The organism is Natranaerofaba carboxydovora, from assembly GCF_022539405.1.
Taxonomy (GTDB): domain Bacteria; phylum Bacillota; class Natranaerobiia; order Natranaerobiales; family Natranaerofabaceae; genus Natranaerofaba; species Natranaerofaba carboxydovora.
Genome location: NZ_CP054394.1, coordinates 406,201 through 1,328,946 on the forward strand (window position 1 = coordinate 406,201; position 922,746 = coordinate 1,328,946).

Genomic DNA, 922,746 nt, shown 5'->3' on the forward strand with positions numbered 1-922,746 from the left:
AGAGCCAGAGCAGATAAGGACTGTTTTAGAGGCTCAAGGTCAACTAGATATGCTAAAGAAAGAGAAGGCCCTTAGAAAAGCAATTGAATTTTTAGTCGAGAAGGCTGAAGTAAAAGAAGTAGACCCTGAAGAGAAGAAAAAGGAAGCTGAAGAAGCTGAAGCTAATGAAGAGTCAGAGGCTGCTGATAAGAAAACTGAATCTGCTGAAAATGTTGACTCCAAAGATTCTTAAATTTAAAGGTAAGAAGTTTAAAAGGAGAAAGAATATTAGCAAAGAAGAATATTAAAGATTAAATATGAAAAAGGATATAATATAAAGGAGGGGTTTTTAATGAATCTTGTACCTATGGTTGTTGAACAGACTAGTAGGGGAGAAAGAGCTTATGATATATATTCAAGGCTCTTAAAAGATAGAATAATTTTTGTAGGAACTAGCATAAATGATCAGATTGCAAATTCAGTGATTGCACAGTTATTATTTTTAGAATCAGACAATCCAGATAAGGACATACATCTTTATATAAACTCTCCTGGAGGACACGTACACGCAGGGCTTGCTATATACGATACGATGCAGTATATTAAACCTAACATCTCAACAATTTGTGTTGGTCTTGCTGCAAGTATGGGGGCAGTTCTTCTTACAGCAGGCACTCCAGAAAAAAGATTTTGCCTGCCTAATTCAAGGATTATGATTCATCAGCCTATGGGTGGTGCCCAGGGTCAAGCTACAGACGTGGAAATCCATGCAAAAGAAATTGTAAAAACTAAAGAAAGACTGAACAATATACTATCTCATCATACAGGGCAAAATCTAGAAAAGATACAGCAGGATACAGATAGAGACTTTTTCATGTCCGGGGAGGAAGCCAAGGACTATGGCATTATTGACAAGATTTTGGATCGTCCTCCCAAATAAGTAGTATTTTTAGAGAGGTGAATTGAATGTTTAAACTTAATGATGAAAAGGGTAGGTTGAAATGCTCTTTTTGTGGAAAGACACAAGAGCAGGTTAAAAAGTTGGTGGCAGGACCAGGAGTATATATCTGTGATGAATGTATTGAACTTTGCAATGAGATAATCGAAGAAGAGTTGAGCGAAGATGCAGAGCTTGAAACTTCTACAATTCCAAAACCGAAAGAGATATATGACATATTAGAACAGTATGTTATCGGTCAAGAAAGGGCTAAAAAAGCTCTTTCAGTAGCAGTTTACAATCACTACAAAAGAGTAGGTGCGGATAAAAAGGAAGAGAATGATGAAGTTGAAGTTCAAAAGAGTAATATACTGCTTTTAGGTCCAACTGGTGTTGGTAAAACTCTATTAGCTCAGACACTTGCAAAAATATTGAATGTTCCTTTTGCAATAGCTGATGCTACTTCACTAACTGAAGCAGGGTATGTCGGAGAAGACGTTGAAAATATACTATTAAAACTAATTCAAGCTTCTGACTACGATGTCGAGAAGGCCGAAAAAGGTATAGTATACATTGATGAAATTGATAAAGTAGCCAGAAAAACCGATAATCCTTCTATTACAAGGGATGTATCTGGAGAGGGTGTTCAGCAGGCACTTCTAAAGATACTTGAAGGGACTTCAGCAAGTGTACCTCCACAGGGAGGCAGAAAACATCCTCATCAAGAGTTTATCCAGATAGATACAACAAATATATTGTTTATCTGTGGTGGAGCTTTTGATGGAATAGAAAAAGTAATTCAAAACCGTATTGGTCAAAAAGGCATAGGTTTTGGTGCAGAGATAAAAACTGCTGAAGAAGAGAACAATGATAAGATTCTTGCCAAAGCGATGCCGCAGGATTTGATGAAATATGGTTTGATACCAGAGTTTATTGGTAGGATACCGGTTATATCTTCGCTACATTCTCTAGACGAAGAGGCACTTGTTAGAATTCTTACTGAGCCTAAGAATGCTCTGGTTAAGCAGTACCAAAAACTATTTGAGGTTGACGGGGTAAACCTGGAAATAAATGAAGAAGCTCTGAGAGCTATAGCAAGAGAGGCTATTAGTAGAAGAACTGGTGCTAGAGGGCTTAGAGCTATAATTGAAGAGATATTAAATGACATTATGTATGAGACTCCATCTGATGAAAACATTGAGAAATGCATTATAACAAAAGAAGTTGTTGAAAATGGAGATGAACCAGTGGTTGTAAAAAAGCAGGATAGAACAGATGAATCTGCATAGAGAAAATAGATTCTACTGCAAAAAGTCTATTCACAAATTATACTAAGAAAAAAATAACAAAAAAGAGGCTGTGAGGCCTCTTTTTTGTTATTTTTAATTTCCCCCTGTTATAAATTTAAAAAAATAAAGCCATAATAAATATCAAATTAAATTTTAGTACAATAAGAAGGGGGATTAATATTGACAGGGTTATGGACTGTACTTGGCCTAGTACAATTCTTTTTCGCAGTTGTAATAGGCCTTTATTTTTGGAATCAACTAAAAAGCCAGAAGAACAATAAAACTACAATAGAAAAAGAGTCAAAAAAACAAATGGATAAATTAAGGAAGTTGAAGCAAATCTCACTCACAAAACCCCTATCAGAAAAAACAAGGCCTACAGAATTTAGTGAGATAGTAGGTCAAGAAGAAGGCCTGAAAAGTTTGAGGGCAGCCCTTTGTGGTAGCAACCCACAGCATGTTTTGGTATATGGCCCACCTGGAACAGGTAAGACAGCCGCAGCAAGGCTTATCCTTGAAGAAGCTAAGAAAAATCTCGAGTCTCCATTTAAAGAAAATGCAAAATTTATAGAGCTAGATGCAACTACAGCCAGGTTTGATGAGCGAGGTATAGCCGATCCACTTCTTGGATCGGTACACGATCCTATTTACCAGGGTGCCGGGGCAATGGGCGTTGCAGGTATTCCTCAGCCAAAACCAGGAGCAGTAACCAAAGCTCATGGAGGTATATTGTTTTTGGATGAGATCGGTGAACTCCATCCCCTTCAGATGAACAGGCTGTTAAAAGTGCTTGAAGATAGAAAAGTTTTCTTGGAAAGTGCATATTATAGCTCTGAAGACCCAAAATGTCCCTCACATATACATGAAATTTTCCAGCAGGGATATCCGGCTGATTTTAGATTGATCGGTGCAACTACTAAAAGTCCCTCAGAAATACCTTCTGCAATAAGGAGTCGTTGTATAGAGATTTTCTTTAAGGATTTATCACCCGATAATATAAAAACAATATGTGAGAACACTTGTCAAAAAGTTGGCTATAATATTGAAAAAGAGGCATTAAATTATGTTGCCCTGTATGCTGGTAACGGTAGAGAAGCTGTGAATATAATCCAGATTGCGGCAGGACTAACAAGGGAAGAAGGTAGAAATAAGATCTTGGTAAAAGATGTGGAATGGGTAATTAATACAAGCCAAATTGTTGCTAAAAGAAGTGAGTACTTAGAGGAATCTTATAAAATTGGTGTAGCAAATGCCCTAGCAGTTTATGGATCAAATAGTGGTAAATTATTAGAGATAGAATCATTATCATTTAAATCAGAATCTAAGGAAGGTAAAATAAATATTATGGGTGCTGTGGAAGAAGAGGAGATGGGTGATAGCAGAAGGGTGATAAAACGAAAAAGTATGGCTAAAAGTTCTGTTGAAAATGTGCTTAGTTTTTTAAGAAGGCATTTGGATATAGTTCCTTCAGACTACGATATTTATCTGAATTTTCCCGGTGGAATTCCAGTAGATGGACCATCTGCGGGGGTAGCGATTGCTGTATCGGTTTATTCGGCAGTTACAAATAAGCCGGTGGATAATAAAACAGCAATGACAGGTGAGGTTTCTTTAAGAGGAGCTATAAAACCAGTTGGTGGCGTCAAGGCCAAAATAGAGGCAGCAGCCTCTGGAGGTGCCAGGAGGATACTTATTCCTGAACAGAATTTTCAAAGGATTTTTGAAGAATATGATCAGATTGAAATTGTTCCTGTTTCAAGAGTTGAAGAGGTGTTTGATATAATATTTGAACCACAAAATGAAAGTGAAATTACGCCTGCTATGGGTTAGATTTTTTCATATAATCAAAAAAGGTTTTTTTGTTAGAAACATTGAATAAAACATTGGGAGTTGTACTTAAAGTAGTTGGGGAGGGAGCCTTTTGAAAGACAGTCAAACATCGTCAGGGTATCCGTTGATGCCTTTAAGAGGAATACTGGTTTTTCCTAATACAGTATTACACCTGGATGTAGGAAGAGAGTGTTCTATTACCGCTTTAGAAAAAGCGATGGTTGAAGGTGATAAAATATTTTTAACTACCCAAAAGAATCCGGAAATAGATGAGCCAAGACCAGAGGACTTGAATACTTTTGGTACAGTTGCAAAAATTAAGCAGATGACAAGACTGTCAGGTAAAAATATAAGGGTATTAGTAGAAGGTGTTAGAAGGGGAAGAATAGTTAAATATACTTGTGAAGATCCTTTTTATAGAGCGCTAATCGAAGAGTACTCGGAAGAAGATGAGAAAGAGATAGAGCCAAACTCCAAATCTAAGGCTCTATATAGGAGTGTAAGAAAACATTTTGATAAATATGTTAAACTAGATAAAAGTGTGCCTAAAGAAGTAGTTGAAAGTGTAGATTCTATCAACGACCCCGGTAAGATATCAGATATAATTGCAGGCAACTTAAACCTAAATATTTCAAAAAAGCAGGAGATATTGGAAACACTATCAATAGGTGAGCGTTTGGAGAAGGTTAACGAAATTCTTGTAAAAGAGATTGAAGTATATCAGATTGAACAGGAAATTAATAAAAAAATTAAAGAACAGCTAGAAAAAAGCCAGCGGGAGCATTATTTGAGGGAACAACTCAAAGCGATAAAAAAAGAGCTAGGAGAAGCTGAAGATGGTACAAGTGAAATTGATGATTATAAAAAGAAAATAAATGAGGCAAATATGCCTGAAGTGGTGAAGGATAAGCTCGCAAAAGAAGTAGGTAGATTAGAAAAAATGCCACCTTCAGCTGCAGAAGGTATGGTGATAAGAAACTACCTTGATTGGGTTTTATCTTTACCATGGGAAGTCAAATCAAAAGAAAAAATAGATTTAAATGAAACTGAAAGGATACTTGAAGAAGACCATTATGGTTTAAAGAAAGTAAAAGAAAGGATAATAGAATACTTAGCTGTCAAAGAGCTATCTAAAGACCTTAAGGGGCCTATTATTTGTTTTGTTGGCCCTCCGGGTGTAGGTAAAACATCCCTGGCTAAATCCATAGCTAGATCTCTTGACCGGGAATATATAAGAGTTTCTCTCGGAGGGGTTAGAGATGAAGCCGAAATAAAAGGCCATAGGAAAACTTATGTTGGTGCCATGCCAGGAAGAATAATACAGGGGATAAGACAGGCGGGAACCAAAAATCCAGTATTTCTATTAGATGAGATTGATAAAATGACCAGAGATTTTCGAGGAGATCCCTCTGCAGCATTACTTGAGATACTTGACCCACAACAAAATAAATCTTACAGTGACCATTTTATTGAGATCCCCTTTGATCTTTCAGAAGTTATGTTCATTACAACTGCTAATGCATTATATAATATACCCGCACCTCTGGTGGACAGAATGGAAGTAATTGATATTCAAAGTTATACAGAAGAAGAAAAATTAGAAATAGCTAAAAAATATTTATTGCCCAGGCAGATAAAAGAACATGGTCTGAAAGAAAATCAAATAATTCTATCGGAAAGTGCTCTTAAAAAAATAATAAGAGAATACACAAGAGAAGCAGGAGTTAGAAATTTGGAGCGAGAGCTAGCTGCTTTGTGCAGAAAAATTGCTAAAATAACTGCAAAGGATTCTAAATCAGAAGTTAGTAAGAGAATTACTCTTCAAAATCTAGAAAAATATTTGGGTGTGCCTAGATATAGATATGGAGCCATAATAAGGGAAAATGAAGTCGGAGTTTGTACAGGTGTATCCTGGACTGAAACAGGGGGAGATATATTAGAAGTAGAAGTTAACCTGGTTAAAGGGAAAGGAAACTTAACACTTACAGGACAGCTTGGAGATGTAATGCAGGAATCAGCTCAAGCAGCCCTTAGTTACGTTCGCTCCCTTGCTGGCAAATTGAATATTGATGAAAATATATTTGAAAGTAAGGATATTCATATTCATGTGCCAAGAGGTGCTATTCCAAAAGATGGCCCCTCTGCTGGAGTTACAATGGCCCTTGCCCTGACGTCTGCTCTTGTAGATATACCCGTGAAAAAAGATGTAGTTATGACAGGGGAAGTTACCCTTAGAGGGCGTGTACTTCCTGTTGGAGGTATCAAAGAAAAGGTGCTTGCAGCACATCGGTCCGGGATTAAAAATATTGTACTGCCGAAGGAAAATGAAATAGATTTAAAAGAACTTCCTAAAAATATAATCAGAGCGATGGATTTTATTTTTGTAGAAACCATGGAAGAGATTTATGATTTCGTTTTCCCTGTTGATATAAGGGAGGGAACAAAATAATGAAAATAAAAACTGCAGAATTTGTTAAACGAGTGTTTAATGTTAATGAACTCTTTGAACACGGCCTGCCTGAGATTTGTATAATGGGCAGGTCAAATGTAGGGAAATCTTCGCTGCTTAACACCCTTGCAAATATCAAAAAGCTTTCTTATACCAGTAAAAAGCCAGGCAAAACCAGGGCTTTGAATTTTTTTTTGATAAACAATAAATTTTACTTTGTTGATCTACCCGGGTATGGTTTTGCAAAGGTCTCTAAAAAGATGCAAAAAGACTGGAAAAAACTTATTGAGAGTTACTTAATTAATAGAACTAATTTGGAACTTTGTATATTATTGATTGATGCCAAAGTTGGTCCTACTGATAAAGATATACAGATGCTTGATTTTTTACTTTATCATGAACGACCTGTAATGGTTATAGCAACAAAATATGATAAAGTAAAAAGAAAGGACAGGCATAAGAAAATGAAAGAAATAAAAAATACTTTGGGTTTTGATGAAGATCAATTGATCCTTCCATTTTCAAGTGAAACGAAAGAAGGAAAAGAAGAGCTTCTTGAGATACTAGAAGAGGTAGTTGAAGGAGAGGATGATATTGGCGGAGGAGAAATTGAATGAAATAGATGGCGATTCTTTTCAAAATACAATAAAAAATGTCCTTGAAGATTTCGAGTTTAGGGATGCTCAAAAAGAAATGATGGAATATGTAAAAGAAGCAATTGATAATAGCAATTATCTTATGGTAGAGGCGGGTACTGGTACAGGGAAGTCACTTGCCTATCTTTTTCCTGCAAGCTGGTATGTTTTAAACTCTAATAGTCCTGTGGTTATATCAACTGCCACAATTGCCCTTCAAGAACAGCTTATAAATAAAGAAATACCTTTAATAAATGAGTTATGGGAAGAAGAGATAAAAGCAGTACTGATAAAAGGTCGAAGTAATTATGTATGCCTTGATAAATACTATGACAAATATAATGAACATACCCTGGTGGATACAAAAGAAGCTAGACTACTAAAAGAGTGGTTTTCTAAAACAAATACCGGCGATTGGCAGGAGATTGAAGGGAAAATATCAACTGAAATTTGGCAGGAGATATCATCTAATAGTGAAAGCTGTTTAGGATATAAGTGCCTTAATTTTAAAGACTGTTTTGTTAATAAACAAAAAAGAAGAGGGGCAAATGCACACATATTAATAACCAATCACCATCTTTTCTTTAGTGATCTAAAATTAAAGGTTGAAGTAGGTGAATCCTTTGGGATTTTGCCTGAATATGAGTGTATTATATTTGATGAAGCTCATCATCTTGAAGAGAGGGCTCTTTATGCTTTTGGAGCCAAGGTGCAAAGAAAAGAGATTTTGTACTGGAATTATGAAATGAAAAGGCTGTTAGGTGGTGAACCTGACTTCGAATCTGAACGGTCTTTAAAGTTAGAAAGACAGGTTCATAAGCTTTTTAATGACCTTGGAAAAGACCATTTTAAAAGCTATTTGTTTAAGGAGTATCCTCCATCAGGATTTTCTGAACTGTCAAGGAGTTTACAAAAAATAGCTTATTATGTAGAAGGATTTATAAATAGGGAGGCTCAAAACCCGGATAAAATAGAAAATTTGGCGAATGCATTTAGAAGAATCCAAAACAACCTGGACTTTATTTTGGATACCACCAAAGAAGATTATGTTTCCTGGGTGGAGGTGAATAATAAGAGAAATCAATATACTCTACATTCAAATCCTATTAATGCTTCATGGCATCTGAATGAATACCTCTATAAGAATGTGGATATATGTATATTAACTTCAGCTACCCTTACAGTGGATGATAGATTTGATTACATAAAAGGCAAGTTAGGCCTAGAAGATTGTAAGAGCGTTATTATACCTTCTCCTTTTGATTATAAAAAACAAAGTGCAGTGTTTGTTCCCAAAAACTTTCCCAAACCAAATGAGAATAACTATGAGGATGCTTTGATTGAGGGAATGTTAAATTTAATTGAATTTAATCAAGGAAAAGCTTTGATTCTTTTTACAAGTTATAGGATGCTAGATTATGTTTATAATGAGCTAAAAGAAAGAGTGAATTACAAAGTGCTTCGCCAGGGCCAGGCAAGTAAAAATGAAATTTTAAAAGAATTTAGAGAAGATACCTATTCAATCTTACTAGCAACAGATAGTTTTAGGGAAGGGATAGATGTTAGAGGAGAAGCTTTGAGTCTTTTGATGATGGACAAACTACCATTTGCCGTGCCTGATGAGCCCCTTATAAAGGCTAGAATAGAATATTTAGAAAAACAGGGGAAAAACAGTTTTTTTTCATATAGTTTACCGGAAGCAGTACTAAAATTAAAACAGGGATTTGGCCGGTTGATAAGACATAGAAATGATAGTGGAATTTTTGCAGTATTTGATTGCAGAATCCATAAAATGCCTTATGGCAAAGTGTTTCTAAACTCTCTTCCTAAGTGCAAAATACATGATAACTTTGAACAGTTAAAAGTGGATTAAAACACCTACCTGCTACAGGCGTGTCGCAAGAATATTAGTGGTTATTGTACTAAGGCGTTTTAGATATTTTTATGTGCCTTAAAGCGGTAGCTTTGTGTATTGCTTTAATTAAAGTCAAGACAACCGTCCCTAAGTGTTTAATAGCAATTTGTTTACACTTTTTTCCCTATAAGATAACAGTCGTAGAGGGTTTGCCTTTTTGTTGTGTTATGTTAAAATGATGGCATAATAACATTTGTGTTATAAAAACTCTGGAGGAAAAACAAAATATGGGGTATGAGATTATATATTATAAGGATAATAAACTGGAAAGTCCTGTTGGAGAATTTATTGAAGAATTGATAAGCCAGGCAGAAACCAACAAAGAATCAAAACAGTTGCTGAGGAAAATACGTCATTCTTACAAATTGTTGGAAAGATTCGGTACTAGAATTGGATTACCTCATGTGAGACACATAGAAGACGAAATATGGGAACTTAGACCAAAAGGTCAGCGAATACTGTTTTTCACCTGGAAAGACAATAAAATAGTATTATTAAGTCACTTTAAAAAAAAGAAGGATAAAATTTCCAGGAGAGAAATCGATAAAGCTAAAAGACGAATGAATGATTGGGTTAAATATGGTGAGAAAAGGCAGAGGAATTTTGAATAGGGGGTTTAAAGTATGGATTGGAAAGATCATAAAGAGAAAATAGATGCTATTATACCGGAAGAAGCAAAAGTGTCTGATCTCATTCTTGACCTTATTGAGCGAAGATTGGAGCTGGGCTTAACTCAAAAGGACTTAGAAAAAAGGACAGGTATAAAACAACCAGCTATAACTAGAATAGAAACCGAAGGTGTTGTGCCTAATGTAGAAACAATCATTAAACTTGCGAGTGCTATGGGACTTAAATTAAGTTTAGAGAAAATGAAAAGCGAAAACAAAGAAAGATGCAAAAGAAAATTAGCAGAAAGTGGAATGATTAATGCCAAACGAGGGAAATATACAATTAAGCATAAGATAGATAATTATAAGATAAAAGAATCTTTTAAATTTAAAAATGCAAAAAAGAAAGAGAGGGAAAAAAGATAATATTATCTTCCCCTCCTTATTAACTAAAACCCTTCTTTGATGATATTGCCAGATACTGTATAATCAATTCAAGGGTTAAAATTAATGAACTTAAGGATATTTATGTTCATCAATTATCATTTTCAACAGAAGCAAATAACAACGGGTGGAATACACATACCGCCAACAGAAGAAGAATTTAGAGTAGTAACATATCAAATTGTTCCATTTAATTTTATCTTAGATTGGATTTATGCGTATAATCGCAGTGGATATGATTGGTTTTTCTGGAACTCAATCAGATTATCTTTATATAATCTTATAATGTTACTACCATTAGGAGTTTACTTGCCAGTACTATTGAATGTTAAAAGTATTAAGAAAATTTCTCTGTATATAGCTTTAACTTCTTTAACCATAGAGATTTATCAAATAATTCTGTCCTACTTTGGGGTTGTATTAGCAAGGACTGCTAATGTTGATGATATAATTCTAAATACTATTGGTGGCATTATTGGATATTGTATTTATAGAATTGCGTTAAGTCAGTGGATCCATAAGTTTGTTATTGACTAGATTCACATTATATAGGTACGTAGTTTCCGATAAGTGATTACTTTTGATATTTACTATGTCTCTTTTTAAGTTCTATAATAAAACAGGAGAAGATAAAGAAGCTTAGATATATGGAAGTCTCTAAAATTGATAGAGCGGTTTCAATTCAATAAAGGGGTTGATAAAATGGATCCATTGTTTGTTCTTATTGTAATTCTTGCTATTTTAGCAGCTCAAATGATAATAGGTACAAAAAAGCATGTAAATAATCAGATGGAAATTGCAAAACAAGCTAATGAATTAAGAAAAGAACAAGTTGACTTATTAAAAGAGATACTAAATGAACTAAAAAATAATGACAATAAATAAAAGCTGATGGATAAAGTAACAAAATCAGATGTTTTAATAATTGGTCATTATCAGAACAAAAAAGATACTAAAAGAGGTCATAATTAATTTTATGTAACATCATCCGATTTATATGCCTTAAATAATAATTGTAGTTCTCTCATTTTTGATAGGGAGAACTGCAATTTTTTTATTTTTAATGTGAAAAATTTGTTACTAAATTTTTTGCTAATCCCCTTGACACGATATATTTTTCTATAGTACAGCATTAAATAAATAACTATAATGATAATTAATATTAATAATAAGCAAAAAGGGGAGAAAGAAAAATGTTAGAGGATGTAAATTTTGTAAAAATATATAAGTGCTGTAAGTTTAGTTGGATTTTCATTGAATGCTCTTAGAGGTGCTTTAGAAAGAGATGAATTTTATATTGATGGAGGGCTTGATAAACTACCTCTTTTTGATACTAAGGTTTTTGAAGAGGATAATGTTGTAGAGGCTCTAGGAACAATCTTAAAAGAATGCAAAAACTGCAAAATGTATCACGATGAAGATTGTGTGATTAATTTAATGAGATCTTCTTTGGAATTTGTGCTGTTAGGGGAGGTATTAGATTACGAAGGATCAACTTTTGTCTACTTAAATGAATTTAAGAATAATAATGAGGAATTAGGGGAAGAGTTATTTTTAGCATATAATTCTTTGATCTATAAGTAAAACCTATGAGCAGGTGAAAACCTATAAGCAGGTGTGAAAAATTTAATTTTAAACAAGGGAGGGTTAAATAATGACTACCAAAAATGAATTGACAATGGCAAATACTCTTGGTGAGGCTAAAGGAACAGGAGCTGAAATGGCTGTTAAGCAAAATTTTAGTGGTGAAACTCAGGAAACAGGCCTATATCTTGCAATGGCAAGGCAGGCCCAAAGGGAAGGTTATCCAGAAGTTGCTGAAAGTTTAAAGAGGATTGCTTTTGAGGAAGCGGAGCACGCTGCAAGATTTGCTGAATTGAATGGGATGATAAACGAAAGTACTTTGGAAAACCTTAAGGAAATGTTAGAAGGAGAGACTTTTGCCAATAAAGGCAAGAAAGAAGCAGCCGATAAAGCTATGGAAGAGAAGCTTTATGAAACAAGCAGCTACTTCCTTGAGTCATCTAATGATGAGGCAAGGCATGCAAGAATGTTAGAAGGGTTAATAGAGAGATATTTCTAAACTTGACACAGGTATATTTAGGTAGTATATTTTAAATGAACAGCGTGAACCAAAACTTAAACTATGTTGCGATTAATTAAATATATTAAAATCTAAGATCGGGAGGAGTAGGCAGGGGATGTTTACAGAGAGGGGTATAATTTGGCTGAGACTACCCTAAGCAAAACCTGCTGAACGTCGCCCGGGAGATGGCTTTCTGAAGTGTCTTTTTATGATTAGTAAGAAAGCCCGGTGCTAACTAACAGCATCGTTAAAACAGAGAGCCCCACACATGGGGAAAAAAGGTGGTACCGCGAAAGCATGCCTCTTTCGTCCTTTTTGGATGAAGGGGGCTTTTTTGATGCAAAATACATAGGATAAAAGGAGTGAATCAATATGGCTTTGGACTTACCTAAAGTGTATGATCCACACAAAGTAGAATCAAAATGGTATGAGAACTGGTTAGAAGGTGGTTATTTTGAAGCGAAAGGTGATGATAGGAAGAAGTTTTCTATAGTAATCCCACCGCCTAATGTAACAGGCTCCTTACATATGGGCCATGCTTTAGATAATACCCTGCAGGATATTTTGATAAGATACAAGAGAATGAACAATTATGACACTTTGTGGATGCCAGGGACAGATCATGCCGGTATTGCTACTCAAACTGTAGTAGAAGCCCACTTAGCCGAAGAAGGACAGAACAAGTACGATCTTGGTAGAGAAAAGTTTTTAGATAAAGTTTGGGACTGGAAAGAAGAATATCATGATAGAATTAGAGGTCAACTGCAAAAATTAGGTGTCTCCTGTGATTGGTCAAGAGAAAGATTTACCATGGATGAAGGTTGTAACAAAGCTGTGAAAGAAGTTTTTGTTTCTTTGTATGAAAAAGGGCTGATCTATCAAGGTAGTTATATCATTAACTGGTGTCCTAACTGTAACACAGCGCTTTCGGATATAGAAGTTGAGCATTCTGATGAAGAAGGAGATTTGACCCATATCAAGTATCCTTTAACTGATGGAAGCGGCGAAATTATAGTAGCAACGACCCGTGTAGAAACAATGCTAGGTGATACAGGTGTAGCTGTTAACCCAACGGATGAAAGGTATAAACATTTAGAAGGTAAAAAAGTAAAACTGCCAATTGTAGAAAAAGAGATTCCGATAATTTTTGACGAATATGTGGATCCTGAATTTGGCTCTGGTGCTGTTAAGGTGACACCTGCCCATGACCCTAATGATTTTGACATGGGGGAACGCCATAATTTGGAAAAAGTAGATGTTATAGCGAAGGATGGAAAGATGACGCAAGAAGCCGGGAAATTTGCCGGTATGGATAGATTTGAGTGCAGAAAAGCCCTTAAAGAGGAACTAAAGAAAGAAGGTTATATAGCTGATATAGAAGATTATAGTCATGCAGTAGGACACTGCCAAAGGTGTGATACAGTTGTTGAGCCTCTTCATAGTACTCAGTGGTTTGTCAAAATGAAACCTCTTGCAGAACCAGCCATAAATGTTGTGGAAGAGGGAAAAACTGAGTTTGTACCCGATAGATTTAAAAAGATTTACTTGAACTGGATGGAAAATATCAGAGACTGGTGTATTTCGCGTCAGCTTTGGTGGGGGCACAGAATTCCTGCCTGGTACTGCGAATGCGGTAAAACTATTGTGTCAAGAGAAGAACCTGGTGAGTGCCCTGATTGTGGTGGTAACAATTTGGAGCAGGACCCCGATGTTTTGGATACGTGGTTTAGCTCAGCTCTTTGGCCCTTCTCAACAATGGGCTGGCCAGAGGATACTGATGACCTTAGAAAGTTTTATCCTACTGATGTGCTTGTTACTGGTTATGATATAATATTCTTTTGGGTGGCCAGGATGATATTTTCCGGATTAGAATTTATGGGGGAAACTCCTTTTAGAAAAGTATTAATCCATGGTCTTGTTAGAGATGCTCATGGAAGAAAAATGAGTAAATCCCTTGGTAATGGTATAGATCCCTTAGATGTTATAGACGAATACGGTGCAGATACACTTAGGTTTACCCTGGTTACTGGTAATACCCCGGGTAATGATATGAGATTTTCTTATGATAGAGTAGAAGCTAGCAGGAACTTTGCCAATAAAATATGGAATGCCTCCAGGTTTGCTTTGATGAATTTGGAGGATTTTGAAAAAAGAGAACTCACCCCGGATAATGAAAACTTAACCCTGGCTGACAGGTGGATTTTAAGCCAATTAGGGGAAGTCATTGACAAAGTAACCACTTTAATTGATAAGTTTGAGTTGGGAGAAGCTGCCCAGGAACTATATGAGTTTATCTGGACTCAGTTCTGTGACTGGTATATTGAGATGGCCAAGATCAAACTTTATAACGGTACTTCTGAAGAAAAAGCTATAACACAGAATGTACTGGTGAAAGTTTTAGATGAACTACTGCGACTGCTTCATCCTTTTATGCCATTTATTTCCGAGGAAATATGGAACAAACTGCCCGTTGAAGGCGAAAGTATAATGATTAGTTCCTGGCCTACAAAACCATCAGAGTTTGAAGATAAAACATCAAAGGTAAAAATGGAACAATTAATGGAAGCTATTAGAGCAGTAAGAAATCTTAGAAGAGAGATAAATCTGCCTCCTGCTAAAGAATCACCTATTATAGTACATGTTTCGGGTGAAGAAGATCATAACAACTTCGAAGATGGAAGAGTTTACCTAGAGAACCTAGCAGGGGCAAAACCTGTTGATCTTGTAAAAGACCTACAGGACAAACCTCAAAAAGCACTTACAGCGGTAGTTAGAGGAGCAGAAATTTATATGCCTCTTGAAGGCTTAATTAACCTTGATGAAGAAATAGAGAGATTAGAAAAGCAATATAATGAATTATCAGATGAAGTATCAAGGGTTGAAAATAAACTATCCAATGAAAACTTCATAAATAAGGCGCCAAAAGATGTAGTCGATAAGGAAAGAGAGAAAGGTAAAGATTATAAGGAGCGTCTAGAAAAGGTAAAAGACCGGCTTGAATCGCTAAAAGCAATGAAGTAAAAGAGTGAATAACTTGTTTGGCACATACCCATAGCTCATATAATTTGTTACAAATTTCTGAATTGACTCTGGTGTAAAAAGTATATTCACAAAAGTAAAGTGTTTTTAATTGATACATCTAAGATTTGTCAGCAGTCGAAATAAGGCTTCCTCATCAAGATGTATTGCCAATTAAAAACAAAACTTTGTTCATATGACTTTTTGCATCAGAATCAATATTCGCTAAAGGTATATACCAAAACAAGCAAATGATTATAGTCCTAAAAAATGCTGTTGTAGTCAGGATGAAGGAGGAAAATAAAATGGGAGATGAAATATATAAAAGCAGTAATACCGGCGTTGAATGGATTTTGAGCCTTGGTAAGTTTGGCCAAAAACCGGGTTTATCTAGGGTTGACTATATAATGGATAAGCTTGGTAACCCACAAGATGAAGTGAAATATATTCATATCGGTGGGACAAATGGTAAAGGTTCTACCTCATCGTATATAGCCAGTATTTTGAAAGAAACGGGTTATAAAGTAGGGCTTTTTACTTCTCCTTTTATGGAGCGTTTTAATGAAAGGTTTAGGATTAATGATAAAGACATACCAGATGAAGTGTTAGAAAGATTAATTGAGGAAGTAAAACCTATTGCAATGGATAAAAACTTACACGAAAAACATGGTCATCCAACTCAATTTGAAATAGTAACGGCTATAGCTTTTTTATACTTTGCAAGAGAAAAAGTGGACTTTGTTGTATTAGAGGTTGGCCTCGGTGGGAGGCTCGATTCAACAAATATAATAACTCCTACATTATCTGTGATAACCAATATAGGTCTTGAACACACAGATGTTTTAGGAGACAGTGTTGAAGAGATTGCAGCAGAAAAAGCGGGCATTATAAAAGAAAACGTTCCAGTTGTTACAGCTATTGAAGATGAAAATGCACTAAAAGTAATCGAAGATAAGGCAATGGAAGAAAACTCAAAAGTATACAAAATTAGAGAGGACTTTTCTTATGAATATATTGAATCTAATTTGGAAGGGCAGTTATTTGATTATAAAGGTATAAATGGCCGTGAGATGGATTCTTTGAAAATTAATCTACTTGGGTCACATCAAATGAAAAACGCTTCATTAGCTGTTGCGACAGTAGAAGCTCTTAAAGTTTTGGGTTTTGACATTCCTTTAATATATATTAGAGAGGGGCTAAAAAAAGCTAAATGTCCTGGAAGAATGGAAATATTGAATGATGAGCCTTTTATATTATTAGATGCATCACACAACTTGGAAGGAATTAGATGTTTAGGAAATGAGATACGAAAGAATTTGTCCCCTTATAAAGATATAATATTGTTGATAGGAGTACTAGCTGATAAAGAAGTTGAAAAAATGCTAGCTGAAATTTTACCCGTAGCTACTTATGTGATTTTTACCACACCTGATAACCCTAGAGCTAAAACTCCTGGAGACTTAGTTGAGTATGCTTTAGAATATGTTTCAGAGGAAAACATTATTGTAGAAGAAAATATAGATAAGGCAGTTGATATGGCCATGGGATTTATTGAGGGTAAAAATAGTGAATTGGCCTTAGTTTGCTGTGGTTCTTTCTTTGTGGTGTCTCCTGTTAGGAACTGTTTGAAAAATAATCATTAATTAAAAATAGAATTAAAATAAAATTTATAAAAAGGAAGGATTTACTGACTTATTATCGAAGTAAAAAAACTGTCATGTAAATCGATATTTTTTTGTCTAATTGTTTTTATTTTTACTTGTTTTTATCGTAACAAATACGTATAATTTCTAAGGCAGGTGATTTTTTTAAAATTTTAACTTTTTAGACTAAACTATATTATAGAAAAGGGGTGAAAAGCAATATGGTTATCGAACCAAGTAGTTTTAAGGGTGGGATCAACCCGGGGCATTATAAAATATCGGCACAGAAACCAATAACCAAAGCAAGTGCTCCAGAAAAAGTTTATATTCCACTTCAACAGCATATTGGTGCCCCATGTACCCCCCTAGTGGAAAAAGGTGAAGAAGTAAAGCTAGGGCAAAAGATTGGGGAAGGGCAAGGTTTTGTTTCGGCTCCTGTACACGCAACTGTGTCAGGCAAAGTTATTGATATCACAGACTATACTCATCCGTTAGGAACAGAAGTGCCAACTATCATTATTGAAAATGATGGTCAAGACGAGTTACATCCAGACATTAAAGGCAATGGTGAACTAGAAGACCTTTCTGTAGATGATCTAAAGAATATCATTAAAGAAGCAGGGATAGTTGGAATGGGTGGAGCTACTTTCCCGACGCATGTTAAGCTATCTCCGCCCGATGACAAGCCAATAGATACTATAATAATTAATGGAGCAGAATGTGAGCCTTTCTTGACATCAGATCACAGGACTATGGTGGAGCATGCTGAAGAGCTTGTCTATGGGACAAAAGCTATCATGAAAACAGTAAACTGTCACAATGCTTATATTGGGATTGAAGCAAACAAACCAGATGCAATAGAAAAAATCAATGAATTAGTAAAAGATGATAAAAACATCGAAGTTGCTAAACTAGAAGTAAAATACCCACAAGGTGCAGAGAAACAGCTTATAGAAACTGTGACAGATAGACAGGTGCCTTCTGGTGGCCTCCCAATGGATGTAGGATGTATTGTTAGTAACACAGGAACTTGTGTTGCTATCGCGAAAGCAATTAGAGAAGGAGTTCCCCTTTACGAGAGGGTAGTTACAATCACAGGAAGTGGTGTTGAGGAACCTCAGAACTTGCTAGTGAGAATTGGCACACTAGCATCTGAAGTAATCAAGGAATGTGGAGGTATGACTGATAACACCAAAAAAGTTATCATGGGTGGTCCAATGATGGGTATGAGTCAGCCAACTACGCATTTTCCTGTGATCAAAGGAACTTCAGGTATTCTTCTTTTAACAGATAAAGAGGTAGAGCTTCCTGAAGAAGGTCCTTGTATTAGCTGTGGTAGGTGTATTGATGGTTGTCCGATATCATTATTACCAAATAGAATAGCTGAGTACAGTGATCATGAAAGATATGAAGATGCAGAAGAGTATAATGCTCTTGATTGTATTGAATGTGGCTGCTGTACTTTTATATGCCCAGCTAAAAGATTTTTGCTCCATCACATTCGTCTGGCAAAAAATCAGATAATGGCTAGGCGTAGGGAGGAACAAAAATAAGTAATTTATTTTGTATAGAAAAGGAGGGAGCACAATGGAAGACAAGTTTGTAGTATCCCCATCACCTCACTTGCGTACACAGGAAAGCGTAAATACGATTATGCGAGATGTAGTGATTGCTTTGGTTCCTCCAACTATTGCAGGTGTGATATTTTTTGGATGGTGGGGCTTAGCCTTAGTGATTATTGGCATGATATCAGCAATGGTCACCGAATCTATAATCCTAAGAAAATCTCTTGCACCTAAAGCAATTGTGGGGGACTGGAGTGCTGCTGTTACAGGAATGCTAGTTGCACTCATATTTCCTCCGATTTCACCCTGGTGGGTGGTAGCGATTGGCTCGTTTGTTGCTATTACTATCGGAAAGCTTTTCTTTGGTGGAATTGGGTACAATATTTTTAACCCTGCATTAGTAGGAAGAATGATATTATTTGTTTCATGGCCTGTATTTTTAACAACCTGGTCAGAGCCAGTAGGAACTCATGATGCTATAACTGGAGCAACTCCATTAGATGGTGCAGAGGCAACTTATACTGAATTATTTATAGGTAATGTTAGTGGTTCTCTTGGAGAGACTTCAGTATTAGCGATTCTAATAGGTGGTATTTATCTCCTCGCAAAAGGTCATATTGATTGGCGCGTTCCGGTTGGATATTTAGGTGCAATGGCGCTTTATACTCTTATAGCTGGTGAAGACCCTATCTTTCACTTACTAAGTGGAGGAGCAGTTTTTGCAGCATTTTTCATGGCTACCTGCATGGTAACTTCTCCATTTACAAGGTCAGGTAAGCTTATATTTGGTATTGGATGTGGAGTTTTAACGGCTTTATTTAGAGTTAATGGAGCTGCACCCGAAGGTGTGACTTATGCAATTTTAATCATGAACGCTGTGGTGCCGTTTATAAATAATTACACCAGGCCCAAAATTTATGGGGAGGTGTCTAAATAATGAGCTTCGGTGAGATTTTAAAACTAGGTATAACTTTGATGGTTGTTGCTATAGTTTCAGCGGGAGTATTGACTTTTGCTCATGGAGTAACGGCTCCTGTGATTGAAGAACAGCAGCTAGCTGAGATTGAAGATGCAATGTTTGAATTTTTCCCTGATGCTGATGAAGTAAAAATAGAAGAAATTGACGGGGAAGAGTATTATATTGCTTTAGCTGACGGAGAAGAAGTTGGTGTTGCCACTAGATCAGTAGGTGGTGGTTATGGTGGCGATATCAAAATGATGGTTGCGGTTGATATGGATGGAACAATTAAAGGTGTACAGATACTAGCACATGAAGAAACAGCAGGTCTTGGAGATGTGATTGAAAAAGAAGACTTTAGAGAAGAATTTGTGGGAATTGACAAAGAAACTGCTGTGTCTGCTGAAGTTGATAATATCTCAGGTGCAACAGCAAGTGTTGGTGGAGCCACGACAGGTGCAGAAAGAGGCAGAGATCAGCTAGCATTTGAATATCTAGGTTTTGAAGCACCAGAGACGGATGTAGATGTAACACAAGTGCCTGATGGAACCTATGAAGGTACAGGGGATGGCTTTGGTGGAGACACTGTGGTTGAAGTTACAGTAGAAGGCGGAGAAATTGTTGAGATAGAAGAAATATCAAACGAAGACACACCAGAATATTGGGATGATGCATGGCCAGAAATAGCTGACAGAATAATTGAAGCACAGTCAATGGAAGTTGATGCTGTATCTGGAGCTACTGCTTCAAGTGAAGGTGTAATGGAAGCCGTGGTAAATGCTCTTATTGATGAGACTGAATAATAAAGAAAAGTTTATCAGGAATAAGTTAATTAAAACCTTGAAAATGCTGGAGGTGAAAAAATGAGTGAAGGAGTTTTTTCTAGAGGGATTCTTAAAGATAACCCTATCTTCCGCCAGGGACTTGGGCTCTGTCCTGTTCTTGCGGTGACAGTAGCGGCTGAATATGCTCTGGGTATGGGGCTTGCCACAACAGTAGTATTGTTAGGCGCAAATATTGTTGTTTCCCTTATAAAGGATTTTATTCCAGCTAAAGTTAGAATCCCATGTTATATTGTAGTAATAGCGACCTTTGTGACCCTTGTAGATATGTTTTTAGCGGCTTATCTACCTGATATGCATGATGCGCTAGGTATATTTATTCCACTGATTGTTGTTAACTGTTTGATTCTTGGAAGGGCAGAGTCCTTTGCTTCAAAGAACAGTACGCCAAAAGCCATTATAGATGCGTTTGGTATGGGACTTGGTTTTACTTTAGGCCTTGTGATGTTAGGTCTATTTAGAGAGATTTTAGGCGCGGGTGAAGTTTTTGGTTATCCAATAATGCATGAGATATTTGGTGCTTTTGGTGCACAGTATCAATCAATGCAGGTTTTTGTATCCCCAGCTGGAGCATTCTTTGGCTTAGGGATTTTGATTGCTGCAATGAATATTATTTACAAAAGGCTTGAAGTATAAAAAAATAATGGACTGAAAGGAGGCAGGAATAAATGGGAGACTTGCTACCTATCTTTTTTGGTGTTATATTTGTGAATAACCTGGTATTAATCCAGTTTTTAGGTATATGTCCATTTATGGGTGTGTCGAAGAAAGTAGATACTTCAATTGGTATGGGTATGGCAGTTACCTTTGTTATGACTCTCGCTGCAGTTATAACATGGATGATTCACAATTGGATTTTAGTTCCTTTTGGGATAGAATATCTTCAGACCGTTTCTTTTATATTGGTGATAGCTTCACTGGTGCAGTTTGTTGAAATGGCCGTTGAAAAAATTAGTCCTTCTCTTTATCAATCACTCGGGGTGTTTTTGCCTCTGATAACAACCAACTGTGCAATTATGGGCCTTGCTCTACTAAACATTACTAATGAGTATTCCCTTCTAGAATCTGCTGTACACGGAGTTGGTGGAGCTATTGGTTTTACAATTGCACTTCTATTAATTGCTGGCATAAGAGAACAGCTTGAGCTTGCGAAGATGAATGACCTTGTAAAAGGTATATCTGTAGCTTTTATAGTAGCCGGAGTAATATCTGTAGCATTTTTAGGATTTGAAGGCGTGGTTTAAAGAAATAGGAGGTGAAACCTAATGTTTGTATATGCAATTGTTAGCTTAGGGGCTATAGGTCTGTTTTTTGGGCTGGTTTTAGCATTTGCTTCACAGGTATTCTATGTTGAGAAAGACCCAAAAATAGAAGCCATCTCAGAATTTTTGCCTGCAGCTAACTGTGGTGCTTGTGGGTATCCAGGTTGTGGTGCATTTGCTGAAGCAGTTGTCAAAGGAGAAGCGGGAATTAGTGATTGTGCTCCTGGTGGCAACGATGTAGCTTCTAAGATAGCTGATGTTTTAGGAGTTTCGGCAGCTGAATCAACTGAAGAATATGTTGCTGAAGTAGCCTGCATGGGTGGTAGAGAATATTGCGATGAACAATTTGTTTATCATGGTATAAATGATTGTCGTGCTGCTATGATGTATGCGAATGGCTTTAAAGCATGTGACCATGGCTGCCTAGGCCTTGGAACTTGCGTAGAAGTCTGTAATTTTGGTGCAATAACTATGGGTGATAATGGAATTCCTATTATGGACCCTGATAAGTGTACCGGCTGTAATAGATGCAAAAATATATGTCCAAAGAATGTAATAAGGATGATCAATAAAAAGACTAAACATCATGTTCGTTGTAATTCAAAAGACAAAGGTAAAGTAGTTAAGAGAGCATGTAAGATAGGTTGTATCGGTTGTGGAGTATGTGCCAAAAATTGCCCAGAAGAAGCGATAACTGTTGAAGAGAATCTAGCATATATTGATAGCCACACATGCACAAATTGTGGCAAATGTATTGAAAAATGTCCACGTGACTGTATAACTGACACCTTGGACTTCAAAACAAAAGCTCTAAGTTAAGTCAAGAGAAAAAAAGAGTGCGAAAGAGGGTACTATACCCGACTTTCGCACTCAATTTTTGATGGAGGGAATAGAATGAACCAGGAAAACAGCTTTACTCATATGAATGAATCTGGTAGACCAAGAATGGTTGATGTAGGAACTAAAGAGGATACTAAAAGAAAAGCCACTGCATGTGGATATATATATATGGCTGAACACACCTTAAAGAAAATTATTGAAGGCCAAATAAAAAAAGGTGATGTGCTAAATGTAGCTCAGACAGCAGGGATTATGGGAGCGAAAAAAACTTCAGAAATTATCCCAATGTGCCATCTATTGATGCTAACTGGTGTAGATATTGATTTTGAAATTGACGAAAAAAATAATAGGATCTGTATAGAAGCTGCTGTAACTACTACTGGTAAAACAGGGGTAGAGATGGAAGCATTAACGGCTGTTAGCACTTGTGCCCTTACAGTTTATGATATGTGTAAGAGCATAGATAAAGAGATGGAGATTTCAGACATTAAATTAATAAAGAAAACCGGGGGAAAAAGCGGGACTTTTATCAAAGAAAAATAAAATTTATCATTGTCAAATAAGCTAATTAGGATTAGACTATACTTTAGATAATAAAATGTAGGCGATTAAAAGGAGTTTTTTAATATGTCAAAAGTAGTAGATAATTCTATAATCGGGATGATATTTCTTTTGATTGTCTTTTGGTTACTGATATTAGAAGAATTTGCACTGTGGAAGGTGCTTATTGGGATTGCTTGTAGTGTGCTGATTGTACTCTTTATGAAGGATTTTGTGTTAAATAGGAATTTGAGGTTTGTACTGAATATTAAGAATATTATTAGTGTTTTCAGATATATCCTGGCGCTTATAAAAGAAATAGTTATTGCAAATATTCAGGTGGCGCAAATTGTGCTTGCTCCAAAAATGAAAATAGAGCCAGCGCTTGTTAAATTTAAGGGTAAGGTAAGTAAAGAAACAAGCAAAGCGGTATTAGGGAACTCTATAACCTTGACTCCCGGAACATTAACAGTCGATATCGATGGTGATAATTATGCTATTCATGGCCTTACCAGAGAATATGCAGAAAACCCTATGGATTGGTACTTGGTTGACTGGCTTTTAGAGATGGAAGAGGAGGATGAAGTGGAATGATAAGTATAATAGACGCATTTGCCATAGCCCTTGTAATACTGACTATATTAGGATTTGTATGCTTATACAGGGCTTATAAAGGGCCCTCTTCTGCTGATAGAGTTGTAGCTATCACCGTTATTGCTACTAAGACCTGTACTATTATTGCTTCGGTTTCTTTTATTTATCAAAAGGAATTCTTTTTAGATGTGGCTTTGGTTTATTCTCTTATTAGCTTTATAGCAATGATAGGAGTTGCCAAATATCTAGAACGAGGGTCTTGCTAGGAGGGAACTGATTTGGAACTTATTATGGATATTTTGATAGTTTTTTTCCTTATTTCTGGTGTTTTCTTTTACTTTGTTGGTGTTGTTGGGTTAATTCGAATGCCTGATGTTTATAGTCGAATGCATGCTACGACTAAGTGTGACACCCTTGGAGCAGGTTTGATTCTTTTAGCTTTGATGCTTGCTCAACCTATATCTACTGCTACTGCAAAAATATTTTTTGTAATAGTTTTTATTTGGCTAACTAATCCAACTGCAGCACATATAATTGCTAGAGCCTCATACAAAACTAATATTCCTTTTGCATCTGATACTGAATTTGTAGATCATACTTCAGATGGCGCCAAGGAGGAAAGACAATGATTCTTGAAATACTGAATATATTATTACTTCTTTTTTTGGTGGTATGTGCTATTGCTGTGGAAAGAACTAAAGATTTACTTAGTGCTGTTATTATTTTTGGTGCATACAGTTTAGTAATGGCTATAACATGGGAGCAGCTTCAGGCACCGGATGTTGCTATAACTGAAGCAGCCATTGGAGCAGGGATGACTACTTTACTATTTGTAGTTACAATAAGCAAAACAAGGAGGTATGAAGATTAATGCTAAAAAACCTTATAGCACTGATAGCAATATTTCTAATTGGCTATAGCATGTTATTGGCTGTAGCAGAAATGCCTACCTTTGGAGATCCTGACAACCCAACTCAGAATGAAGTCGCCCAGAGATATTTGGAAGAAGGACCCGAGGAAACTCAGCATCCAAACCTTGTTTCCGCTGTATTAGTGGCATATAGGTCTTTTGATACATTTGGTGAGATTACAGTTCTTTTTACTTCAGTGACAGGGGTTTTGGCCGTCATTCATGGTAAACGGGGGGACGAATAATGTTTGATTCCATCCTCAGAATAATAGGACGAGCTATTATTCCATTTATAATGATGTATGGTCTTTATGTTATAATATTTGGCCATGAATCACCCGGGGGAGGATTTTCGGGTGGAGCGACTTTTGCAACTGGTTTTATACTTTATAGGCTAACTTTTATGGGAGTTGAGGATACACCTGAACTTAAAAAAGGCTTTGGGATAACTAGACTTGGGTATCTTATTGAAGAGAGAGGAATGCTCATGCAGGCTGTTACTGGTTTGTATACATTTTTTATCGGAATTATATTTTTGTTAATAATTTTTCCAAATCCACTATTTGTTGTACACGGAAACTGGTTTAATGCAGCTAATGGCTTTAAAGTTGCACTTAGTCTTGTGAAATTGTTTTATCTATTAAACGAAGAGGAGGATGAAAGTGGAGCTATCAGCCATAGTAAATAATTATCATTACTTGTTTGCCCTAACATTGTTTTTAATAGGGTCGTATACAATGTTAACTCATCCGAACTTAATCAAAAAAATTATAGGGCTTAATATTATGGAAACGTCAGTTTTTTTGTTATTTGTTTCTACGGGTTATGTAGAAGGGGGAGGAGCTCCTATAATACACGGGGAGGCCGCTGTGGGTGCTTATGTTAACCCTGTGCCCCACGCATTGATTCTTACTGGCATTGTTATAGCAATTAGTATTACGGCTTTAGCATTGAGTTTGATTATCAAAATTTATGAATATTACGGAACTTTGGATACGGATGAAATTTCAAGGCTGAGGAGATGATTTGGTTGGACATTACTGTTCATTTTCCTATAATAATTGTATTGATAGGTATATTTGCTTCCTTTATAATACCGGCAGCGAATCTATATAAAATTAAGATTGGTGAAATTATCTCCCTTGCATCGATTGCATTGATGTTTGTATTGGGAATATATTTAAGAATACAGCTAGCTATAGATGGTCCTTTTACATACCACATTGGAGGATGGCCGGCTCCATGGGGTATAGAATTTAAAGTGGACTATCTTGGTGCTTATATGGTGCTAATTATAACGGGGATTGGTTTTTTAACTTTATTTTATGCTACAAAAGACCTTGCCCATGATCTAACTGAAAATGCCCAAGGTATTTATTATCCTTTGTATATTTTGCTTATTGCCGCTATGGCAGGTATGGCAATTACAAATGATATTTTTAACTTGTTTGTATTATTAGAGGTATCATTATTATCTTCTGTAGCAATAATCTGTATCAAAGAAAATGAAGCAACGATTGAAGCCAGTTTAAAGTATTTAATTTTAAATGCTTTGGGCTCGGCTGCTGTACTACTAGGTATTGCCTTGTTATATATGATTACAGGTCATCTGAATATGACTTTTATCGCAGTTGAACTGCAAGAGGTTTACCCTCAGTATATGAATGTTATTATAGCGGCAATGGCTCTTTTTTTAGTTGGTTTTGGAGTGAAAGCTGCATTATTTCCTATGCACGTATGGCTGCCTGACGCTCACGGTTCAGCACCATCACCGTCAAGTGCAGTTTTAAGTGGACTTGTAATAAAAATTTATACGGTTTCTTTAATTAGAATATATTTTCAAGTTATTCCGAGGGCGGTAATAACTGCCATTCCAATAATGGAGATAGTCTTATGGCTCGCTGCGATAGGTATTATTTTAGGTTCTATGTTTGCTATAGTACAAGATGATATAAAGAAGTTATTAGCATACTCCTCTGTTGCGCAGATAGGGTATGTATTTTTGGGTATTTCATTGATGAGTTTCACAGGGTTTCAAGGTGGATTAATTCATATTTTAAATCACGCATTTATAAAAGCAATGCTATTTTTGTCTGCAGGTGTTATAATTTACTCAACGGGTTTAAGGAAAATAAATGATTTAAAAGGGATCGGTTTTAAATTACCCTTTACTATGACATGTTTTACACTAGGCGGGATAGCAATGATTGGGATACCCGGAACGAATGGTTTTATAAGTAAATGGTACTTGGCCCTTGGAGCATTAGAAGCTGGAAGGCCAATCTTTGTTCTTGTGCTTTTGGTTAGTAGTATGTTAAATGGAGTTTATTACCTGCCTATAATTGTAAATTCCTTTTTCGGGGAAACTCCTGAGGGTTTTGATAAATTAAAGATTGATCCGGTTCCATGGCAGATGAAATTCACACTTTTAGTTTTGGCATTTGGTGTTGTTTTCTTTGGAATATTCCCATCGCTGCCACTGGGGATTCTTGAAAGTGCTACAGAATATATATACGGCAGTTAGTGGTTTAGTTTTAAAGGAGGATAAATTATGGAGCTTTTTCAAGTTGTAGAGGGCAAAGTAATTGAATCAATGCTTCCTATTTGGATAGTATTGGTTCCAATTATTGCTTCCTTTGCATTAATTTATATAGGAGGAAAAAGTGAAAAGATAAGAGATATATTTAGCAGCATTGTTTCTGGTGTGACCTTTTTAATGGTGCTTGGTTTATATCCTATGGTTAGTACAGGAACAGTTGAATTTTCCTTGGGCTGGTTTTTGGGAGAAGGCTTATTATTCAGAGTTGATCAGTTTAGCTTTGTCCTTGCTGTTTTGGTTTCTTTGATTTGGTTCTTGGCTACTCTATATGCTACAGATTATATTAGTCACGAAGAAAATAGAAATAGATTCTATTTTTTCTGGATGATGTCATTAGGTACTACTTTAGGCGTATTTTTGACGGGTGACTTCTTTAGCTTGTTTTTATTCTTTGAACTAATGACATTTGCAAGTTATGTTTTAGTTATTCATGAAGAAGATGATGAGGCCTTAAGGGCAGGTAATTTATATATTTTCCTTGGAGTTTTAGGTGGTCTTGCAATATTAATGGGAGTATTCTTAATGTACTCATATACTGGATCCTACGAAATGGCTCCAATGCTTGAAGATGTTGCGGATTCCGGGATAAATATTATTTTACTAGTTCTAATTTTCATATTTGGTTTTGGAATTAAAGCTGGACTTGTACCCCTTCATATTTGGCTGCCAAAAGCACACCCGGTAGCCCCTACCCCTGCAAGTGCACTACTTTCTGGTTTAATGATTAAGACAGGGGTGTATGGAATCTGGAGAGTACTAATGACAGTTTTGGCTCCATCAGATGTTAGTGCAGTACCAGAAGCGGCATTTAATACTTTGACTAGTTTTGGTGGGGTAGTTATTTGGATGGGCATTATAACTATGTTTCTTGGAGCTTTTATGGCATTCTTGCAAACAAGTGGCAAGAAAATACTGGCTTACAGTAGTGTGAGCCAAATTGGATATATTTTCATGGGTGTTGGTGCAGCAGTTTATTTAGGATTTGACGGTCCAGTTGGCTTTGCTGGAGCTATGATGCATGTGATTAATCATGCACTTTTTAAGGCAGGGCTCTTTTTGGTTGTAGGTGCAATTTATATTAAAACACACTTATTAGATATTGATCGGGTTAGAGGTATGTTTAAGCCGATGCCATTTTTGGGTGTAGCATTTTTGGTGTTTGCATTTGGTATAGCGGGAATTCCTTTATTTAATGGTTACGCAAGTAAAGTGGTGCTTCATCATGCTATAGTAGATGCATATAGCTTAGAAGGTAGCACTGCCCTTCAAATAGCAGAAACAATTTTCACAATAACAAGTGCTTTTACAGTGGCATACTTTATAAAGTTGTTTAGAGGACTATTTTTGGGCCGACTACCAGAAGAATATAAGAAGAAGGACTTATCCGTTGCTCCGATAGTGAAGGTGGTCTTAGCGGTATTTATTGTATTGGTTATAGGTATAGGAAGCTTCCCAAACTTTTTCTTAGAGCAGATTGTAGTACCCGGGATGAGTACCTTCCCTCAATTCCAAGCAGACGTGATATCTGAACAGCTTATAGGGCTTAACTTCTGGGACTCATACGATTTGCAAAAAGTAGTGCTTGTGCTTGCTATTGCGTCATGTATTTATATTCTAGGAACTGCTACTGAATTTGTTAGGTGGCGTGCGCCTTACTGGCTAAGTATAGAAAATGTCCTATATAGACCTATCGTTACTGGATTTCTTAATGCTTCTACAACCCTTGGGGCAACTTTTGATGTTACTATTAATGACTTTTTTGAGCAGACTAGTAGACAATCAATGGAGATTGCAAAAAAAGTAAGTAAATTAGATCAGGGTATAGATGAAACTTACAGCAAGAGTGGAGAAAGAGCAAAGGATGCCATGGAAAAAGCAGGTGTGCTAGATGGAAAAATTGATGATTTTTATGAGGAAAGTGGCAAAAGAGCAAAAGGTATTGCCAGGACTACAAATCAGATCGATGGTAAAATCGATGATTTTTATGAAGAAGGTGGTAAGAGAGCAAAAGGATGGGCAAGAGCTACCCAGGAACTTGATGAGAGTTTAGACAGTGCATATGCTAGAACCGCTGCTGGGTTAACTTCAGCTGCAGGAGTTGCAAAAGGGGAAAATATAGAAGAATTCCAAGAGGGCTCTTTGATCTATGATGAGGAAGAACTAGAAAAAGCATACTCACAAGTTGGTCGTGTAAGCCATCACGTGACATCGCGCAAAAAGCTAAGAAAACGTCCAAAGAGTATATGGGAGATGTTTGGTTTAGATGCAAGTGTATTAAATATTAAAAATCTAAACTTTGACTCCTTTATTATAGCGCTAATGCTAGGGTTATCACTTTTCTTCTTACTGTTTTATCATCAATTTTTAAGATAACACTCAAAATTAATTCTTTTAGAAAAGGAGACAGTAATAATGAATTTGAAAATACCAGTTTTTCTATTATTAATAGTATTTTTAACAATTGTTTTTGTGGGGTGTGGTGATGAAAGTGGTGGTTATGAAGAAGTAACAAGGTCTAGCTTTAGCTATCTAGATACTGAAATACAAATTATGGTACACGCTAGAGATACTGAAAAAGGGGAAAACGCCATCGACAATGCATTTGAAGAGATTGAAAGACTTGAAAGTATTCTAGCAAGACATCAAGCAGATAGTGATGTTAATAGAATTAACGAAAATGCTGGTGTGGAAGAAGTAGAGGTAAATCCAGAAACAATGGAACTCATCGAAAAAGCTGTTGACTGGGGAGAACTTACTGACGGCCATTTTGATGTTACAGTAGCTCCTTTATTGAATCGTTGGGGTTTTGGGGAAGATAGGTTGTACGAATTGATTGGCAGAGAAGATGAGGAAGGTGAACCTGAAGTTGACTTTGAAATCCCAGCTGAGGAAGAAATAGAGGAACTTCTAGAGTATGTGGACTATCAGCAAATTGAAATTAATGAAGATGAAAATACAGTGTTTCTTCCTGAAGAAAATATGCAAATAGAAATGGCAGGTATTGCCAAAGGATATATTTTAGAAGGGGCTTTAGAAGTCTTAATTGAAGAAGGGATAGAATATGGTTTTGTAAGAGCTGGTGGGGATATAACGACAATTGGTGGAAAACCTGATAACGAACCTTGGGTAATAGGAATTAGAAACCCTAGAGAACAGGGGCATTATGCAAGCTATTATTTGGAAGATAACTCAATTGGTACTGCAGGTGATTATGTTAGGTATTACGAATTAGACGGCGAAAGATATTCTCATATTGTTGATCCTATTGAAGGTCGTCCGGCTAGAGGAGTAGTAAGCGCTACTGTGGATGCACCTACTGCAATGGAAATAGACGTAATATCAACAACATCGTTTGTGATGGGGGTAGAAAAAGGACTGGAGTTCATAGAAAGTCTTGATGATGTTGAGGGCGCTCTTGTTGACGAGGAAGGAACAGTACACTTTTCTTCAGGATTTGAAGAAAACATGGGAGATGGTCCAGAGCAAGGAGCTAAAATATTTTAAAGCTTGGAAAGGGTGTAACTATTTAATATGGGACAGCAAGGAAATATGGCAAGCAAAGGACCTTATAAAACGGTTTATATTGCTTTACTTGTAACATTTGCATTAGTATTACACTTAATAGAGCAGGCTCTTCCATCACCTTTTGTATTACCTGGAGCCAAATTAGGGTTAGCCAACATTATAACCCTGTTGGCTCTAATTATTTTTGGTTTCAAAGATGGCTTAATGGTGGCAATACTGAGGACATTTTTGGGTTCGTTGCTAGCAGGTACTATTTTTGGTTTTCCTTTTTATTTGAGTTTTACCGGAGCCGTTGTAAGTACATTAGTGATGCAATTTGGTATTTTTCTTAAAAATAAAGGCTTAATTAGCTTAATTGGTGTGAGTTTACTTGGGGCTTCAAGTCATAATATAGCTCAGTTAGTAGTAGCAAGTATTATCATGAATCAGTTTGGAATATTTTTTGTATATTTACCTTACTTATTAGCTGTTGCAATACCAACCGGGTTTTTTACAGGTCTTGCAACAATATTTTTAGAAAGGATTGTTAGAAATAATCTTAGCAAAGTAGTAGGTTCTAGTTAGGAGTGTCAGCATTGAAAGGTAAATATAATCTTTTATTTTTAATAGTTGTTTTAGCAGTTGGAGCATTGCTTGGGAATTTGCTTGGAACACTATTAAGTGACCAAATTCCAATTATGTCTATATCACAATCATTAGGCATTGATCCTCCAATGCACTTAGATTTAAGCTTTTTCGAACTAAAGCTAGGATTTATGTTTAATATTAACCTGGCCGGTTTATTGGGGTTAATAATATCACTCTGGATATTTAGTAGATTTTAAATACTTGGAGGTAATAATGTGGGGAAAAATATAGTTCTAGCTTCTGCTTCTCCAAGAAGATACGAACTTCTTAAACAGTTAAAATTGGATTTTGAAGTAATCCCTAGCAGTTTTGTTGAAGAATTTGATGAAAATTTTACACCTAGCGAACTAGCTATAGAATTTGCTAAGAACAAAGCGTTAGAAGTATCTAACAGACTAGACAAAAAAAATAAAATTAAAGACGGTATTGTTATTGGGGCAGATACAGTTGTTGTTCTAGACGAAGAAATTTTAGGAAAGCCGGACAACAAAAAAGAAGCAAAACAAATGCTGCAAAATTTAAATGGGAATAAACATGAAGTTATAACAGGGCTGAGCTTAGTTAGTGTGTACAATGATGAAGTTATTACAGACTATTGTGAAACAACGGTATGGTTTAGAGATTTGACAGAAAACGAAATTGAGAGGTACTTATCAAGAGAGGAATGGTCAGATAAGGCAGGAGCATATGGTATTCAAGGTTTTGGAGCTTTATTGGTTAAAAAAATACATGGTTGTTATTTCAATGTAGTTGGTCTTCCTTTGTCCAAATTAGCTAAAAGTCTTGAACACTTTGATATTAAAATTAAGGGGTTCGATTTTAAAGTTGAAATTTGAAAATCACAAGCTAAATCACAAAAAATTCACATGGTGAATAACAAATTTTTCACATTAAAAAAATTGCAGTTCTCTCTAGTAAAAATGAGAGAACTGCAATTATCTTTAAGGCACATAAATCGGATAATGTGTATCAACCTTGTTTAAAACTCCATTTACTTAATAGCTTTTGGGGATATCATTAGTCCCTCTTTTTTCTATTACAAAATCAGAAATTACTGGGTATTCTTCTGCTAAACTATTCTTTTTATCTTCTGCTTTTTCTTTACTATTGAAATAATCTACTTCTATTAAAAATTCTTCATCTTCATCTTTTAACATCCTTCTAGTATCGAGTGAAAATAGCTGTTCTTCTAATATTCCAATTTTTTCACCATAAGGATGTGATTTACTTCTAATCGAGTATATAGTTTCTTCTTTACTTTCTGGTTTTTCTTCTAAAGTAACAACTAACTGTCCTGGCTCTTTATATTCTGTCACTTGATATGAGAAAGGCTTATCCATAGTAATTGAAAATCTTACCATAGAATCGTCTAGTGTCATTAATCTATATATATCCTGTATCATATTTCCGTCCTTCATCTTTTCAAATTCATCTTCAGCAGAAAATTCTCTAACACCTGAAATTTTGAAATTTAAAGTGTATGGGTACTCATTGTAATCAATTTCATAGTGACTTGCAAACTCCTCTTCTTTAATGTCCTGAGAAAAGTTTATTACTATGTGCTCTTTGTTGTCCTTTTCGACCAATGAAATAAACTCTACGTCACTTCCATCAGTAATTTTGCCACCTTCCTGGGGTGCTTCACTAAAATCTAGTACCCTCACTAACTGTCCTGCTATTGGGATATCGTGCATAGCATTTGCAAAAGCAGGCATTGTATTAACACTAACTGTAAAAAGTAACAAAATTGAAGCGGCAACACCTAGACTGATCTTTTTAACCTTATTTTTGAAATTTTTTCTAGCTCTTTCTTGCATTCCTTTTTCAACTCCTTTCATTATACAGTCATCAATCTCTTCAGGGATGTCAATACTTTTGTAATAATCTTCTTTAAAATTCTGAAGCTTATGCTTAACCTTCACAATTATAGCCTCCTTCCAGATTATCTTTAATTTTCTTTAAGCCTCTATAAAATTTTGTTTTAACAGTATTTAATGGATAACCTAGAATTTCTGATATTTCCTTTAACTTGAAACCTTCAAAACTCTTTAATATTATAATTTCTTTGTCTTTTTGCTCTAAATCATCTAAAGCATTATTTAAGTCTATCATCTCAACTATCTCATCTTTGTTATGCCGACTATCTCTAACTTCTTTGTTCTCCATAAAAACGTACTTCTTATTTGATTTAATATAATTCACTGCAGTATTGATAGTAATTTTTACAAGCCAAGTATCGAAGTACTCTGGCTGCTTTAGTTTATCTAGTGAAATGTACGCCTTGTATGTTGCTTCTTGGACTACATCTAGAGCATCTTCTTTATTTTTTACATATGAAAATGCTATGCGATAAATTTTTTCCTTTCTCGATTGTATTAGGTTTACAAAACTATCTTCATCTCCTTTAACTGCTTTTTGAACTTGTATTTCAGTTGTCAATTTTATTTTAGCCTCCTTTGCTACCAATTTACTTCACTAATTAGACAAGATAAGTACAACAAAAAGTTTCACTAAAAAGAAATATTTTATAACTTCCTTCTCAAAAAGTACCCCAAGTTTTCTGATTAACACAAAAGTGGACAATTTTGGTGTTGATGGTAGATGTCAGATAAGTCTTATATTACTTTGTTGAAACTTCTTCAATACCATGTTAAATTTTTAACGAAATTTTCACACTAAAAATCACAAACGATTCACGTCACAAATATTTATTTCTATTGTGAATCATCTTGTGAAAAATTTGTGATTTTTAAGTTATTATTTTAATAAATTCCTGTCATAACAGTAAAAAGTAGCAGTTAAAATTATGCGAATTTAACTACTACTTTTTTGTGATCCACTCTGTGATTTTAGATTTTCAACTTCAAAACCGAACCCCTTAATATTAAAATATAATGCATTTTAATTTGATTTTTGGAAGGGGATAAAAATGGGTGAAAAAAGTAAATGACAAACAGGTTTTATTACCCCAAGATGAACTGCCCCGGGAGAAATTACTAACCTATGGGGCTGAATTTTTGACAACTTCTGAGTTAATAGCAATATTGCTTGGAACTGGAAATAAAAACCATTCTGTTTTAGAAGTAGCTGATTTGCTTTTGAACAAGTATAGCGACTTATCAACATTAGCCAAAACCTCTCCGTTAGAATTATCTCAAATTGAAGGGATAGGTACAGCAAAAAGTGTAAGAATTACTGCTGCTTTTGAACTAGCTTCTAGAATAAAAGCACATGAAGTTTTAAAAAAGAAAAGTATTTCTTCTCCGCAAGATGTATATGACCTGGTTATATCTAAAGTCCAAAAAGAAAATAGAGAGCTATTTATTTTAGTTCTTTTAGATACAAAAAATAAGATTATAGCCTTAGAAACTATTTCTATGGGTAGCTTGAATAGCTCTATAGTCCATCCCAGAGAAGTTTTTAGAAAAGCAATAAGCTGGTCAAGTGCTGCTATCATTCTAGTGCACAATCATCCTAGCGGTGACCCTGGTCCTAGTAAAGAAGATAAAAGACTTACAAAAAGACTTTTTGAGAGCGGTGAAATTTTGGGTATAGAAATACTTGATCATGTTATAATCGGTAGCAATGAATATTTTAGTTTTAAAGAAAATAACTATATTTGACATAAACTTTAATGTTGCGCCTCAGTAAAATAGGTTGTTATAATATTATAGTAAACTGTAAAGAAAATACACTCCTGAAAGGAGTCTCAGATATGAGTCTAATCACAAAATACTTTGCTAAATCAATAGGAATAGATCTAGGAACAGCTAATACTTTGGTTTATGTTAAAGGCAGAGGAATAGTATTAAGGGAACCTTCTGTGGTTGCAATTAAAAGTGACACCAGAGAGGTTTTGGCAGTAGGAGATGATGCCAAACGAATGATTGGTAGAACACCAGGGAATATAATTGCAATTAGGCCGATGAAAGATGGCGTAATTGCAGATTTTGATATTACCCAAATTATGCTAAGAAGCTTTATTCAAAAAGCATATAAAAAGAATTCAATAATAAAACCCAGGGTTATGGTTTGTGTGCCGTCAGGGGTCACAGAAGTTGAAAAGCGTGCTGTACTTGATGCGACAAATCAAGCAGGTGCTAAGCAAGCTTATATAATTGAAGAACCAATGGCAGCAGCAATAGGAGCCGGGCTTCAGGTTGATGAACCTTCAGGTAACATGGTAGTAGATATTGGCGGTGGAACCACCGAAGTTGCTACTATTTCTTTGGGTGGTGTTGTTACTAGCAATTCTATTAGGACTGGTGGAGATGAAATGGACGATGCTATTGTCCAGTATATTAAGAAAAAATATAATTTGTTAATAGGGGATAGAAGTGCCGAAGAAATAAAAATATCTATTGGTAGTGCTTATTCTTCTGACAAAGATAATATATTAGAGATAAGAGGTCGTGATCTTGTTAAAGGTCTACCAAAATCACAAGAAGTTAATTCGGAAGAAATATATCATGCTTTAAGGCCGCCTGTGAGTGATATAATTGATGTAATAAAATTAACCCTTGAAAATACTCCGCCAGAACTTTCATCTGATATTATGGATAAAGGGATTGTTCTAACAGGCGGAGGTAGCTTGTTAGATGGCTTAGACAGACTTGTGGCAGATGAAACTGGGATGCCTGTAATTATAGCGGAAGATCCTCTAGATTGTGTTGTAGAGGGGACGGGGAAAGCATTGAATGAAATTGAGCTTTTACGTAAGGTAGCAATTTCTTCTAAAAAAATAAGTTAGGGAGTGTTTGCTGTTGTTTTCCCCGTTAATAAAATATAAAAAAGGTATAATTGTCAGCATTATAGCGATACTGCTAATCGCTCTAATGGGTTTTACTTATCAGGGGCAGCTAGAGCTAGATTATTTAGATAATATTTTTTCTGTTGTGACAGTGCCTGTGCAGGATTTCATAAGTAGTATCAACAATAACTTAAATAGCTTTGTTATGTTTTTGGTCAATATCAGAGATTTAAGTCAGGAAAATCAAGTATTGAGCGAAAAACTAACAGAATATGAAAATCTAGAACTAGAAAATAAAGAATTAAAAGAGGAAAACGAAAGGCTTAGAGAGCTCTTAGACTTTCAAGAAAGAGAAGAACACGATTTGATTCCTGCTAAAGTAGTTGGTCGTGATCCTAATACATGGAATCAATTAATTGTAATAAATAAAGGAGAAGCCCACGGTATAAGGGAAGAAATGCCGGTAGTTACAGATGATGGACTTGTTGGGCGGACCACATCGGTTAGTAGAAATAGAAGCCAGGTTTTACTCCTTTTAGACCCGGGTAGTGCATTAAGTAGTATAGTACAAAGAAGTAGAGTTAGCGGCATAACAGAAGGGATTGGGGATAATTCAGGAGTACTTCAGCTTATTAACCTTCCAAAAGATGAAGACGTAGAGATAGACGATGTTATTATTACCTCTGGTCAAGGACCTATATTCCCCAAGGGACTAAAAATAGGTGAAATTAAAGAAATAGAAGAAGAAGCGTTGGGCTTTACTAAACGCGCAATAATACAACCAGCAGTAAATTTTAACAAACTTGAAGAAGTTTTCATAATTGAGGAATAGTGATTTAAAATAAGATTGATTATACTGCAAAAGTCTATTCACATAAGTATAGTGTTTTTAATTATTACGAGTATAAGGGTTTGAATTAGATGAAAAAGTTTTGGTTTATCCTTTTGATATTTATAAGTGTGATATTGCAGGTAAGTTTTTATATTGCTGATGTTTCCCAAATTGTACCTGATATATCTTTGCTTTTGCTTGTACTTTACTCAATGAATGGGCGCAACAAAGACGAAGCCTCTGCTGTAGCTATAGGTGTAGGGCTGTTCCAAGACCTTATGATTGGCAGGGCACTTGGAGTTTATGCTTTGGGTAAGTTATTGGTTGTATATGTGGCAGGTTGGTTAGGTGAAAAAGACTTTATGGAAGACAACACCATTGGGGTCTTTTTTCTTTTAATATTATCAAACGTCTTTTATTGGGTTTTGATATGGACAGTATTCACATTAGGCTTTAGAGTGGAGATAATGTTCTTTAATTATTTGCAAGATTATCTATTCTTACAAAGTCTTATTTTTGGAATCCTGGGTATTTTCTTATATCCCAAAGTCAAAAAGTTAGTAAAAAGGCGTGGACATTTATTTCCTTACGTTTAAAAGGAGAGGAAAAATATGACTGAAGACAAAGTTTTTAAGAAGAGGCTGATTGGTTTTTTTGTTATTTCCTTTTTAATATTACTTGCTTTGATGTCCAGGCTTTTTTATTTTCAAATAGTACATGGTGAGCATTATCAAGCAGTTTCTGAAGAAAATAGGATGAGAAGAGTTAATATACCTCCACCAAGAGGTGAAATTTTTGATAGACAAGGTACTGTTCTAGCAAGAAATTCACCAGGCTATACAGTATCGTTGATGGATGTTCCAGAACAAGATGAAGATGATTTTATCGATGAATTAAGTGAAATCCTTGATATAGATAGAGAAACAATTGAAGCAAGAATGACATCTCAAAGATACAGGAGATTTGAACCTGTACCTTTAAAATCTGATGTTGATTACGAAACGGTGAGTTATTTAGAGGAGAAGAGAACAGAGTTTCCGGGGGTTGTTATAGAGGTTGCGCCTACAAGGAATTATCCTGATGGAAAATATGCTTCTCATCTGTTGGGGTGGATGGGTGAGATCTCTAGAGAAGAGCTAGAAAATGGTATGAGAGAAGTAGGTTATAGACCGGGTGACTATATTGGAAAAAGTGGAATAGAAAGTGTCTTTGAAAAATATTTACGTGGTGAAGAAGGGGTTCGTCAGATTGAAGTTAATAGGTTTGGAAGTATTGTTACAGAGATGGGGCAAGAAGAGCCAGAACCAGGAAATGATTTGCAACTAACACTGGACTTCGAGCTTCAAAAGGATTTGACCAAGTCGTTAGATGAAGCTAGATTTGAAGCAAAAGAAGATAAAAAAGAAGATGCAAGACAAGATGGCTTGGATCCTGACTCTATCGAAGCTAAAGGTGCTGCCGGGATGGTCTTAGATCCAGACTCTGGTGGAATTTTGTCAATGGTAAGTACTCCTCAATTTAACCCAGAGACTTTTGGCAAAGATTACAATGAGCTTCAAAGCGATCCGCTAAATCCTGTTAGAAATAGAGTTCTTAGAGAAAAATATCCTCCTGGTTCAACTTTTAAGATGGTGACAGCCGTTGCAGCACTAGAAGAAAACGAAATTACTGGAGGAGAAACAATTCATGACCAGGGAAGGTACTGGGAACCACCTTACCCTAGGAACTATGGAGGTATAGCTCACGGTAGAATATCGATGGTTGAAGCAATGGCCAAATCTTCTAATGTGTATTTTGCAGAACTTGGAAATAGATTAGGGATAGATAAACTTAGCAGCTGGTCAAGAGAATTTGGATTTGGAAATTATGTAGGCCTAGAGGATATAAGCGGTGAGTTAAGTGGGGATCTTGCTGGCCGTGAGATAAAACAGCAGATTTATAGTGAACCTCAACACAGTATTTGGTTTCCCGGGGATACTTTGAACGCAGCTTTGGGGCAGGGGTATCATTCATATACTCCACTGCAGATGGGCAATTATGCTGCAATGGTTGCTAATAAAGGTATTCATTACAGACCGTATTTGGTGGACAAAATTTATGACGATGATGAAGTGATTGAAAAAAGCTCACCTGAGACATTAAGAGAGATTGAAGTAAATGAGAGAACATGGGAGCTTGTTAGAGAAGGTATGAGAGATGCCTCGCTTCCTGGAGGAACAGCAGGTCAGTTGTCTGAAGATCTCCCTTTTGATGTAGCTGTCAAAACGGGTACAGCAGAAACTGGTTCTGGAAGAGAACCTCACAGTTGGATGGTCGGTTTTGCACCGTATGACGATCCAGAGATAGCCTTTGCTTTAATTGTTGAAAACGGTGGTGTTGCTGGGGCAAGGCTAACCCCTGTAGCAAGAGATTTGATAGATTCGTATTTTGACTTAGGTATTGATGAAGTTGAGATAGAAGAAGATGCTACTGGAGAGATAACCTATTAAAAGAGCTTATTTATATTATAAGTTCTTTTTTTGTCATATCTTGAAGGAATTTTCCTAATAAAGGCGAATAGGAGAAGAAAAGACAGGTTATAAGCATTAATTGATTACAATAGAGGTGTAGGATATGATAGAGAGAAATTTTAATGAGACTGTTGAGTTTAAAGGTACTAAGAGAGGCATGTTAATTGTAATTGACGGATCTGAAGACTTTAATACAGCCTTAGAAGAGATGAAATTCAAATTAAAAAGATCTGGATCTTTTTTTAGCAAGGCACCCGTGAGGGTACAGGTGAAAAATAAAGAACTAACATCTGAGGAGATGGATTTGATACAAAATTTTTTTAAACAGGAGACAGAGTTAGAGTTAACAGAAATAATATCCGGGTCAGGGGAGGTACTTATTAGCTTACCTTCATCTTATACTAAGGAACTTGGTAAAAATGAATACGATTATAGAATAGATAAAAGTATTGTTATCCGAAAAACTTTAAGATCTGGTCAAAAGATTAGTTTTCCTGGGACTATTATAGTAGTAGGGAATGTAAATCCCGGTAGTGAGTTAGTTGCTGAAGGTGATATAATAGTTTATGGAGCTTTGAAAGGTGTATGTCATGCAGGTTCAAACGGCGACAAAGAAGCTATGATTATGTCATTATGTTTGATGGCAAGTCAGCTTAGAATCGCGGATGTAATAACTAAAGCTCCAGAAGAAGACATAAAAGAACCTGAATTTCCAGAAAAAGCGTTTATAAGTGGTGATAAGATAGTTGTAGAAGCTATTGATTACAAAAACATGCAAAGAAAATAGGCAAATTATTAAGGAGGCTATTATCATGGGTGATGTCATTGTGGTGACAAGTGGAAAAGGAGGAGTAGGTAAGACAACTACTGTTGCAAATATAGGAGTTGGACTAGCCCTCCAGGGCAAAACTGTCGCACTTGTTGATGCTGACATAGGCCTTAGAAACTTAGATGTGGTTTTAGGGCTTGAAAATAGAATTGTATATGACTTAGTAAATGTAGTTGAGGGTGAAGCAAGACTAAAACAGGCTTTGATAAAGGATAAAAGATACAGTGGGTTGTTTTTACTGCCAGCGGCACAGACAAGAAGCAAAACAGATGTTAATATAGAGCAAATGAGAGCATTGTTTGGTGAATTAAAATCAAAATTCGATTATGTGATAATTGATTGTCCGGCCGGTATTGAACAAGGATTTCAGAACGCTATAGCAGGTGCTAATAAAGCTGTAGTAGTAACAACTCCCGAAGTTACTGCAGCCAGGGATGCTGACAGGATTATCGGACTTCTTGAAGCAGAAGAAATAACAGACTATAGTCTTGTAATAAACAGGATTAGACCAGATATGGTTGAACGCCAGGACATGCTAGATATTGATGACTTGATAGAGTTACTCTCAATAGAACTTTTAGGTGTTGTACCAGATGATGAGCAGGTGATTGTTTCCACCAATAAGGGAGAAATTCTGGTAGCAAATAATAATTCTAGAGCCTCTCAAGCATACAAAAATATTGTAAACCGTATGCTTGGAGAAAAGGTGCCGCTCATGACTTTCGAAAATGATAATGGATTCTTTAAAAAATTAAAGAAATTTATAGGTATTGCTAATTACTAAGGGGGACGTCGAATTGTTTAATTTCAGAAAGAAGAAAGATAGTAAATCAAAAGCAAAGGATAGACTGAAGCTTTTGTTGGTGCATGATAGGGCAAATGTATCATCAGACTTAATAGAGGAGATGAGAGAAGAAATCTTGCAAGTTATTAGCAAATATATGGAAATAGACGAGGATAACACAGAAATTAATTTAACTAAAGAAAAAAATACAGCAAGGTTAGAAGCTAACATGTCAGTTAAGTCAATAAAGCGAAATGCCGCACGGTAAAATTTTGATAACTTGCCTGTTATTGAGATAGGCAAGTTTCTTGTTGTTTTATACTATTTAATTAAATATAATTAAAGTAACCATAATTATAGGGAGAGGTAGCTAGCTAAATGATTGACAAAAAGCTATTAAGAAATTTTGATTATATATTACTGATAAATGTATTAATTTTATCAGTATTAAGTGTGTTTGTGGTAAACAGTGCTACTCAAACTATTGGAGATCCATATTATTACATGATAAGACAGTTGATTTTTATTGGTATGGGGCTTTTCATTTTACTAATGGTAATAACTATTGATTACAATAACATCCTGCATTTTTCTAAATTTATTTATTACGGCAATATATTAATTCTGTCTTTAGTATTTGTTCCTTTTTTGGGTAGAACAGGTGGAGGAGCACAAAGATGGATTGCCATGGGTTTTTTTGATTTTCAACCATCGGAATTTGCTAAGGTTGCAGTTATATTAACTCTGGCAAAATATCTTGCAGCAAGAGGCAATGAAATAGAAGACTTCTTTGATATGATTCCTTATTTTATTCATGTAATTATTCCTATGGGTTTGGTTTTTATGCAGCCTGACCTTGGTACTTCTATGGTTTTTATTGCGATATATTTTGGTATGCTGTACTTTAATAAAGTTAAAATAAAACTCCTCGCCTATCTTGCCGGCATTCTTGCGGCTGGTGCAATTCCCGCATACTTATTTGTTTTAAGTGATTATCAAAAAGCTAGATTAACTGTTTTTTTGAGTCCCGAAAGCGTAGATCCCCTTGGTGCTGGTTTTCAAATATTACAATCAATTGTTGCTGTAGGTTCGGGTGGTTTGACTGGCAAAGGCCTGTTTCAAGGTACTCAAAATCAACTGCATTTTATAATTGAAGCTCATACTGATTTTATTTTTTCGGTAATAGCTGAAGAACTTGGTTTTATTGGGGCGACTATAACCATATTGTTATTTATCAATCTAGTTTATAGAATTTTAAAGATTGCATTTACTGCAAAGGACTTACATGGCCGTTTGATTTGTGGTGGAGTTTGCACAATGATTTTATTTCAGGCATTTGTAAATATGGGTATGGTGCTTAGTTTAATGCCGTTGACTGGTATACCACTTCCTTTTATCAGTTATGGAGGTAGTTCTTATTTAGCCAATATGTTGGCTATTGGACTGGTGTTAAATGTTGGGATGAGACGTGATAAAATAATGTTTTAGAACAAATCCTGGTGCAAAAGCTAGGTCGCAAATACAATAGTTTTTTGATACACCTAAGACTCGTCATTAGTCAAAATAAGGCTACCTAACCAAGAACTCGTCCTAACTTCGATTAGCTGATGACGTCGTGTCATCAGGCCTTATTTTGAATAATTCCTCGTCAAGATGTATTGATAAAAAACTAATATTCGCTCTTACATTTTGCACCAGGTTTTTCGGTATGGATACAACTTAGTAAAGGCTAAGTGGAAAATAACCTGTACACTAATCCTAGCGCAAGTTAGCGTACAGGTTATTTTTTTATGTATAAATGCCGCCCGCAGAAATATATATATTATTAGCTAGGACATACTCTATAATGTGGGTGGTGAAATTGGATGAGGCATAGTAACAGAAAAAAACTTAAAAGACGGAAAAAAAAGAAAGTTACCCGGAGAAGTACTAGGAGAAGGTTAAATAACAAAAAAGATCAAAAGATAACTCATAGAATGTGGATGGCAGCTAAAACAAAGTTTGTAAATTATATTAGCTCATTTCATAAAGTTTTTATTAAAAATGCTATAATTGCTGGTTTGATTTTTTTAGTTTTGCTGCTATTCAGTCAATTTAATTTTTCCTGGAATCAGAATTTACTTGACTATGTACACACAGTTTCAAAAGAAGGTATTGATTTTTCGAACTTAAATCAATACTTAGATCAAGTTTATGGCCTTTTTAAAGACATATCTTAATTGATTTGACAAAGGTAGGTATCCTATGAAAATAAGAATTCATTGGTCTTTAGTTGCTTTCTTATTGTTTTACGGGTTAATGGGTATGCTGTTTGAGATGCTAGTTATATTTTTTATTGTTGTTTTACATGAAGCGGCTCATTTAATAATTGCAAAAGGGTATAATTTTACAATTGATGAGATTGTTCTTTACCCTTTTGGGGGGAAAGCAGTAATAGAAGAATTGATAGAATCTGATCCTGGACCAGAGGAAAAAATTGCACTGGCAGGGCCTTTTTTTAATATATTATTAGCCCTTTTAGGTCTCATTGCTTATCAAAATCAATTAATAGATTATTCTCATGCTGAGTTCTTTGTTAGAGCTAATTTTATCCTGGCATTTTTCAACTTGTTACCTGCTCTACCATTAGACGGGGGAAGAATTTTGCGAGCACGTCTTGCAAATAAAATTGGTTTTAGAGAGGCAACACATAAGGCGTGTTTAATGGGCAAAATATTGTCTATTAAAATGTGTGTCTTTGGTTTACTGGCTTTGTATTGGCAATTTTTAAATTTAACTATATTTTTTGTAGCAATATTTTTATTTTTTGCGGCGCTTAATGAAGAAAAACGTTCTTTATACGTTTATTATAATTATTTGACTAAAAAGAAAAGAAAGTTGCAGAACTTTGGAGCGGTTAACTGTCAGGAATTATTGGCTTTTGAAGATGTTGAGATCAAACACATAACTAAACTATTTAGACCAAACAAATATCATCTGGTCACTGTAATGGATAGAAATTGGTACGTCAGGGGAAGAGTAGGAGAAAAGGAGATTTTGGATATACTACTTAGCAGAGGAGCTAATACAAAAATATCTAAACTTTTATAATTAATTATGTTATATTGGATTCACAGTTTCTTTTTTGTAATGTACAATGTTACTAATGTATAATAATCAAATATAGTAGGGGGAACTCGCAGTAATGTCCCATGTAAAACGAAAAGATATCCAACAAAAACTTGATAAGATATTGCCATGTGTTGAAAAGCCAGGAAGGTATATAGGGAAAGAATGGAATAGTATAGAAAAAGAATGGAGCAACGATAAGCTTTTAATAGCATTATCTTTTCCTGAGACTTATGAGATAGGCATGAGTCATTTGGGACTTAATCTCCTATATAATATATTAAATAAAAGATCCTGGATTGTGGCAGAGAGAGTCTATGCCCCCTGGGTAGATATGGAAAAAATGTTAAAGGAATATGAAATACCTTTATTTACTTTAGAAAGCAAAACTTCCTTAAAAGAATTTGACATAGTAGCTTTCACACTACAATATGAGCTTACGTATACAAATGTCCTAAATACTCTGCATTTAAGCGGTATTCCTGTTAAGAAAAAAGAAAGAACAGATCATGACCCCCTAATAATTGCTGGTGGTCCTAATGCATTTATGCCAGAGCCTTTGGCCGATTTCATCGATGTTTTTGTTATAGGAGAAGGCGAAGAAGTAATAATAGAGTTAATGGAAAGAATCTATAATATATATAAAAACATGGATAGCAAATCAATACAAAAAAACCTTGATAAACAGGAAATTCTTGAAGAATTGAAAGATTTAAAAGGTGTTTACATACCGGAATTTTATAGGTCTTTATACGATGAAAATGGTTGTTATCAAGGATTAGAGCCGCTTCATTCTAATGTTCCTTCTAGAATAATAAAGAATGTAATTAAAGATTTGGACAAAACCCAGATACCAGAAAAACCCCTCGTTCCTAATATTGAGATAGTTCATGATAGAGCTGCAGTAGAGCTTTTTAGAGGCTGTGGTAAAGGGTGTCGATTTTGTCAAGCAGGTATGGTATACAGGCCTGTTAGAGAACGTTCTATGTCCAAGATTAAAGAAATTGCAGATAAATTTTTGAAAGAAACAGGTTATGAAGAAATATCGCTAACGTCTTTATCGACAGCCGACTACAGCGAAATAGAATCTTTAGTTAACGAACTGAATGATTGCTATAGTGATGAGAGTGTATCAATTTCACTGCCTTCATTAAGAATAGATTCATTTTCCATTGACCTATTAAAGAAGGTGCAGAAAGTAAAAAAGACAGGCCTTACCTTTGCCCCTGAAGCAGGCTCAGAAAGACTTAGAAATGTGATTAATAAGAAAGTGACAGAAAAAAATCTTTTAGATGCTTCAAGGGCAGCTTTTGAATCTGGGTGGCATACTTTGAAGTTATATTTTATGCTTGGGCTTCCCACAGAAACCTACGATGATCTGGATGCAATGGTTAACTTGGTTCAAAAAGTACAAGAATTATATAAACAAATAAACAAAAATACCAAACGGCTAAAGCTTAATGTTAGTACTTCTATTTATGTGCCAAAACCTCATACCCCTTTTCAGTGGAAAGGCCAAATTACAATGGATGAAATGAATAACCGTCAAAATTACCTAAGGGAAAAGCTAAAAAGTAAATCTATTAATTTTAGCTGGAGCGATCCGGAGACCAGTTATATTGAAGCATTTCTTGCTAAAGGAGATAGAAAATGCGGGGAGACAATCTACAGAGCTTTTATGAATGGTGCTAAATTTGATGGCTGGGGGGAAATGTTTGATTTTAAAATATGGGAAAAAGCATTTGAAGAAAGTGAAGTAGACCCTTACTATTATGTAAATCGCGATATAAACCTTGAGGAAAAACTACCATGGGATCATATAAATAGTGGTGTTTCCAAAGATTACTTAAAAAAAGAGTATCAAAAAGCATTAAATGAGAAAACAACAATCGACTGTCCTGATAATGAAAAATGCGATATTTGCGGTGTTTGTTCTGAATTAATTTGAATAGCTAGAGCTAGAGAGAGGGAGGCAGTACACTTTGTTATTTTGGTTTATGTTTCACAAAAAGAAACCTATGTCTTTGGTTTCACACCATGATATTGTAAGGCTTTTTGAAAGATCTTTTAGAAGAGCTGGTTTAAGTTTAGAATTTAGCAAGGGGTTTAATCCTCAACCAAAAATTTCTTTTGCTCAACCCCTTCCGCTGGGAGTTGAGGGAGAAAGAGAATATGGGGAATTTTTGCTTGCTGATGGGGCCAAAAATAATGAAATTGATTTAGACAACGAAAATGATTTAGATAGCATGGTAAAAATGATTAATAAAAACCTTACAGACGGTCTTAAGATACTTGATTTAAAAAAAGTAGAAGCTAGCTCTGTGCCAAAACTAATGTCTATCATTGATGCTTCTTTATATGAGATGGACTTTGGTGAGGTATTGCCTCTGGAGAACTTAGAAAAAACTATAAAGGAGATTCTTGATAGCGATGAATTGAAAATAATAACCCAAAAAAAAGATAAAAAGGGTAAAAAAACAAAACAAAAAGAAAAAGATATTAAACCTTTAATATTTAAACTGCAAATTCAAAACCATTCATTAGAAGCATTAATCAAATCTGGCAGCAGGGGAAATCTACGCCCTGATGAATTGGCAAGGGCAATCTTAGAGAAAAGCAGTGAATATAATAGTAATAACTTAGAAGAAATAATACATAGTATAAAGTTTGTTCGAAAGGAACTATATTATGATCAGAACTTGAAAGAAAAAGAAATAGACGAAGTGTCTTTAAAACCTATTTGGGAATATAACATGGGAATATAGCATTACTTGACATTAGAATTTTAACGTGCTAAAATACTAATGTTCTGTAAACCGCTTGCATAAAGGTCTTAAACCCTGATTTAGGTACCTTTGGCAGCGAGTCTTTGGGCAGGAGGTGGAAGAAAGTGTACGCAATAATTGAAAGTGGTGGCAAGCAGTATAAGGTTAAAGAAGGTGACGTAATAAACGTTGAGAAGTTACCGGAACAAGAAGAAGGTAGTGAGGTTTTGTTTGATAAGGTTTTGATGGTAAGAGGCGAAGATGAAGAAGACGTTAAAATAGGTGCTCCTTTTGTTGATGGAGTAAAAGTAAAAGGGAAAATCGAAGAGCACGGCAAAGGAGATAAGGTTGTAATATTTAAGTACAAGCCGAAGAAAGATTATCGCAGAAAAAAAGGTCACCGCCAGCCTTATACTCAAGTCAAAATTGACAAAATTGAAGCCTAGATAAAAGGGTAGTATTCATGATAGAAATTAACGTCTTACGTAAAAAAGAGGGCGAGCTTACTGGATATGAAGTTAAAGGTCACGCAGAATATGCTGATGAAGGGGAAGATATAGTTTGTGCAGCTATTTCTGTGTTGGCCCAGACAGGAATATTTTCTTTGAATAGCTTAGTTTCTATAGAAGGCAGTGAAAAGATTGAAAAAGGCTTTCTAAGATGTAGTATACCTGAGGACATAACTGATGAGAAGAAAAATGAAGCTCAGTTAATTATGAATACAGTTTTGGTAGGGATGTACCAAACTGCTAGATCTTATCCAGACAGGATAAAAATATTAGATGAAGGGGGGATTTATCAATGCTAATGAATCTTCAGCTTTTTGCAACTAAGAAAGGTGTAGGAAGCACCAAAAACGGTAGAGATAGTATTAGCAAACGTCTTGGTGTGAAGCGTCAGAGCGGTCAGGAAGTAAAGGCTGGCAATATTATTGTACGCCAGAGAGGCACTAAGGTATATCCAGGACACAATGTTGGAATAGGAAAAGACGATACAATCTTTGCTAAAATAGATGGATTTGTTGCTTTTGAAAGAGTAGGAAAGAAAAAGAAAAAAGTAAGTGTATATCCATCAATGGATGAAGAAAAGGTTGTTGCTAACTAATTATCGGTAATCAATTAAGTTGTAATAAGATCAAAGCTATCGGTCATTGTTAAAATATAATGATCGATAGCTTTTTTTATAAGCTTGAACTTACCTTATTATGGAAAAGGATGGCTGAGACTAACTCTGGAAGACTAACTTTGAAGATATTGTTAAATTTGTGAGAGGAGAGTAATAAATGAAGTTATTGATAGGACTATTAATTGGTATAATAATAACTTTTGCAACTCCTTTTTTATACTATATTTATTTTTACTGGTTTTTAGCAGTTATGTTTTTTGTTATCATATACTGGATAGGTTTTACATTAAGCTTTAAGAATTTTTTTGAATTTTACCTAAAAGAAAGAGAGAAGGAGACTTATAATAACATGGTAGAATTGTTAAGAGCTATGCGCCATGAGTTTATAAACTACTTTCAAGTAATACAAAGCCTTACTGAATTAGAACAAACTGAAAAATTAAAAGATTATTTAAACACAGTAAATTTAGAAGTGGATGAGACAGGAAATATTTTAAAAATATATCACCCTGAAATCACACTTTATCTGTTAAATCAACTAGTTGAGTATAATAATAAAGATATAGGATTTCAACTTAATGTTAACACTAATATGGAAAAAATAAATGAAAGCCCTAATAACATCACAAGTTTTTTAGATAAAATATTTAATAAGATTAATATAGAAGAATCAAATGATATAACATCCTGCAGCATTGAGTGTGAAATAACAGAAGAAGCTGGTTATTATCCAATTATTATCACTGTCTATGATCCATCAGAACCATGGAAAAAAGAAATAGACAAACTTAAGGATTTTAAAGAGGTAGAATTGTATAACTGGGAAGAGCATCTAGCAATACATATGTACATAAAAAAAGTAAAAATTGAAGAAGGTGATTAAATATGTTTGTAGATCAGGCCAAAATACATGTTAAGGCTGGTGATGGAGGAAACGGCGTAGTTGCCTTTAGAAGAGAAAAATATGTACCCCATGGCGGTCCTAGCGGTGGGGACGGTGGCAAAGGTGGCGATGTTATATTTGAAGTAGACAAAGGGCTTAACACATTACTTGACCTTAAATCAAAAAATCTACTTAAAGCAAAAAGTGGAGAGCACGGAGGGGGAAGTCAAAAGCACGGCAGAGGAGGCAAAGATCTTATTGTAAAAGTTCCACCAGGAACTATTGTCAAAGATGCAGAACAGGATGAAATATTATGCGATCTGGTAGACGGGGAGGAAGAATTTGTTGTGGCTGCTGGTGGACGGGGAGGAAGAGGAAATGCAAAGTTTGCTACACCAAAAAATAGAGCGCCAAAAATGGCAGAAAAAGGAGAACCAGGAGAAGAAAAGAAACTAATTCTCGAGCTTAAAGTAATTGCAGACGTTGGCTTAATAGGATTTCCTAATGTAGGCAAATCTACCCTGTTAAGTGTAGTTTCAAAAGCAAAGCCCAAAATTGCAGACTATCCATTTACTACTCTTACGCCAAACTTAGGGGTTTGTGAATCTTCTTATGGAGATAGGTTTGTCATGGCAGATATACCAGGCTTAATAGAAGGTGCTAATATAGGAAAAGGGCTCGGGCACGAATTTTTAAGACATATTGAACGCACAAAGATGTTAGTACATATTTTGGATATGTCAGGTCTTGAAGGAAGAGATCCTGTTGAAGATTACGAAAGACTAAATGAAGAACTAAAAAATTATAGTGAAATACTAGCTGCTAAACCACAGCTAGTTGTAGCTAATAAAATGGATGTAGGTGAGACAGCCAGCAAAAACCTGGAAAGAATGCGAGCAAAATTTAATTTTCCAGTATATAATATATCGTGTGTTACAAAAGAAGGTATTCAAGAATTAATGGACGCTATTGGGATCGAAGTGAGGAAACTGCCACAAGATAGTGAAGCTTATAGATTAGCCCAAAAGACTGAAAAACCTGAAAAAGAAGATAAATTGATAACCACAAATGAAGAGGATTTTATTGAAATTGAAAGACAAGAAGGCTCTGTTTTCCTTGTTAAAAATAAAAAGCTAGAGAGAATAGCTTCTATGACGGACTTTGATAATGAAGAAGCATTTGATAAATTTCAAAGGATTATAGAGAAAGTTGGTTTAGAAGATCTCCTAAAAGAAAAAGGTATTAGAGACGGAGACGTTGTAAAAATAGGTAAAATTGAGTTTGAATATTACGAGTAAATATTTTTTATTTTTATCTGGTGTGTTATACTTGTTTTGTGGTAATAATAGGACAAGTATGCTTAAATCAAAAAACGAGGTGTTATTATAATGGAGGCTTTTATTGAAGATAAGCCGATAACCCTGGGAATCATGGGCGGGACCTTTGATCCAATTCATAACGGACATCTTATTTTGGCCCAGGAGGCGCTAAACAATTTTGGGCTAGACCATGTTGTGTTCATGCCATCGGGGATTCCTCCGCATAAGGATGCCAAAAAAGTGACAGCGGCTGAGGAAAGATACATGCTTACAGTACTTGCGACAATAGAAAATCCTAACTTTTCTGTCAATAGGTATGAATTAGAGCGTGAGGGCAGATCATATTCTATACATACTTTGGAGTATTTTCAGAATATTTTACCTAAAGGAAGCGAATTATATTTTATTACAGGTTTAGATATACTTCTTGACATTACAACCTGGAAGGATTACGAGAGAGTTTTAGACTTATGCACATTTATCTGTGCTAGAAGACCGGACTTTTCTTTTGAAGAACTTGACAAAAATATTATTAGCAAATGTCCCAAAATAAAATGGCGGGTTAAGTACATGGATATTCCCTTGATGCAAATATCTTCAACAGATATAAGAGATAGATGCAAGAAAAAAAAGTCTATTAAATACTTAGTTCCTTCAAATGTTGAAGAGTATATTAAGAAAAATGGTTTGTATAAGTAAGAAATAGGGGGATGCCCTTTGAAAGTTAATATTGAGTTTTACGAATACAAATTAAAAGATCTGATTACTAAAAAGCGTTACGAACACTCTCTCAGGGTAGTAGATACAGCCCTTAGATTAGCAAAAGGTCTTGATATAGATGAAGAGAGATTAACCTTGGCTGCTTTAATTCATGATAGAGGAAAAGAATTGGCTGATGATGAACTTGTAAAAATATCTATAAATAATAATAGAAAACTTGAAATAGCTGAGAAAATAAATCCTGTCTTACTTCATGGTCCAGTTGGAGCAATACTCATAAAAAGTGAATGGGGGATAAGTGACAATGAAATTTTGAGGGCAGTAGAATATCATACTACAGCCTGTCCAAATATGAGTATGTTAGAGAAAGTAGTGTTTCTAGCAGATTGTCTTGAACCTGAACGAGATTATAATGAGGTTAGGGAGTTAAGAGATGTAGCCCAAAAAGACATAGAAAGAGCATTCAAGCTGACTCTTGACTATACAATTTGGTATGTAATAAGAAAGGGTCTGGCACTTCATCCTGTTACTGTTGAAGCTAGAAATTATGTTATGTATTATAATAGCGCTGGGGGGACATAAGATGCAAAATAAAAAAAAGTATAAATACCCCCGTTCAAAAAAGTATAAAGGGAAAAAGCGAGTTAAAATTAAGAAAAAGAAACTGTTAAAAGCTTTATTACTTCCCGTGGTAATATTTAGTATAATTTTTATGGGACTATCCTTGAGGGCAGCATTACACGTAAATGATTTAGAAACAAATTCAAACTGGACCAAAGAGCTAGCTTCATTAGATGAAGAAGAAAATGATGAAATGACAACGGGAATTAATACCGTAATAGCTAATATTGATCTAGATGGAAAATTGGATTATCTCCTACTTATTAATTCTGAAAAGAAAGAAGATAATAAATCTGAATTAACAGATATAGACTGTATATTGATTCCAGGGAAAACTTATTTAGAAGTACCAGGGCAGGGGAGAGCAACCTTGAAAGAAGCTTATGAATGGGGTAAAGAACCACTATTACTAGATACCCTGGAAGAAAAATTAAACTTACCTTTACATAATTTTATTAAAATCAACCCTTTGCTGGTTGAAAAACTAAATGAAAAACTTGCCCTTGAAATAGAGACTTCAGCTTTTGAGCCTGAAACAGGTGAAGATGACAAAATCCTTGAAAGGGTATACAATAAAGAAGATATTATAGTAAGTATAAGAGAAAAATATTTAGAGAAAAGTAGTTTTTGGAATAGGTCTGGTTATTTGAACGAGATTGCTGATTACATAGAGACTAATATGACCTGGGAACAGGCCGGCTTATATCTTGAAGCTATAGATGAAATTTTATCAGGTGATGACAAAATTTCATTAATACCTGGCCAGGCTAAGAGTATGGAAGGAAGTTCATATTGGATGTTAGATCATGAGAATATTGATGAATTCATAGGAAGTACAATATTAGACAATTACATAGGAAGAGACTTAGAACCAGAGGAGATAACCGTTGAAGTTATAGGCTTAAATCAAGAATATGCAGAAAATATCAAGGATCATTTGAGTGAGAAAGGGTTTATGGTGAAAAATGTCGAAGTCGATAATAACAATAACCAAAATATAAATACTACTATAGATACTGAAGATACTGATTCTAACCTTGTGATATCAAGAAAAAAGCCCAAATGTGCAGCAAAGGCAGTAGCTTTGGAAGTAGAAGGAGCAAACTTATTAAACGAACCTGATCCCGAGTCATCTGTAATGGTGACTGTAATTATTGGGGAAAATTAACATATAGCGGGGGGTATTTAGTTGGCGAAAGACGATTTCATGTTAGTTAAAAAAATGGTAAACTATTTAGAAGATAAAAAAGGTGAAGACATATTAGTATTAGAGGTTAAGGATATAACTTTAATATGTAATTATTTTATATTGGTAACTGGTACTAATCCAACCCACATACAAGCTCTAGCAGAAAGCTTAGTTGAAAATTTGAAGGAAAATGAAGACCTTAAACCAATGAATTATGAAGGAGTTAAAAAAGGTGAGTGGGTACTGCTTGATTATGGTTCGGTAGTAGTTCATATCTTCGACGGTGAAGCGAGAAAGTTTTATAACCTAGAAAGATTATGGGGAGAAGCAAAAGAAGTTGAAGTTGAAAAAGGTTAAGGAGGATGGAAAATGGAAAATTATAATCCTGGAAAAGTAGAATCAAAATGGCAAAATATATGGGAAGAAAAAAATAATTATCAAGCAGATATAGACGATAAGAAAAAGAAGTATTATGTATTAGAGATGTTTCCATATCCTTCTGGGAAATTACATATGGGTCATATGAGAGTTTATTCAATAGGGGATGTGTTGGCCAGGTTTTTGAGAATGAATGGTTATAATGTACTTCATCCCATGGGATGGGATGCTTTTGGACTGCCTGCTGAAAATGCCGCTATTGAAAATAAAACTCATCCATCAAAGTGGACATATGAAAATATAAAACACATGCGAGAACAGCTTAAATCTCTTGGAACAAGTTACGATTGGAGAAGAGAAGTGACTACATGTTCGCCTGAGTATTACAAATGGACTCAGTGGATGTTTTTAAAGCTTTATCAAAATGGACTTGCTTACAAGAAGAAAGCACCTGTGAACTGGTGCCCAGAATGTGTTACAGTTCTTGCAAATGAACAGGTGGAAAATGGAATATGCTGGAGATGTGGGAGCAATGTTGAAAATAAAGAACTATCACAGTGGTTTTTTCAAATTACTGACTATGCCGATAGACTACTAGACGACCTTGAAAAACTAGAAGGATGGCCTGAACGTGTCAAAACAATGCAGGAGAACTGGATCGGTAGAAGCGAAGGTGCCGAGATATATTTTGATGTTGAAGGCTTTGATGATACGAAAATATCTACTTTTACAACCAGGCCTGATACGTTATATGGAGTTACATATATGGTATTAGCCCCGGAGCACCCTTTGGTAAAATCTCTTGTAGAAGGTACTGATAAAGATAAAGAGGTTAGAGAGTTTGTTGATAGGATAACAAGCCTAGAGGAAGATGAAAGAACATCCGAGAAAGCTGAGAAAGAAGGTATTTTCACTGGAAAATATGCTATTAACCCGGTGAATAATAAAAAGGTGCCGATACTTGTAGGTAATTATGTACTAATGGAATATGGTACAGGTGCAGTTATGGGTGTGCCGGCTCATGACCAAAGAGACTTTGAGTTTGCTAAAAAATATGATCTACCTATAATACAAGTAATATCCTCTACAGGAGAGATAGAAGAGCTAGAAGAAGCATATACTGAAGAGGGAGTACTAGTTAACTCCGATGAATTTGATGGTATGAATTCTAATAAAGCAATTAAAGAAATAACTAATTACTTAGAAAAAAATAATTGGGGTAAAGGAACTAAAACGTATAGGCTTAGAGACTGGCTTGTTTCTAGGCAGAGATACTGGGGTGCACCTATTCCCGTGGTTTATTGTGATAGCTGTGGGACAATTCCAGTACCCGAAGAAGATTTGCCAGTTGAGCTGCCAGATGATGTTCAGTTTCATGAAGAAAGTAAAGGGATTTTGGAAAATCATGAAGGTTTTTATAAAACTACTTGCCCGGGATGTGGCAAAGAGGCCACAAGAGAAACTGATACGATGGATACATTTGTATGCTCATCCTGGTACTTTATGAAATATTGCAGTCCAAATACAGAAACAGAACCATTTGAAAAGGAAGATTTGGATTACTGGATGCCTGTTGATCAATATATTGGTGGTATAGAGCATGCTGTGCTGCATCTATTATATGCTAGGTTTTTTACAAAAGTAATGTATGATCTTGGGTATACAAAAGCTGAGGAACCTTTCTCTAGACTTTTGGCCCAGGGTATGGTAAATAAAGATGGGGCAAAGATGAGTAAATCAAAAGGCAATGTAGTATCACCTGATGAAATAATTGAGAAGTACGGGGCAGACACTGGGAGGCTTTTCATATTATTTGCATCTCCACCAGAAAAAGACCTAGACTGGACAGATGAAGGTGTGGAAGGTGCACATCGCTTTCTTCATAGGGTATACAGGCTGATCTTTAACAATAAAGATGCAAAGAAAGAAACTATTCCTGAAGAACTAGATAAAGAAGACAAAGAATATTATAGAATGATACATCATACTATCAAAAAAGTAACAGAAGACATTTCAGAAAGGTTTAATTTTAATACTGCGATTAGTGCAATTATGGAATTAGTAAATGCAACAGGTCAGTACCTTGGTTCTAAAAAGCCCCTAGAACCTTTAGTAAGGGAAGGATTAGAGACAATAGTTATCTTGCTTTCGCCATTTACACCTCATATTGGAGAAGAGCTATGGGAACAGCTTGGATATGAAAGTAGTGTGCATGAACTTAGCTGGCCAGAGTATAATCCGTCTGCTTTGGTTGTGGATGAGGTTGAGTTAGCTGTCCAAATTAATGGTAAGGTGCGTGATCATCTGGTTGTATCTTCAGACTTAGAAGAAGATAAGATAAAAGAGGTTTGTCTTGAGCAAGATAAGGTGAAAAGACACATAGAAGGAAAAGAATTGAAGAAAGTCATCGTTATTCCAAACAAGATAGTAAACATAGTTTGTAAATAAAGTAGGGAGCGACTTTCTAATACAACTAAATATTGTGAGAGGATGAAAGTATGTTTGAAAAATTTGGAGAAAAAACATTTGGTTTTATTGGGGGTTTGTGTATTGTCTATGATGTTTTTACTTATACCGTTTTTTATTGAGGGTGATGATGATATAAAGTATGGTGAGATAACACTTGATTCTGAACAGACTTTAATGGGTGAAAACTCCCAGTCTGAAATTGAAGAGGATGAAGTAACAAGTGAATTTGAGATTGAATTAGATAATTTTGAAAATGAACCTGAATATGCGGTATATGTAAGTGGGAAAGTAAAAGTTCCTGGTGTATATTACCTTGAACCTGGAAGTAGAGTGTATGAAGCGCTTAGAGAAGCAGGCGGTGCATTAGAGAATGCTAGGTTAGACCATATAAACCTGGCTGCTGAGATTAATGATGGAGATCATATTCATATTCCAAGTAAAGATGACGAAATACAAGAAGCTGAAATGTCTTCAAATACTGTTAGTAAGAGTTCAGAAAATAGTCTGATAGATATTAACCAGGCTGACTACCTAACTTTAAAAGACTTACCTGGGATAGGACCAGCGAGGGCGGAAACTATAATCGATTACAGGGAAAGAAATGGTCATTTTTCAAAAACCGAAGATGTAATGAAAGTTCCGGGTATAGGGCAGGGAATATTTGAACAGATAAGAGATAGGATTACCACATAGACTTTTTGTACTAGAGTCACATTTGATATTTCTAATGAATATAATTTAAGCTAGATAGTACAAGAACAATAATGGAGGTAGATCTTATGGGTTATAAATATGAGTGTAAAGAATGTTCCAAAGAATTTTATCCTCGCTGGTATGTTAAAGAGGGCAAAAGTTTATTTAAAGAGAAATGTCCAGAATGCAGCAGCACAGAACTAAAAAAGATCGAACTAGATCAAGAAACCCTTTTGAAAGAATTAAATGAATCTTTGAAAAAACATGAATGTGGTGGATGAGGCTAACCTATGAAGTCAGTTAGACTTCAGGTTTTTAAGGTTTAAGGGATGAAGATTATTAGAGCACCTACACTTAATGGTGCTTTTTTTCTTAATTGAGACAGCGGTTATATGGGGGTAATATTATGAATTACATAATTGGTACTGCAGGCCATATTGATCACGGGAAAACTAACTTAATCTATGGACTTACTGGTGAAAACACCGACAGGCTAGAAGAAGAAAAAAATCGAGGTATCTCTGTTGATCTTGGTTTTGCTCCCCTGCAGCTTTCTGGTGGAGGGATTGCCGGGATAGTTGACGTTCCTGGACATGAAAAATTTGTACATAATATGCTTGCAGGAGCTGCAGGTGTTGATATGGTTTTGTTAGTTATAGATGTAACTGAAGGTATTATGCCTCAAACAAAGGAACACCTTGCTATAATGGAGTTATTAGAAGTTAACTCTGGAATAATTGTCTTAACCAAAATTGATCTGGAAGATAAAGAATGGGTAGATATGATGGAAATGGAAGTCAGAGAGGAATTAGAAAACACTTTTTTGGCTGACAAACCCCTAGCAAAAGTTTCTAATCAAACTGGAGAAGGTTTAGAAGAGTTAAAAAATTTAATTGAAATTGAATTAGAAAATGCTACTTCAAAAAATGTAGACGGGCCTTTAAGGATTCCTATTGATAGGGTCTTTAAGATACAGGGTTTTGGTACTGTAATAACAGGAACAATGGCTTCTGGGACTTTAGAAGAAAATGAAGAGGTTGAATTGGTTCCTGGAAATATTAAAACAAGAATAAGAAAAATACAAGTTTACAAGAATGAAGTAAAAAAAGCCGAAGCTGGTCAAAGGGTAGCGTTAAATTTATCAGGAGTTGATAGAGAAGACATATTTAGAGGAACAGTAGTAGGCAGACCTGGTTTTTATGAAGCCGTAAGCCATATGGATGTTAGGTTAAAGCTTCTTGATAATATAGATTGGACTCTAAAAAACGGCTCACCCCTACATCTTCACCTTGGAACAGGGGAAACAGTAGCGAGAACATATTTTTATGAAAACAAAAAATTAGCACCAGGTGAGTCTGCCTTATGTCAGCTAAGGCTTGAGAAACCTCTTGTTGCCTATAGAAAAGATAAATTTATAATACGTTCATATTCTCCTGTTACTACAATAGGGGGAGGATATATTATCGAGCACAAAACTAAAAAACACAAACTAAAGGATAAAAAGGTAATAGAAAGACTAAAAAGCCTTGAAAAAGGCAACCCGAAGGATATTATAATGGAAATTGTCCTGGCAAGGGCCCCTATAACTGATAATGATCTTTATAAACAAAGTGGACTTGGGGAAAATGATTTTGAAAAAACTTTTAATGAGTTAATTGATAATAAATCAATGATTAAGTTAAATGATTACTTGATAGATAAAGGCCTGTATGAAAAGCTAAAAGAGTTAGTAAAAGAAAAATTAAAAGAATATCATGACAAATATCCCTTAAGAAAAGGTAGAGCTAAAGCTGAGCTTATGGGAGTGGTTTCAAAGCTGCCTCAAAGAGCTTATCAGGCTTTTCTTGAGACTTTACAAAAAGAAGAAAATATAATTGAAATCGAAGAGGATTATGTGAGGTTAAAAGATTTTAAACCAGCTATATCAGAAGAAGACGAAAACAAAATGAAACAAATAGAAGAGCTATTAGAAAAAGAGCTGTTTAAACCGCCAAATAAAAAACAGTTGTTAGAAGAATTAAGCGATCTGGGCATAGATATTGAACAAAAAAAGCTTGATGAATATCTTGAATTCTTAAAGAAGAATGATCGTGTGGTTAAAACATCGGAAGACTTATTTTATTCAAAGAAAGCTTTTGATGAGGCGAAAAATATTTTAAAAAAATATTTTGAAGCAAATGATACTTTATCTATCGGAACCTGGCGAGACCTTTTAGGGACAACAAGACGTTATGCAATACCTATTTTAGAAAAATTCGACCAGGAAAAACTCGTAAAAAGAGACGGGGATGTTAGACTTCCCTGGATGATAAAAAAAGTTAAATAAAGTTGATTCAGGCTACAAAAAGTCTTTTCACATAAGTATAGAGTTTTTAATTGATACATCTAAGATTCATCAGCACTCAAAATAAGGTTTTCAAATCTAAGAACTCATCATCCTGGGTTCAATTAGCTAATGACATCCTGTCATTAGGCCTTATTTCTTCTGCTATCTCATCAAGATGTATTACAATTAAAAACAAAACTATGTTCATATGACTGTTTTGACAGCCTGATCAAAGCTATACTCAAAATTTTGAGATAGATAGGTGGTGGGAATATGACGAAGGAAGAAAAGTGTAGGCTTACATCATACAGCACAAAAGCTGGATGAGCTGCTAAAGTAAGTCCGGAGGACTTACAGGAAGCTTTGCAAGATTTCACTTCAGATGCCAAAGAAAATTTGGATTCCAATTTATTGGTGGGCTTAGATGCTTCGGATGATTGTGGAGTTTACAAACTAAACTCTGAGATTGCCCTTATCCAAACAGTAGATTTTTTCACACCTGTTGTTGATGATCCATATATTTTTGGGCAGATAGCAGCGGCAAACGCATTAAGTGATGTATACGCCATGGGGGCAAAACCTGTTACCTGCTTAAATCTATTAGCCTTTCCTATTGATAAACTTGGGACTAAAATTTTAAAAGATATTTTAAAAGGTGGAAGTGACAAAATCAAAGAAGCAGGTGCCCACCTAGTAGGGGGTCACTCCATAACCGATAGTGAACCTAAATATGGCCTATCAGTTACAGGAGTACAGCATCCTGATAAAGTAATTACCAACTCAGATGCTAAACCTGGTGATTACTTAATACTTACTAAGCCCTTAGGTGTAGGAATTATTACAACGGCAATCAAAAAAGGATTAGCCAAAGAAGAAGACCTAGATGCTGTAATAAAAACCATGACAAGACTAAATAAAGATGCAGGTGAGGTGCTAGAAGAATTCTCTGTTTCTGCCTGTACTGATATAACTGGTTTTGGTCTTTTGGGGCATACTTATGAGATGGCCAAAGGAAGTGAGGTCACTATTGAGCTTGATGTTTCAAAAGTGCCGGTCCTAGCAGGTACAAAAAAATATGTTGAAAACAAGGCAGTTGCCGGAGGGACCAAAAAGAACTTAAGCTATTTCAGTAGTTATATTGAAGGGTTAGATAAGATTTCAGAAGGGGAGCAGTATATAATTGCCGATGCTATAACTTCCGGTGGGCTTTTGATTGCCATCAATGAAGACGAATGTGACCAATTAATAAACAAACTAAAAGAACAAGGGTGCTTATCTACAGAGGTTGTTGGAAAAGTTTTGGAAAAAGATAAATGTGAGATAAAAATAAAATAATGAGATAGAGAATCAATTAAAAATCCTGGCAGGAAGCTTTATATCCTCCCCGCCAGGATTTTTCTTGATCATTTACTTAATCATTTTTTCAATGTCTTCTTCAACAGTTGAGACACCGCCGATACCAAAGTTCTCTACCAGCACATTAGCTACATTTGGTGATAAGAATGCTGGAAGGGTTGGGCCTAGATGGATATTCTTTACACCAAGGTGCAGTAGGGCTAGAAGTACTAGACAGGCTTTTTGCTCATACCATGCGATATTATATACTATTGGAAGTTGATTGATATCTTCAAGATCAAATACTTCTTTTAACTTTAATGCAATTACTGCTAGTGAGTATGAATCATTACACTGTCCTGCATCTAATACTCTTGGAATTCCCCCGATGTCACCTAGGTCTAGCTTGTTGTATCTGTACTTGGCACACCCTGCGGTTAATATTACAGTATCTTCAGGTAGTGACTTTGCAAAATCAGTATAATAATCCCTTGAGTTATGTCTTCCATCACAGCCGGCCATAACAACAAACTTCTTGATATGCCCTTGTTTAACAGCATCTACAACTTTGTCAGCGAGGGATAGCACAGCATTATGGGCAAATCCACCTACTATCTCACCATTTTCAAGTTCTTTTGGAGCACTGCATTTTTTAGCATGCTCAATAATTTGGCTGTAATCTTTTTGCTTGCCATCAGAAGATTCTGGTATATGAGTTAGCCCTTCAAACCCAGTCACTCCTGTGGTATATACTCTATCTTTGTAAGAATCTTTTGGTGGTATTAGACAGTTAGTTGTCATTAATATAGGTCCGCCAAAAGCTTCAAATTCTTTGTCCTGATTTGGCCAGGCGCTTCCATAGTTTCCTACAAAGTGATCATATTTTTTGAATGCAGGGTAGTAGTGAGCTGGCAGCATTTCGCCGTGAGTGTATACATCTACCCCTTGACCTTTTGTTTGTTCAAGTAGTTCCTCTAAGTCTTTAAGGTCGTGACCACTTACCAAAATACCAGGTTTGTCCCCTACACCAGTTTTAACTTTGCTAATCTCTGGATTTCCGTAAGTTTCTGTATTGGCTTTGTCAAGTAGTGACATTACGTCTACTCCATATTTTCCGCACTCAAGGACAAGATTTGTTAAATCATCACCACTTAGACTATCATCAAGAGTTTTGGCAAGAGCCTCTTGCATGAATTTATGGATATTATCATCACTGTAGCCTAAATTTTCTGCATGATAACCATATGCTGCTATTCCTTTAAGGCCATAAGTTAATAACTCTCTTAAAGAACGAACATCTTCATTTTCTGTAGCCAAAACACCTACTTCTTTACCTTTTTCATCAAACTCAGCTTCAGAGCCAGGGGACCAGTTAACTGCATCTTTAAGATCGCCGTCTAGACTGTTAATTGCATCGCTGTCTAGTTTACCTTTAAGTTTATCTCTTAGTTTGATGGCTTCATTGATTTTATTAATAAAACTTTCTCTATCGAAATTTGTGTTGGTTAGAGTGGCAAATAGCCCTTCCATAATAAAGTTGTCTACTTCTTTGTCAGATTCGCCTTTTTCTCTAAGGTTTGTGGTTACATAGGATAACCCCTTTAAAGTGTGTAGAAGTAAATCCTGTAGGTTAGCTACATCACTTGTTTTTCCACAGACTCCCTTTTTACTGCACCCTTCATTTTTGGCTGCTTCCTGACATTGATAACAAAACATTTCACTCATGATTATTTTCCTCCCTTTTCGTCTGAAATTATATTTCCTTCAATCCCTATCGTAACTTGACGATAAGGAATCTGAAGCCCTGATTCTTCATAAGCTCTGCTAGTCATATTGACTATACCTGCACAACATGGAACTTCCATTCTAAGAACGGTGATGCTTTGGATCTCATTTTCCTTGAAAATTTCTGTTACTTTTTCTAGATATTCATTTATATCATCTAGCTTTGGACACCCTATTAGAGTAATATGGTCTTTGATAAAGTCCTGGTGCATTGCTGCGTAAGCATAAGCCACACAGTCTGCAGCTATTAGTACATTAGCTCCTGCAAAGTAATCTGCATAAGGGTTAACTAACTTTAGCTGGATTGGCCACTGGTTAAGTTCGGATTCAAGTTCTATATTTGCACTAGATTCTTTTTTCTTTTCTTCTAAATTTTTCTTGTCGTTTTTTGCTTTATTAATTTGCGCTGCTCCTGGACAGCCAAAGCTTTCTGGTGGGGTTTTTCCTAAGTCGGCCATTCTTTCTTTTACAGCTTCCTCATCAAAAGGTTTTGCTTCGCGCTCGATAATTTCTATTGCGTCCTGTGGACATGCCGGAAGACAATCTCCTAGCCCGTCACAGTATTCGTCTTTTACAAGTTTTGCTTTGCCGTTTATAATCTCAATTGCCCCTTCATGACAAGCTTCTACACATAGTCCGCAGCCGTCACAGCGTTTTTCGTTTATTTCTACAATTTTTCTTTTCATTTTGAAAACCCTTTCTTTAAGTTTTTTGTTGATTTCTTGATTAAAGTATATTAGATTGAAGATAAGTTTTCTGTAACAAATGTTACAAAAGCCAAAAAAATTAAATTTTAGATTATTAATTTTTTTGTAAGGGCTTAGCCTATCATACCAACCCTCATAGAATTTGTAAGCAGTACAAATCAAAAGTTCGCTTATGGTATGTAGGCAAACAATAGCACAATCTAATTTTTTAATTACGAACAGACAGGGGGAGAGAAGATGCTTTCGACTAATGATATGAGGGCTTTGCAAAAGTGTAGGCTTTTTAAGAAAAAATGCCAGGAAGGACTAGAAGGCCTGCTAAATAGAATAAATGTAAAAATTAACTGGTATGATAAGAATGAATTGATAGTTACTGAAGGGGACAGGGCAGATTATTTAGGGATAGTACTCGAAGGTAGCGTAGAAGTAAAAAAGATATTTCCAAGCGGGAAAAGTATTTCAATGGCAAGGCTAAGTGTGGGTGAAACATTTGGAGAAGCTGTGCTTTTTTCTGCTGAGAATGTTTATCCTGCTACTATTATTTCGCCTATCAAAACAAAAGTAATGTTAATAAAAAAAGATCAATTAGAAAAGCTGATAACCTTAGACAGACATATTTCTATTACTTTTCTTGAAACTCTTTCTGATAGATTATTGCTGTTAAACAAAAAAATTCAAATATTATCATTAGATACATTAAGAAAAAAGATTGCAATGTATTTACTAGGTGAAAGTACTAGACAAGAATCAGAGTCTATAAAACTTCCATTTAGCAGAGAAATTTGGGCAGAGCACCTAGGGGTAGCAAGACCTTCTTTGTCCAGGGAGCTTACCCAGATGCAGGATGAAGGGTTGATAAATCTAGATAATAAGAAATGTATAGTAATAAGTGATATGGATGCGTTAGAAGAGGAAATACTAAAATGATTCAGGCTATATACCCAATGCTAGCTACTAACTAGGATTTGTAAAACCGTACAAATCAAAAGTTAGCTTATGGTATGTAGCCTGAATTGACAAGACACCCCTAATTGTATGGTAACGAACACTTTTAGTTCAACCTGCTTTGTGGTGAGTTATGTTAATAGTGTTACAAGGTTTCTTCATCTATCCAACCAAGAAACTCAGGATCCCCTTTGTCGATTTCCCATGTGACAACGCAAGGTACTGTATAAGAGTGTAGTTCATTTACCCTTTCAATTAGTTTTTCGACCAGAGCTGTTCTGGTTTTTCCTATCATTAAAACTTCATCTTCGCTTTTGGCCTTGTCTTCCCAGTAGAAAAATGATCTGATTCGTGGAAAGACGTTAACGCAGGCTACGAGCCTATCTTCAACTAATTGTTTTGAAATAGCTTCTGCTTCTTTCATTGTTTCTGCCGTTATGTAAAACATTGAGTGTTCCACCGCTATCCTCTCCTTTTACTTTTTTATTATTATACTATTAAATTAAGTGATCTTACAACTTTTGTATATCATTAGTATACCCTAATGTCAAGAAAGATAATTTTTTGTTGCTTAGTTAATTGTTTTGTTTGTAATTATATTATAGTATGTCGTATAATAGAAAATGTAGGTAATAATGTTTAGAGTTACCTTAGATGAAGGAGGCTTTTTTTATGGCTAAAAATCTGCGTTTAAATAAATGGATTACCTTATTTTTGACTGGTTTGTTTTTATTTTTGGCAATTAGTTCTGGGATGTTAGAGTCAAATAATCAAGCAAAAGGATCGGTGTCTGCTGCAGAAAGTGATAAAGAAGTGTATGTTGTACCTGTACATGGTACCATTGAACGTGGTCTTTATGCTTTTATGAGAAGGGCTTTTGAAGATGCTAACGAAGAAGGGGCAGATATGATACTACTTGATATTGATACTCCGGGTGGAACTTTAGATGCCGCTTTTGAAATAAAAGATTTAATTACCCAGGAAGAGCTTCGTGTGGTTGCCTATGTTAGTGGTAGAGCTATGTCAGCCGGAGCCTTTTTGGCACTTGCTTCAGATGAACTCTATATGCGGCGTGGGAGCAATATGGGAGCTGCTGAAGCAAGGGCAGGCGAGGAGATAGCAGATGAAAAAATTATGAGCGCCTGGGAAAGTGAAATGCGTAGCGTGGCAGAGATGAGGGGTAGAGATCCTGAAATAGCTGCAGCTATGGTACGTCAGGAAATGGAGATAGAAGGCCTAGTGGAAAGTGGAAGGCTGCTGACATTATCATCAGCCCAAGCTTTAGAACACGAAATGGCTGATGGTGAAGTAGCTAACCAGGAAGAGTTATTTGAAATGCTTGGTTTTGAAGGTGCTGAAGTTACAGAGTATCCTATGGAATGGGCTGAGAGGCTTGCTCGTTTTCTTACTTCGCCGGTTGTAGCTTCAATTTTAATGAGTATTGGCATGGCAGGTATTATTATAGAGCTGACTAGCTCTGGGTTTGGGATAGCTGGTGCTGTTGGTCTTTTGTCTTTTGCACTTTTTTTTGGTGGGCATATTTTTGCCGGTCTTGCTGGTTATGAGGTATTATTGTTTTTCGCTTTAGGAATAATACTTTTATTGATAGAAGCTTTGGCTGCAGGTTTTGGTGTATTTGGTTTACTTGGCTTAGTGTCAAGTGGTTTTGCTATAGTATTATCTGCTGAAAGCACTGAGCAGGGGCTTATGATTTTATTATATAGTATACTTGGAACGATTGTGGTTCTTGTAGTGGCATTTAGATTTATTGTAAGAAGTAAATTTTTGGATAGAATAATACTGAAGCATACTGAAGATAAAGATCAAGGTTATGTAGGTACAAATGTAACCTATAAAGACTTTCTAAATAAAGAGGGTGTTACTGAAACTCCTCTTAGACCAGCAGGTACTGCAATTATTGAAGGCGATAGGGTAGATGTGGTTAGTGAAGGGGGGTATATTCCGGGGCAAAGTAAAATCAAAGTGGTTAAGGTTGAAGGTTCGCGAATTGTGGTCAGGAAGATAGATGATCCTGGCGAATAAATAAAGAATAATAAAAAAAATTAATTTTACGAGGAGGTTGATTATTAATGCTAGAAGGTGGTTTTATAACTCTTTTGATTTTGGTAATACTTGCTGTATTAGCCCTTGCGATTGTTTTTAGTTTTATACCCCTTGGTTTGTGGATTTCGGCACTTGCTGCCGGGGTCAAAATTGGGATATTTACCCTTGTAGGGATGCGGCTTAGAAGGGTAGTTCCTGCTCAGGTAGTAAAGCCTTTGATTAAGGCTACTAAAGCAGGGATTGATTTGAATGTAAATAAGTTAGAGGGACATAACCTTGCCGGAGGTAATGTTGATAGGGTAGTAAATGCTTTGATTGCTGCTCAAAGGGCTGAGATACCTCTAAGTTTCGAGAGAGCGTCAGCTATTGACTTAGCCGGTAGGGACGTTCTTCAGGCTGTGCAGATGAGTGTTAACCCAAAAGTTATTGAAACTCCTATAGTTGCTGCCGTTGCAAAGGATGGTATCGAGGTTAAAGCAAAGGCAAGAGTCACAGTTAGGGCAAATATAGACAGACTTGTTGGTGGTGCTGGTGAAGATACCATTATAGCCAGGGTAGGAGAAGGTATTGTTACAACAATTGGTTCGGCCAAAAATCATAAGGAAGTCTTAGAAAATCCAGATAACATGTCTCATACGGTTTTGAATAAAGGTTTAGATGCAGGAACTGCTTTTGAGATTTTGAGTATTGATATTGCTGACGTGGATGTTGGTAAAAACATTGGAGCAGCGCTTCAAACAGACCAGGCTGATGCAGATAAGAGAATTGCCCAGGCTAAAGCTGAGGAACGCCGTGCAATGGCTATAGCACATGAGCAGGAGATGCGAGCTTCTGTTCAGGAGAAGCGGGCTAAAGTTGTTGAAGCAGAAGCTGAAGTGCCCCTTGCCATGGCAGAAGCACTTAAATCTGGTAATCTAGGGGTGATGGACTATCACAGCCTAAAGAATATCCAGGCTGATACCGAGATGAGAAACTATATCTCTGGAACTAAAGATGAAGATAGTGGAAGTGGAGATACGCCGCATTATCGACCCAAAATAGATAAAGATAAGGATGAAGACGAATAAGAAACAAACAAGTTACAAAGCAAGAAATGATTAAGGTTAGAAGGGGTTGATTTTAATGGAAATACTTCCGCTTATAATTATAATAATGGTCGTTTCCGCTATAAGAAATGCCATAGAGCAGGCAAAAAAAAGACAGCAGCAGCAATCATCAGGACAACAAAGAGAACAAAAAAAAGGAAGAAGATTTCCTGACTTTCCGGAGTTTCCTGACGTGAATGAACTACCTGGTTTTCCCGGTAAGGAGTCTACTAGACAGCGGGAAGCAAAAAACAGTGAAACAAAAGAGCAAGCAAAAGATGTAATAAAAGATGTAGCCCAAGAGGTGGATAAAGGAAAAGCTTTTGTAGATGACAAAATCGAAAAATTTCGCCAGAGAAAACCTTTAAGAGACACAGATAAATCCGTTGGAGGAATTAAAGATGTGGCGACAGGGCATCAACGGTATTCAACTTATGATGATATAGAAAAAAGCGAAATAGGAAGTATAACCAAGGAAATGACTTCATCAAGAAAAGAACTCAAAAAAGGTATCATATGGAAGGAAATTCTGGACGGTCCTAAGTTTAAGAAAATATAAAAAGATTACGGGCATTAAATCAAATGCCCGTTTTTTTATTTCTTTTTATAAAACTATTAAATTTTTAATAAAAATTTAATCAAAAAGAAGGAGTTTGTCGAAGTTTGTCGAAATAAACACTTAAGATAGTCCATAGATTTTATTTATGGACATAAAGAAAAGTTTGCAGTTGGGCATAGCTTTTAGCAAAAAAAAGTGAAAAAAATAACTATTGCTTTTTTGCGTAAGGAGGTGTATTTTGTACCTAATAATTGAATGGTAGTTGATTATTATTATTTCAAAGAGGAGGGTGAATTAGAATGGAATTTTTGACTAAAGTATTGGATAGGAGAAAATTTTTAAAAACCAGTGGAGCAGGTATAGCGTTAACTGCTGTTGGAATGAGTTTAAGTGGCTGTGGAAGTGAAGAAGCAGCAATGGCTGAAGGAGAATTAGGTACTCCGAAAAAAGTTTTAACCGTTGACAACACTCGCTGTGTTGGATGTAGAAGGTGTGAGTTTACTTGTTCTGTAAGAAATACTGGAAACTCAGGCAGTGTTGTATCAGGAATTAAAGTTGATAGAAATTACAATTTTGGACCCGAACAAAATAATTTAGGAATTGCTAAAACTGAAGGTAAGTATGGAAATGGTAGAGTAATGCCGGAAAACTGTAATCAATGTAAGGATCCTGTGCCTTGTGCAGAAGTATGTCCACAGGATGCAATTGTTAATGAAGAGAATACTGGAGCTAGGATGGTAAGTGAAGATGATTGTATTGGTTGTGGGGAATGTGTAAAAGCTTGTCCATGGGAAATGATAACCATCGATCCAGATAATGGAGTGGCCGCAAAATGTTTCCTTTGCTATGGATCACCTCAGTGTGCAACTGAGTGTCCGGTAGGAGCTATAGAGTTAATGACCTGGAGAGATTTATCTGACAGATTTCCAGTAAGAAATTATAGTTCTATTTTTAAGTAAAAAAAGTTTTTTAATGCAACTATCTGTGAAAGTGATAACAATAACGAAAGTCGAATTGATGAGTTACCATGGATAAGATAATATGATTTTAAGGAGGGGTAATAATGGCTAACGGAGGTTGGACTGGAAAGATATTAAGAGTTAACCTTACAGATCGTACAGTTACAGAAGAAAGTACAGAAAAATATAAAGATTACCTTGGTGGAATGGGTATAGGATATAAAGTTTTATGGGACGAAGTTCCTGCTGATGTAGAGGCTTTTGATGAAGAAAATAAATTAGTATTTGGTGTAGGTCCTTTAACTGGCAGCGGAACGATCTGTAGCGGAAGAACTACCATTGTTTCCTTGTATCCAGGAACACCTAATCATCTGCCTACAGACAGTCATATGGGAGGTCACTGGGGACCTGAGCTAAAATTTGCAGGCTGGGATTCAATTATTATAGAAGGAAAAGCTGATTCTCTGGTTTGGTTAAGAATAGAGGATGATAAGGTTACTATTGAAGATGCAAGTAGACTTGAGCAGCAAGGAATTTATCGTACAACCACTGAAATATGTGAGATCATGGGGCCAGAAGCTCAAGTAGCTGCTATCGGTCAGGCTGGAGAGAACATGGTTAACATGTCAGTAATAATGAACAGTTGGTGCCATTCTGCAGGCGGTCATGGCGGTGTTATGGGTTCAAAGAACCTAAAAGCTGTTGGTGTAAGAGGAACTGGAACAGTAAAAGTAGCAGATCCTGCAAAGTGGAGAGAATGTGATGACGATACGTTTTATATAATCGGGTCGAACAACCAGGGCGTTGTACCGACACAGCCTCAGTACTGGTCAGAATGGTACGGTAACGGCAGTCGTTGGTATGCTACTCCTGGAATGACATGGGGAGCAGCTAACCCTCCAGTTGTATTACCAGATACTAATCCTAATTTAGATAATTGGAAAAATACTGTAGGTTATAGGTGTCAAAAAGCTCAGCAGGATTTAACTAGTGAAGCTGAAAAGTATACAGTGAAGATGGACGGATGCTATTCTTGTCCGATTAGATGTATGGGTGTTGTTGAAGTGCCGCAGATGGAAGAATATGGGCTGCCCAGATGGGCTGCTAACACATGTCTTGGATGGTCTGGAAGGCTTTCTGCTGGTGGGCCAAGATATATTTCAAGACTTATAGGAAAACATTTGGCTGATGACTATGGCACTTGGTGTAACTACGGACAGATATTCAGAGATGTTGTTTGGGCATATGAAAATGGTCACTGGAAAGAGCACCTTCCAGAAGATGAGTACAATGAAATTCCTTGGGACATGCTAGAAGACGAGAATCCAGAGTTTATGTTTGAGCATTTCAGGAGAGTTGCCTTTAAGGAAGGTGAGTATGGCAGAATTATGGGTCTAGGCTCGTACTGGATTGCAAAGGAACTAGGTTTTAGTGATGAGTATTATCATGGTGACGAAGATGGTGAAGGTACGAATATTTGGAATCCTGCGCTAGGTTTTCCAAGGCATCACTCTAGTGAGTCTTATGCACAAGTAGGAGCATTAATAAACATGGTACAGGCAAACTTCCATGCCCAAAACCATACACATCAAAACCTAAAGAACTCTGGACTACCAAATGAATATGAGAACAAAGCAGTAAAGAATATTCCAATGGTAGGCTTGGATGGAGCAATAGACCCTGATGGACATTATAGCCCGATGAATGAAGCAAAAGCCAAATATGCTAAATTTAGTATAATAAGGAATGTACTGCATGATGCACTAACTCTATGTAACTGGATGTGGCCATGGCAGGTATCTCCAAGGGAAGATTTAGATTTCATGGGAGACACAGCTATGGAAGCTAAGTATATGACTGCTGTAACTGGTGAAGAGTATACAGAGGATGAACTAGATGAAATTGCAGAGAGATTATGGACACTACACAGGTTATATACTCTTAAGAGAGCAGGATATACAAATATGAGAAAAGAACATGACGAAAAAGTAGCAGACTGGGTTTTCGACAGAGACCCTGACATGGAACCATTTGAAGAAGGTACCCTTAAAATGGATAGGGATGATTTACTTGGAACAGGTCTAGACATGTTCTACGAAGAGATGGGTTGGGATAAAGAGACTGGAATCCCAACTAGACAAACTCTTGAGAGATTAGGACTTAGCTATGCTGCAGATGAGCTAGGAATTTAAGAAAATCCAAATTTTGATATTTGGAGATATCGGGTCCTTTTTAAAGGGCCCGATATAAATAAAGATAAAAATTTTAATTAGAAGGGGGGAGTGCAACTTGACAGAAGAGAAAAAAAATAATCAACAACAACCAGAGAAAGCATCGGAAGTAAACAAGGAAGTAGATGAAAGGTCTAAGTTAGTTGCCCATATTAGAGAAAAATCTAACAAAGGTGAGATAGTAAAATATAAAGAACTATATGAAGAACCTTTTTCATATCAAGAAGAGAGTTTGAAAGAAATCCTTGGAGAAATTAAAAATAATGAAGAGTATGATGATATTCATATTTTAAAAGGCACTAAAGGATATTATTTATACAGTGATCAGGTTATGAAAGGTCATTATGCTTTGATACTTGCTAAAATGGAAGATAAGGATAACCCCGGACTAATTGCTGAAATGGTAAGAAAGGATTCTAGAACTTACCCTAGACCTACTGATGCTAAAACTTTTTATGGCTTTCCGTTTTTTATGAGTGAAGAAGACTTAGAGGATGTCTTAGAAGATATGAAAAAACATCCTGATTACCAGGATATTAATGAAGTATTTGCTTCCGATGGCAGCAGATTTTTGTTTTCAAGTGAACACATGAAAGAAAGGCGAGCTAAATTATTAGCTGAGCAAGAAGCAGTGGACAGGGTTAATTTTCCTTAGAAAATTAATTAATTTCAATATAGTATGTACCAGCTTAATTTAGTATAAAATTGAAATTATAGATATTTAATAAATTAATAAGTAAAGCTAGAAATGGGGTGGGTGCACTGAGTACAAAAGAAACGATACGAAGAGAAGATTATATCAATATTGAAGTTGAATTAAAAACAAGTGAATTTGAAACAGATGATTCCAAAAATGAAGCTATTTATGAGAAACTAATGGAAAAGCTTTTTCAAGAGTATTGGTGGGATGTTCCAGATGATATAGTTTGGGGAGAAGTGGATGGAAGATTGAAAGATTTTGAAAAAGAGATTCGTAGAGATGGGATAAGTTTGATGGATTATGCCAAGAATAAAGGTTTGACTTTAGAGGAATTCACTGAGGAGATGTATGATGAAACAAAGAAAAGGTTAAATCGTGAAATAATTTTAGAAACTATAGCAAATAACGAAAATATTTCACCGTCGGAAAGCGAGATTGATAAGGAAATAGAAAAAGTGGGTAGAAGGTATGGGTACACTAAAGAGGCAGCTAAAGCCCTAATTAAAAGAAATAATGATTTAGATAAATTAAAGAAAAAAGCACTGTTGATTAAAACAAAGCAATTTTTGATAGATAATGCGAAAGTTAGTATAAAATAAAAATAAAAATTAAAAATACAAGCTAAAAAGGGACTGGCCGCTTATGGTACAGTCCTTTTTAATGTTTATAATAGAAACTATCAAATGAAATTTTTAACAAAAAATTTCATAAATTCGGAAGGATTTATTTTAACTTAAGGTGAATATATAGTTTAAAAGATGAGTAAACATTTTGTAAACCAACATAGTTAGATATTTCACGAACATGTGACTGGAATAAAAAATATTTTAAATAAAAATTATATTAAAATATTTTTTTAATTTTGTAATTTTATGAATTATCAAAGATTATAATTGATAAGGGGGGATGTATTTTATCTATCTTAACTAATTTAAGTAGGGGTTTTATTATCAAAATTAAAAGAGGAGGGAAAACAATGAAATTATTTGCAAAATGCCTTAATAGGAGGAGCTTTTTAAAAACTAGTGGGGCTGGTATTGCGTTGACTGCTTTGGGTTTAAGCCTGTCTAGCAGTGAAGTTCATGCTGCAAATGACTTTGATGTGCCTGAAAAAATATTGTCAGTAGATACTACACGCTGTACCGGTTGTAGGAAATGCGAGATCGTTTGTTCAGTATTAAATAGAGGCAACTCAAACCCAAAAACGTCAGGTATAAAAGTTGGTAGAAACTATGGTTTTGGACAAGGTTCTTCAAATATGGGGATGTGGAACGGTGAAGGTCAATATGGTAACTTCCGTATAGTACCAGAAACTTGTAATCAGTGTAAAGAGCCTGTTGTTTGTGCTGATGTATGCCCTCAAGATGCTATAGTTGAGGACGAAAATACGGGGGCAAGAATTGTAAATGAAGATGAATGCATTGGCTGTGAGCAGTGCGTTAAAGCTTGCCCGTGGGAAATGATAAAAGTAGATCCTGTGGATGGTATAGCTGCGAAATGTAACTTGTGTTTTGGCTCACCTCAATGTGCAGCTAACTGTCCTACAGAAGCTATTAAACTTATCTCATGGAGAGATCTTTCAGGTAGAACGCCAATTAGAAATTACAGCTCTATACTATAAGGTATAGTGTTCTTTAAATGCGAAAAGTGTGAACGTGATATCAAGAACTTACAATGAGGAGGGTTAGTTATGGCGATAAATGGAGGCTGGACCGGTAAGGTATTAAGGGTTAACTTATCAGATGGTTCAATAACTGAGGAAAGTACAGAGAAATATAAAGACTATCTAGGTGGAATGGGACTTGGCTATAAAGTGATTTGGGATGAAGTTCCCGAGGGTATTAGCGCATTTGATGAAGAAAACAAAATAGTGTTTGGGGTTGGACCTTTAACTGGCAGTGGTGTAGGTTGTAGTGGAAGGACAAATATTACTTCGTTAATGCCAACTGTTCCTGGCCATCTTGTAGCTGACAGTCATATGGGAGGTCATTGGGGGCCAGAGCTAAAGTTTGCAGGATGGGATTCAATTATTATTGAAGGAAAGGCAGATAAGCCTGTATGGTTAAAAATAGAAAATGAAAATGTATCAATAGAAGATGCAAGTTCAATTTGGGGCAATGGTATATTTAGAGCCACTACCGAAATAACTCAGATTATGGGACCTGAAGCTCGTGTAGCAGCAATCGGTCAAGCGGGGGAAAATGAAGTTCCTATGGCTACAATTTTGAATGATGGTAGTCATTCTGCTGGTGGACATGGTGGAGTAATGGGGTCCAAAAAACTCAAAGCTATTGGCGTTAAAGGTAATAACCCTGTTAGAGTAGCAGACCCTGAAAAGTGGAGAGAGCTTGATGAAGAACTTATGGAAGTTATTGGTTCTAACAACCAGCACGTAGTTCCTACTACTCCTCAGGCATGGGCAGAATATCATGATTCAGGTACCAGGTGGTGGGCATATGACGGCAACTACTGGCAGCAGGCAGATCCGCCGATAAATACTGGAGACTGCGATATTTATGCTGATAACTGGAAAAACACAATAGGGTATAGATGCCACAAAGCTAGCGATATAGGAGCGGCAGATGGGCAATATACGGTAAGGCAGGGTGGATGCCATGCATGTCCTGTTCGTTGTCATACTCATGCTAAGGCTACTGAGCTAGAGAAGTATGGATACTCAAGTTATAAATCAAATACTTGTGTAGGTTGGTTTGCTCATACAGCAGGTTGGTGGCAGGGAGATTCTGCTGATCCGACTATTGCTAGAATGCTTGGATCACAGCTTGCAGATGATTATGGTATATGGGATAACTACATGTTGACTGGTAATACTTTTGGATATATGTATAGAGAAGGTTTATTTGAAGAGATTCTACCGGAAGATGAGTATGAAGATATCCCATGGGACAAGATGGAAGCCGGGGATCCAGAATTTTTAATTGATATTTATAAAAGAATTGCTTTTAAAGAAGGAGAAATTTCAAAACTAGGCTGGGGTACAGGAGCAGTAGCAAAAGAATGGGGCATTGCAGATAATCCAAAATTCTGGGAAGAAGCTGCAGTATATAATCCAAAGTTATTCTATAGACAGCATCACGCTCATGAAACATACAATCAGGTTGGTGCACTATTGAACGTAATGTTTAATAGAGATGCGCAGCTTCATACTCATGTAAACTTATTTGGCTGTGGGCTACCCCATGAATACCATGAGAAGGCTATGGAGCAAATTCACATGGTAGGGTCTGGAGATGCAGTTGACGAACCAGGAGATTATACCCCTGTTAACGAATACAAAGCTAAGTACGCTGTATGGAGCATTGTTAGAAACCTTCTACACGACTCCCTTACTCTTTGTAACTGGATGTGGCCTATGCAGGTATCACCAAGAAAAGAAAGAGACTATATGGGTAATACAGCCTTAGAAGCTGATTTTATGACTGCAGTAACGGGCGAGGAGTATACAGAAGAAGAACTAGATGATATTGGCATGAAGCTATTTACCTTACATCGTGCATTAACAGTTAAGCAGATGGGAACAGTTGATATGAGAAATGAACACGATGTTTTCAGCGACTGGATCTTTGAAGAAACTGATATGGAAGAAGATGACCTACAAGAAGGTTTGACACTTATTTATAGAGTAATGGGTTGGTGCGAAGAGACAGGAGCACCAACGAGAGAGTCTCTAGAAAATTATGGTTTAGGATATGTAGCTGATGAATTAGCAGACAAAAATCTGCTTCCCTAATTAATAGATGTGGGGCTCTTGCTTCTCTTTGCTTGAGTCCCCTTTTAATTAAAATAATGCTTGATTTAACTGCAAAAAATTATATAAATAAAGTTTGTTTTTAATTGCAATACACCTTGGTGAAGATACAGGAGAAATAAAGCCTAATGACATGATGTTATTAGCTAATTGAACATAGGAGGATATATATAAGCTGTAAAAGGAGGGCTTAAAGTGAATAACGAAGATAAAGATGATAAAAAAACAAATTTAATTATAGATAAAATTAGGGAGAATACTAGAAATAATAGATTAACTTATGTCAAAAACTTTCTTGAAGAACCCTTTAATTTAAATGAAAATGAAATTCTAGAAAAAATAGATAAAGCAAGGGAAAAGGAAGAAAATCAGGACATAAAAGTACTAAAGGGGAAAAAAGGCTATTATTTTTACAGCAATAAAAGAATGACTAAAGAATATGCTTTAATTCTTGCTGGTTTAGAAGATAATGATAACCCAGGATTGATTGCACATCATGTTAGGAATGATTGTAAAACTTATCCAAGACCTACAGATAATAGAGTTTTTATGAATTTTCCTTTCTTTTTGAGTGAAGAAGAGCTAACTGAGACTCTTGAGGAAATGACAAAACATCCCGATTATGAAGATATAAAAAAGTTATATACATCTAATGGAGTTATGTTTTTATATTCTGACAAACACCTTTCGGAAAAGCGTGCAAAGAGAATAGCCGAGCATAGGGAAGTAATCAGTAAGCAATCTATCTAAATGTTTGATGTTTAATCTAGGGGGCGGATATCTTGAACAATAAAATTATAGAAGAAAAAATTTTGTTGGCCGATTACAAAAATTTATTTATAAAGTTTGATTCAGAATTATCTAATGAGGAAAAATACAAATTGATTATAGATGAAATAATATCACAATCTAAGGTGGAAATACCTGAATCAAAGGTTGTTAAGGAAATGGAAAATACCCAAAAAGACATAGGAGATGTAATAAAATATCACGGAACAAATATTGTGGACTATCTCTCAGACCAAGGGGTATCTCTTACAGAGTATAAAGATTTTTTGCGTGAGAAAACAACAAGGAAATTAAGTGAAGAACTGATCCTTGAAAAAATAGCAAAACAAGAGAATTTATTAGCAAATGATAGTGAAGTCGATAAAGCAGTACAAGAGCTAGCCCAGAAAGAGAAAATTGATAAAGAGAGTTCTTATGAAATATTGAAAATAAGTAACCAATTGGAAGTTATAAAAAGGGCCATTACAATAAATAAAGTAAAAACTTATCTAATAGATCTTTATGTTTAAATAATTTTTAGCTTTAGCAACAGGTTTTAATAGTATATAATATAATTGGAAGAAAAGATATAGAAATTTTGATATTAACTAAGTAGAATTTGGTGTAGAAATTGGAGGGATAGACAATGGAGCTACCTATCTGCAATGAAGCGCCTGTAGATTTGATTGTAAATGACAATAAAATAGTAACATTTATGTGTACTCCGCAGAATTTAAAAGAACTTACCGTAGGTTATCTCTATAGCAGAGGGATAATAAAAAGTATAGCTGATATTTTGGTACTTGGAGCTTGTGATGATATGAGAGAAGTACATGTAAAAATATCAGGCCAGCTTAAAAAAGAACAGATTGGACTAGGAGTAGTACTAAGCGGCTGTGGGAGTGGTGGAGGCAATTTTTTTGATAAAGAAAAATTGCAAAGTTGGACTGTTGATTCAAATTTTAGTATTTCGACTGTTAACTTAAGAGAATTCTTTAAAGAAATGAATGATAGAGCAGAGCTGTATAATCAAACCGGGGGAATGCACAGCGCAGGTGTTATTAGTGAAAATGAATTAGTACTGGTCCAAGAAGATGTGGGTCGTCATAATTCAGTGGATAAAGCGATAGGAAAAGGGTTATTTTTAGGGCTAGATCCTTCTAAACATGGGATAATTACCACTGGCAGATTATCTTCAGACCTTGTGCTAAAATCGATTGGTGCTGGATATTCTTTAGTGGCAACAAGGAGTATACCTACTACGATGGCTTATGATATGGCCAAAGAAACAGGAATTATTCTAATTGGCCGTGGGGCAAGGAAATCTCCTTATGTATATACACAGTCTCAAAAAATATCCCTAGATGATGAAAATATTGAAAAAGGCGAGGCAAAGTAGTTATGACTGGCATAATTTTGGCAGGTGGAGATAGTAAAAGGATGGGGAAAAATAAGGCTTTATTAGATTTATGTGGGAAGCCTTTGATTGAGTGGGTTTTTGAAAATATCAAACAGGTTACAGATGAAGTTATAATTGTTACAGACAAACCACATTTGTATGAAAATATTCCAGCCAAAAAAATATCTGATAAAATATCATGTGAAGGAAAAAATCCTCTGGTAGGAATATATTCCGGGCTTTGTGTTTCTAACAGTAGATATAATATTGCTGTTGCATGTGATATGCCTTTTATTAGTATTAGCCTGGCCAGGGCTATGTTTGAAGAAGCAAATAAAGGACAGCACGAAGTTGTTGTTCCTCATATTGATGGACATCTTGAACCACTTTGTGCTGTATATCATAGAGAAACAAGGTTTTTGATTGAAGATTGGTTGAAGAGAGGAAAATTTAAAATTCCCGATATATATGAACACTTTAAGACAAAATTTTTGTCTGAAAAATTTTGTCTTAATTATGATCCCGAACTATATAGTTTTTTGAATTTAAACTACCCCTCTGATTTTGACAAGGCTAAAGAAATTTGCAAAGAAAGAGCAAAAAAATTGTAATAATATTTTAAATTATAATTAGACACCCGGTAGCCCCGGGTGTTTTTTGCAGGTTTTTATTAATATAATATAGAAGGGGAAAATAATATAAAATAAATAGTAATTTTATGTAATATTAATTTTAGGTAATATTATTATTAAAAGGAGGATGATAATTTGGATGCGCGGATTAGGTCATACACAAATATTACTGCACTGGTGGTTATGCTTATAGTTAATTTTGTAGCTTCAAATTTTTCAATAAACAACTTATCAACAGAAGAAGTATCAGAAATTTATCCGGTACTTTTTACGCCTGCGGGGTATGTGTTTGCTATCTGGGGTTTGATATATCTATTATTAATTGGATTTGTAATCTACCAGGCATTGCCAGAACAGGCAAATAACTCAATGATTAATTCTATTGGTTTTTTGTTTGCTGTAAGTAGTCTATTAAATGTTATTTGGATCTTTTTATGGCATTATCTTATAATACCTTTATCATTGCTTGTTATGCTGCTCTTATTAGCAACACTTATAGTAATTTATTTTAAAATTAATGATGAAAAGCTTCATGTAAGTAAATTAGATCGCATATTAGTTAAATTACCATTTAATATATACTTAGGATGGATTGGTGTGGCAACTATTGCTAACTTTAATATATTATTAAATGACCTAGGCATACTTGGGATAGGAACAGTAGGGTCTATGATATGGACCATGCTTATGATTGCTATAGGTGCTTTTATAGCTTTGGCAATAACTCAAAAACGTGGGGATTATATAATAGCACTTGTATTTGCATGGGCTTTTATCGGTATAGGAGTAAGAAATGGTAGTGAGTATATTTTGGTAACAATAACTGCCTGGGCAGCAGCTATAGCAATAATCTTCTTTTTGGGTTGGATAACTGCTACAGGTCAGGCCCAAAAGAATTTGTAACAAATTTTAAAGCATATAACTAAAATTATGTTATAAGTATTTTGTAAGAGGTGTTTTTACTATAACAGGTTCACCTGTTTGTAAAAAACTCATATACTATTTTAAGAAGAGATGTTTGGTATTTCTAGCTAACTCTTGGACTAATTGGGGGAGGTGATTACCCGTGGCTCTTCCATTAGAAAGAGGTAAGAGGTTATTGGGGGAAAAAATTTTTCAACAAGTGATAAATTATTTGGAGAAAGATCCTTATAATAATTTAAATACAGTTCTAGATCTTGTGCAGAAAGCTCCTGTGGCTTCGCATCATAAAGAAATCTTTATGAGCATGAAAGAACAGATAGAAAATAGTCACGTAAAGCAGGAATATGTCAGAAGAATCTTTGATAATATTAGTTCTAGGGCTTTAAGAGGGACAGTACTTAATTTTTTCCTAAATTCTATGCTTCTTGGAGTACCAAAACAATATAGATGGGCAGAAGAGTTAGGAGTAGATGTACCTTATGCAATCTTAATTGACCCCACAAGTCGTTGTAACCTAAATTGTATTGGTTGTTGGGCAGGGGCTTACGATAATTATGATGCCTTAACTTTTGAAGAAGTTGATCGTATAATAACTGAGGCTAAAGAACTTGGGATATACCTTATTGCTATGTCGGGTGGAGAGCCTTATTTATGGCCTGATATTTTTAAATTGTTTGAAAAACATGATGATGTTGTATTTATGACTTATACTAATGGTACTCTGTTTAACAAGAAAAGAGCTAAAAAACTAGGTGAGCTTGGTAATGTTAGTCCGGCAATTAGTATAGAAGGATGGCGTGAAGTTACAGATTATAGAAGAGGAGAAGGCACTTTTGACAAGATAATGCAAGCAATGGATAACTTAAGAGAAGAAGGAGTGCCCTTTGGCTTTAGTGTTACTCTTACAAGCAAGAACTGCGAAGAAGTTATGACTAGTGATTTTATTGATCTGATGGTAGAAAAAGGAGCATTGTATGGCTGGTCATTTCACTATATTCCAATAGGCAAAGATCCTGATTTTTCATTAATGTTAAGTGCAGAGCAAAGACGTTGGCTGGTAGATCAGGTGCGCCGTCTGCGCGAGGAAAAGCCCATACAGTTTGCTGACTTTTGGAATGATGGTGTGGCAATGCAGGGATGTATCGCAGGGGGGAGGAGGTACTTTCATATAACTTCTAAAGGAGATGTAGAACCTTGTGCATTTATCCATTTCTCTACAGATAATATCAAAGGAAAATCTTTAAAAGAGGTATTACAAACACCGCTATTTAAGTCCTATCAGAAAAGACAGCCCTTTAGTGATAATATGTTAAGGCCATGTCCTTTAATTGATGTGCCTCATCAACTTAGAGAAATTATTAAAGAATCAGGAGCAGAGCCAACTCATCCAGGGGCGGATGATGTTCTCAAAGGTATGGAAGCAGAGAAAATGGAAAAGGTTGCGGCTTCATGGGAAGAAGTTGCAGAGAAAGAATCATTAAAAGAAAGTGTAGAAAATTGTAGACGGGTTGATCCTGATGAATGTAAGCGTATAGGAGATAATTTGTAAAGATAATAATATGAATTGGTTGATTGATGACATAGAGGAGATATACGATTGATAAAAGTGCCCGAGGTCAGTTAATTAAATAAAAACCTCGGGCTTTATTTGTAACTATAAAAAATTAACATAAAATAGTTTTTAAAATAAGCTGTTAGTATAGAATTAATAAATTTTGGTGAGGTGGTTTCTTTGGCAAAAGCTACTATCTATACAAAAACAGGTTGCCCCTACAGTAGGATTGCTTTGAAATATTATAATAAAAAAGGATTTGAAATTGAAGAAATAAATACCTCCTATGATGAAATTGCGAGGCAAAAAGTGATTAAAGAATACAAAGCAGATAAAGTGCCTGTGATTTTTGAAAATGATAAACTGGTATCAATAGGATTTAGGGGAGGAGGATGAAAATTATAACGTTCGGCCGTATGCCGAACTGAATCTTTTTTTATTTTTTTTTATTGACCTTCCACCAGCTAGAAGGTTTATAATTAAAGTGGGGTGAAGTAAAGTGAGTATTAATAACACAACTAATAAAGAAGGATATTTAATTAGCGAAGCCTCTGAGATTTCAAAACTTCCATCTAAGACAATCCGGTATTACGAAGATATAGGACTTATCCCGTCTCCACAGCGAAGTAAAAGCGGTTATAGGGTATTTACTAAAGAGGATATTAGACGTTTAAAGCTTATAAAAAAAGCAAAATACCTGGGCATTTCTTTAGAAGAAATAAAAGAGATTGTGGATTTAGCCTTTGAAGAAAGTTGTAGAGATTTTGAAGAGAGGTTTGTAACGCTTTTGAGCGAGAAAATAAGTGAAGTAAATGAAACTATTAATGAGCTTTATGATCTTAGAAGGGAATTAGTTAATACCAAAAATCAAATAACTAAGAATCAAGAGCTTTTTAGGAAAGATTGCCGTGCAGGGGAATGTGAAGAGTGTAGTTTTATTGATGAGTAGTGTTGCAAATAAAATAATTAAAAAAGGGTGTTGTTATTTATGGAAAATGAAAGGACATATTTTAACCAAATTGAAAAAGAATACCTGGCTATCGGAGCAAGTATTGGTTCAGGTTGTTTGCACTGTTTGGATTATCATTTGAAAAAAGCAAGAAGTGCCCGGATTACAGATTCTGAAATAGATACTGCCCTAGCGATAGCAGAGGACATAAAGCAAAAAACCCTCGATGACCTACGAAATCGTGCAAGGAACATGAATGCAGAAGATGGACAAAAAGATCAAGAGGACGAGGAAATATTACCTACAAATAAAAATAAAATTCTCGCTGCCTTTGGGGCCGCACTTGGAACAAATAATTCTAGTGAATTGAAGAAAGTTTTGAATATGGCAACTAATGTAGGTCTAACCAAAGCTCACATAGCTGTAGCTTCTCAAATTGTAAGAAAGATAAAAAAGAATGCAGAAGATATATGTGGAAAAACAGTGCTTGATCACTTTAGTTATCTGGATAATATGAGCGAAGAAGTTGAAGCAGGTGCAATGTGCGGATTTATGAATGGACAAAGCAAGGATGAAGAATCTCCATGCTGCGGAGATGTAGATGATGAAGGTGACGAAAATAAAAACCAAAGTGGATGTTGTTAAAGGAGGTAGGGATATATGGATGGTAATAAGTCGAATGATACTAGTAGAGACATAAAAAAAACAGTTAGTGAAGCATACGGCAAGATTGCCAAGGAAAGTGAAATCTGCTGTGGTCCATCATGCTGTGATACTAATGAGGCGGATGGCAAAAATTATTTGCAAAAGATTGGTTATACAGAAGCAGAGATAAAATCAATACCAGAAGAAGCTAATCTTTCCCTTGGCTGTGGGAATCCAACTGGGATCGCCGAATTAAATGAAGGAGAAGTTGTACTTGATCTTGGCTCTGGTGCAGGAGTCGATTGTTTGCTGGCTGCAGCAAAAGTAGGCGAAAAAGGAAGAGTAATAGGTGTTGATATGACTCCTGAGATGATAGCAAAGGCTAGAAAAAATGCCGAGAAACATAACTATTCAAATGTTGAATTTAGACTTGGTGAAATAGAGAATCTGCCTCTAGCTGATAATTCTGTAGATGTTGTTATAAGTAATTGTGTTATTAATCTTTCAGCTGACAAATCCCGGGTTTTTGAGGAAATTTATCGAGTGTTAAAGCCAGGTGGAAGAATCTCTATCTCAGATATTGCTCTAAGCGAAGAACTTCCTAAAGAGATAAAAAATCTTGATAAAGCTTATGTGAGCTGTATTGCAGGTGCAATATTGATTGAAGAATATGACCGAATTGTCACAGATAGAGGTTTTAAAGAAGTCATGATTATTGACAAAGAAAATTCAGCCTGTGTAGATTCTTTCACTAATGATCCAGTTGCAAAAGAAGTTATTGAAAACTTAAATAATCTGGATGAGTCTTTGGTAGAAAAATTAAAAGATCAGGTTGTAAGCATAGATGTCAAAGGAAAAAAATAAGAAGCGCCTTTTAAATCCCTCTTTAAAATCCCCTGTTGGGGATTTTTTACTGTTGTATAACCTATTAGAAAAAACAAAAAATAATTTTAAGAAGTTATCATATTATATATTATATATAATCTTTATGACGAAATACGATATAAAGGGGGATAGATATGGAGAATATTATTCGAGTTAGAGTTTGGGATAAAGAAAAGGAATTAATGTATTATGATATGCCGCTTCATTTAATGATTAGACATTATGCAAGATTAAATCATATAAACGACATATTTAAGCTAAAAGACTATGTTTTTATGAGGTTTACCGGATTTTTGGATCAAAATAATAGAAAAATCTTTGAATATGACATTATTGAACAAATTGGTATCCCATACCTTGTTAAATGGAATAAAGAGCAAGGATATTTTGAAACAGATGAGATAACAGGTCTTGATACAATTACGTTAAATGAATTTTTAAAAAGGAATCCCTCTGAAGTTGTTGGTAATAGCTACCAACCGCCTCGATGGTTGAAGATTAAGGCAAATTAATACGTCCATGATAAATAGAGGTTACAATTAAAATGCTACTTACCAACTTTTTGGTAGGTAGCATTTTTTGTTAAATTCTTTTTGACTTTTTCTTTTTTCACTAAAATAAATGGTGTTTGCTCATTATGTTGGCCTGCAGGATTATCTTCTATTATTTGTTTTAAGAACGAGTCAGAGTACTTTGAATCAGTAGGTTTACCCAAAATTTCCACATTTAAATCGTTAGCATCAGCAATTACCGCATTAATATTTAGTTTATTTTTAATTTCATTGCATACTTGTTCAGGATTTTTGGGGGAGAGAATTCCTTTGTCTTTGTAATAGTCAAAGGCATTATCATTAAACCCATCTATTTCTTGACTTTCGCTTTTTACAATTTTATAGAAGAGTCCTTTTATACCAAACGGTCTTGTTAAAGCAGCTGCAAGCGCTCCAATAAGTACTCTGATTATGCCTGCCTTTTGTAATACAACTTCCATTTTTTCAGGGTTACCAATCCCTTTCCCTGCTGGTGTTACATTAACAAACCGGGAAAGAAATTTAGCAAGTTTACTGACTTTTAGTTCATCACTATAGACTACTCTTTTTTGGCAAAGAGCAATTATTTTTTCGCATATGATTAAAATATCACCTTTATTGTACTGAGGTTTTACATAATTTGATATCAAATCTAAGTAATTATCTTTTTCGGTAACAAAATGGGTTTTAATTGCATGACGTGTAAAATAATCTTTATTTACTTTTTTTAAAATGGGCTTACCTGAGGTTAATTTTTCATTTATTTCATACATAGTTTCTAACCTCTTTTTTATACTATTTTATATGTATATCCTTAACCAAGTATTTAAACAATATACATCTAAGTTAATAAATTTAGGTTATACAGGTGACAATATTAGTTAGGGTGGCCAAAAAAATACCTAAAAATATAGAAGGAGGAGTTTACATTATGTACAAGAAGTTAACTTTTATGATACTGATTGGTATTCTAGTTGTAACTTTGACAATATTCACTGGTTGTGAAGAGGAAGATATGCCAGATGCAGTTCCAGAGGAGGAAGAAGAAAATGGTGAAGGGGAAGAAGTAACACCCATAGAAAAGCAAGGTGACTTTCCAGATGGAAGATATCGCGGGGCATTTGTAGATAGAGGACAGCGAATAGGTGAAGATATGGGCATAGTTCAAGTGGTTGTTGATTTTTACCTAGAAGACAATGAAGTATACGATATTGGTTATAGAACTCTTGCATGGAGCCATGATAATTATTTGCACCCTGACGATCCTGAAAATGAATGGCCAAAGGAGGATTTAGAAGCTTTAGCAGAACAACATGAAGAGCTACTAGAATATCTTGATGGTGAAGACATATCAGTTTTAGAAGATCTTCACAATCCAGGAGATATCGCTGAGGACAAAGAGGGAACAGGGGAAGTTTTAGATACTTGGACCGCTGCAACACTAAGGTCTAATAAAGTGCTCCATGCAGTAAGAGATGCTTTAAACAATGGGGTTTATGTTCCTGATGAGTAAAAAGAGCAATGAATTTTTTCTCTTCTCTTAAAAAGTAAAGCTGTCGATTTTGCATCGACAGCTTTACTTTTTAATTTTAGCGAAGAGTCATACTTCTTAAATACTCTAGCATTTGTTCACCATCAGCGATATGTTGTCTTAGTTGGTCTGCCCTTGAATAGTCTCCTCTTTGCTCAAGCTCTTGTAGCTCTAGCCTATGAGCATCTAAAGAACCAATTAGGTCACTATAGAGGTTATTTGCTTCTAAAAAATTTACTCCGCCCTGATTATTTATTAACATGTCAAAGCGCTGCTTAATACTAGAACAACTCATATTTCTAAATCCTCCCTAATGCATATTTTTTTTAGTTTGTAAAAATAAGATTGACTTTATACTTATCACAAAAAGTTTAGCAATATGTTTTTTGCAGGTGAATTTAGGAAAAATATAGAATGAATATAGTATACAAGGGAGGGTTTAAAATGCATTTTGCACAAATCTATACTCCGGAATTAGCTCACTGTTCTTATGTTATTGGAAAGAATCAAAAGTGTGTGGTAGTTGACCCTTCAAGAGATGTAGAGAAATATTTTAAACAAGCTGATGCTTTTGGAATGGAGATAGTTGGGGTACTAATAACACATCTACATGCTGACTTTGTATCTGGACATTTAGAGTTAGCTAATAAAGCCAATGCCACAATTTATGCTCCTGCTGCAGCTAACTGTGAATTTTCTTATCATCCTTTAAAGGACAGTGAGGAGTTTACAGTAGAGAACTTGTGTTTTAAATTAACAGAAACACCTGGACATACTCCAGATTCATCTTTTGTTACTGTTTTTGATTTAGAAAGAGGAAAAGATCCAATTTTAGCGTTTACAGGTGATACATTACTAGTTGGAGATGTTGGAAGGCCTGATCTTTTTCCAGACAAAGAAGAAGAGTTGGCCGAAGAATTATTTGAAAGTCTTAAAAAATTTGATGAACTACCCGATAGTTGTGAAATATATCCAGCCCATGGTATGGGTTCTCTATGCGGAAGATCACTCTCTGCAAAGCTATCAAGCACAATGGGAACAGAGAGAAAATATAATTATGCTTTACAGTATGATGAATTAGAAAACTTTAAAGAAGACTTACTTGCAGAAATGCCTCCTGCACCTGATCACTTCAGTCGATGCTCCGAGATTAATCGAAAAGGTCCAGTTTTGATGGATGATTTAGACCAACCAAAACCTATGGATCCAAATGAAGTAAATAATGCTATACAAGAGGGTAAGATTGTATTAGATACACGTTCTTTTGTGTCATTTGCTGCTGCTCACATCCCAAAATCATATAGCATAACTAAATCGGGTAATCTATCTAAATTTGCCGGCTGGATAATACCTCCTGATGACGAAATAATCTTAGTTATGGATCATGAAAAAGATTTAGAAGACGTTAAAAATAGCTTATATCATGTTGGTCTTGATAATATTGTGGGTTATTTGAAAGGTGGAATAGAAGGTTGGATAAATTCCGGGTTTTTGATAGATTATATTGAGTCCATGTCTGTAAAACGTTTGTATGAGTGGCTTGAAGAAGACCATCCACTTGTAATAGATAATAGGTCAAGTGACGAGTGGGAGACAGGGTATGTTCCAGGCAGCAAACTTGCACCTGCACCTGATGTTAGATTTCTTTATGAGGAGTGGTCTTCAGAAAAACCAGTAGTTACAATTTGTAATACAAGTAAACGCTCAATGTTAGCTGCAAGTATTTTGAAACAAAAAGGATTTAAAAGAGTCATCAATGTGATGGGTGGCATGACAGCGTGGAAAAATGCAGGTTATCCACTGCAGTTTAGAGCAGAAGAATAACTCTCGGATATAATAAAGATAATTAATACAACTAAACCTTAACCATGATTTAACATTTTAGTTATACTGTTAAAAATAGATAACAAACTATTATCATTTTTTTCTTTTTGATATTTTTCATCAGCTTTAAATTTGTGCACAGATTTATCTTCTTCCTGGGTTTTAACAGCGTCATAAGTTGTATCAATTATAACCCATCTATCTTTTTCTTTGATATATACTTCATTCCAGGAGTGATAGTCATCGAGTCCTTCTCTATACCCTTTGATTAATTTTGTTGGAATTCCAACACTTCTAAGCATACCAGCAAATAAAACTGAATAATCGTAGCAAATACCTCTACCATCTTTTAATATTTGATCCATGTTAGGGGTATAAAGGCCATTTATGTTTTCTTTGATATAGTGAAGCTTTTCACGATCATAACTAATATTTTTTACTATATAATTGTAAACTTCATATAACTTCTCATTATGACTATCAGCATCTTCAGTGAGCTTCTTTGCCAATTCTTTTGTACTTTCATTTTCTTTCCAATTAATTAAATTAGTAGATTGTAGATAAGCATATTTTTCACTATGATCAGAATCATTTTTGCTATGGGAGTCCTTTGCTGTAGTTTGAATATTTGTAGTAAATCCTACTAGTAAAAAACTTAAAATAGTGATAACTAATAATTTCTTCATATGTCCTCACCCCTAATAACAAAATATTATACCCATAAAATTTATTAATGACTCTAAACATATTATAACAAGATATTATTAAAAAATAAATTTGAATGATAAGTTTGAGGCTAGCAAAATAATTAGCAAATGTATAACAAAAATATATATTCTAAATATTTAAAAAGTAAATTTAATATTAGCGTCTGCCTTATATCTCTTGTTAGAGCGGCAGATTATTGTTTATAAACAATTTAGTTAAAATTTAGTGTTGATATATTTGATTTATGAAGTATTGCTACGATTTACTCAAATGTTCACGATTTATACTTTTTTGTACAGTGATTTTGAGTTAGAATATAAGTTAAATACTTCACTAAATATAATTATTTTTTTAAGTATAATCAAACAAAGGAGACTTGATTGATATGACAAAGAGAGTTTATAACTTTAGCGCAGGGCCCGCTACATTGCCCGAAGAAGTACTTAATAAGGTGCAGGGTGAGCTTTTGGATTACAAAGGTCATGGCATGTCCGTAATGGAGATGAGTCACAGATCAGAACCAATTAAATCAATTGTAGATGAGACAGAAAGCTTAGTTAAAGAATTACTTAATATATCTGATAAATATAAAGTGTTGTTTATGCAGGGTGGGGCAAGTTCTCAGTTTTATATGATCCCACAAAATATTTTGAAGCCTGATCAGACTGCTAGTTATATACTTACTGGTAGTTTTGCAAAAAAAGCTTATGAGGAAGCTGTGAAGATTGGAAATATAAAAGTTGCTGCTGATATGAAAGCTGAAAAGTATACTAGGTTGCCTAATGAAAATGAGTTAGACTTTGACTCAAATAATGCCTACATTCATTTGACAACTAATAATACCATCTATGGAACCCAGTGGGGGAGCATGCCTGAGACTTCAGGAATTCCAATAGCTGCTGATATGTCAAGTGATATAATGTCGCGTCCAATAGATATGACGAATATTGGGATTATTTATGCAGGAGCACAAAAGAATCTGGGACCTGCAGGAGTGACTCTTGTGGTTATAAGAAAAGATTTGATGGAGAATGTTCCAGAATCTCTCCCAAATATGAACAGATATGATGTTATTGCAGAGGCAGATTCATTATTTAACACCCCTCCTGTCTTTGCCATTTATGTTATGAAATTGGTTTTAGAATGGATAAAAAATATGGGTGGACTTAATAAGATCCACGAAATTAATAAAGAAAAAGCAAATTATATCTATGAAGTTATTGATGAATCTGATGGATTTTATAAAGGACATGCCAAAAAAGAGGACCGTTCTCTTATGAATGTACCTTTTAGATTGAAAGACGAAGATCTAGAGAAAAGGTTTTTACAAGAAGCAGAAAAGAACGAGCTTGTAGGTCTAAAAGGGCATAGGTCAGTCGGAGGCATTAGGGCATCTATATATAATGCAATGCCAGTTGAAGGGTGTAAAGCTCTTGCAGAATTTATGAAGGACTTTTGTCAGAAAAATAAATAGGCAAAATAGCATTGTTAATGTAACATTGTTAATAAGCGTGTAAAGCGTATAATAATCTTGGTTAAGTCGATAAGGTGCCTATAATTTAATTTAGGCACCTTATTTTAGATTCTTGACAAATGCCACTTGAAAGATTGTTAAGCTTGGATAATAATTGATTAAACTCATTTATGGTTAATGACTGTTTGCCATCACTAAGAGCTCTCTCGGGATGTGGGTGGACTTCAAGCATGAGGCCATCTGCACCTGCAGCAAGGGAAGCACTGCTCATACTAGGAATCAGATTTTTGTTGCCAGTGCCATGACTTGGATCTACTATAATTGGCAGATGACTCTCAAGTTTAATAATAGGGACGGCAGATAAGTCTAAAGTATTTCTAGTGTATGTCTCAAAAGTCCTGATTCCACGTTCGCAAAAGACAATATTAAAATTTCCTTCAGCCAAAATATATTCGGCTGCCATTAGCCACTCTTCAATTGTAGCACTAATCCCTCTTTTCAAAAGTACAGGTTTGTTAGACCTGCCTATTTCTTTTAACAGGCTGAAATTTTGCATGTTTCTTGAGCCGACCTGCAGCATGTCTGCGTATTTTGCAACTGTTTCTACGTTTTCTGGTTCCATTACTTCAGTAATTGTTTTAAGTCCCGTGGCACTGCCAGCTTTTTGCAGAATTTTTAACCCTTCTACGCCAAGGCCTTGAAAACTGTATGGTGAACTACGGGGCTTAAAAGCTCCTCCTCTTAAAAAATCACAACCTGTTTTTTTGATTTCAAATGCTGTATCTAGTAAAGTCTTTTCATCTTCAATAGCGCATGGACCTGCCATAACTGTAAAGTTATCACCACCAATTATAGTTTCGTTACCTGGAGGGCCAATTTTTATTTGACTGTCCTCTGACTGGAAATCCCGGCTAACATATAACATGTGTTAATACCTCCTTACAAAGTTTTAAATTACAATTGATTTTGGTGCAAAAAATAGCTTTTTGCACCAGAATCAAAATTAAATTAAAAGAGTCCTTGCCTGAGAAATATTCAGACAAGGACGATGATTACCGCGGTGCCACCTTGTTTGTTCATACAATTATATGAACCACTTAATAAAAAGGTAAGGTTCTAAAGTTTTGGATTAAAATAAAAAATCTCCCCCTCATTAGGGCGAGAATTAGCTCGCTATACCACCTAAACTATTAGAACTATTACCTACTCCCGGTAACGGCGGGAACTACCGACTCTACATACTACCTTAAGGATTTAGTAGAGTAGCTCAGAAAGGCCAACTTCACCTAGATCTATCTTCGGCAGCTTCCAGTCGATGACTGCCTTCCCTGGAGAAGAATCAATCAGGCTACTTTCCTTTATCATTGCATTATCTTTTGAAATTTTTATTTTATCTGTTTTAAATAGGTTACTATAGCACGAGTTAGTTGTCAAGGGGATCGCAGATATTTGATAGGAGTAGACATTTGCAAATTATTAGTGTATATTTTCAAGAAGGATTAATTAAGAAAGGATGATTCTTTGAAACAAGAGAGATGTAAAATATGTGATAATTATACAGATGCTTGGATAGATGAACAGTTTGGCATAGATTATTATTATTGCAATTATTGTAAAATTATTTTTATGGATGAAAATAGTGTAGTTTCTTCTGACAAGGAAATAGAAGTTTATAATCAACACGATAACAACTTGGAAAATAAAGGTTATGTAAAAATGTTTGAAAATTTTATTGATAAAGCAATCCTTCCTTACTACCAGAAAAAAAATAAAAAAGCTGAAAATATAAAAAAAGCACTAGATTTTGGCTGTGGCCCGGGTCCAGTGTTGGCTGTTTTGCTAAGACAGCAAGGGTTTGAAGTAGATATTTATGATATTTACTTTGCCCCCGAAAAAGTTTATGAAAACAAAACTTATGATCTTATAACATCTACTGAAGTCTTTGAACACTTGATGGATCCACTTGAAACCTGTAAATTACTAACGAAGCATTTAAAAGAAGATGGTATCCTGGCTATAATGACCCTTTTTCACCCGGAGAGTATAAAAAAGTTTAATAACTGGTGGTATAGAAGAGACCCAACCCATATTTCCTTTTATCGGCCTGAAACTTTTGAAGTTATGGCAGATAAGTTGGGCCTTGAAGTTTTGGATTATGATGATAAAAATACTTTGGTTATGAAAAAAAGATAAAATCTTTAAGATGAAAGGATGAGTTAAGTGATAATATTAGACAAACCATATGTTTCAAATTTCCTGCAGAATACAATTATAAAATTGGACTTACCAGTTTTACATAGTGAAAATATAGAAGAACTTAATTTGGATAATAAGATTAATTTGATAAAAGGCGAAGATTTTATTAATAAAGTTAATGAAAAGGGTGCTTTAGTTTATAGTAACTCAGAAAATTCAATTGATTGGATAACAAAGAATTTATCATTTACTGATTTGCCTGAAAAGATCGATGTTTTCAAGGATAAATTAAAGTTTAGAGAATTGTTAAAAGATATATACCCTGACTTTTTTTATAAAGAAGTTAATGTTGATGGATTAAAAGATTTTGATATAAATGAGATAGAAATGCCTTTTGTTATAAAACCGTCTATAGGATTTTTTAGCATTGGTGTTTATAAAGTCAGTAGTATTTCTGAATGGAAAAATGTAACAACTGAATTGAAAACAGAAGTTAATAAGATGGCAAAAAATTATCCTGTTGAAGTAATAGATACAACTAAATTTATTGTTGAGGAGAATATTGAAGGGGAGGAATTTGCTGTTGATCTTTATTATGATAAGGACGGTAGACCAGTAATATTAAATATTCTAAAACATATTTTTTCTTCAGAAGAAGATGTAAGTGACCGGGTTTATATAACTTCTAAAGAAATAATAGAAGAAAACCATGATCAGTTTGTAGAGTTTTTAGATGATATAGGTGAAATGGTTGAATTAAAAAATTTCCCGATGCATATTGAATTTAGATTCAATAACTATGGGGCTTTGATCCCTATTGAGGTAAATCCACTTAGATTTGCAGGTTGGTGTACGACGGATGTGGCTTATTATGCTTATGGTATAAATGTATATGAATATTATTTTAAGCAGATAAAACCTGATTGGAAAGAAATTTTGAAAAATAAAGAGGATAAAATATATAGTATTGTTATTGCTGATTTGCCCGAAGATATAGATGTTAATGAAATAGTTGAAGTAGACTACGATAAATTTAGGTCACATTTTGAAAAACCTTTAGAGATGAGGAAAATAGATTATGTAAAGCATGGCGTTTTTGCTTTTTTATTTGCAGAAACAGATTATAATAATTGGCAAGAGCTGGAAGAGATTTTGAAATCAAGCTTAGAGGAGTACTTAAAATTTAAAAATTAAATCGAATAAAAAGAGGCTTGTTACAAGAGACAGCATACGGATTAACTTCAAAATGATGGGGTGAAGTAGATTTTTCCTCTTTTTTTTATTTTGTTATCTGTATAGACGAGAATGGTATAATAAAGTTACTATGATATACGATTTTAAGCTTTTTGCAAAGTCATTGCTGTTTAAAGGTATTATTCTAATATAAGAAAATCGCTGTAAGGAGGGCTTAATGTGAATATTGAAGTATCCAATGACGCTCTGGATTACATTAAAGAAAAAGGTGGTACTGTTACCATTGGTGTGAGAAGTAGGAAAGGATGAGTAGGTGGATCAGTACCTCTGGATGAGGTAGAGCCAATGGTTCCTGAAGATATAAATAACTATACTCATATAGAGCAGAATGATATTTATATATATGTTGATAAGAAAATGAATACTGACAATAAAGTAATTAAAATAACATTATCTAAATTGCTATGGCTTAAAAAGTTAAGCTTAGAAATTGATGATTGAGGTGCATGATTTGCTAAGGGGAAAGTTATTTTGCTATTTAACCTTTATTGATAAGCATCAGTTTTTCCTGACGGCTCATTTTTTTTATAGTAATTTCTCTTTTTATTGCATCTGATTTAGAGGTAAATTTTTCTTGGTATTTTAATTTGACAGGGGTTCTAAATTTGGTGTATTTAGCCGCTTTGCCTTCATTATGTTTTTTGATTCGATTATCTAAATCGGTGGTATAGCCTGTGTATAGTGTGCCATCTGAGCATTCTAACATATAGACAAAGTGCATTTGTTTCACCTCTTATTTTTAATTGCTGTATAACATTTTATCGTTAAGCTATATGGTGATTTAAAAGAAAATAGGCAGTATTAGCAATATGGATTGTATAAAATTTTAGGATATACTTAGTTAATATTCTAAAATAGTTTTAGAAGGAAGTAAAATAATTAAAAATAAGGAGATTGAGATGACCAGAATTACTCGCGAAGATATAAAACCAGGCTTACGTGTCCAAGTAGTTAAAAAACAAGATCAACATAGTGGCAAACTGACCGAAGGAGTGGTTGAGTCTATTCTTACTAAATCTTCCACACATCCCCATGGAATTAAAGTAAAACTTACTTCGGGTGTTGTTGGTAGGGTTAAAAACATAGTTGAATAAAAGATTATAATAGAGGTAGGCAAAGTTATAGCCTACCTCTAAAAATCGGTGTAACCCGCATGGCGATTAGCCAAAAGAAGTCACGAACTTAAACAACAGAATCCATGCCCATACCTTGGCCAGGAACTTGGCCCTGAGTAATGTCCGCTTGATGATAGCCACCAGTATTTTGCATCATTGGTTGTTGAGGAGCAGCAGCCATTTGAGGACTACCCATTTGTGGGGCAGCCATTTGAGGGGCAGCCATTTGAGGGGTAGCAGGTTGTTGTAATTGCATGTTTTCTTCTAGAGCTTTTTCAAAATCTGATAGCTGATTATTTTCCTGGGATTCTATAGGTTTTTGTTGATTTTGCACGGGGTTGTCTGATTTTTGCTCTGATTCTTGAATTTTTTGATTAATTTTATCCTCGAAGTTTTCCTGGTTTTCTACTGCCTTGTCGTTTGATTGTTCTTTTTTTTGTGCGGGTATGTTTTGATGTGCCATCTGGTTTGTAACTCCTCCAATATCCACTATTAACCCTCCCTTCGCCAAAATTGATATTGGCATTTGTGGGCATGTTATCAGTTAAGTTGGTTAACTCCAAGTCTTATGAATAAAAATTTACATAATTTTTGCAGCAAACAAATCAGCCCTTACTTCAATTTTCAAGTAAGGGCTGACCTAACAAAACTAATTAAACATTAAACCTAAAGTGAGTGACATCTCCATCTTTCATAGTATATTCTTTTCCTTCTATTCTAAGTACGCCATTTTCTCTAGCTTTAGCATAACTTTCGTATTTTAGGATGTCATCATAAGCTATAACTTCAGCCCTGATGAATCCTCTTTCAAAATCGCTGTGGATTTTACCGGCAGCTTGTGGTGCAGTGGAGCCTTCTTTGGCTGTCCATGCTCGTACCTCTTTTTCGCCGGCAGTAAAGAATGTAATTAAATCTAACAGTTTATAACCTGTTTTTATAACCCTGTTAAGTCCTGGTTCTTCTAATCCCATATCCCTCAAAAACTCATCTTTTTCTTCATCGTCTAACTCAACTATCTCCGATTCTATGCTAGCGCTAACTTTGATGACTTCTGAACCCTCTTTAGAAGCATAGTCTTCTACCTGCTTTAATAGATCGTTCGAATCATTTTGCAGCTCATTTTCATCAACGTTAGCCACGTATAGAACTTTTTTTGCTGATAGTAAAGGTACGGATTTCAAAATTTCTCTTTCATCACTGGTAAAATTTAAGCTTCTTGCAGAATTGCCATCACTTAAAGTTTCTTTTAGGCGTTTAAGTAGCTCATATTCTTTTTTGTATTCCTTTTCTCCAGATTTCATTAGTTTTTCTGTTTTTTCAATTCTTCTCTCAACCAGCTCAAGATCTGAAAAAATTAATTCTAAATTTATAGTTTCAATATCCCGGATGGGATCTATTGAGCCATCAACATGTGTTATGTCTTGTGATTTGAAACACCTTACTACGTGGGCAATAGCATCTACTTCTCTGATATTTGATAAAAATTGATTTCCTAGACCTTCTCCTTTACTGGCCCCTTTTACTAACCCTGCTATATCAACAAACTCTATAGCTGTTGGTGTTGTCTTTTTGGGTTTAACTAGGTCTGTTAATTTGTCTAGTCTTTCATCAGGAACATCTACAACTCCCACATTAGGATCAATTGTACAGAATGGGTAATTAGCCGCATCAGCACCCGCTTCTGTAATTGCATTAAACAATGTTGACTTTCCCACATTGGGAAGACCTACAATACCTATTTTCATATTAACCCTCCTTGCAAATATACACACATCTACATATTATACCTGAGCTCTGCTTTCTTGACAATTAGTTCTACGAAATTTTACATTTTTATTTACAAAATAACGGAAAGGTTATTGAGTAAATGATATAATAGAAGGGGAAAAATAGGGGTTGGAGGTAATTACTTATGGTTATAAAATTGAAAAATGTTAGCAAGATATATAAAATGGGAGAAGTTGATGTAAAAGCTTTAAAAAATGTCAATTTGACTATTGAAGAAAGTGAATTTGTATCTATAATTGGCCCATCGGGTTCTGGGAAATCAACTTTGATGAATATTATGGGTTGTTTGGATGTTCCCACTTTTGGTGAGTACTGGCTTAATGGATATGAAGTAAGCAAACTGTCGGACAATCAGCTAGCTGGGATAAGGAATCTAGAAATAGGTTTTGTGTTTCAAAGTTTCAATCTTTTTCCAAAGCTAACTGCATTAGATAATGTAATGAGACCTCTTATCTATAGAAAAATAACCAAAAAAGAGCAACTGGAGCGGAGTATAGAGGCACTAAAGAAGGTTGGCTTAGAAGACCGGACAAACCACCGGCCAAATCAGTTATCAGGCGGACAGCAGCAAAGAGTAGCTATTGCCAGGGCTCTTGTAGGAGATCCATCTATAATCTTGGCTGATGAACCTACCGGCAATTTGGATACCAAATCAGGAGAAGAAGTATTAAAGTATTTGACTGAATTAAATAATCGTGGTAAAACATTAGTGCTTATATCCCATGACCCAAAAGCGGCATCTCATGCTAAGCGACATTTAAAGATTATAGATGGTGAAATAACTCCTACAAAAATAGAAAAGGAGATGACATATTAATATGTTAAGTCAAGCTTCACGTCTGTCCCTTGAAGCTATCCGGTCACATAAATTAAGGTCGTTTTTGTCTATGCTTGGAGTAACAATTGGTGTTTTTGCGGTCGTTGCACTTGTATCTCTTGGACAAAGTGTTAATAACACTATAACTGGGCAGTTTCAAGAGGCAGGTTCTAATTTTATTACGATAACAATAGTAGGGACCGGCGAAAAAGTGCTTACATACGAAAATGCTATGGATTTACATGAAACTTTAGGCGTTAAATTTGTCGCACCTGCAATTAATTTTCCTGTTGAAATTGAACATAATGGTAGAAGGGAATTTGCAATGCTTAAAGCTACAACTCCGGAATATATCGAAAGACAAAACAAGGATATAAAAACGGGGAGTTTTTTCGAACAATCTAACTTAGATGAAAAAAAGCAAATTGCAGTTTTAGATGAAAAAACTATAGAAAATTTGATTTCTGATCCAGGTAAAGTTGGAGAAGAATCTATTGGTGAAAACATAGCAATACAAGGTATAATGTTTAATATTGCAGGGGTATTAAGAGATGACGATGCTGACTTTGATGGTCCACCTGGTATAGAGGATGAAGGGGAACAAGATAATAACGCTGATAGCTCAGAAGTTGGTCCACATAGAGGCCCACCTAGAGAGTTAACAGGCGGGACAGATAATGTTTTAGAAAATAGAGTGTTAATCCCCTTAACTACTGCCACAGAAATATTTGGGATAAACGAAATTTCTGTAATTTATGCAGAAGCAGAGGATATTGAAGGTGTTGAAGAGGCGGCCAATAACCTAGAGACTAAATTACATGATTATTTTGGTGATGAAGATGCGTTTAATGTGTTTTCTCAAAATCAAATTTTGGATCTGATAGACAATGTTACCGGAACTTTGACCAGTATGCTTGCTGGATTAGCAGGGATATCACTACTTGTAGGTGGGATTGGCATAATGAATATTATGCTTGTGTCTGTTACTGAGCGTACTAGGGAAATTGGAATCAGCAAAGCTCTTGGAGCAAAAAGAAGAGATATCTTAATGCAGTTTATGATAGAATCTGTAGTTATAAGCGGTATTGGTGGAGTAGTTGGTATAATACTTGGTTATGTGGTAGTTAGTGTTATTAGTAATCTTGCAGATCTATCAATGGTATTTTCTTTAGAGGTTATTGCAGGAGCTATATTATTTTCAATGCTGGTGGGAGTGTTTTTTGGTATATATCCTGCTAATAAAGCTGCTAAGCTTAATCCTATTGATGCTCTTAGATCAGAATAGAAAAGATAAGATGATGCTTATATATATTGTATAATGCAAAATTAACTCTGTTACCGAACTAAAAAGGATTAGAAAAATATTTGTCAACGTCAAAGCTATTCATTTTCCCGATTTTATCATAATTTTCATTAATCCATTTATCTGCTTCTTCTCTTCCTTTTTCTTTTAGATGGTGAACGAATTTCCAGGTAGGGTTAGCTTTGCTAGATACGTTAAATCTTTTTAAAACTTCACCTGAATCAATTAGGTGAAGGTGGATTTTTCTTAATACATTGGTATCACATAGATTTTTTTCAACTAATTTATTTATAAAATTAACAAAATGAAGTTCTCTCATTAAGCTTGAATTAAAACTAATAGATGTAACTCTATCTTCTATCTCTAATGGTGTGGTGGGAATTTTTTCGTAATTTGTGTATTGAACTTGTACTATCATGAGATCATTGCAATCAGTTTTTTCTAAAACAGGAAAAATAGCTGGATTACCAACAAATCCTCCATCCCAATAATGTTCATTTCCTATTTTTACTGTATGGAAAAACTGAGGAAGAGCACAAGAAGCTATTACAGCTTCTGGGGTGATTTCTTTATTGTCGAAAACTTTTAGTTGGGCATTTCGTATGTTAGTCGCAGATAAGAAAAGTTTTATGCTGTCATCAGCTTGGATGGTATCAAAGTCCACAAGTTCTTTGATGAAGTATTCTATCGGGTTTAAATTAAAGGGATTGTAATGATAAGGAGATAAAAAACTTAAAATATGATAAAAAGGATTAAATTCGATACTACCGGGGTTTAAAGCTTTGTCTAAAGGAGTTGGTTGAAACAAAGAGAAAGACCCTATAACAGCATTTTTCTTCCAAAATTTATTTAATAATTCTTTTGCTTTATCCCTGCCTCCGGTGAGTAATCCATAAACAGCCAAAGTAGCATTTACTGCTCCTGCACTAGTCCCTGACACTCCTTTTATCTCTAGCTCATCTATCTCTAAAATCCTGTCCAAAACTCCCCAAGTAAAAGCCCCGTGTGAGCCTCCGCCTTGTAGAGCCAAATTTATTTTTTTCTTAGAAGTCATTTTATTGTTTGCCACCTCCATGTAAATTTCAATGTTTCCTTGATAACTACTTCCACAATATTAGACAATTACCTCCTAATAAAAGTTATCTTCGTAAAAATTTTAGTAAATTAAAGAACTCCCCTTGATTATGGGAGTTCTTTAATAGAGCTTTCTTTTTAGAGCTATTGTATTAGATGTTTAAATTAGACTCTATGTTTTTTTAGTTCGGACCTAAATTCTTCGGCTAGAGCTTTGAGCTGTTCGGTGTATTTTGTCATTTCTTTAATTCTCTCTGAATACTCGGATACATTAGAACTCATTTCTTCGGAGGCTGCACTATTTTCCTCGGCAATTGCTGCTAAGGAATTAATGCTTTCAAATACCTGATTAATATTTTCAGTTTCCTCGGATAGCTTGTCTGCCATTTCAGCAATTTTGTCAGCGACATCATTTATTTGGTCCGTAGCTTTTCCGGTTTCACTGGCAGTATTTTGAAGGGTGTTGGTGCTTTCTTCTAAACGTGAAAATTGATCTGTAATGTTTTTGACTAGCCCTTCTACTTCTTTGACAAAGCTTTTTAGGTTATCGCTTATAGTCGCTACTGCTTTGCCTGAGTTTTCTGCTAAATTACGGACTTCATCTGCAACTACTGCAAATCCCTGACCATGCTCTCCGGCCCTTGCAGCTTCTATTGAAGCGTTAAGAGCTAACAAATTAGTTTGCTCTGATATTTCTTCAACAGTTGTAACAATTTCAAGCATGCTTTCAACGTTTTTGGATAGTTCTTTACCCTGAGAGTCCACCCCGGCGAACTGCTGTTTGACGTCATCTAAATTTTCAGCGACATTTGTTATTTGTTGATAAGAGTCTTGTATATTCTGGACCGCTTCTTTTAAATATTCTTTATCTTTTAGTTCTTCATTTGCTATTTTCTTTATATTTTCTACATTGGTGTTTAATCTGTCTGCAGATCCTTCTGTTTCGTAAGCTTGCTGCATAGCTCCTTCGGATACTTCTTCTACCATTTTGGATATATCATCGGAAAGGTTTTTCATATTTTCTGAGACACCGCCAAAACGCTCAACAAACTTATACATGTCATCAGTACCGCCTTTTAAGAATAACAGGTCTTTTTTGATATTATTTTTGGCATCAAAAATTTCATTCATCAAAGCTTCAATATTATCTCCTGTTTTTACCTGAGTGCTTTGGGAATAATCTAGCTTCTCTAACTTATTAACTTCTTTTTTTAAAATACTCAAAGGTGATAAAGAAACTTTGGCAGCACCGAAAATAACTATAAAGCTAATTATGAAAACGCCGATATGGGATAGATCCATTTGAAAACCACTTAGGACTGCAGATGCTAAAGTTATTATGATACTGCTTAAAAAAGCTATTTTCGCGGGTATGTTTTTAATAAAGCCAAGGGATAAAAATTGACTGAAAGGATAACTTATTAGGCCGCCAGTGCTCTTCTCAGTAGTTACATTTACTTCTATGTACTTTGTCCCATTAGAAGCTTCTCCTCTTGACAGTTCTTCTAGCTCTACTTCTTCCTCGAAATAATCCCCTACACCTTCTATGAGTCCTAATAGATAATCAAAAAGGCCTCTATTAGATTCATAGCGTAGTTTTATTCTATTAGGTGATAATTCTTCTGCGATTAAACGAGGGGGGTTAGCGCCTTCTATCATTTTGGTCAATTGTCTATGTACTTCATCCATCATGCACAAAAATTCCTTGGCCGAATTTTGGTCAAAATAAGAGGGGAAGAATTCTTTGAAAGACCAGATGTTATTACGACCCATTTGCCTGAAGATTTCGGCGCTATTTTTGCCTACTTTCTTGGCGACTTTTTCCACTAACTGTACTGCATTTTCTTCACTTACATCCATAGTAGGAGTTATCATTTGATCTCCTTCTAAGTCCATTTCCTGTAATACTTCTGTAATGGTAGCATCACCAAAGAGACCTTTTAAACTTTCTATCCAAACGAGTACAACAGTACCTTTCAAGGCAATAACCTCCAATTCATATAAAAGATAAGTAAAATAAATGGCAAATAATCAAAAATAAAAAAGAATACAAAAATATTTTATTATTATCCAATATTAGACAGAATAATTATTATTTTTAGTTTATCACCATTTGATACGGATAGTCAAATCGAACTTTTCTAGTTGTTGTCTAAATATGGATACATTTTTTTATTTTTTATAAGCAGTAATAGTTGGGCAATAACAAATAATAATGGAAGTTCAATTAAAGATTCAACTGCAAGAACTAAAGGGACGAGAGGTCTTTCGGGAAAGGCGGCTATGGCAATAGTCATTGCAAGAGGAGCATTACGGGCAAGTGTGGTAATTATTAGGCTTACTGCATCCTGATAAGGTAATTTTAGATAACGGCTAATAGTAAGTCCCAACACAAAATTGATGGCAAAAAATAATATAACAGGTATTAACAGTGCTAATAAAACAGCCGGGTTATCTATTAATATTTGCCCTTGAGAGGAAAAAATAGCTATGACTGCAAGGATTAGAAAAAAAGCCTGAAAAGCATCTATATTATTAAGTAATTTTGTTTCAAACCAGTCTTTACTTTTAAAACGTAAAATAAAATACCTTGCTATAAATGCTGTTATAAAAGGAATCAGTAAAACTCGAAAAAAACTTTCAAAAAATATATAAGGTTCAATTTCTACCACAGCTCCTGCTAATAAAAATAAATAAAGGGGTAGAAGCACAAGCTGAAAGAGTAAATTCCAAGGTAAAAGGGTAGTAGAGAAGGCTACATTTCCTGCTGCAAGACCTGTAAAGACCAAGTACCAATCTGTACAGGGTGTTACCAAATCCATTATCATGGCCATATAAACATCTGGAGTATCCCTCAAAAAGATATAAGCAAGACCAAAAGCCAAAAGCGGTGTCCACAAAAAATTTATTACAAGACTAAGGCCTGCAAGCCTAAAATTTTTGAACCCTTTTTTTAGGCTTGCAGGCTGTATTTGAATAAAAGTCCCAAATAACATTGTCATTAGAAAAGGCATTATAAAAAGTGAAGAGATATTTGAAAGCGTATTAACTTGACCAATAATTAAACCTACGATTATAGCTATTATCAAGAGAAGCCACTGATAATCTTCTAGTATTCGTTTCATTTAAAAGATTAGCCCTCCAACTCTTGCAAGAATTCCACCTATCAAAAAAGCTGTAGTTGTAGTTAATATAAGTACGAAGACTGCAGTTTTGAGATTAAATTCCTTAGCCAAAGTAGCGACTATAGCTATACAGGGTACATAAAACAGGCCAACTATGGCTCCTGTAAATAACTGAACCGTTGTTAACTGCATTTCAAGTAAGGGAAGAACTGTTAGCTCTCTACGCATTACCCCAAGGACTAGGGGAACTGCTGCTTCCTCTGGTAAAAGAAGCCAAGTTTCTATTAATGGTTCTAGCAGCCTTCCGACTATTGCCATTATACCTGTTTCATATAAAAATGCTGCAAGGCCTACTGCACCTACCATTGGAAGAGCCCCATCTGTTACGTAATTTTTTATCCTAAGCCAGATTTTTTTAAAAAGTACTTCTCCACGAGGCAGTAAAAATTCAGGTATTTCCATCAGAGTATAAGGTTTTTCACCTTTTAAAATACGGTCCATTGCAAGACCTGTAAAAGCAATGACAGTGAAAGAGACGAAAAATACGGCTATAACTAAACCAACTGAATTTTCGGCTGCAGCTAATAATGCTATTAGAGCGCCTGACTGAGCAACACAGGGAATGCTAAGACTAACAAGTGTTGATATTGTTATTCTTTCTTTGTAAGAAGTAATTGATCTAGTAGCCATAATGGCAGGGATTCCACAGCCATAACCGAGTAGTAGAGGGATTACACTAGAACCCTGTAGACCGATTTTATTTAACAAACCATCTAAAAGACTACCTAGCCTTGGAAGATAGCCGCTGTCTTCTAGAAGGCTAAGTGCAGCGTAAAACGAAATTACATAAGGTAGAACTAGAGTAAAAGGCCACTCAAGTCCTTTCACCAAAAAACCATACTCGCCTATGAAAATCCTTTGGACTACACCCGGAGGAATAATATTTTCTACTACCATAACTACAGCAGGTATTATTAATTCTCTAAAAAGAGGCAGAAGCAAGAACTGTCTTAGCCCCATTCCGACCCCGACTACTAGACCAAATACCAGTAATAATATAACAAAAGCAAGGGGTAGCCCGGGCCAGGGCTGTATCAGTAGTTCTCCCCATTTTTGGCGTAGGGATACTTCTTTTGTTGCCACTTGTGTTTTTGATGAACCAGAGATTTCTTCTGCCAATTTCCACAAATCTAAACTTTCATTAGATTTATTGACAGAAGACCCTTTATTATCTTTTATATCTTTGCCAGTTTTTTGACTGGCATAAAACTTATCTTTGTCATTCAGAATTTTTGCCAGCGTATTTTCAATATTATTAATCCCTTCGCCTTTTACTGCGATAGTAGGGATTATAGGTATGTTTAGTTTGCCTTCTAAATATTTGTAATTGATAGCTGTACCTTGTTCTTGTATCAAGTCTATGCGGTTAATTACTGCCATAACTGGTATACCAAAATTTAAAACCTGCAACAGAAGATGCAGGCTGCTTTCTAAATTTAAAGCGTCTAAGACACAGATTACAGCGGCCGGTTTTTTAGATGTTAGGTTAACTCCTTCTTCCGAGTGACAATGTTTATTGTTTTTATCTGATATTTCTCCTTTTAGCATATCAACAGCAACTTTTTCTGCTTCATTGGAGGCATTAAGGGAGTAAGTTCCTGGCACGTCGATTAAGTTAATTAGGTATTTATCAATTTCCACTCGTCCTGCGGTATATTCTATAGTAGTTCCTGCATAATTAGCTACACCTATATCCATTCCTGTGATCCGATTGAAAATAACACTTTTTCCGATGTTTGGAGGGCCAATTAGAAGCACATTGACCGGATTTGAATTGTCTTTTGAATCTTGGTGTGAAGGCATTTTACTTGTCCTCCTTGTACAATTGTCTATTTCATCTAAGATATAATTGTTTAATAACTTTTGGTATTAGAATTACTTTTTAATGTAGAATAATTTCTTTGGCAATGTCTCTACTAATAGCTACATTTCTTCCCTCCACAGAGCAAACCATAGGTCCCTTAAAACATTCTCTAGCTTTTAAAGTGACTTTCTTGCCGGGCCTAAATCCCAATGATTCTAACAGAGGGTTCTCTGGTACTTTATAGATAGTATATTCTTGACCTTTCGTAAGATCCTCAAGGGTGATTTTGGCGTTATCTAAAATATTTTTCCCGTTATCTTTACTATCGCTGTCTTTTTTAATTTTAAAAGGGTTGACTTTGGCTAAGCAAAATTCCATTTACAACTCACCTCTTTTTTTATTTTTTTAAAATTTATAATTATGTGTCTTCATATGTCTTCATTTTGTTTCTTGCTGGCTTTTAATTAAACTAGCTTTTCTATTATAAACAAGGAGTACAGCGACTCCTGCTGATAAAACAAGGGGAAACCAAAAAGTAATAAACCTTGTTACAAGTGCAATAGACAGCCCTTCTGCTGAAGTAAGACCAGCGTAAGTAAATACAAGTGCCATACTTCCTTCAAAAGAACCCAGCCCACCAGGTAATAAAGGGAGCATATTAACAAGATAAGCTGTGAATGTAGCTATAACTAATAGTGTGAAGCTAATTTCAAAACCAAGAGTATTAGAAACCAGGTATACTTTTACTGGATACAATATCCAGACCAAAAAAGCTATTAACATAAGCTGCCATTTGTCAGTAAGCTTGGTGAGCTTTCTTGAGATACCTGAAGCTTCCTTAATGAAATTTGTGACTTTCTCTAACTTATCAAGGATTTTTTTATTTTGAAAAATCCTGCCTAGACTTTTTCCCATTAAGTCTAATCTAAAAAACAAAAAAAATAATATTAATAAAAAGATCAGACTTAAAAAAGATAGGTAAACAACAACAGGTAAATCCCAGGTGAAAAGTGTATATATAACAACAAAAAAACTAATTATTACGAATGGAATTAGAGAAAAATATTTGCTTACTAGGGTTATAGCAGTTAATTCCTGATATGATATAGAAGTTCGCTGTCTCATTAAATATACTTTTGCTGTTTCTCCTCCAAGTTTTACTGATGGAGTAACACTTTCTACAAAAGTGCCTGCTAGATGAATTCCTAGTACAGTAGTTAGTGATACTTCTTGGTTAAATTTTCTGATTAAAAAGAACCAGATATAACCTGTCATTAAGATGGTCAAAATTTGTAGTATTGCAAGGTATAAAAGGTTTAGGGGGTGTACTCTGCTAATGATTTGTTTTACTTCGTCAAATCCAACTAAAAAAACTAAAAAAGTTAAAACTAAAATACCAGCTATATAAAGTAAGTATAAATTATTTTTTTTAAAAGACAATTTTGATTTCACCCGCTCGCCAAATTATTTTTTAATGTACAATATTGATTTGTCTATTGTTTTCATTGATTGTGATACAACGGCATCAGGGGGATAGGCTTTACTAATATAATCATACTGAGTTTTAAAAACATCTCTTGGCTGTCTAAAAATTATCCGTGCTCCATTTTCTCCATGAGACAAAAGATTATCTAGGATTTTTTCTTTAGGTTCTACTTGAAGAGCTACTATTGAAGCGGTAAAGGATACAGGTGCAAATTCAGAAGCATCGGCCTTAACAAACTCTATATTATCTGCTAGGTTATGTTTTTCTAGAGTGTAACTTGCTTTTTCAATGGCTTCTTCATCTTTATCAACCGCAATGACTTTGGCTCCGATAATCGATGATAAGTGGACTGCGGTAAAAGGTATCGCCCCGCACCCTATATTTAAGATAACATCATTTTTTGATAAACTGCCTAAGAAAATTTCTTTTTTTACTACTTTTGAATAAAGCATATTGTATAATTTAAACAATGGGGTTATATTACAGCACATTTTTTCCCACGATTGAAAGGTGTTTGTCATGAAGGACAAAACTAACTCCCCCTAAATAATACTTTTCTTGTTAGAAAAATAATTTTTGCTAGTTGAGAATGATTGAGAATGATTTTCAGCCTCATTTAAATTTTATAGCTTCATTTAATACCTGTCAATAGAAAATAAACTGCATTTTTAAAATTGGACGTTTGACAAAATAAGAAAATTAAATTAAAATGAAGTCGTGTCACTAATTATGCGTATCGTGTTACTATAAAGGGGCCGGGGGTGTTACTTATTAATCAGGAAAGAATAACTAATTACTGGGAGAAAAGAGCAGGAAATTATAGTGAAAAAATTATGACTGATATGAACTCTTTCAAAAAAGAAGCATGGAAAGAAATTATTACAGAATACAAAGGAAATGATTGTAGCGATGCTTTGGACATAGGTACCGGACCTGGGTTTTTCCCGATTATAATGTCAGAGTTGGGTTTTAGTGTTACAGGTGTAGATTGTTCTAAAGAGATGATAAATGAAGCAGAGAGTAACATTAATATTGCTGGATATAATGCTACTTTTTCGCAAACAGATTGTCATGAACTGCCTTTTGAAGATGAATCCTTTGATTTTATAATATGCAGGAACCTGGTTTGGACACTTGTTTCTCCAGACAAAGCATATAAGGAATGGTATCGTGTACTTAGAAAAGGTGGCAGGCTTGTCGTTATTGATGCTAATTGGTTTTTGCGCTTATCTGATGACTTGTCCCAAAAGAAATACGAACAATCTCAAGAACGGGCAAGAGAAATGGGATACTTAGACAAGGAGATTACTAAGAACCAACAAGAGGAATGTAATAACATAGCCAAGAAACTTCCTTTAACATACGAAAAAAGACCTGAATGGGATAAAAAATCACTTTTAGATGTTGGCTTTAAAAATCTAAATATTAATGAAGATATAACAGATAAAGTTTATGATAATAGGCAAAAAGTTTTGTATAGTTATGCGCCGCTTTTTTTGATTAGTGCTGAAAAATAATTGAATTGATTCTGGTGCGAAAAGTAATATTATAAAAGTTGTACAAGGGAGTGTTAAAATGCAGATACTAAATCAATTGTCTAGATCTAATATATTAATAATACTATTATCAATGCTTGTTATAATCACTACGGCATTAGTAGGTTGTGGTAGTGGTGAAGGAGAAGACTCACAACAAACATCAGAAGATGGTGAGGCAGATAATCATCTGACTATTGGTGGACCATGGTTTCCTGAAAGACTAGATCCTGTACGTGATGCTACTATGAGTCAAAGACTTGGTATATTAGACACTCTTGTGAGTGTTAATTATGAGAATGAGTTAGTTCCTGGACTTGCTGATGAATGGGACGTTTCTGAAAACGGTCTTACCTGGACATTTACGTTGAGAGAAGATGTAGAGTTTCACGATGGGACAGAGCTTAATGCCAAAGCAGTAGAAAAATCTATACAAAGATTAAAAGAAGAAGGTACTTTGTTTGCAGATGTTCCGATTGAAGATATTAATGCAGTGGATGATTATATTATAGAGATTACTACCTCGGAGTATTTTGCACCGCTACCTTCTTATATGACCAAAGGTGAGACGGCGCCTATATCCAAGAAATCGATCGATGAAAACGGTGATTTTAAAGATTTGATTGCTACAGGTCCTTACGAATTCAAAGAGTGGGAACAGGATCAGCAAATTACTATTGTAAAAAATGAAAACTACTGGGGTGAAGTCGCAGAAGTAGAAGAGATTACTTATAAGGGCATATCAGAAGCATCAACCCGTAATATGATGCTTAGAAATAATGAACTTGACATCGCTCAAATTTTACCAGCAGACATGGCAGAAGAATTAGAGAATTATGATGATATAGAGAAATATACAGAGCCGATAATGAGGGCTAGAACATTAACTTTTAATAAAAATAAGGAGCTATTTCAAGATTTAGAAATAAGACGTGCAATTAGCCATGCAATAGACAAAGAGGCTATAGTCGAGCATATCATGGCAGGTATAGACAAACCTGCAAATGGTCCTTTCCCTGAAGTTTCAGAATGGGCAAGTGAAGATATGGAAGATTATTCTTATGATGTAGATAAAGCAGAAGAACTTCTAGAAAGTGCTGGTTTTGAAAAAAATGACGAAGGTGAATTGATAAGAGACGGCGAAAAGCTATCCATTGAAATTGTAACTTATCCTGAGAGAGCTGAACTGCCAGATATTGCTGAGGTTTTATACTCTGATCTTAGTCAGATTGGTATAGATGTTAATCTTAATATTGTTGAATACGGGCAGGCGGAGGAATTGAGGAACCAGGGAGAATTTGACTTGTATCTTATGAGTAGAAATCTTGGTTTTATCCCTGATCCAGGATTATATTTCATGGATGATTATCATTCTAAAAACACTGAAGGTAGTGGTTATGGTGCTTACGGTTACAAAAATGAAGATTTAGATGAGCTTTTAGAAAAAGCTAATTCTAGCCAGGATATGGAAGAGAGAAGAGAAATATATAAACAGGCACAAGAGGTAATTGTTGATGATGTTCCGGTAATATTCTTGAATCATTACGTAAATGTTGATGCTGTTAGCTCTAACATACAGGGTTACAAGATGCATCCTTTAGAGAATACTTTTGGCCTAAACTACCTTAGCATCGAATAGGAGAATAATGAATGTTAAGCTATATCATAAAAAGACTTTTTGTTTTAATCCCTATACTACTTGGGGTTTCTATAATTACATTTTCTCTTGTTTACTTTACCCCTGGGGATCCCGCGAGGCAGGCTTTAAGGCAGCAAATGGGGGGAGAGGATCCTCCTCCTGCTGCAGTAGAGCAAGTTAGAGATGAGATGGGCTTAAATCAGCCTCTTCATATTCAATATTATAATTGGTTAAAGGGAGCGGTCAGGGGAGACTTAGGTGAGTCAATGGTTACAGGTAATCCTGTGACTCAAGAAATTATACGGGTGTTTCCCTATACTTTAAAACTTAGTCTTTTTAGTATGCTTGTTGCAATAGTAATAGCCGTACCTATTGGTATTATATCAGCACTTAAGCATAACAGTATCATTGATTACCTTAGTATGATAGGTGCACTAATAGGTGTGAGTATGCCAAATTTTTGGCTTGCACTCTTGTTAATGCTAGTTTTTTCTATTCATCTTGGTATTTTTCCTGTCTATGGCAGTGGAGGAGGGATAGAAACTCTCATACTTCCGGGGATAACTCTTGGAACAGGGATGGCTGCTATGACTACACGTTTGATTCGTTCAAGTATGCTTGATGTGTTAATGCAGGAGTATACAGAATTTGCAAAGGCAAAAGGGCTTTCAAACTGGGAAGTTGTTAATAGACATGCACTTAAAAATGCAATGATTCCAGTTATAACATATTTGGGACTTCAAATTGGATGGGCTTTTGAAGGAGCGGTTATAGTAGAAAATATTTTTGCTAGGCCTGGAATTGGACGATTGTTATATGATGCTGTATCGGCAAGGGATTTTCCGGTGATTCAGGGTGTTGTTTTGTATATTACAGTCGTTTTTGTGATGGTGAACTTATTAATCGATATTCTTTATGTTTTAATTGATCCTAGAATAAAGTACAATAAGAGGGAAACATGATGAAAAAAAATAAATTATTTATTATTGGTCTTATCTTAACATTGGTATTTAGTTTTTTGGCATTATTTGGCCCTTATATTGCACCTTATGAGTATGACTCGCAGGAACTAGAATCAAGACTTCAGGGGCCTAGTAGGGATTATCCTTTAGGGACGGATGAATTTGGTAGGTGTCTATTAAGTAGACTTCTTTATGGTACAAGGATAACTCTTGGGGCTTCTTTTTTTGCGGCATTATTTACCGCTATTATCGGAATATTACTTGGATTAATAGCTGGCTATTATTCTGGCTTTATCGATGAGATTATAATGAGACTTACTGATATTGTTTTGTCTTTTCCTGCAATAATTCTTACCCTTGTATTGGTTGGAATTATGGGGCCAAGTCTTACTAATATTGTAATAGCAATGACCCTTGTAGGATGGACCCACTATGCTAGAGTAGTTAGGGGTTTAGTGTTATCTATTAAAGAAGAACCTTATGTTAAATCTGCTAAAGCTATGGGAGCTTCAAATACTTATCTTATGTTTAAGCATATTTTGCCAAACACGTTAAGTCCCATTATTGTAATGTTTACCCTTGGCATGGGGACAAGGATAATCACTATCTCAGGTCTTAGCTTTTTGGGGTTAGGGGCAGGTCCTCCTTTGCCTGAATGGGGGAGAATACTTGATCAGGGGGTATCTTATATGGGTAGAGCTCCTTACCTATCCATATTTCCTGGACTTAGTATCATGCTTGCAGTTTTAACTTTTAATATATTGGGTGATGGATTAAGGGATTACTTGAGTCCTTATAATAACTATCAATTTAGTCAGTATACTGGTGAAGGATTATCCCAGGATGAAGTTAGTAGAAGTTAACTATATTATAATTTTTAATATATTTTTTAAGTGAGGGTTAAGAATGAGAGTTAATAATAAGTTTGAAACTGCAGATCCTCTAATCAAAATAAAAGGTTTAAATGTCAAATTTCATACAAAGGACCAAATCGTCAATGCAGTACAGGGCGTAGACTTACAAATTAAAAATAATACTACCACTGCGCTTATTGGTGAAACTGGCTGTGGCAAATCAGTGATTGGCAAGTCAATAATGAGGATTTTGCCACCTAATGCGCATATTGATGGCAAAATTTATTTTAAAGGTGAGAACCTCTTGGATTTAAATAGTAAAAAAATGCAGCGGTTAAGAGGAAAAGAACTTGCTGTAATCCCCCAAAATCCATCAAAATCTTTAAATCCTGTTCTAAAGATCAAGACTCAGGTTGTTGAAACTTTAAAAAAACACTCTAGTATTTCTCATAAAGAAGCAGAAAAGAAAACTTTAAATATTTTTGAAAGATTAAACTTACCATCCCCAAAAGACCAAATGGAAAAATATCCTCATCAGCTTAGTGGAGGGATGAATCAAAGGGTGCTTGCGGCAATCAGTATGTCTTCGGATCCTTCACTGCTGGTAGCAGATGAACCAACAAAAGGACTTGATGCGATAGTTCGTAGAAAAGTGGTCGAGCTAATTAAAGAGCTGAAAGAGCTAACGGGCTCGTCTATATTGTTAATTACTCATGATTTAAAAGTTGCTTCTTATCTGTGTGATGAAGTTGGGATTATGTATCGTGGAGAAATAGTTGAATATACAGGTATAGATTCTTTTCTTAATAATCCAGCTCATCCATATTCCAAAGCACTTTTGAATTCTTTGCCCGAAAACGGATTAAATCCAATTAAGAGGCTTACACCGCAAATTACAACTACAAAAACTCAAGATGAATTTGAATTTAATGGCTGTAAGTTTTTTGATTATTGTCCTAATTCTATTTCTAAATGCAAAAACAATCATCCCCCTCTCTTTAATTTGGAAGGAGATAGAATGGTGAGGTGCTTTCTTGGTGATAAAAGTAGAGAACTTGACAAAAAAGTTTCCTGTCTCGGCTAATATATTTAAGAAATCCTATTTTGCTGCTGTAGATGATGTATCTTTTGAGATAAAAAAAGGTGAAACTTTTGGCCTGGTGGGAGAGAGTGGTTGTGGAAAATCTACACTTGCCCATTTGTTGTTGAAACTTTTAGAACCTAGCGAAGGTAATATTATTATAGATGGGTTGGATATAACTAAACTAAAGCCAAAACAATTATTTGAACTTCGATCAAAGATACAAATTGTCTTTCAACATCCCGAGTCCTCTTTTAACCCAATGTTTAAAATTTATAAAAGTATGGTAGAACCTTTAAGGCTTCACAGGTTAGTTAAAGATAAAACCGAAGAAAAGCATTTGATTCACCGCTCTCTTGATATGGTAGGGCTTAAAGAAGGGCATTTGAAGCGTTATCCTCATGAACTAAGTGGAGGGCAGATACAAAGGCTTGTACTGGCAAGAATTTTGTTATTAAAACCTCAAATTATAGTTGCAGATGAGCCAACTTCAATGTTAGATGTTTCAGTTCAAGCCCAGGTTTTAAGCTTACTAAAAGAGCTCCAACTAAACTTGGATATAACTCTTGTTTTAATATCTCATGACCTAGAAGTGATACGCTTTACTAGTGATAGGCTTGGGGTTATGCATGAGGGCAAACTTGTTGAACAAGGACAATCTGACGAAATACTAAATAACCCAAGTCATCCGTATTCAAAAGAATTAATCAGTGCTTTTGATAATTTTAGGATGAAAAATTTTGGTTAATTACTGCTTTTATTTCAAATATGTGGTAGAATAAAATTACCACTTTTTTGTTTGGGGGTGGAAAAATGAGTTTAGATACTAGGCATCCCCGTTATTATCTAGAAACGATTAAAAGAATTTCTCCGTTCTCATTACTAGACGAACAGACTATTGAATCTGTAATTGACGACTTGACTATAAAACACTATCCTCCAGGTAAGTATGTTTTTAAAGATCAGGAAAAGAGTACAGGATACTTATATATGGTTTTGTCTGGGAAAGCTGAAGTGATGGTTAAAAAAGGGGCTGAAGAGGTAAAAGGTGGTGAAAAAAAGCCTTATAACTTTTTTGGTGAAGCAGGTTTTTTTGCTGGCGAACAATACTTAAGTGCGGTTAAAGCTGCTGATGATAATGATCTGATATGCCTGGCTATTGAAGAAGAGACTTTCGAGTTTTTATCTAACAAAAATCCAGAATTTTCTCAATATTTTTTGAAAGCACTTGGGGAAAAGGTGAAAAGACTTGATAAGAAAAATGTACAAAAAGAAGAAGGCGCAGAAGTCACAGGTTCATTCAGTATTGAAAGTTCATACTTAAATACCAGTATAAAAGAGGTCATGAATTATCCAGTCATAAAATGTAATTATAATGATTCTGTGCAAAAAGCAGCGAAAGTAATGAAAGAAAAGGATGTAAGCTCTGTCGTTGTAGTAGATGACAACGAGACACCGCTAGGAATTATAACTGAAAAAGACTTGGTAAATGAAATAGTTGCTAAGAACTCGTCAAGTGTAAATAAAAAGGCTAAAGATGTCTACAACAATATGTTTACTTTATCCCCTGGTATGGAGATCTATCATGCACTTATATTAATGATTAGAAAGAGAATCAAACATTTAGTTATTACGAAAAATCAAGCTCTTAAAGGAATAATAACCATTAGAGACTTAATTGGCCCTAAAAGAGCAGGATTGTTAAGTATTATAGATAGTATTGAAAAAGCTGTTACTATAGAGGAACTAAAAAAAGTTAGAAAAGAAATAGATATTTTAATGGAAGAACTAGTAGAAGATAAAGCAAGTTCGAGAATGATTTGTACCTTTGTTACAGAATTTTTTGATCGATTAACATACAAGGTGATTGAAATATGCGAAACCGAAATGGCGGATGAGGGTTATGGTTTGCCTCCAGTGAAATATAGTTTTATCAATATGGGCAGCAGCGGCAGAAGAGAGCAGTTTATAACTACTGATCAAGATAATGGGATTATATACCAGGATAGCGAAATATTGTCCAAAGAGTTAGATGAAAATGCTGTTCAAAATTACTTTTTAGCCTTAGGGGATAAAATAATAGAAGGTCTATATGAAATAGGTTTCGAAAAATGCCCTGGAAAGGTTATGGCAAATAACCCTAAATGGTGCCGATCTTTTAGCAACTGGAAAAGTGAAATAGAAAACTGGATGAGAAGACCTAAAGAAAACAATATTAGGCGAATTACTATTTTCCTAGACTTTCGACATATTTATGGTGAGAAAAAATACAGCGAGGAACTTAAAAAGTTTACAGTTAATACTTTTAAAAAGAACAGTATTATTCAGGAATTTTTGGCCAAAGATGATCTTAAGAGTAGTCCTCCGATTGGATTTTTTAATCAAATTAAGCCCCAAAAAGATAAGGAGTCTAATTATACGTTGGATTTAAAAAAGTCAGCCTGCGTCCACATTGTTGACTGTGTCAGGATTTTTTCTTTAAGAGAAGGAGTCTTACAAACAAATACTCACGATAGAATAAATTTGCTGCGAATGAAGAATGTATTTTCTCTAAAAGATGCAGAATCCATCAAATCAGCTTATGAAGTACTAATGATGTTAAGGATAAAAAACAGTATAAACAAAATTAAAAAAGGGAAACAGCCAGACAATAAGATTATTTTAAAGAAACTTACCAAAAAAGAAAGAGAATCATTAAAGGAAGCTTTAACGGCTGCTAAAATGGCTCAGAACTTAATAAGCTATGCTTTTTTGAATAAGTAATGATGAATTAAAAACAAAACTTTGTTCATATGACTTTTTGCAGTAGAGTCAATAATAGGTAATCAATGGTTATTAAGTTTCGATTTTTTTAAATACAGACCTTCCTATAACAAGCAAAATTGTTATTAAGGCCAGCAAAATAAAAAGGTCAAATAGATTCAAAAATCCAGCTTCAACATTCATAGTAGCCCGAAGAAGATTAACCCCATAAGTCATTGGGTTGAAACTAGTTAAAGTTGCTACGAATGGTGGAAGGTTTTCGATAGGAAATATAGCTCCCGACAAAAAGAACATTGGCAAGATTAGAAAATTCATTACTGTAGGAAAAGCTTCCATGTCATCGACTTTTGCAGCGATAACAGTGCCAAGTAAAGAGAAAAGCATAGCAATAACTAGCATTACAGCAATAAATAAAGGTACAACGCCTATGTGCCCTAATCTATACCCCATTACTATACTGCTTAAAGCGAAAACGATTAATCCTTGAAGCATGGCGGTGATAGCTCCTCCAAGACAGCGTCCTATTAATAGACCTACCCTTGAAGCTGGAGCTACCAGAGTTTCTTTCAAAAAGCCGAATTTCTTATCCCAAATAATAGACATACCGTTCATCATTGAGCCGAAAAGAAGAGACATACCTATAATACCTGGGGTTAGGTACTGAATATAATCGATGTCACCGGCCTGCTCAAAAACCGGTCCAAAGCCAAGGCCTAATGCAAGTAAAAATAAAGTTGGTTGTGCTATTGAACCCAAAACTCTTGGTCTGGAGCGGTAAAATAATTTCATCTGTCTAAGTGCCATCATATATATGACTTCCACAGATTAATCCCCCTCTAAACTAAGTGTGATTTTCCTAAAATTGGTATCTTAATATCTTAACTCATAACCTGTGATTTCAAGAAAAGCTCTTTCAAGTGAACCTGTATTAGTTTTTTGCTTTATTTCATCTGTAGTACCTTCTGCAAAAATTTTACCGTTATCTATTATAGCAATGTTACGAGCTACCTTTTCTGCTTCTTCAAGGTTATGGCTGGTCAGAAAAATCGTAATTTTGTAATCTTTGTTAACTTCTTCTATGTGGTTCCAGAGAAAAAAGCGAGTTTGGGCGTCTAAACCTGTAGTAGGTTCATCTAAAATCAGGATTTTTGGGAAATGTAAAAGCCCTCGTATAATTTCAATTCTTCTTTTCATACCACCGGAAAAAGTTTTTATCTGACTATCTTTTCGGTCCCATAAACCTACGTTATTTAACATATTTTCTATTCTGTCTTTTCTTTCGTTTTTTGGTACACCATAAAGTACACAGTGATAATAAAGATTTTCGTAAGCCGTTAGTTCACTGTCTAGAGTATGTTCTTGAAAAACCACTCCGATGGCTTCCCTGATTTTGTGTTCGTCCTTTTCTATATCATAACCATTAACTTTTACTTCCCCGGAAGTAGGGCGAAGTACTGTAGTCAAAATTTTTATCGCTGTGCTTTTTCCTGCACCGTTTGGACCTAGAAAAGCAAATATATCTCCTTCTGGAACATTAAAAGAGATATCATTAACTGCTGTTAAACCATTAAATTTTTTCGTTAAATTATTAACTTCAATTACCTGATTTTGATTTTCCAATTTGTTTCCTCCTATAGTTTTTGAGAACCTAATTGATTACTTATCTTGTTTAAAAGTATCGTAATTTTTTCATTTTCTTTGTTTGAAAGTCCTGTCTTCATTAGATACTTCTTTAATAATGTATCCTTTTTCTTCTAATTTTAGTGCCTCCCTGTTTGATGCCGCTTTGACCTGTCTGATAATTTTAAATTGAATTAGTTGACGTGTCAACTAATTCTAAAACTGCATTTACTTGAGTCAAATATATAATATTTATCTCAATTATGTGTTAGAGTATTCACAAATAAAATGAGGTTGTGTTATAATTACTTTGTGCTTTTTGCGGTGTTCTGATAGCTTTTGTAGACTAAAACATAAGGAGGTGAAACAGTATTCATGGAAACTGAAAAAGAGGTAGAAATGAGAACAGAAAAAGATGCATTTGGTGAAAAGAAAATTACGTCAGAAGCATATTATGGGATCCAAACAGTGCGTGCTAAAGAAAACTTTCCTATTACTGGTCACAAAATAAATCCTGAACTAATCAAATCTTTAGGTATGGTCAAATGGGCCTCCGCCAAAGCAAATATGGAAAGAGGTAAATTATCCAAAAAGCTAGGTCAGGCTATTAAGCAAGCAAGTAAAGAGATGATGTCTGGAAAATTTGATGACCAATTCATTATTGATGTAATCCATGGTGGAGCTGGCACCCCTGTTAATATGAATGCTAATGAAATAATTGCAAACAGGGCTTTAGAATTAATTGGAGAAAAGAAAGGCTCTTATAATATTATTTCTCCAAATACTCACGTTAATATGTCCCAATCTACTAATGATGTAATACCAACTGCATTTAATATTGCATTAGTTAATTTAGGTAAAAAATTAATAGCAAATCTTGATGATCTTCATGAAGCTTTATTTGATAAAGAAAAGGAATTTGATGATGTTCTAAAGACTGGTCGAACTCATCTACAAGATGCTGTGCCGATTAGATTAGGACAAGAGTTCGGAGCTTATACAAGGTTTGTATCTAGAGATATCAGAAGAATAGACAAGGCGCTAAAAGAGCTAAAATATATTAACCTTGGTGCTACTGCAGTTGGGACAGGCCTTAATGCAGATCTTATGTATATTGAAGAGGCTAGAGACCAGCTAAACTATATCAGTGGGTGGGAGCTTGAGATCAGTGAGCATTTAGTAGATGCTACCCAAAACATGGATGATTACGTTAACTTGTCAGGTGCACTAAAAACCTGTGCTGTTAATCTATCCAAAATGTGTAATGATATTAGATTAATGGCTTCTGGGCCAAAATGTGGATTGATGGAAATTAAGCTTCCCGCAGTTCAAGCAGGATCTTCAATTATGCCTGGAAAGGTGAATCCTGTCATACCGGAAGTAATAAACCAAATTTCTTTTCAGGTTATTGGCAATGATCAGTCAATCTCAATGGCAGCTGAAGCTGGTCAGCTTGAATTAAATGTAATGACTTCAGTATTATTTCACAATTTATTTGAGTCTTTAGAAAGCTTGACTAATGGTGTAGAAGTTTTAACTGAAAAATGCATTACCAAGATTAAAGCTAACAAAGAACGCTGTTATGAGCTTGTAGAAAGAAGTATTGGTATAATTACTGCACTTAATCCTCATATAGGTTATGAAAACGCTTCAGAAGTAGCTTTTGAATCTTTAGAAACTGGTAAGGGTGTAAGAGAAATAGTTTTAGAAAAGGGTTTACTTCCAGAGGAGAAGATAAATAAAATACTTCATCCTCAGGAAATGACTGAACCCGGGATAGCTGGTGATATAGATGATGATGGAACGTCTAACCTTTATTTTGGGAAGAAATAATATATTTACTAAACGTGAGAGGAGGAGATCAAGCGATGTTATGGGCACAGTTAGTTATGGCACTTACATTGATTCTAATGATTAGCGGAAAGACCCCTTTATACATCACTGCGATTGTAGGTGCAACTGTATCAGGGATAGTAGCGGGTTTTCCTATTACAGGTGACGAAGGCACAACGATAGTTTCAATGGTTAATGATGGACTAAACCCTGTAATAGCTGATATGGCCGGGGTGTTATTATTTATAGGAATTATGGAGAAAGCTGGATTTTTGGATGCTATAATCAAAAAGATCATCTATGTAGGTCGGAAATTAGGTGGAGGGCCTGGTGTATGTACTGCAGGAGGTATTGCAGCAGGAGTGATCGGAGCACTAACTGGATTTACTCAGCCTGCAATAACAGCGTCAGTAACTGGACCTGCAGCCACAAAACTAGGTGTAGATGCTAATAAAGTTGCTGGTGTTCAAGCACATGCAGGACATTTGGGTAACTTTGGAGGCTTTACCCATCCAACCCAGGTCGCTGTTATAGCTACTGCAGGTATCGGTTTTGGTATGATAAATTTAATTGGAACGCTAACAGCTCTTTCGGTATTTGCAATTAGTTACTTGAGACTAAAAAGAGAAGAAGTAAGCAAAAGAATTGAACTATCTAAAGAAAAAATTGATGAAATTGCTGCTTCTTTAGAAGATAGTGAAGTGGACTCTTTCGGTAAGGCCATTTTCCCCTTTATAGTTCTAGTTGTTGGATTTGCCATGGGGTATCCTGTCTTTATAGTAGGTATCCTATGTTCACTGTTAGTTGCATTTCTTGGAGGAATATCTCTATTTGATGGTGAAAAAGCAATGTTAGAGGGTGCTAAAAGAGTAGCTACCCCTCTTGTTGCAACAATTGGTTTCTTGTTTATGTCATCTGTTATCGAGAATATTGGACTGCCAGATTTATTATCAGTTTGGTTTGATCCTGTCTTAAGTGTGGCTCCAATTCAAACAATGTTTATTGTGTCTGCTCTAGCAGGATTTGTAACCCAGTCGAAGGGAGCTTCTGCTGCAATAGTAGTTCCATTTTTGGGAATAGTATTAAATACAGGTGTTGATCCGCTAACTGCAGCAGCTGCTGCAGCAGGCCCTGCCGCGTTAATGCAGTACTTTTTAACTGGTGGGCCGGTAGCTGCACTAGCAACGGCGATTCCTGTAGTTCCAGGCTCAGAACTAAAGCCTGCAAACAAGTTCCAGAGACCATCAATATTAGGAGGTCTTGCAGTATTGTTTGTAATTACTCTTTTGATGGGAATAATATTATAATGTAACTAAACAAGTCAGCCCCATACTTTGATGATTTTGGGGCTGACTTTATTTAACAGTAGTAACAGGAGGAATTGTGGATGAAAGTAGGATTTAGTGATGCTAGTAAAGGTAAAATAGGTTTATTGGGTCATGCTGGAGTTGGTCATAGTCATAGCCATAAGGGCTTAGTACAGGATGACTCAGGCGGGCTTGCTGTACTGCTTAAATTATTCAAACTGGCTTCAGATATTTCTTTGAATATAAAAAAAATTGAAGTAAAAACAGGGATAAATGCCATGATAAAAGTCGCTACTGAATCCGGAGGTATAGGAGTATCATCTCCTAGAAGAGGAATAACCCCTCAGGAAGCAAATCTTATGAAAAAATTAGAAGGCAGGGAGGCAATTAGAACGCAAGCTTTAGTGATGGATGTTTTTGGACGTTGTTATGGCCAGGGAGGTATGGAGGTGCCTGTGTCATTACAAGCTGCTCTTTGCAACGCTGCTCTTGATAGCTTTGTTAAAAACTGTCCAAATAAATTTTATGTTGAGACTGAAAACTTAGAAGGAAACGAAGGCCTTATCTTGGGGACAGTTCTCGATATAAACAAAGTACCGGTTTCTTGTCTTGCCACTGTGAACGCAACAGCTGGTGGTATTGGTCCAAATGAAGATATGGAAGGAAATTCTCCGGTAGGAAACAAAGGAAAGTTAATGGAAAAATTAGGTCTAGGAATGCTCCCAAGTATAGTAGTAGAAGGCAAAACCTACACCCCGACTATCTCAAAAGAATTAGAAGAGTCTACCTTTTTGATCAGAGCTGATGATAGGGATGATAACCCAGTTGTAGGCGAAAGTATTAAAAAAGCTTGTCAGGAACTTGAATATCCTTGCATATATGACAAAAACTCAATGAAAAGAGTAGATGGTCAAATGAAAGAAAATAAGAAAAACTTAGCCAAAAGAATTATTGAATTAGGTGAAAAAATGAAAGAAGATGTGTACTCACAGGATAAAATAGAAACTATTTCAAAGATTATAGAAATATCAACTCAGGATGTGGGTGCTATTACTTTTATGTCTGACAAATTAAACGATGTAGTAGGAGGGATTGGTTTACTGCCTGGCACAAGCGCAGTTTATAGTTTAGTAGTATCAGAAGAATATTATAATGAGAATATAATTCCTTCTTTGACTGATCAGGATGTTGATATATTTACCGACTTGGCTACAAATTCAGTTAAAAAACTATATAATGATTTAGAAAAAGCCAAATTACACTTATCAGACAATATTATAAATGATATATCCAAGCTTAACGAATACATAAAACTAAATTGATTCTAGTAGTAAAAAAGCTTAAATAGAGGTGATTAAAATGAAAAAAACAAGGGTTGCAGTAGTTTTCACTGGCGGGACAATTGCCATGAAATATGACTCTAAAACAGACGGTTTGGTTCCTGCGGTTTCGGGGGGAGAACTGTGTGAAGCTATACCCTCTCTTGAAGAGGTCGCAGATATTGAAACTGTTGAATTTTCTAATATTCCAAGCCCTCATATGACCCCGCAAATTATGCTTGACCTGTCAAAAAGAGTTAAGGAATTATTAGATAGAGAAGATATCTCTGGTGTTGTAATAACCCATGGTACTGATACCTTAGAAGAAACAGCTTACTTTTTAGATCTTCTATTAGAAACTAACAAGCCTGTCATTGTTACAGGCGCTATGAAAAGTGCAGGTGATTTGTCCCCCGACGGGCCGGTAAATCTACTATCTAGTGTCAGGGTATCTTCTTCAGATAACGCTCGAGATAAAGGTGTTATGGTAGTAATGAATGAAGAGGTTCACTCGGCATCAGAGGTTACAAAAACTCATACTGCAAGCATAGATACCTTTAAATCCCCCGTGTGGGGTCCGTTAGGTAGAGTCCAAGAAGATAAGGTTTATTTTAAAAGGAAACCACTTAAAGAAGAGAATACTACAAATAAGAAGATTATAAATGATGATATTAAAGTCGATTTTGATGATATTAAATTGAAAGAAGTGGAACTTCTTAAAATGTATGCAGGATGTAATGGAAAAATAATTGATTATATTTTGGAGGATAACAATATAAAAGGTTTAGTTATTGAGGCTCTTGGTAAAGGAAATATTCCTCCTGATGCATCTTCTAAAATTGGTAAAGTTATCGAAAAGGGTGTACCTGTTGTTCTTACAAGTAGAGTTGAAGGTGGTAATGTTTCTCCTGAATACAGCTATGAAGGAGGAGGTAAATGCTTAAAAGATATGGGTGTTATTTTTTCTAAAGAAACCTCTGGTCAAAAAGCTAAGTTGAAGCTAATGTTACTACTGGGCACGAAAAAGAGTAATGCTGAAATAAAAGAGGCTTATGAAATATAAACATGAATCTGGTGCAAAAAGTCTATCACATATGTATAGTGTTTTTATTTGACGTTCTTGCACCAGATTAATATTTTTGATTTTATTAAAACACTTAACTTTATTTGCCTTTAAATTCTGGTTTGCGTTTTTCTAAAAATGCACTTACTCCTTCTTTGAAATCTTCTGTCTTAGCACAGTTGATTTGGTATTCAAGCTCATTATCAAGTATGCTTTCAAGTCCACTGAAAGCGCTTCTGTTTACTAAGGCTTTCATATTTCCAAAAGCTTTGGTAGGTCCCTGGGCCAGTTTGTTTGCAAACTCCTTTGTAGCTTTTTCCAGGTCTTCTCCTGGAACCACCTTGTTAACTAACCCTAACTCTAGAGCTTCTTTGGCTTCGACAGTTCTTCCTGTCATAATAAGCTCTGTTGCCTTAGCTGCTCCTATCATTTGAGTAAGTAAATAAGTTCCTCCCATATCAGGGACTAGACCTATATTGACAAAAGACTGAATGAACTTAGCATCTTCTGTACATATGCGAAAATCACAGGCAAGTGCAAAATTAAACCCAGCGCCAGCTGCCGCTCCTTTTATTGAAGCGATCACAGGCTTTCTTGCATTTCTTATTCTTAATGCTGCAAGTCCAACTTTACGAACTACTCCAAGACATTCTTCGGGCTCTTGTTCTAAGGCATTTTTCAAGGCGTTAAGATCTCCACCAGCAGAAAATGCATTTCCCTTTCCTGAAATTATAATTGTTCTAACATCGGTTCGATCACTGCTTTCATCCATTACTTCTATTAGTTCGTCTAACAGACTTTCGTCTAAAGCATTAAGAGAACCAGGATTATTTAGTGTGATATATGCGATGTTATCTTCCACTTCAAAAAGTACTTTTCGATTTTCCAAAATATAACACATCCTTTCCGCAGAATCATACATTCAATTATAACATTATTTTCTAATCAAAAAAAAGCCCCTTAACACAGTTTTGTAAGGGGCAAATTGGCAAATCCTGAAGATTAGACTTTACCAGTTCGTTTCTATTTTGATATTATCATCGAAGTTTATGAAATCATTATTATTTTTAAGATAATCATATAACGCATCAAGTCCCTCATCTTCAACGTCAATTACAGTGCTTGTAACAGCTCTATCAAGATTAATACCAACAGTGCAATTTTCGAAAGTGTTGCTCTCAATTTCGTTTAAAACACTGTGCCTGGTACCACTGATTCCTAGTTCTGCATCTTTGATTATATTATCTTTAGCTGTAAATTCTACTTCATTGCCACCTTTTAAAGGATTATCGTGTAAATAGATTGCTGTGCTGTCAGTAATAATTTTGCTGTCTTTCAAAGTAAACTCAGCATCAGACATTGCTTTAATTGCTCTTGTAGATTTATCACTATCCTCCTTTACTGTTACACCATCAATCAAAATGCCTGTTACATTATCAACTTTTATTCCATAATCCATATCGCTATAATTTATAGTACCTCCAAGAATTGTTATATCATTTCTGTCAATTTTAAAACTGTCAAAAGTTCCTTGAAGAATTATAGTTGCAATTTTTTCGTCTTTAAGTGCTTTATTTAACTCGTCCTGATTAGATACAATCATTACTTCAGACAACGTTTTTATCTCAAATTCAATATCTATATCAGTATCTTCTACAGAGAAACTTCTTTCATAGTTCTTATAATAATCGGCAGATACTGCAAAAAAGTAATCGCCTTTTGTCAAGTATATATCAGACTTTCCTTCTTGATCAGTAGTTATAGAATCAAGCTTTTTTTTGGCATTATCTTTGTCTTCATATACTGTAATTTCGATATTCTCTGTTTCATTTAATTCTGTAAAGGTAATATTATAAATCTCTTCTTCAGGGTCTTCATCACTATCTTCATCTTCCTGACCGAAAATATTTTCTCTAACAAAATTAGGAACATTAGCGTTTTTATTTGGGCCATGATTGCTTAAAGGATGTGTTTTAGGTGCTGCGTGTTCTGGTGGGCCATTCCCTGGTGGATTTTCCCATGATGGTCCATGAGCAAAAGCACTTCCAAAGCTAAAAAGAATAAGTAAAATTCCTATACCAATCAATCTAAAGCTCATAATTCTACACCTCCAGTGAATTTAAAGATTGTATAATTTAACTATTTAAATTATATCCTTGCCTAGTGTTGGCTGCTAGGTGCTTGATACCTGACTTCACTTTCTTAGTGGTGAATATTTAAACTCAGTGCTCCTAGTTATTATCTCCTATATTTGAGGGTGTAAATAGTCATATACTTAAATAGTAAAATATTTTTGAACAAAAAAGGAGACAAAAAAGAGAACAGCGTTGACAAAATATATATTTGAATATTAGAATTGATAATAGTGTTACAATATTTTGTTATAATGCTACGCCATACATGCATTTTATAAAAGAAAAGAAAGGAAGGATAATGTGAAATTATTTGAACCAAAATTTTGGGAAAATGAGTGGGAAAAAGCTATTCAAAGTACTAATAATAAAACAAGTGAAGAGAAAATTGAAATGTGGAATAGTAGAGCAGATAATTTTGACAAAAATGTTAGCAGCTCGTCCGGACAAGAACGTTTGAAAGAGACAATAAACTTCCTTGATAAGTACGGAGTGCTAGATCAAGGCCCAAAAACAATTTTGGATCTTGGTTGTGGTCCTGGGCATTATGCTATAGAGTTTGCCAGAAGGGGCCACAAAGTATATGCTATGGACCCAGCAGAAAAAATGATTGATAAATTAAACGAAAAGCTGGGTAATGAAAATAAAGAAGTAGCTAATAAGATTATTCCCCTTGTAGATGATTGGTTTAAGTTAGACATAGAAGAAAAAGGGTATAACCAAAAGTTTGATTTGGTATTTGCTTCGATGTGCCCTGCTATACATGATGCAAAAAACTTACAAAAAGTGATAGATGCCAGTAAAAAATACTGCTTTATCAGTAGATTTGCAGGAGAAAAGTTCAGGAAGTCGATCTCATATTTGTTAGAAAAACATTTAGGCAGGCAAGATGTTTCTCATATGGATATAATTTATCCATTAAATTGGTTGTATTCTAAGGGTTATAAGCCTGAACTTCACTTTGATAGTTGGAGTAGATTACACAAACAGCCTAAAGAAGAAGCAAAAAACGAAATACAGCAGATGTTAGGCATGTTTTTGACAGTAGATGATGAGGTGAAAAATGATATTGAAGATTACGTTGAAAAACATCAAGAAGAAGGTTACTTAACAGAGGAAAAAGGTGCAACTGCCGGCATGGTGCTTTTTGATACTGAAGGAAAATGCATTAAATATAATAAGAAATAACTACAAGTAGGTATTTGAACTACTAAGTGTCGTTTAATAGAAAATGAAAAGAATTAGGAATAAAAATTGTTGGAATATTATTTTTAATTTTAATTTTACTTTAATTTTGTGAAAACTTGAACAAGAAGGTCAAATTGGGTATAATTAGACTTGAGGACAAGAATATAAAAATTTTAACTTGAGGTGATTATGATGCCTAACGCATTTATTGAAAATTTAAATACTAATTTTATTAATACTGAAAAGGGTACTATCGAATTTTTTGGACCTTTGAAAAAAGAAGAACTGTCAAAACTTAATATGGATGAAGGTCTAAACAACTTTAGAGAGCCAAATAAACAACACGAAGCCTTGATAACTATAAGTGAATTTGATGAAGGCAAAGTATTTGCTGCCTGTCATGGTAAAACAATAGTAGGGTATATTACTTTTCACCGTCCAGAATTTAGAAGGTGGGCCAATTCTGGAATTCCAGAACTTTTAGAATTAGGTGGAATTGAAGTTTCTAGTAATTATAGGGGGCTTGGTGTAGGAAAATATTTATTAATGTGGACTTTTGGTAACTATGACTTTGAAGACAAAATCGTTATTAGCATTGAAACATGTTATAACTGGAAAACAATAAAGCCTAATTCAATATGGGAGCACAGAAATTTGTTAAAATATATAATGGGTTTAGTAGGACTGAAATCTAGAGACACTGATGATCCTGAAGTCGTAGAACACCTGGCGAATATGTTACTAGTTAGGGTCGGAGAAAAAGTTAGTGCAGAAACTATATCTCGCTTTGAAAAATTATTATTTAAAAATCAATTTATCTTTTAAAACCTAACACAACTTGATTAATTATCATTAACAGGGATTAAGATTATTGTCCCTGTTTTTTATTTTTATATATTTTTGTATAATATTAATTAAAATAACTTGCAATTTTGTGAGCTTTTTGTAGTAGTTCTTGTTTTTCATTGTTAAAGGCACCATATACGACCCCTTCGAATAGGCAGTCAAGAACATAACTTTTATTTGAGTCTATCCCCGAGGAGATCAAATCCTTTTCTGTAACGGCTAAGTCTAAATTACTTATTATACCCCCATGTTTTTCGATCTCCTTAATTTTTTCTTTAGCCCTAGTCAAAGCTTCAATTTCTGAAGGTAATTCAATTCTTAGACTTTTGACATCTGCTTCTTTTAACTGAATTAGCTGTAACAGGTTTTCCTTGCCAATTTTATTCCACAATCGTCTTAGATCAACCTCTGTAATTTCCCCGAAAATTGTCATGTGATACTGAACCAGGCTAATTATGCTTTGCTTCATATCTTGGTCAAAAAACATCCTATTCATTATTTTATTAGTAACCCTAGCTCCTTCTATGTCATGCCTATTATTACCGGAACTATTGAATGCTTCTGGTTTTCCTAGATCATGAAAAAGTGCTGCAAGTCTTAATTTTATATTGTTTTTTGGAGTGAAGTCCAAAACATCCATAGTATGTCCAAATACATCTTTGTTATGAAAATATGGGTTTGATTTAACATTAATACAATCAGATAGCTCAGGAAGGATATATTGCAATAAAGAGTGTTCTTTTAATACCTCAAAATATTTTGACGGGCAATCTAAGTTTTCTAATGCTTTGATTAATTCATCTTTTATTTTTTCATCTGGCAGTTTTTTAACAATATGAGCATATTTTTTTATATAATTACTTTCCTCATTATTTAGATTATCACCTTTTTCTATAGTTATTCTAATTTGTTGTAAAAAACTTACTGGGTTATTTATATCTAGCTTTATTTGTTTACTGATCATTTATCACCCTTTTTAGGATTTGGTAAACAGGACAATGAGCACTTTAAAATGAAGTTAATTATATTTTATAGAAGAGTGAAACGTTTTACAAGTCCTTGTAAAATACTTGAAAACATGTAAATAGATTTTTTATATAAGACAAAATTATAAAAAATTCGAGGATTAATACATTTTGTGTAGAAGTTCTAAAGGTCAAATCATTTAAGTAAGCTTTTTTAGTTCATTAGTTTATTTTCTTTAATTAAGTTTTTCAAATATAAAAGTTTTCATTATAGCGAAAGGAGCGTTGATTTATGAGAAAAGTTTCAATTCTTATTTTTTTGGCAATGACTACCCTGATTTTAGTAGGATGTGGATCACCTACACCACCTGATGAAGTAGTTAATGAATACTGGAGACTCTTTCAAGATGGAGATACAGAGGGAGCTCTCGAACTAGTTATTGAAGGTAGGGAGGATGAAGTTGGTGATTTAGAAATGGATATGGAGGAAGTAGATGAAATAGAAGAGGTTCTTTTTGAAAGGGTTACATTAGAGGCTGAAGGTTATGAAGAAGATGGAGATGTAGCTATTGTTGATGTGGCAGTTACTAAACCAAATTTACACGAAACATTTGCTTCTTTTTTCGAAGAAGGTTTTGAAGAACTAATGGTTTTAGCAATGGAAGGTGCATCTGATGAAGAGATAGATGAAAAAGCAGAAGAGTTTTTATTAGAAGCTATGGCAGAAGTGGAAGACATTAGCCATGATCAACAGGTTGAACTCCACTTAGAAGATGGTGAATGGAAAATATATGATTGGTTGTTTGATGATATTGAGGAAAGGATGGACGAGTTAGATTTCGAAGATGAGTCAGTAGAAGGAAATGGTATGGACGAAGAAAGTGATGAAGCTGCAGGTGATATAGACGAGGGGGAAGCAGAAGTTGGAGATACAGTTACCACAGAAGCTGGGGATATGACATTAATTGCTCAAAATAACGATATAGATATAATAGAAACGGGGCCTTTTAGAGTTGATATTGAACAGATAAATGCAGTTTCAGGAGAGCTTAACCCCCAATCGGCAGAAATGTTTGGTGCTGAACAGCTAGAGTATATTCAGATAGACATGCAGGTAGAAAACACATCAGAAGAAGACTCAACTTTCTATGCTGGTCAAGCACAAATAGTGACTAATACAGGAGAGCAATTGGAATCAGATATGTGGATGAGTGATCATATTGAAGGAGAGTTTATGGGAGGCGTTACTCAAGAGGGAACTTTGATATATCCGCTAGAGCAGTCTCAAGCAGATGAAATAGAAACAGTTAGAATAGTTATCAGTGCACCTCAAGATGAAGATTGGCAGGAAGTGGGCGAAGAAGTAGACTTTGAGGTTGAACTTTAATTATCTGTATATAAGCCATAATCAAAAAGTTGTAAAAAGTTGTAGTTTTTCTCTCTGCGACCATAAAAAAATTTTCTTTGAAGAAATTCGATAAAGTAGTGGGAAAGGACTCGGAGCTGGCCAAGGAGTTTGCATGGGGAATACGTTCTGTCATCAGAGGCGAAAGGGAGTTTTTTGAACTTGAATATCCCTGCCACTCCACAGATCAACGGGAAACCTTGTTATTTTCCCTGCTTATAAATAAATATTCACCATCACCACCCCGTTCTTTCAGATAAGACTTCGCAGCATTAACTATCTTATCATTCAAAAATACAGCCCTACTTTTTTCTCCCTTCCCGTTCCTTACTACAAGTTCCCTTGTTTTTAGGTTAATATCGTCCATCTTGATATTGACTGCCTTTAATTTTGAATTTTTAAAGGAAAGTCCTATTCTTGAAATTGAAACTAATAGATATATATGTTTGAGCTTTCCATATTTAATATCAAGGGCAGTAAATGGAGTTAGAGAAATTGTTAGGACAAGAGTTACGGATAGATTCAATGGAGAACTAGGGAAGGCTTTAGGAGATGCTTATGAAGAATATGTAAATAGCATTTTAAAAGAAACTTATTCTTATTATAATCATTTTGCCCCCAGAGTGATTAATAAAAAAAATAAGTCTATTCAAGTATCAGATGGTGTTATAGATTATGGTGATGAAGTCATTTTCATAGAAGTTAAAGCAAAGTCAATACAAAAAAATATAAATTAAGTAGCAACTTTAAAGACATTAAAAAGGGATTAAGAGGTTTTCTTCTTGATAAGGGGGCTCTCCAATTAAACAATAGGATTGTTGAATTTAATAGTGGACAAATTAAACTTTCTGAAATTAGCCCAGAAAGAATTAATAAGTATTGGCCAGTACTTATGTAACTGATAAAATCAAATAGACAGATTTCGTTAAATAGTACTGTACAGAATATACCATAACCTTCCTCCATCTGTTAAGATGAACTGGAAATATTACTAACAGATGGAGAGGAGAGCTTATGGAAGAAAGGAAAAAATGGCTTATGTATGCAGAGATTCAAAGATACAATGAAATGGGGTTAAAGGTAACCCAAATAGCTAGGAATTTGAATATTACAAGAACCACCGTTTACAAGTACTTAGAACTTACCCCGGAGGAGGTGTTATCCCTAAACGAAGGAAACAGAAAAAAGAAATTAGATGAATATGAAGACATAATATTGGAGTGGCTAAAAAAATTCCCTGACCTTTCAGCAGCTCAGATTAAAGATTGGCTATTAGATAATTACGAATATAGGGATGCCTGTGAAAGTACCATAAGAAATTTTGTTAGGAACTTACGAAAGACTCACAACATACCCAAAAAAGCAGCACCAAGAAGTTATGAAGCTATTGTAGACCCTCCTATGGGAAAACAGGGGCAAGTAGATTTTGGTGAAAAGAAGTTTATTGACCAGTACGGAAAAACTGTTAAGAAGTGGTTTATAGCCTTTGTCCTTTCCCATGGCCGGCATAAATACGTAGAGTGGTCGGACAAGCCCTTCACTACTGCCAGCACCATTAAAGCCCATGAAAACGCATTTAAGCACTTTGAAGGGATGCCAAAAGAGCTGGTCTATGACCAGGACAGATTGGTACTGGTAAACGAAAACTACGGCGATTTGATTCTAACTTATGAATTTGCTGCCTACCAAAAAGAAAAAGGCTTTAAAATCCACATGCTGAGAAAAGGTGACCCAGAAAGTAAAGGTAGGATAGAAAATGTGGTAGGTTTTGTGAAAGACAACTTTGCTAAACACCGTACTTTTTACAGCATAGAAAAGCTAAATGAGGATTGTCTGGCATGGCTTGAGAGGACTGGTAACGGCAAGGTAAATGAAACAACAAAAAAAATACCGGCTGAAGTACACCAGGTAGAAAAACAGTACTTACAGCCAGTAGGAAAAAATTTCACCATAAATTGTAACTCCAGTATAACAGCCTTGATAAGAAAAAACAACACCGTACTTTACAAGTCTAACCGTTATAGTCTCCCTTTCGGGACTTATGATGGTACCACCAGATATGCACAGTTAGAAAGAGATGGTGAAATTCTCATAATTAAAGATGAAGCAGGTGAAGAAATTACTAAACACCAAATCTGTTACGGTAAAGGTGTATTGATTAAAAATAACAATCATGAAAGAGACCGTAATAAGGGAATTAAAGAATACAAAAAAACAGTAGAAAAAATGCTGGGTGGCGGAGAAAAAGCTAAAGAATATCTTTCAAATATACACAAGGAAAAGCCCCGTCATATACGTGATCAACTGCAACTGATCAAACAATTGATAGAAGCTCAAGATATAACAGTTATTGAAAAAGCTCTAAACTACTGTCAAAAATACAGGCTCTACAGTGCTTCATGCTTTAAAGATGCACTGTCACATTTTCAAAAAGATGAACCAACAGTAGAAGAATCATCCCCCATAAAACCTTCAAATGAAGGTTCTATTAACTTAAGAACCAGGCCACAGGTCAGGGATTTGAAGGTATATCAAAACATTGCATTGGAGAGATACCATGAACACTGATGAATTAAAAACTAAGATGAAAACTCTTAAGATAGGTGAAGCTGCAGATATCGTTGATGATCTTCTCATATCCTCAAAAGAGAAAGAGCTAACCTACAAAGAATTCTTAGAAAAGCTTGTAGACCATGAAGTAAAACGCCGGGAAGAAAAAGATTTTCAAAAAAGGCTGAAATGGGCAGCTTTTCCGGAGAAAAAATACCTGGATGATTTTGATACTAAGTTTCAAGATTCCATTAGCCAAAAAGAACTAAACCAGTTAAAAGAACTAGTGTGGCTGGATCAAGTTTATAATCTAATACTTTTAGGGCCGCCGGGCGTGGGGAAGTCGCATTTAAGCATAGGGCTTGGACTTGAAGCTATTCACAAAGGTTACAAAGTGAGCTTTGTGCAAATGGATGATCTGATTAAATTACTAAAAACTGAGGAGATCACTAGAACATCCAGGACAAAAGTTAAGAGAATAGTATCTTCAGACCTGGTGATTATCGATGACCTCATGTTTATGGCCATGGAAAATGAAGAAGCAAACCTATTCTTTCAGTTTATCAACAAACTGTACAACCAATCTTCTATAATTGTCACTTCTAACAAAGGCCCAAAAGATTGGGGCGATATTTTAGGAGATCAAGCTATCACAACAGCTATTCTAGATAGAATCATGCATAGGAGTGAAGTGATTAACCTTACAGGGAAAAGTTACAGGATTCAAAACAGGGAAACCATTTTTGGAAAATCGTAGGTGTCCAAAACTATTTAACGAAAATTGTTCAAAACTACTTGACGGTCACAACTTATTAATTGTGTTGATAATATACCCCAGTTTCAATTATTAACTGACCACTATCACCAAATATTGCGTGAGGAAAAAATCTTGCAAGAATCATTTATTGCTCCCTTAACAATACTCGACCTAAAAGATTTTGAATTGATAATGGAATTAGTACGCAAAGGATATAGTTTTGTAGATTTATTAAAAGAAAAAAATTCAACCCCCCAAAATAAAGACATGAGTTTTTTAAACTTTTTAGTTTATTATCAAAAAAAATATGAACTACCCAATAGACCAATGTAAGGGCTGAGGAATTTCCTGATTCACCTTCAAGGAAAAAATGTATGTTTTTATTTAATACTGATGTTGATTATAAAAAGTATGTAGAGAATATGGGTTTTGACTTAACTAATCGTAATCTTTTAAAAATAGAAGTGTTAAATAATAAATCTAATTTATTTTATGGAGATATGTCTTTACTTAACTGCAATTCAAAAAGATATTACGGAATGGTTGAGACTGCTAGAAAATACTGGGAGGGAGCAAAAGAAAATAATATAAATACTGAGGTGCTTTTTGAAGGTGAATTTAAAGTAAAGGAAATCTTGTTAGAAAATTTTTGATTAAGTATTTTGACAAAGTAAGCTATTATTAAGAGTTATACTTTAACTGATTATAGTTAATGTTGGAGCTTCATGGCAGTTTACGTTTTAAAAACACCTGTAAAAACAAGACTAAATTTTACGGGGCGAGGAGGACAGTATGGAAAACGGCATTACAATAAAGGTAGGCCTGACTAACCATTACTTACTTCCCTGTTATGGAGGATATTTACTTGTAGATGCGGGAAGTAGGAAGATGTTTTCACGTTTTTTGAGTGAGTTAAAAAGTCAGGGAGTAGACCCTAAGGAAATACGCTACATCTTTTTAACACACCATCATGAAGACCATACGGGTTTTACCACTCTTTTACGTGAAATATCCAATTGCCATTTTATTGTACATAAGGAAGCTGTAAAACCCTTGAAAGATGGGAAATGTACTCTTACGGGTGGAGGAATTATTAACTGGAAAGTTGTATTTTCTGGTTTTGGATGGTATGTGTTATTAAAAGGAGTAAGACTACACTTTCCACCAGTGGAGTTTGGTAAAGGGGATTTCATCGTCAGTGAAGATGATAATGAAATACTACGATCCCTGGGAGTGTCGGGTAAAATACTGTGCACACCTGGTCACACCCCTGATTCTATTTCTTTGCTTTTGGATGATGGTTCTTGCTTTTGTGGCGATGCTGCTTTTAACCGTGCATATTGGTTGGGCACTCATTACTGTATGCCTTATGTTTCAGATTTGGAGAATAATTACCGCAGTTGGCGCAAGATGTTACAAGAAGGGGCCAGCAAGATTTACCCTGCACACGGTAGTCCATTTTCTTCCGAAAACCTAGAGGATAATTTGAATCACTTCAAACAGGAAAATCTAGTTCTTGCGAATATTCTTCCTAAGATAGTGGATAAACTCTTCTAATAGTTGTCTGCGAAGAATGAGGTACACTGTAGTATTCTTAATTAAATTGAAGTTAGCAAATAGAGGAGTATTTATAACAACATCTAAGTTTTCCGATAAGCTAAAGGGTGTTGTTTTCCAAGCAAAATAATATTACAGCTAAGAATAAGATTTTAGCTAGGAAAATATTGTAGAAAATTTACTTTTTACACTAAAAATCTGAGGAAATTGAAGAGTATTATAAGAGTATTATAAAAGATATTATTAGTGTTTTTGGAATTAAAATATCCTTCTCAGCCCTTTAAACTTAGGATGACCTTCTTCTTCCGCTTTAATAGGAGCTGCTGTAATATTAATTAAAACTTTTTAAGATAGTACCTGAAAGCTTCAAAAATTTCTTCAATGTTACTCTTCTTTATATATCTAACGGCTTCGATAGCACATTCTGCTTTACTATAATCCTGAAAATTCTCCATCCCATCCACTATAATAATAGGCATATAATCATATACACCTTTTTTAAGTTTTCGGTTCTTTGCAAAGGGTTGTATGGTTTATAAAAATCATCGATTTTTCAATAACTTTCTTAGCAATTTATTTCCAAAAGTATTGTTTAATGATAATATAAATAACATAAGGAAAATTTTAAAGTTAAAATAATTTTGTTAATACATTGGTGTTAAGAAATAAGCCTGAATTATTAAGATCTTTTAAGTTGGGGGTTAAATAAATTGGCTTCGAAAAAAACAGATGATAATTCTTTTGAACAAGCTATACTAAATTCTTTGAAAAGCAGTATTTGTCTTTTAGACGAAAAAGGAAATATAGAGTTTGTAAACTCCTCGTGGTTTGATTTTGCAAAAGAAAATAATGCTGTAATTGAAAAAATAAGTGAGGGTTGTAATTATCTAGAAGTATGTGATAATGCCAAAGGCGATGATAAAGAGCTAGCAAGACAAGCAGCTGCAGGGATACGTTCTGTTATAGCTGGGGAAAAAGACGAATTTGAGCTAGAGTATCCCTGTCATTCCCCTTCGATGGAACGTTGGTTTTTGGCTAGGGTAACGCTTTATCTTAATTCCGAAAATAGTTCGAGTCTAAAGGTTATAGTTTTCCATATAGATATTACCAAACAAAAGCAGGGAGAAAAAACTTTAAGTGAAAGTGAAGAAATGTTCAAGTCTTACATGGAAAAAGCTCCAGTAGGTATTTTTGTTGCGGATGGTGAAGGTAGATTTATTGATGTTAATCCCGAAGCATGCAGGATGAGGGGCTTTACTAGAGAGGAATTATTTAATTCTAAGATTACAGATATTATTCCTTCAGAGTCGTGGCATATGACCAGAGAACATTTTAAAAAGTTACAGGAAGAAGGGCGTGCAGAAGGTACTCTTAAAGGCAAAAGAAAAGATGGCACCACGTTCTGGTATGACAATTTGGCTGTGAAAATAAATGAAGATTTATATATAAGTTTTCAAACTGATGTAACTAAAAGAATAGAAAGCGAAGAAAAATTTCGCACTTTATTTGAACAGAATATTTTATCGATTTATTTACATGATTTTGAGGGAAACATTATTGATGTAAATAATGAAGCCTGTTCACAGTTGGGATATTCTTATAATGAGCTAATAGAAATGACGGTTTTTGATTTTATTTATCCCAGAGAAAGCGGTGGAAATTTATCCAAGGATGAATTATTACGTTTGTGGAACGGGATGGAACTAGGAGAAAGAACAACGCTTGAAGATATGCACCAGCGTAAAGATGGAAGTGTATTTTATGTGGAGGTATCTACAGGTGTAATCAGTTATAACAATGAAAACGTTTTTATGGCACTTGTAAAAGATATAACTGCCCGCAAGGAAGCAGAAGAAAGGATTAAGTATTTAAGCTTTTATGATAGCCTTACAGGGCTTTATAACAGGAATTTTTTAAATGAAGATATGGAAAGAAAAGATACTATAAGACAGCTCCCTATAAGTATAATAATGGTAGACTTGAACGGTTTGAAGTTAGTAAATGATACCTATGGTCATATTGTCGGGGATGAGGTGCTAAAAATTACAGCCGAGATATTAAAAAAATCCTGTCGAAAGGAAGAGACTATTGCCCGCTACGGCGGCGATGAATTTGTAATATTTTTACCCCAGACCAATGAGGAAGAAGTAAAAATAATTTGTGATAGAATCAAAAATAACAGCAGTAATGTTTATGTTAGAGAGATACCTGTTTCTTTGGCTCTGGGTTGGGGGGTAAAAAATAATGCTGAAAAGGATATTGAGGAAGTAATGACTGAGGCAGAGGATAACATGCACAAACAAAAGCTTGCAGAAGGCAAAAGTGTAAGAAGTGCTGTACTAAAAGCATTATTAAAAACCCTGGAAGCAAAAAGCTACGAAACAGAAGAACATTCACAACGAATGCTAACGGTAGCCTGGCAAATCGGGAAAAAGCTGGGACTACAGGATACAGAACTTGACAGACTTAGTCTTTTGATAACCCTCCACGATATAGGTAAAGTGAACATTTCAGAGAGGATTCTAGTCAAGGATGCTTCTCTTACCGATGAAGAATGGGAAGAGATAAGAAAGCATCCAGAAATCGGCTATCGAATTACAAGGGCTACTGAAGAGTTTTCTCACGTCGCAAAAGATATATTGGCACATCATGAAAGATGGGACGGTAAAGGATATCCGCAAGGGTTAAAAGAAAAAGAGATCCCCTTATTAGCCAGAATTACATCAATTGCTGATGCCTATGATGTTATGTCCAATGGTAGACCTTACAAAAAAGCTATGTTAAAGGAAGAGATTATTGAAGAATTTAGAAGGTGTGCTGGTACCCAGTTTGATCCTGAGCTGGTGGAAATATTTGTTGAAGTTTTGGAAGACAGGGGCAGTAATTAGTAGCAAAATATGTATAATGAAGTTCTTATTACAGGAAAGGTTTTAATAAAAATTTATTAACGGGTGGTGAATAACTTGAAACAAGATCATATTTTATATCTAGTGATAGCTTTAGTGGTAATTGGCTTGGGAATATCGTTGATTTTTGGCTGGGAGTTAATGGCGGCTGAAAAGTTTGCTTCTGGATTTTTGGCAGCTGGTGACTTTTCTTTGGGAGTATTTGCAGCTGGTAATTTTGCAATAGGTATTTTCGCAGCGGGAATATTTTCCGTGGGTGTATTTTCAATCGGTATTTTTTCGGTTGGTATATTTTCTGTAGGGATATTTGTTTATGCTCTGAGGAAGAGAACGCTAAAAGATTATTAGTCAGGAGGTAGGAATAATGTCTTCTGAAAAAGAAATATTAAAGGATTTGTTAGAAAACAGCGGTAGTGCTTTGATTGAGATAAACGGAATTCCAGTTAATATTGAAAAGGGTGAAGAAGGATATCGTATTCCTTTGGAATTGCAAGTATCCAGGCAGTATGAAGTCAAAGGAAGAAGAGAAGTTAAATTTGATACTTTTGAGGATTTTCACCAAAATATTTTATCGTGTGAGAAGTGGAGAATAGTGAGGTAGGTTACGAAATTTCAAGAAAAGCTTATGAAGTACAATTATTAATCATCTAAAAACGGGTAAAAACAGAAATTAATAAAAACAAGGGAGTGGTGATTATTGACTGAATCAACCAGCTTTGCTCCTATTATTGATGATAAAAGCAAGGTATTAATACTCGGTACAATGCCTGGAGGTAAATCATTGGAAGAAAGGCAATACTATGCTAACCCAAGAAATCAGTTTTGGAAAATAATTGATAATCTTTTTGATGAAACGTTACCAACAGATTATGAAGAAAAAATTGAGTTTCTAAAAAATAACGGGATAGCCTTATGGGACGTTTTGAAAGCTTGTTATAGAGAAGGTAGTTTAGATTCTAATATCAAAAATGAAGAAGTAAATGACTTTACTACTTTATTTGATAATTATCCTAATATTAGATGTGTTGGCTTTAACGGTACAAAAGCCTATAATATTTTCAAAAAATCTATAGGTTTTGATTTTCAACAATTAGATTTTGTTAAACTACCTTCCACTAGTCCAGCACATACAATAAAGTTTGAGCAAAAACTAAAGGAATGGGAAAAGATTAGGAAATATTTAACTTGATAGATAAAGCATAAAAGAAAGGGTTACTAGTAGTTTTATTATTAATATTTGGCAAAAAAGATTATCAGTATTCCCACAATATAAAAAAGAAATTAAAAGGCAGAAAAAAATAGAACAACAAAAGAAAAAAGATAGAAAGAAAAAGGAAATAGAAAATTACGAGCCCTGGCAGAATGAAACCTTTTATTACATAGCTGGCTATACTTCTGGTGGTGTCCCATACGGTGTAATATGGGGAGAATGCAGGGATGAGAATGATTACGATACAGATTTGAAAGACAATGAAAGATTTGAAAGATGATGATGAGGAAGTTCCATTTTAATGAGTGGAGGTAATTAATCGTGAACCAGGATGAATTTAACCTTGATGAGGCAAAGGAATTTATTGTGGAACGGTTGAATACATATGCTGAAAAATATGATTTCAAAGGTTTAAGCATCTCGGAAGTACTGCGGGGATACACCTCTTGTTTTTAAAGAAAATACAAGTGAAATATATCTAGAAAAATTGGTGTGTGAAAACTGCGGCTGTGAAATGGTTATTGATGGGGAAGAGCTGAAAAGATTAGAAAGATAAACTTGGCTTAAATATTTGGCCTAAAAATAGGAGGGATAACTTGGACGAGCCTAATAGTGAAGATATCAAAACTATAAATGTTGGCTTTGGGAATGTTGTTATTGCTAACAGGATAGTGGCGGTGATGGCTCCAGACTCATCTCCAGTTAAAAGGAGAGTTTCTGAAAGTAGAGATAAAGGACTGTTAATTGATGCTACCTTTGGTCGCCGAAGCAGGTCGGTGATAATTACTGATAGTGAACATGTGGTGCTATCTGCGGTACAGCCTGAAACTGTTAAAGAACGGATGGGGTAGAAAATATTCTAATTGAATATGGTGGATTCAAATTAACTTTTTAATCAATTTGAAATTTACATAGAATTTGAACTGTGGGATATAAGAAACATTGTAGGGATTAGGAGTTTTAAGGGTGGATCATCTGGGACAGGTGGTGTTTTAGGTAATTATGAAAGTGATTTTAAAATTTATTTGTTTGAGTTGTTAACTAAATGTGACAGAGCCCTATCATGCTTTGAAAAGTGACTTATTTGGGTCCCTGAAAGAGAAGATGAGATTTTAAAGGTTTATGATGAAACACGCTTCAGATGAGCAAACAAAACGTTATTATAATATTCTATAAATGGTTGAATTTTCTATGAAAGTGAGATATAGTCAGACACAGAGATGCTTAATTTGACATTAATAGAATTTCCAGGAGGAATTTTATTGTTATGCATGGCAAGAAAAAACCAAGGACAGTTATAACCCCTTATACGATAGCTTTAAATAAAAAGGATTATCGAGAAGAGGGGGAGTGGATTATTTTTAAAAGCCTTTTGGTTTAGTTAAAACATCTTCTAAAACCGCCCAGGAATCTCTGAAAGCTGATGAAATAAAGAATAATAAAAGAAGTAATTTTTATAGAGCAGATTAATTAGTTTGGTTTATATTTTAGAAACTGAACAGAATTATGAAATTTATCTAACGATTTAAGAGAAAACTGATTAGGGTTTAATTTTCAGTTATTTTTCAAATGGTTCAAAATGACATGTTCGAAATATCATTTTGGTATTTGACATAGATTAATTTGAGATGACCATTACCAGAGACTATCACATATATTGTCATAGGAAAGTTCAAAATGGTCTGACCTAAACTTGAAATCTAGATTTAATGATTTAATGGCTTAATTATGAGGCTTTGAATTTACTAGAAATACAGGTGGGGAAATTCCCCACCTGATTAGTATTACCTGTAAAGTATTAGATATTTTATGAAAGAGTATAATTTTAAACTAGTTTTTTTCTCTACATTTTATAAACGTTAAAATTTTTTATCAGAATCAATAATGAACTTCTGGTATTATGAGTATCAAATTTTTTAGAGGTGAATAGCATGAAAAAATTATTGGTGATAAGTTTAACTTGTTTATTTTTATTTGTTCCTGGATGTACAGAGGATATAGAAGTGAGTGAAAACGAAATAGAAATATTAAAAACAAAAGTAGAATTAAAATTGGATGAAGATGATGGAATATTCGAAGAAACAAAGGAAGGGGAAGTAGTCAGTTCTATAATTCCTTTAAATTTAAATTATAACATGGAAATAAAATACACTGGTGAAGAAACTATAGCAAAAGATAAAGACGATATTATAGCATTTAAAATTTATCCAAAGTCTGAATTAGAGGATATTTTTTTAGAAGATAAATTTGGTGAAAAGTTCAATGAACCTAAGTTAGCTACTAGTACTTTAGAACCAAACCAAAAAGAAGAGTTAAAAGCAAGTATTGCAGTTGATCAAGAGCTAGAAGGAAATATTTTAGAACATCAAGACCCAGATGAATATGGCCCTTATATTGAAGAAAAGTGGCTAAAAGATGAAAATGAAGAGGAGCTAAAAGAATTAGCTAAAAATGTTAAATTACATTTATATAAGAATGACACAAAGTTTTTAGAGTTACCCTTGGAATAATTACGATTGGGAGGTGATTTTTTGAAATTTAAGATTATAATTGGGGCTTTAATAATACTTATTATTGCAGTAATAGGTATAAGGACAGAAGATAGAAGTGGGATTAGTGGCACTATTGAGGAAGTTAAAATTAAAGAAATTAATGAAAAAGATAAAGATATATTAGTAGAAGGAAACTTTGGCAGTGTTAATATGGAAGAAGCAACTTTAAGTATAACATCAGAAACTGAAATTATTGATAAAGATGGAAACGAGATACCTTTTTCAGCTCTAAAAACTGAAGATAAAGCCGAAATTTGGCTATCTGATGATGACCATGGAGTTGTGGATGTTATTCCTTCTGAAACAGAAGTTTTTAAGCTGGAGTTGATAAAATAAGCTTATATTAGTTAAGAGCTAATAGTAAAAGCTAAAATAAAAATGATGGAGATCCAGGACCAACTTGAAATGCCTAGTCCTTCATATAGAAGTAGTGACTTGATACCTCTAAAAGAAAAACTAGAAATAAGTGAGGGAGAATATACACTGTCTTATTTAATATATAGTGAAGATGAGGCTGTGGACAGTGATCAAGCAAATATTACCGATTCTGTAGATGAAATCATTCAAAAGAATGAAAATGTATTTCATTTATGGTTGGAAATTAGTAAATAATGCAGATTTAGAGCTAGTCATGTCTTCAAAAAGAATAAAGGATGAATTTATATTTTTATGAAAAAGTTTAATGGCCTTGATAAATTAAATAATACATATGCAATTAGAGGGTGACTTGAATGAGAATCTTACGCCGAATAGGAAAGCTTAAAACTTCAGAGAAAACTTTACTTAAGGAGCTATACTTAGAATATAAGCCTGTCCTTTATAACGCAGTTTTTAAAATTAGTAAGGATTCAAAGGCTGCAGAAGATATAGTGCATAATGTTTTTATAAAAGTATCTGACAAGCTTAATGAAATTGAAGATCCAATAGAACTTAAGAAGTGGATGATGACCTCAGCCAAAAATGAAGCATTTGATTATTATAATTATAACAAAAAGTCTATAGCATCTGAAAATATAGATCAAGTAGATTACAATTATAAGAATGAAAAAAGGCCAGAAGAATATCCAGAAGATTATATAGAAAAAATTGTGTTTGGCAAGATAAAATTCCCGAAAACGGCAAAAAATTTATCCAGCACCCCAATTCCAGATTTAGCAATTAATGTAAGAGTTCTGCAGCCTGTAGCTAGGCCCTGTAAATGTGATCAAATGGCTGTAGTGAACTAACCTGTCGATAATTGCACTAGTAAGCTTTTCATCATAAAATATAGTGTTCCACTTGCTAAATTCTAAATTGGTAGTGATGATTACACTACGCTTTTCGTAACAGTTTGAAATTACTTGAAAAAGAAGTTGTGCTCCTTCTGTGTTGAGGGGGATGTACCCCCATTCATCGCAAATTAACACATCTGCTTTTTCAATCTTTTTCATTAATTTATTTATTTCCCCGTCAGCTTGAGCTTCTAAAAGCTGATTGACCAAAGCTGCTGTAGTGTAAAACATAACCTTTTTCCCACGGTTACAAGCTTCAATTCCCACAGCAATACTCATAAAAGTTTTCCCAGTGCCTACAGGCCCGTAAAGAATAAGATTTTCCTTTTGTTCAACAAAACCGGCAGTCTTAAGTGTTTCCACGTCAATGCTTTCCGGCAAAGCTACGTTATCAAAATTGTAGTCCTTAAATGTTTTGAAGGTAGGAAAATTAGCCTGTTTTAAAAGGCGGTTTTTACGATTTATCTCCCTTTGTTCCACCTCCAGTCTTAAAAGTTTCTCTAAAAACTCTTCATGGGTATCTGCTTCTATTTGAGGGTAATTCTCCGGTATAGTAGTACCTAACTTAAGCTTTTTGCAGTAGCTCTCAATAGTTTCTTTCATTTCCTATCACCTGCCTTGTTTAATAGCTCATCGTAAACTGCGAAATTTGGAGTATATCCTGTCATTGAAGGTATATTATTGTTTGAAACCAGTTCGGATGGTAGAGTTATGTTGCTAGTTTTTCTAGTCCAAGTAAGCCTGATACTTTCCACATCATCTACTCCATCTTTGAGGGTTTGTGAAAGTACATCGGCTGCAGTATCCATGTCATTGTGCTCAATTATATCCTTTAATAAATGAAGTGCTTTTTTCTTTTTCGGGTAATCAAGATACTCAAGATAATCCTGCCAGGGATCGGGCAATTCTTTGTAAAAACCAGTGTATTTTAAAGCGTTAGGCCGTTTTGCTATCAGCTCTAAATAGGGATACCATTTCATTGACTCAGTTTCTTGATAGAGCCTAGGGTGTGAAACCACTTGTTTATAATCTTCATCTAACACATCCACCCTATCATGGGTTAAATAAAGCCAGACCTGTTTTCCCACTAGCCGGGGAGATGTGGAATAGATCTTTTTATCTAATTCAACTTTTCCATATTTATTTGTTTTTACTTTTACCAATCGGCCAATATCAAAAGGCTTGTCCGGTAATTTAAGTAAGCAATTTTTATCCTCTTCAAATAGCTCTGCTTCTTTCTTTTGTTTTTTGTAGTGCAGTTTTTGGGCGTCGTTTTCTGCTTTTTGAAAAAGTTCTTCATTCAAATCTTCTATGTCAGATACGGAAGGAACGGGGACAAAATGATTTAGCCTGGTGAAGCCTACTTTGTTTTCCACATGACCTTTTTCATTTGATTTGCCGGCATTACAAAAGTTGTGGAGAAACCCGTAATGAAGGGCAAATTTTTCAAATTGTTCGATTAACTCTCTTTCACCTTTTTTCTTAATTTCTTTCACTGCAGCAGATAGATTATCAAACCAAATCTTTGTGGGAACACCGTTTATATATTTGAATATCCTCTGCAGCCCTTCCAACAAACATTCCTGGTTTTGGCCCCTGAAAACTTGCTCGTAAGCTACATTGCTATGGGGAAACGATAAGACTAGAGAATGCCCTTTGATTTCTTTGCCGTTTTCATAAATTAGTGACTCGCCAAAGTCCACTTGAGCTTCCCCAGAAGGATGTTCAAGGGGAAGATAAGCTTCACTATCACCAAATATTTCTCTCTTTTTAGCTGATACGTAATATCTAACGACTCTTTCAGAAACATTAAATTTTTCCTTAAATTCCTCTTTTAATCTATCGTATATTCTTTTAGCTGTATGCCGCTGTTTTACTGGAGCTTTTGTATCTTCATTTAACCACTGATCAATAGTTGGTTTAAAAGGATCAAGTTTTGAACTTTTTTTCTTTCTCCGGGGAGGACTATCATTAAAATCTTCCTTCTCGGCGTATTTTTTCACAGTTTTGAAATCATGGCCTGTTTCCCTGCTAATTTCGCTGTACTTTTTTCCTTTATGAAATGATAAGTATTTGATATTATACTGTTGAGTCATTGTCAGCATCCTTTCTTTTCCTCCTTCTAACTGTTTTTTGGTAGATTACAATTAGAAGGGTATGATATTTTTGGGATGCTGGCAATGACTTTTTTTCCAATTTTTACGGGATTTTTATCTTGCCATTTTCTCCATTTCTATTTTGCCACAAACAAAAAATTGAAGAAAAAGAGTTGATAAATAAATATTACGACAACCTGCCCGCTAAAGACAGATCGGTTATTTATTATAAAATTATAGAGGAGCTAAGCTTTGAGGAGATGGGTGCAAAATTAGATGAAAAAGAAACAACTCTTCGTTCACGATACAAGAGAGCTTTAGATAAATTGAAAAGAATGATTGGAAATAACTATAATTGAGGGGATACCCTCAATTTTTTTTTAAAAAATTTAAATTTGGTGCAACATTTTTATGCTCAAATAGTTATATAGGTAGAAGACATTTTTGAGGAAAAGTCTAATAGAGAAAATTATACTGGAGCAGGGTGATGTTAATGAATAAAGACTTTGAAAATGAAAAATGGGAAAAACTGCTTTCAGATATTGAAAAACATCGAGGAAAAAAGAGATTAAAAAAATTTGGCAAAGGTATCTCTTTTGTCATTTTAGGCTTATTTTTTATTAATTTTTCTGTAGGTGCTTTCTTTACTTCTCCTACGGGGGCTCTAAGGTCGGTTGTTTTAGATATTAGTCGTGAAGAGGATGGGCACTACGTACAATACAGCTGGCTACCCGATGAAAAGTTAGATGAGATGGAGTTGGAATTAGAAGATGAGGATGTGTATTTGCCAGAATATTTACCGCCAGGGTATGAGTTAGACGAATTTGAAATATCACCTGGAAAAAATTATAGTGCTACCATTGTTTTTACCGATGATAATAATACAATATTGCGTTTAACTCAGAGGAAATCACCTAAAAATGGAGAGAGTACTAGGGCTTTTCCAAATGCCGATGAAACTGAAAATATAGAAATTAGTGGTAATGAGGGGATAATTGCTTACCATGAAAGTGACACTATAGTTGTTTTTTTTATTGATCACAGAGGAATTGAACATGTTTTAACTGGCAAAGTATCAGAAGAAGAAATGATTAATATAGCTGAATCTATTCATTGAAAGAGCTTGATTTTTGGAGGGAGTTAAATGGAGTTTGTATTTGTTGCTATAATAGTAGTGCTTATATTATTTGGAATCTATACCTTAGGATTTGTTATACCAAGGCAATTAAAAGAAATTTTAGATGAATTAAAGTCGATAAAAGCTTTACTTAAAGAAAAGAAAGGCACAAATTAGCGAACTTCCGATTATAAAAGCGTAATAATAAAACAAAAATTATAAATTGTTCTACTAAATGGAGGTGGATAGTTTGGATTTTCTATTTGGTTTAAGACTAGTGGCTTTGTTTTTTTTATTTGTGATTATTATAAAGGTAATTATGATAATAGCAGAACGTATAGGTAAAGAGTTTGGCTTTGGAGAGATGGTCATAAACATTGGGGGTAAACTAAGACAATTCTTCAGAAAATAAGAGGTAGTTTAAATTGAATTAGTACACTTATTTAGAAAATCGAGAAGTGCTTTACCCGATTTACTGCAATATAGATGAAATTTGATCTTTATTAGTTATTACAAGGGGTGAGGTTGAATATGAAACCGATAAAGTTATTTCATGTTATTCTTGTAGTTTTATTTGCTGTAACGGCTTTTATTTCCACGCAATATGATTTGTATACTATAGAAAGAGCTGTATGGGGTACAGTTGCTTATACAGTAATTCTTATTGCTGGGACAATCTTGGTTTTTAAGCCACGTTATTTAATTAATGATCAGTCGGGCCGAGGACATTCTAAAATGTTAGGGATTTTATTTTTGGTTTTATCTGCATTTAGAGTCAGTAGTTTTTGGTTATTTTAATGTGATTACTTAATATTTAAAAATCGTTGATTTTAACACAGTTTCCTGATTATATGCAATAATTATGAGTTAATTTGCAACTTCCACTTTTTAATGCAGCCCCTCACAGGTTTTGGGGTAACTATTATATAATTATTGCGTATGGGATAATTGGAAGTGTATTATAAAACTAGTCTTTTAAAAAGGAGGTAAATAATGGAAGTTTTATATATGATACCACTTATTACTTTGGTAATAGCTGCTGCGGGTACTTTCATATGCTACCAGGCGAAATCATTAAGCGATAATGTAATATATAAATATGGTTTTTGGGCTTTTGGACTATTCTCTATTTCTTGGGTTATTAGTATTATACAAACTTTTGTGCTGCCTGTTCATTTTCAAAGACAAGCTATATCTTTGGGGATTAACCACGTAATTCAAATATTAATATTTATAGGATTCATAGTACTTGTATTTGGTTTCTATAAAAGTTTCAGCGATAGCAAGACTAGATAATTCAAGCCAATATATTTATGTTTTTTAGCTACTAAAATTGGAGGTTGATGCTTAGATGTTATTTTTGCTTACAAATTATGGGACGCCCATATTATTCGGTATTGGTATTGTAATATGCTATATAGCCAAATCTCAAAACGAACACCTAATTTATGAATATGGGTTTTGGTCTTTTGTAGTTTTTTTGGTTTCTAGACTTATAAGTATAATCCGACCTATCTTGATATCTCCTGGAATGGGGCAAGAAATGGCTGGTGGAGGAATGCCTTTTTGGCTTATGGGTCTAAATTTGTTTAGAGAATAATTTCTAGGAATAGCAGCTTATTTAATCCTAGTAGTAGGCTTTTATAAAAGCTTAGAGAGTGAGAAGAGCAAACAAGTTCAGTAACTCAGGCTAGAGAAAGGAGAAAACCATGCATCTAATTATTCTTTCTGTTTTGACTGGCTTTTTGGGTACATTAATAGGATTTTTAATTGGAGTTGCTTTCGGGTCTAATTTTTTGATGTATATTTTTATGAGCTTTTTCGGGTTAATAGGAGTATTGACACCAGGCTTATATGTTCTAGATAAACTATATAACAAGTTTATACTTAGAAAAAAATGAAGTGGAGCTTTTTTAACATTTGCTCCGATTTTTACATTAGTAGTAATAAAAAAAGCTTTGAATAACCTCACAATGGCTACCCTTACAAACAATTGTCATAATAACAAGCGCTATAGTATTATTTGGACTCCTAATACTAATCCTCAGAGCTTTTAAAACTTATAACAAATTTATTAGGAATTTTGATACTCTATATCGGTTCTAAGTTTAGCTAGATAAACTTGAAATTGGAGGAGAATAAACTTGAGGAAATTAAATTTATTGTTATGTTTGGTCATTTTCTTAGTAGTTAGTTTAATCTTTATAGCCTGCGAACCAAATTCTCAAGAAAAAACTATAAAAGAGTTTACAGGAAAAGGTGCCTACTGGAGTATAGAGTTTTTAGTAACAGAAGAAGAGGAGCCTAGCGAAGTAGACATTTCTGCAAAATATTTAGGTGACTCAAGTGATATTGAAGAAGTAGATACAATTAAATACAACTATAAATGGCTGCATGAAGAGGCAGAATTCATAGAAGAAAAAGATAGTGTAGAATTTCATGGTGAAGATCCTGATTCAACAGTACACATGATAAGCATTGCAAGTGCTTTAACAAAAGATAGAAAAAATATGTATTCTGGAGAAAGTTTTATATCTGACTCTAATATTGCTGACATAGAGATGAATGAATTAGCTGATTATATAAGGATTTATATAGAATGGAATGAACAAGAAGAAATGCTCGAATTAGAAAAACTTAAATAAGGGCAAGGTGTTATTTCCTTTAGGTAAAGCCCTGAACGAAGATTGGGGTGATTTATTATTTTAGGCATTCTTGCATTTATTTTGGCATTATCAGCCATATTGATTATCCATTATAAATCAACTTTTGAAAGAAAATATAAAATATTATTGATTCTTATAATAATAGTTCTTCTTGGATTAAATAATTATAACGCTAGTGTCACTGAGTCAATGAGAGATCATAATAATGCAGTCGAAAAAGGTGCTATAAGAAAAATAAACATAACTTCTGGTGACATTGTGGGTCACCTTGAAGACTTCATGTCTGATGAAAAAGGTTTAGAAGAAAGGGTTAAGGCCTGGAATTATAGTCTGCATAATAACAGGAAAATGTTGGATGGTATTTTTTATTCTATGAGATATTTCTTCAACCTTTTCATTGGTGGTTTGTGGAAGGAGTACGGCGAATTCAAGCCATGCTTTATTTTATTGATTTTTACTATTATACCCGTTTTCGTCCACAATACAAACACTGCTGCTTAAAGCATCAAAACCTAATTTATCCACCATAATTCTTCCTCCCTAAGAGAAAAATGTCTGGGAAATAAATATTTATTTTCAAGGTAATAAAATTTCATTATTTATTCCTGGCTTCCTTGATACTTTAGTCCCAATTTATATAAAAAATATATAAAAAATTTATGATTATTATTGTTTGGGTGACAAGTCTTATATTTTATAAGAAAAATCAACTTTTTAAAGGAATATGTTAAAAAATATAGAATTTAATGTTATTGATAATGACAATAATACTTTATGCTAATAAGGGTTATTAAATTTTGTAAATGAAAGGTGTTTGGAGTTAATGAAACATGCTGCTGGGAATTTATTAAACGGTATCTTGGAAAGTTCAAAAGAAAGTGTTATTTTCGCGCTGGATGATAACTATTGTTATCTTACCTTCAATCAAAACCACAAAAAAACCATGAAAAATATCTGGGGAGTAGATATAAAAGTTGGCGATAATATGTTGGACTATATTAAATATAAAGAAGACATAGAAAAGGCAAAGGGAAATTTTGATAGAGCACTAAATGGTGAAAGTTTTATTGAAATTGAACAATATGAAGATGAATCTATAGACCGCAGGTGGTACCAAAATGAGTATAATCCCCTTTATGATGAAAGTGGTAATATAATTGGGTTAACCGTATTTTTATCGGACATCACTGAACGCAAACAAACTGAAGAAAAGCTAAGAAAAAGTGAAGTAAAGTTTAGAACATATATAGAAAAAGCCCCCATCGGGATATTTGTCCTAGATAAAGAGGGTAATTATTTGGAAGTAAACGAAGAAGCCTGCAGGATGACTGGATATACGAGAGAAGAGTTTTTTAAATTGAATATTAAAGATTTACTCCCTGCTGATAGCTATTTAGAAGGTTTGGCACCATTCAGTGAAGTTTTTGAAAAAGGTCATACAAAGAACACTATCTTTACAAAAAGAAAAGACGGCACAAAGTTCTGGAGATATATGGTTGCTGTCAAGTTAGACGATGATCATGTTATTGGATTTGCAAGCGATATTACTCAATTAAAAGAATTTGAAAAAGAACTAAGGCTAAAGGACAGGGCTCTGAAATCTTCCATAAATGCAGTTGCAATGGCTGATCTGGAGGGTAAACTTATTTTTATCAACCAGTCTTTTCTTGACCTGTGGGGTTATAAAGATGAAGATGAAGTATTGGGAAAGAATGCTGTAGAATTCTGGGAAGATAGGAATAAGGCAAGAGAAGTGATAGATGCTTTATTTAACGAAGGGAACTGGACAGGTGAGATGAAAGCTAAAAAGAAAGATGGTGAATTGATAGACCTTCATCTGTCAGCAGCCATAGTGTATAACGAAGAAAGAAAAGTTGAAGCGCTGATGGCTTCTTTTGTTGATATTTCTGAACAGAAAAAAACGCAAAGGCAGTTAAAAAAATATAATAATGAACTAAAAACAAAAAAAGCCGAAGTAGAAAAACTTTATAAGCATTTAAACAATGAAATAGACATGGCAAAAGAAATTCACGAAAGAGCTTTATTAAAAGATCCATATAAATTGACACTTCCAGAAGATATATCCATAGAAGCACATTACCGACCTTCAGAGCAGCTTGGAGGGGATTTTTATAGTTTTATTGAAGCACAGAACAAATTAATTATATATCTTTCAGATGTGTCAGGGCATGGCCTTGATGGAACGATGCTGAGTGTATTTGTTAAAGAGACAATAGAGAGCTATCTAAGCCTTCGTCCCAATGATATATCTCCAGAAAATATAATAAAGCATGTGAATAATCAGTATTATGAGGATAACCCTGGAGATTATTTTATCTGTATATTTTTAGGTATATTGGATTTGGAGACTTATAATCTTGATTATACGGGAGTTGGGATGCAGTTTTCACCAAAGGTGAAGCACGTTAATGGGGAGCTTACTGAGCTTTTTGTGGGAGGTCTACCAATATCATCTGCTATATCAGACCAACTTATGAATTTTGAATCGAACAGGATTCAACTTAATCCTGGTTCAACTGTTTTATTTTACACAGATGGCCTTGCCGAGCAGAAAAGCCAGGGAATAATGTACGAAAATAGGCTGAAAAAAATCTTTGATTATATGGGTCACTATCCTGTTGAATTTATAAAAAATGCTATGAACATGGACTTTAAAGAATTTAATGGCGGCAGCTTAATAGGTGATGATGATATTACCTACGTTCTGCTTCAAAGATACAAGGAAGATATAAAGCAGTTTAACTGGGCATTATACAGCAGCAGTAAAGAGCTGGATGTATTTTATACTAATATCAAACCCACTTTAGAAAAATATGTTGCAAATGATGTGTGCCTACAGTGTTTGCATGAACTAATGACAAATGCAATGGAACACGGCAATAAGTTTGACCCAGATAAAATGTTGTATATAGAGGCAACAGTATGCGAAGAATTTGTAGTTGTATCACTTTCAGACGACGGGGAAGGTTTTAACTGGACCGAAAAGTTAAAGAAAACATGTGATATAGATTTTGAAGGCGAGAGGGGCAGGGGTATAATCATGGCCCAGTTGATTTGTGATAGGCTTTATTATAATGAAAAAGGCAACAAAGCCTTTGTAATTCTTGAAGGTATTTAATAGCTTAGTTTGCCTTTTAATACAATCAAAAGTATCACAAAAATTAAGGCCTGCCGCAAAAAGCAGGTCTGAAATATGTGGCACTTTTTTCAATGCAGACTCTATTATTAAATTTTATATTATTTATGATTCAAGAAGGAGATTCAAATTTAATATAGTATATACAGATATTGATATAATTTGAAATAATTATTAATGATGTTATTATTTGTGATAGGAGTGGATTTCATTGTCAACCACTGACCTTGAAATATTACTAAACAATACATATGATGCTATGTTTTTAATAGATGTAGAAAATGAAAACACTTTTCAATTTAAAACAGTTAATGAACAATTTAAATATTTAACAGGTTTAACTACAGCGGGATTACAGGGGGGAACTCCACACGACTTCTTAGACAAGGATACAGCTGACTTTATAACTTCTAAACTATATTAAATGCTGTAAATTGAAAGAGAGAGTTGAATATGAAGAAACCCTTGACTTGCCTGTGGGAAGACTTACTTTTCATACAGTGCTTTCTCCTGTTATTGAAAATAACAAGGTGGTTAAAATAGTGGGTTCTGCTCGTGATATTACCGAGCAGAAACAGCTGGAGATAAAGCTTAGAAAAAGTGAACAAAAATTTAGAAGTTTTGTGGAAAATGCAAATGACATTATATTTACTGTAGACGAAATATGGAATATTTGAATATGTTTCGCCCAACTGGGAAAAGGTGCTTGGTCACAATGTAAATGAAATTATAGGGAAAAGTTTTGATGAATTTTTACATCCAGAAGACTATGAAAAAATGAGATGCTTCCAAAGTAAAATATTGGAACAAGGTTTGTTAGAAGAAAGCGTTGAGCACAGGATAAAGCATAAAAACGGTACTTGGAGATGGCATAACTCAAGATTTAATCTGCTAGAGGAAGCAAAAGATGACATATGCATACTGGGGATAGCTAGAGATGTAACAGAACAAAAGGAAGTCGATGAGAGGATTCGACATATTAGCTTTCACGACAGCTTAACAGGATTGTACAATCGCTACTATATTGAAGAGGAAATTAAAAGGTTGGATACAAATGAACAGCTGCCTATAAGCTTAATTATGGCTGATGTAAATGGTTTGAAGCTTCTTAATGACACTTATGGGCACAAAGCTGGTGATGAACTGATAAAAAAGGTAGGGAATCTTTTAAAGGAGTTTACTAGAGACAAAGATATAGTAGCCAGGTGGGGCGGGGATGAATTTGTTGTATTACTCCCTCAAACAAGTAAAGAAAAAGCAGAGAAAATAGCCCAAAGATTAGTACAAGAATGCAGAAAAAAATATGTTGAAGCTGTACCAGTTAGGTTTGCTGTTGGTACTTATACAAAGGATTCTAAACATATATCTATAGAAAAAGCTTTCAATGAAGCTGAAAATAGAATGTATAAAAATAAGCTAGATGAAAGAAATGCCACAAGAAATGAGATGGTTTCAGCAATGCTTAACACATTAAAAAACAAAAGCAGTGAAACAGAAGCTCACCTATCGAGGATGGTGTTTCTAAGCTACAGGTTTGGTAATGCTCTTAATCTTTCTGAAGAAGATATGGAAAAACTTTTTTTAATAGCTACCCTACACGATATAGGTAAAATTATTTTGCCTGAAAAAGTACTAAAAAATGAAGGGCGATTAACCAGCGAAGAACATGAGTTATATAAAGAACATCCAAAAAAAGGAGAATACATAGCCAGAGCTTCAGAAAATTTTGTCCACTTAGCCGAAGATATTGGCTCACATCACGAACGTTGGGATGGCAAAGGATATCCAAATGGATTAGTAGGAGAAAACATACCTTTTTTTGCAAGGGTAATAGCTATAGTAGATTATTACGAAAATAAAACAAATGATTTTTTAGGAGAAAAAGCTATGTCGAAAGAAGAGGCCCTTAAAGAAATAAAAGAAAATGCAGGTATTTTTTTTGACCCTGAATTAGCTAAAGTATTTGTTTCATTTATAAAGAAGGGAAATATATAAATTAAGACTGTATAGTGAAAGTGACAGAGTTTTTACAAATAGCAGATATACACACACAAACCAAGAACTAGTAAACAAGCCTCTGAAATTTTTAAAGATATAAAAAACATTAAAAACACCTAAAATAACACCACAAATAATAAAACTTAGCAAAAATATAATCCATTAGTGGGGGTTGCAAAACCTGATAAATACTGTTATGATGGGAAAGGCTAGAGTTCAAGGGAGTAGTTGGCGAGCTGGTGCTCCCCGCGGACTTCAAATCCACGAGAGCCTAGTGGAAAAAATAAACAACCCTTTTATACCAGGGGTTTTGCGATAACAAAAAATGGGAACGAGGAGAAAAGTACATAACTTGTCACACGAAAGTGACACGAGAATATATTATGATGACTGCTACACCTTTCTGATTTTCAGGAAGGTTTTTTGTTTTTGTAGAGTGTGTTTTGTTATGTTTAATCGTTTATGCTGTTGCAGGGAAATTATTTCCTATGAAGAATTGAAATAAAGTAGAATAGACGCTTAAGAAGAATTTAAAGTACAAGCAAGCAGATTAAATAATAATTAATTAGTAAGAACAAGATAGGAGTGAGTTTCAGTTGAAGAAAATTATAATAGTATCATTATTTTTGTTATTAATGCCTACGGTTGTACTTGCAGAAGATGTACAAATTGCTGCAAGTATTGAAGGAGAGGAACTATTAGTATTTGTAGATGACAAACAAGTTAATTTTCCCGATCAAGAGCCATTCATAGATGAAAATAATAGAACTATGATACCTGTAAGGTTTCCCACTGAAGCTTTTGGAGCCGAAGTGGATTGGGTACAGGAAGAACAAAAGGTAGTAACAAAAAACCAAGACAGGGAAGTAAAGATGTGGATAGATAACAATATCATGGAAGTTAATGGGGAAGAACAGGAGATGGACACTACTCCTATAATAAAGAATGATAGAACGGTAGTACCAACACGCTTCATAGCTGAAGCTCTTGGGGTAGATGTGGATTACGAAAGGGTAAGTTACATAGCTGAAGATGATTCGGAAATTGTATCTGATAATATAGGGATAGTGTTTAATTTTACAGAAGATCAACTAGAGTCAGAGATAGAACAGTTAAAAGAAGATATAATGACTAAAGTAAAAGATAACTTACCAGAGATAGAAGTGCCTGAAGATCCTGCGGATGCACATCCTGCGTTAGATGATTATAATTTAGATTATGAAGTAGACAAGAAGTATATAGATGAGTTGGGTCATGAGGATACAACGTTACATGAACCTAATGAGTTGCAAGGTTTATCAGCGTATATGTTTTATGATGGTTGGACAGAAGAGGGTAGACAAGATGCAGCGAGGATATTAAACAGAAGGTTGCAAGATATGGATAAGGTGAATGAAATAATGGATTATGTTGAGAATGAGGGGATGCCACAAACATTTGAGCGGTTTGAAACGGATAGTTATACTATTAGAATAGCTTCAGATTTATTATATATATATGAAAAATAATAAGGTGGTGATATACTTATGGGTAAAAAAATTGTTTTAATTTTAGCCTGTTTATCAGTATTGATTTCTAGCTCTACAGCATTTGCATCAGATATTGACATTTACATATACGGTGAGAGGGTAAATTTTGAAGATCAAGAAACTTTTATAGATGAAGAAAACAGAACACAAGTACCAGTGAGATTTGTCAGTGAGTCTTTAGGTGCTGATGTAGACTGGTTAGAAGAAGAACAATTAGTAAAAATAGAAAAAGAAGATACATTCTTAGAATTAACAGTTGGGGAAGCTGAATATAAAAAGGATGGTCAATCAAAAGAGATGGATACTTCCCCTGTAATCACTGACAAAGGCAGAACAGTAGTACCACTAAGGTTTGTAAGTGAAGGTTTGGGTAGTAAAGTAGAATGGGCGGGTAACATCAACACAGTGTTTATAGGTAATATTGAAGATTGGGAAGTTCCAGAATATCCTGCTAATGTTCATCCAGTTATGGGTAATTACTGGGAAGATTATGAAATAGACAAGAAGTATATTGAAGAGTTAGGTCATAAAGATACAACTTTAAGAGAGCCTAATGAAGGTGCTGATTTAGTAGCAAGTATGTTTTTTGATAGTAGGACAGAGGGAGGTAGGCAGGATGCAGCAAGAATAATTAACAGAAGAGTTCAAGATATGGATAAGGTGAATGAAATGATAGATTTTGTAAAATATACAGAAGATCCATCAATAGAAAAAGAGTTTGAGTGTGATAATTATTTAATTACTATTTCATCAGGACTATTTTATATTTGGGAAAAGTAGAAAAAGAGGAAATTGTTTTGTATAAAAGATTACTTTTGTTAGTAATATTATTAATGTTTATTCTGTCATCAAGTGTATCAGCAATATTAACTAGACATGATGATATTAGTGATGATTGACAAGATCATATATTTGATATGACAGAGATGGTAAATCATCCAGAGTTTGTTATTCTACCTGATTATGTGAATGAAGAAATGACGGAGAAACTTATGGTATAGTGGGCGGAATACCAGATGATATGAATCTGGTTAAGAAAAAAGATATTTAAAGTAAAACTTAGAATTAAATTACAAGAGTCTAAGGAGAGGGGTTCTAACATGAAAAAATTTAGTTGTTTATTAGTATTTTTATTGATAATTGGTTTATCAGGGGTAGTAAGTGCGGAGAGTTCTGATATTGAAGTATTGATAGATGGTGAGGGGGTAAGATTTGAAGATCAAGAACCATATATTGATGAAAATAACAGAACGCTTGTACCATTAAGATTTATTAGTGAAGCATTAGGGGCAGAAGTAGAATGGGATGGAGATAATAACAAAGTATTAATTAGTGATACGGTAATAGTAGAAGAAGAGAGTAATATATCTGATGATGTAATTAATAGTGGGTTAGAAGAAATTACAGATAATTTAGCAATGTTAGCCGGTAGTGTAGTAACAGAAGATAATAAAATAATGACAAGAACAGGGTTAGATTTAGAATTAGAGATTGAAAGCAGTCAAATAAATACCAAATATAATATAATACCTGTTTTTGAAGAGTTTGAAGAAGAATTTAAGGATATTTTAAATTTAACTAATGAAGATATTTATGATATGAGAGAAGAAAAAATACAGGAGTATGGGATGGACGATGATGAAAGCTTTCAAGATGAGATTGAAGATTTAATTAATATGGATACTGAGCCTATTTTAACTGATAAAGGAAGGACAATGGTGCCATTAAGATTTGTTAGTGATGCGTTAATAGCAAATATAGAATGGGATGATGGAGTAATATTAATAGAGACAGAAGAAGTGAGAGTATCAGAAGAAGATTATCGAAGTGAGGTTAGTAATTTTATAGAGATATTTTCAAATAATTTATATGATGATAGTGATTATTTAGAAGGAGTATTCCCGGTAGAAGGAGTAGATGGTTATTCTGAATTAAATGATATAGAATATGAGTATTATGATAATAATGTAAAGTTAGATTGGGGTGAAAAGCCTACAGGTGGTTATTATATAAGTGTGGAAGATATATATAAACAAGGTGATGATTTAATAGTAGAATTTTATGTGACTGTGCCTGGGGATAGTGCTGTGACACAAGCAATAACAAATCCCAGGCATCAAGAAGAAGTAGATAAGGAGTACAGAGATTTTGACAATATTGAGTTAGATTTGACAGAAGTTATTGTTTTAGGAGAAGAAGAGGAAGATGATAGTGAGGTAGTTGAAAAACCAGATAAGGATGAAGAAGATGAAGTAATTGAAGAGGAAGATATTGATGATAAAGATATAGTTGATATAAATAATATAGATTATGATAGATTAGATAGAAAAGTATTTGAATATACTAATGATATAAGGGAAGAGTATGGTTTAAACAGGCTTGGTAGTCATGATTTATTAGATGAAGCTGCAAAAATGCATTCAGAGGATATGATAAATGATGAATTTTATTCCCATGAGAATCCTTATGATGGTGATAAAACAAGACCAGGGGACAGAGCAGAGTATGTTGGTATAGATAATCCTTATATAGCGGAAAATGTATTAGATTATCCAATTGCAATTCATCAAGAATTTACTTATGATGAATTAGCATATAATTTTGTTGATGGCTGGTATAATTCAGATGGACACAGAAGAAATATGTTAAATGATGAAGCTAAAATATTGGGAGTAGGTTCATATGGAGGTAATGTAGGGGCGGCAGCTAATAATTTTGAGGGTGATACCTTTGTAATAAGGTCAACTCAGAAGTTTCAGGTTTATGAAGAAGTGGAAGAAAAATAGTTAATAAAAATTAAATTAATGTTTTAAAATAGGTAGTAAAAATAAGCTAAAAAGATACTAAGTTAAAGTGTAGCAAAGTTAAAACAGTTAAAAAGTCCTTATGAGGGCATAATCTCCCTGGAGTGTTTGTGGCAAAATAGAAATGGAGAAAATGGCAAGATAAAAATCCCGTAAAAATTGGAAAAAAAGTCATTGCCAGCATCCCAAAAATATCATACCCTTCTAATTGTAATCTACCAAAAAACAGTTAGAAGGAGGAAAAGAAAGGATGCTGACAATGACTCAACAGTATAATATCAAATACTTATCATTTCATAAAGGAAAAAAGTACAGCGAAATTAGCAGGGAAACAGGCCATGATTTCAAAACTGTGAAAAAATACGCCGAGAAGGAAGGTTTTAATGATAGTCCTCCCCGGAGAAAGAAAAAAAGTTCAAAACTTGACCCTTTTAAACCAACTATTGATCAGTGGTTAAATGAAGATACAAAAGCTCCAGTAAAACAGCGGCATACAGCTAAAAGAATATACGATAGATTAAAAGAGGAATTTAAGGAAAAATTTAATGTTTCTGAAAGAGTCGTTAGATATTACGTATCAGCTAAAAAGAGAGAAATATTTGGTGATAGTGAAGCTTATCTTCCCCTTGAACATCCTTCTGGGGAAGCTCAAGTGGACTTTGGCGAGTCACTAATTTATGAAAACGGCAAAGAAATCAAAGGGCATTCTCTAGTCTTATCGTTTCCCCATAGCAATGTAGCTTACGAGCAAGTTTTCAGGGGCCAAAACCAGGAATGTTTGTTGGAAGGGCTGCAGAGGATATTCAAATATATAAACGGTGTTCCCACAAAGATTTGGTTTGATAATCTATCTGCTGCAGTGAAAGAAATTAAGAAAAAAGGTGAAAGAGAGTTAATCGAACAATTTGAAAAATTTGCCCTTCATTACGGGTTTCTCCACAACTTTTGTAATGCCGGCAAATCAAATGAAAAAGGTCATGTGGAAAACAAAGTAGGCTTCACCAGGCTAAATCATTTTGTCCCCGTTCCTTCCGTATCTGACATAGAAGATTTGAATGAAGAACTTTTTCAAAAAGCAGAAAACGACGCCCAAAAACTGCACTACAAAAAACAAAAGAAAGAAGCAGAGCTATTTGAAGAGGATAAAAATTGCTTACTTAAATTACCGGACAAGCCTTTTGATATTGGCCGATTGGTAAAAGTAAAAACAAATAAATATGGAAAAGTTGAATTAGATAAAAAGATCTATTCCACATCTCCCCGGCTAGTGGGAAAACAGGTCTGGCTTTATTTAACCCATGATAGGGTGGATGTGTTAGATGAAGATTATAATCAAGTGGTTTCACACCCTAGGCTCTATCAAGAAACTGAGTCAATGAAATGGTATCCCTATTTGGAGCTGATAGCAAAACGGCCTAACGCTTTAAAATACACTGGTTTTTACAAAGAATTGCCCGATCCCTGGCAGGATTATCTTGAGTATCTTGATTACCCGAAAAAGAAAAAAGCACTTCATTTATTAAAGGATATAATTGAGCACAATGACATGGATACTGCAGCCGATGTACTTTCACAAACCCTCAAAGATGGAGTTGATGATGTGGAAAGTATCAGGCTTACTTGGACTAGAAAAACTAGCAACATAACTCTACCATCCGAACTAGTTTCAAACAATAATATACCTTCAATGACAGGATATACTCCAAATTTCGCAGTTTACGATGAGCTATTAAACAAGGCAGGTGATAGGAAATGAAAGAAACTATTGAGAGCTACTGCAAAAAGCTTAAGTTAGGTACTACTATACCGGAGAATTACCCTCAAATAGAAGCAGATACCCATGAAGAGTTTTTAGAGAAACTTTTAAGACTGGAGGTGGAACAAAGGGAGATAAATCGTAAAAACCGCCTTTTAAAACAGGCTAATTTTCCTACCTTCAAAACATTTAAGGACTACAATTTTGATAACGTAGCTTTGCCGGAAAGCATTGACGTGGAAACACTTAAGACTGCCGGTTTTGTTGAACAAAAGGAAAATCTTATTCTTTACGGGCCTGTAGGCACTGGGAAAACTTTTATGAGTATTGCTGTGGGAATTGAAGCTTGTAACCGTGGGAAAAAGGTTATGTTTTACACTACAGCAGCTTTGGTCAATCAGCTTTTAGAAGCTCAAGCTGACGGGGAAATAAATAAATTAATGAAAAAGATTGAAAAAGCAGATGTGTTAATTTGCGATGAATGGGGGTACATCCCCCTCAACACAGAAGGAGCACAACTTCTTTTTCAAGTAATTTCAAACTGTTACGAAAAGCGTAGTGTAATCATCACTACCAATTTAGAATTTAGCAAGTGGAACACTATATTTTATGATGAAAAGCTTACTAGTGCAATTATCGACAGGTTAGTTCACTACAGCCATTTGATCACATTTACAGGGCCTAGCTACAGGCTGCAGAACTCTTACATTAATTGCTAAATCTGGAATTGGGGTGCTGGATAAATTTTTTGCCGTTTTCGGGAATTTTATCTTGCCAAACACACTGGAGGACTTTTTTATTTTTACGAATTTAAAAATCACAAATATAAATTTATGAACACTTGGACTATAGTACTAAATTATTAAAAAAAGAAAGGGATTTCCATCTCGTCAGAAGATAATAAAAAGTTTTTATCAGATTGGTTGATTGTAGTCATCTAAGAATTGATATTTATGAGTTTATAAGTCGTACTTACTGCTTGATTCGACAAAATAAGTCAATATTCGACAAAGGATAATGTTAAATAACAAAGAATAATTTAACTGTTGTTATTTTTATTAATAGCAATTACTTTTTATTTAATATTAGTTTTTTAAAATTGTTACAGAAGATTAAAAAATAACGATTATTTTAGAAAGGTGAAATATAAATTGTCTTTAAGTTCACTAATTAATCAAAAGATTGTAATAGTACCAAGCAGACAGGGTGGAATTGAGTTTCGCAGATCTCTTGTCCATAAAGGATGGTATCTTCCAAACTTTCAAACAGAAACTTTATTTGGATTAGCTGAGAATAAGGCTTTGGCTGAGTTATTTTATGAAGGGTATTTTTTAATTGATGAACAGGTTGGACGAGAGATTATGCTAGAAGTGTTATTATCTTTGGAAAAAGATAATAAGCTTAATTATTTTAACAAAATTTCTGCTGACCCTCAGACTGCAAAAACATTTTATAAGGCAATTTTGGAAGCAAAACTATTTTGTAAAACGAATAAGAATATAAGCTTTGAAAATTTGGATAAGATTGAAAAGATAGAGGATCAACAAAAAGAAGATGATTGTAAAGCTAACGAAGGCGCTAAATCAGAAGATTTGGAGAGAATCTTTAATAAATACAATGATTTTCTGATAAACAAAAAGTACATAGACAGGGCAGATGCTTTGAAAATAGCCATAGAAAAAGAGCAAGAAAACCAAATAAATAATAAAGAAGTCCAATCAGGCACTGAAGATATAATTTATTTTGTTCCTGAAAACCTTAAGCTATATCCCTTAGAAGAAGAATGGCTAGATGTTTTAACAGAAGAAAAAAACAGTTCAAAAGTAGAGTTTTCCCTTAAAGATCCTGAAGTTATTTTAAATAAATGTATATCAAGTACAAAAGAAGTTAAAGAAGACAGACGAGAACTTAACTGGAAAATTATTAATGGATACGGTGAAAACAACGAAGTCAGGCAAATGGTTAGAGAGATTAAAGATAATAATATTAAGCTTGATGAGTGTGTCTTCTGCTGTACTGACTATAAAACGTATTCCAAGCTTCTAAATGACCTCTCCCAGGAATATAACCTCCCTATGACTTTTTCCCATGGTGTAAACATCATGAGTACTGCTCCGGGCAAGCTCACCAAAGCTGTTCTTTCCTGGTACCAAAATGGTTTTAAAACATCAGATTTTCGAGAGATTGTTTTTGGAAACCAATTTGCTATTGGTAAGCTAAAGAAATATTTCGAACAAAAAGTTGAAGAAAAGCTTCAAGAAAAGCATGAAGAACTATACAACGAGTTAAAGCAAATTGAAAAAGAATCTGATAATAATAATGAAAATGAGAACTCTTGTGCAAATAATAAAGAAGAAAAAGATACAAGTGATAAAGAAAACCATATCAAAGAAAAGGACAAGGCTGGCAAAGGTGAAGTGAGTATTGTAAATAAATATCTTTCAGTCAATAAATTTTATGAGATTTCCCATGATCTACTTCCTGGACTTAACACCGAAGAGAATAAAGACAAGTTTGATAGACGAAAAGAGTTTGCCATTGAAGAATTTGAAGAAAAGAAAAAAGAATTAATTAAACTAGATGAAGATATAAAAGAAAAAGAAAGGCGAAAACAATATAAAAATCTCTGGCGAGAACTTTGTAATATTACATTGGCAGAGCTTTTTTTCTTACAACTCACTGGTGAAAATGCAGACAGGAAATCCAGTCTGTCAAAAGGATTGTTTTGGCTATTAAATGAGTTTTTGCTTCTTCGATATCCTGACAAGGAAGAAACAGACCCAAATATAATAATGTTACAGAATAACGCTATTTCCCAGGATAACCAGGCTAAGAAAGCTTTAATAGAAATTTTGGAACGCCTTATAGAAAACAACTTTTCCAATGATAACACGACTGCTATTTTATTAGATTTTATTGAAAATGTAAAAGTATTTCCTTCTACTACAAGGCCAGGGCATATTCATGTGACAGACATAAATAATGGTATATGGATATGGAGAGAAAATATTTTTCTTGTCGGTATGGATGCTAACCGCTTTCCGGGTACTTCGTTGGAAGATCCTATCTTGCTAGATGAAGAAAGGGAGGTTCTATTAGAAAAGGACGTAAATGATGATAAATGGTGGCATCTATTTAAAAATAACCGCTTTAGAATCATTTATGAAAATATGAATTTATTTAAACAGATACACTTTAAAAAAGCCGGTTCATTATATATTTCTTATTCTAACTTTAGCCATTATGATTTTAGGCCTACACTTCCTGCTTCGATTTTGTTAACAACCTACAAAGAGCTAGCTAATAAAAAAGATGAGCTAATAACGGTTAATGACTTTGTAGATTACTTTTCAAGAAAAGACAATAGGTTGGTTAAGGCAGGCTTTAATCCTAATTCAAAAAATAGCTCGTTGGATCAAACTGAATTTTGGCTTTATCATACAGATGGTGGTAATAATAAACTCCAAAAAATCTCTACGTTCAGCGACGATTTAATTAAAGCTGATAAAGTACTACAAGAAAGACGAAGTAAAAAACAAACTATATACGATGGCAAAGTTAATTATTCAAGCAAAATAGAAGAAAATGATAATAATATTGCCTGGATAAAAGATAGAAAGTCTTTTTCACCATCTTCTCTGGAGAGCCTTGGAAAGTGTCCTTTTGAGTTTTATTTAGCCCAGATTTTGAATTTAAGGGTTTTTGATGTACGTGAAGAAAGAAAAAATGAATGGCTAAACCCTTCAGATAGAGGAACTTTAATGCATGCTATCATTGAGAACTTCCTTAATGAAATTTATCCTGATGACAAAGAAATTGACCTTGGAACCTTTAAAGAAGAAGACTTTGAACATGAAGGCAGGTTCTATACCCGGATAATGGAAATAGCTGAACAGCAACTAGAAAAACAGAAGAAAAGATTAAGACCAGAAAATGAACATATTTTTAAAAAAGAAAGAGAAGATATTTTAGAACGCTGCGGGATATTTTTGGAACAGGAATGGGGCTTAATTAATAAATGTAGAGAAAAGAACTTAAACATAGAAAAAAGCTTATCCGAAGTTGAATTTAATAAGGAAATAATTTTAAAAGAGGATAAAAAACTGCCTTTAAAAGGCTATATAGATCGGGTGTTACAGTTTAGTAACAAAGAAGCAGAGGTAATAGACTATAAAACAGGTTCTAGTAAACCTAGTAAGGGCAGCCCATACAAAGAAAATTCTTTAGACGGGGGCAGAAAACTACAGGCGCCTTTATATGGGCTAGCCTATGAAGGTACTAGTGAGGGGAAGATTTCGGTGACTAAAACAGGTTATATTTTTATAAACACCAAGACAGACGAAGAAAAACAAATCATAAATGACATGAATGAAACGCGCGATAATACTACTTCAATATTAGAAGGACTTTATCAAATAATTAAAAATGGTGAATTTGTTGTAACAGACAATGAAGAAGACTGTGAATACTGTGACTTTAAATCTGCGTGCTCAAGAGAGCTGCTAGAAAATATAGATAAAAAACGTGAGGGCACTTATTCTAATGAGGTGAGAGAGTTTGAGTAAAGAAAAAGAATTTATAGATCAAATTCCCGATCAGCCACAGAGAGATCAACTAAATAAAGAATTTAATGCTAACTTTTTTGTTGAAGCTAGTGCAGGTTCTGGTAAGACTAGCTGTTTGGTGGACAGAATGGTCTATCATGCTGTGCGGTTAGAAAACAAAGAAGATATTAGTAAAATTGTTGCCATTACTTTCACAAAAAAAGCTGCTCAGGAGTTTAGATCCAGATTTCAAGAAAAACTAGAGAAACTTCTTAAAGAGGGTAATGTTGATAACATAGACGAAACAAAAATAAAAGAAATTCTTGAAGACGATGCTAAAAGAGAAGAGCGTATACATTACATTTTAGATAACTTAGATAACATATTTATGGGAACTATCCATTCCTTTTGTGCTAGAATGCTTCGTGAAAGACCGATAGAAGCGGAACTAAATATTGGTTTTAAGGAGATTGATGATAAAGAAAATGAAACTTTTATGGAAAATGCCTGGAATGAATTTTTATTAACAGAAGCAAATAAGGGGATTAGCAAGGATTTAGAAAGAACAGGTGTATATCCACCCCAGTTATATAATTTGTTTTTGCAATTGGATAATAATAAAGACGTTGATTTTAATGCTAATTTTGAAAATGAGGCAAAGGATTTGGTAAATGACTGCGAAGATTCAAAAGAATTAATAAACCTTATTAAAAACGAAGATACTCATTTAAAAATTCTACAAAAAATATTTGGAGATTTTTATTGTCATATGTCTTTGAATGAAGAGACATTGGATAAAGAAATAGTTGAACCTGATTGTCCAGAAGAAATAAAAAGAAAAACTGGAGAAGCATTTAATAAAAATAATAGAAAGCGAATTGCAAATTTAGCTTTTTACTATGAAAAATATAGATGTAAGGAAGAAGAGTTGCTTGAAAACTATCCTCAATTGTTGGAGATGTTAGAGAATTTTACAAAGATAAAGCTTAAGCAAAGTCCAACTGAAATAAAGGTAAAGGATAAAGATAAAAAGAAAACTCTGAAGAAAAAATTTAAAGAGCGATTGCAAGAAGAAAATGAAAAACACAATGTAAACAAAAAAATTGCAGAGTTGTTGAAACTATACTATGAACTAAAATGCTATCAAAATGCTTTAGATTTTGCCCATAGAGCGGCTCAATTTGCACAAGAGAAAAGAAAAAAAGAATCACTTGTTAGCTTTGAGGATCTATTATTTTATTCTAGAAATTTGCTGCTCCGTAGCCAAGAAGCGAGAGATTTTTTCCAGAAAAAATACTGCTATTTTTACGTAGACGAATTCCAAGACACTGACCCATTACAAACAGAGATACTTTTTTATTTAACGGCTAGTGAATTTAAGGAAAACTGGCAAGAAATTATTCCAAATAAAGGTTCGTTATTTATAGTAGGAGATCCAAAACAGTCCATATATCGTTTCAAAAGGGCAGATGTAATAAATTACTCGTTAGTTAAACAAATAATAGAAAAAGCTGATGGTCGTGTTATTAACCTAACTACCAATTTTCGTTCTGTGGATGCTTTGTGTAAAGATTTTAATGAAATATTTAATAAACTATTGCCGAAAGATGATAGCGATACCCAGGTGACTTACGAAGAAGTTCAATCGGGTAGAAGTGCGTTAACTTCTGATGATAAAAGAAAAGAGATTTCGGGGATAAAAGTTTTACCACAAATAAAACTGCCGACTGAAAACCAAAAAGAACATTTACTTAAAGAAGATCCCCCTCGAGTTGCAGAGTTTATCTATAATGCAGTGGAGTCCGGGGAGTTTAATCTAGCTAGAAATAGGGGTAAGGGTAAGCCAGAAACTTTAGAGCCTGCTAATTATGGAGACTTTATGTTGTTGACTTACGATAAAAGTGACATGGATGTTTATATTAGGGAACTGCAGAAACTAAAAATTCCATATACCTTATCCGGGGAAAGTTGTTTTTCTGAATCACTAGGTATCAGAGAACTGGTTAAAATATTAGAAAGTATTGAAAACCCTTATGATGAAGTGAAAACAGTTGCTGCATTAAGGAGCATTTTTTTGGGAGTTTCAGATGAAGAACTTTTTGAATATAGGACTTGTGGCAAAAACTTTATCTTAAACAAAGATCTTTCAGATAAAAAAAATAAAGAAGAACGAAGCAATATTGAAGATAAAATGGTTACCCTAGAACATTACAATGAATGGGCAAAATTATATTCTCCAGTAGTTTTGATGGAAAAGATAATAGATGATTTAAAGGTCGTTCCTTATTCCATATATTCTTATACCTGTGCAGAGGATTATGATCACTTAAAAAGAGAAGAAAATGGTTTAAACCTGTTATACCAGTTGTTAGAGACAATGCGGGGTGAAGAAATTAATGGTAATATTTACAACATTACCTCTTTGATACGCCGAATTAATTTTTGGATGGATGAAAATATAGATAATGAAATGCCCTTTGAAATTGAATCCGGGTTAAACGCTGTAAGTGTAATGAATCTTCATAAAGCAAAAGGCTTACAAGCACCTGTAGTTATCCTTGCTAAACCTTGTGGAAAATCAAATATTAGTCCGAGTGTTCATGTAGAACGCACAGATGATATGAAAGTAAAAGGCTACTTGAAAATCCAAGAAAAAGTTGGAGATAAAAAATTCATTAAAAATCTTATAAGTGTTAATAAATGGGAAGATAAACTTAAACAAGAAAAGGATTTATTAGAAGAAGAACATATAAGAAAACTGTATGTTGCAGCTACAAGGGCCGAAAACCTACTAGTAATTAGCAACGCAGATAAAGATATACCAAAAAGCAATCGTCCCTGGAAAGAAATATGTGAAAAATTGAGTGAGATTGAAAAAGACGAGTCTGAAGATAAAGAACTTAAAATGAGAGAAATAAGTATTCCAGAACATTCAGCTTCTAAATCAAAAGAAACTGAAATAGCAGAAGAGACTAGCAGTGAAGACTTAAATTTCTTAAATGAATCTATAAAAAACAATTGGCAAAATTGCAAAGAAGTTACCTATAGCCATAGAAGCCCCAGTGAATTAAAAACTGATTACCAAGGGTCCAATCAATCCCTATCTAAAAATAGGCTTTGGAAAGACCTACTGAATGGATTACACAAAAAACTAGGGGAAGAAGATGTTAAAGTGCAGATGCTTGGTACAGAGGATGAAGAAGTGAATAGTTATCCTGTTAATGAGACATTAGATGACATTGTAGAAGAGATAATAGATACTATGTTAGATGAAGATGTGAAAAATAGCAAGGATTTCAAACAGATGTTAAAGGCAAAAGGATTAAGAGATGAAAGTGAAATTCCGGATGCACTTCTATCAGACTATAAAAAAGGTACTCACAGTGATAGACGTGGGCCACTATGGGGGACAATGGTTCACCTGCTGTTAGAAAGGCTGGTAGACAATAGGAAGGTTATTAATGAAGCTAATATTGAGAAATATATAGAAAAAGCAGTAAAGGAAACTTTGGGCGAGACTCTTTATGAAAGTAACTTTAGAGATACTAAATTTATGAATCAATATATAATTTTAGAAAAAGCTTTAGGATTTAAAAAGAAAGATAAAACAAAGCCGCTGCAAAACCTTAAAGAAGTTAGAGAAATTTTATATGAACAACTAAAAGATACAGCCAAACGGTTTATAAACGGTGTATATCCCCAGGCAGAACCTAATAGGGAAAAGCTTTGGCAAAGAATACAGAATGCTGAGGAAGTGGTAACTGAATATGATTTCGAAATACCGTTGTATGAAACTGAAGATAAAGAATTATATGATCTTTGTATTGAGACCAAAGAAGGTAATGAAGAAGATGGTGAAAATGGTGACATGGATGAAAATAAAAACAATGGGGAGATGTTTTTGTTCTCCGGTTCCATTGACCTTATGATAAAGGAAAATGATAGCTGGGTGATTGTAGATTATAAAACTAATAGAGTGGACAACCCTGCCTTCCTAGATGAAATGTATAGGAACCAATTGAAAGCTTACAGGATGCTCTGGGAGAAAGTCAGCGGAGAAAAGGTGAGCGAAGCTGCAGTTATCACATATCATGTGAAGGCATGGGATGAACCTAATGAGTCATTTACTGAAAGAAGCAGCAGAGAGAAAGAAAGTTATTTGGATTACCCACTTGAAGAATTTGCGGAAAAACTAAAAGATAAAAACTTTGTAGAAAAAATAAGCAATGTAACTAACCATGGGGTGAAGCTTCAAAGACTTAATACTTTTTTATTTTTAACAGTTGTAGAAATATTTATAGAGAAAACACAGGGGGGTGAAAAAGCAAGCATACTTAAAGAATATAACGTAATAAGTGATTATACTGCTAAAAGCTTAGGCCATTTGCAGAATGGTGTAAAGAAAGCATTTGGTTATGAAGAAAGAGACAAATTTGAGAACGCGTTATATGAGGGAAAAGACTTTGTAGAGGGAGTTAATACTGTCGAGGAATTATTAGATAAGATGATAGAAATGGAAGGGGAGGCTAAGATTGAAGAAGAGTATAAAAAAATAAAAGAATACCTTTAAGATTAATCTTATAACATATAATTTATAGAGATAAAAACCTAATTTTTATAAGTAAGGTAGGCAGACAGTTTATTTAAGGTTTATAGGTAACCTTAAAAACCTAAATATGTTTATAATTATTTATAGAGGGAGTTTTTAGTTATGACTATGGAGAGTACGAATGCTGAAAACACAATTAATTTTCTTAAAGAAAAATTCGGAGAAGAAAATGTACTTGAAGAGGAAGATGTAAGACGAGAGTTTAGTGAAGATATGAAACGAAATTTTGGTTGGGATATAGGTGGGGCTAAAGGAAACTCTGACTTCTCATTTTATAATACACGAAAGATAACAGTTCCTAGTACTGGTGAAGAGATATTTGTATATGCTCATGATACTACTTACTATACAAGTAATTTTTTGATTAATAATTTTGAGCGAAAACACATAAATAATGCTTTGGCATATTCAATAGATAAAGGATGCAAGTTTTTTTTCTTATCAGTTATGACACCAGAAGCAATAGAAAACTTAAAAACAAAAAATCATTACTTACTAGAGAAGGTTGAACCTTCAGAACTTATTTTTTCTATTGAAGGAGAGTGTAAACATCAAAGGTCATATACCTTTGATCCAGTAATAAATGAATGGAGAAATAAAGGCTTTCCTATACCAGGACGTGCTGAAGCACCTACAAAAAAAGGCTTAAAAATAAAATTCATGGTACTACATAAGGAGAACCTCGATGATTATTTAGAATATTTTGATAGTCGTCCATATATGAGAGCAGATACTAAAAACAAAAGTAATGAACAAACAAAAATTAAAGAAGTGGAAAAAATCAACAAGTCTATTCCTCCCATTAAATTTTCAAGAAATCGTCTGTTATTTGGAGCACCGGGAACGGGTAAAAGTCACAAAATCGATAATGAATTAGAAAAATGTCGTGGGGAATACTTGTATAAAGAAGAGAGCAAGATTGAAGAAATAGTAAAAAATTTAGGCTATAAAGACGAAGAAACATACAGTGAAATCAAAAAAAAGGAACTAAGAGAAATCAGAAAAATTGATGAAGATTTTCGTGTTACTTTTTTTGAAGAATACACATATCACGATTTTGTTGGTGCTTACAAGCCAGTACCTGAAGGCGATAACATTACTTATAAATTTGTTCCGGGCCCTTTTACTGAAGCCTTAGTTCAAGCTTTGAATTACCCTTATAAAAATGTGCTACTGATAATCGAAGAAATAAACAGGGCTAATGCGGCATCTGTTTTCGGTGATCTTATTCAATTACTTGATAGAACTCCAGACGGAGATAGTAAATATAGTATTGTTCCTCCAATAGAGATGAAAAAATATTTATTAGAAAATGATATGATAGGTCGTTTTAATGAGGATGAAGGACTTAAGATTCCTGAAAATTTGTATATATGGGCAACAATGAATAGTGCTGATCAAGGGGTCTTTCCAATTGATAGTGCTTTTAAACGTCGCTGGACAGTAGAATATATGCCAATAGATGGTGAGGAAAATGATGTAGAGAGATACCATGTATGGTTAAAACTTGATAAGGAGGGGGAATTTAAAAAATATAAATGGAACTCGTTTAGGAAAGAATTAAATAAACTATTAAAAAATTATGTTGAGGAAGATAGATTAATAGGTCCCTACTTTTTAAATAATATGGATCTAGGTGAAGATAATGAAACCTTTACAAAAGAGGCCGTAGTAAATAAACTTTTTTCATATTTGAGGCAAGATGTATTAAGGTATACCCCTGACAAAATTTTCAATAACAATTTAAGTAATATGACTGATATAAAAGAAGCTTACTACGATGATCCGAAACCGATTGATTATATTTTAAAAGACTTTGATAGTAAAGAATTAGAACCCGCAGAAGAACATAACTCAGACGATAATAATGATGAACCAGGTAATGCTCAACAAACTAAAGACGAGGAGCTTAGTGATGGTAACGAGTCCTAACAACTATGTTTTTTTACAAGAGGAAGATGAATATAGGAAAAAAAGCAAAAAATTGAGTGATGATTTGTGTACCGAACTAGAACAAAATGGAATGACCAATAAGGGGAAAATTTCTTTTGTGGGGTCTTTTTTTAGTGAAAGAACGAAATCTTTTGTGATTTGTTATCCTAAATATCTAGATAAAGTGAATGAAGTAGATGGTTATAACGAAGAAAAACAATTTTCTCAAGAAGCTTTGAACTGTCTAGAACATATGAAATTAGTTTGCAAGGTGATTGAAAAATGTAGTGAAAAATCAGCAAAAGAATTAGAGGGGGATTTTTCACCGTATGATAAACAAGAAAGTGACAAATATATTAATTTACTTAGCATAGCAGAATTTATCTTACAAGACTATTTAGAACATGGTCTATATGAAATGAAGACCTATCGTCACAAAAAAAATGCAAAAGGTCCCGTTAGCTGGGAGAAAACAATTAACAAAACGATACCCTTTATTACAGAAAAGAATAAAGTTTACTATATAGATACTATCAATAAGAAAAAGTACTTCGATAAAAATAGGTTGTTGACTCAAATACATGCTTTAGTAGTTAATGAATGTGCCAAACACAAGGAAGTATTATTAGATTCGAACGAAATAAAACTGCCAAAAGTTTCAGAATTGAATTTAAGTAGTGAGGAAGAAAGAAAAAAAACATCAAATGTTATTCGTTCATATATGAGACAGGTATTCACGGATAGAGAAATTAATCTGTTAAAAGCTTTAATAAGTTGGCTTGACATTTCCCCTTATTATATTAAAAGATTTGGAACAAATAATTTTCAAATTATATGGGAAGAAGTATGTAAAAGTGTTTTTGTACATGATGAAAGCTTTGAAGATAGGATGCCAACCCCTTTTTTTTACAACCTAAAAAATGAAAAAATATACAGGGCAACAGATTACAAATTAATTCCAGATATAGTTAGGGTAATAAATAAAGATGAACAACAAAGAAAATTTGTACTTGATGCAAAATATTATAAGCCTGAAATACCTGAAGAGAAAGGAAGAACATTGCAATATGCTCCAGCAGCAGGCCCTATTGCTACGCAATTTTCATATATGGAACAGCTCAAAGAAAAAGGGGAAATTATGAATGGGGCTTTTCTATTTCCACACTTTTACCAACCCCTCTCTTCCGATGATTTCATTGATAATATTGGATTTGTTATAAAACCAATAGAACAACGACAACGTGATAAAGATGTAAGAAATGAGATAGAAAATAACAAGATTAACCTTGAGGACAAAATCTTTTATTTTCAAATTAATCCTAATAGTATTTATAAAAGATTTTTAAACACAGGGGAATTAAAGGATGAGGATATGCTTAGTTATTTTGATTTTAAAAATGTAGACAGTGTAGATTATACAAATAGTGACAATTTTTCAAAAGCAAATTAGAAGATTCCTTAAAGTAAATTTTACAGTAGTTCTTAAATTAACCCACCATACTTTTCCTTCATTTCATTTAATTCATCATCCACATTCTCATCATAGAATATATATAGCAGTGACTTTGCCCTGGACATGCCGGTATAATTTAACATTCTACTTCTTAAATCTTTAAAGCCGTCAACATCAATTAAGAATACTACTGGAGATTCTAACCCTTTATAACTCTGGACAGTACAGAATTTTAAGCTGTCTTCAAGGTAGAGGTTGGGTCTCCAGTTTCTTTTTATTTCCTGAAAACTGCATAAACCTTGGAATATATTTTCGCCCTTAAGGCAAGAATTCTCCATTCTTTTCCTGGACAATAAGACTACTTCCCCAGGGTTGATATTTTCTTTTAACAGCTTTTTAACATTTTCGATTATTTTTTCTCTTTCGTCCTGATAATCCTTATATGGTATTAAAACTACGCTTTCACCTTCCAGATGAAAAAATTTCGTAGGATCTTTGAAACCGGTACATAGAGTATTGGTTTCTCCAATAGGCTTGGTATTTCGACAGTTCCTATTAAGGTTAAGTTTAGCTGCACTATATTCTTCTTGGATTAGGTTGATAGTATAATCAAAATCATCTTTATCATTATCATTGGTATAAATATTCTGATGAGGGTCATAACACATAAACCAGTTTCCCTTTTTAAGCCCTCCTGATACAACCTGATCAAAGCAGAACAAATATTGCCACTTGAAAAGATCCTGCCCTTCATCGACAATCAAAGTATCAAATATTTTGTTATGAGAGTAGCTTTCCATAGTATTTACAAAAACTTCAGGCAAAACGACTCCAAAAAACTCATGGTCATTGCCTGTTATAGATGTTTTCCCATTATTATCACCAATATGTTCATTATAAAAATCTACTATTTTGTCATCTTCATCTAATTCAAATTCTTTTAGTACATCTGTAATGTAATTGTGCAGGGTATATACCACAATATTGTTTAGTGTATCATCATCTTTTTTCTCTTCTTCTAAGAGATGATAAATATGTTGACAAAGGTTACGGTTAAAGCATAGATAAAGAACACTTTTTCCTTCGAAGGCTGCTCTACGGGCATATTCAAGACAGAGTAAAGTCTTGCCGGTACCTGCCCCACCTTTTAGAAGTATCTGGTTGTTTTCGCTTGCTTGGTCAAGTATGTTTTTTTGTTCATTTGTCAAGGTGATTATGCTCTTTTCAGTTCGTTTGATAATATATCCAAGGTTTGGCACAAACCCAAAATCTCCCCGAAGATAATTCAAAGCTCTATTCATCTGCTGATGGCTTAGTCCCCCAGGCAGGTCTTTGGTTTTGTCTTGATTTTTCTCTTTAAATTTATCTTTCCAATACTTAAAACACCTATCAATAAAACCCTGTATCTCAGCCGAAGTGTTTGTAGAGTCAAAAGTTATATCCGTAATTATCTCCGGGTCTTTGGATGCTGTTTTTGATTTGACTTTTGTAAAAGGAATATCAATAAAAACTACTCCACAGGCGAATTGACTTCTTGGTATAGGGTCGTTTTTACCCAGCTTTTTTGCAAGGTTTATCCTTAAGGAGTGCATATTGTTTATAGCCTGTTTAAAAGGACCTTCGCTATTTTCAATAACTCTACTATCATTTACGAAACGCCAGATGCCTTCCTCTCTATAGACTTCTCCGCCTTTTACTTCAAGACATAGGATACCTTTTGGACATATTATAACAAAATCTATCTCCCCGTAAGACTTGTCTTTGTGCTCTGCTATGCCAAGGGAATGAAGTGCAAAATATTCATCGCTCAAACTCTGCAGCATTTCAAAGAAGTTTTTTTCTGACGGGCTTGTATTTTCACTGTAATAAGGAGGGACCATCCTAGCCATAATTATTACCTCCAGGCATTTATATATCTAAAATATTAACCTTACTAGCTTACTTAAAACAATCGTTATCTGTTTTTACCAAAGAAGATATTTCCATTATTGGGTTATTTACATTTTAACACAGCAAAAATGATTAGAAAAGAAGCAAATTAACCCTGCTAAAAGCCGGTATTCTAGGGGATGAAAAATTTTTAAAAAAAATTCTTATTTGGAAAGAATATTTCCAAGTTTGGATGATAATATAAGCACAAATCATAATAGGGGGTGGAAAAAGATGGGCAAAGATTTTAGCGATGACGCTAAAAAGGCCATCTCTGACTCCAAAAAGATAGCCATGGAACTCAACTTTGAAGAGGTTAAAGCTGAGCACCTTTTGCTGGCACTATTAAGGGATAGAGATAACTCTGCATCAAAAGCTTTAGAAAATCTGAACCTGGATTTTGATGAGATAATAGAAAACTTGGAGCTAGATGAAAGCATAGACGCAAATAACAGCAAAAAGAAAATTCATGATTCTTATGATGTCAAGAAGGTAAAAGAATTTGCACTACATGAAGCAGAAATAGCTAAGGAAGAAAAAGTAAGGTCATATCACCTTTTGATAGGACTAATAACCGAAGACCATTTGATAGAGGAAGAACTTGAGGCAAATGGAGCAACGTATGAGAAGATAATGGATGGAATGAAGAAAACAAACAATATAAATAAAAGCTTAAACGGAAATTTAAAAGTTCCTAAAAATTTTGACTGGGGAAGTAATCACGAGTTTTCAGATAGTCTATCGGCAAAACCGGCTAGTTTGGTAAGTAAAGATAGCATTCTTGAGACATACGGTAGAGATCTTACTGAATTGGCAGAAAAAGACGAACTAAATCCTTATATTGGCAACCATCAAAAAATAGAACAAGTATCAAAAATATTAAACCGTATGGAGAAAAATAACGCATGTATCATAGGAGAACCGGGGGTAGGTAAGACAGCACTAGTTAAAGGTCTTGCACAAAAAGTTGCAGCAGATGATAAATTATCTCAGCTGGAAAATAAAAGAATTATTCAAATCCAGATTTCTGAATTACTGGCGGGTACAAAGTATAGAGGGGAATTTGAAGAGAGATTAGAAAAACTTGTCAAAGAGATTAGGCAAAGAGATGATGTTATTCTATTCATCGATGAACTTCATACTATTGTTGGTGCAGGAACCGCCTCTAATCAAAGCATGGATGCTTCAAATATTTTAAAGCCTGCGTTAAATGAAGGATTACAGTGTATAGGAGCAACGACCACTGAGGAATATAGAAAGCATATAGAAAAGGACAAGGCTTTGAAAAGACGCTTTGACACTGTTGAACTTGATATACCAGACAAAGATGAATGTTTAGAGATACTAAAAGGGCTAAGGGAAAAATATGAAAATCATCATGAGATTGAAATTAGCGACGAAGCTCTAAAAACGGCAGTAGAGTTATCTTCTAAGTATATCACAGACAGCAACTTGCCGGATAAAGCAATTGATATAATAGATTATGCTTCATCAAGCTTGAGACTAGACTCAACAAAAAGTCAAAATAAGCTTTTATCTAAAGAAGATGTGGCCAAAACAGTTTCTCATAAAACAGGGATACCCCTTGAAGAACTAACTGAAGAAGAAAGTGAAAAGCTGCTGAACCTTGAAGAAATATTAAACAAGAAAGTTATTGGTCAAGATGAAGCGGTTAAGAAAGTTTCAGATACAATAAGAAGATACTATGCCAAACTAAATGCTTCAAACAGGCCTATAGGCTCCTTTATGTTCTTTGGTCCAACGGGAGTTGGTAAAACAGAACTGGCAAAAACTTTGGCTAGTGTTCTATTTAATAATGACAAAGCATTTATTAGATTTGACATGTCCGAGTATTCTGATAAAGATTCTGTGAGCAGTTTGATAGGAACCTCCCCTGGATATATAGGCTATGAAGAAGGAGGAGAACTTATAAACAAAGTAAATCAAGCCCCTTTTTCTGTAGTTCTATTTGATGAAATAGAAAAAGCACACCACCAGGTATACGATTTGCTGCTTCAGATTCTTGATGAGGGTCACCTGACTGGTAAAAACGGCAAAATGGTTGACTTTAAGAACACGATTATAATTATGACGTCAAACGTAGGCGCTGGTTGTTTTTACGAAAAAAAGTCAGATGTAGGTTTTGTCAAACAGGACGAAAATCAAGCCAGTGAAAAAGTAAGAGAAAAGGTTATACAAGAATTAGAGCAAAAATTCAGGTTGGAGCTATTGAATCGGATAGATGATATTGTATTATTCAAACCAATATACGGGGAGAGCCTAAAAGAAATTGCAGAATTAATGCTGCAGGAGGTTAAAGAAAAAATAGAGCAAGAGTATCCTCAATTTAAATTGAAAGTTAGCAAGAAAGCTAAAGAAGTTCTAGCTAACAAAGGATTTAATCGTAAATATGGTGTAAGGCCTCTAAAAAGAATTATCCAGGGTGATATAGTAAATAAATTATCAAAAATGTTATTAGATAAAGATTCTATTAATGAAAAGAAGATAATAAAAGTTGATGTTGATAAGGATGAAGAATTTGTAATTAGTGAAAAAACATGATCAATACTGCTAGATTGGTAGAAGATTGTAAGGATTACGGACGACACAACGATTGTTTGGCAGCTTGTTGCTATGCCACGTTGGCTGATATCTTGGCTATGTAGCCGAATGATTTTACAATACTTAGTTATTTGATGAATCTACCTGAACTAATTTACACTGCTTTGCAGCACACAACATGAATTAATTATAGGAATAATGAGGGGGGTAAATATGGCTGATGAGTCTGTAAGTGAGTTTTTAAAGGAAGAGCATACAGATTTATTAAAAGCTTTGGATTGTTTGTTAGAAGAAGATGTAGATGGTGTAGAGATATTAGATAAAGAGAAGTTAAAAGAAGTTTTAAATAATCAAGAACATGTAGAGATGTTAATGGACTTAATTAACTTCAAAGAAAATTTAAAGATTGTTTATGAGTGTTATTATACTGGCTTACCTAATAATAGAGGTAATTGGCCATGGGCAAATCCTTTTTATAATGAATTTAAAAGTGTATTAGATATATCAAAAGATGATGTATCTAACTTTGGAGTCATAAGTGATAAGAAGAAAAAATTATGCGATGTAGTAGAAGAACATGGGCAGTATGTATACAATGATTTGTTAGGGTGTTATTATGCAAAAAAAGGAAAAATACATGAGAGTAATTTAATTTTAATGGATTATATAAAGTCTTTTAAAAACAAAGGGGTAATAGATGTAAAAAATGTAAAAGAGTTAACAAAGTATATATTAGACGATCATAAACTTGCATGGATAATAAATGTAGTGATTCTAGGACGTAATAATGAAAATTCTTTTGGTTGTGCTGTAGAATTTTTACACGAAAACGAAAACTTTAAAGATTATTTAAAACAAAACGGTATTACCAAAGACCTTATATTGAATGGCTTTGTTAATATGATAAATTTTGAAGGAATTGGGTTTGTAACTGAGGGTATAAGACTTGTAGATAGAATTATGGAAGGAGAAGCAGCTGGTATAGATTATTGTAATCATAATCCAGAGGATTTAGACAAAAAGGAAGTTGAGGATTTTGTGACGATGGTGGTAGACGTAGGTATGAATAAGTCATTAAAACCACAGTTTCTCAAAAAATTAGAGAAGTTTATAGAAAAGTATTACAGTGAATTAAATTGATTTAAACTTGAATTCGGCAAGTAAAAATTAAAAATCCCTTAATATCAGTCTTTAACTTCATTAAAAATTGCAATTAGTGAAAAAACATAATTAGTGAAAAACATAATAAATAGTGTTAGACTGGTGTTTGCCATGCACGGCTATAGTGGTCGTGCATGGACTTAAAAAGTTTTTTTGAATAAGGTAAAATTTATCAAACTTTTTTTAGTTGGTAGCAAAATTATTTAAGGAGTGTAATTTTTATGAAGTGTAGTTTTGAGGAAGTATTAATTAGGCACTTAGGAGATGGAAAAAGTTTATCAGAAGTGAATGATGGTAATGTTTTCATGATAACTAATGAAACAGTAGCGGTACTAAATCAATACATAACAAATCTAAAAGGGATTGAAAAGTTTCATAAAGTAAAAACCTTAAATTTTAGTGAAAATAAAATAGAAGATATTAACTGGTTTTATATGATGCCAGATCCGGATTTTATTGAAGAGGTTATACTTTCTTCTAATTATATAGAAAATATATCACCTATTAAAACTTTTACAAATATAGACGAATTAAATTTAAGCAACAATAAACTAGTTGATATAACACCCTTAAAGAACTTAAACAATTTGAAATTACTTAATTTAAGTTATAATTCAATATCAGATATTAGTTTATTAAGTGACTTAGAAAGTTTAAGAAACCTGTCTTTAAAAAGTAATCAAATATCAGATATTTCACCATTGAAAGAATTAAAAGGTTTATTTCGGATTGATTTAAGAGACAATCCAGTAAACAAACAAGATATTTTAGATTTAGAAGTTGAGCTGGGGACAGATATTAATTATTAAGAGGGGTTTATTAAGATACAATTCTAAAAATGCTAAAGATCCTTCTGTAAGAAAAGATATAAATTAAGGGGGTTATGAGATTAGAATTACTGCTGGGCTGCTTCGTATATATTTAAGGGATTAATAGGTGGTGCTATAAGTAAGTAGACAGAAAAAGCAGTGCATGAAAGAAGGTGCTCATTTATGACCGAATATTATTTAATGCTTTTTGATACTCCGGTGGTAAAATTTAAAGTGATTAGAGAGTGTGTTTTTAAGCAACCTAGATTTGAAAATATTGCTATTCTTCGACAAAACTTAGTCCCCCATGATCTAAAAGACAATAACATCCAAGACTGGCTTGAATATAGAAAAGCGCCGGAAAATAGAGAGAATATCAGAAAAGTATTCCATGCATGCGGGATAAAAGATGTAACTGATTATATAGAAGTATCTAAAGGGCTAACTTTAAAGGATTCTTATTGGATAAAGCCCGTAGGAAGTAATTTTATTTATGATGATATAAATTTATACGAGAATAACTTTAATGAATCTATAGCAGAGCTGGCCTTTAAGGGTTACCTAGAAGGCGACCCACCTAAAAGCACATCACCGGAATTTAGCACTGACGGAGCATTGGCCAAATGTTGGCACAGGAAAAACGGTAGAATTTATTTATACAAAAAAGGAACATCCGGAGCAAAAAATGCGGGAAATGAACCATATAGTGAATTTTATGCTTGTCAAGTGTTAGAAGCAATGGGGATTAAAGATTATGTGAAATATGACTTAAGAAAATTTAAAGGGGAGTTGGTATCTGAATGTGAGATATTCACTGATAAAGAGATAGGATATATTTCTGCAGCTGAATATGGTCTGAACTTATATCCTGGAGATCTGTTAAAGGCTTATGAAAAGATAGGGCAAAGTGATTTTTTTAGACAGATGATAATTTTTGATGGTATTGTTCTTAACAGAGACAGGCATCTTGGGAACTTTGGTTTTTTAATTGATAATGCGACTAATAAAGTCATCAAAAATGCTCCCATATTTGATAATGGTTATAGTCTATTACCTTTCATGTCGGATGACAAATACCATCAGGTAGAAAAATATCTTAACAGAATACCTCGTATAGGAGACGACTTTATAAATATTGCAAAGAAAATGTTAACAGAAAAAGAAAAACCCATGATAAAAAGATTGAAGGGTTTTAAGTTCAAAAAGCATCCTAAATATAATCTGCCTGATAAAAGGTTAGAAGTTTTAGAAGAGGTAGTCAGAGGTCAAGCAAGTAAGATATTAAAACTCTAACTGACCAGGAATGGATGTCAACAGCTATTAACCTGTTTCAATTGAAGAGGTTCTAACTTCCCTGAAGAAAAATTTAAAAAACACCTTGTTTGGAAATAAAATTTCCAAGTATAACTGATATATTATAACTGTAAAAAGATTCTAAAGGGAGGTGGGACAAGTTTGAGTAAAGACTTAGCGGGTATTAACCCTATTACCACCAATGAAGCCAGCGAGATACTCATGTATTTATCTTGTAAACCCAAACAAAAGTGGAAAATGATACCAGAGAACTTATTAAAGGTGCTAAAAGTTCGAGATTAGTAAAATCGATACAAGATTATTATGCTTCTGATAAAGGTGAAATTTGGCAGAGACTTATGAAACGGGACAATTACAAAAACATAATTGATAAGCGAAGAATAGATGACATAGACCAATTAATCGCAAGAGCAGCGGACTATGCTGAAAGATATGGTGAATGATGCTATACTAGGTTTACCATGCACGGCTTTAGCCGTGCATGGTTTATCAAAAAGGGGAGATGAGAGTTTAGTAATCAAATAGAAATAGAAAAGGTCCAAAAAGAAATAATAGAAAAAGTAAAAATAATCGAAGAGCTAAGACAGCAGGAAGAAAATATTATGAGAATTGTGGTTATAGATAAAAGAGAAAACAAATTTAATAAAGAATTTATTGAAATAAAGGAAAGTGACTATCTAAATTCAGGGATTAGTGAATATGTAGAGTCTAGAGAGGCTGTAGAAGAAGTATTAAAAAAATCTGAGAAAATTATAAAAATAGTTTTTTATAGTGTATTCTTATTAACATTGATCTTTTTACCTTTTGTTGTGGTGGCTGGAGGAATTTTAACCGGGTTTCTTTATGTACTAATTGCTCTGGCTAAGTTTGTTTTTGTAGCTTTGCTAGTAGTAATTATATTTATAGTAATTTTCTATTTTCAGTTCGGAAGAAATTTATTATGTATTGAAGAAAGTGTAAAAGGTTTTTTGAATAGCTATGCCCCTGGATACGAAATAAAAAATACAGAATGGGTAGAGGTAAAGCTTGATAGGCGACAAAATGTAAAGTTGGTAATTAATGATTAGTCAAAACCAATAATTCAGGAGGCAAATAATGGGTAAAATAACTTTGACAGGTGATATAGGCAGTGGTAAATCAACAGTAGGGAAAAAAGTTAGCAAAATTCTTGTATTTAGATTTATCTCCGGTGGGAAGATATTTCGTGAAATAGCAGAGAGAAAAGGCCTTAGCGTATTAGAACTAAATGACTTAGTTGCAGAACAATCCAACATAGATTACGAACTAGACGAATACCTTAAATCTTTGAATAAAGAAGATAATATTGTTGTGGATTCAAGGCTTGCCTGGTTTTTTATTAATTACTCTTTTAAGATTTACTTGGAGGTTAGTTTAGACGAGTCTGTAAGAAGGATATCTAATGATATCAGAAAAGCAGAAAAATATAAAAACAATAAAGAATTAAAAAAAGCTATTATGAACAGAAAAGGCAATGAACTAAATAGGTACAAAAAATTGTATGGTGTTGATATATACGACAAAAGTAATTATGACCTAGTTATTGACACTACTGAAATGGATGTTGATGAAACATCTAAATTAGTAATTGATAAATACTTCGAATGGAGAAAATCAGAAAAAAAATATATGTAAGAAAAAGGACTGCTTCTTCGAAATAACTAACGCTAAGAGAAAACAGTCCACAATACCTTTTTGGTAGAAGGATATATATTTTTTGGCTATTGCTACTTATTCGTGAGAGTTATTAACTTTACAATCCAAACCATACTTACCTGCATTTTTAATTATAATATCTCTTATCTCTTCACGTAAATCTTTTGGTTTTAATAGCTCACAGTGCTCAAAGAACTGCATCACCCAGGTTATGACACCTAGTCTGCTTACATTGCGAATAGAAAACTCAACATTATCGTTATCTACTAGCTTTATATTTTTAAAATTATGTTCTCCAAAAGTATCTACGGCATTATTTATCTTACTCCTTTTAAGGCGTATCCTTACGTCAACAATTTCGCTAGAAAACATGTTTATATACTTAAATTTATGGTCTATCTGGTGAACATCTTGATGGTGAACTATCTCTTCATCTAGTATCTCGACTTCAGAGATTTTGTCCAGTCGAAAGTTAATAATCTTTCCTTCGTTTTCATTTTTGCTGTGGTAGCAAACCAAGTAATAATTTCCCCCATACCACATCAAAGAATAAGGCTCTACTCTATAAGTACTCTCTCTTTTTGGAACAACTTTAAGTTGTTTATTTATTACATCATACATGTGATATCTAAAAGATATAACATTCTCTTTATCTATAGCTTTTAGTATTTTTTGAATATTATCCGGAGTTTTAACGAGATATTGTTCTAGGTCCCATTTTTCATGAGTAATATCTTTATACTCGTTTTCAGCTTGAAAATTTATGTAGTTATTAATTTTTTTAATCAGTTTTTCCTTACCATCTTTATCAAGCAAATTTGATACATAGATAACATCTTGAAAAAGACGTGACTCAGCCCTTGTGATTTCTTTTTCTTCATCTAAAGCCCAACAGTAAAAAAGCTTTGATTTTTCATTAATTGACTTGTCTGTCTTATCATGTCTTTTATCGTCAAGTTCATAATGTTCAACTTCCATATATTTATCATCTTTATTCATATCTTTATTCAAATAAAAGATTCTTACACATGGAGGGTTACTATTAAGCAATTTTTCAATATGGTGCTGTATAGTTCTTTGTTTGGGGCCGTTTACCAGCAGGATCAAATTCGGAGATCTTATTTTGTAATCCTTCTATAGAATAAGGTTTCTCTGGGCTAGTACATTTTTTTAAGCATTCAATTACTTTATTCCCCCAGTAACCTTTCTGACGTTTGTTATTATCCATAAAATCCCTCCATGTTTTTAAAGTATTTGTCCTTTCTTACATGGAAAATTATTACCAAACATTACTGACATAATTTTAGCACGATCTGGTTATTAAAGGAAGTGGTGATTTTTAAATTTTTTAATAAAAAAATTAATTTTTTTTCTTGTTTGGAAAAAAGATTTCCAAGTAATTATGATATTTTATAGTCAACCAGGACAAAGGAGGTAAGAATAATGTCGATTTTAGATTCTATTGAGTATACCCCTGACGGGCGAAAAAAGCCGAAAACATGGGAGCAGTTTATTATAAGAGAGATTCAAAATGACATGGAGTCGGGTGAGTTTAGAGAGGCATTCTCTACCCTAATATTTTATGTCTATTTCAAATCAGAATTACTGGGAGTTGAAAATGACAATATTGTCGCAAGCCTAAAAGAGCTAAAAACTACTATGGAAAAGATAGCAGCTAATGGAAGAGTAATATCAGATGCTTTAGCCAGCCAAGTGATTAAAAAGGATAAAATGACAGAAAGAACTATGAAGCGGATGAACAATTTAAACAAAATAATTGAGATAGCAGATAAGTTAGAAGATGACCTTGGAGAATTTGAGCCTCTTGATATTAGCGAACCATGTAATGGTAGTAAGGAAATAAAAGAGCATTTAGAAAATTGCAGAATGTTTTTTTACAATTTGTGGGAGTTTTATGGATGTTTGCTTAGGGCAGGGATAGAAGTAGCTGCTTTTAATGAAAGTGTTAAAGACATTTGCTGTGAACTGGATAATTTAGAGTCAAAAATATATAGAGCGTTAGAAGATTCGAGCAGCAACAAGCTTGTTAAAGATTATGGGCTTACCCAGCTGTATCCGGCAGCACTTTTTGTCAGGCTTTGTGAGGTGGCGAAGAACGGGTTGAATGGAGTGATTAGTGACAACTGGACAGATGACCTTGAGAAAACTTATAACCAGATATTATCTATTGATATTGAGAAGGATCTGTTTTTTTCAGAACAACTGATTTGGATAATGGAAGAGAAAAACATTTTTGCGAGTGATTGTGAAGATTATGGAGAAGATGTACCGTTTTAGTTGATTGCCTGCAAAGAAGATAACTTGGAGGGAGGTATATGTTGAAATGTTGAAACTTAATACAAAAAATAAAATCAAAAAAAGTGATGAACATGAGCTTATTATCTTTGGAAAATTGTTCTTTTTTCTTATAAGAAATCAGTTGAAAGAGCTTGAAGATGAAAATATTAAGCTGCCTGATATAACGGGAATTAAGCCCCTGGTAGAAAGAATAGCGAAGAAAAATGCAGATAAGAAAAAAGAACTCTGCGATAGGATTAACGACCTTAACTCAAGAGAATGTAAAGAATTAACAGATGTCGTCAAAAACGAAGACAGGTACGAGGAGATCAAGCAAAGTTTTGAAGCTTATAACAATGTTGTCGAAAAAAGAGTTTTTAATAACAATGACTTTATTAACCTAAAAAGTTTTTTCTACAATCTTGATGAGTTTATAAATGCTAGGTTTGTAATGACTGATGAATTAAAAGAAGAGTTGGCTGTTTATTATTCAAATTTGGCAGAAGATATGGACAGCATTAAACAATCTTATGAAAAGATGCTGCTTACTGAAAAAGAGTGGGAAGATCACCCGCTGTACAGTGACAAGACAACAGGCGAATACTATAAAGATACACCATTTGAAGTTCACTATGAAAAACTGTTCTTTTTAAGAAAGTTAAGACTTATGGAGAAGTTTAGCAGATGTTTTGAGTGGCTATCAACTGAAAATGTTAGATTTTTAAAAGATAAGGAGATAAGATACTTTGAAGATTTGTTTTAATCCTAACGAGCCCAACTTTTGGGGAGGTGGCAAAAAATCAATGAAAGATAAAAGGCGAAATCTCCAGGTGAAAACATTTAAAGAAGTTTTGGCAGAAGTTTTGGCTCCTAATGACAATTTTGGAGAGGAAAATAGCTTTAGGCTGCTAGGAAAAGATTCTAGAAAATCTCTCTTGTTTGAGCACTGGGTCAATCATTTAAGTGACAAAGGATTTTTAAGCAATGATTTTGGAGAGATAGTGTATGAGTTAGAAGAATATATGGAAAACACGGTGAAGAAGTTGGATGAAATAAGTCTGTCCATTGCTGTTAAAGGAAAGATTAAAAAGGATGACCTAGTAAGACTTGAAGGTGTTATAGAGGCAAAAGAGTCTTCAGAATATGTCCTTGAAGGGATTAACTTTACTACCAGTTGGAGGTTAGAAAATAAGATATCAGGCGAAAAGCAGATAGAGAACACTAGAAAAGAATTGAGGGATATTTCAAGATTTTTTGCTATGCTTAAACAATTTAGAAACGGTTTAGTGAAGGCTGGGATTGATACCTGTTACTTTGATGTCATTATAGAAAAAGTAGTGATGGAAGTAGAAAACGCGAAGCAAAATCTTGAAACATATATTGAAAGTTTATTCCCAAGGTTTATCGGAAAAGGCCATTTTGCGATGATTACTAAGGTAGTTATATTTCATGATTTGGCAAACTATTTTAGCAGATCTCTTCAAATGCTTTCTAAAGGTCAAGAAGATAAAGAGGATAGAGAGGTTACAAAATTTCTTGAAAAAATAAATGTGCTTGAAGATTTGGACCTTGATGATGTACCTAGTTATCTACCAGAAGGGCCTGATGATGAAGACTGCAGCCTGGATGACTACTATAAAACTTATGGAGTGTAAAGTTTGATATTGGGGGTGTTCAATTATGACAAGTGCATCATTTGATGTGCGGGAAGGAAGGCTTAAAGAGAATTTGCGGATTTTTGGAAGATATTTTTTCAGTAGTCTTGCTGGTATGGATATACAAGACGAAAAAAGAGAAGAAAAATTCAAATTAAATCAAGCTAATACAAAAGAAAATTGCAACAAACTAGAAGAAATTTTGAATGAAGCAAAAGAGCAGATAACAGAGGATGTTCCTGACCTAACGGTTTCAGAGTGTGAAGTCCTAACTAAGATCGTAACTACCTCAGAGCGTTTAGCTAAGTTTAAAAGCATTGTTGAAATTACTGGTGAAGAAAACTTGAATAAAGAAAGTATAGATAAAATCAAGGACTATTTTGTTTTGATATACGAGATTGGTGAACTTATGGATCAACTTGAAGCTGAACTTCCATTAGATGAAGAAGTGCTTTTTTTCCAGGAATGTTTAAGTGAAATTTCTGATGAACTAAAAGAATTTATTTATAGTTACAAAAAAGATGTAAAACCATTTTTACATGAACTTTTTAAGGAAGATAAGCTTTTTGAAATTATGATCATATGTCGGCGGATTCAATTGCTTGAAAAGATGCAGAAAATTATTGATGACAACAAAGAGCAAATGGCTGTTCCGTATGAACTTGACTTTTACCTTGGTAGGCTAGAACCCTATAGGGAAGCAGTTAAATTAAAGGTGTAATCAAATATGAGGAGGTAGATGCTTTATGCTTAACCTGGTTTCTGTAGACAAAAAGTCAAAAAGACTTAATTCGGGTGAAGTGATGACTTACCTTCCTGTACCTGAGTTAAATTATGATGAGCTAAAAAAAGATTATAAATATGCTTCACACCTTAAAGAAGTTGATCAGATAGACTTTTCTGTAGCTTCTGATGGACTTTACCTAACAGGTAAAAACATATATGATAGCTTTAAAGCAGTAATTTACGCTATTAAAAAGATCGAAAAAGATTTTGACAAAAGAAATTCACCCATAATGATTCCTAGCAATTTGCTAGAAGAAGATGATGAAGACGAGGACGAGGATGAATTGGAATTTGAAGAGGAAGACGAAGATGAAGAAGATGAAGATAATGAAGTGCTATCCCTTTTGTACGATAATGATAGCTTAAAGAAAGTTCCAATTATAAATATATCAGATTTTTCATCGGCTACAAATGTTATGGGTCCACGTCCTAACGTAATAGGCAACCATGGTATGGCTTACGAAGAAAGTAAAGATAACAAAAAGCCTTACTGGTACAATGGGGAATTTCCCTTGATAATTCTTAGCAACAGCCCACCTCCCATGAGTATAATTGAGATATTAAGAGCTGAAAATCGTTATCTTTTCTTTATTAATCCTGGTAATGTGCGGGCGCCATATTTTTGGAACAAACCTATGTTTAATAATGATATGATGTCACAGTTTGAAAAACGACTTTACTTTGAACTTGACTTTGAGGCATGTAAACTTACAGAGCCTTCTAACAAATATTATTTGCAAGTATTAAAAGATAGTGTCAAAAAGAAAGGATATAAGCTAAGCCGTAATATTGGCCAAAACGAGCTTATTGATAATCTTAAAAACTACCGGGCCCATGAATTCAAAAGTTCTTTGGATATCGAAAGGATGGTTTCAAAAGCAATAAAAAAGAAAACAGATACAACAAAAACCCTTAAAAAGTCAGATTTCGAAAAAGTGCTTTTAATCCATAAGGAAATAGAAATAGAAGAAAAAGAAAAGAGAGATGTTTCAAAAGAATTGGACAACCTGGTTGGTCTAACTGAGGTTAAAGCCCAACTTGAACGCCTCGTTAAAAGGATTAAGCATCATAAATTAAGAATGAGAAAAGGCTATACGACAGAAGATGTTCATATGTCAGCGGTATTTATGGGTAATCCTGGCACAGCAAAAACAACTGTAGCTCGCTATTTAGGTGAAAGATTGTGTGAGGAAAAGCTATTGGATAATCCAAACTTTGCTGAGTTAGGTCGAAAAGATTTGATAGGATTATATGTAGGTTGGACAGCGCCAACTGTGGCAAAGATATTTGAAGAAAATAAAGGCGGTACTATCTTTATAGATGAGGCTTACAGTTTAGTTGATGATTTAGGTGGTAAAAGTTTTGCCCAGGAAGCAATATCCGAAATAATAAGGCAGATGGAAAATAACCCTGATACATTAGTAATTTTTGCAGGTTATACTGAAAAGATGAAGGATTTTATCAAGAATGCTAATCCCGGACTTCGCTCTAGACTTACAAATGTCATTGAGTTTCCGGATTACTCCAATGAAGAGATGTTTGAGATATTTTGCTCTTTTGTAACACATGAAGATTATGTCTTAGAGGACAAAGAGAAAACAAAAGAAATTATTTTAAAGTTTTTGGATAAGATTAACAAATTAGGTTCTGAAAATCTAGGTAATGGCAGACTTATGAGAAAAACCTTCAAATCTGCTGTTGGCTTTATGTCAGAGCGAGAGGATAATGACTTGCAAACTATCAATGTATGGGACGTTCAAAATGCTGTAAAAGAAATTGAAAGAACAGAAAAGATGGTATCAGGTGAAAAAGAAGGCAAGATAGGGTTTTAAGACCTACAGCTTACAGGCAGTTAAAGATAATATAGCTGCCTGTAAGCAAAAAAACTGATAAAGTTGTTTAGAGTGTGTTAATCCGATTAATTCATTCTTAGGAGATAAATAAAGGGGTGAAAGCATGAAAATAAAAGGGGTCAGGGATTATCTAAAAGATGAGGGAGACATAAGAGATTATTTAAAAGAAGTAATTATCTCAAATTATAAAAAGTATGGTTTTAAACCAGTGGAAACCTCGATTTTAAACAGCATGGAAGTTTTAACGAGTAAATACGGTGGAGGAGATGAAATAGCAAAGGAGATCTACAGTGTAAAAGAGCAGGGAGAAAGAGATCTGGGACTTAGGTTTGATTTGACTGTTCCCCTGATGAAGTTACTAAACCAAAACAAACAGCTCGGGAAACCATTTAAAAGATGTGAAATTGGCAAAGTTTTTAGAAACGGTGATGTCAAGAAAGGTAGACTTAGAGAGTTTACTCAGTGTGATGCGGATATAGTAGGTACTACGGATATAACTGCTGAAGTAGAACTTATTGTTATGGTTTTGAATATTTTTAACAAGCTAGGCCTAGAGGATGTAGAATTATATTATAACAATAGGAAAGTACTAGAAGGAATCATCTTAGAAAATGGAATAGATATAGAAAAAGCAGAAGATGTGATTTTGACAATAGATAAGCTTGAGAAAATGGAAGAAGACAGTGTTCTAAAAGAGTTGCAGGGGAAAGGTGTAGAGTTAGAAACAGGGGAAAAACTTATTAAAGATCTCAAAAAGCTTAATAAAGAAGAATTAAAAGAAAAGTATAGATCTCAATTAGTACAAGAAGGTTTTGACGAAATAGAAAAAATTAAAAACTTGTTAGAAGCGCTTGGGAAAATAGGCAAGTGTAAATTTTCGGCTTCTTTAGCCAGGGGGCTAAATTTTTATGATGGCTTAATCTATGAAGCTTTTGTAAAAAATTCTCAAATCAAAAGTAGTATAGCTGCCGGAGGTAGATACAGTATTATTGGCGAATCAAAAGAAACTGCTGTTGGGATATCCATAGGCCTGGATGTTTTGGCTGAAGTATATAAAGAAAAACTCTTTAAGAAAGAAAAAAGAAACGGATATTATATAATTCCTGTGGGTGGTTATGTGGCTGAAAGCTTTAAACTAGCAGAAAGATTAAGGTATGATGGAGAAGTTGTAGAACTTGAAATGGTAAAAAGAAGTATAGGAAAAAGTTTTAAAGCTTGCGACAACAAAAAATATAGATATGCAGTTGTAATAGGCGAAGATGAAGTAAAAAACAACTATTATACCTGCAAGGATTTAGAAACCGGCGAAGAAACTAAGGAAAAGTTTGATTATTATTAAACTACTAGAGTTTCGTACTTTCTTAATTGAAACTTTAATACATTTAAAGCTCTGCATAGAGGGAATTGACTGAGTAACTCTTCAATTAGGTCTTTATTAAACTTTAAGCCGCAATTTGATACAGCTTTAAACTGTTTTTTGAATGATGTGGAGAAAGGCTTTGATTTTACTTTATTTAATAGATGCCTGGTAGTGTAATCTATAGGGAAGCCTTTAGTATCTGATAGCAAAGACAACCCGTTATCAAAAATTGGAGCAAGGTGATATGTTTCTAGTTCTGTATTATAGATAACGCTCAAATTATTAAAATGCCTGTCTTCGTTCAAAATAACAGCATCAAGAGCTAAAATATACTTTATGTAGGTGTCTATATCTTTTAAGCCAGTTACATCGAATATTATTTCAGATACTATCTCTATCTGTTCTTTAACGCTTTTTCTAGTTAGCAGACTATCTATATCGATTAAGTTCTCCTCAAATAACTTATAGAATGTTTTGTGTTCTTCATTTTTTCCTAAAAAATTTTCTGAGGAGCAGCCTGTGTATTTGGTTTTGTTATCTTCAATAATATCGACAAAATTGTATCTTACGTAGTTGAAGTTACTTTTGTCAATATTAGAACAATCAAGTAATTTGGAAGCTAGTACTTCTGCAGTGTCTTCATAACCAAAAGTATTGGCCTTTATCCAGTTATTATCTTTAAACCATTTGATTTGGTTACCTTGACACAAAACACTGCTATTTAGCCTGACTGTCCTATCTACTTTAATCTCGGATCTTGATATCATCATACTTCAAATCCTCTCCATTGAATCGTATCCATAAATAATCATCGAATTGCAGACCGTGGGTTTTCTCTACAATTGCAAGGGGGGAATAAGTCTTTAACCCTAGATCTTCTAAAAGCTGGTGACAATTAAACCTTTCTTTTGGAAAGCATCTTGATTTTAAGAAATTATTTACCACTTTTAACCCTCTTCTGGGATTATTAAAAGGGGTAGTCTTGGTATCTATTGAAACCGGGAAGGGCCTTTTTTCAGGTTTTGTAGTCTGATCTATATAAATATACTTTTTGTCAGCTGACACAAAAACTTCTGCTACCACTTTGTCTTTATGCAAAACTTCAAACTTTAAATCATTATATATATCTTTTAAAGACATCTTCACACCTCAAGTTTATATAAAAAGTATTGTAATTTGGAAAAGTATTTTCCAAATAGTTATGCTATTATTTTAGCAATAAAGGTAGATTTAGACAAATCCTTTTAATTTTTGGAGGTGAGATAATTGGAAAAGAATATGTTCAAATTTAAAATAAATGAAAACAGTGATATATCTCCTGAGTTTGAGCCAGAAAGGCTAATCGATTCAATCTCTAAAAGTAAAAAATCCTTTTTAGAGATCTATGGGAAAAATGATAGTTCGCTAATTGCTGTCACAGCTGTAGCGGACTATGTTTGGGCGGACTTTTACAGGCTTTGTGGTGAAGTGCAATTTGAATGGTCTTTTTATAAAGATGACACTATCCCTGATAATCAACTACATGCTAAGCTGTCCTATCCGTTTAAGGTCTATAGGGGAGGTAGATTGGATGATAGTTAAGACAGGTGAAGTCAATAAAACATATCGTCAGGTACTTGTTGATATGTTGTCAGAAGAGTCTAATACTTATGCTTTTAGTACAAATGAAAAAATGTCACTTTTATTTGGCTATTTTATAGGTCAAGCAACTGAGAAAAATCTGGACTCCACTGGTAGTATGTTGTCTAATCTGGTTCGCTACATGAAAAACAATGTAAAACTGCTTGATAGCTTAAAAATATTTATTGCAAAAAAGAATAAAATTACAGAAAAGGATTTAGAAAGACTCGAAGGCATTGAAAAATCAAAGAAAGCTGTAGAAACAATGGATAATAACTTTTGTTTGGGTGTGTTTTGTGATCTGGATAAAGAGATAAAAGACCAAGAGGAGCTTGAAAGAGCTAAGGAAAAATTAACAAACTACGCTCTAATTGTAGACAACTTGATTCAATATAAATCAGGACTATTGAAAGTTGGAGTAGATTCTATGTTTTATTATGAAATTTCAGAAGAAGAGCTGATTGAATGTTTGCTTGAAGGTATTGTAAACACAGTAGAAAACATAAAAGCTTATATAGACGAAATTACTTCTGATTATATTAGCAAAGGATACTTTAGGGAAGTGAAAAACTTACTAATATTGTACCAATTGTCAATATTATTTGCCCGGTTTTTTGCTAGATTAACAAAAAACCAGGATGAGGTATTTTCAATAAACCCTGATGAATGGAAAAATTTTTTGAAAATCCTTGATTTTGAAGTAGATCTTGATCTTAGAGAGATACCGGCATATGAAGATATAGACCTGTATCATCCTGATTATTATAATTTGTAAAGCTGAACTTAATAGTGATTTTAAGGAAAAAAGTTTTGCGTTTAGGGGGATGGGTTATGGGAAAAAACTTGTTATGCGAGGAATGTGGGCTTGAAAAAGCGACTGATATTTCCTCTGAAGACAATAGAAGATTATGCAGCTATTGTAACAAAAGAGAACAAGTAGCAAGAAAGAGTTTTGTTAACATGAGATATCACCTACGCTTATCACTTGTTAGAGAATATCCTTTTATTAATCATTTTTATATTGAAGATGATGATAGGGAAAAATTGGTCATTCCTATCAGATGTGGAGATGGTTGGTATGAACTGATAAAAGATATGTGCGATGAAATTAAAGCCTACTTACAAGATAACCCTGAAAAAACTGAAAAATTTAAAATTGAAAACATAAGTGAAAAGTACGGGGAGTTAAGAGTGTGCTTTAGAGGCGTGGATATTGAAACAGAAAAAGAGATAGATAAAATTGTTTTATATTATGATAAACTTTCAAAAAAAATCTGTGAAGAATGTGGATGTCCAGGAGTTTTAAGAGAAAAAGAATCTGGTTGGCTTAAAACGTTGTGCAATGACTGTGTAAAAAAGAATAAGTTTAAAAAGTATATCTACATTGCTAAGGAGTGAGTCTACGATGTGTGGGAGTGATAAAAAGAGTATCAATAATTTTTTATATGATTTTTTAAACTTGCCGCTGGTTTTGAGCACTACATTAGAAGAATTTAGCGAAAATGATTCAAAAAAGAAAGTATACTTTGAAAGAAACTGGAGTTATGGCTATAACAGGTCAGGTGAAAAATTAAATTTGACGTTTTATTACACTGATAAGAAAAGAATAAAGCTGCTGGAAATACCACTTGAAAAAATATCAAATATAGAGAAGATAAAAAGCAAAAATGAGGCAAACGGGTTTAAAATAATACTAAAAGATAAAGAAAAATATTATGCAAAAACAGCTGATAACTGCTATGTCTGCAGCGAAGTTAGATTTTATGAGCATAGATTATATAATTCTAGAGTTATTAGAGAGATTGATGAAAAACTGAATGAGCTAAAAGGATTTGAAATAGTTCTTAAAATTAAAGACAAGGTATTTGAAACTATTGATGCTAACAAATACGGAGAAGAGTGGTTTTATCTATGGGGGATTGATTATGATTTTGGAGTGAACTTTAGTATATTTCATCCTAAAACCGATGATCATGAACATATTGAATTAGAAAATTTACAAAAGCATGAAATATTAGATGATGGGGTTAAGCTGAGCTTTAAAGATAGGGAAGTTATTATAAAATCTTATTAATGAAGGGAATTCAAATTATATGAGCAACAATAATGATGCTGTAGAAAAAGATAGTTTAAGAATATACGAATATAATATTAATGTTATATCTGAAAAATTAAACAACTGGTACGACAATTATGTTAGGAGGTATAAAGACATAAAAGGAAGCGATGTTTTGTTTGAATTGGTGTTTAATAGCGTTTATCATGCAGGTTTAAAAGTTAATGTAGACATAGATGAGATTGTAGATGATGTTTTTTAATGGTAGCTATTTTTTACCATTTCAGTTGAATACATATATTTTAAGTTTTCACGGGAGAAGGGTGTTCAAAGTATGGCCAAAAACTGCTCAGTTTGTGATCAAAAACTGAGCAGTTTTCATGGCCGAAACTGCTCAATTTATTTTACCACTCACAGTTTATCAATGTAATTACTTTCTTACTCTTTTAGAAATTAAGAAGGAAAATAAAAATAATATATAGAAAAATTTTGCAAATTTAACATAAAAATTATAATTCTAAAGGAGGTTTGGTTAATGAAGTATTTTTTACTAGGAGTAATTGCACTAATAAATTGGTTTATAGTGTCGCTGGTTTTTTCACCTTTTACACAGTACTCTTTTATACTTTCTATTTTAGTAATGGCTGCGGTAGTAGGTGCTGCTTTATCTCCAGTAGGGGAAAGTATAGTTAGGGTTCTATACAGAGCCGAGGAATTACCTCAACATCAAAAGAACAGGATCGATTCTTTATGGAATGAGGTAAAAAAAGAATCAGAAATTAATCTAGAAGAGTTTAATGTTAAACCAGAATTTTTTATGTTAAATGACAACTTTGTTAATGCCTTTGCCCTAGGAAGTAATACTGTCATTTTTACACGAGGTTTTTTGAGTGTCTCTACGGATGAAGAGTTCAAAGGAATTTTAGCTCATGAGTTAGGTCATTTAGTAAATCATGACACAAAAGTACTTCTTGCAGCTTTATTAATGAATATAATGGGACAGATTGGAACAACCATAATTGTATTTTTTACAAGTGCTATGGCCTTTGTTTCAAGTTTGTTTGGAGAAGAAGCAGGATGTTTTATTTCCATACCACTTGCTATTTTTAGTATATTATTGAATGTTCTATCATGGATAATTTATAATATTCTGGAATTATCTCTAAGAGCTGTTGGTAGACAAAACGAATTTTATGCGGATGAGTTTGCTAAAAAATGTGGACAGGGAAGAGGGCTTGCTAAATTTTTGCATCGAGTTAGCTCTATAGAAAGCGAAGCTGTTGAAAACAAAGAAACTTTAGCTTCAAGGTTATTAAATACACATCCGCCAATAGATGAAAGGTTAAATAAGCTTGGAGAATAGTGAAGGCACAAAAAAAGTAAAATGTATTTTAATTCTTACATTAAAATAGGAAGTTTGTTTAAATATTTAAGCAGTAATAATAGAGGCTAACTTTTTGAGAAAAATTAGATCGGAAAAGGTAATTGATAGCGAACATAACATTAATGAAAGGGTGAGGTTAAACATTAGAAGGATAAGTTACAGAATTTATCAAAGTCTAGCTTATTATTATTCCAGATGTTTAGCATTGTATATTTAAAATAATTTAATTCGACAATTTATGACAAAAATATAATCTATAATTTGGTAAAATAAATGTGTACTTTTCTATTATTACTCTATAATAAAATAGGATAATTAATGTGCAAAATTAATTTTATTGCTTTATTAGGAGGCAGTAGAATAGGTAAATGTGCAGCAAAAATATAGGGATTATTAATCAAATAAATTGACTTTAAGATATTGAACAATATGATGAGTATGAAATAAGGTATAAATTTAGTGGCAGGAGGGGTGTTATGAGGTCGAAAATTCTTTATCACAGTGATGTCGAAGACCATGAAAAAGAGGGGATCAAAGCCCTTGAAAAAGAGCTTCCCCCTGAAAATTTCATACTCCTTGTGGGGACTTATGTTAATGTCCGTGACTCTGATGACAGGGAAATAGACGCAACGTTAATATGCCCAAGAGGAGTTTTTGTAATAGAATTAAAACACTGGGTAGGCCGGATAAAAGAAAATATTACCACAAACAACTATCAGCTAACTCAGATAAGGCCAGATAATAGCAAAGAAGTACACCCAAACCCATTTAAAAAAGCTTCAGAGCAAAGAAAAACCGTTGCAGGAGACATAAAAAAAAGACTTAGAGAATCAAAACTCAACTCACAAAAAGCAAAAACAATCTCTAAAAAGCTAAACTGGAACGGCGGGGTTAAAGGTGCTGTTTTCTTTACCAACAAAAACTTCAGCTTCAATATTGAAAATCCCCGGGAAATTGCCCCCATCCTTTATCTACGCCCGGGAAATACAAGTTTTCTCTGGGAGAAAAAGTTTACCCAGGACGTCTTTAACGAAGAAGAAATCCAGGCTATTATCGATCTCTACCCCGGGGGCGAAGAAGCCGGGGAAGATGTTAGAGAACACTTCGAACTGGGAGAAATGGTTGGCGACTATAAAATTGAAGAGATCATTTACGGTAAGGAAGAAGACGAAGACCCCAAATACCAGAAAAACAGCTACTTTATCTACAAGGCTTACAATGAGCTTTTAAACAAACACTACTTCTTAAAAGCCGTAAGAATAGACCCCGGTGCAAAAGAAGATGCTCAAAAGACAATTGAAGAGATAGGAAAAAGAGACTTAAGAGCAAAAGGTGTCCTTAAAGATAACCCTTATGTTCTTATGTCAAGTGTACCACCTGACAGGTACGGACTTCATATCATAAGCGTAACAGACTGGGTAGACCACATATCGTTAGACGAGAAAATGAAGCTGGGCATTAGTTTTGAAGAAAAAAAAGAAATTATCAAAACATTAATTAATGCCTTAGAAAGTATCCACGAAAAAAATGTCTACCATAGGGACTTAAACCCAAAAAACATAATCATCACAACTGAAGGCGAGCTAAAAATCCTAAACTTTGACTTTGCCAAGTTAATCGGCTACGGCACAGTCTGGGACGGAATCGTAGAAAAAGCTACCAGGTACAGGGCTAACGAAGTTATAATGCCCCAGGACAAATCCAAAGTAGATTATAGAACCGACTATTATTCTTTGGGTGCAATTGTTTATGAACTAATAACTGAGAAAAAAATCTTTGAAAAATACAGCGAAAAGGTAACCAACTATTACGACAAAGAAACCCTAAATGCCAAATGCGATTCCAAAAAGCTCTACAACGCCGTTAACCTACTTCTTCATGGAGAACCCGAGAAAAGAATAGACGGCCTTTCCAAGCTAAAGAGGTGGGCAGGTTGTTAGAAGAAAAATATAACCTCCACGATACTATCCTTGAAAAAGATATCGAAGCCAATTTTTACACCAGGGTCTACAACGCAACTTCAAAAGACTCAAGGAAAGAGGTCATCATAAAATATAACAAAGTCTTTCCCACAGGGGACAAAGAAAGAGACAACGACAAGCTAACGGGCCTTACCACCATAACAAACCAGCTAAGACAAGAGCCCCTAATACTAAAGGTCCTAAAAGAAAGTAACTACATCGTCGACCTTATAGAAAGCCATGAAGACTTTCTAAAAAATAACGAGATGTGGATGGTGCTAGAAAAAGCCCCCGGAAATAGCATAGGGGAAATAATAAAAGAAGAAAGCACCTTCTCAAGGACAACTTTTTATTCTCTCCTCTATCACTTAGTAGAGGCTCTGTCCTATATCCATAGAATGGGTGTCATACACAGGGACCTGTCCCCTAACAATATATTTGTCACTATTAATCATAAAGCTGTAGTCACAAACCTAAAAATTATAGACTTTGGCCTTTCTTATTATAGCAAGAAAAGAAACTTCGGCATCAGGCACAGAAACGCGCTAACCTATTACTTCGCCCCACCGGAAGCAGCAAAGCTAATCCATAAAAAAATCACTCCAGCCTATGACCTGTTTTCAGTAGGAGCGGTGCTGTATTTCGTCCTTACAAGCAGCTACCCCTACCCCTCGCCTATTTTTACAAACAAAGATCTTGAACACAGCCTAAAACCAATAGAAAGAGAAGACATATCCCCAAAGATAAAAGCTTTTATCTATAAATGCCTTAAATACGAGCCAAAAGAAAGGCCTGGCTCAATAGTAGATATTAAAGGCGAAGTCTTTAAAAGAACGGGGTGGTTAAATGTCTGAAGCTGGATCAAAAACAAAAACTAATGTGGAAAATATTCAGGGCGATCTCTTTGATGAGAGAACCCTGCTTGTAAAACGTCCTATTACCTTCTATGTCATCTCAAGAATTGAAAAAGATGAAAGGGAAGATATAATCGCCTTCTTTAAAGAGGCCCAGAGGGCAAACTGGGTCTGGGTAGATATTAATTACAAGCAGGACAAAGACGAGTACAGATACTATTTTCACACAGAAACTAAAAAAGTCACAGCCGTCCACGTGGACTCAAAAGAACACGGTAACTCATACTTTAAAGTAATCGGCCTTAACGAAAAAACAGCAGATGACAGGTTAAACTCTGTTAAATTCGGGGTTAAGCTTCACCTCCAAAATAATTTTAAAATAGTAACGGGCGAGCACTGGAAGATACCTAAAAACAGAAACAGCCTCATAATCGCCGAAGAAACCAAAAAGATCACAGCTACCATCAAGGGTGAAATCTACACCGAATTTAAAAAAGAACAGCAGCATGAACGAGAAGAGATGCAAAAAAGACTTACCTGGGGAGAAAAGCTAAAAGATATTATAAACTTCCAAAAAGATTTTGAAGCCCAAAATGTAAAGACTAAATATTTTACCTACAAAGGCTTTGAACCTGTCTCTAAAGCCAAGATCAAAGGTGTAGAGTACAGGTTCAATATAGACAAAGAAAACAGCACCAACATGGGCGATGACCTAAAAGATGTAGAGCTAATAGTCTCTGATACAGCCGAGTTTGAAGCAGAAGCTAAACCCGTTGGCCTTGTTACAGACTTCTGTGATAAAGAAGGCTATATCAACTTAAGCTTTCAGTCCACCGTAGATTATGGAAAGTTCCCTAAAGCAGGTATCTTAAAGTTCGTCCACAAAGACGTCACCTACGAAATCCAGGAACAGGCAGTGGACGATCTCATAACCCAGAAGGCAAAAAACAAAAACCTTTTGGATATTTTGATAAACGGAAATTTCAGGCCCGTTCCAGATACCCCCTACGAGGAAATAGAGGGCCTTGTAGACTCTCAAGAGAAGGCCATAAACTACGCCCTAAACTGTGAAGACTTTTTCCTTGTCCAGGGTCCGCCCGGTACAGGAAAGACAAGTATTATCGTAAAGATGATTGAAAGGTTTATAAATAGAGGCGAAAAAGTCCTCGTAAGCTCCAAAAATAACCTCGCGGTGGATAATGTCCTTGAAAAATGCAGTAAGAAGAACTACCTGGCTGTTCGCCTTGGAAGGGAAGAAAGGGTAAAGCTAGAATCCGTAAAACCCCTCTTAATAGATAATGCGGCAATAGAGCTCCAAAATAAAATCTTGAAAAACTGCAGCCAAAATGAAATGGAGCTTCTTAACGACTTAGAAAAACAAGAAAAATATATTGCTACCTTAAACGAACTAGAAAACGACCTAAAAGATTACTTTGAGAAAAAAGATGAAAAAGGTATGCTAGACAAAATTCTTAATAAAAGAATAAGATGGGCAAAATTAAAAAACTACCATCACTACATTTCTCTATGGTTTACAAGGCTTATAACAAAGATAACTAAAAACAAAGAGGCCCTAGAAGAAAAAGAAGAAAGCTACAACAAAAGAATCGAATCAGCCTTAGATAAAGATGATAAATACAATGAAACAAAAAGCGGCTGGGACGAGATAAAAGGACAGATAAGCTTTTATGAACTCTCCTTTGATGAAAAGCTCTCCCCATTCGAGGGATTTAAAGAGCTTGACTACAAAAATATAACCGAAGAAGAATTTTATGAGCTCTTACAAAAAGAAAAAGAGCTAAAAGAAAACTATCAAAACAAAGAAAACATCCTAAAGGACTGGATAGACAGCTTACAAAAAAGACAGGAATCCCTTTACCCCTTACTTCTAAGCTCTGTAAAGATAGTCGGGGCAACCTGTATCGGGATTGAAACAAGAAGGGATTTCAAAGACGTAGACTTTGACGTTGCCATCATAGACGAAGCAGGCCAGATAACTATCTTTGATATCCTTGTCCCCATGGCAAGGGCAAAGAAAGTCATTTTAATAGGCGATCATATGCAGCTTCCCCCTGTACCAGATAATGACCTGATAAAAGAACTAAAAAGGATAAAGAGTTTGGAAGAGTTCGACGAAGAAGATTTTTATGATGATGACGAGGATGGAGAGCTTGAAGAGGAATCCGAAGGAAAAAAAGAAGCAGCTGCCACCACAGAGGATAATAATTTACAATCTCTAGTAGATGACTATGAAAAGATGTTTAAAACAAGTTTATTCGAGCTCTTATATTACCAGGCCCCGGAAAACAACAAAGAAATGCTTGATAACCAGTTCAGGATGCACCCGAAAATTGCAGAGTTTATTTCAAATGAGTTTTACGAAGGAAAATACCAGACCGGCTTAAAAGCAGAAGAAAGGGAGCTAGAAGTTTCTGTTTTTAATTGTCCCTTGTATTTCTTTGACACTGTAAACATGCGTGGCAAGCATGAAAAAACAGAGATACATAAAGAAGGCCATGAAGTCCGCTACAACCCAAAAGAAGGAGAGATAGTAGCAAAAATCTTGCTAGAGCTCCTTGTAGAAGGAGAAAAGATAAACCCCTATATACTGCAAGAAGGAGACGAAGATAACGAAGAAATAAAAGAAAAGCTCGTTGTCCCGGAAAATATCGGTATAATAACACCCTACAAACGCCAGAAAGAAACTATCATACATATCGTTAAGAAAAAGCTAAATGAATGCTACCAGGACAGGCACCAGGTGGAGCAAATCATGGAAGAGCTTGAAATTGATAGCGTGGATTCTTTCCAGGGTAGAGATAAGACCATTATCCTTTACAGCTTTACAAGGAGTAACAAAAAAGGAATCATAGGATTTCTTAAAGAACTAAGAAGGCTTAATGTGGCCATGACAAGGGCTAAATATATGCTGATGTTAATAGGTGACTCTTCAACCCTTTGTAACACACCTTTAGAAAGACCGAGAAGATGCTTTCAAAACCTGATTGATTATGTCAAAAAAGAAGGAATATACAGCCCCTTTGAAGAGTTTGAGACAAAGCTTATGACCGGCGGTGGAACAAGCGATGAAACCAGCTGTAGAACCGGTAGTGGAACCGGCAGTGGAGGTGAAAGGGCTTGAAACTTCGACCCCATATATTTTTAAACAGCAGAATAGACGTTAATAAAGAAGATATAAGAAGGTTTTTGCAGGTCTATTATCCCATTTACAGCCTGCCAATAGCCTTTACAGAAAGAAGCTCCGAACCCTATGAAGAACTAGAAAAAAACATCTCAAGGCTCCTTGAAAAAACCGAGTTAAAAAAAAGAGAAGAGGTCTATGAAATACTAGGCATCTCCCATGCAAAAGAGATCGGAGACAAAGTAGTAGATTATCTTATCTCCATAAGCCATATAGAAGAGACAGAAGACGGCCTTTATCTAAAAGATTTAGGCCGCTCTTCCCTTGAAGAAAATTACAAGATAAAAGAAGAGCACAGCGAAAGGCTTATGTACTTTGATGCCCTTTCACTAAAACCTTTGCCAAGTAAGTACTACAAATCAAAAAATATAGAATTACTCTCCTCGGGCAAAGTCCAGAGTCTAAAAAAGGCCAATATCATAGACAGCTGGAGAGACTTCAGCCAAAAAGAGCTGCAAAAAATACTTGATTACAAAAAAGAAGAAAGAAGAGACCATAATATTCCAGGCGAAACTGTAAACTTAAGGCTAAGTGAAAAGCTCTTTGAAAAAGCCCTTGATAAAACATCTATCCCAAAAGGGGTTATCTATTACCTACCCCTCTATCTAGTCGCAGCAGAAGATAAAGAAACCTTTAAACTTAATTTTAGAGCAAAAGATTACGCTTCCCTAAATATATATGCTTACAACGGCACTTCTGGCAAAAAGTGTGAGTTTTTTACAAGTTGTATCCGGGAAAACTCACAGCAGCTTGAGTATATCCTAAAACCCCTTTTAGAAAATTTTGACCCACTTGTAGATGAAAATCTTAAAATTTGGGGAAAGCAGCTTGCAGAATTTTATGACGAAGAACTTCTAAACCAGGAGGACTGGCTTAAAGAAAAAAAGATAGGTGTAAATAACTTCGACAACAACCCGGAGCTAAATATAGACGAAGATGATGTAGCAAAGTTGATAGAAACAAATAACGACAGGGCCATAAAAGACATCGCCCACCAAAACATCATCCCCTTGAAGGATAGAAATTACCACGGGCTTTTTGTAAAGCTAAAAGAGACAGATAAAGCTAAGGAAAGAGCTATAAACCATGTACTTAGAGAAAAAGAAAACTCCCTTGTAGCCAAAAGTTACAGTCAGCAAAAGATAGATGATGAAGTGGAAAAACTTGAAAAAAGGTTATACAATATTCAGGAAAACAAAAGCGAAGCAAAAAGTTAATTTGAAGATTTTGTATTGTCATAGACCCTTCAAGACCAAATAAGCTTTGGAAAGAAAAATCAAAATTAAAAGAAACAGCAAAAAAATAAAAAAAGGTTAAATACTTAAAACCCCCTTCCGAAAGCAAAGCTTGTCTAGTCTATAAAATGTTTTTGAATAAATATAATGAGAGTAATAATGGTCCCCCAAAAAAATTTGCATTTAGCGAAACTACAACAACCATAGAATAAAGTTTGAATTTATGAACGTACACGTTATATTTTAGGATGTATACCGTAAATGTTCATATAATTCAATCAGAAGTGTATTTGCATTGACTTCTAGATTAACACAAATTATAACGCCTGATAAGGTTTTTCATTTACATTTTATGATTACTGCGACCTGAGCGGTATCTATTCTTTAAGACTGTTACCGCTTAAATAATTTAACTCAAATCAACAACGAACTATTATTACAGGCGTTTTATTTCTTTAGATTTTTTTTACTTCATCCTCTAGGTTCCAGTAATAAGTCTTTTTTTAATTAATTGATAACACAAGAAGTCTCTAATATCTTTAATTGTCAGATATGTTGCAGGTTTATTAAAGTATTTTGAAAGCTAGTGGTCATAAATATAGTAACTCTTTTGTGTTTTTGCTAAGACCTCTAAGACTTGCTTCAAATTGAAGCTTTTGTAGTACTTATTCTTTGGTCATTTTATAAATCAGCTCCTTAGTTTATTTTGTGCAATAAAGCACTCTATGCACATTATATAAGAGCGCTGGCTTAAAAAAGGCATTATTTAACAGCAAAAGCTAGACTAAATAAAATGGAAAAATTACAGGTGATTGTTTACCACTGCGAAGCAGTTTCGTACTATCTGATTTATGTTTCTTAAAAAATAGCAGTTCTCTTATTTTCATTTGATAAAGAGAATTGCTATTTTTTCAAACAATTAACCATGTGATTATTTTGTGATTCAGCTTGTAATTTTTAAATTTCAACTTCAAAATCAAACTTCTTATACTTTATATGCAGGGGTGTATTTTAAATTCTTAAAAGTTTCTACAAGACCATTGACCCCCATCCAAGCAAGAGTGAAATGAGATATAGATTATATATGATTTGATAAAGATAAATACTTATAATCTATTTATATTCTTAAAGCCTCTTAAAAGCTGAGCTTTTAGTTCGACAAAAAATTACATGTTTCATCAAAGGACAAACTCGTTTCCTGGGAGAAGTAAGGAATAGGGGGGGTGAGGATTTGAAATTTGATTTCCATTTTTATTGTGATGCTGGGCCTTATAATATATTTAAGCCTGAGAAAACTAAATCTTGTAGTCATAGTTTAGCATTAACTTTAATAGAAGCTGAAAAGATACAGTTGCCTTCTAGTGATACTAGTCCTGGAGGAACTTTTAAAGTTAAGGGAATAAAAGAAATAAATTTTACTCATAATGTAATAATATTTAATATTGAAAAAGTATAATCTAAGCTATTGATTATTTGACGATAAATTCTTTATCTGACCGAACAAGGGGTAAAGGATGAGCCTTTTTCCTGGAAAAGAGGGGTGAGAGTAATTAGACTATCAGAAAGAGAAGAATTTAGCTCAGATCAGTTAGTTATTTTGGCTAAGTTTGGAGAAAAAAAGCACTTAGAGGAATTACAAAAAGGCAAATTATTCATGAAAAACTTTCAATTTCATATAAACAAAGAAAAAGAGGAAAAAAACAAAGGTTTAGGAGATAAAAATGAAGCAACAAAAATTTTTTATAATCCAATTATTCAGATAACTGACCCAACTACAAAAGAGACTAGAAATATTGAAACTCAAAAAGCTGAAATAAGATTAGACAAACATGTAAAAAAACCAGTATTTTGCTTAACAAGATTAGATGCAAAAGACTTTATTATTAAGGAAATAAATGAAGATTATATGGAGGCTCAACTGTCAGTTGATAAGGGTAGAAAAAAAGTTCTAAAACAATTTGGTCCTTATTCGCTTTTGATTAGCAATAATCAATTTGTAGAGCGTTTAAAGCAGAAATTGGACAACTTTATTTTTAAAAGAGCAATATATGAAGATAAAGCAGACAATAAGAATTTTATAGAACTATTCAAAGAAGATGATCCTGATTTATTTTTTTACAAAGATACATATTTCATGAACCAAAATGAGAAAAGGTTAGTTTTATTTGGAGAAAATGTAGAAGATTATAAGGTTTTAGACATAGGTGATTTATCTGACATGTCATATTTAACAGAAACTAATAAGTTATTAAGTGGTGAACTTGTTGTTAGATATCCTGCAAAAGAGGTTTAATTGCATAAAAAAACTCACAGGTCTTTTTAAAAGGGCGCTGGAGATTGCGGGTGATAGCGAGCTCAAATAACGTTCGACAAAACAAGACAAGTTACATAAAAGGAGAGCCCTATCCCTGAAGAATCAAAAGGTAGGGAAGGGGGTGAAAAGTTTGAAAAATAGAAGTATCAAGGAAAGATATTCTAATGAAATCACTAAAATAGAAAATAAATTAAATGAATTGATTAATGGGAGAATATACGAGCTAACAAAAGCACAAATGGATGGTTATCTGTCTACTAATGTAAGTGATTTAAGAGAAAATATTTATGATTTATTAGATAAAATAGAAAACAATAAAAAATCAATTAATGAACAAATAGGAGAAGCAATAATTGATAAAAATAATTGAGCCTTAACGGGCTCTTTTTTTATATGCTTTTAGGCCATGGCGATAGAAATATTTTGCCACTTAAGAAAAAAAGAAATCTGGGGTTACTTCAGAAAATGGGTTTTCATACAAATCTACATCTTATACGTCATAGTCATGCTTCTATTTTAGTTAGAGAGAAAGAACATCCAGCAGAAGTAGCGAGAAGGTTAGGTCATGATATAAAAACTCTTCTAGATAACTATGTTCATAAAAATGATGAAAATGCTAAAAGAATAGCAAAAGACTTTGAGGATAAAATAATGAGGATTATGGAGAATAAAAATGTCACACGAAAACCCCACATGGACTAAAAATCACACGAAAGTCACACGAGAAAGAGCAAAAAATATAATTTTGTCACACGAGAATCACACGAGCGATAAAATTTATTAGTACTAAGAAATATCTTAAAACCTTGCTACTTCTAAAGATTACTGTTATAATGGCTTTTGGCGGGAGTAAAAATACCCTTAGGGAGTAGTTGGCGAGCTGGTGCTCCCCGCGGACTTCAAATCCGTCTGGCGGGCGAGTTCCGTCCGCGGTGGGTTCGATTCCCACATACTCCCGCCATATTAAAATGCTTATATAGCGACTGTACACAAAGCATAAGTTAGGCATTTTGGCCAACTTATGCTTTGTTTATTTTTGAAAGAGTCACGTTGTAACTATAACTAGATTTCTAGATATCCAAGTGATACCACAAGGAGAATTTTATGATATTATAGAATATATAGAATTACTATATTACATTCTTACTTTGAAGGGAGAACATTAATGAACTCTAAATCTAACGAATCAAACTCAACTGGTATAAATGAAAAAGAACTAGCAAAGCTTTCTTTTAGTGATGCTCCAAAAATAGTTTCTGATAGTGTTCCGGGACCTATCTCACAGGAGTATATAGAAGATTCGACTAAATATGAATCAATGGCAAGAGGTGCTGGCAAATTTCCTATGGTCTATAAAGAGGGTAGGGGAGCTACCGTCAAAGATCCAGACGGAAATATTTATATTGATATGACGGCAGGAATTGCTGTTAATTCTGTAGGTAGGCGCCACCCACGAGTTTTAAAAGCGATTGAAGATCAGGCCGGAGATCTTCTGCATGGTATCGAGATGTCAAGTGTAAAGCGAACAGAACTGGCAAAGAAAGTGTCTGAAGTTTCCCCTCCCGGCTTAAAGGATAACTGTATAACATATTTTACACAATCAGGTAGTGGGGCCATTGAAACTGCGATAAAATTTGTTAGACAGATAACGGGGAAATCTCAAATAGCTGCTTTTCACGGTGCTTATCATGGTGTCTGGTTAGGTGCGAACTCGCTCACAACTGGGGATCATTATCGAAAGGGGTTTGGTCCTTTCATGCCGGGGGTTGTACATTTGCCTTATCCTTACTGTTATAGATGTTTTTTTGGTCTTACATATCCTGAATGTAAGCTCCAGTGTGCCAAATATGTTGATTATGTACTAAACACGCCTTATACGGGTGCGGATGAAGTGGGTGCTGTTGTAATCGAGGCAGAACAAGGAGAAGGTGGATATGTGCCTGTGCCACCCGGGTATATGGAAGTAGTGAAAGAAGCATGCCAAAAACATGGTGCTTTGTTGATAGCTGATGAAGTTCAAGCTGGAGCCGGAAGAACGGGACAAATGTGGGCTATTGAGCATTACAATGTAGAGCCTGATATAATTACGTGGGGTAAAGGCATGGGCGGTGATTTGCCGATAGCAGGTATCACTATAAGAAGGGATTTAGCAGAGAAAGTTCCTGAAAGATCTCAGCCTAACACATGGGCTGCTAATTCAATGAGTTGTGCAGTAAGTATCACTAATATAGAAATTTTGACTGAAAATAATAAAGCGCTTATAAAGCGAGCAGGTGAGCTTGGTGAAAAGATTAAACAACAGTTAAATGAAGGGGCAAAAAACATAGAAACAATAGGCGAAGTCCGAGGTATGGGCCTTATGGTGGGCATAGAAATGGTAGAAGATAAAGAGTCTAAAAAACCATTGGGTGAAGATCAAATGAATAAACTTATTTTTGAAATGCTAAACCGGGGAGTAATAATGGTACCGTGTGGGCGAAACGAAAATGTATTTCGCATTATGCCTTCGCTAACTATTACCGAAGATCTTGTTTTTAAGGCTACAGATATTTTCTTGGATTGCGCTAAAAAGTTAGAGAAATAATTAATCATCTAGAATTTTATACAATGTAAATTGATCTTTTAAAACAAGTGTGATTATAGCTAAGGGGTTCGATTTTGAAGTTGAAATTTGAAAATCACAAGCTAAATCAAAAAAAGTCACATGGTGAGTAACAAATTTTTCACACTAAAATAATTGCAGTTCTCTCATTTTTGATAGAGAGAACTGCAATTAATCTAAGGAAATTATGACTCCCATTAACATAATTAAGAAGTTAATCTTGAAAATCGTTATATAGACAGTGAGCAGCTAGCTATCCTACATAAAATATCTTGTAAAAACAACTGAAAGCTGAGTTATATTTATTCCAGTGGTTGAGAATCAGTTATTTCTGTTTCGTAAATTTTCCACTGTCCATCTTCTATGCGAACCTCATGAACACCAGTTGCGGTATTATCCTCAAAATCTTCTCCATTTTCGGCTCTAGTTTCCTGTTCAAATTCTACTGTTGCGGTTTCTTCATCTGCTAAACTTACATCTAGGATTTCTAGTTCATATTCTAAGTCAAATTGTTCAAACAATTGTTTGGTTTCCTCTACGGCAATTTCAAAATCAGGATGATTTTGATACATTGTTTCCGAAAAAGCATCAATATCTTCGTCTTCAGTAGCTTCTAAATTTCTCTCAATAACTGCAACAATCTCGTTTTTCTCTTCTTGGCTAATATCAAGCTCTTCTTCCTGTTCCCCGCAGCCAACTGTAACCAGCATAAAAATTGCAAGTACTACTGTCAAAAATGTTAGACGTGTACGCAAGGTTCCTGCACCTCCTTTCTTAAAGATATGTTCCAAATTTATATTCAAACTTTCTGCTCTTCTAAAAACGATATTATATTGTTTACATTTTCTAAATTTTTTCCGTAATCAACAACCTGAAAGAAAACAGGTCTGCTAGAAATCACGATGTGGGTACAATCTTTTGTTTCTGTTAATTTGAAAGATACTGTATCTCCAAAAGTATCCCATGTTATACCTGTTTTTGCAGTAATCGTTCCCCCCGAGTAATTTTTCTCTTTTATTTTAGGTTTTTTTAATTGGTTTACGGATTCAATACATAATTCAAACGCTTTATCATAGGGTACAGGCAAATTAATTTCTTTTGTTTGTTTAACATCATAATCATTTGTGGAATCAGCTGATGATTTTCTTTTTACTGATTTTTTATTCCAATATCCAAGTATTCCTGTCATAAAAATGCCAAATCCTATTCCAGATATTAAATTAGACACTATGTTAATATCCCCGTAAACTACAAAATCGAAAATCATCATCAATAATCCAAAGCCGATACTTGTTTGCAAAAATATTCTTATTAGCTTTCTCTGCATACTTCGCCTCCTTTAAAATTTTATAAGGTTTAGAAGTTTAATAAAACTTAACCACCAATTCCAGGGCCACCAGGGCCACCAGGGCCACCAGGGCCAGGATTAGGTGCTCTTCCCGTCTTCTTTTAATTCATATAACACACCTCTAGCAGAGGGTGGATTCCATTTAATATAGATATTGCAACTAAAAAATCATTTGGAAATGTAATTGAATATGTTTTTATTATTTCATCATTTTTATAGTCTATATAACCACTAGACCTAGATAAAAAACTTTGAATTTCTTCATATTCCTTTGGTTCGATATAGGTATTTGTTAAAAGTAATAGTTGTTCTTTTAGGCAAAAAAACACCTCCATAAAACACTATGAAAACCTTAAACAAATGATTTCTCTCAAATTTTTGATTCAATTATACATTAGATGAAAAAATCTTAAAAGTCACAATTAATCTAATTTTTTGAATAATTTTCACATCTAAAATCACAACATTTTAACACAAGAAATATTTATTTCTATTGTATATTATCTTGTGAAAAGTTTGTGATTTTAAATTTTCAACTTCAAAATCGAACCTCTTATGATTATAGGTGAGCGTCAAATAGCGCCCACCTTGAAATAAAGATTACTTTTGGATTTTACACTCTGAAGGGATAGCATCAGACCATGGTAGTAACTCATCAATAGCTTCTTGGTCTTGAAGATCAATATTAGGAAGGTTTTCAAACAGGAATTTGAGGTATTCAAATGGTTTCAAACCGTTTTCTTTGGCTGTTTCTACAATACTGTAAATTGTAGCACTGGCCTTAGCACCCTTAGGAGTATTGGCAAACAACCAGTTTTTTCGACCCACTACAAAAGGCTTGATGGAACGCTCAGCTCTGTTGTTATCTAACTCTAAGCGACCATCTTCTAAAAACTTCACAAGTTTAGGCCACTGATTTAAACAGTAGTTGATAGCCTTACCAAAGGCACTTTTAGGAAGAACTTTAGGTTTTTGTTCTTTAAGCCATGCGTAGAACTCTTCTAATACCGGCAAACTACGCTCGTGCCGAATTTTGTGACGCTCTTCGGGCGTTTTATCCCGAAGGTCATGTTCTATGGCAAAGAGTTGGTTGCAAAACTCCAGTCCTTTCTTAGCACTTACTTGAGCATTTTGTTGGTCTTTTGGGAGCGCTTTTAATGCTTCATCAAATTTACGCCTAGCGTGAGCTAAACACCCAACAAGGCTGATATCAGATAAATCATTGTACCCTGAGTAGCCATCAACCTGTAAGAATCCTTCAAAATCAGCCAAGAACTTTCGGGGGTGCTTACTTGCCCTGGTGGTTCTGTAGTCATAAAGTATTATTGGTTCATCTTCTCGTCCGGTACGGTAAAGCCAAAGAAATGATTTATTCTTTGCAGACCTACCATCTTCACGAAGTACCTGAAGATTGCTCTCATCAGCATGCAAAATGTCTTTTTCAACTAATAGTTCATGTAATCTATTGTATAAAGGAGTGAGCCAGCGATTTGAGCATTCTATCATCCAGTTAGCCATAGTCTGTCTTGACAGTTTTATACCCAAACGAGATAACTGTTGTTCCTGACGATAAAGGGGCAGAGCATCTACGTATTTTTGGTTCATGATATGAGCTACGGCAGAAGAGGATGCTACACTGCCGGGTAAAACCGGGTTAGGCATGGAAGCTGTAATTATGGAGTTCTCAGTGCCTTCCTTATCACAGCGGCGACAAGCATAAACATAGCGTACATGTTTAACTACGCTTGCCTTAGCAGGAATGATCTTTAGTTCTTTTCTCTCTTCTGTACTCATTTCATGAAGCTCGTCACCACAGCAGGAACACACCTGCTCCTCGGGGGAAAGGCGGTGCTCGATAGTCTCTTCAGGCAAACCGTCAAGCTGGTCTTCACGGTGCCCTTTACTTTTACGGCGCTTGTATGTAATTTCCTCCAGTTCGGGTTCTTTAGAATTAGAATCAGATTCTTTTTCAGCTTCGTTAAAGAACTGCAGCTGATCTGGAGGGGTGGCTTCACTAGAACTTCCAAACTGCTTTTTTTGCTTAAGACGAAACTGTTCCTTTAGCCAGTCGTTTTGTTCTTTTAAATCAGCATTTTGGCGTTCCAGTTGGTCACATCTATTTTTTAATTGGTTAATGGTTTCTGATTTATTTTCCATATTTAATTAATTCTACTTAAATGGTAAAAAGCCCTTTAATATCAGGGCTTTTTGGAGAAAAAAATTTATAATATTGTTCTTGCCTTTACTTCTTTATGGGCATCACCCTGATCAAGGGAGAGGCCATCCAACAGCCAGCGTAGCTGGCGGTAGGTTATTTTCATAGGAACAGGAGAACCTTCATCTGGCCATTTAAACTTGCCTTCTTCTAAACGCTTATAATATAGCCAAAAACCGTTGTTTGACCAGTGGAGTATTTTTAATTTATCTTTTTTCCTGTTGCAAAAGACAAAAAGGCAGGGAGAGAAGGGATCTAAATCAAAGGATTCTTTTACAATTACTGCTAAGCCATCAATTGATTTTCTAAGATCCGTTTTGCCCCTTGCCAGGTAAACTCGTTCTATGGCAGCTTCATTTAACATAGTCCAGACAATGTATTAACTAAGTCTTTTAAAAGACTTTTATCATAGCCAGGTTTTACTTCTATTGAGGCTTTACCTACTTTTACTGTAATATTACTTTCATCTGAATAGTCTACTTCTACTGGTGACCATTTAGTTTCTTTGGAAGGAGCATCTTCTTTGTATTTTCTACACCAGTAGCGTAATCGATTGAGTTTAACACCATTAGCCTTGGCCCAATCTTTTGCTGTTTGGCCGCTGGCCCGAAATGCTGAGACTCTCTCTTTCCACTCAGCTCTTAACTGTTCATTTGTTTTTGCCATAAAAAATCATCCCCTTCGTGGTTATTTGGGGAAGATTATGGCATATTGTATGAAGAAAATCTAGGTGGGTACTGTTTGACGCTTAGTGCGGCCGGGCTAGGCCGTGAATATATAGTGGGTGTGAACCCCATCTGGTAATGCCTAACCAGCAACCAGTAGCAAGTCCTTGGAGCTTAACTGGTAACAGCTAAGCTTAAGCGTAGGATAGCGAGACAACGGGCCAAAAGCGAAAGCTGAAGGGATTGAGCCCTGAAATAAACAATGAGAAGGCCGATGCTGTTAAGCGGGCAGAAGGCAATACCAAAGTGGACGAAATGGTGAGACCGCTTTGGCTTCTCCGGGGTCGGAGACCTTGGCACGTTGGACATTAATATAACACGGCAACCCGGGAGGCCCTGCTAGTTCTCCGAAAGGAGTATGGTGTACAAGCGATAACAAAGTGAGAAAGCCAAATGACTGGCAGGGAATCGGATTACTGCGTAGTACCGATGAAGCAGGGTAACTCTTGCAGGAGGAAAGGCAGTAACATAACATTCCCTAAAAAGGGACACATTCGACACACGCAGAGGTGGTAAAGAATGAAAACGAAACTGGATAGGATAGCGGAAATTGCCAAGAAAGAACCCAAAGAAAAGTTTACATCGCTGGCACATCTGATCAATGAAGAAATGTTAATCCAATGCCACAATGAAATAAGTGGAAATAAAGCAACTGGAATTGACAAAGTGACTAAAGCTAAGTATGGAGAAGAACTTAAAAGCAATGTTAAAGCGTTAGTAACAAAACTCAAAAGCAAATCATACCGTCCACAGCCGGCTAAAAGAGTCAACATACCTAAACCCGGGACTAATAAAACACGACCACTGGGTGTACTTGCCTATGAAGACAAACTACTACAACGAGGGATTGCAAAGATATTAAATTCAATCTATGAACAAGACTTTCTTGACTTTTCCTATGGTTTTAGACCTAACAGAAACTGTCATGGTGCGTTAAAACACCTAAACATCATCCTCGAACATAGGAAAACCAACTATGTAGTAGATGCAGATATTGAAGGATTTTTCGACAATGTAGGCCATGAGTGGATAATGGAGTTTATAGCCCATCGAATATCTGACCCTAGTTTAAAACAGTTGATAAAAAGGACCCTCAAAGCCGGGTATATGGAACATGAAATTATGCACAAAACAGAGGAAGGAACTACTCAGGGGGGACTAATATCACCAATACTAGCTAACTTATATCTACATTACGCTTTAGATGTCTGGTTTGAAAAAGCAGTAAAACCGAAATGTAAAGGGCAAGCCTACATGGTTCGGTATGCCGATGATTTTGTGTGCTGCTTTCAGTACAAAAATGATGCTAACAAATTCTACGGAGCTTTGCAAAAAAGACTTAATAAATTCAATCTAAGTGTATCTACTGAAAAAACCAAGATAATAACTTTTGGTAGATTTGCAGAAGAAAAATGTGGCAGGGAAGGTAGAAAGAAACCAGAAACATTCGACTTTTTAGGTTTTACTCACTATTGCAGCAAAAGCCAGCGAGGGAAATTCCGAGTAAAAAGAAGGACAAGCCGTAAGAAGTACAAAACAGCCCTATTAAACATGAAGGAATGGATCAGAAACAACAGGACGACACCAACGCCCAAGCTGATGAAAGAACTAAATGCCAAACTACGTGGACATTACCAGTTTTATGGTATTACAGACAACTCAAGGATAAGCAATTTCAACAATGATACTAAACTTCTTTTGTTTAAGTGGCTGAATAGAAGAAGCCAAAAATCAAGTTTTGACTGGGATAAATTTAACTTATTCTTGACGAAGCACGAAGTTCTTAAACCTAAAGTATATGTAAATATATATGATACGGAAGATATAATTGGCAATGTAACGTGAATGATGTTATGAGGAGCCGTGTGCGTTAATAGCGCAAGCACGGTTCTAAGAGGGTTGTGCGCTCAATCCACTAAGGAACAAATATTGTGACACTCTCAAAGGAGACAGAGAGCAACGGGGAAAACAAACCTGTTCCTAAGGTAGAGAGGCGCACTTCTACTCGACCTTTATTTCTATTGTATATTATCTTGTGAAAAGTTTGTGATTTTAAATTTTCAACTTCAAAATCGAACCTCTTATGATTATAGCACTTGTTTTTTTATTATTACTGTCATGCATTACTATCATCGGGCTATTCCTGGGGAAGCTTTGAATTAATGTGGATAGTTGCTTATACTGCAAATAAGAAGTATAATATAACTATATGAACAAATGAACAAAACATTCACACGCTCGCAGGAGGGTTATATATGGTGCCGAAAGGTTTTGAACCAGAGGAGAAAAAAAGGATTAAGGAGGAACTAAAAGAATCAGCCAGGCAGCAATTTTGTGATAAAGGCATAAAAGGAACAACTATAAGTGAACTTACAAAGCAGGTGGGAATCGCTGGGGGATCTTTTTACAGTTTATATGACTGTAAAGAGGAACTTTTCTTTGAAATCATTGAGGATGAAGAAGACAAGATTAAAAAAGAGTTAATATCTAGTGAAGTATTAGAAGGGAAAATAACTCAGGAGAAGTTAAAGAAATTTCTTTTTAAAGCTTATGAGATCGTGGAAACAAACCCTATTATTAAAAGGCTGTTTTTCCATGATGAATATCAGTTACTTCTTAGAAAACTCCCCCAAGAGAAAGTAAATGAGCATATTAGAGATGATATGACAGCATTCTTACCATTAATTAATACATGGAGAGAAGAAGGAGCATTGAGAGATGAGCCTACAGAGGTGATTGGTGGCCTTTTAAGAGCTTTATTCTTAATTAGCCTTCACAAAAAAGAAATAGGCGAAGATATATATGATGATGTTATTAGGCTTCTTATTGAACTCATTTCGGAGGGGCTGATTGTGACTAGGGGGGATGAAGGTGATAAAGGTTAGTAATCTTAGCTTTACCTATCCTACAGGCGATAAAAAGACCATCAAAGATATAAGTTTTAATATCCCCAAGGGTGAGGTGTTTGGCTTTCTTGGTCCTTCCGGAGCAGGAAAGAGTACAGTACAAAAGATCCTTATAGGAATTTTAAAGGGTTATGAGGGTTCAGTTAATGTTATGGGGGAGGAGATTAAGGTAGTTGGATCAGATTTTTATGAGGAGGTTGGGATATCTTTTGAGCATCCAAACCTTTATCCTAAGTTAACTGCAAAGGAAAATTTGGATTTTTTTGGCTCCTTGTATAAGGACAGTACGAGCAATGTGGAGGAGTTACTTGAAATGGTGGGGCTAGAAAATTTTGCCGATAAAAGAACAGGAGACTTTTCAAAAGGGATGAAAAACAGGCTTAGTTTTTGTAGGGCTTTTTTGAATAAACCAAAGCTTTTGTTCTTGGATGAGCCGACTTCTGGTCTTGATCCCGAGAACGCCCGCAAAATTAAAAATATTATACTATCCTGTAAGGCTGAAGGTAAGACTGTTTTTTTGACCACCCATGATATGAAGGTTGCAGAAGATATTTGCGATATGGTGGGTTTTATTGTTGATGGGGAGATTGTATTGATAGATTCTCCAAGGAGGCTGAAACTAGCCAGAGGCAAAAAGATTGTAAGGGTAGAATATAGAGAGGAATGTGGTGAAGGCATTAAGGTCAAAGACTTTTCCCTTAAGGAGATTGCTAATAGTCAAGAGTTTTATGAGCTAAATAAAAAAAAGGATGTAGAAACCATCCATACCCTTGAACCAAGCTTAGATGATATATTTATTGAGGTTACTGGAAGGAGTCTAAAATGATACAACTTAACCTACTGAAAAATGACATTAGATTTCAGTTTAGACATGGGTTTTATTATGCTTATCTGGTGATTACTATTTTTTATATTGGGATACTAAGGTTTATTCCTTTAGACTTTAAAGAGTATATAGCTACCCTGATTATATTCTCTGATCCTAGCGCTTTAGGCGGTTTTTTTATCGGGGGGATTATACTCCTTGAGAAAAACCAGAGGATATTTGACGGCCTTTTTAGTGCTCCAGTAAGGATACAAGATTATTTATTTGCTAAAGTATTTTCTCTAGCTATAATTTCCCTTTTAACCAGCTTTATTGTAGTATTTGCATCTGGATTAAAAGTAAATATATTACTACTTTTTATTGGGGTTATTATGAGTGCAGTTTTCTTTACTTTAATTGGGCTCAGCCTTGCAGTTATTGTAAAGAATTTAAATCAATATATTCTACTTTCACCTCTTTATACATTCTTTTTTGTACTTCCAATTTTGGATTATCTTGAAATATACTACCACCCTGTATTTATGTTATTACCTGCGAATGCATCTCTTATCTTGATTGAAGGTGCTTTTTGGGGCATTAGCCTTGGGTCATTTATATACAGTGTTGTCAATTTAGGTGTCTGGATTATGGTGGCCTATGTACTATCGAGAGTGTGGTTTTATAAATATATAATATTAAATCTCGGGGGTGGGGGAAGGTGAAGTCTAGCATTGGTATATTAATTGCTAATGATATTAAAAATATCACCCGAGACGCCATATTGATAATGTCTATTTTGGCTCCAATACTTTTTGCTAGTGCTATTAGGTTTGTTGTCCCTATAATAGGAGAACTGCTCAGGGAGCAGTATGGGTTTAATCTATTAGAGCACTATACTTTTATTATAGGCTTTATGATTGTGCTAACCCCTTTAATGATAGGGACATTAATTGGTTTTTTGATTCTTGATGAGCGAGATGAGGATATTATTACTTTTTATTCTGTGACCCCTCTTTTAAAATCCGGGTATATTTATTACAGAACTTTTATTCCAGCGGTGTTTAATTTGGTATTTACAATTATTTTAGTGTATTATACTGGAGTGTTAGAGGTTAGTTTTTTGACATTAGTTCCTGTTGTATTGATGGCTTCCCTGGCAGTTCCCATGATGGCTCTTTTTTTGGGGGCGTTTGCTGGTAACAAAGTAGAGGGCCTTGCTCTGTCAAAAGGGGTAGGTATAATGTTCTTCGGGCCTGTTATAGGATATTTAGTTGGCTCGTGGTGGAATATATTAGCCGGGATATTACCACCTTACTGGGTATCTATGGCCTTTTTGAGTCAGGTGGATAAAGTAGGTGTAGCTTACTTGTTTTATATTGTTGTGGGTATTGGTATTCATACTTTTATAATCGGTTTACTTTATAAAAAATTCAAAATTCGGATTTAAGAATAAACTTTTTGCTCATTTAAAGGGTATATATAAGTGAAAGGATCATCGCGATGGTAATTTCTAGAGAGGAGATAATATAAGATGGACAAATTAACAAAACAAAAGATAACTGCAGGTGATAAACAAGCTTTTCAAAACTTGTATGAAAAACATATAGATAGTGCATTGCGGACAGCTATGGCAATTACTAGAAACGAAAACATAGCAAAAGATGCCGTGCAAGAAACTTTTATCCGGGTGTACAAAAATCTAGATAGTTTTGATACAGATAAAAAATTTACTCCCTGGTTTTTTAAGATTTTGACAAATGAATGTAACCGCCTTTTGAAAAAAGAGTCAAAAATACTTAAATTAAATACCCCATTAGATGGAAAAGAGTTCAAAACTGCTTCAGCTGCAGAAGAAGACTATGATGAATTGTACGAAGCAATTCAGTCTCTAAAAGACAGCTGCCGACTCCCAATAATACTGAAATACTTACAGGGGTTTAGTGAGAAAGAGATTGCCCAGATACTGTCGTTAAACCAAAACACCGTTAAATCCAGACTATTAAAAGGAAGACAGGTTTTGAAAGAAAAGTTAAATGAGAATGAACTTGAGGGAGGGCCACAGTATGGATGTTAAAAAAATAAATGAAAAACAAATAAAGGATGCTTTGTTAACTAATACAGACGCTTCTCCAAAGTTAAAGGAGGAAATTTGGAGCGAAATCGATAAAGAAATTTTTTCAGGCCCCACAAAAGATAAGAAAAATTATAATAGAGAAGAGGTTATTAAAATGAAAAAAAGAAATGGATTTTTAAAGTATGTAGTTACAGCTGCGGTGCTTGCGGTATTGTTTATAGGCTTACAAACACAACCGGGTCATGCTTTGATATCTCAGATAAGAGAGATGTTTGCCCCTGAGCAGGATGTGACTCAAATTATAGAAGGGATAGAAGAAGAAACCAAATTAGAGCTAACAGAAGGAAAAGAAACTTCCTATGTAATCTATGTTGATGAAGAAAGATACAAGATGACAAGAGAAGATGATAGTGACGTTATCGTGCCCAAAGAACCTTTAGGAGATGCTTATCCTGAAGTATCTATGGAGATAAAACATATACAAGGCGAAAAACCTGAAGCAATAATCGGCGACTTAGAATCAAGCTTTAAAGAAGAATTTGATTATGTTACAAACCCCCAAAAAGTTAATGATCCAATTAATAGCCACATGATATATGGTGAATCAGGCAGTGAGTGGGATAGTCCAGTGAAGAGGGTATATGTCATAGACAGTGGTGACGGTGGCAGCTTTGTAGTAACACAACGCTTCTTTTTAGAAGCTTATGAAGGTCACGGGGCAAGATTTAATGAGATGTTAAAAGAATTTCATATTATTGATGAGTAGGATTTTTGAAATCTGTTTAAAATAGTATAAAATTTTATGCCTAGTCATTATTCTTTAGTATTAATGACTAGTTTTTTTTGAAAATTATATTTTTGACTTATCTTACCTTAACTTAGAAATAATTATAATAATTAGTTAATTATTATTGAAATGTAATAAGTTTTACTATATACTTAGAGATAATAAAAGTATTTTTAGGTAATATAAAAAAATATAGGCAAACCTGTTGAAAATCAGGGACGCAAAGCTACGGGTCTAAGGTAGTAAGCTATGATCGCCGGGCTGCACTAAGTTATATGTTTCTATATGACACTAAATCACTCCCCTAATTTCACCGGGGAGTTTTTTATTGGATGAAAGTAGTAATAGTAGCTAATATCAAAACAAATAAAAAAGAAAGGGGGCTCAACAGTGGATGTCAGATAACTTCAATTCTCCAATGTTAGAGATGTATACTTTCGAAGCTGACCAAATGGTAGAAAAGATGGAAAAAGTTATCATGGATAGCGAGAGAGAAGAAAACTATTCTAGAGAGGCAATAGACGAAATTTTTCGGGCAATGCACACTATAAAAGGTTCATCAGCTACTATGTTTTTTAATGATTTAGCTACACTTGCTCATTCAATGGAAGATCTTTTTTACTTTCTGCGTGAAGGGGAAGTACAATCTTTGGATTGTTCTGCTTTGACTGATCTAGTACTAGAAGGTGTAGATTTTATTAAAGTAGAGTTACAAAAAATCAAAAATGGTGATGAACCAGATGGAGATGCAAGTGCAATTATTGATAGTAACCAAGAATTTTTAACACAACTCAAAGTTGATAACTCTATTGGTGAAGAGATTAAAAAGCCTGAAACAGAAGAGAAAGTTCAATACTATATTCCACCTGAAAAAACTGCAGATAGTAAATTAGAAAAAAGTCTTTTTAAATCTACAATATTTCTTCAAGATGATTGCGATATGGAAAATGTTCGTTGCTTCACAATAGTAAGAGATTTGACAGAGTTAGCTGAAGAAATATTCCATACACCAGAAGACTTAGTAGAAGATACGGAATGTGTACGATATATACGAGATAATGGTTTTACAATCTTACTAAAAACTGCTGAAAGCTATGAAACAATAGATAGCTTTTTTGAAAATGAGTCATATATTAAAAACTATGAATTGATTGAACTAAAAAACGAAGAAGAGTTTGATTTGTTTAGGCAGCCACGGCAAGTAGAATTAAAAGATAATGCGATAAAAACCCCACAGAGTAGAGCTACTACTGCTGAGAAGTGTGTTGAGGTCGAAAAAACTAATACTACGCAGAGCATTATTAGTGTAAATGTTGATAAGTTAGACATGCTAATGGATACTGTTGGAGAGCTTGTTATAGCTGAAGCCATGGTTACACAAAATCCAGAAATTGTGAACTTAGAACTGGAAAATTTCCAAAAAGCATCAAGGCAGCTTCACAAAATTACGACTGAACTTCAAGATATGGTTATGTCTATTAGAATGGTGCCCTTGTCTACTACTTTTCATAAAATGCATCGGATTGTGAGAGACATAACGAAAAAGCAAAACAAAGAAGTAGAGCTAAAAATTAGAGGTGAAGAAACTGAAGTAGATAAAAACATTATCGAACATATATCCGACCCCTTGATGCATTTGGTTAGAAATTCTATTGATCATGGAATCGAGTCAAGTGAGGAAAGAGAGAAAAAAAACAAGGAAAAAGTAGGAAACATTACTATTGAAGCAAAAAACTCAGGTAGTGATGTTTTGATCATAATCAAAGATGATGGGAAAGGACTAGACAAAGAAAAAATCCTGCAAAAAGCATTTGAAAAGGGCCTAATAGAGAATCGAGACAAGGAAATGACAGATAAAGAGATCTACAACATGATACTAATACCTGGATTTTCCACAAAAGATGATATTTCTGAATTTTCCGGCAGAGGTGTGGGGATGGATGTTGTGAACAAAAATCTAGAGGTTGTGGGTGGCTCTGTAGGAGTAGACAGCGAAGTAGATGTCGGTACAAGTATAACCCTCAAGATTCCATTGACTCTTGCTATTATTGATGGTATGAACCTAAAGGTAGGCAACTCAAGGTTTACTATACCATTGGTTAATATTAAAGAATCCTTTAGGCCAAAAGAAAAAGATTGTTTAAAAGATCCAGATGATAACGAAATGGTCATGGTACGGGGAGAATGTTATCCAATTCTAAGACTTCATGAGTATTTTAATAGCGATCCAGAGACGGAAGATTTTGCAAGTGGGATACTGGTTATGGTAGAGCATGACGAAAAGAAGCTTTGCTTATTTGCGGACGGGCTATTAGGGCAGCAGCAGGTTGTAGTTAAGGCTTTGCCGACTTACATCAAAAATATTAAAAACATCAAAGGTTTGGCCGGATGTACACTACTTGGTGACGGGAGCATTAGTTTGATTTTGGATGTAGGGGGATTAAGTAAAGTTAACTAATAACTAAGAGAGGAGAATAGTTATGGCAAAGACTACAGAAGAAAAAACGCAAGAAAAGTTTGAACTAGAAGAAGATACGCAAAAAGGAAAATACTTAACTTTTGTCTTAGGCAAAGAAACTTACGGTATTGGGATAGAGTTTGTAACAGAGATAATTCGGCTGCAACCGATTACCGAAGTGCCTGAGCTGCCAGGTTATATAATGGGGATCATAAATCTAAGGGGAAAGATAATTCCTGTGATGGACGTAAGGTTGAGATTTAATAAAGAGTTTAGAGAATACAATGAAAGAACATGTGTCGTTGTTATAGATGTTAGTGATACTTCAATTGGTTTGATCGTAGATGGAGTATCAGAAGTTCTCTCGATACCAGATTCAGAAATAGTTGATCCACCAGAAGTTAAAAAGTATGGGAATAAGTTTATAAAGTCTATTGGAAAAGTAAAAGACGAAGTTAAGCTTTTACTAGATTGTAACAGACTAATATCAGAAGATGTAATGGAGGAGCTTGAAGCTTTGACAACATGAAAATACTATTAAAGTAATTTGTAATGTATCAAAGTATAACAAAAGTTTAATAAAAAATTGACTAGAAGGAGGATGAAAAATGAATATGAATACTAATTTATTGTTTGGTTTTATATTATCAGGGGTACTAATTATTGTAGTAGGAGTTTTGGGAGCGTCTAATGTTATAGCTTCGACACTTATGTATATTATAGTTGCTGCAGCGGCAATTAGTGTGGTAAGTATTGGATTATTTTTAACTTCAAGTATGAATAAATCTTTGAGAAGTATTAATTCTAATGTAGCAGAATTAGCTGATGGAAACGTTAATGTAAGTTTCCAATATAATGATGATGAAATAGGCTACCTAAATAAATCTCTTAGTAAAATTGCCCAAAACATGAGAGAAGAGGTGGAGGTAGCCAAAAAAATAGCAGATGGAGATCTTGCAGTAAAGGTGAATGCTAAGTCCGAGAATGATATTTTGGGTAAGAGTATAGAGCAGATGGTAGAAAACTTAAGAAGCTTGATTGAAGAGGCAGGAATGTTAGAAAAAGCGGCTATGGAAGGAGATCTAAATACTCGAGGTGATACTGAAAAGTTTAGAGGAGGTTATAAAGATATAATTAAAGGAGTTAATAACACTTTAGATGCGGTTATAAGTCCCTTAAATGTAGCAGCGGAAAACGTAGAAAGAATTAGTGTGGGTGATATACCACCATTAATCACTGCCGAGTACAAAGGAGATTTTAACCAAATTAAAAATAGCCTAAACCATCTTATAGAAGAAACAACTAACATTACAGATACTGCCAAGAAACTTGCTGTTGGAAATACAAATGTAAGTTTAGACAAGAGAAGTAAAGATGATTCACTTATTGAGAGTTTACAAAAAGTAATAGCTAATAACCAGCATGATGCAGAAAATATCCAGACTTTAGCAGCTGGAAACCTAGATGTAGATATAAAAGTTATGTCAGAAGATGATGTTATGGCAAAGAGTGCAGTAGTATTAAAAGAAACTTTGAAAGAGTTAGTGGTGGACATGAAGGATTTATCTAGAGCAGCAGTCGCCGGAAAGCTTGACACAAGGGCGGATGTAAGTAAACACAAAGGAGAGTTTGCAAATATTGTACAGGGTATCAACGATAATTTAGATTCAGTTATAAGTCCTTTGAAAATGGCGGCTGATTATGTAGAAAGAATAAGTGTTGGCGATATTCCACCGGTTATCACTGATGAGTACAAAGGAGATTTTGATGAAATCAAAAATAGTTTAAATCATTTGATAGAAGAGACGACAAATATAGCAAAAATAGCTGGAAAGCTTTCAGTAGGTAATACTAACGTTAGCTTAGATAAACGTAGTGATGATGATATGTTAATTGACAGCCTACAAAAAGTAATAGCCAATAACCAGCATGATGCAGAAAATATCCAGACTTTAGCAGCTGGAAACCTAGATGTAGATATAAAAGTTATGTCAGAAGATGATGTTATGGCAAAGAGTGCAGTAGTATTAAAAGAAACTTTGAAAGAGTTAGTGGTGGACATGAAGGATTTGTCTAATGCAGCTATTGACGGAAAGCTTGATACCAGGGCAGATGTGAGTAAGCACAAAGGAGAATTTGCCAGTATTTTGGAAGGGGTTAATGATACCTTGGATCAAGTAATTGAACCTGTTAAGGAAGCTTCAGAAGTGCTTCAGGAGATGGCAGAAGGAAACCTGCAAAAAAGAGTTGTAGGAGAGTATAAAGGGGATCATGCCAAAATTAAGAATGCTTTAAATGAGACGCAAGACTCATTATCATCTTATGTTACAGAAATCTCCAAAACATTGACAGAAATGGCCAATTCTAACTTGAATGTTGAAATTAGAGGGGAATATAAAGGAGATTTTGCAGAAATAAAAGATGCCCTAAACCTTATAATAGCATCATTAAATGAAGTTTTAAGCGAGGTTAACAGTGCTTCTGAGCAGGTGGCATCTGCTGCAAAACAGGTTTCGGATTCTGGAATGTCTTTATCTCAAGGAACTACAGAGCAGGCAAGCTCAATTGAAGAACTTACAGCTTCTATTGAACAAATTGCAGCTCAGACTAAACAAAACGCTGAAGATTCAACTACAGCTCAAGAGTTATCCCAAACTGCTAAAGAAAACGCAGAAAAAGGGAATAGACAGATGAAGGACATGCTTGGAGCGATGAGCGAAATAAATGAGTCTTCAAATAGTATTTCGAAAATAATAAAAGTTATTGATGAGATTGCATTCCAAACAAATATATTAGCATTAAATGCGGCTGTTGAAGCGGCTAGAGCAGGACAGCATGGCAAAGGGTTCGCTGTTGTGGCAGAAGAAGTTAGTAATTTGGCTGAAAGGTCTGCAAATGCTGCCAAAGAGACAACTGAAATGATCGAAGGATCTATAAATAAAGTTGAACATGGGACAAGCATTGCTAATCAAACAGCAGAAGAACTTAATGAAATTGTAAATGGAATAACCGATGTTGCAAGCTTAGTTGGAAATATCTCAAGCGCTTCAGGTGAGCAGGCAGCAGCGGTAGAACAAATTAATCAAGGGGTTAATCAAGTTTCTGAAGTGGTACAAAATACGTCTGCTACTTCCGAAGAAACAGCTGCGGCGAGCGAAGAAATGTCATCACAAGCCGATGTCTTGAAGCAAAAAGTAGGCCAGTTTATTTTAAAACGGAATAAAAATCAAACCTTTGAAAGAATGGATGAACTTAATGTTAATGACAATGGCAATGAGGAATTAATAACTGCGGATAAAGTACAAAAAATAGCCCTTACTGACAGCGAACTTGGTAAGTATTAATTTCTAGGGGGCGTTATAGTACGTCCCCTCTTTTAAGTAAAGGAGAATGTCCATGCTTAAACTAACCACAAAAGAATTCCAACTACTGGCCGAATATATCAAAAATAATTACGGAATTACTTTAAAAGACGAAAAAAAACATTTAGTGCTTAGCAGACTCCAAAATGTAGTAAAACAAATGGACTTTAGTAGTTTTACTGAATATTATAATCATCTTGTTGCTGATACTAGCGGTTGTTCAGTGAGTGTTCTTATAGATAAGATTACCACTAATCATACTTATTTTATGAGAGAAGCTAAGCACTTTTATTATTTTAGAGATGAAGTACTCCCATACTTAAAAGAGACAGTAAAAGATAAAGATTTACGTATATGGTGTGCGGCTTGCTCAACTGGGGAAGAACCTTATACCCTAGCAATGATAATTGATGAATTTTTTGGTGAAGAAAAACGGTACTGGAACACACAAATTTTGGCTACGGATATTTCTCATAGTGCTTTAGAGACTGCAAAAAAAGGTATATATAGCAATGAACAGTTACTGCCTCTAGCAAAAAGATGGAAGATTTCTTACTTTAAAAAAATAGACAATGATAATTCATTAATTGTTGAGAAGCTAAAAAAAGAGGTTATTTTTAGAAAATTAAACTTAACAGATCGCACATTTCCCTTTAAGAAAAAACTTCACGTCATATTTTGTCGGAATGTAATGATATATTTTGATAATGAAATAAAAGAAAAATTAGTAGAAAGGCTTTACTACTCTTTAGAAGAAGGGGGATTTCTTTTTATTAGTCATTCTGAATCTCTTAACAGAGCAAAGACAAAGTTTAAATATATTCTTCCTGGTGTCTATAGAAAGTAACGATAGAGATATGATACTTATATCCATGCGTGTTTAAATGAGGTGAAAATAGTGGCTACTATTAAGAAAATAAAAGTTTTAATAGTGGATGATAGTTTGTTTTTTAGAGAGTTTTTGGCAAGAGGATTATCAGCAGACCCAATCCTTGATGTAGTGGCCAAAGCTAAGGATCCCTTCGATGCCAGGGACAAAATTCTAAAGTATAGGCCTGATGTTATGACTTGTGATGTGGAAATGCCCAAGATGAATGGTATTGAGTTTGTTAAGCGTTTATTATCACAATACAAGATGCCGGTTATTATTGTAAGTTCTATAGGAGATGCAGCTTTTGAAGCTATGAAAATTGGGGCTATAGATTTTGTATCTAAACCAGATACTAGGTCATCAGAAAATGTAGAAAGTTTTTTGGCAGATATGATTTATAAAATAAAAATTGCTGCAAGATCAAATATAGTGCAATCAAAAATTAGAGAATCCAACTCGGTTCGAACAGAACCAAACTATGATGATAAAAAAGTAAAAGTGAGTGGTAATAAAATTATTGCTATGGGTGCTTCCACCGGAGGAACTGAGGCGATATTTAATATTTTAAAAAAGCTACCAACTGAAATTCCTGGGATATTAATTGTCCAACATATACCCCCCATGTTTTCTAAGTTGTTTGTGGATCGAATGAACGACCAACTTCCATTAAAAGTAAAGGAAGCAGAAAATGGAGACTATGTACAGCCAGGAACTGCTTATGTTGCACCTGGTTCAAAACATATGAGGATCAGAAAAATCGGCAACAATTGTAAAATAAATTTGTTTGCCGGGGAAAGACGAAATGGACACTGTCCTTCTGTAGATGTTTTGTTTGAATCTGTTGCGGATTCCTGTGGCAAAAATGCCATTGGTATAATATTAACTGGGATGGGATATGACGGGGTGAAGGGTCTTATGGCCATGAGGCGAAAAGGTGCAAAAACAATCGGTCAGGATGAAAACACATCAGTAGTGTATGGAATGCCTAAAGCTGCTTTTGACATAGGTGCAGTAGAAGAACAAATGCCTTTAGACAAAATACCTCAAGCAATAATCTCGTTCCTAAATTAATTTTAACTTTGAGAGGTTCTTTTAAAGGTTGGTGATAGTATGACTAACGTACCAGATTATTTTGATGCCATTTTAAGATGTATTGGAGACGGTGTTATTTATGTAGATATAGAGGGAAATGTAGAATATATTAACGATGCTGGTGAAAATCTAACGGGTTGGAAGTTAGAAGAAGCATATGGCAAGCCTTTTGAAGAAGTTTTTCCGATTATAAATATTAAAAATAACAAATCTATCGATAGTCCAATTTGGGAAGTTTTAAATGGAGCTGATATGGTAGGGCTTAAAGAATATTCAGCACTTATAGCAAAAAATGGCACAAAATATTATATATCCGCAAGTTTTTCAGCTGTTAAAAGGTCACAAGAGAAGTGTAAGGAGACTGAAGCTGAGAATAATTTGATTGGAGTAGTAGCAGTTTTTCGTAATATTAATAAGATCAAGAAAATGGAAGAGGAGATAAAAAAAGAACGTAATATAAGCTTAGCTATGCTTGATAACTTGCCTGTTATGGTTTGGCGCTCAGATCTATCAAGGGACTACTATTTTAATAAGACTTTCCTGGATTTTTTGGGGACAGAACTTAAAAATACTATGGCAACTATTTGGGAAAAAACTCATCCAGATGACATTGATAGGTTTTTGGAAGTCTATACTGATTCATTTAAAAAACGTGCACCTTATGAATTAGAGATAAAAATGGAAAGAAAAGATGGAGAGTACCGGGATGTTATAAGTATTGGATCTCCTTATTATAATATTGATAATGAATTTATGGGTTTTGTTGGCACATTTCTTGATATAACTGAGCGAAAAAAGGCAGAATCAGCTCTAAAAGAGTCAAAAGTTAAAGCAGAAGTTGCAAATAAAGCAAAGAGTGAGTTTTTAGCAAATATGAGCCATGAGATCCGTACCCCCCTAAATGGTATTATTGGAATGATTGAGCTTACAAGACTAACTGATCTTACCAAGGAACAAGAAGATAATTTAAGAATAGCAAAAAACTGTGTAGATACTTTATTAAAAATCATTAATGATGTATTAGATTTTTCAAAATTAGAAGCAGAAAAGCTGGTGATAACTGAAGATTATTTTGATATACACGAAATGATAGAAGAAGTAATTAATATGCACAAATTGAATGCACAGGAGAAAGGTTTGAAAATTATAACGGTAATAGGTGATGATGTACCAAATTATCTAAAAGGTGATGAAAATAGGATAAAACAAGTGCTAAATAATTTTGTAAGTAATTCTGTAAAATTTACAGATTATGGCCAAATAAGACTGGCTGTAGATTTAGTGGCAATTAAAAGTGAATATGCTAGCTTGAAATTCTCAGTTTCTGATACTGGAATAGGTATCCCATCTGAACAGCACGAAAAGATAATAGAAAGCTTTACACAAGCAGATACTTCTTATACTAAAAAGTATGAAGGGACAGGTCTTGGATTAAGCATTTGTAAAGAAATTTTGAAGCTTATGGATAGTCAGATCGAAATCAACAGTGAAGTAGATGAAGGTAGTGAATTTTATTTTTACCTTAAATTAAAAAGAGGGAGAAGTAGAGCAAATCGAGATTTAGTTATACCAGATCAAGTTAAAGAAAAGATAAATGAAGAGTATAGGATACTTTTGGTTGAAGATGATAGAGTAAATCAATCTAGCCTTTCATTAATTTTAAAAGAGCATGGATATACTGTAGATTTGGCTTGTAATGGTAAAGAGGCTTTAGAGCGTTATTATAGCAGTTTTTATGATCTTATACTTATGGATATTCAGATGCCAGAGATGGATGGTGTAGAAGCTACAAAAATAATAAGAGATAAGGAGAAAACATCGAGGGGAAAATATACTCCTATTATTGCAATTACAGCATTTGCCTTAGATGGTGACAGGGAAAAGTTTATGAACTCTGGTATGGACGAGTATATCGCAAAACCAGTCAACTTTGTGGAGCTTTTTGACAAGGTTAAAAAATTTACTGAGAAAAGTAATAGAATAGCTGGTTATAGCGATAACGCTAGTGAAAGTGTTACTGTTAATGAACATGGAGAAGTGATTTTTAAAGATGATGATAAAAAAATCTTAAATGGAAATGGTCTATATATAATAGATGAATATGTTTTAGAGTTTAAAAGGGCACTTGAAGAGAAAAATTTACTATCGATTGAACAATTAGCTCACAGATTAAAGAAAGAGACTGAAAAAATAGGTGCTGTTGAATTAAAAAATAAAGCATTCAAAATAAAATTAGCAGTAAGACGTGATGACATTAATAATGTTAGACATAACTTTAGAGATTTTATAAACGAATTTAATGTTTTGAAAGGAGTTAAAAAAGATTAAAAAGTATAGGGGGAGGTTTATTTGATTAAGATATTGATAGCTGAGGATGATTTGGCGAGCAGAAAGTTTATGCATAAGTTTTTTTCAGAATACGGGGAATGTGATTTAGTGGTAGATGGTTTAGAAGCAATTGAGGCTTATATGATGTCTATTAAAGAAGAGGAACCCTATGACTTAATTTGTTTAGATATTATGATGCCAAAGGTGGACGGAATAAAAGTTTTAAAAGCAATTAAAGAGCTTGAAGAAAAAAATAATGTTCTTTTAGCAAATAGAGCAAAAATTATTATGACAACAGCTCTTGGTGAAACGGAGCTAGTAAAAGAAGCTTTTGAACTTGGAAGTGATGCCTATGCTTCTAAGCCAATAGATCTTAAAAAAATAAAGCAGGTAATGGAGAAGCTATCGTTAATAGGGTGACAAGAATTAAGGGAGCAAATTTTTTCATGCTCCCTTGACTTATTGATTATTAACTAAATTGTCAGGCTGCTAGGTTACTATGTTACTAAGTATTTAGCTAATTCTTTTTGGGTAAGAGACCTATCACCTTCAAATACTCTCATACAATCTCCAGAAATTTCATCGATGACCACAATTTTATCATCAACTCTACCGAATTCTAGCTTAAGGTCTATCATATCAAGACCTTTTTCTTTCAAATCCTTTTCGATTATTTTTGCTACTGACTTTGTGATATTTTTAATTGAATTTACTTCTTCTTCTGTCAGCACTCCAAGACTTGTTAGAGCCTCATCATTAATCAAAGGATCTCCTCTTTCATCATCCTTTACAGTTATTTCAACTAAATAATCGAGGGTTTCTAATATTTTTCCTTCGGTAAAATGGGGATAACGCCTCAAGAAACTTCCATAAGCTTTGATTCTACATATGACCTCAAGTCCTAAAGGTTCACTTCTTTTTGCTTCCATTGTTCCATCTTCTAGGGAAGCGTCAATATAATGAGTAGGGATATCATGACTGTGTAATATATCAAAGAAGTATTTTGATACTGCTAGTGAAGATAAGCCTTTATCTTCTATTTCACCTACCACCTCATTTCCACCGGGATCTATAGTATCGCCTGTCCCCGTTACATCATCTTTAAAGTATAATACTAAATTATTTTGTTCGTTCAAAAAAACTCTTTTGGTTTTTCCTTCGTAAATCTTTTCCATCAACAATTGCCTCCTAGATATTTAATTTATCCTTTTATATTATTTTAGGTAAACTCCATAAATCCTCCATAGTGGTACAAATTTTTTTGATACGAGGCATATTACCTGATATAATGGGAAATAAGGGAAAATTGCGGGTTTATAAACCCGCTAATTTATTTATAAAACTCTAAATCTATCGTAAATTATATTTTAGTTGTAAATCATATAAAAAAATTAAACGATAGTTTTAGGGAGGAGGCAAAAATATGGGCAAAAAGCTATTAAGATATATTCCTCCTGTTCACGAACTGCTAAATCAGGATGAAATAAAAAACCTTGTCGATGATTACAATCGAGAGTTAGTTGTTGAGGAGATAAATATTCAACAGGAAGAGCTCCGTCGGGAATTGTTATCGGACGTGTTTAATTTCTCAGGAGATATATCAGTAGATATAGGTGTAGGGATTCAAAGTGAAGACCAAGAGGTGCTTTCTGAAAAAAATTACAGGCAAATCCTTGAAAGCTTATTGATTGAAAGAGTAAAAAATGGGCTTAGTCAAAGAACAGCCGAGCGGATTAAGAAAGTAATCAATGCGACGGGGACAGTAATCCATACAAATATGGGAAGAGCTCCGCTTGCTCCTGAAGTGTGTGATGAGTTATCAGAGATATCTAGAGGTTACAACAATCTTGAGCTAGACCTTGAGACCGGTGAAAGAGGCTCAAGATATACCCATATAGAAGATTTGATCACAAAGCTTACTGGAGCAGAGGCAGCCCTGGTGGTTAATAATAACGCTGCCGCTGTAATGCTCGTTCTTAATAATTTGGCCAAAGGCAAAGAGGTTATATTATCTCGGGGCGAGCTTGTTGAGATTGGTGGAAGTTTTAGGGTGCCTGATGTTATGAAACAAAGTGGTGCCATCCTTAAGGAAGTAGGTACTACAAATAAAACCCATCTTAAGGATTATGAAGAGGCAATTAATGAAGAGACTGCCATGCTATTAAGTGTTCATACATCAAATTATCGTATAATTGGTTTCACAGAAAAACCGGCTTTGGATGAAATGGCCAAATTAGCTCGTGATAATGAGCTTCCTCTTGTTAAGGACCTTGGAAGTGGTTTGTTATACAAATTAGAAGGTTATGATGAGCCTACCGTCAATGAAGTTATGTCTATGGGAGTAGATATTGCTACTTTTAGCGGTGACAAGCTTCTTGGTGGCCCTCAAAGCGGAATTATAGTAGGCAAAAAAGAATATATAGAAAGCCTCAAAAAAGATCAGCTTACAAGAGCCTTAAGAATGGATAAGCTGACTATGAAAGCACTTGAAACAACCCTCAGGTTGTATTTAGATTTTGATAAAGCAAAAGATAAGATTCCGGTTTTGGCAGCCCTGACAGCTCCACTACATGAATTAGAAGCTAAAGCAAATGAAATTGCTGCCAAATTAAAAGAGGTTTTAAGTGATGATTTTGAGATTGAAGTAGAGCCTGAGACTTCTAGAGTTGGAGGGGGAGCTATGCCGGAAGTGGAGCTTCCTACGAAGGTGGTTGCCTTAAAGAGTAGTGAAGAAACTTTAGAAAAGTTAAATGAAAATTTAAGACATAATGATCCTCCGATAATGCTTCGATTCAAAAAAGAAAAGCTCTTGATAGATCCTCGCTCTCTTTTAGAAGATGACAGCGAAAAGCTAATAAATGCTATTTCACAATTAACTAACTAGAGGATTGCTATTGAGTTGAGTTGCAAGGAGATGTAAGTATGGTCCAATATCTATGGGAAAAATATGCAACGAATAATTTTGCATTTTCGAAAGAAGACCCTGATTATAGAAGGGTTTACCTACTGAATATTATTCTAGCCCTTGGCATGGTGGTGTTAGTTTCTTTTGCCGTTTTGAATATAATTATTTTTACAATGACTTATTTAGTGATTTTGAATATATTTTCTTTTATATTATTAATTGCTATTTCAGTTTATTTTCATAAAACTCTAAACTTAGAGAAGACAGCCTTATTAACGACTTTGTTGATAATTTTAGTTTTGGTGATATATTTTCAGCTAAAAGAGTATAGGGACTATGCCTTGTATTGGATTACAGTGATTCCACCTGTTGTTTATTTTCTACTTGAAAAAAAGAAGGGTAGGGTAGTAACAGCAGTTTTTTTAGGGTTTATGTTGTTTTTTATATTGAGTAGGTATCAAGGATGGGTAGAAGAAAGCTTTACTACAGATTCAATATATAATATAGTAATAGCCTCCTTGGCGATGACTGTAATGATAGGCTATTATGAGCTAAGTAGGGAAGAAGCTTTTGCTGCCCTAAAGGAAAAGAATGAAGAACTAACTGAGATTTCCATTAAGGATACCCTAACAGGACTATATAATAGGCTTAAGTTGGACCAAGTTTTAGAATATGAAGTCAATAGAAGCAATAGAACCGGAGAGGGTTTTTCTGTGATTATGGCTGATTTGGACAGGTTCAAACTTATAAACGATACCTATGGTCATATAAAAGGGGATCATTTGTTGATCAAAATTTCAGATATCATGAGAAGTTCATGCAGGAAAATAGATATAGTAGGAAGATGGGGAGGCGAAGAGTTTTTAATTATCTGCCCGGGCGTTAATACTGCTGGAGGGATAAATTTAGCCGAAAGGATAAGAAGTAGTATTGAGAATCATCCCTTTGAAGAAGTGGGACAAGTAACTATAAGCTTAGGAGTTGCAACATATTCTCCAGGTGATACCAGGGAAACTATCGTAAAAGCCGCTGATTATGCCCTATATAAGGCAAAAGAAAAAGGTAGAAATAGAGTTGAATATTAACTAATGTATGAATTTATAACGGGTGAAATGTACGCAAATCAGAGCTAAAGTACAGACCCTATGTTTTTAACATTTCTAGCATAGGCCTGTACTTTTTTATTATTTTTTAATTTTCAAGTATTCAAAGTTTCTAATATGCTAACACTTAAAATAACAGATAAAGATAAACTGCAAAAATAATCATAAGTAAAAATGTGGGGGTATTATTCTTGGAAAACAATAAATCAAATAAAGGTATAAGAGTCGCAGTAATGGGTTTTGGCGCTATGGGAAAGGAGCTAGCAAGACTTGTAGAGATGAAACGAGGTTTAAAACTTGAGTGTATTATATCTAGAAATAGAGAAAGATGGGCAGAGGGGATTGAAGAAGGTTTTTCTGGGGAGTTATTTTATGAAAATATAGTAGATGCTTTTGATGAAACTTCACCTCAACTAGTCCTTCATGCTACGGGCTCTTTTATCAGGGAAGTATATCCACAGCTTAGAAGGCTTTTGTCTAGTGGAGTTGATGTGATAACTATAGCAGAAGAAATGGCATATCCCTTTAAAAAAGAACCTGATTTAATCGCTGAACTTGAGGAAATTTGTCGAAAAAACAGAGTGACCCTACTTGGTACTGGGATAAACCCTGGCTTTGTGCTGGATCTATTAATAATCACTATGACTGGGGCATGTAAAGAAGTTGAAAGTATTGAAGCCAAGAGGGTAAATGATTTATCGCCTTTTGGGCCTACGGTAATGAGAGGTCAGGGAGTAGGAACGACGGTTGAACAGTTTGAAGAAGGAATAAAAAGTGGTGAGATAGTTGGCCATGTTGGATTTCCTGAGAGTATTGAAATGATTGCAGCTGCACTTGGAGCTAATCTAACAAGGGTTGAAGAGTATAGAGAACCTATAGTTTCTAATACAACAAGAGAAACTCGCTATGTTAAGGTAGAGCCTGGTCTTGTTGCAGGATGCAATCATGTGGCTAGAGGATACACAGACAAAGGTGAGTTTATAGTTTTAGAACATCCTCAGCAGATAATGCCAGAAGTAGAAGGAGTAAGTACTGGAGATTTTATAAAAATAAAAGGTATACCTGACATAAATATGTCCATTGAACCTGAAATCCCTGGAGGTATAGGGACATGTTCATTAACAGTTAATATGATACCGCAGGTTTTTTCGGCTATGCCTGGAGTAGTGTCAATGAAAGACTTGCCTGTACCTGCTGCTATAAGTAACAGGGAGAGAATAACCAAGCATTGATCTAGTGCAAAAAGTTTAAGAAAAGAACTAAAGTAAGAGGAGGAGTTTTTTTGACTCACGAAAGCAATACAAGTAAAGATTTGGAGCAGAAGCGAAAATTTGAGGAGCGGAGAAAAAAATTTGCCCATATGTCAGAACAAGAAATAGAAAATAGATTTTGGATGCTTTTGGATGGGATTGTTGATCCGCTAGTTAGGTTATCTAATGATTATACTTCACCCTCGGTTGAAAGATCTGTCCTTTTAAGAATGGGCTTTAATAGTGTAGAAGCTGCCGAAATTGTTGAAGGCTGCGAAAAAAGAGGTTTGCTTGGTAAGGGTGCTGGGCATGTTGTTTTGAAATTGGCTAGAGAAAAAAATATTGATATAAAAACAGCCGGCAGCGAATTAATAGAAGGCAGAGGTTTTGATGAAGTTATGAGGATCTTCGGAGGTGAAAAACTAAGTGTCAATGTCACAAACAAACTTAATAGATAGATTAAATGTTGAAAACATTCTTGAAGATTTAGAGAGTTACTCACCAAGAAGGGTGGGGTGGAACTGGAGGAATGTAAAAAATAATCTTCAATTAGGCCCTTTTGAATACAGCCAGGTATCTGAACCTTTAAGAAATAGCCAGCCATTACCTGCTGCTGAGTTTTTTGATGATATTGATCCCCAGCCTGAACCGGTAATTACATCTGAGATAGCTTCAGGTAGATTTGAAGATGATATCAGGAGGATGAGGATGGCTGCCTGGCACGGGGCAGATCATATGATGGTTATAAGAACAGCGGGACAAAGTCACTATGATGGTCTTATAGAAGGTACCCCGGAGGGGATAGGTGGCGTTCCCATATCAAGAAAACAGCTTAGAGCTACGAGAAAAGCTTTGGATATTATTGAAGATGAGGTTGGCAGGCCTATTAATTTGCATTCATATGTGAGTGGTGTCGCAGGACCTGAAGTGGCCCTTTTGTTTGCTGAAGAGGGAGTTAACGGGGCTCACCAGGATCCTCAATATAATATTTTGTACAGGAATGTTAATATGCTTAGATCTGTAGTTGATGCTGGAGTCGCCAAAAGATTAATGGTAGCAAGCGGGATGCTTCAAATAGATGGTGCTCATAACGCAAATGCAACAACACGGGAAGCCTGGAAGGTAAAACCTGAATTATTAGTTCAGCACGGAATTAATACAGCTTTTTCGAGGAAAATTGGAATTCCAGATGAATTGATCGCCTTAAGCAGTGTTCCACCTACCGCTCCTCCTGCACCTTCATTAAAATATGATCTACCCTATGCAGTTGCTATAAGAGAGCTGTTTCCAAATAATATTATAAGGGCCCAGATGAACACAAAATATATTACCTCTGATACCAGGGAAGCAACGGTAACCCATGTGCTAAACTTAATGATTAGCCGGCTGACAAGAGCGGAGATACAAAGCACCATAACACCTGATGAAGGACGTAATGTGCCCTGGCATCACTTTAGTATCCAGGGTGTTGATACAGCCAAGCAGGCCCTTGTTGGCATGGATGGTCTTAATGAGCTTGTAAGTATAAACCGTGATGGCTTTTTGGGTGAACAGATACGTGAATATAAAGAAAGGGCAGTATTATTTCTTGAAGATATTGCTATTGAAGGAGGATATTTTAATGCTGTCCAAAAAGGCTATTTTGTAGATTCGGGTGAATATCCAGAAAGAAATAAAGATGGAATAAAAAGAGAGGTTAACGGAGGAGTAGGAGCGGAAACTATAGTAAAAAGAGAAGAAGATTATCTAGCTCCTGTTTGTCATCATTTCGGATATAACAGTGTTACACAAGAAAATATGTGCCAGGAGTACGGCGGGTGTACTCTTTGTGATAGAACCAAAATTTCATACATTGATGAACTTGATGACAACGATAATGTCAATGAAAGGCTCAATAAAACTAAAGAATATAGGACCGGTGACAAGTTCCTGCCAGAAGTAGAATGGGCGGGAGACGGGTTTGTTAGCATGAATATTTTTTTTCCCATACCTTATAGGGAAGCCGAAAGAGCCGCTGTATATATGGGTGAGAAGCTTGGTCTACAAGATGTAGAGGTTATTCATTCTGAAGCTATTCATCCAGAGGAAGGGACGTATGTTGAAATCAAAGGCCGGGTAGATTTGGAACTATATAGGTCAAACTTCACAGGTCTTAAAGAAGAAGAAAGTCTGTTAAGTGATGATGAGATAACAGAGTTTGTGAAAAATAACGGGATAAAAGTAGTTGCCGGAACAGTAGGAGAAGATGAACATTCTGTTGGTATGAAAGAAATTATAGATATTAAACATGGCGGTTTGGAAGCTTATGGGGTTGAAAGTAGATACCTTGGTACTTCAGTTCCTATAGAAAAATTAATTGATGCTTGTATTGAAGAAAATGCAAAGGCTATCTTAATAAGTACAATTATTACTCACGGAGATGTACATAAGAAAAACATGAAAAAACTGCATCAGCTAGCTACAGAAAAAGGGATACGTGACCGGGTTATTCTAGTTGCAGGAGGGCCTAGAGTGACTAACAGCATGGCAAAAGAGATTGGCCTTAATGCAGGCTTTGGCAAAAAGACAAAAGGAAAAGACGTGGCTAGCTTTTTGGTGATGGAATTGAAGAAAAGGATGACTGCTATTAAAAGTTGATTATGGTGCAAAAAGTCTATTCACATAGAAAAGTGTTTTTAATTGATACATCTAAGACTCGTCAGCAGTTGAAATAAGGCTCCCAAATCTATGAACTCATCCTGAGTTCGATTAGCTAATGACATCCTGTCATTAGGCCTTATTTCTCCTGCTTCCTCATCAAGATGTATTGCAATTAAAAACAAAACTTTGTTCATATGACTTTTTTGCACCAGAATCAAAGTTAAAATTAAGCTTAGGAGGTTTTTAAATGCCTGATATTTTTCTGGTTATAGAAGTAGGAAGCACTACTACAGTGCTTTCTCTTTTTTCTTACGAGGGGGAACTACTGTATCAATATCAATATCCAACCACAACCGAAGATATTACAGAAGGTGTTTATAGGGCCTATTCAAACATAAAAAATGCTCCTGAATTAAAAGAACGAGGCATTGAACTCGATGATAATATGGAACAGTTAGAAGTTTATGCTACAAGCAGTGCGGCAGGTGGGCTGAAGATGACAGTACACGGACTTGTCTGTGATATGACTGTTAGGGCAGCTAAGGAAGCTGCCTTTGGAGCGGGAGCAGTTATTAGTCAGATAACTGCGGGGGAGATGGATGAATATGATATAAAAAGACTGTTAGAAATAGACCCTAATATAATTCTTCTTGCAGGTGGGGTAGATTTTGGTGAAGAGGATATAGTTCTAAAAAATGCTCATAAGATAAGCAAAGCAGGCTTAAAGGTTCCTGTCATATATGCAGGTAATTCTACCTGCAGGGAAAAAATAAAAGATATCTTTGATGCAGCTAAAATACCTGTGATAGTTGTTGATAATGTTTATCCTGAATTGGATGAACTAAATATTACCCCGACTAGAAAAGCTATTCAAAAGGTTTTTCAGGAGCATATAATAAAGGGAGAAGGTATAGAAAAATTAAAAGAACTTACAGGGAAGAATATCATGCCTACGCCGGGTGCTGTTTTTGAAGGAGGGAACTTGCTGTATGAGCTAGTTGGAGACCTATTAATTATTGATGTAGGTGGAGCAACCACTGATGTTCATTCTTTTACAAACGGATCTATATTTTATGAAGATCTTTTAACATCTCCTGAACCTTTTTCAAAAAGAACTGTCGAAGGTGATCTAGGAGTTTATAAAAACGCAGTTAGTTTACTAGAGAAAATAAGGGAAACTGAAGAACTAAATCAGCTAGAAAGTGATATTGACTATGAGGAAACCTTTGGGTTTTTGGATAATTGGAGTTATATTCCACAAACTAAAGAAGAAGAGAAACTGCTAAATACCCTGACCTATGAAGCTGTTAATAGGGCCCTAAAAAGGCACTCTGGCAAAATAAAACATAGATATTCTGCTACCGGCAGAAAGAAGGTTATGGTTGGAAAAGATCTGACTGCAGTTAAATGGGTTGTTGGAACAGGTGGGGCTTTGACTTTGCAAAAAACTGGTAAAGATATACTCCGTCAAATCATAGATAGAAGTGGTAAAGATCATGATCATTACAATGATCAAGGCGGTGAAAATTTATTACCACCCAAAGATACAGAAGTTATTTTAGACAAAAATTATATTCTAGCAGCATCTGGAGTTGTAGGTAGAAGTAATAAAGACCTTGCTTTGAAAATATTAAAGAACTACTTTGTAGACACTTTAAATAAAAAGATGTATACTGGTAAAGTATACTAAAGGAGTACTATTATGGCCGGATTTGGGCTTTATCATTTATTGATTTTAAGGTTATTAATAAATTTTAATATTACCGATAAAACAAAACTCCACAATCTAATTTTTTTGGGTCTTACAAGGCTAAAAGCTCCTACTGCCCAGGAAGTGATATCTTTCATTAGGACCAAAAAAGGAGTAAGATCCCTTTTTATTGATGAGAAAATAAATGAACTTATAAGTTTTGGGTTAATAGATGAGGATTTGCAGGTTAAGGACAAAGGCAGAGAAGTATACTATAAACTTGTTTCTGCCTTAAAATATCAACCTCTTCTTAGAAATTGTGTTGAAATATCCCTTGCTAGATATGATAATTTAGAGAGTATAAATGAAGAAGTTAACTCATTTTTGCCGGTTAGGAAAAAAAGTCCGGGAGAAAAAGTATCCCTGGTGAAAATTTGGGGATATTAGATTAGTCTAGCCAAATAAATCTTTTAGTATAATAGGGGGAGAACATTATGAAGGAAGTAGTGATTTATACTGACGGGGCGTGTAGTAATAATCCTGGTCCCGGAGGCTGGGGGGCTGTTCTTATCTGGGATTCTCACAAAAAAGAGATGAGTGGTTCTTCAGAGTGGACAACCAATCAGCGGATGGAGATGATGGCTGCTATAGAGGCCCTTAAAGCCTTGAAATATCCCTGCAAGGTGAAATTACATAGTGATAGTGCTTATCTTGTAAATGGTTTTAACCAAAAATGGTATGAAAACTGGCAAAAAAACAATTGGATGACCAAGTCAAAGAAAAAGGTAGACAATCAAGATTTATGGGAGGAACTGATTGAATTAAATAATTATCACCAAATTGAGTGGATCAAGGTTAAAGGGCACAGTGATGATGAGCTAAATAATCTTTGTGATAAGCTTGCAAGAGAAGCCATCCCTAATAAGAATAAGTGAGGGTGAATTTAAAAGGCATCGGTATATTTTGCTCTTTAGGTACTATAGTGGGAATAATCTTAGCTAGAGAATTTGATTTGGCAATATATCAGATTATTTACATGGTACTGGTGCTTTTAACTTCATCTTTAGTAGTGATTTTTATAATTGCAGCTGATTACAGAATTAAGCTTAAATTTTGTTATTTAATAGTTATTTTGATTTTCGCCCTTGTGTCATTTTTAACAGCTAACTACCGTCTGGATATGTTAGATTCTTATGATAGTTTAGTTGACAAAGAAGGCGTTTTTATCGGTGAGATAAGGGGAGTTTTTTCTCGAGGTCAAAACGTAGAACACTATCCACTTAGAATAAAATCATTTAACGGTGAAAAATCAAATACCAATATTAATGTAAGGCTAAGTGAAAGGATTAGTATTATTGAAGAAGAAGGCAGGTATTTTCCTGGAGATGTTTTAAAAATACACGGTTCACTTAGATCTGTACCTTTTGCGACTAATCCTGGTGAGTTTGATTACAGGGATTATTTGTTTAGCAGGGGTAAGAGCTATTTGATTTACCCGGATGACATTGAAGTTGTAGATGCCAAATTTAGTCTTATTAGGAGTGGGGCCAGGTTAGCAGATCATTTTAAAGAGGTATTAGCTAGCAATCTACCAGAAAGGACATATTCATGGGTGAGTGCTGTTAGCTTTGGTGATCGAAGTGCACTTAATGAGACCGATAGGGAAAACTTGCAGGGCGCTGGAGCAGGTCATATAGCAGCAGTTTCTGGACTTCATTTAAGTATTATTGGGATGGGTCTTTTTAGCTTTTTAAAGAAAAGAAGCCTTGAAAAGAAGTATGCTTTTTTTATAACATTTATTGTGATTTGGTTTTATGTGACAATGGTTGGTTTTAGACCTTCGGTGCTTCGAGCCGGTATAATGTTAACTTTTTTTATTGTTATGGAGCTTTTTAAGGGTAGTGACAACAAAAAGTTTTTCTCTTCCTTTGATTCGCTTTTTTTCGCATTTAATTTTCTTTTGCTGCTTTTTCCCTGGTATTTATACAATTTGGGGTTTCAGCTTTCCTTTGGTGCTACTTTTTTTATCCTGCTTGTGTATCCTTACTTAGGTGAGATTATTGATGAGCTAAGAATTAAAGGTCTAAAAATTAGTAATTATAGCTATATTACCGAACCTATTAAAGTCTCTTTCGCTGCCCTAATAGGCGTTTTCCCGCTTTTATTGTATCATTTTAGTTATGCTTCTTTTGGCAGTTTGATAATCTCTCCTTTTATTGCTGTTATTTTACCTTTGTTAATAGTCTTGACATTTTTAGGGTCTTTTCTTGCTGTGTTTGGGCCTGTTTCTTCTTTAATATTTGCAGTTTTGAATTATGTTAGTACATATTTGATTTTGATTATAGACTTTGCGGCACAAATCTCACCAGGTCTCAAGGAAAGCTGGACATTTTTGCAGGTTTTTAGCTTTTATGGTATATTTCTTTCCCTTTTTTATCTCTTTAGGTCTTCAATGGTTATATCAAGGCTTAGAGGAGCTTTTTTTTGTTTGGGTATTTTTACAGTTGTTTTTGTATCATCTTTTCTCTATCCACTTTTTGGACGTGAATTACAGGTCGTGTTTTTAGATATAGGGCACGGGGATAGTATTTATATTAATACTCCTAATCGTAATCATATCTTGATAGATGGGGGCGGGGTACATGATGGTTCTCCTATTAGAGATGCGGGTGAGAGTATTGTTGTGCCTTTTTTGGAGAGTCAAAATATCGATAGACTAGATATAGTAGTTGCTACCCATCCTCATGTAGATCACTTTGGGGGTCTTAGAGAGGTGATTAGAAACTATGATATTAAAATTGTTGTTCTTCCTGATCTAGTTAACGATACTCCAGAATATGAGGAACTTTTATATTTAATTGATAAAAATCAGATTCAAACGCTGTATGTTGAAGAAAAAATGGAGATTTTTTTAGAAGAAGATTTAAAAATAGAGATTTTACACCCGGTCAAACCTTATTTAATTGGGACCGGTTCTGACTTGAATAATAACTCGGTTGTTTTAAGAATGAGCTATGAGGAGATGTCCTTACTTTTTACAGGGGATTTGGAAGAAGAAGGGGAAAGATTAATGTTAGGTCTTGGGGAACGACTTAGAAGTGACATCTTAAAGATAGGCCATCATGGAAGTGCTACTTCTAGTACGTCTGAATTTTTAGAAGCTGTCTCTCCTGTTATTGGAGTTATCTCTGCAGGAAGGAACTCACCCTATGGCTTTCCTTCCAAGGAGACTCTGGAGAGACTGGATGAAAATAATATCCTGCCCCTTCGAACTGACCAGTGGGGAGCAGTGGAGATAATTACTAAAGGAGAAGATATAGAGATTAATACTTTTTTGGATTATAAAATTAATTGATCAGGCTGCAAATAAAAACACTATAATTATGTGAATAGACTTTTTGCCAGCCTGAATTCATGGGTTGAGAGTTGAAAATTATAGAAAGATGTGAATTTTATTGATAAGATCAAAAAGGGAAAACTTTTATTAAACTAGAACTTTTATCTATAGAAGGAATAGACTTTTTGCTGTTGAATCAAGTTTGTGATTAAAATATAATTTCACATAAAGTTATACAAGGAGGCCAAAACATGGAACATATTCTAGCAATAGATGTGGGTAGCGGCACACAAGACATATTGATTTATGATCCTTCAAAGGAAATGGAAAACAATGTTAAACTAATCCTCCCTTCACAGACCCAGATAATATCTAGGGAAATAAATGAAGCAGCTGCTGATGGTAAGGATATTTTTTTACACGGAAAAGTGATGGGTGGAGGCGCATCGACCAAAGCTGTTAAAGAGCATTTGCATAAAGGGCTTAAAGTATATTCTACAAAAGAAGCTGCTTATACGTTTAAGGATAATCTTGATAGGGTAAAAGAGCAAGGCATAATTATCACAGAAGATCCTCCAAAAGATGCTTTGCCTATAGAGCTCAAAGATGTTGACACAGAAAATCTTTCAAAAGCCTTAGCTCATTTTGGTCTAGATGTTCCGGCTAATTATGCTATAGCTTTACAAGACCATGGTTATTCACCTGATGAGAGTAACCGTCGTTTTAGGTTTAGACACTGGGAAAAGTTTCTTGACGATGGTGGAGATATATTGAATTTAGTCTATGAGAACGAAATTCCTGATTACTTTACAAGAATGCTTGCTGTCAAAAATTATCTAGGTCAAGGGGCTTTTATGGATACGGGATCAGCAGCAATACTTGGAGCTTTAGAAGATGAAAAAGTAGAGAAAAAGTATAATGAAAGAGGCTGTCTTTTAGTTAACGTGGGTAATCAGCATACAATTGCTTTTCTAATACATAGGGGTAAGGTTTATGGAGTCTTTGAACATCATACGGGCGCACTTTCTGCCGAAACTTTGTATGGATATTTGGAGAAGTTTAAAAAAGCTGAACTCACAAATGAACAAGTTTTTGATGAAAAAGGACATGGATGTAAAATATTAGAGGAAGCCAAAGAATTTTCCTGGGACTTTACTGCTGTCACAGGACCTAAAAGAAATATGGCTGCTGATTTTGGTTACTTGGCAGTTCCCCATGGCGATATGATGTTAAGCGGATGCTATGGGCTTGTGAGAGGGGTGCTGCTTGCAAGAGGTGAAAAGAAATGACAACTTCTCTTTATTTGCTGCATGGCGAAGATAGTTTTAGAAAAAGTGAATACATAAAAAATTTAAAAAAAGAAGTTCTTGTTAACTCGGACGAAAATTTAAACTTTGATAGAGTAGATGGTGAAAAAGATGATTTGGATACCCTGCAGGATATTATTGAAAGATCTCCTTTTTTGGGAGATAGACGTTTAATTTTAATTGAAAAAGCTCCTTTTTTTGGAGGTAAATGTGAAGAAAGGGTTTTAAAATACTTAGAGAGTTATATGGACAATCCTATCTCTACTAATATTATTTTATTTGTTGTCGACAAGGTGGATAAGCGTTCTCGGTTGTTTAAAAAAATAAAAAAAAGTGGAGAAGTTATTGAGTTAAATAACCCAAGATCCTATGAGGTCGAAAGTATTGTAAGAGAGAAGATATCATCATTAGGGTTAAGCTTTAAAAAGGATGCAGTGAACTTACTTATCCAAAATACAAATGGTAATTTGGGGGTAATAGAACAAGAGCTTAACAAACTATCGGCTGTAGCAGAAGAAGATACTGTGATCACAAAAGACACTGTAGAAAAATATGTTTCATCAACTGTCGAGTCAAATATATTTAAATTTGTTGACAAGCTAGGTGATAATGATATTGAACCGGCTTTGAAACAACTAAATGATCTTTTGCTATTAGAACCTGTACCAAGGGTATACTTTATGGTGTGTAGGCAGTTTAGGCTTTTGAACAAAGCGAAAATGTTAGTACAAGATGGGTGCTCCCAGGCAGAAATATCAAAAAAACTTAAAGTTCCAGGTTTTGTTGCCCAAAAGTTAATGATACAATCAAAAAAATTTAGTTTAGAAGAGCTTAATAGCAAGATGATTGAACTTGGGGAATTGGATTATACCTTGAAAACCTCAGGGACATTTGATCAAAAATATATATTAGAAAAAGTGGTAATTAAAAAATAAAAATCTACTCGTTAAGAGTAGATTTTTATTTAGCCCGTTTGTTCTTGTTCTATATGTTTATTTAGTCTTCTTGCTAGTTTTGATTTTTGTCTGTCTGCTTTATTTCTGTGGTAAACACCCTTATTTACAGCTTTATCAAATATTTCAGAGACTTTTTTATAGTTTTCTTTTGCTTCTTCTATATTATTGTTTTCTAGAGAGCTTTCGAACTTTTTGATTGCAGTTTTTACTCTGGATTTAATCATGCGATTTCTCTGAGTTTTCGTTTCTATAACTTTTACTCTTTTCTTAGCTCCTTTTGTGTTTGGCACTGTATCACCTCCTATTTTTATATGGATCTGCGCATAAAAAAGCAAAGATATCTTATCATATAAAAATATTAAAATCAAGGGGTGGTTTTTGCATAAGTTAGATACAGAAGTAAAAGCTAAGAAAAAAGTAAAGAAGGTAGGGATAAAATGGATACAGAGCAATCTTTTAATACTGACTTGGCCATTGAAGCAGTAGAAGTGAAAGAGTTATTAGAGGCAACACCAAGAGATGAGATGAGTGGAGTTGAGACAACTACAAGTGAAGAAGAAGGAGTAACAATATCAAGAGTAAGCATAAAGACCCCAGCAGCCGAAAAAGCAATGAATAAAGCGATGGGGAATTATGTGAATATTGAAGCTGCCGGGTTAAGAGATAAAGATACTGAGCTTCAGGATAGGGTTACAGAAATTGTAGCAAGAGAACTTAAAGAGCTAGCAGGTTTTAATGATCAGATGGAGCTTTTGGTGGTTGGGCTTGGCAACTGGAACGTGACACCTGACTCAATAGGGCCAAAAGTAGTTGAAGATCTGGTTATCACAAGGCACTTATTACAATTAGTTCCTGACAGATTGGGTCCTGGATTTAGATCAATGGCCGGGATGGCGCCTGGTGTGATGGGAATAACGGGGATGGAAACAGCGGAAATAATAAAAGGGGTAGTAGAGCAGTTAAAACCCTCAATGATACTTGCTATTGACGCTCTATCTGCCAGGAATTTGGATAGATTAAATACAACCGTACAAATTGCTGATAATGGAATATCTCCCGGTTCTGGAGTGGGCAACAAAAGAATGGGAATTAATGAACAGACAATGGGAGTTCCTGTAATAGCGATGGGCGTACCTACAGTGGTTGATGCAGTAACGATAGTGAGTGATGTTTTAAGTAAATTTGACGGGTCGAGTAATAATCAACAAAATCAAAATACGGATTATAACAAATTTAGGTTAATTAATGAAACATTAAGTCCTTATGGTGGAGCTAGTAATAAACTTATGGTTACCCCAAAGGAAGTTGATTCTTTTGCCGATGATATTTCTGAAGTTTTAGCAGGATCGATAAATGCTGCTGTCCACCCCAGAGTTTCCGAAGAAGGTTCTCATAAATATTTATAACTTTTCTGGCATACCTCCCATTTTTAACATATATATATTTAAAACATATATATAATAAAAGAAATGGGAGGTGATTTTTTTTGAGAAATAAATTATTTTATTATAGAAGCGTTATTATTATGGTTATATTTGTTTTTTTGTTTGTCATCAAGCTGAATTTTTTGATTTTAAATACTTTCACAGCCCACAGCTCTGTTCAAAGCATATTACAGCCATATTCCAAAATTTTAATTACACAAGCCCTTCCTGGACTTGAGTTGAAAAACGGAAAGACAATTTTTAACAATCCGATTGATATCATAGAAGGTTTTATGGCTATAATATATCCTGTTGATAGAACTGATCCTACGTCTTTTTTTACTGCTCAATATATCCCCTTACAGCAAAATCACACAGAAGTGTTAGCTATGGTGAACAATGATGAATTAGAAACAGACTATAAAGAACCTTCCGAAGTTACTCAAAATGTCGAGCAGCGAGGATATGAGAATACGATCAGTGAAATAGATGAAACAATTGATAATGGTGAACTAGAGGCGGAGTTTGATCTAGATGCACCCGAAATAGAAGGAGTAGAAACGGATGAACCAAAAGTTTTAATCTATCATAGTCATACAACGGAGAGTTTTGTCCCAACATCAGGGAATGCTTTTTCCGAGAACCCGGAAGAATCAATAGTAAAAGTTGGAGAAAAATTAGTAAGTAGACTTGAGTCTTTTGGACTTGAGACTATTCATAATACAGATGTTCATGATTTGCCAACAAGGCATGAAAGTTATGTGAGAAGTTTAGAAACTGTAGAAAGGATATTAGAAGAAAACACTGAAATTCAGATGGTTATTGATCTACACCGGGATGGAGTAAGAAGAGAGATGACAACGGCTGAAATAGATGGTGAAGAATTTGGGAAAATCCTGTTTCTTGTAGGTTCTAGAGATAATCACCCTGATTGGAAAAGAAATTATGGTTTTGCAAATAATATAAAAGAAAACTTAGAAGAGATAAGGCCTGAACTATCAAGAGGTGTTAAGACCAGGAGATTTTCTTATAATCAGGAACTCCATCCTCATTCAGTTCTAATTGAAGTTGGGGGACATGAGAATTCTATAGAAGAAGCTAAAAGATCTATCCCCTATCTTTCTAAGGCGATTAAAAATGTTTATTTGGAAATAACGGACTCTAATTAGTTGCCTTGCTCCTCCATAATGCAGGTGTTATAATATTGTGAAGACTAAAAGGAGGCAGATTCAAGAATGAAGCAAGAATTAATCAGAAACTTTTCTATAATTGCCCATATAGACCATGGAAAATCCACTCTGGCGGATAGGTTGTTAGAGTATACCGGGACTTTGGAAAAAAGAGAAATGCAAGAACAGTATTTAGATAAGATGGAGCTTGAAAGAGAACGTGGTATTACCATTAAATTGCAGTCAGTTAAAATTAATTATAAAAGTAAAAAAGATGGACAAGAGTATGCTCTAAATATGATTGATACACCTGGTCATGTCGATTTTAACTATGAAGTTTCTAGAAGCCTTGCAGCGTGTGAAGGGGTATTATTAATTATTGATGCGGCGCAAGGTATTGAGGCTCAGACCCTTGCCAATGTATATTTAGCTATTGAGCATGATTTAGAGATTATACCTGTGATTAACAAAATAGATCTTCCAAATGCCGATCTTGATAGAATAAATGAAGAGCTAGAAGAAATCCTTGGTATAGATAGTGATGAGGCTATACATACTTCTGCTAAAGACGGAATTGGTATAGAGGAAGTTCTAGAGGCCGTGGTAAAAAGAATCCCTTCACCTGAGGGGGAGACCAAAAAGCCCTTAAGAGCACTGATATTTGATTCATATTATGATACCTATAGAGGAGTAATTTCTTTTATAAAAGTTGTTGAGGGTAAAATAACTCCTAAAATGAAGATAAAAACTATGGCTGTTGGAAAAGAATTTGAAGTGTCAGAGCTTGGTATACTAAACCCTGACCCAAAACCGGTTGATGAGCTACATGCAGGAGAAGTTGGTTTTATGGCAGCAAATGTTAAGGAAGTCAAGGATACTAGGGTTGGAGATACTATTACATCTGCTACGAACCCGGCGCCAGAACCTTTGCCAGGTTATAAAACCATTACGCCGATGGTATTTTGCGGTCTTTTCCCGGCAGATGGTGAAGAATATGATAAATTAAGGGATGCGTTAGACAAGTTAAAATTAAATGATGCTTCTTTACATTATGAGCCTGAAAGTTCTGCAGCTCTTGGATTTGGCTTTCGTTGTGGTTTTTTGGGGCTTTTGCACATGGAGATTATTCAGGAAAGGCTTGAAAGAGAATACGGATTAAGTCTAATAACAACTGCGCCAAATGTTGTTTATAATATAATTAAAAAAGATGGTGAAGAGATTAATGTAGATAACCCATCTAATCTTCCTACAAATGATGAAATAGAAAGAATAGCCGAGCCTTATGTTAAGGCTAATTTTATGGTTCCTCATGACTTCGTGGGTCCTGTTATGGAGCTATGTCAGGAGCGGCGGGGCATTTATAAAAGTATGGAGTATCTTGATACAAACAGGGTATTACTTATTTATGAACTTCCCCTTGCGGAGATAGTATTTGACTTTTTTGACCTGCTTAAGAGCAAAACTAGAGGATATGCATCCTTTGAATATGAATTTACAGGGTATAAAGAGGCTGATCTTGTAAGGGTAGATATTTTGGTTAATAAAGAGGCAGTGGATGCATTATCCTTTATAGTCCATCGTGACAAAGCAGACCAGCGAGGACGGCAGATGGCAGAAGAGTTAAGAAAACTTATTCCAAGGCAGATGATTGATGTCCCCATACAGGCTGCCATAGATAACAAAGTTATAGCCAGGGAGACGGTAAAAGCGCTGAAAAAGGACGTCCTTGCAAAATGTTATGGTGGTGACGTAAGTAGGAAGAGAAAATTGTTAGATAAACAGAAGAAAGGTAAGAAGAAGATGAAACAAATTGGCAAAGTGGACATCCCTCAAGAAGCGTTTATGGCGGTGCTTAGTATTGATGATAAAGATAAAAAGTGATTCTGGTGCAAAAAGTCTATTCACAAAAGTATAGTGTTTTTAATTGATACATCTAAGATTCGCCACCAGTCGAAATAAGGTTTCCTAATTAAAAAACTCGTCCTGAGTTCAATTAGCTAATGACCTCCTATCATTAGACCTTATTTTTCCTGCTTTCTCATCAAGATGTATTGCAATTAAAAACAAAACATTGTTCATATGACTTTTTGCACCAGAATCGCCTGCTGCAGGCAGGTGCCTAAAAACATATAAAAATCTAATGAGGTTATACTATGCAGAATATAAAGATGCAGAAAGGGCTTTATGTACATGTGCCTTTTTGTGTGTCAAAATGTAATTACTGTGATTTTGTAAGCCAAAAAATAAAAAAAGAAGATGTTTTAAAATATCTAGAAGGACTGAAATATGAAGTTGATTTTCATAAGAAAAACCTAAACGGCATATCTCTGTTTGATTCTCTCTATATTGGAGGGGGGACACCTACTTCTTTAGAGGTTAACGATCTTGAGCACTTACTAAATATAATCTTTGAAAATGTTAACATATCTAGTGAAGCGGAAATAACAATAGAAGTTAACCCTCTTACCATTGATGAAGATAAGGTAAAGCTAATAAAGGATTATGTTAATAGAATAAGCCTTGGTTTGCAGACTACTAAAGAGAGTTTGCTTAAGCTTATTAGTAGAATTCATACATATCAGGATTTTTTGACGACTTATGAACTTATAACCAAATATTTTGGAAATGTTAATGTTGACTTGATTTATGGTATACCAGAACAAACACTTGAGGATTTAAATAAAGATTTGTATAGATTAACTGGTCTTTCACCGTCACACATATCTATCTATGGTCTTACCCTAGAAGAGGGGACAGAATTATATAAGCAGATCGAAGATAACAAGATAAATAATTTGCCCTCAGATAACCTGCAGAATGAAATGTACTATCAGGCCAGAGAAACTTTAACTAATAATGGTTACATCCACTACGAAATTTCTAATTTTGCACTGCCTGGCAAAAAGTCAAGTCACAATTTGATCTACTGGCAAAGGGATAACTATTTAGGCCTTGGGCCTGGTGCTCATAGTTTTTGGAATTCTATACGGTGGAAAAACCCCGATGATCTAGGTGAATATTATAAAAAAAGCAAGAAAACCAAATTAGACAGCAATAATATCGACTATCTCACAGAAGATAAAACACAAATTGATTGTTATGAAGCTCTCTTTGAAGAATTTATGTTGGGATTAAGGTTAGTTGAAGGTATAGATTTGAAGGAGATAGGGGAAAAATTTAATTTGGATGTATACAAATTTTATCAAAATGAAATTGATGATTTACAAGAAAGGGGATTAATTAAAAAAAATAAAAATAGGATAAAACTCACTAATACAGGTTATATGCTATCAAACAGGGTATTTGTGGAGTTTTTAACTAACCTTGACAAATAAATTTGGTAGTGATAATTTTATAGGTAAGCATTAGCACTCATAACAAAAGAGTGCTAACAGGGGTGATGGATATGGAACTACCCGAAAGGAAAAAGAGAATTTTGGAGGCTATTATTACCTATTATATTCGCTACGCTGAGCCTGTTGGTTCAAGGTCGCTTTCGCGCCTTTATAACTTTGGGATAAGTCCTGCAACTATAAGGAACGAAATGGCTGACTTAGAAGAGATGGGGTTTTTGGCTCAACCCCATACTTCGGCAGGACGGGTGCCTAGCGAAACCGGCTACAGATTCTTTGTTGATGAACTAGTTAAATCAAGGAGGTTTTTAGAACTTAGAAAACAAGGAAGAAAGTATTTAATTAACAGACTAAAAGAGGAAAAAGCACAGGGTATTGAGGAGATAATACGCCTAACTGCACAAATACTATCTGAAATAACCAATTATACTTCTCTAGTGTTTGGACCACAGGTGACAAAAAGTTCTTTTAACCAGATGAGGTTTATACCGCTAAAAGACAATAAAGCACTGATGGTTGTAGTAACAGATATGGGGTTGATAGAAGACAAAACTATTGATCTACCTGAAGAACTAAATGTGGAAGAAGTAGAAAGAGTAGTAGAATATCTAAACAAAAGGCTAAAGGGACTGACAATAGATGAAATAAACAGGGACCTCTTTCTAAGTGAGTTGAGATCAGAAGTCGTTAGAAAAGCTGGTATTTTGGATGAAGCATTAAATATGTTATCAGGAAGCCAAAGACTAAAAGGTAATATTGTCCTTGACGGTAGGACTAATATTTTGGATCAACCAGAATTTAAAGATATGGAAAAAGTCCGTAAAATCTTATCAATTTTTGAAAGAGAAGAAATTCTGATTGACCTAATGTCTGACTTTGATGATATAGTTGTAAGGATTGGTAGGGAAAACCCTGTGGAAGAGGTTAAAGATTGCAGCTTGATTACGGCAAGCTATGAAGTTCACGGCAAAAGTGTAGGTACTATAGGAGTTCTAGGACCAAAACGGATGAACTATTCAGAAGTTATTGCCATTGTTACACAAATTGCTAAGGAATTAGGTTTGGCATTAAAACATCAGGGTGAGTAATCAAAATTACTAAATTAAAAAGAAGAAAAAGAGGTGAGAGCCTTTATGAATGTTGATAAAGGTACCAAGAATGATAAAGAGAAAGAGAAAGAGAATGAAGTTAGCGAGGATTATGAAAAAGAAGAACAAGAAGTGGAAGAACTAGAAGAATTAGAGGCAGAAGAAATTGAAGAAGGACTTTTATCTTATGAAGAACAGGAAAAGCTTATAAAAGAAAAACAGGAGTATTTTGAAAGATTGCAGCGACTGCAAGCCGAATTTGATAATTATAAAAAAAGAATGTCAACAGAAAGGGAAAAAGATAAAAAATATGGCGCAGAAGATGTGATGAAAGGGATATTGCCTGTCCTTGATAACTTTGAAAGGGCTTTATCTAATATTGAAGAAAATGAAGAAAAGACTGAAGAGAATGAAGGTTTTTATCAGGGTGTAAAAATGATTTATGATCAGTTAGTGGAGACCTTAGAGCAAAATGGATTAGAGAAGATTGAAGCTGAAGGAGAGAAATTTGACCCTAATTATCATGAGGCAGTTATGATGGTTGAGAGTGAAGAGCACTCAAAAAATACTGTGGTTGAAGAACTGCAAAAGGGTTATCTATTACATGATAAGCTTCTAAGAGCTAGCATGGTTAAAGTTTCAAAATAAAAAATTAATAAACAAAGGAATGAGGGGGTAGTAAACATGAGTAAGACTATTGGAATTGATCTTGGAACAACCAACTCCTGCTTTGCAGTTATGGAAGGTGGAGAATCAGCCATAATACCTAATGCAGAAGGTAATAGAACAACTCCGTCTGTAGTAGGTTTTTCTGATGAAGGGGAAAGATTTGTTGGTGAGGTAGCCAAAAGGCAGGCTATAACAAGTCCAGATAGAACAATTGCTTCTATAAAAAGACATATGGGTACTGACCACAAAGAGAAAATTGGAGACAAAGAGTATACTCCACAGGAGATTAGTGCTTTTATCCTTCAAAAGATAAAGCAGGATGCAGAAAGCTACTTAGGAGATGAAGTCAAAAAAGCTGTTATCACAGTACCGGCATATTTTTCTGATAGTCAGCGCCAGGCTACAAAAGATGCTGGAAGGATTGCCGGCCTAGAAGTTGAAAGGATTATTAACGAGCCAACTGCAGCAGCACTTGCCTATGGACTTGATAAAGAAGATGAAGACCAGACAATTCTGGTATTTGACCTTGGTGGAGGTACTTTTGACGTATCCATCTTGGAGCTAGGCGACGGTGTGTTTGAAGTTAAAGCTACCAGTGGAAACAACAAGCTAGGTGGAGATGATTTTGACCAAAAGATAATTGATTATCTAGCTGATGAATTTAAGAAGGAAAATGGAATAGACTTAAGAGAAGACAAAATGAGCCTTCAGAGATTAAAAGAAGCTGCTGAGCAGGCAAAAGTCGAACTGTCAAGTGTTACCCAGACAACTATAAACCTGCCATTTATAACGGCTACAAATGAAGGTCCTAAGCACCTAAATAAGGAAATAACAAGGGCTAAATTTGATGAACTAACAAGTGACTTGATTGAGAAAACTATGGAGCCAACCCGTCAGGCTATGAAGGATGCCGGGCTAAAGCCAGAAAGTATTGATAGAGTGATTTTGGTTGGAGGATCAACCAGGATTCCTGCAGTTCAAAATGCTATAAAGGAATACATCGGCAAAGATCCTCATAAAGGTATTAACCCTGACGAAGTTGTTGCAAGAGGGGCAGCTATTCAGGCAGGAGTTCTAAGTGGAGACGTTAAAGATGTGCTGCTTCTAGATGTAACTCCGCTATCTCTTGGAATAGAGACCTTAGGAGGAGTATTTACCAAGTTAATAGAGAGAAACACTACTATTCCTACTAGCAAGGCGAAAACATTCAGTACTGCAGCAGATAACCAGACAAGTGTTGAGATACACGTCCTGCAGGGAGAACGTGAAATGGCTCAATATAATAAATCTCTTGGTAGGTTTATCTTAGATGGTATTCCGCCAGCACCAAGAGGAGTGCCTCAGATTGAGGTTACCTTTGATATTGATGCCAATGGAATTCTTAATGTAAGTGCAAAAGACAAAGGAACCGGAAAAGAGCAAAAGATTACAGTTGAAGCTACAAGTGGCCTAGAAGAAGATGACATCGAAGAAATGGTAAAAGAAGCAGAAAAACATGCAGAAGAGGACAAGAAGAAGAGGGAGTTAGCTGAAGCCAAAAATGAAGCAGAAACCCTTGCATACAGTACTGAGAAGACCTTAAAAGACCTTGAAGGAAAGATTGATGAGAACAAGAAAAAAGAAGTGGAAGATGCTGTGCAAAAAGTTAGAGATGTTATAGGCGAAGAAGAGCCAGATCTAGAAAAAATAAACAGTGCCAAAGAAGAACTTACAAATCATTTCCACGAGTTAAGCCAGCAGTTATATCAGGAGCAGGCAGAGACTGGTGATGTGGCAGGAGATGCAGGAGCTGGCCCAGAAGGCTCCGGAGAAGATGAAAATGTAATGAACGCAGATTATGAAGTAGTAGATGAGGACGAGGAAGATGATAAAAAAGGAGATAGTAAGAGTGAATAAAGATAAATTTTTTGGAGGGTGGTGTTAGGCCATGACACAGCGCGATCTATACGAAATTCTGGGGGTTTCAAGGGATGCATCCCAGGATGAGATAAAAAAAGCATATCGTAAGCTGGCCCGCAAATACCACCCCGATGTAAATCCTGACAATGAAGAAGCGGAAAAAAAGTTTAAAGAGATACAGAAAGCTTATGAAGTTTTAGGTGATGATAAAAAGAGGCAAAGATACGACCAGTTTGGCCATGCTGGTGTAGATGAGGATGCGCAGCATGGAGGATTTGGCGGTCAGGATTTTGGTGACTTCGGTGGTTTTGGCGGTTTTGAAGATATATTCGATGCTTTTTTTGGAGGCGGTTTTTCTGGTGGTGGTTCCAGAAGACAAAGACCCAGGAGAGGGTCGGACCTTCTCTATAGATTAGAGCTAGAATTCGAAGAGGCAGTTTTTGGGGCAGAAAAGGAAGCAGAAATTCCTAGGACAGAAAGCTGTGAAAAATGTGAAGGTTCGGGTGCTAAACCTGGAACATCACCTGAAACCTGTCCTACCTGTGAAGGAAGGGGAGAGATTCGTCAAGCCAAGCAAACTCCCCTTGGACAGTTTGTAAATGTTTCGCCTTGTAACGCCTGTGGTGGCGATGGAAAAATTATTAAAGACAAGTGCCCAGAATGTCATGGTGAAGGAAAGGTAGTTAGAAGGAGAAAGGTTAAACTAAACATTCCTGAAGGAGTAGACGAAGGTAATAGGTTAAGAGTTGCAGGAGAAGGCCAGGCAGGTAGCAGAGGCGGGCCACCAGGAGACTTATATGTAGAGATTAGTGTAAAACCTCATGAATACTTTGAAAGAGAAGGTAATGATATATACTATGAGGCAAATATAAGCTTTCCTTTGGCAGCTATAGGTGGAGAAATTGAGGTTCCTACTTTAGAAGGAAAAGCCAAGTTAAAAGTACCTGAAGGTACGGGTAATGGTGCGACTTTTAAATTGAAAAACCAAGGTGTTCCTACAAGAAGAGGCAGGGGACATCAGTATGTTAAGATCAATGTTGAAGTGCCCAAAAAACTAAATGCAGAACAAAAGAACATTTTGAAGGATTTTGCAAAGAGTATGGGGGAAGAGATCCCTGATGACAAATCTTTCATTGGAAGAGTAAGGGATACTTTTGGTGGAAAAGGATAGGGTAAATAGTCATGAGTAATGATAAAAAATGGGCAGAGCTAACAATTAAAACAAATAGAATGGCAGAAGAAGCTGTAAATAATATCTTATATCAATACGGAATAAATGGAGTTGTTATAAGGGAAGATAGCGAGTCGATGGGGAAGGATGTCTTTTCTGAACCCATCTTGATAAAAAGCTATCTTCCCTATGATACTTTTTTGGAAAATAAACTAGATGAATTAAGAACTCGTATATTAAAGTTAAATAAGTATGGATTTCAGATAGGCGAAAATGACATAATAATAAAGTTCTTAGACGAAAATAACTGGCTTGAGAGCTGGAAAAGCTTCTTCAAGCCTAAAATTATTGGATCGGTAGTTATAAAGCCTACCTGGGAAGAAATCCCTTCTAAATCAGAGGATAAGATAGTAATAGAGTTAAATCCCGAAATGGCTTTTGGTACAGGGCTTCATCCTACTACTGAAGCATGTTTGAAATTTATACAGTCCTGTCTTACTCCTGGAGAAACAGTACTAGACCTTGGGTCGGGTTCTGGAATACTATCGATAGCAGCTGCCAAACTAGGTGCTAGGAAAGCTTATGCTTATGATATAGCACCCGAGGCATATAAAGTTACTCAAAATAATGCTGAACTTAATGAAGTTTATGACAGAATCGAAGCCAAAAAATGCGATGTAACGAAAGTAAAATATCCCGAGGTTAACCTGGTTGTAGCTAACTTACATACAAAGATTTTATTAAACTTATTTGATAAAATTTATTCATCTATCTTATCTGAGGGTCACCTTATTGTGTCTGGTATTATCGACTCAAGGCGAGAAGATATAGTTGGTGAAGCAACAAAAAGTGGTTTTTCGGTGATAGATGAAGTAGTTAAAAAGGAGTGGTTAACGTTACTTCTAAAAAAAGCATAGATCCAATTACTAGACTGTTCTTGTCTCCTGATTGCTTTGAAAGTAGTACTGCTGTTGGAGATAAAGAAGATGCTCATTATGTAAAGAATGTTTTACGAGGAAAAGTTGGAGATGACATAATTGTTTTGGACGGGTCTGGTAAGGAATACTTCGGTGTGATCGAGAATTTGGATAACAAAATGATAAAAATAAGTTTAACTAAAAATATAGAAGAGAATAGAGAGCCTGAAGTTGATATAATTTTGGCCCAAGGAATGTGCAAAAAAGACAAATGGGAACTTATCTTACAAAAAACAACAGAATTAGGTGTGAGGGCAATCCAACCTTTCTACAGTGAAAATACAGTTGTGCATCACAAATCAGAAAAAGAATTAAATAAAAAGCTCTCTCGCTGGGAAAAAATACTAAAAAATGCTTCAGAACAGTCTAATAGGCAAATGATACCAGAGGTTAGAACACCTCTGGGTTTTACTGAGATGCTGCAAAAATATTCTCAAATCAACTCTGTGGGAAAAAAGATTATCTTTAATGAGCATGAAAGTCAAAACAGCCTTGAACAGGTATATTCTAGTTTTAGTGGAGGGGCAATATTTTTGGTTGTTGGACCTGAAGGCGGTTTCTCAAAAGAGGAGATAGATAAAGCTATAGATAACGACTTTATTTCGGCAGGGCTTGGGCCCAGGATATTAAGGACTGAAACAGCAGCTGTTATTGTTACGGCAATTACATTGTTTCAGTTGGGTGAAATGGGAGGGTAGAGGAATTTGCAAATAACTCCAAAAGTGGCTTTTTATACCCTTGGCTGCAAAGTTAATCAATATGATACACAGTCATTAAGAGATATGTTTTTGAATGAAGGATACCAGATAGTTGACTTTGATGAATATGCTGACATATATATTATAAATACCTGTGTAGTAACCCACATAGCTGAGAGAAAATCTAGGCAAAATATAAGAAAGGCTAAGAAAAAAAATCCACTTTCTACAGTTGCTGTAGTTGGCTGTTATCCTCAAACTTTTCCTGAGAAGGTAAAAGAGTTAGGTGAAGTGGACGTTTTTTTGGGGACTGAAGATAGAAAAACAATAATGAATTTAATAAAAAAAGTCAAAAAAGAAGATACAAAAGAAGACATAATAAATAATGAGATAATAGATAGCTCTAATGTGAAAAGAAAATTTAATAAATATGACAGTGTTTATGATGATGTAGGGATTAATAATTTTGATCTTCAAAAAGAACAAAAAAGCCGTCACTTTCTAAAGGTACAGGAAGGATGTGAAAGATACTGCTCTTACTGTATCGTACCCTATGCCAGGGGCAAAATCAAAAGTAGACCTATTACTTCGGTGTTAAAAGAAGCAAAAGAAGCAGTTAATAGTGGTTTTAAAGAGATTGTTCTTACAGGGAGCAATTTGGGAGCATATGGTGATGAATCTTTTTACAAACCTGATCTGGTTGATTTGATTCGGGCATTAACTTCATTAAATTTTGACTTTAGAGTTAGGCTTAGTTCAATTGAGCCAATGGAAATAAGTCAGGAATTAATTAATGAATTAAGCACAAATCCCAAAATTTGTCCTCACTTACACATACCCTTACAAAGCGCAGATGATCAAATATTAAAAAAAATGAACAGGCCCTACACTGGCAAAGATTTCAAAAAATTGATCTTTAATATAAAAGAATTGATACCTGATATTAGTTTGACTACTGATGTAATTGTTGGTTTTCCTGGTGAAAATAAAAAGCACTTCGAAAGGACAAAAGCTTTTATCAAAAAAATAGGTTTTATGGACCTTCATGTATTTAAATATTCTGTACGTGAGAAAACACCGGCAGCAAACTATGCCGATCAAGTTCAGCACGAATTAAAGGAAAAAAGAAGCGCAGAATTAATTAAACTATCAAAGGAGTTAAAATTTGAATATCAAAAAAGATTTTTGGGCAGGAATCTAAAAGCCTTAATTGAGACTAGAGAAGGTAATTATTATTCAGGATTAACTGAAAATTATTTAAAAGTTTATCTTCATCAAAATGAAATAGATAAAAACGGGTATGTAAAAGGAGAATTCTGTGATATAAAGCTTTACTTAATTAATGATAAAGTGATAGCTAAAATAATTAAATAAGCCTGCATATTTTACTGCTTCCCTTAATAATAAATGTAGTAGATATGTAATATGGGAAGCGGGTGATATTAATGAACAGGCTGATTATTATTGAAAGAAGAAGAATAATCCCTCTGGTATTATTGATTGTTTTAATGGGTGGCTTAACAATTTATGACAACATAAGAGGGGATATTGGAGGAATTATGCCGGTGCAGGATGAAGATGCTGAAGAGACTGGGGAAATAATTGCAGGGCAAAAGCTTAGTAGTGAACTTAAAGAAAGTTCAATCGATTATGTTACTGCAGATAGGGGTTTTAGGACTAGTCCGAAGACTTTTGAAGTAGCCAAGGGTTTGGAAGAATGGGTAGATATTATTGAGCACAATGACCTTAGTCTACCTGACTACCCATACAATGAATACAATGAAGTTGGAGTTTTTGCATTTAATAGCAAAATTGAAAGTTTAGAATTAGTTCCAGAGGAAGAAAAAAGGGCTAATGGTCAAACCCAGATTCAAATAGAAGTAAATACAAAAGAAAAAGAAAACCACTACCATGTAGTAGTGGTCTCAAAAGATGTGTTAGCTAGAAATGGCGATGTACAAAACTGGCGTTTTGTAAATGAAGACGGTGATGTTATTTATCAGTTGGCGACAGAGATTAGTGATGATTAATTAGTGACTTTACTTTTTCTAGTGTTTTTCTTCTGTTTTGTTCTACTCCGTCAAAATCCTGGGCGGAGCTATAATGAAGTTCTAACTCTTCCCGTATCTTTTTCATTTCAGCTAAATAGTTTATGCCCCGACTAATTAAACTATCCTGCTGGTTGATAGCATTAGATAACTCTTCTTTGTTGAAACTTAGAATTGTTTTATTATTGTTTTCAAGTGGGATACTTGCTTTATAATAAATATTTTTATCAAGGTCATATATTTCAGGGTAATTTTTGCTAGACAAGTATATAATATTAAGTTGAGGGAGCCTTATTCCTTCCAAAATAGAAGGTTCAAATGGATGATGATATAATTCAACTTGATGTCCACAAAAAGTAGCATGTTCTTCAATTATTTTTAGAAGATGTTCACTTGCTTTGATATTTCCTTCGACTAGAAATATTTTTGTGTTTTCTTGGATTAGATTTTTTACAAAACTAACAACACCTTCTGGTGTAAATGCTCTTAAAAAGAGTGACCTTTTAGTAAACACATTGTTTTTTCCTTTAAATTTGCAGTGACAAGTTTCTTTTAAAGGTTCTAGCAGAAAAGTTTTTAAATCATTTAGATTTTGGGTGCTCTCTTGGTTGTTAAATAATTTGTATTGTCTAGATAAACATTCGTTAGCCTGCACAAAATAACTGTAAACTATGTTATAATAACTTTTGACCCGGTCTTGAATGTCTTCTAATTTACTTTTTTTAGGGATTAACTTTTCGCTATCTAAATACCTTGCAAGGTCAATAATATATTCTCCAGCTGCAGGAAGATTAGGGTCTATTACGTGCGGGTGTGTGCCATCGACGAAGATTGTTTTGATCTCAGGAAATGAAATCGCATCCAAAGAGGTGCTATCTGATGCACAGTAATATAGCTCCTTGTTATAATTTTGGCCTAAATGATCTGCAATTTTTTTCATATAAGATGATTTACCAGTGCCGGGGCCGCCTTTTATGATGAATTTATATTTATAACCATACAAAATGTCAGGAAAAAATGAATGAAAGCCCCTTGCAGAGTTGTTTCCAGGAAAAAACTTTTGAGTCATTTAACTATCATCCTCCTTATAAAATATAAAAATCAAATTTTTTTAGCTAGCAATTTAAGCAGGATTTATAATATTTTGCTAGAATTTAATTATATAGAAATATATATATTAGTAATATATATTAGAACTGAAGTGAAATTACCACTAATATTCAGATCATTTTTCAATTTAAAACAATTTTCGGAGGTGTGATTTATTGGCGAAAGACTGCCTGTTTTGTAAGATAGTAAATAAAGAAATTGATAGTGATATAGTATATGAAGATGACAAGGTAATTGTTTTTAAAGATATTAATCCGAAAGAGCCGGTACATTTATTAATTGTACCTAAGGTCCACCGAGAAAGTATAATGGATTTAAAGAAAGAAGATGCAGAGCTTATTTCCCATATGGTGTTTGTAGCTCAAGAAATAGCCAAAAAGTATAATATTGATGATAAAGAGAAAGGGTTTAACTTGTTGAACAACTATGGTAAAGAAGGTGGACAAGAGATAGATCATCTCCATGTTCACTTTTTAGCAAAAAGCAAGCCTTCGACATAAGTTAGTTCTTAAGTTCTGTGGTTATGTCTGAAGGTGAACTTTAGTTATTGACATTACGGAGGGAGGGAAATTCGTGGCTAGAGTTAATGTTAAGAAAAATGAAACTATAGAAAGCGCTTTGAGAAGATTTAATAAAAAGTGCTCTAAAAGCGGTATTAGAAGTGAAATCAAGAAAAGAGAGTACTATGAAAAGCCTAGTGATAAGCGTAAAAAGAGAGACGAAAAACGAAAAAAACAAAAGAAGTAATAAAATAGCCTGGAGGAAAGTAAATGGGTATAAAAGATCTGCTTAACGAAGATATGAAGAAGGCTATGAAAGAAAAAAATAAATCAAAGCTTTCAGTCATAAGAATGTTACGTTCTGAAATCCACAATAAAGAAATAAATAAAGGTAATGAGTTGACAGAAGATGAAATAAATGAGCTGATCTTTAAAGAGGTTAAAAAATTAAAAGACTCTCTTGTAGATTATGAAAATTCAAATAGGGATGATTTAGTAAAAGCACTTGAAAATGAAATTGCAGTACTAGAAGAGTATTTACCAGATAAATTATCAGAAGAGGAAATAAGGAAAATCATTGATGAAGCAATTGATAAAACAGGGGCCAAAACCAAAAATGATATAGGAAAGCTTATGAAAGAAGTAATGCCTAAAGTAAAAGGAAAAGCGGAGGGTAAGTTAGTTAACAGGATTGCTTTAGAACAAATTGAAAGTTAATACTGAAAAATAAATAATAGCAACTTAAAAAGACCTTGGAATTTCCAGGGTCTTTTTTTTTGTAATTAACTCTTTTATATTTTCATATTTTTAATATGGAAAGGAGCGCGTTAAATGTATAAGAATAAAAAAATATTTAAAGCTAAAAATTTATTTTCTGAGTTTTTTGAACTACCTAAAGACATTGTTTTAGACCTCCCAAGAATTAGTATAATTGGAAATTTGCAGTTTTATGTGGAAAACCACAGGGGGATTATTGAGTACAATGATAAAGTGATTCGCATTGGTATAAGAAACGGGGAATTAGTGATAGAAGGCAGTGGTCTTGGAATAAAAAATATTCATCCTCATGAAATCCTTATTGAAGGAACTATAGAAAATATAAATTTTAGTCAATAAAAAAATAGTTGTGGGAGGCATATATGGTGCATTATCTAAATTTATTGTATTATATTATAGGTTATGTTAAAATTGAGCTTCGCGGAATTGGAATGGAAAAGTTCTTAAATATGGCAGTTAACCAGGGCGTTTTATTTTGGGATGTTAAAAGAAAAAAAGATAGTATTCAACTAAAAACCACATTAAAAGATTTTGCTGAATTAAGGAAAATCGCCAAGAAAACTGACTGTCATTTTAGCATTATTGTAAAAAAAGGTCTTCCCTTTTATTTTAAAAAAATGAATAAGCGAAAGGGTTTAGTTTTTGGCTGTATTTTATTTGTTGCAATACTGTATTATCTTTCTTCATTTGTTTGGTTCATCCAGGTAGAAGGAAACCAAACTGTTGCAAGCGAAAAGATATTAGATATGACAGAAAAACATGGTTTAAGGCCGGGGATAAAAAAAGATGAAATTGATACATTAGCACTCGCAAAAGAGATAACTGCAGAGGATGATAGGCTGGTTTGGGCAGGGATAGAAATTAGTGGTACGAGGGCTCTTGTTGAAGTTGTTGAAAGAGAAGAAGAGGAAGAAAACTTTCAGGGTTATGGCGACATTGTTGCTTTAGAAAAAGGAGAAATAGAAAAAATTATTGCACTATCTGGTTATCCTCTAGTTGATGTGGGAGATGAAGTCAAAAAAGATGAAATTCTTATTGCAGGAAGAATAGTGCCTACAAAGATTGAAGAAGAACAGCCTTATATAGATTACGAAGATTTACAAGAATATCCAAGAGTTGAAGCAAAAGGCTTTGTTTATGGTACAATGGTATTTGAAAACAAAGTTGAAGTTTTGCTTGAAAGAAAAGTAGAACAAAGAACATCAAATGAATATGTTAGGCGTGGAATAAAAATTGGTGATCGAACATTCTATTTGGACTTGCAAGATGTTCCGTATTTAGAGTATGATGTAGAAAAAATAGAAACACAAAAAATAACCGAGGGGTTTAGAGCTCCTTTTAACCTAGTTAAAAAAGTATACTATGAGACAGAAGAAGTAATTGAAAAATTATCTAAGAAAGAAGCTAGAGAAGAAGCTAGGGAACTGCTTCTAGAGGAGTTAGAAGAGCAAATTCCAGCTAACTCAGAAGTGATTGACATAGATTTTAAAGATGCAGAAATTGAAAATAATAAGCTTAGGAAAGAACTTGAGATAACAATAGAAGGTAATATGGGCAAATTAAAAAGTTTTTAAAACTTTTTAGGAGGGGTGTGATTTTGTCGAGTTCCTTTCAATCGAATAACACTTCAAAATTTCGCCTGGAGAGCAACGAAATAGCTCAACAAATCCTTGGGGATTTAGATGGAAACTTGGATGTAATAGAAAACCTGTTTTCTGTTCAGCTAATTCCTAAAGGTCAAGAGATTGTTGTTAAGGGTGAAACAGAAGAAGTAGAACAGGCTATTTTTTTATTAGAGCAATTGTCTTCACAAGTCAAAAAAGGTAAGAGGATCTCTTCTTTTGATATTAAATATGCAGCTAAAATGGTAAAGGAAGGAAAGGAAAGCCAAATGGAAAATTTATTTGATGAGATTATATATACTACAGCCAGAGGAAAAAGCATAAAACCAAAAACGGTTGGCCAAAAAGAGTATGTTCAGGCAATAGACAAAAACGATATAGTTTTTTGTATTGGTCCTGCTGGTACTGGTAAAACTTTTTTAGCCATGGCTATGGCCATGGCACATTTGAAAGACCAAAAGGTTAATAGGATTATTCTTACAAGGCCAGCAGTTGAAGCGGGTGAAAACTTAGGGTTTTTACCCGGTAGTTTTCAAGAAAAAGTAGATCCTTATTTAAGACCTCTATATGATGCGTTATTTGATTTACTTGGAGTTGAAAAAGTAGAAAAGTATATGGAAAAAGGAATAATTGAAATAGCCCCTCTTGCTTATATGAGAGGCAGGACTTTAGATGATTCTTTTGTTATTCTTGATGAAGCCCAAAATACAACTTCTGAACAAATGAAAATGTTTCTTACACGTCTTGGGTTTGATTCAAAGGCAGTGGTAACAGGGGATGTGACTCAGGTTGATCTGCCCTCTGGTAAGCATTCAGGTTTGATTGAGGTTACCAAAATCTTAAAAGATGTTAAAGGGCTGTCATTTGTCTATTTGAGTGATTCGGATGTGGTAAGACATGAATTAGTCCAAAGAATCATACTTGCTTATGAAAAATATAACTCGGGCTAACTATTCGGGGGGATTAATATGGCAGTTAAGAAAAAACAAAAAAGAAACCTTTTAAAAAACCTAATAGGAAGTATCAAACTTTTTAACAACAAGGAAATGTGGAAAAAAGCCGGTATTGTTGGTTTGATTTTTGTAAGTGTTATCCTTGTTATGAGTATAAATTTTTTCCCCGAAACATTTGAGAGAGGTCAGGTAAGCCCGAAAACTATATTCGCTCATAGAGATGTAATAGATGTATATACGACAGAAAAACTACAGGAAGAACAGCTTGAACAGGTCTCTGATGTGTACAAGCATGATGAAGATGTTCATGATATTGTAATGGAAAGAGTGGACGCAGTTTTTGGAATAATAATTGATACAGTAGTTAATGGTGAAATAGTTGAAGAAGCCGATGAAGAAGAAGCACAAAATCAAGATGAAAAAGTAGAATATGCTGTAGATAATATAAATGACCAGCCAGGTATTAGTAATGTGGATGAAGATTTGGTTGAAATTCTTCTTGATTCTAACCCTGATAGACTTGAAAATATGCAATACGATTTGAAACCTATTTTATCTAACGCATTAGAGCAGGGGATCAAAGAAGAAGATTTGGAAGAAGAATTAGAAGACCTAAAAAATGAAATAAGCGTTATGAATTATAATGAAAATGAAATAGATTTTTTAATTTGGTTGACTTTTGAAGCAATTGAGCCAAACATGATTTTTGATGAAGAAGCAACTGAAGAGGAAAAACAGGAAGCTATTGATAGTGTAGAACCAGTTGAAATCCTAGAGGGTGAAGTTATTGTAAGAGAAGGAGAAAGGATAACCGAGCAACAGGCTAGAGCTTTAGAAGAACTTGATTTAATGAGGGCTGACAGAAGTATTTTGATGTTTGTGGGTTTGATTTTAATAATAGCTGTTATATTTTTATTACTAGGGTTATTTATATATTATTTCAGAAAAGATATACTCGAAAATAATAGATTATTGGTGTTAGCAGGCTTGATATTAGTTGCTTTACTTTTGCTTGCTCAAGGTATAAGTATTTTTTCAGAATTTTTGATTCCCGTTGCGATGGCGTCAATATTATATGCAGTTTTATTTGGTGCCAAACTGTCGGTTATGTTTGTTGGAATGATAGCAATTTTAATTGGTATACTAACTGATTTTAACTTTGAAGCAATGATAATTGCAATGGTTGGAGGTCTGGTTGGAACTTTTTCTGTTACCAGGCTGCAGGAAAGAGGAGACTTGACTAGAGCAGGAATTTATGTAGCACTTATAAACTTAGCTGTTATTACAGGACTACTACTTGTTAGAGGAGGAGTAGGTTTTGATGAAAAGTTATTAAAGGCGGCGTATGGAGTGACTAATGGCTTCTTATCTGGTATATTGGCTATTGGTATATTGCCTTATCTAGAGAGCGGATTTGGTCTTACGACGCCTGTTAGATTACTTGAGTTATCTAACCCGAACCATCCTCTTTTGAGAAAACTAATGATGGAGGCACCTGGAACCTATCATCATAGCATTATTGTTGGAAACTTAGCAGAAGCTGCTGCAGAGAAAGTTGAAGCAGATACCATTCTATCTAGAGTTGGTGCGTACTATCATGATATCGGAAAGATAAATAGACCATACTTTTTTATAGAGAATCAGTTTAGCAAGGAAAACCCACATGATAAGATTTCACCTAGTTTAAGTTCGCTGATAATTGTATCTCATGTTAAAGAAGGAGTAGAGCTTGCCAGGGAATATAATCTTCCAGAGATTATACAGGATATGATCAAGCAACATCACGGGACAAATTTTGTTGGATATTTTTTCTATCAGCTTCAAGAAGATAACGAAAATAAAAATAAAATACTGGAAGAAGACTTTAAATATAAAGGTCCAAAACCTCAAACTAAAGAAGCAGCGATAGTTATGTTAGCAGATTCAGTAGAGGCTGCCGTTAGAGCTATGTCCGATCCTACTTCACACAAAATTGAGGGGCTAGTTCATAAGATTGTCAAAAAACATCTTGATGAAGGTCAGTTAAATGAATGTCATTTAACTTTGAAAGACTTAAATGAAATATCTAAATCATTTGTTCAAATACTTTTAGGGATATATCATAACAGGGTAAAATATCCTGAAGAATTAGTGAAAAGGAGTCAGTTAAATGGAAGTTATGATAAAGGAAGCAAACAAAAGAAAACTGAAGAAAGAGGAGAACAGGATAATAGAGAAGATAACAAGGATAGTGATCGAAGAGGAGAAGATGACAGACCAGGTGGAGATTAGTTTGTGGTTAATAGATGATGAAAAGGAAATGGCTAAATTAAACAATAAATATAGAGGCATCGATGATTCAACAGATGTATTATCTTTTCCTCAATTTGATGAAAATGAAATAATAGATGTTAAGAAGGGTAATTTTTTGGAAGGGAATTATTCAAACGAGGAGAATATACCTTTAGGAGATGTAATTATATCCATCACAAAAATGAGAGAACAGGCTAAAAATTACAATCATACCGAAGAAAGGGAACTTGCATTTTTATATTTGCATGGGCTCTTACACTTACTAGGATATGATCACGCAAGTGATATAGACGAAAAAGGTATGTTTGAAAAGCAGGAGAGAATACTGAATAAATTGGGAATTAATAGGTGATCTTTAATTGGATGGAGGTATACGAAATTGGGGAATCATCCTATATATGTAAGCATCTATATTGCAATTAAAGGATTGCTGCTGGCAATAAAAAGAGAAAGAAGTATGAAGTACCATCTAATACTTGGAACATTAGCATGTATACTTGGATTATATTTGAGAATTGATAGGATAGAGTGGATGTTTGTTATTATTTCAATTTTTATGGTAATAGCGGCTGAAACAATAAATACTGCAATAGAAGAATCTATAGATATTTTTGTGAAAGGATATTCAGAAAAAGCTGCTATTGCCAAAGATGTTTCTGCTGGTGCAGTTTGTATAACAGCGCTTAATGCTTTGATTATTGGGGCAATAATCTTTTTGCCTAAAATTTTGTGAAATATTATGGTGCAAAAAGTCTATTCACATAAGTAAAGTGTTTTTAATTGATACATCTAAGATTCGTCAGCCGTCGAAATAAGGCTCACAAATCTATGAACTCATCCTGAGTTCGGTTAGTTAATGACATCCTATCATTAGACCTTATTTCTCCTGTTATCTCATCAAGATGTATTGCAATTAAAAACAAGAACTTTGTTCATATGACTTTTTGCACCAGAATCAAATATAGAAATGGACAATTTTTAAAATTTCAGGTAAGGAGTATAACTATAAGATGAGTTATAAAAAGCTGATAGATTCAGCTATTAAAGCTAAGGAGAATGCTTATGCCCCGTATTCTGATTTTAGAGTGGGGGCTAGTTTAGTAACTACGGATGGTAAAATATATACTGGCTCTAATATAGAGAATGTATCTTACGGACTTAGTATGTGTGCTGAGAGGGTAGCTATTTATAAAGCAGTAAGTGAAGGTGAAAAAAACTTTGTTAGTCTAGGGCTAAGTTCTGATAGAGAGATTTTTATAACTCCTTGTGGAGCTTGTCTTCAGGTTATTATTGAATTTTGCAATGATTTGGAAATTATTTTGATAAATAATAAAGGAGACTATAAAACTAGAAAGGTTGAGGAGCTTTTGCCGGGGGCATTTAAATCATCTATGTTGATAAAGGAGGAAAAAAATTTAAACGATGAAACCCCAAAACCCCCGGGTAGAGATAAACTTAAATAAAATCCAAAGAAATGTAGAATTGATTGTTAATAAAGCCAAACAGTTTGATATAAACGTAGTAGGAGTTACAAAGGCTTTTTTGGCAGAAGAACCGATAATGCAAGCTTATCTAAAGGGTGGGATTAAATGGCTTGCTGATTCAAGAATAGAAAACATAGAAAAAATAAGGCGTTTTGGATTTAAGGGGATTATATTATTACTGAGGCTTCCCATGATAAGCGAAGCTTTAGAAGTTGTTAATTATGCAGATGTAAGTTTAAATAGTGAGTTAGAAACTTTAAAAAAAATTGATGAAGTTTCTAAAAGGCTACATAAAATACATGGAGTCATATTGATGGTTGATGTTGGCGACAGAAGAGAAGGTATTTTGCCTGAAGACTTGAAATACTATTATCATGAAGTACAAAAGTTAAAAAACTTGAAGTTAGTTGGTCTTGGGTTGAATGTGGGCTGCTTTTGGGGGGTCCTACCTACTTATTCTAATGCCAAAGTTCTTTTGCAGTTAAAAGAGGAGCTTGAAAGAAAAGGCGGTAAAGTTCCCATATTATCTGGAGGTAGTACCTGCGGGCTTACGCTTCTCTTTGAGAATGAAATGCCAGAAGGTATAAATCAACTGAGGGTTGGTGAAGGTTTCCTCCTTGGCCAGGATAGTGTTAGAGAACTTCCTATACCAGGAGCAAAAAATGATGCTTTTAAACTTTCTTGTGAAATAATTGAAATTAAAAAAAGACCATCTAACCCTGCTGGTGAAATAGGTTCTACTCCTACAGGAGATAAACCTGATTTTATGGACAAAGGAAATAGAGATAGAGCAATTCTTGCTTTAGGAAGACAGGATGTAATCGTATCATCCATTAGACCTGTTGATGAGGATGCTATAATTGAAGGAGCAAGCAGTGACCATTTAATCGTGGATATCACCAATAGCAGAAAAAACTATAAAGTTGGTGATGAAATGAAATTTTACCTGTCGTATGGAGGTATTTTTTCTGCTATGAATTCTTATTTTATTAAAAATTTATATCTAAATTGAAAAGAGGGGAAATAATGTTTAGATCAGGTTTTGTTTCTCTATTGGGGCGCCCAAATGTTGGCAAGTCGACTCTTGTAAACATGTTGATAGGCGAAAAAATAGTAATTACAAGTGACAAACCTCAGACTACTCGTAACAAGATTCATTGTATTTTGAATCGAGAAAATGCTCAGTTAATATTTATTGATACTCCTGGAATGCATAAGCCAAAGCATAGACTTGGAGAAAATATGGTTAGAGTTGCCCAGAGAACCCAGAGAGAAGTGGATGCTGTATTATTGTTAATGGATGGTTCTACATATTTTGGCCCTGGCGACAAATATATTTTAGAGGTTTTAAATAATATAGAAACACCCGTAGTTTTGGTAATTAATAAAACTGACTTGGTTGATATGGATAAGGCTAAAGAACTTGGAGAGCAGGTTTCTAAAGAGTATAATTTTGATCAAATTTTTTATGTTTCAGCACTTGAAGGAGAGAATTTGGACGGCTTAATAGATTATTTGGTAACATTAATGCCAGAAGGTCCAAAGTATTATCCTGATGATATGATTACTGACCAACCTGAAAGATTATTGATAGCAGAGCTTGTAAGGGAAAAATTATTGCACCATACAAGTGAAGAAGTTCCTCATTCTATAGCAGTTGAAGTTGACAAAATGTCCAAAAGAGAAGGCAAGGAATTAATAGATATTAATGCAACAATTTATGTCGAAAGAAAATCTCAAAAAGGGATCGTAATTGGAAAAAGCGGCAAATTACTAAAAAAGGTTGGTGAATTGGCAAGAAAAGATATTGAACATTTGCTTGGCAGTCCAGTCTTTTTGCAGTTGTGGGTTAAAGAAAAAAGAGACTGGAAAAACAAAGCTGGCTTTTTGCAAAATATGGGGTATGATTAGAATATGTCAAATAAGTTATTTACAACAGAAGGTTTAATTTTAAAGACTACAGATTATAAAGAAAATGCAAAGCTTGTTACATTGTTTACGCCGGGACACGGAAAGATATCAGCTATAGCTAAAGGTGTCAATAAAAAAAACAGCAAGATGAGAAGTTTTATTCAAATATTTGTATATGGAGACTTTCAAGTATATGCAGGAAAAAATTTATACACTATTACCCAGGGGAAGGTACATAATTATTTTCCGGGGATTAGAGATGATCTAGAAAGTATGTATCGTGGTATTTATATATTAGAGATATTGGAAAAAATAACTGTAGAAGAAGAAAGTTATGATCTGTTCTTTTTGGCATTATCTTCTTTATACTTACTGAATAGCTTAAAGGATAATAGAGTGGTGCTTCTTTTTTTTCAGATTAAAATATTAGAGAATTTGGGCATAACTCCATATTTAGACTCCTGCATAAATGGTCATCATATAAGTGACAAATTGGGGTTTGATTTAGTTGAAGGTGGAATTTTGTGTGAAATATGTATGTCTAGGATAGACAGAGTTTATAAAATTCAAAGAGGAAGCTATAAGATTCTAGAATTTTTGCAAAAAGCTACTTTAGAAGATTTGAAGAAACTTAAACTTTCTTCTTCACAGTGCAATGAAATATGGAAGTTATTAAACGATTTTCTTGAAAGCCAAACAGGTATTAACTTAAAATCAAAGAGTTTTTTGACTTCTATTTGACAAAGCTTGTTTATTTTTGCTATATTTCCATGGTAAACCTTCAAAGGAGGTTATGTGATTGTATTTTCAAGATCTGATATTTAAATTACAAAATTACTGGACAAATAAAGACTGTTTGTTATGGCAACCGTATGATGTAGAAAAAGGTGCAGGGACAATGAACCCGGCGACTTTTTTACGTACCTTAGGGCCTGAGCCCTGGAATGTTGTTTATGTGGAGCCATCAAGAAGACCGACAGATGGTCGTTATGGTGAAAACCCAAATAGATTATACCAGCACCTTCAGATGCAGGTTATTTTGAAGCCTACTCCTAAAGATGTTCAAGACTTATACTTAGAAAGCCTGGAAGTTCTTGGGATTGATCAATTAAAGCATGATATAAGATTTGTTGAAGATAATTGGGAATCGCCCACTCTTGGAGCATTTGGACTTGGATGGGAAGTTTGGTTAGATGGTATGGAAATAACTCAATTTACTTATTTTCAGCAGGTAGGAAGCTTAGAAGTCGACAGCGTTTCAGTAGAACTTACATACGGACTTGAAAGAATTGCAATGTTCATACAAGGTGTAGAAAATGTATTTGACGTAGAATGGAAAAAAGGAATTACATACGGGGAAGTATTTCAAAGGGCTGAATATGAAAATTCCTGCCATGCATTTGACTATTCTGACCCTGATGTCTTATTTAAAGAATTCGAAATTTATGAGAAAGAAGCTATAAGACTACTTGATAAAGGGCTTGTTTTGCCTGGATATGATAATGTTTTAAAGTGCTCTCATGTTTTTAACCTGCTAGATGCTAGAGGTGCCATTAGTGTTACAGAGCGAACTGGATATATAGGTAGGGTGAGAAACCTTGCAAGACAATGTGCAAAAGAATATCTAAAAGTAAGAGAAGAAATGGGTTATCCTCTTATGAAAGAAGGAGAGAATTCAAATGTCTAGTACTAAAAATAATTTATTGTTTGAAATAGGTACTGAAGAGCTACCTGCTCGTCTAATGCAGGGAGTTCTAAATCAAATGAAAAATAATGCAAAAATAAAATTAAAAGACAATCGTCTTAAATTTGATGACATAAAAGTTATGGGGACACCAAGAAGGTTAGCTTTAATAGTTGATGGTATGGAGGAAACTCAAGAGGACTTGGAGGAATATGTAAAAGGGCCGAGTGTAGATATTGCATATGATGAAAATGGAGAACCAACAAAGGCAGCACATGGTTTTGCAAAGAGTAGTGGCGTTGATGTAAGTGAACTAGAAGTAAAAGATGTCAAAGGAAAACAGTATGTTTATGCTGTTTCTAAGACAGAAGGTAAAACTGCTAAAGAGTTGTTACCTTCAATTTTGGAAGATATAATAGTTAGTTTTGACTTTCCAGGAAAAATGTTTTGGGAAAACAAAAGTGAGAAGTTTATAAGGCCAATAAGGTGGTTGGTAGCAATCTACAAAGATGAAGTTCTACCAGTTAAATTTGGAAGTGTAAAAGCTGATAGATTTACCAGGGGTCATAGGTCACTATCGAGCGGAGACATAGAAGTAAAAACACCTGAAGAATATCCTAAAGTTATGAATGATGCCTTTATTATGGTGGACCACGAAGAAAGAAAGAAGGAAATTAAAAAACAAATCGATGAAATTGCTGATTCTGTAAATGCCAAAGCAAACTTTAGTGAAGAGCTATTAAATGAAGTTAATTTTTTGGTTGAGTGGCCCACAGCACTTTTGTGTGAATTCTCCGAAAAGTTCTTGGAACTGCCTGACAAAGCTCTTACGACCTTTATGGAAAAACATCAAAGATACTTCCCTGTTAAAAACGACAAAGGTGAACTGCTTCCATACTTCATAACTATCAAAAACGGTGACAATAGCCACATAGATACCGTAAAGAAAGGTAATGAAAAGGTCATAAAAGCCAGATTATCTGATGCTAGATTCTTTTATGAAGAAGATAAGAAAACCACTCTTGAGGAAAAGCTTGAAAAATTAAAGTCTATAGTTTACCGGGAAGAGTTAGGTAGTGTGTATCAAAAAACAGAAAGAATGGATGAAATAGCAAGGACTCTATTAGATATATTAGAGATTGGAGAACCCGTTAGAAGCCATACACTTAGAGCGACCTTGTTATCTAAGGCAGATCTTGTTACCCAGATGGTCTTTGAATTTTCTAACTTGCAGGGATATATGGGTATGGAATATGCTAAGATTGATGGTGAAGAAGAAGAGGTTTGTCAGGGGATTTATGAACACTATCTGCCAAAACATGCAGGTGATGAACTACCACAAACTATAGTTGGCACAATAGTTAGTATAGCAGACAAAGTTGACAATATTGCCAGCAGTTTTGCCATAGGACAGCAGCCAACAGGTACTCAAGATCCTTATGCTTTAAGACGCCAGGCCCTTGGGATGATATATATTATATTAGAAGCTGAACTGCATGTTTCTTTAAGGAAAATATTCAGAAAAGCATTAAGCTTAATTCCCGATGATAGCTTTGTAGCACCTTCCACTGAAGTATTAGAAGATATTATGAATTTTATGGAATCTAGGATCAAAACCGTATTTACGGATTATAATTTGGAAGGTGACGTCATAAATAGTGTGCTTGCTTCTGAAGGTGCTGATGTATATCTTGCCTATTCTAGAATAAAGGATCTACAAGAAGAAAAAGGAACTGAAAGATTAGAAGAGATTATGACCGCCTACAATAGAGTTAAAAACTTAGCACATAAGGCGAATGGTTCTGATATTTACTTAGAACTTTTAAAGAGTGATCAGGAAAGGGTTTTATTTCATCGATATGAAGATGCAAAAGAAAAAGTGGAAGAACTTTTAGAAGAAGGTGATAATAAGTCAGCTTTAGAAGAACTGACTAAATTAAGAGAACCTATTGATGACTTTTTTGACCATGTGATGGTTATGGTTGAGGATCACCATCTTAAAGATAATAGATTAAATTTGCTACATCACATAAATGAACTTTTTCATAAAGTAGCTGATTTTTCTAAGTTAAGATAAGGCCGGTTATGCCGGTCTTTTTTTATAGACTTTTTGCACTAGAATCAAATTTATATCTAAAAAATTTAAATTAATGGAGGAATATGTGTTAACATATAGTATAAATATGATACAATATATAACCGATAGCTACAAAATATACATCAAAATTTAACTTAGCTATTACATATATATGTATTTTCGATAAGGTGGTGATCAGGGTCCTTGAAATTCTCTGACAGGCAAAAAAAAATTATCAAGATAGTAAAAGAAAATGGCCCTGTAAGTGGTGAAGAAATAGCTGATTACCTAAAACTAAAACGATCTACCTTACGCCCTGACCTATCATTATTGACTATGGCGGGTATACTTGAGGCTAGGCCTAAAGTAGGCTATTTTTATACAGGGAAAAAAATAAAGAATACTTTATTTGAATTTTTAAAAGAAAAACAGGTTAAAAAATTTAAATCGCTCCCCGTGGTGGTGACAGAAGAGACCAGTGTCTATGATGCAATAGTAACTCTGTTTTTGGAAGATATAGGAAGTATTTTTGTGGTAGGAGAAGAAAGTTCCTTAAGAGGAGTAATTTCTAGAAAAGATTTTTTAAAGACTACCCTGGGTGATAGTGATCTTAATAAGATGCCGGTGGGAATCATAATGACACGAATGCCTAATGTTGTGACTATTTACGAAGAAGAAACCATATATAGTGCTATCAAAAAAATGGAAGAGTTCCAGGTGGATTGTCTACCAGTCGTAAAAGAGGGAAAGAATGGTGACTTTGATGTTGTCGGCAGGTTTAGCAAGAGCCACGTGATTAAAATGTTATTAGAATACAGCGAAAGTTAATGGCTGTAGATGTTGGGAGGAAATTATATGACAGATATTATCGAAGAGAATGTATGTTACATTGTATCAGATTCTATAGGAGAAACTGCAGAATTAGTGGTAAAAGCTGTGGCAAGCCAATTCAACTCGGACAGGATTGAACTAAGGCGTATACCATTTGTAAATGACACAGAAACGATCAAAGAAATTGTGGAAGAAGCAGAAGGATTTAACAGTATTATTGCTTATACCCTTGTGACATCAGAACTTAGAGATATTATTGAAAGAGAGGCCAAAGGGAAAAATATTACTACTGTAGATATAATGGGGCCTATGATGGATACTTTTAGGGAGGTATTTAAGAAAAATCCACGACAGGAAGCGGGGCTTGTAAGAAAATTGGATGAATCATATTTTAGAAGGGTTGATGCTATTGAGTTTGCAGTTAAATATGATGATGGGAAAGATCCCAGGGGGATTTTGAAAGCAGACGTTGTACTTATAGGGGTTTCTAGAACTTCAAAAACACCACTTAGTATGTATCTTGCAAACAAAAGATTAAAAGTAGCTAATATGCCACTAGTACCAGAGGTAGAACCTCCAGAAGAGCTTTTTAAGATACCAAAAAGAAGAATAATTGGTCTTACAATTAGTCCAGATAAATTAAACGAAATTAGAAAGGAACGCTTGAAAACTTTAGGGTTAAAAGCCAAGGCTAATTATGCAAGTATGGAAAGAATACTTGAGGAGCTAGAGTTTTCAGAGAACTTTATGAAAAAACTAGGTTGCCCCAGGATTGATGTTAGTAATAGAGCAGTTGAAGAAACTGCTCAATCAATATTAAAAATGATTAGGGAGAGTGAGAGAGATGAATAAGGCAAAATATACTTATCTTTTCGAAGAAGGCAACTCTGATATGAGGGAAACTTTGGGTGGGAAAGGCGCAAATCTTGCTGAAATGAGCAGGATAGGACTTCCAGTACCACCAGGATTCACAGTTACTACGAAGGCTTGTAATGAATATTATAATAATGATGCTAACTTAACAGATGAAATGAAAGAACAAATTTTTGAATCACTACAAAAAATTGAAGATGAATCAGGCAAAGGTTTTGGAGAAAAAGAAAATCCTCTATTAGTATCTGTTCGCTCAGGAGCAGTTGCGTCTATGCCTGGTATGATGGATACAGTGCTAAATCTAGGCTTAAATGACGAAACAGTAGAAGGTCTGGCAGAGAAAACAGGGAATAGAAGGTTTGCACTTGACTCTTACCGCCGTTTTATCCAGATGTTTGGAGATGTAGTGCATGGAATAGAACACTATCTTTTTGAAGATATTATAGAAAATGAAAAAGATAAAAATGGAGTCGAAAATGATGTTGAATTATCAGAAAAAGCTCTTGAAGATATAATAGTAGAATTTAAAAAAGTTTTTGAACAAAAGACAGGTGATAAATTCCCTGAAGACCCTAAAGAACAGTTATTACAAGCTATAAAAGCAGTGTTTAATTCATGGAATAATCAAAGGGCTAAGGTTTATCGCCAAATTAATGATATACCTGACGATTTAGGAACTGCAGTTAATGTCCAATCCATGGTATTTGGTAACATGGGAGAAGATTGTGGTACAGGCGTGGCATTTACAAGAAATCCCTCAACAGGGGAGAAAAAGCTGTATGGTGAATTTTTGATGAATGCACAGGGAGAAGATGTTGTTGCAGGTATAAGAACTCCTAAATCAATTGAAGAGTTGAAAGATATTTTACCTGAGGTTTATGATCAATTCGTTGACGTATACGAAAAGTTAGAGAATCATTATCGCGATATGCAGGATATTGAATTTACTGTAGAAAAGAAAAAGCTTTACTTACTACAAACTAGAAATGGCAAAAGAACAGCTAAGGCTGCAGTGAAAATAGCGGTAGATATGGTAAAAGAAGGTTTAATAGATAAAAAAGAAGCTATAAACAGGGTTGAACCAAATCATATTGATCAATTACTACATCCTCAAATTGATACTGAGAAGAAATTAGATGTAATAGCTAAAGGGCTGCCGGCTTCTCCTGGTGCGGCCTCAGGACAAATAGTCTTTGATCCTAATGAAGCAGAAAGAAAAAAAGAAAATGGAGAAAATGTAGTACTTTTAAGGCCTGAAACTACTCCTGATGATATACACGGTATAGTTGCTGCTGAAGGAGTGCTTACTAGTAGGGGTGGAATGACAAGTCATGCGGCAGTTGTTGCAAGGGGTATGGGAAAACCCTGTGTAAGTGGCTGCGATGCTGTAAGTATAGATATAAATAAGGAAGTGGTTCAGGTTGATGATACTATACTTAAAAAGGGAGACCTTATCTCAATTGATGGAGCTACTGGTAATGTGATTAAAGGTGAAGTAGAGCTAATAGATCCAAAGCTTGGAGGAGAGTTCAAAGAAATTCTTGATTGGGCAAATGATATGAAAGGATTAGCTGTCTGGGCTAATGCTGATACTCCTGAAGATGCCAAAAAAGCAAGAGAATTTGGTGCCGAAGGGATAGGTCTTTGTAGGACAGAGCATATGTTCATGGCCCAGGAGAGGATTCCAAAAGTCAGAAGGATGATAATGTCTGAAACTGAAGAACAGAGAAAAGAAGCTTTAGAAGATCTCTTGCCCCTTCAGGAAGAAGATTTTTATGAAATATTAAAAGCTATGGATGGTCTTCCTACAACTATTAGATTACTTGATCCACCGTTACATGAGTTTTTGCCTAACTCACAAGACTTAGCCTGCGAAATTGAGCGTATGAAAGTAAAAGAGGAAGACGAAGAAAAAATATTAGAAAAAGAAGAATTTCTTAAGGCTGTCAATGCCCTTGAAGAATCAAACCCAATGTTAGGGCACAGGGGTTGTAGGTTAGGACTGACCTATCCTGAGATATATATAACTCAAGCGAAGGCAATTATTAAAGCTGTTATTAAACTAAAAGATGAGGGTTGCAAACCGTGTCCGGAAATCATGATACCTCTTGTTGGGTATTCAAAAGAGCTGTCCATGATGAGAGAGATGTTAGAGGATACAATAAAAGAATTAGAAGAAGAAAACAACATTTCACTTAATATTCCCATTGGTACCATGATAGAGCTTCCCCGTGCTTGTGTGACAGCAGATGAGATCTCTGAACATGCAGACTTCTTTTCATTTGGAACGAATGATTTGACCCAGACAACCCTTGGCTACAGTAGAGACGATGCAGAAGGGAAATTCTTACACTATTATATACAACAAAACCTATTAGAAAAAAATCCATTTTCAGTTTTAGATCAAGAAGGTGTAGGAAAGCTAATTGAGACTGCCGTAGATAAAACAAGAAAAACAAAACCGGAATTTAAATTAGGAGTCTGTGGAGAACATGGAGGAGAGCCTAGTTCCATTGAGTTTTTCAACAAATTAGGGTTAAACTATGTAAGTTGTTCGCCTTACAGGGTGCCAGTAGCAAGATTTGCTGCGGCAAGAGCTAAATTAAACAATAATTAAAAAATTAGGGAAAAAGATTCTGGTGCAAAAAGTCTAACTTTTTGCACCAGATCAACACTTTGCTTCCTAAAACAAACCAGTGATACTATCAATAATTGATTCCCATAGGTTAGAGAAAAAGTTTGAAATACCTCTTAAAATTTTACCAAAAAAACCTAACTCTTCAATGGTTTCTGCTGCTTCAACTGCCACGCTTCCTATTGATTCATCGCCGTCATATATATGCAGTTCACCTAACTTTTCACCTTGTTCAACGGGTGCTTTGATATCTTCGTCGTATTCTAACTTCTGGTCAAGATCTGACGGATCCTCTTTATCTGTTACTACAGCTAATTTTTCTTTTGTGGCTAATGGAACGAAATGGTCTGTTCCCTGGGTAACTGGTGCATCGCCTACTATTTCGCCACTTTCGTATAGATTTAATTTATCGAAATTATCGAACCCATAGTCAAACATATTTCTTGCTGACTCAAATCTAGTTGGCTCATCAGGAGCTTTCATAACTACAGCAATTAACCTCATATCATCTCTGAGTGCTGTACCTACAAATGAAAAACCAGCATCTGCTGTTCTACCTGTTTTTAGACCATCAACCCCATCGTAACCATAGCTTTTTTCTGGAAGCATTAGATTTCTATTTGGTTGTGTAATGTCATTAAATGTAAATTCATCCTTGCTTTCTAGCTCAAGAATTTTTGGAGTGTTGTTAACAGCATATTTGGAAAGTTTTGCTACGTCTCTGGCTGACATATATTGGTCTGGGTCATCAAGCCCGTGGGAATTGGCAAAACTGGTATCTTCTAGACCTATTTCTTCGGCTTTTTCATTCATTGCTCTAACAAACCGATCTTCCGATCCTTTCATATGCTCTGCTAAAGCAATGCAACCGTCATTAGCAGAGACTACTGCAATACCAGTGATGATGTCTTCTAATTTGACCTCTTGACCAACTCTATCAAAACCCATAACACTTTGTGTACCGTCAAAAGAAATTTGCGCGTTTTCACTTATTCTCACCTTATCTTCAAGATCAAGTTCTCCTTCTTCAAGGGCTTCTAGTCCTAACAACAAGGTCATAATTTTTGTCAAACTTGCAGGAGCCATAGGTTCGTCTGCATTGCTTTTGTATAATACCTGCCCTGTTTCTGCCTCTAAGAGTATGACTGATTCTGCTTCATAACTGATTTCTTCAGCTTTTATAGATGTAGTAAAAGGAGAAGCTATAGATAAAAGAAATAAGAGAGTTAATATGACGGTTGTCTTTTTGTACAATGTTTCTTGACCTCCTCTAATTTAATGGTTCTACTGCAAAAGTCTAATAATTTTTTGCAGTAGGATCAATTATTATTAAATAAATAATCTCTTAAAGTAATTATATAGAAGGAATTACAACATTTAAATAGTATATATTAGATAAGTTGTATTTTATTATCTTTTATATTATATCATTTTTTATTAAAAGCGAGGGTTGTTTATGAGCAATAAAATTTTGGTAGTTGATGATGAAGAAAGAGTTATAGAAATAGTTGAGATGTATTTAAAAAAAGAAGGTTTCGAAATATATACAGCTGCAGATGGTGAAGAAGCTGTAGAAAAAGTTAAAGCTCTACAACCGGACCTTGTTGTTTTGGATATTATGCTTCCCAAAATGGACGGATGGGATGTTTGTAAAGAGATAAGAAAAAATCTATCTATACCTATTTTAATGTTAACAGCTAAAGGTGAAGAATTTGACAGGGTATTAGGGTTAGAGTTAGGTGCTGACGATTACCTTACAAAACCATTTAGCCCACGTGAATTAGTTGCCCGGATAAAAGCTATATTAAGGAGAGTTCCACCGGAAGGTAAAGAAGAGAAAGATGATGTTATAGAATTAGCTGATCTTAAAATTGACTATTCCTCAAGGGAAGTTTCTTTGAATGGGGAACAAATTGTATTAACACCAAAGGAATTTGAATTGTTATGGTATCTAGCCAGCCACAAAGATAAAGTTTTTACCAGGGAAGAACTTTTGAAAAAGGTATGGAGCTATGAATACTATGGAGACCTAAGAACTGTGGATACTCACATTAAAAGATTACGTGAAAAGTTACTTTCCCAGGAGAAAAAACCAAATTTTAATGTAAAAACTATATGGGGAGTTGGTTACAAATTTGAGGTGACAGATTAATGTTTAAAAGCTTATTTTCAAAGTTGTTTTCGACCTATTTAATCATAACTTTATTAACCCTAACAATTTTGGGAGTATTTTTATTTAGAGTTTTTGAAAACATTTACTTTGAGAGCAAAATAAATGAGCTAGAAAACCAAGCGACCAAAGTTGTTGAATTAATAGAAGATAACTTTGAAGAAGAAGGAGATAGTGTTTCAGTACAAAATTTATTAGATTCAATTGATGGTTTTTTGGATGCAAAAGTTTGGGTGATTGATCAGGAAGGTAGAGTGGTAGGATATACTAGAAGAATGACTCTTCAGGATGATTTTATAATTGATAAAGATGATGAAGAAAAATTATTAAAATATAATGAAAGTATATCAACGAGAGGATATCATCCTAGTTTTGATGAACAAATGCTAACAGTAGCCCTGCCGATAGAATCTTCTGGAGAGGATTCTGCAGATGAAGCAAAGGGTGCAGTTTTTTTACATGCACCTATTGTAGATTTTATTGCAACCATCACTCAAAAAAGGCAGTTTATTTTTTATGCGGCTGGAATTGCTACTTTGTGTTCAATAATTACAGCTTTTTTTCTTTCAAAATCTATTTCAACTCCACTTTTTAAAATGAATAAAGCTGCTTTTGCAATGGCAGAAGGTAATTTTAAGCAGCGTGTACCTGTGGAGACTAAGGATGAAGTGGGGCAATTATCAGAGACTTTTAATTACCTTTCAGGCAAACTTCAAGATACAATAGATGAACTGCAACAGGAAAGGGACAAATTAGAAGGTATTTTACAGGGGATTGGAGAAGGTGTTATTGCCATTGACAAAGGCAATAATTTATTGTTGGCAAATAATCAAGCTTATGAGTTATTAAATATCTATTTAAATCAAGAAATGCTTGAATTCCCCTCGCTGCAGGAGTACTTTGAGAAAGTTATGGATAATGGAGAAACCTTAGAAAAAGAAGTGAACTTAAATGATGAAAGGTTACTTTTCGTTGTTGTTACACCGCTTAAAAGTTCAGATGACAAAATTTGGGGTAGCGTTGCTGTACTAAGAGATATAACTGAACTTAGAAGACTAGAGAATATGAGAAAAGAATTTGTAGCCAATGTAAGTCACGAATTAAGAACTCCGCTGACAAGCATAAGAGGGTTTTTGGAAGCTTTAATTGACGATATGGTTACTGATGAAAAAAATAAGAAAAGACATCTTGAAATAATAATGGACGAAACCTTAAGATTAGATAGATTAATAAACAATTTATTAGATCTTTCGAAGATAGAATCAAGAGAAGATGATTGGGAATATGAGGAAGTTGATTTAGGAAGTTTAGTTGATCAGATCATAACAAAATTAAAACCACAAGTTATGGACAAAGAAATAGTTCTAGTTAACGAGATTTCATCAGATATATCCAATGTTTTTGGCAGTAGGGATAGAATATCACAAATTATTATGAATCTTTTAGATAACGCAATAAATTTTACTCAAAAGGGAGGAGAAATAAAAGTAAGCGCTAAATATTTAGAGAAGGAAAAAAAAGTTGAAGTTTCAATAAAAGATAATGGTCAAGGGATTCCCCAAGATGACTTAGAAAAGATTTGGCAAAGATTTCATAAAGTGGAAAAGTCCCGCAACAGAGGGATTGGTGGAAGAGGTACGGGTCTTGGATTATCTATTGTCAAGCATTTGGTTGAAAGTCATGGTGGTGAAATTAATGTAGAGAGTGAATATGGCAAAGGCTCTACATTTAGCTTCACACTAAAAGCTTGTGTTTGTGAAAAAAGAGAGAGCTCGATAAAAACAAGTGGGGGATTTGAAATTGAAAATTAGAGAAAGGGTACAGACACAGGAAGATTGGATTCTGTGGGATAAGGCAGTCTTTTCAAAAAATACAAAAGGAAGAAGATATTATGAGAAAGAGTGTGATATAAGAACGCCATTTCAAAGAGATAGGGATAGGATAATTCACAGTAAAGCCTTTAGGAGATTAAAACACAAAACTCAGGTTTTTATATCTCCAGAAGGAGATCATTATAGGACACGTCTTACTCATACATTAGAAGTTGCCCAGATTTCTCGTACTGTTGCAAAAGCCCTTTCTCTAAATGAAGACTTGACTGAGGCAATAGCCCTTGGACATGACTTAGGGCATACTCCATTTGGACATGCAGGAGAAGAAGTACTTGATGAAATTTTAGCCGGAGGGTTCAAGCATAATGAGCAAAGCCTTAGAGTTGTAGATGTATTGGAAAATGATGAAGATTATGATAGAAAAGGTTTAAATTTAAACTTTGAAGTTAGAGATGGGATAAAAAATCATTCAGGAGGGTTTAAACCTGCTACCCTTGAAGGTAAAGTTGTGAAAATATGTGATAGAGTAGCCTATATCAATCATGATATTGAAGATGCTATTAGAGGAGGGATTATTAGCGAAAAAGATTTACCAGAAAAAGATTTTCCACTGCCGTCAAGGGAAAGAATAAATATGATGGTTGTGGATTTAATTGAAGAAAGCAGGAAAAAAGAAGACATTTGTATGAGTACTGAGATGAACAAATTAACTGAGGAATTAAGAGAGTTTTTATTTGAAAATGTATATATTGGCTCTAAAGCGAAAGATGAAGAAAGTAAAGCGAAAAAGATTATAAAAACTCTATTTGATTACTTTATGACAAATGAAAACAGCTTGCCTTCTTCTCTAAGGAGTAGAAGGTGGGAGGATGATTTGGAAAGGGTTGTATGTGATTATTTAGCAGGTATGACAGATCGCTATATAATTGGTCTGTATAAAGAACTTTTTGTACCAAGTCCTTGGAAGTTCAGGAAAGAAGAATAAAATTAAAAAAATGGTATATACTACCGTATACTTGTAAATCTCTAAATGAGTGAAAAATTAATAAAAATTAAATTAATTTAAATTATTTAAGATTTATAGGAGGAATTTTGGATAAATTAAAGAATACCATATACCTGTATACTAGAATATCATTATTCAGGAGGAATAAACTTAATGGAGGGGATAATACCTGAAGATATAGTGGAAGAAATCCGAACAAGGTCAGATATAATATCTGTTATCTCTGAATATGTAAACTTAAGAAAGAGAGGTAAAAATTATCTAGGCTTATGTCCCTTTCACGATGAAAAAACACCATCATTTAATGTTTCGCCGGACAAACAATTATTTTATTGTTTTGGTTGTAATGAAGGCGGCAATGTATTTTCATTTCTTATGAAGGTTAATAATTTGACCTTTCCCGAAGCATGTGAACACTTAGCAGAGCAAACAGGCGTAGAGATTCCAAAAAACAAAGTCCAAAAACCGGAACATGCTAGGGAAAAAGATGAAATTAAAAAATTAAATAACCTGTCAGCTTATTTTTATCATAAAATACTGTTAAAGTCAACTAAAGCAAGAAGTGCAATGCAATATTTATCAACTAATAGAGCTTTAGACAAAGGTGTAATTGATAATTTTTTACTAGGATTTGCACCTAATGAATGGAATATATTAACTAATTTTTTGATTAAAAAAGGTTTTAATGAAGAGTTGATGATAAAGGCAGGCTTAGTTAATAAAAGCAAAAAAGGTGATAGGCTATATGACAGGTTTAGAAATAGAATAATATTTCCTATAAGAGATCAAAAAGGAGATGTCTTAGGCTTTGGAGGGAGAATTATTTCAGGTGAAGGACAGCCTAAATATCTAAACTCCCCAGAAACACCATTATTTAACAAAAAGAAAGTATTATATGGTATTGATATGGCTTATCAAGATATAAGAAAAAATGACAGTGTTATAATTGTTGAAGGTTATATGGATGTCATAATGATGCACCAATTTGGATTTAAAAATGTTTTGGCACCTCTTGGAACCTCATTTACTGAAAACCAAGGTAGGTTAATAAGATACAATGCCAAAAATGTTTATATCGCTTTTGATGCAGACGCCGCAGGTGAAGCTGCTGCTTTACGGAGTATGGAATTGTTGCAAAACTTGGGCCTAAATGTTAGAGTTTGTAATCTTCCAGAAGGGTATGACCCAGATGATTATCTGAATAAATATGGCAAAGACAATTTTAATGATAAAATTTTAAATGAATCTTTGCCTTTGATGCATTATCGCCTTAGACAAGCTGCTAAAGATAAAGATATAAAATCTATTGAAGGAAAAAAGCAATTTGTTGAAGAAGTAATACCCTTAATTGCCAAACTAAAAAGTGCTATAGAGCAAGAAGAATATTTAAAAATGATATCTGACTGGATTGAAGTTGAAAAAGGCTCTTTAGAAAAAGAACTAAGGCGTGTTAGTACTACTAATACACAAAAAGAGATAAGAAAAAGTTATGATAATAAAGCAAAAAATCAAACAAAGAAAAAAGATAAAAATAAAGGTCAAATTCGTGCACAAGAGGAATTGATTATCTTAATGTTGAACTATTCTGAGACAGTACCGATGGTAAAGAAATATTTATATCCAGAAGACTTTACTAAAGTAGAATGGTCAGTAATCGTATATCGGCTTTTTCAACTAGAAAGTCAACGAGAAAAAGATTTTGACCTGTCATTAATGTTAGCAACAGATGATATTATAAAACTTAAAGATAACAAGGAAACAAATATAAATTTGGAAGACTTAGAAAAAGAACTTACAAGACTTGCTTTTAGGGAATTACCAGAACTTAAACATTCAGATATTAATAAGATGATTAAAGACTGTGTTTTCAAGATAAAAGGAGAAGACATAGAAAGAAAAAAAGAGAAGTTAAAAGAAGAGTTAAAAAAGTTGGACCCAAAAGAAGATTATCAAGAGTATAGAGAAAAACTTTTGGAGCTTCAAAAATATATAAAATTAGAAAAAACTAAAAACCTCGACCTGGAGGGAAGGGGGGTAGGAGAAAAAAATGGCAAAGAATAAGCAAACTTTCGAACAAATGAAAGAAGAATTGGTCAAAGTAGGGAAAGAACGAGGATTCTTAACCTACAAAGAGATAATGGATCAATTATCTGAATATGAGCTTACCAGCACTCAGGTGGATGATTTTTATGAAGAATTGTCACAGGCTGGTGTTGATATTGTTGATGCTGTAGGAGAAAGTACAAGTTCAGGTAACGAAAAAGAAGATATAGATCTTTCTCTTCCAGAAGGAGTTGAAGTAAGTGATCCGGTAAGAATGTACCTTAAAGAAATTGGTAAAATTCCCCTTTTGACTCCTGATGAAGAAATTGAACTTGCAAAAGAGGTAGAACAAAGTGATGAAGAGGCTAAGAGAAGACTAGCTGAAGCAAACTTGAGGTTGGTAGTTAGTATAGCAAAAAAATATGTAGGCAGAGGGATGTCTTTTCTAGACTTAATTCAGGAAGGTAACCTAGGGCTTATAAAAGCTGTAGAAAAATTTGATTATAGAAAAGGATATAAGTTTAGCACCTATGCTACCTGGTGGATTAGGCAAGCTATAACCAGAGCTATAGCTGACCAGGCAAGAACTATTAGGATACCTGTTCATATGGTCGAAACTATAAATAAGCTTATCAGAGTATCTCGTCAGTTAGTTCAGGATTTAGGACGAGAACCATTACCAGAAGAAATTGCTGAAAAAATGGGGATTAGTGAGGAAAGAGTAAGGGAAATAATAAAAGTAGCCCAGGAGCCAGTTAGTTTAGAAACACCAATTGGTGAGGAAGATGATAGTCACCTGGGAGATTTCATCGAAGACCAGGATGCTAAGCCTCCAGCTGAGGCAGCAGCTTTTGAACTATTAAAAGGGCAATTAGAAGGAGTTCTAGATACTTTAACTTCAAGAGAAGAAAAAGTTCTAAGGCTTCGCTTTGGACTTGACGACGGCAAGACAAGAACTTTAGAAGAAGTCGGAAAACACTTTGGAGTTACAAGAGAAAGAATCCGTCAAATTGAAGCAAAGGCACTGAGAAAACTTCGTCATCCTATGAGAAGTAAACGATTAAAAGACTATCTTGAATAAATTAATAAAAATAAATAAATTTTTTTTAAAAAAGTGTTGACTTGAAAGTTCAAATTGAGTATAATAGTCTCTGCCGGTCGGGAAAAGCCGGTAAGAAAAATGTTCCTCAGTAGCTCAACGGTAGAGCGACCGGCTGTTAACCGGTAGGTTGTAGGTTCGAATCCTACCTGAGGAGCCAATATGGGCCCATAGCTCAGTTGGAAGAGCAACCGGCTCATAACCGGTTGGTCCCTGGTTCGAGCCCGGGTGGGCCCACCATTAAAAGCAATGGCCCCTTGGTCAAGTGGTTTAAGACATCGGCCTTTCACGCCGAAGACAGGGGTTCGAATCCCCTAGGGGTCACCATTAAGTGGGCGAATAGCTCAGCTGGGAGAGCACCTGCCTTACAAGCAGGGGGTCACAGGTTCAAGTCCTGTTTCGCCCACCATTACTATCACTACTTGAAACATAACAATCGACTAATAAGGTGGTCTAACTAAAACCCACTTTAACACTAAGAAACCACTTTCTTGATGTCCAACAAATTTGGACATAAGGAGTGGATTTTTTATGTTATTGAAGTTTGCGATTCAGGATTTTATCGAGGACAGAGAGTTTAAAAACTTAACGAAAAAAACTATTACAGGTTACAATGCTACTCTTCAAGAATTTCAAAGTTTTGTTTCAGAGCAGGATATAGTTGATGCTACTGACATAACTACCTCTCACATTAAATCTTACCTTCTCTACTGCAAAAAACAAAGAAATAATAACCCTACATCAGTAAATCACAAACTCCATAATCTCAAAATATTTTTCAACTATTTAGAAGAGACTGAGGTAATTAGCGAAAAGAAGAATCCTACTAAAAAAATTAAATATGTGAAAGAGGAGATTAGAATAGAAGTTTTTAGCGATAATCAAATTAAACGTATGCTTGATTATTACAGAAGACTAAAACGCAGGGATAAAGCCTTCTATGCTTACAGAGATTATACTTTGATTGTATTTCTTCTGGGTACTGGTAGTAGGTTAGGCGAGTTAACCAATTTACGTTGGAGAGATATTGATTTTATTAACTATACTATTACCTTCTACGGTAAAAAGCGAGAGTATTCTTCTATTCCAATGACAGAAAAGCTAAAAAAAGAGTTGCTAGAATATAAAGCTTATTGCGAGAGAACATTTGATAAATTATCAGATTACGTTTTTACCAACAGGGAAAACAAGAAACTAACAGACAATGCAGTAAAATGTATTTTCAAAAGATTAAAGAAAGTAATGAATTTTAAAGATGTAAGATTATCTTGTCATACATTTAGGCATACTTTTGCGGTAAATATGATTAAAAATAATTGTGATGTCTTTACCCTTCAAAAGATGCTTAGACATAACGATCTCTCTATGAGTAGAAGATATGTGGATTTGTTTGGTAGTGCCTTGAAGGAGCAGAATGATAAATTTAATCCTCTTAATGGAATAGATATATAAAGAAAAAGTTCTGAAATAATATTAAATCTTTTTAGTTTAATAGAAAAGGCCATGCTAATATTGATCTAAGCATGGTTTTTTTTAATAATAAAAAGAAAATATTTCCTATAGATAGAAGGGATTTTATTTTTACAACAAGAATTAACAATTATGAAAAGATTTTAAATAATATATGGTTGAGTTAGAAAAGGCCTAGATTGAAGTGTAAGTTTTGAAAGGAGAGAGGTCATTATGAAAGTTAAAGGTATTGTTATATTGATGTCATTATTTATTGTTATTTTTATAGTTGGATGTGAAGTAGATGAAAAAACTCAAGCTGAAAGTATGGCAGTTGAATTTTCGGCAGAGTTATTGGATATGATATGGAATCTGGTGATTTAAGTGTTAAAAAAATAGGCGAAGAAATTGAAGGAGATTTTTACAAGGTTTCTGGTATTATTAAGAGAGAACATGATTCTAGGCATTTTGATATAGTTACAGTTGTTGAAAATAAAGAAGATGATGAATGGAGATTAGATAATATAAAAGTAGATGGTAAACAACATGATGTAGATGGGAGAAGGCTTTGGGGAGATGTAGGTGATTCCTGGGATTTTAAAAAGACGATTATTGACGCAGATGGAGTACCTCCAAAGCCAAGAGAAAAAGGGGTAAAAGGTACTGAGCCTGACTCAGCAAATGATTTAGAAATTGATTTTATGACATTTAATGACCGTTGGGATCATCAAATTGAACATTATGAACCTGATGAATTTATAAGTGAGGATGAAATAAAAAGTATGGAAATATCAGACTATGAAGCAATATATGCAAAACATGGTTTGGTGGCAGAAACTAATCTCTTCGATTGGTTGATTGTAGAAGTAAGTTCCGACTATGAAACTGATGAGCTACGGTATATTGCTTTAGAATGGGAAAATGTAAGTGAAACTAACTATACTTTGATAATGCAAGCTATATGGACTTTAATTTTTATTACAAGTGATTTAGAAGCAAGTGAATTAACTAGTAATGTGTCACAAGAATTAGGTATTACAGATTTAGATGGGTATTTTGTTAATGAGTATGAATTTATAGGTAATGAGTCAATAATTGAGTATGAAGGAATAGAGTATGATTTATATTCATCGGATGCTTGGGGAGAATTTATAATTTCAGTATCTGATTAGGATTTGTAATTAGAAGAATCACTTAAGAGACAATTGATGCCAACGGAGTTGGAGGGCTATATGTATAAAATTTTTGACAGTAGGTGATTTAATTTGCTTGAAATAGCTAGGATGTTTTTGAACAAAAGAGATAAAATACAGGAGAATATGAAGCCTACTGAAATTTATAATGAAGGATGGCTATTAAGATTTGTTTTAGATTGGTTTTCAGAAAACAGAAGGGATATTGATGAAAATAACCCACTCTTATTTTTAAACAGTTCAAAATGGTACTCAGAAGGGATACTACCTACAAAATTTTTCCCTAATTATAATAGAGACAAACTTGCAGAAGGGAATACTTATGCTGATGCTATAATAGGAGATATTAAAATAGGTAAAAGGGGTAAAGGGGATGTATCATTTGTTGCACCTTATAGACAGTTAATTGTAATTGAAGCTAAAATGTACAGTGATCTTTCACAAGGAATAAGTAATGCCAACTTTTTTGATCAGGCAGCCAGAACTGTTGGATGTGTAGCAGAAATGTTGGCAGAAGTAATTGATGAAATCGAATGTTATAATAAAGATATTCAAAATCTCGAAAGTTTAGCATTTTATGTTGTTGCTCCTGCAGAACAACTGATTGAAAAAGATATATTTGAAAAATGGGTTGATAAAGGGTCTATTAAAAGTAAAATGAAAAGAAGAATTGAGCAATATAACATGCCTGAAAGAATGGATGATTATAGAAGAAAGAAATCCTGGTATAAAAACATATTTGAGCCTACATTAGACCGAATAAAGTTATGTTGTATTACTTGGGAAAATATAATTGAAAATATCAGAGAATTAGATTCAAATAATGGGGAAGAAATTAAAAGCTTCTATAACTATTGTAAAGAATATAATAAACAAAAAAAACGGTAATGATTTTCGGGAGCTTAAAGCAAAAAGTTATGAAAAGGAAGGCTTATAAAATATGAAATTTGAAAGAACAAATGTAGAATATCCATTATGGCGAAAGAAAGTAGATTCATCTCTGTTTAATGATAAAGGCACTACAATCCCAAAATGGGTATGTAAAATATGGAATATTGAAAGTGAGTTTTACGATTGCACTAAAAAGAAACATAAAAAATCGCAAGTTAGTATTTATTTTGAGAACATATGCTATAATGGAAATGTTACAATTGCGTCTAAAGGAAGAAAAACACCAGCTTATAGATTGTGGTTTTCAGAGGACTTGTTATACCGCTTAAAAGATGTATATTTAATGAGTTATATGAGAGATATTGAACAAAGACTTAGGGAAGAAAATGAAACCAAAATTGAGGACGAAATACCATTTTGGGAATTTCTTGACATAGAGTATGACGAAACTAACAAAACATTTTATTTTACTGCTCACTATACACAAAAACCAAGTTTTCCAGAGTTATTCAAAAGAATGATTGATTCACCTATACTACATAAAATTGATGATGAATTAAGGGATAAAGAAGAGTTTAGAATTTATAAGCAGAACTGGAAACCAAGGTGAGCGTCAAATAGCGCCCACCTTGAAATAAAGATTACTTTTGGATTTTACACTCTGAAGGGATAGCATCAGACCATGGTAGTAACTCATCAATAGCTTCTTGGTCTTGAAGATCAATATTAGGAAGGTTTTCAAACAGGAATTTGAGGTATTCAAATGGTTTCAAACCGTTTTCTTTGGCTGTTTCTACAATACTGTAAATTGTAGCACTGGCCTTAGCACCCTTAGGAGTATTGGCAAACAACCAGTTTTTTCGACCCACTACAAAAGGCTTGATGGAACGCTCAGCTCTGTTGTTATCTAACTCTAAGCGACCATCTTCTAAAAACTTCACAAGTTTAGGCCACTGATTTAAACAGTAGTTGATAGCCTTACCAAAGGCACTTTTAGGAAGAACTTTAGGTTTTTGTTCTTTAAGCCATGCGTAGAACTCTTCTAATACCGGCAAACTACGCTCGTGCCGAATTTTGTGACGCTCTTCGGGCGTTTTATCCCGAAGGTCATGTTCTATGGCAAAGAGTTGGTTGCAAAACTCCAGTCCTTTCTTAGCACTTACTTGAGCATTTTGTTGGTCTTTTGGGAGCGCTTTTAATGCTTCATCAAATTTACGCCTAGCGTGAGCTAAACACCCAACAAGGCTGATATCAGATAAATCATTGTACCCTGAGTAGCCATCAACCTGTAAGAATCCTTCAAAATCAGCCAAGAACTTTCGGGGGTGCTTACTTGCCCTGGTGGTTCTGTAGTCATAAAGTATTATTGGTTCATCTTCTCGTCCGGTACGGTAAAGCCAAAGAAATGATTTATTCTTTGCAGACCTACCATCTTCACGAAGTACCTGAAGATTGCTCTCATCAGCATGCAAAATGTCTTTTTCAACTAATAGTTCATGTAATCTATTGTATAAAGGAGTGAGCCAGCGATTTGAGCATTCTATCATCCAGTTAGCCATAGTCTGTCTTGACAGTTTTATACCCAAACGAGATAACTGTTGTTCCTGACGATAAAGGGGCAGAGCATCTACGTATTTTTGGTTCATGATATGAGCTACGGCAGAAGAGGATGCTACACTGCCGGGTAAAACCGGGTTAGGCATGGAAGCTGTAATTATGGAGTTCTCAGTGCCTTCCTTATCACAGCGGCGACAAGCATAAACATAGCGTACATGTTTAACTACGCTTGCCTTAGCAGGAATGATCTTTAGTTCTTTTCTCTCTTCTGTACTCATTTCATGAAGCTCGTCACCACAGCAGGAACACACCTGCTCCTCGGGGGAAAGGCGGTGCTCGATAGTCTCTTCAGGCAAACCGTCAAGCTGGTCTTCACGGTGCCCTTTACTTTTACGGCGCTTGTATGTAATTTCCTCCAGTTCGGGTTCTTTAGAATTAGAATCAGATTCTTTTTCAGCTTCGTTAAAGAACTGCAGCTGATCTGGAGGGGTGGCTTCACTAGAACTTCCAAACTGCTTTTTTTGCTTAAGACGAAACTGTTCCTTTAGCCAGTCGTTTTGTTCTTTTAAATCAGCATTTTGGCGTTCCAGTTGGTCACATCTATTTTTTAATTGGTTAATGGTTTCTGATTTATTTTCCATATTTAATTAATTCTACTTAAATGGTAAAAAGCCCTTTAATATCAGGGCTTTTTGGAGAAAAAAATTTATAATATTGTTCTTGCCTTTACTTCTTTATGGGCATCACCCTGATCAAGGGAGAGGCCATCCAACAGCCAGCGTAGCTGGCGGTAGGTTATTTTCATAGGAACAGGAGAACCTTCATCTGGCCATTTAAACTTGCCTTCTTCTAAACGCTTATAATATAGCCAAAAACCGTTGTTTGACCAGTGGAGTATTTTTAATTTATCTTTTTTCCTGTTGCAAAAGACAAAAAGGCAGGGAGAGAAGGGATCTAAATCAAAGGATTCTTTTACAATTACTGCTAAGCCATCAATTGATTTTCTAAGATCCGTTTTGCCCCTTGCCAGGTAAACTCGTTCTATGGTAGCTTCATTTAACATAGTCCAGACAATGTATTAACTAAGTCTTTTAAAAGACTTTTATCATAGCCAGGTTTTACTTCTATTGAGGCTTTACCTACTTTTACTGTAATATTACTTTCATCTGAATAGTCTACTTCTACTGGTGACCATTTAGTTTCTTTGGAAGGAGCATCTTCTTTGTATTTTCTACACCAGTAGCGTAATCGATTGAGTTTAACACCATTAGCCTTGGCCCAATCTTTTGCTGTTTGGCCGCTGGCCCGAAATGCTGAGACTCTCTCTTTCCACTCAGCTCTTAACTGTTCATTTGTTTTTGCCATAAAAAATCATCCCCTTCGTGGTTATTTGGGGAAGATTATGGCATATTGTATGAAGAAAATCTAGGTGGGTACTGTTTGACGCTTACCCATTAGTAGTTGATGAATCTTTTAACGATAACGAAGATAATTTTACTGAGGATTATACAACGGATGAAAAAAGTGGGCTTACAGATGAAGAAGTTGATTACATAACTGAAAATGGTGAGATAGTTATGGAAATTGGTGAAGTTTTTAGAGAACTTACATATTTAATGCGTAGAGGTGATTGGACTGATTCTTGGGCTAGTCAAATAAAATTCCAAATAGATAGATTAGAATCTTTAAGAGAAGAAGTGATTGCAATTGATGAGCCAGAAAGATTTACTAAATCTCATGATTATTTAATTGTAGCACTAGACAATTATAGCAAAGGCAATGAATATGTAATTTATGGAATAGAAAACTATAATATGGAATACTTATTAAAATCAACTGAATATTTTGACGAAGGAGATAGATATTTTAACAATGCAAAAGACGTTATAGGTGAAATTATAGCGGATTTTAAATAGTATTAGTAATGAGTATTACTCTGAACTAAGCGAAATAGAAAAGATAATTCTAGTAAACTAAAGTATTCCGACTACTAACTTAGAGGATATTTGAAGCAACAGTCAAAAGCTTGCAAATAGGAATAACACACTATTCCTCCGAAAGAGTAATATTAAGGATAGGTGTACTACTTAAAGATTCTAAAAAAGACCAGTTTACAGAAAGTGAAAAGTCAATCTATTTACAAGAAAAGACCCTTCCCCTATTTATGGAGTGGAGCAATAAGTTCCGCTTTTTTTATTATAAATTAAATGTGGGGCAGGTGTACAAAATTAAAACCTATTGTTTTTTAAATTAATACTTATCAGTACTATTCACAGTAGATACGAAACGAGAAGATGTCAATATTGACTCTGGAGTAAACAGTCCATTTTTTAATTATAGTTATTCTAACCTAACCTGCCACTATATGTTTTGGTTAACTTCCCACTTTATAAGAACCTAAAACAAGGTTAGACTTTTTGCCCCCCAGAATCATCTTTGAATTTGGTTAGCTGACAGCTTTATTTATAAAAACCCTTTTTAAAAGGGATTTTTTAGTATTGTTTCTAACTCGTCTTTCATAAGTTTTTTTCTTTCCTTAATAAATTCATCAAAATTATCAAGACTTAAGTTAATATCTGGGATGTAGTTTTTATTCATAAAGTCTTTTCTCTCTTGATCATTTGGATACATTTGATACAACCATTGTTTAAAATCTATATTAGACTTTTCCTGGTTTACTCCCCCTTGCAGTAGTTGTAAATTGGCAAGACAATTATAATTTTGTAAACAAAACTCTATTTTTTCTCTAGAAAAATTTCTTTTTCTTAGCTTAGCTTCAGTAAAATAACTTTTTGGGAAGATATGATCTATCTGAAAATTATTCCGATAATCGACCCATGGATATAATAGTGCTAAAGTTGAAAAAGTATACCCTGAACCATATCTAAGGAAAAACAGGTCATCTATCTCCTCGTCATTAAAAGTAATTGGTTTTATTCCTTTTAATTTATAAATTATATCTGATAAAGGAAATTCAGCATTTTTGTTAGCAAGAACCTCTCTTAATGCTCTCAAAACGTTATCTGAGTGGCCACCAAACACCTTTTTAAGTAGTGAAATAATAAGCCAGTAGCGAATTTTTTTTCTATCTTTCATATGATTTGATGAAGTCAAGAAATTATGAGGCAAGCCTTTGCTTAACAAATAGTAAGCAATTGGAATCAAAGCATTGTTAGAAGTAAGAGTGTCTCGAGAGTATCCAAAGCCTGAAACTAAATTTACAGTTAACCTTATTGCTTCAGTGATTTCATCCCAATTGTTTTCAATTGTTAACATATTATATGAGTTAAAATTGTCTACTTTGAATCGGATATCTCTAATATCACTTAATACTAAAGCACTTTTTAATATAAAATCTTTGTTAAAGTTAAAACCTGCTCCAATGTTATTTATTTCATCAACAAATCTAGTTATTTCCTCTCTTGCATCTCTTTTTTCCCATTGAGCAGTTGCTATCGAAAGTAATAGGTCAGAATAGTTTAATTCAGTTCCGCCACTATTAACTCTTATAAAAATATTCAATACTTTATCTAGATCATCATCTGTCTCTAAAAAATAATTTATTATCTTATCTTTATGGATAATAGCATGTAGTTTATACAATATCTGATTGGCAAGTTTCTGGCTTTGAGCTTCAATGTCTTGGTTAAATATATTACCTATTAAGTAGTTGTTAGGCTCATGTTCTTCTTTCATATCCATAATTTCACTTACTTTAAACCAATGAAAATCTCCTGATTTTTGCTCAGCCTCCTCAGTAGTTAAAAACTTAAACTCATAATCCATATCAGCTTCATCATTTTCTTTTAAAAGATTCAGATATAAATGTCTTTCAGGAAAAGCTTTATCATTATCCCATCTCTTTCTAGGAAGCTTGTATGAGTAACTACCTTTTAAAGCTATATATAAAGCTGTTAGGCGTTGCTGACCGTCTAATATTGCTGTAATGTCGTCTTCCCCTCCAACATCCGCTTTGGGATTTCTTCGGTTATCGCGTTCGTGATAATTTCTAACGAATTCATAAAACTGATATTCTTTTATTTGTTCTTTTCTAACTTTCCAGAATAAAAAAGAACCTATAGGGTAATCTCTCATCAAAGAATCAAACAAACGCTCTATTTGTTCTGCATCCCAGACAAATTCTCTCTGAATAGCAGGAAGCAAATATTCCTTTCTATATATCATTTGTACTGCATCCATTATCGTGATAGGAGTTTGAAAAGACATAAATAATTAACCTCCTTCTGATCAAATAGGCAATAAAAATATTTTTTTGTTTAAAGAAATGAACAAATCTTCTTTTTACAAAAAGAATTAGCCCTCATATGTTGTTTTATTTCGACTTTTAGCAAATAATTCCTTCTATTACTCAAATAATTTAAAAGAAATGTAAGATCTATCATAAATTGTGATAATTTTATATCAAACCCTTCATTTAAAGGACTTTAAGTAAGTTTTTTCGGAGGGGTGAGTTTAGTAAAGGAATATACTTTTTCCTGTCGAATCAGTAAATGAGAACTTAAGCAAACGTGCTAATCAGAATGTTTTTTTAGATTGTTGAACGATAACTAATATGAAATAAAACAAGTAGTATATTATTTCTTTGTTGATATTTGAATAAGTTAAAAAGAAGAATTTATCAAATGTTTTTATAAAGGAGGTAAGCGTATTGGATGATTTAACGACTTTAAAGGTTCTTTTTAAAGACGCTGGTGTACACCATAGGAGTTCATTACTAGCAGAAGCTATACATACTATAGAAAGATATTTAGATATTGACGAAGATTATTTAAGAAGTATAGTATGGGTAGACAAAGATGGAAATAGAGTACAAATGATATCTAACAATCAGATTGAAAATATAATTACTAAGCGAGACATAAATCTTAAAGACGTTGATCCTAAAAACGAAAGAATAGAGAAAATAAAAAAAATCGCTACTCAATATGTTCATGTTCCAATTATTAAAGATATAAATAAATATTTTATTCCATCGAGAAAGGCAAATAAGTTAGCAGTAGATTTAGGTTGTATAGATAATATTAATAAAATAGAAAAATATGACTCGTTCAATCAACTAAATAAAGTTGAAAAAGATGAACTGCTCTCATTCTATAACAAAAATGACATAACAAATATCCAGTCTTTAAAACAACTTACTAAAAGAAGCCAAACTATTGTTGATACAATAAAGACTTTATGTCTATTTAATAATTACAGTATTAATGATGAGTCAAGTTTGAAAAAAAACTTTTTATTAAACTGGTACAATCTTAAGCTTAATCCTTCATTAGTTAAAGACATTATTTTAAATAATATACCAGATCTCAGTAGTGAAATAAGTGAAATGATAACTAATAAAATAACTGCAATATTTCAACTGTTGAATTTAGATCCAGTATATTTCGATATAGCATTAGCTTACCTGGAAGAGATTGCTAAAATAAAAAAAGATGTTCCTCAAATGGCTCATCAAGCAATAAAAACTGGGAATCCATTTCTCTTTAGGTCACTCTTTTTAAGTTATGATGAAGCGAAAGAGTTTGCACTTGGAGGGAAATTAAATAGTAGCTTAGAAACAAAGTATGGCAATCTTTTTGAAAAGCTTATAGCAAGTTTTAATGCGTGTCGAGTAATAAAAGAAGGCGGAATTGATGTAGCTGTAAAAGGAGAAGTGTTTGATATAAAAAGCGGGCCAAATGTAATGAATAAGAGTCAAGTTGACGCTTTTTCCGCTAAAAAATATTTAATTGAAAAAGAGAACTTACTACCTGAATTTAATGAATATAAAGTTGCTATTGGGTATGGAAAGCCTGAACAACTTAACTCTTTTATGTCAACAATAGAAAAAGAAATTTTCACTGGTAGAAAAGCGTGGGAAAAGCTGACAGGGAAAAATTATAGTCCAGAGATTGCTTTTGAGATTGCTTGTTTTGTTGCCAAAATTTTTGGTAGAAAAAGTCTTATTTCTTCTATGTTAGGTAGAGAAGATAATGAGATTCAAAGTAATAAATTAAACTTGTTAAAAGAAGATCGACTTTTCAAAGATATGTTTGATGGCTTATTTACTGAGGCAAAGTTATCAAACGAAGCAAGAAACGAACTAAATAACATAAGGTCACTAATTGACCAGACTGAATCTAAGTTTTACTAATAAAATTATAAATACTGGAGGAGTTTTCATGGATAATTATAATACAATATCTCTTTTTTCAGGTGCAATGGGCTTAGATATAGGTTTAGAGCAAGCTGGGTTTGATATAAAAGTTTGTATTGAAGTGGATAAAGTAGCTTGTGAAACAATCAATAAGAATACAAATATTCCTGTTATAAATGATGATATATATAATATTACTTCGGATGAAATTCTTAATGAAGGAAGATTGAAAAAAGATGAAGTCTTTCTTATAGCAGGTGGCCCACCGTGTCAAGCGTTTAGTACTGCTGGAGAAAGAAGAGGGTTTAGTGATATTAGAGGTAATGTTATATTAAATTTTTTAAGAATTATTAAAGAGATAAAACCTAAGTTTTTTATTATGGAAAATGTTAGAGGATTACTTTCTACCAAAATATATACACTACCAGAAGAGTACATAGATGAATACAAGGATATTTTAAAAATAAAAGGTGGTATTGTGTATTTTCTTTACAATGAATTAAAGAAATATGGTTATACGATAAGTTTTTCGCTTTTTAATAGTGCAAATTATGGTGTTCCACAAAAAAGAGAGCGAATCATAATGTTTGGTAATTTAGGCGAGAAAAGAATACCATTACCTAGTCCAACCCATTCTGAAGATGGTATACTTGGACAACCTTGGACAACTTTTGGACAAGTTACAAAAGACTTAAAAGAAGAAGATCTGAATTATTTAGAACTTGCTGATAAACATAAAAAGTATTTAAACTTACTAACAGAAGGGCAAAACTGGAAGGATTTGCCTAATGATATTAAAGAAAAAGCCATGGGGAAGTCTTTTAAGCTAGGTGGAGGAAAGACGGGATTTTATAGAAGAATATCTTATGATAAGCCTGCTCCTACCCTTGTTACTAGTCCAACAATGCCGGCTACCATGTTAGTGCATCCTGAAAAATTAAGACCATTAGCTATAGAAGAATATCGCAGGCTGCAACAATTTCCTGACAATTGGGAGTTTGCTGGACATATAAGAGAACAGTATAAACAAATAGGAAATGCTGTCCCTATTGGTATGGGATATGTGGCAGGAAAGACTATACTAGACTTTTATAAAGGGGATTATAATCCTGAAAGAGAAAAAAACAATAGTATACCATACTCGAGGTACAAGAACTGTTCAGATTTTGAATTCATACCTGAATTTTATAAAAAAGTGCAAAAAGAAAAGGAAATGTTTGGAAATAAGAACTTAGATAATATTAGTGATTCTGCTAATGGGTTTGAACAACTTGCACTATTTAAATCGAATTAAGTCTTTTTGTGGAAGGTAAAATGAGTAGTGATTGTTGCTTCTATTAATGGTTAATATTTAAGGAGGGAAGCACATGAGAGACATTGAGGTAGACTTTTTAGGGGAAGTTATAAAAGAAGGAATTAAAGGTGTAGGAAAGCACACTTTTAATAAGGTTACCACTTTGAGAGAAACCTTTGAAGATTTTAGCACTATTACAAAGGAAGAGTTAATAGAATTAGGAATTAAAGAAGAAATAGCAATAAATATTTTTGAAAAAATCAACGAGTTAGATTTTAAAAAAACGGTTGAGGTTTTGTTTACCGAATATATAATAAAAGATTTTCTAAATAAAAGCTATGAAAAAATCAATGAATTAGATTTGAATGATTTAGACATAAATATTTTTTTAATTAAAGCATTAGCTTTTTCTAAAGCTGAAGAAGTGATAGAATTTTACATACATCAACGAATTACGAGATCGGTGGTTACGAGTTGGGGAATTTGTTTAGAAAAAATATGTGTATTTTCAGGGGCTAAAAAGATACCTGAAAATGAGAATGTAGAAGATCAAGGAGAAAAATTTGATATTAAAAAGTCGTATGATGATATTGACTATTATATACAATTGAAATCTGGGCCAAATACTATGAATGTTCAAATGGTTAAAGCTTTAAATAGAATGATTGAAAAAATTGAGCAAAAAAATGATAATGTAAAAGCTATTTTAGGTATGACATACGGAAAAAATTCGGCTATCTCAGGTCAAATTAAAAAATACTTAGAAGATTTTGATGACAGAGCTTATATTGGTAAAGAGTTTTGGAATTTAATAAGTGGGAAAGAAAACTTCTATTCAGAGCTTTTTGAAATAATTGATAAACTATCTTATGAAGTCAAAGATTATACCTTCTTTGAGTTAGTAGAGAAAAAGAAAAAGGATTTAGAAGAAGAATGGAGAGATAAATATGGAAACTTAGGGGAAAAGGGTTTCAAAGAATTTATTAACACCTATCTTGAATAGAACGGACTTTGTTGGCTATTGAAGAAGTTTTTTTTTGATTTAAAAGGATTACTTCCAAATTTGTTGAATTAGTTCATCGAATTGAACTGAGTTAAGAAATTTAATATTGCGAGGTGAACCAATGGGTTATAAACTGTATGATTTAGAAGATAATGAAGTTACGGGTGAAAATGAAAAGCTCCAAGAGAAATCAATTTGGCATGATAAAGGTAACGAGAAAGAAAAAGTATTTGTAAAAAAATATGGGAAAGAGCTTAAAGTTAGGATGAACCCACAAAAGGTTACAGACCCTACTGTACCAGATCTTGAACAAAATAAGGTTGATTATACCATCTTAGCTGATTTAAAATGTCAAAACACACCTATTTTTAGAGCAAAAAAATATTATGGAATAGATGACCCAACTTATGCAGTGACTTTTAATTTAAAGGACGCATTTAATTATGGTTCTTATGGAAATAATTATACTAACTTGAAATCTATTTCTGGGTGCATTGGGTTGCTGTGAAAATGGAAACTGAGTTTAATAGTATAACTTATACATATTCAGTAAAACCACTACAAGGTGTTTGGGAAGTAGACTATTCATGGATTGAGAGTGAACGGCATAACCTAAATATTCATTGGTATAATCAACGCGACCCTAAATGGATCGACATTAATAGTCCGGAAGGGAGAAAATTAGTTGAATTTGAACCGAGGCTTAAGCAGAAGAATAGTAATAAAGTATATTCGATAAAGGATAATCGTGGTAACGCTACTTGTAGTTATGTGTTAGATTTAAGAAAATTAAACGAAGTTATTAGGGAACTGTAATAATTTTAAAAATCACTTGAGAACCAGTTAAAGGAGCAACTATATTTTTAAAGCTAGAAGGGAATTAATAATTTCGAGCTATTGTCAAGTAGTATGAATTCTAAGTATGATTTTGCAGAAATCCAGGATAATTAGAACGAGAAGTGTTACAATAAAAATTCAAACTTATTAAAACCTTCATTGGAAAGTGTTTACGAGGCTTTATCTCAACAATTACCAAATAATGAAAATCTTAAACTTCTAAGGAATGATTGTATTAATTGGAAAGCCAAAAATCAGGAATATTACGCTTTTTCCGAAAATAGTATAACTTTGTTCATTCTAAAAAAAATAAAGAAGTAATAGAATTCTACAAAGCTCTTAAAAAGTTTATAACTCACTTATACCCACTAAATAAATGCAAAGCTTTAGAAAAACAATTTAAAAACTAAAAAGGATATATAAACTATTAACGAAATAATTAATAAAAATGGATTTCTCCAAAAAGCTCCTGAAAAAGTTATTAACCAAAAAAAAATGATGGAGTGGAACGTAGGAAAATAAATTTTAATGAAATCAAAGAATTATTAGATTATGCATTTGCTCAAGTAACAGATTTATATGAGAATGTATATTAAAGCAGATTAGAGAAATAAGAATTCTACTTTGATGGAGTTTATAAAAAAACACATAAGGGTGAGAAAGTTGTTGTCAGATTTAATATATCTTGATATAGAAACAACTGGCTTAGATAGTAAAAAAGATGAAATTATTGAGATTGGAGCAATAAAGGTTACTAGTGAGAAAGTAGAAAAATTTCATCGAATTATAAAACCTGAAAAAGAACATATACCGCTTCATATTTACGATCTTTGTGAGGGACTTACAGAAAATGATATACAAAAGGGTTATTTATTTAATGAAATAGAAGATGAATTTTATGACTTTATTGAAGATTTACCAATTGTATGCCATAATGCAAAATTTGAAAAATCTTTTTTAGAAGAAGCTTTAAATTTTCCTATTTACAACAAATTTTTAGACAGTCTAGAATTATTTTGTATATTTAAGCCTCATTTTTCACATCACAATATTGATTACTTGATTAAAAATTATCTACAAGAAACAAGAGATGAAAAACATCGTGCACTAGAAGATGCATATGATACTAGGATACTTGTTGAAAAACTCCTAGATGATTTAATTTCAACAGATATAGATCTACTAGAAGATTCTTTGGACTATATGGATTTCTCAGATTGGCCGTGGCTACCTTATTTAGATGATATATTATATGATTATAAAAATAATAAAGTAGATATTGATAATATTTTTGAAGAAAGCGAAGACATCTCGGAAGATTTATTTATAGGCAATGACATTTTTTACTCTTTAGATGATCTAGAAGAAATTATGAGAGATGAGGAGCTTTGGGAAAAAGAATTTCCAAATTATGAGTTTCGAAATGAGCAGTATGAAATTGCACGCACAATGACTGAAGCATTTGAAAACGAACAAGTCTTTTTTGTAGAAGCTCCCACAGGAATTGGTAAAACCTTATCATATTTATTAGTTGCTACTATATGGGCTTATGACAAGGATGAAAAAGTTTTTATAAGCACTAATACAAAAAATTTACAACAACAAGTACACGAAGAGATTCCTAAAATTGCTAGATTGTTGGGATTTGACAATCTTAAGATAACCGATTTAAAAGGAATAGAAAACTATGCTTGTAAAGAAAAAATTAATAAAGAGATACAGAAAACATCTAAAAATTTAAGCGAGAGATTAACTAAATTATATTTACGTAACTGGAGTAAAAGGGCAGCTTCGGGAGATCTCGATGGTGAAACTTCATATTGGTTTGCAAAGAATAATGAATATTTTAAAGAACATAAAGAAGAGTTGTTTAATGCCATTAGATGTAAAAGTGAAGATTGCTATAAAAGCAACTGTAATTATAATCAGGAATGCTTCCATAAAAGAAAGTTGAATGACTTGGAAGAATCTCACCTATGTACGATTAATCATTCCCTGCTTTTAAATTGGCCAGGCTATACTAATATAGATAAAGTCATAATTGATGAGGCTCATAATTTAGAAGAGCAGTCATTAAATAGTTTTACAGAAAGAGTATCGTCCAGTGATTTGAAATTTCTTAAAAATAGGTTAACTCAAGGTAATAAAGCATTACTTATATTGCTTCAATATTATATATCTAATAATAATCTTGAAGGTATTGAAATTGATTCTTGTTATAATATTATTTACGGAATAGATGACGAGTTAGACGAAATTAGAAAAAAAGGTAATGAATTAGCTAAGAAAGGAAATAAAAGTGATTATGATGATAAATATACATTTAGAGACAAGATTTTAGATGATGAATTTATTAAGCTAATTAATTCATGTAGGCAAACTTTACTTAGGATAGCTGATGAAATTGAAAATGTGAGCAATCAAATTTTAAAAATTAAAAGTGAATTTGAGACACAAGATTTATATGTAATGACACTCGAATATATTAAAAAATGTCGCAAATGGGCAGGAATTCTAAACAAGTCAACTAACCCATCAAGTGGTTTTTGTAGTTATTTTGAAATGCATCCTAATAAAAAAGATGAAAAGCAAAAAGTTAATAATAAAGAGAAACAGTATTACAAATGGCAAATTTGTCATGCTCCTTTGAATATTGACGATAATTTTTATGAAAATGTAATCAAAAATACATCGGGTTCTATGGTGACTTCAGCTACACTTGTTAGAAATGGTAGTTATGAAGAAATAATTAAAGCCCTAGGGTTTGATAATCTAGGTGAAGAAAAAATTAAAACTTTGCCTCCTATTGATCCAGTTTTTGATTATCATAATAATTCTGTTTTAGCAATTCCAACAAATGTACCAACACTTGATTATAATTCTGAAGAATTTTTAGATTTTATGGCTAATACGATAATTGAAACATCAGAGATAATTAACGGAAGAACTATGGTATTATTTTTAAGTTTAGAGAGAATGGGGATAGTTATAGACAAAGTCAAGGATACCCTGGAACAAAAGGGGATACGTGTCTATGATGCGAGGACAAGTAGAGAAAAAAAGGTTAAAGAATTTAAAAAACAGAGAGGGGGAGTTTTATTTGGATCAAGGAGTCTTTTTGCAGGTGTTGATATTAAGGGGTATGCCTTAAGTTGTTTAATAATAGAAAAGTTAGACTTTCCATATCCTTATTCCCCCTATTATAAAGATAAGGCAGAACAACTAGAATGTAAGGGGCAAGATGCATTTAGGGAACTTTCTCTAAGAAAAGCGATTTTCACCCTTCGCCAGCAATTCGGTCGTTTAATAAGAACTAGAGAAGATAAGGGATTTGTTTTGCTTGTTGGTGTAAATAGAAATAAGTCTTACTATAATGAGCTTATTGGAGAATTACCAGACCCATATAAATTTGAAGGTGACCTAGAAAGTATCAAGAACTTAATGGTAGAAAAATTTGAGGAATGGTATAATGGGATAGACTTTTAGATTATGATGATGAGTAAAAAATTTACGAAAGAAGTCTCATTATATATAAATATATAAGCAAAGTTGAACACAATTATTTCGATTTTTTGTTAAAAGGTGTTTATCTGTTGGTAATACAAAAGATTGTTAATTTACGACCCGATAAGACTATTATGTCAAGACCACTTGACTTTTAGTTTCGACTACCTTATACTGAGGACATGTTGAGGCAAAAAGAAAGTGGTTTTGTAAACAGGTGTAATATTCTAACCCTTGGTCAAGTGGTTTAAGACATCGGCCTTTCACGCCGAAGACAGGGGTTCGAATCCCCTAGGGGTCACCATTAAGTGGGCGAATAGCTCAGCTGGGAGAGCACCTGCCTTACAAGCAGGGGGTCACAGGTTCAAGTCCTGTTTCGCCCACCATTTAATACAAATAATAACACCTTTCAGAGGTGTTTTTTATTTTTTTATAATTTTTGATTTGATGCAGGAATTTTTATTTGTTTTAATGAAAAGATTAAATGACAAAGGTGATTTAAAATACTATGAGAATACCAAAAAGAATTAAACAGGTAGCTGACATGATTCCACCGGGCTGTGAGCTGATTGTCGATGTAGGAACAGATCATGCATACTTACCAGTAGAATTAATTAGAACTGCTAAATCCAAAAAAGTAATAGCAACAGATATTGCCAAACAACCAATCAAACAAGCCCAACAGACTGTTGAAAGATATGGGTATCAAGATAAAATAGAAATAAGGCTTGGAGATGGATTACAAGTAATTAAAAAAGCTGAAGCTCCCGATATAATAGTTATAGCTGGTCTCGGGGGAAAAACTACGGCTGAAATATTAGAGCAAAGAAAAGATTTATGGCATGATAATAGAGTAGAATTATTACTGCAACCTATGGATGATTTGAAAGAAGTAAGAAAATATTTATTTAGTGTTAATTATCAAATAAAAGACGAGAAAATGGTAAAAGAAAGAAGAAAATTTTATACTTTAATATATACAATTCCAGGCAAAGATGATCAATGTTATATAGAAAATATAGACAATGTAGAAGGTTTAGATGACGAAGTGATATTAGAACTTGGCCCGTGCTTACTGAAAAATCCTACAAAAGAAGTAGTCGAGTACATAGATTATACTATTTACAAGAAAAACAAAATGATCTCAAATTTGGAAATGGCTAATAAAGAAAATAAAATAATAAACGAGAAGCTAATGAGAGCTAAAAGAGAATATAAAGTGCTCGAAGAGGTGAAGGAACTTGTACTTAAAAGGTTGGCAAATGACGAAAAAAATTGAAGAAAAAGCCCCATTAAAATATGCTGTCAAAAGCGATAATAATGGTTTACAAGTGGGCTCGTTGAATGAAGAAGTGAGAAGATGCTTACTAACATTGGATGTAACCAAAGCGGTATTAACAGAAGCTATAGAAAAAGAAGTAGACATGATAATATCACATCACCCTTTTTTATTTGAACCAGTGAATAGTATTAATAAGGACTATGGTTTAGGCGAGCTTATTGCCCGGGCAATAAAAAATGATATAAGTATTTATAGTGCTCATACTAATCTTGACGTAGCTCCAAAAATAGGAGTGAACGAAATGCTAGCTGATAAACTTAGTTTGAAACACACAAAGGTTATGTATCCTACATATGAAGAAGACTACTACAAGTTGATTGTTTATGTGCCTCAGGAGTATGAAGATAAATTAAAAGAAGCTATTTTTTCTGCTGGTGCAGGTTGGATAGGTGAATACAGTCATACCTCTTTCAAAACCGAAGGAGAAGGAACTTTTAGACCTCAAGCAAGGACCTCCCCCTATATAGGCCAAGAAGGTGAAACTACAGAGGTTAAAGAAACAAAGCTTGAAACCATTGTAGATAAAACTTCCCTAAATTGTGTGATAGAAAATATGAAAAAAGCTCATCCTTACGAAGAGGTTGCTTATGATCTTTACTCTTTGAAAAATAACGAGAAAGTGTATGGTTTAGGTTTAATAGGTGAATTAGAGAAGGAAATTTCCGGAGAAGAATTCGTTAAACAACTAAAAGAAAAGTTAAACATAGATAATATAAGATTGGTTGGGAGAAAACCGGATAAAATTAAAAAAGTGGCTGTGTGTGGAGGAAGTGGCGAAAGCTTAATTTCAAAAGCTATTGCATCTGGAGCTGATGCTTATTTGACAGGTGATATAAAATATCATGGTGCCCTTGATGCTTTTGAAAGGGATTTTTTCATCATTGATGCCGGACACTATGCTACAGAAAGGCCAGTTTTAGAACTTTTGAAAAAATATTTGGAAAATGCATTTTCATCTGAATATAAAACAGAATTTGTTTTAAGTAAAAATCAAAAAGATCCTTTTGAATATAGTTAGGCCGCACAAAGGTAGAGGTAAACCTCTACCTTATATTATTCTATAGGAGGTAGTATATGGAAAGAAACAATCTTATTTATCAATTACAAGAAATTGATAAAAAAATTACTGACGTTAGCAAGCAGTTAGCAGAAAAGAAGGAAGCAAAAGGATTAAAGGAATTAGAGTCACAAAAAGATAAACTAGAAAACGATAAGCAGTTGTTAGAGGAAACAATTGAGGCAAAAGAAAAAGAATTAAAGAAGTGTGAGTTAGAAAGTGAAAGTTATTTTCAAGAAAAAAGAAAATTAGAGAACGAAATATACTCGGGTGAAATAAATGATGTAGATCAATTGGAAAAAATGAGGAAAAAGGCGGACCAATATGAAAAAAAAGAAGATGAAATTGCCCATAGGTTTTATGATCTAACAGAGGAACTAAGCGAGAACAAAGAAGAATTAGAAAAAAAGGTCGAGAATATAAAAATTATCAACAAACAGATTTCGGATAATAAAAAACAACTAGAGGAGCAGATTAAACAACAGGAGAATATTTTGTCGGAATTAAAATATAAAAAGGAAAAAATAGTTTATAAGTTAGATGAAAAAATCCTTGAGGAATATGAACTTTTATTCGAAAAATATCCAGATAGTGCTGTGGTCCAAGTTATGCATGATATGTGTGCAGGATGTAATATTGCACTGCCAACGTCGGTGTTAAGCGAACTTCATGTTGAAGGGATTAAAAAATGTAGCAATTGCGGTCGAATTTTGGTAGATTTAGATTTATAAGTCATTAAATTAATAATTGAATTAACATTTTTGACATAAAAAAATTAATGTGATAAACTACAATATGCCTGAGTGGCAGAATATTAAATATTGCCAAGTAGATCGGGTAGTTGCGAGTACAGCAAAAAGCTGTACTCGAGGAAAGTCCGGGCTCCGTAGGGCAGGGTGCTGGGTAACGCCCAGTGGGGGTGACCCCAGGCTAGTGCTACAGAAACTATACCGCCGAAGAGCTTTTAGTTCTTCGGTAAGGGTGCAACGGTGCGGTAAGAGCGCACCAGCAGCCAGGTAACTGGCTGGCTCGGTAAACCCCACCCGGAGCAAGGCCAAATAGGGAAGGTATGACGTGGCCCGCCGACCTTCCGGGTTGGCCGCTAGAGGTGTCAGGCAACTGACATCCTAGATAGATGACTACCATCATGTGACCTGATAGGTTACATGATACAGAACCCGGCTTATAGATCTACTTGGCAATATTTCCTTGTTTAAATATAAATTTTTTATATGAATTTCAACTTTATTAAAATTACGGAGGTTTTAGATTAATGAAAATTAAAATTTTGATTTTGGCTTTGGTCATGGCTCTGTCAGTTACTTTTATCGGTTGTGGCAACGGAGAGGGAGAGGAGAAAGAAAAAGAAAAAGAAGAAAGTTCAAAAGAAATGCAACAAGATGATATGGAGATACCTGAATTTGAAGAAGTTAAAGATGATTTAAAAGAAGATGTTACAATGCAAAAAATAGGTGAAGTAATTGAACCTAAGCTTGAAGAATGGCGAGAAGATATGGAGATAGAAACCGAGGGATTAGATGAAGATGTAGCTGCTGTAGTAAATGGTGAGGAAATATCTGAGTCTGATATTAGTAACGAGCTTGATCAACAAGCTATGATGCAGGAAATGCAGGGTATGGAAGTTACAGATGAGCAAAGAGAACAAATGAGACAAGATGTAATTGAAAGTATGATATCTAGAGAAATATTATTTCAAAAAGCTCTAGAAGAAGGTTTTGAGCCCGATGAAGAATTCATCCAGGAGCAAATGGGAGAAATCGAAGCCCAGTTTGAATCAGAAGAACAATTTAACGAAGCTTTAGAAGAAGAAGGCTTATCAAAAGAAGAATTAGAAAGTATGGTTTCTGAAGATTCAAAAGTAAGTGCCTTTATAGAAAGTTTTAGAGATGAAGTTGAAGTGACAGAAGAAGAGCTAAAAGAAGTATACGATCAGCAAATTGAACAGATGGAAATGCAAATGGAAATGCAGAAGCAAATGATGGAACAAAAAGAAGGCGATGGTATGGATGCTGATATGATGAAAGAAATGAAAGAATTAGAAGATAAAAAATAAAAAATATATAAATAAAATTGTTGTAACAATAATAGGGGTTAATAAAGACCCCTATTTTTTATTTGATTAGTTATATTTAGTGGGTTACAATATTAGTAATCTAGTGACTAGGGAGGCTTTTTATTGGTGAAAAGATATGTCTTCAGCTTTTTTCTGATTGTCTTTTTGTTACTTTTTTTCATTGGCTGCGGTGGGGACAATGATGAAGTGATTGCAGAAATAAATGGTGAGAAGATAACAAAAGAAGAGTATAATCAAAGATATCAACGAATTGAAAAATTTTATAATGATCAGGGTGCAGAGATAAACGAGATGGAAACCAAAATTGAAGAAGAAATAATTGATGATTTGGTTGTAGAAAAAATCTTAGTCCAGGAAGCTGAAAGAAAAGGTGTAGGGGTTGGGGATAAAGATTTAGAAGAAGAGTTTGATTCGATAAAAGGAGAATTAGGAGGTAAGGAAGGACTTCAAAAAAGTCTAGAACTTTATGATATGACCGAAAGTGAATTAAGAAAGGAAATTACAAATCAAATGTTATTTATGCTTCTGATGGAAGAAGTAATAGATATGGATGATATTGAAGTAACTGAAGAAGAATTAAAAGAAAGATATGAAGAAAAAATAGAAAAACATGATATAAAACAGGAGATGATTCAATCTGAACAAGAAGGTATAAGTCAGCTTGAATCATTTGAGGCAATAAAGCCAGAACTAGAAGAAATGATAAAACAAGAAAAAAAGCAGGAATACTTTGAAGATTATATTGAAGAATTAAAAGAAAGAAGCAATATCGAAATTTTAAAATAAAACTACTTAGCTTCCTGCCAATAGATTTTAAGTTTTCTTGACCTTGGGCCATCGAACTCACAAAAAAATATTCCCTGCCAGGTCCCCAGGTCTAATTTACCATTTGTCACAGGGATAATAGCATGACAACCTATTAAGCTAGATAGAAGGTGGGCAGAGCTATTACCTTCACCATGTTTGAAAGTAATATTAGGGACCATTGTTTTTAAGGCATTCTCGAGATCTGTACCTACATCAGGATCACAGCTCTCATTAACTGTAATTCCTGCTGTAGTATGTGGTACAAAAAGATTTAGTATGCCCTCCTTCAAATTGTATTCTCTGGTTAAACTATTGATTGAAGATGTAATATCGATTAATTCTACATGCTTATTTGAAGAAACTTTCAACTCAATGGGCATCATTTTCACTAGTCCTCCCTCTGTAAATTAAATTAATTATTACTTATAGTAAAATTATCTTAATCAAAAATATCCACAGGATGTTCAAAATAACCTTTGAATTCTTTTAATTTTTTCATAGAAACAGGACCAGTTCCCGGAACTGTAGTGCTTCTACTAACTGTATTAAGTTGAATTCCATCAACAGAAAGTTTATTAACAAACCTTGCCATCTCCTTGACTTCTTCATCTGAGTCGTTGATACCTTTGACAAGAAGAATCTCTACCCAAATGCTTCCCTTATACTCACAGCATAATTTCTCAAATCCTTTTAACAAAGAATCTAATGATAAATCTTCAGGTGGCCTATTAATTTTTTTATAGCTATCTTCAAAGATTGCATCTAATGATGGAACAATAAGATCAGCTTTTTTTAAATCTGATATAACATCATCACGGTGCAGTAGAGTTGAGTTCGTTAGAACTGCTACCCGAATATTTAAAGCACTTTTGATTTTATCTATGATCGTGCCTAGTTCGCTATGTAAAGTTGGTTCTCCTTCTCCTGAAAAAGTTATATAATCTAAATCATTTGTAGCAGTACTTTTTATTTCGTCTATAACGTCTTTTGTTGGTGCGTATTCTCTTCTTTCTAGGGTTAACGTTCTTGTTGGCACGGCCTCTTCACAGTAAACGCAATCAAAGCTACACACTCTATTTGGTGTTACATTTACTCCTAAGGATAATCCAAGCCTTCTAGAGTGTACAGGTCCGTAAATATATCCCAATTTAAAAAGCCTCCTATCAATAAATATTTTAATCTAATGACTATTTTTTGACTATACTTTTATTTTAAATTATTATTTATTTTTTTTCATCTATTTAATTTTATTAATAATGAAAAAGTTACTGTAGAAATAGGAAGAATATAAAGGTATAATGGATTATGTGAAATATAGGGCTGCATAATTGTGCAGCCTTTTAATTGATCTAGCAAAAAGAAGGAGTGTGTGTAAATAATGGAAGAATTCAAAGGTGGACTAAAAGAAAAAGTAATGATTACAGATAGAAAAAAGTTTACAAAGATATTTGATCTTAATAACGAATTCGTACAACTTCCTACAGGTAATATGAACTGTGAAGAACTTAGAAGTATGGAAAAAGGCAGTTCTTTCGTCTTGAATGGCAGGGAATATATAATTCTTGATTGTGACCTTCAGGATTATATTATGAAAAAACTAACAAGGAAAACTCAAATAATTTATCCTAAAGATGCAGGATACATACTTATAAAGCTAGATATTTTTCCAGGAAAAATTGTAGGTGAAGCTGGGACAGGTTCTGCTGCTTTAACAAATATTTTCTCTAGAGCTGTTGGTAATGATGGCAAAGTAATTACTTTTGAAAGAAGAGAAGATTTTAAAAAAATAATCTCTAAGAACTTAGCTGGTGCCAGGGTATTTGATAATGTTGAAGTTATAAATACTTCTCTTGTAGAGGCTAGCGAAATAGATGTTGAATTTGATGCTTTTTTTCTGGATGTAAGAGAACCCTGGAATGTATTAGATCAAGTCTACAAAGTTCTAAAACCTTCTGGGCATTTAGGCATATTTGTACCAACAACAAACCAAATAGAAGATACTCTAAAAGGTTTGGACAAAGATAAATTCTATCTTGTTGAAGTGACAGAAATTATGATTCGAAAGTACAAGGATAATTCGGATAGAATCCGCCCGGAGGATACGATGATTGGTCATACCGGGTACTTAATCTTTGCAAGAAAACTTGCTTAAACCATCTCCTCGTTCAAACCATTTCAATGAAGCTTTCTAGCCTTGTACGCAGCTGACCTTCAGAAAATTTACCTTTATCAACACAGTCGCTGTCTATAGATAAGAATGGGATATTATCTTTCTGTAATATTTTTTTCAAGTTATAAACAGCTCCAATGGTTGGATGACACCCCCAGTGGGAAAAGTGGATTATACCATCAGAGTTATAATCCTCGACCATTTGTTTTAAGGAGTCAGCTCGTTTTTCAATAGGGCCAACCATGGGATTTGATAAAACCTTTTCTGCCAGGCTCAAATAAGGTTTTCCAGGGTCTAACTCTGGCCAGTAAACATAATTCATCTCTTCAAATACAACTTTAGCATTTAATTCTTCAAGAATTTCAAACAAGTTATTTTTGTAAAAAGGTCTTAAATGTGACCAAATAATTTTTAGAGAACCATTTAGTTCTTCGTCTACATTATTTCTTGTAATTTGATAGTTTTCGTCTTTGGCTGGAGCAATTAATTCCCTGGTTAAGGTCCTAAAGACTTCAGGAGTTTTTGGATGGCCTTGTCCCAAAAAATGCAGTAGTACCAAAGTAATTGCATTTTCGCCAGATAGATATTTGGTAGGATTTTTGCGTGCCTCATAGAATTCTAGCTGTGCCTTTCTTGCTTTGTTAGAAATATGAATTTTTTCTTCGAGGCTTTCTTCGATTAAATTATTACCGGTGATTTTTTCAATTTCCTGGGTTATTTCTTTTAGTTGCGATGCAACATATTCTTTTGCTTTTTTATCACTTGTAACAGGAACATCCAAAATATAATAAGGTTTGTCATATATTTCTGCAAGATAGCGAAATAATTGTGGGGCTCCGTCACATAGGTGAGAACTTGCCAGGAAAACATCTGGAATAGGGAAATAATCTTCAAAGGCTCCTGTTGCCGCTACACGGTGAAATGAACAACCATCAGGAGATATTTCTTCCTGCTCTGCTTTTTTTAGTAATGAAGGAGATATATCCAGTGAAGTTGCTGTAGCAGCTGCAACTTCTGGCGAAAAAGGCACAAAATCAAAAGCATGTATTAATTCGTCAGGAAAAAACGCAGAGGTGAAAGCGACTCTTTTTTCTTGACGATATGCAGATGCAGTTAGATCTAGCATCATATTAGTAACCTCTTGTATTCCTTTAAAAGGAAATTCCCCGTGTTTAACAAAGAAAAAATTAGCTAGCTCATATGTTCTAGGGGAAGATAGTAATTTTCTACTAAGATTTTCGCCTAATTTATTTTTAAAATGTTTAATGGGATCCATTAAGCTTAAATACCTCCTGTTGCTAATCTATTTAAATGAATTTTTACTCAATCATTTCCAAAAAGGCATCTAATCTAGTCTTAAACTGACCGGATTCTTGTTCTTCTAACTCGGTGTTGATTTTTAAGATAGGTATTTTATTATTGTAAGTATGTTGAATTAGGTTTTTTAATCTGAGATATTCGTAATTGCTAAAATCACAAAAGCTTAATTTGTGATAAATAACAGCTTTTATATTATAATTATTTAGCAATGAACTAAATATTTCTGTCCTTTCATTACTAGAAGAAAATATTCTGGGACAGGATGGTTTATTTAGATAAATGGAAGCTAAATAATAGAGCAAATCATCTAAATTTTGGGCTGTATTATAAATGTCTGTCAAATTGCTTGTCCTCTGGCTAACTAAATACCTGTTACTTAGACAGTTATCCATAATAATTTCTTCTTCTATTTCATTACTTATCATGTTTAAAAGACTTTTGGATGGAAGGGCTCCCTCTAATAAAATATAGTCGTTGCTATCTTCATTTTTATATTTATCATTTTCATCTTCTACTTTTTCTGCAGATAATGCTGAAAAATTTGTATTTTCTAACCTGGAGTTAAAGCCACACCTATCTGAATAATATAGGTCATCAAAAAAGTCAAAAACATCTGTTGAATAATCTGAAGCTATTTTTAGTGGAAAAGCGAGGTTTAGATGCGGCCAGTTATTTTTTAAGATCTCTGCTGTTTTATGATACAATTTAATAGTTTCTGCTAAGCTTTCAGTTGTAACATTACCATTTATATTTTCTAGGAATATTTTTAGATTTTTAATTTGAAAAGCAAAGTATTCGCATGCTGCTTTTGTATTTAGCCGGGGTACATGTAAAAGATGTACGGGCAGATCAAAATTTTCCTTGACCACATTGTATAAATGAAGCATTGCATTACAGGAGTTAGCAACAATTAAACCTTCAAAAGAATTTTTGTCTTGCTCTATTTTTTCAATAATATTTCTTACATAAGGGCAAAAATTAGGAGGAAGGTATTTATCCTTTCTACTACCTTCATTATAAGGAAGGATTCTATGAGGAGTGAACCCGGCTGCATGTATCAGCTCCTCCGGTACATATGTACAAAACCATCCTATTAGATTATTATTTTTTTTCATAACTTTATTACCACTCCTGGTTAAGAGTTTTTTTGGCGAGCTTATTAGCTTTAATAGCTGCTCCTAGAGCACCGACTAATTGGGGTTCTTCAGGGATAAAAATTGAACTATTAAATCTTTCTTCTAAAACTTTAACAATCCCTTTGTTTTTGGCAACACCACCTGTCATAGCAATTGGTTTTTCTAAGTTAATTCTATGTGCAAAACCTTCTGTTCTATCACCAATTGCTTCGGCTAACCCTCTGATTATTTCACCTTTGTCATTTCCTTCTGCTATTAATGATACGACTTCAGATTCGGCAAATACAGCACACATATTACTTATAGGTATACTTTTCTTTACTCTCTCGGCTGTATGGGAAAAATCATCGATGCTAACCTCTAAAGCTTCTGCCATTACTTCTAAGAATCTTCCAGTACCTGCCGCGCATTTGTCATTCATTACAAAATCTTCAACATTTCCCTGTTCGTCTAATTTTATTGCTTTACTGTCTTGCCCTCCGATATCTATTACAGTTTTTATTCGTGGGTTTAAATAATTGATGCCAAGAGCGTGACAGGTTATTTCGGTTACCTGCTTGTTAGCAAAGGGCGCACTTATCCTACCATAGCCGGTAGCTACAATATACTTGACTTCTGAAGGACTGGTGCTTGTCTTATCTAGAATATCATCGTATACTTTTTTGGCAGTGTTTTTGCTGTTCGCTCCTGTGGTAGTGATATTGTAGTCAACTATTTCACTGTCTTTTAAAATTACTGCCTCTGTTGACAAAGATCCAATGTCAATACCAGCTACTATCATTACTTTATCACCTCGATTAGGTTATATATAGTAGATTATCATATTTCTTTAAAAGGTGTCAAAATCAACATGTGTCCCGTTATGCAGGAAAAGGGCTATATTGACACTTTTATGTATATTATGGTAATATGAAGCAAAAATTCATAATAGTTCATTTATTTATATATTAATAAGATAAAGTTTAATATTAAACTTTAATTTGAAGGGAGAGGATAATGATGCTAAACTCAGAAGGAGCAAAGCGCTTTTTAGGAGAAAAGATTTTTAATCAGGCACTTAATTATCTAGAAAAAGATCCTGTGAACAATCTTGATAAAATTTTTGACTTGCTGACTAAAGCTCCCCTTGCTCCAAGGCATCGACAGCAAATTAAAGGTGTTAAAGTAGCATTCAATAATAATCCCGCAATTAAAGAGTATGTAGAGAGGATTTTTAATAATATAGATATGGAAGTGGCAAAAGTTCTTGCCATGAACTTTTTTATCAATGCAACTTTTATTGGGGTACCTAAGCAGATGCAGTTATCAGAAAAACTTGGTTATTCTGTGCCATTTGCCTTTTTGATTGACCCCACTAGTAAATGTAATTTGAACTGTGAAGGATGCTGGGCGGGCAAGTATGAAGACCATAATTCTTTAAGCTTCGAAGATGTAGATAGACTGATAACAGAAGGAAAAGAACTTGGGATGTATTTCGTAGCTATGTCAGGAGGAGAGCCTTTCTTATGGCCGCACTTGTTTGAGTTATGTGAAAAACATAATGATGTAGCATTTATGTTATATACAAATGGTACAATAATTGATAAAGATATTGCTAAAAAGATGAAGGAAGTAAAAAATATTAGTCCCGCAATTAGTATAGAAGGCGACAGGGAAACAACGGACAATAGAAGAGGGAAAGGTACTTATGATAAAATAATGATTGCAATGGATAACTTGAAGGAAGTTGGAGTTCCTTTTGGCTTTAGCGTGACTGTGACAAGACAGAACTGTGAAGAAGTTTTTTCTGATAAATTTGTTGATACAATGATAGAAAAAGGTGCAGTATATGGCTGGTCGTTCCACTATATACCAATTGGAAGTGATCCTGATTTTTCAAGGATGATTACTCCAGAGCAGAGAAGAAAGCTTGTTGATAGGGTTAACCAGATTAGAAATGAGAAACCAATACAGATTGCTGATTTTTGGAATGATGGGCATATAACTGGTGGTTGTATAGCCGGAGCAAGGCGTTATTTCCATATCACAGCAAGTGGCCATGTAGAACCGTGTGCCTTTGTGCACTTCTATAAAGATACTATAGAAGGCAAATCTTTAAAAGAGATACTACAGTCACCGATATTTAGCGCTTATCAAAAAAGACAGCCTTTTAGTGAAAATCTGTATAGGCCCTGTCCGCTGATAGATGCACCTCATGCTTTGAAGGAAATTGTTGAAGAATCAGATGCTATACCTACACATGAAGGTGCTGATGCTGTGTTAAAAGGGGAAGAAGCCAAGAAGATGGAAGAGATAGCAGCAGCATGGGAAAGAGAAGCAGAAAAGATTAAGGAATCAATAGAATAAAATATTATATTTAGAGAGAAGGGGTAATAAAATGAGTAAACGTCCTAGACTTGTAATTGCAGCACCACAAAGCGGAAGTGGTAAAACAACAGTAACTCTGGCTGTTATGAAACGTTTAGTGGATGAAGGATATAATGTTCAGGGTTTTAAAGTTGGGCCTGACTATATTGATACTAGCTATTATCAAGGGATAACATCAAATCCAGGAAGAAACTTAGATTCATGGATGACTTCAAAATACATGGTTAAAGAGTTTTTTCAGGAAGGATCAGAGAAAGCAGATATTTCGGTAATAGAAGGAGTTATGGGTTTATTTGACGGTTATAGTGGCAAGGACGACAGGGGTAGTACAGCCCAGATTGCAAAAGAGCTAAATGCCCCTGTCATTTTGGTAGTAGACGCTAAAAGCCAGGCAAGAAGTGTGGCTGCACTTTTGCATGGCTTTTATCATTTTGACCCAGATGTGGATTTAAAAGGCGTTATTTTTAACAAAGTAGGTAGTGACAGACATTTTACCTACTTAAAAGAAGCGTTATCTTCTACTGATTTGCCTATCGGGATAATTGGTTATTTCCCTAGAGAAGAAAATTTAGTACTTCCAGAAAGACATTTGGGACTAGTACCTTTCCTTGAGCAAAATGAAAGTAAAGAGATAAATACTTTTATGGACTCTCTGTCAAATATCTCGAATAAATACTTAGATTCAGAAAAGCTCGTTAAACTAGCCTATAGTGCGCCAGAGTGGGAGCAGATTCAACCTAATTTTTTTGTTAAAAGAGGATCAGGTAATACAGATAAAAATAATCCAAGTATTGCAAATGACAAAAAAAATGTTGTAACTGTTGCCTATGATAAAGCTTTTAGTTTTTATTACCAGGAAAATTTGGAATGGTTAGAAAAACAGGGACTTAACCTGGTTTATGTTTCTCCTTTGAGGGATGAAAAGTTACCTGAAAACACAAAAAGTTTATATATAGGCGGTGGGTTTCCTGAATTATTCACAAAAGAGTTAAGCGAAAACAAAAATTTCATTGATAGCGTGAGACAATTAGCAGAAAGTGGAGCACCAATTCTAGCAGAGTGTGGTGGCTTAATGTATTTATGTGAAGAGTTAGAGAATATAGAAGGAGACAGCTACGAACTTGTAGGTCTTGTTCCTGCCAAAATTCAAATGAAAGATAAACTTAAAGCCCTTGGATATAGGGAAGGGAAATCAAAGGTAAATAATTTCTTTTTAAATAAAGATGAGGCGGTAAGAGGGCATGAATTTCGTTATTCTGAGATGGTGGCGAAGGATGAAGAATCTTTTCCCTGGGCTTATGAATTAAGCGGTAGATTCGGGACAAGAAAGGAAGGATATTCAAAAGAAAATATCTTAGCAAGCTATTTGCACGTTCATTTGGGTTCTAACCCTGAAGCGGGCTTGAACTGGGTTGAAAGTATCAAAAAAAATTGATTCAGGTGAAAAAAAACTTCCTTTATAGTGTATCAATGTGGTATACTCTTTCTGATATTTACTAGAAAGGAAGTTTTGTTATTGATAATGCCCTTAGTTATTTTATTAATTAATGTTACTTATGTTTCTTTATTAACAGTTCGTACAATGCTAACTCTAAAAGGACAAACTTACCCTGCAGCAGCAGTCAGTGCCTTTGAGGTTTTGATGTTTGTTCTTGGCTTAGGTCTTGTCATGGATAATCTTGGAGAGATTCAAAATTTAGCAGCTTATGCTATTGGTTTTGCTTTAGGTATAATAGTTGGAGCAAAAATAGAAAGTAAGCTTGCTCTAGGATATGCTACGGTCAAGGTGATAAGCAAATATTACAATTGTAACTTTCCTCAATACTTAAGAAAAGAAGGTTTTGGGGTTACCTCCTGGGTAGCAAAAGGAGGAGCCGGTAAGAGACTTGTCATGGAGGTACTTACATCTAGGAAGGATCAGCATGATTTATATAATTATGTATTAGCCTTTGATCCTAATGCATTTATTATATCTCACGAACCTCAACACTTTAGAGGTGGTTTTTGGCTTAATAATTTGAAAAAATATGCAAAAAAACACGGTAAAAACTTCAATTATCCAGAGGATAACTTCCCTGATATTGATGAGGAAGTAGTAGAGCAGATACAAGAGGATAGTGATTACATAGATGAAGAAGTGGTTAAAAATTATAATGAGGGAACTGCTGTCTCAGATGTATCAGAGGAAACTGTAGTGTCAGATTGTGAGAATAAACAGAATTAAGATTAATAAAAAAGGCTACTAAATAGCCTTTTTTATTAAATAACTCTGTTATGTTCATTTTGTTGGCAATACAATAGTACCTATCTGCTGCAGGCGTATCGCAAAGCTTGTTTATGGTAGTAGGCAGGTGTTTTTGATTTAATCTTTTGAAGAAGCGATTCTTAAGAGAGCATTAACTGCGGCAGAAGCAATTGGGCTTCCGCCTTTGAACCCTTGTACAGTTATACTAGATAGATTTTCATTTAGAAGAGCTTCTTTTGACTCTTTAGCTCCAATAAAACCTACAGGGACACCGATAATTAAAGCTGGCGTGATATTTTTTTTATTAAACATATCTAAAACTGCAAACAGTGCAGTTGGTGCATTTCCTATAGCTATAATTTGATTATTAAGAAAATCATCAAAGGTATACATTGCAGAAGCTGATCTGGTCTTACCTGTGTCTTCGGATATTTTATGTGTCTCAGGGTCATTTACCTTACACAAAACATCCCCGCCAAAATTTGAAAGGCGTTTTTTATCTATACCGGTCTTAACCATGTTTACATCAGTGATTATACTGCACCCATTTTTTAATGCTTCTACACCTTTATCAACAGCATCTTTAGAAAAAGTTATGTCATTTCCTATTTCTAAATCACCAGTTGTATGAATAATTCGTTTTACAATTGGTAGTTCTTCCCTTGCAAAGTTTGTTAGGTCCACGTTTTTTTCGATAAATTTCATACTTTCCTTTTCTATTTCTGCAGGCTTTAGATTATTTTCATATGCGGCCATCCTGTTATATTCTCCTTTCCCTTGAATTCCCTTTAATTTTTAGAGTTTTCGGCTCTTTCTTTTAAGATAGGAACTAAACGTTCGTCTGCACCTATAGGGTCAGCTATTTGAAATGAAGTACTAGGGTATTTTTCTTTTAATTCATCAATTTTTTTGGGGATATCTTTTGTAAGATGTATACCTGGAAATAAAAAAACGGGTACCACAGTTATGTTGTTTACTTCTGTTTTCGAAATCTCTTCTATTGTGTCTTCAAGGGTTGGAGAGGTAAACTGTAAAAATGATGAATAAATTGGATGTTCACTTTCCTTTTCAAGCATTTTAGCAAGGTCTTTTAAGATATTGTTTGCATCTTCCTTTTTACTCCCGTGTCCTAATAATACTATTGCTTTTTCCTGAGCTTTTGTCATTTTGATAATTCCTCCTTATAAATGATAATTAAGTAATGTTTGAAATCCAATCTAAGATTTCTTCTTTTGAGTGAGTAGTTAAAATATCTTTATAAACTGGCCTGTCTATTATAACAATATTTATATCGAGGTCTAGTGCTGCATGAATTTTTTCTGGAGTACCACCAGACTCTCCGCTGTCCTTGGTAACAATTACTGATATATTATAATTTTCTATTATAGCTTTATTTAGGTTATAATTTAAAGGTCCTTTTATTGCAATTATTTCATCTGGAGTAAGTCCTAGTTCTTGGCATTTTATAATACTATCTTTTTCTGGCAAGATTCTGGCATATAATTTTGGTTGGAAAGTGTATTCATCTTTATTATAGTTTTTATTAGTTAATAATGAGTTTCTAATCGTGACGAATGGTTCTAAGTTATTACTTCCAGTTGTCAAAAGCACCCTGTCACCAAGTGAAAAAGCCTTTTTCGCAGCTTCATCAAAATCTTTGACGTAGGATATATTTTCCTTTGCTTTTTGACCTTGCAGTTTTGTCCTTGGTCTTTCAAAGCGTATTAAAGGAATATCGCATTTGTCACAGGCGGCTTTGGTATTGGATGTTACGTTTATTGAATATGGATGACTTGCATCTATTACAGCTTTAATGTTGTTATCTTCTAAGATTTTGTGCATTTTGTCGCCACAAAGCCTTGAACGGAAAGGCTTTAAGCCGTGTTTTGTGATTAAGTCTTTTCCGTATGAAGTGGCAGCGCTAATATAAATATTATATCCTTTTTCCTCTAGGAAACTCCCTAAGATTATTGAATCTTCAGTGCCTCCTATGATAAGGATCATATTTTATAACCCCTTGGAGTTATAAATTTGTCTAGTTCTATATAACTCTGAGAATTTCCTATTATTACAGTCGAGAGCATATCTACTTCGTCATAAGGTATTTGGCTAAGAGTAGTCAAAATAGCTCTTTCATTAGGACGTTTGCAATTTTTGACAATCCCAACCGGTGTATCATGGCTTTTTAATTCTAATAATAACTCAATAATAGTTTGAAATTGGACCTGTCTTTGGTTGCTTTTGGGGTTGTAAAGGGTTATAACAAAATCACCTTCTGCTGCTTTTTTTACCCTGTTTTTTATAACGTCGAAGGGTGTTAACAGATCACTTAAACTTATCGTTACATAGTCATGCATGAGAGGTGCTCCAAGTACAGATGCAGATGCGTTTGAAGCGGTAAGGCCTGGAATAACCTCAACATCTATATTGTAATGTTTACTAAGCTCTAAAATAGGCCCTGCCATACCATAAACACCAGGGTCACCACTAGAGACAACAGCTACTTTTTTTCCTTCAGAAGCAGTGTTAAGAGCTTTTTTGGCTCTTTCTATTTCTTTTTTCATCCCAAACTCCAAAAACTTCTTATCGCTAGTATCAAATTCAAAATTCTTGACCAGTTTTATATACGTTTTGTAACCGATTATAATTTCAGCTTTTTGTAGTGCATTCTTTGCTTCTATGGTTAGTGTGTGCTCTCCTCCGGGTCCAAGGCCCACAACGGCCAGGGAACCCTTGCTAGAGCTGTCGTTACATTCCTGGATTTGGATATCGTTTTCTTCATGATTACTGTACCTTTTTTCTGAGCTGCTTTTTTGGCTGCCGGTTCGCAAACTCCACCAACTCCTATTATTTTATTTACAAATTTTGAATTTGTATATTCTGTTTGATAATCAGTTAACTCATCAGGTTCATAAAAAAATAAAGGTAGATTAAGATAGCGTGCTGCTTTTATCAGTCCAAACTCGCATCTTTTTTGTTTTACACTTGCGATTGCCCTAAGTGACTTGCTAGATATATTTACCTTATTTAGTACATTATCTAGGTGTTCTAAGATCTCTTCAAAAGAGCTCCCTTTTCTACAACCTATCCCTGCTACGACACTTTTTGGTCTAAGGCAGAGTGTGTATGGGTGTGCAGGGTTTATTTTATCTGAGAGCACTACTTCAGGGATGTTTTTAGGAATGTTCTCTTTTGTATTGTCTGTATTTTTATAATCTGCTATGTCTTCACTTAAAAGGGTCTCTAATGTAAAATCAGAATATAATTCTGACTCTTTTTCTAGCTCTTCTTTGAAAGGTGAATCAATCTTCCAAATTATTTTTTCGCCCTTTATTATCTTTGAATTTATATCTAACAGCACTTTTCTGTTGTTATTATAATATTCTGGTGTCAAATTCCATCTACTTGCTAAATAATCAGGTGTCAATAAACCTTTTAGATCACTTGTTGTTGTGATTACAGGGGTAGCTCCAAGGGTTCTGGCGATTTTTTCTGTTAGGATATTAGCACCGCCAAGATGACCGGATATCATACTAATGGCAAACTTTCCTTCTGTATCAACTACAACTACTGCGGGATCATTATACTTATCTACTAAAAAGGGTGCCACTTTTCTAATAGCTATCCCCATTGCTCCTACTATAATTATCTGACGGTAACTTTTGAAAGCTAGTTCTAAAGCTTTGTCTAAAGAAAAAAATAAACTTGATTTTGGAAAAACATTATGAATCTTTTTTGCTATCTCAAAAGCCTGCTTGCCAGGGGCAAATATGGCGGGTCCTAACTGCCTATAATTCATGGCTCTTACTCCTTTGAATGACTTTTTGCACCAGAATCAATTATTAGTTTTATTTCTGTAACCGTGTTCAAAATCTGGATGATATAGTTTTGAATCCTTATAAGCGTTTTTATCTGCGTCTAATACTTCTCCTACCATAATTAAAGCGGTTTTTTCTATTTTAGCTTCTTTAACTTTTTCTTCAATGTTACTCAAAGTTCCCTTAATAATTTTTTCTTCTGGCCAGGTGGCTTTATATATTACTGCAGTAGGGGTAGCGTCTGTCATGCCGCCTTCTTTTAGCTCTTCAACTACCTTGCCAACATCTTGTATACTTAAGTATAAGCATAGTGTTGCATTGTGAGCGGCCAAATCTTTTAGGTCTTCTTCATTAGAATGTGAAGTTTTCCCTTTGACCCTTGTCAAAATCACAGTCTGGGTTATATCGGGTAGTGTAAGCTGACGTCCTAGACTTGCTGCACTTCCCTGAAAGGCGCTTATGCCTGGTATTACTTTAGTTTCTATATCTTTTTCATACAGAGCATCTTGCTGTTCCTGGATTGCTCCGTAGAGGGAAGGGTCGCCTGTATGCAATCTGACAACCATTTTACCATCAAACACATATTCAGTAATAAGCTCAACTACTTCATCTTTTGTCATATTGGCACTGTCATAAGTTTTACAGCTATCTTTTTTTACATTTAACAGCTCAGTGTTAATTAGTGAGCCGGTATAGACTATAAGGTCAGCATTTTGAAGGAGTTTATCACCTTTTTTGGTGATTAAATCAGGATCTCCAGGACCTGCACCGACAAAATAAACCGGATATCTGCGATTGTCTTTATTTTCTTTTTGCAATCTGATCACCTGCCATATTTGGTATTCTTGGATTTACTATTATAGTGGAAAAATAATCTATCTTTTCACCTTTTAGGTCTTCAAGATTTGTAATAATGGTTTCTTGATCTTGTCCTAACCTTGACATCAAAACTGCTTCGTGAGCTCTATCTGCTTCTATTAATTGACTTAACAGTCCTTCAAAATTTGAAGAAACTTTCATAAATACTATTGTCTCGTAGTTTAACAGTTCATTTTGGTAGGTGCTATCTTTTTCTACAGGTATTACAATAACCTTTTCATCTCCTAACACCAGGGGAAGGTTAATCCTACTGCTGATTGCGCTAAAAGAATAAATCCCCGGGATAGTTTCTACAGGATAGTTAGGATAGTTGTCACTTATTATTTCAAGGAGATAACCGTAGGTACTATAAAGAGTAGGGTCACCTAATGTAATTATAGAAACAGTTTTGTTTTTATTTAACTTGTCAATTATTATATCGACTGCTTTATCCCAATATGCTTTAAGTTCGTCTTTATTTCGTTTCATGGGGAATATTAGATCTTCAGTTTCTGGCATTTTGTCAGTACAGCTAAACTCTTCAAAAGCCTTTTTTGTTATATCATAAGCAAGGCTGTCCTTTTCAGGGGTTGCTTTGGGGATAAATAATACATCACTTTCCTCCAAAGCTTTTAATGCTTTTAGAGTTAAAAGTCCTGGCTCACCAGGCCCAATACCTATTCCATATAATTTAGCTGTGGAGTTTTTTGAACTGGTTTCACTATTCATTGTTTTTTCACCTCAAAAATTATCGTTTTCCAAGAATTTAAGACTATTAACAAATCAAAAAAATTTTGTTTCATATTAACTTTTGCACTAAGATCAAGTTTAGCTGCATACTATTAGCGAACTTTTAATTTGTATGCTTTTTACAAATCCTAGTGAGCGTTGGTATGCAGCTAAACGCTTTTTGTGGCTGTAATTATAGAAACAGGATTCTTACTTTTCCATAGTGATACGGCTCCGAGGCTTTCAAGATTATTAACCTGTAGGCTTGTAACGTCTATGGTCCAGTTTTTGTTATTTTTTAAATAATTATAAGCCTTTTCAAAAGTTTCAAAGGCAATTGTAGGTATAACAACAGCACCTTCAAATTTATTTTGCTCTTCTAAATAATTAATAATTTCGATTATCTTTTTGTCACTACCACCGATTACAACTCTATCAGGGTTTGGCAGTTCTTTTAATACTTCCGGTGCTTTCCCTCTGATGGGTATAACCTGGGGGCAATTAAATTTTTCTATATTTTTTTTGATTAATTTTACTGCTTCATCCTTGTGATCGATAGCATAAACAGCTCCGCTGGTTCCGATGTTTAATGCTCCCTGTATAGATATAGAACCTGTACCGGCTCCGATATCCCAAATAGTTGCTCCTTTGAAAAGATTTAACTTGGCAAGGATTATAGTTCTTATCTCTTCTTTTGTCATAGGAACTTTTTCTCTGATAAATTCGCTATCCTTGATCATTATGTTTGTATAAGAACCATCAATGTTATCATTATTATTAACTTTAGAATGATTTCTAGCATTGCTGGTAGAGCAACTATTAGTAAAGACTAAGAGACAATCTTTTTTTGGTGAATAGCTATCAAGATTTTTTATAGTAGTTTTTAAAACTTCTTCTTCTGGAAGGGTAAGATTTGCACAGATTGCCACTTCCTGATCTTCTGGGATATTGTTTTGAAGAAGTTTTTCTTTAAGCTCGTGAGTATCAAGGTTACCCAAAAGAACGCAGGTCTTATCTTGATTTCGTAAATGTTGACAAAGTTTAGAAAGATTTTCGCTTCTGCCGTGAAGGCTTAAGATTACCCCGTCATGCCATATTTCATTTAATCTTGCAAAAGCCACCTGAATCGAGCTAATCCCGGGGATAATATTGAAACTTTCCCCGGGGAATTTCTTTTTTAATAGGGATAATAAACTATAAAAACCGGGATCTCCGGTAAGTAAAATAGTAGCTTCTAAACCTTTATTAAAAACCTTTTCCTCTAAAAAATCAATGACTTCATTTAAATTTTTATCAAAAATAAATTTTTCTTTAGGGTTTGAGTTAATTTTATCAGAAATAATAGCGGTTTTTTCGCTAGCTACAATTATACTTGCATTTTCTATTTTGGTTTTAGCGATAGGAAGGAGGTAGTCTTCACTTCCTGTTCCACATCCTACTATGTTTATTTGTCCCATTTCCATCCCTCTTTTTCACATATAGTTTTAGCTTTTTGGCTGGCTGCAAGTATATTACCACTTCTATCCGTTAAAATAGCGCCAACATTTAAGTCATTTTTTACCAACTCTTCACAGTTGGCTGTTATTTTTTCTGCGATGGAGTTAAGAATTTTGCCAGTATCAGTGTCATTATTGCCTTCGTCATCATCTTTTAAAAAGCTTAGCATCTCTTCGGTGGTATTAGAGTGATATAGTCTTTCTATAAGTTTTTGGCTTGCCCCGTTTAGTGCAGAGTGGGTAATAAAAACTTCTTTTCTTGCATCAGCCATCCTACTGTGAGTTTGATAGATTCCGGCTGCAATCTTACTTAGTTTGCCAATATGGCCAAATAGCAAGATATCGCTGTCATCATCTAATATTTCAGTAGCTGATGATAACATGTATCCAACAAAATTACCAATGAATACAATGTTTTCTTCAGGTATGTTTATAGCTTTAGCATTATTTTCACCGATTTTGCCCGGTGTGAAGACAGCAGTGCTTAAGTTTTGTGCTTTTATCTGATGCAGCTGCATGTATAACGAGTCCCTGTAGGCTTCAGTAGACATAGGTTCTACAATACCTGTCGTTCCAAGGATTGATATACCGTCCATTATACCTAATTTTTCGTTTAGGGTTTTTTTGGCTATTTTATCGCCACCTGGCACCCATATAGTTACTTTTGCACCATTATCTAATGGGAGAATTTCTTTTAAGTTGTCTTCTATCATTTTTTTAGGTCCAGGATTAATAGCTGCATCACCTTTTTTTGCCGGAAGTCCTGGTTTAGTTACTGTTCCTACTCCATGTCCGCCTTCTATTTCGACTTCCCCAGTTTTATATGTCAGTTCTACCTCTGCCATAATCATAAGATTATGAGTGACATCAGGGTCATCTCCACCATCTTTTCTAACACCGCAGTGGAATGTGTTATCTCTTGATGGAGGAGCTATACTGCTGCAGGCGATGTCAATTTTTAAGTTTTGGCCGTTTAAAGTTTTTATTTGTACCTCACCTGGACATTTGTGATTTATTAAAGAATATAGAGCGCCTTTAGCTGCTGCACATGCTGTACTTCCTGTAGTAAAGCCTTTTTTTAGGTTGCCTGATTTTTTCTCTGGTGTTTTTTTTGCTTTAGGGCTTTCGCTGTAGAACTTTTTGATCTTAGCGTTTTCTTTTAACAGCTCATCCTTGGCCTGTCCAATTGTAAGGGGTAGTGTACTTTCTAAACCTTGTTCAGATTGAATAATCTCATATAGATGAGAGATTCTTGGCAGTCTTAACCCGGCTTTTCTTAGGGTGTTTTTAGTTTTGGGATTGATTACATCTTTTAGAGGGCCTTGTTTCTTAACTTCTCCTTCTTGTAAAATAATTAGCTCATCAGCTGCTAAAGGAATTAAATCTACATCCTGAGTTGCCATAAAAATAGTGATTTGTCTTTCTTTATTTAATCTTTTAAAAAGCTTTAGAAGGTTTGAAGCTGTCATCGGGTCAAGACCTGCAGTAGGTTCGTCAAGTAACAACAATTCGGGGTCCATGGCTAGGACCCCTGCAAGAGCTACACGTTTTTTTTGGCCAAAACTTAATTGATCGATACTTCTATTTTTGAGGTCTAGGGCGCCGACCTGCCCAAGGGCTTTATTGGCTTTGCTTTTTGCTTCTTCAGGTGATAGTCCGCTGTTAAGGGGACCAAATGCTACATCTTCTAAAACATTGTTGACAAATAACTGATCTTCGGGATTTTGAAAAACCATCCCGATTATACTATAGAGTTCTTCATCTTTATAATCGTTAAGTTCTCTGCCATTTAGTAATATGTTGCCATCGGATGCTTTTTTTAACGGAGTTAATCTTGAGATTATATTTAACAAAGTAGATTTACCGGATCCATTAACCCCCAAAAGTCCGTAAAATTTGCCTTTGCCAATTGTTAAATTGATATCTTTTAATGCTTGGATATTACCTGGATAGGTATATGAGATTTTTTTTAGTTCTAATTCCATAATTAACTACACCTCTGTATTACATTATAATAAAATTTGTATTAGATCGGTTATGAACATGTGACCTAGATAAATGCTTCCTACTATAGTAAAAAACGAAATAAATATTATTGAAAGAAAATAAAAATCATTAAGGTTATAATTTGGAAAGGGTAAGTAAAACAGTTTTTCTTTATATCCTCTGACTTTTAATGCCGCATCAGTTCTTAAAGCCTGATCAAATGCCTTTAAAAAAAGTGTGCCAGCCAAAGTTATTGTAGACTTGGCAGACCTTAAGAAGCTGGTATAGCCAAGACGTGTCTTTTGAGCTTTTTGTACTTTTTTTATCTCGTCTTTTAAGTAAATAAGATAACGAGTTGAAAAATTAAATATGTCAATTATCTCATGAGGAACTCTAAAATGCTTAAAGAGCCCAACAAGCTCGGCTTTTGATGTAACAAGACAAAAAAACCATAAGATTGATGCAAGCAGTATAATCCTCAAAAAAATAGATAAGCCAAAATTTAAACCTTCGTAAGTTGCGATCAAGTCAAAACCTACAAATGGCAGCTCAAAACTGAATATCTCGGCTCCTTTTCTGGTGAATAGATTAAATATAAAAAGGAAAAAGCCCATACTGCCAGGTACTATAAATCTTAACAGGGCAGCTTTGACTGTAGTAACGGTCTTGTCATGCTCTATGTTTAATAGAAATAAGAAGATACACATCCCTAACAGTAAAAATAATAACTGGACAGGTAATGATATTATAAATGCTATTGTAAATAAAACTGCAGAAAAAGCAAATTTGTTTAGAGGATGGAGCGATGTGAAAGCCAGTTTGGGTCTAATATAATTCTGGCTTAAAATCTTAATCATTGACTAATCACCTCTATGTGAAATGTTAAGTTTAGGTCAGTTTGGTCCAACTTATTGGTAGCTTTTCTAATTGTGTTTTAACGGATCAATAATAGATACAGGTCTTAGGTGTTCGAAAATCTGCGGCCTTCTTGACATAAGAAATTTTAAAACTCCGACTGTAATTATACCTTCAACAATTGCAAAAGGAACCTGGGTTGGAGCATATGCTATGGCAGCAGTTGCCCATGCTGTACTAAAGGCAGCTTCATGGACTTCTGAGAGAGCTATTTGAGTAGAGGAAATAGCATACACAATTATACTTCCCAAAAAACCAGCCAACCAGGTTGTAGCTATAAAAAAGAAATTAGAATTTTTGTAGTTTATTTTGTCTGAGTAATAAAATATAGCCCAGCCAAAAAATCCGCCAAACCAGGTGGCAAAAGTGTTAGCGCCGAGGGTTGTTAAACCTCCATGAGAGAAAAATAAAGCCTGGATAAACAATGATAGAAAAATGATTATGGGTAATAATTTTGGCCCGATAATAAAAGCTATTATCGCAGCTCCCACCATGTGTGCACTGCTTCCAATTACAGGTATAGGAAAATGTATCGTTGAGATTACAAAAGATACTGCGGTCAATAGGCCCAAGATACCTTTAATGCCCGGAATATCTTTGGCTTTGTTTCTAAAAGCCATTACTGCCGTTATAAGAGATCCTCCAGTTAGAGCCCACCAACTAGCAGCTTGTGTTATGCCCATTGCACCATCAGGTAAATGCATTATAACTTCCTCCTCTAGTGTTGTTAATTTTATTATTAGGCAAAATAAAAATCCCAGCCTTCTAGGAAGAAGCTGGGTACCCGGCTGTACTATGTCTTATTATTACTAACTGCGTTCTAAGCTACAGTTAGTCTAGACAGTCCAGCGTGGGTACTCTGCCTTTATCCTCGAAGGCTATTAGAGTACCGGCCTCAGGGCAGGTTTCCTGGCTTATGGCCCAAGTAAGGTGTTATAGCCTTCCCGGGAAAGAAACTTTCCAGTGGCTAAAACACGATAATTTGGCCAATTACAGTGGCGGGACCGCTCAGGATTTTCACCTGATTCCCTTTTAACCATTAGTAATGGCACCCTGAGGTAAAACTCGTATTTATATTGCTTTTATATAACTATACCATAAGAAGGTTTGGTGGGCAAGTGAAAGTTAGAAGTGATAACCCAAAACAAAAGTGCTAGGAAATTTGTGTATGGTTAATATATATTTATAAATATGGCAAAAAAATTCGGTTTATGATATAGTGTTTTAAGGATACTCGGACGTTCGTAGTTCGAGTAAGCTAGATTTTTGATGTTGAATTTTCGTGTTAAAGGAGAATTTCATGTCTAAACTTATTTTGGTAACAGGTGGAGCTCGCTCAGGGAAAAGTGATTATGCTGAACAACTAGCCAAAGAATCTCCTTTGCCTGTGTCATATGTAGCTACTGCTGAGCCGCATGATGAGGAGATGAAAAGAAGAATAGAAGTTCACAGAGAAAGAAGGCCTATAGATTGGGAAACAATTGAGGAGCCTTTATATCTTTTTCATAGGTTTAATTCTTTATGTAAAAAAAAGCAACTAATTTTGGTTGACTGTGTAACCGTTTATCTTTCAAATAAACTTATGAAATACTGGGATAAGTGGGATGAAAGATTTGAAACTTTTGTGCTAGAAGAATTCAAAAAAATGATTGATATTATAAAAAAAAATGAAGCAGAAACTATCTTTGTTACCAATGAAGTTGGTTTTGGTTTGGTGCCTGAACACAAAATGGGTAGGGTTTTCAGAGATCTTGCAGGTCGTGCCAATCGTATAATTGCTGAGTCCTCTGATGAAGTATATTTAGTTATTTCAGGGATACCTACGCAGATAAAATAGGAGGGGGCAACAATTTTTTCACCTGTATTGATAACTGGAGCTTTTTTGCTTGACTTACTTATAGGAGATCCTTTTGGAAGGTATCACCCGGTTTGTTTGATTGGAATTTTAATTGACAAGCTTAAAGATCTAGCTTTTAAAATATTTAAAACACCAACCAGCTTAAAAGCTGGCGGAGTTGTATTGGCACTCATCGTAATATTTATAACCTACTATGTATCAGTTCTGTTGGTGAGTATAGGCTGGTGGGTTGAACTTTTACTTCTTTATTTTTGTATTTCTATTAAAAGTTTGACCTATCATTTAAAAGATGTATTAGATCCTCTTATGCATGGGGATTTGGATAGTGCAAGAAAAGCAGTTGGTAAAGTTGTAGGTAGGGATGTTTCAAGGCTAAATGATAGTGAAGTATCAAGGGCAGGAATTGAGACGGCTGCTGAGAGTTTTGGAGATGGTATTATGGCGCCCCTTTTTTTTGGAGCTATTGGTGGGGCTCCCCTCGCTATGACATATAAAGCTGTCAACACCTTGGACTCTATGATTGGGTACAAATTTTTGCCTTATAGAGATTTAGGTTATTTTTCTGCTAAACTTGATGATGTTTTAAATTATATCCCTGCAAGATTATCGGCATATATATTCCTTTTGGTTGGAAGGCTAAAAAAGTTAAATTATAAAAAAGCGGTTTCATTAAGAAAAAAAGATGCCAGTAAACATCCAAGTCCAAATGCTGGCCAATCAGAAAGTGTTGTGGCTGGTTTGTTGGAGGTTAGACTTGGAGGTCTTAATTATTATAATGGGGAAGAATCTTTTCGGGCATATATGGGAGAAAACCAAAAGCTTCCAGGACCTCATCATCTAAAAAGTGCAATAAATCTAATAAATATTTCGGCCTGGATGGCCCTGCTATTCTCAGTTGTTTTATCGCTTATTATAAACTATTTGATTTAAATTCATCATGTTCTATTTGTATGGTATGATAAAATATAAACGTCGATTCTCCTGCTTTCTCATCAAGATGTATTACAATTAAAAACAAAACTTTTTTTCATATGACTTTTTGCAGTAAAATTAACATTATAACCAAGGTTAATTACTGGAAGGATGCCAATTATAATGAACTTATTTAAGCAAATAAAGACTTTTTACAAAAGGCTATATTCTGCAATTACACTCCTTACGGTAGTTCCCATGCCTGGATGGCAGTTAGATTTCACAAGGACAACTCATTATTTTCCCTGGGTTGGTGTGATTTTATCTTTTATATATTTGTTTTTGTTCTTGGTTTTAGATGGGCTTGTTTCTCCTTTTATGCTTGCTTTTTTACTGGTACTGTTAGATGGGTTTTTGACAGGTGGGCTTCATTTAGATGGTTTTTCTGATTGGATAGATGGTATATACAGCCGCAAAGAAGGCGATGATTTAAGAGCGGTTTTGAAAGATAGTAATATCGGAGCAATAGGAGCGGCAGGACTTGTTTTTCTGATATTAGGAAAAGTGATATTTTTAAGAGAAGTTTTAATTAGTGAGTTTTCTTTGGTGTGGATTCTTTTTTTCCCGTGGTTTGCGAGAATTCTGATGTATTTAGTGATAGTTTCTTTTCCCTATCCTTCAGGGAAAAAAGGGCTTGGACAAATATGTCAGGAGGACTACAGTATACTTGGTCATCTATGGGCTGTATTGTCCGGAGGGGTACTGCTTTTAGCATTGTATTTTTTCTTTCCAGAAAATTTAACGGGTACAATCTTAACAGAACTTATCATAGCTGCTGTAATATCAGGGAGTTTGACCTATTTATTTATTAAACGTTTATCTATCAAACTTGGTGGGGTAAATGGAGATGGTTATGGTGCCTGCTGTGAATTTTCCCAGGTAATGGTTCTTTTAATGGGAAGTTTTCTTATATAATAAAACTGTACTTTGGTGCAAAAAGTCTACTCACAAAAGTATGATGTTTTATTTGTAATGGTGGTGAATGAATTGTCTATAAACGAAAAATGGGTTTGTCTTAAAGTGCCACTAACCTGTGGAGAATGGGTTCAGGGAAGACTAAACGGTGATGATTTTTTGGTGTCATGTCCTATAGACATTTTTACTAAAATATCTTTGTCGTGTCAAGAAAAAGAAACTCAAGACATTAGTGTCACTGCAAATAGGATAGATCATGATGGCAATGTGACCTATCCTCCTAAGGCCATAAATGCTGTAAAAAAAGTTTGCAGTGAACTGGGGATTAATGGCTTTGATTTTAAACTTGAAATAGAATGTCCTAAACCTGAAGGAAAAGGATTTGCGACTAGCAGTGCAGATGTACTTGGAAGTATTATGGCTGTATTAAAATTATTTAATTTGGACATACCGGCTAGTAAATTTTTTAGAATCGGAGTAGAGATTGAACCAAGTGATAGCATTGGATTTTCTGGATTGTGGAAGATTAATCATAGAATAAATTCTGCTAAACAAATGGCAAACTTTGATCCTGTTTATCTAGGTGAGATCCTCAAGGGTCAGGTTATGGTGATTGACCTGGGTGGAAAAGTTGAAACTATGGAATTTAATCAAAATAAATATTTGACAGACCTTTATGATAAAAATGAAGCGACGAGCTTAAAAGCTTATAATTATATAAAAGAAGGTATAAATAATAGAGACCTTTCTTTGATGGCTAAAGGTTCGACTTTGAGTGCAATCTCTCACCAAAAGATTTTGCCAAAAGCAGAACTAGAATGTATTATTGACAACATAACCACCCTAGAAGCCCTTGGAGTAGTTGTAGCTCATAGCGGGACTCTTGTTGGGATTATATATCCTGAAGAAAAAAAAGATATGACTGATTTTTACTCCTGGCATAGAAAAGAAGGCCCCGGTGAAATAATTGGGAACTACCCGCTAAGAGGTGGAGGTGTAGAATGGATTGGAGGTGGGGTTATTGAAGCCTCATGAACACGGAGGGCAGATTTATCGCTGGGCAAAAGAATTTGAACTTGACCATGAAGAGATTGTTGATTTTAGCGCGAATATTAATCCTTTAGGTCCCCCAGAGAATTTAAAAAAAGAACTAACAAAAGAGTTAGATAATCTTCCTAATTATCCAGAACCAGATGCTTTAGAGCTATGTCATGATATTGCAAATATGCATGGCATCTCAGAAGAAAATATATTGGTGGGTAACGGAGCAAGTGAGTTAATAGATTTGTTTTTTTTGTATAACAAGTTTCAAAAAGCTTTTTTTCCTGCTCCTACTTTTAAAGAGTATGAAAGGGCATGTAGATCAGTAGGGACAGAGGTAGAGAATTTTTATATATATGATAGGCCTTTGAAAGATAGGTTAGATGATTTTATAAAAAAGATAAAAGAAAAATCACCTTCTGTTGTAGTGATATGTACTCCAAACAACCCAACTGGTGAAGTCTTGGAACCAGTGGATATCAAGAGGATATCTGATGTGGTAAGAGAAATAAATGGCTGGCTTTTTATTGATAAATCTTTTATAACTTTTGTAAGAGAAGATTGGCCAAAACTCATCTGGGATAATACTATACCTGATAATACTGCTATAATTTATTCTTTTACCAAAATGTATGCCATAGCAGGACTTAGATTAGGCTATATAATTGGCCCTTCTAAAATGATTTCGGAGATGAAAAAATTAAGAAATCCCTGGAGTGTTAATCATCTTGCCCAGGTAGCAGGAAAGGTATGCTTAACAGAAAAAGAATACGAAAAAAAGACTAGAAAACTTGTAGATAAAGAAAGAGATAGATTAATAGAAGGTTTAGAAAAGCTAAACTTTAAGACATTTCCTGGGAAAGCCAATTATGTACTTGCCAAAATACAAGATAATAAAAATTTAAATTCATGTAAGCTGTGGGAAGGCCTTGCCAAAAAAGGTGTACTTATTAGAAACGCAGAAAACTTCGATGGTCTAGATGATAGCTTTTTTAGAATAGCAGTTAGGCTTCCTGAGGAGAATGAAAAACTTCTAAAATCCCTTGAGGATTTTTTGAAGACTCTTTAATAAATGGCTCTATTATAGCTCAAAAACAAAACTTTGTTCAATGACTTTATGCAGTAGAATCAACAATAAAAGTGAATCGAAGGGGGAGATTTAACATGGGGGAAGAACAGAAAGGTTTAGTTATAATCCATACTGGTCCGGGAAAAGGGAAGACTACAGCAGCTTTTGGGCTATGTCTTCGGTCAGCAGGTAGAGGTTACAAGAGTAGGGTCATTCAGTTTCTAAAAGGCGGCGACAGATCAGGGGAACTACTTGCCTGTGAAGAGTATCTTCAAAAGATGGTGGAGATTCATACTTACGGCAGAGAAGGATTTATAGGGGGAGAACCTCTTGAAGAAGACTATGATATGGCAGAAGAAGCTTTAGAAAAAGCCAGGGAAGTCCTTAATGATCCGGAAGTTGGCCTTGTAATATTAGATGAGGTTAATGTTGCTGTTTCTCTTGGTCTTTTGGGGGTTAATGAGGTTTTGGAGCTGTTAAAAGAAAAGCCTGAAGATAAGCATGTAGTATTAACCGGCAGGGAAGCACACAGAAAGCTAATTGAAATAGCTGATACAGTTACTGTTTTTGATGAGAACAAACATCATTTTAGTGCCGGGGTATCAGCAGTAGAAGGGATTGAGTACTAATGAGTAATGATGAACTCTGTCCATGTATAATGTTTCAGGGAACTTCCTCTGATGCTGGTAAGAGTGTTCTTGCAACGGCACTGTGTAGAATTTTGGCTAATATGGGTTATAAGGTAGCCCCTTTCAAAGCTCAAAACATGGCCAATAACTCCTATGTCACAGAAGAGGGACATGAGATTGGTAGAGCACAAGGGGCTCAGGCAGAAGCTAGTAAAGCAAAAGCAGAAGCTTCCATGAACCCTATACTTTTAAAACCATCTAGTGACGGTGCTTCCCAGGTTGTTGTGATGGGAAAAGCTCTAGAAGAGGTAAAAGCCAAAGAGTACAGGGAAAACTGGGTACCGTATCTATGGCCTAAAGTTCAAGAAGCTTTGTATGAGTTAAGAAAAAAATATGATTTTGTTGTGATGGAAGGGGCAGGAAGCCCCGCAGAGGTAAACTTAAGGGAAAGGGATTTGACCAACATGGAAGTGGCAGGTGAAGGTGATGCAAGAGTGGTTCTTGTTAGTGATGTAGAAAAAGGGGGAATGCTTGCTTCTGTAGTTGGCACCCTGGAGTTACTAGAAGACTGGGAAAGAGATCTAGTTTATGGGATAGTTGTAAACAAATTTAGAGGGGACTACAAATTATTAGAGCCAGGATTAGACTTTTTGGAAAAGAAAACAGGTAAGCGAGTACTTGGAGTCATTCCATATTTTACCGAAGAACTTGTTGAAGCTGAGGATTCTTTGTCTTTGTCTAGAAAGATTTCCAGTGGAAGTGATGGAATGGAAGGGGATAAAGCCAAAGGAAAAATAAAAGTTGGAGTTGTTAATTTAAGCAGAATTTCTAATTTTACTGATTTTGACCCTCTTGAACAACATCCTGAAATTGAATTTAAATATCTTCCTTTAGAAAAAGAAATAGACGATATTGATTGTCTAATATTACCGGGGACTAAAGCAAGTAGACAGGACCTTATTAATTTTATGGAATCAAAACTATATAGCTCAATTAAAGAAAATAATATTTTTGAGAAGAAGCCTATTATGGGGGTGTGTGGCGGCTATCAGATGCTTGGTAATGCCATAAAAGATTATGAAGGGATAGAAGGTCGCCCGGGAGAGTTAGAAGGACTTGAGCTCTTGCCCCTGGTGACCGAATTTATAAAAGATAAATGTACTGTGCGGGTTAGCTGTAGAGTTACATCAAAAAATAATATTTTTGCTCCCATAAAAGACGAGAATATTACGGGCTATGAAATTCACCTGGGAAATACTAGGGTTTTAGATGAAGATTATAGTTGGCTATATGATGAAAAAAATAACTCAAAAGGAGCTATTAGTAAGGATAGCAGGATTTTGGGGACTTATCTTCATGATATATTTGATAACGAAAAATTCTTGCAGTGGTTTTTGGCCTGGGTGAAGTCGTGGAAGTATTCGAATAATACTTCAAGAATAGAAGAATTTTATTTTGAAGACAATTCTGGAAGACTAAGTAAAGAAGAAAATTATGATAAACTAGCAGAAATAGTAAAAGAAAACCTTGATATTGACTCTCTTTTAGATGGGATGATAAAAAAGTGACAAAAACTATTAAGGGAATAATATTCGACCTTGATGGTACTTTGTATGACCCTTTTTGGCCTGGACTTGTATCCCTTAAAGCATGCTTTGAATTAGCAGAAAAAAAAGGGTTTATTTGTGATAGCAGAAGACAGAGGCTAAAAAGAAAAATAAATGGGGAGGAACTTTATTCATACAAATTCTGGAAAACTATATTTGAGGAAGACAGTAAAAATACCGGTTCGGATGAGTTTCCTTTGAGCTTGATATTTAAAAAAGCCTGGTTTGATATGGATGAGAAAAAAGATGAGTGCTGCGACTATTTGGAACGGGTATGGTATAAGGTTTTTTATGAGAAAATTAGGCCTTTTCCTTGGGTTCATAAGACAATGAAAGAGCTAGAAGAAAACGGTTTTAGAATTGGAATGATTTCAGATAGTCCCGTTACTTTTGGGAAAAAAAAGATAAGAGCCCTGCGATTGGATAATTATTTTGACTTAAACAATACAATTTGGACAAAAGAACTAGGGTACAAAAAACCAAGTAAACACTCATTTATAAAGATGTGCGAGATGATGGATAGTAACCCTTATGAACTTCTTGTGATTGGAGATGTGTATCACAAAGATGGAAGCGGGGCAAGAAATGCCGAAATGAACTTTTTGCCAGTTAGCAGTAACTGTGATTTTAATTATTTTTTGAAACGGCTATGGGATGTTGTGGGAGGCAAAGGTAATGAATAGGATGATAACAATATTTACGATGGTGTTTGTTGTAATTTTTTCTTCTTTTATAACTGGTTGTGCACCAAGAATGGAAGATAAAACTTTAACTGTAGGTGCTGCATCATCTCATTATTTTGTATTCCAAGAGATAGGCAAAGAATTTGAAAAGGAGTATGGCATCAAGGTTGATTATAACTTTGGGGCTACAGGCCTTTTGTATCAGCAATTTAGACAGGGTGGGCCTATGGATGTTTTTGCTTCTGCCGATGTTTTGCATGTTGATAGATTAGTTGAAGAAGGGATAATAGATCAAGAAGTACAGGAACTTTATGCAAGAGGAAGACTTGTTATAATAAGTCCTGGAGAAGATGTAGTAAGACTTGAAGATTTAGATAAAGAAAATATAGATATAATTGCTATAGCTAATCCAGAACATGCGCCTTATGGTAGAGCGGCGAAACAGGCACTTGAGAATAAAGGAATATGGGAGAAACTATCTGAAAAAATAATATTTGGCTCTAATCTGAGAGATGCCCAAAGGTATGTCGAAAGCGGAGAGGCAGATGCTGCGATTATATCATTATCAATGATAAAAGAACAGGACGAGTCCGCTTATTATGTTATCGATGAGAACTTACACGAACCTATTGATCAAAAAATAGGAGTTGTCAAAAACGCCATAGCTAAAGATGAAGCGATTAAATTCTTTGAATTTGTAACCCGTTCTGAAAAAGGAAAAGAAATTATGAAAGATTATGGTTTTAGTCTTTAAAAATGCTTAACGATTCTGGTGGTAATGTAACATAAACGTTACTTTCACTAGCCAATTTAAGTTTATTATAAATATGAAGGGACACATGAATTTCTAAATCATAATCGTCTTCATTTTGTGGAAAAGAAAAAAGTTTTAAAAAAAGAGTATAGCTGGTACTGTGCTCTATTCTTTTGTCAAGCAGTGTTCCCTCAAAAACATTATCTTTATTTAATCCCCTTTTTCCCAGGTCTTGCCTTACAAATAAAACCTCGGTAGGTCTTATGGAAACGTTTACACTTTCACCCAAATTATAATTAAGGTTTGGAGCTTTTAATATTAAACCATTACATTTTATTTTCGCATGATCGTCTTCTTTAGAGATTATTTTGCCAGAAAATATATTTCTATTACCTGTAAACCTTGCCACGGTCCTACAGGAAGGCTCGTTTAAGACTTTTTCCTTTGGGCCCATTTGTAATATCTTACCATCGTCCATAACAGCTATGTTATCACTTAACATGAAAGCTTCTTCAAGGCTGTGTGTAACCAACAACGTTGTTACAGGAAATTTATTATGGATAGTTAATAGCTCTTCCTGCATCTTTTTTCTTACTGGAGCATCAAGGGCAGAGAAAGGTTCATCAAGGAGTAAAAGATCTGGGTCTACGACTAAAGTTCTTGCTAATGCTACTCGCTGCTTTTGGCCTCCGGATAGTTGACTTGGATATCTTTTTCCCAGGTTATCAAGGCGCATAATTTTAAGCATTTGATTTACTTTTTCTTTTTTTTCAGATTTACTTAGATTTTTTAAGCCAAAACCTATATTTTTTTCTACAGTAAGATGCGGGAAAAGAGCATAATCTTGAAATAAAAATCCGATATTTCGCCTCTTTACAGGTGTGTTAATACTTTTTTCTTTGTCAAAAAAAATATTATTATTTAGGTTAACTTGACCTTCTTCTGGTTCTGTTAACCCGGATATGCATCTTAAGGTAAGGCTTTTACCGCATCCAGATGGACCAAAAAGAGCAGTGATTCCTCCCTCGACATTCAAATCTATATCAAGCTCAAAATTTTCATAGGTTTTCTTAATATTACAGTTTAGCATTCTTTTCACCTCTAGACATTGTTCCTTCTAGCTTACTTAATAAAAATAAGACCGTTAGTGCCACTATGCTAATTATAGCAACAAGGGTGTTAGCTCTTGTGATCTCACCCGCAAGAACTGCATCGTAGATAGCAATGGGAGTTGTCTGGGTTCTTCCTGGTATATTTCCGCTTATCATAATAGTTGTGCCAAAATCGCCTATAGCCCTAGCGAAGGCTAGCACAATACCAGTGGCTATTCCACGCCATGCCAGTGGTATGGTTACAAAAAAGAATATCTCTAGTTCTGACCTACCAAGCAACCTGGCCGCATCCTCAAGGTTTTTGTCTACTGAGGAAAAAGCAGCTCTTGCAGATTTGATTAAAAATGGAACTGAGACAACATAAGAAGCAATCACGGCAGCTCTCCAGGTAAACACCAGGGGTATCCCTAATTCAAAAAAAATATCACCTATGAAACTAGTTCTTCCAATTAAAATAAGAAGATAATATCCAAGTACTGTAGGTGGCAGTACTATTGGTAAAGTAATAAAGGCTTCAACTAAAGATTTGCCTTTAAAGCTTTTTTTGGCTAAAAAATAAGCTATCGGTATCCCAGTTACAAATGCCCAAAACACTGCTATTATAGATACCCTAAGGGAAAGCTGCAGTGGGAAAAAGTCCATCTGTTAAGTCTCCTTAAAATAAATTGATATATCTCTATTGTATTTTAAATAGCTATTATATTTATGTCAAACCAAAACATAATTATTAGGTTTGCTTTTAATAGTACTTTGTATTATAATCAGGAATGCAAGGTATAGTGAAAAGAGTATCATGACTTTTTTAGCTTATTAAACTGAGGAGGGGTAAAAATGTTTGGACGTTTTGGACCTTGGGAACTTATATTAGTGTTGATTATTGCCCTTGTGATTTTTGGGCCTAAAAAGCTACCAGAACTTGGAAGAGGCCTTGGAAAAGGACTAAAAGAGTTTAAAGGTGCAACAAAAGAGCTAAAAGATAGTGTAGAAGAAGTAGACAAAGAGATAAAAGATGAAGCTCAAAGTGCTACCGAAGGACTTAATGAAGATGAAAAATCTGATTCAGAAGCTGAACCAAAAAAAGCAGAACAGTAAAAAGTGATTGTACTGGCCTAATATAGGCGATAATATTTGCAGTCTAAAAGAAGGTGAATTATATGAGACGAAGTCGTTCGGACCCAAATGAGATGAGTTTTTTTGGGCACATTGGTGAACTTCGAACAAGACTAATCTGGGTAATTGCGACTTTGCTGGTCACAGTAGTTGTTGGCTTTATGTTCTCGGAGCAGGTACTAGAGATATTAAAAGCCCCTGCTGATGAGCTAGTTTATACAGCGCCTGCGGAAGCCTTTTTGACGCAGTTGAAGCTTGCTCTGATTACGGGGCTTGTTTTTGCTTTCCCGGTTATATTGTATAATATTATAGCTTTTTTGTTACCTGCTTTAGAGAAGCATGAAAGGCGTTATTTATTTATTGTAATACCTTTCGCCCTGGTCTTATTTGTAGGTGGAGTTTTATTTGCTTATTTTGTTATGCTCCCAATAGCATACAGCTTTTTTATAGGTTTTGGTAACGAAGAACTTCAGCCTTTTATCTCTGTAAGAGAGTATGTATCATTTGCCCTTGGACTCATAATTCCTTTTGGGTTGGTTTTTCAGCTGCCTCTTATAACTATGATATTAAGTCAGCTTGACTTAATAGGGCCGACATTTTTGAAGCGTAATAGAAAGATTGCCCTTTTGGTTGTGTTTTTGGTAGGGGCAGTGCTTACGCCGCCGGATATAATCTCACAGGCACTTATGGCTGGTCCATTGATTCTTTTATACGAAATTAGCATTATTATATCGCGTATAGTTGTTAGAAAAAAAGAAAAACAGGACCAAATAGCTGAACAGGATGAAAGATATTAGAAAGATATTTAGTAAATTAGCAAGATAGTTTTTGGCAGGTGATTTTATGAAATCTTATAAAGAATATTTGTGGTTTGAAGTTACTAAGAGACAGGAATTTATTAATATTACTCCAAAAGTTAGAGAAGTAGTTAAAAAAAGCGGCGTGAAAGAAGGGCTTTGCCTTGTTAATGCCATGCATATAACTGCTAGTGTTTTTATCAATGATGATGAATCTGGTCTTCACAGCGACCTAGAAAAGTGGCTTGAGAAGTTGGCTCCTCATGAGCCGGTTTCTCAGTATGCGCACAACAAAGCAGAAGATAATGCTGCAGCCCATATGAAACGTGAAATTATGGGACGTGAAGTTGTTGTAGCTATCTCAGATGGGGAGTTAGATTTTGGGCCCTGGGAGCAAATATTCTATGGTGAATTTGATGGCAGAAGAAAGAAAAAGGCATTAGTTAAAGTAATAGGTGAATAAATTTTATAAACAGCAGTTAAAACTCCTGTATATAAGGTCGGGTATTGCCGGGTTTGTATCAGGAGTTTTTATGTTTAAAATATGGAGGTGTTTTCTATGAAAACTCAAGTCGAGGGGATTAAACTTGAAATTATTCAAGGTGATATTGCAGCGCAGGAAGATATGGAAGCTGTGGTTAATGCTGCTAATGCTCATCTTAAGCCGGGTGGTGGAGTGGCAGGAGCCCTTCATAAGGCAGCTGGTCCTGGACTTGAACAAGAGGGTAGTAAATTTGCACCGATAAAGCCAGGAGAAGCAGTTATCACAGGGGGTCATAACCTGCCAAATGATTATGTTATCCACTGTCTTGGTCCGGTTTATGGTAAGGATGAACCTTCCGATAAATTACTTGCTTCATGTTATAAAGAAGCACTTAGAATTGCCGATGAAAATAATATCTCTTCAGTGGCTTTTCCTGCGTTATCGACGGGAATATTTGGCTATCCAATGGAGGATGCTGCAAAAATTGCCTTTGAAACAATATTTGAAAAAGCAAAAGAGCTTAATAAAGTTTCTCATATCAGGTTTGTATTGTTTGACAAAAAATCTTATGATGTTCATGAAAACGTTTTAAGTGAAATTAAAAATTAAAAATGAAATGAATAAAAGAGAGGTGTTTTGTTTGGGGTATTTAGAAGATAATCTTGGTGAACTGCAGGTTGAAAAAACAGCCGGTAATACAATTGTTGAAAATTCAAAAGATAGTGCTTTGATAATAGTTGATATGCTGAAAGGATTTTGTGATACAGGACCACTTCAAAGCCCTTATAACCATGCTCTTGCAGGTCCAATAGCCAGTTTAGTGAAAAAATGGGAAGGCCCGATTGTATCGATTCAGGACGCTCATGATGAAGATGATAAAGAATTCAATTCTTTTCCGCCTCACTGTGTAGATGGAAGTAAAGAGGCAGAAGTTGTTGAACCAATATTGGATGCTTTACAAAATAAGGAATACGAAGTAGTAAAAAAGCAGACCTTAAGTCCATTTTTTGGAGCGTGGAATTTTGAAGATTGGCTTGTAAAACAGCAAGGTAGAGGTATTAAAGAGTATTATGTAGTGGGCAATTGTACAGATCTATGTATTTATCAAACGGCCATGGGCATGAAAATGTGGTTTGCTGGCAACAAAGAAGATGTTTCTGTAAATGTTATAGTTAATCTTGTTGATACTTATGACCTCCCCTTAGAAGAAACACCTGATGGAGTATCGTCTCACCCAAGAGAATTATTTAATAGGGTATTCTTACATCATATGAGTTTGAATAGTATAAATTTGATAGAGATAGATCTAAAATTTAAATAGCTATAATAAAAATCTATCAGGGAATTCCCTTAGGATAAATTTTTATTGGTGGGAATCCCTGATAGATTTTTTTTGACGAATATGTGAAAATATAAACGAATTTGGTTACTCTGTGCTAGATAAGGTTGTCGCAATAATACAAAAAACACTTAAAATAAAATTTTATTATTAAATGCAACCTTATTATAGCACATTTATCAAACATTATCAAAAAAAATTTTAAATAATTTATGGAGGTGAAGTTTGTGAGCCTCAAGGAGATCATGCAAAGAGGTATCAAGAGGAGAACGTTTTTGACTGTAACTGGAGTTACTGGTATTGCTGCCTTCTTCGGTCTTGGATGCGAGCCGGAAGAGGTAGACGAGCCTGAAGAAGTGGATGAGCTTCTTCACTATGATCCAGCGGAATTGGATTATGACGAGGGGGAATGGAAACCTACAGGATGTTCTGGATGTACTTCCTGGTGTGCTAAAGTAGCACAGGTTATTGACGGTAGGGTAGTAAGAGTTCAGGGTAATCCTGAATCAAAGCTTCATGGTGAGTCTAGTTGTCCAAGGGTACATCTTACATTACAACAGGTATATGACCCTGACAGACTTAAGCAACCAATGAGAAGGACTAATCCAAACAAAGGGTTAGATGAGGATCCGCAGTGGGAGCCAATCAGCTGGGACGAGGCAATGGATGAACTGGCTGATAAGATTATGGATTTGATTGAAAGAGACGAAGCTCATAAGTTTGCTCTTTTTAGAGGACGTTACACTAGCTTAAATTCAATTAATTATGGAACTCTTCCAAGTTTATTGGGTAGCCCAAATAACATTTCTCACAGTTCAATCTGTGCTGAAGCTGAGAAGTGGGGACCATATTACACTGAAGGAATGTGGGGATATCGTGATCATGATTTGGACAACACGAAGTATGCCATATTCTGGGGTGTAGATCCACTATCAACCAACAGAATGGTTTCTTCAATGTTAGATGTATGGCCAAAGATGATGGAAAATGGAGCCAAAGTAGTTGTAATTGATCCTAGATATTCAGCGAGTGCTTCTAAAGCCCACGAATGGCTACCTGTGAAAAGTGGTGGAGACGGTGCAATGGCTTTAGCTATGGCACATGTAATTTTGAAAGAAGGATTATGGTGCAGAGAATTTGTTGGTGACTTTGTAAATGGTGGAGAATTTGTACCAGGAGAAGAAGTAAATGAAGATGATTTTGAAGAAACAGAAACTAAAGGTGTAGTTAAGTGGTGGAATTTAGAACTTAAAGATAGAACCCCTGAGTGGGCAGAAGATATATGTGGAATTTCAGCAGAGGATATTGAAAGAATTGCAATTGAATTTGCAGAAGCTGCGCCACAGGCTACATGTTGGATGGGTGGCGGTGCTGTTATGCAGATTAGAGGAGCTCCTAACTCTATGGCTGTTACAGCGCTTAATGGTCTTGTTGGTGCGGTTGATAGAGAAGGTGCTACTTCTGATGGAATGGGAGCACCAACCAATTCATTCCCAAGCGCAGATGATTTTTCAAGAGATATGGTAGATGATAGAAAGATAGACCAGCGTGGAACTCTTCAAATGCCAGCTATTGCTGATGGTGGCATAAGTTCGCCTGGTGTTGTTACTAATAACGTAGCAAGAGCTCTAAATGATGAGGATCCATATATGTTAGAGGTAGTTTGGAGTTACTGGAACAACTGGAACTATTCGGGTCCAGGAACAGATCGCTGGAATGAAGCATTGGCTAAACTAGACTTCTTAGTACATTCTGGAACTCATGAAAATGAGATGGCATGGTTTGCAGACCTACTTCTACCATCAACTCATCATATGTTTGAACAGTACAGTATCCTTAGCCAAAAGGCAAGGCGTTATACTCATCTGTGGATGGGTAGTAGAGTAATAGATCCGGTATTTGATGTGAAAAACCCAGAAACTGAAATGGTATATATGTTAGCTGAGAAGTTAGAGGAAAAAGGGTTTTCAAATGTAATGGATTGGATCCAGACTTTTGAGGATCCAGAGACTGGCGACACTCCAGGAGATCCAATAGAATTTGAAGAAATAGCATGTAAGATTATGACTCAGCCAATTTGGGATCCTGATGAGGAAACAGATGGAGATCAATTCAATGGTTGGGAAGACTTCAAGGAAGTTGGGGTCTATAATTCTGACAAGTATCCTGAAAGACATCGTTGGGGTAATTTTGATACAGAATCAGGTAAGTATGAGTTCTATCCTGAAAGAATGAAGAAATACTTTGAAGAATTTGCTGAAGAAAAAGGTATTTCCGTAGAAGAGTTACTAGAAGCATGTGATTATCAAGTTCCTGATGATTTAGATAAATTCTATGTACCGCATTATCAAGAACCTCTTATCCCAGGGCAGGATCAAGAAGATGAGTATCCATTAACCTTTATAGACTCTAAGAGTAGGTTAAATAGAGAAGGTCGTGCGCCTAACTGCTACTGGTATTATGAATTAAATGATGTAAATCCTGGTATGAAACCTGATGAAGATTCAGCACTAATCAACCCAGATGATGCAGCAGAATATGGAATAGAAGATGGGGATGAAATTAGAATCATTTCACCTACTGGGGAGCCTGGAGAAGCAGTTTGTACAGCTAGAGTATTCCCAGGTGTACGCCCTGGAGAGATAGTAAAGGCGTTTGGTCAGGGTCACTGGTCCCACGGTAGAGTAGCTGCAGGCGTCAACTCTAGGGATGATTATGATAGAAATAACCCAAGAGGTGGAAATAACAACGATATAATCCCAGCAGTGTACGAAAAATTAAGTGGAAGCACAGTTTTCTATGCTGGAACTAAAGTAAGAATAGAAAAAATATAATTAAATAAACATTGACTTAAGCTTTAACTTATATGAATTATAAGAAATCAGGAGGTGTAATAAGTGGCTAAGTATGGAATGGTCATTGACCTGGCAAGATGTGCTGGCTGTGGTGCCTGTGTAATGGCATGCAAGGCTGAGAATAATGTGCCAAAAGGTGTAAAATGGGCTAATTATAAAGTAGAGTACAGCGGAGAATTCCCAAATGTAGAATTTAGTTATATACCGACGCAATGTAATCATTGTGATGATGCTCCTTGTGTTGAAGGGTGCCCTGCAAAGGGTGAAGCACTATATTATTCAGATAATGGAATGACTTTATTAAATCCTGAAGAATGTGTTCAGTGTAAAGCATGTGTGGACAATTGCCCTTATGATCAAATGAGTTTTAATGATGAAGAAGCTCATGAGTTTTGGAGAGATGAAAAAGGAGAGGAAGTAGCTGAAGCAGCAGGAAGTCCGGAAGTTGTTCCTTACTACAACCCAAATAGAGCACTAACTTATCAAGGGGTTAGAGGTGTAGATTATCCAGAAAAATGTACTTTCTGTGACCACAGGGTTTTAGTAGGAGGAAAAGAACCTGCTTGTGTAGAAGCTTGTCCTTGCAAAGCAAGAATCTTTGGAGATCAAGAAGACCCTGATAGTGAATTAAATCAACACTTAGAACAAAACGAAGAACATGATGCAGGTGTACTTGGAGATACCGAGCCGAATGTATTTTATGTAAATGAATATCAAAATAAGTAATAGAAACAACCTTGTATAAGTACAGATTATATGATAATCTAAAAGCGCTGCGGTAGTATCCGCAGCGCTTTTACTAAGTATAAGAGATCATAGTGATATAATGAGTAAGAGAAACTAAAATTTATTTAAAGGAGAGAGTTGTTTATGAATACCGATCAAAATATTCTTGATAAAGATAAAATGACACCTGTAAGATTTGGATTTTATAACCTGCTTAGTGCATCGTTGTATCAACCTGAAGAAGATCTGTTGGAAGAAAATTTTGTCGATGTATTAGTTGAGCTGGCAAAAAATTTTAACTTAGAACTCAATGATGAAGCTGAAAAATTAAGAGAGCTAATAACTGGGAAAAGCTGTGATCTAAAGGACTTGAAAGTTGACTATGCTAAACTTTTTGTTGGTCCTTCAAAACTTCTTGCACCTCCTTATGAATCAGTATATAAAGACGAAGGATATACAGTGATGGGTGATTCTACAATGAAAGTTAAAAAGTTTTATGAAAAGGCAGGCATGAAATTGGATGATGATTGCAAAGAGCCTCAGGATCATATAGCATTTGAAATGAATTTTATGTCATTTTTATGCGAAGGTGAAGATAAATTAAGAAAAGAAGGAAAAACACAAAGGGCTGATGAATTACTAGCTATACAGAAAAATTTCTTTGTTAATCATCCTTATACTTGGGTAAATGAATTAACTAAAAATATTAAAGAATATGCTGAAACAGATTTTTATAAAATAATCGCCTGTATATTAGAAAAATTTGTAGAAAAAGAAAACGAATATCTAAACACTGTATTAGACTAGATATGTTATAATAAATATACAAATAAGTAGCTCCTGGAAGAGGTGGATGGGGGATGTTTTTTAGAGGATACCTGGTGAAAAAGTTAACAGAAGGAAACGTTCCTAGTTTAATCACAAAATTCTGTGTTAATAGAAAAATGAGACGAGAACGCTGTCGGGAATGCAGCAGAATTTGCGGTGAAAATGCTTTGAGCTTTTCTAAAAATGAACTGCCTATACTAGATAAAGACAGGTGCAACGGGTGTCATCTTTGTGTTGACGTATGTCCTAGTAGAGCCTTTATGTCAGGGACGATGAAGTATATTAGATTATATCAAAAAGCTTTAACCAAGTCGCCTCTTGTAATTGGCTGTATAGACAATGGAGACAATGTTAATCTTAAATTTCCTTGTGTTTATAGTATTAGTAGTGAATTTTTAATCTCTTTACTTTTAGGTTACAGAGGTAAGGAAATAAGCTTTTATCTAGGGGACTGTGAAGATTGCAGTAATAACAAAAGTTATGAGCTTTATCAGAAAAGGCTCCAAAAAGCTAAAGACTTTGTAAGCGAAATAAAAGAACTACCAGAAATAAAAGAAATACATGAATACGAAGAAAACCCTTTAGAAGAAGAGCCAATATCAAGAAGAGATTTGTTTAAGATGTTTAGCAATGAAACAACCAAAAGTACTAAGGATATAGCAGATGAATTATTAAATAGAAATAAACCTTCTCCTCTTCCTGATGATAGAAAGCTTTTAATTGAGATATTAAAGCACAATGAAGTAAGATTTAATGAAAATATGCCCCTGCCATTTAAATTCTGGGAGCTAAACGAGAATTGTAACGGGTGTGCAATGTGTTCAAATGTATGTCCTCATAAAGCATGGGATAAGAAAATTGACAAAGAAAATGATAAGATAGAAATCAGACATTTTCCGTGGCTTTGCTTTGGATGCGGTATTTGTGAAAGATACTGTCCAAGAAATGCAATAAAGGAAAGCACTTATGACGGTAAAACTTTTTCTGAAAATATATACTTTGTCAAGAAGCTTTTAACAAAATCAAGATGCCCCAGGTGTAAAAGAAAATTTGTTCAAACAGAAGAAATGGGTGAAATGTGTCCTACATGTGAAAAAAAAGAAAAAAATAAGAAAGTTTGAGGGGTGGTACTGAATGTTTGGTAAATTAGGGCCTCAAGAATTAATGATTATAATTGGTGTAGCTTTATTAATATTTGGTCCTACAAAGATACCTCAGGTTGGCAAAGGACTTGGTAAAGCTTATAAAGAATACCGAGGAATAAAGAAAGGCTTAACAGATGAGATTGAAGGCACAGTGAAAGATACAAGAGAAGCTGTAGAAGGTAAACCGAATAAAAAAGAAGACTCTGCATAAAAGTTATAGTAGAGTCTAATTAATTGCTGGTTTATATGCAGAATAGTTACAAATATAACTTGATCCCTACTGTTGTATTAATTTGAGGGGTGAGAAGAACTTGAAAATTAAAAATAGTGTTATTGGTGTTTTGTTTTTAGTCATTTTAATTACGATACTAGTTGTAGCATTGACATTTAGTGGTTGTCTACAAAGAGGTACTGATAAGCCTAAAATATATTTATCTGCCGAGAAAGAGTTAGAGTACCAGGAAGAAGTTTATGGTGATGATAGTGATGATGGTTTTGAAGAGGATGAAGATGTGCTTAGGATAGCCCTTGCGTCTATCACATCTCCTCGTGAATCGTTATATTTCTATGGAGATTTACTTGATTTGCTAGAAGATGAGGTTGATCGTGATGTTAGGATCACTCAAAGACAGACCTACGGTGAGACAAATGATATGATAAGACAGGGTGAGGCTGATATTGCATTTATCTGCACTTATTCATATGTTGTAGTAGCCGATAATTATAATACCCCAATAATAGCTGTCCCCCAGGTAGATGGAAAAAAACATTACCATTCCTATATTATCGCAAGGAAAGATTTGGAAGTGGAAGATTTTTCTGATTTAGAAGGCAAATCTTTTGCTTTTACAGATCCCTTATCTAACTCAGGCCGACTTTATCCTTTGTACAGGCTATATCAACTAGGGACTACACCTGAAGAATTTTTTAGCAGTAATATTTTTACCTATAGCCATGATAATTCTATTCGTTCGGTCAGCAAAGAAGTTGTTGACGGGGCTGCTGTTGACAGCCTTATTTATGACTATCTAAAAAATAGAGAGCCAGGGTATTTTGAAAACTTAGAAATCATCCATAAATCAGAGCCCTTTGGAATTCAACCTATTGTTGCACGTCCTGGGATAGATGAAGAACTGAAGATTAAATTAAGAGAGTTTTTTACTACTCTTCATGAGACCAGTCATGGAAGAGAAATATTAGGTCATATTGGATTTGATAAGTTTGTTGAAGGGGAAGATTCTGATTATGACTCGATAAGAGACCTAGCGGATGTGATGGGATATGAATATCATTAATATAATAAAAGATTTTATAAGTAAGTGCAAAATTAGATGGAAGATAATGGGTATAGTTTTTTTGGTGACTGTAATCCTTGGAAGTTGGGCTTCATGGCAGGTTTATAATGCCTCAATGGAGTCAGTTCGCACTTATTTAGAGAGAACTGGAGTCTCAATTTCAAAAAATGTTGCAACTAGAAGTGAAGATTATGTGTTTACGAATGATATGTACAGGCTCCACAATCTGATGGAAGAAACTTTAGAGAACAATCCTGATGTTAGGTATATATTTATTGAGGGAGCGGACGGTGAAATATTAGTAAGTTCATTTGGCGAAGGGATACCCCGGGGACTAAGGGAAGTTAATTCGGCAAGTCCTGACGATGATTATAATACAAAAGAGATAATGACAGAAGAAGGTGTAATATATGATATAGCTACTCCGATTTTTGATGGGAGAAGTGGTGCTGTTAGACTTGGAGTCACTGAATCAGGGGTTAGGGCTATGACAGGTGAGTTGATAATAGGTATATTGATTTTGACTGCTATTATCTCATTTATTGGACTTATTTTTTCATATTATCTTTCGAGTTTTATTGTAAAACCTGTCACAGAGCTTGCAGAGACCTCTAAGAAAATAGGGAAAGGTGATTTTGAAAAGAAACCTATTCAGGTTAAAACTAAGGATGAAATAGGAGAGCTATCAAAATCTTTTAATCTCATGATAGAGGGGCTTCAAGAGCTAGATGAAAAAAACGAAAGTTATAGGAAAGAGCTTGAGGCCAAAGAAGAGATGAGGTTGAAATTATTAAAGAAGATTATAACCTCTCAAGAAAATGAAAGAGAGAGAATTGCTAGGGAGCTTCATGATGAAGCAGGCCAGTCTCTTACTTCATTAAAGATTGCGCTAAAACGAATAGAAGATAGCCGTGACCTAGACGAGGCTAAAATGATAATTGGTGATTTACGAAATGTATTAGATAATACAATTGATGAATTAAAAATGATTTCTAAAAACTTAAGACCCAGGGTATTGGATGATTTGGGACTGTTTACAGCTTTAGATAAATATTTAAGAGAATATGAGAAGAATACCGGGATTAATGTAAATTTTGAGATTTATAACTTAAATAATTGGTCACCTTCGCCGATTTTTGCAACTACTATCTACCGAATTGTTCAGGAAGCATCTACTAATGTTATGAAACATGCAGGAGCTAAAAACCTATGGGTAGAATTTAATAAAGTAAGTGAAGCAGAAGCTGAAGTGGTAATTAAAGATGATGGTATAGGCTTTAATATCGATAAGCATTTTGAGGATTCTAGTGATGATAACTTAGGGCTTTTTGGTATGGAAGAGAGAGCTTCGATTATAGAAGGAACACTAAATATTTATTCTGAAGAAAATAAAGGAACGACGGTGAGCTTGAGATTTCCGTTAGAGGAGGTGCAAGATGCAAAAATCGGATGAAATAAAAATTTTGCTTGTTGATGATCATGCGATTTTACGAGATGGTTTAAAAATGCTCCTCAATAATGAGACGGGTTTTGAAGTAGTAGGTGAGGCGGGTAATGCTGTGGAAGCTATAGATGAATTTGACAATGTAGGGCCGGATTTGGTTGTATTAGACCTATCTTTGCCTGATAAAAATGGACTAAAAGTTTTAAAAGAAATTAAAAACAAGTCTTCTAAAGTCAAAGTCATTGTGTTAACGATGCATGAGGATGAAGAATATCTACAAAAAGTTTTGGAACTTGGAGGAGATGGCTATATACTAAAAAAAGCTGCTGATTCCGAGCTTATATCAGCGGTACGTTCGGTATATAGTAATGAAGGTGTTTTTATAGATTCTTATCTTGCAAAATCTTTATTTGTTTCTGACCCTGAAGATTACGGAGAAAATATTAAAATTGGAGATGAGTTATTAAAAGATAAACTTAGCCCAAGAGAACTTGACATTCTAAAATTAGTGGCCCTTGGATATACTAACAAAGATATTGCTGAAAATCTTGTTATAAGTGTTAAGACAGTAGAAACCCACAAAGGAAAAATAAAAGACAAACTTAACATTGGAAAGACATCTGAAATGGTGAAATTTGCTTTTAAAAATGGAATTGTAGAAATAGAAGAAGCATATTAGTTTAAAATTTTTATGAAGTGTATGACCGGGGGGAGAATGCCCGGTCTTTTTAGTTATAGACGGATTTAGTTTATTGAACTTAAAATTATTTTTTAACATTGACGATCTGATATCTAAGATGCTAAAATGAAATTATAAATATGAGTATATATGCATATAATCATTTTATTGAAACAAGGGGGCTATTTAAAATGGATGTTAAGATTATGGGACCTGGATGTGCTAATTGCGAGAAACTTTTTGAGCTAGTTAAAGAAGTAGCTAGTGAAAAAGGTTTAGAAGCAAATATTGAAAAAGTAACTGACATGAATCAAATCACCACTGCAGGAGTAATGATGACACCGGGGTTAGTTATTGATGGAGAGGTTAAATCCCAAGGTAAAATTCCATCCAAAGAAGAAATATCTAACATAATTGATAGTTAAAGAACAATATTGGTGCAAAAAGGCTTTTCTTTTTGCACCATATTTTTTAATAATACTCTTAAATTATGGTACAAACTTTTTAAGCAGTTGTTTTTTGTCTTATTGGAGGAGATATTGGAGGTGATTTAATTGACAGAAAATATAAGAAAACTTTTAATTTTGACTTTAGTTTTTCTTGGAGCTTATTTTATCCCTTTTGAAAGTAATTATGTAAAAGCCGCCATTATGGAGGCTTTTTATATGCTGCAGTACTATGCTAGAGAACATGTATTAACATGTTTAATACCGGCATTTTTTATAGCTGGGGCTATTGCCAATTTTGTCTCTCAAGGAGCAGTACTGAAGTATTTTGGTGCCCAGGCAAACAAGTTGTTATCTTATTCTGTGGCTTCAGTTTCTGGGATACTTTTGGCAGTATGTTCTTGTACTATACTACCTCTTTTTGCTGGAATTTATCAAAGAGGTGCTGGAATTGGGCCTGCCATTGCGTTTTTGTACTCTGGTCCCGCTATTAATATATTGGCAATTACTTTGACAGCTAGAGTACTGGGTTTTGAACTAGGGTTAGCAAGAGCTATCGGAGCTATTATTTTTGCTATAATTATTGGTTTGATTATGGCGACAATATACAAAAAAGAAGACCAAGAAAAAACAGCAGGCTCCTTTGATATGGGAGACCAAGAAGAAAACAGAAGTCCATATCAAAACATATTATACTTTGTTACAATGGTGATAATTTTACTTATCATGACAATGAATGAACCAGCAGATGCTGATAGTATTTGGGCTTTGCTATTCGATGTAAGATGGTATGTTGCTATTGGATTATTGATTATTTTAGGTATAATGATCGTATCATGGTTTAACAAACAAGAAAGAATATCATGGGTTGAATCAACTTGGAGCTTTGCGTGGCAGATATTTCCCTTATTATTTGCAGGGGTTTTTGTCGCTGGATTATTAATGGGTAGGCCTGAAAGTGATGCTGGACTGATCCCTGCGCATTATATAGAAGCCCTTGTTGGAGGCAATTCTGTTCAGGCAAATTTTATTGCTTCGATAATAGGTGCCTTTATGTATTTCGCTACTTTGACTGAAGTGCCAATTCTAGAAGGATTAATTGGTTCAGGTATGGGTAGCGGCCCTGCTCTTAGTCTGTTGCTTGCAGGACCAGCTCTTAGTCTTCCTAATATGTTAGTTATTAGAGGAGTACTTGGAACAAGGAAGACAGCAGTCTTTGTGGTTTTGGTAGTGGTGATGGCAACTATCTCAGGACTGATATATGGTAATTTCTTTTAAAAGGGCCACATCAACTTTTATTGTGGCCCTCCATCTAAACGTTATTGACTAATATTATTTTTTAAACTTTCCAGTTTTTTTTCTAGTTCTAAAATTTGCTCTTCGATATTTTCTTTGTTTTCATCGTTAACTTTATTTTTTAGGTTTTCAATTTCTGATTTTAACTCGTTGATTTCTGACTCGTAATATTCACTATCTTTTTGGATAAACTTCCCCCGCAGCGGAGGGCAGCAAGCAAAGCCCGGAGAATTCGAGCTATGAGCCCGCCTAAAGAATATGAAAAAACAAACAAGGAAAAGAACTAAACAGGCAGAGGAAGGTTTATTATTTAACTTCTAGAGGACAAAATGCTTATTATCAGGCGGTTGATGCCTGGGAAGATATATTGCCATATCTTAATAAGATAAGTGATGAAAATTACACTTGAAGGAGGAAAAAAGATGAGCGAACAAAAAAAGGAGAAAAAAGGTCTTTTAAGTAAAATATTTGGGAAATCAAATGACCAAAAGACTAATAAAGGTGGATGTTGTAGTGTAAGGATTGAGGCCGAAGATGAAAATACTTCTAATAGTGATAATGATAAAAAACAAAATTAAAGGCAGGGGTAATAATGTTTTCGACGGATAACTTAATTGAAGTAGCAGGATTTTTTTTCTATCTTTTAGGGGAATTACTTTTACTATTTGTAGGAATCAGTTTTCTCGTTGGACTTTTACAGGAATATGTGAACCCTGAAGCTATTAAAAACTATTTGGATAAAAAACGCATTGGTGCAGGAGGGAATGTGATAGGGGCTTTCTTTGGCTCGCTAACTCCTTTTTGTACCTGTTCAACTATTCCTATAACTCTTGGACTATTAAAATCAGGTATTCCTTTTGGAATAACAATGAGTTTTTTCTTTGCTTCACCTTTGTTAAACCCTATTGTGGTAATTTTAATGCTTGCCTTATTTGGCATTCAAATGACGGCTATTTATGTAGCGATATTATTCCCTACTTCAGTGATAATAGGATTATTGCTTGATAAGTTTGGTTACGAAAAAGAAATTAAGTCAGTAAAAGTAGTAAAAGATGAGGAAGAAGAGGCAGAAGAACTGCCTGAAAACCCTACGTTTTTACAAAAATTGCGTCCAAGACTTAAAAATGCCGGGCGATTTGCTATTTCACTTTTTCGTCAGGTAATAGTTTTTTTGTTCCTTGGAGCAGCTATAGGTGCTTTCATCTACGGTTTTGTGCCAGAGGAATTTATAGTCAGGGTAGCAGGTCCAGAAAGTAAATTTTCTATACCAATAGCTTCTGTCATAGGTATTCCTATGTATGTTAGGGAAGCTACAATATTGCCTATTAGTTCAGTGCTTATTGATCAAGGCATGAATATTGGAGCTGTTATGGCACTTGTTATCGGGGGAACAGGAGCAAGTCTTCCTGAATTGACAATGCTAAACACAATTTTTAAGAAAAAACTACTTATAACATATATTATAATAGTAATTGCTGTGGCAATATTTGCTGGATATTTATTTAATATATTGATGGCTGCAGGGATTTAATTTGCAGCTACCTATGTGCAATAAATTTATAATTAACCATTTTACTCCGGTTTTTGGAAAAACTCTGCCGGAGTTTTTTGTTTGACCTTCCGCCAACTGGAAGGTTTATAATTAAAATAAAGGGTGTTAGAAAATTTGTTATATTCCTATAGTAAAAGGTAAGATTGTATTGATTAAGTTTTTTCCAGGGGTGATAAACTTTGAGTGCAATATATCTTGATAATGCAGCTACATCATATCCAAAGCCAGATGGAGTTGTTATGGCCATGGAACACTATATTAAACATATTGGTGCTAGTGCTGGAAGAGGCTCGTATGAACGAGCCCAAAAAGCTTGTGAAATAGTAACTGAGACAAGAGAAAACCTGGAGTAGGTTACGTCCTAGATGAAGCTTTTGATATTATGGTAAGAACTGGCTTTCACTGTGCTCCTATAGCCCATGAGTCTATAGGAACCCTTGAAAAGCGAGGAACTATAAGAGTAGGGCTTGGCCCGTTTAATACCAAAAGAGATATCGAGCTTTTACTTAATGCCTTGGAGGAAGTGATTAAAACTTAAAGGAAAAGAAAAGTTTGGAAATTAAACTTTAATCTTTATCTTGATTTTAAGGGGTGAAAATATATGAGCGAAAAAAATAAAAAAGAGGAAGTCAAAAAGGTATTTATTGCTCTTGACCAGGAAGACATGGTAACTCTAGAAAGTATAAGACTTGATAAAGATCCTGAGGAAGCCCTCGAATTTGTATTGAAAACTATTTATCCAAGAGTTGAAAAGAAAGCCCCATGTCTTGGGCAGCAAGGGATGGGTATAAGAAGGTAACTTATTTAGTTTAATTTTATAAAATAAAGTTATAAAATTAAAACCCCTCAACTTCTAACCAAAACTGAGGGGTTTTTTTATTTACTTTTTATAGCCCAGTTGCTTCGTTAACTGCATTCATAATAGCTTCGCTCGTGTCAGTAGCGCCTGAAACTGCATCAACATCTGTACTTTGAGCATCAATTATACTTTGTGGTACAGTTTCTAGAGCATCAACAACTTCATCCATGTCATCTTCTGACTCGCTGTGCTCTACAACCTCAATGTCTACTATTTCATCTCCGTCCATAGTTACATCAACTGTAAGATCTCCACCAAACCCTTCTGCTGTGCCTGAGACTACTTCTTCATCAGCTTCTTCGTCTTCTTCCTTTGCTTCTTCTTCCTCGTCAGCTTCTTCCTCTTCCTCTTCTTCTACGCCTTCTTCAGCTTTTTGAAGAGCATCTTCAACTGCTAAAGCGATAGCTTCACTTGATACTGTAACTTCAGTCACTCCATCAACATCAGTTCCTCCGGCATCAATAATTCTGTCTGGCATTTTTTCGAATGCAGGATCTGATAGATCTTCAGTTTCTTGATGGTCGAAGTTACCAATCTCTACGATTTCACCGTCCTCGATAGTAACCTCTAGTGTTACGTCCCCCTCGTGACCTTCAGCAGTACCTTCATAAGTTCCATCTTCAAGATCCATGTCAGCTGCCACTAGCCCGGATACATCAATTGCAACATCTTCATCTTCTTCGTCCTTTTCTTCTTCCTCTGGTTCTTTTTCTTCTACCTCTTCTTCTTTTTCGTCCTCTTCCGGTGCTTCAGCTGGTTCCTCGCATCCAAGGGCCATAAAGGTCCCTACCATCAATGCAAGGAAAAGAATTAAAACTTTCTTCATAATGTACACTTCACTCCTTTCAAATTTTGTTCACCCTATCTTTATACGATAAAGAATCAAATATTCCTCTCAAATTACAATATTTTTTTTATAAACATTTTGTAAAATGAAAGAAAAAACTTTGTTAAATTCTAATTTTACAAGGAATAATAAATAACACAGAAGAAACAAGTAAATAAAAAATAAAAAAGATCAAATTATTTTGTTGTAGATGTTAATAAATTATCTTAATTATAGGAGGCCCCCTAAATGAATAAGCCAAATGAGCTTATTAATGAAAAATCCCCGTATCTATTACAACACGCCCATAATCCTGTAGACTGGTTTCCCTGGGGAGAAGAAGCTTTTGATAAGGCCAAAAAGGAAAACAAGCCAGTTTTTCTAAGCATAGGATACAGCACCTGCAGATGGTGTCATAATATGAAAAGAGAATCTTTCGAAGATGAAGAGATAGCTTCAATATTAAATGAAAATTTTGTCTCTGTGAAAGTGGACCGTGAAGAACTACCTCACGTGGATACTGTATATATGAGTGTATGTGAGGCACTTACTGGCCAGGGAGGTTGGCCGTTGACGGTGTTTTTGACTCCAGACAAAATTCCATTTTTTGCAGGGACATATTTTCCAAAAGAAAGCGTTAGAGGTCATATAGGGTTAAAAGACTTACTTCAAAAAGTTACCGAAAAATGGCAAACGGATAAAGAGGATTTGATTGATAAAGGAAAAGAAATTACAGAAGCACTATCACCTCATTTAAATGAAGTAAAAGAAGGACTAATTGACGAAAAAGCAATAGAAAAAGGGTATCAAGAATTAGAAAAAAGGTTTGATGAAAAATATGGCGGGTTTTCTAAAAGCCCAAAGTTTCCAATGCCTGCTACTTTAATGTTTTTGTTGAGGTATAATGTTAAGTTTGACAATGAAGATATTAATTGTGATGTAATGATTCATAGGACCTTGGGAGGGATGTATCGGGGAGGTCTGTTTGATCATTTGGGTGGCGGTTTTTATCGATATAGTGTAGATAATAAATGGCTTGTTCCTCATTTTGAAAAAATGCTCTATGATAATGTGATGCTTACCCTTGGTTACTTAGAAGCTTATCAGTGGAGTAAGAAGGAGCTGTACAAAGAAGTTGCAGATACTACCCTTCAGTTCATCGAGAGAGAAATGTTAAGTGATGAAGGTACTTTTTATACTGCAATTGATGCTGAATCTGAAGGAGAGGAAGGTAAATTTTATTTATGGAGTTATGATGAAATAATTGATATTTTGGGTGATAAAGAAGGAAAAGAATTTAATGAAGTCTATGGTGTTACTAAGAAAGGTAATTTTGAAGGCAAAAATATATTAAACAGATTAGAAGAAAACAAAACAGAAAACACAGATAACATAAAAAGTAATTTAAAGAATGATTTAGATAATGAAGCCCAAATAAGAAGAAAATATCAAAGGGCAATTAATAAGTTGTTTGAAAAAAGAAAAGAAAGAATTCCTCCTGAAACTGATGATAAGATTCTTACTTCCTTAAATAGCCTGGCAGTAGTATGTTTTTCGAGAGCTGCAAGGGTGTTTGATGACAGCAGGTATTTGTCTATTTCCAGAACTGCTCTGCATTTTATCTTAAAAAATTTACGAAGACAGAAAGACGGAAGAGTTCTGGCAAGGTATAGAGACGGTGAGGCTGCTTTTTTGGGAAACTTGGAAGATTACGCATATCTTTCGTGGGGTTTACTGGAATTTTATCAAGCAAGCTTTGAGAAAAAGTATTTAAACATAGCTTTAGATATTGTTATGCAGGCTGAAAATTTATTTAGGGATGATGAAAAACAGGCATTTTATAAATATGGTAATGATGCAGGTGAGCTTTTTGCACGTCCTATAGAGATATTTGATGGTTCTACACCCAGCGGGAATTCTGTTATGTTGTATGTTTACTTAAAGCTGTCAAACTTAATTGAAGCGAGGGAGAAAAAAGAAAACTTAGAGCAAAAGGCTGAAAACTTGATAAAAGCATGTGCGGGAAGTGTTAATGAATCTCCTGCTTTTTCGGCGTTCTTTTTGACGGGTGCCATGATGTTTTTGAAGCCGCCGCTAAAAGTAAATATCCATGATGGAAGTGGCAAAAGTGAAGTGGTATGGAGCTTTGTAAATGAAGTTGACAGCTACTTTATCCCTGATGTTTTGATAAACCTTTCTGATTTTGATGAAGATGAAAAAAACAAAGACAAAGATAAAGAGAAAGAGAAGGTAACTGCCGAAGTATGTGATCATATTAGCTGCAAAGGAAAGGTTGATAAACCAGAAGAGCTAGAAAAAATTTTATTTACACGCTAAATAGTAAATAGTATAATACTATTAAAACAATTAAGATCTTTAGTAATAAAGTGATTACCCATAAAAGCAGGGGTGCCTATTTTTAGGCTGAGAAAGGCTCTTAAATAGCCTTACCCTTTGAACCTGACTTGGTTAAGACCAACGTAGGGAGCTTTTATGTCAGGCCGGAAGATGTGTGCCTGATATAATATGCTCACCTGGCGAGGTGAGTTTTTTTAATTTTAACACCAAAAGGAGGCAAAATATGGAGCTTAAAATAAATGGTGAGAAAAGAAATGTAAATGATGGTTTGACTATAAAAGGATTACTAGATGAGCTTGGGGTGAAATCAGAAGGCAAAATTATAGTATTAAACCAGGAAGTAGTTCCTGAAGAACAATGGGAAGATAAGGAATTAAAAGAAAATGAGGAAATTGAAATTTTAAATATGGTAGGAGGAGGCTAAAAACTTATGGATACTTTTAAAATTGGAGGAAAAGAGTTAAAAAGTAGGTTGATTGTAGGGACCGGTAAGTATCCTAGAAAAAGTATGATTAGTGAAGTGATTAAGAGTTCTGGTACAGAAGTTATCACTTTAGCTTTGAGAAGGGTTGACATCAATTCAGAAGATGAGAATATATTAAATTACATTGATGATAGCTGTGTTTTGATGCCAAACACATCCGGTGCAACGACAGCAGATGAAGCGGTCAAAATAGCCAGGATAGCAAAGGCTGCTGGCTGTGGTGATTGGGTTAAGATAGAAGTTATAAAAGATAATAAGTTTTTGTTACCTGATAACTACGAAACCCTTAAAGCTTCTGAGACTTTGGTAAAAGAAGGATTTAAGGTTTTCCCATATGTTACCCCGGAGCTAGCTGTGGCCAAAGAACTAGAAAACGTTGGAGTGGAAGCTGTTATGCCTCTTGGTGCTCCGATAGGAACAAATAAAGGACTTGAGACAAGAGAACTTATAAAGATCTTGATATCGGAGATTAACCTTCCAATCATAGTTGATGCCGGTATAGGCAGGCCATCACAGGCAGCAGAAGCAATGGAGCTTGGTTGTGAAGCTGTGATGGTCAATACCGCAATTGCTACTTCACAAGATCCGCCACTAATGGCTGATGCCTTTGGACGAGGGGTAGAAGCTGGGAGGAAAGCTTTTCTTGCAAAGAACCCACAGGTAAAAGACAAAGCTGAAGCAAGTTCACCTTTGACAGGATTTTTATCAGAGGATTAATTAGAGACTGGAGGGAAATGTTTTTGAGCTTTAAAGATATATATAGCAAATACAAGGACATGGAACTTGATAAAATACTTCGAGAGATATCCAAAACCAGGGTGGAGATGGCTTTGGATAAAGAATATCCAGATGAAAATGACTATCTTGCTTTGTTATCTCCTGCGGCAGAAAGCTATCTTGAGCCTATGGCTAGAAAAGCTCATGAATTAACAGTTAGAAATTTTGGAAGAGCTATAGTACTTTATACACCTTTGTATTTGAGTGATTATTGTTCTAACAAATGCATTTATTGTGGTTTTAGAGCTGACAATAGTTTTGACAGAAAAAAACTAACCTATGAAGAAGTAGAAAAAGAAGGTAAAGCAATAAGTAAGACAGATATAAGACATATATTAATACTGACTGGTGAATCCGAAAAACATACTGACCTGGAATACCTAAAAAACTGTGTAAAAATCCTAAAAAAATACTTCTCTTCGATTACCGTTGAAATATACCCTATGACCACTGAAGGTTATAAAGAACTAGTGACAGAAGGAGTTGATGGACTTACTATCTATCAAGAAACTTATGATGAAGATATTTATCACAAAGTCCATCTAAAAGGACCTAAAAGAGATTATGATTTCCGTCTAGATGCCCCGGAGCGAGGCCTTGAAGCTGGGATAAGAAGGATTAACATTGGCGCTCTCTTTGGGCTTAGTCCCTGGAGAAAAGAAGCTTTCTTTACTGGTCTACATGCCTGGTATCTACAGAACAAATACACAGAAGCAGAAGTTTATATTTCATTTCCCAGGCTTAGACCTTTTAAGGGGGAAGATTTGGATTATATCCATAGGGTGACTGATAAAAATATGGTGCAGATGATGCTTGCATCCAGGCTGTTTTTGCCAAGGGTTGGTCTAAACCTATCTACAAGAGAAGCGCCAGAGCTTAGAGAGAACCTTCTGCCTTTGGGAGTTACCAGGATGTCAGCAGGCTCTGTCACTGCAGTAGGTGGATATTCCGGGGAAGACAGCGGGGTAGAACAATTTGAAGTTGCAGATCATAGGTCTGTAGATGAAATAAAATCTCTTTTATTAAAGCATAGGTATCAACCTGTTCTAAAAGACTGGGAGATGTTATCATAGAATATTTGTTAAACATTTGTTATAGGAAATTTTATTATTGTATGTTTTGGTAAGTTGTTGTCTGTATTAATTTATTTCTGACAGGGGGTTATGATTATGGCAAAAATTAAGACTGACGAAATTCTGGGGACAGATATATACGCCATCACAGCAGAAGAATACTCAAGAGGAAGAGATAATATTGAAGTAGTTAAAGAAATGCTAGATGGCGGGATAAAATTAATCCAATATAGAGAAAAGAAAAAGCCAGCAGGGGAAAAGCTAGAACAGTGTAAAAAAATAAGAAAGTTAACAAAAGAAGCTGGTTGTAAGTTTATCGTAAATGATGATGTGGATATTGCTATGCTTGTGGGGGCAGATGGAATTCATGTTGGTCAAGATGACCTGCCAGTTAACGAGATAAGAAAGCTTGTTGGCGAAGAGATGTTAATAGGCCTTTCTACACACTCGCCCAAGCAGGCTAAAGAAGCTGCTAGTTCAGGCGCTGATTATATAGGGGTGGGCCCTGTGTTTAAGACAAACACAAAAGAAGATGTTGTAGAGCCAGTTGGCCTTTCGTACGTTGATTATGTTTACAAGAACATGGACATACCTTTTGTAGCTATTGGTGGCATCAAAAAACATAATATACAAGAAGTTATGGAAAAAGGTGCTTATTGTTTTGCCATGGTTACAGAAATTGTTGAAGCAGATGACATACCAGATAGAATTGAAAAAATAAGAGAGTTACTCCATCAGTAACAGTATTTTAACTTTACTTATGTGAATAGACTTTTTGCACCAGAATCAAAGTTTTTTAAGGTAATCACTTTTCTCTTTGACCAAAACTCCTCCTAATATAAATAATGCAAGTAGATTTGGTGCAGCCATGAGGCCATTTAGTGTATCTGCTATGCCCCATACTAATTCTAGGCCGCCAATAGAACCGACAAATAAAAAAACTAAAAATATCAATCTATAAGGAACGACTATTTTTCGTCCCAGTATATATTCCCAGCTTTTTTCACCATAAAAATTCCAGGTTAACATTGTGGTATACGAAAAAAGCACCAGGCTCGCGAGTACTATGACGTTTCCAGGACCCGGAAGTCCAAGTTCAAATCCAGTAGCAGCAAGAGCAGCCTCACTTTCGCCCTTCTCAAGGGCACCTGTCGATAGAATAACCAGGGACGTCATTGTGGCAACAACAATTGTATCTATAAAGACCTCCCAAATACCCCACATTCCTTGATTGGTAGGACTATTTTTGGCTTGGGCGTGAACTATAGATGCTGCGCCAAGGCCTGCTTCGTTTGAAAAAATACCTCTAGCAAAGCCGTATCTTATAGCTGTACTTACAGTGGCGCCGGCAAACCCCCCTGCAGCAGCACTTCCGGTAAAAGCATCGGTGAAAATTCTAGCGAAGGTGGCAGGCATGGCTTGAAAGTTTAGTATAATGATTAAAAGGGATCCCGCTATATATAAAAGGGTCATAATTGGTACTATTTTGGCAGCAATGCTTGCTATTCTTTTCACCCCACCCAAAGTTACTAGTCCTACCAAAATTATTGCAAGAATCCCGGTGACATGTGAGGGGATACCAAAATCTGATAAGGCACCTGCCATAGTATTTGCCTGGACCATGTTACCTATACCAAATGCAGCTAGCCCTGCAAGTAATGCATATATAACAGCCAAGAATTTCCACGGACTGCCGAGTCCATTTTCAATGTACTGCATTACACCCCCGGAATAAGATCCGTCTATATTTTTGTTTCTAAACTTAACCCCTAAAGCTGCTTCTCCAAATTTTGTAGCCATACCAACAAGTGCTGATATCCACATCCAAAATATTGCCCCGGGACCTCCACTAGCTAGAGCAGTGCTTACACCTGCTATATTACCTACACCTATAGTAGCTGCCATAGCTGATGATACTGCTTGAAAAGAAGTGATCTCTCCTTTTTCTTTACTTTTGTCTCTGGTAAAAATAGTGCCAAAGCTTTTTCTCCAGGCATGGCCAAGATGGGTAAACTGAAAGAATTCAAGCCTTATGCTTAAATATAAACCTGTGCCTATGAGAAGAACCATAAAAGGTGGTCCCCATACTATTGCATTTACTGTTTCATTAATTTCTTCTATGTAATCTAATAAGTTAAATATATATGCTAAAATGTTTTCCATAAGTATTTCCTCCTCTAAATAGTTATTTTATTCTGGTGCAAAAAGTCATATGAACAAAGTTTTATTTTTAATATATTCAAAATGTTATCTGTTATATTTTAGAATTGAAAAATAAAAAATATGTATAAGATATTGAATGCCCCGAAAGGATAAACCTGATTAACTTGTTCTTTTTTCTCATTTGCGTTATAATTGACCAGGTGAAATTTAATTAAAGTGAGGTATTTTTGCTATGAGAATATTTAAGGAAGAACTTATAAATAGACTTGTGGAACTTGTGGAACTATCTTCTGAAGAGATATCAGAGCTGTTAGAGATACCACCAGATCCAGAGATGGGAGATCTAGCTTTTCCATGTTTTAAACTCGCCAAGGTTAGGAAGAAAAACCCAGCCGAAATTGCAAGTGACCTTGAGAATAGTTTCGAAAAAGATGATTATTTTGCTGAAATAAAAGCAGCGGGACCTTATCTAAATTTTCTTTTCAACAAAGAAAAACTTGCTGAACTAACTATCAATCAGGTGATGAACCAGGGTGAAGATTATGGTAATAGTGATGAGGGAAGAGGAAGGACCGTGGTGATAGATTTTTCTTCGCCTAATATTGCCAAGCCTTTTGGTATTGGACATTTAAGGTCTACGGTAATAGGAAATGCGCTGTATAATATTTATGAGAAGTTAGGCTACAATGTGATCGGGATTAACCATTTAGGTGATTGGGGGACTCAATTTGGCAAGTTGATATCTGCCTACCTAAAGTGGGGAGACGAAGAAGAGCTGAACAAAGACCCTATTGATTATCTATACAAACTTTATACCAGATATCATCAGGAAGAAGAAAACTCAGAAGAACTTGAAGAAGAGGGTCGTGAATGGTTTAGAAAATTAGAAGCTGGTGATGATGAAGCAAGCAGATTATGGGAAAAATTTCGAAGCCTCAGCTTAGATGAATTTAAACGAATATATGATAGGCTTGGGGTTTCTTTTGATAGCTATCGGGGAGAAGCTTATTATAATAAATATCTTGATGAGACAATCGAAAAGATTGTTAAAAGTGGCATAGCAAGGGAAAGCGAAGGAGCTCTTGTAGTAGATATTGATGATGAAGAAGATATGCCTCCATGTTTACTTAGAAAAAGAGACGGAGCTACTTTGTATGCAACCAGGGATATATGTGCTGCTATAAAAAGATATGAAGAATATAAATTTGAAAAATGCCTGTACGTTGTTGGTGATGATCAAAAGCTTCACTTTAAGCAGGTTTTTGGTGTGCTAGATAAGATGGGTTATGATTTTGCCAGTTCTTGTGAACATATCGCTTTTGGCTTGATTAGGTTTAAAGAGGGAAAAATGTCTACCAGGATGGGTAATATTATATTTTTGGAAGATGTTTTGGATAAGGCGAAAACACTAGCTCTAGATGTTATCAAGGAAAAAAACCCTGATCTAGAGAATAAAGAGGAAGTAAGTGAAATGGTTGGCGTAGGAGCAGTGATTTTTGGAGATTTGAGTAATGACAGAATAAAAGAAGTTACATTTGATTGGAACAAAATCCTTGACTTTAATGGTGAAACAGCACCTTATCTACAATACACTCATGCCAGGATCTGCAGTATACTTAGAAAAGCCAAAGAAGATTATAACCTAGAATCTATAAAACTATTAACAGGGGACTATGAACAGGAAGTTATCAAAAAAATAGCAGGCTTTGAAGATATTTTGAAAAGAACTAGGGAACTAAATAAACCGCATATACTTGCAAGGTATTTGTTAGATCTTGCGAAGGTATATAATCGTTTTTACAATAAATGTCCTATTTTGAACGAAACAGCAGATGTAAAAATGGCAAGGCTTGCTCTTTGTGATTGTGTTAGACAGGTTCTAAAGAATGGTCTTTCCCTAATGGGTATTAAGACACCTGATGCTATGTAAACAAACAAACCTTTGTACATATGACTTTTTGTACCAGAATCAAGATTAAATTTGTAAAACCAGGGAAGGGGTGGTGCTAAATGGTATATTTTGAAAAAGCAGGTCAAGAAAATACTCAAATGGCCCTTGAATATTCTGTAGACAGAGCTAAAGAACTTGGCATTAAACATATAGTGGTAGCATCACATACAGGAAGAACAATTAATGAATTATTAGATTTGTTAGAACAAAAAGGCTTGAAAGATGAACTAAATGTATCTTGTGTAACTCATCATGTTGGGTATAGAGAGCCTGGAAAGTTCGAAATGGATGATGAAGTTGTAAAGCGTCTTGAAAAAGAAAATATAAAGATGCTAACAACAACTCATTTATTTGCCAACATTGAAAGAGACATAACAAACAAGATCGGAGGACTTTATCCAGGAGGAATTATTTCAGCTACTCTAAGGTGTTTTGGCCAGGGAGTAAAAGTATGTTTTGAGATTTCTGTCATGGCACTAGATGCAGGACTAATTCCATATGGGGAGGATGTTATTACAATAGGAGGGAAGGGAAGAGGTGCTGATACTTCTGTAATAATTGCACCGGCTCATGCAAAGAATTTTTTTGATACAAAACTAAAAGAAATTATTTGTATGCCAAGAGATTAAAATTTTACCTGCTGGTAGAAAATATTTAATATAGATAGTACATTAGTTACCAGGGGGCAATAAACAATTGATTACTAAATCTAAAACTACGGGTATTATATATGACTTTGTAAGTAAAATTTTTCCTTTAGTTGAACAAGAACTAAATCACTGGCGGGATATAATAAGAGCAGCCCCTGATAAAGAACTAGCTAAACAGGGGCTTTTTAGTATTGAAGATAAAAAATTTCATGCTCTTGGAGGCAGTGTTTTTGCATTATATAATGAAGATTACAAAAAAACTATTACAAGCTTGATAACTTCCTATCAAACTATAAGTGATTATTTAGATAATCTTTGTGATAGAACTGGCATATACTCCAAAAAAGCATTTAGTAAACTTCATGATTCGATGTTTGACGCACTTAGCCTAGATGAAGTAGAAGGCGGTTATTATAAATATTTTCCTTATAAAGATGATGGTGACTATTTAACTTATCTTGTACAAAATTGCAGGGATAAAATTAACAAGTTTTCAAGATATTCTTTTGTGGAAGAGGATATAAAATATTTTATAGGCCTTTACAGAGACCTTCAGGTTTTAAAACATATTGAACCTGCAAAAAGGGAAAGCGAACTAATTAATTGGTTTCAAAAATACAAGATTATTTATCCTGATATTAGGTGGTGGGAGTTTTCATGTGCTTCTGGTTCAACACTTCTTGTGTTTGCGCTTACTGTTCTTTCTACTAGAGATGATTTTGGCCAGGAGGAAAAAGAGAAAATTATCAATGCTTATTTTCCCTGGATCTGTGGTTTTCATATTATGTTGGATTATTATATTGACCAAAAAGAAGATGAGATAGAAGGAGATTTGAATCTGGTAAGTTTTTATCATGATGAAAAAGAGCAGGAAGATAGATTGTTATTTTTTTGTGAAAAATCTTTGGAAGAGGCAGCCAAGTTACCTGAAAGTGAATTTCACCTGGCTGTGGTTAAGGGTATGATTTCACTATATCTTTCTGACCCAAAAGTTAAACTGCAGGGACTTCAGAATACGGCAAAAAGAATCCTTAAAGCAGGTGGGAATGATACTCGATTGATGTATTATCTTTGCATGGTACTTCGGACTGCAAAAAAAATATAATTTATGTTTATTTAAATGTGCTAATTTTTTTCTTCTTTATTCTTTTCTTTCTGAGATAAAGTATGTTAATCGAGAAAGGGTCTTCTTAACCTCTACATCTGGCATTTCTTCTAAACATATTATTGCTTTTTTTATTTCTTCTTTAGCTAATGAGTAGGTATATGAGATAGCACCATTACTATATAATAAACTTGTAATATATTCAAGATTTTCTCTTGTGAGTTCTCTATTATTGATGATCTCTTTAACTTTTTCCCCATCTTTACTTGTTTCAAACAGATAAATGATAGGAATTGTTATGTTTCCCTGCCCTAAATCTTTTTTGGTAGGCTTACCTACATTTAGAGGCTTAGCCGTAAAGTCTAGCAAATCATCTATAATCTGAAAAGCTAATCCTAGATGTATGCCGAAATTTCGTATTATCTTGATTTTATCTATTGGAGCTTCCCCTATTATCGCCCCTGCTTCGCAGCAGGCAGAGATAAGACTTGCAGTTTTCTTATAAATATAGTCAAAATAATCTTCCCTTGTTACCTCAGTGTTATAGAGATTTTGCAGCTGGCAGATTTCTCCCTGGCTCATCTCCCTAACAGCGGTGGTCATTGTTTTAAGTATTTTTGAAGAGTTATATGGTGCTAAAAGTTCAAATGCTTTAGCAAATAAATAATCTCCGCTTAACACGGCCATTTGATTCCCTCGTTTGTGATTGATTGTAGGGACCCCGCGCCTAGCTTTTGCTTCATCTACTATATCATCATGAATAAGGGATGCAGTGTGAATCAACTCTCCCGCAATTGCTATATCAATGTTGTTGTCGTCAAAAGGTTTGTAAAAAGTGGAACATAAGATAGTTAATAAAGGCCTTAATTTTTTCCCTCGACCTATTAAAAAGGGTGTAGTAAGTTCAGCTGTTTCTTTATACTGGCTATTAGCAAATCGCTCTAGTCTTTCTTCAACTTTTTTTAGTTCTGGAGAGTCAAATAATCTGCTTTTTAATGAAGTTTCTAAAGTCATTTTTCCACCCTTTCAGGACGTTTTAAAATACCTACTTTTATATTATATCACAATTACCTGTCAGTTATTTCATTACGAAGGCCAAAATAAGGCTAAACAATGTTATGTTGTTTTAGCTTAAAAGAAACTTAAAGTTGTATGGGATATAATTAATATTATTATACCTGAGGTTAAAACTCCAAGGGATATGATCCAAAAAGAATCTCTAAATGGTATTTTGAATATATATGCTGCAAGACTAGCAGTCCAGGCTCCAGTAGTAGGAAGAGGAATCGCAACAAATAAGTATAAGACATATTTGCCGTATTTTACATATTGATCTTTTCTTTTAAGGACTCTTTCAGTAGAATTGTTGAATATAGTGTTTAATACAGGAACTTTTTTAAAAAATTCTCCCAGCCAATTTAATATTATAAATATAGGAAAGATTACTAATATGTTGCCCAAAGCACTTAAGCTGTAAGCCTGCCAGCTATTGAAGCCTAAGCTGAGGCCAAGTGGGATTCCACCTCTTATTTCGATAACTGGTAGTGCCGAGAAGATTATTACTTTTAACATATCCAAAATTTCCATGACATAGTCCCCTTTAAAATTTATAATTATTTATAAGTACCACTTTATTATTACCACTATATTATTTTAACACTTTAGAGTACAGAGTAGAAATTATTTTTTGAAAATATAACTAAAAACTGGCCAAATTGTGGTGAATTAAATGATCCCATTAAAAGATAATATAAAATCAAAAAGCTTTCCACTAGTTACAATATTTTTGATTTTGATGAATGTATCAATATTTGCATTCCAGTTTTTATTGGATTTTGAATTGGAGATTTTACTTATAAATGTGCTAGGGTTTGTGCCCCATAGAATTTCTTTAGATTTGTCATTATATCCTTTAGTAACTTTTGTTACTTCAACCTTTTTGCATGGAAGCTTACTGCATTTGCTTGGTAATATGCTTTATTTATGGATATTTGGTGATAATGTTGAAGATCGATTAGGCAAATTCGGATTTTTGTTCTTTTATATAGTAGTTGGAGTAATTGGCAACATTGCTCATTATCTTTATAATCCTCTGTCAACACAGCCGGCTATAGGAGCAAGTGGCGCAGTGGCAGGTATATTAGGAGCCTATTTTGTTTTTTACCCTTATGCTAAAATATTAACTTTAATCCCCCTTGGTTTTTTTATTACAGCATTTCATGTACCCGCAGTTTTATTTCTTGGAATTTGGATATTGCTTCAAACGATTAATGCTTTGTTAACACTTCCTGGTGCTGCAATCTCTATAGCCTGGTGGGCACATATCGGTGGTTTTATGGGAGGTTTTTTCCTGGGGATTTTAAATTCAATTTCTAAATCTTGATACTAACTGTAAAAAGTCTATTCAAAGGAATAAGAATCAACTTTTAGGAAATAAAATTTTAGGTATCTTGACATAATTTTTCTTCAATGATAACATCTTTTATGACAATATAATAACACCTCATCTCGAGCTTGAGGTGAGGTAGAGGAGCGGCCTGTCAATAGTAATTTTCTTAAACCTTAGAGCAGGTAATGATAGGGAATGAAAGGGGCGGTCGCCGAAGCACTGTAAGTGGGCTCGGCTTATGGTGCTGGTTTGGTAGAGAAGATCTATCAAACTGTCATTGGTGCTAACCCTGTAACACCAATGAAGAGCTATCTCACACGGACGCAGGGTAGAGAGGAGGGTCTTTACTGTTTTTGGAAATGAACAGTTAACAGGACCTGACGCTTAAGACCTGTTAGCTGTTTTTTTATTATAAAATTTTATTATAAAAGTTATTAAAGTAAGAGTTTTTGGATAAAGAGATTACTAGCTAAGTATTTAGGATTGGAAGGTGATATAAGTGGAAATTGTAGTGCAAAAATTCGGTGGTACTTCCGTTGCTACTGAACAGGAAAGAGAATATGCTATCAAAAAAGTTTCTGAAGTATATGAAAAAGGTGATTTGCCGGTTGTTGTTGTATCTGCAATGGGTCAAAAAGGATCCCCCTATGCCACAGATACTCTTTTGTCGTTAACCAAAAGAGAAATTAGTTCTTCTAGGGATAAAGATTTACTTCTATCTTGTGGAGAAATAATTTCTAGTGTAATATTTAGTCAGGAACTAAGAGATCTTGGATACCCGGCCCAAGCTATGACAGGACCTCAGGCAGGAATTAAGACTGATGATGCTTTTGGTAATGCGAGAATAGAAGCAGTAAAATCTTCTGCACTTAATTCATTAATTGAGGAGAATGTTATTCCTGTAGTTGCCGGTTTTCAAGGAGCAACTTCTGAAGGAGACATAACGACTCTAGGGCGCGGGGGAAGCGATACTACTGCTGTAGCTTTAGGTGTTTTTCTTAATGTTGATAGGGTTGAAATTTATACAGATGTAGATTCTTTGATGACAGCTGACCCCAGGCTGGTTTCTGAAGCAAAGCCTATCCACGAAATTAATTTTACTGAGCTTTTGAACTTAGCTCAGGAAGGGTCTAAAATTATACATCCAAGAGCGGTGCAGATAGCTATGGAAAATCATGTTCCACTTTATATAACATGTGCAAAAGGGAGTTCTAGAGGGACAAAGGTTTCCTGGCAAACCGATGATGAATCACCTACCTGGGATCAGGGTAGAGTAATATCAGGGCTTGCTCATATGGATGAAATTTCGCAAATTATAATTAAACCCCGAGAAGGGGAACTGACTATGGACTTGCAGTGTCAAATATTTGCTAAACTAGCCAGGAAAGATGTAAGCGTTGATTTGATAAATGTTTTGACAACTGGTGTTTACTTGACTGTTGCAGATGACAAAGTAGAACAGGCGATAAATGCTTTAGAAGATCTTCCTGTAGAAACAGATATACTAAAGAACTGTACAAAAATTTCTTTGGTTGGACACGGTATGAAAGGTGTTTCAGGAGTAATGGAGCGGATTTTTGAAACCTTAAAAAATGAAGAAGTGCCAGTGCTTCAAACAGCTGACTCTAATACTACTGTATCTTGTCTAATACCTAAAGATAAGAAAAAAGCAGCTCTAAATGGTCTTCACAAAACTTTTTCATTATGAATCAAATATAGTACTAATAAATTTTAAAGAAGAGGAGAGGATACCCATTATACGCTTGGGACGTGTACAAACGGCGATGGTAACTCCTTTTAAAAAAGATCTTGAATTAGATCTTGGAGGTGTAGCCCCCCTTGTTGAGTACTTGTGTAACAGTGGAACAGAGGGATTGGTAGTTACTGGAACAACTGGTGAGTCACCTACACTTACCTTGGAGGAAAAGGAAAAACTATGGCTAGAAGTGATTAGGACAAAACCTCAAAATGTGCCTATGATAGCAGGAACTGGATCAAACGATACAAGAGAAACTGTTGAAGCATCCATAAAAGCTGAAAAAGCTGGTGCAGATGCAATAATGCTTGTCACACCATATTATAATAAGCCACCTCAATCAAACATGAAAGCACACTTTGAAGAGGTTGCCAAAAAGGTTAACCTACCAATAATGTTATATAATGTGCCAAAACGTACCGGTGCTAATCTATTACCTGATACAGTTAAAGAGTTAATGAATTGTGATAACATAATAGCAATAAAAGAAGCTAGTGGGGACTTGGAACAGGTTGCAAAACTTAGAAGGCTAATAGGGAATAGGATTAAGATATTTTCTGGGGAAGATAGCATTACACTTCCTATGATGGCTTTGGGAGCTTCTGGAGTTGTGAGTGTTGCTTCTCATATTGCAGGGGAGTTATTTAAAGAGATGCTTGAAAGCTTTGTCTCTGGAGATGTAGACAAGGCGATGAGGACCCATTATGACTTAATGCCTTTATTTGAAGGGTTATCTATCTCAACTAACCCTATCCCAGTAAAATCAGCTTTAAATCTGGCAGGTGTCTCTGTAGGCCCTTTGAGGCCACCACTGCAAGAATTAGACAAAGATGATAAAGCAAAGTTAAAAAAAGTTCTTCAGGATTATGCCTGAATAGTTAAATAAAAGAACAAAAATAAGCGGGGTTTTACCCCGCTTTTTTTATAAAGTTATGTTCGGGTATAATTACTTAATACTAATGGTGATCTCTGTACCTGCACCTTCCCTGGTGGCTAAGTGAAAATCTTCAATGTAATTAACCAGTCGTTCTAAAGAAGAACTAGACTCTTTTTTTTCTTCTTTTTTTTCCAAAAGATTTTTTACTTTTTCTTTTGTTTCTTCGTTCATCCCGTGGCCGTCGTCTTTAACAAAAACTGTGTACTTTCCATTTTCGTCTTCTACCTTGGAAGTTATCTTTTTTGCTCCGGCATTTAAAGAATTCTCTACTAAAGTTCCTACTGCTTCTTTAATTATTGCGTGTTTTTCATTCAAAACCAATTATGCCTCCCTTCGTGTCAAAAATATTTCTTAAACTTTTTTTCTACAAAAAAATATAGTTTCCTTTAAACCAGGGTAGTCCAATGAATGTAAGGATAGGTTAAATTAACCATTTAGGATATTAGTTGCAAATAGGACAGCGAATGAGAAGGATGGTGTATTTTTAAGGAGTTGTATTAATAAAAGATTTCTATATTATTCAGGAGAGTTGGGTAAAACAGTAAGAATTTCCATAGCCTTTTAACATGAAATTCGAAAATTGTTAATACAATTGTAAAATTAAATTATAGAACTTAGGTTTTTTTATTGATAGTTTTATGATATTATTGATAGTAGTAGAGGTGAAAACAATTGGAAGTAGGCATCCTTATAGTAAAAATATCAATCGGAGAGGCATCTTCACTTAAAGAAAAGCGTAGAATTTTAAAGAGTTTAATTGATGTACTGAAAAACAAGTTCAACCTTTCCATTGCTGAAGTTGGGGAACAGAACAAGTGGCAGGTTGCAGAACTGGGAATTGCTGTGGTAGGTAATGACAAATCTTATCTTAATAGGGTTATTGAAAAAGTTGTAGATAAGATAGAGACCAAAAAAGACATAGTAATGATGGATTATGAAGTTCACTTCTGGTAAAAGTATTAACCTCCTGTATTTTGAGAAAATATTAATAGATGATTCAGATAGAATACTGAGGAGGTTTTACTATGTCAGAAAACAAAAAGGAAAACAAGTCTGATGCAATAGAACGTCTTAAATGGGAAACTGCAATGGACCTTGGGCTATTACCAAAAGTTTTGGAGAAAGGCTGGGAATACTTGACTGCCGAAGAAACTGGTAGGCTTGGTGGTATTGTTGCAAGAAAACTTAAAAAAACAAAAAGCAACAAGTGATATTTTAAAAGCAAGGTGGGTGTAGGTAATGGTATCTTCGTCTATATCAATAGGCATGGCCCTGGGGGGTGGTTTGTTATTCTTTTTCAACCCTTGTGTGTGGCCATTATACCCTGCGTATGTATCGTATATAGCGGGATCGTCGTTATCAGAAATCAAAACTGGTGAGAATAGATATAAACTTTTAAAAAATACCCTAGGGTTTATCCTCGGTTTTTCTGTGATTTTTGTAGCCCTTGGAGCGCTTGCAACTTCTGTAGGTAGTTATTATCAAAATCAAGTGCTATTTGAGAGGTTAGCAGGAGTAGTTATAATTTTCTTTGGGCTTCAGTTAAGTGGTTTGTTAAAATTTAATTTTCTGTCTATGGACAAAAGGTTTTCCTTTATGCCAAGTAAACCTGGATTTTTTAGTTCTATTATCTTTGGGGCTACTTTTGCTTTAGGTTGGACACCTTGTGCGACCCCAATACTTGGAGCTATATTAGCATATGCTTTTACTCATGAAACCCTTTTACAAGGAATGTTTTTATTAGGCCTTTTTTCAGTAGGTTTTGCTGTTCCATTTTTGATATTTTCTTTACTCTTTACTGTGTTAAGTGGTGTAGTTGAAAATTGGATAGCGAGAGTCGCAAAACATCTGCCAACAATTAATAAAATAAGCGGTTTTGTGTTATTGTTTATCGGAGCCTTACTACTATTTAATAAAATGAGTGATATAAGTGTTTGGCTTTATGGTTTATTTAATTAAATATTGATTTAGGCTGCAAAAAATCACCATTATATATTAAGGAGGAAATAGTGTTTATGATTAAAAAAAAGACTGTCATTATAGCTATTTTTGTGGTTTCTGTTTTAATCCTTTTTACATTTGGAGGGTGTATGTTTGGGGATGATTCCCAGGGAGACAAAGCACCTGAAGGGGCTGCAAATGGAGAAAGTGAAGTAGAGGGAGAAAAGGCTTATTCTTTTTCTTTAGAAAATTTAGCAGGTGAAGAAGTTTCTATGGACGAATTAGAAGGTAAAGTGGTTTTTGTTAAGTTCTGGGGTATGTTTTGTCCAAATTGTCTGATTGACCTTCCTTACATTGATGATCTTCATAATGATTATGTAGATGATGAGGAAGTCGAAATATTAACAGTCAATTTTTCTGATTCGCCTTCTGATGTGGAAAGTTTGATGGAAGATGAGGGATATAGTTTTGAAGTATTATTTGACATTGATGAAGAAGCTGCAAGAGGATTTGGAGTTACAGGTGCACCGACGTATTACGTTGTTGATGCAGATGGTAAAATAGTATTTGAAAATCCTGGACAACTTGGTTATGATAATGCTAAGAACGCAATTGAAGATGCTAGATAAATATTATAAAAAGGAGCGGATATCTTATGCCACCAAAGAAAATTGCAGTAGCAGGTAAAGGAGGAACAGGTAAAACGACCTTTGCTTCGCTGCTTATACGTTACCTTGCAGAAAAGAAGAAGGGAACAATCTTAGGTGTTGATGCTGATCCTAATGCTAACCTTAATGAAGCTTTAGGTGAAGAGGCTGAAAATACTATTGGTGATATTTTAAATAGTACAAAAGAACGTGACGCGGTTCCTCAAGGTATGACGAAAGAAAGATTTATTGAATTTAGGCTAATGGAAGCTTTGATTGAAACAGATAATGTCGATTTGATTGTTATGGGCAATCCAGAGGGGCCGGGATGCTACTGCTATCCTAATGATCTTTTGAGAAAGCATTTAGAAGATATGGAAAAGAACTATGATTATGTAGTTATCGATAATGAAGCTGGGTTAGAGCATTTGAGTAGAAAAACCATAAGTGACGTAGATGTTTTGTTTGTCATCAGTGATTCTTCAGCTAGAGGCATACGTTCTGCAGCTAGGGTTAAGGAAATAGTTGAAGGTGTTGATATGAATGTAGATCAGATGTATCTTTTAGTTACCAGGACTGATTTTGAGGACATGGATGAAATTTTGAAAGAAGAAATAGATAAAACCGGAATAGAGCTAATAGGTAATATACCATATGATAAAAAAGTTGTGGAATTTGATTTGAGAGGAAAGCCGTTGTTTGATTTGCCTTCAGATTCAGTTTCAGTGACTTCTACATGGAAGATTTTAGACAGACTAAATCTCTAGTCTTATAAGCCTTATATATAAATCCCCCTGATGGGGGATTTGATGTGTGAATGTGTGGTAGTAAATATAACTTTATGGTACAATATAGGAGAGAAAGATGATGGACAAAGAAGTTTCTGCTGTTATTTTGGCTGGCGGTGTCAGCAAAAGGATGGGACATAAAAATAAAGCCTTTTTGAAATTAGGTAATAAGCCTGTGATTGAGTGGCTGTTAGAAGCTCTCCAGAAAGTATTTAATGATATATATATAGTAACTGATACACCTGAACAATATAAAGAATACACCATGGTCAAAACAACTGGTGATAAGATTATTCGACCAGAAAGAAGTACATTAGCAGGAATTCATGCTGGCATTCACGAAGTTGACAGTAAGTACGGATTTGTAGTAGCATGTGATATGCCTTTTATTAACACAGATTTGATAAATGAAATGATTAAATTATGCAATGGATACGATGTAATAATACCTTGTTATAGAGGACATGTTGAGCCTACATTTGCTTTGTATCACAAAAACTGTCTGCCTTATATTGAAAGGAATTTATTAAATGACAATTTTAGAATAGTTAATTTTTTCCCTGATGTCAAAGTGAAACATTTGAGTGAAGAATTTACCAAAAAATTTGATCCGGAGTTTAATTCTTTTTTGAACCTAAATACTCCCGAAGAATTAAACAAGGCAACAAAGTTAATTAAAAAAAGGCATTGAAAAACATTTAAAAATGAATATGGCTAACTTTCTCCGAGCTATTTAACCTAAGGATTTTATTAATCTATGGTTAATAGCCGGTAGGGTGATGAGGGAAACCTTATTACCTCCCGTGCTTGGAAAGGAGAAAGCTTTTATAGATCAACTGCTTTTTCTTTTCCATTGCAGTTGATTTTTTAGTTTGAGGAGGGGATGAAATGAAGCAATTTGAAGATGAGTATGGACGTAATATTGACTATTTGAGGGTTTCTATAACGGATAGGTGCAATCTTCGCTGTGTGTACTGTATGCCAGCAGATGGTATCGAAAAATTGGAATGCGATGAGCTTTTAAATTACGAAGAACTATATGATATTATCGGGGCTGGTGCTGATCTGGGCCTTAAAAAAATACGCTTTACAGGTGGAGAACCCTTAGTGCGAAAAGGATTTGTAAATCTTGTGAAAAAAGTAAATGAAATAGAATCAATAAATGATATTGCAATTACAACAAATGGTATATTACTCGACAAATATGCTAGAGAACTAAAAGATGCTGGACTAAATAGGGTAAATATTAGTTTAGATACTTTGAATAGAGAAAAATTTGAAAAGGTAACCCGTGGTGGAAATTTGGACAAAGTATTCGATGGAATAAAAGCTGCTAAAGAGGTGGGTTTGTGGCCTGTAAAGATAAATGTCGTAGTTATGAAAGATTTTAATTATGAAGAAATATTGGACTTTGTTAAATACAGCCATGAAGAAGAGTTAGAGATAAGATTTATCGAGTACATGCCTATTGGTGAGGGTAAAGATTGGAAAAAAAGTTATGTTTCTATATCTGAATTAAAAAAACACTGTAGTTCTTTTGGAGAACTTTTAGAAACTAGTTCTACAAATGGTAATGGACCTGCAAAATACTATCGTTTTGAGAACAGTAATGGAAAAATAGGGTTTATTTCCCCTGTGAGCAAGCATTTTTGTGACTCATGTAACAGACTGAGGCTTACATCTGATGGCAAAATTAAAAATTGCCTTTTTTCTGAAGGGGAATTAGACTTAAGAAAAGCTGTTAAATCTAAAGAAGAGATAAAGAATGTTTTTATGAAAGCTGTTCAGGATAAGCCATTAAAACATCAAATAAATGTAAGTTCAGATTCAAATGATAAAATAAGGAAACAAAAAAGAAATATGATGCAGATAGGTGGATAAGGAGGGTTTAATTTGACTAAAGAAGGAATTGTGGAAGCAGTATGTATTAGTGATAAAAAAGGAGTTAGAAAAGACAAAACTGAAAAAGGTGAGCTGCTTGAGAACTTTGGGTTAAAAGACGATGCTCACGGTGGAGATTGGCACAGGCAGGTTAGTTTATTAGCCATTGAAAGTATTAAAAAAATGCAGGACTTAGGTCTTGAAGTTGACTGTGGTGATTTTGGAGAAAATATAGTTACTAAAGGTGTTTCTTTGACTGAAATCCCTTTGGAAAGTAAAATTTTTGTTGGTGATGAAATTGTTTTGAAAGTGACTCAAATAGGGAAAGAGTGTCATGATAGGTGTGCTATTTACTATCAGGCAGGAGATTGTATAATGCCAAGAGAGGGGATCTTTGCGGAAGTCATAGAGGGCGGTACAGTTAAAAAAGGAGACCCTCTAAAAGTGGAAAGAAATGAACAATCGGGGGAGTGAAATAAATTATGAAAAAGGTACCTGTAAAAGAAGCTATAGGTAATGTATTAGCCCATGACTTAACAAAAATTGAGCCTGGGAAATTTAAAGGTGCCAGATTTAAAAAGGGTCATAAGATCACGTCTGAAGACGTAGATGAGTTACTGAAAATGGGTAAAGAAAATATATTTATATATCATCTAGAAGATGGCAAACTTCATGAAGATGATGGTGCTCTAAATCTTTCAAATATTCTTAAAGGAGAAAATGATAATATAGATGCTTCTTCTCCATCAGAGGGTAAAATTACACTCACATCAAAAAAGAAAGGTTTGTTAAAGGTTGATAAAGAAAGGTTAAAGGAACTTAATAGCAAGCCTGGAATAATTGCTGTTACCTGTTATAACAATCAGCCTGTAGAAAAAGATGATATAATCGCACAGACCAAAATCGTTCCTCTTGTTATAGATGAGACAGAAATTATGTCTATCAAAAAAGAAGTGTTTAGAGAGAAGAAGGCGCCTTTGTTAGATGTATTATCCTATGATGAATTATCAGTTTCGTTGATTGTTACAGGCAGTGAAGTATATCACGGAAGAATTAAAGACAGTTTTTCCCCGGTGGTAAAAGACAAAATTGAAAAATACGATTCAAGGGTATCGGAGAAGATATACCTTCCTGATGACAAGGACCAAATCAAAGAAACAGTAACAACACAAGCCAATAAGCATGATATGGTAGTGGTTACGGGGGGGATGTCTGTTGACCCGGATGATGTGACTCCTACGGCTATAAAAGAAACTGGAGCAGAAGTAATCACTTATGGAGCCCCATTATTTCCAGGAAGCATGTTAATGCTGGCTTATCTTGGGGATGTTCCTATAGTTGGTTTGCCTGGTTGTGTGATGTATGCAGCGACAACGACTTTTGATGTGTTTTTGCCCCGGATTTTGGCGAGGGAAAAAATTAAACCGGAGGAAATATCCACAATGGGATATGGAGGACTATGTTTTAAATGTGAGGTTTGTGCTTTTCCTAGATGTGGTTTTGGACAGGGATAGATTTAGTTGGACAAAGATGAAGATAAATTAAATAGAAGTTTTTTAGTATAAGTTAAAGTTAAAAAGAAAGAGGGGTAAAAATAATGATAGACCCAATAGAGGCATATTTTAAAACAATGGAACTTGTAAGTAATTATATTAGCACCCAAAAAGTTCCAATAGAAGAAGCAGTTGATTATACTCTGGCTAATGATTTGATAGCTAAAGAAAACATCCCTTCTTTTGAGCGCTCGCCTTATGATGGTTATGCCTTCAGGGCAGAAGAAACAAAAAATGCAAGTAAGGACTCTCCTGTGATCTTTGATATAATTATGACTTTACCTGCGGGTTGTAAACCTGAAAAGATAACAGGGGGAAAAAAAGCTGTGAAAATTATGACTGGCGCTGCATTGCCTGAAGGATATGATTGTGTAATACCTTTTGAGAAGGTAAAAGTAGAAGAAGACAAAGTTTACCTTTATAATGTTCTAGAGTCAGGGGAAAACGTTGTTCCCTGTGGAGAGGACATTGAGGCAGGGGAGTTTTTATTTCCTGCTGGAAAGCTTCTTTCTTCTAGGGATATAGGAGTTATATCTTCACTTGGTTATAGTAATATAGAAGTAATAAAACCTCCGAAAATAGGAATAATTGTAACTGGTAATGAATTAGTTGAGTTAGACGAGTCTTTGCAAAAAGGCGAAATAAGAAATAGTAATAGATACTTGCTTACTACTTCATTGAAGGAGTTAAATATTGAGAATATTAAATATTATGGGATAGTTGAAGATACAAAAGAAAACCTCAAAGAAGTATTTACTAAAGCTATTGAAGAAGTAGATATGTTACTTACCACTGGAGGAGTGTCCGTTGGTGAATACGATTTAATTCCGGAGGTTTTAGAGGAACTAGGTGCTAATAGAATTTTTTGGAAAATAAATGCAAGACCGGGTACTCCGCTACATGTGGCTGAATTTAATAAGACTCCTGTTTTTTCTCTTTCTGGAAATCCTGCGGCTTTATATGCTTCATACAAAATATACGTAGAAAGAGCTATTTTAAAAATGCTTGGATTAATTGAAGGTAAAGATTTTTATGAGAATGCTGTTAAAGGCTTTTTGGGGGGGAAAATTGCTAAAAAGAGTGTGAATCAGTGGAGATTTTTACGAGCAAGGGGTTATATTGAAGAAGGCAAATTTTGGTGTTATGAAACTAAAAAAGAAAAGCCAGGCATTATTTCTTCTCTTGCTATTTCTAATGGATTTATATTATTAAAACCGGGTTATCAGGATTTAAGTCATGGTGATTTAGTATATTTTATACCATTTGATAATGATTCTGGTGCAAAAAGCTTATTCACATAATCACCTGCCTGCTACCAACATATCGTCGCAAGAATTTGCTAAAAAACCCGCAAATTAAAAGCTTATAGCAGGCAGGTGATTTTTGCAAAATTTTAAAACTTTTAAATTAGGGGGAATTGTTAATGGTACCAGTAGTTTCTATAGTAGGAAAATCTAAGTCTGGTAAGACTACCTTGGTGTGTAAGATTATATCAGAACTAAAAGATAGAGGTTATAAAGTAGCAACGATAAAACATGATACGCACGGTTTTGATATTGACAAACCTGGGAAAGATACATGGAAGCATGGAGAAGCAGGCTCCTCAACTGTAGTTATTTCATCACCGTCAAAGATAGCAATGATTCAGCAGTTAGAAGAAGAAAAAAAGCTTGATGAAATTATTGAAAAGATTGAGAATGCAGATATTATATTAACTGAAGGTTATAAAAGGGAGAATAAACCCAAAATTGAAGTTGTTAGGTCAGAAAGAAGTAATGAAACACTGTGCGATGAGAGTGAAGCGATAGCAATAGCAACTGATATTGAAGATTTTTCTTTTGGAGATGTTCCTGTTTTTGACTGGAATGATAGTAAGGGGATTGCCAATTTGCTAGTTGATAAATATTTGTAATTTAGTTAATCAATTTACTTGTGAAAACAAAAACAATATTTGTATTTTTTGTATAAAACCAAAACATTTGTTAAAGAAGTGTGAAATAATTAATTTGTTGAAGGAAAAGAAACTAATAATAAAGAAACACTTCCGGCAGAGTCATAATAAAACACTTAATAAACACTTAGTAAAATTATTGTAAATTCATAGTGTCTATAATAAGGTAGTTGTAGCCTAAAATTAAAAAGCGAGGGATATACTGTTGACAGAAGAGCTTAAACAAAAATCGTTAAAAGATAAGCTTTGGAGACTTATCTGTTCAATGAAAGTTGGCATTATATTATTAATAATAGTTGCAGGCTTATCAATCATAGGCTCATTAATTCCTCAAAATGCTGAAGAAAGCCTATATTTCAGGGAATATGGTGATGCCTTTGCTAGGCTAATCCTTGCAACAGGTATGGACAATGTTTTTGAAACTTGGTGGTATTTGCTATTTGGAGGATTATTAAGTCTTAACTTATTGGCCTGTAGTATTAATAGGTTCCCCGGGATTTATAGAAGTGTTTTCAACCCCAAGAAAAAAATGACCGAAAAAGGAATAAAAAATCTCAAAAACAGTAAAGAGATTACTATATCTTCTGGTCATGAAGATGCCTTTGACAAAGTTAAAGACGTGCTGCAAAAAGAGGGTTACAAAACAGAAACTCCTGGAAATGGTATATTTGCAAGTAAGGGTAGGTTTGGTTATTTTGGGTCTTTTATTACCCATATAAGTTTTTTGGTTATTGTATTAGGGTTTATGTATGGGAATATGACAGGTTTTGATAGCCATATTGGTGGGGTTCCGGGTGATACTGTAAGTATGGACTATGCTGACTTTGATCTAAGAATTGATGATTTTCGGATTGATTATCGGGATGATTACTCTGTTAATCAATATTACAGTGACCTAACTGTCGTAGAAAATGATGAAGAAACCAGTAGCGAAACCATTTATGTCAATAGACCTTTAAGGCAGGATGGTTTAAGCTTTTATCAGTCAAGTTATGGCTGGCAGGGTAGTCTTAAGATTGAAGACGAAGAGAGCTTTTTCCTAGATACAATAGACATTATTGAAGGCAGACATTATCATTATCGCTTTGAGAATTTGACTGTCCACTTCGAAGCTTTTTACCCGGACTTTGCATATGATCAAGATGGTCATCCAGTAAATAGGTCTCCTCATCCAAATAACCCCAGGTTTATATGGTATTTATTAGATGAGCATGGTGAGGTTGTGGATATGATTATCTCAGAAAAAGGTGAAACATATGAATATGATGGCATAGAGTTTGCATTTACAGACTATGATCAATATACAGTGTTGAGAGTTGTAAGAGATCCGAGTGTCCCTATATTCTTTTTTGGCTCGGTTCTGATGATGCTTGGCTTAGCTCTATCATTTTTGTTCTTCCCAAGAAGAATTTGGGCATTAGTAGAGCCTGTGGAAACTGGTAAAAGTAAATTAATTATAGGCGGACAGAGCTTTAAGAGTAAAGCCAAGTTTGAGGAAGATTTTAACGAGTTAATAACTGAAATTGATGAAAATACGAGTAGTAAACCGAAATAATGATTCTGGTGCAAAAAGTCTATTCACAAAAGTAAAGTGTTTTTAATTGATACATCTAAGATTCGTCAGCAGTCGAAATAAGGCTTCCTAATTAAAGAACTCATCCTGAGTTCAATTAGCTAATGACCTCCTGTCATTAGGCCTTATTTCTCCTGTTTTCTTATCAAGATGTATCACAATTAAAAACAAAAATTTGTTCATATGACTTTTTGCACCAGAATCAAATAATAGGTTTTTTAAAAGTTGTAAATTTAAATAAAATTAATCAAAATTTACGAGGGGTGATTGAATGGATTTGTTTGCTTTAGAAGAACTGAGTTTTTATTTAGCTTTTGGTAGTTATGTTTTAGCTACTATAATGTATATAAGTTATCTATTTACGTCAAAGGGTCAGATTGGCAGAATTGCCACAGTTTTAGCGGTAGTTGGCCTGGGTGTTCATACCTTATCCCTCGTCGCAAGAACTATTAATGGAGGTAGGCTGCCCTTAAACGGACTGTATGACTATGCCACTGCCTTTGTATGGGGAACTATCTTATGCTATTTAATTTTTGAGAAATGGCTGAACTTTAAATATAGAGGGATGGGAGCCTTTGTTTTGCCAATTGCGATTGTAATAATGGGTTTTGCTACTACTTTTTCAAATGATATTGGTAATCTTATGCCGGCATTACAAAGTAACTGGATGACACTTCACGTTGCCACCTATATTTTTGCTTACGGTGCATTAGCAGTGTCATGTGGATTATCAATATTGTATATATTGAAGAATCGGCATATAAAAAAGAATCCAGATAATCCTCACAGTATTTTTCATAAGCATTTTCCGGAACTAAAAAAAATAGATGAAATTAATTATAGAGCTGTTGCAATTGGTTTCTTATTTTTGACGCTGGGTCTTCTTTCAGGGGCTATTTGGGCTGAGCAGGCCTGGGGTAGATACTGGGGCTGGGACCCTAAAGAGACATGGTCTCTGATTACCTGGATAGTATACGCACTATTTTTACACACCAGGTTTACTCGCGGCTGGAGAGGGAATAAAACCGCCTTTCTTGCTATAATTGGGTTTGGATGTATCCTTTTTACGTGGTTAGGCGTGAATATGTTTATTTCAAGTATTCATAGTTATGCTTAATGTTAAAACAGCAATGTTAAAACAGCAATGTTAAAACAGCAAGGGAGTGATTAGGTGGAAGACATTATACTTTTGGGCCTAAACCATAAGACAGCAGACGTTGAAGTAAGGGAAAAACTTGCATTGACCCCTGATAAAGCTAAAGAATTTATAAATTTAATGATAAAACAGGGTATAGTAACAGAAGGGTCAATAATGTCTACATGTAATAGGACAGAAATATATGCCATGGTAGAAGAATTTTATGCCGGAAAAGAGTTGCTGGTTAAGTTATTAAGTGAGTTTTGTGATGTAAAATCAGAAGAATTTGAACCTCATTTGTATACAATGGAAAATCAAAAAGCGGTTTATCATTTGTTTCAAGTTGCTTCAGGACTTGATTCTATGATACTTGGAGAAACACAAATACTAGGCCAAGTCAGAGAAGCTTATAAAATGTCGGATGAATGTGGTGGGGTTGGTTCATGTTTTCATGGGCTTTTCCAGCATGCTCTATCCGCAGGCAAAAGAGTTCACTCGGAAACTCAAATTAATGATAATGCTGCTTCTGTAAGTTATGCAGCAGTAGAACTTGCAAGAGATATATTTGGGACTCTTGAAAACAAAACAGTGTTGTTGATTGGTGCAGGCAAAATGAGCGAACTTACTGCAAAGCATTTGAACAGTGACGGGGCTAATGTTGTGGTTGTTAACAGGACCATAGAGAGGGCGAAAGAATGTGCCAAAAAAATTAGAGGGCAGTATGCTCCTTATGAAGAACTTTCTAGCTGGCTTCATAATAGTGATATATTAATAAGTAGTACTGGTGCACCTCATTATGTTGTAAATAAAAGTGACGTCAAAAAAGCAATGGAAAAAAGAAATAACAAGCCAATGTTTTTAATCGATATTGCAGTTCCACGGGATATTGAACCTGAAATTAAAGATTTTGATAACGTTCATCTTCATTGTATTGATGATTTGCAAAATGTAGTAGAGTCCAATATGGAAGAGAGAAGAGAAGAAGCAGATAATGCCAGAATGATTCTGCACGAAGAAGTAGCAGAGTTTATGGTATGGTATAAGACTAGAGATGTTGTGCCTTTAATATCTGCCCTTAGAAAGAAAGCTGAAGGCATAAGAACTAATGAATTAGAGCGCTATGATAAGAAGTTAAAGAATTTGAGTAAAAAAGAAAGAAATGCAGTCGAAGGACTTACAAAGAGTTTGGTTAATAGAATTTTAAAAGAACCTGTTCTAAGAATTAAAAATTTCGCAGTTGAAGATAAGAGTGATATTTACGGCGCTACACTTGCTCATTTATTTGATTTGGATGAGAGTTTGGTGCCAAAAAGTGATGAAAACGAACCTATTGAACTTGATAATGAATCAAAAAGTTTCTCAAACAAGCTAGATGAAAACTTGAAAACTTAAACTTGATTCTACTGTAAAAAGTCTATTAATTAGATTGTATAGGTGACCGAAGGTCACCTAAATAATTGAATTATAATGTGATATGAAGAACTAAAACTTTCAGGGGGAAAATAAATGGGGAATGAAAATTTGTATCCCGCAATGCTTGACCTTAAAGAAAAAGAATGTGTGGTTATAGGTGGGGGTAAAGTGGCTATAAGAAAGGTAAAGACTTTACTAAATTCTTTTGCAAAGGTTAAGGTCATTTCCCCTTCAATTTGTAGTGAAATGGCTGAAATGCTTAATCATAATTCTAAAAAACAGTTTCATTGGTTACAAAAAAAGTATGAAAAAAATGATCTAAGTGGAGCCTTTATGGTCTTTGCATGTACAGATGATAGTTCTATTAATAAAACTATTTCAAGAGATGCTAGATCGAAAGGCTTAATAGTAAACTGTGTAAATCCCCCCGAAGAATCTAATTTTATTGTGCCTGCGTCTATTAATAACGGTGATTTAACTATAAGTGTTTCCACAGGCGGAGCAAGTCCTGCTTTATCAAAAAAATTAAAAGAAAAAATCCAGCAAGAATTTGTGTCTGGATGGGATAAGTATATTGAACTGCTTAAATACTGTCGACAAGAAATAAAGAATCAAGTCAATGATGAAAACAAACGAAAAGATATCTATTATGAGATTTTGGAGAATGACTATATTTTCGAAGAAGTTAAAAAAATAGATAATTATGAAATCAATGCTTATGCTAAGCAAATAATAGAAAGATTTATCAAAGAGAGGTAGGTAATACTATGAAATTAACAGTTGGCTCAAGGGGAAGTAATCTTGCTTTGGCCCAAACTGATGAAGTGATAAAAAAACTAAAAAAAACTTATCCAGAAGTAAATATAGACCTTAAAAAAATAAAAACTACAGGGGATAAAATATTAGATACTACGTTACATGAAATAGGTGGCAAAGCTTTGTTTGTTAAAGAATTAGAAAAAGCCCTCGTAGACGGGGAAATAGATTTTGCCGTACACAGCATGAAAGATGTGCCCGGGGAACTCTATGATGAATTTGATATATTTACAGTATTAAAACGCTCCGAACCAAGAGATGTTTTGATATCTAAGAATAACTACACCCTGGATACTTTACCTGAAGGGAGTGTGGTTGCTACAAGCAGCCTTAGAAGAAAAGCGCAGCTTCTTGCATATAGAAATGACTTAGAGATAGTCCCCATAAGAGGAAATATAAATACTAGAATAAAGAAATTTAGTGAATCTAGTGATATAGATGCAATAATACTGGCTAAAGCCGGTATAGATAGACTTGGCCTATCTGTGGAAATAAGCCAGGTGATTACTACGGATATTATTGTCCCGTGTGTTGGACAAGGGGCTCTTGGTATAGAAGTGTTAAAGACAAATACAGAACTTAAAGAAAAATTAAAAAGTATTCAAGATGAAAAAGTAAAAAACTGTGTCTTAGCTGAAAGAGCTTTTCTAAAAAAACTAGGTGGAAGCTGCTACGTTCCTGTAGGGGCATATGCTAATTATATTAATGAAGACGAGATCACAATAACAGGAGTCGTTGCAGGACTTAGTGGTGAAAAGGTGCTTAGAAAGACTATGACTGATTCATATGAAAAGGCTTATGAACTTGGACAAAACTTGGCAGCTGATTTACTTGATAAGGGAGCCGATGACATACTTGCTGAAATAGAGGGGGAGGTAGATTAAATGGTAGCAGAAAAAGAAAATAAAACAGGTAAAGTGTATCTTGTAGGTGCTGGACCAGGAGATGAAGGATTGATTACTGTCAAAGGATTAGAGTGTATAAAAAAAGCTGATGTGCTTGTATATGATAGATTAGCAACAGATAGGTTGTTAAATTATGCAGGTGAAAGAGCTGAAAAGATCTTTGTTGGAAAAAAGCCTGATAAACATGAATATACCCAGGATGATATAAATAAAGTGATTAGCCAAAAGGCCAAGGAAGGAAAGACTGTTACCAGGTTAAAAGGTGGAGATCCCTTTGTTTTTGGAAGAGGAGGAGAGGAAGCTGAAGTTTTGGCAAGTGAAGGAGTAAGTTTTGAGATAGTGCCAGGTGTGACTTCGGCTGTTGCTGCCCCTGCCTATGCAGGTATACCGGTTACTCATAGAGGTATAAGTTCAAGTTTTTCAGTTATAACGGGGCATGAGGATCCCACTAAAGAAACAAGTCAAATTAATTGGGAGAAGCTTGCAACTGCTACTGATACCCTCTGTTTTTTGATGGGGATGAGTAACCTTGATAAGATAACAGATAATCTTATGAAGTATGGCAGGGCAAAGGAGACACCTGTGGCTCTGATAAGATGGGGTACGCGCTCAGTTCAACAAACACTAACTGGTAACCTAGAAAACATATCTGATAAAGCAAAAGAAAATGGATTTAAAGCACCTGCTGTAATAGTAGTGGGAGGTGTAGTAGATTTAAGAGAAAAATTATCCTGGTTTGATAATAAACCTTTAATAAATAAAAGAATAGTTGTTACCAGGGCAAGGAGCCAGGCAAGCGATCTGTCTAATAACATCAAAGAACTTGGAGGCGAACCTGTTGAATTTCCGGCAATCAAAATTGTACCTCCCGAATCATACGAGATGCTAGATTTTTCCATTAGTAAGATAGCATATTATGACTGGTTGATTTTTACCAGTATTAATGGCGTGGAAAAGTTTTTTGAGAGATTTTTTTATCATGGCCGAGATATTAGAGAGCTGTGTGGAATCAAAATCTGTGCAATAGGCCCGAAGACTAGAGAGGGACTTGAGAAAAGGGGACTTAGTGTTGAAGTGATGCCAACTGAGTATAAAGCTGAGGCAGTCTTAGAACAGCTTAAGACAAAAGTCAATTCAAATGAAAAGGTATTAATTCCGAGAGCCCAAGTGGCTAGAGAAATTTTGCCTCAAACTTTAAAAAAGATGGGCTTGGAGGTAGATGTTGCTCCTACGTATATGACTGTCAGAGAAAAAGAAAAGGCCCCAATGTTAAAGAAAGCTTTAGAAAATGGAGAGGTTGATGCCATTACTTTTACTAGCTCTTCAACAGTAGAAAATTTTGTAGAAATGATAGATGTAGATAATCTAGCAAAATTACTTGAAAATGTGTTTATAGCCTGTATTGGGCCTATAACTGCTAAAACCTGTGAAAGACTAGGTGTAAAAGTTGATAGTGTTGCAAAAGAATACACCATCCCTGGTCTGGTTGAAACGCTACTAGAAGATTTGGAATAGAATTTATTGGGACGGGAGGATTAATACTATTATGATAAGTGTTACTAAGCTTTTATGTAATGAATCATATAATTTTGGCGATAGCCTTAGATATCAAAAAAGCGTTAAAGATAACCCCCATGGAACATCTAGAGGACAGGGGCCTGTAGTTGTTTGGAGCTCTACTAGAACTTGTAACCTAAAGTGTATTCATTGTTATTCAGACTCTGAGGCTAAATCATATGAAGGAGAGCTAACTACAAGAGAGGGCAAACAATTCATTGACGACCTTGCTGATTTTAACGTGCCTGTACTTTTATTTTCAGGTGGGGAGCCTCTTTTAAGAAAAGACTTTTTTGAATTGGCTGAATATGCTTCAAAACAAAATATTAGATCTACAGTATCGACAAACGGGACATTGATTGATAGGGAGATGGCAAGAGATTTCAAAAAGATTGGAATTGGATATGTGGGAATTAGCCTTGATGGAATAGGTGAAAATAATGATCGGTTTAGAGGTGTTAAAGGTGCTTTTGATAGGGCTTTAGAAGGGATTAGATACTGCCTAGAAGAAGAACAAAAGGTAGGACTTAGATTTACCATAAATAAAAATAACTATATAGAGATTCCAGAAATTTTTAAATTAATAGAAGAGGAAAATATACCACGCCTTTGTTTTTATCATCTCGTATATTCTGGCAGAGGTAGTGAAATCATTGAAGAAGATATATCTGCTTCTCAGACAAGAGATATTATGGATACAATAATGGACTGGACTTTATATTTTGATAAGAAAAACAATCAAAAAGAAATACTGATGGTCGATAATCATGCCGATGGAATTTATATTTACAATAGGGTGAAAGAAAAAGATCCAGCAAAAGCAAAAAGGGTCTATGAGCTTTTGAGTATGAGCGGTGGTAATAGAACGGGTATTGCTATTGGAAACGTAGATAGCGTAGGCGATGTACACCCTGATCAGTTTACCCCTAATCATACTTTTGGAAATGTAAAAGAGAAACCTTTTGGGAAAATATGGACTGATACATCAAATGAAATTTTGAAAGGCTTAAAAGACAGAAAACCTTTGTTAAAGGGTAGATGCAGCATAGATAGCTGTAAGTGGCTTGATATTTGTAATGGCAACTTTAGGGCAAGAGCTGAAGCTTATTATGGGGATTTTTGGGCTGAGGATCCAGCTTGTTACCTTACAGATGAAGAAATAAAGATGGAGGGAGAAAAAGTATGAGATTCCCACACCTTAGGCTAAGAAGGTTAAGAAAAAATAATGGTATAAGAAGAATGGTAAAAGAAAATGATCTTAAAACCGAAGACTTAATATATCCATTATTTGTGACTGTAGGAGAGAATATAAAAAATCCAGTACCTTCAATGCCCGGGGTTTATCAGTATTCGGTGGATGAACTGCTAAAGGCTATTGAAGAGGTTTATAAATATGAAATACCAGCAGTTATTTTGTTTGGTGTTCCTGGATACAAAGATAGTGTAGGTACTTCAGGACTTGATCCAAATGAAGCTGTCCAACGTGCCTGCAAAGTAATAAAAGAAAAATATCCAGATCTGCTTGTTATCACTGATGTTTGTCTGTGTGAATATACAGACCATGGCCACTGCGGTGTAGTAAAAGACGGCGAAGTTTTAAATGACGAGACTTTAAGTAGGCTTCAATCTGTAGCTATCTCTCATGTTAGGGCTGGTGCAGATATAGTTGCACCTTCTAATATGATGGATGGTTATGTACAATCTATCAGAAAGGCTTTGGACGAAAGAGGGTATAACGAGACTCCGATTATGGCCTATTCTGCCAAATATGCATCTTCTTTTTATGGGCCTTTTAGGGATGCTGCCGAGTCAAGTCCTTCTTTTGGTGATAGAAGAACTTATCAGATGGATCCTGCCAATGGTGATGAGGCTATTAGAGAGGTTTATCTCGACATCGAAGAGGGCGCAGATATTGTTATGGTAAAACCAGCACTGAATTATATGGATGTTATAAGAAGGGTGAAGGATGAATTTAACTATCCTGTTGCAGCTTACAATGTAAGTGGTGAATATTCAATGATAAAAGCTGCTTCGCAAAATGGTTGGATTGATGAAAAAAGCGTAGTTTTGGAGATGCTTCAAGGTTTTAAAAGAGCAGGGGCTGATATGATACTGACTTATCATGCTTTAGATGCGGCCAAATGGCTATCTAGGTGAGAGGAGGACAATAAATCGATGAAGTTAATTTCGTGGAATACCACACGAAAGTGTCACCTAAAATGTAAACACTGTTATAGAGATGCAGGTGAAAAGGATAATAGAGAGCTTAATTTCGAAGAGGGGAAAAAGCTCCTTGATGAGATTAAAGAGTCCGGGTTTAATATTATAATTTTTAGCGGTGGGGAGCCGTTATTACGAGATGACATTTTTGATTTGGTGAGACATTCTAAGAATATAGGGTTAAGGCCTGTTTTTGGTACAACTGGTACAACCATAACCAGGGAAATAGCAAGGGAGCTTAAAGAAGCCGGTGCTCTTAGAATGGGCATAAGCATAGATAGCAAAGGGCCCAAACTTCATGATGAATTTAGACAGGTAGAAGGAAGCTTTGATGATGCAATTAAAGGGATGGAAAACTGCAAAGCAGAAGGTTTGGAGTTTCAACTTAATACTACCGTTGTAGAACAAAATTATGACGAATTTGAGGAGATAACTGACCTTGCCGTTCGACTAGGTGCTGCGGCGCATCACGTTTTCTTTTTGGTTCCTACTGGAAGGGCGAAGGATATGGAAGAAGAGGCCCTTAGACAGAAGCAATACGAAAAACTTCTTCATAGAATCTTAAATAAGCAAAAAGAGGTTGATATAGAGCTAAAACCTACTTGTGCACCTCAGTTTATGAGGATAGCTGATGCTAAGAATATGAAGATGAGATTTAGCAGGGGTTGTCTTGCAGGTCTTACTTACTGCTGTATAACCCCAAATGGAGATGTTAACCCCTGTCCCTATTTGCCAGTTAAGGTTGGAAATGTACTTGAGACTTCTTTTACAGAAATATGGAATAATAGCGAGATGTTTAATGAACTAAGAAGTGAACAGTTAAAAGGAAAATGTGGGATATGTGATTATTTAGAAGTTTGCAGCGGTTGTAGAGCCAGGGCTTACTACTATAGTGATGGGGACTATATGGCAGAAGATCCCTGGTGTTCTTACAAGCCAAGATAAAGAGATAAAGAGATAAAGAGATATAACCACACGAGGTGAGATGGATGGATGAGGTTGATAAAGATATATTAAATACTATTCAGGCAGAGTTTCCTATTGATAGTCGCCCCTTTTTGAAAGTTGCTGATAAAATAGGAATATCTGAGGGTGAAGTAATAGAAAGGATAAAGAGCTTAAAAGATAGAGGATATATAAGAAGAATAGGTGGGGTGTTTGACAGTAATAAATTGGGTTTTAAATCGACACTTGTAGCTTTGAGAGTTACTCCTGGGAAGCTTGAAGAAGTAGCCCGGAAGGTAAGCTCATACAAAGGAGTAACTCATAATTATCAGCGGGAGGATTATTTTAACCTTTGGTTTACTTTGGTGGCAGAAGACGAAAATAAGTTAAACAGTATTCTTGATGAAATTGAGAGTTTTGATGGTGTTGAAAAACTTCTTGATTTACCTGCCCTTAGGGTTTTTAAGATAGGGTTAAACCTGTCAGTGAAGTAGACTACTAGAATTAATTATTAACTTTGTAAAGGTGTGTTAAACTTGGAAGAGATCAAAAAGAAAATTGTCTCAAGTCTTCAGGGAGATATCCCTATAGAAAAAGAACCTTTTAAAAATATTGCCAGTGAACTTGGGTTAGATGAAGATGAGCTTCTAGTGAAACTAAAAGAGATGAAGAAAGAAGGGACTTTAAGGCGTGTGGGAGCCATTTTGAGACATAGAGAAGTTGGCTTTGAAGCAAATGCTATGGTCGCCTGGCAGGTGCCAGACTCAAAAGTAGATGAAGTGGGAAAGATAATGGCAGGATTTGAAGAAGCAAGTCATGTTTATTTGAGACCAACTTACCCAGATTGGCCCTATAATTTATTTACTATGATACATTCTACTTCAAAGGATGAATGTGAGAAAATAATCAATAACATGTCTGAAGCTTCAGGTATAGAAGAATATAAATATTTATATAGCACCAAAGAATATAAGAAAACAAGCATGGAATACTTTAATAGGTAATAAAGGAGGTATGGTTTGATGAAAGACGAAAGATCAAGGAATATGTTTGAAGAAGCTAAAAAAATGATACCAGGAGGAGTTAACAGCCCTGCCAGGGCATTTAGCTCTGTTGGAAGACCACCCCTTTTTTTGAAAAAGGGAGAAGGGTCTAAGGTAGTCTGTGAAGATGGGAATGAATTTATTGATTATGTAGCTTCTTATGGTCCGCTAATCCTTGGACACTCACATCCAAGAATTGTGGAAGCCTTAAAAAAGCAGGTAGAAGAAGGCACAGGATTTGGCTCACCTACAGAGCTAGAAAATGAAATGGCAGAGTTAGTTATAGGTGCAGTACCTTCAATAGAAGTCGTTAGAATGGTAAACTCGGGAACAGAAGCTACCATGAGTGCATTGAGGTTGGCAAGAGGTTATACAGGTAGAAATAAAATAGTGAAGCTAACTGGTTGCTATCATGGTCATTCGGATAGTCTTCTAATAAAAGCAGGTTCTGGTGTTACTACATTAGGTCTGCCCGATAGTCCGGGTGTACCTGTTAGTGTTGCAGAAAATACTATAACAGCACCATATAATGACTTAGAAACTATGAAGAAAATCTTTGAAGAACATGGAGATGATATTGCAGGCGTTATTCTAGAGCCTGTAGCGGGTAATATTGGTGTTATACCTCCTAAAGAAGGATATTTGGAGGGCATGAGAGATTTGACCACTGATTATGGCTCTTTACTTATATTTGATGAGGTTATGACAGGATTTAGGGTAGCGTATGGTGGAGCCCAGGAAAGATATGGCGTAACCCCTGACCTTACATGTCTCGGTAAAGTTATAGGTGGAGGACTTCCTGTTGGAGCTTATGGAGGCAAAAAAGAGATCATGGAAATGATAGCACCAGCCGGTTCCATATATCAGGCAGGTACATTGTCTGGTAATCCAATAGCTATGACTGCAGGAGTAGAAACACTTAAAATATTAAAAGAAGAAGGTACTTATGATAAGTTAGAAGAAAAGAGTCAAAAACTTGAGAAAGGCCTTAGGGAAGTGGCAGAAGAGACGGATGCTCCAGTATTTATGACAAGAGTGGGTACAATGCTTGGTATGTATTTTACTCGTGATGAGGTCTATGATTTTGAATCCGCTTCAAAAGCTGATGACAGCTTGTTCTCAAAATATTTTAATAAGATGCTAGAAGAGGGGATCTACCTTGCTCCAAGTCAGTATGAGGCAATGTTTATGTCTTTAGTACATTCTGATCAAGATATCGACAAGACTATTGAAGCAGCGAAGAAAGCTTTTCAGAGCTTGACATAACAAAGATACATAAGGGGCCGTTATGGCTCCTTTTTTATTTAATTGTTTAAACAATTCCAAATAAAAAGAATTTTTTTATAATAATAGAAGGAAGAATGATAGTGAAATAGAATAACTATAAGGGGTTGTTTATTCGGCTGCATTCTAGAATTAACTAACAAAAGGAGGAGTTTATTTATGGAGATCAAAAAAGTTGGTGTAATGGGTGCTGGGCAGATGGGCGCTGGAATAGCCCAGGTTGCTGCACAAACAGGATGTGAAGTTGTACTTAGAGATGTAAAGGAAGAATTTGTTGAAAAAGGTCTTGCGGGGATTAAGAAAAACCTGGAAAGATCAGTTCAAAAAGAAAGAATTACAGAAGATGAAAAAAACGAGACATTATCTAGAATAAGTACTACTCTAGAAGTAAAAGATGCCTCGGACTGTGACCTTATTGTTGAAGCTATTATTGAAGATTTAGGGATAAAACAGGACTTGTTCAAAGAATTAGATGAGTACGTTAAGCCAGAAGGAATTTTGGCATCTAATACTTCATCCTGTCCGATTACTGACATAGCTGCAGCTACTAACCGTCCAGAAAAAGTTATAGGGATGCATTTCATGAATCCAGTACCTGTAATGAAATTAGTAGAGATAATTAATGGACTTGCTACAGACGAAAATACTTATAAAATAGTTGAAGAAACTGCTAAAAAAATGAACAAAACGCCTGTATGTGTAAATGATTATCCGGGTTTTGTTTCAAATAGAGTTTTGCTGCCTATGATCAACGAAGCTGTTTACTGCTTGATGGAAGGTGTTGCATCTGAAGAGGATATTGATACAGTAATGAAGCTTGGTATGAATCATCCAATGGGTCCTCTAACTTTAGCTGATTTGATCGGACTTGATACCTGCTTATCAATACTAAACGTATTGTACGAAGGCCTTGGAGATCCTAAATATCGCCCATGTCCACTGCTTAAAAAGTATGTAAGCGCAGGATGGGTTGGTAAAAAAGTAGGCCGTGGATTTTACAAATATGAATAGACTTTTGGCAGCCTAAATCTGATTATATATATAACAATTTGCGAGGAGGGTATTAACATGTCAGAACTTATAAATGCCAAAGTTCAAAATGGTATTGCTTGGATAGAGATTAACAGGCCCAAAGCCCTTAATGCTCTGAATTTTCAGGTACTTAGTGAATTTGCAAACTGTCTTGACAATCTTAAAAAAGATAAAAGCGTAAGGGCAGTGATAATAAAAGGTGCTGGAGATAAGGCTTTTGTCGCAGGTGCTGATATAGGTGAGATGAAAGATATGTCACCTAAAGAGGCTAAAGAGTTTTCTAAGAAAGGCCAGGAAGTATTTATGGAGATAGAAAATTTTCCTGTGCCTACCATAGCACTGATTAATGGTTATGCACTTGGAGGAGGTTGTGAGCTTGCAATTTCGTGTGACATGAGAATTGCATCTGACAATGCCAGGCTTGGAACACCTGAAATAACCCTTGGTGTAATCCCTGGGTTTGGAGGTACTAAGAGGTTAACTAGAGTTGTTGGAGATGCATTTGCTAAAGAATTAATGTTTACAGGCAGAATGATGAAAGCTGACGAAGCCCTTGAAAGAGGGCTTGTAAATAGAGTTGTATCTGGTGAAGAATTAGAAAGTGAAGGAGAAAAATTAGCCAGCGAAATAGCCGATAAAAGTGGGGTAGTAATGAGTATACTGAAAGAAGTTTCAACTAAGCAGTCAGAACTTACTGCTGAACAGGGAATGTTAATAGAATCTAGTGCATTTTCTGTTTGTTTTTCTACTGAAGATCAAACAGAAGGTATGAATGCTTTTCTTTCAAAAAGAAAACCTGAGTTTAAACACCAATAGTATCCTTGTAATGATATAATAGTAGGAGGTAGCTATATGCAGGGAGATAAGAAGTTAGGTACTGTTCAAATATATACAGGAAACGGAAAAGGTAAAACTACTGCTGCCCTTGGTTTGTGCCTTAGGAATCTAGGGCATAACCATAAGGTTTTTGTGCTTCAGTTTATGAAAGGTAGTGAAAGATACGGGGAATTTAAAATGTCTAAAAAACTTGAAGGCCTTGAAGTAAAGCAAATTGGAAGAGATGAATTTGTTAAAAGAGAAGATCCAGATCCCCGTGATGTTGAACTTGCAAGAGAAGGATACGAAATCGCAAAGGAAAAAGTACAAAGTGGTGAGTATGATTTAATTGTATTGGATGAGATAATAATTGCAGTAGATTTTGGGCTAATAGAGCTAGGTGAGCTAAAAGAGCTAATAAAAAATAAACCAAAAGAGCTAGAGTTAGTTCTTACTGGCAGATATGCTCATAAAGATATTATAGATATGGCTGATTTGGTAACAGAGGTTAAAGATGTCAAACACCATTTTGATAATGGTGTAGAGGCCAGGCAGGGGGTTGAATATTGAATGGCGTCAGGAGGAAGAACAATGAGATCAGAGATTATTAATACTAATATACATTGGGAAGACCCAAGGAGTGTGGCAAGAGCTATAAGCCTTGTTGAAAGAAGAGATGAATCATTAGAAGAATTAATGGAAAAAGTTTATCCAAAAACAGGTAGTGCTCATATTATAGGAATCACTGGTGCCCCCGGAGCTGGCAAAAGTTCACTTGTAAATCAATTGGTTAAAAACTGGCGTAGTAAAGATTTAAAGATAGGCATTATTGCAGTAGATCCTTCTAGCCCTTTTAGTGGTGGAGCTATACTGGGCGATAGGATAAGAATGCAAGAGCATTCGATGGATCCTGGTGTTTATATTAGAAGTATGGCCAGCAGGGGCAGTTTGGGTGGTGTTAGTGCTGCAACAAGAGAAACTATCTCTATATTAGACTCAGCAGGATATGATATTTTGATTATAGAGACTGTTGGTGTAGGGCAAAGTGAAGTAGATATAGTAAAGATGGCTGATACTAATATTGTCGTCTTAACTCCCGCCGGGGGAGACAGTATACAAACAATGAAAGCGGGAATCATGGAAATCGGAGATATATTTGTGATTAATAAATCTGACTTACCTGGTTCAAGAAAAATGCAAAGAGAGGTTGAAGTTATGCTTGAGTCTTTTTCTGAAGAGGGTGTGGAGTATATCCCGCCTGTGGTCCAGACTGCTGCAACAGGGGATACTGGAATTGAAGAATTAACCGGGAAAATATCTGAACACCAGGAATACCTGAAATCATCTAAAAGATGGGAAGAACTTAGGAAAAAGAGGTCAAGAGATCATGTAGTAGAGCTTGTTAAAGACAATCTAATGAATAAGATTGAAAAAGAAATGTTTAAAAGGCAAGAAGGAACTTTAATGAACCAGGTTGAAAAGAGAGAGATTCCTCCCCATAAAGCTGCCAGGGAAATAGTTGAAGATATGACAGCGGATTAACATTGCATAATAAGAAAAACAATGTTAGAGTATATATGTAATATATATAACTAGATGACGTAGTAATTGTGATGACTGCCGGCTTGGAGGGAAGTTAAGATGGTGAATGCTGCAGGTACAAATCAAAGTGAAAACAAGGGCCAGGTTGCAAAAGTTATCTCTCTTTCGGGTACTAAAGCTACTGTAAAAGTACAAAGACATACTTCTTGTAGAAAATGTGGAGCTTGCAACTTGGGGATTGTTAGTAATACAGAGAAATCAATTGAAGTAGAAAACACCCTAAATGTTCATGAGGGCGACTATGTGATGTTAGGTATTAAAAGTGGAGCTGTACTATCTGCTTCTTTCATATTATATTTAATTCCACTTTTAACTTTTCTTGCCGGACTTGTTATAGGCAACATATGGGGAGAAGAACTCGGGATGAACCCTGACGTGCTTAGTATAATATTAGGAGTAACATTTTTGGTTCTTACTTTTTTTGTCATTTATATTTATGATAAAAGAATACGTGAAGAAGACAATAAATTTAAACCATATATAACAAGGATAGTAAATGAAGATGAAGTAGAAGAGTTAGTTGGAGAAGATGCTGGAGAAAATGAGGGAGAAGATGATTGTCACTAAGATAATTCCCCGGTATTTAACTGTAAAATTTATTATAGTTAATAACCGGGGGTTTTTTGCTGCTCCTTAATATATTGACAAGTTAAATGCTTAGGTGGTAGGATTATATAAGTGGTGGTTTAACCAACTATCAAAGCCTGGTCGATACGACGCACGGCTAACGGTGTGACTGTTAGCCGTTTTGTGTTTATATATAATTACTTAAGGAGATGGTGTAATGTTTTTTCCAGGAACTATAGGTCAAAATGAAAAAGGAAAGTTAGAGATTGGAAGCTGTGACGTACTAAAATTAGTTGAAGAACACGGGACTCCACTAAATGTATTGGATGAAAAGCAAATAAGAGAAAACTGTAGAAGTTATAGTAATGCTTTTAAGGACAACTATGATGATTACCAGGTAATTTATGCGGGCAAGGCTTTTCTTAACAGGTCTATTTGCAAAATAATGGATGAAGAAGGGCTTGGGTTGGATGTTGTTTCAGGAGGAGAGTTATATACAGCAATAAAAGCACAATTTCCTACAGAAAAAATATATTTTCATGGTAATAACAAATCTAAGGATGAATTAGAGTTAGCAATTGATAACGATGTTGGCAGAATTGTGGTTGATAATTTTTATGAGCTAGAGCTACTTGAAGAGTTGTGTCGAATAAAGAATAAAGCTGCTGATGTTTATATTAGGATAACTCCTGGAATTGAAGCTCATACTCATGATTATATAAAAACAGGTATGGAAGATTCAAAGTTTGGTTTCAATATAACAGATGATGGGGTTTGGGAAGTTATAGATAGGATTAATAATATAGATGTAATTCAATTGAAGGGGCTGCATTGTCATATTGGTTCTCAAATATTTGACAAGGAACCTTTTAAACTAGCTGCTAAAACCATGATGGATTTAATTTTAAAAATAAAACAAAATTATGGATTAGAGCTAAGAGAACTGGATTTGGGCGGAGGTATAGGAATAAGATATACTGGTGAAGAAAAAGTAGAAGTAATAAGTGAGTTTGTAGAGATGGTAACAAAAACAGTTAAGGATTTTGCAAAAGAAAATGATATAAAAGCACCTAAGCTGATGCTAGAGCCAGGGCGTTCTATAATAGGCGAAGCAGGTATAATGCTGTATACTATAGGTTCAATCAAGGAGATTAAAGGGATAAGGAAGTATGTCTCAGTAGATGGTGGTATGAGTGATAATATTAGACCTGCATTATATAGTGCTGAATATACAGCCCTTTTGGCTAATAAGCTAGACTGGCCAAAGGAAGAAAAAGTTACTATAGCAGGTAAAGCATGTGAGTCAGGGGATATTCTAATAGAAAATATTGAACTGCCTAAAGTAGAGTCAGGGGATATTCTGGCAATGCTTAGCTGTGGTGCCTATACTTATTCAATGGCAAATAATTATAACCTTTTGCCAAGGCCAGCAGTGGTTATGGTTAAAGATGGCAAGTCACATGTAATTATAGAAAGAGAGACATATGAAGATCTACTATCTAAAGATACTTTTCTGCGGGAGGCATGTAAATAAATGAAATTTACTAAGATGCATGGACTTGGTAACGATTTTATAATACTTGACTATTTAGAGCGCTCGCTTCCAGAAAACTATGATTGGGGCAAGCTGTCAGAGAAAGTATGTAAAAGAGGCTTTGGTGTAGGTGCAGATGGTTTAGTACTGATATCTAGGGATGATAATCAAACGTATAGTATGAGGATTTTTAATTCTGATGGAAGCGAAGCAGAGATGTGCGGCAATGCAGTTCGCTGTATTGGAAAGTACTTGTATGAAGCTAAGGGAATAAAAAAAGATACCCTGGTAATAACAACAAAAGGTGGAAGTAAAAAGCTTAAAATAATAAAAAATGATGATATTGTTAAAGAGGTTGAAGTTAATATGGGTAGGCCTATATTAGACAGCAAAGATATACCCATGAGTGGAGCATCTAGAAATGTTATTGGTGAAAAAGTAGAGACTCCATATGGTAGCTTTGAAATAACAGCAGTGTCAATGGGTAACCCTCATGCTGTGATCTTCTGTGATGATTTTGATGATGAGCTAATAAATAATTTGGGCCCATATATTGAAAAACATGATTTATTTCCTAATGGTACAAATGTAGAGTTTGTAAAAGTTCATAATCAAGAAGAGATTACTGTAAAAGTCTGGGAAAGAGGTGCTGGTAGAACATATGCTTGCGGAACAGGCGCTTGTGGGGCCCTTGCTGCATCAGCTCTAAATGGCTATACTGGTAATAGTGCTAAGGTAAATCTTCCTGGAGGGTCACTGAATATAAAGTGGGCTAAGGATGAAAGTGGTGACATATATATGAGTGGGAAAGCTGAATTTGTGTACACAGGTAATTTGAGACCTGAATTCTGGTAAAAAAACATAAAGGAGGAATTATTAAAATGAAACCTGCAAAAAGGATTGAAAAACTACCACCGTATTTATTCGCGGAAATTGACAAAAAAGTAGCAGAAGCAGAGAAGAATGGTGTTGATGTTATAAGGCTAGGTATTGGAGATCCAGATATGTCAACACCTGAATTTATAATTGATAGGATGATATCAGAAGTTAAACGTCCTGAAAACCATAAGTATCCATCTTATGTTGGTCTAGACGAATATAGAGAAGCTGTTAGTAAGTATTATGATAAGCGTTTCGGAGTAGACATTGACAAGGATAAGGAAGTTGTATCGCTTATTGGATCAAAAGAAGGAATAGCACATATATCTCAATGTTTTGTTGATCCAGGAGATATAAACCTTGTACCTGATCCAGGTTACCCTGTTTATGGTATAGGGACAATGTTTGCCGGTGGAGAAAGCTACAAGATGCCTTTGAAAAAAGAGAATGACTTTTTGCCTGACTTATCCAAGATACCAGAAGATGTAGCTAAGAAAGCTAAAATTATGTTTTTGAACTACCCCAACAACCCAACAGCTGCAATTGCAACAGAGGAGTTTTTTAAAGATGTTGTAGAGTTTTGTAAGAAGTATAATATTCTAGTTTGCCACGATTCTGCTTATACTGAAATCGGATTTGATGGTTATAAAGCTCCAAGTTTCTTGGAGACAGAAGGTGCAAAAGATATAGGGATTGAATTTGGATCTTTATCAAAAGCTTTTAACATGACAGGTTGGAGAATAGGTTATGCTGTTGGAAATGAATTTGCCCTTGAAGCCCTTGGACGTTTCAAAACAAATGTGGACTCGGGAGTTTTTCAAGCAGTTCAACTAGCTGCAGTGGAAGGATTGTTAAATGGTGAGGATAGCGTAAATGAGTTAAATAAAATTTATGAGAAAAGAAGAGATAAAATTGTAGAAACCTTGAAAAAAGTAGGTATAAATGTAGAGGCTCCAAAAGCTTCGTTCTATGTCTGGGCGCCTGTGCCTGAAGGATATACTGCTTCAGAATTTACTACAAGAGTGCTAGAAGAAACAGGTGTTGTAGTAACTCCTGGAGTAGGGTTTGGAGAATATGGAGAAGGGTTCTTTAGAATTTCGCTGACTGTGGATGAAAATAGATTAGAAGAGGCAATGGAAAGGATAGGTTCGCAGCTAAGCCTGTAATTTATAATGGTTCTAGTGCAAAAAGTTTATTCACAAAAGTAAAGTGTTGGATGTATTACAATTAAACAAAACTTTGCTCATATGACTTTTTGCACCAGAATCAATAATATATTTAGCACGTAAGCCAAGGTTATCTTATTATTGGCAAGTGTATCAAGGATATATTTGATAGTTGAACAAAACCATAGTTGATGATGTAATATAATATTAGTGAATATGATTTTAGGGAGGGTGTGTATTTATGGGTTCATTTAGCTTAGGTGTAGTAGGGGCTACGGGTGCAGTTGGTAGAAAAATGATACAGGTATTAGAAGAAAAAAATTTGAAACCAAAAGAATTAAAATTACTGGCCTCTAAAAGATCTGTCGGGCAAAAAGTAGAAGCATTTGGTGAAAATCATGAAGTAATTGAAGCTAAGAAAGAAAATTTCAAAGGGCTTGACTATATATTGTTTGCAACTGGTGGCTCTATCAGTAAAGAGTTGGTTCCTGCAGCCAAAGAACAGGGGGCTGTAGCAATAGACAACAGCTCATATTTTAGATTATTTGATGATGTTCCTTTAATAGTTCCTGAAGTTAACCCGGAAGATGCCAAAAAACATAATGGTATTATTGCTAACCCTAACTGTTCTACAACTCAAATGCTTGTTAGTTTGAAGCCCCTTCATGATTATGCAAATATTAGAAGGGTAATAGTTAGCACTTACCAGGCAGTATCTGGATCTGGTAAGGAAGGTGTTGATGAACTTAGAAGAAATGCTGCTCTTTCTCTTGCAGGAATGAAAGGGGAGGAGGAAGTGTATCAGCATGAAATTGCCTTTAATGCCATACCTCATATTGATAAGTTTAATGAAAATGGCTATACAGGCGAAGAGATGAAAATGGTAAATGAAACTCAAAAGATGTTAGATCCAAACATTAAGGTTTCAGTTACCTGTGTGAGAGTTCCTGTATTTAATGGTCACGGTGAGGCAATTAATGTTGAGACTGAAAAAAGAGTAACAAGAGAAAAGGCTATTGAACTCTTTGAAAATACTGAAGGGTTAGAGGTTATTGATGACCCTCAAAATGATAGATATCCTCTTCAACTTGAATTAGATGATAAAGATGGTGTTTTTGTTGGAAGGATTAGAGAAGATGATACTGTAGAATATGGCCTAAACTTTTGGAATGTTGCTGACAACTTAAGAAAAGGTGCGGCTACTAACGCTGTTCAAATTTTAGAGCTTTTGGTGTAAAGTTAAGTTTGATACTTGAATGAGGCTGCTACTTGACAAAGTAGATATAGCTTAGTAAAATTCATTTCAAACAATAAAACAAGAAAGTTATAAAAAGTTATAATAAGTAAGTTATTTTAATAGGCCCTCGCAGGTTGCCGCCCTTTGGTTTTATTTGAGGGTATGACCACGGAAGTTAAAACTTTCGTCCAGTATGGGCGGAAGTTTTTCTGTATTTATGTACTTTATTCATTAGAAGTATTATTTTGGTTCAAAAGTATACTTACAAAAATGAAGTGTTTTTAATTGATACATCTGAGATTCGTCAGCAGTATAAAATTTAAAAATAGGAGGCAAATATCATGGTAGATATTTGTAGAGGTTGTGTTTCAAATTTAAAAAAATATGTTCCAGGAAGAACTGAAGAAGAAGTAAAAAAGGAATTTGGACTTGATAAAGTTGTTAAGCTTGCAAGTAATGAAAATCCTTTAGGTCCTTCACCAAAAGCTGTAGAGGCTATTAAAGATTATGCCTCAAAAGTTTATGTATATCCTGATGGTTCGTACAGAAAATTGAAAGAAAAATTATCCGAGGAATTAGATATTTCTTTTGAAAATATAACCCTTGGATGTGGTTCTGATGAAGTAATAAAATTGATTGGAGAAACTTTCTTAGATCCTGGTGATGAGATTGTTACTGCTTGGCCAACTTTTCCTATATATAAGCATATTGCAAAGCTTATGGATGCTAATGTAGTTGAAATACCGCTTAAATCTTTCAAACATGATCTAAACAAAATGGCAGATGCTATTACAGACAAGACCAAAATTGTTTTTATATGTAGTCCCAACAATCCTACAGGCACAATTGTTACACAAGATGAAATCGAAGGATTTTTAAACAAAGTTCCTGACGATGTTTTGGTAGTCTTTGATGAAGCTTATGTTGAATATGTAGAATCCGATGATTTTGCAGATGCACTAAAATTATTCAAAGACAACAAATGGAATAACAAAAAAATTGTTACCCTGAGGACTTTTTCAAAAATTCATGGTCTTGCAGGCCTAAGAATTGGATATGGTATTACTTCTCCCGAAATTATTGAACCTATTGAGAAGGTAAGAGAACCATTTAATGTGAATTCCGTTGCCCATGAGGCTGCTATTGCTTCTTTGGAAGACAAAGAACATATAGAAAAAAGCCGCAAGGAAAATTTTAAAGAGAAAAAATACTTACAAAAGACACTCAAAACATTAGGTTTTGAAGCTGAAGATACAGAGGCTAACTTTTTGAATGTTAAGTCACCATTTTGTGATATGGAATTATTTGACGAACTTATGAAAAAAGGAATTATTATGCGTCCAGGCAGTTTACTCGGGCTGCCGGGTTATTTTCGATTGACCGTTGGCAAAGAAAAAGACAATCGTTATTTATGTGATAAAATCAAAGAGATTCTAGCCGAAAGAAAAGGTAATGATGCTAATGCTATGAATAATTAAGGAATATGAGATTGGGGGAATAAAACATGATAGTAGTTATGGGAAGAGAATCAACGGATAACAATGTTGATGAAGTAATTGATAAGCTAAAAGGATGGGGTTTTGGAGTTAATCTTTCTAAAGGCGATCACAAGACAGTAATAGGAGTTATTGGGGATCGTAAAGAAGAAGTAAAATCGTCTTTGGAAGCACTATCATATGTGGAAAAAGTGGTTTCTGTTAGTCAACCGTTTAAACTGGTTAGCAGGGACTTTCAACCTGAAGATTCAGTGATAGATATTGGCCATACCAAAATTGGTGGAGAAGAGTTAATTCTGATGGTCGGTCCTTGTGCTGTTGAAAATGAAAATATCCTTATAGATACGGCAAAGGTGGCTAAAGAGACCGGGTGTCAGTTTTTGAGAGGCGGGGCTTATAAGCCTAGAAGCTCACCTTATAGTTTCCAGGGACTTGGTGAAGAAGGACTAAAATTACTTAAAAAAGTAAAAGAGGAAAAAGGGCTTTCAGTGATTTCTGAAGTTATGGATAAGGAACAGGTTGAGCTTGTTAAAGATCATGTTGATGTGCTGCAGATTGGGACTAGAAATATGCAAAACTTTAATCTTCTAAAAGCTGTAGGCAAACAGGAAAAGCCTGTACTTTTGAAAAGAGGAATGAGCTCAACCATAGAGGAATGGTTGATGGCTGCTGAATATATTATGGCTGAAGGTAACTTCAAAGTTATACTCTGTGAAAGAGGGATAAGAACTTTTGAAACAGCTACAAGAAACACATTAGACCTTTCTGCTATTCCTGTAGTTAAAAGCAAAAGTCATCTTCCAGTAGTAGTTGATCCAAGTCATGGGGTTGGTAAGTCAGATTTTGTTCCGCAGATGAGTAAAGCTGCTGTTGCAGCTGGGGCTGATGGGCTCTTGATCGAGGTTCATCCAAATCCTGAGAGTGCTGTTTCTGATGGGCCGCAGTCGTTAGATTTTGGTGGACTAAGAAAATTAGTAAAAGAATTGAAAGAGATTGCTCCGGTGGTTGGTAGAAAACTATAGAGGTGAGATGATGAAAAAAATAGCGGTAATAGGAGTAGGTTTGATTGCTGGTAGCTTATCCTGGGCCATTAAAAAAAGCGATGTGTCTTTGGATATAATCGGTATAGACAAGTCCGAGAATGCTCTTATTAATGCTGCCAAAAAAGGGATAATTGATGATTACACGACGAATGTGGTTGAAGGAATAAAAGACAGAGATATGATAATTCTGGGTGCGCCCGTTCTTCAGATCGAAGATCTGCTAAAGAAAGTGTCCTCTTCGCTAAAAGATGATGCTGTACTAATTGATGTAGGTAGCACTAAAAGTAATGTTTGTAAAAAAGCTGTTGAAGTATTGCCAGAAAACGTGAATTTTATAGGAGGACATCCAATGACAGGCTCCGAGTTAAGCGGTGTTGAATATGCTGACTCGGAGTTGTTTATAAATAGGCCGTTTATTCTAACACCATTAACTGATCATGAATCAGGTCTTGATAAATTAAATTTTGTAGAGAACTTGCTTAGTAGAATAGGGGCTAAACCTGTAATTATGGATCCGGATGAACATGACTATGTTATGGCTTCTATCAGTCATCTCCCTCATTTTTTGGCTTTTTCACTGGTGGCCTGTGTGATGCTTGATGAAGAATTGCAGATTGATAAAGAACTGTTTGCTGGGGGATTTAGAGATACAACCAGAGTAGCTATGGGAGATAGTGAAATGTGGAGTGAAATATTTATAAGAAATAAAGATAATTTGAAAAAGTGGGTAGAAAAATTTAAAGCTCAAGGGGACGAGATTATAAATATGGTAGAAAATGATGATAAAAATGAGCTGATTAAGTGTTTAGATGAAATAAAAAATGCTAGAAAAAAACTTTCCTAAATGAGCTTTTTGAGGAGGATGAAGATTAGAATATGGTGGAAATAATTGATGCAACTAATCCTTTAAAAGGTAAATATAAAGTGCCGGGAGACAAATCTATCTCTCACAGGGCTGCTATATTAAGTTCAATATCTGAGGATACAGTAAAGATATTTGGTTATTCAAACGGCAAAGATTGTCTTTCTACTTTAGATTGTATGGAAAAGTTAGGAGTACATATAGACTGGAATCAAAACCCGGATGATGTACTAACTATTGAAGGCAAATCTTTATATTTGTATGAACCTTATGATGTATTAGATGCTAATAACTCAGGAACTACTACCAGGCTTTTGTTAGGAGTGCTTAGTGGACAGGAGTTTTTTAGCTGTATAACAGGAGATGACTCACTTAGAGCTAGACCAATGAAAAGAGTTGTAGAGCCTTTGACATCAATGGGTGCTAAATTTCATGGGAGAGAAAACTCTAATAAACTACCTCTTTGTTGCCTTGGAAGAAAAGAAAAACCTTCTAAAACAAAATATAAACTGCCTGTGGCAAGCGCTCAAGTAAAGTCGGCAATCTTGCTAGCGGGGTTATATTGCGATGAGGAAATAGAGGTAATTGAACCCTCTAGGACTCGTGATCATACAGAAAGAATGTTAAAGGCTATGGGGGTAAATATAGACAGTTCTAAAGTGAGCGAAACCGAAGGTGCTCGTAAGATTACAATGAAACCTGCAGAAAAATTAAATTTTAGCTATGAGATCAAAATTCCAGGAGATTTTTCCTCGGCTGCCTTTTTGATTGCTTGTACTATACTTAAAGAGGATAGTAATATTATTGTTGAAGAAGTAGGAATAAATCCTACTAGAACAGGATTTTTGCAGGTACTAGAAAAAATGGGGGTAAAGTTTAACATAAAAAATGAAAGAATCAGCTGTAATGAGCCAATAGCCGATATTGAAGCCGAATATAATCCTACCCTAGAAGCATGTACCGTTGAAGGGGACCTTGTTGCCAACGTTATTGATGAATTGCCATTATTCGCAGTTCTAGCAACCCAGGCGCAAGGCACTACTGTACTTAAAGATGCCAAAGAGCTTAGATATAAAGAGACGGATAGAATTAAAGCAATTACATCTGAGCTTACCAAAATGGGAGCAAATATATCTGAAAAAGAAGATGGCTTCATAGTAAAAGGCCCAACTCCTTTAAAAGGAGAAAGAGTAAAAAGCTTTGATGATCATAGAATTGCCATGGCTTTATCTGTGGCAGCCAAAATTTCCACAGGTAAAACATATATTGAAAACCCTGAATGTGCTGACATATCATTTCCAGGATTTTACCAATACTTTAAGTAGGTCTGCGGATTTTTTTTGCAGGCAAGTTAAATCTTGCTTTTTTTCTTTTTTTGTGGGATTATAAACGGGACAACTTTAGTTTTTGATCTTTCTATTAAAGATTGGAGTGAATAAGTTGCAATATACTAAGTTTCTCTACCCTGAAATTTTCGTAGATTATCTAAACTTTAGCGATAAAATAGGAAATTTTTATAGATTAAATCCTTTTGAACAGGATTCATTTAGATCTAGATATCAAGAAATAGTAGCGGACTATCCTCTTGATCGACGCAGAAAACTTGTTAACTGTCTATCTGCTTACAATAAAGAAATAAGCGATGATCCTCAGGTAATGAAGTCGATCGAAAAATTAAAAGATCCTGAAAGTGTTGTGGTAATTACAGGACAGCAGCCTGGGATTCTTAGTGGGCCTTTATATACTATTTATAAAGCGATTACAGCAATAAAACTGGCAAAAAAACAGGAAAAACTACTAGGCAAAAATGTGGTGCCTATTTTTTGGCTAGCTTCTGAAGATCATGATATAGATGAAGTAAACAGTATAAATCTGAGAAATTTAAGGGGCAAAATAGAAAGTTTTAATTTGTTTACCCAAAAACCTAATTCTTCAATTGGAGAAGTTTTACTTAATGATGGAGCAACGAAGTTATTAAATAACATTGAAAATTTTGTTTGCGGAACTGACTTAGAAGATAAGCCGGAGTATTTTGATAAATGGATGAAAAATTATAGAGATGCTGCTAAAAAGTCTAACTATCTACCAGAATGGACTGCTAGAATTTTAATGAGTTTATTTTCCAAGTATGGACTTTTGATAGTAGATCCAATGCTAGAAGAGATGCGTGAGATGTCAAAAGATATTTTTTTGAAAGCTGTAGATTTTAAAAATGGAGTCTATGGAGAAGTGAATAAAAAAGAAAATCTTGTAAAAAAAGCAGGTTATAAGCCAGTTATTAACCTACAAAAAAACCACACTGGTCTATTTTATAATGAAAATAACAGAAAAGCTCTTATATATGAGGATGAAAAATATAAAACAAGAGATGAAGAATATAGTTTTTCAGAAAAAGAATTAAAAAACATAATTGAAAATAATCCAGCATGCTTTAGCCCTAATGTAGCTTTGAGACCTGCCTTGCAGGATTATATTTTTCCTACACTATCGTATGTTGCAGGGCCAGGGGAAATAGGGTACTTTTCCCAGCTTAAGGGTGTATATGAATCCTTTGATATGAAAATGCCACTAATATATCCAAGGGAAAGATTTGTATTAATTGAACCTGAAATGAAAGAAATTATGGATAATTACGATATTAAGCTTGAAGATATCTTTTTTGAATGGCAGGCGAAAAAAGATAAGATAATTAATGAATGCTCTTCAATTGATATAGATGATTTGTTTGGGGATATTACGCAAAAAATAAAAGAAGAGCATGAAAATCTTCTTTTACAACTTGAACAGGAGTTTTCGAAAATCAGACAGGTTGGAGAAAAAAATTGGAACCATATGAAAAAGCAGTTAGATTACTTGAAAGACAAATCAAAACACTATAATAAGCAAAACAATAAGGACTTGAATAATAAGTTAAGCAAACTGAAAATGAACATTTATCCTAATGATAAATTACAGGAAAGGTTTTATAGCATGGGAGAATATTTATTATATTATGATGATAGGGTTGTTACGGAGTTGTTAGACAAAGAAGTAAATCCATGGAACTTACAAATTATTTCGCTCTAATTATCTGGCTCTAAAGAAAACTTGCGAGGTGAAAAAACTTGGAATTAGATATTATGGCTTTTGGGGCACATCCTGACGACTGTGAGATTGGAATAGGAGGAGTTCTTGCTCTTCATGCTGATAAAGGTTATAAAGTAGGAATATGTGATCTGACACAGGGTGAAATGTCCACAAATGGTGATATAGAACTTCGAAAAGAAGAAGCAAATGAAGCAGCAAAAATTTTGAAGCTTGAGGTAAGAGAAAATGCCAAAATTCCAGATGGATTTGTCAGAGAAACTGATAAATATGTTGATATAGTTATTGGTATAATCAGAAAATATCGTCCCAGGATAGTTTTAGCACCGTTTTATGAAGACCATCACCCTGATCATATAAATGCAAGTAAATTGGTTAAAAGGGCTGCTCACTTATCAGGACTTGAAAGATATCCGGTGGATGGGCAAAAATTTAGACCAAAAAACTTTTATTATTATTTTTTGGGTCAACCACAAAACCCTGGATTAGTTGTAGATACTACAGGGTATGAAGAAACTAAATTAGAAAGTATAGCTGCCCACAGATCTCAGCTTGGCTTAATGGAAGAAGCAAAAATGACAAGGCTTACAGAGTTTGACCTGTTAAAGAGGATAGAAGCTAGAGATAGATATATGGGGTATTTTGTAGATTCTGAATTTGGGGAAGGGCTTGTTCCGGTTAAAGCCTGTAAGGCTAATGATTTGACGCTGCTTGGGGGTTAGAACTATGAAGATTGCTATGATTTGTTATCCAACCCATGGAGGAAGTGGAGTAGTTGCTACTGAGCTTGGTAAACAGTTAGTTAAGAGAGGGCATGAGATTCACTTTGTTTCCTATCAACTGCCTTTTCGTTTGAATGATTTCTATCAAAATATTTATTTTCACGAAGTAGATGTCCCATCTTACCCATTGTTCAAATATCCACCTTACTCCTTAGCTCTATCAAGTAGACTTGCTGAGCTAGTTAAAGAATACGAAATAGAAGTAATTCATTCTCATTATGCGATACCTCATTCAATTTGTGCTAACCTGGCTAAGGATATGATACAGGAAAATAAGCCAAAAGTAGTAACTACTTTGCACGGAACTGATATAACCCTTGTAGGCAATGATCCATCTTTTTTTGAGATAACAAAGTATGGAATGGAAAAAAGTGATGCCTTGACCTGTGTTTCTAAGGATCTTAAAAATGTGACCAAAGATATATTTAAAATTAATCAGAACCCGGAAGTGATATATAACTTCATAGACCCTGAAGAATATAATCCTGTAGATGTGAACCCCGACTTGAAAGAAGAACTTGATCTAGAGGATGAAAAATTAATAATACATATATCTAATTTTAGGCCAGTTAAAAGGGTTTTAGATGTAATAAAGATTTTTAACGAGATACAGAAAGAAGTGTCTAGCAAACTATTGATGGTTGGAGATGGAGTAGACAGGCGAAAAGCTGAGATGAAAGCTAAGGAATTTGGTATTGAACACAAAATTAAATTTTTAGGGAAACAGGACAAGATCAACTCACTTATGGCTATATCAGACTTGCTGCTTTTACCTTCAGAGAAAGAAAGTTTTGGCCTTGTTGCTTTAGAGGCAATGGCTTTTAATGTACCTGTGATAGCTACAAACTCAGGAGGTTTACCTGAAGTGATTGATGATGGTGTTACGGGTTATTTAGCTGATGTTGGTGATATAGATAAAATGGCAGATAGAGCTGTTTATATTTTGAAAAATTCTAAGATCCAAGAAGAAATGGGCAAAGGTTCTAGAAAGAGAGCACTTGACTTATTTAATGCGGACAATGTAGTTCGCCAATATGAAAAGATGTATGAGCAAATAATAAATGAATAAATGGAGGTTTGATGATTACCATGAAGTTTTTGCAAAAACCAGAAGGTGTAGAGGATTATCTTTTTAATAAATCAAAGAAAATAAGGGAAATGGAAAACAAAGTTATAAAGACTTTTGAATTATGGGGCTATAATGAAGTTAAAGTTCCTATGATAGAGTATGCTAAAACTTATCATGAGTCTCAAAAAGATTATAGAATGTTTCAGTTCTCAGACGAAAAGGGCTATACCCTTTCCCTTAGGCCTGACTTTACTCCTTCGGTAGCTAGGCTTGCCTCAACCTATTTTGGAAGGGAAGAGTCTTTGCCCCTTCGCCTTTGCTATCAAGGGCCTGTTTTTAGAATAACTACACCTAGAAAGGGAGAAAGAAAAGAATTTTTCCAGGCGGGGGTAGAATTAATCGGTGAAAAAGGTCCTTTCTGTGATGGCGAGATAGTTGCACTAGCGTGTGAAGGTCTACAAGTAATGGGTTTAGAGGACTTTATTATTTCTATTGGACACGTGGGATTTATGGATAATCTCCTTGAAGTTTTAGAGCTAGATGTAGAGATTCAGGAGAAAATAAAAGATGTTTTAAACAGGCGAAACTTAGTTGAATATGAAAATATTGTTTCTGGGTTAGATCTTAGTAAGAAATTTAAATCCATCCTTGAAGAACTCCCTGAATATCAGGGAGACAGGCAAAAGCTTAGTGAATTAAAGAATAAATTTTCTGACAAAAAACTTTTGAAAAGCTTAGAAGAGCTGGATGAAATTTTTGAAATTGTAGATAGATATGGTTTGTTAAATAAAGTTAGCTTTGATTTGTCCCTTCTTAGAAGGCCTGGTTATTATACAGGATTTTTGATGGAAGGGTATTCTAGTAAAACGGGCTTTCCCTTACTTGGTGGAGGAAGATATGATGAACTTATGAGTTTTTATGGTGAAAGCCTACCTGCAACCGGTTTTGCTTTCTTTATGGATAAGCTACTAGATGTTGCTACCTATGATAAAGAAGATAATAGAGAGGCGGATATCTATTTGAGTTATGAAAGCTATGTAAAAGGCTTAAAGAATGTAGCAATTTCGTATGCGAAAGATAAAAGAAATCAAAACCTCTCATTGATAATGGACTTATCTCCGGACAACTATGAAGGTGCAAAAGAAAGAGCCGCTAACTTGAATGCAAAAGAACTTCATTATATTAAACAGAATGACGTTAAAGTAGAACAAATAAAAAGGGGGAGCGGTTGTTGAGAAATAATGATAGCTTTACCATAGCACTTACTAAAGGTAGAATACTAGAACCGACCATGGAGATATTAAAAAAAGTTGACTTTAATCTAGAGGAAATGGAAGACCCGGGTAGAAAGCTTATACTTAAAGATAAGGTTAATAATACTGATTTTATTCTGGCAAAGCCTGATGATGTGCCTATCTATGTCGAAAATGGAGCGGCTGACTTAGGTATTGTGGGTAAAGATATACTTATTGAATCTGATTCACAATTTTATGAACTTTTAGATTTAAAAATCGGTTACTGTCGAATGGTTCTAGCTAAAGAAAAAGATATTACCCCGAAAGGGATTACAGTTGCTAGTAAATTTCCAAAGATTACAGAAAAATATTTCAAAGAAAAAGGTCAAAATGTAAATATCATAAAGTTACATGGCTCTATTGAACTTGCACCATTATTAAATTTGTCGGATCAAATAGTAGATCTTGTTTCTACGGGAAGTACTTTAAAGGAAAATAACCTTGAAGAGGTTGAGACTATAACTGAAATAACTACCAGGCTAATTGCAAATCAGGGTAGTTATCAAATTAAAAGGGATAGAATAAATAATCTTTTAAAACAGCTTAAAAAAGTTATTTAGTGAGTTGGTTCTACTGCAAAAAGTCTATTTACATAAGCATAGTGTTTTTATTTGTTCATATGACTTTTGCAGTAGAATCCGCATTGTGAATTGGTGTAAAAGGGAGGTTATAGTAATGGAGCAAAAAGGTAACAAAAAAGAAAGAGACGCTAAAGTTGATAGAAAAACCAGTGAAACAGAAGTGTTTTTATACCTTTCTTTAGATAGAGAAAGAAAAGTTGATATTGAAACTCCCTCGGGGTTTTTTAACCATATGTTAGAGTTACTTTCCTATCATGCCAGGATGCATGTGATGTTAAGAGCTAATGGGGATATAGAAGTTGATAATCATCATTTAGTTGAAGATGTTGGCCTTGTCATGGGAGAAGCTTTCAAGAAAGCCCTTGGGAAAAAAGAAAATATAAATAGATATGGCAGTATGATCTTACCAATGGATGAAGCTTTAGTTTTGGTGGCTTTGGATTTTTCAGGAAGGTCTTATTTGAATTTTGATGTTTCTTTTCCTACTGAGAAAATTGGTGATTTTGATGTAGAGCTAATCAGGGAGTTTTTCGAGGCTTTTGTAAGGGAAAGTGGTTTAACGTTGCATATCAAAAAACTAGACGGTGAAAATGGCCATCATATAGCAGAAGCTATTTTTAAAGGTTTTGGCAGAGCCATAAAAGAAGCTGTAAGCAAGAGTCTGGGTGATGAAGGGGTGCCTTCTACTAAAGGGAGGCTCTAACTGCAAAAAGGTCTATTCACATAAATTTATCACTCATACCAACGCCTCGTTAGAATTTGTAAAAAGATACAAATTAAAAACTCGCTTATGGTATGAGAGATAAACTTTTGCCAGGGAACTACGGTGGCGTAACAAAAAATGATAGAGGACCCGTGGATTATATGATAAAGCTAGGAGGTTAAAACTAATGGAATTAATACCAGCGATAGACTTGATGGATGGATGTTGTGTGCGTCTTTACAAAGGAAAAAAGGATAAAAAGCAGGTGTTTAGTGATAATCCTCCGGAGATGGCTTTGAACTTTCAGAAAAGAGGAGCAAGTAGGCTTCATATTGTGGATTTGGACGGAGCGTTTTCTGGTGATGTCAAAAACTTTCCGGTAATTGAAAATATAATTAAAAACATTGATATACCTATTCAGGTAGGTGGAGGTATTAGAGATAAAGAAAAAATAACTAAACTTGTTGATATAGGTGTGGATAGAATTATACTTGGCACTAAAGCTTTTTCCGATGAAGGTTTTCTTAGAGATTGCCTTGAAGAATTTGGAGATAAAATTGTGGTTGGTGTTGATGTTAGGGATAGGAAGGTATCGATAAAAGGCTGGACAGAAACCTCAGATACAGAGATCAATGATTTTGTAACTAAACTTGAAAAATTAGGACTAGAAAGAATCATAGTTACTGATATAAGTAAAGACGGCTCGCTGCAGGGGCCAAATGTAGAGCTTATCAAAGAAATAATGTCCTCAACAGATATGAAAATAATTTTGTCAGGTGGGATAAGCAGTTTAGATGATTTAGAATCAGTCAAAAAAATTACCCATGATAATTTTGATGGAGTTATTGTAGGGACTTCATTATATAAGAAAAAATTTACTTTGGAACAGGCTTTGGAGGTGATTAACAATTGAGTGCGGATACGGATGCCAAAAACTATAAAAAGATAATACCTTGCCTTGATGTTAAAGATGGTAAAGTAGTAAAGGGAGTAAAGTTCGTAGATCTAAAATTAGCAGGAGATCCTGTAGAATTATCTAAAAAGTATGAAGAAGAAGGGGCAGATGAGCTTGTATTTTTGGATATAGATGCTTCCTGGCAGGAGCGAAAAACAAGCCTTGAGATGGTAGAAAGGGTAGCAAAAAACGTATCACTTCCGTTCACAGTCGGTGGAGGAGTGGGTTCTATAGAGGATATGGAGAACATTTTTGCTGCCGGAGCTGACAAAGTGTCCATCAATACCGCCGCAGTTAAAGACCCTATGCTAATTGAAAAAGGGGCAGAAAAGTTCGGGAGTGAAAAAATAGTAGTAGCTATAGATGCCAAACGAGAAGCTGGGTCATTTGTAGTTTATACTTCAGGAGGAAGAAAAAGTACAGGCTTAAAGCTTGAAGAGTGGGCCAAAGAAGTGAAAGAAAAAGGAGCAGGGGAAGTACTTCTTACAAGCATTGACTGTGATGGTGGTAAGAACGGATATGATCTTGAAATGACTGCTTTGACAGCTGATAAATCAACCCTTCCTGTAATAGCTTCAGGTGGAGCTGGGGAAATTGAAGACTTTTATTTAGCTTTTACTGAAGGAAAAGCTAAAGGTGCCCTTGCTGCTTCAGTTTTTCATTACGGCGAAATAAAAATTGAAGATTTAAAAAAATATCTGTATGACAAAGGGGTGAAAGTTAAGCTTTGAGTGATCAAAAAGATGCATTATTAAATAAAATAGACTTTTCTAAAGGCGGATTAGTACCTGCAATAGTTCAGGATAGTGAAACAGATAAAGTGCTGATGTTAGCATATATGAATAAAGAAGCTGTAGAAAAGACAGTAGACACAGGGTACACTTGGTTTTACAGTAGATCCAGGGATAAACTGTGGAATAAAGGCGAGACTTCAGGCAACAAACAAAAAGTTACTTCTATAGCTGTTGATTGTGATAGTGATACTCTTCTTATTTATGTAAAACCCCTCGGGCCAGCTTGTCATACAGGAAAAGAGACCTGTTTTTTTGACAATCATGCTATAGATGTACATAATGATAAAGAAGGCGAAGCTATTAGTGAAAACTCTGAAGATATGTTTTATTATCTAGAGAAAGTTATCAAAGATAGACTAGAAAAAAGACCTGAAAGCTCTTATGTAGTAAAATTAAATGATAAAGGGGAGAACAATGTATTAAAGAAAATCGGAGAAGAATCTGCAGAGCTTATAATGGCAATTAAAGATAAAAATGATACTGAAATTGTACATGAAGCAGCTGATTTAATTTTCCACTTACTACTATCTTTAGAAGGTACAGATGTTTCTCTGGCAGATGTAATAGATGAATTAAAGAAAAGGCATAAAGATAAATCATAATTCTACTGCAAAAAGTCTATTCACATAAGTAAGCATAGAAAAAGAAATGAGGAGATCAATGTTGTTTGACTATCATATTCACACTTCTAGATGTGGTCACGCTAACGGGAAGATGGAGGACTATGTCAAAAAAGCTATAGATAAAGAACTGGTGGAGATAGGTTTTAGCGATCACTTTCCCATGGATGTATTAGGGTTTTCTGATGATACTATTTGTTCAATGAAGTATGAGGAGCTAGAAGAGTATTTTGCAGACATAAACGAGCTAAGAGACAAATATAAAGACAAAATTAAAATCAGAACCGGAATTGAAATGGACTATCAGGAAGATATAGAAGATATGTTAAGAAAGTATACTAATGATAATAGGTGGGACTATATAATTGGTTCTATTCATTTTATAGATGGTTATGATTTTAGTAAGCCAGGGCAAGAAGAATTTTTTGCCGATAGATCTATAGATGATTTGTATATTAAGTATTTTGAAAAAGTTAAAAACCTTGCTAGTTCAGGTTTGTTTGATATAATAGCTCATATTGACCTGATCAAAAAATTTGGTTGTCATCCTGAAAAATTATCTTTGGATGAAATATATCGTGAGATAGCAAAGGTCTTATCTGGAGCAGACCTTGCTGTTGAAATAAATACGGCGGGGTGGAGGCACCCTGTGAAAGAGCAGTATCCTTCATTAACTTTTATTAAAGAACTTGTTAAAAGAAACGTTCCTTTGACATTTGGCTCAGATGCCCATAGCCCTGATGATGTGGCTTATAATTTTAGCAATGTTTTTAAAGAGCTAAAACGTTTGGGACTAGAAACAAATATAATTTATGGTTTTAGTAAAAGAAAACCTTTTTGTGTAGAAGATTTAGGAGGGATAAGATAAATTGAAACTAACTCTCAGATCATACTGGGCTGTGAAATTTCTTCTTTATCTAGCGATTAATTTTGAAGAGGGGATTGTTCCTCTGAAAAAGGCTTCTAATGTTCTTGGTATCTCCGAAAAATACTTAGAACAGTTAGTTATTCCCTTAAAAAAGGAAAATCTAATTAGAAGCTCTAGAGGTGCTAGCGGTGGCTATCAACTAAATAGGCCGCCTGGAAAGATCTCTGTATGGGAAATAGTTGCTCCTTTTGAGACTTCGGATGCTTTCGTGGAGAAAAATAGTGAAGCCAAAAAGGAAGAGGAAAAAGACCCAGAAATAAGACAGGTGGTTGAAGAGATGTACTATGATCTGCAGGAGGAAATGAAAAAATCGCTAGAAAAGCTCGATCTTAATAAATTATGTGAGGACTACCAAAATAAAAAGCAGGATGGTTTTATGTATTATATTTAAGAATATATTATATTCACTAGTGATGGTGGGTGAGGTCATATATGTATAAGTTAACTTATAACAGCCCCTTTGGGGTGATTAGTTTTATCCATGATAAAAATGTCTTGTATGAAGTAATCCTGCCTGGTCAAAGACCTGCAGGATGTTTTTCTTGTGAAGAGCTTGATGAAGCAGGTTTTCCACAATTAGAAAAACAGCTAGAAGATTATTTTAACAAAAGGGAAAAAACTTTTACTATTGAATTAGCCTTTGATGGGACGTCTGATTTTACAAGGGAAGTATTGTTAGAGTTAAAGAAAATATCTCTAGGAGAGCTAACCACGTACAAAGAGCTTTCTCTGAAGTTAAAAGGAAAGTCTTATTACTCTCGTGCCGTAGGAAACGCTGTGGGTAAAAACCCACTACCTTTAGTAATCCCCTGTCATAGGGTGGTCAAAACAGATGGAAGTTTAGGAGGATTTTCCAGCGGAGTAGAGTTAAAAAGAAAAATATTAAGTTTTGAAGGGTATAGATTTTAGTTATAATGCAAATAAGATGATTAATATTAGGAGGACAAAAGTATGAGCTTAAGATACCTTAGTGGAGGGGAATCCCACGGTCCGTGCTTGACAGCGATAATAGAAGGGTTTTGGTCAGGGGTGGAAATATCACCGGAAAATATAAATAATGAGCTAAAAAGAAGACAGCAGGGTTACGGCAGAGGCGGACGAATGAAAATAGAAAGTGACGAAGTAGACATACTATCCGGTGTTAGGCTTAAAAAGACCCTTGGGACTCCCATTACCCTTCAGATAAAAAACAAAGATTATGAAAACTGGAAGGAAGTTATGGACCCCGAAGGAGAAGAGGATGATAAGAGTAGAAGTTTAATAGAAGAAAAAAGTGTGACAAAACCAAGGCCCGGTCATGTTGATCTTTCCGGGGCTTTGAAATATGGTCATAAAGATATTAGAAATGTCCTAGAAAGAGCAAGTGCCAGGGAAACAGCAGTAAGAGTTGCCATTGGAGGGCTTTCTAAAGAGCTTCTAAATAAATTAAATATAAGCATTTCAAGTCATGTGTTGTCGATAGGATCTGTTTCTATTAATGATATAGCTGGTGACAGCTTTTATGAATCAGCAGATGATTCTGAAACCAGATGTCTTGATAAAAATGTTACTGAAAAGATGAAAAAAGAAATAGATACAGCAAAAGAACGAGGGGAATCCCTTGGAGGTACTTTTGAAGTTATAGTAAATGGTCTGCCACCTGGAATTGGAGATTATGTGCACTGGGATAAAAAACTAGATGGAAGACTAAGTAGTGCTATTATGAGTATTCAAGGAGTTAAAGGAGTAGAGATTGGTTTAGGATTTGAAAGCAGTAGGCTTTTTGGTTCTAAAGTACATGATGAAATATATTATTCTAAAAGCGAAAAATCTTTTCGTAGGAAGACAAACAATGCTGGAGGATTAGAAGGAGGAGTAACTAATGGGGCACCTCTTATTATAAGAGGTGCAATGAAACCCATACCAACTCTTTATACCCCACTTAAAAGTGTTTCTTTAGATACCAAAGAAGCTTTTGAAGCAAGTGTTGAGAGATCAGACTGCTGTGCTGTACCTGCATGCAGCGTAATCGCAGAGAATGTTATAGCCTGGGAAATATGTAAGGCAATTAAAGAAAAGTTTGGTGGAGATTCATTTGAAGAACTTAAGCGCTCTTATGAAGCTTATCTGGCCTATTTAAGGGAGGTTTAATAAATGGAGATTAATGTAAAAACACCTGAAAAAACCTATCCGATTAAGATAGGCTTTGATAATTTATATTTACTTGAAGAATTATTAGAAGGTGCTTCTAAGGCCATAATTGTTACTGATGAAAATGTATACGGGTTGTATTATAAAAAAGTAGAAGAGATTTTTTATAAGATTAAAGAGAAGAAAGGTTTAGAATTTAGGTGGAAGGTACTTACCGGCGGAGAAGAAACAAAAAACCTAAAAAATGCTAGTGAATTATATGATGAAGCCTGTGATTTTCAGATGGACAGGGATTCATTTTTTGTAGCTTTTGGCGGTGGTGTGATAGGTGATTTGTGCGGATTTGTGGCTAGTACTTATATGCGGGGAACAAGATTTTTACAACTGCCAACTACACTATTAGCTCAGGTCGATAGCAGCGTAGGTGGAAAAGTTGCTATCAATCATCCTATGCAAAAGAACTTAATAGGAAGTTTTTATCATCCTGAAGCTGTTTTAATGGATCTAAACTTTTTGTTAACCCTGCCAGAGAGAGAGTTTAATGCCGGTTTGGCTGAGGTGGTTAAATCTGCTATACTAAGAGACCGGGATTATTTTTATTTTGTTAAGGACTACTTAGACAAATTTTCTTCTTTAGAAAGTAAAAAAAGCAAACAGGACCTTGTAAAGATAATTGGTAGGGCTTGTGAGATTAAGGCAGAGATAGTAAAGCAGGACGAAAAAGACCATGGTATAAGACAGCTTCTAAATCTTGGTCATACTTTTGGTCATGCCTTAGAAGGGATGACAGGGTACTCTTATTTTAAGCATGGAGAGGCTGTAATGTGGGGGATAATATTTGCTTCAAGGCTTTCTTTTGAACAGGGTATATTATCAGAAAATGATAAAAATGAGATCTATGAAATTATCAATGAACTTAACCCTCCTCCTTTGCCAGAGAAATTTGTACCCCAAGATATGGAAAGATATTTTGCTACTGATAAAAAAAGACGGGGTAGTGTAATTCCTTTTATCCTGCCTTTGGAAATTGGTAAAGCGGAAATTTTTAAAGAGATAGCTATATCAGATGCTATATCTGTGGTAGATGATTAAAGTAAGCTATGAAAAAGCTGTAAGGAGGTGCTATTTATGGCTGATTTAGAATACTTACTTAAAACACTTAATCGGATAGATGGAAAAGGGTATAAAGCTTATAAGGATATCCAAGGTCAGTATGATTACCTTGAAGGCACGTTATATATAGATTATGTCCAGGGGGATCCTTTTGCTAGCCCATCCAAGTTACGTTTCAGGGTTCCTATGAGTATAGCTAATTTTCCTGAGAAGCTTTTTGCCAACAAATCCAGAAAAGTTGCCCTTGAAGATTATTTGACCAGGGCTTTTTCTAAAGCGTGTAACAAATCAAAAGGAGGAAAAGGTACTGGTAAAAGCGGCATGATCGCTATTGATTCTGGGAAACAGGAAGTTTTGGAGAGAACTTCAATGGTTGTGACAAATGAATATGTGGAAGCAAGATTTGTAGTTGGACTGCCTGCCAAAGGCAGGAAAATTCTAGGTAAAGTATGTGCCGAGATGTTTGAAAAAGAGATTACCGATATAGTTAAAGAATCTTTGCTTTATGAATCTTTTGAACCTCAAAAACTTGAAGAGCACGTAGCAGTTGTAGAAGATCAAGATTACCTGAGAGATTATCTAAAGAATAGTGGATATATAGCTTTTGTTGGTAATGGCGCAATTTTGCCAAGAAGAAGTGGAGTAGATGATAGGCCATTAACTAAAGGCGCTGTCAAATTTCAATCCCCTTCTAATTTGGAAGTTGAAATAGAACTGCCAAATCGTGGCAAAGTGAAAGGAATGGGTGTTAAAGAAGGAGTTACTTTGATAGTAGGTGGAGGTTATCACGGCAAATCCACACTTTTGAAAGCTATCGAAAGGGGAATATATAATCACCTTCCCGGTGATGGACGAGAACTTGTGGTATCTTTAGAGGAATCTGTAAAAATAAGAGCTGAAGATGGACGCAAAGTTGAAAAAGTAAATATAAGTCCTTTTATAAACAATTTGCCTCATGGTGCAGATACCAAAAGCTTCTCAAGCGAAGATGCAAGTGGCTCAACCTCTCAGGCCGCAAACATTATGGAAGCCCTTGAGATGGGAGCTAAAGCTTTACTATTGGATGAGGATACCTCAGCAACAAATTTTATGATTAGAGATGTAAGGATGCAAAACCTAGTAGCTAAGGATAAAGAGCCTATTACTCCCTTTATTGACAAAATTCGTTCAATGTATGCTGACCTGGGTGTTAGTACTGTGCTTGTTGTAGGTGGTTCAGGGGACTACTTTGATGTTTCTGATAGTGTTATAATGATGGATAATTATGAAGCATACGAAGTTACTAAAGAGGCAAAAGATATTGCTAAAGATTACGAAACTAAAAGATCTTTAGAAGGTGGAGATAATTTTGGTGAGGTATTATTTAGAACACCTGCAGCAGGCGGTCTTGATCCAAGAAAAGGTAAAAAGAAGAAAATAAAGCAAAGGGGACTTCACCAGATTCAATATGGTATAGAAGAGATACTTCTTCAAGATGTAGAGCAACTGGTGGATGAGAGCCAGACCAGAGCCATAGGAGAAGCTATTTATTATCTTTATAAAAATTATTTAAAAAATGGATGGTCGCTAAAAGAATCTATTGATAAAATAATGGAAGATATTGATAACAAAGGTTTAGATATTATATCGGAGTTTAAAGGAGGAGAACATCCAGGGGAGTATGCCAGATTTCGCCCTTTTGAAATTGCTTCTGCTCTAAACAGGCTTAGAAGCTTCTCTGTGAAAACACTAAAATAATAGTGATTCTGGTGCAAAAAGTCATATGAACAAAGTTTTGTTTTTAATTGCAATACATCTTGATGAAAAGCAGGAGAAATAAGGTCTAATGACAGGATGTCATTAGCTAATCGAACTCAGGACGAGTTCTTTGATTAGGGAACCTTATTTCGACTGCTTACGAATCTTAGATGTATCAATTAAAAACACTATAGCTTATGTGAATAGACTTTTTGCACCAGAATCAATAGCTAGTTTTAGATTAAAAATTAATTTGTAATGAGGTGTAAATATGATCAAGTGGAATAAGTTTTTTCTTTTAATCGTTATTTTAGCTTTGGTAGTAGGTCTTTTATATCCTACGTCATCTTATGTGAGGGATAATGCTAATCTTGGTCTTGATCTAGCTGGTGGGGTATATGTACTTCTTGAAGCAGAAGACGTAGATGATGAAGTAGATGAGGACGATGCTGTTGAAAGGGCTATGACTGTAATTAGAAGTAGAGTGGATGAACTCGGTGTAAGTGAGCCTGTTCTACAAAGAGAAGGTAGAAACAGGATTAGGATCGAGCTTGCAGGCGAGGATTTGGACAGAGATGAAGCTATGGAAGTTATTGGAAGGACTGCTCAGTTAAAATTTTTTGGTCCAGAAATTTTGGACGATCCTGACTTTGATGCAGATGTGATTAGAGAAGTGGAGGAAGAAGAGCAAACAGAAGTTATTTCACAGGAAGTATTAGATAGACACGAGCCCCTTCTTACTGGAGATGACTTGGCGGATGCATCTGCGTCTTATGATCCTCAGGGTAGGCCTTTTGTGGGGATAGAATTTACTTCAGAAGGCAGAGATAAATTTGCTGAGGCAACTACTCAATATGTTAACCAACCTATATTAATGGTACTTGACAATGAAGTTATATCTGCTCCTAATGTTAATGAGCCTATAACAGGTGGTAATGCTTCAATAGAGAATGTAGGTGATATCAGTGAAGCAAGTAATATTGCACTGATGCTAAGGACAGGAGCCCTTCCTGTAACATTAAATGAACTAGAAACAAGAACGGTAGGCCCTACCCTTGGTGCTGAATTACTTGACAATAGTGTTGTTGCTGCAAGTATTGGCCTTGGCCTTGTGCTTTTATTCATGGTGGCTTTTTATCGCCTACCAGGTATAATGTCCTGTTTTGCCCTGGGATTATATTTAATAATATTATTTATGGTTCTGATAGGTATAGGTGCAACCTTTACTCTACCCGGCATAGCTGGACTTGTGTTATCAATTGGGATGGCGGTTGATGCAAACGTTATTATTTTTGAACGTATTAAAGAAGAACTTCGGGATAAAAAGACTTTGAGGACATCTGTTGACTCTGGATTTAAAAAGGCACTTTCAACTATATTGGATTCTAATGTTACAACCCTTATCGGTGCTTCTATACTATTTTATTTTGGTACAGGTCCGGTAAGAGGTTTTGCAGTTACATTAACAATAGGAATATTGGCCAGCATGTTCACTGCTATAATATTTTCGAAGTTTATTTTAAAAACACTTGTTCAAACAAGAATGGTAAAAAACACAAAATATTTTGGTGTGTAAAGGAGTTTTACAATGAATTTTATAGATCAGGTTATAGATAAAAGAAAAAACTGGATTTCTATTTCGGGTGTAATTATTGTTCTTACTTTGATTATGTTTTTGATTAGGGGGCTTAACTTCGGGATTGATTTTACCGGTGGAAGTATTTTGCACTTTGAGATAGGTGAAGAGTTTGAAACACAAGAGATAAGAGAAGTACTTCAAAATCATGGCTTAGAGGACAGTGTAATTCAAAAAGCCGGAGGCGAAGGTGAAGAAAGCGAAGTGGTAATAAGGACAGTTTCTTTGGATGAAGATGAAAGAAATGAAATTTTTAACAGTATGCAGCAGGTTTGGCCCCAGATGACTGAAGATTCTATATTGAGAAGTGACAATGTTGGTGGGGTTATTGGTGCAGAGTTAAGGCAGCAGGCGATTATAGCCTTAAGCATTGCTGTGGTAGCTATAATCTTATATATAACCTTTAGATTTGAGTTTAATTTTGCTGTAAGTGCGATAATTGCTTTAATTAATGATGTTTTCTTTGTACTTTTATTATTTTCAATTTTTCAATTTGAAATTGAAACTGCATTTGTTGCTGCCCTCTTAACAATTATGGGTTATTCAATAAACGATACTATTGTGATTTTTGATAGAATACGCGAGAATTTGAATCTATATAAAAATTATAAAAAAGAAGAAGTCGTTAAAATGAGTCTTAAACGAACTTTAACTAGATCAATTAATACATCATTTACGACCTTAATTGTACTTGGAAGCTTATTTATATTTGGTGGAATTACTATTAGGCCTTTTGTTGCGGCTTTATTATTTGGTGTAATAATTGGGACTTATTCATCAATTTTTCTAGCGCCAAATGTTTGGTTGATTTTACAGGATAGGTTAGGCAGTAAGAAGAAATTTAATGCTTCTTCACATTCTGAAGCATAGAAGATAAGCTTAAGGGATTAGTAGGGGAGAGGAGTTATTACTTTGCAACAACCAGGAAGACCTTATTCCAAATGGGAATTTAGCAATGAATTATTGGATAAAACCATAGAAATGTCAGACAAAAATGGTTATTCTAGAATTCTTAATAAATTACTGGAAAATAGAAATATGCTTGATGAAAACGAAATAGAAAAATTTTTGAATCCTGCCTGGGAAAACCTCCATGATCCTTTTTTATTAATAGATCTTGACAAAGGGGCAAAAAGGTTAAAGCAGGCACTAGAAAATAAAGAAGATGTTCTGGTTTATGGAGATTATGACGCAGATGGTGTGAGTGCCACGTCTTTACTATGTAGTTTTATAAATAAAAATGGTGGTAAGGCACGTTATTTGATTCCAGATAGATTTTCTGAAGGGTACGGGCTCACCTTTGATGCCCTGAATAGAACCAGTGAATTTCCAGATTTATTAATAACGGTTGATTGTGGCATAAATTCTGTAGAAGAAGTTGAGTGGTTAAATGAAAATGGTACTGATGTTATAATAACAGATCATCACGAGCAACTTGGCGATCTACCTCCGGCTATTGCAGTTATTAATCCCAAAAGAAAAGAATCAGACTACCCTTTTAAAGAACTTAGTGGAGTCGGTGTTTGTTTAAAACTGGTCTGGGCTGTGCTGGTTTATCAAAATAATTCTTCTATAAGGGAAGAACTAGAATTTTACCTTGATCTTGTAGCCCTTGGTACCATAGCAGACCTCGTCCCCCTGGTTGACGAAAACAGGTTTTTTGTTATTAGAGGCTTGAAAAACTTTGGACAAAATAGAACAGGCCTTAAAGCTCTAACAGATATAGCGGGGCTCAATGATCAAAACCTTAATGTAGGGAATATTGCCTTTGTAATTGCGCCTAGAATAAATGCTGCGGGAAGACTTGAGAGCGGGGAACTGGCTGTTAAACTTTTGTTAGAGGAATCATCTTATGATAAGGCTTATGAAAGAGCAGATTATTTATCTAAAGAAAATGATGAAAGGCGGGAGTTAGAGAAAAAAGTCTTTGAAGAAGCAAGGGAAGAAATACTTAAAAATGACTATCATAGAGAAGACTATGTAATTGTAGTTGGCAAAGAGGATTGGCATGAAGGTGTTATTGGGATAGCCGCTTCAAAAATATTGGAAGAATTTTATCAACCTGTTGTTTTACTTACTATAGACGGTGATGAAGCTAAAGGTTCTTGTCGTAGTATATCTTCGTTTAATATGGTTGAAGGACTTTCTAAATGTGAGGATTTATTAAAAAAGTATGGAGGACATAAGCTTGCGGCAGGTCTTACTTTAGAAACTTGCAAAATTGACATTTTTAGAGAAAAGTTAAATGATTACGCAAGAGAGAAACTCTCTAGCAATGACTTGATACCTTCGATAAATGTAGACATCTCTGTTCCTGCGTGTTATATTACTGACAAACTAGTTGAAGAGATAGATCTGCTTGCGCCCTTTGGAATAGGAAATCCAAAGCCGGTGTTAAGTTCTGTTATGAAAGTTGATCATTTACAAAGAGTCGGTAAAAACAAAGAGCATGTTAAACTTTCTCTATATGATGGACAGTACAACTATGATGGGATATGGTTTAATGCTGTAACAAAACTTCCTAATGTTAAAAAAGATTCTTATATAAATGTTGCTTATACCCCCAAAATTAATAATTTCAATCAAAAAAAATCAGTAGACTTACAAATTGTAGACATAAAGCATGATGAATGTGAAAAAATTATTGAAGACTATAGAAACTGTGATAAAAGAAAAGTTTTAGAGAAGTTAAAAGAAGGGTCAACATTTCTTGTGAACACGAAAGAGACTGAGAAAGTATTAAGAAGCAACCTTAATAAAATTAAAAATAAAAAGGAAAATACCAATATTGTGAAGTTTAATAATTTGTCTAATACAGTTATTAAATCAGATACCTTAATTTTATTTGATCTTCCATTTGATGGGGAAGCTTTGAGAAAAAATTTGAGAAAAATGCAGATTAAAAAAATATATTTGCTGTACTGCAATGAAGATAAGAACAAAAATGATTATTTATGGAAGGCTTCTATTCCGACAAAGGATAAACTTATTTGGGTATACAACAGAATTTTTCACTTAAACAATAGTAGTGAAATAGACATAGAAGAAATAAAAAAATTATTTATCGAAAGCTCATTTCCAGGTACTACCTGGAGGCTCATTAATAAGTGTTTAGATATTTTCACAGAACTTGATGTTTTAAAAGAAAATAATAATTCTTATATGATAAAAAGAAAAAGAAAAAGTGAAAGTCTAGAACAAATTGATTTTAATGTGTCAAAGACGTATAAACAAGAAAAAAATAGGCTTACAAAGATAAATTGGTGGGAAGACAAATTTTTGAACTCACCTGCTGCTTTAATATACCAAATATTTTTTGATGACATGAGTTTAGACTTACTTACTTAGTTAGTTCTGTTTGGAATGTAATTAACATTAGCTTGGCAAGCTTAATATTAAAGGATGATAAAATTGACAGTAAAAAAGTATCGAAGGCTAAGAAGAAAAATTAAAAAGAATTATACCTCTGACTCCGGTTTGGAGTTACTTGATGATGCGTATGAATTTGCTGAAAATGCTCATAGTGGTCAAAAAAGAGTATCTGGCATTGACTACTTTTATCATCCTTTGGAAGTTGCCTTTATATTGGCAGAATTAGAACTTGATTTGCCTACTGTTTGCGCTGGATTGTTACATGATGTGATTGAAGATACAGAAGTGACGAAGGAAGAGGTAGAGGAAAAATTCGGAAGCGAGATAGCCCTTCTGGTGGATGGTGTTACCAAATTAAGTAAACTAGAATTTAAATCCAAGGAAGAAAGACAGGCAGAAAATTTGCGAAAAATGTTTTTGGCTATGGCAGAAGATATCCGGGTCATACTTATAAAGCTGGCAGATAGAACTCATAATATGCGGACTTTGGACCATCTACCAAAACGTAAACAGAAAAAAATAGCTAAAGAAACGCTTGAAATATATGCTCCTTTGGCGCACAGATTAGGTATATCAATGATCAAATGGGAGTTAGAGGATAAGGCTTTTAGATATTTAGAACCGCAGCAGTATTTTCATCTTGCAAGGCAGATCGCTCACAAAAGGCAATCAAGAGAAGAATATCTTAAAAAGATCCAAGGTATCTTGAAAGAAAAACTAGATGAAATGGGAATTGAAGCTGAGATCCAGGGAAGGCCCAAGCATTTATACAGTATTTATACAAAGATGAAGCGCCAGGAAAAAGACCTTGATGAGATTTATGACCTTACTGCTGTAAGAATTATAGTAAACAACATAAAAGAATGTTACGAAGTGTTAGGGTCACTTCATAATATGTGGAAACCTGTACCAGGACGCTTTAAAGATTATATAGCAGTCCCAAAGCCAAACATGTACCAATCTCTTCATACGACTCTGATCTGCCCTGAAGGGCAGCTATTAGAAATTCAGATAAGGACCTGGGAAATGCATAAAGTTGCTGAATATGGTATAGCAGCACACTGGTTATACAAAGACGAACAAGAAGGGGATCAAAAGTTTGCGGAAAAGTTATCCTGGTTACGTCAGCTTCTTGAATGGCAAAAGGATATGAAAGACGCCAAAGAATTTATGGAGAACCTAAAGATAGATTTCTTTTCGGATGAGGTTTTTGTTTTTACCCCCAAAGGCGATGTTATAAACCTACCCCTTGGATCTACGCCTTTAGATTTTGCGTATAGGATTCATACAGAGGTTGGCAACTCATGTATTGGAGCTAAAGTAAATGAGAGGATAGTGCCCCTTGATTATCAGTTAAAAAATGGTGATATTGTAGAAGTTTTGACATCTAAACAGGCTTCGCCCAGTAGAGACTGGTTAAATATTGTTAAATCATCTCAGGCAAGGAACAAAATAAGACAGTGGTTTAAACGAGAAAAAAGAGATGAAAATATCCAAAAAGGTAAAGAGATGTTAGAAAAAGAGCTAAAAAGACTGAACTATACGCCATCTAAGGTTCTAAAAGAATCCTATTTAGAAGAGATAGGTACCAGGTATAATTTCAAGTCTTCAGAGGATCTACTAGCTGCTGTTGGTTATGGTGGGATTACTGTTAATTATGTTATAGGAAGGCTTGAAGATATAATAGAAAGAGAAGAAGGAGAAGATCAAAAAGAAGAAAAGACAGAAGAAAAAGTTATTCAAGATGTCTTAACAGAAGAAAAACCGAGGCGAAAAACCAGGAATTCAGTATCTGTTGAGGGTCTAGATAATATTGTGACAAGATTCGCGAAATGCTGCTGCCCTCTACCCGGTGAGGAAATCGTAGGTTTTATAACAAGGGGAAGAGGGATATCTGTTCACAAAAAGAACTGTCCTAATGCTAAAAATAGATTATCAAAAAACGAGACTACAGTTCCTGTCTATTGGGATAATGAAGAGGAAGAAGGTAATTTCCCTGTTGATATAATGGCATTTTCTATGGATCGACCGCATTTGATTAGAGATATAATGGATATGTTAGGAAGCCTTAAAGTGCCTGTGACAGCTATCCAAGGTAAATCTAACAGTAATGGAGCCGTAACTGTAAGTTTGACTGTTATTGTAAGAAATCATTCTCACCTGCAGCTTGTAATAGATAAATTAAGTGAAGTAAAAAATGTCTATAAAGTACAAAGAGTGGTGCCTTAGGATAAAGGAGGAAATTTACCATGAGAGCAGTATTACAGCGTGTTAAAAGATCTTCTGTAAAGGTTAACGATGAAGAAGTTGGAGAAGTAGGATATGGGTTAAATGTACTGTTAGGTATAGAAGAGGGGGATGATAAAGAGGATATTGAGTATATGGTAGACAAAGTAGTCAACCTGAGAATTTTTGAAGATGAGAATGGAAAAATGAACTTATCTGTCCTTGATGTTGAAGGTGAGCTACTTGTAATAAGTCAGTTTACTTTGCTAGGAGATGCTAGAAAAGGTAGAAGACCTAACTTTATGAAAGCTTTAAGTCCTGATGAATCTGAAAAAATATACCAGGTGTTTTGTGAGACGATTAGAGAAAAATATAATTTGCCTGTAAAAACAGGAACATTTCAAGAATATATGGAAGTTGAAATTATTAACGATGGTCCTGTTACATTATTATTAGATAGCAACAAAAACTTTTGACAACGAAGGAGTGATTTATGTGATAATTAAAAGAATTATGGCTGGCCCCCTTGGGGCAAACTGTTATGTTATTGGATGTGAAGAAACTAAAGAAGGAGCTATAATAGACCCGGGTGGTAGAGATAAAGAAATAATAGATCAAGTAGAAAAAGAAGGACTAGAAATAAAATGGGTTATTAATACCCATGCACATAGTGACCACATAGCAGGAAATGAATATGTTTTAGATCATACTGGTGCGAAGCTTGTTATACATGAAGATGACGAAAAGTTTCTTATGAGTCCAAATCTTAACCTTTCTTCATTTACGGGAGATCATATAGAAGGGCCTGAACCTGACAGAAAAGTTGTTGATGGAGATGTTATTGAATTTGGGAATATATCGCTAAAAGTTCTACATACGCCTGGTCATTCTCCGGGATGTATATGTCTATTAAAAGATGATGTTTTATTCTCCGGGGATACAATCTTTAGAGAAGGAATTGGAAGGCCAGACCTTCCCGGAGGGAATCAAAACACTCTTCTGAACTCAATCAAAACAGTTCTTGACAAATTAGATGATGATACTGTCATATATCCTGGCCACGGAGAAGCAACTAGTGTTAAGCACGAGAAAAAGAACAATCCATTTTTGATGTTATAACTTTTTAAAAACAAAACTTTTAATCTGGTGCAAAAAGTTATATGAACAAAGTTTAGTTTTTAATTGCAATACATCTTGGTGAGGCAGCAGGAGAAATAAGGTCTAATGACAGGAAGTCATTAGCTAATCGAACTCAGGATGAGTTCATAGATTTGGAAGGCTTATCTCGATTGCTGACGAACCTTAGATGTATCAATTTAAAACATTTTACTTTTGTGAATAGACTTTTTGCACCAGAATCAACTTTTTGCTGTTGACTGAAGGTTGATTGACATTGATGTAAGATTATAATACAATTGAAAGGAATTTCAGGAACTTTTTTATGTAACTTTTCATGGGGTTTTTACGAGAGTTTAACTCTCGTCCCCGGCGAAGTAAAGTCGGAGACGGGAGTTTTTTATTAATATATTGGTACCAAGTCCAAACAAGGAGGATGGGGATAGTAATGTTAACAAAAGCGCCAAAAGGTACCAGGGACATTTTACCAGGTGAAACTTCGAAATGGCAGTACTTTGAAAGAGTTGTGTCTAAATTAGCAGAAAATTACGGGTTTAATGAGCTTAGGGTGCCCATATTCGAACATACTGATTTGTTTGCCCGTGGGGTAGGCGAAAGCACAGATATTGTAACAAAGCAAATGTATACTTTTGAGGATAAAGCTGCGCGAAGTATAACTCTTCGCCCTGAAGGGACTGCTTCTACAGTTAGAGCTTTTATAGAGTACAAAATGTTTAATCAGCCTCAGCCGGTTAAAATGTATTATCTAGGGCCTATGTTTAGATATGAAAACCCTCAGGCTGGAAGGTATAGGCAATTTCATCAGTTTGGGGTAGAATATTTTGGTAGTATTGCTCCTGAAGCAGATGTGGAAACTATCCAACTTTGTATAAATATATTTAAAGAGCTTGGATTAAAAAACCTTTCCCTTGAAATAAATAGTGTAGGATGCCCTAACTGTCGTCAAAAATTTCAAGAAGAGTTAAAAAAGTATTTGGCAAATAATTTGGATGAACTTTGTAAGGACTGCAGATCAAGATATGAAACTAATCCTATGAGAATATTAGATTGTAAAAATAAAAAGTGTAATGATTTGTTAAAAGATGATATGCCGTTGCTGTTAGATAACCTGTGTAGTGAATGTGATGAACATTTTTATAATGTTAAAGAATTACTTACATATGTAGGTCTAGACTTTGAGGTTAATCCCAAAATGGTTAGAGGGCTAGACTATTATACAAAAACTGCCTTTGAGGTTATAGTTGATGATATTGGAGCCCAGAGCTCTATAGGAGGGGGCGGCAGGTATGATGGTCTTGTAAAAGAATGTGGAGGCCCAGAAACGCCAGCAGTTGGTTTTGCTGTAGGGATTGAAAGAGTGTTATTAGCACTTGAAAACCAAGGGGTAAAGATTCCAGAAGATAATGAAGCTGATGCATATTTGGTTTATGGAGGAAGTGAGGCAAAAAAAGAGTGTTTTAGAATGTTAGATAAGATTCGCAGCCTTGGGTACTTGGCATTAATGGATTTTGAAGATAAAAGTTTTAGAGCTCAATTAAAAAAAGCAGATAAATTAAATGCCAAATATGCTGTGATAATTGGAGAAGAGGAATTGAGTGAAGAGCATGTATTATTAAGGAATATGAAAGATGGGAATCAAGAAAAAATTCCTATGAATAGTTTTTTGGATAAGATACAAGAATTAATTAGATAGTCTGACAATAGATAGTCTGACAATATAGGAGGAGATATAATGCAAAGGTCTCATTACTGTGGAAAAATAACAACTAATGATATCGGTAAAAAGGTTAGTTTGATGGGTTGGGCTGATAATAGGAGAGATCATGGGAAGTTGATTTTTATTGATCTAAGAGATTTAACCGGTTTAGTTCAGGTTGTATGTGATTTTGAAAGAAATAAAGAAGCTTTAGAAATTGCTGATTCAGTTCGAGGCGAATATGTCTTGTCAATAACTGGAAAGGTACAAGCAAGAAGTGAAGAAACCGTCAATCCAGACTTACATACAGGTGAGATTGAAATAGAATGTGAAACTATAGAAGTTTTAAATCCTTCTAAAACACCTCCTTTTCTTATAGAAGAGGATATAGAGACAGACGAAAACTTAAGACTAAAGTACAGATATTTAGACCTAAGACGCCCTGATATGCAAAAGAATTTAGAGTTAAGACATAAAGTTATTAAATCGATGAGAGACTTTTTGGACGGTGAAAACTTTCTTGAAATAGAAACGCCGATTCTTACAAAAAGTACACCTGAGGGTGCAAGAGATTTCCTGGTTCCTAGTAGACTTCAGGAAAATAAATTTTATGCCTTGCCTCAATCCCCTCAACTTTTTAAACAGTTATTGATGGTGTCTGGATTTGATAGATACTTTCAGATTGCAAGATGCTTTAGAGACGAAGATTTAAGAGCTGACAGGCAGCCTGAGTTTACCCAGCTAGATATGGAGCTGTCATTTATTGAGGAAGAAGAACTGATCAATCTGGTAGAAAGAATGATAGTTTATGTATTTGAAAAGAATCTAGATATAAAAATGGAGACTTCTTTCAATCGTCTTTCCTATAGCGATGCAATATCAAAATATGGTTCGGATGCTCCTGATTTGAGGTTTGGGATGGAGCTAGTTGATGTAAGCGAAATAGTAAAAGACTCAGAATTTAAAGTTTTTAAATCAGCATTAGAAAAACAAGGAATGGTAAAAGGCATTGTTGTTCCTGGTGGAGGGGATTTTAGCAGAAAAGAGCTTGATGATCTTACAGAGTATGTCAAGGAGTTTGGTGCCAAGGGCCTAGCCTGGATGATATTGGAAGAAAATGGCGTAAAAAGCCCAATTGCCAAGTTCTTTACTGAGGAGCAGTTAAATCAATTAACAGAAGAAATGAACGCCAAAACTGGAGATTTGTTACTTTTTGTTGCTGATAATACCTCAGTAGTGAATGAGAGCTTGTCAAATCTAAGACAAACTTTAGCTAGAAAACTTGATTTAATACCTGAAAATAAATTTGAATTATGCTGGATTGTGAAATTTCCATTACTTGAATATGACCCGGAAGAAAAGCGATACAAAGCGGCACATCATCCATTTACTTCACCTTATGAAAACGACCTGGAAAACTATGAGGATGAACCTGAGAAAATTAGAGCCAAAGCTTATGATCTAGTGTTGAATGGAGTAGAAATAGGTGGTGGAAGTATAAGAAATCACAGAAAAGATGTACAGGAGAAAATGTTTGAAATCCTGGGTATAAATAAAGAAGAAGCAAGAGAAAAATTTGGGTTTTTATTAGAAGCGCTAGAATATGGGGCCCCTCCCCATGGTGGTATTGCCTTTGGTTTAGATCGATTAATCATGTTAATGGCAGGTGCAGGTAGTATAAGGGAAGTTATTCCATTCCCGAAAACAGCAAACGCAAGCTGTTTAATGACAGGTGCGCCTAGCGAAGTTGAGATTAAGCAGCTTAAAGAGTTAAATATTTCCCCCAAAACTAAAAGCAAAAAAGAGTAAGACATAGCTTTGAAGTGGTGATTTGTTTATTTGCTTTATTGGATTATGTATGTTAATATGAACTTGCAAATCAAAAGTGAAGAAAATCCCTGCTGTGTCCGTATTGTTCGTCATGTTTTGACCCAACACTAACCACAATGGGAGCCTGGACTCTGTTCGTGTAGTATAAGCCTTACGAGGGACATACGAAGCGAACAGGAGGGCACCCACCTGAAGAAAAGAGGATCAAAGCATGCGAAAAAGATACGGCACAGTGGGGTTTTTATGTTTAGTTCTTGGCTGCTTTTAACTGCAGGGAGGGTCTTATAATATGGAAGATGAAAGATATTTGGTTCTTAATCGACTTAAAAGAATAGAAGGTCAGATAAAAGGAATACAAAAAATGGTTGAAGAAGAAAAAACTTGTTCTGATATCTTAATGCAGGTGAATGCAGTTAGGTCTGCAGTTAATAATGTTGGAACTCTTATATTAGAAAATCACCTTAAAAATTGCTTGAATGAAGCGATAACGCATGAAGAACAGGATAAACTAATAAAAGAATTAAGTGAATTGATATCAAAATATGCAAAGTAGTGCAAAATAAAATATAATGACAAAAAAATAAAAAAACAACCTCTTTCGAGGTTGTTTTTTTATTTTTTTTTGTAAAAGTGGAAGGATATTACGTGGAGAAGTAGAAGTTAATGAGTGGTGAAAAGTGGAGGCAAGTGGTTAATATGGGGTAAAAAGTGGTGGATGCTATGTTTATGGGCGAGTATAATCATACAATCGATAATAAAGGAAGAATTATTGTTCCGGCCAAATTTAGAAAAGACCTAGGGGAGAGCTTTGTTCTCACCAGAGGTCTTGATAGTTGTATATTTATTTATCCCCAGAGCGAGTGGAAACAATTAGAGCAAAAACTAAAAGCTCTACCACTTACCAAAGGAGATGCAAGAGCATTTAGTAGATTTTTTCTATCTGGAGCTACTGAATGTGCTTTAGATAACCAGGGGAGAATACAAATACCTGAGAATCTTCGCTTCCATGCAGATTTAAAAAAAGAAGTTGTTGTTATTGGAGTGTCAAGTAGGGTCGAAATATGGAGCAAAGAAAACTGGAAAGACTATCAATCAGAAGCTGAAGAGTCTTTTGAAAATATAGCAGAAGAAATAGTTGATTTTGACATTTAATTCCGGAGGGATTTTTTGGGATATCACAAAGGGGTACTAGTTGAAGAAGTGATTAAAAAACTCGAGCCAAAACCTGACAAGATAATATTGGATGGAACTGTCGGAGGAGCAACTCATGCAAAAGAAATTGCGAAGCACATTTCACCTTCGGGTTTTTTAATAGCTTTGGACAAGGATGAGAGGGCAATAAAGGAAGCTAAGAAAGTCTTAAATGATAGTGAGTGTAAAATTAAACTAATAAAAGCTGACTTTGTAGAAATAGACAAAACTTGTAACCAATTAGGTGTTGAGGGCCTTGATGGGATACTCTTAGACCTTGGTGTATCCTCCTATCAGTTAGATCAAGGTGAAAGAGGATTTAGCTATCAACATGATGGGCCTCTTGATATGAGAATGGATAGAGAACAGCAATATAGTGCTAAAGATGCAGTTAATGAACTTAGCGCTCAAGAATTAGCCAATATAATTTGGAAATATGGAGAAGAACGCTGGTCTAAGAGAATTGCTGAAAAAATTGTCGAAAATAGAAAAGGAAAAAGAATAGAAAAAACCTCTGAACTTACTCAAATTATAAAAAAAGCGATACCTGCAAAGGCAAGGCAGAAAGGGCCTCACCCGGCAAAAAGAACCTTTCAGGCCCTAAGGATATATGTTAATCAGGAAATAGAAAAAATAGAAACGGTACTAGATAAAGGTGTGAAACTTCTTAATCCTGGGGGACGATTTGTTGTAATCAGTTTTCATTCACTAGAAGATAGGGTCGTGAAAAATAAATTCAAAGAATTTGAAAAAAATTGCTTTTGTCCTCCCAAAATACCGAAATGTATTTGTGGGGCAACTCCATTAGGTAAAGTGCTGACACGAAAACCAGTACAGCCAACAAAAGAAGAGTTAGAGATAAACCATAGAGCAAGAAGTTCAAAATTAAGGGCTTTTTTGAAAGAAGGTTCTAAACAATAGAAAGGGTGAATATTTTGTTTAATAGTGAGCGACCTTTAAAAGAATATAATGTTCCTCTTCCTAATAGAAAAAGCATACCTAAGAAAAGACCATATGGACCTTATAGAAAAAGAAAATATAAAAACCAACCAAAAAGTCCTAATATCAAGCCTGTTAAAAAACCAGAAAAAAGAAAAGAAGAAGAACAGCGTCGTGGTATATTACAAAAATTAAATAAATCTAAACCTGCTATCTTGTATGTAACTTTTGTAGCTACAGCACTGATTTTGGTTGCCCAATCTGCAATAATTTCACAGTTGAACTATCAAATGATTCAAAAAGAAAACCAACTGGAATCTTTACATAATGAAAAAGTTCTTCTTGAAATGAAAGTCTTAGAACAAAAAACACCAGAAAGAATTGAGCGGATTGCGGTAGATGAACTAGAAATGAGTAATCCAGGAAGACAACAAGTAATAAATATAGATTAAGGAATTAAGAAATTTATTTAACTTGGGAGGTAAAGCCTTGGCTTTGAAAAAGCAGGAAATGTTAACCACCCGCAAAAGGCTAGTGTTTTTATTTTTTATAATACTATTGGCAATGGTTTCTTTGTTAGGACGTCTTGGATGGCTTCAATTGGTAAGAGGTGAAGAACTGCATCAGCAGGCATGGGAACAGTGGAACAGGAGTCTTCCTGTTAGTTCTCCACGGGGGCAAATATTAGATCGAAACGGTGAGGTTTTGGTTGGAAGTGTAACAGCAGATAGTGTGATAGCTATTCCAAATCAAATAGAATCTAAAGAAGCTACAGCCCGCGAATTAAGCAGGATCCTTGAATTAGATTATGACGAAATTATGGAAAAGATAGAACAGGATACTTCCCAGGTTAGGTTAGCAAGAACTGTTAGTAGAAGTAAAGCACAGCATTTAAGAGCACTGGCTATCCCTGGAATAGAGATCACCACAGAATCTGAAAGATACTATCCTCATGGTCGACTTGCATCCCAGATATTGGGATTTGTTGGGGTTGATCAAGGTTGGGGAGGATTAGAGTTCCAATATGAGGATATACTTGCTGGAAAAGATGGTTGGATGGAATTTCAAGCTGATGGAACTATGAGGGGTGACCAATTACCTCACGGAGTACAGCGCTTCATACCGCCTGAAGATGGTTCTGACTTAAAGACTACCATTGATTTGAATATACAGTACATTCTTGAGAGAGAACTAGAGAGGGCAATGGTTCAATATGAAGCTAACCAAATTATGGCAATGGCAATGGACCCCTATACAGGAGAGGTTTTGGCTATGGGTGCAAAGCCAGATTATTACCCTGGCGAATATGCCGAATTTAGTTCAGAAAAAATGAACATTCCTGTAATTAACAGTACTTTTGAACCTGGCTCAACCTTTAAGCTAGTTACTTTATCTGCTAGCATAGAAGAAAATAAATATAATCCAGATAGAGGTTTTCACTGTGATGGATCAATTGATGTAGCCGGTACTTCTATTGGGTGTTGGTCAGGAGGTCATGGTTCTATTGATTTCTTGGAAGTAGTTTATGGATCTTGTAATCCTGGTTTTGTAACATTAGGTCAGGAAATAGGCAAAGAAACTCTTCTTAGATATATAAATGGCTTTGGTTTTGATACAAGAACGGGGATAGACCTCCCCGGTGAAACCACAGGCTTGATATTTACTGAAGAACAGATGGGCCCTACAGAACTTGCTACAACTTCTTTTGGTCAGGGGGTATCTGTTACCCCTATACAACAAGCCGTAGCTGTAAGCGCCATGGCTAATGGCGGTAATCTTGTGAGGCCCTATATAGCCGAGGAATACTTTGAAAATGAGCACTCGAAAGAACTAGAAGACGAAGCAGAAGAGCTTGAAGAAGGAGAAAATATACGACAAGTTATATCTGAGAGCGCTTCGCAGCAGGTAAAGGAAATAATGGAAGGTGTCGTCGAAGAAGGAAGTGGACAGAATGCTTTTATAGAGGGATATAGAATTGCAGGCAAAACTGGTACTGCTCAAAAGGTTGGTCCGGATGGAGGATATATACCCGATGAACATATAGCTTCCTTTATAGGTTTTGGCCCTGTGGAAGACCCAGAAATTCTGATATATGTGGCTGTTGACAATCCGGCTAAAGGACCTGCGTGGGGAGGTCAGGTAGCTGCTCCGGTATTTAGAAATATTATGGAAGATGTTATAGAGTACAAGGAAATTCCTCCAAGTTACTTGCCAGAAGAAGATGATAGAGCTGCAACAGAAGAAGTCGCGGTTCCAAACCTTATTAATTTGGAAATAGATGAGGCAAGGACACTGATAGAGCAGAAAGGTTTAGAAATTCAGTTTTCAGGAGAAGGAGAGCAAATTTATGAACAGTTACCAGAACCAGGCACAACTGTCTCGCCAAGAAGCGAAATAACAGTATACTTAGAATAAAATAAAATTGAAGAGAATAGTTAATAATATTAAAAGAAGCCCGGAGAGGAGGCTTTTGGTTATGATAACACTTGGATACTTGATAGAACCCTTGTTAATAAAGGAAATAAAAGGTGAAATAAACACTGAAATTACGGGTATCAGCTATGACTCTAGAGATGTAAAAGAAGGTGACCTGTTTGTTTGTATACCGGGCTATAAATTTGATGGTCATGATTATGCTAATGATGCTGTGGTGAAAGGTGCCAAAGCTTTAATCGTGGAGGAGTGGCTAGATGTCAAAACTGTTACTCAGGTTAAGGTTTCTAACTCTAGAGAGGCCCTTGCAATTTTAGCTGCCCAATTTTATAACTGTCCATCGAAGGATTTAAATTTGATTGGGGTTACAGGAACAAATGGAAAAACTACTGTAACGCATTTGATTAATTCAATTTATTCAGCAAGTTATGACAAAACTGGATTAATAGGTACTGTAAGGTACAAGATAGGAGACGAGGAATACCCTGTTAAGACTACTACTCCTGAATCCTTTGACTTGCAGCAAATGATGGCTTCAATGGTTAAGAAAGCTGTTAGAGATTGTGTTATTGAAGTGAGTTCTCATGCAATTAAACAGAAGAGAATCCTTGGATGTGATTTTAATATTTGTGTTTTTACAAACCTAACACAGGACCATTTGGACTATCATCCCAGCATGGATGATTATAGAGCGGCTAAAGGTCGCTTGTTTTCTTTTTTAGGATTATCACATAAAAAAAATAATATTCCAAAGGCTTCTGTAATAAACATAGATGATGAAAGTGCACAGTACATGATGGAACAGTCTGCCGTTCAGGTGATAACATATGGAATATATAATGATGCGGACATAATGGCCAAAAATATAGAAATATTTCCAGAAGGATGTCAATTTGATGTTGAAAGTCCCTGGGGTAACTTTAACTTAAACATAAAACTTACGGGAAGGTTTAGTATATATAATGCCCTTGCTGCTGTTAGTGTTGCATTATTAGAAGGTTTTAACCCTAATTTTATAAAAGAAGTCCTTGAAAAAGTAGAAAAGGTTCCTGGTAGGTTTGAAAAAGTAGATGCTGGACAGAATTTTTTAGTAATAGTTGATTATGCCCACACCTCTGACTCTCTTGAAAATGTATTAAGTACATTGAAAGAGTTTACTCCAGGTAGAATAGGAGTAGTATTTGGATGTGGAGGAGATAGAGACAAGGAAAAAAGACCGCTAATGGGGAAAGTGGCAGCTTCATATGGTGATAAGTTGTTTATTACTTCTGACAACCCTAGGACTGAAGACCCAGAAGAGATCATCAAAGATATTAAAAAAGGACTTGGTGATGAGACATCATTTTTAATTGAACCTGATAGGAAGAAAGCTATTTCATTGGCTGTTGAGTGGGCCAAAGAAGGCGACTCTTTGTTAATTGCTGGCAAAGGGCACGAAACTTATCAGGTTTTTAAAGATAAAACAGTAAACTTTGATGATCGTGAAGTTGCCTGGGAAGAAATAGTAAGGCAAAAATAAAAAGAAAATAGTTAAGAGGGGTAAAAATGTGGACACTAAATAAATTGGCCGATTACTCGGGTGGAAAATTAATAAATGGTTATGGTGAAATAGAAGTTAAGGGATTTTCAATTGACTCAAGAATGGTAAAAGATGGAGACTTATTTATTGCCCTCAAAGGTGAAAGAACTGATGGGCATTATTTTTTGAAGGACGCTTTGAAAAAAGGTGCATCTGCCTGCTTAGTTGAAAATGAGAAATATAACCAGGAGGATTTGGAGACTGGTCAGGCAATTATTGAAGTAAATAATTCCTTAGAAGCACTAAAAATGATTGCAATGAAACATAGAGAACAATATAATGTAAAAGTGATTGGAATTACAGGAAGTGTAGGAAAGACGACTACAAAGGATATGGTAGCAGAAGTTTTAAGACAAAATTATAAAGTGTTAAAAACAGAGGGTAATTTAAATACTGGGATTGGGTTGCCGCTAACATTGCTAAATTTAAACGAACTGCATGAAGTTATTGTATTAGAGATGGGTATGAGGCAAATGGGAGAAATTGCTGAACTTTGCCGGATTGCAAGACCTGACATAGGTATTATTACAAATGTCGCAGAATCACATTTGGAAAATTTGAAAACTATTGAAAATATAGCAAAAGCAAAAGGAGAGCTGTTAGAAGGCTTAGCTAACGATGGTGTTGCAATAATTAATGGAGATGATGAAAGAGTTGTCAGGCTACAGTCAAAGGCGCCTAATAGGGTGGTAAGTTATGGCACAGGGGTAGATGCTAATTTGGTAATAAAGGATATAAAGCCACGTCAGGAAAGAATTGAATGTTTGTTGGAGCACAGGCCAAAGGGTGAGGAAAATGAAAAAGTAAAAATGAGCTTAAACTTTCCCGGAAAGCATAATCTAATGAATGCAATGGCTGCTTTGCTAGCCGGTGTAGAGCTTAATGTTTCTTTAACTAAAGGAGTAGAAAACCTAAAAAACTTTTACCCTACAGATATGAGAAATCAAATATTTACAGGTAAGAAAGATATAACAGTGATTAATGATACTTATAATGCAAATGTCAAATCAACTAAAGCAGCCTTAGATATTTTGTCCGATGTGGCAACTAACCGAAAAGTAGCTATCTTAGGGGATATGTATGAGCTTGGAGATTATACTGATGACGCACATCTTGAAGTTGGAGAATACGTAGCAAGTAAGGAGGTTGAAGTTATCATAGCTGTTGGGGACAAAGCTAAATTAATAAAAGATGGAGCCTTAAATGCAGGTCTAAATAACGACAATGTACTATTTTATAATAATAAAGAGGAACTGATTAAACAAATTCAGGGTATTTTGAAACCAGGTGATACAATTTTGGTAAAAGGATCTAGAGGTATGGCTTTAGAAGATGTAGTCTATGCGATAATAGACGAAGAAGGGTAGGAGGGGAAGCTTTATGGATTTAATATATATCCTTATTATTGTAAGTTTTATAATAAGTATTGCTTTGACCCCACTTTTAATTCCGCTGCTTACAAGGTTGAAATTTGGTCAGCAGATTAGAAATTTGGGGCCCAGGCGTCACATGGAAAAGTCAGGGACGCCTACAATGGGTGGTCTGGTTTTTCTTTTGGCATCTGTTATATCATTAATAATCTTAGTTCCTATTGAAGAATTTTCCGGTGTAGCGATTTTGATATTTGTAACAATAGCTATGGGGTTAATTGGATTTGTAGATGATTATATAAAAGTTGTTAAAAAACAAAGCCTTGGGTTAAGAGCGAGGCAAAAAATAATTGGTCAATTATTAGTCGTAGCTATATTTGGTTTTTATTTATTAAGTATAGATCATTCTACTAAGTTATTTATTCCTTTTACTGATATAACAATTGAAATTGGATTTTTTTATTTTTTACTGGTGGCAATGATGATTCTTGGTACTGCTAATGCTGTTAATTTAACTGACGGGTTAGATGGCCTTGCTGGTGGCATAGTTATTATTGGTTTGACAGCTTATATTATAGTTGCTCACATGATGGGGTTAAATAACATTGCTTATTTCGGCAGTTCTTTAATGGGTGGAGTTGCTGGATTTTTAATCTTTAACCTTCATCCGGCTAAGATATTTATGGGTGATGTTGGCAGTTTAAGCTTAGGAAGTGCATTGGCAGTGATGGCTATTTTGACAAAAACTGAATTGACTCTTATCATTGTCGGGATAGTATTAATAACTGAAACTGTTAGCGTTATTTTGCAGGTATTATTTTATCAATTAACAGGAAAAAGAATATTATTGATGAGTCCATTACACCATCATTTTGAATTAAGCGGATGGAGTGAGTGGAAAGTTGTTACCACCTTTTGGTTAGTAAGCTTAATTGCTGCATTTGTTGGAGTTATCTCGATAAACAATATTGTATCATAAGGAGAGTTAAACATGGGAAAATATCTAGTTTTAGGCTTAGGGAAAAGTGGCCTTTCCACACTAAAAGCATTACAGGAACTAAGTAAAGATGTTGTAGGTACAGACAAACGTTCTATAGATGAAATAGATTTCGGAAATGAAACTAAAGAGGATATAGCAAGATTGAAGGAATCTATTATTAAAGAAGATAAAGTGAAAGAAAAAATACATGAGTTTGATACCATTGTTAAAAGTCCAGGAATTTCTTATGAAAATGAAATTATCGAAGCAGGGCTATCAAAAAAAATACAGATAATTGATGAAATTGAACTTACCTATAATTATCTAAAACCTTACATATCGTGTTTGATTGCAATTACAGGAACTAATGGAAAAACTACAACAACCACTTTGATAGGGGAGATAATTAAATCTGCAGGTTACTTTTGTCACGTGGTTGGAAATATCGGTAACCCTATTAGCAGTTTGATTAGTCGGGTCAAAAAAGGTGATATAGTTGTATGTGAAGTTTCTAGTTTTCAACTTGAAGGGATAGTAAATTTTAAGCCTGATATAGCGCTTTTATTAAATATTGCTCCTGATCACTTAGATAGACATAAAACTTTTGAAAACTATATAAACGCAAAATTAAGGATTTTTGAAAATCAAAGTGAGGAAGACATAAAAGTTATAAATTATGATAATGAAAATTGTAAGGATATTTCAAAGAAATTGTCAGGTACTAAATTATTTTTTAGTACAAAAGAAAGTTTAGATGACGGTGCAAATGTTATTAAGGATAAATTAGTAATGAAACAGAAGGGTAATAGCATAGAAGTTATAAAGAAAGATGAAATTAAAATACCTGGCGAGCATAATATTGAAAATATTCTAGCATCAATTTGTGTGGCTAAAACTTTAGACATATCACCAGATACAATTAGTAGTACAATAGCAAATTTTTATGGGGTAGAACACAGGCTAGAGAAAGTTGGTGAATATAAGGGGGTCACATTCTACAATGACTCTAAAGCAACAAATATTGAAGCTTCTTTTACAGCTTTAGAAGCTGTAAAGTCAACAGGTTTTAAAGAACCATTAGTATTAATCTTAGGCGGTATGGATAAGGGTGAAGACTTTGATGAATTTGTGCAGAATTTGAAACAGTTTAATGCTAAAGCAATAATATTAGGAGAAACAAAATCCAGGTGGATAGAATCCATGAATAAAAATAACTTTGAAGAATATACAAGTGTGGACACTTTAGAAGAAGCGGTAAAAAATGCATTTAGCCTTGGCAAAACAGTTTTGTTTTCACCGGGGTGTGCTAGTTGGGATATGTTTTCAAGCTATGAAGAAAGAGGAAGAATTTTCAAGGGGGAAGTGATTAAGTGGGGGAGGGATTAGACATTGGAGAAAGAAAATAAGTCCCCTGATTATATTTTGCTTATTGTAACAGCACTTTTACTTGGCATAGGAATTATCATGGTATTTAGTGCGAGCACCATTATATCACAGGTTCAATATGGTGATTCATACTTCTTCCTAAAACGACAAACCTTCTGGGCTTTTGTTGGTTTACTGGGTTTGTTGTTAGCTAACAAAATTAACTATTGGAAATGGGAAAAATTAGCAGTTGCCTTCTTGATATTAAATTTTGTATTTTTAGCTTTGGTTTTTGTTCCGGGTCTTGGGAGGCAAGTATATGGGGCTTACAGATGGATACAAATCGGTGGGATAAATTTTCAACCAACAGAATTTACTAAATTGGCTTTGATAATTTTTACTGCTGCACATGTGTCTAAAGGAGGAATTGTAAAAAGCTTTACTAAAGGAATATTACCTCCGATATTCTTCTTGGGTTTAAGCTTTATTTTGATTTTGAGGCAGCCTGATATGGGTACTGCTGTTGCAATATCGGCATGTATTATTATCATGCTTTTTGTAGCAGGGATGAGAATAACTCACTTGGTAGGATTTTTAGCTGCTACGGTTCCGGTTGGTTTAGCTTTAATATTACAAAGTGATTATAGAAGGGAACGATTATTATCATTTGTTAATCCCTGGGAAGATCACATGGAAACTGGATACCAGATAATTCAATCCTTATATGCTCTTGGCCCGGGCGGTCTAGCAGGTGTTGGTCTTGGTCAATCAAGACAAAAGTTTTTCTACCTTCCTGAGCCCCACAACGATTTTATATTTGCAATTATAGGTGAAGAGCTAGGTTTTTTGGGCGCCTCTTTTGTGTTAATATTGTTTTTTATATTTATATGGCGAGGATTCAGGATAGCAGCTTATTCGCCCGATCTTTTGGGAAGTTTGCTTGCGGCTGGGATCACATCTATTGTAGGGATTCAGGCGCTTATGAATATTGGAGTTGTTACTGCTTCGATCCCTGTTACAGGGATTAACTTACCACTTGTTAGCGCAGGAGGGTCATCTCTCTTTTTTACCCTAACGGGAATAGGAATATTGCTAAATATTTCAAAACATATAACAAAATAAATTGTTTTCCTGGAGGATAAATATGAAATTTTTACTTACCGGAGGAGGAACAGGCGGGCATATATATCCAGCACTTTCTGTAGTAAGAGAAATTTATAAAAATAACGAAAATGCTGAGGTTATGTATGTAGGGACTTCCCGAGGCCTAGAATGTAAAGTGATTCCAAAAGAGAATATACCTTTTAAAACGATAGATATACAGGGATTACCAAGGAAGATAGGCAAAGAAATGATTTATTTTTCGTCGAATTTTGCAAAGGGGTGCTATCAAGCAAGAAAAATAATAAGCGAATTTAACCCGAATGTTGTGCTTGGCACAGGAGGTTATGTTTGTGGTCCGGTTATTCTTATGGCATGGTTATCTGGTATTCCTACAGCGATTCACGAACAAAATGTAGTACCTGGAATCACGAATAAATTTTTGTCAAAACTAGCAAAAAAAACTATGGTTAGCTTTGAAGATTCAAAGGATTTTTTTAACACTAAGAATCTAATAGTTACAGGTAATCCTAGGGCATCTGAAGTAAATGAACTAAGCCTAGATAAGGCAGCTCTTACCCTCGGTTTGGACAAAGATAAAAAAACTTTATTAGTAGTAAGTGGAAGTCAAGGTGCAGAGATTATAAATCATAATTTTATAAAAATAATTGAAGATCTTATAAAAAATAAATGGCTGCAAATAATATATGTAACCGGCGATAGGTACTACAATGAAGTTAATAAAAAAATATCAAGCTATGATAAGAGTAATATAAAAGTTTTTTCATATTTAAATGAGATGCCAATGGCATTAAGTCTAGCAGATCTTGTATTAAGTAGAGCTGGGGCTACTACTCTTGCCGAAATTACTGGATTTGGGATACCTTCTATTTTGGTACCATCTCCTAATGTAACCAATGATCACCAGCGGAAAAATGCTATGACTTTAGTTAAAAGAGATGCAGCAGAAATGATTGAAGAAAAGGATTTAAAGCCAGAAGTTTTAATGGAAAAAATAATTAAGTTATTGTTGGATGATCAACTTTTAATTAATATGAAAAGCAATAGTAGAGAACTGGGTTACCTAGATGCTTCTTGTAAGGTATACAATGTACTAAAAGATATTGCAAAAACCAAAAAATAAGCGTGTTCTGGTGCAAAAAATCATATGAACAATGTTATGTTTTTTATTTTGTAAACGGACAAGCTTTTTTCACGAAATTTGTTTAATTGCATAGAATGGAATATAAAAAAGGGGCTAATAACATGAAAAAGGAACTATTTAGAGAGTTAACAGATAATATTAAAAGTTCTTTTGAATATAATACCAATCTAAGAAACCATACCACCTTGAAAATAGGAGGCCCGTGTAAATTATTTATAGAAGTCGAAAACGATAACGATTTAATAAAAGCTTTGAATTATTTTAGGGAAAAAAGTATTCCTTACTTTTTGATAGGTAATGGTTCTAACTTATTAGTGAGTGACGAGGGTTTTAATGGTGTTGTAATAAAATTGGGGAAAAAGTATGACTTTATTAGGTTTGAAAACAGAAAAAATGGTAAATGCTTAGTAAATGTTGGTGCATCCAAAACTTTCCCTACTTTAACTAGAGAATTATCAAAAGAAAGCATTAGTGGAATAGAATGGGGATGTATGATACCTGGCACTATGGGAGGAGCAGCTATTATGAATGCGGGTGCACATGGAGGAGAAATATCACATGTAGTTAGTAGGGTTGAAGGTGTTGATATAAATAGTGGTAAAAAAGTCGTTTTGACAGAAGATGACTTAAAATTTGAATATCGGGGTCTAAATACTGGAGAGAAAGAAGTAATAATAACTTCGATATGTTTAACCTTAAACCAGGGTGACATTAAAAAAATCACAGAAAAGATAAAAAAATATCAAGAACAAAGAAAAAATAAGCAACCTACTTTACCAAATGCAGGAAGCGTATTTAAAAATCCTCCCGGTGATTATGCGGGCCGTCTTCTGGAGGAATGCGGTATGAAAGGTTATCAAATTGGTGAAGTTAAATTTTCCGAAAAGCATGCTAATTTTATTGTTAACACCAATAATGGTAAAGCAAAAGATGCCTGGAAATTGATTGAAATAGCAAAAGAAAAAGTTAAAGAACTTTATGGTATAAATTTAGCCCTAGAATTAAATGTGTTGGGTGAGATGAAATGATGAATGACAAACTGGTTATTTCAGGAAACAAGAAGTTAAATGGAACGCTTAATGTACAGGGAGCAAAAAATTCTGCTCTACCTTTGATAGCTGCTGCTATAATGGCTGAAGATGAAGTAGAGCTTATAGATGTCCCAAAATTAAAAGATGTAACAACTATGCTTGAAATATTAAAAAGACTTGGATGTAAAGTTGTAGAACGCGGGAATGTTCTTTTGATTGATAACAGAACGTTAACCTCAGTTACTGTGCCTGAGGATTTAATGAAAGAGATGAGGTCAAGTATTGTTCTTTTAGGGGCACTTTTGGCGAAAAAGAATAAAGCGATGGTGTCTTATCCCGGTGGGTGTGCTATTGGAGAAAGACCAATAGAACTTCATTTAATGAACTTTCAAAGATTAGGTTGTGAAGTAGAAGAAAAGGAAAATAAGATAATTGCAAAAGCCCCCCTAGGCCTTAAAGGAACTGATATTGAGTTAGATTATCCAAGTGTTGGAGCAACTGAAAATTTAATGATGTCATCGGTTTTTGCACAAGGCATAACTAATATTATTAACCCGGCAAAAGAACCAGAGATTGTTGATTTGCAGAATTTCTTAAATGCAATGGGAGCAAAGATTGAAGGAGCAGGCACAAATAATATAAAAATAATTGGTGTTAATAGACTCAAAGGAACGAAACATAGGATTAATCCTGACAGAATAGTTGCTGGAACTTATATGATTGCCGGGGCAATTACGGGAGGTAACGTAACCCTCAAAAATGTTATTCCAGAACATGTAAGTTCCTTGACTGATAAACTTAGAGAAGCAGGTGTAAATATCATTGAAGGGGACAGGAGCTTAACTATTATTGCGCCAGAAAAATTTAATAAAATAGAATTAATAAAGACTAGTCCATATCCTGGTTTTCCTACAGATTTACAGCCTCAAATACTTGCATTATGTACGGTTTTAAATGGCTCATCGTTAATTGTTGAAAATATATTTGAAAGCAGGTTTAGACATGTGGAAGAACTAAAAAAGATGGGCGCAGACATTATGTTAGGTGATGGGATTGCACTTGTTAGAGGCCCTACAAAGCTTACAGGCACAAAAATAAAAGCTTCCGATCTTAGAGCGGGTGCTTCACTGGTTATAGCAGCTCTAGGCGCAGAAGGTGTAAGTGTAGTAGAAGGATTAGAGCATATTGATAGAGGTTACGAACAGATTGAAAACCAGCTTAGAAGATTAGGAGCAAAAGTAGAAAGAGTTAAATGGTTTGAGGATAAATATGAAAACGCCTAATTAGGCGTTTTCTTTGGAGGGTTAAAATGGACAAGCAGGTTGTAAAATTAAAGAACAAAAGAAGTAAAAAAATAGGCGAATCAAACAAAAATCACAAATTTAAAATCAAAAAAATAAGAATTTGGGTCCTTTTACTGCTTTGTCTAGGTCTTTTTACCCTTGTTTTTATGTCGAATTCTAGGTATTTTGAGATTAAAAATGTTAAAATTTCTGGAAATGAAAAAGTTAGCTCAGAAAGATTAATTAATGATATGGAATTAAAAGGCGAAAACATACTTTTTTTTGGTGAAAAAACCACTGAAGAGAGGATTTTAGAAAACAAATGGATTAAAAAAGTCGAAATTAATACTATCTTGCCAAATAAAGTAGAAGTTGATATTGCTGAAAGGACTCCTATTGCTGTTTATGAAATAGAAGATAGTGATAAGTTAGTTTTGTCGAGTGATCTAGTTATACTTGACGAATATGCCAGTAGAGAAGGGCTCCCTATAATTAATGGAATCAACTTGGATGCTGTGGTTGAATCATATGAACCAGGAGATTCTCTAAAGAAATTAACATCAAAAGATGAAGAAATAGAAGTGTTGTCTAACGTTTTGGATAAACTAACATCATCTACATCTGTATTTATTAGTGAGATTGTGATAGTATCAGACAGTGAAATAAATTTATTTACAGAAAAAGGTTTAAAAGTAAAAATGGGCAAACCCGAAGAATTGGAGACAAAATATGCTCTTATAGAGAAAATTATACCTGAAGTAGAAGAAAAAAAAGGTCAACAAAATTTTAGGCATTTGGACCTAAGAGTTCCCAAATATCCTGTTCTTAAAGAATTAGATGAAAACAATAGTAGGAAAGAAGAGGAAAATTAGTAATCAATGTTGAAATTATATAAGGGTCTTTTTATATCAGGAGGTGCTGTGATTGACTAGAAAATCCTTGATAACAAGCTTAGATGTTGGGACAACCTATGTTAGGGCTATTATAGGAGAAGAAAGATCTCCTAATGAAATAAACATAATTGGAATCGGTACTTCGCCTTCTAAAGGAATGAAAGAAGGAGGCATAATAGATTTAGAGAAAACAATAGAAGCAATAGAGCATGCTGTTGAACAAGCTGAAAGGATGTCAGGAGTAGAAGTTCATGAAGTTTTTGTTAACGTTGTGGCATCACATGTGAACTTGATAAATAATAAAGGTGTTGTAGCAGTTAACAATGAAGATAGAGAAATAACAGCAGAAGATGTAGAAAGGGTTACTCAGGCTGCAAAAGTCGTTAACCTTCCTCCTGATAAAGAAATTATTGATGTTATACCCCATCAATTTATTGTAGATGGATATGATGGGATTAAAGATCCGGTAGGAATGTTAGGAGTAAGGCTAGAAGTAGATGCACTAATTGTTGCTGGTAAGAGCACTACAATACATAACTTGTTAAGATGCGTTCAAAGGGCAGGTCTTGAAGTCAATGATCTTATTTTAAGTATCATGGCTAATGCTGAGACTTTGTTATCTGAAGAAGAGAGGAAGCTTGGTGTTGGCATTATTGATATAGGTGGGGGCACAGTAGAGATTGGTATTTTTAAAGATGGTTTTATGGAATGTCTTGATAGTATTAATATAGGTGGAGATTACATAACTAATGACCTTGCTGTTGGGCTTAAGATTTCTCAAGATGAAGCGGAAAAGTTAAAAATTAAATTTGGTGTAGCAAGCCCTGAATTGGCCGAGGATGGTTCTGTGGAGATTTTTAGTATAGGAGATAAAGAACCTAGACAAGTTAGCATAGAAGAGGTTGGGTCGATAATTGAGCCAAGAATCAGGGAAATTTTTGATTTTATTAATTCACGTCTTGATGAGTATGGTTATAGGGAAAAACTGGCTGCCGGTATTGTAATTACTGGTGGTGTCACAGAGTTAAAAGGCTTACAAGAGATAGCAGAACAGGAACTTGATGCTAATGTAAGAATAGTGAAACCAAGGTTATTAGGTGTTAATAATCCAATTTATTCAACAGGTGTTGGAATGATACAATATGTAGTAAATAACAACTATGAAAGCGAATATTACGAAGAAGCAAGCAGTGGTAATGTATCTGGTTTATTTAATAGGATTAAAAATTGGTTCTTAGACTTTTTTGAATAGGCGTAGGAAAATAGGGTTAGCAAAAAGGAGGTATATTAGTGATGTTGGAATTTGATCTTAATTCCGAACAGGTGGCACATATTAAAGTTGTTGGTGTTGGTGGTGGTGGTAGTAATGCCGTTAATGGGATGATTGATTCAGGTCTTAAGGGTGTTGAATTCATAGCTGTTAATACAGATGCACAAGCGCTGAATACATCTAGGGCAAATGTTAAAATACAGTTAGGTCAAAAACTAACTAAAGGTTTAGGTGCTGGTGCCGATCCCGAAATAGGGAAAAAAGCAGGCGAAGAAAGTAGAGAAGAAATACAGGAAAATTTAAAAGGTGCCGATATGATATTTGTGACTGCTGGTATGGGTGGTGGTACTGGTACAGGTGCTGCCCCTGTAATGGCGGAAATGGCCAGGGAAGTTGGTGCTTTGACAGTAGGAGTTTGCACTAAACCATTTACTTTTGAAGGTAGAAAGAGAAAAAAGCAGGCTGAAGAAGGGATACAAGCTTTGAAGGAAAAAGTAGACTCGCTTATAGTTATCCCTAATGATAATTTGCTTCAAGTGGTAGAAAAGAACACTTCGATTACTGAAGCTTTTAAGGTGGCAGATGAAGTGTTAAGGCAAGGTGTACAGGGGATTTCGGACTTAATAGCTGTTCCTGGACTTATTAACCTGGATTTTGCAGACGTTAAAACGATCATGAATAACACAGGTACAGCCTTGATGGGGATAGGTAGAAGTAGTGGAGAAAGTCGTGCTGTTGAAGCAGCAAGGGAAGCCATAATGAGTCCTTTGTTAGAAACAAGTATAGATGGTGCAAAAGGTGTGCTGCTTAATATTACAGGAGGCTCGAACCTTGGACTTCATGAAGCAAATGAAGCGGCAGATATTATAGCTGAATCTGCAGATGAAGATGCTAACATAATCTTTGGGGCAGTGATTAATGAGGATATGGGAGATGACGAAGTTAAAGTCACCGTTATAGCTACAGGCTTTGATGAAAAAAAAGAGGGTGAAAAATATAATATGAATACACAAAATAACAATAGGTTAGATGATAATAGATCAGGTGATCTTGCGGATAAGTCGTTTGTTGGCGAAGATATTAATATTCCTGCCTTTTTGAGGCGCAAAAAGAAAAATGACTAACTAAACATTGATTCTGGTGTAAAAAGTCTATTCACATAAATAAAATGTTTTTAATTGATACATCTAAGATTCGTCAGCAGTCGAAATAAGGCTACCTAACCCAAGAACTCATCGTGAGTCAGATTAGCTAATGACATCCTGTCATTAGACCTTATTTCTCCAGCTTCCTCATCAAGATGTATTGCAATTAAAAACAAAACTTTGCTCATATGACTTTTTGCACCAGAATCAACATATTTCATATGACTATTGGTTAAGATGGCGCTTGTTTTAGAAGTGTCATCTTTTCTTTATTTTTGCATATTTTTTAAAATAATTGTTTTCGAAGTTAAGTGAGAAAGTGACAAATTTCTTAAGTTTAACTTGGTATACTTTGCATAAGTTGTTTATTAGAGGCATATTCATACGGTGGCAGAGTTTGTCTAGGGGGCTAGCTCTAAGGAGGCAGGCAAAATTGTGTATGTTGTGGCTGAATTTTTAATATTAATTAACTTCTTAATGAATGCTTTTATTATTTGGTTAACAGCCAAGGTTTTAAGCTATAGGTTATACAAACATAGATGGCTAATAGGTGCATTTATATCATCTTGGTATTTTATTTTGCCTTTTCAAAATAGTGTGTATGAGGCTCTATTTAAGATACTTTTTTCCTGGATTATAGTTATGCTGGTTTTTTTTCCGAAAAAAATAAAAGAGAGTATAGTAGCTCTTATGGTCTTTTATGGTATGTCTTTTTTTATTGGAGGAGGACTATTTGGAACAATCTTTTTATTCAACTCTTTAGATAATTTAGCTATTGGTAAAGTATCTTGGATGTATTTAATTTTATCAATAGTTATTGGGGGAGGTTTTTTATGGGGGATTAAAACCGTTGAAAAGAAAATAAGATGTAAAAACTATGAGGCGATCGTTGAAATACAGTTAAATAATAATAGCTCTTCGTTAAAAGTACTGGTGGATAGTGGGAATTTATTAAAAACTTCAACTGGAACTCCATGTTGTGTGGTTGAAGGTGAAGCAGTAAAAAAAATACTTCCTTATGATCTTACAAACATAATATTTGAGGAAGATGATATTTTTGATATTTATGACAGAATAGACCCCAGGCTTTTGAAACAATTAAAATTACAACCAGTATTTTTTAATACAGTAGGTAACGCAAAAGAAGCTTTAATTGCTATGAGACCAGATAAAGTTTTAATTGGTGAATTGAATAGTGAGTCATTAAAAGAAGTAGATATGATGATTGCAATATCTAAAAGAAAATTAAATTTGCCAGAAGGTTATAACGGCTTGCTGCCTCCTGGGCTAGTTTGAGTTAGTAGTTATCAAAAAATAGGAGGGATTATTTGATTAAGTCATGGTATAAAAGTAAGCTAGCTATAAGGATTTTTGTTATGAAGCTCCTGGAAAAACTAGGGGTGAAAGTTGATCCAGTACATTATATTGGTAGTAGCGAAGCTTTACCACCGCCACTTACAAAAGAAGAAGAAACCGAAATTTTGGAAAAGCTTAAAAATGGTGATACACACGTTAAAAGTGAGTTAATAGAACGAAATCTTAGATTAGTAGTATATATAGCAAGAAAATTTGAAAATACAGGGATAAACATAGAAGATTTGATATCAATTGGCACAATAGGACTAATAAAAGCGGTTAATACATTCAAACCTCAAAAAAATATTAAGTTAGCCACGTATGCTTCAAAATGTATTGAAAATGAAATATTGATGTATTTAAGAAGAAATAATAAAGTGCGTCATGAAGTATCTTTAGATGAACCATTAAATGTTGATTGGGATGGCAATGAACTATTACTTTCAGATGTTCTTGGAACTGATAATGATATTATTCATAAAAGACTTGAAAAAGAAGTCAACAAAAGTTTGTTAAGTCAGGCTATGAAAAAGCTCTCAGATAGAGAAAAAGAGATAATGAGGCTTAGGTTTGGGCTTGGAAGTGGGAAAAGTAAAACACAAAAAGAAGTGGCAGATTTACTTGGAATTTCTCAATCTTATATTTCGAGACTAGAAAAAAGAATAATAAGGAGGATGCAAAAGGAGATCAAAAAAATGGAATAGATTTACAAAGAACGAGCTTTTTTATAAAAGTATAAAAACAGGTAGCTTGGAGATACTTAATATAACAAAATAGTCTTTCAGGGGGCATAGTTAATGACAGCAAATAAAGTTGAGATTTGCGGTGTTAATACATCCAAGTTGCCTGTTCTATCTAGCGAAGAGATGACAGAACTGTTTAAGCGATTAAGAGATGGGGATGAATCGGCAAGAAGAGAGTTGATAAATGGTAACTTAAGGCTTGTTTTAAGCGTTATTCAAAGGTTTAATAATCGAGGAGAATATGTCGATGATTTATTTCAAATTGGATGTGTTGGACTAATTAAAGCCATAGATAATTTTGATTTAAATCAGAATGTCAAATTTTCTACTTATGCTGTCCCTATGATAATAGGTGAAATTAGAAGGTATTTACGAGATAATAATCCTATAAGAGTTAGTAGATCTTTAAGGGATATTGCTTATAAAGCATTACAGGTAAGAGATGAGTTGGTAGATAAGAATTCTAAGGAACCAACCCTTCAAGAAATTGCAAACAAACTTGATATTAGTAGGGAACAAATAGTCTTTGCCTTAGATGCGATACAAGAACCAATCTCTCTTTTTGAGCCTATATACCATGATGGAGGAGATCCAATATTTGTTATGGATCAGATAAGTGATGAAAAGAACCAAGATAAAAATTGGCTTGAGGATATTGCAATTAAGGAGGCCCTCCAAAAATTAGACCCAAGAGAAAAAATGATATTAACTATGAGATTTTTTAAAGGGAAAACACAGATGGAAGTGGCAGAAGAAATTAATATAAGTCAGGCCCAAGTATCTAGACTAGAAAAAGGGGCTTTAAAACAGTTAGAACAAAATGTCAAATAGAATTGAATTTATATTCCCAGGCTGTCTGGGAATTTTTTTATTCAGTTTTTAAAAAAAGAAGCATAGGATAACTTAGGAGGGGTTATCTTGATTACTTCATCAGAATTAAAAAAAAGAGAGGTTATTAATATCCAGGATGGTAAAAGGCTTGGGTTTGTCCAGGATTTTGACATTGATCTATACCATGGAGAAATCAGAGCCTTGATTGTACCTGGGCCTAATAAATTACTAGGATTTTTTGGTAAAGATAAAGACTATATAATAAAATGGGACGATATAGTAAAAATAGGAAGCGATGTTATATTAGTAGACCTAGTCATAACGGGTGAAAGAAATTAATTAAGTTGTACTTTTAAAAATAAGTTGTTATTATATGATATAAGTTATAAAGTGTACAAGGAGGTAAGATCTATTAAACTTAAACTACGAGAAGGCAAAAATAAAAGTGTCTATTTAACCGATCCAGGTTTTTTTGGTGATGATGTAATAATGGCTTTTTCAACAAGATTTGGAGGGCATAGCTTATCTCCTTATAATAGCTTGAACCTTAGTTATCTTTCTGGAGATGAATATAAGAATGTTTTAAAGAATAGGATTAGCTTTTTAGAGGCACTTAATATAGATGTTTTTGCGGGAGTACTTGCAGGACAGGTTCACGGTGATAGGATAGAATTCGTAAAGGAAAAGATTAGTGAATTTGGGATACTGCTTCCTGGTGTTAGTGTCGAAAATACAGATGGATTGATAACAACTTCTAAGAATTTACCTTTGGTAGGAACTTTTGCAGATTGTGTTCCGCTGTTTTTCTATGATAATGTAAAAAAAGTGGTTGCAATAAGTCATGCTGGTTGGAGGGGTACTAAAGAAAATATTGCAAAAAAAACCATAGATAATATAATAAAAGAAACCGGAGGAAAAGTTAGCGACATAAAAGTAATAATTGGACCATCAATAGGAAGTTGTTGTTATGAAGTGGGAGCAGAACTTCATGATGCTTTTAAAGATTATTCTTTTTATGAAAATATCTGTAGGGTGAAAAACCAGAGACTATATCTTGATCTGTGGCTAGCTAATAGTATTCAACTAGAACAGGCAGGAGTGTTAAGTGAAAATATTCTAGTTAGTGAAATATGTACACATTGTAATAATGATTTTTTCTTTTCTTATAGAAAAGAAAAAGGGAATACTGGCAGAATGATGGGTCTTATTAAAATTATATAATTTTGAGTATATTATTAAGGAAAATTAAGGAGGAAAATAGGGATCAAAAAAGAAATTGTAAAAGTGGATGGAGATGGGGTTTATGAAAAAAAAGGAAAAAGATACAACAAATAAGTATGGGACAAAAGTATATAATTTTTTTGAGAAAAAATGGGAAAAAGAAAGCTTTTCATTATTTCCTATTGCTGCTTTATTTATATTATTATTGATGCTGGTGATCATTTTTTCTGGTCTTAGAGGATTTATTTTTCCAAGATTAGCTGATATAGAGATTATGGAAAAAGAAAGAGTGGAGTTTAAGGAAGAGTATAAAGGATTAATAGTTAGAGACGAAAGTGTAAGATATGCGCCTTTGTCGGGCAGAGCTGATAAATTAATAAAAGACGGCACTAGAGTTGCTAGAGGTGAGCCTGTTTTATCATACAATAATCAGGAGATGGGCAAAGAAGAAAGAGAGGATGATTATTTTGATTATAGTCTTACAGATGATAATAATAATTTGAAGAATAGCCTAGAATCAAAGCTTACTGAGATTGATACCAAAATTCAAGAACTTAGGCGAAACAAAATTAAAACAGGAGATCTTAAATCTGGTATTAGAAATGCATATGCAATTAAACAGGCTTACGATGATATAAATGACGAAGATACAGAAGAATCGGGGGATGCTAAAGAAGATGATACAAAAGAAGATGATACAATAAAAAGCCCCAAACCTGGGATAGTAAGTTTTTTTTATGATGGTTATGAAAATATACTAAAACCCGAAAAAATATTAGATTTTTCGGTAGATGAGCTTGAAAGGTTTATTTCAAAAGAATATGAAGGGTTAAGTGAGTTGTCAGATGGAGAAATTATATTTAGTGGACAATCCCTTTTTAGAATTGTAGACAATTACACCTGGATAATGGTATTAGTAATGGATCAATCAGAATTAGAGAAAACTGTAGATGGAAAAAGTGTAGCGAAGTTTTCACTTAAAGAGGATGATGAATGGTATCATGCTGGTATTATAGATTATAAATTTGAAAAAGATAAAGGGGCCTTATTCTTAGAAGTAAGAAGGGATTTAGGGGAATTTTGGAATGATCGTACAAAGGATGTATCTATAGTAACTGAAACCAGGGAAGGTTTTGAAATACCTCCTCAGGCACTTGTAGAAAAAGATGGTGAAGAAGGCGTGTTTTTGGTAAAAAGAGGAATAGTTCGCTTTTATCCGGTAGAGATTTTGTTTAGAAAAAATGATAAAATATATATTGAAGGCATTGAAGACGGGGATAACTTGATAAAAAACCCAAGGTTTATTGAAGATGGAGACAAAGTCAGATGAGGTGAAAGCTTTTGTCAAGACTAAATGAAAATTTAAATGAAATATTAGAAAAAATAAATAATTCGTTGTCTACTTCCTCCTATGAGCTTGACGATATAACCCTTGTTACTGTGACAAAAAATGCTACTATTGAACAAATAAAAGAAGCTAATGAGTTAGGTTTAAAGGATATTGGTGAAAATAAAGTTCAAAAAGCTCTTCCCCAAATGAATGAACTAGAAGGCTTAAATATTAATTGGCATTTTATTGGTCATTTGCAAAGCAATAAAGTTAAATACATAATAGATAAAGTCCATTTGATACAATCCTTAGATCGTCACTCTTTGGCAAGCGAGATAAATAACAGGGCAAAAAACCTAGCCAGGAAGATAGATACTTTGGTACAAGTAAATATTGCTTTAGAAGAAACTAAATATGGCCTAGCACCAGATTATGTTCTGAATTTTGTTGAAGAAGTTTTAGAAAATTATCCTTTTATTAGAATAAGAGGTCTTATGACAATAGCCCCCTTTGATGAAAAACCTGAATCTTTAAGGCCTTATTTTACACGTATGAGGCAATTATTTGAAGAAACTGGTGAAAAATTTGACTTAAAAGATGATTTTAATATATTGTCTATGGGTATGAGTAATGACTATCAAATAGCATTAGAAGAGGGTTCAAACATGATTAGGATAGGTTCTTCGCTGTTTAAATGAAAAATATAATTTATAAAATAAAAGGAGGAGTAGCTATAAATGAATTTCTTTGAAAAAATACTAGTCACTCTGGGGCTAGCAGAGGAAACCACTGAAGAGGATGAGGAAGATAATACACCTGCACCTGTTGAAGAAAATAAATCTAAATCATCAAAAAAATCATATAACAAAAAATCAGTAGTGGCTTTTCCATCCAAAACAAAAGGCTTTAATATAATGATCATGTCTCCTACAGAATATGAGGAAGCTCAAAGGATAGGAGAATTTTTAAAAAACGCCATGCCAGTTATAGTAAATTTGGAGAAACTAGGATTAGAAGAAGGAAAGCAGCTGATTGATTTTGTAAGTGGAACAGTTTTTGGGCTAGATGGCACAGTACATAAAATAGGAAAACAAATTTTTTTGTTTTCCCCACCAGGAGTTGAAGTCATGGGAAATATAGAAACACAAGTAAATGAAAATGATTTGAATAGTTATGACGGATAATTTTTCTAAAGGGAGATGTTTTTTATGTTTAGTTTTTATCTAATTAGCTTAGTAGATATGCTTATAACTATTTTTTACTATTTGTTTATAATCAGAGTGATTTTGTCTTTTGTATCAGTTAATGTACATGGCAACCCAACTCTGAAAAAAATTACAGAGATAATTTGGCTGGTAACAGAGCCAGTTTTAAAACCTTTTAGACGTTTGATTCCCCCAACAACAGTTGGTGGAGGAAGCTATGTAGATTTTTCTCCAATTGTTGCATTGATAGTACTTAATTTAATCCAAAGATTTATCATACAAAGGCTTTTAATTGGGTTAATGTAAATACTTAGAAGGAGGCTTGGCTAATACCAGTGGATGACAAAAAGGCAAAAGTTTTAGAACATTACCAGGACCCATCAGATAAAGAACTCGTTAATTACTACTTTGAACAAATAGAAAAGGTTTCTGAAAATAACATCAAAAAAGAGACCAACTTCCTTGATCCCCATAAGCTACAGATCGTTGAAAATATTTCAAATATATTTTCTGGTGTAGACACCTTAGCTTACGGTGGTTTTAAAGATTGTGAAAGAAAGAAGGTGTTATTAGCTCCTTCAGCGTGGAATATAACCAAAGAAATGGTTGGGGTCAATATTCTATCTATAGATGGAAATTTTGAATTTGAGCCAATTAGTCATAGAGATGTACTTGGTGCTATATTAAGTCTGGGTCTCAAAAGAGAAAAGATTGGTGATATAATAATAAATAATGATACTATTAACGTTGCGGTAGACAGTCAAATTTCAGATTATATCATTCAGAACTTAAACATGATTAAGAAGACTACTGTAAATATACAAGTGGTTGATGAACAAGAGATAGATTCAAGCGAAGATTATGTTAAAGAAATAAAAGGTACCGTAGCTAGCTTAAGATTAGATTCTGTAGCAAGTGTAGGATTTGGTGCATCAAGAAATAAAATGAAGGAACTTATTAAGGCTCAAAGGGTGAAACTTAATTGGAAGCAAGCTTTAGATCCAAAGTGTGAAATAAACGAAGATGATGTGATATCCCTTCAAGGAAAAGGTAGAATTCAAATTGCAAGTGTAGGTAAAAAGAGCAGAAAAGGTCGCAGGCATATCCTTATAAGGCGCTACAAATAGAATGGAGGTGTTTTCTGATGACTCTTACTCCCCTTGATATTCATAATAAAGAGTTTAGTAAAAGTTTTAGGGGTTATAACAGAAATGAAGTAAATAATTTTCTAGAAAAAGTAGTGAAAGATTATGAAGGCACAATAAAAAATAATATAGAACTTAAAGAAAAATTAGAACAGCTAAATAATAAAATTGAACATTATCAAAACATGGAAAATACTTTGCATAATGCTATAGTTGTTGCCCAGGAAACTGCAGAAAAAGTAAAAGAAAATGCAGACAAAGAAGCGGAGTTGACAAAGGAAAAGGCTAAAGAGGAAAGTGAAAGAATGATAAAAGAAGCTAAAGAAGAAAGTGATAAAATGATAAGTGAGGCTAAAAAAGAAGTACAAAAAATAGAACGGGAATTGCATGATTTGAAGAATAAAGCTTATTCTTATAGAACAAAATTAAAATCTATTCTTAACACACAGCTTGAAATGTTAGAAAAGGATTCGTGGGAACTAGCTGAAGAAATGGATGAGAAAGACGTGGATTTAAAAGATCATAAAGAAAGTGAAAGGGATTTAGGTGAAAACGATCTAAACGAAGTTAGTATAAGTGAATTTGACCGAAGTTATTATGAAGTTGGTAGTACATCAGAAGAAAATAAAGACAACAGTATAGAAGAAAAAGATGTAATTAAAGAAAATGACAAAGAGGAAGAAGAGACAGATAAAGATAATGAAGAAAAAAGCGATAAAAAAGAATTATAATATAACATTACATTGATTCAACCCAAAAAGTCTATTAAAAACAAAATTTTGCTAATATGAATTTTTGCAGTTGAATCAGACTTAATTTTATTTTAAGGATAAAATCTTAGAAGGCCCATAATAATGGGCCTTTTTTGATTGGGCAAGTTTGTGAAAATTTTAATTTGCTCTAAATATGTTGACACATACGGTATGTTAATATATTATTATGAATGAATAGTCATTCATAAAGGAGGGGATGAGTTAAAAAGTTATTGTAAAGTAAAGGAGAGTTGAAAAGTGGCAATCAAAAAAGGTGAAAAGTATGAAGCTATAATAGAAGCCGCAACCAAGGTTATTGCACAAAATGGTTATTATGAAGCAAAAGTTTCGCAAATAGCAAAAGAAGCAGAACTTGGTGATGGTACAGTTTATTTATACTTTAAAAACAAACAAGATATACTGATTTCGGTAATGGAAGAAAAAATGGGGAACTTCTTGAATTTATTAGAAAAAAGACTTAAAACCAAAAGTAGCAGTTTGGATAAATTATACTTGTTAGTTGATACCCATTTTAATTTTTTGGCAGAAGATTTTAACCTTGCCCTTTTTACTCAGGTTGAATTAAGGCAGGCAAACAAAGAAATAAGGGCAGGCATAGAGCCTTCGCTTAAGACATATTACAACATTATTTTGCAAGTATTGGAGCAAGGGATTGAAGAAAAGGTGTTTTCAGAAAATTTGAACAAACGAGCCGCTGCAAGTATGATTTTTGGAACTTTAGATGAAACAGTAACTTCTTGGGTTATGGCTGATGGTAAGTTTGATATTTTAGCAAGGGTAGATCCTGTTTATAGCCTTTTAACAAATGGTTTAAAAGGAGAAATTAAATAGTTAAACTCTAAAAGGAGGGTGGTTATGTGAAACATATAAAAAGTGCAGCAGTTATCGGTGCAGGTGTAATGGGGGCATCAATTGCTGCTTTATTAGCTAGCACGGGAATTAAGACATTATTATTAGACATTGTACCGGATGAAGCAAAAGATAGTGAAGATAAGTCAAAGCGAAATGCCTTGGCCGATAAAGGTCTTAAGCAGGCGACGAAAGCTTCGCCGGCGGCATTTTATAGCAAAAATGATGCTGCATTGGTTGAAACTGGGAACTTGGAAGATGATTTGGATAAACTTCAAGGCGTTGACTGGGTAGTTGAAGTTGTAGTCGAAAAGATGGATATCAAAAAGAAGCTGTTCAAACAGGTAGAAGAAAACTGGAACAAAGGAACGATTGTTTCGTCAAACACTTCAGGGCTATCAATAAACGAGATGGTTTCTGAATGTAGTGAAGAATTTCAAAAGCATTTTATGGGGACACACTTTTTTAATCCGCCAAGATATATGAAGCTGTTTGAGGTTATTCCGACTCCTAAGACTGACCCCAAATTAGTGGAATTTATGAAAGACTTTGCTACAGAACGTCTTGGAAAAGGGGTAGTTTTGGCAAAGGATACACCAAACTTTATTGGTAATCGTATAGGTGTATTTAGCATGTTATCTACGACTAAAAGAATGGATGAGCATGGTCTAACAATAGAGGAAGTTGATACCCTGACAGGAAGACCTCTCGGTAGGCCAAAGAGTGCTACTTTTAGAACACTTGATCTTGTTGGAATTGATGTATTCTATCATGTGGCTAAAAACGTTGTAGATAGGGTTAGTGACGAAAAGGAAAAAGAGGCTTTTAGGGCACCTGATTACATTGAAAAACTTGTCGAAAAAGGCAGATTGGGCTCTAAGTCTGGAGAAGGTGCATATAAGAAAACTAAAAAAGATGGGAAAAAAGAAATACTAACTTTAGACTTAGAAACTTTGGAGTATAGAGAACAGAAAAAAGCAAAGTTCTCTTCTTTAGCGCAACTTGAGATGCTTCCTTCAAGAAAGAAGAAAATAAAAGGGCTAGTTTATTCCGAAGATAAAGCTGGAAAATTCGCCTGGGATATAACAAAAGACCTGCTACTTTATAGTGCAAATAAAATTCCTGAAATTTCAGATGACATAGTTAGTATAGATAGAGCAATGCGCTGGGGCTTTAACTGGGATTATGGACCCTTTGAACTTTGGGATATTATAGGTGTAGAAGACTCTGTGAAAAAGATGGAAGCTGAAGGTGAAGAAGTACCCCAGATTGTAAAAGATGTTCTTGCTACAGAAAAAAAGAGTTTTTATTTTGAAGAAGATAATCAAACCTACTACTTTGATGTTGATACAAAAAAACACAAGACTGTTGAAATTGACAGGAAAATAATAAATATTGCAAATATCAAAAAAGATGAACAGAAAATTTACAAAAAAAGCGCTGGTGCAACAATACTAGACATGGGCGATGGGATAGCATGTTTTGAAATGCACTCACCTCAAAATGCAATTGGAGTAGATATAATTAATGTAATATTAGAGAATATGGAAGATATTGAAAAAGACTTCAGGGGTATGGTTCTTGGTAGTAGGGGTAGTAACTTCTGCGTTGGAGCTAACCTAATGATGGTACTTTTAGAAGCTCAAAACAAAGAGTGGGATCTACTTGATAGGATGATAGATAGGTTCCAAAAAGCGATGATGACCCTTAAATACTCTCAAATCCCTGTGGTTGCAGCTCCTTATAGTGTCACAGTTGGCGGAGGCTATGAAATAACTGCTCACTGTGATTATATACAGGCTGCGGCAGAAACTTATACCGGTCTTGTAGAAGTTGGAGTAGGTGTTATCCCTGCTGCTGGAGGTTGTAAAGAACAGCTTATTAGAAGAGCAGAAAATATGCCAAAGGATGCTGATCTAACTAAAGGCGTTAATAAAGCCTTTGAAACAATTGCCATGGCAACAGTAGCTACAAGTGCCGAAGAAGCAAAAGATCACGGCTATCATAGGTTGTCAGATGGTATAAGCATTAATGGTGATCATCAGCTTTATCATGCTAAGCAGGCTGCAATTTCAATGGCTGAGAGAGGGTATAGACCTCCAAAACCAGCACGTATAAAAGCTGTTGGAGATGGTGGATTTGCGGCAATGAAACAGGGGATATACATTCTGCACAAAGGTGGATATATATCTGATTATGATAAGCATATAGCAGAAAAGCTAGCTTATGTCTTAAGTGGTGGAAGAGTACAAGATGGTACAGAAGTTAGTGAGCAATTTATATTAGATCTTGAAAGAGAAGCATTCTTATCTTTACTTGGTGAACCAAAAACTCAGGAGAGAATGATTAGCATGATAAACACGGGTAAACCTAAGAGGAATTAAGGAGGGGAGAATATGACAGAAGTTGTTATTGCAACGGGAGCCAGAACTCCTGTAGGAAGAGCTCCTAAAGGAACCCTGTCGAGGGAGCGTCCAGAAGACTTGGCTGCCCTTGTTATCAAGGAAGTTGTTAATAGATCGGGCATAGATCCTGTGCAAGTAGAAGATGTGATATTGGGCTGTTCCTTTCCTGAAGGGGAGCAGGGCATGAATATAGGTCGTGTAGCTAGCACGAGGGCAGGCCTACCAAATGATGTTCCCGGTCAAACGGTTAATAGATTTTGTTCTTCTGGACTTCAGTCCATTTCGATGGCTGCTGAAAGAATTATGGCTGGATTTGCCGATGTGATCATAGCAGGAGGAGTAGAAAGCATGAGTATGGTCCCTATGGGTGGAAACAAGATAGCTCCAAATCCGGGACTGATAGATAATATGCCTGAAGCTTATATTACTATGGGACTTACAGCAGAAGAAGTAGCAAAAAGATATAATATCAGCCGTGAAGAACAGGACGAATTTGCCTTAGCCAGTCACCAAAAAGCGGCAAAAGCAATTGAAGAGGGAAAATTCGAAGAAGAATGTGTGCCCGTTGAGGTAAATAAAAGAACTGTTAAAAATGGTAAGATCAAAGAAGAAAAAATTGTTTTTGATAAGGATGAAGGAGTGAGACCGAATACGACTTTAGAGAAGTTAGGTCAATTGAAACCTGTTTTTGCTAAGGATGGTTCGGTTACACCTGGTAATTCATCTCAGATCAATGATGCTGCTGCTGCAGTATTGGTGACCACTAGAGAAAAGGCTGAAGAACTTGGACTTACTCCACTGGCGATTTTTAAAGGCTTCGGAATTGCTGGAGTTGATCCAGATGTAATGGGGATAGGACCGGCGAAAGCTATACCAAAAGCATTAGAACTTACAGGACTTTCTAAAGATGATATAGATTTATTCGAGCTAAATGAGGCATTTGCTTCTCAGGCACTATATTGTATCAACGAGCTCGGTCTTGATAAGGATAAAGTAAATGTTAATGGAGGGGCTATAGCCCTTGGCCATCCTCTTGGCTGTACTGGTTCAAAATTAACTTTGACATTACTTCACGAGTTAAAGAGAAGAGGCGGTCGTTACGGAATAGTTTCTATGTGTATAGGCGGCGGCATGGGTGCTGCTGGTGTATTTGAAAACTGTAATTAATTTTTTAGAATTTGATAAAAGGGGTGAATATTTGTGGCAAAAAAAGAATTGATTAAAGGTGGAGCTTATTTAATAGAAAAGATTGACCCGGAGCAGGTTTTTACACCGGAAGATTTTACTGATGAACAAAAGATGATTTATAAAATGGCTAAAGACTTTGCTGAAGGAGAAGTTGCACCAAAAATTGAAGAACTTGAAAAGCAGGAAGAAGGGCTTGCAAAGTCCCTTGTACAAAAAGCAGGTGAGCTGGGGCTAGTTGGTGCTGATGTTCCTGAGGCTTATGAAGGAACAGAAACAGATAAAGTTAGCAGCTTTTTGATTGCTGAAGTGTTCTCTAAAGGTGGTTCATTTGCTCTTACCTATGGTGCCCATACAGGAATCGGAACCTTGCCGATAATTTATTTTGGTAACGAAGATCAGAAAAAGCGTTATCTCCCAGCTTTGGCTTCAGGAGAAAAAATGGCTGCTTATGCTTTGACAGAGCCTGGTGCTGGTTCAGATGCTATGAATATTAAAACTAAGGCTCAATTAAGCGACGATGGTAATCATTATATCTTAAACGGATCAAAGCAGTGGATAACAAACGGTGGATGGGCAGATGTGTATGTGGTATTTGCTAAAGTAGATGGCGAAAAGTTCTCAGCCTTTATTGTTGAGAGAGACTGGGAAGGCGTATCAACAGGTGAAGAAGAAGAAAAAATGGGGATTAAAGGTTCTTCAACTAGAACAATAAACTTTGATGACGTAAAAGTTCCAAAAGAAAACCTATTATTTCATGAAGGTAAAGGTCATATTGTGGCGTTCAATGTGTTAAATATAGGTAGATTCAAGCTAGGGGTTGGATGCCTTGGTTCTGCTAAAGAAGCTTTAAGAGAATCAGTGAATTATTCGATGGAAAGAGAACAGTTTAAGACGCCAATTTGTAAGTTCCCAATGATAATGGAAAAAATAGCAAAAATGACCAGCAGAATTTATGCTTCTGAAAGTATGCTGTATCGTATAGCAGGGGATATTGAAGCAAATCTAGAAAATGTAGATAAAAATGCTGAAGATGCAGGAAAAGAAATTTCTAAAGCAATTGAAGAATATGCAATTGAATGTTCTATTGCGAAAACTGACGCGTCAGAAATGCTTGACTTTGTTGTAGATGAAGGTGTTCAGGTTCATGGTGGATATGGATTTAGCTCAGAATATCCAATTGAAAGGATGTATAGGGATTCAAGAATTAATAAAATTTTCGAAGGAACAAATGAAGTAAATAGGATGATAATTCCTGCAACTATTATGAGAAAAGCTCAAAAAGGCGAACTTCCTTTAATGGGAGCAGCACAAAAACTAAGAAAAGAATTAGCGTTGCCTATGGAAGCGCCAGAAAGTAATGAATTTCCTTATCCAGAAATTAAGTTATTAGAAAATGCAAAGAAAATCTGCATGATGGTGTCTGGTGCTGCAGTTGAAAAATTCGGTGAAAAACTTCGTGACCAACAGGAAATCCTTTCTAGAATAGCGAACCTTATGATTGAAGTATACATGATAGAAAGCAGTTTATTACGTGCTATTAAATCAGGTAAAAAAGACAAAGAAAAAGGTCAGTTAATGGCTGGAATGACCCAGTTGTATATCAATGATAAGTGGCCATTGTTTATTGCAAATGCTAAGGAAGCTTTAAAAGCAACTGAAGAAGGAGACAATCTTGCTACCATGTTGGCTGCTCTTAAAAAATATTCTTATTACGAGGAAGAAAATATCGTAAAGTTACAGAGAGGAATAGCTAAAGGAGTTTATGAAGCTAAAGGGTATCCGTTTTCTTATCAATAAAGAAATAAAGAAATAAAAGGAAGAAAGTAAGCTTTGACCAAAAATTTTAGCCGGTTCTAATTTAAATTTAGAGCCGGCTCTTTAAAAAATCTACTTTTTTTTATATAATGGTATAATGAATGTTGTGAAATCTCATTCAATTAAAAAATTTTAATCAACATCAATGATTAGGGAGGTATCAAGATGGATATTATCGTATGTGTAAAACAGGTGCCCGATACTACGGAAGTTCAGATCGACCCGGAAACTGGAACGCTAGTTAGGGAAGGTGTTCCAAGTATAGTTAACCCATTTGATTTAAATGCTGTAGAGGCTGCGCTGCAGCTAAAAGAAGAACATGGTGGCACGGTAACTGTTATAACAATGGGACCACCTCAGGCTAAAGATGCTTTAAAAGAATGTCTTGCCATGGGGGCAGATGAAGCGGTCTTAATTTCTGACAAAGACTTTGCAGGGGCAGACACTTGGGCTACTTCTTATACCCTGGCAAAATCGGTGGAAGCTCTCGGAAATTACGATCTAGTTTTATGTGGAAAAGAGGCAATTGATGGGGATACTGCCCAAACAGGTCCAGGCATTGCAGAACACCTTGGAATTCCTCAGGTGACCTATCTACAAAAAATCGTTAAAGTAGAAGATGAAAAAATGCAAGTTGAAAGAGTTATTGATGGTGGAGCAGAGACAGTAGAGGTACCTCTGCCAGCGTTAATGACTTGTGAAAAGAGCATGAACGAGCCGAGGTATGCAACTATAAAAGGTACTATGAAAGCAAATAAGAAAGAAATTCCTGAATATTCAGCACAAGACATCAAGGCAGATCCTGAATGTATAGGGTTAAAAGGTTCTCCTACTAAAGTTAAGCGTGTATTTGCCCCGGAAAAGAAAACAGGCGGTGAAATAATAGAAGGAGAGCCAAAAGAAGCTGTACAGACACTTGTTAAAAAGCTTCAGGATGCAAATATAGTTTAAATAAAAATATAACTCTTTAATTTTATAAACATCAAGGAGGGACGTATATGTCTGTTTGGATTAATGAAGAAGAATGTACGGGTTGCGAAATGTGTATTGATTCTTGCCCTTATCCGGGCGCGATAGTAATGGAAGATGATGTAGCAAAGATAACAGAAAAATGTACTAGCTGTGGAGCATGTGAAGAAGAATGTCCTACAGGAGCTATCACTGTTGAGAAGGTAGAGGACACTAAAGCAGTAAATCTAGAAGACTATGAAGGTATCTGGGCTTATATTGAGCAGCGTGGAGGGAAAGTTAATCCTACTTCTTATGAAATACTTGGGGAAGCGAGAAGACTTGCTGATCAGCTTGGGACACATGTAGGGGCGGTAGTTATTGGTAGTGAGGTTTCCCATTTAACTGACGAAATAATTTCTTATGGAGCAGATAAAGTTTACAAAGTAGAAGATAGCGTCTTTGAAAATTACAATACAGACCCATATACTAAAGCAATGGTTGAATTGATTCAAGAGTATAAACCAGAAATATTATTATTTGGTGCCACCTTTGATGGCAGAGATTTTGCTTCAAGAATAGCTGTAAGAATAGATACAGGACTTACAGCGGACTGTACAGAGCTATCAATAGACCCAGAGACAAGAAACTTAGAACAAACAAGACCTGCATTTGGCGGAAACATTATGGCTACAATCCTGTGTCCGACCCGTCGCCCTCAGATGGCTACAGTTAGACCAAAAGTAATGGATGCAATAGAGCCTGATAGCAGTAGAGAGGGTGAAGTTATAGAATTTAACTCAAGTGCTTCAGAAAGTGACTTGAGAACAAAGATTTTGGATATTGTTGAATATGCAGTTGAGACGGAAAAGCTAGAAGATGCAGATATAATTGTTTCAGGTGGTCGTGGATTAGGTAATCCTGATGGATTTGAGACTATTAAGGATCTTGCTCAAACAATAGGTGGAGCTATGGGAGCTTCAAGGGCTACAGTTGACGCTGGTTGGATACCTCACCATCATCAGGTTGGCCAGACAGGAAAAACTGTTAAGCCTAAGCTTTATATCGCCTGTGGTATTTCAGGAGCTATTCAGCACCTAGCTGGTATGCAGACTTCAGATACAATTGTAGCAATTAACAAAGATCCTGAAGCACCGATCTTTGAAGTTGCTGATTATGGTATAGTAGGTGATCTATACGAAGTCATTCCTATATTAAAAGCTGAATTGCAAAAGGCTTTAGGAAAAGAAGCCGGGTAATCTAGGCTGAAATAAAAGGGTGATATAACTAAATAGGGCAGTTCTCAAAAATTAGTTCGAGAATCTGCCCTTGTATTTTTATGCCAGCGGCTGAATGATCGTTCAGTCATTGGCAAAAAGAGCGCTAACAATAGAGTTAATGACGCGACCAGAATTATCGGAAAATTGGCAAATTTTTATATAAAAAGGGGAGATTGACAATTGAATGATAATGCAAAACTATGGTTAAATAACTATCCGGAAGGTGTTCCGCCCTCGATAGATTATCCACAAATATCTTTGTATGAGTTTTTGGAAAGAAGTGCTTCAAAATTTCCAAATAATAATGCTTTGATTTTCTTTGGAAATAAAATAAAATACAGGGACTTACTTAAATCTGTGGATGCTTTTGCAGGAGCCCTAAAAAACCTTGGTTTATCTAAAGGAGATAGGTTATCAATAATGCTTCCTAACTCTCCTCAGATGGTAATAGCCTACTATGCAGCTCTGAAGATTGGTGCTATAGTTGTGCAAACAAACCCTCTTTATAAAGAAAAAGAATTATCACATCAGTTAGAAGATAGTGGTGCAGAGACTATAGTATGTCTTGATTTAGTTTATAACAATGTTAAGAAAGTTTTACCTAATACAAAATTGAAAAATATTATTGTAACTGCAATTAAAGACTACTTGCCTTTTCCTTTAAATTTAATATATCCACTTAAGCAGAAAAAGGAAGGTCAAAAACCTGATGTTCCGAAGAATGATGATTTTTTCTGGTTTAAAGATCTAATCAACTTGGAAAAGAGTGCTGATAAAGCTAATATTGACCCTGATGAAGATGTTGCTTTACTTCAGTATACTGGTGGAACAACAGGTCTTCCAAAGGGTACGATGTTAACTCATAAAAACTTGGTTTCTAATACTATGCAGGTTAGTTCTTGGGTTCCGGATATTGAAGAAGGAAAAGAAGTTTTGATGGGTGCGCTGCCTTTCTTTCATGTATACGGTATGACTGTAGGGATGAACCTAGCGGTTTATAACAGTTCGCCCCTTGTTTTAGTACCACGTTTTGATGTTGATCAGGTTATGAAACAAATTCAAAAATATAAAGTTACTTTGTTTCCTGGAGCTCCAACTATGTATGTAGCAGTAATTAATCATCCGAAAGTTAAAAATTATGACCTATCTTCTATTAAAGCGTGTATAAGTGGTGCTGCGCCTTTACCTGTTGAGGTGCAAAAGCAGTTTGAATCTTTAACTGGTGGTAAATTAGTTGAGGGTTATGGCTTGTCTGAGGCCTCCCCTGTTACACACGCCAACCCTCTTTATGGTGTTAGAAAAGAAGGCAGTATAGGTTTTCCAATGCCAGACACCGAATGTAAGTTGATAGATGCAGATAGTGGAGAAGAGGTTACTCTTGGTGAGCGTGGTGAGCTTGTTGTAAGCGGGCCTCAGGTTATGAAAGGATACTGGAATATGCCTGGAGAAACTTCTAATGTTTTATCTAGCAGGTGGCTGTATACAGGAGATATTGCCGTCATGGATGAGGAAGGGTATTTTTATATTGTAGATAGGAAAAAAGATGTGATTTTAACTGGAGGCTTTTCTGTTTTTCCAAGGGATGTAGAGGAGGTTTTATATCAACATCCGGCAATTGAAGAAGCTGCTGTTGTTGGTGTCTCTGATGAATACAAAGGCGAGACAGTAAAAGCTTGTATATCTGTGAAAGAAGGGGAAGAAGTAACTAAAGAAGAAATAAGAAAATTTTGCAAAGAACAGCTAGCCCCATATAAAGTGCCTAAAGTTGTTGAATTTATGGATGAGTTACCAAAAACACTGGTAGGAAAAATATCTAGAAGAATGTTGACTGGACAAGAAGTCGAAAGCTTTGATTCACAAAAGAAAGAAAATGAAAGTGATGAAAATGAAAGAGAAGAACAAGGACAAGAAGAAATAGAGAAAAAAGAAGAGGTTAATTAATAAGTTTGCTATTATAATTGGTTTGTGTTATAATCTTCGTAGCAATTTACGTGTCTGAATAAGGTTAAGTGATTTGTAGCAGAATGCTAGAGTATGGACTATAATCGACTGTTTTTATAGAACCTTCGAGCTCTTGCCCCAGAGGTGGGGTTCTTTTTTTATTATATTTCAGACTTTGCTATAACAAATATAACCAATTTATTGGAGGTGTATATATGAATTATAAAGATACTTTAAACCTACCCCAAACAGAATTTCCAATGCGAGCGAAACTTCCTAAAAGAGAACCGGAAATTTTAGACGAGTGGGAAAAAGTAAATATTTACGAAAAAGTCAGGAAAAAAAGAGAGGATAAGCCAAAATATATTCTTCATGATGGTCCTCCATACGCAAATGGAGACATACATATGGGAACAGCTCTAAACAAAGTGTTAAAAGATATTGTAGTAAAATTTAAAACATTGCAGGGCTATGATTCTCCTTATATACCAGGATGGGATACCCATGGACTACCAATAGAACATCAAATTATTAAAACTCAAAAAGTTGATCGTCATAGTATGAGTGATATAGAATTTAGGAAAAAATGTCATGACTATGCAATGGATTACGTAAAAGTACAAAAAGAACAGTTTAAAAGGCTTGGAGTAAGAGGAGACTGGGAAAATCCATATTTAACATTATCTCCTGAATTTGAAGCAGAACAGATTAGAGTTTTTGGCGAGATGGCAGAAAAAGGTTATATTTATAAGGGTTTAAAACCTGTTTATTGGTGTACAACATGTGAAACAGCACTTGCTGAGGCTGAAGTTGATTATCAAGATAAACGATCGCCTTCTATATACGTGGCTTTTAAAGTGACAGATGATAAAGGTTTAATTGGACAGGATGAATGTGAAATTGTAATATGGACTACTACACCCTGGACTATTCCTGCTAATATGGCAATTGCTCTTCACCCTGATTTGGAATATTCCCTTGTTAAAGATAACGAAAATAATAGAAGCTATATTCTGGCATCAGAATTAGTTGAAAATGTGATGAAAGAAATAGAAATTAGTGATTACGAAGAGCTTAAAAAGTATCAGGGTAAAGATTTGGAAGGTGTGATTACCAAACATCCACTATATGAACGGGATTCGGTTGTTATCTTAGGAGATCATGTGGGACTTGATCAGGGTACAGGTTGTGTTCATACAGCTCCTGGTCATGGTCAAGAAGACTATGAGATAGGGAAAAAGTACGATCTGGAAGTTCTTTCGCCTTTAGATAGCAAAGGAGTATTTACAGAAGAAGCTGGCCAATTTGAGGGATTATTAAGTTATGTAGAAGGGAATAAGGCGGTCACAAAAGCTTTAGAAAAAGAAAATGCTCTTTTGAAGCTAGACTTTGTAACCCACCAGTATCCAGTTTGCTGGCGCTGTAAAGAACCTATATTATTTAGAGCAACAAAGCAGTGGTTTGCCTCTATAGATGGGTTTAGAAAAGATGCCCTTGATGAAATCGAAAATGTCAAATGGGTCCCATCTTGGGGAAAAATGAGAATAAAAGGTATGGTAGAAAATCGAGGCGACTGGTGCATCTCAAGACAAAGAGTTTGGGGAGTTCCTATTCCTATCTTTTATTGTAATTCATGTGGGACAGAAGTGATTAACAAAGAGACTATTGAGGCTGTGTCTACACTGTTTGAAAAAGAAGGTTCGGATGCATGGTTTGAAAGAAGTGCTGCTGAAATCTTACCCGATGGATTTACTTGTGGCCAATGTGGGGAAAGTGATTTTGATAAAGAAACCGACATAATGGATGTGTGGTTTGACTCTGGTTCCACTCATAGAGCCGTATGCGAAAAGAGAGAAGATTTAACTTCACCTGTAGATTTATACCTTGAGGGAAGTGATCAATATAGAGGATGGTTTCAGTCGTCACTTTTGACTTCTGTTGCAACAAGAGATAGAGCACCTTATAAAGCTGTACTTACAAATGGTTGGGTTGTAGATGGTGATGGAAGAAAAATGAGCAAGTCTCTTGGTAATGTTATGTATCCGACTGAAATAATTGACCAGTATGGTGCGGATATATTGAGGTTGTGGGTTGCTTCGTCTGACTTTAAAGAAGATGTTCGAGTTTCAAATAATATATTAAAACAGATAACAGAAGGGTATAGAAAAATTAGAAATACCTGTAGATTCATTCTTGGAAATCTGTATGATTTTGATCCACAAAAAGACATGGTAGCCTATGAGGACATGAATGAATTAGACCGTTTTGCCCTGGCAAAATGTGAGGAGGTAACCAGGAAAGTAATAGATGCTTATGAAAAATTTGATTTCCATATATTCTACCATATGGTGCATAACTTCTGTGTAGTTGATATGAGTCAGTTTTATCTAGATATAATTAAAGATAGGCTTTATACCATGCCGGCTGATTCATTGACTCGCCGTTCATCGCAAACTGCCATGTATATAATAATCGAAAATTTAGTCAGGATTCTTTCTCCTGTACTTACCTTTACCGCAGAAGAGGTATGGAAGCACTTGCCTGGTGAAAGAGAAGAATCTGTACAAATTGCTGTATTTAATGATAATCTAGATAAATATCGTGACGATAAATTAAAAGAAAAATGGGAAAGCTTCTTGCAGTTTAGAGACGAAGTCACAAAAGCACTAGAGGAAGCTAGAGTAGATAAGAAGATAGGTAATTCTTTAGAAGCTTCGGTAACAATTGTTGCAGATACAGGTTTGTATAATGAATTTAAAGAGTTTGAAAACCAACTAGATGATCTATTTTTGGTTTCTCGGGCGAAAATCACTAAAAGTGAAGAATCTACAGAGGAAGAGGATGTACTTGTAAAGCATGAAATTGATGGAGCAAAGATATTGGTAAAACCTGCTAGCGGAGATAAGTGCCCTAGATGCTGGAAGTATGATGAAATAGACAAAGATTCAGGCATTTGTCCTCGCTGTGTAGATGTGATGGCATCGGTATAAAAAATCGCAGGAAAATCCCCGGTTTATAAACAATCGGGGATTTTTTTATAAAAATATCTTTCTAAGGGAAGATTATTTTAAGGAGGATCTTTATGCGTTTTAAGGAGGATAATGATAATAACGATAAAGAATTAAAAGATCAGCAAAAGCTCTTGATTGAAAAAATAGAGGAGCTAGTCCAGAGCATGGAAAAATACAACATCGCGGAATATATACAGCTGCTAAATGACCCTAAAAAATATTTTTGGGTTAACTTTCTAGCGGGTGTTATAAGAGGGCTTGGAATTGCAGTCGGTATGACAATTCTTGGTGCAATTTTAATATATTTTTTGCAGCGGTTGGTGGTGTTGAATTTACCACTTATTGGAGACTTTATTGCAGAAATAGTTAGAATAGTACAGAATCACTTGTAATAATAATATTAAATGGAGGTAGTATAATATTGGATGAAAGAAAACAACAGATTATGAAGCAAAGGTTGCAAGATATCAAGAAAAAGCTAATTTTACGGCTTAGTAAAGATACTAACAAATCTACTGAACTTTCTTTTATTGATAATCATCCGGCAGATACATCTGATATTTCATGGGAACAGCTAAAAGATCAGGTTATGGAAAATGAGGATAAGAAAAAGATAGATGAAATAGATAATGCTTTGTCAAAAATTGAAGCTGGAAGTTATGGAGATTGCGAAGAATGCGACGAGAAGATTATGGAAGAAAGATTAGAAGCTGTTCCTTACGTAAGGTATTGTAAGAATTGTGCAGAAAAACTAGATAGTGATGACGGATTTGATCCTAAAATAAGGCCTATAAGAGAAGATTTTGAAAGAAGTGACTCAAGAGGCGACATATGGGACCAAATGAAAGTGTATGGCAGTTCTGGTGATATAAAAGAACAGGATAGTGAGTATAAAACAAAGATAGATGATGGAAGAGAGGATGGAATTGTTCAGGATATTGATAGGGAAGAGAGTGATGATGAATAAATAAAAACAAAACTTTGTTCATTGACTTTTTGCACTAGAATCAATTATAGTTTTGTTTGGGGGGAATTGTTGTGGGGGTATGGATTTTAGCTGTAATAATAATAATAGCTGATCAAATTTCCAAAATTTTAGTAGTGGCTAATATGAATCTAGGAGAAAGTATATCTATTTTACCTGGACTTTTCCACATAACCTATTCTGAAAATCCTGGTGCAGCTTTTGGAATAATGGCTTATAGGACAAACTTTTTTATTATTGTTACTTTAATTTTATTGGTTGTTATTGGTGCATTAATGATAAAGCTTGGCAAAGAATATAGATTATTAAAAGTTGGACTTGCCCTTCAGTTTGGAGGAGCTGTTGGTAATTTTATAGATAGATTGAGAACAGGTTATGTAGTAGATTTTTTTGATTTTAATTTTTGGCCAATTTTTAATATAGCTGACATAGCAATAGTTTCTGGTGTTATAATCCTTATCTTTTATATAATATTTGAGCCTTATAAAGAAGAGGAGAAAAATGTTTACTAACTGGGGGTGAGGGCTCTTTTAATGTTTGAGCATAAAATAGACCAAAGAGAAGAAGGAAAAAGACTTGATAAGATAGTATTAGGTTTTGTTGATAAAAGCAGAAGTCAAATCAAAAGGATAATTGATGAAGGAAATATACTTGTAAATGAGGAGATAAAAAAGCCAGGTTATAAAGTGAAAAAAGGAGATATAGTCAAAGTAGATTATGAAAAGGCATTACAAAATGATACCATGTTAGAAGAGTCTTTAGCTCCTGAGCCATTAGAGCTTAATATAGTATATGAAGATGAAAACATAATTATAGTTAACAAACCTAAAGGTATGGTTGTACATCCTGCTCCAGGGAATGTTAGTGGAACACTTGTAAATGCCTTGTTAAATTATACAGATAAGCTGTCCAATTTAGGTGGCAAGTTTCGTCCTGGTATAGTTCACAGGCTAGACAAAGATACATCAGGAATTATGTTGATTGCCAAAAATGATACTACCCATGCTTATTTTAAGGAAAAATTTAAGTCCCGTGAAATAAACAAAGATTATCTTACCCTTTGTTACGGAGATTTTCCAGAGGAAAAGGCCCTTATTGATGCTCCCATAGGAAGACACCCTGTAGATAGGAAAAGGATGTCTATTACAGGCGAGGGGCGGGAATCAATTACCAAAATAAAAATATTATCAAAGTTTTATATTAATAACAATACTATTAGCTATTTAAAAGTGACGCCAATAACAGGAAGAACTCACCAAATAAGAGTGCATTTAAGTCATTTAGGTTATCCAATTATAGGTGATGAGATATACAAAGGAAGAAAGGATATTAATCTTAATGAAATAAAATTTATATCAGGACAAGTTTTACACGCTTTTAAGCTGCGCTTCTATCATCCATATAAAAAAAAAGAAGTGGTTTTTAGGACACCACTTCCATTTGATATGATGAATTTAGTCCGCAGGCTTAACAGGATCAACAAATAAGGTTTTGTAATTATCATAAAACACCATTCCAGGTTTAGCACCTTTTGGTTTTCTAACATGTTTAATACGAGTATAGTCTACTGGTACATTACTTGAATTTTTCCCTTTAGAGTAATAGGCGGCGATAGAGGCTGCTTCCTCTATAGTTGATAATGGCGCATCCTTACCTTTTATCACAACATGTGAACCCGCAATTTCTTTAGTATGAAGCCAAATATCTTCAGAAGATGCTTCTTTTAATGTAAGATAATCATTTTGCTTATTATTTTTACCAACTAATATTTTAAAACCATCTTTAGAAATAAATTCTAAAGAACTTTTTTTAGTTGGATCTGTCTTTTTCTTCTTTTTAATGTCTTGCTTTTTCTCACTCAAATAGCCTTCTTTTATTAACTCTTCTTTGATAGTATCAAGTTCTTCTAAATCTTCAGCACTTTCTAATTGAAAACTTATGTTTTCCAAATACTTTATCTCTGCCTCTGTATTTTTTATCTCTTTTTTTAGTTTTTTATTTCTGGTTTTGGCTTTTTGGTATTTTTTAAAGTAACGTTGTGCATTTTCACTAGGAGACAAAGATTTGTCTAAGTTTATTTTTATTGTTTTTGGAGGGTCTTCATAGTAATTAGTAACCTCAATATTATCACTTTCAAGTTTTTCTTTTGAAAACCTATATAAATTTGCAGTTAAAAGCTCCCCAAAAATTTTGTACTTTTCAGCATTCTCACTTTCATTGTACTCTTTTTGCTGCTTTTTTAGCTTCTTTCTAGACTTTTTTAGCAAATGGTTTGTTTTTTTATTTAACTCATTTTCAAGGGAAATTTTTTTCTCTTCTGTTGCTTTAGTGTAATAATATTTATCAATCGCTTTCATTAATGAAGTTTGAGTTTTTTTATATTCTTTGGGGAAGCTAATATGATTTAAGGGTATTAAATAGAAATCAATTAATTTTTCTTTTTTACATCCCATAAAAAAATAGGATCTATCTCATTAGATAAGATTTGAGTTTTTAGTTTATTTAGTTGAATAATTAGAATATCTAACTGGCTTTTTGTAAGCTCGGCTGCAGCCTTATTTGCTAAATTAGCTCTATAAGCTAGTTCTCTTGACAGTAGAGGACTTACCCCTTGAAAATGATTAAACAACAAATTTTCTGTTTTAATTTCGTCATCTATGGTGTTTAATAAAGTTTCTGGATTTAAATCATCATTCCAGGGGTTTTCTTTGTTTTGACCTGGTGGTCTTTCGAAGAGATTGCCAGGTATTATTTCCCTCATATTAGAAAATTCTCTTTTGATCCTCTTTATCCCATCTAATATTCTTTTATTTTTTTTATTAACAAGAATTAAATTACTGTGCTTTCCCATTATTTCAACAGTTAAAATCAATTCTTTTTCTAATCCAAATTCATCCTGATGAGTAATATAAATATCTAATATTCTATCACCTTCATATTGCTTAATATCCCTAATGGTCCCGCCTTTTAAATATTTTCTTAAAAGCATACAAAATGATGGAGGATGATCCGGGTTTTCATGTCTTATATCAGTAAGATGGACTCTACAGAAGTTAGGATGTGTACTAATAAAAAGGGTTGAATTTTTTCCGAAATTTCTTAGGTGTAAAGATATATCATGGTTATTATGCTGATAAACATTGTTGATTTTAGCATCTTTTATATGTTTATTTAAATCTATTTCTATAGATTTGGTTACAAATCCGTCAAATGGCATTTTAATCACCTCCTGCCCTAGTATAATTCTTTTGGCTTAATAGGTCAAAGAGTTGTAAACAACTCGTATTTTTTTGGCATGTCTTGAATATCAATTTTATGAGAAAACAAGACAGCCGAAAGGAGAATCAAAATTGAAAGAGTTGTACTATGGCAGTGATATAGCTGAAGTATCAGAAGTTTTTAAAACGGATGTTCATAATGGTATTAGCGAAAATGAAGCTAAAAAAAGACAAGAAAACTATGGGAAAAATGAAATCGAGGCGCAAGAGGATAATAAATGGTATCTAATACTACTTGATCAATTTAGAGATTTTATGGTACTTGTGCTTTTAGGTGCGACCTTATTATCAGGTCTTCTTGGGGAGTATACTGATGCAATAACAATCATTGCTATAGTTGTATTAAATGCTGTTCTGGGGTTTTATCAGGAATTTAAGGCTGAGAAGTCCCTTGAAGAATTAAAAAAGATAACTGCTCCAAAAACAAAAGTGATCAGATACGGCGAAATGAAAGAGATTGCAGCGGAAGACTTAGTTCCAGGAGATTTGGTGTATTTGGAGTCAGGTGATAGAGTGCCAGCTGATCTTAGACTTGTTGAAGTAAGTGGGCTAGAATGTAATGAGGCTTCATTAACCGGTGAATCTGATGCTGTAAGCAAAATAACTGATAGAATATTTGGGAAAATAAATTCATTAGGGGATTATTTGAATCTTGCTTTGATGGGTACAGTTGTTGTAAACGGTAGAGGGAAAGGGATTGTTTTGCAGACGGGCATGAATGCTGAGATGGGTAAGATAGCAGATCTAATGCAGCAGGAAGATATTAAAGTAGAGACTCCCCTTCAAAAGAGACTCGCTTCCCTCGGGAAAGTATTGGTTCTTGCGTGTTTAGTTGTTTGTGCTCTGGTAGTTTTGATGGGTATTTGGCGAGGTGAGTCAACTTATAACATGTTCATGGCAGGGGTAAGCCTTGCTGTGGCGGCAATTCCCGAAGGTTTGCCGGCAATTGTTACAATTGCTCTTGCCATTGGAGTACAGCGAATGATGGATAGGAATGCTCTTGTCAAAAAGCTCCCTGCTGTTGAAACCTTAGGATGTGCTACCGTTATATGTTCTGATAAGACAGGAACATTAACTAAAAACAAAATGAAATTAGCTGAGTGTTTTACCTTTGAGCCAAATAATAAAGAATTATATCAAAAAGCTCTTGAGATAGGAGTGGTTTGTAACAATACAAGAGTAGCAAATGGCAAAAAAAATTCGAATTATTTAATTGGTGATCCAACAGAGAAAGCTTTGATGGAGGCAGGGATAAAAGAAGGACTAAACAAAGGAAAAATTTTGGAAGATGAATTTTTTGTTAAAGAAAACTCATTTGATAGTGAACATAAAATGATGAGTGTTTTATACCATAACGCCACAAAAAATGAATATAAGCTTTATGTTAAAGGTGCTCCAGAAACTATGATAGAAAAGTGTGATGAAATATTAACTGTAAATGGAAGAGTGAAATTAGACGGTAATAAAAAAGAAGAATTATTAAAGAATAATGAGGTATTAGCCTCTAAGGCCTATAGAAATATTGCTGTTGCTTATAAGTATATACTTGAAGATGAGATAGAAAAGCCAAGAGAAAAGCAAGAAGAAAAATTGGTTTTTGTAGCTATTTTTGGGCTCTTTGACCCTCCAAGAGAAGAGGCAGCTAGTGCTGTTTCTTCCTGCAAAAAAGCTGGCATTAGACCTATAATGATTACGGGAGATCATAAGAATACTGCTTTGACTATAGCAAGAAAAATAAATATAATGCCATCTGGAGGAGAAGTTATAGAAGGTAAAGATATAGAGAACCTTCCTGAGAGAGACTTAAAAGAAAAATTAAAAAAAGCTTATGTTTTTGCTAGAGTATCTCCTCATCACAAATTAAGAATTGTGAGAGCATTTCAAGAGCTTGGTCATATAGTTGCAATGACAGGGGATGGAATAAATGATGCTCCGGCTGTGAAAGCATCTGACATTGGAATTTCTATGGGGAAAACAGGGACAGATGTTACAAAAAATGCTGCAGATTTAATATTGTCAGATGATAATTTTGCTACTATTAAGGCTGCTATTGAAGAGGGTAGGGGTATTTTTGACAATATTAAAAAGTTTATTAAGTTTTTACTCGCCTGTAACATAGGGGAGATTCTAGTGATGTTTTGGAGTATGCTTTTGGCTCTGCCACTGCCATTAAAACCAATCCAGATTTTGTGGGTTAATCTTGTGACTGACGGTTTTCCTGCTATTGCATTAGGTCTAGACTCTAAAGACAAGGATATTATGGACCGTCCTCCGAGGGACCCTTCTGAAGGTATTTTTACTAAAAACTTTAGTAGTGCGATTATAAGACGAGGATTTTTAATTAGCTTAGTTACGCTTTTTGCTTTTTATCGCTCACTACAAATAAATCCTGATATACACTTTGCAAGAACTATGGCTTTATCTACTTTAGTTGTTTGTCAGTTGTTCTTTGTATTTGAATGCCAATCTACCAAAAAGCATATTTCCCTTGATAAAATTATAAAAAATCCGGCAGTGCCTATATCAATAATAATATCTTTTTTAATGTTACTTCTTGTGATATACCAGCCGTTTTTTGCTAATATATTTGACACATATCCACTTAATAGCAAAGAGTGGATTATAGTAATATTCTTATCAATTTTACCCGGCATAGGGGAATGGATTTTATTTAAAACTAAAAATATTTTGACAGAATTGTTAAATTAAAATACAATCATGTGTAAATAACTTGTTTACATTTTGTTCAAAGTGTTTGGAAACGAAATCGCAAAATAGATCCTTGGAGGAGACGATATAATATGAAAAGTATGACAGGATTTGGGAGTGCTGTTGAAACAAAACCTGACTTTGAGTGTAAAGTAGAAATAAAATCTGTAAATCATAGGTACTTAAATATTTTGGTTAAGGCACCAAAAGAATTTTTTTCTCTTGAAGAGAAAGTCAGACAAAAAGTTAATGAATACCTAGACAGAGGAAGGATAGAAGTTCGAATTTATTGCAAATTTTTTGGTGAAGATCAGCTAAACCCAGTATTTAATCAAGCGGTGGCAGCAAATTATTACGAAGGTTTGAAAGAGCTAAAAAAAATGACAGGGGAAGAAGATAATATAAACTTTGTACAGATATTAGCGAAAATGCCTGAAGTATTTTCTCTAGAAAAGAAAGAAATTGATGCAGGTGATTACTGGCCTACTATAGAAAAAGCAGTGGGTAAGGCTGTTTTTGAGTTAAATAAGATGAAAACTTCTGAAGGACAGGCTATGAAAAATGATATATTGGAAAAGCAAAAGACTTTAAAAGAGTTAGTTGGGGAGATAAAAGGGAAAAGTCCAATTATGTATGAACAAATCAAAGATCGATTTGTCAGCAAATTTGATGAGTTAGTTAAAGAGGGAAAACTTGAGAAAGAGAGAATGATAGGTGAAGCAGCGTTATTTGCTGAAAAAACGGTTATTGACGAAGAAATTGTTAGGCTAGAAAGCCATTTTGATCAACTAGAAGAGATCCTAGAAGAAGATGATGCCTTAGGTAGGAAACTAGATTTTTTATTGCAGGAGATAAACAGGGAAATAAATACTATTGCGGCAAAATCTAGCGATGAAGAGATATCAAAAAAAGTTATTGAAGTAAAAAGTCAGGTTGAAAAAGTGAGAGAACAGGCCCAAAACGTAGAATAGTGTAAATAATCTATTATATTTGCTTATATTGACAATATAAGCTATACTGTATGTAGTTGTAGTTAATGTAAATAAATAATAATATGTTAAGGAGGATTCATAGTGACTATTAAGCTTGTTAATGTAGGTTTTGGCAACATAATCTCTGCTAACAGAATCGTAGCTATAGTTAGCCCGGAATCAGCTCCAATCAAGAGGATTGTGTCTGAAGGTAGAGACAGAGGTATGTTAATTGATGCTACTTATGGCAGAAGAACCAGAGCTGTAATAGTAACAGATAGTGATCATGTAGTATTGTCTGCGGTTCAACCAGAAACAGTAAAACAACGCCTTCATGGTAAAAATACTTCATCTGACGATGATGATAACGAATAGACCAGCAAAGGGAGATTGATATGAGCGTAGATAATGGAAGCAACGGATTATTAATTGTATTATCAGGGCCGTCTGGAGTGGGGAAAGGTACGGTTCGGGATGAACTTTTTAGAGTTAATGATAATATAATATATTCGGTATCTATTACCACAAGACAACCTAGAAAAGGTGAAACAGATGGGAAAGACTATTTTTTTTCGTCTAAAAACAACTTTTTCAAAATGATAGAGAATAATGAACTTTTAGAATGGGCAGAAGTATATGGTAACTATTATGGCACTCCAAGGCAGTTTGTTGAGAAAAATCTTGAAAATGGCAAAGACGTAATATTAGAACTAGACATTCAGGGAGCTTTGCAGGTACAAGATAGTTTCCCTGAAGGTGTCTTTATATTTCTTCTGCCTCCATCTATATCCGAACTTAAAGAAAGGATAAAAAGGCGGGGGACAGAGGCTAAGGAAGACCTGGATAAAAGGCTTGGTGCTGCAAAAGAGGAGATATATATTGCCAGAGAGTACCACTATGTCATTGTTAACAAAGAAGTAAATAGCTCTGCTTCAACCATTAATTCAATTATTCAAGCCGAAAAATGCAAGTTTAATAGATATGGAGAAGAATTAATTAAAGAGGTGATAAAAAAATGAAAGAACCGTCAGTCGATGAACTTGTTGGGATGGTTGATAGTAAATATACATTGGTGATAGCATCGGCAAAAAGAGCAAGGCAAATAGTAGATGGATCAGAAGTTTTAGTTGATACAGATGCTAAAAAAAGTGTAAGTATAGCCTTAGAAGAGATTAAAAACAAAAAGCTTGATATTTATAGAGAGCCTGGTCAGGGAATTAAATAATGTGGTTACATAAAAAGGGGCTTTTTACGGATGGGTGAAAATAATAAAGTTGTTTTAGGTGTGACTGGTGGAATTTCTGCATATAAGTCTGCAGATGTTTGTAGTAAGTTAAAAAAAAGAGGTTACCAGGTTAAAGTTGTAATGACTAAATCTGCTGCGGAATTTATTCGTCCACTTACATTTGAAACTATCAGTCAAAACTCAGTAACTACTGAAATGTTTTCACAAAACAAGCCTTATCTGGATACTGAACATATTAGTCTTGCCAGGTGGGGAGATATTTATTTGATATGTCCTGCAACTGCAAATATTATAGGGAAACTAGCTAATGGAATCGCAGATGATTTTTTAAGTACTATGCTTTTAGCTGTAGAAAGTCAAGTTATTATAGCACCAGCAATGAACTCTAGTATGTACAAGAATCCCATAGTAGAGGAAAATATAAACAAGCTTAAGAATCATGGATATTATTTTATAAAACCTGATGAAGGAATGCTTGCATGTGGTGAAGAAGGGGCAGGAAGATTACCTGATTCGCAAATTATATGTGATGAGGTTGATGACAGGATCAAAAAAACAGTTGACCAGAATATCGACAACTCTCTTTTAAAAGGGAAAAAAGTGATTGTGACAGCCGGAGCAACTAGAGAAAATATTGATCCAGTTAGATATATAACAAATCCAAGCAGTGGCAAAATGGGTTATGCTGTAGCAAGGGCTTTTATTAACAGGGGCGCTATTGTAACTTTAATTGCTGCTAGTACAGATGAGAAACCTCCTGATGATTTACACAAAGTTATTAGGGCGTTTAGTGCCAAAGAGATGTATGAGAAGGTGATGGAGAACCTTGAAGATTGTGATATCGTTATTAAAGCTGCTGCGGTTAGTGACTTCACACCAAAGAACTATAAAGATAACAAGCTAAAAAAAGAAGGCAAGAACGAGATGGTTTTAGAGCTAACCTCTACTCGTGACATTTTGAAAGAAATTGGTGATAAAAAAGGAGATAGAATACTTGTTGGATTTGCAGCGGAAACTTCTGACTTGACCCAAAATGCAAAAGACAAGTTAAACAGGAAAAATCTTGACCTTATTGTGGCTAATGACATAACTGCTGAGGATGCAGGCTTTAGCAAGGATATTAATACTGCAAAGTTAATATTTAAAGATGGCAATATGTTGGAACTAGATACCATGAAAAAGGCTGAATTGGGTGAAAAGATAGCAAAAACCGTAGAAAAAATTATTAAAGAAAAAAACCGGCCGTAAGGTCGGTTAAACTTTATTATAAGGTAAGGGTAGGAGGAGAAAATGAAATACTGTAATGTTTTGATTTTGGATATTATTCACAGTTCTATAGACAGGCCTTTTACCTACAAGATACCTGAAGAATTATCACACAAAATAGACATTGGCTCTTTGGTCAATGTCTATTTTAAGAATCAAAAGGTTAATGGTATAGTCATTTCTTTGACAAATAACCTGAATGGTTTAGATGATGCCAAAGTAAAAAAAGTAAGCTCTGTTGTTATAGATGAAACTGTAATTACTGCTGAACTGTTTGAACTGGGTAGCTGGATGAAAGAATATTATATTTGCCCTTTATCAAAAATTTTAAAGATAATGCTGCCACGAGGACTGCTGCTAAATTATGTTTCGAAATATGAGTATATAGTTAATTTTAACTACGAAGATCTTAGAAATGCAAAAATACCTGGTAATGCTAAAAAACAAAAGGAGATAATAGAATATTTAGAAGGTAGATCTGAAGAAATTACTTTGGAAGATATAAAATATAATTGTAATTGCACAAAAGAACCTGTAACGAGGTTGCAAGAACGTGGAATTATAGATTTAAATAAAAAAGTAATTTATAGAAATCCTATAAATTACAACGAACTACCTGACTACCCGGTCAAATCTCCTACACAAGAGCAAAAAAGTGTGCTAGAATTTATATTTAGAGATATAAAAGAAACTTCGGGCAAAAATATAAAACCTGTTTTGATTTATGGTGTAACTGGAAGTGGAAAAACTGAAATTTATTTGCATTTGATTGAAAGGATGATCAGAGAAGGGAAAGAAGTAATAGTTTTGATCCCCGAAATTTCACTTACACCACAAACTGTTTCAAGGTTTGTCGGTCGCTTTGGTCGGAGTGTTGCGGTGATTCATAGTAGATTAAGCGTTGGAGAACGCTATGATGAATGGCTAAAAGTTTTAAGAGGAGAAGTTAATATAGTAATAGGGGCAAGATCCGCTGTTTTTGCGCCATTTTCAAATCTTGGTATGATAATAATTGATGAAGAACATGAAAATGCATACAAACAAGAGGAATCTCCCAGGTATCATGCAAGAGAAGTTGCAAAGAAAAGATGTGAATTAAATAAGGCAAGCTTGATTTTGGGGAGTGCGACTCCTTCTTTAGAAAGTTATTATCATGTGAAAAAAGAAGATTATGAAATTACCAAGTTAAAAAAGAGAATAAGCGATAATAAAGTAAATTTTAAACTTGTAGATATGAGAAAAGAGTTAGAAGGTGGCAACAAAAGTATTTTTAGTAGGCACCTTGTTAAAGGTATCAAAGAAGCAATTGACGATAATGGTAGAGTACTTCTTTTCTTAAATAGGAGGGGATATTCTACTTTTGTTTTATGTAGAAGTTGTGGATATGTAATTAGGTGCCCTGAGTGTGAAGTTTCTCTTACTTATCACAAAAAAGCTGATTACTTACGCTGTCATTATTGTGATTATGTTGAGCCCTTGATGGCCAAATGCCCTACGTGTAAAAGCAAAATGATAAAAAGTTTTGGTGCCGGTACTGAAAGGATAGAGGGGGAAGTAAAAAAATATTTTCCCTGGCTAAAAACAATCAGAATGGATGTAGATACCACATCTAGAAAAGGTGCTCATGAAGAAATTTTAGATAGTTTTAAGAATAAAGAGGCTGATGTGTTAATTGGTACTCAAATGATTGCAAAAGGCCTGGACTTTCCTGATATTTCACTGGTTGGGGTAGTTTCTGCTGATACGATACTGAATATACCTGATTTTAGAGCAGGGGAAAAAACTTATCAACTGTTATCTCAAGTTGCTGGCCGTGGGGGCAGGGGTGAAAAGCCTGGAAAAGTGATAATACAAACCTATACTCCGGAGCATTATAGTATAAGAGCTGTTTTAGAAGGAGATTATGAAAAATTTGCGGATAAAGAGCTAGATGGTAGAAAAAGTTTGGGCTATCCACCATATAAAAGTATGATAAAATTTGAAATAAAAGGTCCATCTGAAAATTGGATAATGAAACAGGGAAAGTTAATGTTTGATATAATAGAAGGGATAGTCAGTGAAATAAATAAAACAAAAAGTGAACAAATAGAAATATTAGGCCCTTACCCATGTCCATTTTACAGGCTAAGGGGTGATTTCAGGTGGCATGTAATTATAAAAGGCAGTAATCTTGATGATCTTAAAAAAAGATTATTTATTAATAACTTGGATGAATTTGAAAATAAACTTTCAGAGTCAGAAAGGCTTATTGTTGATGTAGATCCTATTTCATTATTATAAAAGAAAGGTTTGATCTATATGGCGATAAAAATTATAAGGACACAGGATGATCCGGTCTTGAAAGAGTCTTCTAAGCCAGTTGGAGAGATAACTCCAAGAATAGAAAAATTAGTTAAAAATATGTTAGATACGATGTATGATGCCCAGGGAGTTGGACTTGCGGCTCCTCAAATAGGGATATCAAAGCAGGTTATAGTAATTGATACTAGAGAAGAAAATAATAATGTGTATAAATTAATAAATCCTACTATTGTTGAGAAGAAAGGAAAAATGATTTCTACTGAAGGATGTTTAAGCTTTCCTGGTATTTTGGGTGAAGTTGAAAGAGCAGAAGAAGTAAAAGTAGAGGCAATGGATTTGAATGGAGAAAAGATAGTGATTGAAGCTAAAGATCTTTTAGCAAGGGTACTGCAGCACGAAATTGATCATCTTCGTGGTGTTACTTTGCCTGATATTGCTTTAAGAATAAAGCCTGAAGAAGAAATTGAAGAAGATATGGAGAGATAGGTATGAGTTTAAATATTATTTTTATGGGGACTCCAGAATTTGCAGTTCCAACATTAAATGCGCTTATTGATAGCGAGCATAATTTAGAACTTGTTGTAACACAACCGGACAAACCAAAGGGAAGAGGTCAGAAAACTGCCCCAACGCCTGTTAAAGAAAATTGTCTTGAGAGAGAAATAACCGTATATCAACCTGATGACCTTAAGGACGAATTAGTATATAATAGACTAAAAGAGTTAAAGCCAGATTTGATTGTTACTATGGCGTATGGCAAGTTAATTCCAGGTAAAATACTAGAACTTCCTGAAATAGATTGTATTAACGTACATGCATCTCTTTTGCCAAAGTATAGAGGCGCAGCGCCTATTCACTGGGCTGTTATTAATGGAGAAAAGGAAACAGGCATAACTATAATGTCAATGGATGAAGGAATGGACACAGGCGATATACTAAGCCAGGAAAAAGTCCCCATACATTATGAAGACACTACTGGAGATGTTCATGATAAACTCAAAAAAGTATCTCCAAAAATACTTTTAGAGACTATTAAGAAAATAGAGCAAGGAGAAATAACTCAAATTAAACAGGATGAAAAAAAAGCTACTATAGCACCTAAACTTACTAAAGAATATTTAAAAATAAATTGGGAAAATGAAGATGCGGGCACTATTTACAACAAAATCAGAGGCTTAAATCCCTGGCCTGTTTCGTATACTTACTGGCAAAATAAAAGGTTGAGGCTGTGGGAAAGCAAAAATCTTGATGATAGTGAAATAAAAGGGGTAGCAGGAGAAATTATCCGGATTGATGATGATGGGCCAGTCGTGCAGTGCCAGAAGGGGTTAATAACTCTTACATGTCTGCAGCCAGAAGGCAAGAAAAAGTTAAAAGGAAATGATTTTTTGAGAGGGTATTCTATGGAGATGGGTGAAGTACTAGGTTGATCTAGGAGGAGTATCAATGCAGGCAAAAAAAAGATTATTTCTTGGACTTGGTTTAATGGTAATTATAATAATGCTATTTTTTGTTTCTTATCTAGGTTACTTGACTTTTACTGATAGTGATAGCCTTGTCGTTAATTCAATATTAATAATAATGGCTGCTTTAATAATTGGGATTGTGGTTTTAGTAGGCTTTGGGCTACTTGGGATAACGCTTACTATTGTTAGAAAAAGATATTATCCTTTTTTGAGTAGACTAATAGAATTAACATTGAATTTATTTTTCCCGGTGATTATGTATTTTGGTAGGTTATTTCAAATCACCCAGGCAAAGATTCAACGTTCTTTTGTTGAAGTTAATAATCATTTAGTAGAAGCAAAAAAGCAAAAGTTTAGTGGTGGTTTAAAAGGTAACCAGTTACTTTTATTATTACCCCACTGCCTACAAGATTCAAATTGTTCAAAAAGGATAACTAACGATATAAGTAATTGTGTTGAATGTGGCAGGTGTAAGATAGCAGACTTAATAGACTTGACTCGCAGATATGATGTAAATATAAGAGTTGCAACTGGTGGTACTTTAGCAAGAAAATGCGTTAAGGAGCTAAGACCCAAGTTGATTGTAGCTGTAGCTTGTGAGAGAGACTTAACCAGTGGCATTTTGGATGCGAGCCCCTTGCCGGTATTAGGTTTAGTTAATAATAGACCATACGGCCCTTGTATGGATACCACAGTTGATGTTTCTAAAGTTGAAGCTTACTTTAAAGAGTTAACTTCAGGAGGTGAATCTAGAGAATGTTTTTCTTCTACACTACAGAAGGTATGATTTTATTTTTTGTACTTGTTCTTCCAGCATTTTTATTTGTATTATATGCCCAGTCAAAGGTCAAAAGTACTTATAACAAGTTTTCAAAGGTAAAAAGCAGAAGAGGTTATAGAGGGGCAGAAGTTGCAAGAGAGCTGTTAAATAAGGCAGGATTATCTGATGTTTCGGTAGAACAAACAGGTGGTCAGCTATCTGATCATTATGATCCAATCAAAAAAGCTGTTAGGCTTTCGTCAGATATTTATAATGGTAGTTCTATTGCTGCCCTTGGTATCGCTGCCCATGAAACAGGGCATGCACTTCAGCATGCTCACGGGTATTTTCCTCTTAATATAAGAAATATGGTTTTCCCGGCAGCGAATTTAGGCTCTAGAGCTGGGGTGCCACTTTTTATTATTGGTTTTATCTTTAATACAGGATTTTTGATGGATATTGGGATTGCTATATTTTTCTTTGCAGTACTATTTCAGATTATAACCTTGCCTGTAGAGTTCAATGCAAGTTCTAGGGCAGTAGCAGTTCTTGAAAGTGGAGGTTATCTTGAAAGAGAGGAACTAGGAGGAGCCAAAAAAGTATTAAGAGCTGCTGCTATGACTTATGTTGCTGCAACTGCAATGGCTCTTGCTCATTTGATTAGACTACTAATTTTAAGAGGTAGAGATTAAATGGATAATAAGAAACAAAATAGCAACGCGAGATATATTTCAGCTATAGTTTTAAAAGAAGTGTACTCTAAAGAGGGCTATAGTGATATTTTATTGAATAAATATTTAAAACAGAATACTTTATCTGTCAAAGATAAAGCCCTTGCTACTCGCTGTATTTATGGTGTATTACAGTGGCAGGGGCTTATTGACTTTTATCTAGAAAAATTGTCAAAGAAACCTTTGAATAAAATCTCTTTAGAGGTTTTAGTTTTACTGAGGCTTGGATTGTATCAACTTTTATTTTTGGATAGAGTACCATCAAGAGCTGCTGTATACGAAACTGTTAAGGTAGCGCACATGATGAAACAGAAAAAAGCAGCCGGTTTTATAAACGGAATACTTAGAAATTTTATTAGGAAAAAAGATACCATCCAACTTCCTGTTAAAGATAGCTCTAAAAAGCAACTAGTAAAATATATCTCTGTCAGGTACTCTCATCCTACCTGGATGGTTGAAAAATGGCTTGATGAGTTTGGTGAAAATTTGACAATTGAAATCTGTAAAGCAAATAATGAAATATCTGATACATATATAAGAACAAACACATTAAAAACTGACAAAGAAGAATTGCTGGGTAATCTTAATGAATATAATCTCCCTGCCGAAAATGCCTTGTATCCAGTTGAAGCTATAAAAATAGACTCGCTAAGAGGAATAGAAGAACTAGCTTTGTTTAAGGAGGGGCTTTTTTATATTCAAGATATAAATTCTATGCTGGTAAGTTATCTTGCAGCTCCTTTGCCCGGACAAAAAGTTGTGGATTTGTGTAGTGCACCTGGTGGAAAAACAACCCATATGGGGCAGATGATGCAGAATAAAGGTGAAATATTAGCTGTAGATCTTTATCCTCACCGATTAAACCTTGTAAAAGAGAACTGTGAAAGGTTGGGTGTTAATATAGTAAAAATTTTGGAAGGAGATGCAAGGACAGTTTTAGATGAAAGTTATAATAATTATTTTGATATATCTTTGGTGGATGCACCCTGTTCAGCACTTGGGGTATTAAGAAAGCAGCCGGAGTTAAAATGGAGATTAAATGAAACAGAAATAGATTCTTTAAAGAGCTTGCAAAAAGAATTGCTCCAAAAAGCAATAAAACTAGTTAAACCTGGAGGAAAAATAATATATAGTACATGTACGATTTCTAGCGAAGAAAACGAAACTTTGATAAGTGAATTCTTAGATGAAAACTCATCAGTTAGAGTGGAAGAGCCAAACAAAATTATCCCCCAAAAAGCTTTAGAAAAAGCGTATAGAGTATCTGAAGAAGGTGTATTGTTTTTACCTAATATAGATGGTGGTGATGGATTTTTTCTGACTTGTTTGCAAGTTGATTAGTAAAAATCCCTCTGATATACTCACTCTAGATATTATAAGATTAAAAGGGTTGTGAGAATAATGTCAAAGACTAAAAAAGCTATAAAAAACCTATCGACAGATGAAGTAAAATATTTGATAAAAGAGATGGGTGAACCATCTTATAGGGCAGATCAGATACTTGATTGGCTATATAAGAAAAAGGCAACCAGGTTTGATGAAATGACAAACCTGCCTAATAATTTAAGGGAAAATTTAAAAAATGAATTAGAAACTAATTTATTGACCCTGGTTAAAAAAATGATTTCTAATGAAGATGGAACAGAAAAATTTTTATATAAGACTCAAGATGGGGAATTATTAGAGTGCGCTTTAATGAAACAAGATTATGGAAATACAATTTGTGTCTCTTCTCAGATTGGATGTGGACTTGCTTGTGCTTTTTGTGCATCTTCAAAAGGTGGTTTTGTTAGGAATTTAACCTCTGGAGAGATGCTTGATCAATTTATACTCTCTGAAAAATATTCAGATGATGATGAAAGTATTAAAAATATTGTAGTGATGGGTATGGGAGAACCTCTATACAACTACTCTAATTTGATAAATTTTTTAAAAACAGTTAACAGCGAAAAAGGGCTTGGTATTAGTTATAGAAATGTAACTGTTTCAACTTGCGGCATAGTACCTAAAATAATAAAATTATCTGAGGAAAGGCTTCCTATAACCCTTGCGATTTCATTACATGCTCCTGATGATAAGACAAGGTCTAAAATAATGCCAATTAATGAAAAATATTCAATAAAGGATATTTTAGATTCATGTAAAATATATATGGATAAAGTGGGTAGACGTGTGACTTTTGAATATATATTGATAAAAGGGGTTAATGACAGTATTAAAAAAGCTAAGGATTTATCACGATTATTAAAAGGGTTATTATGTCATGTTAATTTAATACCTGTAAATCCAATTGATGAATTTAATATGAATAGACCAGAGCAAAAACAAATTAATGATTTTTATGAAACCTTAAGGCAGAATAAAATTTCGGTATCAATTAGAAAAGAGCGCGGGACAGATATTGAAGGTGCATGTGGCCAGCTTCGAAGTAAATATTCACACGGGTGTAAATAGAGAATTTCATGGGGTGAAGATATGATATCTTATTGTCTTTCTGATAGGGGATATGTGAGAAAACAGAATGAGGATAATTATTTGGATGGGTTGAGAGCGGGACAGTTAGTAGTTTATGCTGTAGCTGATGGTATGGGTGGTCATGAAGGGGGAGACGTGGCTAGCTATCTTGCCATTAAAGGATTAGAAGAGGCCGTTACAAACAAAGAGAGATACTTAGAAAAAGAATATATTGAAACTAATTCCCCACGTTTATACAAAGAATTTTTTAAAGAATCCAATGAAAAAATATTATCCGCTAAAGAAGATACGGCTAGACTTAAAGAGATGGGAACTACTTTAACAGCAGCTTTTATATATGATGAGCGAGTAGTCATAGGACATGTAGGAGACTCAAGAGCTTATTTGATTAAAGATAATAAAATGGAACAGATTACAAGAGACCATTCTCTGGTTAATGAGTTACTTAGAAGTGGAGAACTAAACAATTACGAAGCTGAAAACCATCCTCAAAAAAATGTTTTGACTAATGCACTAGGGATTTCTGGAGATATACAAGTGGACATCTATAATTATGATTTTAGTGACGAGACAGTGTTATTGTTATGTAGTGATGGGTTGACGTCTCATCTGTATGATGAAGAAATTTTAACTATAATAAAACGTCATAATAGTATTGAGAATGCTGCAAAAAGACTTGTTAAATCATCTTATGAAGCCGGTGGGTTTGATAATATTACTGTATGTCTAATTGCTCCAAAAGAGCTTTCAGAAATTTTCAGAGGTGAAATTAAATGACCGGCAGATTATTAAAGAACCGATATAGGGTTATTAAAAAAATCGGAAGCGGTGGGATGGCAACAGTTTATAAGGCAGAAGATACTTTGCTTGACAGAAATGTAGCCCTAAAAATACTGAGAAGCCAGTTTATTGATGATGAAGATTTTATAAAACGATTTAGAAGGGAAGCTAAAGCCGCTGCTAGCCTTACTCATCCTAATGTTGTTAACATATATGATGTAGGGATGGAAGATGACCATCATTATATTGTTATGGAATATGTTTATGGAAAAACATTAAAACAGCTAATAAGTGAGAGGGCTCCACTTAAAATCGAAGAAGCTGTTAATATAGTCATAGAGATTTCTGAAGCTTTGATTCATGCCCATAATAATAATATAATTCACAGAGATATAAAACCACATAATATATTAATAACTTCTGAAGGAAGGGTGAAAGTAACCGATTTTGGGATTGCAAGAGCAGCTTCAGAGTCTACTATAACGCATCAAGCGGGGACTATAATTGGTTCTGCTCATTATTTTTCTCCTGAACAGGCAAGAGGTGGTTTTACCGGGGAAAAATCCGACATATATTCTCTTGGTATTGTAATGTACGAGATGTTAACAGGTAAGCTTCCTTTTACTGGTGAATCACCTGTTGCTGTTGCTTTAAAGCATCTACAAGAGGACATTGTGTTTCCTAAAGAGCTGAATCCTGAAATACCACAATGTATAGAAAAAATAATTTTAAAAGCTCTAGAAAAAGAACAAGCAAGTCGCTACCAGGGCATTGAGGCCTTTTTAGAAGATTTAAAAATGTGGCAGAGGAATAATCAATTAGAAAATTATAATAACAATTTTTATCATGTTGATGAGTCATACTCCCTTGATGATAGTCCTACAATGGAAATACCTATTGGAGCTGACAAATTTCCAAAAAAGAGAGACAGTAACAGCAGCAGTAATAGTGTTAATAGTACAAATAGTACCATTAGTGAAATAGATGATGCGACGACAAATGACAAGGAGAATAATTCTATGTCAAAAAGAAGAAGTAAGAAAAAAAAGCCTAAAAATACTGTATTAATCAGAAATACAGTTATAGTTATTTTTGTACTAGCGATAATAGGTTATGGAGTTAACTTAGGAATAAATAGATTTATGGAATTTTTTGTAGTAGAAGAGGTAAGTGTTCCTGAAGTTGAAGGTATATCTCTTTCAGAAGCACAAGAATTACTTGAAGAACAAGGACTTTCTAGTACTGTTTCTGATGAAGTTTCGCACCCTGAGGTAGAGACAGGGTATGTAATTAACCAAAACCCTGCTCCTGATGAGGTGATACGACAAACAAGAGAAGTTAACTTAACTATCAGCCTTGGACCTGAGCAGGTAGAAGTGCCTGATGTTGTTGGTATGCAAAGAAGGCAAGCGGTTATAGAACTTGAAGAAGCAGGTTTTGAGGTTGAAGTAGAACGAGAATATAATTCTGATAAAGATAGGGATGAGGTTTTTGGACAAAGCCCTTCAGCAGAGTCTCAGGTTGAGCAGGGGGCTACTGTTAAAGTAGAAGTCAGCAGAGGCGGCGAGCCAGTAGAGATGCCAGACTTTGTGAACAGAGAATTTGAATCTATTGAACAAGAAGTAAAAGATGACTTAGAACTGGAAATTAGAAACATATATGAACGTGATGAATCTCCTGGAGGGTTGGTCCTTGATCAGTGGCCTGATCCTGGAGAAGAAGTAAGGCCCGGTGATAGTGCTGACTTTTGGGTTTCTAAAGGTGAAGATATTGATGAACTTGAAGATGATTATGATATCGAAGAGATAGAAATTGAAGATCTTCCAGAGGATAATGAGGTAGAAATTATTATTAGTGATGAAATAGGAGAAAGAGTAGTATTTGAAGGAGAACCTGATGGTAGTACCATGACATTTGAAGGTGTAGAGTCAGGTACAATTGAAATAAAAGAGTTTGACGAGGATGGGCAATTACTAAGAGAATCTTTATCAAACTTTCCATAGAAGAATTTCAATAAATACCGGATTTACTGCAAAAGTCTATTCACATAAGTAAAGTGTTTTTAATTGATACATCTAAGATTCGTCAGCAGTCGAAATATGGCTCCCTAATCCAAGAACTCATCCTGAGTTCAATTAGCTAATGACATCCTGTCATTAGGCCTTATTTCTCCTGCTTCCTTATCAAGATGTATTGCAATTTAAAACAAAACTTTGTTCATATGACTTTTGCAGCCTAAATCAATCCAATTAAATTATGATGTGAGTTATCAATGCTTCTTAACTACATTTAAAAGGGTAGGTGTATTGGTTTTTGGAGAATAAAATAGTCAAGATTGCTAGCGAATTTTGTTATGTAAAAACTATAGAAGGAGATATTTTGCCTTGTAAAGCTAGAGGGTTATTCAAAAAAAAGGGGTATAGGCCATTAGTCGGAGATAGAGTCAATTTTAAAAAAATTTCAGCTGATCAGGGTGTTATTGAAGAAATTATGCCGAGAAAAAATGAACTGCAAAGGCCATATGTGGCAAATATTGACCAGGTAGTAGTTGTTATTGCAGCTAAAGCACCTGATCCAAACTACAAACTATTAGATAGGATTCTTGTATTAAGTTATTTTAATAAGGCGAAAAGTTTAATTTGTGTTAACAAACTGGATTTAGATAATAATAAAGGGTTAGAAATACAAGATAAATATAAAAGTATAGGATATGATTGTGTAGCTTTAAGTGTTAAAGACAAAACAGGTTTATCCAATTTAAGAGAGAAACTGTCAGATAAAACCTCTGTGTTAGCAGGAACATCTGGCGTTGGGAAATCTAGCATAATAAATGCCATTGAACCAGGGTTTTCTTTAAAAACTGATGAAGTAAGTAAAAAAACCGGTCGAGGTAAGCATACAACCAGGCAAGTAACTCTTTTTGAGCTGGGTGAAAACACCTATGTGGCTGACACACCGGGGTTTAGCAAATTGAATTTTAAAGGTATTGATTATCAAGAACTAGATAGATCTTTCCCGGAAATTAAAGAGTATTCAGCAATGTGTAAGTTTAATGATTGTTTGCATGATAAGGAGCCTGGGTGTGAGGTTAAAGAAAAAATTGGAAGTGAGATATATGAAGACAGATATAATAATTACCTTGAGTTTTTGAATGAATTAAAGAAAGGAGCAGCATATCATGGTTGAAATAGCACCATCTTTACTATCTGCAGATTTCATCTGTCTTGAAAAGGAAATTAAAAGAATTAAAGATGCAGGGATATCTATGTTACATATTGATGTAATGGACGGGCATTTTGTACCTAATATAACTGTTGGTCCAATGGTAGTTAAAAGTATAAAAAGTAAATTCTCTATTTTTTTAGATGTTCACTTGATGATTTCAAAACCAGATGAATATATTGAGGCCTTTAAGGATGCAGGTGCGGATTTGATAACAGTACATAGTGAAACCTGCTTACACCTTGATAGAACCCTTGAAAAGATAAAAAATTACGGGATAAAAGCGGGGGTATCCTTAAACCCTGCTACTCCTCCAGAAATTATCAATTGGGTATCTGAAAAGCTTGATTTAGTTCTTGTCATGAGTGTTAACCCGGGATTTGGAGGCCAAAGTTTCTTGCCTAATTCTATTGACAAGATTTCGCAAATAAAAACAATGAGGGAACAGCTTAGAGGAAAATGGAAGATACAGGTTGATGGTGGAATCAATACCAAGACTGCTCCAAGTGTGATAAAGGCTGGTGCAGATATTTTAGTGTCTGGCTCTGCTATCTTTAAAGGAGATGAAGACCCAGCAGATATAATAAAACAACTAAAGTCTACTAATACAATTTAAGAAATAGCAGCATTTTTTTTTGTTTTTTTGCATAAATTTAAAAAAATATCGTTTTCACCTCTCACGTTTTAGATGATTAAATAATAGAATATATCAAAATTAGTAGTTAATTTACCTCAATGGTGAGGGGTGGATGCTAGTGCGCTTATTACTTAGCTGGCATATGATTATATGGAAGTTAGTAGGTATTTTACTTGCTGTTGGTGGTATTGTTTTAATTAATGAGGTAATACCAAAAGAATTTTGGTATGTTTTGGCCGGTTGTATGATGATTTTTGGCGGGTGGATTTTATTTAGAAGTTGCTGACTGAAAATTGCATATAAAGGATTAAGGAGGCATCAGGGAGGGGTTAAATGAAATTTTATACTTTAAAGTTACCAAAAGTTCTTGGTAAGGTTATTAGAGGTGTATTAAAGATTTTTGACAAAAAATAAAAAGCGCTTGCTTAAGCGCTTTTTATTTAGAGTGCTCTTGTTACTTTATCTGACTTTAAGCATCTAGTACAAATGTTTACTCTTTTTTTGGACCCGTCAACTATAGCTCTAACTTTTTGTATGTTTGGGTTCCATTTTCTTTTTGTCTTTTTATTTGAGTGAGAAACATTAAACCCTGTTTTGGAGCTTTTTCCACAAATTTCGCAGACACTAGCCATTTTTAGTACCTCCTTTTTAACAAATAAATTAAGACTGTTCCAATGTTATCATAGGGAAGTTTAACTTTCAAGGTATTTTAAATATTTATCTATAAAGAAGGAATTATTTTACCTTTCATTGAAAAATATATTTAGAAATTAAGATATAAAAATAAATTAATGTAGCATATTTAGTAAAAAATAACATTTTGAAAAGAATTTGCTAAAGGAGGTGGAGCCCGGTTATTTACCAGGGCTAATAATGGGAAATACTTCGAACACCGAGTATGGTCAAATTATTATTTCAGAAGATGTGATAGCGGATATAGTTGGTATTGCTGCTATAGAGTGTTATGGAATTGTTGGAATGGCATCAAAGAGATTTAAAGATGGGATTTGGGAACTGTTAAAGCGAGAAAATTTAAGTAAAGGCGTAGTAATCAAATCGTCAGGTGAAAAACTTATTGTGGATGTTTTTATTATAGTCAGTTATGGGGTTAATATATCCCAGGTCTGCCAAAATATTATGGACAAGGTGAAATATACCTTAGAAACTAATACAGGTTTGGAAGTGGATGAAGTAAATATAAATGTACAAGGCATCAGGGTTGAGGAATAAAGGAGGCTATAATAAATTGGCTGAAGAAAAGTTCGATGGATATGATTTGAAAGTTATGTTTATAGAAGGAGCAAATCTACTTTCTCACTCAAAATCCAGTATCGACGCTTTGAATGTATTTCCTGTACCAGATGGTGATACAGGAACCAACATGAATTTGACATTGCAGGCTGCATGCAAGGAGCTTGAGGACGAAGAGCTAGAAAGCCTGGATGATATTGCTAGTGTTATTGCTACGGGTTCTCTGATGGGTGCTAGAGGGAACTCAGGAGTAATTTTGAGCCAGTTGATAAGGGGGTTTACAAAGACTTTTAGTAATCGCAAAGAATTTGATCCTTATGTTTTTAGTGAGGCATTAATAAATGGTGTTAATACTGCATATAAAGCAGTATTAAAGCCTGTTGAAGGTACTATATTAACTGTTGCCAAAGATGCAGCAGTGGGCTCACAAAAATATCTAAAAAATAATAAAAACCCATTTCTTAGAGATATGTTAGAGTATGTAATAGAATGTGCCAGGGAAAGTCTTGAGAAAACACCTGACAAATTAAAAGCACTTAAAGAAGCTGGAGTAGTTGATGCCGGCGGAATGGGTCTTTTAGTAATTTATAAGGGGTTTTTGGAAGGGCTAAATAAAAGATTGTCAAATGATTACAGTAGTGTGAAAAGGGATAATGTAATTGGAGTTATTGATCAAGACAAAGTTGAACCTTATGAGCTGCAAAGTAAAGAAGCCGGCCATGTATTTTCTGGCTTTAAATATTGTACAGAAGTTCTGGTAAGCGGGGAAAATTTAGATGAAAACCCTTTGAAAGATAAACTCTCATCACTAGGAGACTCTGTGCTGGTTGTAGGTGACAAAAATTTAATAAAAGTACATATTCACACTGACCGCCCGGGCATAGTTTTAGAAAAATGCTGTGATGTTGGGGAGTTATCAAATGTAAAGATAGACAATATGAAGAATCAGCATAAAGAATTTATAAATAAAGATAATACTGAGCAAACTGTAAAGGAAGAGACAGAAGATATAACAGAAGATATAGAAGATATAAATGAAGATCTAATAAAATTAATTGTTGTTGCCAATGGAGATGGCTTGAAGGAAATTTTTGAGAGTATGGGAGCTTCAGAAGTTATTGCTGGTGGACAAAGCATGAATCCTAGTACAAAGGATATATTAGATGCAGTTGAAAAAGCAAAAGGCAATAAAATTATATTACTTCCTAACAATAAAAATATTATTATGACCTGTGAGCAAGTTGTTGATCTGACCGATAAAGAGGTGGAAGTAGTTAAGACCAAAACAATACCTCAAGGAATATCTGCACTAATAGATTTTGATCCTTATGCTGAGAATATACATGATGAGAAGAATAAAATGCAGGATAATGCAAAAGATGTAATTAGCGGTGAAGTAACATATGCTGTAAGAGAGACAAAGGTTGATGAAATATTTGTTAAAGAAGGAGATATTATTGGTATTTTGGAAGGCCAAATTGTTTCTTCTGGAAGTGATGTGGAAGAAGTAGCTTTTAATACTTTGAATATAGCTGTAGAAGACGATGATATAGAAATTATTAGCATCTTTACTGGCGAAGATACTTTGAGGGAATCCTCCATGGCTTTAAAAGATAAGCTTGAAGAAAATTTTGCTGACCAGGAAATAGAAATGTATCACGGCGGGCAGCCATTGTATTATTATATATTTTCGGTTGAATAGATACTTGTAAGAGAGGAGAAACTAAGGGTGAGCATTCAAATTATTACAGATAGTACCTGTGATTTGCCAAAAAAGTTAATTGAGGAATACAATATACACGTTATACCATTAAATATACACTTTGGTGAGAAAGTTTACAAAGATGGTATTGACTTAACGGCTGAAAATTTTTATCAACTATTGGAAAGCTCTGACCAACATCATCCAACTACCTCCCAACCATCGCCGGGAGACTTTATGAACTTGTATAAAAAAGTAGCTTCAAGTGGAGACGATATTATCTCGATTCATATATCTTCTGAACTTAGCGGTACCTACCAGTCTGCAGTTTTAGCAAATAATATGATCAGTGAGTCTGAAGAAGATATAAATATTTATACTGTTGATTCTAGGATAACTAGTACTTCTTTAGGAATGATGGTGCTAGAAGCTGCCAAAATGGCTGATAAGGATGAAGATATAAATAGCATTTTGAAAAGAATAGATGAATTAAAGAACAAAATAAAAACATATTTTATGGTTGATACCCTTGAATACTTAGAAAAAGGTGGTAGGATAGGTAAAGCTCAGGCTCTAGTTGGAAATTTGTTAAATGTAAAGCCTATCCTGGCTCTAGAAGAAGGAATTGTTGTTCCTCAAAAAAAAGTAAGAGGTAGAAAAAAAGGTCTAAACTATATCATTGAACTAATAGAAAAAGAATTTACTGACGAAAAGGTTAATGTTGCCATTATGCATGCTAATACCCCCGATGAAATCGAAAAATTAGAAAATAATGTAAAAGAAAGAATTGATTATAATGAAAAGATAGTAAGTGAGTTAGGACCTATCGTAGGCACTCATGCTGGACCTGGAACCGTTGGGATAGCTATATATGCAGTATAACTAAATATCTATTAATAACTGTCTGGTACCATTCAATTTACGAGATTTTTCATCTTTTTAGACCACCTATATGGTCTTTTTTTTATATAAGGAAAACACTTCTAGTATTAAAGGACTATGTCGTGACATACTAGGAATAAGAAAGATATAAGGAGGTGAAATTAATGGGTACTGGACAAAAAAGAAACAAAGCTCTAGTTGAAGGAGCAGAGAGAGGATTATATCAATTCAAGTACGAAGTTGCTGATGAACTTGGTATCCAGCCGCCTCAAAGCGATTATTGGGGCAACCTTACCTCTAGAGATTGTGGTGCAGTAGGCGGGAACATGGTAAGAAAGATGATTCAAGCCTATGAAACTCAACTTGCTAATCAGCAAAACCAACAGCAATAAGACAGCAACAGGGTTAAACATATTCCTTTTAAAGGTGGCTCTCCATATATGGAGAGCCACTTCTATATTATATATTTTATAAACCAGGGACAATATATTTGTCCCTGGAATTGGGAGAGGAGAAACCGGAGGAAGAGCTTATGGGGATTAACTCTTCACTAGTTATTATGTACAATTCTCGTAAAATCAATACATTAATTTACAAGATTTAAGGTAAAATTGAAATTTATTTATAGTCTTGGTAAAATAAAGTTGTTATAGAAGGTGATGCTAAAATGAGGATAATTGCAGGTAGTGCAAAAAATAAAAGGATTAAAACATTACCAGGCGAGAAGGTAAGGCCAACTTCTGACAGGATAAAAGAATCACTATTTAGTATGTTAAACTTGAATAGTAGCATGAAAGTATTAGATTTATTTTCTGGAACAGGAAACCTTGGTATTGAAGCATTAAGCCGTGGAGTAAATTATTGTACCTTCGTAGAAATTTCCAGGACAGCATTTAATACTTTAAAAGAAAATGTCAGAGTATGCAGATTTGAAAATAAAAGTGAACTTATCAGGGGGGATGTGTATAATTGCATCAAGAAACTTAAAAATCAAGAAAAAAAGTATGATTTGATATTTGCTGATCCTCCTTATGAACAAAATCATATTAATGAACTTTTATCTAATGATTACTTACCTGATATAATAACATCCAATGGACTGTTAATGATAGAACACAGTTCAAAGGAATTACCAAATTTAGAAGAAGTTTGTGAAGTCAAAAAAACTATTAAATGGAGTATAATAAAACAAAAAGTATATGGCGGAACTTATTTAACATTTTTAATAAAAGAGGTGAAATAAATTGAAGACTGCCATCTATCCTGGAAGCTTTGATCCTCCTACAATGGGACATTTGGATATTATAAGAAGAGCAAGTAAGGTTTCTGACAAAGTAATTGTTGCTATCTTAAATAACCCTCACAAAAAGAATCCGATGTTCTCAATTGAGGATAGAAAAAAAATGTTAGATCTAATAACAAAAGGACTTGAAAATGTTGAGATTGATCACTTTGAAGGTCTTTTGGTTGAGTATGCAGTCAAAAAGCAAGCTCAGATAATTATTAAAGGTCTAAGGGCTATTTCTGATTTTGAAAATGAATTTCAAATGGCTTTAACTAATAGAAAACTAACTCCAGAAGTAGAAACTGTTTTTATGATGACAAATGATAAATATTCTTATTTAAGTTCTAGTGTTGTTAAAGAGATTTTATATTTTGGAGGCTGTATAGATCAACTTGTACCTGAAGAAGTAAATGAATTTATTTCTGAGAAAATCAAACAAGGTGAAATTATTTTAGCTTAGATTTTAAAAGATTTTAACCTGGCTCCATTAATTAAAAGATATATAATAACTAAAGCTGCAATGCTAACTCCTATTATGACTGAAATAAGCCCGAACCAACTTAAACTAAAAGTCCAAGTATCAAGAAAAGTCATTTCCGTAGGAGTAGTAACAATACTTTCGCTAGCGATTACCGGTTGACCAGATTTGTCTAATAGAGCTCTAGATACAGGTATTGTATATATAGCTGCTAGGAAGCCGTGTATTATTCTAGCACATATAAAAGGTATAATATTTATATCGGTATCGCTAGTGATACTAGCAACCTGCGCATGCACAGATATACCACTCCAGGCAATTATAGCACTGATAGCCATTAACTTACTTGTAAGGGGTATGTGATCTGGAAGCGTACCTGCTTTTTCGCAGCCAAGAGAGACTTCAAAGAAACCATTTATGAAAGAGTCGATAATCTCGGGAGTTGCACCAAATGGATAGAAGATGCTATATAATATAGAGTTTATTACTCCAGTAATACCAATTATGTCCAATATATTGATTATTACGGAAAATAATATTATAAAGCCGCCAATTAAGAGCAGTGTATTGATTGAATTTTTTATAGCATCGCCCATAAGCTGCCCAAAAGGACGGCCATCTGATTTTTTGGCTTCAGTCATTGATCTAAAAGCTCTAACTATTATATTCTCATGTTTTTTTTCTTCGGGGGTAACGTCAGAGCTGTTTTTTTTGTAAAACCTCATTAACAAACCGACACTAAAGCTTGATAGATAATGCGCAATGGCTATGATGGTGCCAAGGTACGGGCTTTTTAACATACCTACAGCAACGGCTCCAAACATAAATAATGGGTCGGCAGTATTGGTAAAACATATCAGACGCTCTGCTTCTGTTTTTGTGCATAGCTTTTCTCTTCTGATTTTTGCAGTCAAAATAGATCCTAGAGGAAATCCAGATGCTAATCCAACGGCCATGACAAATGATCCTACACCTGGAACATTAAAAACTGGTCTCATTATAGGTTGCAAAAGAGTACCCATAAATCTGACAACGCCTAACCCCATTAAGATTTCAGCACTTATAAAAAAAGGAAGAAGTGCAGGGAAAACAACATTCCACCAAATAGTTAAGCCATCATAAGCACCGTCAAAAGCTGTTTCAGGATACAATACCATTGAAATTGTTATAAAAACTGCAATAGAGGCAATTATGAAATGAAAAATTTTATTTATTATAGTATTATGCAATATAATTCCCCCTTAGCAATTATTTGGTTTTTACTTGATACTACATATATATAAGATGTATATAAGCTTAATTCATGTGTTATACACTTTAAGGAGTGGTAAATTTGGACGAGAAGATAGGTTTGGCCCTTGGCTCAGGAGCTGCAAGAGGTTTTGCCCACATAGGTGTAATTAAATTTTTGGAAAGGGAACAAATTCCAATACATTGTATTACCGGGTGCAGTATGGGCAGTCTAATCGGGGGGCTATATGCAAGAGGAATGGATATTGATATGATTGAAGCCCTTGCATGTGGACTAAATCATAGAAAATGGATGGATGTTGGAGTTCCCAGGAAAGGATTATTAAGAGGAAAAAAAATACTAGATGTGCTAAAATTAATAACAAAGAATTATAAAATAGAAGAACTAGAAATTCCCTTTGCATGTATTGCAACCGATGTACAAAATGGAATAGAGATACCCTTTACAAGAGGGTCTTTGGCTGAGGCAATTAGAGCAAGCACATCGATACCGGGTATTTTCGTGCCTTATGAAGATGAAAATGAAAGAGTTTTGGTTGATGGTGCAGTTGTTAATAGAGTACCAATCAACCTTTGTCGTGAATTAGGTGCAAGCAAAGTGATTGCAGTTGATGTGGACTTTAAGGTAGAAGATGCTAAAGTTAATAATATATTTGATGTTATTATACAAAGTATGAGTATAATGCAAAAGGAAATAATGAGTTACAAAATAAATGACTGTGATTTACTTATACAGCCTGATTTAAGTGTTATTAAACCTGGACAGTTTGATAGAGTACAAGAAGCAATTGATATAGGCGAGAAAGCTTGTATGGAGATGATTGAAGAGATAAGAGCTCTATAAAGATAGAGTGCGGGCTTATAAAAAGGATGGGTGAAAATTGAAAAAAATCATTAAAGGCTTTGTGGTTTTTATAGTGATTTTGGCGTTTGCGCTTGTAACAATGTTTATGATATCGACTGATTATTACTTAGTTAGGCCTGGCTCAATAGAACCTTTAAGCGAATTGATTGTTGTTGAAGGAAGTGAAAATATATCTGATGGAGAGTTCTATCTAACCACTGTTAATCAGACCAGGGCAAATGCTTTGGTTTGGCTTTATGGCTATTTTAACCCGTATGTAGAACTGGTTGAACGAGAAGATGTCCTTCCTGAAGATATGGAAGTTGATGATTACCGGGAAATGATGAATCAATACATGGAAGATAGTAAAAATATGTCGAAAGTTATCGCATTAAAAAGAATAGGTTATGATATAGAAGTAAAAAGTGATGGTATTAAAGTGATGGAAGTTCCTGAAACAAGTCCTGCCAATGGTATTTTGCAGGAAGGTGACCTGATTACGAAAGTAGACGGCGAAGAGATCCCAATTGCTGAAGAAATGGTTGAAAAAGTCAAAGACAGACAAATAGGAGATACTGTAAATCTATTGTTTGAAAGAGAAGGTGAAATCTACGAAAAAGACATAAAGACCGTTGAAAGTCCGAATAGCCCTGGAAGTGCTGCACTTGAAATATTTGTTAAAACATCTGGGTGGACACCTGTTTTCCCAATTGACATAGAGATAGATTCAGGTGATATTGGTGGACCTTCTGCAGGTCTGATGTTTGCCCTCGAAATAAAAAACCAGCTAACCGATTATGATTTAACTGCAGGTAAAAAAATAGCAGGTACCGGAACTATTAATATGGATGAAGAAGTTGGTTCAGTAGGTGGTGTAAGGCATAAGATGGTAGCTGCCGAGAGTGAAGGAGTAAGGTATTTTTTTGCACCTAAAGCAAATGAATGGATTGCACACTATGTGGAGGAGTTTTACGACGATTTTGATGCTGTAATTGTCGAAGATTTAGACGATGCTCTAGATTTTTTAGAAGAACTCAGGGAGAAGAAGTGATGACTGCATTTTTAGTGAAATCATCATTTCCTTCTTTATTGATAAGCAGATTGTATACGGAAGTGGCCTTAACTTCTTCTCTGAAACATGCTTCTGCGTAGGGACTTAGCTTTCTTAAATCTTTAGCAGGTCGTGTTAAGACAGGTAAAGTGGCAGTGTCTTTCATATTCTTTAAAGCTTCTTGTCCCCTTTTGTTCATTCCAAGGACTCTTAGATAAGCAGGACCTTTTTTGTTAAAATAATTAACTTTATCTTTTTTTAAATCTACTAAAAGGTGAATAAGATATCTATTTAGCCTCCCCCTGGTATAACGTTTAGTGATAGTTTGATTTAATATGGATTCAATGTCAGAATTATATATTGCAGATTTTTTAAATCTGTCTTCTAGTCCCTTTTCCCAACCGATATATTCTGACAGCTCTTTTTGTGAAGATGTTCTCAAACGATAGATAAGATATTTTTCTAGATCTTTGAAAAAAACAAAATTTTTATCATGCTTTGTAAGTATTTCAATGGTTGATTCAGGGGCGTAGCTATTAATGATTTTATTTTCTTTAAGGGCATTCCTTATAGCTGTGGCACTTGCAAGGTTACTTGTTAGTTCTTTGTCATGATAGTTACTTCCAGTTCGCCTTATGACCATAGGAGTAATGCCGGTGTTTAAATTTAAATGAGATTTTATATATTCGATTCCTAATATGTCGTTTGGAGTTAATTCTTTATCTATATTAGTCAAATTGTTAAGGGCGTTAGCTGAAGCTCTTGGATAGCTATATCCTTCTTTAAGGTATTTTTTTAACTCTATTTTAAAATTATCAGGTTCTTTTTCTAATATTTCAGCGGCTTGTGTTAAAAAGTCTGAATCAGCACTTTCGCTACCAAAGGTTTGATACTTAACTAATCCTGTTGCATTTAATATAGCAATTGAGCCTTGAGCAAATTCTTTGGCGCTTTGGGTAGCCCAGATAAATGGCAGCTCTAATACAAGATCTACTCCTTGCTTTAATGCCATTTCTGCCCTTGCCCATTTATTAATAATTGCCGGTTCACCCCTTTGGACCCAGTTGGGACTCATTACTGCTATTATTGCATCGGGATTTGTAAGCTTTTTTGATTCTTCTATGTGATAGAGATGTCCATTATGAAAGGGGTTATATTCAACTACTATTCCAGTACATTTCATAATGATTCCTCCTATGGTTGAAGTTATTTGCCGAATCATACTTAATCTGTTAACATGTTACATTTGTAAAGTATATATTAATCTTTTCTTTTTTAGTTGCTTTTATCCTTCAAGAAAAGTATATTAAATAAAAATTGATGTAACTGTAAAAAGCAAACCTTGATTCTGGTGCAAAAAGTCTATTCACATAAGTAAAGTGTTTTTAATTGATACATCTAAAACTCGTCAGCGGTCGAAATAAGGCTTCCAAATCAATGAACTCATCCTGAGTTCGATTAGCTAATGACATCCTGTCATTAGACCTTATTTCTCCCATTTCCTTGTCAAGATGTATTATAGTTAAAAACAAAACTTTGTTCATATGACTTTTTGCACCAGAATCACCCTTTAATCATTGACTTTTTCACCAGAATTAATCTTTTTAAATTAATGAGAAAGTAGGAGAAGTAAAATAATAAATATAAATACAAGGAGGTATAATAAATGAAAGTCTTAGTAATTAATTGTGGTAGTTCATCACTAAAGTATCAAGTTTTTAATATGGCTGAGGAGGAAGTTTTAGCAAAAGGTGAGGTAGAAAGAATTGGAGGGAAAAATTCTAAACTAAAACATAAAAAAATAAATTTGGAAAAAGGTGAAGAAGGATTAGGAGAAGTATTAGTAGAAGAAGAGATTAATAATCACAAAGAAGCAATTAAGGTTGTAGTTGATAACTTAGTGGATATTAATTATGGGGTTATAAATGATCTAAGTGAAATTTATGCCGTCGGCCACAGGGTTGTGCATGGAGGAGAAGAGTTTTCAGATGCTGTGATAATTGATGATGAAGTACTAAAAGCTTTGGATAAATGTAAAGAGCTAGCACCTCTTCATAATCCGCCAAATATTGCAGGGATAGAGGCGGCTGGTGAAATATTCAAAAATAGTGTTCAGGTAGGAGTTTTTGATACAGCTTTTCATCAGGCCATGGATGAAAAAAGTTATCTTTATGGTTTGCCTTATGAGCTTTATCAGAAATATGGTATTAGAAAATATGGTTTTCATGGAACTTCTCATAAATATGTCTCTGAGAAAGCGTCTAAAATAATGAAAAAGCCTGTAGAAGAATTAAAACTGATCTCTTGTCATTTGGGAAACGGAGCGAGCATAGCAGCAATTGATAAAGGAAAGTCTGTAGATACTAGTATGGGTTTTACCCCCCTAGAAGGTCTTGTGATGGGAACTAGAACAGGAGACTTAGACCCTGCTATTGTACCCTTTTTGATAGAAAAAGAAAAAATGGACACAAATGATATAAACGATTTATTAAATAAAAAATCTGGAGTACTTGGTTTATCTGGAATCAGTAATGATTTTAGAGATTTAGAAAAAGCAGCAATAGAAGGAAATTATAGGGCAAAGGTTGCCCTTGATGTTTTTGTTTACAGAGTGGTTAAATTTATAGGATCATATATAATGGTATTAGGAGGTGTTGATGGTTTAATCTTTACTGCCGGGGTTGGTGAAAACTCACCGAATGTTAGACAAAAAATTGCTGATTATTTAACATTTGCCGAAGTAAAGATTGATGGGGAGAAAAATAAAATTAAAGGAGAAACAAAAGATATTTCTGCCCCAGACTCATCTTGTAGAGTGCTTGTTATACCTACCAATGAGGAGCTGATGATTGCTAGAGAAACAAAAAGGTTATGCGATTAAAACTAGAAATCCTTGACAAGTACCAAGGCTTTATTTATAATTATCCATGTTTGAGGTGAAGTTTAATGCGTATCAATGTTAATGAATTGAGAAACGAATTAGACGGTACTATGAGTTTTCAGTGGGGGCTTTTGGCACCTGAGGATTTTAAAGATAGGATTGAAGATATTGTGGTGACCTTTACGGCCAAATATACTGATGAAAGCATTTTGATTAAAGGGTATCTGAGTATGGTTTATAAAACACAATGCGGCAGATGTATTAAACCTACAAGTATAAAAGTGGGTGAAAAATTTGAAGAAGAATTTAGGCGCGGTAGTCCACCACAACCAGAAGAAACAGAAATAGTATTAGAAAAAGAAGATCTTTCTGTAGATTATTTTACGGGCAATTACCTTGAGCTTGATGACTACTTTAGACAGGTTATAATACTTTCTATACCTGATAAAGTACTGTGTCGAAAAGACTGTCCCGGTCTATGTCCAGAATGTGGGCAGGACTTGTCTATAGCAGATTGTGGATGTCAAAAAGAAAGTGTAGATCCCCGTCTAAAAAAGTTGGAGAAGTTTAAAGAAATTATCCAAGAAAACTAAATGAGGTAGGAGGTGTGAAAATATGGCGGTACCTAAGCGAAAGACATCAAAAACTAGAAGAAACAGAAGAAGAGCACACAAAAAAACTAAAGCCCCAACAATGGCTGAATGTCCTCAGTGTAGAGAGGTGAAGGTTCCTCACAGAGTGTGTCAAAATTGTGGGTACTATAAAGGAAAAGAAATAGTTGAAGTTTAAATCAAACACCTGCCGGTATGAAACCTGAAAATATAGTGAACCGGCAGGTGTTGTTTTATTATCTTGCGAAAATTTTTAGTATAAGATATACTTTTTTTTATGTAGCTAATATTTATGCACTGGCTTTCATAAAATTATAGAATAATAGCCGCTAAAAAGGTGAAAAATTAAGTTTAACTTTAGTTAAACCTGGAGGGAAAGAGCATGGTAGTTAAGATTGCATTAGACGTTATGGGCGGAGATAATTCCCCTCATGCTTTGATTGAGGGCGCTATAGCGGCAATTGAAGAAAAGTCCGACATGAGAATTTATTTAGTTGGAGATGAAAAAGAAATAAAGAAAGTACTTGAAAATAGAAATTATCCGTTGGATAATCTTGAGATAATACATACTGAAGAAGTAATACATGATGATGACCAACCAACAAAAGCAATTAGAAAAAAATCAGAAGCATCCTTACCCTTATCAATGAAATATGTTAAAGAAAACAAGGTAGATGCCGTTGTAAGTGCAGGAAATACTGGAGCCTTCATGGCTGGAGGTTTGATGATTCTTGGTAGGCTTCAGGGTATATCGAGGCCTGCCCTTGCACCGATAATCCCTAGTTTTAATGGTAATAGTACTGTTATATTAGATGTAGGTGCGAATATGGATGCAAAGTCCAGGAATTTAGCTGATTTTGCCATGATGGGAAGTTTGTATGCAGAGAAAGTATTGGGACGAGAAGAACCTTCTGTAGGACTTATAAATGTTGGCGAAGAAGCAGGTAAAGGTAATAAGCTGTTAAAAGAGACTTACGAGATTTTAGAGAAAAGCCATCTAAACTTTAAAGGCAACCTGGAATCAAGGGATTTACTCGATTGTCCTTATGATATAGTTGTCTGCGATGGTTTTCTAGGAAATATCTTGTTAAAATTTGCAGAAGGTATGGGCTCGAGTATTTTGATGAAAATGAAAGAGGAATTTACAAGTGGGCTTAGAAATAAAATGGGAGCATATTTACTTCAGCCGGCTTTTAAAAATTTGAAGAAAGAGCTTGATTATACAGAATATGGAGGGGCGCCGTTTCTAGGGGTTAATGGATTATGCATTAAATGCCATGGGTCCTCTAATTCTAAAGCTGTGAAAAATGCACTGGTGATGCAGGCTTATCCTTTTATAAAAGAAAATGTTATTTCCCTATTTTTAGAAGAGATCGAGAAAGGATGGTCTTTTCAAAATGCTGAATAATATAAAAGTACTATCAACAGGAAAACATCTACCTGAAAGGGTAGTTACAAATAAAGAGTTAGAGAACTATGTAGAAACGAGTGAGAATTGGATAAGCAGTAGAACAGGAATAGAGGAAAGAAGATTTGTATCAGATAATGAATCCACTTCTGATCTTGCTGCAGTTGCTGCTAAAGAAGCTCTAAAGAGAGCTGAGGTAAAGCCTGAAGAGGTTTCGATGATAGTGGTGACTACTATGACACCGGATATGCCCTTTCCTTCTACAGCATGTTTGGTTCAGGACAAAATAGGAGCTGAAAACGCTTTTGCTTTTGATTTAGAAGCAGCTTGTTCTGGATTTTTGTATGGGTTAATAGTAGGCAGCCAATTTGTTTCCGCTGGAAGTTGTCGATATGTACTTGTTATTGGAGCTGAAACAATGAGCAAAATTTTGGATTTTGAAGATAGGTCTACATGTGTTTTGTTCGGGGATGGTGCAGGGGCATGTCTCTTAGGAAAAGCAGACAATCACAATCAAGGTATTTTATCTTTTGACCTAGGAGCTGATGGAGGAAAAAGCGAAATACTTAAAATGCCAGGTGGAGGCTCTTTGTTTCCTGCAAGCCATGAAACCGTAAAAAACAGGTATCATTATTTAAAGATGAATGGGAATGAAGTATATAAATTTGCAGTGAAATTTTTAGGGCAGTCCGCCCTAAAAACCCTGGAAGACGCAGGGAAAAATCCCGACGAAATAGATCTATTAATACCTCATCAAGCAAATCTAAGAATTATCGATTCAGCAGTCAAAAAACTCGGCATAGACTATGATAAAGTATTTCTTAATGTGGCAAAATACGGAAATATGTCTGCGGCCTCTATACCTGTAGCCTTGGATGAAGCATTAGACGATGGGAAAATTACCAGAGGAGATTTGCTAGTCCTTGTAGGGTTTGGAGCCGGACTAACATGGGGCAGTTGTGTACTCGTCTGGTAACTTAAAAAATTTTAAAAAAATATTCAAAGGTTTAAAGGAGGAGTGGAGGTTGAGTAGAAATAGAATTACTGATATTTTAAATATTGATTATCCAATTTTGCAGGGTGGTATGGCCTGGGTTTCTACTGGAGAGCTAGCTTTAGCTGTCTCTCTAGCAGGAGGGCTTGGTATTATAGCTGCTGGAAATGCACCTGCGGATGTCATTGAAGAAGAGATAAAAAAAGTTAAGAAAGAAACGGATAAGCCTTTTGGTGTTAATATTATGCTATTATCCCCTCATGTAGATGAAATCATGGACCTTGTAGTTAAGGAAAAAGTGCCTGTGGTTACAACAGGAGCCGGAAACCCAGGGAAATATATGGAAAAACTAAAAGAAGCAGATATAAAGGTTATCCCTGTAGTCCCATCTATTGCTTTAGCAAAACGCCTGGAAAAACAGAAAGTAGATGCTTTAATTGCAGAAGGGACAGAAGCTGGTGGCCATATTGGTGAGCTAACAACTATGGCTCTTGTGCCTCAAATTGTTGATGCAGTAAATATTCCAGTCATTGCAGCAGGTGGAATTGCTGATGGAAGAGGAATGATTGCAGCGTTTGCCCTTGGAGCAGAAGGGGTACAGATTGGCACAAGGTTTGTCTGTGCTAAAGAATGTACGGTACATAATAATTATAAAGAAGCTGTTATAAAGGCTAAAGATAGAGACACAGTCGTATCTGGTAGATCTACTGGACATCCAGTAAGATCAATAAAAAATAAATTGACAGGTAAGTTTAACCAACTTGAAAAAGAAGGTGCAAAAGCAGAAGAAATTGAAGAGCTTGGAGCAGGTAAAATGGCTCTTGCAGCAAAAGATGGTGATACATCTCTGGGTTCAGTAATGGCAGGGCAGGTTGCTGCAATGATAAAAGAAGAAAAAACAGCAAAAGAGATAATTGATGAGGTCGTAACAGAGGCAAAGGAGCTAGAACAGAATCTAAAGTTGGATTTTTAGATGAGGTATTAAAAGGAGGTATTTAATGAGCGGGTTAATTTTCCTTTTTCCCGGTCAGGGTGCTCAATTTCCTGGTATGGGATCAGAACTAGTAGAAGAGTTCGAAACAGCAAAAAGAACTTTTAAAGAAGCTGACGAAATATTAGGATTTAAGCTTTCAGAAATTATTCTTAATGGGGAAAAAGAAGATTTAATGAAGACAGAAATAACTCAGCCTGCCATACTTACGGTTAGTATAGCATGTATGAGGGTTTTGGCTGAACTTGGGTTAAAGCCAGAAGCATCGGCAGGGCTTAGCCTTGGAGAATACAGTGCCCTTGTAACTGCAGGCTCTATAGAATTTGAGGATGCTTTGCCACTTGTAAAAAATAGAGGCAAATTTATGCAAGAAGCTGTTCCTCAAGGCCAAGGGAAGATGCTAGCTGTTATTGGTGGGGAAACTGAAAAAATAGAAAAAGTTTGTGAAGATGTAAGAAATGAATTGGGTAAGACTGTAAGACCAGTAAATTATAATTGTCCTGGACAAATAGTTATAGCAGGGGAAGCTCCTGCTGTTGATGAAGCAGGGATAAGATGTAAAGAGCAAAATGCAAAAAAGGTAATAGAACTATCTGTGAGTGCGCCTTTTCACTCTGAAATGCTAGAGCCAGCTAGTGACAAACTGGCAATAGAGCTTGAAAAGATTGAAATAAAAGAACCTAAAATAAAAGTATTATCTAATGTGACAGGAGATGTAATGGAAAAACCTGAGGTAATAAGAAAACTACTTACAAAACAAGTAAAATCTCCGGTTTTATGGGAGCAGTCGATGAGAAGTTTCCTTGATATGGGGTATAAATTTTATTTAGAACTACCTCCTGGATCAACCCTTACTTCATTCATGAGAAAAATCGATAGGAAAAATGCAAAAATAAAGACTATAGAAGATCCAAAGAAAATAGAGCAGGTTAAAAGCGAGCTGAGTAAGGAGGGGATTGTGTGAATGAACTAGAAAAAGTTGCACTAGTGACAGGTGGCGGTAGAGGTATTGGTAGGGCTATTTCACTGGAGCTTGCAAAATCTGGGTATTATGTTATCGTTAATTATTCTAGAAGCAAAGAGGAAGCAGAAAAAGTTGTAGACGAAATCAAACAAGCAGGAGGAAATGCAACCCCCTTTAAAGCTCCTGTACAGGATTTTGAAGCCTGCAAAGAAATGGCTGATTATGTGTTAGAAAATTTTAAGAGAATTGATGTACTGGTTAATAATGCAGGTATTACAAGAGATCAACTTTTTGTTAGAATGAAAGAAGATGATTTTGATGATGTGATTAATATTAACCTAAAAGGTGTTTACAATTGTACCAAGGCTTTTTCAAAGGCTATGCTTAAACAAAAGTCAGGGTGTATTATTAACATGGCATCAGTATCTGGGGTAGTGGGTAACCCGGGTCAGTCTAATTACTCTGCTAGTAAAGCTGGAGTGATAGGATTTACCAAAAGTTTAGCTAGAGAACTAGGTAGTAGAGGTATAAGGGTAAATGCAGTAGCACCAGGATTTATTGATACTGAAATGACTGAAGGATTTAGCGAAGAATTAAAGAATGAAATAGTTAATGAAACCTGCCTTGGACGTTTTGGAGCACCTGAAGAGGTTGCTGAAGCAGTTGGTTTCTTGGCAAATTCCGCTAACTATATAACCGGTCAGGTGATAAATGTAGATGGCGGTATGGCAATGTAATGCAGTTAATGTAGTATGGTTATATATTCAAATGTATACAATTGAGTAATGAGAATGAGAGGAGGTGAAAACGTGGCAGCTTTTGATAAAGTTAAAGAAATTATAGTTGATCAATTAGGGGTAGAAGAAGACCAGGTAAAACTAGAAACCAGCTTTACTGAAGATTTAGAAGCTGATTCTTTGGATATAGTTGAATTGATTATGGCTTTAGAAGAGGAATTTGATATGGAGATTTCTGATGAAGAAGCTGAAAAAATGACTACAGTACAAGAAGTTGTAGATTACATTGATAACAATCAATAACAAGTAAAGTCCCGCAAAACGGGGCTTTCTTAAAATTATAGAAGGTGGGTGACTTCAAATATGAATAGAGTAGTTGTCACCGGAATGGGAGCAGTTACTCCACTTGGAATCGGAAAAGAAAAGTTTTTTGAAGGGTTAAAAAAAGGACAAAGTGGAATAAATCATATAACTTCTTTTGATACAGAGGGTTTTCCGTCGAAAATTGCTGGAGAGGTTAAAGATTTTACCCCCACTGATTATATCGATAAACGAGATGTCAAAAGAATGGACCGCTTTACACAATTTGCAGTCGGGGCATCAAGGATGGCTGTTGAAGATGCTAACTTGGAGATTAATGAGCATAATTCTAATCGAGTAGGGGTATCGGTAGGTTCAGGGATTGGTGGGCTTGATACCCTAGAGAAAAATCATAAAAATTTACTTGAACGTGGTCCAAAAAGGGTAAGTCCATTTTTTATTCCCATGATGATAGCAAATATGGCTTCGGGCAATGTATCTATAGAGCTAGGCGCTAAAGGGCCTAACCTTACTGTGGTTACAGCTTGTGCTACGGGAACACACGCAATAGGGGATAGTTTTAGGGTACTGCAGCAGGGTAAATGTGACGTTATGATAGCAGGTGGAACTGAAGCTACAGTAACACCACTTGCAGTTTCAGGATTTTGTGCTGCAAAAGCCCTTTCTACCCAAAATGAGAATCCACAAAAAGCAAGCAGGCCTTTTGATAAAAACCGTGACGGTTTTGTGATGGGCGAAGGTGCAGGTGTTTTAGTGTTAGAAAGGCTAGAGCATGCCCTAGAGCGTGGGGCAGATATTTACGGAGAGGTTATCGGGTTTGGTATGACAGGTGATGCTTATCACATCACTGCGCCAGATCCTGAGGCTGTAGGTGCTATAGAATGCATGAATGAAGCACTAAAAGACGCAGGGCTAGAACCTGAGAATGTGGATTACATAAATGCCCATGGTACGTCTACTAAATACAATGATGTGCTAGAGACCAAGGCAATTAAAAAAATCTTTGGTGAACATGCATACAAAATGAAAATCAGCTCTACAAAATCTATGACGGGTCACTTATTAGGGGCTGCCGGTGGAGTTGAAGCAGTGGCTTCACTTTTAACTTTAAGAGATGACTTTGTTCCCCCGACAATAAATCTAGATGAACCTGACGGAGAATGCGATTTGGATTATGTGCCTAATACTGGTGAAAGCTGTTCTGTAAGCATTGTCCTTTCAAATAGTTTTGGTTTTGGAGGGACTAATGCTACTCTTGCTTTTAGTGAATATAGATAAAACATGGTGGTCAATCCTTGGGGTGAAAGTATGGAAAAAACAATTAAAGAATTAATCGAAAAGTTAGGGGTAAAAACTGAGAATTTAGATTTATTTTTGCAGGCCGTAACACATACTTCTTATGCCCATGAAAAAAAGCATAATAATATATCCCACAATGAAAGACTAGAATTTTTGGGAGATGCTGTTTTGGAGCTGATAACCAGCGAAATATTGTATTTTAGATATCCAAACTTGCCTGAAGGAGAGCTGACAAAATTAAGGGCTTCTATTGTATGTGAAGAATCTTTGCTTAAAGTTGCTCATAAACTAGAATTAGGTAAATACCTAAGACTAGGAAGGGGGGAGGAGGCAAGCGGAGGAAGAGAAAGAGCCTCTATTCTTGCTGATTCAGTGGAAGCGGTTTTTGGGGCGCTTTATTTGGATGTGGGTTATGAACGGACAAAGAACATTGTCCATAATCTTATGAATGAGTTGTATGAAGATATAGATAGAGACAGGTCTATTTCAGATTACAAAACAACTCTTCAGGAGTTAACTCAGAAAAACTTTGATTCTTGCCCTATATATAGGATCGTGGAAGAATATGGACCAGACCACGATAAGAAGTTCGTTGCACAAGTAGAAGTAGATGGTAATGTCTTTGCTAAGGGAAAGGGTAAGAGTAAAAAAGAAGCAGAACAAAGAGCAGCGAAGATTGCATGGGAAAAACTTAAATAAAAGCAAGACAAATAAAGTAAACTTTGCAATTTAAAATTAAATGTGGCAGGATTTTGGTTTGGTTAAAGCGAAGGAGAAAATTAGGGATAGCTATGTTAACGCAATAAATCATTTAATTAAAAGGAGGAATATTTAAGACAATGGAGGTACTAAAAGTTTCTGCTAATTCGAAACCTAAAGCTGTTGCAGGTGCGCTAGCTGCCGTAGTAAGAGAACATGGGTCTGCCGAGATTCAATCAGTAGGTGCGGGTGCTGTTAATCAAGCAATAAAATCTATTGCTATTGCAAGAGGGTTTGTTTCTCCTAACGGGATAGACTTAGTTTGCATTCCGGCTTTTACTGAGATAGAGATAGATGGTGAAGAAAGGACTGCCATAAAGTTTTATATTGAGTCTAGATAAATAGTTTTAAGTGAGTAATCTGAGTACGTGTGAATTTCTTTGAATTGAGTTTTGGACTACCTGCTTCTATTTGATAACTGGTAATATTGGCAGGTAGTTCATTATTTCAGGGGGAAAAAATATGTTTTTAAAAAGATTAGAGCTTTTTGGGTTTAAGTCTTTTGCTAAAAAAACGGTATTTGAATTTTCTTCAGGTATTACTGCAATAGTTGGACCTAACGGTAGCGGCAAAAGCAATATTGCGGATGCTATACTATGGGTGTTTGGCGAAAAAAAAGCCAAATCTTTACGTGGTGAAAAAATGGAAGATATAATTTTTACAGGTACAAAGGAAAAATCTCCTCTTAATATGGCAGAAGTTTCCCTGACCTTTGATAATAGCTCTAATTTTTTTGACAGCGAATATAACGAAATAAATATTACCAGGCGTTTGTACAGGACTGGCGATAGCAGCTATATGATTAATAAGACTCCCTGTAGGCGAAAAGATATTTTAGAAAAATTTATGGATACTGGTATTGGTAAAGATGCTTATTCAATCATTAGCCAGGGTCAGATAGAGCAAATTTTATCTGCTAAACCTGTTGATAGAAGATACTTATTTGAAGAAACAGCTGGAATTTCCAAGTACAAAAGTAGAAAAGAAGAAGCCTTAAGAAAACTTGAAAACTGCAAAAACGACCTGGTGAGAGTATCTGATGTATTAGAGGAATTGAAAAGCCAAATAGAGCCGCTAAAGAAGCAGGCAAAGAAGGCAAAAAAGTATAAAAAAATCAGTGAAATGTTAAAAAAGCTTGAATTAAGGTTGTTTGCTGTTAAGATAGAAGAAAAACGAACTAAATGGTATGATTTGCACGAAAAAACCGAAGGATTAGACAAAGAATTAAGTGAAATTTCTGCTGAAAATAAAAAAATGGATGCTAATATAGAAAACTTAAAAAATAAGAGCTTACATATTGAGAAAGAAATTGAAGCTAAAAATGAAGATAATAACCGTGTTATAGAAGAAATAGAAAGAAATCAGGCTCAGAAAACAATCTATGAAGATAAGAAAAATAACCTGAGAAGTAAAATAGAAAATCTTAAAAGTGAGCTGGCAAACTTAGATGGTGAAATAGACAAGAAGAAAGAAGGAATTAATGAAACTGATAAAGAGCTAGACCAGTTGGAAAAGAATTATGAAGAGCAGAAAAATAAATATGATATAAAAGTTAAAGAACTTGCATCACATAAAGAAGGAGAAGAAGATCTAAATCTAAAAAAGCTTAGAGAAAATTTAGACGATGTGATTAGTCAGAAAAGCAGTCTGAAAGCAAATAAAACAAATCAGGAAAAAGAGCTTGAAAATATAAGAGAAGAAATTAAAAAAATAAATGATGAAAAAAGTGTAAAGGATAATGAAGTTTTAGAGCAAGATAGATTTGTCGCTAGGCTAAAGGATAAAAAAAATGATGCTGAAAAAGAGTTGGAAGATTTAACTCATAATCTAGATAAGAAAGAACAATACCTAAAAGATTTGTCTGATAAAGAAAAAGAATTAACTAACAAGATACAAGAATTAAAAAATCATCTCCAGGAGAAAAAGTCTAAGATACAAATGATAAATGAATTTAAAAAAGACTATCGAGGGTTCTCTAAAGGGGTCAAAGAAATCTTAGTAAAAAAAGATAAGGACCCAAACTTTTCTGGTGTACTAGGTACAGTTTCAACACTTATTACTGTTTCGGATAAATACAAAAAAGCCATAGAAACCTCTTTGGGTGGGGCCCTTCAAAACCTTGTAGTAGATAGAGATAAAGATGCTATTAATGTGATAAATTATCTTAAGAAACATAAACTTGGACGAGCTACATGCCTTCCCCTTGATAATTTAGCTCCAAGGAAACTATCAATAGATTTAGAAAAAAAGGCTACCAAATCAAAAGGATATTTGGGAGTGGCTGCAAATTTATTGAATACAGAAAAAAGATTTAAGGTGGTAGCAGATTATCTGCTTGCAAGGGTAATTGTTATGGATGATATAAAAAATGCCCTTGATTTGGCGAAAGAAATTAATTTTGCTACGAGAATTGTTACTTTGGATGGGGAAATGGTTCTGCCTGGAGGGGCAATGGTAGGTGGGAGCTTTAGTGGCTCGAATAAAAACTCTGGGTTTTTGGATAGAGATAAGGAAATTAATGATTTAAAACAAAGTATTAATAGCTTGAACAAAGAATTAGAAAGTAACAACAAAAATTTGAGTAAAATTGTGGATGAAAAGAATAAATTGGTAAGTGAGCTAGACAAAATAAAAGATAATAAGTATAACCTAATGGTAACTATTAAAGAAAATAATAAGGAATTAGAAGGAGCTACAAAAGAATTAAAAAGGTTACAAAAAGAGCTTGATGATATATCTTTAAAGGAAAAAGCAAAGATTGAAAAAAGAGATGAGATATCAAATAACTTAAAGAAAACAAATGAAGGTCTTAGGAGTGTAGAAGAACAAGAGAACGTGCTTTATAGAAAGCAAAATGAAATTGAGACACTTAGCATAAATAGGAAAGATGATAAAGAGAGAATCGAGGGGGAATTAAGTAATATTCAGGTGGAGATGGCCAGATTAACAGAAAAGATTGAAAGCTTTAAGGATAAAAGTAAAAAAGATAAAGAAGACTTAAATATATTAAAAGATAAAAAGGAAAGATTAAAAAATGATTTAAAAGAAAGTGGGAATACTTTAGATGAATATCAGACTCACTTAAAAGAGTTAGATAAAACCATAAATGACTTAAAAGAAAAACAAAAAGATTTGACCAAGTCTTTACAAGAGCTTAAACAAGAAAGAGATAATACAAAAGAAAAACTATTAGAAAGTGAGCAAATAAAGAATGAAACTGCCCAAAAAGAAAGAAAAACAGAAAAAAAATTAAACAAATTAAACGTTGAAAAAAAGGAAATAGAAACAGAACTTAAGAAACTATTAGATGATCTTTATGAAAAATATCAACTGTCCTTTGATTCTGTGTTGGCTGATAACACTATACAAAAAGACGAGCTGGACATAAACAAAACAGAAAAACAACTAGCAAAATTGAAGCAGGGATTAGACAGATTACAGCCAGTAAATCTTGGGGCAATTGAGGAGTATAATAACTTAAAAAGCAGGCTGGAATTTTTACAAAAGCAAAAAGACGATCTTATTGAAGCAGAAAATTCTCTGAAAAATATTATTGAAGATATTGATGGAGTAATGAAGAAAAAGTTTAAAGATACAATTAATCAGGTTAATAATACATTTAAGGATACATTTAAAAATCTATTTGGGGGAGGCGAAGCTAGCCTTAGGCTTACCACCCCACAGGATCCTTTGAGTTCTGGTGTAGAAATTGAAGCAAGGCCGCCGGGCAAAAGACTGCAGAGCATATCATTGCTATCTGGCGGAGAAAAAGCCTTAACCGTAATATCTCTATTATTTTCAATTTTAAAGATTAAACCAACACCTTTTTGTATCTTAGATGAAATTGATGCATCTTTAGACGAAAAAAATATTTATACTTATACTAAATTTTTAAGGGATTTTTCTAAAAAAACACAATTTATTGTAATTACTCACCGTAAAGAAACAATGCAACACTGTGATGCTCTATACGGTATGTCTATGGCTGAGGCTGGTATAAGTAAGCTTTTGTCAGTTAGTCTAAATGACGATACTTTAAATGAATCTGCTGTTACAAAATAAAAGGCTCTGTTATAGTTCATTGTCGGTGATCTCAGAGCACCTACCTAGCTACCAACATGTCGGGGGAACTTGCTAAAAATCGCGCAAATTAAAAGCTCATTTATGGTAGCTAGGTAGGTGCCTTTGGATAAATATCAACAATAAACTATAACAGAGCCAAATAAAAAAATGATCTTGGTGCAGTCGTAAAAACACTAAAATTAAATTGGAGTGATAAGTATGGGAATATTTTCTAAAATCAAAGATGGTTTAACCAAAACTAGACAAGGCTTTTCTGGTAAAATGGAAAACCTTTTTAGTGGCCTTAAAAAGATTGATGAAGAAACCTATGAAGAGCTAGAAGAGATACTTATTAGTGCAGATATCGGTGTGGATGTCTCTATAAAAGTAGTGGATGAGCTAAGACAAGAGGTGAAAGAGAATAAAGTTAAAGATCCAGAGGAGGTTTATGGACTTCTTAAAAATAAACTTGTTGAAGTTATGGGGTCTACACCTGAACCTTTGAACAAAGATACCTCTGATTTAACGGTGATTATGGTAGTAGGTGTTAATGGAGGAGGTAAAACCACTACAGTAGGTAAACTGGCAAAAAATTTAAAAGATAATGGTGATAGGGTGCTTCTTGCGGCAGCGGATACTTTTAGGGCAGCTGCTATTGAACAGCTCTCTGCCTGGGGAGACAGAATAGGTGTTGATGTGATAAAGCACCAGGAAAGTGCTGATCCAGCCGCTGTTGTATATGACGCTATCGCTGCTGCTAAAGCCAGAAATGCAGATTATCTTATCTGCGATACTGCAGGTAGATTACATACAAAGAAAAATTTAATGCAGGAGTTATCCAAAATACGTAGGGTGATCAGCAGGGAAATACCGGATGCACCTCAAGAAGTCTTACTTGTTTTAGATGCAACAACAGGGCAGAATGCAATAAAACAGGCTGAGGTGTTTTTGGAAGCTACTTCTGTTACGGGAATTGTACTGACAAAGTTAGATGGGACAGCTAAAGGTGGAGTGGTTATTGCAACTAGAGAAGAGCTTGGGATTCCTGTTAAATATATTGGTGTAGGAGAAAGAGAAGATGATCTTCAAAACTTTGATCCGGAAGAATTTGTAGAAGCTTTATTTGAAACTTCTTGACATTAGTATTTTTTTTTGTATTATCCTATTGTAAAGCTTTGAACCTTAACACTATTTTGGTAGAATATCGGATGGGATTAATTATGCTTGAAAAAACCAATAAAATTAATTTGCTTTTTGATTTTTATGGACCTTTATTGACTGACAAACAAGAAAAAGCTATTAGACTTTATTATATAGAAGACTACTCTCTTGGTGAAATCGCTGATAACTTAAATATAAGCAGGCAGGGCGTTTTTGACTCTTTAAAGAGAGGCGAAGAGGCTCTTGACAGATATGAAGAGAAGCTTGGTCTATATAAAAAATTTGCAGAGCAAAGAGAAGTTTTGTTAGACTTACGGAGGATATTGGAAAAACCAATTAATCAAATCTCCCGGGAAAAATGCTTAAAGCTTTTGGACCGGTTGACCTGATAAGGAGGTGAGCAGATGGCATTTGAAGGATTGTCAGAAAAGCTCCAGTCAGCTCTTGGCAAACTTAAAGGTAAAGGTAAAGTTACTGAGAAAGACCTAAAGGTTGCTTTGAGAGAAGTGCGGCTTGCACTGTTAGAAGCCGATACAAACTATAAAGTTGTAAAAGATTTTGTTGGGAGAGTAAGAGAAAGAGCATTAGGTCAGGAAGTTATGGAGAGCCTTACACCAGGTCAACAGGTTATAAAAATTGTTAGAGATGAAATGACAGAACTTATGGGCTCTAGTGCAAATGAAGTAAATCTTCCATCAAGCCCACCTGGAGTTATAATGCTTGCGGGGCTTCAGGGGTCAGGAAAGACTACAATGGCTGGGAAACTGGCCCAGAAGTACAAAAAAGAGAATAAGACCCCGTTGCTTGTGGCCTGTGACGTGCAAAGACCAGCAGCCATAAAACAGCTTCAGGTTTTAGGAGAAAGATTAGATGTGCCTGTATTTAGCATGGGGGACAAAAATTCCCCAGTAGATATCGCTAAGGGGGCCCTATCTCAAGCTAAGAAAAATAACAATGAAGTGGTTATTATAGATACTGCAGGAAGGCTTCATATTGATGAAGAACTTATGGAAGAACTTCAGGCCTTAAATAGTGAAGTAAGTGCAGATGAAGTCCTTTTAGTGGTTGATGCTATGACAGGTCAGGATGCAGTTAATGTTGCAGAGACCTTTAATGAACGTCTTGATATTTCAGGCGTTATAATGACCAAACTAGATGGAGATACAAGAGGTGGAGCAGCCCTCTCTGTCAAGGCTGTAACAGGCAAGCCGATCAAATTTGCAGGAACAGGGGAAAAACTAGATGACTTAGAAGTCTTTCATCCAGACAGGATGGCTTCAAGGATCCTTGGGATGGGAGATGCCCTTTCATTAATCGAAAAAGCTGAAGAGTCCATAGATAAAGAAAAAGCTAAAGAAATGGAGAAGAAGTTAAGGTCGCAAACATTTACATTAGAAGACTTTTTGGAGCAGCTTCAACAAATTAAAAGTATGGGTCCAATAGATCAGATGATGGATATGATCCCTGGGATGGCAGGGAATAAAAAGCTTAAAAACATGTCTGTTGACGAAAGTGAGCTTGTCAAAATCGAAGCTATTATTCAGTCAATGACCAGGGAAGAAAGATTTGACCCCAGCATTATAAATAGCAGCAGGAAAAAAAGGATTGCTAAAGGTAGTGGTACCAGGGTTCAAGATGTTAATAAACTTCTAAAGCAGTTTGAAAACATGAAAAAAATGATGAAACAACTTGGCAAGATGGATAAAAAAGGAATGCAAAAGAAAATGGGTAATCTACCCTTTATGTCATAATTCCAAATAGGGTTTGCTGAAAATAATGTAAGGAGGTGACAAAATAATGGCTGTAAAAATGAGACTTAAAAGAATGGGTGCCAAAAAACAACCATCTTACCGTATTGTTGTGGCTGATATAAGATCGCCAAGAGACGGTAAATTTATTGAAGAGTTAGGGCATTATAACCCACTAACAGAACCTGCAACCATAAAGATTGATGAAGAAAAGGCTAAAAAGTGGCTTTCTAATGGTGCAAAGCCATCAGAAAAAGTACGCTACCTGTTGGAAAAAGCCGGGGTTATTTAATTTTGGGCAGAAAAACAAATTAAATAGCTAAGCCGTAGGAGGTTAAAATAGTGAAAGATCTGGTTGAATTTATTGCCAAATCACTTGTGGATAGGCCCGATGAGGTAGAAGTTAATGAAGTGGAAGGGAAACGCTCCCTGGTTTTAGAAGTTAAGGTTCATCCAGATGATATGGGCAAAATTATTGGAAAACAGGGTAGAATAGCTAAGGCTATAAGAACAGTTGTTAGTGCTGCTGCAGTAAAAGAGGATAAAAGAGTTACAGTTGAGATTATCCAGTAATAATAGCTTGGCTGGTGAATAATAATGGAAAACAATGAGATGGTTTCTGTTGGGAAGATAATTGGATTTCACGGAGTGAAAGGTGAAGTAAAAGTACTTCCCCTGACAGATAATCCCGATAGATTTAGCGAGCTAGACAGGGTCTTTCTAAATGGTGATGATGTTAGTTATGTAGCTCATATCCAAAATGCCTTCTGGCATAAAAACAATATTGTTGTAAAATTCAAGGAATATAACAGTAGAGATGAAGTTACTTCACTAAAAGATTATTTAATAAACATACTAAAAGAGGAGAGACCCAAGTTAGGTGAGGGAGAATATTATTACGATGAGATTATAGGATTAAAAGTTTATGACATAGACGAGAATTATCTAGGAGAAATAGCTGAAATCAAAGAAACAGGGAGCAACGATGTATATATAGTAAGAGATGAAGATAGAGAATTTTTATTGCCAGCACTTAAACAGATCGTTAATAATATTGACTTAGATAATGGTAGGATGGAGGTTTCGTTAATGGAAGGGCTTATAGATTAAAGGTAGGGAGGGTGGCACATGAGGTTTGATGTTTTGACTATTTTTCCTCAGATGTTTGATAATGTGATAAATACCAGCATTTTGGGGCGTGCCAGGGAAAATAGTCTAGTAGAGATAAACCTAATTGATTTCAGGGAATTCTCTAACAACAAACATAATAAAGTCGACGACTACCCTTATGGTGGAGGCGAGGGAATGGTAATTAAGCCCGAACCCCTGTACGAGGCAATTGAATCTATAGGTCCTCTTAAGAAACCAGAAGAAAAAGTGGTTTATATGACAGCCCAGGGAGAGCCTTATAATCAAAAAAAAGCTTTTAACCTTAGTAAGCTTGATAGAATTGTTTTGATCTGTGGGCATTATGAAGAGATAGATGAAAGGGTTAGGACTGGTTTAGTTGATGAAGAGATCTCAATTGGTGATTATGTTCTAACAGGAGGAGAACTCCCCGCCATGGTTTTGATGGATTCAATTATAAGGCTTTTGCCCGGTGTTTTGGGGGATGAGAATTCAGCAGTTAATGAATCATTTGTTGATGGCCTTTTGGAGCATCCTCATTATACAAGACCGGAAGTCTTTAGAGATAAGAAAGTACCTGATGTCTTGCTGTCAGGTAATCACGCGGCAATCAGAAAATGGCGGCGAAAAGAAAGTATAAGGCGGACTTTACGGGTTCGCCCAGAATTATTAAAAAAGATTGAATTAAGTGAAGAAGATAAAGCTCTCCTAGAAGAGCTTAAAAAAGAAGAAGGATTATAATCTACTAGGAGGTATGAGAGATGACAACCATAATTGATGAAATAGAAAAAAAACAGCTTCGAGATGACCTTCCTCAATTTAGTCCGGGTGATACTGTCAGAGTAAATATCCGGGTTGTGGAAGGAAACAGAGAAAGGATTCAGGCTTTTGACGGCATTGTTATAAAACGTCAAGGCTCTGGAGTCAAAGAAACCTTTACTGTACGTAAGGTTAGCTTTGGTGTAGGAGTTGAAAGAACTTTCCCTGTTCATTCTCCCAAAATTGACAGTATAAAAATTCTTAGAAGAGGTCGAGTAAGAAGAGCAAGGTTATATTATTTGCGTAAACTAAAAGGTAAAAAAGCAACAAGAATAAAAGAATTACGTAAATAATCAGGAAGGGGCTGTTACATTGTTTCAGTCCCTTTTTATGAACTCTTTTGGGGGATTATTATGACAAAGAATATCAAAAAAGAGACTTTGGATTGGATAAAATCATTAGCTGTTGCTGTGCTAATTGCATTGTTGATAAGACATTTTGTTGTGGAGATTTTTTTGGTTGAAGGGCAATCAATGTATCCAACACTGTCACACTCCGAGAGACTTGTTGTAAATAAGTTTTGGTATAGGTTAGATGAGCCTGAACGAGATGATATAGTGGTTTTTAGCTATAATGAGAACAAAGACTTTATTAAGAGAGTAATTGGCCTACCTGGTGAGGAAATAAAAATAGATGAAGGGGAAGTTCATCTAGACGGGGAACCATTAGAGGAAGATTATTATACATCCGGGTCTAGAAATGATAATTTTGGGCCAGAAGTGGTACCTGAAAATCACTATTTTGTATTGGGCGATAACAGGGATAATAGTATGGATAGCCGTTCTGAGTCTGTAGGTTATGTTTCACAAGAACAGATAAAAGGCAAAGCTTTTTTTGTATTTTGGCCTTTTGATAGTGCAGGAACAATAGATTAAATTAAGTAATTAACTTTTGGAATAAAAAGGGGTCTTTTTTATTATGAAACTTAACTGGTATCCGGGACATATAGCAAAAGCAAAAAAAACAATTAAAGAAAATATTAAGCTTGTAGACATCGTGTTAGAAGTCAGAGATGCTAGAATACCAGAGAGTTCAATGCCAGAAGCTATAGACGATGTCACCTTTAATAAACCTAAAATTATAGTTTTAAATAAAAAGGACCTTGCTTCAGAAAATATTACTCTTAAATGGGAGAATTATTATAAAGATTTGGGTTATCATGTAATGGGGTTTTCTAAAGATGATAAGAAAGATGTAGAAAAGTTGTTTGGTTTGATAAACAAATTTAGTAGTAAAAGTAAAATACTAAAACTGATGATAGTTGGCATACCAAACGTGGGTAAATCTACTGTACTAAATCAAATCAGTCGAAAGAAAACTGCAAGAACGGGAGCAGCTCCAGGAATAACCCGGGGGAAGCAGTGGTACAAATTCAAAAATAGGATACATCTTTTGGATACTCCTGGGATTTTGCTTCCCGAATATGATGATTTAGAAGTAGGCTATAAGCTTGCAGTTTGTGAAGCTATTGATATAAATTATTTTCAACTTGAAGAGGTTGCTAAATGGCTATTTGACAATTTGAAAAAATTATCACCTGAAGGGCTAAAAGAAAGATACAAACTAGAAGAACTACCCGAATTTCATTTGTTTTTGGAAGAAATAGGACGAAAAAGGGGTGCCCTTGTTAAAGGCGGGGAGGTTGACTTAGAAAAAGCTTCCCATGTTTTTATAAAGGACTTTAATAATGGGAAGTTTGGCAAAGTTTCATTAGAGAAGGTATAAGAGAGACAAAGTATAAATTAGAAAATATATCTTGAGAAAGAAGTGTAAAAAATGGCTGAAAAATCACTAAAAGAACTTGAAGAAATGGTTAAAACAGTTCCTGATAAGATGTTGCTTGGTTTACTTAAGTCTGATGAAAGAAAAGGTGCCAAGAAGTTAGCAGAAAAATTAGAAAAAAAATTAAATAAAATTGAAGCAGAAAGAAAAAGAATTGAAGATATGTATCTATTCCAAAAAGTAATCGCGCCTGATAAAAAAGTCATAGCAGGAGTTGATGAGGCGGGTAGAGGGCCGTTAGCGGGACCCTTAGTTGGAGCTGCTGTAATACTAAATGACGAAGAGTATATTAGCCTTGCTGATTCTAAAACTCTTAACAAAAAAGAAAGAGAAGACCTTTGTAGAGAGATAATAGAAAAATCATTAAGCTACGGGGTTGGGGTAGTAAATGTAAAGGTGATAGACAATGTAAATATCTTGAATGCTAACAAGATAGCCTTTGTTAAAGCATTAAAAAACCTAGATATGGACCCCGAACATATTTTGTTAGATGGCAATCAAATACCTGAAAACTATCAGGATAAAGCGGATGCAGTAGTAAAAGGGGATAAAAAGGCTGCATCTATAGCTGCAGCAGGAATTATAGCAAAGGTTACAAGGGATAATATTATGTACAAGCTTGACAAGCTTTACCCCGGGTATGGATTTTGCGATAACAAAGGTTATCCTACAAAAAATCATTACATAGCAATCAAAAATTACGGTATAACTCCAGTACATAGGGAAAGCTTTTTAAAAGGCAGGAATTATTGATTTGGGTGGGGGGAACATAAGGAAGGGTAAAATTGGTGAGGAACTAGCTGAAAAGTTACTAAAAAAACAAGGCTATCTTGTTTTAGAGAAAAATTTTAGGACTAGAACTGGAGAAATTGATATAATATGTAAGGAAAATGATACAATAGTTTTTGTGGAAGTTAAAACAAGACAGGATCTAAATTTTGGGTTACCAGAAGAAGCTGTAGATTTTAGAAAAATGGCTAAAATAAAAAAAGTTGCCAATATTTATATTAGTCGTCTATCAACTATTCATCCTAATAAAAACTATGACTTTAGGTTCGATGTGGTAAGTGTAATACTTGATTCAAAAGAAAACTTAAAATCAATTAAGTTATTAAATAATGCATTTTAGGAAGGGGAAGACGACTAATAATGTATTCTACTTTAAGAAGTTGTTCACTAGTTGGACTAGAAGGGATGTTAATCCAGGTAGAAGTAGATATCTCAAATGGTATACCAGCATTTGAGATTGTTGGCCTGCCTGGTGCTGCTGTTAAGGAGGCCAAAGAAAGAGTTAGGTCAGCAATTAAAAACTCCGGCTTTAATTTGCCCCCAAAAAGGATTACCGTTAACCTTGCTCCTGGAAATACCAGGAAGGTAGGGACTCATTTTGACCTACCAATTGCCCTTGGTATTTTGAAGGCTACGGCTCAAATAAACGATTTGTCTAAATTAAAAGAACTAATAGTTATTGGAGAATTAGCTCTTGATGGTAGCGTAAGGCCTGTAGAAGGTGTCTTGCCAATGGCTATGACAGTGTTTAATGAAGGCTTTAAAGGGTTGATTGTACCTTATAATAACTTGAATGAGGCAAAACTGGTTAATGAAATTGAAACAATTCCTGCTGATTCATTAAGCTCACTAGTTAAGTTTTTAGATGGTGAAGAAGATATTAATTTAGAAGAAATAACTAAACATGACATTAATGTTGATAATAACAAAAGCTATGATACTGATGAAGTTTTGGTATCTGATTTTAGTGAGGTTTCAGGGCAATATAGGGTCAAAAAAGCTCTAGAGATTGCTGGTGCGGGAAGTCATAACGTTTTGATTGTTGGGCCTCCTGGAACAGGTAAATCAATGCTTGCAAAGAGAACAGCAGGAATTTTACCCGAACTGACGTTTGCCGAAAGCATGGAAGTGACTAAAATTTTCAGTGTTGCAGGACTTCTAAAAAAAGACCCTCAGTTAATTACAAAGTCACCCGTTAGAAGCCCGCACCATGGTGTGACGGGTCCAGCCCTTATAGGGGGCGGAAAAGATCCAATGCCTGGAGAGGTGAGTCTTGCTCATAAAGGTGTTTTATTTTTAGATGAAATTGCAGAGTTTTCGTATAAGGTTTTGGATCAGTTAAGACAGCCTTTAGAAGATAAGATAATAACCATATCACGGCATAGTTCAACTATTACTTACCCTGCGGATTTTATGCTTATAGCAACTATGAACCCTTGTTATTGTGGCAATTATTATACTCCTGATGTTACATGTACTTGTACGGAGGCCGAAATTAAAAAATATCATAAAAAGATCAGCGCTCCCTTAAAAGATCGAATCGACATAGAAGTAGAAGCCCCACCATTGAAGTTTGATGAAATAAAAGGTGAAAAAAAAGAGGAGCTTTCTATTGATATTAGAAGAAGAGTTGAAAGGGCAAGAAAGATTCAAAGGGAAAGGTATAAAGATATTGGCATAGCAAGTAATTCTGCTCTAAACCATACACAGATAAAAACCTATTGTTCTCTAGATAAAAATTGTGAGGAGCTGCTTTTAAGAACATATAATAAGTTCAACTTAAGCGTACGATCATATGATAGAATACTAAAAATCGCCAGAACTATTGCTGACCTCTCTGGCGAAAAAGAAATATTATTAAAACATTTAGCAGAAGCTATAGGATATAGAGGCTTGGAAATGGAATTAGCAAACCTTTAATTAGACTCTTCATGATTATCTTTATCTAGCTCCATAAATTGAAATAGATAGTTGCAAATTTGATCTAAGTCATATATAAGGGTTGCAATTTCCATAAGTGACTTAATGTAATTTGATCCCAAATGGCTTTCCTGCCATTTATTTATATTGTTTCTTAGCTCGGCCCTTAATTCTTTAATTTCACTATATTGCCTTGAGATAATATCTTCGTAATTTTCTTCTTCATTCAAAAAGCTTTGGAGTAAATTTCTCTGAAAGCTATTTGTTAAATATAAAAATTCTTGAACGGATAAAAGCAATTCACTATACTCACTGCTAAAACTGTTATTATCTAGTTCTCCCATTCTTTTTGTTCTTTCACTTGTTAAAGAATGGATGTCTATAACTCTTTGAGCAATTAGCCATAGTAAGTCTATAGCCTTTTCGTATTTTTTTATGCTCTCAGGGTCTTGGCCTTTAAAGTATTTTTGGTAGCCTAGTTCACTTTTGTGCCTGGTAAGTATTTCTCTACATATGGAATGCTGTTCTTCTACTTTTAGGACTAGTTTTTCGACTTCTTTTTCGTTATAATTTTTGGAGGTAACAAAACCATTTATTACTCTCATAAATAAAGACTCAATAGATTCATTAAGAGATTTCAAACTTTCCTTTAAAGTTGATATATGTTTAGGGGGTGAGAATAATAAATTTATAAAAATGGCAACACCTATTCCTAAAAAAGGTAGACCGGTTCTATACAATGCATAGTCAAATAAATTATCTTCATGATAGCCTGACATTAATATTACGATTGTAATACTTGCTAAAACAATTGATTCGTACCAGTTGAAATATTTGCAAACCAAAATACCAATTATTACTCCGACCCCCATTGATAAAGGGCCGCTGCCAAAAATTAAGATCATAGTAAAAGCAACGATTACTCCAACAGCTGTTGCTAGTACCCTTTCCCATCCTTTTTTGAAAGAATCAGATATTGTTGGTTGCACAGAAATTATGGCAGCTATCACTGCCAAAAAAGAATAATCTAAGGCTAATAATTCTGTTATCCAAAAAGTAATTGCAACAGCTAGGCCTGTCTTCCAGACCCTTGGACCAATAATCATAGGATTATTATTAATATTTAAATTAAAATGCATTCGACTTTCACCTTTCCTAGTTTATAATTAATTTTTAGTTTAACACGTATCAAACACCATAACAAGATAAAGTTCTAGTAGGGAAAAGTTGATTCAACTGCAAAAAGTCAAATGAACAAAGTTATTTTTGCAAAACTCTAAAAATGTGATATACTCCTAAACAGAGTGGATATTATAATAGATATTTTATAAAGTAGCGTTTAAATACTACTTACTTAAAAAAATTAAAAATTTTAAAAATCGGCTAAAGGGAGGGCTTTTTTGATGAGCAAAGATGCTAGAGAAATTTCCTTAGAAAGGGCCAAGGAACTTAAAGGAAGAATATCGGACTTTTTAGAAAAAAAAGAAGAAGTAGATACGGGTCTTAAGTTGAAAGATGAGATCCAAAAAAGAAAACAAAAAGTTATGGAATTATTTAATGCGACAGAAGAAGACTGGCAAGACTGGAAGTGGCATACAAAAAATCGGATTTCTGATTCAGAGACTTTAGGTAAGATATTAAATTTAAGTGATAAAGAAAAAGAGGAAATAGATAAAATAGGTGAACAATATAGATGGGCTGTGTCCCCTTATTATGTTAGTTTAATGGATCCAAATGACCCAATGGATCCTGTGAGAAGACAATCAGTTCCAACTGCACAGGAAATGGTTGACAAAAGTGGAAAAGCAGATCCTATGGGTGAGGAATACACTAACCCAAGTGGAAGTATAACGAGAAGGTATCCAGACAGGTTAATTATCAATGTTACTAACCAGTGTGCAATGTACTGCAGGCATTGTCAGAGAAGAAGGAACATTGGTGAAGTGGATAAACCTACCCCACAAGAAGAGTTAGAAGAATCTATAGATTATATTAAAAATTCTCCAGAAATAAGAGACGTTCTACTTACTGGTGGAGATGCCTTTATGCTGTCTGATGAAAAAATTGATTGGATATTAACTGAGCTTAGAAAAATTCCGCATGTTGAAATTATTAGACTTGGCAGTAGAACGCCTGTAACAATGCCAATGAGGGTAACCGAAAATTTATGTAATGTACTATCTAAACATATGCCAATATATGTAAACACTCATTATAACCATCCCAAAGAAATTACTGAAGAGGCAAGGGATGCGTGTTTTAGACTTGCAAAAGCAGGTGTTTCTATAGGTAACCAGGCGGTATTACTTAATAAAGTAAATAACAACCCACATGTAATGAAAATATTAAATCATGAACTTCTAAAAATAATGGTAAGGCCTTATTATATATTCCATGCTAAGGAAGTCGTAGGAACAAAACACTTTATTACAAGGGTAGAAGAAGGCCTTGAGATATTGGAGCATTTGAGAGGGTATACTTCAGGTATGGCGATACCTACTTATCTTATCAATGCACCGGAAGGACATGGTAAAACGCCGATGCTTCCACAGTACTTAATTTCGATGGGTAAAGATAAGATCAAAATACGTACCTGGGAAAATAAAGTTTTTGAATATCCTAATTCTTCTCCATCAGAATAATAATGTTTATATAAAGCCATGAGCTGGGCTCATGGCTTTAATTACTCTCGAGAGGTGGCGATATATGGGTGGAAAGTTCCCGTTTGGAGTTTTTGTTAGGCCTTGTTAGAATTGAAGGTCTTGGTTCCAAAAGAATTAATTTATTGCTTGACAAATTTTCATCGCCTGAGATAGTCTGGAACGCGCCCTTTGAAAAATTAAAAGAGGTAGAAGGTATTGGCGATAAACTTGCAATGAATATTATATCTTCTAGAAAAGAGATTGATCTTCGAAAAGAGATGAATCTAGTTAAACAGGCAAAGGTAGATATTTTATCAGTTGAGGATGAAGTATACCCAAAGGGTTTAAAAGAAATATATACTCCTCCAACTCTGTTGTTTTGTAAAGGTGATTTGGAACTTTTAAAATACCCTATGTTAGGGGTTGTTGGCACTCGCAGTCCCACAAGATATGGTTATGAAGTATTGAAAAATATTATTCCTGAGTTAACTAAGGCTGGGATTGTTATTGTTAGTGGCCTCGCCAAAGGTATTGATGGGATGGCACATGAGTTATGCCTAAAAAATAATGGAAAAACTGTGGCTGTTTTAGGTAATGGTATTGACAGAGTTTATCCTCCTGAACATAATGAGTTATATAAAAGAATCTCTAATGAAGGGCTGATTTTAACTGAATATTCAATTGGTAAAAGCCCTTCTCCAGGAAACTTTCCGGCTAGAAATAGGATAATTAGTGGCCTATCAAAAGCAGTGCTTGTCGTTGAAGCTCCACAAAAAAGTGGGGCTATTATTACAGCCGAGCAGGCTCTAGATCAAAACAAGGATATTATGGTTATTCCTGGAAACATCACCAGCCCTAAAAGCAAAGGTTGTAATAAACTTATGGCTGAAGGGGCAAAGCCAGTACTTAATGCCAAAGATATACTTGAAGAATTTGGATTGGAAGAAGTCTACCAAGAAGTTAAAAAAGAAAATAACAATGAAAATGTAAATATAGATTATAAAAAGGGAACAGAAAAAATATTAGAGAAAATTCCGCAATACCCATATAAACTTCATTTAGAAGAATTGTTTTTAGAATGTAGTGTTACATACGAAATATTTATTCAAGAAATGTTGGAATTAGAGTTAAATGGTTATATTATTAAGCAGGCGGGTGGTTATATATCTAGAATAAAATGACAATGAACAGGCAAATAATATGATGATAAAACATAGAACATAAAGAAAAAGAACCTAATAATGTGTAAAGCTATAGTTAGTACGGAGGTGAATTTTTTGTCTAAGAAAGACCAAGGTGGGCAAAAGGATACTAAAAAAGCCAAGAAAACCAAAAAAACCAAAACAACAAAAAAGTCTAAACAGACTAAGAATCTGGTTATAGTTGAATCTCCTGCCAAAGCCAAGACTATTTCAAAATATTTGGGCCAAAGATATAAAGTTAAAGCTTCTATGGGTCATGTGATAGATTTGCCTAAGAGTCAAATGGGTATATCTATAGAGGAAGGCTTTGAACCCAAATATATTACTATAAGAGGCAAAGGAGATGTACTTGCTGAGTTAAAAAAAGAAGCTAAAAAAGCTGATAACATATATCTTGCAGCTGACCCCGACCGGGAAGGTGAAGCAATTAGTTGGCACTTAAAGAGAGCTCTCAAAATTGACGAAAAAGGGCAGAATGGTAAATGTAGAGTGGAGTTTAACGAGATTACTAAAGAAGCTATTAAAGAAGCTTTTAAAACGCCTAGAGAAATTGATTATAATCTTGTAAATGCCCAGCAGGCAAGAAGAATTTTAGATAGGCTAGTGGGTTATCAGATAAGTCCGATATTATGGAAAAAAGTAAGAAAAGGGCTTAGTGCTGGTAGAGTCCAGTCAGTTGCAGTTAAAATGATATGTGAAAGAGAAGAAGAGATTAGAAAGTTTGAACCTGAAGAGTACTGGTCATTGACCGCTAACCTTAAAAAAGACGAAACTTTATTTGATGCAAAACTACATCAAATAGAAGGTAAAAAGGCAGAGATACCAAATAAAGAAAAAATGGATGAAATTTTGTCTCATTTAGATGGTAAAGATTTTGTAGTTAAACAAGTTGAAAAGAAGGAAAGAAAGAAGAATCCATCTCCACCTTTTATTACGAGTACTCTACAGCAGGAAGCATATAAGAAGCTAAATTTTTCAGCAAGAAAAACTATGAGAATAGCTCAGCAGTTATATGAAGGAATTAACTTAAAAAAGGAAGGGTTAGTAGGACTAATAACATATCTTAGAACTGATTCTACAAGGGTTAGTCAAACTGCGTTAATGCAGGCTAAAGAACATATATTAAGTGAATATGGAAAAGAGTACTTTCCTGGAAAAGTAAAAGAATACAAAGGAAAGAAAAAAGCCCAGGATGCCCATGAGGCAATAAGACCTACAAGACCTGATTTGACACCGGATAATATTAAGGATGAACTAGAACAAGATCAGTATCGACTTTACAAACTTATATGGGAACGATTTGTAGCAAGTCAAATGAGTCCTGCGGTTTTTGACACGGTTAGTGCTGATATTGAAGCAGGAGATATGATTTTTAGGGCTAATGGTAACAAAATAAAGTTTTTAGGTTTTATGAAACTATACTCAGAAGAAAAAAAAGAAAAAGATAAAATTTTACCGGCACTTGTTGAAAATGACAAATTAGAACTTGAAGATTTGCTGCCAAAACAGCATTTTACACAGCCTCCACCAAGGTATACAGAGGCTAGCCTTGTAAAGACACTCGAACAAGAAGGTGTTGGAAGACCTAGTACCTATGCACCAATTATAGAAACCATTCAATCCAAGGGCTATGTGGTAAAAGAGGAACGTAACTTTGTTCCAACAGAGCTTGGCGAGATCGTGTTAGAGCAGTTGTTGGAATTTTTCTCGGAAGTAATTGATGTTAAATTTACAGCAGAGATGGAAGATAAACTTGATCTTGTTGAAGAAGGAAAAGAAAACTGGAAGGATGTATTAAACGAATTTTATGAATCCTTTAAAAAGCAGGTTGAAGTTGCTGAAGAGGAGATGAAAGAAATAGAGTTAGAAGAGGAAGAAACAGATGTTATCTGCGATAAATGTGGTAAGAATATGATTATAAAACATGGAAGATTTGGTAAGTTTTTGGCTTGTCCTGATTTTCCTGAATGTAAAAATACAAAATCTATTGTAAAAGAGTTAAATGTTAAATGTCCTGAATGCGAAGGGACTATAGTTGAAAGGAAAAGTAAAAAGGGTAGAAAGTTTTATGGTTGTAATAATTATCCTGACTGCGAGTTTGTAGTCTGGTATAAACCTATTGAAGATAAAAATTGTCCCGAGTGCAATGCTTTTATGGTGGAGAGGGGAAGAAAAAACAAATATTATCAGTGTAGCAACAAAAACTGTGAACATACAGAGCAAGAAGAAGCTAAAGCAAGTTATTCATAAACAAAAGCTGATTCTGGTGCAAAAAGTCTATTTCACAAAGAGTTTTGGAGGTATTTAGATGAGTGATTTGGTAGTAGTTGGAGGTGGCCTTGCAGGTGTAGAAGCAGCCTGGCAGGCTGCAAATCGCGGCATAAAAGTGGATCTATATGAGATGAGACCAGAAAAGATGACTCCGGCACACAAAACAAGCAATTTGGCAGAGCTTGTTTGCAGTAACAGTTTAAGAGCCTCTTCTTTAGAAAATGCAGCAGGACTTTTAAAAGAAGAGATGAAAAAGCTTGGTAGCTTAATAATGAAAATAGCTGAAAGACATCAAGTTCCCGCAGGTGGAGCTATGGCAGTTGATAGAGAGAGATTTGCGAAAGATATAACAGAAACAATAGAAAACCATGAGAACATAAACTTAAAACGGGAAGAATTTAAAAATCTTGATGCTGAAAAACCAACTATAATTGCAACTGGACCTTTAACTTCACAAAAGCTTGTAAATGAGATCTTAAACTTTACTGATAGCAAACTTTTATATTTTTACGATGCAGCAGCACCTATTGTAACTTACGAATCTATAAATCATAATAAAGTTTTTAGAGCATCAAGGTATGATAAAGGAACTGCGGATTATTTAAACTGTCCTATGACAAAAGAAGAATATAAGCGGTTTTATCAGGAACTGATAAATGGAGACGTAGTCCAAATGAAAGATTTTGAAAAACAAATACACTTTGAAGGTTGTATGCCCGTTGAAGTCATGGCAAAAAGAGGCGCTGAAACTTTGACTTTTGGACCTTTAAAACCAGTTGGCCTTAAAGATCCAAGGACAGGTGAAGTGCCGTATGCAGTAGCACAACTGCGTCAGGATGATAAAGAAGGAAATCTATATAATTTAGTAGGCTTTCAGACACAGCTAAAGTGGCCGGAACAGAAAAGGATATTCAGGCTTATACCTGGATTAGAAAATGCCGAATTTGTTCGCTATGGTGTAATGCATAGAAATACTTATGTTAATTCACCATCTATATTAAAAGCAACTTATCAATTAAAAGATTATCCAAATATATTTTTAGCTGGCCAAATTACAGGGGTTGAAGGATATATAGAATCTGCATCATCTGGAATAGTAGCGGGCATTAATGCTTCTAGATTACTTATCGAAGAGGAAACTTTAACTTTTCCAGAAGAAACAGCTCATGGAGCGCTTTCTAATTATATAACCACAGCTAGTCCAAGAAATTTTCAACCTATGAACATAAACTTTGGCTTATTGCCACCGCCTGAAGACAAAAACAAGAAAAAAGTACCAAAAAAAGAGAAAAAAGCAAAGCAAAGTGAAAAAGCGCTCTCATCTTTAGAAAATTTTATCAATGAAAATAGCTTGCGTCTTGCATAAAAATATTGGTTATGGTAGTATCGAGAAAAGGTGGGTGAGGTTGTTAGGTGGATGATATGCTTGGCAACAAAAAAAGAGAAGATAGTGCAATAGAGAATTATATATTTTTTTTGCAAGCTGAAAAAAACTGCTCGATATATACAATCAAAGGATATCGTAGAGATTTGTACCAGTTTTTGTTTTTTTAATTGATAATTTTAAACTAGAAACCTGGAAAGATGTAGATCACAAAATGATAAGAAGCTACTTAGCCCATCTAAAAGATAAAAGTTATAGTAAAACTACTGTGTCAAGAAAACTATCTTCGATAAGGTCTTTTTTTAAATTTTACTCAAGAGAAAAAAATATCGAGAATAACCCCGGACGGCTCGTATCTACTCCCAAGGTAAATAAAAAATTGCCGTCTTTTTTTACAGTAAAGGAAATTAAATGGATTTTAGACGCTCCGGATAATTCGCCCTTAGGGGTTAGGGATAGAGCAATGATGGAATTGTTTTACTCGACAGGACTTAGAATTAGTGAACTATGGCAGCTTAATATTGACAGTATTAATTTTGATGAAAAAAGCATAAAAGTAATGGGAAAAGGGAATATGGAAAGAGAAGTTTTTCTAGGAAGCTATGCAAAAAAAGCAATAGTGAGGTATCTAGAAGAAGGTAGAGGGCAATTATTAAAGAGAGAAAATGAAACAAAAGCTCTTTTTCTTAATAAAAATGGCAGTAGGCTATCTGTAAGAAGTATCAGAAGAAGGGTAAATAAATATATCAAAAAAGCTGCTCTAGATAATGAGGTATCCCCCCATAGTTTGAGACATACTTTTGCAACACATCTATTAAATGGGGGTGCTGATATAAGAGCAGTACAAGAGCTATTAGGACATGTGAACATTTCCACAACTCAAACATACACCCATGTTACTAAAGACCACTTAAGAGAAGTATACAAGGACTTTCATCCAAGGGCCTAGTGGTAGTAATTAGGCCAAAGTGGAATAATTAAATAATAACTTTGACAAGATAGCTAAATTATAATAATATCTAACTTAAAACTAATGAAACTATTATGATGATTGGGTTTTTGAAGCTATTATTGTTGAAAAGGTGGTAAGATAAATTGGAAGAGCTCCATGGAACAACTATTGTGGGAGTCAAAAATAGTGAGGGCTGTGCCCTTGCAGGTGATGGTCAGGTAACTCTTGGAAATAATACTATATTTAAGCATGGTGCAGTTAAAATAAGAAAGTTGTATAATAACAATATTATTGCAGGATTCGCAGGTTCAGTAGCAGATGCGATGACGCTTTTTGAAAAATTTGAAGCTAAACTTGAAAAGCAAAAAGGGAATATGGTAAAAGCTGCAGTAGAGTTGGCAAAGGAGTGGCGCTCAGACAAAATTTTGAGACGCCTTGAGGCTCTTTTACTTGTGGCTAACAAGGAACATTTACTTATTATATCTGGAACAGGTGAAGTTATTGAGCCTGATGATGAGGTAGGAGCAATAGGTTCCGGAGGCCCTTATGCTTTGGGTGCGGCAAGGATGTTAAAAAAGCATACAGACCTATCAGCTAGAGAAGTTGCATATGAAGCATTAAAATCTGCATCTGAAATTTGTGTATATACAAATGACAATATTACGGTAGAAGAACTGAAAGGGGAAAAATAATATGCTTTTTGAAGAGTCACAGAACCTGACTCCAAAGCAAATTGTAGAAAAACTAGACCAATTTATTATAGGTCAAAAAGAGGCCAAAAAGGCAGTCGCAATAGCCTTAAGAAATAGATATAGAAGGCAAAAGGTAAAGACTGAGCTAAAAGAAGAAATTGTTCCTAAAAACATTTTAATGATCGGTCCAACAGGAGTAGGGAAAACCGAAATTGCAAGAAGGGTCGCAAAATTAGTAAATGCTCCTTTTGTAAAAGTAGAAGCTACAAAATTCACAGAAGTAGGTTATGTTGGCCGAGATGTGGAGTCAATGATTAGAGATTTGCTTAATGAATCTTTAAGATTGGTGGAAAGCGAAAAGTTTAGAGAAGTGTATGATCAGGCCAAAAACCAGGCTGAAAAAGATATATTAAAGCTTCTTGTTCCCTGGCCGGGTAGTCAAGACAAAAGTGCTGATGAAAATAACCCCTTTAAGGCTTTCTTTGGAGGCCAAAATGAAGAAGCAGATGATGAAGAAGGTAATAATTTTGAAAACAAGCAAGAAAATGATATAAGAGAACAAAGGAGGGAGATCAAAAGAAAGCGACGCGAATTAAAGAAAAAATTAGAAGCAGGTGAACTTGAAGAAGAATATGTAGAAATTGACATTGAAGAACAGCAATCTTTCAAAGATAATCCTCTTATGGGCCAAGGCTTTGAAGAAATGGGTATTAACTTTCAGGATTTGTTTAGCAATTTGTTTCCTAAAAAAAAGACTAAGAAGAGACTGCCAATTCGCCAAGCTAGGGAAGTGTTGATTGAGCAGGAGTCACAGAAATTGATAGATTATGAACAAGTGCAAAAGGAAGCAATATATAGGGCAGAAAACTATGGAATTATCTTTTTAGATGAGATGGACAAAATAACAGCTTCGGCTGATAAACATGGGCCTGATGTTTCAAGAGAAGGTGTTCAAAGGGATATACTACCAATAGTAGAAGGTTCTACTATTAATACTAGATATGGCAGAATAAAAACTGATCATATAATGTTTATAGGAGCAGGTGCTTTTCATGAAAAAAAACCCTCTGATATGATCCCTGAACTTCAAGGCAGGTTTCCTATAAGGGTTGAACTAAAAAGCCTTAAAAAAGAAGAATTTTATAGAATCCTTGATGAGCCTAAAAATGCTCTTTTGACACAATACAAAGTTTTACTGGAAACTGAAGGTATAAAAGTGGAATTTAAAGAAGAGGCTATTACTGAAATTGCAAAAATGGCTGAGGAAGTAAATAGTCAAACTGAAGATATAGGCGCTAGAAGGCTTCATACCATAATGGAAAAACTTTTTGAAGAAGTTTCTTTTCATGCACCTGATATGAAAGGGCAAAAATTATCTATAGACGAAGAGTATGTCAGACAACGATTAGAGGATCTTGTTAAAAAAGAAGACTTGAGTAGATTCATTTTATAGGATAAAATAGCAATATGTAGTTTTATTCAGTTTAATGCCAGCTAGAAACCTATAACCTATTATTGATCATAGAACAAAGAAAAAAGTATTAATAAAGAAAGGATGAAGGGAATGAGTAGTAATTTATTAGAAAAAACACGAAGTATCAACAGGATATTGCAGAAAGCAGCAGGTCAGCCGGTAGATTTTACAGAGGTGGCAGATGTACTAAAAGATGTAATAGAAGCTAACACCTATATTGCTACAAAAAGCGGTAAGCTTTTAGGTTATGCTCTAGTAGATCAGTTTGAATGTGAAGTAATGAAAGAAGAAGTGCTTGAAGACGGGGCTTTCCCTGAGAGTTATAACGAATATCTTTTAAGGGTTAATGAAACCAGCTATAATTTAAGACAAAAAAATAATAAATGTGTATACGCAGATAAAGGTTGCTTATTTACGGAAAAACTAACCACGATTGTCCCAATAATAGGTGGAGGAAAAAGGCTAGGATCATTGATTTTATCAAGGTTTGAAAGTGAGTTCAATGATGAGGATCTAATTCTTGCAGAAAATGGAGCTACTGTTGTAGGTATGGAAATTCTTAGAGCCAAATCAGAAGAAATAGAAGAAGAAGCTAGAAATAAAGCGGTTGCTCAGTTAGCTCTTGGAACATTGTCATATTCTGAGCTAGAAGCAGTAGAGCATATTTTTGAAGAGCTAAATGGCAACGAAGGACTTTTGGTTGCAAGCAAGATAGCTGATAGAGTAGGAATAACAAGGTCTGTGATAGTTAACGCATTAAGAAAATTTGAGAGTGCAGGACTTATTGAATCAAGGTCACTTGGAATGAAAGGGACCTACATTAAAGTATTAAATGACCAATTATTAGAAGAGCTAAAGAAAAATAAGCATTTTAGCTAAAATTACAACCCTGGTGACAGGGTTGTTTTTCATTGATGATATAATTATAAATAGGGCAAAAGCACTACAAGGTCATAGGCATAAAGCATCAAATAAGTCAGTAATTAAAAAAAACTCTCCAAATAATATAGCAAATTGTGTAAAATAGAAAAATAAGGACAACAAGGTAGGATTTAATAGATTCTTGTCGAATCTTTGTAAGGATAGGTATTAATAACTATAACAGTTGAATAAGGCAATAAACACAAATTTTTATGGAGAGGTGTTTATCTGTAATGAAAATAGATAATACTAGTCAAGTTTTGGAATCTGCTATTGGTGCTGCTCACAAAAGAGATCAGGTTATTTCTGATAACATTGCAAATGTTAATACCCCTGGGTATAAGCGAGGGAGAGTTTCCTTTGAAGAGCAGTTGAAAAAAGCATTAAGCGAAGATGGTATAAAAGGGAAAACTACCAGGGAAAAGCACATACCAATAGGGGAAAAATCACTAAATGAAATATCTCCAAAAGTTGTACGTGACAGTTCTCAATTCATGAGAAACGATGGTAATAACGTCGACATTGATGTAGAAATGGCTGAATTAAGTAAAAACACCTTACATCAAGGTGCCCTTGTAAGACAGTTAAACAGTAAACTGGGTAGGCTTAGAAGTGTCATTCAAGACGGTGGTTAAAAGTGATCACAAATTTTTTCATAAACTTCCCCTAAGGAGGATGAAATATGCCTTTTAATTCTTTTGATATTAGTGCTTCAGGTCTTACATCTGAAAGATTAAGGATGGATACAATTTCTAATAATATTGCCAATGCAAATACAACTAGAACTGAAGATGGTGAGCCATATAGAAGGAAAATGGTAGCAGTACAGCCAAGAAAAGCAACTTTTGCTGAGCATTTAAATCATTTTATTAAAGGAAGAAGAGGAGAAGATTTGAAATTGCCCGGAGGCGGAGTTAAAGCAACCTCTATAGTAGAAGATGATTCAGCTTTTAAAGAGGTTTATGATCCAGAGCACCCTGATGCAGATCCAGACACAGGATATGTACAGAAGCCTAATGTTAATACAGTAAATGAGATGACAGACTTGATTACTGCATCTAGGGCTTATGAAGCAAATGTGACCGCTATGGATTCTTCAAAGGAGATGGCTAACAATATCCTGGACTTAGGATTAAGATAAATCAATTTAATCAACTTGTTTAACCAATGTATAATGTTGTAGGACAAGGAGGGTGTTAGGTAAAATGGAAATTGAAGGTACAGGAATTAATCCTATTAGTATTGACAAGATAGATACAAATGATAAGTCAAAAAATCCTACTAAAGCGTCTCCAGGTACAAACTTTGGCGATATTTTAAGTGATGCCATTTCGAAAGTTAATGATTTAGAAAATGAAAGTGACAAAATGAGTGAAAAGCTTGCAATGGGCGAAGCTGATAATCTTCATGATGTAGTAATAGCATCAGAAAAAGCCGATCTAGCATTAAACCTCACCGTTCAGGTGAGAAACAAACTCGTAGAAGCTCATGAAGAAATAATGCGGATGCAGATATAATATTTTGTTCTAAAGCTATGCAGCTTATAAAGGTTTGGTGATATTATAATGGAAGGTTTCCTAAATAGAATAACGAATACTCTAAAAGAATTTTGGACTAAGCTTTCGATAGTACAGCGCTTTACTTTTGCTTTTCTTGCTCTTTTTCTTATAGTAGGTGGGGTGTTTGCTGGAAGTTTGTTTTTCACTCCAGATTATACTGAACTAGCAAGGAATCTTGATGCTGATGATGCAGGTGCTATGGTTGATGTCCTTGAAGAACACGGGATATCTTACTCACTTGAGGATGGTGGCTCTACAATATTGGTTCCTAAAGATGATCACTCCAGGGTGAGGCTTCAGATGGCTGAACAGGGTCTGCCAAGGCATGGAGTTTTTGGATATCAGGACTTGGATGATGCCCCCCTTGGGCTTACAGAATCTGAAAGGCAGCTGCGTCAGAGGGTGGCCTTAGAAGGCGAACTTGTACGAACGATAAGTATGTATCCCGAAGTAGAAAATGCCAGAGTACATATAGTGACACCAGAGGATACACTGTTTAGAAGAGATGAAAGAGATGCTACTGCAGCAGTCTACTTGGATGTAGCAAGGGGTAGAGAGCTAGAAAATGATCAGGTGAAAAGTATAATGAACCTTGTGGCTCATTCGGTAGAAAACTTATCTAACGAAAATGTTACAATCACTTCAGGATCTAAGGTATTAAGTGATGATGTTCAAGATAGAGATAGGGAAAGTGGTGCAAGAGGAGAGGTTAGAGAACAGTTAGAGATACAATCGCAGTTTCAAGATACGCTGCAGCAAAATGTCCAATCTATGTTAGAGGAAGTGCTAGGTGTCGGTAACGTTATTGTAAGGGTAACTGCTGAACTAGATTTTGACGAGCTACAATCGGTGTCAGAACTATTTGAGCCAGTGGATGAAGAAACTGGTGAGGGGATTCTTGTAAGTATGCACGAAGTAACGGAATTTTTTGAGGGAAGTGGAACCGGCCCGGGTGGTGTTGTGGGTGATGAGGCAGTTGATACCCCGGAATATCCTGGCAAAGAAGGCAAACAGGAAAGTTTATACGAAAGAAGTGAAGAAACTAGAAACTATGAAGTAAATAGGATAATAGAGGAATATAAGCAGGCTTCAGGGGATGTGCAGAATATTTCAGTTTCTGTTGCTATAGATGATGAGATTGAAGATGGCGACTTGGACGATGAACAAGTTGAATCAATCCAAAACCTGGTCCAAAACGCCCTCGGTCTTGAATTGGAAGAAGGTGGAGATCAGGTAACTGTAGAACGAATGCCATTTGATAGGACTATGGAAGAAGAATGGGAAGCAGAAAGGGAACGCGCTGCTGCATTAGAAAGAAGACAGCAAATTATTCAGGTTGCAATATGGGTAATTGGTCTTTTAGTGGCCTTTGTTTTGGCAAGAAGATTCTATAAAGGTTATAAGCGTCGAGCCCAAGAGGAAAGCTTAAGGCAAGAACAGGTGACACAGCAGACAGCAGCAGCTGATGACCAGGTTGAAGTAAAAGAAGATTCTCAAGCAAAAAGGCAAATTTCTGACTTAGCAAAAGACAAACCTGATGAATTTGTAAAAATATTAAGAACCTGGCTATCCGAAGATGGTTAAAAAGGGGGTGCAAACTTGTCTGAAGAGCTGACGCCAAGACAGAAAGCTGCTGTGCTGATGATATCTCTTGGTAGTGATACTTCGGCAGAAGTTATGAAGCATCTTTCTGAAGAAGAGATAGAACAGTTAACTTTAGAAATAGCAAACGTGAGAAAGGTTGAAAGCGAAAAAAGAGAAGAAGTAATAGAAGAATTTCATTCCATGGCTGTGGCTCAAGATTATATATCCCAGGGTGGTATAGGTTATGCAAAAGATGTGCTAGAAAGAGCTCTTGGTTCGCAAAAAGCGATGGATATAATAGAAAGACTTACTTCTTCATTACAGGTGCGCCCTTTTGAGTTCATGAGAAAAACTGATCCTAGCCAGGTGATTAATTTTATACAAAATGAACATCCGCAAACTATAGCGCTTATTCTTGCATATCTACCAGCAGAGCAGGCATCTATGATACTCTCGGCTCTTCCATCTGAAAAGCAGGCAGACATTGCTAGAAGAGTGGCGGTTATGGAGAGAACTTCTCCAGAAGTTATCAAAGATATTGAAAAAATATTAGAAAGAAAGCTGTCCTCAGTTATGTCACAGGACTATACCCAGGCAGGTGGAATAGAGTCAGTAGTTGAAGTGCTAAACAACGTTGATAGAGCAACCGAAAAAACCATACTAGAGACTCTAGAAACCCAGGATCCTGAGCTAGCTGAAGAAATCAAGAAAAGGCTATTTGTATTTGATGATATTGTTCATCTTGATGATCGTTCAATTCAGAGAGTTATCAGAGAAGTTGAGCAAAAAGATCTCACCCTTGCACTTAAAGTTGCAGGTGAGGAAGTTAAAGATAGATTGTTTAAGAATATGTCTAAGAGAATGGGAGAGTTAGTTCAGGAAGAGATGGATTATATGGGTCCGGTAAGATTACGAGATGTTGAAGAAGCGCAGCAAAAGATAGTTAATGTAATCAGAAGCTTAGAAGAGAGTGGCGAGATAGTCATTTCTAGAGGTAGGGAGGATGACGTAATTGTCTAAGGTCTTTAAGTCTAACCGGGTCCAACCCAAAAAAGAGCCTTACAGCTTACCTGTTAAATCAAAAGAAGAATTACTTAAAATGTACAGGAAAGTACAGTCTAAAAACCCAAACGAAGCCGAAGATCTAGCAACAGAAGAACCAGAGATATCCGAAGAAGAAAAAAAAGCAAAAGAAGAAGCCGAAAAAATTATTGAATCTGCTAAAGTAGAAGCTGAAAACAAAGCAAAGGAAATAATTGATAATGCTAAAGCCCAGGAAGAAGCAATAAAAAAAGAAGCAGAAAAAACAGGATATGAGGAAGGATATAAGGCAGGTTATGATGAGGGGAAAAATTTAGGCCTAAAAGAGATAAAAGATCAAGAGAATGATTTGTTAAAAAATGCTAGATCAGAGCTAGATAAGGCAATCCAAAAAAGAAATGATATGTTGACTTCTATTGAAAGAGAAGTATGCGAGCTAGTATTTTTGGTAGCAGAAAAGATACTTGAGAAGAAAGTAAATGATGAAGAGGAACTGATTAACACTATGGTGAAGAATGGATTATCAGCGCTAAAGGGCCAAAATAATGTGACTATTAAATGTCATCCTTATGATTATCCAAAAATAGAAGATGCTTTTGAAAAAATCAAAAAAGAATTTAGTGAGTTGTTTTTAGAATTAAAAGAAGATACAAATGTATCTCAGGGAGCACCTCTTCTCTCCGTTGATAGTGGTTATGTTGAGTTAGATGTTTCTAAGCAGGCAAGAGAACTACACCAAAATGTTAAACAGGTGATTCAAAGTGAATAAAAAAACTAAAAAAAAGTCAGCAAACAAACCTGCAGCAGCGAAGACAAGGAAAAGGAAAAAGAAAGAAATTGATGAAACAGAAACTGTGTCAAGTGCAAAAAGTGCTCCTGAAAAAGAAAGTGCTGTAAAAGATGTTGATAAAACAGCTCAAACAGCTGTTAAAAGTAAGAGAGAACCTATAACCAAAAAGCAAGTAAAAGAACCTGATACAAACAAAATCAAAAAAGCAATTAAAAAATCTAACTCGCTTCCGATTCAGGGAGAGGTGACAAGGGTTGTTGGACTTACGGTAGAAGCTAGAGGTCCTGCTACAAGGATAGGTGAGGTTTGTACCATTAGAAGTGACTCTCATGAGCTTGATTGTGAGGTTGTAGGCTTTAGAGATGAATATATTCTGTTGATGCCACTTGGTGATTTAGAAGATATCGCTCCGGGGGACAGGGTTGTTGCTTCAGGCATGCCTTTGTCTGTGCCGGTTGGAGAAGACATGGTAGGTAGGGTGCTTGATGGTGTAGGGCGTCCTCTAGATAGGAGAGGTAACTATTCATACGAAAAGTTTTATCCAATGCAGGCAAAGCCTCCTCCGCCATTAGAAAGAACTAGAATAAGCGAAACCTTGGAAACAGGTATTAAAGCAGTTGATGGAGTCTTAACAATAGGCAAGGGACAGAGAATGGGTATTTTCTCTGGCTCGGGAGTTGGTAAAAGTACACTTCTAGGGATGATAGCTAGAAACACATCAGCAGATATAAACGTAATAGCGTTAATTGGCGAAAGAGGTAGAGAAGTTAGAGAGTTTTTGGAAAAGGACTTGGGTGAAGAAGGCCTAAAAAGAAGCATAATCGTTGTTGCTACTTCAGATCAGCCAGCCCTTGTAAGGTTAAAGGGGGGGTTGACTGCAACAGCAGTGGCTGAATACTTCAGAGATCAGGGTTATGATGTTATGTTGATGATGGATTCAGTTACCAGGTTTGCAATGGCTCAAAGAGAGATAGGTCTTGCTATTGGTGAACCGCCGACTACTAGAGGTTTTCCGCCGTCGGTATTTGCAATGTTACCAAAGTTTCTTGAACGTTCTGGTACTTCATCTAAAGGAAGCATAACAGGTTTATATACCGTGTTGGTTGATGGCGATGATTTAGACGAGCCTATCTCGGACACCGTGAGAGGTATTTTAGACGGCCATGTTGTACTTAGTAGAAGATTAGCAAGCATGAATCATTATCCCGCTATTGATGTCTTGAAAAGTATTTCCCGGGTAATGCTTGATATAGTTGATGAAGAACATCGGGAAGCTGCACACAAATTAAACGAAGCCCTTGCAGCATACGAAGAAGCAAGAGACCTTATAGAGATTGGTGCTTACAAAGAAGGAAGTAACCCCAGGGTAGACTGGGCTCTGACAAAGATTGACAAAATAAATGATTTCTTGCGTCAGGGCATAGATGAAAAAAGCGATTTTGAATCTACTGTAAAAGAACTTAAAAGTTTAATTAATGGTAGATAAGAGAGTGAAATAAATATGGTGTTAGATTGGAGGCAAGCTCCATGAAAAAGTTTCAGTTTCCCCTAGAAAGAGTATTAAGAGTAAAAGAAATAAAAGAAGATGAATTGCAGCAGCAGTTAAAAGATGCAAGGGACAAAAAAGAACATGAAGAAAATAGACTTTCTGGACTTATGGATATACAAAAGAAATACAAAGAAGAATTTTTAGAAAACATAGATAAACCTACAAAAGTTTTTGAAGTGAAACACTATTGCTCTTATTTCCCAGAGCTAGAAAACGAGATTAACAACCAAAAACAAAGGGTAGAAAAAGCGAATGAATATCTGAACCAATGTTTGTTAGAGTGGCAGGAAGCCAAGAAAGAAAGAAAAATAATGGAAAACTTAAAGGAAAAGAAAAGAGATCATTTTAACAAAGAACAGCTGAAATTAGAACAAAAATTCTTTGATGAATTAGCACAGAATCCAAGTAGATTAAACAGTTGATCTTAATATACTTTAATACACCTTAAGATAAAATATTTCACCAAACATAATTTGCCGTTTGTTTAAAGGGGAGAGAGTCTTTGGCCGAGGAAAATAACTCAGGTGACAGGTTACGTACCTTGTTATATATGATAATATTGCCGCTATTATTCACCTTCATAGGTGGTATAGTGCTTGCTCAGACCTTTGGACTTATAAATTTGTTAGACTATGCAAGGGCTGTTCCCGTGCTTGGTGAGCGATTACCGGAGCCAGAACCTGAAGATCCTGATGTAATAGATAGAGAAGAAGAACTTCAAATATGGGCAGAAGAACTACAACAACGCGAAGAAGATGTTGAAGCTAAAGAAGAAAAGCTTGAAGAAAGAGAAGAAGCTGTGTTGGAATTAGAAGAAGATCTAACAGCTTTTGAAGAAGAACTAAAAGAATGGGAAGAAGAACTTGATGAAAGAGAAGAAGGGATTCTGGATGAAGAAGAAAGAATTATAGAACTTGCTAATATATATGAAGGTATGGGGGCGAGACAAGCTGCTGAAAAAATTGTAGAACTTGATGATGATCTGGTTATTGATATGTTTATGCATATGCCAACAGATGCAAAATCAGATATACTTGCTCAACTAGACGGAGACGTTGCAGGAAGATACTCAACCCTTCTTGCAGGCGAAAGAGAAAGGGTTACAGAAGGCGCCTTAGATCAGCGAGAAGCAGATCTAGATACAAGAGAACAAGAGCTTGATGATAGAGAAGACGAACTAGATAGTAGAGAAGACAGAATAGAAAGACTTGCAAATATGTATGCGCAGATGGACCCGGAAGTAGCCTCTGATATAATTAGCGGAATGATGGTAGAGAACAAAGATCTTGTGGTACAGATATTTAACGAGATGGAGGAAGGTCCTGCAGCTGAGATATTATCTGAGCTGCCAAGGGACATAGCAATGGATATAATTACTTCTGTAGGAGGTGATTTATCAGATTTAGAAGATGAAATTTAGGTTAAACATCAAAAACTTAATATTGCTACGGAAAGGGGGTGAAAAAACTGAGTCCAGGCAATGGAATGGTAATGCTTGATCAGATACTAAAAGGAGATGCAGTAAACGATAAGGGTAAATTAAAAGGAAAAGATAAAGTTAAGGATGGAGAAACAAATAATAATACATCATTTAAAGAATTCTTTTCTACATTACTTGGTAGTTCAGATGTAGATGTTAACGAATTAGATGGAGCTAAACTTGACCAAATAGAGAATCTTGATGATGAACTATTAGATGGAGACTTTTTAGATTATTTAACGGAGTTATTTGGTGATGAATTAATTGAGGAACTAGACATAGAGCTTGACGGGGAAATAATGCTTGATGATATAGAACTACTTAAGGATCTATATGACACTGTACTGATGATAGAAGATATAGGAGTAGAAATTGAAGATTTAGATTTTGAAACTATAGACGACATACTAGATGCAATTGGTCTAGAGTCTACCGTAGAAAATATCAGTGCAATGCTAAATGAACTATTAAACTTTGAAGACTATCTTGATTTACCAAAAACATTCGATAAAAATTATAAAGAAGAGAACTCAATGGAGAAAGTATTGATAGCATTAGAAGAATCAGAAGATGACCTGATTACACTTATAGAAGATGATGAAAAAGCTGCAGAAGCTTTGTTAGCATTGATTTTGACACAGCAGTCTATAGAAGATACAACACTTAAATATCATCAAGAAAATAGTCAAAAGGCTAATGAAGAAAATTCAGAACTTGTTAAGCTATTATCACAGGATTTTAAACATCAGCAAATGGGACTAAACATTACAGATGAAAATGCAGGCAATGTAGGCGTAAACAATTTAAATGATGAAGACAAACTAGTTAAACTAAAACAAGTTTTGGCTATGGAATTAAATCAGGAATGGAACATCAAAGATGCAAAAAAATCTAAAGACATAGAAAATCTTGACCTAGAAGAGCTAAAACAACTTAAAGATTTTTTAAATGAGGGGATAAAAAAATTAAAGGAAAATGCTAAGAAATTTACAGAAGAAAAAGCAACAAACAATGAATTAAAAGAGTATAAAGATGAGCTAAAAATACTATCAAAAGCAGCAAAAAATGAAGAAGGAGATAAAAGTAAACCCAAAAAACTTTTGGAAAACATACTAAGCAGAGCTATCAACAAAGAAGATACTAAAAAATACTGGACAAAAGCCTTAGAAGATTACAACACACAAGCTCATACCTATGATAGCAAAGGGAGATTAAATGATAAATCTTTTAAAAACCAAATGATACAACAGATATTGCCAAGCGATGCCCAAAATGATAGTCAAGCTAAATTAAAGATAAACGCCTTAAGAAATGCTATTGATCACAATACTGACTCCAACAACGACAGTGAAATAAAAGAGCGCTTGAGCCAAATGAAAGCAAATAATAATAGATACGGACTATTTAACTTGAGTAATCTAAATAATTCAGGTAACCTAAATAGGTCAAGCCAAAGTCAAGATACAACATTTAATTTGCAGGAGTTCTTTAATCACTCTGAATTAGAAAACCTAAGAGGTAACCTGACAAACAGAGAAAATATGCTAAACGAATCAAGGACACTAAATCTACAAAACAGAGAAGCTTTTGTCGAACGACTTGCAGAAGAGATCATGAAATTTGCTAGTTTAAAAAGAGATCAAAACACTTTTACACTAAACATTAGACTAAAGCCAGAACGACTTGGAAATTTGAGGCTTCAGTTTACAAGTCAGGATGGTGTAATGCAGGGAGAGATAGCAGCCCAAAGCCAGCAGGCGAGACAGATTATTCAAGCTAATTTGACACAGTTAAGAGAGCAGCTTGAAGCTCAAGGCTATGAGTTTGACAGCTTGGATGTAACTTCAGATGACAACAACACAGACCTTCAATATGAAAATAGAGATAATATGAATGAAGGCGGTCAGAGTAACAGCAAAAATAATAAAACTAGCTTGGATGGAGAAGATTTTGATCTTTTTGGTAGTGGGGAAGAAGAGCTTTCAGAAGAAGATATGGTATCAGAACCTGGCATGTCAAAGGTGGATTATTTGGTGTAAACACGTGCCTACAAGGAGGGTTGAATGTTGGATATAACCCAGATGATGAATGTTGGAGATCAGAGTCAACAGTATAATAAGATGCAGGAAGATAAGATTGATAGTGAAAGACAAGTTGATGACCGTGAATTTGACAGGGGTGATCTTGGCCAAGATGACTTCACAAAAATACTTGTAACTCAGTTAAAATACCAGGACCCACTTGACCCAATGGATGACAGAGAATTCATCACTCAGATGACACAATTTAGTCAGTTAGAACAGCTAACTCAGCTTGGTACAGGCCAGGAAAAAACTTCAGCTATCAACTTATTAAATCAGGAAGTAGTAGTAAACACCGATGATGGTCAAAAACAAGGGGTTGTTTCTGGAGTTGTAGATCTTAGGACAAACCCAAAACTAAACGTTGATGGTGAATATGTTGAACTAGATGATGTAGTTGAAGTTATCGGAATGCAGGGTGGCGATGATCAGTTTGAAGAGATAGTCGATGAAGTATTAGAAAGAATGGATGAAAAAGTTACTGATGAAGAGATAAAAACCATGGAGGATCTAAATGAATTAGATGATAATCAATTTGAAAGCGTAATTGAAGATGCAGATGCAGAAGATCTTTTGATTTTACAAAACACAGGAGACCTTGAAGATGAAAAATTAAACAAAGTAATAGATGAACTTGAAGAAACTGAAACTACTGATGAAACAGATGAGACTGATGAACAAGAAGATACAGAAGAATATGAAATATAACTTAAAAGTGAACGAGTTTAGTTACAAGTTTACTAACCTTGGGAAGGGGTAATGCAAAATGGCTGGAATATATGGGCCGAATCAATTTAACAATATGAACCCCGGCAAAATTCCCGGAAAAAACATTGGTAAAGTTCAGGACAAGCAAGTTAAAGTTGGTTCTACAGGTGATAAAACAGCTAAAAAAGACTTTTCTGAAATTCTTAAAAAAGAAAAGGAAAAATCATTAGACTTTACGAAGCATGCATCCCAAAGGATGAATTCTAGAAATATTGAGTTAACACCAGAAAAGTTAAAACAGCTTGAAGATGCCGTAGATAAAGCTGCATCAAAAGGTGCCAAAGAATCTTTAATAATGATGGACAAGACTGCTTTTGTTGTAAGTGTAGATAACAAAAAAGTTATAACTGCTGTAGATGAAGCCGGGATGAAGGACAATGTCTTTACAAATATCGATAGTGCGGTAATTATCTAAAATGAGCAAATGGGCTGGACCTCCTTTTTGAGGAAGCCCAGGGTTTACTGGTGACTGCAGTAAACCAAAAAAACTTTAACAAACTACAAGGAAAACTATTTTAGCTAAATTACGAAAAAAAAAGGAGGTTAATAAAACTTATGTTACGTTCAATGTTTTCAGGTGTGTCAGGACTTAGAAATCACCAGGAAAGACTTGATGTTGTAGGTAATAATATTTCAAATGTTAACACCTCTGGATTTAAAAGAGGAAGGGCAACATTTAAAGATATACTAAGTCAGACTCAACAGCCAGCTACCTCACCAAGGGAAAACATGGGAGGGACCAACCCACAGCAGATAGGACTTGGTATGACCATGAGCAGTATTGACGAAATCCATACCCAGGGAAGTCTTGAAACAACAGGTAGAGAAACAGACCTTGCTATAGAAGGGGATGGCTTCTTCGTTCTAGGAGCAGGCGAAGAAGAGATGTATACAAGAGCTGGTAACTTCGATGTTGACAGCCAGGGTAACCTTGTAGATCTTGACAGTGGTTATCTAGTGCAGGGTTATCAGGCTGAAGACGGTGAAATTTTAACTGACGAAGGTGCAGATGATTTGAGTATTCCTTTAGGAGATACAGTCGAAGCCCAGAGGACAACAGGAATAGATTATGATGGGAACTTGAATTCAGAGATAGGTAGTGAAGAGGAAGAGTTTGATTACAGTGAATTTACATCTGATATTGACGGTGAGATAGCTATCGATTTTGATATTGATACTGACGGTTATGTTTCTCATAAAGTAATTGACATAGATGATGAAGTTGATTTAAGTGATGAAGCATATATAGATAGCATAGCAAATGACATCTATGATAAAGATTTTACCGACCTTGATGAAAGTGAAGAAAATGAGCTATTAAATAATATTAACTACGCTTTACAAGGGGGAGAAACAGACGAATACGTAGGGATTGTTGTTGATGGAGAAGGACTTTATATTTTATCGGAGACAGATGGAGATGTAGCCGAATTAAGTAATACGGACGATGAGTTAGTAAAATATGATGGATTTACTCCTGAGAGTGGCTGGGTGGAATTTAAAGATGAAAATAATATCTTAACAGCAATAAACTACGAAACCGAAAGAACCACTATCGAAATATTTGACAGACAGGGGCAGGAACACGGTCTTACAATAAACTTTGCTAAGAAGCATCAAAACGAATGGGAAATTGAAATAGAAGAATTGGGTGTAGAAGAAACAATAGAATTTGATAATAGTGGTAGAGTTGAAACTGGCGGGGAGATAACATTGACATATGATGATATAGAAGAACTTGGAGCTGATGCAAAATTTGAGTCAGGTGATGAAATTACAATAGACCTTGAAAGTGTAACTCAATCAGCAGGCTCAACAACAGCAAATGCTGAAGCTGATGGATTTATGCAGGGTAACTTAGATACCTTTGAGATTGACTCTGCAGGGGTTATTACAGGAATCTATGATAATGGTGAGACTAGAACCTTAGGCCAACTTGAGCTTGCAACATTTTCAAATCCTGAGGGTCTCTCAAAAGAAGGGGACAACATGTTTAGAGAAACAACAAACTCCGGAAGTGCTAACAAAGGCACTGCAGATAGCGGCGGAAGAGGTAGCATAGCTCCAGGGACTTTGGAGATGAGTAATGTAGATATGGCTGAAGAATTTACCGACATGATAATTACTCAGAGAGGCTTTCAGGCTAATTCGAGAACTATTAGTACTTCTGATGAGATTTTGGAAGAGCTAGTTAACATGGTGCTGTAATTAATGATTGAAAAATTATGGCATTACTGATATATTAGACAGACAAATAAAGAGGTGTATCCTTTGATAAAAGTGACCCGATTTAATGGAAAACAATATATTGTTAATGCAGATTTGATTGAATTTATTGAAGAGACTCCTGATACTGTACTAAGTCTTACCACAGGCAGGAAGGTGCTTGTCACAGAGGATGCAGAAGAGTTGGTTAAGAGGGTAATAGAATTTCGCCGGAGGATTCATACACCGCCCCCCTCCTCCGGCCCCTCTGATTTTTCCGGTCAAAATGACATTGCTGAAGTTAATGAATCAGAAAAGGAAATTGAATAGATGTTGAATAGATAAAATAGCGGAAATGCTTTTTGAAATGAGGTGTTTTCTTTGGATTTATCGACAATTATAGGCCTCATAAGCGGTATTGCACTTATATCAGGAGCCATAATACTTGGAGGAGATGTTGGAGGTTTTGTTGAAGGGCAAGCAGTGTTGATCGTTTTTGGTGGCACTTTTGCAGCCACTTTGGCGAGCTTTCCTCTTTCTAACTTCAAGGCTCTTATAAAAATTATAAAGACTGCTTTTCAAGAAAAAACAATGCCTGCTAGTGAAACTATAGCTCTTTTGGTACAGCTTGCAGAGAAGGCAAGAAGAGAAGGCCTTTTGGCTCTTGAAGATGATGTTGCAGAGCTAGATGATGATTTTTTGGAAAAAGGGATTCAACTGGTTGTCGACGGTACAGACCCTGAGTTAACAAGAAGTATTTTGGAGACAGAACTCTCTTTTGTTGAGGAACGTCATAAAAATGGCCAGGGGATGTTTCAAACAATGGGTGCCTTTTCACCCGCTTTTGGTATGGCTGGTACGTTGATAGGACTGATCCAAATGTTAGGTGATTTAGATGATCCTGATGCAATAGGTCCTGGGATGGCGATAGCACTTGTTACCACCTTATATGGGGTCTTGGCAGCCAACTTGATATTTTTTCCAATAGCGAACAAATTAAAAGCCAAAAGTGGTGAAGAAGTATTGTTAAAGGAAGTTATGCTTGAAGGGATCTTGAGTATTCAAGCTGGGGAAAACCCCAGAATTGTTGAAGAGAAACTAAAAGCTTTCCTTGCTCCACAGTCTAGAGAAGCTGTGGATGAGGGTAAAGAAGAAGAAATAGAGGTGGATGCCGGTGGCGAGGCATAGCAGAAGAAAGAGAAAAGAAGAAGAAGCTGAGGACACTGAAGCGTGGCTTCGCACGTATGGTGATATGATTACCTTACTTCTTTGTTTTTTTGTTCTTTTGTTTTCTTTTTCGACAATTGACGACGAAACTTTTGATCAGATTATGATTTCTCTTCACCAGAGTTTTTCTGGAGTGTTGCCTGAAGGAAGGACTATGGTACCTCCGGAAGATCAAATAGATATAGGAAAAGACGAAGTTCCAGAAGATCCTGAATTGGATGAAACTCAAGAAGAAGAAGTTGAAGAAATGAAAGAACTACAGCAACAGATAGAAGAATATATTGAAGAAAGAGACCTAGATGATGTGATGTCTATTATAATGGATGAGAGAGGTCTGATGCTTAGGTTTCAGGACAAAATACTCTTTGATACTGCAAGGGCAGAACTTAGAGATGAAGCAGAAAATATATTGAGTGAGATTTCAGTTTTTCTTAATCAAGTTGACAATGAAATAACCATAGAAGGACATACAGACGACAGGCCTATGCGTGGTCCTCAGTTTGATACCAACTGGGAACTATCCACAGGTAGGGCGACAAGTGTACTTAGGTTTTTGGCTGAAGACAACGATATAGAGCCCCACAGACTTTCTGCTATTGGCTATGGGGAATATAGACCACTTGTTCCAAATGACTCGCCAGATAATATGCAGCTAAACCGCAGGGTGGATATGACTATACTATGGTCTACCTTTGAAAGAGGAGAATTTTTGGATAGAGGTGCGGACGAAGACCTTATGGATGTAGATGATTTAGAGGAGTTTTTGCAGCAGCATGATGAGGATGTAGATAATATTGAAGAATTTATTGATGAAGGGGGCTAAAATAATTTGGAAAAGAAAAAATTTTTACCGGAAATCAGCATAGTTATAATAGTAGGAATAGTTCTCATAATTTTGGCCGCCGGGATTTCATACTTTATTGCTGTAAATATTGCAGGGTCAAATGGTAACGGAGAAGTTGTTGAAGAAAATGGAGAAGAGGTTCCTGAAATGGGAGAAACTATGGTGTTTGATGAGGTTATTGGAAATATAAAGGGTGGCGGTATTGTTAGATTTAAAATGGAGCTAGAAATTTCTGAAGGAGATGTAGCTTCTCAGATTGAGGAAAGAAAAAGTAGAATAAGAGATTCAATCTTTGATATTGTTAGTTCTTATGATAGAGAAGAATTACAATCTGTAGAAGGCAGAAGGGATTTTAGAGAAGAAATAAAAGATGCAGTAAATGAAAACGTACAAGACGGAGAAGTATTAAATGTATATTTTACAGAGTTTTTTATTGATTCTCGAGGTTAGGATTACAGAAACAAGAGATATTATATAGAAAGTCTTATTGAATTGATACCCTGCCTTAGGGGGGTGGTGATGTAGATTATGTCTGAAGTTTTGTCACAGTCAGAGATAGATGATTTGTTATCAGCTATTTCAACAGGAGATTTAGATGTAGAAGAAGCTAAACAAGAAAAACAAAAAGAAGTAAAAGTATATGACTTTAAAAGGCCAGCAAAATTCTCTAAAGATCAGATTAGAACACTGCAGATGATAAACGATAACTTTGCCAGGCTTTTGTCAACTTTTTTGTCTGCTTATCTCAGGTCATACGTAGAAGTTACTGTTGCATCAGTAGATCAGGTAACATATGATGAATTTATGCGATCACTGCCAAATCCTACTATAATGGGAGTTTTTTCAGCTGATCCGATGGAAGGCAGTGCAGTGATGGAAAGCCATCCGAAAATTATGTATGCGATTATAGACAGGGTGCTTGGTGGCCCAGGTGAGACTGTTGAATCATCTAGAGAGCTTACTGAAATAGAGGAAACTGTAGCTATAAAAATCTATGATAAAATGCTTGAGAATATGAAAGAAGCATGGAAAAACGTGGATGATCTCAAACCAAAATTTGAAAGAATAGAAACAAATCCGCAGTTCACTCAGATAATATCGCCAAATGAGATGGTAGCAGTAACTGCTTTTACGGTAACTTTTGGTGAGATGGAAGGGCTTGTTAATATATGTCTGCCATATATTTTTCTAGAGCCTGTAATTACAAGGCTTACTGCAAGGTATTGGTTTGCAACTGGTCATGTAAAAAAAGCTTCTGAAGAAGAATCACAAGCTTTGGACAAGAGGTTGAAAAAAACTGAAGTACCTTTAACAGCCCAACTTGGATCAACAAGTATCACAGTTGGAGAGCTAATAAGTTTAAAAGAGGGCGATGTTATATCAATAGACAAAGAAACTGAAGAAGAAATTGATATACTTGTGGGGAATAAATTAAAGTTTAGAGGTTCCCCTGGAGCTGTAGGGAAAAAGCTAGGTGTACAAATTACTGAGCTGATCAGGGAAGGAGAGGATTCCCTTGGAGAATAATGATAACAAAGATATTTTATCACAAGAGGAAATTGATGCCTTATTGAAAGGTGATTCTTCAGGTGGCGAAGAATCTAAAGGAGAAGAAAGTGCTAGCCCGGCAGATGGAGATGTGGCTCCATCTGAATCAAGCGCTACTGATGCTAACCTTACAGATGTAGAAAAAGATGCTATAGGTGAAATAGGAAATATATCATTTGGAACTGCAGCAACCACTTTATCTGTTTTATTAAACAAACAGGTTGAAATAACGACTCCAAAGGTAAGTATTACTAATTATAAAGAGCTAAGGGAAAATTTCCCAAAACCTCATGTATTGGTAGAAGTAGAATATACTGAAGGGCTTCAAGGAGTTAATGTCCTTATTATCAAAATGAAAGATGCTAAAATTATTGCAGATTTGATGATGGGAGGAGATGGAGAGAATGTAACTGATGATGATACAGATATTGAAGAGTTTCACTTAAGTGCTGTAAGTGAAGCAATGAATCAAATGATGGGTTCAGCATCTACTTCAATGTCAACTATGTTTAGTAATGATATTAATATATCACCTCCAAGTTCAAGAACAATCGATCTTGCAGAAGATGATCTTGATAGTGAGTTTCCTGAGGAACCCATGGTTAAAGTTTCATTTGACTTGAAAATTGAAGGGCTAATTGATAGTGAAATTATGCAAATCGTACCATTGAAATTTGCTAAAAACATGGCAGGGAAACTATTAGGTGGCAGCGAAGAACCTGCAGAACCAGAAAAGGAACCAGAAAGTGCACCCGCCCCTGAAAAGACAGAAGAGCCACCGGCTGCAAAAGCTGAGCAGCCAGCTGCGCCAAGTGCCCAGGAGCAAGTGGCTGCAGCATCACAAAATTTACCAGCGGGGCAGCAACAGCAGCCTACAAAAGATTATCAACCTGTACAGTTTGGTTCTTTAGAAGAGCAACAACAACCTGCGCAGGCGGATACAACTAATATGGGGCTGATTCTTGATGTTCCGTTAGAAGTTACAGTTGAACTTGGCAGGACTAGAAAATCTATTAAAGATGTTCTGGAATTAGTGCCTGGTTCTATAATAGAACTAGAGAAGCTAGCAGGAGAACCTGTTGATATCAAAGTAAATGGCAAATTAATTGCCAAAGGCGAAGTAGTAGTAATTGATGAAAACTTTGGTGTTAGGGTGACAGAAATTGTAAGTCCGATGGAAAGGGTCAATAAATTACAATAAAAAATGAACTGAATTAAAGGGAGGTCTAATAGTAATGAGTCATAAAGTTTTAATCGTAGATGATGCCGCTTTTATGAGAATGATGATAAAAGACATACTTACAAAAAATGGTTTTGAGGTTGTGGGGGAAGCAGAAAACGGTGCACAGGCGGTAGAAAAATACGATGAGTTGTCTCCAGATATTGTAACTATGGATATTACTATGCCGGAAAAAGATGGTATACAAGCTCTAAAGGAGATTAAGGGCAAGGATGCGAATGCTAATATTATAATGTGTTCTGCTATGGGACAACAATCTATGGTTATCGAAGCAATACAAGCTGGTGCAAAAGACTTTATTGTCAAGCCTTTCCAACCAGAAAGGGTAATGGAAGCCATAAAGAAAAGTTTAAGTTAATCAAATAATATATGTTAGAATGTTTAAATGGTGTAGGAGGATTTCAATTGATGAAAAACTTGATTATGGTAACATCTATTGCTTTAGCTGATGCACCAGATATCACTAATGGTAAAGGAGAATTTTCTTCAAACACCGACCAATTTCTGAATTTTATTTTTTACATGATAATGTTTGCCTTTGTGATTGGTTTATTATTTCTTGTTTTAAAATTATTAAAAAGGCAAGCAGGTTTTTTTACCAAGGGTAACTATTTTACTTTGATTGATAGCATAATGTTAAGTAAAGAAACGTCTATTCATTTAGTTGAATTAGGTGGCAAGATTATGGTTATAGGAACAGGAAAAGAAGTATCAATTTTGACTATACTAGATGATCCGGAAATAATTAATGAAATAACTAAAGAAAGGATAAGAGAGGGTAGGGAAAATCAAGTAACCAAAAACTTTAAAGGCAAGCTCCTCGAACGCCTGCCAATTTTGAATAATCTTGCTTTTTTAAAAAACAAAGAAAATAATATAGAAACTGAAAATGTCGAGCTAGAAGATGATGAAAGCTCTGATTTTGAAAGAGAGTTAAAAGAGCAATTAAAAAAGTTGAAGCAGCTAGACAAGGATGGGCGGGGAGGAAATAAGGATGAAGAGTAAATATCTTAAAATACTATTAATTTTGTTAGTTACTACTGCATTATTGTTGTTTGCTTTCACTTCAACTGCTGAAGCTTTCCCCGTTCCAAACATTGAATTTGGCGTAGATGAAGGGGATAACCCTGAAGACTTGGCTCTTAGTTTACAGTTATTATTCTTACTTACTATATTGAGTTTAGCCCCAGCAATTTTAATTATGACTACTTCTTTTACCAGGGTTGTTGTAGTATTATCTTTTGTGCGTAATGCCCTTGCAACTCAGCAAATGCCACCTAACCAGATATTAATTGGACTAGCATTATTTATGACCTTTTTTATAATGAGCCCTGTTTGGGGACAAGTTTATGAAGAAGCATAGGTCCCTTACACTGAGGATGATATTACCTTAGAAGAAGCTTATGAAACTGCTCTTGATCCAGTAAGGGAATTTATGTATGAGCATACCAGGGAGAGAGATTTGGCTTTATTTTTAACATATAGTAATGTAGAAGAAGAACCAGAGACTATAGCTGATGTTCCTACTACTGTACTTATACCTGCTTTTGTGATAAGTGAATTAAAGACGGCTTTTCAAATTGGGTTTTTGATTTTTGTGCCTTTTTTGATAATTGACATGATTGTTGCTAGTACCCTTATGTCAATGGGTATGCTTATGCTTCCGCCTGTAATGATATCCTTACCATTTAAAGTTTTATTATTTGTACTGGTTGATGGATGGCATTTAATTTCAAGGTCTTTGCTACTAGGATTTAGTTAACTGTTGATTAACCACTTGAGTATAAAGGTGTGATTGTATATGAGTGAAGAGTTTGTACTTTTTCTTGGAAGAGAAGCTTTAATTACTGTACTTTTGGCTGCTGCACCAATGCTTGGACTTGCTGTACTTACTGGACTACTTGTAAGTATTTTACAGGCAACTACGCAGATTCAAGAACAGACCCTTGCCTTTGTACCAAAGATTGTGGCTGTTTTGGGGGCTGTTATATTATTTGGTCCCTGGATTTATAACCTGTTAACAGATTTTACTTTGACTTTGTATAGTGACATTCACCTATATATCCAATAAGAAACTAAAAGGCGGGCGAGACTTTTGGAATTTGCAGAATGGTTGGTTGATCAAGCTGCTATATTTTTACTTTTAACTATAAGGATGACAGGTTTATTTTTGAGTGCACCTGTTTTAGGCAGTGATAACATACCAGCCAGGGTCAAAGTGGGTGTGAGTTTACTTTTTTCAATTATAATATTTCCTACTATTGCTCCAGAAGTACAAGTGTTTTATGATCCCATAGTATATATTGGCATTATGGTTTCAGAGCTTTTGATTGGGTTAGGGATTGGTTTGGTTGCAAGTATATTGTTTGCTTCTATTCAAGTTGCAGGCCAGTTAATAGATATGCAAATGGGTTTTGCCATAGTTAACGTATTAGATCCTCAGTCTGGAATACAGTTTCCTTTGATGGGTTATTTTAAATATGTTTTGGCAATTTTGATATATTTCACCATTGATGGACATCACCTTTTAATTGGGGCAGTTTATGAGAGCTATGAGTTTTTGCTCCCTGGTCAATATGCTAGCTTTGTTGGTGGGGGAGAGGTAATAATGAGTCTTTTGACAGAAACTTTTACACTTGCATTAAGAGTAGGTGCCCCGGTGCTTGGAGTTCTATTTTTAACAAATATTATTTTGGGTCTTCTTGCTAGATCAGTACCTCAGATGAATGTCTTTATTGTAGGGCTTCCGATCAAAGTTTTTGTAGGATTTATTGGAATGATTTTATTAATGCCTGTTTATGCAATGATTCTTGATGTTATATTTGAAAGTATTAGTGGAGGGATTCTAGACTTCTTAAGAGCTCTAGTCTAAATTATTTCTGGAGGTTTTCTCTTTGGAAATAGAACATAGGAAATTAAATCTGCAGCTTTTTGGTCAGCAGAGTGATCAAGGAGAGAAAACCGAAAAACCAACCCCAAAAAAGCGACGTGAAGCTAGAAGGAAAGGACAGGTTGCAAAAAGTAAGGAAGTTTCTTCAGCTTTTTTACTTTTTGCAACCTTTGGAGTTTTATATATTGCTGCACCATATACGTTTAATCGATTTGCTGCTTTTGTAACTAAGCTTTGGAGTGAATATCCTGTAGAATTTAATGAGCGAGGGATACAAGCATTACTTACAGAAGTTATCATGGAGTTAATGATATTTTTAGCTCCTGTTTTGGCTACAGCCTTCTTAATGGGGATTTTATCTAACCTGATTCAAATTGGCTTTCTTGTTACTGGTGAACCACTAAAACCAAAACTAGAGAAGCTGAACCCTGTAAAAGGACTTCAGCGGATTTTTAGTAAAAGAGCCATAGTTGAGTTGCTAAAATCAATTTTTAAAGTAGTAGTTATAGCATTTATAAGTTATACTATTTTTATTAATAATGTTCATCATTTTTCAAGGTTTGCAGATATGGGAATAAGACAGGCTGCTGAGGAGACAGGAGAACTTGTCTTTCAACTTGTTTTATGGGTTTCGTTGGCTTTGTTGATTATGAGTATTTTTGACTATATTTATCAGTACTGGGAACACGAACAAAGTATAAAGATGACAAAATATGAAGTAAAACAGGAACATAAACAAACTGAAGGTGACCCTCAGATAAGGTCAAAAATTAAAGAAAAACAGCGAGAAGCAACGAGGAAAAGGATGATGCAGGATGTTCCTGAGGCAGATGTGGTTATTACAAACCCTATACATCTAGCAGTTGCTCTTAAATATGATGAAGAACACGGTGTACCTATAGTACTTGCCAAAGGGCAGGGAAAAGTTGCTGATAGAATAAAAGAAGTGGCAGAAGAAAGTCAGGTAGTAGTTGTTGAAAATGAATGGTTAGCAAGAAATATTTTCTATACTGTGGAGATAGGAGAAGAGATACCAGAAGAACTTTATCAGGCTGTAGCCGAAGTGTTAGCCTTTGTATATCGACTGCAGGGTGCAGTATAGAAAACAAATAATTTTAAGCCGGAGTGAAACTTTGATGAAACATTCAGACTTAATTGTAATAGTAGCGGTTATAGCAACAGTTTTCATGTTAATATTGCCTGTGCCAGCTGGTCTATTGGATTTTTTACTGGTAATAAATATTACCATTGCTTTGACTGTATTATTGGTTTCTATGTATACTTTTGAACCTTTGCAATTTTCTATCTTACCTTCTTTATTACTCTTAACTACATTGTACAGGCTTGCGTTAAATGTTTCATCAACAAGGCTTATATTGCTAGACGCTCATGCGGGTGAAGTCATTGCTCAATTTGGCAACTTTGTTGTTGGTGGTAATCCGGTGGTTGGATTTATTGTGTTTTTGATTCTGGTGGTCATTCAGTTTATTGTTATTACAAAAGGTGCCGAAAGGGTTTCAGAGGTAACTGCGAGGTTTGTTCTAGATGCTATGCCAGGTAAACAGATGGCCATAGATGCTGATTTGAACTCCGGCCTAATTACAGAAGATGAAGCTAGAGAAAGAAGGCAGACCATTCAAAAGGAAGCAGATTTTTATGGGGCGATGGATGGTGCTACCAAATTTGTGAAAGGTGATGCAATAGCTGCCATTGTAATAATAGTAATAAACATAACTGGTGGTTTTGCAATTGGAATGATACAGATGGATATGAGTTTTGCTGATGCTCTTAGCACATATATATTGCTTTCCGTTGGTGACGGACTTGTAAGTCAGATCCCTGCTCTTTTGATTTCAACTGCAGCAGGCATTGTTGTTACAAGGGCAGCTTCTGATTCAAACCTAGGGGTGGATGTCCTAAATCAAATTTTAGCCCAGCCAAAAGCATTATTCTTAGTATCGGGATTTTTACTTATTATAGGTTTTTTACCAGGGCTTCCCCCACTACCCTTTATTGCTCTTGGCTCTATGATGGGCTTTATAGGATACCAACTAAAAACAGCTACAGAAGAAGGCATTACTAAAGAAGAGGAACTTGAAGAAGAAAAACAGAAGGCAGAAGAAGTTGAAGAATATAGAAAACCTGAAAATGTCATGTCCATGCTACAGGTTGACCCAATAGAATTTGAAATTGGATATGGTCTTTTACCCCTTGCGGACCCTGACCAGGGGGGAGATTTTTTGGATAGAGTTACTATGATAAGACGCCAGGTTGCTCTTGATCTTGGCCTAATTGTACCGGAAATAAGAGTTAGAGATAATATACAGCTTGCGCCAAATGAATATGTGATAAAAATTAAAGGAATAGAAATAGCCAGATCAGAGGTGTACCCTAATTATTACTTAGTTATGAACCCAGAAGATTCTGGAACTGACTTAGAAGGTATAGATACCACAGAGCCGGTTTTTGGTTTGCCTGCAAAGTGGATTGAAGAAGACAGAAAAGAACAGGCGGAGATGGAAGGACTAACTATCGTTGATCCTCCTTCAGTTCTAGCAACCCACTTAACAGAAGTTATAAAACAACATGCTCATGAATTACTTGGAAGACAGGAAGTACAAAGTTTATTGGACAATGTTAAGGAGAAATTTCCTACTGTTGTCGAAGAACTGGTGGGAGATATACTTTCAGTGGGTGAGATCAGAAAAGTTTTGGCTAATCTTTTAAGAGAAGGAGTTTCTATTAGAAATTTAGTTACTATTTTGGAGGCTTTGACTGATTATGCCTCTATCACTAAAGATACTGATGCCTTGACAGAATATGTGAGGCAAAGTTTAAGTAGACAAATATCAAATGATTTAAAGGAGCTTCAGGGGCATCCGTTGAAGGTAGTAACGTTGAGCCCAGATTTAGAAAAAGCAATTTCTGATTCAATACAATCAACTGATACAGGAAATTACCTTTCTTTAGATCCAAAAATAACTCAAAATATACAAAAGCAGCTAAAAGAATATTTTGATGAGTTTTCAAACCAGGGAATACAACCTATTATAGTTACCTCTCCTATGGTAAGACTATTTTTTAAAAGGTTGACAGAGTCTTTTATACCTGGATTGCTTGTGGTGTCTTATAATGAACTTGAGTCTGACTTGGAGATTCAATCTGTTGGGGTGGTGAAGGTTTAACATGAGGGTCAAAAAATACGTTGCCAATACCGAGAAAGAAGCTATTCAAAGAATAAAAAATGAGCTTGGAAGCGATGCGATAATTTTAAATAGTAAAAAAGTAAAAAGAAATGGTTTGTGGGGGTTATTCGGCAAGAAAAATGCCGAGGTTACAGTTGCTATAGATGAAACTGGTACAGGCAAAAAAGAGAATAATGGCGAAAATAACTTACATAAAGATAATCAAATAAAAGAAGAATTACAAAACAACTACCAGGCAGAAGCAGAAAAAGAAAAATTATTAAATAAAATTAATGAAGTTAAACAACAGGTAAATCAAAATACAGCTGATTCTGCTGGAATTACCGATCCTGTTGGACAAAATCAAAATTTTTCTAATCAAGAGCAAAAGCTCCAGAACAAAGAAAGTAATAATAAAACTACAGAGATAGATGAACTAAAAGAAGAAATAAATGAAACAAAAAGTATGATGCAAAATATGTTATCAGAATTCAAAAAAATGCCATTAGAAGAGGAAAGGCTACCTCCAATTGCAAAAAAATATTATAATAACTTAAAGAATCAAGGAGTATTAGAGGAAATAAATAAAGATATGATCAATAACACCTTAAATAAAGTAACAAATAGTCAGCTCGACGATGAGTACAGCTTCTTTAAAATGCTTGGGCAGGAAATATATAGTAGGCTTGATTATTCTGTCAAGAAAAAAAATAATAATTTGCCTGAAATAATAACACTTATTGGGCCTACTGGTGTAGGTAAGACGACTACTGTAGCAAAGCTTGCAGCAAGATTTACCCTTGCAGAGAAGAAAAAAGTAGGACTAGTAACTGTGGATACTTATAGAATAGCCGCTGTGGAACAATTAAAAACTTATGGTGACATTCTTAGCTTGCCAGTTGAAGTGGTACTAACCCCTCAGGAATTAAAAAATGCTATAAAGAATTTTAGCGATAAAGATGTCATTTTAATTGATACTGCTGGTAGAAGCCATAGAAACGAGATGCAAATGTCTGAAATAAAGAACTTTATAGAGACTGGCAATCCAAGTATAAGCTATCTTGTTTTGAGCCTTGGAACCAAATATGAGGATTTGAAGGAAATATTAAGAAAGTATGAGAATATAAGAGTAGATGGTTATATTTTTACAAAAACAGATGAGACAGAAACAATGGGTAATATCTTAAATATTGTATCACAAACAAAAACAGGGTTTTCGTATATAACAACAGGCCAGGATGTTCCTGATGATATCGAAAAGGTTGACATCAATAAAATAACTAAAATATTGTTAGGTGATTAATATGTTCGACCAAGCGGAGACACTTAGGAAGCTGGTTAAAGAAAAAAAGAATTTTGATGCAAACACAAAAACGATAGGGGTGTTTAGCGGCAAAGGTGGAGTTGGAAAGAGCTCTTTTGCCATTAACCTTGCTTTTGCATTAAAAGATTTAAATAAAAAAGTAATGCTAGTAGATTGTGATATTGGACTTTATAACCTTTCTTTATTAATGGGAATAGAACATGAGAAAACAGGTCAGTTCACAAAAATGCTGTTAGGAGAAAGTAATTGGGAAGAGAACCTGCAAGACACAGCTTATGATATAGATCTGTTAGGTGGTGGAATAGAAAAAGAACAAAATATTTCTGACCCTAAATTTGATTTTATTAGCGAAATCAAAGCAAAAAATGCTTATCAATACATAGTTATAGATACCGGACCAGGAATTAATCAGTCAATTTTAAATTTATTTGAATTTACTGATATCAACACTATAATTACTACTCCAGAGTTAACATCTATTACTGATTCTTATGCTATGATGAAATCATTAGTAACAGAGAAAAAAACTAATTTATTTCATCTGGTAGTAAATAGATCTACATCAAGTGAAGAGGCAGATGCCACTTATTTTAAACTAGATAATGTGATTAAAAAATTCTTAAACGCTCATTTAGAGTTTTTGGGTTATATACCAGAAGATAGAATAATGAAAAGCAGTATAAAACACCAGTACCCTGCTTTTTTATCAAAGCCATACGCACCATCAATTATTGGTATCCGTAGTATAGCCAGAAAACTAATTTCTTTGGATTTAACTACTGAGCGCAGCGTATAATGATATATCCTTTGTGATAGGAGGATTTAAATGTTTGAGCCAGGGCTTAATATTAAAATAAATATAGGACAAGAGACTTTTTCTAGTTATATCGAAGATGTTGAAGAAAAATCTCTTATATTAGCAACTCCTATTAAGCAGGGAATGCCAATTATGATCAGGAAGAAAGATGACTTAAGAATCTCAATTTTTAAGGAAGGTGCAGTATATGAATTTACAGCTAAGGTAACAAAAGTTATTACTGAACCATTACCTATGATAAAAGTACCAAAACCACAAAAGGTTAAAAAAATACAGCGGAGAAATTTTTTCCGCTTAGAAAAGACAATTCCTGTAGAATATTATGTTTTAGACGAAAAGGGAGAAAAAGAAATAAGCAGCAAAAAAGAAGCTAACTTTTTGGATATAAGTGGAGGCGGAGCCAAGCTTTCCACCGAAGAGATAATTCCCCTTGGTGCCCATGTTGAATTTAATATTCATTTGGAAGATGATAATGATAAACCCGTTAATTGTATCGGAAAAGTGGTGCACTCGAAAAAAGTTGATACAGAAAGAGTTAAAATATATCACTATGGGATTGAGTTTGTTTCTCTGCCTACAGCTGTACAAGATAGAATTGTAAGGTATACTTTTGAAGAACAAAGAAAAATGAGACAAAAAGGCAGGTTTTCTAGTAATGATAGAGAATAAAACAATTAATGTCTTAGTTGTGGATGATTCTGCTTTTATGCGTAAAGTAGTTTCTGATATAGTGGAAAGTGGTAAAGGGTTAAAAGTTATTTCAACAGCTAGGAATGGAAAACAGGCAATTGAAAAGATAAAAGAATTAAATCCAGATGTAGTAACATTAGATATTGAAATGCCGGAGCTAGATGGTCTAGAAACATTAAAAAAGCTTAAATCTTTGGGTATAAAAATACCAGTAATAATGCTTAGCTCTTTTACAACAGAAGGTTCTAAGGCCACCCTAAAAGCCCTGGAGCTTGGAGCTGTGGATTTTGTTGCAAAGCCTTCAGGTCCTATTTCACTAGATATTCATACAGTAAAAACTGAACTTATTGAAAAAATCCAAATAGCAAGTAAGGCGAAAGTACATACAGAAAGAGATGAACAAAAGGACAAAAAAGATTTTGAGTCTACTACTGAAACTACTGTAAAGCCGGCAAGAAAACCAAAGCCAAAAGTAGAACCTGATTTAAAAGTTGTCAAACAAACAGGAGAAGAATTTATTATAGCAATTGGTGCATCAACAGGCGGACCAAGGGCATTAAATGAAGTCATACCAAAACTGCCGCAAAACATACCTGCGTGTGTGTTAATTACTCAGCACATGCCAGCGGGTTTTACAAAACTCATGGGAGAAAGGTTGTCAAGTGTATCCCAATTGAATGTAAAAGAAGCAGAAGACGGAGATAGATTGGAGCCAGGAAAAGCGTTTATCGCTCCCGGAGGCTTTCACTTGAAGCTAAAGAAGGATTCTTCAGGTACTAAAGGGCTTAGGTCTTTGAAAATTGTTTTAGATAAAAGCCCTCCAGTAAAAGGACTTAGGCCATCTGTAGATATAATGTTTGAGTCTATTTCAAATTTGGCTGAAATAAAGAAACTAGCAGTTATACTTACTGGAATGGGCAGTGATGGAGCTGAGGGCGTTAAGATGATTAAAGACTCTGGAGGACAGGTTATAGTTGAGGATGAGTCAAGCTGTGTGGTCTTTGGAATGCCAAGGGCTGCTCAAAAAACAGGGGTTGTTGATAAGACCTTACACCTGTCTTCAATTGCCTCCGAAATTATAAGGAGAATAAAGTAAACGAAAACAGGAGGTGCCTGTATTTATGGATATGTCGCAATATATGGAGGTATTTGTTGACGAAGGAAGAGAGCATCTGCAGACAATGAATCAAAAACTAATCGAACTTGAAAAGGATCCAGAAAATCGTTCGATACTTGATTCATTATTCAGGGTAGCTCATACCCTTAAAGGCATGTCTGCAACCATGGGATATCAAGGGGTTTCTGAATACACCCATAAAATGGAAAACGTACTTGATGTACTTCGCCAGGGAAAAGCAAAAGCTACTGCTGAAATTATTGATTTGCTTTTGGAAGGAGCAGACGCATTAGAAGAATTTATTGAAAGCGTGGCTGAAGGTGAGGAAGTTGACTTAGACTTTGCAAGTTTACAAAAGAAACTAGAATCTACTGCTAAAGGAATAATTGATAAAGCAGATGAAAAAGAAAGTGAAACAGGCGATGTATCAGATAAGCAGCAGTCTAAAGAAGAGACTGCTGCAGCGGAAGCAGAAGCAGAAGCAGAAACTGAAACTGAAACTGTAGAAAATGGGAGCGAGAGTTCTGGCTCTGGCATAATTGATGAGGGTCAGGAAGAAGTAGATTCATCTATTCTTCAGCTTAATGAATACGAAAAAAACATAATTGCAGATGCGAAAGAAAAAGACTTTGGCACTTATTACATTGAAGTTACCTTAGATTCAGAAACACTTCTTAAAGGTGCTAGAGCTTTTATGGTTTTTCAAAAACTAGAAGAGATTGGAGAAATAATTAAATCGGATCCTGATGTTGAAGCAATTGAAGATGAAGACTTTGAAGATAAATTTAATGTTATTATAGTTACTAAGTCTGATGCAGATGTAGTCAAAGAAAAAGTCGAGCTTGTATCCGAAATAGAAAAAGTCATTATAGCATCAGTCAACATATCTGGAAAATCAGAAACACCAGAGACAAATGAAAAAGAGCCTGCAGGTGTATCACAGGAAACGGCATTAGATAAAAGCTCAAAAGAATCTAGTTCTCAGGCTATTACTGAAAAAGGTGAGCCAGGTAAGGATCAATCAGATGAAAAAGAAAAAGATAGCGGACAAAAAATAAAAACAGGTAAAACAGTAAGAGTTGATATAGAGAGGCTAGATAAGCTGATGAATCTTGTTAGTGAATTAGTTATTAACAAGACTAGACTTGAGCAAATCGCTGTTACAGAAGAGGTGCAGGGTCTACTTAAAACCAGTGAACAGTTTAGTCGAATAACAAGCGAAATACAAAACGTTGTCATGCAGGTAAGAATGGTTCCTTTGGAACAAGTATTTAGTAGATTCCCAAGGATGGTAAGGGATTTGTCTAGAAGTCTTGATAAAGAGGTGGAGTTTACCATAGAGGGTGAGGAAACAGAACTTGACAGGTCTCTTATTGATGAGATAGGAGATCCGTTAATGCATCTAATCAGAAATTCCATAGATCATGGAATTGAAGATAGTGAAACCAGGAAGAAAAATTCAAAACCTGCAAAAGGGAAAGCACACTTAAAAGCATATCACAATGAAAATAATGTTGTAATAGAAGTTGAAGATGATGGCAAGGGAATGGATGCAAAAATAGTACGGCAAAAAGCCCTTGAAAAAGGTGTTATAGATACAAATCAGAGTGAAAAGCTATCTGACTCTGAAGTTTTAGATCTCTTATTTGAGCCAGGATTTAGTACTTCTGATAAAGTTTCGGATGTATCAGGAAGAGGAGTAGGGTTAGATGTTGTTAAAAGTAAGATAGAAGGCTTAGGTGGTAGGGTAGAGATAGATAGTGTAGTAAACCAGGGTAGTAAATTTACTATGTATTTACCACTGACACTTGCAATCATTCAGGCACTTATGGTAAAGATAGAAGATGAACAGTATGCTGTACCCCTTGCTGCTATAGAGGAGACCACTCTTCTAACCTCATCTGACATTGATCAAGTATCTGGCCAGGATGTTTTAAGATTAAGAGATAGGATTGTACCTATTGTTAATATGAAAGATGTGCTAAAGTTTGAAAATGATCAAAGCCTAGAAGAAGATTTGAATGAAGAAAAATTTGCGATAATTGTAAGTAAAGGTGACAAAAAAGCTGGGTTAATTGTAGATGAATTGATCGGACAACAGGAGGTTGTAATAAAATCACTTGGTACCTACCTGGGAGATATTAAAGGATTCACAGGAGCTACTATCTTGGGTGATGGTAGGGTTGCATTAATCTTAGATGTTAACTCTCTAATATTTTAATAAAAGGAGGAAACCGGGAGTATGTCTGAAAATAAAGAGGTTCAAGAGCAAGTAAGTCAGGAAAAACAATTTATTGTATTTAGACTTGGAGAAGAACAATATGGGGTTGAAATTTTGCAGGTACAGACTATAGAGAGAATGTTACCTATTACCCGTGTACCTCATGCACCAGAGTTTGTTGAAGGAGTTTCTAATTTAAGAGGTAGCGTGGTTCCAATTATAGATCTAAGAAGTCGCCTTGGACTTCCATCAAAAGAAGCAACCAATGAATCAAGGATAATAACTGTTAAGATGGATGATGTGATGGTTGGAATGATCGTTGATGCTGCTTCTGATGTGGTCAAAGTGCCAATAAATGCTATAGAACCTCCACCGAGTGTTATTGGTGGTGTTGAATCTACTTATTTAGAAGGTGTTGCGAAATTGGAAGATAGACTATTGGTATTATTAAAGCTTTCAGAAGTTTTAAAGAAAGAAGAAGTTCAGCAGTTAAAAAAGATCTAAATCGTAAAGAGGTGTAGTGGTTATGACAGAACAGCAGCCATATGAAGAATTTCATTTAGATGCATTAAAAGAGATTGGGAATATAGGTGCCGGTAATGCCACTACCGCTCTTTCTAATCTTCTTTCACGTTCTATTGAAATGAGTGTACCCGAGGTCAATATTTTGCCTTTTGATGAGGTTCCATATGTGGTCGGAGGTCCGGAAGAGCTGGTAGTAGGGATTTATCTACAAGTAGAAGGAGAAGCCCCTGGTTCATTGATGTTGCTACTAGAAAAAGAGGATGCTATCAAATTAGTAAGTATATTAATGACTGGTGAAATACCTGATGATGTAAGCGATAAGAACATTGAAGATATGGAGCAGTCTGCTTTAATGGAAACAGGTAATATATTAGCAAGTTCTTATATTTCTGCTTTATCAGACTTTACAAGACTTGGTATGGCCCCCACTGTGCCAGCATTAGCAATAGATATGGCAGGAGCAATTTTGGAAGTTATATTATTACAAGTAGGCGATGTAAGTGAACATGTCTTAATGATAGGTACCGAGTTTAGTTACGATAAAAACAAAATAAGAGGCCATTTCTTTTTAATACCTGAAGACAATTCATTTTCAAAAATATTAAAGTCGTTGGGTATAGACGATGGCAGTAATTAAAATAGGTATAGCAGATCTAAATGTGGCCTCTGGATCTGATGTACTTAGAACAGCCGGTCTTGGATCATGTGTGGGGGTAACACTGTATGACGAGTCTACAAAAATTGGGGGTATGGTTCATGTAATGCTCCCTGAAAGCCCGAAAAACAAAAGTGGGTACAAAAAAGCAAAATACGCAGATACAGGGATACCAGAACTTATTAGTAAAATGGAAGAAAAGGGTTGTAATAAAAGTAAGCTAGTTGCTAAGATTGCAGGCGGAGCACAGATGTTCTCGTTTTCTGGAGAGGAAAGTAAGCTTCTTAAAATTGGTGAAAGAAATGCTAAAGCATGTAGGGATATATTGGGTGCCCATAAAATAAAAATACTGGCAGATGATACTGGGGGGAGTTATGGTAGGACCATAGAACTATATTGTGAGACCGGGAAACTAATGATTAAGACAGTTAAAGAAGGCGTGCAAGAAGTTTAGGAGAGTGAGCCCATTGCCCGATTGGAGTTTTTATGATTTACTAAAGACATACCAAAAAAATCATGATTCTAAAATATTAGAGGATTTATTGGAAAAAAACATTTCTTTAGTAGAACATCAAGTTAAAAAAATATATAGTAATCATCTAACTACATATTTAAACATTACAAAAGAAGATCTTATTTCATTTGGTTTAATGGGACTATTAGATTCATTTAATAAGTATGATTTTAAAAAAGAAATTTCATTTGAGAGTTATGCCAGGTTGAGGATTAAAGGTTCTATAATTGATGGTATCAGAAAGTTTGATTTTGCACCAAGATATTTTAGGGAAAAAGCTATAAATTACAGTGAAGCTAGTTTTAAATTAGAAAAAGATTTTGGCAGGCCTCCCACCGAAAAAGAACTAGCCTCTTATATAGGGATTACAGTTGGAGAATTACAAAAGTTTTGGCAAAAAGCCTCTTACTTAACTCCTTTGTATTTGGATAAATTGATTTCCTTTGAAGATGAGGATAGTGAGACATTTAAAGATAGGCTAGCAGACGACAAACAGCCATCTCCAGAAGAAGCTTTTGAAAAACAAATAGATAGTAAATTATTAAAGGATTTAATAGAAGACTTGCCAGAAAGAGAACAATTGATTCTTTCCTTATATTATTATGAAGATTTGACAATTAAGGAGATTGCAGAAGTAATGGAGATCTCTGAATCACGGGTGAGCCAGTTACATAGTAAAGCTATATACAGGCTTAGGGGAAAACTTGCCTGGAGAAAAAATAGATTGAGTTAAGAATTTTAGCACCACTGCTGGTAGGAGGAGGAAATATTATGACTACCAAAAGTCTACCCAGGAAATATCAAGGAAAAACCGTTAAAGAGGCTTTAGAAAATGCAAAGAAGAATTTAGGAATAGATAATATTGAGGATCTTGAATACAAAGTGTTAGACAAAGGTGGAAAATCCGGAGGGTTAATAATAAAGAAAAAAAAGCCTGCCGTAGTGGAAGTGATATCAATAAAAAACTCAGAAACAGCAGAACAGGAAAAAGAAGAGAGCTCCTCAGATTCACAAGAAGCTAGTCTGGATAATCTTTCAGAGCAAGAAGTAAAAGCATTAGACAAAGGTATTGATGGATACTTTAATATTGAAGAAACTCAAGATGACAAGGTTTTTCTTACTGTTCATCCACCTGAAAACGAAGGCAAAAAAGTAAAATGGATGGATGTAAAAAAATATCTTGAAAATTATGGTTATGAAATCAAACAAGAAGAACCCTTAGTTGAGACTGTAAGAAAATCTAATGGTGAGAAAATTAACATAACAGATTTTGTGGAAGAAATCAGAATAGATGGAAGCTTTGAAGTAAGAGTGGAAGAAAAAAACATGAAAGCCATATTGAGAGTTGAATTACCTCAAGGTAAAGGTAAAAAAGTTACTTTTCAGGAGTTAACTGATTACCTTAAAGAACGGGGTATTATACACGGAATAAATAATGAAGCAATAAAGGAAGCTATAGATAAAGGGACTAAAGGAGATTATATAGTAATTGCCGAAGGAACAGAGCCAGAAAAAGGAAAAGACGCAGAAATAAATGTTCATTTTGAAAAAAAAGAAGCAAAACCCGTATTAAAAGAAGATGGAACTGTTGACTACTATAATGTGGAAAATGTAACAAACGTCAGTGAAGGCGATCTTTTAGCAACTAGAATACCGCCAGAGGAAGGAGTTCCGGGAACTGATGTTTATGGGGAAGAAGTACCTCCTCAACCACCTAAAGACAAACTTTTGAAAAAAGGAAAAAATACAATTCTTGATGAAGAAAATGATGTTTTAAAGGCTGAAATAGACGGCCAGGTGGTTTTAAATAATGATGGTACAATCCATGTATTTCCGGTATATGAAGTAAGTGGTGATCTTGACCTTTCAGTAGGAAATATAGATTTCGTTGGAAATGTAGTAGTAAAAGGAGCTGTAAAAAGTAACTTAAGTATCAAAGCTGAAGGAGATGTGGAGATAGGAAAGAGTGCGGATAATTGTTTTATTGAAGCGAAAGGAAACATTTATGTAAGAGGCGGAATCCAGGGTAAAAGTAAAGGAGTAATAAAAAGTAAAGGTCAAATAGTATGTAAGTTTATTGAAAATGCTAATGTTATAGCTGATGGCGACGTAACTGTATCAGAGGCTATTATGCATAGTAATGTTAAAGGTAAAAATGTTTATGTAACTCAAGGGAAAAGAGGTCTTTTGGTAGGTGGAAGAATTGTAGCCAGTGAAGAGGTCCATGCTAAAATCGTAGGTTCAAATCTTGCTACAGCTACAACGATTGAAGTGGGTTTAAACCCTGATCTCAGGGAAAAGATAGATTACTTGAGGGATGAATACAGTAAAGCAAATGAAAATCTAGATAAGACTAAAAAAGCTGTAAACATATTAGAAAAACTTGAACAAACTCAAGGAAAACTTCCGCCTGATAAGGAAAGTATGCTATTGAGATTACAAAGAACAGAGAAGCATTTAACAGAAAAAATTGAAGAGATAGAGAATGAAAAAGAAGAACTAGAAAGGGAATTGGAAGAAAATACTGATGGTAAAGTAAAAGTTCAAGATACTGCATATCCTGGTGTTAAAATAGTGATCAGTAATGTGGTTAGAAATAATGATGACACAAGAAAAAAAGTTACTTTTTATCTAAATGATGAGGGGGAAATAAGGGCAGAGTAGTTCATTAACTTTTGGGAGTTGGTTTTATGACACTTAATCCCATTGAGCTCCAGATGTTATATAATCAATCCACCGAAATATCAAGGGTAGCCTCCTATGAACAGATGCACCCATCGCTGCAGATGCAGATGCACCAAGAATTTTTGAGAAGGTTGACTGAAGAAAAACAAAAAACGGTAAATAATACACCTTCATCCTCTGAAGATTCGGTCAAAACTGATGATAAAGATGAAGAAATAGCTGAAAAGAAAAATGAAAATAGAGCACAAAAAAACAGCAAAGATGGCAAAGGTAGATACTTAGACCTACAATTATAATTTGATCAATTATACAATAAAAATTTGAAATGGGGGCTGAAGTATGTTTTTATATTGGACAACACTTGTTATAGGTATTTTACTTATAATATATGCTTTGATAAAAGTGGGAAAAGAAAAAAAACAATCAAATTCAGAAGAAGATACCAATAAGAAAAACAAACTGTTAGTTTCAGAAGTTATCGAAGAACTACATGAAAATACAGAAAATATCATGGAAAAATTCAGCGAAAGAGAAGAAAAATTAGAAACTTTGTTAGAACAAGCTGATAGAAAAATAGAAGAGTTAAATTATGAGTTAGAAAAAAAGCCTATAATTTATACGAAAACCGATGTTTTTGATGCTACTTTAAACAATAAAAGTAAAGCTAATAAAGCCTATAATAATAATAATACGGATAAGTCTATTGAAGTTGACGGTAAAACTATTAATGAAGGTGATGAAACAGTTAACCAAGATGAAGCCAAAGTTTCTAATGATTATAGTAATGAAGACAATGTTCTTCCGTTTCCTTCTTATCAAAGAAAATATCCTGAGATTAAAGAACTTTATAAAAAAGGGTTTAGTATTACTGAAATTGCCAAACAAACTGGTAAAGATAAGGGAGAAGTACAGTTAATATTGAACTTAATTAACAAAGATGAGGAGTCTAATAACAATGAAATGGGATGCTAAAGTTGTTTTAGGTATTGGGATCGGCTTGATTTTAGCATCGGCTATGTTTTTTGTACTAGATCATGGAGAAGATACAGCTGATTATTATACAGATGAAAAATACGAATCTTTAAGATGGTTATCAAATGGTAACGAAAGCCATAATATTTTAGAAGATGACGCATACAGTTTAGATAATCTTGAAATTGAAAATAACAATGATAGTGAAGACAGTAGTAATGGGAATGCTAGTGATTATAACAACGAAGAAATATCATTTGAGATTCCTGAAGGTTCGAGAGCTTCTGAAGTAGTTGAACTTTTACTAGAAAAAGATTTAATAGAAGATAAAGAGGAGTTTTCTAGCAAGTTAGAAGACAAAAGGCTGACTCGTAGAATTGTATATGGAAGTTATGAAGTATCAACTGATATAGATAATGACACTTTACTTTCTACTATTACAAATTAATAACATGATAATAATTTGTAATATTAAGCCCTTTATTTCATAAGGGTTTTTTTAGTTCTATTTGTCAAAAATAATTGCCAAAGGGAAATTTATTATGTTATACTACCTAAGAGTGTCAAAAACACGCACGTTTCCCGATTTTATTAGAGGTGCTTTTTGCTCAAAAAAGTGCTAATAAAAGATGACGGAAACGGAGGAAAAAAACCTAGGAGGTGTATTTTTTTGAGTGTAGTTAGTATGAAGCAATTGTTAGAAGCTGGAGTGCATTTTGGGCACCAAACCAGACGCTGGAATCCCAAAATGGATAGGTACATTTTCACAGAAAGAAATGGGATCTACATTGTAGATCTGCAAAAAACAGTTAAGCTTTTAGAAGGAGCCTATGAATTTGTTAGGGATGTATCAGAAAGAGGAGGAAAGATCCTTTTTGTTGGTACTAAAAAACAGGCCCAGGAAGCAGTAGAAAAGCAGGCCGAGCGTTGTGGCATGTTTTATGTTAATCAGCGCTGGCTAGGTGGTATGCTAACCAATTTTAAAACAATTAACCAAAGGATTAAGCGCTTATTTGAATTGGAGAAAATGGAAGAAGATGGAACGTTTGATGTATTGCCTAAAAAAGAAGTTCAAAAATTAAAGCTTGAGCATGCGAAATTACAGAAATTTTTGGGCGGAATAAGGGATATGGTTGATTTACCAGAGGCTTTGTTTATTGTTGACCCAAGAAAAGAAAGAATAGCTGTCGCAGAAGCTAAAAAACTTGGCATCCCTATTGTAGCTATAGTTGACACAAACTGTGACCCTGATGAAATTGACTATGTAATTCCAGGTAATGATGATGCTATTAGAGCAGTAAAATTAATATGTGAAAAGATGGCTGATGCTGTATTAGAAGGACAGCAGGGAGTACAGTTGTCTGAGCCTGATTTTGAAGCTGAAGAAGATGCTGATGAAAATGAAGCAGAGGCGATAAATGAAGCTTCTTCTGATAATGAAAAGAAAGAAGAAGCAGAACAGGTTGCTTCAGATGAAAATGATTCTGTCAAGCAAACTGAAGCTGAATAAAGATAAGCTTAATGGGTGAGGGTAGCTTATAAGAGCTATTCTCCCCTTTTGTTTGTAAAAGAAAATATATTAGGAGGGATAACTGAATATGATTAGTGCAAGCAAAGTAAAAGAATTGAGAGAGAAAACTGGAGTAGGAATGATGGATTGTAAGAAAGCACTGCAGGATTCCAATGGAGACCTCGATGCTGCGATGAAATATTTGCGAGAAAAAGGACTAGCTGATGCAGAAAAAAAAGCTGGACGCACTGCGAAAGAAGGTAGAATTGAGTCATACATACATTTGGGTGGTAAAATAGGAGTTATTGTTGAAGTTAACTGTGAAACAGATTTCGTTGCTAAAAACGATGAATTTAAAGAGTTTTGTCATGATATAGCGATGCATATTGCTGCAAGTAATCCTACTTATATTTCGTCCGATGAAATACCAGAAGATGTTGAAAAAGAAGAAAAAGAATTTTTAAAAGATCAAGCAAAAAAAGAAGGGAAACCGGATCACGTTGTGGAAAAAATGGTAGAAGGACGTTATAAAAAACGTCTAGAAGAGCTATGTCTTTTGGAACAACCTTTTGTTAAAGATCCAGATAATACGGTTGAAGAGCTTTTAAAAGAAAAGATTGCAAAAATCGGAGAAAAAATAGTAATAAATCGCTTTATTAGATTTGAAATTGGGGAAGAAACAAGCTAACAAGTGGAGGTAGTTGCCATGGAACAAAACGGACCAAAGTATAAAAGGGTTGTTCTTAAACTGAGCGGTGAAGCTTTAGCAGGGGGAGAAGGTTATGGAATAGATATGGAAACCCTGGATACTATAGCTACACAAATCAAAGAAATAACGGATATAGGAACAGAGGTTAGCGTTGTTACAGGCGGAGGAAACATATGGAGAGGAGCAGCTGCAGGCAAAGAAGGGATGGATAGAGCTTCTGCTGATTATATGGGTATGCTAGCAACAATGATCAACGCTTTGGCTCTACAAGACATGCTTGAAAGATTGGACGTTGATACTAGGGTCCAAACTGCTATCGAAATGAGACAAGTTGCAGAACCATATATAAGAAGAAGAGCTATCCGACATTTAGAAAAAGGCCGGGTCGTTATTTTTGCTGGCGGAACGGGCAACCCTTTCTTTTCTACTGACACAACTGCTGCTTTGAGGGCTGCAGAAATTGAGGCATCAGTTATACTATTAGCTAAAGGCAAAGTAGATGCAGTATATGATAGCGACCCCCTCGTTAACCAGAATGCAATGTACTACTCAGAACTCAAGTACATGGATATTTTGAATAAAGATTTAGGCGTAATGGACTCCACAGCCGCCAGTTTGTGTAAAGATAACTCCATCCCTATCATTGTTTTCGGCTTATCTAAAGAAGGAAACATTAAAAAAGCCGTGTTAGGAGAAAAAATTGGAACGCTAATAAAATAGGAGGGATTCGGTGAAGGAGATTTATAATGATGCAAAGTCAAAAATGGAAAAGGCTGTAGAATCCTTGAAAAACGACCTTAACTCTTTAAGGGCTGGAAGGGCTAATCCTTCTTTGCTTGATGGTCTTACTGTGGATTATTATGGAACGAAAACTCCACTGAATCAACTGGCTAATATATCTGCGCCCGAACCTAGAATGATTCTAATACAACCCTATGACAAAAACGCAATACAGAATATTGAAAAAGCTATACAACAGAGCGACCTTGGTTTAAACCCTAATAATGATGGATCTGTAGTTAGATTGACTATACCTGAACTTACTGAAGAAAGAAGAGAAGAACTAGTTAAATTGGTTAAGCAAAAAGGAGAAGAATGTAAAGTGGCAATTAGAAATATTAGAAGAGATGCAAATGATGCTCTAAAAGAAAAAGAAAAAGGAAAAGAAATATCTGAGGATGAATCAAAAAGGGAACAAGATAAAATACAAAAACTAACTGATGAACATATAAGTACTGTCGATGAAGTATTAAAGGCAAAAAATGAGGAGATAACATCAATTTAAATGATAAATAAGTCAGAGGAAAAGTTAGAAGAACTCGATATACTAGGCTTACCTTTAGATAAAGCGCTAGAATTAATCAAAAATAAATCAATGGACGTTTCATATATTGAAACTAGGACTAATAAAAATGATTTGTTTTCTAGTGATGTTAGTGGTGATTTAGATACAGTAAATTATCGAGTTGTGAAAGTTGAAGAAGTAGATAATCAAATCATATTAACTATAGTGAGAAAATAAGTGTAAAGGGGGTGGAGTTTCGTGGCTTATAAGATCACAGAAGAATGTTTAGCTTGTGGTTCATGCATTGATGTTTGTCCTGAAGAGGCAATAAAAGAAGGTGACGAAATTTTTGAGATCACTGACGATTGCTCAGAATGTGGGTCATGTGTAGATGAGTGCCCGGCTGAGGCTATTATTGAAGAATAAGAATTAATCAGGCCCCCTTTTTTGGGGGGCTATTCTAATCTTTAGAGGTGGGGCAATGGCTGGTGAAAAAGATAAAATTATGGCAAAAATAGATTTAGACAAAGTCCCCGAACATATTGCAATAATTATGGATGGTAATGGAAGGTGGGCCAGAAAAAAAGGTTTACCCCGGATAGCAGGGCACCGCGCTGGGGTTGAGTCTATTCGTGAAGTTATAGAAACTTCATTAGAACTTAACATTAAAGTGATAACACTTTTTGCCTTTTCTACAGAAAACTGGAAAAGACCAAGAAAAGAAGTGAACTTTTTAATGAATTTACCCTTAGAATATTTGAACAAGGAATTGGATAATCTTAAAAAACAAGGTGTGAAAATAAACAAGATAGGCTGCGAGGAAGATATTCCTGAAAAAACTTTAAATGCTGTTAAAAAAGGTATAAAAGAAACTTACAATAATAATAAGCTGATTTTAAATTTTGCCTTAAATTACGGTGGTAGGGCAGAAATAATAAACGCTGTTAAAAGAATAGCTGACAAAGTTGAAAATAAAGAGCTTGACTCTAATAATATAGATGAAAATATATTTAATGAATATTTGTATACAAAAGACTTACCTGATCCTTCTCTGATAATTAGATCTAGCGGTGAAAAAAGAATAAGTAATTTTTTGCTTTGGCAGATGGCTTATAGTGAACTGTGGTTTTCACCTGTATATTGGCCTGACTTTAAAGGGGAACACTTGCTTGAAGCAATTTATGATTACCAAAACAGGGATAGACGTTTTGGAAAAGTTAAGTAAAGTCTTAGGAGGCAATTTAGATGAAAAAACGTATTATATCTGCCATTATAACAATACCTCTCTTGTTGCTTGTTTTTTACCTGGGAGGTATCTGGTTGTTTTTGTTAATTCTTCTAATATCTATAGGTGGTTTTAATGAGTTGGAAGGTATAATAGGTAATTTGGGTAATGGTGAGAGTTCAAAACCGAACAAGTTTATTGGTTATATGGGTATATTTTTGATTTATTTGGCTTTTTTCTATCAAAGTTTTAACTTGTTTATCCTTGCAATAACCGTGGTTTTACTAATTTCTGTTGCATTCAAGTTGGCTTATTTTCCCAGGTCAAAATTTCTAGTGTTTTCAACTACTTTATTTAGTATTTTCTATATCACTTGGACCTTTGGATTTTTAATTTCAATAAGAAATTTACCTAATGGATTTTATTTTGTATTATTTCTTTTATTTGTTATTTGGGCAACTGATACAGGCGCTTACTTTACGGGAATTTCACTTGGGAAAAATAAGCTAGCCCCTGAGGTAAGCCCCAAAAAATCTATTGAGGGTAGTATTGGTGGGCTTATAATTGCCGTTATAGTATCATTAATTATTGGTATGAGTGTGGGGCTATCCTTTGTACTTTCTTTATTGGTTGGAATTATTGTATCTATTCTTTCTCAATTAGGAGATTTGATGCAATCTACTTTAAAAAGAACAGCAAACATAAAAGATTCAGGTAATGTAATACCTGGACATGGAGGTTTATTAGATAGATTTGATAGTTTTCTACTAGCACCTTCTGTTTTTTATGTTATATTAAGACTTATAGAAATATAAAATAATATTAAGTTTGTTTCCAGGGGGATAGTTATGAAAAATATTGGTATATTGGGCTCAACGGGTTCAATTGGCGTTCAAGCCCTGGATGTTATCCGTAATAATAAAGAAAAATTCAATGTAAGAGTATTAGCTACTAACCAAAATATTGATTTATTAGTTAAACAAGCAGAGGAGTTTAAACCTGAGTTATTAGTAGTAGGAAAAGAAGAACTGTTTGATAAACTTGAACATAATACTTCTCATTTAAATTTAAGAGTTGAAAAAGGTGAAGAAGGACTAGAACTTGCATCTAGTTTTACAAATCTAGATTTACTTTTAATTTCTCTAGTAGGTTTTAGTGGGGTGCTACCTACTCTGAATGCAGTTAAAAATAAAATTGATGTGGCTCTAGCTAATAAAGAAGCCCTTGTTGTAGCCGGTAGTCTACTAAAAAAAGCTAGTGAGCTATCTGGTAGTAAAATTATCCCTGTAGATAGTGAACATTCTGCAATATTTCAGTCTTTACTTGGAGAGAATATAAATAAAGTAAAAAGGTTATTTTTGACAGCATCTGGTGGTCCTTTCTTTGGGAAAAATAAGAGCCAGTTAGAAAATGTAGCCCCAGGAGATGCTCTTAAACATCCTAACTGGGATATGGGAAGTAAAATAACTATTGACTCAGCTACTATGATGAACAAAGGGCTAGAAGTTATAGAGGCATACTGGTTATTTGATTTGCCATATGATCAGATTAAAGTCCTTATACATCCTCAGTCAATAGTGCACTCTATGGTTGAATTCGTGGATGGTACATACAAAGCAGAACTTGGAACTGCAGATATGCGAAGGCCGATTCAATTTGCTTTAACCTATCCAGATAGGACAAATAAAGCATTTTCTAGCCTGGATTTAGTCGACAAAAAACTTGAGTTTCATGATCCAGATCTAAAAAACTTTCCCTGCCTGTCCCTTGCTTATGAAGCGGGAACAAGTGGAGGAAGTATGCCCTGTGTTATGAATGCTGTTAATGAGGTTGCTGTAGAATACTTTTTAAAAAATAAGATTAAGTTTCTACATATTCCTGAAATAATTCAAAAGATCATGAATAAACATGAATTAATCGAAACACCATCTATTGAAGAACTTTATGAAATAGATGAATGGAGTAGGGAAAAAGCTATGTTAGAGATTAAGAACCTACCCGTAAGATGACTTTAAACTAAAGGGTGATAATTATGACTTTAACAACAATTGTATATTCAATTATAGTACTTGGGATTTTAATTTTTGTTCATGAGTTCGGACATTTTATAGTAGCAAAACTTAGTGGTGTAAAAGTATTAGAGTTTGCACTTGGTTTTGGGCCTAAGCTAATCGGTTTTAAGAGAGATGAAACTAACTATTCACTTAGAATTATTCCCCTTGGTGGTTTTTGTAGGATGCTTGGAGAGGATCCTGATGAGGCTGGACAGATAGGTAGTTTTACAAATGCTTCACCTCTCAATAGGATAGGGATTATAGCGGCTGGTCCATTGATGAATTTTATACTGGCTGTTTTTCTTTTCTTTATTGTGTATTCTATTATGGGAGTTCCAAATCCTGTGCAAACAGAGATTGGTGAAGTACTGCCAGGAAGTGAGGCAGAAGAAGCAGGCCTAGAACCTGGAGACAAGATAGTATCAGTTAAAAATGAAGAAGTTGAGACCTGGGAAAGTATTGTTCAGTTAATAAATGAAAATCCAGAACAAGAAATAGAACTAACAATAGAAAGAAATGGTGATATTAGAGAGGTTAATGTAGTTCCTGAAGAAGACCCTCAGACGGGAGCTGGTCAGATAGGAATCTCCAATCTGGTTGATGCAGGGATATTTACTGCATTAACGGAAGGTACCAGACAGACTGTTTGGTTTACTGGGATGATTTTGGTAAGTCTAGTCGAAATGGTCACAGGACAAGTAGAGCCTGATGTTGCTGGCCCGGTTGGGATCGTTCATATGATAGGTGAAGTTGCCGAAATGGGTCTTGTGAATCTTGCTACTTTTGCAGCATTTTTGAGCATTAACCTGGGTTTACTAAACCTACTACCTATACCGGCATTAGATGGGAGTAGATTATTATTTATCCTGGTAGAATTTGTTCGTGGGCGTCCTGTTGACCCGGTCAAAGAAGGCTTTGTTCATTTTATAGGTTTTGCTATTTTAATTATGCTTATGATAATAATTGCATATCAAGATTTACTTAGATTGGATGTTTTTGACTAAAATGAGAAAACATAATACATTTCAAATAGATGTTGGCGGTGTAAAAATAGGTGGCAACAACCCTGTATCTATCCAGTCTATGACAAATACCTCTACAAGTGATCCAAAAAAAACCCTTGAGCAAATTGACAAGCTTTATGAAGTAGGTTGTGAGATTGTTAGGGTGGCACTTCCTGTCAAAGAAGACGTTAAATCTTTTGGGCAAATAGTAGAAAAATCACCAATTCCCGTGATTGCTGATATACACTTTGATTATACCTTAGCTATAGAGGCTATCTCTGTTGGTGCCGCCAAAATTCGAATTAATCCTGGTAATATAGGTACAATAGACAAACTAGAAAAGGTTATAAATAAAGCAATATCTTTAGATACCCCAATAAGAGTTGGAATTAACTCTGGTTCTCTAGAAAAAGAGCTTTTAAAAAAGTATGGTGGACCTACCCATGAAGCTTTGGTAGAAAGTGCAGTGAAAAATGTAAATTTGATAAAAGAGATTGGACATGATAAAGTAGTCGTTTCTTTAAAAGCATCAGATGTTTTGACAACTATAAATGCTTATAGGGAGTTTGCAAAACAACTTAATAATCCACTTCATCTTGGAGTGACAGAAGCTGGAACTTTTCTAAAAGGAAGTATAAAAAACGCTATCGGAATTGGCTCTTTGTTAGCAGATGGTATAGGTGATACGTTAAGAGTATCATTAACTGGCTCTCCTGTTGATGAAATAAAAGTGGGGATCTATATCTTACAGTCTCTTGGACTTAAATCAGGTATAAATGTTATATCATGCCCGACCTGTTCTAGGACTGCTATAGATGTAGAAGAATTGGCAAAAATGGTGGAACAAAAATTGTTAGGGATAAAAAAGGATTTAACAATTGCAGTTATGGGATGTAGTGTGAATGGACCCGGGGAAGCAAGAGAGGCAGATATAGGTGTGGCTGGTGGTAAAAATAAAGCTTTGATTTTTAAAAACGGCGAAGTTATAAAAACAGTTCAAAAAGGTGATCTAATAAATGAACTTATTAAAGAATTGAAACAATAAAAAATTATTTTAGCAAAAATATGTATAGCCCCAGGGGGTGGCCAAGACTTGCAAGTTATTGCTATTGTCCCGGCTTATAATGAGGAAAATACGGTAGGTTCGGTGGTAAGTGTATTAAATCAGGCTCCGCTGATCGATGATATAGTTGTGGTAAGCGATGGGTCAACAGACAAAACTGTTGAAGTTGCCATAGAAAATGGTGCCCGTGTGGTTGAATTAAAAGAAAACAAGGGCAAAGGGGGAGCTATGAAAGCAGGGCTTGAGAAGTATCCTGCTGATGTCATTTTATTTTTAGATGCTGATTTAATTGGTTTAACAAGAGAACATGTGGAAAATCTGGTTTTGCCTGTGCTACATAGAGACGCAGATATGACTGTAGGGATATTCGAAAAAGGTAGGTTTGCAACTGACTTAGCACAAAAATTTGCCCCAAATCTTTCAGGTCAAAGAGCAGTTAATAGATGGGTGCTTGAAAATATATCCGATATTGATATGGCTAGGTTTGGAGTAGAGATAGCTTTAAATAGAATGATAGAGAAAAATCAAATTAAAGTTAAAGAAGTATTTCTTGAAAATATGAGCCATGTTATGAAGGAGGAAAAACGGGGGGTTTTGAAAGGGCTCGCCGCAAGAATGAAAATGTACTGGGAAATAATGAAATACTTTACAAAAACCGGGGTAAAAAAATAAGGGGGAAGTAGTTTGCAAGTAAACCCGATCTTATCACCAGAAATTAAAGATAAAATTATAAAATGCGTTGTGTTAGAAAAATCCAGAGTTTTACATTTAGTAGTGGAAACATCAGATTCTAAAATAGAATCTGATTCTAAAATAGAAGATGAAGAAGCATCACCTGAAATATTCAAAGAACTTCAAAAATATAATACAACTTTGACCAATCAAATTCCAGGTCTAACTGGAGTTTATTATATTTTTGTACCAGAAAAATTAAATTTACAATCAGAACTTTTAGAAGATGAGCTTAAAGAAATTATTAAAATAAATAAAAATATTTTTTTAAACTGTGTTAAAGATAAATTTCCTTCCCTATATGGGTGTTTAAAAAATACCGAATGGGATTATTCTGATGGAGTTTTGAAGATAATATTTTTGAGTCCGGTCAACAAAGAAATAGCTGGCAAAAAGAATGCACAAAAATTAATTAATGAGTACTTTTATCCTGTCTTCAGAAAGAATCTAAAAATAAACATGGAAACGAATACCAATAAAGGCCTAGAGAATACAGAGGATAGTCAATATGACTATGAAACAATAGTTATAGAGGAAGAAAAAGAAAAAACAAGTGAACAAAGTAAAAAAGGTAATACTTCACATTCTTCTAATGGAGTTATTCTTGGTAAAAAAATAAACACAGAGGCTACACCTCTTGAAAACGTAATTGAAGAGGACCGTAATCTAGTAGTTGAAGGAAAACTTTTTTCAATGGAAGTTCGAGTTCTAAAAAGTAAAAGGCAGTTAGTTATATTCTATATCACAGATTATAAGGATTCTATAACGGTTAAGTTTTTCATGGGTGAAAAAGATACTTTATCAGATGATTTAAAAGAAGGAGTTTGGGTAAAAGTAAAAGGGGATGTAATAACAGATCAGTTTACCCAAGAGTTAACACTTCAAGCTAAAGATATAGTTATAACAGAACCAAAAGATATAAGAATAGACAGTGAAGAAAACAAACGTGTAGAATTACATGCTCATACAAAAATGAGTGCGCTAGACTGTACATGTAGTGCTACTGAATTGATAGAACGAGCTGAAAAATGGGGGCATAAAGCAATAGCCATAACAGATCACGGGGTTGTTCAATCTTTTCCTGAGGCTTACGAAGCTGCTTCAGGGAAAAATGTTAAGGTCATCTATGGAGTAGAGGCGTATCTAGTAGAAGATGAAAAAGATTATAAATCTACCTCATATCATTGTATTATACTGGTAAAAAACAAAGAAGGCCTAGAAAAGCTTTATAAGTTAGTTACAGATTCTCACATTAAGTTTTTCTACAAAAAACCTAGAATCCCCAAAAACAGATTAAAAGAAGTAAGAGAAAATCTTATTATTGGTTCTGCATGTGAAGCTGGTGAGCTAATAAGAACGATGGTAGATTATATAAAGAAGGGCAAGTTAGAAGAAAACTATGACAAAGTTAGAGACATAGCTGATTTTTACGATTTTTTGGAAATCCAACCTCTGTCAAATAATGAATTTTTGGTAAGGGAAGGTATACTAGAAGAAAAAGAATTACAAGATCTTAATAAAAGAATAGTCCAACTTGCTAAAGAAATGGATAAACCATATTGTGCTAGTGGTGATGTACACTTTTTAGAACCCTGGGATGAGATATATAGAAAGATTTTGATGGCAGGACAAGGATTTTCGGATATTACACAACCTCCGTTGTATTTTAAAACAACGACAGAGATGTTAGATGAGTTTTCGTATTTAGGAGAAGAGGATGCTTACGAAGCAGTTATTACTAACCCAAATAAATTATCTTCTATGGTTGAAGATATCAAACCTGTACCTGACGGGCTTTATACCCCGGAAATTGAAGGGGCAGAAGAAAAGGTTAGGGAAATGACTTATGATCATGCTAAAGAATTGTACGGGGACCCCCTTCCTGAAATAATTGAACAGCGGATTGAAGAAGAGTTAAAAAGTATAATTGATCAAGGGTATGCTGTAATATATTATATAAGTCACAAATTAACTAAAAAATCTTTAGAAGACGGTTATCTTGTTGGTTCAAGAGGGTCCGTTGGATCTTCTTTAGTAGCGACATTATGCGAGATTACCGAAGTCAATCCAATGCCTCCCCACTACAGATGTTCCGAGTGCAAATACTCAGAATTTATCCAGGATGGTAGCGTTGGATCAGGTGTGGATCTACCAGATAAAAAATGTCCCGAATGTGGGGATGATTTATCTAAAGATGGTTACGATATACCTTTTGCAGTATTTATGGGCTTTCATGGTGAGAAGGTCCCTGATATTGATCTGAATTTTTCTGGTGAATATCAACCAACAGCTCATGAGTATATTGAAGAACTATTTGGTAAAGATTCAGTATATAGAGCGGGTACAATTGGCACAATAGCTAAAAAGACCGCCTATGGTTTTGTACGTGGATTTTATCAAGATCAGGATAAAATACCAAGACAAGCCGAAATTGATAGACTTGTAGAAGGTTGTACAGGAACTAAGCGTACTACAGGTCAACATCCTGGAGGATTAATGATTGTGCCGCAAAACCTTGATATTCACCAGTTTTGCCCAGTTCAGCATCCTGCGGATAATAAAGATGCCAAAGTGATGACGACTCACTTCGATTACGGGGCAGTAGGTGAAAAGTTATTAAAACTAGACGTATTAGGCCATGATGTTCCTACTATAATTCATATGCTTGAAAGTATGACAGAAGTTAATGCTCTAGAGATACCTTTAGATGACCAGAAAACAATGGAGATTTTTTCGAAAACGGACCCACTCGATGTTAGCCCTGAAGATATTGGTTGTGTAGTAGGGACTCTTGGTATCCCCGAGTTTGGCACTTCTTTTGTACGTCAGATGTTAGAGGATACAAGGCCTGATAGTTTTGCTGAGCTTGTTAGAATTTCAGGGCTTAGTCATGGGACTGATGTTTGGTTAAACAATGCCCAGGACCTTGTTTCTGATGGAATTGCCAAATTAAATGAGGTGATATCAACAAGAGATGATATCATGGTTTATTTGATGTATAAAGGGATGGAACCGGGAACTGCTTTTAATATAATGGAAAAGGTTAGAAAAGCTAAAGGGTTATCTGAGGATCTCCTGCAGGCCATGAAAGATATAGATGTACCTAATTGGTATATTGATTCCTGCTTAAAGATAAAATATTTGTTTCCAAAAGCTCATGCCGTTGCTTACACCATGATGTCTTTTAGGATCGCATATTTTAAAGTATATTATCCTGAAGCTTTTTATGCAGCGTTTTTTACAGTAAAAGCAGAGGATTTTGACTCAGATTTAATAGTTAAAGGTCCAGAAGCAGTTGATAATAGACTTGAGGAAATTAATTCTAAAGGAAATAACGCTACACCTAAAGAGAAGAGTGAAATAGTGGTATTAGAGGTCGCAAAGGAGATGTTTGCTAGAGGTGTTAAAACAACACCGGTAGACCTATATAAATCACATAGCTTTAGATTTCAACTTACTGATGATAAGAAACTTCTCCCGCCTCTTGTAACATTAAAAGGACTTGGTTTATCAGTTGCCGAGCAGCTGGTGGAAAAGAGAGAGAAAATGGAATTTTTGTCTATTGAAGATATGAAAAAAAGATGCAAGGTTCCTAAGACAGCTATAGAGGTCATGAAAGAACATGGCTGCTTGGATGAGCTTCCAGAAAACAATCAGCTCAGCTTGTTCTAAATCTTAACTGCAAAAAATCTATTCACAAAAGTATAGAGTTTTTGGTTCTATTGCACCCTGGTAGCTGTTGTGTTAAAATTACTATGGTAAGCTATAAAGTTATCATTAATTAACCCGGTCAAGGCGAAGAGTGGGATTTTCCCACTCTTTAATCGTATATATGGAATTTAAACAATTTATAGATAGTTGGGAGGTATATTAGAATATGGGTAATAAAAAGAATACAGACACAATTTTGGAAATGCTTGAACCCCATATAAATAACTTAGGCTATGAATTAGTTGAAATAGACTTAATTAAAGAAAGCGGGCAGTGGTATTTACGAGTGTATATCGACCACCAAGGCGGAATTACTCTTGACGATTGTCAAAAAGTCAGTCAAGAACTTGATTGGATTTTGGATGAAAAAGACCCAATACCGCATAGTTATATATTAGAGGTATCTTCACCGGGTGCGGAACGCCCGTTAAAAAAAGAGAAAGATTTCGTAAGATTTACAGGTCGCAAGATACAGGTTAGTACTTATAAACCAATAGATAATCAAAGAAGGTTTAAGGGAGAACTATTAGGTCTAAATGAGGCGAAAGAAATATTATTACAAACTGAAGACAAAGGCGAGATTTCAATTCCAAGGGAAAATATTGCAAAAGCAAATCTCGTTTTGGAGTTTTAGAGAAGGAGGTTGTGGAATATGAATCCTGAATTCATAGGAGCTATAGAGGAACTTGAAAGAGAAAGAGGTATAGATAAGGAAGTTCTTTTTCAGGCTATTGAAGCAGCACTTATATCAGCATATAAAAGAAATTTTGACTCTGCCCAAAACGTCAGAATAGTAATGGAAAGAGAAACAGGTGATATTCAAGTACTTGAACAAAAAGAAGTTGTTGAAGAAGTAAAGAATGAACAGGAAGAAATTAGCCATGAAGATGCAAAACAAATTCGAAGTGATTATGAAATTGGAGATATAGTGGAGCATGAGGTTACTCCGAAAAACTTTGGTAGGATTGCAGCCCAAACTGCCAAACAAGTGGTTATCCAAAGAATTAGAGAAGCCGAGAGAGAGATAGTGTTTGAAGAATATGTACACAGGCAGGATGATGTTATTACAGGAATAATACAGCGAACCGAACAAAATAATGTTATTGTTGACCTTGGTAAAGTTGAGGCTGTCATACCGCCTACAGAACAAATGGAAAGTGATAAATATGATCAGGGTGAGCGGATAAAAGCTTATGTGGTTGAAGTTAAAAAAACTACTAAAGAGCCCTATGTTATGTTATCTAGAACTCATCCGGGCCTTATCAAAAGACTGTTTGAATTAGAAGTTCCAGAAATCTTTCAAGGTGTAGTAGAAGTCAAATCTGTCTCTAGAGAGGCAGGACAAAGATCAAAAATAGCTGTTCATTCCAGGCAGGATGAAGTCGACCCGGTAGGTAGTTGTGTTGGCCCAAAAGGAAGTAGAGTTCAAACTATAGTTAAGGAATTAAATGGCGAAAAAATTGATATAGTAAAATGGTCAGATGACCCAAAAGAGTTGATATCTAATTCTTTAAGCCCCACTAAAGTGATGAAGGTTGACATAGATGAGAAAAATAACTATGCCCGTGTTGTGGTACCTGATGATCAGCTTTCCCTTGCAATTGGGAAAGAAGGCCAAAATGCCAGGCTTGCTGCAAAGCTAACTAATTGGAAAATAGATATTTTGAGTGAATCTAAAGCTTATGAACAGTCCGAAACAGGCAACATAGAAGATGTGCCAAATGATGCATCGCCTGAATATTCCTCAATTGAAGACCCCGATAGTTAATTAGGTTGAGGAATGCTTCGAAAGGAGGCGACTTACTTTGACCAAAAAGAAGAAAAAAACTCCAACTCGTTTGTGTGTAGGATGTCATGAAAAGTATCCTAAAAAAGAACTGATAAGGATAGTAAAAACTCCTGATGAAGAAGTAAAATTAGATGATACAGGTAAAATGAATGGGCGGGGAGTTTATATTTGTAAAAACGAAGATTGTTTAAACGAAGTACTTAAAAAAAATAAATTGCAAAAATCATTAAAAAAAGAGATAAAAGATGAAACTAAGGAAGAAATCAAGAAAAACTACTTTGAACTTATAGGTGAAGGACAATGAATTTGATTGGCCTCATATATAAAGCTAAAAAACTAGAAATTGGGATGGATAATGTTATAGATAGTATTAAAGAAGGAAATTGTTATTTGGTGATTTATGCAGAAGATATAGGTGCTAATTCTTTAAAAAAGATCAAAAAAATTTGTCAAGCTAACGGTATTAAAATAATACAAGGGAAAAATAAAAGAATAATTGGTGAATATTTGGGCAAAAGGCCGGTAGGCCTAATAGGTATTACTGATCCTAACTTTGCATCTAAATTAACTAGATCTATTTCTGAGGAGGGCAACAAAAATGGAGGTGGCGTAGATGGGAAAAATTAGAGTGTATCAACTTGCAAAAGAACTAGGAGTTAATAGTAAAGAACTTGTAAATACTTTATTGGAACTTGATATATCTGTAAAGAACCATATGAGTACTCTAGAAGAGGAAGAAGCTGTAATGGTTAAAGAGCTTTATGATGTAGAGGTTGAAGATAAGACACAAGATAAAGATGATAATGAAGCAGCAGAAGAGAAACCAGGAGATAATAAAGAAGGCAAAGAAGATAAAGACGATGCAGATGAACTAGTAGAAGTTAGTATACCCATTACAGTTGGAGAATTAGCTGAAAAGCTTGAAATCAATTCTTCAGATATTATAACTAAACTAATTAATAAAGGTATGATGGTAACCAAAAATCAAAATCTTGATGAAGATACTCTTGAATTTTTGAAAGAAGATTTTTCTTTTGAGATAAAGCAGGGTAGTGAAGAAGCTGAGGATGAAGATATAGCTCTTCTCGAAGAAGAACCTGTGGGAGAGGCGACAGAACGCCCGCCTGTTATTACTGTTATGGGGCATGTGGATCATGGAAAAACTAAAGTGTTAGACAATATTAGGAAAACGAATGTTCAAGAAAAAGAAGCTGGGGGAATAACTCAGCATATTGGTGCTTATAGAGTGATTTATAATAATAAAACTATAACTTTTCTTGATACACCAGGCCACGAAGCGTTTACAGCTATGAGGGCAAGGGGAGCTGAAGTTACTGATATTGCTATAATTGTTGTAGCTGCTGACGATGGAGTAATGCCTCAAACAGTTGAAGCTATAAACCACGTAAAAGCTGCAGGAGTTCCCATGATAGTGGCTATTAATAAAATAGATAAACATAACTCCAATCCTGACAAAGTCAAACAGGATTTAATGGAGCATGGTCTCGTTCCAGAAGAATGGGGAGGAGATACAATTTGTGTGTCCATAAGTGCTTTAAAAGGAGAAGGTTTAGACGAACTTTTAGAGATGATTGTTCTTGTTGCTGAAATGAATGAGCTAACAGCATATCCAGAGAAAAAGGCCGAAGGTACGGTAATAGAAGCAGAGTTAGATAAAGGTAGGGGGCCTGTAGGAACTGTTCTGGTTAGGGATGGCACATTAAAAATTGGCGATTCATTTGTATGTGGTAATACCTATGGTAGAGTGAGAGCAATGGTTGATGATGAAGGCAAAAAAATAAAAGAAGCTGGTCCTTCAACTCCAGTAGAAATACAAGGTCTTGCAGATGTACCACAAGCAGGAGAAATTTTTAAGGCAGTTAAAAGTGAAAAGCTTGCCAGAAGCATATCTGCGAAAAGACAGGAAAAACAAAGAGAGAAAGATCTTGCCAAAAATCAAAAAGTTTCACTGGATGACCTTTACTCGCAGATTCAAAAAGGTGAAGTAAAAGAGCTGAATATTATTATTAAAGGTGATGTAAGGGGTTCAGTAGAAGCTCTAAGGAAAAGTTTGTTGAACTTAAATGATGAAATGGAAGAAGTGCAGTTAAAGGTGATTCATGGTGGTGTTGGAGCGATAACAGAAAGTGACATTATGCTTGCAAATGCTTCTGGTGCTATCGTGATTGGATTTAATGTAAGGCCAGAACCAAATAGTAAAAAACTAGCTGAAAAAGAAAACATAGACATTCAATTATATACAGTTATTTATGAGGCTATAGAAGATGTTAAATCTGCAATGGCTGGTATGTTAGATCCGGAGTATAAAGAAGAAAGTCTTGGAAGAATAGAAGTAAGAAAAGTATTTAAAGTTTCAGGTATTGGAAATATTGCAGGTTGTTATGTTCTAGAAGGTCTTGTAAATAACGACTCAAATATAAGAGTAGTTAGGGACGGAATAGTGATTCAGGAAGATGAAATTGAAACGCTAAAACGATTCAAAGATGATGTAAAAGAAGTTAAAAAAGGATATGAATGTGGAATACTTTTAAAAAGTTTTAGAGATGTTAAAGAAGGAGATATTTTAGAAGCATACAAATATAAAGAAGTTGCAAGAACACAAGGCTAAAGAAAGAAAAAGAGGATGGTGAGTTTTTATGGATTCATCCAGAAAAAATAGAATGCAAGAAGAAGTAAAAAAAACAGTGAGTGAGATAGTTCAAAAAGAAGCTAAAGATCCAGATATTGGTTTTGTAACAATAACTAATGTAGACCTTTCAGGTGATCTTAGACATGCGAAAGTTTATGTAAGTGTTTATGGTGATGAAGAGCAGCGTCAAAAAACTTTAGATGCTCTTGAAAGGGCAACCGGTTTTGTAAGAAGTGAACTTGGAAACAGAATGAGATTTAAACATGTACCGGAATTAATTTTTAAATTTGATGCTTCTATAGAGCATGGTGATAATATTAATAAAATTTTGCGAGAACTTGATCTGGGAAAAGATGATAGGGAAACCGATGAAGAGGCTGATAAAGATGAGTAAATCAGATGTTATATCGAAATTAAATGAGTTAGAAAAATTTGTGATCACATGTCATGTTAGTGCGGATGGTGATGCTATAGGCTCCGCAAATGGTCTCGGGTTATTATTAGAAAAACTAGGCAAAGAAGTTTTGATAATATATCCTGAAGAAATACCTGAAAAGTATAAATTCTTGCCCAAACCTGAAAATATAGAGATATTTGAAGAAAGCCAAAACAAAACAAAAAAGACCCAGGCACTAATAACTCTGGACTCAAGTGATAGAGATCGCGTTGAATTTGTTGCAGGTCAGGTGGATTATGATGTGTTGATAAATATAGATCATCATCCAACTAATACCATGTTTGGGCAGCTAAACTTGGTTGAACCTGATAAAGCTGCTACCTGTCAAGTTATTTTTGATCTGCTTGAGTCTTCAAAAGATAAATTGGATATAGATTTGGATAAAGATATAGCTACCAGCTTATATGCTGGAATACTCACAGATACTGGTTGCTTTAAGTTTGAAAATGCTGACCAAAAAGCTTTTGAAGCTGCAACCAGGCTCATAAGTTATGGTGTTGAGACACATGTGGTAGCCAGAGAAATATATGAATCCATGTCGGTTAAAACTTTTTATTTCATTAGAGATTTACTTAATACTTTGAAGATAAGCGAAGATAACAAAATTTCCTGGCTTTCCTGCAGTAAAGATTTATTAGATAAATATGAAGCAGGAAGTGATGAACTTGAGGGAGTCATAAATTTTCCTAAAAGTTTAAAGCCTGTTGAATTTGCAGTCCTTTTTAAAGAAACAGAAGAAGGCTACACTAAAGTGGGAATGCGTTCTAACAGATATGATGTTGGGAAAATAGCCAGTGAATATCAAGGTGGAGGTCACAAAAGAGCCGCAGGTTGTCTCTTAAAACTTTCGTTAGGTGAAGCTAGAGATGAAATCATAGATCGCTTGAAAAGAGAACTAAAAGGGGGAAATTAGGAAATTGAAAGGGATATTAAATCTTTTAAAACCCCCGGGGTCAACTTCTCATGACATGGTAGACCAGGTGAGAAAAAAATTACAGATTAAAAAAATTGGACATACAGGGACATTAGACCCAGGAGCCTGTGGGGTTCTTCCCCTTATTATTGGCAAGGCAACAAAAATTAGTGATTATATTATTAGCCAGGATAAAGAATATATTTTCGAATTAACCCTTGGGGTTAGTACCGATACTCTAGATGGTGAGGGAAATATACTAGAAGAAGTACCAGTTACAGAAAAGAATGAAAAACAGCTCCTTGATGGGTACCAAAAATTAATCGGATCAATGAAACAAGTACCTCCAATGTATTCTGCAATCAAAAGAGGTGGCAAAAAACTATATGAACTTGCTAGAAATGGCGAAACCGTAAACCGAGAACCCAGAGATGTAAGTATATATGATCTACAGTTAAAACATACTTATTTACATAAAAATAAGAAAAGGTTTTTATTTAAAGTGAACTGCTCTAAAGGTACATATATTAGAGTTTTGGCTGAGGACTTAGCTAAAATAGCTGGAACTATTGGATATATGTCTTTTCTACTGCGCACAAAGGCAGGCAACTTTACCATAGATAATGCTATAAGATATGAAGAATTTATTGATGCAAGAGATGAAGACTTGTACAATTATATTGTTACTATGGACAAGGCTTTAGTTGAATTTCCAAGGGTTAAATTAAATGAAAAGAAAAGTAGGTTTTTTAGATCAGGAAATGCAGTTGATATAAGTATACCAGATACTATTGAACCTTCTTTATATAGAATTTATGATGAAAATGAAGAATTCCTGGGACTTGGTAGGGAAATCTCACATGGAAAATTAAAACCAGAAAAAGTGCTAGTTTAGTCAGCTAAATTAGAAATAGGTGATATTATGAAAGTGATGAACTATGAAAACTATATTAAAGGAAAATATGAAAAGAAAACTTGGATAGCGCTAGGTAATTTTGATGGAGTTCATGTAGCACATCAACAAATATTGAAAGATGCAGCTGCACATGCTAAAGAATATGGAACTATCCCGACTGTATTATTGTTTGAACCTCATCCCGAAATTTATTTTAAAGATAGAAAAGATTTTTTACTAACAACTTTTGAAGAAAAAATAGAAAAGATAAGACAGTGTGGTATAGAGCTAGCTGTAGTTAAAGATTTTGAAACAGAGTTTGCAAAGAAATCACCTTTGGAGTTTGCTAAATGGATTAAAGAAAGCTTAAATGCAGCTGGAGTATCTATTGGCTATGATTATACTTTTGGTGCTAAAAAACAGGGCAAAGCAGAAGATTTGATGGCTTATGGCAAGTCTTTGAATTTTTGGATATCAACTGTTCCTCCTGTAAAATCAGAAGATCAAATCCCAATTAGCAGCAGCTTATGCCGCGAGCTACTAAAAAACGGTAGACCAGATGAAGCATCTAAGTATTTAAATAGTCCCTATAATATAAGTGGGCCTGTTGTAAAAGGAGACGGCAGGGGCAAGACCCTTGGTTTTCCAACTGCTAATATTGAACCTCCTGCTAATAAACTTTTACCATGTAGGGGAGTATATTTAGTAAAAGTAAGAAAAAATAACGAAAGTCATTGGGGAATATGTAATATAGGTCTAAGGCCTACATTTGACAAAAAGATCGATACGATAGAGATACATCTTTTGGATTTTGATGAAATAATCTATGATTGCAGCCTTACTCTTTACTTTATAGAGTATATTAGACCAGAGAAGTATTTTGAAACCCCTGATGCATTAGCAATACAGATGGAAAAGGACCTAAATGTAGCAAAAGATAAAATATCTAAATCTTTACATTGAAGGTTATCTATGATAAACTTATAACGTCAACCAGGGGCTAGGATCAGCGTTTCTCCGGCGTTGTTCTTGGCTTTTGGCGTTTAAAAAAATAGGAGGTGAAATTTTTGGCTTTACCAACAGAAAAGAAACAAGAAATAATTGAGAAGTACAAGCTGCATGATTCTGATACAGGATCACCAGAAGTACAAATTGCAATCCTAACTGAAAAAATCAACACTCTAAACGAGCATTTGAAGATTCACAAAAAGGATCATCATTCAAGGCGAGGACTACTAAAAATGGTCGGTAAAAGAAGAAAGCTTCTTGACTATCTAAAAAGTTACTCGGTTGACCGTTATGTTGAAATCACCAAAAAACTTGGTTTACGAAAATAATTTAAGTGCAAACTAATTAATAAAAGCGGGGTTTTCCCGCTTTTATTTGAATTTACTATCAAAAAATTGCCCTGGTGCAAAAAGTCTATTTTTTGCATCAGAATCAAAAATTAAGTTACCTAATAAAGGAGGGAAAATAACATATGCCTGAATATAGTATGGAATTGAATGGTAGAAAACTTCTGTTAGAAACAGGAAAGTTTGCCAAACAGGCTAATGGGGCTGTAACTGTTAGATATGGAAATACAGTAGTACTTGTTACTGCTACAGCTTCTGATGAACCACGAGAGGGAATAGATTTTTTCCCATTGACAGTAGATTATGAAGAAAGGCTTTATGCTGTGGGAAAGATTCCGGGAGGATTCATCAAGCGCGAAGGTAGACCTACAGATAAAGCAACTTTGGCAGCAAGATTAACAGATCGTCCTTTAAGGCCTCTTTTTCCAGATGGTTTTAGGAATGCGGTTCATATAGTTGTTACTGTACTTAGCGTAGACCAGGACTGCTCGCCAGAAATTGCTGGTATCATAGGGGCCTCTGCAGCCTTAACGATATCTGACATACCATTTCATGGACCTATTGCTGCAGTAAATGTAGGAAAAGATGAAAATGGACTTGTGATAAACCCACCATATGATGAAGAGGAAGAACATGACCTAGACCTGGTTGTTGCAGGGACTAAAGATGCCATAATGATGGTTGAAGCTGGTGCTAATGAAATCCCGAAGAATGAGATGATAGAAGCTATAATGACAGGCCATGAAGCCATAAAAAAAATAATTGAACTTCAAGTAGAGATGGCTAAAGATAACGCAGTAGAAAAGATGGAAGTTTATTTAGAACAACCAGAGGAAGAGCTGGTTAACAAAATTAACGAGTTTTGTTTGGATAGGATAAAAGAATCCTTAAATATAGTAGACAAAAAAGAAAGAGAAACAGCTGTAGATAAGGTTAAAGACGAAGTAATGGAGCATTTTATAGAAGAAGATTCTCCTTCTGAACATAGCAACAAGGTTAAAATGGCTTTTGAAAAGATTTTAAAGAACGAGATGCGAAGAATGATCATTCAGGAGAACTTGAGAGTAGATGGAAGACGCCAGGATGAGATAAGAGAGATTTCGTGTGAAGTTGACTTATTACCTAACACCCATGGATCAGGACTTTTCACCCGTGGGCAAACCCAGGTACTAGATGTTTGTACACTAGGAGCATTAGGTGATATGCAGATGCTAGATGGGCTTGACTTGGAAGAGTCTAAGAGATATATGCATCACTATAACTTTCCGCCCTTTAGTGTAGGCGAAGCAGGCTTTATGCGCGGCCCTAGTAGAAGAGAAATTGGGCATGGATTTTTGGCTGAGAGAGCTGTGTATCCAATGATCCCATCTCAGGAAAACTTCCCTTATACAATAAGGTTAGTTAGTGAAGTGTTAGAATCTAATGGATCAACATCTATGGGAAGTGTATGTGCAAGCTCATTATCGCTTATGGATGCAGGGGTTCCTATCAAGAGACCTGTATCAGGAATTGCAATGGGTTTAATCAAAGAAGATGATGAGATAGCTATTTTGAGTGATATTCAGGGGATTGAAGACTTTTTAGGAGATATGGACTTTAAGGTTGCTGGTACAGAAGAAGGCATTACCGCTCTTCAGATGGATATCAAGATTGAAGGTATTACCAGAGAAATATTAGAACAGGCGATAAATCGTGGCAGAGAAGGTTATCTTTACATCCTTGAAGAAATGAAAAAGGTTATAGCGGCGCCAAGAGATCAACTATCTCCTCAAGCACCTAGAGTTATAACAAAGCAGATCTCACCTGACAAAATAAGAGACGTAATTGGTCCGGGTGGAAAAATGATTAATAAGATTATAGATGAAACAGGTGTAAAAATCGATATAGAACCTGATGGTAAGGTTTATATCTCGTCTGATGATGCTGAAAGTGCTGAGAAGGCACTTAAAACAATTGATCAGCTAACTAAAGAAGCAAAGCCAGGAGATATCTTCTTAGGCAAGGTTAAAAGAACTGAAAATTACGGAGCCTTCGTAGAAATATTACCAGGTAAAGAAGGGTTAATTCACATTTCAAAACTGGCTGAAGAAAGAGTAAATAAAACTGAAGATATAGTAAAAGTAGGAGATGAAGTTTTGGTCAAAGTGCTTAATATTGATGATAAAGGTAGAATAAATCTTTCTAGAAAAGATGCGATTGAAGAAAAGGATAAAGATATTGACAAAGATAAAAGTAAAGAAAAAGCAAAGTTTAAAAATAAGAGTTAGTAAAAAAACATAAACCCTATGGTTTATGTTTTTTTTTGTCATTTTATTTTTTTCTCATAACTTACTATATATTTAATAATTATACATTAGGGTTTTGTTTTTAATATACAAAAGAAATGAGGTCATAAAAGTTATGAGAAAAAGAAAATTAATAATTGGTTTATTAATTTTAAAGCTGGCCTTGATTTTCTTTTTCATGAATTTTGATAATAGCATTGAAAAAGATGATAATGCAATATCTCCAGGGGTAAAGTTAGAAAACGTCCCTCTCGAAAAAGAACTTGGTGTAAAACCTGATGAAGACGAAACAAAAGAATTTATTAAAAACCATACAAAAGATTTGGAAATAGAACCTGAAAACGCTTATATAGACCCTTCTACAGGAGGGATAGTTCCAGGTACAACAGGTAAAGTGGTTGATACCGAAAAAACTTTAAATAATATTTATAAGGCAAAAAAAGGAGAAAATGTATCCCCCGTTTTTACCACTGTAGAACCTTCTGAAAATACCAATGATTTAACTCCCGCACCTATCTATCAGGGTAATCCCAATATTAAAAAAGTATCTTTTATATGCAACGTTGCCTGGGGTAGTGAACATATCGATGAATTAATTGAAGTTTTGGATAAACATGAAGTGAAAATCTCATTTTTCTTAGAAGGCAGATGGGCCAAAAATAATCCGCAAAAGACTAAATTTATCTTTGATAAAGGGCATGAAATAGGAAATCATGCATATAGCCACTATAATATGAGCACAATCGATAGGAACTTAATAAAAGAGGAGATTAATAAAACCAGTGAAACTATAGAAAGCATTATTGATGAAGAAGTTAAACTTTTTGGACCTCCTGCAGGAGATTTTGATGATAGAGTTCTTGAAGTGGCTGATGATCTTGGTGTATATACTGTAATGTGGAGTCTCGATACGATTGACTGGATGGAGCCTGGAATTGATTATATGACTGACAAGATATTGGATGGTATTCATCCGGGAGCATTTATTTTGATGCACCCTACTGAAGATACAGTTACAGCTTTAGATGAAATTTTGTCAGGCTTAAAAGAAAAGTCATATAAAGTTGTTCCGGTATCAGAACAGTTGGGGGTAGATATATATGAAAATTAGGTTTATTTCAGTTTTACTTTCTAAAAAAAAGTTATTATTACTTCTTGTTTTTATTCTAATTGTTGGTTTAATGGTCAAATTAGATGGTATAGAAAAAATACAGCGTTCTATTTATGGGGTTGAAAGAGGGGTCTATCTTTATGATATAGAATTGGCAGGATTATTTGAAGAAGAAGTTGAAGAATTAGTAAGGGAACTGGCTAAAGAAGTGGATAAACCATACAGAGATGCATATATAGATGATGAAACCGGGGAAATAACCGATGAGACGATCGGAGAAAAGGTATTGATCGGTAAGACAGTAGAAAATATCATGAATGCATCAAAAAACACAGAAGTTAAACTTGAAACAATGCCTCTATATCCTAGACTATCTAGTAATATATTAGAATCAATCGAACATGAAATTTCAGGTTATTCTACAGGAATAGGTCCAGGAGGCGGTGCAGGTAGGGTTACTAATATTGAAGTGGCTACGAACGATGTAAATAATACTGTTATTTGGCCGGGAGAGGTATTTTCATTTAATGGGGAAACTCTACCAAGAACGTGGGAAGAAGGTTATCGCTTCGCTCCGATTATAGTTGGTGATTCTGTGGTAAATGGAATAGGCGGAGGAGTTTGTCAGGTTTCATCTACTTTATATAATGTTGTTCTCGAAGCTGGGCTTGAGGTGGTCGAGAGATATCCTCATGGTGAACCAGTTGATTATGTACCACCTGGAAGAGATGCTACAGTTGCAGGGGATTACTTAGATCTAAAGTTTAGAAATAATACCGAAAACTTTTTACTTATCAAAGGAGAGGCTAGTGGTGGAGTTGTTTCATTTACATTACTTGCAGACGACGAAGAATTATCATCGCTTAATTAGTTATTCCGGTGCAAAAAGTCTATTCACATAATATAACTTTTTGCATCAGAATCAAATACTTAGTTTATTAGGAGGCAATAAAATTGTACTATTCGACCAATCTTGATAACAAAATAGAGGTTATCGCAGAGAAAGTAGAAAATATAAGGTCAATTTCTTTAGGGATATGGCTTAAGAGTGGTAGTAGATTTGAAAATCCTGATTTTAACGGTGTTTCTCATTTTATGGAGCATATGCTTTTTAAAGGAACAAAAAATAGGAGCCCGCAGGATATAGCAAATGAGATTGATGATATTGCGGGTGAGATGAATGCTTTTACAACAAGAGAGTACACCTGTGTGTACTTAAAGGTTATTGATGAGTATTTTGAAAAAGGATTAGAAATTGTTGCAGATGTTTTTTTTAACTCCGTTTTTCCAGAAGAAGAGATAGAAAAAGAAAGACAGGTAATATTAGAAGAAATAAAAATGTATAATGACAGTCCTGAAGATCAAGTATATGATCTAATGTTAGATTCTTGTTATGGAGGTCATCCACTGGCATTTAATGTTCTTGGAGATAAAAATACTATAAATAATATAGACAAAAACTTCTTAGTGGACTATTATATCAATGGCTTCTTGTCCCGTGATATTGTTATTTCTGTAGCAGGTAATATTGAGCCTCAGAAAGCTACTTCTATTATAAAAAAATATTTTGATAAGAAAAGGTTAAATGATGCTCATTTAAATGCTGGGAGTCCTGTATATCAAACTGATGATAAATACAAGTATAAGGATATTGAACAGGCTCACTACTGCCTTGCTCTTCCGGGAATTGCTTATAATGATGAAAAAATTTATCAGCTTAGTTTATTAAACAATATTTTAGGTGGTAGTATGAGCTCTAGACTTTTCCAAAATGTCAGGGAGCTAAAAGGACTTGCTTATTCTGTATATTCTTATCCTCTAGCTTTTCATGATACCGGTATATTAATTGTGTATGCCGGAGTTAGTCCTGAAAATATTGAACAAACTGGTGAAATAATTTGGGACAACCTAGAAGGTTTAGCAGGGCGAAGAGAAAATATGAATATTACTAGTAGAGAGCTTGAGAGAGCAAAAGCCCAGGTGAAGGGAAGTATTATTTTCAGTTTAGAGAGTACTAATTCTAGGATGATGAGACTTGGTTATTCAAAATTATTGAAGGGAAAAGTTTTTACGCCTGATGAAATTATTGAAAAAATTGATAAAATAAAACTTTCTGATCTAGAAAAATTAGCAGACCAATTATTTGTGCCAGGTAAATTATCGACTGCTTTAATTGGTCCGGTAAATAATGCTTACAATCCTGTAAAATAAACAAAATACTAGAGGTGATAAATAATGGAGAAGTACAAGATGTTTATTTATAAAGAGGAGAGCGCAAATGATCTGCCACTTCCTCATTATAAAACTGATGGTGCTGCAGGAATGGATTTATATGCAGCTGTTGAAAAAGAGGGGTTGACTTTGAAACCTGGAGAGAGAATTTTAGTTCCAACGGGCATAAAAATACAATTAGAATCGGAACTAGAAGCCCAAATTAGGCCAAGAAGCGGGTTGGCAGTTAATTACGGGATCACTCTTCTAAATAGCCCTGGTACGATAGATTCTGATTATAGAGGTGAAATAAAAGTCATTGTTATAAATCATGGTAGTGAAGAATTTAAAATTGAAAGAGGTATGAGAATTGCCCAACTGATTGTAAGTAAGGTTATTAAGCCTAATATCGAAATAGTAGAAGACGAAAAAGAATTAGAAAAAAGTGTTAGAGGAAAAGGTGGCTTTGGACATACTGGAGAAAAAAATTGATTCTACTGCAAAAAGTCTATTCACATAAGTAAATTGCTTTTAATTGAAACATCTAAGATTCGTCAGCAGTCGAAATAAGGTTCCCTAATCAAAGAACTCGTCCTGAGTTCGATTAGCTAATGACATCCTGTCATTAGACCTTATTTCTCCTGCTTTCTCATCAAGATGTATATTGCAATTAATAGCAAAACTTTGTTCATATGACTTTTTGCAGTAGAATAAAAATTGAATTATGGCAGAAAAATCAATTATTAAATAAGAGTTAATTAACTCTTATTTTTTTGGTTTATTTTGCATAAATTTTTATAGGATAGACAAAGGAGGGTATTATATGAAATTTGATAATTTAAGTAAAAAAGAGATTATAAATTATAAAGATGGTTTAAAGCTTGGCCATCTTGGTGAAGCAGAGCTATTAATAGATCATAACACAGGTAAAATTAAAGCTCTGATTCTGCCAGAAAAAAAATTATCCATAAACAAAAAAAATAATCATGAAATTCCTTGGGATTCAGTAGTAAAGGTTGGTGTTGATATGGTTATAGTGGATTTAAATAGCTAAGTTATAAAGCATAAATAAATTCTAAAGGGGAAAAATAGATATAGGTATTTTTAGAAAAATATCTCTATCAAATCATTGCTGTAAAAGGAGGTAGTAGTATGAACAGAACGGTTGTAGGAATATTTGCATCAAATGAAGAAGCTAAATCGGCTGTTAATAGTTTAAGGGAAAATGGTTTTGGTGATAATGAAATTTCACTTATAGCCAGAGATAATAGACAACAAGAGGGAGACCAAACAACTGATGCTGGTGCTAGTTATGATAATCAAAATTTAGGTGATGGCACAGCTACAGGAGGAGTGCTTGGAGGTCTTGCAGGTCTTCTTGCTGGAGTAGGAGCTCTAGTTATTCCTGGAATTGGTCCTATTATTGCTGCAGGTCCAATTGCTGGAGTTCTAACAGGCGCTGTCGCCGGTGGTATAGCTGGTGGTTTGATCGATTATGGAATTCCTGAAGAACAGGGCCAAATGTATGAATCAAGAGTTCGTGAAGGAGATGTTCTTCTTTTAATTGAAACAAGTGAGCAAAAAGCTGATGATGCTGAAAGAGTACTAAGACAAGAAAATGCAGATGAAGTAGAGTCTTATAACCAAGACTAACTTCTAAAAAATTCATTTGAATTCAGCTGCCCTTTATGATGGGGCAGCTTTTTTTATGGCTAAATACATTTATTAATCGCACGAACTATTTAATAATCTCATAACATGTAATGTGAAAGAGATGATGTCTGTTAAAGGGAGGCAACATAAATGGAGTTAAAAGATTATACAATTGCTCAGATAGGTGGTGACGAAAGAGAAGTATTTTTGATCAATGATTTAGCGTCTAGGGGAGCAAATATATTGGCGGTGGGCTATGAAAAAGCTCGCCATAATATTGATGCAAAAGCTATTTATTCCCTAAAAGATTTAAATGAAAAAGTTAATGCTATTATATTGCCTTTCCCGGGGATTGATACCGATTGGAATGTAAAGGCCAAATTTACGAATAGAAAAATCAACTTAAAGGATGAATTGAACAATTTGGAAGAGATACCCCTTACAATAGTTGGTCATGCAAGTCAAGAACTTAAAACTTATTATGAAGAAAAAAATGCATTATTAATTGAAATGGGTGAAAATGATGAGATAGCGATTCTTAATTCTATCCCCACCGCTGAAGGAGCTATCTCCTTAGCGATAGATAATACATCTTTTACTTTGGATGACAGTCCTATGCTTGTTTTGGGATTTGGTAGATGTGGGATAACTCTTGTTAATAAACTAAAATCTCTAAATGCTGATGTAATGGTTGTAGCAAGGCGACCGGCTGATCTTGCAAGGGCAAAAGAGATGGGAACAAAAGCAATGACTTTTGATCAGTATAGAAAAAACGAATTGGATGAATATCGCTTGATATTTAATACAGTTCCAGAATTAGTAATAGATGAAAATATAGTTAACAGATTGCATCAAGATACAGTAATTATTGATATAGCCTCAGGTAAGGGTGGGGTAGATTTTGAAGCTTGTAATAGAAAACAAATAAACGCAATTTTAGCTAAAGGAATACCCGGGAAATATGCTCCAAAAAGTGCTGCAAATATCCTTGCACAGGTTTATCCTAAAATTTTAAAAAATTATCTGGGGAGGTGAAAATAGTGGAACTTCAAAATATAAAAATAACGTTTTGTCTTACCGGCTCTCACTGTACTCTAGATGAGATTTTGCCAGAATTAGAGAAAATAATTCAAGAAGGTGCTGAAGTTCAACCAGTAATATCTGAATCAGTTGATACCACAGATACTCGTTTTGGAGAAGCAGTTGAATGGAAACATAAACTTGTAAAAATGACAGGTAAAAAGCTTGCCAACTCAATAGTTTCTGCAGAGCCAATCGGACCAAGAGAATTAGCAGATGTTTTGGTAATTGCTCCTTGTACCGGAAATACTCTTGCTAAGCTTGCAAATGGAATCACAGATACACCTGTGACTATGGCAGCCAAAGCACAGTTGAGAAATCAAAAGCCGGTGATTATTGCTTTAGCTACAAACGATGCCCTTGGGTTAAATGGAAAGAATTTAGGCATTTTGGTTAATGCTAAGAATGTTTTTTTTGTACCATTTAGCCAAGATGAACCTTTTAGAAAACCTAACTCAGTAGTTTCAAATATGAAACTAATAATACCTACAATACTTCACGCTTTAGAAGGAAAACAGCTGCAGCCTGTTCTATTGTCTCCTGAGGAGGAGTAAACGATGGAAATAATAGTTCAAAAATTTGGTGGGTCATCGGTTGAAAATAAATCTATGAGACAGCAAGTTATTAATCATATAATAAATGCAAAAAAACAAGATAAAATTCCAGTAGTGGTTGTAAGCGCCATGGGGAGGCAAAATGAACCTTATTCAACAGATAAGTTGATTGAACTCATAAAAGGTGAAAATGAAAATGTATCAAAAAGAGAACTAGATCAAATTATGAGCTGTGGAGAGGTTATTTCTAGTGCAGTTCTGGCTGCAGGTCTACAAAAGTCAGGGTATAAAGCTGTATCACTCACAGGATATCAGGCTGGAATAAAAACAGATGGAAATTATGGGGAAGCCTTAATAAAAGATATAGATTCTGATTCGATCAAAAAATATTTGAAAGAAAATGAAGTTGTAGTAATCGCAGGGTTTCAAGGTGTTTCACCAGAAGGAGAAGTTAATACACTTGGGAGAGGAGGAAGCGATACAACTGCTGCAGCGCTTGGAGTTCATCTAGATGCAGAAATGGTTGAAGTCTATACTGATGTTGACGGGTTAATGACTGCTGATCCAAAACTTGTGCCAAAGGCAAAGCCAATAGATAAAATAACTTTTTATGAAATTTTTCAAATGGCGAAAAATGGCGCCAAAATTGTTCATCCTGCTGCAATTGAATTTGCCATGAAGTATGAAATGCCTATTGTAATTAAAAATACAAGCTCAAAAGAAAGTGGGACCAGAGTAGTAAGTTCTATGGAGAGAATTAATGAAAATAGTGAAGATAAAGTAACTGGCATTATTCATACACCTGGTCTTGTAAAAGTTAAAGTCGCTTTAGATGAATCAAATTCCCAAAATGATAAAGTGAAATTATTTGAAATAATCTCAGAAACAGCGGTGCAGCTTGAAATGTTTAATATATTTGAATATGAAATAATTTTTGCTTTAAAAGAAAAATATCTCCAAGAATTGTTAAGTGAATTGCAATCTAGGGGACTTGGTAAAATAAATCATAGGAAAGGCTTAGCAAAGATAACCTTATTACATGCTGGCCTAGAAGAAGCTGCTAGTTTATCTGCTAAAGTATTGAAAATATTAAATGAAGAAAAAATCACTGTATTTCAAACTTCTGACTCTGATATAAGCATATCAGTGTTAACCTCAGAAGAAGTCCTAAATAAAGCTGTAAATATATTACACGAAAAATTTTTATAACTTTTTCAAAAGGTCGACAAATATCGGCCTTTTTTTCTTGCTATATTGGCATTACTACGTTATAATTTATCGTAATGGTAAGAGACGGGTAATATATAAAAAAAGGAGGTGCTTTTTTCTTTTGTCTAGTTCCGAAAAATTACAAATAATCCCAATGGGTGGTTTGGGTGAGATCGGGAAAAACATGTTTGTTATCCGGTATGATAAGGAATTTATCATTATTGATGCGGGCTTAAAATTTCCTGAAGAGGAAATGCTGGGTGTGGATTTTGTCATACCTGATTTTAGTTACGTAATGGATAACAAGCAGCATCTTAAAGGGATCTTCTTGACTCATGGTCATGAAGACCATATCGGTGCGCTTCCCTATTTGCTTGAAAACATTGATGCACCGGTTTATGCAACTAAACTCACCCTTGGGTTAGTAGAAAGAAAGCTTAAAGAACATAGTAATTTAAAAAAAGCAAACTTAAAACAGTTAAACCCAAACAATAAAATGCCTATAGGACCTTTTGAAATGGAGTTTTTTAGAACGAATCATAGCATTCCTGATTCTATAGGTATAATTATAGGTACACCAGAGGGTAAGATTGTACACAGTGGAGATTTTAAATTCGACCATACCCCTGTTAATGGCATGAAAGCTGATTTTGGCAAGCTAGCTAAATTAGGGGATGAGAATGTTCTTTGCTTAATTTCAGACAGTACAAATGCAGAGCATGAAGGTTTTACTTCTAGTGAAAGACAAGTAGGAGAAACATTTGATAATATATTTAGAGAAGCTCCCCAAAGGGTTATACTTGCAACTTTTGCATCTAACATTCACAGAATACAGCAAATTTTAAACTCCGCCAAAAAGTATGGGCGAAAAGTAGGTATAGTTGGAAGAAGTATGAAAAATGTTGTAGATGTCGCAAGTGAGCTCAACTACTTAAAGAATACTGAAGTAATAGTGGAAAGTATTGAAGAGTTGAATAATATGCCCTTTGATAAGACAGCTTTGATCACAACAGGAAGCCAAGGAGAACCTATGAGTGCTCTTACCAGAATTGCTTCAGATGATCATTCTAAAATACAGATCAAGCCTCATGATACAGTGGTAATTGCGGCATCGCCAATACCCGGGAATGAAAAGCTTGTTTCAAGAAGTATAGACAATCTGTACAAAAGAGGAGCGGACGTAATTTATAAGTCTACCTCGGGAGTACACGTTTCTGGTCATGCAAGCCAAGAAGAGCTTAAGCTTCTCTTAAACCTTGTAAAACCAAGGTATCTTATACCTTTTCATGGTGAACATAGAATGATGGTTCATCATAAACAAATAGCTGAAAAGTTAGGTATGCCATCCAAAAATGTTTTTTTGGTTGACAATGGAACTGTAATTGAATTTAAAGACAAGAAAGGCAAAGTAAATGGAAAAGTTTCTGCAGGCAAGGTATTAGTTGATGGTTTAGGCGTTGGTGACGTTGGCAATATAGTTCTCAGAGACAGGAGACTTTTGAGCCAGGATGGGATTTTGATTGTCGTGCTTACCATAGACAAACAAAACCTTGAACTGGTGGCAGGTCCAGATATAATTTCAAGAGGATTTGTCTATGTTAGGGAATCAGAAGAACTTTTGGAAACCGCAAGAGAACACGTTATTGATGCTTTAAACAAAATGTCAAAGAACAAGATGAGTGAATGGCAGGCTATTAAAAGTAATGTGAAGGATGTGCTTGGGAATTTCCTTTTTGAAAAAACTCGCAGACGCCCAATGATATTACCAATAATAATGGAAATTTAATAATTCTGGTGCAAAAAGTCTACTCAACTTTTTGCACCAGAACCATATATGGGAGGTTAACTAAGCACAATAGCTGGTCTGATTTAAATAGACCAGTTTTTTTTATGGATAACAATGCAGGGAATCAAGGACTATTCGAAGAAAAAGTACTAAAGGAAATGTAAGTATATTGAAATTAAGACTAATAACTATCTATAATTAACTAAATTGAAAGGATGGATATAATCATGCAGGATGTTATTATCGCTGAGGGAGTTAGAACACCTATCGGAGATTTTGGCGGGCAGTTTAAGGACCTTTTGGCGAATGATTTGGCAGTTATAACAATAAAGGAAGCTATGCAAAGATCTGATGTAAATTATGATGAAGTTGATGAAGTGATTCTGGGTAATTGTATACAGCGTACAGACGAGCCTAACCTTGGACGTACGGCTGCCCTAAAAGCAGGGCTTCCAAAGGAAACAACAGGTTTTACAATACAAAGACAATGCAGTTCTGGTATGCAGGCAGCAGTATCAGCTTATCAAGAAATTTGCCTAGGTGATGCTGATATAGTGATTGCAGGTGGAGCGGAGTCTATGAGTAATGCATTATATGTTTTAAAGGGTGCACGTTTTGGTCAAAGAATGGGGCATGGGGGTCTTACAGATAGTTTACTTGAATTATTAACTGATCCTATCCATGATATTTTGATGGGTAAAACTGCAGAAAATTTGGCTGAAAAATATGATATTACTAGAGAAGAACAGGACGAAATATCTCTTAGAAGTCACAAAAATGCTAAAAAAGCAACTGAGAATGGGCATTTTGAAGAGGAAATAGTGCCTGTGCCGGTTCCTAAGAAAAAGGGAGAAGCTGAAACGATAAATAAAGACGAACATGTTCGTCCTGATTTAACCCTTGACAAATTAGCCAAATTACCTCCAGTGTTTAAAAAAGATGGGACAGTAACAGCAGGTAATGCTTCAGGAGTAAATGATGGTGCAACTTCACTTGTAATGATGAGTGAAAATAAGGCAAAAGAAAAAAATATAAAGCCTCTTGGTAGGATAGTAAGTTATGCCTGGGCCGGAGTAGAACCTGATTTGATGGGATATGGTCCGGTACCTGCGACCAAAAAGGCATTAGAAAAAGCTGGACTATCATTAGATGATATTGAACTTATTGAAGTTAATGAGGCTTTTGCGGCACAGTATTTAGCCTGTGAAAAGCTTTTAGAGTTAGACAGGAATATAGTAAATGTAAACGGTAGTGGGGTTAGTCTTGGCCACCCTGTTGGAAGTACTGGTGCAAGAATTATACTCACACTTTTAAAAGAAATGCATAGAAGACAAAACAAATACGGTTTAGCAACATTGTGTGTTGGTGGAGGAATGGGTATGGCTGTAGTAGTAGAGAAATTGTAAGGAGGACTTATGAAACAACCTATCAAAAGATCAGAGCTTAGAATCACTCTCGGAAAATGCTATTATAAATTTAAAAGATATTTACAATGGTGTTTTAGTGGTGAAAGATGGGCTAAAACCTATAATAATGAAGTCTTAAGCGAAAAGGTGTTTGAACATCAAACACCTTTACTTCGAAAACTTAAAAATGTTGATATGTGGATGCAGTACAATAAAGTGGAAAATCTAAAGATTGCAACCCAAAAAATTAATAAAATTGTTATTAACCCCGGGGAAACTTTTTCTTTTTGGCGCTTGATAGGAAAACCGTCTAAAAGAAATGGTTATCGTACAGGTATGGTATTGTCTTATGGTCAAATTATTGAGGGAATAGGGGGAGGACTATGTCAATTATCTAATTTAATTTACTGGATGACTCTTCATACTCCCTTGACCATTAAAGAAAGATATCGCCATACCTATGATGTTTTTCCTGATGCTAATAGAGTTTTGCCATTTGGAAGTGGTGCTACCTGTTCTTATAACTATATTGATCTGCAGATATGTAATGAAACAGATCAGTCATATCAATTAATAGTTTATTTGACAGATGATTATTTAGTTGGAGAATGGAGGAGCGAAACTGAGCCGTGTCACTCTTATGAAGTATACGAAAAGGATCACTGGATTACACACGAATACTGGGGTGGCTATGTAAGGCATAATATAATTCATAGGAAGGTTTACAATCTTCAAGGAGAATTAATTGACGATGAATATGTGACAGAAAATCATGCAATTATGATGTATCAGCCATATTTGGAATCTGGTTATTGAATAATTTGTTTGGGTCAACAGAGTTCCAGCTATCATCAACCTCATCGTATATCAATATTTCAAAGTGTAGGTGGGGCCCTGTTGACCATCCTTTACTACCATCACTTCCTTAAAGGTATAAAAACAAATTACCTGTTAATTTGTATTCTATAAAGTTTATTTTTAATGCATAAAAGTTTACAATTTATAAAAATGAACCAAGGAGGGTTATAATGCCTTTTTTTGTTACGGATGATAGGGTGAGTATTTATTATGAGGACAAAGGTGAGGGTAAGCCGGTGGTATTATTACATGGTTGGTCAGGAAGTAGGCTGCACTATGGATTTACAGCTCCAGCTTTAAGATCGAAATTTAGAGTTATCACATATGACCATAGGGGGCATGGAGCTTCAGATAGGCCAGAACAGGGTTTGACACTCAATAGATTTGCAAAAGATTTGGAACAGTTACTTGATTATCTAGGGCTTTATGATGTAACAATGGTTGGATGGTCTATGGGGGCTCATGTTCTTTTTGAATATGTCAAAAACTTTGGGACAAAGCGGCTAGAAAAAGCTGTAGTAGTTGACATGTCTCCAAAATTGATTAATGATGATGAGTGGAAACTTGGTTTATATCACGGAAAATTTGATCATGATGATAACTTAAATGTCCTAAGTACAATGTGTGAAGATTGGGAAATATTTGCTGAAGAATTTCTTAAGAATGTGGCGCCTGGACTTAGTGAAGAAGAATTTAAAATTTCTTTGAAAGAGACAAGGACAAATACACCCCATGTTATGTATGCAATGTGGATTGCTATGACAAGTGCTGATTATAGAGATGATCTAGCAAAAATAGATGTTCCAACCCTTGTTATTTATGGTGATGAGAGTACTTTATACTCCAAAGAAACAGCAGAATATATAATTGAGAAGATTCCTAAAGCTAAGATTGATAAGTTTAAAAACTGTACGCATATGCTAGTTTTAGAAGCCCCAGAAAAGTTTAATAAAACAATTGAAGAATTTGTTTTAGAATAATGATCCTACTGCAAAAAGTCTAGTCACATAATTATAGTTGAGTAAGTAAAGTTAAAAAAATAAGCTCACAGAAATGAGCTTATTTTTTTAACTTTACTTATTTTTCATCGATATAATTTTCTACCTCATCATCATCTTCTTTATCAACCAAAGTCCAATCAGGACACCCTGAAAGCTTTTCTCCTGGATTTTTTTCAGAGACGTTCTGACATGTGTTGAAGTGAAATTTTAATCTAAGGACTAGGAAAATTATTATTACAAGTAAAGGAATAGCTAAAAATACTATATACATAATTATCCCTGATATATTATATCAGGTTTTCACCTCCTTGCTGAAATTAAATAAAAATATTACACCTCTTTTATAATATTACTTCAAAGTTGAATTGTCAATAAATAGTTGATTTATAAATCCATCTTGATTAAATTAATATTTGAATAATTAAAGAATAAAAAATTAAATAAAATTAATTTTAACTTATTGCATGATAAAAAAGCCATATGTTACTCTGTAGCCAGAATATAAGCCATATAGAACTGTTGATAAAAAATAAACATGCATAGCTAGCGTATACGCTTATATACAATAGTATAAAAAATATTGCTATCAAATAACTAGGACTCCCTTATAAGAATTATAGATTTTTGATCAGGTAATAAATTAAATATTAAATATTATAAAAAATATAGCGAAAGGGGGAGTAAACAATGATGAATCAAAGACAGGGAATCATTGTAACTTCAATTGCAGCAGCAGGTTTTGGATCTACTACAATATTTGCCCAACTAGCTTATAATTATGGTGCTAATGTAATTACACTACTAACTTTTCGTTTTGGTATTGCCGGTATTTTGTTTCTTCTGGCATTATACTTAACAAGAACTCCCTGGAATCTTAAATTAAATCAACTATTAAATTTAATAGGTCTTGGCGTTATAGGTTATGCCTTTTTTACCACTTTGTACTTTTATGGTGTCTCATTAATTCCTGCTTCTCTAGCGGGTTTTTTACTTTCTATTTATCCTATCGTGGTTTGTGTGGTTGCATATTTGCTTGGTGATGAGATAATGACTCCATCAAAAGTTTTTGCACTTTTGACATCAAAGGGCGGCTTATTATTTGTGCTTGGGCCGGCTTTTGAAGATGCAGATCCTATTGGAATAGTTGCAGTATTATTAGCTGCCGGTATGTATTCCTTATATATAGTGGGAAGTAATAGAATGTTAAAAAGCGTACATTGGCTGCCTGGTTCTGCAGTTATTACGATTTCTTCGGGTGTTAGTTATTTGACCGGTGGTCTAATAACAAATCAATTAAGTTTATCAATCAGCAGAGAAGTTATCTATAGTGGCATTGGCCTTGCTGTTTTATCCACATTTTTAGCAATAGGTGGTTTTTATCTTGGATTAAGTGTAATAGGACCTGCGAAGGCATCGATTGTAAGTACGTTAGAACCTGTAGTAACAGCATTTTTAGCTGCACTGATATTTAATGAAAGGCTGACAATAGGACAGTTTATCGGAGGAAGTTTTATAATACTTGCAATAATAATTCTACAGAGAGCAAGAGAAGAAAGACATCTAAAAAAGGACACACCTGCAACAAAAGGGCCATATAATTAATAAAGATAAAAAGTCAGCTTCCAAGCTTAAATTATGGGAGCTGACTTTAGTTTAAATTTAGTTTATATATTATTTAATTATCAATATTTATAAGTTCTAGCTCTCTTACAATTATATTTGTGGTTTTTTCTGCTATTTCCCCGGTAAAGGAAATACATTGTTCCATATGTTCCCCAGTAGAAAGATCCATATCTTTAGTGAGAATACGACAGCAAAGATGTTTATGATTGTCTTTGAAGCTTTGCTGTAGTTCATTTGCTAGCTCAAGGGTTCTATTCACATTAGGATCACTTTTTTTTGTTCTACCAAAAAAATATCCAAGCATCATAACCCCGCCAGAGACAGCTCCACATACACATCTAGATGTTCCAATCCCTACAGGAAACCCGGACGCCATTGCAATCGCATCATCAGCTAGATCAAGTTCAATGTTTTCTTTGATTGAGCACACTATTGCCTCCGAGCAATAAAATTCTCCATGCCTGTACATATTTTCAGCATCTTGTTTTATCTTTTCGATACTTATTTCATGTTTCATGGAAGTCCTCCTTAATTACTAGGATTTATTTTTAAAATAGTGTTATACTTTGTTTAGAGTAACACAATCTATAAGGTTTGATAAATTTGATTTTTCGATGCAAATCTCTAAAAATATAATTATTATCTATAGAAAGATGCTTAGTAAAGGATAGCAACTTTTCCTTGTAGAATATAATTTATAGAGGTAGAAAAATAAAACTATAGAGGTGAGAGCTAAAACATGAAACAACCAAGTGCAATATCTTTAGCTTTAGAATTTGTCAGGGTTTTGTTTATCTTTATATTGGGGATCTCGTTATTGTTTGCTTTGGAAACTTGGTTCTATAATTTGATTAATGTAAGTATTTCAGAATATGCTTGGATGCCTGGAACTGCTAATATATTACTAATCTTAGTTTTTTATAGGAATGTACTTCAATTTAGAGGTTGGTTCAAAAGTAAACAAAGCAAAAAACTAAGTAAGCTTCACACTAAAATTCTTTTGAGTATTGCTTTTGTACTGCTTATACTTCCTGTGGTCATTCACTATTCACCTTTATAAATGAGATACCACCTATAATATAGACATATGAAAGTTAGGAGGTTCTTTAATGAATAATAATAAGGTACTACACACTCCAATAAGTGAAAAGAAAAGGATTAAAGACATTGATATTATTAGAGGTTTTGCTTTGTTCGGGGTACTTTTAGTTAATGTTTTTTATTTTAACACAACTTTTACCGCAACACTTGTAGGTCAGGTTCCCCTGCTTAATCCACTAGAATTAAGTCCTGGCTTGGACCAGATTACAGCAACATTAGTTAGCTTTTTTGCAGAAGGGAAATTTTATACTATCTTTTCTTTTCTGTTTGGGCTTGGGTTTTACATTTTTATAAGTAGAGCCGAGGACAAAGGATTAGAGTCAAAGCCATTATTCAAAAGAAGGATGTTTTCGTTATTTATCTTTGGTCTATTGAATTTGATCTTAGTATGGTGGGGCGATATACTTCATGTTTACGCACTTGGTGGTTTTATACTTGTTTTATTTAAAGATAAGCCTGTGAAGGTTTTAAGACGCTGGGTACTAATACTACTTACATTTTCTATAATAGCTTCTTCCTTAATGTTTTCTGCTTCCCCTATGGCTTTTCAAGCAATGGACACTAGTAGTTATATGGTTTCTCCCCAAATGGTGGAGCAATCTTTTGAAGTATTTAGAAATGGTAATTACCTGGAGATTATAGGCTTTAGAATTACAAATGAACTGCCATTTTTGCTGTTCTATTTTATCTTTATAATCCCAAAAACCCTTGCAATGTTTTTGATTGGTATGATAGCTGGGAAGATGAATATTTTTGAAAATATTAAAGATAATTTAGCTTTAATAAATAAAATCTGGAAAGTTACTGGAATAGTTGGGGGAGTCTCATTAATAGCTATGCTGTTATCAGGATATCCTGTTCTGGGTCTAAATGGGACGGGTCTATCTCCTGTTTATGCATTTTTCTTTGAAGTAGGCACTGTTTCTATATCACTATTTTATATAACTTCTTTGATTAAGCTTCTTAGAAAGAGTATGTTTGCCAAAGTCCTTTATCCTCTTCAATCAGTTGGTAGAATGGCACTTACAAATTATCTGGTTCAGTGCATAGTGTGCTCACTGGTGTTTTATGGGCACGGTTTAGGTTATATAGGTAATATGAGTGTCTTTACAGGTGTTATTTTTACTATAGCTTTCTTTGTTCTTCAAATGGTCATAAGTAGTGTTTGGCTTAAGTATTACAAATTTGGTCCTTTTGAATGGATCTGGAGAAAATACACTTATGGTAAGGCGAAGGAGATAAAAAGTGGTTTGCAGGTATAGATGACAATATCAAAGAATTAATAGTTATTAAGTGGATTAAGGAGGGAAGATTACTGATGAGTAACAACAAACCTATGCACGCTATAGAAAAAATTCTTGCTAAACATGCTGGAAAAGAAACAGTAAGTACAGGTGAGATTATCAACTGTGAAGTTGATGTTGCAGAAGTAAATGATTTGTACTTACAGACAATAAGATCTTTTTACGAAATAGGTGGCAAAAAAGTTAAACACCCGGATAGAATTGCTTTTGTTATGGATCACTATGCTCCGGCTCCGACAATACAATCTGCAGACAACCAAAAAGCTATGAGAGAATTTGTTTGGGATCAGGATATAAAGCATTTATTTGAGATTAATGAGGGGGTTTGTCACCAGGTTTTGATTGAAGCAGGATTAATACAGCCTGGCAAAATTATAGTTGAGACAGATTCCCATACTACTATAATGGGTGCTTTTGGTGCAGTTGGTACGGGTGTTGGGGCAACTGATATGGCAAGCATAATGCTTACTGGAGAGTTATGGTTTAGAGTACCGGAGATTATAAAGATAAACATAGATGGGAATTTAAAAGACGGTGTTATGGCAAAGGATATAATTTTAAATATACTCGGTGAGCTAAAACAAAATATAGCAGTTTACAAAGGGGTCGAATTTTCTGGGGAGGCTGTCAAATCATTAACTCTTGCCGAAAGAATGGTCCTTTGCAATATGGCTGTTGAGATGGGAGCTAAGACAAGCTATATTGAGCCCGATGAGAAAGTTTTTGACTATGTTAAATCAAAGACGGAAGAGCCTTTTACAGTGTTTGAGACAGATAGCGGTTATGAATACAATGAAGAATACAACTTTAGCGTGGATGAGCTTACCCCACAAGCAGCATTTCCTGGCAGTATTGATGATGTTCACCCTATAAATAACTGCGAAGGGGAAAAGGTGGATCAAGTCCTTATCGGAACCTGCACAGGTGGGCGTGTAGAGGATTTTGAAATAGCAGCAAAAATTATAGGTGATAAGAAAATCGATCCTAAATGTAGATTAGTTGCTGTGCCTGCTTCTAAAGGAGTTTTGTTGGAGATCACGAGAAAAGGAATTTTGGAAAAACTTACCGAGGCAGGTGCTGCTATTGTTACACCTGGCTGTGGGCCGTGCCTTGGAGCCCATGAAGGAGTGTTAGCTCCTGGTGAAGTTTGTACATCAACAAGCAGTAGGAATTTCCCCGGTCGTATGGGAAGTAGAGATGCAAGGATTTATTCTGTTTCACCGGCAACAGCTGCAACAACTGCCCTTAACGGGAAGATAACAGACCCAAGAAATGTAATTTAAACCTTATAATTAATATTTGCACCAGAAGAATATTTTATTTACGAAAGGATGATAATTCATGGAAGAAGTTATCCGCAGCAAAGCATATAAGTTTGGTGATAACATAGATACTGACCAGATTTATCCAGGTCGTTATCTTGAGCTTACCGACGCAGAGGATGTGGCAGCTCATGCTATGGAAGGTGTAGACCCTGATTTTGTTTCCAGGTTTAAACCTGGTGGTATTATTGTAGCAGGAGAAAATTTTGGCTGTGGTTCAAGTAGAGAGCATGCTGCAATTACTTTAAAACATAGTGGCGTTAGCTTGATTATAGCAGAATCTGCGGCCAGAATTTTTTATAGAAACTGTATTAACCTTGGGATGCCTGTTATGATATGCAAAGGTATAAGTAAAGAAACAAATGAGGGCGATAAATTAGAAGTTAACATAACAGAAGGTAAAGTCAAAAATCTTACTCAAAATAAAGAACTGCAAGGTGAGCCTTTATCTGATTATGTTTTGAAAATTTTATCTAAAGGTGGTATAAAGCCACTTTTAAAAGAGCAGTACGGTGATGATTGAATTGCTAAACTAAGCCTTAGTTTGACCAGCTAATTGAGGAACTCTGGAGGTGCCATGTGATTTGATAACAGATAAGCTGAATATTGAAGTAGATGGATTGAATATAGTCGGCTGGACGTACAAAAAAGAAGAAAAAGCTGCTTCAAATAAAAAAGATCCTCTTTTAATCATCTGTCACGGCATTCCTGGACAAAAAAAGCCAATATTTAATCAGGATAGTGAGGGTGATGGAGGTTATCCTGCTTTAGCGAAGCAATGTGTAGAAGCTGGGTTTTCGGTTTTTCATTTTAACTTTCGAGGAACCGAGGAAAGTGAAGGAAATTTTGATCTAAAAGGTTGGGTAAGGGATTTGAGAGCAGTAATTGATTATCTTGACAATAGTTATCCCGGCGGAACTGGTGAAAACGGAGTTTATCTTTGGGGTTTTAGTGCAGGTGCGGCGGTCAGCTCATATATAGCCTCTGAAGATTCTAGAATAAAAGGGCTTGTCCTAGCTGCATGTCCTGCTGATTTTGAGGAACTTTTCTTAGAGTCTAAATTAGATGATGTAATAAAAGAGTTTAGAGATAGAGGGATATTAAGGGATTTAGAATTTCCTTCTGATTCAAAGGGATGGCTACAAGATATTCATGACATAAAGCCAATTAAGTACATTGCTAAAGTTACCCCAACCCCTATACTTATAGTTCATGGCGACGAGGACGAGTTAATCTCCTACCAAAAAGCGTATGATATTTACAAAAAAGCACTGGAACCTAAAGAAATCAAAATAATACCCGGTGCAAAACATCAGCTCAGAAAAGACGAAAGAGCAGTAAAAACTTGCATTGAATGGCTTAGTCAGATGGCTTAGTCAGAGGTTATGATTTTCTAAAAAAACTGGCTTGATTTGTTCGTTTTTGAGTGCAGCACTACATGTTTTACTTATAAGATCTAGTCTACTTTGAAACATTTTAGCTTCTCTATCGTTTATGCCAAAAGGAACAAAAAATATTCCTTGCTGGTCAATTAATTCAGTAAAATATTTTAGCAGATTAAAGTGTTCTTTAGTGCTAGAATTCATAGCAAAAACTAAGGGGATTTTTCCAGGATTAATGGGCGGTTTATCAGATATAAATGATTTTAGCATTTCTTCTGTTGGTGAAAAAACAACCAGAAGATTTAGTAAACTTAAATATTCTTTTTTAAAATCAAATGTATTTTCCCTGGGCAGTATTATTACTTCTGCTCCTTTACTAATCAAGCTATCAATTTGCTTTAGTATTGTTGATTCTTTAAGTTGAAAAGTAAATAAGCTTATGCCTAACCTTCTTTCTTTTAACGACATAAAAGCACCTCCTTCGGTGTCATATATAAATATGCTTTTTACCGACAGAAGGTGCTTTATGTAATTGGGATACTTAATTGATTTTTAATTATTCTACTCAAGTAGATTTTCTAAACCAAAGACAAGTCCCTTAGTTTCCATTACTTTGTTAACAGCAAATACTACACCGGGCATAAAAGAATTTCGGTGAAAAGAGTCGTGTTTTATTGTTAGAGTTTGACCTGTGCTACCAAAAATAACTTCTTGATGAGCGATAGGACCGGTTAAACGAATGCTATGGATGTGGACATCTTTTTCTACGCCACCTCTTGCCCCATCTAACTTCATTAGGTCTTCTCTTTCTGGGGGCTTTTCTTTACGACCTTTATCTATAAGTTCTGCTGTTTTCAAGGCAGTGCCTGAAGGAGCATCAATCTTTTTGTCATGATGAGTTTCAACGATTTCTGCCTGGGAGAAATATTTTGCTGCTTCTGCAGCAAACTTCATCATCAAAACAGCTCCAAGGGCAAAGTTAGGTGCAATAACAGCACTAAGATTTTGCCTGTCTACAATCTCCTTAACATGAGAAACATCCTCTTCAGTAAAGCCGGTAGTACCAACTACCGGGCGTACACCACAATTTAAGGCAGTTTCTATGTTATCTACTGCACTCATAGGTGTTGTAAAATCTACCATTACATCAGCATTTTTAGATGACAAATTTTCTTCTGTAAGCTTTTCGATAAATACATTAAGCTCTTCTTCGCCTAGAATTTTACCTATATCTTCGCCTTCGCCATGTCTGTCAAAAGCGGCTATAAGCTTTAGATTATCTTCACTAAGAACAGTGCGGCATACTTCCTGCCCCATCCGGCCATTAGCTCCGCTTACGGCAACCTTGATTTCTTCCATTGTTTTCACCTCTCGTAGACTATAGATTATTTCTATGAAACTTTATGGTTTAAGATTATTTTGGACTAATCAGTAAAATATGTCAAGTTAAGCTTTTTTACTTCTTTTACTATAAATATCATTTTTGTAGCCAAGTATACTGGGAACAAAATTGCTTAGTAGTTACAATTTTGCTTACAAATTTTGCTTAGCAGTCTTGACACAATTATAAATATAAACTAATATTTAAATATACAACAATTAAATATAATTTTTAATAACTAGGTCCCTGCTTGTTATATGGGGTTAAATTGGAAGTCGGTGAAAAGCCGGCGCGGTCCCGCCACTGTGATGGGGAGGTTATTTTCACTTTTAGCCACTGGAGTTAGTAACTCTGGGAAGGCGAAGATAACCTATGAACCTAAGCCAGGACACCTGCCTAGTTATGCTTCACCTAAGAACTACGAGAGATAGGGAGGTGAGCCCGTAGGATGTGAAATTTTATCAATTGGTCCTGCCGTAAAACTCCCATTTCGTAAGGGAGTTTTTTTAATGGCTGGAATTACTTTATAGGTCTGGTAAAAGGGGAGAGTTTTACTTAATGCTTACAATAAATGATCTTTCAATTAAATATTTATTTGATGATAACGAGATCAAAGCAGTTAATAAAGTTACATTTAGTTTAGAACCTGGTGAAAGTGTTGGTATTATCGGAGAAACAGGCAGCGGAAAAAGTACCCTTGCTCATAGTCTATTGGATCTTATTTCGGCACCCCACGAAAAGCAGGGCGAAATAATAATAGACCAAAAGAACATTTTTGACTTACCTGCTAAAGAAATAAACGAGCTACGCTGGAGTACTGCAGCAATAGTATTTCAAAACTCCCTTGAAGTTCTAAATCCGGTTATGAAAATAGGAGATCAAGTTATAGAGCCGCTTCGAAAGAAATCTAGCTTATCTAAAGCTGAAGAAGAAAAAGAACTGCTAAAACTCTTCGATATGGTAGACCTAGATATAAAGTGGAAAGATGCATATCCACATCAATTATCCGGTGGTATGAGGCAAAGGATGCTCTTAGCAATGGCTCTTTCATGCAAACCAAAACTATTAATATTAGATGAGCCTACAAGTTCTCTTGATGCAATTTCGAGAGAGAAACTTCAAAACCTTTTGAAAAACTTGCAAAATGAATTAGGTTTTTCAATGTTAGTTATATCTCATGAGATAGGTACTATTACAAAACTAACAGATAAACTTATGATTATGTATCAGGGAGAAATGGTGGAAAAAGGTGTTACAGATGAAATACTAGATTATCCAGCCCATCCATATTCTAGAGGTTTAATTAATTCCTCTGTTGAGGTTTTTCCCTATAAAGATCTATGGGGAATACCTGGAGAGCCAGAGATAGGTGTGAAAGTATCTAAAAAAGAAAAGTGTCTTTTTTCTTCTAGGTGTACTCAGATGATTGAAAAATGTAAGAACGAAAGACCAACACATCAAAAAATTTCATTAAACCGTGAGGTTTTATGTCATCAAGGTGGGATAACAGACGTTTTAAAGGCAAAAGAACTTTGGAAATCTTTTGAACTTGGAAATAGTAGTGTAAGTGCAGTAGCAGGAGTAGATATATCATTAAAGCATGGAGAAACAGCAGCTCTTCTAGGACCCTCTGGTTCTGGCAAATCTACCCTTGCACACCTTTTGTGTGGCTTTATCCCTCATGATGAGGGGAAGATTGAATTTTTAAATAAAGAAGTAAATGGCAACTGGGTGGTCAAAGAAGAAGGTGGAATACAATTAATTCTTCAGGACCCTTATAGTTCAATAAGTCATCGTTTAACCGTATATGAAGCAGTTACAGAACCTTTGTATATTAACAAAATAGGTGATCCAACTGAGAGAACAGACCGATGTAAAAAAGTTTTATCCTCTGTACAACTACCTAGTGATGATGAATTTTTAGACAGATGGTGTTCTTCGTTAAGCGGTGGCCAAAGACAGCGTCTTGCAATAGCTAGAGGGCTGATAATGAAGCCTAAAGTATTGATTGCAGATGAGATAACTTCTATGCTTGATGTTTCTACCCAGGCTAATATTATGAGACTGTTAAAGGGGCTTCAAAATAAGGAAGGGTTTAGCCTCTTGTATATAACCCATGACCTACAGCTTGCAAGAAAAGTTGCAGAAAAGATTTATGTCTTAGATGAGGGTAAGGTAATAGAAGAAGGTTCTGCGACAAAAGTATTTGAAAATACAAGCTGTTGTAAAACTAAAGAATTTATTGAAGCTGGACTTTTAGAAATTAGTTAGTATATGACTAGTCATGATTTTAATATGTAAAAAAGAAGGGGAAGCAGGAGAACCGTCCCTGAAAAAAGGAAAAAGAGGAGGAAAAACATTATGAAAAAGCTTACAACTTTTATTTCAATTATATTAATTATTTCCATTTATGTGTTGGTCTTTGCCGGTTGTGGTGGAACAGAAACCGGTGAAAAAAAGCAACCAGAAGAAGCAGCTAAAGGTGAAGCTGATCAAGAGAAAAGTGATGATGAAGTAGTAGTACGTCTTGATACTAATGATGAAGGTTATCCTCAGCCATTTACCCATCATGCACGAGGACCCGGAAGAAGCAAGATGAGGCTAATCTTTGATTCTTTACTTGAAAGAGGGGAAAACGGGCATATCCCCTGGCTAGCAAAAGATTGGGAAGTGTCTGAAGATGGAACTGAGTACACATTTTATATAAGAGAAGGGATAGAATGGCAGGACGGAGAGGAGTTAACTGCAGAGGATGTGGCTTTTTCCTTTGAATATTACCAAGATCATCCACCTGTGGATATAAGTGAACCTGTTGTTTTCGATATTTTAGAAGATATTGAAGTACTAGATGATTACAAAGTAAAGATGACTACAGAGAGGGCACATGCTCCTTATGTATTAGAAGCTGGCGAGATGAGGATAATTCCTAAGCACATCTGGGAAGATATTGATGACCCTCAGCAGTTTACTGATGAAGAAGCTGTGATAGGAAGTGGTCCCTACAAGTTAAAAGAATACAATGAAGAACATAGTACTTATGAATTTGAAGCTAACCCTGACTTTTGGGGACCTAAACAAAAAGTGGATGTTCTTCAATATAGGCCTGTAAGTGATGAAGTAATGGCACTTGAAAATAATGATATCGACCAAGCTGAAATACCTGAAGATGTGTTACAGCGCTTTGAAGATGATCCTACTTATGAAATAGCTGAAAGACCTGGAGTATGGGCATACAGGCTCAGAATAAACTTTGATAATGTCTCCTGGTTAAACGAACAAAAAGCAAGACAAGCCCTTGCTTATGCTATAGACCGAGAAAATATAATAAACACAGTTGCAAGGGGAGCTGGTATCCCGGGGAATATGGGGTTATTGCCTCCTGATCATCATATGCATAATCCTGACGTGCCAGAATATGAGCATGACCCAGATAAGGCCAGAGAGCTTATGGAAAAAGCAGATGTCATAGATAATAATGAGGAAGTTTCCGTTGAAATTATTGTAGGAGATGATCAAGAAGAAGTAAGGATGGCTGAGCTTTTGAGACAAGACTTGAGAGAAATTGGAATTGATCTAGAGATAAATTCCATGGATTCTCAAGCACGAGACTCCCAATCAAAAGAAGGAAATTATGAGTTAGCTATTATGGGCCATGGTGGCTGGGGGGATGACCCAGAGAATTATTTTAGTATAAGGTTTGATGATGCCAAGGAAGGTACAGGGATATATGGTGGAATTCCTGGCTACGAAAATGAAGATGTAGACTTAATAAGAGAAAAACAACGTGAAGAGCTTGATGAAGAAAAACGAGAAGAACTTATCAAACAAGTTCAGGAAATTTGGGCAGAAGATATCCCTGAGATACCTCTCTACTATGTTACAGGTCATTATGTGTACAACAAGGATGTATACGATAATTGGACTTTTGTTTATAACCATCATTCTATTGATCAACACAAGATAACTTACTTAGATAGAGACGATGAAATATTTGAAGAAGATAAGTGAGAGTAAGGAGAGTTATTATGACATCAACTAGAAGTAAAAGGATTAAAACCATACTAGGTTATTTGATTACTTTTTTACTCCTTATCACCATAAATTTTTCATTACCCAGGCTTATGCCTGGGGATCCTTTTATACATGCCGGTGGAGAAGCGGGAGAGGTTATAACCTTTTACTCGGAGGATCAGATAGAATATTTAAGGGAGTATTATGGTTTGGATGAACCTGTACACAGGCAGTATTTTTCTTATCTAGGCGATACTTTAACTGGTAATTTAGGCTTTAGCTATTATTATAATCAAGATGTAAGTCAAATTATTTTAAAAAGACTGCCCTGGACAATGCTTTTGGTAATTTTTTCTACTGCTTTAAGCATAATTTTAGGAATTATTCTTGGAAGTTACTCAGCAGAAAAAAGAGGCGGATGGCAAGATAGAGCCGTTTATTTGGTGATGATAGTATTTTCAGAAATTCCTGCCTTTTTAATAGGAATATTTTTACTTGTTATTTTAGGAGCCTCTCTTGGATTATTCCCTCTTTCAGGAGGGGTGACTCATTTTACTGTGCATGAATCTATCTGGAGTCAGATAATAGATATATTGTACCATTCTGCCCTTCCCATTATGACTTTGACATTAAGTCGTGTAGGAGGTATGTATCTTCTAGTTCGAAATAGCATGACAACTGTACTATCAAAGGATTACATAAAAACAGCAAAAGCAAAAGGGCTTAAAAAATTTAGGATAAAATATGTTCACGGTCTAAGAAATGCTATCCTTCCCCTTATCACAAGGGTTTGTCTTCAGATGGGTGGTATAATCGGAGGAGCGGTGCTTGCAGAGAATGTTTTCTCATATCCTGGACTTGGTACTATAATGACAGAAGCAGTTTTTGTCAGGGATTATCCTTTGCTGCAGGGAATTTTTTTGGTGATGGCACTGACTGTAATGGGGGCTAATGTTCTTGCAGATGTGCTTTATCAAAGACTTGATCCAAGGACCAAAGCTCCTGTGATTAATCCTAAGAAGACATCTGTATGTGAAACTACAGCAGAAAAAGAATTCAACTAAAAGAATTTGTATGGTTTGGTAGGTGAGAGGATTGGAAAAACTTAAAGAGTGGTGGGGGTTTTTTAGTTTTTTAGGAAAAACTGCTGTAATTATATTATTACTTATAATTGTTATGGGGACATTAGCCCCGTATCTTTCCGCTTTTCCTCATGATGTAAGTTCAGGACCTCCTTTGGAGCCACCTGGTGGAGAGCATTTCCTTGGGACAGATGAACTAGGTGTAGACCTGTGGGCAATGATAACCTACGGCGCAAGGGTTAGTATTATTGTAGGTCTTGGTACGGCACTTTTGGCAGGGCTTGGCGGCGGTATTATTGGAATTATTGCAGGATACAAGGGTGGATGGTTTGATAAGATCGTGATGAGACTAGTTGATGTAATGATAGCTCTTCCTGACCTTCCAGCCATGATAGTGATAGCGGGTTTTTTTGGCTCTAGCCTTACTAATATAATTATAGTTTTATCACTTTTTTCCTGGTCAAGGCCTGCACGAATTGCCAGATCTCAAGCCCTTTCCCTTAAAGAACAACCGTATTTGAAAATGGCATCTTTTTATGGTGGGAGTACTTTTTATCTATTGTACAAGCATTTTGTTCCAGAACTTTTTCCTATATTATCAGTCAGTATGATAAGACTTGCGAGCAGAGCAATAATCACTGAGGCTTCTCTTGCTTTTATTGGGCTTGGTGATCCAACTTCTAGAAGCTGGGGACTTATATTAAACCATGCACTTAACTTTAGCGGGATATATTTTACTCCTTATTGGAAATGGTGGTTATTATATCCATGGCTTGCCCTTACTTTACTTGTTGTTGCTTTGGCTTTAGTTGGTAGGGATTTAGAAAGAATTGCAGATCCTCGGATGAAATAAAAGTATAGTATAAACAAGGAAAACTAAGCTTAATTTTAAATAATTAATGAAATGTTTCTCTGTTTATAATATAATGTTACTGAATGTGTAGATTTTTAGCATCTAACGAACAGAAGGAGAGTTAAGTTTGAAATTTCTTATAATAGAAGACTCTATGCTATACCAAAAATTCATAGTAAAAAAATTAAAAGAAAACTTTACAGATGCTGTGTATTTGACTGCAAATAGTGGTGAAGAAGGTTATCAAAAATATTTAGAGGAAAAACCTGATTTTGTGCTTCTTGATTTATTACTCCCGGACAAGAAAGGTCAGGATGTATTAAAATCTATATATGAATATAATCCTAACGTAAAGGTAATAGTTATTTCGGCTGATGTTCAAAATATGGTGCGTAAGGAAGTCGAATCTATTGGAATCTTGAACTTTTTTAATAAACCTCTGACAGATGATAAGGTAGAGGATTTAGTGAAGATAATTGAGGAGAATTATGATGCTTAGCTCTATACAGGAAGATGCACTAAAAGAATTTATGAATATATATATTGGACAGGCTTCAAGCCTTCTCTCAGATATTACAGGGGAAAAAATTGAACTAAAAATACCCGAAATCAAACTTTTAAATTTCCCTCCCGGGAAAAAGCCTGATATAGGTTCCCTAAATATTCTCCCAAAAGGCGATATAATATCTTCAAGTCTATCTTTTGGTGATGAATTAAAAGGTAAAGCCAGGTTGGTCTTTCCTGCCGACAAAACGAGAACCCTAGTTAATTTGTGTTTGGGAGAAGATGCTTTACCTGACGAAGAGGAGTTTGATTTAGAGAATCTAACAGATATTGATTCAGATGCAATGAGAGAGCTAGGTAATATAGTTTTGAATTCTATAATGGGAGGACTGGCTAACTTAACAGGTATTTGTTTGAATTATTCAATACCAGAAATAGAAGTGCTTTACTTCCCAAAAGTAGAAGCAGAGGAGATTAGCTTAGAAGATAATTTATATGTATTGATCATAAAAAATACTTTTAGTTTTTCAAACACTGAAGTAGAAGGTGCGATTTTGGTAGCACTTAGTATAGATTCTGTCAACTGGCTTATAAAAAAAATAGATGAAGAGATTGTGAGGATGTATGAATAATATAGATGAAAAAATTATTGACAACTTAAATTTGGGGATCATAGTCTTAGATGAAGAATTGAATGTAGTTAAATGGAATAACTGGATGGAGAATTTGACAGGTAACAAAAAAGACAGTGTAATTAATAAAAAATTAACCAGCTTATATCCTTTGTTTGAAAAGAATATTTATAAACAGTTTATTTTTAATGCTTTAAATAATGGCCAAAAAATGTTTTGTTCTGCGGCTCTTCATCCGGTGTTTTTTCCGCCTACAAATAATAAAAATAAAATCCAACAAAACCTTCATATTGAGCCATTTAGCTATGATGATAAAACCTTTGTATTATTACAAGTTTTTGATGCTACTCACCACCGCAAAAAACTTTCTTATTTGCAGAGTTCTTTAAAAGAAATGGCTAGTTTTAAAGAAAAAGCAAAGCTAGATGGTTTAACCAAACTACCCAATAGAGGTTACTTTTTAGAACAACTTGAAAATATTATAAAGAATTATAATTATAAAGAAACTGATTATGAAACGAAAAAATTAACTCTTTTATTTATAGATTTGGACTCTTTTAAAGAAATAAATGACTCGATTGGTCATGTGTATGGGGATAATTTATTAAAAACTGTTGCTAAAAGGATAAAATCTGTTATTAAAGAAACTGATTTATCTGCGAGGTATGGTGGAGATGAATTTGTTATATTACTTAAAAATATTGGATCGCTGAAAGAAATAACAAGTGTAGCTAATAGGATTCTTGGAGTTGTTGAAGAGCCTATAAAGCTTTCTGGACAGGAGATATATTTTAGTATAAGTTTAAGCATAGGGGTGGCATTATATCCAACTGATAGCGATAGCTTAGAAAAACTTATCGAGAAAGCAGATAAAGCTATGTATGAAGCTAAGAGACTTGGAGGTAACAGGTGCGTTTTTTATAGTGACATAAAAGAGAATTAAACCAAGGACTTTATGATGAGTCCTTGGTTTTTTTTATAAAAATAATAACCTATCTATTTCTGAAAATGTATATGTATCAAAATTCTTTGGAATAATAGCAGGAGAATGATAAAGGGAGTGACAATTATGGAGCAAAACAGTTATGATGCTAAAAAATCAACAAAACGAGAATCTGTAAGAAGGAGTAGACAAAAAGACATGACTGATAACCTTAAACAATATGGCCAGGTACAAATTCCTCAACCAGCGAATCATATTCATTCTCTTGTTATTGTAGGTCAAATTGAAGGTCATATGACTCTACCACCACAAAACAAGACAACTAAATATGAACATATTCTACCACAGCTAATTGCAGCTGAGCAAAACCCAAATATTAAAGGTGTATTAATTCTGTTAAATACAGTTGGTGGAGATGTTGAAGCAGGTCTTGCTATTGCAGAGATGATTGAGAGTATGTCTAAACCATCAGTTAGTGTAGTTCTAGGTGGTGGACATAGTATCGGGGCGCCAATTGCTGTGGCGACTAACCACTCTTATATTGTTGAAACTGCAACGATGACAATCCATCCAATAAGACTTACTGGACAGGTACTTGGAGTGCCACAGACATATGAGTACCTTGACAAGATGCAGGAAAGAGTAATTAGTTTTATCACAAAAAACACTAGTATATCTTCTCAGGAATTAAGAAAATTAATGTTTAATTCTGGTCAGCTAGCAAGGGATATAGGAACACTTTTAATTGGAAGAGACGCTGTATTACATAATTTGATAGACGAAGTAGGAGGGATAGGCCAGGCTGTATTAAAACTAGAAGAATTCATTAAGCAAAAAGAATCTGGTTATCAAGATAACAGACAACAGAATATAAACCAGCCAAATTTGAGATATCCTCAGCAGAACAATCCAAATTCAGGCAACTCTTTTTTTGATGATCCATTTAATAGAAACCCCCAGAACCCATCAGATTATGGTAATCCTTATCAAAGGCAAAGTGGACCAGATGAAAACAAAGATAATAAAGGAGACGACAACTCCACAAATAATAACACAGGCAATGATAACAATCATTCTAGGGGGGATAATACTTGAGCTTACTATATACATCTGTTCCCCTAGATCAGGTCTTTGAGGATAGGACAAAAGAAGAGCCAACGTATGAAGAGATTCAACTTGAAGGTAAAACTTTAATAGTTGAACCTACAGGTCCTTATGAAGGGAAATTGGTAAGACTTATTAGCAGCAATGCTGACGATTACCTTGACCCTAACTATCAACCTGGAAGTGTTATAAAATATTCGCCTTCTTTAGAAAGTTGATATTAAAAACAACAGAAAATATAATGCCCGTGAAAATGCTCACGTTGTAGTGGCATTTTTCACGGGCATTTTTTATTGTTTAGAACAGGTTTTTTTTAGATAATTCAAATAAAACCGTGATTTTTTTCACCACTCTATAAGTTACATTTTTGATTTTAAATATTTAATGCAATTATAACAGATGTTTTAGAAATTTTATATTATTTTGTTATATTGGTACAAAAATTGCGACTATATATATGTAAATTCCCATTGAGGAGGAATGATTTTAATGCATGACAAAAATTTGTTAGGTTATGTGGGCGATCTTCCAGAAATAACGCCACGTATTAAAAAATTGACCAATGATATTTTAAACGCTGTTCCAGAAATTGATCCTGAACGGGCTAGACTTTTGACCCAATCATATAAAGAAACAGAAGCTTTACCCATGGTAATTAGGAGAGCTAAAGCCTTAGAAAAAATTTTGAACGAGATGACTATTGTTATTAGAGACGATGAATTAATAGTGGGCAATCAAACTACAAAACCAAGAAGCAGTCCGGTATTTCCTGAGTTTTCAAATAAGTGGCTCATGGAAGAGTTTGATAGACTTCCTAAACGCTTAGGTGATGCTTTTAAAATTTCTGAAGAAACCAAGGATGAATTAAAAGAAATTTTTAATTATTGGGACGGAAAAACTTCTAATGAATTAGCTGCATCTTTGATGAGTAAAGAAGCTGAACAAGCTCAAGATGCTGGTGTTTTCACAGTAGGTAATTACTTTTTTGGCGGAGTAGGTCACACAACTGTTGATTATGAAGAAGTATTGACATATGGATTTAAAGGGATAATTGAAAAAGCAAAAACAGAAAAAGATAATTTAAATGTAGCTAAACCCGAAGATATTGAAAAAGAGCATTTTTTAAATGCAGTAATAATTACTTTAAAAGCAGCTATTAATTTTGCTAAAAGATTTTCAAAAGAAGCTAAAAAGCTAGCTAAAGAATGTGAGGACAAAACAAGAAAAGATGAATTGCACAAAATTGCTGAAGTTTGTGATAAAGTTCCTGAATATCCAGCAGGAAGCTTTCATGAAGCCTTACAATCGTTTTGGTTCGTACAATTAATAATTCAGTTAGAGTCTAGTGGACACTCCATTTCTCCGGGGAGATTTGATCAATATATTTTTCCATATTTAAAAAACGATATAGAGAAGGACGATCTTACTCTTAAAAAAGCTCAAGAGATATTAGACGCTCTTTGGGTTAAATTTAATGACATTAATAAAGTTAGAGATGAAGGGTCTACTAAAGCATTTGGCGGTTATCCGATGTTTCAAAATCTTATTGTAGGTGGTCAAACCCCTGATGGACTAGATGCTAGCAACCTATTATCTTTTATGTGTTTAGAAGCTACAACTCATATAAAAATGCCACAACCCTCAATTTCAGTACGTATCTGGGATAAAAGCCTTGAAGAATTAACTGAAAAAACAGTCGAAGTAACTAAGTTGGGTCTGGGTATGCCTGCATACTATAATGATGAAGTTATAATACCTTCCCTTGTAAATCGTGGTCTGACTTTAGAAGATGCTCGTGATTATTGCATTATTGGTTGTGTTGAACCTCAAAAAGGTGGCAAAACCGAGGGTTGGCATGATTCAGCTTTCTTTAATATGGCTAAAGTACTGGAACTTACTATAAATAATGGTGTTGAGAATGGCAAACAATTAGGGCCAAAAACTGGAGAATTTACCTCTTTTAATTCTTTTGAAGAATTTAAACTTGCCTTTGAAAGACAGATGGAATATTTCGTAGCCCTGCTAGTTAATGCAATAAATTCAGTGGATATAGCTCATATGAAAAGAGCGCCGTTACCATTCTTGTCAAGTATTATTCAAAACTGTATTGAAAAAGGAAAAACAGTACAGGAAGGTGGAGCTTATTACAATTTCACAGGCCCACAAGGGGTAGGAGTTGCGAACGTTGGAGATTCATTTGCTGTCATAGAAAAGCTTGTTTTTAATGAGCAAAAGCTTAGCCTTGAAGAACTTAAGAAAGCGTTAGACAATAATTTTGAAGATGAAGATTTAAGACAAAAGCTTTTAAATGAAGTAGCGAAATATGGTAATGATATTGAGGAAGTGGACATGCTAACTAGAGAGGGCGCGTTAATCTATTGTAAAGAAGTAGAAAAACATACCAACCCAAGAGGAGGGATATACCAACCAGGTTTGTATCCCGTATCAGCTAATGTACCTTTAGGAGCTGCAACTGGTGCAACCCCCGAGGGAAGAAAAGCTAGAACTCCCCTCGCAGATGGAGTTTCACCTGTATCAGGTATGGATCGAAATGGGCCTACGGCTGCAATTAACTCTGTAGCAAAACTTGACCATCATATAGCATCAAATGGAACTTTGTTAAACCAGAAGTTTCACCCTTCTTCCCTTGAAGGTGAAAGTGGCCAAAGAAATCTTGCTGCATTAATAAATGGCTTCTTTGATCAAAAAGGTTTACACATCCAAAACAATGTTATAGACAAAGAAACTTTAATAAAAGCTCAGAAAAATCCTGACAAATATTCTAGCCTTGTGGTAAGGGTAGCAGGTTATAGTGCATATTTCACTTCTTTAGATAAGTCGCTACAAGATGATATTATTAACAGAACTGAGCAGAACTTTTAAACTAAAATTAAATCTATAAAAGAGGCCCTTTTAATTGGGCCTCTAACAAAATTGTCATATAGGGAGGGGCTTTTCTATCATTACTAATAATTCTATTAATTATAAAGGCTCGGCAGACAGAGGAATGGTTTTCGATATTCAAAGATTTTCTGTACATGATGGTCCAGGTATTCGTACCGTTATTTTTTTAAAAGGATGTCCGTTATCTTGCTCATGGTGCAGCAACCCAGAATCGCAGCAATATGAACAAGAGATAATGTTTAACCCAAGCCTTTGTATTGAATGTAAAAAGTGTGTTGGCGCTTGTTCAGTTAAAGCTATTAGTTATGATACAGTAACTAGAATAGATCGTGATAGCTGTGTGAACTGTAAAAATTGTGTTGAAGTATGCAATAGCAGAGCTTTAGAACTTGCAGGTTATGAAGCTACAGTAGAGGAGCTACTTAAAGAAATAGCTAAAGATAAAATTTATTATAAACGTTCAAAGGGTGGAATTACCCTTTCTGGAGGTGAACCGCTTTACCAGAGCGATTTTGCTATTAACTTGTTAAATGCATGCAAAAGTAAAGGTTGGCATACTGCGCTGGAAACTTCTGGATTTGTGTCTCAGAGCTCGTTAAAAGAAGCCATTAACTTTTTGGATTTATTATTATTTGATATTAAATCCATGGATTCAACAAAAATTAAAGAGGAACTTAATGTTTCTAATCAAATAATTTTGGATAATGTCCAATTAGCAGCAAGGAAAGATGTTCCTATTATCATAAGAAAAGCAATCATACCAGGGTTTAATGACAATGAAAAGGATGTTAAGTCTACTGCTAAGTTTGCTAGGTGGCTCGGAAAGAATGTAAAAGGGATAGATTTACTACCTTATCATAGACTTGGTGAAAACAAATATAGATATTTAGGGAAAAAGTACCTGTTAGAAGGGGCAAAACCACCTTCTAATGATAAGATGCAAACTTTTAAAAAAATAATTGAAGAAGAAAGAGTTCCTGTAACTATAGGTGGTAGTGGTGGTTTTTATTTGGAGTTATAACTACATTGAACTATAGATTTGTTGTAGTTATTTTAAACTATATTTACCCATTTTCTTCGATAAAGTTGTCCTATCAATATTTAGTTTTCTAGCAGCGTCAGATAGACTGCTGCTATTTTGGATAGCTTGTTTTATTAACCTAATTTCATATTTTCGCACCTCATCTTTTAAACTTTTAAATTCATTACTATCCTTGCCTTCTAAAGCATTTTTTAATTCCAAAGGCACATCATGAAGTTTTACTAGTTCTTTTTCGCTTAAAAGTATAAGTCTTTCAATAGTGTTTTCAAGTTCTCTAACATTACCAGGCCAGTCATAATTGTAAAATAAATCTAAAACCTCTCTAGATATTGTTTTGTTTAAACCATGTTTATTATTGTATTTATCTAAGAAATGTAGGGTTAAAGGGAGGATATCCTCCTTTCTGTCTCTCAAAGGTGGGATTTTTATAGGTATAACATTCAGTCTGTAGAATAAATCATCCCTAAATCTGTTTTCATCGGCTAACTTTTTTAAATCTTTGTTAGTGGAAGCAATAACACGCACATTGATCTGACGTGGAGTGTCACTTCCTATTCTATTAACTTCTTTTTCCTGTAAAACTCTCAAAATTTTAACCTGAAGGTGAAAAGGTATTTCACTTATTTCATCTAATAAAATAGTTCCTTCATGAGCAAGTTCAAAATAACCAGCTTTCCCCTTTTTTAACGCACCAGTGAAAGAGCCGGATTCGTATCCAAACAGTTCTGACTCTATTAGTGATTCCGGTATAGCACCACAATTAACCCTAATATAAGGCTTGTCTTTTCTATTGCTTATTTCATGTAACATTTTTGCGAAAACTTCTTTTCCAGTTCCTGACTCACCTGTCAATAATACTGTAGAATTAGTATTTGCAATTCTTGAAATGATTTCCATGGTTTTATTAAAAGCCTTACTTTTACCAATAGCCTTTGCTTTGGCATTTTTAATTGATCTTAGCCTGTCAACTTCAGAACTAAACTTAATTGTTTTTTCATGTTCTTTTTCTAATTCTTTTTTGTAATAACTTAATTCTGTGATATCTCTCACGTTTGTTACTACTTGAGTTATATTTCCTTTTGAATCAAAGATCGGGTTGCCTGTTACAATAACTTCCTTGCCTGTTTTTTCGATTTTTTGCATTATAGTTTTGGTTTTTTTTTCTTTCAAAGCAAGCAAAGAAACTGATTCACTGATATATCCTGCCTTCACTAAATCTTCCATGTGTTTTCCTATAACTTCAAAGCCTTTTAGACCGGTGATTTTCTCATATCCCTCATTTACATATACTGTATACCCGTTTGCATCGGTAATATAAATTCCGTCGTATGAAGCCCTTAAAATGTCTGCAAGCATTTGATTCCACTCTAAATGTTTTTGTATATGGGATATGTCTTGAAACACTGAAACAGCACCGATGATTTTACCATCATTTTCAATTAAACTTTGATTAGACATTATTTCTTTTTCGCCAATCTTTATTCTTTCGCCAAGGTAATCAGTACCTTCTTCTAGTCTTTTGAGTAATGTGGAATAAGGCATAACTTCATTAATTTTTTTTTCTATAGCTTTTTCTTGTTTAATTTGAAGTATATTTTCGGCACCTTCATTGAAAAAAATTATTGTGCCTTCACAGTTAATTACCAGTACACCATTATATATGCTATCTAAGATATTTTTATATAATTTATTGTTATTTTGCCTATAATTACTGTCACTCATTTTTGCCCCTCCCCTGATATTAATGGGTATTTTCGGACGATATGCTAGTAAATGTTAAAGAAATCACTAATGAATGTAATATAACAGCGGGTGATTTACCATGCGATATTAGTATAGCATAGACATATGATTTTAACAACATAGACCGTGACATATTTCACTTATAGTGAAATATGTCACGGTTGAAATATTTAGGCAATTAACACAGAAGGGGTTAACGATTGCGGGGGGTTGTGGTGCGTGACAATATTCACGGTTTATAAATCAAATTAAAATAAATGACATCTAACATGGATAGTTGCGATATAAAAATACCTATAAAAATAACTCAAAGGATCCGCTTATAAAGATCTTTGTAAAATCTAAAAGTCTAAATTATTGTATAAAAGAAACTGAATGGCATGGTTTTTGCAAGTTAAATAATTAGTAGAATTGTTGGAATTTTAATTAACTTTATTATGTTAAAAATTTTGATGCAAGTGAAAGGATGGAATAGCGATGAATAATTTTACCTGGCTTTCACCAACACAAATTATATTCGGAAATGATTCCATTAAATCATTAGAAGAAGTAATTCAAAAATATAAAGCAAAAAACGTCTCAATAATTACCGACCAAGGAATAATGGGAACTGATATACTAGAGAAGGTCAAAAAAGTTATAGGGAAAGATATTGAGACAAACGTTTTCTGTGAGCTTGATGGGGAACCTGATACTGACGATTTGAAAAAATGTAAACAACACGTCATTGAAAATCAAAGCGATGTATTAATAGGCCTCGGGGGTGGGAGTTCGATTGATGTGGCTAAAGCTGTTTCAGTTCTAGTGACTAATGAATCAATTGGTTTAGACCAAAATAATGAAATAGAGAACTTAGGACTTCCTACTATAATGATACCTACTACAGCTGGCACAGGAGCAGAGCTTACCAAGATATCCATCTTCTCAGGAGATAAGGTCAAATTAAGGTTAGTCCATGATTATCTATATCCAAATGTGGCTATCTGTGATCCTAAAATGACCCTTAGTATGCCAGGCAGTATAACTACATCTACAGGTATGGATGCACTTACCCATGCTATTGAAGCTTACACCTCAGTTAAAGCCAACTATCTCACCGATATAATAGCCTTTGAAGCAATCAAAAAAATCTATTTTAATATACGCACAGCTTATGCAAAAGGAGAAAATATTATAGCCAGGGAGAATATGTTAGCAGGTAGCTTACTTGCTGGGATGGCTTTTTCAAATGCAGGGGTTGGTGCAGTGCATGCTATGGCATATCCGATAGGAGGGAGCTATCACATACCTCATGGTATAGCCAACTCTCTTTTGCTGCCTCACGTACTTGAGGCAAACTTTAATGGAATTGTTGAAAAGCTGGCAGTAATAGGAAAAACCTGGGGATTAAGAGGTGATTATACCCAAATAGATATAGCAAATAAAACCGTTGAATTAATTAAAAATCTGTCAACGTCACTGGATATACCCCAGCGTTTAAGAGACTTTGATATTCCTGAAGCAGAACTGCCTGAACTAGCTAAGGCTGCATCAGAAATTACCGGCCTTATGCAAAATAATCCAAGTAATTTGTCGCAGGCAGACTTACTAAAGGTTTACAAAAATGCCTATTAACAGGCAATAATTGAATTCTGGGAGGAGGAAAGGAAATGAGTGAAAAGATTGTTAGAATTAATATGTCTAATTTAGAGGTAACTGAAGAAAAAGCAGATGAAAAGTACAAGCTTTTAGGGGGGCGGGCATTAACATCTACGGTGATAAAAGAAGAAGTGCCGGCTGATTGTAATCCTTTACGGAAAAATAACAAAATTATAATAGCTCCGGGACTTCTTACAGGCACAAGTGCTCCTGCTTCTGGCAGGTTATCAATTGGAGGGAAAAGCCCTCTTACAGGAACAATAAAAGAAGCTAATGCCGGAGGTATCTGCAGCCAAAAGCTTGCAAGATTAGGAATCAAAGCTTTGATTTTAGAAGGTCAACCAAAAGAAGATAAAATATACACGATAAAAGTAACTAAAGACTCAATTGACCTTGAAGAAAAATATAACTTTAAAAACTTGGGTGTATATCAATTAATGGATGATGTAAAAGAGACTTATGGCGACAAAGTAGGAATGCTTGCCATAGGTCCAGCAGGTGAGATGCTAATGCAGACTGCTGGAATTACTAATAATGATATGGATAACGAGCCAAGCAGATATGCTGCAAGAGGTGGTCTTGGAGCAGTTATGGGTTCTAAAGGTGTCAAAGCAATAATCATTGATGATACCGACGCACCTAAAGTAGAAGTTAAAGATGAAAAAACATTCAAACAGGCTAGGAAAAAACTTCAAGAAGCTATTAAGAACCACCCGGTAACAAGTGGTGCTCTGCCATCTTATGGTACTGCCGGAACAGTTGATCCGATAAATGAATCAGGTGGACTCCCAACAGAAAATTTTAAATTTGGCCAATTTGAAGGCGCTTCTAATGTGTCAGGGGCAAAGATGGCTGAAATAGTTGAACAGCGTGGTGGTAAAGGCAAGATGGGACATGCCTGCCATCCTGGCTGTACTATTAGGTGTTCAAATATTTATCCAGATAAAGACGGCAACGTACTATGCTCACCGCTTGAATATGAGACTGATTGGGCTCTTGGTCCAAATCTAAAAATTGATGACTTAGACATCATAGCAAAACTAAACCGCATCTGTAATGACGTTGGAATAGATACCATAGAAACTGGTTGTACAATTGGAGTTTTGATGGAAGCAGGTGTTTTAAGTTTTGGAGATGGCGAAGGGGCAATAAAAGCTTTGGAGGAAGTAGGTAAAGGCACACCTCTAGGTAGGATAATCGGCATGGGAGCAGTTGGCGCAGGAAACGCTTACGGTATAACCAGAGTACCAAGTGTTAAAGGGCAGGGTATGCCTGCTTATGACCCAAGAGCAATGAAAGGTATTGGTGTAACTTATGCTACAGGTGCCATGGGAGCAGACCATACTTTCGGTTATACAATAGCTCCAGAAATATTTAAATGTGGAGGAGATCTTGATCCATTATCAACAGAAGGGAAAGTAGAAGCTTCTAGAGATACTCAGAAATTATCTGCTTTTATAGATAGTGTAGGCCTATGTTTGTTTGTAACTTTTGCTACCAGCGATGACAAAAATGGCGAAGAAGGGATCTACGAAATGATCAATGCCATGTATGGAAGCGACTTAGACACAGAAAAAGCAATGGAATATGGAAGAGACGTTTTAAAACTAGAAAGAGAATTTAACAAGGAGGCTGGCTTTACACCAGTTCATGACAGGCTGCCTGAATTTATGTATGATGAAGAGCTTCCACCTCACAATGAAGTTTATAATATTCCCGGTGATGATCTAGACAAAGTTCATCAGTAATAAGATTGACCGGGAAAATAAAAAATAAAAGTACATTACCAGTCATCTATTTGATTAGTTTTTGATTAGTTTGATTCTAAAAATATTGGAGGTGGTAACTTATCAATAATTCTTTCTAACAATATTGTTACTAAGATGATCTTAAAAAGAAAAATTTACGAGGAGGGAAATTTGATGGCAAAAAGTTTGAGATACAAATTTTATGATACTCAAAGACAGCTGGCTTTGGATGGCCTTGCCCAGGAAATGCCCGAAAAAGGGCTAATTGCAATGGATGGACCTAACGATCCAGATCCAAGTCTGAAAATTGAGAATGGCGTAGTAGTAGAAATGGACGGCAAGAAAAGAGAAGAATTTGATATGATTGATCTATTCATAGCTGATTACGCAATCGATCAAAGTATAGCTGAAGAAGTAATGGAAATGGATTCTTTAGAAATATCGAGATGGCTTGTTGACATTAACGTACCTCGTCAAGAAATTATAAATTATGTTTATGGTATGACTCCAGCTAAAGCCAATGAAGTATTAAATAACCTTGATGTGGTTGAGATGATCATGGCTGGTCATAAGATGAGAGCAAGGAAGACACCATCTATCCAGTCCCATATAACAAATAGAAAAGATGATCCGTTGCAACTAGCAGTAGATGCAGCTAGTGCCGGGCAGCACGGGTTTACTGAGTTAGAGACTACTGTAGGTATGGGTAAGTTTGCTCCAAGTAATGCATTAGCTATTTTAATAGGTTCTCAAGTTGGAAGACCTGGTACCCTTACTCAGTGTGCTGTTGAAGAATCACTAGAGCTAACCCTTGGTATGAGGGGGCTTACTTCTTATGCTGAGACTGTATCAAATTATGGAACTGAAAGAGTTTTCGTAGATGGTGATGATACTCCATGGTCAAAGGCTTTTCTAGGGGCTTCTTATGCCTCAAGAGGGCTTAAGCTTCGCTTCACTTCAGGTACTGGTGCAGAATGTGTGATGGGCTACTCAGAAGGAAAATCAATGCTTTATCTAGAGATTCGCTGTATTATGATGACTAGAGCTACAGGTATACAGGGGATCCAAAATGGTGGTATCAGTTGTGTATGTATGGCTGGTTCTGTTGCAGGTGGGTTTAGGGCTTTGATGGCAGAGAACTTATTTACGATGATGAATGACCTAGAAGTTGTATCCGGGAATGACTATCAGGTATCAAATTCAGATATGAGACGTACTGCTAGATTACTTCCACAGTTCCTGGCAGGGACAGACTTTATTTTCTCAGGTTATTCATTCATGCCAGCTTATGACGACATGTTTACTTCTTCAAGTTGGAACGGTGAAGATTTGGATGAGTATATAACTATGCAAAGGGACTTGAGGGTTGATGGTGGAGTTAAGCCTGTAGATGAGGATGAGTTCATAGCTCTGAGAAGAAAAGCGGGTAAAGTTATTAAAGATGTATGTGATGAATTAGGTCTGCCGCCTTTCACAGATGAAGCCATTGAAAAATGTGCCATAGCTTTTGGTTCAAAAGAGACAGCTCCAAGAGAAGCAACAGATAATATTAAAGCTGCAGACATTATTATGGACCAAAAAATCACTGGACTTGACATTGTTAAAGCACTAGCAAAACGAGGTCATGAAGATGTTGCAAATAACGTTCTAAACATGCTTAAACAGCGTATTTCCGGGGATTATCTACAGACATCAGCTATATTAGACGAAAACTTTGAACCAAGAACAGCTGTTAATGATGCTAACGACTATCAAGGACCTGGAACGGGCTATAGAGTAGAAGGCAAAAAATGGGATGAGATTAAAAATATTAGACAGGCATTAAAGGCTGAAGATCTGTTTTAGTTTTCAAAATAAACGAGGAGGTGTAAGGATATGTGGCGTGAGGAAATTAGAGAGGAATACAAATGGAGGGCACACTTCCCATCTTCAATTCCGGCTAAATCAGCAATGTTTGACAAAGCAGAAGATGCTAAACAGCTTGACTTAAAAGTAAAAGAGCTAGGCAAAGCAGAAAAAGGAACAAAATCAGACGAGGTTGTTATTGGAATTAGTCCGGCATTTGGAGATAAACTATCTAAAAGTATTAAGGATGTGCCTCATGGAACTATAGTGAGAGAAATAATAGCTGGATTAGAAGAAGAGGGAGTTAGTTATAGAGTGGTAAGGGTTCAATATTCTGCAGACTTAGGAGTTATTGGTAATGAAGCGGCAAAAGTTAGTGGCTCAGGTTTTTCGATAGGTATTTTGACTAAAGGGACATGTCTAATACACAACAAAGATCAGCCACCACTCGGTCCAATAGAGTTATATTCTGTTAGTCCACTTTTAACACTGCAAAATTATAGAGATATTGCTAGAAATGCAGGAAAATATGCTAAAGAGGAAACTCCAAGTCCAGTAATACAGCCATATGACGGTGAAGCAATCGGTGCATCTTTTATGGGCAAAGCTGCTGTTATACACTTGACAGAAGCAGAATATGTGGACTTAGACGGTGATGTTATAGAATGTGAAATCGAATTTGAAGAAAAGTAAATTAAATGTACAGGGGGGTAAAAAAATGCCAAAGCTAGATCCGAAAAAGGATTTCCCATTGGGTACAAAAAGAAAAGATTTGGTTACAACTCCATCAGGGAGCGGTATAGATGAGATAACACTTCAAGCTGTGCTAGAAGGTAAGATTAAATTTGAGGATCTTAGAATAACGCCTGAAACTCTTGAATACCAAGCACAAGTAGCTGAAGCCTGTAACAGAAAGTGGTTTGCAGAGAACCTAAGAAGAGCTGCAGAGCTGACGAAACTTCCAGATGAGCGCTTGTTAGAAATATATGAAGCACTTCGTCCTTACAGGTCTACTAAAGAAGAGTTAATTGAAATAGCAAAAGAACTTGAAGAAAAATATGAGGCAAATAATAATGCAAGTCTGATACGCCAGGCAGCTGAGGTTTATGAAACAAGAAAGTTATTAAAGAGAAGATAAAGTAAAAAACTGCTAGAAAGATAAGCCTAAAATGGCTACTCTTTCTAGCAGAAACTAAAATAGGAAACGAGAGAATACTAATATATCATTAACCAGGGGGGAAATCAAGATTGTTGATCAACTTTCCTACAAAAGTTTTCCAAAAGGACATCAGGGATTAAAGCAAGTATATTACGGATATGGTAAAGGAAAAACAACTGCAGCTCTTGGATCTTTATTAAGAGCATCAGGGCGCGGATATAAATCTTGTATAATTCAATTTCTAAAAAGCAGCCGTTTTTATGGCGAAATAAAATCCTTGAATAATTTAGGTGTTGATATCTATCAATATGGGAGACAATGCAGGTACGATACTCTCATAACTCAGGACGAGATGAAATGTGTTGGATGTGGAGAATGTTTTGTAAGCAGTGAAAATTGTACTGATGAAGATAAAAAAGTTTTTGATATGGGACTAAAAAGAGCTATGAAATTTTTGGAATCAGAAGAATATTTTTTACTTGTATTAGATGAAATACTAGATCTTGTTCAGTTGAAAATTTTATCAGTGGGAGAGATCAAATCATTAATCTCAATCAAAACAAATACAGAACTGATTATGACAGGTCATGATGTTCCGGATGAAATTACTGAAGATGTTGACCTAATAACCGAGATGAAATCAGTAAAACATCCATTTGAAAAAGGCATAGAAGCTAGAAGGGGAATAGAATTCTAAAATGTATCAAACTATTTAATTGGGGAGGGAAAGCAATAATGAATGATAAAGGTTTAATGCGTGAGTGTATTGCCGAGTTTATTGGGACCGCTATACTTTTGGCATTTGGAAGCTCTGCAGTTATTACCTGGATGATACTTGGTGAAGTAGGAACCTACTGGGAGATGTCCCTGATATGGGGTCTCGCAGTGGCCTTTGCAGTCTATACATGCGGTGGGGTGTCAGGTGCTCATATTAATCCAGCAGTAACTGTTCCCCTTGCAATATTTAATAAATTTCCCTGGAAGAAAGTTCCTTATTACATTGTGTCTCAGGTTGCAGGTGCCTTTGCAGGGGCTGCATTTACTTTTAGCATGTACTTTCACATTGTTGCAGATCATGAAGCGCAAAACAATATAGTTAGAGGTGGGCCAGAAAGCGTCGAAACTGCCTCTATCTGGTCAACTTATAATCACGCTGGTGCAAGCTTTATGCATGCAATTTGGATAGAAGTTCTTTTAACAATGATATTAGTTTTTGTTATTTTTGCGGTAATAGATACTTTAAACATTTCAGCACCTCAAGGTGGTCATGCAGCAATTATAATCGGTTTAACAGTTGCAGCTATTGGTGGTGCCTGGGGTCCACTAACTGGATTTGCAATTAACCCTGCAAGAGACCTTGGACCAAAGATTTTTAAATTCTTTGCAGGCTGGGGTGAAGTTGCCCTGCCAGGGCCAGATTTTTATTTTATAGTACCAATAATTGGGCCTATCATTGGTGGGATTTTAGGGGCTTTTATTTGGACATGCATATTAAAGCCATATTTCTTGACAGATGCAGAGACAGCTCCAGAAGAAGCAGTTGAGGATATTGATAAAGAAGGTGAATTAACTTAAAGATTGTTTAAATAATATTTGACTTGAAATTCTGATTTAAGAGGTGAGAATTTTGGATATTACTGCTGAAAAAGCGTTTGAAATTATAGAAAAGGCAAGTAAAAAAGCCAAAGAAATAAATGTCCCAATGGTTATCGCTGTAGTTGATAGCGCAGGGCATCTAAAGGCTTTTAAAAGAATGGACGATGCAATCCTTGCTAGCATTGATATAGCAGCAAATAAAGCATTCACAGCAGCTGCATGCAAAGCAAAGACAGAAGACCTAAGTGAGTTAGCAAACCCGGGTGGCGAGTTATTTGGGATTAATACAACCAACAATGGTAGAATTGTAACTTTTGGTGGAGGAATCCCTTTGGCAAAAGACGGTGAAATTATTGGTGCAATAGGAGTTAGTGGTGGCTCTGTAGAAGAGGATGTTACAGTTGCAAAAGCGGGAGTTGAAGCTTTGTAAGAAAATACCTGCGGCGTTTGTTGTGCCGCAGGTTTTAACAAGTAAGCATTAGGAGGGTCCGGCTATGGTTTTGGTTGCAGGAATAGATATAGGAAATGAAAGTACCGAAATTGCCCTTGCTAAAATCGAAAAGAACAATGTTGAATTTTTGGCTTCACACCTAGTACCTACGACAGGAATTAAGGGTACTACACAAAACATAAAGGGTATAGTTAAAGGGATAAACGAAATATCTCAAAAAGCCAAAATAGAACCAGGTTCTATAGATGTTATTAGGTTAAATGAAGCAGCTCCTGTTATCGGTGATGTTGCTATGGAGACAATAACCGAAACAATTGTTACTGAATCCACTATGATAGGACATGATCCATCTACTCCTGGTGGAGAAGGCATGGCTGTCGGTCAAACTATTTTTATTGACAAGCTTGACTTAGAATCAAATTTAGAAGAATTAGAAGACAACTATATTGTACTAATACCAGAAAACTATGACTTTGAGGATGCTGCAGCGATTATTAATAAAGCTATAGAATCAGGAGTTGCTGTAGAAGGTGCTGTTGTCCAAAAAGATGATGGAGTGTTGATTTGGAATAGGTTAAACAAAAAGATTCCAATTGTTGATGAAGTACGTGAAATTCATAAAGTTCCAGTTGATATGCTTGCAGCAGTTGAGGTAGGTTCTCAAGGGTCAAATATTAAACAGCTTTGTAACCCTTATGGAATAGCTACTATATTTTCCTTAACACCTGAGGAAACAAAACAGGTTGTGCCGGTAGCTAAGGCCTTAATAGGTAATCGCTCTGCCGTGGTTATCAGAACACCTAAAGGTGGTGTGGAAACTAGAGTAATCCCTGCTGGAAGCATGGAGTTAAAAGGAGAGAACTTTGATCGGGAAATCCAATTAGATGCTGGTGCCAAGAAGATAATGACAGAGGTTAACAGGGTAAAACCCCTAAAAGATGTTGTTGGTGAAAGTGGTACAAATGTAGGTGGAATGCTTGATCAAATTAGAAGTACTATGCATGATTTGAGCGGAGTTCCATTAGAAGAGGTAAAAATAAAAGATATACTTGCCGTGGATACTGCAGTTCCACAAAAAGTAAAAGGAGCAGTGGCTGATCAGTTTTATATGGAGAATGCAGTGGCTCTAGCTGCAATGGTGAGAACTTCAAAACTTCCTATGAAAGATATTGCAGATGAACTGTACAAAGAGATAGGAGTTAAGGTAGAACTAGGCGGCGTAGAAGCAGAGATGGCAATCCTTGGTTCGCTAACTACTCCCGGGGTAAGTTTACCCCTTGCAATACTCGACCTTGGTGCAGGTTCTACAGATGCTGCCTATTATCTTGAATCCAAAAAAGAAAAGCCAATAATTGCAGAACATGTGGCTGGAGCAGGTAGAATGGTGACTATGCTAATAGATCGCGAACTAGGTTTAAAAAATACTGACCTTGCAGAAAAAGTTAAAAAATATCCTGCGGCCAAAGTTGAAACCTTATTTACAATAAGACTTGAAGATGGGACGGTAAAGTTTTTTGATGATCCACTTCCAGGTACTTTGTTTAGTAGAGTAGTGGTAAATACACCTGAAGGGTTTGAAGAAGTCCCAGGTGCGAAAAGCATCGAGGAAGTAAGGAACGTAAGACGAGAGGCCAAAAAGAAAGTTTTTGAAGAGAATACTATTAGGGCTCTTGAAGATGTGATTCCTACTGGAAGTGTTAGGGACTTAAACTCTGTGGTTTTAGTAGGTGGCTCTTCTCTTGACTTCGAGATTCCTCAAATAATAACTGCTCTGTTATCCGAATATGGTGTTGTTTCTGGTGCTGCTAATATAAGAGGGTATCTTGGACCCAGAAACGCTGTTGCTACAGGTCTTGTGATGTCTTTTGCGATGGAACAGCTAGAGGAAAATGATTGGAGGAGCCTAAAATGGAACAATATTTAACCCTAAAAGTGTCGGGAGAAAGAGAATACAAAAAAGAAGTTACTGGCGGTATATTTATCCTTGTTTATATAGATCCTTCCTGGCAAGATACAGAATTTGTTGAAAGTATTCTCTTCGGTATAGAAGAAGAGCAAGTAAAAGCTAAAGTTTTCTTTGGGGAAGGTGATGGTTTGGATTTGGCCAGTAAGGCTGCAGTTGAGTCGAGTGCCAGAGTAGGTATTGGCCTTGGGAAAGATGGGACTGTAGCACTTCATCATGAGAAACTCCCTTTAGAAAAACCTATTCAATCATATAAGTTTACAACGGATCCAGAAAAAGATGTAGAACAGCACGATAAAATATGTGAAAAATTAAAGATAATTGGTACAAACTCAGCAAGACTTGTCAAAAAAGTACCCTTAAAAACTTTTAATTGATAGGAGTAATATTTTTGACTACTATTATAATAGCTGTAGCGGTAAGTATAGATAGCTTATGGGTTGGAATGAGTTATGGTTTGAAAAAGAGCTATTTTTCAGTTATTAGTATTTTGCTGATTGGATTATGTTCTGGGATATTGATGCTACTGCCAATGATTATCTTAGATTTCTTTTCAATATTGTTTGTTGATAATTACGCTGAACTAATTAGCGGGATTATGTTGGTGGCGATTGGCATATGGAAAATATTTCAGGATTATTATTACTTTAGTCAATTGTCATCTAAAAGTATCAATATTTATTCGAGGAGCATAAGTAATTATGGCAAGTACTATGTCAGCCTAAAAGAATCTCTAGTAGTAGGGATTGCTGTGGGACTTGACGCATTTGGAGTAGGAGTTGCAATAGGACTTATTGATTTGACCTTTTTAGTAATCCCACTAGTTATATTTAGCTGCATTTTATTTTTTGTCTTTGGTCTATATATTGGTAATAAAATTAACCTAGAAAAATTAACCTTTAAGGGCATTTATTTAATACCAGGACTATTACTGATAGGCCTTGGTGTTATGAGGTTTTTTTAGAATACATTAGGGAGGGAAGTTTTTATTTGAAGGAAAATGATTTAGTTTGTCAAAGTATTTCTTTACTAGGCTATTAAAGTTTAAAATGGAGGCTATTTCAATGGCTCGTGACCAGGTAGGTATTTATAATATAGGCTGTTATATTCCATCTAATGTTCAAACCAGCGAGGAGATTTCAAAAAAATCCGGAATTTCAGTAGAAGTTTTGGAAGAAAAATACGGAATAAAGAAAAAGCCTAAAGCTGGTGAAAATGAACACTTATCTGATATGGCTATAGAAGCTTCTAAAAATGCTCTGGTAGATTTTGACCCCCTCGAGCTTGACATGATAATTTACTGTGGCACTGGTTATAAAGACTATAAAATCTGGCCGCTTGCCACAAAAATTCAGTATGAGTTAGGCGCTTTAAATGCTTTTTCTTTTGAAGTAAATGCCTTTTGTGTCGGGGGAGTTATGTCTTTGCAATTAGCTAAAAGTATGATGCTTCAACAAGGTCTAAATAATGTGTTGATTGTAACAGCTGCCAGAGAGCTTGACCTTGTAGATTATAATAACAGAGAAACAAGTTTTTTATTTAATTTCAGTGATGGTGCTGTAGCGGCTTTGATAAGAAGAGGATATAGTAATAATCTTGTACTAGAATCTTCTGTTATATCTGATGGTTCTTTTAGCGATAATATCAAAGTAAAAGGTGGCGGCTCAAAACACCCATTACCTAAAAAAGACGAGCTGAATTATTTTGAAGTGGAAAACTTTGATCATATGAAAGAAAGACTAGACACTACCAGCCCGCATAATTTTATTAAAGTGATAAAAGAAAGTGTGGCAAAAAGTGGGTATAAACCAGAAGAGATAGATTTTTTGGCTCCCCTTCATATGAAAAGGTCTTTTCATAAAAAAATGCTTAAAAACCTTAATCTTTCTCAAAGTCAATCTTTTTATCTTGAAAACTACGGTCACTTACAGGCCGGGGATACTTTTTTAGTTGTAAAAAAAGCAGAAGAGAAAAACTTAATAAAAAGTGGTGACTTGATAGTTATGGTTAGTGCTGGAACTGGATATACCTGGGGAGCAACGACAGTAAAATGGGATGGATTAAGAGAAAAATAAAAAGGATTATGTTAGTAAAATCCCTGGCTATTTCAATTATCCAGGGATTTTATCAAACTTATGTGAATAGACTTTATGAGCCTGAATCAATCTTTCATATTAAATTTTTCTTCTAGCTCTTTGTATTTATCTGGAAAATCAGGTTTGCTAAATAAACCATAAAACGGTGTTGGCACTCTTGCTATTCCATTTTGATGAGTCTTAATTAGGCCGTCTATGGTATCGTCTATTTTATCTTTTGGTATTGAGAAGCAAAGCTCTTCATCTGTAGTGTGAGCAAAAATTCTCTCGCCACCACCGGGTATAGTAACTTTACACTCCTTGGTTTGATAAGGTATCAAAATTGAACTTCCACAGGCACCCCTGCCGGAAAAAGAAGAATCGATTTTGCCGCCGCTGTGAAATAAAGATCCCTGAACAAGCCGTGTTATTTGGGCAGCATTTCCATAAACAACAATTACATCTGGATCAAAATCTGCTTTTTCTAAAGGAGCCATAGTTATAGATTTTATACTATCTTTTTCTGCCCTTGGTGTGATTTCCTGTGTTTTTTGCCCTGCTTCTTTTGAACTAGTGTAATAAGGATAAACCACTTCTCCATTTTTAACCATCTCAGGTTCTTCTTCATGACCGAAGATCATTATTGCTATAGCACAAGCATGATCGTCTTTACTGAATCCAACTCTCCAGCCAATTCTTCTTGCAATAGACATTCCCTGGCATAGTGCAACCCTATGTCCTATATGTTTTCCTGGATGTTTAGTTTTAGGAGGGAAATCGTCTTCTGCTTGTGAGATTTTGACGGCAACAGGAAAGGTTGCTGGCCTCAGATACGAATTTAAAGCATCATTAACTTGCTTTAAATCTGTCAATAAAATCACCCCATTTTAAATTTTGGTTCTACTAAAAAAGTCGTCAAAAAAAATCAGTAAAATAAATTTGAAATATTTAAAATAATCAAAAAATTTACTAGTGAAAGTATTCTATAAATGATAAAAAACTCCTTTTAATTTTTTGACGTTAAATTATTTTTTAGAAAGTGTTTTCAGGTGATATACCATATTTTATAAACTTCATCACATCTTCAAAAATTTCCTCGGGGATACCTCTGTTCTCCTCATCCTGCCACATTAACCATCTAAAGCCGATAAAATTTGAAATACCAATAATACAATATGCTATAACCTCTGGATCAAGATCTTTAATTTCGTGCTTATTAATAGCTTCTTCTAAAGCTTTTTTATAAGAATCTACAAACATTTTATAATAATTAATAAATAAGTTATAGTCCACAAACTGAGATTCAAATACAATTTTGTATAACTCGGGATTTTTCCTTACGTAGTCAAAATATACTCTTAAACCAATCTCTTCGGCCTCAATTCTGTCTTTGGAATTAAGCAGTTCGTCGGAAATATTTTGTCTTAAATCTTTATTTAAATATTGTATAAGGGCTTCCAAAATAGCTCTTTTGCTCTCAAAATATATATAAAAAGTTCCATGTCCTACTTCAGCTTCTTTTGTTATGTCGCTTATAGAAGTTTGGTAATATCCTTTTTTCCCAAACACTTTTTTGGCCGAGTAAAGAAGTTTTTCTCTTGTTTTTTGACCTTTTTTAGTTTTTGGTATTTTTTCTTCGGACATTTGAAAAATCACCTCTTCTGCCCAACAACATTCTGAAAATTTATAAAATAAACAAAAATTAGTCTTGCAAAAATTTTGATTTTTATTTATAATTTCTGACAAGTGATTCACATGTCAGAAATTATAAAGGAGGTGGCAAATTTTTTCAAGTAGTAACGAATTGTTTATGTCGAATATGTCGAAGTAATTATTAATTAATGCAAGCCACAATAGATAAGAATGGACTGTGTGAGATAAAAGATTGGGAAAAAGATATAATCATTTTCGGAGGACAAGGCTAAAAAAGTGTAGACAAGCCTTCGGAAGATGAGTTTAAGAATTCTGCAAAAAAAAATATAGCTAACTATATATAAATGACCGACTATTTTTTAGTTTGTGGATAGCCTTCTAACTACTGCTACAGGAAAAGTCCAAATAAGTTTGAACTTAGAAGACAGCAAGGCTAAATTATTCAAACAAATTATTTCGGAGGTGTATAAAAATGGATTTTAACTTAAGCGACGAGCATAAAATGATGAGAAAATTAGTAAGGGAGTTTGCCGAAGGGGAAGTTGCTCCAACTGCTGGGGAAAGGGATGAAGAAGAAAGGTTTGACAGATCATTATTTGAAAGTATGGCTGAAATAGGTCTTACCGGTATCCCCTGGCCAGAAGAATATGGTGGAGCAGAATCTGATTATGTAAGCTATGCTATAGCGATAGAAGAACTTTCAAGAGTATGTGGCTCTACAGGAGTTACTTTGTCTGCTCATGTTTCCCTTGGTAGTTTTCCAATTTATAAGTTTGGGAATGAAGAGCAAAAAGAAAGGTTTTTAAAACCTATGGCTCTAGGAGAAAAACTAGGTGCGTATGGGCTGACTGAAAATGGTGCAGGAAGTGATGCTGCTAGTTTGAAAACTACAGCAGTAAAAGATGGCAATGAATACGTGTTAAATGGAACTAAAATTTTTATAACTAACGGAGAAGAAGCAGATATTTATATAGTTTTTGCTGTAACTGATAAAGAAAAGGGACATAAGGGAATAAGTGCTTTTATTGTTGAAAAAGGAACTCCTGGATTTAGCTTTGGGAAAGAAGAAGAAAAACTAGGAATTAGAGCATCTAAGACTACAGAGCTTGTTTTTGAAGATTGTAGGGTGCCGGAAGAAAACTTGCTTGGTAAGGAAGGAGAAGGCTTTAAGATTGCAATGCAGACTCTTGATGGTGGCAGAAATGGTATTGCGGCACAAGCCCTTGGGCTTGCTCAAGGGGCGTATGAAGCTGCAGTTTCGTATTCTAAGGAAAGAGAGCAGTTTGGAAAGCCTATAAGCAAATTTCAAGCTATCTCCTTTATGTTAAGTGATATGGCGACAAAGATAGAGGCATCGAGACTTTTGACCTATAAAGCTGCGTATCTAGAGAGCATAGGAGACCCGGAGTTTCCTAAGTACTCTGCAATGTCAAAACTATATGCGGCAGAAACTGCTATGGAAGTTACAACAAATGCAGTGCAGGTACTTGGTGGCTATGGATATACAAGAGAGTATCCTGTAGAAAGAATGATGCGTGATGCCAAGATTACAGAAATTTATGAAGGTACAAGTGAAGTTCAAAGAATGGTTATATCAAGGTATATAACCCAGTAAAATAATTTAGAGAATAGCAGCCTTATTCATAACCCCAATTTAGTTAAGCCTGGTACGGTATTATAATATTTAATATCGCTGCCAGGCTTTTAAATATAGATCAAAATAATTCATTGCTGATACTTTTATTAAAGACATCTGTCTGCTATCATAAGTGGGAGCTTTTAATTTGCGGGATTTTTCGCAAAATCTTGCGACACGTTGGTAGCAAGCAGGTGCCCATAAAAGGTGAGGTGAGGTGGATACTATGGAAAATTACAGTATCAAGGAAAAATTAAAAAGAGGTTTAGAAGTTAATGATTGTTTTACTATTAAAAGGACTTTTGACGAAAAGGATATGATAGCTTTTGGAAATATTTCAAGGGATTACAATCCGGTGCACTATAATGAAAAATTTGCTAAAAAGAAAAACTTTAAAGATAGAATTTGTCACGGTTTATTAGTAGGCAGCATGGTAACAGAGATTGGAGGAGAGCTTGGGTGGCTTGCAACAGAGATGAATTTTGAATTTTTAAAACCTGTTTACTTTGGAGATACGATAACTTGTATTTTTACTATTGAGGATATAGACGATAGCAGGAGGTCTAGGGCTAAAGTAGTTTTTAGAAATCAAAGAGATGAAATAGTACTTAAATGCTACTTAAAGGGCATTGTTCCAAATGATACCGAAATAGACTTGATGACTTAAATAATAAGGTGGTCTAATTTACAATCCCATTTTAATATAGTTGTTATTGGGAGACTAAAATGTACTTATAAAATTTATTTAAGGTGTTTTTAATGAATTTAATTTTTGCACTGGTTGGTTTTTTAACATTTATTTTTGGGATTGTATATTTATCTGACAAGTTTAAGCCAAGTAGTTTATCTACGGCAGCGATTAACAGTCCACCACCTGTATTATTTTTAACCGGAACTTTTTTGACTGCACTGTGTCAAAGCAGCAGTGCTACAGGTATTATAGTGCTTTTGCTACTTGACAAAAGAGTACTTTCTCTAAAGCAGACAGCCATGTTTTTGGTTGGAGGAAATTTAGGGACCACAATAAGCGGGCAGATTTATTCAATACCTACAGATGAGCTTGTGACTCCACTCATTTTACTTACTGTCTTGACTGGAGTATTAGCAAAAAAAATAAAAAAACTAACTTCTACTTTTAACTTGTTAGTGTCCTTTAGCTGTATATTTTTTGGTCTTAATATGTTAAAAAACACTGCTGAATATTATTCAGATACTTTGATAGATTTATTTCAACTTATTGATTCTGGTTTTGGTGCTTTTATGTTTGGTTGTTTAACAAGTGCAGTATTTCAATCTAGTAGTCTAGTAATAGGAATTTTAGTGGTGCTTATAGAAGAAAGTATCCTGACGCTTCAAGAATCACTTCTTGCTGCATTTGGTGTTAATGTAGGAACCTGCAGCACTCTTTTGTTGGTTAGCACAGGCCTTGGTGTAGATGGCAAAAGAGGCGCTGTGTTTCACTTCATCTTTAATATAATGGGTGTAGTTATTTTTGTCATCATACTGCCTTATTTTTCAGTAATTGTAGAAATCACTGCTGTTACTCCAGGTAGGGTTTTGGCTAATGCCCATACTCTATTTAATCTAATGACAGCTCTAATGTTAGTTCCTTTATGGAATCAGATGGAGAAAATAGTTTATTTGGTTTATCCTAAATAATTATTTTAGCCCTTGATTGTTTGTAGAAAGTTTTTGTATGATATAATGAGTATGCTTAAGTGAGTAACCCTTAAGGTTATCTAAGATCATGTAATTACCTAGAGGTGAGTAAACTAAATGGCTGCAAAAATTAAATCTAAGCAAAAAAAGAGAAATAACAAAGACAGGAAAACAGAAAATGTTGAAATAAAAGGTGTAGGGATAATAGTACTGGCACTTATCTCATTTTCTAGTATATTTTTAACAGAGCAGACGGGCTTTTTGGGTGGCATGCTTAAGCAGGTCTTAACCCTAATGGCTGGTGATAAAGCTTGGGTAATACCGCTTTTTTTAATAGTAATTGGAGGGTTTGCTTTAGTTAAAAGAAATATGGACATGAGTAGTAGATTTATAGGTTTTGGTATTATTTTGTCTTTAATAATAATTGGTAGTCATCTTGAAATTATTTTGAAAAGTGACTTTATGTCCAGGGGAGAAATAATTAGCGAAAGTTGGGGTCTAATTGTCCAAAGAGAGGGTGGAGGAATAATTGGTGGTGTATTTTCCACTTTATTTTTGTTAACCCTGGGTGAAATAGGCACACTAATAATTCTTGCTTCAGGCGGATTTTTGTCTTTTCTACTTTTGACAAATACTACTTTTGAGCAGTTAGGGGATTATACCAAGCGCTTTTTGTTTGCAAGTTGGTACAAGCTGCAAAGCCTAAAAAACAGTTTATTATATCTAAAAACATTATTAACTGAGAGAAGGGCAAATAATGAAACTGAAAGTAGAGAAGAACTCACAAATGATACACCTGCTAAAGAAAAGTATGACGACAACGTCATAGAGATGGAAAACTATAAAAAAGACCAGGGTGGATTAGAGGAGAACCTTGAAGAAGATAACGAAAAAGCTGAAGATAATGATACAGAAATACATACTGAAGTTCCCGTATATGATTTTGAAGCTATTAAAGGTAAAAACAGCGAAAAGAAGGAAAATAACGAAGATAACAAGGAAGATAAAAGCGAAAGTTTTCAAACAGTGTATTCATTAAACAATGAAAATAGTGATAAGGATGAATTTGATGATTATAAACTTCCTGATCTAGAACTTTTAAAACAGTTTCCAAAAACCGTTTCTGAAATGTCAAATAAAAAAGATTTAAATGATAAAGCTCAATTATTAGTTAAAACGCTAGAATCTTTTGGTGTAAAAGCCAAAGTATCAAAAATTCAAAGAGGCCCTACTGTTAACAGGTATGAGCTGCAACCGGCTCCAGGAATTAAGGTGAGCAAAATAGTTAACCTTGCTGATGACATAGCTCTGAGTTTGGCAGCTTCAGATATAAGGATAGAAGCTCCAATTCCCGGGAAATCTGCCGTTGGTGTTGAGGTTCCTAACGATGTAGTTTCTGTTGTTTATATTAGAGACGTATTAGAAAGTGAAAAATTCCAGGAATCAATGTCTGCTCTTACACTGGCTATAGGAAAAGATATAACGGGAGAGCCAGTGGTCGTAGACCTTTCAAAGATGCCTCATCTTCTTATTGCAGGGGCCACTGGAGCTGGTAAGAGTGTATGTATCAATACATTGATTACAAGTATTTTATACAAAGCTAAACCTGATGAAGTAAAGTTCTTACTAGTTGACCCTAAAGTGGTTGAGCTAAAATCTTTTGATGGTCTGCCTCATTTGATAGCACCAGTTGTCACTGACCCCAAACAAGCAGCTTCTGCTTTAAAAAACATTGTGAAAGAGATGGAAGCTAGATATAGGTTATTTGCAGAAGCTGATGTTAGAGATATAAAAGGATATAACAAAAAACTTTCCCAGCAGGGAGAAAAAGAATTGCCCTATATAGTTGTTATCATAGATGAGCTTGCTGACTTGATGATGGTTGCCCCTACAGAAGTAGAAGATGCAATTTTTAGACTTGCTCAAATGTCAAGAGCTGCCGGGATTCATCTTATTGTAGCTACGCAGCGACCATCTGTTGACGTTATTACTGGAGTAATTAAGTCTAATATAACTTCTAGAATTGCTTTTGCTGTATCGTCTCAAACAGATTCTAGGACAATCTTAGATAGCTCTGGTGCTGAGAAACTTCTAGGTGAAGGTGATATGCTCTATAGTCCTGTTAACAGTAATAAGGCAATTAGGATACAGGGAGCGTTTATTTCTGACGATGAAGTTTCAATTCTAGCAGACAAGATTAAAGAACAGGCATCTCCTGAGTATAAAGAAGAGCTAATAGAAAACGGCAATGATGAGAACGAAAGTGTAGACAACTCTCAAAATGATGAGGACGAGTTACTAGAAGATGCTATTAAACTTGTATTAGAAACAAAACAGGCATCTATATCTTTGATTCAAAGAAGGTTTAGAGTTGGTTATACCAGGGCTGCTAGACTAATAGATGAGATGGAAAAAAGAGGGGTTGTAGGTGGGTTTGAAGGCAGTAAACCAAGGAAAATTTTACTTAGTAAAGAGCAGATCAACAATTATATTGAAGAAAGGGAAAAAGAGGAAAGTGATTTAAACACTAATAATAAAAATGATGATGAAAAATCAAATAATAACAAGAAGAATCAAAGTAAACATGATACGCACATTACAGAAAAAGAAAATTATGAGAAGAAGGATTCTGACAATGATGGTGAAAATAAAAGTAGATAATATTTTGTGTATGTGAAGGATATTTACTGTAAATAAAGAAGTGTAAACAATGTTATGAATTTTAGCGAAAAACATTAATGGTTTTAGCCTTTTTCACCTGAGAGGAGGCAGGCTATATTATGAGTGATGAAAATGTAGATCGTTTAGGATCTAAGCTAAAACAGGCCCGAGAAAATATGGGGTATTCTATAGAAGACATACAGAAGATTACAAAGCTAAGGGCAAAATATATTAAAGCAATTGAATCTAATGACTTTTCTGTTTTTTCAGGAGATGTTTATGCAAAGGGTTCAATAAGAAATTACGCGGATATTGTAGGGCTTGATCATGAAGAGCTGTGGGAGGAATATGAACTTTATTTTAAAATGGATGAAGATGAACAAGAAGAGCCTGAATCAACAGCTGATAAAGACAAGAAGGAGAGACCAGGGCAGCCTCAAAAACCCCAAAAAGAAAAAAAGGAAAAATCTATTCCTATAGAACAGATTAGCGATAATCCAATTATTAGCTCAGGGATTAAAAAAGGTCTAGTGGCTGTAATTTTATTGGTTGTTATAGTAGGTGGTATTTGGAGTGGTTATAATTTTATAATGTCCATAGACTTAAATGGTGATGATAATGATTATATTGTAGAGAACGATAAGGATAAAGAAGAATTAGAAGATAAAGAAGACAAAGAGACGGAAAATGATGAGAATGATATAGATGAAAAAGACGAAGAAAAAGAATTCGTCCAGGATGAAGAACAAGAGATTAATTTTGAATCAGTGGAAGAATATAATGACTGGGATTATTTTAATTATACTATAAGTAATGTAGATAATATTGAAATCGAAGGTAATATAGTGGAAGGTGAATGCTGGCTTGGAAATTTTATAATTGACGATGGAAGTGAGCCTGAAATGAGTGGAATGTATGGAGAGGGAGATAGTTTTTCTATAACTGCAGAAGAAGAATTTGTGGTATTGATTGGAAATCCTACTGCTATTGAATTAATTATAAATGAAGAAAACTATGATTTTATATCAGATTTAGAAGAACATGATTACAGCACAACATCTCCATTTTATTTTAACATAGCTTTAGAAGAACAATAATATAGTTTAGAAGGACAATGAGCAGGCAAAAAATATTTTTTGACAGTAATTTTTGTATATAATATACTTGCCTAAGAAAATTGAGATAAGGAAAGGTCGGTGCTAGTACTGAAAAAAGTAGGACTTATTTCACTTGGATGTGCCAAAAATCAAGTTGATTCTGAAGTAATGCTTGGACACTTAAAATCCCATAACTATCAACTAACAGAAGATAATTATCAAGCAGATGCTTTAATAGTAAATACCTGCGGGTTCATTGAAGATGCTAAAGAGGAATCTATAGAAGCTATTTTAAAAGCTTCTAGGTACAAAGAAGTTGGGGAATGTGATGTAATAATAGTATGTGGCTGTTTATCCCAGCGATACGAAAGTATGCTAAAAGAAGAAATGCCTGAGATAGATGTTTTGCTGGGTACTGACCAATGGGACAAAATAGGCGAAACTTTAGATAAATTTTTTGCCGGGAAAGAAGTTAAGGATGACTTTAGTAGAAAGACTGATATGTATTCCCACGATGATCCAAGACTCTCTATTGATTACTCCGATTATAGAGGAAGTGCATATATAAAAATAGCTGAAGGTTGTGACAATCACTGTTCTTTTTGTGCAATTCCTTCAATCAGGGGCGGATTTAGAAGTAGGAGTATAGATTCAATAAAAAAAGAAGCAACAAAACTGGCAAGCGTCGGGGTTAGAGAGATAAATCTGATAGCTCAGGACACTACAAGATATGGTCTGGATATATATGATGAATATAAATTAAGCGAACTTTTAGAAGAATTGACAACTATACCTGAGATAACCTGGATTAGATTTTTGTATGGACATCCTTCAAGGATTGATGATAAACTAATAAACACAGTTTCAGCGAAGAATAAGATCTGTCCATATGTAGATTTACCACTTCAACATATAAATGAAAAAGTTTTAAAAAGGATGAACCGGGGCGGTTCTAAACCTGAAATCAAACAACTCTTACAAAAGCTAAGAGCTAATATACCTGATATTGTTATTAGGACTTCTTTCATGGTAGGTTTTCCAGGTGAAACCGAAGAGGAATTTAATGAACTGTTAGATTTTATACAAGAAATGAAATTTGATCAAGCAGGGATTTTTAAATATTCAAAAGAAGAAAATACAAAGGCTTATGAATATAAAGATGAAGTTGATGAAGAAGAAAAAGAAAAAAGATACATAGAAGCAACCAAATTACAACAGGAGATAATGAAGGAGAAAAGAAGTAAATGGATTGGCAAAACATTTAAGGTGTTGATAGATGAAGAACTAGAAGATGAGCCAGGAACATATCTTGGAAGGACTAAGTATCAGGCTCCTGAAGTTGATGGGAGTGTTATAATTTCAGATAGCAACTTAGATGAAGGAAACTTTGTAAGTGTAAAGATAACTCAAATTTTAGAAAATGATTTAATTGGAGAAATAGACTATGAATTTAGCAAATAAAATTACAATAGCAAGAATAATATTGGCACCATTGTTTATGATTTTTTTACTAATGCGACTACCTTATGGTGAATTTGTAGCCCTTGGGCTATTTGTAATCGCATCAGCTACAGATGCTCTAGATGGGTATATTGCAAGAAGTAGAAAGCAGATAACAAACTTTGGAAAATTTCTCGACCCTTTGGCTGATAAAATGCTTGTGTTAGCTGCTTTAATTGCCCTTGTAGGTATGGACAAATTACATCCTTTTATAGCTTTTGTTATAATAGGAAGGGAATTTGCAGTTACTGGACTTAGGGTGATAGCAGCAGGGGAGAATATCGTTATTTCTGCTAGTAAACTGGGAAAATTAAAAACAATTACTCAGATTGTTGCTATCTCTGCTTTGATGTTTCAGGCAGGGTTAGAATCTGCTTGGAGTACAGCTTCTGAAGAACTTGTTTCAATGGGTTTACTAGTAAATATAAGTTTGGTTTTAGCAGTGGTCATTACAATAGTATCCGGAGTAGATTATTTTTACAAAAACAAAGATGTTATAAAACTTGGTAAATAGAACAGATGATAAGAAAAGTCCTTACTAATAGGTATGGGCTTTTTTTTTGGTTTATTTAGTAAATTGTTTGTAATACCCTGTTTATGTTATAATGTTTTATGTAAACTAGAAAGGGGATTAAAATGAATAGAAAAAACTTTAAAGGCTCAATTGTAATCTTATCCTGCTTTGTTGCCCTGGGTTTATTTTTTCTTGTTTTTTCTTTTTGGAACGATACTAAGTATAACCAACCTTTGTCAGAGTACCTTGAAAGTCAGGAACAGGTAATAGCATATGAGATAGAAGAAAATGATAATGATGGGTACAACATCGAAATAGAATTGGAGTATCATCCTTATTTAAATAGGACAATTATGGATGTTGAAGAGGAAATCAAAACAATTTTAGATGATAAAAAGAATGAACTAGTTTTTAAATATGATGAAAAAAATCAAAACCTGCAAAATGCATTCTATGATATTCATTTTATTCTTTATGAAGCTAAAGAAAGAGGGAATTACAGTGAAATGCAAGATGAGATAGATAAAATTTTGGAAAGCCATGAGCTTAACCATTATCAAATCCACATTTTGACTGACCAGAGGCTGTTAGTACAGATGGAAGATGATGATGGTTATTTGCTTTATCTGTTAGATAATAATTCTAAAGATAGTAATCAAGGGAGTGCTTAATATGTTAATTGAACTAAGTTTGGGAGTTAGTATTGCAATTTTGATTGGACTTGCCTTGATAGGAGTTAATGTTGCACCTGTGATTTTTGTATTAGTGGTTGTCGGGGTGTTATATTTTGTTGTATTTCCGATGAAGTCAAAGACCACAAATAGTTTTGTCAATATTTTAAGTGGAGGAAAAGAAGATGTAGTACCAAAAGTTCAATTTGAGGAAATTGGAGGTCAGGATACAGCAATTAATGAACTAAGAGAAGCATTAGAATTTGTTAAGCGTCCAGAAGAAATTAAATCAATGGGGATTAGACCCCTAAAAGGGATCCTGTTAGAAGGGCCTTCTGGTACAGGTAAAACCCTTCTGGCTAAAGCAGCTTCTAATTATACTGATTCAGTTTTTATCCCGGCTTCAGGAAGTGATTTTATTGAGATGTACGCAGGAGTTGGAGCTAAACGTATTAGAGATTTATTTAAAAAAGCTAAAAAAGAAGCTACAAAATTAAACAAAACAAGTGCTATAATATTTATAGATGAGTTAGATATTTTGGGGGCGAAAAGAGGCTCTAACTCAAGCCATATGGAATATGACCAAACTTTAAATCAACTTCTAGTGGAAATGGATGGACTAAAAATCAGCGAACAAGTTCAAATCCTTGTGATTGCCGCAACAAACAGACCGGAAATTTTGGATGATGCTCTTTTGAGACCTGGAAGATTTGATAGAAGGGTAAGAGTAGATTTGCCTGACCGTCAAGGAAGACTTGAAATTATGAAACTTCACTGTAAGGACAAGCCTATAAAAGAAGAATTTGACTTTGACTTGATAGCCCAGGAGACTATAGGGTTTTCGGGGGCACACCTTGAGAATGTTTCTAATGAAGCAGCTATTAAAGCTTTGAGAGAAAACAAAGAAGTAATAACAGAGAGAGACTTTAGTGATGCTATAGAAAAAGTGATTATGGGAGAAAAATTAGAACGAAAACCCGGCAAAAATGATTATGAGAGAATTTCTGTTCATGAAATTGGACATGCATTAATAAGTGAAGTGGTAACACCTGGTTCTGTGGCTAAAGTGACTATAACAAGCAGGGGAAAAGCCCTTGGATATACACGTCATAATCCAGTTGAAGAAAGCCTGCTTCGTACCCAAAATAGCCTAAAAAATCAGCTTGCTGTACTAGTAGCAGGAAGTATGGCAGAAGAGATGCTTTTGGGTGAAAAAAGTACTGGGAGCATGGATGACTTCCAAAAAGCTGCACAGCTTGCTACCGAAATGATAAAAGCAGGCATGTCAACACTAGGGATAGTAAGGTTTGAAAGTCTAACAAAAGACCAGGTTGACAAGGCAATACGAGAAATAATTAAAGAACAGCAGGAACGTGTAACAGATATATTGAAAAACAAAAGTGAAAAGCTTGAATATTTAGTGGAAAAACTAAAAGAAGATGAACAGTTAACAGGTGAAGAATTACGTGAAGCTTTGGGAGTAGGATAGTCTTCTACTCCCTTTTTATTAAATACGACAGAAAGATAAACTTAGAAAGGAGATATACATAATGAAAGCTGAGATTATATCAGTTGGTACTGAGTTATTATTAGGGGAGATAACAAATACAAATGCTCAATTTATATCAAGAAGATTGGCTGAGATAGGAGTTAATATCTATTTTCATACCGCTGTAGGAGATAATCCCGAAAGACTTAGGAACACTTTGGATATTGCTGCAAAACGATCTGACTTTATTGTGTTTACGGGTGGACTTGGTCCAACTCAGGATGATTTAACGAAAGAAGTAGTTACAAAATATTTCGACCTCAAATTAGAAATGGATGAAAACTGGCTTAAAAAGTTAGAGAAGTTTTTTGAAGGTATGGGTAGGGCAATGAGTGAAAATAATAAGAAACAGGCCCTGGTGCCTGAAAACAGCTTGGTTTTGAGCAATGAATATGGTACGGCTCCAGGTATTCTTTTTGAAAAAAACAAAACTATGGTCGCTATGCTGCCTGGACCACCCCGGGAATTAAACCCAATGATAGATAATGAGTTAATGCCTCTTCTGACTGCTAGACTAGAGCCGACGGATAAATCAAGAATTGTAAGCAGAGTTTTAAAGTTGATAGGGATTGGAGAATCAAAGGTAGATGAAATTTTAGCAGACTTATTAAAGCTAGATAATCCTACGGTTGCTACTCTTGTAAAGACTGGACAGCTGCACATAAGGATTACTGCTAAAGAGAGAAGCGAAATAAAGGCAAAAGAAAAAATAAGAGAAGTAGAGGATGAAATAAAATCGAGACTGGGCAAATTCATATTTGGAGCGGATGAGGACACCCTAGAAAAAGTAGTAGTCAACATTTTAAAAAAACATAACAAGACCCTTGCTGTTGCAGAATCTGTTACCGGTGGACTTATATCCCATAAATTAACACAAGTAGAAGGAGCAAGCAATGTTATATTAGGCGGTATGGTTACTTATACTAAAAAAGCTAAGGAAGAATGGTTAGAAATAGATAGGCAAATAATTGATGAAAATGATGCAGTTAATGAGAAATTGACAAAAGAGATGGCAGAAATGATTAGGAAAAAGAGTAAGGCTGATTATGGCCTTGGAGTTACTGGATTTGCTGGTCCTACAGGAAATCAGGTCGGTCTTACTTATTTGGCTGTTTCTGACAGCGAAGGATGTTATACAAGAAAAATAAACTTACAAGGCTCTAGAGAACTTAACAAAGAGTGGATGTCTAACAGTGCTCTCGACTTGTTAAGAAAGAGAATAAAAAAATATAGTGATAGAGAAATATAGAAAACAGAAATATAGCTGTATTGGTGGTGAGAAATTATAATAAATGTTAGGCCGTACGCAAAAATAGTTATGGCTTCAATACTAGGAGCTTTCATGCTAGTTTCTGTATTTAGCACGGCTATATATGATGTAGGTCCTTTTGAAATAAAGGTTGATGCACAAATTTGGCATGGTGGCCTAACGGAAGTTGAACTTACCCCTTTTGGGACTATGAGAGCGAATACACACATCTCTCCTTTGAAGATTGGAGTTAATCTTCAGCAGATTGACCTGGATGAGTTAAGTAGTTATCTTGAAGTCTCTGATACTGGCACCGATGAATTCGCAGACAAATGGGAAGGAAAATTAATCTCCACAGCTAGAATTTTTACAATAAAAATCCTGGGACTTTCAGTTTTAGGGGGTTTTTTGGGGACTTTAATTATAGGATATAGAGACAAAAAGAAATTAATCTTAGGGAGTGTTATTGGTTTTTTAGTTTTGGCACTGATATTGGCCGGTACAGTTTTTAGTTATGACTACATGGCTTTTATGAATCCCGAATTTGAAGGGGCATTAGAATCTTTTCCCTGGATGATGGGAGTTATCGAAGAAAGTCTAACAAAAATTGGTGAACTTGGAGAACAGTTAGAGATTATAAGCGTTAACCTATTTAATTTATTTCAAAGAATTGAAAATGTGGGGACCCTAGGTACTATTGATGGAGAATATCAGATACTTCATGTCTCCGATATTCATAATAACCCTGCAGCTTATGACTTTATCTTTCAGATTAGCAGTAGCTTTGGTGCAGATATGATTATAGACACAGGAGACATAACAGATTATGGTACACCGGTGGAAGCAGAACTAGCTAGCAGGATATATGAACTTGGGATCCCTTATATTTTTATACCGGGAAATCACGATTCCCCACAGGTAGTAGAGAGGATGGAACAAATCCCAAATGTTATAATTTTAAGAGAAGATATTGTTGAAGTTATGGGTTTTAATATCGCAGGGATTGAAGATCCTTCTGCTATATCTACTGAAATGGCCGTAAGAAGTGAAGAAACCTTGATGGATTATACAACGCGGTTAGAAGATGTCATTGACAGCTCGGGTGTAGTTCCTGATATATTAGGGGTGCATCATCCTATGATAGCGAAAGAGTTTTTTTCTGAAACACCTATAGTATTAACCGGTCATACACATCAACAAGATATCGAGATCAAAGAAAACTCAACATTAATTAATGCTGGTACTACAGGGGCTGCTGGGATAAGAGGATTTCAGGTAGATGAAGATGTCCCTTTTAGCCTTGCGCTTTTGCACATGAGTGAAGAGAAAGAGCTTTTGGCTGTTGACCTAATCGAAATTACTCATCTTGAAGGTGGATATCGGGTGGAACGGGTGATTCCGGGAAATATTGACATAGTGCCGGAAGAAAGCTAGAATTAGATCTATACCCCAAAAATACTTGGTAAATTTAGAGTATGGGGAATAAAAAGCCTATAAGGCATAATATAGATTGGGAGGGGAAATAATGGAAAAACAAAAAGCTCTAGACGTCGCCCTTCAACAAATTGAAAAGCAATTTGGGAAGGGTTCAATTATGAAGTTAGGTGAATCTTCGGCTAAGATGAATGTAGCTACCATTCCTACAGGCGCCTTGTCTATAGATGTTGCACTTGGTATTGGTGGAGTGCCAAGAGGTAGGGTGGTGGAAGTTTATGGCCCTGAATCCTCGGGAAAAACTACTGTGGCCCTTCATATTGTAGCAGAAGCCCAAAAAAATGGTGGTAATGCAGCTTTTATTGATGCAGAACATGCTCTAGATCCCAGCTACGCCTCAAATTTGGGAGTAAATACGGAAGAATTATTGGTTTCTCAGCCTGATACCGGTGAACAGGCCCTTGAGATTGCAGAAGCTCTTGTTAGAAGTGGAGCAGTAGATGTTGTAGTAGTTGATTCAGTGGCAGCTCTTGTACCCAAGGCAGAGATTGAAGGTGAAATGGGAGATTCCCATGTAGGGCTTCAGGCTAGATTAATGTCGCAAGCTCTTCGTAAACTTTCTGGTTCAATTAGCAAGTCTAAAACAACAGCATTATTCATCAATCAGATAAGAGAAAAAGTTGGTGTGATGTTTGGAAACCCTGAAACCACTCCCGGTGGTAGAGCTCTTAAATTTTATTCCTCTGTAAGGATGGAAGTAAGAAGAACTGAATCATTAAAAAAAGGAAATGATATTATTGGGAATAGGACAAGGATAAAAGTTGTTAAAAACAAACTAGCACCGCCGTTTAGAAAAGCTGAGTTTGACATAATGTATGGTGAGGGCATCTCTAGAGAAGGAGATTTACTTGACCTGGCAAGTGATCTTGGAATTGTTAGCAAATCAGGGCCATGGTATTCTTATGGCGAGGACAGGCTAGGCCAGGGTAAAGAAAATGCAAAGAAATACTTGCAAGATAACCCGGAAATAGCTCAGGCAATTGAACTCCAGGTAAAAAAACATTATAACCTGGATTTTGAGGAAACACCTGATTCGGAGAAAGAAGACAAAGAAAACGGCAAAAAAGCAGGGGATACAAATAATAAAAGTAAAAAGGACAAAAGCGAAAAAGAAGATATGAAGGCTGAAGAATAATGAACAGCGATGAATGGTTAGAAGCAAAAGAGTTAGAAGAAAAAGGATTTAATCAAGCCTTGAAATATCTTACTTATAGGCCTAGAACTGTATCAGAAGTGAAGAATCATCTAAAGAAAAAAGGTTATTCTAGCCGGGTAATAAACTTAGTAGTGGAGAAATTAAGCGAGATTAATTACTTAAATGATTATCAGTATGCTGTAGATTGGTTAAACTATCAGATTTCTAATAGTAAAGACGGCCCCAAATTATTGGAATATAAGTTAAAACAAAAAGGCATTTCTCAAGACATCGTTAAACATGCTATTCATGAAATTATCGATGAAGATAAAGAGTTAAATTTAGCTAGAAAAGCTTTTAAAAAAAAATACAACAGTGAAATATCAACTTTAACTTATGAAGAAAAACAAAAAGTTGGTGCTTATTTACAGAGAAAAGGCTTTTCTTATGAAATAATAGTTAATATTTTAGATTTTTAAAGAACCCCTTGTAGGGTCCTTTTTCTTGACATTGGTTATAAATAGGTATAAAATTGAGGAGAAAATCTAGTGTATTGGGTTTAGTATTTATCGGTATCTGTAGTATTCTTTGTTAGGTTTCATTGGATAAATTAATTAATTTTTAGTTTATTTTATTAATTAGAATTTGTAAGTTCAGTCAAAATTAGAAAAAATATGTTGTCCGGTTTTTATTTATAATATCATGAAAAGATGGGGAGGTGGATGTTAATTAACAACTTAATAGTGATCGCACTACCTTTAGCAGCTGTTCTTATTGGTATTATTCTTGGCTATTTTATCCGCAAAATTATTGCTGAAGCTAAAATTACTTCCGCTGAAGAGGATGCTAAGCGTATAATTAGTGAAGCCGAAAAGCAGGGCGAATCTATGAAACGCGAAGCTATCCTTGAAGCCAAGGAAGATATTCATAAACAGCGTAAAGAATTAGAAAAAGAAAGTCGTGACAGAAGGTCAGAACTCCAAAGACAGGAGAGAAGACTAGAGCAGAAAGAAGAATCTTTAGAAAAAAACAGAAAACGCATTGAACAAAAAGAAAAAGAGCTTGTAGAAAAAGAAGAAGAGCTAGCTAATAGAGAAGAAGAACTTAACGAACTACACAAAAAGCAGCTTGCTGAATTAGAGAGGATATCTGGTCTTACAACACAGGATGCTAAAGAACTGCTTTTAAATCGTGTTGAAGAAGAAATGACCAAGGAGAAAGCAAAATTAATCAAAGAAGCTGAACAGGAAGCAAAAGAAGAAGCTGACAAACGAGCTAGGGAGATAATTACAACAGCTATACAAAGATGCGCAGTTGACCATGTTGCAGAATCGACTGTATCGGTGGTATCCCTTCCAAATGATGAGATGAAAGGAAGAATTATAGGTCGTGAAGGTAGAAATATCAGAACTCTTGAGACTTTGACTGGAATAGACCTAATTATTGATGATACCCCGGAAGCTGTTATATTATCTGGATTTGATCCTATAAGACGAGAGATAGCAAGGATTGCTCTTGAAAGGCTTGTTTCTGATGGCAGAATACATCCAGCAAGAATTGAAGAAATGGTAGAAAAAGCAAACAAAGAAGTGGAAGAAAACATCAGAGAAGAGGGTGAACAAGCAGTTTTAGATGTAGGAGTACACAAACTTCACCCTGAACTGATAAAGCTTCTTGGAAGGCTTAAATACAGAAGCAGTTATGGACAAAATGTTCTTCAGCATTCTATAGAAGTATGTCATTTAGCTATTATCATGGCAAATGAATTAGGGGTAGACCCCGCGATTGCAAAACGTGCCGGACTTTTGCATGACATTGGAAAAGCAGTTGATCACGAAATGGAAGGTAATCATGTTGCAATAGGAGCCGATTTGGCCAAAAAATATGGAGAAGGCCCCGATGTAATACATGCTATTGCCGCCCATCATGGGGATGAGGAGCCTGAATCTTTATCAGCTGTTTTCGTACAGACTGCTGATGCAGTCTCTGCAGCTAGGCCAGGGGCAAGGAGAGAGACTCTTGAAGCCTATATTAAGAGACTAGAAAAGCTTGAAGAGTTGGCAGATTCTTTTGAAAGTGTTGACAAAGCTTATGCTATTCAGGCCGGACGTGAGATACGTATTATGGTGAAACCTGACAAAGTCGAAGATACTGGAAGTATTAATGTCGCTAGAGATATAGTTAAAAAGATAGAGGAAGAACTTGAATATCCAGGCCAAATTAAGGTAACAGTAATTCGTGAGACCCGTGCAGTGGATTATGCAAAATGATTAATAATAAGTGTCCCTTTAGGTTTAATAGGGACACTTATTTTACTTTAGTCATCTTAGATAAAACTCGTGGGCGATAGGGGGAAATTTAATGCGTTTATTAATGGTTGGTGATATTGTGGGAAGGCCGGGAAGAAACTGTGCTCGGGATTTATTACCCAAAATAAAAGAAAACTATAAGGTTGATTTTGTAATAGCAAATGGTGAAAATGCAGCAGGTGGACTTGGTATTAACAGAAAGACAGCTGATGAACTCTTTAATTATGAAATAGATGTTTTAACAATGGGTAATCATGTTTGGGACAAAAAAGAGATTTATAATTTTGTTGATAGTGAAGAAAGACTATTGGTGCCTGCTAACTATCCTCCTGGTACTCCTGGTAAAGGATACAAAGTATATGAAAAAAATGGTGTTAAGATAGGCGTTATAAACTTATCCGGTAGGGTTTTTATGGAAGAGTTAGACTGTCCTTTTAGAGCTGCGGATGAGATAATTAAGTCAATTGCTCATAAGACAGAAATGATTTTCTTAGATTTTCATGCTGAAGCCACATCAGAAAAATTAGCTCTAGCTTATTACTTAGATGGACGTATTTCTGCCTTAATTGGTACTCATACACATGTCCAGACTGCTGATGAAAGGATCTTTACTAATGGACTTGCATATTTAACTGATGTTGGAATGACTGGTCCAATTGAATCAATTTTGGGAATGGAACACGAAAGTATTGTGAAAAAATTTCTAACTAAACTTCCCTGTAGATTTGAAGTTGCCGGTGGAGATGTGCAGTTAAATGCTGCGGTTATTGACATTGATGAAAAGAGTGGCAAATCTACAAATATAGAAAGAATATTCGAAACTCATAATTTTTAAAAAAAGTTTAATTGAGAAAAAGGAAATATTTTTCTTTTGTCGAAAAAATTACTAAGGGAATAAATACAATAGTAGCTTGAGGAGGTATCAAGGTTATGGAGGTATTAAAAGTTTCAGCAAAATCAAATCCTAACTCTGTTGCAGGTGCTTTAGCAGGTGTTGTTAGAGAAAGAAATAGTGCGGAAATTCAGGCTATAGGTGCCGGTGCACTTAATCAATCAGTTAAGGCAGTAGCAATAGCAAGAGGATTTGTGGCACCTAGTGGAATGGATCTTATCTGTATTCCTGCTTTTACGGACATAGAGATTGATGGGGAGGAAAGGACAGCAATAAAACTAATTGTACAGCCTCGTTAAAGTAAAGGCGCCTTTAGGGCGCTTTTTTTGTAAGAATTTTTATATTTTTTAGTATAATATAATTATGTAGAGATAATCTTAGATTCTGATGCAAAAGTTAATTTGCTTGAATAGAATGATTTTTTTGGTACATCTATAATTCAAAAAAGTTCGATATACGGCTACCTGATTAATCGCTCATCCTGAGCTAAATCAACTAATGCCATCCTGGCATTAGGCCTATATCTTACTTTTTCTCATTAAGATGTATTTTGCAAAAAAATCATAAAATCCGCAAATTAACTTTTGCACCAGAATCTAAATTAAACTAACTATTAAGTAGGTGTTTTTTTATGGCAAATAAAGAAGAGAAAAGAGTTGACTTACATATTCACTCAACTTATTCGGACGGGATTTTTACCCCGTATGAAATAGCTAACAAAGCCTATCAGAGTGGGCTTTCGGCGATTGCTATAACTGATCATGATACTATTTTGGGTCTTCAAGAATTGAAAAAAATTGATTTTATTGAAGTGATTCCCGGTATTGAAATTTCTTCAAAATATGAAGGTGTAGAATACCATATATTAGGCTACTTCATTGATCCTCTTAATGAAAAATTAGCCGTCCAGCTAGAAAGTTATAAGCAAATAAGGGAGAATCGAGTTAAAAATATATTGGATCAATTAGGTAGTATTGGTATTGAAATAGATTATCAAGAGATCAAAAATTTATCGAAAGATGGAACCATAGGTAGGCCCCATATTGCAAGAAAACTTGTAGAAAAAGGATATGTACAGAGTGAGAATGAAGCCTTTGATGAACTTCTAGAACCAGCAAGACCAGGATTCGTGCCAAGATCCAAGGTTAACCCCAAAGATGCTATAAACCTGATTAAAGAAAGTGGCGGGCTGTCCTTTTTGGCTCACCCGGACCATTCAAATGATAACACTTCACAACTACTAGATGTGTTTATTGAATGGGGAATAGATGGTATTGAGATTAGTCACCCCAGTCAAGTAAGCGTTGAAAGACAAATGTACTGGTATAAGATAGCTAAGGATAATGGACTTTTGGTAAGTGGTGGTTCTGATTATCATGGTGATGATGACCCACCGGTTCAAATTGGTGACGTGTATGTACCTTATTCGTATTTAGAGGATATGAAAGAAAAACTATGTAAAAAAGATAGTTCATAAGGAAATAATTTAAGTATAATGAAACATTTAATAAAAAAATTATTAAAATATAGTAGAAAAAAGGAATTATAAGATTGGACTAGAATATAAGGATTAGACTATGAATTGGCGTAAAAATTGGCACAAGGATTATGTTTGCAATCTAAAATTGGACTTTGAAAGCCTGATGCTCACGGAGGTGTATCAATTTGGAATTTTATCTAGAACGGGATAAAGACATTCCTTTATATGTGCAAATTAAAAACAATATTAAACGATTTGTAGAGACAGGCGCCTGGGAAAGAGGGAAACGACTTCCTACAGAAAGAGATTTGGCTAAACAACTTAATGTTAGCAGAAATACTGTCAGTATGGCCTATAAGGAGCTTGAGGCAGAGGGGGTCCTTGTTAGTCACCAGGGGAGAGGAACTTTTGTTGCTGATTTGGATGATAGTATTCAACATGAAAGCAGAAAAGAAAGGCTTTTAAAGATTATTGATATAGCAATGGAAGAGGCTTCTCAGCTAGGATTTAACATTGACGAATATCTTGCTATAACTCATGTTCGCGCCAGAGAGAAAAAAGAACTACTTAACAGGGTAAAAATTGCTTTTATTGAATGTAACCAAGAACAAGTTGAATACTTTGCTAACGAACTGCAGCTAGATTCTGGAGTTTCTATAACTCCAGTACTATTAGATGATTTTAAAGAAAGGCCCAATCATTACAAAAAAGTTCTAGAAGATGTAGATATTGTGATATCAACTTTCTTTCACCTGGCTGAGATCAAAAAAATACTTGGAACACAGAAAAAAGATATCCTTGCTATTGCTCTAGAATTACAGCTTGAAACTGTTGTTAAAATAGCGCGTCTAAAGCCAGGTTCGGATGTTGGGTTAGTTTGCAAATCTAAAAACTTTGCTGACAAATTTTTTAAATCTTTAGATGCGGCAGGAATTGACCATCTAAATGTAAAATATACTACTACTGAAGATTTTGATGAAGTAAACAAGTTTATATCTTCAGTTGATGAAATTATAGTAAGTCCAGGTAGAAGAAAGGAAATTGAACAGCTTATTGATGAGGACAGAAATTTAGTGGAGGTGATATTTAAGCCGGATAGAGCTTCAATTAACTTACTAAAAGCAACCCTCATGGATCTTAAACAAAAAATTAGTTAGGAGTGATCTAAAGCTATGGTAGATGCTAAAAAATCACCAGTCTCTGTTGCAGGCAAATGGTGCAAAGGCTGTGGAATATGCATAGAATTTTGTCCCAAGAAAGTATTAGACTTTGATTCCAAGGGTAAATCTTATGTCAAAAACCCAGAGGATTGTAATAAATGTCAACAATGTGAACTTCGCTGCCCGGATTTTGCGATTGTTGTAAAAAAGGGGGAGAAAGATAATGAGTGAAAAAAAGCCACAATTAATCCAAGGAAATGAAGCTTGTGTAAAAGCTGCAATTGCAGCAGGTATTAAATTTTTTGCAGGTTATCCCATAACCCCATCAAGTGAAATAGCCGAAGGATTAGCAGAAGAGCTTCCAAAGGTAAGTGGTAGATTCATACAAATGGAAGATGAAATCGCAAGCATGGGGGCGATAATAGGTGGTTCTTTAGCCGGGGCAAAGAGTATGACGGCAACAAGTGGCCCGGGTTTTTCTTTGAAACAGGAGAATCTAGGTTTTGCTGCCATGGCTGAAGTGCCCTGTGTTGTAGTTAACGTTCAAAGAGGTGGCCCAAGTACAGGTGCGCCTACGCTGCCATCACAGGGTGACATGATGCAGGCCAAATGGGGTACCCATGGAGATCATCCGGCTATAGCTTTGTGCCCAGCTTCTGTTAGGGAGACTTTTGACTTAACAGTAAGGGCGATAAATCTTTCAGAAAAATACAGAACTCCTGTTGTATTACTAATAGATGAAGTAATAGGTCATATGAGAGAAAATGTAGTTTTACCAACACAGGATGAACTAGAGATTGTAGAAAGGAAAAAACCTGCAAAAGATCTTGATAATTACCTACCTTACAAAGCAGATGACGATATGATTCCTCCCATGGCAAATTATGGAGAAGGGTATCTATTCCATGTAACAGGTCTATCTCACGATGAAACAGGATTTCCCGACCTAAAAAACCCAGATGTAATTGGAGGCCTAACAGAAAGGCTAGTAAATAAAGTAGAAGATAACAAAGATGATATTGTTGAATATAGTACAGAGAACTTAGATGATGCAGAAGTAGTAATTGTTGCATACGGTTCAGCAGCTAGGACTGCAGCTACTGCCATGGATCAAGCCAGAGAAAAAGGGATAAAAACTGGCCTTATTACCCTGAAAACCATTTGGCCATTCCCTGAAGAAATACTAACTGACCTACTAAAAGATGTAAAAACTGTAGTTGTTCCAGAAATGAACCTTGGTCAAATAAAAGGTGAAATAAAGAACTGTATCAACCTATCTCAAAATATAGTAGGTGTAAATAGAGTAGACGGGGAGCTTATAACCCCAGCAGAAATTTTAGAAGCTATCGTTAAGGAGGAATCCTAAAATGGCAGTTCATTTGAGAAAATACTTGCGTCTTAATAAATTACCTCATATATGGTGCCCCGGATGCGGGCATGGGATAATATTGAATAGTCTGATAAGAGCTATAGATGAAGTGGGCTTAGATCAGGAAAAGACTGTAGTAGTATCTGGAATAGGTTGTTCTTCTAGAGCAACAGGTTATCTAAACTTTAATACTCTTCACACTACCCATGGTAGGGCAATGGCATTTGCCACAGGTGTTAAGTTAGGTAACCCTGACTTAAATGTAATTGTACTCTCAGGTGATGGTGACAGTGCAGCAATTGGAGGTAACCACCTGATCCATGCAGCTAGAAGGAATATAGATATAACAACAGTTGTATTTAATAACAACATATATGGCATGACCAGCGGCCAGTACTCACCCCTTACACCAAAGGGTGCCTATGGTACAACTGCTCCATACGGAAATGTTGACCAGGCATTTAATTTATGTGATCTTATGATTTCTTCTGGAGCATCTTACGTTGGACGTGGTGCAACCTATCATGCAAAACAGCTAACCACTTTGATAACTTCTGCTTTAGATCACAAAGGATTTTCTTTTGTTGAAGGTATTAGCCAATGTCCTACTTATTATGGTAGAAGGAATAACCTAAAGACAGCAGTAGACATGTTACAGTGGCAAAAGGACGTAACTATCAAAAAGAAGGCTGCCGAGAAGCTATCACCAGAAGAACAACAAGAAAAGATAATGATCGGAGAGCTTCACAAAGTTGCAGATAGACCTGAATACGTAGAAGAATACGAAAAAGTTATCGAAAAGGTCAGTAAGAAGGAGGGGACAACAGGATGAAAAAATTTGAAATGAGACTTAGTGGATCAGGTGGTCAGGGTCTAATTCTTGCCGGGATAATTTTGGGAGCAGCAGCAACTAAAGAAGGTAAGAACGTAGTTCAGACCCAAAGCTATGGCCCTGAGGCCAGAGGCGGAGCTAGTAAATCAGAAGTATTGATAAGTGATGAGAGAATTGATTATCCAAAAGTAACAGAGCCGGATTTTTTATTAGCTCTAACAGAAGAGGCTCTAAACAAATATATAACTGACATTAAGGAAGATGGAATGGTTATAGTTGACGACAGTGTGGACTGTGACGGGGTAGATTCAAAAGTAAAGAACTTGTACAGCGTTCCTATATTAAGTACTGCTAAAGAAAAGCTTAAACCTATAGTAGCTAACATGGTAGCTCTTGGCGCCATTGTGGCGTGCAGTGATGTGACATCTCCTGATGCTACTAAGGAAGCGATAAAAGAAAATGTGCCTCCCGGTACTGAAGATCTTAATATTAAAGCTTTTGAGGCCGGGTACGATCTTGGGAAAAATTCCCTATAAGGGTATTAGGAGGCGTCTTGATGGCTGAAAACCTCAATATTTTTAAAATTGTTCAAAATCAGATTAAAGAAGCGGTTAAACTTCTTGGAATTGACTTTACTGTGTATGAGATCTTAAAAGAGCCTGATCGGGTGATTGAGGTTTCTTTCCCAGTGAAAATGGATGATGGTTCTATTAAAGTTTTTAAGGGTCTTCGCTCACAGCACAGTAACGCCCTTGGCCCATACAAGGGTGGACTTCGATTTCATCCCACTGTTGAGTTAGATGAAGCAAAAGCCCTATCTATGTGGATGACTATTAAATGTGCAGTGGTGGGAGTTCCTTATGGTGGTGCAAAAGGAGGAGTCGAGTGTAACCCCAAAAACCTTACTGAGAGAGAACAGGAACGTATTAGTCGAGAATTCATAAAAAATATTGCAAGTGATGTAGGGCCAGAAAAGGATATTCCAGCTCCTGATGTTTATACTAATCCTCAAGTTATGGCCTGGATGATGGATGAATTCAGTAAAGTTAGAGGTTATAACAATTTTGGCCTCATAACTGGTAAGCCTTTGATTGTTGGTGGTTCAAAAGGTCGCTCTGAAGCAACAGGGAGAGGTTGTGTTATAGTAACTAGAGAAGCAATTAAAGCGCTAGAATATGACATGAATGATGTGAGGGTAGCAATACAGGGTTTTGGAAACGCTGGAAGTGTTGCAGCCAGGTTATTACATGATTTGGGTGCAAAAATTGTTGCCTGTAATGATTCATCTGCTGGTATTTATAATCCTGATGGTATTGATCCATATGATTTATTGGAATACAAATCAGATATGGGCTCTGTTAAAAACTATCCAGGGACACAAGAAGTTACTAATGATGAGCTGCTGACCTTAGATTGTGATGTTTTGATTCCTGCTGCACTTGAGAATCAAATTACTGGTGAAAATGCCCAAAATATTAAAGCGAAAATAATTGGTGAGGCTGCTAATGGACCGACAACTCCAGAAGCAGATAAAATCCTTTTTGAAAGAGGGATCCTTACCCTGCCGGACATCTTGGCAAATGCAGGTGGGGTTACAGTAAGTTATTTTGAATGGGTGCAAAATTTGATGAACTATTACTGGACTGAACAAGAGGTAAATGAACGTATGGAGCAGATGATGATGGAAGCTTTTGAAGCGTGTTACAAAACCCACTTAAACTACGGTGTACACATGAGGCTTGCTGCTTATCTTCTCGCAGTTCAAAGATTAGGTGAAGCAATGCGGATAAGAGGATGGCTTGATTAAATTACTCCGGCCCTTTTTGGCCGGGGTATTTTAGATCTTTTAAATAAATTTTTTCTTTTAGCAGGATTTTTAAGAAATATTTAGAATAATTGTCTATCAGAATTGGGATGTGACTACATTCTCAGGTGGCATGGTTGCATGCCCGAGATCAAAAATTGGCACCACTTTTTGTGCTTTGAATTTTTTAAAAGTTGGAAAAATTCAATCTTATCAAGTTATTTTTTAATAATTATTAACTATTAACTAACAAATACAAGGAGGGATTTTTGTTGACAAAGGAGATTGAAGATAGGTTTGAGCAGTGGAAGTCCACAACACTTAAAAAAGTGTTGGACAAATTTCCAGAGAGAAAAGAAGAATTTGAGACCCCTTCTGGAATCTCGGTAGATTCATTATATCTCCCAATAGGTGATAACCAGGTAGATTATGTTAATGATCTTGGATTTCCAGGAGAATTTCCTTATACCAGGGGTATTCAGCCGACTATGTATAGAGGACGTTTATGGACTATGCGTCAGTATGCTGGGTTTGCATCAGCAGAGGAAACAAACAAAAGATTTAGATATTTGTTAGAACAGGGTCAAACAGGACTAAGTGTTGCATTTGACCTGCCAACCCAGATAGGTTTTGATTCTGATCATGCCATGGCAAAAAGTGAAGTTGGAAAAGTAGGAGTTGCAATAGATTCTATAGAAGATATGGAAAGGCTTTTGTATCAGATACCGCTAGACAAAGTTAGTACATCTATGACGATAAACTCCCCCGCAGCGGTTCTCTTGGCAATGTATATTGCAGTTGCTGAGAAGCAGGGTGTGTCTCCTGACAAACTTAGGGGGACTATCCAAAATGATATTTTAAAGGAATATGTAGCCCGCGGAACTTATATCTTTCCCCCGGAAGAATCAATGCGTCTCATAACAGACGTTATAGAATACTGCAGTCAGGAAGTTCCTAACTGGAATACGATAAGTATTAGTGGCTATCACATTCGTGAAGCAGGGAGTACTGCTATTCAAGAAATAGCTTTTACTCTTGCTAATGGACTAGAGTATGTTAAAGCAGCTATTGACAGTGGTTTAGAAGTTGATAAGTTTGCTCCAAGGTTGTCTTTCTTCTTTAATTCACACTTGGACTTTATTGAAGAGATTGCGAAGTTTAGAGCTGCAAGAAGGCTTTGGGCCAAATTGATGAAAGAACGCTTTGGTGCCGAAGATGAAAGAAGCTTGAGACTTAGATTCCATACTCAGACTGCAGGATGTACGCTAACTGCTCAGCAGCCAAATAACAATATTGTAAGAGTTGCTATGCAGGCTTTAGCTGCAGTACTTGGTGGGACTCAGTCGCTACACACTAACTCAAGAGATGAAGCTCTATCACTGCCTACAGAAGAATCTGTACAGATAGCTCTTAGAACCCAACAGATAATTGCCCACGAAAGTGGAGTGACAGATACCCCAGATCCATTTGGTGGAAGCTATTATCTAGAGTCCTTAACTGATAAGCTAGAAGATGAAGCTGTGAAATTAATAAATAAAATAGATGAACTCGGTGGAGTGCCACAGGCTATAGAAAAAGGTTTTATTCAGAAGGAAATCCAAGATAGCTCGTTCAAATGGCAAAAAGCAGTAGAAGAGAAAGAAAGGGTTATAGTTGGAGTAAATGAATATCAAACCGAAGAAGAGGAGAAAGATTTAGATACTCTTGAGGTCGATCAGGAAGTATCCAATAGACAAGAAAAGCATCTAAAAGAGCTTAGAGAAAAGCGTGATAATGACAAAGTGAATACTTCCCTTGAAAAATTAAAAGAAGCTGCAAAAGGTGAAGATAACCTTATGCCTTATATTAAGGATGCAGTTAAGTCTTATGCTACCTTAGGAGAAATATGTGGTACATTAAGAGAAGTATTTGGAGAGTATGAAGCAGATAGCTACATTTAAATAAAGGGGGTTACTTGAGTTATGGAGCCAATTCGTGTGGTAGTAGCAAAGCCTGGCTTAGATGGGCATGATAGAGGTGCCAAATTTATAGCCAGGGCTTTAAGGGATGCAGGAATGGAAGTTATATATACAGGCCTTAGACAAACTCCGGAGCAAATTGTAACTGTAACTTTGCAGGAAGATGCTAGAGTGGTATGTCTTAGCTGCTTATCCGGAGCTCATAATGATCTATTCCCGGAAGTTGTTAAATTACTAAAAGAAAAAGGTGCAGATGATGTGTTAGTACTTGGTGGTGGTATAATTCCTGAAAAAGACATTCCTCACCTAAAAGAACAGGGAATTGCTGAGATATTTACACCGGGTGCGACAAGTGAAGAAATTATTAAATTTATAGAGTCAAAAGCATAAAAAAATGATAAAATATGACGTAAATTGAATTATAATCTAGTAATGAATAATTAAAGAAAGGAGGTTAACAATGGTAGAAAAGGTAGATCACATAGGTGTGGCAGTTAATAATATCGATGATGCACTTAAGTTTTACACTGAGAATTTGGGTATGGAATGTAAAGATGTAGAAGAAGTTCCACAGCAAAAGGTTAAAGTTGCTTTTTTGCCAGTAGGTGAAAGCAAAATAGAACTTTTGGAACCTTCTTCAGATGAAAGTCCTGTTAAAAAGTTTTTAGACAAAAAAGGAGAAGGGGTTCATCATATTGCCCTACATGTTGATAATATCGAAAAAAAGCTTGAAGAATTAAAGAATAAAGGTGTAAAATTGATTGATGAAGAACCAAGAGATGGGGCTCATGGGGCAAAGATAGCTTTTATCCATCCAAAAAGTACTGGAGGTACACTTGTAGAATTATGTCAAAAGCGAAATTAAGGAAATTAAGGTAGGGGGTATTGAACTATGACTTCAGAAGAATCAAATAAGAGCTTGGACGTACTCCATCAAGAAAAAGAAAAACTTCGTGAAGGAGGCGGCCAAAAAAGAATTGCAAAACAACATGAAAAAGGAAAAAAGACAGCAAGAGAACGTCTTGAAGCCCTCTTAGACAAGGACAGTTTTGTAGAGCTTAATTTATTTGTCAAGCATAGACATACTGACTTTGGTTTGGATAAAACTGAAGCACCTGGAGAGGGTGTTGTTACAGGCTATGGGACAATTGAAGGGCGACTTGTGTATGTATATGCTCAGGACTTTACCGTATTAGGTGGAGCCCTTGGTGAGATGCATTCATACAAAATTTGTAGAGTAATGGATCTTGCAAGAAAATCAGGTGCTCCTATGATAGGACTTAATGATTCTGGTGGTGCAAGAATACAAGAGGGTGTAGATGCTCTTAGTGGATATGGTGAGATCTTTTATAGGAACACCATTAGCTCGGGCGTTATACCTCAAATATCCGCTATAATGGGGCCATGCGCAGGTGGAGCCGTTTATTCGCCAGCCCTTACAGACTTTGTATTTATGGTTAGAGAAAGCAGTCAGATGTTTATTACAGGTCCTCAGGTTATAAAAACCGTTACAGGTGAGGAGATAACCTTTGAGGAGCTTGGAGGAGCAGATACCCACAATACAACCAGTGGAGTTGGCCATTTTGCTTGTGATAGTGACCAAGAATGTCTTGACAAAATTAAAGAATTGCTGAAATTTTTACCTTCTAATAACAAAGAAGATCCTCCAAGAATAGAACCAACCGACGATCCAAACAGAAAAGAACCTGACCTAGATCAAATTGTACCAATTAATCCAAATAAACCATACGATGTTAGGGACGTAATCGAAAGGATTGTTGACGACAAGTATTTCTTTGAAGTGCAGGAAGCCTATGCAAAAAATATGGTAGTAGGATTTGCGTATCTTAATGGAAAACCTATTGGAATAATTGCAAACCAGGCTGCACATCTTGCAGGTTGTCTTGATATTAATGCATCAGACAAAGCTTCAAGGTTTATACGTTTTTGTGACAGTTTCAATATACCTATTTTGAGCTTTGTAGATGTTCCTGGATATCTGCCTGGTACCAATCAAGAGTATGGAGGTATAATTAGACATGGTGCCAAGCTGCTGTATGCTTATTCAGAGGCAACAGTACCCAAATTAACAGTAATCCTAAGAAAAGCTTATGGAGGAGCTTATGTTGCCATGTGCTCAAAATCCCTTGGAGCTGACATGTCATTTGCCTGGCCTACAGCTGAGATTGCAGTTATGGGGCCAGAAGGTGCTGCTAATATAATCTTTAAGAAAGATATAGAAAATGCTGAAGACAAACAACAAGCGAGAGAAGATAAAATACAAGATTATAGAAATCAGATTGCTAATCCTTATGTGGCAGCTTCAAGAGGTATGGTAGAAGATATTATTGATCCAAAAGAAAGTAGACCAAGACTGATTTATGCTCTTGAAGCCATGCTTACTAAGAGTGAAGGTAGACCTTCTAAAAAACATGGCAATATACCAGTTTAGAAAAAGGGTGTGAGGCTTTTATGAGTGAAGAAGTATTATCTGGATTGCAGGTTACAGCACTTGGTTTTGCTATAGTAATAATTGCACTATTTTTGCTTTACTTAATTATTGTGGGGCTTAGCAGGTTTTTAAATCCAGAGGCTACTGGGGCTGGTTCTAGCCAAGTACCGACGGTAAAAGCTAACCAAACTAACAAGGAAGCTACAGTCCAAAAACATGACACTAAAATCAGCAAAGAAGAGAACAAACAAGAAACTAAAGATGAGACTTATGATGTAACTGGTGGTGAAGAAACAATTAATAATAAAGAAGATGAATGCTTAGATTATACTACTATTGCTGCTATATCTGCATCAATAAGCATGATGCTAGGTACTAGTGAAGGTGGTTTTAGAATTAGAAGTATAAAACCGATAAAACGAAATGATGAACTATCATTTTGGACAATATCTGGTAGAGAAAATTTGATGAAACCCCATCACGATATTAATTAAGGAAAGGGGAGAAAGAAATGAAAAAAATTTCGTGTTAGCGTTGAAGGAAAAACTTATGAAGTTGAAGTAGAAGAGATAGGAGAGGAAACTACCTCTACCCCACCTCCCCCATCTCAGCAGGAATCAAAACCTGAACCTAAGCCAAAGCAAGAACAGCCTAAAGCACCACCAAAACCTGAGAAAAAAGAAGAACCTGCCAAAAAGCCAGCTGCGTCGGGAGGAGGAAATAGTGTAAATGCTCCGATGCCTGGAACTGTTCTAGATATTAAGGTTAGTGAAGGAGATCAAATCCAGGCAGGTCAGGTTGTTTTAGTGTTAGAAGCTATGAAAATGGAAAATGAGATCAAAGCCTCCGGGGAAGGAACCGTTAAGGAAATTCTAGTGAGAAAACAAGATAGTGTTGATTCAGGTGATCCTCTGATCGTCTTAGAATAGGGGGCAGATATATGATTGTAATGTGGGATAAAGTTCTAAGTTTTTTTGCATCAACAGGATTTACGGAACTTGATTTGCCAAGGTTGATAATGATATTTATATCTCTTATATTGCTATATTTGGCAATTTATAAAAAATATGAGCCATTATTACTAGTTCCTATTAGCTTTGGTATGTTACTTATTAACCTTCCCCTGGGTGAATTAATGGGTTCACCAACAAATGGTGAGCCAGGTGGGTTGCTTTGGTATCTATACCAGCCTGTAGCATGGGGAGTGTATCCACCACTAATCTTTTTGGGAGTGGGAGCTCTTACTGACTTTGGCCCACTTATAGCAAACCCTAAGACCTTTCTGTTGGGTGCAGCAGCTCAGTTTGGTATTTTTGCTACCTTGATAGGAGCTTTGTTTTTAGGGTTTTCCCCGGCAGAGGCTGGCTCTATAGGAATCATAGGTGGTGCGGACGGGCCTACAAGTATATTTTTGACAAGTCAACTAGCACCCGAACTGCTTGGACCGGTGGCGATAGCTGCTTATTCTTACATGGCTCTTGTACCGGTGATTCAGCCACCGATAATGAAGTTATTTACTAATGAGTCAGAGAGAAAAATTGTAATGGAGCAGTTAAGGCCCGTTTCTAAGAAAGAAAGAGTGGCATTCCCTATAACTGTTACGATTTTGGTAGGACTTTTGATCCCGACTTCTCTTCCTTTGATAGGAATGTTAATGCTTGGTAATTTATTTAGGGAATGTGGAGTAACCGATAGATTAAGTAAGGCAGCTCAAAACGAAATAAATAATATAGTAGTTATATTTTTAGGAGTAACTGTAGGAGCAACTGCTGATGCTGCAAGCTTTTTGCAGCTTGATACTATAATGATCATAGTACTTGGATTAGGCGCATTTGCTGTCGGAACAGCTGTTGGGGTTTTACTTGGTAAGCTAATGTGTAAACTTACAGGTGGCAAAATAAATCCACTTATTGGTTCTGCAGGAGTCTCAGCAGTGCCTATGGCAGCCAGAGTTTCTCAAGCAGTTGGTCAAGAAGAAAACCCACAAAACTTCTTATTAATGCATGCTATGGGTCCAAACGTAGCTGGAGTTATAGGTTCTGCTGTAGCAGCAGGAATACTGCTTGCTATGCTGTAGTTAAAATATTTATATAGGCTATTATAATTTAAGTTAATAATTAAACTATAATATTTTAGGCAGACTTGCTTATCAGGCAGACTTTCTTATCTGAAGTGAGTCTGCCTTTTTTTAATATATTATGATACAGTAGAAGGAAAAAATGGTATAATAGTAGAAGATATTACTAAGCAGGATATTACGGGTTGTAATGGGGTGACTATATCTTGGAGTTTAACAAAGAATCAATTGCCAAAATTTTGGATGTTATAGGTGCTCTTGTAATTATAATGGATAGCAATGGTAAAATTGAATATTTTAATCCTGAATGTGAAGCATTAACGGGGTTTACATTTGAAGAAGTTAAAGATTGCTATGTTTGGGATGTATTAATAACTGAGGAAGAAAAAGATACAGTTAAACAAGTTTTTAATGAATTAAACTTGGGTCAGTTCCCAAATTATAATGAAAATTATTGGCAGACAAAAACCGGCAAAAAGAGACTAATAGATTGGCGAAATACAGTTATAACTGATGATAATAACGAAATGAAATACATAGTAGGGACAGGCATTGATATTACAGATAATAAACAAAAGGAAGATGAAATCTTAGAAACTAAGCTGTTGTTAGAAGAAACATTAAATTCAATACCGGATATTATAGCTATCCAAAAACCAGACTATTCTATCATTAGATATAATGAAGCAGGTTATAAATTTGTGAATAAAACACCTCATGAAGTGTATGGAGAAAAGTGTTACAAGCTTATTAATAAAAATGAACCCTGCGAAGATTGTGCTACTACTAAAACACTAGAGACCAAAAAATTTGAAAAAAGTGAAAAGTATTTCCCAGAGTATGATCTTTATCTTGAAACAAGGGCGACACCGGTGCTAGATGAAGATGGAGAAATATTATATATAGTTGAACAGATTCGTGATATAACTGATCATAAAAAAGCCCTAAATGCTTTAAAAGAAAATGAACAGAAATTTTATTATTTAAGCTATCACGATAGATTGACAGGTCTATATAACCGTATATATCTTGAAGATGAGATAATACGCCAAAACCACCAGTCAAATATTCCGATAAGTATCATAATGGCGGATGTAAATGGACTAAAACTTATCAATGATACTTATGGGCGTGACGTTGGAGATAAAATACTAATTTGTGTTGCTAATATATTTAGGAAATTATGTCGAGAAGAAGACATTATTGCTCGCTGGGGAGAAGATGATTTTGTTGTTATTTTACCTAAAACAACTGAAGCTGAAGCATCAGAGCTTGCCAAGAAGCTAAAGGATGAATGCAGCAAACATCAGGTAGAAGAAGAAATACCGATAAAAATTGCTGTAAGCACTGCTGTATTCGTCGAAAACAAAACAGATTTTGATCAGGTACTAAAAGAGGCAGAAGATAATATGTATAAGAATAAATTAGTAGAGAATGAGAGCAGTAGGAGCGATATAATTTCAGCACTGCTAGGTACTTTAAAAGAAAAGAGTGATGAAACCGAAGAACATGCATTAAGAATGACCCATATTGGCTTTCGGTTTGCCGAGAAATTAGGTCTATCTTATTCAGATATAGACAGGCTATCTATACTTGCAACTATGCACGACATAGGCAAAGTTATAGTCCCAGAAGATGTACTAAAAAAGCCAGGCAAGTTGTCTGAAGAGGAATGGGAGAAAATAAAACAGCATCCAATAACCGGAAGCCGTATAGCGAGTACCACTGAAAACCTGGTCCATATTGCAGAAGGGATTGCATCTCATCATGAACGCTGGGATGGCAAGGGATATCCAAAAGGCTTGAAAGGAGAAGAAATTCCTCTTTTGGCAAGGATTATCGCTATTATTGATGCTTATGATGTAATGACTACAGGAAGGACATATCAAGAAGCAAAAACCAAAGAAGAAGCTTTAGAAGAGATCAAAAGATGTGCCGGGACTCAGTTTGATCCCGAGTTAGCACATGCTTTTGTGGAATTAATGGAGGAAGATATATAAATGTGTAAAGAAAATCAGGAAAACATATTGATAATTGATGACACCCCTTCTTATCTGAAATTATTAATTAATATGTTAAGAGAACGTGGGTACAAAGTCCAGGGGTTTCAGCGTGGCAGTCATGGATTAAAAGCAGCTACCAAAAACCCACCTGATTTAATACTTTTGGATATTAATATGCCTGAAATGAGTGGTTTTGAGGTATGTGAACACCTTAAAGCTGACGAAAATCTCAAAAATATTCCTGTTATTTTTATCAGCAGTTTGATAGGAACCAAAGAAAAAGTTAAGGCTTTTGATCTTGGTGCTGTGGATTACTTGACTAAGCCCTTTCAACTAGATGAAGCAAAAGCTAGAATAGAAACCCACCTTAATATGAGAAAACTCCAAAAACAACTAGAAGAAAAAAATCAAACTTTAAGAGAAAATGAGGCTAAGTTTCGTGCAATAAGTGATATGGCCTTAGATGCTGTTATAATGATTGATGAAAATGCAAAGACAGTCTACTGGAATACTGCCGCAGAAAAAATGTTTGGATATAAAAGAACAGAAGTTATTGGCATAGATCCTCATGATTTTATTATGCCAGAAAAATATAAAACAGATTACATAAAAGGTTTTAAATCTTTCGTCCACACAGGACATGGAAATGCAATTGGAAAAGTTTTGGAGTTAACTGCTAAAAATAAAAATGGTGAAGAATTCCCTATAGAGATTGCCCTATCATCTATTAATATGGGTGATAAATATTGGGCATCAGCTATAATACGTGATATATCCGAGCGAAAAAATGCAGAAGAAGTTATAAATGAATATGCCAGAGAAATTGATAAAAAAAACCGTTACCTTGAAGAAATGGTTCAAGAAAAAGTTGAGGAAATTTCCAACTCACAGATAGCAACAATTATTGCACTTGCAAACCTTGCAGAATCTCGTGATGATGAAACAGGACAGCATATTGAAAGAACCCAATCATTTTGTTTTTTCTTGGCAACAGAACTAAAAGAAGAATCTAAATATGAAGATATAATTGATGAAGCTTATATAGAAAATTTGACCAGGGCAGCACCACTTCATGATATCGGAAAGGTTGGAGTATCGGATAATATTTTGTTAAAGCCAGGAAAACTAACTACCGAGGAATTTGAGATAATAAAAAGCCATACAACAATAGGAGCCAAAACCCTAAAGGAAGTTAAGGCCAGTTATCCTAATAATGAATTTATAAATATGGGGATAAATATTGCTAGATCACACCATGAAAGGTGGAATGGCAGTGGTTATCCAGATGGTTTGTCAAAAGATCAGATCCCTTTAAGCGCACGCATAATGGCAGTAGCTGATGTATATGATGCCTTAAGAACAAAAAGAGTTTACAAACCAGCCTTTTCTCACGAAAAAGCCTTTAAGATTATTAATGAAGAGAAAGGCAAGCATTTTGATCCAGTGATAGTAGATGCATTTAATCAGATTCATGAAGGTTTCGAAGAAATTAGTGACAGTATGAGTGATAATGTATGATATAACAAATGTCGACACAAAATTACATATAATTAACAGGTGAAAGGATGGTTAGCATAGAAATAAATTTCAGATACAAGATTGAAAATTTTTAATATTTGTAGGGAGTGCCCTTGGAATATGTTTCGAAATATTGCAAATTATGATAAAGATCAGTTAAGATCTATTATAGATTCTTTACCTGTTAGTGTATGTATTTTAGATAAAAAAGGAAATATTGAAAATGCGAATGAATTATGGTTTGATTTGTCCAAAGAATTTTACTTTGACAAACAAAAACTTAATTGTGGACTTAGCTATTTTGATTATCTAAATGAGTTATGTGGAATTGATAATGAAACGAAAACAAAATTAAGAGAAGGAATTAATATACTAATAAAAAAGGAAAAAAATAATTTTGAGTTAACTTATCCTTTGTATACTTTAAATAATAAAGAGCATTGGTTTACAGTCCGGGCTAATTATTATCCTGATGACCACAAGGTTATACTTATTTATGAGGAGGTCACAGAAAAAAAACAACTTGAAAATAAATATGAGTCTAGTATTAAAAAATTGCAAGAACGAATTAAGGAGTTTGAGTGTTTAAACAAAATTAGCAATGTAACTGCTAGAGATGACTATACTTTAGAAGAACTTTTTGATTATATAGTGAATATGCTTCCTTCATATTGGCATTATCCTGAAAATGTTTGCGCGAGGATAATATTAGAGGACAAAAAATTTCAAACAAGTTTTTTTAGAGAAACTAAATGGAAACTTAGCAGTGAAATAATTGTAAATGATAAAAAAGTTGGAAGCCTGGATATTTTTTATATAGAAGAGTCAGTGCAATATAATAAAGACCCTTTTTTGGCAGAAGAAAAAGAGTTAATTAAATCTATATCAAAAATGCTTTCAAATTTTGTAATTAGAAAGAAATATAAAAAAGAACTAACAGAGAGTAGAGAGTATTTGCAAACAACTATGATGTCAGTTGGAGATGGAATAATATCTACCGACACTTCTGGTGTAGTTATAAATATTAATCAGCAGGCAGAAAGAATAACAGGAAGTGCTAATGAAGCTTCTATAGGTAGGCCGATAGACGAGATCTTACTACTTAATAATGATGACGACGACAGAGAATCTATATCAAATTATGTTAATAAAGCAATAAAAACAGGTGAAAAAGTTTTTCTAAGTGAAATATCTATATTGCGAAAGGATAGACAACAGGCTCAAATCGATCTAAGTATTATACCTGTCTGTAATGATAAAAATGATATTACCGGGATTGTTATAACTTTTTCTGATATAACAGAACAAAAGATGGCTAAAGATGAACTAAAGAAGAACGAAAAAGGCTTAGAAAAATTGGTTGGTTTATTCCAAAAAGCACTCTCGATTCAAGAACTTCAGGACTTTGCTCTTGAGGAAGCAGTGAATTTGACAGGTAGTAAATTAGGGCATTATTATGAATATGATGAAAGAAATAAGGAATTCAAATTAATTTCTTTTACAAAAAATGTTATGAAAAATTGTGATGTAAAAGAGTTTGATAAATCCATAAAATTAGAGGACGCAGGGATATGGGCAGAAACCGTTCGACAGAGAATTCCGGTAGTTATAAATGATTATGAAGCTCCATATCTACTTAAAAAAGGATACCCCAATGGTCACGCAAAAATCAGAAGATATATGGGTGTGCCAATCATTAGGGGAAATAAAATTGTAGCTGTGATAGGAGTAGCAAATAAAGAAAATTTTTATACACAAAATGATGTTTTGCAACTTACTTTGTTTATGGACAAGGTTTGGGAGGTACTCAAACGAAAGCAGGCTGAAAAGGAACTTAAATATATAGGCTCTAAGGACAAATTAACTAAGCTGTATAACAGAAGCTATATTGATGAAAAATTACAAACCTTAAACCAGACAGAATACTTACCTTTAAGCATAATAATAATCGATATAAACGGTCTGAAGATTATAAATGATACTTATGGTCATAGCAAAGGAGATGAACTTCTCCTAAAAACAGCAGAAGTTATTAAAAAAATAAGTCGTAACAAAGATATAACTGGTCGTTGGGGTGGAGATGAACTCATTATTCTTATGCCAAATACTGATATGTATATGGCAGAAGATATTTCTAAAAAAATTAAAAATGAAAGCAGTGAAATATTTTTGGATTCCATAAAACTAAAAATATCTTTAGGTAGGGCTACTAAAGAAGATGTCCACGAACCCTATGAACAATTTGTTAAAAGAGCAGAGGACAGGCTGAATAAAAACAAATTAGGTGAAAGTGAAAGTTCAAAAAGTGATATAATATCTGCTTTATTAATGACTTTAAAAGAAAAAAGTGATGAAACAGAAGCCCATGCATGGAGGATGACTAAACTTTGTTTTAAATTTGGTGAATATCTTGGCCTGTCAAATTCTGAATTAGATAGCTTATCTCTTCTTGCTACAATTCATGATATAGGGAAAGTAGCAATTGCAGAAGATATATTAAAAAAACCTGCAAAATTAACTCAGAAAGAATGGGAAAAAATCAAAGAACATCCGGAAATAGGAAGAAGAATAGCCAGCAGTTCAGTAGATTTGAATCATATCGCAGAAGAAATTGCAACTCACCATGAACGGTGGGATGGAAAAGGCTATCCATATGGATTAAAAGGGGAGGAAATACCACTTCTTTCAAGGATTATAGCGATAGTTGATACTTTTGATGTTATGACAAACAAAAGATCATACAAAGAGGCAGTCTCACAAGAAGAAGCTTTAAATGAAATCAAAAGATGTGCTGGTTCACAATTTGATCCTGAATTAGCCAGAAAATTTATAGAAGTAATAAAGACAAGCAAATAAGAAGATAGATTGAATTAAAAAAATTAGTTTTAACCACCCTATGGTTTAAATATAAATTATAAAAACCTATACTAAACCAAGCGGGGTGGTATTATTTATGCTTTTTTTAAGCTTAAAAAATAGTAAGTTCAAAACTCCATTAATAATTTTGGTTATATTTTTTGCAATAATTGCAGCATTATTAGCTGCTGGAGCAATTTATAGATCTAGCTATGATAACAAAGTTCATCCCGGAATTAAAATAACCGATAGATCAAAAAATGATGCACCTAAAGATATTATAAACAAATATGTTGGAGAAAGAGATGTAAATGAAGTAAGTTCTTATCTAAAAGAACAGCTAAATTCCGAAGATAATAAAATTGTTTTTGAATATGAAAACGATGACGAAGATTATAAATGGGAATATAGTTTTGATAAGTTAAATATTGATTATTTAATTGATGATACCATTGAAGAGATTGTTGAAGATTGGCAATCTCTTAGTAACATTGATATATTAGCTGACATGCTTGGGATCGTACCATATGAGGAAGAAAAAAGTATAGTTTCAGAGATAGAAAAAGAGAAAACTATAAATGAAATAGAAAATATAAATGATGAATTGAAATTAGACCCCAAAGAAGCTAAATTTTCTCTTGATAAGGAAACTAATGAATTGGAAATAATTGAATCAATTAATGGTAAAGCCGTAAATATCAATAAGACTTATGAAGAAGTTGAAGAACTAATAAAATATCACTATGGATTATTATTTGAAGAGAATCAAGTGACTATCCCTTTGATTGTAGAAGAAAAGCCCCCAGAAACTACTACTAGTGATTTAGAAAATATGGAAATTGAAGCGATGGTAAGTAGTTTTTATACTGAGTTTGATGAAGAAAAGGAGGGAAGGACTCATAATATAAACCTTGCATCAGAATATTTTTATAATTTGATTGTTGGACCAGAAGAGGTTACTTCTTTTAATGAAATCATAGATGACTTAAGGCAAAAAGAAAAACTAAGAAAGGCGCCAATTATTGTGGATGAGGAATTCGTTGATGGAGTGGGTGGAGGATTATGTCAGGTATCTTCAACTTTTTATAATTCAGCATTAAAGGCCGGGCTAAATATTCTAGAAAGACATAATCACAGTAGGCCAGTTAGTTATCTTCCCGTTGGAAGAGATGCAGCTGTAGCAGAGAAATATTTGGATCTAAAAGTGCAAAATCCCTATGACAATCATTTATTGATATTCTCATATACAGAGGATAATAGACTGTACTTCAAGATATTTGGTCATGAAAAATATGAAGACCTGGATGAACGATATGAAATTGTAACTGCTGATTATGAGGAAAAACAGCCTCCAACAGAATATGTAGAAGCAGAAAACTCCAACGATTGTAATGAAGGTGAAGAAGTAATAAAACAGGAAGGAAGTCCGGGTTATGAAATTAGTACCTGGAGATACAAAAAAGATGAACAAGGAAATGTAGTTGATAGACAATTTTTGTATACTGACAATTATGCAACAATTCCAACTATTATTGAAATTTGCAATAATAAAACACAAGAGTGATAAATCACCCCAAATAAAGAGATAAAATAATATATTTAGTCATAACAGAGTTTATTTTCTGAATTCGGCGTTTGACATTGACTAGGTTGTCAAATTGCAATACAATGTAATTAGAATTACTCGTAACAATAAAAGTTTATTTACAGTAATTAATTGCATATAAAGGAGAGTAATTCATCATGTTTGAAGTTGTAGTAGGAGTATCAAGTAGGCACGTACACCTTACGCAAGAACATTTGGAAATATTATTTGGACCAGGATATAAATTAACACCACTTCGTGAATTAAACCAACCCGGTCAATATGCTGCAGAAGAAACTGTAACCCTTGTAGGTACAAAAGGTAGCATCAACCGTGTAAGAATTCTTGGGCCTGTAAGAAGTAATAGTCAGGTAGAGATCTCCCTTACTGATGCTTTTGTATTAGGAATTAATCCACCTATTAGAGATTCAGGGGACATTGAAGACTCTTCACCGGTAATACTTGAAGGTCCTGAAGGTGAAATAGAACTAAGCGAAGGTGCAATAGTTGCCAAAAGACATATACACATGCATACTGAAGACGCTGATAAATTATCCCTTAAAGATAAAGACCATGTCACTGTTGAAGTAGATGGCGAAAGAGGTCTAATATTTAAGAATGTTCTTGTCAGAGTGAAAGATTCTTATGAATGTGAATTCCATGTTGATACCGATGAAGCAAATGCTGCTGGTCTTAAAACTGGTGATAAAGTTAAGATTATCCCCCAAAAAGCACTTCAAGAAGCTTTTAAGTAAAAAAACCATTAAAAAAGGCACTAAAAAAGTCACAAAAAAAGTTACTAAAAAAAGCCCTTGGGTGGGCTTTTTTTTAGTATAGTCAAAAGTCCAATTTGTTAACATTAATAGTCCAGGTTTTATCACAATAAGGGCAAACGATTTCATGTACACAGTTGCCTTTTTTGTTAGTCTGTCGTCCTATCTCTTCATAAGGCGCATAAGGCCCGAATAAACTCTCGATATAACCTGAATCTTCTAAAACTTCCTTACAGTTAGGACATGACTCTTCTAATGTTATTAGTCCGTTACAAACAGGGCATATATTATCATTTGTATAATCATTTGTATAAATCCATAATACCTCCTTTGCTCTGGAAAATTTTTTTTCTGTACAGGGATAATATAGCTTATCATTATTCTAACCAAATATCTTAAAAACTCATCTGGTGCTTTTTTGCCAGTTTGACCTATCCTGTGAAATAAAGGTATTTAGCAAAATTTGTCGAATAATATTAAAACCACACTGTTAAAAGTAAAAACTCATAATGCAAAAAGTCTGTCGCATAAGTAGTATTTATGCATGCAATTAAAACAAAGGTTGTTCATATAATTTTTTGTAATAGAATAAATGATTATAAATATTACCAATTATAACGAGGGTAGAAAGGTGAAATTTATTGGGATTTATTGACTTCTATATTTTTTTCATTGTATTTTTACTTGGCATCGTAGTAGGGTCATTTTTAAATGTATGTATATATAGGATTCCAAGAAATGAAACTGTAGTATATAATTCTTCTTCTTGTACGGAATGTGAGACAAAACTAAAGCCTTTTGATTTAATTCCTGTGTTTAGTTATTTATTTTTGAAAGGAAAATGCAGATACTGCAGCTCCCAAATAACCCCTCGCTATCCTCTTGTAGAAGCTCTTACAGGAATTATTTTTGTAATTAGCTATGTTTATTTTGGAATTGGTTTATTATTAATTAAATACTTATTTATCTTTTCGATCTTGATTGTCATATCATTTATTGACATTGATAATCGAATTATTCCAAATAAGCTTGTGCTAATATTACTTGTCTGGGCTATAATATGGCAGATTATTTATCCTGAGATTTCATTATATGATGGTGGCCTTGGTGCTGTTATTGGTGGAGGCTTATTTTTTTTCATTGCAGTTATTAGCCGCGGTGGAATGGGTGGCGGAGATATAAAGCTTATGTTTGCTGCCGGGTTTTTGTTAGGTGGAGCATTAACAGCCCTTACTATTTTAATTGCTTCAATTATTGGGAGTATAGTTGGTGTTACTCTAATGGCGCTAAAGCTAAAAGATAGAAAAGATCCTATACCTTTTGGGCCCTTTATCTGTCTTGGAATATTCATGTCAGTCATCTTTGGGGATCAGCTATTAAATTTGTATCTAGAATATCTTTTGGTTTAATAAGACAAGAATTGACATTTGATGTTGAATTTTGATATAAATAAAGAAAACTAACTGGGTCTAAATAACTAAGTTATTTTGGCGTGTTTTAAAAGGGGCGTTTTGTAGTGGTAAAATGGCTTAGGATTGACCAAATCTCAAAAAGGACAGGCATACCTGAAAGTACTATCAAAAACTATGTTAAAACTTATGATGACTATTTTGATTATGAAGATAATATTAATAATGAAAACTCTGATAATCATAATGGGGTGCTATATCACCCAGAAGCTTGTGAAAAAGTCCTGAGAATATATGAACTAAGCCAGCAGGATTACTCAGAAGAAAAAATTAAACAAGCCCTGAATAATGAGTTTAATAACAGCATAGACCTAGTAGAAGCAGATGATGGACTAAATAATAGGGAAAAAGTCCTATCTCAGAACATGAAAATTTTTACAGAAGCATTTGAAAAAATAGTCCAACAGCGCCAGGAGATAAATAGCCTACGAGACAGAATAGATAAATTAGAAAATGAACAAAAAGATGTAAACCAAAAATTCGATGTAGAAATAACCCAGTTAAAAAGAGGAAAATCCAAAAGAGAAGATAATAAAATATTAGGTTTTTCGCCAGGGGAGTTGTTGATAATCCCTCTGATTGTAGCTGCATCAATAGTGATTGCGATTACTGTATTAGAATATTTTTAGGGGTACGTTAACCTAAAATGATAATAATTATCAAGAAATAATTATTTGTAGGACGTCCTATATATGGTATAATATAGATATAAATAGGAATATATAAAGGGGAGGAGAGAAGAAAAATGTTTAAATACTTAAGTAAGAAAATTAATAAAGAAGAAGAGGGTTTCACCCTTGTCGAACTTATGGTAGTTGTTGCAATTATAGGTATATTGGTAGCGATAGCAATACCGGCTTATCAGAATATAACAAAAACTGCGGAAGATACAGCTAAAGATGCGGACAGAAGAGTGGTAAGGTCAGCTATGGATATGTACCGCACTGAACATAGGGATTCAGGATATGATTTTGGCGAAGTTAATAAAGAAAACTTTCAAGACTACTTCGAAGATTATATTGATGAAGATGTTGACTGGGATAATCTTTGGGAAAACGTTGAAGATATGTTTGACAACGGAGGATAATTTTCTAACAGACAATTTTCTAATTTCCTGCTACTAGCAGGGAATTTTTTTCTTTACAAAAAATTTGAACACAAAATAAATTCATTTTGGCTAACTTTAGGGCAGGTGAAAATTATTGTTCTTTAAACTTGAATCAAGCAACCAAGTTTCACTTCCTGCTTTTGCGTTGATGATAACATTAGCTTTGCTGCCACTTCTTGATGGCGGATTTGATCATAATGTTATGTACTGGGTTTTGTTTTTGTTATTGATTGTGTCACTAATAACATTTACTACAAACAAAATAAATATTTTAATTGATTTATACCACCCGCTTTTTTGGTATGTGCTATTTTTTTTATGGTGTGGTATTAGTATTATATGGTCGCTGAACCCACATCGTACCTTAGTGGAGTTTTTGCAGCTCGGCATTTATGGTTTGGTTTTTATGTTAGCGCTTACTCTTAGTGAGGATAATGTTTATAGAGTTGCCAGGATAATAGTAATCACAGGTTTTGGGATAGCTCTTTTTGGTATAAGTGAATATTTGATTATTTCTACAGGCAGGATAGAGAGTACTTTTACAAACTCTAACCCTCTAGGTACTTATCTGCTTCTTATATTTTTACTATTATGGGGATACAATCTTAAACGCTCTAATGTTTTATTATATTTGCCTTCTATAATAATTTTATCAGCGTTATTTTTATCTGGATCTAGGGGTGCTTTTATTAGCTTAGCTCTTTCACTGCCTTTTGTGTTGATAGGGGCTAGAGATAAAAGAGAGTTATTTTCTTCAGTGTTAAAAACTATAATATGTTTTGTCCTTGCAGTTATGCTAACCCACGGCATAATGGCTGTAGCACCGTATGTGCAGGGTGTTGTAAGTGATGAGGGAAGGCAATTTGTAGAGCATGTTACAAGAGCGGATTCATTTGTGGCAAGGTCAGGGGCTGGAAGATTAGAATTTTGGAAAGTTGGCGCAAGGCTTGGAGCTTCAGAACCTATACTTGGACATGGTCTTGGGACTTTTTATACAGCTTATTTTCTAGAATATGTTGATGGGAGATGGTTTTCTCGCTTTGCCCATAATCATTATATTCAAATGATGGCTGAAAATGGTCTTGTGGGGCTATTTTTGTTTATGGGTTTTATATTCTCAATATTTAGAGGAGCAGTTTATAAATACATACAAAGAAAAGACTCAATTTATTTTGCAGGGATTGTAGCAGCGATGGTCGCATTTTTAATACATATAGGAGCAGAATTTAGTTTTAACTTTCCAGGGGCTGCTGTTATATTTTTTGCCGCTGCTGGAGTAATGTGTAGAAATATAAATTGGGGTGATATGAATATACGCAATGCTACAATGATAAATTTAAGCTTTATTAGTAATAATGCAAGAAAGATTCGAAATTTGTTAACTGATAAATATATTGGTTATAAATTTGTCTCAGTGATGCTTATGTTTTTATTAATTCTAACGGCCTGGCAGTATACAGGTACAATAATACATGAAAGAGGAGTTAGTTACGAAGATGAGGGAGAGCTGTATAAAGCAGCTGAAACCTATGATATAGCAAATACTATATACCCCATAGATTCAGAAGTATATTCTTATGCTTCAAATGCTTATTGGCAGCTTTACAAAAAAACAGAAAATGAAAGCGATACAGAAAAGTTTTTGAATAAGTCTCTGTCTAGGTTAGAGCAGGCAGTAGAGCTTAGTCCTGTAGATAGTGTATTACAGAATATTTTAGCTGACACATATAAGGAAGCTGGATATTATGATAAAGCGGAAAAACATTTCCAATATGCTGTTGATTATGCTGGATTTAGGATAGAGATGTATCTTCATTTAGCATTATTTTATCTAGAGCAAGATCAGACTCAAAATGCAAAGGAAGTACTGATAGAAGGACTAGAAATAAAAGAAGATGCCAGGGATAGTGCTAGAAGCTCTGAAGAAGCAGAAGGTGTTGAATCAAATATAGTGCTGATGAAAGCCTTGCTAGAGAACTTAAAGGATAGTTAGAAAATAGAGTAAATGATGATTAACTGTTTTTTGATTTTTCTTTTGTTATGTGCTGGAAATAGATTGTGTTGTTATATAAAGGAATTATGATAAAATAAAATCAAGCACTTATAACAGATAGGACTAAAGTAGCAGAGCCTATTGTGGGAGGCGGTAGGAGTGTTACGGGGAAAAGATTTAAACTCAATAGAATTAGTTTCTAAAGCTACGGAAGAACTTTTTCAGATGGCAGTAGGTGAGATAGATTTTCAACAGATTGCTGACTGGATGTTGGAGATTTCTAAATCAAAATTTGTAGTTTTTAATATATACCAAGACAGAAAGGTTACAACCAAGGCAATATCAGGTCTTCCGGGAGTTATTGATAGAGCTTCTAAAATGTTAGGCTTCGAAATTATTGATAAGGAATGGGATGCTAATCCCAATAGGTTAGAAGCCATTAATAACAATAAAGTTATTTGTTTTAATAATCTTTATGATGCCTGTAACGGGGAAATATCTCATAATACGGCTGCTATTATAGAAAAGACTTTTAAGTTAGGAAATATATATGTTATTGAAATCTCCTATAGAAATAAGGCTGTAGGGGACTTTCATATTTTTATGTCTAAAGAGGCTGAACTCGAAAATGAGGAGTTAGTCAAACTATATGCTAACCAGGTCGGTAATACTATAGTTCGTGCTCAAACAGAAGAGAAGCTACAAAAGTCAGAACAGGAAAAAATATTAATACTTGAAAATATTGAAGAACTAGTTTCTTACCAGGATAGAGAATTGAATATTGTTTGGGCCAATAATGCAGCTTGTAGGAGTGTAAATCAATCTTATGAAGACCTTGTAGGCAATAAATGTTATGAGGTATGGCATGGCAGACAAACTCCCTGCAATGGTTGCCCCGTAGTTAAATGTATAAACACAGGGAAAGTTGAATCAGGAGAAATATCAACGCCTGATGGACGTTACTGGCATATAACAAGCTCGCCTATCAAGGACGATAACGGTAATGTAAATGGTGCTATTGAAACAACTCTAGAAATTACAAACTTGAAAATAGCTCAAAAGCAAATTAAAGGCGCCTACAAACAGCTAGAAGATATTATTGAGTCTTTGCCTGATGCAACCTTTGTAATTGATAATGAAGGTAAAGTAATTCAGTGGAACAAGGGCATGGAATTAATGACTAAAGTATCCAAAAAGGATATTATAGGGAAAGGTAATTATGAATATGCTAAAGCTCTTTATGGAGAAAGAAGGCCAATCTTGATAGATGCTGCTCTTTTTGGTGAAAAAGTTTTGTCAAGGTGGATGGGAAAATATGACTCTCTTCACTGGATAGGTGAAACTATATATTCAGAAAGTTATGTACCAAATATTTATGGAGGCAAAGGAGCATATCTACGAGGATCAGCTTCCAAATTAAGGGATGAAAATGGCAATGTAACAGGAGCTATAACGATCATACAAGATATTACTTACCAAAAACAAGCTGAAGAGAAAATTCGTTATTTGAGTTTCTACGATAGCTTAACAGGTCTATATAACCGTGCTTTTATAGAAGAGGAAATAAAACGCTTAGATGTAAAGAGAAACCTTCCATTAAGTATAATAGTAATAGATGTAAATGGCTTAAAGTTGGTTAATGATGCTTTTGGACACGAAGCAGGGGATGAGCTGCTAATTAAAGCAGGAGAAGCAATAAAAAAGGCTTGTAGAAAAGAAGATATTGTTGCCAGATGGGGTGGGGATGAGTTTGCAATATTGCTGCCAAAAACATCACCTGAAAAAGCAAAAGATGCAACAAAGCGTGTTAGACAAAACTGCAAAGAAGTGTTAATCAAATCAATCCCACTAAAAATGGCGGTTGGATATGCGACAAAACTCGATACAAAGGAAAATATCCATGACATTTATAAAAGATCAGAAGACCATATGTATAAAAATAAATTAAAGGAAAGTAGTAAAGATCGAGAGAAAGTTATATCGGCCCTATTAAAAACACTTAAAGAAAAAAGTGATGAATCAGAAGAACATATCAACAATCTTATTAATTTAAGCAAAGACTTTGGCAAAGCAATAAACTTAGGAGAAGCTGAGCTAGAAAAGCTAGTCTTGTTAGCTTCTGTTCACGATATAGGGAAGGTTATAATTTCAGAAGAAATTTTTGCTAAAGCTGAGAATTTGACAGAAGAAGATTGGGATAGTATTAAAACTCACTGTGAAGCCGGATATCAAATAGCCCGTTCATCGGAAAGTTTTGCCCATATAGCTGAGGAGATTTTGACTCATCATGAAAACTTTGATGGCAGTGGATATCCTCAGGGCTTAGCAAAAGCAAAGATCCCTTATTTCGCAAGGATTATATCAGTGTTAGATGCTTTTGTAGTCATGACAGCCGGTAGAGTTTATAAAGAACCAATTTCAGAGCAAGAGGCCTTAGCAGAGCTAAAAAAATGTGCCGGAACTCAATTTGACCCTGGCCTGGTTAAAGAATTTGAAAATTTTCTTGAGAAAAATAGAAAGATAACCGTTTAATTATTTAAACTTATAATAAGCATTTATAAGTCCTGGTGGTGTTTAAGTTGTCGAAAATTTTGATAAAGAATAATAAAGGTCTTTCATTAATTGAAATGATAATTGCTATGGCTATATTAGCTATAATTGCTGTTACTATGGTAAGGGCTTTTTCTACTGGGGCAATACAAATGTTCACTACCAGTTCAAGAGACGAAGCCAAAGCAAAAACCTCAGAAATAATTGAGTTTTTATATGAAGAAGAGCCTTATAGCAGTACTGATGAAGTAAAAGTTAAGATTGAAGAAATGTATGAGGATAGTTTTGAAAATAGCTCAGGGGTTTTTAATGATGACCAGGGAGAAGAAGTTACTATTGATATTACAGAAATTCAATCAGTTGATCCAGATGGTATCCTTAAATTAGATGATGACATAAGTGGTTTTAAAATAGATATTGAATATACTTATCAGAGTAGAGAAAAATCATTTGAAGCTTCTTATTATTTAAGAAGAAGCAATTGAAAATTTGGTAATCTTAGGTGGTGTATTTATGGATTTTAAAAACCAAAAAGGAGCCGCTCTTATGTATGTGCTTATGGTAATGATAGTACTTACTATATTAAGTGTTCCTTTCTTGCATATGATAATGTCTGATACCAGGCAAAGTATAGCAAGAGAGGATAGTACTTTGGCATTTCAAAATGCTAGGTCAGCAGCTTCTATTGCTTATGATATTTTTAGCAAAGAAGACGTGGAATTTGAGGATGAGGTATATTACGTTAATGAAGACTTTAACTTTGAAAAGGGTATTGATAAGAAAGACAATAGAACAAGGGCAAAAATAGAAATAGATATAGAAGATAATGAAATATTAGCAGTAGTAACGGGATATGCCGGACATAATAATGAAGTCGAAGAGGAGATTGTTTTAGAATTATTATTAGGAAATGGTGGCCCGGGTGAACCTGGTATTCCTGGAGGCCCTGGAGGGGACCCTCCAAGTGAAACTGGTATTTATGAAGATGGAGATGTTGACAATAACATATTAGATAAAACAAAAGGATTAAAAACTGATAATGGGAATAATATTCATATTACTGAAGAAGTTGTTAAAATGGAGGGCTCTAATACACTTACATTTTATTCTAGAAGAAATTTTGGTACTTCAGGTGGTTTGAGATTAGAAATATCCAACACGGATGTAGTTAATTTTTGTATAGAAAATAATATTCCTGCTCAAACTGAATTAATTATTAATGCGAACAATGTTAATCTATATGTAGGGGGAGAAATACGAGGTAAAGTTGAAATAAATGATGCAGAAAATGTTAATTATTATGTAGGAGGGCAAGTAAAAGGGCAAGGTGATCTGAAAATAAATGCAGACAATATCACTGAGTTTAGTAGTAATGATGACCCAGGAATTTGTTTCCAAAACATTAGTACAGGTGATCAAGATATAATCTTACGTTAAGCTAAATTTATCTTTACTGGGCTTAGCGATGGTACCATAACACATTGAAGTCATCAGAATTTTCCTCTGTATCTACTATTTCAACTTTTGAGAATCTTGGATCAAGTAATGTAACCTCTGAAGATAATTGGTAATACTTATCGTCATATTCAACTTCAATCAAATATTCAAACCTTCTATTTCCTTTTTTATCAAAACTTAAACTTGAAATATTACTGGCTATTTCAGTTTTGGATGAATTTTCTTCTAGATAAACTTTTCCATTACTTTCATCAAAATAAATAAGATTAAAATCATCTTTGCTATCTACTTCGTTTAGATTTTCAAGGATATCACTGCAAACATTATCACTATCATTACTTAATACAACAACCATTGCTCTAGAGGTTTGCTTTTCTATATTAGTGGCAATAATTCTAGCTTTACTTTGTGCATCTACTCGGCTAGTACCGTCTTGAAATGTTTTTAATCCAAAACTAAATACTAAATAAGCCGATGACATAACAATACTTAAGACAGCTATCACAATCACAAGCTCTATTAAAGTTATACCTTTATTGTTAATTGTTTTTGAAATAATTTATATCACCCTCATATTTTAACCGTGTACTCTATTATATCATCAAAATTAAAAATCTAAAAAGTAATTGTTTTGAATTTATATAGTTTCAATTTAAACTTAACAATGGATTTACTTTGATAAAACAGGAAATCTATTGTTATTTGTAGAACTATATTTTGTCATAGATAGGTAAATAATGTGAGTGCGCTAAATCAATATAGAAAGGACAAGATTTTTATGAGCGATAGAAAAAGTTTCAAAGAAGCACCATCTGAGTATCCTGTAGACTTAGATGTTCTTCTAAAAGCTACTGCAAAAGTAGAAGGCTCTGACTTACACCTTGCTGTAGGGATACCACCTATGGTTAGAACCAAAGGCAGGCTGCTTGCTCTTGATTATCCTGTTTTTAAACCTGAAGTATTAGAGAATCTATTATACAATATTTTGGATGATGATAATATTAAACAATTTGAAGAAAAACTTGAATTAGACATTTCTTATTCCATTGATGGAGTGGCTCGTTTTAGGTGTAACATAATGAAGCAGAGGGGAAGTGTGGCAGCAGTTTTTAGGGTTGTGCCTTATGATATACCTGAGCTTGATAGTCTTGGGTTTCCAGAGAAGGTCAAAGACCTGTGTCACTTGAACAGGGGAATTGTACTTGTGACAGGGCCTACCGGAAGTGGAAAATCAACAACTCTTGCTGCAATGATTAATAAGATTAATAGTGAACGTAGATTAAATATAGTCACAGTAGAAGACCCGATAGAATTCCTCCACAAGCACAAAAAGTCAGTAGTTAAACAAAGAGAAGTAGGAATAGACACTAACTCTTTTTCCAATGCTTTGCGCCATGTCCTTCGTCACGACCCGGATGTTATCTTGATTGGAGAGATGAGAGATTTGGAGAGTATCTCCATAGCTCTTACCGCTGCAGAGACTGGACACCTTGTATTCTCGACCTTACATACTCAGACAGCTCCCCTTACTATCAGTAGGATTGTAGATGTATTTGACTCACACCAGAGAAAACAGGTTAGACAGCAACTAGCCAACTCCTTTAGAGGGGTTGTAGCCCAGCAGCTATTACCCACAGCAGATGGAAAAGGCCGAGTGCCAGCTGTAGAACTTATGACAGATACCTCTGCTGTCAAAAACTTAATCAGAGAAGAAAAGGAACACCAGCTATACAGCACTATACAGACAAGCAGAAACCTGGGTATGCAGACAATGGATCAAGCCCTTGCAGACCTATATCTAAAAGGAAAAGTAACAAAAGAAACAGTCCTTGAGCGCTGTATAGATAAGAGTGAGATTGAGAGACTTATCCAAAAAGGACAATTTGGTTAAGATTTGATTTAGCAAAGAAGTTATTTTATAGAAGGAAAAGGAGGTTTTTAGTCGAATTGTACTATTAACCACCTGAAAATGGCGAAGATAGGTAGTAAGACCTAGTGCCTATTTAAGACCTAACGCCCATTTAAGACCTAGTGCCTATTTGCCAGGCTGCTTGAATTTCAGGTGCCTGGCTTTACTTGTTATTAGGAAAGCTATAAGAAAGGGGTATAATTTTTGGAAGAAAACAATTTAGAACAGGATAGATTTGATAAACTTAAAAAAAAGATTTCATCAAATAAAAGGCTAGTTGTTTTAATTGGGATACTTATATTTTTGACTGCTTTTGCGATTACTCTTAACTTTATTGTATTTGGTTCTGTGAATGATTCTCCTCCTGAGGAAGTAGATGCTGATAAGGAGAATTTGGTTGAAGAAGATGATGAAGCAGATGAAGAGATAGATATGGATAAAGCAGTAGAACTTCTACCTTCTAATGATAATGATCTGGATGAAAAAGAAGATTATAAAGATAGGGATGGAGCTTCTTTGGATCCTTTTTCGGGACCTATGGAACTAAAAGGTGTGGTTATTGAAGGTGGAGGAGATAACTATGCAATCATCCTGGCAGATGGCAGAAGACGTATTGCCAAAGAAGGAGATATCATATTTGGTGGTTGGGAAGTTTTAGAGGTTTCAAGGAATACAGTTGTACTTCAGTCAGGGGATAGAGACACAGAGCTTGAATTGGATTAATTAAATCATTACTTTTAAATTATAATTTTATTTTGGATAGGAGAATTAAAAGTATGAAAACAGCAAAGCTAGCTATACATACGCGGTTTTTAATATTACCAGTTTTTATAATGTCTATAATACTTATGTTTGTTTTTTCTAATGTTAATGGGAACATTGACTCGGTATCTGCTTCAAGTTCATTAGAATCATTTGAAATGGCTAATGGGACGGCTTCCGGAGAAGAATGGGATCCTGACAGTGAACTAGTTGACCCCGGCAATATTACTGTTGATGTTAGAGACAGTGATATAAGGGATGCTTTATCTATTATAGCAATAAAGATGGATGTTAATATAATATTCACAGAAGAACCTGTCGATGTGACCTTTCAGGTGGATAATGTGCCACCAAGAGAAGCATTAGAACTATTGGTCCAAAAAGAAGGCTTAAACTATATAGAAGATGGGAATATAATTGTTGTTGGTAGTGGGGAGCGGCTGCAGGAGGACTTTTTTAGTCGTATGGAGCTTACCAGGTTTGATTTGTCTTATATAACATCCGAGCAGTTAGATGGGATAATTCAGGATATGGGTATTGATGTAGAAACTATTGTAATTGAAGATAACCCAGAGAGTATCTGGGTTCAGGGAACTTCTTTTTCACTGGTCAAAATAAAAGAGCTGGTGAATTCAATTGATCGGGAAGAGAACAGAGGAAGTATTGATGACCTAGATTCTGAAGAAACCACTACCTTTACATTTAGCTTTCAAAACATTGTTGCTGAAGATGCTGTAGAAAGGCTTGAGGCTTATGGATTTGATGATGTACAGACGGTTACCAGTAATCTTTCGGAGTTTAGTAACGAATTGATAGTAATTGTACCACCTCACAAAGAAGATGAGGTATATGAAAGCTTGTCAAGCATTGATGAAGCTGGAGGGAGAGCAAGAGCTCCTATAACAACGGCAAGAGGGGAGAATGCATGGGAGGAACTTGCAGCTAAGAGAAGGCTTTTGAGTGATATGACGGATTTATCTGTTGATGATATGTTCATCTCAGAAAATATATCTGGAGATGAAGAAGAACCTCATCATGTGCTTTGGACAGATAAGCCAGCTGACAAAATAAATTATCTACAGAATTTAGTTGAAAGTTTTGAATAGCAAAGCATGCTTGTTGAAGGGAGCTTTGGTTTATGGCTACTTATAGCTATGAAATAGTTGATAGAAGTGGGGCTATATCAACGGGTAATATAGAAGCAGAAAGTGAAAATGAAGCTGTCGAAAGACTTAGGGGTATGGGTTATTATATTACCGAAATAAAAGAGGTGAAAAGCTCTAGCTTCAACCAATTGCAGAATTTAACACCGAGGAAAAAAGTTAAGCTTGCTGATCTAAGCATGTTTAGTAGACAGCTTGCTTCTATGTTAGAAGCAGGCATTCCCCTTGCCCGCTCCCTTGCTACCTTAAGTAAACAAACCACTAGCCCAACCTTAAAAAAAACAATTGAAGAAGTGGCAGATAGTGTTGAATCAGGCAATAGCTTTTCTGACTCGCTAAGTGAACATCCAAGGGTTTTTAGCAACCTTTATGTGGGTATGGTTAACTCTGGAGAAGTAGGCGGTAATTTGGAAGAAGCCCTTACCAGGTTATCTGATCAATTGGATAAAGACAAAGCTTTGCAGGATAATATTAAGTCTGCAACTTTTTATCCTATTATGGTTGTAGCTTTTGCCTTCTTAATACTTCTTGCAATGATGATATTTGTTGTGCCAATTTTTGTTGAAATGTTTCCACCTGATACTGTACTTCCCCTTCCTACGAGAATTGTAATAGCTTTTTCTGATTCTTTAAGATTCTTTTGGTATATATGGCTTTTGATGGGAGTGTTAATTGCGGCTTCTGTAAGATATTATATTAGGTCTTCAACTGGAGGTTATTTTATCAGCAGGATCAAGTTAAAGCTGCCTGTATTTGGAGACTTATTTCAAAAAGCATTAGTTGCAAGATTTGCAAGGACATTAGCAACCTTACTTGCTGGTGGCCTTCCTGTACTGCAGGCTTTAGAAAGTGCTAGTCAGTCTTCTGGAAGTGTTATCTTAGAAGAACATGTAGATGCTGCCAAAGAACAGATACAGGAAGGAAGTAACATAGCTGATCCACTTGCTGAAAGCGCTATGTTTCCTCCAATGGTTATCCAAATGATTTCTATTGGTGAAGAAAGTGGTCAGTTATCTTCACTTTTGGATAGAATAGCTGACTTTTATGAAAAAGAAGTAGAATCCCTCACAAAAGGCCTTACAGCTATGCTTGAACCTTTTTTGTTGGTTTTTATTGGAGTTGTAGTTGGAGGTATTGTAATATCTCTTTACCTACCTATATTTACTGCCATTACAGAAGTAGTATAGTTGGTGAGGATAGCGCAAATTTATGATTTCTGGAGGAATTAGCTAGATGTTAAAAAAGTTGTTAGGTAAAAAAAATATAATTGGGCTAGAAATAAATGACAAAGAAATAAAGGCTGTCGAGTTAAGTGAAAGAAAAGGACAGATTGATATAGTGAATTTTGGCAGTAAAAACCTTCCAAAAGGTGCGGTTAAGGAAGGTATCGTGGTTAAACCTGATATAGTGGGACAAACACTTGCAGAGTTGTGGCAGGAGTCAAAATTTAAAGAACGCAACGTGGTGATGGGGCTAGCAAATCAAAATGTACTGGTTAGATTTACGAGTTTTCCAAAAGTGGATAAATCAAAATTGGACAATATGATTAAATACCAGGCAAGTGAATATATGCCAGTTTCTCTTGACAAAGACACCGTGGTATTTGACTATTCCATAATTGGTGAGACTGTTCAGAGTGATAACGATATGTGGGAGGTTTTAATGGTAGCTGGCAAAAGAGATATGATAGATGGTTTTATTACTTCCCTAAAAATAGCAGGACTAAATCCTAAAGAAATAGAGGTGCTTCCATTAAGCCTATTGGGGCTATTAAATGTTCAGAATGAGAAGAAAGTAGTAGCTATAGTTGATATATCTTATGGCATAAGTAATCTCTTGATAGTTGACAGCAAAAAACCACGCCTTGCCAGAATGATGCCTACTGCTTATGAAGATGAAAGTGAAGAAGAAAGTGAAGATGAAAAAGTTAAAGAGGATAGAAAAGAAGACGAAGACAAGGACAAAGAAAAAGAAAAAGAAGAGAGCAAAGAAGAGACTAACGAAGACTTTGAAATGATAGGAGAAAAGGAAGTAAAAGAAAAAGAGGCTGAAGCAGAATATGCAAAGAATGAGATAGAAGAAGGGAAAGAAGAAGCAGCGGCATCTGTAACCGATAATAGCGAAGATATGAGAATAGACTCAGAAGATGAATTAGTGGAAGAGCTAGACGTTGAAATAATAGATGATCCAGAGGCTTATATAAATGAAGAGATGGAAGAAGAAACAGTCGAAGAACCTGTTAATGATATGAATCAAGATGATGATGAAGAAATAAAATTATTTTTAGCTAAAGAAGAAAGAGAATTAGAGGAAGAGAAGATTCAGGAAGAAACAGAAGAATACATGGATACATGGAATTTCATGCTGGTGAATAATATCAGGGTTTCTGTAGATTTTTATCAATCCAGGGGAAGTGTAGAGCCTGTCGAGAAAATCCTGTTATGTGGGAAAAACACAGATGATGAAAATTTAATATCTTCTATTGAAAGCCAGGTTGGAGTAGATGTAGAAGTTATTGATCCTTTAAAAGTACTAGCCATTAATAATTCTGTTGATAAAGACATTAATGCAACAGAGTACTCGCTATGTCTATGCCTAGCATACAATGGATTGGAGGTATAATATTTGGAAACTATAAGCCTTTTACCTCCGGAGATCAAAGAAAAAAATCAAAGAAGACAACAGGTTATACTATTGGCATTTGTTTCTTCGTTAATGTTGATTTTGTTTGCTATAGTTTATACAGGGCTTATTATTTATACAGGAAGTGTCGACACACAAATTGATGAAATAACCGAGGAAAGAAAAGAGGTACAAAGACAGATTGAAAGTTTAGAGCCCTATCGTCAAATAAATAATTTGATAATTAACTATGATGATACTATCGAGAGTTCTGTAGGTGATATGCCTAATTGGGGCTATTTGATGAATGATATAAGTCAAAATATATCAAATGAATTATGGTTTTTTTATTTTTATATGGTTGATGGTGAGTACAATAATGATAATGATGATAACGGTGGTAGCGAAAATAAAAAAGGAGAACTAAATATAAATGGTTATGCCTTACGACACGAAGATGTCGCCAATTGGCTTGACGAACTTGAACAGAATAAACAGCTAACTGAGGTAGAACTTGAATATATAATTGAATCAACTGATGATAGAGATGATAGGGAAGTGGTAGAATTTTATATTACAGCCCGGGTGATACCTGATGAATTCAAAAGCCCTCTAGAAAGAGAGGGATTAACTAAATGAATCTAAATATAGATATAAAGTCAATAAAATTGAATAAAAAAGCTAGAACGATATTATTTATTATAGCGGGGTTTTTGTTATTTTTGCTCCTCTTTTATGTGACCTATATGCAGTTTCAAAGCTTAGCTGATTCTAGGGAAGAATTAGCTTATGAAAAAGAAAACCTCTCAGAAGAGAAGTCAGAGCTAGCCTGGTTACAAGAATTAAAAGAAAATGAATCACTAATGAAAGAGCAAATAACAGTACTACAAAATGCGCTTCCTGAATCTTCAGAGAAAAGCAATATTATTAGATACATACGAGGCTCTATTCATAGCAGTGGTAATATCCTAGACATTAATTTCGAAAGCCAAGTGTCAAATGAGAATTATATTGAACAGCCTATTCATATAGTTTTTGAGGGAAGATATGAAGGCTTAGTTAGTCTTATTAATAACCTAAATACCTCACCAAGGGCATTTAGGATTGATGAGATTGAGATTTATAGTGGTAGCGAGGGACTTCCCCAAATTATGGCTGATGTATATGTTAGTGCTTTTTATTTAAATAAATAACTAATGTTTAATAAAATTAAAACTGTTTTTTTATATTTAATATTAATGTTTTGATTGGCATAAAAATTATTTTATTCTTTATTAGAGGTGGGTTTATTTTGGCGCCAAAGAAATCATATTTTACGGATTTTTTGATTGAGATGGGCGAATTGACAGATGAACAGCTTCAGGATGCTGTGGAAAAACAAAAAAATTCTACGGAGAAAAAATATCTTGGGCAAATACTTGTTGAACTTGGTTATGTTAGCGAAGAGGCTATTACAAGAGCGGTAGCAGCTCAGGCTGGCGTTCCCTTCGTTAGTTTAGAAGAATACTCCATTGATGAAGCGGCTACCAAATTGCTTAATGCCTCCCAGATAAAAAAATATGAGGCTTTGCCTATTGGGTTTGAAAGTGAAAAGCTTGTAATCGCAATGGCTCAGCCTAGAAATATTATATCAATTGATGATTTGCGAATAATTACTGGTTATGAAATAAAGCCTGTAATTGTTACTGACAGTCAGCTAAAAGAAAGTATCAGAAAATATACTGATGCTGACTTAGACTTTGATGATACAGATCTTGCTGAAGAAGTAGAAGAGATGACTTCGAATGAAGAAGTGATAACAGCAGAAGGTGAAACAGGAGATGACAGACCTGCTGTTAAACTTGTTAATTTAATCTTTGCAAGGGCAGTTAGAGCAGGAGCAAGCGATATTCATTTGGAGCCTCAAGAAAAGGGTTTTAGAGTTCGCTTTAGAATAGATGGTGTGCTTCATGAAGTAATGCAGCCCCCTAGAAGGATGCATCCTTCAGTTATATCAAGGGTAAAGGTTATGAGTAATATGGATATTGCAGAAAAAAGAATCCCTCAAGACGGAAGGATAACTTTAAAAGTAGAAAATAGGACAATTGATGTTAGGGTAGCATCCTTACCAACTGCTTTTGGAGAAAAGATAACTTTGAGAATTCTTGACAGATCTGTGGGAGTCTTTACTTTAGAAGAACTAGGTATCCCAGCAAAAGACCTGGACAAATTATACAAAGTATTAAGACAGCCCTATGGCTTTGTCCTTGCTACAGGACCTACTGGAAGCGGTAAAAGCACAACTTTGTACGCCATATTAAGCCACTTAAACAATGTCAATAAACATATTGTAACAATGGAAGACCCTATTGAAAGACGTATGGGTGGGATTAACCAGGTACAGGTGAATGAGCAGGCAGGCCTCACCTTTGCTTCAGGTCTAAGATCTCTTTTGCGTAATGACCCTGACATCGCTCTTGTAGGGGAGATAAGGGATATAGAGACAGCTAAAATTTCTGTTGAGGCTTCGCTAACAGGACACCTTGTTCTCTCGACTCTTCATACTAATGAAGCTGCAGGCGCAATCTCAAGGATGAATGATATGGGGATAGAACCATATCTTACAGCATCATCATTGGTCTGTGTTGTTGGTCAGCGGCTTGTAAGAACATTATGTAATAACTGCAAAGTACCATATGAGTACCAAACAGAAGAATTGCTAAAAAGAGTCCCTAATTTCCCTATCAATGAAGATGAAGAGAGTATTCAACTTTATAGGCATGAAGGGTGTGAAAGCTGCGGTGATACGGGCTACAAAGGTAGAGCCGGAGTATATGAAGTTCTTATAGCATCTGATGAGATAGCAAGGCTAACAGTTGACAAGGCTTCAACTAAAGAAATTTCAAACAAGGCCAAATCTGAAGGAATGACTCCAATGATACAACATGGTTTTACAAAAGTTAGAGAAGGTGTTACTACTTTGGAGGAAGTCTTAAGGGTGATTGTATAAATAATATTGTAAATTCTTGCCCCTACTAAATAAAAGAGTAGGGGTTTTTATTATTATAAAAAAATACCACATTTAAAAAAGGGGAAGTGGGGATAAGTTTAGAAGTATATAACGGAAATTGTCAGACAATTTATTTAAACCCAATTTTTAACGTATTTATTTAAAGGAGAATCTTGAATGACTTATGATTATTATGATTTTAAAAACTGCCTTGAAGAATGTAAACAATTTGTGAGAAAAGCCAGAGATATTGTATTTACAACTAATGAGCAAGGTGAACTAACTTATGTGTCACCTAACTGCAAAGAAATTTTGGGCTATGATCAGGATGAAGTTACAGGCAAAAGAGTTTTTGAGCTTTTACATCGTGATGATGTCGTTAATCTCAATAATATTTTGGGTGACCTGCTAAAATATGAAAACATTGAAGAAGAAGTTGAGTTTAGGATAATAGACAAAAATAGAAAATTGCGCTGGTTTTCAACTAATCCGGTAATTTTAAAGAAAAACGAAGAAAAAACTATTATATTGAATATGGCGAGAGATATTACAAAAAGAATAAACACTGAACTCGAATTAAAAAATAGTGAGAAACAATATAGGACTCTATTTGAAAATACCGGAACAGCAACTCTTGTAATTGAAGAAGATGGTACAATTTCGCTTGTTAACCAAAATATGGTTAAATTGAGTGGGTACTCTAAAGACGAAATAGAAAATAAGATGTTGATCGGTGACATCATTTCACCAAAACAAAGAGAAAGAATATTACAATATCATAAATTACGCCGGGAAGACAGCAGCAAAGCACCTAAAAATTATGAATTTATATTTGTAACAAAAGATGGGGAAGAAAGAAATGCCCTTATGAATATTGATGTTATCCCCGAGACAAATCAGAGTATTGCCTCTATAATAGATATAACTGAACGCAAGGAAATGTTTGAAGAGCTAAGGATCAAAGACCAGGCAATTCTATCTTCTTTAGATGCAATTGCAATTTCTGATCTTGAAGGTGAGATAACGTATGTTAATCCTTCTTTTTTATCCATGTGGGGATATGATTATGAAAATGAAATAATTGGGAACTCTCTTTTAGATTTTTTGGGGAGCAGTAAGGATGCAGCTGAAATATTAGATTCTTTGTCTTACAAGGGTGATTGGGAAGGTGACCTGGTTGACATGAAAAAGGATGGAGAAACTATAAATATCCATCTTTCGATGGCTCTTGTCTACGGCGAAGATGATGAACCAATCGGTATAATTGCTTCCTATATTGAAATAACAGAGCGTAAAAAAGCTGCAGATGAATTAAAAAAGAATGAAGCAAGACTGCAAAGTCTTGTTGACCTATTTCAACACGAAACAGAAGACATTCAGGACTTGCAGCATTATGCAGTTAATGTAGCTGCCCAGTTAACTGATAGTGAATATGCGCACTTTTATGATTACGATTATCAACAACAGGAAATTCAGCTTTATTCTTATTCCTCGAATGTTTTCAATGAATGTAAAGTATCTGGCTACAGCAAAAAAATCAAACTTGAGGATGCAGGTTTGTGGGCTGATACTATACGTAAGAAAGAACCTGTTGTTATAAATGATTACCAAAATGATGATAGAATAATAAAAAGACAACCTGAAGGGCATGTTGAAATCAGGCGTTATCTAGGAGTGCCGGTATTAAGGGAAAACAAAATTGTCGCTGTTATTGGTGTGGCAAATAAAGATACAGATTATAATTATTCGGACATACTCCAACTAAGGTTATTTATCGATAATGTGTGGGAAGTTATTGAGCGCAGGATGGCTGAAAAAAAGCTTGAAAAATATGCAAAAGAACTAGAAAATACCAAGCGACAATTAGATGAGGAGATTGTTAAAGCAAGGAATATACATGAAAGGACTTTCTTGACCGAGATACCTGACATAGAAGGAATATCTTTAGAGGCCCATTTTCATCCAGCCAGGGGTCTTGGGGGAGACTTTTATAATTTTATTAGAATTAATGACAAGCTAATTATTTTTTTGTCAGATGTATCAGGGCATGGATTAGATGGGACTATTATAAGCGTATTTGTAAAAGAAACTATTGAAAGTTATCTTGCCCTAAAGCCTGATGAAGTAAATCCAGAAAAAATACTTACTCACATTAATAATCAATATAGAAGAGATAACTATCCAGATGACTATTTTGTTTGTATATTTTTGGCAGTGTTAAACCTTACTACATATGAGCTAATTTATTCAGGGGCTAGTATGCACAACACTTCTTTGGTAAGACTAGGAAATGGGAAAAAAGCTACATTAGAAAGCCAGGGACCACCTATTTCTTCAGCTATTTCTACAGAATTAATGGATTTTGAAGAGGGCAGAATTCAATTGACACCTGATACTAGTGTTATGTTTTTTACGGATGGAATAGCTGAACAAGAGATAAAGGGAAGTAATGGTGTGGAATTTTATGAGGATAGGTTAAAAGAAGTATTTTATGAAAATAGTCATCTTCCCCCAGAAATACTTAAACAGATAATAAAGGAGGACTTTAGAAAACATAATAATGGGTCCTTGCAGGGAGATGATGATATAACTTATGTATTGTTACATCTAGAACCCGAAGAAATCTCTGAATATAGGTGGGAGTTTAATAGTAACTTTGAAGAATTAAAAAAACTTAATGAAGATGTCTTACCATTAATAATTGATTACCTAAATGAAGAATGCATCTTTCAAGGCTTGTATGAGCTTGTTGCTAACGCGATAGAGCATGGTAATAAATTTGATCCAGACAAAAAAGTCATAATTAAGCTAAAAATTACTAATCATTATATTGTTGCAGGTGTGTTTGATGAAGGGGAAGGGTTTGATTGGCAAAAAATTTACGACAATCTGACCGATATTGATCATAGTGGTGAGAGAGGTAGAGGAATAATTATGACAAAAATGCTTTGTAAAAAACTTTTGTACAATGAAAAAGGAAACGAAGCATATTTAGTTATGGAAAACAATATATGAGATATTAAGGAATCATTAGGTAAAGCTAAAAAAGGGAAGGGAGCTAAGGATTAAATAAAGAACATATTATCATGGTAGATTATATTTTATTATATATAGAGGAGATGTTTATTATGATATCATGTGTTTTTTTAGCTGCAGGTATGTCAAAAAGATTTAACCAAAATAAGCTTTTGGCTGATCTTAAGGATGGTACTGTGATAGAATACTCCCTTAAACAAGTCCAGGAATCAGATGTTTCTGAAATAATAGTAGTTCTTGGATGGCAGGCTGTTTTAGTTGAGAAAAAATTAAAAAATAGTGAAGTCATAGGTGATAAGTCTTCAAGCTTACCCCCAATAAAACATGTATATGCCCCTTATTATAATTTTGGTCAAGCTCATTCACTAAAAGCTGGATTAAAAAAAGTTAATAAGAAGGCCAAAGGAGTTTTATTTTACTTAGCTGATCAGCCATTTGTTAAAGTAAAAACAATAAATGATCTTATTGAGCATTTTAATAACAGTTCGAGTGAGGCAGCATATCCTGTTTACAATGGAAAAAGGGGAAACCCGGTTGTTTTTGACAAATCGATGTTTTCTGAGCTTTATAAATTATCAGGTGATGAAGGTGGTAGATCCCTTCTAAAACATGCTAAAACTTCATTTATTGAAACTGATGATTCTGAGATATTATTTGATATAGATAATCAGGAGGACCATAACATGGCAATAGAAAAATTGTGAAATAATTCATCAAAATAGAAATGAATTGTGAATTTATGATTTAAAATATAAGAGAAATCTGATAAAATAAGTGAAAAAATATACTTGCATCAAATAACAATTATCATTAATATTTTCTTGTTATCATTAAATTAAATTTTTTTGTTGGGAGGGACCTATTTGTCAAAAGAGAATATCAAACACGGCAGTATCATCGTCAAGTTTACTTTAATTGTTATCCTAGTAGTTGCGGCTACTGTATCTATAATAGCTTTTTATGGTTATAGCCAGTCTAGGGAGATGATAATGTCCTCCGAACGGGAAGCATTAGAGGACAATGTAGATTTTGCAATTGACAGTTTGACAGGAGCAAGTGCTATCGCCTTTGAGGAATCAGATTATCAGGGGGATGCCATAAACCATCTATACGATCTTACCGATGAAATGATAATAGACCGGGTAGTAGGCTCTTCAGGTGTTTTATATGGAGTGAATAATGAGGGAGAGATTAGATTTCATACTGATGAAAATATGAGAGGAGAACATGTTAGCGACACTTTTATGAATGAGTTAGCTGATAAAAACGAAGAATTTGAATACATAGAAGATGAAACAAGATACCTGGTTTCTTTTAGGCCTTGGGATGATATGTACGTTATTGGTAGAATTAACCTTGATGAAATTCAAAGTCAAGTTAGTAATGTTAGGACAGTTTCCATGTTAATTGCAGCAGCTGGAATAATAGTATCAACAGGTGCTTTAGTCATGATCTTCAAAACATCGATTAATTCACCAATTAAGAAATTGCAAGATCAAATGAATTTACTTGAAAATGGAGATCTTAAAGCAAATTTTGACCATAAGAAAAACGATGAGATGGGACTTATATCAAAGGCTTTTAACACGGCGGTTAGTGAACTAAAGAATATGATTAATCATATACAAGAAAAAATACAAAGTATACTTGGTAAGTCTCAGCAGATCGACTCTAATGTTAAGCAAACGATAGATTCTATCAACCAAACATCTTCTGCTGTTAATGAGATCGCAAATGGTGCCACAGACCAAGCCGATGATATTGCAAACAGTATGGAGAAGCTTGATGACTTAAGCTCATTGATTGACAAGTCAACAGAGAACTCAAAGGAAGCAGGCTATAGTATAGATGAGATTAAAGAGAGTATAGATAACTTAGGCACTGAATTTAATGACCTGAAAGGAAACTTTGAAGAAAATAAAAACTTCTTTACCAAGTTAGAAAACAATATTTCAACATTACAGGAAGAAAGTAAAAGTATTGAAGAGATAGTAAATGATATTAAAGAAATATCTGATCAGACAAACCTTTTGGCACTAAATGCTTCAATCGAATCGGCAAGAGCAGGAGAACACGGGGAAGGATTTGCTGTAGTAGCAGATGAAGTTAGGACCCTTGCAGAAAACTCTGTTGAGTCAACAGAGAAAATAGAGAGCATAATAAAATCAATCAAAGAAAATATAGAAAGTACCAATGAGACGACTGAATCAAATAAAGAAAAAATAGATAAAGCAGAAACTTCGATTTTTCAGGTGGAAGAAGTTTTTGAAAAAACCAAAGAGTACCTTGGTAATGTTATATCAAAACTTGAAACTCTAAATGATAATATAAGCAAAATCTCTGATACCAAAGAAGACGTTTATCAGAAGTTTCAAGATATTTCAGCTGTGACAGAAGAAACCACGGCCTCTGTAGAAGAAGTCTCGGCTTCTTTTGAAGAACAGGTGAGTACATTAGAAAGTGTAGGTGAAGAGATAGAAAGTTTACGAAAAGAAATTGAAACAATAACGGATTATCTAGATAGCAATTTTTCGACGTAATAAGATGCAGAATACTATTTTTTAATTTTAGCCGGAGGGTGTAAAAAACCTTCGGCTTTTTTATAGTTTTAAAAATAGGCCTAAAAGATTAAAGGAAAATTTTTAGCCAAATAGAAAAATATATTTAATTTTAAAAATTTAAATTTTTTGATACAGGTAAGGGTGATTATTTATGACTTATGGAGACAATTATGCCGAATTAAAGGCTATATTGAACTTTTTACCAGATGCCACTTTTGCTATTGATACTGAAGGGAAAGTAATCCTTTGGAATCAGGCTATGGAAGATATGACGGGAATAAAAGCAAAAGATATTCTAGGAAAGGGGAATTATGAATATACTATTCCGTTTTATGGTGAGCGTAGACCAATGTTAGTTGATATGGCTTTAAATTATGACCCTGAAATTGAAAATTATTATTCAAACATTTCCCTACAAGATGAACATACATTGGTCGGCGAGAATTTTTGTCCTAATGTTGGAGAGTCAGGGATATATGCCTGGGCGAAAGCATCAAGGCTATATGATAGTGATGGAAATGTTATAGGGGCAATCGAGTCTATCCGGGACATTATGGACCGAGTTATGGCAGAAGAAAATTTACGAAACACCCTAAGTTATTTGGACGATGTAATAGAGTCTTTGCCAGATGCTACTTTAGTTATTGATACTAAGGGCAGAGTAGTATATTGGAACAGAGCTATGGAAGAGATGACAGGAATAAAAAAGGAAAACATATTAGGCAAAGGTGATTATGAGTACGCTCTGCCATTTTATGGGGAAAGAAGGCCTGTTCTTGCTGACTTGGCCCTTATCCCGAGTGATAGTGACCAGTATAAGAGGCTAAAAGAAAATTATGATATAAGCTATGTTGAAGAAGATACTTTGACAGGGGAAGTATATTGTCCTGAGACTTACGGCGGTCGTGGTGCTTATTTGTTTGCAACTGCTTCAAAACTTCGTGATACATCAGGAAATATAGTGGGAGCAATAGAAACAATACGTGATATTACAGAGAGAAAACAGGTTGAAGAAAAGATAAAGTATTTAAGTTTTAATGATAATCTAACTGGTTTATATAACAGAGCTTATTTAGAAGAAGAGATTAAAAGACTTGATACTGCTAGACAGCATCCTTTGTGTATAATAATGGCTGACCTTAACGGGTTAAAACTGGTAAATGATACATATGGTCATGATATGGGCGATGAGATGCTTAAATGTGCGGCCAACATCCTGAAAGAGTCCTGTCGCAAAGAAGATTTGATTGCTAGGTGGGGCGGGGATGAGTTTGTAATTTTGTTACCAAAAACATCTATGGATGTAGCTAAAATGATATGCGAAAGGATTAATAAAAAATGTGAAAACAGTTTTGTTAAAGATGTACCTATATCTATAGCTTTAGGGGTTTCACTAAAAGAAGAAGAGAATAAAAATTTTTCTGCTTTTCTAAAAGAAGCAGAAGATAATATGTATAAACAAAAACTTGCAGAAAGCCGAAGCGCTAGAAGTGCTGTCTTAAACACACTTCTAAAAACCCTTGAATCTAAAAGCTTTGAAACTGAAGAGCACATAAAGCAAATGCAGGAAGCTGCCTTGGCTATTGGCAAACAACTAACACTGTCTGAATTTGACCTTAACAGGTTAAAACTTGTAGTTACACTTCATGATATAGGTAAAATTAACATACCACAAGAAGTGTTAACAAAAGAAGGTCCACTTACAAAAGAGGAGTGGGAGCAAATGAAAGAACATCCGGAGATAGGATATAGAATAGTGCGCTCGACAGATGAATTTTCTCATGTTGCTGAAGAGATTTTGTCACACCACGAGTACTGGGATGGTAATGGCTATCCCAAAGGTTTAAAAGGTGATGAAATACCACTACTCGCAAGGATAACGTCAATTGCAGACGCTTATGTTGTAATGAAAAACGGCAGACCACACAAAAAGCCTAAATCAACAAAAGAGATAATTGCAGAATTTAATAGATGTTCTGGATCTCAGTTTGATCCTCATTTAGTAGATGTTTTTTTAGATATCATAAAAGGTAATGAGTTATCCTATGAGGGGTGAAGTGAAGACATGACAGATGGTGCTGATGGTAATAAAAATAAACTACGAGCAATTACTTTAGATGATGAATATGTGTCATTACAACAGTTTGAATATTTAACAAATGACATAAAAGAGCTTGAGATAATTAATACATTTACAGATCCCCAAAAAGCACTAGAATATATGATGGCTAATTCTGAAAAGATTGATATTGCTTTTCTTGATATTGAGATGCCTGCAATGAATGGTTTGACTATAACGAGAGGGAATTAAATAATCCAATAGTAAAAGTAAATGATGAAGTAATAGATCTCTCATTAGAAAAAGATATCCAGCTAGTTGATGTATTAGCATTTTAGCTAAAACTGCGTTGTCCAAAAATAGATTCTAGTTTATCTACGACATCTACCTGATGTTTTTTTATGTTCTTTTTTTATGTTTAAAAATACTAATATGTTATAATCTAAAGAGGAAAAGACAAGAGGTTTAACTTTGGTAGTTTTTTGGATGCCTGTAAGTAGGAGGGTTAATTATTTATGAATACACTAGGCTATTTTAATATTGAAGTTTTTGGCTGTCAGATGAATGAGCATGACGCAGAAGTGTTAAGAGGGATGTTAAGTCAAATGGGATATGAAGAGACTTCCTCTGAAGAAGAGGCTGACGTGCTTTTGTTAAATACTTGTGCTGTTAGAGAAAAAGCAGAACACAAAGTGCTTGCTAAGATAGGTATGCTTAAAGAGCTCAAGGAAAAAAAGCCTAACATGGTTATAGGTATCTGTGGCTGTATGGTGCAACAACAGTGGATGGCAGATAAGATAAAAAGAGACTTTCACCATATAGATTTAGTTTTTGGAACTCATAACCTGCATTATTTCCCACATCTTTTCAGGCAGGTTGTCGAAGAAGGTAAGAGAGTCTTTGATGTATGGGAAAGCGAGTCAGGTATAGTAGAAGAGCTTCCAAAACAAAGAACAAGTGGCATAAAGGCCTGGGTCGTGATAACATACGGGTGCAATAATTTTTGCAGCTACTGTATTGTCCCTTATGTAAGAGGAAGAGAAAGAAGCAGAAAAATTGAAGACATAGAAAAAGAAGTTCTTGATTTGGCAAGTAAAGGATTTAAAGAAGTAACCCTTCTTGGTCAAAATGTGGATAGCTACGGGAAAGACATGGGTCTAAAAGGTGGATTTACCCAGCTTTTAAAAAGGCTTGATGAAATAGATGGTATTGAAAGAATTAGGTTTATGACAAGTCATCCTAGAGATTTTGATGAGGAGCTAATTGAATTTATATCAAAATCAAAGCGGGTATGTGAGCATATACACCTGCCGATACAAGCGGGGAGTAACAATATTCTAAAGAAAATGAATCGGGGTTATACAAAAGAAGAGTATATGGAGCTAATAGAAAGGATTAGGGAATACATACCACACGTTAGTGTTACTACAGACATAATGGTAGGTTTTCCCGGTGAGAGTGAAGAAGATTTTAACGATACCCTTGATGTTGTCAAAAAGGTTAGATTTGATAACGCTTACACTTTTGTGTATTCTAAGAGAAAAGGAACTCCGGCAGCTGAGATGGAAGATCAGGTAGATGAAAAGGTAAAAAAAGAAAGAATTCAAAAGCTAATAAGTGAACAGCAGCAAATTTCTCTTGAGATTAATAAAGAAATGATGGGAAAAACTTTTGAAATCCTTGTTGAAGGTACTAGCAAAAATGATTCATCCGTTTTTACCGGAAGAACTAGAACTAATAAAATAGTTCATTTTAGACCAAATAATACTGATAATAAGGACTTAGAGGATAATAATGAAGCTTTAGACAGTGAAAAATTAGTAGGAAATCTTGTAAATGTCAAAATAACAGAAGCCAAAAGCTACACCATATTCGGCAGTCTTCAAGATGGTTTGCTTGGAGGGAACTAAATTGGCTAAGAAAAAAATAACTCCTATGCTTCAGCAGTTTTTAGATATAAAAAAAGAAAATCCAGACTCCATCTTGTTTTTTAGGGTGGGGGATTTTTATGAGATGTTTTTTGATGATGCAGAGATTGCTGCAAGAGAGCTTGAAATAGTATTGACTAGCAGAGATGCAGGGGAGGATGACCCTATCCCTCTTGCCGGTGTTCCTTATCATTCCTGTGAAACTTACATAGCTCGCCTTTTAGAAAAGGGGTACAAAGTAGCAATCTGTGATCAGGTAGAAGACCCAAGAAAAGCTAAAGGTCTTGTGAAAAGGGAAGTAACCCAGATAGTTACACCTGGTACTGTCTTAGACACGAATATGCTAAATGAGAAAGAAAACAACTATATTGCTTCAGTATATCTACAAAAGAATGGAGCAGGTCTTTCTTTTGTAGATGTATCTACCGGGGAATTTTTGGTGACAGAATTTAGAGAAGGCTCATTAAAGGGCCTAAAAGATGAAATACTTCGTATAAATCCAAAAGAAATAATAATGACCGAAAAAACAAAAAGCTCTCCTCTTGCAAAAGAGCTTGAAAATAGAAACATTTTGATAACAAAATCATCTGATAGTATTTTTTATCATTCAAATGCAAATAAAAATCTTTTAGAGCACTTTAATACATATTCCCTTGAAGGTTTTGGCCTTGGTGAAATGAATTTGGCGATTAGAGCAGCAGGTGCACTGCTTGATCACTTACATGAAACTCAAAAGAACAGTCTTGAACATATAAAAAAGATAAATCCTTATACTACTGATTCTTATCTTGTTATGGATATTAATACGAGAAAAAACTTAGAGCTGTGTGAATCTATTAGAGATAATAAGAAATATGGCTCTCTTCTGTGGGTACTTGATAGAACCATGACAGCTATGGGCGGAAGAATGCTAAGAAAGTGGGTACATCAGCCTCTAATCGACAAGGAAACTATCAATAAAAGATTAGATTACATTAGCTCTTTTATTGATAACTTCTATGTAAGAGAAGAGTTAAGAGAGAAGCTAAAGCAGGTCTATGATTTGGAAAGAGTTTTGAGTAGGGTAGTCTTTGATAGGGCAACCCCAAGGGATTTGATATCTCTGAAAAACTCTTTGAACCAGCTACCTGTAATAAAAGATATATTAAATGAATCTGGTGATGATAAACTTACCAGCTTAAGTGAGAAGATAATTCTCTTTAACGATCTTTCGGATTTATTAGAGAGTGCTATCGTTCCTGATCCGCCAATAACAATTAAAGAAGGTGGAATTATAAGAGAGGGATATGACGAAAAGCTGGACGAGCTTAGAGATCTTGCCTCTGGCGGCAGAGAGTGGATAGCTAACTTAGAAGCACAAGAGAGAGAAAGAACGGGAATAAAGTCTTTGAAAGTAAGATATAACAAAGTTTTTGGCTATTACATTGAGGTCACAAAAGCTAACCTTGATCATATACCTGATGACTATATCCGAAAGCAGACCCTTGTTAACGCTGAAAGGTTTTTGACACCGGAGCTAAAAGAGTACGAATCTCAGGTTCTTGGTGCTGAAGAAAAGATGGCAGATTTAGAGTATGAAATCTTTCAAAATTTAAGAAAAGAAGTATCAGCTTATTCAAAAGAGCTGCAAGACCTTGCAGATTTTTTGGCAGAGCTGGATTGTCTTTTGTCCCTGTCAAGAGTTGCCCTTGAGAATAACTATACAAGGCCTGAAATAGATGAAACAACAACTATAGATATTAAAGAGGGGAGACACCCTGTGATTGAGCAGGTTAGTGGTGAAGAGCCTTTTGTGCCTAACGATACCTACCTAGATAATGAAAAAGAGCAGATTGCTGTTATTACAGGGCCTAATATGGCAGGCAAGTCTACCTATATGCGTCAGGTAGCAATTATAACTTTGATGGCTCAGATGGGGTCTTTTGTGCCTTGTGAATCAGCTAGGATCGGGATTGTAGATAAGATATTTACAAGGGTAGGAGCGACTGATGATCTGGTTGAAGGCCAAAGTACATTTATGGTTGAGATGAACGAAGTTGCAAATATTTTAAACAACGCAACAGGCAAAAGCCTTATAATTTTGGATGAAGTTGGCAGGGGGACAAGTACTTTTGATGGAATAGCCCTTGCCAAAGCTGTGGTGGAATATTTGCACCAGGAAAAAAAGGTTGCAGCAAAGACTTTATTTGCTACTCATTTTCATGAATTGGTTGAACTTGCTGATGAGTACCCAAGGGTGTCAAATTATTCAATTGCAGTGAGTGAGAAAAACGACAAAATGATTTTTCTTAGGAAGATACAACCAGGCGGTGTAGATAAAAGCTACGGGGTCCAGGTAGCTTCTCTTGCAGGACTTCCTGACAAAGTAATAAAAAGAGCTAAAGAACATCTTAACACCCTAGAAACAAAGCAGCTTTCTTTTATCCTGCCGGTAACAGGCGATGAAAGTAAAGATGAAATAAATAAAAACGAAGCCAATAATAACAATAACGAAGTATATAATAAAGCAAGTAATGAAGTAAGCGATGACAATAATAATTATGATAACGATGATGGTAAAGTAAAAGATAATTTACAAGAAAATAGTTTTGCAAAAATGGATGAAGAGTTAGTAAAGTTAAAAGAAGTGATAACCGATATTGAACCTGACGAATTATCTCCAAAAGAAGCACTTGAATATATGTACTATTTAAAGGAAATTTGGAATAGCAAATAAAAGTAGATCAAAAATTGTTTCATCTAAATTTAGTGAAATAGTGGTTATTAGGAGGACCTTTCAATGCGTGTACAAGTTTTAGGTAGTGAGATAGCTAATAAAATTGCTGCAGGGGAAGTAGTAGAAAGCCCTTCATCAGTAATAAAAGAACTAATTGAAAACTCTTTGGATGCAAAGAGCAAGACTATTAAAATATACCTTAAAGAAGCTGGGATTGAAAAGATTAGAGTTATTGATGATGGCGTGGGGATTCATCCCGATGATATTGAACTTGCCTTTTGTCGTCATGCTACAAATAAGATTAGCGATGAAAATGACCTTAATAATATAACGACCCTCGGATTTAGAGGAGAGGCTCTAGCCAGCATTTCCTCAGTAAGTAAAGTAGAAATCAAAAGCAAACAAAAAGATAAAAAAGAAGGTGTAAAGGCGATATTTGAAGCCGGAGAACTTGTAAAGAAAGAGCTTTGCGGTGCACCTGATGGGACAGATATTGAGGTCAATAGTTTATTTTATAATACACCTGCCAGGTTTAAATTTTTACGAAAAAAACAAAATGAACTTGGCTATATAACTGATATTGTAAACAAGCTATCTCTTTCTAATCCCGATGTAAGTTTTACCCTGGTTCATGAAAATAGGCAGATCCTAAAAACCAGCGGCAAAGGTGATCTCCTTGAAGTGATAGCTTCAATATATGGGTTTCAGACGATAAAACAGATGCTTGAAATAAAAAATAATTTACAGAGTGAAGATGGTAAAGGTGATAATGGTATTAGCATAAGAGGTTTTATATCAAAACCTGAGCTAACCAGGGCAAGTAGGAATTATCAGACTTTTTTCGTTAATGGTAGATATGTAAAAAGTAAAACTCTAACTGATGCATTAGAAGAAGGTTATAAAAGGTTTTTGCCAAAAGGGCGTTTTCCAATAGCGATTATCAAAATTGATGTACCTTACGATCAGGTTGATGTAAACGTACATCCCGCAAAACTGCATATTAGGTTTGATAAAATTAAAAATGTCGTAGAAACTTTGAAAAAAACTATATATAATGAACTATCCGAGAATGAATTGATTCCCCATATAAGACCGCATCAAACAAATAAGAAAAAAACACCCAAAATAGAAAGAGTAAAAAAAGAAGTAAGAGATAATGAAAAAAATAGAAAGTATGATGAGAATGATATAGAGCAGCATAAGCAGGGTATTATTGAAGAAGAAATTTTCAATAACGAAAAAAAACAGAAAGACCAGAAAGGCCAGAAAGGCCAGAATGAGCAGGATGAGCAAAATGAACAGAGTCATGATTTAGATCCAAGTATAACTGAGGGTATAACTGTCAGAGAAGAACCAGCTTCTTATGATTACGATCACGATTATCATGATTATAATCATGATAATGAATACAATGAGCTTAACTCTAAATCTGTAGATTTGCTTGATGTTCCGATAAAGGATTTTAACATTATAGGCCAAGCTTTTGTTACTTACTGGATAATTGAAAAAGGTGATAAGCTATATTTTGTTGATCAGCATTCTGCCCATGAAAGAGTTAATTATCATAAGCTGCTTACAGAACATAGAAAAAACTCTGTGATAAGTCAAAATATAATTCCTTTTACCCTGGAAATAGATAGCTCTGAGCTGTTAATAGTAGAAAATAACCTGGAAAATTTGAAAGAAGTTGGATTGGAACTTGAAATTTTTGGGAACAATACCCTTTTAGTTAGATCGGTGCCATATGTGGTTAAAGATATTTGTGATGGCAGTTTTGTTAAGGACTTTGTTATGAGCTTGGCATCTATGTTAAAAGAGGAATCGGGTGATATTTCGCTAGATAAATCTAGGTTGGAAGAAACACTGATATCCATTGCGTGTAAGAAAAGTATTAAAGCCAATCAAAAGCTAAATAGAGCAGAGTTTGAAAATTTGATATTAGAGTTAAAGAGTATACCAAATCCCTATACGTGTCCTCACGGAAGGCCGACAATAATTAAATTTACTAAGTATGATATTGAAAAGTATTTTAAAAGGATAATGTGAGGTTTAAAATATGAGTGAATACAGAGACACAAAAAGTCCAATTAAAAATCCTCCTATTATTGTGATAGTTGGACCAACAGCAGTTGGTAAAACGGAATTAGCTATATCTCTTGCCAAAAAGATTGATGGCGAGATAATCTCAGCAGATTCTATGCAGATTTATAAAGGTATGGATATTGGCACGGCAAAACCTTCTAAAAGAGAACAAAATAATATCACTCATCATATGATAGATATGACAGAGCCAGATCAAGATTATAGTGTGGCAAAGTTTAAAAAAGTGGCCCAAGATATTATAAATGATATTGTCGTTAGAGGTAAGTTTCCAATAATAGTTGGTGGAACGGGTCTTTATGTCAATGCTTTAATTTATGATTATTCTTTTGAAGAATTACCTCGTGATTCTGATTGTCGAGAAAAATTAAGAAAAAAGATAGAAATAGAAGGGCTGCATAAGCTCCATGAAGAACTTACAGATGCTGACCCAAAGGCTGCAGAAAGAATTCATCCAAATGATGAGAAAAGAATTATTAGGGCTCTTGAAGTCATTTATACTACCGGAAATCCTATTTCAGAATATCAAAAAACTCAAAAAGAAAGTCCCTATAATACTTTAATGATAGGATTAACAAAAAGTAGAGATGAACTATATGATAGAATAGAAAAAAGAGTTGATAAAATGCTTGAAAAAGGTCTAGTTGATGAAGTTAAAGATTTACTTGCCAGAGGATATAATAAAAATATGACTTCTATGCAGGCCCTTGGTTATAAGGAGATTGTCGAGTATCTGCAAGGTGAAGTTACATTTGAAGAGACTATAAAGCTAGTAAAGAAAAGAACTAAACGATTTGCCAAACGACAGTTAACCTGGTTTAACAGAGATCAAAATATTACTTGGTATAATCTAAGCTGTACAAATCTTTTTAAGGTGGAAAAAGATATTATTAGAATGTTGCAGGAATATTTTTAACGATATAGAATAGAAGGATGTAGGGTATAGAGTAAGGGGTTCGATTTTGAAGTTGAAAATTTAAAATCACAAAGTAAATCACAAAAAAGTAGCAGTTAAATCACATGATTTTAACTGCTACTTTTTACTATTATAACAGGAATTAATATTATAATAACTTAAAAATCACAAATTTTTCACAAGATAATACACAATAGAAATAAATATTTCTGACGTGAATTTTTTGTGATTTTTAATGTGAAAATTTCGTTAAAAAAGTAAATATGGTATAATATAGGTGATAGGACAACCTATAAGGGAGAGCTGTTATTAATGGGAATCAGGTTTTTAAAGCCTCGAAAAAAGAATACTACAAAAGTAGAGTTAGAATTGCCAAACCACTTGGTTAAGTTATTAGAATTATATGCAAATTATTGTAATCGTAGTCGTGATGAAATAGTAGAGCATTATTTAGAGGAGATTTTAAAAGAAGATAAAGATTTTATTCAGTGGGGTAAAAATAGAAGGCATAATAAACTTTTTAAAAAATATATTGAAGAAGTTTCAACAAGTAATACGGATAATATAACTATACTAAAAGAAGAAAAGGAAGAAGATAAGGCATGAATTTTTATACCCGTATTGCTAATAAAAGAGACCAAATAGTAGAAATAGATACTCCTGTTTCTGAAGATAAAGTAGATTTAAGACAAGAAGATTATGAAAAGATGTCAAGAAAAGCTTTTAATAAGAAACATAGACTGTTTTTAACAAGAGAACAATTTACACCAGTGAAATTAAAGTATAAAGACAAAACTTACCCCCTTCAGTTAAATCATTGTAATAATCCATTTTGTCGGTGGTTTGGCGAAAATCAAAGTGAAATTTCTAGATTAAGCACTAGAGGTAGAAAACGCTACAAATACAGGATTGATGGAGATTGGGAAAAAGAAGATAGAGGTAGAATGATTATTTGTAACAATGATCCCAATGTACCAGGTGCTTATGGTAATTGTGCAACTAGACCTGTATCTAATTGGAGTGCAGCAGAAGAAATAAAGCGATTAGTAACAATAAACACACCAGTTGATATTGAGCCAGAATATAAATATCATAAAGATTCTTGTAATAAGCCTCACACAAACCCTTTTGATAACCCTGAAGATTTTCAGAAATATGGCAAAAGCAAATATAATTCTCAAAGACTTCGCTGTAAAGAATGCTACAAAATTACTACTCTGATGCCTGAACGTGAAAAAGCCTTTACCTATCACCAGCAGCGAAGTGAAATAGTGCCAACCTTAGCATCAATGCTAATTAATAGAGTACCAGTTAAAAGAGCTTGTGAGATTCTTAATATTAGCTCTCAGACTTATTATGACAAGCTAGAATATGTATATCTTAGATGTTTAGAATTTTTAAGCAAATTTGAAACTAATCCATTATCTGATAAGTTTTTTGATAAATTATGGATTAACACTGACATGTTTATTTACTATTTAAACAACTCCCGTCATAAATTAAAAGGAAATAAAAGAAGAAATAGAGTGACTAAAGAAAGTTTTAAGCGAATGGAAACAAATTTGATTGTATCTGGCGATATTCATTCGGGATATGTTTTGCGAGCAGATTTGGCTTATGATTGGGATGCCACTAGAGAAAAATTATTAGCTGACACTAAAAAATATAAATGTGATCATATGGAAGAAAGTGAAAGAAAAAATGCCAGGCTAGAACATTCATATTTCCCTCAACCGCCTACAAAATTTGATAAAGAAAATTTATCAAATATAGATGAAGAAATAGAAAAATACAAACAGGAAAAAAAGAATTTTGATACCAGATTTGATTATGTTAGTGGCTTACATGTGTCCCCTAGATATACTGCCATAGCCCATTTTTGGCTGCTGAAAAACTTATTGAACGTAAAAGATTGGTTTTTCATAAACGATGATGATGGCAGCTTAAAAAATAGTATCTTTCGAGTATTTAAGGATGAAATTAAAAATGGTTATGCTAATTATTTCCTGTGCCAAGTTGATCATGATAAACAATTAAGTCAAGCACTTAAGGAACATCAAGAATCCAAGATTGAGCTAAAGAACTGGAGAGATGAATGTGGCCTTTCCAAAAAGCTTTCTATTTGGCAAATAGCTCAAGATTACTTGGAACATCAGCTTGAGCATCATAATTTCTTTGAAGAGTTCTTGGATGATGATGGGAATAGTCGGATAGTTCGTGCTGGTAATCCTGTTGAGCATCCATTAGCTTCCCCCGATGCAGGATATAGAACTATAGATGTTTTAACTGATTTATCTGGACTTAATAACAAGCAATTAGCTAAATTATTAATGCAAGTTAATAGCCGAGTTACAGATAATTTTATCCAGGAATTACGTCGTAGAGTTTCAATGTTAGAAAGACCCCTGTTAACAGCTAGGGCTCATAGAAAAAGTTATATTTATTCTAATTACAACCCTAAATATGCTCAATACCTGGCCACAATTTTAAGGACATATTATAACTTTTGTGATGCTAAAAAAGATAGAAAAGGAAATTTAACTACCCCTGCTATGAGAATTGGCATAGCAGATAAAGTTTTTGATTGGAATGATATATTATATTTTAAGTAAAGTGTTAAAGGATTTTATTACTAAAGAAAGAAGCTATTAGGGAAGATAAGATTATTGCTGTTCCTTAATTTAACCTAGGTTATGAAGAAAAATTAGATGAAAATTAGTTAGCATGATATTTTATAGTCCGATTTGGACTTAATTTTTTTGAAAAATTAAAGTGAGGTGGTATTTTGTCAGGAAAGAGATTATTTCATTTATTATTGATCACATGCTTATCTGTTTCAGTAGCTTTTATGACAGGTTGTACTCCAGAAGAAAAAACAGAAGTGGAGCACTTAAAAAATGAAAAAGAACAGACAAAAGAAGAGTTTAAAGATGAATTATCTAGAAAAAAGTCTAGGATAGAAGATCTAGAACAAGAGTTAGAATCGAAAGAGCGTCAACTTAATAGGGCTGAATTTTATTCAGATGTTTTGCTTGAAATGGCTCAAACTGAAGGTGTAATGGCTCATGAGGTGTTATCGGAGGGAAAAATTAACGAACTACAGCATGAAAGTAATTTGTGGGATGGTACACTTCAGGTTGATGTTTCAGAAAATGATAAAAGTAAAGAAAAAGAATTTTCAAGCAATGGAGAGATAACAATTGACAGTTCTGAATTTGTTTTACATTTTTCAGGGAGTATAGATCCAGCATCTAACGCTGATTTTAGTGCTCACGGAATTGGATCATTTGAAAATTGGTTATATAACTTAAACGATATTGAAATTTTGGATGAAGAAAAAGTCTATGATGAAGAAGCTGCAAGTGGAGCAACTGGATTTGGGATAGGTTATGAATTCGAAGATATTTCAGACGGTAGTAGTATCGAAATAGAGATAACACCAGAAGTGAAAGATTATTTTGAATTGGATACAACAAATTTGATCATTAATGTTGAAAAGTAGTTATGGGCAGTTTTAGACTGTTAAGATTTTCTTGTATTAACAGAGTATATTTTAGAGAGTCAGAAGCGAGGTGGTAGTTTGTCAGTAAGAAGGTTATTTCATTTATTATTGATTACATGCTTGTTTGTTTCAATAGCTTTTATGGTAGGTTGTGCCACTGAGTACGAAGTAGAGGTACAGGCTGATCCTGAAAAAGCAGGAAAAATTGAGGGCGAAGGAACTTATGAAGAAGGTGATGAGGTTGCAGTTGAGACGAACCCTAAAGATGGATACGAATTTAAAAAATGGGAAAAAGATGGAGAAGAATTAAGTCAAGATCAAGAATATAAATTTGAAGTTAAAGAAAACAAAAAATTAGTTGCTGAATTTGCAGAAACTGTAGACATTCCAGATGAAAATTTAGAAGCAGCTATTAAGCAAGAATTAGGTGTAAATCAAGTGACTAAAGAAAATATTAAAGAGTTAACATCTTTGGAGGCGAGAAGAGAAGGGATTAGCGATCTGAATAACTTGGGAAAGGCAGAGAATCTTAAAAACTTAAACCTTTCGGGCAATAAAATTCAAGATATAACCGCTTTAACTGAACTTACTGGACTAGAGAAGTTAAACTTAAACAATAATGAGATAACAGATATTAAAGCACTACATGAGTTAACAAATCTTAAAGAAATCAACCTTGCAGGAAATGAAATCGATGAGATAAGTTTTTTGGGAGAATTAACCGATCTCGAGGAACTTTCTGTGAAGGATTTGATATTGGTTGATTTTGTCCAATCTCCTGGAGATGACTATATAACTTATAGGGTAAAAAGCCCATTACCCTTAACTGTCGATGTTCAGGTAGTAAACATAAATGAAGATTTAAGCGTTGAACAGGTATTTGAACCAAATAGTGTTACTGATCGGGGCGAGCTTTATAGTTTTACTGAAGCGTCTTCCTATGAAGACCCATTTGTTCAGCATGTTCCCAAAACACATCCATTTGACGTTTATAAAGACCATGAATGGGAAAATACAGAAGTTTTAAAAGTTGTTGTTCGTGAAGAACTTGATGAGGGTATGGAAGGAGAACACAAACCATCTGGAGAGTATAAATTTGATTTTAAAAACAGAGAGATTATTGAGATTAATGATTAGTTCTTTATGAGGAAGTTTACAATTCATGTATAGTATCTGATTTATGTCCCTGTCACAGGGTATATTTTAGAGAGTTAGAAGTGAGGTGATAGTTTGTCAGTAAGAAAATTGTTTCATTTATTATTGATCACATGCTTATTTGTTTCAGTAGCTTTTATGACAGGTTGTACTCCAGAGTACGAAGTAGAAGTACAGGCTGATCCTGAAGAAACAGGAGAAATTAAGGGCGAAGGCACTTATGAGGAAGGTGAAGAGGTTACAGTAGAGGTTGAATCTAAAGAGGGTTATGAATTTGAAGGTTGGTATAAGGGTGAAGAAAGAGTCAGCGAAGCTGAAGAATATGAATTTGAAATTGAAGAAAACAAAGAATTAGTTGCTGGTTTTGCTGAAATTGTAAACATTCCTGATGAAAACTTAGAGGCAGCAATTAAGGAAGAATTAGGTGTAGATCAAGTGACTAAAGAAAATATTGAGGATTTAACGGTCTTGGATGCAGTTGGTGAAGATATAACTAACATCGAAGGAATTGAGCATGCAGTCAATTTAGAAGAACTTGATCTTGGTAGGACCAATATAAGAGATGAAGGAATAGAGCAACTAGCAGAAGCTGATGATTTAGAAGAACTTAATCTTTTTCATACCAATGTAACAGATAAAGGAGTAGAAAATTTGGCGGAAGCTGACAATTTAGAAGAGCTTGATCTTAGTCATAACGAAGTAACAGATGACGGGGTAAAACAACTAGCAGAAGCTGATAATTTAGAAGAGCTTGACCTTCGTCATACCGAAGTAACAGATAAAGGAGTAGAACATCTGGCGGAAGCTGATAATTTAGAAGAACTTAATCTTTTTTATACCAATGTAACAGATAAAGGAGTAGAACATTTGGCAGAAGCTGACAATTTAGAATATCTTACTCTTCCAGGAGTTCGAAGAGTTGCAGGAGGAAAAAACGAATCCGAAGTAACAAATGTGAATCCACTGGCAGAAGCTGAAAATTTAGAAAAACTTGATCTTAGAGGAACCGAAGTAACAAATGAAGGAGTAGAATACCTGGCAAAAGCAGACATATTGGAAGTGCTTGATCTCGAAGATACCCAAATAACAGGTGAAGTAATAAAACATCTATCAGAAGTTGAAAATTTAGAAAAACTTAAGCTTAGCAGAACTGAAGTAACAGATGACGAGATAAAAGACCTGGCAAAAGACCTGGCAGAAATTGATAATTTGGAACACCTTGATCTTAGAGGAACCGAAGTAACAGACGTAAACGCACTAGCAGAAGCTGATAATTTAAAAGAGCTTTATATTGGCATAGCAAAAAGTGAATGGTTACATTTCACCGAAGTAACAGACGATGGGGTAAAACAACTACCAGAAAATGATAGTTTAAAAAAGCTTGACATTAGCGGAACCGAAATAACAGATGAAGGAATAGAACAATTAGCAGAAGCAGATAGTTTAGAATATCTTAATCTTGAAAGAACCGAAGTAACAGATGAAGGGATAAAACACTTGACAGAATTTGATAATTTGGAACACCTTAATCTTAGAAGTCTTAGAAGAACTGAAGTAACAGATGAAGGAATAAAACACCTAGCAGAACTTGATAATTTAGAAGAGCTTAGTCTTCATGATACCGAAGTAACAGATGAAGGATTAGAATACCTGGCAGAAGCAGATAGTTTAGAAGAGCTTGATATTAGAAGAACCGAAGTAGAGGATGAAATAATATCCAAATTAGAAAATGCAGGTATTGATGTCACATATTGATGTAAGAAAAGACTTAACTTAGGAATGCGGGGAAGATTGTCTGATTTATGTGTCTTAAATAAAAATGGCAGTTCTCATTTATCAAAATGAGAGAACTGCCATTTTTTTTAGTGTGAAAAATTTGTGATTTACCATGTGAATTTTTTGTGATTTCGCCTGTGATTTTCGAATTTCAACTTCAAAATCGAACCCCTTAGGGTATAGAGGGGCTTATTATTATTTTAACGGAGGCGATAATTTTGACAAAGGGTAAAAACAACACCATTAATCTCCAGGATAATTTTTTAAACATAGTAAGAAAAGATAAACTCAATGTTACTATTTACCTTGTAAATGGTTTTCAATTACGTGGCACCGTAAAAAGTTTTGACAACTTTACTGTTATGATTGAGTCAGAAGGTAAGCAGCAAATGATTTACAAGCATGCTATTTCTACCATAAAGCCTGCTAAAAACGTAGATATTTTTTCTGATGAATAAACCTGAAGGGTAGCAGTTAAAACTGAACTACCCTTCTTAAGCTTACTAAAATTAACAATAAGGTGGATTTTGGATGACAGAGGTTAAGGTTCAAATTAATGGCAAAAAGACTAGAGAAAATCCTGGACGCCCCGTATATTATGATGGAGTTAATCAAAGATACAAGAAAGTATTAACTGAATTAGATGAGCTTGTAGGTTTGGACCAGGTTAAAAACAAAATAAAAGAGATTTGTGCTTTGATTGAAATTCAGTACAAACGCCAGGAAAAAGGACTTGTAAGTGAACCTCAATCTCTTCATATGATATTTAAAGGTAATCCTTTTTTTACAGTAAAGTTAAAAAATAATTAATTACTTAGAAATAGTAAAATAGTTTGGATTAAGCTTGTAGCTGGTTATTTGATTTTCCATAACCTTAATTTCATAAAATATAGTGCTAAGTATTTTATGGGAGTTATTAATACTAAACTTGTATCTATTCTCTATAACATTCTGCTCTTTTTTGAGGCGATTTTTTGCTTGATTGAGTTCCTCAAGATTGATGATGCCATTTTCATATGCTTTTAACTGTCTAGTGAACTTTTCATTTATAAGTTTCATATTATGCTCAAGTGCTTGGCTTTGTAATTTTTTTAGCCTTTGTATTTTTTTGTGGTTTTTGGTATTATAATTAAGGTTTTTGTTTGGGTGCTGGTTAATTTTTTTTAGATAGTTTATTAATGTGGTACTATCCTTATCTGCTTTTTCTAAAAAAATATAATTGAACTTACATCTGCCGTTTTTTTGGTAGTTAGAGCAAACAAATATCCTTTTATCTTTGTTTGGGCCTTTGGAGCTGTATTTTCTTGTGGTCATTTTGGAATTGCAGTATCCGCAGTATAACATACCTGACAAATTATATTTAGGTCGATTTTTGCTTTGAGCTTTTTCTTTGATTGTTCTATTATTACTGGTCATTGAATTTATTTCTTTTACTCTTTTATTTATTTCTTCCCACATTTTAGGGGTAAAGATCTCCTCGTGAGTGTCTTCATGTACTATCCATTTACTTTTTTCTCTGTATCTAAGCTTTCCTTTTTTATCGTAATATCTTCTGTTCCATAATGTAACTCCGGTATATATTTCGTTTGTAAGGATGTTTTTAACTGAGGCTGGACTCCAGTTATTGCTCCGTTTGGTTTTGACATTGTTTTCATTTAACCATCTAGCGATATCCCTGTAACCTTCCCCTGCAACAAATTTTTCGGCCATTTTTTTGATCCAGTAAGCTTCTTCTTCAACTATCTCTAATCTCCCTGTACTCTTATCTATGCTGTAGCCAAAAGGTGGTACTGTCAGATAAAGCCCTTTGTTTTCAACTATATTGTCCATATTGGACTTAACACTGTCAGCTATCATTCTCCTTTGAAACTCTGCAAAAGCAGATAAAATATGAAGGACCATCCTACCTACCGGAGTAGAAGTGTCAAAATTAATAGTAGGGCAAACAAAAGTTGTGTCGTGTTCTTCACACATTTCAATGAAATTTAACATATCTATCATATTTCTTGACATTCTATCCACTGCCAAGGTGCCAACACGTTCAATTTTGTTTTCTTTAATTAAGTTAATAAGTTCTTTTAGCTTTGGCCTATCTAGATCTTTAGCTGAAAAACCCTCATCTGCAAAGACTTCTGTATTGTTCCAGCCATTTAGCTCAAAATATGCCTTAAGCTTACTTATCTGATGTTCTATAGAATAACCTTCCCTAGCCTGCTCCCGGGTTGAAACCCTTGCATAAATTGCATTTATCCTGCTGTTACTAATTTTATCTATAAGACTTTCCTCCTTAGAGTAGCTTAATAAAGAGGCAAAAATGCTTTTCGATAAAATTTTATCGGTTATAATTTTGAAATATGATTACAACTGAAAATAATTTTAGCTACCTGGATTTATATTAATATTACCACCCATATATTTGTAATATAAATAATTGTGTAAAATAAATAATATTGATATAAGAAGGTGTATTTAAAATTTCATATGAATTATCAGGTTAGTTTTATATTGTTTAGTTATGGGGTTAGTGTTTGCGAGGTGTTTTGATGCTTGATAAAGTATATATATATGATGAGATAAGTGGAGCTTGGAAGTCTCTAAATTTGATTTCTAAAGAAAGGCGTTATAAAATAACTGAAAGTATAAATAAAATAATAAATGAAACAATTGATAATGAAATAGAAAAATTAAAAGAAGATAATCTTGATAATTAAACTCATATGACTTTTTCTAGTTGAATCAATTTTAATAGTACTTAGTTAAATGGGGGATATGAAATTTGGACAAAAAAATTGTACTTATAGACGGTTATGTAGACGAGCCGTCATGCTTAGGGGTACCACCTTATATATCACCGTACATAAGATATACTTACGGGGCTTTACTTGATTTGGGTATAAAAGAAGAAAAAATAGATTATTACTTGATAGATGTAGTAAGGGAAAATATGAAAGAGTATATTGATAAGTTTAAAAGTGCTGATTTTGTTATAATTATTGCTGGTACTACTGTACCTGGCAAATACATGGGCGGAAAACCTATTTCTCTTAAAGAGGTAAATAATATTTCCAAGCAGATATTTAAGGATACGAAAACATTATTAGGTGGTCCTGTTTTATTAACCATTAAGGACACATCGGCCTTTGCTAATATTGAGGTTAGTGGATTTTTGGATGAAACAGGAGCTTTGGGGATTTATGAGTATTTGTCAGGACAAAAAGCAGAAAATGAAAAGATAAACTACTGGGCAAAACTTGGTTCTAAGATAACAAGAAAACACCCAAATTACCCGGCTATTGTATGTGAGATAGAAACTTATAGAGGATGTATAAGACCTAAGAGCTGTAAATTTTGTAGTGAATATCTAAAGAAAGTTTTGTACACCAGGCCGTATGATGAAATAGCCAAAGAAGTAGAAGCTTTATACAGTGAAGGAAATAAATATTTTCGCATAGGTGCTCAAACAGATTTATTCATGTATGGAGCTGATTATGAAAATGGTATACTTACGCCAAAGCCTCAGATAATACATAAACTATATTCTGACATTAACAAAAAAGCACCAAATATATCAGTGCTTCACATGGATAATGTAAACCCGGCAACTATTGCTGATTTCCCTTCAAAATCAGAGGAAATAATTAAAATAATAACAGATTATAATACACCCGGTGATACTGCTGCATTTGGGCTAGAATCGGCTGATCCAAAGGTGTTAAAGGCAAACAATGTAGGAACTTCTCCAGAGAAAACAAAAAAGGCCATTAAAATAATGAATGAATTAGGTGGGTTTAGAGAAGATGGTATCCCTAAACTTCTACCTGGACTTAATTTTTTGCATGGTTTAAATAACGAAGATGAAGAAACTTATGAGTTAAATTTTAACTTTTTAAAAGAGCTCCTTGATGAGGGGTATTTACTTAGAAGAATTAATATTAGACAGGTGATACCTGTCCCTGGATTTGAAAAAAATAAGGTGAATGAGTACAAATTTAACAAATACAAAGAAAAAATTAATAAAGAAATAAACAAGCCGATGTTAGAAAGAGTTTTTCCCACGGGCATTATTATGAAAAATGTTCTTATAGAAAATGTGGAAGGAAACATATCATTTGGGCGCCAACTTGGGACTTATCCTATTTTGATTGGTGTGCCAGGTGTACATGAAGTAGGAAGATTCATTGAAGTTAAGATTATAGAACATGGTTATAGATCTATTACAGGATTAAAATACCCTTTTAATATTAATGAAGCTAGCCTTGAAGAGCTTAGGGCACTCCCCGGAATTGGCAAAAAAAGAGCCTCTAACTTATTTGTTAAGAAGCCTTTTGAAGACTTTGAGGAAGTTAAGAAAAGTTTGGACGATTCTTTTAACCCGAAGGAACTAGAACGGCTAAAAGGTTGTTTGGATGTATTCTAAAACATCTAATTAAACAGATAGCATTATATTAAATTTTTAACCTGTGTATAAAAAGGTAATCCTGGTACGGGTAAAACTTCTGTAGCCCGTATACTTGGTAGGATATTTTCTAAACTATCCTATCTCCCAAAAGGGCACTTGCTTGAGGTCGAAAGGGCAGACCTGGTGGGAGAATATATTGGTCATACAGCCCAAAAAACAAAAGAGCAAATAAATCAAGCTCTTGGCGGGATTTTATTTGTGGATGAAGCTTATTCTCTTGCCCGCGGTGGTGAAAGGGACTTTGGTAGAGAGGCTATTGATACCCTTGTTAAAGCTATGGAAGATCATAAAGATGAGTTAGTGGTGGTTCTTGCAGGCTATAGAGATGAAATGGAGTTTTTTTTGCAGTCTAATCCGGGGCTAGATGGCAGATTTCCAATAAAAATTGAATTCCCGGACTATACTGGAGAAGAGCTGTTTCAGATTGCAAAAAGCATGTTTGAATCTAGACAGTATATACTTGATAATAAAACTGAAGAGACACTTAATAGGATTTTGTCTGATAGGAGCCTTAGAGGAAAGATAAACTTCTCTAATGCCAGGCTCGTTAGAAACATGGTGGAAGCATCTATAAGGCGTCAAGCTCTAAGGCTTATGAATAAGCCTGAAATTACCAGGCAGGACCTATTATATATAACAAAAGATGATCTGGTTTTTAATCAAAAATAATTGGAGTGATCAATATGGATTTTAATACTTATCAAAAACTTTGGAATATCAATGAAGATCTCGCTAAGCTAGGACAGGAGGTTTATGATTCTCTTTCGGACAAGTTTACTTCTATAGATAAAACAATTGTAAGTAACCAACTTAGAGCTTTGGCTTCATTTCAAAATAATAACTTATCTGAGCAGCACTTCTATGGAACTACTGGGTATGGCTACGGTGATATGGGGCGTGAGCTGCTAAACAATGTAATGGCGGAATTGATGGGTACTGAGGATGCTCTAGTAAGTGTATACTGGGTATCAGGAACCCACGCTATTTCAGATTGTTTGTTTGCTCTTTTAGATGGTGATGATGTCGATAATGATAAGGAAATTTTGCTTTCAATTACTGGTAGACCTTACGAAACACTCAGTAAAGTTTTGGGTTTAAATAAAACAAATGACAACGACGAAGGATCAAATTATAGAAATACTAGTAGAAGATTAAACTATAGGGAGATATCTGTTTTTTCAGAGTCAAATAATCCTGGTGATAATAACTTCTGTGCAGATTCTCTAGATAACGAAATTAATCTAGATTTACTAAAAGAAGAACTTACGACTTTGAAACCAAAAGTAGTATTTATTCAAAAGTCAAAAGGATATAGCTGGAGAAAAACTCTTGTTAAAAAAGATATGAAGGAAATAATTGATACTGTCAGGACTTATTCTCCATATTCAATTATTTTTGTAGATAACTGTTATGGTGAATTTGTTGAAGACATAGAACCGGGATCTTTAGGTGCGGATTTGATAGCTGGATCTTTGATCAAGAACCCAGGAGGTGGCCTTGCCCCGACGGGTGGTTATGTTGCAGGTAGAGAACATTTGGTTAATAGAGTTTCAGAAGAATTGACTGCGCCGGGGCTTGGCAAGGGAATGGGAGCTACCCTAAATACAAATAAAGATGTAATACAAGGGTTATATCTAGCACCAAAGTTTGTTGGTGAAGCACTTAAAGGGGCAGTATTTAATGCTAAACTTTATAGTAGACTTGGATATGAGGTACTTCCTGGTATAGATGAAAAAAGAGGGGATATAATCCAGGCCATCAAATTTTATGATAAAGAAAAATTAATTGGATTTGTAGAAGGGGTTCAAAGAGCCGGAGCTGTTGATTCTAGTGTGACACCGGTACCCGAAAAAATGCCTGGCTATGACTCAGAAGTTATAATGGCGGCAGGAACTTTTATTCAAGGTGGTTCTTTAGAATTAAGTGCTGATGCTCCGGTTATACCGCCGTATATAGCATTTTTTCAAGGAGGACTTACTTTATCTCATAGTATACTTGGAAGTTTGCTTGGTGCAGAGTATGTAAAATAATTGGCTTATTAAAGGTTATTTAACAATAGATATTGGAAAGTTTATAATAATCCGGACAGGGCAAAGCAAACTTTTATAAGCAAAAACACCCCAAAAGGTTTAAATATCTAAAACCAAAGGGGTGTTTTAAAGTTTCTAATTAAAATTTTCTATATAGCCCTACAACCTTACCTAAAACCTTTACATCTTTTGAGTAAATAGGCGAATGGGAGGGGTTTTCAGGTTCTAAACGTATAGTGCTGTTTTCTTTGTAAAAACGTTTTACTGTAGCCTCATCTTCAAGTAACGCTACGACAACTTCTCCATTATTTGCGCTTTCTTGCTTTTTTACAACAACTAAGTCTCCATCATATATACCCGCATCAATCATGCTGTCTCCCCGGACTTTTAACATAAAACCTTCCTCCCCACTTGCCAAAAAGTCAAAGGGTAGGGGGTAGTAGTCCTGGATGTTCTCTTCAGCTAGTATAGGCATTCCTGCTGTTACTTGGCCAACCAAGGGAACACTTTGATAATTTTTAGGTATAGGAGAGTTATCTCCAGTGTAAGTGTTAGTAGGTTTGTCATTTGAATCTTCCAATACACTAGATTTTTTCTTTCTAGATCCAATTACTTCCATGGCACGAGGTTTTGTGGGATCTCTCCTAATATAACCAAGTTTTTCTAGTTTTGTAAGATGTGAATGAACTGTTGAAGTTGAGCTCAATCCTACTCCTTTGCAAATTTCCCTAACTGATGGGGGGTAGCCAACTTCGTTAATTTTATCCTCAATGAACTTAATTATTTCTTTCTGTCTTTCAGTCAACATAATAATCACCACCCAAAATTTTAAATTAATTTTTGATATATAATTAATTTTTTCCATTTTGATATCATAATTATAGCATATAAGACAAGCTAAATCAAACAAATGTTTTAAAAACACTTGACCGACGAACAATAGTTTGATAAAATTTAATTAGAAACCAAACAAAAGTTTGACTAAAAGCCAAGTTTTAAAGTTAGAGAACACAATTTATAAAATTAATATGGTGGTGTAATAACATGGATAAGCTTAATTTAAGTAAGGGAGTAAAGGGTAAAAGAGTTCTGAAAAGGAAAAATAATAAAGTTGGAAAGAAGATAAAAGTTAATAAGAATAAAGTAAATAAGTTATTAGGAATATTTGTAATACTAACTGTTATATCACTAACAGTTTTAGCAGCAAAACATAGTACAGGTATTGCATTAGCTTTTTTTGAAAAAGAAGATCAAAACGAGGAAATAAAAGAAGTTGCTTCAACAGATAAATCAGCAGGATTTGATTTAGAGCCAGACGAGTCAGAAGCTAATGAAACTACAATAGTTCAGGACGGCGATACATTATGGAATATTGCTAAAGAATATAATGAGAATGATACGGACTTAAGAAAGTTTGTTTACAAAATAAGAGAGTTAAATAACTTAGATGACGCAATGTTATATCCAGGTAAAGAATTAAAAATTCCAAAATAATAAGTACTATTAAATTTAAAAGAGATCTTCGTTTAATTATTGAAAGAAAGGGTGAAGGGGTTATTTAAACCTCTTTTTTTATTATAAGCAACGTCCGATAATATATCTTATGTAAACTAGGGAATAAAAAATTATGAGGGAGGTAGGTTTGTTAAGCCTAAATATTATAATATCGCTTTGATTTTTTGATTTCTGGTTATAATTTTATTATTTAAACAAGATTTAAATATCTAAATTTATTTTTTTGATAATTACCGATAAACGATTTATTTAAAAGATTTATTTTAGATAGATTTATTTATGACTGTATTTTTATAATACTCTTATATTTTTATTTGCTGAATTTAATTTTTTAAGCTTATTGGAATTTTTACTAAAAATTTGCCTATACTATACCCCTCTTAAGAAAACTAATCGGCCTTCTTGTCCAAATGTGAAAGCCATATTTTTTTGATTTATAATATAAAAGTGTTATTAGACACAAATTTTAATACTATAAAATCAAACCACTTTTGTCTTGCTCGTAATAGTAATATTTAGAACTTGGAAGTCTAAAAAGGTTTAGATCTTCGTCAATAAGTTCTTTATTGATAAGCCTCTTATCTTGTTTGTAATCTGTACTAAAATCTTGGATGCTAACAGTTTTCATGTTTATAGTTCTTTTTAAATCTCGTTTGTTGTTTTCATCTGAAGTTGTCTTTAAATCTTTTATTAATGATTGTACTTCTTTAGTAAGGTATTCTGGGATAATATTTATAGTTTTAAGTTTACGGAGTCTCGTTTGGGCCTCTCTTTTTGACATTTCTTCTTTATAAATATTTTCATATAAATCATCCAACCATCTAAGTGTTTCATTAAATTGGGTTAGAAATTTTGTTTTTTCTTGTTGTTTTAGGGTTTCTACAGAGTAGAGTTTATCAACTAAGTCTATTTTAATAGTTTCTTCTAAATCAGACATGCCGTCTAATAATTCAATACTTTTATTTATTAAAAATTTGTCATATACAGTTCCATAGCCAGAGATATGATTCGTAAAAACTTTGACATTAATTTTATCATCTTCAATTGGTCGACGCCTATAGCAACGACCTAATCGTTGAAACAAACTATCTAAAGGTGAAGCTTCGGTAAATAGAAAATCAAAATCTATGTCCAAGCTAGCTTCTACAATTTGAGTTGTGATCCATATTCCATTTTGATTTTGACCTGAGAATTTTATGATTTTACTTTCAAGTTCACTTCTATGTTCCATGGTAAAGCGTGAATGTAATAAATTGGCTCCTTCTTCCTTTAATTTATTGTATAATTTTATAGCTGTATCGACTGTATTAACAATTACTAATATCTTTTTATCTATTGAGGCTTTTCTAATTTCTTCATCAGCATTTAAAATTGAATCATTTTCGATTTGAACACGGTGTCTTAGCATTGGAGGTTCATCAACAAATTTGTCAATTTTCATATTTGGGATTCTCTTTTCTAGCTCTTCTTTATATATAGCAGGTAAAGTTGCTGTCATTACATAAAAATTACCTCCCATTTTATTGATAAGTTCAAGTCCTTTAATTAAAAGGGCTGCTACATCAGGATCATAGGCTTGAATTTCATCGATTACAACTTTAGAATAAGCTAGTGTTGTTAAATCTCTTTCAAAACCAGGATAAAGCATAGGAAACTTCATTATTTGATCAATAGTTGAAACTGTTAGTTTTTTAGCTAACAATCTTGACTCATCATAAACTTTAGTAAAATCATCTCCATAGTATTCTAAAAAGTCCAGGCTAGTTGAATGTATTAATCCTGCTGACTTTATACCCATTTCTTTAGCTCTATGAAATATCGCATTAGAACTAACTCGTATAGGTAATGTAAAGAACAACTTGTAATTTCCAGCCCATAATAAAGCAGATTCAGTTTTCCCCATGCCTGTTTGAGCAATGGAGATTATATTATTATCGCAATTATTTTCTGCGAATTCTTGCAGTTTGTTCTTTTTGAAATCATGGCATTCCATATATTCATTAACAGCATCATAAATTGACTCTTCCCACCCACTTTCAATTTCTAAACCTGAAGATGCTGCATAATCGACCCTATGTAAAAAACCTTTTAATAATATAAATTGCTGTAAACTCTTTAATGAATTTATATGTTTTGCTTTTGAACTTAACTTTCTTATATTTTCTTTTCTTATATCAAAGTCAATTCCCATTTTTTTTACTAAATATTCTTTATTATTTTCTAACTCTTTTAGGTTATCTTTTAATTTTGCATTATTAGCTTTATCTGTTGAAACATTATGGTGAAAAGCGATAGCTAGCACCACAGATTTTTCTTCATCTTTATTAAGTCCTAAATCACTTTTTAACATGCAAGCTGACAAAAGATTGTGTGGTACCTCATCTTCAAACATTCTCTTTATATTTTTAGTGATGCGTTCTTGAAATTTTTGATTGGCTTTACCTATATCATGATAAAAAGCAGCAATTTCAAGTAGTTCGAATAATCTGTTATTAAAAATAGAGAAATTGATTAGTATTTCTTTTAATTCTTTTGCTTTTTCTTTTGCTTCTTCTGAGTGTTCTAATATGCTTTTAGTCGGATTTTTCTTTGCTAGCAAATGTCTTCTAACTCCTTTGAAAATTAATTTTTTGCTTTAATTACCAGATGATACTCAAGGTGTTAAAGTTGCCTCGCTACGTTCAAATAAAACACACTTGGTCCTACATGACCCCTGCACATTATGATTTATATCCCACTAAGTTCAGATAAAATAAGAAGTTTAAGTCTATAAACGTTTGTAGTATCGATATTAATATCCCACTAAGTTCAGATAAAACCTTTTAGTTGTATTTTCTGCTCCCCCTGTTAGTATAATTTATATCCCACTAAGTTCAGATAAAACCCCAATAGTCAGCTACCCTGTCTGCGATTGCTTCAAGTTTTATATCCCACTAAGTTCAGATAAAACCACAGGATTTCGCTTTGTTTTGTACAGGAAGTCTATTTTTATATCCCACTAAGTTCAGATAAAACCTTTTACTTGTCCATCTTCAGGATCTAAATAAGTTTTTATATCCCACTAAGTTCAGATAAAACGGTTTTAAGTCTTTGAGCTTAATTCTTCCTAGTTTTTTTATATCCCACTAAGTTCAGATAAAACAGATATAATATCATGAGTTATCATTTTTTTATATTTTTTTATATCCCACTAAGTTCAGATAAAACAAAGGCAGGTTGAACATCTGAACCTAATGCACATATTTTATATCCCACTAAGTTCAGATAAAACAAATAACATCTCTTCCACCAACTGATTCAACCTATCTTTTTATATCCCACTAAGTTCAGATAAAACCATTATTTACTCCTGCAAAATAAACACTTGACCTATTTTTATATCCCACTAAGTTCAGATAAAACCTGATTCCCAAGTTTCCTCAAATTGTACATCTCTCATTTTATATCCCACTAAGTTCAGATAAAACCATCAGTTCGACTTTGCTATCATACCAAGATGCACCACTTTTATATCCCACTAAGTTCAGATAAAACAATCGTATTCTGCTTCCATCATCATTTTCTGAAACTCTTTTATATCCCACTAAGTTCAGATGTGTTTGGCAAGATAAAATTCCCGAAAACGGCAAAAAATTTATCCAGCACCCCAATTCCAGATTTAGCAATTAATGTAAGAGTTCTGCAGCCTGTAGCTAGGCCCTGTAAATGTGATCAAATGGCTGTAGTGAACTAACCTGTCGATAATTGCACTAGTAAGCTTTTCATCATAAAATATAGTGTTCCACTTGCTAAATTCTAAATTGGTAGTGATGATTACACTACGCTTTTCGTAACAGTTTGAAATTACTTGAAAAAGAAGTTGTGCTCCTTCTGTGTTGAGGGGGATGTACCCCCATTCATCGCAAATTAACACATCTGCTTTTTCAATCTTTTTCATTAATTTATTTATTTCCCCGTCAGCTTGAGCTTCTAAAAGCTGATTGACCAAAGCTGCTGTAGTGTAAAACATAACCTTTTTCCCACGGTTACAAGCTTCAATTCCCACAGCAATACTCATAAAAGTTTTCCCAGTGCCTACAGGCCCGTAAAGAATAAGATTTTCCTTTTGTTCAACAAAACCGGCAGTCTTAAGTGTTTCCACGTCAATGCTTTCCGGCAAAGCTACGTTATCAAAATTGTAGTCCTTAAATGTTTTGAAGGTAGGAAAATTAGCCTGTTTTAAAAGGCGGTTTTTACGATTTATCTCCCTTTGTTCCACCTCCAGTCTTAAAAGTTTCTCTAAAAACTCTTCATGGGTATCTGCTTCTATTTGAGGGTAATTCTCTGGTATAGTAGTACCTAACTTAAGCTTTTTGCAGTAGCTCTCAATAGTTTCTTTCATTTCCTATCACCTGCCTTGTTTAATAGCTCATCGTAAACTGCGAAATTTGGAGTATATCCTGTCATTGAAGGTATATTATTGTTTGAAACCAGTTCGGATGGTAGAGTTATGTTGCTAGTTTTTCTAGTCCAAGTAAGCCTGATACTTTCCACATCATCTACTCCATCTTTGAGGGTTTGTGAAAGTACATCGGCTGCAGTATCCATGTCATTGTGCTCAATTATATCCTTTAATAAATGAAGTGCTTTTTTCTTTTTCGGGTAATCAAGATACTCAAGATAATCCTGCCAGGGATCGGGCAATTCTTTGTAAAAACCAGTGTATTTTAAAGCGTTAGGCCGTTTTGCTATCAGCTCTAAATAGGGATACCATTTCATTGACTCAGTTTCTTGATAGAGCCTAGGGTGTGAAACCACTTGATTATAATCTTCATCTAACACATCCACCCTATCATGGGTTAAATAAAGCCAGACCTGTTTTCCCACTAGCCGGGGAGATGTGGAATAGATCTTTTTATCTAATTCAACTTTTCCATATTTATTTGTTTTTACTTTTACCAATCGGCCAATATCAAAAGGCTTGTCCGGTAATTTAAGTAAGCAATTTTTATCCTCTTCAAATAGCTCTGCTTCTTTCTTTTGTTTTTTGTAGTGCAGTTTTTGGGCGTCGTTTTCTGCTTTTTGAAAAAGTTCTTCATTCAAATCTTCTATGTCAGATACGGAAGGAACGGGGACAAAATGATTTCGCCTGGTGAAGCCTACTTTGTTTTCCACATGACCTTTTTCATTTGATTTGCCGGCATTACAAAAGTTGTGGAGAAACCCGTAATGAAGGGCAAATTTTTCAAATTGTTCGATTAACTCTCTTTCACCTTTTTTCTTAATTTCTTTCACTGCAGCAGATAGATTATCAAACCAAACCTTTGTGGGAACACCGTTTATATATTTGAATATCCTCTGCAGCCCTTCCAACAAACATTCCTGGTTTTGGCCCCTGAAAACTTGCTCGTAAGCTACATTGCTATGGGGAAACGATAAGACTAGAGAATGCCCTTTGATTTCTTTGCCGTTTTCATAAATTAGTGACTCGCCAAAGTCCACTTGAGCTTCCCCAGAAGGATGTTCAAGGGGAAGATAAGCTTCACTATCACCAAATATTTCTCTCTTTTTAGCTGATACGTAATATCTAACGACTCTTTCAGAAACATTAAATTTTTCCTTAAATTCCTCTTTTAATCTATCGTATATTCTTTTAGCTGTATGCCGCTGTTTTACTGGAGCTTTTGTATCTTCATTTAACCACTGATCAATAGTTGGTTTAAAAGGATCAAGTTTTGAACTTTTTTTCTTTCTCCGGGGAGGACTATCATTAAAATCTTCCTTCTCGGCGTATTTTTTCACAGTTTTGAAATCATGGCCTGTTTCCCTGCTAATTTCGCTGTACTTTTTTCCTTTATGAAATGATAAGTATTTGATATTATACTGTTGAGTCATTGTCAGCATCCTTTCTTTTCCTCCTTCTAACTGTTTTTTGGTAGATTACAATTAGAAGGGTATGATATTTTTGGGATGCTGGCAATGACTTTTTTTCCAATTTTTACGGGATTTTTATCTTGCCATTTTCTCCATTTCTATTTTGCCACAAACATTCAGATAAAACCGGCCCTTTTGTGTAATTCATGCAATCCCTCCTTTTTTTATATCCCACTAAGTTCAGATAAAACAACACAACCCCAGGGCAAATGACAAAAACAATCAATTTTATATCCCACTAAGTTCAGATAAAACCAGCTCGTCTGGCCCTAAAAAACCCATCAAATTCTATTTTTATATCCCACTAAGTTCAGATAAAACCGCAAATAAGAATTAAGCATAAGGACATTGAATACTTTTATATCCCACTAAGTTCAGATAAAACGACAAAGAGAAGTGGGCCTTGCCATCAAAAGAGTGGTTTTATATCCCACTAAGTTCAGATAAAACTTGAATATGACTCCAAAGTAGTCTAATCCTAAATTTTTTATATCCCACTAAGTTCAGATAAAACCAGAAGAAGAATAGGAAATAAATTCATTTACTACTATTTTATATCCCACTAAGTTCAGATAAAACCCTGTACCTCGCCATGTTTTTACGCCTTCATAGCCTCTTTTATATCCCACTAAGTTCAGATAAAACCCCTTAATTAAAAACGATTCAACCCCCGACCATTATTGAATTTTTATTAATGGCCTTTTATAGTAATTGCTGTAAACCATCAGTAGTATTTCTAACATCTTTAACAAAAGCCTTTTAAATATTGTTATATCTAGTCTCGTTGGAATTAAGGAATAATCTGGATTTACTGCATTTTGTGTTTACTAGTCATTGACAGGTAGACATAAAAAAGCTGGGTTATTTTCATCATCAACTAAAATATCGTCTGTATCAAATAACAACTGACCTTTTTTTACATAGCCAGCTTCTATTTTTTCCCACTCTCTAGTTCCGTTTACGATTTCATATTTCCAACATAGTGAGAACGGTACACAGTTTAAGTCTAATTCCATAATTTGCTCTCGCCTAATGTAACAGTTAAATTGCATTTCTATATCTTCTTTTATAGGTCTTAATTCAGTTATTGCTACTTCATCAATTCTAACAAGGTATTCAGCAGCACCTAAAGATATAAACGAACACTCATTAAGTGCAGTCTGTAATTTTTGTAAAACCTCTTCTTCAGCAATTACATGGATAATTAATGTTACATCTTTTAAAACATATTTTGTAATAGGACTAGTAGATATCATATTATTATCTCTAGTTAAGTCATTTTCAACTTGAGTTTTAATTGTTATAGGAGCTTGTCCTAATCCTTTGTTTATTGCTTTTTGCCTATAAAAGTAATGAGTTTGATATTCCTTGAAGCTGCACTCATAATCTCCTTGTACTGAAATATTCATAGGTATAAATTCATTGGCATCCATAACATGATGCAGCATACCTTTTATTGTACTAAATGGCGGTAAAGGATAGGTCTCTCCAGCCTTAAATGCCAGCGGTTTTTTATAGCAGGCTGTTTCTTGAAATAGTTTTATTCTTAATGCTTTCTTACTAGACACCATAATACTTAGACACTTCTTTCTTTAAATTTTCAAAGAATTCTTCTACTGTGACTGTTGAAAGTTCTTTAGTAATATCTTCTTCATTGTCAAGTACACCAGAGACAATTCCAGCACTAGTTAAATCTTTTATAGATTCTCCTTTGGCTTTAAGAGACAATGCATCGTTGATAGGTCTTAGATCAAGTTTTTTAGTTCCAGGTATAAGCTTTAGCCTACCGTCAAAATAAGGATTTGCAACAGGATACAAACCACCAATTACAAAAGCAGGAGACATGTTTTCTGTTCGGCCTCGGATTTCTCGTTTTAAAAGTTTTACTACTTCTAAAAATTCATTTATTCTTTTTGCTTTTTCTTCATTTTCTATTTCTATCTCACCTTCAATATCTTCATCTTCTCTGGTAACTCCTATTCTACTTAAATCAGCAGAAATAGTATATGAATATAAGCTATGTTGATTTTCAATATTAGCTATATTATTTGAGGCATCACACCTAGAAGCCATACCCATGTTAGTTAGATAATCCATATCGCCTCTGTATGGTTCCATGGCGTATGCATGATTTATCCTTACAACACCTGGGCGTTTTAAAGTATTTCCTTCTTCTTTTTTAACAGTTTTCATATAACCGAATAAGTCCATTTCTTCAGATTCTTTTATCGAAACGTCTCTTTTAAACTGAACGACTTTGTTTTCTCCTGAACCAGTAGGCACAACAGTATCTAAATTCCAATCAAACTCTTCTGCTAACATTTCACGTATACTGTATAGTATTGATTGGCGAGATGCATAAGAATAAGTTTCTCCATTGCCTCTTATTACTTTTTTTAACTCGCTAACATTCCCTATCCCCTCTCCATAATTCAAAGAAGTACTTTCAAATATAACACCTAAAATTAAAGCTCTTTTATTTTTCATAGATTGTTATCCTCCTCTTTATTTAGTTCTTGCCGTTTCTATATTTTCTTTACTTAACAAACCACTGATAAATGCATTTGCTATATCATCGAAAGAGATATCACTATCATCATCTGCAATAGAAGCATTGGCTATGGATTTTGAAATCTGCATTTCAGCAGCTATATGTAGTCTGAAAACAATATCCATAAAAGCTCTTCTGTTTTTGGTTTTTGCTGTATTTAAAAGTCTATATACTATTCCATTTAGTTTACGTTCATCCCATATATTGGACAACTTTGTTCTTAGCTTTTGGGCTTCTATGTAAATATGATCGAAATTTCCTTTTGTTTTTTTATCCAATTGTTTTTCCCCCTTTTTTAGTTGTCTGAATATAAGCCTTGCAATGCAGACATTTTTAGTACTACCATAAAACTCTCCTTTTACTTTTGCATTTAATAATTCGTATATAATTGGTTGGAAATCAATTCCCTTCATGATCTTTGAGGTAATTCGGTCAGTGTATTTAAAAGGTATCTTTTCAATCTTTGATACATTATCTACGTTCCCGAAAAAATCTACTACGTAATCAGGTAAAGTTAAAGTTTCAATATCACTTTCTTTTCTTTGGTTATCTGGATTTGCCCATACTTCTACTATAGTTATTTGATTACTAAAATTCTTTTCTTTTTTTGCCCTTGTTCTAATATTATTTTTTAGACCTCGCCTGGAAACGTCTAATATAGTTTCTTTTAAAACGTGGTTGCTTAGCTGATTATTAAGCTCTTTTTCTTTGATATATTTCATGTTGGTTTTATACATTTCTTCAAATGGTTCGTCAGTTATTATAAAGCTCCAGGTAGGACGTATATCTTGTCTTTGTTTCTCTAGTTCAGTATAGTTATATTCTTTATTATAGTGAGCTACGCCCACAGGTATTAAAAGCATTATTAATAGAGCCATGGTCGAAACTCTTGGTAGGCTATCAGATTGATAGTTCCATTGGTAGTTTTTTGCTTCTTTTTCAGAGATGCCTAATTGAAAAAAAGTATTGTTTATAAACTTATTAGTACCAGGAAGCGAAGGAATGAAAAAACATTTGTTAAGACTATTAGGTGGGTCAACTATTTCATCAATGGCTTTTTGTACCAGGTTTTTATGCAGCCAATCTTTGTGACTCTTAGTATTTTGAGAAGTAGCACCAACAGCGGGGTTTAATATTCCACTTTGAGCCATAATGGGTTTTAAATATTTCCCTCTAATGTTTGTCAAAATTAATTGCTCAACAATCGAGACTTCGTCTTTTAATAATTCTTTTTCTGCTATGTGATCAAATAAGTTGTTTAATCTTTCTTTGAAAATTGTTGTAAATTCATCTAGCTTTTCTTCGTTAACTATAAGTTGACCTGAGTTATCATAGATGTCTTTCTTCATGCTAGTTATTTCGTTTAATTCTTTAAGAGCATTATCTTTTGGATTAGTAAATTTTTTTGCATCTTTTATTCTACTTTTTAAATTATTAATAGCTTCAAAGTCTTTTGGTTCTATTTGATATTTTTTTAAAATTTCTCTAAAGGGATTAAGAAAATCACATTGGTTATATACAAAGTCAAAATACTTATCAGCAAGTGTTTCTAGTTCATTTATATCTATTTCAACTTCAAACTGATTTACAAATTCAACACTTTCTTCTAGTAATCTTATTAATCCAGTAATACCCATTAGATAGGGCCAATCATACGTTATTGGTAGCTTTATCTTCAAACTATACCACCACACTTTCTAGCTCTAATAAACCAAAACCTAAGTTACTACGTCTTGAAACTCCTAATTGATATATTAGCTGCAAATCTTCTATATCTCCTTTTAATGCTAGATTGCCTTTATATGTTGTAAAAAATAGGTTATTATTTTTGATGCGTTCTTTAACAACTTGCTTGTCCATAAAAATCGGCACGACTTTTAAAGCTGTTTTCAATCCCTCTCCCCTGTAACTTTTTAAAGTTAAATTAGCATAATAATTAAACTCTTCTTCATATTTTTTTGGTTCATCTGGAGAAACAGGGTTTCCGCTTTTATCTTCGATTAATAAAGGTGATAATGTTTTAAATATTGCCTGAGTAGAATCTATGTCTTTTTCATTTAGCATTCGAATACTTTTTCGCTTTAGCTGCAAGTCTTGATAATTAAAAGTTCGTTTCTTTACCAGGCCATTATAGAGATGAAACATGAACTCATGACAAGGAGAACTGATAATTAGAGTAAAGGAATCTAAGAAAATAGTATCATTTTTTATTTCAAAGTTATTTAAGTAGACACTATGAGAAAAAGGCTTGATTTGTTTCTTTTTATCTTCATATAATCCTTTGAAATAATGCTCATCAGACTGTTTTAAACATTCTTTAATTACCGATAAGGTTATCATTCTATATGTAATTGGTATGCTTTTTACTTCAAAGTCAGCTGCTATTCTCATTAACACACCTTCTTTCTTGTAAAGAAATTATTCATTGGTAAAATTCTACAAAAAAATAGTTATTCCTTTTATTTCTAAGGATAAATATAACAAACTAACTTAGATTTAATATATTTAATGGGGAGTCATAAAAGCTGGTGATATAATTGTGGTATTGGTTATTTTTGAGGTGGAGCTATTGCTTATGGTGGATTGAATATGGCAGAAGGAATGCAAGTTTTAATTGGTGGTGGGGCACTTATTAGTAGTCCTTGTTTTATACTACTTACTACTCTATTTCTTCGTATTTCTTGATTGCTTCTCTGGCTTTTTTCTTGTATTTTTCTAAGGGCAGTAGCTCTTCAGCCTTTCGAAAATATTCATAAGCAGCTTTTTCGCATTCCCTGGCAAGATTGTACGCAACCCAGCCATCATTTGTCTGATTGTAAAGAACAAATAGACAGTCAATAGTTTCCTGAGTATCGCTTAATTGCTGACACTCCGAAATTTTCTGGTTTATTACTGACCAGTTTTCCAACAGAAGTCCCCCTTTCTAACTTAGCGTTGGGGTCACCAATCCTCTGTCGTGTTCTACTACTAATTCAAGTTTGCCATCCATGCCCTTTTTCACTTCCACCAGACTTTTTTTAGTAAACCTTTACATTCTCAGTTATTAAGGGTTGGATGCCATTCTTTAGATAGTACTTGATGAGTTAAGCTAAAAACATTATTTTTAACTATATATTGCCTCCAGTTGTGTAGAAAGATATATTAAACAGGTAGTTTGTATGAAGAATATTTTCTTCCCTTGCTAAATAATTGGTTTAGGCTATATTATCTTTACCTCTTTGATATTTTTATTTTAATATCCAGGAATAAAATCTTTGATTAACTTTGCAGCTTCTATAACTTTAGCTGTTTGGGAGTTTTCAATTAAAAAGTTAATACCTTTTAATGTTATTCTAGGTTGAGCTGTAACTATTGTTATATCACCTTGAGCTCCCCTATTAATACTTAAACCTTCAATCAAACCATTATTGTTCATCATGTCAATTATTAAAATCCATCTGTTTTTAGTAATTCCGATTGCTTCATGGCTTATTTCATTTTTCCAATCAAAGTGATCTTTGTCCATGGCTTCTTCTAATTTTTCTAAAATTTTAAATATGATTTCCATTGTTTGTTTTGCACCCATAAAACCCCTCCAGTAAACCCCACAAAAATAGATAATGTACCGGTACCCCTGAAAATACTAGTCTACCTTTTCTGACTGTTTATCCATATATTCCCTTCTAATTTGACTAAGTGTCTTACCACTTTCTTTATGTACAGAGAGCATGTAAGTTTGCACACTTGACCATCCAAAAACTTGTTTTAACCATTTTTGTAGTGATAATTCCTTACCATTGACATCAACATTTCCATTCTCTAAAAGTATAGCTTCATCAGGATGATTTTTTGCCACAATTATATCTCCAGCTTTTACAACGCCCCATTTCAACATCGTATCTATTTTAGGTAGTGACCGGCGTGTTATAGATTTATTTTGTTTTACTGTAGAGGTAGTCTTATCTAATAAATTAATGTAATAATCATCATAGTCTGTTAGTGGTAATACTTTTTCTGCGTGTAAGTAAACCTCTTCGTTAATAAGATAAGGTACAAGCTTAAAACAATTTATGTCAACGCCATTATTATTTAACCATGCTACCGCTGATAGAGTTTGTTCGTCATAATCTGAAGCAACTAAGATTATTTTTTGTTTTTTATTAAAGTTATTTTCTGCATCATTAACTCTTAAGAACTCGGTTAATTTTCTAGAAGCAAGTTCGTATGAAGTTAGCTCTCCAAGGGGAAATTCATTGCGATACTTTTCTATATAGGGTACAAAAACCTTTTTTACTAGATCATCAGTATCTTCGATAGTAGCATAACTTGCCGCATAGCGGATAGCTTGGAATTCAAAAGCTTCTGTACGATTTTCGATATCTTTTATGTCTCGTTTTATTTCAATTAAAACTAAACTACCATCTTGATCAACAGCAGTAAGATCACTTCTTCCTCGCTTTTCATTTTTAACTTGACTCCCAACAATAAGCATTGACTCCTCTTCATCACAGAGCATATCTATATTGCACCTTAATAATTCTTCAATCTGTCTTTCATCTACTCCTAATTTACTAAAAGTTACTGGTTCAATTTTTTCTGCCTTTTTGCTATTTATTTTATACATGACTGCTTCCCCTTTCTAAAAACTAGCTGTTCGTTTAAAAAGCCTGTTAATAATTACTTTTTTATCTTACTTACAGACTAATCTAAGATATTAATTGAAAGGCCGCCGGATGACTTGCTACTAATTTTTCAATTACTTATTTATAGATCTCGAATATATAGTTTATCCCTACGGTTTTTCTTTGTTTGTTTTGGCTCCCAACAACTAATACATGACTCTCGCATAGAGGTTCAATATTATTTAATAGTAGCTTTGTATCAGATGTTTTGGCATATTATATCTTTTATATTTTTATAATATTGTTTTCCTTTCCAGTTTAAGTAATGAGGATGGTAAGTTCTAAATGAACTTTCAGGCAAAAATTTAGAGCGAACTTTAGTAAGTTTTTTAATGTCCCAATTATTAATTTGCGTTTTATTTAAATCTTTAAATTCCATACGTAGATATTTATCGTAATTTGGTCCTGTAAAAAAGATTATTATATTTGGTTTTAAAATTTTGACTTCTTCTTTTATAACTGGAAATGTTTGTTTTTGCTTATCCCAGGAATTTTCAAAGTTATTTTCTTATTTTTTATATATAATTTCTTTCCCTTTACTACTTAAAGTTTTATTTTTTTCTTAATTTTACTTACCCTCTTAGATTAAGATTAAAAAGCTTTTACCCTTATCGTATCTAAAAAACCTCATAATTTCTGTCACAATGTGTCGAAAATGGAATGATATTTTTATTTATAAAATTAAAAAACATTGTAATGGTTGTTTTACTTGGATATTAAAATCTAGATTTAAAATTAATGGTATAATTAGTAAAGTAACGAAAGGTTCAATAATCTAGTCTTTTTATTTTATTTAGGAGTGATAATCAACTGATTGCTAAATTCTTGCTTCAATTTCTTTATATTTATCTTGCTTATGTTGGATACTTATTCATTATAATTACGAGGTGGCGACTTCATCAATATTGTTTTGAGCGCCATAATTTTTATTGGACCACCACTTGTACTTATAAAGGGTGTTTACAAAAGAAATAAAAAAACCTTGTAAAAAGGTTTGATTTCCCGGGAAAGCGCATAATACTGCATATTATGAAAAATTCAAGAGTTGTTTAAAAGTTACTAGGCATATATGGATTTGAGATGATAACAATTGGTTCAACATTACTAAAAAATGAGATTGCTGTTGAAGAAAAGTTCTTTAAAGGCAAACATTATGGACGATTTTAAAATGAAGACATGATAGAACGTGTGAAAGAAATAGAAAAAAGCAAAATATCTGTTGAAGTACCTATTGAAATAACCGCCTATTAATAGCATCACTAAGTTTAATGTAAGAGCTTCCAACCATCAATCTAAATGCTGTTAGTAAAATTACAATTCCCCAAAACTAATAGTTCTTTTTTGCCTAGTACGAGTTAAATTTGATTTATAAAGAAATAGAAACAAATAAGATGAACTTATAAATAACTATAATGTTACAGATAAGTATAAAAATTCCTTCCCAGGGCCACGCTGTATTATATGTCCAAAGGCAAATACCATATCTTTTTTCACTTGGCCACAAAAAACATACACCCCTATCTGTCAGAAAGTCCGCTAAAAGATGTGACGTATATCCTATAAAAATAGACAAAGTTATAGGGATAATCCAATAGCTTAGATAAGAAAGAATTAATAGAGGAAGAGCTAGTATTAGAATAGCTAAAAGACTATGTGTTGGCCCTCGATGTTTAATTCCAAAATCCAAGTCAAAATCAGGTATAACAGAAGTAATCATAGAAAGAAACATTCCTGTTAGTATTGACAACTGTATTGGTGACGACGGAGTAGGATATATTTTAGCTATTATAATCCAGTAAGAAGCTGCTCCAAAAATCATATGAGTCTTTCCTCTCAAAAAACCACCTCCTATTAATAACTATTTGGGAGATGGTTTGAATATTAAGGCTCTTATTGTTATCAAAGTTTGTTCGTTTAAATTTTTTAGCTTTGTAATGTTCATTTGACGTTATTTGCAGTTAAAAATTTTTGTTTTCATTAAACCTGTAATCATAAATTTAAATCAGCGTTTAAAAGACATTGCAAGAAAGCTGCCTTACGGTACTTGATCCTCCTCAACCACAAGGGGCAAGAATTCAAAAAGCTTGCGACAAACCCCAAGTTGCGTCAAGCACAACTTGTCAAATAACATATCCAAGCTTTTGGTCTAATCCTCTAAGGTCATAAACTCGCTTGAGCAATCGCCCGAATAGAGGTTATATAAAGTAGGATCTTTTGTCTAATTCGCCCTACACCCTACCCATAACATCCACTCGGTCTTGTAGATAACGGCAAGCTTTCTTTTATTCCAAGGGCTCTTCTGGCTATACAAAATGTTACAGCAACATGAACCGATAAATCTCCATCCCAGGAGTAGGAAAGTGACAGCTGATAAAAATATAAACTCTACCCCACAACCTGTGTTGTATTAGGGTAAGCCTTTAGTTCATCTATCAGATTTTACCCTCTTTGTTTCTTGAACTTTTTTATTATTATAATTAATAAATTCTAATGATAAGTTATGATCTGGATGTACATCCATCTTTTCTAAGTCTAAAGGGAGTGCAAAATTATCTAATAAAACATGATGATTAGGGCAAACGCAAATTATATTTTCCTTTACATCAGGTCCCTCATGCTCACCACCTAAGGGTTTTAAATGGTGGGCTTCTGCATAGTAGTTTACATCATCAAGCTTAAGTGATTCTTGACAAATTTGACATGTATAATTATACATAACTTTAATTTCTTTACTTACTTTAGTATCTCTAATTCTTCTTACTACCGTACTGGAAGAATACTTTTTATCCTCTGTTAATTCTTTATCATCAACATCTGGCAATTTTCTTAAATTTTCAAGAGAAAACAGTTTAAGTGGGAAATATTTTTCGTTTCCAAACCACTTAAATTCATCTGTTTCGGAATTAATTTCAGCCGTCCACCAAGTTTCATTAAACCAATCATCTCTATTTTTTTCTAGTTTAAACGCATATTCTCTTAACTCTATATAATGAAGAAAATATAACTTTTCTTCAAAGGGAATCAAATATATTTCAAAATTAGAAGGACCATCTAATGCACGAGGGTTTATAGATGGTTTTTGACGGCTATCAGCTTGAAACCAATTTTTATTTACACAGAACTTTGGATTATTATTAAAAAAATTTACAACCCAACAAGTGTATTCTCCCACATTAACTAAACAAGTATCTTTTAATTTTTTTTCTTCCTCTTCATTTAAATAAATTCCCAATTTCTCAAAGTGCTTAATAATTAAACTTGCCCTTTTTGTCAATGACATTGACCCCATAGTGCTATCACCTCTTTAATAAATATTTATTTAAATATATTACAGGGCTTTGTAAATTATTATAAAATTTGTCTAGTAGATATATTTGTAGTGTCAAGAATTAAGTCAAGAGTATAGGACCTTCGGAAGAATAAGGAAAACTGCAAGGAAATGTAAGCCCTTATAACCATGATTAATGCTATTTTTTTCATAGCATACCTCTTCTGGCGAGAATTTCTGAAACACACCTTCAATGGAACCATAGTACTTCCAATAAAAGTGTTTTTATGAGCTTCACAAATAGTACTAATTGAAAAAGCTTTGCACAGTATCTCCAATAAGCAAAATAGATTACCCTTCAAAATCCATGTTGAGTACCAGGTTTAAATCACGGATTTTTTACTGAAAGCTCTTGAGTTATTTAAATATATTCTACAAAATTATTCCACTTCCTAGTAACTTCCAGCAACTTGATTATTATTGTAATCGCATTGTCTTTTTCTTAGGTCTGTCATTATATTGGGTGTTCTTTTCTAAGAACTTCTATTAAGTCTTTCTCCTGTTTCGATCCATCTTTTATAAAATAGCTTGCTTTTATGGAGTGAAAGACAAAAGAAAAATCAGGACACTAACACTTCAAGAACTATTATAAAGCTGACCGGCGCCTGTTTTTCTAGCTGTAACGGTTAAATAAGAATTTGCAACTTAGTTATTTAATCGGGGTTATTTCATGCAGTTTTTATGACTAATATTCAGATGCCAAAAAACATAATCGCACACGTTTGCGATTATATATAGAATTAGCATTTTTCATAACGTTAATAGAAACAACATAAGAATATTATAAAGTTCATGAGTATTAAATATAACAATCCAGGAGGGTTGAAAGATGCCAATTGCTTTACTTTTTCGTAGAAAGAAAGAGTATTCCCCTTTTAGAAATGAGTTGCTTAATTTAATTAAAGACTCAAGAGGGGACAAGCTTCTATTAGGTTATGGATATATTGATGATAGGAATGACAAATACAGTATTATTAACCCAATATGTAGTCACATTGAAGAAAACGAAAATTTAAAAAAAGTTTACGTTATAGCTGGAAACTTCGAGCATAATAAACATACTACTAACGATGAAGAATGTAACGGAGATAACAACAAGATGACTGGAAATAAGTGTTGGAATTGTGCATTAGAAAAAGTTAGGAATAAAATAAATGAGAGGTTAGAAAACAAAGGTTTAGATGTTAAAATAATAAATTTTAATGAAGAAATTGATAATAGCTTTGATATGAGTAAATGGCATGCTAAAGTTGCTATGAAGTTTGAAAATGATGAACCTATAGCCGCTATTATCGGAAGTAGTAATTTGACCAATCCTGCTTTTAATCCTCATACAGATAGAAGATTTTGCCAGTTTGAAGTTGATGTGGTTATATATTTGCCTGGATTTGATGGAATATTCGACCTAAATATTTATGATCAAACAGAAATTTTATTTTCTAATAAATTAGAAAAACCAGGCAAAAAGGATAGTTATAATGATGAAGCTCAACATGAAAAAGTCTTTTTATATTCATTAGTAGAAGAGTACAAAAAGCTTAACATTCTTAATGACTTCTTTGACAAGTAATTAATAGCAACTGTAATCCTTCTATTATTATTTAAAAAGGTAATGAAGTTAAATGACGTCAAATGACATCTGTAAGAATACGTTCGTGACATCATTTGGCGTCATTTAATGCTTTTCTAAATATTTATCTATACATTCTTTATAAGCAAAGACTATTGGGACAGGGTCAGTCATACAGCTTTTTTTTGCAACTGATAGCCCATCTTTTCTAATCAAAAAAGTAGGTGATTATAAAATATTAGAGTCTAAATCGAGACTACCCTCCCAATATGCAAAATCAGACTTCATGCGGTTTATTATTTCATCTGTCGTTCCTTCTACTATCTCAGCGGGTGGCAGTTCATTCCTTAACTTACTCTGATAATCATCACCTATTAATTGATTGAGTACAAAAACATAACCATAATCATTTGGGGTTCTTGTCAGGCGTCCAAACATCTGTTTTAGTTCCATACTTACTCTTTTAACATCATATTGAAAGGCTTCGGTTTTCCCCTTTTCCTCCCTTAATTTATCATTTAAAGGGTCACTGGGGTGTTTAAATCCCACTTTTTCAATTAGAACGCAGCTAAGACTTGGGCCAGGTATATTAACCCCTTCAAAAAAAGTTCGGCTACCTAAAACTACAACTCTTTTGTTAGACTCTAGAAATTCTTTACCTTTCTTTTTACTGTCTTCAGGACTAAGTACCAATATATTTTCTTTCTCTAACTTTTTGTAAGCATAGCCATATATCTTTTCTAGCCTTTCGGTACTATGACCTAAAAATAACGTCCTACCGTTTAATGTTTTAGCCACTTTTACTAATAGCTCACTAACCTCTTTGATGAATTTATCTTCTTTTTTGTATATTGAAATATCAGTGGGGATTGCTAGTCGACAGTTAGATTGATAATCAAAAATATGCCCAATATAAAAATGACGTGTATTTCTAGCATCATTTAAGTTAATAGTTTTCTTGAAGTAATCAAACTTTTCTTCTACCCTTAAAGTGGCTGAAGTAAATACTCCAGCTTCTAAGTTAGCTATAATGTTCTCTGTAAAAGGTTTATTTAATCCTTCCTTTCCTAAAAACCAACTTTTATCTATTTTAATACCTCCATAATAACACCAACCGTCCGAATCACCTGGCTGATCACGTAATTCATATAAAAGTTTAGATATAAATTCGAATCTTTTAATAAACTCTTCAATTCTCATTGCTAGTGGTTGTTGGTCGAAGCTTTGTTTTATTTCTTTAATTTCATTTACTATACTTGTTACTTCCTGAGATAATTGATTTATATTAGAAGCAAGTTTTTCTACTCTCTTAAAAAACTTCAAGCTATCCTTTTCCTTTTTCAAACGTTTCTTCTCTTCATACTCTTCTGTCCATCCATTATTTTCAAAGTGTTTTTTAATTTGACTTTCCAGCTTATTTATTATTTGATGAGTTTCATTAATAATATTATTAAATTGATGTAGTCTTTTCTTTTTATTAGTTGTCTTATTATAATAATTAATCAAATAAAACAGTGGGCCACCTTCTTTTTTATTACTATTATAAAAATCATTAAGTAACCATTTAAGTTCAGAAGATGATACTTCTATTTTCCCCCCTTCTATCATGTTTCTTCTAAGGTTGTGAGCCTCATCCACTATTAAGAGCTTTATTTCTGGATAACTTTTCGGCCAGCAAGTCAATAGACTTTGGTTTACTACTATCAACTTAGCAGTTTCTAATTTTTGTTTCATTTCATTAAATTTACATTTATTATTAAAAGAACAATTATTTCCTTCACAGTCTATTCGATCGCTTTTTAATAATTGTTTTAACGGAATATGGCTCTTACTATATTCTTTCTCCTTCCAATAATTTATTTCAAACCAATAAGATAAATCTTCGTCTATATCACCACTTTCTACTTTTTCTATCCAGTTTTCTAGATAAATTGCCAATGCTATTTCATCTTCACTAGTATCTAACCCATTAATAAACTTATTATGTTTGTTTAAACAAACATAATTCTCCCTACCTTTTACTTTTAAATGTTTAATCCCCGTTAGATTTAAGCTATCAACTATCTTTGGAAACTCATTTTCCAAAATATCCTCTTGAAGTGATTTATTTGCTGTTGCAATTACTACTTGCCCTTTATTTTCATGTAACCAAAGTAATGTAACTAATAAATAGGGTAATGATTTACCTAATCCTGTAGGCGCTTCTGCACAAAGATATCCCCCATTAACTAAAGTATCTTTAATTTTTGCTGCAAGTTCTGCCTGACCATCTCGTAATGAATAGTCCGGTAAATATTTTTTAAGAACCTTTTCGTCTTGCAGTATGTCTTCCACGTCATCAAGAGTTGGTGGTTGTAACTCATTTGCAACTTCCAAATCAGATTCAACTTCAAGATTTAAATCTATATAGTCACATTCTAATACTTCTTTTACATAAGGATACCAATCCCAAGGGGATTCTTGATCCTGGCAATACTCATGAATTATTTTTACTAACTTAGATTGTTTAAGCATACTTTCTAGTAATTTATTAAGTGTTTGTGGCAAAATAGAAATGGAGAAAATGGCAAGATAAAAATCCCGTAAAAATTGGAAAAAAAGTCATTGCCAGCATCCCAAAAATATCATACCCTTCTAATTGTAATCTACCAAAAAACAGTTAGAAGGAGGAAAAGAAAGGATGCTGACAATGACTCAACAGTATAATATCAAATACTTATCATTTCATAAAGGAAAAAAGTACAGCGAAATTAGCAGGGAAACAGGCCATGATTTCAAAACTGTGAAAAAATACGCCGAGAAGGAAGATTTTAATGATAGTCCTCCCCGGAGAAAGAAAAAAAGTTCAAAACTTGATCCTTTTAAACCAACTATTGATCAGTGGTTAAATGAAGATACAAAAGCTCCAGTAAAACAGCGGCATACAGCTAAAAGAATATACGATAGATTAAAAGAGGAATTTAAGGAAAAATTTAATGTTTCTGAAAGAGTCGTTAGATATTACGTATCAGCTAAAAAGAGAGAAATATTTGGTGATAGTGAAGCTTATCTTCCCCTTGAACATCCTTCTGGGGAAGCTCAAGTGGACTTTGGCGAGTCACTAATTTATGAAAACGGCAAAGAAATCAAAGGGCATTCTCTAGTCTTATCGTTTCCCCATAGCAATGTAGCTTACGAGCAAGTTTTCAGGGGCCAAAACCAGGAATGTTTGTTGGAAGGGCTGCAGAGGATATTCAAATATATAAACGGTGTTCCCACAAAGATTTGGTTTGATAATCTATCTGCTGCAGTGAAAGAAATTAAGAAAAAAGGTGAAAGAGAGTTAATCGAACAATTTGAAAAATTTGCCCTTCATTACGGGTTTCTCCACAACTTTTGTAATGCCGGCAAATCAAATGAAAAAGGTCATGTGGAAAACAAAGTAGGCTTCACCAGGCTAAATCATTTTGTCCCCGTTCCTTCCGTATCTGACATAGAAGATTTGAATGAAGAACTTTTTCAAAAAGCAGAAAACGACGCCCAAAAACTGCACTACAAAAAACAAAAGAAAGAAGCAGAGCTATTTGAAGAGGATAAAAATTGCTTACTTAAATTACCGGACAAGCCTTTTGATATTGGCCGATTGGTAAAAGTAAAAACAAATAAATATGGAAAAGTTGAATTAGATAAAAAGATCTATTCCACATCTCCCCGGCTAGTGGGAAAACAGGTCTGGCTTTATTTAACCCATGATAGGGTGGATGTGTTAGATGAAGATTATAAACAAGTGGTTTCACACCCTAGGCTCTATCAAGAAACTGAGTCAATGAAATGGTATCCCTATTTAGAGCTGATAGCAAAACGGCCTAACGCTTTAAAATACACTGGTTTTTACAAAGAATTGCCCGATCCCTGGCAGGATTATCTTGAGTATCTTGATTACCCGAAAAAGAAAAAAGCACTTCATTTATTAAAGGATATAATTGAGCACAATGACATGGATACTGCAGCCGATGTACTTTCACAAACCCTCAAAGATGGAGTAGATGATGTGGAAAGTATCAGGCTTACTTGGACTAGAAAAACTAGCAACATAACTCTACCATCCGAACTGGTTTCAAACAATAATATACCTTCAATGACAGGATATACTCCAAATTTCGCAGTTTACGATGAGCTATTAAACAAGGCAGGTGATAGGAAATGAAAGAAACTATTGAGAGCTACTGCAAAAAGCTTAAGTTAGGTACTACTATACCGGAGAATTACCCTCAAATAGAAGCAGATACCCATGAAGAGTTTTTAGAGAAACTTTTAAGACTGGAGGTGGAACAAAGGGAGATAAATCGTAAAAACCGCCTTTTAAAACAGGCTAATTTTCCTACCTTCAAAACATCTAAGGACTACAATTTTGATAACGTAGCTTTGCCGGAAAGCATTGACGTGGAAACACTTAAGACTGCCGGTTTTGTTGAACAAAAGGAAAATCTTATTCTTTACGGGCCTGTAGGCACTGGGAAAACTTTTATGAGTATTGCTGTGGGAATTGAAGCTTGTAACCGTGGGAAAAAGGTTATGTTTTACACTACAGCAGCTTTGGTCAATCAGCTTTTAGAAGCTCAAGCTGACGGGGAAATAAATAAATTAATGAAAAAGATTGAAAAAGCAGATGTGTTAATTTGCGATGAATGGGGGTACATCCCCCTCAACACAGAAGGAGCACAACTTCTTTTTCAAGTAATTTCAAACTGTTACGAAAAGCGTAGTGTAATCATCACTACCAATTTAGAATTTAGCAAGTGGAACACTATATTTTATGATGAAAAGCTTACTAGTGCAATTATCGACAGGTTAGTTCACTACAGCCATTTGATCACATTTACAGGGCCTAGCTACAGGCTGCAGAACTCTTACATTAATTGCTAAATCTGGAATTGGGGTGCTGGATAAATTTTTTGCCGTTTTCGGGAATTTTATCTTGCCAAACACAATTAAGTATTTTCAGTGTATCTTCTGCATCATCTAAAGCTCTATGATTTTCTTTATATGACTTTGAATCAAAAATAACTTTACCTAAGTGATCTATTTTATGTGCATCTAATTGTGGTTCAACTATGCATGCTAACTCACAACTATCTAAAAATTTTTGAGATATACCAGATATATACTTTTTTAAAAATCCTTCTTCAAAATCGGAATTGTGACATATAAGAGGAAGATCTTCAATAAACTTTAGAAATTCTTCTCTTATATCTTCAATTTTAGGAGATTGGTATATCTTATTTTGTTCTTGTTCTAACCCTTCACACAATCGCAATGTATCCAGTGGTATTTCACATTCAGGGTTGATTAGTGTATGATATTTATCGACTATTTTATGGTCTTTGACTTTAACTGCACCTATTTCAATTATTTTGGCATTTTCCTCTGGGTTTAAGCCGGTTGTTTCAATATCTAAAACTACACAGTTTTTGATGTAGGAGTCGATAATAACCACCCCTTATAATATTAATGCTAAAATATTCTTGCTATTAAAATTATAATTTTTGTCCATTTTTTTATTACAAAAAATTAAATGATTAGCTCTAATTTTATGTTTCCTTATTGACTATTTTTTTCTTTATCATATTTTTTATACAAAAAATCATAATTTAAAAGTATAATCACTTCTTTTTAGGGTCAAAATAATACTTTGTGTTACATAATATAATCACTAAATTGTAAACTTAGATTGACTCTATGACAAAAAATTAGGTCCCCTACTAGATGGGAACCTAAACTAACAATCTTATGATGAAATTATATTGAAACAATAAACATTTTATTCTATGCTATTACATTAATGGACTTTCTTTCTATGTAGACCGTATACAAAAGCACCAATCCCTATACTTATTACTAATAAAAAACTTAATAAAGTATTGGTTCTAAAGGTTTCAACCTGATATTTTACATCTACCTCATTATTTAGTGAACTATCCATATTCCACATCTTATAATCTTCATCGTTTATCATGTCAGCGTTATGATGTTCAGATTCTCCAGGAATGCTTAAATAAAAATCTGCTTCTACATCATTTGATGGGTCCCACATAAAATGATCGCCAAATACTTTTTCGTATATTGTGCCTTCTAAAGATTCCTCATATAATTCTAATTCTAATTGATATGTTTCATGCATTAGGCTACTATCTACTTCTTGCAATTGTACTTCTCCATCAAATCCATCTAACACTTTTCCAATTTCCATATCATTCAAATCGTCTACTTCTTTTGTAGCTTTGACTCCAACCCAGTTGTCTTCGTACAATTTTTTCGTCTCTAAACCTTTCTCTTCATAATAAGATCGAATTTCCTCTAATTGCGTACCGTCAACGTAACTACTTCTAAACATCGATACTTTCTTAAAAATTCCAGATCCATCTTCATTTATATCTAAAAAAACTTCAGTATCAACATCATCACAACCTACAATGAGAATCAAACTTATAGTGATTAGAATAATTAATATCTTCTTCATAGAATTCAACTCCTATCACTAAATTTATCTATTAAATATATTTCCACGTTGGATAAACAATTATCCGACAATGAGTAATTGTAGTGCCTATTGATTGGTTTTCAGTTAACTTACCGTACCTTTTTCAAACTGCTAGTGTATATATTATATATACCTAGGGAGGTGATTAGCGTGAAAAATAAAGTATCTAGCAATAAAGAAGGGCACACTTATAAAGGTCTTTAAGACCCCCGAAAAAATCAAATAGGTTTAAACTGCAGAAGTATTAAAATCGATATTATTAATCAAACCAAGAGATGTTAAAAGTTTAGCTGCTTGTTTAACAGCTTTTTGCTTTTGCTTGGCCATCATTTCTTGTGGCATATCAATTTTAAACAAATCACTTGGGTTCCATACCTTACGGAATTTCACCCCAATCCTCTAGTATAATTAAAGCTTCGTAATGAGTGTGGTATCTTTTTAATTTCTTAAGCTGGCTTCATAAACCATTCGAACAATTTTTTTGCTTTATATTCTAGACATTGAAAAAATCAGCCATACTACTGAAATAGGGAAAAATCTCTGGCCTCACTTTACACTTCTAAATTTATCTCTGATTGTGCAGTTGAAATGTTGCAGATGCTTATGAAAAAAAATTATTCTATCCCTGAGCTAGATTTAACTCATGAAGAATTTTGTACATATTTTATTAGTTGGGATATTTGAAATTTATAAGAAATTTTAAATAATAAATTGTCAAAAGAATGTATATATATTTTAAAGAGCAGGAATTTAATAGGAATAAAAAATTCTAAGTGGAAAAAGGGAGGGGTAATAATATGATTGAGAAAACATGTACTATATCAATGAAAGTTAAGGTTACAATACCAGAAATTAGCGAAGATGTAAGTGAGGGATTAAACGGAAATGTTGAACAGGCTCAGTTTTTAATGGATGAAATAAAAAAAGATACTGAAAAACTAAGACAATTTATAAAAAGTTTTGCAATAGTAAAGGCATACTATAAAATGGAAAATAAAATAGAAAGTGAACGCAATTATTTTGATGTTTTAGAGAATGAAGCCAAAGATAAGGATATTAACACCTTCCAAGTTGAAAAACAATTAAATCACACACTTAATCAAATAATTGAGAATGTATCTACTAAATTAATAAATTTTGAAGTAAACATCGAAAATGAAGATTTCATAGATAAGTATAATGAAAACGCAAAAAACTCTTAATACATTGATTAAAATATTGTAGTATAAGAATTATATTTTGTGATGCCTGTGTTCTTCACTTGCTCTACATATGCGTTAGTCTAAAGTTCTAAAGTTAAAGAGGAGGATTAATGTGACTGCCAATTGTTTATTAGATCTTAAAGAACCAGGACAAACTTTTGAAGGATATGCCTTAGTAATAGATGTTCAGGCTGCAACTGCTAAAAATAATAAACCTTATATTAATCTAGTGTTAGGGAAAAAAGAAAAAAAACTAAGAAGTAAACTCTGGGATAATAATTTTAACGGATATGAATTACAGGAACTTGTAAATGAGGTTTTCATTCAAGGCACTATAGTTTACATAAAAGGTGATGTTGGCAAATTCAACGAAGAGCTTCAGTTATCTATCAATAAATTTAGCCGGGTTGAAAGTGATGAAATAGAATATTCAGACTTTATTCCATTAGCTCCTGAACCCAAAGATAAACTTGTAAAAGAATTTGAAAATTTTCTAGAAGATATTGAAAATCCTATCATCAAAAGAGTTTGTCAAAATATTTACAATGATTATAATGAAAAATTCACCTCTTACCCAGCTGCAAAATTTAACCATCATGCTTTTGGTAGTGGTTTATTGTATCATACAGTATCTATGTTGCGAATGGCTAAACACATAGCAACACAGTACACAAATATAAATAGGGATTTACTCTATGCAGGTGTAGCTTTACATGATTTTGGAAAAGTGTACGCACTGTCTGAGGGGCCAGTTTCTGACTATACTAGGTCAGGTAATTTACTGGGGCACATTACCCTAACTAATATGCTTATTTATAAAACAGTAGAAAAAATAAAAAAAGAAAGAAAAAAGGTAAACAGAAAGACTGATCTTACAAAAAAAGAGCGTCAGTTAGTATCTGAACTAATGCACATTATTTCTGCGCACCATGGGAAGTTAGAGTATGGCAGCCCAGTTAAGCCACAAACGCTAGAAGCTGAAATAGTTCATCATATTGATATGATTGATACGAGAATCAATATGATTAACATGGGATTAATTGATGATGATATATCGAAAGATCAAGCCAAAAAAATACCTCCTTTAGGGTACTTCTATAAATCAAGCGACAACTCGGCCGAAAGCAATTTGGAGTGATTAAAAATGGAAAAAGAATCAAAAGCCAGTCCTATGGTAATTACCTACCCTTAGCTGGCGGATCTTAGACGAGCTTTCCCTGGAAGAATCCCGGGCTCATTCAGAAGTACATGCTAGGACGACAATATAACTCGCTAAATTGTCAAAAAACTATTAGTGTTTTAGAAGGAAACAGCTAGTTATGCAACCCAACCAGAGACAATTGAAGAATTGAAAAAAGAAAGTGAGAGACAAAAAGAAGGAAAATGAAGAGCTAAATCCAAAGGCTAGCTCCTGGGAGGTGTTTTTTCATGGCTAAGGCCAGGAAAAATGAGAAAACAATTAATAACGTAACCGTTATAGGTAGTAAAGACATGGATAAGTTCAAAAAACATCTAGCTAAGAAAATTGCACAAGCCGCTTATAACAAAGTAGAAGAGTATAAAGAAAACAAAGTATCTAAGATGTTACAACACGAAAATGAATCCAGAAACGAAGAGAATATTTAAAAACTACCAGGGCAATAAAGCTGGAACTAAAAGAGGTAGAGATGTCAAAACCTGCTATCTCTTTTTTTACATTGACCATGTTAATGATTTACATGTAATTAGGCTAGATAAATATAAACATAAGAGGGGATTTTGGTGCCTTAAAAGATAAAGACAACTGCCTATTGCCGTGTATCAACTCGTTCAGATAATTAGTTAAATAGTTTAGAAGCAAAGTTGACTACACTCTATATGACATCATTTGACGTCAATAAGATTTGTCCTGTTAAAAGCCAAATTTACACGAGCAAAACCTTTGATAGAATTAAACCTTATAACAGGCGTATTTTCAAATAAATTTACCTCAAAAGTGTGCGACTTTGGATTAAATGATAGGCAAAGTGTTTCTAAAACTAACAATGAAATTTTCTAACATTTAATCGTACACGTTTACGCATTTCCTTAGACTTTTAGCACAACAATACGCCTTCTCCCTTACTCCGTAAGGCTTATTGTTGTGCCTAAACTCTAATACACTCTGGGGCCTTTTATGCCAGGGTTTTTCTAAACTAAAATTCACCCTGTTTGTGTAGTAGAGTTTCAAGATAATTAATAATCTGGGTCATAAATGATTTTTGGCCAGCCATTCCTTTCAATCTTAAATTTATCTTTAAGTTTTTTGTTACACCAGGCATACTTGAACCCATCATCTCTCACTACCACCAGACCACATGGAAAAACCCTCTAACCCGTATCCGGGAACAACTCTAGGGAGCAAAACGTTCATACTGTCATCTAAATATACATACTCATGTGGATCAAAATGAAAAGCCGGGTTATATTCAACCTCCAGGCCGGTTTCTGTTAAAGTATATTCAAAATCGGTATCTTCAAACATATTATCTTTATCAACATCGTCGTCATCAACAGAAAAATAAATCCCTATATCTTCAATACTGCCGCCATCAGCTAGATACTCCTGGACCTCTTTTGGGTGTTCGATGTCAGCTATTAATAGATCGGCGATCTCTTCTTCTATATGCTCTAGGCGAAGAACTACATCGGTCGCATCTCCTTCAGATACTGTACCTGTTTGTCCATCAATATTGTAGCCAAAATAACCGCCAGAATAATGCCACAGCTCTATCTGTTGATACGATTCGCTATAACCAAGCTCTTTACCCTCTAGCGGCTCAAAGCCTGCCTCGTCTGTTATAACCGATGCTTTCGCACCAGGCGAAAGCATCAGTAAAAAGATACATATAAATATCGTGATAACCGTTTTTTTCACATAAAACCCCTCCTCGTGTAAATATAAAAAAAATTATCTAAATGACTCGATTCTCACCTCGGCTGTGGGATACATCAGACTGTACACTTCAGGAAAACCACTAGTCTCTTTTTCAAACAGTTCAAAAGCAAAACGTCCATGTTTTACTTTGTCCCAGTCTATCTCGTATTCAAAATATTCTCCTATCTCTACATCGTTGTGGTTAAAAATTTTATCTAAGTCTGTACCGGTTACATCTAATTCAGAGTAATATTTAACCATTGAAGAAAAACGCCACTTAAAATCATCAGAAGGGGGTTCTGGCATTTTCCCCTCGATGCCGTATTCTGTAAATTTAACGTATTCATCTAGGATAAGCCTTGCGTAGTAATCATTTGCCTGTCTGGATATCCTTCCATCTTCGCCTCTGATTTCGTCTGGCTCTTCTTTTGGAATGTGTGAGATCTCATCGTATACCTGCATACCTCTATGCTTTCTTGGCTCACCGGGACTTGAAGGATCACCGTCGTATTCTAAATCTTCTGGGACTTCTTCTTTTGGCATCCAGCTATAATCCGGGGTATCTCCTTCTTCAAATCCAGGCTCTTCAGGGTCTTCTTTATCGTCATAGATATAGACCGTCCTCGTATCGCCGTCCCAATCAACCTCTGCACCCAGACCTTCTGAGACAAACCTAAGCGGAACCACTGTCCTATCTTCACCTGTGATAACAGGTGCTGTGTCCATTGTTCTCATCTCGCCGTCTTTTTCGAACACGTCTACGCCAATAGTTAGATCCAGCTCTGTATCATTTCTTTGGATATTAACCCTTTCTTCAGCTTCTATCCAGTCTGTCTCACCACCTAGTTCGTCGCTTACAAACCTTACTGGGACCTGGGTTCTTCCTTCTTCATCAACAAAAGCTCCCTGGTCATCAAATTCCACTGCTTCATCGTCCAAATAAACACTAACTTCATCAGCTAAAGCTGTACCAAAGCTAAGTAATAAAACTAAAAGTACAACTATAATTGGCCTTTTCAAAAGAATACCTCAATTGGCCTTTTCAAAAGAATACCTCCTTGCTTTTATTATCTTTAACAATGTGTATTATAGCATTGATATAAGTAAATCATTGTCATTAATTGTCGAGAGTTTTTCTTTGCTTATTATTATCTAACTTTAACAAAACCGGCAAACTGCTAGTAAATCAGCATGGCCAACAGGGTAGATGAAATTTTCTGTTGAGTTGCTACATGTGGTTAGGTTATAGTTAATACAGTAGGGATTATGGGATTACATGGAGCAGCAACAATTGCGGGATTGGCTTTTGGGGGAAGTGGCTATTGCTACTGGTGGATTGGGTATGGCGGTAGGAATCTAAGTTTTAATTGGTGGGGGAGCACTTTTCAGTCCTTATTTTATAGATAGTTTTCTAGCATCTTTGTCCACTCAAAAGAAGTGTACTGCCAAGAAGAAAGGCTACAGGAGAATGTAAGGCTTCTGCAGCCTTCCCAAAATTTTTACACCAAAATTACAAATGGTTCACAATTTATTCCAGGTATAGGGATAGTAACAGCAGCTAGTTTTTAGAAGAAGTAGGAGATATTGCAAATTATACACATCATCGCCAGCTTCAAAAACTAGCAGGTTTGAATCTTGTGGAAGAAAGCTCAGGAGAAAAATAGGGTAAACGCAAAATATCCAAAAGAGGCCGCCCATATCTTAGATGTATATTGTATCAAGCCAGCTTGACTCTTGTAGCTAAGAACGAAGAATTCAAAGCACTATATAAATATTTAAGAAATCGTCCAAATAACCCACTGAACAACATGAAGGCTTTGACAGCGATATGCAACAAGCTTTTAAGGGTAATGTTTACACTTTTGGTAAAAGAAAGCTATTATGATCCAGCTAAAGTGCTGGGACAATATAGAGAAGCCCAGCTAAAAGAGGTAACATAGCCAGATACATGGGTGGGGAAAGCTGACCACCTCCATACTAAGGGCATAGACCCTGGGAGACATGATAGGGTAAGCTTGGGGACGGGAAATATGGGTGCCACCCAAAAAATACTGAAAATGTTTCGCCCTCTTTTACTGGAAGTAAATAACATGTATATCAAATTCTCCAAATGATGAAGCTTGATAGATATATAGCCAAAATTTTGAGACAAGGAGGTTAAAGATATAATTTTGCAATTTGCTATAGAAGAAGAGTTGGCAAAAAATAAAAATCCCTTGCCGGGCGGGCCAAGGGAAAAATTTGTTCCGAAACTTTCAAAGAATTAGTTAAGCCAGAGTGAATTGAGAAAGAATTTGATAATGTTCCTCAGATGATTTTATTTAATTACTATTCTAAAGCTAAGAGAACCCAGTTTTTATTTAATCCTTTTAAATACAAGAGCATAATTACTTGCAGCACTTCCACCGATATTAAAAGCTAATCCTATTTCTGGATCCTTAACTTGGTAACCTATAGCATTATTTTGTAGCTGTCTTACATTAAGTACTGCCATAGAAACACCTGTAGCACCTACAGGATGACCCTTAGCTTTTAATCCACCTGAAACATTTATAGGTTTACTGCCGTCTTTATATACTGTAGGTTGATCTAACATTTTCCAACCTTCACCTGGCTCACTAAGGCCAATTGTTTCATATGCAAGTATCTCTGCAATTGTAAAACAGTCATGTACTTCAGCAAAATCAATATCATCAATTGTTATTCCAGCTTCTTCATAGACTTTTTTGATTACTTTTTTCCCGGCAGTAAATTCATAAACACTTCTTTTATTAAGAGCAAGATAATCATTCATCTGCACTAAAGAAGAAAGTTCCACTACGTCATCTTCTAATTTTTTAGCATTTTCTGTAGAAGTTAAAATAATAGCGGCAGCTCCATCAGAAATAAGAGAACAGTCAAAAACTCTTAAAGGATCAGCTATTACTGGATTTTTTTCATCAGGTTTATCCAATATATCTTGATAACTTATTTCTAATGGCATCTGTGCTAAAGGATTAAATTTTGCATTTGTATGGTTTTTAGCAGCTACTTTGGCAAGATAAGGTCGAAGTTCTTCTAGTTTAATTCCATATTGTTTCATATAGCCTTTTGCATACTCTGCAAACATTCCTGGAAAAGTCATCCCGTTTACTCCTTCTTCTAGCCAGTGAGAAGCTTTTGCTAGTACTTTTGTTACACCTTTTGTTTCAAGACTTGTCATTTTTTCTACGCCTATTACAAGTGCATATTCTACTTCCCCAGCTTTAATTGCATTTACCGCACCAGTGATTGCAGCAGAACCAGAGGCACAAGCATTTTCAGCTCTGTTGCATGGAGCAAATCTAAGGTTTGGATCGATGTCTATTGCAATGGAAGCTGTATGCTCCTGGTTATTAAATCCTCCGCCACTATAATTCCCTATCCAAACACCACCGATTTCTTTAGCTTCTACTTTAGAATTATTAATAGCGCCTTTGCCTGCTTCAATTATAAGATCATACAAGTTCTTATCCTCAAGATTGCCAACTTTTGAATGATATGTCCCTATAACTGATACGCTCAATTTTATTCACTCCAATCTTGTGGAATTTCAATATTTATTATTGATTCTGGTGCAAAAAGTGTATACAAAATTTTAAACCAGTTATTTATCCTACTACTCCACTTTATAAGATTTTAAAACCAAAAGTTAGAGTTTTTGTACCAGAATTATTATTTTATAAGTATTTTTATTAGCCCTCAGCATATAAAATTTTTATATGCTGAGGGCTAATAATTAATAAAACTTAATTTTCTACTTCATTGTTTTCTTGTTTACACTTTTTCATTATCTTATCTTATTTGTAAACATAAGCAGCAATTACATTAGCAAAAATCACCCATTATGCCCACCAAAAATATTTTCTATTTTTGTCTGTGGGTTTCATTAGGGTTTTTCAATATGCTATTTAACAAATTACTTTTCTTTTACCCAATGGGTGAAATGTCAAGTTTCTAGTTTATACCGAATTTACTGCTTTGAAGGAGGCTTTGTTAAAGATATATGAATAAAGCGGGGTCATAATAATCCTCTTTTTTCCTTAACAAATAAATTCAAAACCTTAGGAAAAATTACTGTTTAAGAAGATACCTCTGTTTTTTGCCACTTGGAGTTTTAGGTATTGCCTCTACAAACTCAACTTCACGAGGGTAGGCATGGGCAGAATAATTCTTCTTTACAAAATTGCTTAATTCTTTAGCTAAATCTTCACCTGTATTGTACTTGGGATTTAATTCGACAAAAGCTTTAATTATTTCCCCACGCAAAGAGTCAGGTATACCTACTACAGCTACGTCATTTACAGCATCATGTTGTAAAAGTGCTTCTTCGACTTCAACAGGACTTACCCTGTAGCCCGCTGTCAAAATAATATCATCAACCCTGCTCGAGTAGTAAAAGAAATTATTATCATCCCGGCTGACAACATCGCCAGTTATATAATAGCGCTTGTCATCGGTAAAGCTTTTTGCCGTACGGTCAGGATCATTAAAATAACTTTTAAACCAGAAAAGTGGGGAATTCTCTGTATCGATTGCCATTTTTCCCTCTTCACCCGCTCCTGCTTCTTCATAAGAATCGTTTAAGACAACTACACGGTAACCCGGCATAGGAACACCCATAGAGTTGGGTTGAGAACCGTAATCAAGCAAAGGATGATGGTGATTGTTAACAACCATCCCCACTTCTGTCTGACCATATTGATCGTAAATAGGAACACCGAAATTATTTTTAGACCATTCAACAAGGTCAAAATTAAGTGTCTCACCCGCACTTGAACAAACTCGAAGTTGTAGTTTTTCTTTTGCTTCCTCTGATATTCCAGAATTTCGTAATGCTCGGTATGCGGTAGGAGCGCTGGCAAAGTTTGTTACTCTGTAATCCCTTAATATCCTTAATATCGCATCTGCATCAAAAGGAGCCTTATAAAATATATTTCCCTTGCCAATAAGCAGGGGACCAACTACACCATAGTAAAGCCCGTAAGCCCATCCTGGATCAGCCATGTTCCAGAATGTATCCTCCTCCCGTACATCAAGACCAAGGCGCATATAAACTTCAAAAGAAGCAAGAGCTTTAACAGGTATTTCTACTCCCTTTGGTAACCCCGTTGTGCCTGAAGTGTAAAGAAGGATAAAAGTATCTTCTCCCCGGACATTATTTGGCTGTTTCAAAGGTTCTGCTTTGTTCAATTCCTGCCAAAAGTCAAAATCTGTACTGTCATAACCTTCGGAACTGTCCACTACCATTATATTTATTGAATCTGAAAAAGAATCGAGCTTCGGACGATTTTCTTTATTAGTAATTATTAACTTGGCTTCCCCATTCTTTACCCGGTGTGAAATAGCCTCGGGGCCAAACGCTGTAAATAAAGGCACATAAACGCCACCAAGGCGCCAGATTCCCAATGCTGCAATAATAAGTTCTGGAATTTTTGGCAAAAGTACAGCGACTTTATCGTTTTTTCTAATACCTTTTTCTGCCAATACTCCAGCAAATTTCTCAGACAGCTCTTTTAACTCGGTGAATGTATACCTCTGTTTTGTACCAGCATCGTCTTCAAAGTAAAGTGCAGTTTTTTCTGGTTTCCCTGAATGGCTGTCGCATAACAAATCAGAAAGTTTAATATCATAGTTTTCATACTTTTCGCAAATACTTTTAATCCAATTATTCAACTCTTCTTTAGTTTGCAAAATTAAAACCCCTTTCTTTTTAATAGGTTCTGTTATAAATTATTTGATTAACTTTCTTCCGTTGGACCCTTTTTAGGATCCTTTGGTTCCCTTTCATATACTAGCCAGAAATATAAAAGCACTCCGAAGAGAAGTCCCCATTGAGGACCATAATGACCAAAAATTAAGCCTACAAGTAAGATGTAACCGTAACCTACAATGGTCGTTACTATCCTCATCGCCAATTGAGCACAAGCAACTCCTGTGATAATAAGAGTTATTCCTAACCCCACATCTGCAAGGGGGCCAAAGAAGAATACCGCAGGTCCTAAGAACGCCATTAGTAAACCAAACCAATTAAAATTACAAGTACCTTCATACAATGAATCTAAAGTTTTTCTTGATTCTGAATACACTTTTATCAAAAAAACAGTGCCTCCAGCAAAAATGGGACCATGCATTGGAATAAATGGACCACCGGTGAGAATCTGAAAAATATTTCGAATAGCTAATGAATAATGTGTTCTTGTAGTATCTATTTGTATATCTTCATCTTTCCTTGCATTGTCTGCATCTTCTATCAAGGTATTTGCAACTATCATATCTCCAAAGGCAACTACATAAGCAATAAAAGCAATGGGCAACGCAGAAAGATACATGTCTAAAGAAGGCCAACCTATATAATACGGTAAAACAGAACTTAAATACTCACCAAACTGAGGAGTATAGCTCCCCCAAGTTTCAATAGTGATACTCACTTCACCTGAAGAAATCCCTACAATTGCACCTATCGCAAAACCCACAAGTATTGTCATATGAGCCAGGCGTTCAAGAAGTTTATTTTTTAGCTGAAGATTTGTAAACCAAACTGAATAAAGAAATAATATTGTAAAACCATAAACTGCAAAAAGTGTAACAGGCATCTCTTCTAAGCGTTCAAATTCTCCTAGAAAAGCTGCAATAGCTGCACCCATGATTATGCCTGCTCTTAATTCACTTGGAACCAACTCATATATTTTTCTCCCAAGCCCAGTGACGCCTAGTAAAAGAAAAACTAAGCCTACAGTTAATGCAAGAGCTGTCATAGCTTTAACTGCCTCGGTACCTGGAGTGAAGCCTTGTAAGTACATTAGCGTTAGCGGTAACGCCGGAGTAATCCACCCAGGAGAGTAAGGTTCTCCAAGAAACAAAGTACCAATAAACATCCAGAACATATAAATCACTGACATAGACCAAGCAACTTCGAAAGGCATATCAAAGTATTCCATTTTTAATGCCACTGCAGAAGCTGCAAAACCTACATGGATAAGCCCACCTTGAATAGTCATCGGCCAATTTAGTCTAACATGTATACCTGGAATCCTAACTGTAAACCTTCCCCAATGCCATCCCGGTTGTACTTCACCTTCTTCTCTTTTGTAAATCATTTTGTTAGTGCTTTCCTCCTTAATTTTAATTAGGACAAAACCACAAAAACATCTTTTCCAGTCCGCTTTAAGTGTTTTATTGGGTTTTCAACATTTCTCTCACCCCTATCTTATACAAAATAATAGGTACAAGTTTTCCAGTTGATTTATATGCATTACTCTATATATAATATGACCGAAGAATTAAAATAAGCGTAAATTACTGGCAGACAGGGAAAAATACACGATCTGACTTTAAATGAAATCAGAAATTTGGTTGCTGGATATGGCCTAAAAGACAATGACGGTTTTCCATTTAAAAACTAGGATATACTATTCCAACTCTAGGTTCTATGCAAGTTTTCCGAGGAACCTATAATAGTAGAGTTTAAAGAGACTGGAGAAACTCCCACAAAAAAGTTGCAGAAGTAATTGAGGATAAAGGTATGGAAAATCAGGTAGTAGTAGCGTCTATGGCTCATCAACGGGAAAATACTCCGAAAGAGAAGAGAATGTTTACAATCATTTATAGAGACTCAGGTTCAAGCCTGGATCGGGGAAAAACGAGAGAGTTCGTTGTTAGCTTGGCTGAGCTAAAACTATCTTAACTCTTGGAGTTAAGATAGTTTTCAATGAAAAGGGCCACCCCTAAGATGGCCTCCTGTTTGATTCTGATTTAATTGTATGTGACCCCACCTCTCCTTTTTTATGATTAGGAGAGAAGGGGGGTATTTCTTCTAATACTATGAGTTTTTTAAATTGTTTTATCAAAAGATATCTATAAAACTATTCTGAGATTTCGTTATCTGTTTCATTATCATCATAATCGTTGCCTTCCACTTCAGTATCTTTCGCACCTTCTTCAACTAATACTCCAATTAGTCAGAGGCACTACAACGTGGATAAAATCCTCCCAGGTGTCGCCAACTGTATCCAGTGGATGAGAGCCATAAGTTCAACACGCCTTGCTCTTGAAACGTTGTCGCTTGCCTGTCGCTTATTTCTTTTATCTACATTTATTAACCAATCAGCAAATTCATAGTATCTCATATGCATCACCTCTACAGGTGATTATATCACAAAATTTGGTAGTGACTTTAAGCAATTATCATAGCTAATAACCATCTTTAAAGATGGTTGATTATATATGGCTACGGCCTATTTCGTTATAATTCAACTTGGATGATACTATCTTATCAATGTTTTCTTTATTAATGTCTAATCCTTTAGAATGTAATCATAAAATATATCTTAAAAGTCCTCCTTGTACATTCTTCTGATTTATATTGACTCCATACTATAACCTAAAATCTATACATTATTTAATTCTGTTAGCAAATTATCAATTTCGTGTTCACTTTTAAAGTAAACATCTCCAATTTCTCCTGCTGCCCATTCATGGTACTCTCTTTTTTCTAATCTTGGAAATAATTTTGTGAGTTCTTCTTTATCTTTATAATTGAAATAATTGGCAAACCTGTCCAAATAAACTTTAGCTAATAGACCTTTATCTTCGCTGCTTTCTGGAGGGTATAGTACAAAAATTGATTTTGTAGATTCTTCCATATTTCCCTTAAACGATATACCACTTATGTGTCGAGTAACTTGATCAAAATATTTTGAAAAACCCTCTAAAGCTTTTTTATAAACATCACCAATTTTATAATTATCTGCTATATTAAGTCCTATGTTTTTTATATTTTATAGTACCTATCACCTATAACTGCGGTGTTCGTCATGGGTAGGAACTATCCGAATCAACGCCTGTGGAGAATCTCATTGTAAGCATATTGGGGGAAACTGATTCCCAGTATCCATCCATTCACAAAATAGATCCAGTCATCCTATTGATCAAGTTCATCCAGGAAAGACAGCAAAATTTTATTAAACTCTTCAGGGTTATCTTGATTGGCTATATGGTGTGCATCATTCACTACTACGAGTTTGCTGTTGGGGTTGTTATGCTTCATTTTTTGCAGAAGTTTTTTCACAAAAGATGCTTCATGGTCTCCGTGCACAAGAAGCTTGGGCTCCTTAGAAGGTTCTGGAAGACCTTTTACGAACGCTATATTTCTATGAGGAGAGATTATAAGTGACATGCTTGCAATTTTGCTGTATTTACACTTTTAGACTTGGCTTTTCTAGGTTTTCGCTACCTTTTATTAGCGTGGAGTTCTATAATTCTAAGACAGTGTTATGCATAAAAGGAAAGTGGGGATTCTAGCTTACTTTTTCGTTAATAATGATAAAGTTTTTGATTATTTTAGTATATATGAACGAGTCAAAATTTTTGATATAATATAGTACAAACAATATGTGTTTTATAAAAGGAGTGTGTTTGCTAACAAATGGATAGCAAACTTAAAAAATTTTGGCGGAAGTGCAAAGAGTTTCTCAAGAAGCACGAAGGGTTGTTTGAGAAGTGCAAAGGACTGCTGAAAAAATGTAAAGAGTTTCTCAAGAAGTGTAAAAAGTTTCTTAAAAAGCAAGGTGTTGAACGAATTATTATTATGGGGTTATTCATTTGCCTTGTAACAACTTTAGTTACAGTTAACTATCGTATTTCTAATTTGCATCAAAATCTCTTTGAGCTTGAGAATGAAAAGTCCCTTTTAAAAAAAGAGCTTTCTACGTTTGAAGATGCTGAAGACTATGAGCTCCGTGAAATGAATGTTACTAAATACGCGCCGCTATCTTCTACTGCTGTAGCAGGCTGGGATTTTGCAGGTGACCGGGAAATTACGGCCAGCGGAGAACAAGTTGCGCCTGGAAAAACTGCAGCAGCTGGTCCTAACATTCCTTTTGGTACTAAAATTTATGTTGAAGGAAAAGGGTGGTACACAGTTAATGACCGTGGAGGCTTAATAGGAGCTGATGATATTGACCTGGCTACTGAGTCAAAAGAAACCGCACTAGAATGGGGCATACAGCAAAGATTAGTTATTATTGACCTACCCTAGTGAGTCAATTATCATGTTAGTTAGCTGGCCAATCTCTTCTTGTGCTTCTTCCATGTCCTCAGGCTCTTGCACCATAATTGTAAGTGCTACTGGTTCACGATCTTGAAAATAAATAATCCCCATATCCCTTCCATTGTCGAAGAAACGCCAGTCTTGTTAGCTAATACCATATGGTTGTATTCTTTTTAAACATATTTAAATTTTTACATTCCTTCCTAATAGATGTTTTGATTTTTCCATTTTTTATTTTATCCAAACCTGTATCAAGTTCTGGAAATAGCTTTCGTCGCTAAAGTTATTTTGTCAAAATCGTATTAGTATTCCATTGATCAAAAGAATGGCACCTAGCATTTTTGTTATAAAGTTTATTGTCTTAATCCATTGGGGTATGCTTTTACGGTCATCATCATTTATTTCTATATAATCAACTATTTCTTCTTGAGTTGCGCCTTTATTACGCATCTTCTCTATTGATTCTTCGTTTCTTTTCATAGCATTTCTTGCTGCGATATTGGGTATAGCAAACTCAGAGCCTAAAAATATCAAAAAATTAAATACAGCAAACCAAAATAATGTTTGTTCAGTACCGAAGAGAATAATTACAGCAAGTGAACATATTACTAGATTTATTTTATCCATTTTCTCACTTCCTTTCCTTTCTAGAAGCAGATTACCATTCCTCCGTCTCCGGCATATGTACCAATTGTAGCTCCCATGTTATTAATAATCACATCTTTGGGATTATACCTTTTTATCACCTCTTCTTTGATAAACTCTGCATCTTTACTATTATTAACATGAGTGATACCAAAAACAGTATCCGAAAAGTCCTGTCTTCTTTCTCCCACTATATCGAGAAATCTTTTTAAAAATTTCTTTTTACCCCTTACTTTTTCTAACTCATGTACTTTGCCGTCGATACCTTCAAGCAGTACTTTGATATTCAACATCCCGGCCATTGAACCCTTAAATTTACTCAGTCTCCCACCTTTAACGATATTTTCAAGGGTATCTAACAAAATAAAAATCTCCATCTGTTCCCTGTAGCTCGTCAGTTCTTCTATTATCTTATCTCTGTTATATCCTTCTTGTGCCAATTGAGCGGCTTTTAAAACGTAAAGGCCGTGTCCTAAGGAAGCTGCCAGACTATCAAAAACAGTAACCTTATCTCCTGCCTCAGCTAAATCTTTTCCCATGTAGGCCGATTGAAATGTACCACTTAATCCTGAAGATATAGTTATACAGATAACTTCATTTCCGCCATTCTCTCCGGTAGTCAGTTTATTATATATTTCACTAAATTCCCCCGGTGAAGGTTGAGCGGTTTTTGGTAGATTGTCACTGGCAATCATTTTTTTAATAAACTCCTCTGCTGTTATATCTTGTTTTTCTATATAATTATCCCCATCAATTGTGATTTTAAGAGGAACGACATGAATGCCGTATTTTTCAAGAATTTCATCAGGTAAATCACAAGAACTATCTGTTACAATCGAGACCAATACTCATCCTCTCCTCTCAGTTTTGTTATAGTCTGTTTTTGGTGGCGAATTAATACTTCTTTAAGAAGTATATTAAATCCTTCTAATCTAAATCGCTAAATAGCACAATGAAGATGTGTTTTAAGACGTATTTTAATAATTCTGTAGTTCTGTTAAAAATGCGGATTAAAGATACATAAACCAACACCTTTTCTGACGATAATAAGTATGGGTGAAAGAAAATAATAAGATATGGGAGGTATTATATGGTACGATTAATCGTTCGTTTCATTATTTCGGCATTAGTGCTAGTGGTTTTAAGTTTTATACTACCAGGATTTGAAGTGGCAGGTTTTGGAGGTGCCCTGCTAGCAGCTGTGGTTATTGCACTTCTAGGTTATGGTGCAGAATATATACTTGGAGAAAATGCATCTCCCCAGGGTAGAGGTTTAGCTTCATTTATTGTAGCTGCTATTGTGATTTATGTAGCACAGTTTATAGTGCCTGCTATGACTGTTAGTATTTTGGGAGCTATTCTAGCTGCTATTGCAGTTGGTATAGCAGATAGTGTTGTTCCAACCAAATTACGATAGAAAACAAAAAATATCATGCAAAAGAACTTTATTGCATTGTTAAAAGGTACAAAATTAAAAGGTACAAAATACCCGGCTTCAACTTTTAACCGGGTATTTTTCTTGTGATTTTAGGTTTTAATTTACTGCTATCTTTTGTTTTACGGTCAATAATGTTAATTACAAGAAAAGATATTGACATAAGAAGAAGACCGCTAATTAGTCCCACTAAATTTTCTGGTAGATTATTAGCATCTGCATAATAATGGCCAATTATTAAACCGATTAATAAAGAGATAACTGGTACTATATAGACTAAAGCTGATACCTTTAATAAAGTTTTTTCTGTTAACTCAATCTGAACAAAGTCCCTAACATTAGCATCTTGATAATTTTTGGTCCAAATTGTATTATCTTTATTATTATTTGAAGCGCCACATCCTCCACAACCAGAACAGGAAGAATGATCCATAATCTCAACTAAAGCTTCATTCCCGCTTACCTTTATGACCTTTCCTGTTTTTACAGCCATAATTAACACTCCCTTAATCGTTAAGAATTAACTACTTAAACAACACATTAACCCACCCCGCCAGGGGGTGGGTTAATTATATCATTGATATTTAACATAAGTCAATAGTTCGTCATCACACGTTCTTTCGTTTATTTTCGTCTTTAAGCTTGGAAATTTCGTTTTCGTATTTTTTGTTTAGTTTGTGTAATTCTTCTCTATAATAATTAACCTGGTTAGTAAGCTCTTCTACTTTTTCAAGCTTTTCATTTTTTATGTTTGTTAACTCTTCTTCATGTCTTTTTTTTAGTTCAAATATTTCCTTCTCTTTTTGAAATTCCATTTTTTCCTTGGTTTTTTCAAGTTCAGTTTCATGTGAATTTTTCAATTTTTTTAGCTCATTTTTGGCTGCTTCTAATTCTGATTTTAGCTCATTCTTTTTATCAGATGCTTGTAAATAATTTTCTTTGTATGGTTTTAGTTCATCTATATCTTTTTGAAGTTCATCATTTTTTTTCTTAAGTAACTCTATATGTTCGGCGTTATTTTTTTGAGCTTCCCTAAGATCTTTATTTGTTGCTTTTATTTCTTCAGCTTCTTCTTTTAGTTGTTCTAGATTATTTTCTGCTTCTTTTTTGGCTTCGTAAGCCATCTTTAATTCTTCTTTTAACACGTCAACTTCTTTTTGTCTTTTTGCTTCAAGTTCTTTTTTCTCTTTATCAAGTTTTGAAATAGCTGTTTCTTTTTCATTTCTAACGTCCTGTAATGACTTAGCAAGTTCAGTAAAGCTCTCAACAATTCTGTTAGCATGATAGTTAACTTGCGTTAACTGTTCATTAGATAGTTCAGTACCTTCCTCTTGTAATCTTTTTTCTTCATATGTATTAATAATCTTTTCAAAAAGTTCTTTATGGGACAAATTTGTTTTATTAGCTAATTCTTCAAACTTTTTCTTGACTTCCTCGCTTCCCCTTATACCTATCGTTTTGGATTTTTGTTCATGACTCTGACTGTTATCCATAACGACCAGCTCCTTTTGCTGATATGTTAACTTATGTTAACAAGATAACACATGGATAACAATATTTCAATGATCAAAAAAAAGAAATCAATAATAAAAGAGCCAAAATCCAGTATAAAACAATTATTTTCTGGATTTGGCTCTTTTTCTTATTCATTTCCTTTAGATGTTAACTCCTGATATATTTCGTCTTGTGCTTTTTCCAATTCACCGTTTTGTTTTAGTGTAAGTACATCTTTAGTACTTTGAGGGAACAGTGCGTAAGAGATAATATCTTCTTCTGTAATTTCTAAGTTATTACTGTCATTGAAAATTTCTTTTAGCTCTGCTTCGGCTTTTTCAAACTCATTACCTTCTATATAATCTGCTGGTCTTCCCTCTATTTTATCGTTAGGATCGTCTAATACCATTCTTTCTAACTTCGCATCAATTGAAGTTGGAGGTTTTCCATATTCACCTCTAACGTAGGCTTTTACTTCTCTTGGAATCATTTGATATCTTTGCTCGCATAATACATTTATTACTGCTTGTGCTCCAACTATTTGACTTGTTGGTGTAACAAGGGGTGGATAACCCAGTTCTTCTCTTACTTTTGGTATTTCTGCAAGTACCTCTGATAGTTTATCTTCGGCTTTAGACTGCTGAAGCTGTGTTATTAGATTGGAAATCATTCCTCCTGGAACCTGATGTTCAAAGATTTGCATATCACGAATCCTAGTAACACCTCTATCCATACCTCTTTCTTTACGTCTTTCCTCAAAGTAAGTTGCTATGTCGAATATATTACTAAAGTCTAATCCTGTATCATACGGTGTATTCCAGAATATTTTTACTAGTGTTTCTACTGGTGGCTGAGATGCTCCAAAAGCTAGAGGCAATGAAGCGGTATTTATAATATCTGCCCCTGCTTCAACACCTTTTATATATGTTGATATTGCTAAACCTCCGATATAATGGCAGTGTAATTCTACCGGTAGATCAACTTTGCTCTTTATTTTGCTTACTAGTTCTGATGCTGTAAATGGGCCAAGTAATCCAGCCATATCTTTGATACATATAGAATTAACACCCATTTCAGCGTATCTAATACCTATATTAACTAAATCATCTATGTCATGTACTGGACTTTTTGTAAAAACTATTGCCCCTTGTGCGTGTTTTCCTTCGTTTTTTACACATTCTATTGCTTTTTCCACATTTCTTAAATCATTTAAAGCATCAAAGACTCTAAATTTATCAATACCGTTAACTGCTGCCTTGTGAATGAATCTTTCTACCATTTCATCACTATAATGTTTATAGCCTACTAAGTTCTGCCCCCTTACAAGCATCTGAAGAGGTGTTTTCTTAAAAAGTTTTTTTAAGGTCCTTAATCTTTCCCAGGGGTCCTCTCTTAGGTATCTAAGACATGTGTCAAAAGTAGCTCCTCCCCAAACTTCAAGAGCATGATAGCCAATGTCATCAATTTCTTCGGCTATGGGTTCAATGTCTTTAATACTCATTCTTGTTGCCCATAAACTCTGGTGACCATCTCTCATAGTAGTATCTGTAATTAAAACTTTTCTTTTATCAACCATGTGTAATCTTAGTACCTCCTCTCCTATTAAAGTTTGTAGAATTTTATTTTTAGAATATGGTATTATAGATGGAACTTTTTTGATACTCTATATATCATTAAATATTATTATACCACAAGTGTCAACACTAATAATACTAATAATAAGAATTGATAACAATATTAATAAATAAAATAGGAGCTGCTCAAAAGTTTTGATAACTTTTAGAACAGCCCCTGATTTTAAAGATCTAAATCAAATATGGATTTTATTAACCCTGATTTTGATCTTTGTCTTGTTTAAATTTCTGTACTATCTCATCAAGCTCTCTGGCAGCTATGTCTTTGCCTCCAATTCCGAAGGCAATTATTGCAGTGATTGCTATTGCTCCAAGTGTAAGACCAAAAGCTAATACAATTATTTCATTAGCAAGCCCCATTCTCTGCAGTGCCATAGAGCCACCTAAAACTAAAATTGAATATTTTGCTAAACTTGCTAGAAAGCCTTTGTGTGGAGTCTGTGTTACTTTTACAGTATCATAAGCAAGATTTCCAAGGTACAACGCTATTCCGAAGATTATAATCCCGATAATTATTTGTGAGATGAAAACTAACAGCTGACTAACCAAACTGGCAAATAAAGCAAAGCCTAAAAGCTCGGCTGCTTCAATACTGGCAAACAGCATAATTATTACAAAAGCAATATAGCTAACTGCTTCAGAAGGTGTCCAGCTGCCCTCACCAGGTTCTTTTCCTATGCCAAGTTTTGCAAGTATATTATTGAATCCTGCGGCGTTTAGTAAGTTTGTTATTAGTCCTTTTACTACTAGACCTACCGCATACGCTATTCCTACAACTAGAACGGCTGCAAAAATGGCCGGTAATGCTTCAAGTATTAAGTTTAGCATATTGCTTGCCGGTGCTGTGATAGCTTCTAAAGCTAGAGCATTAAGGGCTGATATGATGGCTACAATATATACTAGAGCATAAACTATAATTCCAACCAGGGTTGATATACTTTGGTTACCTATTGCTTTGTCAATACCAATATTTTCACTAGCTTTATCTACTCCTACAGTAGTTAGTAAACCTTCAACTAATTGTCTTAAAATTTTGGCTACAAACCAACCAACAATAAGAATTAAACCTGCTGCTAGAATATTAGGTACAAAATCTAATGCTTTTGTAGTCATTTGCTGTACTGGCTGCAAAATACCTTCCAATTGTAATGCTGTTAAAATTGCTGGAATGAATAACAAAATGACTATCCAGTAAGTCACCTTACTAATTAATTGACTTAACGAGAACTTTTGGCCTTCTTCTACTTTTTCTCCAAAACGATCATCTACATTTGCTTTTACAAGGACTTTTAGAACTACTAATTTAAAGATTGTTGCTAAAATCCATGCTAAGAATAATAATGCAAGACCGCCAACAAGTAGTGGAAGATAATTAAATACTTGTGAAAGCAGATTTGTAAAAGGTTCTGCAACAACTGTTAACTCTAACTGCTGGAAAAATGCAATGAGAACAAAAAACATTACAATATAAAATGCAACCTTTGATATCCACCTATCCAAATTTAAAGCTTGTAGTTTTTCCTTGTGTTCTTCTTCATCTTCTGTTCCAGTTGCTGATAGATTGACTAAAAAATCTCTTAGTTTAGTTTTTCTGATTGCACCCCCAACTCCTGAAGATACAATTAATGCTACAATCCAACCGATTACAAGTATGGCTACTGCTATTGCAATGTTAACTACACTAACTGTAATGAGTTCCCCGAGATGATAATCAAACATAAATAATTCCCTCCTTTCAAAGATGAGAAAACACAGGCTGTAATTTTTCCTGTGTTTAAATGGTTAGTAATACCTCTACTACTACATTATTCAACATAAACCAAAAAAAACCTTTGAAGATGCAGTTTTTTTTTGGTGTAGTGAAATTAATTGAGTTAGACTAAACTTTATTTTTTTTAAAATAATAATATTTGCGAAGCCTTGAGGAATTATAAAGATAACAGAATGTAATTTGTGAAATCTAAAACTGTTTAAAAGAAGAGTTATAAGATGAGCTGTTGACAACAAACCTTATAAAATATATAATGTTATTTGCAGCGTAGGGGAGTAACTCAACTGGCAGAGTGCTGGACTCCAAATCCAGTGGTTGCGGGTTCAAATCCTGTCTCCCCTGCCATTTACTTACGAAAACAGTATCCGGTTTTAATAAAAAAACACACTCCCGATTAGTGGGAGTGCTTTTTAATGCCTGTTTTTAATTATTTCAACACTTTTACTCGCGCCTATTCTACTAGCTCCGGCTTTTATAAGTTCTAGAGCTTGTTCATAGGTTCTAATCTTCCCCGAGGCTTTAACCTTCATTTTGTTGCCGCCAATTCTATGAAGTAGTGATATATCATCTACTGTTGCCTGACCTGGACCAAAGCCAGTACATGTTTTTATATAATCTGCTCCTGCTTTAAGACAGCTTTCTGCTGTTTTTTCTTTCTCTTCATCTGTTAGGTATCCAGTTTCAATAATTACTTTTAATAAACCATTATGAGAAGAAACTGTGTTATATATTTCTTCAATTTCGTGCTTTATTTTGTCCCACTTATGATCTTTGATCTGCCCAATATTAGCAACCACATCTATTTCATGTGCACCATCTTCTAAAGCTTGTCTTGTCTCTTCTAGTTTTATCTTAGTTTTGCTTGAACCGAGTGGGAATCCTATTACCGATATGGTTTTGACACTTGTGTTTTCTAGCTGTTTTGCTGTCTCTTCAACATAAAAGGGGTTTATACAAACCCCTTTAAAACCATGTTCTATAGCTTCATTACATACATTTTTTATGTCTTCAATTTTACTATCAGGGCTTAATATTGTGTGATCAATATATTTAACCAGTTCTTTATTATCCAAAATTTCCCCTCCAGTTTTAAAAAATTTCTCCTCTTAATTTTTCTAAAAGGTCATAATTGGTTATATCATATTTGATCGGTGTAACAGAAACTTTATTTTCTGAAACACAGGTAACATCGGCATTTTTTTCACTAGTATCATCAACGATGTCTCCTGCCATCCAGTAATATTCCCTGCCCCTTGGATCTATCCTCTTTTCAAAAGCATCTTCATACCTTCTAACCCCCAGGTGAGTGATTTCCATGCCGTTTATTTTTTCTTCGGGCAGGTTAGGAACATTAATATTTAATAGTATTTTTTTCAAAGTTTCATTAGATAGTGAGCCATCATGTAGCTTTTTGGCAATGTAAACAGCATAATCAGTTGCCAGAGTATAATCCTTTACATCAAAATCTACCACTGAGACTGCTAAAGACGGATAACCTAGGATCAACCCTTCCATTGCTCCAGAGACTGTACCTGAATACAAAACATCGGTACCTAGATTTGCACCTCTGTTAACACCCGAAATTACTAGGTCTGGCTCTTCGCCGTTAATTAATGCCTGCAGACCTAACTTGACACAGTCTGAAGGTGTTCCATTTATTGAATAAACCTTTCCCTTGATATCTCCTTCAAGCTCACTTACTCTTCTTGCTCTTAAAGGCTTATGCATAGTTATGGCATGTCCTGTTGCGCTTTTTTCTCGTTCAGGTGCTACAACTATTACTTCTGCTTCTTTGCTAAATCTTCTGGCCAAAGCCAAAATGCCCGGTGCTTGTACGCCATCATCATTAGTGATAAGTACTTTCATATAATTATGCTCCTTTCTATTTTTTATAAATTGACTGATTGGTTATTTGGTTGTCTGACCATAATTATTATACATTTCTTTTAATTTTTTTATCTCAGCCTCAGGTAAAGGATTGGGTTTGCCGATCATGTTACTAAATATATAAGTTTTCGCACATCTTTCAACTAAAACACTTGCTTTTAAAGCTTCACTCAAGGAACTGCCTACGGTAACTACACCGTGATTTGGCAGTAGGACTGCATTAGAATTGCCCATAGCTTTTACTGTGTTTAGTGCAAGTTCTTTGGTTCCTGGAAGAGCATAATCAGCTATTTTTACTGCTCCTTTTACTACTTGGACCATATCTTCGACTATTGCAGGAATCTCCTGATATGCTACCGCAAAAGCTGTCGCGTAAGTACTATGAGTATGAATCACGGCTTCTATATCATCCCTTGATTTATAGAGTTCTTGATGAAGTTGGTATTCAACAGATGGTTTTCTGTTTCCCCGGGTAATATTTCCTTCTAGGTCCAACAAGACAAGGTCTTTTGTAGTAGTTGTTAAATAGTCCATTCCGCTTGGAGTGATAATAAACCCATTTTCTAATTTACTGCTGATATTTCCCCAGGTTGAGTAAACTAGCTCCTGGTTAACCATCTCTTTACATGTATATATAATTTCTTCTTTGATTTTAGGATACTTAGATGATGTCACTTCTCTCTTCCCCTCTATTCTTAATTTCTTTTCCGATAATCTATTTAAAAAATTTCTCGATGTTTTCTTTATCGGGTTTCTTTATGACACCTTTCTCGGTGATAATGCCCCAGACGAATTTATTTGGTGTAATATCAAAAGATGGGTTAAAAACTTCTACGTTTTCTGGAGCTATACTCAAATCATTTATCTTGGTTACTTCATCATCATCCCTGGTTTCTATTGGTATTTCTGAACCATTATTTAATGTAAGATCAAAAGTTGATATAGGCGCTGCGACATAAAATGGTATATTATGGTGATGTGCTAATAAGGCAAGGGTATAAGTTCCTATTTTGTTTGCCACATCTCCATTTTTGGCAATTCTATCAGCACCTACTATTACAGTATCTATCATATTTTTTTTCATGCAGTAGCCGACCATATTGTCGGTTATTAAAGTAGTTGGGATTTTTTCTTTTAGTAGCTCCCATGCTGTTAATCGCGCCCCCTGTAAATACGGACGAGTTTCCGTTGCTATTATAGAGAGATTTTTACCTTCTTCCACAGCACTTCTGATAACTCCTAGAGCGGTACCATAATCAACAGTAGCGAGGGCTCCGGCATTACAGTGAGTTAGAACGGTAGAGTTGTCATCAATTAGACTTTGGCCGTTTTTGCCAATAGCTTTATTTGTTTGTTTGTCTTCTTTAGCAATCTCTACAGCTTCTTTCTCAGCTTCTTCAACCAAAATCTCAAGGCTCATTAATTCTAACTTAGAAAGCTTATTTATAATTCGGTCTACTGCCCACTGCAAATTAACAGCTGTAGGCCTTGATTCTTTTAGCGTTTTTTCAATTTGTTTCATCTCATTTTTAATTTGATCTTTTTTAATTGGGTCTGTGGCATTGTTGGATTTTTTTGCTAGCTCTTGCAATCCAAGTACTACTCCAAATGCAGCTGCCGCACCTATCGCAGGGGCACCGCGAATAATCATTTTAGAAATAGCGTCTGCTACATCAGTATGGGTTTTACAATTAAAATAAATTTCTTCATGAGGCAATTTTCTTTGGTCAAGAAGTACCAGTTGATTACTATCCCATTTAAAGTGATTCATAAAAAAACTCCCCTATCCAATGGCTGATTTTCATAACATATTTCCACACATATTTCCACAATAACGTAAATTATTCCTTCAATTTATCAATTTTGAATGGTTTCTACTTTTATTGATCCCATTTTAACTTTTTGCCATCAGTATAAAAAACAATACTTCCCTGTTGGTCAACTCTTTCCCTGTGTATATTTTTATTTTTTAATTTTTTTATTACCTCTGGATCTGGTAGATTTCTTGGATTGTCACCAACAGTTACAACAGCAACGTCAGGATCTATAATCTCTAAGAATCTTGTTGAACTAGCTTTTTTACTTCCCATACGGCTTACTTTTAACATGTTTGCATTTTTTACCTTTTCCATGGTTTTGTCATTGTCGACTAATTGACGCTCAATTTTTTTGTTTATAGCTCCAGTATGTAAGAAGGATACATCCTTATATGATATTAACGTTACCAGAGAGTTATTTCGTAAGTCAATGGGTTGTAAGTGAGATATTTCTTTGGGAGACAAAAAGAATAGTTTTAAATTTTCATTTATGGTAAATTGCATAGATTTTTTCCCAGTGAAAAAGCTGTCAATTTTGGCTTTATAAGCTGCATTCAAATACTTATGGTTATAGCTTGTTGGAGCGGAACTACCTGTATCAATAATCTTTTTGACATCAAAGTTTTTAATTATTTTAGGTAAACCGCTTATGTATGGGTTAGTAGGGTTTGAGACTATAAGAAAATCTATAGTCTCAATATTTAGGTTTTGTAGGTAGGCTTTGAGCTGATTTTTTCCTCCTCCATCAATTAATATATTTTTGTCTTCTGAGGTTTTAATCAGTGTAGCTTCACCGTATCCCACATCAATAAAATGTATTTCCATAAGCTCACTTTTTCGTTCGAATCTTTCGATAATATTGTTGTTATTTGGAACAGCGTATGCTTCTTTTAGAGGAACTTGAAAGACAATTATTAAAGCAAAAAATAATAGTAAGGCGATTAACTTTAATTTCAATTTAATCACCTTTCTTTTTTTCTTTATTTAAATAAATTTTTGCTTTTTCGTATTCTTGATGAGCTAATTCGTTTTTTTGTAAAAGCTGATAAACTAATCCGATTTCGAAATGGATTTTTCCTTCTTTTGGATTAAGGGCGAGTGCTCTTTTGTAATGGTTCAAAGCTTCTTTTAATTTCCCCTGATAACTTAGTGCTTTACCAAGATTAAGATGTGTTTCCCAGTCGCCTGTTTTTAACTGCAGTGCCATTTTGAAGGTTGATTCACTTTTGTCAAATTCCCCTAAGTTAAAATAAGTGGCTCCCAGGTTAAAATAAGCATCAAATAGATTAGAGTTATACTCTGTGGCTCTAGAAAAATTTATAAGCGCTTTTTCAAATTCTTTTTGCTTGATATAAATATTGCCAATTAAATTGTATATAACTCCTTTTAGCTCATCTTCCTTAATTAGAGCCAGTACTAGCCTTAATTCTTTTAGGCCTTCTTCGTAATTTCCTTTCTCTGCATTAGCTATTCCAAGATAGAAGTGTCCGATAATCATGTTAGGATTAAGTTTGACAACTTTTTCAAATTCATTTCTTGCTTCATCATACATTAAAAGATCAAAGTATCCAAGTCCTCTTTCTAAAGTTTTAATTGTGGTTGAGTACTTAGTTTCATCTGTTGCTTGATTGATTATTTCGTTTGTATCTTCAATATCTTCGCTTAGCTTATCTTTATTACTTTCACTTTCATCGTTTTTACTGCCATCAACTCGTGACTCTTCTATTGATTTTTTATTATATTCTGAGTCTTTTTTTGAATTGATATCTTCTTTTGAGCTATTTGATTGTGCTTTAGAAAATATTTCATTTAATATATCCATATTATCCCCGTCTAGGTCTTTGCTTAAATATTCAGCCAACCCAGATGATTCTAGATAAGCTGAAATTAGTGACTCATCTAATTGATCTGGTATGTCTATCTTGAATTTTTCTTGTAATTCCCATAACTTTTCCTCAAATCCAAGCCAATAGCCTATGTATTCGTCAATATTTGATCTTAAGTCAATTAAGCGCTGTTTGATTTTATCTTTGTCACAGTTTTCTCCTTGAGTTTCTAATTTGTTTTCAATTTCCTTTAATTCTGTAAAAATTTTATCGAATTCCTCGCTAAACAAGGTATAACCTCCTTATTCATTAATTCTAATGAAATAGTTATATTGATTTTAATAAATTAATCTTTTATAATTAGTCTGTACAATATTGTGTTTTAAATGATGATTTTTTCGAGGTGAGTTGTTTGGAAAATAAGTATATTAAAGTGTTAATAGTTTTGGGAGCTATATGCGTAGTATTTTTATTTGGTCTTATATTTGGTTATGCTTATATAGCAAGAGAAGTAGGAGGAATTTTTCAAGTTGAGACCTGGCAGAATTTATTCTATCAGCTAAGAAACTTTTTTTCATGAAATTACTTCTTAGCACCAGAATCAGATATAAAATTTATAAAAAAATATTTTTTATCTATTGACTCATAATCTTTTTTAAGTTATACTATCTATTGCCTTAGGAAAAATAAAGGCTTGCGCGGGGCTGTAGTGAAGTGGCTTAACACGCCGGCCTGTCACGCCGGAGATCGCGGGTTCAAATCCCGTCAGCCCCGCCATTACATTATATTGCTAAATATGAGCTGACGTAGCTCAATCGGCAGAGCAGCTGACTTGTAATCAGCAGGCTTGGGGTTCAAGTCCCCACGTCAGCTCCATTAATTTATAATAGTAGATTTTTCGTGGAGAGGTACCCGAGTTCGGCCAAAGGGGGCAGACTGTAAATCTGCTGGCGTAAGCCTTCGAAGGTTCGAATCCTTCCCTCTCCACCAATTTATGTGCAAAAATTTAATTTCTATGTATTTTTTATTTTGGGGTGTAGCCAAGCGGTAAGGCACGGGGTTTTGGTCTCCGCATGCGCAGGTTCGAATCCTGCCACCCCAGCCAATATGTGAGCCATTAGCTCAGTTGGCAGAGCACCTGACTTTTAATCAGGGTGTCCCAGGTTCGAATCCTGGATGGCTCACCATATTATTTCAACACAGTAAAACAGTAAAGACGAAAATATTATATGAGAACAAAAAGGAAAAAAGTAAAAATAAAAGAAAAAGTAAGAAAACAGTGTTGAGCAATCAATGCCGATTGCCTTACACTGTTTTTTATTTTGACTTTATATAGCTATTTATTTTTGATAGAAAAAAGTAGCAATTGATTTAAACCCTAACTTTCTAGCATCAAATATTTGCTCGGTACTACCTACAAAAAGTATTCCACCTTTTTTTAAGGCATCATAAAACTTTTTATAAAGTTCTTTTTTTGCTTCTTCAGTAAAATATATCATTACATTTCGGCAGAGTATCAAGTCAAAGCTGTGATCAAATTTATCCTCTAGCATATTTTGTTTTTCGAAGGCAACACAATCTCTAATTTTCTTGTCAATTCTATAATTGTTGCCTTCTTTAGTAAAATATTTGTCTATATAATCTGGTTTGACACCTTTTACCCTATCCTGAGGATATAAACCTTCTTTAGCCTTTTTTAATGCCATTTCATCTATATCTGTTGCATAAACATTAATTTTATTAAAAGGCAAGAACTTCGACATAACCATAACAAGGGTATATGGCTCCTCCCCCGTAGAGCACCCAGCGCTCCAAACCTTTAGACTTTTGTCATTGCTATTTTCTAATAACTTTGGGAGCATTTCATTTTCTAGTACACTCCAGCGATCAGCATTTCTAAAAAATTCTGAGACATTAATCGTTAATCTATCAAGAAATTCTTGGTATAGCTGCTGATCCTTTCGTAGGGCTTCCCAATAGTCCTCATATTTATCAAAGCCTCGTTTTCTCATCAAGCTGTTGAGGCGTCTCTTCATTTGTTTTTCTTTATATTGGTTTAAGTCGATGCCTGTTTTATTGTACACTTGTTTTTTAAAGTTTTCGAAGGCAGCGTCTGTTGTCAAAAGCTCACACTTCCTCTCCCTTTAAATATTAATCTTGATATACCCAACTTTCTAGGGTTAAATTGTAATCAATAATCTCGTCCTGGGAAAAGAAGAGACCTATTTCTTTTTCGGCACTTTCAGGGCTGTCAGAACCATGGACTATATTTGCTCCTATGGTAAGTGCTAGATCCCCTCTGATAGTTCCTGGAGCTGCTTTTTTGGGGTCTGTTTCACCCATTATGTTTCTTGTCACTTCTATTGCATTTTCCCCTTCCCATACCATTGCGATTACTGGCCCGCTGGTTATGTAATCGATTAAACTTTGGAAGAAAGGCTTTCCTTCGTGTTCGCCGTAATGTGTTTTTGCTAGTGACTCGGAAATCTGCATTAGCTTTAAACCTTTTAGTTTAAGCCCCTTGTTTTCAAGACGGCTGATAACGTTTCCTGCTAGATTCCTTTGAACTCCATCTGGCTTGATCATTACAAATGTCTTTTCCATTGTTAAAGTCCTCCTTATTGTTCATAATTAGTTTCATACATAGATATAGTATAGAATATTTTACTACAACATTCAACAAATGCGTAAAATTTCTCTTCTATACCACGAAAACTAGATTTAATTTCATCTGTCTGATTTTTTGATTTATTCCAAATTTAACCCTCTTCTTCTTTCTTTTATCTCATCATAAAGCAATTGTGAAGCTTTAAGGGGATCAGGTTCAGCGATGAAATATCCACCAAACAATTCTTTGGATGTTTGCGTTAACAGTTTGACCACTTCTTTACTTCCAAGTATTGGGGGCACGACTTCTACATGTGTTGGAAGCCCACCAGTAACAGCCCAGGTTCCAATTGAAATAGCTTTTTCTGTGGTGGATTCAGGGGCGCTAGCTACTACTGGCAGTTGATTTAGGTCAACACCTAATTTGTTAGCTAAAGCGACTGCAATATCTACTGCCCTTGAATTATCAACACAAGAACCTACATGAAGAACAAGAGGTAATGGTCCTCCAAGTCCTGCAGCTTCACCTACTGCTGTAAGAACATTTTTTAGGCCCTCCCCTGCATACTCGTTGGTTGCTTCGGGAGTTAAAAGCCCATGTCTAGCAAAGGCACCGCCTCCACAACCGGTAGCTAAAACTAATATATTATTTTTGGCAAGTTCTTTGGCCATCGTGATGTAATTTTCGTCCTGTTTTATCTTGACATTATTACAACCTGCAAAAAGACAGACGCCCTGTATATTACCTTCGGCTATATTATCGATTAAAGGTTTTAATGGATCTTCACTATTTACTTTGCTAAGAGCATCAACAATAGCTTCTGTTGAGAACCCTGCATAAGCTGTTGTTTTATCATCCGGTATATTTGTTTTTTCGGGGTTTCTGTTTTTGTAAGCTTTAATTGATTCTTTAATGATATCTTTGGCACAGTCTTTTGCGTTTTCTTCATCTATTTCCATATGAGTTGCACCTTTTATTTTACTTGTTGGCATTGTGGTGATTATTTTTGTGTGGTAACAGTCAGCTATTTTTGTAAGTGATGGTAGGACACACTGATAATCTGTTACTACTGCTTCTAAGGCACCTGTAACAATTGCCATTTCCTGCGAAACTGAATGGGTGGCTGATGGAATGCCGTGGCGCATTAGTACTTCATTGCCAGTACAACAGATACCCACTATATTTATTCCTTCACTTGCCCCTACACTTTTAGCTTCATCTTCAAGTTCACTTGCAACCTGGACCATAATATCTGATAAGGCCGGGTTATGGCCGTGAACGGCAATATTGACTGCACTTTCTTTTAGGACTCCTAAGTTTGCCTCGGTTTTAACTGGTTTTGGGGTTCCAAATAATATATCTGAAATGTCTGTTGCCATGTGACAGCCAGCGTAGTCAGCAAGGGCACATTTAACCCCGCCCATTATTAAGTTACTTACCTCAGAATCATTACCATAATGAGTTCTGTGCATTATCTCGGATACTATACTATCTATTCCTTCTGGTACTACTCCTAATTCAGTTAGTTTTTTGGCCATGCCCTCAGTAACTGTAGTTGCAGCCCACAGGTTTGCTTCTTCTTTCTCGGAGAATTCACCAAGAGCGGCTCTACCTACTTCTATTGCTATTTCACTGTCTTCTTTGCCACCAGTTTCAATACCAAGTCTGCTGGCGACGTTTTTTAATTTTTCGCTATCTTTTATCGGGTAGTCTTTGTATTCTCCTTTACCGGATTTCAGCAGTATATGAGCTAGATGTTTCGCATGACCAGAATGAGAAGCAGTTCCTGCTGCAATTTGGCGAATAAGATTTCTTGCTACTATAGTATCAGCATCAGCACCGCATGTTCCCTCGGATAGATTTTCATCAAAGGGGTCAATTCTACACGGGCCTTGAAGACAGATTTTGCAGCATACCCCAAGAGAACCAAATCCACATTGGGGTGATTGCTCTTCATATCTATCCCAGATAGTTTGTATTTTCTCATTATCTGATTTTTCAAGCATTTTTTCTGTAGCCTTATCTTTGGTGTACCCGGAAAAATCTTTTCTACTCATTCTATCACCTCTCCCTTTTAAAATTCTTATTTACTTTGTATCTGCGTATCTGCTAAATTAATGTTTTTGAATCTTTAAAGTTTTTGATATTTAGTTTTCTTTTACATTTGGGGCAGTACCTGGCATATTCACTATCTTCATTTACTGACCCTAAATTCAACTCTGATTCACTTTTAGTTTTGTAATTAACCTCATTTATAGTTTGGTCTGTAAAAAAGTATAAGTTTTCACAGTTACCACATTTAATAACGTCAAACTCTGCCCCCCACGGATCAATGTATTTTCTGCTATCTTGTATCTTAGTTTTTGCCTGACCTGTCGGGCAGACAACACTGCAGGCTTCGCAGCCGATGCATTCTTTAGGGGGTTCTTCAAATGGAGGAGCTACCTTTCTATCGATTCCTCTATTTACAAAACTTATTGCTCCTTTGTTTAACACATCGTTACACGTTCTAACACAAAGCCCACACAGGATGCATAGATTTTCCTTGTTCCTTTTTTTATCCTTATCTTCGTCTGTTACAAATCTGTCTTCGCTTTCAACTCCATAAGTTTTAGCGAGTTCTTTTATTTTTTCGGAACTTGGAGTTTTTGCTAGTAAAAGTTTTATTATCATTTCTCTTATTTCTAAGACCTCAGAAGAATTGGTAAAAACCTCTAACCCGTCAGTTCTAATTGGATAAGTACATGATGTTATAATTTTTGTTTTTTCTTTTTCTTTAATTTCCACACTACAAAGCCTGCAAGCTCCATAGGAAGGTACTCCTTTGTGATAACATAGTGTTGGTATTTTAAAGTCGTTTTTATTTAAGATATCTAAGAGGTTATCGTCTTTAGCTGCTGATATTTTTTTGCCATCAACATAAATAGATAAAGTCGTTTTGTTTTGCATTTTTTCCTCCCTTCTTTCTTTATTACTGGTATAATAAATCTGATTAGCATCAAACTATTTTACCAATATTGCATCAAAAGGACAGACCTCATAACAGCTTCCGCATTTAGTGCATTTTTCTTGATCTAATGAATGAGGTTCTTTTTTGACGCCTGAGATAGCATCTACAGGACAGGATTTAATACATTTTTGACAACCTCTACACTCCTCTTCAATGATAGAATAACTAATTAAGTCTTTACAAACCCCAGCGGGGCAATGTTTGTCATATATATGGCTCAGATATTCATTTTTGAAATACTTTAAGGTTGTAATGACAGGATTGGGTGCTAGTCTACCCAAGTTACAGAGGGCACCTCTTTGCATGGTCTTTGATACTTCTTTAATTAAAACTAAATCCCCTTCCTTTCCTTCTCCCTGTGTGATTTTATTAAGGATTTCTACTAGCTGTCTGCCCCCTTCGCGACAAGGGATGCATTTTCCACAGGATTCTTCCTGTGTAAAGTTTAAAAAGTACTTTGATACATCTACCATGCAGGTACTTTCATCCATAACTATCATCCCACCAGAGCCCATCATTGAACCTATCTCAGTAAGCTTTTCATAATCCAGTGGTATATCAATTTTGTTCTCAGGAATACATCCCCCCGAGGGACCCCCTGTTTGGACGGCTTTTAATTTTTTGTCACCTTTTATTCCTCCGCCGATGTCAAACACCAAGCTCTGAAGGGATATCCCCATGGGAACTTCTACAAGCCCTGTATTATTTACTTTTCCTGTTAGGGAAAAAACCATAGTTCCTGTACTATCTTTGGTTCCAATATTAGTGAACCATTTTGCTCCCTGATTTATTATGAAAGGAACGCTTGCCCACGTTTTGACATTATTTAAAACAGTTGGTTTTCCCCAAAGGCCCTGCTCGGTATTTCTAACGTATTTATCCCTTGGTTCGCCTAACTTGCCTTCGATAGAGGCAACTAGTGCACTTGACTCACCACATACGAAAGCTCCTCCACCTCTAGTTATCTTTACGTCAAAGGAAAAACCGCTCCCAAGAATATTTTCGCCAATATAACCATATTCTCTAGCCTGCTTTAGGGCGTGGCTGAAATTATTTACAGCTAGTGGGTATTCGTGACGTACATAGATGTAGCCTTTAGAAGCTCCAACGGCGTATGCACCAATGATCATCCCTTCAAGTACCAGGTGAGGATTTCCTTCAATTAAGCTTCTATCCTGAAAACATCCTGGATCACCTTCATCTGCATTGCAGATAATATATTTGTCCTGTTCTTCGGTCAAAAAAGCAGCTTCCCATTTTTTGCCCGTAGGAAATCCACCCCCGCCTCTACCTCTGAGCTTAGAATCTTTTACTTCTTTAATGACGTCTTCCTGATTCATATTTTCAAAGACCTTTTTTAAAGCTTCATAACCGCCTGTTGCGATATAATCATTTATATCTCTGGGGTTAATATCACCGTTATAACCAAACAGAAGTCTTTGTTGACTTTGGTAAAAAGGAATATCTTCTTCTTTGACGATCTTTTTCCCTGTGGTAGGATCTTCGTATAATAGCTCCTCAATTATTTCATTTCTTTTTATGGATTTTTCGATTATTGTATCTGCATCTTCAGGTCTTACCTGACGGTAGAAAATATTATCAGGTTTGATAACCATTACAGGCCCCTGCTCACAAAAACCATGGCAGCCTGTGTTCTTGACAGTAATTTCTGTTTCTATATCTTTAATATTATTTAACTTTTTCTTTAGATTGCTAAAAAGAGTACCTGCTCCTGATGCATTACAACCAGTGCCACAACATATCGATATAACCTTTTTTTTCAATTATCTCCCTCCAAGTATAAATCTTACTCAACTTGTTCTTCTAGCTCTTTAAGGATGGAGTCAACTTGGTTAACTGTAAGGTTTCCTCTGTATTTTCCATTAACGGTTATAAGAGGCCCTAATGCACAGGCTCCAACACAGTTTACAGTTTCAAGGCTAAAATTTTGGTCTTTAGTCGTTTCGCCGGGTTTTATATGTAGATGATCAGATATTTTATCAAGCATTTTTGGGGCTTTTCTTACATGACAAGCGGTTCCCATGCATACATGGATTTCGAATTTACCTTTTGGGGTTAATGAAAAACAACTATAAAAAGTGGCAAGGCTATAGAGCCTACTTAAAGGAATGTTTAGTTTTTCTGAACAGATCTTTAGAGCATCTTTTGGAAGATAGCGAAATTTATCTTGAATTTCCTGAAGGAGAGCAATATAATCGGGTTCTTCTCCCATATATTTGCTGGTTATTTTATTAACCTCTTCTACTTTAATACTAACATTTTTTGTATTAATACTCATAACTTTTATTGGTAGAGTTCGACACTAAGCCTTATGCGAATCGGTAACAAACTCTACCATGAATTCCCTCCTTTTCTTTTTGACAAAATCTTCTGAAGGAATAAATTCTAATGCATTCGTGGGGCAGCTTTTTACACAGGTTGGAGGATTATTATCTTCTAAGTTTGTACATAAATCACACTTGATGATTTTTTCTTCATTGTTTTGGTAAGTTATAACACCGAAGGGGCAGGCAATAATGCAGTATTTGCAGCCAATGCATTTGTCGTTATCAATTAATACTGGATCAGCTTTGGATGGTTTTGTGAAGGCATTTGTAGGACATACATTTTTACAAGGAGGGTCTTCGCAGTGACGGCACTGCATTGGGAAGTTAGTTTCACCGGCTCTTTCTACAAAAATTCTTTTTCTTGGCAGAGTTTCTTCAAAAATTGCAGTATAAAGGTTCTTGCTTTTAGAGTGTGAAACGGCACACTCTAGTTCACAGGTTCTACAGGCAACACATTTTTGTGTGTTTACAACTATTAAATTATCCAAAATTAAATTACACCTCCTGATACCTAAGGCTATAGGGGATTTAACCTTAACATTGTATACACTTATTACATTCACATTCTATCTATGACATTCTATTTACTGGGTTTATATTCCTGCTAAGTAAATATGATTAAAAAAGCTCCCTATAAATGTATATAAGGAGCTCTAATCGCTATGTCTTTAAATCCACCCACACCTAGATATTACGTTTTATTATTAATTCTATACTCTGCAGATTTTTTATGGGCGTATAGTCCTTCCATCTCTGCAAGATGCATACATGCGTTAGCTAATTTTTTTGCTCCTCTTTCTGTAATCTTTTGATATGATAATACTTTTAAAAACTTGCCTACCCATAATCCATTGGTAAAACGTGCACCGGTTCCTGTGGGTAATATATGATTTGTACCTGACACGTAATCACCAAATGCTACCGGGGAGTTTGGGCCTATAAATAAAGAGCCGTAATTAGTTAGCTTCTCTATTAATTCATCATCGTTTTCTGTTATAACCTGTAAATGTTCTGGTGCAATCTTATTGGAGTATTCTGCGGCTTCGTCTAAATCATCAACTAACTTTACTACACCATATTTTTCCCAACTTTCTTTAATTACTTCTTTGGTCTCCAATGATTCAAGTTCTTTTGCAAATTCATTTTTAACGTTATCTATCAGTTCCTGGCTGGTTGTTACTAGTATTGCGACAGAATCTGGGTCATGTTCGCATTTTGCAAGAAGATCAATAGCTACTAAATTTGGGTCAGCCAGTTCATCAGCTATTATTAGAACTTCACTTGGACCAGCAAGCATATCAATTCCTACATCGCCACTTACTTGTCTTTTAGCTTCTGTGACAAAGGTATTGCCAGGGCCAACTATCATGTCAACAGGAGGTATTGAACTGGTTCCATAAGCATAAGTAGCAATCGCTTGAGCTCCTCCCATCATGAATATTTCGTCTGCACCGGCTATATCCATAGCTACGACTACTATAGGATGAATAGTACCATGAGTCTTACTAGGTGGAGCACAAGCTGCGATTCTTTTTACCCCTGCAGTTCTGGCAGGTATAATTGACATTAAAGCAGATGAAGGAAGGGGGTATCTTCCTGCAGGAACATAGCAACCACATGACTCGATTGGTATTATTTTATGTCCAAGCTCTACTCCTTCAATGTTTTGACAATGAAGCGGCTTTAAGCATTCAAGCTGGTTTTTAGAAAAAAAACTTATTTGGCTGGCAGCAAATTTAATTTTATTAATAGTCTCATCATCAACCTCTTCATAAGCTTTAGTTATATCTTCTTTTGATAATCGGAGATTTTCAGGTTTTAATTTTATACCATCATATTTTTCGATTAATTCTACTAAGCCATTGTCTTTTTTGGTTTTTACCTTCTCTATTATTTCTGCTACACTATTTTTAATCTCAACTTTTTTTGTCATTATGTAATATCCTCCAATCATTTTAAATTATATTTTGATATAAATCTATTTTAAATAGACAAAGCTATTGGTATAATTAAGTAAAATTTATAAATTAAATTAAGCAAGGAGGTCGTTGCGGATGTCTTCAAACAGTACAGTACATTTTTATAGTGAAGAACCAAAGAGCACTAAAGATATTGGGGAATTTTTAAAAATGATAGGTGAGAAGCTTTCTAATGAAGGTTCTTTTAGCCTTCAGCAGGGCGAAACAGAACATAATATAGCGCCGTCAGGAGCAACCAAACTAGAGTTGAAATATAAGACAAAGCAAGATAAACATGAGTTTGAAATAGAAATTGAATGGAAGCCTGGTTCTGATGACGTAATTATTAAATAAAGAATTGAATATTTTGATTAAAAGAAATAATAATCATTAAATACTAATCAGGAGTTAGAAAGACAAATTATCTCTCTAACTCCCTTTTATCTTTCTATTTACAGTCCTTCTTCCATTTTCATTTCAACATCTTCCAATAATCTGGTTATTGTGCTTTCTAGCTCATTTAGAAGAGGTTTTGCTTCGCTGTTATCATCAATTACATTACGAAGCTTTCTGATGTCTAGTTGCCACCTACTCAAGAGTGCAGTTGATTCAAGACGGTGACCTGAATCAATCATTCCCTGTATAACTTCATCAATATTTTTCCTATCTTCTAGCAATATTATGCCTCCCTTCTACTTAAGTTTTTTGGTCTGTATTATCTGAAGTAGTACCAGTTGCATCATCTTTTTTGAAATTTAAAACTTCATTCTTATTGAAATTTAAGTCTTCACTTTCTGGTTTTAGATCAAACTTGTTATCACTCTTGTTATCATTGTCATCGCTTTTTAGTTGTATGTCATCAAATAACTCACTTTTTAACTCCACGTCTTCTGTTAATCTAGAAATAATTTTTTCTAGTTCACTTAAGTAAGGTTTAGCTTCACTATTACTTGCGATTACTTTGCGTACCTTTCTTATATCAAGCTGCCATTTGCTAAGTAGTGCTGTTAATTCAAGGTAACTTCCGCTATCTGTCATATTAGCTAGGATATCATCGATACTTTTTTCTTTTCCAACAGCCATATGCTTGCCCTCCTTGTACTATAAAATTTTTACTCTACTCTATTTTCTTTCAAAGAAAAGATAATTCCTTCAAATTCGACAAATTTATTAAAAAATACACAAAAAAGCCGCGTTTATTCTAAAACACGGCTAAGGACATATCAGATAAATGTCAGCATAATAATATTGTGTTTTTAGAATATTACCCCTTAAGGTCACGGCAATATTTTTGTATAGTTTCTTCTTTTGGTGGCTGGGTTAATAGCGAAACCACTATAAAGAATATTGCTGATGCAGGGACCAACCAGACTTGGTGTCCTGTTGGTAATAGAAAATCGTCCCAGATCCATTCACTTGCAAAGAACCAGTGGGCACTACCTAAAGCATAGTGGGCATAAAGCCATGAGAATAGTGAGAGTGGGAAGAATACTGCTATTGTAGAAATGGTAGCAGTTTTAGTTGCCTTATCCCACCACAGTCCAAGCACCAATGGGAAGCCGGTAGTACAAATGATGACTATAAAGGCCCAGCCAGATAGATCAAGAACTAAAGCTATTGGATTTAATGCGAAGATGGCGCAGACGATCATTATTATAATAGTCCACAAGCGAAGTGATTTGACCGGGTTTTCTAAAGCCCATTTTTGCCCAAAGACTTTACCCATCCAGTCACGGCTAACAAGCACATTCATAACCATTACCCAGCCAGCAGCTGTTGCCATGGAGATAGCAAGGCCACCTGCTGTTAAGATTCCAAGTACTATGGGGTTTCCTAAAGCTTCTGTTAAGGCAATATACGAATAATCGGTTTCAGCAGCACCTCCGATGGCAAAGGCCTCTTGAATCATAACAAGGACTTCTTCAGCATTCTCAGCTCCCTGATCCATCATGTAATGATAAGTTTCTAAAAGGTATCTAGCTGCTGTACCAGCGATAAGAAGACCCCAGTACATAGGAAATCCAACGATTACTGCCCATAGAACTGAACGGCGCGCATCTTTTATGTCTACGGAAGTAAAGAAACGTACTACTGAATACGGCATAGTTGTGAAGCCGTAATGCCATACAAAGAAAAATCCTATAGCTCCAGTCCAGTAACTCATAATTGGATGAGAGAATGCTTCGGGATCAACGTGAGGCATGAGCCAGAAATCAGGATTATTTGCATAAACAGCTTCACTAAGCCCCCCAAAGCCGCCAAAATATATAAGGATAGTAAAAGCAACGACTAGAGAAGCTATTGTCATCAAAACTCCTTGAAAAGCTGTAGCAAAGGTAGTAGCAACCATACCGCCCATATAAACGTAGAAGATTGTTACTGCAGTTGCAATAAAAATAGCCCAAGGGTAAGGAATTCTTAAAATTGCCACCATAAAGAGTCCTACACCAACAAGAGAAAGGGTGATATAGGACCAACCGGAGAAGAGTGCAGGAAGCCCTGTTATTACCCTCATTAATTTTTCATTTTCGTACCTATCTACAAAGTAATCTGTGAAGGACACGGGCGCATATCTTCTTAAAGGTGCTGCTGTAAGCATAGAAGCAAGTGGTAGACCGGCAATGATCGAACTAAGAACCCACCAAAAAGGATAACCCATCATGAACACAAATGCTGGCATCCCTAGAAAAGTAGCCGGGCTAAAAAAAGCTGCTGCAAGAGCGGAACCGTTTACTGCTGGACCTATTTTTCTTCCGGCAATATAATAATCCATAGGGTCAGCTGAAGCTTTTCTCGTTGCAACTCCAATATAAATTAAAACAGCAAAGTATAAAATAGCTGCAATAACAACGGGAGCACTAACTTCCATTAGAGGACACCTCCTCCTCTTCTTCTTCATTCTTCTGTTTTTCTCTTTCTTCTGCTTTTTCTGGTATATAGACCCACATTAATGCTAGAGCCATGTTAATAACACAAAGGGAAATAATCGACGTATAAATGAATTGAGGGGCAATTCCTACTCCGTCGTAAGGCGGGATTACAGTCATTTCAAGGATCATGATACCAATATTGTAGCCATACAGTAGAGCAATACCGACGAAAAAAATTGGATGCATTCCTTTAAACATAACAAACCTCCTTACTTTTGATTTACTAACTAATTCTAAATACAAATTTAACTTACCAAATTAATTTTTAGCTGTTCTCACCCCCTTACTTATAGAACCTCTTAAATTTAAAAACATTCTAACAAATTACCGTGCTTGTGCTTTATTAATCAGCTATTATACAATCTTTTTTCGTAAGTAAGCTTAAAATGTATTTCTGACAGCAAAAACATACAAGCAAATGGAATTCCAATACCTACTATAAAACCAAGTAAAATGTCTTGAGACAGGTCTATTCCAGCTTTGTAAAGAAGTGCATTTATTCCTACTCCAAGTAGAAAATAAGGCGTGTATAATTTTCGTTTACAATAAGCTCTATACCATAAGTCTCGTTCTTCTTTGGAAGTAAACTCATAAATTCTTGTTTTTCTCTTATCTTTAATCTCAAGGGTGACGGTATTATCACTGTCTATGTTTTTTAAATCTTCTTCAGACTTTAAGATAAATTCATCTTCTTTGCTCATTGTATTTTCATTAACTTGTGAATCTTTTTTATGTTCATCTTTCTTTTTTTCTTAGGCATTTAGTAATGCCTCCTTCCTTAACTATTAAATTATAGAAGTTAGGTAGTTGATATCAGTTAGTTAATGTCAGAACAAGATTTATTTTTCATTATTTTTGGATAGTTGTGTCAAATTAAGGAGAGGACTGTCTACTTATTTGTATATTTATTAATATTGGTACAAAAAAATGAGTTATTTTTAAAAATAGTATAAATTTTTTATTTTAGAACTATTTATGTTTTTAGTTTGCCTAGGTTTTTAGTAAAATTCTGCCTACATATCTTTTATGAATTGAAGATATGTAGGCAGATATTTGGTTATTCTCTACCAATAATGTAGCGATAAGGGTCTACTTTTTCTCTTAGAAGATCTAGTTCTTCTTTTGAAGGAATTGGGCTTTCTTCTAAGTTATCGCTCCACAGTAGTTTGAACCCGGTATTTTCTTCTATTTTTTCTTTAGTTACTCCGGGATGGATACTCTCAACTTTCATTCTGCCAGTCTTATCGTCATAACCCATCACACACAAATCGGTGATAACCTTGTATGGCCCTGTACCCTCAGGTAGGCCCACATCCTCTCTTGTTCCTGGCCCGTTTAGATATCCAGGAGTGGTAAGAAAATCGACTTTTTCTACAAATCTTTGTTTGACATGGGGAGTGATAACCATGGTGTTCCAGCATAGAGAAGCTAGTTCATTTGCTCCTCCGCTGCCTGGCAGTCTAACCTTTGGCTTGTAATAATCATCACCGATAATGGTGGAGTTAAGATTGCCATATTTATCTATTTGGGCTCCTCCAAGGAATGTAAAGTCTACCATTCCAGCTTGACATAGTTCCATAATCTCTGCCATGCTAGTAGACATAATTCCTTTATAAAAAGTTCTTGAATCACCAACGCTTATTGGCATTGTTGGAAGCTGTGGTCCCAAGCCACCAGCTTCAAACATTATTATTAGATCGGGGGCCACGGTTCGCTGGCTAAGCATTGCAGCAGCACAGGGCGCCCCGGTTCCAACCACTACAGTACTTTTATCTTCCAAAAACCTAGAAGCAAGAGTGATCATTAACTCCATCTGATTATAATCGGCACTTTTCATTTCAATCCCCTCCTTTTAACAAAATGATCCTTGTTTGTAATGCCTTCATCTTATTCTCCTAACTCTTCCAAGTCTTCAATTAGCACTTCTTTTCTTCTAAGATCTTTTAATTTTTCTATACCTCCACAAAGCTGTAGATATTCGCTAAAATCAGAAGTGCTGTAGATATATTTTTGGAGGAATTCATCAATTTTGCCCTCCTGCTCCTGCTGTAACCATTCGTTTAGATGTTCTTCATCGCTAAAATATCTGTATGGCATATTCCCCGGATAACAACCATAAGGCACTTCTGCTACAGCATCTACTAAAAAGTAAGGAATGCTTACTTTATCAGTTTCATTTCTCATTTGAGAATGAGGGACTAGCTCTTCGGTTGTTACTATTACATATTTTGAAGCCTTAACTATATCAATATCTCCCACGTCAATTCCTTCAATTTGACAGTTGCCGTATATATCTGCTTTATGAACATGTATACAAGCCACATCAACGGGAAGCGCTGGTAAAGCTGCATATTTTTGTCCAGTAAAAGGGCAGTGCATTACTTTGGCACCGCTGTATTTAAAGGTATCTGTACCTAAAAGTGCTCTACTTGGTAAAAATGATAAACCCATGGCAGCAGCTTTGTAGCGCCAGGTCAAAGTTGCGTTAGTCCATTCGCATACTTCAACTCCGTATTTTTCAAATGCATCCCTTGCGCTCTTAGATAGACCTCTTGCTTCAAGGCCAACTACATAAGCTGCATCACATCTATCTACTGCACCACCAGCCATTAATATTTGACCATCATGGGTTGCAGTGTGCCCTGATAGAGCGAGATTTTTCTTTCTTTGTCTTACTATTTCATGATAAATAGCAGTAGGTATCCTATTAGTCCCAAATCCACCAACTGCTAAATAAATGCCATCTTCAATATATTTATTTACAGCTTCTTTTACCGAGGTTACCTTACTTTTCATTTCTCGAGATTTATTTTTGAAAAACTTTCTTGAACCTTCAGCATCAGGTTTTTTAAACAATTTACCTTTTCCTTCTTGCAAGCCAATTAGCTCTTCATAACTCATAAAATTCACCTACCTTATATTTGGTTAATTAAATTTAGTTACTAATCAATAAATTGACAAATCAGTAAAATTATAAATATGAATTAGATGTTATTAGAGGGCCTGGCATATAAATACCAGGCCCCATTAGTGGAACATTTAATTATATATTTTAGGCTTCTTTTCTTTGTTCAAGCTGATCATGGAGGTTGAAATCTTCTATAGCTTTATCTCTTAATTTATATTTTTGGATCTTACCGCTTGCAGTCATAGGGTAATCATCGATGAATTTAATGTATTTAGGTATCTTATGTCTAGCTATTTGCCCAGTGCAAAATTCTTTTATCTCATTTTCTGTAGCTTCTTCGCCTTCTGCAAGTTTGATATAAGCGGCTAGCTCTTCCCCGTACTTTTTACTTGGTGCACCAATAATTTGTACATCTGAAACTTTCGGATGAGTATATAAGAACTCTTCGATTTCTCTTGGATAAATGTTTTCGCCGCCGCGGATGATCATGTCTTTTAGACGTCCTGTTACAGACAGATAACCTTCTTCGTCCATAACTCCTAGGTCTCCAGTACATACCCAGCCGTTTTCAGTGATAGTTTCGTTTGTTTCGTCTTCCATTTTGTAGTAGCCTTTCATTATGGGGTAGCCCCTGGCTCGAATTTCCCCGGTTTCTCCTGGATCCACCTCTTCATCTGTTTCAGGGTCGAACACTTTAACCTCAATATTTGGAAGTGGTCGCCCTACTGTAGAGACTCTTCGTTCTAATGGATCTGAAGGTCTGGTTTTTGTAAGGACCGGTGAGGTCTCTGTCTGGCCAAAAGATATAGTTACTTCTGGTGCCATGTGTTCTGTCACCTGTTTCATAAGTTCCATGGGACAGTTAGATCCTGCCATTATACCTGTGCGAAGATGTTTGAGGTCATATTCTTCAAAATCAGGGTGGTCAAGTACTACTCTCCACATAGTAGGGACGCCCTGGCAGGCAGTGCTTTTACCTTTGTCTAATGTCTTTAGCACCCACTCTGGGTCAAAGAATGGTACGGGAAGTATAGTGGCTCCGTGAGTAAGACATGCTGTAATACTCATTGTCAGACCAAAACAGTGAAAGAATGGTACGGGAGTACAAAGTCGTTCAGCGTCGGTGTAGTTTTGGGCTTCACCGACATACCAAGCATTATTTATGACATTGTAGTGGGTAAGCATAACACCCTTTGGAAAACCAGTGGTTCCAGAAGTATACTGTATATTAAAAACATCATGAGGGTCGCAGGCACTTTGATATCTAGATAGTTCATTGTCGGGAATCTCGCTGCCAAGTTCTAAGAACTCATTCCAGCTAAACATACCTGGATGTTCTTCATCTTTATCAGGGTCACTTTCTCCTCCGGCAAAAATTACATTTTTCAATTTAGGAAGGTTTTCTGAATTAAGTTTTCCTGGCTCACTGTCTTTTAATTCTGGGGCTATTTGATAGACAGAGTCCAAATATCTATTGCCTTTGTGTTCATCGATTAGTACCAAAGTGTTGCTGTCTGATTGTTGCAAGAGATACTCAAGTTCGCTGGCTTTGTAGTTGGTGTTAACTGTTACTAGGACAGCACCTATCTTGGCAGCTCCTCCTAGTGTAAAAATCCATTGGGGGATGTTAGTCCCCCACATGGCAACATGATCACCTTTTCTTACTCCAAGCATTCTTAAACTTTTAGCTACTTTATTACACATATCCCTATAGTCTTTGTACGAGTAGCTTTTTTCAAAAGGTGACACATAGACGATTGCTTCTTTGTCGCCATACTCTTCTGCCCTTTGATCTAAAAGATCGCCAAAGGTGGTTTCAAAGAAGTCATTTGGTGGTTTTCTTTGATCACCAACCAAAAAATCTTTGCCTTTTGTCATAGGCTAAACTCCTCTCCTTTAACAAGGTTTGAAATATTTAATATCAAGCAGATAACCTGTTCTTTCTGCTTTTTGCCTAATTACAGCTTCGACCTCCATGCCGCTACTTATTTCATCAGGACTGCATTCATCCAAACGATGAATGACAATTCCATCAGCTATTTTTATAGCTGCAAGTATAGTTGGTTTATCTTTTGGTGAGCCGTCTTTATTTACATAGGCCACAGTATAGCTGTATATAGTTCCTTTACTACCAACATCTATCCACTCTTCTAGTCTTTCAAAGCATTTTTCGCAGTAGAGTCTTGCAGGAACATAAGTGTAATCACATTTATTACAGCGGGTTCCAAATATTTTCCCATTTTCTTTTAACTCGTTGAAAAATTTTTGACCGGCAACTCCTGCAGTATAGCGATTTTTTACGGGAAAGCTGTTCCCTATACTATCTCTTGTAGAGGACCAATAGCCAGCATTAACATTTTTTGTAACCCTCTCAGTCAAAGCCATGTTAATCTCTCCTTTATTAATAAGGTTTAAAATATTTTATATCTGTAATAGCACCGGTTCTTTCTTCTTCTGGTTTCCAAACAGCCTTAACTTTCATCCCTATTTTGATATCTTCAGGTTTTACCTCGCCTAATAGATGCAAAATACCCATTCCTTTAGTAGCGCCATTAATTTCTATTACTGCAGGAAGGGGAGGATCCTCACCTTCCTCTACCCTACTTGCATCCCAGTGTACATTACAGATGGAAAAAGTATTGATAATCCCTGTATCTTCTACATATACCCAATCATCAGTTGGTCTAAAGCATAGTTCACAGAACATACGGGGTGGCAGCATAATACGTCCACATTCGTTGCATTTTTTTGCAATTATATTTCCTTTTTTTAGCTCGCTAAGATATTTACCAATTGCTTTCCCACAGTCCCAGGTATATTCGCAATCTAGACTATCAAAGGTATGGAATATATCGCCGGCTTTAATGTCTTTTTCAGATACGGAGGTACCACCGGATACCCATTTTTCCATATTTCCCATTGTTGTTCGCCTCCTTTATTAATAAATGATTAGCATCAAATATTTATGAGTTCTTAATTACCCATTACTACTACGGAACTAACCTGCATCAAGTCACCCCATGCCTGGGCTACGCCAAGCTTAGGTGAACCTGGCACTTGTCTTTCCCCGGCTTCGCCTCTAAGCTGCCAGAATAACTCTGCTATCTTCATAGTTCCTGCAGCTGCAATAGGGTTTCCAACACCCATTAAGCCACCAGATGGACACATAGCAATTTCCCCGTCCTGATCGAAGTAACCGTCTTTTAAAAGATCCACAGTTTTACCTTTCGGTGATAGCTGTAGTCCTTCCATATGATGAAGGGCTTTGTAATCAAAAGGATCATAAGGTTCTGCTATATCGATATCTTCTATTGGGTTTCTTATACCTGCCATATCATAAGCCATCCAGGCAGCTTTTTCGCAGTACCTTGGATAATACAAGTCTCTTGTTGCCCAGTATGCCGTATCAAGATTCCAACCTACTCCTTCCACCCAAACAGGCTGATCGGTTATCTGTCTTGCCACTCTGTCTGAGGCGAGCACTACTGCGACTGCTCCATCAGAAACAGGGCTAACATCTAGGCGGTTAACTGGATATGCCATAACTTCTGAATTTAGCACATCTTCTACTGTTACCTCGGTATCAAACTGGGAAGCAGGATGTTTTATCCCCTGATTTTTGTTTTTTTCTGCAACTATTGCCATGTCTTCTTTTGTATAGCCATATGTCTCCATATATCTTTTCATCTCCATGGCAAAAATCCAAAGTAAAGTAGGATCCAAAGGTCTTTCTGTGGTATGATCAAATATAGTCTTGAAAAATGCCTGGGCATGAGGCATAGCACTAGACATCTTTTCTTCGCAGACTACAACACAGGTATCAAAATGTCCTGATGCTACGTGATACCATCCGTGAATCAGTGAGTGTACTCCTGTAGCTCCACCTACATATACCCTCATAGTAGGTTTGTTAAATCCTCCACAGCCATCTGCTAGATATTCTCCTTTTTGATGGATACCATCAAAGGCATCAGGAGCACTACCATGTGCTATACTTTCGATATCATCAAGCTGCAAACCACAGCTGTCTAAAGCATTTTTAGTAGCCTCGTAAGATAATTCCTTAGGTGTTTCAAGTGCTCTTCTGACAAAATTAGTCATTCCAGCACCAACAACAGCGACGTCTCTCATTTTAAAAGCCTCCTTCTAAGAATTATGATTATTTAATTTTGATTATTTTTTTGAAATTATAAGCTTTAATAACGATCATTACTTAAGATTGTAACTACCCCGGTAGCTGTAGGGATGTTTCTCCAGGCAAAGGCAAGTCCTGTATTTGCACCTTCAATCTGTCTTTTGCCCGCCTCATTTCTAAGCTGTAAGACAACTTCGAGTAATTTTTGAAAACCATTAGCTTCGTGCATATGACCTACACCTAAATTACCTCCTGATACATTCACAGGTAAATCTCCGTTTTTTGAAAAGACCCCTTGTTCTAATAAGTCACCAGATTCTCCGGGGGAACAAAGTTTAAGAGCTTCTATATGCTGAAGTTCTTTGTAAGAGAAGGTATCGTCAATTTCAGCCAAAGATAACTCTTTTCTTGGATATTTTATTCCTGCCTGTTCGTAAGCTTTTTGGGCTGCTAATCTAGCGTATACAGCAGAGCCAAGCCCTTCATTTCTTGAATCTAAATTAGGAGTATCAGTAGCCCAGCTAATTCCTTTGACCCAAACAGGATTTTCACATAACTCTAAAGCTTTTTCCTCAGATGCAAGTAGGAATACAATAGCACCGTCCAAATCTTCGCTTGAGTCTAATCTATTTATCGGTTCAAAAAGAGCTGGTGAATTTAATACGTCTTTAGCATCTATATTAGCCCCATATGAGGCATAGGGGTTTGAAAGAGCATTTGCTTTATTTTTGGCTACTACTTTGGCACACTGCTCACGGGTATTTCCTGTTTCTTCAAGAAAACGGTTCATTTCTAGTCCAGCGATAAAATTTGGATTTTCATCTAGAGGTCTAACAGTAAGTGGATCGCATGCATAGGACATAACGTTTTCTTTTTGTTGAACATTTGAAGCTTTAGAAAAGGCTGAAGTAACTACAAGGTCTAGCTGTCCCGTTTGTATTTGCATCATAGCTGATGCTAGGCCCTGAAGGCCGTCTCCTGTAATACTTTGTACAGGCTTTAATACTGCACCAAGCTGATCTGGAACGTATTCATCTGCTATACTTACTCCTTCCATGAAATCTTCAGAAGAAGCAACAAAAGCGTCTACTTCTGTTGGATGAATACCTCCAGCATCTTCATAACACCTGGTGGCAGCTTCATAGATCATCTCTCTGTAAGAAACGTCTGGGGTTGTGCTCCCAAACTTTGAATAACCGACTCCGATTATAGCCACCTTTTTGTTCATTAAATAATCCCTCCTAAAGATATTGATAGTTTTTAACAGCCAAGCTGTCTTGCGATGACAAGGCGTTGTACTTCTGAAGTTCCCTCGCCTATCTCCATAAGTTTTGCATCACGAAGATAGCGCTCAACTGGATACTCTTTCATATATCCGTAGCCACCGTGTATTTGTATAGCATCTAGTGCAGCTCGAACAGAAGTTTCGGAAGCATAAAGTTTAGCCATAGATGCTTCTTTGGTAAATGGATAGCCATTATCCTTAAGCCAGGCAGCCCTGTAAGTGGCCAGGCGGGATAACTCTATCTGGGTTGCCATGTCTGCTATTTTGTTTTGAATTGACTGGAACTTAGCTATTGGCTTGCCAAATTGAACACGTTCATTAGCGTATCTTATTGTTTCGTCTAAACAAGCCTGTGCAATTCCTACTGATAGAGCAGCAATACTAATTCTTCCTCCATCTAGTGCTTTAAGAAATTGTTTAAATCCCTCTCCCTCATTGCCTAGAATATTTTCTTTGGGGATTCTTACATCTTCCATTATTAGTTCGGCTGTATCAGAGCCTTTTAGGCCCATCTTTTCGTAAGGTTCACTGACTTGAAAGCCAGGTGTTTCAGTTGGTACGATAAATGAACTTATACCTTTTGTGCCTTTGCTTTTATCTGTCATAGCAGTAACTACTGCTACAGACGCCTTGGACGCATTGGTAATAAAACATTTGTTACCGTTAATCACCCATTCATCTCCATCTAGAACTGCTGTTGTGCGTGTTCCACCTGCATCAGAACCTGCGTCTGGTTCTGTTAATCCAAAAGCAGCAAGGATTTTACCTTCTGCACAAGGTTTTAGCCATTTTTGTTTTTGCTCTTCAGTCCCAAATAAGTTTATCGGACCACTACCTATTGAACAATGAGCAGCATAAGTTATCCCTGTTGAAGCACAAGCTCTAGAAACTTCTTCAACAGCTATGGCATAAGACAAATAACCGGCGCTAGCACCCCCGTATTCTTCATCAAATGGTAAACCAAATAACCCCAGTTCACCCATTTGTTCAATTATTTCTGTGGGGAACTTTCCTTCATGGTCGATATCTTCGGCTTTTGGAGCGATTTCGTTTTGAGCAAAGCTGTTAACCATTTTCCAAATCTGCTTATGCTCATCTTCCAAAATGAAATCCATACTCATGCTGCTTTCCACCTCCTTTCAGTTGAGGAAAATATTTTATTTTGAACAAGTTTCACTATATAGATATTAAAGTGGACTAGATTTATGCATAGCTTGTTAACTTTTTTTAAAAAAATAAAAAAAGCAGCGAAATTCGCTGCTTATCCAAAGTCTATTTGCTTTGCTTTATTATTAACTTTTTTGGGTTTAGGATCTTTTTTTTAACTTAGGACCTTTTTTGTTTTTAGATTTTCTGGATTTTTTAGTTACTTGGTTTTTGTCTTTAGGGTTTTTCTTTTCTTTGGGTTTAATCAAGCACTTTTTGTCGTATCCTATAAGGTCTTCTCTTCCTGCTTTTTTTAGAGCTTCGTAAACCAGGTTATAATTTTTAGGATTTTTGTACTGGATAAGAGCTCTTTGCATTGCTTTTTCGTGAGGAGATTTTGGAACATAAACTTTTTTCATTGTATAGGGATCGAGTTCTGTATAATACATGCAGGTAGAAAGAGTTCCTGGAGTCGGATAAAAATCTTGAACCTGCTTAGGATAATGCCCTATATCTCTAAGATATTCAGCTAGTTGTATGGCTGCTTTTAAGTCAGAGCCAGGGTGACTTGACATCAAATAAGGAACTAGATATTGTTCTTTGCCAAGTTTTTTATTTACTTTCTGGTATTTGTTTACGAATTTTTCATATACTTTATGAGAGGGTTTCCCCATTTTCTTTAACACTGAAGGTGCTATATGCTCTGGAGCGACTTTTAACTGTCCGCTAACATGATGCTTACAAAGCTCTTCGATAAACTTTTCATTTTCTTGATCATATATAAGATAGTCATATCTAATACCTGAACGGATGAATACTTTTTTTACTCCATCAAGGTTACGTAATTTTTGTAAAAGTTCTAGGTATTCGTTGTGATCTACTTCTAAATTATTACATGGATTTGGTGTAAGGCACCTTCTATCTTTACAAACACCTCGATTTTCCTGTTTTGTGCAGGCTTTTTTCCTAAAGTTAGCAGTAGGTCCTCCTACATCATGGATGTAACCTTTGAATTTTGGGTCTTTTGTCATTTCTTTTGCATCTTCCAAAATTGAAGTGATACTTCTCGGCTGTACGATTCTACCCTGGTGAAAATGCAAAGCACAAAAACTGCAGCCACCGAAACATCCTCTACTGCTAACAAGGCTAAATTTTACCTCCTCTATAGCCGGCACACCGCCATTTTTCTCATACATCGGATGGTATGTCCTGGTGAAAGGGAGAAGATACAAACTGTCTAATTCTGAAGTTTCTAATGGTTCTGGAGGTGGATTTTGAACTACAAAATTATTATGTCTGTATGGCTCAATTAAAGGAACAGAATTGAATGGGTCAGTATTTTCATACTGTATTTTAAAGCTTTTGGCAAATTTTTCATTAGAAGATAAAATCTCGTCATAAGATGGAAGGAGTTTTCCCTCATATACGTTTTCTATACTCTTAGTTTTGTATACGGTTCCTTTAATATAAGTTAGATCATTAATACTAAGCCCACTGCTTAAAGCCTCTGCTGCTTCTATGGCAGGCTTTTCGCCCATCCCATAAATTAAAAGATCAGCTTTTGAGTCTAAAAGTATAGAACGTCTAACTTTATTTTCCCAATAATCATAATGAGCGAGCCTTCTAAGACTTGCTTCTAACCCACCTAATATTACTGGTACTTTTTTAAATGCTTCTTTAATCTTCTGTGAATATACTATTGTAGCTCTATCTGGACGAAGCCCTGTTTTACCTCCTGGAGAATATGAATCTTTATTACGCCTTTTTTTGGCGACTGTATAATGATTTACCATTGAGTCAATGTTACCGGCCGTTACAAAAAATCCAATGGAAGGTTTGCCAAGTTTTTTGAACTCGTCTAAATCTTTCCAGTTTGGTTGAGGTATTACACCTACTTTGTATCCTTTTGCTTCTAAGAGCCTACTTATTATAGCAACTCCAAAAGAAGGGTGATCGATATAAGCGTCCCCACTAACAATAATAAAATCTAATTGATTTATACCACGTTTTTGCATGTCTTCTTTTGATACAGGCAGAAAGTTATCTATTGACAATATTTATCACCTATTATTATTTAAATTTTTACTTACTGTAACATAACTGCATTTAAGTTACAACAAACTTTCAACTTCTCTCTTTTAAACTCCTCAATTTTAGACTCATCTAAAATTAATTTTAAAATAAAAAAGTCCCCATCTTATGGTTAAACTAACTTAAATAGGGACTTTTAGGGACTTCGATTTAGGCTTAGTTTAAAATATTTTCTATGAATTCATTGTAATTTTCACCAAACATTTCAGTTAAAACTTCATAGTGTTCTTTTGCAATTTCTTTTTCATCTTTCGATAAGCCGTTAAGCTCATTGTTTTTATATTTATCAGCATTCATTTCCATTATTGTTAAAACGTGAGGTAAAGAAAGAAAAGTAGCTCTTTTAAGCATTTTAAAACGAAACTTTAGCCGAAATTTCTTTATCTTATTTTTGTATGATATAGTGCAGTAATATGTTTTATATAGATCTGTTTTTTCAATTCCCTTACCATATATTTTTTTATTTTCGGCTATTTTTTGCTTTAGAGCTATTCCTTTGCGTGCTTGGAAGTCAGTATCTCTTCTAAAACTATTTAAGATAAAACCTATCCTCCTGGTTATTCTATTTAAGTATAACATACTATTCTCTCCTTATCATTTCCTATAACTTATTATACATATTCTATCATTTTTTATTATTATTGTGTGAATTTTCTTACTATTCTTTTGATAGAGTATCTTTAGGAATGAATACTAAAATTAAAACGCCCCGTGTAAGAGCGTTTTTGACTAAAGATTTTTATTAGTTCTTTTTTTCTTCAATTATTTTCTTTATTTCTTTTATTTCTTTATCTAATTCTTCAAGTTTTAAAACGTAGTTATTATGAGTGTACCCTGGTACATGATGGTTAGTAGTATGTTTTAACAGGAATTCTCCCATATCTTCGGTTTCTTGATAGTCTTCTTGTTTTTCTTTTAATACCTCTTCTAGTTCATCAATTGAAAGATCTTTATAATCTTTTTTTTCTGTCAACTGTATCCCTCCTGAATAAATTCTTTCTCCTTACAAGCATACAATATACTCTCATATACCCTAGTATAGTATTTCTCCTAATATACATATTAAAACAATACTTTTACCTTGTCAATTGTAACTACAAGTATTGCAGACATTCAGTGAAAATTCGTCATCTAGCTATTGACAAAATAGCTTTATAAAAATATTATAGAATGTACGGACTGGTAACCCCCTAAGGGTATTTTATTTTGCCGCTGATAGTAGATTTTATAGTTTTTTTGGAGTGATTATTGATGCCTTATAAGATAATTGATAAATGTAGATTCTGTTACACCTGTATTTCAGTGTGTCCAGCAGAAGCAATAAAAGAATCTTATCCTATTTTTGAAATTGATCAAGATTTATGTAATGATTGTGGATTATGTTATGAAGTATGTAGACATGGAGCGATCAAGAAAATTGATGAGAAACAGACTGGAACTTTAGATTAAAAAATAATGATTAAGTAAAAACAGAGTATTGGAACTAAATTAGAAGTGCTATTAGTGTCTAATGTTAGTATTGACAATAAAGATTTATAAGTCTAAAATGAACACTAGAAAATATTAAATATTTTCATATTTTCAAATTTAGGCAATGAGGTCTATTTTTCCTGTTATGTGGGGAATTATAGGCCTTTTTATTTTACTTTTTCTTATAATATAAGTAATATTTAGGAAACAACACCAATTTTAAGTATTGAAATTATACTAAATTTTTTTTAAATTAGTGTTACCGCAATTCATTTCAAGGAGGTGGTAATAAATATAAAGCTTGTAGCTTATACTGAACAATTATTCAGAATATTGAAAAGAAAATTAACTACAAGGAGGGGTCAATATGAATAAGAAGGTTGGAATTTTAACTTTAGGAATTTTTTTAATCGTTTCGCTTACGTTTGCTTTAGGTGGCTGTGGGCCAGAAGCTGAGGATGAGTTTGTTACTATAGGTGCAGGAAGTCCAGGTGGTGTCTATTATCCATTAGGTGCAGGAATTGACTATGTTCTAGAAAGAAGAGATGAAGATCTTAGTGCAAGTTCTGAAACAACTGGAGCATCAGTTGAAAATGCTCGTTATGTTGCAGATGAAACACATACAATGGGGATGGCAATGTCTAACATAGCTTATGATGCAATACAAGGAGAAGGAGATTTTGAGGATGATGGAGAACTACCACTACGCACACTGTTTTCTATGTACGAGGCTCAGCAGCATTTAATTGTTCCTGAAGATTCAGATATAGAATCAGTATATGACCTTGAAGGAAAGTCTGTTAGTGTTGATACTATGGGAAGTGGTTGTCAGGTCACCTCATATATTATATTAGAGTATGCAGAAATTTTAGATGATGTAGATACAGAGTATTATTCTCAGCCCGAAGCAAGAGACGCATTGATAGATGGTGATGTTGACGCTGTATTTTATAATTTTGCTTCAGAGGCTGGCGTGATTGAAGAGATTGAGGCAAGTCGAGACATAAGGTTCATCCCTATGGACGATGATTTAATGGCTGATATAGTTGATGATTATCCTTACTTTTTCGAAGGTGAGATCCCTGAAGGACACTATGGTTTAGAAGAAGATGTACCTTCGTTAAATGTTGGTAACTTGATGCTAGTACATGAAGATATGGATGAAGATTTTGCTTATGAGCTGTTAACTCATATTTTCCATGAAGAATCATTAGAGGAACTTGAAGGAATTCATCCGATGGCAGATCATTTTGAAGTGAGTGAAGATGTAGAACCAGCTTTACATCCAGGCGCAGAAAAGTTTTTGGAAGAACAGTAAAATGAGGAGCAGAGGCTAATGCCTTTAACTAGACAAAGGTTAGTTATACTATTAACTTTAGGTTTGTTCTTAATTGTGGGAGCCCTCCTTGTACTAGGAGGGTTATCCCATGAATATTATTTAATTATCAAAGATGGAGATACTGATGACGTACTTGTTAAACGTCAGGTAAACCTAGGGCAAAAGATTACTTTATGGTATGTTCATTCTGCTGATGGTACTCCAGTAACTCAGGTGTTTCAGGTAAAGGAAAAAGGAGAATTATCCCTGGAGAAAGAAAAATATGAATGGTATGGAGCTGGTCTTGAAGCGGGTTCGGGTGATTTAGAATATTCATCAAAAAACGGTGAAGTGATTGTAAGTGGTTACGATCGTTCTTTTGAGGTGCTTCCTATTAGAGTTGCTAATACAGTACCACAGGTTTTGACTATAGGCGATGAAGAATTTGACTTATCAGAGATTACAAAAGGAGGAACATTACTTAATGTAGAAATTGATTCTGAGTTTTCCTTTATTGGGAATAACAGGACTGATTCTAAATAAAATCTTTAATGAGAGGAGAACTTTATGCTTAAACGATTTGTAGACTCAAAAAAAGATACTTTCACTGAGGAAGCTATCAAAGGAAAGCATAGAGAGTTTCAAGGGAAATTTAATTATTTTGTTACATTTTTCGCAGCTTTTGTTGGATTATATCACATATATACAGCTGCAGTTGGTCCTCCTTTTGCTATATTATTTCGAAATATTCATTGGATGATGATCGGTGTGCTTGTATTTTTATATTTCCCGTTTAGCAAAAACTCTCCTAAAAATCGCCCTCAAATTATTGACATAGTTAGCATTATAGCAACTCTTATAATTGGGTTTTACCTGCTTATTAATATACAAGATATTGCTGGGCGGGCTGGAGCACCAACTACTACAGATTGGATCCTTGGGATGATACTAACACTATTGGTTCTTGATGCTGCGAGACGTACTGTTGGTTGGCCAATAGTTATTATTGCTACCTTATTCTTAATTTACTCATATTTTGGTCCGTATATGCCAGGAGTGCTTCGTCATGCTGGACAAAATGTTGACAGACTATTTTCTTTTCTCTACTTAACAGATGCAGGTATTTTTGGTATTCCCCTGGGGGTTTCTTCTAGATTTATTTTACTCTTTATTGTGTTTGGTTCATATCTTGAAAGAGCTGGCGCCGGAGAGTTTTTCAAAGATTTATCAATAGCTTTAACTGGTAACTATGTTGGTGGACCAGGTAAGGCTTCGATATTATTTAGCGGTTTTATAGGATCTATTACTGGAAGTTCAACTGCTAATGTTGTTACTACTGGTACTTTTACTATTCCTCTTATGAAAAAACTTGGATACAAACCTGCTTTTGCAGGTGGTATTGAAGCTGATGCTTCTACTGGTGGTCAAATACTTCCACCTGTAATGGGTGCCGCTGCCTTTGTGATGGCAGAATACTTAGGAGTAGGTTACGTAACTGTAATGGTTGCAGCTATTATCCCGGCAGCATTTTACTTTATTACATCGTACTATATGGTTCACTTTAGAGCTTTAAAAGAAGGACTAAAGCCAGTTCCCAAAGAGGAACTTCCAAACTTTTGGGATGTTATTAAGAGTGGATTTTATTATTTTATTCCATTGGTTTTACTTATTTTTATGCTTGTTCAAGGTTTTACGGCTACACGCTCGGTGCTATTTGCTATTATTTCAACAATAGTGATAAGTTGGTTCAAGAAAGAAACATTTATGGGACCGTATGATATTTTGTTAGCTACCGCTGATGGAGTCAAAAAAGCGTTAGAAGTTGTAGCTGCCTGTGCTGCAGCAGGGATAATTATCGGAGTAGTTACAATGACGGGCCTTGGAGTTAGTTTCTCGACACTTGTAGAACATCTTGCAGGAGAAAGTTTATTCCTAGGGCTACTTTATACCGTGATTGCTTCTATTATACTTGGCATGGGTGTACCTACAACTGCTAAATATATTATTCTTGCAACCCTTGTAGCACCCGCACTTCATAACCTTGGAGCACCACTTCTTGCAGCACATTTATTTATACTATACTTTGGAACCGATGCGGATATTACTCCACCCGTTGGGCTAGCAGCTTATGCGGCAGCTGGACTGTCTGGTGCCCATCCTTTAACCACAAGTATTGAGGCATTCAAAATGGGTATTACAGCCTTTATTGTTCCTTTTATGTTTATATATGGTGAAGCTTTGTTGATGCAGGGAGATGTACAGTGGATAATACTAGCTGTGATTACTGGATTCATCGCATGTGTGGGGCTTGGAGCTGCAATACAGGGCTATTTTGTACGTGTTATGCCCTGGTGGCATCGTATAATCTTGTTTATAGGCGCAGTTATGCTAATGGAAGCTTCGCTAATGATTGATGCAATAGGATTACTATTAGCTGGTTTTGTCTTTGCAATAGAGTTTATTGCTAAAAGAAAAGAAGAAAACGAGACTGCTGTTAGTTAAACTGTATAAGAGAAATTAAACAAAATAAACATGATATAAAGAAACATGATATAAACAATAAAATAAACCCCAACTATAGGGGTTTATTTTATATTTTGTAATATTATTATCAGCTCTTAATTATCAGCTCTTAAACTATTGTTTTTTTCTAAATAATAATAGTTTAACAGGACTTTTAGTATAGCTGCAATAGGCACTGAGATGATAAAGCCAACTATACCGTAAAGTGCACCACCAATGGAAATAGCAATAACTATTGTAAAAGGTCTCAAATCAACAGCTTTCCCTAATAGAACGGGATATAAAACAAAAGCATCTATACTCTGAATTACTACATACATTAATGCTACAATTATTGCTGTTTCGATAGAGTAAGATAATGCAACTATAATGGCAGGTATCGCTGCAATATATGGGCCAATGTAGACGATAATATTTAGTATTGCAGCCAACAAACCAAGTAAAATATAAAATCTTATATCAATGATAAAAAGACCAAGTCCTGTGACAAAGCCTACCAAAGAGCAGCGAATTAAATTTCCTCTTAAAAATTGTCCAACTTTTAAGTCTATAACTTTTAGAACCTCCCTCGCCTCATCCTGGCGTTTTGATGGTACGAAGGAAATCACTCCTGATTTTATCTCTTTAATATCTTTTAATAGATAAAAGACTAAAAATATTAAAATCAAAAATTCAAAGAAAACTGTAATTAAAGCAAATATTAAATTCGTCAGCTGTTTAGATACTTCGTGAAGGCCTTCTAAAGCTCCTGGAAAAGCGTCAAATAGTTCTTCTAAATTTTGTGCAAATTCAGGTGCTTCCATTAGCAGATACAATTTTTCAAGATATCCCTGCTCCTCAATATATTCAAATAACACTGGTGCATAATTGGCTAAAGCTAATACTTCGGCATATAGTCTGGGTATAGTAAAATACAAAAATCCCAATAAAAAGAACATTAGTAGTGAAAAAGTAATAACGACGGCGGAAGTTCTTGAAAATTTTTGCTTCTCTAGCCAATCAGTGAAAGGGCTTACAGAATAAACAATTAAAACACTTATTAAAAATAAAGATATGACCCACGATACCTTATAAATAAACCAGATTGAAAATAAAATGCCGAATATAACACCTATTATTTTTAATGAAAGAAACCAGTATTGGCGGATTTTTTCTTTTTCATCCATAATTAGAAGCCTCCAAAAGAAATATTTGTTATTCGGTAATTCTGATAAATTTAAAATTTAAGGTATCGACGAGGCCTCTATTTGTAAGTCTTAATTCTGGTAATACAGGTAAGCTCAAAAGAGCCATTGTCATAAATGGCGAGACTATATCACAACCGAGTTTTTTCCAGGCTTCAGCCATATCATCTACCAATTTAGCTACTTCTTCTACTGGTTTATCTGAGATTAAGCCTGCTATGCTTAGAGGCAGGAGAGCTAATACTTGTTTGTCTTTGACAGCTATCATCCCCCCACCTTCTTCTGCTAAAATATTACCGGCATAAGCCATATCTTCGTCATTAGTTCCCGTTATTAATAGATTATGACTGTCATGTGCTACAGTAGAAGCTACTGCACCTTCTTTTATTCCAAATCCTTTTACAAAACCTAGACCGAAACTTCCTTCTCCTCTGTGTCTATCCATAACCATTGCTTTAATAATATCGTTTTCTAAAGAAGGCTGTACTTTTCCTTCGTTAACTGGCAGATCGATAATTTTGTGTTTTGTTCCAACTTGTGCTTCGACAATTTCCATTACATTTGTTTTTACGGTATTTTCGTGTGTGTTGACTTTAACTTCAAAGTCTTCTGGTTTTAAATTTTCTTGAAGGTGAACAGAGTTTGAAGCAGATTTTGGGTATTCATATGTGTTTAGGGAAGTCGTTAATTCACCATGTTCTGCGATAACCTCTCCCCTTGCTATTACTTTATCAATACTTACATCAGCTAGGTCTTTGATAAATAGAATATCAGCATAACGACCTGGAGAAATACTCCCCATAAATCTATCTACATTGAAGCATTGTGCAGTATTTATTGTAACCATCTGTATAGCAGTAATAGGATTCAATCCTTCCTGGATGGCTCTTCTGACTACATGATCTAAATGTCCTTTCTCGAGGAGTGTGTGTGGGTGAACATCGTCAGAAACAAGGATACCATAACGGGAATCTATATTATTTTCCGTAATTGCCTTGATGTTTTCTTTAACATCATGCCAGGCTGATCCTTCTCTCATTTTGGCATACATTCCAAGTCTCATCCTTGATATAGCATCTTCCTTTGAAGTACCTTCATGACAGGATGCTATACCAGCAGCAGAATAAGCCTGCAAACCTTTTTCAGTGTCAGGTATAGAATAATGACCGGTTATGACTTTTCCACTTTTAAGAGTAGCTTTTAACTCTTCGTGAACATCCGTATCTCCAAAAATAACTCCAGGGAAATTCATCATCTCGCCAAGTCCAATAATCTCTTCCCATTGCATAGCTTCTTCTATTTCTTCGGGTCCAAATATTGCTCCTGCATCTTCAAAACCTGGAGCAGATGGGACGCAAGATGGCATAGTAGCTAGCACTCTTAATGGAAGGTCTCTTCCTTCTTCTATCATGTATTTAACTCCATCCATTCCAAGTACATTTGCAATTTCATGGGGGTCCATAAAGATAGTGGTTGTCCCTTTTGGAAGAACAGCTTTAGCGAACTGTGTGACAGTGACCATACTGCTTTCTACATGAACATGGCCATCCATAAACCCAGGAGCAAGATAATATCCCGAAGCATCGATTATTTTTGTGTTATCTCCGATTGTATGATCTGCCTTTCCTACTAGTACAACTCTGCTAGCTTTTATTGCTATATCTTTATTTTCTTCGATCTCTCCAGTGTTAACGTTTACAATATTCCCATTTTTGATTACCATGTCTGCTTTGTTATTTCCCATTGCAGTTATTGAAAGAGTTTCTGTTAATTTTGATAATTTATGGCCTTCGCCGTTTCTTTTATTACTATGCATTAACTAATCCTCCTATCGCGTATAGTTATTAAAATTTATTAGGTATTTTTAGATATATGAAACATTTCGTTATTAATCGACATACTCCTTTAGACTAATATTAATAAATTATAAGATAGGGATATGAGTGGAGTTATATTTTATTGAATTTTTGATGTAGGTGTCAGTTTTTGCGCTTTCCCGGGAAATTATTAAATATAAACTTTAGAATTTTCCCGAGGGTATCTTTTTTTGGCTTGTTTTTTTCTAATTCTTTTAACTCTTCTAGTTCTTCAAATTTAGCTAACTTTTCTTCTCCTGCAAGGGCTTCAACATGATGTGTTAACTCATGTTTTATTGTTGATAGTATCTCTTCTTGCCATTTTTTATCTGTTTTGTTTTCCAAAATTTCATTAAAAGAGCCATAATAAAGAACAACATATTTACCCAAATCATCATTGATGTATTCACCCATTATATAGTAATCGTCTTCTGCTTTTGTTTCTTGCATAATAATGATTCCCATATTGAGGTTTTTCATTAACTCAGGAGGAATCTTATTATTAATTATTTGATTAACACAACTTTTAAATTCAGAAAAGTTCATATTAAATTTGCTCCTCCTAAAGTTGTTAAGTATTAACCTAAATTATAATATACTTCTTCTTATTTTAAAAATAGGCTTCTTATAATTCATTGTTTTGGTGGTCTCAGAGCACCTACCTTGCTACCAACATGTCGGGGGAACTTGCTAAAAAATCGCGCAAATTAAAAGCTCATTTATGGTAGCAGGTAGGTGCTTTTAATAAATATCAACAATGAACTATAACAGAGCTAAAAATAAAAAACCGTGAGAATCTATTTCATTTTTCTCACGGTTTTTTAATGTTATTATTTTAATCTCCTAATATACCTTTTCTATAAGATTTTAGATAGCTGCTGCAAAAATTATCATTACCCATCAAAGCCCTGGTCGATACTATTCTAGCCATCATTTCTTTATCTGTAGGATCTAAGATTACTGAATCAAGTCCTGACTTCATACATAAGATCATGAAGGTTTGGTTTAGTATTTTTCTCTTAGGAAGACCATAAGAGACATTACTTAAACCACATATGGTGTGGACATCATTGAATTCTGAATGTACTCTTTCTATGGTTTCAAATACAGACATTCCATTATTAGTATCTGTGCTGATAGGCTGAATTAATGGATCGACGTAAATATCGTCTTCCTTAACCCCTTCGGCTTTTAAATCATTTATAACTTTTTGTGCTACTTCAAATCTTTTTGCTGCGCCCTGGGGTATACCATCATCATCCATGCAAAGAACTACTACCTTACAATTGTATTCTTTCACTAGAGGTGTTAGCCCATCATATCTTTCTTTTTCACCACTGATTGAATTTAACATAGGTTGTCCGTTTTTGTGTGCCTCTAGCCCAGCTTTTACTGCTTCTGGATTTGGACTGTCAATGCATAGAGGCAAATCAACTTCTTCTTGAACAGTTTCTACAAGCCACTGCATTAACTCTGGTTCGTTATTTATAAAGGTTCCACAGTTTACATCGATATAATGGGCTCCGGCTTCTTTTTGGTCTTTTGTAACTTTTTTAATGAACTCATCATCTTTGTTTTCTACTGCTTCTTTAATCGATTTTCTACTTGTGTTTATTTTTTCCCCTACTATGAGCATCAGCTTACCTCCCCTATTTTAGTATTACTGACTATCTGTCTTTACACCTGATATTTTTTCAGCTTCTCCCTCTCTTGGAGCTGTCTTATCAGCTGGGTACCAGAATCCTGCAACCTTTGCAAGTACAAGTAAAGCTACAGCTGCTGCTATCAACAACCCTGTGGTTATTTCTGGTGCCATAACAAAGAAAACTGGAACAAAGGCTGTTAAAACTAACTGTGTCCATGCGAAGATAATATATGCTATTCCGTAATCTTCTAGGGTTTCACTTCTATAATCAGGATCTACAATGCGAAGTAAAACAACACCAAAAGCAACTACTCCACTACACCAACCGAAGTTGAAAATACCTCTTTCGAACCAGAAGTTATTAAGCATTCTTGGCGCAATGTAGAATAGGTTAAATAGTAACCACCCGACACCTACGATAACTAAGAACAATAGTGGTTGCCAAAGCTCTAATACTACTGAAATTTGGATTGAAGCTACACCAAAGCCAACCATGAAATCTGAAACTGTACTTCCAATCCTTGTGATTACTTCTTTATCAATGTACTGAGCCATGTTTAGTCTTTCCAATAAAGCCTGGAAAGCAAATCCAAAGATAACTGCAGTAGCTAGTTCAGGAATATACAAAGGTTCACCTGCCACTTTGAATTGTCCGAGCCATTCTGTCAGATAAACACCTGCGAGAGTAACTAGCAAAACTAAAGCAAGATGCCATGCAAGAGGATCTATAGACATTGGAGAAGTTGTTGAAGATCCCATACTTTGTCTATCTTTTTCCTCAACAAGGCCTTTAGTCATAGAAGGAGGTAAGTTTCCAACCTCATCAACAATCCTTGTATAACCTTTTTTAGTCGCCTGTTTGATGATAAAAATACCTAAAAATACTGCCATTAATAAACCTATAGTTGCCATAGTCATCCCTATTGTAACAGGATCTTCAAAACCATATTGTCCAAAGGTAGTTCCGATAGCAGTTGCATAACCGTGGCCACCGGCAAAACCTGCAGGAAGCATCCAGGCGAAACCTTCGTGAAGATCTGGCCATACTATCCTAAACACAGTGATTCCTAAGAGTGCCCCTATGGCAAATTGTGCGACCTCGGCAAATTTGTTAAAGAAAAATGTTGGCCCTGCTTTATTTACAATCGACTTTAGACCTTTTACTTTCTTTCTACCTATAGGGAAAGTTGCAAAAAGTATTACAACTAAAAGCCAGGCGTAGTTAGCAATTGCTTCAGACCATGGTATAACATCTATCAACTGCGGCCCAAATATTAGTCCGATAAATCCAGCAATTATTGATGGCGGGATGAAGAAATTTTGAAAGAATGCTACCCTTGTTCTTAAAAGTTTTCCTATAAATATCAATAGTGCCATTAAGCCGAAGTCCTTTAATATTGCTAAAGGAGCTCCTTCCATAATAGCTGAAATAACTTCTGGATGTTCAATTGCCTCCGAAATCATTTCTGGGGACATATTTCACCCTCCTTTTTAATTTTGTCCCAATATGGAAAAACGGATGGATATTTCCCGGGGTCTTAGTGACCCCGGAGTATTTATAACTAATCAAGCTTAATATTTGGTTCTTTTTCTTTTATCTTTTCATCAGCTTCTTTAGGAATTGGGTTTGGTTTATAGTTTTCTAATAGATCTTTAGCTTTAACTTCTGCCTTATCCCACAGGTCCTTTGCACCTGCTTTTTCCCATCCGGCATAATCGGTACGAGCTGCTAGTTCTGGGAAGAAGAGTTCTTTTCTCATGTGTTTAGTTGTGTGTTTTTGACTTAAGAAGTCGCCTCCCGGTCCTACTTTAGAAATAACATCAACTGCTAAAGTCTCTTCGTTTACATCAATTCCTTTTAGTGTCCTTAAAATATATCCATTGGCTTCGCTGTCGATCACATATTGAGCGTAGCTTAGTGTCATACAGCTATCTAACATACCTGCAGCTTCATGAATGAAATTAGCTCCAGATAGGGCTGGTAATATAGCAGTCATAGCTTTCTCAAAGCCAGCCTGCTGGTCTAGCTGTTTTGAATCAGTGATTCCTCCAGTAGAATATAAAGGTAGGTCATAATATTGGGCTAACTGAGCCGTAGCAGCGTTCATCATAGCAGCTTCTGGGCTACCAAAAATACAATTCATCGTTTTCATGTCCATTATTGTAGGAACAGTCGAGTATAGTACAGGAGCTCCTGGATTTACTAATTGAGTCATTATAACACCTGCAAGTGCTTCTGCATTGATTTGTGCTAATGTTCCAGCTAAAGTTACGGGAGCTGTAGCACCAGAGAGAGGTGCACATGATGTTGCTACCGGTATTTCTTCTTCTGCAATTCTCATCAATATTTTCACATGATTATCTTCATACTGCAGTGGACTAACAACACTTGATATAAAAGATATGAAAGGTTTTTCTTTTAGATTTTCTTTGCCTCCAGCAATTTCGGTAGCCATATCAATGACTCTTTCACAACCATCTATAGTGTATACTCCTCCCATGATTGGCTTTGTAGTGTTGTTCATAGCATGATAAAATCTATTGACATCAGCATCTTTTGTTTCAATTTCATTTGGATAACAGGGTATTAGATAAAAGTGAATATTATCTAATGCATCTACTAGCTTGGCCGTCTTTTGAACGTCATCACAAGTGGTTTTAACCCTATTTCTGTCAAGATTTAAGATAGACAATGCAGTCCCACCTGTACCTAGATAAACTTTAGTTCCTCCAAGCTCTACATTATCTTTGCTTTCATCTCTACTGTATATAGTAACCGTGGAAGGAGCACTTTCTACTGCCCTGGTAGCGATATCCCGATCAAAATAAACTAATTTTTTCTCATAATCTACTTTAGCCCCTTTTTCTTCGCAGAGTTCTAAAGCTTCTTTGTCACCTAATTTAACCCCTACTTCTTCTAATAACTGCATAGAAGCTTGATGAATTTTTTCGATATCCTCCTGGCTTAAAAACTTTAAATAGTTTGCTTCTACTCCGCCCTTTAACATAATTATTCTACCTCCTTTCAATAATTTTGTTAGCTTACTTGCATAATATCTTTTGACAACTCTACAGCTGAAGATGCATCAGATCCGTACCCATCCGCTCCAATCTCCTCTGCAAACTCTTCACTGACCGGTGCTCCTCCAACAATTATCTTGGCATCTATATTGTTGTCTTTTAATGCATTAACTGTTTCTTTCATTGCAGGCATAGTTGTTGTTAATAGTGCAGAAAGTCCCATTATTTCAGGTTTGTGTTCTTTAGCTGCTTCAACAAAATCATTTACAGGCACATCGATTCCAAGATCAACCACTTCAAATCCAGAGCTTTCAAGCATCATGACTACCATATTTTTACCTATATCGTGTAGGTCTCCTTCTACTGTACCAACAACTACCTTGCCTAAATAGTGATGATCACCTTCCTGCATCATTGGTTTTAGATATTCTAAACCTTTTTTCATAGCTTCAGCACACATAAGAACTTCGGGTACAAATAACTCCCCTGAAGCCATTTTAGGTCCGATTTCATCCATAGCTTTAGTTAATCCCTCTTGAGTGATCTGTTGAATAGGGACATCACTGTTTAAAGCTTCTTTAATATTCTCTACAACATCCTCTTCTTCTCCTGCCATAACAGCTTCACGAATTTTCTCGGTTGCTTCCATTTAAATTCCTCCTTTTTCTAACTAAAGTTTATTTACGCTCAATTTGGTTTCGTAATAATACTAACATGACTTCATATGACATTGTTTAACACTATTCTGCTTATTTTGATATAAATCTATCGGAATACAATATTATAATTGTTTTAAATATATTGAAAATTGATCGATACTCAAACACAAAAAAAGGCAGGGTTATAAACCCTACCTTACAAGCATTTTCTTTAAATTTTTTTCAAGATAATCTTTAGTCTCTAGTGCATCTGAAAAATAATAATCTGCCCCTATCTCATTTGCAAAAACATCGGTTACAGGTGTTCCTCCAACTACTATTTTAAGATTTTTCCTTAATGGAAGCTTATTAACTTCTTTTATTATATCCTGCATCACTTTCATTGTTGTGGTTAAAAGAGCTGAAATCATTAAAAAATCTGGCTCTTCTTCTTTCACTGCTTTTACGAATCCTTCGACTGTAATATCTACACCTAGGTCTATTACTTTAACACCTAAAGAATTCAAATAAATTTTCACAAGGTTTTTTCCAATGTCATGTATGTCTCCTTCAACAGTACCTAGGACTGCCTTTGCTTTAAAGTGATTATTGTCTGACTTAAAATAAGGCTCTAAAATTGTATACCCAGCATACATTGCCCTTGCTGACATTAATACTTCAGGAACAAGAACTTTTTCGTTTTTAAACTTTTTGGCTACGTCATCAATACCTGATATAATGCCTTTTTCTAAAACAACTTCAGGTGGATACCATTTTTTTAGTGCTTCTTTAGTAAGTTCCATTACTTTTTCGGCTTCACCTACATAAATTGCTTCTCTAATTTTTTGAAAAAAATCCTCCATTTTAAATTAGCACCTCTCAAACTTATTAGAATAAACTGTTTTTATAAACTATAGGAGTAACACCAATATATTGTTTAAATATTTTTGAAAAATAGCTTTGGTTTTTAATCCCAACAGACCTAGCTACTTCTCCTACACTCATTTCGGGCTTTTTTAGTAGTTCTACAGATTTCTCAACTCTTACTCGGGTTATATATTCATTAACAGTGCAATTCATTTCTTGTCGAAAAAGCCTGCTTAAATGTGATTCACTAATGCATAAATAATTACTAACATCTTCAATTTTTATTTGCTTATCATAATTTTCCATAATATAATTTCTAGCTTCCTTAACAAGATTTAAATACTTCTTATCCGCTAACGCAAATATATTTTCAAGAAACTTTTCGACTATTGCCCAAACTTTATAAATTAATTCTTCAACTTCTAAATTTCTTATCTCATTATTAAATTTTTCAAGTAGTTTCATGGTTGTTTCCGCATCAGAACCTCCGTCTACTGCTGCCCGCGAAACAAGAGAAGTCAATTCTAATACTCTTGCACGTATTATATGCTTCTTGCCTCCGGTTTTAATGTATAGGTCGCTTAGGAGGTCCTCAAGGATTTTTGTAGTATTGGTCTTATCACCTAATCGGACATAACGTAATAGTTTTTTTTCTTTTTTGAAGTAACTTTCGTATATATCCGGCACTTGATATTTTTTGCGTTGTTTCTTTTTTTCTTCTAATTTTTGTCTAATAATTTCTTGCTCCATTTTAATCGATTTTTCTTCTTCTAAGAAATGTATACTTCTTTTAGTTAGGTGATTGACCATTATGAAAAGCATGTCAGCAGCAGCTTGGGAATTATCTGAGGATAATACTTCAATATTTAAGGCAAGTTCTTTTAATTTATCAAATTCTTCTATAATAGGTTTTAAAGAGTTTAGTTCATACCAAAAAAAATCATCAGGTTTCCAAAGTAATACCTGTCCACATATTATGCTTCCAATCGGATTATCCTGCATGTATATAGGTACTGCCCATATAACTAATCCAGCATGGCATCTAAAAAAATATGGTTCTTTCCATTTTACAGCTTCTCTATGAGCCCTTTCGTAACACGATTGACAAAGATCATTTCCTTCTTTGGTACTACGTATCATCTTACAAAACTCTTTTCTATCAATATCTTCAGGTGAATAGAAAGTTTGCCCTTTTTCATCAACTATTTCTACATTTAAACTAGTTGCTATACAAAAGCTTTTTAATACATCATTAAAGTATCTTTGATCAATAAAGTCTTTATTAGCAATGCTTTGTTGAGTCAAACTACTCACCTCGTTAAGTTTAGAAAACTCGACAATTGTATTATAAATTTTCTGAATATAAGTGACATATCTCACAAACAAAGTATACCATCAAGTATTTTTTTTATCAATTTATGATTATAAGGTGATAATAGGGAGAAAAGTATAAAAAAACCGTGGATGTATATTGCATCCACGGTTGAAGTCATATGTTAAATGGTCGGAGCGGCAGGATTTGAACCTGCGACCTCTACACCCCCAGTGTAGCGCCCTGCCAAACTGGGCCACGCCCCGACGCGTTTTATATTATAACTTATATAAATATTTATTTCAAGCTAAACGATAATATTTCTATAATACTAAGCAAAAGAAATAAAAAATGTTATGTGAAATCTTTAATTTTTAGCAGGTAAAATTTCATTGATGTGTAAAATATATTATAACAGAGAGTTTTCATTAAAATTAACTTAATTACATAACTTAAATCTATTTTGAAAAGGAGAGTGGAATATGACTATTAAATTAGGAATTGACAAAAAAGGTGAAAAAGTTGAGTTTGATTTAGAAGAAAACAACAATATTTGTATAGTTGGAAATGTAAAATCTGATAAAGTTGAACTAGCCAAGAAAATCATGGAACAGTTTGAGGGCTCTTCTATATGGTTTAAACCTGGAGATGAATTTAATGTTAATAATGAAGATGGGCTTGTTGTAATTGAAGATGTAGATAACTTAGAAGAGTCTAAAACTCTTAAAGAAATAATTGACCACCCTACTAAAACCATTATAATAACAACTGAATTTGACGAAGAAACAATTCCAGATAATATAATCAAAAATATAGATATCTTTTTTATAGGATATATAAGAAGTGTAGCGAACTACCCTACCCAGAGACTTAAACTTACGAAAAGCACAATGTATTTGGATAACGGAGAGTTTATAGTATCTAGAGAAAATCAAAAAGAAAGAAAAATAAATATTGAGGATATCGGGTAAGTATATTTAGTAATTAGTAATCTTAAGCTCTGTTTTATACAGAGCTATTTTTTTTGGTTACTTTTAAAATTTTTTGTTATATTTACCTTGACACAACCTCAAAATCTGTTATAATACAATATACAAGATAATAAAAACTGTTGCATAACACATAATTTGATTTAAACAAAAGATTAATAGGAGTTTTAAAATAAATTAGGGGGTATTTAAAATGAAAAACATATTTTCTGTAAGTTTGTTATTAGTAGTTAGTGGGTTGTTACTTAGTATGATAGGATATACAGCACCTATATTAATCATAATTTTAGGAATTGGATGGTTAGGGTTATTCTCAAGTGGAGCGATATTATTAAAATGTCAACTTACAGCTAATCACGTATGCAAATGCTGTAGAGAACCTTGGAGTGTAGTTACCTTTACAAAGAATGTTGTGGAAACCACACAAGAACATTTATGTCCTGACTGTAGAGAAGAAGTATTTTAAAAATGATAGAGGATTAAATAAATGAAGGCTACTTCTTATTAGAAGTAGCCTTCATTTATTATATTGGGAAAAAGAGATTTTTAATCAATTATTAGCCACCGAATATTCTCCGCCACCAAGGTTTGTCTTGTTCTATTTCTTCTTGTAAATCTTTTATTAAGTCTACGATTTCCTGTTCTATCTCTTCAAATCTTTCTTTTATATCACCCATCATATCGTAAATTTTCCACTCTCCATTAACAAGGCGAAGCTCTACTTCTCCTTCATGAGTTATAGTATCTGTTTCTTTAATGTATTCTGTTAGTAATTCATTAACACTCTCAATCATAACTGTCATATCTTTATCTTCACTTGACATTTCGACAATTTTGGGTATACCTTCTTCAGACAATCTATCAAGAACCTTTTGAAAATCTGGTTTTGTTATTTTCACATCTACTATTGCTGTATCATTAGACTTTTTGTATTCGAAAATTTCTAGATCGTATTTATTTTTTGTTTCGTGTAGATCTTCTAAGTCTTCAATGCCTGCATAAATGTACTCAAGTTCTTCCTCTCTGCCTTCTTTAATTAGTTTTTCAGCTTTATCAACTTCACCATCTACAAAAAGTAGTTTCCAGTATTCTTCTACAACTTTGTCTGGTGCTTTGAAGTTTTCATCGTCATTTATATACACAGTTTTGCTTTCGTCATTCCATTTGACATATGCTCCAAGAGCCTCAGAAACAAAGCGTAATGGTATTACTGTTCTACCTGTATCAGTTATTTCTGGTGTGGTATCCATTTTGTAATCATCACTTTTTTCTCCATTTATTTCATAGTATTTGTTGCCAATCTCTAATGAAATTTCGGTACCATTTTTTTCGATTTTGATTGTATTGTTATTACCATTCCATTCAAAATTAGCCCCTAGTTCTTCGCCAATTAATCTTAATGGAATTTGTACCCTGTTATTATCATCAATAAATGGCTTTTGTTCTTCTAATGAAACTTTTTCATAATTAATATAAACGTCAATATCATTACTGCTTGCTATCGCATTTGTTGTACCGGCTAATAATATAACAACTAATAGTAAACTTAATACTAGAGCTTTTTTCATAAATATGACCCCTCCATGGCTTATTCTCCTATTTAGACGTAAGATACCTCTTTTATTGTTCATATTTTTTTGTTTTTTATTAAAAAATTTATAAAAAAAAGAGAGCCATGTTTAATATTGAAGGCTCTCGTAATAATCAAATATAATACCCATTATGAGTAAGTATTTTTGTTACGCTTCTACTATAGCTTCCTCTGGACACTCATCAACACAAGTGCCACAATCATTACACTTTTCTGGGTCGATTACAAAAATGTCATCGCCTTCGCTAATAGCTTCCTCTGGACATTCATCCTCACACATACCGCACTGAATACAGTCTTCAGTAATCTTATAAGCCATTTTATACACCTCTCTTTTTTTATTTTAATGTTATCATCATATTATAATTAGTACAAGGGTAAATTTTTATAAGGAGATTTTTAACTCCACTGGACAATGATCACTTCCCGTTATATTTGAGTGTATTATTGAATCTTTAATATGCTCTTTGATTTTATCTGAAACAATAAAATAATCTATTCTCCAACCAACATTTCTTTCTCTAGCTTTTCTCATATAAGACCACCATGTATAGGCATCTTTTTTTTCTGGATATAAATATCTGAAAGTATCAACAAAGCCAGCTTCAAGTAACCTGGTCATTTTGTCTCTTTCCTCATCAGAGAAACCAGCATTTTTTTTGTTGGATTTGGGGTTAGCAAGATCTATCTCCTGATGTGCCACATTTAGATCTCCGCATAGAATTACTGGTTTACTTTCATCTAATTCTATTAAGTAATTTCTAAAAGTATCTTCCCAATTCATCCTATGTTCTAGTCTTACAAGGCCTCTTTGAGAGTTTGGGGTATATACATTGACAAGATAGAATCCATCATATTCTAGTGTGATAACTCTCCCTTCTTCATCATTTTCGTTATTTCCAACCCCATAACTTACTTTATGAGGGGTAAATTTAGTAAACACAGCTGTTCCTGAATAGCCTTTTTTTTCGGCATAGTTCCAGTATTGTTCGTATTCTTTTAATTCAAGATCTATTTGGCCATTTTGTAGTTTGGTTTCTTGAATACAAAAGATATCAGCGTTTAATTTGTCAAAAGACTCTAAAAAGCCTTTTTTTAGACTGGCTCTTAAACCATTAACGTTCCATGATACTATTTTCATTTTCATACCCCCCAAAATTTTTGTATTACTCTAGCAGGTGGTTTTTCAGTTAATAGTGAAACAATTACAAATCCTGCAAGAGACAAGACTAATGTTAATACAATAGGATGCATACCAAGGGGTGTGGGCCAGTAGATATCAAATAATATAAAGGAAAGAACTCCTAATATTATAGAGGTGTAAGCACCTTTAGTATTAGCACGTTTCCAGTATATGCCTAAAACAATTGGCCAGAGAAAAGTTGCTTTTAAGCCTCCAGCTGCATAAAGGTTTAACCAAACCATTAGATCAGGTGGGTCAAAAGCCATAATAAATACAACAGCCCCCATAATTATAGCACTTAAAAATGTAATTAAAGATGTCCTTTGAAGTTTTGGATTTATTATATTTGCATAGACGTCATTTACAATTGCACCAAGCCCTACAAGCAGCTGGGAATCGATAGACGACATTACTGCAGCAAGAGGTCCCGCTAAGATTAGACCTGCGATCCAATTTGGGAAAAGATGAGTTGTTAGCTTTGGGACTACTAAGTCCCCTGATTCAATTCCAGGTAATAAGACTGCTCCAAAGGCTCCAAGTAAATGCATCCCAAGTAATAAAATCATTGTTATAATTGTTCCATAAATAATAGCATCTTTTAAACTTTTGCTATCTTTGTAACTCATTGCTCTTGTTGCTACCCTGGGAAGACCTACTACACCGAAACCAACTAATACCCAAAAAGAAGTAACGTAAGCTATTGTCAAAAATTCTGGATCAGTACCATAAGGTGATATCATTCCAGGGTCTAGCTTGTACATGTCCTGAATTATGTTATTTATCCCTCCTCCTGCACTAATTGCAGCAAATATAACAGCTGATACACCAACTGTCATAACAATCCCCTGCAGTGTATCTGTTAGTGCCACCGCCCTAAAACCGCCAATAATAGTGTATATGAGTATTGTGAAGGCAAAAAAGATCAGGCCAACTTCATAGGATATGCCAAGAGCACCTTCTAAGAGCCTTACAGCTCCTATTACTTGTGCCGTCATTGCAGCCAGCAAAAAAAATACAACAGATAAAGAGACAATGACTACAAGTAATTTGCTTTCATAACGTTCTTTTAAAAAGTCTGTTATTGTCACTGCGTTAATTTTTCTTGCTATTATTGCAAACTTCTTCCCCAGAACTCCAAGGGTAAAATAACCTGTAGGCATTTGAGCCATTGCGAGAAAAACCCATGCTAGACCATATGTATAAGCTGTACCTGGTCCTCCGATGAAGCTTCCAGCACTTAAATATGTTGCTACAAGAGTCATAGCCAGCACAAAACCATTTAAATTTCGATCGCTCATCAAATATTCTTTCAAAAAACCTTTGCCCTCGCGCTTGGTAGCTCTGTAAACATATCGCATGCTTATAAAGCCAATTATATAAATGATTATAAAATAAATAATTAGAGGTATTAATGCATCAAATCTAACTTCTTCAGCCAACGTCATCACTCTCTTCGTCACTACTGTTGTCTTCTACGACAAATTCTTCTGGTACTGTTTCTTCGAGGGAAAAATCTACAAAATATTTATTAACTAAAACTACTGTTAATACAGTAAAAAGTAATGCTCCTACAATACAACTCATAAAAAACCATAAAGGAAATCCCATTACAAAAGTATACTCTGAAGGATCTTTAGATCCAAGGCCATATCCCCATGAAAACCACCAGATCAGATTCGCTAAACCTAAGCTTACACAAATTAAAGCTTCTTTGTTGCACTGTTTGTATCTTGGGTCTTCTTTCAAATAGCGCCCCTCCTCATTATTAGATATAATATATTGATGATACTTTATATACAACAATGTTTTATTCTCAATAACTTAAGTATAAATGCATAATATATAGGTTGTCCATAAAATTATAAAAAAAAAGCCCAATTGAGGGCTTATTTAACAGGCTCAAACCTTGCAGTGAAAAATCTAAGAACGGGTGCCTCATACGTAAATCTAAGCCCAACTAATTGATCTCTTTTTTCATATAATTTAATAACTGAATCAGCTACTACATCAAGGTGGGCGTAAGTATAGACTCTTCTTGGAACTGTTAAGCGGACAGTTTCAAGGTTAGGATAAATATTGTTTCCATCTTTATCTCTTCCTGCCGAAACTGCTCCTCTTTCCATACACCTGACTCCTGAATCTAAATAAATATTAGCGGCTAATGTCTGAGCAGGAAACTCTTCTCTTGGTATATGGCTTAAAAATTTACTGGCATCTAAGTATACTGCATGACCTCCGACAGGTTTTACAATTGGTATACCTGCTTCATCTAACTTATCACCTAAATATTGAAGCTGGTTAACTCTGTGTTCGATGTAATGATAATCTAAGGATTCATATATACCTCTTGCCATAGCTTCCATATCTCTGCCTGACATACCGCCATAACTGGGCATTCCTTCGTATACTACAACTAATTGAGTTGCTTTTTGGTACAAGCTTTTGTCATTTAGGGCCAAAAAACCTCCAATGTTAACTAAAGGGTCTTTTTTGCCACTCATAGTAGCACCATCGCCAAGGCTCATCATTTCTTTTAGGATTTCAGAGATACTTTTATCTTCGTAACCTTTTTCTCTTTCTTTAATAAAATAAGAATTTTCAACACATCTTGTTGCATCGAAGATAACCTTTATTCCATGTTTTTTTGAAATATCTCTAACCTGCTTTAGATTTTCCATACTAACAGGCTGGCCACCTGCCATATTTACTGTAACTCCAACAGCTATGTAAGGTATTTTTTCTGGTCCAACTTCATTTATAAGGTTCTGGTATTTTTCTAAATCTACGTTTCCTTTAAAAGGGTGATTAGAGTTTGGGTCATGTGCTTCATTAATAATAACATCCCTGAAGTTACCACCAGCTAATTCTTGGTGTGCCCTGGTTGTTGTAAAATACATATTGCCGGGAATATAGTCGCCTTCTTTTATCATGATTTTGGATAGGATGTTTTCTGCGCCGCGTCCCTGGTGGGTTGGTACCACATATTTATAACCAAAAACTTTTTGTACTGTGTCCCTTAAATTATGCCAGTTTTTGCTTCCGGCGTATGCTTCGTCTCCTTGCATTAAGCCAGACCATTGGTTATCACTCATAGCTGATGTGCCACTATCGGTCAGAAGATCTATATATACATCTTCTGAATCTAGCAGGAATGTATTATAACCTGCTTTTTTAATAGCTCTTTCGCGGTCTTCTCTTGTTGTCATCCTTATTGGTTCAACCATTTTTATTCTGTATGGTTCGGGTGGATATTTAGTCATTAAGCGCTTCTTACCTCCTATGTATGACTGTTTCGAGAACTTGTGATGCTTTTAGAACAGTTATTTCATCATAATGCTTTCCTATTATTTGTAGTCCAACTGGTAAGTTATCCTTTGTAAAGCCACAGTTAATTGATGCTGCTGGTTGACCGGTAAAATTAAATGGATACGTATACCCCATCCAAGACATTCTGCTTACTTTTTCGCCGTTTATTTTTGAGGGTCCTATCGGTCCTCCATCTTTAAAATCAAATGGAGGTACTGCAGTTGTTGGTGTTAATAGTAAATCATACTTTTCAAAAATAGGCCAAATCTTTTCCCACAGTTCATCTTTTGCCTTCATAATCTTACTTATATCTTTACCTGAAATTTTCTCTCCCACTTCAAAAAAACCTGAATATTTAGGGTCCATTTTTTCTTTCCATTCATCTAAATTATCTTCCATAGCAGCAAGGAAATCAGAGATTGTAATGTTTTGTAAATGTTTTACCATGTCTGGTAAATTTAACTCAATCTCATCAACTGTAAATCCTTCTTTTTCAAAAGTTTTTGCACTTTCTCTAGTAATATTTTTTATCTCTGAATCTATTTTATTATATCCAAGGTTACTACAATAAGCTATTCTTAAATTGTTAGTCTTTTTAGCTAAAGAATCATAAAATTTGTCATAAGTATCGGGCAGTGCCAATCTATCTCTAATATCCGGACCAGCCATGATATCAAGCATCATGGCTGCGTCAGCAACACTTCTTGTGATTGGGCCTTCATGGTATAATCCTTCCCATCCAGATAACCTTGGATAGCAGGGTATACGTCCACTAGTTGGTTTGATACCGAATACTCCACAAAAAGCGGCCGGAAGCCTAATAGATCCCCCCACATCATTGCCTAGCGATAGTGGTGAGATGCCTGCTGCTACTGCGGCAGCAGAGCCACCGCTAGATCCGCCAGGTGTTTTGTCATAATCCCAGGGGTTTTTTGTATCGCCAAACAAGCTATTATCAGTAATCGCAAGAAGTGCAAATTCTGGCAAGTTAGTTTTTCCAATAATAATCGCACCTGCTTTTTTTAACCTTTCTACCATAATTGCATCTTCTTTTGGGATATAATTTTCATAAAGTTTAGAACCAAAGGTAGTCTTAATATCTTTTGTATTTATATTATCCTTTATTACCAGAGGTACTCCAAAAAAAGGTCCTAAATAACTTTTATTGTCATCAGAATCATCTATTAATTTTTTTTCAGCTAATTTTGCTTCTTCTAATGCTCTTTTTTCTGTTGTATGAATTACTGCATTTAGTTTAGGATTTATTTCGTTAAGCCTATCAAGATGAAATTTTATTACTTCAACGGGAGAAACCTCTTTATCCTTAATTGATTGACTTATCTCAATTCCGGTTTTCCATATTATTTCTTTCATCTAATTTCACACACCTTATGCTCTACCTATAATATATCCATATGGATCTACTTTATTACGTAAAAGCTCTAACTCTTCTTTCGTTGGCGGTTTACTGTCAACCAAATCATCGCTCCATAGCAATTCAAATCCTGTATTTTCTTCTATTTGCTTCCTATCAATTCCCGGATGAATACTTTCAACCTGCATTCGCTTTTCATCTTCATCATATCCCATAACGCACAAATCAGTTATAACTTTGTAAGGTCCTGAACCGGGAGGCAGACCAGCTTCTTCCCTTTTTCCTTTGCCTGATAGATATCCTGGGGTAGTAAGGAAATCTACTTTTTCAACAAATCTTTTGCTGTCATGGGGTGTCATAACCATTGTGTTCCAAGCAAGCGAAGCTAGGTCGTTGGCTCCTCCACTCCCTGGTAGCCTTACTTTGGGTTTTTCATAATTATCTCCAATTATAGTTGAGTTGAGATTTCCATGTTTGTCTATTTGGGCACCACCCAAAAATGTATAATCAACCATACCCATTTGACAATACTCCATTATTTCAGCCATACTGGTAGCCTGTATACCTTTATAAAATGTTCTAGAATCACCTACACTAATAGGCATTGTGGGAAGCTGTGGTCCCATTCCCCCTGCTTCAAACATAATCACCAAATTAGGGGCAACTGTCTTTTGACTAAGCATTGCAGCCGCACAAGGAGCTCCAGTGCCAACAACTACAGTACTATTATCCTCCAAGTTTCTTGAAGCAAGGGTTATCATAAGCTCCATTTTATTATATTCATTTCCAGACATTGTAATCCCTCCTCATAAGCATGAAATATCATCATAATTATCAATCTAATTTATTGATCTAAACCTTCCAGTTCTTCAAGGTCTTCAATTAGATTTTCTTGTCTTCTTAGCTCTTTGATTCTTTTAATACCACCGCAAAGTTCTAGATACTCTTCGAAGTCCTTTGTGTTATGAATATATTCTTCAATAAAAGATTCAATTTCACCTTTGCTTTCTTTTTCTAACCAGAGCTTTAGATGTTCCTCATCGCTAAAATATCTATATGCCATATTACCGGGATAGCAACCAAATGGAACTTCTGCTACTGCATCAACAAGGAAATAAGGTATTTTTACTTTGTCAGTTTCATTTCTCATCTGGGAATGTGGAACTAACTCTTCAGTAGTAACAATAACTCTTTTTGCACATTTTACTAAATCAGTGTCACTTACTTCGATTCCTTCAATTTGGCAATTTCCGTATATATCAGCTTTGTGGACATGGATAACGGCAACATCAACATTTAATGCAGGAAGTGCAGCTAACTTTTGACCAGTGAAAGGACAGTTCATAACTTTGGCTCCACTGTATTTAAAGGTATCAGTACCAAGAAGGACTCTAGTAGGTAAAAAAGGCAGTCCCATAGCAGCAGCTTTGTAGCGCCAGGCAAGAGCCGCATTACTCCATTCTGTGACTTTGATTCCGTATTTTTCAAAAGCATCCCTAGCACTTTTTGATAAGCCTCTGGCTTCAAGACCAACAACATATGCTGCATCACAACGGTCAACAACTTTCCCAGCCATTAATATTTGCCCGTCATGAGTTGCAGTATGACCTGATAGACCAATATTTTTCTTTTTTTGCCGTACTATTTCATGGTAGACTGCAGTTGGAATTCTATTTGTACCAAACCCACCAACACCTAAATAAGTACCATCTTCAATAAATTCTTCTACTGCTTTTTTAACTGTAGTGACCTTTGGAACTTTTTTTCTAGGCTTTTTCTTAAAATATTCTCTGGCTCCATCTGCGTCGGGTTCAACAAATAATTCGCCGATTCCTTTTTCTAAATTGACCAATTCCTCATTACTCATTAGCCTCACCTTCCTTATTATTATTTATATTTTTAAAGTATACCTTGCTAATTAAATTTTATACAATTATAGAAGTTTGTACAATTAAATTGTATAATACAACAAAAAGCAAGGCAAAATTAAGTGGTGTTTCTAATAATCAATTCTGGTTCAAGATAAGTATGCTGAGGTTTATTTCTTTCATTACTTATGTTATTCATTAGTGTGTCTACAGCAAGGATGCCCATTTCTTCTTTTTTTGAGCTATAGTAGTTAAAAGTATATTTCTGTGCCCGCTAATATCTATATTATCATACCCAATTAGAGCTATGTCTTCAGGGATACGATAGCCTTTTTCTTTTATTATTTCCATTGAGGCAAGAGCTATTAGATCATTGCTTGCAAATATTGCAGTTGGAACAGGTGAAGTAGATAGAAGTTCATTGGTAAGCTTGTACGAAATCTCTTTGCTAAAAGGTCCCTGTTTAATATATTTTTTTTCAATTTGGAGCCCTTTTTCTTTCATAGCTTCATAAAAACCTTCTAACCTTTCTGAGGCTGTAGAAAGATTATTAGGCCCAGAAATATAAGCTATTCTCTTATGCCCTTTTTCAATTAAATGGTTAACAGCTAACTTGGCTCCTTCTTTATTTTTTGAGGCAATAAAAGCAGCTTTTTTTAATTTTAAGCGTCTGTTACAAAATACACAAGGGTAGTCTGATCTTACTAGCTCTTCTGCTTTTTTATCGTTAAGGTTTACAGAAGAAAATATAATCCCATCTACTCCCTTTTGTCTTAAAAAATCGATATAGAAGTCTTGATTTTCTTTTTTATTGTCTGTATTACACAGCACTACATTGTAATTAAATAACTTTGCTCTATCAGTAATATTTTTTGCAAGTTCACTGTAAAATGGGTTTGTTATATCTGAAACTATTAGTCCGATGGTATTTGTTTTTTGTAAAGCAAAATTTCTTGCCATTTCATTTGGCTTATATCCTAATTCTGTCATTGCTTTAACTACTTTTTCTTTAGTATCTTCATTAACGTAATTATAATTGTTTAATACCCTGGAAACAGTTGCTGGAGAAACACCTGCTTTTTTGGCGACATCTTTTATAGTAATATTCATTATTATCACATCCGGTAAAAATATTATTTGATTATAAAACTGCTTTATAATGTTGTACTAAATGTACTATATATTACTCTATATATTATTCTAACATAATTAAGTTTGTCCCCGTATAGGTAACGGGGACAAACTTAAGTTTTTTGTTTTTTAGTTACATGAACATTAAGCCAATTGGAATTACAATACCAGAAAGAATCAGAGCCATTATGCAATAACCCATAATATCTTTGGCGCCAAGCCCGGCAATTGCAAGTGCTGGTAGTGCCCAGAAAGGCTGAATCATGTTTGTCCAAGCATCACCCCATGCTACAGCCATAGCAGCTTGTGCATAGTCGACATTTAAGGCTTCTGCTGCTGGCATAACTATAGGAGCCTGTACAGCCCACTGTCCTCCACCTGATGGAACGAAGAAGTTTAGGATACCTGCACTTAAGAAAGTAAAGATTGGGAATGTTGTTTCATTAGCAAACCCAATAATAGATTCTGACATAATAGCCGCTAGACCAGAAGCTGTCATCATGCCCATTATACCTGCATAGAATGGGAACTGTACGATAATTGGCCCTGCTGCTACAGAAGCATTTGGTAGTGCATTCAAAAATCTTTGTGGAGTACCATGAAGTAATATTCCAAGGAACAAGAATATAAAGTTAACTATATTAAGATTTAGATCAAAGCCCTGATTAGCAAAGTAATATACTACATAAATCATTCCAAGGCCACCGATTATCATTGAGATAGCTCTGCTGTTGTTGATATAATCAGATACTGTTTCAAGCTTTGCATTTTCGGTGTCATCTACTTCGTCTTCCAACACTGCAGGATCAACTTCAATAATATCTTCTTCTTTTGGTATCATTGCCCGGTTTAATATTGGTAGCAAAATTATTAGTGCAAGTACAGTGAGAAGGTTGGCAGGATTAAAAATTGTTTGTGAAGTAGGGATTACTCCCATAATATCAGCAAAATCGTGTCCCTCTCCTGCAATTGCAAGAGTTACTGAACCTGCAAGCCCTGCGTGCCATACTAAATAACCAGAATAAGCACTTGCTATTAGAAGCCTGTAATCTACCCCTTTAACAACTCTTGCCACTTCTTTTGAAAATAGCGCAAGAACAACTAGTCCAAAGCCCCACTGTATCCAGGAAGCTATTGCACCTACAATTGTAACCATTACAATTGCCTGGGGCATATTCTTTGGTACAGAAGCCCCTGCTCTTAAAATACTTTTGATTGGCCTACTGTTTGCAAGGATGTGACCGGTAACAAGGATCAGAGACATCTGCATAGCAAATTCTAATAGGTCCCAAAATCCTTCTCCCCAGTACCTTGTCATGTCAATAAAGCCGGCATCTGTCATACTCCATCCCATTAAAAACACAACAAAAGTCAATATAATAGCAAATAGGAATGGAGCAGGTAAATATTTTTGCATTAAGTTAACAAAAAACCTACTGGTTGCTTGTAACAATTGATCTCCCTCCTTAAAATTTAGTAAAATTTAATTTAAAGTTAATATTCTGTATTTTTATTAATTTTTGATAAATTTTTTCAAAAATTATTACCAGGCAATCCAACCGCCATCTACGACTACTGAACTCCCGGTTACTAGATTGGCTGAATCTGAAGCAAGAAATAGTACTGCACCAGTTACATCTTGAGGTTCTCCTACTTTTCCTAGTGGAATCCTGTTTTTAACTTCTTCTAAGAAATCCTTATCTTCAAACATTGGTTCAGTAAGAGGAGTCTTTATAAAAGTTGGTGCTACACAATTAACCTTAATGTTGTATGGGGCTAACTCAACTGCCATTGCTTTAGTTGCCTGGGTAAGACCACCTTTGCTAGCGCAATAGCCTACGCGCTTGTAATAACCAACAAAAGCCATCTGAGAAGTAATGTTAATTATTTTACCTTCTTCATGTTCTTTCATGATTTTGGCAGCTTCCCTGGACATGAAAAATGCGCCTTTTAGGTTAGTGTTCATCATTGTATCCCAGTCCTCTTCTGTGACATCAAAAACGTGATTTTGGATGTTAAGACCTGCAGAGTTTATTAGGATATCAATTTTGTTCACAGAACTTCTTAACCTTGTAAAAAGATCTTTTATCTCGCTTACTTTGCTAATGTCGCAAGCCTCAGTGATACATTCACCGCCCATATCACTGATTACTTCTTGTAATTCTTGTAAATCTTTTTCGGTCCTACTGACAGCAATAACTTTGGCTCCGGACTTTATTAACGAAAGTACTATTGCTCGTCCAATACCTTTGGTGGCACCTGTAACTATAGCATTTTTACCTTTAAGATTAACATTAACTTCACTGCTTTTCATATTTTCACCCCCTTTGCATATAAAGTCTTTCTAAATCTATTTTTTTACCTGCATACTATAAAATATAATTATTGGAGTGTGGATGGATTAGTATGCAGGTAAAAACTGGCTAAAGAGCGTTACTTAAAATGTTATAAGCATCTTCTTCTGTTATCCTTCTTGGATTGTTATCTAATAGTCTTGTAACACCCATGGTTGCACTAGCAAGATCTTTAATGTTATCTTTATTAACACCAACATCGGCAAGGTTTTGTGGTATTTTAACATCTTTAGACAAATCTTTGACAGCTTTAACTGATAGCTCTGCCTGTTCTTTTAATGATTTGCCTTCTGTAGCTTCTCCCATGGCAGATGCTATTTTTGAAAACTTCTCTAAGTCGGCTGCAATATTAAACTCTAAAACATAGGGTAAGAGCAGTGCGTTAGCTATACCATGACTAACATCAAATTGTCCTCCTAGTGGATAGGCAAGAGCATGTACACCTCCAACTCCTGCATTAGCCAGCGATATACCGGCAAAAACACTACCTAGTGCCATCTGTTCTCTAGCATATTGATTTTTGCCATTTGAGACTGCTGATCTTAAGTTTTTGCTGATCAATTCGATAGCTTTTAAAGCATATAGATCAGTATGAATGGTTGCTTTTGGAGCTGTATAAGATTCTATAGCATGTGTTAGGGCATCCATCCCTGTTGCAGCTGTCATAGCAGGTGGTACAGACAGAGTCAGATCTGAATCAACTATAGCTACCTCTGGCAAGAGATACTTACTAACTATGCCCTTCTTTAATTTTTGCTTCTTATCAGTAAATATGGCATTTTTTGTGACTTCTGCCCCTGTTCCTGAAGTTGTAGGGATCAAAACTTTTGGGATACCTGCTTTAGGTATTAAATCAACCCCTGCATAGTCTAGAATGCTTCCACCGTTTGAAGCTAATACGGAGATACCTTTTGCCACATCTAAAACACTACCACCACCTAATGCGACGATCATATCAGATTTTGCTTTATTAAATTCAATGGCTGCTTTGTCAACATTTTCTACACTTGGTTCCTGTTCTACATCTAAATATTTTACAATTTCAACGTTCATTGGTTTTAATATCTGGGTCAATTCCCCAACGAGTCCTGCATTATCTAGACCTTTATCAGAGACTAGAAAAATACTTTTTGCGTTTCTATCTTTAACTTCATCTTTTAGATTTTCTAATGCTCCTTTGCCAAAATAATTTACTTCCGGTAACATAAATGGTGTGACACTCATAGTTATTGCCCCCCTTCATCAAATTGTTCAAGTGATAGTTCATTTAACTTAGCTTTTGTTGGTGCGCCGTCATCATCTAACCCTGCCATTTTGTAATAACTAGTTAGAGCTTTTTCAAATTCATTCTCTTCTACTTTGTTTTTGTCTTTTAGTGGGCCAGAGGATATAGTTTCAAATAGTCTCTTTGGCAGCTTGTCATCTTTTTTGGTAAAGCCTTCTCTTTGGTTGAATACTTTCATCATTACTGAGGCTCTTTCTCCTGCTTTCATAAGTTCAAAGTAACTGCTATCCCAGCCGGTTACAGCACTAAATACTTTGTACAATTGCGGTAGTGAGACGATACTTCTTGAAATGTAGCCAAATACACAAATACCAAGACAATCATACATCATGGTTAACATGTGGGTGTAATAGACAATTTTGGCTTTTCTTTCAGATAGCTCATCTGCAGGAACAGGCTCGTTAATGCCGATTGGTTTAACTGAATTTAGACCTAAAGAATCTTTTTCCTGGTAAAATGGATCATGTTGTGCTACCCAGTGATCTGCACCGTGAGAAGATATAACGTATTGTAGTCCAAGTCCAGCTTTTGCTCTTGGGTCATGGGCAGGTAGTTCTTGACCTTTAACTTCAAGGAGAAAGTCTTCTGCATTATTTCCAATATCTTCTGCTAGCTTTTTAGAGCCAAGGGCTAATTTTTTGCCAAAGCCTTCTTTGTTAGCTGTTTTTTCGATTAGATCAAACAGAATTTCTTTGTTGCCAAAAGTTAGCTCATATCCATCAGTATCTTCTTTTGTTATTAGTCCTTTTTCATAACATTCCATAGCAAAGGAAATAGTCATTCCAAGGCTCATGGTATCAAGAGTGTATCTATTGCAAAGTTCATTTGCTTTTGATATTAGTTCGATGTCATCTATGCCAAGATTAGAACCAAGACATACAAGAGTTTCATATTCAGGCCCTCCAAGGGCTGGATCTATTTTGTAGTCATAATCTTCTCTATCTAGCTCTACAACTCTTTTACATCTAATTGGACACGAATAACAACCTTTTCTTTTGATAAGAATGTTTTCTAAACTCTCAGCGCCAATTTTTTCAGCGTTTTCAAATACGCTATCCTGCCAGTTATTTGTTGGTAGTGTGCCACCTGCGTTAACTGCAGTGATTCCTCCGGCAGTTCCATTTTTGTATAACCCATAAGCTAAGGGATGGTCTTTCATATTTTTTGCTACCCATCTGGTGATTTCTTTTGGGGTGTCATAATCATAGCATCCAACTTCATTGTCACCTTTTACAACAACGGCTTTTAGATTTTTTGACCCCATTACTGCGCCCATGCCATTTCTACCATTAAAGTGAGCAAGTTCGTTTGCGATGTTAGAGAATAATACTTGATTTTCTGCCCCCGGGCCAATACTAGCTATCTTTACTTTCTCTTCTTCATTATTTTTTATTACTTTTTCAGTTTCTAGAGTATCTTTGCCCCAAAGTTTAGAAGCATCCTTAATTTCTATTTGATTGTTATCAATATTTATATATACTGGGTTCTTGGCTTTACCTTTAACGATTAACGCGTCAAACCCGGCTTTTTTTAGCTCTGGTCCGAAGAACCCTCCTGCTTCTGACTTGCCAAAAGCACCGGTAAGAGGAGATTTAGCGCAGACAGTATATCTTGGTACTGCAGGGGCTTTTGATCCTGTTAATAGCCCAGGTGCAAAAACCAATACATTATCTGGACCTAGTGGGTCAATTCCTGGCTTGACGTGCTTCAACAGAAAATATGCTCCGAGGCCAAGGCCCCCCATGTATTTTCTGTAAAAGTTCTCGCCGTAACTTTCTATTTCATAGGTTTTTGTTTCTAAATCTACAAACAATACATTTCCCATAAATCCGTAGCTCATTTGATAACACCTCCTGTTAAAAATTTATTTAAATTAGCCGCCGCCAAAAATGGGAAAAAGCTTCACTTCATCACCGTCATTTAGTTTAATACTTTCTAAAGTTTCATAATTAGTTACAAGTTTGTCGTTTATTAAAATTACTCCTAGCTCTCCTTTAATAAAGCCGTAAAATTCAATTAAATCTTTAAGTGTGCTGCTTTCTTTGATAGTAACCTTATTAACTTTAGTTTCACTTTCTACTGAATACCTTTCGAGAGGACCGTTCAAAACAACTGTTATAGTTATATTATCCTCCCCCTACAATTTTCTAATAAATGAAAACGGTTTCATGGCCTCTTGATGCTTATTTCTAGGGAGAAACAAAAATTCCTCTATTTTCTCAAAAAAAAATTAATTTTTTCTAATTTTCGTTACTACACATTCTTTAAATGAAAGCGATTTCAATATTAACAAAAAAATAAAAGCCATAAAAAAAGCAAGCTTAAAGCTTGCTAAAAACTCTCGTTAAATATTAATTAAGATCGATATAGCTGAATTTATTCCCACTCCACTCAAGGAAACTAATTAAATCTTTAGAATTCAACACGATACTAGCTGTATTAACATTTGGATGTAGCACTATATTCTTATCGTCACTTATATCTTTATCAATGATGATTTCAACGTGATTTTCTTCATCATTAATTGCTCCGAAAGGAGAAACTGCTCCTTTGTCAAGCTTTAGATATTTATGTAACCTTCTTTCTGAAGCAAAACTAAGCCTAGAACTTTCTATTTTGGATGCTAATTGTTTAAGATCTACGTTTTTTTCTCCAGTTAATACAACAAGATAATGCTTGTTTCCTTTATTATTACGTAAAAATAAATTTTTACATATGCTTGCATTTACCCCTTCTACCTCTTCTTCTAACTCTTCAACAGTGTATACCGGCTCATGAGAGTATTTATCATAGTTTATGCTCAAACTATCTAAAACCTGATATACTTTTTGTTCATTGCCTTCCATTTTGATTGCCCCTCCCTTATATTGTTTATTCGCTAATATTTTCCTCGATCCTTTCTTTATATATATCAGCCTGTTTCAAAACAGTATTAGAAAAGTCGCTTTCAGCAGTACCATGTGTTTGAATATAACTTTCAAGATTTTCCGATCCCATATTATATGCACTTAAAACCCTATGGAGGTCTCCATCATATTTTTCATATCGTTCCTTAAGGTAAGTCGTGCCTATTTTAATATTGTATTTTGCGTCAAAAAGTAACTCACTATTGAATTCATATCCGTGACTATTTGCCACTCTCTCAGCTGTACTAGGCATAACTTGTAATAAACCTCTTGCGCCAGCCACACTACCAACATTTTCCGGGTCAAAATTACTTTCTACCTGTATCAATCCTAAAACAACATGGATATCTATACCATATTCTTTTGTCTTTGTTACTAGCTTTTCAACTTCATCCATATTAAGGGTGTTATATTCTGAAACTACTTCATAGACTGCATTAACTTTATCAGAGATTCTGTCTTCCTTAGATTTATTTTGAGATTCATTTTGATCTTCCTTATTTTTTTCATTAATTTTTTCATTTTCATCAACATCCAGGTTGTTATCTTTAATATATTCTTCGCTTACTGTAATTTCCTCGTTTACAATTTGAACGTATTTATAATCATTTGACCAGTTAATTTCTAGATTAAAGGCATCCTTTAAAGCTCTTAGGGGTATCACTGTTCTATCTTTTTCAGTAATCTTTGCTTTTGCATCAAGCTCCAAAACTTCACCATTATGTACAAAGCTTGAATCATTAATGTTAAACTGTAACTTTAAATTATCTTTAACGATCTCTACCTCACCGTTATCACCGTTATCACCATTCCAGTTAACTTCAGCATCTAAAGCTCTACTAACGAACCTTAACGGGACTTGGGTTCTATCGTTTTCATCAATAAAAGGTTTTTGATCTGGGAAATATATTAAATGTTCATTAACAAATAGTGAAACTTTTTCATTGTTATCCATGTTATCCTCTTGACCATACGTAACGTTGGTATTTACAATACCACTTACCACGGTGATAGTTACTAATGTGCAAACTGCTAAAAGTGCTGCTTTTTTTAGCATAACTTAACATCTCCTTTGGTTAATTTAAATAATTGTTTTAAATTTTGTCTTTCAATTAGATATTATATACTCTATACTAAAATAAGAAAAGGATTTAACAAAAAAGGATTATTTTAAAAGGATTTGGTAAAATTTCATAGAACTAATAACTAGTGTTAAAATAATAATATACCAAAAATAAAGAGGTGATATGCATGAAAACAAATGAAAACTTAATGAAAGCTTTTGCAGGGGAATCTCAAGCAAATCGTATGTATTTGGCTTTTGCTATGCAGGCAGAAAATGAAGGCTATGAAAACGTAGCTCGTGTATTTAGAGCTATTGCTGAAGGAGAAACAATTCATGCTTTAAAACACTTTGAGGTAGCTGGCAAAATTGGCAGTACTGTAGAAAACTTAGAAGAAGCTGCAAAAGGAGAAGAATACGAATATACCGATATGTATCCAGAGTTCATTGAGAAAGCTAAAGAAGAAGATCATGGCAAAGCAGTTAAGAGTTTTGAAAGGGCTAATGAAGCTGAAAAAGTTCATGGTAAAACCTACACAGAGCTGAAAAAGATTGTAGAAGAAGGTAAAGATTTAGAAGATAAAGAGATAAAGCTATGCCCTGTTTGCGGGTGGGTAGGCATCGATGATATTCCTGAGAGATGTCCTATCTGTAGCACTCCATCTAATAGATTTGAAGATTATTAAGAGAATTACTAATGAACTAAAAAAGACACAGCCTTTTGAAAGGTTGTGTCTTTTTTAGTTTTATTTTTGTAGATGTACGTCCATTTGGGGGTAGGGGATATTGATTCCTTCTTTATCAAAGGCTATTTTAGTAGTTTCATTTAATTCAAAAAGTAAAGGCCAGTAATTTTCAGCCTTACACCATACCCTATAATAAAAGACAAGAGCGCTATCCCCATGTTCACCGAGGACTATTTGTGGAGGAGGATCATCAAATATAAGTTCATGTTTATCTGCTATATCTTTAAGTATTTCTCTTACTTTCTCTATATCTGTATCATAACCTACACTTAGCGTTAGATCTAATCTTCTGGTATCATAGGCTGAATAGTTAATAGCGCTATTGTTAGATAGACTTGCGTTTGGAATGATTATTTTTTTGTTGTCTGGAGTGTTTAATATTGTATAAAATACTTGAATATCATGAACTGTACCAGCATAGCCAGCTGACTCAATATAATCTCCGACTTTAAAAGGTTTTAAAGTCAAAATAAGTACTCCCCCTGCAAAATTAGCAAGACTACCCTGAAGGGCTAGTCCAATTGCAAACCCAATTGAAGCAATTAATGCTACAAAAGTAGTGACCTCGACTCCTAACATTGAAGCAACTGTAATTAGCAATACAATTTTTAATAGAACACTTATTACAGAGGTCAAAAAAGAACTTAAAGATTCTTCAATCGATGACTTGACAAGCCTTGCTGAAGCTACTGTTGTAATTTTTTTAATTACTTTTAAACCTACAATTAAGACTATAAGAGCTAATAATACCTGACTTCCATAAGAAATTGACATTTCAAAAAGTGAATCTAAATCCATTTTATTACCTCCAGTCAGTGGCGTTTATAATATGATTTTAGCTTTTCATATCAAAATTCGTTACATTTATTTAGTATCCTGCAATTTAATTTATTATGTTACTCTTTATGTTACTCTGTAATATCAGTTTCATCTTGTTCTTCTTCATAATCGTCATTATTAATTTCAATATTTTCTTCCTCGTCCTCTTCTTCTAGTTCCTCTTTCTCTTCTTCTGCTTCAGGCTTGTCTTCTTCAGACCCATCATGATTGTTATTACAAATATTGGTGGGTGGCATAAGAGACTTATCTTGTGTAGTTCTACCTGCGCCTCCATTCCACCTATTATCAGTTACTCTAGGTGGATCTCTATCCAAAAAAGTTTTTGTAGTTGTTAATTCAGAAGGACAGTTATCTGAGGCAATAATTGCTGACTCATGTTCAGTACAAACTTCTAACTGAACAAATGCATCACATCTTTGTGTAGGGACACTACCTTTAACAAAATAATCCTCTGTTATAAAAGAATTTGGTGTAATACTAGAAGGTCTTAGCCCGGACTTTGTACTTACCGAGATAGGGCCTTCAATATTATCAGGTTTTTTAAAATCAGTATTACTTTTATCTTTGAGGGCAAAAGACATTATATCTTCTATAACCTTTGTTGTATAGTTGGTTCTGTTTTCTACCTTAATGTTATCCCTGTCATAACCTAGCCAAAATGTTGCAACTATATTTGGCGTATAACCTACAAGCCAGGCATCTCTGTAATTATGAGAAGTGCCTGTTTTGGCTGCTGCGTGAAAATCTAAATTAAGAGAGGATGCTGTACCCTCTGTTATAACATCTTTTAACATATCATTAATAAGCCAGGCAGTTTCGCTGGATATAACTTGGATTGGTTCTGGATTATTTTCATATATAATATTACCATGTCTATCTTTTATTTTTGTAATTGCATGCTGGTTCATTTTCTTTCCTTCATTGGCCAAAGCCCCGTAGGCCTTTGATAGGTCAATTGGCTTAACCCCTCTTTCTAACCCGCCAATCGCACCTGCCAAATTATTTCTGTCAGCTTCAGCAAAAGTAGTTATTCCAAAACTTTCTGCATACTCTATTCCAGTCTTGATACTTAATTTATCATAAACTTTTACAGCCGGAACATTTAGAGAACGTACAAGAGAGTCCCGTACAGTTGTCAAACCGGTAAAAGTCTGGTCAAAATTTTCTGGAGTATAATATTCACCATAGATTTCAAAGGCTGTAGGTGAATCATCAATAGCCGAAGAAGGGTTGATTAAACCTTCTTCAATTGCAGGTGAATAAACATTAATAGGTTTCATCGCTGAACCGGGAGACCTAGTACTTACTACACGATTCAACATGTTGTGATAATTATAATCACGTCCACCTACTAGAGCTTTTAGTTCGCCTGAATTTGGGTCAGATAGAACTAAAGCTCCCTGGGGTTGTATAATCCCGTTTTCATCTTCCCAGTTTTCTGGATAATTACCTGGATCATTTATAATGTTTTCTGCTTGACTTTGGAGTTCTCTGTCCATTGTAGTATGTATGGTAAGTCCATTGTGGTAAAGCACTTCTTCATGGTCTTCTTTTTCAAGTTTATTTTCGATTATATGTTTAGCCTCTTCATTAATAATATAATTTACAAAATGAGGGTAAGGAAACTTTCTTTCAGGTGGAGGCTCTAACATGTCATCTAAATCACGGTCTAAGGCCTCTCTGTATTCATTTGCTGAGATAAATCCCTGGTTATTCATAGCTTGAAGTACTGTTCGCTGTCTGCTTATGGCTCCTTCGGGATTTTCGTGTGGAGATAATCTACTGGGCTTTCTAATCATGCCTGCTAAAAGAGCTGCTTCTTCAATCTTTAACTCGTCGACATCTTTATCAAAATAAAACTTGCTAGCAGCCTGTATGCCATAATTGTTATGATTAAAATAAGTTGCGTAGTTTAAGTAAAATTCTAATATTTGATCTTTTGAGTAATGATTTTCAACCTGAAAAGCGAGTTTAGCTTCTTGAATTTTGCGCTCTAACTGATGTTCTGATGATAAAAATGCATTCTTTACAAGCTGTTGTGTTATGGTACTGCCACCCTGATTGCCTCTGAAAGGATTTCTTGTTTGGGAGAAATTATTTCTAGCCGCTCTAAGTATACCTTTTATATCTATTCCTGAATGTTCATAGAACCTTGAATCTTCAATGGCAATAAAAGCATTTACAACATGGTTAGGGACCTCATCGATTGAAACTTCTTCGCGTCTATGGTCTCTATCTAAAGTTACAATTCTTTTTCCTTCCCTATCTTTGATTATTGATGGAAGGCCTGCTTCTAATCCATCAGGGTTAAAATCAGGTGCCCCTTGGGAGTATGCAACTAAAATACCTGACATAGTGCCTATGCCAACTGCTAGAAAAAAATAAAAAGTTATAATTTTAATTAGAAATATAGTAGTTAACTTATTTTTAAAATTTGGCCCTAATTTAGAAGGTTTGGCTTCTTCTGTCATAATACTCATCTCCCTTATATCTATAAAGAGGGCGAAGGCTTACCAATAAAGTATCCTTGAGCGTAATCAACCCCAAGTTCCCTTAAAATTTCAATCGTTTTTTCCCTGTCAACGAACTCTGCTACCGTTTTTATATCAAGGCTTTTTGACATATCCAAGATAGTTTTTACTAAAACTTTATTTCTTTTACTTTCTGGTAAGTTTTTAATAAAAGTACCATCTATTTTTAAATAATCTACATTCATCTCTATTAAATGTACAAATGAAGTATAACCAACACCGAAATCATCGAGAGAGAATTTACATCCCATATCCTTCAATTTTTTGACAAAGCTAACTGCATTGCTAAGATTACTAATTGCAGCAGTTTCTGTAATCTCGAAAATTATATGCTCTGGGTTTGCATCAAACTGATAAATTGTATCTTGGAGATAATTAAACATTTCTTCGTCTTCGAAATATTTGCCAGAGAGGTTCATGCTAAATGAAATTATCTTGCCTTCTTGCATCAGTTTTGACTGCATTTTAATTGCTTTTTTTGTTATGATTTTATCTACTTCAGATATTAGGCCATGCCTTTCGGCAGTTGGAATAAAGGCTGCTGGAGACAAAACTTCGCCATCAGGCATTTTAAGCCTTGCTAATGCTTCTACATGACTAATTTCATTATTAGATAAATCAAGTATAGGTTGAAACCAGGGTACAAACCTTTCCTCTTCTATTGCTTTAATTATAAGCTGTTTTTCTTCCAAAACAGACTCCACGTTCTCAAAATAAGCATCATCTTCACGATACATGAGATAACGATTTCTCCCTTGTTCTCTCGCGTGAGATATAGCTGCACTTGATTTTGACAAAAGTTCATTACTGCTTGTGCCATGCTCCGGGAATAACGAAATTCCAATACTAACGGTAACTCTTAAAGCATTATTTAAAAAAGCATGCTCTTCAATATTTTTTCTTAAGTTTTCGGCTAATTTAATTGTTTCATTTTTGCCTTTTGAGACAATAAAAATTGCAAATTCATCGCTGCCAAGCCTTGAAGTCAAAGACCTCTTTGAAGGCTTTGTGATAATATCGAGCTCTTCTATTTGTTTTTCTAAATAGTCAGCGAAAGCTTTTAGGAATCTATCGCCAACGCTATGCCCAAAAGAGTCATTAATTAATTTAAAACCATCTATATTAATTTGTAACAAGGCTGCTTCTTCATTTTTGAGATTATCATTATTTAAATAATCGTCCAACAGCTTTAAAAAGTGTTCCCGGTTAAACATACCTGTAATTGTATCAAACTCTGCTAGATAATTTAGCTGTTTTTCGACTGCTATTTTCTCTGTTATATCTTCTTGAATTGCCAAAAAATTAGTAATGTTATCATTTTCATCGCGTATAGGGGATATAAAACCATTTACCCAATAATAAGTACCATCTTTCTTTTTGTTTTTCAATAGGCCTCGCCATGTATTGCCTTTTTTTATTTCTTGCCACATGTATTTGTATTCGGAGAGCTTTGTTTCACCGGAAGCAAGTATTCTTGGGTTTTTCCCTAATGCTTCTTGTTTAGAATAACCGGTCACTTCTTCAAATTTTTTGTTTACATATTCAATTGTCCCCTCATAATCTGTAATATAGACAATATTAATAGTTTCATCAATTATTTTGTCTAGTTCTTTTAAATCCTTTTCAGCTCTGCGTTTTTCAGTAATGTCACTTCCATAGAAGAAAACTGCTTTTTCTTCTTTAATCCAAACAAGGCTAAAACTATATAACTTTTCATTTAAATTAAGTTCTATCGGAGTATTATTAGATTTATCTTTCAACGCTTTTTTTATAGGATATGGTACTTTTTGTTCCGTATTTATTTTAAATTCATCAAATAACTTTTTGCCTATTCTATTAATATACAAAAGAACTCCTTCGGAATTAACATATAATATTGGTATTGACGCTTTGTCTAAGAATTTTAAAGAAGCCATTTTTAAATTATTTAAATAACTATCACTTTCGTAAGACAATTCTTTTTCCCTCCTTCTAATCAATTAATGTTCTACAATTTTCGCTTGCTTTCCTTTATTATTTGCAATATCTGTGAAATTGTAAAAATATTTAGAAAATTATTGACATTAAGAAAAACTAAACCCATAATAGCAATAAGAAGCATAAATAAGTATGAGTTGTACAATTTATAATAACTAAGACTCATTGGGATATACAATCTCTCATAGTTAGTAATGCTTAATAATAAATAAGGAAATGCTTTAAGGGAGGGATTTATTATGAAGTTCTGCAAAAAGTGTAAATCAACTAACCTGAAGTTTAAAGTTAAACTTGAAGCCGAACTTGATGTTATTGTTGATGAAGAATGTAAAATTGTAAAAGAGTTAGAGCTTAAGAGAAAAGGTAAAAAATATGGCACTAAATATGTTTGTATCAATTGTGGTAAAGAATATGCCAAAATTAGCCCTTTGCTGGAACATGTATGGTGAGATGACAAAAGAAGGTGGTGAATTAAATGATAACAAAGGTTATGAAAAATAAAAGGATAGAATTTAGGTGTGATGTATGCGAAAAACCAATAATTACAAGATATAATAACTCTAAAGAACTAGTTTGTTCTTGTGGATTTTTGCATGATATAAGTAAATTAACCTGTAATAGTACAAACGGACGTAATAAAAAGTTTAAAAATAATTATTTCAAATAGGGTAACTAAATAAAACACCTGCCTGTGCGACACGTCTACAGCAGGCAGGTGTTCTGAGATCACCGACAATAAACTATAACACCCTTTTTTAAAAGTAGTTTTTTTATGTTAAGACTTACTAGGAGAAGGTAATACTATGCAGAATACGCCTGCAATTAAAGGAAATAACATAGTTAATAGCAATATTTCGTTATAACTGCCGAATAAATCATAAGCCATACCAAAGGGTAGTGGGCCTAAAGCTGAACCAAGGACAACAGCTGTTGTTGCCATCCCCCTTATACTACCCAAATGTTCTCGACCAAAATAGTAGGGCCACAATACACCTATTCCTACAAGATTAAATGCATTAAAAAGACCATGAAGAATAGAGTATATTATCAAAATATTATAAGAATCAAAGTATATCAAAATCAAAATAGTGATTAGGAAGATGAAAAAGTTCATTCCTTTAACATAATTAGGGCTGATCCGGTCGTATACAAAACCGGCAAAGAAAGTAGAAATCAACTGTGAAATTGCAAAAATGCTTAAGATGTATGCAGCAAAACCAGTTGTGTGTCCTTTTAGCTGCATAATGGAAACCATATGAAATGTAATAGCTGTATTAACAAGTGCTGGAATTGCAGAAATAAATAATAGCACCCAAAAGGCCTTAGTTTTTCTAGCTTCTTTTAGAGTCATAGACTCTTCTTCTTTTAGGTTTTGTTTCTTTAAATTTGAAGATTTAATCGCCTTATCATGGCTACCTCTTTTATTATGATTATTGTAATTATAACCTTGGCCATCTGGTTTTTCACCGATATCTTCAGGTTTATTTCTTACTAATAATAGTGCTACAGGTGCCATAAAGAATATTAATAATAATGCCCAAAACCTCCAGGCAAGCTCTACCCCATAACTTGAGATTAAAAAGTTGTTAACTGGTGGTATAGCCATAGCTCCTATTGATCCCCCAAGGGTCATAATGCTAAGTGCAATACCACGCTTCTTTTGAAACCATTGAGGGACTAATGTATCAGGTATTAATGTTAATGACCCCTGACCAAAGAACCTTAAAAATATAAAACCGATTCCAAGCATTATAGGAAATCTAACAAAGCTCATCCAAATACATGTTAACCCTAATAAAATCGGAACGACAGTAAATATTTTTCGATGCCCCTTGCGGTCTATTATTTTACCCATAAAAGCGATATTAAGTCCTGATATCAATGTTGCTATAGAATATAGCCCAGATACAAGTGAATGACTCCAGCCAACTTCAGTAACATAATAATCTATAAAAATTGAGACTGAATAAGTCTGACCAGGCCCTGAGAAAAAAAGCCCAAGAGCCCCTATTAAAACCATAGTCCAACCATAATAAAATGGGGATTTATTTGGTACTATTAAATTTTGTATTTTTGAGTTTTTTAACTGGTTTGATTTCATAACAAAAATTATAACATTGTTTTTTTCTTATAGAAAACATAACTGGTTTAATTAAAGTTAACCTTGACCCCTTGTCCTTCCTCATTCTATTGTAAAATACACCTGGCTACTTAATCTAAATTAATATGTTACTAAATCTAAATTAATATTTTATTATAGAACAGAAATATGATATTTTATAAATAACCATTTTTTAAATTGGGAGTGATTTGTATTACAATTAATGCTACTAAAATTATAATACTTGGCACTATTGTAACCTTGATGTTGGGTGGTGGTTTTTTTGCGTTAGGTTGTGAGTCTACTTCAGAATCTTCTCAAAAGCCTTCTCCTGAAGCTAAAGATGATATAGACAACTTTGATAATAATCTAAGAAATACACTGATGCGATTAGAAGATCTTGCAACTTATTGTAATGATGAACCCCAAACAAATGATACTGACAGAATAGAAACTCAATTAGAAAGCATAAAGTCCGATTTTAACCTTCTAAACGAAAAGATCCTTGAGATGTGTCCTGATAGCAATTCAAATAAATCTCCTACTTATTTTGAAGCATACGAAGAATATTTTATTTTACCAAGGCTTGACGATTTAGTTTTAGACGACAAAGCGGAAAAAGAATTAGGAGTAATCGTGTATGATCTTCGACTTATTATTTCAATGATATATCCCCTTGAAGATGATACTTCAATATTTTTTGGTTTAGATGATTGGGAAAAAGACAACCTTAAGTTAACTTCATATGAGGATTTCTGTCAAGCTGTAAGTGACCGAATGTTTGGAGAAATACCTCAGAAAATTTACGAAGGAAATAGAGAAATAGATGAAGATAAGGTTTATGATTTTGATGATTCACCTGCAGGCACCTGACCAATTTAAATAATATCCCCGAGTTTCGGGGTTGAATTGGAGGTTATTTTAAGATGAAGAGAAGAAAATTTTTTAAATTTTTTGGTGGTACTCTGGTAGCTGCTGGCTTATTAGGTTTTGGAGGTTGTGACTTCGAAGATATTGAAGATATTATTGATGAAGACAATAGTGTGAAAGATAATAACGATACTGATTTAGATGTTAAAAATAACATACCAAAAAGAAAACTAGGAAATACAGGGTATGATGTAAGCATTTTTAGTTTAGGTGGAGAAGCTGCTTTATTAACCCCAGATAAAGAAGAAGAAGCCCAAAATATAATCAAAGAAGCTCTAGAATATGGAGTTAACTATATTGATACAGCTCCACGATATGGGAATGGTTTAAGCGAACAAAATATTGGAAAGGTAATTAGTGAAATTAATTTTAGAGATAATATAGTTATTGCTACAAAAACTCATGATAGAAGTTATGATGGTACAATGCGTTTATTTGAAGAAAGTTTAAACAGACTTCAAACAGATTATTTGGATATATATCAGCTTCATAACATTACTGATACGGACAATTTGCTTAAAGCTTTTGACGATAACGGAGCTATAAAGGCTTTAGAGGAATTAAAGGCAAATGGAGATATTAAGAATATTGGAATAACAAGTCATAATGCACCGGAGGTACTTTTAACAGGTATCAATGAATATGAATTTGATACTTGCTTGATTAATTTAAATGCTGCAGATATTCATGAAAAACCATTCCAAACTGACTTTTTAGAAGCGGCGAATGAAAAAGAAATGGGAATTACAGCCATGAAAATACTTGCAAAAGGTAATATGTTCCGTGAAGACGGTATATCTAAGATGAAAGAAGCTTTTTATTATAGCTTATCATTTTCAGTTTCTAATGCTATTGTAGGAATTTCTAATATTGAACAGCTAAGAGAAAATATAAAGCTAGCTAAAGAATTCGAGCCTTTAAGCGAGGATAAACTTACAGAAATTGAATACTTGACTGCACACTACTATGATGAAGTTAACTATAGATAGAGATAATTGTAAGATAGAGTTGATTATAGATTAACAAAAAGCAAAAATACAGCAGAAAGTGTTTGCTAGTTTGTGTTAATTCATGGTATAATAACTTGATCGCAGGGCTTTACATTGTTAGCTTTGCAAGACAAATGTAAAGTCTTTTTTTTATGCATGTTTTTGTGCATAATAAAAATAAACACATAATATCAAAAAGTTTTGAAAGGATGAACAGATTAATGGTTAAGTTTAACGAATTAGGATTAAGTGAGCCGACTTTAAAAGCTATTTCTGAGATGGGCTTTGAAGAAACAACCCCAATCCAAGAAAAGACAATCCCTCTTGTTATAAATGGGCAAGATATAATAGGTCAGGCTCAGACAGGTACTGGAAAGACTGCTGCTTTTGGCATACCTTATATCGAAAGAATACCTGCAGAAAGATCAAAAAATATCAAAGGTTTAGTAGTTGCTCCTACTAGAGAACTTGCAATTCAGGTGGCTGAAGAGATAAACAAACTATCTCAATACAAAGGAGTTAGAGCCCTTCCTATATATGGCGGTCAGAGTATAGATCGTCAGATTAAGGCGCTAAAAAAGAATCCACAAATTATTGTAGGTACACCAGGACGGCTAATGGATCACATGAGAAGAAGGACTATAAGGCTAAATGAAGTGGAAATGGTTACCCTTGATGAAGCTGATGAAATGTTAAATATGGGTTTTATTGATGATATCAAAGTGATATTGAATGAAACTCCAGAGAATAGGCAAACGCTTTTGTTTTCGGCTACGATGCCGCCACCTATTAAAGAGCTTGGCGAAAAATTCATGACAGAGCCTGAATTAATCAGGACCAAAACAAAGGAAATAACCCTCCCGGGTATAACTCAACAATATGTTGAAGTAAAAGAAAGAGATAAATTCAATGTATTTTGTAGATTGATTGATTCTGAACTGACCGAAAAAGCTATCGTATTCGGCAGAACAAAAAGACGAGTTGATGAGCTTTATAAAGCTCTAAACAGGCGAGGCTATTCTGCGGAAGGTATTCATGGTGACATGACTCAAGGTAAACGTGATAGTGTAATAAAAAGCTTTCGCAGTGGAGATGTAGAAATTTTAGTTGCAACAGATGTGGCATCAAGGGGTTTAGATGTTTCCGGAATAAGTCACATATTTAATTTTGATATTCCTCAAGATGCTGACAGCTATGTACACAGAATTGGAAGAACTGGAAGGGCCGGCGAATCTGGTGTTGCTATTACTTTTGTAACTCCTAGAGAAAAAGGACATCTAAATCTTATAGAAAAATCTATTAAGAAAAACATACCGAAAAGACCAACTCCATCTATTGACGAAGCTATTGAGGGAAAACAAAAAATAGCTGTAGAACAAATTCTTAATGCTGCTAAAGGTAAAGATGTACAAAAACATTACAAACTAGCAGAAGAACTGCTTGAAGAAAATGATTCTGTTGAGTTAATTGCTGGTGCTTTAAGTTTAATTATTAATGAAAATAAATCAGATGCTCCTGTAAAATTAACTGAAGAAGAACCTGTTGTTAAGGGAAAGTCGAAAAAAAGAAAACCTCACTCAAAAAAGCCATATCACAATAAATCAAGAAATAAATCAAGAAGATATAAAGGTGATAGAGTAAAAAGTAAGCATTAACAAAAACCGGGGAATCCCGGTTTTTTTATTTTATTAAGCTGTGAATCTCAAAGTTATCGAACTATACTAAATTATTCTAAAATTTAAGCTTTTTATAAAAACAAGGGATTTTAAGTTTGTTAAGAGAATGATTTCACAGGCATTAATAAATATAGCAAAATTGTTTTTACGGGAGGTGAAAAAATGAGTGATAAAGTTAAAATAGCAGATCCAGGTCCTTTAGGTTTAAATTGTTTTGCCCTTACTACTTTTTTATTAAGCTTAGTTAATGCTGGATTAATTGACATGGAAGCCGCAGGGCATGTATGGCTTACATCTGGTCTTGTTTTTGGAGGTATAGTACAAATAATGGCCGGTATGTGGGAATTCAAAACTGGGAATCTATTTGGTGCTACGGCCTTTTCATCATATGGTAGTTTTTGGGTATCTTTGAGTTTGATAACTATCTTTTCAAACCAAGGTTATATTCCTGATACAGAAGTAAATACTACCTTGACAGGCTGGTTTTTAGTTGCCTGGACGATATTTACTTTTTATATGTGGATAGGCAGTTTTAAGGTTAACACAGCGTTAAATGTAACCTTCACCTTATTACTTATAACTTTTATCCTGCTTGATATTGGTCATTTTGGCTATCCGATTTTCAATGTTATAGGTGGATATGTTGGAATATTGACAGCACTGGCAGCCTGGTATACTTCTGCTGCAGGTGTTTTAAATATGGTCTTTAAAGAGACTGTAGTACCAGTTAATAAAAGTTAAATTTAATTTGTATCTTTGAATTTTTATTAGAAAAAACACCAGGGTTATTGATCAAATTCTATTCCCTGGTGTTTTTTTAACTTATTCTAGTTGAAATTATTCCGGATAAAACCATAGTTATTCCTAAAACTCTAGCTAAATTAAAGCTTTCTCCCAAAAAATAATAAGCTAGTATAGCAGCAGCTACTACCTCAACAGTTACTATTATACTTGCTTTGCTAGAATCAACTCTTTTTAGGCCTGCAGTGTAACAAACAAAAGCTAAAAAAGTAGCTACAAATCCAAGCCCTAAGAGGCTAGACCACATATATATATCCATCTTAGTCAATACATTTCCTACAGGAGGATAAGGTATTGCCAGTAACAAAGCACCAAAAATAAGTGAATATGTTGCCACAGTAAAAGGAGAGTAATTTTCCATTCCAATCTTACCCATAATTGTGTACGAAGCGTATGTTATTGCTGCCAAAAGACCATATAAAACTCCTAAAAGGCTAAAATTATCATAACTATTAATATTAAAGCCTCCAACTGCAAGAAAGCAGCCAACTAATGTTAAAATCAAACCCATGATTTTACCTTTTGTCAATTCTTCCTTAAAAAAAAATAAAGAGTAAAACAAAACATAAATGGGAGCTGTGTATAGTAAGATAACAGCGACGGTTGCTCCACTATACCTGATGGCATTATAATAACCTAAACCAAAAATAAATTGGGCTAATAAGCCGGACAAAATAAAGAAGGGAATGTGCTTAATATTTATTTTCAATAAATTTGGCTGCCATAATAAGGAGACAAACAACATTATTAAGGCAGCAAGACTAGTTTTCATACTAACTATTTTAAGTGTAGGCAAATCACTTTCAAATAATGGATTGCCAAGTATACCAGTAGATCCCCAGAATATACCTCCCAAAATAATTAAAAGATAGCCTGCCTTTTGATATTGCTGCATCTTATATAGCTCCCCTTTTTACCCTTTTTAATTGATAAGTTTTGCTCAAATTATCTCACAGCTTCTATGGTAACACAATTATTTTCGAATATTTACTATTATTTTGATTATATAGCGAAAATAGAGACTGTTATGGTAAAATGAAATTGCAAATATTTCAATATTTTAGAGGGAGGTTATTAAATGCGGTTAAATGGATTAACTGTGGGAATCCCACGGGAGATAATGCCGGGAGAAAAAAGGGTGGCTGCAACACCTGAAACCGTACAGAAAATGAAAGAAGCAGGAGCAAAAGTTCTAGTTGAAACAGGTGCTGGTGAGAACAGTTTTTTTAATGATGAAGATTATATTGATAGAGATGCTGAAATCGTTAAGGAACCAAGTGAACTTTTTGGACATTCCGATATTGTACTAAAAGTAAAAGAACCAAGCATCAATGATAGTATAAATAAGCATGAAGTTGAATTGATGAAAGAAAACAGCCACTTAATCTGTTTTCTACACCCTGCTAATCCCTCTAATCATGAAACCGTTAAGTTATTAGCTGACAGAAATATTACAAGCTTTACATTAGACAGTATTCCTCGCATTTCCCGTGCTCAACAGATGGATGCTTTGACTTCGATGAGTACTGCAGCAGGATATAAAACTGTTATTTTGGCAGCGTATCATCTTGCGCGTTTTATTCCGATGATGCCGACTGCCACAGGGGTAATTCCTCCAGCAGAGTTTTTAGTTGTTGGTACTGGAGTTGTAGGTTTGCAGGCTATTGGAATGGCGAAGCGTCTTGGCGCCAAAGTCAAAGCTGTGGATATAAGAAATGAAGCTAACGAACAGGCCAAGAGCCTGGGAGCAGAGATCATTCCTTTTGAAGTTCCCCAGGAGCTTGCTACAGGAGAAGGTGGATATGCCAAACGCTTGCCTGATGAATGGTATGAAAAAGAACGCGAACTTTTAGCACCATATATAAAAGAAAGTGATGCAATTATTCTTTCTGCTTTGATCCCAGGAGAAATATCACCTCAACTTGTAAAAAAAGATTCAGTTGTTCAAATGAAAAAAGGTTCTGTTATTGTTGATATAGCTGTAGACCAAGGTGGTAACTGTGAACTAACAAAACCAGGAGAAGAATATGAATATAATGGTGTTACTATTAGTGGACTAAAAAACTTGCCAGCTGATCTTGCAGTAGATGCAACATCCATGTTCTCACAAAACGTGTGGCAGTTTTTATCATATATTTCAGAAGACGGCAAAATAAAAACCGACAAAGATGACGAAGTTATTAAAAATCCATTAGTAACAATAAATGGAGAAATTGTACATGAAGGTACTTTGAATGCTATGAAAAATTCATAGAATCAAATTTAAAGGAGGAAAAAAGTTTGTTTGCTTTATTAATTCTTATTTTAGCAGTAGCGTCTATCTTGGGATACTTGACAATTTCTAAAGTGCCTCCTCTTCTTCATACTCCTTTGATGTCGGGGATGAATGCTCTTTCCGGAGTTACTCTCATAGGAGCAGTAGCCATATACGCTACTGCTCCTCCAGAATACTTGTCTTTGGCAGGTCTTGCTTTAATTTTGGCGATGATTAATGTGGTTGGGGGTTTTTATGTTACTGAAAGGATGCTTAAAATGTTCAATAAAAAAGACCCACAAACAATTGATAAGGAGCAGATTCCATGGCAATAAATATTATTTTTGGAGCAATTGTTATAGTAGGTTTTATTATAGGAATAAAGCTTATGCAGTCCCCAGGTACTGCCGTATGGGGTAATCGAATTGGTGCATTGTCAATGGTAGCTGGCTTTGTATTTGCTATTATCCAATTCGGGGTAGCTGATGAAATTATATTTTGGCTTTTTATTTTAATTGGTGTACTTCTAGGAGCTATATTAGCTGGAAAAGTACAGATGATACAAATGCCACAAACTGTTGCGCTTTTTAATGGTTCAGGTGGAGGGGCTTCTGCTGCCGTAGCTACTGTTTCAGCTTTATTGTATTCTACTGAGGGAGATTGGATTTTCTTTTTTACTTCTGCCCTGGCATTAGCTATAGGGAGTTTGACTCTTTTTGGCAGCATAATAGCAGCAGGTAAGCTTCAGGGATGGTTTTCTCAGGAGTCGTTAAACATTAACGGTCATAATAATTTGTTAGTAGCGTTATTAATAATTGGGGCCTTGCTGGTGATTATTAGCCCGGCTTATAATGGTATGTTTTTTGTTATGCTTTGGCCATTTTTGCTAATTATATCTGCGTTATATGGTTTTTTCATGGCTATTAGAATCGGTGGAGCAGATATGCCAGTTTTGATTTCTTTTTTGAATTCTTTGTCAGGAATAGCTGCTGCTGTATGTGGTCTTGCTATAGAACATATAATTCTTGTTGGGGCAGGAGCTCTTGTCGGCATGGCAGGATTAATTCTTACTATCATAATGTGTAAAGCTATGAACAGAAGCTTGAAACAGGTTTTTAGCGGAATAAAACCCTCTGAAAAAGAACAACCTGATCAGATAGGAGTAGATCAAGAAGATTATGACGCGGTAAAACATCACGAAACAACCGATGAACCAGCAGAAAAAGAAATTGAACTTACTCCACTAGATAGTGCAAAAACTATATTAGATGAAGCCAATAAAGTTATAATTGTTCCAGGATATGGTTTAGCAGTTGCTCAGGCTCAACAGGAGCTAAAACAGTTAATTGACTTACTAGAGGCTGAAGAAACAGAGGTCAAGTTGGCAATTCATCCTGTTGCAGGAAGGATGCCAGGACATATGAATGTACTACTAGCAGAAATTGGTATTGATTATGACAAACTTTCTGAAATGGATACTATAAACCCTGAATTTCCAGAAACTGATGCTGTGATTGTTATTGGAGCATGCGACGTTGTAAACCCTGCAGCTAGTACTTCCGAGGGAACTCCAATTTCGGGGATGCCTATATTAGAAGCCCATAATGCCAAAAATGTTATTGTTTGTAACTTAGATGATTCACCAGGTTACTCAGGTGTTCCTAACACTTTATATGGAAAAGATAATGTTATATTAGTTTGGGGAGATGCTAAAGAGAACATAAATAATTTGTATAGTATATTAAAAAATGATAAAGATGGCTAAATAAAAAAAGAGCTCAGCAAAATATTTATGCTGAGTTCTTTTTTTATATTTATATGCTTTTTATTTTAATTATAATTAATTGTTGCTTACTAGTTAATTTGAATTTTTATTTGTAACCTGGCTATCATCTAAGGCATCATCTAGAGCATCATCTACGGCATCGGCTACAGTTTCTTGTAAAATATGTTTTTCTTCAACTTCTTCGAGTTTTTTCTTTACAGCTTCTTCAACTTCGTATTCTTCTAAGAGTCCAACATATAGTGAATAAATAATTAATATCAGAATTAATGAAAAAGGAAGCCCTGTCATAACCGATGCAGTTTGTAATGCTGTAAGTCCTCCTCCTAACAATAAAGTACCTGCAACTACCCCCTCCATAACTGCCCAAAAAACTCTTTGAGTAGTAGGTGAATCTAATTTTCCACCTGAAGTCAGGTGATCTACTACCAGCGAACCTGAGTCAGACGAAGTGACAAAAAATACTGTAACAAGAATAATGCCTACAAGAGATAAGAGTCCTGTCATAGGAAAACTTTCAAGCATGGCAAATAATGCTACAGCTTCATCCACTTCAACAACTGAAACCAGGTCTGCAATATTATTCAGTTCTAAATATAATGCGCTGCTTCCAAATACAGATATCCATAAGAATGAAATTAAAGTTGGAAAAAGCATTACTCCAAGAATAAATTCTCGGACAGTACGACCTTTAGATATTCTTGCTATAAACATACCCACAAAAGGTGACCATGATATCCACCAGGCCCAGTAGAATATTGTCCAATCCCCCTGCCAGTTTGTTGCTTCAAAGGTCTCAGTCCAAAGACTCATGGCCGGAAGATGAGAAACGTAGTTACCTAAGTTTTGCGTAAAACCACCCATGATATAAATTGTTGGACCAAGGAAGAGTATTAATAGCATAAAAACGCCTGCAAGTACCATGTTTATTTCACTAAGTTTTTTTACTCCACCATCTAGCCCCTTGACAACAGAAATGACAGCAAGGGCAGTAATTGATGCAATAAGTATAATTTGTATTGTTACGCTTATTTGTATCCCAAACAGATAATTGAGACCTGCATTAACCTGAGCAACTCCTAAGCCAAGTGAAGTTGCTAGTCCTGTTAAGGTAGCTAAAACTGATAGAATATCGATCAGGTTACCCCAACCACCATATATTTTATTTCCGATTAAAGGGTAGAATATAGAGCGAATTGTTAAAGGGAGTCCTCTGTTAAAAGCAAAGAATGCAAGCCCAAGTGCAACTATAGAATAAATAGCCCAGGGATGAATTCCCCAGTGAAAAAAAGTAGTTATCATTGAAGACTGAGCAGCTTCGGAAGATCCAGATGCAACATCTCCAAACATAGGAGAAGGTGTGTTTAGGTGCAAAATTGGCTCGCCAACACTCCAAAATAATAAACCAATCCCCATACCCGCACTTAGAAGCATTGCATACCAACCAAAAGTAGTAAATTCTGGTTGAGCATCATTGCCCCCAATTTTGATATTACCAAACTTACCTAATGCAAAGTATAAAGAGGCCACTATAAAAAGGTTAGCTGTTAGGATAAAAAACCAGCCTGTGTTTCTCGTGACAAAATCCAAAGCTATCTCAAAAATAGATTCAGCTTGAGAAGGATTGAATAATGTTAGTGCTATAAAAACTATTAATAAAAATCCAGATACTAATGTGACATGAGGATGGATATCAAAACCATAAGCTTCCCAGTTTCTTGCTCCAGGTTCTTCTTTGCCTGCTTCATCAAACAAAGATGCTGTTGGTCTAATTTGTAGGCCTTTAAAAGGGTTCCTTTCTCTAATAGCTTTTTTTCTTTCCTCAGCTTCAGCTTTTTTCAGCTTTTTTGCCAAGGCTCTTTTAGAGACTAGCCTCTTTCGCCTTTCTTCATCCATCTTAATTCTGCCTCCTTAACAGTGTCATTTTTTGGTATTAAAAACGTAGGTGATATCACAATTCTACATAAAAATGTTGTATCCTTTAACCTTATTTATTAATTTTAAAAATTAGGAATTTGTAGTAAACATGTTTATATTATTGTTTTTATTTAGATATCAATATTTTCCAAAGTTTTAAACTTCCTTCTTTTTTTCTTTTTTCTAGTGATTCAAGTTTTTCTTCTGAAAGATATAGCCTCTGATCAAAAGTTAATCTAATAACATCCAAATCAATTAATAATTCCATTGCATTTAATTTATAATTTGGAGCTTTAACTAGTCGTTCTGTTGCGCTTTGTTGTATTAACCCCAACTCTTCTCTTGTTTTTGCATTTCGTTTTTCTAGAGCATTGTTTTTTCTAAAAGAATTAATTACAGACTTAGTTGCTCGTCTTAATAAAATAACAGAAAATAAAAAAATTAGGCCAAAAATCAGTAAAAGAGCGCCTATCGCTAAAATAAATATCCATATATTTTGCAAAGTTATCACCTCGTGTAGTTAATAGTTATCTTAGTAATCTCCCATGATTATATTCTATAAACTCATTTTTTCACCTGCCGTGAAGGCATTTTATAAGTGAACTTTAATGTATTTTTAAGATTTATTTTTTAAGATATAATAATAAATGCTATATTCTATTTTGGAGGTCAAATGATGATAACTGTTGCATTAATTGGTGCAGGACGTCGTGGGAGAGAAGTATATGGGCGCTATATTAAAAATCATTGTCTTAATACGAGAATAATTGCCGTTGCAGAGCCAAATTTTTTTAAAAGAAAACAAGCTTCTATTGAACATAATATTTCAATTCGAAAACAATTTAAATCATACGAAAAATTGCTTGATAAAAACAGGTTAGCTGATGCTATTATGATAACTACTTCTGACCATCATCACTATTATCCCACAATAAAAGGGATCGAGAAAGGTTATAAAATAATACTAGAAAAACCAATTGCGCCTGATTTTAAGCAATTTAAAGATATAGTAATTAAAGCTAGAGAACATAATAATCAAATATTAGTGACACATCCCCTTCGTTATACCCCTTTTTATAGAACTATAGTAGATGTTATTAATAAAGGAATAATTGGAGAGATAAAAGCAATTGACCATAATGAACATATAGGCTATTATCACTTCGTACACAGCTATGTCAGAGGAAACTGGAGAAATGACTGCATCTCAGCTCCTTTATTTTTGGCAAAAAGCTCTCATGATTTTGACTTACTTTATTGGTTCCTAAATAGGAAATGCCTTGAAGTTTTTGCAGGTGGCAGAAAAACGTACTTTAATAAAGAGAATCACCCTGATGATGCGGGAGAAAACTGCCTTGATTGTAAAGCTGAGCCGAACTGTCCTTACTCAGCACGACATATCTACCTTACTGATGATCTTCCGTGGCCTAAAGATATAATTGAAGAAATGCCATCGAAGTATTTTAGAAAAGTAGGCGTTAGATTTACTGGCCTTGGCAAATGTGTTTATCTGTGTGATAATACAATGCCAGAATTTTTAACAGCTTCACTTCTTTTTGAAGATGATATAAGAGTAAACTTTACGATCACAGGTCTATCAAAAGAGATGACGAGAATAACAAATATTTTTGGAACAAAAGGTGAAATAAGAGCAGATTTTGCCCGTAATAAAATTTGGATTAACCCTTATAGGGGCAAAGAAAACATTATATCCCCCTCAGTAGAAAGAGGAGGACATGGTGGTGGGGATTTTATTATGATAAAAGAATTTGATAAATTTTTGGGTGAACTAGAAAGTGATAAAAATAAAAATCTAACAACATTGGAATTATCAATTGAAAGTCATTTAGCAGCTTTTGCTGCAGAAAAGTCAAGAAAAGAGAACAGGCCTGTTTCCCTTTCTAGCTTAAGAAATGAATTGTCTTTAAGCCCGCATTAGCCATATGGCTTTAATAACCATGAGATGTAGGTAATATATTTAAAAAAACATTTCTTTGTGATATTATACTAGTATAATTTATCATTAAGATTATTTATCAATTAATATTTGATATTTTAATGATAATTTTTATAACTTACCACTACGTTAGGAGGAAGAAAATGGCAGACGACAAGCATTCGCCAGATTTATCGTGTGAAATTAATGAGGAAGACCTAGTAGCGAAATACAGAAAAAAGCTTCCCCAGGTAACTCAAAATATTATCGAGAGTTATAATGAGCAAAGATTTGGTAGCCATGTAGATTTTGAGCCAATACCATCTAGAGAATCTGTTATAGAGATTATTGATAAATTTTTTGAAGTTCTATATCCTGGTTATTTTAACTCTGATAAACTTGATCCTGTTAATTTAAATTTTCATATTGGCCAAATTGTAACAAGGCTTTATAGTATGTTAGCTGACCAAATAATCAGTACCATTCGTCATGACTGTGATCGTTACAATTTAACGTGTCAGGAGTGTAATGAGCAGGGGTACGATATTGCACTTAGGGTATTAAAGGAAATCCCTAATATTAGAAAACTTTTGGCTACTGATGTTCAAGCAGCTTTTGATGGAGACCCTGCCGCGAAAAGTTATGACGAAATAATTTTTAGCTATCCTGGTATTTATGCTATTACTGTTTATAGGGTAGCGCATGTTTTGTACGAAAATGATGTTCCATTATTACCTCGGATAATGACAGAACATGCACATAGTAAAACTGGTATCGATATACATCCCGGAGCGAAGATTAATGAAAGGTTTGCAATAGACCATGGAACTGGAATCGTTATTGGTGAAACTACTACAATTGGCAAAAATGTAAGGATATATCAAGGTGTTACCCTTGGAGCATTATCCCTCCCTAAAGATGCTGGAGAACAGCTTAGAGGTAGAAAGAGACATCCTAATATAGAAGATGATGTTATAATCTATTCTGGTACTACTATTCTTGGAGGAGATACTACTATAGGTGCGAGATCTGTAATAGGTGGTAATGTTTGGTTGACAGAATCTGTACCTCCTGATACCCAGGTAATAATGGAAAAACCCCAACTTCTCTATAAAAATGATAAATATAAGTCAACGGAGGAAGAACTTTTTGACGAAGGTTAAATAATTAAGAGGGCAAAAGCCCTCTTTTAATTTTATATATTTCTATCAACCGCTTCGGCTATTGGTTTTAAGCTCTCCATAAGATTAGCAAATTTATCTGGTTTCAAACTCTGGGTACCGTCACACATAGCCGTGGCTGGGTCGTTATGAACTTCAATAATTAACCCATCTGCCCCTGCAGCTACTGCTGCTTTTGATAAACCGCTTACATACTTCCACGAACCAGAAGCATGGCTTGGATCAGCAACAACAGGAAGATGAGACAGTTCTCTAGCTACTAGAATTGCGCTAATGTCCATTGTGTTTCTAGTTTCTGTCTCGAAAGTTCTAATACCCCGTTCGCACAATATAATGTCGGAGTTCCCCTCAGACATTACATATTCTGCAGCCATAAGCCATTCTTCTATTGTGGCGGCAAGACCTCTTTTTAGTAAAACTGGTTTCTCTGTCATACCTGCTTCCTGTAATAATCTGAAGTTTTGCATATTCCTGGCTCCTATCTGCAACACATCAGAATATTTTGCAACAGTTTCAACATCTCTTGTGTCAATAACCTCCGTAACTATTTTTAAACCTGTTTCCTTTCTAGCTGTATCTAGCATTTTTAGCCCTTCTTCTTGAAGTCCCTGGAAAGAGTAAGGAGAAGTTCTAGGTTTAAAAGCACCACCGCGCAATATTTTAGCCCCTGCATCCTTAACTTTATGCGCTGTTACGAAGAAGTCATCTTTATCTTCTACAGCACATGGACCTGCCATAACTACTAACTCGTCTCCGCCTATTTTAACATCTCCTACTTTAACAATGCTTTTTTCTTGTATCTCTTTACTTGCTAATTTGTATGGTTTCATAATTGGCACAATGTTTTCCACACCGGGATACATCATTAGTTGATCATTGTCCAAATGTCTTTTGTCACCTATAACTCCGATTACCGTTTTCACCTCACCATAAATTGGATGTGTTTTACACCCTAGTTCTTCTAACCTATTTTCTACTTTTTCAATTTGTTCTTTTGTTGCTGATGGTTCCATAATAATAATCATATTATTACCCCCTAATATAATTTTTATAAGTAATACAAAAACTCCTCATCCCAAAAAAGGGACGAGGAGTATTACATACACCACGCGGTACCACCCAGATTGATTCCATAAAGGAACCCGCTCATAAAGCATACGGGAAATTAGAATATTATAGTAACATAATAATATAATTCATAATTTCCGATATACCCTCCAGGTTAACGTCAGGAGTTAACGGCTCGGCCTATTAGCATTACGCATTCAGCCTGCAGCTCCGAGGTGAACTTCAATTTAAAATAACTTACCGGGCTTTCACCATCTCCGGCTCGCTGTAAAGAAGTGATTTTAAATCTACTTTACCTCTTCATAGCTTTTAATTTAATATTATAGTTTCTTTAAAAATTAGAATTTTTCCTAGTTTTAGATAAGTTATCATAAGTTCACACAGAATGTCAAGGTGATTTTCTAAAATTATTTTTGAAGCATCCTTAGAAAAAAATACAAATCAGGTACAAATAACTATTAAAATGATATAATATGACTATATGGCAGATAATAGATAATTTTTGGAGGCTTGAACATGAATGAGTATAAATACCAGAGTGCGATAATATTATCTCTTGCTTTTCATTTTGGGTGGTTACTTTCCTTTCCTTTCTATGGTCCGGTACTTCAAGTATTTACAGTTAAAAACTCTGTAGATGGTTTAAGTAATCTACCTCTAATTTTTGTCTTTTGTCATGCTGTTTTTTTTATTTTTGGTGGAATTTTTCTAAGAGATATTTATATATGGAAAAAAGTTATGTTAACAAGTCTTACGGTCATTATTTTATTTAATATAGTTTTTATATTTTTGGACTCTACTATACTATTAATATTTATGGGGATAATGGGGGCTTTATCTTCTGTTTATATATTAGGCTGGAGTTGTTTGTATTCAATGTGTATCCCCTTTAACAATAAAATTAAAACTATGGCTGCAATAATAATTATATCTAATGCTGTATTTGTTTTAATTAATTGGCTATCAACTTATTTATCATCAATTCAGCTTTTGACTGTAGCTATATTACCTTTGATTGCTTCTATGGTTATTCTGGTCAAAATACCAGAATTGTTAAAGTTAGAAATAAAGCCGGCAAAAAATACTAAAAAAGATGACTCCCCACTCCCCCTGCCAAAAACTTTAATAATATTTTGTATATTTGTTGCGGGATTATTTTTGAACGGTGGATTTATGTATAATATAATGCTTCCTTCATTTGAAGGAGAGTTACCTTTTTTTAAGAATTATACATACTTACCCTACATTTTAGTATTACTTATAATTTTTAAATTAAGCAGTAAAATAAAATATTACCTGCTAGTTTATATGGGGGTTACCCTTTTGGGAATGTCTTTTGTCTCCTTTGCTCTTTTAGGAGATAATATAGTAGGGTTATTTTTAACTCATACCTTAGTAGAATCATCCTTTGCTTTTTTAGATTTATTTGTATGGGTTGCTCTGGGTAATTTAGCTTTTATTTATGGTGCACCTTATCAATTGTTTGGTTATGTGTTGGGTGTGATGGTGTCAAGCATATTTGCAGGTAATATAATAGGTAGTCAAATATTTCAGATTGGTGAAACTCATAGATTGATAATGGCTGTATTTGCTGCGACAGCTATTTTTTTAACTCACTTGGTTATACCTTGGTTAAATAAAAGAATAAATAGTGATTTTACTACTATGGTGGCAGTTACCATGGAAGATGAAACTCTTGCTGAAGAAAAAGATATTTTTGATATTTTACTTGGTCAGCTACTCCCTGGAGAAAATCTAACACCACGAGAAAAAGAAGTTACAAAACTAATTTTAAAAGGCTTAAAAAACAAAGAAATTGCTGAACAACTTTTTATAAGTGATAACACATTAAAATCTCACCTTAGAAATATTTACCCTAAATTTGGAGTAACACAAAAACGTGAACTTTTATCTATAGCATTAAATATCAAGAAATATAAAAATTAACGCTGATTCTGGTGCAAAAAGTCTATTCACGCATGTAAAGTGTTTTTATTAGTTTTTTATTTTTTTGATTAAAAAATAGGCAAAGACTCCAAGCAGGATAATAAAAGGCCAAATCATAAAAATGCCATTTAGTAAAGTTACCATAGCAACTACAAATGTATTCCAGCCATTTTGAAAGCTATATAAAAACCCAGTGATTATATTATCAGGTGTGGTTGTTATAGTAATCTTATGTTGTAAATAAACTGTAATTTTTGAATAGTCAATTGCCCTTTCCAAATAATTCATTCTACCCTGGCTACTTTCAATGTTTTCCCTTAGGCGGGTTAATTCCTTTTCGATATTTATAATCTCTTCAATATTATCAGCTTGGTCTAGGAGTTGAATGAGCCGCTGTTCTTGTGCCTCTAGGACATCAATGCGAGCTCTTAAATCAATATATTTTTCAGTTACATCTAAAGTTGAGCTTTCCATTCTTGTAACATCTGCAATATTTGAGAGTTCATCCATTAATGAGTCAAACTCAGCGCTATCTATCCTAAGAATCATTGTGGCGTAATGAATGTCATTTTGTTGTTGAAATGTTGATTTTTCTACAAATCCTTCCGATTTTTCTAATAGTTTAGTAATTTTTTCAGAAGCATCTTTTACATCTTTAGTATCAAGATAAATAATGCCTTCTTTTATTATTTTTTCTATCCCACTTTCACTTAGTTGATTGTCTTCTGCTAAATCTCTTGCCAAATCGTGTGTTGTAATTTCTTCAGCCATTTCATTTGCACAACCATTAATGAAAAACAAAACAAGTAATATTATAGTTACTTTCAAAAAAACACTTTTATTTTTCATTTTTGTTTTCTCTTCTCTCCCCTCCATTACAAAAGTATTCTATAATATATGAGTTAATTGATAATTTAATCATAATGTTTCTTTATCATAAAAACATCACCCTTAAGGGTGATGTTTTTATGATTGTTTCACTATAAACTAAAGTTAATCAATTAAATTGATATTTGTATTAACTTTGATAGGAGGAGATTTTAATGTCTAATTACAAAGAATGTCCATTTTGTGGAGAAGAGATTCTATCAAAAGCAGTAAAATGTAAACATTGCTATTCGATGCTAGAGAACGATTCAGAAATGCCACCAAAGCCTCCAACATCTCCAATACCAGCTAAACCACCAACGCTGTCCAAATCATCTTTTTCTTCACATGCTAGTTCATCTTCTGCTGCATCAACTACTGATCAAAAATCTTCTAGTCCACCTCCGCCACCGCCACCACCTTCTAATGCTGTAATGTCAAACCCAACTCCATCTATGCCACCATCTCCGCCACCGTTAGCACCAAACCCTCCTGGTTTTGGTGGAGATGTTATGTCAGGCTCGGGTGACTTTGCTTATGACTACCCTAAAGCAAGCATGGGAAAACGAATTTTAGGATATATCGTAGACGGGATTGTCGCCATGGTACCTTTAATTATTTTAATTCCTATAGCATTAATGCCAATTTATAGGTATATTGCTTCTGATGGATGGATTACTCCTAGTGGCTTTGAATGGGCTCTTGGGATAATCGGCATTATTATAGGTTTTGGATGGAGTATAGTTTATTCATTTGTTCGTGACGGGCTTAAAAATGGTCAAAGCTATGGGAAAAGAGCTGCAGGGTTGATGGTAGTCCGTTTGACTGACAACAAACCTTGTAATAAAGTAGACTCTTTTAAAAGGAACGTTGTTGCAGCAGTGATAGGTGCAGTTTTAAGTTGGATACCAGGGTTAAATATGATTGCTAGTTTTGCTGAACCATTAGTTGCAGCTATTGATAAAAAAGGTTTAAGACTTGGGGATAGATTTGCTAAGACCCAAGTTATATTAAAAGAAGATTACAGGTAGCATTAGATAAACTAGATATATATAAAGTAGAGTGACTTTTTTTGCTCTGCTTTATATACCTTATTTCAGTGTAAAAAATTTTGATTCTTAATATCACCTTAAAGGGTGATGGCAGGGTTGATTAAATTGAGTACAATAAAAGTAATAAATCCAGGATTAGGAGGGATATGAATGAACAAAAATTCAACTAATCATTTTCGATACATCACCTTGCTTTTTGTTTTGTTTTTATTTGCAATTACTACATTTGGATGTAATCAGAATAGCGAAGAAGTAGAAGCAAAAGAAAGTCTAAATGATTCTAGCTCAGAAGGGAATGTAACCAAAAGTATAAGCCAGCTTACTGAAGAGGGGAAATCACCTGTAGAAATTTCTAAATTAATAAGAAAGGATATGTTTTATCCTCTACCAACTACTTATGATTTTAGCATAACCAATGTATCGAATGCACAAATACGTACTATTAAAGGAGTTGTTGTTTTTATAGATTCGGATGGCAATTATGTACCAGGGCAAATCGCAGAGACAGGTGTTGCGGAATTTATTTCTCCAGGCCAAACTGTTGAGTTTCAACTGTATGGCAGTGAAGATGAATCAATACATTCAGGAATAATTGTTGTAGAAAACATGACCTATAGCAGTGGAAACTTTATGCAAAGGTGGGAGAATCCTAACTTCGCTGCCGAAATTGAAGAACTAACTGGGCTAGCTGAAATTTGGGATATAGAAACTTTAAATGAGATACTTGATGTTGATGAAACTGAAGTAGAAGAGGAAGAAATAACAGATGATGATATTATAAACGAATAAATTATTTCATTTAACAGGCGGTGGTCTACGTGGATAAGGAGTCAAGGGTAATTCTCACAACTACTGTGTCAGTTTTACTAGGAGTGATTCTGTTGGTTTATTTGTATAAAATAATAATTTGAGAATGGAGTGAATAAAATGGATTTTATTTCGGTAATATTTATTCTTATATTTGTCTATCTTGTTATAATTCGTCCATTGTTAAAAGGCGGTAAACGAAGACGTGGAATAGGTGCAGGTGGAGGGGCAGTACCTTTCTACCTTAATGATCAAAATAGGCTTGATGGTAATGAATCAGATAATGATAATGACAGCTGTGATGACTATGATGATGGCGGCTGTGATGACCAATAACCTATTATAACTAAAAAAAATTATAAAATAACAAATCAAACAAAAAATAGAGTGAGTCAGGATTGTTATTTTCCTAACTCACTTATTTTTGTTAAAGTGTATATTTAATTATTGCTTAGAGGTAGATAATGATAAAGTTCTCCTGCCATACTCTGTATAGGCATTGTTTGAAGCCACACTTTCCCTGGACCTTCCAAAGTGGTTAAAAACATCCCTTCGCCGCCAAGAAACATATTTTTTATTCCTTTTACTCTTTCAATACTAAAGCTAACCCCTTCTTCAAATGCTCCTACTGAACCTGTTTCTACTCTGATTTTTTCTCCCTGAGCCAAATCCTTCACAATACACTCTCCGTCTATTTCGATGAAAGCTAGCCCCTGTCCTGATAACTTTTGCATAATAAAACCTTCCCCGCCAAAGAATCCAGAACCAAGCCGTCTTTGAATATGGATGTCATAATCTACAGACTCATAAGCACACAAAAAAGAACGTCTTTGACAAATAACTGTTCCTTTGGAAATATCTAAAGGAAGGATATTTCCAGGATAAGTATGACCAAAAGCAACTATTGCACCATCATCTAATCCAGTAAAATATTGCACAAACATATCTTCCCCGGACATTTTTCTTTTGAATGCTCCAAAAACACCACCTTTCATTTCAGTATCCATTTTGATGTTCTGATCCATCCACTGCATAGCGCCACTTTGAGCGTATAGTCTTTCATCTTTATCTAGCATTATCTCCACCATGGGCATAACTGAACCTAAGATTTGATATTTCAATCCCTTCAGCTCCTTTTTAGAATTATTAATATTATTATTAGACCTTACGCTTAACCCACTTACATTATTAGCATTTGAGATGTTTTCTTGGTTGACAAACAAATCTTTTATTTGGCTTGCAGGTGTCCAATTATTTAGCTTTTCTGACCAAACTAAGTCATTTTTGTTTAAATAATTATCACCTTTAAGTTGTAGAAGTTGATTCCAATCATAAGGTCCATACTGCTTACCTTCTTTTGTTATATACCAATTTGACATTTTTTTCACCATCCTTTTTCTTTTATTTTTTTGAGTTTATTAGCTAACTTTGACCATTGTAGCCAAAAGCTATTTTGACATCTTTTATCAGACTTATATTAAGTGAATATACAAATTTATTAATATAATTTTAGGTTAATTTTACAAATAAAAAATCACCCTTAAGGGTGATTGTGAAATAATAATTAGTAAATGGTTTAAATTAGTAATAATAAATTAGCTTATTTAACCAAAAAATAATTATGAAACTAATAATTTGATTTTACTTTAACCAAATTGAGGTGATCATAATTAAAATAAAGGATAGGTTTACAGGTGGAGTCATTGCGGGTATAGGAGCAAATTTGGTAAAAATGGGAATTGGACAAACAGCTAATGTAGAACCAAGCACAAGCTTCAAAGAGACAATTATGAACCGTGTTCTTCCCAAGTAGCTATATATTGCAGGTTATTTATTCCTTCAAAACATGTAATGTCTAATTTATCGTTAATAATCCATTGTCCATTTAGTCCTTTTTCTAGTGCTGATAGTTCAAAGTGACACATTGCTATCCCCATATCTATCTTTTGAATATCAAATCCTATAGCTTTGTTTACAACTTTTGAATATTCCATGAAAAAATGCCAGTTATTATTTTCTTTAATAATACGCCATGGTTGAAAATTTGAGGCTGAAGGCGCTAATCTTACCATTTCAAGTGGTGTTTCATAGTAGCCGGCCTTTTCTTTAGTGATTGGCGAATTAATGGAATTATTAAAAAATAGTTTTTCCCATGATTTTCGTTTTTTAGAGCCTGCAGCAGTTTTCATTATTTTGTCAATCATGCTTTTTTTGGTGTCAGGATAGCCAATTGGGGTTATAATAGGTAGGAATTCATTTTCTTTTAGACCTGTGAGTTTATCTAAGCCTTTAATATTAAAAGTACCACCAAGCCAACAGGTTCCAAGTCCTAGAGAAGTTGCATAAAGAATTAATTTTTCTAAAGTGTATCCAAGATTCAAAAGACTATAGGCTTCATCCTCTTTTACTACCCCGGTAACAAAGTTTTTGGCACCTTTGATAACTCCATATGTACCAATTTTGCCACCGGTTTCTTTTACAAAAGAATCATCGTTTAAAAAAACAAAACGTACTTCTGAGGAAAAGGGGCTTTCTATAGAATTAGAGTAGTTTTTAAGGTCAGACTCAACTTCTTCTGACAAAGCCACTGGCTTATAAGTTCTAATAGAGCTTCGTTTTTTTATAACTTCTGTTATATCTTTATTAAAAAATTTGATATCCATATATGATCAAGCTCCTTTTTTACTATTTTGCCTTCTTACTTCTTTAATTTATTAAGTTCAGAGATAAAAGAATTTATACTTTTCCAAAAGTCTTCACTCATATCAATGGTGTTATGGTCTTTATCTTTGATAACTTTTAATTCATACTCTCCTCCCCACTCTTTGGCTAATTTTTTGCCATGTTCAGGAGGAACAAGATTGTCATTCTCTGCAATTAAGGCTAGCATTGGAGTTTTGATATTGGGTGCTTTGTTCACAGAGTCAAAATTATGTTTTAAAAGATAGGAAACAGGCAAAAAAGGTAATTTATTTTTAGCCACATTAGTGATACTATCATAGGGAGTTACTAATATTAAACCTTTTACTTCTCGTTTACTTGCCAGATGAACCACAACGCCAGAACCAAGGCTTCTACCCATTAGTACGATATTATTTTCGTCAATATCTTCCCTACTAGCCATATAATCATATATTGTTAACGCATCAGAAAACAATTTTTCTTCTGTAGGTGTGCCTTCACTTAAACCATAGCCTCTGTAATTAAAAGGAGCTAATGAATATCCTGGAAATTTGTCCTTAACTTCTACCATGTGAGAAACTTCTTCGGCATTACCACCAAAATATAATACCAGGGGAGATTTTTCTTGTTTATTATTACTATTGTCTTCTTTTGCAAGCCATCCATGTAACTTTGTACTATCATTTGATTTAATATTTATACTTTCAATGTTTTTGAGTTCTTTTTCTTTTTCGCTAAAAGGTTCTTTTGGTAATGATACAGGGTGAAATAATAATTTTTCTTGTAAAATATAAGTAAGAACAACTATTACTAGATAAATTATTAATAAAATTATAAATACATTTAATATAGATTTTATTGGCAATAATATCACCTGCCTAGCTTGTTTTATGGATAAATATTTAGATAATAAGTTTCACTTGGCCATAATTCACCTTCGTGAATAAGACCGTTTTTATAAATAGCTCTTATTGATATTCTTTTTACTTCTTTATCAAAATCTTTACTAGCTGAGAATATCTGACCTTCTCCAAAATCTGAGATACTTTTTTCGCCAACCTCTGTTCTATGACTAAAGTCATGTTGATTTGAATCTATTTTATCACTTAACTTTCCTTTATCTAATTTAATGGTTTCATCGTTATTTTCCTGATATTCTATGTCCATGTATATATCCTTAACTTCAAAAAAGTCAAAGATAGGCTTGTCTTGAAACAACTCAATTCCATAATTACTAGGTCCGGCCATACTTCTACTGCTTCCATGGTATATATTCGTAATCCTTGCCAGGGCTGGTTTGTAATAATGGTTTGGGATTATATTCTCGTCACTACTTTTGTATACCTCCCCAGAAGCTACAAACCTATACTTATATGTTTTTTCAGGCTCTAAATTTAAAGTAGCGAGATAACTGGTGTCAGAGATTTTGTCTGCTTCTTGCCTAGTCCAATCTTTACCATTACTGCTGTATTCAACTAATACAGAAGCATCTTTTTCTAACTCTCTAAAGCTCCAGGCAAGATCTAAAATAATTTCATCTTGAGTAGAGTTTTCTGTATTAGGGTGAAAGTCTTTAGACACTATCCATTTTTCTGCTTCTTTTAGTTGTCTCAAACTGTTATTTAGTGAGCTTATTCGTGATGATAAACTATTATATTCATTTCTATTAAGCCCTTCAATATTGTTGATGGCTCTTTCAAGTTCATTAGTCTTGTTAAAGGCAGACATACTTGTACCAATGCTAATAACGAGTAGTAAAATTAATATTAAATATTTTATATTTTCCAAAAGTGTTCTCCTCCTAATTTTAGTAAGAATTAAGTCTATATTAGTACTGTATTATTTAAGACGTATTGTTTTTGAATATGTTATTTATAACTATCGAATTAATTTAAAAATCCTGACCACATATCAATGGCCAGGACTGAATACATACCAAAACTATCGAACAAATTTTATTAATATATGGTAATTTAATTATATACCGAAAGAGCCTAAAAGTCTATCTAGGGGTAATAAATTTTTGTGTATAATATTTATTATAAGCGCCTGTACCTAAAGCTTGAAATACCGGGTTTAATATAGCTTCACGGTGTCCAAGACTGTTCATTAAATTTTCGTGAGCTTCTATAGCATCCGACTGTCCAAATGCTATATTTTCGCCAACTGACGAATATAATATATTTGCTTTAGTCACCCTATCTCCAGGACCGCCAGTAGTTGGAGAAGTATGACTGAAAAAATTGTTTTCATACATATCTATTGAATGCTCTTTAGCAACTACAGCTATTTCCTCATGAAAATCTAGTGGATCGATTCCCATTCTAACTCTTATAGAATTAACTAAATCAAATAATTGAAGTTCATTAGCACGGTTAACCTCTTCTTGTTCTTGTTCAGATAGGTCTTGTGCTTGATGTTCTGGGGAATCACCACTAAAAGTCCAACTGATTGAGTAATTGCCAGAAGCGAGTACAAACTCAGGTTCACTAAGTCTGACAGAAGTAATATAGTTATTGTTATGTATATCAATAAATATCTCTAAGGCGATATCATCTTCTGTAATTACCAGGTATTTTTCCATTGGACTTTTATCACTTTGGTTAATAGTATAATCGGCTGATTCATTTGAATATTCAACTGTTTCTTCATAAGGAAATAATTTTTTTGCTTCTTTCTCACTTAAACCTACTTTAAGGCCTTTGAAATTTAAGTTATTTGAATTACTATACAAATTAACAACTTTATTATTACCATTAATACCTACTTGTAGATAATTTTCATAATCATGATTATAGATCCACCACTCAAAACCATAAGCACTTGGGTCTTTTCTATCAGGTTTGTCTAATAATTCTATAACTGAGTCTTTACTATCTCCGATAGATAAACCATAAAATTCTTTGCCTTTATCATTATTATCATCAACTTTATCTGTTATAGATATTGTTATTACAGAGTTGTCTCTATTCCAATCTACGCTTGAACCAAGATTTTCTGACACAAAGCGCAAAGGAACATAGTTTCTGTTATATTCTTCATTGAATACCATTTTGGTATCCATTTCTTCCTCAATGCCATTAACAGAGATTATGTCACTATCTATTTGTAATTCAATATGAAGTTCATCTTTAGATACTGTTACTGTCTCTGTTTGTGGGTCCCATTCAACCTCTGCACCAAGATTTTCAGAGATAAACCGGATAGGTACCATTGTTCTATTATTTGAATCAATATATGGTGTAGCATCTGTGAATACAGCTGGTTTATCGTTTATCATAACTTCTATTTCTTGTTTTGAATGAACAAGTTCGATATTAAACATCATTAATAAAAATATAGTTAAAGATATAACTAAAACAAAATAACCACGATATAAAGTTTTTTGACTAATAGACATTTTTGTATACGCATCTCCTCTCTACGTCTTTTCTGGCACAAATATCCTAACTTTCTTAATTATATCATAAAGTTATTACCTATTTGCTCGGTTTCGACAATTTATTCATCTTCTATTTAAATTTGTTATTAACTCCTCTCCTTTTGTAGGAGAAAACACTCCATTTTTCAGGCTAAAAAACTGAGCGCTCTGACTGTAATCTAAAATAGCTTTAACTAACTCGGGATGACAGGTAAGTATAAAAATTTGATGTGTTTTGGATAACTCTGTTAGAAGAGAAACTGTTCTACCTAAATGGTACATATCAAAATTTGTCAGTGTATCATCTAAAATAACCGGAAGGGGTGGTGTTATTTCTTTTATTCTACTAAGTCTCACTGACAAAAAAAGCTGTTCTTTAGTACCTCTGCTTAAAACATCAGTTGTTTGAACGATCTCTCCATTTTTACTTTCTATATGAAAATCTGAGTTCATTAGGTCAGGAACGGGCATAATCCCTTTATAATCACCATCAGTTATTTTCTCAAAATAAACATTAGCTTCTTTTAATAAGTCTTCTTTAGCTTTCTTTAAAAATTTTGACTTAGCTTCTTTAAGTAGAAATGCTGCTACTTTATTAACCGCATATTTTTCAGCTAGGGGTCTTAAATCTTTTCTAGCAGAATCTATTTTAGCCTGTGATTTTTGTATATTTTCATCTGTTGCTAGATCTTTTAGTTCTAGCTCTAGTTGTTTAGTATTGTCTTTAGCTTTGTCTAATCGTTCTTTTAACTCTGCAATTTTTCTTTCATTTTCTTTCTTTGACTCTTTTATTTCTTTGACAATAGCATACTCCTTCCAATAATTGCGAAACCTTTTTATGAGTTCTTCATTTTGGACTAGATGGTCTTCTTCTATTCCAAAAGCTTCTTTTACCCTATCCATTTTTAAAAAAGAAACCAGCTGACTTTTTAATATACTTAACTCTTCTTCTAGCTGTCTATATTTTTCCTGCTTTGTTATCCTGTCTTTTAACGTTTTTAACGTAGACAATATGCTTTTAGTTCCACTAATTTCATTTAAATTAAGTTCACTTATCATCTTTTCTTCTAAATCTTTTTTTCTTTGCTCAAGCCTTTTAATTTCTAGTGCTTCTTTTGATAATTCTAAAAGCTGTTCTAACTTAATAAGTAAATTTTCGCCTTTAGTAAGTACTTCTTCTTTAGAGATTTCATTTTGCAAGCTAGTTGTTTGGTACATCTTAGTGTAAATTTCATCAATTAATGTATAAAGTTTTTCAAATTCATTTACTAAATTTATTTTCTTTTGTTCAAAGTTAATTTTTAAGGATTTCAAGTTTTCAACTTTTTCATTTAAAGTGATAACCTGATGTAAATGTTCTTTGATCATCTCAACAGCAATATTTTTATTAAGACCTATATTTTGTTTATACCATTCAATCTTGTTTTCTAAGTCTTTAATCTCCTCTACCAATTCCTTTTCTTTTTCTATTTCTATTTCTAGCTGTTTTTGTGTTTTATCAATCTGAAACATCAAATCATCTTTGCGTAATCTTTCATGGCTGGTATTTTGATGTTTGATCAATATATATAAGCCGGCACCTATTATTCCAGCACTACCGATTAGAGTTCCAAGCAAAATGTTAACTAAGCCTGTTATACCTCCGACTATCACAAATATTAAAGAAAACATAAAGTATTTATTTAAATAACTTATGCTTTCAGGAGTTCTAATTTTTGCTAACTGCGAATTTAAATGATTTAATTCTTCCTCGAAACTCTTTTTGTCCTCTAAAACTTGATTTTTTTGTCTCGATAATTCTAGATATTCTTCTATACATCTAATAAGTGCATCTTTATTCAAATTATCTAGTTTCATATTTGTAATTTTGTCCAAACTATCTCCTAGTCCGTCTGAAACCTTGTTAGCTTCAATCTTTAAGTTATATTCAGTATTCTGTATTTCTGCTTTTTCTTCTCTATATCTTTGGAGTCTTTCTCTTAAGCCAGATGCCTGCCTATAATACATATCTATCTGATTATAATTGGTTATTAAAGATTTCTTTACTGCTGAAACAATTTTTTCTTTTTCTAATTTTCCTTTATCTAAATAATTTTGAGTAATTTTGTTAACAAAAGCTTCATAAGCAGTTTCAATATCATTACTTAAGTTTTGATATTCTTCTATAAACTGATCAATTTTTTCCAGGGATATATAGCACTCTTCTTGTAAAAGGTTTTTTATATCAGGGGCATTTAAAGAATTTTCTAGATCAGTTAATTTTTGATAATCTGTATACCAGTGTTCTAACACTTCTAGTCTTGTAGATATTAAAGATTGATCATCTAACCGGTCCTGGATTTCTTTTATTTGGTCATCTAACTCTTTTTTTTCATTTAATTTTTGATAATACATATTTACTTGTGATTTGGCTCTATCTCTTAACTCGAGCCCTGCTTTTATTTGATTATAAAATGGCTTAAATTCTTTAACATTAGGACTTCCATTTTTGCCTCCAATTTTTTCTGCTTCTTTTCTAAGTTTTTTCTCGACGGGCGAAATTTGAATAATATCTTTTAATCCAGCCCCTAACAAGACTGATTGAAGTTTGTCTTCTTCTTTTTTATCTAGATTATCAGGTAGGCGCTTCAATTCTTCCAGACTAATGGTAAATAACTGCTGATATGTGAACATATCAAGGTTATTGTAAAGACAAGTAGATCCTTTCACTCTACTAAAATCACCTTGTAAACAGCTAACCTTAGGCTCAGAATGTCCTTCGATTAATAACTGAAACTTATCCCCTGTTTCTAACATAAAATCTCCCTCTACCCTATATTTGTTATTAGGCGAAGGAAGATTAGATTGACCCTTAAAACCATAACCAAGACATTTTAGCAATTTCTTAAAAGTTGTTTTACCAGATCTATTTGGCCCACCTATAACGACCATATTAGAGGATATATCTTCAATTGTCTGATTTCTAATAATTCCAAAATCGTCTATCCTGAGTCTTTTAATTTTCAATTTTTTTCTCTCCTTTCAAGGAGACTTTCTATAGAATGTTCTTTAGCTTGTTCAATTAGAGCTGATAGAATTTCTTCATTAAGTTGAAGCCTATCTTCATTATAATTTTCGTGATCTGATTCCCACTCCCAAACTTCTCCAAGTTCTTTTATTATTTCATTTTTCAAACTGTTGTCAGTAAGGCATTCTCTAGCTAACTCATCTAAGTATCCAAAGATTTCACTTTGTTTTTTTAATTTTTCAACTGAAGGTAATGGTTTATTCGTTCTAAATAAAATAGAATCGCTCCATACAAAACTATCTTCACTAAGAAATTTTCTTCTTAAAGTATCAAGAATTTTTTCTTTAACTTCGTCTTGCTGTTCCTCTAGCTGTTCGTGCAAAGAAGTTTTTCCTGTAATAACCCATCTGATCATGTGCCCTTTTATATTTTTTTTATTAATGTCATTAATCTCTTCTATTTTGGAAATAAGTAGCTCTTCTAGCTCTACAATATTTTTTGGAGCTAGCTTATAAGATTCATCAATTGATACTTCTATCTCATACCAAATAACAGGTGAAGTTAATAAAAAACTAATATCCTTTATATTTTTGTCTTCTGCTGTTACTAAAACACAGTACCTGGGGCCCTCCTCTCCAACATGTCTTCCTTGAGGAGTTCCGGGATAAACTACCGTTGGCTTATTATCTGAAATAATCTTACCTTTATGGATATGGCCTAATGCCCAGTAATCAATATCTTTTTTACTCTTTAGCTCCGTAAGTGAACAGGGAACGTAATTATTGTTATGAGGATCTAATTGAGTATGAACTACCCCAATATTAAAGCTAAAATCATCCACAGGGTTAAAACAATTAGCCATCTTTCTAGAATCAGCTCTACTTCTATATGACTGTCCAATTACTCTAACCAATAGATTATCTTTGGTTAAAAAGTCTTTTTCTTCAGCTTTATCACTTCCAAATATCCAAAGGTTTTCACAATCTTTGAAAAATGATATAGTTTCTTTGTTTATTGGGTCGTGGTTGCCACCTATCATGTAAACAAAAATTTTATTTTCTTTTAATTTATTTATTTGCTTTTTAAAAAACTCCAAAGCCCTTATAGAACGCGCTTCCTGATCGAATACATCACCAGAAAATATGATGAAATCTACATCATGATAGATTGCTAAATCACATATTCCTTCCAGGGCATCATATGTAGCCTCCTGAAGTATTTTGGATAATTCTTCAGGAAGATTATAAGAGCTTTGTAAAGGTGTCCCTAGATGTAGGTCTGCAGCATGAATGAACTTACATTTACGCATTTTATTATCCTCCATAAAACCCATACTTATGATAAGTTAAACTTTATTATACCAAATATTAGTTCGACTGGAAAGATACAATTAGAAAGCTACATATTGATTAGATAGCTAAATAGTCATATAATTTAGGTACTGAAAAAATCAATTGGAATGGAGGGAGATACAAATGAAGTTTTGCTGGTGTACAATCAGAGTTGGAAATATAAAAGAGTCTTTGGAGTTTTATCAAAAGGTTGTAGGTCTTGATATAAGTGATAACTTTAATGTGGGCAACGTTGAGGTTTACTTCTTGGGTAAAGGAGAAACAAAAGTAGAATTAATATACGATCCTGAACAAAAGCCTGCAGATAATCCTGGAGGAATTTTTCTTGGCTTTGAAGTAGAATCCCTTGATGATCAGCTTGAATTTGTGACAAGTCAAGGTTTAGAGATTTCAGGTCCTTTTCAACCTACTCCTAATATAAAGTTTTTCTTTGTGAAAGATCCTAATGGAGTTAATATTCAATTTGTACAAAAAGCCCAGTGATTTTTAATTTTTTCACCGGGCTTTTCCTTGTTAAATATTTCTGTATAGAATTTTAAATTTTTACCACCCCGATGGGAAATTAAACACATCAATATCCCAGACTACCGGTAAGTATAAATACACCATAATTGTAACTGCTATAATTGCAATAAGATTTAACCAAACACCTGCTTTGGCCATTTGTGGAATTGTAATGTAACCACTTCCAAAAACAACTGCATTTGGTGGTGTCGCCACCGGAAGCATGAATGCATATGATGCAGCAGTTGCAGCAGTTATCATTAGTGCATATGGATGAACTTCCATAGCTGCTGCCATAGAAGCCATAATAGGCATCATCATTGATGTCGTAGCAGTATTTGATGTGATCTCGGTTAAGAATATTACAAGAGCTACAACAGAAAGCATTATAAGAATCATAGAAGCGCCGTGCAAGAATCCTAGTCTCTCACCGATCCATTCTGCTAGACCAGTTTCTTGAAAACCTCTAGCGATAGAGAGTCCTCCACCAAATAGTAGCAAAATTCCCCAGGGAACTTTAACTGCTGTTTCCCAATTGTTAAGGAATTCTCCCCTTTTAATATCAATTGGAATCAAAAATGTAATTACAGCAAAGAATATTCCTATTGTGGCATCATGAATCATTGGAAAGATATCTTCCAAAATAAACGAACGACTAATCCAAGCTACAGCCACACAAGCAAAAACAATAGCTATCTTTTTTTCAGGAGAAGTAATCGGACCCATATCTTTTAATTCAGTTTGGATTACTTCACGCCCACCGGGAAGTTCATCCATTTCAGGTGGATAAGCAACTTTGGTCATGTAAACCCAAGCGATGACCAAAAATACTGCAGACAAAGGTAGCCCATAAAACATCCATTCAGCAAATCCAATCGTCTGCCCAAACATCTCATCTGCAACACCTGCAAAGATGATGTTTGGTGGAGTTCCAATAAGGGTTGCCACACCTCCAATCGAGGCAGCGTAACCAATGGAGAGCATTAATCCTGTGCCAAACTTAAAATTACCTTGTCTCACATCAATGTCCATATCTTGTTTTTGTACTATTTCGGCAACTTTAACAATGACTGCCAAAGCTATTGGCATCATCATCATCGTAGTAGCAGTGTTTGATATCCACATTGATAAAAATGCAGTTGCAACCATAAATCCAAGAACTAACCGAACTGGACTAGTTCCAAGTATATTTATGATATTCAGTGCAATCCTTCTATGAAGATTCCATCTTTCCATACAAACTGCAATTGTAAAACCACCCAAAAATAGAAACACATTGGCATCGGCGTAAGGTTCCATCGATTCTCCTGCTTCTAAAGCCCCAGTCAAAGGGAACAATACTACAGGCAGCAACGATGTTGCAGGGATTGGTATAGCTTCAGTGATCCACCAACATGCTACCCAGGCAGTTGAGGCAAGAACTCTTTGGGCTTCAACTGACATTTCTGCAGGGGTAGGTATCAATAAGAAAAATATAAACAATGCTGGCCCTAAGAATAGTCCAACTTTTTGCCTGGTTCCGTAATTCTCACCAGGGTCCATGTTACTACCCCCGCCACCTCCTTCCGAATCTCCGCCTGGTATGATGTCTTCTGTGTCGAGTAATTCATCATCACTCTTTTCTTTGTCTTCAGCCTTTAACGTATTCTCTTTCATTTCTTTCCTGTCGTTTTTCTCGATTTCTTCTGCTATTTTTTCGTTGATGTAGGTTGGTCTAGCAAATTTTAATGTCATTATGTCTTTAGTCCTGTAGTGAAGTTGCCAGAGATAGTTCCAAAATTCTTTAAGTGAAGTGCTAGAAGAACTCAAAGAATAACCCTCCTTTATAATATTTATGTAATACTGCCCGTGGGCCAGTATTAATAACCAATAGAGTAATTACGCAATGTGTTTAAAAATTCATATATTTCACAATTATTCAAATATGTTATTCTTGTAACAAATCTGACTTTCCTCCCATATTTAAGTATTCTTAATTTTAAAAAATTTCAGAACTCAATAAAAAAGTTGTTTTACTGAGAAAATAAAAAAACCTGGTTAATAGTAAAAACCAGGTCTCTAAGTATATACTTGTTTTAACAACCATCTACAAGGATAGTTTTCCTTTAATTACACTCGTCTTCGATATATTCTTCTAGCTTTTCTTGAAGTAAAAATGTTGTTTCATATTCATTGACAGAAAAACTTACCTCATCTACTTGCTTTACCGGAAGGAGTTTAATAGTAGTACTCGTAATGAAAACCTCATCACAGTTTAAAAAGTTTTCTACAGTGATAAAATTTTCTTTAACCGTAATATTTTCTTGTTTTGCAAGTTTTAATATAGTTTCTCTGGTAATCCCACGAAGAACCTTTGAACCATATGGTGCTGTATATATAATGCCGTCTTTTATCCCAAATACATTTGTACTAGTACCCTCAGTTATTTTGGAGTTATCTACTTGAATAGCTTCAAAATATCCCTCTTGTCTGGCTTTTTCTTTGTAGAAGCAATTAGGTAATAAGTTTATGCTCTTAACATGACATCTGTTCCAGCGTTCATCCGGCACTAAAGTTGTTTTAACACCGTCCTGTTTTTGGGTATCATTGGGGTCTGCTAATTCTTTAACAAACAAGAACACGTTGGGTTTTTGTGGTTTTGGGAAAGCATGAGCCCTTGGAGCAGTCCCCCGTGTTACCTGAAGATAAATCATTCCTTTGTTTATTTTACTTTTATCTATTAAATTTTGACTAATCTCTTTTAGGTTTGAAGAAGATGGATGGTTTTCATATAACATTTCTTTAGCACCTTGTTCGTAACGTTCTAAATGTTCATCAATTTGATATAGCTGTCCATTTTCTATAGCAATAACTTCATAAAGACCATCACCATATATATGCCCCCTATCTAGAGCATCTACTTTTGCTTTCGATAGATCAACATAATTTCCATTTATATATGCTAAAGCACTCAAGATTTATCCTCCCCCTGATGTTAATAATACTTCACCCCTTATTCTACCTATATTAATTGTTTAGTCAAGACAAATGATACGGCAAAAGATATGAATAAATAGTAAATTAACTAAATAAGCTTTTTTTGATCTTTTCGGCTGCTGTCATCTTTCTTACTTCGCTATTTCCTTTTGTAGGGGGCTTTTCATTCTTAATTTCGTTCCAAAAATCTTTTCTTAATTCTTCTTTGAGTTGTTCTTCTAAGCCTTTTAACTTTTCTTCCAACATTTCATCAATTAACTTGACTACTTCTTCTTTTGTAAGGTATTTGTTTTCATTATTTTTTTCTTCCATTAAAATCATACCCCTTTTTTCAAAGTTTCTTAATTCCATTATACATCTATACTCTAAACAATTCTATAATAACATATATTATAATTCATTTTACCTTCCCTTTAGGGATATCTTTTTTCCATTGTTTAGTTTTGGGCTGGTTTTTATCTCTGACCATCATGTGAACTTCGCCATTTCTTTCGAAAATTTCAGTAATAGCCCTGAGCTTAAATTCAAAATAATACTTATTTTGTAAAAACTCATGATCAGTTATACCTTCTGGCACTGCAATTCTCAAATAATAACCGTAATCCTTATCTTGACAGCTAATTATTTTTGGCCATTCATTTACTTCATCGTTATCGTCATCTTCATGATCAATATAGATTTTTTTATTTTTTATTACTTTTTTTATTGTCTTTTGGGGATCTCTTGGAATATTGTAATATACTAATAACCCCCCAAGTATTCCTCCGCCGACTATTTGACCAGAATACTTTATAAGCACATCATCAAAAAGGTATACAACTCCAGCCAACAATAAAGCAGAAGCAGCTAAAGCCCTGGCGAAACCTTCTTTTTTATAAAATGTAATGAAACATCACTCCTTGCATAGAGAATCTTTGAAGATTCTGTTAGTATAGACTAAAAATTTTTGTTTTCATTATATGTTCACAATAACATTCTGCATTACTACGAAATTAATATAACAATTTAAATTAGCTATAATGCTATCTTTTAAAATTATTTTAAAAAAATACTTGTGAATAGTTGCACGAACACAAATAGTATGTTACAATCAGTTTTGGAATGAAATGCTAAAATCGAATTTTGATTAATGTTACATAATAAAATTATTTTAAGGAGGAATTTATATGGTTTATAGTTGTGAATTATGCGGAAAAGAAGAAGTTGTTAAAGCGAATCACCCTTACAAGGTAATTATTCGTGGTGAGGATAGCGAAACTGAAATTGCTGTATGCTGCAGCTGTTTTGAGAAAGAAACAAAAAGTATAATGCCAGAAATTGTCGCCTAAATGGGTTTATAAAATACCAAAAAAGTGAAAAATATCACTATGTTTTATTTTGTCCCTTTAGTAAATAATAGCAAGAAAGCTCCTCTTTTTTATAGATTCCTTAGGAGAATTCTTGCTTTTATTTATGTGGGAGATTTTTACCACAAGATAATACAAATTTATAGATAGAATTTACAATACTATGTTCAGTAAAGTTGATATACTTAATAAGCAATCTTAATTATGAAAGATTAGTAAAGATGTTTAAGAAAAAAGGAGAGGTTTATTAATGACTAAGAACCAAGTTTTCGAAACATTTGGAGAAAATTGTAAAGAGGGTATGAATGATTGTTTGAAGATGCAAAAAGAATTTTTATCATTACTTGAGGAAACAACTACTGAACTTAACTTAAATGATTTTGCTACAAAATTTGGCTCAAAAAGTTTGTCTGTTTGGCAGCAGCTAGCTCAGTCACAACAAGAGGTAATGAAAAAATGGACAAATAAAATTAATGAGAACAACATGGCTAATTTTGTTAATCCTTTTAATGTTATCAACACTATGCCAGATTCAGAAATAACTACAGCCCCTTTTAAAGCAGCAGAACAACAATTTGAAACCTGGATGAATTTGATGAATAAAACTTTTGAAACTATGTCAAATCAGGTACAAAGTTCAGCCAGCAAGAAAAAATCTGCCTAACTTCTGAGCATAACTAAAATAATAAAATAATAAGCTTTGAAATAAAAAAAGCTGTTATACTTTCTAAGTAGGTATAACAGCTTTTTTTGCTTTTAACTGTAAAAATTTGTCTAATATCAACAGCAGGTTATTAGTATCTGTTACCTCTAAAATAAATTTTATTCTTTTATAAGATGTAAATAAGGCATGTCCGGTAACATTTTGATCAAATAATGACATTCTTACAGATAATTCTTTGATAATGGTTTCCTTAGATTCATTAATCAGATTCTGGTCCGGGTTATCTTTAGTTAGCTCTTCAGTAATCATGTTTTTTATATCAGTCAATTTTTCATTACTTTCTTTGTATGCGCTTTCCCCTGGCAATAGATAATACTTACTGTAATCTATATTTTTAACGCTAACTCCTATTTTGAAGAGAATGTTATATACAAGATAATTCTTAACAAATTGCCTGATATCACCTACATACAAATAACAAACATGAACCTCTTTATTAATATCCTCTTCAATATGTTTTTTGTGATACTCAATGTTTTGAATTAAATACTGGATATTAAAAAAACTGTTAATAATTATACAAATATCAAAGTCATCGCCATCCGTTTCGTAAACAGATGAGCCAAATAATACCATGTCATTGCTGTTAGATTGAATCTCATACAAATGATCTATTATTTTTAGCCAGGTTTCTCTATTTTCTATGCTATCTGGGAGGATAATTGCCAATAGTATCACACCTTTAACCTTTCAAGTTATAGTTTTTCTTTTGTTTCTTTAATTTGAATTATTATTTGTTATATTGTACCATAGAAGAGCGATTATCTAGAACTTCTATTACCTTAAAAAAGAATAGCTTCATTATTTTTATTTGACTTTAGGTATTTTTTATAATTATCCAAAGCAACTTTGGGTGAAATGTTAGCATAGCAATAAATACATTGATGCTTACAAGTGTCATATTGACCGATGTCTTTGCTTATTATGCAGCCACAAATATTCCTTTGTCCTTTATCTTTAAGCTTATGATAGCCCTTCCCCAAAAAGTCAAGCAACTCATTATCTTGGGCAAAATTTCTCATGATTAGTTCATCGTCAATACACTTATTTTTTTTAATCCCATACTCTGTTAAATCGACTTCTTCAGAACAAGTTGCTATTTCTAATTTCCAGCCTTCATTAATTTTTTGTAACCCTTCTGCGATTTTATGTTTCTTCTCAGTTGCAAATTCTTCATAAAAAATATTATTAGCTCTAAAATTATTCCTAACCTTCCTATATTTTGTAATATCAACAAAACTTATCACAAGCTTATCGGTATAACTATTTAGTTCATCGCCAACTTCTTTTATTTTGTTCAAAAGAAGATCAACATCAATTTTATCCGTTAAAATTAAAGGATCAAATCTCCAAATTATATTTTCTTTGCCAATTTTTTTAGAAAGCAATTTAAACGTTTCAATTCTTTCCTTAAGGCTTCTTAGTCCAGGTTCAAACCCTTCATTCTCATAATCATTTAAAGTAAATGTAAAATAATAATTGATATTTCTTTCCTGCAATCTATCTAGATGTTTTATTATAGGACCTGCATCTTTTGTCCAAAATACAATCAATCGAGATTTGTCAAAGGATACATACTGAGGTTTTCCATTGAAGGGATTTATCCATTTAATATATCCTTCCTCTAACCTGTTAAAAAACCACTCAGAATAAAATGCCGGGATATCTGTAGAACGACTCGCTGTAATTATTACAGGGGCAACACCTTCCACCTTCCCCTCTTTTGTCTGTATCTCTACCCTACTCCACTTGTTCGAACTCATTCTAACCAATACACCTACCCTATATTTTTCCTATTTAGATAACAAATTAAATTCTTTTATCCATTATATCTACTTTATATCTATAAGAAAACCTATAAACTTATATACTAACAAATGATATGTATATCACTTTGATTTTAAGCGGCAAAATAAAGACTGTTAGAGGAAGTGATTGTGTGCGTTCAATAATAAATTTAATTGTATTTTAGCTATTGTTTATTTAGTTCTAAATTATCTTTCTTTTTGTAATATATAGAGCTCTCACTTATAGTGAGAGCTCTATATATTTACTATCACTTACAACTTGCTATAACATCATCTAAAAGCTCTTTTGCTTGTTTAACCACATCGGGATTATTGCATTTTGCTCCTTTGAAATTTCGTTCTTTTTCTATCTCATGCGTTCCAAATCCGTCAAGATCATAGGCTACCATCATAGATTTAGCAAGGGGTTGATCAATTACCAAAAACCATTCTCTTTTTAACTTGTGGTTTTGAGGTAGGTAAATAAATTCAATGTTTGGGTGTTCTTTTAATTCATCATCCTTCTCTCCAAAGATATATACCTTATCAACATTATCAGCTATTGTCAAAAAACGGTCCCATATATCCCTAGCTCTTGATACTTTCTGAAATCCTGCATATACTACCGCTTCTGTTTTTTTCTTTAATAAAACTTGTTCCATGATGTAGCACATTTTCTCTAACTGCGGCACTTTAGTTTCATATTTTAGGGAGGTAGAATTCAACTTTTCTTCCCCTGCGTCTTTTCCTAACTTCTCTACCTCTCCATCTACCCTGGAAAAAATCTCTTCATACAATGAAACCTCTTTCATGGTCGCTACCTCCTTTAATAAATAGTTTTTCGTTCTCTTGGGGTACGCCCTAAATCCTTGATAATTCCTTCAATATGAACGGGAGTTAAAAATTCTCCGCTGGTACCACCTGCCTCTCTTGTTATGCTCTCGCTGTAAAGAGTACCACCCAGGTCATTTGCGCCTGCCATTAAAGTCAACTGGGCAAACTTAGTCCCATATTTGACCCAGGAGGTTTGAATATTATTGATATTATCTAGAAAAAGCCTGGCTATTGCTACCATCAACATATCCTCTCTGCCACTAGAAGGGCTTGTTACCAACCCTTCCTTATATAATTTTGTATTTTTAAAAACAAAAGAGAGGGGGATGAATTCTGTGAAAGTTTTATTTTCATCCTGTATATCTCTGATTATTTTTAAATGCTTGATTCGTTCTTCAATTGTTTCTATATGGCCGTACATAATTGTGGCTGAAGCTTTTAACCCAACACAACCTGCGGCTTTGATGGCTTCTATCCATTCGCGGGCACTAATTTTATCAGGGCAGATTTTGTCCCTTATATTATCATCAAGTATCTCTGCCGCTGTTCCTGGGATTGAATCCAGTCCCGCATCCTTTAGCATTTTGTATCCTTCTCTAAAGGTAAGTCTACTGTTACGTAATCCATGCTTTAACTCCTCCGGGGTTATACCGTGAATATGTAGTCCTGGTGCAGTCCTTTTGATTTCCTCAATAACTTTTATATAATATTCAAGATCGAAATTAGGATGAAGCCCGCTGACAAGGCAAACTTCAGTTATCCCTTTGGAAAGGGATTTAATAACAAGTCTTTTTATTTCGTCTATTGATAGTAAATAAGCATCTTTATCTTTACTTGAACGGCTATATCCACAAAATTTACAGCTGTTAACACACACATTGGTCAAATTAATATTGCGATTAACTACATATGTGACATCGTCCCCGGCTTTTTCTTGTCTTAAAAGGTCGGCCGCCTCTATTACTCGGTAGAAATTTTTGTCTTTTGCCCTGAAAAGTTTAGCTCCTTCTTCAATATTTAATCTTTCTTTTGCCATGGCTTTTTCAATAATCTCTTCAATCTCCTTGGTTTCAACTACCGGTTGAACAGCACTTTTCATCCAACCACCCCTCTCTTTCCATGCATTCCAAAACTTCTCTAGAAACCCACTTTTGGTTAATGTATCTTGGATAAACAGCTAATCTTTCTTTTAGCTTATTAGGAGCAAGCTCTTTTTCTAGCGACTTTATAGCAGGCCAGGCAAAATCAGGGTTAATATAGTCGTAGGTTATAGGTGATATTCCACCAAGGTCCCTAACCCCACAGTCCAATAAATCCTTTATTTTCTCCAGGTTTGGGGGAACTTGGATCTTTATTTCTTCAGGCAGTATTTGTCGTGCTATATGAACCGTCTGCTTTATTGTTTCATATTTAACCGGGGGCATCTTTTCACTTTTTATAGGCTGTATTATCACTTCTTGTATATGTGCATATTTCATGTGCAGCTTTTTGATGGCTAATAAACTATCTCTTCTATCCTTTTCTCTTTCGCCAATCCCGATTAGTAACCCGGTGGTAAAAGGAATTTTTAACTTGCCAGCGTTTTCAATAAATTTTAGCCGTTTTTGTGGAGACTTAGTAGGAGAGTATTTGTGAGCAGAAACCTCAGCCGTTGTTTCTAGCATAAGTCCCATGCTGGCATTATATCTAGCAATTGCACCAAGAGTATCTTTATCTATCAAACCTGGATTAGAGTGAGGGAGCAGACCAATCTTTAAAGCTTCTTTACAAATATCAAGGAGTAGCTCATAAATGCTTTCGTATCCCGTTTTTTGCCTTAGCTTTTCTTTAAAGCCATAAACACTATGAGGTTTTGAACCAAATGTAATAAGTACTTCTTTGCAATCAGCTTTTTTTGCCTTTTGAAGAATTCTTTTAGCTTCTTTAAAATCCATAATATTTGCTTTTCTAATATCATCTTTAAAATTACAGTAATAACAGGTGTCACTGCAGGCAGTAGTCAAAGGCAAAAAAACGTTTTTTGAAAAAGTGATCTCAGGCATTAGGATCAACTCCCAATCAAACGGACTTAGTAAGTTTTGATATTACATTGTGTGCATTGATTACATTATGTGCTTTGATTATATTGTATATCACGTATTGTAATAATTCAAGAGTGAGATTTCATTTTGTTTAGATAAAATATGCAAAATGTGATATAATTAAATAAAAGATAAACGAAAAAAGAAAGATAAACTGGAGGTATTAGTTTTGGCTGATTTTGCCACAAGACTAAAAAAGCTAAGGAAGGGTAATAACATTATGCAAAAAGAATTAGCCAAGGAATTAAATTTGGTCCAGACGACAATAGCCAATTATGAAAAAAATCTTAGATTTCCGAACCAGGAGAATTTAACCAAAATAGCAGATTATTTTAATGTTTCTTTAGATTATTTGCTAGGAAGAACAGACATAGCTGTAAATAGTTTAGAACTTCTAAAAGAAAACGAAAAAAAGATTAATGAATTAAATCTGGATAACCCCCACTCTTCTTTAATGGAGAGTTATTTGCAAGCATTACTAGAATGCAACAAAGAAAAAGCCATCAATTTAATACACGAAGCTATAAAAGAGGGGATTTCTCTTGAAGATATTTATTTGTATGTTTTTGAGCCTGCCCTCAAAAAAATTGGTTATCTTTGGGAAAAGGCTGAAGTAACTGTAGATGAAGAGCATTATTGTACAGAACTAACAAAACAGCTCATGTCTAGGTTCTTTTCTTATATGAATAAGAATTCTACTAAAAATTATACTGTGGTTTCAGTTTCTGCCAGCGGAGAATCACATGATGTGGGCCTTAGGATGATAACAGATATTTTAGAGCTAGATGGTTGGAATGCATATTACTTGGGGCCAAATACTCCAACAGAAAATATTATTAATGCAATTGCAAATAACAAGGCAGAAATTTTGGCTGTCTCTGTAACAATGCTTAACCATATAGAAACTGCTAAAAACTTGATAGAAGCTGTTCGAAATAATCCAAACAGTCAGGGGGTAAAAATACTGGTAGGTGGAAAAGCTTTTAACCAGAAACAAAATCTGTGGAAAAAAATTAGGGCCGATGGTTATTCTGACAGTCTAAAAAACGTGCGAAAAGTAGCTAATGAGTTAATTAACCAATGATGTAAAAGTTTCTTGCAAACTTAATAATTCTTGGAAAAATCCCATTATGACTATTCATCCTATTAAATTACTAATAATCAAATAAAGGCCAAATACCACTAACAGTGGTATTGCTACTTTGTAGTTTCAAAGCATAACTATTCCCTCCTTCCAATTTTAGATCCACTTATTATAATTCTATCTTATTATTCTCCAGTTTTCATGTTTAAAATTCCATTTCATTTCTTTTACTTATGCTGTAATTTTTTGCCTCCTATTCAAATTATAAGTAAAGTTATAAAACGGATAATAACCATTAAAATATTTACTTACATAATAAAATTATTAAAAAGGCTGAAAATTCACTACACCCTTTAACTTATTTTTGGGATCGATAGTTAGAGTAAATGTTTTGGGAATAAACCCCTGGTTGTACGGCATAAGCATCTTTGCCTTTTTAAAACTGTGTGACACTCTCCGGCTTTTATAGATTTAGTCCCCGATGCTGTAAAATATATTTCTTCCTATTCAACTTTCATCTATACTCACATATTCCCCTATTCTCGCAAAATATACCCCAAAGTCCCATACCTTTTCACCGGTTATAATTTCAAAAACTTCTTTATATACTTGAAGCTGTGGAAGATAAACCTCTGCATGCTGCGATAGCTCTTCTCCTGATTCTACTTCATCAACCCTATCAGTCTTATAATCAACAATAACCCATTTGCCCCTATCTTCTTCAGCCTGGGCTTTACCGTGTGAAGCCTCTGATGACTTATCCTTTTGATGAGATAAACTTGATTTTTGATACACAAGGTCCATGGTTCCAGAAAAGAGTATAGGAACATCTATGTTTTCACTATCTTTATCACCCAGGTTTTGACTGATATAATCATGCAGGTTTTCCTCTGGTTCTGTGCGAAGGTGAAATGGCACTTCTGTCTGAATGCCTGGTGAGTGATTAATTTGTGTAAATAGATCAGAAGATAAAAAAGTATCTATCATACTGTTAATAGTTTCTTTCTCCTGGGTAGTATCTCTGTTTTCACCCAGGTGCTCTTTAAGAAGGCGCTTGACAAGCTCATGTTTTCTTTTTTCGCCAAATTTGTCTTTATCTTTTACGATAATTTCAAATGCCCTGTGAATGATATTTCCAAGAAGTGCTCCCTCTAGCTCATCTTGTGAACCAGCATCACTGGTAGAACTAACCTTTGTTTTTTTCTTTTGTAGATCAGTAGGAGCCTTGACCATGTAGGTGTTTTCTTTTAGTCTGGTAAGGTCATCTGAATTGAAGCTAGCATATAACTTTGTAAGATCTTCTGTTTGACCCTTTTCGCCTGACCCTATCCCGCTGCCGGCTTCTACCTCTCGGGTAGCTATTTCACCTTCTTTTTTATCTTTTTCCCCTTCATCCTTTGTTCCGGCCAATTCTTCTTTTGCAGGCAAAGACTCTATCTCTAGTTCTTTAATATCCTCATCGCTGTTTTCTATCAGGTCATGCCAGGGGTTTTTCTTTTTCACCTTGGGTTCTGCCACGTCACTAATTACTAATAGCTCCTCTGCCCTTGTTGCTGCTACGTATAGGAGTCTTGTTTCTTCACTTTGTTGATATTTTAGCTCTTCAGCTTTAATCTCTTCCCAATTCGGTGGGAAGGCTATCTCCTGGCGGCCAAAATTTCTTTGCCTAGAAAAGCTAAAGTACCCCCTTGGTTTATCCTCTAGTCTTTGGATATGTTTACTCAAAAAATTCTTTGGGTCGACTTTCTTGCCAGGATTAGCTAGAAACACCACTCTTGCTTGAAGCCCTTTTGCCTTGTGGAGATTTAATAAACTGACAGAGCTTTCCTTTCTGGAGAATAGATCTAGCTCTTCTTCCGGGTTTTTTTCTAAAAGCTCTTTTAGCTTTTTCACCAGGGAAGGAAAATCAGTCTTCCCCTGGCTTTCAAGTTGTCTTGCGTACTCTAGCACCTGGTATAGATAAGCACACCTAGGCTCTTTCATCTCCTCTACAGTTAGCATCAGGGGATAGAGCCCAAGATCATCAATTATCTTTTCTAGACATACCGCTGGTGAATAATTTAGTTTCCACTGGTGATATTTCCTGATTCTCTCAAAGGATTCTAAAAGACTATCAAGCCCTTTTATTTCGCCTCCCCCTTCTAGTTTCCTGGGTAGAAGATACTTAGCCTTCCTCCTTCCTCCTTGAATCTATAAAGAGTGTTATCATCAATCCCGCAAAAAAGCCCCCGTAAAACTGCTGCCAGATAAACCTGGTTATCCGGCTCATTAAGTAAAGCTAGAAGCTTATATAACTCATGCAGTTCCTGGACTTCTCCCATGGAGCTTCCCCCTGTCATGGCCACAGGTATTCCCTCGTCTTCTAGGGCTCTTGCGTACTTGTCCATCATAGCCCTGTACCTAAGTATGATCATGAAATCTGCTGGTTGATAGCTTTCTTCTCCCCATGGGCACATGTCCAGCATTTTTCTAATAGACATTGCAATCTGGCGGGCGTTTTCCTCCACTACTTTTTCCTGATTGGTAGCACCTGCCGGTACTTCAAGTTTTCTAACCCCAGTCATCCTAGCGTCTACACCTTCTGGATCTGTATTAGAGTCTGAGATAGGATCAGGAGTAACAGTTTTGAGAGGAGTATGTTTTGCCTGGTATTTATTAAACTCTGGCGGCAGTAGCTTTTTGAAAACAGGGTCAAACCAGCTGCCAAGGCTATTAACCGAGCGAAAGTTAGTGGTAAGTTCTAGGACTTCCCCGCCTTTTTGTTCTAATAGATCTTTTACCAGATTATAGATATCTATATCAGCCCTACGAAAGCGATAGATGGACTGCTTGGGATCGCCCACTACAAATAATGAACCCGGATAGGGTGTTAGCTTTTGCCAGTCTTTTTCTTCTGTTTCCTTGCCCGTGAGATAAAACACGAGCTCTGACTGCAAAGGGTCAGTGTCTTGAAACTCATCTATCAATAAGGCCCTGTATCTCGTTTGAAAATATCGTCTAACTTCCGGGTAGTCTCTTAACATATCCCGGGCCCTTAAAAGCAGGTCGTTGAAATTTAGATAAGAAGATTCTTCTCTTTTGGCACTGTAATATTTCACAGCAGGGATCAAAAACTGCATAATCCGGTAGTGGCAGTATTCTTTCCATTTATTTAGCACAGGTACTATTATGTTTTCCCGAAGGTGGATGGCCTCGTCCCTTAGCTCTTTTGCCTTTTCTTTCTCTTGCCAGCGGTTAAGGGTAACGTCACTATTTTTCTTTACTCTATCGAACTGGCTAAGTAGGGCTACTATGTTCACCCCAGTGTTCATATCAAAGTAGCTAAAGTATCGTCTAGTCTTTAGTATCGCCTGTTGCAGTTTGTCATAGCCCTGTGATGGTTCTCTTTCTGGCATGTTTTTGGCCGCTTCTTCGATCAAAGGATTTAGCTTTTCTAGGGCAGCATTAAGATCCGGTGGTTCTAGCTCTTCATAATAAAAGTTTATATCGGGATAGCTAGAGAGCTCTTTAAAACTGTCTTTTAGCTTCTGGGGGTTAATTCCTATGCGGTCAAGACTATCTAAAAGCTCTATATTGTTAAGGCGCACATGAAATAAGAACTCTTCAAATATTTCGTCCTCAAGAGCTTCTTCTTCAAGCTCTTCTATCTCTTCAAAGTCAGGGTCTAGCCCGGTTTCAACCGGCCTTTCTTTTAATAAAGTTGAAGCAAAGGAATGAATTGTCCCTATGAAGGCTTCGTCTAGCTCCTCAAGGGCCCTTTTTAGCCTGGCTTCTACTTGATATAGTTGATGGTCTTTTAATTCTGTTTTTGTCTGGTCTTCGGTGTCAAATTGCTCCCTGCTTCCGGCTTTTTCTTTGCTATCTGCCTGGTCCTCAGTTTTAGAGTTGTTACATGCTTTTGTATATGCTTTTTCTAGCTCGTTTTGAAACCTTTCTCTTAGCTCGGCGGCTGCTTTTCTTGTAAAGGTGATGGCGGCTATCTCGCCTGCCCTGTACTTTCCAGAGCTTATTAGTGAAGTCATCCTCTGTACCAGGCTTCTTGTCTTTCCTGAGCCTGCACCTGCTTCTACCAAGAAGTTACTGTCAACTTCTTTTTCAATTCTTTCCCTTACATTTTGGTCTGGCGGGGTTATTTTTTTATTCATAATTTCTCACCTGCCGTAATAGTTCAAGTTCTGGCTCGCTTTCATGGAGCAAGGCCAGTACCTCACTGTAGCGTCCTCTTTCACACACCAGAGGATAGTCACAGAATTTACAGTCATTTTCATCGTCTGTCATGACAAAGTCCCCCTTGTTCATAATGCCCAAGAGGTTGTCAAGTAGAGCCAAAAAATCTTCCTTATCTTCAAGACAGTAGTAGCGGATATACCTGTCGCCCTCTCCTTTGACGGTGGGGAAAATATAGCCCCCACCCCTTACTTCTATCTCCCTGTCCGGGTACAATTCTTTTAGCTTCTCTTCAAGGGCCAGGGCGTAGAGAGCGTGCTGAAGCTGCCTGCCGCCCTGGTAGTATTTTTGCTCGGAGTAGCTATAGGTGCTGCCTGTTTTGTAATCTAAGGCAAGGTATCTTCCTTCAGCATCTTCATCAACCCGATCGATTTTGCCCTGGATATAGATCTTTTTGCCCGAGGGAAGTACTAGAGGTACTTGGTCAAGATAAAACTCCAATAGCACCGGCCGTGAGATTTCTGCGTAATCTAATTCGCTTTGTAAAAAGACTTTAACTGAATTAAGTAGCTCCGATCTTTCATAGGAATAAACTAGCTCGCTTGGAGGGGGGATCTCCTCTCTTTGGCTTTCGATCCACTGTTTTGCCATCTTAATAACCTCATCTATATGTTTTTCCTTTACAGGGAGATCAGACCTGTCTATAATCTCCCTGTAAAACTCCTCAAAGATACTGTGTAAAAGCTGTCCCCGACTTAAAGAATCCAGCCAAGCCGTGGGATCGTACTCCACATCTTCTGGAGGTTCTATCCTTAGAACATAGCGTAAAAAATAAGCAAAGGGACAGCTAGCTAAGAACTCAAGTCTCGTAGGAGAGATAACGGATTTTGTGTTTTTATCTTGCTTACCTTCTAGCTTACTTTTCAGATCGTTTCCCGGGGCTAAGGTTTCCTGTGAACTAATAATATTGCCATCATAAGGGGTGAAAGCCTCAGACAGTCTATTTTCTTCTGCTTTGATTCCCCTTTGCCAGTGGGGATAGTGATCCCAAATACTTTGACTGGCTCTTTGACTGATACTTTGACTTGTCCTGTATAGATAAAGCCACAGGTCCTTTGCGGCAAATATTTCGCTTAGCTCCCCGGGGGAAGGGTCTTGTCTTTTGTTAGAGTTCAAATATTCTTCCAGGCGGCTATAGTCTGCCCAGGGCTCATCGAAGACCTCTCTATATATACTCAAGATTAGAGAAGAGGGAAATTTTTCCCTGTGCTCTATAGTATCAAATGAAGAATAACTTATATTGAGACTGGTGAAAGGATTTTGCAGTGTCAATAGCCTCTTCATCTCCAGGTGGTTTTTATCTATTATTTGCTTTTGCAGGGGTAACTTATCCGACAGGTTCTTTCGCTCTTCGTCTAGTAGTACAGGGTCTTCGCTCTTTTGGCCTGGGAACCTGTCTCCGTCAAGGCCCATCAGGAATAGATGATCCCTTAGTTTATAGCGCCCGTTAAGGTAGTGGTCTATGTGTATATGCCCGGGTCTAGGGCTATCTTTATTTACTCTTGCGTTAGAGATATTTTCCTCGATTAAATCCAGGCCATCTCCGAGTTCTAGGTAGTTATCACCCACGCTTTGGGTAACTTCTAGTTCTTCTAAGAGTTTTTCTCTGGCTTCTTTGTCTGCCGGGGAGAATATCCTAGAATAGCTCTTTATAATTTCTTTTAGCCCTTGAGAGAGCTTTGAAAGCTTTATTTTTTTTGTGTAGCCATCATCATCTACTTCAAATTCAGGCAGTAAAGATAACAACCCTTCAAGCCATTTATAAAGGACTTGGTAGCTTTTAAGCTCCTTTTTAATATATTTTGATTCTTGGTCCTTTTCTTTAAGGGAGTTTATCTTTGCTTCTAACATATCAAGATATCTCTCCTTGGACCAGCCTACTCCTGCTTCTCTTAGCATACGTCGCACCTTTAGTGGAGATAGCTCTTCTTTAGATAGTTCATCTTGCTTCAGGTCAAAGATACTTTCACTCATGATCCGGGCAAATTCTAAAACCTGAAAATCACTTCTGATCCATTCGATTAACATATAGGAGAGCTTGCCGGGCCTTGTGTGATATATGGATATTCCCTCACCAAAGGTACAGGGAAGGTCGTAGTTATCCATGAATTGATAAAAAAGTTCCACATAGGGAGATGAGGAGGTATATAGTACTGTTACCCTGTCAAAAGAAAGTTCTTCTTTTTTGATCTTGGAAAAGATCCATTTGATTTCTGCAGTATCCCCGTAGGCTTTGCAAAAATCGTAATCTAAATTTTTTTGCCGGTTAGATAAATAAAAGTCTATTTTCCGGGGGTTTATATGATAACCCCCTCCATACTCACCATGTTTTTCATAAGATCCTGGCTTTAAAGGATCTGATAAAAAGTATAAGTTTTCTTCTGGTAGGGTATTTAAAAGTTCTTTCTCTAAATGTGTTAGGTCATTATAAAAGTCAGTGTTAATGAAATAAATCGGGTGAGTTATATTAGCCGTGGTGTTATTTGTAATATTATTTATCTTTTCTTTGGCCAGGGAAAAAACAGATGGCTCATCTAGCCAATCATTTTCCTCTAGAAATTTACAATATTCGTGATATATTCTGGCTATGTCTTTTTCTTTGGCAGAAGAGACAAGCTTTATATTATTAATATCAATTTGTGCCATCCTAAGTTCATATATAGCGTTATAAATCATGCTGCTTATTGTTATAGTGGGCTTTAGCCTGTGAAAATATTTGAGCTCTTCTTCTTCCTGAAGCCTTTGTAAAATAGTAAAGATCACCTGGTGGGACTTTTGGGCAGATATTATCTCTTTCTCTCCGGGATCATTTGCGTTATGCTCTATATCAGTATGGATAACGTTCGTATGTATCAAATTTTTTGCTAGCTCAAATAAGGTCATATGCTTAATATTAAAGAGGGAGTAGCCTTGTTTGGCAGCCATCCTCAAAAAAGAAGTTCCTTCCCCGTGGTAGGGCACTAGCAGGACCTTCTCGTGAAAAAGATAATCCCTGCAAATTTCATTAAGTTCTTTAAAGGGACTTGTCAAATGAAATAACCTGCCTTTCCTTTGTAAAATAAGCGATATATGCCAAAAATTATAATTGTTCTATAAATTCTTTATATATTAACAAAATCCTCTAATATAAAACATGTTTGTTAAAAAAGCATTAGAAGCAAAGAAAAGATGGAAAAAAAGATTGTCTTGCCAATGATTGCATAATTTCATTTCATGTCATGCAGGCCACAACGATTAATGGTGCCCCCCCAAAAAAGAATTTAGTGACAAAAATGGTATGTAATAGAAAAAGTTACTTGAATTTCTCATAAAAACTCCCCAATAAGAAGGAATGTTTTATCTGGCATAGAAATTTTAATTAACGAATAATTTAAGATTAACCAAATTTGAATATAACTTTTTTAAATAAAAATTTATAACAGAAAGGTGTGATATTATTGTACAATAAGGGTTATTTAAATGATAAAGTAGCTGTTGTAACAGGTGGTTCAAAGGGTATAGGCGCTTCTATTACTGAAGAGTTAGCTCAAGAAGGTGCTATCGTAATTGCAAATTATAACAAGGACTTAAAAAAAGCGGAAGAATTAGTAGAAAAGGTAAAAGAATTTGGTGGTTATGTGTCATGTTTGCCAGGTGATGTGACCGACGAAGAACACATGTTGAGACTAGCAGAAACAGTAAAATCAAGATTTGGAAGAATAGATATATTAGTTAATAATGCAGGTATAACTCAGGACAAAATATTTAGTAAAATGGAAGCAAATGATTGGAATAAAGTTATAGATACTAATTTAAATGGAATTTATAATAGTACTCATTCTGTTTTACCTATAATGAAAGAACAAAAAGAAGGCAGTATAGTAAATATTAGTTCGATTATAGGTCAGATGGGTGCTGTTGGTCAGGTAAATTATTCAGCGGCAAAAGCAGGTGTAATTGGTTTTACAAAATCTTTGGCTCATGAAATGGCAAGGTATAATATAAGAGTTAATGCGGTTTGTCCAGGTTTTGTAAATACTGCTATGACAGAAAAAATTCCAGAAAATATTAAAGAAAAGTTAGTAAGTAAAATACCGATGGGTAGGTTTGCCGAAAAAGAGGAAGTGGCTAAAACGGTTCGCTTTCTTGTAACAGAGGGAACTTATATAACAGGTCAGGAGATAAATGTTAATGGTGGTATGTATATGTAGGTTAAACTTTTTAATTCATTCCCTATCATCCTCTTATATATGAACACCGAATTGATGTTTTTTACTATTCTTTCCTGTATAATCATACCATGTAATTGATGAATGAGCAACGAAATAACAAATAAACAATAAATATTCTATTAATTTATTGTTCACAATAAAACTAAGAGTAATTAATTTTTCTTTTACGAGTAAATAAGTCTATAAATCATCCTAAGGGAGGTACTTAATCATGTCTCAGATTAGATGCAGGGTAGAAGAATGCTACTATAATGAGTATCAAATGTGTGCAGCCCCCGAAATTGAAGTTAAATCTAGTACTACGAACAACGTTGTTAATAATACTGACGAAACTGCATGTGAAACTTTTATACCGGAAGGATAATAGCCTCTTTAAAACAAGCCAAGCCAGGAGTAAATCTCCTGGCTTTTACTTTTTGTTTAGTGGATTAAGTCTTAAAATAGGTTTTCTATTGTGTTTGCCTCTACCCATTGGGGCAAATCTGAATTCCAAACTAAGTCTTCTTTTTTTAGTTCTCCTTCTTTCACTGACTGTTTTAGCTGCTGCCAGGAAAATTCGCCCAACTGTTCCCCGTCCTTTATCATATACCAGGCTTTATGATTATCATTAGATGTAACTTCAGGGCTAACATCAGGCCCAGCATCAGAAGAACTCCTAAATATAATATTGTCTAATATCAGCTCCAAATCACCAGGCAAAAGACTTGACATAGACGCTTCAGCGCCACTCATTAAAAATAAATTCAAATCAAAGGAGGAACGGGTGAACAAGAGCACATCGTGGGCAAGCTCCCCGTTTCTCGTGCTGCAGGTCTTAGAGAGGACCATGCGGCTAGCTGCTTGTTTTTCTCCTTCAGCTAATACTTTTCCTGCCTCGGTCAATTCAAAGGCAGTGGCTTCTTCATCAACGGGCTCTATCAAGCCTTTTTCTATCAGTTCTAATAATGAAGAACGGGGATCCTCGCAGACGGACATCTCTGCTACCGGGATGGGCAGCAATTTGTCCGTGAAGGGTAGTGCCCAGCGAAAATCTTCAACAGCTGCTTCTTCAAGGCGCTCTTTTACATCTGATAGAGAAAAAAGGGTAACAGGTTCTAAATGCCGGACAAGAGATATAATCCAGGCCCGGCGGTACTGATCTAGAATCCCCAGAAAAGCCAGAGCTGCTTCAGTCGAAAGGTCGCAGCCGATCTGTGTAGAGCGAACTGTAGTGTCATCAGAGAGCACACGACTGATCAGATGGTGAAGTTCCGTCTCTGTACGAAAACTAACTCTCTGGGTGTCTCCGGTTGTGGCCAGAGTAACCCACAACCCTGGCATCTCTTGGGACATGGCTAGGATAGAACGAGAAACCGTTGTATCAGCCAGGTTATAGTGCATCTGTACGACCTGCTCGGGATCTGCCAGGACAGAGAGACAACTTTCTAATAGTCGCAGCTGATCTGGATCTTGATCAAGCTCTTTTTTATCTATCAATTCAAATTCCGATTCAAAATCAATCTCTTTTTGGCTCTTTGGGAGTACATCTAAGGATCCTCTTTTTTTACCGGTTTGTTCAAAATAAGCTATAAATTCTTCGGCTTTCCCAATCCATTCACCGTTTTGACTTTTCATTTAATATCCCTCCAGATGTAGTGATAGCAAATCCAGTATGAACTTAAAGATTACGGGAATATTCTGTGATCGCATTTCGACCGATTTCGTTAAAAGCTTCGATGCTGCTTAATCCGTATGTCTCTATGACTTCGTTTAAACGTCCCGGGTTCTGGTTGATCTCATTTGCTGCTCGTATAAGATCTGGATTATTAAGACTCTGCTGTAACACATTAGCCCCTTTTTCCGCTCGACCGAGGGCTTTGGCGACTACGAGAGGATCATTAGGGTTTGTAGTAACGCTTCTAATCTGCTGGTTTAGCACGGACTTGACCTCCTCAGGGGTAAAGGCCGTTGGGTTATCAGTGATACGACCCGTACCGTACTGGGCATTATTGAGCTGGTTGGCATCTACAGCTGCCTGACCAGATGTTCGATAAGGGCTCTGGACTGACCCGTCTGCGTTCACCCTGTACACTTCAGCTGTACCAGATGTAGCCTGGCGGGCATTGGTGAAGCCTTCTGCATAGGAATCCGCTTGGCCCGCCCCCTTACCTATTCGGTCATAAGATTTGTAATCAACGTTTTGTGCGCTTAAGCCTCGACTTTGTAGGGATTGATCAACGTTTCTGGCGTGATATTCGGTAAATCGCCGTGAAAGTTCTTCATAAGCTTCTTCAGGGCTGATATTATTTCTGTGTGCATATTTGTTTAAGTCAGACTTATTAAACCGTGGGATTACCGTGCGATCCGCATCTGTCCGTAACCTGGGGGCAGCTCCTCTGGCACTAGACCCACTGTCTGCAACGATAACCTCTTGAACTCGTACATGGGTACTGTTCTGGGTATCAATGATGGCACCGCGAGTCCCTTGGCGCACGGATTCATTTACCTGGTTACCTAATATTCTATTACACTCCTGGGCAGCTTCCCTGCTAATGGCTCCTTTTCGCTGCAAAGCATCTAAATCTCGCATCCCGCCATTTCTATAGAGCTTGGATACCCTGTCAGGATCCCCAGAGCGGACAGCATCGTCAAACTGTTGTAGTTTTGACTGTTCTGTTGGAGTTAACTTTACTTTGGAGGAGCTACCTGTAATATTTTCAGCTAGTTCAGAAAGGCTTCTCGGGCCTGTGTAACCCTCCCGTCCACTAAGAATATTACCGATCCGGCTAGCACCCTGGCTGACGCTTTGGGTAAGCCGACGGCCGGTCGCTTCCCAGGCTCTTCTGCTGAAAAGGTCCGAGGCCTGGCCCAGCAAGTCGGCCCCTGACTCTTTCAAGCTTCCCCAGCCACCTCTTAATCCACCTCTGACAGCCCCGCCTGCACCTTCTCCAAGACTACCGTATGCGCCACTTAGGGCACCACCCGTCGCTCTAACGGCTCCACCGATAGCCCGGCCAAAGAGGTCCTGAACCAGGGTCTGTTTTATCCCCTGGTAAGTGGCACTTAGCCCACTTTCTCCCCGGTCTATCGCGTCTTTAATGGTATAATTACTACCGATGGGGGTAAAAACCCACTCAGAACTACCGCCCGTCAAAGCACCAATCCCAATCCGCCCCACTAGGCCAGGCCAGGAGGTAGTGCCATTACTATTGGTAGCAGTAGTGATGTTGCGTCCTGTTTCACCAAGGGAGTCCACCATGCTGTCAACATCGGTCCACCAGGGGTTTTCGGGTGCTGGCACGTCATTTGGACCCAGGGTAGCACCGCTGATCCGACCTCCGATATGATCCCGGATACGCTTGACCTGCTCCGGGTCTGGAGCTTTGCCTTCATTGACGAGATCGTCAATTAGCTGGCAGATCCTGCCGTGAGTATCATCTTTCCCGCTTAACATCCCTCTATTAAAGGCTGTTCGCTCCATCTGCTGTAGCCGATCTAACATCTCTTCCTGTTCCTTAATCTCCTGAAAAGCATCTTTAAGATGCTGATCGCTATTAGGGCTGGTCTCGGCTCTATCAAGCTCCTTTTGGCGCTGTTCTTCTAGATTAGACTGACGCCTTCTGGCATCCTCAGGTCTAAACCAGGCACCATCCTGATAGATATGACCTTGTTCTATATGACTTCTTTCTATCTCATAATCCTTAGCCGAAATCCAAAAAGGCTTATCCGATGCATCTGTTGGAGAAGTTGTATAAATATATTCTTCCCCGTCAGCAGCAATAACTCGGTCATTGATATTAGGCGCTTCTACAATTTCTTCATAAGTACGCGAATTTGAGATGACTTTTTCTCCCAATGCTGAAGCTGTGACGTTACCTCCTTTACGTCCGATATAATCAAGACCTATAGCCATAAGACCAGGTATCAAAATACCAGCAGCCGCTTGAACACCATTTTCAGGGAAAGGAACCTTGCCTATACCTCCCCAGATGGAGCCTTCACCTTGTCCTTGGTTAGAAGGCTCTCCTCCTCCCATGAAGCCCTCATGCCAACTGCGAAAATCTTCCGGAGAGTCTGGTGCAAATGAAGAATCATCAGATGTGCCTTCTGCTCCTACAGCTTCAGTACCTGAACTTGAATCCACTTGACCTTCGAAACTCACTGAATGAGTAAGTTTAGTGACATGTTCATAGTCGGGATAAGTAGTATATTCTATATCACCTTTGTAGACCCGTATTGTTCCTTTAATGCTGTTATCACTATACTTTGCATCCACCTCGCGAAAATGAATAGGATAGCTGTCTCTAGCAAAACTTATAAATCTACCTTCTAACATTCCATCTGAGTAAAATAAATACGGTGGGCGTACTAACTCTAAACTAGAAGTAGTTGCAAGAGCCGCCCTGCCGTCTCTTTCATTATTTAGCGGGGGTCCACTTAAATAGACTCTAGATGATTCCAAAACTATCTCACAGGCACCTGGGTTAGTATAGTCGACATTCCACATTCCTCCTAAAGGCTCTGGCGCCTGCATACTAGCTGAAGAGTCAACTTCTTCTACTCTAAATCCAGTAATCTGATAAGTTCGTTTTTCCCCCTCCTGTATATTGGCATAAACAAAAGAACCCGGAGTTAAGAAGAGAAAAGTAAATAAAACAAGATATATTAATGCTTTCATATTTTTGTTTTACCTCCATTCTTGATTGCTCCATTATTGACTGATCTAAATTAAATTAATTGATCTAAGATGATACAGTTGCTACCAAATAAACCAGGACCAACCCATAAAGATCATACATCCAAAGAAAACAGAAATTAGAAGGCTTACTATTCTTTTGCCACCAGTCATTTCTTTAAGTGTTGCCATCATGGGTCTAGTAGCCCAAAGAATACCAGGGATTCCAAAGGTCAAAGCCGTATTCCACCCCAAAAAGATATTAAACAATAGCCCACTTGTCGTATACACCAAAGCTGGGGAATACCCCAGCCCAAAAGCTTTAACAGTCCATTTAGCAGTATGATGATTGCCCCAAACCTTGACTATTAGCCAGGCCATCATGGCAAATAAGAAAACTCCTAAAGTGCCGTAAAGAAAACCAAGTATGGCAATAAAAATACCGGAAATTGTAAATATACCTCCTTCTCCATAAGTCCCTCTATATATATCCGAGCTTGTTTGAACAAAAAATAACATAAAGGCAAGTCCAGAAACAGAAAGAGCCCACTGCCATGAATAACTCTGTAGATGTGATTTAAGCAAAATCCCCGGATTTAATACCATTAAAAACATACCCCAAAAACGTGAAAACTTGTTAGTCTGTTTGCTTGTTTCACTACTAGTAAAAATTTCTCTAATGGGTTTCCACTCATTTGACGAAGTATCATAGACCAAGTCATTAATAGCAATCTCTTTTTTTGATATGTTGTTTAGGATTTGCTGCTTACTATAAGGCCCACGAACTTCTCCCTGACGGCTGATATAACAACTATCAAGATTTGTGATGGAAGTATTCTTTAATTCTCTCAAGATTTTCAACCTCCCTTCTAAGTTAATAAGAATATATCACTATAAGTAATAAAAAAATATCACCCTTATAGGTGATATTTGAAATTTGCATAAATTTGTTTTAAATCAAAGTATATCTTCTGCTTTAACCCAGCTAGTTTGGCTTTCGTTCCAGACCAAATCATTAGATGCTACTCTGCCTTCATCTTTCAGAGCTTTGAACTCTTCCCATGTATAAGGGCCATAAGGTTCGTTTTCTCGAAGTACATACCAACTTTGTTCTTTGGAATCATTTCCTTGCTCATTGACTTGTTCTTTTTTTGAATCAACTTTTGTAACAGAACTAGTTTCTTTTTTGTCTTTTTGAGGTTGTCTTTTGCCTTTGTAACAAGCTATAAGGTTATCAGCTCTATCATAAACATAATTAATTTCCCCATCTACCAAACTATTTATATCTATATCTAAATTAATACCATTACAATCACCGTTTTTATCTTCAAAACTAATTTTTCTCAATCGGTTTAATTCATCATATTCATAACATAACTCACGTTTTACTTTTTTCATAACCAAGCACCTCTCCTTTGCCTGCTAATTAATTAATCTCCTGGCATACCACAGACAAGCTTCACCGCTTCTCCAGGTAATCCTGCCGGAGTACTATATGCTTCTATAGTTGTCCTTCCTGCAAATTCGCCGCCTCTTTGTGCAGTCTGATTATAGCTTTCTGCATACCTATCCCTTGCGTTGTAAGCAGCTTGTGGATCTCCTCTTCTAATAGCATCATAATATGAATCTCTTTTTCTTGCAGTTTCTTCTGCCGATTCTCTATACCTATTAAATGTTCTACCTACCCCGTATGCAGTGGCTGCACCTGCTGCCACTGTACCTACTGTCAGTACGACACCTAAAGTTACAACAAAGGTTCCCTCTGGATCAATATATAGAAGTGGATTGTTGTCTGCATAGGCATAAAAATTTATGCCACCTTTTAAGCCAATAGGGTCTTTTTGAATGAATCTACCGGTAGATGCCTGGTAGTAACGGGTTTTCATAAAGAAAAGGCCATTTCCTTCATCCATAACTCCAAATGCACCAACATAGGTGAACGGATTTTCTATCTTATCTTTTTCGTCTTTTTTATCCTGCTCTTTTACCACTGTCCCATATGGAGAATAAGCATAAGCCTGTTTTATTTCACCGTTTTTGTCTGTAAGAGCAAGGGTATTACCTGTCTTGTCAAAATGATAGAATAATACTTGGTCAGAATAATTTTCAGTGTTACTTTCTTCATCAAGTTGTCTTAGTGAAGCAGCTAGGAAGTGATTACAGTAGAGATAGAGTACTAGCTCAGCTTTTTCATTTTTTTCAAAAAGAACTCGACCTTGCTGATCACAGAAAAATCGTTTTCTGTTGTTACCAGTAACCGATTCAAAACGGTGCCCAAGGCCATCGTACTTATGAGTTGTTTTTTCCCCGTTAATGCTACACTCAACAAGCTGATTTTCTTGATTGTATGCATTTGATGAGTCCTCCCCCCAGGATATAAGATTACCGTCATCATCAAAGATACATTTTTCATTATTAACTACAGCTGCTTGGTTAGCCTCGTTTGTTTCTATATCAAAAGACTCTTCTTTTGCAAGGGCTAGGAGAGGATCTACAGGATATGTTCCTTTTTCTTCAATAATATTACCGGCCAAATCCCTGAGGTAGTTTATCTCACAAAACACTTCTTCAGATGAGCTGTGTTTTAGACCTGTAAGCCTGTGGGCTTTATCATAATCATAAGTGGTTATTGTATTATTAGAACGAGTTTCTACAAGAAGGTTGCCTACACTATCATACTTATATTCTACTTTGTTCTCGCCAAAAGCCATGCTGGTGATGCGATTACGGCTATCATAGGTATACTCTATCTTAACTTCACCTGGATACGTTATAGAAGTAATATTACCTGCTGGATCATAAGAGTATTTAACCTGATATCCATCCGGGTAGTTTATAGCTGTCATGTTACCCCTGCTGTCATATTCATAAGAAGTAACGCCGGCTTGATCTTTTATTTCAGTCAAATTACCATTAGCATCGTGTTTAAACGCAGCGACCTCTTCTCCGTCATAATATTTGGCAGAATTTCTTCCTTCACTATCCCATTTCAAAGCAACATTGTTTCCCCTAGCATTTGTCATCTCTTTTATTCTACTTCTATAATCTATTTGCTTAGTAACAGTGTTTGATAGCCCATCAGTAACTTTTTCTGGTTCATAATCGGGAGTATAAGTAAAGTTGTTTTGATTTCCTGCCTTGTCAACTAGTCCTACCAGGTTGCCCAGTCGATCGTACTGGTACTTTAGTTCACTTCCGGCAGAATCCTGAACTTTTGATAATCTACCTAAAGTATCATAATTTTGAATTATTTTGTTTCCAAGGGCATCTGTTTTTTCGACCAAATTATTGTTATCATCATAGACATACTTTTCTTCTGCCATTAAAGGGTCAATTTCACTTATGATATTTAGCAGGGGATCTAGTTCTAATCCATAATTCCCCCCGACCTCATCCGTTGTTACCAAAGCAGCACAGCAATCATAGATATGACTTCTAAAAGTATCATCAGAATGAGTAATTTTTGTAACTCTGTCGTTCTCATCATACTCATAATAAGTGGTATTGCCATTTGCGTCAGTAGTTGATAGCAATTGATAGCCCCACTCGTCATAAGAATAACAAGTAGAATGACCTATTTGGTCAGTCTTTTTTGTTAGATTTCCATAATCATCATAATAGAACATTAGTTTCTCTCCGATGTGATCGATTAATGAGATTACCTCACCCTTATCGTTATATTCCTGGGTCATTTCGTTGCCCGATGGGGATATGGCTTTGATAAGGTTTTTATTGTTGTCATATTCATAACTCCATCTATCTCCAGAAGGTGAAGTTATGCCAATCAAGTTATCATTATTATCGTACTCAAAAGCTCTTACATATCCGCTAGGGCTAATCTCTTCAATTTTATTTCCCCTGGTATCATACTTTATGCGGCTAATATTTTCGTTTTCGTCCTTGAATGAAACTCTCAAACCGTTTTCATAAGAGTATTCTTTGCTGTTTCCTAAGTGATCAATAACTTTTTTGGTTAAGCCTGTTTCACTCTCGTAGGTGGTAGTGTTTCCCCCAGGGTAAATAGTTTTTACTTGAGCTGGAGACAAGGAAATAAGCTCATATTTAGTAATTTTCCCTCTAGCATCAGTAACACAGTCAATATGGTAATACCCGTTTGTCTCTTTGTAGCCAAAAATTGTTGTTTTTTTCTTTCTTCCAATAGTCATTTTGTTAATCAGATTTTCTCCAGGGTGATATTCATAACAGGTTATAACACCCAAGAAGTCTACTGCCTCGGTCAAATTGTTATATTCATCATATTTGAAGGTAGCACTTCTACCATCAGATATAGAAAAACCACTGCAAACACCTGGCATATTATTCGGAGTATCTTCAGCATATTCGAAGGTTATCTCACGACTAGAAGCGTCTTTTAAGCGAGATAGATTGCCATTGTTATCATATTCAAGGATTACTTTATTGCCGTTGTAATCCATTATAGATAGTAAGGAGTTTTTTTCGCCTTCATTGTTTAGCTGATAATAGTAAATATAAGAGGTGCTTTTCTCAATATATAACCAGTGGTCCTGATACAATAGCAAACGATCAAAATTTCCTGGAGAGGGAATCAATTCGATAGGAGAATGATCTGGAATATAAGCAAAAGTTTGAGAAGAAGCATGAGAACCGTCCCCTATTTGCCCTATTTGCCAAATTAATTCTTGCCCAGAGCCGCGGCGTAAGGTGGCCTTGTTGTTCTCAAAATAAATATATGAATCATAGGCAAAAGACCATCCATTGCCAAACATGCCGCTTGTCTTGGTATCATTGCTGTTATATGTGATAGTTAAGTCAATCTTTGGTCCTGCACCGTTATAAGAATAGATAGTATCCTGAATAACAAGTCCCAGGTTAGAAGTATTGATATAATAATTGGGAAGTCCATTAATACTACATCTAGAGGGGCCATTACCTCCAGAGTACTCAATATTGGGGTTATCTCCGGGGCCTCCATTAAATATAGGACTATTTAGCTCACCAAGATCTATAGAGTAATCAGATACCTCTGTAGATGAAACATCCTGGGCTAAAGGCTCGCTTACCTGTATATCACCTTGCCCAACAATTGATGATCCTGCAAGTCCAGGTGATATAGCTGATGTAAGACCACCTAAAATACCACCAAGAAAAGTAGACCCAGCAGGCAGCAAACCAAGCTGTCTTACAAGATCTGCATTCTCACTTCCCCACCAATCAGACCAGCTCCCAGCCTGGCTGTAACTACCTCCTTCACAGTATGCCATAGCCTGCTGCTCCAAGAACAATAACCCTCCACCGAGAAAGATAATACTAAGAGCAAATCTTTGATGTTCCTTGTTTTTCAAAAAAACTACAGCTCCAATAGAAAGCAAACAAGCTACAAACAATAATATTGCCCCGGCTCGCATCAGCCCTGCCAGCAAAAACCCTCCAGCCATACCCGTGATTACAAGAAATATACTGTCATATTCTTCTCCTAGTATCATAAATCTTTTGCCAGATAACCTTTGAAGGTCTCCCAAAAGAACTTTTAACACCATGATCTCAAGGCTTTTGAAATGGGCAGTAAGTATCAACAACATTCCAAGTGCCATAACCCCACTGAACATGAAATTCCTATAAAGTAAACTGATAAATAAAGCAATAAAAACTCCAATAACTATCCTGCTAAAGCCTTTTTCCTGGTTTTTTTGAATAGAATTTTGGATGTTATTAGGCGTCTGCTTTATATTTTCCAACCAATTATTAAATCCCATTGAACGTGCCCTGACGATAAAACTGCTGATAAAATAAGCTAACAACCCCCAAAAAGCATTAACCCCAGCAAAATGTGTGTCCTGCAGATGGACTATTGAATTAACCGTTACCATATCAGGTCTATACATCAAACCGTCGTTTACTCTTGCAACAAGATAGGTATGAGAGACCCAGGTAATAAAAGACATTATCAGTCCAAGCATTATTATTCTAGGAATACTACTACCAACGCCTTTTACTAAAACTATCAAAAGCTGAAATAAGGTCTCTGGATTTTTACCTGTAGAGTTGGTGAAGTTGTGGATTTTTTTCTCAGTTGCAGAATTTATTACCTTCTCCCTTTCCATCCATGTGCCTGTGGAAGCATCTATCCTCCACGTCTTACCATCAGGTGTTTCTACCAGTAATTCGTCTAATTGACTATCAAACTCTTGGTAAGATATGGCCCCGCTATCTAACTGTTCTCTTAAAACTAAATACCTCCTACCAGCCTGTTCAAAAGTCACGATTTTCCCCTCCCAATATCTAGATTCTGACTAACATCACAAGTAAATTCTTGATTCCATTGCAAAAGTTATATGAACAAGAGCCTATTATGCCTGGCTATAAGTAGATTTTATCTAATTAGCCTGGTCGAGTTTAGAACTACCATTGTCGAGCCCACATTATGAACAATCGCTCCACCAAGGGGGCTTAGATAACCAAAAGCTGCCAACATAAAACCAGCCAAATTATATATAATTGCAAAAACTATAATATTTTGTTTGATTATTTTCCTGGTGTTTCGAGCAATATCTAAGAACATAGACAGCTTACTGAAATCTCCATCTAATAAAACAACAGAACCAGCATCAAGGATTACAGACGAAGTTGTATCTCCCATGGCTATACCTATATCTGCTTTTGCAAGAAGGGGTGCATCATTTATCCCATCACCAACTGCTGCTACTGTATTTCCCTGGTTTTTTAATTCATCTAGAACCTTAACCTTATCTTCTGGCAAAAGCCCAGCCTTGAATTCATTTATCCCAGTTTCTCTAGATATCTGGTAAGCAGTATGGTAATTGTCACCTGTTAGTAAGATTGATTTTGGTATAAGTTTGTTAATTTTTATTAAACTCTTCAGAATATCTTCTCTTAAAATATCTTCCATTGAGATAATTCCGACTAAGTACTAGGGGTGTAAACCAGGCAGCAAATCTATCAGCAAGCCTGATAGTAGGCGTCTTTCCCTTAAGGGCTTTTTCTGTTAGTTCCACCATTTTGCCAAGGATGGTTTTATCACCTTGTCTTGAAGTCTTTATCAGTAGTGCTCCTTCATAATTAAGTGAGCCAGCATAGACCATGTCACCTGTTCTCTTTGGTACGGGGCTACTTTCTCCTGTGATACTTGCTTCGCTTAGAAGGGTTGATCCTTTTGTTATCGTTCCATCCACTGGGATGTCTTCTCCGGGTTTGACAATTATTATGTCTCCAGGCTTTATATCATCGATAGATACTATCTTTGATTCTTCTGATGATATTTTTAACCGTACATTTTGTGGAATTAAGGATTTTAGGTCTGTAATAGCCTTTTTACTCTTATCTATTACCCTCTCTTCTAGATACCCACCGATAGTCATTATGAAGGCAACTTCTGCTGCTACTAGGTATTCTCCAATTGACAGTGATGCGATTATTGCTATTGTCACAAGTTCTGCAACATTTAATTCACCTTTTATCACACCTCTTAGGGCACCTATCACCATATCCTTGCCGCAAATGATTGTAACTACAATGGCTGTAATATCAGCAAGCAAATAAGTCCTTGGAAAACGATAAAAGATAATGCTTAATATTATTAAAATTAAGCCAACTACAGTCTTTTGAAGTTTGGTCAAATTATTTGGCTCCCCTCTAGTGCTCTATATACCTCATTGGCACCCACTCGTTATAAGTGTCATCCCACTCCAATACTAACCCGAATGAATAGGGAGGGTCACTGAAAAGTAGCTCAATATATACTTCTAGCGTTTCACCTTGCGCGTATTCAGTATCATAGTAATACCCATAAAAAGGCAAGTCTCCATATACTGAACGCAGTTCATCCATACTCATATTAAATGAATCAATGGTATCAAAAGAAAAAACATAAAAACTTTCACTCTTTAGAACATCTGTCAAATACCAGACAAGGGCTTCTTTAACTAGATGATTACTATATATTCCAGTATTACTTTCGCTTGTATTACTACCAACTGATATTTCCCCGTTTGACTCTCTTTCAATAGTATTCTCTTGATTAACTTGCTCACTAGCAGTCTGTCCACTTGTTTTTTCATATTCTTCATTCGGCTCATTTGTTTCTCCACTTACTATTTCTTCTACTAGATTATCATTTGTATCAACAAACTCAGAGCCGTTATTGTCATCTCCACCAAAAAATGAGCTAACACCCCACCAACCAAGTCCAATAACTCCAACAAATACAACTAAAACTCCAGCAATAACGAACAGCATTTTATTATTACCTGTCTTAGTACTGTTCTTTTGAGGAGCAGGTGCAGAATATAAAGCTAATTCTTCAACATGTTTTATTTGGCTCCAATTAGACATATTTTCATTCCAGATATAATCTTCTCCAGTTACAAAATTAGATCTCAGTTGTTCTTTTATTTCACCTAGCGTATAAGGACCTAACTGCTTTCCATTTTTGTGAACAAACCAGTTTTGTGCCATCTTTTTTCACCCTTTCAATATATGATTCAGGTGCAAAAAGTCATATGAACAAATTGCACAGGAATCAAATATAAATATGTAAATAAAAACACTAACTGCATAGTCAAACACTACCACGGCTAAATAATTAATACATCACCTTAAAGGGTGATATTAAAAATCTTTTTAAAACACAATAAAAAAACACCTTCAATCAATATTGAAAGTGTCGCATGCGTCGCATGATTCTTCTACATTGACTTATATTATTTTTTGCTTATACTTTCAGTCTTGTTTATATTGTCAGAGTTTCTTGATTTAATTCTTTGTTGATACATTCTTCAACCCTTTTTGTGATTTCTAATTGGTAACTAGCTGTGCTTATTTTTATAGAAGTAAAGTTAACTTTTTCCCTTGGTTTTCCTCCATTGTGATACCAGTCCTTTAACTCTTTAACTGCTTGCCTGTGGGCACTATTTAATATATTTTTGTTTTCTTGGGACAATTTTCGATTATTCTTATAATTACCAAAACCATTATCTATAGACTCTTTGGCTACGGCATAAAAACTTCTAAGTTGTTCCTTCGAACCATTCTGGACATTTGCTGTGTTATTAGTGTTATTAATGTTGTTTGTGTTGCTGCTATTATTATACAAATCACTAACAAAATTTATAATATCTTCAGTTAAGGACCTAGCTTTCCATGAATGAATACTTATCTCTAGTTGATCTATCTGAAAAGATTGTATTTTTTTGACAACACTTCTAGCATCTTGGCTATTATTTGTATTTTTGGTATTCTTAGTTATTAAATTACCTCTTATGTTCAAAGAATTGTAATTTATATAAGTATTTGTTAACTTAATCACTTTACCTCCCCTCCTTTCCGCCTCGAAGTTTGTTTTACTTTTGTTCTCTTATTATCTTATTTCGGAAGCTTATTAAAACAATTTATACTTTTTCTTCTCAATTTTCTGCCCAAGATACCATCAGCTTCTAATATCACCCTTTAGGGTGATAGACACTGCCTTAATTATTTTTAATCTAAATATATATGTGTTTAGAAGGTGGTGTCTAATATGCAAAATTGGTATATAGCACAAGGAGAAAATGTTTATGGCCCTTATACCTGGGAGAGTATCGAGAGCATATTAGAACAGGGTTATTTGAATAACTCTGACTATATATGGGATCCAAACCTTTCAAAGTGGTTGACTATAAATGAATTAAATCAATCAATATATATGGCAGAAAAAAACAAGAAAAACCATCTTCTAACATTAAGAAGAAGAAAAGGCATTCTCGTTTGTTTCGTTTTAGTTTGATAGCAGGAACATTATTATTAACTTCTATTGTTGTTTTTTAATTTATCCTTATATAGCAATTTGGTTTTTAATAGTTGCTTTTTACAATCAAAGGAACTTGAGTATATCATCCATTGATAATATTTCTAATTTACTGTATAATTCTATATTAAATAATAACTAAAATTATTAAGGAGGCACATAATGTCATTAAATATTGGCGATCAAGTGCAAAATTTTACTCTTAAGGATCATAACGGAGAAGAGTTTAAACTAGAAGATTTTAAAGGGAAAAAAGTTTTAATCTCGGCCCATCCTCTTGCCTGGACTAAAGTTTGTGCTATGCAGATGAAGGCAATTGATGATAATAGTGAAGAATTTGAAAAGTTTAACACCAAGGTAGTTGGTTTCAGCATAGATACAGTTCCTACCAAAAAGGCCTGGGCAGAACATCTTGGAATTGAAAAAACACCTCTTTTATCTGACTTTTGGCCTCATGGCAAAGTTGCTAAACAACTAGGTATTTTTAGGGAAGAAGAAGGCTTTTCAGAAAGAGCAAACATCCTTCTAGATGAAGACCATAAAGTTATCTTCATAAAAGTATATCCTATAAAGGAAAATCCTGACCTTGAAGAAGTTTTGGAACAGCTTAAGTAGTAGCAAAAAATTTATTGCAAATAAAACACCTTTCTGATTATATTTTTTATTATCAGAAAGGTGTTTTGACTGTTTGTAAAAATAGCTTTAGTCTCTGAAAATCTTTTGATTTTTCTTTAGTTATTATAGTATTGCCATTTAGCTCTACTTTTTCTAAAGCAATTTGTGAAGAAAGCCATTCATATTTTTGGTACGCTTTATTTATTTCTGTAAACAAAATTTTGCCATCTCTTATTTCATAATTATTACCTAAATTATGAGGTACACCTGCACCAAAATCTTGTATTACTACCTTATTTAATTTTAACTCTTGATTATCTGTTACTTCGAAATATTCCATCCATGGTAATTTGTCAATTGAATGTATCCAAGTAAACTTTAATTGATCCTCTAATTCTACCTCATTACTAAATAGTATTTCCCCTGTCTCAACATTTTTAAGTATTACTTTTGTAGTATCTTTAGTATTCGATAAAACAATTGTTGTTGTAGCAAAAATTAAAACCATTATAAGGATTAGAAATTTACTTTTTATTTTATTCATCCTCTAGTAGTCCTTTTTCTTTAAAATATTGTTTTGCACCTGGATGAAATGGTACAACCATGTTTGAAGTTAGGTTTTCTTTAGTGACATATTTTTCTGCTGATTCATGGCTTTGTTGTATATATTGGATATTTTCTACTATACTTTTGGTTACATTGTACACTTTATCATCTGACAAATTCTTATTTACTAACAATAGATTTTTGATAGTTGCAGTTGTAATCTCATCATGATTATTGTATGTTCCCTCGGGTATAACATTCTCTGTAAAAAAAGGATAACTTTCTTTAAGATTTTCCATTCCCTCTCCCTCAATTGGTATTATCAAAACATCATGAGAATCTATTAAATCTTTTACAGTAGGATTAGGTATACCGCTGGTAACAAAAGCAGCATCTATTTGGCCACTTCTTAAATATTCTATGGCTTCACCATAATCCAAATATTTTTCTTCAATATTATAGTAGTTCATACCATGAGCTCCTAACACCAGTCTTGCGTTTAATTCAACCCCCGAACCAGGAGCACCAACTCCTACTTTTTTGCCTTCCAAATCTTCAAAGTTTTTAACTTCCGAATCCTCTAAAGTAAGAACTTGTACAAAATTAGGATATAATGAAGCTATACCTCTAAGGTCTCTTTTTGGCTCTTGTTCGTAGTAAGCTCCAAAGCCTTCGTATGCTTGTCTTACGGCATCCCCCATTGTAATAGACAGTTCAATTTTATCATCTAGCATTAAGTCGATATTTTCTGCTGAAGCTCCTGTAGAAAGAACGGATATATCATAATCTAAACTTTTCTCAATAGCATCAGAAACTCCAATGCCAATTGGATAATATATACCCGATAATGGGCCGGCGGCAATTGTGATCATTTCTTCTAATTCATAATTTCCTTGAAATTTATCTTTGATTTCTTTTTCCTTGGGGTCATCATCATCACATCCATAACCTATTGTTATCACAAGTGTTATCAATAGAGCTAATAACATCATTAAAGTTAAATTAAAATTTTTTGCCACCTTTATTCCCTCCCGCTATAACCTATATTGAATATTATTTAATTAAAAAAAGAACCATACCCTTATATTAGATATGGTTCTCTTTAATATGCTTTTTCTCCTCTTTATGAGACTTCGATTTCTTCTCTTTCTTCTCTGATATTAGCTATTCTTTCGATTTCACCCTTATTTACCTGCATTAATCCATATATTACGAATCCTATTATTGGCACAGCAGTAATAGTTCCGATCAATATACTTGGGTGGAATAAAGTTAGCAAAGCAAGGACTAACAATAATAGTTTTATAGCAATATCAGGCTTTTTATCTTTGTGAAAATGACAGTGCATTGAGAAAACAATTCCTAAAGTTCCCATTAGTACTACAAAGAAACCATAAATCTGCTGTGTTCCAATCTCAACAACAAGTTCTGGTCTAGTAAAGATTGCAAATATAAGGATTATCAAAGGAATACATGATTCTAGTGATCTCAATATAGTCTTAGTATAATCGGATTCTGCAATTTTGGCAGTTACGGCTGCCGTAAGGGATGTAGGTGGTGACAAATGTCCAAAAACACCCATAAAGAAAGCAAAGAAATGTATCACCCAATTCTCTATCCCTAGTTGTAACATAGTTGGTGCAATTGCAAGAACTACAATAATATATACAGGAGCCGGGGGTAGTCCCATCCCCATTAGATAACCGAATAAAAAAGCAATCAATACAACTGCTACTATGTGAAATGATGCTGCCTGTACCAATAAAGTTCCTATTTTTGTTGGAATACCTGTAATTGTAAATATACCTGTTAATATACCAAGCAGTGACAGCAAAATAACCACATCTGAAACAATCGTTGCAAACGTATCTAACGAACGCACATATGGAGCAGTGACTTCTTTAAAAGTTTGTTTAGAAAATACTTGCTTTTCCTGTTCCTTCTTCTCCTTTATATATTTTGATATAAAGAAGATTGACAAGAATATGATAAGCCCTGTAAAAACTCTCAAAGCAGACATCATAGCACTCATTCTAAAATACCCAAGTAAAACGATTAAAACACTAATAACTCCAGCAAAAGCTAATAAGTTTACTTTATCATAAAAGTTGATTTTTGTTACCTCTAAGTTAACAGCTTGGGTTTGATACTTAGCAGTCAAAAGATAAACTGAAGCTGCAACACCAAAAAAGTATACAAAAGCGGGTCCAAAGCCTCGAGCTACAACATCGAAATAACCAACTCCCAAAAATTCAACCATCAAAAATGCTGTCACGCCCATTACCGGTGGCATCAATTGCCCTCCAAGGGATGAAGCAGTCTCTATAGCAGCAGCATTTTCACTAGGAAAGCCAGCTTTTTTTAGAGCAGGTATAGTAGCTGCCCCTGTAGTTGCCGCATTAGCAGGTCCACTACCGCTTACAGTAGCTACTGCAAAGGAACCTATAACTGCAGCTTGAGGTAGGGCAAAACTTGATTTTTTCGCCAACCTCTGAGCAAATTTCAAAATTGAATCAATACAGCCAAAACCTCTTAGAACCGCTAAAACCAAGAAAAAAGCACCTATCAAGGTAAGGCCTAGCTGAGTAAGGTCAGAATAAACTCCTGTGCTCATCTCAACACCCATAGAAGTTATTATCCTGTACCAACTAAGACCAGGGTGGCTAAACATTCCTGGAACAATATATCCATAGACTGCATAAAGAATTAAAACTATATTTAAGACAAAGATAGGAAAAAATTTTCTTCTTGCATATTCTAATACTAATAAAATAGTTGTAAGACTTGCAAATATGTCCATATTCGACCATCTACCTAATCTTTCAAATCGAATTGCTTCAAATTGCGATGTTAAATATAGTGATGAGAATATTGACAGTGAAATATATAATATTGCTAAAACTAGTTGTGCTTTGTCTGGTAGGCTGGGATAGAACTCTTTTTTCTAATTGAGTCAAGAGTTGCCAAGATATAAGCCACTGGTAGCAAACTTACTGCTAAAAGAGTAGGACCTCCTGCGCCAGTTTGGTAGTAGCCAACTACTATTACAAAATATATCGCTGCAAATATTAATAATAATGGGTTGGCTAATATTACCATTTTATCTTGTAAACTCTTATTTTCACCAGTCAAATATGTTTCCCCCTTTACTTAATATATTTGTCAGCAGAACTTGTAACGAATTTGACTACTCAGCAACACTGTCGTCCCAATCTGAGTTCCAAGCATCATGGTCTTCCAAGAACATTTGTAAACCTGGATGAATATCTACATGGTCAACTGAAGATTCAATGCCTCTTACCTGAATCTCTACCATATCTTCGTTAATCTGGGCAAATGACTCGTCTTGCTGTGCAAGTTCATCAGAATATTCATGGATTACATTTAACATTTCATAGACATCTTCCGCCGCAACCTCAGGTCCCATATGAAAACCGTAGAAGAAAGGAATCCTTTTTACAGTATCCACATCCATGTCGGATTCAAACACATCTGCATCAATCTCTACAATTTCATATCCAGCTTCATTTAATATTTCTATCTCTTCATCACTAGGGTTTAAAACTTGAATATCAGTTGCTAGCTCTGCCTCCAAAAGCCATCCCGGCACAGTACTTTCACTTGAAGTATAAGCATTGATACCAGCAATGTGACCTGCATCCAAAGAAGATGCAACCATATCTAAGTCAATTTCGTTATATTCGTAGTCCATTTCAAGAGCATCCTGTAGAGGTATTCTAAGTGCTGCTCTTACATCCCAAGCAGCCGGACCGGTAAATAAAACTTCTCCCTCTAGATCTCTCCATTCATCATAATCATCATAATCATTACCATGTACTGCAAGACCTACTTCCAAAGTATATCCCCAAAATGTTTGAACTAGCTCTCTCTCTGCGCCTTCATAATCAAAGTCTTCAAATCGATCACGTTCTTCGCCGTACTCTAAGAATGCAACATCTGCGCCATAAAAACCATCCATTTCACCTTCTGCATACTGACTCATACTGTATACAGCGCCTGGTGTTGGCAGTACAGTATAGTTGTAACCATCCATCTCCCTATTCAAGATTGTAGTTAACGCTGTTAGTGCTGCATGCCCGGTTGATCCAGTGTCAGAGGTTCCCCATCTAAATTCCGTAGGTGATGCTCCATCTCCATCTTCATCTACATCTCCATTTCCTCCACATCCTACCAACGCTACTACACTACCGATAAGAACAATAGACATTAATAAGGCTAACATTTTAAATTTTTTGAACTTTTCCATTAAATGTACCCCCTTTTTAAAATTATAAATCATATAATTTTTCAATCTATTTATATAATTCGCAAATATCGTGCCAAGTTTCTTATTTAAATAGATAAGGGTATAACCTTAAAAGTTGGAGCTATATAAACTAAAAAAAGGGGAAGTAAATTCCGATGCGGAAGTTACTTCCCCTTTTTGAACATTGGTTATTTAATGCTTAAATCCTTTTTTAACATATCAACTAACTGCCACGGCATTTGGGCTACTTGAACTCCAGCTTCTTCAAGAGAAGTCACTTTAGATTCAAATGTACCTCTATTACCTTCAATAATTGCTCCTGCGTGCCCCATTCGCTTACCTGCCGGAGCACTTTTTCCTGCTATATATGCAAATACAGGTTTAGTCATTTCTTCTTTGATATATTTTGCCGCTGCTTCTTCTCTTGAGCCGCCAATTTCACCTATCATAACAATTGCTCTGGTATTTGGCTCTTCTTCAAATAGTTCAAGCATATCGGTGAAATCACATCCGACTACTCTATCTCCACCAAGTCCAACAACTGTACTTTGACCTATCCCGTTTAGTGTCATATCCCCTACTATCTGATAGCTAAGGGTCCCACTTCTTGCAACTACTCCTACTTCACCTGGTTTGTAATAACGGTTAGGCATAATGCCTACTTTGCACTGCCCTGGTGTGATAACCCCAAAGGTATTAGGACCAACTATTGTAGAGCCTCTTTCCCTGGCAAAAGCCATTATCTCCATTGCGTCCTGAACTGGGATATGCTCGGATATCAATACAACAAGTTCAATTCCAGCATCTATCGCTTCAAAGGCTGCGTCTTTACAGAAAGGGGCAGGAACAAATATAATCGAAGCATTGCATGCTGTTTCCTGTCTAGCTTTTGCTACTGTATTGAAAACAGGAACGCCTTCTACTTCTTTTCCTCCTTTACCAGGAGAAACTCCAGCTACGATTTTGGTGCCATAGTCTTTCATTTGGCCTCGGTGAAAGCTGCCCTGATGGCCTGTAATTCCCTGTATACATAGCCTTGTGTCTGCATTAACCAATATTGCCAT

Annotated in this window: 882 protein-coding genes, 13 tRNA genes, 2 other RNA genes, 7 pseudogenes, 2 CRISPR repeat arrays, 6 riboswitches and 3 other annotated features (2 of these 915 cut by a window edge); of the genes and pseudogenes, 684 read left to right on the forward strand and 220 right to left on the reverse strand. The window is 34.8% G+C overall.

From position 1 onward, the window contains the following. The 35 genes from tig to ACONDI_RS02055 form a co-directional block, all read left to right on the forward strand. On the forward strand, positions 1-232 hold the end of the coding sequence (tig, locus tag ACONDI_RS01885; protein WP_241079799.1) for a trigger factor. It extends 1,172 nt beyond the left edge of the window; only the last 232 of its 1,404 coding nucleotides appear in the window; its start codon lies beyond the left edge, outside the window; the stop codon is at positions 230-232. Positions 233-331: 99 nt separating this feature from the next. After that, positions 332-919: an ATP-dependent Clp endopeptidase proteolytic subunit ClpP gene (gene clpP / locus ACONDI_RS01890; RefSeq protein ID WP_241079800.1), complete on the forward strand. Its 588-nt coding sequence runs from the start codon at positions 332-334 to the stop codon at positions 917-919. A 26-nt stretch (positions 920-945) separates the two neighbouring features. Continuing rightward, positions 946-2,205: an ATP-dependent Clp protease ATP-binding subunit ClpX gene (gene clpX / locus ACONDI_RS01895; RefSeq protein WP_241079801.1), complete on the forward strand. Its 1,260-nt coding sequence runs from the start codon at positions 946-948 to the stop codon at positions 2,203-2,205. Between the two features lie 180 nt (positions 2,206-2,385). Further along, positions 2,386-4,035, forward strand: coding sequence for an ATP-dependent protease LonB (gene lonB, locus ACONDI_RS01900; protein ID WP_241079802.1), 1,650 nt, complete (start codon positions 2,386-2,388; stop codon positions 4,033-4,035). Positions 4,036-4,162: 127 nt separating this feature from the next. Then, positions 4,163-6,484 carry an endopeptidase La gene (gene lon / locus ACONDI_RS01905; RefSeq protein ID WP_420848173.1) on the forward strand — a complete coding sequence of 774 codons (2,322 nt, stop codon included), beginning with the start codon at positions 4,163-4,165 and terminating at the stop codon, positions 6,482-6,484. After that, positions 6,484-7,101 carry a ribosome biogenesis GTP-binding protein YihA/YsxC gene (gene yihA, locus ACONDI_RS01910; RefSeq protein ID WP_241079804.1) on the forward strand — a complete coding sequence of 206 codons (618 nt, stop codon included), beginning with the start codon at positions 6,484-6,486 and terminating at the stop codon, positions 7,099-7,101. Before lon ends, yihA begins: the two co-directional genes overlap by 1 nt. Continuing rightward, a complete protein-coding gene (locus ACONDI_RS01915) occupies positions 7,079-8,992 on the forward strand; it encodes an ATP-dependent DNA helicase (RefSeq protein WP_241079805.1) in 1,914 nt (637 codons plus the stop codon). Before yihA ends, ACONDI_RS01915 begins: the two co-directional genes overlap by 23 nt. Positions 8,993-9,261: 269 nt before the next feature. Continuing rightward, entirely contained in the window at positions 9,262-9,645 is a 384-nt protein-coding gene (locus tag ACONDI_RS01920) for a type II toxin-antitoxin system RelE/ParE family toxin (RefSeq protein ID WP_241079806.1), read from the forward strand. Between the two features lie 12 nt (positions 9,646-9,657). Continuing rightward, positions 9,658-10,068 carry a helix-turn-helix domain-containing protein gene (locus ACONDI_RS01925; protein ID WP_241079807.1) on the forward strand — a complete coding sequence of 137 codons (411 nt, stop codon included), beginning with the start codon at positions 9,658-9,660 and terminating at the stop codon, positions 10,066-10,068. Between the two features lie 84 nt (positions 10,069-10,152). Beyond that, positions 10,153-10,623 (forward strand): VanZ family protein, encoded by a 471-nt coding sequence (locus tag ACONDI_RS01930; RefSeq protein WP_241079808.1) that lies wholly within the window; start codon positions 10,153-10,155, stop codon positions 10,621-10,623. A 165-nt stretch (positions 10,624-10,788) separates the two neighbouring features. Then, positions 10,789-10,971 (forward strand): hypothetical protein, encoded by a 183-nt coding sequence (locus tag ACONDI_RS01935; protein ID WP_241079809.1) that lies wholly within the window; start codon positions 10,789-10,791, stop codon positions 10,969-10,971. 369 nt (positions 10,972-11,340) lie between these two features. Then, positions 11,341-11,670, forward strand: a complete 330-nt coding sequence (locus ACONDI_RS01940; protein ID WP_241079810.1) for a hypothetical protein — start codon at positions 11,341-11,343, stop codon at positions 11,668-11,670. Positions 11,671-11,740: 70 nt separating this feature from the next. Beyond that, on the forward strand, positions 11,741-12,169 hold the full coding sequence (locus ACONDI_RS01945; RefSeq protein WP_241079811.1) for a ferritin-like domain-containing protein: 429 nt from the start codon (positions 11,741-11,743) through the stop codon (positions 12,167-12,169). 85 nt (positions 12,170-12,254) lie between these two features. Next, positions 12,255-12,489 (forward strand) — a binding site (T-box leader). Positions 12,490-12,544: 55 nt separating this feature from the next. Continuing rightward, positions 12,545-15,193, forward strand: a complete 2,649-nt coding sequence (locus ACONDI_RS01950; protein WP_241079812.1) for a valine--tRNA ligase — start codon at positions 12,545-12,547, stop codon at positions 15,191-15,193. 302 nt (positions 15,194-15,495) lie between these two features. Then, the gene (locus ACONDI_RS01955) at positions 15,496-16,833 is read left to right on the forward strand and encodes a bifunctional folylpolyglutamate synthase/dihydrofolate synthase (RefSeq protein WP_241079813.1); all 1,338 of its coding nucleotides are present in this window, start codon (positions 15,496-15,498) and stop codon (positions 16,831-16,833) included. A 221-nt stretch (positions 16,834-17,054) separates the two neighbouring features. Continuing rightward, on the forward strand, positions 17,055-18,386 hold the full coding sequence (gene rsxC / locus ACONDI_RS01960) for an electron transport complex subunit RsxC (protein ID WP_241079814.1): 1,332 nt from the start codon (positions 17,055-17,057) through the stop codon (positions 18,384-18,386). 34 nt (positions 18,387-18,420) lie between these two features. Further along, the gene (locus tag ACONDI_RS01965) at positions 18,421-19,335 is read left to right on the forward strand and encodes an RnfABCDGE type electron transport complex subunit D (protein WP_241079815.1); all 915 of its coding nucleotides are present in this window, start codon (positions 18,421-18,423) and stop codon (positions 19,333-19,335) included. Continuing rightward, a complete protein-coding gene (locus ACONDI_RS01970; RefSeq protein ID WP_241079816.1) occupies positions 19,335-20,159 on the forward strand; it encodes an FMN-binding protein in 825 nt (274 codons plus the stop codon). The genes ACONDI_RS01965 and ACONDI_RS01970 overlap by 1 nt, the downstream gene beginning before the upstream one ends. 60 nt (positions 20,160-20,219) lie before the next feature. Beyond that, the gene (gene rsxE / locus ACONDI_RS01975; RefSeq protein ID WP_241079817.1) at positions 20,220-20,834 is read left to right on the forward strand and encodes an electron transport complex subunit RsxE; all 615 of its coding nucleotides are present in this window, start codon (positions 20,220-20,222) and stop codon (positions 20,832-20,834) included. A gap of 32 nt (positions 20,835-20,866) precedes the next feature. Next, on the forward strand, positions 20,867-21,442 hold the full coding sequence (gene rsxA / locus ACONDI_RS01980; protein ID WP_241079818.1) for an electron transport complex subunit RsxA: 576 nt from the start codon (positions 20,867-20,869) through the stop codon (positions 21,440-21,442). A gap of 21 nt (positions 21,443-21,463) precedes the next feature. After that, positions 21,464-22,279, forward strand: coding sequence for an RnfABCDGE type electron transport complex subunit B (locus ACONDI_RS01985; RefSeq protein WP_241079819.1), 816 nt, complete (start codon positions 21,464-21,466; stop codon positions 22,277-22,279). Positions 22,280-22,354: 75 nt separating this feature from the next. Continuing rightward, entirely contained in the window at positions 22,355-22,843 is a 489-nt protein-coding gene (gene moaC / locus ACONDI_RS01990) for a cyclic pyranopterin monophosphate synthase MoaC (RefSeq protein ID WP_241079820.1), read from the forward strand. An 84-nt stretch (positions 22,844-22,927) separates the two neighbouring features. Next, a complete protein-coding gene (locus ACONDI_RS01995) occupies positions 22,928-23,434 on the forward strand; it encodes a Na+/H+ antiporter subunit E (RefSeq protein ID WP_241079821.1) in 507 nt (168 codons plus the stop codon). Then, on the forward strand, positions 23,431-23,700 hold the full coding sequence (locus tag ACONDI_RS02000; RefSeq protein ID WP_241079822.1) for a monovalent cation/H+ antiporter complex subunit F: 270 nt from the start codon (positions 23,431-23,433) through the stop codon (positions 23,698-23,700). Before ACONDI_RS01995 ends, ACONDI_RS02000 begins: the two co-directional genes overlap by 4 nt. A gap of 12 nt (positions 23,701-23,712) precedes the next feature. Then, a complete protein-coding gene (gene mnhG, locus ACONDI_RS02005; RefSeq protein WP_241079823.1) occupies positions 23,713-24,063 on the forward strand; it encodes a monovalent cation/H(+) antiporter subunit G in 351 nt (116 codons plus the stop codon). Beyond that, positions 24,060-24,305 carry a Na(+)/H(+) antiporter subunit B gene (locus tag ACONDI_RS02010; protein ID WP_241079824.1) on the forward strand — a complete coding sequence of 82 codons (246 nt, stop codon included), beginning with the start codon at positions 24,060-24,062 and terminating at the stop codon, positions 24,303-24,305. Before mnhG ends, ACONDI_RS02010 begins: the two co-directional genes overlap by 4 nt. Further along, the gene (mbhE, locus tag ACONDI_RS02015) at positions 24,305-24,589 is read left to right on the forward strand and encodes a hydrogen gas-evolving membrane-bound hydrogenase subunit E (protein WP_241079825.1); all 285 of its coding nucleotides are present in this window, start codon (positions 24,305-24,307) and stop codon (positions 24,587-24,589) included. The genes ACONDI_RS02010 and mbhE overlap by 1 nt, the downstream gene beginning before the upstream one ends. Beyond that, entirely contained in the window at positions 24,589-25,032 is a 444-nt protein-coding gene (locus tag ACONDI_RS02020) for an MnhB domain-containing protein (RefSeq protein ID WP_241079826.1), read from the forward strand. The genes mbhE and ACONDI_RS02020 overlap by 1 nt, the downstream gene beginning before the upstream one ends. Next, positions 25,001-25,369 carry a sodium:proton antiporter gene (locus ACONDI_RS02025; protein WP_420848157.1) on the forward strand — a complete coding sequence of 123 codons (369 nt, stop codon included), beginning with the start codon at positions 25,001-25,003 and terminating at the stop codon, positions 25,367-25,369. Before ACONDI_RS02020 ends, ACONDI_RS02025 begins: the two co-directional genes overlap by 32 nt. A gap of 5 nt (positions 25,370-25,374) precedes the next feature. Further along, positions 25,375-26,868, forward strand: coding sequence for a complex I subunit 5 family protein (locus ACONDI_RS02030; protein ID WP_241079828.1), 1,494 nt, complete (start codon positions 25,375-25,377; stop codon positions 26,866-26,868). Positions 26,869-26,895: 27 nt separating this feature from the next. After that, positions 26,896-29,316: a complex I subunit 5 family protein gene (locus ACONDI_RS02035; RefSeq protein ID WP_241079829.1), complete on the forward strand. Its 2,421-nt coding sequence runs from the start codon at positions 26,896-26,898 to the stop codon at positions 29,314-29,316. Positions 29,317-29,355: 39 nt separating this feature from the next. Next, positions 29,356-30,447: an FAD:protein FMN transferase gene (locus tag ACONDI_RS02040; protein ID WP_241079830.1), complete on the forward strand. Its 1,092-nt coding sequence runs from the start codon at positions 29,356-29,358 to the stop codon at positions 30,445-30,447. 27 nt (positions 30,448-30,474) lie between these two features. Then, a complete protein-coding gene (locus ACONDI_RS02045; protein WP_241079831.1) occupies positions 30,475-31,032 on the forward strand; it encodes a Gx transporter family protein in 558 nt (185 codons plus the stop codon). Positions 31,033-31,043: 11 nt separating this feature from the next. After that, the gene (locus tag ACONDI_RS02050; protein ID WP_241079832.1) at positions 31,044-31,292 is read left to right on the forward strand and encodes a DUF4321 domain-containing protein; all 249 of its coding nucleotides are present in this window, start codon (positions 31,044-31,046) and stop codon (positions 31,290-31,292) included. Between the two features lie 18 nt (positions 31,293-31,310). Next, positions 31,311-31,931, forward strand: coding sequence for a Maf family protein (locus ACONDI_RS02055; RefSeq protein ID WP_241079833.1), 621 nt, complete (start codon positions 31,311-31,313; stop codon positions 31,929-31,931). Positions 31,932-32,090: 159 nt separating this feature from the next. On the opposite strand, the gene ACONDI_RS02060 is transcribed toward ACONDI_RS02055, so the two are convergent. Continuing rightward, positions 32,091-33,017, reverse strand: coding sequence for a hypothetical protein (locus ACONDI_RS02060; protein WP_241078214.1), 927 nt, complete (start codon positions 33,015-33,017; stop codon positions 32,091-32,093). Next, positions 33,007-33,534 (reverse strand): sigma-70 family RNA polymerase sigma factor, encoded by a 528-nt coding sequence (locus ACONDI_RS02065; protein WP_241078215.1) that lies wholly within the window; start codon positions 33,532-33,534, stop codon positions 33,007-33,009. The genes ACONDI_RS02060 and ACONDI_RS02065 overlap by 11 nt, the downstream gene beginning before the upstream one ends. A gap of 494 nt (positions 33,535-34,028) precedes the next feature. Between ACONDI_RS02065 and radC the strand changes: the two genes are divergently transcribed. The 27 genes and pseudogenes from radC to selD all read left to right on the forward strand — a co-directional run. Then, positions 34,029-34,718, forward strand: a complete 690-nt coding sequence (gene radC, locus ACONDI_RS02070) for a RadC family protein (protein ID WP_241079834.1) — start codon at positions 34,029-34,031, stop codon at positions 34,716-34,718. Positions 34,719-34,810: 92 nt separating this feature from the next. Continuing rightward, positions 34,811-35,845, forward strand: a complete 1,035-nt coding sequence (locus ACONDI_RS02075) for a rod shape-determining protein (RefSeq protein ID WP_241079835.1) — start codon at positions 34,811-34,813, stop codon at positions 35,843-35,845. Between the two features lie 13 nt (positions 35,846-35,858). Continuing rightward, positions 35,859-36,677: a rod shape-determining protein MreC gene (gene mreC / locus ACONDI_RS02080; protein WP_241079836.1), complete on the forward strand. Its 819-nt coding sequence runs from the start codon at positions 35,859-35,861 to the stop codon at positions 36,675-36,677. A gap of 89 nt (positions 36,678-36,766) precedes the next feature. Then, complete coding sequence (gene mreD / locus ACONDI_RS02085) at positions 36,767-37,273, forward strand: rod shape-determining protein MreD (protein WP_241079837.1); 507 nt, start codon at positions 36,767-36,769, stop codon at positions 37,271-37,273. A gap of 15 nt (positions 37,274-37,288) precedes the next feature. Next, positions 37,289-39,166, forward strand: a complete 1,878-nt coding sequence (mrdA, locus tag ACONDI_RS02090) for a penicillin-binding protein 2 (RefSeq protein WP_241079838.1) — start codon at positions 37,289-37,291, stop codon at positions 39,164-39,166. A gap of 124 nt (positions 39,167-39,290) precedes the next feature. Then, a complete protein-coding gene (minC, locus tag ACONDI_RS02095; protein ID WP_241079839.1) occupies positions 39,291-39,974 on the forward strand; it encodes a septum site-determining protein MinC in 684 nt (227 codons plus the stop codon). 25 nt (positions 39,975-39,999) lie between these two features. Continuing rightward, on the forward strand, positions 40,000-40,800 hold the full coding sequence (gene minD / locus ACONDI_RS02100; RefSeq protein ID WP_241079840.1) for a septum site-determining protein MinD: 801 nt from the start codon (positions 40,000-40,002) through the stop codon (positions 40,798-40,800). A 13-nt stretch (positions 40,801-40,813) separates the two neighbouring features. After that, positions 40,814-41,068, forward strand: a complete 255-nt coding sequence (gene minE, locus ACONDI_RS02105; RefSeq protein ID WP_241079841.1) for a cell division topological specificity factor MinE — start codon at positions 40,814-40,816, stop codon at positions 41,066-41,068. 110 nt (positions 41,069-41,178) lie between these two features. Further along, entirely contained in the window at positions 41,179-42,288 is a 1,110-nt protein-coding gene (gene rodA, locus ACONDI_RS02110; RefSeq protein ID WP_241079842.1) for a rod shape-determining protein RodA, read from the forward strand. A 377-nt stretch (positions 42,289-42,665) separates the two neighbouring features. Continuing rightward, a complete protein-coding gene (locus tag ACONDI_RS02115) occupies positions 42,666-43,019 on the forward strand; it encodes a hypothetical protein (protein ID WP_241079843.1) in 354 nt (117 codons plus the stop codon). A gap of 25 nt (positions 43,020-43,044) precedes the next feature. Continuing rightward, positions 43,045-43,890 (forward strand): M50 family metallopeptidase, encoded by an 846-nt coding sequence (locus ACONDI_RS02120; RefSeq protein WP_241079844.1) that lies wholly within the window; start codon positions 43,045-43,047, stop codon positions 43,888-43,890. Between the two features lie 94 nt (positions 43,891-43,984). Beyond that, complete coding sequence (locus tag ACONDI_RS02125; protein WP_241079845.1) at positions 43,985-45,856, forward strand: TIGR03960 family B12-binding radical SAM protein; 1,872 nt, start codon at positions 43,985-43,987, stop codon at positions 45,854-45,856. Between the two features lie 34 nt (positions 45,857-45,890). Further along, the gene (locus ACONDI_RS02130; RefSeq protein WP_241079846.1) at positions 45,891-46,673 is read left to right on the forward strand and encodes a TIGR03936 family radical SAM-associated protein; all 783 of its coding nucleotides are present in this window, start codon (positions 45,891-45,893) and stop codon (positions 46,671-46,673) included. Between the two features lie 125 nt (positions 46,674-46,798). Then, positions 46,799-47,119: a 50S ribosomal protein L21 gene (rplU, locus tag ACONDI_RS02135; RefSeq protein WP_241079847.1), complete on the forward strand. Its 321-nt coding sequence runs from the start codon at positions 46,799-46,801 to the stop codon at positions 47,117-47,119. Between the two features lie 17 nt (positions 47,120-47,136). Beyond that, the gene (locus ACONDI_RS02140; RefSeq protein ID WP_241079848.1) at positions 47,137-47,481 is read left to right on the forward strand and encodes a ribosomal-processing cysteine protease Prp; all 345 of its coding nucleotides are present in this window, start codon (positions 47,137-47,139) and stop codon (positions 47,479-47,481) included. Next, the gene (rpmA, locus tag ACONDI_RS02145) at positions 47,475-47,777 is read left to right on the forward strand and encodes a 50S ribosomal protein L27 (protein ID WP_241079849.1); all 303 of its coding nucleotides are present in this window, start codon (positions 47,475-47,477) and stop codon (positions 47,775-47,777) included. Before ACONDI_RS02140 ends, rpmA begins: the two co-directional genes overlap by 7 nt. A 178-nt stretch (positions 47,778-47,955) precedes the next feature. Next, positions 47,956-48,681, forward strand: a complete 726-nt coding sequence (locus ACONDI_RS02150; RefSeq protein WP_241079850.1) for a Spo0B domain-containing protein — start codon at positions 47,956-47,958, stop codon at positions 48,679-48,681. Between the two features lie 2 nt (positions 48,682-48,683). After that, entirely contained in the window at positions 48,684-49,979 is a 1,296-nt protein-coding gene (obgE, locus tag ACONDI_RS02155) for a GTPase ObgE (RefSeq protein ID WP_241079851.1), read from the forward strand. A 90-nt stretch (positions 49,980-50,069) separates the two neighbouring features. After that, positions 50,070-50,699, forward strand: a complete 630-nt coding sequence (gene nadD, locus ACONDI_RS02160) for a nicotinate-nucleotide adenylyltransferase (RefSeq protein ID WP_241079852.1) — start codon at positions 50,070-50,072, stop codon at positions 50,697-50,699. An 18-nt stretch (positions 50,700-50,717) separates the two neighbouring features. Continuing rightward, entirely contained in the window at positions 50,718-51,302 is a 585-nt protein-coding gene (gene yqeK / locus ACONDI_RS02165) for a bis(5'-nucleosyl)-tetraphosphatase (symmetrical) YqeK (RefSeq protein ID WP_241079853.1), read from the forward strand. A 1-nt stretch (position 51,303) separates the two neighbouring features. Further along, a complete protein-coding gene (locus tag ACONDI_RS02170) occupies positions 51,304-52,509 on the forward strand; it encodes an LCP family protein (RefSeq protein WP_241079854.1) in 1,206 nt (401 codons plus the stop codon). 21 nt (positions 52,510-52,530) lie between these two features. Beyond that, positions 52,531-52,887 carry a ribosome silencing factor gene (rsfS, locus tag ACONDI_RS02175; protein WP_241079855.1) on the forward strand — a complete coding sequence of 119 codons (357 nt, stop codon included), beginning with the start codon at positions 52,531-52,533 and terminating at the stop codon, positions 52,885-52,887. Positions 52,888-52,899: 12 nt separating this feature from the next. Then, complete coding sequence (leuS, locus tag ACONDI_RS02180) at positions 52,900-55,356, forward strand: leucine--tRNA ligase (RefSeq protein WP_241079856.1); 2,457 nt, start codon at positions 52,900-52,902, stop codon at positions 55,354-55,356. Positions 55,357-55,464: 108 nt separating this feature from the next. After that, positions 55,465-56,070, forward strand: coding sequence for a helix-hairpin-helix domain-containing protein (locus ACONDI_RS02185; protein ID WP_241080914.1), 606 nt, complete (start codon positions 55,465-55,467; stop codon positions 56,068-56,070). 86 nt (positions 56,071-56,156) lie between these two features. Next, positions 56,157-56,351, forward strand: coding sequence for a hypothetical protein (locus ACONDI_RS02190; protein ID WP_241079857.1), 195 nt, complete (start codon positions 56,157-56,159; stop codon positions 56,349-56,351). A 125-nt stretch (positions 56,352-56,476) separates the two neighbouring features. Then, positions 56,477-58,396 carry a selenocysteine-specific translation elongation factor gene (selB, locus tag ACONDI_RS02195; RefSeq protein ID WP_241079858.1) on the forward strand — a complete coding sequence of 640 codons (1,920 nt, stop codon included), beginning with the start codon at positions 56,477-56,479 and terminating at the stop codon, positions 58,394-58,396. A gap of 327 nt (positions 58,397-58,723) precedes the next feature. Further along, positions 58,724-59,731: pseudogene (selD, locus tag ACONDI_RS02200) on the forward strand (selenide, water dikinase SelD); the annotation flags it as partial. Positions 59,732-59,803: 72 nt separating this feature from the next. Here selD and hcp read toward each other — a convergent pair. Both hcp and ACONDI_RS02210 read right to left on the reverse strand, forming a co-directional pair. Next, entirely contained in the window at positions 59,804-61,456 is a 1,653-nt protein-coding gene (gene hcp, locus ACONDI_RS02205) for a hydroxylamine reductase (protein ID WP_241079860.1), read from the reverse strand. Positions 61,457-61,458: 2 nt separating this feature from the next. Next, a complete protein-coding gene (locus tag ACONDI_RS02210) occupies positions 61,459-62,202 on the reverse strand; it encodes an ATP-binding protein (protein WP_241079861.1) in 744 nt (247 codons plus the stop codon). A gap of 258 nt (positions 62,203-62,460) precedes the next feature. On the opposite strand from ACONDI_RS02210, the gene ACONDI_RS02215 reads away from it, so the two are divergent. Beyond that, positions 62,461-63,150 (forward strand): Crp/Fnr family transcriptional regulator, encoded by a 690-nt coding sequence (locus ACONDI_RS02215; RefSeq protein ID WP_241079862.1) that lies wholly within the window; start codon positions 62,461-62,463, stop codon positions 63,148-63,150. A 163-nt stretch (positions 63,151-63,313) separates the two neighbouring features. Here the strand turns inward: ACONDI_RS02215 and cutA are convergent, their stop codons facing one another. Further along, the gene (gene cutA / locus ACONDI_RS02220) at positions 63,314-63,616 is read right to left on the reverse strand and encodes a divalent-cation tolerance protein CutA (RefSeq protein ID WP_241079863.1); all 303 of its coding nucleotides are present in this window, start codon (positions 63,614-63,616) and stop codon (positions 63,314-63,316) included. Positions 63,617-63,840: 224 nt separating this feature from the next. Here cutA and ACONDI_RS02225 point away from each other — a divergent pair, with 224 nt between their 5' ends. The 20 genes from ACONDI_RS02225 (at position 63,841) to ACONDI_RS02320 (ending at position 82,801) form a co-directional block, all read left to right on the forward strand. Further along, entirely contained in the window at positions 63,841-65,211 is a 1,371-nt protein-coding gene (locus tag ACONDI_RS02225; RefSeq protein ID WP_241079864.1) for an NfeD family protein, read from the forward strand. Between the two features lie 47 nt (positions 65,212-65,258). Further along, positions 65,259-66,299, forward strand: a complete 1,041-nt coding sequence (gene floA / locus ACONDI_RS02230) for a flotillin-like protein FloA (protein WP_241079865.1) — start codon at positions 65,259-65,261, stop codon at positions 66,297-66,299. A gap of 55 nt (positions 66,300-66,354) precedes the next feature. Then, positions 66,355-66,876: a hypothetical protein gene (locus tag ACONDI_RS02235; protein ID WP_241079866.1), complete on the forward strand. Its 522-nt coding sequence runs from the start codon at positions 66,355-66,357 to the stop codon at positions 66,874-66,876. 299 nt (positions 66,877-67,175) lie between these two features. Beyond that, positions 67,176-67,835 (forward strand): 4Fe-4S binding protein, encoded by a 660-nt coding sequence (locus ACONDI_RS02240; protein ID WP_241079867.1) that lies wholly within the window; start codon positions 67,176-67,178, stop codon positions 67,833-67,835. A gap of 104 nt (positions 67,836-67,939) precedes the next feature. Beyond that, on the forward strand, positions 67,940-70,027 hold the full coding sequence (locus ACONDI_RS02245) for an aldehyde ferredoxin oxidoreductase (protein WP_241079868.1): 2,088 nt from the start codon (positions 67,940-67,942) through the stop codon (positions 70,025-70,027). A gap of 97 nt (positions 70,028-70,124) precedes the next feature. Further along, positions 70,125-70,721: a hypothetical protein gene (locus tag ACONDI_RS02250; RefSeq protein ID WP_241079869.1), complete on the forward strand. Its 597-nt coding sequence runs from the start codon at positions 70,125-70,127 to the stop codon at positions 70,719-70,721. A gap of 98 nt (positions 70,722-70,819) precedes the next feature. After that, entirely contained in the window at positions 70,820-71,365 is a 546-nt protein-coding gene (locus ACONDI_RS02255) for a SurA N-terminal domain-containing protein (RefSeq protein ID WP_241079870.1), read from the forward strand. Between the two features lie 377 nt (positions 71,366-71,742). Continuing rightward, the gene (locus ACONDI_RS02260; protein WP_241079871.1) at positions 71,743-72,387 is read left to right on the forward strand and encodes a 4Fe-4S dicluster domain-containing protein; all 645 of its coding nucleotides are present in this window, start codon (positions 71,743-71,745) and stop codon (positions 72,385-72,387) included. A 69-nt stretch (positions 72,388-72,456) separates the two neighbouring features. Continuing rightward, positions 72,457-74,517: an aldehyde ferredoxin oxidoreductase gene (locus tag ACONDI_RS02265; protein WP_241079872.1), complete on the forward strand. Its 2,061-nt coding sequence runs from the start codon at positions 72,457-72,459 to the stop codon at positions 74,515-74,517. Positions 74,518-74,730: 213 nt separating this feature from the next. Continuing rightward, positions 74,731-75,285: a hypothetical protein gene (locus tag ACONDI_RS02270; protein WP_241079873.1), complete on the forward strand. Its 555-nt coding sequence runs from the start codon at positions 74,731-74,733 to the stop codon at positions 75,283-75,285. Between the two features lie 32 nt (positions 75,286-75,317). Next, entirely contained in the window at positions 75,318-75,833 is a 516-nt protein-coding gene (locus ACONDI_RS02275) for a trigger factor (RefSeq protein WP_241079874.1), read from the forward strand. A 116-nt stretch (positions 75,834-75,949) separates the two neighbouring features. Beyond that, positions 75,950-76,702: a formate dehydrogenase accessory sulfurtransferase FdhD gene (gene fdhD, locus ACONDI_RS02280; RefSeq protein ID WP_241079875.1), complete on the forward strand. Its 753-nt coding sequence runs from the start codon at positions 75,950-75,952 to the stop codon at positions 76,700-76,702. Positions 76,703-76,704: 2 nt separating this feature from the next. Further along, complete coding sequence (gene mobA / locus ACONDI_RS02285; RefSeq protein WP_241079876.1) at positions 76,705-77,313, forward strand: molybdenum cofactor guanylyltransferase; 609 nt, start codon at positions 76,705-76,707, stop codon at positions 77,311-77,313. Between the two features lie 156 nt (positions 77,314-77,469). Next, on the forward strand, positions 77,470-78,237 hold the full coding sequence (locus ACONDI_RS02290) for a tryptophan-rich sensory protein (protein ID WP_241079877.1): 768 nt from the start codon (positions 77,470-77,472) through the stop codon (positions 78,235-78,237). Positions 78,238-78,400: 163 nt separating this feature from the next. Further along, complete coding sequence (locus ACONDI_RS02295) at positions 78,401-79,807, forward strand: radical SAM protein (protein ID WP_241079878.1); 1,407 nt, start codon at positions 78,401-78,403, stop codon at positions 79,805-79,807. A 183-nt stretch (positions 79,808-79,990) separates the two neighbouring features. Next, positions 79,991-80,206 (forward strand): glutaredoxin family protein, encoded by a 216-nt coding sequence (locus ACONDI_RS02300; protein WP_241079879.1) that lies wholly within the window; start codon positions 79,991-79,993, stop codon positions 80,204-80,206. A 103-nt stretch (positions 80,207-80,309) separates the two neighbouring features. After that, positions 80,310-80,759 (forward strand): MerR family transcriptional regulator, encoded by a 450-nt coding sequence (locus ACONDI_RS02305; protein ID WP_241079880.1) that lies wholly within the window; start codon positions 80,310-80,312, stop codon positions 80,757-80,759. Positions 80,760-80,798: 39 nt separating this feature from the next. After that, the gene (locus ACONDI_RS02310; protein WP_241079881.1) at positions 80,799-81,404 is read left to right on the forward strand and encodes a carboxymuconolactone decarboxylase family protein; all 606 of its coding nucleotides are present in this window, start codon (positions 80,799-80,801) and stop codon (positions 81,402-81,404) included. Between the two features lie 15 nt (positions 81,405-81,419). After that, on the forward strand, positions 81,420-82,268 hold the full coding sequence (arsM, locus tag ACONDI_RS02315) for an arsenite methyltransferase (RefSeq protein WP_241079882.1): 849 nt from the start codon (positions 81,420-81,422) through the stop codon (positions 82,266-82,268). 155 nt (positions 82,269-82,423) lie between these two features. Then, positions 82,424-82,801: a YopX family protein gene (locus tag ACONDI_RS02320; RefSeq protein WP_241079883.1), complete on the forward strand. Its 378-nt coding sequence runs from the start codon at positions 82,424-82,426 to the stop codon at positions 82,799-82,801. Between the two features lie 35 nt (positions 82,802-82,836). On the opposite strand, the gene ACONDI_RS02325 is transcribed toward ACONDI_RS02320, so the two are convergent. Further along, positions 82,837-83,592 (reverse strand): coenzyme F420-0:L-glutamate ligase, encoded by a 756-nt coding sequence (locus ACONDI_RS02325; protein ID WP_241079884.1) that lies wholly within the window; start codon positions 83,590-83,592, stop codon positions 82,837-82,839. 158 nt (positions 83,593-83,750) lie between these two features. Between ACONDI_RS02325 and ACONDI_RS02330 the strand changes: the two genes are divergently transcribed. Beyond that, on the forward strand, positions 83,751-84,332 hold the full coding sequence (locus ACONDI_RS02330; RefSeq protein ID WP_241079885.1) for a hypothetical protein: 582 nt from the start codon (positions 83,751-83,753) through the stop codon (positions 84,330-84,332). 76 nt (positions 84,333-84,408) lie between these two features. Here ACONDI_RS02330 and ACONDI_RS02335 read toward each other — a convergent pair whose 3' ends face one another. Continuing rightward, entirely contained in the window at positions 84,409-84,645 is a 237-nt protein-coding gene (locus ACONDI_RS02335; RefSeq protein WP_241079886.1) for a hypothetical protein, read from the reverse strand. A 149-nt stretch (positions 84,646-84,794) separates the two neighbouring features. On the opposite strand from ACONDI_RS02335, the gene ACONDI_RS02340 reads away from it, so the two are divergent. Continuing rightward, complete coding sequence (locus tag ACONDI_RS02340) at positions 84,795-86,174, forward strand: MBL fold metallo-hydrolase (RefSeq protein ID WP_241079887.1); 1,380 nt, start codon at positions 84,795-84,797, stop codon at positions 86,172-86,174. 38 nt (positions 86,175-86,212) lie between these two features. Here ACONDI_RS02340 and ACONDI_RS02345 read toward each other — a convergent pair whose 3' ends face one another. After that, complete coding sequence (locus ACONDI_RS02345) at positions 86,213-86,860, reverse strand: transglutaminase-like domain-containing protein (RefSeq protein WP_241079888.1); 648 nt, start codon at positions 86,858-86,860, stop codon at positions 86,213-86,215. Positions 86,861-87,267: 407 nt separating this feature from the next. Between ACONDI_RS02345 and serC the strand changes: the two genes are divergently transcribed. Further along, on the forward strand, positions 87,268-88,356 hold the full coding sequence (serC, locus tag ACONDI_RS02350) for a 3-phosphoserine/phosphohydroxythreonine transaminase (RefSeq protein ID WP_241079889.1): 1,089 nt from the start codon (positions 87,268-87,270) through the stop codon (positions 88,354-88,356). An 85-nt stretch (positions 88,357-88,441) separates the two neighbouring features. On the opposite strand, the gene aroF (ACONDI_RS02355) is transcribed toward serC, so the two are convergent. Then, complete coding sequence (gene aroF, locus ACONDI_RS02355; RefSeq protein WP_241079890.1) at positions 88,442-89,281, reverse strand: 3-deoxy-7-phosphoheptulonate synthase; 840 nt, start codon at positions 89,279-89,281, stop codon at positions 88,442-88,444. 113 nt (positions 89,282-89,394) lie between these two features. Continuing rightward, positions 89,395-89,730 (reverse strand) — a binding site (T-box leader). Between the two features lie 147 nt (positions 89,731-89,877). Between aroF (ACONDI_RS02355) and ACONDI_RS02360 the strand changes: the two genes are divergently transcribed. From ACONDI_RS02360 to ACONDI_RS02370, 3 genes are all read left to right on the forward strand, one after another. Next, entirely contained in the window at positions 89,878-90,549 is a 672-nt protein-coding gene (locus tag ACONDI_RS02360; protein WP_241079891.1) for a class I SAM-dependent methyltransferase, read from the forward strand. A gap of 27 nt (positions 90,550-90,576) precedes the next feature. Then, positions 90,577-91,746 carry an ATP-grasp domain-containing protein gene (locus ACONDI_RS02365; RefSeq protein ID WP_241079892.1) on the forward strand — a complete coding sequence of 390 codons (1,170 nt, stop codon included), beginning with the start codon at positions 90,577-90,579 and terminating at the stop codon, positions 91,744-91,746. A gap of 345 nt (positions 91,747-92,091) precedes the next feature. Further along, complete coding sequence (locus tag ACONDI_RS02370; RefSeq protein ID WP_241079893.1) at positions 92,092-92,247, forward strand: hypothetical protein; 156 nt, start codon at positions 92,092-92,094, stop codon at positions 92,245-92,247. A 37-nt stretch (positions 92,248-92,284) separates the two neighbouring features. On the opposite strand, the gene ACONDI_RS02375 is transcribed toward ACONDI_RS02370, so the two are convergent. Then, positions 92,285-92,527: a GIY-YIG nuclease family protein gene (locus ACONDI_RS02375; RefSeq protein WP_241079894.1), complete on the reverse strand. Its 243-nt coding sequence runs from the start codon at positions 92,525-92,527 to the stop codon at positions 92,285-92,287. Positions 92,528-92,705: 178 nt separating this feature from the next. Here ACONDI_RS02375 and ACONDI_RS02380 point away from each other — a divergent pair, with 178 nt between their 5' ends. Continuing rightward, positions 92,706-92,900, forward strand: a complete 195-nt coding sequence (locus tag ACONDI_RS02380; RefSeq protein WP_241079895.1) for a YwbE family protein — start codon at positions 92,706-92,708, stop codon at positions 92,898-92,900. An 88-nt stretch (positions 92,901-92,988) separates the two neighbouring features. Here ACONDI_RS02380 and ACONDI_RS02385 read toward each other — a convergent pair whose 3' ends face one another. Together ACONDI_RS02385 and ychF are read right to left on the reverse strand one after the other, a co-directional pair. Next, the gene (locus tag ACONDI_RS02385) at positions 92,989-93,411 is read right to left on the reverse strand and encodes a hypothetical protein (RefSeq protein ID WP_241079896.1); all 423 of its coding nucleotides are present in this window, start codon (positions 93,409-93,411) and stop codon (positions 92,989-92,991) included. Between the two features lie 163 nt (positions 93,412-93,574). After that, entirely contained in the window at positions 93,575-94,666 is a 1,092-nt protein-coding gene (gene ychF / locus ACONDI_RS02390; protein ID WP_241079897.1) for a redox-regulated ATPase YchF, read from the reverse strand. A gap of 167 nt (positions 94,667-94,833) precedes the next feature. Here ychF and ACONDI_RS02395 point away from each other — a divergent pair, with 167 nt between their 5' ends. Both ACONDI_RS02395 and ACONDI_RS02400 read left to right on the forward strand, forming a co-directional pair. Continuing rightward, positions 94,834-95,526, forward strand: a complete 693-nt coding sequence (locus ACONDI_RS02395) for an ABC transporter ATP-binding protein (protein WP_241079898.1) — start codon at positions 94,834-94,836, stop codon at positions 95,524-95,526. A gap of 1 nt (position 95,527) precedes the next feature. Next, positions 95,528-96,811 carry an ABC transporter permease gene (locus ACONDI_RS02400; RefSeq protein ID WP_241079899.1) on the forward strand — a complete coding sequence of 428 codons (1,284 nt, stop codon included), beginning with the start codon at positions 95,528-95,530 and terminating at the stop codon, positions 96,809-96,811. Between the two features lie 58 nt (positions 96,812-96,869). On the opposite strand, the gene ACONDI_RS02405 is transcribed toward ACONDI_RS02400, so the two are convergent. The 7 genes from ACONDI_RS02405 to ACONDI_RS02435 all read right to left on the reverse strand — a co-directional run bounded on the left by ACONDI_RS02405 (position 96,870) and on the right by ACONDI_RS02435 (position 104,899). Then, complete coding sequence (locus ACONDI_RS02405) at positions 96,870-97,883, reverse strand: patatin-like phospholipase family protein (protein WP_241079900.1); 1,014 nt, start codon at positions 97,881-97,883, stop codon at positions 96,870-96,872. A gap of 185 nt (positions 97,884-98,068) precedes the next feature. Further along, positions 98,069-99,883 (reverse strand): heme NO-binding domain-containing protein, encoded by a 1,815-nt coding sequence (locus ACONDI_RS02410; protein ID WP_241079901.1) that lies wholly within the window; start codon positions 99,881-99,883, stop codon positions 98,069-98,071. A 161-nt stretch (positions 99,884-100,044) separates the two neighbouring features. Next, the gene (locus ACONDI_RS02415; protein WP_241079902.1) at positions 100,045-101,028 is read right to left on the reverse strand and encodes an arsenic resistance protein; all 984 of its coding nucleotides are present in this window, start codon (positions 101,026-101,028) and stop codon (positions 100,045-100,047) included. Then, positions 101,029-102,891 (reverse strand): ferrous iron transporter B, encoded by a 1,863-nt coding sequence (locus tag ACONDI_RS02420; protein ID WP_241079903.1) that lies wholly within the window; start codon positions 102,889-102,891, stop codon positions 101,029-101,031. It abuts the gene before it with no gap. Positions 102,892-102,970: 79 nt separating this feature from the next. Beyond that, positions 102,971-103,270, reverse strand: coding sequence for a FeoA family protein (locus ACONDI_RS02425; protein WP_241079904.1), 300 nt, complete (start codon positions 103,268-103,270; stop codon positions 102,971-102,973). A 60-nt stretch (positions 103,271-103,330) separates the two neighbouring features. Continuing rightward, positions 103,331-104,332 (reverse strand): lysylphosphatidylglycerol synthase transmembrane domain-containing protein, encoded by a 1,002-nt coding sequence (locus tag ACONDI_RS02430; protein ID WP_241079905.1) that lies wholly within the window; start codon positions 104,330-104,332, stop codon positions 103,331-103,333. Positions 104,333-104,356: 24 nt separating this feature from the next. Continuing rightward, a complete protein-coding gene (locus ACONDI_RS02435) occupies positions 104,357-104,899 on the reverse strand; it encodes a class I SAM-dependent methyltransferase (protein ID WP_241080915.1) in 543 nt (180 codons plus the stop codon). Positions 104,900-105,139: 240 nt separating this feature from the next. Between ACONDI_RS02435 and ACONDI_RS02440 the strand changes: the two genes are divergently transcribed. From ACONDI_RS02440 to ACONDI_RS02470, 7 genes are all read left to right on the forward strand, one after another. Beyond that, on the forward strand, positions 105,140-105,895 hold the full coding sequence (locus tag ACONDI_RS02440; protein WP_241079906.1) for a class I SAM-dependent methyltransferase: 756 nt from the start codon (positions 105,140-105,142) through the stop codon (positions 105,893-105,895). Positions 105,896-105,953: 58 nt separating this feature from the next. Then, on the forward strand, positions 105,954-107,552 hold the full coding sequence (locus tag ACONDI_RS02445) for an ABC transporter substrate-binding protein (protein ID WP_241079907.1): 1,599 nt from the start codon (positions 105,954-105,956) through the stop codon (positions 107,550-107,552). An 11-nt stretch (positions 107,553-107,563) separates the two neighbouring features. Further along, positions 107,564-108,514 carry a nickel ABC transporter permease gene (nikB, locus tag ACONDI_RS02450; RefSeq protein WP_241079908.1) on the forward strand — a complete coding sequence of 317 codons (951 nt, stop codon included), beginning with the start codon at positions 107,564-107,566 and terminating at the stop codon, positions 108,512-108,514. Beyond that, complete coding sequence (nikC, locus tag ACONDI_RS02455) at positions 108,514-109,377, forward strand: nickel transporter permease (protein WP_241079909.1); 864 nt, start codon at positions 108,514-108,516, stop codon at positions 109,375-109,377. Before nikB ends, nikC begins: the two co-directional genes overlap by 1 nt. A 43-nt stretch (positions 109,378-109,420) precedes the next feature. Continuing rightward, the gene (locus ACONDI_RS02460) at positions 109,421-110,452 is read left to right on the forward strand and encodes an ABC transporter ATP-binding protein (RefSeq protein ID WP_241079910.1); all 1,032 of its coding nucleotides are present in this window, start codon (positions 109,421-109,423) and stop codon (positions 110,450-110,452) included. After that, entirely contained in the window at positions 110,406-111,197 is a 792-nt protein-coding gene (locus ACONDI_RS02465) for an ATP-binding cassette domain-containing protein (protein WP_241080916.1), read from the forward strand. The genes ACONDI_RS02460 and ACONDI_RS02465 overlap by 47 nt, the downstream gene beginning before the upstream one ends. Before the next feature lie 65 nt (positions 111,198-111,262). Beyond that, on the forward strand, positions 111,263-113,212 hold the full coding sequence (locus ACONDI_RS02470; protein ID WP_241079911.1) for a DUF294 nucleotidyltransferase-like domain-containing protein: 1,950 nt from the start codon (positions 111,263-111,265) through the stop codon (positions 113,210-113,212). 72 nt (positions 113,213-113,284) lie between these two features. On the opposite strand, the gene ACONDI_RS02475 is transcribed toward ACONDI_RS02470, so the two are convergent. The 3 genes from ACONDI_RS02475 to ACONDI_RS02485 form a co-directional block, all read right to left on the reverse strand. Beyond that, a complete protein-coding gene (locus tag ACONDI_RS02475) occupies positions 113,285-114,034 on the reverse strand; it encodes an ABC transporter permease (protein ID WP_241079912.1) in 750 nt (249 codons plus the stop codon). Positions 114,035-114,082: 48 nt separating this feature from the next. Then, positions 114,083-114,832 (reverse strand): ABC transporter ATP-binding protein, encoded by a 750-nt coding sequence (locus tag ACONDI_RS02480; protein ID WP_241079913.1) that lies wholly within the window; start codon positions 114,830-114,832, stop codon positions 114,083-114,085. Positions 114,833-114,901: 69 nt separating this feature from the next. Then, entirely contained in the window at positions 114,902-115,042 is a 141-nt protein-coding gene (locus ACONDI_RS02485) for a hypothetical protein (RefSeq protein WP_241079914.1), read from the reverse strand. Positions 115,043-115,207: 165 nt separating this feature from the next. Here ACONDI_RS02485 and ACONDI_RS02490 point away from each other — a divergent pair, with 165 nt between their 5' ends. From ACONDI_RS02490 to ACONDI_RS02505, 4 genes are all read left to right on the forward strand, one after another. Beyond that, positions 115,208-116,665, forward strand: coding sequence for an aspartate ammonia-lyase (locus ACONDI_RS02490; RefSeq protein ID WP_241079915.1), 1,458 nt, complete (start codon positions 115,208-115,210; stop codon positions 116,663-116,665). Positions 116,666-116,700: 35 nt separating this feature from the next. Beyond that, positions 116,701-117,972, forward strand: coding sequence for an SLC13 family permease (locus tag ACONDI_RS02495; RefSeq protein ID WP_241079916.1), 1,272 nt, complete (start codon positions 116,701-116,703; stop codon positions 117,970-117,972). An 80-nt stretch (positions 117,973-118,052) separates the two neighbouring features. After that, positions 118,053-119,294 (forward strand): hypothetical protein, encoded by a 1,242-nt coding sequence (locus ACONDI_RS02500; protein WP_241079917.1) that lies wholly within the window; start codon positions 118,053-118,055, stop codon positions 119,292-119,294. Between the two features lie 37 nt (positions 119,295-119,331). Further along, positions 119,332-120,354, forward strand: a complete 1,023-nt coding sequence (locus ACONDI_RS02505) for an asparaginase (RefSeq protein ID WP_241079918.1) — start codon at positions 119,332-119,334, stop codon at positions 120,352-120,354. A 100-nt stretch (positions 120,355-120,454) separates the two neighbouring features. On the opposite strand, the gene ACONDI_RS02510 is transcribed toward ACONDI_RS02505, so the two are convergent. Both ACONDI_RS02510 and ACONDI_RS02515 read right to left on the reverse strand, forming a co-directional pair. Continuing rightward, on the reverse strand, positions 120,455-121,243 hold the full coding sequence (locus ACONDI_RS02510) for an enoyl-CoA hydratase/isomerase family protein (RefSeq protein WP_241079919.1): 789 nt from the start codon (positions 121,241-121,243) through the stop codon (positions 120,455-120,457). 120 nt (positions 121,244-121,363) lie between these two features. Next, positions 121,364-122,452, reverse strand: a complete 1,089-nt coding sequence (locus tag ACONDI_RS02515) for a hypothetical protein (RefSeq protein WP_241079920.1) — start codon at positions 122,450-122,452, stop codon at positions 121,364-121,366. Positions 122,453-122,789: 337 nt separating this feature from the next. On the opposite strand from ACONDI_RS02515, the gene ACONDI_RS02520 reads away from it, so the two are divergent. Together ACONDI_RS02520 and ACONDI_RS02525 are read left to right on the forward strand one after the other, a co-directional pair. Beyond that, a complete protein-coding gene (locus ACONDI_RS02520) occupies positions 122,790-123,674 on the forward strand; it encodes a class I SAM-dependent methyltransferase (RefSeq protein ID WP_241079921.1) in 885 nt (294 codons plus the stop codon). A gap of 192 nt (positions 123,675-123,866) precedes the next feature. Further along, positions 123,867-124,499, forward strand: a complete 633-nt coding sequence (locus ACONDI_RS02525; protein WP_241079922.1) for a GNAT family N-acetyltransferase — start codon at positions 123,867-123,869, stop codon at positions 124,497-124,499. 85 nt (positions 124,500-124,584) lie between these two features. Here ACONDI_RS02525 and ACONDI_RS02530 read toward each other — a convergent pair whose 3' ends face one another. Beyond that, on the reverse strand, positions 124,585-125,484 hold the full coding sequence (locus ACONDI_RS02530) for a tRNA nucleotidyltransferase/poly(A) polymerase-related protein (RefSeq protein WP_241079923.1): 900 nt from the start codon (positions 125,482-125,484) through the stop codon (positions 124,585-124,587). 293 nt (positions 125,485-125,777) lie between these two features. On the opposite strand from ACONDI_RS02530, the gene ACONDI_RS02535 reads away from it, so the two are divergent. Continuing rightward, positions 125,778-126,872, forward strand: coding sequence for a hypothetical protein (locus tag ACONDI_RS02535; RefSeq protein ID WP_241079924.1), 1,095 nt, complete (start codon positions 125,778-125,780; stop codon positions 126,870-126,872). 205 nt (positions 126,873-127,077) lie between these two features. Here the strand turns inward: ACONDI_RS02535 and ACONDI_RS15800 are convergent, their stop codons facing one another. After that, positions 127,078-127,257, reverse strand: coding sequence for a tyrosine-type recombinase/integrase (locus tag ACONDI_RS15800; protein ID WP_241079925.1), 180 nt, complete (start codon positions 127,255-127,257; stop codon positions 127,078-127,080). A 79-nt stretch (positions 127,258-127,336) separates the two neighbouring features. Between ACONDI_RS15800 and ACONDI_RS02545 the strand changes: the two genes are divergently transcribed. The 6 genes from ACONDI_RS02545 (at position 127,337) to ACONDI_RS02570 (ending at position 131,754) form a co-directional block, all read left to right on the forward strand. Continuing rightward, complete coding sequence (locus tag ACONDI_RS02545) at positions 127,337-127,627, forward strand: hypothetical protein (protein ID WP_241079926.1); 291 nt, start codon at positions 127,337-127,339, stop codon at positions 127,625-127,627. Positions 127,628-127,904: 277 nt separating this feature from the next. Further along, positions 127,905-129,458, forward strand: a complete 1,554-nt coding sequence (gene istA / locus ACONDI_RS02550) for an IS21 family transposase (protein ID WP_241079506.1) — start codon at positions 127,905-127,907, stop codon at positions 129,456-129,458. Beyond that, positions 129,448-130,197 (forward strand): IS21-like element helper ATPase IstB, encoded by a 750-nt coding sequence (istB, locus tag ACONDI_RS02555; RefSeq protein WP_241079507.1) that lies wholly within the window; start codon positions 129,448-129,450, stop codon positions 130,195-130,197. Before istA (ACONDI_RS02550) ends, istB (ACONDI_RS02555) begins: the two co-directional genes overlap by 11 nt. 132 nt (positions 130,198-130,329) lie before the next feature. Next, positions 130,330-130,530 carry a hypothetical protein gene (locus ACONDI_RS02560; protein ID WP_241079927.1) on the forward strand — a complete coding sequence of 67 codons (201 nt, stop codon included), beginning with the start codon at positions 130,330-130,332 and terminating at the stop codon, positions 130,528-130,530. A 41-nt stretch (positions 130,531-130,571) separates the two neighbouring features. Next, positions 130,572-130,850 (forward strand): hypothetical protein, encoded by a 279-nt coding sequence (locus tag ACONDI_RS02565; protein WP_241079928.1) that lies wholly within the window; start codon positions 130,572-130,574, stop codon positions 130,848-130,850. 139 nt (positions 130,851-130,989) lie between these two features. After that, positions 130,990-131,754 (forward strand): MBL fold metallo-hydrolase, encoded by a 765-nt coding sequence (locus ACONDI_RS02570; protein WP_241079929.1) that lies wholly within the window; start codon positions 130,990-130,992, stop codon positions 131,752-131,754. Positions 131,755-132,089: 335 nt separating this feature from the next. Here ACONDI_RS02570 and ACONDI_RS02575 read toward each other — a convergent pair whose 3' ends face one another. Then, positions 132,090-132,233, reverse strand: a complete 144-nt coding sequence (locus tag ACONDI_RS02575) for a hypothetical protein (RefSeq protein ID WP_241079930.1) — start codon at positions 132,231-132,233, stop codon at positions 132,090-132,092. A 231-nt stretch (positions 132,234-132,464) separates the two neighbouring features. On the opposite strand from ACONDI_RS02575, the gene ACONDI_RS02580 reads away from it, so the two are divergent. From ACONDI_RS02580 to ACONDI_RS02620, 10 genes are all read left to right on the forward strand, one after another. Continuing rightward, positions 132,465-134,642, forward strand: a complete 2,178-nt coding sequence (locus ACONDI_RS02580) for a sensor domain-containing diguanylate cyclase/phosphohydrolase (RefSeq protein WP_241079931.1) — start codon at positions 132,465-132,467, stop codon at positions 134,640-134,642. Between the two features lie 75 nt (positions 134,643-134,717). After that, positions 134,718-135,008, forward strand: a complete 291-nt coding sequence (locus tag ACONDI_RS02585) for a hypothetical protein (protein ID WP_241079932.1) — start codon at positions 134,718-134,720, stop codon at positions 135,006-135,008. Between the two features lie 16 nt (positions 135,009-135,024). After that, positions 135,025-135,261 (forward strand): hypothetical protein, encoded by a 237-nt coding sequence (locus ACONDI_RS02590; RefSeq protein ID WP_241079933.1) that lies wholly within the window; start codon positions 135,025-135,027, stop codon positions 135,259-135,261. Positions 135,262-135,357: 96 nt separating this feature from the next. Beyond that, positions 135,358-135,849 carry a DNA-deoxyinosine glycosylase gene (locus ACONDI_RS02595; RefSeq protein WP_241079934.1) on the forward strand — a complete coding sequence of 164 codons (492 nt, stop codon included), beginning with the start codon at positions 135,358-135,360 and terminating at the stop codon, positions 135,847-135,849. 342 nt (positions 135,850-136,191) lie between these two features. Further along, positions 136,192-136,326, forward strand: a complete 135-nt coding sequence (locus ACONDI_RS15625) for a hypothetical protein (RefSeq protein ID WP_277397802.1) — start codon at positions 136,192-136,194, stop codon at positions 136,324-136,326. A gap of 140 nt (positions 136,327-136,466) precedes the next feature. Further along, positions 136,467-136,721, forward strand: a complete 255-nt coding sequence (locus tag ACONDI_RS02600) for a DUF370 domain-containing protein (RefSeq protein WP_277397803.1) — start codon at positions 136,467-136,469, stop codon at positions 136,719-136,721. Between the two features lie 1,080 nt (positions 136,722-137,801). Next, positions 137,802-138,380 carry a hypothetical protein gene (locus ACONDI_RS02605; RefSeq protein WP_241079935.1) on the forward strand — a complete coding sequence of 193 codons (579 nt, stop codon included), beginning with the start codon at positions 137,802-137,804 and terminating at the stop codon, positions 138,378-138,380. Positions 138,381-138,401: 21 nt separating this feature from the next. Beyond that, complete coding sequence (locus tag ACONDI_RS02610) at positions 138,402-138,758, forward strand: hypothetical protein (protein WP_241079936.1); 357 nt, start codon at positions 138,402-138,404, stop codon at positions 138,756-138,758. 42 nt (positions 138,759-138,800) lie between these two features. Further along, positions 138,801-139,034, forward strand: a complete 234-nt coding sequence (locus ACONDI_RS02615; protein WP_241079937.1) for a hypothetical protein — start codon at positions 138,801-138,803, stop codon at positions 139,032-139,034. 119 nt (positions 139,035-139,153) lie between these two features. Next, on the forward strand, positions 139,154-139,648 hold the full coding sequence (locus ACONDI_RS02620; RefSeq protein WP_241079938.1) for an RNA polymerase sigma factor: 495 nt from the start codon (positions 139,154-139,156) through the stop codon (positions 139,646-139,648). Here ACONDI_RS02620 and istB (ACONDI_RS02625) read toward each other — a convergent pair. Both istB (ACONDI_RS02625) and istA (ACONDI_RS02630) read right to left on the reverse strand, forming a co-directional pair. Continuing rightward, positions 139,574-140,296, reverse strand: a complete 723-nt coding sequence (gene istB / locus ACONDI_RS02625; RefSeq protein ID WP_241079666.1) for an IS21-like element helper ATPase IstB — start codon at positions 140,294-140,296, stop codon at positions 139,574-139,576. The two genes, ACONDI_RS02620 and istB (ACONDI_RS02625), sit on opposite strands and share 75 nt — an antisense overlap. Then, entirely contained in the window at positions 140,293-141,789 is a 1,497-nt protein-coding gene (istA, locus tag ACONDI_RS02630) for an IS21 family transposase (RefSeq protein ID WP_241080909.1), read from the reverse strand. The genes istB (ACONDI_RS02625) and istA (ACONDI_RS02630) overlap by 4 nt, the downstream gene beginning before the upstream one ends. A 119-nt stretch (positions 141,790-141,908) precedes the next feature. Between istA (ACONDI_RS02630) and ACONDI_RS02635 the strand changes: the two genes are divergently transcribed. From ACONDI_RS02635 to ACONDI_RS02740, 22 genes are all read left to right on the forward strand, one after another. Further along, positions 141,909-142,148 carry an RNA polymerase sigma factor gene (locus ACONDI_RS02635; protein WP_241079939.1) on the forward strand — a complete coding sequence of 80 codons (240 nt, stop codon included), beginning with the start codon at positions 141,909-141,911 and terminating at the stop codon, positions 142,146-142,148. Between the two features lie 134 nt (positions 142,149-142,282). Next, the gene (locus tag ACONDI_RS02640) at positions 142,283-142,906 is read left to right on the forward strand and encodes a DUF4367 domain-containing protein (protein ID WP_241079940.1); all 624 of its coding nucleotides are present in this window, start codon (positions 142,283-142,285) and stop codon (positions 142,904-142,906) included. A 27-nt stretch (positions 142,907-142,933) separates the two neighbouring features. Further along, positions 142,934-143,083, forward strand: a complete 150-nt coding sequence (locus ACONDI_RS02645; protein WP_241079941.1) for a hypothetical protein — start codon at positions 142,934-142,936, stop codon at positions 143,081-143,083. A 73-nt stretch (positions 143,084-143,156) separates the two neighbouring features. Continuing rightward, on the forward strand, positions 143,157-143,318 hold the full coding sequence (locus ACONDI_RS02650) for a hypothetical protein (protein ID WP_241079942.1): 162 nt from the start codon (positions 143,157-143,159) through the stop codon (positions 143,316-143,318). Positions 143,319-143,437: 119 nt separating this feature from the next. Next, the gene (locus ACONDI_RS02655; RefSeq protein ID WP_241079943.1) at positions 143,438-143,704 is read left to right on the forward strand and encodes a hypothetical protein; all 267 of its coding nucleotides are present in this window, start codon (positions 143,438-143,440) and stop codon (positions 143,702-143,704) included. 195 nt (positions 143,705-143,899) lie between these two features. Then, a complete protein-coding gene (locus tag ACONDI_RS02660; RefSeq protein ID WP_241079944.1) occupies positions 143,900-144,202 on the forward strand; it encodes a hypothetical protein in 303 nt (100 codons plus the stop codon). 55 nt (positions 144,203-144,257) lie between these two features. After that, complete coding sequence (locus ACONDI_RS02665; protein WP_241079945.1) at positions 144,258-144,506, forward strand: hypothetical protein; 249 nt, start codon at positions 144,258-144,260, stop codon at positions 144,504-144,506. A 544-nt stretch (positions 144,507-145,050) separates the two neighbouring features. Next, positions 145,051-145,551 carry a hypothetical protein gene (locus tag ACONDI_RS02670; protein WP_241079946.1) on the forward strand — a complete coding sequence of 167 codons (501 nt, stop codon included), beginning with the start codon at positions 145,051-145,053 and terminating at the stop codon, positions 145,549-145,551. A 99-nt stretch (positions 145,552-145,650) separates the two neighbouring features. Then, positions 145,651-146,073, forward strand: coding sequence for a hypothetical protein (locus tag ACONDI_RS02675; RefSeq protein ID WP_241079947.1), 423 nt, complete (start codon positions 145,651-145,653; stop codon positions 146,071-146,073). Positions 146,074-146,395: 322 nt separating this feature from the next. Beyond that, entirely contained in the window at positions 146,396-148,711 is a 2,316-nt protein-coding gene (locus ACONDI_RS02680; RefSeq protein ID WP_241079948.1) for a PAS domain S-box protein, read from the forward strand. A gap of 229 nt (positions 148,712-148,940) precedes the next feature. Beyond that, complete coding sequence (locus ACONDI_RS02685; RefSeq protein WP_241079949.1) at positions 148,941-149,153, forward strand: hypothetical protein; 213 nt, start codon at positions 148,941-148,943, stop codon at positions 149,151-149,153. Between the two features lie 10 nt (positions 149,154-149,163). Then, positions 149,164-149,406: a hypothetical protein gene (locus ACONDI_RS02690; protein ID WP_241079950.1), complete on the forward strand. Its 243-nt coding sequence runs from the start codon at positions 149,164-149,166 to the stop codon at positions 149,404-149,406. Beyond that, positions 149,399-150,724: a diguanylate cyclase domain-containing protein gene (locus ACONDI_RS02695; protein WP_277397830.1), complete on the forward strand. Its 1,326-nt coding sequence runs from the start codon at positions 149,399-149,401 to the stop codon at positions 150,722-150,724. Before ACONDI_RS02690 ends, ACONDI_RS02695 begins: the two co-directional genes overlap by 8 nt. Before the next feature lie 599 nt (positions 150,725-151,323). Continuing rightward, on the forward strand, positions 151,324-152,235 hold the full coding sequence (locus tag ACONDI_RS02700) for a copper amine oxidase N-terminal domain-containing protein (protein ID WP_241079952.1): 912 nt from the start codon (positions 151,324-151,326) through the stop codon (positions 152,233-152,235). Between the two features lie 18 nt (positions 152,236-152,253). Then, on the forward strand, positions 152,254-153,036 hold the full coding sequence (locus tag ACONDI_RS02705; RefSeq protein WP_241079953.1) for a copper amine oxidase N-terminal domain-containing protein: 783 nt from the start codon (positions 152,254-152,256) through the stop codon (positions 153,034-153,036). A 320-nt stretch (positions 153,037-153,356) separates the two neighbouring features. Then, a complete protein-coding gene (locus tag ACONDI_RS02710) occupies positions 153,357-155,042 on the forward strand; it encodes a stalk domain-containing protein (protein ID WP_241079954.1) in 1,686 nt (561 codons plus the stop codon). 277 nt (positions 155,043-155,319) lie between these two features. After that, the gene (gene istA, locus ACONDI_RS02715; protein ID WP_241080918.1) at positions 155,320-156,816 is read left to right on the forward strand and encodes an IS21 family transposase; all 1,497 of its coding nucleotides are present in this window, start codon (positions 155,320-155,322) and stop codon (positions 156,814-156,816) included. After that, a complete protein-coding gene (gene istB, locus ACONDI_RS02720; RefSeq protein WP_241079666.1) occupies positions 156,813-157,535 on the forward strand; it encodes an IS21-like element helper ATPase IstB in 723 nt (240 codons plus the stop codon). Before istA (ACONDI_RS02715) ends, istB (ACONDI_RS02720) begins: the two co-directional genes overlap by 4 nt. A gap of 432 nt (positions 157,536-157,967) precedes the next feature. Further along, complete coding sequence (locus tag ACONDI_RS02725) at positions 157,968-161,381, forward strand: PD-(D/E)XK nuclease family protein (protein WP_241079955.1); 3,414 nt, start codon at positions 157,968-157,970, stop codon at positions 161,379-161,381. Continuing rightward, positions 161,374-165,930, forward strand: a complete 4,557-nt coding sequence (locus ACONDI_RS02730; protein WP_241079956.1) for a UvrD-helicase domain-containing protein — start codon at positions 161,374-161,376, stop codon at positions 165,928-165,930. Before ACONDI_RS02725 ends, ACONDI_RS02730 begins: the two co-directional genes overlap by 8 nt. Before the next feature lie 141 nt (positions 165,931-166,071). Next, positions 166,072-167,901 carry an AAA family ATPase gene (locus ACONDI_RS02735; RefSeq protein WP_241079957.1) on the forward strand — a complete coding sequence of 610 codons (1,830 nt, stop codon included), beginning with the start codon at positions 166,072-166,074 and terminating at the stop codon, positions 167,899-167,901. Next, positions 167,885-169,351, forward strand: a complete 1,467-nt coding sequence (locus ACONDI_RS02740) for an LlaJI family restriction endonuclease (protein WP_241079958.1) — start codon at positions 167,885-167,887, stop codon at positions 169,349-169,351. The genes ACONDI_RS02735 and ACONDI_RS02740 overlap by 17 nt, the downstream gene beginning before the upstream one ends. Before the next feature lie 32 nt (positions 169,352-169,383). On the opposite strand, the gene ACONDI_RS02745 is transcribed toward ACONDI_RS02740, so the two are convergent. Next, on the reverse strand, positions 169,384-171,243 hold the full coding sequence (locus ACONDI_RS02745; protein ID WP_241079959.1) for a nuclease-related domain-containing DEAD/DEAH box helicase: 1,860 nt from the start codon (positions 171,241-171,243) through the stop codon (positions 169,384-169,386). A gap of 274 nt (positions 171,244-171,517) precedes the next feature. Here ACONDI_RS02745 and ACONDI_RS02750 point away from each other — a divergent pair, with 274 nt between their 5' ends. The 7 genes from ACONDI_RS02750 (at position 171,518) to cmk (ending at position 178,782) form a co-directional block, all read left to right on the forward strand. Beyond that, positions 171,518-173,845 carry an AAA family ATPase gene (locus tag ACONDI_RS02750; protein WP_241079960.1) on the forward strand — a complete coding sequence of 776 codons (2,328 nt, stop codon included), beginning with the start codon at positions 171,518-171,520 and terminating at the stop codon, positions 173,843-173,845. 213 nt (positions 173,846-174,058) lie between these two features. Next, on the forward strand, positions 174,059-174,985 hold the full coding sequence (locus ACONDI_RS02755) for a hypothetical protein (RefSeq protein WP_241079961.1): 927 nt from the start codon (positions 174,059-174,061) through the stop codon (positions 174,983-174,985). 242 nt (positions 174,986-175,227) lie between these two features. Further along, the gene (locus tag ACONDI_RS02760) at positions 175,228-175,815 is read left to right on the forward strand and encodes a leucine-rich repeat domain-containing protein (protein WP_241079962.1); all 588 of its coding nucleotides are present in this window, start codon (positions 175,228-175,230) and stop codon (positions 175,813-175,815) included. 183 nt (positions 175,816-175,998) lie between these two features. Next, positions 175,999-177,108, forward strand: a complete 1,110-nt coding sequence (locus ACONDI_RS02765; RefSeq protein WP_241079963.1) for a HipA domain-containing protein — start codon at positions 175,999-176,001, stop codon at positions 177,106-177,108. Between the two features lie 251 nt (positions 177,109-177,359). Then, entirely contained in the window at positions 177,360-177,572 is a 213-nt protein-coding gene (locus tag ACONDI_RS02770; protein WP_241079964.1) for a hypothetical protein, read from the forward strand. A gap of 159 nt (positions 177,573-177,731) precedes the next feature. Beyond that, positions 177,732-178,196, forward strand: a complete 465-nt coding sequence (locus ACONDI_RS02775) for a hypothetical protein (protein WP_241079965.1) — start codon at positions 177,732-177,734, stop codon at positions 178,194-178,196. A gap of 28 nt (positions 178,197-178,224) precedes the next feature. Further along, a complete protein-coding gene (cmk, locus tag ACONDI_RS02780; RefSeq protein WP_241079966.1) occupies positions 178,225-178,782 on the forward strand; it encodes a (d)CMP kinase in 558 nt (185 codons plus the stop codon). Positions 178,783-178,878: 96 nt separating this feature from the next. On the opposite strand, the gene ACONDI_RS02785 is transcribed toward cmk, so the two are convergent. Then, the gene (locus ACONDI_RS02785) at positions 178,879-179,814 is read right to left on the reverse strand and encodes a WYL domain-containing protein (RefSeq protein ID WP_241079967.1); all 936 of its coding nucleotides are present in this window, start codon (positions 179,812-179,814) and stop codon (positions 178,879-178,881) included. A gap of 43 nt (positions 179,815-179,857) precedes the next feature. Beyond that, positions 179,858-180,031, reverse strand: coding sequence for a hypothetical protein (locus ACONDI_RS02790; protein ID WP_241079968.1), 174 nt, complete (start codon positions 180,029-180,031; stop codon positions 179,858-179,860). A 215-nt stretch (positions 180,032-180,246) separates the two neighbouring features. Between ACONDI_RS02790 and ACONDI_RS02795 the strand changes: the two genes are divergently transcribed. The 6 genes from ACONDI_RS02795 to hisS (ACONDI_RS02820) all read left to right on the forward strand — a co-directional run bounded on the left by ACONDI_RS02795 (position 180,247) and on the right by hisS (ACONDI_RS02820) (position 186,734). Then, positions 180,247-181,101 (forward strand): hypothetical protein, encoded by an 855-nt coding sequence (locus ACONDI_RS02795; protein WP_241079969.1) that lies wholly within the window; start codon positions 180,247-180,249, stop codon positions 181,099-181,101. 46 nt (positions 181,102-181,147) lie between these two features. Next, the gene (locus tag ACONDI_RS02800; protein ID WP_241079970.1) at positions 181,148-181,864 is read left to right on the forward strand and encodes a hypothetical protein; all 717 of its coding nucleotides are present in this window, start codon (positions 181,148-181,150) and stop codon (positions 181,862-181,864) included. A gap of 40 nt (positions 181,865-181,904) precedes the next feature. Beyond that, complete coding sequence (locus ACONDI_RS02805; RefSeq protein WP_241079971.1) at positions 181,905-182,756, forward strand: hypothetical protein; 852 nt, start codon at positions 181,905-181,907, stop codon at positions 182,754-182,756. Positions 182,757-182,781: 25 nt separating this feature from the next. Continuing rightward, on the forward strand, positions 182,782-183,477 hold the full coding sequence (locus tag ACONDI_RS02810; protein ID WP_241079972.1) for a hypothetical protein: 696 nt from the start codon (positions 182,782-182,784) through the stop codon (positions 183,475-183,477). 25 nt (positions 183,478-183,502) lie between these two features. Further along, positions 183,503-185,374, forward strand: a complete 1,872-nt coding sequence (locus ACONDI_RS02815) for an AAA family ATPase (protein WP_241079973.1) — start codon at positions 183,503-183,505, stop codon at positions 185,372-185,374. Positions 185,375-185,498: 124 nt separating this feature from the next. Then, a complete protein-coding gene (gene hisS / locus ACONDI_RS02820) occupies positions 185,499-186,734 on the forward strand; it encodes a histidine--tRNA ligase (protein ID WP_241079974.1) in 1,236 nt (411 codons plus the stop codon). On the opposite strand, the gene ACONDI_RS02825 is transcribed toward hisS (ACONDI_RS02820), so the two are convergent. Further along, positions 186,731-187,525, reverse strand: coding sequence for a HipA domain-containing protein (locus ACONDI_RS02825; protein WP_241079975.1), 795 nt, complete (start codon positions 187,523-187,525; stop codon positions 186,731-186,733). The two genes, hisS (ACONDI_RS02820) and ACONDI_RS02825, sit on opposite strands and share 4 nt — an antisense overlap. Continuing rightward, positions 187,500-187,895, reverse strand: coding sequence for a hypothetical protein (locus tag ACONDI_RS02830; RefSeq protein WP_241079976.1), 396 nt, complete (start codon positions 187,893-187,895; stop codon positions 187,500-187,502). The genes ACONDI_RS02825 and ACONDI_RS02830 overlap by 26 nt, the downstream gene beginning before the upstream one ends. Positions 187,896-188,021: 126 nt before the next feature. Here ACONDI_RS02830 and ACONDI_RS02835 point away from each other — a divergent pair, with 126 nt between their 5' ends. The 16 genes from ACONDI_RS02835 to ACONDI_RS02910 all read left to right on the forward strand — a co-directional run bounded on the left by ACONDI_RS02835 (position 188,022) and on the right by ACONDI_RS02910 (position 203,965). Further along, positions 188,022-188,336, forward strand: coding sequence for a hypothetical protein (locus ACONDI_RS02835; protein ID WP_241079977.1), 315 nt, complete (start codon positions 188,022-188,024; stop codon positions 188,334-188,336). Then, positions 188,326-189,150, forward strand: a complete 825-nt coding sequence (locus ACONDI_RS02840) for a hypothetical protein (RefSeq protein WP_241079978.1) — start codon at positions 188,326-188,328, stop codon at positions 189,148-189,150. The genes ACONDI_RS02835 and ACONDI_RS02840 overlap by 11 nt, the downstream gene beginning before the upstream one ends. A gap of 56 nt (positions 189,151-189,206) precedes the next feature. Further along, positions 189,207-189,773: a hypothetical protein gene (locus ACONDI_RS02845; protein ID WP_241079979.1), complete on the forward strand. Its 567-nt coding sequence runs from the start codon at positions 189,207-189,209 to the stop codon at positions 189,771-189,773. 7 nt (positions 189,774-189,780) lie between these two features. Further along, the gene (locus ACONDI_RS02850) at positions 189,781-190,449 is read left to right on the forward strand and encodes a hypothetical protein (protein ID WP_241079980.1); all 669 of its coding nucleotides are present in this window, start codon (positions 189,781-189,783) and stop codon (positions 190,447-190,449) included. Between the two features lie 19 nt (positions 190,450-190,468). Further along, positions 190,469-190,693 (forward strand): hypothetical protein, encoded by a 225-nt coding sequence (locus ACONDI_RS02855; RefSeq protein WP_241079981.1) that lies wholly within the window; start codon positions 190,469-190,471, stop codon positions 190,691-190,693. A gap of 273 nt (positions 190,694-190,966) precedes the next feature. Further along, complete coding sequence (locus tag ACONDI_RS02860) at positions 190,967-191,794, forward strand: M48 family metalloprotease (protein WP_241079982.1); 828 nt, start codon at positions 190,967-190,969, stop codon at positions 191,792-191,794. Between the two features lie 497 nt (positions 191,795-192,291). Continuing rightward, on the forward strand, positions 192,292-193,755 hold the full coding sequence (locus ACONDI_RS02865) for an NERD domain-containing protein kinase family protein (protein WP_241079983.1): 1,464 nt from the start codon (positions 192,292-192,294) through the stop codon (positions 193,753-193,755). Then, on the forward strand, positions 193,749-194,630 hold the full coding sequence (locus ACONDI_RS02870; RefSeq protein ID WP_241079984.1) for a protein kinase domain-containing protein: 882 nt from the start codon (positions 193,749-193,751) through the stop codon (positions 194,628-194,630). Before ACONDI_RS02865 ends, ACONDI_RS02870 begins: the two co-directional genes overlap by 7 nt. Continuing rightward, positions 194,623-197,772: a DEAD/DEAH box helicase gene (locus tag ACONDI_RS02875; protein ID WP_241079985.1), complete on the forward strand. Its 3,150-nt coding sequence runs from the start codon at positions 194,623-194,625 to the stop codon at positions 197,770-197,772. The genes ACONDI_RS02870 and ACONDI_RS02875 overlap by 8 nt, the downstream gene beginning before the upstream one ends. Continuing rightward, on the forward strand, positions 197,769-199,049 hold the full coding sequence (locus tag ACONDI_RS02880; protein WP_241079986.1) for a hypothetical protein: 1,281 nt from the start codon (positions 197,769-197,771) through the stop codon (positions 199,047-199,049). Before ACONDI_RS02875 ends, ACONDI_RS02880 begins: the two co-directional genes overlap by 4 nt. A gap of 1,249 nt (positions 199,050-200,298) precedes the next feature. Continuing rightward, positions 200,299-200,523 carry a hypothetical protein gene (locus ACONDI_RS02885; protein WP_241079987.1) on the forward strand — a complete coding sequence of 75 codons (225 nt, stop codon included), beginning with the start codon at positions 200,299-200,301 and terminating at the stop codon, positions 200,521-200,523. An 84-nt stretch (positions 200,524-200,607) separates the two neighbouring features. After that, entirely contained in the window at positions 200,608-201,360 is a 753-nt protein-coding gene (locus ACONDI_RS02890) for a hypothetical protein (protein ID WP_241079988.1), read from the forward strand. A gap of 151 nt (positions 201,361-201,511) precedes the next feature. After that, positions 201,512-201,751 carry a hypothetical protein gene (locus ACONDI_RS02895; protein WP_241079989.1) on the forward strand — a complete coding sequence of 80 codons (240 nt, stop codon included), beginning with the start codon at positions 201,512-201,514 and terminating at the stop codon, positions 201,749-201,751. Between the two features lie 95 nt (positions 201,752-201,846). Continuing rightward, positions 201,847-202,083, forward strand: coding sequence for a site-specific integrase (locus ACONDI_RS02900; RefSeq protein ID WP_241079990.1), 237 nt, complete (start codon positions 201,847-201,849; stop codon positions 202,081-202,083). Positions 202,084-202,245: 162 nt separating this feature from the next. Continuing rightward, positions 202,246-202,342 (forward strand) — tRNA-Sec (locus tag ACONDI_RS02905). Positions 202,343-202,582: 240 nt separating this feature from the next. Further along, the gene (locus ACONDI_RS02910; RefSeq protein ID WP_420848174.1) at positions 202,583-203,965 is read left to right on the forward strand and encodes an aspartate aminotransferase family protein; all 1,383 of its coding nucleotides are present in this window, start codon (positions 202,583-202,585) and stop codon (positions 203,963-203,965) included. Between the two features lie 320 nt (positions 203,966-204,285). Here ACONDI_RS02910 and ACONDI_RS02915 read toward each other — a convergent pair whose 3' ends face one another. From ACONDI_RS02915 to tnpA (ACONDI_RS02935), 5 genes are all read right to left on the reverse strand, one after another. Further along, positions 204,286-204,738 carry a Cif family virulence factor gene (locus ACONDI_RS02915; protein ID WP_241079992.1) on the reverse strand — a complete coding sequence of 151 codons (453 nt, stop codon included), beginning with the start codon at positions 204,736-204,738 and terminating at the stop codon, positions 204,286-204,288. 44 nt (positions 204,739-204,782) lie between these two features. Continuing rightward, the gene (locus ACONDI_RS02920; RefSeq protein ID WP_241079993.1) at positions 204,783-205,310 is read right to left on the reverse strand and encodes a hypothetical protein; all 528 of its coding nucleotides are present in this window, start codon (positions 205,308-205,310) and stop codon (positions 204,783-204,785) included. A 621-nt stretch (positions 205,311-205,931) separates the two neighbouring features. Beyond that, positions 205,932-207,488 (reverse strand): IS66 family transposase, encoded by a 1,557-nt coding sequence (gene tnpC, locus ACONDI_RS02925; protein WP_241078390.1) that lies wholly within the window; start codon positions 207,486-207,488, stop codon positions 205,932-205,934. A 65-nt stretch (positions 207,489-207,553) separates the two neighbouring features. After that, positions 207,554-207,910 (reverse strand): IS66 family insertion sequence element accessory protein TnpB, encoded by a 357-nt coding sequence (gene tnpB, locus ACONDI_RS02930; RefSeq protein ID WP_241079994.1) that lies wholly within the window; start codon positions 207,908-207,910, stop codon positions 207,554-207,556. Next, positions 207,904-208,212 carry an IS66 family insertion sequence element accessory protein TnpA gene (gene tnpA / locus ACONDI_RS02935; protein ID WP_241078388.1) on the reverse strand — a complete coding sequence of 103 codons (309 nt, stop codon included), beginning with the start codon at positions 208,210-208,212 and terminating at the stop codon, positions 207,904-207,906. Before tnpA (ACONDI_RS02935) ends, tnpB (ACONDI_RS02930) begins: the two co-directional genes overlap by 7 nt. Positions 208,213-208,790: 578 nt before the next feature. Between tnpA (ACONDI_RS02935) and ltrA the strand changes: the two genes are divergently transcribed. From ltrA to ACONDI_RS03005, 14 genes are all read left to right on the forward strand, one after another. After that, positions 208,791-210,116 carry a group II intron reverse transcriptase/maturase gene (gene ltrA / locus ACONDI_RS02940; protein ID WP_241079995.1) on the forward strand — a complete coding sequence of 442 codons (1,326 nt, stop codon included), beginning with the start codon at positions 208,791-208,793 and terminating at the stop codon, positions 210,114-210,116. Positions 210,117-210,526: 410 nt separating this feature from the next. Further along, positions 210,527-211,156 (forward strand): TetR/AcrR family transcriptional regulator, encoded by a 630-nt coding sequence (locus tag ACONDI_RS02945; RefSeq protein WP_241079996.1) that lies wholly within the window; start codon positions 210,527-210,529, stop codon positions 211,154-211,156. Further along, complete coding sequence (locus ACONDI_RS02950; protein ID WP_241079997.1) at positions 211,137-212,003, forward strand: ABC transporter ATP-binding protein; 867 nt, start codon at positions 211,137-211,139, stop codon at positions 212,001-212,003. The genes ACONDI_RS02945 and ACONDI_RS02950 overlap by 20 nt, the downstream gene beginning before the upstream one ends. Beyond that, positions 212,000-212,704, forward strand: coding sequence for a fluoroquinolone export ABC transporter permease subunit (locus tag ACONDI_RS02955; protein WP_241079998.1), 705 nt, complete (start codon positions 212,000-212,002; stop codon positions 212,702-212,704). Before ACONDI_RS02950 ends, ACONDI_RS02955 begins: the two co-directional genes overlap by 4 nt. Beyond that, positions 212,701-213,429 carry a hypothetical protein gene (locus ACONDI_RS02960; RefSeq protein WP_241079999.1) on the forward strand — a complete coding sequence of 243 codons (729 nt, stop codon included), beginning with the start codon at positions 212,701-212,703 and terminating at the stop codon, positions 213,427-213,429. The genes ACONDI_RS02955 and ACONDI_RS02960 overlap by 4 nt, the downstream gene beginning before the upstream one ends. A gap of 84 nt (positions 213,430-213,513) precedes the next feature. Then, positions 213,514-214,056 (forward strand): RNA polymerase sigma factor, encoded by a 543-nt coding sequence (locus ACONDI_RS02965; RefSeq protein WP_241080000.1) that lies wholly within the window; start codon positions 213,514-213,516, stop codon positions 214,054-214,056. Beyond that, on the forward strand, positions 214,046-214,822 hold the full coding sequence (locus ACONDI_RS02970; protein WP_241080001.1) for a hypothetical protein: 777 nt from the start codon (positions 214,046-214,048) through the stop codon (positions 214,820-214,822). The genes ACONDI_RS02965 and ACONDI_RS02970 overlap by 11 nt, the downstream gene beginning before the upstream one ends. 206 nt (positions 214,823-215,028) lie before the next feature. After that, a riboswitch (cyclic di-GMP riboswitch) is annotated at positions 215,029-215,112 on the forward strand. A 125-nt stretch (positions 215,113-215,237) separates the two neighbouring features. Then, positions 215,238-217,301: a chemotaxis protein CheA gene (locus ACONDI_RS02975; protein WP_241080002.1), complete on the forward strand. Its 2,064-nt coding sequence runs from the start codon at positions 215,238-215,240 to the stop codon at positions 217,299-217,301. A gap of 22 nt (positions 217,302-217,323) precedes the next feature. Beyond that, on the forward strand, positions 217,324-217,830 hold the full coding sequence (locus ACONDI_RS02980) for a chemotaxis protein CheW (protein ID WP_241080003.1): 507 nt from the start codon (positions 217,324-217,326) through the stop codon (positions 217,828-217,830). Positions 217,831-217,909: 79 nt separating this feature from the next. After that, positions 217,910-220,645: a methyl-accepting chemotaxis protein gene (locus ACONDI_RS02985; RefSeq protein WP_241080004.1), complete on the forward strand. Its 2,736-nt coding sequence runs from the start codon at positions 217,910-217,912 to the stop codon at positions 220,643-220,645. A 52-nt stretch (positions 220,646-220,697) separates the two neighbouring features. After that, the gene (locus tag ACONDI_RS02990; RefSeq protein ID WP_241080005.1) at positions 220,698-221,510 is read left to right on the forward strand and encodes a CheR family methyltransferase; all 813 of its coding nucleotides are present in this window, start codon (positions 220,698-220,700) and stop codon (positions 221,508-221,510) included. A 51-nt stretch (positions 221,511-221,561) separates the two neighbouring features. After that, complete coding sequence (locus ACONDI_RS02995) at positions 221,562-222,605, forward strand: protein-glutamate methylesterase/protein-glutamine glutaminase (RefSeq protein ID WP_241080006.1); 1,044 nt, start codon at positions 221,562-221,564, stop codon at positions 222,603-222,605. Positions 222,606-222,644: 39 nt separating this feature from the next. Beyond that, positions 222,645-224,954 carry an ATP-binding protein gene (locus ACONDI_RS03000; protein ID WP_241080007.1) on the forward strand — a complete coding sequence of 770 codons (2,310 nt, stop codon included), beginning with the start codon at positions 222,645-222,647 and terminating at the stop codon, positions 224,952-224,954. A gap of 24 nt (positions 224,955-224,978) precedes the next feature. Next, positions 224,979-225,374, forward strand: coding sequence for a response regulator (locus tag ACONDI_RS03005; protein ID WP_420848175.1), 396 nt, complete (start codon positions 224,979-224,981; stop codon positions 225,372-225,374). A gap of 77 nt (positions 225,375-225,451) precedes the next feature. Here the strand turns inward: ACONDI_RS03005 and ACONDI_RS03010 are convergent, their stop codons facing one another. Further along, positions 225,452-226,129 (reverse strand): phosphoribosylaminoimidazolesuccinocarboxamide synthase, encoded by a 678-nt coding sequence (locus ACONDI_RS03010; RefSeq protein ID WP_241080009.1) that lies wholly within the window; start codon positions 226,127-226,129, stop codon positions 225,452-225,454. Between the two features lie 248 nt (positions 226,130-226,377). Between ACONDI_RS03010 and selA the strand changes: the two genes are divergently transcribed. The 5 genes from selA to oraE all read left to right on the forward strand — a co-directional run bounded on the left by selA (position 226,378) and on the right by oraE (position 232,849). Beyond that, complete coding sequence (selA, locus tag ACONDI_RS03015) at positions 226,378-227,838, forward strand: L-seryl-tRNA(Sec) selenium transferase (RefSeq protein ID WP_241080010.1); 1,461 nt, start codon at positions 226,378-226,380, stop codon at positions 227,836-227,838. A gap of 38 nt (positions 227,839-227,876) precedes the next feature. Beyond that, positions 227,877-228,944 carry a GGDEF domain-containing protein gene (locus tag ACONDI_RS03020; protein ID WP_241080011.1) on the forward strand — a complete coding sequence of 356 codons (1,068 nt, stop codon included), beginning with the start codon at positions 227,877-227,879 and terminating at the stop codon, positions 228,942-228,944. A gap of 209 nt (positions 228,945-229,153) precedes the next feature. Beyond that, positions 229,154-230,194 (forward strand): 2,4-diaminopentanoate dehydrogenase, encoded by a 1,041-nt coding sequence (gene ord / locus ACONDI_RS03025; RefSeq protein ID WP_241080012.1) that lies wholly within the window; start codon positions 229,154-229,156, stop codon positions 230,192-230,194. A 50-nt stretch (positions 230,195-230,244) separates the two neighbouring features. Next, entirely contained in the window at positions 230,245-230,670 is a 426-nt protein-coding gene (locus ACONDI_RS03030) for an ornithine aminomutase subunit alpha (RefSeq protein ID WP_241080013.1), read from the forward strand. Next, the gene (gene oraE, locus ACONDI_RS03035) at positions 230,645-232,849 is read left to right on the forward strand and encodes a D-ornithine 4,5-aminomutase subunit OraE (protein WP_241080919.1); all 2,205 of its coding nucleotides are present in this window, start codon (positions 230,645-230,647) and stop codon (positions 232,847-232,849) included. Before ACONDI_RS03030 ends, oraE begins: the two co-directional genes overlap by 26 nt. Before the next feature lie 38 nt (positions 232,850-232,887). On the opposite strand, the gene ACONDI_RS03040 is transcribed toward oraE, so the two are convergent. Then, entirely contained in the window at positions 232,888-233,046 is a 159-nt protein-coding gene (locus ACONDI_RS03040; RefSeq protein ID WP_241080014.1) for a hypothetical protein, read from the reverse strand. Between the two features lie 53 nt (positions 233,047-233,099). Between ACONDI_RS03040 and ACONDI_RS03045 the strand changes: the two genes are divergently transcribed. From ACONDI_RS03045 to holA, 6 genes are all read left to right on the forward strand, one after another. Next, entirely contained in the window at positions 233,100-234,542 is a 1,443-nt protein-coding gene (locus ACONDI_RS03045; protein WP_241080015.1) for a glutamate mutase L, read from the forward strand. Positions 234,543-234,554: 12 nt separating this feature from the next. Then, positions 234,555-234,989, forward strand: a complete 435-nt coding sequence (locus ACONDI_RS03050) for a hypothetical protein (RefSeq protein ID WP_241080016.1) — start codon at positions 234,555-234,557, stop codon at positions 234,987-234,989. A gap of 47 nt (positions 234,990-235,036) precedes the next feature. Further along, entirely contained in the window at positions 235,037-235,477 is a 441-nt protein-coding gene (gene rnhA, locus ACONDI_RS03055; RefSeq protein WP_241080017.1) for a ribonuclease HI, read from the forward strand. 2 nt (positions 235,478-235,479) lie between these two features. Beyond that, complete coding sequence (locus tag ACONDI_RS03060; RefSeq protein ID WP_241080018.1) at positions 235,480-237,897, forward strand: DNA internalization-related competence protein ComEC/Rec2; 2,418 nt, start codon at positions 235,480-235,482, stop codon at positions 237,895-237,897. 233 nt (positions 237,898-238,130) lie between these two features. After that, complete coding sequence (locus ACONDI_RS03065) at positions 238,131-239,168, forward strand: DUF1786 domain-containing protein (protein ID WP_241080019.1); 1,038 nt, start codon at positions 238,131-238,133, stop codon at positions 239,166-239,168. Next, complete coding sequence (gene holA, locus ACONDI_RS03070) at positions 239,165-240,121, forward strand: DNA polymerase III subunit delta (RefSeq protein ID WP_241080020.1); 957 nt, start codon at positions 239,165-239,167, stop codon at positions 240,119-240,121. The genes ACONDI_RS03065 and holA overlap by 4 nt, the downstream gene beginning before the upstream one ends. Before the next feature lie 29 nt (positions 240,122-240,150). Here holA and rpsT read toward each other — a convergent pair whose 3' ends face one another. Further along, positions 240,151-240,432, reverse strand: coding sequence for a 30S ribosomal protein S20 (gene rpsT, locus ACONDI_RS03075; protein ID WP_241080021.1), 282 nt, complete (start codon positions 240,430-240,432; stop codon positions 240,151-240,153). Between the two features lie 147 nt (positions 240,433-240,579). Between rpsT and gpr the strand changes: the two genes are divergently transcribed. From gpr to ACONDI_RS03135, 12 genes are all read left to right on the forward strand, one after another. Next, positions 240,580-241,548 (forward strand): GPR endopeptidase, encoded by a 969-nt coding sequence (gene gpr / locus ACONDI_RS03080; protein WP_241080022.1) that lies wholly within the window; start codon positions 240,580-240,582, stop codon positions 241,546-241,548. 80 nt (positions 241,549-241,628) lie between these two features. Beyond that, positions 241,629-242,735 carry a stage II sporulation protein P gene (spoIIP, locus tag ACONDI_RS03085; RefSeq protein ID WP_241080023.1) on the forward strand — a complete coding sequence of 369 codons (1,107 nt, stop codon included), beginning with the start codon at positions 241,629-241,631 and terminating at the stop codon, positions 242,733-242,735. Between the two features lie 66 nt (positions 242,736-242,801). Continuing rightward, positions 242,802-244,616, forward strand: coding sequence for a translation elongation factor 4 (gene lepA, locus ACONDI_RS03090; RefSeq protein ID WP_241080024.1), 1,815 nt, complete (start codon positions 242,802-242,804; stop codon positions 244,614-244,616). A 272-nt stretch (positions 244,617-244,888) separates the two neighbouring features. Continuing rightward, positions 244,889-246,070 carry a radical SAM family heme chaperone HemW gene (gene hemW, locus ACONDI_RS03095; protein ID WP_241080025.1) on the forward strand — a complete coding sequence of 394 codons (1,182 nt, stop codon included), beginning with the start codon at positions 244,889-244,891 and terminating at the stop codon, positions 246,068-246,070. A 71-nt stretch (positions 246,071-246,141) separates the two neighbouring features. Further along, positions 246,142-247,176 carry a heat-inducible transcriptional repressor HrcA gene (hrcA, locus tag ACONDI_RS03100; RefSeq protein WP_241080026.1) on the forward strand — a complete coding sequence of 345 codons (1,035 nt, stop codon included), beginning with the start codon at positions 246,142-246,144 and terminating at the stop codon, positions 247,174-247,176. A gap of 45 nt (positions 247,177-247,221) precedes the next feature. Then, complete coding sequence (grpE, locus tag ACONDI_RS03105; protein ID WP_241080027.1) at positions 247,222-247,824, forward strand: nucleotide exchange factor GrpE; 603 nt, start codon at positions 247,222-247,224, stop codon at positions 247,822-247,824. A gap of 36 nt (positions 247,825-247,860) precedes the next feature. Then, on the forward strand, positions 247,861-249,741 hold the full coding sequence (dnaK, locus tag ACONDI_RS03110) for a molecular chaperone DnaK (RefSeq protein WP_241080028.1): 1,881 nt from the start codon (positions 247,861-247,863) through the stop codon (positions 249,739-249,741). A gap of 31 nt (positions 249,742-249,772) precedes the next feature. Further along, positions 249,773-250,915: a molecular chaperone DnaJ gene (dnaJ, locus tag ACONDI_RS03115; RefSeq protein ID WP_241080029.1), complete on the forward strand. Its 1,143-nt coding sequence runs from the start codon at positions 249,773-249,775 to the stop codon at positions 250,913-250,915. Between the two features lie 11 nt (positions 250,916-250,926). After that, positions 250,927-251,832, forward strand: a complete 906-nt coding sequence (gene prmA / locus ACONDI_RS03120; protein WP_241080030.1) for a 50S ribosomal protein L11 methyltransferase — start codon at positions 250,927-250,929, stop codon at positions 251,830-251,832. Further along, positions 251,802-252,590 (forward strand): 16S rRNA (uracil(1498)-N(3))-methyltransferase, encoded by a 789-nt coding sequence (locus ACONDI_RS03125; RefSeq protein ID WP_241080031.1) that lies wholly within the window; start codon positions 251,802-251,804, stop codon positions 252,588-252,590. Before prmA ends, ACONDI_RS03125 begins: the two co-directional genes overlap by 31 nt. 6 nt (positions 252,591-252,596) lie before the next feature. Then, positions 252,597-253,964 (forward strand): tRNA (N(6)-L-threonylcarbamoyladenosine(37)-C(2))-methylthiotransferase MtaB, encoded by a 1,368-nt coding sequence (gene mtaB, locus ACONDI_RS03130; RefSeq protein ID WP_241080032.1) that lies wholly within the window; start codon positions 252,597-252,599, stop codon positions 253,962-253,964. Between the two features lie 71 nt (positions 253,965-254,035). Next, positions 254,036-254,620, forward strand: coding sequence for a hypothetical protein (locus ACONDI_RS03135; RefSeq protein ID WP_241080033.1), 585 nt, complete (start codon positions 254,036-254,038; stop codon positions 254,618-254,620). Here the strand turns inward: ACONDI_RS03135 and ACONDI_RS03140 are convergent. Next, positions 254,607-255,707 carry a hypothetical protein gene (locus tag ACONDI_RS03140; protein ID WP_241080034.1) on the reverse strand — a complete coding sequence of 367 codons (1,101 nt, stop codon included), beginning with the start codon at positions 255,705-255,707 and terminating at the stop codon, positions 254,607-254,609. The two genes, ACONDI_RS03135 and ACONDI_RS03140, sit on opposite strands and share 14 nt — an antisense overlap. Before the next feature lie 196 nt (positions 255,708-255,903). On the opposite strand from ACONDI_RS03140, the gene ACONDI_RS03145 reads away from it, so the two are divergent. The 18 genes from ACONDI_RS03145 to ppdK all read left to right on the forward strand — a co-directional run bounded on the left by ACONDI_RS03145 (position 255,904) and on the right by ppdK (position 273,369). Next, positions 255,904-256,248 (forward strand): histidine triad nucleotide-binding protein, encoded by a 345-nt coding sequence (locus ACONDI_RS03145; protein ID WP_241080035.1) that lies wholly within the window; start codon positions 255,904-255,906, stop codon positions 256,246-256,248. A gap of 73 nt (positions 256,249-256,321) precedes the next feature. Next, positions 256,322-256,495: a 30S ribosomal protein S21 gene (rpsU, locus tag ACONDI_RS03150; protein WP_241080036.1), complete on the forward strand. Its 174-nt coding sequence runs from the start codon at positions 256,322-256,324 to the stop codon at positions 256,493-256,495. Positions 256,496-256,518: 23 nt separating this feature from the next. Further along, positions 256,519-256,965: a GatB/YqeY domain-containing protein gene (locus ACONDI_RS03155; RefSeq protein ID WP_241080037.1), complete on the forward strand. Its 447-nt coding sequence runs from the start codon at positions 256,519-256,521 to the stop codon at positions 256,963-256,965. A 114-nt stretch (positions 256,966-257,079) separates the two neighbouring features. Further along, a complete protein-coding gene (yqfC, locus tag ACONDI_RS03160; RefSeq protein WP_241080038.1) occupies positions 257,080-257,364 on the forward strand; it encodes a sporulation protein YqfC in 285 nt (94 codons plus the stop codon). A gap of 23 nt (positions 257,365-257,387) precedes the next feature. Beyond that, the gene (gene yqfD, locus ACONDI_RS03165) at positions 257,388-258,599 is read left to right on the forward strand and encodes a sporulation protein YqfD (protein ID WP_241080039.1); all 1,212 of its coding nucleotides are present in this window, start codon (positions 257,388-257,390) and stop codon (positions 258,597-258,599) included. Between the two features lie 80 nt (positions 258,600-258,679). Further along, complete coding sequence (locus ACONDI_RS03170; protein ID WP_420848176.1) at positions 258,680-259,597, forward strand: PhoH family protein; 918 nt, start codon at positions 258,680-258,682, stop codon at positions 259,595-259,597. An 18-nt stretch (positions 259,598-259,615) separates the two neighbouring features. Beyond that, positions 259,616-261,871: an HD family phosphohydrolase gene (locus ACONDI_RS03175; RefSeq protein ID WP_241080041.1), complete on the forward strand. Its 2,256-nt coding sequence runs from the start codon at positions 259,616-259,618 to the stop codon at positions 261,869-261,871. Beyond that, positions 261,759-262,244 (forward strand): rRNA maturation RNase YbeY, encoded by a 486-nt coding sequence (gene ybeY / locus ACONDI_RS03180; protein ID WP_241080920.1) that lies wholly within the window; start codon positions 261,759-261,761, stop codon positions 262,242-262,244. Before ACONDI_RS03175 ends, ybeY begins: the two co-directional genes overlap by 113 nt. A gap of 27 nt (positions 262,245-262,271) precedes the next feature. Next, positions 262,272-262,625, forward strand: coding sequence for a diacylglycerol kinase family protein (locus ACONDI_RS03185; protein WP_241080042.1), 354 nt, complete (start codon positions 262,272-262,274; stop codon positions 262,623-262,625). Between the two features lie 250 nt (positions 262,626-262,875). After that, positions 262,876-263,355 carry a cytidine deaminase gene (gene cdd / locus ACONDI_RS03190; protein WP_476739059.1) on the forward strand — a complete coding sequence of 160 codons (480 nt, stop codon included), beginning with the start codon at positions 262,876-262,878 and terminating at the stop codon, positions 263,353-263,355. Beyond that, the gene (locus ACONDI_RS03195; protein ID WP_241080044.1) at positions 263,315-264,388 is read left to right on the forward strand and encodes an alanine/ornithine racemase family PLP-dependent enzyme; all 1,074 of its coding nucleotides are present in this window, start codon (positions 263,315-263,317) and stop codon (positions 264,386-264,388) included. Before cdd ends, ACONDI_RS03195 begins: the two co-directional genes overlap by 41 nt. A gap of 14 nt (positions 264,389-264,402) precedes the next feature. Continuing rightward, positions 264,403-265,287 (forward strand): GTPase Era, encoded by an 885-nt coding sequence (gene era, locus ACONDI_RS03200; protein WP_241080045.1) that lies wholly within the window; start codon positions 264,403-264,405, stop codon positions 265,285-265,287. Positions 265,288-265,290: 3 nt separating this feature from the next. After that, the gene (recO, locus tag ACONDI_RS03205) at positions 265,291-266,028 is read left to right on the forward strand and encodes a DNA repair protein RecO (RefSeq protein ID WP_241080046.1); all 738 of its coding nucleotides are present in this window, start codon (positions 265,291-265,293) and stop codon (positions 266,026-266,028) included. Positions 266,029-266,086: 58 nt separating this feature from the next. Beyond that, positions 266,087-266,974 (forward strand): glycine--tRNA ligase subunit alpha, encoded by an 888-nt coding sequence (gene glyQ / locus ACONDI_RS03210; RefSeq protein ID WP_241080047.1) that lies wholly within the window; start codon positions 266,087-266,089, stop codon positions 266,972-266,974. Continuing rightward, positions 266,967-269,048: a glycine--tRNA ligase subunit beta gene (gene glyS, locus ACONDI_RS03215; protein ID WP_241080048.1), complete on the forward strand. Its 2,082-nt coding sequence runs from the start codon at positions 266,967-266,969 to the stop codon at positions 269,046-269,048. Before glyQ ends, glyS begins: the two co-directional genes overlap by 8 nt. Before the next feature lie 204 nt (positions 269,049-269,252). Continuing rightward, positions 269,253-269,876, forward strand: a complete 624-nt coding sequence (gene ccpN / locus ACONDI_RS03220) for a transcriptional regulator CcpN (RefSeq protein ID WP_241080049.1) — start codon at positions 269,253-269,255, stop codon at positions 269,874-269,876. A gap of 27 nt (positions 269,877-269,903) precedes the next feature. Continuing rightward, entirely contained in the window at positions 269,904-270,731 is an 828-nt protein-coding gene (locus ACONDI_RS03225; protein WP_241080050.1) for a pyruvate, water dikinase regulatory protein, read from the forward strand. After that, positions 270,724-273,369, forward strand: a complete 2,646-nt coding sequence (gene ppdK / locus ACONDI_RS03230) for a pyruvate, phosphate dikinase (RefSeq protein WP_241080051.1) — start codon at positions 270,724-270,726, stop codon at positions 273,367-273,369. The genes ACONDI_RS03225 and ppdK overlap by 8 nt, the downstream gene beginning before the upstream one ends. A gap of 66 nt (positions 273,370-273,435) precedes the next feature. Here ppdK and ACONDI_RS03235 read toward each other — a convergent pair whose 3' ends face one another. Next, a complete protein-coding gene (locus ACONDI_RS03235) occupies positions 273,436-274,641 on the reverse strand; it encodes a D-alanyl-D-alanine carboxypeptidase family protein (protein WP_241080052.1) in 1,206 nt (401 codons plus the stop codon). A gap of 202 nt (positions 274,642-274,843) precedes the next feature. Between ACONDI_RS03235 and ACONDI_RS03240 the strand changes: the two genes are divergently transcribed. The 14 genes from ACONDI_RS03240 (at position 274,844) to ACONDI_RS03305 (ending at position 285,680) form a co-directional block, all read left to right on the forward strand. After that, entirely contained in the window at positions 274,844-275,539 is a 696-nt protein-coding gene (locus ACONDI_RS03240) for a response regulator transcription factor (protein WP_241080053.1), read from the forward strand. Beyond that, entirely contained in the window at positions 275,539-277,368 is a 1,830-nt protein-coding gene (locus tag ACONDI_RS03245) for an ATP-binding protein (protein ID WP_241080054.1), read from the forward strand. The genes ACONDI_RS03240 and ACONDI_RS03245 overlap by 1 nt, the downstream gene beginning before the upstream one ends. After that, the gene (locus ACONDI_RS03250) at positions 277,358-278,374 is read left to right on the forward strand and encodes a deoxyguanosinetriphosphate triphosphohydrolase (RefSeq protein WP_241080055.1); all 1,017 of its coding nucleotides are present in this window, start codon (positions 277,358-277,360) and stop codon (positions 278,372-278,374) included. Before ACONDI_RS03245 ends, ACONDI_RS03250 begins: the two co-directional genes overlap by 11 nt. A 174-nt stretch (positions 278,375-278,548) precedes the next feature. After that, positions 278,549-280,456, forward strand: coding sequence for a DNA primase (gene dnaG / locus ACONDI_RS03255; protein ID WP_241080056.1), 1,908 nt, complete (start codon positions 278,549-278,551; stop codon positions 280,454-280,456). Beyond that, complete coding sequence (gene rpoD, locus ACONDI_RS03260; RefSeq protein WP_338086464.1) at positions 280,443-281,519, forward strand: RNA polymerase sigma factor RpoD; 1,077 nt, start codon at positions 280,443-280,445, stop codon at positions 281,517-281,519. The genes dnaG and rpoD overlap by 14 nt, the downstream gene beginning before the upstream one ends. Before the next feature lie 103 nt (positions 281,520-281,622). Further along, a tRNA-Asn gene (locus ACONDI_RS03265) sits at positions 281,623-281,697 on the forward strand. A gap of 4 nt (positions 281,698-281,701) precedes the next feature. Then, positions 281,702-281,777 (forward strand) — tRNA-Ile (locus tag ACONDI_RS03270). A gap of 11 nt (positions 281,778-281,788) precedes the next feature. Continuing rightward, positions 281,789-281,864, forward strand: a tRNA-Glu gene (locus ACONDI_RS03275). 6 nt (positions 281,865-281,870) lie between these two features. Continuing rightward, positions 281,871-281,946: transfer RNA gene (locus ACONDI_RS03280), tRNA-Val, on the forward strand. Positions 281,947-282,068: 122 nt separating this feature from the next. After that, positions 282,069-282,989 (forward strand): tyrosine-type recombinase/integrase, encoded by a 921-nt coding sequence (locus tag ACONDI_RS03285; protein ID WP_241080057.1) that lies wholly within the window; start codon positions 282,069-282,071, stop codon positions 282,987-282,989. A 231-nt stretch (positions 282,990-283,220) separates the two neighbouring features. Further along, on the forward strand, positions 283,221-283,370 hold the full coding sequence (locus tag ACONDI_RS03290; RefSeq protein ID WP_241080058.1) for a hypothetical protein: 150 nt from the start codon (positions 283,221-283,223) through the stop codon (positions 283,368-283,370). Beyond that, positions 283,352-284,158 (forward strand): hypothetical protein, encoded by an 807-nt coding sequence (locus ACONDI_RS03295; RefSeq protein WP_241080059.1) that lies wholly within the window; start codon positions 283,352-283,354, stop codon positions 284,156-284,158. The genes ACONDI_RS03290 and ACONDI_RS03295 overlap by 19 nt, the downstream gene beginning before the upstream one ends. A gap of 93 nt (positions 284,159-284,251) precedes the next feature. Then, complete coding sequence (locus tag ACONDI_RS03300; protein ID WP_241080060.1) at positions 284,252-285,067, forward strand: hypothetical protein; 816 nt, start codon at positions 284,252-284,254, stop codon at positions 285,065-285,067. A 52-nt stretch (positions 285,068-285,119) separates the two neighbouring features. Beyond that, positions 285,120-285,680: a hypothetical protein gene (locus tag ACONDI_RS03305; protein ID WP_241080061.1), complete on the forward strand. Its 561-nt coding sequence runs from the start codon at positions 285,120-285,122 to the stop codon at positions 285,678-285,680. 31 nt (positions 285,681-285,711) lie between these two features. On the opposite strand, the gene tnpC (ACONDI_RS03310) is transcribed toward ACONDI_RS03305, so the two are convergent. From tnpC (ACONDI_RS03310) to tnpA (ACONDI_RS03320), 3 genes are all read right to left on the reverse strand, one after another. Beyond that, a complete protein-coding gene (gene tnpC / locus ACONDI_RS03310; protein ID WP_241078390.1) occupies positions 285,712-287,268 on the reverse strand; it encodes an IS66 family transposase in 1,557 nt (518 codons plus the stop codon). Between the two features lie 65 nt (positions 287,269-287,333). After that, positions 287,334-287,690, reverse strand: coding sequence for an IS66 family insertion sequence element accessory protein TnpB (tnpB, locus tag ACONDI_RS03315; RefSeq protein WP_241078389.1), 357 nt, complete (start codon positions 287,688-287,690; stop codon positions 287,334-287,336). Continuing rightward, entirely contained in the window at positions 287,684-287,992 is a 309-nt protein-coding gene (gene tnpA, locus ACONDI_RS03320) for an IS66 family insertion sequence element accessory protein TnpA (protein ID WP_241078388.1), read from the reverse strand. The genes tnpB (ACONDI_RS03315) and tnpA (ACONDI_RS03320) overlap by 7 nt, the downstream gene beginning before the upstream one ends. A 212-nt stretch (positions 287,993-288,204) precedes the next feature. On the opposite strand from tnpA (ACONDI_RS03320), the gene ACONDI_RS03325 reads away from it, so the two are divergent. After that, positions 288,205-288,543, forward strand: coding sequence for a hypothetical protein (locus tag ACONDI_RS03325; protein ID WP_241080062.1), 339 nt, complete (start codon positions 288,205-288,207; stop codon positions 288,541-288,543). Between the two features lie 562 nt (positions 288,544-289,105). On the opposite strand, the gene ACONDI_RS03330 is transcribed toward ACONDI_RS03325, so the two are convergent. Further along, positions 289,106-290,854, reverse strand: coding sequence for a DUF262 domain-containing protein (locus ACONDI_RS03330; protein WP_241080063.1), 1,749 nt, complete (start codon positions 290,852-290,854; stop codon positions 289,106-289,108). A 442-nt stretch (positions 290,855-291,296) separates the two neighbouring features. Here ACONDI_RS03330 and ACONDI_RS03335 point away from each other — a divergent pair, with 442 nt between their 5' ends. The 13 genes from ACONDI_RS03335 (at position 291,297) to ACONDI_RS03395 (ending at position 304,702) form a co-directional block, all read left to right on the forward strand. Beyond that, positions 291,297-292,781 carry a PDDEXK family nuclease gene (locus ACONDI_RS03335; RefSeq protein WP_241080064.1) on the forward strand — a complete coding sequence of 495 codons (1,485 nt, stop codon included), beginning with the start codon at positions 291,297-291,299 and terminating at the stop codon, positions 292,779-292,781. A 28-nt stretch (positions 292,782-292,809) separates the two neighbouring features. Further along, on the forward strand, positions 292,810-294,078 hold the full coding sequence (locus ACONDI_RS03340) for a DNA cytosine methyltransferase (protein ID WP_241080065.1): 1,269 nt from the start codon (positions 292,810-292,812) through the stop codon (positions 294,076-294,078). Between the two features lie 73 nt (positions 294,079-294,151). Next, positions 294,152-295,081 carry a PmeII family type II restriction endonuclease gene (locus tag ACONDI_RS03345; protein WP_241080066.1) on the forward strand — a complete coding sequence of 310 codons (930 nt, stop codon included), beginning with the start codon at positions 294,152-294,154 and terminating at the stop codon, positions 295,079-295,081. A 121-nt stretch (positions 295,082-295,202) separates the two neighbouring features. After that, positions 295,203-295,589, forward strand: coding sequence for a hypothetical protein (locus ACONDI_RS03350; protein WP_241080067.1), 387 nt, complete (start codon positions 295,203-295,205; stop codon positions 295,587-295,589). A 2-nt stretch (positions 295,590-295,591) separates the two neighbouring features. Further along, a complete protein-coding gene (locus ACONDI_RS03355) occupies positions 295,592-295,897 on the forward strand; it encodes a hypothetical protein (RefSeq protein ID WP_241080068.1) in 306 nt (101 codons plus the stop codon). 648 nt (positions 295,898-296,545) lie between these two features. Beyond that, on the forward strand, positions 296,546-299,404 hold the full coding sequence (locus tag ACONDI_RS03360; RefSeq protein WP_241080069.1) for a helicase C-terminal domain-containing protein: 2,859 nt from the start codon (positions 296,546-296,548) through the stop codon (positions 299,402-299,404). A 328-nt stretch (positions 299,405-299,732) separates the two neighbouring features. After that, positions 299,733-299,808 (forward strand) — tRNA-Val (locus ACONDI_RS03365). A gap of 122 nt (positions 299,809-299,930) precedes the next feature. Next, a complete protein-coding gene (locus tag ACONDI_RS03370; protein WP_241080070.1) occupies positions 299,931-300,701 on the forward strand; it encodes a tRNA (adenine(22)-N(1))-methyltransferase in 771 nt (256 codons plus the stop codon). After that, positions 300,685-301,782 carry a Nif3-like dinuclear metal center hexameric protein gene (locus tag ACONDI_RS03375; RefSeq protein ID WP_241080071.1) on the forward strand — a complete coding sequence of 366 codons (1,098 nt, stop codon included), beginning with the start codon at positions 300,685-300,687 and terminating at the stop codon, positions 301,780-301,782. Before ACONDI_RS03370 ends, ACONDI_RS03375 begins: the two co-directional genes overlap by 17 nt. A 56-nt stretch (positions 301,783-301,838) precedes the next feature. Continuing rightward, positions 301,839-302,552, forward strand: a complete 714-nt coding sequence (locus ACONDI_RS03380) for a zinc ribbon domain-containing protein (protein WP_241080072.1) — start codon at positions 301,839-301,841, stop codon at positions 302,550-302,552. Positions 302,553-302,646: 94 nt separating this feature from the next. Beyond that, positions 302,647-303,023: RNase P RNA component class A (gene rnpB / locus ACONDI_RS03385), an RNA gene on the forward strand. A gap of 71 nt (positions 303,024-303,094) precedes the next feature. After that, positions 303,095-303,895, forward strand: a complete 801-nt coding sequence (locus ACONDI_RS03390) for a SurA N-terminal domain-containing protein (protein WP_241080073.1) — start codon at positions 303,095-303,097, stop codon at positions 303,893-303,895. A gap of 126 nt (positions 303,896-304,021) precedes the next feature. Then, entirely contained in the window at positions 304,022-304,702 is a 681-nt protein-coding gene (locus ACONDI_RS03395) for a SurA N-terminal domain-containing protein (RefSeq protein WP_241080922.1), read from the forward strand. Positions 304,703-304,704: 2 nt separating this feature from the next. Here the strand turns inward: ACONDI_RS03395 and ACONDI_RS03400 are convergent, their stop codons facing one another. Both ACONDI_RS03400 and ACONDI_RS03405 read right to left on the reverse strand, forming a co-directional pair. After that, complete coding sequence (locus ACONDI_RS03400; RefSeq protein ID WP_241080074.1) at positions 304,705-305,106, reverse strand: secondary thiamine-phosphate synthase enzyme YjbQ; 402 nt, start codon at positions 305,104-305,106, stop codon at positions 304,705-304,707. A 56-nt stretch (positions 305,107-305,162) separates the two neighbouring features. Then, positions 305,163-305,870: a radical SAM protein gene (locus ACONDI_RS03405; RefSeq protein ID WP_241080075.1), complete on the reverse strand. Its 708-nt coding sequence runs from the start codon at positions 305,868-305,870 to the stop codon at positions 305,163-305,165. A gap of 231 nt (positions 305,871-306,101) precedes the next feature. Between ACONDI_RS03405 and ACONDI_RS03410 the strand changes: the two genes are divergently transcribed. Beyond that, on the forward strand, positions 306,102-306,875 hold the full coding sequence (locus ACONDI_RS03410; RefSeq protein WP_241080076.1) for a tRNA (adenine-N1)-methyltransferase: 774 nt from the start codon (positions 306,102-306,104) through the stop codon (positions 306,873-306,875). Positions 306,876-306,888: 13 nt separating this feature from the next. Here the strand turns inward: ACONDI_RS03410 and ACONDI_RS03415 are convergent, their stop codons facing one another. The 3 genes from ACONDI_RS03415 to ACONDI_RS03425 are packed head-to-tail and all read right to left on the reverse strand — an operon-like array spanning position 306,889 to position 310,130. After that, the gene (locus tag ACONDI_RS03415; protein ID WP_241080077.1) at positions 306,889-308,169 is read right to left on the reverse strand and encodes a 2-hydroxyacyl-CoA dehydratase subunit D; all 1,281 of its coding nucleotides are present in this window, start codon (positions 308,167-308,169) and stop codon (positions 306,889-306,891) included. 43 nt (positions 308,170-308,212) lie between these two features. Continuing rightward, a complete protein-coding gene (locus ACONDI_RS03420; protein WP_241080078.1) occupies positions 308,213-309,328 on the reverse strand; it encodes a 2-hydroxyacyl-CoA dehydratase subunit D in 1,116 nt (371 codons plus the stop codon). A gap of 7 nt (positions 309,329-309,335) precedes the next feature. Next, positions 309,336-310,130, reverse strand: coding sequence for an acyl-CoA dehydratase activase (locus ACONDI_RS03425; protein ID WP_241080079.1), 795 nt, complete (start codon positions 310,128-310,130; stop codon positions 309,336-309,338). A 218-nt stretch (positions 310,131-310,348) separates the two neighbouring features. Here ACONDI_RS03425 and ACONDI_RS03430 point away from each other — a divergent pair, with 218 nt between their 5' ends. The 3 genes from ACONDI_RS03430 to ACONDI_RS03440 all read left to right on the forward strand — a co-directional run bounded on the left by ACONDI_RS03430 (position 310,349) and on the right by ACONDI_RS03440 (position 313,940). Further along, on the forward strand, positions 310,349-311,695 hold the full coding sequence (locus tag ACONDI_RS03430) for a radical SAM protein (protein WP_241080080.1): 1,347 nt from the start codon (positions 310,349-310,351) through the stop codon (positions 311,693-311,695). Between the two features lie 31 nt (positions 311,696-311,726). Next, positions 311,727-313,151, forward strand: a complete 1,425-nt coding sequence (locus ACONDI_RS03435) for a cobyrinic acid a,c-diamide synthase CobB (RefSeq protein ID WP_241080081.1) — start codon at positions 311,727-311,729, stop codon at positions 313,149-313,151. Between the two features lie 87 nt (positions 313,152-313,238). After that, positions 313,239-313,940 (forward strand): DUF2179 domain-containing protein, encoded by a 702-nt coding sequence (locus ACONDI_RS03440; protein WP_241080923.1) that lies wholly within the window; start codon positions 313,239-313,241, stop codon positions 313,938-313,940. A gap of 138 nt (positions 313,941-314,078) precedes the next feature. On the opposite strand, the gene ACONDI_RS03445 is transcribed toward ACONDI_RS03440, so the two are convergent. The 11 genes from ACONDI_RS03445 to ACONDI_RS03495 form a co-directional block, all read right to left on the reverse strand. Beyond that, positions 314,079-314,717, reverse strand: coding sequence for a precorrin-8X methylmutase (locus tag ACONDI_RS03445; RefSeq protein WP_241080082.1), 639 nt, complete (start codon positions 314,715-314,717; stop codon positions 314,079-314,081). Positions 314,718-314,749: 32 nt separating this feature from the next. Further along, positions 314,750-315,127, reverse strand: a complete 378-nt coding sequence (locus ACONDI_RS03450; RefSeq protein ID WP_241080083.1) for a sirohydrochlorin chelatase — start codon at positions 315,125-315,127, stop codon at positions 314,750-314,752. A gap of 28 nt (positions 315,128-315,155) precedes the next feature. Next, positions 315,156-315,965: a precorrin-6A reductase gene (gene cobK / locus ACONDI_RS03455; RefSeq protein ID WP_241080084.1), complete on the reverse strand. Its 810-nt coding sequence runs from the start codon at positions 315,963-315,965 to the stop codon at positions 315,156-315,158. Further along, entirely contained in the window at positions 315,962-316,687 is a 726-nt protein-coding gene (gene cobJ / locus ACONDI_RS03460) for a precorrin-3B C(17)-methyltransferase (RefSeq protein WP_420848177.1), read from the reverse strand. Before cobJ ends, cobK begins: the two co-directional genes overlap by 4 nt. After that, positions 316,645-317,760 (reverse strand): cobalt-precorrin 5A hydrolase, encoded by a 1,116-nt coding sequence (locus ACONDI_RS03465; RefSeq protein ID WP_241080086.1) that lies wholly within the window; start codon positions 317,758-317,760, stop codon positions 316,645-316,647. Before ACONDI_RS03465 ends, cobJ begins: the two co-directional genes overlap by 43 nt. 36 nt (positions 317,761-317,796) lie before the next feature. Beyond that, positions 317,797-318,597, reverse strand: a complete 801-nt coding sequence (cobM, locus tag ACONDI_RS03470) for a precorrin-4 C(11)-methyltransferase (protein WP_241080087.1) — start codon at positions 318,595-318,597, stop codon at positions 317,797-317,799. Then, positions 318,581-319,366 (reverse strand): precorrin-2 C(20)-methyltransferase, encoded by a 786-nt coding sequence (gene cobI / locus ACONDI_RS03475; protein WP_241080088.1) that lies wholly within the window; start codon positions 319,364-319,366, stop codon positions 318,581-318,583. Before cobI ends, cobM begins: the two co-directional genes overlap by 17 nt. A gap of 170 nt (positions 319,367-319,536) precedes the next feature. Further along, a complete protein-coding gene (gene cbiE, locus ACONDI_RS03480; RefSeq protein ID WP_241080089.1) occupies positions 319,537-320,823 on the reverse strand; it encodes a precorrin-6y C5,15-methyltransferase (decarboxylating) subunit CbiE in 1,287 nt (428 codons plus the stop codon). Next, positions 320,811-322,847, reverse strand: coding sequence for a cobalt-precorrin-5B (C(1))-methyltransferase CbiD (gene cbiD / locus ACONDI_RS03485; RefSeq protein ID WP_241080090.1), 2,037 nt, complete (start codon positions 322,845-322,847; stop codon positions 320,811-320,813). Before cbiD ends, cbiE begins: the two co-directional genes overlap by 13 nt. Before the next feature lie 24 nt (positions 322,848-322,871). Further along, the gene (locus ACONDI_RS03490; protein WP_241080091.1) at positions 322,872-323,705 is read right to left on the reverse strand and encodes an energy-coupling factor transporter transmembrane component T family protein; all 834 of its coding nucleotides are present in this window, start codon (positions 323,703-323,705) and stop codon (positions 322,872-322,874) included. Between the two features lie 66 nt (positions 323,706-323,771). Further along, complete coding sequence (locus ACONDI_RS03495) at positions 323,772-324,467, reverse strand: energy-coupling factor ABC transporter permease (protein WP_241080092.1); 696 nt, start codon at positions 324,465-324,467, stop codon at positions 323,772-323,774. A 178-nt stretch (positions 324,468-324,645) separates the two neighbouring features. Next, positions 324,646-324,834: riboswitch (cobalamin riboswitch) on the reverse strand. 229 nt (positions 324,835-325,063) lie between these two features. Between ACONDI_RS03495 and cobU the strand changes: the two genes are divergently transcribed. From cobU to modA, 9 genes are all read left to right on the forward strand, one after another. Next, the gene (gene cobU, locus ACONDI_RS03500; RefSeq protein ID WP_241080093.1) at positions 325,064-325,600 is read left to right on the forward strand and encodes a bifunctional adenosylcobinamide kinase/adenosylcobinamide-phosphate guanylyltransferase; all 537 of its coding nucleotides are present in this window, start codon (positions 325,064-325,066) and stop codon (positions 325,598-325,600) included. Between the two features lie 45 nt (positions 325,601-325,645). Then, positions 325,646-326,551, forward strand: a complete 906-nt coding sequence (gene cbiB / locus ACONDI_RS03505) for an adenosylcobinamide-phosphate synthase CbiB (RefSeq protein WP_241080094.1) — start codon at positions 325,646-325,648, stop codon at positions 326,549-326,551. A gap of 165 nt (positions 326,552-326,716) precedes the next feature. Further along, positions 326,717-327,508: an adenosylcobinamide-GDP ribazoletransferase gene (locus tag ACONDI_RS03510; RefSeq protein WP_241080095.1), complete on the forward strand. Its 792-nt coding sequence runs from the start codon at positions 326,717-326,719 to the stop codon at positions 327,506-327,508. A 72-nt stretch (positions 327,509-327,580) separates the two neighbouring features. Continuing rightward, positions 327,581-328,543: a GHMP family kinase ATP-binding protein gene (locus ACONDI_RS03515; RefSeq protein ID WP_241080096.1), complete on the forward strand. Its 963-nt coding sequence runs from the start codon at positions 327,581-327,583 to the stop codon at positions 328,541-328,543. After that, positions 328,530-329,618, forward strand: coding sequence for a threonine-phosphate decarboxylase CobD (cobD, locus tag ACONDI_RS03520; RefSeq protein WP_241080097.1), 1,089 nt, complete (start codon positions 328,530-328,532; stop codon positions 329,616-329,618). Before ACONDI_RS03515 ends, cobD begins: the two co-directional genes overlap by 14 nt. 71 nt (positions 329,619-329,689) lie before the next feature. Then, complete coding sequence (gene cobO / locus ACONDI_RS03525; protein ID WP_277397807.1) at positions 329,690-330,247, forward strand: cob(I)yrinic acid a,c-diamide adenosyltransferase; 558 nt, start codon at positions 329,690-329,692, stop codon at positions 330,245-330,247. Beyond that, positions 330,247-331,815 (forward strand): cobyric acid synthase, encoded by a 1,569-nt coding sequence (locus ACONDI_RS03530; protein ID WP_241080099.1) that lies wholly within the window; start codon positions 330,247-330,249, stop codon positions 331,813-331,815. Before cobO (ACONDI_RS03525) ends, ACONDI_RS03530 begins: the two co-directional genes overlap by 1 nt. Then, complete coding sequence (locus ACONDI_RS03535) at positions 331,812-332,537, forward strand: HAD family hydrolase (RefSeq protein WP_241080100.1); 726 nt, start codon at positions 331,812-331,814, stop codon at positions 332,535-332,537. The genes ACONDI_RS03530 and ACONDI_RS03535 overlap by 4 nt, the downstream gene beginning before the upstream one ends. Continuing rightward, the gene (gene modA / locus ACONDI_RS03540; protein WP_241080101.1) at positions 332,530-333,291 is read left to right on the forward strand and encodes a molybdate ABC transporter substrate-binding protein; all 762 of its coding nucleotides are present in this window, start codon (positions 332,530-332,532) and stop codon (positions 333,289-333,291) included. The genes ACONDI_RS03535 and modA overlap by 8 nt, the downstream gene beginning before the upstream one ends. Here modA and ACONDI_RS03545 read toward each other — a convergent pair. Further along, positions 333,281-334,381: a sulfate/molybdate ABC transporter ATP-binding protein gene (locus ACONDI_RS03545; RefSeq protein ID WP_241080102.1), complete on the reverse strand. Its 1,101-nt coding sequence runs from the start codon at positions 334,379-334,381 to the stop codon at positions 333,281-333,283. The two genes, modA and ACONDI_RS03545, sit on opposite strands and share 11 nt — an antisense overlap. Further along, complete coding sequence (gene modB, locus ACONDI_RS03550) at positions 334,368-335,045, reverse strand: molybdate ABC transporter permease subunit (RefSeq protein ID WP_241080103.1); 678 nt, start codon at positions 335,043-335,045, stop codon at positions 334,368-334,370. Before modB ends, ACONDI_RS03545 begins: the two co-directional genes overlap by 14 nt. Before the next feature lie 189 nt (positions 335,046-335,234). Between modB and ACONDI_RS03555 the strand changes: the two genes are divergently transcribed. The 20 genes from ACONDI_RS03555 to ACONDI_RS03650 all read left to right on the forward strand — a co-directional run bounded on the left by ACONDI_RS03555 (position 335,235) and on the right by ACONDI_RS03650 (position 351,198). Further along, positions 335,235-335,495 (forward strand): twin-arginine translocase TatA/TatE family subunit, encoded by a 261-nt coding sequence (locus tag ACONDI_RS03555; protein ID WP_241080104.1) that lies wholly within the window; start codon positions 335,235-335,237, stop codon positions 335,493-335,495. A gap of 62 nt (positions 335,496-335,557) precedes the next feature. Beyond that, a complete protein-coding gene (gene tatC, locus ACONDI_RS03560) occupies positions 335,558-336,310 on the forward strand; it encodes a twin-arginine translocase subunit TatC (protein WP_241080105.1) in 753 nt (250 codons plus the stop codon). A 46-nt stretch (positions 336,311-336,356) separates the two neighbouring features. After that, positions 336,357-336,773, forward strand: coding sequence for a secondary thiamine-phosphate synthase enzyme YjbQ (locus ACONDI_RS03565; RefSeq protein WP_241080106.1), 417 nt, complete (start codon positions 336,357-336,359; stop codon positions 336,771-336,773). 96 nt (positions 336,774-336,869) lie between these two features. After that, on the forward strand, positions 336,870-337,403 hold the full coding sequence (locus ACONDI_RS03570) for a macro domain-containing protein (protein ID WP_241080107.1): 534 nt from the start codon (positions 336,870-336,872) through the stop codon (positions 337,401-337,403). Between the two features lie 31 nt (positions 337,404-337,434). Further along, complete coding sequence (locus ACONDI_RS03575) at positions 337,435-338,115, forward strand: cysteine hydrolase family protein (protein WP_241080108.1); 681 nt, start codon at positions 337,435-337,437, stop codon at positions 338,113-338,115. A 245-nt stretch (positions 338,116-338,360) separates the two neighbouring features. After that, positions 338,361-340,967 (forward strand): molybdopterin-dependent oxidoreductase, encoded by a 2,607-nt coding sequence (locus tag ACONDI_RS03580; protein WP_241080109.1) that lies wholly within the window; start codon positions 338,361-338,363, stop codon positions 340,965-340,967. A gap of 63 nt (positions 340,968-341,030) precedes the next feature. Further along, positions 341,031-341,714, forward strand: coding sequence for a 4Fe-4S dicluster domain-containing protein (locus tag ACONDI_RS03585; protein WP_241080110.1), 684 nt, complete (start codon positions 341,031-341,033; stop codon positions 341,712-341,714). 144 nt (positions 341,715-341,858) lie between these two features. Then, the gene (locus ACONDI_RS03590; RefSeq protein WP_241080111.1) at positions 341,859-342,521 is read left to right on the forward strand and encodes a TorD/DmsD family molecular chaperone; all 663 of its coding nucleotides are present in this window, start codon (positions 341,859-341,861) and stop codon (positions 342,519-342,521) included. Positions 342,522-342,574: 53 nt separating this feature from the next. After that, complete coding sequence (locus ACONDI_RS03595) at positions 342,575-343,663, forward strand: 4Fe-4S binding protein (RefSeq protein ID WP_241080112.1); 1,089 nt, start codon at positions 342,575-342,577, stop codon at positions 343,661-343,663. Positions 343,664-343,676: 13 nt separating this feature from the next. Further along, complete coding sequence (locus ACONDI_RS03600) at positions 343,677-343,898, forward strand: Sec-independent protein translocase subunit TatA/TatB (protein ID WP_241080113.1); 222 nt, start codon at positions 343,677-343,679, stop codon at positions 343,896-343,898. Between the two features lie 100 nt (positions 343,899-343,998). Beyond that, the gene (locus ACONDI_RS03605) at positions 343,999-344,982 is read left to right on the forward strand and encodes a substrate-binding domain-containing protein (protein ID WP_241080114.1); all 984 of its coding nucleotides are present in this window, start codon (positions 343,999-344,001) and stop codon (positions 344,980-344,982) included. After that, on the forward strand, positions 344,969-346,435 hold the full coding sequence (locus ACONDI_RS03610; RefSeq protein ID WP_241080115.1) for an ATP-binding protein: 1,467 nt from the start codon (positions 344,969-344,971) through the stop codon (positions 346,433-346,435). The genes ACONDI_RS03605 and ACONDI_RS03610 overlap by 14 nt, the downstream gene beginning before the upstream one ends. Next, positions 346,419-347,105: a response regulator gene (locus ACONDI_RS03615; protein ID WP_241080116.1), complete on the forward strand. Its 687-nt coding sequence runs from the start codon at positions 346,419-346,421 to the stop codon at positions 347,103-347,105. The genes ACONDI_RS03610 and ACONDI_RS03615 overlap by 17 nt, the downstream gene beginning before the upstream one ends. Positions 347,106-347,296: 191 nt before the next feature. Then, complete coding sequence (locus ACONDI_RS03620; protein WP_241080117.1) at positions 347,297-347,530, forward strand: thioredoxin family protein; 234 nt, start codon at positions 347,297-347,299, stop codon at positions 347,528-347,530. A gap of 129 nt (positions 347,531-347,659) precedes the next feature. Then, positions 347,660-348,829 carry a permease gene (locus tag ACONDI_RS03625; protein WP_241080118.1) on the forward strand — a complete coding sequence of 390 codons (1,170 nt, stop codon included), beginning with the start codon at positions 347,660-347,662 and terminating at the stop codon, positions 348,827-348,829. A gap of 440 nt (positions 348,830-349,269) precedes the next feature. Next, the gene (locus ACONDI_RS03630) at positions 349,270-349,425 is read left to right on the forward strand and encodes a hypothetical protein (RefSeq protein WP_241080119.1); all 156 of its coding nucleotides are present in this window, start codon (positions 349,270-349,272) and stop codon (positions 349,423-349,425) included. Positions 349,426-349,439: 14 nt separating this feature from the next. Further along, on the forward strand, positions 349,440-350,378 hold the full coding sequence (locus ACONDI_RS03635; RefSeq protein ID WP_241080120.1) for a permease: 939 nt from the start codon (positions 349,440-349,442) through the stop codon (positions 350,376-350,378). A 200-nt stretch (positions 350,379-350,578) separates the two neighbouring features. Next, positions 350,579-350,752, forward strand: a complete 174-nt coding sequence (locus ACONDI_RS03640; protein WP_241080121.1) for an aminotransferase class V-fold PLP-dependent enzyme — start codon at positions 350,579-350,581, stop codon at positions 350,750-350,752. Between the two features lie 29 nt (positions 350,753-350,781). After that, positions 350,782-350,937 carry a hypothetical protein gene (locus tag ACONDI_RS03645; protein ID WP_241080122.1) on the forward strand — a complete coding sequence of 52 codons (156 nt, stop codon included), beginning with the start codon at positions 350,782-350,784 and terminating at the stop codon, positions 350,935-350,937. A gap of 63 nt (positions 350,938-351,000) precedes the next feature. Continuing rightward, on the forward strand, positions 351,001-351,198 hold the full coding sequence (locus ACONDI_RS03650) for a hypothetical protein (RefSeq protein ID WP_241080123.1): 198 nt from the start codon (positions 351,001-351,003) through the stop codon (positions 351,196-351,198). An 88-nt stretch (positions 351,199-351,286) separates the two neighbouring features. Here the strand turns inward: ACONDI_RS03650 and ACONDI_RS03655 are convergent, their stop codons facing one another. Continuing rightward, a complete protein-coding gene (locus ACONDI_RS03655; protein WP_241080124.1) occupies positions 351,287-352,084 on the reverse strand; it encodes an FMN-binding protein in 798 nt (265 codons plus the stop codon). A 249-nt stretch (positions 352,085-352,333) separates the two neighbouring features. Between ACONDI_RS03655 and ACONDI_RS03660 the strand changes: the two genes are divergently transcribed. The 5 genes from ACONDI_RS03660 to thiE all read left to right on the forward strand — a co-directional run bounded on the left by ACONDI_RS03660 (position 352,334) and on the right by thiE (position 357,517). Beyond that, complete coding sequence (locus tag ACONDI_RS03660) at positions 352,334-354,421, forward strand: thioredoxin domain-containing protein (RefSeq protein WP_241080125.1); 2,088 nt, start codon at positions 352,334-352,336, stop codon at positions 354,419-354,421. A 58-nt stretch (positions 354,422-354,479) separates the two neighbouring features. Then, positions 354,480-354,588: riboswitch (TPP riboswitch) on the forward strand. Positions 354,589-354,665: 77 nt separating this feature from the next. Beyond that, positions 354,666-354,866, forward strand: a complete 201-nt coding sequence (thiS, locus tag ACONDI_RS03665; protein ID WP_241080126.1) for a sulfur carrier protein ThiS — start codon at positions 354,666-354,668, stop codon at positions 354,864-354,866. A gap of 6 nt (positions 354,867-354,872) precedes the next feature. After that, positions 354,873-355,643 carry a thiazole synthase gene (locus tag ACONDI_RS03670; RefSeq protein ID WP_241080127.1) on the forward strand — a complete coding sequence of 257 codons (771 nt, stop codon included), beginning with the start codon at positions 354,873-354,875 and terminating at the stop codon, positions 355,641-355,643. 23 nt (positions 355,644-355,666) lie between these two features. Continuing rightward, on the forward strand, positions 355,667-356,776 hold the full coding sequence (gene thiH / locus ACONDI_RS03675) for a 2-iminoacetate synthase ThiH (protein WP_241080128.1): 1,110 nt from the start codon (positions 355,667-355,669) through the stop codon (positions 356,774-356,776). Positions 356,777-356,866: 90 nt separating this feature from the next. Then, positions 356,867-357,517, forward strand: coding sequence for a thiamine phosphate synthase (gene thiE, locus ACONDI_RS03680; RefSeq protein WP_420848158.1), 651 nt, complete (start codon positions 356,867-356,869; stop codon positions 357,515-357,517). A gap of 45 nt (positions 357,518-357,562) precedes the next feature. Here the strand turns inward: thiE and ACONDI_RS03685 are convergent, their stop codons facing one another. Then, on the reverse strand, positions 357,563-358,939 hold the full coding sequence (locus ACONDI_RS03685) for an alanine/glycine:cation symporter family protein (RefSeq protein WP_241080130.1): 1,377 nt from the start codon (positions 358,937-358,939) through the stop codon (positions 357,563-357,565). A 232-nt stretch (positions 358,940-359,171) separates the two neighbouring features. Here ACONDI_RS03685 and argS point away from each other — a divergent pair, with 232 nt between their 5' ends. The 3 genes from argS (at position 359,172) to ACONDI_RS03700 (ending at position 362,645) form a co-directional block, all read left to right on the forward strand. Then, a complete protein-coding gene (argS, locus tag ACONDI_RS03690; RefSeq protein WP_241080131.1) occupies positions 359,172-360,869 on the forward strand; it encodes an arginine--tRNA ligase in 1,698 nt (565 codons plus the stop codon). An 80-nt stretch (positions 360,870-360,949) separates the two neighbouring features. Continuing rightward, positions 360,950-361,519, forward strand: coding sequence for a pyruvate kinase alpha/beta domain-containing protein (locus ACONDI_RS03695; RefSeq protein ID WP_241080132.1), 570 nt, complete (start codon positions 360,950-360,952; stop codon positions 361,517-361,519). 67 nt (positions 361,520-361,586) lie between these two features. Continuing rightward, the gene (locus ACONDI_RS03700; protein WP_241080133.1) at positions 361,587-362,645 is read left to right on the forward strand and encodes a tetraprenyl-beta-curcumene synthase family protein; all 1,059 of its coding nucleotides are present in this window, start codon (positions 361,587-361,589) and stop codon (positions 362,643-362,645) included. Between the two features lie 36 nt (positions 362,646-362,681). Here the strand turns inward: ACONDI_RS03700 and ACONDI_RS03705 are convergent, their stop codons facing one another. Together ACONDI_RS03705 and ACONDI_RS03710 are read right to left on the reverse strand one after the other, a co-directional pair. Next, positions 362,682-363,659, reverse strand: a complete 978-nt coding sequence (locus tag ACONDI_RS03705; RefSeq protein WP_241080134.1) for a polyprenyl synthetase family protein — start codon at positions 363,657-363,659, stop codon at positions 362,682-362,684. Between the two features lie 117 nt (positions 363,660-363,776). After that, a complete protein-coding gene (locus tag ACONDI_RS03710) occupies positions 363,777-364,232 on the reverse strand; it encodes a COG2426 family protein (RefSeq protein ID WP_241080135.1) in 456 nt (151 codons plus the stop codon). A 142-nt stretch (positions 364,233-364,374) separates the two neighbouring features. On the opposite strand from ACONDI_RS03710, the gene ACONDI_RS03715 reads away from it, so the two are divergent. From ACONDI_RS03715 to dapA, 3 genes are all read left to right on the forward strand, one after another. Then, entirely contained in the window at positions 364,375-365,028 is a 654-nt protein-coding gene (locus tag ACONDI_RS03715; protein ID WP_241080136.1) for a rhomboid family intramembrane serine protease, read from the forward strand. Positions 365,029-365,162: 134 nt separating this feature from the next. After that, positions 365,163-365,353: riboswitch (Lysine riboswitch) on the forward strand. 180 nt (positions 365,354-365,533) lie between these two features. After that, positions 365,534-366,742: an aspartate kinase gene (gene dapG / locus ACONDI_RS03720; RefSeq protein WP_241080137.1), complete on the forward strand. Its 1,209-nt coding sequence runs from the start codon at positions 365,534-365,536 to the stop codon at positions 366,740-366,742. Continuing rightward, a complete protein-coding gene (gene dapA, locus ACONDI_RS03725; RefSeq protein WP_241080138.1) occupies positions 366,714-367,664 on the forward strand; it encodes a 4-hydroxy-tetrahydrodipicolinate synthase in 951 nt (316 codons plus the stop codon). The genes dapG and dapA overlap by 29 nt, the downstream gene beginning before the upstream one ends. A gap of 72 nt (positions 367,665-367,736) precedes the next feature. On the opposite strand, the gene ACONDI_RS03730 is transcribed toward dapA, so the two are convergent. Next, a complete protein-coding gene (locus ACONDI_RS03730) occupies positions 367,737-368,042 on the reverse strand; it encodes an ATP-binding protein (protein WP_241080139.1) in 306 nt (101 codons plus the stop codon). A gap of 357 nt (positions 368,043-368,399) precedes the next feature. Between ACONDI_RS03730 and ACONDI_RS03735 the strand changes: the two genes are divergently transcribed. The 99 genes from ACONDI_RS03735 to ACONDI_RS04225 all read left to right on the forward strand — a co-directional run bounded on the left by ACONDI_RS03735 (position 368,400) and on the right by ACONDI_RS04225 (position 471,561). After that, positions 368,400-368,681 (forward strand): DUF503 domain-containing protein, encoded by a 282-nt coding sequence (locus tag ACONDI_RS03735; RefSeq protein WP_241080140.1) that lies wholly within the window; start codon positions 368,400-368,402, stop codon positions 368,679-368,681. A 71-nt stretch (positions 368,682-368,752) separates the two neighbouring features. After that, a complete protein-coding gene (locus tag ACONDI_RS03740) occupies positions 368,753-368,938 on the forward strand; it encodes an alpha/beta-type small acid-soluble spore protein (RefSeq protein ID WP_241080141.1) in 186 nt (61 codons plus the stop codon). Between the two features lie 28 nt (positions 368,939-368,966). Continuing rightward, positions 368,967-369,686 (forward strand): cytochrome c biogenesis CcdA family protein, encoded by a 720-nt coding sequence (locus ACONDI_RS03745; protein WP_241080142.1) that lies wholly within the window; start codon positions 368,967-368,969, stop codon positions 369,684-369,686. A gap of 56 nt (positions 369,687-369,742) precedes the next feature. Next, positions 369,743-370,297, forward strand: coding sequence for a TlpA family protein disulfide reductase (locus ACONDI_RS03750; protein WP_241080143.1), 555 nt, complete (start codon positions 369,743-369,745; stop codon positions 370,295-370,297). 26 nt (positions 370,298-370,323) lie between these two features. After that, positions 370,324-371,082 carry an ATP-binding protein gene (locus ACONDI_RS03755; protein WP_241080144.1) on the forward strand — a complete coding sequence of 253 codons (759 nt, stop codon included), beginning with the start codon at positions 370,324-370,326 and terminating at the stop codon, positions 371,080-371,082. 100 nt (positions 371,083-371,182) lie between these two features. Further along, a complete protein-coding gene (mobA, locus tag ACONDI_RS03760; protein WP_241080145.1) occupies positions 371,183-371,794 on the forward strand; it encodes a molybdenum cofactor guanylyltransferase in 612 nt (203 codons plus the stop codon). A gap of 19 nt (positions 371,795-371,813) precedes the next feature. Further along, positions 371,814-371,937, forward strand: a riboswitch (molybdenum cofactor riboswitch). Positions 371,938-371,991: 54 nt separating this feature from the next. Further along, positions 371,992-372,984 carry a GTP 3',8-cyclase MoaA gene (gene moaA / locus ACONDI_RS03765; protein WP_241080146.1) on the forward strand — a complete coding sequence of 331 codons (993 nt, stop codon included), beginning with the start codon at positions 371,992-371,994 and terminating at the stop codon, positions 372,982-372,984. A gap of 12 nt (positions 372,985-372,996) precedes the next feature. Then, positions 372,997-373,458 carry an MOSC domain-containing protein gene (locus ACONDI_RS03770; RefSeq protein ID WP_241080147.1) on the forward strand — a complete coding sequence of 154 codons (462 nt, stop codon included), beginning with the start codon at positions 372,997-372,999 and terminating at the stop codon, positions 373,456-373,458. 8 nt (positions 373,459-373,466) lie between these two features. Then, entirely contained in the window at positions 373,467-374,498 is a 1,032-nt protein-coding gene (locus tag ACONDI_RS03775; RefSeq protein ID WP_241080148.1) for a molybdopterin-binding protein, read from the forward strand. 83 nt (positions 374,499-374,581) lie between these two features. Then, positions 374,582-375,838 (forward strand): molybdopterin molybdotransferase MoeA, encoded by a 1,257-nt coding sequence (locus ACONDI_RS03780; RefSeq protein ID WP_241080149.1) that lies wholly within the window; start codon positions 374,582-374,584, stop codon positions 375,836-375,838. 122 nt (positions 375,839-375,960) lie between these two features. After that, positions 375,961-376,449: a molybdopterin-guanine dinucleotide biosynthesis protein B gene (gene mobB, locus ACONDI_RS03785; RefSeq protein WP_241080150.1), complete on the forward strand. Its 489-nt coding sequence runs from the start codon at positions 375,961-375,963 to the stop codon at positions 376,447-376,449. Positions 376,450-376,693: 244 nt separating this feature from the next. Then, positions 376,694-378,043, forward strand: coding sequence for a cytochrome c biogenesis protein ResB (gene resB / locus ACONDI_RS03790; RefSeq protein WP_241080151.1), 1,350 nt, complete (start codon positions 376,694-376,696; stop codon positions 378,041-378,043). Positions 378,044-378,332: 289 nt separating this feature from the next. Next, positions 378,333-379,178, forward strand: coding sequence for a c-type cytochrome biogenesis protein CcsB (gene ccsB / locus ACONDI_RS03795; RefSeq protein ID WP_241080152.1), 846 nt, complete (start codon positions 378,333-378,335; stop codon positions 379,176-379,178). A 54-nt stretch (positions 379,179-379,232) separates the two neighbouring features. Continuing rightward, on the forward strand, positions 379,233-380,591 hold the full coding sequence (gene hemA / locus ACONDI_RS03800) for a glutamyl-tRNA reductase (protein ID WP_241080153.1): 1,359 nt from the start codon (positions 379,233-379,235) through the stop codon (positions 380,589-380,591). A gap of 114 nt (positions 380,592-380,705) precedes the next feature. Beyond that, positions 380,706-381,371, forward strand: coding sequence for a precorrin-2 dehydrogenase/sirohydrochlorin ferrochelatase family protein (locus tag ACONDI_RS03805; RefSeq protein ID WP_241080154.1), 666 nt, complete (start codon positions 380,706-380,708; stop codon positions 381,369-381,371). An 8-nt stretch (positions 381,372-381,379) separates the two neighbouring features. Further along, a complete protein-coding gene (hemC, locus tag ACONDI_RS03810; protein ID WP_241080155.1) occupies positions 381,380-382,312 on the forward strand; it encodes a hydroxymethylbilane synthase in 933 nt (310 codons plus the stop codon). Next, positions 382,313-383,848, forward strand: coding sequence for a uroporphyrinogen-III C-methyltransferase (gene cobA / locus ACONDI_RS03815; RefSeq protein ID WP_241080156.1), 1,536 nt, complete (start codon positions 382,313-382,315; stop codon positions 383,846-383,848). Between the two features lie 31 nt (positions 383,849-383,879). Beyond that, positions 383,880-385,076 (forward strand): putative heme d1 biosynthesis radical SAM protein NirJ1, encoded by a 1,197-nt coding sequence (gene nirJ1 / locus ACONDI_RS03820; RefSeq protein WP_241080157.1) that lies wholly within the window; start codon positions 383,880-383,882, stop codon positions 385,074-385,076. Beyond that, a complete protein-coding gene (gene hemB / locus ACONDI_RS03825) occupies positions 385,073-386,047 on the forward strand; it encodes a porphobilinogen synthase (protein WP_241080158.1) in 975 nt (324 codons plus the stop codon). Before nirJ1 ends, hemB begins: the two co-directional genes overlap by 4 nt. 18 nt (positions 386,048-386,065) lie before the next feature. Next, positions 386,066-387,055 (forward strand): putative heme d1 biosynthesis radical SAM protein NirJ2, encoded by a 990-nt coding sequence (gene nirJ2, locus ACONDI_RS03830; protein WP_241080159.1) that lies wholly within the window; start codon positions 386,066-386,068, stop codon positions 387,053-387,055. A 44-nt stretch (positions 387,056-387,099) separates the two neighbouring features. Further along, entirely contained in the window at positions 387,100-387,549 is a 450-nt protein-coding gene (gene ahbA, locus ACONDI_RS03835) for a siroheme decarboxylase subunit alpha (protein ID WP_241080160.1), read from the forward strand. 33 nt (positions 387,550-387,582) lie between these two features. Continuing rightward, positions 387,583-388,059: a siroheme decarboxylase subunit beta gene (ahbB, locus tag ACONDI_RS03840; RefSeq protein WP_420848159.1), complete on the forward strand. Its 477-nt coding sequence runs from the start codon at positions 387,583-387,585 to the stop codon at positions 388,057-388,059. A 15-nt stretch (positions 388,060-388,074) separates the two neighbouring features. Next, a complete protein-coding gene (hemL, locus tag ACONDI_RS03845; protein WP_420848160.1) occupies positions 388,075-389,364 on the forward strand; it encodes a glutamate-1-semialdehyde 2,1-aminomutase in 1,290 nt (429 codons plus the stop codon). A gap of 177 nt (positions 389,365-389,541) precedes the next feature. Further along, positions 389,542-390,393: a 3-hydroxybutyryl-CoA dehydrogenase gene (locus ACONDI_RS03850; protein ID WP_241080163.1), complete on the forward strand. Its 852-nt coding sequence runs from the start codon at positions 389,542-389,544 to the stop codon at positions 390,391-390,393. Between the two features lie 57 nt (positions 390,394-390,450). Continuing rightward, complete coding sequence (locus ACONDI_RS03855; protein WP_241080164.1) at positions 390,451-391,230, forward strand: enoyl-CoA hydratase-related protein; 780 nt, start codon at positions 390,451-390,453, stop codon at positions 391,228-391,230. Positions 391,231-391,266: 36 nt separating this feature from the next. Further along, a complete protein-coding gene (gene cobO, locus ACONDI_RS03860) occupies positions 391,267-391,800 on the forward strand; it encodes a cob(I)yrinic acid a,c-diamide adenosyltransferase (RefSeq protein WP_241080165.1) in 534 nt (177 codons plus the stop codon). 21 nt (positions 391,801-391,821) lie between these two features. Then, positions 391,822-392,772: a methylmalonyl Co-A mutase-associated GTPase MeaB gene (gene meaB, locus ACONDI_RS03865; protein ID WP_241080166.1), complete on the forward strand. Its 951-nt coding sequence runs from the start codon at positions 391,822-391,824 to the stop codon at positions 392,770-392,772. Between the two features lie 99 nt (positions 392,773-392,871). Further along, positions 392,872-393,399, forward strand: coding sequence for a SoxR reducing system RseC family protein (locus tag ACONDI_RS03870; RefSeq protein ID WP_241080167.1), 528 nt, complete (start codon positions 392,872-392,874; stop codon positions 393,397-393,399). 217 nt (positions 393,400-393,616) lie between these two features. Further along, positions 393,617-394,933: a diaminopimelate decarboxylase gene (lysA, locus tag ACONDI_RS03875; protein ID WP_241080168.1), complete on the forward strand. Its 1,317-nt coding sequence runs from the start codon at positions 393,617-393,619 to the stop codon at positions 394,931-394,933. Further along, on the forward strand, positions 394,934-395,788 hold the full coding sequence (gene dapF, locus ACONDI_RS03880) for a diaminopimelate epimerase (RefSeq protein ID WP_241080169.1): 855 nt from the start codon (positions 394,934-394,936) through the stop codon (positions 395,786-395,788). Positions 395,789-395,814: 26 nt separating this feature from the next. After that, positions 395,815-396,978 (forward strand): LL-diaminopimelate aminotransferase, encoded by a 1,164-nt coding sequence (locus ACONDI_RS03885; RefSeq protein ID WP_241080170.1) that lies wholly within the window; start codon positions 395,815-395,817, stop codon positions 396,976-396,978. Positions 396,979-397,219: 241 nt separating this feature from the next. Further along, complete coding sequence (locus tag ACONDI_RS03890; RefSeq protein WP_241080171.1) at positions 397,220-398,215, forward strand: aspartate-semialdehyde dehydrogenase; 996 nt, start codon at positions 397,220-397,222, stop codon at positions 398,213-398,215. Positions 398,216-398,556: 341 nt separating this feature from the next. Further along, positions 398,557-399,693: a histidinol-phosphate transaminase gene (hisC, locus tag ACONDI_RS03895; RefSeq protein WP_241080172.1), complete on the forward strand. Its 1,137-nt coding sequence runs from the start codon at positions 398,557-398,559 to the stop codon at positions 399,691-399,693. A gap of 26 nt (positions 399,694-399,719) precedes the next feature. Next, positions 399,720-400,733, forward strand: coding sequence for a 3-deoxy-7-phosphoheptulonate synthase (gene aroF / locus ACONDI_RS03900; protein ID WP_241080173.1), 1,014 nt, complete (start codon positions 399,720-399,722; stop codon positions 400,731-400,733). Between the two features lie 10 nt (positions 400,734-400,743). Further along, entirely contained in the window at positions 400,744-401,598 is an 855-nt protein-coding gene (locus tag ACONDI_RS03905) for a prephenate dehydrogenase (protein ID WP_241080174.1), read from the forward strand. A gap of 32 nt (positions 401,599-401,630) precedes the next feature. After that, entirely contained in the window at positions 401,631-402,941 is a 1,311-nt protein-coding gene (aroA, locus tag ACONDI_RS03910) for a 3-phosphoshikimate 1-carboxyvinyltransferase (RefSeq protein ID WP_241080175.1), read from the forward strand. Positions 402,942-403,056: 115 nt separating this feature from the next. Further along, entirely contained in the window at positions 403,057-404,682 is a 1,626-nt protein-coding gene (bshC, locus tag ACONDI_RS03915) for a bacillithiol biosynthesis cysteine-adding enzyme BshC (RefSeq protein ID WP_241080176.1), read from the forward strand. A 38-nt stretch (positions 404,683-404,720) separates the two neighbouring features. Next, positions 404,721-405,422 carry a bacillithiol biosynthesis deacetylase BshB1 gene (gene bshB1, locus ACONDI_RS03920; protein WP_241080177.1) on the forward strand — a complete coding sequence of 234 codons (702 nt, stop codon included), beginning with the start codon at positions 404,721-404,723 and terminating at the stop codon, positions 405,420-405,422. Positions 405,423-405,426: 4 nt separating this feature from the next. Next, positions 405,427-406,551, forward strand: coding sequence for an N-acetyl-alpha-D-glucosaminyl L-malate synthase BshA (gene bshA, locus ACONDI_RS03925; protein WP_241080178.1), 1,125 nt, complete (start codon positions 405,427-405,429; stop codon positions 406,549-406,551). A 20-nt stretch (positions 406,552-406,571) separates the two neighbouring features. Next, positions 406,572-407,786, forward strand: a complete 1,215-nt coding sequence (gene hisZ, locus ACONDI_RS03930) for an ATP phosphoribosyltransferase regulatory subunit (RefSeq protein WP_241080179.1) — start codon at positions 406,572-406,574, stop codon at positions 407,784-407,786. Further along, positions 407,783-408,406: an ATP phosphoribosyltransferase gene (gene hisG / locus ACONDI_RS03935; protein ID WP_241080180.1), complete on the forward strand. Its 624-nt coding sequence runs from the start codon at positions 407,783-407,785 to the stop codon at positions 408,404-408,406. The genes hisZ and hisG overlap by 4 nt, the downstream gene beginning before the upstream one ends. Before the next feature lie 115 nt (positions 408,407-408,521). Next, the gene (hisB, locus tag ACONDI_RS03940; protein WP_241080181.1) at positions 408,522-409,130 is read left to right on the forward strand and encodes an imidazoleglycerol-phosphate dehydratase HisB; all 609 of its coding nucleotides are present in this window, start codon (positions 408,522-408,524) and stop codon (positions 409,128-409,130) included. 187 nt (positions 409,131-409,317) lie between these two features. After that, positions 409,318-410,043, forward strand: a complete 726-nt coding sequence (gene hisA / locus ACONDI_RS03945) for a 1-(5-phosphoribosyl)-5-[(5-phosphoribosylamino)methylideneamino]imidazole-4-carboxamide isomerase (RefSeq protein WP_241080182.1) — start codon at positions 409,318-409,320, stop codon at positions 410,041-410,043. Continuing rightward, positions 410,040-410,816 (forward strand): imidazole glycerol phosphate synthase subunit HisF, encoded by a 777-nt coding sequence (gene hisF / locus ACONDI_RS03950; RefSeq protein ID WP_241080183.1) that lies wholly within the window; start codon positions 410,040-410,042, stop codon positions 410,814-410,816. The genes hisA and hisF overlap by 4 nt, the downstream gene beginning before the upstream one ends. Beyond that, on the forward strand, positions 410,813-411,481 hold the full coding sequence (gene hisIE, locus ACONDI_RS03955; protein WP_241080184.1) for a bifunctional phosphoribosyl-AMP cyclohydrolase/phosphoribosyl-ATP diphosphatase HisIE: 669 nt from the start codon (positions 410,813-410,815) through the stop codon (positions 411,479-411,481). The genes hisF and hisIE overlap by 4 nt, the downstream gene beginning before the upstream one ends. 58 nt (positions 411,482-411,539) lie before the next feature. Next, on the forward strand, positions 411,540-412,367 hold the full coding sequence (locus tag ACONDI_RS03960) for a histidinol-phosphatase HisJ family protein (RefSeq protein ID WP_241080185.1): 828 nt from the start codon (positions 411,540-411,542) through the stop codon (positions 412,365-412,367). 1 nt (position 412,368) lies between these two features. Then, on the forward strand, positions 412,369-412,818 hold the full coding sequence (locus tag ACONDI_RS03965; protein WP_241080186.1) for an RrF2 family transcriptional regulator: 450 nt from the start codon (positions 412,369-412,371) through the stop codon (positions 412,816-412,818). A 41-nt stretch (positions 412,819-412,859) separates the two neighbouring features. Beyond that, on the forward strand, positions 412,860-413,336 hold the full coding sequence (locus ACONDI_RS03970) for a methylated-DNA--[protein]-cysteine S-methyltransferase (protein WP_241080187.1): 477 nt from the start codon (positions 412,860-412,862) through the stop codon (positions 413,334-413,336). Positions 413,337-413,378: 42 nt separating this feature from the next. Next, positions 413,379-414,557, forward strand: coding sequence for a chorismate synthase (gene aroC / locus ACONDI_RS03975; protein WP_241080188.1), 1,179 nt, complete (start codon positions 413,379-413,381; stop codon positions 414,555-414,557). A 3-nt stretch (positions 414,558-414,560) separates the two neighbouring features. Next, positions 414,561-415,649 carry a 3-dehydroquinate synthase gene (gene aroB, locus ACONDI_RS03980; RefSeq protein WP_241080189.1) on the forward strand — a complete coding sequence of 363 codons (1,089 nt, stop codon included), beginning with the start codon at positions 414,561-414,563 and terminating at the stop codon, positions 415,647-415,649. Positions 415,650-415,685: 36 nt separating this feature from the next. Continuing rightward, positions 415,686-417,407 (forward strand): ABC-ATPase domain-containing protein, encoded by a 1,722-nt coding sequence (locus ACONDI_RS03985; protein WP_241080190.1) that lies wholly within the window; start codon positions 415,686-415,688, stop codon positions 417,405-417,407. Between the two features lie 271 nt (positions 417,408-417,678). Beyond that, positions 417,679-418,983 (forward strand): protein translocase subunit SecD, encoded by a 1,305-nt coding sequence (secD, locus tag ACONDI_RS03990; RefSeq protein WP_241080191.1) that lies wholly within the window; start codon positions 417,679-417,681, stop codon positions 418,981-418,983. Positions 418,984-418,995: 12 nt separating this feature from the next. Then, a complete protein-coding gene (gene secF, locus ACONDI_RS03995) occupies positions 418,996-419,913 on the forward strand; it encodes a protein translocase subunit SecF (protein WP_241080192.1) in 918 nt (305 codons plus the stop codon). A gap of 42 nt (positions 419,914-419,955) precedes the next feature. Further along, positions 419,956-422,391, forward strand: a complete 2,436-nt coding sequence (gene recJ, locus ACONDI_RS04000; RefSeq protein WP_241080193.1) for a single-stranded-DNA-specific exonuclease RecJ — start codon at positions 419,956-419,958, stop codon at positions 422,389-422,391. Positions 422,392-422,445: 54 nt separating this feature from the next. Further along, positions 422,446-424,644 carry a RelA/SpoT family protein gene (locus ACONDI_RS04005; protein WP_476739058.1) on the forward strand — a complete coding sequence of 733 codons (2,199 nt, stop codon included), beginning with the start codon at positions 422,446-422,448 and terminating at the stop codon, positions 424,642-424,644. Positions 424,645-424,664: 20 nt separating this feature from the next. After that, a complete protein-coding gene (dtd, locus tag ACONDI_RS04010; protein WP_241080195.1) occupies positions 424,665-425,117 on the forward strand; it encodes a D-aminoacyl-tRNA deacylase in 453 nt (150 codons plus the stop codon). 19 nt (positions 425,118-425,136) lie between these two features. Further along, the gene (locus ACONDI_RS04015) at positions 425,137-425,760 is read left to right on the forward strand and encodes an MBL fold metallo-hydrolase (RefSeq protein ID WP_241080196.1); all 624 of its coding nucleotides are present in this window, start codon (positions 425,137-425,139) and stop codon (positions 425,758-425,760) included. A 445-nt stretch (positions 425,761-426,205) separates the two neighbouring features. Next, on the forward strand, positions 426,206-427,471 hold the full coding sequence (gene hisS / locus ACONDI_RS04020; protein WP_241080197.1) for a histidine--tRNA ligase: 1,266 nt from the start codon (positions 426,206-426,208) through the stop codon (positions 427,469-427,471). A 39-nt stretch (positions 427,472-427,510) separates the two neighbouring features. Continuing rightward, positions 427,511-429,283: an aspartate--tRNA ligase gene (aspS, locus tag ACONDI_RS04025; RefSeq protein WP_241080198.1), complete on the forward strand. Its 1,773-nt coding sequence runs from the start codon at positions 427,511-427,513 to the stop codon at positions 429,281-429,283. An 83-nt stretch (positions 429,284-429,366) separates the two neighbouring features. After that, positions 429,367-429,547, forward strand: a non-coding RNA gene (gene ssrS / locus ACONDI_RS04030) — 6S RNA. A gap of 46 nt (positions 429,548-429,593) precedes the next feature. Continuing rightward, entirely contained in the window at positions 429,594-429,857 is a 264-nt protein-coding gene (locus ACONDI_RS04035) for a metal-sensitive transcriptional regulator (protein WP_241080199.1), read from the forward strand. A gap of 167 nt (positions 429,858-430,024) precedes the next feature. Then, the gene (gene mraZ / locus ACONDI_RS04040; RefSeq protein WP_338086479.1) at positions 430,025-430,456 is read left to right on the forward strand and encodes a division/cell wall cluster transcriptional repressor MraZ; all 432 of its coding nucleotides are present in this window, start codon (positions 430,025-430,027) and stop codon (positions 430,454-430,456) included. 15 nt (positions 430,457-430,471) lie between these two features. Then, positions 430,472-431,416 (forward strand): 16S rRNA (cytosine(1402)-N(4))-methyltransferase RsmH, encoded by a 945-nt coding sequence (gene rsmH / locus ACONDI_RS04045; protein WP_241080201.1) that lies wholly within the window; start codon positions 430,472-430,474, stop codon positions 431,414-431,416. 14 nt (positions 431,417-431,430) lie between these two features. Next, on the forward strand, positions 431,431-431,886 hold the full coding sequence (locus tag ACONDI_RS04050; RefSeq protein WP_241080202.1) for a cell division protein FtsL: 456 nt from the start codon (positions 431,431-431,433) through the stop codon (positions 431,884-431,886). Between the two features lie 37 nt (positions 431,887-431,923). Further along, the gene (locus ACONDI_RS04055) at positions 431,924-433,849 is read left to right on the forward strand and encodes a penicillin-binding transpeptidase domain-containing protein (RefSeq protein ID WP_241080203.1); all 1,926 of its coding nucleotides are present in this window, start codon (positions 431,924-431,926) and stop codon (positions 433,847-433,849) included. Between the two features lie 61 nt (positions 433,850-433,910). Continuing rightward, positions 433,911-435,386, forward strand: a complete 1,476-nt coding sequence (locus ACONDI_RS04060) for a UDP-N-acetylmuramoyl-L-alanyl-D-glutamate--2,6-diaminopimelate ligase (RefSeq protein WP_241080204.1) — start codon at positions 433,911-433,913, stop codon at positions 435,384-435,386. Between the two features lie 26 nt (positions 435,387-435,412). Further along, positions 435,413-436,813, forward strand: coding sequence for a UDP-N-acetylmuramoyl-tripeptide--D-alanyl-D-alanine ligase (locus ACONDI_RS04065; protein ID WP_241080205.1), 1,401 nt, complete (start codon positions 435,413-435,415; stop codon positions 436,811-436,813). A gap of 13 nt (positions 436,814-436,826) precedes the next feature. Continuing rightward, positions 436,827-437,795 (forward strand): phospho-N-acetylmuramoyl-pentapeptide-transferase, encoded by a 969-nt coding sequence (gene mraY, locus ACONDI_RS04070; protein WP_241080206.1) that lies wholly within the window; start codon positions 436,827-436,829, stop codon positions 437,793-437,795. Positions 437,796-437,807: 12 nt separating this feature from the next. Next, positions 437,808-439,181, forward strand: coding sequence for a UDP-N-acetylmuramoyl-L-alanine--D-glutamate ligase (murD, locus tag ACONDI_RS04075; RefSeq protein ID WP_241080207.1), 1,374 nt, complete (start codon positions 437,808-437,810; stop codon positions 439,179-439,181). Positions 439,182-439,184: 3 nt separating this feature from the next. Next, a complete protein-coding gene (spoVE, locus tag ACONDI_RS04080; protein WP_241080208.1) occupies positions 439,185-440,282 on the forward strand; it encodes a stage V sporulation protein E in 1,098 nt (365 codons plus the stop codon). Positions 440,283-440,304: 22 nt separating this feature from the next. Continuing rightward, a complete protein-coding gene (murG, locus tag ACONDI_RS04085; RefSeq protein WP_241080209.1) occupies positions 440,305-441,405 on the forward strand; it encodes an undecaprenyldiphospho-muramoylpentapeptide beta-N-acetylglucosaminyltransferase in 1,101 nt (366 codons plus the stop codon). A 122-nt stretch (positions 441,406-441,527) separates the two neighbouring features. Continuing rightward, the gene (gene murB, locus ACONDI_RS04090; protein ID WP_241080210.1) at positions 441,528-442,454 is read left to right on the forward strand and encodes a UDP-N-acetylmuramate dehydrogenase; all 927 of its coding nucleotides are present in this window, start codon (positions 441,528-441,530) and stop codon (positions 442,452-442,454) included. After that, positions 442,454-443,740, forward strand: coding sequence for a UDP-N-acetylglucosamine 1-carboxyvinyltransferase (murA, locus tag ACONDI_RS04095; RefSeq protein ID WP_420848178.1), 1,287 nt, complete (start codon positions 442,454-442,456; stop codon positions 443,738-443,740). The genes murB and murA overlap by 1 nt, the downstream gene beginning before the upstream one ends. Positions 443,741-443,766: 26 nt before the next feature. Continuing rightward, complete coding sequence (locus tag ACONDI_RS04100) at positions 443,767-444,612, forward strand: cell division protein FtsQ/DivIB (RefSeq protein ID WP_241080212.1); 846 nt, start codon at positions 443,767-443,769, stop codon at positions 444,610-444,612. 52 nt (positions 444,613-444,664) lie between these two features. Further along, positions 444,665-445,885: a cell division protein FtsA gene (gene ftsA, locus ACONDI_RS04105; protein WP_241080213.1), complete on the forward strand. Its 1,221-nt coding sequence runs from the start codon at positions 444,665-444,667 to the stop codon at positions 445,883-445,885. Positions 445,886-445,926: 41 nt separating this feature from the next. Continuing rightward, on the forward strand, positions 445,927-447,027 hold the full coding sequence (gene ftsZ, locus ACONDI_RS04110; RefSeq protein ID WP_277397834.1) for a cell division protein FtsZ: 1,101 nt from the start codon (positions 445,927-445,929) through the stop codon (positions 447,025-447,027). Between the two features lie 456 nt (positions 447,028-447,483). After that, positions 447,484-448,344 (forward strand): sigma-E processing peptidase SpoIIGA, encoded by an 861-nt coding sequence (locus ACONDI_RS04115; RefSeq protein ID WP_241080214.1) that lies wholly within the window; start codon positions 447,484-447,486, stop codon positions 448,342-448,344. Positions 448,345-448,379: 35 nt separating this feature from the next. Continuing rightward, entirely contained in the window at positions 448,380-449,108 is a 729-nt protein-coding gene (gene sigE, locus ACONDI_RS04120; RefSeq protein ID WP_338086480.1) for an RNA polymerase sporulation sigma factor SigE, read from the forward strand. A 93-nt stretch (positions 449,109-449,201) separates the two neighbouring features. Beyond that, positions 449,202-449,978: an RNA polymerase sporulation sigma factor SigG gene (gene sigG / locus ACONDI_RS04125; RefSeq protein WP_241080215.1), complete on the forward strand. Its 777-nt coding sequence runs from the start codon at positions 449,202-449,204 to the stop codon at positions 449,976-449,978. An 87-nt stretch (positions 449,979-450,065) separates the two neighbouring features. Beyond that, positions 450,066-450,317, forward strand: a complete 252-nt coding sequence (locus ACONDI_RS04130; protein WP_241080216.1) for a YlmC/YmxH family sporulation protein — start codon at positions 450,066-450,068, stop codon at positions 450,315-450,317. 51 nt (positions 450,318-450,368) lie between these two features. After that, the gene (pgeF, locus tag ACONDI_RS04135; RefSeq protein ID WP_241080217.1) at positions 450,369-451,199 is read left to right on the forward strand and encodes a peptidoglycan editing factor PgeF; all 831 of its coding nucleotides are present in this window, start codon (positions 450,369-450,371) and stop codon (positions 451,197-451,199) included. Between the two features lie 82 nt (positions 451,200-451,281). Beyond that, positions 451,282-452,529 carry a biotin/lipoyl attachment domain-containing protein gene (locus ACONDI_RS04140; protein ID WP_241080218.1) on the forward strand — a complete coding sequence of 416 codons (1,248 nt, stop codon included), beginning with the start codon at positions 451,282-451,284 and terminating at the stop codon, positions 452,527-452,529. Between the two features lie 11 nt (positions 452,530-452,540). Next, positions 452,541-453,227, forward strand: a complete 687-nt coding sequence (locus ACONDI_RS04145; RefSeq protein ID WP_241080219.1) for a YggS family pyridoxal phosphate-dependent enzyme — start codon at positions 452,541-452,543, stop codon at positions 453,225-453,227. 39 nt (positions 453,228-453,266) lie between these two features. Beyond that, positions 453,267-453,713 carry a cell division protein SepF gene (locus tag ACONDI_RS04150; protein ID WP_241080220.1) on the forward strand — a complete coding sequence of 149 codons (447 nt, stop codon included), beginning with the start codon at positions 453,267-453,269 and terminating at the stop codon, positions 453,711-453,713. Positions 453,714-453,737: 24 nt separating this feature from the next. Next, entirely contained in the window at positions 453,738-454,040 is a 303-nt protein-coding gene (locus tag ACONDI_RS04155) for a YggT family protein (protein ID WP_241080221.1), read from the forward strand. Positions 454,041-454,069: 29 nt separating this feature from the next. Beyond that, positions 454,070-454,861 carry a YlmH family RNA-binding protein gene (locus ACONDI_RS04160; RefSeq protein WP_241080222.1) on the forward strand — a complete coding sequence of 264 codons (792 nt, stop codon included), beginning with the start codon at positions 454,070-454,072 and terminating at the stop codon, positions 454,859-454,861. Between the two features lie 17 nt (positions 454,862-454,878). Further along, positions 454,879-455,610 (forward strand): DivIVA domain-containing protein, encoded by a 732-nt coding sequence (locus tag ACONDI_RS04165; protein WP_241080223.1) that lies wholly within the window; start codon positions 454,879-454,881, stop codon positions 455,608-455,610. 279 nt (positions 455,611-455,889) lie between these two features. Then, complete coding sequence (locus ACONDI_RS04170) at positions 455,890-456,483, forward strand: TetR/AcrR family transcriptional regulator (protein WP_241080224.1); 594 nt, start codon at positions 455,890-455,892, stop codon at positions 456,481-456,483. A gap of 26 nt (positions 456,484-456,509) precedes the next feature. Beyond that, positions 456,510-458,885, forward strand: a complete 2,376-nt coding sequence (locus tag ACONDI_RS04175; protein ID WP_241080225.1) for a 3-hydroxyacyl-CoA dehydrogenase/enoyl-CoA hydratase family protein — start codon at positions 456,510-456,512, stop codon at positions 458,883-458,885. Between the two features lie 12 nt (positions 458,886-458,897). Next, positions 458,898-460,073 carry a thiolase family protein gene (locus ACONDI_RS04180; protein ID WP_241080226.1) on the forward strand — a complete coding sequence of 392 codons (1,176 nt, stop codon included), beginning with the start codon at positions 458,898-458,900 and terminating at the stop codon, positions 460,071-460,073. A 33-nt stretch (positions 460,074-460,106) separates the two neighbouring features. After that, positions 460,107-461,891 (forward strand): acyl-CoA dehydrogenase family protein, encoded by a 1,785-nt coding sequence (locus tag ACONDI_RS04185; protein WP_241080227.1) that lies wholly within the window; start codon positions 460,107-460,109, stop codon positions 461,889-461,891. 183 nt (positions 461,892-462,074) lie between these two features. Next, complete coding sequence (locus ACONDI_RS04190) at positions 462,075-462,860, forward strand: electron transfer flavoprotein subunit beta/FixA family protein (RefSeq protein ID WP_241080228.1); 786 nt, start codon at positions 462,075-462,077, stop codon at positions 462,858-462,860. Between the two features lie 47 nt (positions 462,861-462,907). Next, positions 462,908-464,116 carry an electron transfer flavoprotein subunit alpha gene (locus tag ACONDI_RS04195; RefSeq protein WP_241080229.1) on the forward strand — a complete coding sequence of 403 codons (1,209 nt, stop codon included), beginning with the start codon at positions 462,908-462,910 and terminating at the stop codon, positions 464,114-464,116. A 201-nt stretch (positions 464,117-464,317) separates the two neighbouring features. Then, positions 464,318-466,078, forward strand: coding sequence for a long-chain-fatty-acid--CoA ligase (locus ACONDI_RS04200; RefSeq protein ID WP_241080230.1), 1,761 nt, complete (start codon positions 464,318-464,320; stop codon positions 466,076-466,078). A gap of 215 nt (positions 466,079-466,293) precedes the next feature. Continuing rightward, entirely contained in the window at positions 466,294-469,068 is a 2,775-nt protein-coding gene (gene ileS, locus ACONDI_RS04205; protein WP_241080231.1) for an isoleucine--tRNA ligase, read from the forward strand. 92 nt (positions 469,069-469,160) lie between these two features. Next, positions 469,161-469,481, forward strand: a complete 321-nt coding sequence (locus ACONDI_RS04210; RefSeq protein WP_241080232.1) for a DUF5665 domain-containing protein — start codon at positions 469,161-469,163, stop codon at positions 469,479-469,481. A gap of 29 nt (positions 469,482-469,510) precedes the next feature. Continuing rightward, a complete protein-coding gene (locus tag ACONDI_RS04215) occupies positions 469,511-470,056 on the forward strand; it encodes a TraR/DksA C4-type zinc finger protein (protein WP_241080233.1) in 546 nt (181 codons plus the stop codon). Between the two features lie 71 nt (positions 470,057-470,127). Further along, positions 470,128-470,586, forward strand: a complete 459-nt coding sequence (gene lspA, locus ACONDI_RS04220) for a signal peptidase II (protein WP_241080234.1) — start codon at positions 470,128-470,130, stop codon at positions 470,584-470,586. Positions 470,587-470,607: 21 nt separating this feature from the next. Then, the gene (locus ACONDI_RS04225; protein WP_241080235.1) at positions 470,608-471,561 is read left to right on the forward strand and encodes an RluA family pseudouridine synthase; all 954 of its coding nucleotides are present in this window, start codon (positions 470,608-470,610) and stop codon (positions 471,559-471,561) included. On the opposite strand, the gene ACONDI_RS04230 is transcribed toward ACONDI_RS04225, so the two are convergent. Next, complete coding sequence (locus ACONDI_RS04230) at positions 471,529-472,527, reverse strand: Rqc2 family fibronectin-binding protein (protein ID WP_241080236.1); 999 nt, start codon at positions 472,525-472,527, stop codon at positions 471,529-471,531. The genes ACONDI_RS04225 and ACONDI_RS04230 overlap by 33 nt on opposite strands. Then, entirely contained in the window at positions 472,503-473,291 is a 789-nt protein-coding gene (locus ACONDI_RS04235; protein WP_241080237.1) for an NFACT family protein, read from the reverse strand. Before ACONDI_RS04235 ends, ACONDI_RS04230 begins: the two co-directional genes overlap by 25 nt. Positions 473,292-473,424: 133 nt before the next feature. On the opposite strand from ACONDI_RS04235, the gene ACONDI_RS04240 reads away from it, so the two are divergent. The 19 genes from ACONDI_RS04240 (at position 473,425) to spoVM (ending at position 492,330) form a co-directional block, all read left to right on the forward strand. Then, complete coding sequence (locus ACONDI_RS04240) at positions 473,425-476,061, forward strand: calcium-translocating P-type ATPase, PMCA-type (RefSeq protein WP_241080238.1); 2,637 nt, start codon at positions 473,425-473,427, stop codon at positions 476,059-476,061. A 92-nt stretch (positions 476,062-476,153) separates the two neighbouring features. Next, entirely contained in the window at positions 476,154-477,032 is an 879-nt protein-coding gene (locus tag ACONDI_RS04245) for a YicC/YloC family endoribonuclease (RefSeq protein ID WP_241080239.1), read from the forward strand. Positions 477,033-477,134: 102 nt separating this feature from the next. After that, positions 477,135-477,407 carry an extracellular matrix/biofilm regulator RemA gene (remA, locus tag ACONDI_RS04250; protein WP_241080240.1) on the forward strand — a complete coding sequence of 91 codons (273 nt, stop codon included), beginning with the start codon at positions 477,135-477,137 and terminating at the stop codon, positions 477,405-477,407. 20 nt (positions 477,408-477,427) lie between these two features. Continuing rightward, complete coding sequence (gene gmk / locus ACONDI_RS04255) at positions 477,428-478,051, forward strand: guanylate kinase (protein WP_241080241.1); 624 nt, start codon at positions 477,428-477,430, stop codon at positions 478,049-478,051. Then, a complete protein-coding gene (gene rpoZ / locus ACONDI_RS04260) occupies positions 478,048-478,257 on the forward strand; it encodes a DNA-directed RNA polymerase subunit omega (protein ID WP_241080242.1) in 210 nt (69 codons plus the stop codon). Before gmk ends, rpoZ begins: the two co-directional genes overlap by 4 nt. 30 nt (positions 478,258-478,287) lie before the next feature. After that, the gene (gene coaBC, locus ACONDI_RS04265) at positions 478,288-479,526 is read left to right on the forward strand and encodes a bifunctional phosphopantothenoylcysteine decarboxylase/phosphopantothenate--cysteine ligase CoaBC (protein ID WP_241080243.1); all 1,239 of its coding nucleotides are present in this window, start codon (positions 478,288-478,290) and stop codon (positions 479,524-479,526) included. A gap of 42 nt (positions 479,527-479,568) precedes the next feature. After that, positions 479,569-481,824, forward strand: coding sequence for a primosomal protein N' (gene priA, locus ACONDI_RS04270; protein WP_241080244.1), 2,256 nt, complete (start codon positions 479,569-479,571; stop codon positions 481,822-481,824). Between the two features lie 18 nt (positions 481,825-481,842). Next, complete coding sequence (def, locus tag ACONDI_RS04275) at positions 481,843-482,331, forward strand: peptide deformylase (protein WP_277397809.1); 489 nt, start codon at positions 481,843-481,845, stop codon at positions 482,329-482,331. A gap of 2 nt (positions 482,332-482,333) precedes the next feature. After that, complete coding sequence (gene fmt / locus ACONDI_RS04280; RefSeq protein WP_241080246.1) at positions 482,334-483,275, forward strand: methionyl-tRNA formyltransferase; 942 nt, start codon at positions 482,334-482,336, stop codon at positions 483,273-483,275. Positions 483,276-483,291: 16 nt separating this feature from the next. Continuing rightward, positions 483,292-484,098, forward strand: coding sequence for a DUF116 domain-containing protein (locus ACONDI_RS04285; protein ID WP_241080247.1), 807 nt, complete (start codon positions 483,292-483,294; stop codon positions 484,096-484,098). Beyond that, positions 484,068-484,763 carry a zinc metallopeptidase gene (locus ACONDI_RS04290; RefSeq protein ID WP_241080248.1) on the forward strand — a complete coding sequence of 232 codons (696 nt, stop codon included), beginning with the start codon at positions 484,068-484,070 and terminating at the stop codon, positions 484,761-484,763. Before ACONDI_RS04285 ends, ACONDI_RS04290 begins: the two co-directional genes overlap by 31 nt. After that, a complete protein-coding gene (gene rsmB, locus ACONDI_RS04295; RefSeq protein WP_241080249.1) occupies positions 484,764-486,143 on the forward strand; it encodes a 16S rRNA (cytosine(967)-C(5))-methyltransferase RsmB in 1,380 nt (459 codons plus the stop codon). A gap of 60 nt (positions 486,144-486,203) precedes the next feature. After that, entirely contained in the window at positions 486,204-487,256 is a 1,053-nt protein-coding gene (rlmN, locus tag ACONDI_RS04300) for a dual-specificity RNA methyltransferase RlmN (protein WP_241080250.1), read from the forward strand. Between the two features lie 21 nt (positions 487,257-487,277). After that, on the forward strand, positions 487,278-488,054 hold the full coding sequence (locus ACONDI_RS04305; protein WP_241080251.1) for a Stp1/IreP family PP2C-type Ser/Thr phosphatase: 777 nt from the start codon (positions 487,278-487,280) through the stop codon (positions 488,052-488,054). Then, the gene (gene pknB, locus ACONDI_RS04310; RefSeq protein ID WP_241080252.1) at positions 488,051-490,060 is read left to right on the forward strand and encodes a Stk1 family PASTA domain-containing Ser/Thr kinase; all 2,010 of its coding nucleotides are present in this window, start codon (positions 488,051-488,053) and stop codon (positions 490,058-490,060) included. Before ACONDI_RS04305 ends, pknB begins: the two co-directional genes overlap by 4 nt. Before the next feature lie 310 nt (positions 490,061-490,370). After that, the gene (gene rsgA / locus ACONDI_RS04315; RefSeq protein ID WP_241080253.1) at positions 490,371-491,243 is read left to right on the forward strand and encodes a ribosome small subunit-dependent GTPase A; all 873 of its coding nucleotides are present in this window, start codon (positions 490,371-490,373) and stop codon (positions 491,241-491,243) included. Then, on the forward strand, positions 491,236-491,895 hold the full coding sequence (gene rpe / locus ACONDI_RS04320) for a ribulose-phosphate 3-epimerase (RefSeq protein ID WP_241080254.1): 660 nt from the start codon (positions 491,236-491,238) through the stop codon (positions 491,893-491,895). The genes rsgA and rpe overlap by 8 nt, the downstream gene beginning before the upstream one ends. 133 nt (positions 491,896-492,028) lie before the next feature. Beyond that, positions 492,029-492,202 (forward strand): hypothetical protein, encoded by a 174-nt coding sequence (locus ACONDI_RS04325; RefSeq protein ID WP_241080255.1) that lies wholly within the window; start codon positions 492,029-492,031, stop codon positions 492,200-492,202. A gap of 47 nt (positions 492,203-492,249) precedes the next feature. Next, entirely contained in the window at positions 492,250-492,330 is an 81-nt protein-coding gene (gene spoVM, locus ACONDI_RS15805; protein ID WP_420848179.1) for a stage V sporulation protein SpoVM, read from the forward strand. Between the two features lie 26 nt (positions 492,331-492,356). On the opposite strand, the gene rpmB is transcribed toward spoVM, so the two are convergent. Next, positions 492,357-492,548 carry a 50S ribosomal protein L28 gene (gene rpmB / locus ACONDI_RS04330; RefSeq protein ID WP_241080256.1) on the reverse strand — a complete coding sequence of 64 codons (192 nt, stop codon included), beginning with the start codon at positions 492,546-492,548 and terminating at the stop codon, positions 492,357-492,359. A 241-nt stretch (positions 492,549-492,789) separates the two neighbouring features. Here rpmB and ACONDI_RS04335 point away from each other — a divergent pair, with 241 nt between their 5' ends. The 6 genes from ACONDI_RS04335 (at position 492,790) to coaD (ending at position 497,496) form a co-directional block, all read left to right on the forward strand. Beyond that, positions 492,790-493,146 carry an Asp23/Gls24 family envelope stress response protein gene (locus tag ACONDI_RS04335; protein WP_241080257.1) on the forward strand — a complete coding sequence of 119 codons (357 nt, stop codon included), beginning with the start codon at positions 492,790-492,792 and terminating at the stop codon, positions 493,144-493,146. 16 nt (positions 493,147-493,162) lie between these two features. Further along, positions 493,163-494,869 (forward strand): DAK2 domain-containing protein, encoded by a 1,707-nt coding sequence (locus ACONDI_RS04340; protein WP_241080258.1) that lies wholly within the window; start codon positions 493,163-493,165, stop codon positions 494,867-494,869. Positions 494,870-494,896: 27 nt separating this feature from the next. Then, positions 494,897-495,751, forward strand: coding sequence for a DegV family protein (locus ACONDI_RS04345; protein ID WP_241080259.1), 855 nt, complete (start codon positions 494,897-494,899; stop codon positions 495,749-495,751). Between the two features lie 164 nt (positions 495,752-495,915). Then, complete coding sequence (locus tag ACONDI_RS04350) at positions 495,916-496,143, forward strand: alpha/beta-type small acid-soluble spore protein (protein ID WP_241080260.1); 228 nt, start codon at positions 495,916-495,918, stop codon at positions 496,141-496,143. A 257-nt stretch (positions 496,144-496,400) separates the two neighbouring features. After that, on the forward strand, positions 496,401-496,994 hold the full coding sequence (rsmD, locus tag ACONDI_RS04355) for a 16S rRNA (guanine(966)-N(2))-methyltransferase RsmD (protein WP_277397835.1): 594 nt from the start codon (positions 496,401-496,403) through the stop codon (positions 496,992-496,994). Between the two features lies 1 nt (position 496,995). Continuing rightward, positions 496,996-497,496, forward strand: coding sequence for a pantetheine-phosphate adenylyltransferase (gene coaD, locus ACONDI_RS04360; protein ID WP_241080262.1), 501 nt, complete (start codon positions 496,996-496,998; stop codon positions 497,494-497,496). Here coaD and ylbJ read toward each other — a convergent pair. Then, positions 497,493-498,743: a sporulation integral membrane protein YlbJ gene (gene ylbJ / locus ACONDI_RS04365; protein WP_241080263.1), complete on the reverse strand. Its 1,251-nt coding sequence runs from the start codon at positions 498,741-498,743 to the stop codon at positions 497,493-497,495. The two genes, coaD and ylbJ, sit on opposite strands and share 4 nt — an antisense overlap. Before the next feature lie 104 nt (positions 498,744-498,847). Here ylbJ and ACONDI_RS04370 point away from each other — a divergent pair, with 104 nt between their 5' ends. Together ACONDI_RS04370 and ACONDI_RS04375 are read left to right on the forward strand one after the other, a co-directional pair. After that, the gene (locus tag ACONDI_RS04370) at positions 498,848-499,609 is read left to right on the forward strand and encodes a patatin-like phospholipase family protein (RefSeq protein WP_241080264.1); all 762 of its coding nucleotides are present in this window, start codon (positions 498,848-498,850) and stop codon (positions 499,607-499,609) included. A gap of 37 nt (positions 499,610-499,646) precedes the next feature. Next, complete coding sequence (locus tag ACONDI_RS04375; protein ID WP_241080265.1) at positions 499,647-500,660, forward strand: YlbL family protein; 1,014 nt, start codon at positions 499,647-499,649, stop codon at positions 500,658-500,660. On the opposite strand, the gene ACONDI_RS04380 is transcribed toward ACONDI_RS04375, so the two are convergent. Then, entirely contained in the window at positions 500,644-501,843 is a 1,200-nt protein-coding gene (locus tag ACONDI_RS04380; protein ID WP_241080266.1) for a nucleotidyltransferase, read from the reverse strand. The genes ACONDI_RS04375 and ACONDI_RS04380 overlap by 17 nt on opposite strands. Positions 501,844-502,045: 202 nt before the next feature. Then, positions 502,046-502,204 carry a hypothetical protein gene (locus ACONDI_RS04385; protein WP_241080267.1) on the reverse strand — a complete coding sequence of 53 codons (159 nt, stop codon included), beginning with the start codon at positions 502,202-502,204 and terminating at the stop codon, positions 502,046-502,048. Positions 502,205-502,326: 122 nt separating this feature from the next. On the opposite strand from ACONDI_RS04385, the gene ACONDI_RS04390 reads away from it, so the two are divergent. The 26 genes from ACONDI_RS04390 (at position 502,327) to ACONDI_RS04515 (ending at position 525,034) form a co-directional block, all read left to right on the forward strand. Next, positions 502,327-503,541, forward strand: coding sequence for an acetate/propionate family kinase (locus ACONDI_RS04390; protein WP_241080268.1), 1,215 nt, complete (start codon positions 502,327-502,329; stop codon positions 503,539-503,541). Between the two features lie 65 nt (positions 503,542-503,606). After that, positions 503,607-504,134 carry a YceD family protein gene (locus ACONDI_RS04395; protein WP_241080269.1) on the forward strand — a complete coding sequence of 176 codons (528 nt, stop codon included), beginning with the start codon at positions 503,607-503,609 and terminating at the stop codon, positions 504,132-504,134. Positions 504,135-504,156: 22 nt separating this feature from the next. Continuing rightward, positions 504,157-504,330 carry a 50S ribosomal protein L32 gene (rpmF, locus tag ACONDI_RS04400; RefSeq protein ID WP_241080270.1) on the forward strand — a complete coding sequence of 58 codons (174 nt, stop codon included), beginning with the start codon at positions 504,157-504,159 and terminating at the stop codon, positions 504,328-504,330. Between the two features lie 204 nt (positions 504,331-504,534). Next, positions 504,535-505,560, forward strand: a complete 1,026-nt coding sequence (gene plsX / locus ACONDI_RS04405; RefSeq protein WP_241080271.1) for a phosphate acyltransferase PlsX — start codon at positions 504,535-504,537, stop codon at positions 505,558-505,560. After that, positions 505,550-506,536 carry a beta-ketoacyl-ACP synthase III gene (locus ACONDI_RS04410; RefSeq protein ID WP_241080272.1) on the forward strand — a complete coding sequence of 329 codons (987 nt, stop codon included), beginning with the start codon at positions 505,550-505,552 and terminating at the stop codon, positions 506,534-506,536. The genes plsX and ACONDI_RS04410 overlap by 11 nt, the downstream gene beginning before the upstream one ends. A gap of 49 nt (positions 506,537-506,585) precedes the next feature. Beyond that, positions 506,586-507,527 carry an enoyl-[acyl-carrier-protein] reductase FabK gene (gene fabK, locus ACONDI_RS04415; RefSeq protein ID WP_241080273.1) on the forward strand — a complete coding sequence of 314 codons (942 nt, stop codon included), beginning with the start codon at positions 506,586-506,588 and terminating at the stop codon, positions 507,525-507,527. Positions 507,528-507,552: 25 nt separating this feature from the next. Next, positions 507,553-508,509 carry an ACP S-malonyltransferase gene (gene fabD / locus ACONDI_RS04420; RefSeq protein WP_241080274.1) on the forward strand — a complete coding sequence of 319 codons (957 nt, stop codon included), beginning with the start codon at positions 507,553-507,555 and terminating at the stop codon, positions 508,507-508,509. After that, complete coding sequence (fabG, locus tag ACONDI_RS04425) at positions 508,506-509,246, forward strand: 3-oxoacyl-[acyl-carrier-protein] reductase (RefSeq protein ID WP_241080275.1); 741 nt, start codon at positions 508,506-508,508, stop codon at positions 509,244-509,246. The genes fabD and fabG (ACONDI_RS04425) overlap by 4 nt, the downstream gene beginning before the upstream one ends. A gap of 72 nt (positions 509,247-509,318) precedes the next feature. After that, a complete protein-coding gene (acpP, locus tag ACONDI_RS04430) occupies positions 509,319-509,549 on the forward strand; it encodes an acyl carrier protein (RefSeq protein WP_420848161.1) in 231 nt (76 codons plus the stop codon). Positions 509,550-509,609: 60 nt separating this feature from the next. Next, positions 509,610-510,845, forward strand: coding sequence for a beta-ketoacyl-ACP synthase II (gene fabF, locus ACONDI_RS04435; protein WP_241080277.1), 1,236 nt, complete (start codon positions 509,610-509,612; stop codon positions 510,843-510,845). 30 nt (positions 510,846-510,875) lie between these two features. Further along, positions 510,876-511,565 carry a ribonuclease III gene (rnc, locus tag ACONDI_RS04440; RefSeq protein ID WP_241080278.1) on the forward strand — a complete coding sequence of 230 codons (690 nt, stop codon included), beginning with the start codon at positions 510,876-510,878 and terminating at the stop codon, positions 511,563-511,565. 140 nt (positions 511,566-511,705) lie between these two features. Beyond that, positions 511,706-511,966 (forward strand): stage V sporulation protein S, encoded by a 261-nt coding sequence (locus ACONDI_RS04445; RefSeq protein WP_241080279.1) that lies wholly within the window; start codon positions 511,706-511,708, stop codon positions 511,964-511,966. A 121-nt stretch (positions 511,967-512,087) separates the two neighbouring features. Then, positions 512,088-515,687 carry a chromosome segregation protein SMC gene (gene smc, locus ACONDI_RS04450; protein ID WP_241080280.1) on the forward strand — a complete coding sequence of 1,200 codons (3,600 nt, stop codon included), beginning with the start codon at positions 512,088-512,090 and terminating at the stop codon, positions 515,685-515,687. Between the two features lie 219 nt (positions 515,688-515,906). Continuing rightward, complete coding sequence (ftsY, locus tag ACONDI_RS04455; protein WP_241080281.1) at positions 515,907-516,824, forward strand: signal recognition particle-docking protein FtsY; 918 nt, start codon at positions 515,907-515,909, stop codon at positions 516,822-516,824. A gap of 83 nt (positions 516,825-516,907) precedes the next feature. Further along, on the forward strand, positions 516,908-517,237 hold the full coding sequence (gene ylxM / locus ACONDI_RS04460; RefSeq protein WP_241080282.1) for a YlxM family DNA-binding protein: 330 nt from the start codon (positions 516,908-516,910) through the stop codon (positions 517,235-517,237). A 15-nt stretch (positions 517,238-517,252) separates the two neighbouring features. Then, the gene (ffh, locus tag ACONDI_RS04465) at positions 517,253-518,599 is read left to right on the forward strand and encodes a signal recognition particle protein (protein ID WP_241080283.1); all 1,347 of its coding nucleotides are present in this window, start codon (positions 517,253-517,255) and stop codon (positions 518,597-518,599) included. A 46-nt stretch (positions 518,600-518,645) separates the two neighbouring features. Next, positions 518,646-518,888 (forward strand): 30S ribosomal protein S16, encoded by a 243-nt coding sequence (gene rpsP, locus ACONDI_RS04470; RefSeq protein WP_241080284.1) that lies wholly within the window; start codon positions 518,646-518,648, stop codon positions 518,886-518,888. Between the two features lie 50 nt (positions 518,889-518,938). Then, complete coding sequence (locus tag ACONDI_RS04475) at positions 518,939-519,169, forward strand: KH domain-containing protein (protein WP_241080285.1); 231 nt, start codon at positions 518,939-518,941, stop codon at positions 519,167-519,169. A gap of 24 nt (positions 519,170-519,193) precedes the next feature. Then, a complete protein-coding gene (rimM, locus tag ACONDI_RS04480) occupies positions 519,194-519,706 on the forward strand; it encodes a ribosome maturation factor RimM (RefSeq protein WP_241080286.1) in 513 nt (170 codons plus the stop codon). 18 nt (positions 519,707-519,724) lie between these two features. Continuing rightward, positions 519,725-520,465: a tRNA (guanosine(37)-N1)-methyltransferase TrmD gene (gene trmD, locus ACONDI_RS04485; RefSeq protein ID WP_241080287.1), complete on the forward strand. Its 741-nt coding sequence runs from the start codon at positions 519,725-519,727 to the stop codon at positions 520,463-520,465. Between the two features lie 20 nt (positions 520,466-520,485). Further along, positions 520,486-520,836 (forward strand): 50S ribosomal protein L19, encoded by a 351-nt coding sequence (gene rplS / locus ACONDI_RS04490; RefSeq protein WP_241080288.1) that lies wholly within the window; start codon positions 520,486-520,488, stop codon positions 520,834-520,836. Positions 520,837-520,896: 60 nt separating this feature from the next. Then, positions 520,897-521,418, forward strand: coding sequence for a signal peptidase I (lepB, locus tag ACONDI_RS04495; RefSeq protein WP_241080289.1), 522 nt, complete (start codon positions 520,897-520,899; stop codon positions 521,416-521,418). Between the two features lie 43 nt (positions 521,419-521,461). Beyond that, complete coding sequence (gene ylqF, locus ACONDI_RS04500) at positions 521,462-522,268, forward strand: ribosome biogenesis GTPase YlqF (RefSeq protein WP_241080290.1); 807 nt, start codon at positions 521,462-521,464, stop codon at positions 522,266-522,268. A gap of 51 nt (positions 522,269-522,319) precedes the next feature. Then, positions 522,320-523,078 (forward strand): ribonuclease HII, encoded by a 759-nt coding sequence (locus ACONDI_RS04505; RefSeq protein ID WP_241080291.1) that lies wholly within the window; start codon positions 522,320-522,322, stop codon positions 523,076-523,078. 1 nt (position 523,079) lies between these two features. Beyond that, positions 523,080-523,454, forward strand: a complete 375-nt coding sequence (locus tag ACONDI_RS04510) for a YraN family protein (RefSeq protein WP_241080292.1) — start codon at positions 523,080-523,082, stop codon at positions 523,452-523,454. Between the two features lie 20 nt (positions 523,455-523,474). Beyond that, positions 523,475-525,034, forward strand: coding sequence for a YifB family Mg chelatase-like AAA ATPase (locus tag ACONDI_RS04515; RefSeq protein ID WP_241080293.1), 1,560 nt, complete (start codon positions 523,475-523,477; stop codon positions 525,032-525,034). Here the strand turns inward: ACONDI_RS04515 and ACONDI_RS04520 are convergent. Then, positions 525,031-526,173: an FUSC family protein gene (locus tag ACONDI_RS04520; protein WP_241080294.1), complete on the reverse strand. Its 1,143-nt coding sequence runs from the start codon at positions 526,171-526,173 to the stop codon at positions 525,031-525,033. The two genes, ACONDI_RS04515 and ACONDI_RS04520, sit on opposite strands and share 4 nt — an antisense overlap. A gap of 264 nt (positions 526,174-526,437) precedes the next feature. On the opposite strand from ACONDI_RS04520, the gene eam reads away from it, so the two are divergent. The 85 genes and pseudogenes from eam to ACONDI_RS04945 all read left to right on the forward strand — a co-directional run bounded on the left by eam (position 526,438) and on the right by ACONDI_RS04945 (position 608,568). After that, positions 526,438-527,676: a glutamate 2,3-aminomutase gene (gene eam, locus ACONDI_RS04525; protein ID WP_241080295.1), complete on the forward strand. Its 1,239-nt coding sequence runs from the start codon at positions 526,438-526,440 to the stop codon at positions 527,674-527,676. Between the two features lie 68 nt (positions 527,677-527,744). Then, positions 527,745-528,857, forward strand: coding sequence for a DNA-processing protein DprA (dprA, locus tag ACONDI_RS04530; RefSeq protein ID WP_241080296.1), 1,113 nt, complete (start codon positions 527,745-527,747; stop codon positions 528,855-528,857). A 192-nt stretch (positions 528,858-529,049) separates the two neighbouring features. Further along, a complete protein-coding gene (gene topA / locus ACONDI_RS04535) occupies positions 529,050-531,128 on the forward strand; it encodes a type I DNA topoisomerase (RefSeq protein WP_420848180.1) in 2,079 nt (692 codons plus the stop codon). Between the two features lie 58 nt (positions 531,129-531,186). Beyond that, a complete protein-coding gene (trmFO, locus tag ACONDI_RS04540) occupies positions 531,187-532,515 on the forward strand; it encodes a methylenetetrahydrofolate--tRNA-(uracil(54)-C(5))-methyltransferase (FADH(2)-oxidizing) TrmFO (RefSeq protein ID WP_241080298.1) in 1,329 nt (442 codons plus the stop codon). A 47-nt stretch (positions 532,516-532,562) separates the two neighbouring features. After that, entirely contained in the window at positions 532,563-532,703 is a 141-nt protein-coding gene (locus ACONDI_RS04545; protein ID WP_241080299.1) for a hypothetical protein, read from the forward strand. Further along, a complete protein-coding gene (gene xerA / locus ACONDI_RS04550) occupies positions 532,703-533,482 on the forward strand; it encodes a site-specific tyrosine recombinase/integron integrase (RefSeq protein WP_277397836.1) in 780 nt (259 codons plus the stop codon). Before ACONDI_RS04545 ends, xerA begins: the two co-directional genes overlap by 1 nt. A 146-nt stretch (positions 533,483-533,628) precedes the next feature. Then, positions 533,629-534,177 (forward strand): ATP-dependent protease subunit HslV, encoded by a 549-nt coding sequence (gene hslV / locus ACONDI_RS04555; protein WP_241080301.1) that lies wholly within the window; start codon positions 533,629-533,631, stop codon positions 534,175-534,177. Between the two features lies 1 nt (position 534,178). Next, positions 534,179-535,630, forward strand: a complete 1,452-nt coding sequence (gene hslU, locus ACONDI_RS04560; protein ID WP_241080302.1) for an ATP-dependent protease ATPase subunit HslU — start codon at positions 534,179-534,181, stop codon at positions 535,628-535,630. 111 nt (positions 535,631-535,741) lie between these two features. After that, positions 535,742-536,530 (forward strand): GTP-sensing pleiotropic transcriptional regulator CodY, encoded by a 789-nt coding sequence (codY, locus tag ACONDI_RS04565; RefSeq protein WP_241080303.1) that lies wholly within the window; start codon positions 535,742-535,744, stop codon positions 536,528-536,530. A gap of 275 nt (positions 536,531-536,805) precedes the next feature. Next, positions 536,806-537,207 carry a flagellar basal body rod protein FlgB gene (flgB, locus tag ACONDI_RS04570; RefSeq protein ID WP_241080304.1) on the forward strand — a complete coding sequence of 134 codons (402 nt, stop codon included), beginning with the start codon at positions 536,806-536,808 and terminating at the stop codon, positions 537,205-537,207. 47 nt (positions 537,208-537,254) lie between these two features. After that, positions 537,255-537,713 (forward strand): flagellar basal body rod protein FlgC, encoded by a 459-nt coding sequence (gene flgC, locus ACONDI_RS04575; protein ID WP_241080305.1) that lies wholly within the window; start codon positions 537,255-537,257, stop codon positions 537,711-537,713. Between the two features lie 64 nt (positions 537,714-537,777). Then, positions 537,778-538,089: a flagellar hook-basal body complex protein FliE gene (gene fliE, locus ACONDI_RS04580; RefSeq protein WP_241080306.1), complete on the forward strand. Its 312-nt coding sequence runs from the start codon at positions 537,778-537,780 to the stop codon at positions 538,087-538,089. A 48-nt stretch (positions 538,090-538,137) separates the two neighbouring features. Further along, on the forward strand, positions 538,138-539,715 hold the full coding sequence (fliF, locus tag ACONDI_RS04585; protein WP_241080307.1) for a flagellar basal-body MS-ring/collar protein FliF: 1,578 nt from the start codon (positions 538,138-538,140) through the stop codon (positions 539,713-539,715). Positions 539,716-539,730: 15 nt separating this feature from the next. Then, complete coding sequence (gene fliG / locus ACONDI_RS04590) at positions 539,731-540,735, forward strand: flagellar motor switch protein FliG (RefSeq protein WP_241080308.1); 1,005 nt, start codon at positions 539,731-539,733, stop codon at positions 540,733-540,735. Continuing rightward, positions 540,728-541,525, forward strand: a complete 798-nt coding sequence (locus tag ACONDI_RS04595; RefSeq protein ID WP_241080309.1) for a FliH/SctL family protein — start codon at positions 540,728-540,730, stop codon at positions 541,523-541,525. The genes fliG and ACONDI_RS04595 overlap by 8 nt, the downstream gene beginning before the upstream one ends. A 178-nt stretch (positions 541,526-541,703) precedes the next feature. Next, on the forward strand, positions 541,704-543,032 hold the full coding sequence (fliI, locus tag ACONDI_RS04600) for a flagellar protein export ATPase FliI (protein WP_420848181.1): 1,329 nt from the start codon (positions 541,704-541,706) through the stop codon (positions 543,030-543,032). Between the two features lie 41 nt (positions 543,033-543,073). After that, positions 543,074-543,517, forward strand: a complete 444-nt coding sequence (gene fliJ, locus ACONDI_RS04605; RefSeq protein WP_241080310.1) for a flagellar export protein FliJ — start codon at positions 543,074-543,076, stop codon at positions 543,515-543,517. A gap of 80 nt (positions 543,518-543,597) precedes the next feature. Continuing rightward, on the forward strand, positions 543,598-544,515 hold the full coding sequence (locus tag ACONDI_RS04610; protein ID WP_241080311.1) for a MotE family protein: 918 nt from the start codon (positions 543,598-543,600) through the stop codon (positions 544,513-544,515). A gap of 38 nt (positions 544,516-544,553) precedes the next feature. After that, positions 544,554-546,614, forward strand: coding sequence for a flagellar hook-length control protein FliK (locus ACONDI_RS04615; RefSeq protein WP_241080312.1), 2,061 nt, complete (start codon positions 544,554-544,556; stop codon positions 546,612-546,614). 27 nt (positions 546,615-546,641) lie between these two features. Then, positions 546,642-547,364: a flagellar hook capping FlgD N-terminal domain-containing protein gene (locus ACONDI_RS04620; protein ID WP_241080313.1), complete on the forward strand. Its 723-nt coding sequence runs from the start codon at positions 546,642-546,644 to the stop codon at positions 547,362-547,364. A 58-nt stretch (positions 547,365-547,422) separates the two neighbouring features. Further along, the gene (locus tag ACONDI_RS04625) at positions 547,423-547,839 is read left to right on the forward strand and encodes a TIGR02530 family flagellar biosynthesis protein (RefSeq protein WP_241080314.1); all 417 of its coding nucleotides are present in this window, start codon (positions 547,423-547,425) and stop codon (positions 547,837-547,839) included. Positions 547,840-547,979: 140 nt separating this feature from the next. Continuing rightward, positions 547,980-549,632, forward strand: a complete 1,653-nt coding sequence (gene flgF / locus ACONDI_RS04630) for a flagellar basal-body rod protein FlgF (protein WP_241080315.1) — start codon at positions 547,980-547,982, stop codon at positions 549,630-549,632. A gap of 63 nt (positions 549,633-549,695) precedes the next feature. Beyond that, a pseudogene (locus ACONDI_RS04635) lies at positions 549,696-549,875 on the forward strand (flagellar FlbD family protein); the annotation flags it as partial. Between the two features lie 135 nt (positions 549,876-550,010). Next, positions 550,011-550,817 carry a flagellar motor protein gene (locus ACONDI_RS04640; protein ID WP_241080316.1) on the forward strand — a complete coding sequence of 269 codons (807 nt, stop codon included), beginning with the start codon at positions 550,011-550,013 and terminating at the stop codon, positions 550,815-550,817. Next, positions 550,804-551,679 (forward strand): flagellar motor protein MotB, encoded by an 876-nt coding sequence (locus tag ACONDI_RS04645; protein WP_241080317.1) that lies wholly within the window; start codon positions 550,804-550,806, stop codon positions 551,677-551,679. The genes ACONDI_RS04640 and ACONDI_RS04645 overlap by 14 nt, the downstream gene beginning before the upstream one ends. 6 nt (positions 551,680-551,685) lie before the next feature. Then, positions 551,686-552,150 (forward strand): flagellar basal body-associated FliL family protein, encoded by a 465-nt coding sequence (locus ACONDI_RS04650; protein ID WP_241080318.1) that lies wholly within the window; start codon positions 551,686-551,688, stop codon positions 552,148-552,150. A gap of 78 nt (positions 552,151-552,228) precedes the next feature. Beyond that, complete coding sequence (gene fliM / locus ACONDI_RS04655) at positions 552,229-553,227, forward strand: flagellar motor switch protein FliM (protein ID WP_241080319.1); 999 nt, start codon at positions 552,229-552,231, stop codon at positions 553,225-553,227. Further along, the gene (gene fliY / locus ACONDI_RS04660; RefSeq protein WP_241080320.1) at positions 553,217-554,449 is read left to right on the forward strand and encodes a flagellar motor switch phosphatase FliY; all 1,233 of its coding nucleotides are present in this window, start codon (positions 553,217-553,219) and stop codon (positions 554,447-554,449) included. The genes fliM and fliY overlap by 11 nt, the downstream gene beginning before the upstream one ends. 34 nt (positions 554,450-554,483) lie before the next feature. Further along, positions 554,484-554,846, forward strand: a complete 363-nt coding sequence (locus tag ACONDI_RS04665) for a response regulator (RefSeq protein WP_241080321.1) — start codon at positions 554,484-554,486, stop codon at positions 554,844-554,846. Between the two features lie 50 nt (positions 554,847-554,896). Beyond that, the gene (locus tag ACONDI_RS04670; RefSeq protein WP_241080322.1) at positions 554,897-555,493 is read left to right on the forward strand and encodes a flagellar biosynthetic protein FliO; all 597 of its coding nucleotides are present in this window, start codon (positions 554,897-554,899) and stop codon (positions 555,491-555,493) included. Beyond that, positions 555,483-556,250 (forward strand): annotated as a pseudogene (gene fliP, locus ACONDI_RS04675) (flagellar type III secretion system pore protein FliP). Before ACONDI_RS04670 ends, fliP begins: the two are co-directional and overlap by 11 nt. A gap of 39 nt (positions 556,251-556,289) precedes the next feature. Further along, positions 556,290-556,559 carry a flagellar biosynthesis protein FliQ gene (gene fliQ / locus ACONDI_RS04680; RefSeq protein WP_241080323.1) on the forward strand — a complete coding sequence of 90 codons (270 nt, stop codon included), beginning with the start codon at positions 556,290-556,292 and terminating at the stop codon, positions 556,557-556,559. A gap of 24 nt (positions 556,560-556,583) precedes the next feature. Continuing rightward, positions 556,584-557,360: a flagellar biosynthetic protein FliR gene (gene fliR / locus ACONDI_RS04685; RefSeq protein WP_241080324.1), complete on the forward strand. Its 777-nt coding sequence runs from the start codon at positions 556,584-556,586 to the stop codon at positions 557,358-557,360. A 22-nt stretch (positions 557,361-557,382) separates the two neighbouring features. Further along, complete coding sequence (gene flhB, locus ACONDI_RS04690; protein ID WP_241080325.1) at positions 557,383-558,480, forward strand: flagellar biosynthesis protein FlhB; 1,098 nt, start codon at positions 557,383-557,385, stop codon at positions 558,478-558,480. Positions 558,481-558,514: 34 nt separating this feature from the next. After that, positions 558,515-560,563, forward strand: a complete 2,049-nt coding sequence (flhA, locus tag ACONDI_RS04695) for a flagellar biosynthesis protein FlhA (protein WP_241080326.1) — start codon at positions 558,515-558,517, stop codon at positions 560,561-560,563. 1 nt (position 560,564) lies between these two features. Further along, positions 560,565-561,866, forward strand: a complete 1,302-nt coding sequence (gene flhF / locus ACONDI_RS04700) for a flagellar biosynthesis GTPase FlhF (RefSeq protein ID WP_241080327.1) — start codon at positions 560,565-560,567, stop codon at positions 561,864-561,866. A 1-nt stretch (position 561,867) separates the two neighbouring features. Beyond that, positions 561,868-562,683 (forward strand): P-loop NTPase, encoded by an 816-nt coding sequence (locus ACONDI_RS04705; RefSeq protein WP_241080328.1) that lies wholly within the window; start codon positions 561,868-561,870, stop codon positions 562,681-562,683. 30 nt (positions 562,684-562,713) lie between these two features. After that, on the forward strand, positions 562,714-563,373 hold the full coding sequence (locus ACONDI_RS04710) for a flagellar brake protein (RefSeq protein WP_241080329.1): 660 nt from the start codon (positions 562,714-562,716) through the stop codon (positions 563,371-563,373). After that, complete coding sequence (locus tag ACONDI_RS04715; RefSeq protein ID WP_241080330.1) at positions 563,360-564,490, forward strand: protein-glutamate methylesterase/protein-glutamine glutaminase; 1,131 nt, start codon at positions 563,360-563,362, stop codon at positions 564,488-564,490. The genes ACONDI_RS04710 and ACONDI_RS04715 overlap by 14 nt, the downstream gene beginning before the upstream one ends. 25 nt (positions 564,491-564,515) lie before the next feature. Next, positions 564,516-566,732, forward strand: a complete 2,217-nt coding sequence (locus ACONDI_RS04720; protein ID WP_241080331.1) for a chemotaxis protein CheA — start codon at positions 564,516-564,518, stop codon at positions 566,730-566,732. 21 nt (positions 566,733-566,753) lie between these two features. Further along, the gene (locus ACONDI_RS04725) at positions 566,754-567,236 is read left to right on the forward strand and encodes a chemotaxis protein CheW (RefSeq protein ID WP_241080332.1); all 483 of its coding nucleotides are present in this window, start codon (positions 566,754-566,756) and stop codon (positions 567,234-567,236) included. Positions 567,237-567,258: 22 nt separating this feature from the next. Beyond that, positions 567,259-567,894, forward strand: coding sequence for a chemotaxis protein CheC (locus ACONDI_RS04730; RefSeq protein ID WP_241080333.1), 636 nt, complete (start codon positions 567,259-567,261; stop codon positions 567,892-567,894). Further along, positions 567,881-568,366 carry a chemotaxis protein CheD gene (locus ACONDI_RS04735; RefSeq protein WP_241080334.1) on the forward strand — a complete coding sequence of 162 codons (486 nt, stop codon included), beginning with the start codon at positions 567,881-567,883 and terminating at the stop codon, positions 568,364-568,366. Before ACONDI_RS04730 ends, ACONDI_RS04735 begins: the two co-directional genes overlap by 14 nt. Before the next feature lie 13 nt (positions 568,367-568,379). Continuing rightward, entirely contained in the window at positions 568,380-569,159 is a 780-nt protein-coding gene (locus ACONDI_RS04740; protein WP_241080335.1) for a sigma-70 family RNA polymerase sigma factor, read from the forward strand. Between the two features lie 38 nt (positions 569,160-569,197). After that, positions 569,198-571,090 (forward strand): FapA family protein, encoded by a 1,893-nt coding sequence (locus ACONDI_RS04745; protein ID WP_241080336.1) that lies wholly within the window; start codon positions 569,198-569,200, stop codon positions 571,088-571,090. A 26-nt stretch (positions 571,091-571,116) separates the two neighbouring features. Beyond that, positions 571,117-571,407 carry a hypothetical protein gene (locus ACONDI_RS04750; RefSeq protein WP_241080337.1) on the forward strand — a complete coding sequence of 97 codons (291 nt, stop codon included), beginning with the start codon at positions 571,117-571,119 and terminating at the stop codon, positions 571,405-571,407. A gap of 43 nt (positions 571,408-571,450) precedes the next feature. Then, positions 571,451-572,083 carry a DUF6115 domain-containing protein gene (locus ACONDI_RS04755; RefSeq protein ID WP_241080338.1) on the forward strand — a complete coding sequence of 211 codons (633 nt, stop codon included), beginning with the start codon at positions 571,451-571,453 and terminating at the stop codon, positions 572,081-572,083. Next, a complete protein-coding gene (locus ACONDI_RS04760; RefSeq protein WP_241080339.1) occupies positions 572,067-572,531 on the forward strand; it encodes an MltG/YceG/YrrL family protein in 465 nt (154 codons plus the stop codon). Before ACONDI_RS04755 ends, ACONDI_RS04760 begins: the two co-directional genes overlap by 17 nt. Before the next feature lie 222 nt (positions 572,532-572,753). Continuing rightward, on the forward strand, positions 572,754-573,593 hold the full coding sequence (gene rpsB / locus ACONDI_RS04765; protein ID WP_338086467.1) for a 30S ribosomal protein S2: 840 nt from the start codon (positions 572,754-572,756) through the stop codon (positions 573,591-573,593). 88 nt (positions 573,594-573,681) lie between these two features. After that, positions 573,682-574,281 carry a translation elongation factor Ts gene (tsf, locus tag ACONDI_RS04770; protein WP_241080340.1) on the forward strand — a complete coding sequence of 200 codons (600 nt, stop codon included), beginning with the start codon at positions 573,682-573,684 and terminating at the stop codon, positions 574,279-574,281. Positions 574,282-574,299: 18 nt separating this feature from the next. Next, the gene (pyrH, locus tag ACONDI_RS04775; protein WP_241080341.1) at positions 574,300-575,022 is read left to right on the forward strand and encodes a UMP kinase; all 723 of its coding nucleotides are present in this window, start codon (positions 574,300-574,302) and stop codon (positions 575,020-575,022) included. A 43-nt stretch (positions 575,023-575,065) separates the two neighbouring features. Further along, a complete protein-coding gene (frr, locus tag ACONDI_RS04780) occupies positions 575,066-575,587 on the forward strand; it encodes a ribosome recycling factor (protein WP_338086481.1) in 522 nt (173 codons plus the stop codon). After that, the gene (locus ACONDI_RS04785; protein ID WP_241080343.1) at positions 575,588-575,824 is read left to right on the forward strand and encodes a hypothetical protein; all 237 of its coding nucleotides are present in this window, start codon (positions 575,588-575,590) and stop codon (positions 575,822-575,824) included. 21 nt (positions 575,825-575,845) lie between these two features. Next, the gene (locus tag ACONDI_RS04790) at positions 575,846-576,013 is read left to right on the forward strand and encodes a DUF362 domain-containing protein (RefSeq protein ID WP_241080344.1); all 168 of its coding nucleotides are present in this window, start codon (positions 575,846-575,848) and stop codon (positions 576,011-576,013) included. Between the two features lie 55 nt (positions 576,014-576,068). Then, positions 576,069-576,812, forward strand: coding sequence for an isoprenyl transferase (locus ACONDI_RS04795; protein WP_241080345.1), 744 nt, complete (start codon positions 576,069-576,071; stop codon positions 576,810-576,812). Positions 576,813-576,832: 20 nt separating this feature from the next. Next, the gene (locus ACONDI_RS04800) at positions 576,833-577,627 is read left to right on the forward strand and encodes a phosphatidate cytidylyltransferase (RefSeq protein WP_241080346.1); all 795 of its coding nucleotides are present in this window, start codon (positions 576,833-576,835) and stop codon (positions 577,625-577,627) included. A 33-nt stretch (positions 577,628-577,660) separates the two neighbouring features. Further along, complete coding sequence (locus ACONDI_RS04805) at positions 577,661-578,821, forward strand: 1-deoxy-D-xylulose-5-phosphate reductoisomerase (protein ID WP_241080347.1); 1,161 nt, start codon at positions 577,661-577,663, stop codon at positions 578,819-578,821. Between the two features lie 23 nt (positions 578,822-578,844). Then, entirely contained in the window at positions 578,845-579,870 is a 1,026-nt protein-coding gene (rseP, locus tag ACONDI_RS04810; RefSeq protein ID WP_241080348.1) for an RIP metalloprotease RseP, read from the forward strand. A gap of 1 nt (position 579,871) precedes the next feature. Continuing rightward, on the forward strand, positions 579,872-580,915 hold the full coding sequence (gene ispG / locus ACONDI_RS04815; RefSeq protein ID WP_241080349.1) for a flavodoxin-dependent (E)-4-hydroxy-3-methylbut-2-enyl-diphosphate synthase: 1,044 nt from the start codon (positions 579,872-579,874) through the stop codon (positions 580,913-580,915). 48 nt (positions 580,916-580,963) lie between these two features. Then, a complete protein-coding gene (locus ACONDI_RS04820) occupies positions 580,964-581,605 on the forward strand; it encodes a glycosyltransferase family 2 protein (protein ID WP_277397812.1) in 642 nt (213 codons plus the stop codon). Positions 581,606-581,617: 12 nt separating this feature from the next. Beyond that, a complete protein-coding gene (locus ACONDI_RS04825) occupies positions 581,618-585,337 on the forward strand; it encodes a PolC-type DNA polymerase III (RefSeq protein ID WP_241080350.1) in 3,720 nt (1,239 codons plus the stop codon). 205 nt (positions 585,338-585,542) lie between these two features. Continuing rightward, the gene (rimP, locus tag ACONDI_RS04830; RefSeq protein ID WP_241080351.1) at positions 585,543-586,010 is read left to right on the forward strand and encodes a ribosome maturation factor RimP; all 468 of its coding nucleotides are present in this window, start codon (positions 585,543-585,545) and stop codon (positions 586,008-586,010) included. An 18-nt stretch (positions 586,011-586,028) separates the two neighbouring features. After that, the gene (nusA, locus tag ACONDI_RS04835) at positions 586,029-587,144 is read left to right on the forward strand and encodes a transcription termination factor NusA (protein ID WP_241080352.1); all 1,116 of its coding nucleotides are present in this window, start codon (positions 586,029-586,031) and stop codon (positions 587,142-587,144) included. Positions 587,145-587,181: 37 nt separating this feature from the next. Beyond that, the gene (gene rnpM, locus ACONDI_RS04840; RefSeq protein WP_241080353.1) at positions 587,182-587,469 is read left to right on the forward strand and encodes an RNase P modulator RnpM; all 288 of its coding nucleotides are present in this window, start codon (positions 587,182-587,184) and stop codon (positions 587,467-587,469) included. Then, positions 587,466-587,792: a L7Ae/L30e/S12e/Gadd45 family ribosomal protein gene (locus tag ACONDI_RS04845; protein WP_241080354.1), complete on the forward strand. Its 327-nt coding sequence runs from the start codon at positions 587,466-587,468 to the stop codon at positions 587,790-587,792. Before rnpM ends, ACONDI_RS04845 begins: the two co-directional genes overlap by 4 nt. Then, entirely contained in the window at positions 587,779-589,794 is a 2,016-nt protein-coding gene (gene infB / locus ACONDI_RS04850; protein WP_241080355.1) for a translation initiation factor IF-2, read from the forward strand. The genes ACONDI_RS04845 and infB overlap by 14 nt, the downstream gene beginning before the upstream one ends. Positions 589,795-589,822: 28 nt before the next feature. Next, positions 589,823-590,209 carry a 30S ribosome-binding factor RbfA gene (gene rbfA, locus ACONDI_RS04855; protein ID WP_241080356.1) on the forward strand — a complete coding sequence of 129 codons (387 nt, stop codon included), beginning with the start codon at positions 589,823-589,825 and terminating at the stop codon, positions 590,207-590,209. Continuing rightward, positions 590,202-591,185 carry a DHH family phosphoesterase gene (locus ACONDI_RS04860; RefSeq protein WP_241080357.1) on the forward strand — a complete coding sequence of 328 codons (984 nt, stop codon included), beginning with the start codon at positions 590,202-590,204 and terminating at the stop codon, positions 591,183-591,185. The genes rbfA and ACONDI_RS04860 overlap by 8 nt, the downstream gene beginning before the upstream one ends. Before the next feature lie 4 nt (positions 591,186-591,189). After that, a complete protein-coding gene (gene truB, locus ACONDI_RS04865; protein ID WP_241080358.1) occupies positions 591,190-592,080 on the forward strand; it encodes a tRNA pseudouridine(55) synthase TruB in 891 nt (296 codons plus the stop codon). 27 nt (positions 592,081-592,107) lie between these two features. After that, positions 592,108-593,043 (forward strand): bifunctional riboflavin kinase/FAD synthetase, encoded by a 936-nt coding sequence (locus ACONDI_RS04870; protein ID WP_241080359.1) that lies wholly within the window; start codon positions 592,108-592,110, stop codon positions 593,041-593,043. Positions 593,044-593,147: 104 nt separating this feature from the next. After that, positions 593,148-593,417, forward strand: coding sequence for a 30S ribosomal protein S15 (rpsO, locus tag ACONDI_RS04875; RefSeq protein WP_241080360.1), 270 nt, complete (start codon positions 593,148-593,150; stop codon positions 593,415-593,417). 143 nt (positions 593,418-593,560) lie between these two features. Continuing rightward, positions 593,561-595,702 (forward strand): polyribonucleotide nucleotidyltransferase, encoded by a 2,142-nt coding sequence (locus ACONDI_RS04880; protein ID WP_241080361.1) that lies wholly within the window; start codon positions 593,561-593,563, stop codon positions 595,700-595,702. A 133-nt stretch (positions 595,703-595,835) separates the two neighbouring features. Then, positions 595,836-596,831, forward strand: coding sequence for a polysaccharide deacetylase family protein (locus ACONDI_RS04885; RefSeq protein WP_241080362.1), 996 nt, complete (start codon positions 595,836-595,838; stop codon positions 596,829-596,831). Continuing rightward, positions 596,821-597,702, forward strand: coding sequence for a VanW family protein (locus ACONDI_RS04890; protein ID WP_241080363.1), 882 nt, complete (start codon positions 596,821-596,823; stop codon positions 597,700-597,702). The genes ACONDI_RS04885 and ACONDI_RS04890 overlap by 11 nt, the downstream gene beginning before the upstream one ends. Before the next feature lie 83 nt (positions 597,703-597,785). Then, complete coding sequence (locus tag ACONDI_RS04895) at positions 597,786-599,042, forward strand: M16 family metallopeptidase (protein ID WP_241080364.1); 1,257 nt, start codon at positions 597,786-597,788, stop codon at positions 599,040-599,042. Between the two features lie 24 nt (positions 599,043-599,066). After that, positions 599,067-599,534, forward strand: coding sequence for a dUTP diphosphatase (gene dut, locus ACONDI_RS04900; RefSeq protein ID WP_241080365.1), 468 nt, complete (start codon positions 599,067-599,069; stop codon positions 599,532-599,534). Positions 599,535-599,865: 331 nt separating this feature from the next. Next, on the forward strand, positions 599,866-600,096 hold the full coding sequence (locus tag ACONDI_RS04905; RefSeq protein ID WP_241080366.1) for a YlmC/YmxH family sporulation protein: 231 nt from the start codon (positions 599,866-599,868) through the stop codon (positions 600,094-600,096). Positions 600,097-600,194: 98 nt separating this feature from the next. Continuing rightward, positions 600,195-600,695, forward strand: a complete 501-nt coding sequence (locus ACONDI_RS04910) for a general stress protein (protein ID WP_241080367.1) — start codon at positions 600,195-600,197, stop codon at positions 600,693-600,695. Positions 600,696-600,845: 150 nt separating this feature from the next. After that, complete coding sequence (dpsA, locus tag ACONDI_RS04915; RefSeq protein ID WP_241080368.1) at positions 600,846-601,730, forward strand: dipicolinate synthase subunit DpsA; 885 nt, start codon at positions 600,846-600,848, stop codon at positions 601,728-601,730. 5 nt (positions 601,731-601,735) lie between these two features. Continuing rightward, a complete protein-coding gene (locus tag ACONDI_RS04920; protein ID WP_241080369.1) occupies positions 601,736-602,329 on the forward strand; it encodes a dipicolinate synthase subunit B in 594 nt (197 codons plus the stop codon). 3 nt (positions 602,330-602,332) lie between these two features. Next, positions 602,333-603,538 (forward strand): aspartate kinase, encoded by a 1,206-nt coding sequence (locus ACONDI_RS04925; RefSeq protein WP_241080370.1) that lies wholly within the window; start codon positions 602,333-602,335, stop codon positions 603,536-603,538. Between the two features lie 154 nt (positions 603,539-603,692). Beyond that, a complete protein-coding gene (locus tag ACONDI_RS04930; protein WP_420848182.1) occupies positions 603,693-605,324 on the forward strand; it encodes a ribonuclease J in 1,632 nt (543 codons plus the stop codon). 227 nt (positions 605,325-605,551) lie between these two features. Next, the gene (locus tag ACONDI_RS04935; RefSeq protein ID WP_241080372.1) at positions 605,552-606,730 is read left to right on the forward strand and encodes a thiolase family protein; all 1,179 of its coding nucleotides are present in this window, start codon (positions 605,552-605,554) and stop codon (positions 606,728-606,730) included. A gap of 9 nt (positions 606,731-606,739) precedes the next feature. Beyond that, positions 606,740-607,546, forward strand: a complete 807-nt coding sequence (locus ACONDI_RS04940; protein ID WP_241080373.1) for a VanW family protein — start codon at positions 606,740-606,742, stop codon at positions 607,544-607,546. Positions 607,547-607,758: 212 nt separating this feature from the next. Beyond that, a complete protein-coding gene (locus ACONDI_RS04945) occupies positions 607,759-608,568 on the forward strand; it encodes an alpha/beta fold hydrolase (protein WP_241080374.1) in 810 nt (269 codons plus the stop codon). Between the two features lie 97 nt (positions 608,569-608,665). Here the strand turns inward: ACONDI_RS04945 and ACONDI_RS04950 are convergent, their stop codons facing one another. Then, positions 608,666-608,860: a hypothetical protein gene (locus tag ACONDI_RS04950; protein WP_241080375.1), complete on the reverse strand. Its 195-nt coding sequence runs from the start codon at positions 608,858-608,860 to the stop codon at positions 608,666-608,668. A 416-nt stretch (positions 608,861-609,276) separates the two neighbouring features. On the opposite strand from ACONDI_RS04950, the gene ACONDI_RS04955 reads away from it, so the two are divergent. Next, the gene (locus tag ACONDI_RS04955; protein WP_241080376.1) at positions 609,277-610,191 is read left to right on the forward strand and encodes a DMT family transporter; all 915 of its coding nucleotides are present in this window, start codon (positions 609,277-609,279) and stop codon (positions 610,189-610,191) included. A 73-nt stretch (positions 610,192-610,264) separates the two neighbouring features. Here ACONDI_RS04955 and ACONDI_RS04960 read toward each other — a convergent pair whose 3' ends face one another. Further along, positions 610,265-610,729, reverse strand: a complete 465-nt coding sequence (locus tag ACONDI_RS04960) for a C-GCAxxG-C-C family protein (protein ID WP_241080377.1) — start codon at positions 610,727-610,729, stop codon at positions 610,265-610,267. 222 nt (positions 610,730-610,951) lie between these two features. Between ACONDI_RS04960 and ACONDI_RS04965 the strand changes: the two genes are divergently transcribed. From ACONDI_RS04965 to ACONDI_RS04985, 5 genes are all read left to right on the forward strand, one after another. After that, on the forward strand, positions 610,952-611,272 hold the full coding sequence (locus tag ACONDI_RS04965; RefSeq protein WP_241080378.1) for a hypothetical protein: 321 nt from the start codon (positions 610,952-610,954) through the stop codon (positions 611,270-611,272). A 49-nt stretch (positions 611,273-611,321) separates the two neighbouring features. Next, the gene (locus ACONDI_RS04970) at positions 611,322-612,575 is read left to right on the forward strand and encodes a DUF418 domain-containing protein (protein WP_241080379.1); all 1,254 of its coding nucleotides are present in this window, start codon (positions 611,322-611,324) and stop codon (positions 612,573-612,575) included. A 56-nt stretch (positions 612,576-612,631) separates the two neighbouring features. Continuing rightward, entirely contained in the window at positions 612,632-613,900 is a 1,269-nt protein-coding gene (locus tag ACONDI_RS04975) for a 3-isopropylmalate dehydratase large subunit (RefSeq protein ID WP_241080380.1), read from the forward strand. A gap of 58 nt (positions 613,901-613,958) precedes the next feature. Further along, positions 613,959-614,462: a 3-isopropylmalate dehydratase small subunit gene (locus ACONDI_RS04980; protein ID WP_241080381.1), complete on the forward strand. Its 504-nt coding sequence runs from the start codon at positions 613,959-613,961 to the stop codon at positions 614,460-614,462. Positions 614,463-614,523: 61 nt separating this feature from the next. Further along, positions 614,524-615,315: an alpha/beta hydrolase gene (locus tag ACONDI_RS04985; protein ID WP_241080382.1), complete on the forward strand. Its 792-nt coding sequence runs from the start codon at positions 614,524-614,526 to the stop codon at positions 615,313-615,315. On the opposite strand, the gene ACONDI_RS04990 is transcribed toward ACONDI_RS04985, so the two are convergent. Both ACONDI_RS04990 and dapB read right to left on the reverse strand, forming a co-directional pair. Beyond that, positions 615,316-615,789 carry an HFCD family protein gene (locus ACONDI_RS04990; protein WP_241080383.1) on the reverse strand — a complete coding sequence of 158 codons (474 nt, stop codon included), beginning with the start codon at positions 615,787-615,789 and terminating at the stop codon, positions 615,316-615,318. Positions 615,790-615,882: 93 nt separating this feature from the next. Beyond that, positions 615,883-616,680 carry a 4-hydroxy-tetrahydrodipicolinate reductase gene (gene dapB / locus ACONDI_RS04995; RefSeq protein WP_241080384.1) on the reverse strand — a complete coding sequence of 266 codons (798 nt, stop codon included), beginning with the start codon at positions 616,678-616,680 and terminating at the stop codon, positions 615,883-615,885. 245 nt (positions 616,681-616,925) lie between these two features. After that, positions 616,926-617,116, forward strand: a riboswitch (cobalamin riboswitch). A gap of 144 nt (positions 617,117-617,260) precedes the next feature. Between dapB and ACONDI_RS05000 the strand changes: the two genes are divergently transcribed. The 11 genes and pseudogenes from ACONDI_RS05000 to ACONDI_RS05050 all read left to right on the forward strand — a co-directional run bounded on the left by ACONDI_RS05000 (position 617,261) and on the right by ACONDI_RS05050 (position 629,756). Then, complete coding sequence (locus tag ACONDI_RS05000; protein WP_241080385.1) at positions 617,261-618,973, forward strand: ABC transporter ATP-binding protein; 1,713 nt, start codon at positions 617,261-617,263, stop codon at positions 618,971-618,973. Positions 618,974-619,063: 90 nt separating this feature from the next. Then, a complete protein-coding gene (locus ACONDI_RS05005) occupies positions 619,064-620,710 on the forward strand; it encodes an ABC transporter substrate-binding protein (protein ID WP_241080386.1) in 1,647 nt (548 codons plus the stop codon). 17 nt (positions 620,711-620,727) lie between these two features. Next, positions 620,728-621,777 carry an ABC transporter permease gene (locus ACONDI_RS05010; RefSeq protein WP_241080387.1) on the forward strand — a complete coding sequence of 350 codons (1,050 nt, stop codon included), beginning with the start codon at positions 620,728-620,730 and terminating at the stop codon, positions 621,775-621,777. Between the two features lie 22 nt (positions 621,778-621,799). After that, entirely contained in the window at positions 621,800-622,648 is an 849-nt protein-coding gene (locus tag ACONDI_RS05015; protein ID WP_420848162.1) for an ABC transporter permease, read from the forward strand. Between the two features lie 127 nt (positions 622,649-622,775). Then, positions 622,776-623,147 (forward strand): response regulator, encoded by a 372-nt coding sequence (locus tag ACONDI_RS05020; protein ID WP_241080389.1) that lies wholly within the window; start codon positions 622,776-622,778, stop codon positions 623,145-623,147. Next, complete coding sequence (locus ACONDI_RS05025) at positions 623,140-623,784, forward strand: chemotaxis protein CheC (RefSeq protein ID WP_241080390.1); 645 nt, start codon at positions 623,140-623,142, stop codon at positions 623,782-623,784. The genes ACONDI_RS05020 and ACONDI_RS05025 overlap by 8 nt, the downstream gene beginning before the upstream one ends. Continuing rightward, positions 623,777-624,727, forward strand: a complete 951-nt coding sequence (locus tag ACONDI_RS05030; RefSeq protein WP_241080391.1) for a GGDEF domain-containing protein — start codon at positions 623,777-623,779, stop codon at positions 624,725-624,727. Before ACONDI_RS05025 ends, ACONDI_RS05030 begins: the two co-directional genes overlap by 8 nt. A gap of 126 nt (positions 624,728-624,853) precedes the next feature. Further along, positions 624,854-625,579, forward strand: a pseudogene (locus ACONDI_RS05035) (ClpP family protease); the annotation flags it as partial. A gap of 239 nt (positions 625,580-625,818) precedes the next feature. Next, positions 625,819-626,049: a YlzJ-like family protein gene (locus ACONDI_RS05040; protein WP_241080392.1), complete on the forward strand. Its 231-nt coding sequence runs from the start codon at positions 625,819-625,821 to the stop codon at positions 626,047-626,049. A gap of 271 nt (positions 626,050-626,320) precedes the next feature. Further along, positions 626,321-628,714: a glycyl radical protein gene (locus tag ACONDI_RS05045; protein ID WP_241080393.1), complete on the forward strand. Its 2,394-nt coding sequence runs from the start codon at positions 626,321-626,323 to the stop codon at positions 628,712-628,714. Between the two features lie 124 nt (positions 628,715-628,838). Continuing rightward, positions 628,839-629,756 carry a glycyl-radical enzyme activating protein gene (locus ACONDI_RS05050; RefSeq protein WP_241080394.1) on the forward strand — a complete coding sequence of 306 codons (918 nt, stop codon included), beginning with the start codon at positions 628,839-628,841 and terminating at the stop codon, positions 629,754-629,756. Positions 629,757-629,783: 27 nt separating this feature from the next. Here ACONDI_RS05050 and ACONDI_RS05055 read toward each other — a convergent pair whose 3' ends face one another. Beyond that, positions 629,784-631,499, reverse strand: a complete 1,716-nt coding sequence (locus ACONDI_RS05055; protein ID WP_241080395.1) for a sigma 54-interacting transcriptional regulator — start codon at positions 631,497-631,499, stop codon at positions 629,784-629,786. Positions 631,500-631,997: 498 nt separating this feature from the next. On the opposite strand from ACONDI_RS05055, the gene ACONDI_RS05060 reads away from it, so the two are divergent. The 12 genes from ACONDI_RS05060 (at position 631,998) to ACONDI_RS05115 (ending at position 643,995) form a co-directional block, all read left to right on the forward strand. Continuing rightward, positions 631,998-633,134 carry an iron-containing alcohol dehydrogenase gene (locus tag ACONDI_RS05060; RefSeq protein ID WP_241080396.1) on the forward strand — a complete coding sequence of 379 codons (1,137 nt, stop codon included), beginning with the start codon at positions 631,998-632,000 and terminating at the stop codon, positions 633,132-633,134. Positions 633,135-633,169: 35 nt separating this feature from the next. Continuing rightward, on the forward strand, positions 633,170-634,906 hold the full coding sequence (locus ACONDI_RS05065; RefSeq protein WP_241080397.1) for an aldehyde ferredoxin oxidoreductase family protein: 1,737 nt from the start codon (positions 633,170-633,172) through the stop codon (positions 634,904-634,906). Positions 634,907-635,080: 174 nt separating this feature from the next. Continuing rightward, the gene (locus ACONDI_RS05070) at positions 635,081-636,751 is read left to right on the forward strand and encodes a propanediol/glycerol family dehydratase large subunit (RefSeq protein ID WP_241080398.1); all 1,671 of its coding nucleotides are present in this window, start codon (positions 635,081-635,083) and stop codon (positions 636,749-636,751) included. A gap of 30 nt (positions 636,752-636,781) precedes the next feature. Then, entirely contained in the window at positions 636,782-637,444 is a 663-nt protein-coding gene (locus ACONDI_RS05075; protein WP_241080399.1) for a glycerol dehydratase reactivase beta/small subunit family protein, read from the forward strand. 25 nt (positions 637,445-637,469) lie between these two features. Continuing rightward, positions 637,470-637,889 (forward strand): diol dehydratase small subunit, encoded by a 420-nt coding sequence (locus ACONDI_RS05080; RefSeq protein ID WP_241080400.1) that lies wholly within the window; start codon positions 637,470-637,472, stop codon positions 637,887-637,889. 109 nt (positions 637,890-637,998) lie between these two features. Next, a complete protein-coding gene (locus ACONDI_RS05085) occupies positions 637,999-638,607 on the forward strand; it encodes a cob(I)yrinic acid a,c-diamide adenosyltransferase (protein ID WP_241080929.1) in 609 nt (202 codons plus the stop codon). 38 nt (positions 638,608-638,645) lie between these two features. Continuing rightward, positions 638,646-639,485, forward strand: a complete 840-nt coding sequence (locus tag ACONDI_RS05090; protein ID WP_241080401.1) for an MIP/aquaporin family protein — start codon at positions 638,646-638,648, stop codon at positions 639,483-639,485. Between the two features lie 43 nt (positions 639,486-639,528). Next, entirely contained in the window at positions 639,529-639,936 is a 408-nt protein-coding gene (locus ACONDI_RS05095) for a GlcG/HbpS family heme-binding protein (RefSeq protein ID WP_420848163.1), read from the forward strand. A 64-nt stretch (positions 639,937-640,000) separates the two neighbouring features. Beyond that, positions 640,001-641,881, forward strand: a complete 1,881-nt coding sequence (locus tag ACONDI_RS05100) for a diol dehydratase reactivase subunit alpha (RefSeq protein WP_241080403.1) — start codon at positions 640,001-640,003, stop codon at positions 641,879-641,881. Then, positions 641,866-642,297, forward strand: coding sequence for a glycerol dehydratase reactivase beta/small subunit family protein (locus tag ACONDI_RS05105; protein ID WP_241080404.1), 432 nt, complete (start codon positions 641,866-641,868; stop codon positions 642,295-642,297). Before ACONDI_RS05100 ends, ACONDI_RS05105 begins: the two co-directional genes overlap by 16 nt. Before the next feature lie 14 nt (positions 642,298-642,311). Next, positions 642,312-642,884, forward strand: coding sequence for a manganese efflux pump MntP (locus ACONDI_RS05110; protein ID WP_241080405.1), 573 nt, complete (start codon positions 642,312-642,314; stop codon positions 642,882-642,884). A 100-nt stretch (positions 642,885-642,984) separates the two neighbouring features. Next, a complete protein-coding gene (locus tag ACONDI_RS05115; protein ID WP_241080406.1) occupies positions 642,985-643,995 on the forward strand; it encodes a 3-oxoacyl-ACP synthase in 1,011 nt (336 codons plus the stop codon). A gap of 86 nt (positions 643,996-644,081) precedes the next feature. Here the strand turns inward: ACONDI_RS05115 and ACONDI_RS05120 are convergent, their stop codons facing one another. Next, positions 644,082-644,867: a DUF169 domain-containing protein gene (locus ACONDI_RS05120; protein ID WP_241080407.1), complete on the reverse strand. Its 786-nt coding sequence runs from the start codon at positions 644,865-644,867 to the stop codon at positions 644,082-644,084. A 160-nt stretch (positions 644,868-645,027) separates the two neighbouring features. Then, a complete protein-coding gene (locus ACONDI_RS05125) occupies positions 645,028-645,639 on the reverse strand; it encodes a TetR/AcrR family transcriptional regulator (RefSeq protein ID WP_241080408.1) in 612 nt (203 codons plus the stop codon). A 481-nt stretch (positions 645,640-646,120) separates the two neighbouring features. Between ACONDI_RS05125 and ACONDI_RS05130 the strand changes: the two genes are divergently transcribed. From ACONDI_RS05130 to ACONDI_RS05335, 42 genes are all read left to right on the forward strand, one after another. Further along, positions 646,121-647,263: an acyl-CoA dehydrogenase gene (locus ACONDI_RS05130; protein WP_241080409.1), complete on the forward strand. Its 1,143-nt coding sequence runs from the start codon at positions 646,121-646,123 to the stop codon at positions 647,261-647,263. 247 nt (positions 647,264-647,510) lie between these two features. Further along, positions 647,511-647,951, forward strand: coding sequence for a MaoC family dehydratase (locus tag ACONDI_RS05135; protein WP_241080410.1), 441 nt, complete (start codon positions 647,511-647,513; stop codon positions 647,949-647,951). A gap of 92 nt (positions 647,952-648,043) precedes the next feature. Further along, entirely contained in the window at positions 648,044-648,943 is a 900-nt protein-coding gene (locus tag ACONDI_RS05140) for a Na/Pi symporter (RefSeq protein ID WP_241080411.1), read from the forward strand. 117 nt (positions 648,944-649,060) lie between these two features. Further along, positions 649,061-651,604 carry an FtsK/SpoIIIE family DNA translocase gene (locus ACONDI_RS15630; protein WP_277397813.1) on the forward strand — a complete coding sequence of 848 codons (2,544 nt, stop codon included), beginning with the start codon at positions 649,061-649,063 and terminating at the stop codon, positions 651,602-651,604. A gap of 119 nt (positions 651,605-651,723) precedes the next feature. Continuing rightward, positions 651,724-652,701, forward strand: a complete 978-nt coding sequence (locus ACONDI_RS05150) for a helix-turn-helix domain-containing protein (protein ID WP_241080412.1) — start codon at positions 651,724-651,726, stop codon at positions 652,699-652,701. A 99-nt stretch (positions 652,702-652,800) separates the two neighbouring features. Next, a complete protein-coding gene (gene rimO / locus ACONDI_RS05155; RefSeq protein WP_241080413.1) occupies positions 652,801-654,162 on the forward strand; it encodes a 30S ribosomal protein S12 methylthiotransferase RimO in 1,362 nt (453 codons plus the stop codon). Further along, the gene (pgsA, locus tag ACONDI_RS05160) at positions 654,146-654,715 is read left to right on the forward strand and encodes a CDP-diacylglycerol--glycerol-3-phosphate 3-phosphatidyltransferase (protein ID WP_241080414.1); all 570 of its coding nucleotides are present in this window, start codon (positions 654,146-654,148) and stop codon (positions 654,713-654,715) included. Before rimO ends, pgsA begins: the two co-directional genes overlap by 17 nt. A 122-nt stretch (positions 654,716-654,837) precedes the next feature. Beyond that, positions 654,838-655,386, forward strand: a complete 549-nt coding sequence (locus ACONDI_RS05165) for a hypothetical protein (protein ID WP_241080415.1) — start codon at positions 654,838-654,840, stop codon at positions 655,384-655,386. Between the two features lies 1 nt (position 655,387). After that, the gene (locus ACONDI_RS05170; RefSeq protein WP_241080416.1) at positions 655,388-656,875 is read left to right on the forward strand and encodes an AAA family ATPase; all 1,488 of its coding nucleotides are present in this window, start codon (positions 655,388-655,390) and stop codon (positions 656,873-656,875) included. 61 nt (positions 656,876-656,936) lie between these two features. Next, positions 656,937-658,184 carry a competence/damage-inducible protein A gene (locus ACONDI_RS05175; protein WP_241080417.1) on the forward strand — a complete coding sequence of 416 codons (1,248 nt, stop codon included), beginning with the start codon at positions 656,937-656,939 and terminating at the stop codon, positions 658,182-658,184. A gap of 93 nt (positions 658,185-658,277) precedes the next feature. Beyond that, positions 658,278-659,618: a metallophosphoesterase family protein gene (locus ACONDI_RS05180; protein WP_241080418.1), complete on the forward strand. Its 1,341-nt coding sequence runs from the start codon at positions 658,278-658,280 to the stop codon at positions 659,616-659,618. A gap of 91 nt (positions 659,619-659,709) precedes the next feature. Next, positions 659,710-660,813 (forward strand): recombinase RecA, encoded by a 1,104-nt coding sequence (gene recA / locus ACONDI_RS05185; protein ID WP_241080419.1) that lies wholly within the window; start codon positions 659,710-659,712, stop codon positions 660,811-660,813. After that, on the forward strand, positions 660,813-661,292 hold the full coding sequence (locus ACONDI_RS05190) for a regulatory protein RecX (RefSeq protein ID WP_241080420.1): 480 nt from the start codon (positions 660,813-660,815) through the stop codon (positions 661,290-661,292). The genes recA and ACONDI_RS05190 overlap by 1 nt, the downstream gene beginning before the upstream one ends. A gap of 243 nt (positions 661,293-661,535) precedes the next feature. Then, positions 661,536-663,083, forward strand: a complete 1,548-nt coding sequence (gene rny / locus ACONDI_RS05195; RefSeq protein WP_241080421.1) for a ribonuclease Y — start codon at positions 661,536-661,538, stop codon at positions 663,081-663,083. Between the two features lie 91 nt (positions 663,084-663,174). Then, entirely contained in the window at positions 663,175-663,957 is a 783-nt protein-coding gene (locus ACONDI_RS05200; protein ID WP_241080422.1) for a TIGR00282 family metallophosphoesterase, read from the forward strand. Between the two features lie 95 nt (positions 663,958-664,052). Beyond that, complete coding sequence (locus tag ACONDI_RS05205) at positions 664,053-664,313, forward strand: stage V sporulation protein S (protein WP_241080423.1); 261 nt, start codon at positions 664,053-664,055, stop codon at positions 664,311-664,313. 332 nt (positions 664,314-664,645) lie between these two features. Further along, positions 664,646-665,491 carry a PHP domain-containing protein gene (locus tag ACONDI_RS05210; RefSeq protein ID WP_241080424.1) on the forward strand — a complete coding sequence of 282 codons (846 nt, stop codon included), beginning with the start codon at positions 664,646-664,648 and terminating at the stop codon, positions 665,489-665,491. Positions 665,492-665,679: 188 nt separating this feature from the next. Then, a complete protein-coding gene (locus ACONDI_RS05215; protein WP_241080425.1) occupies positions 665,680-666,651 on the forward strand; it encodes a GntR family transcriptional regulator in 972 nt (323 codons plus the stop codon). 15 nt (positions 666,652-666,666) lie between these two features. Then, positions 666,667-666,885 carry a 4Fe-4S dicluster domain-containing protein gene (locus ACONDI_RS05220; protein ID WP_241080426.1) on the forward strand — a complete coding sequence of 73 codons (219 nt, stop codon included), beginning with the start codon at positions 666,667-666,669 and terminating at the stop codon, positions 666,883-666,885. Next, positions 666,878-668,020, forward strand: a complete 1,143-nt coding sequence (locus ACONDI_RS05225; protein WP_241080427.1) for a 2-oxoacid:acceptor oxidoreductase subunit alpha — start codon at positions 666,878-666,880, stop codon at positions 668,018-668,020. Before ACONDI_RS05220 ends, ACONDI_RS05225 begins: the two co-directional genes overlap by 8 nt. Before the next feature lies 1 nt (position 668,021). Beyond that, positions 668,022-668,855 (forward strand): 2-oxoacid:ferredoxin oxidoreductase subunit beta, encoded by an 834-nt coding sequence (locus ACONDI_RS05230; protein ID WP_241080428.1) that lies wholly within the window; start codon positions 668,022-668,024, stop codon positions 668,853-668,855. Beyond that, positions 668,852-669,391, forward strand: coding sequence for a 2-oxoacid:acceptor oxidoreductase family protein (locus ACONDI_RS05235; RefSeq protein WP_241080429.1), 540 nt, complete (start codon positions 668,852-668,854; stop codon positions 669,389-669,391). The genes ACONDI_RS05230 and ACONDI_RS05235 overlap by 4 nt, the downstream gene beginning before the upstream one ends. A 17-nt stretch (positions 669,392-669,408) precedes the next feature. Further along, positions 669,409-670,662 carry a Glu/Leu/Phe/Val family dehydrogenase gene (locus tag ACONDI_RS05240; RefSeq protein WP_420848164.1) on the forward strand — a complete coding sequence of 418 codons (1,254 nt, stop codon included), beginning with the start codon at positions 669,409-669,411 and terminating at the stop codon, positions 670,660-670,662. 266 nt (positions 670,663-670,928) lie between these two features. After that, positions 670,929-672,599 carry an acyl-CoA mutase large subunit family protein gene (locus ACONDI_RS05245; protein ID WP_420848165.1) on the forward strand — a complete coding sequence of 557 codons (1,671 nt, stop codon included), beginning with the start codon at positions 670,929-670,931 and terminating at the stop codon, positions 672,597-672,599. A gap of 21 nt (positions 672,600-672,620) precedes the next feature. After that, positions 672,621-673,007 (forward strand): cobalamin B12-binding domain-containing protein, encoded by a 387-nt coding sequence (locus tag ACONDI_RS05250; RefSeq protein WP_241080432.1) that lies wholly within the window; start codon positions 672,621-672,623, stop codon positions 673,005-673,007. Positions 673,008-673,077: 70 nt separating this feature from the next. Continuing rightward, positions 673,078-673,482 (forward strand): methylmalonyl-CoA epimerase, encoded by a 405-nt coding sequence (mce, locus tag ACONDI_RS05255; RefSeq protein ID WP_241080433.1) that lies wholly within the window; start codon positions 673,078-673,080, stop codon positions 673,480-673,482. 27 nt (positions 673,483-673,509) lie between these two features. Further along, positions 673,510-675,069 carry an acyl-CoA carboxylase subunit beta gene (locus ACONDI_RS05260; protein ID WP_241080434.1) on the forward strand — a complete coding sequence of 520 codons (1,560 nt, stop codon included), beginning with the start codon at positions 673,510-673,512 and terminating at the stop codon, positions 675,067-675,069. A 20-nt stretch (positions 675,070-675,089) separates the two neighbouring features. Then, positions 675,090-675,563 (forward strand): OadG family protein, encoded by a 474-nt coding sequence (locus ACONDI_RS05265; RefSeq protein WP_241080435.1) that lies wholly within the window; start codon positions 675,090-675,092, stop codon positions 675,561-675,563. Between the two features lie 75 nt (positions 675,564-675,638). Next, a complete protein-coding gene (locus ACONDI_RS15635; RefSeq protein WP_277397837.1) occupies positions 675,639-675,998 on the forward strand; it encodes a biotin/lipoyl-containing protein in 360 nt (119 codons plus the stop codon). Positions 675,999-676,018: 20 nt separating this feature from the next. Beyond that, a complete protein-coding gene (locus ACONDI_RS05275) occupies positions 676,019-677,146 on the forward strand; it encodes a sodium ion-translocating decarboxylase subunit beta (protein WP_420848183.1) in 1,128 nt (375 codons plus the stop codon). Between the two features lie 206 nt (positions 677,147-677,352). Then, a complete protein-coding gene (locus ACONDI_RS05280; RefSeq protein WP_241080438.1) occupies positions 677,353-679,146 on the forward strand; it encodes an HD domain-containing phosphohydrolase in 1,794 nt (597 codons plus the stop codon). Further along, positions 679,147-680,667, forward strand: a complete 1,521-nt coding sequence (locus tag ACONDI_RS05285) for an HD domain-containing phosphohydrolase (protein ID WP_241080439.1) — start codon at positions 679,147-679,149, stop codon at positions 680,665-680,667. A gap of 120 nt (positions 680,668-680,787) precedes the next feature. Next, positions 680,788-683,523: an HD domain-containing phosphohydrolase gene (locus tag ACONDI_RS05290; protein WP_241080440.1), complete on the forward strand. Its 2,736-nt coding sequence runs from the start codon at positions 680,788-680,790 to the stop codon at positions 683,521-683,523. Positions 683,524-683,620: 97 nt separating this feature from the next. Then, positions 683,621-685,087 (forward strand): VanW family protein, encoded by a 1,467-nt coding sequence (locus tag ACONDI_RS05295; protein ID WP_241080441.1) that lies wholly within the window; start codon positions 683,621-683,623, stop codon positions 685,085-685,087. 179 nt (positions 685,088-685,266) lie between these two features. Continuing rightward, positions 685,267-685,863 (forward strand): phosphate propanoyltransferase, encoded by a 597-nt coding sequence (gene pduL / locus ACONDI_RS05300; RefSeq protein WP_241080442.1) that lies wholly within the window; start codon positions 685,267-685,269, stop codon positions 685,861-685,863. 659 nt (positions 685,864-686,522) lie between these two features. Continuing rightward, complete coding sequence (locus ACONDI_RS05305) at positions 686,523-687,290, forward strand: prepilin peptidase (protein WP_241080443.1); 768 nt, start codon at positions 686,523-686,525, stop codon at positions 687,288-687,290. Positions 687,291-687,397: 107 nt separating this feature from the next. Continuing rightward, positions 687,398-687,979, forward strand: coding sequence for a MerR family transcriptional regulator (locus ACONDI_RS05310; protein WP_241080444.1), 582 nt, complete (start codon positions 687,398-687,400; stop codon positions 687,977-687,979). Between the two features lie 116 nt (positions 687,980-688,095). Beyond that, positions 688,096-688,437, forward strand: coding sequence for a type II secretion system protein (locus tag ACONDI_RS15745; RefSeq protein WP_338086470.1), 342 nt, complete (start codon positions 688,096-688,098; stop codon positions 688,435-688,437). A gap of 115 nt (positions 688,438-688,552) precedes the next feature. Continuing rightward, positions 688,553-690,451, forward strand: a complete 1,899-nt coding sequence (locus ACONDI_RS05320) for an O-antigen ligase family protein (protein WP_241080445.1) — start codon at positions 688,553-688,555, stop codon at positions 690,449-690,451. A 159-nt stretch (positions 690,452-690,610) separates the two neighbouring features. After that, on the forward strand, positions 690,611-692,983 hold the full coding sequence (locus ACONDI_RS05325) for a diguanylate cyclase domain-containing protein (protein WP_241080446.1): 2,373 nt from the start codon (positions 690,611-690,613) through the stop codon (positions 692,981-692,983). A gap of 47 nt (positions 692,984-693,030) precedes the next feature. Next, the gene (locus tag ACONDI_RS05330; protein WP_241080447.1) at positions 693,031-693,486 is read left to right on the forward strand and encodes a prepilin-type N-terminal cleavage/methylation domain-containing protein; all 456 of its coding nucleotides are present in this window, start codon (positions 693,031-693,033) and stop codon (positions 693,484-693,486) included. 28 nt (positions 693,487-693,514) lie between these two features. After that, the gene (locus tag ACONDI_RS05335; protein WP_241080448.1) at positions 693,515-694,438 is read left to right on the forward strand and encodes a hypothetical protein; all 924 of its coding nucleotides are present in this window, start codon (positions 693,515-693,517) and stop codon (positions 694,436-694,438) included. A 22-nt stretch (positions 694,439-694,460) separates the two neighbouring features. On the opposite strand, the gene ACONDI_RS05340 is transcribed toward ACONDI_RS05335, so the two are convergent. Beyond that, positions 694,461-695,018, reverse strand: a complete 558-nt coding sequence (locus ACONDI_RS05340; RefSeq protein WP_338086482.1) for a PilW family protein — start codon at positions 695,016-695,018, stop codon at positions 694,461-694,463. A gap of 219 nt (positions 695,019-695,237) precedes the next feature. On the opposite strand from ACONDI_RS05340, the gene ACONDI_RS05345 reads away from it, so the two are divergent. The 24 genes from ACONDI_RS05345 (at position 695,238) to ACONDI_RS05460 (ending at position 726,463) form a co-directional block, all read left to right on the forward strand. Further along, a complete protein-coding gene (locus ACONDI_RS05345; protein WP_241080450.1) occupies positions 695,238-696,350 on the forward strand; it encodes a type IV pilus twitching motility protein PilT in 1,113 nt (370 codons plus the stop codon). 222 nt (positions 696,351-696,572) lie between these two features. After that, on the forward strand, positions 696,573-697,091 hold the full coding sequence (locus ACONDI_RS05350) for a hypothetical protein (protein ID WP_241080451.1): 519 nt from the start codon (positions 696,573-696,575) through the stop codon (positions 697,089-697,091). 53 nt (positions 697,092-697,144) lie between these two features. Then, entirely contained in the window at positions 697,145-698,236 is a 1,092-nt protein-coding gene (locus ACONDI_RS05355) for an STN domain-containing protein (RefSeq protein WP_241080452.1), read from the forward strand. A 32-nt stretch (positions 698,237-698,268) separates the two neighbouring features. Then, a complete protein-coding gene (locus tag ACONDI_RS05360) occupies positions 698,269-699,480 on the forward strand; it encodes a type II secretion system F family protein (protein WP_241080453.1) in 1,212 nt (403 codons plus the stop codon). A gap of 46 nt (positions 699,481-699,526) precedes the next feature. Next, a complete protein-coding gene (gene pilM, locus ACONDI_RS05365; protein WP_241080454.1) occupies positions 699,527-700,915 on the forward strand; it encodes a type IV pilus biogenesis protein PilM in 1,389 nt (462 codons plus the stop codon). 3 nt (positions 700,916-700,918) lie between these two features. Beyond that, entirely contained in the window at positions 700,919-701,554 is a 636-nt protein-coding gene (locus ACONDI_RS05370) for a PilN domain-containing protein (RefSeq protein ID WP_241080455.1), read from the forward strand. Beyond that, the gene (gene pilO, locus ACONDI_RS05375) at positions 701,551-702,108 is read left to right on the forward strand and encodes a type 4a pilus biogenesis protein PilO (RefSeq protein WP_241080456.1); all 558 of its coding nucleotides are present in this window, start codon (positions 701,551-701,553) and stop codon (positions 702,106-702,108) included. The genes ACONDI_RS05370 and pilO overlap by 4 nt, the downstream gene beginning before the upstream one ends. A gap of 98 nt (positions 702,109-702,206) precedes the next feature. Then, a complete protein-coding gene (locus tag ACONDI_RS05380) occupies positions 702,207-703,904 on the forward strand; it encodes a GspE/PulE family protein (protein ID WP_241080457.1) in 1,698 nt (565 codons plus the stop codon). 177 nt (positions 703,905-704,081) lie between these two features. Continuing rightward, positions 704,082-706,919, forward strand: a complete 2,838-nt coding sequence (locus ACONDI_RS05385; RefSeq protein ID WP_241080458.1) for a PAS domain S-box protein — start codon at positions 704,082-704,084, stop codon at positions 706,917-706,919. 113 nt (positions 706,920-707,032) lie between these two features. Next, on the forward strand, positions 707,033-707,644 hold the full coding sequence (locus tag ACONDI_RS05390; RefSeq protein ID WP_241080459.1) for a nucleotidyltransferase family protein: 612 nt from the start codon (positions 707,033-707,035) through the stop codon (positions 707,642-707,644). A gap of 159 nt (positions 707,645-707,803) precedes the next feature. Further along, a complete protein-coding gene (locus ACONDI_RS05395) occupies positions 707,804-709,480 on the forward strand; it encodes a methyl-accepting chemotaxis protein (RefSeq protein WP_241080460.1) in 1,677 nt (558 codons plus the stop codon). Positions 709,481-709,652: 172 nt separating this feature from the next. Next, the gene (locus tag ACONDI_RS05400) at positions 709,653-711,557 is read left to right on the forward strand and encodes a diguanylate cyclase (RefSeq protein ID WP_241080461.1); all 1,905 of its coding nucleotides are present in this window, start codon (positions 709,653-709,655) and stop codon (positions 711,555-711,557) included. 9 nt (positions 711,558-711,566) lie between these two features. Continuing rightward, on the forward strand, positions 711,567-711,812 hold the full coding sequence (locus ACONDI_RS05405) for a response regulator (RefSeq protein WP_241080462.1): 246 nt from the start codon (positions 711,567-711,569) through the stop codon (positions 711,810-711,812). Between the two features lie 263 nt (positions 711,813-712,075). Then, positions 712,076-713,470 carry a tRNA (N6-isopentenyl adenosine(37)-C2)-methylthiotransferase MiaB gene (miaB, locus tag ACONDI_RS05410; protein WP_241080463.1) on the forward strand — a complete coding sequence of 465 codons (1,395 nt, stop codon included), beginning with the start codon at positions 712,076-712,078 and terminating at the stop codon, positions 713,468-713,470. A gap of 1 nt (position 713,471) precedes the next feature. After that, positions 713,472-716,204 carry a DNA mismatch repair protein MutS gene (mutS, locus tag ACONDI_RS05415; RefSeq protein WP_241080464.1) on the forward strand — a complete coding sequence of 911 codons (2,733 nt, stop codon included), beginning with the start codon at positions 713,472-713,474 and terminating at the stop codon, positions 716,202-716,204. 63 nt (positions 716,205-716,267) lie between these two features. Then, positions 716,268-718,250, forward strand: a complete 1,983-nt coding sequence (mutL, locus tag ACONDI_RS05420; RefSeq protein WP_241080465.1) for a DNA mismatch repair endonuclease MutL — start codon at positions 716,268-716,270, stop codon at positions 718,248-718,250. 10 nt (positions 718,251-718,260) lie between these two features. After that, positions 718,261-719,220 (forward strand): tRNA (adenosine(37)-N6)-dimethylallyltransferase MiaA, encoded by a 960-nt coding sequence (gene miaA / locus ACONDI_RS05425; protein ID WP_241080466.1) that lies wholly within the window; start codon positions 718,261-718,263, stop codon positions 719,218-719,220. Positions 719,221-719,532: 312 nt separating this feature from the next. Then, positions 719,533-719,826, forward strand: coding sequence for a hypothetical protein (locus ACONDI_RS05430; protein ID WP_241079175.1), 294 nt, complete (start codon positions 719,533-719,535; stop codon positions 719,824-719,826). Then, complete coding sequence (locus ACONDI_RS05435; protein WP_241079176.1) at positions 719,823-721,832, forward strand: insertion element protein; 2,010 nt, start codon at positions 719,823-719,825, stop codon at positions 721,830-721,832. Before ACONDI_RS05430 ends, ACONDI_RS05435 begins: the two co-directional genes overlap by 4 nt. 173 nt (positions 721,833-722,005) lie before the next feature. After that, a complete protein-coding gene (locus ACONDI_RS05440; RefSeq protein WP_241079177.1) occupies positions 722,006-722,722 on the forward strand; it encodes a hypothetical protein in 717 nt (238 codons plus the stop codon). Positions 722,723-722,800: 78 nt separating this feature from the next. After that, positions 722,801-723,859 carry a leucine-rich repeat domain-containing protein gene (locus ACONDI_RS05445; RefSeq protein ID WP_241079178.1) on the forward strand — a complete coding sequence of 353 codons (1,059 nt, stop codon included), beginning with the start codon at positions 722,801-722,803 and terminating at the stop codon, positions 723,857-723,859. A gap of 93 nt (positions 723,860-723,952) precedes the next feature. Beyond that, positions 723,953-725,632: a leucine-rich repeat domain-containing protein gene (locus ACONDI_RS05450; protein WP_241079179.1), complete on the forward strand. Its 1,680-nt coding sequence runs from the start codon at positions 723,953-723,955 to the stop codon at positions 725,630-725,632. Between the two features lie 239 nt (positions 725,633-725,871). Further along, on the forward strand, positions 725,872-726,111 hold the full coding sequence (gene hfq, locus ACONDI_RS05455) for an RNA chaperone Hfq (RefSeq protein ID WP_241080467.1): 240 nt from the start codon (positions 725,872-725,874) through the stop codon (positions 726,109-726,111). 73 nt (positions 726,112-726,184) lie between these two features. Then, the gene (locus ACONDI_RS05460) at positions 726,185-726,463 is read left to right on the forward strand and encodes a hypothetical protein (protein WP_241080468.1); all 279 of its coding nucleotides are present in this window, start codon (positions 726,185-726,187) and stop codon (positions 726,461-726,463) included. Here the strand turns inward: ACONDI_RS05460 and ACONDI_RS05465 are convergent, their stop codons facing one another. Continuing rightward, positions 726,464-727,999, reverse strand: coding sequence for a recombinase family protein (locus ACONDI_RS05465; protein ID WP_338086484.1), 1,536 nt, complete (start codon positions 727,997-727,999; stop codon positions 726,464-726,466). A 197-nt stretch (positions 728,000-728,196) separates the two neighbouring features. Here ACONDI_RS05465 and ACONDI_RS05470 point away from each other — a divergent pair, with 197 nt between their 5' ends. The 4 genes and pseudogenes from ACONDI_RS05470 (at position 728,197) to ACONDI_RS05485 (ending at position 732,142) form a co-directional block, all read left to right on the forward strand. Continuing rightward, complete coding sequence (locus ACONDI_RS05470) at positions 728,197-728,364, forward strand: hypothetical protein (RefSeq protein WP_241080469.1); 168 nt, start codon at positions 728,197-728,199, stop codon at positions 728,362-728,364. A 65-nt stretch (positions 728,365-728,429) separates the two neighbouring features. Beyond that, positions 728,430-730,070, forward strand: a complete 1,641-nt coding sequence (locus tag ACONDI_RS05475) for a radical SAM protein (protein ID WP_241080470.1) — start codon at positions 728,430-728,432, stop codon at positions 730,068-730,070. A 51-nt stretch (positions 730,071-730,121) separates the two neighbouring features. Then, a pseudogene (locus tag ACONDI_RS15810) lies at positions 730,122-730,781 on the forward strand (AAA family ATPase); the annotation flags it as partial. Positions 730,782-730,795: 14 nt separating this feature from the next. Next, entirely contained in the window at positions 730,796-732,142 is a 1,347-nt protein-coding gene (locus ACONDI_RS05485; RefSeq protein WP_241080471.1) for a methionine gamma-lyase family protein, read from the forward strand. Positions 732,143-732,281: 139 nt separating this feature from the next. On the opposite strand, the gene lexA is transcribed toward ACONDI_RS05485, so the two are convergent. Next, positions 732,282-732,956 carry a transcriptional repressor LexA gene (lexA, locus tag ACONDI_RS05490; protein WP_241080932.1) on the reverse strand — a complete coding sequence of 225 codons (675 nt, stop codon included), beginning with the start codon at positions 732,954-732,956 and terminating at the stop codon, positions 732,282-732,284. A gap of 230 nt (positions 732,957-733,186) precedes the next feature. Between lexA and ACONDI_RS05495 the strand changes: the two genes are divergently transcribed. Further along, the gene (locus ACONDI_RS05495) at positions 733,187-733,636 is read left to right on the forward strand and encodes a LysM peptidoglycan-binding domain-containing protein (RefSeq protein ID WP_241080472.1); all 450 of its coding nucleotides are present in this window, start codon (positions 733,187-733,189) and stop codon (positions 733,634-733,636) included. A 493-nt stretch (positions 733,637-734,129) separates the two neighbouring features. Here the strand turns inward: ACONDI_RS05495 and cas3 are convergent, their stop codons facing one another. From cas3 to ACONDI_RS05555, 12 genes are all read right to left on the reverse strand, one after another. Further along, complete coding sequence (gene cas3, locus ACONDI_RS05500) at positions 734,130-736,256, reverse strand: CRISPR-associated helicase Cas3' (RefSeq protein WP_241080473.1); 2,127 nt, start codon at positions 736,254-736,256, stop codon at positions 734,130-734,132. A 126-nt stretch (positions 736,257-736,382) separates the two neighbouring features. After that, a CRISPR array of direct repeats spans positions 736,383-737,257; the repeat unit is 29 nt; unit sequence TTTTATATCCCACTAAGTTCAGATAAAAC. A 58-nt stretch (positions 737,258-737,315) separates the two neighbouring features. Then, a complete protein-coding gene (gene istB / locus ACONDI_RS05505) occupies positions 737,316-738,038 on the reverse strand; it encodes an IS21-like element helper ATPase IstB (RefSeq protein ID WP_241079666.1) in 723 nt (240 codons plus the stop codon). Then, on the reverse strand, positions 738,035-739,531 hold the full coding sequence (gene istA, locus ACONDI_RS05510) for an IS21 family transposase (protein WP_241080933.1): 1,497 nt from the start codon (positions 739,529-739,531) through the stop codon (positions 738,035-738,037). The genes istB (ACONDI_RS05505) and istA (ACONDI_RS05510) overlap by 4 nt, the downstream gene beginning before the upstream one ends. 201 nt (positions 739,532-739,732) lie before the next feature. Further along, a CRISPR array of direct repeats spans positions 739,733-740,215; the repeat unit is 29 nt; unit sequence TTTTATATCCCACTAAGTTCAGATAAAAC. Between the two features lie 182 nt (positions 740,216-740,397). Further along, complete coding sequence (gene cas5b, locus ACONDI_RS05515) at positions 740,398-741,141, reverse strand: type I-B CRISPR-associated protein Cas5b (RefSeq protein ID WP_241080474.1); 744 nt, start codon at positions 741,139-741,141, stop codon at positions 740,398-740,400. Then, complete coding sequence (gene cas7i / locus ACONDI_RS05520; RefSeq protein ID WP_241080475.1) at positions 741,131-742,057, reverse strand: type I-B CRISPR-associated protein Cas7/Cst2/DevR; 927 nt, start codon at positions 742,055-742,057, stop codon at positions 741,131-741,133. The genes cas5b and cas7i overlap by 11 nt, the downstream gene beginning before the upstream one ends. Positions 742,058-742,075: 18 nt before the next feature. After that, the gene (locus ACONDI_RS05525; RefSeq protein WP_241080476.1) at positions 742,076-743,800 is read right to left on the reverse strand and encodes a hypothetical protein; all 1,725 of its coding nucleotides are present in this window, start codon (positions 743,798-743,800) and stop codon (positions 742,076-742,078) included. A 1-nt stretch (position 743,801) separates the two neighbouring features. Continuing rightward, positions 743,802-744,512, reverse strand: a complete 711-nt coding sequence (gene cas6 / locus ACONDI_RS05530; protein WP_241080477.1) for a CRISPR-associated endoribonuclease Cas6 — start codon at positions 744,510-744,512, stop codon at positions 743,802-743,804. A 268-nt stretch (positions 744,513-744,780) separates the two neighbouring features. Then, a complete protein-coding gene (locus tag ACONDI_RS05535; RefSeq protein ID WP_241080478.1) occupies positions 744,781-745,029 on the reverse strand; it encodes a hypothetical protein in 249 nt (82 codons plus the stop codon). 324 nt (positions 745,030-745,353) lie between these two features. After that, the gene (locus ACONDI_RS05540; RefSeq protein WP_241080479.1) at positions 745,354-745,686 is read right to left on the reverse strand and encodes a YjcQ family protein; all 333 of its coding nucleotides are present in this window, start codon (positions 745,684-745,686) and stop codon (positions 745,354-745,356) included. A 57-nt stretch (positions 745,687-745,743) separates the two neighbouring features. Next, a complete protein-coding gene (locus ACONDI_RS05545) occupies positions 745,744-746,724 on the reverse strand; it encodes a hypothetical protein (protein WP_241080480.1) in 981 nt (326 codons plus the stop codon). Between the two features lie 1,424 nt (positions 746,725-748,148). Next, positions 748,149-748,619 carry a metal-dependent hydrolase gene (locus tag ACONDI_RS05550; RefSeq protein WP_241080481.1) on the reverse strand — a complete coding sequence of 157 codons (471 nt, stop codon included), beginning with the start codon at positions 748,617-748,619 and terminating at the stop codon, positions 748,149-748,151. Positions 748,620-749,207: 588 nt separating this feature from the next. After that, a complete protein-coding gene (locus ACONDI_RS05555) occupies positions 749,208-750,056 on the reverse strand; it encodes an HNH endonuclease (protein ID WP_241080482.1) in 849 nt (282 codons plus the stop codon). 883 nt (positions 750,057-750,939) lie between these two features. Between ACONDI_RS05555 and ACONDI_RS05560 the strand changes: the two genes are divergently transcribed. After that, positions 750,940-751,680 carry a phospholipase D-like domain-containing protein gene (locus ACONDI_RS05560; RefSeq protein ID WP_241080483.1) on the forward strand — a complete coding sequence of 247 codons (741 nt, stop codon included), beginning with the start codon at positions 750,940-750,942 and terminating at the stop codon, positions 751,678-751,680. A 228-nt stretch (positions 751,681-751,908) separates the two neighbouring features. Here the strand turns inward: ACONDI_RS05560 and ACONDI_RS05565 are convergent, their stop codons facing one another. Further along, positions 751,909-754,194, reverse strand: a complete 2,286-nt coding sequence (locus tag ACONDI_RS05565) for an ATP-dependent DNA helicase (protein WP_241080484.1) — start codon at positions 754,192-754,194, stop codon at positions 751,909-751,911. 175 nt (positions 754,195-754,369) lie between these two features. Here ACONDI_RS05565 and istA (ACONDI_RS05570) point away from each other — a divergent pair, with 175 nt between their 5' ends. Further along, entirely contained in the window at positions 754,370-755,866 is a 1,497-nt protein-coding gene (gene istA, locus ACONDI_RS05570) for an IS21 family transposase (RefSeq protein WP_241080909.1), read from the forward strand. After that, complete coding sequence (gene istB, locus ACONDI_RS05575; RefSeq protein WP_241080485.1) at positions 755,863-756,585, forward strand: IS21-like element helper ATPase IstB; 723 nt, start codon at positions 755,863-755,865, stop codon at positions 756,583-756,585. Before istA (ACONDI_RS05570) ends, istB (ACONDI_RS05575) begins: the two co-directional genes overlap by 4 nt. Here the strand turns inward: istB (ACONDI_RS05575) and ACONDI_RS05580 are convergent. The 3 genes and pseudogenes from ACONDI_RS05580 to ACONDI_RS05590 all read right to left on the reverse strand — a co-directional run. Next, positions 756,575-757,156 (reverse strand): 3'-5' exonuclease, encoded by a 582-nt coding sequence (locus ACONDI_RS05580; RefSeq protein WP_241080486.1) that lies wholly within the window; start codon positions 757,154-757,156, stop codon positions 756,575-756,577. The two genes, istB (ACONDI_RS05575) and ACONDI_RS05580, sit on opposite strands and share 11 nt — an antisense overlap. 342 nt (positions 757,157-757,498) lie before the next feature. Further along, entirely contained in the window at positions 757,499-758,188 is a 690-nt protein-coding gene (locus ACONDI_RS05585; protein ID WP_241080487.1) for a hypothetical protein, read from the reverse strand. Between the two features lie 240 nt (positions 758,189-758,428). Further along, positions 758,429-758,572 (reverse strand): annotated as a pseudogene (locus tag ACONDI_RS05590) (IS110 family RNA-guided transposase); the annotation flags it as partial. Between the two features lie 425 nt (positions 758,573-758,997). Between ACONDI_RS05590 and ACONDI_RS05595 the strand changes: the two are divergent. From ACONDI_RS05595 to ACONDI_RS05605, 3 genes are all read left to right on the forward strand, one after another. Next, positions 758,998-759,402, forward strand: a complete 405-nt coding sequence (locus ACONDI_RS05595; protein ID WP_241080489.1) for a hypothetical protein — start codon at positions 758,998-759,000, stop codon at positions 759,400-759,402. A gap of 112 nt (positions 759,403-759,514) precedes the next feature. Beyond that, a complete protein-coding gene (locus ACONDI_RS05600; protein ID WP_241080490.1) occupies positions 759,515-760,540 on the forward strand; it encodes a 3'-5' exoribonuclease YhaM family protein in 1,026 nt (341 codons plus the stop codon). A gap of 290 nt (positions 760,541-760,830) precedes the next feature. Further along, positions 760,831-761,028, forward strand: a complete 198-nt coding sequence (locus ACONDI_RS05605; protein WP_241080491.1) for a hypothetical protein — start codon at positions 760,831-760,833, stop codon at positions 761,026-761,028. 548 nt (positions 761,029-761,576) lie between these two features. Here the strand turns inward: ACONDI_RS05605 and ACONDI_RS05610 are convergent. Genes ACONDI_RS05610 through ACONDI_RS05620 form a run of 3 tightly spaced genes read right to left on the reverse strand, consistent with a single transcriptional unit; the run spans position 761,577 to position 763,318 of the window. Continuing rightward, the gene (locus tag ACONDI_RS05610; protein ID WP_241080492.1) at positions 761,577-761,717 is read right to left on the reverse strand and encodes a hypothetical protein; all 141 of its coding nucleotides are present in this window, start codon (positions 761,715-761,717) and stop codon (positions 761,577-761,579) included. Continuing rightward, positions 761,714-762,298, reverse strand: coding sequence for a hypothetical protein (locus ACONDI_RS05615; protein ID WP_241080493.1), 585 nt, complete (start codon positions 762,296-762,298; stop codon positions 761,714-761,716). The genes ACONDI_RS05610 and ACONDI_RS05615 overlap by 4 nt, the downstream gene beginning before the upstream one ends. A gap of 33 nt (positions 762,299-762,331) precedes the next feature. Then, positions 762,332-763,318 carry a copper amine oxidase N-terminal domain-containing protein gene (locus ACONDI_RS05620; protein WP_241080494.1) on the reverse strand — a complete coding sequence of 329 codons (987 nt, stop codon included), beginning with the start codon at positions 763,316-763,318 and terminating at the stop codon, positions 762,332-762,334. 510 nt (positions 763,319-763,828) lie between these two features. On the opposite strand from ACONDI_RS05620, the pseudogene ACONDI_RS05625 reads away from it, so the two are divergent. Beyond that, positions 763,829-764,238, forward strand: a pseudogene (locus tag ACONDI_RS05625) (transposase); the annotation flags it as partial. A 416-nt stretch (positions 764,239-764,654) separates the two neighbouring features. On the opposite strand, the gene ACONDI_RS05630 reads toward ACONDI_RS05625, so the two are convergent. The 5 genes from ACONDI_RS05630 to ACONDI_RS05650 all read right to left on the reverse strand — a co-directional run bounded on the left by ACONDI_RS05630 (position 764,655) and on the right by ACONDI_RS05650 (position 771,494). Next, positions 764,655-765,842 carry a thiolase domain-containing protein gene (locus ACONDI_RS05630; protein WP_241080495.1) on the reverse strand — a complete coding sequence of 396 codons (1,188 nt, stop codon included), beginning with the start codon at positions 765,840-765,842 and terminating at the stop codon, positions 764,655-764,657. Between the two features lie 548 nt (positions 765,843-766,390). After that, a complete protein-coding gene (locus tag ACONDI_RS05635; RefSeq protein ID WP_241080496.1) occupies positions 766,391-768,010 on the reverse strand; it encodes an AMP-binding protein in 1,620 nt (539 codons plus the stop codon). A gap of 47 nt (positions 768,011-768,057) precedes the next feature. Further along, complete coding sequence (locus tag ACONDI_RS05640) at positions 768,058-769,416, reverse strand: hypothetical protein (RefSeq protein WP_241080497.1); 1,359 nt, start codon at positions 769,414-769,416, stop codon at positions 768,058-768,060. A gap of 1,290 nt (positions 769,417-770,706) precedes the next feature. After that, on the reverse strand, positions 770,707-770,961 hold the full coding sequence (locus ACONDI_RS05645) for a hypothetical protein (protein ID WP_241080498.1): 255 nt from the start codon (positions 770,959-770,961) through the stop codon (positions 770,707-770,709). A gap of 278 nt (positions 770,962-771,239) precedes the next feature. Next, entirely contained in the window at positions 771,240-771,494 is a 255-nt protein-coding gene (locus tag ACONDI_RS05650) for an alpha/beta fold hydrolase (RefSeq protein ID WP_241080499.1), read from the reverse strand. Between the two features lie 249 nt (positions 771,495-771,743). Between ACONDI_RS05650 and ACONDI_RS05655 the strand changes: the two genes are divergently transcribed. Next, positions 771,744-772,355 carry a 3D domain-containing protein gene (locus tag ACONDI_RS05655; protein WP_241080500.1) on the forward strand — a complete coding sequence of 204 codons (612 nt, stop codon included), beginning with the start codon at positions 771,744-771,746 and terminating at the stop codon, positions 772,353-772,355. Here ACONDI_RS05655 and ACONDI_RS15650 read toward each other — a convergent pair. The 3 genes from ACONDI_RS15650 to ACONDI_RS05665 all read right to left on the reverse strand — a co-directional run bounded on the left by ACONDI_RS15650 (position 772,347) and on the right by ACONDI_RS05665 (position 773,857). Next, on the reverse strand, positions 772,347-772,478 hold the full coding sequence (locus ACONDI_RS15650) for a hypothetical protein (protein WP_277397815.1): 132 nt from the start codon (positions 772,476-772,478) through the stop codon (positions 772,347-772,349). The genes ACONDI_RS05655 and ACONDI_RS15650 overlap by 9 nt on opposite strands. A 180-nt stretch (positions 772,479-772,658) precedes the next feature. Further along, positions 772,659-772,994, reverse strand: coding sequence for a hypothetical protein (locus ACONDI_RS05660; protein WP_241080501.1), 336 nt, complete (start codon positions 772,992-772,994; stop codon positions 772,659-772,661). A 20-nt stretch (positions 772,995-773,014) separates the two neighbouring features. Then, positions 773,015-773,857 (reverse strand): DegV family protein, encoded by an 843-nt coding sequence (locus ACONDI_RS05665; protein ID WP_241080502.1) that lies wholly within the window; start codon positions 773,855-773,857, stop codon positions 773,015-773,017. A gap of 245 nt (positions 773,858-774,102) precedes the next feature. On the opposite strand from ACONDI_RS05665, the gene ACONDI_RS05670 reads away from it, so the two are divergent. Continuing rightward, on the forward strand, positions 774,103-774,429 hold the full coding sequence (locus ACONDI_RS05670; protein WP_241080503.1) for a phage holin family protein: 327 nt from the start codon (positions 774,103-774,105) through the stop codon (positions 774,427-774,429). 85 nt (positions 774,430-774,514) lie between these two features. Here ACONDI_RS05670 and ACONDI_RS05675 read toward each other — a convergent pair whose 3' ends face one another. From ACONDI_RS05675 to ACONDI_RS05690, 4 genes are all read right to left on the reverse strand, one after another. Beyond that, entirely contained in the window at positions 774,515-774,940 is a 426-nt protein-coding gene (locus tag ACONDI_RS05675) for a SoxR reducing system RseC family protein (protein WP_241080504.1), read from the reverse strand. Positions 774,941-775,055: 115 nt separating this feature from the next. After that, a complete protein-coding gene (locus ACONDI_RS05680) occupies positions 775,056-775,940 on the reverse strand; it encodes a V-type ATP synthase subunit I domain-containing protein (RefSeq protein ID WP_241080505.1) in 885 nt (294 codons plus the stop codon). A gap of 149 nt (positions 775,941-776,089) precedes the next feature. Beyond that, positions 776,090-777,517, reverse strand: a complete 1,428-nt coding sequence (locus ACONDI_RS05685; protein ID WP_241080506.1) for a pyruvate carboxylase subunit B — start codon at positions 777,515-777,517, stop codon at positions 776,090-776,092. Between the two features lie 250 nt (positions 777,518-777,767). Beyond that, positions 777,768-779,294 (reverse strand): mechanosensitive ion channel, encoded by a 1,527-nt coding sequence (locus tag ACONDI_RS05690; protein WP_241080507.1) that lies wholly within the window; start codon positions 779,292-779,294, stop codon positions 777,768-777,770. A 321-nt stretch (positions 779,295-779,615) separates the two neighbouring features. On the opposite strand from ACONDI_RS05690, the gene ACONDI_RS05695 reads away from it, so the two are divergent. Beyond that, positions 779,616-779,691, forward strand: a tRNA-Trp gene (locus ACONDI_RS05695). Positions 779,692-779,756: 65 nt separating this feature from the next. On the opposite strand, the gene deoC is transcribed toward ACONDI_RS05695, so the two are convergent. From deoC to ACONDI_RS05725, 6 genes are all read right to left on the reverse strand, one after another. Further along, positions 779,757-780,419 carry a deoxyribose-phosphate aldolase gene (deoC, locus tag ACONDI_RS05700; protein ID WP_241080508.1) on the reverse strand — a complete coding sequence of 221 codons (663 nt, stop codon included), beginning with the start codon at positions 780,417-780,419 and terminating at the stop codon, positions 779,757-779,759. Between the two features lie 16 nt (positions 780,420-780,435). Next, entirely contained in the window at positions 780,436-781,212 is a 777-nt protein-coding gene (gene surE / locus ACONDI_RS05705) for a 5'/3'-nucleotidase SurE (RefSeq protein WP_241080509.1), read from the reverse strand. Between the two features lie 42 nt (positions 781,213-781,254). Continuing rightward, a complete protein-coding gene (locus ACONDI_RS05710) occupies positions 781,255-781,908 on the reverse strand; it encodes a class II aldolase/adducin family protein (protein ID WP_241080510.1) in 654 nt (217 codons plus the stop codon). Between the two features lie 40 nt (positions 781,909-781,948). Further along, entirely contained in the window at positions 781,949-783,004 is a 1,056-nt protein-coding gene (mtnA, locus tag ACONDI_RS05715) for an S-methyl-5-thioribose-1-phosphate isomerase (protein ID WP_241080511.1), read from the reverse strand. Positions 783,005-783,113: 109 nt separating this feature from the next. Further along, positions 783,114-784,007: a ComEC/Rec2 family competence protein gene (locus ACONDI_RS05720; protein WP_241080512.1), complete on the reverse strand. Its 894-nt coding sequence runs from the start codon at positions 784,005-784,007 to the stop codon at positions 783,114-783,116. A 1-nt stretch (position 784,008) separates the two neighbouring features. Then, positions 784,009-785,166, reverse strand: a complete 1,158-nt coding sequence (locus ACONDI_RS05725) for a tetratricopeptide repeat protein (protein WP_241080513.1) — start codon at positions 785,164-785,166, stop codon at positions 784,009-784,011. Between the two features lie 122 nt (positions 785,167-785,288). Between ACONDI_RS05725 and ACONDI_RS05730 the strand changes: the two genes are divergently transcribed. The 6 genes from ACONDI_RS05730 to ACONDI_RS05755 all read left to right on the forward strand — a co-directional run bounded on the left by ACONDI_RS05730 (position 785,289) and on the right by ACONDI_RS05755 (position 786,063). Continuing rightward, positions 785,289-785,456 (forward strand): hypothetical protein, encoded by a 168-nt coding sequence (locus ACONDI_RS05730; RefSeq protein ID WP_241080514.1) that lies wholly within the window; start codon positions 785,289-785,291, stop codon positions 785,454-785,456. A gap of 120 nt (positions 785,457-785,576) precedes the next feature. Then, positions 785,577-785,653, forward strand: a tRNA-Asp gene (locus ACONDI_RS05735). Between the two features lie 23 nt (positions 785,654-785,676). Next, positions 785,677-785,752 (forward strand) — tRNA-Thr (locus tag ACONDI_RS05740). A 26-nt stretch (positions 785,753-785,778) separates the two neighbouring features. After that, positions 785,779-785,866 (forward strand) — tRNA-Tyr (locus tag ACONDI_RS05745). Between the two features lie 40 nt (positions 785,867-785,906). Further along, positions 785,907-785,981, forward strand: a tRNA-Gln gene (locus ACONDI_RS05750). A 6-nt stretch (positions 785,982-785,987) separates the two neighbouring features. Next, positions 785,988-786,063, forward strand: a tRNA-Lys gene (locus ACONDI_RS05755). Between the two features lie 153 nt (positions 786,064-786,216). Here ACONDI_RS05755 and ACONDI_RS05760 read toward each other — a convergent pair. The 8 genes from ACONDI_RS05760 to hisD all read right to left on the reverse strand — a co-directional run bounded on the left by ACONDI_RS05760 (position 786,217) and on the right by hisD (position 794,775). After that, the gene (locus ACONDI_RS05760; RefSeq protein ID WP_241080515.1) at positions 786,217-786,999 is read right to left on the reverse strand and encodes a CheR family methyltransferase; all 783 of its coding nucleotides are present in this window, start codon (positions 786,997-786,999) and stop codon (positions 786,217-786,219) included. A gap of 28 nt (positions 787,000-787,027) precedes the next feature. Further along, positions 787,028-787,480, reverse strand: a complete 453-nt coding sequence (ndk, locus tag ACONDI_RS05765; RefSeq protein ID WP_241080516.1) for a nucleoside-diphosphate kinase — start codon at positions 787,478-787,480, stop codon at positions 787,028-787,030. Positions 787,481-787,624: 144 nt separating this feature from the next. Further along, positions 787,625-789,541, reverse strand: coding sequence for an anaerobic carbon-monoxide dehydrogenase catalytic subunit (gene cooS, locus ACONDI_RS05770; protein ID WP_241080517.1), 1,917 nt, complete (start codon positions 789,539-789,541; stop codon positions 787,625-787,627). 52 nt (positions 789,542-789,593) lie between these two features. Further along, positions 789,594-790,433 (reverse strand): 2Fe-2S iron-sulfur cluster-binding protein, encoded by an 840-nt coding sequence (locus ACONDI_RS05775; RefSeq protein ID WP_241080518.1) that lies wholly within the window; start codon positions 790,431-790,433, stop codon positions 789,594-789,596. A gap of 54 nt (positions 790,434-790,487) precedes the next feature. Next, on the reverse strand, positions 790,488-792,278 hold the full coding sequence (locus ACONDI_RS05780) for an NADH-ubiquinone oxidoreductase-F iron-sulfur binding region domain-containing protein (protein ID WP_241080519.1): 1,791 nt from the start codon (positions 792,276-792,278) through the stop codon (positions 790,488-790,490). Positions 792,279-792,301: 23 nt separating this feature from the next. Next, positions 792,302-792,793, reverse strand: a complete 492-nt coding sequence (locus ACONDI_RS05785; RefSeq protein WP_241080520.1) for an NADH-quinone oxidoreductase subunit NuoE family protein — start codon at positions 792,791-792,793, stop codon at positions 792,302-792,304. Between the two features lie 24 nt (positions 792,794-792,817). Then, entirely contained in the window at positions 792,818-793,330 is a 513-nt protein-coding gene (locus tag ACONDI_RS05790; RefSeq protein ID WP_241080521.1) for a 4Fe-4S dicluster domain-containing protein, read from the reverse strand. A 203-nt stretch (positions 793,331-793,533) separates the two neighbouring features. Next, positions 793,534-794,775: a histidinol dehydrogenase gene (gene hisD / locus ACONDI_RS05795; RefSeq protein WP_241080522.1), complete on the reverse strand. Its 1,242-nt coding sequence runs from the start codon at positions 794,773-794,775 to the stop codon at positions 793,534-793,536. 121 nt (positions 794,776-794,896) lie between these two features. Between hisD and ACONDI_RS05800 the strand changes: the two genes are divergently transcribed. After that, positions 794,897-795,154 (forward strand): amphi-Trp domain-containing protein, encoded by a 258-nt coding sequence (locus ACONDI_RS05800; RefSeq protein ID WP_241080523.1) that lies wholly within the window; start codon positions 794,897-794,899, stop codon positions 795,152-795,154. 98 nt (positions 795,155-795,252) lie between these two features. Here ACONDI_RS05800 and ACONDI_RS05805 read toward each other — a convergent pair whose 3' ends face one another. The 16 genes from ACONDI_RS05805 to ACONDI_RS05880 all read right to left on the reverse strand — a co-directional run bounded on the left by ACONDI_RS05805 (position 795,253) and on the right by ACONDI_RS05880 (position 810,268). After that, a complete protein-coding gene (locus ACONDI_RS05805) occupies positions 795,253-795,477 on the reverse strand; it encodes a hypothetical protein (protein WP_241080524.1) in 225 nt (74 codons plus the stop codon). Positions 795,478-795,496: 19 nt separating this feature from the next. Next, entirely contained in the window at positions 795,497-795,883 is a 387-nt protein-coding gene (locus ACONDI_RS05810; protein WP_241080525.1) for a hypothetical protein, read from the reverse strand. A 181-nt stretch (positions 795,884-796,064) separates the two neighbouring features. Then, entirely contained in the window at positions 796,065-797,669 is a 1,605-nt protein-coding gene (locus ACONDI_RS05815) for a sodium:solute symporter family protein (protein ID WP_241080526.1), read from the reverse strand. Next, positions 797,659-797,928 carry a hypothetical protein gene (locus ACONDI_RS05820; RefSeq protein WP_241080527.1) on the reverse strand — a complete coding sequence of 90 codons (270 nt, stop codon included), beginning with the start codon at positions 797,926-797,928 and terminating at the stop codon, positions 797,659-797,661. Before ACONDI_RS05820 ends, ACONDI_RS05815 begins: the two co-directional genes overlap by 11 nt. A 149-nt stretch (positions 797,929-798,077) precedes the next feature. Further along, positions 798,078-798,431: a hypothetical protein gene (locus tag ACONDI_RS05825; protein WP_241080528.1), complete on the reverse strand. Its 354-nt coding sequence runs from the start codon at positions 798,429-798,431 to the stop codon at positions 798,078-798,080. Positions 798,432-798,787: 356 nt separating this feature from the next. Beyond that, positions 798,788-799,567, reverse strand: coding sequence for a CoA-transferase subunit beta (locus ACONDI_RS05830; RefSeq protein WP_241080529.1), 780 nt, complete (start codon positions 799,565-799,567; stop codon positions 798,788-798,790). Between the two features lie 50 nt (positions 799,568-799,617). Beyond that, positions 799,618-800,631, reverse strand: coding sequence for a CoA transferase subunit A (locus ACONDI_RS05835; RefSeq protein ID WP_241080530.1), 1,014 nt, complete (start codon positions 800,629-800,631; stop codon positions 799,618-799,620). 151 nt (positions 800,632-800,782) lie between these two features. Continuing rightward, positions 800,783-802,516 (reverse strand): AMP-binding protein, encoded by a 1,734-nt coding sequence (locus ACONDI_RS05840; RefSeq protein ID WP_241080531.1) that lies wholly within the window; start codon positions 802,514-802,516, stop codon positions 800,783-800,785. Positions 802,517-802,534: 18 nt separating this feature from the next. After that, entirely contained in the window at positions 802,535-803,023 is a 489-nt protein-coding gene (locus tag ACONDI_RS05845) for a Zn-ribbon domain-containing OB-fold protein (RefSeq protein ID WP_241080532.1), read from the reverse strand. A gap of 16 nt (positions 803,024-803,039) precedes the next feature. After that, positions 803,040-803,558, reverse strand: coding sequence for a Zn-ribbon domain-containing OB-fold protein (locus ACONDI_RS05850; RefSeq protein WP_241080533.1), 519 nt, complete (start codon positions 803,556-803,558; stop codon positions 803,040-803,042). Positions 803,559-803,611: 53 nt separating this feature from the next. Continuing rightward, positions 803,612-804,769, reverse strand: a complete 1,158-nt coding sequence (locus ACONDI_RS05855) for a thiolase domain-containing protein (RefSeq protein WP_241080534.1) — start codon at positions 804,767-804,769, stop codon at positions 803,612-803,614. 65 nt (positions 804,770-804,834) lie between these two features. Continuing rightward, positions 804,835-806,001 (reverse strand): thiolase C-terminal domain-containing protein, encoded by a 1,167-nt coding sequence (locus ACONDI_RS05860; protein WP_241080535.1) that lies wholly within the window; start codon positions 805,999-806,001, stop codon positions 804,835-804,837. A gap of 32 nt (positions 806,002-806,033) precedes the next feature. Further along, positions 806,034-807,173 carry an acyl-CoA dehydrogenase gene (locus ACONDI_RS05865; RefSeq protein WP_241080934.1) on the reverse strand — a complete coding sequence of 380 codons (1,140 nt, stop codon included), beginning with the start codon at positions 807,171-807,173 and terminating at the stop codon, positions 806,034-806,036. A 192-nt stretch (positions 807,174-807,365) separates the two neighbouring features. Further along, the gene (locus tag ACONDI_RS05870; protein WP_420848184.1) at positions 807,366-809,252 is read right to left on the reverse strand and encodes a YgiQ family radical SAM protein; all 1,887 of its coding nucleotides are present in this window, start codon (positions 809,250-809,252) and stop codon (positions 807,366-807,368) included. A gap of 199 nt (positions 809,253-809,451) precedes the next feature. After that, complete coding sequence (locus tag ACONDI_RS05875) at positions 809,452-809,874, reverse strand: hypothetical protein (RefSeq protein ID WP_241080537.1); 423 nt, start codon at positions 809,872-809,874, stop codon at positions 809,452-809,454. Positions 809,875-810,037: 163 nt separating this feature from the next. After that, complete coding sequence (locus ACONDI_RS05880) at positions 810,038-810,268, reverse strand: hypothetical protein (protein WP_241080538.1); 231 nt, start codon at positions 810,266-810,268, stop codon at positions 810,038-810,040. Positions 810,269-810,546: 278 nt separating this feature from the next. On the opposite strand from ACONDI_RS05880, the gene ACONDI_RS05885 reads away from it, so the two are divergent. The 4 genes from ACONDI_RS05885 to ACONDI_RS05900 all read left to right on the forward strand — a co-directional run bounded on the left by ACONDI_RS05885 (position 810,547) and on the right by ACONDI_RS05900 (position 814,585). Next, positions 810,547-810,744, forward strand: a complete 198-nt coding sequence (locus tag ACONDI_RS05885) for an indolepyruvate ferredoxin oxidoreductase subunit alpha (RefSeq protein WP_241080539.1) — start codon at positions 810,547-810,549, stop codon at positions 810,742-810,744. Between the two features lie 388 nt (positions 810,745-811,132). After that, positions 811,133-812,083 (forward strand): TAXI family TRAP transporter solute-binding subunit, encoded by a 951-nt coding sequence (locus tag ACONDI_RS05890; RefSeq protein WP_241080540.1) that lies wholly within the window; start codon positions 811,133-811,135, stop codon positions 812,081-812,083. 18 nt (positions 812,084-812,101) lie between these two features. Beyond that, positions 812,102-812,626 (forward strand): DUF1850 domain-containing protein, encoded by a 525-nt coding sequence (locus tag ACONDI_RS05895; RefSeq protein WP_241080541.1) that lies wholly within the window; start codon positions 812,102-812,104, stop codon positions 812,624-812,626. Between the two features lie 24 nt (positions 812,627-812,650). Further along, positions 812,651-814,585, forward strand: coding sequence for a TRAP transporter permease (locus ACONDI_RS05900; RefSeq protein ID WP_241080542.1), 1,935 nt, complete (start codon positions 812,651-812,653; stop codon positions 814,583-814,585). A 116-nt stretch (positions 814,586-814,701) separates the two neighbouring features. On the opposite strand, the gene ACONDI_RS05905 is transcribed toward ACONDI_RS05900, so the two are convergent. The 10 genes from ACONDI_RS05905 to ACONDI_RS05950 form a co-directional block, all read right to left on the reverse strand. Next, positions 814,702-815,772: an AI-2E family transporter gene (locus ACONDI_RS05905; RefSeq protein WP_241080543.1), complete on the reverse strand. Its 1,071-nt coding sequence runs from the start codon at positions 815,770-815,772 to the stop codon at positions 814,702-814,704. 28 nt (positions 815,773-815,800) lie between these two features. After that, positions 815,801-817,606, reverse strand: a complete 1,806-nt coding sequence (gene ade, locus ACONDI_RS05910) for an adenine deaminase (protein WP_241080544.1) — start codon at positions 817,604-817,606, stop codon at positions 815,801-815,803. A gap of 163 nt (positions 817,607-817,769) precedes the next feature. Further along, complete coding sequence (locus tag ACONDI_RS05915; RefSeq protein ID WP_241080545.1) at positions 817,770-818,192, reverse strand: metallopeptidase family protein; 423 nt, start codon at positions 818,190-818,192, stop codon at positions 817,770-817,772. 289 nt (positions 818,193-818,481) lie between these two features. Next, positions 818,482-819,282, reverse strand: coding sequence for a methyltetrahydrofolate cobalamin methyltransferase (locus ACONDI_RS05920; protein ID WP_241080546.1), 801 nt, complete (start codon positions 819,280-819,282; stop codon positions 818,482-818,484). 24 nt (positions 819,283-819,306) lie between these two features. Next, a complete protein-coding gene (locus ACONDI_RS05925) occupies positions 819,307-820,767 on the reverse strand; it encodes a sodium/glutamate symporter (RefSeq protein WP_241080547.1) in 1,461 nt (486 codons plus the stop codon). 86 nt (positions 820,768-820,853) lie between these two features. Beyond that, entirely contained in the window at positions 820,854-822,299 is a 1,446-nt protein-coding gene (locus ACONDI_RS05930; RefSeq protein ID WP_241080548.1) for a trimethylamine methyltransferase family protein, read from the reverse strand. Positions 822,300-822,328: 29 nt separating this feature from the next. Further along, on the reverse strand, positions 822,329-822,961 hold the full coding sequence (locus tag ACONDI_RS05935; RefSeq protein WP_241080549.1) for a cobalamin B12-binding domain-containing protein: 633 nt from the start codon (positions 822,959-822,961) through the stop codon (positions 822,329-822,331). 201 nt (positions 822,962-823,162) lie between these two features. Further along, complete coding sequence (locus ACONDI_RS05940; RefSeq protein ID WP_241080550.1) at positions 823,163-823,813, reverse strand: corrinoid protein; 651 nt, start codon at positions 823,811-823,813, stop codon at positions 823,163-823,165. A 25-nt stretch (positions 823,814-823,838) separates the two neighbouring features. Next, complete coding sequence (locus tag ACONDI_RS05945; protein ID WP_241080551.1) at positions 823,839-825,122, reverse strand: PocR ligand-binding domain-containing protein; 1,284 nt, start codon at positions 825,120-825,122, stop codon at positions 823,839-823,841. A 196-nt stretch (positions 825,123-825,318) separates the two neighbouring features. Continuing rightward, positions 825,319-825,395, reverse strand: a tRNA-Pro gene (locus ACONDI_RS05950). Positions 825,396-825,611: 216 nt separating this feature from the next. Between ACONDI_RS05950 and ACONDI_RS05955 the strand changes: the two genes are divergently transcribed. After that, positions 825,612-826,100 carry a hypothetical protein gene (locus tag ACONDI_RS05955; protein ID WP_241080552.1) on the forward strand — a complete coding sequence of 163 codons (489 nt, stop codon included), beginning with the start codon at positions 825,612-825,614 and terminating at the stop codon, positions 826,098-826,100. Between the two features lie 211 nt (positions 826,101-826,311). Further along, a complete protein-coding gene (locus tag ACONDI_RS05960) occupies positions 826,312-826,584 on the forward strand; it encodes a hypothetical protein (RefSeq protein ID WP_241080553.1) in 273 nt (90 codons plus the stop codon). Between the two features lie 91 nt (positions 826,585-826,675). Here the strand turns inward: ACONDI_RS05960 and ACONDI_RS05965 are convergent, their stop codons facing one another. From ACONDI_RS05965 to ACONDI_RS06045, 17 genes are all read right to left on the reverse strand, one after another. Beyond that, positions 826,676-827,686, reverse strand: coding sequence for a copper amine oxidase N-terminal domain-containing protein (locus ACONDI_RS05965; protein WP_241080554.1), 1,011 nt, complete (start codon positions 827,684-827,686; stop codon positions 826,676-826,678). A 171-nt stretch (positions 827,687-827,857) separates the two neighbouring features. Continuing rightward, entirely contained in the window at positions 827,858-828,028 is a 171-nt protein-coding gene (locus ACONDI_RS05970) for a 4Fe-4S binding protein (protein ID WP_241080555.1), read from the reverse strand. A gap of 66 nt (positions 828,029-828,094) precedes the next feature. After that, the gene (locus ACONDI_RS05975) at positions 828,095-828,850 is read right to left on the reverse strand and encodes an exodeoxyribonuclease III (RefSeq protein ID WP_241080556.1); all 756 of its coding nucleotides are present in this window, start codon (positions 828,848-828,850) and stop codon (positions 828,095-828,097) included. 2 nt (positions 828,851-828,852) lie between these two features. After that, on the reverse strand, positions 828,853-830,331 hold the full coding sequence (gene panF, locus ACONDI_RS05980) for a sodium/pantothenate symporter (protein ID WP_241080557.1): 1,479 nt from the start codon (positions 830,329-830,331) through the stop codon (positions 828,853-828,855). Next, entirely contained in the window at positions 830,324-830,638 is a 315-nt protein-coding gene (locus ACONDI_RS05985; RefSeq protein WP_241080558.1) for a YhdT family protein, read from the reverse strand. Before ACONDI_RS05985 ends, panF begins: the two co-directional genes overlap by 8 nt. Positions 830,639-830,778: 140 nt before the next feature. Next, the gene (locus ACONDI_RS05990; RefSeq protein ID WP_241080559.1) at positions 830,779-832,152 is read right to left on the reverse strand and encodes a tyrosine phenol-lyase; all 1,374 of its coding nucleotides are present in this window, start codon (positions 832,150-832,152) and stop codon (positions 830,779-830,781) included. A 10-nt stretch (positions 832,153-832,162) separates the two neighbouring features. Continuing rightward, positions 832,163-833,572, reverse strand: a complete 1,410-nt coding sequence (locus ACONDI_RS05995; protein WP_241080560.1) for an amidase — start codon at positions 833,570-833,572, stop codon at positions 832,163-832,165. A 15-nt stretch (positions 833,573-833,587) separates the two neighbouring features. Next, the gene (locus tag ACONDI_RS06000) at positions 833,588-834,367 is read right to left on the reverse strand and encodes a CoA-transferase subunit beta (protein ID WP_241080561.1); all 780 of its coding nucleotides are present in this window, start codon (positions 834,365-834,367) and stop codon (positions 833,588-833,590) included. A gap of 50 nt (positions 834,368-834,417) precedes the next feature. Further along, complete coding sequence (locus tag ACONDI_RS06005) at positions 834,418-835,440, reverse strand: CoA transferase subunit A (protein ID WP_241080562.1); 1,023 nt, start codon at positions 835,438-835,440, stop codon at positions 834,418-834,420. A gap of 208 nt (positions 835,441-835,648) precedes the next feature. Beyond that, on the reverse strand, positions 835,649-836,551 hold the full coding sequence (locus ACONDI_RS06010; RefSeq protein WP_241080563.1) for a LacI family DNA-binding transcriptional regulator: 903 nt from the start codon (positions 836,549-836,551) through the stop codon (positions 835,649-835,651). A gap of 154 nt (positions 836,552-836,705) precedes the next feature. Continuing rightward, positions 836,706-838,025, reverse strand: a complete 1,320-nt coding sequence (locus ACONDI_RS06015; protein WP_241080564.1) for a short-chain fatty acid transporter — start codon at positions 838,023-838,025, stop codon at positions 836,706-836,708. 90 nt (positions 838,026-838,115) lie between these two features. After that, positions 838,116-838,886, reverse strand: a complete 771-nt coding sequence (locus ACONDI_RS06020) for an SDR family NAD(P)-dependent oxidoreductase (RefSeq protein ID WP_241080565.1) — start codon at positions 838,884-838,886, stop codon at positions 838,116-838,118. Between the two features lie 109 nt (positions 838,887-838,995). After that, on the reverse strand, positions 838,996-840,150 hold the full coding sequence (locus tag ACONDI_RS06025) for an iron-containing alcohol dehydrogenase (RefSeq protein ID WP_241080566.1): 1,155 nt from the start codon (positions 840,148-840,150) through the stop codon (positions 838,996-838,998). A 2-nt stretch (positions 840,151-840,152) separates the two neighbouring features. Next, positions 840,153-842,051, reverse strand: a complete 1,899-nt coding sequence (locus ACONDI_RS06030; protein ID WP_241080567.1) for an aldehyde ferredoxin oxidoreductase family protein — start codon at positions 842,049-842,051, stop codon at positions 840,153-840,155. A 33-nt stretch (positions 842,052-842,084) separates the two neighbouring features. Next, positions 842,085-842,318, reverse strand: coding sequence for a MoaD/ThiS family protein (locus ACONDI_RS06035; protein WP_241080568.1), 234 nt, complete (start codon positions 842,316-842,318; stop codon positions 842,085-842,087). 244 nt (positions 842,319-842,562) lie between these two features. Continuing rightward, positions 842,563-843,057, reverse strand: coding sequence for a prolyl-tRNA synthetase associated domain-containing protein (locus tag ACONDI_RS06040; protein WP_241080569.1), 495 nt, complete (start codon positions 843,055-843,057; stop codon positions 842,563-842,565). A 25-nt stretch (positions 843,058-843,082) separates the two neighbouring features. Further along, positions 843,083-844,174 carry a stalk domain-containing protein gene (locus tag ACONDI_RS06045; RefSeq protein ID WP_241080570.1) on the reverse strand — a complete coding sequence of 364 codons (1,092 nt, stop codon included), beginning with the start codon at positions 844,172-844,174 and terminating at the stop codon, positions 843,083-843,085. A 194-nt stretch (positions 844,175-844,368) separates the two neighbouring features. Here ACONDI_RS06045 and ACONDI_RS06050 point away from each other — a divergent pair, with 194 nt between their 5' ends. Continuing rightward, on the forward strand, positions 844,369-844,866 hold the full coding sequence (locus ACONDI_RS06050; protein WP_241080571.1) for a rubrerythrin family protein: 498 nt from the start codon (positions 844,369-844,371) through the stop codon (positions 844,864-844,866). Positions 844,867-844,926: 60 nt separating this feature from the next. Here ACONDI_RS06050 and ACONDI_RS06055 read toward each other — a convergent pair whose 3' ends face one another. The 3 genes from ACONDI_RS06055 to ACONDI_RS06065 all read right to left on the reverse strand — a co-directional run bounded on the left by ACONDI_RS06055 (position 844,927) and on the right by ACONDI_RS06065 (position 850,252). Further along, positions 844,927-845,724 carry a mechanosensitive ion channel family protein gene (locus tag ACONDI_RS06055; RefSeq protein ID WP_241080572.1) on the reverse strand — a complete coding sequence of 266 codons (798 nt, stop codon included), beginning with the start codon at positions 845,722-845,724 and terminating at the stop codon, positions 844,927-844,929. A gap of 110 nt (positions 845,725-845,834) precedes the next feature. After that, the gene (locus tag ACONDI_RS06060) at positions 845,835-848,237 is read right to left on the reverse strand and encodes a transglycosylase domain-containing protein (RefSeq protein WP_241080573.1); all 2,403 of its coding nucleotides are present in this window, start codon (positions 848,235-848,237) and stop codon (positions 845,835-845,837) included. 20 nt (positions 848,238-848,257) lie between these two features. Further along, on the reverse strand, positions 848,258-850,252 hold the full coding sequence (locus tag ACONDI_RS06065) for a GGDEF domain-containing phosphodiesterase (RefSeq protein ID WP_241080574.1): 1,995 nt from the start codon (positions 850,250-850,252) through the stop codon (positions 848,258-848,260). Between the two features lie 261 nt (positions 850,253-850,513). On the opposite strand from ACONDI_RS06065, the gene ACONDI_RS06070 reads away from it, so the two are divergent. Further along, complete coding sequence (locus ACONDI_RS06070; protein WP_241080575.1) at positions 850,514-850,723, forward strand: hypothetical protein; 210 nt, start codon at positions 850,514-850,516, stop codon at positions 850,721-850,723. Between the two features lie 26 nt (positions 850,724-850,749). Beyond that, complete coding sequence (locus tag ACONDI_RS06075; protein ID WP_241080576.1) at positions 850,750-850,941, forward strand: hypothetical protein; 192 nt, start codon at positions 850,750-850,752, stop codon at positions 850,939-850,941. Between the two features lie 108 nt (positions 850,942-851,049). Here ACONDI_RS06075 and ACONDI_RS06080 read toward each other — a convergent pair whose 3' ends face one another. Next, complete coding sequence (locus tag ACONDI_RS06080) at positions 851,050-852,294, reverse strand: MFS transporter (RefSeq protein WP_241080577.1); 1,245 nt, start codon at positions 852,292-852,294, stop codon at positions 851,050-851,052. A 279-nt stretch (positions 852,295-852,573) separates the two neighbouring features. Here ACONDI_RS06080 and ACONDI_RS06085 point away from each other — a divergent pair, with 279 nt between their 5' ends. The 4 genes from ACONDI_RS06085 to ACONDI_RS06100 all read left to right on the forward strand — a co-directional run bounded on the left by ACONDI_RS06085 (position 852,574) and on the right by ACONDI_RS06100 (position 856,711). Further along, positions 852,574-853,248 (forward strand): hypothetical protein, encoded by a 675-nt coding sequence (locus tag ACONDI_RS06085; RefSeq protein ID WP_241080578.1) that lies wholly within the window; start codon positions 852,574-852,576, stop codon positions 853,246-853,248. Between the two features lie 53 nt (positions 853,249-853,301). Beyond that, the gene (locus tag ACONDI_RS06090; RefSeq protein ID WP_241080579.1) at positions 853,302-854,294 is read left to right on the forward strand and encodes an aldo/keto reductase; all 993 of its coding nucleotides are present in this window, start codon (positions 853,302-853,304) and stop codon (positions 854,292-854,294) included. A 221-nt stretch (positions 854,295-854,515) separates the two neighbouring features. Further along, positions 854,516-855,949: a degradosome RNA helicase CshA gene (cshA, locus tag ACONDI_RS06095; protein WP_241080580.1), complete on the forward strand. Its 1,434-nt coding sequence runs from the start codon at positions 854,516-854,518 to the stop codon at positions 855,947-855,949. Positions 855,950-856,132: 183 nt separating this feature from the next. Next, positions 856,133-856,711, forward strand: a complete 579-nt coding sequence (locus tag ACONDI_RS06100; RefSeq protein ID WP_241080581.1) for an acetate uptake transporter — start codon at positions 856,133-856,135, stop codon at positions 856,709-856,711. Between the two features lie 76 nt (positions 856,712-856,787). Here ACONDI_RS06100 and ACONDI_RS06105 read toward each other — a convergent pair whose 3' ends face one another. Next, complete coding sequence (locus ACONDI_RS06105; protein WP_241080582.1) at positions 856,788-857,666, reverse strand: DMT family transporter; 879 nt, start codon at positions 857,664-857,666, stop codon at positions 856,788-856,790. Positions 857,667-857,849: 183 nt separating this feature from the next. On the opposite strand from ACONDI_RS06105, the gene ACONDI_RS06110 reads away from it, so the two are divergent. The 3 genes from ACONDI_RS06110 to ACONDI_RS06120 are packed head-to-tail and all read left to right on the forward strand — an operon-like array spanning position 857,850 to position 860,790. Continuing rightward, positions 857,850-859,025 carry an NAD(P) transhydrogenase subunit alpha gene (locus ACONDI_RS06110; RefSeq protein WP_241080583.1) on the forward strand — a complete coding sequence of 392 codons (1,176 nt, stop codon included), beginning with the start codon at positions 857,850-857,852 and terminating at the stop codon, positions 859,023-859,025. A 26-nt stretch (positions 859,026-859,051) separates the two neighbouring features. Next, positions 859,052-859,360, forward strand: coding sequence for an NAD(P) transhydrogenase subunit alpha part 2 (locus tag ACONDI_RS06115; protein WP_241080584.1), 309 nt, complete (start codon positions 859,052-859,054; stop codon positions 859,358-859,360). Beyond that, the gene (locus ACONDI_RS06120) at positions 859,351-860,790 is read left to right on the forward strand and encodes an NAD(P)(+) transhydrogenase (Re/Si-specific) subunit beta (RefSeq protein ID WP_241080585.1); all 1,440 of its coding nucleotides are present in this window, start codon (positions 859,351-859,353) and stop codon (positions 860,788-860,790) included. Before ACONDI_RS06115 ends, ACONDI_RS06120 begins: the two co-directional genes overlap by 10 nt. Before the next feature lie 93 nt (positions 860,791-860,883). Here the strand turns inward: ACONDI_RS06120 and ACONDI_RS06125 are convergent, their stop codons facing one another. Further along, the gene (locus ACONDI_RS06125; protein ID WP_241080586.1) at positions 860,884-862,704 is read right to left on the reverse strand and encodes a BCCT family transporter; all 1,821 of its coding nucleotides are present in this window, start codon (positions 862,702-862,704) and stop codon (positions 860,884-860,886) included. 148 nt (positions 862,705-862,852) lie between these two features. Next, on the reverse strand, positions 862,853-863,227 hold the full coding sequence (locus ACONDI_RS06130; protein WP_241080587.1) for a hypothetical protein: 375 nt from the start codon (positions 863,225-863,227) through the stop codon (positions 862,853-862,855). Between the two features lie 174 nt (positions 863,228-863,401). On the opposite strand from ACONDI_RS06130, the gene ACONDI_RS06135 reads away from it, so the two are divergent. Together ACONDI_RS06135 and ACONDI_RS06140 are read left to right on the forward strand one after the other, a co-directional pair. Then, positions 863,402-864,664, forward strand: a complete 1,263-nt coding sequence (locus tag ACONDI_RS06135) for a Gfo/Idh/MocA family protein (RefSeq protein ID WP_241080588.1) — start codon at positions 863,402-863,404, stop codon at positions 864,662-864,664. 161 nt (positions 864,665-864,825) lie between these two features. Then, on the forward strand, positions 864,826-865,824 hold the full coding sequence (locus ACONDI_RS06140; RefSeq protein WP_241080589.1) for a serine O-acetyltransferase: 999 nt from the start codon (positions 864,826-864,828) through the stop codon (positions 865,822-865,824). A 32-nt stretch (positions 865,825-865,856) separates the two neighbouring features. Here ACONDI_RS06140 and aroF (ACONDI_RS06145) read toward each other — a convergent pair whose 3' ends face one another. Next, the gene (gene aroF / locus ACONDI_RS06145) at positions 865,857-866,867 is read right to left on the reverse strand and encodes a 3-deoxy-7-phosphoheptulonate synthase (RefSeq protein WP_241080590.1); all 1,011 of its coding nucleotides are present in this window, start codon (positions 866,865-866,867) and stop codon (positions 865,857-865,859) included. A gap of 54 nt (positions 866,868-866,921) precedes the next feature. Beyond that, positions 866,922-867,223, reverse strand: a binding site (T-box leader). 512 nt (positions 867,224-867,735) lie between these two features. Here aroF (ACONDI_RS06145) and ACONDI_RS06150 point away from each other — a divergent pair. After that, on the forward strand, positions 867,736-868,857 hold the full coding sequence (locus tag ACONDI_RS06150; RefSeq protein ID WP_241080591.1) for a response regulator transcription factor: 1,122 nt from the start codon (positions 867,736-867,738) through the stop codon (positions 868,855-868,857). Positions 868,858-868,905: 48 nt separating this feature from the next. On the opposite strand, the gene ACONDI_RS06155 is transcribed toward ACONDI_RS06150, so the two are convergent. Continuing rightward, a complete protein-coding gene (locus ACONDI_RS06155) occupies positions 868,906-869,706 on the reverse strand; it encodes a DUF4349 domain-containing protein (RefSeq protein WP_241080592.1) in 801 nt (266 codons plus the stop codon). Between the two features lie 194 nt (positions 869,707-869,900). Between ACONDI_RS06155 and ACONDI_RS06160 the strand changes: the two genes are divergently transcribed. From ACONDI_RS06160 to ACONDI_RS06170, 3 genes are all read left to right on the forward strand, one after another. Continuing rightward, positions 869,901-870,755, forward strand: a complete 855-nt coding sequence (locus ACONDI_RS06160; protein WP_241080593.1) for an RDD family protein — start codon at positions 869,901-869,903, stop codon at positions 870,753-870,755. A gap of 171 nt (positions 870,756-870,926) precedes the next feature. Then, positions 870,927-871,565 carry a hypothetical protein gene (locus ACONDI_RS06165; RefSeq protein ID WP_241080594.1) on the forward strand — a complete coding sequence of 213 codons (639 nt, stop codon included), beginning with the start codon at positions 870,927-870,929 and terminating at the stop codon, positions 871,563-871,565. A 138-nt stretch (positions 871,566-871,703) separates the two neighbouring features. After that, positions 871,704-871,919, forward strand: coding sequence for a hypothetical protein (locus ACONDI_RS06170; protein WP_241080595.1), 216 nt, complete (start codon positions 871,704-871,706; stop codon positions 871,917-871,919). Positions 871,920-872,023: 104 nt separating this feature from the next. On the opposite strand, the gene ACONDI_RS06175 is transcribed toward ACONDI_RS06170, so the two are convergent. From ACONDI_RS06175 to ACONDI_RS06205, 7 genes are all read right to left on the reverse strand, one after another. Next, a complete protein-coding gene (locus tag ACONDI_RS06175; RefSeq protein ID WP_241080596.1) occupies positions 872,024-872,962 on the reverse strand; it encodes a TIGR00266 family protein in 939 nt (312 codons plus the stop codon). A 408-nt stretch (positions 872,963-873,370) separates the two neighbouring features. Continuing rightward, the gene (locus ACONDI_RS06180; protein WP_241080597.1) at positions 873,371-874,246 is read right to left on the reverse strand and encodes a nitroreductase family protein; all 876 of its coding nucleotides are present in this window, start codon (positions 874,244-874,246) and stop codon (positions 873,371-873,373) included. A gap of 35 nt (positions 874,247-874,281) precedes the next feature. Continuing rightward, positions 874,282-875,130 (reverse strand): alpha/beta hydrolase, encoded by an 849-nt coding sequence (locus ACONDI_RS06185; RefSeq protein ID WP_241080598.1) that lies wholly within the window; start codon positions 875,128-875,130, stop codon positions 874,282-874,284. A gap of 23 nt (positions 875,131-875,153) precedes the next feature. Further along, on the reverse strand, positions 875,154-876,053 hold the full coding sequence (locus ACONDI_RS06190) for an early set domain-containing protein (protein WP_241080599.1): 900 nt from the start codon (positions 876,051-876,053) through the stop codon (positions 875,154-875,156). 214 nt (positions 876,054-876,267) lie between these two features. Next, a complete protein-coding gene (locus tag ACONDI_RS06195) occupies positions 876,268-877,665 on the reverse strand; it encodes a stalk domain-containing protein (protein WP_241080600.1) in 1,398 nt (465 codons plus the stop codon). Positions 877,666-877,770: 105 nt separating this feature from the next. Then, positions 877,771-880,692, reverse strand: a complete 2,922-nt coding sequence (locus tag ACONDI_RS06200; protein WP_241080601.1) for an ATP-binding protein — start codon at positions 880,690-880,692, stop codon at positions 877,771-877,773. Continuing rightward, positions 880,689-882,002, reverse strand: coding sequence for a metallophosphoesterase family protein (locus ACONDI_RS06205; protein ID WP_241080602.1), 1,314 nt, complete (start codon positions 882,000-882,002; stop codon positions 880,689-880,691). Before ACONDI_RS06205 ends, ACONDI_RS06200 begins: the two co-directional genes overlap by 4 nt. Positions 882,003-882,168: 166 nt before the next feature. Here ACONDI_RS06205 and ACONDI_RS06210 point away from each other — a divergent pair, with 166 nt between their 5' ends. Further along, positions 882,169-882,528, forward strand: coding sequence for a VOC family protein (locus tag ACONDI_RS06210; RefSeq protein ID WP_241080603.1), 360 nt, complete (start codon positions 882,169-882,171; stop codon positions 882,526-882,528). 60 nt (positions 882,529-882,588) lie between these two features. On the opposite strand, the gene ACONDI_RS06215 is transcribed toward ACONDI_RS06210, so the two are convergent. From ACONDI_RS06215 to ACONDI_RS06230, 4 genes are all read right to left on the reverse strand, one after another. Beyond that, entirely contained in the window at positions 882,589-884,358 is a 1,770-nt protein-coding gene (locus ACONDI_RS06215; RefSeq protein ID WP_241080604.1) for an SLC13 family permease, read from the reverse strand. 296 nt (positions 884,359-884,654) lie between these two features. Beyond that, positions 884,655-885,503 (reverse strand): aminotransferase class IV, encoded by an 849-nt coding sequence (locus ACONDI_RS06220; RefSeq protein ID WP_241080605.1) that lies wholly within the window; start codon positions 885,501-885,503, stop codon positions 884,655-884,657. A gap of 106 nt (positions 885,504-885,609) precedes the next feature. Continuing rightward, positions 885,610-885,837 (reverse strand): hypothetical protein, encoded by a 228-nt coding sequence (locus ACONDI_RS06225; protein ID WP_241080606.1) that lies wholly within the window; start codon positions 885,835-885,837, stop codon positions 885,610-885,612. Between the two features lie 85 nt (positions 885,838-885,922). Next, entirely contained in the window at positions 885,923-886,354 is a 432-nt protein-coding gene (locus ACONDI_RS06230) for a hypothetical protein (protein WP_241080607.1), read from the reverse strand. A 337-nt stretch (positions 886,355-886,691) separates the two neighbouring features. Here ACONDI_RS06230 and ACONDI_RS06235 point away from each other — a divergent pair, with 337 nt between their 5' ends. Together ACONDI_RS06235 and ACONDI_RS06240 are read left to right on the forward strand one after the other, a co-directional pair. Next, positions 886,692-886,853: a hypothetical protein gene (locus ACONDI_RS06235; protein WP_241080608.1), complete on the forward strand. Its 162-nt coding sequence runs from the start codon at positions 886,692-886,694 to the stop codon at positions 886,851-886,853. Between the two features lie 268 nt (positions 886,854-887,121). After that, positions 887,122-887,535, forward strand: coding sequence for a hypothetical protein (locus ACONDI_RS06240; RefSeq protein WP_241080609.1), 414 nt, complete (start codon positions 887,122-887,124; stop codon positions 887,533-887,535). A 63-nt stretch (positions 887,536-887,598) separates the two neighbouring features. On the opposite strand, the gene ACONDI_RS06245 is transcribed toward ACONDI_RS06240, so the two are convergent. The 5 genes from ACONDI_RS06245 to cofG all read right to left on the reverse strand — a co-directional run bounded on the left by ACONDI_RS06245 (position 887,599) and on the right by cofG (position 892,258). Further along, the gene (locus ACONDI_RS06245; RefSeq protein WP_241080610.1) at positions 887,599-888,264 is read right to left on the reverse strand and encodes a hypothetical protein; all 666 of its coding nucleotides are present in this window, start codon (positions 888,262-888,264) and stop codon (positions 887,599-887,601) included. A gap of 113 nt (positions 888,265-888,377) precedes the next feature. Continuing rightward, positions 888,378-889,358, reverse strand: coding sequence for a DUF1848 domain-containing protein (locus ACONDI_RS06250; protein WP_241080611.1), 981 nt, complete (start codon positions 889,356-889,358; stop codon positions 888,378-888,380). A gap of 293 nt (positions 889,359-889,651) precedes the next feature. Beyond that, a complete protein-coding gene (locus ACONDI_RS06255) occupies positions 889,652-890,194 on the reverse strand; it encodes a DICT sensory domain-containing protein (protein ID WP_241080612.1) in 543 nt (180 codons plus the stop codon). Positions 890,195-890,208: 14 nt separating this feature from the next. Then, the gene (gene cofH / locus ACONDI_RS06260) at positions 890,209-891,315 is read right to left on the reverse strand and encodes a 7,8-didemethyl-8-hydroxy-5-deazariboflavin synthase subunit CofH (protein WP_241080613.1); all 1,107 of its coding nucleotides are present in this window, start codon (positions 891,313-891,315) and stop codon (positions 890,209-890,211) included. After that, a complete protein-coding gene (cofG, locus tag ACONDI_RS06265) occupies positions 891,287-892,258 on the reverse strand; it encodes a 7,8-didemethyl-8-hydroxy-5-deazariboflavin synthase subunit CofG (RefSeq protein WP_241080614.1) in 972 nt (323 codons plus the stop codon). The genes cofH and cofG overlap by 29 nt, the downstream gene beginning before the upstream one ends. 208 nt (positions 892,259-892,466) lie before the next feature. Between cofG and ACONDI_RS06270 the strand changes: the two genes are divergently transcribed. Continuing rightward, positions 892,467-893,381: a cobalamin-dependent protein gene (locus tag ACONDI_RS06270; RefSeq protein WP_241080615.1), complete on the forward strand. Its 915-nt coding sequence runs from the start codon at positions 892,467-892,469 to the stop codon at positions 893,379-893,381. A gap of 507 nt (positions 893,382-893,888) precedes the next feature. Here the strand turns inward: ACONDI_RS06270 and ACONDI_RS06275 are convergent. The 3 genes from ACONDI_RS06275 to ACONDI_RS06285 form a co-directional block, all read right to left on the reverse strand. Continuing rightward, a complete protein-coding gene (locus ACONDI_RS06275) occupies positions 893,889-895,364 on the reverse strand; it encodes a 3'-5' exonuclease (RefSeq protein ID WP_241080616.1) in 1,476 nt (491 codons plus the stop codon). 158 nt (positions 895,365-895,522) lie between these two features. Continuing rightward, positions 895,523-897,526 carry a UvrD-helicase domain-containing protein gene (locus ACONDI_RS06280; RefSeq protein WP_241080617.1) on the reverse strand — a complete coding sequence of 668 codons (2,004 nt, stop codon included), beginning with the start codon at positions 897,524-897,526 and terminating at the stop codon, positions 895,523-895,525. Then, a complete protein-coding gene (locus ACONDI_RS06285; protein WP_241080618.1) occupies positions 897,519-900,638 on the reverse strand; it encodes a PD-(D/E)XK nuclease family protein in 3,120 nt (1,039 codons plus the stop codon). Before ACONDI_RS06285 ends, ACONDI_RS06280 begins: the two co-directional genes overlap by 8 nt. 407 nt (positions 900,639-901,045) lie before the next feature. Between ACONDI_RS06285 and fabG (ACONDI_RS06290) the strand changes: the two genes are divergently transcribed. Both fabG (ACONDI_RS06290) and ACONDI_RS06295 read left to right on the forward strand, forming a co-directional pair. Continuing rightward, positions 901,046-901,798, forward strand: a complete 753-nt coding sequence (gene fabG, locus ACONDI_RS06290; protein WP_241080619.1) for a 3-oxoacyl-[acyl-carrier-protein] reductase — start codon at positions 901,046-901,048, stop codon at positions 901,796-901,798. A 232-nt stretch (positions 901,799-902,030) separates the two neighbouring features. Next, the gene (locus ACONDI_RS06295) at positions 902,031-902,183 is read left to right on the forward strand and encodes a DUF1540 domain-containing protein (protein WP_241080620.1); all 153 of its coding nucleotides are present in this window, start codon (positions 902,031-902,033) and stop codon (positions 902,181-902,183) included. Positions 902,184-902,254: 71 nt separating this feature from the next. Here ACONDI_RS06295 and ACONDI_RS06300 read toward each other — a convergent pair whose 3' ends face one another. The 9 genes from ACONDI_RS06300 to ACONDI_RS06340 all read right to left on the reverse strand — a co-directional run bounded on the left by ACONDI_RS06300 (position 902,255) and on the right by ACONDI_RS06340 (position 915,777). Beyond that, the gene (locus ACONDI_RS06300; RefSeq protein WP_241080621.1) at positions 902,255-903,433 is read right to left on the reverse strand and encodes a DUF4339 domain-containing protein; all 1,179 of its coding nucleotides are present in this window, start codon (positions 903,431-903,433) and stop codon (positions 902,255-902,257) included. Positions 903,434-903,476: 43 nt separating this feature from the next. Continuing rightward, on the reverse strand, positions 903,477-906,476 hold the full coding sequence (locus tag ACONDI_RS06305) for a hypothetical protein (RefSeq protein WP_241080622.1): 3,000 nt from the start codon (positions 906,474-906,476) through the stop codon (positions 903,477-903,479). 81 nt (positions 906,477-906,557) lie between these two features. Next, positions 906,558-907,325, reverse strand: coding sequence for a GYF domain-containing protein (locus ACONDI_RS06310; protein ID WP_241080623.1), 768 nt, complete (start codon positions 907,323-907,325; stop codon positions 906,558-906,560). Between the two features lie 105 nt (positions 907,326-907,430). Beyond that, the gene (locus ACONDI_RS06315; protein ID WP_241080624.1) at positions 907,431-907,871 is read right to left on the reverse strand and encodes a DUF4339 domain-containing protein; all 441 of its coding nucleotides are present in this window, start codon (positions 907,869-907,871) and stop codon (positions 907,431-907,433) included. Between the two features lie 32 nt (positions 907,872-907,903). Beyond that, positions 907,904-912,715: an RHS repeat-associated core domain-containing protein gene (locus ACONDI_RS06320; protein WP_241080625.1), complete on the reverse strand. Its 4,812-nt coding sequence runs from the start codon at positions 912,713-912,715 to the stop codon at positions 907,904-907,906. A 110-nt stretch (positions 912,716-912,825) separates the two neighbouring features. Then, a complete protein-coding gene (locus ACONDI_RS06325; RefSeq protein ID WP_241080626.1) occupies positions 912,826-913,362 on the reverse strand; it encodes an HAD-IC family P-type ATPase in 537 nt (178 codons plus the stop codon). Beyond that, complete coding sequence (locus ACONDI_RS06330; RefSeq protein ID WP_241080627.1) at positions 913,313-914,089, reverse strand: P-type ATPase actuator domain-containing protein; 777 nt, start codon at positions 914,087-914,089, stop codon at positions 913,313-913,315. Before ACONDI_RS06330 ends, ACONDI_RS06325 begins: the two co-directional genes overlap by 50 nt. Positions 914,090-914,105: 16 nt before the next feature. Next, the gene (locus tag ACONDI_RS06335; RefSeq protein WP_241080628.1) at positions 914,106-914,927 is read right to left on the reverse strand and encodes a DUF4339 domain-containing protein; all 822 of its coding nucleotides are present in this window, start codon (positions 914,925-914,927) and stop codon (positions 914,106-914,108) included. A 274-nt stretch (positions 914,928-915,201) separates the two neighbouring features. Next, the gene (locus tag ACONDI_RS06340) at positions 915,202-915,777 is read right to left on the reverse strand and encodes a hypothetical protein (protein ID WP_241080629.1); all 576 of its coding nucleotides are present in this window, start codon (positions 915,775-915,777) and stop codon (positions 915,202-915,204) included. 210 nt (positions 915,778-915,987) lie between these two features. Between ACONDI_RS06340 and ACONDI_RS06345 the strand changes: the two genes are divergently transcribed. Beyond that, positions 915,988-916,233, forward strand: coding sequence for a GYF domain-containing protein (locus ACONDI_RS06345; RefSeq protein ID WP_241080630.1), 246 nt, complete (start codon positions 915,988-915,990; stop codon positions 916,231-916,233). A gap of 183 nt (positions 916,234-916,416) precedes the next feature. Continuing rightward, positions 916,417-916,869 (forward strand): redoxin domain-containing protein, encoded by a 453-nt coding sequence (locus ACONDI_RS06350; RefSeq protein WP_241080631.1) that lies wholly within the window; start codon positions 916,417-916,419, stop codon positions 916,867-916,869. Positions 916,870-916,921: 52 nt separating this feature from the next. Here the strand turns inward: ACONDI_RS06350 and ACONDI_RS06355 are convergent, their stop codons facing one another. Continuing rightward, positions 916,922-917,413, reverse strand: a complete 492-nt coding sequence (locus tag ACONDI_RS06355) for a DUF1850 domain-containing protein (RefSeq protein WP_241080632.1) — start codon at positions 917,411-917,413, stop codon at positions 916,922-916,924. Further along, positions 917,406-918,434, reverse strand: coding sequence for a TAXI family TRAP transporter solute-binding subunit (locus tag ACONDI_RS06360; RefSeq protein ID WP_241080633.1), 1,029 nt, complete (start codon positions 918,432-918,434; stop codon positions 917,406-917,408). Before ACONDI_RS06360 ends, ACONDI_RS06355 begins: the two co-directional genes overlap by 8 nt. A gap of 104 nt (positions 918,435-918,538) precedes the next feature. Then, positions 918,539-920,308, reverse strand: a complete 1,770-nt coding sequence (locus ACONDI_RS06365) for a TRAP transporter fused permease subunit (protein ID WP_338086485.1) — start codon at positions 920,306-920,308, stop codon at positions 918,539-918,541. 8 nt (positions 920,309-920,316) lie between these two features. Beyond that, on the reverse strand, positions 920,317-920,547 hold the full coding sequence (locus tag ACONDI_RS06370) for a hypothetical protein (RefSeq protein WP_241080634.1): 231 nt from the start codon (positions 920,545-920,547) through the stop codon (positions 920,317-920,319). A 55-nt stretch (positions 920,548-920,602) separates the two neighbouring features. Then, positions 920,603-921,682 (reverse strand): TAXI family TRAP transporter solute-binding subunit, encoded by a 1,080-nt coding sequence (locus ACONDI_RS06375; protein ID WP_241080635.1) that lies wholly within the window; start codon positions 921,680-921,682, stop codon positions 920,603-920,605. 188 nt (positions 921,683-921,870) lie between these two features. Then, the gene (gene sucD / locus ACONDI_RS06380) at positions 921,871-922,746 is read right to left on the reverse strand and encodes a succinate--CoA ligase subunit alpha (protein ID WP_241080636.1); all 876 of its coding nucleotides are present in this window, start codon (positions 922,744-922,746) and stop codon (positions 921,871-921,873) included. Continuing rightward, positions 922,730-922,746 carry the 3' portion of an ADP-forming succinate--CoA ligase subunit beta gene (gene sucC, locus ACONDI_RS06385; protein ID WP_241080637.1) on the reverse strand. It continues 1,120 nt past the right edge of the window, so only the last 17 of its 1,137 coding nucleotides appear in the window; the start codon falls outside the window, past its right edge — the gene reads right to left on this strand; its stop codon occupies positions 922,730-922,732. Before sucC ends, sucD begins: the two co-directional genes overlap by 17 nt.

What these genes read in the sequence shown, in the direction of transcription:
- clpP (WP_241079800.1), top strand. Translation starts at nt 332, where the DNA reads ATGAATCTTGTACCTATGGTTGTTGAACAGACTAGTAGGGGAGAAAGA.
- clpX (WP_241079801.1), top strand. Translation starts at nt 946, where the DNA reads ATGTTTAAACTTAATGATGAAAAGGGTAGGTTGAAATGCTCTTTTTGT.
- lon (WP_420848173.1), top strand. Translation starts at nt 4,163, where the DNA reads ATGCCTTTAAGAGGAATACTGGTTTTTCCTAATACAGTATTACACCTG.
- yihA (WP_241079804.1), top strand. Translation starts at nt 6,484, where the DNA reads ATGAAAATAAAAACTGCAGAATTTGTTAAACGAGTGTTTAATGTTAAT.
- ACONDI_RS01920 (WP_241079806.1), top strand. Translation starts at nt 9,262, where the DNA reads ATGGGGTATGAGATTATATATTATAAGGATAATAAACTGGAAAGTCCT.
- ACONDI_RS01925 (WP_241079807.1), top strand. Translation starts at nt 9,658, where the DNA reads ATGGATTGGAAAGATCATAAAGAGAAAATAGATGCTATTATACCGGAA.
- ACONDI_RS01930 (WP_241079808.1), top strand. Translation starts at nt 10,153, where the DNA reads ATGAACTTAAGGATATTTATGTTCATCAATTATCATTTTCAACAGAAG.
- ACONDI_RS01935 (WP_241079809.1), top strand. Translation starts at nt 10,789, where the DNA reads ATGGATCCATTGTTTGTTCTTATTGTAATTCTTGCTATTTTAGCAGCT.
- ACONDI_RS01945 (WP_241079811.1), top strand. Translation starts at nt 11,741, where the DNA reads ATGACTACCAAAAATGAATTGACAATGGCAAATACTCTTGGTGAGGCT.
- ACONDI_RS01950 (WP_241079812.1), top strand. Translation starts at nt 12,545, where the DNA reads ATGGCTTTGGACTTACCTAAAGTGTATGATCCACACAAAGTAGAATCA.
- ACONDI_RS01955 (WP_241079813.1), top strand. Translation starts at nt 15,496, where the DNA reads ATGGGAGATGAAATATATAAAAGCAGTAATACCGGCGTTGAATGGATT.
- rsxC (WP_241079814.1), top strand. Translation starts at nt 17,055, where the DNA reads ATGGTTATCGAACCAAGTAGTTTTAAGGGTGGGATCAACCCGGGGCAT.
- ACONDI_RS01965 (WP_241079815.1), top strand. Translation starts at nt 18,421, where the DNA reads ATGGAAGACAAGTTTGTAGTATCCCCATCACCTCACTTGCGTACACAG.
- ACONDI_RS01970 (WP_241079816.1), top strand. Translation starts at nt 19,335, where the DNA reads ATGAGCTTCGGTGAGATTTTAAAACTAGGTATAACTTTGATGGTTGTT.
- rsxE (WP_241079817.1), top strand. Translation starts at nt 20,220, where the DNA reads ATGAGTGAAGGAGTTTTTTCTAGAGGGATTCTTAAAGATAACCCTATC.
- rsxA (WP_241079818.1), top strand. Translation starts at nt 20,867, where the DNA reads ATGGGAGACTTGCTACCTATCTTTTTTGGTGTTATATTTGTGAATAAC.
- ACONDI_RS01985 (WP_241079819.1), top strand. Translation starts at nt 21,464, where the DNA reads ATGTTTGTATATGCAATTGTTAGCTTAGGGGCTATAGGTCTGTTTTTT.
- moaC (WP_241079820.1), top strand. Translation starts at nt 22,355, where the DNA reads ATGAACCAGGAAAACAGCTTTACTCATATGAATGAATCTGGTAGACCA.
- ACONDI_RS01995 (WP_241079821.1), top strand. Translation starts at nt 22,928, where the DNA reads ATGTCAAAAGTAGTAGATAATTCTATAATCGGGATGATATTTCTTTTG.
- ACONDI_RS02000 (WP_241079822.1), top strand. Translation starts at nt 23,431, where the DNA reads ATGATAAGTATAATAGACGCATTTGCCATAGCCCTTGTAATACTGACT.
- ACONDI_RS02010 (WP_241079824.1), top strand. Translation starts at nt 24,060, where the DNA reads ATGATTCTTGAAATACTGAATATATTATTACTTCTTTTTTTGGTGGTA.
- mbhE (WP_241079825.1), top strand. Translation starts at nt 24,305, where the DNA reads ATGCTAAAAAACCTTATAGCACTGATAGCAATATTTCTAATTGGCTAT.
- ACONDI_RS02020 (WP_241079826.1), top strand. Translation starts at nt 24,589, where the DNA reads ATGTTTGATTCCATCCTCAGAATAATAGGACGAGCTATTATTCCATTT.
- ACONDI_RS02025 (WP_420848157.1), top strand. Translation starts at nt 25,001, where the DNA reads ATGAAAGTGGAGCTATCAGCCATAGTAAATAATTATCATTACTTGTTT.
- ACONDI_RS02035 (WP_241079829.1), top strand. Translation starts at nt 26,896, where the DNA reads ATGGAGCTTTTTCAAGTTGTAGAGGGCAAAGTAATTGAATCAATGCTT.
- ACONDI_RS02040 (WP_241079830.1), top strand. Translation starts at nt 29,356, where the DNA reads ATGAATTTGAAAATACCAGTTTTTCTATTATTAATAGTATTTTTAACA.
- ACONDI_RS02045 (WP_241079831.1), top strand. Translation starts at nt 30,475, where the DNA reads ATGGGACAGCAAGGAAATATGGCAAGCAAAGGACCTTATAAAACGGTT.
- ACONDI_RS02075 (WP_241079835.1), top strand. Translation starts at nt 34,811, where the DNA reads ATGAGTCTAATCACAAAATACTTTGCTAAATCAATAGGAATAGATCTA.
- mreD (WP_241079837.1), top strand. Translation starts at nt 36,767, where the DNA reads ATGAAAAAGTTTTGGTTTATCCTTTTGATATTTATAAGTGTGATATTG.
- mrdA (WP_241079838.1), top strand. Translation starts at nt 37,289, where the DNA reads ATGACTGAAGACAAAGTTTTTAAGAAGAGGCTGATTGGTTTTTTTGTT.
- minC (WP_241079839.1), top strand. Translation starts at nt 39,291, where the DNA reads ATGATAGAGAGAAATTTTAATGAGACTGTTGAGTTTAAAGGTACTAAG.
- minD (WP_241079840.1), top strand. Translation starts at nt 40,000, where the DNA reads ATGGGTGATGTCATTGTGGTGACAAGTGGAAAAGGAGGAGTAGGTAAG.
- rodA (WP_241079842.1), top strand. Translation starts at nt 41,179, where the DNA reads ATGATTGACAAAAAGCTATTAAGAAATTTTGATTATATATTACTGATA.
- ACONDI_RS02115 (WP_241079843.1), top strand. Translation starts at nt 42,666, where the DNA reads ATGAGGCATAGTAACAGAAAAAAACTTAAAAGACGGAAAAAAAAGAAA.
- ACONDI_RS02120 (WP_241079844.1), top strand. Translation starts at nt 43,045, where the DNA reads ATGAAAATAAGAATTCATTGGTCTTTAGTTGCTTTCTTATTGTTTTAC.
- ACONDI_RS02125 (WP_241079845.1), top strand. Translation starts at nt 43,985, where the DNA reads ATGTCCCATGTAAAACGAAAAGATATCCAACAAAAACTTGATAAGATA.
- ACONDI_RS02140 (WP_241079848.1), top strand. Translation starts at nt 47,137, where the DNA reads ATGATAGAAATTAACGTCTTACGTAAAAAAGAGGGCGAGCTTACTGGA.
- rpmA (WP_241079849.1), top strand. Translation starts at nt 47,475, where the DNA reads ATGCTAATGAATCTTCAGCTTTTTGCAACTAAGAAAGGTGTAGGAAGC.
- ACONDI_RS02150 (WP_241079850.1), top strand. Translation starts at nt 47,956, where the DNA reads ATGAAGTTATTGATAGGACTATTAATTGGTATAATAATAACTTTTGCA.
- obgE (WP_241079851.1), top strand. Translation starts at nt 48,684, where the DNA reads ATGTTTGTAGATCAGGCCAAAATACATGTTAAGGCTGGTGATGGAGGA.
- nadD (WP_241079852.1), top strand. Translation starts at nt 50,070, where the DNA reads ATGGAGGCTTTTATTGAAGATAAGCCGATAACCCTGGGAATCATGGGC.
- ACONDI_RS02170 (WP_241079854.1), top strand. Translation starts at nt 51,304, where the DNA reads ATGCAAAATAAAAAAAAGTATAAATACCCCCGTTCAAAAAAGTATAAA.
- leuS (WP_241079856.1), top strand. Translation starts at nt 52,900, where the DNA reads ATGGAAAATTATAATCCTGGAAAAGTAGAATCAAAATGGCAAAATATA.
- ACONDI_RS02185 (WP_241080914.1), top strand. Translation starts at nt 55,465, where the DNA reads ATGATGTTTTTACTTATACCGTTTTTTATTGAGGGTGATGATGATATA.
- ACONDI_RS02190 (WP_241079857.1), top strand. Translation starts at nt 56,157, where the DNA reads ATGGGTTATAAATATGAGTGTAAAGAATGTTCCAAAGAATTTTATCCT.
- selB (WP_241079858.1), top strand. Translation starts at nt 56,477, where the DNA reads ATGAATTACATAATTGGTACTGCAGGCCATATTGATCACGGGAAAACT.
- hcp (WP_241079860.1), bottom strand. Translation starts at nt 61,456, where the DNA reads ATGAGTGAAATGTTTTGTTATCAATGTCAGGAAGCAGCCAAAAATGAA.
- ACONDI_RS02210 (WP_241079861.1), bottom strand. Translation starts at nt 62,202, where the DNA reads ATGAAAAGAAAAATTGTAGAAATAAACGAAAAACGCTGTGACGGCTGC.
- ACONDI_RS02215 (WP_241079862.1), top strand. Translation starts at nt 62,461, where the DNA reads ATGCTTTCGACTAATGATATGAGGGCTTTGCAAAAGTGTAGGCTTTTT.
- cutA (WP_241079863.1), bottom strand. Translation starts at nt 63,616, where the DNA reads ATGTTTTACATAACGGCAGAAACAATGAAAGAAGCAGAAGCTATTTCA.
- ACONDI_RS02225 (WP_241079864.1), top strand. Translation starts at nt 63,841, where the DNA reads ATGGCTAAAAATCTGCGTTTAAATAAATGGATTACCTTATTTTTGACT.
- floA (WP_241079865.1), top strand. Translation starts at nt 65,259, where the DNA reads ATGCTAGAAGGTGGTTTTATAACTCTTTTGATTTTGGTAATACTTGCT.
- ACONDI_RS02235 (WP_241079866.1), top strand. Translation starts at nt 66,355, where the DNA reads ATGGAAATACTTCCGCTTATAATTATAATAATGGTCGTTTCCGCTATA.
- ACONDI_RS02240 (WP_241079867.1), top strand. Translation starts at nt 67,176, where the DNA reads ATGGAATTTTTGACTAAAGTATTGGATAGGAGAAAATTTTTAAAAACC.
- ACONDI_RS02245 (WP_241079868.1), top strand. Translation starts at nt 67,940, where the DNA reads ATGGCTAACGGAGGTTGGACTGGAAAGATATTAAGAGTTAACCTTACA.
- ACONDI_RS02260 (WP_241079871.1), top strand. Translation starts at nt 71,743, where the DNA reads ATGAAATTATTTGCAAAATGCCTTAATAGGAGGAGCTTTTTAAAAACT.
- ACONDI_RS02265 (WP_241079872.1), top strand. Translation starts at nt 72,457, where the DNA reads ATGGCGATAAATGGAGGCTGGACCGGTAAGGTATTAAGGGTTAACTTA.
- fdhD (WP_241079875.1), top strand. Translation starts at nt 75,950, where the DNA reads ATGGAGCTACCTATCTGCAATGAAGCGCCTGTAGATTTGATTGTAAAT.
- mobA (WP_241079876.1), top strand. Translation starts at nt 76,705, where the DNA reads ATGACTGGCATAATTTTGGCAGGTGGAGATAGTAAAAGGATGGGGAAA.
- ACONDI_RS02310 (WP_241079881.1), top strand. Translation starts at nt 80,799, where the DNA reads ATGGAAAATGAAAGGACATATTTTAACCAAATTGAAAAAGAATACCTG.
- arsM (WP_241079882.1), top strand. Translation starts at nt 81,420, where the DNA reads ATGGATGGTAATAAGTCGAATGATACTAGTAGAGACATAAAAAAAACA.
- ACONDI_RS02320 (WP_241079883.1), top strand. Translation starts at nt 82,424, where the DNA reads ATGGAGAATATTATTCGAGTTAGAGTTTGGGATAAAGAAAAGGAATTA.
- ACONDI_RS02325 (WP_241079884.1), bottom strand. Translation starts at nt 83,592, where the DNA reads ATGTATGAAATAAATGAAAAATTAACCTCAGGTAAGCCCATTTTAAAA.
- ACONDI_RS02330 (WP_241079885.1), top strand. Translation starts at nt 83,751, where the DNA reads ATGTACAAGAAGTTAACTTTTATGATACTGATTGGTATTCTAGTTGTA.
- ACONDI_RS02335 (WP_241079886.1), bottom strand. Translation starts at nt 84,645, where the DNA reads ATGAGTTGTTCTAGTATTAAGCAGCGCTTTGACATGTTAATAAATAAT.
- ACONDI_RS02340 (WP_241079887.1), top strand. Translation starts at nt 84,795, where the DNA reads ATGCATTTTGCACAAATCTATACTCCGGAATTAGCTCACTGTTCTTAT.
- ACONDI_RS02345 (WP_241079888.1), bottom strand. Translation starts at nt 86,860, where the DNA reads ATGAAGAAATTATTAGTTATCACTATTTTAAGTTTTTTACTAGTAGGA.
- serC (WP_241079889.1), top strand. Translation starts at nt 87,268, where the DNA reads ATGACAAAGAGAGTTTATAACTTTAGCGCAGGGCCCGCTACATTGCCC.
- aroF (WP_241079890.1), bottom strand. Translation starts at nt 89,281, where the DNA reads ATGTTATATGTTAGCCGGGATTTCCAGTCAGAGGACAGTCAAATAAAA.
- ACONDI_RS02370 (WP_241079893.1), top strand. Translation starts at nt 92,092, where the DNA reads ATGGTTCCTGAAGATATAAATAACTATACTCATATAGAGCAGAATGAT.
- ACONDI_RS02375 (WP_241079894.1), bottom strand. Translation starts at nt 92,527, where the DNA reads ATGCACTTTGTCTATATGTTAGAATGCTCAGATGGCACACTATACACA.
- ACONDI_RS02380 (WP_241079895.1), top strand. Translation starts at nt 92,706, where the DNA reads ATGACCAGAATTACTCGCGAAGATATAAAACCAGGCTTACGTGTCCAA.
- ychF (WP_241079897.1), bottom strand. Translation starts at nt 94,666, where the DNA reads ATGAAAATAGGTATTGTAGGTCTTCCCAATGTGGGAAAGTCAACATTG.
- ACONDI_RS02395 (WP_241079898.1), top strand. Translation starts at nt 94,834, where the DNA reads ATGGTTATAAAATTGAAAAATGTTAGCAAGATATATAAAATGGGAGAA.
- ACONDI_RS02400 (WP_241079899.1), top strand. Translation starts at nt 95,528, where the DNA reads ATGTTAAGTCAAGCTTCACGTCTGTCCCTTGAAGCTATCCGGTCACAT.
- ACONDI_RS02405 (WP_241079900.1), bottom strand. Translation starts at nt 97,883, where the DNA reads ATGACTTCTAAGAAAAAAATAAATTTGGCTCTACAAGGCGGAGGCTCA.
- ACONDI_RS02415 (WP_241079902.1), bottom strand. Translation starts at nt 101,028, where the DNA reads ATGAAACGAATACTAGAAGATTATCAGTGGCTTCTCTTGATAATAGCT.
- ACONDI_RS02420 (WP_241079903.1), bottom strand. Translation starts at nt 102,891, where the DNA reads ATGCCTTCACACCAAGATTCAAAAGACAATTCAAATCCGGTCAATGTG.
- ACONDI_RS02425 (WP_241079904.1), bottom strand. Translation starts at nt 103,270, where the DNA reads ATGGAATTTTGCTTAGCCAAAGTCAACCCTTTTAAAATTAAAAAAGAC.
- ACONDI_RS02435 (WP_241080915.1), bottom strand. Translation starts at nt 104,899, where the DNA reads ATGACAAACACCTTTCAATCGTGGGAAAAAATGTGCTGTAATATAACC.
- ACONDI_RS02445 (WP_241079907.1), top strand. Translation starts at nt 105,954, where the DNA reads ATGCAGATACTAAATCAATTGTCTAGATCTAATATATTAATAATACTA.
- nikB (WP_241079908.1), top strand. Translation starts at nt 107,564, where the DNA reads ATGTTAAGCTATATCATAAAAAGACTTTTTGTTTTAATCCCTATACTA.
- nikC (WP_241079909.1), top strand. Translation starts at nt 108,514, where the DNA reads ATGAAAAAAAATAAATTATTTATTATTGGTCTTATCTTAACATTGGTA.
- ACONDI_RS02460 (WP_241079910.1), top strand. Translation starts at nt 109,421, where the DNA reads ATGAGAGTTAATAATAAGTTTGAAACTGCAGATCCTCTAATCAAAATA.
- ACONDI_RS02470 (WP_241079911.1), top strand. Translation starts at nt 111,263, where the DNA reads ATGAGTTTAGATACTAGGCATCCCCGTTATTATCTAGAAACGATTAAA.
- ACONDI_RS02490 (WP_241079915.1), top strand. Translation starts at nt 115,208, where the DNA reads ATGGAAACTGAAAAAGAGGTAGAAATGAGAACAGAAAAAGATGCATTT.
- ACONDI_RS02495 (WP_241079916.1), top strand. Translation starts at nt 116,701, where the DNA reads ATGTTATGGGCACAGTTAGTTATGGCACTTACATTGATTCTAATGATT.
- ACONDI_RS02500 (WP_241079917.1), top strand. Translation starts at nt 118,053, where the DNA reads ATGAAAGTAGGATTTAGTGATGCTAGTAAAGGTAAAATAGGTTTATTG.
- ACONDI_RS02505 (WP_241079918.1), top strand. Translation starts at nt 119,332, where the DNA reads ATGAAAAAAACAAGGGTTGCAGTAGTTTTCACTGGCGGGACAATTGCC.
- ACONDI_RS02515 (WP_241079920.1), bottom strand. Translation starts at nt 122,452, where the DNA reads ATGAGCTTTAGATTGATTGGTATAGGAATTTTACTTATTCTTTTTAGC.
- ACONDI_RS02525 (WP_241079922.1), top strand. Translation starts at nt 123,867, where the DNA reads ATGCCTAACGCATTTATTGAAAATTTAAATACTAATTTTATTAATACT.
- ACONDI_RS02530 (WP_241079923.1), bottom strand. Translation starts at nt 125,484, where the DNA reads ATGATCAGTAAACAAATAAAGCTAGATATAAATAACCCAGTAAGTTTT.
- ACONDI_RS02535 (WP_241079924.1), top strand. Translation starts at nt 125,778, where the DNA reads ATGAGAAAAGTTTCAATTCTTATTTTTTTGGCAATGACTACCCTGATT.
- ACONDI_RS15800 (WP_241079925.1), bottom strand. Translation starts at nt 127,257, where the DNA reads ATGGACGATATTAACCTAAAAACAAGGGAACTTGTAGTAAGGAACGGG.
- istA (WP_241079506.1), top strand. Translation starts at nt 127,905, where the DNA reads ATGGAAGAAAGGAAAAAATGGCTTATGTATGCAGAGATTCAAAGATAC.
- istB (WP_241079507.1), top strand. Translation starts at nt 129,448, where the DNA reads ATGAACACTGATGAATTAAAAACTAAGATGAAAACTCTTAAGATAGGT.
- ACONDI_RS02565 (WP_241079928.1), top strand. Translation starts at nt 130,572, where the DNA reads ATGTTTTTATTTAATACTGATGTTGATTATAAAAAGTATGTAGAGAAT.
- ACONDI_RS02570 (WP_241079929.1), top strand. Translation starts at nt 130,990, where the DNA reads ATGGAAAACGGCATTACAATAAAGGTAGGCCTGACTAACCATTACTTA.
- ACONDI_RS02575 (WP_241079930.1), bottom strand. Translation starts at nt 132,233, where the DNA reads ATGCCTATTATTATAGTGGATGGGATGGAGAATTTTCAGGATTATAGT.
- ACONDI_RS02590 (WP_241079933.1), top strand. Translation starts at nt 135,025, where the DNA reads ATGTCTTCTGAAAAAGAAATATTAAAGGATTTGTTAGAAAACAGCGGT.
- ACONDI_RS02605 (WP_241079935.1), top strand. Translation starts at nt 137,802, where the DNA reads ATGAAAAAATTATTGGTGATAAGTTTAACTTGTTTATTTTTATTTGTT.
- ACONDI_RS02615 (WP_241079937.1), top strand. Translation starts at nt 138,801, where the DNA reads ATGATGGAGATCCAGGACCAACTTGAAATGCCTAGTCCTTCATATAGA.
- ACONDI_RS02620 (WP_241079938.1), top strand. Translation starts at nt 139,154, where the DNA reads ATGAGAATCTTACGCCGAATAGGAAAGCTTAAAACTTCAGAGAAAACT.
- istB (WP_241079666.1), bottom strand. Translation starts at nt 140,296, where the DNA reads ATGAAAGAAACTATTGAGAGCTACTGCAAAAAGCTTAAGTTAGGTACT.
- istA (WP_241080909.1), bottom strand. Translation starts at nt 141,789, where the DNA reads ATGACTCAACAGTATAATATCAAATACTTATCATTTCATAAAGGAAAA.
- ACONDI_RS02640 (WP_241079940.1), top strand. Translation starts at nt 142,283, where the DNA reads ATGAATAAAGACTTTGAAAATGAAAAATGGGAAAAACTGCTTTCAGAT.
- ACONDI_RS02645 (WP_241079941.1), top strand. Translation starts at nt 142,934, where the DNA reads ATGGAGTTTGTATTTGTTGCTATAATAGTAGTGCTTATATTATTTGGA.
- ACONDI_RS02655 (WP_241079943.1), top strand. Translation starts at nt 143,438, where the DNA reads ATGAAACCGATAAAGTTATTTCATGTTATTCTTGTAGTTTTATTTGCT.
- ACONDI_RS02660 (WP_241079944.1), top strand. Translation starts at nt 143,900, where the DNA reads ATGGAAGTTTTATATATGATACCACTTATTACTTTGGTAATAGCTGCT.
- ACONDI_RS02665 (WP_241079945.1), top strand. Translation starts at nt 144,258, where the DNA reads ATGTTATTTTTGCTTACAAATTATGGGACGCCCATATTATTCGGTATT.
- ACONDI_RS02680 (WP_241079948.1), top strand. Translation starts at nt 146,396, where the DNA reads ATGAAACATGCTGCTGGGAATTTATTAAACGGTATCTTGGAAAGTTCA.
- ACONDI_RS02705 (WP_241079953.1), top strand. Translation starts at nt 152,254, where the DNA reads ATGGGTAAAAAAATTGTTTTAATTTTAGCCTGTTTATCAGTATTGATT.
- ACONDI_RS02710 (WP_241079954.1), top strand. Translation starts at nt 153,357, where the DNA reads ATGAAAAAATTTAGTTGTTTATTAGTATTTTTATTGATAATTGGTTTA.
- istA (WP_241080918.1), top strand. Translation starts at nt 155,320, where the DNA reads ATGACTCAACAGTATAATATCAAATACTTATCATTTCATAAAGGAAAA.
- istB (WP_241079666.1), top strand. Translation starts at nt 156,813, where the DNA reads ATGAAAGAAACTATTGAGAGCTACTGCAAAAAGCTTAAGTTAGGTACT.
- ACONDI_RS02735 (WP_241079957.1), top strand. Translation starts at nt 166,072, where the DNA reads ATGACTATGGAGAGTACGAATGCTGAAAACACAATTAATTTTCTTAAA.
- ACONDI_RS02740 (WP_241079958.1), top strand. Translation starts at nt 167,885, where the DNA reads ATGGTAACGAGTCCTAACAACTATGTTTTTTTACAAGAGGAAGATGAA.
- ACONDI_RS02745 (WP_241079959.1), bottom strand. Translation starts at nt 171,243, where the DNA reads ATGGCTAGGATGGTCCCTCCTTATTACAGTGAAAATACAAGCCCGTCA.
- ACONDI_RS02750 (WP_241079960.1), top strand. Translation starts at nt 171,518, where the DNA reads ATGGGCAAAGATTTTAGCGATGACGCTAAAAAGGCCATCTCTGACTCC.
- ACONDI_RS02755 (WP_241079961.1), top strand. Translation starts at nt 174,059, where the DNA reads ATGGCTGATGAGTCTGTAAGTGAGTTTTTAAAGGAAGAGCATACAGAT.
- ACONDI_RS02760 (WP_241079962.1), top strand. Translation starts at nt 175,228, where the DNA reads ATGAAGTGTAGTTTTGAGGAAGTATTAATTAGGCACTTAGGAGATGGA.
- ACONDI_RS02765 (WP_241079963.1), top strand. Translation starts at nt 175,999, where the DNA reads ATGACCGAATATTATTTAATGCTTTTTGATACTCCGGTGGTAAAATTT.
- ACONDI_RS02775 (WP_241079965.1), top strand. Translation starts at nt 177,732, where the DNA reads ATGAGAATTGTGGTTATAGATAAAAGAGAAAACAAATTTAATAAAGAA.
- cmk (WP_241079966.1), top strand. Translation starts at nt 178,225, where the DNA reads ATGGGTAAAATAACTTTGACAGGTGATATAGGCAGTGGTAAATCAACA.
- ACONDI_RS02790 (WP_241079968.1), bottom strand. Translation starts at nt 180,031, where the DNA reads ATGGATAATAACAAACGTCAGAAAGGTTACTGGGGGAATAAAGTAATT.
- ACONDI_RS02795 (WP_241079969.1), top strand. Translation starts at nt 180,247, where the DNA reads ATGTCGATTTTAGATTCTATTGAGTATACCCCTGACGGGCGAAAAAAG.
- ACONDI_RS02800 (WP_241079970.1), top strand. Translation starts at nt 181,148, where the DNA reads ATGTTGAAACTTAATACAAAAAATAAAATCAAAAAAAGTGATGAACAT.
- ACONDI_RS02805 (WP_241079971.1), top strand. Translation starts at nt 181,905, where the DNA reads ATGAAAGATAAAAGGCGAAATCTCCAGGTGAAAACATTTAAAGAAGTT.
- ACONDI_RS02810 (WP_241079972.1), top strand. Translation starts at nt 182,782, where the DNA reads ATGACAAGTGCATCATTTGATGTGCGGGAAGGAAGGCTTAAAGAGAAT.
- ACONDI_RS02815 (WP_241079973.1), top strand. Translation starts at nt 183,503, where the DNA reads ATGCTTAACCTGGTTTCTGTAGACAAAAAGTCAAAAAGACTTAATTCG.
- hisS (WP_241079974.1), top strand. Translation starts at nt 185,499, where the DNA reads ATGAAAATAAAAGGGGTCAGGGATTATCTAAAAGATGAGGGAGACATA.
- ACONDI_RS02825 (WP_241079975.1), bottom strand. Translation starts at nt 187,525, where the DNA reads ATGATGATATCAAGATCCGAGATTAAAGTAGATAGGACAGTCAGGCTA.
- ACONDI_RS02830 (WP_241079976.1), bottom strand. Translation starts at nt 187,895, where the DNA reads ATGTCTTTAAAAGATATATATAATGATTTAAAGTTTGAAGTTTTGCAT.
- ACONDI_RS02840 (WP_241079978.1), top strand. Translation starts at nt 188,326, where the DNA reads ATGATAGTTAAGACAGGTGAAGTCAATAAAACATATCGTCAGGTACTT.
- ACONDI_RS02845 (WP_241079979.1), top strand. Translation starts at nt 189,207, where the DNA reads ATGGGAAAAAACTTGTTATGCGAGGAATGTGGGCTTGAAAAAGCGACT.
- ACONDI_RS02850 (WP_241079980.1), top strand. Translation starts at nt 189,781, where the DNA reads ATGTGTGGGAGTGATAAAAAGAGTATCAATAATTTTTTATATGATTTT.
- ACONDI_RS02855 (WP_241079981.1), top strand. Translation starts at nt 190,469, where the DNA reads ATGAGCAACAATAATGATGCTGTAGAAAAAGATAGTTTAAGAATATAC.
- ACONDI_RS02860 (WP_241079982.1), top strand. Translation starts at nt 190,967, where the DNA reads ATGAAGTATTTTTTACTAGGAGTAATTGCACTAATAAATTGGTTTATA.
- ACONDI_RS02865 (WP_241079983.1), top strand. Translation starts at nt 192,292, where the DNA reads ATGAGGTCGAAAATTCTTTATCACAGTGATGTCGAAGACCATGAAAAA.
- ACONDI_RS02875 (WP_241079985.1), top strand. Translation starts at nt 194,623, where the DNA reads ATGTCTGAAGCTGGATCAAAAACAAAAACTAATGTGGAAAATATTCAG.
- ACONDI_RS02900 (WP_241079990.1), top strand. Translation starts at nt 201,847, where the DNA reads ATGGGTTTTCATACAAATCTACATCTTATACGTCATAGTCATGCTTCT.
- ACONDI_RS02920 (WP_241079993.1), bottom strand. Translation starts at nt 205,310, where the DNA reads ATGCAGAGAAAGCTAATAAGAATATTTTTGCAAACAAGTATCGGCTTT.
- tnpC (WP_241078390.1), bottom strand. Translation starts at nt 207,488, where the DNA reads ATGGAAAATAAATCAGAAACCATTAACCAATTAAAAAATAGATGTGAC.
- tnpB (WP_241079994.1), bottom strand. Translation starts at nt 207,910, where the DNA reads ATGTTAAATGAAGCTGCCATAGAACGAGTTTACCTGGCAAGGGGCAAA.
- tnpA (WP_241078388.1), bottom strand. Translation starts at nt 208,212, where the DNA reads ATGGCAAAAACAAATGAACAGTTAAGAGCTGAGTGGAAAGAGAGAGTC.
- ltrA (WP_241079995.1), top strand. Translation starts at nt 208,791, where the DNA reads ATGAAAACGAAACTGGATAGGATAGCGGAAATTGCCAAGAAAGAACCC.
- ACONDI_RS02945 (WP_241079996.1), top strand. Translation starts at nt 210,527, where the DNA reads ATGGTGCCGAAAGGTTTTGAACCAGAGGAGAAAAAAAGGATTAAGGAG.
- ACONDI_RS02950 (WP_241079997.1), top strand. Translation starts at nt 211,137, where the DNA reads ATGAAGGTGATAAAGGTTAGTAATCTTAGCTTTACCTATCCTACAGGC.
- ACONDI_RS02955 (WP_241079998.1), top strand. Translation starts at nt 212,000, where the DNA reads ATGATACAACTTAACCTACTGAAAAATGACATTAGATTTCAGTTTAGA.
- ACONDI_RS02965 (WP_241080000.1), top strand. Translation starts at nt 213,514, where the DNA reads ATGGACAAATTAACAAAACAAAAGATAACTGCAGGTGATAAACAAGCT.
- ACONDI_RS02970 (WP_241080001.1), top strand. Translation starts at nt 214,046, where the DNA reads ATGGATGTTAAAAAAATAAATGAAAAACAAATAAAGGATGCTTTGTTA.
- ACONDI_RS02975 (WP_241080002.1), top strand. Translation starts at nt 215,238, where the DNA reads ATGTCAGATAACTTCAATTCTCCAATGTTAGAGATGTATACTTTCGAA.
- ACONDI_RS02980 (WP_241080003.1), top strand. Translation starts at nt 217,324, where the DNA reads ATGGCAAAGACTACAGAAGAAAAAACGCAAGAAAAGTTTGAACTAGAA.
- ACONDI_RS02985 (WP_241080004.1), top strand. Translation starts at nt 217,910, where the DNA reads ATGAATATGAATACTAATTTATTGTTTGGTTTTATATTATCAGGGGTA.
- ACONDI_RS02990 (WP_241080005.1), top strand. Translation starts at nt 220,698, where the DNA reads ATGCTTAAACTAACCACAAAAGAATTCCAACTACTGGCCGAATATATC.
- ACONDI_RS03000 (WP_241080007.1), top strand. Translation starts at nt 222,645, where the DNA reads ATGACTAACGTACCAGATTATTTTGATGCCATTTTAAGATGTATTGGA.
- ACONDI_RS03010 (WP_241080009.1), bottom strand. Translation starts at nt 226,129, where the DNA reads ATGGAAAAGATTTACGAAGGAAAAACCAAAAGAGTTTTTTTGAACGAA.
- selA (WP_241080010.1), top strand. Translation starts at nt 226,378, where the DNA reads ATGGGCAAAAAGCTATTAAGATATATTCCTCCTGTTCACGAACTGCTA.
- ACONDI_RS03020 (WP_241080011.1), top strand. Translation starts at nt 227,877, where the DNA reads ATGGTCCAATATCTATGGGAAAAATATGCAACGAATAATTTTGCATTT.
- oraE (WP_241080919.1), top strand. Translation starts at nt 230,645, where the DNA reads ATGTCACAAACAAACTTAATAGATAGATTAAATGTTGAAAACATTCTT.
- ACONDI_RS03040 (WP_241080014.1), bottom strand. Translation starts at nt 233,046, where the DNA reads ATGAACAAAGTTTTGTTTTTAATTGCAATACATCTTGATGAGGAAGCA.
- ACONDI_RS03045 (WP_241080015.1), top strand. Translation starts at nt 233,100, where the DNA reads ATGCCTGATATTTTTCTGGTTATAGAAGTAGGAAGCACTACTACAGTG.
- ACONDI_RS03050 (WP_241080016.1), top strand. Translation starts at nt 234,555, where the DNA reads ATGGCCGGATTTGGGCTTTATCATTTATTGATTTTAAGGTTATTAATA.
- rnhA (WP_241080017.1), top strand. Translation starts at nt 235,037, where the DNA reads ATGAAGGAAGTAGTGATTTATACTGACGGGGCGTGTAGTAATAATCCT.
- ACONDI_RS03065 (WP_241080019.1), top strand. Translation starts at nt 238,131, where the DNA reads ATGGAACATATTCTAGCAATAGATGTGGGTAGCGGCACACAAGACATA.
- holA (WP_241080020.1), top strand. Translation starts at nt 239,165, where the DNA reads ATGACAACTTCTCTTTATTTGCTGCATGGCGAAGATAGTTTTAGAAAA.
- gpr (WP_241080022.1), top strand. Translation starts at nt 240,580, where the DNA reads ATGGATACAGAGCAATCTTTTAATACTGACTTGGCCATTGAAGCAGTA.
- lepA (WP_241080024.1), top strand. Translation starts at nt 242,802, where the DNA reads ATGAAGCAAGAATTAATCAGAAACTTTTCTATAATTGCCCATATAGAC.
- hemW (WP_241080025.1), top strand. Translation starts at nt 244,889, where the DNA reads ATGCAGAATATAAAGATGCAGAAAGGGCTTTATGTACATGTGCCTTTT.
- hrcA (WP_241080026.1), top strand. Translation starts at nt 246,142, where the DNA reads ATGGAACTACCCGAAAGGAAAAAGAGAATTTTGGAGGCTATTATTACC.
- grpE (WP_241080027.1), top strand. Translation starts at nt 247,222, where the DNA reads ATGAATGTTGATAAAGGTACCAAGAATGATAAAGAGAAAGAGAAAGAG.
- dnaK (WP_241080028.1), top strand. Translation starts at nt 247,861, where the DNA reads ATGAGTAAGACTATTGGAATTGATCTTGGAACAACCAACTCCTGCTTT.
- dnaJ (WP_241080029.1), top strand. Translation starts at nt 249,773, where the DNA reads ATGACACAGCGCGATCTATACGAAATTCTGGGGGTTTCAAGGGATGCA.
- prmA (WP_241080030.1), top strand. Translation starts at nt 250,927, where the DNA reads ATGAGTAATGATAAAAAATGGGCAGAGCTAACAATTAAAACAAATAGA.
- ACONDI_RS03135 (WP_241080033.1), top strand. Translation starts at nt 254,036, where the DNA reads ATGAACAGGCTGATTATTATTGAAAGAAGAAGAATAATCCCTCTGGTA.
- ACONDI_RS03140 (WP_241080034.1), bottom strand. Translation starts at nt 255,707, where the DNA reads ATGACTCAAAAGTTTTTTCCTGGAAACAACTCTGCAAGGGGCTTTCAT.
- ACONDI_RS03155 (WP_241080037.1), top strand. Translation starts at nt 256,519, where the DNA reads ATGGGTATAAAAGATCTGCTTAACGAAGATATGAAGAAGGCTATGAAA.
- yqfC (WP_241080038.1), top strand. Translation starts at nt 257,080, where the DNA reads ATGTATAAGAATAAAAAAATATTTAAAGCTAAAAATTTATTTTCTGAG.
- yqfD (WP_241080039.1), top strand. Translation starts at nt 257,388, where the DNA reads ATGGTGCATTATCTAAATTTATTGTATTATATTATAGGTTATGTTAAA.
- ACONDI_RS03175 (WP_241080041.1), top strand. Translation starts at nt 259,616, where the DNA reads ATGGCAGTTAAGAAAAAACAAAAAAGAAACCTTTTAAAAAACCTAATA.
- ybeY (WP_241080920.1), top strand. Translation starts at nt 261,759, where the DNA reads ATGATAAAGGAAGCAAACAAAAGAAAACTGAAGAAAGAGGAGAACAGG.
- ACONDI_RS03195 (WP_241080044.1), top strand. Translation starts at nt 263,315, where the DNA reads ATGAAACCCCAAAACCCCCGGGTAGAGATAAACTTAAATAAAATCCAA.
- era (WP_241080045.1), top strand. Translation starts at nt 264,403, where the DNA reads ATGTTTAGATCAGGTTTTGTTTCTCTATTGGGGCGCCCAAATGTTGGC.
- recO (WP_241080046.1), top strand. Translation starts at nt 265,291, where the DNA reads ATGTCAAATAAGTTATTTACAACAGAAGGTTTAATTTTAAAGACTACA.
- glyS (WP_241080048.1), top strand. Translation starts at nt 266,967, where the DNA reads ATGTCTAGTACTAAAAATAATTTATTGTTTGAAATAGGTACTGAAGAG.
- ACONDI_RS03225 (WP_241080050.1), top strand. Translation starts at nt 269,904, where the DNA reads ATGACAGATATTATCGAAGAGAATGTATGTTACATTGTATCAGATTCT.
- ppdK (WP_241080051.1), top strand. Translation starts at nt 270,724, where the DNA reads ATGAATAAGGCAAAATATACTTATCTTTTCGAAGAAGGCAACTCTGAT.
- ACONDI_RS03240 (WP_241080053.1), top strand. Translation starts at nt 274,844, where the DNA reads ATGAGCAATAAAATTTTGGTAGTTGATGATGAAGAAAGAGTTATAGAA.
- ACONDI_RS03245 (WP_241080054.1), top strand. Translation starts at nt 275,539, where the DNA reads ATGTTTAAAAGCTTATTTTCAAAGTTGTTTTCGACCTATTTAATCATA.
- dnaG (WP_241080056.1), top strand. Translation starts at nt 278,549, where the DNA reads ATGGAGGGGATAATACCTGAAGATATAGTGGAAGAAATCCGAACAAGG.
- rpoD (WP_338086464.1), top strand. Translation starts at nt 280,443, where the DNA reads ATGGCAAAGAATAAGCAAACTTTCGAACAAATGAAAGAAGAATTGGTC.
- ACONDI_RS03285 (WP_241080057.1), top strand. Translation starts at nt 282,069, where the DNA reads ATGTTATTGAAGTTTGCGATTCAGGATTTTATCGAGGACAGAGAGTTT.
- ACONDI_RS03290 (WP_241080058.1), top strand. Translation starts at nt 283,221, where the DNA reads ATGAAAGTTAAAGGTATTGTTATATTGATGTCATTATTTATTGTTATT.
- ACONDI_RS03295 (WP_241080059.1), top strand. Translation starts at nt 283,352, where the DNA reads ATGGAATCTGGTGATTTAAGTGTTAAAAAAATAGGCGAAGAAATTGAA.
- ACONDI_RS03305 (WP_241080061.1), top strand. Translation starts at nt 285,120, where the DNA reads ATGAAATTTGAAAGAACAAATGTAGAATATCCATTATGGCGAAAGAAA.
- tnpC (WP_241078390.1), bottom strand. Translation starts at nt 287,268, where the DNA reads ATGGAAAATAAATCAGAAACCATTAACCAATTAAAAAATAGATGTGAC.
- tnpB (WP_241078389.1), bottom strand. Translation starts at nt 287,690, where the DNA reads ATGTTAAATGAAGCTACCATAGAACGAGTTTACCTGGCAAGGGGCAAA.
- tnpA (WP_241078388.1), bottom strand. Translation starts at nt 287,992, where the DNA reads ATGGCAAAAACAAATGAACAGTTAAGAGCTGAGTGGAAAGAGAGAGTC.
- ACONDI_RS03325 (WP_241080062.1), top strand. Translation starts at nt 288,205, where the DNA reads ATGGAAATTGGTGAAGTTTTTAGAGAACTTACATATTTAATGCGTAGA.
- ACONDI_RS03330 (WP_241080063.1), bottom strand. Translation starts at nt 290,854, where the DNA reads ATGTCTTTTCAAACTCCTATCACGATAATGGATGCAGTACAAATGATA.
- ACONDI_RS03340 (WP_241080065.1), top strand. Translation starts at nt 292,810, where the DNA reads ATGGATAATTATAATACAATATCTCTTTTTTCAGGTGCAATGGGCTTA.
- ACONDI_RS03345 (WP_241080066.1), top strand. Translation starts at nt 294,152, where the DNA reads ATGAGAGACATTGAGGTAGACTTTTTAGGGGAAGTTATAAAAGAAGGA.
- ACONDI_RS03350 (WP_241080067.1), top strand. Translation starts at nt 295,203, where the DNA reads ATGGGTTATAAACTGTATGATTTAGAAGATAATGAAGTTACGGGTGAA.
- ACONDI_RS03355 (WP_241080068.1), top strand. Translation starts at nt 295,592, where the DNA reads ATGGAAACTGAGTTTAATAGTATAACTTATACATATTCAGTAAAACCA.
- ACONDI_RS03360 (WP_241080069.1), top strand. Translation starts at nt 296,546, where the DNA reads ATGGAGTTTATAAAAAAACACATAAGGGTGAGAAAGTTGTTGTCAGAT.
- ACONDI_RS03370 (WP_241080070.1), top strand. Translation starts at nt 299,931, where the DNA reads ATGAGAATACCAAAAAGAATTAAACAGGTAGCTGACATGATTCCACCG.
- ACONDI_RS03375 (WP_241080071.1), top strand. Translation starts at nt 300,685, where the DNA reads ATGACGAAAAAAATTGAAGAAAAAGCCCCATTAAAATATGCTGTCAAA.
- ACONDI_RS03380 (WP_241080072.1), top strand. Translation starts at nt 301,839, where the DNA reads ATGGAAAGAAACAATCTTATTTATCAATTACAAGAAATTGATAAAAAA.
- ACONDI_RS03390 (WP_241080073.1), top strand. Translation starts at nt 303,095, where the DNA reads ATGAAAATTAAAATTTTGATTTTGGCTTTGGTCATGGCTCTGTCAGTT.
- ACONDI_RS03400 (WP_241080074.1), bottom strand. Translation starts at nt 305,106, where the DNA reads ATGATGCCCATTGAGTTGAAAGTTTCTTCAAATAAGCATGTAGAATTA.
- ACONDI_RS03410 (WP_241080076.1), top strand. Translation starts at nt 306,102, where the DNA reads ATGGAAGAATTCAAAGGTGGACTAAAAGAAAAAGTAATGATTACAGAT.
- ACONDI_RS03415 (WP_241080077.1), bottom strand. Translation starts at nt 308,169, where the DNA reads ATGGATCCCATTAAACATTTTAAAAATAAATTAGGCGAAAATCTTAGT.
- ACONDI_RS03420 (WP_241080078.1), bottom strand. Translation starts at nt 309,328, where the DNA reads ATGAAAAAAAATAATAATCTAATAGGATGGTTTTGTACATATGTACCG.
- ACONDI_RS03425 (WP_241080079.1), bottom strand. Translation starts at nt 310,130, where the DNA reads ATGATAGTAGCTGGTATTGACATTGGATCTTTGTCAACAGAGGCAGTA.
- ACONDI_RS03430 (WP_241080080.1), top strand. Translation starts at nt 310,349, where the DNA reads ATGCTAAACTCAGAAGGAGCAAAGCGCTTTTTAGGAGAAAAGATTTTT.
- ACONDI_RS03435 (WP_241080081.1), top strand. Translation starts at nt 311,727, where the DNA reads ATGAGTAAACGTCCTAGACTTGTAATTGCAGCACCACAAAGCGGAAGT.
- ACONDI_RS03440 (WP_241080923.1), top strand. Translation starts at nt 313,239, where the DNA reads ATGCCCTTAGTTATTTTATTAATTAATGTTACTTATGTTTCTTTATTA.
- ACONDI_RS03445 (WP_241080082.1), bottom strand. Translation starts at nt 314,717, where the DNA reads ATGGCCGCATATGAAAATAATCTAAAGCCTGCAGAAATAGAAAAGGAA.
- ACONDI_RS03450 (WP_241080083.1), bottom strand. Translation starts at nt 315,127, where the DNA reads ATGACAAAAGCTCAGGAAAAAGCAATAGTATTATTAGGACACGGGAGT.
- cobK (WP_241080084.1), bottom strand. Translation starts at nt 315,965, where the DNA reads ATGATCCTTATCATAGGAGGCACTGAAGATTCAATAATCTTAGGGAGT.
- ACONDI_RS03465 (WP_241080086.1), bottom strand. Translation starts at nt 317,760, where the DNA reads ATGAATTATAGGCAGTTAGGACCCGCCATATTTGCCCCTGGCAAGCAG.
- cobI (WP_241080088.1), bottom strand. Translation starts at nt 319,366, where the DNA reads ATGAATAGTGAAACCAGTTCAAAAAACTCCACAGCTAAATTATATGGA.
- cbiE (WP_241080089.1), bottom strand. Translation starts at nt 320,823, where the DNA reads ATGGGACAAATAAACATAGTAGGATGTGGAACAGGAAGTGAAGACTAC.
- cbiD (WP_241080090.1), bottom strand. Translation starts at nt 322,847, where the DNA reads ATGGAATTAGAACTAAAAAAAATCTCATATACCTATCCAGGTAATATC.
- ACONDI_RS03490 (WP_241080091.1), bottom strand. Translation starts at nt 323,705, where the DNA reads ATGATTAAGATTTTAAGCCAGAATTATATTAGACCCAAACTGGCTTTC.
- ACONDI_RS03495 (WP_241080092.1), bottom strand. Translation starts at nt 324,467, where the DNA reads ATGCATTTACCTGATGGTGCAATGGGCATAACACAAGCTGCTAGTTGG.
- cobU (WP_241080093.1), top strand. Translation starts at nt 325,064, where the DNA reads ATGTCTAAACTTATTTTGGTAACAGGTGGAGCTCGCTCAGGGAAAAGT.
- ACONDI_RS03510 (WP_241080095.1), top strand. Translation starts at nt 326,717, where the DNA reads ATGAACTTATTTAAGCAAATAAAGACTTTTTACAAAAGGCTATATTCT.
- ACONDI_RS03530 (WP_241080099.1), top strand. Translation starts at nt 330,247, where the DNA reads ATGAGTAATGATGAACTCTGTCCATGTATAATGTTTCAGGGAACTTCC.
- modA (WP_241080101.1), top strand. Translation starts at nt 332,530, where the DNA reads ATGAATAGGATGATAACAATATTTACGATGGTGTTTGTTGTAATTTTT.
- ACONDI_RS03545 (WP_241080102.1), bottom strand. Translation starts at nt 334,381, where the DNA reads ATGCTAAACTGTAATATTAAGAAAACCTATGAAAATTTTGAGCTTGAT.
- modB (WP_241080103.1), bottom strand. Translation starts at nt 335,045, where the DNA reads ATGGACTTTTTCCCACTGCAGCTTTCCCTTAGGGTATCTATAATAGCA.
- ACONDI_RS03555 (WP_241080104.1), top strand. Translation starts at nt 335,235, where the DNA reads ATGTTTGGACGTTTTGGACCTTGGGAACTTATATTAGTGTTGATTATT.
- tatC (WP_241080105.1), top strand. Translation starts at nt 335,558, where the DNA reads ATGAGACGAAGTCGTTCGGACCCAAATGAGATGAGTTTTTTTGGGCAC.
- ACONDI_RS03565 (WP_241080106.1), top strand. Translation starts at nt 336,357, where the DNA reads ATGAAATCTTATAAAGAATATTTGTGGTTTGAAGTTACTAAGAGACAG.
- ACONDI_RS03570 (WP_241080107.1), top strand. Translation starts at nt 336,870, where the DNA reads ATGAAAACTCAAGTCGAGGGGATTAAACTTGAAATTATTCAAGGTGAT.
- ACONDI_RS03590 (WP_241080111.1), top strand. Translation starts at nt 341,859, where the DNA reads ATGAATACCGATCAAAATATTCTTGATAAAGATAAAATGACACCTGTA.
- ACONDI_RS03595 (WP_241080112.1), top strand. Translation starts at nt 342,575, where the DNA reads ATGTTTTTTAGAGGATACCTGGTGAAAAAGTTAACAGAAGGAAACGTT.
- ACONDI_RS03600 (WP_241080113.1), top strand. Translation starts at nt 343,677, where the DNA reads ATGTTTGGTAAATTAGGGCCTCAAGAATTAATGATTATAATTGGTGTA.
- ACONDI_RS03610 (WP_241080115.1), top strand. Translation starts at nt 344,969, where the DNA reads ATGAATATCATTAATATAATAAAAGATTTTATAAGTAAGTGCAAAATT.
- ACONDI_RS03615 (WP_241080116.1), top strand. Translation starts at nt 346,419, where the DNA reads ATGCAAAAATCGGATGAAATAAAAATTTTGCTTGTTGATGATCATGCG.
- ACONDI_RS03620 (WP_241080117.1), top strand. Translation starts at nt 347,297, where the DNA reads ATGGATGTTAAGATTATGGGACCTGGATGTGCTAATTGCGAGAAACTT.
- ACONDI_RS03630 (WP_241080119.1), top strand. Translation starts at nt 349,270, where the DNA reads ATGAGCGAACAAAAAAAGGAGAAAAAAGGTCTTTTAAGTAAAATATTT.
- ACONDI_RS03635 (WP_241080120.1), top strand. Translation starts at nt 349,440, where the DNA reads ATGTTTTCGACGGATAACTTAATTGAAGTAGCAGGATTTTTTTTCTAT.
- ACONDI_RS03645 (WP_241080122.1), top strand. Translation starts at nt 350,782, where the DNA reads ATGGTAAGAACTGGCTTTCACTGTGCTCCTATAGCCCATGAGTCTATA.
- ACONDI_RS03650 (WP_241080123.1), top strand. Translation starts at nt 351,001, where the DNA reads ATGAGCGAAAAAAATAAAAAAGAGGAAGTCAAAAAGGTATTTATTGCT.
- ACONDI_RS03655 (WP_241080124.1), bottom strand. Translation starts at nt 352,084, where the DNA reads ATGAAGAAAGTTTTAATTCTTTTCCTTGCATTGATGGTAGGGACCTTT.
- ACONDI_RS03660 (WP_241080125.1), top strand. Translation starts at nt 352,334, where the DNA reads ATGAATAAGCCAAATGAGCTTATTAATGAAAAATCCCCGTATCTATTA.
- thiS (WP_241080126.1), top strand. Translation starts at nt 354,666, where the DNA reads ATGGAGCTTAAAATAAATGGTGAGAAAAGAAATGTAAATGATGGTTTG.
- ACONDI_RS03670 (WP_241080127.1), top strand. Translation starts at nt 354,873, where the DNA reads ATGGATACTTTTAAAATTGGAGGAAAAGAGTTAAAAAGTAGGTTGATT.
- thiE (WP_420848158.1), top strand. Translation starts at nt 356,867, where the DNA reads ATGATTATGGCAAAAATTAAGACTGACGAAATTCTGGGGACAGATATA.
- ACONDI_RS03685 (WP_241080130.1), bottom strand. Translation starts at nt 358,939, where the DNA reads ATGGAAAACATTTTAGCATATATATTTAACTTATTAGATTACATAGAA.
- argS (WP_241080131.1), top strand. Translation starts at nt 359,172, where the DNA reads ATGAGAATATTTAAGGAAGAACTTATAAATAGACTTGTGGAACTTGTG.
- ACONDI_RS03695 (WP_241080132.1), top strand. Translation starts at nt 360,950, where the DNA reads ATGGTATATTTTGAAAAAGCAGGTCAAGAAAATACTCAAATGGCCCTT.
- ACONDI_RS03705 (WP_241080134.1), bottom strand. Translation starts at nt 363,659, where the DNA reads ATGACTTTAGAAACTTCATTAAAAAGCAGATTATTTGACTCTCCAGAA.
- ACONDI_RS03710 (WP_241080135.1), bottom strand. Translation starts at nt 364,232, where the DNA reads ATGGAAATTTTGGATATGTTAAAAGTAATAATCTTCTCGGCACTACCA.
- ACONDI_RS03715 (WP_241080136.1), top strand. Translation starts at nt 364,375, where the DNA reads ATGATCCCATTAAAAGATAATATAAAATCAAAAAGCTTTCCACTAGTT.
- dapA (WP_241080138.1), top strand. Translation starts at nt 366,714, where the DNA reads ATGGTCTTCACAAAACTTTTTCATTATGAATCAAATATAGTACTAATA.
- ACONDI_RS03740 (WP_241080141.1), top strand. Translation starts at nt 368,753, where the DNA reads ATGTCAGAAAACAAAAAGGAAAACAAGTCTGATGCAATAGAACGTCTT.
- ACONDI_RS03745 (WP_241080142.1), top strand. Translation starts at nt 368,967, where the DNA reads ATGGTATCTTCGTCTATATCAATAGGCATGGCCCTGGGGGGTGGTTTG.
- ACONDI_RS03750 (WP_241080143.1), top strand. Translation starts at nt 369,743, where the DNA reads ATGATTAAAAAAAAGACTGTCATTATAGCTATTTTTGTGGTTTCTGTT.
- ACONDI_RS03755 (WP_241080144.1), top strand. Translation starts at nt 370,324, where the DNA reads ATGCCACCAAAGAAAATTGCAGTAGCAGGTAAAGGAGGAACAGGTAAA.
- mobA (WP_241080145.1), top strand. Translation starts at nt 371,183, where the DNA reads ATGGACAAAGAAGTTTCTGCTGTTATTTTGGCTGGCGGTGTCAGCAAA.
- moaA (WP_241080146.1), top strand. Translation starts at nt 371,992, where the DNA reads ATGAAGCAATTTGAAGATGAGTATGGACGTAATATTGACTATTTGAGG.
- ACONDI_RS03775 (WP_241080148.1), top strand. Translation starts at nt 373,467, where the DNA reads ATGAAAAAGGTACCTGTAAAAGAAGCTATAGGTAATGTATTAGCCCAT.
- ACONDI_RS03780 (WP_241080149.1), top strand. Translation starts at nt 374,582, where the DNA reads ATGATAGACCCAATAGAGGCATATTTTAAAACAATGGAACTTGTAAGT.
- mobB (WP_241080150.1), top strand. Translation starts at nt 375,961, where the DNA reads ATGGTACCAGTAGTTTCTATAGTAGGAAAATCTAAGTCTGGTAAGACT.
- ccsB (WP_241080152.1), top strand. Translation starts at nt 378,333, where the DNA reads ATGGATTTGTTTGCTTTAGAAGAACTGAGTTTTTATTTAGCTTTTGGT.
- ACONDI_RS03805 (WP_241080154.1), top strand. Translation starts at nt 380,706, where the DNA reads ATGGGGAATGAAAATTTGTATCCCGCAATGCTTGACCTTAAAGAAAAA.
- hemC (WP_241080155.1), top strand. Translation starts at nt 381,380, where the DNA reads ATGAAATTAACAGTTGGCTCAAGGGGAAGTAATCTTGCTTTGGCCCAA.
- cobA (WP_241080156.1), top strand. Translation starts at nt 382,313, where the DNA reads ATGGTAGCAGAAAAAGAAAATAAAACAGGTAAAGTGTATCTTGTAGGT.
- nirJ1 (WP_241080157.1), top strand. Translation starts at nt 383,880, where the DNA reads ATGATAAGTGTTACTAAGCTTTTATGTAATGAATCATATAATTTTGGC.
- hemB (WP_241080158.1), top strand. Translation starts at nt 385,073, where the DNA reads ATGAGATTCCCACACCTTAGGCTAAGAAGGTTAAGAAAAAATAATGGT.
- nirJ2 (WP_241080159.1), top strand. Translation starts at nt 386,066, where the DNA reads ATGAAGTTAATTTCGTGGAATACCACACGAAAGTGTCACCTAAAATGT.
- ahbA (WP_241080160.1), top strand. Translation starts at nt 387,100, where the DNA reads ATGGATGAGGTTGATAAAGATATATTAAATACTATTCAGGCAGAGTTT.
- ACONDI_RS03850 (WP_241080163.1), top strand. Translation starts at nt 389,542, where the DNA reads ATGGAGATCAAAAAAGTTGGTGTAATGGGTGCTGGGCAGATGGGCGCT.
- ACONDI_RS03855 (WP_241080164.1), top strand. Translation starts at nt 390,451, where the DNA reads ATGTCAGAACTTATAAATGCCAAAGTTCAAAATGGTATTGCTTGGATA.
- cobO (WP_241080165.1), top strand. Translation starts at nt 391,267, where the DNA reads ATGCAGGGAGATAAGAAGTTAGGTACTGTTCAAATATATACAGGAAAC.
- meaB (WP_241080166.1), top strand. Translation starts at nt 391,822, where the DNA reads ATGAGATCAGAGATTATTAATACTAATATACATTGGGAAGACCCAAGG.
- ACONDI_RS03870 (WP_241080167.1), top strand. Translation starts at nt 392,872, where the DNA reads ATGGTGAATGCTGCAGGTACAAATCAAAGTGAAAACAAGGGCCAGGTT.
- lysA (WP_241080168.1), top strand. Translation starts at nt 393,617, where the DNA reads ATGTTTTTTCCAGGAACTATAGGTCAAAATGAAAAAGGAAAGTTAGAG.
- dapF (WP_241080169.1), top strand. Translation starts at nt 394,934, where the DNA reads ATGAAATTTACTAAGATGCATGGACTTGGTAACGATTTTATAATACTT.
- ACONDI_RS03885 (WP_241080170.1), top strand. Translation starts at nt 395,815, where the DNA reads ATGAAACCTGCAAAAAGGATTGAAAAACTACCACCGTATTTATTCGCG.
- ACONDI_RS03890 (WP_241080171.1), top strand. Translation starts at nt 397,220, where the DNA reads ATGGGTTCATTTAGCTTAGGTGTAGTAGGGGCTACGGGTGCAGTTGGT.
- hisC (WP_241080172.1), top strand. Translation starts at nt 398,557, where the DNA reads ATGGTAGATATTTGTAGAGGTTGTGTTTCAAATTTAAAAAAATATGTT.
- aroF (WP_241080173.1), top strand. Translation starts at nt 399,720, where the DNA reads ATGATAGTAGTTATGGGAAGAGAATCAACGGATAACAATGTTGATGAA.
- ACONDI_RS03905 (WP_241080174.1), top strand. Translation starts at nt 400,744, where the DNA reads ATGAAAAAAATAGCGGTAATAGGAGTAGGTTTGATTGCTGGTAGCTTA.
- aroA (WP_241080175.1), top strand. Translation starts at nt 401,631, where the DNA reads ATGGTGGAAATAATTGATGCAACTAATCCTTTAAAAGGTAAATATAAA.
- bshA (WP_241080178.1), top strand. Translation starts at nt 405,427, where the DNA reads ATGAAGATTGCTATGATTTGTTATCCAACCCATGGAGGAAGTGGAGTA.
- hisZ (WP_241080179.1), top strand. Translation starts at nt 406,572, where the DNA reads ATGAAGTTTTTGCAAAAACCAGAAGGTGTAGAGGATTATCTTTTTAAT.
- hisB (WP_241080181.1), top strand. Translation starts at nt 408,522, where the DNA reads ATGGAGCAAAAAGGTAACAAAAAAGAAAGAGACGCTAAAGTTGATAGA.
- hisA (WP_241080182.1), top strand. Translation starts at nt 409,318, where the DNA reads ATGGAATTAATACCAGCGATAGACTTGATGGATGGATGTTGTGTGCGT.
- ACONDI_RS03960 (WP_241080185.1), top strand. Translation starts at nt 411,540, where the DNA reads ATGTTGTTTGACTATCATATTCACACTTCTAGATGTGGTCACGCTAAC.
- ACONDI_RS03970 (WP_241080187.1), top strand. Translation starts at nt 412,860, where the DNA reads ATGTATAAGTTAACTTATAACAGCCCCTTTGGGGTGATTAGTTTTATC.
- aroC (WP_241080188.1), top strand. Translation starts at nt 413,379, where the DNA reads ATGAGCTTAAGATACCTTAGTGGAGGGGAATCCCACGGTCCGTGCTTG.
- aroB (WP_241080189.1), top strand. Translation starts at nt 414,561, where the DNA reads ATGGAGATTAATGTAAAAACACCTGAAAAAACCTATCCGATTAAGATA.
- ACONDI_RS03985 (WP_241080190.1), top strand. Translation starts at nt 415,686, where the DNA reads ATGGCTGATTTAGAATACTTACTTAAAACACTTAATCGGATAGATGGA.
- secD (WP_241080191.1), top strand. Translation starts at nt 417,679, where the DNA reads ATGATCAAGTGGAATAAGTTTTTTCTTTTAATCGTTATTTTAGCTTTG.
- secF (WP_241080192.1), top strand. Translation starts at nt 418,996, where the DNA reads ATGAATTTTATAGATCAGGTTATAGATAAAAGAAAAAACTGGATTTCT.
- ACONDI_RS04005 (WP_476739058.1), top strand. Translation starts at nt 422,446, where the DNA reads ATGATAAAATTGACAGTAAAAAAGTATCGAAGGCTAAGAAGAAAAATT.
- dtd (WP_241080195.1), top strand. Translation starts at nt 424,665, where the DNA reads ATGAGAGCAGTATTACAGCGTGTTAAAAGATCTTCTGTAAAGGTTAAC.
- hisS (WP_241080197.1), top strand. Translation starts at nt 426,206, where the DNA reads ATGTTAACAAAAGCGCCAAAAGGTACCAGGGACATTTTACCAGGTGAA.
- aspS (WP_241080198.1), top strand. Translation starts at nt 427,511, where the DNA reads ATGCAAAGGTCTCATTACTGTGGAAAAATAACAACTAATGATATCGGT.
- ACONDI_RS04035 (WP_241080199.1), top strand. Translation starts at nt 429,594, where the DNA reads ATGGAAGATGAAAGATATTTGGTTCTTAATCGACTTAAAAGAATAGAA.
- mraZ (WP_338086479.1), top strand. Translation starts at nt 430,025, where the DNA reads ATGTTTATGGGCGAGTATAATCATACAATCGATAATAAAGGAAGAATT.
- ACONDI_RS04060 (WP_241080204.1), top strand. Translation starts at nt 433,911, where the DNA reads ATGATAACACTTGGATACTTGATAGAACCCTTGTTAATAAAGGAAATA.
- ACONDI_RS04065 (WP_241080205.1), top strand. Translation starts at nt 435,413, where the DNA reads ATGTGGACACTAAATAAATTGGCCGATTACTCGGGTGGAAAATTAATA.
- mraY (WP_241080206.1), top strand. Translation starts at nt 436,827, where the DNA reads ATGGATTTAATATATATCCTTATTATTGTAAGTTTTATAATAAGTATT.
- murD (WP_241080207.1), top strand. Translation starts at nt 437,808, where the DNA reads ATGGGAAAATATCTAGTTTTAGGCTTAGGGAAAAGTGGCCTTTCCACA.
- murG (WP_241080209.1), top strand. Translation starts at nt 440,305, where the DNA reads ATGAAATTTTTACTTACCGGAGGAGGAACAGGCGGGCATATATATCCA.
- murB (WP_241080210.1), top strand. Translation starts at nt 441,528, where the DNA reads ATGAAAAAGGAACTATTTAGAGAGTTAACAGATAATATTAAAAGTTCT.
- murA (WP_420848178.1), top strand. Translation starts at nt 442,454, where the DNA reads ATGAATGACAAACTGGTTATTTCAGGAAACAAGAAGTTAAATGGAACG.
- ACONDI_RS04100 (WP_241080212.1), top strand. Translation starts at nt 443,767, where the DNA reads ATGGACAAGCAGGTTGTAAAATTAAAGAACAAAAGAAGTAAAAAAATA.
- ftsZ (WP_277397834.1), top strand. Translation starts at nt 445,927, where the DNA reads ATGTTGGAATTTGATCTTAATTCCGAACAGGTGGCACATATTAAAGTT.
- sigG (WP_241080215.1), top strand. Translation starts at nt 449,202, where the DNA reads ATGACAGCAAATAAAGTTGAGATTTGCGGTGTTAATACATCCAAGTTG.
- ACONDI_RS04140 (WP_241080218.1), top strand. Translation starts at nt 451,282, where the DNA reads ATGAAAAAAAAGGAAAAAGATACAACAAATAAGTATGGGACAAAAGTA.
- ACONDI_RS04150 (WP_241080220.1), top strand. Translation starts at nt 453,267, where the DNA reads ATGAATTTCTTTGAAAAAATACTAGTCACTCTGGGGCTAGCAGAGGAA.
- ACONDI_RS04155 (WP_241080221.1), top strand. Translation starts at nt 453,738, where the DNA reads ATGTTTAGTTTTTATCTAATTAGCTTAGTAGATATGCTTATAACTATT.
- ACONDI_RS04165 (WP_241080223.1), top strand. Translation starts at nt 454,879, where the DNA reads ATGACTCTTACTCCCCTTGATATTCATAATAAAGAGTTTAGTAAAAGT.
- ACONDI_RS04180 (WP_241080226.1), top strand. Translation starts at nt 458,898, where the DNA reads ATGACAGAAGTTGTTATTGCAACGGGAGCCAGAACTCCTGTAGGAAGA.
- ACONDI_RS04190 (WP_241080228.1), top strand. Translation starts at nt 462,075, where the DNA reads ATGGATATTATCGTATGTGTAAAACAGGTGCCCGATACTACGGAAGTT.
- ACONDI_RS04195 (WP_241080229.1), top strand. Translation starts at nt 462,908, where the DNA reads ATGTCTGTTTGGATTAATGAAGAAGAATGTACGGGTTGCGAAATGTGT.
- ileS (WP_241080231.1), top strand. Translation starts at nt 466,294, where the DNA reads ATGAATTATAAAGATACTTTAAACCTACCCCAAACAGAATTTCCAATG.
- ACONDI_RS04210 (WP_241080232.1), top strand. Translation starts at nt 469,161, where the DNA reads ATGCGTTTTAAGGAGGATAATGATAATAACGATAAAGAATTAAAAGAT.
- ACONDI_RS04225 (WP_241080235.1), top strand. Translation starts at nt 470,608, where the DNA reads ATGTTTGAGCATAAAATAGACCAAAGAGAAGAAGGAAAAAGACTTGAT.
- ACONDI_RS04230 (WP_241080236.1), bottom strand. Translation starts at nt 472,527, where the DNA reads ATGGGATGTAAAAAAGAAAAATTAATTGATTTCTATTTAATACCCTTA.
- ACONDI_RS04235 (WP_241080237.1), bottom strand. Translation starts at nt 473,291, where the DNA reads ATGCCATTTGACGGATTTGTAACCAAATCTATAGAAATAGATTTAAAT.
- ACONDI_RS04245 (WP_241080239.1), top strand. Translation starts at nt 476,154, where the DNA reads ATGAAAAGTATGACAGGATTTGGGAGTGCTGTTGAAACAAAACCTGAC.
- gmk (WP_241080241.1), top strand. Translation starts at nt 477,428, where the DNA reads ATGAGCGTAGATAATGGAAGCAACGGATTATTAATTGTATTATCAGGG.
- rpoZ (WP_241080242.1), top strand. Translation starts at nt 478,048, where the DNA reads ATGAAAGAACCGTCAGTCGATGAACTTGTTGGGATGGTTGATAGTAAA.
- coaBC (WP_241080243.1), top strand. Translation starts at nt 478,288, where the DNA reads ATGGGTGAAAATAATAAAGTTGTTTTAGGTGTGACTGGTGGAATTTCT.
- priA (WP_241080244.1), top strand. Translation starts at nt 479,569, where the DNA reads ATGAAATACTGTAATGTTTTGATTTTGGATATTATTCACAGTTCTATA.
- def (WP_277397809.1), top strand. Translation starts at nt 481,843, where the DNA reads ATGGCGATAAAAATTATAAGGACACAGGATGATCCGGTCTTGAAAGAG.
- fmt (WP_241080246.1), top strand. Translation starts at nt 482,334, where the DNA reads ATGAGTTTAAATATTATTTTTATGGGGACTCCAGAATTTGCAGTTCCA.
- ACONDI_RS04285 (WP_241080247.1), top strand. Translation starts at nt 483,292, where the DNA reads ATGCAGGCAAAAAAAAGATTATTTCTTGGACTTGGTTTAATGGTAATT.
- ACONDI_RS04290 (WP_241080248.1), top strand. Translation starts at nt 484,068, where the DNA reads ATGTTTTTCTTCTACACTACAGAAGGTATGATTTTATTTTTTGTACTT.
- rsmB (WP_241080249.1), top strand. Translation starts at nt 484,764, where the DNA reads ATGGATAATAAGAAACAAAATAGCAACGCGAGATATATTTCAGCTATA.
- rlmN (WP_241080250.1), top strand. Translation starts at nt 486,204, where the DNA reads ATGTCAAAGACTAAAAAAGCTATAAAAAACCTATCGACAGATGAAGTA.
- ACONDI_RS04305 (WP_241080251.1), top strand. Translation starts at nt 487,278, where the DNA reads ATGATATCTTATTGTCTTTCTGATAGGGGATATGTGAGAAAACAGAAT.
- pknB (WP_241080252.1), top strand. Translation starts at nt 488,051, where the DNA reads ATGACCGGCAGATTATTAAAGAACCGATATAGGGTTATTAAAAAAATC.
- rpe (WP_241080254.1), top strand. Translation starts at nt 491,236, where the DNA reads ATGGTTGAAATAGCACCATCTTTACTATCTGCAGATTTCATCTGTCTT.
- ACONDI_RS04325 (WP_241080255.1), top strand. Translation starts at nt 492,029, where the DNA reads ATGCTAGTGCGCTTATTACTTAGCTGGCATATGATTATATGGAAGTTA.
- spoVM (WP_420848179.1), top strand. Translation starts at nt 492,250, where the DNA reads ATGAAATTTTATACTTTAAAGTTACCAAAAGTTCTTGGTAAGGTTATT.
- rpmB (WP_241080256.1), bottom strand. Translation starts at nt 492,548, where the DNA reads ATGGCTAGTGTCTGCGAAATTTGTGGAAAAAGCTCCAAAACAGGGTTT.
- ACONDI_RS04335 (WP_241080257.1), top strand. Translation starts at nt 492,790, where the DNA reads ATGGGAAATACTTCGAACACCGAGTATGGTCAAATTATTATTTCAGAA.
- ACONDI_RS04350 (WP_241080260.1), top strand. Translation starts at nt 495,916, where the DNA reads ATGGGTACTGGACAAAAAAGAAACAAAGCTCTAGTTGAAGGAGCAGAG.
- ACONDI_RS04380 (WP_241080266.1), bottom strand. Translation starts at nt 501,843, where the DNA reads ATGAAATGTACTGGAATAGTAGTTGAATATAACCCCTTTCATAATGGA.
- ACONDI_RS04385 (WP_241080267.1), bottom strand. Translation starts at nt 502,204, where the DNA reads ATGAACAAAGTTTTGTTTTTAACTATAATACATCTTGACAAGGAAATG.
- ACONDI_RS04390 (WP_241080268.1), top strand. Translation starts at nt 502,327, where the DNA reads ATGAAAGTCTTAGTAATTAATTGTGGTAGTTCATCACTAAAGTATCAA.
- ACONDI_RS04395 (WP_241080269.1), top strand. Translation starts at nt 503,607, where the DNA reads ATGCGTATCAATGTTAATGAATTGAGAAACGAATTAGACGGTACTATG.
- rpmF (WP_241080270.1), top strand. Translation starts at nt 504,157, where the DNA reads ATGGCGGTACCTAAGCGAAAGACATCAAAAACTAGAAGAAACAGAAGA.
- plsX (WP_241080271.1), top strand. Translation starts at nt 504,535, where the DNA reads ATGGTAGTTAAGATTGCATTAGACGTTATGGGCGGAGATAATTCCCCT.
- ACONDI_RS04410 (WP_241080272.1), top strand. Translation starts at nt 505,550, where the DNA reads ATGCTGAATAATATAAAAGTACTATCAACAGGAAAACATCTACCTGAA.
- fabD (WP_241080274.1), top strand. Translation starts at nt 507,553, where the DNA reads ATGAGCGGGTTAATTTTCCTTTTTCCCGGTCAGGGTGCTCAATTTCCT.
- fabF (WP_241080277.1), top strand. Translation starts at nt 509,610, where the DNA reads ATGAATAGAGTAGTTGTCACCGGAATGGGAGCAGTTACTCCACTTGGA.
- rnc (WP_241080278.1), top strand. Translation starts at nt 510,876, where the DNA reads ATGGAAAAAACAATTAAAGAATTAATCGAAAAGTTAGGGGTAAAAACT.
- ACONDI_RS04445 (WP_241080279.1), top strand. Translation starts at nt 511,706, where the DNA reads ATGGAGGTACTAAAAGTTTCTGCTAATTCGAAACCTAAAGCTGTTGCA.
- smc (WP_241080280.1), top strand. Translation starts at nt 512,088, where the DNA reads ATGTTTTTAAAAAGATTAGAGCTTTTTGGGTTTAAGTCTTTTGCTAAA.
- ftsY (WP_241080281.1), top strand. Translation starts at nt 515,907, where the DNA reads ATGGGAATATTTTCTAAAATCAAAGATGGTTTAACCAAAACTAGACAA.
- ylxM (WP_241080282.1), top strand. Translation starts at nt 516,908, where the DNA reads ATGCTTGAAAAAACCAATAAAATTAATTTGCTTTTTGATTTTTATGGA.
- ffh (WP_241080283.1), top strand. Translation starts at nt 517,253, where the DNA reads ATGGCATTTGAAGGATTGTCAGAAAAGCTCCAGTCAGCTCTTGGCAAA.
- rpsP (WP_241080284.1), top strand. Translation starts at nt 518,646, where the DNA reads ATGGCTGTAAAAATGAGACTTAAAAGAATGGGTGCCAAAAAACAACCA.
- rimM (WP_241080286.1), top strand. Translation starts at nt 519,194, where the DNA reads ATGGAAAACAATGAGATGGTTTCTGTTGGGAAGATAATTGGATTTCAC.
- trmD (WP_241080287.1), top strand. Translation starts at nt 519,725, where the DNA reads ATGAGGTTTGATGTTTTGACTATTTTTCCTCAGATGTTTGATAATGTG.
- rplS (WP_241080288.1), top strand. Translation starts at nt 520,486, where the DNA reads ATGACAACCATAATTGATGAAATAGAAAAAAAACAGCTTCGAGATGAC.
- lepB (WP_241080289.1), top strand. Translation starts at nt 520,897, where the DNA reads ATGACAAAGAATATCAAAAAAGAGACTTTGGATTGGATAAAATCATTA.
- ylqF (WP_241080290.1), top strand. Translation starts at nt 521,462, where the DNA reads ATGAAACTTAACTGGTATCCGGGACATATAGCAAAAGCAAAAAAAACA.
- ACONDI_RS04505 (WP_241080291.1), top strand. Translation starts at nt 522,320, where the DNA reads ATGGCTGAAAAATCACTAAAAGAACTTGAAGAAATGGTTAAAACAGTT.
- ACONDI_RS04515 (WP_241080293.1), top strand. Translation starts at nt 523,475, where the DNA reads ATGTATTCTACTTTAAGAAGTTGTTCACTAGTTGGACTAGAAGGGATG.
- ACONDI_RS04520 (WP_241080294.1), bottom strand. Translation starts at nt 526,173, where the DNA reads ATGCATTTTAATTTAAATATTAATAATAATCCTATGATTATTGGTCCA.
- eam (WP_241080295.1), top strand. Translation starts at nt 526,438, where the DNA reads ATGAGCAAAGATGCTAGAGAAATTTCCTTAGAAAGGGCCAAGGAACTT.
- trmFO (WP_241080298.1), top strand. Translation starts at nt 531,187, where the DNA reads ATGAGTGATTTGGTAGTAGTTGGAGGTGGCCTTGCAGGTGTAGAAGCA.
- hslU (WP_241080302.1), top strand. Translation starts at nt 534,179, where the DNA reads ATGCTTTTTGAAGAGTCACAGAACCTGACTCCAAAGCAAATTGTAGAA.
- codY (WP_241080303.1), top strand. Translation starts at nt 535,742, where the DNA reads ATGAGTAGTAATTTATTAGAAAAAACACGAAGTATCAACAGGATATTG.
- flgB (WP_241080304.1), top strand. Translation starts at nt 536,806, where the DNA reads ATGAAAATAGATAATACTAGTCAAGTTTTGGAATCTGCTATTGGTGCT.
- flgC (WP_241080305.1), top strand. Translation starts at nt 537,255, where the DNA reads ATGCCTTTTAATTCTTTTGATATTAGTGCTTCAGGTCTTACATCTGAA.
- fliE (WP_241080306.1), top strand. Translation starts at nt 537,778, where the DNA reads ATGGAAATTGAAGGTACAGGAATTAATCCTATTAGTATTGACAAGATA.
- fliF (WP_241080307.1), top strand. Translation starts at nt 538,138, where the DNA reads ATGGAAGGTTTCCTAAATAGAATAACGAATACTCTAAAAGAATTTTGG.
- fliJ (WP_241080310.1), top strand. Translation starts at nt 543,074, where the DNA reads ATGAAAAAGTTTCAGTTTCCCCTAGAAAGAGTATTAAGAGTAAAAGAA.
- ACONDI_RS04625 (WP_241080314.1), top strand. Translation starts at nt 547,423, where the DNA reads ATGGCTGGAATATATGGGCCGAATCAATTTAACAATATGAACCCCGGC.
- flgF (WP_241080315.1), top strand. Translation starts at nt 547,980, where the DNA reads ATGTTACGTTCAATGTTTTCAGGTGTGTCAGGACTTAGAAATCACCAG.
- fliM (WP_241080319.1), top strand. Translation starts at nt 552,229, where the DNA reads ATGTCTGAAGTTTTGTCACAGTCAGAGATAGATGATTTGTTATCAGCT.
- ACONDI_RS04665 (WP_241080321.1), top strand. Translation starts at nt 554,484, where the DNA reads ATGAGTCATAAAGTTTTAATCGTAGATGATGCCGCTTTTATGAGAATG.
- ACONDI_RS04670 (WP_241080322.1), top strand. Translation starts at nt 554,897, where the DNA reads ATGAAAAACTTGATTATGGTAACATCTATTGCTTTAGCTGATGCACCA.
- fliQ (WP_241080323.1), top strand. Translation starts at nt 556,290, where the DNA reads ATGAGTGAAGAGTTTGTACTTTTTCTTGGAAGAGAAGCTTTAATTACT.
- flhA (WP_241080326.1), top strand. Translation starts at nt 558,515, where the DNA reads ATGAAACATTCAGACTTAATTGTAATAGTAGCGGTTATAGCAACAGTT.
- flhF (WP_241080327.1), top strand. Translation starts at nt 560,565, where the DNA reads ATGAGGGTCAAAAAATACGTTGCCAATACCGAGAAAGAAGCTATTCAA.
- ACONDI_RS04705 (WP_241080328.1), top strand. Translation starts at nt 561,868, where the DNA reads ATGTTCGACCAAGCGGAGACACTTAGGAAGCTGGTTAAAGAAAAAAAG.
- ACONDI_RS04710 (WP_241080329.1), top strand. Translation starts at nt 562,714, where the DNA reads ATGTTTGAGCCAGGGCTTAATATTAAAATAAATATAGGACAAGAGACT.
- ACONDI_RS04715 (WP_241080330.1), top strand. Translation starts at nt 563,360, where the DNA reads ATGATAGAGAATAAAACAATTAATGTCTTAGTTGTGGATGATTCTGCT.
- ACONDI_RS04720 (WP_241080331.1), top strand. Translation starts at nt 564,516, where the DNA reads ATGGATATGTCGCAATATATGGAGGTATTTGTTGACGAAGGAAGAGAG.
- ACONDI_RS04725 (WP_241080332.1), top strand. Translation starts at nt 566,754, where the DNA reads ATGTCTGAAAATAAAGAGGTTCAAGAGCAAGTAAGTCAGGAAAAACAA.
- ACONDI_RS04730 (WP_241080333.1), top strand. Translation starts at nt 567,259, where the DNA reads ATGACAGAACAGCAGCCATATGAAGAATTTCATTTAGATGCATTAAAA.
- ACONDI_RS04735 (WP_241080334.1), top strand. Translation starts at nt 567,881, where the DNA reads ATGGCAGTAATTAAAATAGGTATAGCAGATCTAAATGTGGCCTCTGGA.
- ACONDI_RS04745 (WP_241080336.1), top strand. Translation starts at nt 569,198, where the DNA reads ATGACTACCAAAAGTCTACCCAGGAAATATCAAGGAAAAACCGTTAAA.
- ACONDI_RS04750 (WP_241080337.1), top strand. Translation starts at nt 571,117, where the DNA reads ATGACACTTAATCCCATTGAGCTCCAGATGTTATATAATCAATCCACC.
- ACONDI_RS04755 (WP_241080338.1), top strand. Translation starts at nt 571,451, where the DNA reads ATGTTTTTATATTGGACAACACTTGTTATAGGTATTTTACTTATAATA.
- ACONDI_RS04760 (WP_241080339.1), top strand. Translation starts at nt 572,067, where the DNA reads ATGAAATGGGATGCTAAAGTTGTTTTAGGTATTGGGATCGGCTTGATT.
- tsf (WP_241080340.1), top strand. Translation starts at nt 573,682, where the DNA reads ATGATTAGTGCAAGCAAAGTAAAAGAATTGAGAGAGAAAACTGGAGTA.
- pyrH (WP_241080341.1), top strand. Translation starts at nt 574,300, where the DNA reads ATGGAACAAAACGGACCAAAGTATAAAAGGGTTGTTCTTAAACTGAGC.
- frr (WP_338086481.1), top strand. Translation starts at nt 575,066, where the DNA reads ATGGAAAAGGCTGTAGAATCCTTGAAAAACGACCTTAACTCTTTAAGG.
- ACONDI_RS04785 (WP_241080343.1), top strand. Translation starts at nt 575,588, where the DNA reads ATGATAAATAAGTCAGAGGAAAAGTTAGAAGAACTCGATATACTAGGC.
- ACONDI_RS04795 (WP_241080345.1), top strand. Translation starts at nt 576,069, where the DNA reads ATGGCTGGTGAAAAAGATAAAATTATGGCAAAAATAGATTTAGACAAA.
- ACONDI_RS04800 (WP_241080346.1), top strand. Translation starts at nt 576,833, where the DNA reads ATGAAAAAACGTATTATATCTGCCATTATAACAATACCTCTCTTGTTG.
- ACONDI_RS04805 (WP_241080347.1), top strand. Translation starts at nt 577,661, where the DNA reads ATGAAAAATATTGGTATATTGGGCTCAACGGGTTCAATTGGCGTTCAA.
- rseP (WP_241080348.1), top strand. Translation starts at nt 578,845, where the DNA reads ATGACTTTAACAACAATTGTATATTCAATTATAGTACTTGGGATTTTA.
- ispG (WP_241080349.1), top strand. Translation starts at nt 579,872, where the DNA reads ATGAGAAAACATAATACATTTCAAATAGATGTTGGCGGTGTAAAAATA.
- rimP (WP_241080351.1), top strand. Translation starts at nt 585,543, where the DNA reads ATGGGTAATAAAAAGAATACAGACACAATTTTGGAAATGCTTGAACCC.
- nusA (WP_241080352.1), top strand. Translation starts at nt 586,029, where the DNA reads ATGAATCCTGAATTCATAGGAGCTATAGAGGAACTTGAAAGAGAAAGA.
- ACONDI_RS04845 (WP_241080354.1), top strand. Translation starts at nt 587,466, where the DNA reads ATGAATTTGATTGGCCTCATATATAAAGCTAAAAAACTAGAAATTGGG.
- infB (WP_241080355.1), top strand. Translation starts at nt 587,779, where the DNA reads ATGGGAAAAATTAGAGTGTATCAACTTGCAAAAGAACTAGGAGTTAAT.
- rbfA (WP_241080356.1), top strand. Translation starts at nt 589,823, where the DNA reads ATGGATTCATCCAGAAAAAATAGAATGCAAGAAGAAGTAAAAAAAACA.
- ACONDI_RS04860 (WP_241080357.1), top strand. Translation starts at nt 590,202, where the DNA reads ATGAGTAAATCAGATGTTATATCGAAATTAAATGAGTTAGAAAAATTT.
- ACONDI_RS04870 (WP_241080359.1), top strand. Translation starts at nt 592,108, where the DNA reads ATGAAAGTGATGAACTATGAAAACTATATTAAAGGAAAATATGAAAAG.
- ACONDI_RS04880 (WP_241080361.1), top strand. Translation starts at nt 593,561, where the DNA reads ATGCCTGAATATAGTATGGAATTGAATGGTAGAAAACTTCTGTTAGAA.
- ACONDI_RS04885 (WP_241080362.1), top strand. Translation starts at nt 595,836, where the DNA reads ATGAGAAAAAGAAAATTAATAATTGGTTTATTAATTTTAAAGCTGGCC.
- ACONDI_RS04890 (WP_241080363.1), top strand. Translation starts at nt 596,821, where the DNA reads ATGAAAATTAGGTTTATTTCAGTTTTACTTTCTAAAAAAAAGTTATTA.
- dut (WP_241080365.1), top strand. Translation starts at nt 599,067, where the DNA reads ATGGAGAAGTACAAGATGTTTATTTATAAAGAGGAGAGCGCAAATGAT.
- ACONDI_RS04905 (WP_241080366.1), top strand. Translation starts at nt 599,866, where the DNA reads ATGAAATTTGATAATTTAAGTAAAAAAGAGATTATAAATTATAAAGAT.
- ACONDI_RS04910 (WP_241080367.1), top strand. Translation starts at nt 600,195, where the DNA reads ATGAACAGAACGGTTGTAGGAATATTTGCATCAAATGAAGAAGCTAAA.
- dpsA (WP_241080368.1), top strand. Translation starts at nt 600,846, where the DNA reads ATGGAGTTAAAAGATTATACAATTGCTCAGATAGGTGGTGACGAAAGA.
- ACONDI_RS04925 (WP_241080370.1), top strand. Translation starts at nt 602,333, where the DNA reads ATGGAAATAATAGTTCAAAAATTTGGTGGGTCATCGGTTGAAAATAAA.
- ACONDI_RS04930 (WP_420848182.1), top strand. Translation starts at nt 603,693, where the DNA reads ATGGGTGGTTTGGGTGAGATCGGGAAAAACATGTTTGTTATCCGGTAT.
- ACONDI_RS04935 (WP_241080372.1), top strand. Translation starts at nt 605,552, where the DNA reads ATGCAGGATGTTATTATCGCTGAGGGAGTTAGAACACCTATCGGAGAT.
- ACONDI_RS04940 (WP_241080373.1), top strand. Translation starts at nt 606,740, where the DNA reads ATGAAACAACCTATCAAAAGATCAGAGCTTAGAATCACTCTCGGAAAA.
- ACONDI_RS04945 (WP_241080374.1), top strand. Translation starts at nt 607,759, where the DNA reads ATGCCTTTTTTTGTTACGGATGATAGGGTGAGTATTTATTATGAGGAC.
- ACONDI_RS04950 (WP_241080375.1), bottom strand. Translation starts at nt 608,860, where the DNA reads ATGTATATAGTATTTTTAGCTATTCCTTTACTTGTAATAATAATTTTC.
- ACONDI_RS04955 (WP_241080376.1), top strand. Translation starts at nt 609,277, where the DNA reads ATGATGAATCAAAGACAGGGAATCATTGTAACTTCAATTGCAGCAGCA.
- ACONDI_RS04960 (WP_241080377.1), bottom strand. Translation starts at nt 610,729, where the DNA reads ATGAAACATGAAATAAGTATCGAAAAGATAAAACAAGATGCTGAAAAT.
- ACONDI_RS04965 (WP_241080378.1), top strand. Translation starts at nt 610,952, where the DNA reads ATGAAACAACCAAGTGCAATATCTTTAGCTTTAGAATTTGTCAGGGTT.
- ACONDI_RS04970 (WP_241080379.1), top strand. Translation starts at nt 611,322, where the DNA reads ATGAATAATAATAAGGTACTACACACTCCAATAAGTGAAAAGAAAAGG.
- ACONDI_RS04975 (WP_241080380.1), top strand. Translation starts at nt 612,632, where the DNA reads ATGAGTAACAACAAACCTATGCACGCTATAGAAAAAATTCTTGCTAAA.
- ACONDI_RS04980 (WP_241080381.1), top strand. Translation starts at nt 613,959, where the DNA reads ATGGAAGAAGTTATCCGCAGCAAAGCATATAAGTTTGGTGATAACATA.
- ACONDI_RS04990 (WP_241080383.1), bottom strand. Translation starts at nt 615,789, where the DNA reads ATGTCGTTAAAAGAAAGAAGGTTAGGCATAAGCTTATTTACTTTTCAA.
- dapB (WP_241080384.1), bottom strand. Translation starts at nt 616,680, where the DNA reads ATGGAAGAAATCAAGGTTGCCGTAAGCGGAGCTAATGGCCGGATGGGG.
- ACONDI_RS05000 (WP_241080385.1), top strand. Translation starts at nt 617,261, where the DNA reads ATGCTTACAATAAATGATCTTTCAATTAAATATTTATTTGATGATAAC.
- ACONDI_RS05005 (WP_241080386.1), top strand. Translation starts at nt 619,064, where the DNA reads ATGAAAAAGCTTACAACTTTTATTTCAATTATATTAATTATTTCCATT.
- ACONDI_RS05010 (WP_241080387.1), top strand. Translation starts at nt 620,728, where the DNA reads ATGACATCAACTAGAAGTAAAAGGATTAAAACCATACTAGGTTATTTG.
- ACONDI_RS05025 (WP_241080390.1), top strand. Translation starts at nt 623,140, where the DNA reads ATGCTTAGCTCTATACAGGAAGATGCACTAAAAGAATTTATGAATATA.
- ACONDI_RS05030 (WP_241080391.1), top strand. Translation starts at nt 623,777, where the DNA reads ATGAATAATATAGATGAAAAAATTATTGACAACTTAAATTTGGGGATC.
- ACONDI_RS05045 (WP_241080393.1), top strand. Translation starts at nt 626,321, where the DNA reads ATGCATGACAAAAATTTGTTAGGTTATGTGGGCGATCTTCCAGAAATA.
- ACONDI_RS05050 (WP_241080394.1), top strand. Translation starts at nt 628,839, where the DNA reads ATGGTTTTCGATATTCAAAGATTTTCTGTACATGATGGTCCAGGTATT.
- ACONDI_RS05055 (WP_241080395.1), bottom strand. Translation starts at nt 631,499, where the DNA reads ATGAGTGACAGTAATTATAGGCAAAATAACAATAAATTATATAAAAAT.
- ACONDI_RS05060 (WP_241080396.1), top strand. Translation starts at nt 631,998, where the DNA reads ATGAATAATTTTACCTGGCTTTCACCAACACAAATTATATTCGGAAAT.
- ACONDI_RS05065 (WP_241080397.1), top strand. Translation starts at nt 633,170, where the DNA reads ATGAGTGAAAAGATTGTTAGAATTAATATGTCTAATTTAGAGGTAACT.
- ACONDI_RS05070 (WP_241080398.1), top strand. Translation starts at nt 635,081, where the DNA reads ATGGCAAAAAGTTTGAGATACAAATTTTATGATACTCAAAGACAGCTG.
- ACONDI_RS05075 (WP_241080399.1), top strand. Translation starts at nt 636,782, where the DNA reads ATGTGGCGTGAGGAAATTAGAGAGGAATACAAATGGAGGGCACACTTC.
- ACONDI_RS05080 (WP_241080400.1), top strand. Translation starts at nt 637,470, where the DNA reads ATGCCAAAGCTAGATCCGAAAAAGGATTTCCCATTGGGTACAAAAAGA.
- ACONDI_RS05090 (WP_241080401.1), top strand. Translation starts at nt 638,646, where the DNA reads ATGAATGATAAAGGTTTAATGCGTGAGTGTATTGCCGAGTTTATTGGG.
- ACONDI_RS05100 (WP_241080403.1), top strand. Translation starts at nt 640,001, where the DNA reads ATGGTTTTGGTTGCAGGAATAGATATAGGAAATGAAAGTACCGAAATT.
- ACONDI_RS05105 (WP_241080404.1), top strand. Translation starts at nt 641,866, where the DNA reads ATGGAACAATATTTAACCCTAAAAGTGTCGGGAGAAAGAGAATACAAA.
- ACONDI_RS05115 (WP_241080406.1), top strand. Translation starts at nt 642,985, where the DNA reads ATGGCTCGTGACCAGGTAGGTATTTATAATATAGGCTGTTATATTCCA.
- ACONDI_RS05125 (WP_241080408.1), bottom strand. Translation starts at nt 645,639, where the DNA reads ATGTCCGAAGAAAAAATACCAAAAACTAAAAAAGGTCAAAAAACAAGA.
- ACONDI_RS05130 (WP_241080409.1), top strand. Translation starts at nt 646,121, where the DNA reads ATGGATTTTAACTTAAGCGACGAGCATAAAATGATGAGAAAATTAGTA.
- ACONDI_RS05135 (WP_241080410.1), top strand. Translation starts at nt 647,511, where the DNA reads ATGGAAAATTACAGTATCAAGGAAAAATTAAAAAGAGGTTTAGAAGTT.
- ACONDI_RS05140 (WP_241080411.1), top strand. Translation starts at nt 648,044, where the DNA reads ATGAATTTAATTTTTGCACTGGTTGGTTTTTTAACATTTATTTTTGGG.
- ACONDI_RS15630 (WP_277397813.1), top strand. Translation starts at nt 649,061, where the DNA reads ATGGCTGCAAAAATTAAATCTAAGCAAAAAAAGAGAAATAACAAAGAC.
- ACONDI_RS05150 (WP_241080412.1), top strand. Translation starts at nt 651,724, where the DNA reads ATGAGTGATGAAAATGTAGATCGTTTAGGATCTAAGCTAAAACAGGCC.
- pgsA (WP_241080414.1), top strand. Translation starts at nt 654,146, where the DNA reads ATGAATTTAGCAAATAAAATTACAATAGCAAGAATAATATTGGCACCA.
- ACONDI_RS05165 (WP_241080415.1), top strand. Translation starts at nt 654,838, where the DNA reads ATGAATAGAAAAAACTTTAAAGGCTCAATTGTAATCTTATCCTGCTTT.
- ACONDI_RS05170 (WP_241080416.1), top strand. Translation starts at nt 655,388, where the DNA reads ATGTTAATTGAACTAAGTTTGGGAGTTAGTATTGCAATTTTGATTGGA.
- ACONDI_RS05175 (WP_241080417.1), top strand. Translation starts at nt 656,937, where the DNA reads ATGAAAGCTGAGATTATATCAGTTGGTACTGAGTTATTATTAGGGGAG.
- ACONDI_RS05180 (WP_241080418.1), top strand. Translation starts at nt 658,278, where the DNA reads ATGCTAGTTTCTGTATTTAGCACGGCTATATATGATGTAGGTCCTTTT.
- recA (WP_241080419.1), top strand. Translation starts at nt 659,710, where the DNA reads ATGGAAAAACAAAAAGCTCTAGACGTCGCCCTTCAACAAATTGAAAAG.
- ACONDI_RS05190 (WP_241080420.1), top strand. Translation starts at nt 660,813, where the DNA reads ATGAACAGCGATGAATGGTTAGAAGCAAAAGAGTTAGAAGAAAAAGGA.
- rny (WP_241080421.1), top strand. Translation starts at nt 661,536, where the DNA reads ATGTTAATTAACAACTTAATAGTGATCGCACTACCTTTAGCAGCTGTT.
- ACONDI_RS05200 (WP_241080422.1), top strand. Translation starts at nt 663,175, where the DNA reads ATGCGTTTATTAATGGTTGGTGATATTGTGGGAAGGCCGGGAAGAAAC.
- ACONDI_RS05205 (WP_241080423.1), top strand. Translation starts at nt 664,053, where the DNA reads ATGGAGGTATTAAAAGTTTCAGCAAAATCAAATCCTAACTCTGTTGCA.
- ACONDI_RS05210 (WP_241080424.1), top strand. Translation starts at nt 664,646, where the DNA reads ATGGCAAATAAAGAAGAGAAAAGAGTTGACTTACATATTCACTCAACT.
- ACONDI_RS05220 (WP_241080426.1), top strand. Translation starts at nt 666,667, where the DNA reads ATGGTAGATGCTAAAAAATCACCAGTCTCTGTTGCAGGCAAATGGTGC.
- ACONDI_RS05225 (WP_241080427.1), top strand. Translation starts at nt 666,878, where the DNA reads ATGAGTGAAAAAAAGCCACAATTAATCCAAGGAAATGAAGCTTGTGTA.
- ACONDI_RS05230 (WP_241080428.1), top strand. Translation starts at nt 668,022, where the DNA reads ATGGCAGTTCATTTGAGAAAATACTTGCGTCTTAATAAATTACCTCAT.
- ACONDI_RS05235 (WP_241080429.1), top strand. Translation starts at nt 668,852, where the DNA reads ATGAAAAAATTTGAAATGAGACTTAGTGGATCAGGTGGTCAGGGTCTA.
- ACONDI_RS05250 (WP_241080432.1), top strand. Translation starts at nt 672,621, where the DNA reads ATGGAGCCAATTCGTGTGGTAGTAGCAAAGCCTGGCTTAGATGGGCAT.
- mce (WP_241080433.1), top strand. Translation starts at nt 673,078, where the DNA reads ATGGTAGAAAAGGTAGATCACATAGGTGTGGCAGTTAATAATATCGAT.
- ACONDI_RS05260 (WP_241080434.1), top strand. Translation starts at nt 673,510, where the DNA reads ATGACTTCAGAAGAATCAAATAAGAGCTTGGACGTACTCCATCAAGAA.
- ACONDI_RS05265 (WP_241080435.1), top strand. Translation starts at nt 675,090, where the DNA reads ATGAGTGAAGAAGTATTATCTGGATTGCAGGTTACAGCACTTGGTTTT.
- ACONDI_RS05275 (WP_420848183.1), top strand. Translation starts at nt 676,019, where the DNA reads ATGTGGGATAAAGTTCTAAGTTTTTTTGCATCAACAGGATTTACGGAA.
- ACONDI_RS05285 (WP_241080439.1), top strand. Translation starts at nt 679,147, where the DNA reads ATGTGTAAAGAAAATCAGGAAAACATATTGATAATTGATGACACCCCT.
- ACONDI_RS05290 (WP_241080440.1), top strand. Translation starts at nt 680,788, where the DNA reads ATGTTTCGAAATATTGCAAATTATGATAAAGATCAGTTAAGATCTATT.
- ACONDI_RS05295 (WP_241080441.1), top strand. Translation starts at nt 683,621, where the DNA reads ATGCTTTTTTTAAGCTTAAAAAATAGTAAGTTCAAAACTCCATTAATA.
- pduL (WP_241080442.1), top strand. Translation starts at nt 685,267, where the DNA reads ATGTTTGAAGTTGTAGTAGGAGTATCAAGTAGGCACGTACACCTTACG.
- ACONDI_RS15745 (WP_338086470.1), top strand. Translation starts at nt 688,096, where the DNA reads ATGTTTAAATACTTAAGTAAGAAAATTAATAAAGAAGAAGAGGGTTTC.
- ACONDI_RS05335 (WP_241080448.1), top strand. Translation starts at nt 693,515, where the DNA reads ATGGATTTTAAAAACCAAAAAGGAGCCGCTCTTATGTATGTGCTTATG.
- ACONDI_RS05345 (WP_241080450.1), top strand. Translation starts at nt 695,238, where the DNA reads ATGAGCGATAGAAAAAGTTTCAAAGAAGCACCATCTGAGTATCCTGTA.
- ACONDI_RS05355 (WP_241080452.1), top strand. Translation starts at nt 697,145, where the DNA reads ATGAAAACAGCAAAGCTAGCTATACATACGCGGTTTTTAATATTACCA.
- ACONDI_RS05360 (WP_241080453.1), top strand. Translation starts at nt 698,269, where the DNA reads ATGGCTACTTATAGCTATGAAATAGTTGATAGAAGTGGGGCTATATCA.
- pilM (WP_241080454.1), top strand. Translation starts at nt 699,527, where the DNA reads ATGTTAAAAAAGTTGTTAGGTAAAAAAAATATAATTGGGCTAGAAATA.
- pilO (WP_241080456.1), top strand. Translation starts at nt 701,551, where the DNA reads ATGAATCTAAATATAGATATAAAGTCAATAAAATTGAATAAAAAAGCT.
- ACONDI_RS05385 (WP_241080458.1), top strand. Translation starts at nt 704,082, where the DNA reads ATGACTTATGATTATTATGATTTTAAAAACTGCCTTGAAGAATGTAAA.
- ACONDI_RS05390 (WP_241080459.1), top strand. Translation starts at nt 707,033, where the DNA reads ATGATATCATGTGTTTTTTTAGCTGCAGGTATGTCAAAAAGATTTAAC.
- ACONDI_RS05400 (WP_241080461.1), top strand. Translation starts at nt 709,653, where the DNA reads ATGACTTATGGAGACAATTATGCCGAATTAAAGGCTATATTGAACTTT.
- ACONDI_RS05405 (WP_241080462.1), top strand. Translation starts at nt 711,567, where the DNA reads ATGACAGATGGTGCTGATGGTAATAAAAATAAACTACGAGCAATTACT.
- miaB (WP_241080463.1), top strand. Translation starts at nt 712,076, where the DNA reads ATGAATACACTAGGCTATTTTAATATTGAAGTTTTTGGCTGTCAGATG.
- mutL (WP_241080465.1), top strand. Translation starts at nt 716,268, where the DNA reads ATGCGTGTACAAGTTTTAGGTAGTGAGATAGCTAATAAAATTGCTGCA.
- miaA (WP_241080466.1), top strand. Translation starts at nt 718,261, where the DNA reads ATGAGTGAATACAGAGACACAAAAAGTCCAATTAAAAATCCTCCTATT.
- ACONDI_RS05430 (WP_241079175.1), top strand. Translation starts at nt 719,533, where the DNA reads ATGGGAATCAGGTTTTTAAAGCCTCGAAAAAAGAATACTACAAAAGTA.
- ACONDI_RS05435 (WP_241079176.1), top strand. Translation starts at nt 719,823, where the DNA reads ATGAATTTTTATACCCGTATTGCTAATAAAAGAGACCAAATAGTAGAA.
- ACONDI_RS05460 (WP_241080468.1), top strand. Translation starts at nt 726,185, where the DNA reads ATGACAGAGGTTAAGGTTCAAATTAATGGCAAAAAGACTAGAGAAAAT.
- ACONDI_RS05470 (WP_241080469.1), top strand. Translation starts at nt 728,197, where the DNA reads ATGCTTGATAAAGTATATATATATGATGAGATAAGTGGAGCTTGGAAG.
- ACONDI_RS05485 (WP_241080471.1), top strand. Translation starts at nt 730,796, where the DNA reads ATGGATTTTAATACTTATCAAAAACTTTGGAATATCAATGAAGATCTC.
- ACONDI_RS05495 (WP_241080472.1), top strand. Translation starts at nt 733,187, where the DNA reads ATGGATAAGCTTAATTTAAGTAAGGGAGTAAAGGGTAAAAGAGTTCTG.
- istB (WP_241079666.1), bottom strand. Translation starts at nt 738,038, where the DNA reads ATGAAAGAAACTATTGAGAGCTACTGCAAAAAGCTTAAGTTAGGTACT.
- istA (WP_241080933.1), bottom strand. Translation starts at nt 739,531, where the DNA reads ATGACTCAACAGTATAATATCAAATACTTATCATTTCATAAAGGAAAA.
- cas5b (WP_241080474.1), bottom strand. Translation starts at nt 741,141, where the DNA reads ATGGTGTCTAGTAAGAAAGCATTAAGAATAAAACTATTTCAAGAAACA.
- cas7i (WP_241080475.1), bottom strand. Translation starts at nt 742,057, where the DNA reads ATGAAAAATAAAAGAGCTTTAATTTTAGGTGTTATATTTGAAAGTACT.
- cas6 (WP_241080477.1), bottom strand. Translation starts at nt 744,512, where the DNA reads ATGAGAATAGCAGCTGACTTTGAAGTAAAAAGCATACCAATTACATAT.
- ACONDI_RS05540 (WP_241080479.1), bottom strand. Translation starts at nt 745,686, where the DNA reads ATGGGTGCAAAACAAACAATGGAAATCATATTTAAAATTTTAGAAAAA.
- ACONDI_RS05545 (WP_241080480.1), bottom strand. Translation starts at nt 746,724, where the DNA reads ATGTATAAAATAAATAGCAAAAAGGCAGAAAAAATTGAACCAGTAACT.
- ACONDI_RS05560 (WP_241080483.1), top strand. Translation starts at nt 750,940, where the DNA reads ATGCCAATTGCTTTACTTTTTCGTAGAAAGAAAGAGTATTCCCCTTTT.
- ACONDI_RS05565 (WP_241080484.1), bottom strand. Translation starts at nt 754,194, where the DNA reads ATGCTTAAACAATCTAAGTTAGTAAAAATAATTCATGAGTATTGCCAG.
- istA (WP_241080909.1), top strand. Translation starts at nt 754,370, where the DNA reads ATGACTCAACAGTATAATATCAAATACTTATCATTTCATAAAGGAAAA.
- istB (WP_241080485.1), top strand. Translation starts at nt 755,863, where the DNA reads ATGAAAGAAACTATTGAGAGCTACTGCAAAAAGCTTAAGTTAGGTACT.
- ACONDI_RS05595 (WP_241080489.1), top strand. Translation starts at nt 758,998, where the DNA reads ATGATTGAGAAAACATGTACTATATCAATGAAAGTTAAGGTTACAATA.
- ACONDI_RS05605 (WP_241080491.1), top strand. Translation starts at nt 760,831, where the DNA reads ATGGCTAAGGCCAGGAAAAATGAGAAAACAATTAATAACGTAACCGTT.
- ACONDI_RS05610 (WP_241080492.1), bottom strand. Translation starts at nt 761,717, where the DNA reads ATGATGGGTTCAAGTATGCCTGGTGTAACAAAAAACTTAAAGATAAAT.
- ACONDI_RS05640 (WP_241080497.1), bottom strand. Translation starts at nt 769,416, where the DNA reads ATGATTTACAAAAGAGAAGAAGGTGAAGTACAACCGGGATGGCATTGG.
- ACONDI_RS05645 (WP_241080498.1), bottom strand. Translation starts at nt 770,961, where the DNA reads ATGGAAGAATCTACAAAATCAATTTTTGTACTATACCCTCCAGAAAGC.
- ACONDI_RS05650 (WP_241080499.1), bottom strand. Translation starts at nt 771,494, where the DNA reads ATGTCACTTATAATCTCTCCTCATAGAAATATAGCGTTCGTAAAAGGT.
- ACONDI_RS05655 (WP_241080500.1), top strand. Translation starts at nt 771,744, where the DNA reads ATGGATAGCAAACTTAAAAAATTTTGGCGGAAGTGCAAAGAGTTTCTC.
- ACONDI_RS15650 (WP_277397815.1), bottom strand. Translation starts at nt 772,478, where the DNA reads ATGGGGATTATTTATTTTCAAGATCGTGAACCAGTAGCACTTACAATT.
- ACONDI_RS05660 (WP_241080501.1), bottom strand. Translation starts at nt 772,994, where the DNA reads ATGGATAAAATAAATCTAGTAATATGTTCACTTGCTGTAATTATTCTC.
- ACONDI_RS05670 (WP_241080503.1), top strand. Translation starts at nt 774,103, where the DNA reads ATGGTACGATTAATCGTTCGTTTCATTATTTCGGCATTAGTGCTAGTG.
- ACONDI_RS05675 (WP_241080504.1), bottom strand. Translation starts at nt 774,940, where the DNA reads ATGGCTGTAAAAACAGGAAAGGTCATAAAGGTAAGCGGGAATGAAGCT.
- ACONDI_RS05680 (WP_241080505.1), bottom strand. Translation starts at nt 775,940, where the DNA reads ATGGATAACAGTCAGAGTCATGAACAAAAATCCAAAACGATAGGTATA.
- ACONDI_RS05685 (WP_241080506.1), bottom strand. Translation starts at nt 777,517, where the DNA reads ATGGTTGATAAAAGAAAAGTTTTAATTACAGATACTACTATGAGAGAT.
- ACONDI_RS05690 (WP_241080507.1), bottom strand. Translation starts at nt 779,294, where the DNA reads ATGTTTGATTATCATCTCGGGGAACTCATTACAGTTAGTGTAGTTAAC.
- surE (WP_241080509.1), bottom strand. Translation starts at nt 781,212, where the DNA reads ATGAAAGTACTTATCACTAATGATGATGGCGTACAAGCACCGGGCATT.
- mtnA (WP_241080511.1), bottom strand. Translation starts at nt 783,004, where the DNA reads ATGAATCACTTTAAATGGGATAGTAATCAACTGGTACTTCTTGACCAA.
- ndk (WP_241080516.1), bottom strand. Translation starts at nt 787,480, where the DNA reads ATGGAAAAGACATTTGTAATGATCAAGCCAGATGGAGTTCAAAGGAAT.
- cooS (WP_241080517.1), bottom strand. Translation starts at nt 789,541, where the DNA reads ATGAGTAGAAAAGATTTTTCCGGGTACACCAAAGATAAGGCTACAGAA.
- ACONDI_RS05775 (WP_241080518.1), bottom strand. Translation starts at nt 790,433, where the DNA reads ATGCAAAACAAAACGACTTTATCTATTTATGTTGATGGCAAAAAAATA.
- ACONDI_RS05785 (WP_241080520.1), bottom strand. Translation starts at nt 792,793, where the DNA reads ATGAGTATTAATACAAAAAATGTTAGTATTAAAGTAGAAGAGGTTAAT.
- hisD (WP_241080522.1), bottom strand. Translation starts at nt 794,775, where the DNA reads ATGACAAAAAAAGTTGAGATTAAAAATAGTGTAGCAGAAATAATAGAG.
- ACONDI_RS05800 (WP_241080523.1), top strand. Translation starts at nt 794,897, where the DNA reads ATGTCTTCAAACAGTACAGTACATTTTTATAGTGAAGAACCAAAGAGC.
- ACONDI_RS05810 (WP_241080525.1), bottom strand. Translation starts at nt 795,883, where the DNA reads ATGGCTGTTGGAAAAGAAAAAAGTATCGATGATATCCTAGCTAATATG.
- ACONDI_RS05815 (WP_241080526.1), bottom strand. Translation starts at nt 797,669, where the DNA reads ATGGAAGTTAGTGCTCCCGTTGTTATTGCAGCTATTTTATACTTTGCT.
- ACONDI_RS05820 (WP_241080527.1), bottom strand. Translation starts at nt 797,928, where the DNA reads ATGTTTAAAGGAATGCATCCAATTTTTTTCGTCGGTATTGCTCTACTG.
- ACONDI_RS05825 (WP_241080528.1), bottom strand. Translation starts at nt 798,431, where the DNA reads ATGAGCAAAGAAGATGAATTTATCTTAAAGTCTGAAGAAGATTTAAAA.
- ACONDI_RS05830 (WP_241080529.1), bottom strand. Translation starts at nt 799,567, where the DNA reads ATGAAAAGTGCCGATTATAATCAGATGGAGTTAATGATCACTCTTGCT.
- ACONDI_RS05835 (WP_241080530.1), bottom strand. Translation starts at nt 800,631, where the DNA reads ATGAGTTATGAAGAGCTAATTGGCTTGCAAGAAGGAAAAGGTAAATTG.
- ACONDI_RS05840 (WP_241080531.1), bottom strand. Translation starts at nt 802,516, where the DNA reads ATGACAAAAGGCAAAGATTTTTTGGTTGGTGATCAAAGAAAACCACCA.
- ACONDI_RS05845 (WP_241080532.1), bottom strand. Translation starts at nt 803,023, where the DNA reads ATGGCTTTGACTGAGAGGGTTACAAAAAATGTTAATGCTGGCTATTGG.
- ACONDI_RS05850 (WP_241080533.1), bottom strand. Translation starts at nt 803,558, where the DNA reads ATGGGAAATATGGAAAAATGGGTATCCGGTGGTACCTCCGTATCTGAA.
- ACONDI_RS05855 (WP_241080534.1), bottom strand. Translation starts at nt 804,769, where the DNA reads ATGAGAGACGTCGCTGTTGTTGGTGCTGGAATGACTAATTTTGTCAGA.
- ACONDI_RS05860 (WP_241080535.1), bottom strand. Translation starts at nt 806,001, where the DNA reads ATGAACAAAAAGGTGGCTATAATCGGAGTCGGTTATTCAAAGTTTGGG.
- ACONDI_RS05865 (WP_241080934.1), bottom strand. Translation starts at nt 807,173, where the DNA reads ATGGATTTCATTTTGGAAGATGAGCATAAGCAGATTTGGAAAATGGTT.
- ACONDI_RS05875 (WP_241080537.1), bottom strand. Translation starts at nt 809,874, where the DNA reads ATGTTATACTTAAATAGAATAACCAGGAGGATAGGTTTTATCTTAAAT.
- ACONDI_RS05885 (WP_241080539.1), top strand. Translation starts at nt 810,547, where the DNA reads ATGCCTTATAAGATAATTGATAAATGTAGATTCTGTTACACCTGTATT.
- ACONDI_RS05890 (WP_241080540.1), top strand. Translation starts at nt 811,133, where the DNA reads ATGAATAAGAAGGTTGGAATTTTAACTTTAGGAATTTTTTTAATCGTT.
- ACONDI_RS05895 (WP_241080541.1), top strand. Translation starts at nt 812,102, where the DNA reads ATGCCTTTAACTAGACAAAGGTTAGTTATACTATTAACTTTAGGTTTG.
- ACONDI_RS05900 (WP_241080542.1), top strand. Translation starts at nt 812,651, where the DNA reads ATGCTTAAACGATTTGTAGACTCAAAAAAAGATACTTTCACTGAGGAA.
- ACONDI_RS05905 (WP_241080543.1), bottom strand. Translation starts at nt 815,772, where the DNA reads ATGGATGAAAAAGAAAAAATCCGCCAATACTGGTTTCTTTCATTAAAA.
- ade (WP_241080544.1), bottom strand. Translation starts at nt 817,606, where the DNA reads ATGCATAGTAATAAAAGAAACGGCGAAGGCCATAAATTATCAAAATTA.
- ACONDI_RS05915 (WP_241080545.1), bottom strand. Translation starts at nt 818,192, where the DNA reads ATGAACTTTTCTGAATTTAAAAGTTGTGTTAATCAAATAATTAATAAT.
- ACONDI_RS05920 (WP_241080546.1), bottom strand. Translation starts at nt 819,282, where the DNA reads ATGCTCATAGTAGGGGAAAAAATAAACACAAGTAGAAAATCGATTAAA.
- ACONDI_RS05925 (WP_241080547.1), bottom strand. Translation starts at nt 820,767, where the DNA reads ATGTCCCCAGAAATGATTTCGGAGGCAATTGAACATCCAGAAGTTATT.
- ACONDI_RS05930 (WP_241080548.1), bottom strand. Translation starts at nt 822,299, where the DNA reads ATGTTAAAGGGCGGAGTAGAAGCAAACTATTTAAAGTTTTTAAGCCAG.
- ACONDI_RS05935 (WP_241080549.1), bottom strand. Translation starts at nt 822,961, where the DNA reads ATGGAAGCAACCGAGAAAATTCGTGAAGCTGTTATGGCAGGAGAAGAA.
- ACONDI_RS05940 (WP_241080550.1), bottom strand. Translation starts at nt 823,813, where the DNA reads ATGGAGGATTTTTTTCAAAAAATTAGAGAAGCAATTTATGTAGGTGAA.
- ACONDI_RS05955 (WP_241080552.1), top strand. Translation starts at nt 825,612, where the DNA reads ATGACTATTAAATTAGGAATTGACAAAAAAGGTGAAAAAGTTGAGTTT.
- ACONDI_RS05960 (WP_241080553.1), top strand. Translation starts at nt 826,312, where the DNA reads ATGAAAAACATATTTTCTGTAAGTTTGTTATTAGTAGTTAGTGGGTTG.
- ACONDI_RS05965 (WP_241080554.1), bottom strand. Translation starts at nt 827,686, where the DNA reads ATGAAAAAAGCTCTAGTATTAAGTTTACTATTAGTTGTTATATTATTA.
- ACONDI_RS05970 (WP_241080555.1), bottom strand. Translation starts at nt 828,028, where the DNA reads ATGGCTTATAAGATTACTGAAGACTGTATTCAGTGCGGTATGTGTGAG.
- ACONDI_RS05975 (WP_241080556.1), bottom strand. Translation starts at nt 828,850, where the DNA reads ATGAAAATAGTATCATGGAACGTTAATGGTTTAAGAGCCAGTCTAAAA.
- ACONDI_RS05990 (WP_241080559.1), bottom strand. Translation starts at nt 832,152, where the DNA reads ATGACTAAATATCCACCCGAACCATACAGAATAAAAATGGTTGAACCA.
- ACONDI_RS05995 (WP_241080560.1), bottom strand. Translation starts at nt 833,572, where the DNA reads ATGAAAGAAATAATATGGAAAACCGGAATTGAGATAAGTCAATCAATT.
- ACONDI_RS06000 (WP_241080561.1), bottom strand. Translation starts at nt 834,367, where the DNA reads ATGTCTGGAAATGAATATAATAAAATGGAGCTTATGATAACCCTTGCT.
- ACONDI_RS06005 (WP_241080562.1), bottom strand. Translation starts at nt 835,440, where the DNA reads ATGAGTAATGAGGAATTGGTCAATTTAGAAAAAGGAATCGGCGAATTA.
- ACONDI_RS06010 (WP_241080563.1), bottom strand. Translation starts at nt 836,551, where the DNA reads ATGAATATTACTATAAAAGATGTCGCCAAAAAAGCAGGTGTTTCTCCA.
- ACONDI_RS06020 (WP_241080565.1), bottom strand. Translation starts at nt 838,886, where the DNA reads ATGAAAAGCAGTGAAGTTAATGTTAATCTTAAAGGTAAAAATGCTATA.
- ACONDI_RS06025 (WP_241080566.1), bottom strand. Translation starts at nt 840,150, where the DNA reads ATGAGTGTCACACCATTTATGTTACCGGAAGTAAATTATTTTGGCAAA.
- ACONDI_RS06030 (WP_241080567.1), bottom strand. Translation starts at nt 842,051, where the DNA reads ATGAGCTACGGATTTATGGGAAATGTATTGTTTGTAGATTTAGAAACA.
- ACONDI_RS06040 (WP_241080569.1), bottom strand. Translation starts at nt 843,057, where the DNA reads ATGGAAGGCAATGAACAAAAAGTATATCAGGTTTTAGATAGTTTGAGC.
- ACONDI_RS06045 (WP_241080570.1), bottom strand. Translation starts at nt 844,174, where the DNA reads ATGCTAAAAAAAGCAGCACTTTTAGCAGTTTGCACATTAGTAACTATC.
- ACONDI_RS06050 (WP_241080571.1), top strand. Translation starts at nt 844,369, where the DNA reads ATGAAAACAAATGAAAACTTAATGAAAGCTTTTGCAGGGGAATCTCAA.
- ACONDI_RS06055 (WP_241080572.1), bottom strand. Translation starts at nt 845,724, where the DNA reads ATGGATTTAGATTCACTTTTTGAAATGTCAATTTCTTATGGAAGTCAG.
- ACONDI_RS06060 (WP_241080573.1), bottom strand. Translation starts at nt 848,237, where the DNA reads ATGACAGAAGAAGCCAAACCTTCTAAATTAGGGCCAAATTTTAAAAAT.
- ACONDI_RS06070 (WP_241080575.1), top strand. Translation starts at nt 850,514, where the DNA reads ATGAAGTTCTGCAAAAAGTGTAAATCAACTAACCTGAAGTTTAAAGTT.
- ACONDI_RS06075 (WP_241080576.1), top strand. Translation starts at nt 850,750, where the DNA reads ATGATAACAAAGGTTATGAAAAATAAAAGGATAGAATTTAGGTGTGAT.
- ACONDI_RS06080 (WP_241080577.1), bottom strand. Translation starts at nt 852,294, where the DNA reads ATGGTTTTAATAGGGGCTCTTGGGCTTTTTTTCTCAGGGCCTGGTCAG.
- ACONDI_RS06090 (WP_241080579.1), top strand. Translation starts at nt 853,302, where the DNA reads ATGAAGAGAAGAAAATTTTTTAAATTTTTTGGTGGTACTCTGGTAGCT.
- cshA (WP_241080580.1), top strand. Translation starts at nt 854,516, where the DNA reads ATGGTTAAGTTTAACGAATTAGGATTAAGTGAGCCGACTTTAAAAGCT.
- ACONDI_RS06100 (WP_241080581.1), top strand. Translation starts at nt 856,133, where the DNA reads ATGAGTGATAAAGTTAAAATAGCAGATCCAGGTCCTTTAGGTTTAAAT.
- ACONDI_RS06105 (WP_241080582.1), bottom strand. Translation starts at nt 857,666, where the DNA reads ATGCAGCAATATCAAAAGGCAGGCTATCTTTTAATTATTTTGGGAGGT.
- ACONDI_RS06110 (WP_241080583.1), top strand. Translation starts at nt 857,850, where the DNA reads ATGCGGTTAAATGGATTAACTGTGGGAATCCCACGGGAGATAATGCCG.
- ACONDI_RS06120 (WP_241080585.1), top strand. Translation starts at nt 859,351, where the DNA reads ATGGCAATAAATATTATTTTTGGAGCAATTGTTATAGTAGGTTTTATT.
- ACONDI_RS06125 (WP_241080586.1), bottom strand. Translation starts at nt 862,704, where the DNA reads ATGGATGAAGAAAGGCGAAAGAGGCTAGTCTCTAAAAGAGCCTTGGCA.
- ACONDI_RS06135 (WP_241080588.1), top strand. Translation starts at nt 863,402, where the DNA reads ATGATAACTGTTGCATTAATTGGTGCAGGACGTCGTGGGAGAGAAGTA.
- ACONDI_RS06140 (WP_241080589.1), top strand. Translation starts at nt 864,826, where the DNA reads ATGGCAGACGACAAGCATTCGCCAGATTTATCGTGTGAAATTAATGAG.
- aroF (WP_241080590.1), bottom strand. Translation starts at nt 866,867, where the DNA reads ATGATTATTATTATGGAACCATCAGCAACAAAAGAACAAATTGAAAAA.
- ACONDI_RS06150 (WP_241080591.1), top strand. Translation starts at nt 867,736, where the DNA reads ATGGGGGCTTTATCTTCTGTTTATATATTAGGCTGGAGTTGTTTGTAT.
- ACONDI_RS06155 (WP_241080592.1), bottom strand. Translation starts at nt 869,706, where the DNA reads ATGAAAAATAAAAGTGTTTTTTTGAAAGTAACTATAATATTACTTGTT.
- ACONDI_RS06160 (WP_241080593.1), top strand. Translation starts at nt 869,901, where the DNA reads ATGTCTAATTACAAAGAATGTCCATTTTGTGGAGAAGAGATTCTATCA.
- ACONDI_RS06165 (WP_241080594.1), top strand. Translation starts at nt 870,927, where the DNA reads ATGAACAAAAATTCAACTAATCATTTTCGATACATCACCTTGCTTTTT.
- ACONDI_RS06170 (WP_241080595.1), top strand. Translation starts at nt 871,704, where the DNA reads ATGGATTTTATTTCGGTAATATTTATTCTTATATTTGTCTATCTTGTT.
- ACONDI_RS06175 (WP_241080596.1), bottom strand. Translation starts at nt 872,962, where the DNA reads ATGTCAAATTGGTATATAACAAAAGAAGGTAAGCAGTATGGACCTTAT.
- ACONDI_RS06180 (WP_241080597.1), bottom strand. Translation starts at nt 874,246, where the DNA reads ATGGATATCAAATTTTTTAATAAAGATATAACAGAAGTTATAAAAAAA.
- ACONDI_RS06195 (WP_241080600.1), bottom strand. Translation starts at nt 877,665, where the DNA reads ATGTCTATTAGTCAAAAAACTTTATATCGTGGTTATTTTGTTTTAGTT.
- ACONDI_RS06205 (WP_241080602.1), bottom strand. Translation starts at nt 882,002, where the DNA reads ATGCGTAAATGTAAGTTCATTCATGCTGCAGACCTACATCTAGGGACA.
- ACONDI_RS06210 (WP_241080603.1), top strand. Translation starts at nt 882,169, where the DNA reads ATGAAGTTTTGCTGGTGTACAATCAGAGTTGGAAATATAAAAGAGTCT.
- ACONDI_RS06225 (WP_241080606.1), bottom strand. Translation starts at nt 885,837, where the DNA reads ATGGAAGAAAAAAATAATGAAAACAAATACCTTACAAAAGAAGAAGTA.
- ACONDI_RS06235 (WP_241080608.1), top strand. Translation starts at nt 886,692, where the DNA reads ATGGTTTATAGTTGTGAATTATGCGGAAAAGAAGAAGTTGTTAAAGCG.
- ACONDI_RS06240 (WP_241080609.1), top strand. Translation starts at nt 887,122, where the DNA reads ATGACTAAGAACCAAGTTTTCGAAACATTTGGAGAAAATTGTAAAGAG.
- ACONDI_RS06250 (WP_241080611.1), bottom strand. Translation starts at nt 889,358, where the DNA reads ATGAGTTCGAACAAGTGGAGTAGGGTAGAGATACAGACAAAAGAGGGG.
- ACONDI_RS06255 (WP_241080612.1), bottom strand. Translation starts at nt 890,194, where the DNA reads ATGAAAGAGGTTTCATTGTATGAAGAGATTTTTTCCAGGGTAGATGGA.
- cofH (WP_241080613.1), bottom strand. Translation starts at nt 891,315, where the DNA reads ATGAAAAGTGCTGTTCAACCGGTAGTTGAAACCAAGGAGATTGAAGAG.
- cofG (WP_241080614.1), bottom strand. Translation starts at nt 892,258, where the DNA reads ATGCCTGAGATCACTTTTTCAAAAAACGTTTTTTTGCCTTTGACTACT.
- ACONDI_RS06275 (WP_241080616.1), bottom strand. Translation starts at nt 895,364, where the DNA reads ATGAAAGAGCCTAGGTGTGCTTATCTATACCAGGTGCTAGAGTACGCA.
- ACONDI_RS06280 (WP_241080617.1), bottom strand. Translation starts at nt 897,526, where the DNA reads ATGAATAAAAAAATAACCCCGCCAGACCAAAATGTAAGGGAAAGAATT.
- ACONDI_RS06295 (WP_241080620.1), top strand. Translation starts at nt 902,031, where the DNA reads ATGTCTCAGATTAGATGCAGGGTAGAAGAATGCTACTATAATGAGTAT.
- ACONDI_RS06300 (WP_241080621.1), bottom strand. Translation starts at nt 903,433, where the DNA reads ATGAAAAGTCAAAACGGTGAATGGATTGGGAAAGCCGAAGAATTTATA.
- ACONDI_RS06305 (WP_241080622.1), bottom strand. Translation starts at nt 906,476, where the DNA reads ATGAAAGCATTAATATATCTTGTTTTATTTACTTTTCTCTTCTTAACT.
- ACONDI_RS06315 (WP_241080624.1), bottom strand. Translation starts at nt 907,871, where the DNA reads ATGAAAAAAGTAAAACGTGAGTTATGTTATGAATATGATGAATTAAAC.
- ACONDI_RS06325 (WP_241080626.1), bottom strand. Translation starts at nt 913,362, where the DNA reads ATGGAAGATATTTTAAGAGAAGATATTCTGAAGAGTTTAATAAAAATT.
- ACONDI_RS06335 (WP_241080628.1), bottom strand. Translation starts at nt 914,927, where the DNA reads ATGGCACAAAACTGGTTTGTTCACAAAAATGGAAAGCAGTTAGGTCCT.
- ACONDI_RS06345 (WP_241080630.1), top strand. Translation starts at nt 915,988, where the DNA reads ATGCAAAATTGGTATATAGCACAAGGAGAAAATGTTTATGGCCCTTAT.
- ACONDI_RS06350 (WP_241080631.1), top strand. Translation starts at nt 916,417, where the DNA reads ATGTCATTAAATATTGGCGATCAAGTGCAAAATTTTACTCTTAAGGAT.
- ACONDI_RS06355 (WP_241080632.1), bottom strand. Translation starts at nt 917,413, where the DNA reads ATGAATAAAATAAAAAGTAAATTTCTAATCCTTATAATGGTTTTAATT.
- ACONDI_RS06375 (WP_241080635.1), bottom strand. Translation starts at nt 921,682, where the DNA reads ATGGAAAAGTTCAAAAAATTTAAAATGTTAGCCTTATTAATGTCTATT.
- sucD (WP_241080636.1), bottom strand. Translation starts at nt 922,746, where the DNA reads ATGGCAATATTGGTTAATGCAGACACAAGGCTATGTATACAGGGAATT.